A 922,746-nucleotide genomic window follows, 5' to 3' on the forward strand; every position below is an offset into this window, starting at 1 on the left:
TGCGGTAACGCATGCAGGTGACCGGTACTAATAGGCCGAGGACTTACCAACAAAGAAGCTACGCGTCCACTGTGCGGTATCTGAAACAACACACACCGTGTTGAGGGTTCACGCCCTCCACGCGTGTGGGGAGTTTCGGGGGTTAGACCCCCGAACCCCCTTAGTTTCATAGAGTTACGGCGGCTATAGCGGTGGGGAAACGCCCGGTCCCATTCCGAACCCGGAAGCTAAGGCCACCTGCGCCGATGGTACTGCACTCGACAGGGTGTGGGAGAGTAGGACACCGCCGGAACATCCTTCACGAAAGGGGACCCACTCGCTGGGTCCCCTTTCGGCGTTTTACGACCCGGTGCCGCTTGGACGCTCAGCGGTGCGTGATTGAATTTGTGGTGGTGGGAACGTCCCGCCGACCGTCACGCGCGCCAGCGCCGCGGCCGGGTACCGCAGGCAAACTATAGAGAGGGACCACCGTGGCGGAGCACAACGACGGCCGCAAACCTTTCCGCCGTAGTGGCGGATCCGATCGTCCGGAGGGCGGATTCAACCGCGGTGGTCGCGATAACGCGGGCCGCGGGGACGGCGAGCGCGGCGGCTACAACCGCGATTCCGGCGGCAGCCGTGGCGGCTCCGGCGGCCGGGACAACGATCGTGGCGGATTCCGCCGCGACAATGACAGCAATTCCGGTGGGCGCGGCGGCTTCAACCGTGACAGCGACAGCCGAGGCGGCGGCGATAGCCGCGGCGGCTACAACCGCGGTGGCGGTGACAGCCGGGGCGGATTCAATCGTGGCGAGGGCCGCGACAACGATCGCGGTGGATACCGTGGCGGCGAGCGTCGGGAAGGCGATCGCGGCGGATTCAATCGCGGCAGTGACAACCGTGGCGGCGAGCGCGGCGGTTTCAACCGCGGTGGCGACAGCGGCGGCCGGGGCGGCTTCAACCGCGATAACCGTGACGGTGAGCGGGGCGGCTTCAATCGCGGCTCCGACAGCCGTGGCGGCGATAATCGCGGTGGCGAGCGTCGCGACAACGATCGCGGCGGCTTCAGCCGGGGCGGCGACAGCCGTGGCGGTGGCTTCAATCGTGGTGGGGACAGCCGTGGCGATAGCCGTGGTGGTTTCAATCGTGGTGGCGATAGCCGCGGCGGTGAGCGCGGCGGGTTCAACCGCGACAACCGTGATGGCGAACGCGGTGGATTCAACCGCGATCGGGACAATCGCGGTGGTGAGCGCGGTGGCTTCAACCGTGGTTCGGATAACCGTGGTGGGGACAGCCGTGGCGATAGCCGTGGTGGCTTCAATCGCGGTGGCGACAGCCGTGGTGGTGAGCGCGGCGGGTTCAACCGGGACCGTGACGGTGCCGGTCGCGGCGGGTTCAACCGTGACGGCGGTGGTGAGCGCGGTGGCTTCAATCGCGATCGGGATAACCGCGGTGGCGACCGGGATGATCGAAAGAGCTTCGGGCGCAGCAGTTTCGGTGATCGCGGCAATTCCGGTGGCGGGTTCAACCGGGATCGCGGCGATCGTCCCGATCGTGGTGATCGCCCGGATCGGGATCGTTCGGAGCGGTTCGGCAAGTCCGAGCGTTTCGAGAAGCCCGAGCGTTCGCCCCGCGCCGAGGGTGCGGAGAAGCCGGAGCGGTTCGAGCGCACCGAGCGTCCGGAGCGTTCCGAGCGGTCGTTCCCCGGCGGGGATTCGGATCGTCGCCGCGGTGGCGAGGGCGCGCGTGGTCCCGGCGCCCGGGGTGGCGAGCGTCGTGAGGGCCGCCCGGATGAGCCGGAACTCCCCGATGACGTGCAGGCCGCCGATCTCGATCCGGCCGTGCGCCGCGATCTGCTGAGCCTGGACAAGAGCAATGCCGAATCCGTTGCGCGGCACCTGATCATGGTCGCCCAGCTGCTGGACGAGGATCCCGAGCTGGCGCTGGCGCATGCCCGCGCCGCCCGGCAGCGGGCCGGTCGTATCGCCGTCGTGCGCGAAACCGCCGGTGTCGCGGCCTATCACGCGGGTGAGTGGGCCGAGGCGCTGTCCGAGCTGCGTACCGCGCGCCGCATGTCCGGTGGTTCCGGACTGCTCGCGGTGATGGCCGACTGTGAGCGCGGTCTGGGTCGTCCCGAGCGGGCCATCGAATTGGGCCGTAGCGATGAGGCCCGCTTGCTCAAGGGCGATGAGGCCACCGAGCTGCGCATCGTGGTGGCGGGTGCGCGCATGGATCTGGGTCAGTACGACCAGGCCGTGGTCACCCTGCAAACGCCCGAATTGGATCCGGCGCGAACCGGTTCCGCATCGGCCCGGCTGTTCTACGCCTATGCCGAGGCGCTGCTGGCCGCGGGTCGTCGTGAGGAATCGCTGACCTGGTTCATGAACGCGGCGTCCGCCGACGCCGAAGGTGAGACCGACGCCGAGGACCGCGCCACGGACCTGGCCGAGGGCGGTTCGGGCAATAGCTGGACCGCGGACGCCGTCGCAGTGGCTGACGAAGACGATTCCGATGACGAGCCGGACTGGACCGCCCAGGTCGAGGACGGCACCGAGGACGACGAAGACGCCGACGACGAGGATCTCGACGACGAAGACGACGCCGATGTCGACGACGAGGATGACAACGACGCCGACGACGCGGACGATGACGAGGTGAGCGCGGGCAAGCCCGCCGCCGAGTCCTCGAAGCCGGCCGCCACCAAGTCCACTGTGCGATCCGAGGATTCGGCCGCGGACGACGACGAGCAGTAGCGATTCGACAGGATGAACGCGGCACCCGGTCGATATCGGTTGCCGCGCGAAGACAGGCTGTGACATCGGCCTAGTAGGCTGGCCGTCCCCGAATGGGGGCGGCCGACCTGTAGGCCGAAACTTGGGAGAGGGCGGCGATATGCGGCTTCGGGATCGATTCGGCGCACTGCTACTGGATCTGGACGGCACCCTGTATCGCGGACCGGAGGTGATTCCCGGTGCGCCGGAAGCGCTTTCGGTCGCGGGCGACCAGCAGCTGGTCTACGTCACCAACAATGCCAGCCGTTCGGCCCCGGTCGTGGCCGAGCATCTGCGCGAATTGGGTTATCGCGCGGCGGAAGACGAGGTTGTCACCAGCGCGCAGGCAGCCGCCCATATGCTCGCCAAGCGGTTGGAGCCCGGCTCGACGGTGCTGGTCGTCGGCACCGATGATCTGGTCGCCGAGGTGAATGCCGTTGGCTTGGCGCCGATCCGCCGCTTCAACGGCGTCGCGCCCGCCGCGGTCGTGCAGGGCCATTCGCCGCAGACCGCCTGGGCGGATCTGGCCGAGGCCGCCTACGCCCTGCGTGCCGGTGCGCTCTGGGTCGCCTCGAATACCGATGCGACGCTCCCGAACGAGCGTGGCCTCGCACCCGGCAACGGTTCCATGGTCGCCGCGCTGCGCACCGCTTCGGCACGGGAACCGCTCGTGGCGGGCAAACCCTATGCGCCCCTGCTGGAAGACGCGCTGGTGCGCGCCGGAACCCGCGACGCCCTGGTGGTCGGTGATCGCCTCGACACCGATATCGACGGCGCGCACTGCGTCGGCCTCGAATCGTTCATGGTGCTGACCGGCGTGAGCACCCTCGAGGATCTGCGCACCCAGCCCGTCGAGCACCTGCCCACGTACATCGCCGAAACCCTTGACGCCCTGAACCATCCGATCGCCGACGCCGCCCCGGTCATCCCGGGCGAGGGCGACATCACCGAGGTGATCGCCGCCCTGCTCGCCAAGCATCCCGGCCGCGCCATCGCCATCGCGACCCCACCCGCCGCGACGGACTGATCCATCGCGCCCGAACCGACCCAGCCCCGTCATCCCGGCGTGCTTTCGGCCGGGATCCACACCCGTGGGCTGTCACCCTGGTCGAATCCCGAAGACTCAGTTGGGCTTTCGGGCTTCGAACAGGGTGCGCGCGGAGTACGCCTCGAACGGTCCCTGCTCGGTGATCTGCTCGTGCAGTTCGCGCAGCCGATCCCGATACTGGTCCACCGTGAATCCCGGCACCATCCAGATCACCTTGCGCAGGAAGTACACCACCGCGCCGATATCGTTGAACCGCATGGGAAGTCGTTCGGTGCGCGCCTGCACGATCTCCAGTCCGGCGGCGCGTGCCCCGGCGGACTCGAGCTCCGGATCGCGCCCCTTGCGCGCCTCGGGCTGCGGTCCGAGGAAGTATTCGACGACCTCGAAGACGCTGGCCGGCCCGACATGCTGGGCGAAATACACCCCGCCCGGTTCCAGCACCCGCGCGATCTCCTCCCACCAGATGGTGGCCGGATGCCTGCTGGTCACCAGATCGAACGCCTCGTCGGCGAACGGCAGCGGCGGCTCATCGGGATCGGCGACCACCACCGCCCCGCGCGGATGCAGCAGTCGTGTCGCCTTGGCCAGATTCGGCGGCCACGATTCGGTGGCGACCATGGTGCGCGGGAAATGCTCCGCCTCCGCCAGCACCTCGCCGCCCCCGGTTTGAATATCCAGCGCCGCCCGCGCCGTGGTCAGCCGCTGCGCCTGCTGGCGTTGATACCCCCAGGACGGCCGCTCCTCGGTCGCCCGCCCCGCCAGCCAGGAGAAGTCCCATCCGGCGACGGACACCGAATCGGCCTCCGCGATAAGTTCCTCGAAGTTGCGGTCCATTTGCCCGATTCTGCCAGCCGGGTCCACCGATTTTCCGGACCCGCGCGCTCGCCGAGGGCGATCGGACACACCGGGTGAACCTCGTGGGCTGGATACTGTTCGAATGCGAGTTCGGGTAGCGTTGACGCCACGATGAGTATGCCCACGTCTAATCCGCAGCAGCCCGCGCCGGCTCCCCGTCCGGGGATGCCGCTGCCGGGCCAGCATATGGCGGGTGCGAATCAGGAATTCGCCGATCCGGTGCGGGTGCGCGCGGAGGTGGACGCGCTGCTGGCCGAATTGTCGGCGGGGGCGCGGGATTCGGCGTCCGACGGCACGGATCTGGTGCGGCGCGCCAGGATTCTGGAGCAGGCGCACGATGTGCTGGTGCACGCACTCGCAACGGTGGACAAGATCTGAGGTGGCCAGGCGCGCACGGGTGGACGCGGAATTGGTTCGCCGCGGATTGGCGCGATCGCGGGAACACGCGGTCGAGCTGATCAGCGCGGGCCGCGTCCTGATCAATGGAAGTGTGGCCACCAAACCGGCGACGGGGGTGGAGACCGCGGCCGCGCTGCTGGTTCGCGATGAGCCCGATGAGGTGCAGTGGGCCTCGCGTGGCGCGCACAAGTTACTCGGCGCGCTGGCGGCGTTCGAAGCCGAAGGCGTTTCCGTGGACGGTAAGCGCTGTCTGGACGCGGGCGCGTCGACCGGCGGTTTCACCGATGTGCTGCTGTCCAAGGGCGCGAAGGAAGTCGTTGCCGCGGATGTCGGCTACGGACAGCTGATTTGGCGTCTGCAGAACGACGACCGGGTAAAAGTGCACGACCGCACCAATGTTCGCGCGCTGACCCCCGAACTCATCGGCGGCACAGTCGATGTGGTGGTCGCGGATCTGTCGTTCATCTCACTCGCACTGGTGTTGCCCGCGCTCGCGGCCTGCTGTGCGCCCGGGGCGGATCTGCTGCCCATGGTGAAGCCGCAGTTCGAGGTCGGTAAGGATCGGCTCGGATCCGGTGGCGTGGTGCGGGATCCGGCGTTGCGCGCGGAGACGGTGCGCGAGGTGGCGGCCGCCGCGGCCAAGCTTGGCCTGCGCACCATGGGCGTGACGGCGAGCCCGCTGCCCGGTCCGTCCGGGAATGTCGAGTACTTCCTGTGGTTGCGCAAGCAAGTGGCGGAATCGGCCGCCGCGCAGGAAGACACCGCGAAGTCCGATGGCGTTCGCGCCGTCGATGACAGTTTGTCGGTGCCGGGCGATACGGTGTCCGCTGCGAGCTCTGTCCCCGCCGCATACAGTGCGGAGGAACAGGCTCGGGTGGCGGCATTGATCGATCGGGCGGTTCAGGAGGGACCACAGTGAATTCGCGGGGCGCCGCACGGGAGATCCTGCTGGTCGCGCATCCCGGCCGGTCCGAGATCACCGAGACCGCGCATCGGGTGGCCAAGATCTTCGCCGAGGCGGGCATCTGCCTGCGGGTGCTGGAGGACGAGGCCTACAGCACGCGTTTCGATCTCGACGATGCCGGTGCGGCGGACGGGTATCCGGTGCGCGTGATGGCGCACGGTCCGGACGCGGCGGTCGGCTGCGAGATGGTGCTGGCATTGGGCGGTGACGGCACGTTCCTGCGCGCCGCCGAGCTGGCGCGCGATGCCTCGGTGCCGGTGCTGGGAATCAACCTGGGCCGCATCGGTTTTCTCACCGAGGCCGAGGCGGAACATCTCGACGAGGCGCTATCGCAGGTGGTGCGCGGCGACTACACCCTCGAAACCCGGATGACCATCGATGTCCGGGTGCGCGTCGAGGATGAGATCGTCGAGAGCGGCTGGGCGTTGAACGAGGCCAGTATCGAAAACGCCGCGCGCATGGGCGTTCTCGAAGTGGTGCTGGAGGTGGACGGGCGACCGGTCTCCTCCTTCGGCTGCGATGGTGTGCTGATCGCCACCCCGACCGGTTCGACGGCATACGCCTTCTCGGCGGGTGGTCCGGTGGTGTGGCCCGAACTCGAAGCGCTGCTGGTGATTCCGAGCAACGCGCACGCGCTGTTCGCGCGGCCCCTGGTCACCAGCCCGGAGTCGCGCATAGCGGTGGAAACCGTTGCGACGGGCCATGATGCAATAGTTTTCCTGGACGGCCGACGCACCCTCGCATTGCCGCGGGGCGGCCGGGTCGAGGCGGTCCGCGGGGCCGAACCGGTGCGCTGGGTGCGCTTGGATTCCGCACCCTTCGCAGACCGGATGGTGCGCAAGTTCCAGTTACCCGTGACAGGCTGGCGAGGCCGACGGACGGAGAGCACGAGTGCTGACAGAGATCAGGATTGACGGGCTGGGCGTAATTTCCACCGCCACCGCGCAATTCCATGAAGGTTTGACCGTTTTGACCGGTGAGACCGGTGCGGGCAAGACCATGGTGGTCACGAGCCTGCACCTGCTCAGCGGCGCCCGCGCCGATGCGGGCCGGGTGCGGCTCGGTGCGTCCCGCGCACTGGTGGAGGGACGCTTCACCGTGGACGCGGTCCACGAGGGGGCGGTCTCCGAGGTCAAGGAGGTGATGGAAGCCTCCGGCGCCGAACACGATGACGACGGCAGTGTCATCGCCGTGCGCACCGTCGGCAGTGACGGCCGCTCGCGCGCGCATCTGGGCGGGCGCAGCGTGCCCGCCTCGGTGCTGTCGGATTTCACGACACCGTTGCTCACCGTGCACGGCCAGAACGATCAGTTGCGGTTGCAGCGGCCGGATCAGCAGTTGCACGCGCTGGACCAGTTCGCCGGTGACGGTGTGGCGGCGCTGCTCACCAAATATCAGAAGGCGCGCAAGAGTTGGCTCGAGGCGCGCAATCAGTTGCTCGAACGCACCGCGCGCAGTCGCGAATTGGCCCTCGAGGCCGATCACCTGACCCAGTCTTTGAACGAAATCGACGCCATCGCACCGGAACCCGGTGAGGATGAGCGCCTGGTCGCCGAGGTGCGCAGGCTCTCGGATCTGGATTCGCTGCGTGAGGCCGCCTCCGCCGCGCATGACGCGCTCGCCGGTCCCTCCGACACCCCGGGCGAAGGATCGGGTGCGCTGGAACTGCTCGGCGGTGCGCGCGCTCGGCTGGATACGGCCGAGGACCCCGCGCTGACCGCACTGGCTCCCCGTCTGGGCGAAGCGATTTCGGTGGTGGTGGATCTGGCCACCGAGCTCAGTTCGTATCTGTCGGATCTGCCGTCCGATCCGGGCGCGCTGGATTCCATGCTCACCCGCCAGGCCGAATTGAAGTCCCTCACCAGGAAATACGCGCCCGATATCGACGGGGTCATCGCGTGGGCGGATCAGTCCCGCACCCGGCTGGAATCCCTGGATGTCTCCGAGGAGGCCCTCGCGGCGCTGGCCGCGGAGGTCGAGACGGCGGCGGAGAAGGTGCGCGAGGCCGCGCGCAAACTCACGGTCGCCCGTTCCAAGGCGGCGGGCAAGCTCGCCGGCGCCGTCAGTACCGAACTCGGCGGTCTGGCCATGGGCCGCGCCAAGCTCGAGGTCGGTGTGCGGCCGATGCCCGCGGGGGTGCAGGATTCCGCACCGCTGCTGGTCGACGGTCAGGAACTGCATGCCGGTTCCACCGGTGTGGACGAGGTGGAGTTCCGGCTCGCCGCGCATTCGGGCGCACAGCCGCTGCCGTTGAGCCGCAGCGCTTCCGGCGGTGAGCTCTCGCGCATCATGCTCGCGCTGGAAGTGGTGCTGGCCAGCTCCGAACACGGCACCACCATGGTTTTCGATGAGGTCGACGCCGGTGTCGGTGGTCGCGCCGCGGTCGAAATCGGCCGTCGCCTGGCCCGATTGGCGCGCACCCACCAGGTCATCGTGGTCACCCACCTCGCCCAGGTCGCGGCCTTCGCCGACACCCACCTGGTGGTCGACAAGGTCGATGACGGCAAGGGCGTGAAATCCGGTGTCCGCGCGCTGACCCGTGATGAGCGCGTGGTCGAACTCGCCCGCATGCTCGCGGGCCTGGACGACACCGAAACCGGCCGCGCCCACGCGTGGGAGCTGCTGACCACGGCTGACGCCGAAAAGGTCACCGCCGCAAGCTGAGTCGAATCTCGGTCCGGCGGAGCACCCCTCGTGCTCCGCCGGACCTTTGTGTTCAATCGGGCTGGGGGGCTTGACCTTCGGCTTCGGCCAGGGCCTGCTGGACCAGGGCCTGGGCCGACCAGACCATGAGGTCGGTCGCGGCCTCGGCGTCCAGGCCGCAGGTGTCCCGGGTGCTGACGATGGCCTCCACGCCGAAGACCAGGCCGACCGCGTTGACGAGGCGATCCATCTGTTCGGGGGTGAGCCGATCGTTCAGCGGTTCCAGGGCGGCGCGGGCCAGGGCGAGCCGGGTGTTGCCGCGCACCGGGACGCGTTCGGCCTCGGGCAGATCGCGCTGTTCGAACCAGCGTTCCAGGGTGGCGCGCAGGATATTGCGCCAGAGCGCTTCGTCGGTGAACTGCATTTCGGCGGTGCGCCGCACCATGGCGCCGATGCGTTCGGACGGGCCGCCCTCGAGTTCGTCCAGGACCCGGAAGAAGTCCTGGCGGCGCGTCTGCTGCTGGCTGGCCATATCGGCCCACAGTGATTGCGGGTTGGGGAAGTACCGGTAGGCGGTGGCGGGGGAGACCCGCGCGGCCTCGGCCACCTCGGCGATGGTCGGTTGTCTGCCCTCCTTGGCAAGGGTGATCGCCGCGTCGATCAGTGCCTCGCGGGTTCGCATTTTCTGATTTTGTCGTCCAGTCGTGAGAAATTTCTCTTGACGTGAGAAACTCATCTCACGAAGATAGCAGAATCTCACAAACAGGAGGGACCGGTTATGAATCGGGATGAGATGGACGCGCTCTTCACTCGGCACGCGAACGCGGAGGCGGCGAAGAACGTCCCCGCGATCATGGAAACGCTCGCACCGGGCGTGGAACATGACGTGGTCGGCGATCCGAGCGGGGTGCTGCACGACAGGGAGGCGATCGGGCAGCGCTACCAGGATCTTTTCGATCAGCTCGACGAGGACAAGTTCGAAAACGTGCGCCGCTACTACGGCGACGACTTCATGGTCGACGAATCCCATTGGTACGGCCGGGTTCCCGGCTCGTTCATGGGGATTCCCGGCGGCAACAAGCAGATCGATTTCCGGATTCTGCATGTCTGCGAGTTCAAGGACGGTCGCATGAGCCGCGAGAACGTCTGGCTCGATGTGGCGGCCATCATGCAGCAGCTCGCACCCGCCCAGTAATGAAACTTCCAGCCCTACAGAAAGATTCGACCATGTCGCACATCACCAGACTCGCCGCCGCCGCACTCTGCGCCGGTGCTCTCGTCACCGGGGCCGCCGCCACCGCGACCGCCGGCCCGTTCGATTCCGGCAGCGGCCAGGTGGCCCAGCCGGGCCAGAATTCGCGGGGCCCGTTCGAAAGCCTGGCCGAATGCCTGGGCCGCGGTAACCGCGGTATGGACAACGGGGAATGGAACGACTACGACTGCGTCGGTTCCTACGGTTCCTACTACATTCAGCCGAAGTAGTTCCGGCCGAACGGCTTTCGGAACGAGAACGGCCCGCGGAGCGACTCCGCGGGCCGTTCGCCGTACGTGTGTGACTACTTGACGGCCTTGCGGACGCCACCGAGGAACACGTTGATCAGGCTCTTGAGACCGGCTTCGAGCACCTTGGCGGGCACGGGCAGGCTGGGGTCCGATTCCATCGTGTAGACGACGCGGGTGCCGCCGGGGGCATCGGCGAAGGTGATGGTGCCGACGTGCCGCTTCACCGGCGCGCCCTTGACGACCCGGTAGACCATGCGCTCGCCGGGGACGAGTTCGGTGGTCTCCTCGGTGATGCCGAGTCCGGCGAGTCCGAGCAGGTACTGCGCGCCGACGCCGGACGGGCTGCCGATGCCCGGCTTCTTGAGCGAGATCTGAATCGGCAGATAGGAGCTGAGGGCATCGCGATCAGCGAAGAGCTGGTAGACGCGGTCGCGCGAAGCGGGCAGGACAGTATCAACGGTGGTGCTGGCCATAACGGTGGGTCTCCTCTCGAACCGTTGTCCGGAGCATATACTTACCCGTTGGTAAGGACACACTTCTGACTGGGACAATCCACTCGCGGACCGGCGCGCCTCCACCAAAGGTTGAGGGTTTGCGGTAATGATCGATCGTTATGAAGATGCTGGCCCTGCTGTCGCGTAACACCGAAACGCTGCCCGGGATCTCCGGGATGGCCCGGGTCGACCGCAATACCAGGCGTCTGCTGCAACGCATCGGACCCGGTGACGTGGCCGTTCTGGACGAGATGGACCTGGATCGGCTCACCGCCGACCGGCTCGTCGAGGCCGGGGTCGCGGCGGTCGTCAACGCCTCACCCTCGATCTCCGGTCGCTATCCTAACTTGGGCCCGGAAGTCTTGGTGGCCAATGGGATTCTGCTCATCGACGCGCTCAGCAACGATGTCTTCACCAAGATCAAGGACGGCGCGAAGGTTCGCATCGACGGCAGCGTCATCTTCGCCGACCGGGCGGTCAAGAAGGAGCCCGAGGCGCTGATCGAGGGCATCGAGCTCACCGAGGCCTCGATCGCCGAGCGCATGATCGAGGCCCGCAACGGCCTGGCCGATCATCTGGAAGCGTTCGCGGGCAACACGATCGAGTTCATTCGCACCGAGAGCTCACTGCTCATCGACGGCATCGGGGTGCCCGAGGTCGCGCTGGACATGAAGAAGCGCCACGTCGTGGTGGTGGGCGACGGACCCGATCACGCCGAGGATCTCAAGCGCATCAAACCGTTCATCAAGGAGTACGCGCCGGTGCTCATCGGCGTCGGTCGCGGTGCGGATACCTTGACCCGCAATGGATATCGCCCCGATCTGATCGTCGGCGATCCGGAGGAGATCACCGCCACCACGCTCAAATGCGGGGCCGAGGTGATCCTGCCCGCCGATACCGACGGGCACGCAAAGGGTTTGGAGCGCATCCAGGATCTGGGTATCGGCGCGACCACCTTCCCGTCCTCCGGCGCGGCCGCCGATCTGGCACTGCTGCTGGCCGACCATCACGGCGCGAGCCTGATCGTCACCGCCGGTGCGGCCGTCTCGCTCGACGAGTTCTTCGATCGCGGCCGCCGCGATTCCAACCCGGCCACCTTTCTGACCCGGTTGAAGATCGGCACCAAGCTGATGGACGCGAAAGCCGTTGCGGCGCTGTACCGGCACCGCGGTTCGGGCTGGGCCGTCGCACTGGTGGTGCTGGCCGCGCTGGTCGCGTTGATCGTGGCGGTGCTGGCCACGCATATGGGCGGTGAGGTCACCGACTGGATCGCGGACACCTGGCATCGCGGCGGTCACTGGATACAGGCCCAGCTCGATCGCCACGTGAAATAGGGGACGCATGATTTCCTTTCGGCACCACGCGGTTTCGATCGCGGCCGTCTTCCTGGCGCTGGCGCTCGGCGTGGTGCTCGGCACCCGCACGCACAGCGACGGCTTCTTTCCCGGCTCCGCGGACAAACAGCGCGCCGATGCGCTGAGTTCCGAGAACGCCAGGCTCACAGAGCAATTGAAGGCCGCGGATGATTTCCTGACCGGTTCGGCGGCCAAGGTGCTCGCGGGCAGCCTCGGCAGTAAATCGGTGCTGGTATTCACCACCCCCGACGCCGACAACGCCGATGCGGATGCCGTCGCCAATTCGCTGACCGCCGCCGGGGCCACCGTCACCGGCCGGGTCGCGCTCACCGGCGCGTTCACCGACTCCGCCGAGGGCGATCGCCTGCGCACCGCGCTCACCAATGTCGTTCCGGCGGGCGCGAAATTGCAGATCGACGCCGCCGATCAGGGCAGTCTCGGCGGGGATCTGCTCGGCCAGGTGCTGCTCACCGATCCGGTGAGCAATCAGCCGCGCGGTACCGACCAGGAACGCGGGCTGGCGCTCGAGACCCTGCGCGGCGGCGGCTTCCTGACCTTCGGAGAGGTGCATCCCGCGCAATTGGCCGTGGTGGTCACCGGGGACGGCGCTCGCGCGGATGAGAACAATCGCGGCACCATCGTCGCCAGGTTCGCCGGTGGTTTGCGGGCGCACAGTGCGGGTGTGGTGCTCGCGGGTCGCTACGGTGCCGCCGAAGGCCCCGGACCCATTGCCGTGGCACGCGATGAAGCCCCCTTGGCGACCATCACCACCGTCGACAACGTGGATCACGCCATCGGCCGCATCACCACCGTGCTCGGCCTCACCGAGCAGCTGAACGGTGGTACCGGGCGATACGGCACCGGTGCCAGGGCGACCTCGCTCACAGTCGTCGCCATGCCGCGCTGACCGATTCGCGAGCAGCGCGGGCGATATCGGCGCTACCGCCGGGCAAGCGGATGCGAACGCGACCGGCGAGCGCGCGTGGCATTCGATCGGCATCCGCAAGACGTGTTACCGTGAAGTCCCGTGGGTCAATCACGGATTCCGGCGCGCGCGGCCACGAAACACATCTTCGTCAGCGGTGGCGTTGCCTCTTCACTCGGTAAGGGTCTGACCGCCTCCAGCCTCGGTCAGCTGCTTACGTCACGCGGTCTGCGCGTGACGATGCAGAAGTTGGATCCGTACCTGAACGTCGATCCCGGCACCATGAACCCTTTCCAGCACGGTGAGGTGTTCGTGACCGAGGACGGCGCGGAGACGGACCTCGACGTGGGTCATTACGAACGCTTCCTCGATCGCGATCTGTCGCAGGACGCGAATGTCACCACGGGGCAGATCTATTCGACCGTCATCGCCAAGGAGCGGCGCGGCGAATACCTCGGTGACACGGTGCAGGTCATCCCGCACATCACCGATGAGATCAAGAATCGCATTCTGGCCATGTCCGCACCCGATCTACACGGTCAGGTTCCGGACGTGGTCATCACCGAAATCGGTGGCACGGTCGGCGATATCGAATCGCAGCCGTTCCTCGAGGCGGCACGGCAGATCCGGCACGATGTGGGCCGGGACAACTGCTTCTTCCTGCACGTTTCGCTGGTGCCCTACCTGGGTCCCTCGGGCGAGCTGAAGACCAAGCCGACTCAGCATTCGGTGGCGGCGCTGCGCAATATCGGTATCCAGCCCGATGCGCTGATCCTGCGTTGCGACCGCGAGGTGCCGCAGCCGCTCAAGAACAAGATCGCGCTCATGTGCGATGTCGAGGTGGACGCCTGCATTTCCACCCCGGACGCGCCGTCGATCTACGACATCCCCAAGGTGCTGCACCGCGAGGGCCTGGACGCGTACGTGGTGCGCCGTCTCGGGCTGCCGTTCCGCGATGTGGACTGGACCGTCTGGGGCGGGCTGCTGGATCGGGTACACAACCCGCGCGAGCAGGTCACCGTGGCGCTGGTCGGCAAGTACGTCGATCTGCCGGACGCGTACCTCTCGGTCACCGAGGCGTTGCGTGCGGGCGGTTTCGCCGCCAAGGCGAAGGTGAATATCCGCTGGGTGCAGTCCGATGAGTGCGAGACCCCGGCCGGTGCGCAAGCGCATCTGGCCGATGTCGACGCGGTGCTCATTCCGGGCGGGTTCGGCATCCGCGGTATCGAGGGCAAGGTGGGTGCGATCAATTACGCGCGCACCCACGGCATTCCGACCCTCGGCCTGTGCCTTGGCATGCAGTGCATGGTGATCGAGGCGGCGCGGTCGGTGGGTCTGACCGATGCCAACTCGACCGAGTTCGAGCCCGATGTGAAGTACCCGGTCATCTCGACCATGGCCGATCAGCAGCAGGCCGTGGCCGGTGAGGCCGATCTGGGCGGCACCATGCGTCTGGGTGCGTACCCGGCGGTGCTCGAGGCCGGTTCGGTGGTGGCGCAGGCGTACGGTGCCACCGAGGTGTCCGAGCGGCACCGGCATCGTTACGAGGTGAACAACTCCTTCCGCGACAAGATCGCCAAGAGCGGACTGAAGTTCAGCGGCACCTCGCCGGACGGCAACCTGGTGGAGTTCGTCGAGCTACCGGCGGACAAGCATCCGTTCTTCGTCGCCACGCAGGCGCATCCGGAGCTCAAGTCGCGGCCGACGCGCCCGCATCCGCTGTTCGCGGCGCTCATCGCGGCGGCGCTGGATTACAAGCTCGCCGAACAGCTTCCGGTGGAGATTCCGGAAGCCGCCGAGGGCGAGAAAGTGACCAGCTGACGTTCGTACGTCGAAATACGGCCCGGCGGAGCGGGTTCCCGATGGTGGGAACCCATTTCCGCCGGGTCGTCGGCGTTTCGCGGTCCGATCGACAGATAAGGTTGCCCCATGGCTGAATCCGCGCCCGGAACACATGAATTCGATACCGTCTCGAGCCGCACCGTGTACTCGGGGGCGATTCTGGCGCTGCGGCTGGATCAGGTCGTCATGCCCGGCGGGAAGGTCGCCGAACGCGAGGTGATCGAACACCACGCCGCGGTCGCCGTCGCGGCGGTGGACGAGGACGACAATGTGGTGCTGATCAACCAGTATCGGCATCCGGTGGGGCGGCGGCTGCTGGAGTTGCCCGCCGGACTGCTGGACAAGCAGGGCGAGGATCCCCTCGAGGCCGCCAAGCGTGAGCTGGCCGAGGAAACCGGGCTGGCCGCGCGGGAATGGTCGGTGCTGGTCGATATCGCGCTCTCGCCCGGTTTCACCGATGAGGCGCTGCGCATCTACCTGGCCTCCGGCCTCTACGAAACCGACCGCCCCGAACCCGAATTGGAAGAGGCGGACATCCAACTCCTGCGCGTCCCCCTCGCCGAAGCCGTCCGCGCCGCCCTCGCCGGTGAGATCACCAACGCCACCGCCGTAGCCGGCGTGACAGCCCTGATGACCGCCCGCGCCACCGGAGCCGAACTCCGCCCCGCCGACGCCCCCTGGCCGGGCCTGCCCACCGCCTTCCTGGAACGCAAAGCGGCCCAGAGCTAATCGCTCGCGGCAAGACTGCCCGGCGGAGCCGCCCTCGTCATCCCGGCATGCTTTTGGCCGGGATCCACACCGGCAGCGCATCAGCCAATTGTGTGGATCCCGGCCAAAAACGCGCCGGGATGACGGAAGTCGTCTGTCGGCGCGGGGGTTTACGCGCCTCATGGCGGAAGGTGTCTGCCAGGGTGGGGTGTTCGCGCGCCTCATGGCGGAGGCCTGTGCGCCGGGCCGCGCCGGATTTGTCGTGGTGCGGCTGACTGTCGGTGGCTGCTGCCATGATGTCTGCGTGCTGAGCCGCGAGATCGACGCCTACCTCGACCATTTGACGGTCGAGCGGGGTGCGGCGCGCAATACGCTGTCGGCGTATCGGCGGGATCTGGTGCGGTACCGCGGGTTTCTGGAGGGGCGCGGAATCGATACCCTGGCGCGGGTTTCCGAGCAGGATATCGCCGATTTCATGGTGTCCATGCGGTCGGGGGATGCCGATCATCCGGCGCTGGCGGCGAGTTCGGCCTCGCGGGCGCTGGTGGCGGTGCGCGGGCTGCACCGGTTCTCGGCGGCGGAGGGCATTATCGAGGCGGATGTGGCGCATCCGGTCAAACCGCCCTCGCCGGCGCGGCGATTACCCAAAGCGCTGCCGTACGACCAGATTTCGCGCCTGCTCGATGCCACGGGCGGGGAGAGCGCCGAGGCTCCGCGCGGTCTGCGCGATCGGGCGCTGCTGGAACTGCTGTACTCCACCGGCGCGCGCATCTCGGAGATGGTCGGGCTGGATGTCGACGATATCGACGCCGCCGAACGCGCGGTGCTGTTGCGCGGCAAGGGCGGTAAGCAGCGCGTGGTCCCCATCGGCCGCCCCGCCTTGGCCGCCGTGGACAACTATCTGGTTCGGGGCCGCCCGGCGCTCGCGGTGCGCGGCAAGGGCAATCCCGCGCTGTTCCTGAACCATCGCGGCGGCCGACTATCGCGCCAAACAGCTTGGCAGATACTGCATTCCGCCGCCGAGCGGGCGGGTATCGCCGCGCACGTGTCCCCGCATACGCTGCGCCATTCCTTCGCCACCCACCTGCTGGACGGTGGCGCGGATGTCCGTGTCGTGCAGGAACTGCTGGGCCACGCCTCGGTGACGACCACGCAGATCTACACCTTGGTCACCGTCGGCACGCTGCACGAGGTGTGGGCCACCGCTCATCCGCGCGCCCGCTAGGCCGTCCGGGCGCGTCCCTGACGCGTGTTCCCGGGCAGGATGGACATCGATGTGCCCAGCCGTGACGAATCGGTCGTGGGCCGGGGAGGCTTCACCGCATGTTTTCACCCCGTTCGGCTCGGATTCGGGCGTAACCCTGCCGATGCCGGTGTCTGGCCGCAGAATGGGTCAATCCCGAAGGGCTACAACAGGAAAGCGGCCCCGACCAGCGTCAGCGCAGGACTGGACGGCTTTTTCCCTGTCTGAAGTGCAGGTTTAGGGTGCGTGTCCGAACGTGGGTCCGGGAGCGACAGACGGTAGCGTCTGTTGGATACCGGTCCGCACACGCGGCCGGGCGCGCCGCCCACCGGCACTTCGGGCGGGGCGGGGCAAGGGCAGGAACGTCGAAGGAGCAGCGGACGTGACGAAAGCCGGTGGTGCGGGCCAGCGGATCGAAACCGCCGCGCAAACCCTGTGGGAGGCGCCGGATGTCGCCAGCAGCGCGGAACTCGGTCCGACCGGACGTCCTTTGCGTGAGATCGCGGAGCCGCCCGCACCCGATCACACCGGGGACGCGCTGATTGTCGCCATGTGCAATCAGAAGGGCGGGGTCGGTAAGACCACCTCCACCATCAATCTCGGTGCGGCACTGGCCGAGTACGGCCGCAAGGTGCTGCTGGTGGATCTGGATCCGCAGGGCGCGCTCTCGGCCGGATTGGGTGTGGCGCACCATGATCTGGATCAGACCGTGCACAATCTGCTGGTCGGTCCGGGCAAGGTCAGCGTCGATCAGGTGCTGATGAACACCAAGGTCGAGAATATGGACCTGCTGCCCAGCAATATCGATCTCTCGGCGGCGGAGATCCAGCTCGTCAACGAGGTGGGTCGCGAGCACACGCTCGGGCGGGCGCTGGCGCCGCTGCGCAGCCGCTACGACTACATCCTCATCGATTGCCAGCCGTCCCTGGGTCTGCTCACCGTGAACGCGCTGGCCTGCGCGGACGGTGTGATCATTCCGATGGAGTGCGAATACTTCTCGCTACGTGGCCTGGCGCTGCTCAATGACACGGTGGAGAAGGTGCGGGACCGGTTGAATCCGGAACTGGCCCTGTACGGCATCGTTGTCACCATGTTCGATGCCCGCCTCCTGCATTCCCGGCAGGTGATGACGCGTGTGGTCGAGGTCTTCGGCGACCTGGTCTACGACACGGTGATCTCGCGTACCGTGCGCTTCCCCGACGCCAGCGTCGCGGGTGAGCCGATCACCACCTGGGCGCCCAAATCCGGTGGCGCGGAAGCGTATCGGGCCATGGCGCGGGAAGTCATCCTCCGGTCGGGCCGTTGAGCGATGCGTTCGAACCCGCGCCCGCAACCGACCCGGTGGACGTGAACACACCGCTGTCCGAGGGTCCCGATGCCGTGGGTGGCATTGTCGCGGATATCGTCTCCGCCGAGGATTCGGACATTGCCGTGGATTCGGGAGTGGTCGTGGATTCGGGAGTGGTCGCGGATATGGTCGCGTCGGCCGAAGAGCCCGCAGAACCGGTCAATTCGGACAAGAAGACCGGATTTCACCTCCAGCTGAGCAACTTCCAGGGCCCGTTCGATCTGCTGTTGCAGCTGATCAGCTCGCGCCGGCTCGATGTCACCGAGGTCGCCCTGCACAAGGTGACCGACGAATTCATCGCCTACACCAAGGCTTTGACCGCCAGCATGTCCACCGAACACGGTCTGCGCGCGGACAAGATCCTGGATCAGACCACCGAATTCCTGGTCGTGGCCGCGACCCTGCTCGATCTCAAGGCCGCGCGCCTGCTGCCCTCGGGCGAGGTCTCCGATGAGGAAGACCTGGAACTGCTCTCGGCCCGCGACCTGCTGTTCGCCCGCCTGCTCCAGTACCGCGCCTTCAAACAGGTGGCGGAGTTGCTGGGCGAGTTGGAGGCGGCTGCGCTCCAACGCTATCCGCGCGCGGTCTCGCTGGAAGAGCGCTACCTGGAGCTGTTGCCGGACGTTACGCTGGGAGTCGATGCCGCGGGTTTCGCGGAGGTCGCCGCGGCCGCGTTCCGCCCCCGCCCGATCCCCAAAGTGGGCCTGGACCATCTGCACAACCACTCCATCTCGGTGGCCGAACAGGCCGCCCTGGTACTGGAAATGCTCAAGGCCCGCGGCATAGGCGGCTGGACCACCTTCGCGGAGATCTGCCACGACTGCGAGGTAGCGGTGCAAATCGTCGCCCGCTTCCTGGCCCTGCTGGAGCTCTACCGCGGCAAAACGATCGAGTTCGATCAGTCCGATCCACTCGGCCCGCTCTCGGTGAGCTACGTGGGCGAGCCGAACGACCGACCCGAACCGGTAACCATAGAGGAGGACTACGGGTGACCGAGGCAGTGCGGAACCTGGATGACGCGACCCCGGAGCCGGGTGGTGAGAGCGACGTCCTAGGTGACATTGCCCACGACACCGGGGGTGTGGTGCGGGAGGCCGATGTGGCCGTGTCGGATGTGGATGGGACCACCGTGGAGTCCGATGGGGTGGCGGACGGGTCGTTCGGGGAGGCGTGGCAGACGAGTCTCGAGTTCGGGGACGAGGTGGATCCGCTCGACTCGGAAACGTTGGACGAGGTCGAGTTTCGGGGGGCGCTGGAGGCGATGTTGCTGGTGGTGGACGCGCCGGCGCCGGTGGATTTGCTGGCGAGCGCGGTGAACGCGACGGCGTTGCGGGTGGAGACGGCGCTGCGGGAGATGTCGGCCGAATTGTCCGATCGGCGCAGTGGCATGGATCTCAGGTTCGTGGGGGATGGGTGGCGTTACTACACGCGGCAGGAATTCGCGCCCTATGTGGAACGTATGCTGTTGGACGGCGCACGTTCGAAGCTCACTCGCGCTGCCTTGGAAACCCTGGCGGTTATCGCCTATCGTCAACCGGTTACCCGGGCCCGTGTGAGTGCGGTGCGCGGCGTGAATATCGACGGCGTGATCAGGACCCTGCTGGCGCGGGGGCTGGTCGCGGAGGCCGGAACGGACCCGGAGACCAACGGCACTTTGTACGTCACGACCGAACTGTTCCTGGAACGGATCGGACTCGCGTCCCTGGCGGATTTGCCGCCGTTGGCGCCGCTGCTCCCGGGCGTCGACCTGATCGACGAGATCAACGAGAGCCTGGATACGGACCCACGGTTCACCAGGCTGAAAAAACCAGCCGAGTCGAATATCGACCTCGGCACCGAGGATTGAAATAGGACAACGTGAATACTCCCGCTCGCCGAGATGGCACACCGGACCGTAGTAAACGTAATTTCGAATCGCCCCGGGGCGGTTCGCAGGCCGCCCGAGGCCGGACCGACAGGTCCGGGGCCTCGCGTGACGGCGATTCATATGGCAGTTCGCGCGGCGGCTCGGCCCCGCGTGGTGGATCACGCGGAGACTCCTCTCGCGGATCCTATGAAGGCGCGCGCGGTGATTCGCGCGGTGGTAGTGGCTACGGCGGGTCGCGCGGCGACTCCCGCGGTGGCTCGGGTTCGTACGGCGGCGGTTCGCGCGGGGATTCCCGTGGCGGCTCCGGTTCGTACGGTGGCGCGCGTGGTGATTCGCGCGGTGGCTCGGGTTCGTATGGCGGTGGCTCGCGTGGTGATTCGCGTGGCGGTTCCGGTTCGTATGGCGGTGGCGCGCGCGGTGATTCGCGTGGCGGTTCCGGCTTCGGCGGTGCGCGTGGTGATTCGCGCGGTGGCTCCGGTTCGTACGGTGGTGCGCGTGGCGGCTCGGGTTCCTACGACTCTCGTGGTGGATCCCGCAGTGGCGGTGGCTCTTTCGGTGATTCGCGTGGCGCGGCCCCGTCCGCGCGCGGCGGTTCGGCTCCCCGGGGCGGCGCTCCGCGCACCGGCGATTCGCGAGGTGCGCAGGGCCGCACCGGTTTCGGCGCCGATCGCACCGGTTTCGGTCAGGATCGCAATGCCGCGCGCGGTCGCATAGGCGGCGGTCGCCCGCTCGCGCCGAGCACCTCTCCCGCGCCGAAGAAGAAGGTGCATCGCCCGTCGCCCGCACTGCCGGTGATGTTGAGCAATGCCAAGCCCGCCCGGCATCAGCATGTCGAGGAGGAGAACCGCGACACCCGGAAGAAGCTTCCGTGGGGCGAGGGTGAGCGCCTGCAGAAGGTGCTCGCCAAGGCCGGTGTCGCCTCGCGGCGCGTGGCCGAGGACATGATCGAGGCCGGTCGTATCGAGGTCGACGGTCGCATCGTGACCGAGCAGGGCCTGCGCATCGATCCGGAGAACGCGGTCGTTCGTGTCGATGGTGTGCGTGTCGTCGTTCGTGACGAGCAGGTGTACCTGGCCCTGAACAAGCCCAAGGGCTGGCAATCCACCATGTCCGACGAGATGGGCCGCCCGTGCGTCGGCGATATCGTCGCCGAGCGGATCGCGGCCGGGCAGCGCCTGTTCCACGTCGGCCGCCTGGACGCCGATACCGAGGGTCTGCTGCTGCTCACCAATGACGGCGATCTGGCGCACCGCCTGATGCATCCGTCGTACGAGGTGTCCAAGACCTACCTGGCCACGGTCAACGGTGAGGTCAATCAGCGCAATGTCAGCAAGCTGCTGCGCGACGGCGTCGAGCTGGAGGACGGTCCGGCCAAGGCCGACAAGTTCCAGGTGCTCGAGGTCGGCCAGGGCAAATCGCTGGTGAAGATCGTGCTGCACGAGGGTCGCAAGCACATTGTGCGCCGCCTGCTGGCCGAGGTCGGCCATCCGGTGACCGCGCTGGTGCGTACCCATGTGGGTCCGGTGGCGCTGGGTGATCAGCGCCCGGGTGCGCTGCGTGTTCTTGGTCGTGACGAAATCGGGAAGCTCTACGAGGCGGTGTCGTTGTGAACGGTGTGGGAACTGTGAAAGATCGGCTCAGCGGACTCACCGGCGTCGCGCCGCTGGTCGTGGCCATGGACGGCCCGTCCGGCACCGGCAAGTCGAGTGTGTCGCGCAAGCTGGCGACCCGGCTCGAGGCCCGGTATCTCGATACCGGCGCCATGTATCGGGTGGCGACGCTGCGCGTGCTGCGCAGCGGTGTCGATCTCGATGACGCGGATGCGATCGTCGCCGCGGTCAAGGAATTGCCGTTGACCATCGGCACCGATCCGAGCCGCGAGGTGATTCTGCTCGACGGTGAGGATGTGTCGGGGGAGATCCGCGGCAATGCGGTGACCAAGGCCGTGTCCGCTGTGTCGGCGGTGTCCGAGGTGCGCGATCAGCTGGTGGCGTTGCAGCGCGAGATCGCCGCCGCCGCGGGCCGAATCGTGGTGGAGGGCCGCGATATCGGCACCGTCGTGCTGACCGATGCCGATGTGAAGATTTATTTGACCGCGTCCGCCGAGGCCCGTGCCTCGCGCCGCAATGTGCAGAACATCGCGGAGGGTCGCGGTGATGATTTCGAGGCGGTGCTGGCCGATGTGCAGCGCCGCGACAACCTCGATTCCACCCGCAAGGTGTCGCCGCTGCGTCCGGCCGAGGACGCGGTGCTGGTCGACACCAGCGAGCTGAATATGGACGAGGTTATCGACGAGCTGTACCGCGTTGTCGGACAGCAGATTTCGGCAGGAGGCGCGCAGTGACGCAGGACACCTTCGCCGGTGATGGCATCTGGTCGGACGAAGCCGATTGGGATATCGCCGAATTCGAGGGCGAGCAGGACGCCGAGCATGTACCCATGCCGACGCTGGCCGTGGTCGGCCGGCCGAACGTGGGTAAATCCACGCTGGTGAACCGTATTCTGGGCCGCCGCGAAGCGGTGGTCGAGGATGTTCCGGGCGTTACCCGCGACCGCATTTCGTACGAGGCCACCTGGGCCGGACGGCGTTTCCTGGTGCAGGACACCGGCGGCTGGGAGCCCGACGCCAAGGGTCTGCAGCAGTCGGTGGCCCGTCAGGCCGAGATCGCCATGCAGACCGCGGACGCGATCGTGGTGGTGGTGGATGCCGTGGTCGGCGCGACCGCGACCGATGAAGCGGTGGCAAAGGTGTTGCGCCGCTCCAAGACCCCGGTGATCCTGGTCGCCAACAAGGTCGACAATCAGAAGCTCGAGGCCGACGCCGCCGCGCTGTGGTCGATGGGTCTCGGTGAGCCCAAACTGGTTTCGGCCGCGCACGGTCGCGGTACCGGTGATCTGCTGGACGATATTCTGGCGGTGCTGCCCGAAACCCCGCGCGAGGGCAGCGGTTTGCAGGGCGGTCCGCGTCGCGTGGCGCTGGTCGGCAAGCCGAATGTCGGCAAATCCTCGCTGATCAACAAGCTGTCGGGCGTAGAGCGCTCGGTGGTGCACGATGTCGCGGGCACCACCGTCGACCCGGTCGATTCGCTGGTCGAATTGGGCGGTAAGCCTTGGCGTTTCGTCGATACCGCGGGTTTGCGCCGCAAGGTCGCCAATGCCAGCGGTACCGAGTTCTACGCCTCGCTGCGCACCCGGTCGGCGATCGAGGCCGCCGAGGTGGCGGTCATGCTGATCGACGCCTCGCAGCCGATCACCGAACAGGATCTGCGCGTGATCTCCATGGTGGCCGAAACCGGTCGCGCACTGGTGATCGCCTACAACAAGTGGGATCTGGTCGACGAGGATCGCCGCGAGCAGCTCGAGCGGGAGATCGACCGCGAGATGGTGCAGGTGCGCTGGGCGCAGCGGGTGAATATCTCCGCCCATACCGGTCGTGCGGTGCAGAAGCTGGTTCCGGCGATGGAGACCGCGCTGGAATCGTGGGATAAGCGCATTTCCACGGGCCGCCTGAACAATTGGCTCAAGGAGGTCGTGGCCGCGACCCCGCCGCCGATGCGTGGCGGGCGACTGCCGCGCGTCATGTTCGCGACCCAGGCGTCCACGCGTCCGCCGACGTTCGTGCTCTTCACCACGGGCTTCCTCGAGGCCGGTTACCGCCGGTTCCTGGAGCGCAAGCTGCGTGAGGAGTTCGGGTTCGACGGTTCGCCGGTGCAGGTGAACGTGCGCGTGCGCGAGAAGCGCGAGCGCAAGAAGTAATTCGCGAGCGGTGGTTCGCTCGGACAGGCCCCCGGTGCTGAACCGGGGGCCTGTCGCGTCCGTCCGGTGTACGGTTCCAGGGAATCTGTAGCTGCCGAGGGGACCGGGCGATGCGTGCGGGTGAGATTTTCGCGGGATACCAGGTCGAACGGCTGCTGGGCAGCGGCGGGATGGGTTCGGTGTATCTGGCCCGGCATCCGCGCCTGCCCCGCATGGTCGCGTTGAAGGTGCTGAGCCCGGAGTTCGCGGGGGACGCCGAGATTCGCGCCCGGTTCGAGCGCGAGGCGGAATTGATCGCCCGGCTCGATCACCCGAATATCGTCACGGTGTCCGATCGCGGGGTCGAGAACGGGCGACTGTGGATCGCCATGCAGTTCATCGACGGCTCCGATGCCGCCGCGCTGCTACCGCCGGAGTTGCCGCCGCCGCATGCGATTCGCATCGTGGGGGAGACCGCCAAGGCCCTGGACTACGCGCATACCGTCGGGGTGCTGCATCGAGATGTGAAGCCCGCCAACATCATGCTGGCCCGGCCGACCCTGGGTCATGAGGAGCGGGTGCTGCTCACCGACTTCGGCATCGGCCGCCTGCGCGATGACACCGCGCATCTGACCCGCACCGGAACACTCACCGCCACACTGGCTTACGCCTCGCCCGAACAGCTGTCGGGTATGTCGCTGGACCAGCGGTCGGATCAATACTCGCTCGCGTGCAGCCTGTACTGGCTACTGTCCGGTGCGACGCCGTTCCAATCCGGTACGGCCGCCGCGATAGTCGCGGGTCATCTGCATTTCCAGCCCCCGCCGATCAGTTCCCGCCGTGGCGGTCTGCCCACCTCGCTCGACGCGGTCTTCGACCGCGCCCTGGCCAAGAATCCGGCCGAACGTTTCGACACCTGCCGTGATTTCGCCGCCGCCGCGACCCGCGCCCTCACCGGCGTGCCACCGACCATGGTGTCCGCACCGCGATACGAAACCACCGCGCCCCCAACGATTATCGCATCGAACCCGGTCACTACGCCCCCGACGATGATCGATCCGAATCCGGTCCCGGCTACTTCACCACCGCGCCGGGGGAAATGGGTCGCTATCGGTGCGGCGGCGGTCGTGGTGCTGCTGGCGTTGTCCTTCGGAATCATCTGGGCTACAAGGGATTCGAAGTCCGCTGACAAGGGGTCGTCCAATTCTTCGGCGGGCGCGGCCATTCCGGCCGGAGGCGGGGAGATGACGATCACCCCGGGCGGCGGTATCCAACCCCTGATGCGAGTGGACGGGGACGGCAATCCGGCGAGCGCCGTCGATACTCCCTTGGACCCGGCCGGGGACGGTGGTGCGACCTGTCAGCCGACCAGTATCGCCATGGCCGGTGCGCTCACCGGCCCGAATGCCGCGCTGGGCCGCAATGTGCTCGGCGGCGTACGCCTGGCCGTCGATCAGTTCACCCGTAAGAATCCGGGCTGCGCGATCACGGTGAAGGAGTTCGACACCGCCGGAAATCCGCAAACCGCAGCCCAACTCGCCCCGAAGATCACCGCCGACCCCTCGATCGCCGCGTTGATCGGCCCGGCATTCTCCGGTGAGACCAAGGCGACCGGCGCGATCTTCAGCGCCGCCGGTCTCCCGTTCCTCACCCCGTCCGCCACCAATTCCCAACTCTCCCAGAATGGTTGGCGCACCTTCTTCCGCGGCCTCGCCGATGACGACTTCTCGGGCGTCACCATGGGCCGCTATCTCGCGGGTACCGCCGGTCACCACGGTGTCTGCGTGGTCTGGGACACCAGCGATTACGGCGTCGCCCTAGGCAAGGCCGTCACCACCGGCCTAGGCGCGGCCGCCGACACCAACTGCTCCTTCGCCCTCGACCCGCACGGCGATTTCAACGCCGCCGTAACCAAGATCGCCACCGCGGGCCCCGACGCCCTCTTCTACGCGGGCTACTACACCGAATCCGCCACCCTGCTCCCGCTCCTCCACACCGCGGGCATCACCGTCCCCTTCTATTCCGGCGACGGCAGCAACGACCCCGCCTTCGTGGACCGCGCGGGCACCGCCGCCGCGGGCGCCACCCTCTCCTGCCCCTGCGCCCCCGCCCCCACCGATTTCGCCACCGCCTACCGCACCCTCACCGGCTCACCCCCCGGCACCTACTCCGCCGAGTCCTACGACCTCACCGCAATAGTCCTGCACGCCATAGCCTCCGGCCACACCACCCACCCCGACCTACTCACCTACCTCACCGCCTACTCCGGCGAAGGCATAGCCCAAACCTACGGCTGGACCCCCACCGGCAACCCCACCAACCCCCGCCTCTGGCTCTACCGCATCGGCTGACCCCGTATTGCCCGGTCGGATGTGCGGGGTATCGTGGAGGTGTGATCAAGAGAATCGAGTTCATCTTCTTCCGGTGAGTGCAGTTGGCGGGCGCGGGACGCCCGGGCACCCGGATTCACTGTTCGAACACGTCAATGGGTTGTATTCGCGGTTTCCCGATCGGGCTCTGCCGTATGGCGGACAACCGCTTCCGGATGATGCCGTGGCACGGCGGGAGTCACGTGCGCCCTATACCGATCCGAAGGACGTTATTGCCGGGCTGTTGGCGGCGTATTTCACGGCGGGCGATGATGCTCCGGAGCGGTTGCATGCCGAGTTGAGCCGGCCGGGGCTTTCCTCGATCGGGCGGGTCGAGGGGGCGGCGCTGTTTCCCCTGCCCGATGGTGTCGACCCGGCACCGGAACGGCTGCGGCGGGCCGGGATGTGGCTGGTGCGCAACGGAACCGATCGGCGGGCAGTGCTGGTGGGGTTACTGCTACTGGAGGCCACGGCGCGGCGCGCGGATATTCCGGTTCTTCGGATGATGGGGCTGCTGCCTGATTTCACCGAGTCGGTGGTGCGGACGATTGCCGGGATCACCGGGACGACGGCGGATCTGGTGTGGCTGGCCGAGCGCGCCGGGGCGGAACGGCGGGGATATGTGATCCGCGCACTTGTCGACCGGGCCGATCCGATGGCGCGGCGCTGGCTGCTGCGTAATGCGCTGTCCGACTTCGGTCCCGGGGGCAATGAATTCGCCCTGCGGATCGCCGAGGTCACCCGCCTGGCCGATGCGCTGGTCGCGGTTGATCGCGATGATCGGTTGCGGGATCAGGCGATCGGGCTGATGCTGCGGATGACCAGGCATGATGATTACGGGACGGTGATCGACCGCTATCGTGACGCGCGGCGGGTGTTTGCGCTGATCGCGGCCGAAACCACCTGGATGGCACCGACATCGGAGCGTTGCGCGGAACTGGCCGCTGTTGTCGAGGAGTTGCGTACCGGGGCCTCCGCCTGTCTCGACTGGGCGCGGGGTGAACGCGAGGAGATACTGGAGCGTTTGCTGGTGGTGCTTCGCTCCCCGGCGTGGACGCGGACCCTGGACGAAGCCGAACGGGACGCGGGTTCGGAGACTTCCTATTCGGGATGGCGGGCGCGCTGGGCCCGCGCCGTGCTGGCGATCGGGCATGACGGCACGATGGCCGGTGCTATCGGTAACCCATTGCGCCGCTTCGAGATTCGTATCACGCTGCCGATTCCCCCGCGCTCGGGTGTTTTCGGGGGAGTGGAGACCCGGGTGCTGATCGACGGCCGCCCGATCATTGCCGACCTGTTTCATCAAGGTGCGGCGGAGCCGCCCGAGAAACTACTGCTCCGGGGTGAGCTGCGTGCCACGGAGGAGCCCCGCCGGGTGCGGCTGGCGGAGGCGTGGTGCACCGAAGGATGCTGTGGGGGACTGTATGTCACCATCGTGCGTGAGGGCGATGAGGTGGTCTGGCGGGATTGGGAACGGCAGTCCGGTGCGGGGTTGGCCGAGGAATTCCGTTTCGCGGCACCGGAATACGACCGGGAGATAGCGCGAGCCGAGGCCGATCACGGCTGGGAGTGGCCCGCGCGCACGCTGGCCCGGCTGGTCAACGCCGCGGTGCTCGAGGATCCGACCATCCTGGGCCGCTGGAATTGTTCGGTGGACTGGATCGGCGCGGTACTCGGCGAGTACGACGTGGCGAGGATCTGGCTGCTCGACGATTCGGGTGAGTACAGCGATCAATTCGGTTACGGACTGCATGCCGAAGTGGAAGATCTCGAAGGTCAGGCCCGGTCCGTCATCGAGGCGTTCCGGGTCGCTCATCCACGAAAAATGTTGGAGTATCAGCGGTCTCGTTTGGAGTAGTTGGCGATGTAGACCTCGTAGCCGTCCAGTAGGCGGTCCAGGGCGAAGCCGAAATCGCCTTCGTCCCATTGCATGTCGTCGTCTTCGAAGGCGTTGTTGGTGACCGCGCTGGTGACGGCGGGGTAGCGGGTGGGGTCCAGGACGGCGGCGAGGATGGCGCTGTAGTTCTTGTCGTCGTCGACGTGGCGCATGGTGTCGCGCAGGAAGCGGGCGCGGCCGACGACGAAGAAGGACAGGTTCGTCACCAGTTGCAGGCGTTGGGGTTCGGGGATGGGCAGGGCGGTGACGGCGGCCATGCCGGTTTCGAGCCAGTCCATATTGTTCGGGCCCAGCGGGGGACCGGTCACGGGGATGTCCATCCACCATTCGCGATTGCGGATGGCGTGGAATTCGGCCCAAGCCCAGGCCCGTAGGTTGGCGCGCCAACCGGCGTCGGCGGGCAGCTGGGGCGGGGGTCCGATGATGCGGTCGTGCAGGATCTCGATCAGGGTGTCTTTGCTGTCCACGTACCGGTAGAGGGACATGGGCGTGAAGCCGAGCTCCTTGGCGATGCGGCCCATCGAGATGGCGGCATAGCCCTCGGCATCGCCGATGGCGACGGCGGCGTCGACGATCTGGTCCAGGCTCAGTCCGCGTTTGGGGCCGCGGGTGCCGGGATCCTCCATGTTCCACAGCAGTTTGACCGATTTAGGCAGGACGCCTTCGTCGTGCCGATCCATTCGACCCTCCCGTTCTCGCGCTCCCGTACATCTTGCGCCATTCGGGAAACTGTGTAGCCTATATACATAGTGTAGACCATACGCAGTTTACGATTCGGGGGTTCCCCATGACAGTCAGTGACAGTCCCGCCATCGAGGTGTCCGGGCTGACCAAATCCTTCGGCGACCATCGGGTGTTGCGCGGCATCGATCTGAATGTGCCTGCCGGAACAGTCTTTTCACTACTCGGACCGAATGGCGCGGGCAAGACCACCGTGGTCCGGCTGCTCGTCACCCTGGGCCGCCCGGACGCCGGGCGAATGCTGGTGGGCGGGCACGATCCGGTCCGCGAGGCGGATGCCGTGCGCGGCATCATCGGTGTCACCGGTCAGAATTCGGCGGTCGACCCGGTGCTGACGGGTGCGGAGAATCTGCGCCTGGTGGGCAAGTTGCTACACCTCGGTGCCGCGGAAACCGCCAGGCGCACAACGCGTTTGCTGAAACAGTTCGATCTGACCGAGGCGGCGGGTAAGCGCACCGGTTCCTACTCCGGCGGTATGGTGCGCCGCCTGGATCTGGCGATGAGCCTGATGGGCGATCCGCGCATCGTCTTCCTCGATGAGCCCACGACCGGTTTGGATCCGCGCAGTCGGCGCGAATTATGGTCCGTGATAAGAGGTTTGGTGAATGACGGCGTGACGATCTTCCTCACCACGCAGTACCTGGAGGAGGCCGATCAACTCGCCGACCGCATCGCGGTCCTGGACGACGGCCGCATCGTGGCCGAGGGCACCGCGGGCGAATTGAAGAAGCTGGCCCCCGGCGGCCACGTCCGGCTGAGTTTCGCCGATGAACACGGCTTGGCGGCCGCCGCCCGCGTGGTGCGGTCCGCGCAGGCGGATATGGAGCAGTTGGTGCTGTCGGTGCCCTCGGACGGCAGCGTCGGCGATATCCGCAGGCTGCTGGAGCATTTCGACGACCATGACCTGTCCATCGGCCAATTGTCCATTCACACACCGGATCTCGACGATGTTTTCTTCGCGCTGACCGGTGACTCCTCGAAAGGCGCACAATCGTGAGCACTCTGGTTCGCGCGGCCCAGGATTCGGGCACGATGGTCGGCCGCAGTTTCCGGCATACCCTGCGCAGTCCCGACACCCTGCTGATGACGATCGTCATTCCGCTGATGATCTTGCTGATGTTCGTCTACGTTTTCGGCGGCGCGCTGAACGTGGGCGGCGCGTATATCGACTACGTGGTCCCCGGAATCATTCTGCTCTGTGCGGGTTTCGGTGCGGGCGGCACCGCCGTGGCGGTGTCCACCGATATGCACTCCGGCATTATCGATCGGTTTCGCACCATGGCGATTTCGCGATCATCGGTGCTCACCGGCCATGTGGCCGAGAGCGTACTGCGCAATATGATCACCACCGGCCTGGTGATTCTGGTGGCGGTGGCGCTCGGTTTCCGGCCCACGGCCGATCCCATTCGCTGGCTGGGCGTGCTCGGAATGCTCGCGGTATTCATTCTCGCGCTGTCCTGGCTGGCTGCCGCACTGGGGCTGCTCGCCCCGAATCCGGAGGCGGCCAATGGTTTCACCTTCAGCTTCATGTTCCTGCCTTACGTGAGTAGCGCTTTCGTGCCGGTGCATACACTGCCCGGCTGGTTGCAAGGCTTCGCCGAACATCAGCCCATCACCCCGATCACCGAGACCGTGCGCGGTCTGCTGATGGGAACGCCGGTCGGCCACAGCCCGGTGACCGCGCTGATCTGGTGCGCCGCAATAGGTTTGGTCGGATACCTGGCGGCAGGCACGCTGTACCGCCGTCGCGGCCTGAACTGATTCCGATCGCAGGGGGGTCCGGGAGCGCCCGGATCCCCGCAATATTCGACTACCCGGATATGCGCATCTAACTATGTGTCCCGGGCCTGCCATCTTATGTCGGCATTCCCGCTCACACCCGAATCATGCTGCGGATGTTGGGTTTCGCACACTTCCTAACAAGCAATTGCTTGGCTTGCTAACCTCGGAAGGGCAGGAGGACGGTGACGGGCATCGGTCGCAACGCAGCGACACGCGCACTGCCAATCCGGACCGCGCTGGACGCGGCCGTCAGGACTATCAATGGGGATGTTGTCCGGGGGCAATACATTTCGGCTCGACGTTGAGTAATTGAAACGTCGGCGTGTGTCGTCACGTGCCGCCCGTCATCGGCAAGGCGATACGACAGGACATTCCATGAACAACACACCGGTACTTCCGAACCCGAACCACCCACTGCTTCCCCTGGCTCGGGCCTATACGAATTACTTCACGCCGCGGGTGACGGGCGTGGATAACCTACCGGCGGCGGGGCCGGCGCTGGTGATCGGCAATCACTCGTCCATCTATTGGGCGCCCGAGGTGTGGATCACCTTCATGGCGGCGATGGATCGTCGCCCGAATGAGCCCACCTACGGCGTGGCGCATGAAATCCTTTTGCGCGCACCGGGTCTCGGTGACAGCCTGCGCGATTTCGGCGTCATCCCGGCGTCGCAGGAGGCGGCGACCGCGGGCCTCAAGGACGGCGGCGCGGTGATGGTCTACCCGGGTGGTGACTGGGAGGCGTGCCGCCCGTGGACCGATCGCGGCAAGGTCGATTTCGCCGGGCGCAAGGGATTCATCAGGCTCGCACTGAAATTGGGCGTGCCGGTGATTCCGGCGGTCGCCAACGGCGGTCACGATTCCATCTTCATCGTGAGCCGCGGTGAGCGCACCGCGCGCCTGCTCGGCCTGGATAAACTGGTGCGCGCCAAGGTGTTTCCGTACACCGTCGGCCTGCCGTTCGGCATCGCGCCGATTCTGCCGCAGATTCCGCTGCCCTCGCACGTGGACGTGAGCTTCCTGCCCGCCCTGGACTGGTCCACCCAGCCCGGTGATCCGGAGGACACCGAACTGGTGGATCGTCTCTACGAGCAGACCGTCGGCACCATGCAGACGGAACTGGATCGGCTGCGCGCGGCGACCCCGAATCCGGTGGCGACCGGTCTGAAGAACCACGTGGCCGCGCTTCCCGGTCCGCTCTCGGGTCTGGCGAATCTGCTGTAACCGGTCGCGGCGTGCGCGGCGGTCTCCCATCGTGAATTGTGGTTAACTCTCGGCTATTGCATGGTGGGCGGCTGTCCGTCCGCTGATCCGATATGTGTGGCGGTCACCCGTTGCGGGCCCGCCACACGGACCGGGAGGCTGGAAGTCATGGCGCGCCTGATTCATTCGGTGGGACCGGCGCTGGCGGCGGTGGCCGCCCTCGCCGTGATAGCCGTGGTGCCACCGCTGCTGGACGCCGCGGTGCCCACCCGGGAGACCGCGGTCGCGGCGGGTACCGAGGTCACGCTGACCGCGAGCGGTATCGGCGCGGTGCACGGCACCGAGGATCCATCCAACGGTGTCACCTTCGCGGTCCCGGAGGCCATGCGCCGCATCGCCACCGGTGATCAATCCGCCGCGATCTTCGATTCCGATATCGGTGAGCAGCGGCTGGGTGTCTCGGTGGTGGACGGCATCACCGATTTCGATACCGCCGCACCGCGACTGCTGCTGCCGCTGCGCGCGTCCGGGCAGCAGGTGCGTTTCGACGGCAATGCCATCGAGGCGGGTTCGTTCCACGGCCTGATGTGTGTGCTGCCCGATACGGCGGGCGGTGTGTGCGCGGTCGCCAATTCCGGTGATATCGCGGTGACCATCACCGTCACGGGGCCGACCCGGGAGGCGGGCCGGGCCATGATTCTCGCGGTGCTGGCATCGAGCAGGGCGGTGGAGGTATGACCGCGCCGGGCTGGTTCCAGCCCCGATCCGCGCTGTTCTGGGTCTACTGCGTGGTGGTCGCCGCCGGTCCGCTGATATTCCTGGCGCAGGCGGCGGGCATGGTGTGGTTCGGCGGGGCGCAGGCGCTGGCCGCGCTCCCGGTGACCGCGCTGACGCTGGTGTTCTTCGGCTGGGTGTTGTTCGAGCTGGACCCTTTTCGAGCGCGGCGACGATTGATCGCGCCGATTCTGATGGGTTTCATCTGGGGCGCGACGGTCTGGCCGGGCCTGGCACTGTGGGCGAATGATCATGTGACGCAAGTGGTTACGAAACTCGGCGGCGATCAATTCGGGAGCGATTGGCAGGCCGCGATCGCCGCGCCCATCGATGAGGAGTTCATCAAGGCCATCGGTATCGCGATCGTGGCGGTGCTGTTCCGGGCGCGGCTGCGCCGGCCCATGGACGGTCTGCTCATCGGCGGTTTCGTCGGATTGGGCGCGCAGATCTCCGAGGATTGCCTGTACAGCGTGCAGACCGCGCTGGGCGCGCCGCAGGATCCCATCGCGGATGTGCTGATCGTGGCGGTTTTGCGGCTGATCACCGCGTTCACCTCGCACTGGGCGATGTCGGCGCTGGTGGGTGTCGGCATCGTGGTGCTGCTGCTGCGCATCGATCGCTCATGGGGTTGGCGGGTCGGCTTCTTCGCGCTGTTCTACGCCATGGCGGTGACCATGCATTTCGTCTTCGACGCGCCGCGCCCGAACGGTCCGGGCGTGCTGATGCTCTTCTTCCCGGTGGTCATCGATCTGCTGATCTTCGGCCTGGCCTACCGCTGGGTGCTGGGTACCGAGCGGAAATGGTTGCGCACCAGCATCGCTCAGCCGTCGGCGCGCACACTGGGCACCGAACAGCAGTTGGCGTCGCTGCTCACCCGGCGCAGTCGCCGTCGCGCCCGCGCGGGCCTGCGGGCGGCGACCCGAATGGATCGGCGGCAGGCTCGCCGCTACGAGCACGCGTTGATCGATCGGGTGCAGGCGCTGTCCGATGCCCCGTCACAGCCGGGTTGGAACTATCAGCAAACCGTGCGGAGGTAGCCGCATCATGCGCCGCCGAAGGATTGCGACCGATCTGGAGCGTGCCGATTACCTGCGACTCAGGTGTCGAACGCTAGCTTGTTTGATATGAGTGAGGGCAGATCGCTTCCGGAAGCACCGGGTTTCGAGCGGGCGCATGAGCTGCTGGAGCGAAGACAGCAAGCGTTGTGCAACTACTTGGCGGCCAGCGGTGATGTCGCGGGCAGCCGGATTCGGGCCAATCTCACCGGGTGGCGGCGCTGGTTGCATCGGCTGCCCGGCTCCAGCATCGCCAATGCCACCGGTCGTCGCGATGTGCTGCTGCGCGAGCTGGCCCAGCACGGCGTCGGCGCGGACGACCGCCGCTGGGGCGTGCTGTCCGGTGGATATATCCGCAGCCGTGGCAGCTCGTTCGGCCTGGAGTTCACCCTGGCCGATCTGATCACCGAATACGAGACCACCGATCCGCACTGGACTCGTCAGCTGCGCGTGCTGGCCGCGCTGGCCGAACAGACCCGTCCGCTGGCGGCGCTGGGCGATCGGGTGGCGGTGGCCGATCTGACCGAGCAGCTGGTCGCGCTGACCCGTGCCGCCCCCGATGAGGCGGCGCGCGGACGGCTCGCGGACCATCTGCCCGGGGTGCTGCGCCCGCTGCCCGCCGATATCGAATCCCTGCGCCGCAGTGACGATCTCGTCGATGTGGTGTTCGACGTGTATGCCGACACCATCAAGCTCGACAACATCACGGTCAATCCGGAGTTGCGCGGGACCGGGCTGGGAAGTGCTGTGCTGCAACAGCTCTGCCGGGCCGCGGACGCTCATCATCTGACCGTGGTCGGTCAGCTGGTGCCCACCTATCGCGATGACGATTCGGCCGTCCCGATGCTGGCGGCCTGGTGCCGCAAACACGGGTTCGCGGTGAACGAGCGCCTGGGCGGGCGTATCTCCCGCACCCCGGCCAGCGTTTCCTCCTGATCGATGCCCCGGTATCGGGGCCGCGCGTGCGATTTCACCCGGGACGTGTGAGTTCGGACCGGGGCAGCACCGGTTAGAGATGTTCCAGTCGAATCGGCAGGAGACAGCATGGATGCGCACGGGCTCGATATCGGGTGCGCCGGGTGAGCGCACCGGGCAGGGCGGCGAATTGGCTGGGGCGCGCTCGGACCAGGATCGGCAAACCCACCGCCGCCGATGTCACCGCGGGCATGGCGACCGGATTGTTCAGCATTCCGGAGGGAATGGCCTATGCCTCGATCGCCGGATTCAATCCGGTGGCCGGGCTCTACGCCGGGGTGATGCCGCCGATCTTCGGTTCGCTGACCGCGTCCACGGTGCTCATGGTCACCACGCTCACCAGTGCCATCGCGCTGACCGGTCAATCGGTGCTCGCCGATGCCGGATTGGATCCGCACGATATGGGAAACGTTGCGGCACTGGCGATTCTGGTGGGCCTGGTGATGGTGATCATGGGTCTGCTGCGGCTCGGGGTGGTGCTGAGCTTCGTCTCGAACGCGGTGATGATCGGCTTCTCCACCGGTATCGCGCTCTCGATCATCACCGGCGTGTTCGAGGACGCCACCGAGTACAAACCGGCCGGCCACAACAAACTCGTGCAGGTATGGCACTGGATCACCGGAATCTCGCACTGGCACACCACCACGACGCTGGTCGCGATCGCCACCATCGTGGTGTGGGCGCTGGCGCGGCTGGTGCCCAAACTCGAATCGCTGGCGCTGCTGGTCGCCATGGTGGTGGTCAGTGTCGGGGTCGCGGTGTTCGGGGTGGATGTGGATCTGGTGCGCGGCATCGCGGAGATTCCCGCCGCGCTGCCGGGGCTGTCGCTGCCGAATCTCGATGCGGTGCCGCAGCTGCTGCCCGGGGCGTTCTCGGTGGCGCTGGTCGCGCTGGCGCAGGCCGCCGGTGTCGCGCCGTCCATGCCGAATCCGGATGGGTCCCGTTCGAATATGAACGGGGACTTCATTTCCCAGGGTGTGGCCAATATCGGCGGTGGCCTGTTCCAGGCGCTGCCCGCGGGCGGTTCGCTCTCGCGTACGGGTGTGGCGGCCAGTGTGGGCGCGCGCACCCGCTGGGCGGGCATCATCTCGGGCGTCTTCCTGGCGGTGGTGGTGCTGACCTGTGCCGGTCTGGCCGAACGGATTCCGGTGCCGGTGATCGGCGGGCTGATCCTGGTGGTGGGCGGTGAGCTGATCTGGGGTAAGCGCGCCGATATCGTCATGGTGTGGCGCACCTCGAAGCTGTCCACGGCCGCCATGATCGCGACCTTCGCCGCCACCACGCAGTTGCCGTTGCAGCAGGCGATCGTGATCGGTGCGATGCTGTCGCTGCTGCTGTACTGCGTGCAGGCCACCCGCGGCACCGAACTGACCGCGCTGCACCGGGATTCGACGGGCACCTGGAGTACGACGCGGGTGCCGTCGACACTGCCGCCGGGGGAGGTGACGGTCCTGAATTACGACGGTTCCAGCTTCTTCGCCGAACTACCGCGCCTGGAGGCCGGACTCCCCGATCTCACGGGTGCGCGCGACGCGGTCCTGGTCCTGGTGCTGCGCTCGGCACCCGATATCCCCTCCTCGGCCATGCTGAAACTGTTCCGCCGCTACGCGGGCACGTTGCACGATCAGGGTGGCCAATTGATCCTCGCCGGTGTTCGGCCCGCGCTGGCGCAGGCCCTGGAACGCACCGGTCTGCGCGAGGTGCTCGGCCCGGACGACATCATCCCCGCCTCGAATGTGCTGCTCGCGCCCCTGGATCAGGCCGTCGTCCGCGGCAACGAGTGGATCGCGAGCCGGGGCAGCAGCACGTGAGGGGCGATCAGACCGCGGCGTCCGCGGTGGTGCCCGTACGCCGCAGCCGGCGATACCCGAGTATGCCGGAGACGGCGTAGGCGATGACCATGAGAGCGGCCGTGGGCCAGGCGTATTCGAGATACCAGTCGCCGAAGCTGTTGGGCCAGATGCTCTCCACGATCAACAGCAGCACCAGCAGGGTGCCGATGGCCGCGCCGATCGCCATGGGAAGCAGGGCGATTCGGGTGTCGCGGGTGGACGCGGAGAACGAGTACAGCACCGACGCCAGCACCGCGAGATTCGCCACCAGCAGGGCCGTGGCGGTGATGTAGATGTATGTCATTGCCAGGCCGCGCAATCGGCCCACGTACATGGTGGGCGTGACATGGGCTTCGGAGACGGCGTAGAGGACGATCAGCGCCACGCTCGCGATACCGAAGACCAGTCCGGTCCAGCGCGTCAATTGCCTTCGGCCCCAGGCCTGCCCGACGGTCAGTACCAGACAGCAGGCCGCGGCGAGGGCGACCAGATCGCCGATGAGGTTGCCCGCGTTGGCGAGTCGGACGCTGTCCGGGGTGGCCTGGTCGACCCATTCGTTGCTGATGATCGCGGGCTGGGTGAGAATGGCCGCTGCCATCAGCAAGGCCAGTGCCACCGTGAGTGGCCGCGATCGAGGTTGGCTGCGCCACAGCGTGAGTCGCAGGGCGACCGCGACCGTGCCGATGATGCCCGCGGTCACCAGCAGGACGGGCACCATCACAGCATTCCCTCTCCGATGCGTCGTCGTTTGATGCGGCGGCCGTGCGTATCGTCGGTGTGCCGCTCCGGTTCGGGGGCGCGGCGGTCCACGGCCTGGCGTTCGCGGGCCACCGCCTCCTCGAGCAGTTGCAGCATGGGCACCGCGCTGAGCGCGTCCCGGGTGGCGGCGTGGTCGACATCGCTGCGGTTCAGCAGACCCGCGGCGATGAGGCCCTCGACGGGGTTGGCGCCGTAGGCGCGCGCGAGTTCGATCACGGTGTCCGCCACCGGCGGATCCGATTCCTCCAGATGCCGCTTGATGCGCGGCCCATTGCTGTCCAAGCGTTCCGCGATGGCGCGGGTGCTCGCCCCGCGCGTAATGGTCCGCTTCCAAGCGTCGAACGCCTGGCTCATCGTCGCATCGTCCTCGGGTCGGTGGTGCTTTCGCCTGCGCGGAACGCTACGCGTCGAATCGCGAATATTCCAATACCGCAGCGAAAATGTTGCACCGATGGTGGGAACGGCGAAAGCGGGGTGGGGTGTCGGATCGGCACATACGCTCGGGTGGGTGAAGACACTGCTGCAGGTTGTCGCCGGTCATTTGCCTCCTACTGTCGCCGCGCGGGTGCGGGTGGCCGCGGCGGATCCGCGGTTGGACGGAGCGCAGATCGAGGACGTGGTGGCGCCGCTGGCACAGTTGAGCGAGGGGCAGGTGCGCGAGGTGTGGCAGGCGCTGGCCGATCAGTCGGACCCGGCCTTACCGCAGCGCCTACAGGATGATCTGGTTGCGCTGCACAAGGATCCGTCCCCGGCCGCGCTGATGGCGGTGGTGCGCGATCTGCTCACCGCCATCGCGGCGCACTGACCTCAGGTTCGGTTCCGCAGGCGGTCCAGCACTTCGGGATGGGTGGTGAGGTAGCGGTCGAAGGCGATGGGCGGATGGCCGGTGATCGCCTCCACGGTACTGGATACCGTCGCGAGTTCACCGGTGGCGATGGCCTGATACGAGGTCACCCAACCGGCGACCATCCAGTCCGGCGCACCGTATTTCGATCGACTCTCGTAGGCCTCGGGTATCGATTCGGGTTTATAGGTGATATCGCGATCGGTGTGCTTGCTCAGGATGGCGGCGACCTCGTCCAGGTTCAGCGCCTCCGGCCCGGTGACATCGCGTATCTCGTTGTGCAGCAACTGATCATCGAGCAGCACCGCGGTGGCCACATCGGCGATGTCCTCGTGCGCCACCGCCGCGACCCGGCCGTCACCGGCGGGTCCGCGGATCACCCCGGTCTCCGGATCGGCGAGTGCGGGCAGATGGATCTGATAGTTGTTGTCCCGCAATACCGTGAAGGCCAGTTCGGTCTGGCGGATCTGCTGTTCGGTGTACCAGTGATCGCGCGCGAAGGTGAACGTGGCCTCGGGCGCGGCGCCCTGGAACGAGATGTAGACGATGCGCCGCACCCCGGCCGCCACGGCGGCCTCGATGGCGGTGGTGTGCTCGGCCACGCGCAGATCGCTCTCCATGGCCGAGACCAGCAGCAGCGTTTCCACCCCGCTGGTCGCGAGCTCGAATCTGGGCCCGTCACCGTAGGGGGCGAAGCGCACCTCGGCGTCGGGAATGGGCAGCTGTTTACCGGGTTTGCGGGCGATCAGGCGCAGGTCGGCCCCCGCTGCGGCGAGGCGCTGGGCGACGAGGGTGCCGAGCTTGCCGGTCGCTCCGGTGACTCCGATTTTCGTCACGGTCGAACCTCTCGGTGCGAGGAAGTGAATCTCGGGTCGTGCCTTTCTGGCAGCCTACGCCCCGCATCGGCCTGTCGGCGGCTTCGGCTACGGTCGACGGCACTGGTTGCCGAGCAGAGGTGAGGATCTTCGATGCCGCGGGATTTGGCCGATCTGTCGTTCGCGCGTTTCCTTCAGGAGCGTGACGAGATCACCATGGAGGGTGAATACGATTGCGCCCTCTTCGAGGGGATGCGGCTCGAGGACGCCGAGGTGCGCGGCGCGCAGCTCACCGAATGCGCCATCACCGGCGGTGCCATCACCGGTGGTTCGTTGCGGCACACCAGGTTCAACGATGTGTGGATTCAGGGCACCCAGTGGACTCGCGCCGATCTGTCCGAAACCTCGTGGATGGACGCGGAATTGGTGATGAACGCGTGGTCGGGGGTGGAGGCGTTCGGGGCGCGGCTGCGCCGGGTCAAGTTCTACAACTGCAAATTCGATTCGGTGAACCTGCGCGGCGCGCATCTGAACGAGGTGTCGTTCACCGATTGTGTACTGCGCCACGTGGATATCGGCGAGGCGAAGCTGACCTCGGTCACCTTTCCGGGCACCGAGATCGAGGCGCTGTCCATGCGCAAGGCCACCCTGTCCAAGGTGGATCTGCGCACCGCGCGCTCGATCGGCGTCTACGAGGGGGTGGAATCGCTGCGCGGGGCCACGATCACCAGCTTGCAGCTGATGGATCTGGCCCCGATCTTCGCGCACACCATCGGGATCAACGTCTCGGATCGGTGAGCTACACCCCGTAGCCGCCGTCGATATCGAGTTTCTGCCCGCTGATGAAGTCGGCGCGGTCCGAGGCCAGGAAGCACACCGCTTCGGCGATGTCCTCGGCATTTCCGAAGCGGCGCAATGGAATATTGGCCCGGGTGATCTCCAGCGCGTGCTCGTCGAGTTCACCCGAGCTGATCAGCCGATCCGCCATACCGTCGGTGGTCATGCCCGGTCCGACGCAGTTGGCGCGAATCCCGAACCGGCCCTCTTCGGCGGCGATGCCCCGAACCAGTGCCTCCACAGCGGCTTTCGGCCCGCTGGAGAGGCCATCGCGGATGGGGAAGCGCGCGGTGGCGGCGGTGCTGATGGCGACGATATTGCCTTGGGTCTCGCGCAGATGCGGGAGCGCGGCGTGTACGGCGTTGAAGAATCCGCCGGCGTCGTCGATGAGCTGAGATCGGAAGTCCGCCGGGGAGATTCGGCTCAGATGCCGCATCGGGATATGCGGTCCGGCGGCGTAGACCAGGGTGTGGATGCCACCGAATTCGGCAGCCACCTGCGCGGTGACCTCGGCGGCGCGATCGGCGTCGGTGAGATCGAGTCGCCAGGACCGTGCGCGTCGCTCGCGCTCCTTGGCGAAGGTGAACAGCGGATCGAGTTTGCCCGCCGAGCGGAAGTAGGTCAGCCCCACATGACTGCCGCGCTCGATGAGCATGTGCGCGACGGCGAGGCCGAGTCCGCCGCTGGCGCCCAGTACGAGTGCTGCCCCGGGCCGGTGACCGAAGTCGTCCATTCACTTCCTTCGGTGCGTGTCGCGCACTCGGGCGCGACGACTTTGAACAGGTCGATACCACCTCATTCGTAGTCCACCGCGACAAAACAAGCAAGTGCTTGGTTGCTAGCCGGGGGTGATCAGCCGATTCGATACAGCTCGGCGGCAATGCGCCGGAACGACTCGATGAGCGGATTCGTATCGGCCCGAGGCCACGCCACCACCAGGTGGCTCGGCGGGGCATCGCCGATCGGCACCGCCCGCAATCCCCGCGGCAGCGCGTGCGCCAGCGGTGCGAGACCGATCGACCCGTTCCAGAGCACGGCCTGCATGCATTCGTGCACGGTACGCACCACCGGACCGTCACCGTGCCCCAGTTCGGGCCGGGTCCAATACGCCTGCCACACCGGATCGGTGCCCTCGGGTAACCGGAACCACTGCCGGTCCGCGAGTTCACGAAGTTCGATCCGGTCGCGCCCGGCGAGCGGATCGTCATCGCGCACAATCACCCCGATCGGATCCGCGCGCAGTGGATGCACCGCGATTCCATTGTGCTCGAACGGAGTTCGGGTGAGCGCCAGATCGGTCAGCCCGGCTTTGAGCCCCGCGGTCGGATCGGTGAAATCGAATTCGCGCACGCGCACCCGGATATCGGGATGCACACGCCGGAATTCCGTGACCAGATCCGCGCCCGCCTGTTCGGCGCTGTCACCGAGCGTGCCCAGGGTGAGCGAGGCCGATTCGGCGATGGCGCGCACCTTGGCGCGAGCCTGTTCGGCCTGCGCCAGCAGTGCGCGCGCCTCGTCGTAGAGCGCCGCACCGGCGGCGGTCAGCGTGACCCCGGCGGGGGAGCGCAGCAGCAGTACGCTGCCGAGTTCGGTTTCCAAGTGCCGAATGGCGCGGCTCAGTGGCGGCTGGGACATGTGCAGGCGGGCGGCGGCCCGGCCGAAATGCAGCTCCTCGGCTACCGCCACGAAATAGCGCAGCGTGCGTAAGTCCATCAGCGGCAACGATACCCGTGGGGTATCGGGCGGCCGGAACGGGTGTTGGACGGTGCGCGGCGCCGTCGGTGGACTGGAGGCAGTCGAGGACAGGAGTGCATGATGACCGCAGCGGTGACGCCCGAACAGCCGATCCCGGATCCCGAGGTGCGAACCGGGCAGGCGCGCGAAGTCTCCCGCGATCTGGTGGTGATCGAGAATCGGGGTGCGGCGCTGGTGCCCAATATCGGGGTGATCGGCGGCCGCGAGGCGGTGCTGGTGGTCGATACAGGTATGGGTCCGCGCAATGCGGAAGCGGTGCTGGAATTCGCGGCCGACTACGCCGCCGGACGCCGATTGTATTTGACCACAACGCATTTCCATCCCGAGCACGCCTTCGGTGCGGAGGTGTTCGCGGATGCGGCGACCTATCTGATCAATCGGGCGCAGGCCCTGGATCTGGAGCGCAAGGGCGCGGCATATCTCGAAATGTTCCGGGGCCTGGGCGATTCGGTGGCGCGACGGCTCGACGATGTGCGGCTCGTCGCGCCGGATCTGGTCTACGAGAGTGAGTACGAGCTGGACCTGGGCGGTCGGCTGGTGCGCTTGCGGGCCACCGGCCGCGGGCACAGTCTGGGCGATCAGGTGATCGAAATCCCGGACGCGGACGTGCTTTTCACCGGTGATCTGGTGGAGGCGGGTCAGTTCGCCATCTTCCCGTGGTTCCCGCCGTACGACACCGATGTCTCGGGGATCGGCTGGCTCGAGGTCATGGAACGGCTCCTCGCCGAACGGCCGGGCACGGTGGTGCCGGGGCACGGTGCGATCGGCGGCGCCGAGCTACTCGCCGATGTGCGCGACTATCTGCGACTGCTGCGCGAGGAGACCCGGGTGCGCCGTGACAGCGCCGTGAGCCAGGAGACGATCATCGCGGAGGTGCGGGCGATAGTGCTTGCGCGGCATCCGGAGTGGGCCGGTCGCGAATGGATCGAGAACGGGATCGGCTGCCTGTGCGCCGAACATGCGCACGCCGGTCATTGATCCTTGGGTTTGGGGCGGGCGCGCAGGTGTGCGCGTTCGCCCTGTTTGCCGAAGAGGCTGAGGAATTCGACCGGATTGCCGTCGGCCGAACCGAACCAGTGCGGTTCGCGGGTGTCGAATTCGGCCGCCTCGCCGGGTGACATGACGAAATCGTGGTTGCCCAGCACCACGCGCAGCCGGCCGTTGAGGATGTACATCCATTCGTAGCCCTCGTGCGTGCGCGGATCCGGTTCCTGGCGGCTGCCGCCCGGAATCACCAGCTTGTAGGCCTGGATGCCGCCCGCGCGCCGGGTGAGCGGGACCATGGTCATCCCGTTCATGGAGACCGGGCGCAGATGGATGCGCGGATCGCCGGTGGCGGGCGCGTCCACCAGTTCGTCCAGCGTCACCCCGTGCGCCTTGGCGAGGGGAAGCAGCAGTTCCAGGGTGGGGCGCCGGGCCCCGGATTCCAGCCGGGACAGCGTGCTCACCGAGATTCCGGTGCTCGCGGACAGTTCCGCGAGGGTGGTGTCACGCTTGCGGCGTAGCTCCCGCAGGCGCGGGCCGACCGCGTCCAGGGCCTGATCGAGTTCGGAGTCCATGCTTCGATTTTGCCGTATCGGCAACATTACTTGCCAGATTTGTGGGTGTTCTCGCATTGTCGAAGCAGACGAACGAGGAGGTCGTGATGACGGATCAGCTGGCGGACAGCTATGACACGGTGGTGATCGGCGGCGGCGCGGCCGGATTGAACGGCGCGCTCATGCTCGCGCGGGCTCGCCGCTCGGTGCTGGTGATCGATGCGGGCGAACCGCGCAACGCCCCCGCCGACGGGGTGCACGGGCTACTGGCCCGCGAGGGCATGTCCCCGGCCGAATTGGTCGAGCGCGGCCGCGCGGAAGTACGCGGCTACGGCGGGCAGATCATCGCGGGCACCGTGGTCGCCGCGACCCGCGACAGCGATTCGGCCGCTGCGGACGGCAGTTCCGCCGCCGCTGTGGTGGAAACCGGTGTCCCGGGCTTCACGGTCGAATTGGCCGACGGCCGAACCGTGCGCGCCCGCCGACTGCTGGTGACCACCGGCCTGGTCGATGAGCTCCCGGATATCGCGGGACTGCGAGAACAGTGGGGCCACAACGTGATCCACTGTCCGTACTGCCACGGCTGGGAGGTGCGCGATCGGGCCATCGGCATCATGGGCAGCGGCCCCATGTCGGTGCATCAGGCGCTGCTGTTCCGGCAGTGGAGCCCGGACATCACCTATTTCGCCCATCACGTCCCGCCCACGGCCGAACAGGCCGAACAGCTTGCGGCACGGGGCATTCCGGTGGTGACCGGTGACGTGGCGGCGCTGGAGATCACCGATGGGAACATCGTCGGCGTACGCCTGGCCGACGGCACCGTGGTCCCGCGCACGGCGGTGGCCGTGGCCACCCGCATGGTGGCCCGAGCGAGTTTCCTTGCACCCCTTGGCCTGAAGGCCGTCGACCATCCCTCGGGCATGGGCGAGCACATCCCCGCCACCGACCCCACCGGCCGCACCGAAATCCCCGGCGTCTGGGTCGCGGGCAATGTCACCGATATGTCCGCCCAGGTCGGAGCCTCCGCCGCGGCCGGAGCCATGGCCGGAGCCATGATCAACGCCGACCTGGTGACCGAGGAGACCGCCACCGCCGTCGCGGCCTACCGAGCCCGCGCCTGATCCAGTTCGTCGATATAGGCATCGATGCGCGCGAAGGTCGCCTCGGGCTGTTCGAGCTGCGGCAGATGCCCTGCCTCGCCGATGATTTCGAGGCGGGCAGCACCGAACGCGGCGGCGTACGCGGCACCGTAGGCGGGCGTGACGATCCGATCGCTCGCGCCCCACAGCAGCAGCGCGGGGATCCGCACCGCCGCGAGGCGATCGATCAGGCTCGGATCGTGCATGTAGGGCTCGCCCGCGAAATGTCGTAGCGCGGCCATATTCCCCTGTCGCACAGCGGTTTGCGCGGCGGGCACGGTGGTCGGGTCCTGATGGAACCGATCCGGATCGTGATAGGAGTGCTCGGCGATCGCCCGCGCGTCGAGGGCGAAGAAATCCGGAATCGGTTCCGCGTCAACCCATATGCCGGTGGCGTCGATGAGGATCAGCCCACCGATCAGCTCCGCCTCGTCCCGGGCGGCCATCTCGGCGGCGATCCAGCCGCCGATGGAGGATCCGACCACCAGCACATCGCGCAGTCCCCGCTCGCCGAGCAGGCGCAGGTAGGCGGCGGCGAGATCGGCGATGCTGTCGATCTCCGCCGGTCGCGGGGTGCCGTTCCAGCCGGGATGGGTGGGCGTGAGCACCCGGCGGGAGCGCCCGAGCTGGTGGGCGAGAGTCGCCACGCTGAACGGTCCCGCGCCACCGTGCAGTACGAGAGTGGCCGGGCCACTGCCTATTTCGTCCATGACCGTCATCCCCGTTCGCTGACTAAACATGTTGATATAAACAACCTTAGTCAACTGATAGCATGCTGTCCATGCCTGATCTGCAAGCCCTGGGGCGGGCGATCAAACAAGCCCAGTATCGCCACCATCGCGCCCTGGACAATGCCCTGACGGGGGTGGGCAGCACGCTCGCGCAGTGGGATGCCCTGCGCGCGATCGACCGCATGCCCGGTTCCACCGCGCGGGCGCTGGCCGAGGAGACATTTCAGAGCGAACAGTCCTTCGGCACCCTGGCCAATCGCCTACTGGCTCGCGGCTTGATCGAGCGTGCGCCCGGCCGCGGCCGGGCCATCGAGCATCGGCTGACCCCGGCGGGTGAGCACACGCTGGCCGCGGCCAACCGGGTCGCGGACGCCGTACTGGCCGAATCGTTCGCCGCGTTGTCCGCGGCCGAGCGCACTACCCTGCGCGGGCTGCTCGAGCGGGTGGGAACGCGCTGAGGTCAGTCGGCCAGGGCGCTCTCGCGTAGTTGAGTGAGGGTGCGGGTGAGGATGCGGGAGACGTGCATCTGGGAGATGCCCAGGCTGTCGGCGATCTGTTTCTGGGTTTTGGATTCGAAGTAGCGCATGGTGAGGATGTCGCGTTCGCGATCACCGAGTTCGATCAGGTGCGGACGGACGGCCATGCGCTGTTCGATGAGTTCGTAGTCGGGATCCTCGCCGCCCAGGGTTTCGGCGGGCGGGATGGGGGAGTTCTCGCCGTCGTCGCTGGTGTAGGCGTCCAGTGAGGAGGTCTGGTAGGCATTGGCGGCGACCAGGGCCTGGGTGACCTCGAGCAGGTCGACGCCGAGTTCGGCGGCGATTTCGCGGGCCTTGGGCATCCGGCCCAGGCGCTGTGCGAGCCGCTCCACCGCTCCACCGATCTGGAGCTGAATCTCCTTGGTGCGCCGGGGAACTCGCACCGACCAGGTGTAGTCGCGGAAGTGCCGCCGGACCTCGCCCATGATGGTGGGGATGGCGAAGGACAGGAAGGTGGAGCCGCGCGAGACGTCATAGCGGCCGACGGCCTGTACCAGACCCACCCGTGCCACCTGTTGCAGATCGTCGAAACCCTCACCGCGCCCGGCGAATCGGCGCGCGATATGGTCGGCGAGTGGCAGGCAGCGCTGAATAATGCGCTCGCGCAACATTTCTTGTTTGGGATCGGAATTCTCTACGGCGATGGCGAGCTCTTCGAAGGCCGCCTCGATATTGTCGTAGCTGTTCTCGGTCATCGGTTGCACTCCGACTTCCGCCGATTCGCTCGCGGCCTCTCGCGGGGGAGGTCGGCTGCACTGCGTCGCAGCGGGGAAGTCGGCTGTCGCGCTGGCACGGCCGCGTGGAACGCGCGACGCGCCTGGATCGGCTGTGTTATCAACCTTCCCTTCGGGTACCCCGCGCGCCCGCCCGCAAACCGAGATTCCCGTAACAGGCGATTCACCGGGGGTTTAGCAGGCTCGATCCGGGTATCGCCGGAATAACGGCGACCTGGAAGGAACCCCCTCACATGTTGATGCGACGACTTGCCCGCCCGCTCCTGGCGACAGCCTTCATTGCCGACGGATTGGACACCCTGGCCAATCCGCAGCACCGCGCCAAGGCCGCCACCGTGCGGGTGCAACAGGCGCAGCGCGCATTGCCCGAACGCTATGCCGATCGCCTGCCGGACCCCGAACGCGCGGTGCGGATCAATGCCATGGTGCAGGTGGGCGGTGGCGCGCTGCTGGCCTTCGGGCGGGTGCCCCGACTGGCCGCGGCCGTGCTCGCGGCCACCGTGATTCCCGCGACCCTCACCGAACAGGACTTCTGGGCCGAGACCGATCCGGCGCTGCGGTCGGCCAAGCGGGTGGGGTTCCTGAAGGATGTGAGCCTGCTGGGTGGTCTGCTCATCGCCTCGGGTGATGTCGGCGGGCGGGGCACACCCGGGTGGAAGAAGCTGGCCGGACGGGCGGCCGCCGGGACGGCCGGGCTGGCCGACGCCGCGCAGACCCATGGCTCCCAGCTCGCCGAGCGCGCGCAGGAATCCGGTGCGCATCTGGCCGAACTGGCCCAGGTGCAGGGCTCGCACCTGGCCGAATTCGCCAAGGATCACGGCCCGCAGCTGGCCGAGACGGCCCGCGAGCGCGCCGCCGAACTCTCCGAGGTGGTCAAGGATCGCGGCGCGGAGCTCGCCGATGTGCTGAAGGACCGCGGTCCGCAATTGGCCGAGACGGCCCGCGAGCGTGCCGCGGTGCTCTCGGAGGTGGTCAAGGATCGCGGTGCGACGCTGGCCGAGGTCGTGAAGGACCGGGGCGCGGATCTGGGCGAGGTGGTGAAGGATCGCGGCGCCGAACTCGCCGAGCGGGTGCGCGAGCGCGGCGATGAGCTGCCCGCGCGCAAATCGTTCACATCTCGTTGGCGCGCTTGATATTTCCCGATGCGATCGCGTGCGCACCCGCGTCGAAGGCGCGGATGCGCGCGGTCTCATCGCAGGCGCGCCAGGTGAAACCCCAGTGCATGGGCGGGGTTTCGATGATCGGCACGAACGCGATATCGGGTCGCCGATAGAACCGATCCACCTGCGCGCCGCAGATGAACGCGCCCTCGCCCGCGCCGATACTGGCCAGCACCTCCTGGAAGGTGTGCGCGAGTCTGCCCCGTGGAATTGGCCGCCCGGCAGGGGTTTCGGCCGGAATATGGTCCTCGACCCAGGAGCGCGGCACGGTATCGGGCACGTCCAGCAGCGTCACCTCCGCCAGGTCTTCCGGTTCGATCTTGTCCCGGCTCGCCAGCGGATGCGTCGTGGATACCGCCAGCACGCGCGGTTCGGTAATGAGCACCGGACCGTGCACCAGCCCCGGATCCTCGATCGGCCGGCTCACCAGCACCATGTCGAAACCGCTGGTGAACCAGCGCAATCCGTCGGCGAGCTGGGCATCGCGAATATGCAGTTCGGTCTCGGGGTGATCGGTGCGAAAGCTCGCGGCGGTGGTGTGACACAGCTGTCCGGCGGCCGCGCCGATGAATCCCACCGTGAGTGTGCCCGCGAAGCCCCGGCCCGCGCCGATGGCGCGGCGGATGGCCTGCTGGATCTGTTCGTGTCCCGGTCGTAGATCGCTCAGCAGTTGCTCGCCTATGCGGGTGAGGGCGACCCGCCGGGTGGTGCGCCGGAACAGTTGGGCGCCCACCCGGCGCTCGAGCTGTCCGATGGTCTGGCTGACCCGGCTGGGGGAGACGTGTAGCTGTTCGGCGGCGCGCCCGAAATGCAGGTGTTCCGCGACCGCGAGGAATCCCTCGATTTCGTAGAGCTCCATGATCCTTCGCTCGTTTCCTGAGTGGCACTACGTAAGCGTTGAGCGAACGGTCGTTGTTCCCGAGCCCGGAAGTGGACCATCCTTCGAAGTGGATATCCGTTCGCGCCGAGGGAAGGGCCGCCTTGACCACCGCCATCCAGAACGAACTCCGAACACTGCTGGCGCGCGCCCGTCGTCTCGATGCCGAGCTAGTCGAGGGCGCGACCCCGCTGGCCGATTCGGTGATCCGCCCGCTGCTCGCCGTGGTCGGTGAAACCGATTCCGCCACAGGCGAACCCGAGCCGGGCGAGCCGGAGTCGCGGCTGTGGGAGCTGGCCAAGGACGCCACCCGCCTGCGCGTGGGCAACGATGAACCCGAATTGCTGGAGGCGGTGGCCGCGCTCCAGCATCTGGCATGCGTATTCGCCTCGGACGAACAGACTTTGACCGCGCGGGTCGCCGAACTCACCGAGATTCAGGGTGTTTCGCCGACCCGGATCGACGTGTCGCCGGACGGGCCGTATCTGGTGACCAATCCGGAACAGCTCACCAATTGGCTCGGCGAACCCGTGCGCACCTTCCCGCAGATGGCGCTGTGCCGTTGCGGCGCTTCGGAAATGAAGCCGCTGTGCGATGGCAGCCATGCCCGGATCGGATTCACCGGCGCGAAGGATCCCGAGCGGGTGCCCGATCGGCTCGACACCTATCGCGGGGTCGGGATGACCGTCACCGACAATCGCGGTATCTGCGCGCATTCGGGCTTCTGCACCGATCGGGTGCCGACCGCGTTTCGTGCCACCCAGGAGCCCTTTGTCGCCCCCAGCGGTGCGCGCGCCGATGAGATCAGCGCGGCGGTGCGCGCCTGCCCGTCCGGTGCGCTGGACAGTCCGCAAGTTGTTTTCCCGCAACGGGATCCGGCCATCGAGGTGTCCAAGGACGGTCCGTACCGGGTCATCGGCGGCGTACCGCTCGACAGCGATGACAGCCGCGAGCACTACAGCCTGTGCCGCTGTGGGCAGTCCCGCAACAAGCCGTTCTGCAGCGGTATGCACTACTACGTCGAGTTCCGCGATCCGCCGCTGTCCGAGGAGCCGACGCTGTTCGAGTGGGCGGGCGGGCTGCCCGCGCTCACCCGAATGACCAAGATCTTCTACGGCAAGTACGTGGCGCAGGACGATCTGCTGGCCCCGCTGTTCGCTCGCATGTCCCCCGATCATCCGGAGCGGGTCGCGGCCTGGCTCACCGAAACCTTCGGTGGTCCGGCGCTTTACACCGAGCAGTACGGCGGCTATGACCATATGGTCGCCGAGCATGCGGGGAAGGCGCTGACCGAACAGTGGCGCGCCCGCTGGGCCCAGTTGATCTCGCGGGCCGCCGATGACGCGGGCCTGCCGCGCGATCCGGAATTCCGCGCCGCCTTCGCCGCCTATGTCGAATGGGGTTCGCGTATCGCGGTGGAGAATTCGCAGCCGGGTGCGAATCCGCCGCCGCATATGCCGGTGCCGCGCTGGTGGTGGGTGTGCAATGCGACTCCGGGAGCACGTATTTCGGCACTCGCGCCCAAGGCCGAGCAGGCGGCGGCGCTGCCGGCCGCGGGTGAGCCGATCGGATTCGCCGAGCACATCAAGCCGCTGTTCCGGGAAATGGATCGCAAGTCCATGAGCTGGGTGTTCGATCTGTGGTCGCATGATGACGTGACCCAGCACGCGGAGGGGATTCTCACTCGCCTGCGGCAGGGTTCGATGCCGTGTGACGGCGCGTGGCCCGCCGACCACGTGGATGCCTTCGAGGCCTGGATCAAGGACGGCTGCCCAGCCTGAATTCCCCTGTGATTCACCCGGATTGGTCGACCAGGCGGTCGGCCAATCCGTTCGTGTATCCGGGTTCCAGCGGTCCCATGCCGAACAGGGTCCGGACATAGATCGGGGCCAGTATGTGGTCCACGATGTCCATCGGATCCGGTGCGCGCTCACCCCGTGCGATCGCACGATCCACCATGGTGCGCAATTGCTCGAAACGCGCCATGAGGAACTGATTTCGGGCCTGCTGACCGGTTTCCCCGGCATTGGTCAGCGCCATCGCCAGCCGCAGCACTCCGAGTCCACCGGGACCGGACACATCGGCGGCGACCTTCGCCGCGAAACCGCGCAGGTCAGTACTCAGGCTGCCGGTATCGGGAATCGGTGAATGCTCGGTGAGCCAGCCGATGGCCGCGTCCGCGCTGAGCGCTTCCAAGGTGCCCCAGCGGCGATAGATGCTGGTATCGGCGACCCCGGCGCGGGCCGCCACCTCGCCGACCGTGAAATTGCCGTAGCCGCGCTCGGCGGCGAGTTCGGTCACCGCCTGGTGGACGGCGGTGCGCACCCGGGCGCTGCGCCCGCCGGGCCGTCGAGTCTTCTCCGGTTCCATGACCACACTCTAACGCAGTTGGGGGTTGCGTTTAGTTCGGCATGCTTCTACGGTTGTTCTTAACGCCGCTACGAACTGCTTTAGGAGTCATCATGCAACCGGTCTTCTTCCCCGAGGACACCCAGTTCTGGTACGAGACGCTGCGCACCCTGGGCCACATCACCTACGGCGGGGCCGATTTCGGCGAGACCGTCGCGACCACCCACCGCATCAAGGCCGGTGACTACGACAGCTGGCACGACGAATGGCTGACCACCGCGGATCGGGTCGCGGCCCAGGCGGTGTCATCGTTGTCCGGCGGGCATCGGGTCAGCGCCCGGGACGGGTTCCTGCGGGCCTCGAACTACTACCGCAACGCCGAGTTCTTCCTGCACGGCGATCCGGCCGACGCGCGCGTCATCCACGCCTACGACCGGCAGGTCGAATGCTTCCGCGCGGCAGCGGAATTGGCGGTGCATCCGATCGAGCCGATCGAAATCCCCTACGAGGGCACCACTTTGCCCGGCTACTTCTATCGCGTCGACGATTCCGGCACCCCGCGCCCGACCGTGCTGATGTGCAATGGTTTCGACGGCTCGGCCGAGGAGATGTACTTCAGCGGTGCGGCCGCCGCGGTGGAACGCGGATACAACGTGCTGGTCTACGACGGCCCGGGGCAGCCCGGCGCGGTGCACCGCCGCGGCCTGTTCTTCCGCCCGGATTGGGAGAACGTGGTCGGCCCGGTCATCGATTACGCGCTCACCCGCCCCGAGGTCGATCCCGCTCGCCTGGCGTTGTTCGGCAACAGCATGGGCGGGGTGCTGACCCCGCGCGCGGCCGCTTTCGAACCGCGCGTGTCGGCCCTGATCACCGTGGACGGCGTCTACGACCTGGGCGATATCTCCACCGCGAACCTGCCCGGTGAGCGCGCCGAGGTCGAGCGTCGCCTGCGCGCCGACGCGGATCCGGAATTCGACGCCATGCTCGACGAGGCCGTCCGGCACAGCCCGATGCTGCGCTGGGCCGTCGATCAGGGCAAGTTCACCTTCGGCAGCACCACCGCCCGCGAATTCTGCGCCGCCTACCTGGATTACCACGTGCGCGACGGCATCGCCGAACGCATCACCTGCCCGACCCTGGTCTGTGACGGTGTGGACGACGGCTTCTTCCAGGGGCAGCCCGAACTGCTGTACGAGCACCTCACCTGCCCCAAGACGCTGGTGAAGTTCACCGAAGCCGAAGGCGCGGACGCGCATTGCCAATCCGGTGCGCAGCGCCTGGCCTACGCCCGCGTCTACGACTGGCTCGACGACGTCTTCGCCTGAGTTCGCCACCTCCGAAAGTTCCTGGAGCACACCATGACCAGCATCGTCGACCACATCGACGCCGCCATCACCGCGACCGGCCGCATCGTGGACGCGATCCCCGCCGACCGGCTGCCCGCGCCCACCCTCTGCGAAAAGTGGGATGTCCGAACCGAACTCAACCACCTGGTCGGCGGCATGCGCATCTTCGCCGCCGAACTCACCGCCACCGATCCCGGCGGTGAACACGAATCGGACTGGCTCGCCGCCGATCACCACGCCGCCTACCGCACCGCCGCCACCCTGGACCGCGCCGCCTGGCACCGCCCGGACGCCCTGACCGGCACGGTGCGGCTGGGCTTCGGCCCGGTCCCCGGAACCCTGGCGGCCATGATCCATCTGACCGAGGTCCTGGTGCACGGCATGGATCTCGCGGTCGCCATCGACCGGGAGGATCTCATCGATCAGCGGGCAGCCACCGATCTGCTGGAAATCCTGCGCGACAATGATTTCGATGCCTTCCGCCAACCCGGCATGTTCGGCCCGGCCGTCGAACTCGCGGCGGTTGCCCCCGCACACCGGCGACTCCTGGCCTTCACGGGTAGGGAGCAACTCTGAACGCGATGTCGGCGCGGGTGGGCGCGGCGCGATCGCGACCACCCGCGACATCGTGACGGCCGCGTCGGCTATGTCCGGTTACCGATCGGGGGAGCGGGTAGCCTGGGCGTGGCATCTCCGCCCGAAAGGTCCGCCCAGGCGATACCCCGCAAGCGTGAGGAGTTCGGCGCATGACGCAGTTGACCAGCGCGAATGATGACACTTCGGCCGATAATATCGGTGGGCCGGGTGGTGCGACCGTCGCGCCGGAGCCCTATCGGCTCGATGACAGTTCCGGACCGCTCGAGCGCGACGAATTGCGCCTCATCGATGCCTGGTGGCGGGCGGCGAACTATCTGGCGGTGGGGCAGATCTATCTGATGGCCAATCCGCTGCTGCGCGAGCCGCTGGAAGCCGAACAGATCAAGCCGCGGCTGCTCGGGCATTTCGGTACCGTGCCCGGACTGAATCTGGTGTGGGCGCATGCCAATCGGGCCATTCTGGCCCGGGATCTGAACGCGGTCTTCGTGGCCGGGCCGGGGCACGGCGGGCCGGGGCCGAACGCGTGCGCCTGGCTGGAGGGCACGTACTCCGAGCTGTACAGCGGCATTCCGCGCGATGCCGAGGGTATGCGGGCGCTGTTCGCGCAGTTCTCCTTTCCCGGCGGCGTGCCCAGCCATTGCGCGCCCGAGACGCCGGGTTCGTTCCACGAGGGCGGTGAGCTCGGGTACTCGCTACTGCACGCTTTCGGTGCGGCGCTGGACAATCCGAGTCTGACCGTCTTCTGCGTGATCGGCGACGGCGAGGCCGAGACCGGACCGCTCGCGGGCAGCTGGCATGCGAACAAGTTCCTCAATCCGGCGCGCGACGGTGCGGTGCTGCCGATTCTGGCCCTGAACGAATACAAGATCGCGAATCCGACCATCCTGGCGCGCATTCCGGAATCGGAGTTGATATCGCTGCTGCGCGGTTACGGCTATGAGCCGATCATCGTCTCCGGCGACGATCCGGCCGCGGTGCATCAGGATATGGCGGCCGCGATGGACGACTGCATGGACCGGATCGCCGAGATCCAGCAGATCGCGCGTACCGGCGATCCGACCCGTCCGATCTGGCCGATGATCGTCATGCGCACCCCGAAGGGCTGGACCTGTCCGCCGATCGTCGACGGCGAACCGGTGGAGGGCACCTTCCGGGCGCATCAGGTGCCGCTGCCCGCCGCCCGCACCGATGCGAAACACCGTGCGGTACTGGAGAAGTGGCTCGAGTCCTATCGGCCGCGGGAGCTGTTCGACGACTCCGGCCGCCCGGTCGAGGAGCTGCTGCGGCTGATTCCGGCGGGGGACCGCCGGATGAGCGCGAACCCGGTCGCCAATGGCGGCACCCTGGTGCGCGATCTGGCGCTGCCGGATTGGCGCGACTACGGCGTGGACGTTCCGTCGCCCGGTGCCACCAAACATGAGGCGACCCAGGTGCTGGGCACCTGGCTGCGCGATGTCACCGCGGCCAATCCGCACAATTTCCTCACCTTCGCCCCCGATGAGCTCGCCAGCAATCGGCTCCAGGACATCCTCACCGTGACCGGCCGGGACTGGCAGGCCGAAATCGGTGAGTACGACGTGAAATTGGATCGCGCCGGCCGGGTCATCGAGGTGCTGTCCGAGCATATGTGCGAGGGCCTGCTGGAGGGCTATCTGCTCACCGGCAGGCATGGCGTCTTCACCTGCTACGAGGCGTTCATCCACATTGTCGACGCCATGTTCAACCAGCACGCCAAATGGCTCGACGCCAGCGCCGCGGTGCCGTGGCGGCGGCCCATCCCGAGCCTGAATTATCTGCTGTCGTCGCATGTTTGGCGGCAGGACCACAATGGCTTCACCCATCAGGACCCCGGATTCCTGGACGTGGTGCTGAACAAATCGCCCGAGATCGTGCGGGTGTACCTGCCGCCGGACGCCAATACCCTGCTCTCCACCTACGATCACTGCCTGCGCTCGCGGCACTACGTGAACGTGGTGGTCGCGGGCAAACAGCCGCAGCCGGACTGGCTTTCGGTGCCGGAGGCCACGGTGCACTGTGCGCGCGGCGCGGGCATCTGGGAGTGGGCGGGTCATAACGACGATCTCGGCACCACCCCGGATGTGGTGCTGGCCTGCGCGGGCGATGTGCCGACGCTGGAGACCCTGGCGGCGGCCGCGATCCTGCGGGAACGACTGCCGGACTTGCGGATTCGCGTCATCAACATCGTCGACCTGATGCGCCTGCAACCGCAGGACGAGCATCCGCACGGGCTGCCGGACAGCCTCTTCGACACCATGTTCACCACCGACCGCCCGGTCATCTTCGCCTTCCACGGGTACCCCTGGCTGATCCACCGCCTGACCTACCGGCGCGCCAACCATTCGGGCCTGCACGTGCGCGGCTACAAGGAAAAAGGCACCACCACAACACCTTTCGACATGGTCATGCTCAATGACATGGACCGCTACCACCTGGTCATGGATGTCATCGACCGGGTGCCCGGACTACAGGCGCAGGCCGCCGGACTGCGTCAGGAAATGGTCGACGCGCGCTGGACCGCCCGCGCCTGGACCCGCGAACACGGTGAGGACATTCCCGAGGTCGCGAACTGGTCCTGGCCGTACCCGCGGAGCTGAGATCGACGAATTCCCCCCGTCCGGCCCGCGACTTTCCCGGAGTGGGTAGCGCAAGTGAACTAACTCACCTACGCTGGCCGAATGACGGACTGGCAGCCCACGGCATGCATCCTGTGCGAGTGCAATTGCGGCATTCAGGTGCTGCTCGGGCCGGACGGCCGGTCCTTCGAGAAGATCCGCGGCGATAAGCTGCACCCCGCCTCGGCGGGCTACACCTGCAACAAGGCGCTGCGCCTTGATCACTATCAGAACGGCCGCACCGGCCGGGTGACGTCGCCGCTGCGCCGCCGCCCCGACGGCGAATTCGAGGAAATCGACTGGGATACCGCGATTTCCGAGATCACCGCACGGTTGCAGGAGATCGGGCTGCGATACGGCGGGGAGTCGATCTTCTACTACGGCGGTGGCGGCCAGGGCAATCACCTGGGCGGGGCCTACGCGCCGGCCACCATGGCCGCGTTCGGTATGAAGTACCGCTCCAGCGCACTGGCGCAGGAGAAGACCGGCGACTTCTGGGTGGGCGCGCGCATGACCGGCTATCCCATGCGCGCCGACGTCGAACATGCCGAGGTGGCGTTCTTCATCGGCAAGAATCCCTATCAGTCGCACGGGTTTCCGCGCGCCCGCACGGTGCTCAAGGAGATCGGCCGCGATCCGGAGCGATCCATGATCGTGCTCGATCCGGTGCGCACCGAGACCGCCGAACTGGCCGATTTCCATTTGCAGCTGCGCCCGGGCACCGATGTATACCTGCTCTCGGCCATGGCGGCGATCCTGGTGCGCGACAACCTCATCGACACCGCCTGGCTGGCCGAACACGCACTCGGCCTGGATGAGGTGGTGGCGGTGCTGCGCGCGGTGCCGATCGAGAAGTACTGCGCCATAGCCGATGTCGAACTCGACCTGGTGGTGGCGGCCACGCATCGGCTGGCCCGCGCGACATCGGTGGCGGCGCTGGAGGATCTCGGCGTGCAGATGAACCGGTACTCCACCGTCGTCAGCTACGTGGAGAAGCTGGTGTGGCTGCTCACCGGCAATGTCGGCAAGCCCGGCACCCAGTACGCGTTCACCGGCATGGCCGCCATCGGCCATGATCGCGGGCATCCGGCGGGGGAGGGGCCGCGCAGTCCGGTGGCGGGCGCACCGATCATCAGCGGTCTGGTGCCGTGCAATGTGATCACCGAGGAGATCCTCACCGATCATCCGGACCGCTATCGCGCCATGTTCATCGAGAGCAGCAATCCCGTACACTCCCTGGCGGATTCGGCCCGCATGCGCGCGGCGCTGGAATCGCTCGAACTGGTGGTGGTGGTCGATGTCGCCATGACCGAGACCGCCCGGCTAGCCGACTATGTGCTGCCCGCCGCCACCCAGTTCGAGAAGTACGAGGCGACGTTCTTCAATTTCGACTTCCCGCGCAATATCTTCCACCTGCGGCACCCGCTGCTGCCCGCGCCCGAGGGCGTACTGGCCGAACCCGAGATCCACGCCCGGCTGGTCGAGGCGTCCGGTGCGCTCACCGAGGACGACTACCGCCCGCTGCGCGCGGCCCTCGCGCAGGGCCGTGAGGCGTTCGCCATGGCCTTCCTGGGCATTCTCGCCGACCGGAACAAGTCGAAACTCGCTCCGGTACTGCTGTATCGAACGCTGGGACCGACCCTGCCCGATGGCGCGGACGCGGCGGCGCTGCTGTGGGCGGCGGCCTACAACTGCGCGCGCAAGTTCCCCGCGAGCGTCGAACGCGCCGGATACGGCACGGGATTGGCGGCTGGCGAGCGCTTGTTCGAGGCCATCCTCACCGGTAAGCACGGCATCGTCATCACCGAGGACGATTACGAGGAGACCTGGAACCGGCTGCGCGACAGCAAGATCCAGCTGAACCTCGCGGATCTGCTGAATGTCGTGGCCACTCTGCCCGACCTCGACGATGCCGACGGTCAGTGGCCGTTCGTGCTGTCCGCCGGCGAACGCCGCGCCTTCACCGCCAACACCATTGTCCGGGATCCGCTGTGGCGCAAGCGCGATGGCGGCGGCACGCTGCGCATGAGCCAGTCCGACGCCGACCGGCTCGGCGTCGCCGCCGGTGACCTGATCCGCGTCACCACCCGGCGCGGCAGTGTCGAGGTGCCGGTCGAGCCCACCGATCGCATGCGCCCGGGCCACCTGTCCCTGCCCAATGGTTTCGGGCTGTCGGTCACCGATGCCACCGGCGCGCAGGTCACCACCGGAGCCGCGCCCAATGAACTCACCGAATTCGATTCCCGCGACGAATGGGTCGGCACCCCGTGGCACAAGTATGTCCCGGCCCGCTTGGATACCGTGGACGCATGAAACGGACGACGTTCGCCAATTGGCCGTGCACGGTGGCGCGCACGGTGGACCTGATCGGTGACTGGTGGACGCCGCTCGTGCTGCGCGAGGCCTTCTACGGCGCGAAGCGTTTCGACGAATTCGAGCGCATTCTGGGTCTGAGCCGCAATGTGCTCACCCAGCGGCTGACCCGCCTGGTGGACGAGGGCCTGCTGGAGCGCGTGCGCTACCAGGAGCGCCCACCGCGGTTCGAATACCACCTCACCGATCAGGGCCGCGATTTCTTCCCCGTCATCGCGGCCATGATGGCGTGGGGTGACCGCCACCTTGCCCCCGAAGGCCCCCCGATCGTGCTGCACCACACCACCTGCGATCACGACACCCACGCCGAAGTGGTCTGCGCGCACTGCCGTGAACCCCTGCGCCACGCCGACGTCTCGGTCTCGCTCGGTCCCGGATTCCCGGACCGCCACCGCGAAACCGCCCTGGCGACAGGGCGATTCGGTGCGGCGGAGCCGGGGCGGCCGGAGTAGTTCCGCTAGAGGTACGAATGCCCGCCCAATGCGGCGGTATGCACCGCGGCATGGTGACAACCGGCGCGCAGATTGTGCCGCTCGTCGGCGGTAAGTGTGTGCCGCGCCTTCATCCGCCGGGCCGATTCACCCAGGTGGACAAACATCGCCAGTGCACGGGAACGTGCGTTGACCATTATCACCATCTCCTTGAAATGAGTTTCCAAGGATTCATCGTGTACGGCCGGTGAGTCAATCTCGGACGGGTCCGGTCCGGCATTCTGTACGGAACTTTTACGGCGTGCACCGAATCCTTTACGGTTCACCGCAATTCGTCCCTGACCTGCCGCTTCGCAGTGCATGAAGTCTATCGATGCGGTGCGCGTCACTATTCCCGGTACCGGATTGACAGCGCTGGAATTCGGGGCACATGATGAGCGCCCGGCGCGGTTGTCGCGCTTTCGAATTCCCGGCGCGCATATGCGAATTCGCCGAACCTGGAAAGATCCCTGATGAAGTTCCGTTCCATTGTCGCGACCGCGGCCATTGCCGTCGCCGCCGTCTCCGTCACCTCCGTCACCGCGAATGTGGCCTCCGCGCAGCCCGCGGGCAACAGCGCGGTCGGCACCGATATCGCGCCGGGTATCCACTACCGGGCGAGCGTGGTCGACCATTCGGTGGTCATCACGACCGACGCGGGGTCACTGTCCGCGAAGGACAATCAGTTCCAGATCGTCGACGCGGCCGGTAAGACCGTCGCGACCGTGCCCCTGGGCTACCAGCGCGACGGTGCGCTCTTCCCGATCACCGCCCGCATCGACGGCACCACCGCCACGCTGACCCCGATCACCGATCCGGCGGCCGCCACCCCGGTCGTCCCGAATGCCCCGGCCGTCAAGCAGATCGACGCGACCGCGAACGCGAACTTCAATCAGGCGCTGAGCAACCTGACCAATGAGGTGTCGGTCGGCGTCGCGATCGGCAGCCTCATCGGCACCGTGATCGGCGCCGGCATCGGCTGTATCGCGGGTGGCGCGGCGGTCGGCGCGGGCGCGGCCGCCATCACCATCGGCACCCTGGCCATCCCCGGTTTCATCGGCGGCTGCCTGGTCACCGGTGCGGCGCTGGCCGCCATCGGCGTGGTCGCGGGCACCATTTTCATCGGCGGCCCGGTCGCGGCCGTGGCGCTGTTCCAATTCTTCAATGAGCTGAACACCCCGCCCGCCCCGGCGTCCTAATCGCCCTGTCGTGGCCCCGGGAAGGACGCCGGGAACAGGTCAGCTGTGCTGCGGCGCAGGTAATCTCGTTCGGAATAGGCGTCCTTCATCCGATCGAACAACTGCTGGGCGCGACGGGTCATGGCCGTCAGGTCGGTACCCGGTATTCGCCCATCACGCATGACGATGCGGCCCGCGATCATGGAGAAGGTCGCCGCGCGGGCCGTGCTGTTCATACAGAGGGTGCGGATGGGATCGTCCAGCACTCCGTCGAGCGGGTCGCCCAGCCGGAAGGCCACCAGATCGGCGGTCGCGCCCGCCTCGATGCGGCCGAGATCGGCGCGGTCCAGTGCGGTCGCGCCGCCGAGGGTGGCCGCGGTGACATAGTCCGCGTAGCCGATCGCATCGGTGCGGTGCGCCAGGATCTTGGCGACGGTGACGCCGGTGTCGATGCCGCGCACCAGATCCGGTGGGAAGGAATCGGTTCCGAGCGCGAGGGCCACCCCCGCCGATCGATAGCGCGCGAAGCTGTCCAGTGCCGCACCGTGCCTGGCCATGGTGAGCGGACAGTGGATGACCGTCGCTCCCGAGGCCGCCAGGGTGGCGAGGTCGGTATCGGTGTCCGCGTCGACGAAGGGATTCGAATCGATGTAAATGCCGTGCGGTATCAGCAGATTCGGCCCGAGCAGTCCGGTCCGCGCCAGCACCTCCAGCGGGGGCGCGCCGAACTCCGCCGCGACGAGTCGTCGCTCCCACAGCCCCTGTAGTGCGTGCAGTCGCACCAGCACACCGGATTCCGCGGCGAGTTTCGCGGTGCGCCGCATGAGGTCCGCGCTGAGCGTCTCGATTCGGCAGGGCAGCAGCGCGCCGTGCACGAGATCGGAATCCCGCGCTCGCGCCCACTCCAGAAACCTTGCGGCGCCGTCGAATCCGGCGCTGCCCAGCGCCTCGTTCCAGTAGACGGAGCGGCTGCCGTCCGCGTCGACCACATTGACGCCCGAGCGATAACTCGGCCCGAGATACACCCGCAGCCCGAGCCGCTGCGCCGCCTCGGCCATGGCGATGGCGTCCTCGTAGGTCTCGGCCCAGTCGCTGTGCACCTCCGAGGCGATCGGCATGGCCGTGGTCACCCCGTGCCGCAGCAGGTGCACGAAGCCGTATGCGCGAATGAAGGCCCGCTCTTCCGTGTCGAACACCGCTCGCCGCCGCTGTTCGGCGTACTCCCGCGACCACTGGAGACCGAGCCCGAGTTCGGGTGACTGCCAGGAATCGATGATGGTGTGGTCGATATCGGTGAGCGCGTCGAGGTCGATGAGCCCGGGCATGAGCAGTACGTCACCGAGTTCGATGACCGTCTCGACGACCGGACCGGTCCCGCGCGGTCCGGCGAAAATGATCCGCGAGCCGTCCACCACGACCTCGCCGTGCTCGATCAGTACATGCGAGCCTTCGTCGTGAGCGAGTAGATATCTCGCCCGAATGCATTGGCGCACAGTCACTGTCTCGCCCGTCCCCAGTGGCCGGGGATCTCGAAGCCGTCCAGTGCGGTGTCCACCGAGACCACCGCGCCCTGATGGATGACGGTCCGCTCGGCGGGCCGATCCATTACCGCGGCCGTGGGACTAACCGCATCCATGAGCACGAATTCGGCAGGATCGCCCGATGTGAAGCCCGGATGCAATCCGAGCCGATCCAGTACCGGCAGCTCGTGATCCAGAATGCTTGCCCCACCCCAGGTCGCCACCGCCAGCGCGTGTTCCACCTGCGGATCACTGGAATACCTCTGGACGAACGCCAATTGCCATGCGCGATCGAGCATGTCGCCATTGCCGTACGGCGACCAGTAGTCGCGCTGGCCGTCCATCCCGACCCCGACGCGCACCCCGGCGGCGGCCAGGTCGAGCAGCGGCAGCTCCCAGCCGCTACCCCCGGCGGCATGGGTGATATCCACCCGATTCGCGGCCAGCCGTTCGATGGTCGCGGGTACGCCCCGCAGTCCGCTCGCCAGCGCGCGGGCGTGTGAAATCGTCACGCGCCCTTGCATTCCGAGCGCCTCGACCCGTTCCAGGATCAGCGACAGGGTGAACAATCCGAGCTCACCGGCCTCGTGCAGATGGATGTCCGCCCCGACCTGATGCCGTTCGGCGAGTTCGAATACCGCGTCCAGATGTCGCACGGGATCGCGGTCGATCTCGCACGGGTCGATACCGCCGATGAGATCCGCGCCGCCGCGCAGCGCCGCGTCCAACAGATCGAAAACCCCCGGCTCCAGCAGAATTCCGACCTGCGGGAAGGCCACGATCTGCACATCGGCGGCGTCGGCGTAGCGTTCCCGCGCCGCCAGCACGCCGTCGAACTTGGTCAGTTTCGAATCGGCGTCCACCTGCGCGTGCGTGCGAATCCTGGTGGCGCCGTTGGCGATCGCCGTGGCGAGGGTGAACGTCGCGCGTTCGGCGACCGAGCGTTCGGCCGACCGCCAGTTCGCCCGGTCGTTCATGATGCGGCCCCAGCGCCCCGGTTCGCCGGTATAGGCGCGGAAAGGTAAACCGAGACAGCTGGAGTCGAGGTGCAGATGCACATCCGAGAGCGCGGGAAGAATGAGCCGACCGGCACCGTCCAGTACCGGACCGGCCGGGGCGGCGACCGTGCCCACGGCGGAAACCGCTGCTATCGCGCCCTTCTCGATGGCGATATCGACGGGATCGCCGCCCCACGGGCGCACATTGGTGAGGTGGAGCTTGCCGCTCATACTTCCTTCTTCGCGCTCGGCATCGGGTGAGAGGTGGTCAGCTCTTCGGGAAGGTGACCGCGTCGAGGGTGATCATGCCGTCGGCGCGCGGTGTCCAATTCAGGCCGGGCCGGACCGCATAGCTGGTGTCGGGCGTGTACAGCCCGATCAGCAGCGCCTGACCGTCGTTATGGCGGAACAAGTTGCTGTACGCAGTGATTCGATCCTGTCCGCCGACCGTCCGGGTCTTGGCGACCAGGGCCTTGGTGACCGGCTGCATGGCGTAATCGTTCTGCTGACCGCCGAACATGGACGACACCGGCGCGTCGCCGTCCATGGTGGAGGGCGCGTAGGTGTTCAGATACAGCCCGGTCGCGGATTTGGTGCCGTAGATGATCTGCGAGAAGCTGCCCTGATCGGTGCCGTTCAGGGTGATATTGATACCGACCTTGGCCAGATCCCCCTGAATCGCCTGCGCGATTTCCGAACTCAGTGGAATGCGCCCGTTCGTGGCGTACTGGAAAGGAATGGCCTGGCCCTTGTACCCGGATTCCGCGAGCAGCTGTTTGGCCTTGACCGGATCGTAAACCGCCTGCGGATAGGCGGGATCGAAGCCGCCGACATTCTTGGCGATGAGCTGATTGTCCACCGTCGCCTTACCGGCGAGCACATTCTTCACAATGGCGGTGCGATCGATGGCCAGCGCGATCGCCGCGCGCACCTTCTGATCCGCCAGCGGCCCGGCGGCGGAGTTCATGCCCAGGAAGGTGACGCCGTTCGACACATTGGCTTTCACAGTCACATTGGCCGAACCCGAGACCGCCGACACCTGATTCGGCGCGATGAGCGCGACATCGAGGCTGCCGGACTGCACGCCATTGAGGCGGGCATCGGCATCGCCGACGGTTTTGAAGGTGATCTTCTCGACCTCGGTGGCCTTACCCCAGTAGTTCGGATTGCGCTTCAGCACGTATTCGACGCCGCGCGTGTAGTGATCGAACATGAACGGCCCGGAACCCACGGGGGCTGCGGCGAATCCGGCCGAGCCGAGTTTGGTGTAGACGTCCTCGGGCACGATCGACACACCGGTGACAATGGTCGGCCAGGCCGAGTACGCGGCGTTCAGGGTGAACACCACGGTGTTCGGCGGTCCGACGACGGCGTGCTCGAACATCTCCATGTACGAGGCCGGATCACCGGTCGGGTTCGCCTTGATGGTGTTGTAGGTGAACGCCACGTCCGAGGCTTTCACCGGTGCGCCGTTCTGGAATTTCGCGTCCTCGCGAATGGTGAAGGTCCACTGCGTGAAATCGGCGTTGTGTTCCCACGCGGTGGCCAGCAAGGGGTTGATCCTGCCGTCCGCGTCGAAGCGGGCCAGCTGCTCGAATTCGGCGAAGTAGTAGTTGTATCCGGCGAGCGAGCCATCCATGATCGGGTCCGGCACATGCTCGGGTTCGGCGACCGCGCCTACGACGATGGCGTTCGACGAATTACCGGAGATACCGGCGGGGGAGCAGCCGCTCAAAACCAGCGAACCGGCGGCCAGCACGGTCAGCCCGGCCAGCACGGTGGAGAGGTTGGATCTCATTGCTTTCCTTCATTTTCACAGGGGGAAGAGACAGGCCACCGCATGGCCGTTCGGATCTCGGGATTCGAGGGTCGGAACACGCTGCGCGCATTCGGGTTTCGCGATCGGGCAGCGCGTGCGGAAGGTGCAGCCGCTGGGCGGGTTCGCCGCATCGGGGAGTTCACCGCGCAGCAGCGCCGCGGTCCCGCGCCCGCGAGCGCGTGGATCGGGGATCGGGGCGGCGGCGATGAGTGCGCGGGTGTACGGATGGCGGGGTGCGGTGAAAACGTCCTCGGTCGCGCCGATCTCGACGAGTTTGCCCAGATGCATGACCGCCACCCGGTCCGCCAGATGCCGCACCACCGAAAGGTCGTGCGCGATGAACAGATAAGACAGTCCGAGCCGCTGCTGCAGATCCTGGAGCAGATTGATGACCTGGGCCTGCACCGAGGCGTCCAGCGCCGACACCGGTTCGTCCAGCACCAGCACCTCGGGGTCGAGCGCCAATGCCCGGGCGATGCCCAGGCGCTGCCGCTGCCCGCCGGAGAACGCGGCCGGACGCCGCTCCAGCGCGTCCGCGCCGAGGCCGACCTGGGCCAGCAATTCCAGGACGCGTTCGCGGCGGTAGCCGCCCGCGATGCGCAGTGGTTCGGCGATGATGTCGTGCGCGGTCATGCGCGGATCCAGCGATGAGTACGGATCCTGGAACACCAGCTGCACCCGATTGCGCAGCGCCCGCCGCGCTTTCGGCCGCAGCGCGCCCAGATCCTGTCCGAGGATCCGAATACTCCCCGAATCCGGGGTGTTGATTCCGAACAGCGTGCGCACCAGGGTCGACTTCCCGCCGCCGGATTCGCCCACCAGCCCGAAGGTTTCACCGCGTCGCACGCTGAACGAGATCCCGTCCAGCGCCCGCAGCGTGCGCTTGGCGCGCAGTCCGCGACGGCTGGTGAAGGACACCCGCAGGTCCTCCACGTGAATGACGTTCATGAGGCTTCCTGCCGTCTGGTCGGTGCGGTGTCGCGCATCGCCGCCAGGGTGGGCGGGCAGGCGAGCGCGTGATCGGTGTCCAGTGCGATCGATGCGGGCGCGGTGATGCCGCAATCCGCTGTCTTGCCGGGGAATTCGCAGCGCGGGGCGAAGCCGCACCCGGTCGGCCGCTGGGTCGGCGCGGGCGGCGATCCGGGGATGGCGTAGGCGCGGCCGTCCGGTTCGCCGTCACCGCCGAGCAGACTGCGGTGCAGCCCGCGGGTGTACGGATGTGCCGGATCATCGAATATCCGCCAGACCGTGCCGGTTTCGACGACTCGGCCCGCGTACATGATGGCGACGCGGTCCGCGTGCTGGGCGACCAGCCCGAGATCGTGGGTGATGAGCACCATGGCCGCTCCGGTGCGGGCGCGCACGTCGGCGAGCACCTGCATGAGCTGGGCCTGCACGGTCACATCGAGTGCGGTGGTGGGTTCGTCGGCGATGAGCACCGCCGGATCGTTCGCCATCGCCATGGCGATCACCGCGCGCTGGCGCATACCGCCGGACCATTCGTGCGGGTACGCGCGGGACCGTTCCTCGGGCTGCGGAATACCCACCGCCGCAAGCAGTTCCACCACGCGCCGCCGCCGGGCCGCGCGATCCAGGCGCTGGTGGAGGGCGAGCGCCCGCTCGATCTGCACGCCGACCCGGCGCACCGGATTGAGCGAGGTCATCGGATCCTGGAAGATCATGCCGAGTTCGGCCCCGCGCAGTCGCCGCAGGGTTTCGTCATCCGCGCCGACCAGTTCGCGGCCGCGGAATCGGACACTGCCGGAGAACACCGTCAGCGGCGGGGTGAGCAGGCCGAGGACGGCGAGCATGGTGACCGACTTGCCGGAGCCGGATTCGCCTACCAGACAGAGGACTTCGCCCGGTTCCAGGCGGAGCGACACCGAATCGACGAGCACCACGCGTTCGCCCTCGGGGGTCAGGTAGCCGACCGTCAGATCGGTGACTTCGAGCAGCGGGGTGTTCATGCCGTCACCGCCTGTCGCCGCCCGGCCCGCGTGGTGCGGCGCAGTCCCTGTCGGTCGCCGGTGAATCGCTGACTCACCAGCAGGGTTCCGCCGATCACCAGAAGCAGGGCGACGGCCGGGACGATGGTCAGATACGGTGCCTGCCGCACGTACTTCTGCCCGTCGGTGATCATCAGGCCCCAGCTCGGCGTGGGTGGTTGCACACCCAGCCCGAGATAGTCGAACGACGAGATCATGATCATCACATTGCCGAGGTCGGCGGTGGCCAGAATCCCGACGGGCGTGAGCACATGCGGCACAACGTGTTTGCGCATGACCCAGGTAGATCGCGCGCCGAGCAGTCGCGGCGCGATGACGAAATCCCTTGCGGCCAAACCCAATGCGACGGATCTGCTGACCCGGGCGTACCCGACCCAGAACGTGAGTCCCAGAATCGTCGCCATGAGCATGACGCTGGGTCCGCGCACCGCGGACAGCGCCATGATCACCAGAGACATCGGAACCGCCAGCTGCACATCGGCATAGCCCATGAGCAGGCTGTCCAACGGACCCCGGAAGTAGCCCGAGACCGTGCCGATCACCACGCCTATCACGGCGTTCACCAGCACGATCACCACCACCAGTGCGAGGGTGATCCGCCCGGCCAGCGCGAGCCTGCTGGCCAGATCGCGGCCCAGCGAATCGGTGCCGAGCGGATAGTGCGCGGTGGTGAACGGCCGGGTGAACGAGGCCGAGAGCTCCTGGGCGTAGGGGCTGTATCCCGAGGTCAGCGGATACAGCAGGGAGAACAGCACGACCGCGATAATCATGGCTATTCCGGTGAGCGCCAATATGTTTCGCGCCGACAGTCGGCGCATCGAGGACGCGGGGGACGGGCGCGGCGGAACAGGGGTCATCGAACTCTCGCTCTCGGATCGACGAAGCCGTACAGCAGGTCGACGGCCAGATTGACCAGGACGAAAATGGCGGCGATCACGACGAGTCCGGACTGGACCACCGGGAAATCGCGACTGAACACCGAACCGAGCATCAACTGGCCCAAACCCGGCCAGGCGAAGACGGTTTCGACGATCACCAGGCCGCCGAGCAGGGTGCCGAAATTGATACCGGAGACGGTGAGCACCGGCAGCAGCGCATTGGGCAGGATCTCGCGCACGATGACCGTCGAGCGGCGTTCCCCGCGGGCGTACGCGGTGCGCACATAGTCCTGCGAACTCTCGGTGCTCAGCGAATTGTCCAGCAGCCGTGCGTAAACCACGAACTGCGCGGTCGCGATGGTCACCGCGGGCATGACGATCGAGAGCGGATTCGCCCCCGCCAGCGAGGGCAGCCAGCCCAGCGTCACCGAGAACACCAGCACCAGCAGCAGTCCGAACAGGAAGTCCGGCACCGCGAGTCGCCCCGCGCCCAGGCCGAGCAGCACCCCGCGCAGCGACCAGAATCCGCTCAGATGCACGGCCAGCACCGCGAACAGCGCGAGCGCGACGCCGAGCAGGAAGCCCGCGGTGCCCAATTGCAGTGAGGCGGGCAGTCTTTGCAGCACGATCGTCATCGACGAGGTGCCGGCCTGGCGATAGGAGTCACCGAAATCCCCGGTGACCACACCGCCCAGATAGTCCAGGTACTGGGTGAGCAGTGGTTTGTCGAAGCCGAGTTTCGCGTTGAGCGCCGCCACATCGGCCTGGCTCGCGGTCTCCGGCAGCAGCGTCGCCGCCGGACTGCCGGTGAGGCGTCCGAGCCCGAAGGCCAGGGTGATGACGACGAAGACGGTGATCACCGCCTGAAGCAGGCGGCGCAGCAGATAGGCGGCCAAGCGTTTCTCCTCGGATTCCGGTGTTCGGTATACAGAATCACCGACCTCGGTTTCCTGAGAGTGTTGTTCATGTTTCGGAAGAGATATATCGGTATACCGAAACTTGTTCGTAGACTGGGCGGGTGCCTCGAAACGCGAGTACGTCAGAGTTGATCGTCGATGACACCTCCCAGACCCGCCGCATCTACGACGACCTGCGGCGCAGCATTATCACCGGGGTCTATTCCGAAGGGCAGAAGCTGCCCGAGGCCAGACTGGCCGAGCTGCTCGGTGTTTCGCGCCTGCCGGTGCGGGAGGCACTGACGCTCTTGGAGTTCGACGGGATCGTCACCGCCCAGCCGCGTCGTAGCGCCGTCGTGCAGTCCTGGGACCGCACGGCCGTCGAGGAATTGTTCGATGTGCGAATCGGCTTGGAGCCGTTGGCCGCCCGGCTCGCGGCCGCCCGTATTCGGCAGGGGGCGGACAGCGCCCCGCTACAGACCGCGCTGTCGAATTCGCACGCGGCCATCGCCTCCGGGGACGCGCTGCGCATTGCCGAGACCAATGCGGACCTGCACGGCGCCATCGTCGAGTTGGCGGGCAATACGCTGCTCACGCAGTTGATGCGGGCGATTCTGGCGCGCATGGCATGGCTGTTCTTCATCACCACCGAACGGGACGCGGCCGAACAGCTCGATGATCACCGCCATCTCATCCGGGCGATCACCTCGGGGGATGAGCGGCTGGCCGAGTACGCCATGCTCAGTCACACCGAGGCGGGCCGCATTCCGACGCTCCGAATCCTGGCCGAGCTACGCCGCACGAATGACGGCTGACCCGCGCTCGTCATCCCGGCGCGCTTTTGGCGGGGATCCACACCCGTGACGCATTGCGGCGGTGGATCCCGGCCAAAAACATGCCGGGATGACGGAAGGGTTTACGCGCCGACGGGGACGCGGCCGGCGAGGATGGCCTCGGCGGTGTTCGCGGGCCACTCCAGTCCGGCGTCGAGTTTGGTCAGCACCTCGGCGGCGGGATCCTCGACCAGGCTGCGCTCGATCTGGCTGATCATGCCCGCGGCGGGTCCGCCCTTCTTGGCGACATCGCCCTGGGTCCAGCCCATTTCCTTGCGGCGGGCCTTGACTCGATCGGCAAGGGCGGCGAGGTCGGGGCCATCGGCCGACTGCGCCGCGGCGGGCTTCGCCGCTGCCGGCTTCGCCGCAGCATCCGCGGCGGGCTTCGTCGTGGCCTGCGCCGCGGTGGCCTTTGCTGCCGGTGCGGCGGACTCGGCCTGCGCGGCCGCGGTCTCGGTCCGCATCGCGCGCTCGGCCGCTTCCTGCTGCTTCTTCGATACGCCGCCACTGGCCAGGAACGCCTGTGTGTTGAGCCGCGAGCGCTTTCGCCTACCCATCTTTGCCATATGACCCTCCCAGATCTGTCGATGCCCACGGTCGTCGGAGCATGGGGAAGACTGCCACGACTGCGCGTGACCCCCGGGCATGAGCGGAAGCTCGGCGTGCCGCGAACCGCTGGCTACCCCTCTTCGGAGCCGACCCCGGGTCCGGATGGCTCTGATGTCAATGTGGTTCGGGCCGCAAACGGACCGGGAGTTCGGTCAGGCCCCGAATGACCGGGTTCGGATACCAGCGCAGCTCCGATTCGGGCACGGCCAGGCGCATATCCGGAAAGCGCCGCAGCAGTGCGCCGAACGCGATCCTGGCTTCCAGGCGGGCCAGCGGAGCGCCGACGCAGAAGTGCATACCGTGCCCGAAGGCCAGGTGGGCATTGTGTTCGCCGTCGGGGTGCGGATTATCGGGATCGGCATAGTGCGCCGGATCGCGGTTGCCCGCCGCGAGCGCCACGTACACCACTTCCCCGGCCGGAATCACGGTATCGCCGACGGTGATCGGTTCGACGGTGAAGCGCGGCGTGGCCAGATCGACCGGGCCGTCGAGGCGCAGGAATTCCTCGACCGCGCCGGGAATCAAGCCGGGATCGGCGTGCAGCCGCGCCAGCCACGGCCGGTCGCGCAGCAGCGCGAGCACGCCGTTGCCGATGAGATTCACGGTGGTCTCGTGCCCGGCGACCAGGAGCAGCAGGGCCATGCCCACCAATTCCTGATCGTCCAGCCGCGCCTCATCGTCGATGATCAGCTGCGAAAGCAGATCATCGCCCGGGTGTACGCGCTTTTCCCGCAGCATATTTCGCAGGAATCGCACCATATCGTGGTGGGCGCGGGCGCGATCGGTCTCCGGATCGTCGGTGCCCACCAGTGCCCTGGTCCAGGTCCGGAAGGCGTCGTGGTCGTCGATGGAGACATCGAGCAGATGGCAGATCACCGTGACCGGCAGCGCTACCGCGAAGGCCGCCAATAGGTCGACCCGCTCGAATTCGCCCATGGCGTCGAGGAGTTCGTGCGTGGTGCGCTCGATGACCGGTTCCAGCAGCGCCACCCGCCGCGCGGTGAACGCCCGCGCCACCGCCTTGCGCAGCCGGGTATGGTCCGGCGGATCGGAATTGAGCATATGCCGCAGCGCTTCCCGAGGCCGCGGATTCACCCGTGGCACACCGCGTTTGCGCGCCAGCACCTGCTCGAACAGGTCGATGTCCTTACGCAGCCGGGAATCCGCCAGCGCCGCCCGCCCCTGCTCGTACCCGAGAATGAGCCACCGATCCAGCCCATCCCCGAAGTCGACCCGGTGCACCGGCCCGGCCGCCCGCCACCGCCGGTAATACTCGTGCGGATCAGCGAAGAACTTATCGTCGAGCAACTCGCCCACCACACCGACGCTACGCCAATCCCACCGCGCGCTAAGCCAATTCGACTCCGGGCTCCCGCGTTTCCGCCGAACGCCCTGACAACCCGTTCGAGCGCGGCGCGGCATCGGGTTCAGCGCTTGGCGGCGCTGCGCTCGCGCACCCGGTTCAGGGTCAGGTGCCAGAAGGTGGTGGCGAGGTCGAGGGGGATGCGGGGTTTGGCGGCGCGTTTTGTCATTTCGAGGCGGGTTTTGCGGAGCAGGTCGGCGGGGGCCTTGTCCGGGTGGCCGGTGTCGAATGGCGGGTGCGGATCGTATTCGATGCCGAGCTGGACCATTTGGGCCGCTTCGGTGCCCGCGATCTCGCCGACCAGCCACAGGCCCAGATCGATTCCGGCCGAGACGCCCGCGGCGGTGACGATCTTGCCGCTGCGCACGATGCGGTCGTGCGGGCGGGATTCCGCGCCGAAGGCGGCCAGCATGGGCTGGGCCGACCAGTGCGAGGTGGCGGGATGTCCGCGCAGGATATCGGCGGCGGCCAGCACCAGCGATCCGGTGCAGACCGAGGTGGTCCACTGGGTATTCGGGTGTACCGCGCGCAGCCAGTCGATGAGTTCGCGATTGGCCATGGCCTCGGTGGTGGCGGCCTCGGAACCGCCCACCAGCACCAGATCCGGGCTGGGCGTCTCGGCGAAGGTGTGCGTCGCGCCCAGCACCAGCACGCCCGAGTCCGAGACGATCGGCCCGACTTCATTGGAGACGAAACGCAATTCGCTGTCGGGCAGTGAGCGCAGCACCTCGTACGGGCCGATGGCGTCGAGCACGGTCATGCCCGGGTACAGCACGATGGCGATCTGAAAAGTCATGCGGAACTCTCACTTTCGGTGTTCGGTCATACGCGGGTGAACCGGGCGCGATACTCGCCCGGCGGAATGCCCAAGTGGCGGTGGAAGATTCGGTAGAGGGTTTCGGGACTGCCCAGCCCGACGGCGGCCGCGACCCGGTCCATGGGCTGATCGGTGTTCTCCAGTAGTCGCCGCGCCGCCCCGATGCGCACCTGTTCGACATAGCGGGCCGGGGTGGTGCCCGTCTCGACGGCGAAGACCCGGGAGAAGTGCCGGGTGCTCATCCCCGTGCGCTCGGCCAGCGCGGGCAGCGACAGGTCGGACCCCAGGTTCTCCTCCAGCCAGACCTGAAGCAGCCGAAGCGAATTGCGCTTGGGTGGATTCGCGGCCACGGGCGTGCTGAATTGGCTCTGCCCGCCGGGGCGATGCAGGTACACCACCAGCCAGCGCGCCACCTCGCGCGCCAGCTCCGGTCCGTGATCGGCGGTCACGATGGCCAGTGCCAGATCGATTCCGGCGGTGACGCCCGCCGAGGTCCAGATCGGCCCGTCGCGCACATAGATCAGATCGGGTTCGGTTGTCACAGCGGGGAATTCCCGCCCGAGGAGCTCACCCGCCGCCCAATGCGTGGTGACCCGACGGCCGTCCAGCAGCCCGGTGCGCGCGAGCAGGAACGCCCCCGAGCACACCGAGCCGATCCGCTCGGCGTATCCGGCCGCGTGCTCGATGCCCGCGATCAACTCGGCATCGGCGCTGGCGTCCCAGAACCCCAGCCCGCCGGCGACGATCAGCGTGTCGATCGGCTCGGACCAGTCGGCCAGCGCGTGCTCGGCGGTCACCGTCACCCCGCTGCCCGAGCGCACCGGACCGGGCCGCACCGCGGCGACCTCCACCCGGTAGCCGCGCGCGGCCCCGAGCGCGGCCGCACCGGTGAACACATCGGCGGGCCCGGCCAGATCCAGCAGCTGGAACCCGTCGTACACCACCATCAGCACCACCCGCATGCCTTCAGCCTGCGGTCTGCGCCCGATGGCGTCAATGACACGACTCTTGCAGATTCGGCCATCGACTGCCGGTCGGAGCGCTCGCGGCGCGGCTTGATATGAATGGCGGGTGGCCCGACACCAGTTCCTCTGCCCCCTGCGCTGGTCCGATATGGACGCGGACGGGCACGTCAGCAATGCCGCGCACCTGCGCTATCTGGAGGAAACCCGCATCGACCTGTTCGGGTCGCGCGGATTCCGCGGATCCAGCGTGGTCGCGCAGATGGATATCGACTACCTGACTCCGCTGCGGTATCGCTCGCATCCGGTGCGGGTGGAAACCTGGGTGACCAAGGTGGGCGGTTCCTCGTTCACCCTGGCGCAGGAGATCCGCGATGACGAGGTGGTCTACTCCACCGCGACCTGCACCATGGTCGCCTTCGACAGCGAGTCGCAGCGCTCGCGCAAACTCGGCGATACCGAACGCGGCATGCTCGAGGAGTTGGGTCTGTGATGCACAGCTACGCCATTCAATTGCGCCGCACCGATATGGACGCGCTACAGCATGTCAACAACGTCATCTTCGCCCAGTATCTGGACGAGGCGCGCACCGATCTGCTCGCCGGTCACGAATCCCCGGATACGCCATGGCGAGTCGTGGTCGCCGGGCAGCGCCTGAGCTATCGCACGCCGCTGGTCTTTCGTACCGATCCGGTCACCGTCACCACCGTGGTGGACCGAATCGGGACCAGTTCGTTCACCCTGGCACACGAGGTGCGTGATGCCGAATCCCTCTATCTCGCAGCGACTTCCACGCTCGTGACGGTATCGGACGGCGCAACCCGGGCCTTGACGGCGGCCGAGCGTGACTTCCTCGCGACCTTCGCGGCCCCGCAAAACTGATCGCCCCGCGCGGATCCCGCGCATATGATGAATGTATCGCCTGGTCAGCGCTGCAAGGGGGTCCATCATGGCCAAGATGACCGTTGACGAACTGCTCGAAGTCTTCAAAGGTATGACGCTGCTGGAACTCTCCGGTTTCGTCAAAGCCTTCGAGGACGAATTCGGCGTCACCGCCGCCGCCGCGGCCTATGCCCCGCCGCCCAATGGCGCGGTCGCCGAGCCCGAAACCGCCGAGGAGCAAACCGAATTCGATCTCATCCTGGAATCCTTCGGCGATAAGAAGATCCAGGTGATCAAGGCGGTCCGCGAACTCGTCTCCGGCCTCGGCCTGAAGGAAGCCAAGGATCTGGTCGAATCCGCCCCGAAACCGGTGCTGGAAGGCGTCTCCCGCGACACCGCCGAAACCGCCCGCGTCAAACTGGAAGCCGCGGGCGCCCGCGCCGCCCTGCGCTGAGCGCAATTCGCCGGCGCGCAGTGCAGCGGCCCCCCGTCATCCCGGCATGCTCTTGGCCGGGATCCACATCCTCGGCGTGCGTCGAATCTCGCGCCGCACTCGCCCGGGTCTGCCAGAGTGGGTTGATGAGGTGGTCGTTCGCCCTGCTGGCGGTTCTCGCGCTGGTTGCCGGATGCGCAAGGGCCGCAACGCATTCGGGGTGGCGAGAGCTGTCCGCACCCGTGGCGGGCGCGCGGGTGCTGGAGCTGATCCCGGTCCGTGACGGGGTGCTGGCGCTCGGGTCGGTGCCATCCGGCACGGATCGGGCTCCGGCGGCCTGGCTGTCGGCGGATGGCACGCGGTGGACATCCATCCCGGCACGTCCGGAGAGTCCGTACGGGTTTCTGGCGGAACTGATCTCGGCGGGCGTGGGGGAGCGGACCGTTGTGCTGGGTCAGGCTTTCGGTGGCGCGCACGGCAATCCGCGCATGACGATCTGGAGCGGTGACAAGCCCGAGACGCCGGATCACCCCGCCGAACTGGTCGAGCATCCGCAGGCCTTCGAGTTGTTCGGCGGTCCGCACGCGCTGGCGGTGACGGCCGCCGCCGGGCTCGCCGGTGTCACCGTGCTGATCGGCGGGTGGGACGGGCCGGACGGCAGGTACGGCGCTGCCACCTGGACCTCGGTCGACGGTGCGAATTGGGAGCGGCACGCGGACGATCCCGCGCTGTCCTCGGTACCCGGCGAACTGACCGGGGCCGCGGCCATCACCACCGGTCCGCCCGGCTTCGTGATCGTCGGCCAAACCCAGCGCGATCGCACCCAGTTGCCGCTGGAGTGGACCTCCCCGGACGGTTTCACCTGGCGGCGCATCGCCCTGCCGGGCACGTCGGCCCTCGCCACCCGGGCGGGCTGTAACCCGGACCGCTGCACCGTCTTCGGTCAATCCACCTCGGCATCGCCCACCGTCCTGTGCTGGCCGAACGACGCCACGCCGGCGGTCCCCGGTCCGGCTGCCGGAATTATCGACACCCTGAAAGTCATCGCCGAGGATTCCCGAACCCTGGCGATCGTCAGACTCGACGGCGCGGCGCACCTGCTCTCGGTCGATCCGAATTGTGCCGACTGGCAGGACATTCCGCTCCCGATTCCCGCGACGCGCGTCCAAATGGCCACGCTCCCAGCCGGACTCCTGCTGTCGACGATCGACGACGACGCCAGCCGTCTCTGGCTCCGCGCGCACCCCTGATTCCACCCGGCGGCGCGGGTGTATCCGTGCGCGCCCGCGCCATTACGCCTGCGCAGACTGTCCAGTTCGCGTTGCTAGGGTATTGCGGTGGGAAATGGCTGGCGGGCTGGGAGGATGCGCGGGTGACGCAGGCGCTGATCGTTATGGCGGGGGCGGTGGCGCTGTGGTCGCTGCTGGCCGCCCGGTTGGAGCGGTGGCAGATCACCGCGCCGCTGGCGATGGTGGTGGCCGGGATCGTGGTGGGGTTCGGTACCCGGAACACGCTCGGCGAGACGCTCAATACCAAGGTCGCACAGCATGCGGCGGAGATCGTGCTGGCGGTGCTGCTGTTCGTCGATGCCACCGAGGTGCGCGGCGGACTGTTCGGGCCGCAGCCGCGCGCGGTGTTCCGCATGCTGCTGATCGGCCTGCCGCTGGGGCTGGGGCTATCGGTGCTGTTCGGGGCCTGGCTGTTGCCGGGACTGTCCTGGGCGGTATTGCTGGTCATTGCCTGCGTGGTGGTGCCGATCGATTTCGCGCCCGCGGCGTTCATTCTGCGGGACAGGCGGATTCCGCTGCGGGTGCGCGAGGTGCTCAATGTGGAGGGCGGCTACAACGACGGAATCGTCTCGCCCATCTTCATTTTCGCGCTCGCGCTGGCCGGTGACGCCTCGCATGCCACCACACCCATGGACGCGCTCGGCGATGCGCTGCCCTCGGCGGTGAAGGCGATCGCGGTCGGCATCGCGGTGGGCTGGGCGCTGTCCGCGGCGACCAAAGCGGCCGAGCAACACGACCTGATGAGCCATCAATCCAAGAGAATGGCCATGGTGGCCGCGCCGATTCTCACCTATGCGGTGGCGGTCGGGTTCGGCGGCAATGGTTTCGTCGCCGCCTTCGTCTGCGGTCTCACGCTCAATTTCTTCCGGCATTCGACGAGCTTCCATCGCGAATTGGAATTGATCGACGATATCGGCTTCCTGCTGACCACCGCCATGTGGTTCGTCTTCGGCAGCGTCGCGGTCTTCTCGCTCGCCGAGGGACATGAATGGCGCGCGGTGCTTTTCGCGGTCGCCGCCCTGACCGTGGTGCGCATCGTGCCCACCTATCTGGCCATGATCGGCTCGCGCTTCTCCATGCGCGACCGCTGGCTGTTGGCCGCGCTCGGCCCGCGCGGCACCACCTCGATCGTGTTCGGCCTGCTCGCCTTCAATGGATTGACCGGTGAGGCGGCCGATCTGGTCCTGCTGACCCTGGTGTTCACGGTGCTCGGCAGCATTCTGCTGCACGGGGCGGGCGTCCCGCTGGCCGCCCGCCGTCACGGTCAGGCCCGCTGACGCGCCTCCTGTCCGAATGAACCCACCGGCAGCGAGCCGTCCGGCAGGACCAGGTCACCGGATTCCAAACGGATGCGCAGATATCGGAACAGCTGGGCGGTCTGCGCGAAGAGATGTTCACCCGCCCGCAGCGGTGCGCGTCGCGGCTGATCGGGCGAGGTGAATTGCGGCAGCGGTTCGACCACCGTGTGATAGTCGACATTGAAGAACAGCGGGAACGAATACCGCTCCTGTTTCACCTTGCGCACCCGATGCGTGGTGGCGACGAATTCGCCATTGGTCCAGAGTTCGAGCATGTCACCGATATTGATGACGAAGGTATCCGGAATCGGCGGCACATCGATCCAGTCGCCCGCGCCGTTCATCACCTCGAGTCCCGGTGCGGTCGGTTTGAGCAGCGTGAAGCATTCGAAATCGCTGTGCGCGCCGATGCCCATGGCGTCCTCGGCCCGCTCGTCATAGGGGTAGTGGATCAGGCGCAGCTGACTGGGCGTCTTGGTGGCATAGCGCAGGAACGTGTCCGGATCCTCGCCGAGGGTGACCGCGAATGCCCACAGCAGCTGCCTGCCCAGATCGAGCACGGCCTGATAGTAGGTGGTCACGGTATCGGCGAAACCCGGTAGCGCGGGCCAGACATTGGGGCCGAGCATGGGATTGCCCGCCAGATGATCCGGATCGTCCGCGGGCAGATCGAGCGCGGTATCGAAGGCCTCCTTCAAATCCGGTGTGCCGCCGTCGAATCCCTCCTCCCCGGTGGGGACATAGCCGCGATGGCAGTCCGAGAGCCCGATATAGGAGCGCATCTTCTCCTCGAGCGGTAGCGCGAAGAACCGTTCGGTGGCGGCGAGCAGCCCGTCGAACAGGGCGGGATCGACCCCGGAGCCGCTGATGTAGAAGAACCCGACTTCGCGTGCGGCCCGGCCGATCTCATCGGCGACCGCGCGCCGTTCGGCCGGATCGGCCGAACGCAGTCCGGTCACATCGATGACCGGAACCGAGGTGAACGAGGTTACCTTGCTCATAGCGTCACATTTCCTTCCGTATGGCCGATCAGCCACTCCCGGGTGCGGAGCGCGCCGTGATCGTCGATGTCATTGGTGTGCAGGTGAATTCGGGAATCGCCGATCCAGCGCGGGGCCAATCGCTGCTGCTCTCGATAGGGCAGCGCGGAATCGGTGATGAGCCATTCGCGGCCCTCGATCGAGCCGAGCGAGAGTTCCACGGCCCCGGTACCCGTGCGCATCGCCCAGCCGAACAGCCGGTCGACCCGCAGCAGCAGCGCGCGTCCGCCGTCACCGGACCGCAATTCCATGGCCCAGCAGTTCTTTCCGGGCCGATCCCGGATCCAGTGCTCGAAATAGTCGGCGTGCACGCCGACTTCGACCAGCACGTCGGCCGCGTAACTCATCCGGCCTTCATCCGGATGCGGTCCGGGCGGCTGCAATTCGATACCGCGCCGCCAATGGAACACGTCGGCGTACTGGGTGAGCTGTCCGGCGAACCCGTCCTGCATGCGCATCCAGGCGCGCTGCTGATCGGTGAGGTCCGCCGCACAGCGCACGCCGGTGAAATCCGGCCGGGGCATCGGCCTGCGCAGGTCCACGAAGCGCGTAATGCCTTGCAGCCAGCGCACATCGGTGGTGATGTCCTGTGACCCGTCGGGATCGACCAGCAGTGTGCGCTCCCACAGTCCGGCGCAGTCCGCCATCCGCACCGGCGTATCGGTCTCGTGCGCGTTCATGCCGGGAACCGTTCGTGGAAGTGCTGGGTCCAGTGCGGCCAGGCATGGGGATCGTGCCCGGGAATGAGCGGATAGTTCTTCTCGTACGCGAGTTTCTTGAGCCGCCGGATCGGCTCGACGGTGTCTTCCGGATCGACCCCGACGAATCCGCCGATGGCCAGTTCATGGTCGATGTTCTCGGTGAGATCGGCCGCGTCGAAGGCGAATACGAATCCGCCGCCGCCCACGGTGCGATCCAGTTCGACCATGAAACTCTGGTGCCCGGGGGTATGCCCGTAGGTCGGTATGGCGGTGATACCGGGTGCGATCACCGCCTCACCGTCCGCGAGCCGCCAGTCGATGCGCGGATCGTCGAAGTCGACCCGCGCCATCGCATGATGTTCGGGCTCGGGATGATTGGACAGCCCGTACTCCAGCTCGATGCGCTGGGCGTGCACCGGTACCTTGCCCGCGAACAGTTTCAATCCGCCCGCGTGATCGTGATGCAGATGGCTGACCGCGACGGCGTGAATGTCATCGATATCGATTCCGATGTCGTGCAACGATTCCTCGATCGGCTCACCCGGACCCGGCAGGACCGGAATGTATTCCACGCTCGGATAGAACCGCCGGTACAGCGCCGGATCGCGGATCAGCGCGGTATTGAATCCGGTATCGAGCAGCACCCAGCCGCCGTCGGTCTGCAACATGACACCGGGCGTGGGTTCCCGGAGTCGCTCATGCGCCGGAGCCCCGTGTACCGAAATGGCCTTGGGCAGTTCCTCCCAGCCCAGGGTGAGCAGGACGATGCGGCGTACACCCGTCATGGCTCACCCCACCGACAATCCGGCCAGGCGCAGTGAATTCGGCTCGGTCACCGCATGGGATTCCGCGACGCCCTTGAGCCAGGGCTGCGCGACCATGAAATCGTTGACATCGGCGATATTGAGCCAGCAGCCGGTGGCCGACGCCTGCGCCGCGGCCCGTGAGAACACTTCCGCCGCACCGGATTCGCGTCCGGTGGCCAGCGATGAGGTGACATCGGAGGACGAGCAGTTGAGGTAGTTCAGGCCGCCGTCGGGATCGAAATTGATATGTCCCCAGGTGTACGGGGATGGTGCGTCCGGCCAGCCCGCGAGCAACAGCATTTCCGGTGCGTCGGCCGGTGTGCTGCCGACCCAGCCGTAGATCTGCGAGGTGGGATAGCCCTGCACCTTGGCGGTGATGCCGACGGTGGCCAGCTGGGTCTGGATCAGATTGCCGACGAGCTGATTATCGGGATTGCTGGAGTCGTAGCCGACGGTGACGGTCTTCTGATCGGCGGGCAGACCCGACACGATCTTCTGAAGTGCCGAAGTGTCATGGGTGACAGTCTGTTTCGCGTAATCGGCGGCCATCATATTCGGCGGATACACCTGTGCGCCGACCTTGCCGCGCCCGAAATAGGTCTGCTGCACGATCTGCTGGAGGTCGATGGCCTGGTTCAAGGCCGCCCGCGCGGGCTGCGAAGTGAACATCCCCTTGTGTGGGTTCACGTAGAAGTAGTTCGACATCATGGTCGGCAGTGAGTAATTCGCGAACTTGGCATTGCCGATGTACGACGAGACCGCCGAGGACGGCAGATCGTGCAGCACCGCCGCCAGCTGGCCGTTGTTGAATTGCAGCTGCTGCGAGGAGGTATCGGTGATCACCGGCAGATCGACGGTCGTGAAGTACGGTTTGCTGCCCCAGTAATCGCCGAAAGCCGCCAGCGCGTAGTGGGATCCGACCTGCGCGTCGGTGAGCGTGTACGGGCCGGTGCCGAGATCGTGGGTGGTCAGATAGGTCTGGGTGTTATCGGTTCCGGCATTGGCGGCCAGTCCGGTGGGGCTGAGCATGCGCGGCCCGTACGGCGAGGCGAGATAGTCCAGGAATACCGCGTTGGGTGCCTTGAGCGTGATCGTCGCGGCGTAATCACCCTGTGTGGTAACCGATTCGATGTCCGAGACCATGTACGCCGGACCCTGATTCACCGCCAGCCGGCGATCGAACGAGGTCTTGATGGCGGCCGAGGTGAAGGGCGTGCCGTCATGGAATTTCACGCCCTGGCGCAGCGTGAAGGTGAACACCTTGTTATCCGGCGACGCCGTCCACGCGGTGGCCAGCAGCGGCTGTAGCTCGGCCTTCTCGGTGCCCGGGGCGTATTGCAGCAGTCCCTCATACAGATTGGTGGTCAGCAGCAATCCCTGACCGGCGTAGTAGACGTCCGGGTCCGGCGGCTGACCCGGATCCTGGAGGAACGACAGGTGCAGCACCTTATCGGTCGGTGCGGCATTGGGCGTCTGATCGGCGGAACCGCACGCGGTGAGCGCGAGCAGCGTGGCGGAGGCGAAAGCGGTTGCGGCCAAGAGCCTTCGAGCGGTGTGGAGCATAGGGCGGTTCCTTAGATTCGAACTTCGGAAAAGGTCAGGCGGTGACGAGGCGTGGGTCGGCGGCGGCCTGGAGCAGGTCGACGACGGTATTGATGACGACGTAGACCGCGCCGAGCAGCAGCGTCACCCCGGCGATGGCGGGGAAGTCGGCGACCGGAATGCTCTGCGCGACGTACTGGCCGATACCGGGCCAGCCGAAGACCTGCTCGACCACCAGCACGCCCGAGAACATCAGTCCCACTTGCAATCCCGTCATGGAAAGGGCCGCGCCGACGCAATTGCGCAGCACATGCCGCAGCAGGATGCGAGCCGGGCTCAGCCCCTTGGCCTTGGCGGTGCGCGCGTAATCGCTGTCGATATCGGTGAGCAGACTCGACCGCAGCACCCGCCCGATCGCCACCGCCGGTCCGAGCGCGATGACGGTCGCGGGCAGGATGAGATGGCTGAACGCGTCGGTGACCACATCGAAGCGCCCGGCCAGCAGACCGTCCACGGTGAGCAAACCCGTTGGGCCGCTTGGCGCTCCGGAGATCGAGGAGCGCCCATTTGCGGGCACCCAGCCCAGGCGCTGATAGAACACGATCAACCCGAGAATGCCGAGCAGGAACATCGGCACCGACGCACCGGCGAACAGCACCGCCCGCAGCACGCCCGCACCGGGCCAGCGCAGCGTGGTGGCGAAGGCCAGCAGCGCCGCCAGCACCAGCGCGATCACCAGGGCGCACAGCGCGAGTTCCAGTGTCGCGGGCACGAAATGCAGCAGATCGGTGCTCACCGGGCGGCGGGTGCGATACGAGGTGCCGAAATCGCCGTGCGCCGCCGCGGTGAGGTAGTGCCAGAACTGCACCGGCACCGGCTGATCCAGGCCGAGCTCATGCCGTCGCGCCGCGATGGCGGCCTGCGATGCCGAACTGCCCAGCTGCGCGTGCACGGGGTCGAGCGGCGAAATGCGTTGCAGTACGAACATGACGCCGGTCAGGGCAATGAGGATGGCCACCATGGCGGCGAGCCGGGAGATGATGAATGCACGCATGTCAGCGGTCCCTACTCGTGATATTGCGCAGGCAGTCACCGGCGACGGTCCCGATCAGCGCCAGCACCGCCACACCGAGACCCGGCATGACCGGAATCCACCACTGCTGCAGGAAGTAACTGAGATTGCGGGCCGCGTCCGCACCGAGTTCCGGTGCGGGGGCGGGCTGTCCGAGCCCCAGGAAGGACAGCGAGGCCAGGGTGAGGATGAGCGTGCCCAGGTCCAGGCTCGCCGCCACCAGCGCACCCGGTGTCGCACCGGGCAGCAGATGCCGCAGCGCCAGCCGAATCGGGCGCACCCCACTGAGTTTCGCGGCCTCCACGTGCGGCCGGGCGGCCAGCGCGGCGATCTCACCGCGCACCAGCCGCGCGTAGAACGGCCACCACACGATCGAGACCGCGATCAGGGTGTGCGTGAATCCGGGACCGAGCGCGGCGACCACCGCGATGGCCAGCACCGGAGCGGGCAGGGCCAGAAAGGCATCGGTGATCCGCATGAGCAGGTTGTCGATCCAGCCGCCGACCGTGCCCGCGATCAAGCCGATCAGACCGCCGATGGCCAGTCCGCTCGCCACCACCGCGAGCGCGGCGAACCAGCTGGCACGCATACCGTAGAGCACCCGGCTCAGCAGATCGCGGCCGATATTGTCGGTGCCGAGCAGGAAGCCACCGTGCCCGGGCGATTGCAGCGGCATGCCCACCGGCAGTAGCGGATCGTAGGGCGCGAGTACCGGCACGGCGAGCGCGACCAGCGTCACCACACCGAGCAGGGCCACACCCGCGCCGTTCCAGCCACCGGGAAAAGCGCGGGGCGCCACCGTGATTCGGGTACCGCGCCACCTGGTGAGCGCGGGCAGGGCGACGGTCATCTCAGCTCACCTTCTGTTCGATACACGCCACCTGATGCGTACCGCCGGGAATGCCCTCGAGCCGGACATCCAGGCGCGTATCGGCGCAGGCGTCCACCGCGACCGGGCAGCGCGGATGGAACGCACACCCCGATGGGGGAGCGAGCGGGCTCGCGGGCTCACCCCGGGGCGCGACGGGTGCGCGCGCGGGATCCGGAATGGCATCGATGAGCGCGCGGGTGTAGGGGTGCACCGGATTGCCGAGAACCTCGTCGGCGGTGCCGATTTCGACGATCCTGCCCAGATACATGACCGCGATCCGATCGGCCACCACCCGGGCGACCGCCAGATCGTGCGTGACGAAGACGACCGACATGCCCAGACTCCGGCGCAGCTCACCGATGAGGTTGATCACCGACGCCGCGAGCGAGACATCCAGCGCGCTGGTCGGCTCATCACAGAGCAGGATCGACGGCGGCACCACGGTCGCCCGCGCCAGCGAAACCCGTTGGCGCTGACCGCCGGACAGCTGCCGCGCCCGCGCCTTCGCGATCTCGGGCACCAGCCCGACCCGCCCCAGCGCGGTCTCGACCGCGGCCTTGCGCTCGCTTCGCGACAACCCCGACCGCAACAGTCGCTCGGAGATCAACTCGCCCACCGACATCCACGGCGTCAGCGAGGCCCCCGCATCCTGGAACACCATCTGCGGCCGCTCGTCCGAGCCTGCCCCGGCTTGCACGGTCCCGCCGCCGGCCTGCTCCAAACCCGCGATCACGCGCAGCAGCGTGGACTTGCCGCATCCGCTCTCCCCGACCAGCGCGACCGCCTCACCGCGCTCGACGGTCAGCGAAACCCGGCGCAGCGCATGCAATGTCGCGCGATTGCGCAACCCGCCGACGGCGAACGTCTTGCTCACATCGCGCAGTACCACGGCCGGTGCGGCCTCGGCCTCGGCCATCGTTATCGACTGCGGCGCAGCGTCATTCGGTGATGCGTCGACCGATCGCGCCTTCGCCGCGGTGCTCTCTCCATCGTCCTTGTCCACGGGCAGGATGCACGCCGATACCCGTTCGACCGCGATCTCGGCCGGTTCCGGGGGAGCGCTCGAGCATCGCGCGACGGCCTGCTCGCAGCGGGGCGCGAAGGCACAGCCGGGAAGGGGTTGGGCGGGACTCGGCACTTCGCCGGGCAGTGCCGCGAGACGTTCGCCGAGCGGGGTGGTCAGGGTGAGACGGGACCGGAGCAGACCGCGAGTGTAGGGGTGCGCCGGGTCGCCGAGCACCTGTGCGGTGGGGCCGATTTCGGCGATGCGCCCGGCGTACAGCACCGCGAGGCGGTCCGAGATCTGCGCCGCCACCCCGAGATCGTGGGTGATCAGCAGAATCCCGCAGCCGAGTTCCTCGCGAATGCCACGCAGCAGCGCCAGCACCTGCGCCTGCACGGTGACATCCAAAGCGGTCGTCGGTTCGTCGGCGATGATCAATTCCGGATTGCCCGCGATCGCCATGGCGATCATGACGCGCTGGCGCAATCCGCCGGACAGTTCATGGGGGTAGCTGCGCATCCGCCGCGCGGGTTCGGGGATACCCACCGCGGTGAGCAGTCGTATCGCTTCGGTTTCGCTCCCGGCGGCCTCGACGACCTGTGCGCCGATGCGCATGGTCGGATTCAGCGAGGTCATCGGATCCTGGAATACCGCACCGAGATCCAGCCGCCGCACCTTGCGCAGGGTGCGCTCGTCGCCGGTGACCATATCGGCCCCGGCGACCGTGATCGAACCTTCCACGCGGGTCCCGGCGGGCAGCAGACCCAGTAGCGAATAGCCGAGAACGCTCTTCCCGGAACCGGATTCGCCGACGAGACCGAGAATCTCGCCGCGCCGTACGCCCAGCGACACCCCGCGCAATGCGAAGACCTCGCGCCCGCCGCGACGGAACGTCACGCGCAACTCCTCGACAGTGCCGACCTCGGACACCTCGGTGTCCAGCAATGCAGTTCCCATGAACGCTCCTACCGATCAACCTGTCAATCGATAGTTTTTCGGTGTCGCCGACCATTTCGATGACGTGCGCGTATCGCTTGTGCTGCCCCTGGTAACTTCTGGATTGCCGGACGTTTCTGTCGAGTGACAGGAACCGCCCAATTCGCTTGCGCCGGTGCCATTTCTCGCCTTGAACTGCGCAAACGCGGATTCGTGATCGACGTCCGGGTGTACGGTCGAGCGATGACGCGGAGCCGCTTCGGTCGTTTGCGCATGGTGCGGTGGGGCGCGCTGCTCTCGGCGACGGCCTTGATCGCCACGGGATGCGGTGCCGAGTCCTCGGGGGATCCCGCACCGGCGGCGGCACATTGGCCGCCGACCGGCGGTCGCGGCTCGTGCGCGGTCGAGAAGCAGGAGAACGTCCCAGCCGCCATGCGCGACGGTGTCGTGCTCAAAGCCGATGTGTACCGGCCCCGTACGGCCGAACAGGTGCCGGTGATTCTCATGCGGACCCAGTACGGCAAGGCCGAAGCGCAGATCCAGCCGTTCCGCTATCAGACGCCGGATTGGTTCGCCTCGCAGTGCTATCTCGTTGTCGTGCAGGATATTCGGGGCCAGGGAGAATCCGCGGGCACCTTCACCGAGTTCGCGAACGATATCGACGACGGTTACGACTCCGTCGAATGGGCGGCCGGGCTCGCCGGATCCAATGGCAAGGTGGGGATGTACGGATCCTCGTATGTCGGTGCCACGCAATGGCTCGCGGCCGTCGGCGCGCCACCGCATCTGACCACGATAGTGCCCGCCAATACCTCCGCGGACTACTACGACGGCTGGAACTACGAGGGCGGTGCGTTCCGGCTCGGCTTCGTCGAACCTTGGGCCATGGGGACCATCGCCACCAGCGCTGCGCTCAATCGCGGCGATACCGGCACCGCCAAGCAATTGCGTTCCGACGTCGCGAATTACACGCGCTGGCTGGGATTCCGGCCCTATCAGCAGTTTCCGCCAATGCATCCGGAGAATCCGGCGGTCGCCCCGTGGTACTTCGATTGGCTCCGGCACTCCACCCGCGACGACTACTGGAAACAGTGGAGCATTCGCGACCGCTACGCCCGGGTGAAGGTTCCGGTGCTCGATATCGAGGGTTGGTACGACGCCTTCCTCGCGGGCGGGGTGGAGAACTTCACCGGGATGGCCGCCAACGGCGGTACCCCCGAGGCGCGGGCGAATCAGCGTCTGGTGATCGGGCCGTGGGACCACGTCGGCTGGGGCAGAACGGGTTCCGGCATCGGCACACCGCTGATGACCGCCACGGGGGCGGTGGGGGACAGCCCCGTCAACGAACTCATGCTCGCCTGGTTCGATGAATTCCTGAAGGGTAAGGGCGGCAACGTATCCGGGCATCCCATCGTCGACTACTTTCTGATGGGCGCGAACCGCTGGAAGAGCGCCACCGCGTGGCCGCTACCCGATACGCGGTGGACCACCTACTACCTCTCGGGTGTGGGCGGCAATGGAATCCAGGGCCGTGCCGGGCATTTGGGGACCGATGCGCCCAAAGACGCACAGCCGCCGGATGTCTACGACTACGACCCGGCCAACCCGGTGCCGAGCGCGGGCGGGCATTCCTGCTGTGGTGCGGGCACCGGCCCGCAGGGACCGGTGGATCAGTTCGCGGTGGAGCAGCGCGCGGATGTGCTCACCTACACCACCGATCCGATGACCGCCGATACCGAGATCACCGGCCCGATCCAGCTGAAACTGTGGGCGGCGTCCACCGCACCCGATACCGACTTCACCGCCAAGCTGGTCGCGCTGGCCCCGGACGGCAGCACGATGAATCTCAACAACGGCATCATCCGGGCCGCCTTCCGCGATTCGCTCGAGCATCCCTCGCCGATCGAACCCGGTCGCGCCTACGAGTACAAGATCGCCATCTGGCCGACGTCATACCTGGTCAAAGCTGGTTATCGCCTTCGCGTCGAGGTTTCCAGCAGCGATTTTCCGCAGTACGCGCCGAATCCGAACACCGGGGAACCCTTCGGTCTGAGCGCGAATGCACAGCTCGCCACGCAGACCATCTATCACGATGCCCAGCATCCCTCGGCCCTTGTACTACCGGTCATTCCGGGCAGCGACACCGGGAGCACCCGATTTCCTGTCGGGCACTGACCGTAGACTGCTGTGGAATACCCCTTCTAGGTATTTCGGCCAATTTCACGACGCCATAGGAGATCATGTGTGCCAGCGAATCGTCTGTCAGGCCTGCGGTAAGCCCTCCTTCCAGGGCTGCGGCGAGCATGTCGAGGAAGTACTCGGCGATGTGCCTGTCGCACAGCGCTGCTCGTGCGCGAACCCGGGCGGCGGCAGCCGGGGCCTGTTCTCCCGGCAGTGATCAGTCGCGTGGTCGCGGCGTATAGACGACCGACCACGGCCCGGCACCGCCCGGTGTGGCCAATGCCGATCGGGCGCCGTCGGCGGTAAGGACCTCCGCGGTGAGCTGGGCGAAACGGGGTGCGGCGGGGTGGGCGCCGGTGACCGGCCAGACCGCCGCGAGCCGGCGGTGCAGCGGGCGTCCGGCAATCGGACGCCAGGCCACCCGCGGTTCCCGGCGGGCGGTGCTCTCCTGTTCCAGTGCGATCCCGTGCCCCGCCAGCACCAAGCCCAGCAGGAATTCCGGATTGCGGGCATGCCGGATGCGGGCGGGCACGAATCCCGCTGCCCGGCACTGATCGAGGAGCCGATCGTGCCAGTCGGGCGCGGCGGCGCGGGGGAAGAGCACCAGATCGTGTCCGGTCAGGTCCGCGAGGTCGATCTCCGAGGACCGGGCCGAGGCGGCGGTGCGCGGCAGCACCACGCCGAGTTCGAGATTCACGATCGGCCCGTGTGCCAGCTCGAGCTGGGCGACCGGATGATCCACCAGACCCACGTCCAGGTTCGAGGTATCGAGCACCCGGAGTTGTTCGGCGGTGGTGAGTTCCAGCAAATCGACTGTGAGACCGGGTATTTCGGTCTCGATCCGGGTCAGCAGCGCGTGCAACAGGGTGGCGGGCAGATCCGGCGGGACGCCGGCGCGCAGGGTACCGAGATCGCCGTCACCCGCCTTGCGCATGACGGTGCGCAATCGCTCCTCGGCGGCGAGCACCCGCCGCGCCTGATCGATTAGCAGGGTGCCGGCGGCGGTCAGCTCGACCTGTCGGCGGGAGCGATCGAACAGTGTCACGCCGAGTTCGCGTTCCAATCGCTGTACCGATTGGCTCAGCGGCGGTTGCGCCATACCGAGCAGTTCGGCCGCCCGGCCGAAATGCAGTTCCTGCGCCACAACCAGGAAGTAGCGCAGGTGCCGGGCCAAATCCACCCGGCAACGATATGCCATCGGGTATGAATCGGGGATCCGGCTACCGTGGTCCGGTGCTGGAAGAGATCTTCGCGGCGGTCCCGGTGCGGGGCCGGTTGCATGCCATCGATATCGATACCGGCCGCGAGGTCGCGGTGGGCGCGGACGAGCGGGTGGTGATCGCCTCGATCTTCAAGATCCTGCTGGTGCTGGAGTTCTGCCGGCAGGTGGACGCGGGCCAGGTGGACCCGGCCGAACGGGTGCTGGTGCGGGCCGAGGATCGGCTCGGCGGCTGGGGGACCGCGGGCTGCGCCGACGATATCGAACTGTCGCTGCGTGATCTGGCCCACTTCGCCATGTCGGTCAGCGATAACACCGCCGCGGATCTGCTGCTGCGCCGGATCGGCACGGACACCCCCGGCCTGCTCGCCGCCGAACTCGGGCTCGACCACACCCGGGTGATCGGCGGCCCCAGACAGCTGCTGGAATCCATGCTCGCCGACGCCGGTGCGGCCGACGGGGCCGAATTCGCCCGCGTCTACCCGACTTTGACGCGCGAGCGGATCGCCGCCATGCGGGTCTTCGATCCGGAGCACACCACCTCGAGTACACCGCGCGACATCACCTCGCTGCTGACGCTGATCTGGCAGGATCGCGCCGGTTCGCCCGCCGCCTGCGCCGCGACCCGGGATCTGCTGGGGCGGCAACTGTTCTGGACCCGGCTGGCGGCGGGCTTCCCGGACGATGTGCGGGTCTCATCCAAGACGGGCACGCTACCCGGTCTGCACATGGAGGCGGGCGTCATCGAATATCCGGACGGCGGCCGGTACGCGGTGGCGATCTTCGCGCACACCGAGGGGCTCGGCAGCCGTCGCCTCGACGTCGATCTGGCCATGAGTCGCGCCGCCCGCGCCGCCGTGGAAAGCCTGCGGACCAGCTCTGATATGAGTTCGCATATGGCTTGATCGGTCTTTTGATCTTGGACACCGGCGGGTTCGGGCTGCTTTCGTCATCGCTATGACATCCCGTATCGACCGCCGCCGGTTCCTGCGCGGCGCGGCCACCGCCGGAGTCGGTCTCACCGCCGCCGGAACCACGGGCGCGTTCGCCCTGACCAGGCGTGACAGCGCACCCGATCGGCGAAAGGACTCCGCCGCAATCGAATTGCAATGGCTCGGCGTCTCCGGCTGGCGCGTCGACCTGGCCGGCGAGACCCTGCTGATCGACCCGTACCTGACCCGCTACCCGGTCGGCCTGACCACCGGCGCGTTCGACACCGCGACCCCGCTGCGGGTCGACCCGGCCGCCATCGATCCGCATATCGGCGCACCGAAGCGCATCTTCGTAACCCATACGCACTGGGACCATTTCAACGATGTCCCGCATATCGCCACGACCACCGGCGCTCGCGTGCACGGCACCCTCACCACCTGCAATATCGCCCAATCCATGGGCGTCCCCGCCACCCAGCTGAGCACCGTCAAGGGCGGTGAGATCCTCGACTTCGGCACGCACACAATGGAAGTCATCAGTTCACTGCACAGTCGCACCGCGTCCTACGGCGTCACCTTCCCCGGCGTTCGGCCCACCCCGCCCGAGCGCCCGGCCACCATCGCGGACCTGCCCGAGGGCGACACCCTCACCTTCCACCTGTCGGTCAAGGACGGCCCCAGCGTGTTCTTCATGGGCGCAAGCGATTTCGCCGCCCACAACCTCGAAGGCATTCGTCCCGACATCGCCATGATCGCGGTCAACTCCGCCGACACCACCTACGCGTACCTGCCGCGTCTGCTCGCGACCCTCGGCAATCCGGCCACGGTGATTCCGGTGCACTGGGACGATTTCGAATCCCCGCTGCAAAACCCGCCCCCGATCGGCGCGAAGGACCTCGCCCGTCGCGATGCCTTCGTATCGGCGATACATACCGCCAGCCCGAACAGCAAGGTCGTCATTCCGGAGTACCTGACCCCCTATCGCTTCGCGTAACGCGGCGAGTTCAGTGGCTCCCGAGGATTCGCGCCTTCGCGCGCTCGTATTCGGTATCGCTGAGCTCGCCCCGATTGTGCAGGGCGGCAAGGCGTTCCAACCGTTCGACCACACTGTCATCCGGATCGGGGTCCGGCGTGCCGGAGGGCCGGTACCAGGGCAGCACGAGGCGGGTGCGGGTGGGATCGTCCCGTACGTATAGGGCGCGCACGGGTAGCTCCAGCCAGTCCCGAGTGGCGTTGACGCGGGCGGAACAGGCGAATCCCTCGCTGTCGGTGAAGCTCAGCAGGGCGGTGCCGATATCGTCCACCACTTCGAAGTCGCTCAATCGTGCGGGGGCGCAGGGTCGCCCGAGCAGGCGCGGGATCAGGCCGCTCATCTTCAACTCATAGCGCAGGGCCAGGACCGTCACCGCGACGCCGATCCAGGCCAGTACGGTGCTCGCGATGGTCCAGCCGGAGTAGTCCGAGGCGCTCTGTAGTCCGTCGGCGGTGGCGGCGCGCCAGCCGTCGACCGCAGCGAACGCGCAGACGCTCAACGCGATTCCGAAGCTGAGTCCGCGCAGGATCGACCAGCCCGCATAGACCAGGACGACACCGGTCGCGATACCGCCGAGGAGCAGCATGATGCGCGGGTCGTCGGTGCTGCATCCTTCGCCGTCGCAGCTCCACTCGACGGCGTGCAGTGAATAGGTGGCCTGGCGCATCAGTACCCAGGCCGCGACCGCGAGCAGCGCCGAGAGCACGAGCAGGCCGGGTGCGCGGAAACGGCCGGGACCGGGGGAGTCGGACACGCCCCGATTATGCGGTGGATTCGGTGCCGTCGCAGCGGGCGAACCAGTCGGGGATCACATCGTGGGCGAAGGCGCTGATGCATTCGGCGGTGGGGCCGGACAGGATCTCGCCGGTGAAGTAGATGCCGTGGCGGCCCTGGAGATTCGCGACGCGGTCGAACCAGCCGTCGCGGATCGCGGCCGCGCTGGGGTAGGCGGGCCATTCGGCGATGGTTTCGGTGATGAGTTCCGGGTCCTCGAACAGGAACAGGCTCTCCTTGGCCAGGGACCAGGCGGCCGCATCGGAGAGGGACAGATCCGAATTGCTGAAGCAGACCCAGTACGGGCCGGGGTGCTGTTTGTTGACGGCGGTGATGCGGTGCAGGGCCTGTTCTGGATCGGTGTCGGAGTAGCTGCCGTAGGGGTCGATGACCCAGAAGCCCAGGGGCTCGGGTGCGTTCGGTTTGCGCGGGAAGCTGATCAGTTCGCCGGTGGCCTTGATGAGGTAACTGCGGGTCCAGGTTCGGGGGCAATCGCGTTCGGCGAACAGCTCGTGAATGTCACCGCCGGGGAAGATATCCCGGATCTGTGCCGGGCGCGCGGTGATGATCACGCGGGCGTATTCGGCGTCGCGCTGTGCGCCGTCGCTGTCGTAGGCGACCCGGATACGTTCCGGGGCAAGGGGTTCGATCGCGGTCACCCGTGCGTCCAGCCGAACGTTCAGCGCGCGGTCCGCGACTATGCGCCGCAGCAGGCTGATGAACCCGTGCCGCATGCTCAGCGTGACCGGACGCTTCGAACTCATCTGTGCCAGTAGTGATTCCGGCAGTCGGGCGAGCAATTCCGTGCGTTGCGCCGGATACAGCGACAGGATCATCTTCGCCAGCTGCGACACATGGCCGGAGATGTGGGCGTTGATATTGATGACGGTCTCGGCGGGCTGGAGGGGCCGTCGCATATTGGCGTACAGCGTGATGCCCTGTAGCACTTCGCCGATCAGCGGCGCGTGCCGCGCGCGATAGGTCTCCCAGGTCTCACCGGGCACCCGATCGAAGGCCAGCCCGTTCAGACCGGGGCCGCGCTTGTCCCGGAGCGCGCGCTCGATGATGGTCCACGCCTCGGCCAGCTGGTCGGCGGCCTGCTCCGGGCTCAGCTGCGCGAACAGCGGTACGAAATGCGGCGGTGGCGCCATCCGCGGCTTGCCGGAGTCGTCCCGGGACAGGAAAAACAGTGCCTCGGTTTGCATATCGACCGGATGACGGGTGAGCAGCCGATGGATGGCGGTATCGGCGAAGTCCGCGCCGAAACTCTGCTGAATGACCAGGTGTGCCTGGAAATCGTATGTCTCACCGTCGATTTCGGCGGTCTGGCAGTAACCGCCGAGCTGTGTCCCGGCCTCCAGGATATCGATATTCGTGTACCCGAGATCGCGGAGTTCGGCGGCCGCCATGATGCCGCTCTGTCCCGCGCCGACGATGCAGATGGGAGCCGCGAGATCCATCGGGAGTCCTTCAGATGCGACGCAGGGGGTGAGACGAGTATGAGGTATCGAGCGTCCGCGTATCACCGGTCCGGTGGGAACGGGCAGGGCAAGCCCCTGCCCCTGTCAGTGGAACCTGTTCTAGATTTGTGTGCCGCCGCGCCCTAGGGTGGCGGGGATCGGCGTGAGATTCCCTTCGCCGAACTTGGGAAGGAGTTGTCCGGATGGACATCACTGCCGCGGTCGCGCGCGGAGCGCAGGTTCCGCTCGCGCTCGAAACCCTCACGCTGGAGGAACCCCGCGCGAATGAGGTCCTGGTGCGCATTGTCGCGACCGGTGTCTGCCATACCGACCTGGTCACCAAGAGCGTCTTCCCGGCGGAGTTGCCCATCGTGCTGGGCCATGAGGGCTCGGGCATCGTCGAGCGGGTCGGCTCCGAGGTCACCGACGTGAAGCCCGGCGATCACGTGCTGCTGACCTACAGCAGCTGCGGCACCTGTAGCCAGTGCACCACCGGTGCGCCGTGCTACTGCGAGAACTTCATCATCCTGAACACCTCCGGTGGTCGCTCGGACTTCACCTCGCCGCTGAGCGTCAACGGTGAGCGGGTCATGGGCGCGTTCTTCGGCCAGTCCAGTTTCGCCACGCATGCGCTGGTCCTGCGCACCAGCGTGGTCGTGGTCGACGACGAGGTGGATCTGGTGGCGTGCGCGCCGTTCGGCTGCGGTGTGCAGACCGGTGCGGGCGCGGTCGCCAATGTGATGCGCCCGGCCCCGCACGAGTCGATCGTCATCTTCGGCGTCGGCGGTGTCGGCATGTCCGCGCTGCTGGCCGCTCGCGCGCTGGGGGTGGAGAATATCGTCGCCGTCGACCTGTCTGCCGAAAGGCTCACGCTGGCAAAGGAACTCGGTGCGACCACGCTGATCGACGGCGCGGCCGAGGATGTCGTGGCCCAGGTGCACGCCGCCACCGGTGGCGGTGCGACCTTCGCGCTGGACACCACCGCCGCCAATCCGGTCATCGCCAATGCCCTACTGGCGCTGGCTCCGCGCGGCACCCTGGTCGTGGTCGGCCTGGGCGAGGCCAGCATGGATTTCGAGATCGGTCATCTCACCGGCAATGGCAAGGCCGTCCGCGGTTGTATCGAAGGCGGCGCCGACCCGCAGCAGTTCATCCCCCAGCTCATCGAATGGCATCGCGCGGGCAAGTTCCCCATCGAGCGCATCTCCCGGCACTATCCCTTCGCCGAGGTGAACACCGCCATGCACGATGCCGAGATCGGTACCACCATCAAGCCGATCCTGGTGCTGCCCAACGCCTGATCCCGCCGGATAGAACTGCGCGTACCAGCGGCGCAGCGACTTGATGCCCTTCTCGTGCGGTAGCAGTACGGGACGGGCTCGATGGATCTTGTGATCCCAGATATCGAGCTCCTCCCGTACTTCGCCGAGCGCGACCATGCGGAACGCGAGCTTCAATACCGTTGTGGCGAGCGGGATTCGGGGTCGGCGAATGTAGTACAGCATCCGCAGTTCGCTACTGGTGTCATCGATCGGCGTGGTGAGCGCGATGGCGGTCATGGTGATCAGCGGCCCGCCCGTCCGCACCACCATGACGCCCGGGCCGTACATGAATACGTCGAAACTGTTGTCGACCCAGTAGCCCAGTACGGATTTGCGGAACCGGCTGTGTATTTCGGCGAACGGCCCATTCGGGATGAGCTCCTGCACCGGCGGCTCGCTCTGCCCGTGGATATGGTGGAAATGCGATTCGTCGACGATGTTCTCGCGCATCTCCTGCACGTGAATCCGCGCCGTCAACATGTCATCGATGGGTCGCGCGTACCCGCGATCGACGGCCTCCGGAATCTCCGGCACCTCCCATGCCGGTTCGTCCGCCCCGGTGTAAACGAAAATCAGCCCGCTGTGCTCCCGCACCGGCAACCCGGTGAGCGTCACCCGGGGCGGCCGAGCCGCGAAAGGCGCTGCGGCACAGGACCCGTCACTCTCGAACTGCCACCCGTGGAACGGGCACTCCAGCCGCCCGTCCACCACCTTCCCGCCCGCTCCCAGATGCGCCCCGTAATGCGGACAGTGCGCATCCCGCACGGTCGCCGCCCCATCCCGTCCCCGGAAAGCGACCAGCGCCCGCCCGAAGTAGTGCAGGCTCACCACCTCTCCGCTTTTCAGCCGCGAACTCCGCAGCACCGCGTACCACCCCTGCGGCACGGTAGGCATCGGATACTGATCCGCGCGCACATCGCGCGGCAGTGTGGACAGTCCGGAACGATCACGTCGGAAGATCACCCCGAAACCATAACTAGAACCTGTTACAAATCCGTGAACCCACCCTGTCAGCCGACTGTCAGCCCGCTATCAGCGCACCCCGGCATCGTTCTCCCCATCGGGCCGAAAGAGCCCGCGACACAAGGGAGAACACCATGAACGCCACCCAGACCCAGCACCTGATCGAATCGCTCCAGCACCGCAACGCCCAACTCCAACAGCAGGTCCTACACCTCCAGCAACAACTCGCCGCCGCCCAGCGCCCCCACCCATCCCAGCGCACCTCCGGCCCCACCGACTTCCTCACCGGCGCAGCCGAAATCGCCCTCGGCGTCGGCGGCGGCATCCTCGCCGCCGACCTCATCGGCGATGTAGCAGGCGACCTCTTCGACGACCTGTGGTGATAGCCGAACCGGCAACTCGCCTTGCTTACCCGGGCTAACCGCGAAATATTTTGAGTACGGCCTGGTTCCGAATCAATTTGCCATTGCTGGGTGAAAGTAGTCGCGACAGCCAATCGCCGGATGGAAGCTGCTTCTCAACGGTCACGCGTGCTGCACCGCGCTCCGCAGCTGTGCCTGACCCGAAAGTGGCCAGATATGTGGTGAAACGAGTCGCCATCTCGCCAAACAGGGCTTCAGCCGCATCGATATGAAGTAGTGCGATATCCGCACTCGCGGCGGCTGCGGCGTCCGGCGATACTGTTTCCTGGACGGTCAACAGGCATCCGATTACTTTGGCGGTGGGATACTTCTTCTCCTCTTCCTTGACCTGCCCAAGGAGCTGATTGACATCGTCTCGGGGTACCGAATCTGGTCCTGTGCCGGTCTTGATCTCCCAGACTCTGCGATGTCCTTTTCTGGGAGTCGCCCATACCCACAAAGCATCGCTCGCACTTCGACCGGATGGCCTGCTGCCGGTTACGCCACACAGTGCCGCCAAGACCTCCAGGGCTTCTGCCCGTTCATCGTGTGTACCGGAAAGCTTGCCCTGCGCTCGAGCTATCTGGTTCCGAAGCTTTTCGGGTCGAGAATCTCTAATCCACTGGTCCCATTCCAGAAAGAGCGCGTCGTTGGAGGTAGGCGTCAGGGTTCGGCCCGCCAACTCATCAGCGGTGCGCTCGAGCCGCACGAACCACGCGGTGCGCGGGGCCGCTGCGACAGCCTGGGCCAATGCTTCGCTCGCTGCTTGCTCGGCCTGGTCACCACCGCTGAGGTACAACGCCTGAGCCCGAACATAGCTCCAGAAGGCGCTGTGCTCCGATTCATGATGCGACGCCAACGACTCTGCTGCGGCGCCTGCATGAGCCGCGGCCTGGCGCAGATCGCCGATCCACATACAGGTTATTGCCTCAACCTCATCGTTCGAGCTGTCTGCACGTGGATTTCGATGGGTGCGGCCTGGGCGGTTTCGCTGGGAGCCAGCTTGTTTCACGTCGGATGCGGCGACGGTGCGATGAGTCTTCCAGAACTCGGAGGCTGAGGCGAGGACCCTCTCGGTGCCCGTTTCGTGCAGCTCCAGCGCCGAACGAACGACCGGCTGAACATCGGACCCGAGGGAGGATCGGACTGCGCTCTCGGCGAGAGTGCTCGTAAATCCCGGATCTAGTCCGAGGTACATGGCCGAATCGTTCTTCGTCCGATTGGCGCGTCCGAGTGCCTGAGTGATTCGCTGCCCGACACGGTGTCGCATGAAAGTCGCATCGCTGAGATACGCCACTACGAACCTTTCAAATTCGGTCGAGGCGGCGGGAACACTCGGAATCACTACCAGCCGACAGACTTCATCGGGAAAGTCCATGCCATCGAATCTGCCTGCCGCAATAAGATGTCCGCCAGTCGATTCGCGCCAGGTGTCCAGTTCCGCGTCGTCACCGGAGCCCAGTCGGAATGTGTCGAAATCTCGTTCCCGGAGGTGAATTTCAAGCAGGTCTGCCTCGTGATTGCTCGCGCACAGCCAAGCGACACGACCCGGGCCGTCATCGCGTGCTGCCTGCGCTTGATCGAGAGCAAACTGGAGAGCGTCGGGCTCCGTGGGTTCGTTCACGTACGGGTTAATCAAGAACAGCCGTCGTCCGGTGGAAGCTGTTCGCAGCTTTTCGGGCGTTTCGATTGTCTCAACCGATCGCACTCCGAGTCGGCGCTGTAGGTCGCCCGGTTGTCCGAGAGTTGCGGAGAGGTAGATTCGAATCGAGGATCTCGAATAGCCAGGAACAGTTTGTGTCGGCGGGTGATAAGGCCGGATCTCTATTCCGGCAGGACCCACCAGTACGCCACACTGCCGGACGCTGGTCCGGATCTTCTGCCAGGCGTAGAAGCCGGGAGCTCTCGAGGCCACAACCGATGAATGATCGATTGTTTCGATTGCACTCGGTGCAATAGCGCACCAGTCGTTGAATGCGATCAATTCGGGTGGGCTGCTCGTGGGTGCGGTGCCGTCCCGCAAGGCTTGGAGAGTCGGATACGCCCCGGGAGTCTGCTGAAGAACAAGGTCGCAGAGGTTCTGATATAGATCGGTTCCACCTCCGGCAGTGCGTGGAATCCGGAGCGTGAACAAGTTTGCGAGCGGCTGTTCAGCCAGGTGAGCATCATCGAAAATGATCAGGTCGGCTGGTTCGATCTTTGGGCTGGCGTTGAAATATACCCAGTAGTTCATCACTCCGATTGCTTGTGCCTGGTGGTAGTCATCGACTTGTGCGCCAGGGTAACGACCGGCTTCGAACCGATGGGCGTCTATTCCTGGAAGTGCCGCTGCTTCGCTCTGGACCTGCACGGCGAGTTGCTTGGTGCCTGTCAGATAGGCGATCGACATTCCTTCGTCGAGCGCCCAGTCCGCGATCAGCAATGCGATCAGGGTCTTGCCTTCTCCAGTCGGGAGTTCCACCCCGATGTCCCGCACATGATCATGATTCAGATCCGCGAACCGCTCCAATACGTAACGCTGGGCGGGACGCAAATCTGCATACTTGTCGGAAGCCATCTGGTTCAGGCGATCGGAGAACGTTAGGCGAGTCATTCCAAAATCGTCCGACTAGGCCAAGTCCGTTCCAATGCCATTGCGTGCCAACTTCGGTGTTTCTGAGGGTTGACAAGAAGTTGACGCGAGAGATCGACAGTCCGTGGTGAGGGAGCCATTATCCCTCGTGGCCAGTGTCCTGAAAGAACTCGTTACGAAATCGGCGCTGTTGATCTCGACGTCGGCTTGGAGACGCGATGATCGGGTCTGCTTGCGGCTGCCAACGAATTGTATTGATCTGTATCAGCACTTGGCCTTGTAGAAGTACTGGTCGTTGCTGGAGAGGTTGTCCTGGGTCAGGGCGATCATGCCGGTTTGGATGTTGCGGGTGACGGGTTTGCCCTCGAGGGCGGCGGCGGCCTGGTCGACGCCCTGTTTGCCGATATCGCCGGGGTTTTGGGCGATCAGGGCCTGGACGGTGCCGTCCTTCAGGTCCTGGACCTGTTTGGGGCTGGCGTCGAAACCGACCACTTTGACCTGGCCCAGTTTTCCGGCGTTGCGCAGGCCGGTGGCGGCGCCTTCGGCGGAGCTGAGGTTGGTGGCGAAGATGCCCGCCAGGTCGGGGTGGGCGGCCAGGGTGGCGGTGACTATCGAAGCGGCGGTGGCGGCTTCGTTGTTGTTGTACTGGACGCCGAGGGAGGACATGCCGGGATGGGACTTCAGTTCAGCTTCGAAGCCCTGGGCGCGCTGATCGGTGGTGGAGGTGCCCGCCTTGGTGTTGATCACCAGGACGGAACCCTTGTCGCCCACCAGTTTCGCCAGGGTCTGGGCCGCGAGCTGGCCGCCTTTGACATTGTCGGAGGCGATGGATGACAGGGCTATCGACGTGTCCTCCAGGGCGGTGTCGACCTCGATGACCTTGATGCCCGCGTCCCTGGCCTGTTTGATCGGGCTGGCCATGGCCTGTGCGTGGGTGGGTGCGATGAGGATCGCACCGGGCTTGTTGGCGATGACGCCGGTGACTATGGGGGTCTGCTGGGCGGCGTCGAATTGGGTGGGGGCCTGGGTGTCCAGGGTGTAGCCGAGCTGTTTCGCCTCGGCCTGCGCACCGCACTGCATGGAGATGTAGAAGGGTTCGTTGGCCACGCCGGGGATGAGCACCAGCTTCTTGGCGTCGCCGCTGCCCGAATTGCTCACCGAGCCACCGCAACCCGTCACCAGCGCCGCCACCGTCACCACCACCCCGGCCAGCACGGCCGTTCGTCCGGTCCTCATCATCGGGCCCTCACCTTCGAATTGGGTTGTTACCGGTCCCGTGACCGCCTGCGGTACTGGTCGAACCACACCGCCGCCACGAGCACGACGCTCACCGCGATGGGCTGCCAGAACACCGGCACACCCGCGATGACGAAGCCTTTGCGCAGCACCGAGGGGATGAAGACCCCGATCACGGTGCCGAGTACCGATCCCACCCCGCCGAACAGGCTGGTACCGCCGATCACGACACCGGCGATGGCATCGAGATTGTCGGTGCCGTGGCCCGCGATGGTGGTGGTGCCGAAGTATGCGAGATTCATGAAACCGGCCAGGCCCGAGAGCATTCCGGCCATGAGATACACCAGGATCAGATGCCGGGTGACATTGATGCCCGAGCGCCGGGCCGCCTCGGCATTGGAGCCGATCGCATAGGTGTGCCGCCCGAATCGGGTGGTGTGCAGCAGCCACGCCCCGAGCACCGTGACCACGGCGGCGACCAGTACCAGATCCGGGATGCCGCCCAGTACGGTGCCGAAACCCAGTGAATCGCGCAGCTTTCCGGGGACGGTGCGGGTATCGACACCGCCGGTGATCAGCTGTGCCGAACCCAGTGCCGCTCCGAAGGAACCAAGGGTGACGATCAGGGGCGGAATCTTGGCCTTGGCCACCAGGAATCCGTTGATCAGTCCCCAAAGCGCCCCGCCCGCAATGGATATCAGCAGTCCCAGCAGGATGAGTCCCCATCCGGCATGGGTGGCATCCCCGTTCGGGCTCAGCCGCTCCATGGTTTTCGCGGCGAGCACCCCGGAGAAGATCAGCACCATGCCGACCGACAGATCGATTCCGGCGGTGACGATCACGAACGTCATACCGATCGAAAGCACCAGCAGCACAGAGGTTTCGATCAGCAGCGTCTGCAAGGTGAACCGCGTCGGAAACGCGTTCGGACTGGTGATGCTGAACGCGATGTACAGCACCACCAGCACGATCCCGATCCACAGCGTGCTCGCACCGGCCAGCCGCTGCCACCGGGTCGGCGCGGGCAGTTCGGCGGTCTCCTCGCTCATGCCGCGTCCTCGGGCGACAGCGCACCGGTCATGGCCCCGACCAGTTGCTCCAGCGTGGCATCGGAGCCGAAGCGCGCCACTCGCCGCCCCAGCCGCAGCACCTCGACGCGATCGGCGACCGCACGCACCTCGGGCATATTGTGGCTGATCAGCACCACGGCGATACCCTGATCCCGCACGCGCCGAATGACTTCGAGCACCCGCTCACGCTGCACCACACCGAGCGCGGCGGTCGGCTCATCCATGAAGACGACCTTGCTGGCCCACAGCACCGCCCGCGCCACCGCCACGGTCTGACGCTGTCCGCCCGACAGCGCGCCGATCGGCACATCCGCGCGCGGCAACACCACCCCGAGTCGCTGAAAGTGTTCGGCCGCTTGGCTTCTCATTCGCCTGCGATCGAGCATGCCGAGCCTGCCCGGGAGCCCGCGCCGCAAAAGTTCCCGCCCCAGAAAGAGATTCGCCGCCGGATCCAGATCGGGCGCGACCGCCAGATCCTGGTACACGGTCTCCACCCCGAGCCGCCGTGCGGCCGTCGGCGATGCCATTCGCACCGGCTCGCCATCGAGCAGTATCCGCCCCGCATCGGGCTGCTCGGCTCCCGAAAGGCATTTCACCAGGGTCGATTTCCCGGCCCCGTTATCTCCGATGAGCGCGACGACCTCTCCGGCGGACACCTGAAAATTGGCCCCCCGCAACGCTTCCACGCCGCCGTACCGTTTGACCAGCCCTTCGGCTTCCAATACCACGGTCGGCATAGGCGATCACCCCGGCAACATTGACCTGAACGGACGTCCGGTCCGTCCGCCGATCGTACGATCGGCGCGGTGTTGCCGGGGTGGATACGGCGAAGATCGCCTATGCCACGCCGTGGACTCAGACAGTCGTGCCGGACTTGGTCTCCTCGACCGCCTGGTTGATCCACGGCACCACCGCATCGCGGACCTGGACGGTGCGGGGGAGTAGGCCGTTGGCGGCCAGCAGGTCCGCGGCGTGCTGCTGCTCGTCGAGGAATTCCTCGGTGACCGCGTTGACGCCGAAGGGACGGCCGCGCAGGGCCGCTTCCCAGGCATCGAGGTCGGCGGTGCCGCCCGCGGCGATGATGTCATCGACGAAATACTGGGCCGCCGCACGGGGATTGGCGGTGATCCAGGCGTCGGATTCCTGGAGGGAGGCGATGATGGCCTCCAGTTCCGGGCGGTGGTTCTCGGCGATATCGCGGCGGGTGAACCACAGGGACGGGTGGCTGAAGACCGATTCGGTATCGACCAGGGTGTGCAGTTCCACCGCGGCCTCGACGGCGGTCAGGCCGGGGTAGGCCCCGGTCCAGGCATCGAGGTCACCGGCGAGCAGGGCGTCGCCGCCATCGCGGACGTCGGTGTCGACGGGTTCGATATCGGACCAGGTCAGGCCCGCCTTCTCCAGGGCGAACAGCAGCAGGGTGGTCTGCCAGGACCCGTGCGCGATACCGACGCGCTTACCCTTGAGATCCGCGACGGTGCGAATTCCGCTGTCGGCCTTGGTGACCAGGCGGCCGTTCTCGATGCGCGGGCCCGAGATGCCCACGTAGACCAGATCGCGACCATTGGCCAGACCGGTCACCGGCGGGGTGAAACCGGTGCCGATGAAGTCGTAGCCGCCCTCGGTGAACAGCCAATCCGAGTGCAGCGAGGGCAGACCCGTCTTCGGATCGACCCGCTCCGAACGCGGCAGCGTGCGCAGATCCACCCATTCCACATCGGGCAGACGGGTTTCCAGGATGCCGCGATGCCGCAGCACGAACAGCGAGTTGTTGTGCGGGAAGTAGCCGACACGCAGGGACATGAATACTCCTCGGGTAGGGGTCGCGACCGGGATCAGTGCGCGAGTGAGAGTGCGGGGGTGGAATCGGGTGCGGTGAGGCGGGATCGGCCCAGCAGCGGCAGGACCTCCTCGCCGACGCGGTAGGCCTCTTCCAGGTGCGGGTTGCCCGCGAGGATGAAGGCGTCGACGCCGAGGTCGACGAGTTCGTCGAGGCGCTCGGCGATCTGTTCGTAGCTGCCGACCAGGCCGAAGGCCGGGCCGCCGCGAATGAGGCTGAAACCGCACCAGACGTTGGGCTGGACTTCGAGATCGCGGTAGCCGGTGATGGTTTCGGGAACCCAGCCCTTGATGCGAGCCGCGCCGACGGAATCACCCTGGGCGGCGCGGTTGGCGGCATCGCGGTCGACGAAGGCCCAGCCCTTCTCGATCTCGGCCCAGGCGGCTTCCTCGGTATGCCGGGCGACGATATCGATGCGCACCGCGAACTTCGGGGTGCGGCCGGTGATTTCGGAGTGCGCGCGCACGCCGTCGAATTTCGCGCGCAGATCGGCATAGGGCTCGAGCCAGGACAGGTAGTAGCCCGCGTGCCGTCCCGCCGCCTGTACGGCCGCACCCGATGAGCCGGAGAAGTACACCTCCGGAAACGGCTGGCCCGCCAATCCCGGTGCCAGCGCGGCGTTTTCGGTCTGGAAGAACCGTCCGTCGTAGTCGAAGGGCGCACCGTCCCACACCCCGCGCAGCACGTCCAGGAACTCACTGGTGCGCGCGTACCGATCGTCGTGCGACACCTTGTCGCCCCACCACAATTGGGCGGGTCCGCCGCCGCCGCTGATGATGTTGTAGACCAGCCGCCCGCCGGTCGCGCGTTGCAGGCTCGCCGACATGCGAGCCGCCTGCACCGGATGCAAGAAGCCCGGCTGGAACGCCACCATGAACCGATAGGTGGTGGTCTCGCGGGCCAGTGCGGCCGCCACCGCCCACGGATCATCGGTGACCGGGAACGAGGGCAGCAGTCCGCCCAGGAATCCGGCGGCCTCGGAAGCCTTTGCGACAGCGGCGATATGGTCGATGTAGGCGTACCCGTCGAGCTCCCCGCCGCGAATGCCCGGTGCGATATTGCCCGGACCGTATCCGCCCGCATGCCCGCGGTTGTAGCGGCGCGGCGTGCGCAGCGACGCGTGATCGCCTTCCATGCCGATCCGCCAGTAGGTGTCGATGGTCATGCCGTGGCCTCCTGAACCAGAGTGCGCCCGGCCGGATCCACCAGATGCAGCAGATGTTCGCCGGTGCGATGCAGTTCCTCGATCTGCGGATGGCCGACGAGAACGAAGCTGTCGATCCCGGCGTCGCGATACGCCGAAAGTCGTTCGGCCACCTGCTCGTAACTGCCGACCAGGCCGATCGGCTGCGCATAGCCCAGCTCGCCGAATCCGGCCCAGCGGTTGCCGTCGAGAGTCAAAGCGCCGGAGGGGGTTTCGTCCTGCACCTCATGCCACTGCCGGTGTACCCGCGCCCACGCCTCCTCCTCGGTCTCCCGGGCGATGATCGGTATCTCGAGTCCCGCTCGCACGCTTCGCCCGGCCACGGCAGCCCGCTCGCCCAACTCGGCGATGGCGGCGTCGATGCCCTCGGGTGTTTCGGTGAACAGGTGCACGTCGCCGTGCCGAGCCGAAAGCTCCAGCGCGGGTGCGGAAGTCCCGGACAGGTACACGGTGGGGAACGGCAGTCCGGAGAGAATGCCCCGGAATCCGCCGTCGATCACGTCGTAGTACTCGCCGTCGAATTCGAATCCGGTGCCCTTGAATCCCGCACCGGGGACCGGTGTCTCATTCCACACCCCGCGTGCGACGGTCAGGAATTCGGCGGCCCGGGCGTAGCGATCCTCGCCCGCCACGCGGTCGCCCCGGGTGCGGGCGTCGTCGGCGTCCGTGTCGACCGCCAGCCGCCAGCCCAGTCGCCCGTGCGAAAGCTGTTGCAGCGTGGCCGATATCTTCGCCGCGTACACCGGAGTGCCGAACGCGGGCTGGAATTCGACCACGACGCGGCCGTACCGGGTGGCGCGCAGCGCTCCGCCCGCCACGATCCACGATTCCTCGCCGGCGGGATCGTAGGGTGCCAGCACCCCGTCCAGTCCGGAAAGCTCGGCGGCATCGATGATCTGATGCAGGTCGTCGAACGGCCCGAACCTACCCGGTCGCACATCGGTGGCCGGGGTGCGCGGCGGCGGCCCGCCGAAACCCCCGCGATGCCGCGTCTCCGGCCGCACATGCCTGCCATCACCCCGACTGGGCAACCGCCACAGGAATTCGGTCATGCGGGCACCTGCCCCGAGGCCACCAGTTCCCGAGCCCGCTCCAAAGGCTCGCGCGCGACCCAGCTTTCGAGATCGAAATCAGCCGCCAGGAAGCCGTGCGTGTACAGGAACTGCTTCTGGATCCCGATCAGCTCCAGGCGCTCATCCGATAGCGACGGATGCAGTCCGCGATGGAAGTCCTCACCGTACGCGGCGGCGACACCCAGCGGCCCGGAGAGTGTTTCGCGCTGCAGGACCTCGCGCACGCCGTCCAGATTCCCGGCCGCCCAATCGGCCGCGCGCAGGCTCTGCGCCAGGAACCCGATCACCACTTCGGGCCGTGATTCCAGCAGATCGGCATGCACGGTGATGGGCCGCGGCGTGCCGTTGTTGACCCGCAGCCGCTTGCTCTCGGTGGCGTCCAGATCGACCGCGACCCGCAAACCGTGTTCCCGTGCGACCTCCTGCGCCCGCGCGCCCTTGACGTAGATGGCGTCCACCTCACCGCGCAGCAGTTCCTCGACGCCCCAGGTGACATCGCGGCGCGATTCCCGAACCGCGGTGCGCACCTGCGGATTCCGCTCGACGGTGACCTCGGTGACGATGGCGTCCGCCAGGGTCAGCCCGGCCAGCCGCAGCGCGCTGGCGAAGCCGTGCAGTGCCATGGCACGCGGAAAGCTCCGCGCCTGATCCTGCGCCCACGCCGGAATGCCGAGCCGCAACCCCGCCAATTGCGCGGGTCCGGCAACCTCGGAATCCGGTCCGACCAGAATGGCCTGCGACTCGTCGATCCAGGTCAACCCGATCAACCGGGTCGGCGAACCCTGCGCGCGAGCCGCGATGGCGGGCACATTGCCGCCCTCGCGCACCAGCCCGGACAGATCGTGCAGGAAGTGATGTCCGGCCAATTCCGGTCCGGCGTCCTGCAATACGCCGAATTCCAGTCCGGAGGCGGCGGCGGTATCGCCGAGCCAGCCCAGGCTGTGCGCGAGGCCGCTGGCGGTCGGGACCGGGCAGCGGGTGTACCAGAGTGTTTCGGTCATGATCGCTCCTGAAGAGAGGGTCAGTGCGCGGCGGTCGGCCGCACACCGAGGTGATCGAGGAATTCGGCTCGCAGCCGCAGGGTTTCGGCGTCCGCGCGATCGCGGGGACGCGGCAGGTCGATGACGGTGTCGACGGCGAATCGGCCCCGATCGAGAATCAGCACCCGATCGGCGAGCCGGATGGCCTCGTCCACGTCATGGGTCACCATGAGCACGGCGGGACGATGCCGGGCCACCAGATCGCCCACCAGATCCTGCATCTGCAACCGGGTGAGCGCGTCCAGCGCCGCGAAAGGCTCATCCAGCAACAGCAATTCGGGTTCGCGCACCAGCGCGCGGGCCAGTGCCGCGCGCTGCGCCTCGCCGCCGGAGAGCGTCGCGGGCCACTGCCTGGCCTTGCCGTCCAGGTTCACCTCGGCCAGCGCGCGCAGTCCGGCGTCCCGGTTCTCCCGCGAACGCCGCTGCCCGACAATCACATTGGCCAGCACCCGCTTGGACGGAATGAGCCGGGGCTCCTGATAGACGGTGGTGCGGCGCGATGGCACCAGCACCCGTCCGGCATCGGGCGCTTCGAGCCCGGTGAGCAAGCGCAGCAGCGTGGTCTTACCGGTACCGCTCGGCCCGAGCAGCACCGTGAACTCACCGCGCTCGATGGTGAGATCCACGCCGTCGAGAACGGTCTTGTCGCCGAACGACTTCCGCAGTCCGGTGATCGATACCGCGGTGCTCATCGGATCGCCACCTGCTTGCGCCACGGCATGGCGAGCTTCTCCACGATCCGCACCGCACCGTCGAATATCAGACCCAGCACCGCGTACAGCACCACGCACAACACCATGTAGTCGGTGCGGTTGTATTCCTGCGCCAGCGAGACCAGATATCCGACACCCTCACGCGTGCCGACCTGTTCGGCCGCGATGAGCCCGGTGATGCTGATGGACAGGCACACTCGCAACGCCATCAGGATGCCCGGCAGCGCCGACGGCAGAATCACCTCGAGCACCAGGCGCGGCCCGCGCAATCCGAAACTCCGTGCCGCCTCGACCATTTTGCGATCCACATTGCGGACCCCGAGATAGGTGTAGGCGTACATCGGCGCGACGGTCGCCACCGCGATCAACAGCACCTTGTACAGCTCGTCGATACCGAACCAGGCGATGAACAGCGGGGCCAGCGCCAGGAACGGCACCGCCCGCACGATCTGCATGGTCGAATCGACCACTTCCTCGCCGAGACTGGACAATCCGGCGGCCAGGCCGAGGATCAGCCCCGCACCCACGCCGAGCCCGACCCCGGCGGCGGCGCGCACGAACGAGGCCCAGGCGAAGTCCGCCAGCTGACCGCTGGACGCGAGTTCGGTGAACGCGCTCCACACCTTCGGCGGTCCGGCGATGACCTGCGGTTCGATCGCCCCGGTCGCGGACCCGATCCACCAGGCGGCGAAGATCAGCGCGGGCAGCAGGAATCGCAGCGGCACCGAAAGCCAAGCGGGCCTGCGTCGTTCGACCCGGCTGCGCGGCGGTGCGAGTACCGGCTCCTTCCGGACCGCTGCGGCCGGAGCCGCGGTGATCACCGCCATATCAGCTGCCCGCCTTGATGGCCGTCAACTGATCCTGGTTCAGCTTGGACTTCAGGTCGTAGAAGATATCGGCCGCGGTGATCTTGCGGGTGATCACGCCGTTGTCGAAGAACACGTTCACCACATCGGCGAGATCGGTCGCATCGGTCGCGGACGGCAGGCGCGGCACCGTGGCCTCACCGCCGACCCGGATGGCATCGCTCAGTCGCGCTCCGGAAAGCGCACGCGGACCGGTGGTTTCGAAGACATTCTCGAAATCGGCGGGAGCGGCGTGCTGTTTGGCCGTCAGCCCCTGGAGCACTTCGAGATACTTGGCCGCGATGGCGGGATGCTTGTCCAGCACCTCGGTGCGGAATACGACGACGCTATTGTCCTTCGACCCGATGCTCTGCTCGGTCGCGATCTCGATGCCGCCATTGGCCTTGGCCTCCTGGTACGGAATCAGGAACGAAGCCCAGGCATCGACCTTGCCGGTGGCGAACGCCGAGGCGGCATCCTTCTGCTGCAACGGCACCCGGGTCACCTTGTCGGCCGGAATACCCGCCTGCGCAAGGGCTTTGAGCAGGATGTACTCGCCCTTGGCCGCCGGATTCACCGCGACCCGCTTGCCCACCAGATCCGCGACCGAGCGGATGCCCGAACCGGGGGAGGCGATGATGCCGCTCTGATCCTTACCGGCCGGATCCTGCACCGCCACGATCCGCACGCCGACGTCCTTGGACAGCGCGCCCACCACCGGGCTGAACGCCGCGCCCGACACGTCGAGCTCCTTGGTGTTGAACAGCTTCAGCATGGAGCTGAAACCCGGTGTGGTGTTGACCCATTCGATCTTCGCGCCGAGCGGTGCCAGTGCCGCGTCGAAGGTGCCGTCGCGCTTGCCGACCGCGATCGGCCCCTCATTGCCCGGGTCGACCACCTTGAGCACGATCGACGGTTTGTCACCGCCGCCGGAGTCGGAACCGCATCCTGCGACGAGTGCGGCGATGGGAACGATCGCGAGTGCGATACGCATGAGGGCTCGCCTACGGGACATCGTGGAGACTCCTGTTCCGGATTGTCGATCAATGCCTCCGGACAGTAGGGAGGGGAGCGGTCCGCGACCAGGTAATGCTTTCCGTGGATCGGAAAGCTTGACAGATCGAGTTCGGCTGCTACGGAAATACTTTCCACATAGCGGAAAGCTCCGGCGGTGCGGCTGTGTTAGCGTCGCACCGTGGAAGCTTCCGGCGTACAGACCGTCGCCCGCGCCCTATCCGTCCTGGACTGTTTCCGGGGCGGTGAGGAGCGGGGCGTCTCCGATGTCGCACGGCAGCAGGGCCTGGCGGTGAGCACCACGCATCGCCTGCTCACCGCGCTGGTGCAGGCCGGATTCCTGGAGAAGGATCCGGAATCGAGCCGCTATCGCATGGGCGGCGCACTGGCCGAATACGGTCAGATCGCGTACCGGCAACACCGCATCTACCTGGCCGAGCCCGCGCTGGAACAGCTCGCCAACACCACCGGGGCCAGCGCCTCGGTCGCCACCCGGCACGGTATTCACGCCGTGCTGCTGGGCACCAGCCGCTGGCGTGAATCCGACGGTCACGAACTCCAGGGTGTGCGCCTGCCCCTGCACGCCAGCGCCCTCGGCAAGGCGCTGCTGGCCTGGTCCGATGCCACCGATGACGAATTGCGTGACCTGCCTTATGAAGAGGGCACCGATCGCTCCGTCTCCGGTCCGGCCGAACTGCGCCGCGAACTCACCGTCACCCGCGATCGCGGTTACGCCTACAACGACGAGGAACTCGATCCGGGCTTCCGCACCATCGGCCTGCCCATCCTCGACGCGCACGATCGCTGCCGATTCGCCCTGGGCCTGCGCGGACCCGTCACGCTCATGATTCCCGAACGCGTGCCGTTCTTCATCGAACTCGCCAGGGTGACCGCACAGGATATCGCCGCCAAGTTCGCGGCCGGCCGAATCGATGGGTAACTGTCGATTTACACATTCGCGGTGTGGTTGACGCATGTTTACTTCACACTGAGCTCCTGGCAAACGCCGTGTGAGGGCGGCGTTTTCACGCGGGAGTCTGCATGAGCGTTGAACAATCCCAGTCCGATGACGAACGACGGCTGGCCGAACTCGGCTATAAACAGGAACTGGCCCGATCGTGGTCCGGATTCTCGAACTTCGCCATCAGTTTCACCATTGTCTCGATCCTGACCGGCGGGCTCGCCAGCTACGGCATCGGGCTCTCCAACGGCGGACCCATCACCATGGCGTGGGGCTGGCCGCTGGTATCGGTGATGGTGCTGTTCGTGGGCCTGGCGATGGCCGAATTGGCCTCGGCCTACCCGACTTCCGGCGGACTGTACTGGTGGGCCTCGGAATTGGGCGGGCCGATCTGGGGGTGGTTCACCGGATGGTTCAACCTCATCGGACAGATCGCCGTCACCGCCGCAATCGATTACGGCGCGGCCATTTTCACCACCGTGGTGCTCAATGTGATCGGACTCGATATCGGAACCGACCGCACCGCAATCTTTTTGGTGTTCGCCGGAATTCTGGTGCTGCACGCGGTGCTGAATGCCATCGGCCCGCATCTGTCGGCGGTCATCAACAATATCTCCGCCTGGTGGCATGTCGGCGGTGTGGCGATCTTCGTACTGGTGCTCGGCATCGGCGCGGAACACCATCAGAGCGTGGGGTTCGTCTTCACCCAGACCGTGGACAACAGTTCGGTCGGCTTCGGCGGGGTCGCGTTCAGCTTCCTGCTCGGTCTGCTGCACGCGCAGTACACCTTCACCGGCTATGACGCCTCGGCGCATATGTCGGAGGAGACCCATGACGCCTCGCGGATGGCGGCCAAGGGGATCATCAACACCATCATCGTGTCCGCGGTCGCCGGTTATCTGCTGATCATGGCGGTGACCTTCGCGATTCCCAACCTGGATGACGCGCTGGATCCGACCAAGAACAGCGGCTATCCGGTGATCTACATCCTGGAGAACTCGCTCAGCTCGTTCTGGTCCGGACTGCTGCTGATCATCGCCGCCATCGCCCAATTGTTCTGCGGCTACGCCTCGGTGACGGCGGCCTCGCGCATGCTGTTCGCGTTCTCGCGGGACGGCGCGGTGCCGGGTTCGGCGCTGTGGTCCAAGCTGTCGGCGCGCAAGGTGCCGGTGAACGCGGTGCTGTTCGTCTCGGTATTCGCGTTCATCCTGCTGATTCCGTCGATGCTGGTGCCCGCCGAGAACGCTCCCACCGCGTATGCGGCGGCCACCTCGGTCGCCACCATCGGGCTCTATATCGCCTACGGCATTCCGATCCTGTTGCGGCTGCTGAACGGCAGTCGATTCCACACCGGGCCTTGGCAACTCGGCCGCTGGTATCGCCCGGTCGGGATCATCGCGCTGATCTGGATCGTATTCATCAGCCTGCTGTTCATCCTGCCGATGGATGATCGCGGCTATCCCTGGAATGCCGAATTCACTTGGAACTCGGTGAATTACGCCCCGATCGCACTGGTCGGCGTGGTCGGCGCGATCGCCATCTGGTGGTTCGCCTCGGCCCGGCGCTGGTTCACCGGGCCCAAGCGGACCGTCGAGGAGCCGCCGGGGGCGCAGGCCCCCGTCGGCTCCTGAATCTCACTACAGCGGCGTCACATACGCGCCGGAGATACCGCCGTCGACCAGGAACTGCGATGCGGTGATGAAGGAGGAATCGTCGCTGGCGAGGAATGCCACGGCGGCGGCGATCTCCTCCGGCTCGGCGAAACGCCCGGCCGGAATGTGCACCAGGCGGCGGGCCGCGCGCTCGGGATCCTTGGCGAACAACTCCTGCAACAGCGGGGTGTTCACCGGTCCCGGGCACAGCGCGTTGACGCGAATGTTGTCGCGCGCGAACTGCACTCCGAGTTCACGGCTCATCGACAGCACGCCGCCCTTGGAGGCGGTGTACGAGATCTGCGAGGTCGCCGCGCCCATCACCGCCACGAACGAGGCGGTATTGATGACCGAACCCTTACCGCGCTCCAGCATGTGCTGAATCGCGTACTTGCTGCACAGGTACACCGAGGTCAGATTGACCTCCTGCACCCGCTTCCACGCCTCCAATCCGGTGGTGAGAATCGAATCATCCTCCGGCGGTGAGATTCCCGCGTTGTTGAAGGCGATATCGAGTCCGCCGTAGGTGTCCACCGCCGTCTGGAACAGCGCCCGCACCTGTTCCTCATCGGTGACGTCGACCTTCACGTACAGCCCGTCGACCTCCGAGGCCGCGGCCTGCCCGGAAGTGGCGTCGATATCCGCGACAACGACTTTCGCGCCCTCCCGGGCGAACCGCTTGACCGTGGCGAGCCCGATGCCACTGCCGCCGCCCGTGACGACCGCGACGCGATCCTGTAAGCGCTGCAACGTATCTCCTTAATTGTCGGTGGCGATGAAGACGTTCTTGATCTCGGTGAAGGCGCGGGCGGCATCCGGGCCGAGCTCACGGCCCAGACCGGACTGCTTGTATCCGCCGAACGGCGTCCAATACCGCACGGAGGAATGCGAATTCACCGACAGGTTCCCGGCCTCGACACCCCGGGCCACCCGCAAGGCGCGGCCCACATCGGAGGTCCAGATGGAGCCGGACAGGCCGTATTCGGAATCATTGGCGATGCGCAGGGCATCGGCCTCGTCCTCGAACGGCAGCACCGCCACCACCGGGCCGAATACCTCCTCGGTGAGGAGGCGGTCATCGGGGGAGGAGGGCAGCACAACCGTTGGCGGGAACCAGAATCCGGGACCCTCGACGCGGGTGCCGGTGAAGGCGATCTTGGTGGAGGGCTCCAGGAATCCGGCGACCCGCTCGCGATGCGCGGCCGAGATGAGCGGACCCATCTCGGTGGCCGCATCGGCGGGATCGCCGACCCGCACACCCTGCACCGCCGGTTCCAGCAGCTCCAGGAAGCGGTCGAAGACACTGCGCTGCACCAGAATTCGGGATCGCGCGCAGCAGTCCTGACCGGCATTGTCGAAGACACCGTAGGGTGCGGTGGCGGCCGCCTTCTCCAGATCGGAGTCGGCGAACACGATATTGGCGCTCTTACCGCCCAATTCGAGCGTCACGCGCTTCACCTGCTCGGCGCAACCGGCCATGATGCCCCTGCCCACCTCGGTGGAACCGGTGAACACCACCTTGCGCACCGCGGGATGGGTGACGAAACGCGCGCCCACGACCGAGCCCTTACCCGGAATCACCTGAAAGACGTTGTCCGGCAAGCCCGCCTGCGTCGCCAGCTCGCCGATGCGAATGGCGGTCAGCGGGGTGAGTTCGGCCGGTTTGAGCACCACGGTATTGCCCGCCGCGAGCGCCGGACCGAAACCCCAGGCCGCGATCGGCATCGGGAAATTCCACGGCACGATGATGCCGACCACGCCGAGCGGTTCGTGGAAGGTGATGTCCACGCCGCCGGCGACCGGAATCTGATTGCCCAGCAGGCGTTCCGGCAATCCCGCGCTGTAGTGCAGCACATCGCGGGCATTGCCCGCCTCCCAGCGCGCATTGCCGATGGTGTGACCGGCATTGCGCACCTCTAGCTGCGCCAGGTTCTCCAGATCGGCGTCGATCGCCTCGGCGAACCGGCGCAGCAGGCGCGCGCGATCACCCGGCGCGATATCCCGCCAGCCCGGCAGCGCCCGTTGCGCCCGTTCGATCGCGGCGTCCGTGGCGGCCAGATCGGCCGCCTCCACCGTCGCCACCACCGATTCGGTCGCGGGGTTGATCACCTGGGTCGTTGTCACCGATTGCGCTCCCTTCCATAGCGTGTCGCCTGTGCCACCAGCGCCCGCATGAGGCGGTCGTCGGCGGAGTTCTCCTCCGGATGCCATTGCACGCCCACCAGAAACGGCGCACCGCTGGTCTCCACCGCCTCGATGGTGCCGTCGGCGGCATGCGCGGTGGCGGTGAGACCGTCCGCGAGCACGTCGATCGCCTGATGGTGATGACAGTGCACCTTCACCTCCGCCCCGGCGATGGTGGCCACCTGCGAGCCGGGGGTGGTCCGCACCGTGGTCACCCCGAAAACGCCCGGCGTGCGGGCGTGATCGGTATGCCCGAGCACATCCGGAAGATGCTGGTGCAGTGTGCCGCCCAGCGCGACATTCACCAATTGCAGTCCGCGGCACACCGCCAGTACCGGCATGCCGACCGCCCTGGCCAGCTCGAACAGTTCGAACTCGGACGCGTCCCGATCCCGTCGCAGCCCCCGCGTCGCATCGTGCGGCGCGGCGTCGTACCGCTCGGGATCGATATCGGCTCCGCCGGTGAGCACCAGCCCGTCCAGTCGCTCGATCAACTCCGGCCGCGCGGTTCCGCTGGGCGGCAGCAACACCGGTATGCCGCCCGCCCGCTCGGTCATATCGACATAGGTTCGCGACAGCACCGCGGCATCGACATCCCAATGTCCGAATCGCGTGCGCTCGGAATAGGTGGGCAGACCGATCAGGGGCCGCCGGGACTGCGCGGAGCCGCTCGTGCCGCTCGCGCTGGAGAGCCCTTCAGAGTCGTTCGAATCCACGCACCCGCTCCCAATCGGTCACCGCGGCGTCGAAGGCGTCCAATTCGACCTGCGCCGCATTCCGGTAGTGCCGCACCACATCCTCGCCGAACGCCCGCTGCGCGATCTTGCTCTCGCCGAACAGGCGTGCGGCATCCCGCAGCGTATGCGGTACCCGGGGCCGCTGCGACACGTAGGCATTGCCTTGGAACTCCGGTTCCAGGGGTAGCTGCTGTTCGATGCCGTGCAATCCGGCGGCGATGGTGGCCGCGACAGCGAGGTAGGGGTTCACGTCCCCGCCCGGCACCCGGTTCTCGAACCGCAGCGCGGGGCCGTGCCCGACCACGCGCAGCGCACAGGTGCGATTGTCGCGGCCCCACGCGACCGCCGTCGGAGCGAAGCTGCCCGCTTGAAATCGCTTGTACGAGTTGATATTTGGGGCGAGCAAATAGGTGAACTCGCGGAGGCATTCGAGCTGGCCCGCCAGGAACTGGCGCATGAGCGGTGAGCCGCCGTCGGTCTCGTCTCCGGCGAATACCGGCTTACCCGAGCCGTCCCGCAGACTCAGGTGGATGTGGCACGAATTGCCTTCACGCTCATTGTATTTCGCCATGAAGGTGAGGCTGCGCCCCTCCTGTGCGGCGATCTCCTTGGCCCCGGTCTTGTAGATGCTGTGGTTATCGCAGGTGACAAGTGCCTCGTCGTAGCGGAACGCAATCTCGTGCTGGCCGGGATTGCATTCGCCCTTGGCGGACTCGACATACATTCCGGCCCCGGACATTTCATTGCGAATTCGCCGCAGCAGCGGTTCGATCCGAGCCGTCCCGAGCATCGAATAGTCGACGTTGTACTGATTCGCGGGCGTCAGCTCCCGGTATCCGCCCCGGAACGCCGCCTCGTAACTGTCGTCGAACACCAGGAATTCGAGCTCGGTTCCGGCATAGGCGTACAGCCCGTGTTCGGCCAGCCGATCCAGCTGCGCCCGCAAGACCTGGCGCGGCGAGGCCGCCACCGGCTGCCCGCCCGAATCCACCTGCTCCACATCGCAGAGCACCAGCGCGGTCCCCGGCAACCACGGCACCAGCCGCAGCGTCGACAGATCCGGCCGCAGCACGAAATCCCCGTACCCGGTGTCCCATGAGGACATGGCGTACCCGTCGACCGTGTTCATCTCCACATCCACGGCCAGCAGATAATTGCACGCCTCGGTGGCCTGATCGAGCACCTCCTCCACGAAATACCGTGCGGAACAACGCTTTCCCTGCAACCGCCCCTGCATATCGGTCATGGCCACCAGCACGGTGTCGATCGCCCCCGCCTCGACCTGCCCCACCAGCTCCGCAACACTCAGCATCCCGGTTCGCATCAGTGACCTCTCTCGACGGCAACCGCCTCACGCTAAGCGAACCGACGCCCCGCCCGTGCCCGAATCCGCAAGGAGATCACCGCGTGTCGCGGGGATCCGCCGGACCGCCGTCCAGGTACCGGATCCAGCCGGGAAAACGCACCGAACCCACACCGAATGCCTGAATCGAGACGATGGATTCCACCCCGGTCCCGGAATCGCGCAGCCGCAACATTTTCGGATCCTCGAAGTAGAACGGTTCGGCCTCGGCCCAGCCGCGCTCGAACTCGGGGAACCTGCCCAGATCGGCGAGCAGGTCCACGAACGCGTCCGGACGATGCAGCGCACCGGCCATACCGCGTAACCAGCCCATCAGGAGAGCGAGCGCCTCATCACGGTTCCCGATCGACTCCTTCGAGCGGTCGGTCTCCAGGTACCAGTGCAGCAGGCTGCGGGATTCGAGGACGCCGGGATGCGCCGCCGCGAATGTCGCATTGCAGGCCAGCACATGCAGCCGGGCATCGATATACGCGGACAACCCCTCCCGCCGCATCATCCTCCGATGCGCCGCACCGGAAATGGCCTCGCGCAACTGACGCGGCGACGGAGCGCCATTCATACTCACCCCGGCCAGATCGAAACACAGCCGGCGCTCCGCCGGACTGACCAACCGCACCCGATCCAGCGAAGCAAGCAGTGCGGCGAGCACCGCCGCCCCGGGCCGATCCCGCCGCCCACGCTCGAGATGCGACAGATAACTGACACTCACACCGCTGGTGACAGCCAGCGACTCCCGGGAAATACGCCGGGACACCCGCAATTGACGCAACGTATCCCCGAAGCGGGGCGGCTCCGCGCGATCGAGGGCATACGACTCCGATGGCTGCGCATAGTCGACTCCTCGCGGCAGAAGCAGCGATTGCGCACCATCGCGTGCGCGCGGCCGCGACTGCGGGTTGCCGCGCGGCGCTGGAGCACGAAGCGTCGGCGTGTTGTCGTGTGCCTGGGAGGCTCGCTGCGGTTGTGAGCTGGTGCGCGGCGATCGGGGATAGAGCGGTTGTGGGGTTTCGCGCGGTAGTGATCGCGAGTTGTCCGGCGGCGGCGCGAGGCGGAGCGATTGCGGATGGTGGGCTGGCACGATGCCTCCGAACGTCGAGGTGGGCGGTCGGTACGAGCTCGGTGGCTGGAGCTCTCGTGTCAGCGTTCCGCAGTGGCGGTTTCGCCCGCCTCACACTCGGCGGGTGAAATCGCGCCCGAAAGGCCAGTTCACACCGGCGGCCGTGGCCATTGCCGGGCTGCCGGTGTGCGACTGTCCTCTCATGCGGCCAGCACCGGTTGCCGATGATCGGTGCTCGGCCAGCGCGGGTGCTCGGCATCGATGACGTAGGCGTGCGTGTGCTCGTACAGGCGATCGGTGATTCGGATGGCATCGGCCAGTCGAGCCGGGGCGATGGTCCCCACCTCGTGCAGGTGGGTGAGCTCCGCCGGATCATGCCGCGGCCACATCCGCAGTGCCACCACGATTCCCGTCGCGGCGAGACCCGCCAGGGTTATCCAGGTGATGGTGAAACCGGCTGCGGTGGTGAGCCATCCGGCGATCGGATAGGTGAGCAGCCACGCCAGGTGCGAGAGCGAGAACTGCGCCGCGAATAGCGCGGGCCGGTCGGCGGGCCGGGCCGAGGCGCGCAGCACCCGTCCGGTCGGGGTGAGTATCGCGGCGGTGCCGGCGCCGGTGACGGCCCACACCGTCAGTGCCGCGACCCAACGCCAGTCGCCCGAGTCCGCCAGGGACAGTGCGATTGCCGCCGCGAGAGCGGTGAACAGCGTCGCGGCTCCGGTCAGCATGACGGGCCGTGCGTCGATCCTGTCCAGCAGGCGGGGGAGGGCCAGTGCGATCAGCATCGTCCCGAAACCATTGGCGGCCAACAGCATCGCCACACCGGTCTGGGTACCGCCGAGCGTATCGCGGACGTAGTTGACGGTATTCACCATGATCACCGAACCCGCCGCCACGACAACGAGATTCAACCCGAGCAGTCCGCGCAGTCGCGGAGTCGCCGCGAAGATTCGCATGCCGACGGTGAGTCGCTGCCGGAAATCGCCCGCCGAGGTGGCTCGGACATCCGGGATGCGCGTGCCGAGCACCAGGCCCGCCGAAATCACGAATCCGATTGCGGTGCCGATGAACAGCCAATGGAAGCTGATCAACAGCAGCGTCGCGGCGGCCAGCATGGGACTGAGCAGCGTCTCCATGGTCGCGGCCAACTGTGCCGCCGACAGCGCGCGGGTGTACTCCCGCTCATCGGGCAGGATATCGGGGATGATCGCCTGATAGGTGGGTGTGAAAGCCGCGGAGGCGGTCTGCAATACCGCTATCAGCGCGTAAATCTGCCACACCTGATCGATGAACGGCAGCGCCAGCACCACCACCGCGCGAATCACATTGAGCCCGAACAGAAACAGCCTGCGCGGCAGCCGATCGGCATAGGCCGCCACCACCGGCGCGACCGTGACGTAGACGAACATCTTGATGGTGAGCGCCGTGCCGAGCACGGCCGCCGCATCCGCGCCCGCCAACTCGTAGGCGAGCAATCCCAGTGCGACAGTGGTCAATCCGGTCCCGAACAGCGCCGAGACCTGCGCCGTGAACAGCCGCAGATAGTCCCGGTTCCGGAGCAGCATGGTGATCATCGAACGGTCCTCCCGTCCGCGTCACCGGGCCGATCCCGATGACGCGGACTTCACTTCAGCCTTTGGCTATCCGGTAGCCCAGCTGCTCGACAGTGGCTTGAATCAATGCGTCGTCGCCCGCCCCGAAAACATCCATCCGCCCGGTGGCAAGCTCGATCCGAACGCCGTCGACCCCGGCGAGTTTCCCCACCGCGGCCTCGACCTTCCCGACGCACCCGCCACACGTGATCCCGGAAACCGTGTAGCTGCTGCCGTTCGCGTCGCTGCTCATAGCCGTTCTCCTTGCGCTCCACGGGCTGCCCCGTCACAGCGGAACCTCCGCTGCCGACGACTATAAGCGCATACCCCCTGGGGGTATCAATATGACCTGGGTCATACCCGTTGATGTCCCTGCCGGATCAACCGTGTGTGGCTCGTAATTCTTGGACAAGGCGGGTGGCCACTGGGACCGGAATATCGAGGTTGTGCGCCGCGCGGAGCAGTGCGCCGCCGATCGCGTCCAGTTCGATCGGGTGGCCCGCTTCGGCGTCGCGCTGCATGGAGGATTTGGCCTGCGGTGGGAAAGCGTTGTAGCGGGCCAGGACCTGGGTTGCGTCGATGGGCGCGGCGTGCGCGCGGGCGACGGTCACCGTTTCCGCGACCAGGGCCGTCAGCTCATCGGCGTGCCGCGTTCTGATATCGCCGAGTGGGACCGCGTATCTGGTGGTGAGCAGGGCGAACGGGGCCAGGAAGGACATTTTCGCCCAGAGCGCGGCGGCCTCGTCGCCGAGAATTCGCACCGCGGGTCCAGCGGTGGCGAGCGCATCGGCCAGCGGTTTCACTCGCGCGTCCGGGACCGTCTCATCGGTCAGATCGATCTCGGCGAACGGGCTCGCATGCTCGATCACCCCGGGCGCCACGCGGGTCGATTCGACTCGAATTATGCCGGGGGACACTCGATCCGGGCGATAGAGGTTGCGCAGCAGTGCCGGATGTTCGACGCCGTTCAACAGGGGAACGAGGAGTCCGTCGCCGAGTGCCTCGGGCGGGATGCGATCCAAGGCCGCGTCCAAGCTCGTGTGTTTCACCGCTATGAGGCAGGCGTCCACGGGCTCGCGCAGCTCGGTATCCGCCTCCACCCGCGCCGTGAAATCGCCGAATTGCGCACTGCGGACCTGGATTCCATTGTCGCGCAGGCTCTCCGCCGTTTTCGCTCCGGCCAGGCAGATCACCCGATTGCCGGCTCGGGCCAGCAGTGCCGCGAGCAGTCCACCCACGCCACCCGGACCCAGAATCGCAACTGTCAGTTCATTGTTCGCCACGGCGAGTTCCTTTCACCGGTCGGCCCCTGGGAAAGGTGGCCGCCACCAATCGAGTATGGCCGATCGGTCCGATGGTCCGGCCACTGCGGCCCCGCGACGCCCCCGGAACCTCGTGAAATAGGGTCGGCGGGTGACAGGGATCCACGCGCGGGCCGGCGACCATGGCTAAACCGAATCGCAAACATCGCGCGGCCAAGCAGCGGGCGCAGCAGAGCGATGCCGAATTCTGGGCATCGGTGGGTGTGCCCGAGGACAGGCAACCGACTGTCGCGGAATTCGGTAATGCGCTCATGACCGCCGCGATGCAATCGGCGCAGAGCGGAGCGCAGAGCAAAACCGCGCGCGGAGACGTGGCGGTCGCCAAACGCTTCGGCACGCTGTTCGCGGGGGACGGATCGCTGCGCCCAGAGGTCGAGCACGGTACACAACTGGCAGGTCAGCGCGTTCTGGCCAGGGTCTTCGAGAACGGCTGGCTGCCCGCGGACGTCGCGCAATCGGCGCAACGACGGCTCGATCCCTTCGCCATCGGTTTCATCACCGATGCGGTGGCCGCCTATATTCGGCCCTTCGCGCCCGTCACCGTCGACGAAACCTGGCTCACTCAACTTCGTGAATTGAACGCGGAAGTCTGGTGGACGGATGCCTCGCCGCATCTGTCCCAATGGGCGGCAAAACACATGCTGACCCCGGCGGAGGCCCTCACCGCGGTCATCGAGGCGCTGGCGCTATTGATGCTGCTGCCGAAAATGGAACTCATCCGGCCATTGCCCGGCACCGCCCGCCCGACCGCCGATATCCCGCACCACGTCGACGAAAAGGTGCTCGGGCGGGTTCGCGGTCTGCTCGCCAAAGCCGAGTCGACCTCGTTTCCCGAAGAGGCCGAAGCGCTTTCGGCCAAGGCGCAGGAATTGATGACCAAATACGCGCTCGATCGCGTGCTGGTCGACGCCGATACCGCCGTACCCGATCTCCCCGGAGCCCGTCGAATCTGGCTCGATACGCCGTATACGGACGCCAAAGCCCTGCTCATCGACGTGGTGGCCAATGCCAATCGCAGTCGCGCCATCTTCTTCGCGGAATGGGGCTTCGTGACCATCGTCGGCGATGAGGGCGATCTCGACGCCGTCGAACTGCTCTCCACCTCGCTGCTGGTGCAGGCCACCCGGGCGATGATCGCCAGCGGGAACGCCGCAACCGATGCGGCCCGCAGGCGGGTGTTCCGCAAGGCGTTCCTGGTCGCCTACGCCACCCGGATCGGTGAACGCCTGGCTGCGGCGACCGCCGCCACCATCGCGGAATCCGTTGCGCCGGAACGTCTCCTACCGGTTCTGGCCTCGCACCAACTCGTCGTCGACACCGCCTTCGACGCGTTGTTCCCGCAAGCCCGTAACCGCGGCATCGCCATTCGCAGTGCCGAGGGCTGGGATGCGGGCCGCGCCGCCGCCGACCGCGCCCGCCTGGACTCCCGCCGTCCCCTCGATAGGTAGGGGTCGTCGGGGGAGTTTCGGGGTGCGCATAGGACTTGCGGCCGATGTGCCCGCCACCCCCGCCGTGTGACCCTCGATCCATGACGTCGAAGCTGCGAGCGAGTCGAATCCTGGTGGGCGGCGTAGCCCTGGCATGCGCGCTGGCCGCATGCACCTCCGGCGCGGAACCCGCTGCGCCCCAACCCCTCTCGGATTCGAGCCGCGCCGAGGTGCAACGCGCGCTCGACGCCGTGGTCGCCGCGGGCATCGCCGGGGTCCGCGTGGTGGTCACCGAGAACGGCCAGGAATGGACCGCTGCCTCCGGCGTCGGAAACGCCGACACCGGCGCACCGTTCCCCGCCGATGCCCGCGTCCGAATCGGCAGCAATACCAAGACTTTCGTCGCCACCGTGGTGATGCAATTGGTGGCCGAAGGCAAAGTGGACCTCGACGCCCCCATCGAGCGCTACCTCCCCGGCGTGGTTCAGGGCGACGGCATCGACGGAAATCGCATCACCGTCCGAAACCTCATGCAGCACACCAGCGGCCTCCCCGAATACCTGGAAATGCCGCAGCTGGACGGCGACTACGAAACCATGCTCACCCAGCACTTCAACCCCGCCGACCTGGTCCATGCCGCCCTGACCACCATGCCCGCGCATTTCCCGCCCGGCGAGAAAGCCGAATACAGCAACACCAACTATCTGATAGTCGGAATGCTGATAGAGAAGATCACCGGCAACCCCTATTCCGACGAGGTCACCCGCCGCATCATCACCCCCCTCGGTCTGAAAGCCACCTACATCCCCGCCCCCGGCGAGGTAGACCTCCGCGACCCCCACCCCCAGGGCTACGAAGCCGCGGACGGTCACCGGGTAGACCTGACCCGCCTCGATACCTCCTGGGCATCCTCGGCGGGCGCCATGGTCTCCACCGGCGCCGACCTCAACCGCTTCTTCACCGCCCTGCTCTTCGAAAAACTCCTCGCCCCCACCCAATTGACCGAAATGCAAAAAGACCCCAAACCCCTCACCAACCGCCCCGCCGGCATCAACTACGCCCTGGGCCTGGCCAACCTCACCGTCCCCTGCGACAAACAGGTCTGGGGCCACGGCGGCTCCATCCCCGGCTTCAAAACCTCCGACGGCATCACCGGCAACGGCCGAGCCGTAACCCTCATGGCCAACCAACGCTCCGACACCCCCGCCGCCACCACCGCCCTCCAACAAGCCTTCAACACCGCAATCTGCACCCCCTGACCCCACCCGTATACCCCTTGCCCCAGACCACGATTCACCCCCAACCAAACCCACCCCCCACCCCGCCCGAATCGCCCGGCACCAGCCGATTTGGAGGAACAGGGGGGTCCTGATGTAATCTCATCGAGCACGAAGCGCAGCGGAGTGCAAGAAGTACCACGGGCTGTGGCGCAGCTTGGTAGCGCACTTGACTGGGGGTCAAGTGGTCGCAGGTTCAAATCCTGTCAGCCCGACATATGAAATCCCCTCCGACCTCGGTCGGAGGGGGTTTTCCTTTACTTGACCAGCCGGAGATGGTGGCCATTTGATGGCCGTTCGGCGCTTCCAGGTGCAGTGACAGTAGGTTCCCGGCGTTCTGGAACGCTGCCGCATTCGGGTGTAGGTAGAGCTTGGTGACCTGTGGATCGGCCAACCAAGTGGGCCCGGTATGCCGGAGGTTGTGTCGGCGGAGATGTTCGTGGCCGAGTTCGGCGACCACGTCAACTGGTCGAGCGGCGCGATGAGTGCGCTTCAGCCGCGCCTCATCTGGTGCGACCGGGGAGGTTGATCGTGGCCGCGTGGGCGACGTCGTTGTCGAACATTAAGTCTCCGCGTGCGGTCGTCCCTGAAAACGCTTTCCTGCAAGGACGTTTGGCATGGGAGCCAGGTGAAGTGGTGTCGCTGGCAGCCGTCGGCGATTTCGGTTGCGACCTACTGTTCGGGGCGATGGGTGTTGGCGGAGCGGGCTTGTTCGACCAGGCGGGCGAGGTCGCGGGAGAAGCGTTCGGCTTGGGCGATGGTCATGCCTGCGGCGTAGTAGCCGCCGAAGGAGATTTGGAGTTGGTCGATGCCGTCGGCGGTGGTGAGGTACATCGACAGGTCTTGGGAGAAGGTGGCGGTGACTGTGGATCGGAATCCGGTGTGCACGTGCGGTTCCGCGTCGATTTTGCCTGCTTGGACGCACCACGCGGGGCATGGGCCTGCGCTGTGATCGTCGTTTGTGCTCGTCACGCGGGAATCAACCTCTCGCCAGCGGTCGTACGGCCCGTTGTGTTTGGGCTGTGCAGGCGCTGGAAATACTGTAGGGCAACAACTTTGACCGTATATGCCGAGGCGGAGATGCGCCGCGCTCGTGTGGATATGTTGTCGGGGTAGGTCAGGCGGGCGATGGCCGGTATGCGGCGGTGGTCACCATCCGCGCAGCGTCTCCTGCGCGCGCGAGTGCAGGCTGATCACGTTGTCGGGGATCTCGGCGGGCGGAACGTTCCAGCCGAGGCCGCGGCGGTCGCGGTCGACGCCGACTCCTCGGGCGAGACCGACCTCGGCCATGACGTAGGTCTCGTACTCCTTCGGCGGGTGTATGTCGTGTTTGCACCGCATGGTGAAGTGGCGAGGTTTCCCGGTGCCGGGATCGAGCATGATGACCTCGGGGTCGTAGATCTTCTCCTCGGAAACGCCGGTGCGCCAGAGGTCTTCGAACAGCTCGCGGTTGATGGCGACGCATTCACTGCGGATCTGCGCCATCCGGGTCGGCTCCACGATCCCGAGTCCCATTGTCTTGAGCAGCCAGACCAGGCGGGACAGGACGTCTTCGATATTGACGATCCGTCGGTCACCGTCGGTCATTGCCCGCAGTTGCCATGCGATGACATTGACCGGCCGGTCCGCGGTGAACGGCGCGGGGGCGAAGTCGGGCAGTATCTCCGCCGCCCGGTAGTTTCGCGCAACCATGTCGTATTGCGGCATCAGATGCAGATATGCCGGGGCGTCTATTGCTTCCAAATGATCGAAGTCGTCTTCGGTCAGTGTGGGTGGCCATTCACCGAGACGTAATCGATGGGCTCTGGTGAATACCAATGATTGGATTTTGCGCATTGCCCAGAACGGAAGTTCCAGCACATCGAAGATCTGCTCGAGAGTCGCGGTGTCGGGGAATCGAGTTCCGCGTTCCCAGCGCGAGTAGGTTTCTTCCTTGGTCTGCAGCCGAGCGGCGACAAAAGCCTGGGTGAGCCCGAGCTCGGTGCGGCGTCGCTGCAGGTAGCCGCCCATGACCTGGCGCCGAATGCGTTCCGGCCAGAGGACAGGGTCGATCGAGCTGAGTTCCCGGCCCGCGTTGGCGGCGCCGGAGTCGAACGGTTGTGACACTGGATCCTTGCTTATCGTGCTTCACGACGGCCGTTGCGCTGCGGGCAATGACGGTTGCGGTTCCGGCTGTCGCGATCGTGATTGGATCTTGATCTAACCATAAAGCCCGGCACCCCCTTTACCTCGGCGGCGCGGATGCCCATGATTCGGTACACCTGACAAAAGAATATTGTCGTGCCGAGTCTTTATAGCCCGAAAGCGAGATCGACAGTGGCAGTGCGTAATCGCAACGCGGGCGGTCGGTAGGCGTCAGAGCCAGCCTTTGCGGCGGAAGAGAGCTTGGACCAGGGCTGCCAGGGTGATCATCACGCCCAGTGCGGCGGGGTAGCCGTGGGACCAGGAGAGTTCGGGCATGTGCTGGAAGTTCATGCCGTAGATGCCGGCGACGAGGGTGGGGGCCGCCGCGGTGGCCACCCAGGCGGAGATTTTTCGCATGTCCTCGTTCTGGCGGATGCCCACCTGGGTGAGGTTGGCGTTGAGGACGCCGTCGAGGAGTTCGCGGCGGGCGGTGACGCGGTTGTCGATATGGCGGAATTGCCGGTCGATTTCGCGCAGTGCCTGTTCGCCTACGTTCACGCCGTAGGGGTCCTCGGCGATCCAGGCGGGCAGGCGGCGGCGGACCAGGCGTTCGAGTGGTTCGTCGACGAGGGGGGAGGTGGTTTGCTCGAATTCCATCAGGAGGCGGCGCAGGCGGTAGATCTGTTCGACCGGATTCTCGCCGTTGGTCGAGAAGACTTCTCGTTCAACCTGTTTGATCTCGCGGTCGAGGTGATCGAGCAGGGTCAGGTAATCATCGATGATGAGGTCCAGGACGACGCGGAACGCGGCGAGCGGGCCGCCGGCGAGTTCGGAGTCGGCACCGGGCTCGGTGGGCGGGGGAGTGAGGTCGCCGCCGATGGTGACGATGAAATCCCTTCCGACGGCGACCAATACGTCCGCGACGTCGATGGAGGTGTCCGCCGGGTTGTAGTGGCCCGTGGTCATCGCGACGATCACGGTCTCGCCGTGGACTTCCACCCCGGGCCGTTGCAGCGACCGATGAGCTTTCGTAAGCGGGACCGGATCCAGCCCGACCGCGTCGTGCAGCCGGGCCAGATCGTCATCGTCGAGATCCCGCACCCCGATCCACGCGAACGCCCCCGGTGCGCGCTGGTCGCGGGTCGAATTCGTCGCCTGGAGACCGGGCAGCGACCGCCCATCGAGGTAGACGGAGTCAACGGTGATCATGTGGGCATTGTGCCGGGTCTCGCGCGACGTGGCCAACATCGCGCAAGCCCTTTCTGGTCACCGGTTCAGCACCACTGATCCACCGTCACCGGGTCGCGGCCACCGCCAGTGCCGCGAGTGCGATGACCGCGGCCGCGCCGGGCAGCGACTGGGTTCCATTGCCCTGCAACAGGATTCCTCCGAGCAACCCGCCGCCCGCGACCGCGAGGTTGAACACCGTCACCAACATCGATTGCGCGACATCGGCCTCGGCGCCCGCCGCTTTCCCGATCGCCGCCTGCAACAGCGTGGGTGCACCGCCGAAAGCCAAGCCCCAGGCGATGATTCCGATGATCGCGACCACCGGTGCGGTACCCGCGACGGCGAGCACGCCGGTGGCGAGGGCGAACACCCCGAGGCTGACGAGCATCGTCGCCCGCAGCCGGGTGTCGACCAGCGTGCCGGTGGCCCAGATACCCGCGATGGCCGCCGCGCCGAAGATGAGCAGCATGAGATCGGTGCGCTGTTGCAGACCGGAGCGGGCCAGGAATGCCGATATGTAGGTGTAGAACACGTTGTGCGCCAGGATCCAGAGCAGAACAACGGCGAGTACCGGGCGTACACCGGGGATGGTGAAAACCTGTCGCAGAGCCAGGCGATCGCGGACGTCCTGGCCCGGCTGATCGGGCACCGCCGCGCGAATCCACACCAGTAGCGCCGCCGCGAGCGCCGAGGTGATCCAGAACGCGGCGCGCCAATCCATGAGCCCACCCAGCCAGGTGCCCAACGGCACGCCCAGGGCCAGGGCGATCGGCTGTCCGACGCCGACCACCGCCAGCGCACGGCCCTGCGCGTGTTCGGGCACCAGGCGGCGCGCGTATCCGGCGAGCAGTCCCCAGATCACCCCGGCCGCCATGCCCGCCGCGAAGCGCGCGGACAGTGTGAGCGCGTAATTGGACGATGCGGCGGTCACGGCATTGCAGACAACCATGCTCGCCACCGCGGCCGAAAGCAGTGGGCGACGGCGGATTCCACGGGTGGCGGTGATCACCGGGATGGCGGCGGCCACCGAACCCAGTGCGTAGAGGGTGACGAGTTGACCGGCCTGGGATTCGGATACGCGGAGTCCGTCGGCGATATGCGGCAGGAGTCCGGCGGGCATGGTTTCGGTGATGATGGCCAGGAATCCGGCCGTGGTGAAGGCGAGCAGTTTGCCCACGGGCAGACGGCTCGGGGCGGTCGTGGCAGCCGTGGCGCTGGTCATCGCTCTGCCACCCGGCCACCCAGGATGGAGGCGGCCATATCGGCGGCGGCATGCCCCGCCTCGGCGACCCGGCGGAACCGTTCCAGTCCGGCCGCGCTGACATCGACCGCGATTCCGGCGCGCGCGGCAGCGTCGACAATGAGCTGAGAGTCCTTGACCGCGTTGGCAATCGAGAACGCCGCGGAGAAATCGCCGAGCAGTGTCGCGCCCGCCTTCGACTGGAGGAAACCGCTGTCCAGCGGTCCGCCCGACACCGCTTCGACGACCAGCTTCGGGTCCAGCCCCAGCGCCCGGGCGAGTGAAAGGCTTTCGGCGATACCGTGGGTGAGCGCGAACACCAGGCTGTTCACCGCGAGCTTGAGTCGGGTCGCCGCACCGGGCAGTTCGCCGATCCAGAGGGTACGACCGCCGATCGCATCGAAAACCGATGCGGCCGTGTCCCGTTGGCTATCGGGCCCGGCGGCCAGGACAACCAATTGGCCGAGTTCGGCGGGCCGTTTGGTGCCCAGCACCGGCGCGTCGTAGAAGACCAGCCCGCGCGATGTGGCGAAGGCGGCCAACTCGTCCATATCGGTGTCGCCGACCGTGCTCAGTTGGATCCACACCGTGCCCGGTGCGGGCGCGGCGGCGTCGATCACCTGCCGTACCGCTGTCGCGTCGGTGAGCACGGTGACGATGACCTGGGCACCGGATACCGCCTCGGCCGCGGTGTCCGCCACGTGAATTCCGTCTTCGGCCAGGGGCTCGGCACCGGCGCGGGTCCGGTTCCACACGCGAACGGTGAAGGCCTGCCGCAGATTTCGGGCCACCGGCGCACCGATGATGCCGGTGCCGAGAACGGCAGCGGTCGGGGATTGCGCTGTCATCAAGATTTCCTCACTGATTTGTACTGATCGTTCCACTATGCGGGTAGCGCAAGGCCACCGAGGTGAAAGTTCTTTCAAGAGAGCGGGATTCGCACCCGCTAGAGCGATGCCAGCGCGGTCTCGACGGTGCCGATCATGGTCTCGCGATCCGCGGTCTTACCGAGCACCCGCAGCCCGTACATGACGGTGAGCAGATACGCCGCCAGTGCGCGCGGATCGCGATTCGCGCTGATCTCATCGTCGCGCCGCGCCCGTTCGAGCGCTTCCTGGAAGGCGTCCTGCATTCGATCGAAGATGCGGCGCACCTGGGCGGTGGCCTCCGGATCGCTGCCGCCGAGTTCGACGATGGAATTGACCGCCAGGCAGCCCCGATTCGCCGGAACGACGCCGGATTCCTCGTCGACGACCGTCATCAGCACGGTGCGAATGCGTCCGCGCACGGGTCCGTCCCCGCCGAGCAATTCGACCTGGCGCGCGGTCCATTCGCTCTCGTAGCGGCGCAATGCCTCCATGAACAGCTGGTGTTTGCCGCTGAAGGAGTGATACAGGCTGCCTCGCCCCAGCCCGGTGGACTCCACCAGATCCTGGGCGGAGGTGGCCGCGTAGCCCTTGTTCCAGAACGCCGACATGGCGGCGTCGATCACATGATCGGTGTCGAATCCCTTGGGGCGAGGCATGTCCGGAACAGTAGCACGTACTTTAACGAGTGTTACAAAAGATCCCGGCTCGAATCAGGCGCGACGGTGCGCGACGGTGTGGGTGATGCCGATATTGTCGATATCGCAGCTGACCACGGAGGTGGCGGCGAACAGCCGCCAGGCGCGGGCGCGTTGTTCGCCGACAATGGTGACCATCTCGTCCCAGTTGTCCTCGATATTGCGGAGCCAGGCCAGGTGACTGGCGGTGAAGTGGGTGCGAAGGTTCTCCACGGTGGCGATCTCGAACCCGGCCGATTCGAGGGTGCTGATGGCCGAGTCGCGGGTCGGGACATCGATCTCGGGGAAGATATACGCGGTGATGAAGCCGGAACCGCGTTGGAACAGCCGCCCTCTGGCGGACGCGGTGATCTCGTGGCAGAAGATCCGCCCGCCCGGGCGGACCAGGTCGTGCAGGGCGCGAGCGTGCTGGGCGCGACCCCGGGTGTCGAGGTGGAAGGTCATCTCGATGCTGGAGACCGCGTCGAAGGGACCGTCGGTGACATCCCGGAAATCACAGAGGCGGAACTCGGTGCGATCGCCGACCCCGGACTCCTCGGCCCACCGCTGAGCATGGGCGACCTGATTGCGGGCCAGGGTGACCCCGACCACCTCCACGCCATAGTGTTTGGCGGCGTGCACGGCCAATGCGCCCCAGCCGCAACCGATATCGAGCACTCGCATACCCGGTTGCAGTTCCAGGCGCTGACAGATCCGGTCCAGCTTGGCGATCTGCGCTTCCTCCAGATCGATGGGCTGGGCGGGGTTCTTCCAGACCGCGCAGGAGTACACCATGGTCGGTCCGAGCATGAGCCGATAGAACTCGTCGCTCAGGTCGTAGTGATGGCGGACGGCTTCGGCGCCGCGCGAGGTGGTGCGCCGGACCTCGGACGCGGGCGGCGGCACCGGCAGACCGAGCAGGCCGTTGCGGAGTAACCACCCGGTGGTGCCGGCCGCGGCGACCGCTCGGGCGGCGAGGGGCCGGATCCGGCGAGCCAGGATATCGTCGAATGTGGTGTCGGCGGCCAGCATGAATTCGCGCATGAAATCGACCAGGCTGCCCTCGACTTCGAGATCACCGGCGATATAGGCGCGCGCGACGCCGAGATCGTTCGGCCGGAACAGTATGCGGCGCAGTGCCTTCGGATCGCGCAGTACGACGACGGAGCCTTCGGTTCCCGCGGTGCTGTTGTCCCACAGGCGAAGTCGTAGCCGTAGCGGACGGCCCGAGACTTTCTCGGCGGCGCGCAGGAGTCGCTGTGCTTTGTTGTTCGGCATGGTGTGCGCTCCTCAGCGGTATACGGAATCGGCCAGTCCCGAGCGCAGCCACGGCAGTACCAGGTGCCGCAGTGCGGGGAAGAGCAGTGGGCGCGGGATGGTGCGTCCGCCCCAGGCCTGTAGTCGTGCGGTGCGTCCCGGTGTCACGGCGCGCCGCCGCGCGAACAGGGCGGTCAGTCCGGCGCGAGCCACCTGGTCGGTGGATATCGCGGTATAGGAATTCTCGCGTTCCGCGGATACCCCGCCCACCCGGTAGAACTCCGTGCGCACCGGGCCCGGCGATAAAAGCGTGCAGTTCACTCCAGTGCCGTGCAGCTCGACGTGCAACGCCTCCGCGAAGTTGTTCACGAAGGCCTTGCTGGCGGCATACGCGGCGGCCGTCGGCACCGGTTGCACACCGGAGATGGATCCGGTGAATAGAATCGCGCCCTCGCGGCGAGCCAGCATTGCGGGTAATACCGCAGTTGTAAGCTGCTGTACCGCAATGATATTGACCAGCAGCATGGCCCGTTGCGCTTGCGGATCCGTGCTCGCCACCTCGCCGCAGACCGCGAATCCGGCGTTATTGCACAGCACTGCCACCTCGCGCGTGGCCAGCTCGGCACACAACTGTTCGCGGTGCGCGGCGTCGGCCAGATCGCAGGGGATGACCTCGGCCTTCGTACCGTATTCGCCGCGTATCCGGCTCGCCAACGCCTCCAGTCGATCGGCCCGGCGCGCCACCAGCATGGTCGCGTACCCGCGTTCGGCCAGTTGACAGGCCAGTGCCGCACCGATTCCCGACGAAGCGCCGGTGATCACCGCCCAGTTGCCGCTATTCGGTCCACTTTTCACCATAAATGACTCCCGGCCGCTCGAGTACGGTCAAAGGTACTGTGCGGTAATGGGTTTCGGGAACCGAGCGGGAATCGGCCGGTAATCGGAAAAATGATCGCCGAAATGGCGTCGGAATTTCTCGGCGATTACCGGGCAGTTTCCGAGTCATGGTGGCGTATCACATTTTTGGGATACTTTATCGGTTACACAGTTCGACGTCAGGAGTGCGGCAATGCCCGTTCCAGAATCTCATACCTTCGATCGACTTCGCGAACTCGCCGCCCTCACCGAACCGGCCGCCCGGCCGACCCGGGAGATCACCGAAGTATTCACGGGCAATCGGCTCGGCGACATCCCGGTGGGAACCGTCGCCGACGTGGACGCGGCATTCGCCAAAGCGCGTGTGGCACAGCGGGAATGGGCAGCGCGCGGCGTCCGGGAGCGGGCGGCGGTGTTCGAGCGGTACCGCAGCCTGATCTTCGACAACCGTGAATTCCTGATGGACCTGCTACAGGCCGAGTCCGGTAAGGCCCGCGCCGTGGCCAATGCGGAAGTGCTCGGCCTGGCACTGGCCACGCAGTTCTACGCGCGGGTCGCAGCGCGACTGCTGCGGCCGTACCGGGTACCCGGACTGTTCCCGATGCTCGTGAAAACCGTTGTCTACCAACGCCCCAAGGGTGTGGTCGGATTCATCTCGCCGTGGAACTACCCGATGCTGCTCTCCATCGGCGACGCGGTGCCCGCATTGCTGGCGGGCAATGCCGCGGTGCTGAAACCCGATGGCCGCACACCGTTCTCCCTGCTGGCGAACGCCGAATTGCTCTACCGCGCCGGGCTGCCCCGCGATCTGCTCGCGGTGGTGCCGGGGGAGGGCACGGTCGTCGGCACTCGAATCGCCGACAGCTGCGACTATCTGATGTTCACCGGTTCCACCGCCACCGGCCGGATCCTGGCGCAGCGCTGCGCGGGCCGCCTGATCGGATTCTCCGCCGAGCTCGGCGGTAAGAACCCGATGATCGTCACCGCCGGCGCGGATGTGGATACGGTCGCCGAGGCGGCGCTGCGAGCCTGCTTCGACAATGCCGGGCAGCTGTGCCTGTCCGTGGAACGAATCTACGTCGACCGCGCCATTGCCGATCGGTTCACCGACGCCTTCGTCGCCGCCACCCGGCGGATGAAACTCGGTGCCGCATACGACTTCTCGACCACGATGGGCAGTCTGATCTCCGCCGATCAGCTCGAGCGCGTCGCCAAGGCCATCGCGGACGCGAAATCCAAGGGCGCGACGGTGCTCGCCGGTGGCAACGCGCGCCCCGACCTCGGTCCGCTGTTCTTCGAGCCGACCGTGCTCACCGGTGTCACCGATGAAATGGATTGCGCGCGAGCGGAAACCTTCGGCCCGCTGGTCGCGATCTACCCGGTCGATTCGATCGATGAGGCGGTAGCCCGGGCCAACGATTCCGAATACGGCCTCAACAGCAGCGTGTGGGCGGCGTCGAAGCGGGAGGGCGAGGAGATCGCCCGGCGGCTCGGCACCGGTTCGGTGAACGTAGACGAGGGCTATGTGCCCTCCTTCGGCAGTATGGGCGCGCCGATGGGCGGGGTCGGCGCGTCCGGTATCGGCCGCCGCAACGGTGTCGAGGGTCTGCTCAAGTACACCGAATCGCAAACGGTGGCGACCACCAGATATCAGAATCTGGATACGCCACCGTTCCTGTCCGATGAGCAGTGGCAGCGGCTGATGATTCCGCTGGCGAAGCTGGTGAGCCTGCTACCGGGTCGCGATGTGCCGCCACGGACCCGAAGGGTCTGAGCTGCAGACGAATTCGAGCCCCGGATCCTGCGACAGTATTCGCTGATGCAGTCGTTGCAGATCCATCTGGGGTTCGATGCCGAGCCGGTCGACGAGCGCGCCGCGGGCGCGCTGGTACGCCTCCAGCGCGTCCACCTGGCGACCGGATCGGTACAGCGCGAGCATGTACTGCTTGCAGAACGTCTCGCGCATCGGGGCGGCCGCGGTCAAAACCTTGAGTTCGGGCGTGATCTCGCGATGTCGCCCGCTGGCGAGTTCGGCTTCGAAACAGGCCTCGTAGGCATTGAGTCGCTCATCATCGATGGCGGTCAGCTCGCTCCAGCGGATTCCGCTCTCGGCCAGATCGGCCATGGCCTGCCCGCGCCACAGCCCGACCGCCTGCCGGAACAGTACGCGCGCGAATTCCGCTGAGCCGGAATGAAGTTCGGCGTTGCCGCGCTGTACGAGTTGCCGGAACAGGCAGAGGTCGACCGCATCGGGATCGACCCGCAGCAGATATCCCGGCTCCTGGGTCAGCAGTACGGTGCCGTCGGCGTTGTCGCGCGGGGTGAGCGCCTTGCGGATCGCGGACACCGCGTTCTGCACGATCTTGCGGGAGGTCGCCGGTGGATCGTAGTTCCACAGCGCGTCGCGCAGTTGGCTGGCCGGTACGACTTGATTGTTGTGCAGCAGCAGGTATCCGAGTACCGCTCGCGGGGTCACGCCACCCAACCGGATTTGCCTGCCGCTGTCCAGGACGTCCAATTCACCAAGAATGCGAAATTCCACAACCGTCGCCTCTCGCCTTGCGCCACGAGTGTAATTTCGAAGCGAAATCACGCCTGGCTGAAACCGGGTCGGAGCCACGTCCTTGTAACCCAAGCAGGATCTTATAATGTCGTGCGCGATATTTCGCATCGCCTGATACGCGATGCGCGATCATTGTTAGATGTTCCAATATCGGGGCCGCGTGCCTTGGGATACCGAACAATGATGTTCGCCCCGGCACGCGGCCCCCGAACTATTTACTTTCGGTCAATTAATTGCGCGCTCCCGGCCCTTCCAGAACTTCTCCCGGAGTTGCCGGTGCAGAATCTTTCCGGTCGCATTCCGCGGAATGTAATCGATGAATTCGAAATTGCGGGGCAGTTTGAACTGCGCGATCTTGCCGCGCAGGAACTGCGCCAGTTCCCGGCCGGTGAGCTGGTGCCCGGCGTGCACGGCGACGAAGGCGTGCACCACCTCGCCCCAGCGATCGTCCGGGACGCCGATGACCGCGGCCTCGCGCACCGCGGGGTGATCGTTGATGACGTTCTCGACCTCGGCGGGATAGACGTTCTCACCACCGACGATGATCATGTCCTTGATCCGGTCGCACAGGTACAGATAGCCCTCGGGATCGAGCCAGCCCGCGTCGCCGGTGCGCAGCCAGCCGTCGACCACCGTGCGCGCGGTGGTATCGGGCTGATTCCAATAGCCGATCATGGTGGCGCGGCTGCGAATCAGCACCTCGCCGATCTCGCCCTGCGGCGCCGGCTCACCCGCGCTGTCGACCACCGATATCTCGAACCCCGGGCACGGATACCCGGCCGAGCGCAGTCGCGGATTGCCGACCACATGCTCCGAGGGCGGCAGAAAGCTTATGACGGAACCGGTTTCGGTCATGCCGTAGAACTGCACGAAGCCGCAGTCGAAGCGTTCCATGCAGGCGGCGAGCAGGGTCTCGGGAATGGGCGATCCGCCGTAGGCCGCCAACCGCAGATGTTCGAACGCGTCCTTGGTCGCCGCGGGTTCGGCCAGCACCAGCGCGAACATCACCGGCACCCCGACGAACGCGGTGACATGCCTGGTGAGGATGAGCTCCATGGCCAGGCCCGGGGCGAACTCGGGCATGAGAATGCTCGGGACGCCGGCGAACAGGCCCTGCATCACCCAGGCCAGACCGGCGATATGGAAGCTCGGGATGGCCACCAGCAGGCAGTCGTTCTCCTGGACGTCGAACCAATCCACTTCCGGCGAGACCAGCGCGGCGCGCGCGGCGTAGATGCTGCGCTGACCGATCACCACGCCCTTGGACAGGCCGGTGGTGCCGCTGGTGTACATCTGGATGAACGGATCGTCCGGGCCGATCTCGGCTTCCGGGCCGGAATCGTCATGGCCGTCAAGCCATTCGGTGAACCCGCCCGGCCCTTCGATGCGCACCACCGGTGTCTGGGTGCCCGCGTCCGACTGCGCCTTGGCCACCACCTCGGCGGCGGCATCGTCGACGAACAGCAGCTTGGCGCCGGAATCGCGCAGGATGTGCGCGATCTCGGTCGCGGTCAGCACCCGGTTGACCGGGATGAGCACGGTGCCGCTCTTGGCCGCGGCGATCAGCAGTTCGTAGAGGTGTTCGGAGTCCTTGCCCACGTAGGCCATGCGATCGCCCTTGCGCAGACCCATCGCCCGCAGCGCGTTCGCCGCGCGGCCCGAACTCCGGTCCAGTGCGGCGAAGTCGATCGATCGCTCCCCGCACACGATGGCGATATCATTCGGCCGCGTTCGCGCTCGCTCGCGAATGATATCGGCAAAGTTGCCCGGGATCTCGATCGATTCGATTTCTTTCTGCGAAACCATCACAACCTCGAAACTGTCGTCACGATGAATCGAGCCCCGATATCTTTAAAGGCAGTCGGGCGCCTCAATTCTGGATCGCGATTGATTTTAGCCGTGCCCCGGTAATTGGCCGGTAATCGACCGGCACGCTGTTCGGGGCGGTATTCGGGAATGTTTTCGGCTATGTCCAGGCAATTACCGGACAATGGGCTCGCGTCGCATGGGCCACCCTAAGGTAGGCAATGTGATGGCAACAAGCCGGTCGGTCGATAACGCGCGGTAGCGCGGCGCGACCGGTTTCGAAGGATACGAGGTTTGCCGAATGTCGCAGGATGATCTGAACAGTGCGCCGGGGTCCGTTCGCTCGCGGGATTCGGTGGGCGGCGCGCTCGGCGAGCTGCGCCGCCGCTACCTGGACGAGCAGGATCGGCTGCTCACGGACATGATCCGGCGTCAGGTGGATCGGGTGCTCGGCGACTTCGCGCCGGAAAACATCGATCCCGCAACGCGTTTCGAGGACCTGGGGTTGGACTCCCGGACGGCGGTGGAACTGCGCGACCGGGTCGCGGCCGAGACCGGTATCGCACTGCCCGCCGCGGTGATCTTCGACCACCCGACGGTCGGCCAATTGGCCGGACACGTGCGCACGTGTATCGAAACCGGCACGGCCGCAGAGTCTTCCGAGCTATCGCTCGCGCCCGTGGACCTCGACGAGGATCCGATCGTGATCGTGGGCATGGCGTGCCGGTTTCCGGGCGGGATCGCCGCACCCGAGGACCTGTGGCGGGTGGTCTCTTCGAAAAGCGATGTGATCGAGGACTTTCCGGCCGATCGCGGTTGGCCGCTGGACGCCATATATGATCCCGAACCCGGTATTCCGGGAAAGTCGTATGTCCGCGAGGGCGGATTCCTCGATGGCGCAGGCGAATTCGATGCCGGATTCTTCGGGATATCGGCGCGTGAGGCGCTGGCGATGGATCCGCAGCAGCGCCTGGTGCTCGAACTGGCCTGGGAGGCGCTCGAACGCGCGCGCATCAACCCGCAGTCGTTGCGGGGCAGCGATACCGGGGTGTTCCTGGGGATCAACGATATGGGCTATCGATCCCTGCTGAGCGCGGGCCCGGAGCTGGCCGGCGCGGAAAGCTATCTGCTGACCGGCAATATGCCCGCGGTCGCCTCCGGCCGGATCGCGTATTTCCTCGGATTGCAGGGACCGGCGGTCTCGATCGACACCGCGTGCTCATCCTCGCTGGTCGCCCTGCACCAGGCCGCTCGATCGCTGCGATCCGGGGAATGCGCGCTGGCGCTGGCGGGCGGGGTGACGGTGACGATGTCGCCGCTGGGCTACGTGTTCTTCTCGGCCCAGCGCGGTCTGGCGCGAGATGCCCGCTGCAAGTCCTATGCCGCGGCGGCCGATGGCACGTCCTGGTCCGAAGGGGCCGGACTCGTTGTGCTGGAGCGGCTTTCGGACGCCCGGCGCAACGGTCACCCGATCGCCGGGGTGATCAGGGGCAGCGCGATCAATCAGGACGGCACCTCGAACGGCCTGACCGCGCCGAACGGTCTGGCCCAGCAGCGGGTTATCCGGCAGGCGCTGGCCGATGCGGGCCTGACGGCCACCGAGGTGGATGTGGTCGAGGGACACGGCACCGGGACGGTGCTCGGTGATCCCATCGAGGCGCAGGCGCTGCTGGCCACCTATGGGCGGCGGCCCGCCGAGCATCCGCTGCTGCTCGGATCGATCAAATCCAATATCGGGCATACCCAATCGGCGGCGGGCATGGCCGGGTTGATCAAGATGCTGCTGGCGATGCGGTACGGGACGGTGCCGCCGACCTTGCACGTCGATGAGCCGTCACCGCATGTCGATTGGTCGGCCGGGCATATTCGGCTGGTCACCGACGCACAGCCGTGGCCCGAGCACGGCCGTCCGCGCCGGGCGGGTATCTCCTCGTTCGGTATCAGCGGCACCAATGCGCACGTGATCGTGGAATATGATCCCGATCTCACCGAATCGGTTGCGGTTCAGCCGGATCGATCCGATGAGCTGTCGGTGTGCGTGCTGTCCGGGAAGACCGGGCCGGCCTTGCGCGGTCAGGCACGGCAGCTGCTCGCCGCCTGCGAAGGCGATCCGGGGACCGGCGTCGTCGATATCGGACTGTCCACGGCGACCACGCGCGCCGCATTCGACCATCGAGCCGCCCTGGTGGTGGGCAGCCGGGCCGAACTGGTGGCGGGGCTCGCGATGCTGGCCGAGGGGACCTTCGCGTCGGCGGCGATCACCGGGCGCGCGGCGGCGGGTAAGACCGCGATGCTGTTGCCCGGCCAGGGCAGCCAGGTGCTGGGCATGGGCCATGAGCTGTACCGGGCGTTTCCGAGGTTCGCCGCGGAATTCGACGACCTGTGCGCGGCATTCGATCCGCATCTGGACCGCCCGCTGCGCGAGGTCGTTTTCGGGACCGGCGGGGCGGGGCCCGAGCTATTGGACCGCACCGAATACACCCAGCCCGCACTGTTCACGATCGAGGTGGCACTGCTGCGCCTGCTGCAATCCTGGGGAGTGGCACCGGATTTCATCCTCGGGCACTCGATCGGTGAGTTGGCCGCCGCGCACTTCGGCGGCGTCTTCGACCGCGCGGACGCCGCCGCGGTGGTGGCCGCGCGCGGCAGACTGATGCAGCGGTTGCGCCCCGGCGTCATGATGTCGGTGCGCGCGTCCTACCTCGAGGTCGCGGAATCCATTGCGGGACAGGAATCCGCGGTGTCCATCGCGGCGAGCAACGGTCCCAATGCGACCGTGCTGGCGGGCGACGCGGACGCGGTGACCGCACTGGCCAAGCACTGGCGCGAACGCGGGCGGCGCACCAAACGACTCCAGGTCGAAAGAGCCTTCCATTCACCGCATCTGGACGAGATCCTCGACCAGTACCGGGCGGTGGTGGCCGCGGTCTATCCGCGACCGTCATCGATTCCGCTGGTGTCCAATGTGACCGGGCGAATCGCGACGGCCGAACAGCTGTGCTCGCCCGACTACTGGGTCAGCCAGGCGCGACAGGCCGTGCGATTCCATGACGGCGTCGAATTCCTCACCGGTGCCGGGGTATCCACGTTCCTGGAGATCGGCCCCGGCGAGGTGCTGTCCGGGATGGCTCAGGAATGCCTCCCGGACGGCGGGCGAATCACGATCGCCACCCTGCGCAAGGGGCAGCCGGAGGCCCGAAGTCTATTGCGGGCCATCGCCGCCGCCTGGGCCGCGGGCACACCGTTGGACTGGGCCGAGGTGTACGCGGGCCGCGAGGCGGTGGCGATCGATCTGCCCACCTACGCGTTCCAACATCGCCACTACTGGATCGGGGCCGAGGTGGCCGCTGTTGGCTACACCGAACAGCGGGCCGAAGCCGATTCGGGACCCGATCCGGCACAGGAGTTCCGGGACACCCTGGCCGCGCTGGCCGAATCCGAACGGCTCGACTACGCGATGACGGTGGTGCGCGCCCAGATCCAGGAGATCCTGATCGATCAGGACACCGATTTCGACGCCGACCGCATCCTGTTCGAAGTCGGGTTGACCTCGCTATCGCTGCTGGAGCTACGCAGTCGGCTCAATCATGTTGCCGGAACCTCGATCTCGCTGGGCAGTCTGATCGACGCGCCGACCATTCGCGGTGCCGCCCGCCTGATCACCGGTATCGCCGCCCCCGCGCTGCAGGAGGTGGCGCGATGACCCCGACGACCGCGACCGGCCTGAGCTTCGAGCAGACGGTGCCGTGCGCGCTGGCACATCGCCGCGCGCTGGGTGAGGTATTCGTCGCCGACACCGCACCGGCCGATATCGACGGATTCCTGGCCGCCATTCAGATTCCGCGCGCCCATTCGCTGTATTTCGACCGGCTGGTGGACTACCACGATCCGCTGTCCACCGTGGAGGCCATCCGGCAGGCGATGATCGTGGTGGGACACCGGTATCTGAACGTCCCGGCCGGAACCCCCGCCAGTCTCCAGCAATTGGAGTTCGAGGTCGAAGACCTGAGCGCCTACCGCGATGCCGCGAATGTTCCGCTGGAAGGCATCGTGCGGGCGAGCGCCGGGCTGGCCGGTACCTTCGGCGACTCGGCGGGCACCTTCTTCGAGGCCCAGCTCAGCATCGGCGGCGTGCGGGCGCTGACCCTGCGGGGCGGCGGGATTCAGTTTCCGGCGGATACCTACCGGGAGATTCGCGAGCTACAGCAGGCCGGTCGGCCCATGAACGATGAATCCGCGGGCGCGGCGGTGGAACCCATCGCGCCCGCCGCGGTCGGCAGACGCGACCCGCGCAATGTCGTTGTGGGAGAACCGATACCGGGCGATGAGCCCCGGATCCCGCTGATCATCGATCAACGTCACCCCTCCTTCTTCGACCATCCCTACGATCACGTCCCCGGACCGCTGCTGATCGAGGGCTGCCGACAGGCCGCCATCGTGGCGGCGGTGGCGGCGGGCGCGCTGGATTCCCCGATCGCCGCCGTCACCGGCTGTGCCACCACCTTCACCGGATTCGCCGAACTCGGCGGGCTCATCGATTTCACTGCCGCGGCCGAGCGCGATCCCGATACCGGGGGAGCCGTGGTCGAACTCGACCTGCACCAGTTCGGCGCGCGAATCGCCCAGTGCCGTATCGAACTCGCGCCCTACCCGGCCACCGCCTGACCACACAGAGGAGTCACCACAATGGATCGTTCGGCAAACAACAGCGGTAAGAGATTCGCGGTGGTCGGTGGCGGCGTCGCCGGTATCGGCGCGGCCTACCAACTGCACCTGGCCGGTCACGAGGTCGACCTGCTGGAACGAAACCCGGTGCTGGGCGGGCGTTTCGGCGTCGATACGCTCGGTGATCGCCCGGTCATGATGGGCGGCAAGAACATCAGCCGCACCTATACCGAACTGCGCGGCTTCCTGGCCGCGATGCGGGCGGACAAATTCGAGTACTTCGGCGTCAACACCTCCCGCCTGATCAACGGCGAACTCGTCACCTTCGACAGCAAGAACAGCCGGTTCGACCTGATCCGCAAATTCACCAAACTCGGTGCGCCGCTGGATCTGCTGAAGCTGCTGGTCCTGATGATCACCATCAAACGCGATGAGAGCAATCGGTTCCTGGGCGGTGAGACGTTCTCGCGCATCGGGGCGCGCCGCGATCACAAGCCGCTCACCGCGTACTTCGGCGGATCGCTGGTGAACAATATGTTCCGGCCGCTGACGGTGCGGCTCAACGGCGCCGAACCCGATGAGATGTACCTGGGCAACTTCAATGTGAACCTGAGCCTGGCCAGCACTTTCGACCAGCTGACCGACGGCATTCAGCCCGCGCTCACCGAATTCGCGAAACTGGTTACGGTGCGGCCGAATTCGACGGTCGAATCGCTGGTCATCGAGGACGGGCGGGTGACCGGCGTCCAGCTCGCGGGGAATGGCAAAGCGCCGGAGGTGCTTTCGTACGACGGTGTCGTGCTGGCCGCGCCCGCCTATGCCGCCGCCGATATCGTGAAATCGAGCCTGCCCGACCTGAGCGAGCTATTGGCCGAGGTCAGATACTTCCCGGCCGCGGTCGCGGTGGTCGAATACGATCGCCCGGTCTTCGATCAGGTGGTGCGCGCCATCGCCCTGGACGGCGGCCGATGCAGCAATGCGGGCGTCTACGGCGTCAATGATCTGAATATCGTGCGATACACCTTCAGTGGTCGTGCGGCCCGGCCCATGCCGACCGAGGCGGGCCTCGCGTCCTGGCTCGACGAGGCCGAGGAGCTCATCAAGGGCCTGCTGAAGATCGAGGGCTCGCTGAACCGGGTGCATGCGGTGACGCACATCTGGGATGCCGCCTACTGCGCGTATCTGCCGTTCTACGGCGGCTTCCTGTCGAAGGTGCGCACCGAGGTGGGCCGGGTGCACGGCCTCGAACTGGCCGGTGACTACGTCAAGGGAGCGCCACTGGAGGCGTGCTTCCGTTCCGGCCAGGAAGCCGCGAAGAACCTGTCGCGCCACGGGTGATCCGGCGCAGAATCGAAGTGAGAGACCATGATTTCCTACATCGACCTGGTGCGCTCGGGCGCGCGGGTCCATGGCGACGAGACGCTGTACACCTACCTGCTCGACGGTGAAACCCGCGAATCATGTTTGAGCTGGGCGCAATTGGATCTGCGTGCCCGTGCGATCGCGGCGGAGTTACAGGCGCGCGGACTCGAGGGTAGTCGCGTACTGCTCGTCTTCCCGGCCGGAATCGATTACGTCGTAGCGTTTTTCGCCTGCCTGTACGCGGGTGTGCTCGCGGTGCCCGCCTACCCGCCCGAACTCAATCGCTCGGTATCGCAGCTGCGCGCCATCATCGCGGACGCCGGCATCGAGGTCGCGCTCACCGCCGCGGGGGTGCACGCGCGCCTGGATACCTTCATCGCCGTCGAACCCGCGCTCGCGCCGCTGACCTGGATCGTCACCGAACAGGTGCCGGATGAGCGGGCGGTGGACTGGGTGCAGCCCGAATTGACCTGTGACAGTGTGGCTTTCCTGCAATACACCTCCGGCTCGACGTCGGCGCCCAAGGGGGTCATGGTCACGCACGGCAATCTGCTGCACTGCGGTTCGGTATTCGCCCGGCTCGTCGAACCGGGTGCGCCGATCCTGAGCTGGCTGCCGCAGTATCACGACCTCGGACTGTTCTTCGGTCTGCTGCAACCGGTGTACGGCCGCAATCCGATCATCATGATGTCGCCGCTGGATTTCCTGCGCCGGCCCGCGCGCTGGGTCGAGGCGATATCGCGGTACCGGGTGCGGGCGACCGCGGGCCCGAATTTCGCCTACGACCTGTGTGCCCGCCGCACCACCCGGCAGGAGGTCGAACAGCTGGATCTGAGCTGCTGGCAGGTGGCGATCAATGCCGCCGAACCGGTGCGGGCGGCCACCCTGGACCGCTTCGACAAGGTGTTCGCGTCGGCGGGATTTCGCAGTTCGGCCCATCTGAATCTGTACGGTCTCGCCGAAGGGCTGGTGCTGACCACCGGTCCGGTGGGCGATGCTCCGCAGGTCGAGCGGTTCGACGCGCGCTCGCTCGGCGGCGGCGTGGCCGTGCCGTCCCGGGAGCGGGGCAACGGGCTGGCGCTGGTGAGCGCGGGCCGGGCCGTCGCGGGGCAGCATGTCCTCGTCGTGGACGAGGAGTCCGGCGCCGAATGCGCCGCCGGGCGGGTGGGGGAGATCTGGGTCGCGGGCGGCAGCGTCGGCATCGGCTACTGGGATCGGCCGGTGGACAGCGTGGAAACCTTCGGGGCGACGCTGTCCGACGGCAGCGGTCCGTTCCTGCGCACGGGTGATCTCGGATTCGCCTATGACGGACAGCTTTTCGTCACCGGACGGCGTAAGGACGTCATCATCATTCGCGGCCAGAACACCTATCCGCAGGATCTCGAGCGCAGCGCCGAGGAATGCCATCCGGCGTTGCGTCCGGGATGCGTCGCGGCCGTCGATATCGGCACCCGCGCGGAGAGCGAGGGCGATCATCTGGTCATCGTGCAGGAGGTGCGCCCCGATTTCACCGGTGATCTCACCGCCGCCGTCGCGGCCATCCGGCGGGCGATCGCCACCGAACACGCGCTGCCGCTCTATGCCATCGTGCTGATTCGCCCCGGCCTGATACCGAAGACGTCGAGCGGTAAGATTCGTCGCGGCGAGACCCGGAAGATGTTGCTGTCCAACGAATTCGACGTGGTCCACGAATGGTGGCTGGCGGATCCGGCGACGGACGGGCTGGACCACGCCGATATCGAAGCCTGGCTCAAAGCCCGGTTGTCCGCCCGCTTCGACCTGAACCCCGCGGAGATCGACATCCGTGCCCCCTTCGCGGAGTTCGGCCTGAACTCCGCCGAGGCCGTGGAGATCGCCACCGATCTCGCCGACTGGCTGCGCTTTCCGATCGCGACCGTGGTCATGTGGGATCACCCCACCATCGAGGGCGTCGCCCGCCACGTGTCCACCGCGATGCGGCGGCACACCCGGTTATCGGGGGAGGGCGTGTGACGATCCGCCGCGGCTGGACGGCCCGACTACTGCGCATACTCCCGTATTTCGCATCCCTGGCCGGGACGGCGTTGACCGAACCGTTGCCGCACAACCAATCCCGAGTTCCGCTGTCGGACACCCTGGAGGTCGACGCGGCCGGGGTCTGGCCGCGGCGGCGCTAGCGTGATCAGTCGGTGTCCGAGATCGCCTTCAGCACCACCGGCACCTCGGCGGCAGGCAGATAGCAACTGGTCTGTTCGAAGCCGCCGATGGTGTGCGCGGCGTAGTCGCCGTAGCCGATGCGCAGGAAATCGTCACCGCTGAGGCCGTGCACGGTCCAGTCGAAGGCGACCCGGGCGCGGGCCACGACCGTGCGCAGCGCCATCAGGTGGTAGCCGCGGGCCGCGAATTGCGCCGGGATACCGCGCAATCCGATCTTCAACGGCCGGGCGACGGCGTCACGGCCGCCGAGGTCGACCACCATGCCGAGATCGGGATGCCGGTACGGTTCGACCGGTCCGCCGCGCAGGGTCGCGAGCAGATTCTTGGCCAGGTGCCGACCCTGGCGAATGGCGTGCTGTGCGGTGGGCGCGCAGGATTTACCGTCGCCCTCGGCCAGATTGGGAACCGCGGCCGCGTCGCCGCACGCCCACACGCCGTTCAGGCCCGGCACCGTGAGATCGGGCGCGGCGACGATGCGGCCCTTCTCGGTGGCCGCGCCCAGATGTCCGGCCAATGGGCTCGGCGCGACGCCCGCCGTCCACACCAGGGTGCGCGTGCGAATGTGCCGTCCGTTGGTGAGGGTGACACCGTTCGCGGTGACCTCTTTCGCGGACGCGCCGGAGATCAACTCGATACCGCGTTCGGCCAGAATGCGTTTGGTCTCCCGGCCGAGCCGCTCCCCGAGTTCGGGCATGATGCGATCGCCGTGGGTGACCAGATGCCAGCGCACCATATCCGGGTTCAGGCGCGGGAAATAGCGGCGCGCGGCCGCCTGGGTGACCTTGTTGAGCACCGCGGTGGTCTCGGTGCCCGCGTAGCCCGCGCCGATGGTGACGAAGTTGAGCCGTTCCCGGTCCTCGTCCTCCTCACCGCGCACGGCGGCGATATCCAACTGCCGCAGTACGTGATCGCGCAGGTGCATGGCCTCGGCGAGGGTTTTCATGCCGAACCCGTGCTTGTCCAGGCCCGGGACATCGAGCACGCGGGTGATGCTGCCGGGCACGAGCACGAGATGGTCGTAGGCGAGCGCGAATTCCCCGCCCGTCGGCCGCTGCACGATGACCTGCCGCGCTGCCGGTTCCACCCCGATGGCGGTGCCGGGCACAACCTCGGTGCGGCGCAACACCCTTCGCAGCGATACCGAAACCGATCGCGGATTGAGCACGCCCGAGGCCACCTGCGGTAGCAGCGGCAGATAGAGTAACCCGGCGACTGGGGTGATGAGCTGGATGAACGCTTCCTCGGGCCGGAGGTGGCGTTCGAGGTACCGGGCGCATTCGACACCCGCGAAACCACCGCCGATGATCACGATCTTCGATGGCTCCACCGGTTCACGATAACAACCGAAGCAGCCGCCGTCTGCCCGGAACGCGGATCGGAAAAGTTGGTCTTTCGACCAATCCTTGTGGTGCGGCATAACGAACCGCTGAAGAAGTGTTTTCGAACAGAGGTTGATCGGATGCGGGTTTTCGGCGGGATTTCAGCGGAGCGGTCGGTGGTGCGCGGGGTGCTGCTGCCGGATTCGACGGACAGGCAGCGGGATTCACCCGCGCTGGAATATCCGATTCAGGATGAACCGGTGGACACCGTCACCCTCCGGGTGCTGGACGCGCTGGAGCGGGAGGCACCGGAGCTCGGCGATGTGGCGGTCGTGTATCGATCCGCGACTGAGCGGCGAGCCACGGTCTCGGCGCTGGCGGGCGGGAAATGGCAACGCGCCTCGCATGTCTCGATCAAGGCCGCGCTGCTGGCGCTGGCGCGGGAAGCGGCGGGCACCGGGAATCTGATGGTGCTCGAACTGCTGGACAATCACACCGCGTTCGTGCTGGTGGGCCCCGGGCGCACCCGGATATTCGCGGCGGATTCCTGGCCCATCGGCGTCGTCGGCGCGCACAGCACGCAGGAGGCGATCGAGCGCATCCGGCCGATCTCCGATGCCAGTGGGGTCCGGCCCGACGCGATTCTCATCTGCGGTGCGGTGGCGAATGACGCGGCCGTCGCCGATGCGGTGCGGCTCGGCTTCGCCACACCCGTCGCCATCGCGCCCGATGCCGCGAACGCGGTGGCCCGGGGTGCCGCACTGGTGGCGGCGGAGCAGCTGCGTGAGCTGGATGCCGATGCGCCCGAGGGGAATCGACGGGCGGGCCGGGTATTGCTCGGGGCCGCCGCCGTCGCGGCCACACTGGCCGCCGTCGGTGTCACGGTCGTGCAGATTCGGGAGCACTCCACGCCGGTGGCCCAGGTCCATCTGGAACCCGCGGGCACGGGGAACGCCATGCCGACCACGACCGAAACGCCTGTGCCGGAACCGATCGCGACGATCCCTTCGCCCGATTCGGCCACCGATGTGCCCGCGCCGATCGCGACCGCGCCGCCGCGGCATGCCCGTCCGGCGCCCACCACCGATTCCGCCGCGACCGGCACCGTGGATCCGACCACCACCATCGATCCGGCCACCATCGATCCGACCACCGCGAATGGCCTGGCCACCCCCACCACGGTCGGTGCGCCGGATGCGAACTGGCTGTTCCCCGGCGAATCTCCGCCGCCGCCCGCCGGTTCGGATCCGGCGCTGGTCCAGGCCTGGTGGGATAACCATCTGATGCTGAAAGAGCGTTGGCTGCACGGGAATTAGCGTGTGTCGGAATCGCTCGGTCGCGGGGACCGGTGGGTTCAGTTGCGGGGATACGGGTCGATATCGCGCAGGCGCTGGCGGTGGACGCGCTGTAGTTCGCCCGCGCGGTTGAGGAAGGTCGCGATCATTTCCAGTTCGGCGGGGTCGTACCAGTTGAGCATCATCTTGTAGCCCTCGTCGACCAGCGATGAGATCAGTTCCTGCACTCGGCGGGCGGCCAGATCCGTGGCCACCACGATGACGCGGCGGCGGTCGGTGGGGTGCAGGGAGCGGGCGATATAGCCCTGCTTCTCCAGGCGGTTGAGCATTATCGTGGCGCCCGCGGCGGTCAGGCCGAGGCGTTCGGCGAGCATGCCGGGTGTGGTGGATTTGCCGTCGCCGAGCAGGACGATTTCCAGTGCGCGCCGGTCGGTTTCGTTGACGCCCAGCAGTCGGATCAGTTCGCGGGACAGGTCTTCGAGTGTTCCGTGGTAGAACTCGAGAGCTCGTCTGAGCTCTACCGCGATCCGATCGGGTTCGGTTGACATCGGACGCACGGGCTCCCAACCTCGAACACTTGAAACATGAAACCTCTCAACGGAACTCATCGGCCATGCCTGCGACGCGATGGCCGATACGATAGTGTGCACCAATGCCGGGACTGGGCTGGCTTCAACAGCCCAGTCCCGGCATATTCTCATCCCGCTCGGATCAGCTGACGGCGGTGCTGGTCAGTGTCGGGGACGGGTTCGGGTAGCACGCGGTCGCGACATTGCCGACGAACGCCACCTTGGTCGTCATCGTCATACCCGGATTGGCATAACTGGTTCCCGCGTACTTGCTGGTGATCGGCGTTCCCGGGGTACCGGCCGTGACATTGATGGTCACCGCCGGCGGGGTGAAGCTGGTGCCGCCCGCGATCGGGCCCGGCACGGTGAGCACGACATTGCCGCCCGAGGTGCTGACCGTGCCCGCCACGGTGCCGCCCGACGCGGTGGCCGAGACCAGTGTCGAATTCGCCGGGGTCGGGAACGTCATCTTGAGGTTGCTGATATTCGTCACGCTGAACCCGGAGGCCGAACTCGGCACCGATGACACACCCGGGGTGAGGGTGATGGCCACCGCGGACCCGGAGGCGGCGGTGGCCGGCGCGGTCCCGTCGACCGAGGTGCTCATGCTCGAGGTCTGCCCGATACCGAAGATGGTGCCCTGACAACTCCAGTTCAGGCTGACCGACGCCGCATTCGCGGGAGCCGCCAAACAGAAGACGGTGGCAAGCGCCATCGGAGTTACAACACCGGCACGAAGCAGCACGGATGCGATTGATCTCATGACTATCTCCAAATACGCGAAGCATCGATGCGACCTGGAATCCGAGTCGCACCGTAAGGGATCTAAAATGTAACCTGTTCTCATCTGGAGGCGGCCGAAATCGGAAATAACGGTTTGGTATCGATGGACCCCTCGGGCTCGGATCGGTATGTAGTTATCCGCTATTAAATATTCACTCTGGAAAGTTAATTTCACAAAGTCTTCGGCGTAGATTTTTCGGTCCGATGCGGTTCGTTCGCATGTATTGCCAGTTCAGGGCTGGTTTTCATCGAACACGTCAGGGTGGATTGGTCGGCGCTTCCGATGTCGTGAATCGGCTCCCTGTCGCCACCTGTAATGGTGGCATCGCATCTGCCGGAGATATCGGCAACGTTACGCAGGCGCAAATGCAATTGCGTTACGTTGTCGTTGTCGGAGGTTTTCCCTGGATTTCCATCAATTCGATGACCTGCTTCGAATAGCGGCTGGATAGGCAATGTTTCGTCTGTGCGCGTCCTTCGCGGCGCGGGCCCGGGGGAGTGCTGTCTCGGTTGCCGCGAGGGTCCAGCATCCGCATCGGCTCAGCCGGAGGCGCCTCGCCTCGCGGCGGCGCTGCGTGAGACCGGGCTCCGGGACCGTAATCTGTCTGTTATGCGGTATATGCATGAACGCCCGGTGAATTCCAGATTGACCTGGTGATTTGTGCTGTGTATCGAGTCACTTAAGGGTCTACATCCGTTGCCTGCCCGTGATCTCAAACTTACAGTTTGCTTATCAATAGCTAACCCGGCGATTGGTTCTTTATCTGCAAGCTGAAGTTAGAGGTAGGGCAATGATCAAGACCAGGTTCGCCGCGGTTGCCGCACTGGTATCGGCGGTATCGATGATTACCGCGGCGGTGGCACACGCCGATCCGATCGCCGACGCGGCGGACGCGATCCACTACACCGCGTCCGCCACCGACAGTTCCGCGATCATCTCCACCGATATCGGATCGCTCGATGTCGAGGACGGCCGCTTCGAGATCAAGGCGCCCGGCGGCGCGGTCGTGGCCGGCACCGAATTGTCCTTCCGCGTGGACGATTTCGTCTTCCCGATCGCCGCCGCGATCCGCGACAACACCGCCACCCTGACCCCGCTGTTCGATCTCCAGCACGCGTCCTACCGTCCCGTCGCGCTGCCCTATCAGGACACCGCGCCGTGGAAGACCCCGTATGACCGGGAGCAGGCCGCGTGGAATCGCATGAAGGACACCATCAGTGTCGGCGCGACCATCGGCACCCTGGTCGGCGGCATCGGCGGCGGCGCGGTCGGTTGCGCGCTCGGCGGTCTCGCGGTCGGCACCGGCGCGTCCCTGGCCACCGGCATTATCGGCGGCCTGTTCTTCTTCCTCCCCGGCGCGGTGGTCGGCTGCCTCGCGGGGGCCGCGGCCATGGGCGCGCTCGGCGCGATCGCGGGCATGATCCTGGTGACCGCGCCGGTGGCCATCGCCGCCGCCGTGCAGTACTTCACCACGATCAACGAACCCTTCACCCCGGCGCCCGCCAAATAGCGAGCCCGAAAGACGAAGTGCCCGAGCATAATTTGCTGCTGATTTGCGGCAAATCATGCTCGGGCACTTCTGCAATTACTCCACCCCGATCGAGGATCACCTCTGTCCGTCGATTCAGCGGACCGCGGAATGGCTGCCTCGGGGAGTTGGCCGACGGTATCGATCCATTGACCGAGACATCAACTGTACGATACCGTATCGTATGTTTACGGTCGGGATGCCGCGCGATCCCACCTTGGCGAGGGGTCGATCAGTCCGCGATGTCGTCGGTGCTGCTGCCGAGCAGGGTGAGGGCGGCGTAGGACAGGGTGGGTTCGATATCGGGCAGGGCGGCCGCGTCACGCGATTGCAGGCATTCGCGGATGCGGTCGTCGATACCGCCCATGAGGAGTTCGATGACCGCGTCGGGCAGCTGCCCGGTGAGTTCGCCCTGTGCGACGGCGAGTTCGCGGGCCGCGCGCATGCGTCCGGCGAACACGGACATCAGGCGTCTGCGGTATTCGGTGAAAGCCGGTCCGGCCGCGAGGGCTTCGATGTGCAGGGCGCGGGCGGCGGCCGGGTCCTCGGCCAGGATCCGCAGGTAGGCGGCGAGTGCGGTGCGCACCAGTTGCCGCCAATCCAGTTGCCCCGCAGCCGCAATGGCGGTGTCGAGCCGGGTGGTGGCGATCTCGATCAGCACTTCGAAGGCCGCGGCGAAGCAGGCCTCCTTCGAATCGAAGAGTTCGTAGAAGGTGCGCCGGGAGATCTTGGCGCGCGCCACCAGATCGGCGACGCTGACCGCGTTGTATCCGTGTTCGGCCACCGCGTCGATGATGGCGAGATACAGCCGCGCCAGCTGCGAATCGGCGACTTCGGCACGCGTCAGCCGGTGCGGGCCGCGCGGCAGTCGCTCGGGGGTGGCGGGCGCGTTCACCCGGTCACGATAGCAACGTGGCGGCGCGGAATCGCCGGGCGTGGCGATGTGGTCGCGGTAAGGCGTGAACTGGCCCACACGGATAGTGCGGGCAAGTGGGGTACGTTAGTGTTTTCAACGGGCGGTGCGACCGCTGGACCGGGGTGGGTCGATCCAGACGAGGAGTTCGAGATTATGCAGTTGACCTGGCGAACGATGCGGGCGATGCCGCCCGCGCCCGCATCCGCATGACTTCTCGGGGTGGTTGCCGATGACGATCGCTCCGCCGCGATTGGCGGCGCACGCGCCCATAGTCGCGCGGCTGATCCCGCGCATTCCGGAGATCGCGCTCGAGGTGCGTGATGTCTGCGTGGACGCCATGCCGGTGCACGCCGCGGCGACCGAAGGCTATTTCGCCGCGGATGTGCGGCCCGCGATCTATGCCTGCTGTACGGGTTATCTACGCGCGCTGGAGGAGTCCAGATCGATTTCCCGGGAGGAGATCGCGCGCATCCTGATTCCGGTCGGGGAGCGGCATGCGGCCGGTAATCGCATCGGGCTCTCACTGCTGATGTCGGCGCTGCACAGCGGTGCCGGACATCTGTGGTCGCTGGTGGCCGCGGCGGCGGAACCGGCCGATGCGGCCGATCTCGCCGCGTTCACCGAGCACCTTTTCGCGTACACGGGTGAGGTCAGTTCCGTGCTCGCCGAAACCTATATCGACAGTGAACAATTGACGTATTCGGGGGATGTGCTGGCGCGGCGGGCATTGTGCGCCGCGCTCCTGAAAGGCGATCCCGTCGATGACCTCGCCGTGCGGGCGGATATCACCCCGGCTGATCGCTATCACGTTGTGGCACTGCATATCCGGTCGATCGATGGCCTGTCCGGTCCGGGTGCGCAGCTGGGTGCGCGGCGCAGATTGCGGCTCGCGCAACAGGCGTTCGATCATTTCGCGGGCGGGCCGGTTCTGAATACGTTCGACGGAACCGCCGGGATTGTGCTGTTCGCCGCCGACACCTTGGACGCCGATCAGTCGGGTGATGCGGTCGAGCAGCTTATTTCCATGCTGGAGCGTCGATTTCACGTGGACACCCATGCGGCGCTCTGCCGCGATATCGGCCGCGCGGAACTCGCGGCGGCCGGTGATTCCTGCCGTCAGGTCGCCGAACTCGCGCAACTGCTGGGCCGTCCCGCCGGGCTCTATCATCCGGACGATTTTCTGCTGGAACAGCAGATCACCCGTCCCGGTCCGGCGCGGGAACGGATTGCGGCACTGCTCATTCCGCTGCGTGAACACCCGCACCTGATCGAGACATTGGAAATGCACGTCCAGTACGGCGGAGCGGATCGTAAAGCCGCGGCGGACAAGATGTTCATCCATCCCAATACCTTCAGCTACCGGCTGCGCCGCGTCGCCGAGTTGACCGGCGTGGATCCATTGCAGCCGAATGGATTTCGATTGCACGCGGCGGCGGTGGTGATCCATCGCATCGATCGGGCCAAATTCCGGATCGGTGCGGAAGCCGCGCCGGAATAGTCGATCCGGGCCGAGGGCCGCGATGAAGTTCGCGGCCACGATCGATCACGCCGCGCGCTGTCCACCGATATCGCTGCCGCGCAACGCGTTACGCCGCACCCGGGCGCGCAGCGGCCGTCCCAGCAGCACGCGCAGGAGGGTGGCCGCGCTCGCGAGCTGGCCACGCGGCCCGGGAGTCGAAGTAACCACGGTCCACACGGTTTTCGTGCTCGATTCCTCGACCGGCAGGCCTGCTATCCGGGCGGCGAGCCAGTCCAAGACCAGCGGGGTGGACAGCGGCATCAGTGAGCCGTGTTCGCTGAGCCGGTCGCGCAGGTAGGTCACTCGCGCTCCGCCCGCCAGATACCGCTCGACCTGCCCGTCGACATCGTCGACATGGATGATCTGGTCGTGCACCGCCTGTACGACGAGCAATGGGCAAGCGGGAGTGTGCATTCCGAGGCGCACATCGTCGAGCATCTCCTGCATCGCGGGTCGGGCGAGCAGGTTGGCCAGCGTATCGGTGCGCAGGTATCTGTCGACGCTGTGGCGGGCGAATCGCATGACGATCGCGAGCGGATTCATCCTCGCCGCGCGATCGAGGTGACGCAGCCCCTCGGGGGTGGTCTGTTCGTCGACCACCGCCCCCAGCGCCGGATACAGCGGAACCAGTCCGGCGATGACCATCAGGGCGAGCCCGGCGAACCAGCCGCCGTTCAATCGCATTACGGCGGCGCGGAAATCGCCCACCGGCGAACCGAGCGCGGCTCCGGCGATATTCAGCTCCGGACTGTAGATCGGGGCCATTTCCGCCGCCCACGAACTCGCCATCCCGCCGCCGGAGTAGCCCCACAGCACCACGGGTGTCTGCGGCGGCAGCCCCAGTCGATCGAATCCCAGGGTGGCGCGAATGCCGTCGAGCACCCGGTAGCCGGGTTCCCGGGGTGCGCCGAACGCGCCGCGCATACCTTCGTGGTCGGCCATGGTCACGGCCCAGCCGCGCGCGAGAGCGCCTGCCACGAACAGCCATTCGAGCTGGGACAGCGATCCGAGCGCCCGGGCGCGGCGGCGCAGGGCGTAGGACGGGAAGCAATGTTCGCTGACCGCGTCGATGGCGCATTGGAATGCCAGCAGCGGCCGCGGTTCGGCGGGATCGGACCCGTACGGCAGGAAGACCGTGGTGACCGCGGTCTCCGGCGCACCGTTCAGATCGTTGCTGCGGTACAGCAGCTGCCAGGCGGTCACCTGCTGCGGGATCAAGCCGAATTGCGCGATTTCGACTGTGCGAGAGCGCAGTACGGTTCCCGGCACGGCGTTCGCGGAATCATCCGGCGGTAGATAGAAGGGGTCGGCGGAGGGCAGTAGCGGTTTGCTTCCGCGTGTGACGACATCATCGGCGATGCCCATAACGAACCTCCGTGGAAATTAAACGGCCGACAACAGCGGCGCGACATAGCTCAATTCGAGGACCTATAGGTCGATTCCATCGTGTCAGATCCAATACCCCGAAAAAACACCGCGGATCCATTTTGTCTTGTGAGACAAAAGATCCCCCTGATCTTCTTCGCGGCGTGCAGTGACCGCCGGACCGGCGTCCGCGAGACTTGGCAGTCGATCGATGCGGTTGTAAACAACAGATGACGGTCCGGGGTGGGTGACGTGTCTGTGTATCCGGCACGCGCAATGACAGGCGGTATTTTGATTTCGGTGGTCCCTGCGCTGAATATCGTGAAGGAGAATTTCTCCGGCACGGTGATCGCGAGCATGCGAACATTCGGCCGATCCGTGCAGATCGGCGTGGAGTCGATTATCGGCGCGGCCACCGATGTCACCCGTCGCAAGTTCCAATGGCGCGAAATGATTCTGCAATGCTGGGCATTGCTGACGGTCACCACCATTCCCGCGATTCTGATGGCCATTCCGTTCGGCGTCATCGTCTCGGTGCAGGTCGGCAATCTCATCCATCAGCTGGGCGCGGATTCGATGCTGGGCGCGGGCGGCGGGCTCGGCGTCATCAAACAGGGCGCTCCGATGGCGACCGGGTTCCTGCTGGGCGGTGCGGGGGCATCGGCCATTGCCGCGGATCTGGGGGCGCGCACGATTCGCGAGGAGATCGAGGCGCTCAAGACGATGGGCATCGATCCCATTCACCGCCTGGTGATTCCGCGCATGGTCGCCATGGTGATCGTCGCACCGCTGCTCAATATTCTGATTATCTTCGTCGGCATTCTGACCGGCTATGTGATGGCCATCGCGAGCCTGGGCGTGACGCCCGGCAGCTACTGGGCGACCTTCGGTTCCTTCGCGACGGTCGCCGATGTCTGGGTGTCCCTGGCCAAATCGATCATCTTCGGTTTCCTGGTCGTGGTCATCGCGTGTCAGCGCGGACTCGAGGCCAAGGGCGGTCCGCGCGGGGTGGCCGATGGCGTCAATGCCGCGGTGGTGATCTCGGTGGTGTCGATCGTGCTGGTGAATCTCGCTATGACACAGGTGGTGTCGATGTTCCTGCCGACCAGGATCGCGTGATGACGGCGTCATCGTTCGCGCCGAGGGGCTTGGGCTGGGCCTATCGCGGGTATCAGCGCAGGCATCGGCTGCTGGATCCGGTGCGCACGTCCGGGTTCGCGCTCGGTTTCGCGTGGGAGGTGTTGCGCGCGATTCCCTTGGCGCTCACCCACTATCGCGCCCAGACCATTCGCACCATCACCGATATGACCTGGGGTCGCGGTTCGCTCATCGTGGGCGGCGGCACCGTGCCGATGCTGATCATCCTCGGCCTGGCCATGGGTGCGTCGGTGGGCATCGAATCCTTTGTGACGCTGGACATGATCGGTATGGGACCGATCACCGGCGTGGTGTCCGCCTTCGCCACCACCCGGGAGATGGCCCCCATCGCCGCGGCCATCGGCTTTGCGGCACAGGCGGGTTGCCGCATGACCGCCGAAATCGGTTCCATGCGCATATCGGAGGAGATCGACGCCATCGAGGCGCTGGGTCTGCGCTCGATTCCGTTCGTGGTCACCACCCGCGTGGTGGCGGGGGCCATTGCGATCGTGCCGACCTTCCTGATGGCGCTGATCCTGAGCTACGCCTCGTGCCGGGTGCTCATCACCGTGCTGCACGGGCAGGCGGCCGGGGTGTACGACCACTATTTCTTCCAGTTCGTGAGCGGCTTCGACGTGATCGCCGCGGTGATCAAGGTGATGGTGTTCAGCGTGCTGGTGATCCTGATCCACAGCTACAAGGGCTTTTTCGCCACCGGCGGACCCGAGGGGGTCGGTATCGCCTCCGGGCATGCGGTGCGCGCCAGTTTCGTCGCGGTGATCGCCGCGGACATGGTGCTGAGCATCGTGCTGTGGGGATTCAACTCACCGATCAGTTTCACGGGGTAGGGGATGCCTGCATACGGATTACCGGGCGTTGCCATCGATGAGAAGCGTTCGCTGGCGGTGGGCGCGATAGCGCTCGCGGTGGTGGTCACCGCCGCGCTGATCGCGACGGTGGTCGCCGGGGTGCGCGCCGACTCGCGGCTGCGCGTCTCGCTGCTGACCGAGCAGATCGGCGACGGAATCGAGGCGGGCACCGAGGTGCGCCTGGACGGGGTGCGGGTGGGCGCGGTGTCGGCCATCGAGCCGGCCGCGGACGGCACCCAGCGAATCGCCCTGCGGCTGGACCGTTCCCGGCTCTTCGGCATCGATGACAGCCTGCGCCTGGACTACGCGCCCGCCAACCTGTTCGGCATCAGCGAACTCGAATTGAAGCGCGGCTCCGGCGGCGCACCCCTGCGCGATGACGCCCTGATCGATCTGACCGGTCCGCGCGCCAAGGATGTGTACGACGCGACGATGGGCTCGCTGCTGCGCACCCTGTCCCAGGTCGGCGATACCGTGCTGACCCCGCAGGTGACGGTCATGCTCAGCCGGATGACCACCGATCTGGACGCCTTCACCCCGCTGTTGCAGGCAATGGTCGTGACCGCCCGGACGGTCGCCGATAAGCAGACGATGCCGATGTCCACCGTGCTCGGCAATTTCGGTACGACGCTGGACAGCGGTGCGGGCTTCGTCGACGCGACCGTGCAACTGCTGCAGCGGATCTACTCCATCCCGGTGCTGCGCACGGACCGGGAGCTCTTCGATTCGGGTGTGAACGTGGTGGTCCAGGACGTGCTCCCGGCGGTGCGCGCGATCGGTGACGCCGCCCGCGATCAGCTCTCCGGATACACCGATATGCTCATCCCGCTGCTTCGGGCCCTGGCCCAAATGGTGCCCGCGCCAACGCGTTCCGGCCAGGATGTGAGCGCACTGCTGGATCGGCTGCGCACCGCCATGCCGGACACCCCGAACGGTCCGGTGCTGGACCTGTCGGTGGATCTGCGCGGTGTGCCCGCGCTCGCGGTGCCGCTGTTCGGTCTGTCCGCCCCGGCGGGAGCGGGTCGATGAAATCGGTGACGGGCGCGGCCTGGCGCACACTGGCGTTCGCGGTGGCGATGATCGTGGTTCTGGGCGTGGTGATCTCGGCGATCAAACGTCCGGTCGACGGTGCGACCGAGACGCACGCGGTGCTGTTCACCGATGCCAACGGCCTCAAGACCGGTGATGACGTGCGCATGTACGGCGTGCAGGTCGGCAAGGTGAACAGCATTGCGCTGGAAGGTAATCGGGCCAAGGTGCAGATCTCGGTGCTGGCCTCGCGCCCGCTGTACGACACCAGCAAACTGGCGATTCGCTATCAGAATCTGACCGGGCAGCGCTATATCGACGTCCAGCAGCCGCCCGCGCCGACGAACCGGCTGGCGGCGGGTGTCACCATCGGCACCGATCGGACCATCCCGTCGTTCGATATCACCGCGCTGTTCAACGGTTTGCAGCCGGTGCTCGCGACGCTGTCGCCGGACGCGCTCAATCAATTCGCCGAGAACATGCTCGCGGTGATCGAGGGGGACGGCACCCGGGTGGGCTCCGCGCTCGATTCCATCGGCAAGCTGAGCTCTTACGTGACCAACCGGCAGACCGTGATCTCCACGCTGGTGGGCAATCTCGCGCATATCTCCGATCAGATCGGCGGCCAGTCACCGCATCTGGTCACCCTGCTGCGCAGCATCTCCGACGTGTTCGGCTCACTGCAAACCAATATCGACGGGCTGGTCGATTTCGCGCTGACCGCCCCGCCGCTGCTGAATCCGGTGGACAGCCTGCTGGATCGGCTCGGCCTGACACCGAAGGCGAATCCGGATATCGACGGTCTCATTCGCACCCTGTTCCCGAATCCGCAGGACGCGGTCGATGTGCTCGGCCGGCTGCCCGGATTGCTGCAATCGCTCGACGCGCTCGTCCCGCCGACCGGATCAGCGGTGGAGCTGTCCTGTTCGCGGGGTAATGCCGAAGTGCCGCAGGTGTTTTCGGTGCTGATCGCGGGGCAGAAGGTCGCCATATGCAAACAGTGAAACCGACCTGGCGGCAGCGGTTGCGGGTGCTGTTCGAACAGCGCTCGCGCACCGAACAGGCGACGCACCGGCGCGAGCTGCGCTACGGGGTGCTGGCCACCGTCGCGGTGCTCATCGCGGGCGGTATAGCCGGCGCCACCTACGTAATGCCTCTGGGCAAGAACACTTTCACCGCCGAGCTGGAGGAGGCGCAATCGGTGAAGCCCGGCGACGACGTGCGCCTGGCCGGTATCCCGGTGGGCACCGTGAAATCGCTGGATCTGCGGCCCGATCGGGTGCTGATGAACTTCACCGTCGACACCGATGTCTTCGTCGGCAGTGAGACGACCCTGGATATTCGGATGCTCACCCTGGCCGGTGGCCACTATGTGGCGCTGTTCCCCGCCGGTTCCCGTCCGCTCGGCTCGGGGCATATCGCCGCCGATCGGGTTCGGCTGCCCTACAACCTGATTCGCTCATTCCAGGATGCCACCGAACCGGTGAGCAAGCTGGACGGGGACGCCTGGCGCAAGAACTTCTCGGCCCTGGAACAGTCGATCACCGCCAATCCCGATGCGTTGCGCCAACTGCTCGGCGGCGTCGAGAGCCTGGTGGACATCCTGAACAAGCAGAACGCCGATGTCTCCAGCGCGCTGGCGGTCGCCGATGAGTACATCGGCGCGATCAATACCGCGAAATCGGTGCTGGGACAGTTTATTCGGACGACCAACCTGCTGGAGACCACCCTGACCAACTATCGGGTCGAGGTGCGCGAGACGGTCAAAACCCTGGTCCGCATCGTCGATCGCATCGCCGCGCTGCAACCGGCCTGGGAGTCCAGTCTGCGACCGGTGCTCACCCAGCTCGTCGCCGCCATTCCCGAATTGGAAAGGCTCGGCGGCAAATTGGGCTCGCTGGTCGATTCGGTTCAGGACCTCGGCAAACGACTCGGTCAGCTGATCCTGCCCGACGGCGGTATCGGCGTCGATCAGTCGGCCGCCGTGGTGACCGCGCCGCAGCTGTGCATTCCGGTCGCGGGAAAGGCGTGCTGATGCTGTATCGCATGCTCGGCTCGCGCGGATTCATGACGATCTCCGGTGTCGTCGCGGTGGTGATCGTCGCTCTCGCAGCGTATTTCGTCGCGCTGGATCCGGCGAAGAAGATGAACAGCTACTGCGCGGATATGCCCGACACCATCGGGCTGTACACCGGCAATCGGGTGACCATGCGCGGCGTGCCGGTCGGTCAGGTGACCAAACTACAGCCCGGCGGCGCGCGGGTCCGGGTGGACTTCGAGGTGGACGCGCGCTATCCGCTGGCGGCGGACACCGCGGCCACCACGCTGTCCAACACTCTGGTCGCGGATCGCGATCTGGCACTCATCAGCGCCGGAAAGACAAGTGCACGTTGGGAATCGGGGACATGCATCTCGAAAACCCTGACGCCCAAGAGCATGACCGAAATGCTCGACGCGATGGCGACGCTGTCCAACCGGACGCTGGGATCGGACCCCGCGCGGCAGGACGCACTGGGCAATGGCCTGAAGGCGTTGAACAGTGCCACCGCGGGCACCGGCGATCAGATCAACCAGATCATCACCAAACTGGGGACGGCTTTGAACGCCCCCGATGCGGCGATCGGCAGGCTCGGCTCGGTCATCGACGCACTGGCGACCCTGTCGGAAAGCGTTGCGGCGCACTGGGGTGACATCAAATCCATGCTCACCCGGTTCGGCGGGGTGCTCGATCAGGTCAACAATGAACTGTTCACCCAGGTCGTCGAGGTCATCGAGGGCTTTCAGCGCGCACTGCCGCTGCTCAACGACATCACCACGCTCGCGGGCGATCCCGTGCTGAAACTGCTCGACTCGGCGGTGCCGCTGGTGCGGATGATCGGGGCGAATGTCGGCACGCTGGAACAGATCATCCGGATGGTCCCCACCATCACCGGCGCTTTCGCACGCGCGGTCGATCCGCAGACCGGTGCGATCGGGCTCGATTACGCACCGCCGCGCGTGGCGGTGGCCCGGCCCGATGCCGAGGCGGTGTGCGCGGCGGTGAACGCGGTGGCGCCGGGTCGCTGCGCGGGCGCAGCCAATGGACTGGCCGATATCCAACTCCCGCAACTGATACTCGGAATCGTCGGTGCCTCATGAAGCGATCGAATTACGTTGTCCCGCTGCGAGTCCTGCTGATCGTCCCGATCGCTGCCGCGGTGCTGGCCGCCTCGGGCGGCTGCGGTTTCGATCCGGCGTCGGTGCCGGTGCCCGGTGCGGAGGTATCGGGTCCGACCCATCGCATCCAGATGGAATTCACGAGCGCCCTGAATCTTCCGGCGCGCGCCAAGGTGATGGCCAACGGTGCGCGGGTGGGCACGGTGGCCGATGTACGCGTGGTCGATCCGGCCGCGCCGCCAGGAAAGGGCGGCTACGTCATCGTCGATGTCGACATCCTGGATTCGGTGCAGTTGCCGGTGACCACCATCGGTGAGCTGCGGCAGAACACCGTGCTCGGTGACATTCACATCGCGCTGACCACCCCGCCGAATTCGACCGGCGCGAAAATCCCCGCGGGCGGCACGATCCCGCTCACCCAGACCAAGCCGCCGGTGCAGTTGGAAGACACCATGGCGGGGCTGGCGACGTTCATTCAGGGCGGTGCCATCGGCCGGATGCAGGACGCGGTCAACAAGCTCAACGGGGTGCTGCCCGCCGATCCCAAGGAGACCGCGCGCATCGCCGATGTGCTGCACGCCGACTACGTCGATCTGGGAAACAATCTCGCACAGGTGGATTCGTTCCTGAACGGGATCGGGGCCGATGCGAGCGCGGTGGCCGCCGACGCACCGGTCATCAAGGAGCTGCTCACCGATTACGGTGTCACGCAGACCTCGGCCGCGGTGTCCTCGGTGGTCGGGGTGGTGGGCGTACTCGGTCAGCTGGGCGTGGTCGGGCACGCGCTGGTGTGGGCGGCCCCGCTGGTCGATTCCGCCGATGCCGCCGCGAAAGCCTTTCTGCCGCTGGCGTTCACGGGCCGTCCCTTGGACCTGACCGCGCCGTCGAATTTGAACAAGCTGATCGCGCTGCTGCGCGACAAGATCATTCCGTTCGTCGAGCGCGGCCCGAAGGTGAATATCACCGCTGCCACGGTGAGCGGGCCGGACGCGGTGGCCAAGGACGATCAGGTGAACCGGATCGTCGATACGCTGCGCATGATCGGCGCGGTGCGATGAAGGCCGGGGGAGCGGTATCGCTGCTGTCCATCGCGATCGTATCGATCCTGGGCGCGGTGTATCTGGCCTATGGGGTGGTGCGGCTGGACACCTTCGTGGACTACACCACCGCGCGGATGGTGCTGACCAATTCCGGCAGTATCGGGGTGCGATCTCCGGTGCTGCTCAGCGGAGTTCGGGTCGGCGATGTGACCTCGGTGGACACCACCGCGGCGGGTGTCGAGGTGAACTTCCGCGTCGATGACACCTACCGGATTCCGGTCGATTCACGCGTGGTCATCGAGAATCTGTCCGCGATCGGCGAGCCCTATATCGAATTCGTGCCCAATACCGGTGCGGGACCGTATCTGCGATCGGGGCAGACCGTGGCCACCGAGAAGATCCGCATGCCCACCTCGATTCCGGAGGTCGCGCAGCTGGTCGTGAAATTCCTGAATCAACTCGATCCCGAATCCATCAAGCCGCTCATCGAGACCTTCGACAGGGCGCTGACCGGGACCGAAGGCGCGGTGCCGGGCTTGGCGCGGGCGAGTGATCTGCTGGCCGCCAGCATGATCAGCCGTTCGCCGCAGCTGGGTGCGGTCATGACGAACCTGCAATCGCTTGCGGGAGATATGGATTGGGCGGCCCCGGCGATCTCGGCGGGCAATCCGCAGTGGGTGGATTTCGGTGACGGCGTGGACAGGATCGCGGCGGCGTTCGGGGATCTGGTCAAGATCGCCCCGGGTCCGCAGATGTACGCCGAAGGCAATGGCCTCGCGCCGTTCCTGCAGAAACTGGCCGATTGGGTCCGCACCGTCGGACCCGATCTGCAAAAGCTGCTCCCGGTCCTGCAACCGCTGGCACAGACCGGCATCTCGACCATTCCGCAGGTCGACATCAGCAGTCTGCTCGCACAGGCGCTCGCCTCGGTCGGCGATGACGGTGCGCTGCGGCTGCGAATCAACGTGAAGTAACCAGACATGGAGTGTGAGTACAGATGGCGACCCTGATCGACGAGAACATCGAGGAGAAGACCACCGAGCCCGCCGCCACCGGCGCGCGGCCTGCCCGGACCATCGCGGTCCCGCTGTCCACCATGATCACCGCCGCGGTGCTCGCGACACTGGTGATCATCGCCGGAGTGTTTGCGGCACTGTGGATTTCCGCGCGCGGTGACCTGAGCGACAACACCGCCACCGCGGCCGCGAACGAGCACGCCGAACAGGTCGCCACCGATTACGCGGTAGGCGCGGCCACCATCGACTACAAGGACGTGAACTCCTGGTTCGCCAAACTGAAGGCGAACACCACCCCCGTCCTGGCGAACAAATTCGACGCCACCGCCCCCAAACTCCAGGAGATCCTGGTCCCCCTGAAATGGACCTCGACCGCCTCCCCGATCGCGGCCAAGGTCGCCTCGAACTCCGGCGGCATCTACAAGGTGAACGTCTTCGTGAACGTGAACTCCACCAGCGCCCAATCCCCGGACGGCGGCCTCACCACGGTCACCTACAGCGTCACCATCGACACCAACTCCGGCTGGAAGATCTCCGACGTCGGCGGCATGGACGGCGCTCTCCCGCGCAAATAAGGAGGACCCCCATCCACTCCCCGGAATTGATAGCCGAACTGGAGACCACGTTCGGCATCTACATCACCCCCGATGAGATCCCGCAGGCCCGCACCCTCCGCGAAGTCTGGGTGGCGATGGAGCGCAAGTTCCAGCACGCGAACCTCACCCGCCTATACGACTAGTTCTCACTATTCACCCGCCCGTCATTCCGCTGTCAGCAATCATCAAGCGCGCGAAGGGTTTCCGGCCATAGTCTCTGATCGGTCCGGATCCCGGGTGTATACCCGCCTCCTGAGTGGTGGCCCTCGCTGCAACCGAGGGCGTACCCACCGCTCACGCTGATGCCGCCGGAATCGTCCCCCTGCCCGGCGGCATCACCGAACCCTCCTCGGCTCCCGCCACCCCGAATGCCGCGTCTCGGTCGCCGAGATCGCTATTGTTGGCTCCGGGTGCGAGCGAAATGCCTGATCCAGGAGGTGGCGTGCGACGCGTTCCCGTGGAAGTGCCGCTCGCCGCTTCGGGTGGCTGGTTCGATCGGATGATCGTGCTGCCGGGCAAGTTGCCGTTGGCGATTCTGCTGGTGATGTTCGTGATCACCTTCGTGTTCATCCGGTTCAGCGTGCGCATGATTCGTGCCGGGGTGTCGTGGTGGCCGGGCAATATCACGCCGGGTGGCAAACATATTCACCACATGGTGTTCGGGGTGATCTTCATGATCGCGGCCGGATTCGGGGTATTCAGCCCGATCGGGGAGCATTCGCCGTGGCCGGAGTTGTTCGCGGGATTATTCGGGGTGGGCACCGCGCTGGTGCTCGACGAGTTCGCGTTGATCCTGGATCTGAAGGACGTCTATTGGTCCGAGCAGGGCCGGGTTTCGGTGGACGCGGTGGTCATCGGAATCGCGGTGTGCGCGCTCATGCTGCTGGGAGCCACCCCGCTGGGCATCACCGATAATTTCCGCGGTTGGCAGGTCGTGGTCGGGGTGGTGCTGCTGCACGGCTCGCTCGCGCTGGTGACCATGGCCAAGGGCAAGGCCTGGACCGGTTTGTTCGCGCTGTTCATTCCGATCCTGGGCGTGGTCGGCGCGATTCGCCTGGCCCGTCCGCAATCACCGTGGGCGCGTTGGCGATACGCCGCCGGATCGGCGAAGGCGCGCAGGGCCGAGCATCGCGAAGCCGACGTGCAATGGTTCGATCGCCTGCGCGACGGCATCTACAACGCCGTCGCGGGACGACCGAACCAATAGGTCGATCAGGCGTGTTCGCCGATATTGCCGAAGACGCTGTTCAGTTTCGCCTGGCCGTCGGCGAGGTTGTAGGTGACGCACGCGATGGCGAGCTCACCCGCCATGACCCGCTGGGAGATGGCGGTCGAGCGCTGCATGAGCTGGCGCGCGGTCTCCTCGACGTGCCGTCCCTCGAGTTCGTCGACGGTGGTCAGACCCTCGCGCCGGCCGAGCAGGATGGACGGGGTGACCCGCTCCACCACGCTGCGGATGAATCCGCCGGGCACCTCACCGTTGTCGAGCGCGTTGATGGTGGCTCGCACCGCACCGCAGCTGTCGTGGCCCAGGACCACGATCAGCGGCACATTGAGCACCTCGGTGCCGTATTCGATGGAACCCAGGACCGAGCTGTCCACCACGTGGCCCGCGGTCCGGACCACGAACATATCGCCGAGGCCGCGGTCGAAGATGATCTCCGCGGCGACGCGGGAGTCACCGCAGCCGAACAGGATCGCCGAGGGCTGCTGCCCGCCCGCGAGCTTGGCGCGATCCGCGGCCCCCTGGCTGGGGTGCTGCAGTTCACCGTTGACGAAACGCTCATTTCCTTCGCGGAGGGACTTCCAGGCACTGATCGGGTTCGAATAAGGCATAGCTCCCATATTGCCCATTAAACAGACTGGACGCGATGTGAGTTTCGCTGTGCGAGCGCCATCGGTGCGTGATCGCAACCCGTCGGTTGGAGACGCTGCCGGACTTCGCTAGTATTCGCCATCGCAGCTGGTTCGCCGGAGAGGGTATTGAGGAGCCCCTGATCCACTCGATGGCGTCGAGCTCGGTTCGCGCTCGCGCGGCCGGGTGAGAGGGAACCCGGTGGAATTCCGGGACTGTCCCGCAGCGGTGAGTGGGAACGAAGGCCGTGGAAGCACTGGGCGCATGCCTGGGAAGCGACGGCCGATAGGTAGCGCCCCGGTCGTGTGCACCGGGGTCGGCCCGGTGCGGGCCGTCGCCCACGAGTCCGAAGACCTGCCCGTTGCGCCGGATACACCGTATCCGGCGGTCGTCGCCTCGTGGATTGGGCGGTACGCCGAAGGACCGGGGCGCGGATACGCTCCGCGGGCTCCATCAGCGTGCGCTCGCGCCGGGCGGCGGCTCATCGCCGCTGAACATGGAGCTCCTCGATGTCGAACGCCGACAACACTTCCACCGTCGTGCAGAGCCTGCGCGCCCATTCCGGGTCGCGGGTGCCGTTCTCGGTGGAGTTCAATCCGCCGCGCGATGCCGCCGGTGAGGCGCGATTGTGGCGCGCCGCACGCGAATTCGAACGCATGCACCCGGCGTTCGTATCGATGACGTACGGGGCGGGCGGTTCCACCAAGGACCGCACCGCCCGCATCACCGGCCAGCTGGCGCAGGAGACCACGCTGCTCCCGGTCGCGCATCTGACCGCGGTGGGCCACAGCGTGGCCGAACTGCGGGCGCTGGTCGGCTCCTACGCCGACTGCGGAATCCGCAATATCCTTGTGCTGCGCGGAGATCCGCCGGGTGATCCGCTCGGCGACTGGCGCAAGCATCCGGAGGGTCTGGAGTACGCCGAGGAATTGGTGCGCCTGGTGCGCGATCTCGGCGATTTCAATGTCGGTGTCGCCTCGTTCCCGCAGGGCCATCACCGTTCCCCGGACCTGGAGACCGACTCCGCCTTCCTGGCCGCGAAACTCCGTGCCGGAGCGGACTATTCGATCACTCAGATGTTCTTCGATCCCGAGCACTACCTGCGCTTGCGTGATCGCATGGCCGCCTTCGACCCGGTGCAGGGCGCGAAACCCATTATCCCCGAACTGATGCCGATCACCTCGCTGCGCACGGTCGCGCGCGCGGAAGAGCTCAGCGGCCGCGCGCTCCCGGCCGCGATCTCCGAGCGTCTGCGCCGCGCCGCGGGCACCGGTCCGGAGGAGGATCGGGCCGCCGTGCGCGCGGCGGGCATCGAGATCGCCACCGAGATCGCGCAGCGGCTCATCGACGAGGGCGCGCCCTGCCTGCATTTCATCACCCTCAATTTCGCCAAGGCGACGCGCGAGGTGCTGAACAACCTCGGCTATCACGTCACCGCCGCGCCGCTGAGCGCATGACATCGAAACCTGTTCGGTCGCTGAATATTCGCTCCGCTCGCATACCGCGCCGGAGTTTCCATAAGATTCCGATTGGTACGGTGCATTTCATGAAGACGACGCGATCGATGCGGCTTCTGGCTGTGTTCGGAATGATTGGCTGTCTCGTTGCCGGTATCACCGGCTGCGGTACTTCCTCGGATGCGACGACGGCCGGGGACGGCGGCTCCCCGGACCGTCCCGGGCGCACCGGCTATCCGTTCACCCTCGACAACTGCGGCGTCAAGGTCACCTTCGACAAGGCGCCCACGCGCGCCGCGGCGCTGTATCAGGCCTCCACCGAGGTCCTGCTGTCGCTGGGCCTGGCCGATCGCATGGTCGGCACCTCGACCTGGTTCGATCCGGTGCTCCCGGCACTGGCGGCCGATAACGCCAAGGTGCCCCGGCTGGCCGATAACGATCCGTCCTTCGAGGCGGTGCTGGCCAAGGAGCCCGATCTGGTGACCTCGGCCAGCGCGCACACCTTCACCTCGGCCGTGGTGGCCGAACGATCGCGGTTCGCACAGCTGGGCATTCCCACCTATCAGTCACCGGCGGTCTGCACCGGCGCGAAGGTCGACGGTGAAACCGTCACCCGCACAGCGCCGCTCGGCATCGACACGCTGTTCCAGGAGATCACCGAACTGGCTCGGATCTTCGATGTGCAGGAGCGGGGCGCGCAGCTGGTCGATCAGCTGCGCGGCCGGTTGCGCGCCGCGACGGGATCGCGCGATGGTTCCGAGCCGACCGTCGCCTTCTGGTTCTCCGGCGTCAAAACCCCCTATATGGCCGGATGCTGTTCCGCCCCGGGCCTTTACGCCAAGGAGGTCGGCGCGCGCAATGTCTTCGTCGATCAGCGCGAGGACTGGCCCGAGATCAATTGGGAGGCGGTCGTCGCGAGCGATCCCGATGTACTGGTGCTCGCGGACCTGAGCCGCAAACGCATCGAGGGTGATGCGCTGACCACGAAAATCGCCTTCCTGGAATCGAATCCGGCCACCAATCGAATGCGCGCGGTGCAGGGTAAGCACTACGTGGTGATGACCGGTTCGGAACTGGATCCGGGCATTCGCGAGATCGACGCCATCGAGAAGCTGGCGACCGGTCTGGCCACGGCGCGTTGACCCCGGCCCGGCGCGCCACCGCGATCTGCCTGGGTTCGGTTGCACTGCTGGTTGTCTCGATCGCCGTGACGGTGTCCATCGGCCCGGCGAACGTCTCACTGCGCGAGGTGTACGGCATCATCGGCCGGCATCTCGGGCTGGGCACGTTCTCGGCCGGTCGTCTGGCCGACGGCATCGTCTGGCAGCTGCGGCTGCCGCGCGCCCTGCTGGCGGCGCTGTGCGGGGCCGGGCTCGCGCTCTGCGGCGCGATTCTGCAATCGCTGCTGCGCAATCCGCTCGCCGATCCGTTCGTCCTGGGTGTGTCCTCCGGTGCGTCCACCGGCGCGGTGCTGGTGGCGGTGCTCGGCGTCGGGGCCGGGGTACTGACGCTGTCCGGCGGTGCGTTCCTGGGCGCGGTGCTGTCCTTCGCGGTGATGCTGGCGCTGGCCTACGGTGCGGGCGGCACCCCGGACCGGGTGGTGCTCGCGGGTGTGGCCTGCACCCAATTGTTTTCGGCATTGACCTCGCTGATCGTGCTGTCCTCGGCCAATGCCGAACAGACCCGCGGCGTGCTGTTCTGGCTGCTGGGTTCGCTGTCGGGTGCTACCTGGACCGATGTGGCGTTGGCGGCCACGGTATTCGGGCTCGGCGGCCTCGTATGCCTGTGGTACGCACCGGCTCTGGACGCGTTCGCCTTCGGATCCGATGCCGCCGCCGCGCTCGGTGTCGCGGTGGGCCGCACCCGGATGGTGCTGCTGCTGGTCACCGCGCTGGTGACGGCGGCGCTGGTGAGCGCGGCCGGAGCGATCGGTTTCGTGGGCCTGGTGCTGCCGCATATCGCCCGCTTCCTGGTCGGCCCCGGTCATTCCCGGTTGCTGCCGGTGACGGTTGTGATCGGCGCGGTCTTCATGGTGTGGGCCGATACCTTCGCGCGCAGCGCGTTCGGCGCCAGGGAGATTCCGGTCGGCGTGGTCACCGCACTGCTCGGCGTGCCCGCCTTCGCGGTACTGCTGGCCCGGCGGCGCAGGCAGCCGGCATGACCCTGCGCGCACTCGAGGTCTGCTGGACCCGCTCGGGTCGTCTGGTGCTGGACGGCGTCACCCTCGACCCCGAACCGGGTACCACGGTGGGCCTGCTCGGCCCCAATGGCTCGGGCAAATCCTCACTACTGCGGCTCATGTCGGGCCTGGACCGCGCCGACTCCGGCCGCGTCCGGCTCGATGACGATGACCTGCAATCGATTCCGCGGCGGCAGCTCGCGCGCCGGATCGCGCTGGTCGGCCAGCACGCCGATACCGATCTCGATCTCACCGTGCACGATGTGGTGCGGCTCGGCCGGATCCCGCATCGTGGCTGGTTCGGCGGCGATCCGGGCGCGGACACCGCGGCCATCGATGCCGCGCTCACCGCGGCGGGCTTGGCGGACAAGGCATCCCAGCGCTGGCATACGCTCTCCGGCGGTGAGCGTCAGCGCGCGCTGATCGCGAGCGCACTGGCGCAGGAGCCCCGCGAACTGCTGCTCGACGAGCCGACCAATCATCTCGATATCGCCCATCAGCTGGAGATCCTGACCCTGGTTCGCGCACTGCCGGTGACCGCGATCCTGGCGCTGCACGATCTGAACCTCGCGGCCATGTTCTGCGATGTGCTGGTGGTGCTGCGGCAGGGGCGCGTGGTGGCGACCGGCACCCCGGCCCAGGTGCTGACCGAGGACCTCATCGCCGAGGTCTATCGGGTCCGCTGCCGCGTCGAAACCACGGCCGCGGGCGATACTTCCGTGCGCTTCCTGCGCGACTGACCGGATCGCGCCCGGCCGCGCGCGCATCGTATGCTTCGTACGCAGCTGGTTCGCCGGTGATCGCGATATCGGGAGCCCCCGGATCGATCCCCGGCGTCGAAGCCCCGCACGGTGACGAGCCTGCGGGCGAAGAGGGAACCCGGTGGGAATCCGGGACTGTCCCGCAGCGGTGAGCAGGAACGAACGCCGTCACACGCACTGGGCTACCGACAGCCCGGGAAGCGACGGCCGGTAGGTCGGCCGAATCAGGGCCGGTGCCTGTGAGTCCGAAGACCTGCCCGCTGTGCCGGATGCGCCGTATCCGGCGGTCGCCGCCTCGTGGACTGGGCGCAGCACCGACCTCCGGGCCGCCCGCGTGCGGGAGCCGGACCGTCGCCGGTGTGCGTGCCCGAGGGCGTCGGCTATCCCCTTGCTAGCCAACGGAGTACGCCAGTGGTTGCTTCCCATCCCCGCACCGCCTCGGTCAATACCCAGCCGCTCGGTGAGCTCGATCCGGAGCTGGCCGCCGCCATGGCGGGCGAGCTGGCCCGCGAACGCGACACCCTCGAGATGATCGCCTCGGAGAACTTCGTGCCGCGCGCGGTATTGCAGGCCCAGGGCAGTGTGCTGACCAACAAATACGCCGAGGGCTATCCCGGCCGCCGCTACTACGGCGGCTGTGAACACGTCGATGTGGTGGAAACCCTGGCCCGCGAACGCGCCAAGGAGCTGTTCGGCGCGGAATTCGCGAATGTGCAACCGCATTCGGGTGCGCAGGCCAATGCCGCGGTGCTGATGGCACTGATGAATCCGGGGGAGCGGTTGCTCGGCCTGGATCTGGCGCACGGCGGGCATCTGACGCACGGTATGCGATTGAACTTCTCCGGCAAGCTGTATCGGGTGAGCGCCTACGGCGTGAGCAAGCGGGACCATCGCATCGATATGGACGAGGTGCGCAAGATCGCACGCAACACCTCGCCGAAGGTGATCGTGGCGGGCTGGTCGGCCTATCCCCGGCAGCAGGATTTCGCGGCCTTCCGTGAGATCGCCGATGAGGTCGGCGCGTACCTGTGGGTCGATATGGCGCACTTCGCCGGACTGGTCGCCGCGGGATTGCATCCCTCGCCGGTGCCGCACGCCGATATCGTCTCCTCGACCGTGCACAAGACCCTGGGCGGTCCGCGTTCGGGCTTGATCCTGGCCAAGCAGGAATTCGCCAAGAAGCTGAATTCGGCGGTGTTCCCGGGGCAGCAGGGCGGGCCGCTCATGCACGCCATCGCGGCCAAGGCGGTGTCGTTCAAGATCGCGGCGGGTGCGGAGTTCCGGGACCGGCAGGAGCGCACGCTCTCGGGTGCGAAGATTCTCGCCGAGCGGCTCACCGGCAGCGATGTCGCGGCCCAGGGCATCAGCGTGCTCACCGGCGGTACCGATGTGCACCTGGTGCTGGTCGATCTGCGGGACTCCCAGCTCGACGGCCAGCAGGGTGAGGATCTGCTGCACGAGATCGGAATCACGGTGAACCGCAATGCCGTTCCGTTCGATCCGCGCCCGCCCATGGTCACCTCGGGCCTGCGCATCGGCACCGCCGCGCTGGCCACCCGCGGATTCGGCGATGCCGAGTTCACCGAGGTCGCCGATATCATCGCCACCGCGCTGGCGGGCGGCTCCGATATCGAGGCGCTGCGTGACCGGGTCACCAAGCTGGCGCGCGAGGTGCCGCTGTACGACGGGCTGGAGGACTGGCGACTGCTCTGATCCGGCGCAGCGTCTCCGGCCCGTCGCGGCCGACTATCGAGCGCTCAAATACGCTCGCCAGCCACCGTATTCGGTGATGTCGACGGCGGTGGCGGTGGCGTCATGGGTCGCGGTGAAACCTATGACGCCACGGCCGTCCTCCAGTTCGATCGCGGTGAGCGCCATCGGGGCGGGCAGCGCGGCCAGGAAGCGGCCGAGCGCGGCCTCGGACAGCCGGTACAGCTCGCCCGGAATAGGCGCTCCCGCACCGGGTTCGGTGCGCACCACGCCGGGCTTCGGCGGCGTGGTGGCCATGGCCGTGAGCCGGTACGCGTCGGTGGTGCGAATGGCTCCGGCGAACCGCGCGCCGAGTTCCTCCAGCTGCCAGTGCAGCGGCTGATCGCGCAGATGCGCCCCGAAGACGGCGAGATCGACGCCGCGATCGACGAGAAGCGGTGCGGTGTCGATGTTTTGCAGTCGCGCCGCGATATCGACGGCGACCTGATCGGCGAAGGCGGGCACGACGATCATCACCCCGAACGGGTATCCCGTGGCGGTCGCGGCCCCCGGAATCGCCACCGCGGCCAGATCCACCAGATTGCAGAAATTGGTGAATGTGCCCAGCCGCCGGTTGATTCCGATCGGATCGGCCCGGACCGCCGCGAGGGTGGGATGCTCGGTGGTGGTCGGCAGCAGCAGGGCGTCGAAAGGCTCGAGCAGTTCCGCCGCGAAGGCGCGGGCGTGCGCGAGGGTGTTCAGATCGTCGGCGAAACCCGGGCCGGTCGTTGCGGCCGCGGCCGAAATGATTGCCGCCACGGTCGGATCGGCTCCGGCCGGCGCGGTATCGAGGAATGCGCCGACGGCGGCGTAGCGTTCGGCGACGATCGCACCATCGTAGAGCAGCAGCGCGGCCTCGAGCAGCGGCGCGATATCGACCGCCTCGATCTTGCATCCGGCCTCGAGCGCGGTGCACACCGACCTGTCGAAGGCCTCCCGGTATTCGGGGCTGAGCGCATCGAGGTTCGCGGGTACGGGGACGGCCAGTCGCGGCACCTGGGGAGCCGCGAATCGCACATCGGCGGGCCAGCTTCGACTGCGCGGATCACGCCGCTCCGCACCCGCCATGACCGCCGCCGCCCGGGTGGCCAGGTCCAGGGTGGCGGCGAAGACGGTAACGGCATCGTAGTCCGCGCAGGCCGGGACCACCCCGTGCGCGGGGATGATCCCGAGCGTGGCTTTGATGCCGACGAGGTCGTGGAATGCGGCCGGTACCCGCCCGGAACCGGCTGTGTCCGTGCCGATTCCGATATCGGCGATACCGAGTGCGACCGCGACCGCGGATCCGGAACTGGAGCCGCCCGAGATCAGCTCGGGATGATGCGCGTTGCGAACCGCACCGTGGGGGCTACGCGTCCCGACCAGCCCGGTGGCGAACTGGTCGAGATTGGTCTTACCGAGCATGATCGCCCCCGCCGCGACCAAACGCGCTATGGCGGAAGCGGTTTCGGCAGGGGAGTAGGCGTATTCGGGGCAGCCGGCGGTGGTCGGCAGACCCGCGACGTCCACATTGTCCTTGACCGCGACGAGCATTCCCGCCAGCGGCAGCGTCGCACCGTCGGCGAGGCGCTGTTCGATCGCCGCCGCCTCGGCGTGCACATCGTCGAACTCGCGCAAGGTGATCCACACTTCGGGCCGATCGGCCGCGGCTATGCGCGCAAAGGCCGCGGCGACGCGTGCGGTGGGCGAGGGGATGGTGGCCTCGGTCTGGGGTGCGTTCATTCGGTCACTCCGATCACGGCTAGTGGGGTTCCGGGTTCCACGGTGGCGCCGGGGGTGACGAGCACCCGCAGCACGGTGCCGGTGGCCGGACTGGGCACGGGCAGTTCGAGTTTCATCGCCTCGAGGACCGCCACGGGATCACCCGCGGTCAATCGCGCGCCGGGTTCGATATCGACGCGCCAGACATTGCCGACCATGGGTGCGGTAACCACGGTGGCATCGGGTGGCAGATCGGCGAGCGGATCGCCGTGGTCCTCGACCGGGGGCGGGGCGGCCACGGTGCGGTCGAATTCACCGGCGGCGTGCCAGGCGCGCTTCTCGGCCTCGAACGCCGCGCTCTGCCGGGTCTCGAACTCGGCGATATCGGTGGCGTTGTCGCGCAGCATCTTCCGGTGTTCGGCGAGCGCGAAGACGCCCTCGGTGACCTCGGCGTCGAAGCGCCCCGAGCGGGCCGCCGCCCGGTGGTCCAGAAGCTGTTCGGGGGTGACCGGCTCCCAGACGATGCGGTCGAAGAACCGGAACAGCCAGGGCGTGCCGTCCTCGAACGGCGCGTGCTGTCGATAGCTGGACCAGATCGGGATGGTGCGCCCGATCAGCTGATAGCCACCGGGGGATTCCATCCCGTACACGCACAGGTATTTACCGCCGATGCCCACCGCGTCCGAGGGCGTCCAGGTGCGCGCCGGATTGTATTTGGTGGTGACCAGCCGATGCCTCGGGTCCAGTGGAACCGCCAGGGGTGCACCGAGATACACGTCGCCGAGCCCGAGCACCAGGTATTCGGCGTCGAAGACGGTGCGGCGGACCTCCTCCACGCTGTCCAGCCCGTTGATGCGGCGAATGAACTCGACATTGGACGGCAGCCACGGCGCGGTATCGCGAATCCCGCTGCGGTAGCGGTCGATCGCCTCGGCGATGGATGGATCGTCGAAGGACAGCGGCAGCCGAATGGTGCGGCTGGGCACGACCAGATCACCGGTCGCGGGCAGTTGTTCCTCGAGTTCGGTGAGCAGGCCGAGTAGCCGAAACTGCGGCAGCGCAGCGGGATCGAAGTGGATGTGCAGTGCCCGCACCCCGGGCGTGACATCGATGATGCCGGGCGGTGCGGCGGCCGCGAGCGCCTGCGCGAGGGCGTGCACCCGCATGCGCAGCCCGAGATCCAGCACCATCTCGCCGTATTCGACCAGGATATTGTCATCGCCACCGCGCAGATAGCGCACCGCCGGACGGTCGGCGTCGGCCTCGATGCCGCCGAGAATACCGCGATCACGCAGTGCCGCACCGGAATCGGTGAGCACGCCGGTGGCGCGGGCGGCGGTCGAGGCGCGCAGCTCGGTGGCGGTCTCGTCGGTGACGGGCAGGAATGCGATGGTATCGCCGGGCCGCACCTGGCCCAGCTTCCAGCGATGCGCCGACACCACGGTGAGCGGGCACGCGAAGCCGCCCAGGCTGGGTCCGTCGGGCCCGAGCAGGATCGGGGTGTCGCCCGAAACATTCAGCGCGCCAACGCTGTACGGATTGTCGTGCAGGTTCGACGGATGCAGCCCGGCGTCGCCGCCGTCGGTGCGGGAGAATTCCGGGCGCGGTCCCTCCAGCCGGATGCCGGTGCGATTGGCATGGCTGCCGACCCGCCAGGCCTGCTCGTAGAACTGGGTCATATCGGCATCGGTGAAATATGCGGGTGCGGTCTGTGGCCCCTCACCGACGGCCAGCTGCCAGTCATGCGTGAACAGCGGCCGCTGCTCGACCGGCACCGGCCCGGGGTCGCTCGCCGTATCATGTTGCGCCGCAGCAATTCCCAGTACATCGCCGTCGGCGACGGCCTTACCGGTGACGCCGCCGAAGCCGCCGAGGGTGAAGGTCGACGCGCTGCCGTGGTACAGCGGCGCGTCGATTCCGCCCCGGATGGCCAGGTAGGTGCGCAGTCCCGCGTCCGACGGCGTGCCGATATCGAGCACAGATCCGGCGGCGATGCTCACCGGTTCCCACATCGGCACGGGTGCGCCGTCCACGGTCACCAGGGTCGGCGCTCCGGTGACACAGATGAGCGCCGCACCGGAGAACCGCAGTCGCGGTCCCTGCAACGTGCATTCCAGACCGGGCGCGCCCACGGGATTGCCCACGGCGGTATTCGCCAGGGTGAACGAGAGATCGTCCATCGGTCCGGACGGCGGAATTCCCACCTCCCACAGTCCGATTCTGCCGGGATGGTCCTGCACCGTGGTCATGGTGCCCGCCCGCAGCACATCCACCCGGCGGCTGGACCACGACAGTTCGGCCAGCGTGCCGGTGCTGTGGTCGGCGGCCAGCACCACCGGCGCGACCGCGGCCGCCCGCAACTGCGGCAGATTGGTCTGCACACCGTAGACGCCGGTGTCCGCGAGTGCCGCGCTCAGCTTCCCGAACGCCTCATCGCGATTCGTGCCGTGCGTGATGACCTTGGCCAGCAGCGGATCGTAGAACGCGCTGACCTCGGTGCCGGTCCCGATCCAGGTGTCGACCCGGGCGTCGGCGGGAAACCTTGTCGCGGTGACCAATCCGGCGCTCGGACGGTAGTCGTGTCCGGGATCCTCGGCGTAGACGCGGGCCTCCACCGCCCAGCCGTCGAGCGCGGGGCCGCCATCTGGCACACCGTCGAGCACGGTGTCGTCGCCACCCGCCAAGCGCAGCATCCACTCCACCAGATCGACGCCGGTGATCGCCTCGGTGACCGGATGTTCCACCTGGAGACGGGTATTCATCTCCAGGAACGACGCCTCGCTACGCTCGGTGTCGTACACGAATTCGACGGTGCCCGCCGAGCGATAGCGCACCGAACTCGCCAGCGCGCGCGAGGTCGCGAGCAATTGTTCGGTGAGGTCGTCCGGCAGGCCCGGGGCGGGCGCTTCCTCGATCACCTTCTGATTGCGGCGCTGGAGTGAACAGTCGCGGGTGCCCAGACTGACCACCCGGCCTTCACCGTCACCGAAGACCTGCACCTCGATATGCCTGGCGCGCCTGATGAATCGCTCCAGGAACACCCCGGCGGAGGAGAAGTTCGCCACCGCCAGCCGCCGCACCCGCGCGAAGGCCGCCCGGACCTCATCGGCGTCGGCACACGCCTGCATACCGATGCCGCCGCCCCCGCCGACGGCTTTCACCATTACCGGATAGCCGACCCGATCGGCTTCCGCCACAGCGTGATCGACCGATTCGAGGATGCCGCTGCCCGGCACCAGCGGTACGCCGACGGCGCGGGCGGCCTCGCGGGCGGTGTGTTTATCGCCGAACACCCGTAGTTGTTCGGGAGTCGGACCGACGAAGATCAGTCCGGCCGCCGCTGCCGCGGTGGCGAATTCGGCGTTCTCGGAGAGGAATCCGTATCCGGGGTGGATGGCTCCCGCGCCCGAGGCCAGTGCCGCCTCGATGACCGCATCGGCCCGCAGGTAGGATTGTGCGGCCGGACCCGGTCCGAGCCGGATTGCGGCGTCGGCCATGCGGACGTGCGCGGCCCCGAGGTCCGCGTCGGAGTACACCGCGACCGTTTTCAGCCCCAGCTCGCGGGCGCTGCGCAGTACGCGACAGGCGATCTCACCGCGATTGGCGATCAGTACGGTGTCGAAACTCGAACTCACCGATTACTCCTGTTCAATGGCCATGGACATGGCGACGATGGCGCGGGTGACCCGTTCGACCACGACGTCGAGGGATTCACCGATATGCCGGTGCAGTAGGTCGTAGGCCAGCGGAAGATCGTCGGCGAGAACGGCATCCAGAATCGCGAGGTGTTCGGCGATGGTCACCTCGACCCGGTTGTTGACCATGAAGTCGTACATGCGCACGTGCCGGATGCGGGCATTGACCGCGATCAGCGCACGCACCAGCTCACCGTTGCCGGACGCGGTCAGCAGGGCGATGTGGAAGCCCTCGTCCACCACCACGAAACCCGGCTCCTGCGCGGGCGGATCGGCCCGCAGCGCCAGCCAGTGCTCACGTTCGAGCCGCAGCAGCTCGTGGTCGTGCCGAATATCGGCATTGTCCATCGCGCGCTGAATTCCGCTCAGCTCCAACGCAATCCGCAACTCATAGAGGTCGCGCACCTTGGGAATGCTGGGCCGCACCGGGCTGAACCCGATCTCCTCCCGATGCAACAGACCGTCCGAGCACAGCATGGCCAGCGCCTCGCGCGCCGGAGTCCGCGAAATCCCGAAGCGGGCAGAGACTTTCGGTTCGGTCAGGCGCTGGCTGAACTTGATCTGACCGTTCATGAGTTCGTCGCGCAACGTGGCGTACACGGTGTCGCGCAAATGGCCGCCCGCCCCGTTGGTTCGGGCCCGCAATGGTGTCGACATGCCTGTATACGCTATGTACCAGGCGTTTCGGTATGGCTACAGTGCGTAACGACTGCGTTAGCAAGGCCTCACCGGCGTGCTGGATGGAGTCTGATGAGAATCGAGAGATTCGAGGGATAGCGTGGATCGGTATGGCTAGTAGGGACATTTCGGTGACTGTGGGGGATGACGACTGGCGTGCGCTGGTCGCTGCCGCGGAGGCGGCGGGGATGGGGGTGGAGGCCTATGTCTCCTGGTGCGTGCGGATTCTCGCTATGCAGGCGCAGCCCGGAAGCGGGCACCGGCGGCAGCGATTGGGGCAGGTGCGGGCGCGGCGGCGCGGCGCGGCGGTCGATGACGGGACGGAGGCGGCGGCGTGGGCGGAGACGTTCACCGAGCGACTGTCGCATCGCGCGGATCGCAGGCCGCAGCTGTGATTCCCGCTATTGGACCAGCTTTTCGCTTTTCAGCCAGTCGTATGCGACATCGGACGGGTCCTGCCCGTCGATGTCGACCCGGCCGTTGAGGTCCTGCATGAGCTGATCGGTCAGGCGTTCGGAGATGGTGCCGAGCAGCGTGCGGATCTGCGGATACCTGTCGATGATCGCGCCGCGCACCACGGCGGTGCCGCTGTAGGGCAGGAAGAACTTCTTATCGTCGTCCAGCACAGTGAGATTCAGGTTCTTCACGCGGCCGTCGGTGGTGTAGACCATGCCGAAGTTGCAGGGCGCGCTCTTGGCGGTGGCGGGGTAGACCACGCCCGCGTCCATGCGGGTGACGTTGCCGGACGGTACGCCGTTCGAATCGTTGTAGGGGATACCGTATTTCGCCAGCATGGGAATGAAACCGTCGGAGCGGCTGAAGAACTCGTCATCGACGCAGAAGGTGCGATCGGTGACCGGTAGCGCGGCCACGTCCGAGAGCGTCTTTACCTTCAGGCGTTGCGCGGTCGGGCCGGCGGCGAAAGCGTAGGTGTCGTTGAAGTTCGAGGGCGGGAGCCATTCCAGATTGTTGTCCCGGCGCTCGATATCGTGCACCCGCTGCCACAGCTCGTGCGGGTCGACGATTGTCTCGGTCTCGTTGTGGTAGTTGACCCAGCCGGTGCCGGTGTACTCCCAGAGGATATCGGCGTCCCCGTTGAGCTGGGCCTGCCGTGACGAGGCGGAGCCGGGCGCACCGGTCAGATCGGTGACATCGGCTCCGGCGGCGGCCAGGTAGGTCGCGGTGATCTTGCCCAGCAGTACACCCTCGGTGAAGCTCTTGGATGTCACGACCAGTTTCGCGCCGTCCAGCGGTTGCCCGCCGTCCACCAGTTTCGCGGCGTGGAAGGTGCCGGACGAACTCACCAGACCGCATCCGGCCAGCAGCGAGACCACCAGCAGCGCAATCGATCCGGCCCGTAGCGCCCTCATGAGATACCTCGCGGAGTCGCGGCAAGTTCGACCAGCCTGCCGAGCCAATCGATGATCAGCGCCAGCAGGCCGACCAGAATCGCGCCGGAGATGAGCAGTTTGGGCAGGAACAGCGTGACGCCGGTGGTGATCAGCGTGCCTAGGCTGGTCGCGCCGATGAAGGTGCTCAGCGTCGCGGTGCCGACCAGGATCACCAGGGCGGTGCGCACGCCATTGAGGATCACCGGGACCGCGAGCGGCAATTCCACCTGCACCAGGGTGCGCGCTCCGGAGAAGCCGATACCGCGCGCGGCCTCGATGGTGCGCTGATCCACCTGTCGCAGTCCGACAATGGTGTTCTGCAGGATTGGCAGGATCGCGTAGACCACCAGACCGATGACGGCGGTGCGGAATCCGGTGCCGAGCCAGAAGGTGAACAGCACCAGCAGCCCGACCGCCGGGGCCGCCTGGCCGATATTGGCGATGTTCACCACGATCGGTTCGAAACGCTGCAAAGCCGGTCGGGTGAGCGCGATTCCGAGCGGTATCGCCACCACGACCACGATGAGCGTGGCCACCACGGTCAGCTTGATATGCGCCAGAATCGTGGTCTGCAAATTGGCCCAGCCCAGCGACGCCTTCTCGGTCGCGGTGAAGGTGGTGGACCGATACCAGAGCAGATAGCCGATGCCGATCGCGAGAATGATGATCGGTTCGAACCAGACGTCGATCGGGGTGCGGCGCAATCGATTCATGACTGCCCGGCCGTTTCCGCGGCCGCCGCGGGCGGCACGGAATCCGGTTCGTCATCGGCGGCGATCACCGGCGTCGGCGCGTAATCGGTTCCGTCGATATGGGTTTCGTAGGACAGGTCCTGTTCCTCGGGATGACCCTCGGCGAGCTTGGCGCGGATCAACTCCGTCACCGCTCCGATATTCAGCGAGCCGACCACCGCGCCGCGGCCATCGGTGACCAGGGTGGCCCCCTGACTGGTGGCGAGCATGGCGTCGAGGGCGTCGTTCAGCGTCGAGGAGCGCGCCACCACGGGCAGCCGCCGGTCCAGGAAGTCCGACACTTCGGGTTTGCTGGCCACTTCCGCGAGCGTGGGCCACGCCCGCGGCCGCCCGGAGCGATCGACCACCACGATCCAGTCGTGCCCGGCTGCCTGCGCGCGCGCTATCACTTCGCCCGAGGGCTCACCGATGCGCGCGGTAATCACCCTGTCGTACTCCACATCTCGCACCCGCGAGACGGTGAGGTACGCCAGCTTCGCGCCCGATCCGACGAATTCCTCCACGAACGGCGTGGCCGGATCGGTGAGAATCTCCTCGGGTGTCGCGTACTGCTCGATATGCCCGCCCTCGGACAGGATGAGCACCTTGTCCCCGAGCTTGGTGGCCTCCTCGAAATCGTGCGTCACGATAACGATGGTCTTGCCGAGTTCGTGCTGAATCGCGATCAGGCTGTCCTGCAACCGAACTCGCGTGATCGGATCGACCGCTCCGAACGGTTCGTCCATCAGCAGCACCGGGGGATCGGCGGCCAGCGCCCGTGCCACGCCGACGCGCTGCTGCTGTCCGCCGGACATATCCTTGGGCAGCCGGTCCGCGAAGACCGCCGGATCCAGCCCGACCAGATCGAGCAGATATTCGGTGCGCTCGGCGATCCGCTTCTTGTCCCAGCCCAGCACGCGCGGAATCGCGCCCACGTTCTTGGCCACCGACCAGTGCGGGAAGAGCCCGCCGGATTGGATGACGTACCCGATGGACTGGCGCAGCTTGTCCGGATCCTCCTTGGTGACATCGCGCCCGTCGATGAGAATCCGCCCGCCGGACGGTTCGATCAAGCGGCTGATCATCTTCAGGGTGGTGGTCTTACCGCAGCCGGACGGTCCGACGAACGCGACGATATGCCCGGCCTCGATCTCCAGGTCCAGCCGTTCGACGGCCGGTTTCTCCTGTCCCCGATAGCGTTTCACCACACCGTCCAGCACGATGGACGCACCGGTCACATTGCGTTCGGCCGGAACGGGCGGCCGGGTCACTGCCTCGGTCATGAGAGTCCCTTTGCGATGGTGAGCCGTCCCAGCAGGACGAGGAGCGCGTCGAACACCAACGCGATCACGACGATGAGAATGGTTCCGGTCAAAGCCATTTCGAGCGCGTTCGCGCCGCCGAGGCGGGACAGGCCGTTGAAGATGAGCGAGCCGAGACCCGGCCCGAGCACATACGCGACGATGGCGGCCACGCCGACCACCATCTGCGTGGAGATCCGGATGCCGGTGAGGATCACCGGCCAGGCGATCGGCAATTCGACGGTGAACAGGATCCGGCGGCGCGAAAGCCCGATGCCGCGCGCGGATTCGATCACCGATTCCGGCACCGACCGCAATCCCACGATCGCGTTGCCGATCACCGGCAGCGTCGCGAAGAACGCCAGCATGATGAACGACGGCACCACCCCGAGCCCGAACGGCACCAGCAGCAGCGCCAGCAGCGCGAGCGACGGAATCGTCAGCGCCACCCGGCTGGAGGTCAGGGTCAGCGCCGACAGCAGCGGCAGCCGGTACACCGCGATCGCGATGACCACGGCGATGATCGTTCCCACCAGCACGGTCTGAAAGGCAAGGGACGCATGCTGATAGGTGAGGAAGGCCAGCGTCTCGCCACGTCCTCGGATATAGCTCCACAAGTGCACGGGATTCCCCTCGTCGGCCGAGGCCGGATAGGTTCCTGTCTGCGTATTCACCGGACGCGTGAGCCGTTAGACGGTAGTCGATCGCGCCTACCGGCCGCTGGCGGCGCGCGGTAGGCGAATCGCCGTTATGTCGTTGTGCCTTTCAGGCCGCGCGCGGGGCCGCGGTCGTCGAGTAGTACCCGGCATCGCCGGAGATCACGGTGCTTGCGCAGCCGTCGACGCCGACCGGCACCGCACCCGCGAGGGTGATGCGGGTGAGCTTGCGGTGTTCGGTGCCGTCGTAGTCGTCGATCGCGTAGTGCTGGGTGGCCCGGTTGTCCCAGATCGCCACATCACCGAGCGACCAGTTCCATCGGGTCGTGTTCTCCAGCCGGGTTATCCGGTTCTGGAAGAGTTGAAACAGGGCTTTGGACTCATTTCCGGACAGCCCGACGAGTTCCTTGACGAAGCAGCCGAGCAGCAGCGCGCGCTCACCGGTCTCCGGATGCACCTCGACCACGGGATGTTCGGTCTCGAAGTACTCGGATTCGAATTCGCGCCGATAGGCCGCGGAGTTCTCCTCGGTCGAGCGGCCCTCACCGGCGTAGTCGTACAGATTGGTGTGCCGGGCGCGCAGGTTCTCGGCCAGCACCCTGAGCGATTGCGGCAGTGCCTGGTACGCGGCGACCGTCGAGGCCCAGGTGGTCGAACCGCCATAGCTGGGCAGTGTGACCGCACGCAGAATCGAGGCCTGCGGCACCCGATCGACGAAGGTGACATCGGTGTGCCAGACATTCGAGCGACCGTGCCGCGAATCGATCGCCAGACTCTTGGCCCCGGCCGAGGTCAGCGTCGGATGCGGGGTGGTCGGAGTGCCGAGCAGCTGCGCGAATTCGTACTGACCGTCCTCGGTGAGCTGGTCCTGGCCCTGGAAGAAGATGACCTTGTGCTCGTGCAGCGCGGCTCGGATCGCGGCGACGGTCCGGGTGTTCAGATCCCCGCCGAGTCGCACCCCCTCGATGCGCGCGCCGATGTTCGCGCCGAGCTTGACCACCCGCACCGCGGATCCGGACTCGACTGAGTTGTGCACGGACATGGCGGGGCCTTTCGCTCGAACCGATCGGTCTGCGAACGAAACCACGTCTCGACCACCGCGAACACCCTTTGGGTCAGCCAGATCGAATCTCGCACGCCGGTCGGCTCTTCAAAGTTGGACGCGCGTGTGCAACACTGGCGACGCTGACTATCGTCTGGGTCACTCCGGCGGTGCAGTGCGACCTGCGTTACAGAAGCGATGATGCTGGAGGTTCGAGTGGGTAAGCCCGGGTTGAGACGACTGGCCGTGGCGGCGATGTCGACCGTGGTGGTGGCGAGTGGGGCGCAGGCCGCGTCGGCCGATCCCGGATATCCGCCGATGCCGCTGGATCAGAATCAGTTACCGCAGTTGCCCACCGAACCCCAGATCTACGACATGCTCCCCGTCCCGATCCCGTCCGAGGATCCGTGGTACGACGACCCGGCCGATATCGCCTCCTACGAACCCGGGCAGATCGTGCGCTCACGGGAGGTGCAGACCCGCTTCGTGGGTATTCCGTTCCCGGTCTACACCAGGCAATTGCTGTTCCGCTCCAACGACGTTCACGACAATCCGATCGTCACCGCGACCACCGTCATCGTGCCCGGGGTGCCGTGGCAGGGGAGTGCGCGGCCGGTGGTGTCGTTCCAGGAGGCCATCGACTCCACCAACGCCTCGTGCAATCCGTCGTACACCCTGCAGGTCGGCACCATGAAGGAGTCGGCGCTCGCGATCGGCTGGCTGGCACAGGGATTCGCGATCAACGTGCCGGATTTCGACGGCAAGTTCAGCACGTTCAACACCTATGCCGAGGGCAAGATGGTGCTGGACAGCTTGCGCGCCATGAAGAATGACGATGCGCTGGGGCTGACCGATTCGGGCATCGCGCTGTACGGCTACTCCGGCGGCGGCTCGGGTTCCATTCGCGCGGCGGAACTTCGGGCCAGCTACGCACCGGATGTGCGACTGCTCGGCACCGCGATCGGTGGGACGCCCGGCAACCTGGTCGATGTCGCGAAGTACGCCACCAAGCAGCAGACCGGTATCGCGGGTGTCGGCAACTTCACCATGTGGCTCGGTCTCACCAGCTTCGCGCGCGAATACCCCGACGCGTTCCGTCCCGAGGAGCTGCTCACCCCGGAAGGGCAGCAGCTGGCCAAGGACTTCCAGAGTCGTTGTCTGCCAACCATTCTGCTGGAGGGTATGTACCGGCCGATCAGCGCCTACTATCAGCCGGGCAAGTCGCTGGAGAACTCACCCGAGATCGTGCGGATTCTGCAGGACAACAGTCTCGGCAAGTACATCCCCGATACCCCGATCCTGTGGTGGCACGGCGTCTGGGACGAGGTCATCCCGCCCTCGACCGTCATCCCGACCGTGAACTCCTACTGGGAGCGCGGCGCGGATCTGCGTTTCTACACCGTCCCGATTCCGGAGCACGGTGCGAACGCCGTCACCGGCTGGGCACCCGCCGTGGCCTGGACCACCGCCGTCCTGCGTGGACTGCCGCCGGGGCCGAAGTTCAAGGCGGACTTCCAGCCGCTGCCGCCGGGTTTCCCGGGTAGCTGACCCGGGATGCGCTGGGGCGCGGTCAAATTCGCGCGAGATCGTCCAGGGTCCGCTCCAGTAGATCGCGGGGGAGCGCCCCGAGATTGGATACGTGCCGGTCGATGCCGAAATCATCGCATTGATCCAGGATCTCGGGGGTGGGCAACCCGAACTGATAGAAGGTGACCGATACCCGCTCGCGGCCGAGTTCGGCCGCGCAATAGCGCAATCGGGCGATGCGATCGGCATAGTCACGCGGTCGCATCCCGCCGCCGATGCGCATCCAACCGGGTCCGCGACCGAGAACCACTCGGCCACCGGACATTTGGTCGAGGGTGTCGATCTGGGCGGCGAGCCGGACGGGATCGCGCCGGATCCGCCGGGTCATGACGGTCCCGACGATCAGCCGTTCGGTCGCGGCGGCGGCCATGGTCAGCGCGGTGAACGGTGCGTCCGGCGTATGGGTGCTCGAATCGTCCGGCACGAACAAGGATTCGAAGCCGCGCTGTTCCACCATGCGCGCGGCTTCGGTCGGGGTCGCCGAGAATTCCGTCATCGGCAGTGCGACGCCCAGCTTCACCTGTGCACCTCCCTAAATATGTGACACCAACTAGTGTCACATATTCGGGCAGGTGTTGGATACCCACTGATCGGAACCCGGTCATCCGTACCGGGCGCGCCGGTTCATTGCGGATCGGTCTGCCGGGAGGATTGGATGCGGTGCACCGTGAGCGCCGCGGCGATGAGCCGAGATCCGTGTGGATCGGCCGGGTCGATGCCGGTGACCTCGGCGATGCGGCGCAGCCGGTAGCTGTAGGTGTTCGGATGAATGTGCACGGACGCGGCCGCCCGTTGCCGATCCGCGCCGAATCGGACGTGCGCCTCCATCGCCTCGACCAGGTGTGGTTGATCCAGCAGCGGCAGAATGCGTTCGGCCAGTTGATCGCGGGCATCACCCGGCCGGGTGAGCTGATATTCCAGCAGCAGATCCTCGAGCCGGTAGCTGCCCGCGGGGCGACGCAGATGCCGGGCGAGTTCGGCAACCTCGGCGGTCTGCCGGGCCTTGCGGGGCATCGAATCACGTTGTACGCCGGTACATTCCGCGACAATCGTGCCGACCCCGAGCTGTTCGGTCAGGGTGTGCGCGAGCAGGCGGCGCTGGTCGGGTGTGACGGTGTCACCGGGCAACAGCGCGAAACCGCTCTGGCCGTCGAAGGATTCGAGTGCCGGTCCGCCCGTCAGTTCGTCCAGGACGCGCCGGACGATGCGGATCCGGCGGCGGGTGGTCAGCATATCGGTGGCCGGAATCGCGCCGTCGGACGTGCTGAGGTGCAGGGCCAGCAGGTCGTAGTGGTCGGCGCCGATTCCGGCGCGGGCCGCGAGCTCCTCGGAGGGCGCACCCTGGATCAGGGCCGAGCACAGGATTCGGCGCAGCTCGCGCTCGCGGTCATTCCCGACCTGCTCCAGCTGGACATGCCGCTCGGTGATCGCCGCCATGACATGGCCCGAAAGTCGAAGCAGCAGATGGGAGAAGGCGATCACATCGGCGTGATCCTGCGGTCGTGCGGCCGCGCTCGCCTGCTGCCAGAGCTGATCGGTGGCGCGCAGGAAACCCGCGAGCAGCGGTCGTCCGGCGGGCCGGTCGCCGAGGTGGTGCTCGACCAGCGGCGTCAGCAGCTCGCCCGGATCCGCGGTGCCGTAGTCCGGGATTCGATTCAGGTATTCCAGTATCGCCGCGCTCAGCAGTCGAATGGATTCCCTGGTGTGCGGGTCCACGCCGCGCACGGTGTGCGATATTCGGTCGAGCCGGGCCAGAATCGGTGCGTCCGGCGCTATTCGATGTTCGGTATCCGCTCTCGCGAAGGCGTCCGCGAGCGGTGAGTTGTGTGCCAAATCGCTGATCTCCCCGTATTCCGAATCCGTATGTTCCGTGCGTTCGCCGCGCACCGCACCCTGAAGGCGTCATCGGCTTCGGTTTGCTGAGATTCCAGCCTACTATGAATCTTGGACGCGTGTGTCCAACAAAACTGGGGGCTGTCATGGCGAGCCTAGACCAGTCTCAGTGATGTTGCGTCACAGCCGAATCGGGGTGTGCACGATGCTTTGTCACGAGAGACGAACCCGTGCCGCGCAATTTCGTCGATTCATGCAATGACTCGCCGGTAGCCCTCTGGCAGAGTTGGTGTTCGGTCCAGATGGCCGCCGGCTCGCGACGTGGTGGGTATTCCGTATTCGAGCGGGGGCGGAGCGGACGACTCGATCGATTCGAGCGTCGCGGGACATCACATTGTCGTGGAACGGACCGTTGGGATTTGTGCGCCGCCGGGCGATGGAAAATTCCGCTGCGGCGAAACAGAGTGAGGACGTGTGTTGATCAGTGAATCTGCGATCGGAATTCCCCGTATACCGGACCGCGGGCACGAGAGTGAGATAGCGCGCCGCCATCGACTCTCCTGGATTCGGGAGCTGACCGGCAGCGAGCTGTCCTCGCTGGATCGCTTCCAGCTCAACCCGACTCGACTCGTCGGGAATGTGGAGAACCTGATCGGCAGTGTCGAGATCCCGGTGGGATTGGCCGGTCCGCTGCTGTTCGAGGGCGAATACGCGCACGGCTGGATCGCCGCGCCGTTCGCCACCACCGAGGGTGCGCTGGTGGCCTCGGCCACCCGTGGCGCCCGCGCGGTATCGGAATCGGGTGGTGTGCACACCCGGGTGCTCGGACAGCGCATGGTGCGTTCACCGCGCTTCGATCTCGACAATGTCGTTGCCGCACAACTTTTCGGGCGCTGGGTGCAGGATCATCACGCGGAGCTGGCGGAACAGATCGCCACGGTGTCCCAGCACGCGCGGCTGGTCGGACTGCGGCCGTTGCAGGTCGGTCGCAGCGTCGACATGCTCTTCGAATACGAGACCGGGGACGCGTCCGGCCAGAATATGACCACCGCCTGCACCTGGCACGCCTGCCAGTGGATCGACGCGCAGCTGCGGGACCATCCCGAGATCAGCATTCGGTCCTACTGCATCGAGGGCAATGCCGGGGGCGATAAGAAGATCGCCCAGCGCTCGCTGGCCAATGGCCGCGGTATGCGTGTCACCGCGGAATGCCGGGTGGACGGCGACACGCTGCGGCGCGTGTTCAAGGTCGATCAGGCCGATATGGTCCGGGCCTTCAACATCGGCGTGCAGGGTTCGGCGCTCAGTGGTGCGCTGTCGCCGAATATCAACGTGGCCAACGCGATTGCTGCGATCTTCGCCGCCACCGGACAGGACATCGCGTGCGTGCACGAGTCCGGTTCCGGTCTGCTCGGGATCGAGGCGGACGGCGACGGCATCTACGCGTCACTGCTGTTGCCCGCGCTCGCCATCGGCACCGTGGGCGGGGGCACCCAGCTGCCACAGCAGTCCGACTACCTCGAGATGATGGGGTGCGGCGGCACCGGCACGGCCCGCCGACTGGCCGAAGTGATCGCCGGATACGCACTGGCACTTGATCTTTCGACGCTCTCGGCGGTCATCGGCGGACAGTTCGCGACCGCGCACGAGCGGCTCGGCCGCAATCGCCCGGTCAACTGGTTCACCGACCCCGATCTGACCCCCGAATTCTTCGATACCGTGCTGACCGCCCGCGAGCGCCCGGTCGAGACCGTGAAGGTGATCGGAAACTCCACCGCCGCAAGCGTTATCAGCGAGCTCACGCAGCGGGTGAGCATGCAGAAGCTGGTCGGTGTGCTGCCGGTGGACGTGCACTTCCTCGACGATCCGAACCCGCTCGAGGTGATGGTCAAGGCCAAACCCCTCGACGGTGAGGTGGTGCTGGCCGCGCACCGCCTGGTATCGCTGGCGGGCGGGCCGCTCTCGGAGGCCTGGGCGCGGGCCGGTGACGCGGGCGGCTTCCTCGGCACCCATATGCGGGAGCTGGAGCTGTACCGCAATCCCGGACCGCTGGCGCGCATCATGCCGCACTGCTACGGCATCTACGAAGCTCCGGAGCGGGAAGCGTTCCTGCTGGTCCTGGAACGACTGGGCGATAACGTCATTCTCAAGGACTCCGCGGACACACCCGAGCGGTGGACCGCGGCGCATATCCACACCGCGCTGCGCGGGATCGCCGATATCCACGGCCACTGGTACGGCCGCGTCGACGAACTGCTGGAACTGCCCTGGCTCGGCCCGCCCACCGAGGCGCCGCGGCTCGCGGGCATGGCCGAACTGTGGCGAGGACTCTTCAGCCATCATCGCGCCGAGTACCCGGAGCTCATGCGGGGACCGTGGCTGGACCGCACGCTGGAGCGCATCGACACCATCGGGGATTGGTGGCAGCAGCTCGAGGCGATGCCGCGCACCCTGGTGCACAACGATTTCAACTCCCGCAATATCGCGCTGCGGCGCTCGCCGGACGGCGGTGCGGACACGCTCGTCGCCTACGACTGGGAATTGGCGAGTATCCATCTGCCGCAACGTGATCTGGTGGAATTGCTCGCCTACGTGCTCACCCCCGATGTCGACGCCGAGACGGTCGAGGCCCACCTCGAATTCCATCGCCGCGCCGTGGCGGACGCGGCGGGCGTGGAGATCGATCCGGTGGTGTGGCGGCACGGCTACCGACTCGCGCTGGCGGACTTCACCATTCGCCGTCTCTCGCTGTATCTGCTGGTGCACACGGTGCACGGCCTGCGCTATATCGAGCGGGTGACCGCGACGGTGCGGCGGCTGGACGACATCGAAGCGGAGCTGGCATCTCGATCGACCGGACAGGAATTCCACGCGTGACCACTCTGACCGCAACCAGCCAGTCCCCCTTCGCATTGCGGCTGCTGGCGTACTCCAATGAACGATTCCCGGCCTGGCAGGTGCTCGGGCAGTTCCCGATGTTCCTGGTGGCCTACCTGTTCGGTCAGGTCATCACCGGTAAGACCGCCGGGTTCACGGTGGATCTGTTCGTCGGCTTCGCGGCGTTCGTGGCCTACACGCTGATGGTGCGGACCATCGACGACCACAAGGACGCGGCGCACGACAACGCGCACTATCCCGAGCGGGTATTGCAGCGCGGGCTGGTGACCTTCACCCATCTCAAGATCATCGGCGTGATCAGCCTGCTGGTGGTGCTCGGTGGCACGTTCTATGTCGATCGAGGCTTCGGGCCGGTATCGGTGTGGCTGCTCGGCATTTTCGTCTCCAACAACCTGGTGCAGTTCGTTCAGGTGAAGTGGGCCTGGATCGGGGAATGGCTGGAGGCGCGGCGCGTGCTGCTGGCGCTGTCGGTGATTCCGTTCTGGGGGATCGGCGCGGTCTGGGCCGCGCAGATGGGCGCGGGTGCGCAGTGGGTGCCCGCGAAGGTGTGGTGGCTGGTGGCGCTGTGGTCGGTGGCGGCGCTGCTGCTCGAGATCGCGCGCAAGTCGCGCACCCCGGAGGACACCCGCGAGACGGTGGTCGACTACACCAAATCGGCGTCGTCCTGGACGCGTTCGCTCGGGTTGACCGGGACCGTGGTGGTGCTGGCGGGGCTGGCGCTGGGCGTCACCGCGCTGGAATTCGCCGCCCTGGCCGCGATCGAGCGGGGCGTGGGCTGGGCGTACGCCGCCCTCGCCGCGACCGCGCTGCTGCCGGTGATCGCCGCGATCGTGTTCTGGCGCAAGCCGACTCGGGTCGGAGCCAAGAACGTATCCGAGGCGTCGGCCAGCGTATGGCTGATCGGCCAGATCATCTTCGCCGTCGCGATTCTCACCACCGGATAGGAGGCGTCCATGAAGTTCGCCATCATCGGGGCGGCGATCAAGGTTCCGGGGGCGACCGATATCGATCTGTTCCGGACCGAACTCGACCGTGGGGCAACCCATTTCGAGTCGGTATCGCGGGAGCGGGCACTGGCGTCCGGGCTGACCGCCCAGGACGTCGGGCACGCCAACTATGTCGCGGTGGCCTCGCCGCTGGCCGGTGCCGAGGAGTTCGATCGCGAATTCTTCCGGATGAGCGCCGCCGAGGCGCGCTGGACCGATCCGCAGCAGCGACTGCTGCTCACCCTGACTCATCAGGCGCTGGAGTCCGGTGGAATCGCCACCCGGGACGCCCGAATCGGTTCGTACGTAACAGTTTCCGAATCCTCCTATCTGCGAGGGCGTGCCGAGCCGGGCAGTACGGCACGGGTCGACTACCAATCGCTGATCGGCAACGACCGCGATTTCGCCGCCGCTCGGCTGGCGTACCGGTTCGGTTTCACCGGTCCCGCCCTCACCATTCAGAGCGCGTGTTCGAGCTCGCTGGTCGCACTCCATCAGGCATGTGCGGGACTGGCTTTCGGTGACGCGGATATCGCGGTGGTGGGCGCGGCATCCCTGAGTTTCCCGCAGCCGCACGGCTATATCGCCGAAACCGGCGGCATCATGTCGCCGACCGGCTCGTCCCGGCCGTTCGACGCCGAATCCGACGGCACCGTGCGCGGCAGCGGCGGCGGTGTTGTCATGCTGCGCCGCCTGGAAGACGCACTGGCGCAAGGTGATCCGATCCTCGCCGTGGTCGCCGGCAGTGCGATCAACAATGACGGCGCGCAGCGCATGGCCTTCAGCGCACCCGCGGTCTCCGGACAGGTCGACGTACTCACCGCCGCGCTGCGCCGCGCCCGGATCTCACCCGACGAGATCGGGTACCTGGAAGCGCACGGCACCGGCACCCAACTCGGCGATCCCATTGAATTCCGTGCCCTCACCAGGGCATACGCCGATACCGGCGGCCGCACGACCCGCTGCCACCTCGGCTCCGCCAAGGCCAACCTCGGCCACCTCGATGCCGCCGCGGGCATGATCGGCCTGCTCAAGACCATCCTGACCCTCGACTCCGGCCGCATCTTCCCGCAGCCCGGCTACCGCACCCCCAATCCGGCCATCCCACTGGACGATTCGATCTTCACGATCGCGACCGCCCCCGTGCCGAGCCCGGACCTGCAATACGCGGCGGTCAGCTCCTTCGGCATGGGCGGCACCAACGCCCACGTCATCCTGGAACGCGCACCCCGCCGCGCACCGTCGAGTGCGACCGGCGGCGAGGTTCGAATCACCCTGTCCGCGCGCTCGACCGCGGCCCTGCGCACCTACCGCGACCGCCTCGCGGCCTACCTGCACGACCACCCCGGCGCGGACCCGATCGATATCGCCGCCACCCTGGCCGCGCGCACCGCACACCCCGAGGCGATCTGGGTCGCCGATGTCCGCTCACTCGCCGAACTCGTCGACCGACTCCGTGCTGGAGAGACGACCGCAGACGGTACGGATGAGCTCGCCGTGCGGCACACTCGGGCCGACGGTGATAAGCCCGGTTCGTACGAGGGTGGGCAGCGAATCTGGTTGCCGCCCGCGCCTTTGGCCGAGACCTTCCATGGATTGCCGCTTCTACGGGATGACCCGACGCGGGTTTCGCCGACTTCGGAGCACGGCTCGGACACGTCGGCTGGGGCGGATGCCGCTGCCGCGCCGGGCGGAGTGGACGGTTCCGGCACATCGAGTCGAACCGATATCGAAGGTGTGCCGGGATCGGCGCGGGCCGCGACCGCATCCGGTCGGGCGGCGAGTCCCGCCGCACCCGGCGGGGTGGAAGCCGATGTGCGGGAGTTGTTCCTGCGGCTCGCGGGGGATGAGCTCGGGGCCGGGGTGGATGAGGGGACCGATTTCTTCGCCGCCGGTGGGGAGTCGATCGCGCTGGTGGCGATTGTCGGGAAGGTGACCGATCGGATTCCGTTCGCGGTGGATTTCGCGGCGCTGGACGGGATTACCACGGTGGGTGATCTGGGACGGGTGCTGGCCGCGCAGGCCATGGCGGCCGTTGGCGGTCGAGATCGGTTGCCGGCTGGGCAGGCTACCGCCGCCCCGGGGAGCCGAGATGGGTTGCCCGCTGGGCAGGCTACCGCCGCCCCGGGCGGCCGGAATGGGTTGCTGGCGTTCGGGTCCGGGGAGCCGATGATTCACCTCTTCCCGCCCGCCGGGGGGACCAATTACTGCTATGCGGCGCTGTCGCGGGTGGTTCCCGAGCTCGGGTTGGCGGCGTTCCGTGCGCCGCATCCGGCCGGGGGATCCATCGAGGAGATCGCGGCGGCGTGCGTGGACGATCTGCGCGCGGCGGGGGCGATCGGCGATCGGCTGGTGCTGGGCGGGTATTCGTTCGGCGGAAATGTCGCGTTCGAGATCGCCCGGCAGCTCGAGCAGACCGAGCGGGTATCGGTGCGCCACGTGATCATGTTCGACTCGTTCGCCCCCGATGCGTTCGGCGGCGTGCGCGCGGATTCGGATCAGCTGGTGACCGAGGTCGAGCGGCGATTGCGGACCGCGGCGTCGGCGCTGCCGGGGTATCGCGCGGCGGCCGATACCGATCGGAGCGGGGCGACCGTGCTCGATTCCTTCCGGGATGTCTGGCTGGCCAATACCCGTGCGCTGGAACGGTATCGACCCGCGGGCCGGATCGGCGCACCGATCACCGTCTTGCGGGCGCGCACGCCGCTGAGCGCGCCGCGCGCGCGGGCGCTGGGGATCGATGTCGGCGCGACCATGTCCTGGCAGCGGCATACCCGCGGCGCCGTTCGAATCATCGACGTGCCGGGCGACCACTACACCCTGTTCACCGATCCGGCCCATGTGTCGGTCGCCGCAAAGGTTTTCGCGCGAACCCTGCGTTCGGTGCGTTCCGTCGACCGCGAGGAGGCGACAGCTTCGTGAGATATGCGACCCCCAGTCAGCGCCGTTTCGTACTGGCGGCCAAGGTGCGACCGGACGATCCGGCGTCGAATTGGTCGCTGCTGTCCCGGCTACCCGCCGGGGCGGATCCGGTGCGCTTCGCCGCCGCGGTCGAGGCGGTGCTGCACGGCAATGACAGCTTCAACGAGGTCTTCGAGCTCGACGCGGGCGGCGAGATCATCGTGACACCGACGTCCATCCGCCAATCCTGTTCGGTGCGTGCCTATTCCGATATCGACGCGGTGCGCGATCGCGTGCGGGAACTCGCGGATGAGGCCTTCGAGCTGTCGGCCGCCCCGCTGTACCACGCCGAGGTGGCGGTGGTCGGCGCGGAATCCTATTTCCTGTTCGCCGGTGCGCACGTGCTCTGCGACGGATTCGGTTTCTACAATCTGATCGGTGATTTCGCGGCCCGGTACGCCGATCCGGGCCATATCAGCCCGAGTACGAGTTCACCGGTGGACACCGCGGAACCGTATGGAGCGGATCCCGCTGCCGCGCAGCGCTATTACGCCGAGGAGTTCGCCGGTATCGACAGCCTCGGCATCGACGGCTGGGATCGCCGGGACGCCCGGGGCCGGGTCGCGGGGGAGATCCTGCGCCATGCGCTACCCGGCGCGGACTATCGCGCCGCCGGAACGTTGGCGAAAAAGCTCGGGGTGCGCCGCTATTCGGTACTCCTGAGCAGCTACGCGCTGACCGTCGGCTGCCTGTCCGGCCTGGACTCGGTGGTGGTGTCGGTGCCGATGTCCAATCGCCGGGCGAGTGCGGCCGCGCAGGCCACCCGCGGGGTGCGGGTGAACGCGCTGCCGGTCCGATTCGATCTGAGCGGCGCGGCGACCTTCGGCGACCTGTGCCGCACCGCCGACCGCCAACTCGCGAATCTCATCGAGTTCGAACAGTTCGCCTTCGCGGACTTCTCCCGCCGCGTGATCGCCTCGGATTCCGTTGACGCCGTGCAGCCTTCGGTGAGTTTCACCGTCTACCCGCGCCCGCTGGCCGTGCTGATCGACGATGAGGTGGGCGTACCGGTCCATGTCGATCGGCGGTACATCCAGTACCCGCTGTCGATCAACATCGAGGTCGGCACCGATGCGGCGACCTTGATCATCGAACGCGCCGATCACCTGCCGCGGGCCGATATCGGTGCGCTGTACACCCGGGTGCTGCGCCACGGCACGACGGCCGCCGATGCGCCGCTCACCGAATTGCGCTGGGCGACAGCGGAGTCCGCCGCCGAAGTGCTGCCGCAGACCCGATTCCCCGAGCAGACCCTGGTCGAGGCGTTCCGGGCGGCCGCCGCGAATACGCCCGATGTGGTTGCCGTGGTCGACGATTCGACCGAGATCACCTACCGCCAGCTGGACAGCCTGTCCGACGACATCGCGAGCTGGATCGTGAATACCCTGCCTGAGCACCGCATCGGCGTCCGGCTGGGAGCCTCCGTGCGCCAGGTCGCGACGCTGCTCGGGGCATTCAAAGCAGGGAAGATCTATGTGCCCATCGATCCGGCCTCGGGGCCGGGACGGTACGCACAGGTCGTCGCAGGCTGCGACGGGTTGACCGTACTGGTGGACGCCCCGGATCCGGTCGAGGGCGCGCGCGAGATCCGGCTGCCCCTGGAATTCACCCCGGCCACCCCGCTCCCCGCCCCGGCCGCGACCACCGATCTCGCCTACCTGCTGTTCACCTCGGGCACCACCGGAACCCCGAAAGGCGTTCAGGTCGAACACGCTTCGCTGACCCGCTTCTTCGACGGGCTGCGCCGGGCGATCCCGACCGGCCCGGCCCGGCGCTGGCTGCTGTTCCATTCGGTGGCCTTCGACGTCTCCTTCGCCGAGACCTTCGGTGCGCTGCTCAGCGGCGGCACCGTCCACATCCCCGCCGACGCGGTGAAACGCGATCCGCATCGACTGGCGGAGTACATCGCGGAGCATGAGATCGCGGTGCTCTCCCAGACCCCCTCGGCCTTCAGCATGGTGTCCGGCCGCCTGGGTGCTGCCCGCGCCCTCGAATACGTGGTGCTGTGCGCGGAGCGCCTCGAATACTCCTCGGTGGCGGCTTTCGTCGCCGCACGGCCCGATGTGCGGGTGGTGAACAGCTACGGCATCACCGAAACCACGGTCTATCACACCGCTTTCGCGCTGCCCGCCGATCCGGCCGACTTCCCGGCGGAATCGGTGATCGGCAGGCCCTTCGCCGATGTCGGCATGGCGGTGGTGGACGAGTCGCGGCGCGTACTGCCGCGTGGGGTGCCCGGCCAGCTGGTGGTGAACGGTCCGGGCCTGATGCGGGGTTATCTGGGCCGCGATGATCTGACCACGGCGCGCATCGTGGATATCGACGGCGTGCCGTCCTATCTCTCGGGTGATCGCGGATACCTCGATGCCGCGGGACAATTCGTGATCACCGGCAGGCTCGACCGTCAGGTCAAGATTCGCGGACACCGTTGCGAACTGGGCGAGATCGAACACGCGGTCGCCGCCACCGGGCGGACCGAGACGGTGTATGCCACCGTCTACGGCTCGGGGCTGACCGCCGAACTCGTCTGTTTCGTTGTGCTCGCACCGGATTCGGGATCCCTCGACGAGGTGCGCCGCGAGGTGCGCGCCGCGCTGCCGCGCTATCTCGAACCGGATCGCTATCTCACGCTCGCGGCCATGCCCATGAACGCGAACTCGAAGGCTGACGCCTCCGCGCTCGCCCGCCTGTACGAGGCGGAAACCGCTCTCCCGCAAGAAATCACGCTGGACGGTCCGGCCGATCGCGCCGAAATCCGGGAGGTGGTCGACGCGATCTGGACCGATGTGCTCGACGGTGCCGAATTCGACGGCTCCACCCGCTTCTTCGACGCGGGCGGCACCTCGGCGATGGTGATCCAGGTCGGCGAACGCCTGCGCGCCCGTCTCGGTGTCACCGATATCCACGTGGTTGACCTGTTCGAATACTGCACGCCGGATTCGCTCACCGGCTTCCTGGTCGAGAAGGTGTGATCGGAAATGACAGAACTCTCGACGTCCGCGCACGACTGCGCCGAATTCACGCTCATGTGCGGCTGGCTGCTCGACCCGAACCCGAACGCCGGGATCGATCTCGCCGATGAGGATGACGGCTGGCAGCGCCGCACCTATCCCGAATTGCGCACGGCCGCATGGCGTATCGCGGCCCTGCTGCGCGAGCGCGGGGTGCGCCCCGGCGACGGGGTGTGCGTGGTGCTGCCCACCGGTTTCGACTGCATCGCCTCGATGTACGCGGTGTGGGCGTGCGGCGCGACGCTGAGCCTGGTGCCGCCGCCGGTATTCGGTGGCGGCGAGGAGTACGTCGCGCATCTGCGCGGCATCCTCGCGCAGGCGCTGCCGCGGCTCGTGCTCACCTCGGCGGATATCTCCGAAACCATCGGGCGCGCACGCGATTCGCTGGAAGACGCCACCGAAGTGCTTGTACTGCGAGGTATTCCGGATGGCACCGGTGAACCGTTCCAGCGAACACCCGTGCACGCCGAGGATTTCGCGCTCGTGCAGTTCACCTCCGGCTCGCTGGGTTCCCCGCGCGGTGTGCGGATCAGCTGGCGGAACCTGGGCGCGAATACCGCGTTCATCACCTCGGCCGTGGACTGGCGCAACGGTGATGTCACGGTGTCCTGGCTACCGCTCTATCACGATATGGGCCTGATCGGCGGCCTGCTGGCCAGCGTCGCCAAACAGGGCGAGCTGCGGCTGATGCGCCCGGATCAATTCGTTCGCGATCCCGGCCGCTGGTTGCGTGCGCTCGCGGGTGCGCACCATGCGGTATCGCCGTCATTCGGTATGGGCTACACCGCCAAACGGCTGCGACCCACCGATCTCGCGGACCTGGATCTGTCCGGTCTCCGTTCGCTCATCACCGGCGCGGAACCGATCGATATCGCCGATGTGCGTGCCTTCACCACACTGCTCGCGGACACCGGCTACCGCCCGGAGAGTCTGCGCCCGGCCTACGGTCTGGCCGAATCCACGCTCATGGCCTCGATTTCGGTGGCGGGTCGGGTGCCCGCCGCGCTCCGGATCGACAGCTCGACGCTGCGGTTCGGCGCGCAGGTGCGGGTGCTCGGCACCGGCGCGGTGGACGGCGGCGAACTGTCCGGAGCCGGATGGGTGGTCGGATTGGGTTGTTCCACCACCGAATCCACCATCACCATCGTCGATGCCGAGGGCACACCGCTGCCCGAGGGGGTACTCGGTGAGGTGGTGATCGCCGGACCGTCCGTGGCCGAGGGCTATCAGCCGATCCCGGGTGAGTCGGATCGCGAGGGTGCGACGCGCTTCATCGACGGCGCGGTGCACTCCGGCGATGCCGGATTCCTGCGCGACGGCGAACTCTATGTGCTGGGCCGCATGGGCGCGAGCATCAAGGTGCGCGGCAAACCGGTCTTCATGGAGGACGTCGACCATCGCGTCGCACACGAAACCGGGCTGGCCAAACACAGATTCGCGGCTGTCGCCATGCAGGGCACCGGCGCTGATCAGGGCATCGTGCTGTTCGCCGAGGCGCAACCGGGCGACTGGATCGAGGTGGCGCGCAAGGTGCTGCGCGGCGACCTCGGCCCCGCACAGCAGCTGACCATCGTGACCGGCCGGACCGGTCTGATCCGCCGCACCTCCAGCGGTAAACCCCGGCGCAGGCTGATGTGGGAGCTGTATCGCGGCGGTGAACTCGGCGAGGGCGTCACCGTGCACGGTGCGCTGCGCGGTTCCGAGGTGACCACCGCCGGACCGCGCCGCCCGGCCCAGGCGCTGCTGTCCGACGGCGAGATCGAGGATCTGCTGACCGCGGCCCTGGCCGTGGTGGACATCCCCGCCGAATCGACCGTCCTGCTGGAGGGTTCGATCGCCGAGGGTTTCGGCAATACCGGCTCCGATATCGACTTCCTGGTGGCCGTACCGGGTGCGGACCCGGCCCCGGAGATGCCGACCGTACTGTTCCTCGGCGGTCGCCGGGTGGAGATCCGCACTCGATCGCGGGCACAGCTGGAGGACCAGCTTGCCTACGCGAGACAGGCACAGCCGCACGATGATTCCGATCCAAGCGCGTTGATCGCACTCAATCAGGATGTGCTCAACCGCTGCCAGCGATTCCTGCGCGCCACCGTGGTGCGGTCCGGCGCGGTGGATATCGCGCGGATCCGCGAGCAGTACCCCTACGCCGATTTCGCCGCGCTCATGAGCGCCTGGTGGTTCGCCAGGGGACAGCAATCGCTGCGCCAGGCCGTGGCCATGGCCGCGCTGGAGGCATGGCCCGAGGCCTCCGGCTGGGCCCGCGACGGTCTGCTCGATGCGATCAAGGGCTGGGCGGCCGCGCGCGGGGAAACCTATATCGAGTCGAAGTGGGTCGGCCCGCAGCTGGATCGCCTCGGCGAAGACGCGGTGGCGCAGCGGTATTACGACCTGCTGCATCGGCTCACCGATGCGGTGACCGGTCCCGCCGTACTGGATGAGGTCCTGGAATTCGTGGTCACGCTGGGCCACCCGATCGTCCCCAATGATCCGAAGATGGTGCGGCTGAGCCGAATCGGCGGCATCACCTCGTGGCCGATCGACGGCCGCATTCACGTACTGCGCGCCGATCGCGAGGTCTTCGTACTGTCGGACCGCGCGGCCAGATCCTGGCGCTCGGTGGTGTTCGGCCGTTCGCTGGCCGATGTGACCGCCGGTGCGGGCGCGGCATCGCATGCCGATCTCGCCGAGTTCACCCGTCTCGGCCTGGTCGGCCTGAGCTGGCGGGACGCGGGCGCGCTGCGACCCGCCGTGGCCATGGTCAAGGTGCTCGGGGCGTACACCCCTCCGCCCACCACCGCGCCCGTGCTGGTGGGGTTGGGCGGCGGCGCGCGAGACGCGGAGCGGCCCGTCACGCTGTCCCCATTGCCCGCGGCCAGATTCACCGAATGCGCGTCCGCGCTGGTGTGGTCGAACGTCATTATCGAGAACGCCCGGGAAGATCTGGTGGGTGCGCTGGAACAGCGCCAGGGCCGGGTGGCCGAGGCCGCGACCGAACGCCTGGTGCGCGGGGTGGTGCGAATGCTGTTGTCCACCAACGGATGTGCACCGCTGCCGCCCGATATCGCGGCGATCGCCACGCTCGACCGGCTGCTCCCGCCGAGTGCGGATCGCGCCGAACTCATCGCACGGGTGCGGGCGGCGCAGGCGGTGCGTTTCACCGAGCTGATCGAATCCGGCGGCGAGTACGCCGGGCTGGCGACGGTGGACGCCCTGGTCGAAATCGCCCGGGGCGTAGCCGATCTCACCTTCCCGGCCGCATTCGATTCGCATGAGCAATGGCGGCGCACCCTCACCATCACCTACGACTGGCTGCGCCTGGCCGCCTACCTGAACACCGAACTTCCGATCGACGAGGTGCAGGACCTGCTGGCGTCCGGTGGCGCCCAGCCGCATCAGCGTCATCGGGCCAGTGAAGGAGAAGAGAACCGTTGACCGTGATTCCGATCGACGCGGCGGTCATCGCCGCCCGCACCCGCACCCTGATCGCGCATATGGCTCCCGAGCCGCCGAACACGGTGCTCGATGAACAGCGGCTGATAGAGGATCTCGGCTTCGATTCGATTCGCCTGATGGAACTCACGGTCGCCCTGGAACGCGGTTTCGGTCTGCCGCGGTACGCACCCGAACAGCTGACCGATGTGCGGCGGGTGGGCGATGTGATCACCTTGGTTGCCACCACGCTTGGCACCGCGGCGACCACTGCCGAGGAGGCGACGCGTGGGTGAGCCGAACGCGGTCCTGGTCACCGGTGCGAGCGGCCTGGTGGGCGCGGAAGTGGTGACGCGGCTGCGAGCGCGCGGCATCCCGGTCGTGGTGCTCACCCACCGCACGCCGCAGATCGTGGACAGTCGCGGCACCCGGGTGGCGGCGGCGGAATTCACCGGCGGCGCGGACGAAGTCGCGTTCGTCACCGGTGATATCCGGCAGCCCGGATTCGGGCTGGACCCGGAGACGCTCACCCTGTTGCGCGAGCGCGTCGGCACCCTGGTGCACAGCGCCGCCACCACCGATTTCGATGCCCCGGAACGGGATTACGCCGAACTCAATGTCGGCGGTACCGAGCATGCGGCCGAACTCGCCCGCTCCTGGGACATTCCGCTGGTGTACGTCAGCACCGCGTACGTGTGCGGCCGCCGCGACGGGTTCATCGAGGAGGACTTCGCCCCCGGTTCCGACTCGTTCGGCAATGGCTACGAACGCAGCAAATACCTTGCCGAACAGCATGTCCGGAACCTGCCCGGGCTGCGCTGGACCGTGGTGCGCCCCGGCATCGTCACCGGTCTGACCGAGTCCGGCGCGATTCGCGATTACAAGAACCTCTACACCGTGGTCAAACTGATCGTGGAGGGAAAGCTGCGCACCCTGCCCGGGCGCTACGACGCGACCCTGACCTTCGCGCCCGTGGACTACGTCGCGGATGTGATCGTCGCCGCCACAACGCAATTCGATCGAGCGCAGGGCAAGACCTGTCACGCGGTGGGCGCGAACGCCACCTCGCTGCGCGCGATGTCGGAGATCTTCGCCGAGTACCCCTCCTTCGAGGTGGCCCGTTTCGTACCCGCGACCACCTTCGATCCGGCGGAACTCGATGCCGTCGAGCGCGAGTACTACCTGCGGATCGGCGCGCAATACACCAACTATTTCAACAGCCGTCGCGACTTCGGCACCGCCGCCGCGACCGAACTGCTTGGCACGCCCCCACCGGACACCGGACCCGACTATCTGCGGGTGCTGCTGGACCACTGCCTCGAAACGGGCTATCTGGGAACGCCATTGGCGAGTATCGAGGAGGTGCTCCAGTGCTGGAGCTGAAAGATGTGTCCAAGTCCTACACCATCGGCGAACAGCAGGTGCGGGCGCTGTCCACGCTGAACCTGAGTTTCGAGGCCGGGACGTTCAGCGCCATCGTCGGCCCGTCGGGGGCCGGGAAGAGCACCCTGCTGCACATTCTCGGGGCGCTGGACACCCCGGACTCCGGCACGGTGGAATTCGAGGGCCGCGCCCTCGGTGCGCTCGGTGATGACGGGCTCGCCGAATTCCGCCGCCGCACCGTGGGTTTCATCTTCCAGTTCTTCAATCTGCTGCCCACCATGAGCGCCTGGGAGAACGTCGCGCTGCCGCTGCTGCTGGACGGCGGCACCCTGCGCAAGGCCAAACCGCGCGCCCTGGAATTGCTCGCCCTGGTGGATCTGGCCAACCGTGCCGACCATCGGCCCGCCGAACTGTCCGGCGGTCAGATGCAGCGCGTCGCGGTGGCCCGCGCGCTCATGCTGGACGCGCCGCTGATCCTGGCCGATGAGCCCAGCGGCAATCTCGACTCCAAGACCGGTGCGCAGCTGATGGAGCTGCTGGCCTCGATCGCGCACGACACCGAGCGCCGGCGCGCGGTCATCACCGTCACCCACGATATGGTCGCGGCCGCCGCCACCGACCGGGTCATCACCCTGCGCGACGGCGGCGTCAGCAGTGACGAGAAGAGTGCCGCCTGATGCTCTCCGCCTGGGATCGACTGCGGTTCCTCAGTATTCGCGATCTGCTGGTGCACCGGGGCCGGGCGCTGGCATCCATCGCGGTGGTGGCGGTCTCGACCGCACTGCTGGTGACCGTGCTGTGCATCATCGGCTCCATCGACCAGTCCATCGACCGGGTGGCGGCCGGGCTCGGCGGCAATGCCGTGCTCGAGGTGTCCGGGGCCTCGGACAGCGGTTTCCCGGCCGCGGTCCGCGATGAGGTGGCCCGCACGCCCGGTGTGACGGCGGCGGTTCCGGTGGTCCGCACCGCGGTGAGCACACCGCGCGGCACCGTACTGCTGCTGGGCACCGATGCCGGCGCCGCCGCGCTGGACAGTCCGATCAAGAACGAATTGGCCGGGCACGCGGCGGCATTGACGACCGTCAAGGACGGTGTGCTGGTGGGACCGGACACCGGATTCGCCGTGGGTGAGCGCATCGCGTTGCGCGGTGCCGAGGTCACGGTGGCCGGGGTGCTGGACAGTCCGGAGGCGACCCGGTTCAACGGCGGGCGCTATCTGCTCGCGCCGCTACCGCTGGCGCAACGGGCGGCCGGGAAGTCCGGGGTGCTGGATTCGGTGCTCATCATCGGCGACGGCGGTGCCGACGCATTACGGCCGGGGGTGAGCACGGCGGTCGCCGGGCGCGCCGTGGTCACCGAATCCTCCGCTGCGGCAAGCAAATCCAGTAATGGCGTGATGCTCATCCGCTTCACCGCGGTCGCGGCGGCGGGAATGGCGTTCCTGGTCGCCGGATTCCTCATCTACACCGCCATGGGTATGGCCATCGCCCAGCGGCGTCCGGTGATCTCCATGCTGCGCTCGCTGGGCGGGCGGCGGCTCACCCTGGTCGGTGATCTGCTGCTGGAAACCGCGGTACTGGCGGCGCTCGGCGCACTGCTCGGTGCGGGACTCGGTGTACTGCTGGGCCGTTACGCCATCGAGCGACTACCGGACCTGTTCCTGCAAGCGGTGAGCGCGCGCATCGAATTCATCGTGCCGGTGTGGGCTATTCCGGTGGCGGTGGTCGTCGCGGTGCTGGTCTGCGTCGGTGCGGCCGGGCTGGCGGCCCGCCAGGTGTACCGGGTGTCGCCGGTGGAAGCGCTTGCCCCCGTTGGCGTCTCGGTCGCCGATGTGGTGCGGCCCCGGCTGCGGATCGCGGCCGGGGTGGCGGCCGTCGTGCTCGGTATCGGCGCGTTCGTGGCGACCCGGCAGCCCGGTATCGCCGCGAACGCCGGAATCACCACCATGTTCACCGCCGAGGTGCTGCTGGGCTTCGCGCTCGGCGTGCCGATCGTGCGGGCCGCCGCCTGGGTGGCGAGCCGGTTCGGCAGTCCCGGTGAGCTTGCGGCCGAGGCCATTCGGCGCTCACCGAAGCGCGCCTGGGCGACCCTGATGACCGTGAGCGTCGCGGTCGCGGCCACCTTCGCGATCAGCGCGGGCAATACCAATGCCGTTGACTCGACCAAGGATTCGTTCGCCGCCCTGCGCGGCGCGGATGTCTGGGTGTCCACCACCCCGGCGGGTACCTTCCCCACCGGACCACTGCTGGCGACCGACCTGCCCGAGCGACTGCGGGCGCTGCCCGATATCGCGCAGGTCGTCGAAGGGCAGGCGGGATACGTCGCGCTCGGCGGCAAGCGGGCCATGGCATTCGGTCTCGCGCCCGGTGCGGCGAGCCCGTTGCTGGCGGCGGTGGATTCCACCGTGCGGCAGGCCGTGCTCGACGGTCGCGGCGTGATTATGTCGAGCGATCTCTCCGACGCGCTGAAACTGAGTGTGGGGGAGTCGGTTTCGATGCCAACGGCCACCGGGGAGCGCAGCGTCACCGTGCTCGCGACGGTGCCGTTCTTCTCCGGGCTCAATGGCGCGATCGGAATGGCGCTGCCGCAGATGCGGGACTGGTTCGCCCGCGCGGGGGCCTCCACGCTCGAACTGCACGCCGCGCCCGGTATCGATCCGGACCGGTTGTTGACCGAGGTACAGGGCGTGCTGCCCGGCGGCACCCAGGCGTACACGGGTGCGGCGGCCGTACAGGGTTTCGGAGATTCGCTGAACCAGGCCACCCGGCTCAATCACCTGATCTGGATCATCGTGGTCATCATCTCCGCTGTGGCGCTGATCAATACGCTGCTGCTCTCGGTGCTGGAACGGCGGCGCGAGCTCGGGGTGCTGCGGGCCATCGGATCGAGTCGGCGGCTCGCCCTGGCGATCGTGCTCGCCGAGGCGGCGGCGATCGGCATCACCGGCGGGGTGCTCGGGCTGATCTTCGGATCGGTCGAACAGGTCATCGCGGATCTGGCCTCCGCGCGCGCCTGGAATGTGGACGTCGAATTCGTGCCCGTACCGGCGGCATTCACGCTCGCCGTCGGCGCGCTGGCGATCTGCCTGATCGGCAGTCTGATACCCGCGTGGCGGGTGGCACGGATGAACATTATCGAAGCGATCGGAGCCGACTGATGACCGTGCTGTCAGAGAACGCAGCAGCGCTATTGCACGCCGGTGACAGCGTCACCGAGGCGGACGGAAAGCTGGTGGGCGGCAAGGCGATCGGGCTGGCCCGGCTGCTGGGCACCGGTGCGCGCGTCCCCGAATGGTCGGTGGTGACCGTCGAGGCGTTCGATGCGCACCTGCGCTCGGGACCGCTGCCGGAGCTGTACCGCGCGGTCTCGGCCGCGACCACCGATCCCGAGCGAGCCGAGGCCGCCACCGCGCTGCGGCGGGCGATCGCCGAGACACCGGTGGACGCCGAATTGACCGAGGCCGTAGCGGAATTCATGCGGGATAGAGGACCGATCGCGGTGCGCAGCTCGGCGGTCGGCGAGGACGGTGCGGACCGCTCGTACGCGGGAATCTTCGAAAGCTATCTGTTCCGCACCGACGCCGAACAGGTGCTGGACGCCATTCGCCTGTGCTGGGCCTCGGCGTTCAGTGCGCGGGCGCTGCACTATCGCGGAGCCGTCGAGACCGCCGCCCCGGAGGTCGCGGTGATCCTGCAGGACATGGCCGACGGTACGGTCTCCGGCGTCATGTTCACCGGCAACCCGGTGACCGGCCGCATGGACGAGGCGTTGATCAGCGCCTGCTGGGGGCTCGGCGAGGGCATTGTGAGCGGGGCCTGCGCGACCGATGAATTCGTGCTGTCCCACGGTGGATCCGAGCTCGCGACCCGGATCGCGGACAAGGATCTGGAATTCGTCCGCGACGCCACCGGTGGTGTGCGCGAACAGCCGATCGACGGCGATCGCCGCACCCGCCGCTGCCTCACCCCCGAACAGACCGCGCGGCTGGTGCTCGAGGGTGTGCGCATCGCGACCGCGCTCGGCGGACCGCAGGACATCGAATGGACCCTGCGCGACGGCGAAACCGTTGTGCTGCAAACCCGTCCGATCACCGCGGCCGCCACCGCCGCCGATCCGGCCGCGCTCGGCACCTGGCGGGCGGTGTGGGACAACAGCAATATCCAGGAGAGCTTCAACGGGGTGACCTCCCCGCTCACCTTCTCCTGGGCGGCGCGGGTGTACGAGGTGATCTTCACCGAGACGCTGCGGATGATCGGTGTGCGCGCCCCCGTCATCGCCGCACACGATCAGGTGCTGCGCAATATGGTCGGACTGGTCTCGGGCCGGGTGTACTACAACATCGAGAACTGGTACCGGGTACTGAGTTTGGCCCCGTACTTCCAGCGGAACAAGGAAGACGTCGAGCGCATGATCGGCGTCGAGAACCCGGTCGATTTCATCGAGGGCATTCATCCCAGCGTGCGCGATCGACTGGTGCGCCTGCCCCAATTGCTGCCCGTTGTAGCGGTTTTGGGCTGGCGGATGGCCAATCGCGCCGCACTGGTTGATCGCTTCCAGCGTGAGGTCGGCGCGGAGGTGGATCGCATTCGGCGCGCCCAGGCCACCGCCACCGATCTGCGTGAACTGCTGGAGTTGGCCGATCAGGGATTGCGGCTGTTCGGGCGCTGGTCGGTGCAGATGATCAACGATCTGTACCTGAGCAATCAGGCCGGGCGGGCGCGGCGGCTGCTGGCCCAGGACGGTACGCCCGCCTCGGAGGAAGTGGTGGCGCGGCTGCTCGCCTCGGAGGAGGCGGTCGAATCACTCCAGCCCACGGTGATTCTCATGCGATTGGCCGGGCGGATTCGCGCGGACGCGGCACTGCGGGAGGCGGTGTTCACCGGCGATCCGCGCACCGGGTACGACGCGGTGCGGGCCGCCTCGCCCGCCGTGCGGCAGGTGCTCGACGACTACATCGAGCTGTACGGCGATCGGTGCATGGGCGAGCAGAAGCTGGAAACCGTATCGCTGCGCCAGGATCCGTCCTTCATCGCGACGGTGCTGCGAAACTATGTGAACGACAGCGGTATCGACGCCGATGAACTCGAGCGCAGCCATCGCGTGCGCCAGGAACAGTTCGAGCGTGAGGTGCTGGACACCCTCGCCGCCGCGCGCCGCACCCGGCTGGTCGCGGTGCTGCGTAGGGCCCGCCGCGCCGTGCGGGACCGCGAGCGAGTGCGGCTCACCCGGACCCGGATCATCGGCGTCGGCCGTTCGGTCTACCTCCGCATCGGTGAATTGCTCGCCGCCGCAGGGCAATTGGACGCGCCCGGACACGTTTTCTACCTGACCATGGAGGAGATTCAGGCGTTCGCCGAGGGCCGGTCCATGACCTCGGATCTGGGTGCGCTCGCCCGCACCCGGATCGCCGAATTCGCCCGCTACGAACTGGTCGAACCGCCGAACCAGTTCGAGACCACCGGCCCGCCGTCATTGGCCGTCGACACCGCCGTTCCCGATGCGGCGGTCGCCGATTCGGACACCCTGCGCGGCACCGGTTGCTGGCCGGGCATTGTCGAGGGGCAGGTGCAGATCGTCATGAGTCCCGAGGACGATCTCGATGTCACCGGCAAGATCCTGACCACCCGCCGCACCGATCCGGGGTGGGGGCCGTTGTTCCCCAGCGTCAAGGGACTGCTGATCGAACGCGGCAGCACCCTGTCGCATTCGGCCGTGCTGGCGCGCGAACTCGGCATTCCGGCGGTGGTCGGGGTACCGGGGCTGATGTCGATCGTGCGCGACGGCGAACGCGTTCGTCTCGACGGGGGTTCCGGCGTGGTCGAACGCCTGGACCGGGCGGGGGAGAGCTGAAATGTCGCCGATCAGCACGCCATTCGTGGTTTGCATCGCGGGCGGGGACGCCTCGGGTAAGAGCACGCAGGTCGCCGCGGTCGCGAAAACCCTTCGCGACCAAGGGATCAGCACCGCCGAAGCCGGAATCTGGGATGCCCTGGATGATCCCGTCATCGCGGCGCGGCTGCCCTTTCGCGACCGCGACGAGGTCTTCGGCTATCTGCGGGTGCTGCGCCCTTCGTCGCGGGCGCTGTTCCTCTTTCATGCCGTGCAGGTCGCCGTGGAACTCGCCGCGGCGGCGGCACCGGAGGTGATTCTACTGAACGCGTACTGGTACAAGTACTTCGCCACCGAGGTCGCGCATGGCGGTGACCCCGCCGCCCTGCGCGCCCATGCCTCCGGGTTCGCCGCACCCGATCTGACCTGCTACTTGAAGGTGTCCCCGGGTACCGCGCTGGCCCGCAAGATCGAACGCAGCGATTACGAGAGCGGATACGGCGACGCCGAGAAGTTCCTGGAGTTCCAGCAGCAGAGTCAGACCGTGCTGGACGGCCTGTCGCGCGAACTCGGCTGGCATGAACTCGACGGCACCGCCGAACCGGGCATCCTGACCCGCACCATAGCCGCCGCCATCCCGATCGGTGTCGCGCCATGACCGCACCCCACCGCATCGCGGTCGTCGGCATCGACGGCAGCGGCAAATCCGAGTTCATCGCCCGGCTGCGCCAGCTCGCTCCTGCCGATGAACGCTGGATCGCCCTGAGCTGCCCGGACTTTCACCACACACCCAATGGTCCGCTGCACGAGCTTTCCCGCCAGCTCAAGGCGGTGAGCGATGCCGCCGATACGGTGGGCTATCCGGCCGTGAAAGCCGCCGCCCTCTACCTCCGCATGACCCTCTACGGCCCGGTCGAAGACTTCTTCCGCACCACCTTCGACCCCAATGTGCTGGTCTGCGAACGTCACCCGCTCATCGAAACCCTGGTCTACGCCCCGCTCTACGCCCGCATCGCCCGGTCCGAACGGGACGACCCGGACCGACTGGCCGAACTCCTGGCCCTCGCCGACCAACGGCAGCCGGGCGCGGCCGCCGCCGTAAGAGCCTGGCAGCGAACCGAATCCGCCCGCGTACACCTCGGCGCGAACCTGCGGACCACCCTCGGCGAAATCGTCACCGTGCTGTCCCACACCACATCCGACGCCCTGAACCGCTTCGCCACCGCCTACCGCACCACCCTGCCCGACACCGTGCTCTGGCTGGACACCCCACCCGATCAGGCCGCCCGCCGCTGCGCCGCGCGCGGCGCGATCGAAACCCACGAAAGCCTCACCCACCTGACCGCGCTGCGCGGAAACTACCTGCGCACCATCGACGACCTTCGAAACCTGTTCCCGCAAATGGCCTTTCATCGCATCGAGAACGCCGATGGGGACAGTCTCGATGAAATCGCACGGCGGGCATTACATCTTTGCGCCCGGTGGGACGGCGCGGCAGGCGGCGAGCAGGTCGTAGCCGGAGTGCAGTAGGTCGGCGTGTGGGGTCCAGACCTGGTGGGTCCATTGCGGATCGTTGTGGGTGGAGTCGATTCCGGCGCGCATCGCGCCGATCAGGTCGAATTGCAGGTCGCGGCGGAGTTCCAGGATCGGGGGCGCGTCGGCCGGGAGGTCGCGTAATCGGGTGCGCAGGACGGTGGTGCCGGTGCGGACGCGGTGTTCGGTCCAGGTGAAGGTGCGGCGGTGGGCGCGGGGGAGGACCAAGCGCAGGGTGAGCAGGGCGATGATTACGCCGATTGCCGTCTCCACCAGGCGGTCTCGCATGACCGCGCCGACGGCCTGGCCGGTCGCGCCCGCGCCGCCCGCGAGCAGGGCGACCGGGGTGAAGAAGATCGCGGCTACCGAATAGTTGCGGGTGATGAACAATTCCACGCCGAATTGCAGGGCGGCGAGTATCAGCACGAGGGCGAAACCGGTGGGGGACAGCTGGATCAGGGCCGCGAAGACCAGGAGACCGGCGGCGGTGCCGACCAGGCGGTGGATGGCGCGGACGCGGCCGTGCACCCGGTCGGGTCCGGCCTGCAGGATGATCAGGGCGGTCAGGATCGCCCAGTGCGGATGGTCCGAGCCGGTCAGCCCGCCGAGTACGCCGGCGACGACGACGGCGCAGGCGACCCGCACCGAGGTGATGGCCGCATGCGAATCCCAGTCGAGTGAGCGCCGCAGTCGATACCCGATGGTGGGGCGCGCCAAGGGGATTCCCTGAGCGTCGGCCTCCGGATCGGTGGTACCCAAGCGCCGATGCGCCGAAAGCAGTTGCAGCGTGGCACCTTCGGTGTCGTCCGACAATCCGGCGTCGTAGACCGTTCCCCACGCGTTCCACAGCGCCTCCGCCGCGCGATGCCGCTGGGCGGCGGTCGCCACGCCGTCATCGCGTGCGGCCGCGTAATCGTCCACCGCGCGGACCGCCAGCGCCACCGCGATCCGTTCCGGCTGATGCGGTGCGATCAGCCGTCCGGCCATCGACACCAGCAGTGCGCCCGCGACGCCCAGGGCGGTCGAGATCAGGATGCCGTTCGCAGCCACCCCGGAACGCGTCGCCGCCAGCGCGCCCGAACAGGCCACCAGGAAGAACATCACCCCGGGCGGTCCCAGCCGCGCGGCATCGATCACGTACACCCCGATGACCGCCAGTACCGGCAGCACCGCCACATCCACCAGCCACGCCGCGGTACCGGTTCCAGGCGTGGTCGCGCCGACCGCGATGCCGAGTCCGACACATGCGAGCAGGGCCGCGCCCGCGATCGAAATCACCTGCCACCGAACGCGATACGCCCGGCCCTCGCCGTACATCACCGCGAACGCGCCGAAGCAGACGAACAGCGCCCAGTCCGCGCGACCCCATGCCACCAGCAGGCATGCGGGCAGGCCGAACGCCAGGGCCGTGCGCAGCCCGGCGTCCCAGCGCCAGCCACCCGGAGCAAACCGCAGCAGCAGCCTGCTATCTGGGACTACATCCGGCGGGCGTTCTCCTGGCAACTCACGATCGGGGGTCACCGTCCCATACAAGCACGGGCGTCAGTAGCGGAAGCTGATGGGCGCGGCGGCACGGCCCGCGTAGAGCTGCAAGGACGCCGGGGTCAGCACCGGTTCGAAAGTGGCTGATACGTTCGACCATTCGGTGCGGCCGGGAGTGGCCGGGGCATCGAGCCGGGCCACCCGGATGCGGCGCAGCGAATCGGTGCCGATGGTGTCCGAGGTGGAGGTTTCCGCGCTGAGCCAGGTCCCGTCGCCGGTGAATTCGATCCACGGATTCGCGAGCGCGATCTCACCGAGGTGGAATCGGGTCGAGGCCGTGATCGCGCCCTTGTAGCGCAGGGTGCCGAGGCCGGTGCGCGGATCGATATCCGCCTCGTCGAGGGCGAAGGTCAGTGTCTTATCGCGAACGCCCGCACCATCCGCGCCGCTGACCGATCCCTGAAGTGTGCCGGTCACGGTATCGGCGAATCCCGAAGCGAGAGACCAACTCAGATCGGCGCTCGGGGCCACCGGCGTATTCGGGCCGGGCGTCGGATCGAAGCGCACCGGGGCGGACAGCTCCTCACCGGCGTTCACCGCCTCGGCCGCGGCATAGGTGTACACGCCGTAGACCGCATCGGCGGGCAGCTTGCTCGGCGGCGATACCACCAGCACCGCGGTGAAGTCGCCATTCGCGGATAGCGGCACCCACTGGTTGCGAATGGTCCGCTGCAGATCGAAGGGCGCGCGCGGGACCTGATTCAGCGCGGGCTCGCTCAGCACCCACTGCACGGCCGAGCGAGTCGCCGCGCGCGACGCGGTCGGCGCGCCGGTCGAGGGCCGCCACTGCGGGGCGAACGCGCCGAAGGTGACGAAGGTCCCATGCGGGACGCCCGGCGGCACCGGTACCGGCAATCCGCCGGTATTCGCGGCGGGATCGAAGCCCGACCCCTTGACCGTGATGTGGTCGCCGGGATGCAGCACGGTATCGCCGAGCGGGGTCACACCGTCCGCGGCGAAAAGCGCGATCGACGGCGCGGACGGTGCCGCCGCGGCCGGGAGCGCGGGCATGAACGCGGCACCGGCCAGGACCGCCAGCGCGACCGCGGGCACTCGGTTCGGGACGGAACGCAGCGTTACTCTGGTCATGTAGGGCATCCTAACCAAACTCTAAAATACCCAGTTCACGGAGGTATTTTGCGAGTTGAATCACCCCATTCGGGTGATGCGTCCGGGCACCGGGCGACGTCGGTAGGGCAGCATGGAGGGCGCGATCACCGCTGCGCCTCCCCGTCGGAGCGGCCCGCCGGTGCCGTCGGCTCCGGCGAAATCGGAAAGTGAAGGCGCATGATCGACCAGAGCGAACGGGCGTCCGAAGGTGCGGGCGCATGATCGACCAGAGCACGGTGGCGCAGGTATTCGAGACGGCTGTCGGCATGGCCGCCCGCGCACCGTCGATTCACAACACCCAGCCGTGGCGCTGGCGTCTGGACGACGACGTCATCAATCTCTTCGCCGATCCGGAACGACACCTGCCCGCGGCCGATCCGGATTCGCGCGGACTGGTGATGAGTTGTGGTGCGGCACTGCATCATTTGCGGGTGGCGCTCGCGGTACTGGGCTGGCGCTCGCGCGTGGACTATCTGCCCGATCCGGCTGATCCGAACCATCTGGCCGCCGTCACCGCCACCCCGCACGCGCCCGAGCAGGGCGATATCGAACTCGCCGCCGCGATCGTGCACCGTCAGTCCGATCGCCGCCGGTTCGGTCCGCGCCTGGTCACCCAATCGCATATGCGCCGCATGTCCGCGGTCGCGCCGCGTTTCGGTGCGGCAGCCAGGCAGGTGCCCGCGTCACTGCGCGGGGCGCTCGCCGAAGCCAGTCATCGCGCCGCCGACCGGCATGCGCTGGATCCGAGCTATCAGCTGGAGATGTCGCGCTGGAGCGGCAGGCACGGCTCACCGGACGGGGTTCCCGCCGCCAGCGCGCCGGCCGCGCGCACCGCGGACGAGATCATGCTGCGGGCGTTCGCGAATCCGGAACTCGGCGATGTCGACACCGAGGCCGACAGTTCGGAATGGCTGGTGATCTGCACCCCGTCCGATGATCGTCGGGCGCATCTGCGCGCGGGTGAGGCCGCCAGCGCGCTGCTGCTCACCGCCTCCAGCCTCACCCTGTCGAGCTGTCTGCAATCCGAACCGCTGGCCATGCCGGATCTGGCCGCCGCCATCCGCACCGAGGTGCTCCAGGACGCCGCGTATCCGCAGGCCATGGTGCGGGTGGGCTGGGCGGCCGCGGGCGCGGGACCGCTCCCGCTCACCCCGCGCCGGCCCGCCGATGAGGTGATCGACGCGAGTTAGCGAAACTCGCAGCCCGGCTTGGCTTTTGCCGCCGCCGCACCGGGTAGCATGGGGACGACACGATCCGGAGGGGGACATCATGTCATCGAACGAAGATCAGGAGCAGGTCGAGGATCCGCGCGCGCGATTCCGTCATCTGCCCGCCGAACCCGCGCGGTACGTCGAGGAAACCAATGTCGACGGAAGTTCGTCGAGCTATACGGTGCCCGCCGTGGACCCGGTGCAGGATTTCACTCGCATGTACGGTGCCTAGTTCGGCCCGCGCTCGGGTCCGATTCGGCTGCGTCTAACCGGCTTCCGCGTAGCGATCCGCCGCCGGGGTGGCCTCGGCCGCCGCCATCGCCGCGCGCTGCGCCGAAGCCGCCAGGAACGGCAGCCGGGTATCGGCCACCGAGGTGGGAATGCTGCCGAGGTGGTTGGTGACGAAGCCGACCGAGAGCCCGAGCGTGGGAATGGCGAGCCCGCCCGAGCCGCCGAGACCGAAGTGGCCGAAGGCGCGCCGGGTCAGCCTGGTGCCGACGATCGCGCGATGATAACCGCGCGCGAATTGCGGTGCGGCGCCGAGCACATAGTCGTAGCGGCTGTTGGCGGGCATTCGGGCGATGGCCGCGGCGGTCTCCGGAGTGAGCAGCCGCCGGTGCGCGAGCTGTCCGCCATTGGCGAGCGCACCGTACATCTTGCCGAGCGCGCGGGCGGTGAAGGTGCCGTTCCAGCCCGGCATCATGGCGTCGTAAGGCAGTGTCCCCGTGGTCATATCGGCCCAGCCGTCGTAGACCGCGCCGCGCGCCGAACGTACCTGGCGCACCGCGGCGAAGGGCGCGATCAGGGTGTCCATGGGTATGCGGGCGATACCGAGTCGCGGCCCCAGCGTGGCGACCCGATCGCGCTGCCGTTCGGGCACGCCGAACCAGAAGTCGTTGTCGCCCAGCGGTTCCGCCACCTCGGTGCGCAGCACCTCGCGGAAATCCCGGCCGGTGGCGCGCTGCGCGATCTCCGCGACCAGGGTGCCGAAGGTAATGGCGTGATAGCCGGAGGCCCGCAGCCGCATGGGATCCGGTGCCGAGGCGGCAATGGCGGCGGCGACCCGATCATGATCGAGCAGCGCAGCCGCGTCCGGCAGCAGTCCCCGAATCCGTTGTAGCCCCGCCCGATGGCTGAGCACATCGGCGATCGTGATGTCGCCCTTGCCATTCGCCGCGAACTCCGGCCAATAACTCGCGACCGGTGCGTCCAATCGCATTGTGCCGCTTTCGATCAGCCGATTGGCCACCGTCGCCGCGACCCCCTTACCGGTCGAATACGACAGCGCCATGGTGTCCCCCCGCCACCGCCGATCCGGCCCCGCCCACCCCGACCACACATCCAACACCGGCTCCCCGTGCAGATAAACGGACAGCGCCCCACCGCCCTGCCCCCGCCGCCGGAACATCCGAAAGAACTTGGCCGCAACCGCAGTGAACCGATCATCGATCACCATGGACGCATTAACAGGCAGCACACCCGGCATAGTCAGACTCCTTTGTCTGTCCCGCTCACAGCAAAGCCAGTGCTAACAACTGCAAGCATCTTGCTAACTGACTGTATACCTATGATCGAGCATGTGAGCCTGGTCGTGGAACACCTGCCCGATTGTGACATCACTCGAATCTCGCGCTGGATCTTCAATTGCTATGTCCTACATGGGCAGAGCGGACAGATCGTCGTCGACGCGGGCCTGCCGCGCATTGCCGACGATGTCGCCGGTGTACTCGATCGGGCACCGGGACCCCTGCTGGCCATCGTCGCGACACACGGCCACACCGATCACATCGCCGGGGCGATCGAGCTCGCGCGCCGGTACCGCGCGCCGATCTTCGTGCCGGAGCGCACCTTCGACTATCTGAACGGGGAACGACCCCGGACGCCCTCCACCCGCCAGTTGCTGCGGACCACACCGCTGTATCTCGGCCAGCGCTTCGACGCCGCGGCGCTGACCGCACCGCTGTTCGGCGCTCGTATCGCCGGATACGGCACATCGCTGGGCATGCGGTGGAGCGGTCCCGCGCCCACGGGTCCGCTCACCCCCGGGCAGCGCTTGCCGGGCGCACCCGACTGGACGATCCTGGCCACCCCCGGGCACACCGACGACAGCATCGCCTTCTGGCATCCGCCCACCGGCACGCTGCTCTCCGGCGATGCCGTGCTGACCCGGCGCGGCGGGGTATGGCATGCCCCGGATGTCATCGATTCCCTTGCCGCACAACGAACCACGGCGCAATTGCGCGGTTTGCCGGTGCGGTGGCTGCTTCCCGGTCACGGCTTGCCGATGCGCGGCGAACCGGTCTGGAGTGCGGCGGCGGGGCGCGCATCAGTGCGTCGCACCGAATAATGCCCGCCGGGGGTGATGTGGCCGGGATGTAGCTGGGCCGAAGTCCCTTCGGTGTGGGACTTTGGCCACTCCCGTGCGCCGGTGCGGGTCGGCAGGCTGGGGGTATGACCGATGTATACGTGGCGGGGCCGTTGTGGGCGATGCGTGAGCGGGAGTTGGTCGATGCGATGGTCGATCGGCTGTTCGTGGAGTTCGGTGACCGGTTCTCGCGTCGCTGGGTGACTTGGATCGTGCGCGGATGCGTTCGGGATCTGGCCGGGATTCCGCGGGGAGCTCTGGCCGAGCTGGGCGAGCGCTCGGCCCGGCAGCGCCTGCTGGAGATCGCTGTCGACCAGCGTTCGGCGGGGTGAATCACTCTTCGCCGCCGCGTGATTCAGGGTAGCGGCGCTGACCAGAACAGCCGGGTGCCACCGGAGCCGCCGGAGCCGAGTTCGAAATTGCCGCCGCGGCGGTGGGCGCGAACTTCCAGATTCGCCAGACCGCTGCGGCGTCCCGAATTGTGCGCCAACCCCGCGCCGTCATCGATGATCTCGATGGCGGCGTCATCGGCGACGGTGAGCATGATCGCCACCGATGCCGCGCCCGCGTGCCGCACCACATTGCTGAGCGCCTCACGCAGTACCGATTCCACGTCATCGGCCAGCGCGGTGGGCAGCACCGACAGCGGACCGGATACGTGCACGGTGGTGCGCAGTGTGGTCTCGGCGGTCATCTCGGTGACCACGTCGTAGAGCCGCTGATGCAGCGGCGCCTGGCCGGTCCCGGCGCCGTGCAGGTCGAAGATCGATTCGCGAATGTCCTGCACGATCGATTGCAGATCATCGAGACTGCGCGACAGGCGATCTCGGATCTCCGTCGACCGAATGCGTTGCGCGGTGCCCTGTATCGCCAACCCGGTGGCGAACAGGCGCTGGATCACCCGGTCGTGCAGGTTGCGGGCGATGCGGTCGCGATCGGACAGCACATCGAGTTCGCGCATCCGGGATTGCGTATCGGCCAGTCGCAATGCCAATGCGGCCTGACCCGCGAAGACGGTCATCATCGCGGTCGCCGACGGATCGAATTCCGGTGCGCCGGTGGCGCGTAACACCACCAGCACACCGAGCATCGATCGCCGAGCCTGTAGCGGCAGCAGCAGTACCGGGCCGTAGTCGGCGTCGATCTCCGGGAACGGGTTGAACTCCAGTCCCTCGGTGATCAGGGTTTGCGCGGTGCGGAAGACCGTGCCGGTATGTGAGCCCTCGATCGGCACCCGCCGGGTGATGAGCCGCGCGGAGTCCGCGCCCGCGCCCGCCGCCACCACCAGTTCGGTGACCTCCTCATCGGGCAGTTCGACATCCTCGGGCAGCGCCAGGAAGGTGCACACCGAATCGGTGAGCCGCAGCGCGCGATCGGCGATGAGCTCGAGCACCTCGGCGGGATCACCGCCGCCGAGCAGTTCGGTGGCGACATCGCGAATCGACTCCAGCCACAACTGCCTGGTCTGGGACTGCTCGTACAGCCGCGAATTGGCCACGGCGATACCGGCAGCCGCCGCCAGCGCCCGCACCACGACCTCATCGTCCTCGGTGAATTCGAGTCCGTTGGCCTTCTCGGTCAGATACAGGCTCCCGAACACCTCATCGCGCACCTTCACCGGCACGCCCAGGAAACTGCGCATCGGCGGATGGTGCTGCGGAAATCCGATGGATGCGGGATGGGTCGAAAGATCGGCCATCCGAATCGGTTTCGGCTCCTCGATGAGCAGGCCGAGCACCCCGCATCCGGTGGGCAGATCCCCGATCAGCACCCGGGTGCGATCGTCGATGCCCTCATAGACGAACTCGCACAGATTGTTTCCGCTACTGCCCGTCTCGCGCACGCCCAGCGCACCGTAGCGCGCGTCGACGAGTTCGATCGCGGTGTGCACGATGGTGCGCAGCGTATCGTCCAGATTGAGCCCGGCCGTGATGACCAGCATGGCGTCGATCAGCCGGTCCATCCGACTGTGTACGTCGGCGACCTGTGCGATTCGGTCCTGCACCTCGGCGAGCAGTTCACGTAACCGCCACTGCGACAGCGCTTCGATCATCGGTGTCGATTCGCTGTGCCGCGGCGGGTGACCGCCAGTTGACATGCGGCAAATCTTCCTCCCGGCCACCGGCACTGTCAGCCGATCCGCGTACATTCCGCACGGTTCGTAGCGGCCGGGATCCCCCGGTCAGCGGTCGGTTTCCACGTAAGCCTTGATGCGCTCCAGGGTCTCGCGCATCCCCTCGACATTGGTCTTCCCGCGCGTCCACCCCGCCAGCAGCCAATACAGCCGAATCGGCGGCGAATTGTGCAGCTGGAACGATTCGGTGACCGATGTCCCCGAATCCGTCGGCTCGAGCAGGTACCGCCAGGTATTGATTTCCATCCCGCCCGGCCCCAGCACGGTGAACGCGAATTCGCGCCCCGGCTCACACGCGACGACCTTGCACACCGTGGAGTACTTGAGCCCCCACCCATTTCGATTGACGTGCCCCCGAAACTTCGCCCCGACAGCCGGTCCGGTGGCCCGCCCGATCCACTCCGCCCCGAACGTCTCCGGACTGAACCGCCCCACATTGGTTACATCGCTGATCAGATCCCAGATCGGTTCCGCAGCGGCCGCCATATGGACTGTGACTGAGTCATGCATGAGCCAGAGCCTACGTGTGTCGCGCGGATACACGAATCAGCGCCGACCCGAAGCGCATTGGGTCCTACGGCGTGCTCGGTCCCAGGACGGGGGCGGCGGGCTGGGGTGCCGGTTCCTTGAGTTCGATGAACAGGGCGTGGCTGTCGGTGTCGCCGATGTTCTCGCCCTCGTGTTCCTGTGCGCCGACCCAGCGCACCTGACCCGCGGTCAATTCCACTTCGACCTGGCGGCCGCCCGAGGTGATGCGGCGGCGGAAGGAGGCCAGGGGATACATCACGCTGTCGGGGTGGTCGTGCGGGCGAGTTCGGTCGCCGGGTTTATCGCGGTACTCCAGGACGCGGACGCGGTCGTTTTCGAAGATGACCCGGTACAGATCCGGGCTGACGAGGACGGGATCGATGCTCATGAGCGGCCTCCGGAACGTATATGGGACTAAAGTACCATGATGGGCATGTCAGTGCCATATGAGGAGACCGGTCGCCGGGGGCAGAAAACGCGGACGCGGACGGCGCTGATCACGGCGACTCGCGCGCTGCTGGCACAGGGGCGCATTCCGACCGTCGAGGATGCCGCGCAGGCCGCGGATATCTCCCGGACCACCGCCTATCGGTATTTCCCGAATCAGCGGACCCTGCTCGCCGCGGTGCGGCCGGAGATCGAGCAGAGGTCACTGCTGCCCGATCCGGCCCCCGGTGAGGTGCGCGCCCGGCTCGAGCTGGTGATGCGGGAATGCGGGCGGATCAACCTGGAATGGGAGCCGGAATTACGTGCCTCGCTGCGTCTTTCGCTCGATCCCGGTGCAACGCAAGTCTCGCCGCTGCGGCGCGGGCGTGCGATCGGCTGGATCGAGGACGCGCTGACGCCGCTGCGTGATGCACGGCCGGAGGTCGATATTCATCGTCTAGCCATCGCGATTCGCTCGGCCACCGGCATCGAATCGTTCATCTGGCTCGTCGATGTCGCGGGCCTGACCAGGCCGGAGGCGATCGAGACCCTGTGTGCGACAGCGCAAGCGCTACTCGCGGCGGCGGATCCCGATCGCTGACACGCTGCCGGTCAGCGCACCGTGACGGGTGCGAAGCAGCTGGAGGGCAGATCTTGCAGTGAGCACAGCGCGGGGGCGCGGGTGGGGAGATAGCCGTACGGGACGCCGCCGGAGGTGGCGATATCGCGGTAGGCGTTCACCGCGTCGGTGGGCCGTCGGGTCAGGCCCGGATCGGTGGTGACATCGACGGTGTAGAGGCCGAAACGGGGTGCGTAGCTGCCCCATTCGTAGTTGTCGGTGATGCTCCAGTAGTTGTAGCCGATGACGTTCATACCGTCGGCCTTGGCACGCTGGACCCAGTAGACCGTATCGCGCAGATTGTCGGTGCGGGTCATGCCGTCGGTGGTGGGGGACCCGTTGTCCGAGGGCATACCGTTCTCGACGACGTAGAGCGGGCGGCCCGGGAACTTCTGGGCATAGCGGCGCAGCGTGTAGTAGATGCCCTCGGGTTCGAGGATGAGGCCGGAGGGCTGATTGAACAGGCTCGCGACCACATTCGGCGGTTTGGACAGCGATCCGCCGTAGTAGTAATCGACCCCGACGTAGTCGAGTTTGTCGGCGATCCGGTCGATGAAGGACGCGTCGGCCTGGGCCGCGCCGAGATCATTGGCGGCGAGATTACTGGTGACCATCGCTCCGGGCTGGCGCGCGTGGATGTGGTCGTAGATCGCGCGGTGCGCGGCGACCATACGATCGATCATGGGCGTGACATCGAGTGCGCCGATATCGCCGATGCGCTGTTCCTGGCCCACATAGGCGAGGGGTTCGTTGAAGGTGACCCACAGCGGATCGGACCCCGCGTAGCGATCCACCACCGCGCGGGCATTGGTCAGCCAGTCCTCGACCATGCCGGGATTGCGCCAGCCGCCGCGATCGACCGCCCAGCCCGGAAATACCCAGTGGTCCAGGGTGATCATCGGCCGCATTCCGGCCGAGCGAATGCGCGCGATCATGGCGTCGTAGAAGGAAAAATCCCATTCGCCCGGATTTGGTTGTACCCGAGCCCATTCCACGCTGACCCGGTACACGCCGACGCCGAGATCGGCCGCATGCTGAATATCCTCACCGTAACGATGCAGGAAATCGACCGAATTGCCATAGCCCTGCGCGCGCCCGGAGTTGGCGTACCGACTCCAATTACTGTCCGGCGCAGACCCTTCGCTCTGGAATCCCGAACTCGATACGCCCCACATGAAATTGCCGCCCACCTGTGGTAGCCCCGAATCCGCCGCGGCGGTGCCGGGTGCGGTTATCGCGCACGTGGCGGCCAGAACGATGCATGCCAGAGAAAACAGCGCACGATGTCCCATTGCAGCGAGAGTACCTGCCGGAGAGCATGTTTCGGGGCGGACCGATCAGATTGACGGTTCGCCTACTGGGAACATACCGACCGGATGTCACTATTTGGCTACCGATCAGCATCCGGCGGCCGATGTGCGTCACAGTGGTAGGTGCGTCCGCGCCGGACGCCGCGAGATCACGGCTCACGTCCGTCCCGATTCGAAATCGTCATGCGTGAGCGCAGTCACTGTTGTCCGAAAAAGATTGCTATGAGCTGCCAATATAGCTTTGGACAATTGCCGATACGCAACGATTTCGATGCACTCTGGTTTGCCTATGTTTCGATCCGTACCTACCGTCGAATCGAACCTTTCGTGTAGGAGCACCCATTGACCAGGCCCGAGACCACCACCGCCAAGACGATGCCGCTACTGACGCTGACGGCCATGGTGGTCGGATCGATGGTCGGCGCGGGCGTCTTCTCGCTGCCCCGGAATTTCGGTCAGGCCACGGGCGGTCTGGGCGCGTTGATCGCCTGGGCGATCGCCGGCACCGGAATGCTGATGCTCGCGTTCGTATTTCAGAATCTGGCGGTGCGCAAACCCGAACTCGATGCCGGTGTGTACGCGTACGCGAAAGCCGGATTCGGCGATTACCTGGGATTCATCTCGGCCTTCGGCTATTGGGCGAGCGCCTGCGTCGGCAATGTGTCCTACTGGGTGCTGATCAAATCCACCCTGGGCCAGGTGCTTCCGATCTTCGGTGCGGGGAATACCGTCCCGGCGGTGCTGCTGTCCACCGTATTCGTCTGGGCTTTCCATTTCATGGTGCTGCGCGGCGTGCAGGAGGCCGCAGCGATCAACAAGATCGTGACGATCGCCAAGGTCGTGCCGATTCTGTTCTTCATCATCGTGCTGCTGTTCTATTTCGACCCCGGCGTGTTCGCGGACAATTTCTGGGGCGGTGACGCCTACTCGGAATCGCTGTTCACACAGGTGCGTTCGACCATGCTGGTGACGGTGTTCGTCTTCCTCGGCATCGAGGGCGCGAGCGTGTACTCCCGCTACGCCCGCAAACGCGAGGACATCGGCCGGGCGACGATTCTCGGATTCCTCAGCGTGCTCGCGATTTTCGCATCGGTGACCATGGTGTCGTTCGGCATCATCCCGCGCGCGGAACTGGCGGGATTGCAGCAGCCGTCCATGTCGCCGGTCTTCGAATCCGCGGTCGGTCCGTGGGGCGCGTGGTTCATCAGCATCGGTCTCATCGTCTCGGTGCTCGGCGCGTATCTGGCCTGGACATTGATGGCGGCCGAGGTGCTGTTCGTCGCGGCCGGTGACGATGACATGCCGAGATTCCTGGCGCGCGTCAATGCCAGGACGGTGCCGGTGGTCGCGGTGACCTTCACGACCGTGCTCATTCAGCTGGTCCTGCTGATCACCCTGTTCTCCGATGACGCTTTCACTTTCACGCTGAAGCTGTGCAGCGCGCTCTCACTGGTGCCGTATCTGCTGGCCGCGGCGTACGCGCTCAAACTCGGGGCCACCCGCGAAACCTATGCCGAGATCCGGCCGCGTGATCGGGTCCGCGAACTGGTGATCGCCGGTATCGCGACGTTCTACACCGCGTTCATGATCGTGGTCGCGGGCCCGGAGTTCCTGCTGCTGTCCTGCATCATCTACGCGCCCGGCACGATTCTCTTCCTGGTGTCGCGGCGTGAACAGGGCAAGAAATTCTTCACCCCGTGGGAGGCAATTCTTTTCGGCATCACCATTGTCGGCGCGGTTATCGGGATAGCCGGGCTCGCCACCGGACTGATCAGCATCTAGGAAGGAAGACAATGACCGACGCAACTTTCGGCGTCCACTCCGAGGTGGGCAGACTGCGCAAGGTCCTGGTCTGCGCCCCGGGCCTGGCACATGAGCGCCTCACCCCGGCCAACTGCGATGAACTGCTGTTCGATGACGTGCTGTGGGTGCAGAACGCGCAGCGTGACCACCGCGATTTCGTCAGCGCCATGCGCGAACGCGGTATCGAGGTCATCGAATTGCATGATGCGCTGGCGGAAACGCTCGCCGTACCGGGTGCGCGGGAGTGGCTGCTGGATCGCACCATCACCGTGAATCAGGTCGGCCTCGGTCTGGTCGAGGAGGTGCGCTCGTATCTGCGATCGCTCGACGCGCGTGCTCTGGCGGCCTATCTGATCGGCGGACTCGCCGTCGCGGATCTGCCCGGTGAATTCGCGCCCGGCTATCGGGCGCTGGCGCGCGAACAGACCGGTGTGCGCGAATATCTGCTGCCGCCACTGCCGAACACCCTCTACACCCGTGACACCACCTGCTGGATCTACGGCGGCGTCACCCTCAATCCGCTGTATTGGCCCGCCCGCCATGACGAAACGCTGCTGATGAAGGCGGTGTACACCTTCCACCCCGACTTCACCGGCGCGCGCGTCTGGTGGGGTGATCCCGAACGGGACTGGGGCAGCGCCACTCTCGAAGGCGGCGATGTCATGCCGATCGGCAATGGCGCGGTGCTGATCGGCATGAGCGAGCGAACCTCCCGCCAGGCCGTGACCCAATTGGCGAAAGTCCTGTTCGAGAACGGTGCCGCCGATCGCGTCATCGCCGCGGGCATGCCCAAAATCCGCTCGGCCATGCATCTGGACACCGTCTTCACCTTCGCGGACCGGGATCTGGTCACGGTGTTCCCCGATGTCGTGGACGGCATCCACGGTTTCTCGCTGCGCCCGAGTGACCGGGCACCCGGCGTGGAGGTCACCGAGGAAACCGCGTCCTTCGTGGAGGTGGTCGCCGACGCGCTGAAACTCACCGAATTACGCGTGGTGGAAACCGGTGGCGGGTACTACGCCAACCAGCGTCAGCAGTGGGACAGCGGCAATAATCTGGTCGCCGCGGAACCCGGCGTCGTGTTCGCCTATGACCGAAACACCCACACCAACAATGAACTTCGCCGTCAGGGCATCGAGGTGATCCCCATCGTCGGGGCCGAATTGGGCCGCGGTCGGGGCGGCGGTCACTGCATGACCTGTCCGCTCGTGCGCGATCCGCTGTAGTTCAGGACCGGCATCGAGTCGCGCGCGGGCGGCACACCACCCATCCGTCGCCATTGGCGCGGGGCACCCGCCGCCAGGTGGGCGGGGTGAGCTGTGGCGGCTGGGGTCGAGCCGTGGGACCGGGTGGGACGGGTAGTCGGTCACCGGGTTCGGCGGCCACCGGTGGAGCCGTGAGAATTGTTGCTGCGGTGATGATTCCGGTCATCCACGCGATCGCGCGGCGGTGAGTCGGAGTGGTCATCGGTATCTCCTTGATCAGTGGGCCGGTATACCTGCGGGGGAGTGCTGTTCGACGATCAGCGCGGGTCCGTCGCCGGACAGCCCGAGATGCGGGCGCAGGTCGCGGAAGAAGCGGTCCGGATCGATCACCGATTCCGGGGGATGGACGCCGGGACGGCGCACGCTGCCGTCGATGACCTGGGATAGGCCCAGCGCCAAGGGGATTCCCGTCGCGCGGCTCATATCGTCGATGAACAGCGGCGTGCCGGGGTGGGAATCGTCGGCGAGATACGCCAGAACGGTGTGCGATCGGTCATCCTTGCGCCCGCGCGCCACCGCGAAGAACGGCGGCAGGGTGCCGGGGGAGGGGAATCGACCGGCGGTGATCAGTGACCGAATCCCGCGCAGCAGACCCGGTTTCAGCAATTCCGCCGCGGCGGTCGCATTGTCGAGCTTGCCGCGATCGATATCACGGCGCAGGACGTCCAGGAATGCCACGGTGCCCGGGGTGACGATCATCAGGTTGGCGGCGTCACCGGTGGGGTGGAGCGTGCGATGCAGTGTCACGGGTTCGGGGTGGCCGACGGTGTACCCCGTGCCGCTCCGATCACCCGGCAGCTCCAGGCGGACCGCGCGCAGGGGCGGCTCGCGAGTCGTACGTCCCTGGCGGACAACGGAAATGGTGCCGCTGATCTGTTCCATCCAATGCAGGAGCGCGGCGGGCGGATGTGCGGTGCCGTCCCGGGTCGACTCCTCGGTGCGCCCGCGCGGCACGTCGACCGGCCAGGTGGTGTAGAGGTCCTCGACGGTGTCCAGGGCGCGGGCCGCCGCCATCGCGAGCAGATTGCTCACCCCCGGGCTGGCGCCCATACCGATGACGGCGCAGACCCCGGTTTCCCTTGCGGCGGAGTCGAGTTCGAGCATGCGCAGCGTGGGTTCCCAGTCATCGCACAGATCGAGATAGTGCGTACCGGTGGCAATGGCCGCGCGCAGCACGGGCAGCCCGAATCGGTAGTAGGGGCCGACGGTATTGAGCACGACGTCGGCGTCTCGAAGTGCATCCCGCAGAGCGTCCGCATCGGTGACATCGACCCGCAGTGCCCGGACCGAACAGGTCTCCGAGCGCAGTTCCGCGGTAAGTCGTTGTGCCGCTGCGAGATCGCGATCGGCCACCACGATCTCCTCGATGCCGGGCAGCCGCGCCGCGAGGCGAACCGCCACCGCTCCCATCGCGCCCGGACCTCCCAGTGCCAGTACCTTCATCACATTTCCTATCATTCTCAAAACGATCGTATGTGAGATGATAGATCGCGTGAAGCGATTTCTGCCAGGGGCGCCGGTGGTGCGGGTTGCCGACCTGCGCCGACTTGATCCGATGGGACGCCAGCGCGCGCTCGAGGCGGCGGCTTCGCAACTGCTCGCGCTGGTCACGCTGCCGTTCACGCATCCGGGCGTACCGCGGCCGCCGGAGTGGACCCAGCTGCTGGGTCTGACCTTCCTGCTGGCCTCCTGCGTGATCACGCTGCACACCTGGCGATCGATCGTGGGATACGCCGGGCGCGCGGGCGGGCGCGCGGATCTGCGATTGCGCGAACAGGCGCGAAATGAGCGCCGCCTGCGCCGGGCCGCGCTGATCTATCCGATCGTGACGCTGGTGCTGCTCCCGCTGCCGCCGACCTGGCGGTGGTTGTGGTTCACGCTGACCGTCGTCTCGGCGGTGCTGGGCGCGATCGCGCTGTACCGGCTGCCGCGGTCGCTACCGCCCGCGGGTTGACGCGGGCTGTTCCCGCAGCACCTCGGCGGTGACGTCGTAGTACCACTGGAAAACCCTTGTCGCATTGGGTGTTTCGGTGCGCGCCAGTTCCGCCCAGCAGGCCGCGACGGCCGCCCGGGCCTGCGCGCCGATCCACGGCCGGGGCAGCAGTTCCGGGGGCAGCAGGGGATCGGGGTCCAGGGCGCGCGCGAACTCGGTGCCCAATTCGATTTGCAGCGTGAGCCGTTGGGTCGGGGTGGGCGGTGTCGCGGCGCGCAGCGTGCGCAGCACCCGCTGCGCGACCTCGAGCAGGCGAATGTGTCCGGCGGCGAGCCGATCCAGCGGCCAGAGCCGTTCGGCCAGTGCGCGCGGGGTGCGCGCACCGCCGATCAGCAGATCGGTCGTGCTGAGCAGGGTGAGGTGCTCGGTGACGCCGAGTTCGGCCGCGGCCGTGGCGATCCGGTCCTCCCAGGGATTGGCGCTCACATACAGTCCGCCCTGGATGGGTGCGCCGCCGAGCCGGATAATGGTGTCGCGCATGGCATCCCGAGCCTGCCGTGCGGTTTCGGGAATGCCGAACGCGGCCAGGCGCCATTGCCCGTCCCAGGGTTCGACGCCGCGATCCTGGCGGTACATATAGCGCAGGAATTCGATATCGGGTTCGAGCGCGCCGCGGGTGCGGTCGGTGGCGTACAGCACGGCCTTGCGGCCCCGGCCCTCGTGGGTGAACTGTCCCTCGGCGACCAGCCGTTTGATACACAGCCGCACCTGCTGATCGGTCATGCCGAGGGTGTTCGCGACGGCGTACAGCTCACCGGCGTCGATGGTGGAGTCCTGCCGGATCATGCTCTCCACCAGCGTGCGGGTCGGGATTTCGACGGCACCGCTGTCCTGGATGGCACTGCTGTCCGGCATCGCGCACCCTTTCCGTCGACCGTGGCTACTGTTCGAACATCATACGTTCGGGCGAATTCCGATAGACGCGTGCGGCGAGTGCGCGGGTCCGGCGACCGCGGCGGGTTACAGTGCCGGAGATTTCATCCGGATCGTGCGGGACGGTGCTGAGCGGAGGCGACTGGTTTTCATGGCAAGGTGTTGTGCGCGAGGGACATCGGTGCTCATCGCGGCGGTGTGCGTGGCGGTTATCGGGCCGGGCTCGGGTGTGGCCGCTGCGGATCCGGGCGCGAATACGCATCCGCTCGGATGCGTGCCCGCGATCGGCACGCTGCAGATTCTGCCGCCGCTGCCCGGCCTGTTCCTGCCGCTGCCCAGCATCAAGGGTCCATCGGAGTTCGATGATCTGCCGGTGGCCCCGGCCGAGCTGGCGTTCCCGTCGAGCGTCGACTTTCGCGACAACACGCAGGGATTCAACGATGTCGTCGATGTGGTGCTGCGCGATGGTTCGCTGTACACCCGGCCGCGCGAATCGAAGTCGCCCTGGCGCAAGGTTCCGACGCCGGGTTGCCTGGACGGTGGGGTCGTCGCGGTCTCGGTGAACAACAATATGCTGGTCGCGGCGGATGTGAACGGCTGGATCTACTCGATGGACAATCTGCTTTCCGGTCCGCTGCTGTGGAATTGGACCTACTCCTACGGCGGGCCGATCTGGCTGTGGCCGGGTGAGCGGATTCCGGGCACCGGCGCGGGTCCGATCGCATCGAGCCGCTGGGCGATCAGCCATCGGATGTCGGCGAGTTTCACCGATGCCGAGGGCTATACGCATCCGACCACGGCGGGCCTGGTGCAGTTGGTCGCGCTATCGGAGGACGGTGCGCGCATCACCTATCAGGATCCGTGGCTGCCCGCCGATCTGAGCTATGAGATCGGTGGGCCGGAAGACGGCCGGTTCATTTCCGAGGCGCTCACCACCTCCGGTTCGGTGACCTTCGTGATGAATCGCTACGGCGATATGTACACGCGCAAATACGATTTGGACCTGGCGGGCGCGAATCACATTCCGGGCCGATACACCTGGCAGCCGCAGGGCTCCAAGCCCTCGGCCCCCAACCAATTGCTCGAACGTGTGGACCCGCAATACGCCGCGATCTCACTCCCCGCACAGGATTGGGTGCGACAGCCCAAGATTCCGGGCGAGATCACCGCCCGCCTGTCCATGCACGACAGCGGCCCCGCGATGGAGAACCGGGAGTTGCGCGTCGAGGGCCGCAACGGCGGTCACACCGGCTTCTGGCACAAGGATCTGGCGGCCCCGGCGTGGGACTTCACCCCGACTGATCAAGCCCTGCAAGGCATTCCGATCGCCAACTCACCCCGCGACCGCTCGGCGGACACCCTCGCCGCACCGAGCGACCTCGCGTTCGAGGGTGCCCTGCCCGACGGCTGGAGCCTGCGCCTGAACCAATTCGATTGGGCGCAAACAAAACACGCCGCGACCCTCACCTCTCCCACCGGCCGCGCCTATGACATCGGCCTGTACACGGCCGATGAGCTTCGCCTGCTCCCGCGCGGTTCGGGCCTCGATGACAATCCGCGCGGTCTGGAGGGTGCGCTGGACCTGCGCGCCGCGGACCCCTGGCATCCCGATAACGCGGAACTGCGCCATTTCGTCGAAACCCGGCTGCACGGCAATGACATATTCGAGGTCACGGTCCGGGCCACGCGATCGCAGTTGGTTCTCGAGCCGCTCGGAGCCGTGCTGCCGCGCCGATAATGAAGTGAATCACCGACATTCCTTATCGGCCGAATGGGTGATTTAGCCGATTTGGCCGATTGTGTACCAACGGGTTCGTTCGCTGTCCTAACCTCGAACGCGACGATGTATTGCCGCTTCAGCTCGATCAACGATGATCTCGAGAGAGGTGCAGGACATGTCGACATTCCGTAGTGCGCTCTTCGCGGGCGCGGCGGTGAGTTTCACGATCGCCGCCGCTCTCACCGCCGGGACCGCCTCGGCCGATCAACTCGACGAAGGTGGTTGCAGCGCCGGGGCGATCGAATGGCAGGCGAACGGCCCGGGCTTCACCGGCAGTAACCAGGCCCCGGTCGGCAGCAATATCGGCGGTCATCTGCTGGCCTGCCACGGCGCTCCCACCGATATCAGCGTCGGCACCATCATCGGAACCACCTTCGAACCGGCCGCCACCTGCTACGGCAGCCGCGGCGGCCGCGCCGATCTGCTGGTGCTGTGGGACAACGGCCAGAACAGCCATGTCATCGGCACCTGGGAATGGACCCTGGGCCAGCAGGCGACCAATCACCTCAAGATCGTCGGCGGGCTGGGCACGGGCCGCACCCTGGACGTGCTGACCGGGCCGCCGGAGGTCAGCCCCGCCTCGGTCACCGGATGCATCGTGGGTGGCTATCACGCGGGCAGCTATCAGGTGCTCGGCGCGCGCATCGTCTGACGGACGGCCAACGGCGGTATTCGCGAATCGGGCGTTTCGTTCAAAATCCGCTCAACGGTCAATGAACGCACCGCTCGCATGCCGTTGGCATGCGAAATTCCCGCCGATACGCTCGTCTCGGTGCCGCTGAACCCGCAGATTCTTTTGCGGCACAGTGATATTCGCCGACGACCAGCAAAGGAGCGCTTCCCGCGCGAACCCGGTTCCGGTGGCCCCCTCGCCCACCGGAGCCGGGTTCGCTGCTGTCCACGCCCGCCGCTTTCGCCCACCCGGAGATCACGTTGACGCTGTCGAATGTGCTGGACCTGCTGGTATTGGCCGCGATGCTGTTCGCCGCGCTACAGGGATATCGCCGGGGTGTGCTCACCGCGCTGCTGGGATTCACCGGCGTGCTCGGTGGGGTGTGGTTCGGCGCGCAGCTCATCGACGCGGTCCGGCCGTATCTGCCCCTGGGGCCGGTCGGCTGGGTGCTCATGGTGACCGCGATCGTCGCCGCGGTGGTGGGCGGGCAATTCGGGGGCGAATGGCTGGCGCGGCGGCTACTGCGGATCGACCGCGCCCGCCGCTTCCGCCGGATCGACGCGCTCGCGGGCGGTTTCTGTCAGGCGCTGGCGGTTCCGGTCGCGGTATGGCTGCTCGCGACCGCGGTGGCGGTGACGGCGGGGGCGAATATCGTTGCGGTGCTGGATGATTCGAAGACCGTTCGGACCATGGACGCCGTCGCGCCGTACTGGCTGGTGGATATGTCCCGCACGCTCGCGAGCCCGCTGCGGGATTTGGGCCCGGTGCTCGACGACGAATGGTCGACGCCACCGGCCGATCCGAATCTCGTGCCGGACGCGCCGATCCCGGCCGCCCCGGCGGCGGCCACCGCACAGCGCAGTGTGCTGCGCATCGCGGGTACGGCCGTGGGCTGCGGACGGCTGTCCGGAACGGGTTTCGTCATCGCGCCCGAGCGGGTGCTGACCAACGCGCATGTCGTCGCGGGCATGTCGGAGGTTTCGGTGCAGGAGGCGGGGCGTGGGCTCCGGGCCACGGTGGTGGCCTTCGATTCGGTGAATGATCTCGCGGTATTGGCGGTGCCCGGGCTGAGCGCGCCGCCGATGGTGCTCGCCGCGGCTCCCGCCGATCCCGGGGCGGGTGTCATGGTGCTGGGATATCCGGGTGGCGGCTGGTACACGGCGGCGGCCGGGCGCGTGCTCGCGCGCAGCGTGCGTCAGGTCCCGGACCTCTATCACGCCGTGGTCTCCTCGCGGTGGATCTATCAGGTGTCCGGCGCTCTCCGGGAGGGCGATTCCGGTGGGCCGCTGGTGGATTCGCAGGGGCGGGTGCTGGGCATCGTATTCGCCGCCGATAGTGACGCGCGGGATATCGGCTATGCGATGGATGTGCGCCGCGCGCTGGGACAACTCGGTGGTGATTCGCTGCGTTCCTCCCATTCGGTACCGACCGGTCCGTGTCGCTTGTAGTGCCGACTACGCTCGGCAACATTCGGGCGAAGCTGGGAAGAGCGGTGGTTCGGGATGGGTGATATCGACGCTGATCCGTTGGCGCTGCGATTCGCCCTGTTGAACGGAGTCGAGGCGCGCTCCAATGGTCAGCCGCTCGATCTCGGTCCGCCCCAGCGACGAGCGGTGCTGTGCGCATTGGCAATCCGTCGGCGACAGTGGGTGCCGGTATCGAGCCTGGTGGCCGCGCTGTACGAATCCGATCGACCCGTGCGCGGCGTCAGCGTGGTGCAGACCCATATCTCGGCGCTGCGGCGGGTGCTGGAACCGCACCGGTCGCCGCGCGCGCCCGCGAAGGTGCTGCTGTCCGGGCACGGCGGATATCAATTGCTGATCGCCGATGAACAACTCGATCTCGGGGTTTTCGAACAGCGGCTGGCCGAGGCCGAATCTGCCCGTGACCGTGCGGAATGGGATGCGGCTCAGCAGCGCTACGAAAATGCCCTGCGGGTATTCTCCGGTGACGCGTTGCCCGGAATTCCGGGACCGTTCGCCGCCGCTCAGCGCGCGGTCCTGGTCGAACGCAGGCTCTCCGCACTCGAGGATCACCTGGATGCGATGATCCGGGCGCAGCGCTCCGACCAGGCGATCGATCGACTACGCGGGCTCATTTCGGAGCAGCCGCTGCGGGAGCGGCCGCCGGTGCTGCTCATGCGCGCGCTACACGATCAAGGGCGGCGCTCGGAGGCGCTCGATGTGTACACGGCGACGCGGCGGCTGCTGATCGATCGACTGGGCGTCGAACCCGGCCCGGAATTGCGGGCGGTGCACAGCGGAATCCTGTCGGGCCGGGCGCTGCCCGCGCCCGTGGTGCCGCCGCCCACCCCGCTCGATGTCCCGCCGGCGTCGGCCGGGGACGGAGATTGCGGATCGATTATCGGACGAGATGCCGAACTCGCGCGGTTCACGGTTCCGGCCGAGCGCGCGGCGGCGGGCCACGGTGGGCTCGCCGCGGTGGTGGGGTATCGAGGGTTCGGAACCTCCGCCATAGTGCGTGCCCTCGGGGTGCGTATCCCGGCCGCCCGAACAGTGTGGGTGGATGCCGGAAAGAGCGGTGAGCCAGGCGAATTGGCCCTGTATGAGTCGCTCGCCGGTGCGCTCGATCCGGCTGCGCCGAAGTCGTCGGCGGATCGCGGCGATGCGGATGTGCGGCGGGAGTTGCTGCGCGGGCTCACCGGTGCGGCCGCTGACGGCCTGCTGCTGGTGCTGATCGATGACATCAGTCGCGCCGATGACCGCTCGATCGGGATGCTGGCCGCGCTCGCACCGCAGCTGCGGGACCTGCGGGTGTTGGTGATCGTCGCGGTCGAGGATCAGCAGTGGGATCCGGTGCTCGGTGCTCGCCAGGCCGCGCTGGAGCGCTCGGCCCAGTTGGTCGTGCGGGTGGGGCCACTCGGCGACGCGGCCGTCGCGGAGCTGGCCCGGCGTCGCCTCGGTGCGGCCGCGACAGCGGAGCTGATCGACGATATCGCCCGTGCCACCGCGGGCATCCCGGATCTGCTGGTGGGTGTGATCGACGATATCGGGTCGCTGCCCGAGGTGCGCCGACTGCCGCGGCGACTGCCCGAAGGTGCGTACACGATGGCCATGCGGCATCAATTGGGCAGTGCCACAGTCGCTTTACTCGACACCTACCGGGTGATGAACGCATTGCCCGAGGGACAGGCCGAGCTGGCGGTGATCGCGGCGGTGGTGGGCGAACCTGTGAGCGAGACCCGGTATCGATGCGAATTGCTCTCCACCGCGAACGTCTTGAGTTCGATCGATCCGCCGGTTTTCCGGCATCCCTTGATAGGCAATACGGTTCGGCAGCTGCGACCGGCCGGGGACGATTCGGTGATCCATCTGGCGGCGGCGCGGCACGCGCGGGCGGTGGGGCGTCCGGTGCGGGAGATCGCGGGGTATCTGCACGAGCTGCACGGCGACCGATATTCCGAATGGACCCCGCTGCTGGTGGAGGCGGCGCAGGAATGCGTGCTCGCGCGGGCCACCGACGAGGCGATGCGGCATCTCGAATCGGCGCTGCGCATTGCCGGACCGGATGCCCGCGCGGATGTGCTGGTCCGGCTGGGCGCACTCGAGCAGTTCACCAATCCCGTTGCGGCTCGGCACTATCTGGAACAGGCGCTGGCCGCGCAGCGGGCGGCGCGGGCATCGCCCACCGCGCTGGTACCGCTGCTGTGGACGCTGGCCACGCAGCGGCAGTCCGCCGCGGCGGCCGCGCTGCTGGAAGAGGTGCTGGCGGAAACGCGGGAGCGGGATCCGGTGGCGGCGCGGGCGATACACGCCACCCGCTGGGTGATCGCGGGTATGCGGCCGGAGAGCTGGGCGGCCTATCTCGCCGAATTGCGCTGTGGTGCGGACGATCCGATCAGCCGGGCGGTGCTGGTCTTCGATGACGCGTTCGGTGTGGGGTGCTCGGGCCGGGTGGCGCTGGACCGATTCTCGGCGGCACTGCGCGGCAGCGGCGGCCCGGCCCCTCGGGAGATGTACGGCATGCTCGGTCAATTGGCGCTGTGGGCGGATGATCTGACATTGGCGTGGCAGCTGACCGATCAGCGCGATGATCGCTTCTTCGGTGCGATCGATATCTACCGTGCCGCCATGCGGGCCGAAATCCATTGTCGTCGAGCGGAGTTCGCGCTGGCGCTGGAAGAGTGCGCGCTGCCCGCCCGGGCCGTGGACGGGCGCGTGGTGCGGTATCCGCCGGTGCTCGCGATCTGGCGCGCGTACGCGCTGCTCGGGTTGGGGCGGCTCGAGGAGGCGGCGGAATGGGCCGAGATCGCGGCGGCAGGCGTGAATCCCGAACTGCTGGAATGGCTGCTGGTGAATACCGCGCGCGGGGTGATCGCGTCCGTGCGGGGCCGGGCGCGTGAGGCCGCCGGATGCTTTCTGGAAACCGGTCGGCGGGCGGTGGATTGGGGTCTGGTGAACCCGGGCTTCCTGCCGTGGCGCAGCTTGGCGGCGCGGGAATTGGCCAGGTTCGGCGAGACCGATCGCGCGGCGGAGCTGGCCGCCGCCGAACTCGAGCTGGCGCGGCGCTGGGGGGTGGATCGCGGGATCGGGCTGGCCCTGCGCGGAATCGCCTGTACCGCTCCGGATTCGCGGCGGATCGCGGTACTGGAGGAGGCCGTGCGGCATTTGCGGCGGGGTGAGGCCGTCACCGAACTGCTGAGCACGTTGATGGATCTCGCGCGGGCACATGCGGCGGCGGGGGAGCAGGGGCAGGTGCGCACGGTGCTCATCGAGGCGTATGCGATCGCACAGCCGCGCGGGGCGCTGCTGTGCCTGGATCGTGTCGACACGCTGTGGCGCGAATATGTCTCGACGGCGGGGCCGCCGTGGTCATCGGGTCCGCATTCGGTTCAAAGACGACTCAACGACGATTGAACGCGGTGGTAGACGGGCTGTCTCGGACGGGTGTTCGGGCGCTGCGACTGCCGATCGAGTCCGTGGCTATTCAACAGCTATTGCCTTGCGGTGCAATGGATCCGGATCATCCGATGAACCGTCGGTGAATACTGCCGCGAAGGTCTGGACCAATCGCGGGGCGGTGCGGCACGGTCTAGACCATGAAATACCCAAACGGAAATATCCTGAATCCCTTGGCCGTCACCATCTTTGCCGCGCTGCCGGTTCTCGCGGGAGTGATGGCAGCTGCCCCCGCGAATGCCGACGCGACGGTGAACAAGGTGGTCGTCATCGGTCTCGACGGCACGATGTACAAGAAGGTGCAGGAGGCAAAGGCTCCCAATCTGCTGAAACTCGCCGGTGAGGGCACTCTCGGGCAAACTTCCATCGCACCGCACACCACCATCTCCGGCCCGTCCTGGGCGACCGTGCTGACGGGTGTGTGGGACACCAAGCACGGCATCTACGACAACAACGTCACCACGGCCCCGTTCGTCAAGTATCCGACCGCGTTCACCCAGCTGGAGAAGGCCGATCCGGGCCTGAAGACCGAGTCGTTCGCGTCCTGGGGCACCATCGCCACCATGGCCGGATCCGGTGATCCGCACGCCGACGTGAACGTCGCGACCCCGGCCCCGGCCGATGACCCGACCGAAGCCAAAATCGATGCCGCCACAGCCGATTCCAGTGCCGCCGCGGTCACCAATGACGCGCCGGATTTCCTGTTCACCCACCTCGATCAGGTGGATGAGGCGGGCCACGGACACGGCAGCGCGTCGACCGAATACCTCGACGCGGTCAAGCGTGTCGATGCCGAGGTGGGCAAGATCGTCGCCGCGGTCGACGCGCGTGCCAAAGCGCATCCCAACGAGAAGTGGAACATCCTCGTCACCGCGGACCACGGCCACCGCCCCACCGGCGGTCACGGCGGCCAATCCGCCGACGAGACGGCGAATTTCCTGATCGCCCGCGGCCCGTCCTTCAAGGCCGGATCCACCAATACGACGAACTCCCTCGTCGATGTCACCCCGACGGTGCTGGCGCTGCTCGGTGTCAAGGGCAGCACGGCGTTCGACGGTAAGTCGGTGATCAATGCCGGTGGTTCGACGCCCAGCACCGGTTCGTTCGGCTTCGATCTGCCCGGCAGCGGCAGCTGACCCGGATGCCGGCCCTGCCCACCTCCACGCGGATCGGGCCGGCCTCCGGTTTCTCCCACCGTGATCGAAAGATCCACTCGCGAAAGACCCTTCCATGAAACCACAGCGCTTCGCGCGCACCTCGCTCGCGGCTCTCGCGGCCGCGACCGCCGTCCCCCTGGCCGCCGGATTGATCGATATGCCTGCGGCGCAGGCGGATCCGGTCGTCAACAAGGTCGTCGTCCTGGCCTTCGACGGCGCGCTCTACAGCAAGATCCAGGAGGCCAAGGCCGCCAATCTGCTCGGGCTCGCCGCGCAGGGTGTCCTCTCGCAGACCTCGATCGCGCCGCACGCCACCACCTCGGTGCCGATCTGGGCGACCGGGCTGACCGGCGTGTGGGATACCAAACACCACATCACCGGCTACGGCGGTGACGCTTTCGCCACCTATCCGACGGTCTTCACCCAACTGGAGAAGGCCAAGCCACAACTGCGGACTCAGTCGATCGTCACCTGGTCGGCGCTGGCCGACGCGGCCGCCTCGGGTAGCCCGAACGTGGACGTGAACACCATCACCTCCGGTCCGAACGCGGCCGACAGCGGTACCGCGGACCTGTCGGCCGCCGCCATCACCAACGATGCCCCCGACTTCCTGTTCGTCGATTTCGACACGGTGGACAGCGCGGGCCATCAGGGTTCGGCCAAGCCCGGCTATCTCGATGCCATCAACAGGGCCGATGCCGGGGTGGGCAAGATCGTCAGCGCCGTCGACGCCCGCGCCAAGGCCCACCCGAACGAGAAGTGGAACATCCTCGTCACCACGGGCAACGGCAATCGCCCCGAAGGCGGCCACGGCGGCCAATCCGCCGACGAGACAGCCAATTTCGTCATAGCCCGCGGCCCGGCCTTCGCCGCCGACACCACCACCACGACCTACTCGATAGTCGACATCACCCCCACGGTGCTGACACTGCTCGGCGTCTCACCGAGCGCCGACATCGACGGCAAGTCGATGGTCGCCGCAACCCCCGGCCCATCCACCGGTTCCTTCGGAATCCCATGGCCCGGAACCGGATCCGCGGGCTGATCCTCGCCCCCGATTCAAACCCTCCACACCAAACTGACGAACGTTGAAAGCAGGGAAAACCATGTCCCCTCGCGCCATCCTCACCAGGTCTCTCGCCATCGCAGCCCTGGCTACCTTGCCCGTCATAGCCGTAACCACCACGGCCACAACGGCTTCCGCCGCCCCCGCCACCACCGGCTCCGGCACCGCCACCGGTTCCTCCGACATCATCGGCGCCCTGAACCAACTCCTGAGCGGCTCAGCCACCACAATCGACGGCCTCAACCGCCTCGGCTCCGGCTCCGCCACCACCCCCGGCCACTAACCCGCTGAACCCGCGTCCCCGGCCCCGCACACGCGGGGCCGGGCACACGGACCTGCGGCGGCCACCCTGGGTGTTGATCTCCGCCACCTCGGGGGTGGGGGGTCAGCACTCGGGGCTCTGCTTTCGGGGGTGGGGGTGGTGGAGAGTTGTAGGGACCACCGAGGAAGTGAGAGACCGATGTCGGCAGTGACAGTGATTGGCAGTTCGGTCGAGCGTCGGGTTGTGGTTCGTACCGGTGACGGGGTGGAGTTGGCGGTTCGGGAGTATGGGCCGCGGGATGCCGAGGTCACGGTTGTCTTTCTGCATGGGCATTGCATGCGGGCCGAGTCTTGGAACGATGTGCGGGATGAGTTGTTGCGGCAGTTCCGGGGTGCCCGGGTCGTGTGTTACGACCATCGTGGGCATGGGGATTCGGCTATCGCGCCCCGGCATACGTACAACCTGGCGCGGCTCGGGAGTGATCTGGGTGAGGTGATCGATGCCGTCGCGCCTGCCGGGCCGGTTGTGCTGGTCGGGCATTCGATGGGCGGGATGACCGTGTTGACGTATGTGAGTCAGCGGCCGTGGGAGATCGGTGATCGGATTGTCGGCGTCGCGCTCGTCGCGACGGGGGCGAGTGGGATCGCGGAGGCGGGGTTCGGTCGCCTGATCCGGCATCCGGTGGTCTCGACGTTCCAGACCGCGGTGCGCTGCGCGCCGCGACTGATGCGGCATGCGAAAGCGTTGGCCTGCAAGGTTTTCGCGCCGCTCATCACGATGGCGGAGTTCGGCGATCGCAAGGTGAGCCCGCGCATCCGCAGCCTGGTGAACGCCATGCACAATCAGACCTCGATCGTCGCCATGGCCGCCTTCCTGAGCGCCTTCCTCGATTACGACCGCACCGACGCCCTCCCCACCCTGTCGGGCGTCCCCACCCTGATCCTGTGTGGTTCGGCCGACCTGATGACCCCGCCCTCGCATTCGATCGCCATGGCCGCCGCCGTCGACTACGCCGACCTGGCCCTGATCGAGGGCGCGGGCCACTCGGTCATCCTCGAACAGCCCGAACTCGTTACCGCCGCGCTCACTCGCCTGCTGACCCGCGCCGCCACCGTTCGCACCGGACGCGGCCATCTGGCGGCGGCCGCCTGATCGCTCGCCGGCGGGAGCCCTCGTGCCGGTCCGCGGCTACGGGACGACGGTGACGGGCCAGCGGCCCGACTTCACCAGGCGCATCGCCACCGAGCCGATGAGCCGGTGACCGGCCTGCTGGGAAGCGCCGACCACGACTGCATCCGCGCCGAGTTCGTCTGCGGCCTTGGACAATTCGGTGAAGGCATCGCCGCGCCGGGTGAGGAATTTCCACCGGATGGTGTAGATGTCCTTCACACGTTCGATGTGGTCCCGAATCTCGGCGGCGAGTTGGTCGGCGATATCGGAGGTGATGGATTGGACGTCGGTGCCCATGCCCGCGACCATGGTCATCCACGGCTGGACGTAGATGACCGCGAGCAGGGCGTGCTGACGCCGGGCGAGTCCGGCGGCGTAGGCGGCGGCTCGCCAGGACGTATCGGAGCCGTCCACGCCCACCGCGATCACCAGTGGACCGTCGGTGCCCAGTTCGAAGCGGGATTCGTCGTGCGCTTCGGGAATCGTCGGCTCGGCCACCCCGCCAGCCTAATTCACCACTGGGTCTGGTTGCGGGTGCGCCGCCCGCGCCGTCCGCGACCCGAGCGCACCGCGTCCTTGACCTTCTCCCCGGCATCGCGCAGGTCGGCCTGGATCTGCTCCCGCCGTCCGCGGCCGGACATGCGCCGATCGCCCATGGCGTCACCGGCCAGTTGGCGGGCGCGGCCGGTCAGCTTGTCGATCTTGTTCTTGAACTTGTTGCCACCACTCATTTTTCGATCCTTCGTAGGGGTCTGTACTCGGGAACTACCCGGTGCCGCGCGATCGAATCGGGGGACCGTGAAATCGGTTGGCGCGGTGACTGTCTCGAACTAGCATCGCGACGTGCAGACCTTCCCGATCGATGATGTGACACCCGCCGCCGAAGCGCTGCCGACCCGGCCGCTGGGGGAGCTGTTCCCGGACGCGCTGGTGCTCGGCGGTGATCCGGCGCTGCCCATGGTGGAACCGAACGGGGTGCATCCGCTGCTCGCCGCGGTCGGGCGGGCGTTCGCCGAACATCGCCCGCTGGTGCTGTCGCCGGATGCGGTATGGCTGACCATCGCGCAGGGGATCGCGCAGCATATTCGGCTGCACGCGGAGGAATTGCGACCGCTACTGGTGCGGCATGCCGGGCGCAAGCGGCTCGAGGTGGTCCTCGGCGGCGGTCTGCCGCGCAGCGCTGAGATCTGGCAGGGCGTGGTGGAGTCGTGGAGCAAGCTGCTCGCGGCCGAGATCGAGCACGCCGACCTGTTCGAATGCGATTTCACGACCAGTTCGGAGGTCGATCGGGTCGCCGGGCGGGTGGTGCTGCTGGACGCGTACTCGCCCTATTACTCGCTGTGGATGAGCTGTGTCTGCGGTATTCCGTCGCTCACACTGACCGGAACCGCCGACGACTGGCGGAAGATTCGGAGCAGAGTGGGCCGCCTCGGCGAGTTCGGCTTGGGACAGTGGGTGCGCTCGCTGGAACCCATTGCGGACCAGTTCGTCCGGGCCGCGACGGGTGATGTCGATACCGCGTTCTGGCAGCGCATCTACAACCCCGCTGACGCCTACGGTGGCGAGGTGATCACCGGGTGGATCGCACGGCTGTATCCATACCTGGTGATCGACAGTGCGCCGAAGACCCCGAATCACCTGCTGGACTTGCCGATTGCCGAACCTCGCGATCTCACCGGGGACGACGCCATGGGCTACTTCGGCCCGGGGGTGCGCAGTACCTCGATTCCGGCGACGCTGTCCAAAGTCATCGTCAATGTCAACGACCGAGTCGCGGGCGAGAACCGGGCGCTGGCGCTGTACGCGGGTCTGGTGGGCATCACCCAGGATGATGACGGCTCGCTGCGGCCGGTCGCGGGATGGCATCTCGCCACCGCCGCTGTCGAGATCGACGATGTGATCGATCGGATCATTCGCGACCACACGAGTTCTCCGCCGACGTCCGACCGCCGCAACATCGACGGGTGTGCCGAACTCCAGGCGATCTACCGCCGGATCGGATCGGCGACGCTGTTCGATGGCCGGTGGCGCCTGTTGTCCGCCAGGGTTCAGCGGTACGTTTCGGAGCACGCGCAACCGTTGATCGTCGAATCTCAGCGGCACATTTGGGATGACGCGTTTGCGTCTGTCCTGACCCAGGTCTTCGAGTTGCCGGACGGTCTGAGCATCTGCGCGCGCACCGACTTTCGCACCGACTCCACGCACTGGGTGCGCTGCCGACTCTTGCCCGACGAGGAGGGCGTCCCGCACCGCGTGGCCGATGCGCCCGCGGATATCCCGGTGTACGGCACATCACTCGCGCTGTTGCTCGATGCGGCCCTGGATTCGGGCGGCGATATCGCGCACTTGGAAACAGGAACGCTCGCCGACCTGCTGTGAGCGCACTTCAGTATTAAACGCGGGATTTACCGGATTCCGTTCAGCCTGACCCTAAGGGGTTACTTTCCCCTGCCCTCGAGTTGCCATATGTGTGCTGTCCGAAATCTTGGAGTTGATCAGCACCGAATCAATCGAGGGAATACGTTATGGGTCGGAATTCGTATCGCGTCGCCGCCGGACTGGCCGCCACCGGGTTGGCCGTGCTGGCCGCACCGGTCGCGCATGCCGAGCCGGTACCGCTCGACGGTTTGCTCGCCCTGTCACCGGGTGTGTGCGCGAACGGGGTGGTGACCGGAAGCTTCTTCCGGATGATCCTGCCCACCGGCGATGCGAGCGGCCCCTACCTGCAGAACAGTGATTCCCGGTGCAGTGATCAGACGGTGACGCCGCTGTCGGCGGGCACCGATGGCGGACTGGTGAGCGGTACGTATCAGCCGCAGCCCGCTGCCGCGTTCGACGGTGCGGGGAACGCGCAGTCGGGGCGGGTGACCACGCCGGTGCGGTTCTACGGTGTCGATTTCGCGACCGCTACCAATCCGACTGACCCGCAAACGGGTTCGGGTACTTCGCTGCCGCAGATATTCAGCGATGGCGGTCGTTTGTCCGGGGATTTGAGCAGTCTCGGCGTGACGTGGAACAACCAGGTGTTCAATCAGGGCTCGCCGAAGCCCGGTGGCGGATTGCCCGGCAAGACCAGTTCGATCAGTGGAAGTATTGACGGCGCAGGCAATTTCGTCATCGAATGGACGAGTCAGATTGTCGGGGGACCGTTCAATAATTTCACCGGGCTGTGGCATTTGGCCGGGCAGTATCGCGGCAGCCTGCCGCAGGCGGCTCCGGCGGCTGCTCCTATTGCCGCTCCGGCGGCTCCCGCGGCTCCTGCGGCTCCGGGGGCCGCTGCGGCTCCCGCGCCTGCCGCTCCCGCCCCCGCGCTTGCTCCGGTAGCGCCTGTCGTCGAGCCCGCCGCTCCGGTGGCGACCACCGCCCCGGCGGCCAATCACCCCACCGCGCAAGCGGATCCCGCTCCGGTCGCCCAGTCCGTGGAGATCAAGCAGGACAGGCGCACCGCGTGGCTGATACCGGCGCTGGTCGTGGCCGCCGTCATCGGCGTGGGCGCGTTCTTCGGTGCGGGCCGCCTCGCGCGGGTTCGTGACCGGGGATGACGACAGCACCGCCCGTGTCCGGACTGCCCGCGTACTCCGATTACGTCTCGCACGTCGAGCGCGCACCCGAGCGGGTGGCGGCGCGCTGGCCGTTCCTCGCGTTGATCGTGCTCGGGGTGCTGCTGGTGGCGGCTCCGCTGGTCACCGGCATGTTCCCGCGAGCGATCAAGGGTGAGGCCATGATCGACGCGTTCCGGCCGCAGATCACCGCGGCGAGTATCCAGAATTATCGTGACGATCTCGGTGTGCTGGATCAGGCGCGGGCGAATGTGCTTGCGCTGCAAGCCAATGGTGCGCAGCCGGGGAGTTTCGAGCGGGTCGACAAGTTCGTGCGGGACTATCCGGGGATCCGGGCCGATATCTCCGGCATGGTCGACCGTATCGATGCGAACCGTGACAACTACGGAAAGCTTTCCGATACAACGCCTTTCGGTGCATTGCCGTGGTTGCTGGCGCTGCCCGGGGTACTGCTGATCGCCGCGGGCGGATTCGGATTGCGTGCCGTGCGCGACGGTCGGCGAGGGGTGTTCTGGCATGCGGTGGCGGCGGTGGCCGGGCTCGGGCTGCTGGCGGTTCCGGTGACCGGTGGGCTGTTCCAGGCCGCTCCGGCCGCGCAGCCACTGATCAATGACTTCCGGCCGATTCTGACCCATGCCGAAGTTCGTACGGTGCAGGGCTATTTCGTCACCCTGGTGGCGGCGGACGGTGAGCTGAACAGTCGCTATGTCGCCGCGGTGCGCGCCGCGCATCCGGAAGCCGATCTGACCGGCGTCAAGGCGCTGGAGGCGCGCTGGCAGCCGATGACGGCGCGGTTCGCCGGGCTGGTCGGGGTGCTCAATGACAATGTCGAGAATTTCGATGCGGTTGTCGCGCTGAATGATTCGACCAAGCCGCTCGGTGTCACGGCATTCCGTGCCCTCGGCTGGGGGTTCGTGATTCCCGGGGTGCTCGCGCTCGGTCTCGCCGCGGCGGGACTGCGTAAGCCCGGAACTGGTTCCCGCCGCGCCGATTCCACAGGAGGTGCCTCGACATGAGGTTGTTCGGAACAACCACGCGCGCGTTCGCGGGCGTGCTCGCGGCGACAGCACTACTGGTAAGTGGCTGCGGCAGTGACGATTCCGCGAAGTCGGCGAGCGCGCCGGAGCAGCTCACCGGTCTGCTGCGTTTCACCGCGGGCGCGGTCAACGGCGATAGCGTGACCGGCACCTGGTTCCGCATGGTGCAGCCGGGCGGTACGCCCGAGAACGGCCCATACATGCCCAATGGCGATTCCCCCGCCCAGGGCGGTTCCACCACCCTGCTGGAACCGGGCACCGCGGGTGGTCTCCAGGTCGGCGGTTACCAAAGCGAACCCGAACCCGGCTTCGCCCAAGGCAATTCACTCTCCGCCTCCATCACCAAGCCCACCAAGTTCTTCGCCGTCGAATTCGGCATCTCCACCAACGCCCTCGACCCGCAAACCCAGCGCCGAGTCCCCCCGCCCACCGTCACCAACGACAACGGCAAACTCACCGCCGACCTGTCCTCCTGGGCCGCCTCCTGGAACGACCAGGAATTCAACCAGGGCGCGCCCAAGCCCCCGGAAAAACAAGGCCCGCAGGTAGCAGGCGCCGAACAAGTCCAACGCGCCTGGGACTGGGTAGCCCAGCGCTGGTTCGACCGCCCCAGCTCCAGTGCCGCCCAAGGCCCCTCGGCCACCGGCACCTACGACCCCAAAACCCGAGCCTTCACCCTCCAATGGACCAGCCTCATAGTCGGCGGCCCCTTCAACGGCTTCACCGGCGTCTGGCACCTCCAAGGCACCTTCGAACCCGGCGCAGCCCCGGCCGCGAATGGCAGCGCCCCCTCGACGAACACACCCGGTGCCGCGCCGGGTTCACCCACCACGAGTACAGGGAGTACCGGTCGATGACCTCCGCCGAAAAGACCAGGCGTCCGGCCGTGGTCGCCGCTATCCGTGCGATAGCCGCGCTTACCGTGGTCGGTAGTGCCGCTGCCGCAACGACTTTGATCGTTCGCGACAATGATCCGGCACCCGCCGCGGTGGCCGCGCCGCAGCAGCAGGCCGCCGCCACGTCGACTGCCCCGGGCAAGGTGGAGGTGGCTCCCGCGCCGCTGGCCGCCGGTGCTCCCGTGGCGGCCCCCGACTCCGCCGGTAATGTTCCCGCCGGTGCCGCCCCGAATGCCGCTGTGCCCCTTGGTCAAGGTGGTGCTCCCGGTGCGGCAGTCCCCATCGGCCAGGGTGGGGTTCCGGGTGCGGCAGTGCCCCTAGGCCAGGGTGGATCCCCAAGCGCAGCAGTGCCGCTCGGTCAGGGCGGTTCTCCGAACGCGGCAGTTCCGTTGAGCCCCGGCGGTTCCCCGAACGCTTCGGTCCCGTTGAGCCCGGGTACCGCTCCGAACGCTTCGGTTCCGTTGAGTCCCGGTGCGGCCCCGAATGGTTCGGTGCCCCTCGCCGCGGACAACCCGTTCGCCGTCGCCCCGGTCGATGCCCAGCCCGCCTGCCCGATCGGCTGGCCCGCGCCCAAGCAGCAGGGCGGCCTAGCCTCCCTCATCGGCCTCGCCCCCTTGGCGGGCCCGTTCTCCTCGGAGGCTTTCGCTCTCGGTTCGGTCTACCAGCCGATCCTGCGCCTGGCAGGCCCCGTCCTGGCCGAGATCGCCCCCGTCATCACCCAGAACCAGCCCCTGATCGACCCCATAATCGCCCAGGTCCAAGCCGTGGAAGCGGTTGTCCTACAAGCGATCCTGCCCTACTACGGCCCCTACCGCGCCCAGCTAATCGCCGCCGAAGGCGACCTCGCCCGCACCCTCGCCCCGATCCTGGACCGCGCCTACAACAGCGAAGCCGCCTCCTGCCTCGTCGCTTGGCAGGGCCAACTCATCGACCAGGCCAAGGGCGGCCGCATCACCGTAGCCTCCCTCGCCCACCCGGGCACCGTGGTCGAACTCGGCCCGGAGCAGTAACCCCCTGCACCGCATGGGCGATCGCGTATTCAGCGATTCGCCCATGTTGTGTATGAGTTGACATGTGAAAGCAGATATCGACGGCGCGGTCCGCATCGCCCGCATAGCAGGCGAATTCGGGTGGACCTGGACCGAGCCGGATGTGGCGCGCTTCTGCGCAGCCACGGGGTGGAGCGTGCTGCATGGTGATCGAGGGTACGGTCCCAACCTGCGCACCGACCTCGATGTGCACCTGGCTCAATGTCGGGTTTCCTTCAGTGCCCGGATCATGGACCGCCAGGAAGGCGGCGGCGGAATCATCGACAGATTCGCGGTGTACGTCGCGGATTCCGAGCGGACCGAATCGGAGAAGGCACGGTTTATCGCGGCTCATCGTGAGCTGCGGGATCGTCTGATCGAGGAGTTGGGGCCCACATCCGAGTACGTTTTCGGTGAGGACCTCGAGGCCGATTACTGGCGGCGTACCGATGTTGTCGTTTCCGTTTCCGTGCACGACAGCTTCATCCAGCTGGATTTCGTCAACCCCAGATATCAGCGCTGGCTGGACGAAGAAGGAGCCTACGACTTCAGCTATGGCGATGACGACGGCGATGCCGGACCCGTCCGCGAGGTGCTGAGACGGATCGGCCGGATGTTTCGTCGGAGCAGCCGGGTGCGGTGAGCCGTCTACCGGCCCGCCGCACCGACAATCTCGCAGGTCAGTCGTAGAGGTAGCCCTGGGGTTGTTGGCCGTTGGAGCAGGCGTAGGCGGGGAGTAGGCCGGTGCCGTGTGGGGGGACGGTGGTGGAGACCGGGTATTGGCCGCCCAGGGGGCAGATTTCGGTGGCGAAGACGGTTTGGGGGTCGTCGGTGTCGTTGAAGCAGGTTGGTCCGGCGCAGGTTACGCCGGGTGGGAGGGCGGTGGCGGGGGCGGCCGGGCCGAGGAGGAAGCCGGCGGCGATTAGCGGGAGTATGGCGAGAAGTTTCATGTCCTGCTCCGATCCATTCGAGGGGCGAACGGTGGCGAACGGTCAGAAACGGCGCTGACGATTTTAGTCAGTGGTCTTTTCGACCGTTTCGTCGGCTGCGGGATGGCCGCCGAGCAGGGCGTCGCGGTCGGCTAGGACCTGGGCGCGCAGGGCTCGGACCACGGCGGCCACCTCCGGTCGGCGCAGGGTTTCGGCTCGGGTGACGAGCCAGTAGGTGAGGCGGACGGCCACTTCGTCGGGCAGGACGCGGATGAGGTCGGGGTGGCGGTCGGCCATGAAGCAGGGGAGCAGGCCGATGCCGGCGGCGGCCCGGGTCGCCTCCACGTGGACGAAAACGTTTGTGGAGGAGATGGATTCGCGCATGGTGGGGGCGAAGAGCATGGGTGCCAGGTCGAGGTCGTCGACCTGGAGCATGGAGTCGATGAAGTAGACGAGGGGATGCCGGGACAGGTCCGCGGCCGAGGCGGGGGAGTCGTGGGTGGCCAGATACGACTCGGCGGCATAGAGAGCCAGGGTGTAATCGCCGAGCGGAATCGCTTCGGCGCGCCGCACCTGCGGTTTGCCGACCACGACTTCGATATCGAGGCTGGAGCGTTGCAGCGACGCCCGCCGGGTGGCGGTGATGATCTCGACCGTCACCTTGGGATGATCGCGTTGCACGCGGGCGATGGCGGGCGCGGCCAGATACGCGCTGAATCCGTCGGTGGCGGACATCCGAACCACCCCCTCGAGGGTGCGCGTGCCCCCGGTCCCCGAGGCAAGTGACCGCACCGCCGCCTCCACGGTTTCGGCCGCCGCCAACGCTTCCCGCCCCAGATCGGTCAATTCCCACCCACTCGCCCCGCGCATCAGCACCCGCCCGCCGAGAGCATGCTCCAAAGCGGCGATGCGCCGGGAGATGGTGGTGTGGTTCAACCCCAACTCGTCCGCCGCCGAGACATAGCGGCCGGTGCGGCCCACCGCCAGTAGAACCAGCAGGTCATCGGGGTTGGGGCGGGGAGTGGCGGGGGTCACGCTCATTTGTGCATTTTTGCAGATACCGGTTGCGAAGTTGGCCATTGCCGCCCGGTCGTGTGTGCACGAATACTCAGTACTCGATTGGTTTGTGGGCCGCGTCACAGATGAGGGGATGCGGCCCGATCGTGAAGGAGTTGCACGATGAGCGTCCGGGATACGGAGCCGCGCACTGCGCTGGCGGGGCTCCGGCGGGTGGTGGCCGCCTCGATGGCGGGCACCGTCGTCGAGTGGTACGAATTCTTCCTCTACGGCACGGCGGCGACGCTGGTCTTCAACAAGGTGTTCTTCGCCAAGGGCACCAGCGATCTGGACGCGATTCTGGCGGCGTTCATCACCTATGCGGTGGGGTTCGCGGCGCGTCCGCTCGGCGGAATCGTGTTCGGGCACTTCGGCGATAAGTACGGACGCAAGAAGCTGCTGCAATTGAGCCTGCTGCTGGTGGGCGCGACCACGTTCCTGATGGGCTGTCTGCCCACCTACGCCCAGGTCGGCTATCTGGCCCCCGCGCTGCTGGTGGTGCTGCGCTTCCTGCAAGGTTTCGCGGTGGGCGGCGAATGGGGTGGCGCGGTTCTGCTTGTCGCGGAACACAGTCCGAGCAAGAGCCGCGCGTTCTGGGCGTCCTGGCCGCAGGCAGCGGTGCCGGTCGGCAATATGCTCGCCACGGTCGTACTGCTGATCCTGACCTCGAGCCTGTCCGACGCCTCTTTCCTGTCCTGGGGTTGGCGCGTGGCGTTCTGGCTGTCCGCGGTGGTGGTGCTGATCGGCTACTACGTGCGCACCAAGATCACCGACGCGCCCATCTTCCTGGCCGCACAACAGGTAGCCGAACAGGAGAAAGCGGCCTCGTTCAGCGCCGTCGAGGTGCTCAAGCGTTATCCGCGTGGGGTTTTCACCGCCATGGGCCTGCGCTTCGGCGAGAATATCCTGTACTACCTGGTGGTCACATTCAGCATCACCTATCTGAAGGTGCACGTCGGAGCCAACACCAAGGTCATCCTGTGGTGGCTATTGGTAGCGCACGCAGTACATTTCGCGGTGATCCCGCTGGCCGGACGACTCAGCGACCGTTTCGGCCGCCGCCCGATCTACCTGATCGGCGCGCTCGCCGCGAGCACCTGGGGCTTCTTCGCCTTCCCCATGATGGACAGCAAACACAACTTCGTCATCCTGTCCGCGATCATCATCGGCCTGGTCTTCCACGCCTTCATGTACGCCGCGCAGCCCGCCATCATGGCCGAGATGTTCCCCACCCGGATGCGGTATTCCGGTGTCTCCCTTGGCTATCAGGTGACCTCGATCGTCGCCGGATCGCTCGCGCCGATCATCGCGGTGCGACTGCTCAATACCTATAAGTCCTCGACGCCGATCGCCTGGTATCTCGCCGGCGCGGCCGTCGTCACCGTCATCGCGGTGCTGTTCGCCCGCGAGACCAATGGCGCGGATCTGGCCGCCATCGACCTCGCGGACGCGGAAAGCCTGGCGGCGGAGAGCAATCGGAAGGTGCCCGCATGACAGGCGATCTGGTCGGCCGCACCGCCCTGGTCACGGGCGGCGCGAGCGGGATCGGCGCGGCCTGCGCCAAAGCGCTTGCCGGACAGGGCGCGACGGTCATCGTCGCCGATATCGACGGCCCGGGCGCGAAACAGATCGCGGCCGAGATCGACGGCCACGCCTGGGAGATCGACCTGCTCGATGTCACCGCGCTGGAGCAATTGCACCTCGAGGTCGACATCCTGGTGAACAACGCCGGGGTGCAGCGCATCAACCCGATCACCGAATTCCCGCCCGAGCAGTTCCGAATGATGTTGGCGCTCATGGTGGAAGCGCCGTTCCTGCTGGTTCGCGCGGCGCTGCCGCACATGTACGACCGGGGATTCGGCCGGATCGTCAATATCTCCTCGGTGCACGGCATCCGGGCCTCGGCGTACAAATCGGCGTACGTCACCGCCAAGCACGCGCTGGAGGGCCTGTCCAAGGTGACGGCGCTGGAGGGCGGACCGCACGGGGTCACCAGCAACTGCGTCAGCCCCGGCTATGTGCGAACCCCGCTGGTGGACGCTCAGATCGCCGATCAGGCGGTGGCGCACGGCATCGCCGAACAGGAGGTGGTGGAACGAATCATGTTGACCGAGAACGCCATCAAACGACTGGTGGAGCCGGAGGAGGTGGCGGCGCTGGTCGGCTGGCTCGCCACCGACGCCGCCCGCATGGTGACCGGTGCGACCTACACCATGGACGGCGGGTGGAGCGCGCGATGACGATGGACGAGCAGGCCGTGCCGCAGTGGGTGCCCGATGCGGAAACCATTGCGGGCGCGCGAATTACCGACTTCACGAGATTCGTGGGGGAGCGCGGCGTCGCGGCGGCGGATTACCGTGCACTCTGGCAGTGGTCCGTCGACAACATCCCGGGCTTCTGGGGCGCGCTGTGGGACTACTTCGATCTCGGGGACCGTCCCGGCCCGGTCCTGGCCGAATCGCGGATGCCGGGAGCCGAATGGTTTCCCGGCGCACGCTTGAACTATGTCGATCAGGTGGTGCGCCAGGCCCGCACTGACCGGCCCGCCATCATCGCGCTCAGTGAGGACACCCCGGACCGGGAGGTGTCGTGGACGGAAATGCTCTCCCGCACAGCGGTACTGGCGGCGTCGCTGCGCGAGCTCGGGGTGCGCCCCGGTGACACCGTGGCGGGCTATCTGCCCAATATCCCCGAGGCCGTGATCGCCTTCCTCGCCACCGCGAGCCTGGGAGCCATCTGGAGCGCCTGCGGCCAGGACTACACCGCGCAGGCCGCCCTGGACCGGCTCGGCCAGCTCGAGCCGTCCGTACTGATCACCGCCGACGGGTACCGCTACGGCGGCAAATCACACGACAGGCGCGCCGAGATCGCCACTCTCCGTGCGGGTCTGCCCACCCTGCGGGGCACGATCGCGCTCACCCGGTTCGGTCACACCCCCGAGGGCGTGCTCGACTGGAACGACGCCACCCATGACCCCGCCGCCGAGCTCGGCTGGTCGCCGATGGAAATCACCACCGTCCCGGTCGATTTCGCGCACCCGCTGTGGGTGCTCTATTCCTCGGGCACCACCGGTAAGCCCAAGGGCATCGTGCACGGGCACGGTGGCGTACTGCTGGAGCACCTCAAAGCCATTGCCCTGCACTCGAACATCGGACCCGAAGACACCTTCTTCTGGTACACCAGCCCCAGCTGGATGATGTGGAACTTCCAGATCGCCGGACTGCTGACCGGTGCGACCATCGTGTGCTACGACGGCAGCCCCGGCTATCGGTCACCGGATGCGCTGTGGGCCTTGGCCGCCCGCACCCGGACCACGGTGCTGGGCACGAGCCCGGGATACATCCTGTCCTGCGAGAAGGCGGGCACGGAACCCGCACGCGCCCATGACCTGAGTGCCTTGACCCAGATCGGCGTCACCGGCGCGGCACTGCCCGCCACCTCCTCGCTGTGGCTGCGCGATCACATCGGCGATATCCCGGTCTCGTCCATCAGCGGCGGTACCGATATCGTCTCCGCCTTCATGGGCGGTGTGCCGACGGTCCCGGTCTGGCCCGGTGAACTCTCCGCACCGTATCTGGGTGTGGCACTGCGAGCCTGGGACGAATCCGGGGCCGAGGTGCACGGGACGGTCGGCGAACTTGTCGTCACCGCACCGATGCCGTCGATGCCGGTGCGCTTCTGGAACGACGCGGACGGCTCCCGCTATCGCGATGCCTACTTCGACACCTATCCCGGCGTCTGGCGGCACGGCGACTGGATCACCGTCAACTCCCACGGCAGCGTCACCGTGCACGGCCGCTCCGATTCCACCTTGAACCGCAATGGAATTCGCATGGGCAGCGCCGAGATCTACCAGGCGGTCGAGTCCCTGCCCGAGGTGCTGGAATCCCTGGTGCTCGGCGTCGAACTACCGGACGGCGGCTACTGGATGCCGTTGTTCGTGGTGCTGCGTGAGGATCTGGAACTGACCGCCGAACTCCGGCAGCGCATCACCGCCACCATCCGCACCCGACTCTCGCCGCGACACGTCCCCGACGAAATCCATTGCGCCCCGGGCATTCCGCACACCCGCACCGGCAAGAAGCTGGAGATCCCGATCAAACGACTACTCCAGGGCCATGATCCGGCCAAGGTGGTGGATCCCAGCGCCGTCGACGACCCGGTGCTGCTGTCCTGGTTCGCCGCTCAGCGCCCGGTCGTGACGAGCTGATTGCCCTCGACATCGAAATCGGGAACATACCGGTCGAACCACTTGGGGTGGTACCAGATTCGATTGCCGATCACCGCCATGACGGCCGGTATCAGCGTCAGCCGCACCACGAACGCGTCCAGCAGCACACCGATCGCGAGCGTGAACGCGAGCGGTTTGAGAATCGGGTTGTCCACGGTGATGAACGCCGCGAACACTCCGAACATGATCAGCGCCGCGGCGGTGACGACGCGGGCCGATAGCGCGACTCCGTTCTCCACCGCCAGGCGGGCGTCCCCGGTCCCGGTGTGCTCCTCCTTGATTCGGGAGACGACGAAGATCTGATAGTCGCTGGAGAGCCCGAAGATGATGGCCAGCACGATGATCGGCAGAAAGCTCAGGGTCTCACCCGGTACCACCCCGAGCAGGTCCGCGCCCCAGCCCCATTGGAAGACCGCGACCTGAATTCCCAAGGCGGCGAACACCGATCCGACGAATCCGATGATCGAGGTGATCGGCACCAGAATGGTCCGGAAGGCCAGCGTCAGCAACACCATGGCCAGCCCGACCACCACCGCCAGGAAGAGCGGCAGCGCATCCCCGAGCCGCTGCGAGGTGTCGATATTGGCGGCGGTCGCACCGCCGATCAGGAAGGTCGCGCCGGTACTGGCCTCGATGGATTCGCGATGATCGCGAATCGCCTGCACCAGCGACGCGGTCTCCGAATCGTTCGGCCCGCTGTTCGGAATGATCTGCAACAGCACGGTGTCGTTCGCCTGCGCGGCGGGCACCACGGTGGCGACATCGAGTTCGCCCTGGATGCCCATGGCAATTGTCTGCACCGCCTCGGGTGTCGCGTGCGAGGTGTCGATGACCGCGATCAGCGGTCCGTTGTAGCCGGGGCCGAAGGAGTGGCTGATCAGGTCGTAGGCGCGGCGCGCGGTGCTCGAGGTGGGCAGTGAGCCGCCGCTGGGCAGTCCGAATTCCATGGTCGCAACCGGCATGGCAGCGACGCCCAGCAGTACGACGCCGCCGATGAGCAGCGGCACCCGGAAGCGGGTGACGAACCGTCCCCACGCGTGGCCGCCGGTGTAGCGGGGTGCGATGGCGGCGGTGCGGGCCACCTTCTCGTTGTGGCCGGGACGCAGCGGGGTGGGCAGGAATCGGGTGACGGTGTGCCCGGCGAAGCCGAGCAGCGCGGGCAGCAGGGTGAGCGCCACCAGCATGGCGATCAGCACCGCCCCGGCGGCGGTCAGGCCCATGACGGTCAGGAAGGGGATACCGACGACGGCCAGACCGCACAGTGCGACGATCACCGTGACGGCCGCGAAAACGACTGCGCTGCCCGCTGTTCCGAGCGCGACGCCGATGGATTCCTCGACGGACATGCGCTGCATCAGGTTATTGCGATGTCGGGACAGGATGAACAGCGCGTAATCGATACCGCAGGACAGCCCGAGCATGAGCGCCAGCGAGGTCGCCACGGTCGGCACATCGACCAGTGCGGCCAGCGCGGTGATACCGGTGACGCCGATGGCGACGCCGATCAGCGCGGTCACGATCGGCAGCCCCGCCGCCACGAGCGCGCCGAAGGTGACAAGGAGAATGAGGAAGGCCGCGAGCAGGCCGAAGATCTCCGGCGTCTCCGGGACCGTCAATTCGAGCCCGGGATAGACCGCACCGCCGTATTCGACCTCCACCCCGGCCTGTTCGGCCGTGCGCGCCGCGGTTTGCAGTGCGTCCAGGGTGCTCTGTTCCACCTGCCCGGCCTGGGCGCTGTACTGCACGCCGCTCAGCGCCACCTGTCCGTCGGGCGCAATGGTTTTCGCCTGGTACGGGTCGATCACCTCGGCGACCTGCGGAATGCCCTTGAAGGCGGTGACGGTGTTCGAGATGGCGGCCATGACAGCGGGGTCGGTCACCTTGGCCGTGCCGTGGGTCGCGAAGACCACCTGCGTCGAGGCCCCGCCCTGTGCGGGCAGCTTCTCGTTGAGCACGGTGACGACGTCCTGCGATTCGGTGCCGGGCACCGTGAAATCGTTATTGAGCTTGCCGCCGGCGGTAATCGACACCGTCACGGTGGCGGCCAGCAGAACGATCCAGATCCCCAGCACCCACCAGCGCCGACGCGCGGCGAATCGGCCCAGAGCATAGAGATATCGCGCCATGATGGTCCTTTTCTCCGAGGTCGAACCCAGCGCCCGGGACATCACAAAGCAAGATCGACACTAGCAAGAAGGGGAGCCCGGGCAATGCCCGAACTCCCCGTTTCGCCCGCTTTCGCGCCCTACCGGTCGAACGCCCCCCGCGCCACCGCCCCGGTGAAGGCATCCCACATCTGAGGTTCGAACACGAAAACCGGACTCGCTTCCCCCAACTTCGAATCCCGCACCCCGACCATGCCCCCACTCAGATGCGCGGCCTCGACGCAGTCCCCGCCAGAACTGCTGCTTCGGCTCGATTTGAACCACTCGGCTCCGGATAGGTCGATCATCACTCGCCATACTCCTTGGCTAGCGACAGCATGAGCTGTCTGGTCGTATCCCCATCCAACGCTACGCGGCCGATCTCGCCGAAGGCATCTCGATAACGCCTGACTTCTGGCTCGCGCTCGAGATAGAGATCTCCGGCGTACCCCTCGACATAGATCACCGGCGGTTCGGTCATACCTGTGGCCGGGAGCTTCGGAAACTCCAGCAGCGTAAAGGATCCGACCAGCGAACCGAGGTGTGCGGACGTGTCGAAAGGGACAACGCGAATGGTGGTGTTGGGGAGTTCGGTCAACTCCGCCAACCTGCGCAGTTGACCACCCATCACTGCGGCTCCACCGATTCGATCACGCAGAACGCACTCCGACAACAGGACGTCAACCGCGAAACCTGCATCGTGCAAGCGGGTTTGGCGTCGTAAGGCCATCTCGACGCGTTTCTCGACCTGTTCGGGTGCCATCTCTGGTGACTCAGTCCACGCGATCGAGCGGCGGTACTCGGGAGTCTGAAATAGGCCAGGTACCAATGCACTTCGCCAGATCGACAGCCTTCGCGCTGCTTGCTCCAGACCGAGGAGATGATCGAACTTGGGATTCATCTCATCGGCATACGCGCGCCACCAGTTCTTCTGGGCCTGAGCGAGTTCCTGCGCGAGACCGATCATGATGCGGCGGTCGTCGTCGCCGACCCCGTAAGCATCGGCTAGAGCGTGGATCCATAGTTGTGGCACTTTGGCTTTGAGCCCGTCTTCCACGCGGCCCATGGTCTGCTGCGATGTTTCGACCAGCTGAGCTGCGGCGTAGACCGTGAGCCCGGCCTGCTTCCGATGGTGTGCCAGTAACCGTCCGAGCGCGCGGCTCGCGAGTGTAGATCCAGCCATTGTTTAGCCTCGCTATTGAAGGGGCTGAATTTTGGAAGTACCCGATATGGAAGTCTGACAAGTTCTGGGTGAGATGAGCAGTCTGAATGTTCCAAACCTCCCCGGCTCATAGTCTACTGAGTTGGCCACTGGCAAACAGGAATTCTGAGGAATCCAGAGGCGCAACAGTTTTCACATCCAGGTGGGAGGAAGTGAAGTCATGGGGACCAGTCATCAGCCGCCGGATTATCCGGTCATGAATCTGGAGACCGCGCGGCGTGGTTTGGCGGCGCATCGGGAATGCGACGATGAGATATGTTCCGCACGAGCATATTTCGAGAAGCGGGTGGCGCGCTTGGAACGGGAGTTGCGCACCGTCCGCAGTTCGCACGATAGCGGCTCGCTGCGCGGCGCCTGGAATATCTGGGGTTCGGGGCGGTAGGGCGAGCGAGCGGTTGCTTGGTGATGCGGAATCCGGGGTCAATGTCTAAACCTTTTCTAAACGCCAGCTCAGGGGACCTGCGGGCCTCGCTACTCTTCGGTAGTGTCCGACCGAACCCATTCGGGGAGTGGAACTTTCGAGCGTAGAGGGTGGCGACATGACGTCATCTGCCCAAGGCGGCAGTGAGCTTTATCCGCCGAAATGGCTGCCCGCGCCTTTCCGGTGGCATCGGACCGAGGTGTCGTGGGCGCAGTCGTGGCGGTTGGCCGCGAAGCTGATTCCGCGCTGGCGCGACCGCACCGTCGTGCATTACATCGCCGCCGAATTACCGGGCCAGGACGATATTCTCATCGCGCGCATGCCCCTGCTGAAATACGTGGTGGTGCGCAGTCCGGAACTGGCCCGGCACATTCTGGTCGCGCACCAGGACAACTACGCCAAGAGCGCCGAATACGACATGATGGCGGTGACATTCGGCCAGGGTCTGGTCACCGATATGGATGAGCAGCGCTATCAGCGCAATCAGCGCGTGGTGCGACCCATCTTCGCGCGCAGCGCCATTGATCAGTTCGCCGGTCCGATGACCGATGCCGCGCGCGACACCCTGGACTGCATCGCCACCGCGAGCGCGGCCGGACGGCCGGTGGATATCGGCGCGGAAATGAACCGCCTCATGCTGGATGTGGTGGCGCGCACCATGTTCGGCACCGATCTGTCCGGCCCGATCTCCCAGATCAACCTCACCAACCTGCTCAAATTCTTCGGTGTCGGCTTCGCCTCGGGGGTGAGCCGCCCGCTGCGCAGACTCTCGACCTGGGTGGTCCGGCACACCGAAACCCCGGAGCGGCAAGCGGGTTCGCGCCTGCCCATTCGCGCCATGCGGGTGCTGACTTGGATGTCCGCCCCGCACATCATGCTCGAACTGCGCGGTATCGAGAAGGCCGTCGATTCGCTGATCGCCGATCACCGCGGCGGCCGCATCGCCCGCAAGGACAATCTGCTCGCCCTGCTGATGGAATCGCGCGATCCCGAGACCGGCTACGGCTACAGCGATGCCGAAATCCATGACGAGCTCATGACTTTCATCGGCGCGGGCATGGAAACCTCGGCGACCGCGCTCACCTGGATGTGGAAACTCCTCGCCGAACATCCCGAGGTGCGAGCCAGACTGCACGAGGAGTTGGACAGCGTGCTGGCCGGTCGCACCCCGACCGCTGACGATGTCGACAAACTGGTGTGGTCCAAGGCGATCTTCCTCGAGGCCATGCGCATCTATCCGCCGGTCATCGGACTCACCCGGGTCGCCAAACACGATGACGTGCTCGCGGGCTATCACGTGAAGGCCGGAACAACGGTGGTGGTGAGCCTGCACGGTGTGCACTACAACGAGCGCGTATGGGACCGGCCGAGCGAATTCGATCCCACCCGCTACCTGCCGGAGAATATGACCGCCGAACACCGGCAGGCGTCACTGGCCTTCAGCGCGGGCAAAAGAATCTGTATGGCACAGGGTTTCGCCACCATGGAGGTGGTGCTGGCACTGGCCACCATCGCCCAGCGCTTCGATCTCGACCTGGCCGTCGACGGTCCGATCCGCCGCCAGATGTCCTTCATCGGCGCTCCGGAGCACCCCCTGATGATGCGGGCCGTCCCGCGCGATTGACCGCCCGCCGCTCTCCCGAAGGTGCACTACTTGCCGAAAACATTGCAGCACATCGCCATTCGTCCCGCGACCAAGCGGGATATCCCCGCCATGACGGCGGTGCTGGACCGGGCCTTCAGCGTCGATGATCCGTTCGGGGAGTACATGTTCCCCGATCCGGCCAAGCGCGCCAGATCCCAGCCGCGCCTGACCCGCGCCATGATCCGGCATCAGTACCTGCCCGCGGGCGGTGCGCACGTGGCCACGGTGGACGGCCGGATCGTCGGCGCGATGCTGTGGCAGCCGTCGAACTATCGCTTCGGCGCACTGCGCTATCTCGCCTCCATCCCGGAGTTCGTGTGGGCCATGGGATCCGACGGCCCGCGGGTGCTCTCGATGGACTCGACCATCGCGAAAATCGCGCCGGGACTGCCGCATTACTTCGGCGTCACGCTCGGGGTCGATCCGTGGTTCCAGAACACCGGTGTGGGCAAGGCGCTTTCGCTGTTCTGCCTGACCGAGGTGGAACAGGCCGCCGTACCGCTGCTCGGGCTGTGCAAGGACGACAATATCGGCTTCTACAGCGCTTTCGGCGGGCTGCGACTGGGCCGGATCCGGCTCGGCCGGTCCGGGCCGGAGGTGAACATCATGATGTGGCTGCCGTCGAGCCTGCGCACTCGGGACTGAAATCAACACTCTTCGTAAGGAGCGGGCAGACTTGTCGGATATCGCGATCGTCGGCATCGGCTGCCGGTACGCCGGGGGCATCGATTCACCGGAATCGTTCTGGGACTTCATTATCGGCAAACAGGACGCGATCACCGAGATACCCGCAGACCGCTGGGATGTGCGCCGGTTCTACGATCCGGATAAGCGCGCACCGGGCCGCATGTACACCAGTCGGGCCGCGTTCCTGACCGGTGATCCGTGGGCCTTCGATGCCGATTTCTTCGGTATCTCACCGCGCGAGGCGACCGCCATGGACCCGCAGCAGCGGCTGATCCTGGAGGTCGCCTGGGAGGCCCTGGACGATGCGGGGGCGGCCGGGCACGCCACCGGATCCAAGGTGGGCGTCTACATCGGCGCGTTCACCCTCGATCAACTCGCCGTCGGCTTCACCGGCGCGGCCATCCCGCATATCGATATGCACTCCGCCGCGGGCACCTCGTACACCATGCTGTCGAACCGAATCTCGTACGCGCTCAACCTCGGCGGGCCCAGCGTCACGGTCGACACCGCGTGTTCGTCGTCCCTGGTGGCGCTGCACCTGGCCTGTACTGCGCTGCGCAACGGCGACTGCGAGAGCGCGCTCGCCGGCGGAGTGAACCTCATGCTGCAACCGGGCACCTTCATCTCCATGTGCAAGGGCGGGTTCCTGGCCGAGGACGGGCGCAGCAAATCGTTCGGCGCGTCCGCCGACGGCTACGGCCGCGGTGAGGGTGCGGGCATGGTGCTGCTCAAACGACTCGAGGACGCCGAACGCGACGGTGATCGGGTGTACGCGGTGGTCAAGGCCACCGGATCGAATCAGGACGGGCGCACCACCGCCATCACCGTGCCCAATGCCGACGCACAGGAGCGGCTCGCCCGCGAGGTGTGCCGCCGCGCGGGTGTGGAACCGCACGAGGTGACCTATGTCGAGGCGCACGGCACCGGTACGCCGGTCGGAGATCCCCTGGAACTCCGGGCGATCGGCCGCGCCTACGGGGCCGTCGACGGTCGCGCGGAACCGCTCGGGGTCGGATCGCTCAAGGCCACGCTCGGCCACACCGAGGCCGCCGCGGGGATCGCGAGCGTCATCAAATCCGCACTGGCGGTGCGGCATCGCACGCTGCCCCCGCAGGGCTGGCTCGATGACGAACCCAATCCGGATCTGGAACTGGATGAGCTGCGGCTCGCCATTCAATCCGAGGCCCGCGAACTGGGCTCGTGCGATGCTCGAATGACAGTGGCGGTCAACGGATTCGGCTACGGCGGCACGAACGCGCACGCGATCCTCCAGGAGTACCGGCACGCACCCGCGCCGCTGGAGCCGATCATCCATCGCGGTGTACTGCCGCTCTCCGCGCGCAGCGAATCCGCCGTGCGCGAGCTCGCGGGTGCGTACGCGGATCTGCTGGAAGCCGGAGCGGACGCGGATCGACTGGCCGCCGCCGCTTGGACCCGGCGGCAGCACCACCGGTACCGGCTGGGCATGCCGTTCGAATACGCGGACGAATTGCTCGGTGCGCTACGCGATTTCGCGGCGGGACAGGGTCGGGAGGCGACCCGGGTCGTCGGAGGGGACGGCCCGGTATTCGTCTGCACCGGGATGGGACCGCAGTGGTACGGCATGGGCAGGGAACTGCTCGCCACCGATCCGGTGTTCGCCGCCGCCGCGCACCAGATCGACGAGACCTTCCACGCCGTCGCGGGCTGGTCCATCATCGACGAACTGACCAAACCGGAGGCGGTATCGCGGGTGGCCGCCACCGAGGTGGCGCAGCCTGCCAACTTCCTCATTCAGGTGGCGCTATTCGAAACCCTTGCCGCGCAAGGCATCACGCCCTCGGCGGTGATCGGCCACAGCGTGGGCGAGGTCTCCGCCGCCTATATCTGCGGTGTGCTGACGCTGTCCGAGGCGGTGACCGTCGCCTACCACCGCGCCCGCCTGCAAGCGCGAACCGCGGGCACCGGCGGCATGCTCGCCGTCGGCATTTCGGCGGAACGAGCCGCGGAGCTGCTGGACCGGGACGGCCGGGTCGATATCGCCGCGGTCAACAGCCCGCACGCCTGCACCCTGTCCGGGGACGCCGGCCGGCTCGACGACATCGCCGAATCCCTCACCGCGCAGGGCATATTCGCCAAGCGACTACAGGTCGAGGTGCCCTACCACAGTCAGCTGATGGACCCCATCCTCGACGAATTGCGCACCGCGCTGGCCGGACTCGCCCCGCGGCCCCCGGCGATTCCGCTGTACTCCACGGTGACCGGTGAACAGGTCGTCACAGGCCGCTGGAACGCGGAGTACTGGTGCGCCAATGTGCGCGAGGCGGTGCGCTTCGCCGATGCCACCCGCGCGGTCATCGCCGCGGGCGGACGGGTCTTCCTCGAGGTCGGCCCGCATCCGGTGCTGGGTGCGAACATTCGCGAGATCCTGCTGGGCGCGGGAGAGAACGGCGTCAGCGTCGCGACCCTGCATCGCAAGCAGTCCGACGGCCTCAGCATGCGCGCGCTCACCGCCGGGCTGTACGCGGCGGGCGCACTGGATATCGCCGCTCTCTTCCCGGCCCCGACCGCGCACCTGGACCTGCCGCGCTACCCCTGGCAGCGCGTCCGGTTGCGTTCGGATCTACCGGTATTCGCCCAGCAGCGCTACGGCACACCCGGGCTGTACACCATGCTCGGCGATCCGGATCTGCAGACCGAACGCTGCTGGACGGTGGAGCTCGCGGCGAGCGCGCTGCCGTGGCTCGATGATCATGTGGTCGACGGGGTGCGGATCCTGCCCGGGGCGGCCTATCTCGATGCCGCCCTCAGCGCCGCCGCCGTCGAATCCGATCGGGGCAGCGCGGCCGTCGAACAGGTGCGATTCATCGCGCCGCTGGTCATCGCGAACAGCGATATCCCCGTCATGGAAGTGACCGTCGAGGAGTCCACGCGTCGATTCACCATTCGGTCGCGTACCGCGACCGGCGGCGAGTGGACCGTGCACGCCACCGGGCGGCTGGTCGCGGGCGCATTCGAGCCCGGCAAGGTCGAAGTCCCCGATACGGATTCGATGACCGAGGTCGATCCGGCCACCCTGTACGCGGACCTGTCCGCGACCGGCGTCGTGCACGGCCCGGCGTTCCAGCTGGTGCGGTGGGCGTGGACGCGCGGAGACACCGTACTGGCCCGCGTCGACGCCACCGCCGCCCGCGAGTCCGGGCATCTCGCCCATCCCTGCGTGCTGGACGCCGCCTGGCAGATCGTCTCGCTCGGCGATGCCGGCGGCCCCCGGCACGACGGCGCGGTCATTCCGATCGGCGCGGACGCCGTGCGCTGTTTCGCGCCCATGCCCGATACGGTGCTGGTGCTCGCCCGGCTCACCGCACCGCTGCGCGCGGATGTGACGGTGCTCGACCTGGAACACAATCCGGTACTGCGGATTTCGGGGGCACGCTTCCAAGCGGTGCCCTACGGTGGCGGATTGGCGCGCCGACTTGAGCCGCTGTACTACGAGGAACAGTGGACACTGCGCGATCCACTGGATCGGTCCGCGCTCGCCTCGGAGACGACGGCGCGCACCCTGGTGATCCCGCTGGGGGAGGTCACCGGCAACCGCATCGCGCAGATCACCCGCGCGCATCCGCGCAGCGCCCTGATCGATTCCAGCGCACCGGATTTCGAACAGAACCTGCTGCTGGAACTGCGCTTCGCGCACGACAGCGCGGAGGTGGAGCGCATCCACGTGTGCTTCATCGCGGGATCGAGTGCGGAGGTCGATGCGCTGTGGCTGCTGAGCCGGGCCGCGCTGGTGCTCGAAAGCTTCACCGACTCCATCAATCCCGAACCACTGCCACTCACCGGTGACGGTTCCATCCACGCCACCCTGGTCACCGAACGCGCCTTCGTCCATCCCGAGGATTCGGCCGCACCCGATCCCGATCACGCCGCGCTGGCCGGTGCGCGCCGGGTGCTGCTCAATGAGCAACCGCCACTGCGCTGGCGGCTCATCGATATCGATCCGGACACCACCGCGGACGATTTCCTGGCCGAACTCGGTGTACCCGGCGCGTTCTCGGGCGACTACAGCGATGAGGTATTCCTGCGCAATGGATTACGGTGGTGCACCGTCGTCACCCGGGCGCTGCCGGACCGGCTCGGCGCACTGGACCACGCCACACCGCTGACCGATCCCGAAGCCAATTTCGCCCTCGATATCCCCAGGTCGCGGCTGCTGTCCCAGCTCGGCTGGCGGCGCGCGGACCGCCGCGAACCCGGCCCCGGTGAGGTCGAGGTGCGCATGGAGGCCATCGGCCTGGGTTTCAAGGATCCGCTCAAGGTGCTCGGCGTGCTCGGTGAGACCGAGCTGGCCGCAACGCATTTCGGTACCGCCCCCGGTATGGAGGGCGCGGGCACGGTGGTTCGGGTCGGCCCCGGTGAGACCCGCTTCGGCGTCGGTGACCGGGTGGGGCTCGCCTCGCCCGGAATGATCGAGCGCTATCACATCGCCGATGCCGGACACGTGGGCGCGGCCGCGGACTCCATCCGCCCGGAACTGTGCACATCGACGGTCTCGATGGTCACCGCCGAATACGCGCTGCTGGAATTGGCCCGGGTGCGCACGGGGGAGACCGTCCTGGTGCACGGCGCGGCCGGTGGCGTCGGCAGCTGTGCCATCCAGGTGGCGAAACTGCACGGCGCGAGCGTGATCGGCGCGGCGAGCACCGCCGAACGCCGCGCCTATGTGCTGGAACAGGGTGCGGACGAGGTGCTCGATTCCCGCTCGCTGAACTTCGTCGAGGATGTGCTGGCACTCACCGGCGGGCGCGGTGCGGATATCGTGCTGAGCACCGCACCGGGCGAGATCATTCACCAGAACTTCGGGGCCGTAGCCGAATTCGGCCGGATCGTGGAGATCGGCAAGGCCGATATCTACTCCGGCGGGGTGCTGGAGTTGCGCAATTTCGACAAGAACGTCTCGTACCACTCGTTCGATCTGGACCGCATGCTCAAACTGCGCCGCGCCGAGGTGATCGGCCGGGTACAGGCGGTCAATGACAAGCTCGCGGACGGGGTGTACCGGCCGCTGCCGTACGAGTCCTATGCCACCGACGCGGTATCGACCGCGTTCGAGGAAGCATTGCGCTCCACCCGGATCGGCCGCATCGCCCTGCACCTGGGTGATGCCAACCCATCGGTGCGTCCGCAACCCGCCGATGTGCGGATCGATCCGGGCGCACGCTATCTCATCACCGGCGGCTTCGGCGCGTTCGGCCTGGCCACCGGCCGGTGGCTGATTCGCCGGGGCGCACGGCATCTGGTGCTGGTCGGACGCGGGGGAGCCGCGAGCGGCGCGGCACAGCGGCAGTTGGCGAGCTGGCGTGCCGAGGGCATCGAGGTCATCGAGGAACGCGCCGACATCACCGATACCGCGGCCGTCGCGGCGGTGGTGAATCGCGTTCACGCCGTGGACCATCGGTTGCGCGGAGTCATCCACGCCGCCGGGGTCCTGGACGATCAGCGCATCGCCACCATGGACCGGGACAGCCTCACCGCGGTCTTCCGGCCCAAACTGGCGGGCGCGCGGGCGCTGTACGCCGCGCTCACCGCCGCCGAAGTCGAGCTGGATATGTTCGTGCTGTTCTCCTCGGGCAGTGCGATCATGGGCGGAATCGGCCAATACTCGTACACCGCGGCCAATCTCGCGTTGCAGGCATTCACCGAACAGCTCGCCCGGCGCGGTGAGCGCGTGCTCTGCGTCGGCTGGGGCGCGATGTCCGGTGGCGGCATGGTGGACGCCGACGAGAACGTGCAGCGCTACCTGCGCATCGCCGGATTCGACGCCATCGATATGGATGAGGGCACCGAATACCTCGGTGAGGCACTGCGATTGGGCATTCGGCAGGCCGCGATCATCCCCGTCGAATGGGGCCGGGTGGTGCTGGCCGCACCGCAACTCGCCTACACCGCACGGGTCGCCGACCTGATCGCCGCGGCGTCGCAGGACAATTCGGCCGCGGCGCAGCTGCGCGGTCAGATCGGCGCGCTGGAGGAAACCCAGCGCGCCACCGTCGTCGGCTATCTGCTCGCCGAACAGCTGGCCGAGGTCATGGGCGTGGCGGCGGAGGCCATCGCGCTGGACGTACCCCTGCCCGAACTCGGCCTGGATTCGCTCATGGCCGTGGAATTCGGTGCGCTGGTGACCAAGACGCTCGGGGTGGAGATGAACAGCATGCAGCTGGGCCGATCCTTCAGCCTGGCGCAGGCGGGTGCGCGCATCGCCGACATCATTATCGGCGCGCACACCCCGGAGGTGCTCCCCGCATGACGGCCGACGAACGCGATATCGCCCGCCGCCTGCTGGCGGGCACCCCGGCGCTGGGCGGCCCGCGCCCGCAGATCGATACCGCACACACGTGGGCGGCTCCCGCGGACCGAGCGAATACCGCATGGCGACGGGCGAACGCACCGCTTCGGCGGGTGCGGGCGGCGCGCGGGCCGGGTAGGCAGTTCGCCGACCATCCCGGTGTGGTGGCGGCGCTGGCCAAGCAGGCGGCCATTCAGGAACTGGTGGAGCTGACCGGCCTGCCGCACCCGTTGTTTCTGTCGCCGGAAGGCCCCAATGGCGCGCTGATCCGTTCGGGCGGAAGGGAACTGGTGAACTTCAGTTCCTACAACTACTTGGAGCTGGCCCAGCATCCGCGTGTCATAGCCGCCGCGAACGCCGCCGCCGAACGCTACGGCACCTCGGCGTCGGCGACCCGCATCGTGACCGGTGAGATCCCGCTCTATGCCGAGCTGGAGGAGCGCCTCGCCGGGATCTATCAGGCGGGTGGAGCGCTGGTCACCTCCAGCGGATTCCTCACCAATGCGGCGGTGATCGGCTTCCTGCTCACCGAAGGTGATGCTGCGGTGTGTGATTCGCTCGCACACGCCAGCCTGGTGGCCGGTGCGCAATGGTCGGGGTGTCGCCGGGTGACCTTCCGGCACAATGATCCCGCCGCCCTGGAAGCGCTGCTGCGCGCCTCCCGGCATCAGTTCGATCGCGCCCTGGTGATCATCGAGGGGCACTACAGCATGGACGGCGACCTCGGTCGCATCGCCGAACTGGCAACGGTGGCACGGCAATACGATTGCGCGGTGCTGGTGGACGAGGCGCACGCGCTCGGGGTGCTGGGACCGAACGGCCTGGGCAGCCTCGAACACTTCGGCCTGCCCGGCGATCTGGTCGATATCTGGGCGGGCAGCCTGTCCAAGGCCATGGGCAGCACCGGCGGTTTCATCGCCGGAGACGCGGATCTGGTGCGCGCGATCAAATACGCCGCACCGGGAATGGCGCTGTACACCGCCGGACCGTCACCGTCGAATGTGGCGGCGGTACTGGCCGGACTGGACGTACTCGCCGGCGAACCCGAGCGGCTGGCCCGGCTGTGGTCGAACGCCGCGCTGTTCAGCACCGCGCTGCGCGAGCGCGGTATGAATCTCGCGGACTCCGAATCGACCCCGATCGTGCCGGTTATCGTCCCCGGTGAAGTCCGGGCGGGCTATGCCGCGGCGGCCATGCTGCAACGCGGCTTCAACGCCGGAGCCATTCTGGCTCCGGTCATTCCGGCCGGAACCGAACGCCTGCGCTTCTTCCTCACCAGTGAACACACCGAACGGCAACTGCTCGATACCGCGGACAACCTCGCCGAGGTGCTCGAGATCGCCGACGGAATCCCCGACTGGTCCATCGATTCGGGCCTGCCGCTGCCGCCCGGCGACCCGGACCGCCGATGACCGCCACCGGCGGCAATGCGGGGGCCGCGAGTGGGAATCCCGACGCGACACACGGTGACGGTGGCGGCAATTCCACCGGCCCGCACGGCAATCGCGGTGCGGGCTCCGGTGAGATCAGGCCGCGTTGCTCACCCGGACGCTGTGTGCCCCCGCGCGCCGCCCGGAGAACACACAATCGGCCAGTGACAGCCCGCTCACATACGAATTGGAACAGACGCCCACCGCCGCCCGACCCGCCGCGAACAGTCCGGGAATAGTGCCGCCGTCCCGATCACGCACCGCGCCGGTGTCCTCATCGACCAGCAAGCCGCCCAGGGTGAGCATCGGCATCGGGTAGGTCAGGTGCGCCTTGAACGAAATATCCAGCAGCGCAAACGGTCCCGTGCGGATCGGCTTGCGGATGTCGGCGGGTTTGCCCATCGGATCGGGGAGGTTCTGCTCGATGGCGCGATTGTGCGCGTCCACCGTCTTGCGCAGCGCCGCCGGTTCGATACCGGCGCGCGCGGCCACCTCCTCGATGGACCGCCCGGTGGTGTGCCCGACCCGCATGAGCCGCTCGGTCTGCATGCGCTGGAACCACACCGACTGCCCGCCCAGCTGCTGCCGTGATTCGGCCATCAGCTCCGCGTCGACCAGCAGCCACGCCCGATTGCCCGGACTGGTGGCGATGGCCGCGCCCATGGCAGCGCCGTACCGGGATTCGTCGATCATGCGCTGCCCGTTGGCATCCACCGCGATCGAGGCGAAGAACGCGCTCGGCGGCGCGATGAACCGCCAGGTCGAGATGGCATCCATCTTGCCGGTGGCCGCGCCGACCGCCTGCGCCATGGCGATACCGCTGCCGTCATCGCCCGCCGTGCCCAGCGGAAGTCCTTCGGCCCAGGGGTAATTCGGCGCGTGCTGCCCGACCATCGCACCATTGGCGATGAATCCGCCGGTGGTCAGAATGACGCCCGAACGCGCCTCGATGCGCACCCGCACCCCGTGCCGCTGTTCGATGCGGTCCATCAACTTGCCCACCGCCGCACGCAAACCCGGGTGGTACACACCGGGTTTCGCGGAAATCCGCGCCAGCGCCGCGAACCTGCGCCGCACCTTCACCGGTGCGTCGATCAGCGTGATCGCCTCGATGCCGGTGACGCGGCCATCCTCGATCACGAGTCCCGTTGCCCGGGTACCGGTTTGCACTCGCACACCGTGCTTGTGCGCCGACGCCGCCAGCGGTCCGAACAGCTTCTTGCCCGAGACGCCGCGCCCGTGCGCGCGATGCCCGCGCTGCGCCGGAATCGCCAATTCCCGGAAACCGCCGGAGTTCTCGCTGCCGGAGTAGTACAGGTAGTGGTCATCGGTCGGGTACGAGGTCTTGTACGGGCACAGCGACGGCTGGAACGGCACCCCGTGCGAGGACAGCCAATCGATCATGGCGGCCGACCCCTCGCAGAACCGCCGCAGCGTCTGCTCGCTCACCGCATCGCCGACCTCGGCGCGCAGGTAGGCCAGCATATTGTCGACATCATCGCTGACCCCGGCCGCGCGCTGCACCCAGGTGCCGCCGCCCGCGTACACGATGCCGCCGGACAGCGCGGTCGCGCCGCCCCCGATGAAACGATCGACGGCCAGTACGTCCGCGCCGGTCTCCCGCGCGGCCAGCGCCGCCGCGACTCCCGCGCCGCCGTAGCCGACGACAACGATATCGGCCGAAGAATCCCAGGTCCGCACCGTCGCGACCACCTTCCCGAATGGCAATGCGCGGCGTCCCATGCCGAGCGGTGAGAACTATAACGTGTTCTAGTTCACCATGCCATTCCCGGGACGCGGGCGCACGTGATCGTCAGACCTTGCGCAATGAGGTGATCAGCTCGTCGATATAGGCGCGGAACAGCGCTGCCATATCAACGTTTTCGGGGTCGAGCAGCCACTGCAATTGCAGCCCGTCCATCATCGCGAAAATCTGCCGGGCCAGCGCGGCCGTATCGATATCGGGGCGCAGCGTGCCATCGGCGATGCCGTCATCGAGCGCGCGGGCCAGAAAGCGCTCGAACGTGCGATAGCGATTCACCACCCAGTCGCGCGCCGGATGATCCGCGGTGACCGCCTCGCTGGTGACCACGGTGAAGAGCTGGACCAATCCGGGGACGTGCATATTGTGCTCGACCAATCGCACCAGTCGATCCAGCGCCTCGATGCCGCGCAGTTGCCGGTCGAATCCGAGCCGGTCGTAATCGAGTCGATCGCGATAGTCGAGCACCGCCGCGAGCAATGCCGCCTTGTTCGGAAAGTAGTGCAGCAGACCGGGTTGCGAGAGTCCGCAGCGCTCGGCGATCTCGGCGATCGAGGCATTGCGATAGCCGTTGTCGGCGAAGGTCTTCAGCGCCTCGTCGATGATCTGCTCGCGGCGTTCGTCGCCCCGTTTACGGCGCCGGGGGTGCGGGGTCATAGGCACGGACAGTAGTCCCCGGTCCGGGACCTGCAAAAACAGCGCAACATCACGAACGGATAACATTACCGAGTGACCACTCGGTAAACTGGATGAGCACTGGCAGACTCGTGCCAGCCGGACCGGGACGTGCGAGGAAGGACAGTCGATGAGTCAGGGCGCGCAGGCCGCGATCGAAACCATCACGCTGCGAGGCGGGGCGGGCACGCTCGCCGGATGGGAGGCGGGTCCGCCGCCCGGTGTTCCGCACCACGGCACCGTCGTACTGGTGCCGGGCTTCACCGGTTCGAAGGAAGACTTCGAATTCATGGTGCCGCTGCTGGCCGAGGCCGGGTATCGCGCGGTCGCCTATGACCAGCGCGGGCAATATCAGTCCGAGGGGCCGGACGATATCTCCGGGTACGCCATGGCCGATTTCGTCGCGGATCTGCACGCGGTCATCGATCAGGTCTCGCCGGACGCGCCGGTGCATCTGGTCGGGCATTCCTTCGGCGGTTATGTCTCGCGCATCGCGGTCATCGAAACGCCCGCGCGTTTCCGCAGTTTCACCCTGTTGGCCTCGGGACCCTCGTCGGTCGAGGACATCAATTTCCCGCCCCCGCAATTGGTCGCGCAAATGATCGAGACGGCCGGGCAGGAAGCGATCTTCCAGCAGATGAGCGCCGCCATGACCGCCGCCGGGCAGACCATCGATCCGGCGCGAATGGAATTCCTGCACAATCGGATTCTGCAGACCAAGAAGGCCAATATCCTCGGCATTCTCAAGGCCATGGAGGTGCCGCCGCTGGCCGATCCGGACGCGCTGCGCGATGCGGGGGTGCCGCTGCTGGTGGCCTACGGCGACACGAACGATCTCTGGGACCCCAGCGTCCACGAGAAGTTCGCCGCGCGGTTGCAGGCTAGGACCGCGGTGTATCGCGGCTCCGGGCATGTGCCCAATGAGGATGTCCCCGCACAGGTATCGGCGGATCTGGTGAACTTCTGGGAGGAACTGGCATGAGCGAGATCGACGACCTACTGGCCAAGCTCGATCTGGAAGCGAAGGTCCGGCTCGTCTCGGGCTCCGGCGTCTTCCGGTTCGCGGGCGACGCGAGCATCGGCCTGGATGAGATGCCGGTCTCGGACGGTCCGTCCGGGGTGCGCGGGGAACTCTGGGATGAGCGCGATCCATCGGTGAGTCTGCCGTCGGGCACCGCGCTGGCCGCCACCTGGGATCGCGAACTGCTCGCCGAGATCGGCGCGCTCATCGCCGCCGAGGCGCGGCGCAAGAACGTGTACGCGGTGCTCGGGCCCACCATCAATCTGCATCGATCGCCCCTGGGCGGCAGGCATTTCGAATGCTTCTCCGAGGATCCCGTGCTCACCGGCGAGATCGCCGCGGCCTATGTCAGTGCGGTGCAGGCGCACGGCGTGAGCGCGTGCCCCAAGCATTACGTGGCCAATGACTCCGAGACCGAACGCTTCACCACCGATGTCATCGCCGATGACCGCACGCTGCGCGAGCTGTACCTGCACCCGTTCGAGCGCTCGGTGCGCGCGGGCGCGTGGATGATCATGGACGCCTACAACTCGGTCAACGGCACCACCATGACCGAAAACGCGCTGCTGGACGAGCCTTTGAAGGGCGAATGGGGTTTCGACGGCGTCGTGGTCTCGGACTGGACCGCCGTGCGCAGCACCGCCGGGGCCGCCAAGGGCACCGATCTGGCCATGCCCGGACCGTGGGAACTATGGGGCGCACCCCTGGTCGAGGCGGTGCGCAAGGGTGAGGTGCCCGAGGCCGCCATCGATGAAAAGGTGCGCCGCATACTGCGTTTCGCCATTCGGGTGGGTGCGCTGAACGGAACGCCCTTGCAGCCACCGGCATTCACCGATGAGTCCGCGCAGGCGCTGGTGCGCGCGGCCGCCGCCAAGGCCATGGTGCTCGCCACGAACGACGGGACGCTGCCCCTGAGCAAGCCCGCTCAGGTGGCGCTGCTCGGAGCGGCCGCCGCCGAACCGCGCTTCATGGGCGGTGGTAGCGCGACCGTCATTCCGGCGCATACGACTTCGCCGCTGGAGGGACTGTCGGCGGCGCTGCCGATCACGTACACCCCCGGTGTGCACCTCAACGATCACATGATTCCGGTGCCGCTGGATCTGGTCACCGATCCCGAGACCGGCACCCCGGGCCTATCGCTGCGCTACCTCGACGGCGATAAGGTGCTCGATACCGAACACCGCACCGCCGGTGGGCTCATGCTGTTCGGCAATCCGAATGCCATGGCCGCCAGCTCCTTCGAACTGCGCGGCAGGTTGCGCGTGGATTCGGCGGGGGAGTGGCGCATCGGCTTCGCCGGGGTCGGCGCACTGCGTCTGGAGATCGACGGCGAGAGCGTGCTCTCCGATACCGTCATGCCCGACGGCACCGATCCGGTGGAAATGCTGTTGAATCCGCCGCAGCGCTTCGTGACTCGCGAACTGGCCGCGGGCGATGAACTCGATGTGCTCGTCGAACTCGCGCCGGTGCCCTCGGCCGGACTGCCCGCCCTGGGCCTGACCTTCGCGGTCGGCCGCCCGCGCCGCGCCGCCGACGAGGAGTTCGCCGCCGCGGTGGAATTGGCGCGGACTTCCGAGGTCGCCGTCGTGGTGGTCGGCACCACCGAACAGATCGAATCCGAGGGCTTCGACCGCAAGGATCTGCGCCTGCCCGGCCGCCAGGACGAGTTGGTCGCGGCCGTCGCGGCGGTCAACCCGCGCACCATCGTGGTGGTGAATTCCGGTGCGCCCGTGGAGATGCCGTGGCGCGATGATGTCGCGGCGGTGCTGCTGAGCTGGTTCCCGGGCCAGGAATTCGGCTCCGCGCTCGCCGATGTGCTCACCGGCGCGGCCGAACCCGGTGGCCGCCTGCCCACCACCTGGCCCAAGGTCATGGCCGATGTGCCGGTGCTGGACACCGCGCCCGACGCCACCGATCATTCGCTGCGGTACGACGAGGGTATCCACATCGGCTACCGCGCCTGGCTGAAATCCGGTGTGGCCCCGGCCTATCCCTTCGGCCACGGCCTCGGCTACACCAGCTGGGAACTGTCCGACCTGACCGTCACCGGCCGCACCGCCACCGTGACCGTGCGCAATACCGGCGCACGCCGCGGCCGCCAGGTGGTCCAGGCCTACCTGTCCCGCGCGGACAGCGCCGTCGACCGCCCCGTGCGCTGGCTCGCCGCCTTCGCTCCGGTGCAAGCCGACCCCGGCGAATCCGTCACCGCCACCATCGAACTGCCCCGCCGCTCCTTCGAGCACTGGACCGCCAAGGGCTGGGCCGTCGAACCCGGCGCCTTCACCCTGCACCTGGGCACCTCGGTAATCGATCTACCCCTCACCGCCGACATCAGCTGACCTCCAGCCGTCCTCTCACAACCCCTCCGGTCATCCCCCGTCATCCCGGCGTGCTTTTGGCCGGGATCCACCCTCGCAGCACACGCGTCGCGGGGTGTGGATCCCGGCCAAGAATCGTGCCGGGATGACGGGGGATGACGACTCACGCCATCTACGCATTGGGATTCACCGTGGCACACTCCGAGGCTGACTCGACCGTCGGCGAGAACGATTCCGCCGCAAGCACTCCCCGGGGCCTGCTACCGCTGCTGTTCGTCGGCAATGCCGCGATGTACGCGCTGTATATCGGGGTCGGGAGCGTGCTGCTGCCGTTGCAGATCGAGCATATCGACGCGGCGAACAAGGTGGCCAATCTCGGGTTGGTGGGTGGTATCGCGGCCATTTTCGCCACGGTGTTCAATCCGGTGGCGGGGGCGCTGTCGGATCGGTCCGGGCGGCGCAATCCGTGGATTCTGGGTGGCGGGATCGCTGCGATCGCGGCCATGGGATTGCTGGGCAGTGTGAATACCGTGCTGCTGGTGGCGATCGGGTGGTGCGCGGGGCAGGCGGTGATGAATATCTATCAGGCCGCCATCACCTCGGTGGTGCCCGATCGGGTGCCGTTCGCCAGGCGCGGGATCGCCTCTGCCGCAGTGGGTCTCGGGCTTCCGGTGGGGTCGGTGATCGGTGTGCTGCTGGCGTCGGGATTCTCCGATCACTATCGCACCGGATATCTCGTGCTCGGCGCGCTGGTGGCGCTGGCGGCGGTGGTATTCACCGCCGGTACGCGCGAGGAGCGGATGCCCGCGAAACAGCCCGCCCCGCTGCGGGATCAGCTCGCCGCGTTCCTGAGTGTGCTGCGCGAGCACGATTTCCGCTGGGCCTTCATCGGCCGGGCGCTACTGGTGCTCGGCTACTTCGCCGTCGTCGGCTATCAGCTCTATATTCTCCAAGATCACATCAGCCTGCCCGGGGATCTGGAACCCGAGGACGCGGTGGCCATCCTGACCCCCATTTCCGCTGTGGGAATGACGCTTTCGACCGTGGCGGGCGGCGTGCTCTCGGATCGGTTGAACCGGCGCAAACTCTTCGTCGGTCTATCCGCCGGACTCGCGGCGGCCGCGCAGCTCATCCCCGTCATCACCCCGACCTGGCCGGGCATGATCGCCTTCGCCGCCGTGAACGGCGTCGCCTTCGGCTGTTTCATGGCCGTGGACACCGCACTGGTCACCATGGTGCTGCCCAAGGCCGAGGACGCCGCTCGCGATATGGGCGTGCTGAATATCGCCAACGCGGGCCCGCAGATTCTCGGACCCTTCGTGGCCTCGGCCGTGGTGAGCCTGGGCGGTTACACCCCGCTGTTCCTGTTCGGCGGGGTGCTGTCGGTACTGGGCGCGCTCGCGGTGGCACCGATCCGATCGGTTCGCTGAATCAGCTTCCGTGCCAACGATGCTCGGCGTCAGCGACAGGCTTCGCTGATCCCGGTGAACCAATCCCGCACGGTCTCACGCTGTTTCGGCGTCATGGCGGCCTCCAGCTCGGCCTCCCGCCGCGCCACCGCGACCCGTGCCGCCGCCAGCCGTTCGCGCCCGGCCTCGGTGATGTGGATCTGATGCGTGCGCCGATCCGTCGGATGCGGTGAGCGCTCGATCAGCCCCTCGGACTCCAGACCCGAGATCATCTCGTTGGCCGCCTGCCGGGTGCTCGCCACCTCGCGGGCGATATCGGCCACCGACATCCCCGGATGCGATCCGGTCATCATGAGCGTGGCGTATTGCGAGGTCGTGAGCCCGAAAGCCTTGAGTTCCTCACCGATCGCCGCGCGCATGGTCAGCCAGACCTTGCGGACCATGAAGGTCAGATAACCGCCCTCGCCGCCGGAGGAACCCACAGCAGACACCCTTCCCGTGATTGACAGGTTCCTGACGATTATGCATTCTTTAACCGTCAGGTTCCTACCAATGTACCGAAGGCCGCCATGACCACGCCCTTGGCGCTGCCGAAGCTTCGGCAGCGAGTGATACTCGCCGTTCTCGTCCTGTCCTCATTTCTGATCTGGCTCGACAACACCATCCTGAGCACCGTTTTCGAAACGCTCGCCGATCCCGTGCGCGGACTGGGCGCGAGCCCCGCGCAATTGCAGTGGGCCACCGGCTCGTACACCCTGGTCTTCGCCGCGCTCATGTTCACCGCGGGCGCACTCGGCGACCGCTTCGGCCATCGCGTCATCCTCGGCATCGGGATGGCGACCTTCGCCGCCACCTCGATCTGGGCCGCCTACGCCGGTGACGCGGCGCAATTGATCGCCGCCCGCGCCGGAATGGGGGTGGGCAGCGCGCTCATCATGCCCGCCACCATGGCCATCCTCACCTGGACCTTCACCGGTCCGGCGCGGGCCACCGCCATCGGCATCTCCTCGGCCTCGGCGGGCGTCGGCATTGCCGCCGGGCCGCTGCTGGCCGGACTGCTGCTCGACCATTTCTGGTGGGGCTCGGTGTTTTTGGTGAATGTCCCGGCGGTGGCGCTCGCGCTGCTCGGGATCCTCACCGTCGTCCCCGATTTCCGGGCTCCGGTGCCGCGCCCGCTCGATCCCGCCGGTCTGCTGCTGTCCATCACCGGGCTCGCCGCACTGGCATACGGGTTGATTCGCGCGGGGCAGCTCGCGGAGTGGACGCGGGTCGATGTCTGGGCCCCGACCCTCGCGGGTGTGCTGTTGCTGACGGCCTTCGTCATCGTCGAATTGCGTTTGCGGCAGCCGAGTTTCGATCCGCGACTGCTCGCCGGGCGCATCTTCGGCGGCGGCAATGCCGCGCTGGGGTTGCTGCTGTTCGCCATGACCGCCGCGGGTTTCTACGGCGCGTTCTATCTTCAGGGCGCACGGGGGTTCTCGCCGTTGCACGCGGGCCTGATCATGTCACCGGCGGCGGTCGGGGTGATGATCGGCGGGCCGCTGGGCGTGAAGCTGGTGCGGCGCTGGGGACTTCGCCCGGTCACCGTCGGCGCGCTCACCGTGGCGGCGCTGGCCATGGGCAGTGCCGCCCTGTTCGGACTCGACACCCCGATCGTGCTGAACGCCGTGGTGGCCGGCATCCAGGGACTCTCGATCGGCATGGTGATGGGTTCGCTGACCGCGGCCCTGATGAACACCCTGCCGCTGGAGCGCGCGGGCGCGGGCTCCGCGGTGACCAATACCGTGCGCCAGACCGGCAGCGTGCTCGGCATCGCGGTGGGCGGCACCATCATGGCCATCGCGTACCGGCGCGGAATGGACGGCGCCGCACCGGATCTACCCGCCGGGGCGCGCGATCAGGCGCGCGTGTCGGCCGAGCAGGCCCGGCATGTCGCGGGTGCGCTCGGGCGGCCGGATCTGGCGCGCGCCGCCGATGACGCGTTCATTCACGCCATGCACGTCGGCAGCGTCTGGACCATGCTCATCGCGCTCAGCGGTGCGATTGTGCTCGCGATCGCGTTGCGGCCCATCGGGAAACCGGCGGAGGCGGCCGAGTCGACCACTCCGGAACCGACCACCCCCGCACCGGATGACTCAGAGAAAGTTCTTCTCCAGCAATAGGTTCAGCACATTCGGATACCGGTCCGGGAAATCCATCGGGACGATGCCGAAATGCCCCGGCTGCGCACGGTGCTGGGTGAGATAGCCCTCCACCTTGGGCAGGATGGCGGCGGCATTGTCCTTGGGCCAGGCATTGTCGGAGTAGCTGGTGAAATTGATGTACATCAGCGAGTTGTTCGTATCCGTGGCTGCCCGATCGAAGCAGTCACGGATATAGGAGTACTTATCGCCGCCGGAGGATCCGGTACCGGAAGAGCCGGAAGCGGAACCGGACCCGGACCCGGAGTCCAGACCCATCAGGCCGTTGGCCTTATAGCGATCCTGGAGATAGAAGCGGTCCGAGGTGAAGACCCCGTTATCGCCGCCCGGCCACTGGAGCGCGGGCAGGCTATTGGCGAACTGGGCGATCAACACGATCCGCCCGCGCGCCTCGCCCAGCGTGGGAATCCGATTGCCGATCCAGAACAGGGAGCGGTAACCCTTGTTGTCCAGGTAGCCGTTGAAGATGCGCTCGAAGTCCGCGCCCACATCGTTATTGGTGCCGTTCTCCTTCTTCACCCGCATGACGATCGTCTCGCCGGGATTGCGGTTCAGGAAATCCCGGCTGTCGTTCAGCACATTATCGAAGGTCAGGCCCTGATACGCCGAGCTGTGATAGATGCCGAACGAGTCGGTCATATGGTCCTGCAACCCATTACAACGCATATCCAGGAAGCGGATGCCGTGCCCGAACTGATCGGGAATCGACCAGTTCTGGGTGTGCGACCATTCGGTGCCGTTGGCCGGATCGGTGCAGCCCGAATCGTGCGTACCGGGAATCGTCAGGCGCAGCAGCGAGGTGCTGTCCGGCAGCAGTCCCATCCAGCTCTGCGGCGCGCCCGTCCAGCCCTGCGGCGCGGCCTGCGCCCCCGTGGTCGCCAGGCCGGTGGCTGCGGTCCCGGCCAGGGCGGCCACGGTGGTGCGGACGAAATCTCGGCGCGTCAATCTCATGCGCGGGAGACTAATCTGGACGGTGGACCAAGATCGGCGATTTGCCGGATTCTCTCGGCGGCCCACCGGATTCCCTCAGGTGCTCAGCCGATTTCCCTGGTCACCGTGATGGTGGTCCAGCCGCCGACATGAATCCGGTCCCCCGGCCGCAACAGCACCGGCGTCTTGGCCGCGATCGGGATATCGCTGCCATTGAGACAGGTGCCGTTGGTGGAACCCAGATCGGTGACGGTGAGCGTATCGCCGTTCAGGTGCAGGATCGCGTGCGATCGTGACACCGCGATATCGGCGGGCGCGATGGCCAGATCGATATCGGGATGCAAGCCCTGCGAGGCGCTGTGCTTGCCGATCAGAATATCGCTGCCCTGCAACGGGATTCGCCGCGCCGGATAGTAGTCCGGGAAGGCGACCCGATCCGCGTCCGGACCCTTCTGCGCGATCATGCGGTGATAGTGCTCGGCATCGGCGGTGACCGTCGCGACCCACAGCGTGCCCGCCAGCAGCGTCGCCTCCGGATTCACCACCGTCACTTCGGGAATCGGCGGTGCGGGCGGTGCGAACGACGCCGGAGGCGCGGGCAGCGCCGAATCATGGCCGCAGTCCTCGCAGAAGCGGCCGTCGATGAGCGCGCCGCAGGCGGGGCACTGCGCGACCCGCACCCCCGGATCGGGTTGCGCGGGAGCGATTCCGGCCCCGGTCATCGGCGATCCGCAGGTATCGCAGTAATCGGCCGACGCCGAGGTATGGCCTTCGGGGCAGACGGCCATTACGAGCCCGCCTCCTTGCGCACCCGCGCCGTCTTGGTCGAGCGGACGTCCAGGGCCATCTCATCGGCCGCGTCCACCCGCGAGCGCAGGCGCACCGTACCGGTCCGATCATCCACCTCGACAACGGCTTTGAGCAGTTTCGCGGTGTTCTCGTTACCGGACTCATTGGCCAGCTCCACCGCGCGCCGCAGTTTCGCGGTGGCGGTGTTCACATCACCCTGCTTGCGCGCGGCCAGACCCTCCTGCACCACCTGCGCCAGCTCGGCCTGTCCGGTGTAGTGCGCGACCCGGCGGCTGATGCGGGCCGACAAATCGGTATCGGTGGTCCACACCGCCTTCACCAGACCCTGTCCGAGCACCTCGTCCCCGGACACCACACTGATTCTGGCGGCGAGCTTTTCGCGGCCCGGCGGTGCGGCCTCCACCTCGATCTGCACGTGATAGCCGCGCTCCTCCGCACCCCACGCGCCCAGCGGATATTCACCGATCTGGGCGGCGGTGGCGACGCGGCGCGCGGTCAGATCCTCGATCACCGGATCGACCAGTTTGACGAAGCGCACCGTCGCGCCCACCGGCGTCCACACCCGCAGCGTGAGTTCGGGAATAGTCTTGGCCAGCGAGGTCTGCATCATCGCGGCGAAATCGGCGGCCAGCAGATCCGGGGTCTTCACGATATCGACGGTGCCGTGCAGCGCGGACGCGATGGCCCGCAATTCATTGGGCTCCCAATCGGTTCCGACACCGCGGCAGTCACAGCTGAGCACGCCCTGCGAGGCATTGATCTCGGCCGCGAGCTGCTCTGGCCGCTCATGTTCGTTCTTACCGTCGGTGAGCAGAATGGCGTGCACCATCGCGCCCGGATGCCGCTGCGCGATCATCCGGGACAGTCCGAGCCAGGTGCCCATGGCGGTGCCGCCGTGCGGGCGCAACTTGTCCAGCGCGCGCCGGGCATCGAGCCGGGACCGCTTGTCCGCCAAGGCCGTAGCGCCATCGCGGGGGTAGACCACCTCGGCCTTGTCGGTGCCCTCCACAATGGCGAAACGGGTGCCGTCGGGAATCACCTCCAGCGCCGCCAGCGTGGCATTGCGCGCACCGCCGAACTTATCGCCGCCGCCCATCGAACCCGAGCAGTCGATGATGAGGATCTCCACCCGCTCCTGCGCGGGCGCGGCGACCATCAACTCGTCAGTGGTCTCCACCGAGACCACGGCGTCCAGGACGCGCACGCCCTCGGCCAGATACGGATTTTGATCGACAGCTACCGAAATACCCTTGATAGCAGGGGAATTCACAGTGCTTCTCCTATGAGCTCGGAGAATGGAACGGGTACCAGCGCCACGGTGATGTTGTCCTTGCCGCCCGCGGCCAGGGCATAGTCGACGAGCGCGCGGGCCGCCTCCAGCGGTGCGGACGCCAGCGCGAGCTGGGCCAGACCGGCGGCCTCGGGCAGATAGTTCCAGAGCCCGTCCGAGCAGATGAGCAGGACGCCCGGTGACCGCACGTGCAGGGTCTGCACGCAATTGTCCGACCAGGACTGCTTTTCGCTGTCCGCGCCGAGCCAGCGGGTCAGCACATGCGCGTGCGGGGTATCCATGGCGGCTTCCTCGTCCATGGCCCCGGTCTCCACCATGGCCTGGGCGAGCGAATCGTCGACGGTCAGGCGTTGTGAACCGTTCTCGGCCGCCAGCCAATACGCCCGGCTGTCACCGACATTGGCGACCGTGAGGCGCGCACCGCCCGCATCGTCGAACTGCACGATCGCGCCCACGTAGGTGCACGAGGGAGAGCGGCCGTCCGGGGTGCCGATATCGCGCACCGCCTGCGCGGCCGCGGCCAGACCGGTCATGATCGCTTCCTCGGCGGGCCGGGCGGCGGCCAGCGCGGTCAGCGTGGAATCGACGCCGGTGCGCACCGCCGTGCCCGAGGCCGCCTGCGGATCCTCCGAGGTGGACACGCCATCGCAGACCGAGAGCACCAGGGCGGGCGGGGTGCCGGGATTGGCGCTCTCCAGCACCGCGGCGGCGATCGCGTCCTCATTGTGCGCGTGTACGTTTCCGCGATCGGTGATCAGCACCGTGGCGCCCAGATCCGCCTCGAAGCGATCGTGCTCGCGGGCGCGCTGCCCGCACACCACGCAGAAGCCGTCACCGTCGAAATGCGTACCGCCGCAGCCGTCGCAGGCCGGCGAGGTCTCCGAATCGTAGGACAGCGTGGTGCCGGTGTAGCGCGCGACGGTGCCGGTGGCGGGCCGCGCCAGACTGGTCGGGCGGGTGTTGTCACTGGCCACCGCGGGCGCGGCGGTCGGCGGCAAGGCGATGCGCTGCACGCCGAGCTGACGGCCGCACTCCTCACAGAACCGGTCGGTCTCCGCCGCGAACGTCCCGCAGGCCGGGCAGCGGGCGGTCACAGCGTGGTCCTGGGGCGAACGGAATTGGCCTGTTCCACCAGGGCGATACGTTCCCACATATCGTCGGTTTCATGCGCGAGATCGCGATAGCAGCGTTCCAAACCGGTACGCACCCCCTGTAAGTCGAGTGTCACGCCCAGCAGCGGGGCGTGATCGGTGGGTACGCGTCCCAGGCGCAGCCAATACAGCGCGGCATCGAGGACGCGTAGCCGGGCCTGGGCGGCCCGGCGTTTGGAGTCCAGTCCGAGCTTTTCGATCCTGCTTCCCGCATCGCGCAGCAGGTGTTCGGTGAGCTCGCCCTGGCGTTCCACACTGAGCAGCGTATCCACAGCCGCCACACCGGCTTCGGTGTACACCGCCGAGGCGGGGTCGACCTGGTCCAGAACGGCCACCGCGCCATCGCGATCGTGGGCCGAACGACGCAGTCTGGCCAGGCCGAACGCGGCGCTGGTGTAGGAGCGATCGGTGCGCCAGACCGCCTCGTAGCAGGCGGTGGCATTGCGCAGCGCGGGTTCGGGATCGGGGTGGGAACCATTGCGCGCCAGCAGTTCCGCGGTGACCGCCAGGGCCAGCTTGGGTGCGGGCTCACCCGGCAGCGCGGTGTAGAGGGCGTCGAACTCGGACGCCGCGGCCGGCCAATCCCGTTGCAGCAGTGCGGCTTGCGCACCGAACCAGCTCAGTCGCCAGTCCCCGCCCAGGGCCGGATCGGCCTCCTCGATACGGCGCAGCGCGTCGGCGGCGTCACCGGATTCCAGCGCGGCGCGAATCAGGCGCAGCGGGATCTCCGCCGACTCGTCCTTACCCGTCACCACCGCGCGCAGGCCCGCGGTGAGTTCACGTTCCAATTCCGCCGCCGTGCCCGCGCCGAGCGTCGCCAGCAGCGGAGCGCCGGTGTCGTTCGGGTCCACCAGCGGGACCGGCAGTGCCGCAACGATTTTCAGCGGATCATCCGGGAGGGTGTCGCCGACGCCGAAGACCGCGCGCGGCGGACCGAACCGGGTGGACAGCCCGGGCCGGGCCCGGCCGTCCTCGGCGGACAGCACCTCGCGCAGTACGCCGGTGAGCTGATCGGACATCTCCTCCGCGCCGCTGAACCGCTCCATCGGATCGATATGCGTTGCGCGCAACAGGAATCGGTACAGCGACGGATTGGCGGCCAGCACCGGTTCGGTATCCGGACCGGGCAGCGGGCCCAGGCGGCCGTTCTCGTGCGGGACCTTGAGCAGCAGCACCGCCAGCGTGCGGCCGACGGTGTAGACCTCCGAGGCGACCGTGGGACCGGTCTCGGCGATCTCCGGGGCCTGATAGCCGGGCGTGCCGTAGATGGCGCTGTGCTCATCGTTCATGGCGATGACCGCGCCCAGATCGATGAGTTTGAGCTGCTCCTCGGTCTGCATCACATTGTCCGGCTTGAAATCACAGTAGGCCAGGCCGCGCGAATGCAGATAGCCGAGCGCGGGCAGCGCCTCGAGGATGTAGGCGATGGCCTGGGCGGGCGGCAGCCACACGCCATCGGCATCGCGCCGCTTGCGCAGCAGCTGTTTGAGCGAGGTGCCGCCGACATACTCCATGACGATATAGCCGACCGGCTCGCCATCCGGGCCGATATCCTCGGCGAAGTTGTAGATGCGCACGATATTGGGATGATCGACCTGCGCCAGGAAGCGCCGCTCGGCCACCGCCGCCCGCATGGCATCGGCGTCACCGGTATTGAGCAGGCCCTTGAGCACCACCGGCCGCCCGTTCACCTTGTGATCGAGCGCCAGGTAGATCCACCCCAGCCCGCCGTGCGCCAGCGCGCCCAGTACCTCGTACTGTCCGCCGACCACCTGCCCGCGAACCAGCTTGGGCGTGAACGAGAACCGCGTCCGGCAATGCCCGCAGAATCCCTCGCTCCGCCCCGGGACATCACCCCGGCTGCGCCCCACCGGCCGATCACACTTACCGCAGTACCGCTGACTCTCCGGCACCACCGGATCCGCCATCACCGCCGCGGTGGGATCGATCGGTGCAACCGGTGGCACCTGCACCATTCCCGCGCCCAACCGGCCGCGCGTGGCCCCCGACGACCCGGATCGCCCGGTGCGGATGGAGGATCGCGTCCCACCGCTGGTGACCCCGGTGATACCGCTCGCACGACTGGTCGGCTGGCTCACCCCGCTCGGCCCGGCCGCCACCGTATGCGGTGACGGCGCGGTCCCGCACACCTCGCAGTACCCATCGGAAATCGCACCGCCGCAACCGGGTTCGGCGCAGTGCGTGGGTGCGGACTGAGCTTCGGACACCACCGTCGCGGCGGCGGAGGGCGCGGTGCCGCAGACGGCGCAGTAGCCGTCCTCGATGGTTCCGGTGCAGCCCGGTTCGTTGCAGTTCACGATCGTCTCCCCGTTTTCTGGGCGATGAGCTGCCGGTAGTCGGTGATGGCGCGGGTGACCGCGGCCAGGTCGCAGGGTTTGCGGGTGAGCAGGCCCGCGGCTATGCGGCTGGAGGCCAGTACTTCTCGATCTTCGCTCACGCCCAGGCGCGCCGCTTTGGCGCGGTAGGCCGAAAGGCGGCCGCGCAGTTCGGCGCGGCGGTCCAGCAGACCCTGGACCAGGTGTTCGGCTTCGGCGGCCGCGGCGACGGCGGCGGTGACGCGGCGGTGCAGCTCCCACAGCGCCGACGGATCGGCGGGGGTGGCGTCCACGGTGGTGAGTTCGGCGCCGAAGACCGCGCTGTCATCGGCGTGCTCGGGCAGCGCGCCGGTGAGAATCGTGCGCTCCACGGCGATTCGCGCCAGATGGGTCCGCTCATAGGTCTTGCGGAGCGTTTCCACCTGGGTGCGGGTGCGCCCGACCGCGCCGTCCCAATCGGCGGCGATCGCGGCCAATTCGGCGCGCAGCGCGGCGGCGGCACGCATGCTCGCCCCGAATTCGACTGTGCGCCGGTCCAACTCGGCGGCCGAGACGGCCAGCGGATCGGCGGCGGCGCGGGCGGAGAACTCATCGAGTTCGGCGGCCAGCGCCCGCAATTCGGGCAGTCCGGTGCCGATGCGATCGAGTTCGGCACGCAGCGGGGCGATCTCGGACACGATGCGGGTGTTCACCGCGTCCACGGCATCGAGCACCTCGACGATGCGCGGGAAACCCTCCCGCATGCGCGCCACCAATTCCGCGAACCCGACCCGCACGATCACCTCGCCCGGACCGATCAGCGACCGCTGCGCCAGTGGAATCGCGGTGCGCGCCACCTCCATCGGCTGTCCCCGCAACAGCACGGTCAGCTCCTCGCGGTCCAGGGCCTCCAGCCGTCGCCGCACCCGCACCATATGCGCCTGCTCCAGCAGGGTGCGCAAGCGCCCGAAGTCCTCCCACAGCAGGTCCATCGCATCGCGCGCGGGCACCCAGCGGGTTTCGGTGACCCCGGCCGGGGGGAACCGGCGCAACAGGATCAACCCGGGATGCCTATCCAGTTCGACCAGCGTCGCGGCAATGGCGTCGATTTCGCGTTCCCGTTCGGCGAGATCGCGGTCGATCTCCGCGACCGAGAGAATGAAGGGCTGCCCGGACATGGCCGCTCACCCGATATACCGGGGTGCGGGCGGTGCGGGCGTCGGTCCCAGAACTGTCAGCCGATCGTTGTAGAACCGCTGCCAACTGCCGTCACCGCGCACCCGTTCCAGTACGCCGTTCACGAAGCGCACCAGATCCTTATTGTCTCTGCCGATCCCGACGGCGTAGGTGTCCGTCGCCATCGATTCGCCGACCACCTCGAGATTCGGATCCTGCTGTTGCAGACCGTAGAGAATAGGGATATCGGTGCTGGCGGCATCGACCTGCGCCTGCTGTAGCGCGGTGAGGCAGTCCAGCCAATTGTTCATGGTGATAACGGTAGGCTTCTGCGGCAGCGCGAGGACGGGTGCGAGCGTAATCGTGCCGTTGACCCCGCATACTCTTTTGCCCGCCAGATCGGCGGTGGAGTGGATTCCGGAGTTCTTCGCGACCAGCAGCCGCTGTGACGATTCGAAATAACTGGTCGAGAATTCGATGTCCTGGCGGCGAACGCAGGTCGGTGAGAGGGTCTGCACCACAATGTCGACCTGGCTGTTCCGCAACGCCGAAATACGCTGTGCGGAAACGATGGGCCGCAGTTCGATCCGATCCGGATCACCGAAGATATCGCGGGCGATCTCCCGGGCGATATCGATGTCGAAACCCTCGATCTTGCCGGAGCCGGGATTACGGTAGCCGAACATGAACGAGTTCTGATCCACCCCGACTCGCAGCTTGCCATTCTTGACGATCTCCGCCATCGCACTGCCCGCGGGCATATTCCCCGGACTCGGCTGCGCACCCGGCCGCAGGCTCGCCACCGGATCACCGCAGCCCTTGCCGATCAGATCCGGCACGCTGGTGACCGGCTTCGCCCCGGACGGCAGCGCGTCCCGCGCGGACAAACTCATCGGATCCGAATCCGGGGTCTGCCCGCACGCGGCGGCGAGCACGGCCACGGTGGCCAGCAACAGCATTCGCAGGCGCGCGCTCACAGGAACTCCTTCAATCGCGGCCACACGCCGCCCGCCGTGACCACCGCCGCCGCCAGCAACAGCAGCAGCGTGCCGTACTGACTCAGAATGAACGCGTCGCCCGCGCCATCGACGCCATCGCGGACGTCCTGGCGGGTGGCGTCGAGCTCATCGCGCAGCGCGTTGTCCAGGGTCGTGAAGCGCGCCGCCGAACCGGTCGGCGCGAGGTCGATGGATTGGCGCACCGCGCCGTTGTAGTCATTGCCCTTGTACGCGTTGACCTGAACCGTATGCCCATCGAGCCAGCCCGAGAACGCGACGGTTGCCTTGGCCTCCGGTGTCGCGACGGTCGCCAGCCGATCACGCAATTCGTTGACCAGTGAGCCGAATCGACCCTCGCTGTCCTCGACATCGCCGCGGGTGACCAATTGCAGGGTCTCCTCGGTGCGTGCCTGCTGCGCCAGAAACCGCACCCGCGCAAGGGTTTCGAAGCGGTCGGTGGCACCGCCCGATCCGGTGTCGATGACGCCGGTGGCGGCGATCGAGGCGACCGCGATCCACAGCAGCACCACTACCGTCGCACCCGCCGCCGTGGCGAGACCGAGATTGACGCGGCGATTGGTGACCCGCAACAGCACCACCGACGCCACCGCGAGAGCGGCCAGCAATACCAGCAGCAGGATCACGCTCAGCAGCGGCAGGGTGGAGATGGCGCGCTGATCCGCGCGCAGGGCCGCGAGCCGATTGTGTTCGAGCCGTTCGGCATTGGGCAGTACCGAATCGCGCATCAACGATGAGGCCTGCTTCAGATACGCCGAGCCGACCGGCAGATTCTGCCGGTTATTGGCGCGCGCCGACTCGACCAGTCCGGTATAGGTGGGCAGTTCGGCGGAAATGCTCGCCACGATTTCCCGGGTCTGCTTATCGGAGGCGCCGGTGGTGGCCTCGGCCAGCGCGGCCGCCGCGTCGGCGAGCGACTGCCGGTATCGCGTTCGCACCTCGGGTGTTTCGGTATTACCGGACAGGAACGCCGAGGATGCCGTGGCGTCGGCGGCCGAGAGCGCGACATAGAGTCGTTGCGCCGCATTGGCGAGCGGTTCGGAGTGCGTGAGCACGGTATCGCGCCGAGTTCGCTTCTCGCTGAGCTGATTAGCGCACACGATGCCGGAAATCAGACTCAGCGCCACGAGTCCGATGACCACCGCGCTCAGTACGCCCGGCGCTGTTCGCGCGAAACGCCGCACCCACTCCGCACCATTGCGGACGGCAGCCGGTAACCGACTCCTCACACCCATGCCCCCGTTTCACCGGCTCTGCTCCCGGTAGGGCGATGGTACGGGAGCCACCGGGTTGTGTCGATTGTGATCCGACCAGTCGGATTCAATTGCCGAACGGCGTATTTCGCGCACACCCGGGAATATCGACCGGAGCATGAAATAGGGATTAACGGAGTGTATTGCACCCGTGCCGAACGGGCTGTTCCCAGCGCGGGTCAGCCGGCTCCCGCGCGCGGTTCACGCATCGTGGAAGACGAGGCCGAGGGTATGCCTGCGGCCCGAGCGGACCGTGCTCACGCCGTGCCGCATGGGGGCCGCGGACCAGCCGCGCACGCTGCGGATCGGGCGGTCACGAGTGGTGAAGACGAGGCCGTGACCCTGCGGGAGGGCCACTGCCGCGCCCCGGGACTGGGCGCGCGGGCGCTGCTCGACCATCAGGAATTCACCGCCGGTGTAGTCATCGCCCGGGGTGTCCAGACCGATGACGACCTGGAGTGGAAAGATCATGTCGCCGAACAGGTCCCGATGCAGCGCGTTCCAATCGCCGGGGCCGTAGCGCAGCAGGATCTGTGACGATTTCGTCTGACCCGCGGCATGGCACTGCGCGATCCAGTCCTCGAGGTTCGCCGGCCAGGTGCCCGGGCGGCGCAGCCGGACCGCCCAATCCCGGGCTATCGGAAGCAGTTTCGGGTACAGCGCCGCGCGCAACTCGCGCACCGGCTCGGGCAGCTCATGGGTGAAGTACCGGTACTGGCCGGAGCCGAAGCGATGCCGGGCCATATCGATGGTGGAGCGAAACCGTCGCTCGTCGTCGTACAGGGCGATGAGTGCCCGGCATTCCGCCGGAGTCAGCAGCGGGCCCGTGAGCGCGTGCCCGTGCTCGTCCAATTCGGCGGCGAGCTCGGGCCAGTGCTGCTCGGCTACCCGTTCGGCGCGCTCAGTCGCCAGTCCGGTACCCACCGTCATTGATCATTCCCTTTCGTTGTCGTGATATTCCAGAAACCACTCTGCCGCAGGTGGGAGGCAGTCACCGGCGGGAATCGGACGTGGCGTTCAAGTCCGAACATGACAGGCAAACTTGCAAGTTTTACTTACTTGTCGCATGCTGGCCCGGTGAGCGAATCCGGGCGCAAGACGGCGAAGGAACTGGAACAGGCCGCCGCCGAACTGCGGGTGGTCAGCAGCCGCCTGCTGCGTCAACTCCGCACCACCGCGCGCGCCGATCTGGAGATCACCCCGTCCCAGGCGGTGGTGATCAGCCGCCTGCACACCGACGGGCCCATGTCGGTCGCCGATCTGGCCCGTGCGGAGAAGGTTCGCCCGCAATCCATGCGCACCACCCTCGCCGCCCTCGAGGAACACGGCATGGTGGCCCGCGCGCCGCATCCCACCGATCAGCGGCAGGTCATCATGTCGCTGACCGAGGCGAGCCGACTGCTGCTGAGCCGTGCGCACGCTGCCAAGGAAGGCTGGCTCGTCACCGCGCTGGCCACCAAACTCACCCCGGCGGAACAGGATTCGCTGATCGCCGCCATTCCACTGCTGGCTCGGCTCGTCGAGCCCTGAAATCCACACTCCAGGAAAAGGATTCCCGCATGTCCGCACCCCTGCTCGACCCGCAGACCGCCCTGGTCGTCATCGACCTGCAACGCGGCGTGGTCGGCATGCCCACCCTCCCGCACACCAGCGATGAGGTGGTGCGCAATTCCGCCACCCTGGCGGCCGCCTTCCGTGCGCACAATCTTCCGGTAGTCCTTGTACGCGTATCCTTCTCGGCGGACGGCGTGGACGCCGCCCCCGGGCGCATCACCGACGCCATGCCCAAACGCCTGACCTTCCCCGAAGGCTGGGATGAGATTGTCGGCGAGCTCGAAGTGGCTCCCACCGATATCCCCATCACCAAGAGGCAGTGGGGTGCGTTCTACGGCACCGAACTCGATCTGCAACTGCGCCGCCGGGGTATTACCGAGATCGTCCTGACCGGCATCTCCACCAGCATCGGCGTGGAATCCACGGCGCGTGCCGCACATGAGCACGGCTACAACGTGGTCGTGGTGGAGGATGCGGTGGCCGATCGGGATCTGGACTCGCACACGCATTCCACCACCAAGATCTTCCCCCGGATCGGCCTCGTCGCCAGCACCGAAGCGGTGCTGAAGGAACTCGAATCCCGCTGAGTCTCAGCGCGTGGCGGGTGCCCAGGCTCGCGCCCACAAGGCTTGCCAGGTACCGCCCTTGAGCCACGAGAGAGATATCAGCACACCGGATTCGGCGGCCCGCTCCCAGAACTGCTCGATGCCGCCGCCGAATTCGACGGCGGCGGACAGTCGAGGCTGCCAGGGGCCGTCCGGATCGGTGAGGGAGGTGGCCGGGAAGCCGGTTACCTTGGTGGATTTCGGATCGGAGATGGCGGTTACCGGATAGGAGTGGTCCGGGCTGGATGTGATCGCGATCGCGAAGGTGCAGATGAGGTCCCAGGAGGGGCGGCGGGCGAGCGCGGCCGCGAACGTCGGCGCATCGGCCATGGCCATCTCCACGAGTGCTTTCCGCAGGCGCAGGGCGATCAGATCCATCGAGCGGGCCTGCGCCAGTTCCGGGGCTTTCACCAACTCGCGCAACCGTTTCGACGGGAGTTGAGCGTCCGCGGTCAAGGTTTGCAGGCGTGGATATTTCGCGGCCAGTACGGGGTCCAGGTTCGCGAGGGCGGTGGCGAGTGGGCGGTTATTGACGGCCGACCACAGGTCGGGCAGGGATACGCGATCGGCGTCCAGCGCCTCGGCGCACAGCTGATTCAGGCGGGCCGCGGGTGAACGCCGCATGGCCGTAAGGGCTTTCGGGTCCGCCTCGGGTGATCCGGCGACGGCTGTCAGGGCACGCAGGGTTTCGGGGGCGGCGTCGAAGACCGCCCGGACCGCCTCCCGGAGTACAGGCGCGAGTTCGAGGAACGGATTCGGCTTCGCCCGTCGCGGCCGTACCGGCGCGTCCGGCGTCACCTCGGCCGGTTCGGGCTCGGTCCGTCGCAGGCCGAGAACCCAACGTCGCAAGGCCCTTCCGAGTGCGGGATCCGCCTCGCTGTTGAAGCGGCCGTAGATCTCGCTCACCAGCCAGCCGCTGCGATTGGCTCGCAGCTCGGCATTGACCTGAATGGTGTCCTGCTCATCGCGCAGCGCCACCAGAATGCTGAGCCCGCGCACCGCCTGATCCTGATACCACGGCCCGGCAATGCAATTGCCCATATAGTCCGACCATTCCGCGAGCCGGGCGGCATTGCGCGCGATCTGAATCCGCGCGGTCGTCTCCGGCAACGTGCTCCCGTCATGCACGAGAACAGTTTCCGCCACCTCGAATTCATTGCTCAACGCCGCCGCCACCGACCCGCTGGTCATCAAACCGGCACACAGGCGGGTCCACTCCCGGCAGCGCGCGGGCGCGATCGCACCGAGCGACACCAACTGCGCCGCCCCGGCCACCGCCAGCGGAATCGAATCCGGCCGCGGCGTCAGCGGATCAGGCTGCGGCACAGTCGGATCCGTCTCGAAGTACGGCACCAGATATCCCCACCCGATCTCCGCCCGCGCTTGCCCCCGCATACGCAGAATCGCATCCGCCAGATCGCCGTACCACAGCAGATCCGCCCCCACCTCGCGCGGCCGATCATCACTCCACATTCCAGGTGTATCCGATTCGTCCTGGACGCCAGGCTCATCCCGCGCGACGGGTTCGGCGTCCGGGTCCGGATCGGCGGGGGTGGTGACTCCGTTCCGGGTGGCGGGTTCGGCGGGCGGGGTCGGGTCGATTGGTGCCGGGATCAAGACCTGCGTGGTCGTTCGGGCATCGACCGATTCGGCCCATTTGGCGAGGCGGGCGGCGAGGCTGTCGGCGTCGCGGTTGCGGACCAGCGGGATCTGCCACCAGTCGGAGGGAAGTCGGGTCTCGGTGTTGCCGAAGGCATTTCGCCAGGTGCGCAAGGATTCGGAATCCCAGTCCTCGGGCAGTATGTCGACCGCGATATGCGAGCCGACGAGGTCCGCGCAGGCCTGGTCTATGACGAGTCCGTAGGCGAGTGCATGTGCGGTGCGAGCTCGGACGAAGCGTTCGAAAGCGGCGTCCATGGGCTGGTGGCGGCGGAGCCAGGCGTCGATTTCGCGGAGATGGCAGGCGGGGCGAGCGGGCAGCTTGCTGATGTCCGGGCGTTTGCGCTTGGCTCGGATGAGTTCGGATTTGGTGGGCAGGCTTGCGGCGGTGCCGATCTGGTCACGCAGCAGGGTGATGCCGTCGTGCACGCCGAGTTCCTGCACCGCCACCGCCGTACGCAGCAGTACGGTGGCGGCGATGGCGTCCTGGATCATCCACTCGAGGCGCTGCCTCCAGAACCAATTCCAATCCGGGATGTAGTGCAGTGCGTCCAGGAGTGACAGCTCGCGTTCCCGGCTGCCGGTGACGAGATCTACCGACTCGGCTTCGAGGTGCTGGCGGTAGCGCCTGTGCAATCCGTCTTCGACAGTCAGATCCTGGCTGTCGAGCAGCAGTCGCAGTGTTCGCGCGGACGCCTGTCGTGTGCACACCTGTTCCCATAGGTCGGCCAGCAGTTCCAAACGCCTGGGGCGCGAATAGGATTCGAGCACTCGCCGCAGATTCAGCGCCAGCGCGGATGGCGCTCCGGTGGGGATCGGATCGATGCCTTCGGGGATTTCCCAGCCGAGTACCTGCACGAGTTGTTCGGGACCGAGCAGATCCGCGGCTGCCGAGGCCAGCGTGAGCGCGGCCCAGCGTCCCTCGGCGATGGCTCTTTCCGCCTCCGCGCCAACGGGTTTGGTGGCTGTGACGCCGAAAAGTGCTACCAGAGTGGCGGTTCGCTCGCCGATGCGGCGGGCATCGTCCATGCCGAGGATCCGCAGCGCCGCCAGCACGGCGTCGCGGCGATCACCGCCGGTTCCCGCGAGTCGCGCCGAGACGAATCCCGCACCGAGGTCGATTCCGGCCCCGGCGACCGTGATTCCTCCGGTCCCGATCAGCTCGGCGAGCGACTCACGGGCCGCGAGCACCGCTGCGGCCGGGCTGTTCTTATCCCCGAGCACCACCGCCGCGCCCGCGAGCGCCTCCTGACCGTGATCCTCGACCCGTTCCCCGGTATCGACCATCCATGCCCCACGATCCCGGTCCGCGATCACGCCCCAGGCCAAACGCACTGCCAAACTCGAACTCCTGCTTGCTCTGCGCGGATTCCACGGAACCGCTCCGGCCGCGAACGATACGAGCCCGTCCCGAACCCGGCAAACGAGTTTCGATTCGGCGATCTGGGAGACCGATGCCCTCGCAGCGAGGTAGCTCCCCGATTGCCGACGGCTAGGGTGGGGTCATGCTGACCGCACTGGCCGTGGAGAACTACCGCTCACTGCGCCGGGTCGTGGTCCCACTCGGGCAGTTGACGGTGGTCACGGGTGCGAACGGCAGTGGCAAATCGAGCCTGTACCGGGTCCTGCGTCTACTCGCGGAGTTCTCCCGCAATGGCGCGGTGGCCGGAATGGCGCGTGAGGGCGGCCTCGATTCGACGCTCTGGGCGGGTCCGGGTAGAACCGCGCGCGGTGAACCGCTGGCGCTGCGTTTGGGTTTCGCAGGGGACGATTTCGGTTACGCCGCCGATCTGGGCGTACCCGTGCCGGGCCAGTCCATGTTCAATCGGGATCCCGAGATCAAGGCCGAAGCGGTCTGGGCCGGACCGGTACTGCGCCCCTCGGCCCTGCTGGCCGAACGCGGCGGCCCGGTGGTGCGCCTGCGCGATGAGGGCGGCGGCTGGGAAATGGTGCCGCATCACCTCAAACCCTTCGACAGCATGCTCTCCGAGCTCGCGGATCCGCAGCGCGCCCCGGACCTGCTGGTGCTGCGCGAGCGAATTCGCGGCTGGCGCTTCTACGATCACCTGCGCACCGATATCGAGGCCCCCGCCCGCCGACTACAGATCGGCACCCGCACCATGGTGCTCGCGCACGATGGCTCCGACGGCGCGGCGGCCTTGCAGACCATTCGCGAGATCGGCGACGCACAGGGCCTGGATGAGGCCGTGGACCATGCCTTTCCGGGCAGCAAACTGGAAATCGTGAACAGCGACGGCCGATTCGAGTTGCTGCTGCACCAACCGGGCCTGTGGCGTCCGCTCGGCTCGGCCGAACTCTCCGATGGCACGCTGCGCTATCTGCTGCTGGTGGCCGCGCTGCTCTCACCCCGCCCGCCGGAGTTGCTGGTGCTCAATGAGCCCGAGACCAGCCTGCATCCCGAATTGCTCGGCCCGCTCGGCGAACTCATCGCCCGGGTCGCCGAGGACACCCAGGTCATCGTGGTCACGCACGCCCGCGCACTGCTCTCGGAATTGGCCGGTCACGCCCCGGACCTGCACACCATCGAACTGGTGAAGCGGGACGGCGCGACCACCGTCGCGGGTCTGGGCCTGCTCGACGAACCGCCCTGGTACTGGCCGGACCGGTAGTCCCGCCGCAGCGCGCGGCGCGAGGCCATATTGTTGCGGGGTGAGTGTGGAGGGTGCAGAGGTGCCGGGGCCGTTGCCGCGTGGGCGACACGGGCTGAGCCGGGAGCAGGTGGCGCACTCGCAATATCAGCGCCTCTGCGTGGCGGTGCTGGACGCGGTGGGGGAGCTGGGCTACGCCGCCACCACGGTGGCCGATATCGTCAGCCGCGCGCAGGTGGCGCGGCGCACCTTCTACTCCGTATTCGGCGGTAAGGACGAATGTTTCGCCGCCGCCTACGATCTCGCGGTCCGCACCGCGCTCGAACACCTACAGGAGACCGTCACCGGGATGGTCGGGGTGACATTCGCCGATCGGGTGCGCATCTCCTTCGACCTGTACCTCGGCTTCCTGGCCACCCAGCCCGCGGCCTCGCGCGCACTCTATGTCGAGACCCTCGCGGCCGGACCGGGGTTGGTGGCGCAGCGGGCACAGGTGCACCGGCATTTCGCCGACTACATCATCGCGGTGGCCCGCATCGGCGTGCGCGACGGTGAACTCACCGGCGATCCGGATCCGGAAATGATCGATATGCTGCTCGGCGGCATCGACGACCGGGTGCGCAACTGCCTGCACGAGCGCGGCGCGGCGGCCCTGCCCGCGCTGTCGCCGCTGTTCACCCGCACCGCCATCGCCCTGGTGCGCGTCGCGGACTGACATCGCTGTCCCGCACCACAATCCACGGCCCGGCCGCCTGCCCGGCTTTGTCATCTGACACAGAGACGGTGACACCGGACACGCCAGAACCCTACGGTCACAAGGGAATTCAACGTAGGAGAGTGCAATGAGGCCGACAATGCGAATACTGGGCAGTGCGATGTGCGCGGGGGTGACCGCCGTCGGGATGGCGCTCGCGGGCGGGGCGGCGCAGGCCGATCCGGCGGCCGGCCTGACCAGCGTCGCCTCGGACACCAGCGGCGTCGGCCCGGAAACCTCCGCCTACCTCGCCGCCTTCGGTTACGGGCTGCTGCACCCCGATGCCGCGCCGCCGGGGTCCGATGACTGGAATTGCAAGCCGACCGCGGCACATCCGCATCCCGTCGTGCTGCTGCACGGCACCTGGCTGAACGCGTACGACAGCTTCGCGTACCTGTCCCCGCGCATCGCCCGCGCTGGCATGTGCGTGTTCTCCTTCAACTACGGCCGCGAGGGAGTGCTGAACGGCGGCGGTATCGGCGCGATCCTGCCCGGCCGCTACGGCGTCGGGCCGATGGAGGATTCGGCCCGCCAACTCGCGGCCTTCGTGGACCGGGTGCTGGCCGTGACCGGCGCGGGTCAGGTCGACGTGGTGGCGCATTCGCAGGGCGGTCCCGTCACCAGCCAGTACCTGAAATTCGAAGGCGGACAAGGCAAGATCGGCAAGGTGGTCACCCTGGGCGCGACCACGCACGGCACCTCGCTGAACGGGATAGCCTCGCTCGGCCGGTGGATCACCGATATGGGCGTGAATATCCTGGGCTTCTACGAGCCGCTCATCGGCCAGTCCAATACCCAGCAGGCCGTGGGCTCACCGTTCTACAAAACCCTCAATGCCAATGGCGACACCGTGCCCGGCGTCGAGTACACCGCCATCGGCACCCAGCACGACGAAGTGTCCAACCCCTACGAGTGGACCTTCCTGACACCGGGACCCGATGCCATCGTGAACAATGTGACCCTGCAACAGGGTTGTGACGCCGATCTGTCCGATCATCTGACGATCAACTACTCCCCGCGCGCCGCGTCGATCGTCCTGCGGGCCTTGGATCCGGCCGGTAAACACGACCTGGAATGCACCTTCAACCCCTGGGTGATCGGTGGCGATGGGCACCTCTGAACCGCTGCTACCGGACCGGGATCCGTTCTACCGCAGCACCGCGGCCCTCGGCGGCATCGAACCGGGCACCATCCTGCGCACGCGGGCGGTCAAGCTCGCGCTGTTCGGGGTTGTGCCACAGCGGATCTCGGCCTGGCAACTGCTCTATCGCAGTACCGATCTGCGCGGCCGCCCCGAGGCCGCCGTCACCACGGTGCTGCTGCCCTGGGGCGCGGATCCGGCGGTGCCGCGCCCGCTGCTGTCCTTCCAGTGCGCCATCGACGCCATCGCGCCGATGTGCTTCCCCTCCTACGCATTACGGCAGGGCGCTCGGGCCTGGGGTGCGATTCCACAGCTGGAGTTGCCCCTCATAGCGAGCGCGCTGGCCCGGGGCTGGGCGGTGTCGGTGCCCGATCACGAGGGTCCGGGCGGACACTTCGGTGCGGCGCGGGAACCCGGTTACCGTGCGCTGGACGGGATTCGGGCCGCGCTGCGGTTCCCGGTGCTGGGTCTGTCCGCCGATACTCCGGTCGGCCTGTGGGGATACTCCGGTGGTGGCCTGGCCACCACCTGGGCGGCCGAACTGGCCGCGGACTACGCTCCCGAACTCGATATCGTCGGGGCGGTCGCCGGATCGCCGGTGGGTGATCCCGCCAATGCCTTCGTGCGCCTGAACGGTTCACCCTTCGCGGGGTTCGCCATGGTGTTCACCGCGGCATTGCGGCGCGCCTATCCGCAGCTGGAACAGACACTGCGCGAACATCTTTCGGACGAATACCTGGCGCTGCTGGCGCGGGCCGAGCACACCGCCACCTTCCCGCTGCTGGCGCGGTTCGCCGGTCGCGATGCCGATCGGCACGCCCGGGCGGGCCTGGCCGCCATGCTGAACGAACCCGAATTGCGGGCGGTGCTGGACGAGATCCGGCCCGGCGCACAGGCTCCCGCCATGCCCATGCTGATCGTGCAGGCCATCAACGACGAGGTGATCGCGGTCGCCGATATCGACGCGCAGGTGGAGCGCTACCGCAGACGGGGCGCGCACGTGCACTACGTGCGCGATCGGCTCAGCATGCATCTGCCGCTGCAATTCCTGGGCGCCCCGGCCATGATCGACTGGCTCGCCGATCGATTCGACGACCTGCCCACGGGAGTGCCGGGGACACAGACGATCTGGTCGGTCGCGCTGTCGGCGCGCGCCCGGCCCCGGCATGCCGAATTCGCCGCGCTACTGGCGCGCATGCTCGGCTCCCGCCCGATAGGTGCGCGCTACCAGCGCGGACCGCAGATACCACAGGCCCGCCGACTGCGCCGGGTCGAAGCCGGTTAGCTGACCGATCCGCTTGAGCCGGTAGTCGATGGTGTTGGCGTGCACCCCGAGTCCGCGCGCGGTGCGCCGCCGGTTCAGGTCATTGCCCAGATGACGGCGCAGCGTCTCGAGCAGTTCGGGGTAGACCTCCAGCGGATCCAGCAGCGCACCAAGGTATTCCCGCCCCGGACCGGGGCGGGTGAGCTGATATTCCATGGCCAGATCGTCGAACCGGTAGAGCCCGGGCTTGCACTGCAATCGATGCACGATATCGAGCAGTTCGTGGGCCTGATGGGCCGCGCCCGGAATGCCGGGGGTCGCGGTGTGCATGACGGTGGCGGTGAGCGCCACCTGTGCCACCGCGGCAAGTTCCGCGATCAGGTCGTCGAGTTCGGTTGCAGCCGCGACCGATTCCGGAATGAGTACGGTGCCGCCGTCGGTGCGCAGCACCCACAGCGCCTTGTCCGCGCAGCGCGCCGCGAGTTCGACTTGCAGACAACGCAACCGGCGGCGCGCCACCAGCTGCCCGTTCACCGCCGGATGCTGCTCGCCCGGATGCGCGGGAATGCCGAGCGCGACAACGTAATACGCATCCTCCAGCTCCACCCCGCGGACGTGCGCCTGTGCGGCGGCGGGCTGCCCGGACAGCAGCGCGGCGGCCAGGCCGAGTGATTCGAGTTGCGGCGGAACGGTCGCCTGCGGGGCGATTTCCGTGGCCGTCAGGGCGGGATCGGGGAGCCCGGTGAGCGCGGTGTCGACCACCGCGAGGGCCTCGAGCAACCGCCGGGCGCTCACGGCGATATCCAGCGCACCGGCCCGCAGTTCCAGACAGGTTTCGGTAATGGTGCTGACATCGACGGTCGAAACCGCGTCGGCGGGGGCGGGTCTAGACATGTGCGACTCCACTTTTCAGGGAACGCTGGCGTTCCTACTGGTGCGTAACTGTAATGGCGGTCACCTCGCACAGGCAAGCGCATCATGATGAAACGTAGGCATCGGGGCCGGTAGAAGTGGTCGAGGAGTACGATCGACCGTATGGAAAGTTCGCCCGCCGCCGGTGAGATCACCGATAAACGACTGCTGCGCGGCGCTCGCACCCGGCAGGTGGTGCTCGCCCGCGCCGTCGATATCGCCTCGCTGGAAAACCTGGAGAGCCTGAGCTTCGGCCGCCTCGCCACCGACTCCGGCCTCAGCAAGGCGGGCATCCAAACCCTGTTCCGCACCAAGGAACTGCTGCAACTGGCCACCGTCGACTATGCGCGGGACCGCTTCATCGCCGAGATCACCCAGCCCGCCCGCAGCGCACCCCACGGCGCGGCGCGGCTTCGGGAACTGATCGAGCGCTGGATCGACTACGCGGTGACACCGGTCTTCGCGGGCGGTTGCTTCCAAGCCGCGAACCTCAGCGAATTCGACAGTCGCCCGGGCCCGGTGCGCGATGCGCTGGTGCGCAATCAACGCGAATGGGTGAGCCTGCTCTCCTACGAACTCGGTCGTGCCGTCGACGCGGGCGAAATCGCGCCCCTGGACACCGATCTCGCGGCCTTCCAAATCGACGCGGTCCTGCGCTCGGCCAATACCGCACTGCGCCTGGATGATCCGACCGCCGCCGATAAGATCCGCCGAACATTGGAGAGCTTCCTGGCCCGGCGGTAGCGGCGTTGGCGATGCTCCCGGCCCGCCGCGCCCATCGGATGGCGCGAGGTGTGCGTGCGGGTGGCGGTGCACCGGTCGACTCCAGTCGCGCCCGGCAGGCGTGCGGCGGCCCTGCTTTCGGGAACGTAAGAGCCCCCGCACCATTGGGTGCGGGGGCTCTTACGTTTTCGGCTCAGTTCCGCGGTGCGGCGAAGAATTCGCGGATATCGCCGACCAGCAGGTCGGGGACCTCGAGTGCGGGGAAGTGACCGCCGGAGTAGAACTCCGACCAGTGCGTGACATGGTGCGCCTTTTCGGCGAAGGCGCGGATGGCGAAATCGGCGGTGGTGAAGACCGCTACGCCGGTGGGTACGGTGCCTTTCGGCTTGGGCGCGAACATGGTGTAGTCGTGGAACCGCTCGTAGTAGTAGTCGGCGACGCTGCGCGCGGTATCGGTGAGCCAGTAGATGGTGACCGTGGTCAGGATCGTGTCCAGGTCGATGGCCTGCTCGGGCAGCTCATGGGTGGCATCGGTCCACTCCTTGTACTTCTCCACGATCCAGGCCAGCTGCGCCACCGGGGAATCCGCCAGCAGTTGGGCCAGGGTGTGCGGACGGGAACCGGCCAATTGCATATAGGCCGAACCGTTGTCCTGGAAGTCCTTCATGGCGGCCAGCCGCTGCCGCTCGGCGTCGGTGAGCGCGGCCATATCGGCCGGATCGCCGGTCGGAAAGGTGACCAGCGCGTTGACGTGCACACCCACGACATGGTCGGCGTGCTCACGGGCCAGGCGCGGAGCGATGAACGCGCCGTGGTCGCCGCCCTGCACGCCGAAGCGGTCATAGCCGAGCCGAGACATGAGTTCGGCCAATGCCGCGGCGACTTTGCCGTCGTGCCAACCGGTTTCGGTGACCGGGCCGGAGAAGCCGTGTCCGGGCAGGGTCGGGATCACCAGGTGGAAGGCCGGGGCATCGGGTGCGCCGTGCGCGACCGGATCGGTGAGCGGGCCGATCATGTCCAGGAAGTCGGCGGCGGTGCCGGGCCAGCCGTGCACCAGCAGCAGGGGAGTGGCGTCCTGGCGCGCCGAGCGCACATGCAGGAAGTGCACCTGCTGGCCGTCGATGACGGTGGTGAACTGCGGATGGGCGTTCAGGCGGGATTCGACTGCGCGCCAATCGAACTTCTCGGCCCAGTAGGCGGTCAGTTCACGCAGATACGCGGTCGGCACACCGCGCTCCCAGCCGGTGCCCGGGGCGTCGTCGATCCAGCGGGTGCGGGTCAGGCGCTGCCGCAGATCGTCCAGATCGGCCTGCGCGATATCGATGGTGAAGGGGCGGATGGTGGTGTTCTCGCTGCTCATGACATAAATGTTTCCGGTAACGACCCCCGCCGCACATCATGAGAATTCGTTATTTACCGCCCGCGCTGGGCACCGCGCCCCGCACCGGGCATGATCGAAGCGGTGGCGAGTTTTCCGGTCAGCAGTGCCCTCATCGGCCGCGGCACCGAGCTGTCGGCGCTGCTCGACGCGATCGGCGGCGAAACCCGTGCCGTACTGATCGCGGGCGAGGCCGGAATCGGGAAATCCCGGCTCATCGGCGAATTCACCCGGCGACTGCCTCGCGACACCCTGGTGCTGTCGGGCCGATGCCCGGAATTCGGCTCCGACGGTGTGGCTTTCGCACCGTTCCTGGCCGTCATGCGCGCCCTGCTGCGCGAGCTCGGGGTGGCGGAGCTGGCGGCGCTGCTGCCACCCCAACCCGCCCTGGCGAATTGGCTCCCGCGGCTGGCGGTCCGGACGGGCAGCGCCGCCCCCGAGCCGGATCGGATTCGGCTGTTCGGTGAAATCCTCTCCGTCATAGAGCATTCGGCCATGACCCGGCAGACGGTGCTGATTCTGGAGGATCTGCACTGGGCCGATGCCGCCACCCGCGAACTGCTCACCTTCCTGGTCGCCAATCTGGCCGACGGTGCGGTGCTGCTCATCGGCAGCCACCGTCCCGGCGATTCCGGCCCGCTGCGCGAACTGATCGCCGAACTACGCCGCGATCCCGGCGTGCGTACCCTCGACCTCGCTCCGCTGACCCGGCACGAAGTCGGCCGCCAACTCGCCGCACTGCTCGCGCGCGAACCCGAACCCGCTGTGATCACAACGGTTTTCGAACGCAGCGGTGGCAACCCGCTATTCGTCGAGGCGCTCGGCCAGGCCCCCGCCGAGATCCCCGCCGACCTGACCGATCTGCTGCTCGGCTTCCAGCGCGGTCTCACCCCGCCCGCCCGCGCCCTGCTCCGTGTCGCCGCCGTCGTCGGCACACCCATCCGGCACGATCTGCTCGCCGAAGCCACAGACCTCCCCTCGGACGTCCTACCCGAGGCCCTGCGCGAACTGGTGACCCGCCAACTCCTGCTCACCACCGCCACCGGCTACGAATTCCGCCACATCCTCATCCGCCAGGCCATTTACGACGACCTGCTCCCCATCGAGCGCATCCAACTCCACGCCGGCCTGGCGCACGTACTGCGCACCAGCCCAACCCATTCCGGCCACCTCGCCGAACTGGCCCGGCACGCCGCCGCGGCCGGAGACACCCCGGTCGCCCTGACCGCGTACTGGTCAGCCGCCACCGAAGTATCGGTGACCGTCTCTGCACCGGAACGCCTCGCACACCTGGAGCAGGTGATCGCTATCTGGGCTGATGTCCCGGACCCCGATGATCTGCTCGGCGTTACGAAATCAACGGTGCTGGAACAACTCACCGAGTTCGCCGTGGCCTCCGGTGCGACCGATCGCGGCATAACCGCCGCCACCGCAGCCTTGGACCTCATCGATCCCACCGTCGACCCGGACCGAGCCGCCCACCTGCACCTGCGCCGGGCCCTCCTGCGCGGCTCCACCGGCGCAGGCCCCGGCGACGACCTGACCCGAGCCCTATCCCTGCTCCCCTCCACCCCCACCACCCTCGAACACGCCGAAGCCCTCGCCCAATTCGCCCTCACCAACGTCTTCGCGGGAAACCCGGCGGTCGCCGCTCCCGCCGCCGATACCGCCCTGTTCCTCGCCGAATCCCTCAGCGCCTCAGCCCTGGTCGCCCGCTCCCACGCCTACCTCGGCCTGATAGCGGCCAGTGGCAACGCATCCGATTCCGGCCATGAGGTTGTGCTGCGGCACTTCGAAACTGCCAGGGCGGCAGCGGAATCGGCGGGGGATCCGCCGGTGGTGCTGGAGGTGGTTACGTGGGAGTCGGCGGTATTGCTGGCGGCGGGGGAGTATCGGGCCGCGATTTCGGCTGTGCGGGTGGGGTTGCGGGCGGCGCAGGAGAGTTTCAGGTTTGCGGAGAAGGCGCCGATTCTGCTGGTGAAGTGGGTGCAGGCGCTGACCGCGCTGGGGCGGTGGACCGAGGCGCGGGCGGTGGTGGATGAGGCCGAGTTCGAGCGGTTGCCGCCGCTCAGCCGGGCGGCTCTCCTGCTGAGCTACGGGAAGATCGCGCTGGCGCAGGGAGATACGAGTGCGGCTCGATCGTGTGCCGGGCGAGCGGGTGAGCTGCTCGGTGACGGACGATGGGCGATTCCCTATCGGCTCCAGTGCTGGTTGCTGAACGGTTCGATCGCGATTCAGCTGGGCGACGAGGTCGGCGTCGACCGCGCGTTGACCGAGGTCTGGTCGATCGATGAGGTGACCGCCACGCTCGCGGCACACCCGCACGATGCCTGGCCGGTGCTCGCGCTGGCCGCCCAGCGCCGCACCGCGCATTCCGAAGAGCTACTGGCAGTGGGAGATTCGCTGTCGTGCAGGTCGCCGGTGGATATCGCACATCGTGCCGGTGTTCGTGCGCGGCAGGCTGGAACCGCGGCCGGTTGGGATATCGCGGTGCGGGCGTGGCGGGCTCTGGAGCAGCCCTATGAGGAGGCTGAGGGTCTGTTGGCAGGCGCCGAATGTGCTGCGGCCGAAGGGGATCGGGAGGCGGCGGGGGAGGCCCTGCGACGCGTTGCCGAATTGGCCGCGGGACTGTCGGCGGAGCCGTTGATCGCGGCGGCCGGGCGGCTGGCCGCGCGGGTGCGGGTGGCGATCGACGGCGTCGGCGTCGGCGAGCAGCAGGCACCGAAGACGCGGGGCGGCAGTGGATTCGGGACCTTCGGGCTCACCTCGCGGGAGCTCGAGGTGTTGCGGTTGGTGGCGAAGGGGTTGAGCAATCGGGGGCTGGCGGGGGAGTTGTTCATCAGCGCGAATACGGCCGGGGTGCATGTTTCGCGGATTCTCACGAAGCTGGGGGTGGCTTCGCGCACCGAGGCGGCCGCGTTCGCGCATGAGCACGGGTTACTCGGGTAGAACGGCGGGCAGTTCGAAGAGCGCGAATATTTCCGGGTCCCGGTAGACGGTCAGGCGGGTGATGGAATCGCCTGCGAGGGTGAAGAGTTGGAAGGTGTGCAGGGCGTAGTCGCCCGCCTCGTCCCGTGTGTAGGCGGCGAACGCGGGCTGGCCGTTCGCCGCCAGGGGCAGCATGCGCCAGTCCGTGCCGTACCACTCGAATACCTGTGCCAGGAATTCGGTGTAGTGCGCGCGCCCGCGGAACCAATTGAGCATGGGCGGCATTTCCATGATCACGTCGTCGGCGAGCAGTTTTTCCAGGGCGGTCAGGTCCGCGTTCCGGAAGGCCTCGACATAGCGGTCCACCACGGCGCGCTGGGCATCCGGTTCGGCGATATCGTCCTCACGAATGCCACTCTCGGACAGTGTCTTTCGCGCGCGCTGTAGCGCGCTGTTGACCGCTGCCGGAGTCATGTCCAATGCCTGCGCGATCTGGCCGACGGGCCAATCCAGGGCCTCGCGCAGCACCAGCGTCGCCCGCTGCCGCGCGGGTAGCTGCTGCATGGCCGCGACCAGCGCCAGCCGCAGACTGCCGCGTGCCGCCGCCACCTCGGCCGGATCGCCGATGCGCGCGTCCGGAATCGGTTGCAGCCACGGTATTTCGCCGCCGTGCACGAGCGCGTCACGCGGATCGTCCCCCGGCGGCCCGCCCAGCCCGGCTGGAAGCGGCCGCCGCGTGCGCTGTTCGAGGGCCGTCAGGCACGCGTTGGTGGCGATCCGATACAGCCAGGTGCGCAGGGAGGCGCGACTCTCGTCATAGCTGTCGCGCGCCCGCCACGCGCGCAGCAGCGTCTCCTGCACCAGATCCTCGGCATCGTGCACCGAGCCGAGCATCCGATAGCAGTGCGCCAGCAATTCCCGCCGGTAGGGATCGGTGCGGGTGCTGAATTCTTCGGCCACCCACCTTTTCTACGCCACACCGATGACATCCCGGTCCGCCGCCGGTAGGTACTCCTGAGCCGCCGACCGGGCGGCGAAAACAGGAGGATCACCATGAACGACACCGCCGTACAGGCCACCGACCGGACCGCAGTTCTCGAGGTCATCGACGGCGTCTATCGCGCCTGGGCCGCCAATGACGCCGATGCCTTCGTCACCGACTATCTCCCGGACGCCACCTCGATCGTCACGGGTGGGCGCACCGACGGCCGGGACGCGATCCGCGCCCGCTTCGCGGCCATGTTCACCGGTCCGCTGCGCGATTCGTCCGTGCGCGATGAGCTGCTGTCGGTGCGCTTTCCGGCCCCGGACACCGCGATCGTGAACAGCCGCAGCGGAGTTCAGCTCGCCGATCAGACCGAACCGCAACGCTGGGAATTGGCGACCTGGGTGCTGGTGCGCAAGGGCGGCGACTGGGCCGTGGCGGCCTATCACAACTGCCCGGCGTGACACGGTGAAGAAAACGCCCCCTTCCGCGAATACGGAAGGGGGCGGGCATTTTTCGCCGAGGCGGTCGCCGTCCGTTCGGACGGCGGGGCGGCTCGATTTACGGAACGACCTCGACCGCGTCACCGGGATTGAGATAGCTGAAGAACTGTTTCGCCCCATCGGGCGTCATTCGAATGCAGCCGTGCGATTTCTTGTCCACCGGTCCGATATGAAACGCGATATCGCCGTTGAAGAAGATCGCGTACTCCATCGGTGCCTGATGCAGGGTGCTCCAATGGAACGCCCGCTTGAAGTCCACATGGAAATTCCCGGGCGGCGTTTCGAATCCGGGCATACCGTGCGAGATCGGCGTGGGCCCGTAAATCACCGTGCCATTGTCCATCAGCCACGCCTCATTGGTTCCCAGCCGCAGGCAGGCCCGCGCCTGCGCGGAGCAGGGCGCGGTGACGGGCTGGGTCGGAATGATCGCCGGAACGCCCGGCACATCCGGACCGCCTGGCCACAGCGGTTCGGCCTGCGCGGGTGCTGCCGCCAAACCGGCGGCCACGCCCGCGAAGACGAGGGATCGCATTGCCGAGCCGAGGGAACACTTGCTCATCATCGAGTCATCTGACCTCTCTAGCCTCGCCCGCCGCCCGGTGTACTCGCCTGCCAGGGCGAAGGGACATCTCTATTCGTCTCGTGCAAGTGATCATTCTGCGCGGTCTGTACCGCGATTCGCGGGATAAACTCGCGGGCCGCGCGCCGACACGCCCGCGCCATGCCGGACCTTTACCGAACCGGTGGCAGCGTGCGCTCATTCGGGTCGGCCCCGGTGGGCATATACGCACCATTGTTCGGAATGTCCGGTCGCGGGGCATTGGATGACCCGCGAATCTGCTGTTCCGGTGGCGGATTGACGCAGTAGGTCCAGCGGAACAGCGTGTCGTCCTGCACCACATACTGCGGCGTCATTTTCGTCGTGTAGTTGCACCACGGTCGCGGCCAGATATCGACAATGGTGTAGAACTCGTTGTCGTGCGCGGGCACGCCCATCGCCGAGGTGCCGATCACCAGCGCCGGGAACAACGCGCGCAGCGCGGGAGTCCGCAGCAGCGCGGCGCGCACCACCGCGCTCATATTGGTCGCCAGGCTCTGGATCGGATCCTGATTGCGATCCAGGATGCCGTCCAGCACGGCCAGCTGTTCGGGCGCGCGATCCAGGATCTGCCGCAGTTCGGCATTGGCGGCATTGACCTGATCGAACAGCAGCCGCGAATTGCGGGTCAGCGTGCCCAGATCCGGCTGCGCGTGCGTCGTGGTGCTCGCGATGGATCGCAGATTGGTGATCAGGCTCGTGGTCTGCGGCAGCAGATTGTCGAGTCCGGTGGTGGCCAGGCTGACGCCCTCGATCAGATGCCGCAGCTGGTCCGGCCCGCCGCTGAGCGCGGTGTCGAGTTCGGTCAGGATGGTGTTCATCTTGTTCGGATCGATTTGCGAGAGTAGATCATTGGAGTTCGCCAGGGTCTCCCAGATCGGCGTCGGCGTGCTGATCCGCAGCGGATCGAAATGGATCACCTGGCCGTCCTTCAGGAACGGTTCGTGATCGGTATTCGGCCGGAAGTCGATGTACTGCTCACCCGCCCCGGACAGCGCGCCCACGTGGATGGCCGTATCGGCCGGAATCCGATACCTGTCCTCGATCTCGGCGACCGCCGCGACCTGTGCCCCGCCGTCGATGATCGATACCGACTTCACGGTGCCCACCCGGTATCCGCGCCAGGTGACGTCATTGCCCGCCTGGACCCCGCCGGATTTATCCAATTGCACTGTGACGCTGTAACTTCCGCCCGGTCGCACCCGGGCGATATCGAACAGCAGGTAGCTCGATCCGGCCAGCAGGCAGCCCACCAGCGCGACATTGGAAATCAGCATCTTGTGTTCTCGCAGAATGCCCAACAGGCCCGCCTTCATCGCCGATCACGGACAACAGGTGCAGTGCTGTTCTAAGCGCAGAGCAAAGCTGTGTGAAGCGCAGAGCTAACTCTTGGCGAAACTGCGGGCAATACTAGGCGACGCCGATGGTCCCCGGACCCGGACATGCATGTAGCGCGCGTGTGAACCCCTCGTACCCACGCGCGAACATGACCATGTTGTGCGGCCACACCGGTGATCTGTCGCCCACGGGTGCGGCCGCGAAATGACAGTGCCAGGCCGCGATGAAAAGAGAATGAATGTTCGCTATTGGCTGGGATCGGGGGAGAAGAGCGTGGTCAGCGTGGGTGGCGGCAGACCGGCCCGCCGGAACGCCTCGGTGGCGTCGCGGAGTTCGCGTGCGGCGGTGACGGTATCGCCGCGTTCGGCAACGGCCGCCGAATGCAGCGCCAGCGCGCGGGCGCGATCGATGGGATCGGCGGCCATGCTCAGCAGATTGAGCGCGTGACCGGATTCCGCTTCGGCGGCACAGGCGCGGCCCGCCCGCAGATGGGTTTGCGCCAGCCGGGTGCGCGCCCAGCCCTCCCAGAGCCGGACGCCGTTGCGCTGTGCGATGCGTACCGCTTCCTCGCCCAGGCGCACCGCGTCCTCGTGCTGGCCCAGTAGCGAACGGGTGGCGGCCAATTCATGATGCGCCCAGCCCAGGGCGACGAAATTGGAGCATTCCCGGGCCATTTCGATGGCGCGTTCGGCGACCGCGACGGCCTCGTCGTACTGCCCGGACTCGCACAGCGTGCGGGTGGCGAGCGCGAGAATCCACGCCTCCATGGAGCGATCGCCCAGCGCGCGGGTCAGCGCCACCGCATTGGCGTAGTGCCGATGCGAGTCCTTGGTATTGCCCAGCCGCCGGTCCGCGATGCCGAGCAGGAGTTCGGCGAGCACCTGCAAGCGGCGGCCCGCATCGTCGACCGGCGGTGAAATCGCTTGCAGGAACTCCAGACTCGCCTGTACCTCGCCGAGTCCGACCTGCATGATGGCCCCGAGCGCGGTGCGCAGGCGGCGCACGCTGCCGCTGTCACCCGCCTGGGTCGCGGTGTGCAGCAGCGCCTTCAGCGCATCGGCCACTTCGCGCGCACCGGTGCCGCCGTCCATGACCTCGGCCATCACCCAGGCCAGATCGGCGGCCAGCGCCACCCCCGGACCACCCAGCCGGGCGGCCTGGCGATGCAGCGCGATGATCACCGGTCGCTCGATATCGTTCCAGCGCTGGCCATCCGCACCGCCGGTACAGGCGTGACCGGGCACCGTGGTGGGGACCAGCAGCCTGGTGGTGTTGCTGTAGTCGATGGCGCTGAGCAGGTTCTTGGCACTGGCCAGGTAGTAGTCCAGCAGCCGCGCCAGCACCTGCGCCTCATCCTCGCCGGGCTGGCCGCGGGCGAACAGGCGCAGGAGATCGTGGAAGTGATAGCGACCGGGCACGGTGGTCTCGAGCAGGCTCAGATCCACCAGCGCCTCGCACAGGTATTCGCCCTGTGCGATCGAGACGCCCAGCACGGCGGCCGCGGCCTCGGTGGGCAGATCCGGGGCATCGGCGCGGGCGAGCGTGCGAAAGGCCCTGGCCTGCTCCGGATTCAGCTGTCCGTAGCCGAGCCGGAAGGCGGCGTCGAGGGTGAGTTCACCGGTGCGCAGCACATCCAGGCGCTGGGTCTCATCGGCGAGCCGCGCCGCCATCGAGGCGATACTCCAGCGCGGGCGCACCGCCAGCCGCGCGCCGACAATGCGCACCGCCAGCGGCAGACAGGCGCACAGCGTGATCACCGCGTGCGCGGCGGCGGGTTCGGCGGCAATGCGTTCCGCGCCCAGAATGCGGGTGAGCAGCGTCATCGCCTCGGCGGGTTCGAGCACATCGAGGCGGGTGCGGCGCACGGCCGCGAGTTCGGTGAGCGTGGAGCGGCTGGTGATGAGCACCGCGGTGCCCGGGGTGCCGGGCAGCAGCTGCCGCACCTGGGCGCTGTCCCGGGCATTATCGAGCACCAGCAGAATTCGCCTGTCGGACAGCATGGTCCGGAATTGCGCGGCCCGATCATCGACGGCGGGCGGAATATCGCTCTCCGCGACGCCGAGCGCGCGCAGGAAGCCGCCCAGCGCGTCTCCGGGCGCGGTGGGTTCCTCGTCCACGCCGCGCAGGTTCACGTACAGCTGCCCGCCCGGGAAGCGATCGCGTACCCGATGTGCGACATGCAGTGCGAGCGTGGTCTTCCCGACCCCGCCCATACCGCCGACCGCGGAGATGACCACCGCGCCGGCATCGCCCCCGAGTTGTGCGGCGATCTCCTCGGCCACCCGGGAGCGACCGGTGAAATCGGCGATATCCGGCGGTAACTGGGCCGGGGTGCGGTCGCGACCCGGTCGCCGCACCGGCGGCAGCTCGGCGCGCAGAATGCGGGCGTGCACCGCGCTGAGTTCGGGTCCGGGTTCCACCCCGATGCCCTCGACCAGCGCGTTGCGGGCGCGGGCGTACTCCTGGAGTGCCTCGGCCTGTCTGCCGCTGTGATAGAGCGCGGTCATCAGCAGCGCCCGGAAGCGTTCGCGCAGTGGATGTTCCACGATCAGCGGGCCGAGTTCGGCGACCGCCTCGGCGCTGTATCCGGTGTCGATGTCCAGGGCCAGCCGATCCTCGAGAATCGTCAGCCGCCACTGTTCGAGCCGGGCGCGCTGGCGTTCGGCATACGGTCCGGGCAGTGCGCCCAGCGCCGCGCCCTGCCAGCGGCCGAGCGCGTCGAGCAGGATCTCCCGGGCGGCGGATGGATCGTCATCGCGCAATTGGGCGGCGGTCTCGACCCGTTCGCGCACGTCGCCGATATCGGTGCGGCCGTCCGGAATCCGCAGCGCGTATCCGTCGCCGATGGAGATCAGCAGCGCGGACGGACCGCGGGTGATTCGCTCCGGCTCCAACTCCCGGCGCAGTTTGGCCACGTGCGTGCGCAGCGCCGATACCGCGCGCGGCACCGGATCCTCGCCCCAGATGCCCTCGACGAGTTCGGCGGCCGTCACCGCCTTGCCCTCGCGCAGCAGCAGTGCCACCAGCACGGCCCGCCGCTGTGGCGGACCCAAGTCCAAGGGCGTGTCCGCGCGCCAGGCGCGGACCTCACCCAGGAGTGCGAACTTCAACAAACCGACCTCCCCGTTCGGGGGAGTCTAGAGGCAAACCCCGGCAACCGATCAGCCGCCTGCCAGCACCGATCCGCTCCTCCCACGATGGAATATTGAGGCATTCGCGGTTCGATGATTCGTTTCGAGCCGCTATCGCGATCCTGCTTACGAGCACCGGCCACCGACGGTGCACCGGCCACGGGGAGGGACCATGCGCGGCAGGACCGCAACCATTCTGGCGATCGCGGCGCTGACCGCGAGCTTGGCGGCATGCCGCGACAATACGACCGGCACCGGCCCGACCGGCGATCCGGTCGGCGGCTCGGTCAGTGTCTCGCAACCGGCGGATTCCATTCCACCGCGCGCCACCGTCGTGCTGACTCCCGCGCAGGCCCAGGTGACCGGATATCGGGGGTCCATGACCTTCGATGTCACCCTTCCCCAGGTCTCGGGCGGAACCGGTTCGGCCGCAACCGAATTCAACACCGGCATGCATGCCCTGCTGCAAGCTCGCATCGATCGGTACTTCTCCGCCGCCAAGTCCCTCACCGATCCGAACAAGCTGAGCAAGATCGACCATATCGGCGATCACGTTGTCAGCGGGCTGCTTTGGATAAGCGTGGACGGCGGCGGCGCACACCCGTGGACCGAATTGGCAACGCACGTCACCGATATCGACACCGGCAAGGCCCTGGAGATCGGGGACCTGTTCACCGATGAGCAGGCGGGCCTGCTGGCGCTTTCGACCCAGGCCGGGACGCTCGGGCCGCAATCGCGCGCGGGTACGTACTTCGACCCCAATGGCGTCACTCCCACCCGCGACCATTTCAACGCCTGGACGGCGACCCCGGCGGGCATGCACGTCTACTTCCAGATGGGACAGGCCGGTCCGGCGGCGCTTGGGCCCTTCGACATCACTATCCCCTGGTCGGCGCTGGGATCGGTACTGAAGCCCGGATTGTCCGGAGTGCTGTCGAGCTGATCCGGACCCCCGCGCGCACACTGGAGGCATGGATCCTGTCGTAGCCCTGCGCCAGATCGCCTTCTACAAGGATCGCGCCCGCGAGGACACCCGGCGCGTGACGGCGTACCGCAATGCCGCCGACATCATCGAGGGACTCGACGCGGATCGGCGGGAGCAGCTCGGTAAATCGAACGATTGGCAGTCCCTGCCCGGTATCGGCCCCAAGACCGCGGCCGTGATCGCACAGGCGTGGTCCGGCCGCGAGCCCGACGCGCTGGTACAGCTGCGCACGGCGGCGCGGGATCTGGGCGGAGGTGAGCTGCGGGCGGCGCTCAGGGGTGATCTGCACCTGCACTCGAACTGGTCCGACGGTGTCGCCCCCATCGCCGAAATGATGGCCGCCGCACAGGCTTTGGGGCATGAGTACTGCGCGCTCACCGATCACTCGCCCCGGCTCACGGTGGCCAACGGCCTCTCACCCGACCGGCTGCGCCGGCAACTCGACGTCATCGACGAACTGCGCGAACAATTCGCGCCCATGCGCATTCTCACCGGAATCGAGGTCGACATCCTCGATGACGGTTCGCTCGATCAGGAACCCGAACTACTGGATCGCCTCGATATCGTGGTCGCCAGCGTGCACTCCAAACTCAAGATGGAATCCGCCGCCATGACCCGGCGCATGGTGCGCGCGGTATCCGGCGGCCAGGCGGACATCCTCGGCCACTGCACCGGCAGACTCGTCGAGGGCAATCGCGGCACCCGCCCGGAATCGGCCTTCGACGCCGAAGCGGTCTTCACCGCCTGCCGTGACCACGGCACCGCCGTGGAGATCAACTCCCGGCCCGAACGCCGCGACCCGACCACCCGGCTGCTGAAACTGGCCCTGGACATCGGCTGCGACTTCTCCATCGACACCGACGCGCACGCGCCCGGCCAACTCGATTTCCTCGGCTACGGCGCGCAGCGCGCCCTCGACAACGGTGTGCCCGCCGACCGGATCATCAACACCTGGCCGGTGGACACACTGCTGGCCTGGACGAGCTAGTTCGGCAACCCGCGGCACCCGGGTCGGGGGCCGCGCGAAAACCAGTGGCGCGCTTGGCCGCTCATCGGGCATGGTGATCCCCATGTTCGCGTACCCCATCGCCGTCGCATCCGCAGTCGCGGGTGCGCCGAGCGCTGCGCTGGTTGTCGCGGCATTCGGCGGCGCACGAAGCTGACCTTCTCCGGGACGTCCCGGGACCTCAGACGGGGAAGGTCCGCTTCCTCATGAGGTCCCTGTAATCACGGCTCCCAGACGGAGAAATCATCATGGCCAAGCAGGCTTTCGTGCGTACCAAGCCGCATCTGAACATCGGCACCATGGGTCACGTCGACCACGGCAAGACCACCCTGACCGCCGCCATCACCAAGGTGCTGGCCGAACAGGGCGGCGGCTCCTACATACCGTTCGATCGCATCGATCGCGCGCCGGAGGAGATCGCTCGCGGTATCACCATCAATATCTCGCACGTCGAATATGAAACGGCCACACGGCATTACGCGCACGTGGATATGCCGGGGCACGCCGACTTCGTGAAGAACATGATCACGGGGGCGGCCCAGCTCGACGGTGCGATCCTGGTGGTGTCGGCGCTGGACGGGGTGATGCCGCAAACCGCCGAGCATGTGCTGCTGGCCCGGCAGGTCGGGGTCGAGCACATCGTGGTGGCGCTGAACAAGGCCGACGCCGGTGACGTCGAGCTGCTGGAACTGGTCGAGCTGGAGGTGCGGGAGCTGTTGTCCGCCAACGGTTACGACGGCGACGGGCTGCCCGTGGTTCCGGTCTCGGGATTGCTCGCGCTGCAGGGCGATCCGGAGTGGTCGGCCGCGCTGCTGGGTTTGCTCGCGGCGATCGACGAGTACATCCCGATGCCGGTGCGCTACATCGACGCGCCGTTTCTGATGCCGGTGGAGAACGTGCTCACCATTACCGGCCGCGGCACCGTCGTGACCGGGGCCATCGAACGCGGCCGGGTGCGCATGGGTGACCGGGTGGCGGTGCTGGGCTACGACGACGGCCTGGAGTCGATCGTCACCGGCGTCGAAACCTTCGGCCGGACAATGGAATCGGCGGAGGCGGGCGACAATGTGGCACTGCTGCTGCGCGGTGTGCAGCGCGGTCAGGTCAGTCGCGGCCAGGTGGTCGCGGCGCCGGGCAGCATTGCCGTGCACACCGGGTTCACCGCCCGGGTGCAGCTGCTCAGCGCGGCGCAGGGCGGGCGGCGCACGTCCATCGTGAGCGGTTACCGGCCGCAGTTCTATCTGCGCACCGGTGACGTGGTGGGCGATGTGGTGCTGCCGGAGGGTCGCGCGTTCCCGGGGGACACCGTGGAGATGGCGGTGACCCTGGGGCGTCCGGTGCCGCTGGAGCCCGGTCTCGGCTTCGCGATCCGCGAGGGTAGCCGGACCGTCGCGGCGGGCACGGTACTCGCGGTGAGCGAGTAGGCGGCAGGTACGGATCTCGGTCCCGGGCGATCAGCCCGGGGCCGAGAATTCCGGGCTCGCACCGTGTGTCGCGAAAGTTTGGACTGGTCGGTCTGTCGCATAGTCTGGCGGCATGACCTCACGTCGCCGGAAGTTTGCCGCAGTGCTCGGAGTGACCGCCCTCGGAATGGTCGCGCTGACGGGCTGTTCCAGCGGATCGGACCGCGACGCCGACCGCATCGACGTGGGCGTCCTGGTCATCACCATGTTCGACCCCGAGAACGCGGTCTGGCTGCAACGTGAGAAGCTGCCCATCACCGTGGAGGTCGCGGGTGCGTACAAACCGGTGCGCTGCAATAACGATCACCTGTGCGTGGCCGAGACCGGTCAGGGCAAGGCCAATGCCGCCACCACCATGATGGCCATTCTCGGCAGCGATAAATTCACCTTCGACCGGGCCTATTTCCTCACCGCCGGTATCGCGGGCACACCGCCGGATCGGGGCACCCTCGGCTCCGCCGTGTGGGCGCGCCGGGTGGTCGATTTCGATCTCGGCAATCACCTGGATCCGGCCGAAACCCCCGGCGTCCCCTACGGATATCGTCCCGTCGAGGACTACAACACCGCCGCCTATGACCTCAACACCGCACTGGTGGACAAGGTGTACGACGCCACCCGCGAGGCGACCCTGGCCGACAGTCCGGAAGCCACCGCGGAACGTGCCATGTACCCGGGCCAGGAGGGCCGCAAGCCGTCGGTCATGAAGTGCGACACCATGACCGGTGACGACTTCTACTCCGGCAAACAGCTCTCGGACACCGCCCGCTACATCATGGGACTGCGTACCAAGGGGCAGGGCGACTACTGCACCACCCAGATGGAAGACAACGCCACCGCCACCGCGCTGCGGGCGCACGGCTATCTGGATCGGTACCTCTCGCTGCGCACCGTGAGCAATTTCGACCAGCCGTACCCGGGGCAATCGGTCATCGACCACATCGACCATTCGACGGCGGGCTTCCAGCTCGGCCTGGACAACGCGTACACGGTGGGCCGCGCCGCCGCCGACTACCTGCTGAAGAACCCGCCCGCGAAGTGAGCGCTATCCGGCGGAAACGCCTGCGGGAGTGCGCAATCGGCGCGCGGGGGCCGGGTTGAGCACGCGGGCGGCCAGCGCTTCGGGCGCACCCGCGCGACCGCGCATACCCGGGAAGGCGTTGACGTCGATGATCACCGGCGAACCGTGCACCTCGAGCATGTCGACACCGTAGATGTCTAGTCCGAACACCTCACCGACCGCCAGCGCCAGATCGGCCCACGGATGCGGAATCCGGGACGCCCGGTCCGGCAGCCGGGGTTCGGGTGCGAACTCCGATTGCCGCAGCGCGGCGAAGACCTGATCGCCGATCACCCAGAGTTTGTGATCCCAGCCGGTGCCGGGGGTGAAGTCCTGCACCACGATCGGCTCATCCGGCCGGCGCCGCGCCACCGCGCGCAGCTCGTCCGGATCGGCCACCCGGGTGACGAGATCGCCGCGGCGGCTATGTCTGCTCTTGATGACCAGCGGTCGCTCGAATGCGCCGAGATGCCGTGGATTGGGCAGCACCGTGGTGGGCGCGAACGGGAACCCGGCCTCGACCGCGCGCCGCGCCATGAATGCCCGGTCCTGGCAGAATTCGGTGCTCGCCGCCGAATTCAGCACCGGCACACCGCGATCCTCCAGCGTTCGGGCCAGCCGCAGCGCGGCGGGTGTACGCGCCTTGAGCAGATAGATATCGGCCGGATCCGACGGGGGCGCAGCGGTTTCCGGTGCGAGATGCTCGATGCGATGGCCACGTGCGGTGAGCAGTGCGGCGGTCTCGGCCAGCAGCGGATGGCCCGGATCGCCGGTGAGCAGTCCGATGCGCATCAGCGGAGCCCCACCGCGAGTGGCTCGGCGAAACGGGTTTCGCGCATTCGCGGTTCGAAGCGCCAGGCCGAACCGCCGCGCGCCAGGTCCACGATGGCGCGGGCCACGGTCGGCACCGCCCGCGGCATCTGACCGAAGCTGGGAAAGTCATTGACATCCACCACGATCGGCCCGTCCGGACCGCGCACGATATCGAGACCGTACAGATCCAGGCCGAACACCGCACCGACGCGCGCCGCGATATCGGCGATCTCGGGTTCCAGGGTCACCGAGCGATCGGGGGCCTTGCGGCCGCCGGTGCGCAGCGGTGAGACGCGCTCGGTGCCGTACACCTGCCCGCCCACGCAGTAAACCTTCAGGTCCACACCGGAATTGGGGACGAATGGCTGCGCGATGAGCAGGCCCTGATCCGCCCGGTCGATAGCCGCCAGGTGTTCGGGCCGTTCCACCACGCGCACGTCGCGACCGGAACTGCCGTCGGCGGGTTTGACCACCAGCGGGAAGCGCGCGGCCGGGATTCGGGCCAGGTCCCGGGGTCGGGCCGCCGCCCAGGTGGTGGGCACGGGTAGGCCGTGCGCGGCGGCGAGCGCCGCGGCGCGGGCCTTATCCCGCACGCCCCGAATCGATCTCGCGTCATTGATGGTGGTGAGTCCGGATGCCGCCGCGGCCTCGAGCAGGCCCAGCCCCGGTCCGCCCGAGACGGTCTTGAGCACCCACGCGTCATGGTGTCCGCGTTCGACCAGCGTATTCAGATCCAATAGCTCGCCGCCGGGCCGTACCACGTCCACCCGATGACCCCAGGCTCGCAGTTGGTGAATCACGCTGCGCGGCATGCCGTCCCGGCGGTACTGCTCCTCCACCAGAAAACACAGACTGACTCGCGCCGCCATTCGTTCCCGCTCCCACATTTTGCTGTTCCCGCCCCGAGCGGTCCAGAATTGATCGCCGATTGTTCACCAAGATCATCGCTCTGGCAACCGATAGCGCAACAGCACGGCCGCAACGGATCTCGCCATCGTGGCCGCGATTCTCTGGTCCAGCAGGGCATCTCGGCACGACCATGGAGTCATGGAACGTGGTCACTATGAGGACGATCACCGCGCCTTCGCCGAACTGGCCCGCGGTTTCGTGCGCAAAGAGGTTGCGCCGCACTATCTGGAGTGGGAGGCCGCGGGCATCGTGCCCCGCGAAGTCTTCGCCCGCGCCGGGGAACTCGGCCTGATCGGATTCGCCGCACCGCGCGACTACGGCGGCCTCGGCGTCGCCGATTTTCGCTTCAATCAAATTCTCATCGAGGAATTCATGGATGCCGATTGCGCGGGCGTCGGCCTGAATTTCGCGCTGCACAACGATATCTGCACGCCGTACCTGACCGGGCTCACCACCGCCGAACAGCGGGCGCGCTGGGTGCCCGGTTTCGTGGCGGGCACCTCGATCGCGGCCATCGGCATGACCGAACCGGGTGCGGGATCCGATGTCGCGGGTATTCGCAGCACCGCGGTGGATATGGGCGATCACTTCCTGGTGAACGGTGCGAAGACCTTCATCACCAACGGGATCAACGCCGATCTGGTCATCACGGCGGTGCGCACGTCACCCGACCGCCACCGCGGCCTCACCCTGCTGGTCGTCGAACGCGGGATGCCGGGCTTCGAACGCGGCCGCAATCTCGACAAGCTCGGTCTGCACTCCCAGGACACCGCCGAATTGAACTTCACCGATGTGCGCGTCCCCAAGGAGAACCTGCTCGGCGAGCCGGGCCGGGGCTTCGAATACCTGATGCGCAACCTGCCGCAGGAGCGTATGCAGATCGCCGTCGCCTGCCTGGCGCGTGCCCGCGCCGCGCTCCGCGGCACCGTCGAATACGTCACCGGCCGAACAGCTTTCGGTAGGACCATCGGCACGTTCCAGAACACCAAGTTCGTGCTCGCCGATGTGGCCACCGAAGTCTCGGTCGCCGAGGCGTTCATCGACAAATGCGTGCGCGAACTCAACGCGGCCCGGCTCACCCCCGCCGACGCCGCCAAAGCCAAACTCTGGGCCTCGGAAATGGAGTTCCGCTGCCTGGACCGCTGCCAACAACTCTTCGGCGGCAACGGCTATATGCGCGAATACCCCATCGCCCGAGCCGCCGCCGATGCCCGCGTCACCCGGGTATACGGCGGCACCTCGGAGATCATGCGCGAAATCATCGGCCGCGACCTGAAACTCGGCTGAGCCGATCGCGGCCGGGGTTCAGCGCTGCAAACCGTAGGAGGCGGCGATCATGCGCTCCATCACCGTGCGCGGCACCAGACGGCGGATCGCGAACATGACCGGGGCGTTGGAACCGACCGCGTAGAGCGGTTTCGGGCGGTCCGCCTCGACCGCGCCGACGATGGTCTTCGCCACCCGTTCGGGGGTGATGCCCTGACCCATCTTCTCGTCCATCTTGGCCATGAAGCGGGCGAAATCGGCTGTGTGCGGGGAGCCTTCGTCGATGTACTTGGTGCGGCGCTCGCTCAGGCCGGTATCGATCTGGCCCGGTTCCAGGGTGGTGATCCACACTCCGAACGGGGATTCCTCGAAGCGCGCGGCGGTGGCGAAACCGCGCAGCGCGGCCTTGGTGGCGGCGTAGGAGGAGCGGTAGGGCATGGGGAAGCTGCCCAGCATGGAACCGACCATGATGATCCGGCCGTAACCGCGCTCGCGCATACCGGGCAGCACCGCCTGGGTCAGTGCGACCGGTCCGAGCACATTGAGCTGGAACAGGCGCTCGATGGCGGCGGCCGGCAGTTCGGCCAGCGGCCCGGCCTGGCTCTCCCCGGCATTGTTGATCAGCACATCGACCGTGCCCAGCGCGGTGACGAAGGCTGCGATGGAGGCGGCGTCGGTGAGATCCAGGGCCCGGTAGTCCACGCCGGGCACCCGATCGGCCGCGGCGATCGAATCCGGATTGCGGCTGGTGCCGATCACCTTGTCGCCTTTGGCGGTGAAGGCCGCGGCGGTCGCCTTACCGATACCGGAGGATGCGCCGGTGACCACCACGATGCGGCTGGAATGCGTGCTCATGGGTCAGAACGTTAGCGGGTGTTTCGTCCGGATGTTTGCGCCGATCCCCGTCGCCGGCGCACGAGCGAATACCGAGCCACACTCCCACTCCGAAGGCCGAAAGGGCCAGAGCAGGAAGAATCAGGAGAGTGTGTGAGCTCATGATGCGGAATCCCTCGGGTCGTCACCGGTCCGGCAAACCGGATGAGTGTCAATCGCGGTGGCGCGATTTCTGTTACGTGACGAAACGAGACCGCCGGGAAGGTATTGCGGCGCAGGAGTATAGGGAGATGTCCCAACCTTATGGGAAACTGACTCAGACACGGCGGATTCGGCATATCGTGTGACTGTCCGGGTCACCCCGGGCCGAGTGTGGACGGAATCGATGGGGACCCTGGTACATGTTCGAGTGGGATCTATTGCGCGACAACGGTGAACGCACGCTATGGCCGCCCGCGCCGGGCATACCGCCCGCCGCGTGCCTGGCGGTACTGAGCAGTCGCACCCTGCGCGACGCGGTGGAGGTGGCGATGCGATATTCGGAACCGCCCTATGCCGCAGGACAATTGACCTTCGCCGAAGCCGCGGGCGAGGCCCGGCTGATCTTCCACGATCAGGAGATACCCCAGGACGCGCGCGCGGCCCATACCGAGCGGGTCATGACCGCGATCCAGCTCTTCGGCCGCGAACTGCTCGCGGTGGGCATGCCCATGCACCGGGTGAGCTTCCGGCACAGCGGCCCCGCCGACACCTCGCGCTACCGGGCGATATTCGGTATCGACCCGATCTTCGGCGCGGCCGCCAACGAGGCCGCCTTCGACAGCATGTACCTGGATCTGCCGCTCCCGCAGCCCACCGCGTGGGTGCGCGGCACCCGCGAACAACTGTGCCGAAACCTGCTGACCCGCAGGCACGCTCGTGCGGGCGTGTCCGGGACGGTGCGAGACCTGCTGGTACGCAATCCCGATGCGGTGCCCGACCAGGCCGCGGTGGCCGCGGAACTGTTCATGAGCCCGCGCACCCTGTCCCGCCGTCTCAATGCCGAAGCCACATCCTTCCGCGCGCTGCTCGACGAGGTGCGGCAGATGCTCGCCGAGGAGCTGCTCTGTCATACCGAGATGACCACCGAACAGGTGGCGACCCGCCTCGGTTATGCGGAGGCGGCCTCGTTCATCCGGGCCTTCCGGCGGTGGCGAGGCTGCCCGCCGCAGGAGTTCCGCAGTCACACCCAGCGCGCCAATTCGCTTGTTCCGCAACCGGTGTAGATCCGATACTGGAGCTCGTGAGCGCATCCGGATCGTCCATTCCACAGCGGGATCGTATCGAGCGGTTCCTCATCGAACATGGGGCCGAGGCGATCCCGCACCCCGGCGGAACCCTGCTGGCGCATTTGAAACGGGTGGCGGATCTGCTCGCCGAATGGGACGCGGATTCGCATATCCAGGCGGCCGGGCTGTGCCATGCGGCCTATGGCACCGACGGGTTCGGGCAATCGCTGCTCGATCTCGGCGAGCGGGCGACCCTGGTGAATCTGCTGGGGGAGCAGGCCGAGGCGCTGGTGTACTTCTACGGCAGTTGCGATCGCGGCGTCACCTATCCGGGCCTCGACGGTTCCCCGGTGCGGTTCCGGGATCGATTCACCGGTACCGATCAGCACCCGGATCCGGCGATGCTGGCGGCGTTCATGGAGATCACCGCGGCCAACGAATTGGACGTCATGACCCAGAATTCCGAGCTGGCGGCCGAACACGGTGCGGCGCTGCACGGCTTCTTCGGGCGCACCGCGCATCTGCTGACGCCCAAGGCCTGGCAGGCGTGCCATACCTGCCTGCCGCCGATCAATCCCTGAGTTCGCCCGGCGGGAAGATCACGCTGAAGCGCGTGCCCCGGCCCGGTGCGGAGTCGACGCTGATCCGGGCGGCGTGCAGATCGGCCACCTGGGCCACGATCGCGAGACCGAGTCCGTGTCCGGCGGTGGATCGGGCGGTTTCGGCGCGGTAGAAGCGGTCGAAGATGTGGTCGGCGTCCTCGGAGGTGATGCCGGGGCCGTCGTCGCGGACGATGAGTTCGCGACCGCGCACCGTGACCGCGACGGTGCCGTCCGGTGGACTGAATTTCGCGGCATTGTCGAGCAGATTGGTCACCGCCCGAGCCAGCCGGGCCGGGACGCCCGCGATGGTGACCGGTTTGAGGTCGGTCGCGAAGGTGATCGCGGGCCAATGCCTTCGGGCCACTTCGACCCGCTCGGCGACCAGGGTGTCCAGGCGCAGATCCTCCAGCGGTTCGCGGACCGCGGTCGGATCGTCGGCGCGCGCGAGGTCGATGACATCGGTGACCAGGCCCGAAAGTTCCTCCGACTGCACGCGCAGTGCGGAGACGGTCGCCTCGAGTTGGGTGGGGGACAGGCGCGCCGCGCGGCGCAGCAGGTCGATATTGGTGCGCAGCGCGGTGAGCGGGGTGCGCAGCTCATGGGAGGCGTCGGCGATCAAACGCTGCTGTGCCGCACGGGAATCGCGTTCACCGCGCAGCGCGGCATCGAGCTCGTCCAGCATGGTGTTGATACTCGTGCCGAGCCGCGCCAGTTCGTCGTGCCCGGTAATGGTGATGTGCTGGTTGGGATCTCGGGTGCGCGCCACCCGCTCGGCGGCCTCGGTGAGCGTGGCGACCGGGGCGAGCGCACGACGGGCCAGCACCGTACCCGCCGCTATCGCCAGCAGCGTGCCACCTGCGGCCGCGATGAGCAGCGCCAGCCCGACGCGGCGCAGGCCGATATCGACCGTCTCCGAACGCTGCGCCACCTGCACCGCGCTGCCGGGCCGCAAGGGTGCGGTGTACATGCGCATGGCATAGCCGCCCAGGGTGATATCGGTGAATCCGCCGGCCGCCGAACCCGCTGCCACGGAACGGGTTTCGGCATCGACCGGGAGCGTATGCCCGGGCACATGCTCGGATTCGATGCTGCCGTCGGCCGCCACCACCTGCACGCAGCTCGGTGCGGCCAGGTACTCGCACGAGCCGGACATGGCGGCGACCTCTGGCTCGACCGGGAACTGCCGCACGATTCGGGTCGCCTGGCGGCGCAAACCCAGATCCAGCTCACTGTTCAGCTGATGCCCGACCACCACGTAGGCGGCCGCGCCCATGGCCGCCAGTGCGGCAGCCATCGCGAGGACGAAGAATACGGCGATCCGGCCGCGCAGTCCGAGCCGCCTCACGCCGCACCCAGTCGATAACCCACCCCGCGCACCGTGTGAATCAGCGGAAGCTCTTGCGGTGCTTCGAGTTTGCGGCGCAGATAGCGAATGTAGACCTCCAGCGAATTCGAGGACTGGTGTCCCCAGACGCGATCGATCAGCGTCTCGCGGGTCAGGGCCTGTCCGGCATTGCGCAGCAGCACCTCCAGGAGCGCGAATTCCGTTCGGCTGAGCTCGATTTCGCGAGCCCCGCGCTTGACGGTGTGCGCCCCGGTATCCATCACCAGATCCGCGGCGGCCAGCAGGACCCCGTCCTCGGGATAGGTGCGGCGCACCAGCGCGCGCACCCGCGCCAGCAATTCGTCCAGATCGAAGGGTTTCACCAGGTAGTCATCGGCGCCGGCGTCCAGGCCCTCGATGCGATCGGCGACCGCGTCCCGGGCGGTGAGCATGAGAATCGGGGTGCGGTCGCCGCGCCCGCGCAGCGTGCGGCACGCGGTCAGTCCATCCATGAACGGCATCAGCACATCCAGCACCACCACCTCGGGCTGCCAGCGGGCAATCTGCTCCAGGCCCGCGCCGCCGTCGGCCGCCGAGTGCGTCTCATACCCCTCGCTATCGAGGGCACGCACCAGCGCCTCCCGCACCGAGGCTTCATCGTCGACCACCAGTACCCGCACATATCGGACTATACGTAATATCCCCACCTGCGCCTTTCTCATCGGACTCTCATCTGCGAGCGTGAGGGTGAGGCTCATGAGACTTCGGAGATCGCATCGGGCACCCGCCGTGATCGGCCTGCTGAGCCTGGTCGCGGGTGGGCTCACCGCCTGCGGGCACGAGCTCGCCCCGGTGGCCCCACGGGTGAACGGCAATCAGGTGGTTATCCCCGTCGCCGGTGGTACGGCCGAGGTGGACACCACCTCGCTGGCGGTCGGTGCGTTGGCCGACGGGCAGCGCCTGGAACTGTCCGCACCGGCCGGTGAACGGCTCGGCGCACCCGGGCCGATACAGCTGGAAGGCGGTGCGGCGCACTGGTCCTATCCGGATAGGGCGCTCGCGGTGACCGCGGCCGCCGTCGACGGCCGTTTGCGGGTCACCCTGCGCGGCAATCGCGATGGACAGCTCACCTGGCCGGTCACCGGCGGTGACAGTGCGGCCACCGCGCTGCAGATCCCGCGCGGCGAGGGCCTGAATCTGCCGGTGCGCGACCGGTTCTGGAACGGGCCGGACACCGGGCTGATCGGGGAACCGCTGCCGCTCACCTCCGCGCTGACCATGCCGTTCTGGGGTTACACCCTGGGCGGGCACGGTGTCGGTTACTCCGTGCCCACCGATATCGGCAGCAGCCTCACGGTGAAATCCGAGAACGGTGCGCTGCGGGCCAGGGCCGCACATGATTTCGATGAGCGTGCGGGCACCCGGGACTACACCGTGAACTTCGCGCTCACCGACGGGTCGCCGGTCGCCGCCGCCAAGGACTATCGCGAACAGCTCATCGGCACAGGCGAATTCGTCTCGTTGCAGGACAAGATCGCGCGCAATCCCGATACGGCCAAGCTGCTAGGCGCGTTTCACGCCTACCTGTGGGGTGATGGCCGCGATCCGGACGCGATCCGGCAGATGCGCGATCTGGGCCTGAGCCGAATGTGGCTCGGTTACGACGCCGACGACCATCCGATGACCCGCGCCGCGGTCGATGCCGCCAAGGCCGCCGGATACCTTGCCGGACCCTACGATTCGTGGGACAACGCCCAGAACCCGGCCACCGCCGACAATCCGAGCTCCCGCTGGCCCGGTTCGATCTGGCCGGACGGCTGCGTCCACGATGCCGACGGAACCCCGGAGCAGGGCTTCGGCGGTCGCGGTTGCTATGTGAGTTCGCAAGCGCTGAAACAGGATCCGACGCTGTATCAGGATCGCTACGCCCAGATGTCCGCCAACGGCGCGAACACCTATTTCCTCGATGTCGACGCCGCGGGTGACTTCTTCGACGACCACACCGCCGCTCACCCGATGAACCAGGCGCAGGACCGCGCCAATCGCCTGGAGCGCATGCGCTGGCTGGCGGATCGCGGCCAGGTCCTGGGCTCCGAAGCCGCCGGAGCCTGGGCCGCGCCGGTGCTGGCGTTCGATCACGGTGCCCAGAACCCGATTTCGGACCGCCTCTGGAAGTTCCAGCGCGACCGAGACGTCTGGGGCGCGTACTACCCCGCGAACGCACCGAAGATGTTCTTCAAACCCGTAGACCTCCCCGAACCCCTGGTGCGAGCCATGTTCGACCCCGCCTACCGCATCCCCCTCTACGAAACCGTGCTGCACGACTCCCTGGTGAACACCGACCGCTGGGAACTCGGATATGACAAACTGCCGCAACAGAAGACGATGCGCGCGCTGACCGCGATCCTCAACAACACCCCGCTGAACTTCGCCCTGGACCGCGCCGCCCTCACCGCCCACGGCCCGGAAATCGCCCGCCTGCAACAGTTCTTCGCCCCGCTGCACGAGGCCGCCGGCACCCAGCCCATGACCGACTTCCGCTGGCTCACCGACGACCATCTGGTCCAGCGCACCGTCTTCGGCACCGGCGACCTGACCGTCACCGCCAACTTCGGCGACACGGAGTTCCAGGGCCTGCCCGGCGGCTGCGTGGACGCCCAACTGAAGGGCGACACCGCACCGCGACGACTATGCCCGGCGCAATGAATGGTCAACGTGCCGTCGCCGAATCAGCCACGATGCCCGAGTCGGGGGCGGCACGCGTGTCGAGCCGTGCGGCGGGGAGCGCGACGACCATGGCGCGAACAGATCGCGAGCCCTGCCCGATGAGGAAGTTCGGCAGTGCCGCCGCACCGCAGACGGTGCGGCCGCGACGTTTCGGCGGATCGATGATATTCGCCAGTGCGGCAATGGTTCTCGCGCTGGTGATGCTCGGCCACAATCGGGCTCCCGAGGCAGGTGGGTTGGGTATCGCGGTGGATATCGCCGCTCCCTGGCTGGGTGTGCTCGTTCCGGTGCTGGCGGTGGGGGCGGTGCTGTGTCGGTGTCCGGCGGGTGCGGTGGCCACCCTGGCACCACTGTTGGTGTGGGCCTATCTCTTCGGCTCCTGGTGGGCTCCCGGTCCCGCAGCCGATCCGGGACCGCCCGTGCCCCGGTTGCGGGTGGTGTCGCAGAACCTGTTCGCCGCCAACGCGACTCCCGGTGCCAGTGCTCGCGCCCTGGTCGCCACCGAGGCGGATGTGCTGGCCGTGCAGGAGCTCGGCGGCACCAATCGGGAGGCGATTGTGCGCGTATTGGACGACACCTTCGCCTATCGCACCGAGTTGGGCACCGTGGGTCTGTGGAGCCGATATCCGATATCGGATACCACCCCCGTGGATGTCGGAGTCGACTGGCATCGCGGTCTGCGCACCCATATCGCCACGCCCGCAGGCGATCTGGTTGTCTATGTCGTACATCTTCCTTCTATTCGCCCGGGCGAAACCGCTGCCCGCGACCGGGGGTTGGCTCGCCTCTCGCGTGAGCTCTCTGCCGACCGGGCTGAACGAGTGCTCGTCGCAGGCGATTTCAATACCGCGAGCACCGACCGGAACTGGCGCGGATTCGCCCCGGGCTATCGCGATATCCGCACCGGTGCGGCCTTCACCTGGCCCGCGGCCTTCCCTATCGCCCGCCTCGACCACATCCTGGTGCGCGGGCTCACCGTCCCGCATACCGAGGTGTTGCGTACGCCGGGCCCCGATCACCGCGCGGTCGCGGCGGAGATCGAGTTCGACTGATCCACGGTCGTATTCGCCCGGGCTCGATGCGTCGGATCAGTGGCATTTTCGGACGGGAACCCGCGGTGACCTGCGTGTGATCGACTGGTTCCGGAATCCGGCCTACACTGTCTGAGACGGGTAACTCCGCACGAAAGGATCGGCAACGTGGCCGGACTCAGGCGTAAAGGCATCACCCGCATGGCGAAGGTCGCGAGCATTCCCGCGACGCTGATGGCGCAGCAGGTGGCGGCCACCGGGCGGAATCTGTTCGCGGGGGCCGAACGCGGCGGTGTGACCGATGAGATGCTCGACAATGCGGCCGATCAGGTGTTCGCGGTGCTCGGGGAGCTCAAGGGCGGCGCGATGAAGCTCGGGCAGGCGCTGAGCGTGGCCGAGGCGGGTGTGCCGCCGCGGTTCGCGGATCATTTCCGGGAGGCGCTGACGCGCCTACAGCAGGAAGCGCCGCCCATGCCGGTGGCCGATACGCATCGCATGCTCGATATGCAATTGGGCACGGGCTGGCGCAGACGCTTCGCGCGGTTCGAGGATGAGCCGATCGCCGCCGCCAGCATCGGGCAGGTGCATCGGGCGGTATGGCATGACGGCCGCGAGGTCGCGGTGAAGGTGCAGTATCCCGAGGCCGAGGAATCGCTGCGCGCGGATCTGAAGCTGCTGCACATGGTTTCGGGCGCGTTCAACACCCTGCTCGCCGGCACCAATGCCCGCCAGCTCATCGAGGAATTCCTGGCCCGTACCGAGGATGAACTCGACTATCGGATCGAAGCCGCCTACCAGCGCCGCTTCGCCAAGGCATTCACCGGTGACCCGCAATTCTTCATACCGCGCGTGGTGGCCGCCGCACCCAAGGTGCTGGTGTCGGAGTGGATGACCGGGGTGCCGCTGGCCCGCATCATCGCCAATGGCGAACGCGCCGAACGCGATCGGGCCGGAATGCTGCTCGCCGAGTTCGCGCTGTGCTCGCCGTCGCGCGTGGGTCTGTTGCACAGTGATCCGCATCCGGGCAATTTCCAATTGCGCCCGGACAACAGCCTCGGTGTCATCGATTTCGGGGCCTGCGCGCAAACCCCGCGCGGAATCCCGCGTGCCGTAGGCCGTTTGGCCCGCACCGCCCTCGACGGTGACTACACCGCCATGGAGGCGGTGCTGCGCGAAGAGGGTTTCATCAAGCCCGGCGCGACCGTGGAGATGGCCCCGCTGGAGCGGCGCATCGCCCCACTGGTGGCCCAGATCAACGGTGGCACAGTGCATATCACCCGCACCATGCTCCAGGAGGAAGTGGCGCGCGCCCTCGACCCGGCGAATATCTCGCTGACCAACGCCCGCGCCATGAAAGCGCCCGCCGACCAACCCGAATACGCCATGTTCGGCCGGGTGCTGGGCGGTGTGGTCGGAATCTGCGCCCAACTCGACGCCGAAGGGCCGTTCCTGGAGCTGGCCGAACGCTGGGTACCCGGATTCGGTGACGCTCAGGAAGCCGCTTCCTGAGCGTCACCGCGGATCACTGTGCTGATCCGGCCCGGGTGCGGCCGCCCCGCACCCGGGCGAGCACGGGTGGCCGGGTGGTGAACCGGTAGTCCTCCAGTGGGAAGTGCCGGTTCTCCCAATACATTTCGAGCTGGGTGGACGGCCGGAACGCCGCGCCGTCACCCTGATAGTTGATGTAGTAGGTATTCGAGGTGACACACCCCTGGGAGAACAGGTGGGTGCGCTTGGCGCGCCGGTCCATTCGGGCGAAGTAGCGGTCATGCGGTTCCTGCCGCACCTCCACACAGGTGGCCCGGCGGCGGCGGGCCTCGCCGATCACCCGGGCGGCGTGCGCCGAGGTGGCTTCGATGAGCGGAATGTATGACCCGGGCGCGTAGGCGTACGGACCCACGATGAGGAAGGCGTTCGGGAACTTCGGCACCGAAACACCCTGGTACGCCTGGAATCTATGGGCATCCCAGAACTCACCGAGTTCGAGGCCGTCGCGCCCGTAGATGGGGTAGGGCGGTGTGTAGCCCTTCTCCATCACCTTGAATCCGGTCGCCAGCACCACCATGTCGACATCGCGTTCCACACCGTCGGCGCTGACGATGCCGGTGGGGGTGAATCGTTCGATGGCATCGGTCACCAGATCCACATGCGGTTTGGTGAAGGTGCGGAAGTAGCTGTTGGACACCGAAGGCCGTTTACAACCGAGCCGGTAGTCGGGGGTGAGCTTGCGGCGCAGCTCCGGATCCCGCACCTGCGCGAAAAGGTAACTCTTGAGGGCGGTTTCACCGACGGTCAAGCCGACCGAGGTGACCTTCGGATAGTTCGACACCGCCAAACCCGCGCCGAGACCGGCGTTCACGCCGACATTGCCGACGAAGCGCACCGTCTGCTGGAGCGGCGGGAAGTTGAGCACGGAATTGAGTACCGGCCCCATGGCGAAGTCCGGCTTCGGGGCGATCCAGATGGCCCGGCGCTGATAGACGGTCAGCCGCGAAACATCCTTGGCCAGTTCGGGAATCAGCTGGAGTGCGCTGGCCCCGGTGCCGATCACCGCGACCCGCTTACCGCGATAGTCGTAGTCGTGATCCCAGCGCGAACTGTGCATGATCTTGCCGGTGTAGTCCGCCAAGCCGGGGATCTCGGGATTGTGCGGCTGTTCCAGTCCGCCGACCGCGCCGATGACGAAGCGCGCGGTGAGCACCGAGCCATTGTCCAGGGTCACCCGCCACAGCTCGTTGGCCTCGTCGAAAACGCCCTTGCTCGCCCCGGATCCCAGCAGCAGCTTGTCCCGCAGCCCCTGCTTGTCGACCACTTCCTCGGCGTAGCGCTGTAACTCCTTGCCCGGCGCGAAGAATCGCGACCACCGGGAGCGCTGCTGAAAACTGAAGTTGTAGACCGGTGACGGAACATCCACGGCCACACCGGGATAGGTATTGGCCAGCCAGGTGCCGCCCACCTTCGGCCACTTGTCGACGATGACGAAATCCTCGATACCGGCCCGGCGCAATGCCACGCCCGCGCCGATACCGCCCAGCCCCGCGCCGATGATGACGACCTCGTGGGCCGGGGTGACGGGAGAACCATTGCTGGAGTTCATGACCGATTCCTCGTGTGCTGCTGCGCGATGACCTCCGGCAGCTGCTGCCGCCGGAGTTTGCCCGCGGTGGTGCGCGGTAGTTCGGCCACGAAAACGATCTCCCGTGGCACCTTGAAGGTGGCGAGCGTGGTCTTGACATGCAGTTTCAGGTCATCGGCCGTGGCGTCCGCGCCGTCTTTGAGCACGACGGCCGCGATCAGCCGCTGCCCGTACTCCGCATCCGGTGCGCCGACGGCCCCCGCGTCCGCGATCGCCGGATGCGCGAGCAGCGCGGTCTCGACCTCCTGCGGGAAGACGTTCTCACCACCGGACACGATCATGTCGTCCGAGCGGCCGTCGATGAACAGCCGACCCTGTGCGTCGAAATGTCCGAGATCGCCGGTGTCCATGTACTTTCCGACCATGTCGCGGCCGCGGCCATCGCTGTAGCCGCGGAACATGGCCGGATTGCGATTGATGATCCGGCCGGTGACCCCGGCGGGGAGTTCTCGATCGCGATCGTCGACGATGCGAATATCCACCAGTCCGGTCGGGGGTTTCCCGACCGTGCCCGGTGCGGCCCGCAGATCCGCGGGTGTGGCCAACGCACCCGCACCCGATTCGGTGGATCCGTAACCGTTGAAGAGCACGTCACCGAATTCGTCCATGAAAGCCAGCGCCAGCCAGGGCGGCAGGGGAGCGGCCCCGCAGGTCACCATGTGCAGACTCGCGGTGGTGTAGTTGCGCCGAATATCGGGCGGTAGATCCATGATTCGCTTCAGCATGGTGGGCACCAGGCAGGCGATGTGGACGCTGTGCCGTTCGATATCGGCGAGCGTCCGCTCCGGGTCGAAACGATCGTGCACGATGACGGTGGAGCCGGTCAGGAAGGCCAGCAGTAGCGCCCCGAAACCGTAGGCGTGATGCAGCGGCGGAGCGATGACAATCGGATTGCCCAGTCGCGGAATCGGTTTCACCTCCGCCAAATCCGACAGGGCCAGCGCCATGCGCGGATTCAGCCCCGCCAGCATCGGCAGCACCTCGCGAATCCCCGCCTGTCGCGGGGCGCCTTTGGGGACGCCCGTGGTACCGCCGGTGAGCAGTACCACCGCACCCCCGTAGGCGGGTTCTCGAATGGGTGGTCCGCCTTCGGCGATGAGCTCCTCGACCGTAGGCAATCCCGGAGCCGCGCCGCGAACCACCACCCGGTGCCCCTGGTATCCGGATTTCGCTATCTCGCTGTGGAATTCGGCATCGTAGAGCAGCAGATCCACGCGTTCGCGCGCCAGCACCTCGCCGATCTGCGGCCCGGCGAAACCGTAGTTGAGCGGGACCAGATCGGCCGATACCCGTGCGGCCGCGAAGGCCGCCACCGCGAATCCGCCGTGATTGCGGCACAGCACGCCGATTCGACTGCCGCGCCGCATATCCCAGCGACCACGCAGTGCCGATGCCAGCCGCCGCACCCGCCGATGCAGCTCGGCGGCGGTCACCGATTCGGTGTCATCGATGATCGCGGGCCGGTCGGGGAACCGCGCCGCGAAGCTCGCGAGTACCGTCGCGAGACCCACGCCCTCGCGCAACGACAGCATCAGCTGCGGAATGCGCTGCGGTGGAATGAGATTCAATGCGCCGGCGGCCGGAGCCCAGCCCGCGATCGTGACCGCGTCGTCGAGCAGGTTGACCGCCTGCTCCACCCGTCCGATCGGCCCGGCCCAATCCGTCGGGCGGTTGTTCCAGTTCCCCGCCTTGGCGTAGAGCGCCATGGCCCGCTGCGCGGTCGGCGAACTGTCCAGGGCGTACAGCATCGGGGTGCCTGCGCGCTCCCACCAGGGCCGAATCGCCAAGGGGCGGTCCACGATCGCGCGGCACACCATGCTCGCCGCCTCCTCGGGCGACATGCTCGGGGTGTACCGGTACATCCGGAACGGGCCGAGCATGTCCGAGCGCACCAGTTGCAGGTGCACCGCCGTGCTGGTGATGCCGTCCGCGCGCAATTCCGGTGCGGCACCGCGCATCCAGGCATGGAAGGCCGCCTTGGTGGCGATGTACGCGGTCCAGCCGACGGCGGGAGTGTGCACCCCGGCGGTGCTGACATTGACGATGTGGCCCGCGTGCCGCGCCCGCATGGAGGGCAGCAGACTCAACACCAACCGGACCGGCCCGAGGTAGTTGATCTTGGCGGTATCGTCGAAATTGTCCCAGCGGTCCAGCGAGTCGGACAACCAGCGTCGAATCGATTTCCCGGCGTTGTTGACCAGGACATCGACTCGGCCGTGATCGGCCAGCACCCGGTCGATCAGCGCCGCACAGGCATCGGTATCGCCGAGATCGGCCGGATACGGGTAAACCGCTCCGGGACAACCGGATACCTCCGCTCGTAACTCCTCGAGCAGATGTGCTCGGCGTGCCACCGCGAGCACGATCGCGCCATTGGCGGCCAAACGTACGGCGGTGGCGCGGCCGACCCCGGAGGACGCGCCCGTCACCAGGATGACCCTGCCGGTGACGGCGGGCTCCAGTCGCCGATCGCTGATGCCGTAACTGGCCGCGCCCACAGCGATTCGGACCGACTTCGGCAGTTCGATCATGGTGGCTCAACTTCCTCGGTGAGCGTTCCGGTCAGGCCGGGTTTTCGGTCTTGCTACGCCGCGGGCGTTTCGGCTTCGCAACCGTGGTGGCCGGTTGCGGCTGCCGCACGTCGAATTCATAGTCCGAGAACGGGAATCGCCGATGACCCCGTCGCGCCGCGAAGAATCCGGTCGGCCGGATATAGGTGCTGTCGCCCTGCGAATTGCGATAGTAGGTCGGCACATGGGCGTTCAGTTCGGCGAGGTAGAAGCGCATGGCCTCGCCGTGCCGGTAGATATCCCGGTGATAGGCGTCGTGCACGTGCTGCCGGATGGCGACGAAGGTCGCGCCGCGCCGCCGCGCCTCCGAAATCGCCCGCACCGCATGATCGGCCGTCATTTCCACGAAGGCGTGCCAGCCGCTGCCGGACCACGAATACGGGCCGACCAGCGTCCACCGATTCGGCAGGCTCGGCAGTGAGACGCTGGCATAGGCCTGTAATCCGTGCTCGGAGTAGAACTTGCCCAGATCCATACCGTCGCGCCCGACCACCATGCCCGGGGTGTAGGTCTCCGGATCGGAGAACACGTGATATCCGGTGGCCAGCACGATCATGTCGAATTCGCGCTCGACGCCATCGGAGGTGCGAATGCCGTGTTCGGTGAAACGTTCGATGGAGGTGGTCACCAGCTCCACATTGTCGCGATTGAAACTGAGCAGATAGCCGGTATTGGCGGTGGGCCGCTTGGCGATGGGGCCGTAATCCGGGGTCAGTCCGGCGCGAGTCTGCGGATCGCGCACCATGATTCGCAGCAGTCCGCGATATCCCGCGATGGCGGTGGCGTCGACGGTGCGCATGGTCGGCCGCACCACCGACATGGGCGCGTTCGACATGGCGCGCAACAGCACATCGACCGCCACCAGCACCGCGCCATGGGTGGCGGCCTGCACTCCGGGCGTACGCAGCGCGAGTTGCACCGCCCGTGGAATCTTGGGATTCGGCTTGGGAACACACCACACCGGCGTGCGCTGGAACACCGCCAGACTGCCCACCTGTCCGGCGATCGACGGCGTGATCTGCACCGAACTCGCCCCGGTGCCGATGATCGCGACCCGCTTACCGGTGAGGTCGTAGTCCTCATCCCAGTCCGAGGGCCGTTGCAGTTTGCCCCGGTACTCGGTCAATCCCGGAATGCCCGGATCGGCCTTCGGGGTGATGAACGCGCCCACCGCACTCACCACGAAGCGGGCGGTAATCACCTCGCCGCCATCGATATGCAGCTTCCAGCGGTGGTGCTGCTCGTCCCACTCCTCGCTCACCACATTGACGCCGAACCGCAGGTGCGGGTAGAGCCCGAACCTGCGGGCGACCTCCATGTGGTACCGCTTGACCTCCGCGCCGGGGGCGAAAAGCCTGCTCCAGTTGGGGTTTCGCGCGAAGGAGTACTGATAGGCGATCGACGGGATATCGACTTCCAGCCCCGGATAGTGGTTCTCGTTCCAGCTGCCGCCGACCTCATCGGCCCGCTCGAGCATGACGAAGTCATCGATTCCGGCCTGCTTCAGCTTGACTCCGGCGGCGATGCCGCCCGGGCCCGCGCCGATCACGACGACCTGATGGTCCGGTGCCGAATCGTTCGGCGTCGGCTTTCCGTTCGATGCTGTGACCACGATGTCAGCCTTCCGAAAGCGGGGCGTATCACTCCAGACTAGAGCTGTCTGGGACAGTGATCAAGGGTGCGGTGGGCCGCTGTCCCGATTACCCCGCGTCGGCATCCCGATCCGCGGCGGCCGCGCGGCGCATGCGGGCCGCGGTCAGATCCGCCGACCCCTCGGTCCGGGTGCGATGACGCGCCACCACCTGCGCCAATTCCGGTGACCAGCGCAGCATTTCGTCCCGCAGCGGGCCGGTGGTGCCGAGCTGGCAGACCAGGCCCAGCAGGGTGAGGATGGAGCGTGCGAAGGGGGTGTAGAAGGCGGGCATGGTGAGCTGGCGATTGACATTGCTCAGGCGCGGGCTCATGCCCGCCCGGACGCGGCGGCGCAACCAGGCGCTGTCCGCGCGAAAGCTGTCGTGCCGCAGCAGATCCGTATAGGGGAGCAGTTGTTCGGTGAGTGCCCGCATATCGACCGCGGTACCCGGGGCGGCGAAACCGTGTCGCCGGATCGCGGCCTCGAGTTCCGCCGGGCCGCCGTTGAACAGCGCGTCGCCGATATCGTGCACCAGGATCGGGAACTCCGGTGGCGGCCACGGTACGCACGCGCCGAAATCGACTACGCCGAGACGGCCGTCCGGGAGCACCCGGAAATTGCCCGGATGCGGATCGCAATACAGCAGTCCCGAACGCTCGGGCGCGGACAGCACGAAACGCAGGGCGAGCATGCCGACTCGATCCCGTTCCGATTGCGCGCCCGCGCTTATCAGGCGGGTGAGGGGGATGCCATCCAGCCATTCGCTGATCAGCACATCGCCGTGCTGTGCCAGTACGCGCGGCACTCGGAATTCGGGATCGTTCGCGAAGGCGGCGGCGAAAACCTCCTGCTGTTCCGCCTCGGCCGCGAAATCCAGTTCGGCGGTGACGCATTCGGCGAGTTGTTCGGTCAGCGCCCGGATATCGGCATTGGGCACGATGATCGAGGCCAGACCGGTCATGCGCCGCAATTGCTCGACATCACTGCGAATCGCTTCGCGCGCACCGGGATACATGACCTTGACCGCGACGGTCCGCCCGTCGTGCCATACCGCGCGATGCACCTGACCGATGGTGGCCGAGGCCGCGCGCCGGTCCTCGAAGGACTGGAAACTGTCCCGCCACTGCGGCCCGAGCGATTGCGCCAGCACCGAGTGCACGGTCCGCGGCAGCATGGGCGGCATCGAATCCTGTAGGCGGCTCAACGCGATTCGGTACGGTTCCGCCAGCTCCGGCGAGAGCCCGAACTCGTACAGCGCGAGCACCTGACCCAGTTTGGCGGCCACCCCCTTGAGTTCACCGAGCACTTCGAAGAAATGCTGCGCCGTGCGCCGCTGAATCTCGGCGTTGACTTCGCTCGCCGGACGCCCCAGCGCCCGTTTGCCCACCCCCGCCGCGCGTCGTCCCGCGAACGCGATCGGCAGCGCCGCCAGCTTCGCATTGCGAACCGCCCGGCGCGCGGGCGGATTCGCGCCACCGTCCGCGCCCCCAGCGCGTCGAACCATCATTCCGTTCACCCCTCGCGCCCATTGTCGATGCGCCAGGGGCAGTGTGCCACGATGTGAAACCAGACGGTCCGGATTGCCCGGATGCACCCGCCGAATCTCGAATAGTGAGACCGAGAATCCGCGGCCGCAAAACCCTTGCGGAGCGTGCGGAGGTAATTGCGTGCGCAGCTCGGTGTTTCAGCCCTGGCGGATGGCGAGGCGGGCCAGGTCGGCCAGGCGGTGGGCGCGGGCGATTTCGGCCGGGGTGAAGGGGTCCTCGGGGCGGACGAAGGTCATCGGCGCGATCTCGAGAATTGTTCCGTGCGGGGCGAATTCCGGATCTACCGTCGAAACATATTGCGCGCCCAGCAATTCCGCGATCACCAGCGGTAATTCCTCCGGGTCGGTGGCGACGCGGGCCGCCAGGCCGAGGGCGCGGGTCTGGCCGTCCACCAGGGTCAGGGCCGAGGCGGGCCAGATGCCGACGGCGGTGCCGCCCGCACGGTTGATCGCGGTGGTCAGGCGGGGCGGGCCGACATCGGTGGGGGTGGAGACGACCAGTTCGTCCAGGACGCCGTCCTCGAGGTGGTGGACGTGCACGGTGAGGATATTGGCGTGCCGGTAGGCGAGTTGTTTGGCGAGCAATTCCAGGCGGCCGGGCTTGTTGTCCAAACGCACGCGAATGCGCCACAGCCGCTCGGCGCTGTCGAGTCGCTGGCGATGGCTGAGCTCGGGGCCGTGCAGCCAGCGGGCGAGGTATCGCATGGCTCCGGGTTCCACCACCCAGATGACGAGAATGGTGGTGGTGACGGTCAATATGGCGACCGCCGCGAGGTAGGGGATCTCGAGGTGCAGCACGAGCGCGTGCAGCGCCAATTCGACGGGGAAGACCGCGGCCAGCTTGGCGAGTGTGAGCCGGGTGCGACGGGGATGGGGCAGGCGACCGCACACTTCGCAGGCCAGCGCATGCACTTCGGATTGCCTCATATTCACCAGCGTGCGGTGCGGAGATTTCCGCACTGTGCCCCGGTGTAACGGGGCGGTGACGTCACGCGTGGAAAACCGTTGCGCCACCGGCGAATTCAGTGAGGCCCGGCACACCGTTTCCGGCGTGTGCCGCACCGCACACTATTTGCCGGTCTTCACCGGTAGCGAGCCGGCGTAGGAGACGCCGCGATCCACCCATTCGGCGAGCGCGTCATCGTCCTCCGCCGCCGCCGCGGATACCCGCAACCAGCCGCGCGTCTCGCGCCCGCCCATGACCATGGTCTCCACCACGCCGGGGATCAGCAGATCGGTGTAGTTGTCCGGCGACACCCGCACCAGCAGCCCGCCCTTACCGCTCGCCGCGATCGCCATATTGCCGCCGATCAGGAATGCGAGCCCGCCGAACATCTTCTTCTCGACCGCATCGGGCAGGGTGGGACCGAGCGCGTCCCGAATGCGGTCGGCAAGTATCTCGTCATATGCCATATCCGCATTGTGCTCCCGGTCACCGACACATTCACGCGGACATCCGGACAAAAAGACCATTCTGGCAGGTGTCAGGGCCGGATTCTCGAGGTACACAGGGTAGGTGGACACCCTGCCGACTGTCGGTGTCGAAGAGGAGTTTCTCCTCGTGGATCCGCGCACCGGTGCGCCGGTCGGCAGAAATGCCGACGTCGCCCGGACCGCGGCCGATTCCGGTATCGAAGTGCAATTGGAGATCATGCGGTGCCAGGTGGAAACCAGCACCCGCGTGCACTCGAAGTCGTCCGAACTCCTCCAGGAATTGCGTGAACTGCGGCGCGGCGCCGCGATCTGCGCGGAGAAGAACGACGCGATCCTGCTCGCCGTCGCCGTACCGCCCACCATCCCCGATGAACCGCTCCGCATCACCAGCACCCCGCGCTATCACCGTATCGCCGAGAACTTCGGCAGGCTGGCGCAGGAGCAGGGCATGTGCGGCTGCCACGTACACGTCGCGGTGCCGGACCGTGAGGTCGCGCTGCGGGTCAGCAACTTCCTGCGCCCTTGGCTCCCTTTGTTTTTGGCGCTGACGGCCAACTCCGCCATCTATCGCGGTGGCGAAACCGGTTATGCCAGTTGGCGAAACATCCTGTGGCGGCGCTGGCCCAGTGCCGGACCGCCGCCGCACTTCGGCTCGGTGGGCGAATTCGACACCGCGGTCGAGGATATGCTCGCGCTCGGGGTGATCCTGGATCGCAAGATGGTGTACTGGGATGTGCGCCCGTCGGTGACGTTCCCGACGGTGGAGGTGCGGGTCAGCGATGTCCCCGCCACCGTGGAGGAATCCGCGCTCATCGCCACCCTGGTGCGCGCCGCGGTCATCACCGCGCAGCGTGGTAACGGTGCGGCCGTGGTCGCGGAACCCACACTGCGAGCGGCGTATTGGCGTGCCGCGCACGGGGGTATGGACGGTCCGGCGGTTGACCCGTCGGACGGTCGCACCCTCCCGGTTCAGGATCTACTGGCCAAACTCATCGATCTCATCGAACCCGCCCTGATCGAGCTCGGTGACCTGGGCTTCGTCACCGATGCGCTGACCGGACTGCTGTCCCGCGGCAATGGCGCCCGCAGACAGTTGGACGCTTATCGCGCCCGGGGCGAATTGGCCGATGTGATAGACGAATTGGCCGAGGCGACCCTGTACAGCTGTCGCTGATCGGCTACGAGGCCATCGGCTGATCGTCCCGGACCATGTTGTAGTTGACCGTATCGCCCTCGACATTGGTGGTGGTCACGGTGACGCCCCAGCGGGTGCCGTCGGCCTCGGTGACCACGCAGCGCACGTTCGCTCCGGTGGCGCCGCGCAGCAGGCCGTTGCAGGTGCTGGATTTGGGCGCTGCCCCGACCTGATCGGAGTAGAGCTTGGCGACATTGGTGGCGATATCGTCCGGGCTGACGAATTTGTCGAGGATCTCGATGTCGTAGTTGGCGGTATCGCCGTCGACCTTGGTGACCTTGGCCGTGGTCTTCCAGGTCTGACTGTCCGCGGAGGTGATCGTGCAACTCTGGGTCGCGTCCACCTCGGCCTTCAGATCCCCGTCGCACACAACCGATTTGGCGTCCTCGTGGGACTTGTCGTGAAAGAGACCGCCCATCTTGGTCTCCACATCGCTCTTGCTCACCGACCCGGGTCCCGACGAACAGCTGATCATGAACAGCGGGATAGAGGCGGTGGCTATTACTGCAGCTAATCTACGCATGGCCGGAATTATCCGACCGCGTGATGGGTGTTAAGGGCGGTTTCGCCTGTAAAGAATGTGAAGCACGACCGGTTCCGGCGCGTCCGGTCCCGATCGTGCCCGTTTCGTACTGAAAGTTTGCCCTGATCTTGATCAGCCGACGCGCTGACGCCACTCCTCGAGCTGCGGCGCCTCGGCCCCGATCGTGGTGGATTCACCGTGCCCGGTGTGCACCAGCGTCTCCGGCGGCAGATTCAGCAGCCGGTCCGCGATCGAGGCCACGATGGTGCCGTAATCGGAGTACGAGCGCCCGGTCGCGCCCGGACCGCCGTGGAACAGCGTGTCACCGGTGAACACCGCGCCCAGATCGGGCGAATGGAAGCAGACCGCGCCCGGGGCGTGCCCCGGGGTGTGCAGCACGTGCAATTCGGTGCCGCCGACCGCGATGACCTGCTCATCGGCGAGTTCGCCATCGGGCTCGACATCGGGATGGGTGAGCCGCCACAGCACCAGATCCGCCGGATGCAGCAGCACCGGCGCGCCGGTGGCCGCGGCCAATTCCGGGGCGACCCGAATGTGATCGTCATGCGCGTGCGTGGCCAGAATGGCGCGCACCTTGCGGGTGCCCACCACATCCAGAATGGCCGGAACACTGTGCGGCGCATCGATGATCACGCATTCCAGATCATCGCCGACGACCCAGACATTGTTCTCGACGTCGAACGTCTCACCGTCCAGGCTGAAGGTGCCCGAGGTGGTGGCATGGTCGATATGCGCCATCAGAACACCACCACCGAGCGCAGCACTTCACCGTCGTGCATCTTGGTGAAGGCGGCCTCGATATCGGTGAGCGAAATCGTCTCGGTGACAAAGGCATCCAGATCGAAACGGCCCTGCTTGTACAGTTCGATCAGATACGGGAAATCACGCGAGGGCAGGCAGTCGCCGTACCAGGAGGACTTCAAAGACCCACCGCGGGAGAAGAAGTCGATGAGCGGCATCTCCAGCTTCATATCCGGGGTCGGCACGCCGACCAGCACCACGGTGCCGGCCAGATCGCGCGCGTAGAACGCCTGCTTCCAGGTTTCCGGACGGCCGACCGCGTCGATCACCACATCCGCGCCGAAACTGTCGGTGAGTTCCTGAACCCGTTCCACCGCATCCTCTTTGGACGCGTTCACGGTGTGGGTGGCGCCGAAACCCTTGGCCCACTCCAATTTGCGCTCATCGATATCGACGGCGATGACGGTGGTCGCGCCCGCCAATTTCGCGCCCGCGATGGCGGCGTTACCCACACCGCCGCAACCGATTACGGCCACGCTGTCACCGCGGCTGACATTGCCGGTATTGATGGCAGCGCCCAGCCCGGCCATCACGCCGCAGCCCAGCAGGCCCGCGGCCACCGGCGAGGCGGTCGGATCGACCTTGGTGCACTGCCCGGCGTGGACCAGGGTCTTCTCCGCGAACGCGCCGATACCCAGCGCGGGGGTCAGCGGGGTGCCGTCGGTCAGCGTCATCGGCTGCGCCGCATTATGAGTCGAGAAGCAGTACCACGGCTTGCCCTTGCGACACGCACGACAATTACCGCATACGGCCCGCCAGTTCAGGATGACGAAATCGCCCGGCTGCACATCGGTGACGCCCTCGCCCACCGATTCCACGATGCCCGCGGCCTCATGGCCGAGCAGGAATGGGAATTCGTCATTGATGCCGCCCTCCCGATAGTGCAGATCGGTGTGGCACACCCCGCACGCCTGCACCTGGACCACCGCTTCGCCCGGACCGGGATCGGGGATGACGATGTCGGTGACTTCCACGGGAGCATTCTTCGAGCGTGCGATCACGCCGCGCACAACTTGGGACACGTAATGCCTTTCTCTACAATGCAAATCTCTTCCGACTATGACAGCCGAGTCCATTCGGCGCACAACGTCTTCAAAGCAGTACCGCGGCAGCGGCTTCGGCAATGGTAGCGGCGACCATACCCAGTGCGGGGGAGTCCAGGCGCCACTGCTGCCAGTACAGCGGGACATCGATGTATACCGTGCCATCCAGCGGGATCAGCCGATCATCCGGGCGGGTTTGCAGGTCCGGCATCATGCCCCAGCCCAGGCCCAGGCGCAGCGCGTCGGCGAATCCGGCCGAGGAGGGGATGTAGTGCCGGGGCGGGTCGACGGGCTTGCGCGTGTACCGCCGCATCAATCGGAATTGCAGATCGTCCTTGCGGTCGAACAGGATTACCGGGGCCTGCGCGAAGGCTTTCGCGGTCGGGCCGTCCGGAAACCAGGTGCGCACGAAATCCGGAGTGGCCAGCGGGCGATATCGCATCGCGCCGAGCCGCCGCACAATGCAGCCCTGCACCGGTGCGGCGGTCGAGGTGATGGCGGCCATCACGGTGCCGTCGCGCAGCAGCCGGGTGGTGTGCTCCTCGTCCTCGCGATGGATTTCGAAGTTGACGCCCCGCGCGGCCTTGCCGAGCGCGGGCATGACCCAGCTCTGCAGCGAATCGGCATTGACGGCGATGGGGATATTCACCGGTTTGGCCGCGGGCTGTTCCGCATCGCCGAGTTCCTGCGCGGTATCGCTGGTGAGCAACTGAATCTGTTTGGCCAGCCGCCACACCGTGAGGCCGGATTCGGTGGGCTGCACGGGTTTGGTGCGCTGCACCAGAATCCGCCCGGCCGTGTCCTCCAGGGCTTTGATGCGCTGGCTGATAGCCGAGGGGGTGACGCTGAGTCGCCTCGCGGCCGCCTCGAAGGTGCCTTCGGTGAGCACGGCATCGAGCGCGCGAAGCTGATCCAGTTGCAGATCCATATTAAGGAATTCTAATCGTCCATCAGAAACATTAGCTGGCCTGGAGCTGGACGCCCGCTTAGCTTCGAAAGGGTGAACGGATCATCGGCGGCCCTGGCGGCCATTTCAGGACTCGGCTTCGGACTCTCGCTCATTGTGGCGATCGGCGCGCAAAATGCCTTCGTGCTGCGCCAGGGGATCCGGCGCGAGCATGTGCTGCCGGTGGTCGCGGTATGCGCCGGATCCGATGTGGTGCTGATGACTGCGGGTGTCACCGGGTTCGGCGCGGTGATGAACGCCGCGCCGATGATCATGACCATCGCAAAGTTCGCAGGCGCGGCATTTCTGCTCGGCTACGCGTTCCTGGCCGCCAAGCGCGCGTTCTCCGCGAACGGCCTGACCGCGGGCGGCGGTGCGCCGATCGCCTTGGGCGCGGCCATCGCCACCTGCCTCGCGGTCACCTGGCTCAATCCGCACGCGTATCTCGACACCATGGTGCTGCTCGGGTCGTTCGCGAGTACCTACGCCACCCCCGATCGCTGGTTCCTCACCGCGGGCGCGATCACCGGCAGCATTATCTGGTTCATCACCCTCGGATTCGGGGCGCGACTGCTGGCTCCGGTATTCGCCAAGCCGCGGGCCTGGCAGATCCTGGATTCGGTGATCGCACTCGTAATGACCGGTCTCGCAATCGGATTGGTGGCGAGCTGACCGCCCCCGCTCCGGTATGCGATGATCACCGGAAGTCTTAGGGGGGTTCGACGGTGGGCAAGGTAGAGGTTGAGATCGGCCAACTGCGGTCCGTTGGCGGTGCGCTGGAAGCGGTGGCCACCCGGATCGAGGCGCTGAAGGCGAAGATCTCCGGCGAGGCCGCGGCATACGACGGTGCTTGGGGCGCTGACGATTTCGGCACCCAGTTCAATGGCGGTGATAACGGCTACAAGGCGTCGCGGGAGAATCTCGACGCCGTGCTGGCCTCCAAGGTGACGCTGCTGAACGCGTACGGCAAGGGGCTGACCGACGCCGCGGATAGTCTGCAGGCGACCGAGGACGGCAATACCGAGTCCTTCCGCTGATGTCGAACGAGATGGCGCGGGCGCGCCTGGCCGATCTGGTGGAGTCGGTCAAGACCGGGATGGAATCCATCGCCCGGGCACAGCAGGAGCAGGCGAAACTGACCGCCACCGGTACCGCGGCCAACCGGCGCGTCACCGCGACGGTCAATGCGCACGGGGTGCTGGTCGACCTCAAATTCGCCGATTCCATCGATGAATTGAGTCCCGCCGAGCTCGCGCGGGAGGTGGTCGTCGCGACCCAGGCCGCAGCCGTCGAGGTGCAGCGCAGGACCGCCGAGGTGCTCGCCGGGCTACAGCAGGACAATGCGCGCATTCCCCGACTATCGGAGTTCATCCCCGGCATTCCGGATGTGCACGACATGCTGCCCACTCCGCCGCCGGTCTCGATGGCACCACCGGGCGCGCGGGCCGACGAGGACGACGAGCTACCGCCCGCCATGATCTTCACCGACGTGGAAACCGAGGATCCCGACGCACCACCGACGCTGGCCGATCGCGGACATTGGTGATCGAGGCGGGGTCTGGAGGGTCGGCGGGTGTCCGGGATTACGTCGGCTTGGGAGTGGATTCCGCACTGGATTCTCACCCTGCTCAACTTCGGGATGGCCTATCCCGACGGTGACGAGGATGAGATGTGGACCCTCGGCGATGCCTGGAAGGACGTTGCCAAGGATCTCGAGGCGCTGATCCCCGATGCGAAGGCCGCGACCGACTCCGCGCGGAAGTACTACGTGGGGGAGGGGTCGGAGCAGGCGCTCGCGGAATTCGCCAAACTCTTTGGCAGCGGCGATGAATCGCTGGACAGCCTGGTCAAGGGGCTCGAAGATCTGGGCACTCGGACTCGTGAAGCGGGTACCGAGATCGAGTACACCAAGATCATGGAGGCGGGATTCGCGGTAATCACCGCCTACAGCATCTACGCGCTGTTCGCGGCGTGGCCGTGGGGGTCGGCCGCAGTGCCGGCGGCGGCTGCCGCCGGGCGCGAGGCCATCGCACTGGCGGCGGAACAGGGGGCGCGGCAGCTCGCGGCGCAGATGGCCAAGGCGGGGCTGCGCAATGCGGTCAAGGTGTATTTGAAAGATATCGCCATCACCGGTGTGAAGACCGGATCCATGGGTCTGGCAATGGATCTCGGCATTCAGTCGTATCAGGTGCTGGCCGATCATCGCGACCATATCGATCCGGCCCAGGCGGCGCGCACCGCGCTCGAATGGGGTGCGGGTGGGGCGGTCGCCAAGGGTGTTGCGCCGGGACTCACCAGAATGCTGGGCCATACACCGCTGTCCCCGGCAACCCGGGGCTTCCTCGGTGGCGGATTATCGGGCCTCGCAGGCGGTTTCGGTATATACGGCACCGATATCGCCTGGCAGGTCGGGGACCAGCTCACCCACGGCGGGCTCGACTGGAGCAAGGTCAACACCACCCTCAACCCCGCCATGCTGGCCGCCGGTTTCGGTATGGGCGCGGCCCACGGGGTGCGCTCGTCCGCGAAACCCGTTGGTGGCAAAAGCCTTCCGGAAGGCACCTCGCCACACCCCTCCGCCGCACCCGAAGGCGTCAAGCCATCCGTGGTCCCCGGCGCGGACACGGTCAAACCAGCCGCCCTGAATGGCGAGGGCGCAGCGGGCGCGCCGAAGGGGGATCCCCACCCAGCCCAGCCGAACGGCACACACGGGGAGCCCGGGCCGACCCAAGTCAGCGACGGCGGATCTCGTTCGCGCCCGGACGTTTCCGTACCACCGGCCGAATCCCGTTCCGGATCACCGGAAACTCGTCCGGGCGGGTCCGAACTCCACGCCAGCACCCCGGAATCCCGAGCGGCGGTACCGGATTCGGTGACCCGCGCCGATACCGCCGACGGCAACCGACAGGCTCCCGCTGACCGAACCCCAGCCCCCATCGACAACGCGACCCGCTCCGCTCCGACCACGGACCGAACGCCCGGACCCGCCGCCGCTACACCTCGCGACGCCCCGGTCGGCACTCAACCCGCACCCGGTGATCGAACCCCCGCCCGCGCCAATGTGCCAACTGCCGCTCCCGGCGGCGAACACTCCTCGAATATCTCTGCCGCACAACATGAAAAGCCCGTGCCGTCGAAGCAGAACCAACCGGGGCCGGGGAACCATCCCGAAGCAGCGCCCTCGCCCGATACGCATTCCGCGAGTTCGGACGGGGCCGCGGATCATGGTGCGCCGCAGCGGGAGAACCCGAGTCTGCCGGAGTTGGCGAATGCCGATCACGGCGTTCATCAGGAGACGGTGCACAAAGGCAGCGAGGTTGATCGGACTCCAGGGCAGGTGGAGGAGTCACCCGATCCGGTGGATATCGCCACGGGCGAATTCCTGCTTCCGCAAACGGATCTCACGCTTCCGGGCATCTTGTCGCTGGTGCTGCGGCGACGACACCGCTCGAGTTATCGCTTCGGTCGCTGGTTCGGGCCCTCCTGGTCCGCCACCCTCGACATGCGCATCGTCGTTGATGCGGACGGGGTCACCTTCCTGGCCGAAGACGGCCTCATGCTCGCGTATCCCCACGCGGATACGGAGGTGCCGGTCGAGCCGATAACCGGTGGTCAGCGCGTGACCCTCACGCGCTCGGAGTCCGGTGGTTATCGCGTGCGGGACCCGCGCCGAGAACTGCTCTGGCACTTCGACCCCGACCCGATCCTCAACGGCCTGGATGTGGCGCTGGGCAATTACGCGATCTCGGCGATCACCGACCGCCACCACAATCGGGTCAGCTTCCACTACGACTCCGATGGCGCGCCAACCGAAGTGACTCACTCCGGCGGGTACCGGGTACGCGTCGAGACCGCGGCAGGCAGGGTCACCGCCTTGACCGTCCTGGCCGCCGACGAGGCCGAGTCCGATACCCGGGTGCGCGAATTCGCCTACGACGCTGGCAGTCTGATCGCTGTCACCACGGGCGTCGGTGCGACGACGCGCTTCACCTACGATGATCGGGACCGCATCACCTCGTGGACCGATTCCAACGGCACCACGATGCGCAACAGCTACGACTCGGCGGGCCGGGTCATCCACCAGCGCGGTACCGCTGGAATCCTCGACTGCGACTTCGGATACGAGACGTCGCGGTCCGGATCCCTCACCACCATCACCGATTCGCGGTCCGCGATCACCCGCCACGGGTTCGATCGCGACTTGCGCCTGCGCGAGCTCACCGATCCCGAGGGCGGCACAACCCATTTCGACTACAACGCGGATCGCGAGCCGGTACGCGTACTCGCCCCCGACGGTGCGGAGAGCCAGTACCGCTATGACGATCTGGGTGATCTCACCGGGCTCACGCGCCCTGACGGCGCGACTGTCAGCATCGAATACCTGGGTCCGAACCGGCCGACGACAATTGTCGACGTCGACGGCACCATCCGGCGTCAAGAGTGGAGTGCCGCAGGCGATCTGATCGCGTCCGTCGATGCGGCGGGGTCGCGAACCGAGTACTCGTACCATCCCAATGGCGCGGCGGCGGAGGTGGTCTCGTCCACGGGCGCGCGATCGGTGATCGAGGTCGATCGAGCCGGACTGCCGGTTGTCGTTACCGACTCGCTCGGTGCGGTCACCCGTATCGAACGCGACAGTCTGGGTCGCGTCACACGCCTGACCGGCCCGCTCGGCGAAATCACCCGCTACGAATGGGCGGCCGACGGAAAACCGTTGCGCCGCATCGATCCTGATGGGCACCACGAATCGTGGACCTGGGATGGCGAAGGTAATCTCCGCACTCACACCAACCGTGCCGGCGGAATCACCGACCACAGCTACGGCCCATTCGATCTGCTCGCCGCCCGCGCCGAACCGGACGGTTCCGTCACCCGCTACACCTGGGACACCGAACGCCGACTGACGGCCGTCACCAACCCGCTGTCCCAAACCTGGACTTACGAGTACGACGGCGCAGGCCGCCTGACCGCTGAAACCGACTACACCGGCGCGACCACCCGCTACACCCACGATGCCGCCGGTCGCGTCGCATCGGTCACCCCCGCGACGGGCGTGACCCGCACCCACGCCCGAGATGTCCTGGGACGAGTCACCGCCATCACGGCCGATACCGGCGAATGGCTCAGCTACGGCCATGATGTCGCCGGTCGAGTTCTCACCGCGCACTCCGGTGTCGGCCGCAGCCCCGTCCATGCTCTGGAGTTCACGTATTCCGCAGTCGGGCAGCCTGTTTCGGAGCGTCTGGACGATCAGGGTCCGATGCTGTTCGAGTTCGACGAGCATGGTCGCCGGGTCGGACGCACAACCCCGACCGGATCGCGCACCGAGTGGGAATGGGATATCGCCGGCCGGGTGCGGGGCCTGTCGACCGGCAGCCACGAGATCGCATTCACCCACGATGCAGTGGGCCGCCAGTCCGGCTGGCAGGTGGGAACGGTCACCGTCCAGCGCACTCTGTCCGACGTGGGCCGTGTCATCGGGCAAGAGGTGACCGCCCGCCCGCGCCCACTCCTGAACCTCGGCCCGGAACCCGATCGCCCCGGCCCTCGAATGATCCGGCGCGACAACTACTCCTACCGCCCCGACGGCTATCTGACCGCCCATTCGACCATCCGTCCCGAAACGCCCGATCGGCTGCGAGAATTCGCCCTCGACCCGATAGGCCGCATCGGCACGATCACCGATGGCCCCGAAACCGAGTCGTACACCTACGACTCGCTGAGCAACATCACCCATGCCTCGCACGCGAATTCGGCTACGGCACAGCATGACCCGTCAGAGCGGGAATATCGCAACAACCTGCTGATCAGAAGCGGCCGCACCCGATACCACTACGACCCCGCCGGCCGTCTCATCCGCAAAACCCGAACCCGGCTCTCCCGCAAGCCATCCGTCTGGCACTACACCTACAACGCCTTCGACCAACTGACCGAGGTCACCACCCCCGACGGTCACCGCTGGCACTACACCTACGACGCCGCGGGCCGCCGCCGCACCAAACAGCACCGCACCCCGGGCGGCGCGATCGGTGACCGCACCGACTACACCTGGGACGACACCTACCTGGTCGAACAGGCCACCGCCACCGAAACCACCCGCTGGCACTACGACCCCACCTCCCGCACCCCCCTCACCCAAACCTCCACCCGGCACGAATTCGACACCACCTGCCACGCGATCCTCACCGACCCGGTCGGCACGCCCACCGACCTGATCGACCCCACCACCGGAACCCTCTCCGCCACAGCGGTTTCCACCATCTGGGGCGAAACCGCCTGGCAAGGCACAGCCACCACCCCCCTTCGCCTCCCCGGCCAAATCCACGACCCGGAAACCGGCCTCCACTACAACCTCCACCGCGTCTACGACCCCGCCACCGCCCGCTACCTGACCCCCGACCCCCTCGGCCTGGCCCCAGCACCGAACCCGAACACCTACCCGCACAACCCAACCGGCTGGATCGACCCCCTCGGCCTGTACCCGGCCGATTCACCGGGACGCGCCAGTCACGACCCGCACCCCGGTGAGGCTGTCGTGCACCTGGATCCCAGACATCAGGGTGGCGGTATGCACGCGTTGATCTCGGTCCGCGCCGCCGACGGTGAATTGCTGCGAACCGAACAATGGGGCGGCGTCAACTCGCTGACCAACGGAGTCGACAGGTTCGAACCCGGCATGCTTTCCCCGGAGACCATCCACGTCCGGGTTCTGCTCGATAACCCCGGGGCCGCAATGGCATACGCCGAAACCATGATGTCGAAAACCGAACGCGGATTGTATCCGAGATACCATCTGTTCACCCAGAGCTGTGTAACCTACTGCGCGCAGGTGCTTCGGGCCGGAGGTGTCGACATTCCGACAAACACCAGACCTGGAACAGCGTGGTTGCTCAAACACCATGGATGATCGCGGACAAGGGAAAAGAGCGCGTCGATGAATTACGACTGGGATTGGATCAACGATCTACCGGACTGGGATCAGCCGGAAGAGCTCACCAAAAACGACGTACCCGCAACCCACAACCTCGCCATTCTCCTGCTGTCCTGCAACCTGGTGAGCAATGAGATCCAAGCGCTGGTTGGCCGCTATATCACCGAGGTAGCGAACCTGAACGTCTGGCTCGCGGCCGGAGGCCAACAACATCTCGACGCCAGAGCCTTCATCACCCTCACCACCCACGTTGAGCAATACACCAGGAAGACCTACGAGGCATGGAAAGACCTCGAAGCAGCCCTGAACCCAACGCACGAGATCACCCCCGAAGAATCACGCGCCAAAATCGCAACCACCAGCCAATCACTCCAATTCACCCTCATCGAAGCCATAGATTTCATGAGCCAAATCCGCGGAGCCTGACAATGGATGCCGAATTCCTCGACACAATCCGAGGGCTAGTCGGGGGTTTGGGGGCGTTCTTGGATTACCCAGGAGTTGCCGTCGGGGTCGTCGAAGAAGATGAAGTTGTTCCAGGGGGCGCCTCGGCCGGGGAGGCGGGTGCCCTGGTCGAAATGCATTATCTCGGTTACCTTTACGCCTCGGGTGGAGAGTTCGGAGTGGGCTGTGTCGAGGTCGGGGACCACCAGTTGTAGGCCCGATACCGAGCCTGGGGGCATCGGGCCGGTGGAGAGGTGGATGGAGCAGGGGGAGCCGGGTGGGGTTAGTTGGACAATGCGGGTGTCGGGGGAGATTTGGATGTCCAGGTCGAGGGTGAAGCCGACCTGGGTGGAGTAGAAGTCTTTGGCCTGGTCCAGGTTCGAGACGGGGACGGGGACTACCTCGAGGATCCAATCCATGTCGGCTTCACCTTTTCGGGGGTTAGTGGCGGACTTCCGTTAGGCGGATGGGGCGGCCTTCGCGGCGGGATTGTTCGCAGGCTTCCGCGATGTAGAAGGCTTCCAGGGCTTCGGCGGGGGTGCAAGGGCTGGGGCGCTGGGCGGTGGCGACCTCCAGGAAGGTGGCCAGTTCTTCCACGTAGGCGGGGTGGAAGCGGTCCATGAAGCCGGGGTAGGCGGGGACGCCGGAGGCGGGGTAGCCGGGTTCCACCGAATGCAGGGGTGCGCGGTCGTCGAGGCCGACTATCGCATTGCCTTGGGAGCCCAGGACTTCCAGGCGGACGTCGTACCCCGCGCCGTTGTAGCGGCTGAGGGAGACCGTGGCCAGTGCGCCGTCGTCCAGGCGCAGGATTACCGCGGCCGTGTCCACATCGCCGGCGTCGGCGAAGAATTGTTCGCCGCGGTTCGCGCCGGTGGCGTAGACCTCGGTGACCTCGCGGCCGGTGACCCAGCGGATGATGTCGAAATCGTGGACGCCGCAATCGCGGAAGACGCCGCCGGAGCGGGGGATGTAGTCGGCGGGCGGGGGTGCGGGGTCGAGGGTGGTGGCGCGCAGGGTGTGCACCCAGCCGAGGTCGCCGGAGACCACGGCGGCGCGGGCGGCCCGGTAGCCCGCGTCGAAGCGGCGCTGGAAGCCGATTTGGACCGGGACGTTCGAGGCCGCGACCCGCTCCACCACCGCCAGGGTGCCGAGAATGTCTGCGGCGATGGGCTTTTCGCAGAAGACGGGGATACCGCGATCCACGGCGGCGGTGATCAGCTCCGGATGCGAATCGGTGGCGGTGGTGATGATCAGGCCGGTGAGATCGGCGGCCAGCAGCGCGTCGATATCGGGTGCGAAGTCGATATCGAGTTTGTCGGCGGTGGCGCGGGCTCGGTCCGCGTCGGCGTCGGCGACGATGACCGAATCCACGCCGGGTAGCGTGGTGAGGGTTTCGGCGTGGGAGCTGCCGATGCGGCCGGTGCCTGCCAGGCCCAGTCTGATCGCGGACATGGTTGCTCCTTCGAAATCGGTTGTGGCCCAGCTCAGTCGCGGGGCTTGGCGGTTGTCGAGCGGACGACCAGGGACGGCTCGAGATGCTGGCGCACCGGATCGGTGCGACCGTCCTGCATGCGTTCGGTGAGCGCGCGCACGGCGAGGCGGCCGATGCTGTTGCGCGGTTGATCGATGGTGGTGAGGGCGACATGCTGGAGCGCCGCCAGCGAGGTGTTGTCGTAGCCGACCACCGAGACATCCTCGGGGACACGCAGTCCCGCCTCGGCGAGCGCGGACATGGCGCCGACCGCGTTGAAGTCGTTGCCGCAGACCAGCGCGGTGGGAAAGTTACCGGGGGAGAAGAGGTTCAGCAGACTGCGCACCGCCGCCGCACCGGCTTCGTCGGTGTGCTCGCTGGCGATGACCATGGGCTCCAGCCCATGCCGGATCATGGCGGCGGTGTAGCCCTTGCGTCGCGGACCCGCCGCGAACGCGGCCCCGCCGTCCAAATGCACGATCCGCCGATGACCCAGTGCGACAAGGTGATCCACCGCCAGCGCGGCACCGACCTCGCCATCGTCATTGACGGTGTCCACTTCGGCGAAGTTCGATCCGCGCGATACCAGCACAACCGGACACCGTTGCGCCGCATCACGAATGGACGCCGCGGGCAGCACCGGCGACAGCAGGATGATCCCGCCCGGCCGGAAGGCGAGCAGGCTCGCCAGCGCCGTACTCTCCCGGGAAGCGCTGCGCCGCCCGGTATTCAGGATGAGTTCGAGGCCCTCTTCCTGCGCCGCCTCGTCCATGCCCTCCACCACATCGGCGAAGAACGCGTTACGCAGGTCGGACACCATGACCCCGACGATGTTCGAGGTCCGGCTCGCCAGCGATCGAGCCATGAGATGCGGTTCGTAGCCGAGTTCATCGGCCGCCGCCAGCACCGCGGCCCGGCGATGCTCACTCACCTTGGGGGAATTGCGCATGACCAGTGAGACCAGTGCGCGGGAAACGCCCGCTCGGGCGGCGACGTCTTCCATGGTCGGTCGGGTCATGCTGCACGACGGTACCGGTCCGGGCGATTGTCGGCAATAGAGCGCTCTAACGACATGTTTCGGACATTTGGATTCCTGCACAACGGCCCAGGTTGGAGCTGTATTGCATGGTCATGCACCACTTTTCGGCCACACCCGGGCTCTTGACACGCTTGTGATCGGGGTTACATTGTTGGAGCGCTCCAATAGTGAGAGCGTTTCACCCGTTGGCTACCGACAGGTCTGGGAAGTGCCGATGACCGAATTGCGTATTGCCGCCGCGCCCATCTCCTGGGGCGTCTGCGAAGTCCCCGCCTGGGGTTTTGTCCTGGACGCGGACACCGTGCTGCCCGCCATGGCGGCCCTCGGGCTGACCGCCACCGAGTTCGGCCCGCCCGGCTATCTGCCCGGCGCCCCAGCCGAATTGCGCGCCAAATTGGCCGCGCACGGACTCACCCCGGTCGGCGGATTCCTGGCCCTGGCCCTGCATCGAGAACCGGGCACGGCCCTGGCCACCGCCCGCGACACCGCCGCACTCTTCGCCGCGACCGGTGCGGAAGTACTGGTCCTGGCCGCCGCCACCGGCGAAGACGGCTACGACGCCCGAGTCCCCCTCACCGATCACGAGTGGCGCACACTCATCGACACCGCCGCGAGCATCGCCGATATCGCCGCCGAACACGGTCTGCGCACCACCCTGCACCCGCACGTCGGCACCCATGTCGAGACCGCCGCGGAAGTCGAGCGCTTCCTGGCCGATTCCGATCTGGACCTGTGCCTGGACACCGGCCACCTGGTCATCGGCGGCACCGACCCGGTGGCGCTGGCCCGGCGATATCCGCACCGCATCGGGCACATCCACCTGAAGGACGTCCGGCTCTCGGTTGCCGACGAAGTCCGAAGTGGCCGAATGGAATACAGCAAAGCCGTGCGCAACGGCCTTTATGTGCCGCTCGGCGAAGGCGATGTCGATATCGCCGCGCTGGTGCACGCCGTCCGCGCCGCGGGCTACACCGGCTGGTACGTCCTCGAGCAGGACACCGCCCTCAATCCCGGCGATACCGCCGCCGGTCCCGACCGAGATACCGAAGTAAGTCTGCGACACCTGGCCGAAATAGGGGCTGAACAGGCCTCCACCCGGATTTAGTGGGTTATGTGATGACAATGAAGTCCCAAGTAGCACCCCCGGGCGCGAAACGTTCCGGCCCGAAACGCTGGCGGCGACTATCGCCCTGGATCGCGGCCGCCGCCGTGCTCGCCGCGTGCAGCGGCCCGGGCACCGATCAGACCGCCCCCGCGCAGGCTCCGGTCGCCGTCGGCAAACTGACCTCCGTCGCGGTCGTCACGCACGGTTCACCCGGTGACGCGTTCTGGAATGTGGTCAAGAACGGCGCGGAGGCCGCGGGCGATCAGCTCGGGGTGCGCGTGGAATACAACTCCTCCGGCGATCCGAGCCAGCAGGCCAAGCTCATCGACAATGCCGTCGCACAGGGCGTGGACGGCCTGGTCGTCTCCATGGCGAATCCGGACGCGCTGCGCACCTCCATCGAGAAGGCGGTGTCCTCGGGCATTCCGGTGGTCACCATCAATTCCGGTGAGGACAAGAGCGTGGCCTACGGCGCGATCGGCCATGTCGGCCAGAGCGAGCGCCAGGCCGGTGAGGCCGCCGGCAAACGCCTGCACGATGCCGGAAAACAGAAGATGCTCTGCGTGATTCACGAGGCCGGGAATATCGGCGCGAACGAACGCTGCGCGGGCGCGACCCAGGGCTTCGGCACCGCGGTCACCCTCCAGGTCGACATCAACAATCCGACCGATGCCCAGGCGCGCATTCGCGGTGCGCTGGAAGCGGATTCATCGATCGACGCCGTGCTGACGCTGAATTCGCAGATCGCCGCCCGCGCGGTGGACGCGGTCCGCGAATCCAAGTCCAAGGCCGCCATCGCCACCTTCGATCTCAATGACGATGTGGTTGGCGCGATTCGGGCCGGATCGCTGCTGTTCGCGGTCGATCAGCAGCAGTACGAACAGGGCTATCTGCCGGTGGTCATGCTGAAGCTGTACCGGTCCAATCTCAATGGCGTCGGCGGCGGCCATCCGGTGCAGACCGGACCGGCGTTCGTGGACAAGAGCAATGTCGATGTCGTCGCCGGGCTAGTCGCCCAGGGCACGCGGTAACGGGCCGGGAGTGAATGACATGAGTGTTGCCACAACGGCTTCCGAGCCGACAACGAGTCTGCGGTCATCGCTGGTGCAGCGCCTGGTGGTGCGGCCCGAACTGGGCGCGCTGATCGGCGCGCTGGTGGTGTTCCTGTTCTTCTCGATCATCACCGACAAGTTCCTGAGCGCACTGGGCGTATCCAACTGGCTGGATGACGCGTCCACGCTCGGCATCATGGCGGTGGCGGTCGCCCTGCTCATGATCGGTGGCGAATTCGATCTCTCCGCCGGTGTGATGACGGCCTCCACCGCGCTGGTCACGGCGCTGCTGGCGGTGAACGCGGGCTGGAATATCTGGCTGGCCCTTGCGGTTTCGCTGCTCTTCGCTCTTGCGGTCGGTGCGCTGAACGGCTGGGTGGTGATGCGTACCGGCCTGCCGAGCTTCATCGTCACCCTGGGCACCTTCCTGGCCTTGCAGGGCCTGAATCTCGGCGTGACACGGTGGGTTACCGGCACCGTGCAGGTCTCGGGCATTCGCGGAGCCGATGGCTACCAGTCCGCGGGCTGGGTCTTCGCCTCCACCACCGATATCGGCGATGCGCACATTCAAGCCTCGGTGGTGTGGTGGATCGTGCTCACCGCCATCGCGGCAATCGTGTTGATGCGCACCAGGTTCGGCAACTGGATCTTCGCGGTCGGCGGTTCACTGCCCAGTGCCCGCGCGGTCGGCGTCCCCGCCGCCCGCACCAAGATCATTCTCTTCATGACCACGGCCTTCGCGGGCTGGGTGGTGGGCGCGTGCAATCTGCTGCGCTTCTCCAGCGTGCAGGCCAATCAGGGGGTGGGACTGGAGTTCCAGTACATCATCGCCGCGGTGGTCGGCGGCTGCCTGCTCACCGGCGGCTTCGGTTCGGTGGTCGGCGCGGCACTGGGCGCGCTCACCTTCGGCATGGCACGGCAGGGCATTGTCTTCGCGGGCTGGAACAGCGACTGGTTCATGCTCTTCCTCGGCGTGCTGCTGCTCTCGGCCGTACTGGTCAACAACGAGTTCAAGAAGCGAGCGGAAAGGGTACGCCGATGACTTCCCAGGCACCCCTCATCGAAACCGTCGATATCGGAAAGAGTTACGGCGGCGTGGTGGCGCTGCACGATGTGACCATGGTGGTCAATCCCGGCGAGGTCACCTGCGTGCTGGGCGATAACGGCGCGGGCAAATCCACCCTGATCAAGATCTTGGCCGGTGTGCACCAGCACGATACGGGCGAGTTGCGTATCGAAGGTAAGCCCACCCGATTGTCTTCCCCGCGTGAGGCTTTGGACCTGGGCATCGCGACGGTGTACCAGGATCTGGCGGTGGTGCCGCTGATGAGCGTCTGGCGCAATTTCGTGCTCGGCTCCGAACCCACCAAGAAGCTGGGCCCGATCCAGCTGCTGGACCGGCGGCAGTCCCAGGACATCACCCGTAAAGCCCTGGAGGACATGGGAATCGAGATCCGCGATCTCGAACAGCCGGTCGGCACGCTCTCCGGCGGTCAGCGTCAATGCGTCGCCATCGCCCGCGCGGTGCACTACGGCGCGAAGGTGCTGATCCTGGACGAACCCACGGCCGCACTGGGTGTGAAGCAGGCGGGCATCGTGCTGCGCTATGTGGTCCAGGCGCGCGACCGCGGCCTGGGCGTCGTGCTCATCACCCACAATCCGCACCACGCCTACCCGGTCGGCGACCGCTTCCTGCTGTTGCAGCGCGGCGGCCAGCTCGGGTCCTACGAGAAGTCCGAGATCGACCTCGCCGAACTGACCCGCCAGATGTCCGGCGGCGCGGAACTCGAAGCGCTGCAACACGAATTGCAGCGAGTGGTGTCGGAATGACCGAACTGGAAGTGCTGACCGTCGGCCGAGTCGGGGTCGACCTGTATCCGGAGCAGAGCGGGGTGCCGCTGGCCCAGGTGCAGACCTTCGCCAAATTCCTGGGCGGCACCGCCACCAATGTCGCGGTGGCGGCCGCCCGGCTGGGCCGCCGCACGGCGCTGCTCACCAAGGTCGGCCCCGACGGCTTCGGTGATTTCGTGCGGGACGCGCTGTCGGACTTCGGCGTGGAGAACCGCTATGTCGGCACCGCGCCGAATCTCCAGACGCCGGTGGTGTTCTGCGAACTCAACCCGCCCGCCGATCCGCCGCTGCTGTTCTATCGCGCGCCCATCGCACCGGATCTCACCCTCGTCGATGATGAGATCCCCTGGGATGTAGTCGATTCCGTGCCACTGCTGTGGGTCACCGGTACCGGCGTCAGCGCCGAACCCGGCCGCACCACCCAGCGCGCCATGCTGGAGCGCCGTGATCGGCGCGGCCACACCGTGCTGGATCTGGATTACCGCCCCATGTTCTGGCCCGATGTCGAGACCGCCCGCGCCGAGATCGGCTGGATGGTCGATCACGTGAATGTGGTGGTGGGCAATAGAACCGAGGTGCAGGTGGCCGTCGGCACCGCCGATCCGGACGAGGCCGCCGACCGGCTGCTCGCTCGGGGCGTGCGCCTGGCCGTGATCAAACGCGGCGCGGAGGGCGTGCTGGTGGCCACCGAGGCCGAACGCTGGACCGTCCCGCCGTGCCGCGTCGAGGTCGTCTGTGGCCTCGGCGCCGGCGACGGCTTCGGCGGCGCGCTCATTCACGGCCTGCTCGCGGGCTGGGATCCACATCGCCTGGGCACCTTCGCCAATGCCGCCGGGGCGCTGGTCGCCTCCCGCCTGGCCTGCGCCGACGCCATGCCGACCGAGGCCGAGATCGAGGAGTTACTGTGCACCTGACCGACGACCGCTGGTACCGGCTGCTGCGCGCCCGAGCCACCGAACCCGAAGCGGTGCAGCGCGCCTACGCGGACCGCATTCGCCGCCCGAACTTGCTGTCGGACAAGGGAACCCTGTTCCTGGTCGCCGCCGACCATCCGGCACGCGGCGCGCTGGGCGTCGGCGCGGACACCACCGCCATGGCGGATCGCCGCACGCTGCTGGAGCGGCTGCTCATCGCGCTGGACAATCCCGCCGTGGACGGCGTGCTCGGCTCACCCGATATCGTCGAGGAACTGCTGCTGCTCGACGCCGTGCACGACAAGATCGTCATCGGCTCGATGAACCGCGGCGGCCTGGCCGGAGCGGACTGGGAGATCGACGACCGCTTCACCGGATACGATGCCGAATCCCTGGTGAAGTACCGGCTCGACGGCGGAAAGATGCTGCTGCGCATGGTCGATTCGGACGCGGGCACCATCCCGACGCTGGAAGCCTGCGCCCGGGCGGTCTCCGAACTCGCCGAGCACGGGCTGATGGCCATGGTGGAACCGCTGCCGTACGGGCGCGATCCGTCCGGGTCGCTGGTCATGCATCGCGATGCCGCCTCGCTACAGCGCGCCATCACCATTGCCTCCGGCCTGGGCGTCACCTCGGCCTACACCTGGCTCAAAATACCCGCACCGCAGGATATTTCGGCACTCGATGCCACCACGCTGCCGGTGCTGGTGCTGGGTGGCGCGCCCTCGGGTGATCCGGCGGCGGACCTGGCGTCCTGGGGTTCGGCTCTCACCCACGATGTGGTGCGCGGTCTGGTTGTCGGCCGCAGCCTGCTCTATCCGCCGGACGGCGATGTGGCGGGCGCGGTGGACGCCGCCGCGAGAGTGCTCGAGGCCGCGTCATGAGCAAGCTGCACCATCGGCACGGAACCCTCGGTGACAGAAACGATCCCGTCGCGCTGACACCGGATGACGCGGGCTGGACCTACACCGGTCTGCGCGTACTCCGATTGGAGGCGGGCGAATCGCGCACCGTGCGGACGGGTGAGTTCGAAGCGTTCGTGCTGCCGCTGTCCGGATCGTGCACCGTCCGGGTGGACGGCCTCACCTTCGAACTGGAAGGCCGCGAAACGGTTTTCACCCGCGTCACCGACTTCGCCTATGTCCCGCGCGATGCCGAGGTCGAGTTGACGACGACGCACGGCATAGAGGTCGCGCTGCCGATGGCACGCTGCACCCGCCGCCTCGAACCCAAATACGGGCCGGCGGAGAAGGTTCCGGTGGAGGTACGCGGGGCAGGCGTCGCGACTCGTCAAGTCACCGGCTTCGGTGTCCCCGGAATCTGGGACCACGCCGACAAACTCAATGCCTGCGAACTCATCACCCCCGGCGGCAATTGGTCCTCCTATCCGCCGCACAAGCATGACGAGGCGAGCGACTGCGAGGTCGTCAACGAGGAGATCTACTACTTCCGCATTGCCGACCGCGATGGAATCACGCCCTCGCCAAGGGGTTTCGGCATGCACCGCACCTACACCGCCGATGGCGCACTCGACGAGAACGTCGCCGTCCGCGACGGTGACGTCTTCCTCGTCCCGCACGGCTATCACGGCCCGTGTATCGCCGCCCCCGGCTATGCCATGTACTACCTCAATGTCCTGGCAGGTCCCGCCGCCGACCGGTCCATGTCCTTCTGCGACGACCCGGACTACTCCTGGGTCCGATCGCACTGGGCCGATGAACCGATGGACCCGCGCTGCCCGGTCACCTCGCACGAAGGACGCCTGCCATGAGACTCACGACCGCACAAGCCCTGGTGGCCTGGCTGGTCGCCCAGCGCTCGGAACTGCTCGACGGCACCGAAGTACCGCTGTTCCCACACGTTTTCGCCATCTTCGGGCACGGCAATGTGCTCGGGCTGGGCACCGCGCTCCAGGAACGCCGGGACGATATCCCGGTGTGGCGCGGGCATACCGAACAGGGCATGGCGCTGGCCGCGGTCGGTTTGGCCAAGGCCACCCAGCGCCGCCAGGTCGGCATCGCCACCTCGTCCATCGGTCCGGGCGCGCTCAATATGGTCACCGCCGCCGGTGTGGCACATGCCAATCGGCTGCCGCTGCTCCTGCTGCCGGGTGACACCTTCACCAGTCGCGCACCCGATCCGGTGCTCCAGCAGGTGGAGAACTTCGGCGATCCCACCGTCACCGTGAACGATTCGTTCCGCGCGGTGAGCAGGTATTTCGACCGCATCACCCGCCCGGAGCAGTTGATCGCGACGCTGCCGCAGGTGGCGCGGGTACTCACCGATCCGGCCGAAGCGGGGCCGGTGACACTGGCACTGCCGCAGGACATTCAGGTGGAGACCTACGACTTTCCGGACGCGTTGTTCGAGCCGGTACTGCATCGCGTCCCGCGCCCGCGCCCGGATCGGCGCAGCGTGTCGGAGGCGGCGGCGCGATTGCGTACCGCACAGCGCCCGCTCCTGATCCTCGGCGGCGGCGTGCGCTATTCGGGCGCGGTCGACAGCGCGGTGAAATTCGCTGAGCGGCACGGTATTCCGATCACCGAGACCACCGCCGGGCGGACCCTGGTCGAACACGGTCATCCGCTCTACGCGGGTCCGCTCGGCATTACCGGCGCGGCCTCGGCCAACACCCTGGCCGCCGAAGCCGATATCGTCCTGGCCGTCGGCACCCGGCTGCAGGATTTCACCACCGCGTCCTGGACCGTTTTCGCCGACGATGTGCGACTCATCCACATCAATGCCGCGCGCTTCGACGCCGTCAAGCACGGTGCGCTCGCGGTGGTCGGTGACGCCGACGCCGCACTGGCCGACCTCGCGCCCGAAACAGGGGAGTGGCACGCCGATCCGGCCTGGACCGCCCGCGCCGCGACCGTCCGCGCCGAATGGGACGCCCATATCGACAAGCTCCGCGCCCCCGCGCTCGGTGCGCCCACCTATGCCCAGGTCGTCGGCATGGTCAATGAACTCAGCGGTCCCGACGATTACGTGATGACGGCCTCCGGCGGTCTCCCCGGCGAACTCATCGGCGGCTGGCGCGCCACCGGCGGCGCACCCACCATGGATGTCGAATACGGCTTCTCCTGTATGGGTTACGAGCTCTCGGGCGCGTGGGGCGCGGCCATCGCGCATCGCGGCCTGGTCACCACCATGCTCGGCGACGGCTCCTATCTGATGCTCAATTCCGAACTGTTCTCCGCGGCGTTCGCGGGTCATCCGCTGGTGGCGGTGGTGTGCGATAACGACGGATACGCGGTGATCGCCCGCCTGCAAGAAGGTCAGGGCGCGGAGCCGTTCAACAATTTCTACGCCGATTGCCGCAGCAATCACGATATGCCGCCGCGGGTGGATTTCGCCGCGCACGCCCGCGCGCTGGGCTGCGCGGTATTCACCGCGGGCGAACCCGCGGAATTCCGCGATGCCTACGCCCGCGCCCGTACCACCGCCGTCGCGGAGCATCGTCCGGCCGTACTCGTGGTGCACACCCAGCCGTCGTCCTGGACCGAATCCGGTGCGTGGTGGGAAGTCGGTGTGCCCCAGCACCTCTCGGGCCGCGCCGCCTATGAGCAGGAAAAACCCGGCCAGCTGCGCTACACCCGCGCGGACTGATCGCGGCCCCGCGCGCGGCACACCCGAGCAATCCGGTCATACCGGCACTCGCGTGACCCGCGCGGGCAATCTATGGCAGACTCGGCGCAAACGCGCAGGGCGGTCGGCAAGGAGATCGCACGCGCACGGTTGATGCGGGAGTTTGAAGGTCGCAATGGATCTCAGCGCCATTGAGCGCCAGGTGGCTACGGATAGAGCGGCCGCCCGCGACCGTTCGCCCGAAGCCGAACTGGCCCTAGCCACCACCCTGTGCGAATTGGCCCGCGGCCTCATTGCCACCAAAAGCGATCCGGCACAGCGTGATCTGTCCGCCTCGGCACTGGAACCCGCGCAGGAGGCCGTACTGCTGCGGCTGCGCTGGCTCACCGCCGGACATGTGAACGCGATCTTCGCGGGGCAGGTGCAGGACGCGCTGCGACTATTCGAGGAGGCCGCCCGCACCATCGGCCACCGCGAGTTGGCGACCTCCACCATTCGCAACGCGTGCAATGCCTATCGGCAGGTGGCGTACAACTACCCCAATGCCGCCGCCGTCTGCGCCGACGCACTCGCCAAATGCGGTGTGTGGCTGTTGCGCCTGGACCCCAATGCCGCGGTCGCGGCCAGTTCGGACGCGGTCAGCATTCGCGCCCAGCTCTTCGCCGCCGATCCGGAACAGGCCGCGCGCTATCTCTCCAGTCTCAATACGCTGCTGCGCACGCTGATGGTGGGTCGTCAGCGCAAACCGGCCATCGCCATGTATCGCGAGCGCTATGCCGCGGTCACCTCACCGGCCATGGCGCAGCGGTTGCGGGAGATCCGAGTCGAGGACATCGGGTTCACCAGCAAGACCGTCACGGCGCTGCGAAAGCTGGAAGTCGCCACCCTGGAGCGCGCCGGGTATCTGACCCAGCAGCAGATTCTGTACCAAACCTCCGGTGACCTGGCGACCATCGAAGAGGTCAACTGGCAGCTCGCGCTGATCGGCCTCAAACCGCTCGCCGCCGGCGCCATGCCGGATCAGCCGTCCAAGCCGATGGAGATCAGCACCTCGTTCGGTGCGCTCGGGGTGCGCTGTTCCTCGCGCAATGCCGTCACCCTGGTGCGCGCCGCCATTCTCGCGGCGTATTCCGCCGACGGCGCGCAGGCCGTGCCCAGCACCGCCTACCTCGGTGTGGACGAAAAGCATTGGAGCACACCGGACCCCGAAGCCAATCGCGCCGAACGCCTCGGCGAGGACGTGGTCCTGATCGAAAAGGTTTCCGAACACTGGGTTTCGGTGAAGAGCCTGAACTGGGAAATCGCCCCGGTCGGCAAACATCCACTGGCCCTGCGGCTTTCCCAGGAATGGCCGGTGGTCAGCGTCGCCACCACCGAGAACATGTCGTACGAACTCTGTTGGTACGAGGGCGGTTCCGCCATCCAGTACGCCGCGCTCGGTCTTCCGGCCGGGCAGATTCCGCTCGAAAAGCCGCTCGCCCCCTTGGATTTCAAGGCACTCGCGGAATACGGCGCGGACTACGCCTCCGAAACCCAGGTGCGCTCCGCGTTCGGCAATACCACCATGTTCACCAAACTCACCAGCCTGCCGGGCAGCGGTATCCGCCAGGCCGCCGAGGCCGGACCGCTGGCCGAACACGGTTCCAACACCCTCTACTTCCGTGCCGGGACCGAATAAACACGTATTTCTATAACAGTGATGCCGATCACTTGTGGCCGTTACCCTGTGATCACCTCGGCAGCTCGTGGCGCATCTTGATGGGTCTTCCGGTCACACGAAATGCCGTGGTCAGAAAGGCATTTCGATCATGAGTTCGACTTCGACCGCCCCCGGTCCGATAGCACCGACGCTGTTGACCGGGCTGTGGCAGCGCAAGATTCCGCACTACCCGGACAACCGTACCCGGTCCTGGTATCTCTTCCTGGTGGTGATCGTCTCGGTCGCCCTCTACTACCAGCTCTTCGTCTCGGGCGCGGTGGGCAATGAGCTCATCGCCTATTTCCACCTGTCCTTCGCGTATTTCGTCGGCATCTTCATCGCCGGTGCGGCGTTCGGCGCGGTCGCCTCGGTCATCGCCGGGCTGCTGGACCGGTGGGGGCGGGCCAATATCGTCGCCTACGGCACGGTGATCTGCTCGGTGCTCACGCTGATCGCGGTGCCCGCCTGCACCACCAAAGAGGCGTACCTGATCGTCTACTGCGTGATCGGCATCGTGGAAGGCGCGGTGCTGGTGGCCACCCCGGCCCTGGTGCGCGACTTCTCACCGCAGCTGGGCCGCGCCTCGGCCATGGGCTTCTGGACCCTCGGACCGGTGCTCGGCGCGCTGGTGACCACCGAGATCTCCACCCAGACCCTGTCCGCGCATCCGGATTGGCAGTTCCACTACCGGTTGTGCGGCGCCATCTGCGTGGTCATCTCCATTCTCGGCGTGGTCGGATTGCGCGAACTCAGCCCGGCGCTGCGCGATCAGATCATGGTGTCCATGCGCGATAAGGCGCTCATCGAGGCCCGCGCGCGCGGGCTCGATGTGGAGAGCCTCGAGCGCGATCAGTGGAAACAGATGATGCGCTTCAATATCGTCGGATCGGCATTCGCCATCTCGATATTCCTGGCGTTCTTCTACACCATCGTGTCGTTCCTGCCGGTGTACATGGCGACGAACTTCGGGTTCACCGCACAGCAGGCCAATGCGATGGGCAACTGGTATTGGATCGCCAATGCGGTGTCGCTGGTGCTGACGGGCATCATCTCCGATTACCTGAAGGTCCGAAAACCGTTCATGCTCTTCGGTGCCGTCATCAGCATCATCGGGGTGTTCATATTCCTGGGCTATACCGATAAACCGGGTACCGACTACTACACCTTCGCCGCGGTGCTCAGCCTGATCGCGGTGGGCAGCGGTATCTGCTACGCGACCTGGATGGCCTGCTACACCGAGACGGTGGAGAACCGGAATCCGGCGGCGACCGTCGCGGGGCTCGCGGTGTGGGGCGGCATTCTGCGCACGGTGGTGACATTCGTACTGCTCGGATTGCTGCTGGTGGTGACCGCGGCGGGCACGCTGGTGAATTACGGCCCACGGCTGCAAACAATTTCGGCCAAATACCATAATGAGCTGGCCACCATTCAGAAAGTCGGCACGGATACCATGGCCCAGCTCGGTGCCAATCCGAATGATGCCGCCGCTCAGGTGACCGCACTGGTGAAATTGACCGGTGCCTCGGCCGCCGATGTGCAGACCACGGTCGCGCTCAATGCCAAGTATCCGCAGGAGTTGGCCACCCTTCAGGCCATCGATCCGGCGGTGCTGACCAAGATGCTGATCAATCCGGCCGATCAGGCCAGTGCCGCCACCGCGGTGAGTCAGGTCGCGCAGAAGTTCAGCATTCCGCCGGATCAGGCCATCGCCAGAATTCAAGCGGCACAGAAGGTTCCGGTGAACGATCTCGCCGTCGCCTCGCAGGTGGGTCCGCAATTGACCACCGCCAGCAATGAACTCAAGGCGGTCAGCGCGATTCCGGCCGATGATCTGGCATTCCTGTCCGACCATGCCAAGGACGCGCAGCAGGCGGCGATCGATTCGCCCAAGCAGTGGCGGACCTGGTGGTGGATCTGCCTGGTCGCGCAGATCGCGTTCCTGCCGTTCGTGTTCTTCATGTCCGGTTTCTGGAGCCCGAAGAAGGCGGCGGAAGCGGCGGCCGCGCACGATGAGGCGGTGTCCCGCGAGCTGGAAACACTATCCGTACGGTGATCCAGTACAGTTATTGAAGTGCACAAGAACTCCGTGGCCGCCACCTTCGACCTGCTCGGCGACCGCCTGACGCTCACCATTCTGCGTCTGGCCTTCGTCGAGCACGCCCGGCGATTCCACCACTGGAGTGACAGGACGAACGCGCCGCCGGCCGTGCTCACCGCACGGCTGGCGGCGCTCGTCGATGCCGGGGTGCTGTACCGCGATCGCGGCGAATACCGGCTCACCGAATTGGGGCTCGGCACCTGGCAGATCCTGGTCTGCGTATGGTCCTGGCAACGGGAGTGGACAGCCGAATGGGCGCTGCTGCCCGAGTTCGTACACACCGAATGCGGGCATCGCGGGCCGCCGGTGGTGATGTGCAAGAGCTGCGGGCGCACCGTGACGCCGCATGACACCGATGTCGAATTGGATCGGGATGCGCTGTGGCACATCACCTCCGGGCGCAGGCGTTCGGCACGCGCGGCCGCGCCCGCCGGTGACGACGCGCGCTTCGACGAGATCATGGAGGCGATCGGTGATCGCTGGAGCGCCGCGGTCACCGGTCTGGCGCTGGCGGGCGTGCGGCGATTCTCGGAATTCCGTGCGGCACTGCATATGTCGCCGACCACGCTGACCGAACGACTGACCCGGCTGGTCGAGGCGGGCATTCTGCACCGGCCCGAGACCGATGCGCGTGAGTACCGGCTGACCCCGCGCGGGCGAGCGCTGTTCGGGGTGTTCGCGTTCCTGTTGGCCTGGGCCGATCACGCGCATCCCGAGCCCGAACCCGGGCTGCGGATCCACCATCGGGAGTGCGGTGCGGTGTTGATTCCGGCGCTGCGCTGCCGGGGCTGCGAGGCCGAATTGACCCGGACCGATGTGCGATTCGAAGCGGCCACCGCGCGGGTTTCGCAGGGCTGAGGGCGGCCGTCGGGCCTTGACAGCTCTCGTTGAGACGCGTATCACTTCATTAACTGTAGTGAAATTCGCCGGGCCGTTCGAGCCCGGCTGCTGGAGGCGCCGCTCATGCCGCTCAATGAAGAACTCATCGCTCCCGCCGCCGAGGCGCTGACCAATCCGTACCTGGAGGGTCCCTACGCCGCGCAGTCCGACGAGATCACCGCCACCGACCTCACGGTGCTGGCCGGGGAACTGCCCGTGGACCTCGACGGGGTGTATGTACGCAACGGTCCGAATCCGCAGTTCGCGCCGTTGGGCCGGTATCACTGGTTCGACGGCGACGGCATGCTGCACGCGGTGCACTTCGAGAACGGGCGGGCCACGTATCGCAATCGGTACATTCGCACCGCCGAATTCGATGCCGAGCGATCGGCCGGAACCGCGCTGTGGCGCGGGGTGATCGAGCCCTGGGACGGGAACCCCGCCGGGGATCGGCGCGAACGCAACTCCGCCAATACCGATGTCATCTACCACCACGGCAACCTGCTCGCGCTCTGGTACCGCGCGGGCAAGCCGTATTCGATCGATCCGGTGAGCCTCGAGACGCGCGGAGTCGACGACTTCAATGGCACACTGCCGGGCGAGGTTTCGGCGCACGCCAAGGTCGATGAGCGCACCGAGGAATTCCTGTTCTTCGACTACGGCATCAATGCCCCGTACCTGCGCTACGGCGTCGCGGATCCGACCGGCAAGGTCACCCACTTCACGGGGCTGGAGCTGCCCGGACCGCGGCTGCCGCACGATATGGCGATCACCGAGAACTACTCCATCCTGATGGATCTGCCGCTGTACAACGATCCGCGCGCGGCTGCCGCCGGGCGATTCAAGATCTTCTTCGATCGCGAGCTGCCGAGCCGGTTCGCGGTGATCCCGCGCTATGGCGTTGGGGCGGAAGCGAAATGGTTCGAGGCCGCGCCCGGGTACATCTATCACACGGTCAACTCGTGGGAGGAGGGCGAGGAGATCGTGCTCATCGTATGCCGGGTCACCGAGCCCAGCCCGGTCTCCGATCGCGCGCATCCGCTGGCGCAGTTGCTCGCGTATCTGCGGCCCGAAGCCAAACTGCACCGGTACACCTTCAATCTCCGGACCGGGGTCACCACCGAAACGCCCCTCGATGACGTGAATACCGAATTTCCTGCGATCGATCAGGGGATCACCGGGCAGCGCGGGCGATACTCGTATCAGATGCGACTGTCGGTGGATCGGACCATGATCTTCGATGCCGTCATCAAGTACGACTTGCTCACCGGCACAAAGGAAACCGCGCCGTTCGGCGATGGCATGTACGGCAGTGAGCTCACCGTGGTTCCGCGCCCCGGCGCGACATCCGAGGACGACGCCTACTTGACCATGTTCGCCCACAACAATCACACGGGGCTGTCCGAGGTCTGGATCTACCACGCCGCCGATCTGAGTAAGGGGCCGATCTGCCGGTTGGGAATCCCCACCCGGGTACCGCTCGGCTTCCACGCCACCTGGGTCAGCGGGGAACGCATGCGCGCCGCGTCCCAGCCGATCGCCTGAAAAGGTCTGTGCCCGTGCCTGATCCACGATTGAGCGTGAGCCTGCCGTACTGGCAGGACCGCGACCCCATGGACGCCCTGCTGGTGGCCGAGGCCGCCGATAAACTCGGCTACGACCGGCTGTGGCTCGGTGAGATGGCAACCTTCGACGCCTTCGCTCTCGCCACGGCCGTGGGTCAAGCGCCGGGTCGAATCCCCCTGTGTATCGGACCGCTGGCGGTCGACGTCCGGACTCCGGCGACCATCGCCATCGGTGTGGCAAGTGTCGCCGCCCTCACCGGGCGGGCCGTCGATATCGCGCTCGGCACCTCGAGCACGGTTGTGGTGAAGGACTGGCACGGGCGTGAAAGACGGCGCACCGCTGTGCATTTGGAGGAGTCGGCGCACATCGTGCGGCAGTTGCTCGACGGCGAGAAGGGCGACTTCGACGGTGAGATCGAACGTATCCGCGGCTACCGGCTGCGCCTGCCCGCCCCGCCGCAGGGGCTCCGCCCGGAGCTGATCGTGGCGGCCTTCGGGGACCGTGCGCTGGCGGCGGCGGCCCGTACGGCTGATCGAGTGGTGCTCAATCTCGTCACGCCCACGCAGGTTGCCCGATGTGTCGCGCGCATAAAGGAATTCGCGGCCGAAGCCGGGCGTGCCACCCCGAAGATCTCGGTGTGGGTGACCGCGGCGGCGGATCCGACACCCGACATGCTGCACACGCTTCGGCGCGGGGTGGTCGGCTATCTGCGTGCGCCCGGCTACGACGCCATGTTCGAGGAGGCGGGCTTCGGCGATGTGGTGCGACTGGCGCACGGCGGGGCTCATCCGCGCGAGGTGCTGGCCGCCGTTCCCGACGAATTGCCCGCGACCGTGGGGATGTTCGGCGATGCCGTCACGCTCGCGAACCGGCTCACCGCGTATCGGGACGCCGGGGCCGACGAGGTGGTGATCGTGCCGGTGTCCACCTCGGAGGATCCGGCCGCGCAGCACACCCTCGAGATCCTCGCGGGGATCGAACATGGCTGACGCGCTGATCTGTGCCACCACTGTCGGCCATTGGAATTCGAATGAGATCGGGGAGAGCTGCGGTGGGTGACGCATTCATTTATGACGCGGTGCGACTGCCTCGGGGCAGGGTGCGGCGAAGTGGTGGGACGCTGGCCGAACTGCCGCCGTATGAGCTGCTCGGACAACTGCTTTCGGCATTGAGTGAGCGGGGGTGTCCGGCGGAGTCGGTGGACGACATGGTGATCGGGGTCAGCACCGCGGTGGGAGAGCAGGGCGGGGATATCGCCCGGGCCGCCGCACTGTGGGCTGGTTGGCCGGATTCTGTTCCGGGCGGGGTGGTTTCGCGGCTCTGTTGTTCGGGGCTCGACGCTGTTGAGGCCGGGGCGGCTCGAGTTGCGGCGGGCTATGTGGACATTGTCGTTGCCGGTGGCGTCGAGTCGATGTCGCGGGTGCCGATGCTGTCGGATCGGCCCGCCATCGCTCTGGACAATGATTTGGGGGAGCGGACCGGGTTCGTGACCATCGGGGTGTCGGCGGATCTGACGGCGGCCGCGTACGGGATCACTCGACCGGAGTTGGATGCCTATGCGGTGCAATCACATCGGCGTTCGGTTGCTGCGGAGGTCTCGGGGGCGGTGATTCCGGCCCGCAAGGGCGGCACGGTGGTGCTGGACGCCGATGAGGGTGCTCGGGGCGATGCCTCGGTGGCGGCGTTCGCCGAATTGCCCGCGCTGTTCGGGGAGGACCCCTCGTGGGAGCGGGTGGCTCGCCGCCTGCCGGACGCTCCGCGTCCCGTCGCCGGATTGCACACCATTGCCACCGCGCCGCAGCTCGCCGATGGCGCGTCCGCGGTGCTGATCGGTAACGCGGCGGCGGAACGGACACTGGGACGAAAGCCGTTGGCCGCCATCGTCGGTACGGCTCAGACCGCAGTGCGCTCACCGTTGCTCACCGCGCCGGTGACCGCTGCCCGGGTGGCGTTGGGCCGCGCGGGAATTACCGCCGGGGACCTCGACGTGGTCGAGGTGAACGAATCCTTCGCCGTCACACCGCTGGTGCTCACACGTGAGTTGAATCTTGATCCGGCGCGGGTCAATCAATCAGGCGGCGCTGTCGCGGTCGGGCATCCGCTCGGCGCGACCGGCGGCATCCTCATCGCCCAGGCGCTCGATGCCCTGACCCGGTGCGACGGCGAACACGCGCTGGTGACCATCCCCGCCGCGCTCGGCCTGGGGTCGGCGGTCGTGCTGCGGCGGCTGTCATGAGCAAGAACTACGAGTACTAGGGAACTTCATGGCTGAATCACCCACTCCCGCACCGCTTGCCGGTGCGCGTCGTACCACCGGGACGAGACATCCGGTGCGGCCCTGTCATCCGGAGGACACGGTGCGCGACTATCTCGAGCGCGGCTGGTGGGAGAGCGAGACGATCCCCGCTGTCTTCCGCCGCCGCGTCACCGAGACGCCGGACGCGTCCGCGCTGACCGATCCGGCGAATCTGGCGGATCTGACCGGCGCGGCACCCCGCAGCCTGAGCTGGCACGGGCTCGATGATCACGTAATCGATATCGCGGCAGTGCTTTTCGCGCAGGGTATCAGGCAGGGCGATACCGTCGCCGTGCTGTTGCCGAACTCCATCGCGCTCACCGCCACGTATCTGGCACTGTGGCGTTTGGGTGCGGTCGCCACGCCCATGCCCGCGTCCTACCGGCGGCATGAGATGTCCGGGATCGTTGCCGCGACCGCCGCCGATGCGATCATCACCGCCGGAACGCTCTCCGGTCGGGAGTTGGCGGAGGAGGCGCTGTCCGTCGCCGACGGCGGTGCGACGGTATTCGCGTTCGGCCCCGGGATTCCGGATAAGGCTGTGGCGCTGGGCGATCCGGCGGACACTCAGGCCCGCGACCGGTTCCGGGACTATGAAACAGCGTTGCAGGTCACCGTCAACGACCGCATCACCGTGTGTTGGACCAGTGGCACCGAAGCCGCGCCCAAGGGTATTCCGCGCTGCCACGGAGACTGGCTGGCGGTGGCGCGCGGCGTGCAGGACGGTCTCGGCATCACCCCGGATTCGGTGGTGCTCAATCCATTTCCGATGGTGAACATGGCGGGATTCGCCGGTGCGTTCCTGCCCTGGCTGCTCGCGGGTGGGCACCTGGTGCAGCATCATCCGCTGGATCTGCCGGTGTTCTTCGCGCAGATCGCCGAACATCGGGTGACGCACACCAGCATGCCGCCCGCGCTGCTGACCATGCTGTTGCAGAACGAGAGTCTGCGCGCGCACGCTGATCTGTCGTCACTGCGCACCGTGGGGTCCGGGGGTGCGCCGCTGCCCCCGCCCGTGGTGCGACGATGGCAGGAGGAGTTGGGCATTCACGTGCTCAATTTCTTCGGGTCCAACGAGGGCGTGAGCCTGCTCGGCGCACCCGCTGATATTCCGGATCCGACTGTGCGAGCACAGCATCTGCCGCATTACGGTGCGCCCGGGGTGGAGTGGTCCACTCGGCTGGCGGCGCGCACCGCGGTGAAACTTGTCGACGTCGTCACCGGCGAGACGGTCACCGCACTGGGTGGCCGTGGCGAACTTCGCCTGCGCGGGCCGGCGGTATTCGGTGGGTATCTGCCAGGCACCGCCACCGCCGAACCCTTCGATGACGAGGGATATCTGTGCAGTGGAGACGTTTTCGAACTCTGCGGGCCGGACGGGCGGTACCTGCGCTTCGTCGATCGGGTGAAGGAGATCATCATTCGCGGCGGGATGAATATCGCCCCGGCCGAGATCGAGGGTTTGCTCTCGGATCATCCCGGCGTCACCGATGTGGCGATCGTCGGCTATCCGGACGAGATCCTCGGCGAGAAGTGTTGCGCCTTCGTGGTTCCCGCGCCGGGAGCCACCGTCACGCTGGACGATCTGGTCGCGCATCTGCGGTCCCGCGAGGTCGCCTCGTTCAAACTGCCCGAACGACTGGAGCTCGTGGCGGCGTTGCCGCGCAACCCCGTCGGCAAGCTGCTCCGCCGCGAGCTTCGCGACCAACTCTGATCCGGTACAACATAATTCAGGAGTCACAGTGTCCGTGCATATTCTCGGCGGCAGCCAAACCGACTTCGCCGTCAATTGGCATCGCGCCGGACTCGGGTTCGACGCGCTCGTCAAAGCGGTGACCGAAGCGACGTTGTCCGAGACGGGGATCAACCCCGCCGATATTCAAGTCATCCACGTCGGCAATGCCTTCGGGCAGCTGTTCACGGGGCAGGGGCAGTTGGGCGGTATGCCCGCGACCGTGCTTCCGGAGCTCTGGGGGATTCCCGCGAGTCGGCACGAAGCCGCCTGCGCCTCCGGCAGTATGGCGGTGCTGGCCGCCATGGCGGACCTGGAATCCGGGCGGTACGACTGTGCGCTCGTGATCGGGGCCGAACTGGAGAAGACCGTCCCGGGTAACCAGGCTGCGGCGTACATGGGCGCGGCGGCGTGGACCGGTCATGAGGCTCAGGACACGGATCTGGTGTGGCCCACCATGTTCGCCGCCGTCGCGGAGGAATATGACCGGCGATACGGGCTGGACCCGGCGCACCTGCATGCGATCAGCGAGCTGAATATCGCCAACGCGCGGTTGAATCCGCTGGCGCAGACTCGGGAATGGTCGTATACCGCAGATAGTTTCACCGCCGATGATGTTGCGAATCCGCCGGTGGCGGGGCCGCTGCGGCGTCAGGATTGCAGTCAGATGACCGATGGTGCGGCGGCGTTGATTCTGGTGTCGGATCGATTCCTGGAGCAGCACAGGGATTTACGGGCGACCAAGCATGCGGTGATCACCGGGTGGGGGCATCGGACGGCTGGGTTGTCGCTCGCGCAGAAGTTCGAGGTGGCGGCGGCGGAGCCGTATGTGTTTCCGCATGTGCGGCAGACGATGGTGGATGCGCTCGGGCGGGCGGGGCTGACTGAGATCGCCGAGGTTGATGCTGTGGAGGTGCATGATTGCTTCTCGATGTCGGAGTATATGGCGATTGATCATCTTGGGATTACGTCGCCGGGGGAGAGTTGGAAGGCGGTTGAGTCCGGGGAGATTGGTAGGGGTGGAAGTCTTCCGGTTAATCCGGGTGGGGGGCTTATCGGGATTGGGCATCCGGTGGGGGCTACGGGGGCTCGGATGTTGCTTGATGCTTACAAGCAGGTGACTGATCAGGCTGGGGAGTATCAGGTTGATGGGGCTCGGAGGATCGCTGCGTTGAATATCGGGGGGAGTGCCACTACCGTGGCTGGATTTGTTGTGGAGGCTTGGGGGGTCTGAAGACATTTAAAGACAAGAGACTTAAAGACAAAAGAACCAAAGACAAGAGATTTAAGGACAAAAGACCCAAAGACAAAGACGCCTGGACAAGAAGAAAAGAAGGCCCGGAGGGCCTCGAGACACCGGCTCCCAGCCGTACGGACTTGGCAGAGGCCGTGCGGGAGATGCCTTGTAGCACCAGCAGGCCGTGCGGACATGCCTGTAGCACCGGCAGGAAGGCTCCTGACGGTGGATACAGGTAGGGGTGGAACCTATTGCCGGGCTGGGCAAGCCGGGCGAGGCAATACCCAGGGTCGCTGACGCATCCGGTTCGGCGCACAGGCCCGAGCACGGGCGGCGGGCAGTGGTGGCGCTGCCGGGGCGGTAGCCATCAACTCGTCCGGGTGGTGCATGTGATTGACCTGCGGTGTCCGAGTCGGATCGATATGCGCAGGAGCGATCCACGCGGTACGCCCCGCGAACTTCGCACCCTTACCGAGCTTGATGGTGGTCCACCCGGTCGGGGTGTCGTTCACCAACGCGTGGCAGTGATCGCATGCCAGGGTGAGGTTTTCGATATCGGTCAGGCCGCCTTTGACGAACTCGGTCACATGATGGACAGCGGCCATGCTGGCGGGTGCGGTGCAGCCGGGGCGGGTGCACCCGCGTTCGGTGGCGATCAACGCCATCCGCTGGGCCGGGTTCGCCAAACGGGCTCGACCGATGTGCAGGGGCATGTCCTCACCATCAGTGATGACCGAGAATGTCTTGCTCTTGCGCGCAGCCATTTCCAGCGCGACAGCCACAGGCACAGTCCCGCCGGTAGCTGTAGTGGCTACTCCGGCGGCGCGTTCCACATCGTGGATGCTCATGGTCACGATCGTGGTGACCGGCAGGCCTCGGTGCGAGCCGAGGTGGTTGGGGTGAAAGTCCGGGTGCAGCAGCGCGAACAACGCATCATGCTGACGCTGCACCGTGGTGCGCATATCGCGCTTGGCGGCGGCCTTCACCACCTCGGGGTCGAGGTTCTCATCGACTACGAACGGGCTTTCGGGATCGGCGGGGTTGCACAGACCCGGCTTGGCGAGCTTGGCCAGCACCGCATCCATCGCGGCCCGGGCTTCGGGGGTCAACACCACGGTCATGGTGGACATCAGATCGAAGCCCTGTGGGCTCAACTGCATGCTGCGCATACGTGCACGGTCTGCATCATCGGTCAGCGTGCCATCCGGATCGAGATGACCCAGGATCCGATCGCCGATCTTGGGCAGCTGGTTCGGGTTCAACGCCCGCGCGTGCCGGGCCAGGTGCTCTTCGGCCAAGGCGCGATCCTCTGCGGTGACCTTGTTCGGGAGTCGGTCCATGACCTGGCGGATGACACGCACATGGTCGAGCCCGATCGCGCCTTCTTCCTGCGCCAGTGCGGTATTGGGCAGCACGGGTGCTGGGATGGACAGCTCGGCGTTGTCTCCGACGCGGGGCCAGATGGCTGCTTGTTCGGCGCAGTGCCACCGGTTCAGCGCGTCCCCGTGCGAGATCCGCAGTGTCTGTTGCAGAAACAGCGCCACGCTCCCCGCGCCCGCCCGCTTGGGCAGTGACCGGGAGCAGGTCTGCACGACCAGGTCGAGTTTGAGCGCGTCGAGTTTGCGGGTGGCGGTTTCGATCTGCTGCATCAATTCGACAATGTCATTATCCGACATCGGAATAAGTGGCAGCGAGGCGAGGGAGTCCACCGCCGCGGACAGTGTGTTCACACTGTCCGCGATTGCGATTTTCTCCCTCGAGTTCATGCCTCTATTCTACTTCGGAAAAGCGGAACCTGAAAGCTTAATTGTATTGTGATACAAAGCTATTCAGAATATCTGCCTTTCATCTTTAGCGCATTCCTTCCAACGCTTCCAGTCGTGCCGAATCCCGCACGGCCCCACGATCGGCCGATGTCGCCATCAACGCGTAGGTACGCAATGCCACCGAAACCGCGCGCACCCGCCCGACCGGTCGATACCCGCCGCGGCTCTCCAGCTCCAGCCGCCGCCCATCGAGCTCGTCATCGCCGACATGCAACGACATTGTCCGCGAGGGGATGTCGATGGTGACCTCGTCGCCGTCTCGAACCAGTGCGATCACCCCACCCGAGGCCGCCTCCGGTGAGATGTGACCGATGGATAGTCCCGAGGATCCCCCGGAGAATCGCCCGTCGGTGATCACGGCGCATTTGCCCGCCAGGCCGCGACCCTTGAGATACGAAGTGGGGTAAAGCATTTCCTGCATTCCCGGCCCGCCGCGCGGCCCCTCGTATCGAATGACGAGCACGTCGCCCGGCTGTAAGCGCCCCGACAGGATGGCGTCGACGGCGTCTTCCTGCGACTCCGCCACAACGGCCGGTCCGGTGAAGGTGTGCATGTGTTCGGCGACCCCGGCGGATTTGACCACCGCGCCGTCGGGGGAGAGGTTGCCGCGCAGGACTGCCAATCCGCCGTCGCTCGAATACGCGTGTGCGCGATCGCGGATGCAGCCTTGGGCGGCGTCGGTGTCCAGCGAGTCCCATCGCTCCGATTGGGAGAATGCTGTCGCCGAGCGCTTTCCGCCCGGGGCGGCGTAGAACATCTCCATTGCCTCGGGGGAAGCCTTGCCGCCGCGCACATCCCATGCGCCCAGCCAGTCGTCGAGTGAATTCGAGTGCACCGCGATGACATCGCGGTGCAGTAGGCCCGCTCGATCCAATTCGCCCAGGATCGCGGGGATTCCGCCCGCCCGGTGCACGTCCTCCATGAGGTAGTCCCCGTTGGGCGCGACCTTGCACAGGCACGGCACCTGCAATGACATCTTCTCGATATCGGTGAGGCCGTAGTCCAGTCCGGCCTCCTGTGCGGCGGCCAGTAGGTGCAGCACCGTGTTGGTGGATCCGCCCATGGCCAGGTCCAGGGCGACGGCATTGTCGAATGCGCGGTGCGAGGCCAGGTTTCGGGGGAGCACGCGGTCGTCGTCTTCGTCGTAGTACCGGCGGGTTATGTCCATGACCGTGTGGCCGGCGGCCTCGTACAGCGCCCGGCGCGCGGTGTGGGTCGCGAGCACGGTGCCGTTGCCGGGCAGGGCCAGGCCCAATGCCTCGGTGAGGCAGTTCATCGAATTCGCGGTGAACATGCCCGCGCAGGAACCGCAGGTGGGACAGGCGTTTTCCTCGATGAGCGCCATATCCTCGTCCGAGACCAGCGGGGACACGGCCTCGGACATGGTGACGATCAGGTCCAGGCGGCTGCGGACCGTGCCGTCGACCAGGACGGCCTTGCCGCCCTCCATCGGGCCGCCGGAGACGAAGACGGTCGGGATGTTCAGGCGCATGGCGGCCATCAGCATGCCGGGGGTGATCTTGTCGCAGTTCGAGATACACACCAGGGCGTCGGCGCAGTGCGCGTTGACCATGTATTCGATCGAGTCCGCGATCAGGTCGCGCGATGGCAGCGAGTAGAGCATGCCGCCGTGGCCCATGGCGATGCCGTCGTCGACGGCGATGGTGTTGAACTCGCGTGCGATGCCCCCGGCCGCGCGCACCGCCTCGGAGACGATGCGGCCTACGGGCTGGAGGTGGGTGTGGCCGGGGACGAACTCGGTGAAGCTGTTCGCGATGGCGATGACCGGCTTGCGGCCGATATCCGCCGAGGGAACCCCGCTGGCTCGCATGAGGGCGCGGGCTCCCGCCATATTCCGGCCGTGCGTGACCGTGCGTGAACGCAAGTGCGGCACGATGCCACCTCCTTCAGAAACTGCAACCGTATGGTTGGAGTCTTGCATATCGGTGGGTCGAACCGCAACCGTGCGGTTGGAGATTGTGGAAATGGTTGGATGGCAGGCATGGCGTGGGATACCGAGGGAACCAAGCGGCGGCTGCTGGAGGCCGCCGTGTACGAATTCGCCGAGCGCGGGCCGGACGGCGCGCGCGTGGCGGCCATCGCGGCCCGCGCCTGCATCAACAAAGAGCGCATCTACCAGTACTTCGGTGATAAGCAGGGACTGTTCGAGGCCGTGCTGACCGATCAGCTGGCCCAGCTCGCCGCCGCCAGCCCGCTGGCCGCCGATAAGGCCGGCGACCTCGCCGAATACGCGGGGCATGTCTTCGACTACCACCGCACCCATCCGCAATTCCTGCGGCTGCTGCACTGGGAAGGGCTGCAAACGAAGGGCGGCGAGCTGCCCGCGGAGTCCGCGCGGGCCTCGCACTACGCGGAGAAGGTGGCCTCGGTCGCCGCCGCCCAGCGCGCGGGCAAGCTCACCGATGATGTGGCCGCCGGATATCTCATGTACGCGGTGGCGGCGCTCGCCGCCTGGTGGTTCGCGGTACCGCAGGTGGTGCGGATGGTGCTCGGGTCCGATGCCGAGGATCCGGACGCCCTGCGCGCGGGTCTGGTGAACCTGGTGCGCCGACTGGAGATCAGGAACTAGCGCTTCATCAGTTCCCTTGTCGCCCGGATGATTTCGGCGGGGGACTCCTCCGCCATGAAGTGGCCGCAGGTGACGGTCTCATGCCGTAGATCCGGTGCCCACGCACTCCACAGCGCCCGGGCGTCGAAGCCGAGCGCCGCACCCCAATCCTGTTGCAGCACCGTCACCGGCATGCGCAGCGTATTGCCCGCCGCGCGATCGGCGCGATCGTGCTCGATATCGATATTCGCCGAGGCGCGGTAATCGGCCACGATCGAGGGGACCGCCGCCCGGCAGGCAGCGAGGTACGCCGCCCGGATATCGGCCGGAATCGCCTGCGGATCCCGGGTCCATCCGTCGAGGAAGTAGGCGAAGAACGCGTCGGGGCTCGCGCCGATGAGCTGTTCGGGCAGACCCGGGGGCTGTGCCATGAGATACAGGTGGAAGCCGATCGCGGCCGTCACACCGTGCATGACATCCCACATGTCCAGCGTCGGCAGCACATCCAGCGATGCCAGCCGGGTCACGCGATCGGGATGGTCGAGCGCGGTGCGAATCGCGACCAGCGCGCCGCGGTCATGTCCGGCCAGCGCGAACCGCTCATGGCCGAAAGCCTGTGCCAGCGCGACGATGTCATTGCCCATGGTGCGTTTGGAGTACTGCTCGCCATCGCGATCGACCGGTTTATCGCTGTCGCCGTAGCCGCGCAGATCGGGGCAGATGACGGTGTGGTCGGTTGCCAGGTCCGCGGCCACGTGCCGCCACATCAGATGGGTTTGCGGGAAACCGTGCAACAGCACGATCGGACTGCCGGAACCGGCTACCGCGACGGTGAGGGCGACGCCGTCGGCGACGGTCACCCGCTGGTAGTCGAAGCCGGGAATGCGCGGGGTCATGGAACTTCCTTCCGGGAATCGTTCGGGACCCGAGCATCGCGCGGCGCACTGAGCAACCGGTCAGCGGCGACTGAGCGATAGCATCGGTCAACGTGATCGAATCCCGGTCGACATGCTGACCCTCGGAGTGCTCGGCCCGCTGCGTGCCGCCGACGAGCATGGCCCGGTGCCCTTGAAAGGACCCCGGCACCGCGCGGTGCTGGCCCGGCTGCTGGTCGCCCGGGGCCGGGTCGTCCCGGTCACCCAGCTCATCGACGATCTGTGGGAGCGGCCGCCGGGCGATGCGACGGGGGCCATCCAGACGTTCGTATCGGCACTGCGCCGGGCACTCGAACCCGGCCGGGCAGCGCGCCAACCGGCGCGCGTGCTGGTCACGGTCCCGCCCGGTTATGCCGTGCGCCTCGATGCCGATCAGGTCGACGCGAGTCGCTTCGAGCGACTGCTGAGCGAGGGCGGCGAACATCTCGCCGCCGGGCGGCACCCCGCCGCGCTGGATGTCCTCGGTACCGCGCTCGATCTCTGGCAGGGACCGGCCTACGCCGAATTCGCCGACCAGGGCTGGGCCCGGGGTGAAATCGCCCGACTCGATGAATTACGCCTGCTCGCCGTCGAACAGCGCGCGGAAGCCCTGGTGCGTCTGGGCCGGAACAGTGCCGCGATCGCCGCCCTGGAACCCCACCTGCTCGACCACCCGCTCCGGGAACAAGCTTGGTGGACAATGGCTTTGGCGATGTACCGCTCTGGAAGGCAGGTAGACGCGCTGGCGGCTGTTCGCTCGGTGCGCACCCGCCTGCGTGACGAACTCGGTATGTACCCGGGTGCCCGGCTCCGCGATCTGGAATCCGCCATGCTCGCGCAATCGCCCGAACTGCTGCGTCCGTCCGATACCGGTCAACAGCCGGAAGGTGCTGCGCGACCGGCATTGCCGGGATCGGGGCAGCCGCATGATGATGCGATCGACCCGTCGAGCGTCGACCTGTCACCCACTCCGAACCCGAGTGCCGGGCGAAACCCCCATGGCGGTGAACTATTCGTCGGCAGAGCGGAGGTGCTGGCCCGCCTGCGCGGAGTCGCGGAAGAGGTAGCGCAGCAAGTTCATTCGCGATTGGTGCTGATCTCCGGGGGTGAGGGCATCGGTAAGAGCGCGCTGGCGCTGGCGCTTTCGGACCTGCTCGCGAAGGACGGCTGGGCGTGCGGGTGGGGGCCGAGTCCGGCGGTTCCGGGGACCCCGCCGAACTGGCCCTGGTCTCGAATTGTCGCGGGATTGAACGCAAGTGGTCCTCGACCAGAGGGTCCGATGTCGCCCCGCGCCGGTCGCGAAGCCCTCGCCTCCGGCGGTGAGGGGACCGCGCTGGCCGAAAGTTACTGGGGCCCGGCCGTAGTGGATGACCGCGCGGTTGTGCTGGACGGCCTCCCCGTCGATGCCGGAGATCCGGCCGTGGCACGCTTTCTCACGCAGCGAGCGGCGGTGGACCAGCTCTCGGCGGTGGCCGCGCATGGACCGGTCGTGGTGGTTTTCGACGACCTGCAGTGGGCGGGAGAGGAGACGCTCGAACTGCTGACCATATTGGTCGGTGCGGCCGGTCCGGTGCTGCTGGTGGGGACGTATCGCAGTACCGAGGTGGGTGCCGATATGACCGCCGCGCTGGGTCGGCTGGCCCGGTCGGAACCGGAGCGGGTGTCACTCGGCGGGCTGTTGATCGAGGAGACCGCGGAACTGGTGCGCGCGGTCGTCGGTCACGATGTCGACGCGGAGGTGATCACGCGAATTCAGCGGCGGGGCAATGGGAATCCCTTCTTCACCCGGGAATTGGCGCGGCTGCTGCGCGATACGGGGGAGACCGCGCTCGAGGCCGTTCCGGCCGGGGTGCGCGATGTGCTGCGATACCGACTGGCCGGGCTCGCGGCATCGGATCGGACCGTGCTGGAGTTGGCGTCGATCATCGGCGATGTGGTGGAGCGGGATCTGTTGGTGGAGCTGGCTGTTCGAGTCGCCGCGCCGCGACACGAAGGGGATGCGGAGGAGTCGGTGATCGCGGGTCTGGACGCCGCGGTGCACGCCGGATTCCTGGATGAATCGGATTCGGCCCGAATGTTTTTCGCGCACGGGCTGGTGCGCGATGTGGTGTACGGCGATATCTCCGCGGCACACCGATCCCGCTGGCATGCGGCCGCCGGGGAGCTGCTGGAGCGGATCGGCGGCGTGGACGCCGCGCGACTCGCGCACCATTTCGGCCGGGCGGGTACCAGGGCCACCGCGGCGCGGTCGGCGAAATATGCGCGTGCGGCGGCGATTTCGGCCGAATCGGCCTTCGCGCCGCATGAGGCGGCACGCTGGTGGGAACAGGCGGTCACCGCGTACGAGCGCATCGGGGCGACTCGTGAGCGGGCGACCGGGGCGGGTGACGGCGATATGAGCGGCGCGCGGGATCGGCTCGAGGCCGTCATGGGATCGGTTCGGGCGCTGGCGATCACGGGGCGATTGGCCCTGGCGCGACAGCGGCGGATGGAAGCTCTCGCGGCCGCGACCGAACTTGGTGATCCCGAGCTGGTCGCCCGGGTCGTGGTGGCGTTCGATGTCCCCGCGGTGTGGACCGATAACGATGATCCGGCGGCGGCCCTGGAGTTGGTCGCGGCCGCGGAGTACGCGCTGGGTGAGTTGCCCGCCGCGGATACGGAATTGCGCTGCCGGTTGCTGGCGGCCATCGCCCTGGAGTTGCGCAATACCGATACACCGCGTGGTCGCGCCGCCGCCGCGGCGGCGGAGGCGATCGCGCGGGAGACGGACAGTCCGGCACTGCTCGCGCTGGCACTGAACGCGCGGTTCATGCAGAGCTTTCATCGGGCGGGGCTGGCTCCCGAGCGTGCTCGGCTCGGCATCGAACTCGTGACACTGGCCCGCGCGCACGGCCTGGTGACCTTCGAGGTGCTCGGTCATCTGATCCTGATTCAAGCCCGCGGTGCGCTGGCCGATTTCGAGGCCGCCGATGCGCACGCGGCGGCGGTGGACGCCCTGGCCGAGCGGTACGGCCTGCCCCTGGCCGGATTCTTCACCGGATGGTATTCCGCACTGCGGCAATCGATTTCATCCCCGTACGCCGAGTCCGAAGCCGCCTACCGGGCGGCCGCCGCGGCCGCGCCGGGCACCGCCATGCCCGGGCTCGAACAGGGCCTGCTTCCGATGGCGCTGCTCTGTCTGCGGTTACGGCACGATATGCCGATCGAGGTCGATCCCGGCACGGAATGGGGTGCGCACGAGCCATGGGTGCGGCCGCTGCTGCTCGCCGCGGCGCACCGGCCGCAGCAGGCGCGCGCCGCAGTGCGCGCACTGCCGGTTCCGCCCCGGGACCTGCTGCTGGAATTGCGGCTGTGTCTGCTCGCCGGAGTGGCGGTGGCGCTCGATGAGCAGGCGCTCATTCGGGAGCTGCATGCCCGATTGCTGCCCGCGGCGGCCGAACTCGCCGGTGCGGGCACCGGCCTGCTCACACTCGAACCGGTAGCGCACTATCTGCGGATGCTGGAGCGGGCGTCAGCCGAGCCGCTACCGCGCTGAGCACCGTCGAGCAGCCGTCCTCGATTTTCAATGTGGCCAGATCGTCGGCGCGGGTCTCGCCGCGGTTCACGATGACCACGGCGCGGCCGGATTTGGCGGCCCGGCGGGCGAATCGGAGTCCGGACATGACCGTCAGGGACGATCCGGCGACCAGCAGGACATCGGCGTCCTCGACGAGCGAGAAGGCCTGGGCCACACGGGGCGCGGGGACGGACTCGCCGAAATAGACGATGTCCGGTTTCAGCATGCCGCCGCAGACCGCACAGTCCACCATGCGGAAGCCGCTGGTGTCCGCGACCACCGCGTCGGCGTCCGGTGCGACTTCCAGGCCGGTGAGCGGGAGGGTCTCGGCGAAGCCGGGGTTGGCGGCCTCCAGCAGTTCGGCCAGTCGCATGCGGGACAGCAGGGCGGAGCAGTTCAGGCAGCGCACCCGGGCGTACACCCCGTGCAGGTCGATGACCGCGCGCTGTCCGGCCTTGGTGTGCAGCAGGTCCACATTCTGGGTGATCACCCCGCGCACGATTCCGGCGCGTTCCAGTCGCGCGAGCGCCCGGTGCCCGGCATTGGGGCGCGCCGCGTCCATGAATCGCCAGCCGACGTGATTGCGTGCCCAATACCGTTGCCGGAAAACGGGATCCCCGGTGAACTGCTGATAGGTCATGGGATTGCGGGGCGGGGAATCGGGGCCGCGATAGTCCGGAATACCGCTGTCGGTGGATACGCCCGCACCGGTCAGCACCGCGACCCGGCGGCCGGTGAGCAGATCGCACAACCGCTCGATCGAGGTATCCGACATACGACCAGCCTACGAGGCGCGGGTCGGCGTGCGCCCGGTCACACCGTGTCACACCTCCCGGGGCTGCTTCGTCGTAGAGGTATGAGCGTCACCACGGGGAGGCGCGGCACGGCTACGAAGGAGTTGTCATGACGAAGACGGTTCTGGTCACCGGCGGTACGGGCACCCTCGGCACGCTGGTCACCCCGCTGCTGATTCGCGCCGGAGTCCGGGTCCGGGTGCTGAGCCGCACCGCTCGCACCGGCGCGGACGGTATCGAATACGTGGCGGGCGATCTGCAGACCGGCGAAGGCGTCGCGACGGCGGTGGTGGGCGTCGACACCATCCTGCATCTGGCGGGCACCCAGAAGGGCGACGGTGCGAAGGCGCGCGCCCTGGTGACGGCCGCGAAAGCCGCAGGCATCACTCCGCATCTGGTCTACATTTCGGTCGTGGGCGCGGAGCGGGTGATCTGCGAAAGCGCGCTGGATCGCGCCATGCTCGGCTACATGGCCTCGAAACGGGACGCCGAGATCGTGGTGCAGGAGTCGGGTCTGCCCTGGACCACCTTGCGCGCCACCCAGTTCCACGAATTGCTGTTCACCATGGTGCAGGCGATGGGCAAGCTGCCGATCGCACCGGCCTTCGATTTCCGATTCCAGCCGATCGCGGCCGCCGAGGTGGCGGCGGAACTGGTGCGCCTGACCCTGGGCGAGCCCGCGGGTCTGGTGCCCGATTTGGCCGGGCCCAAGGTCTACTCGATGCGGGAGGTGCTGCGCGGCTATCAGGACGCCGTCGGCAAGCGCCGGCCCATCCTGGGCCTGAAGGCTCCGGGCAAGGCGGCCAAGATCTACAAGGCGGGCGGCAACCTGAACCCCGATCGCGCCGTCGGCGAGCAGAGCTGGGCGGAATTCCTGGCCGAGCGGCTCGGTGCTCCGGTGCGGGCGTGAAATCGACTGTCAGCGTGGGCCGTTGGTGTTGAGGAAGACGACGGTGCCGGCGCCGAAGCGGCCCTGGCCGTTCATCTCCAGTAGGGCGGCCATGGCCTTGGCGGTGTAGACCGGCTCCAGGGTGAGGTGTTCCAGATCGGCCGAAAGGGTTTGGGCGGTAGTGGCTTCCATGGTGGTGCGGCCGTAGCCCGGGCCCAGATAGTCGGTCACGATATCGAGATTGGTCAGGGCGGCGATGTTTTCGGGCAGGCGCGCCCCGCGATCGCGCAGCACCTGTGCGGATCGATCGGCCAGCCGATAGAGGGTGGCCGCGTCCAGGCGCAAAGTGTCATTGACAACCACGCCGACCACCCGGGTCGGCAGGCCGGCCAGTCGCAGACCGAGGGAGAGCCCGGCCACCGTGCCGCCGGAGCCGACCGGGGCGACCAGATGGGTGGGTTCGGGCAGGTCACCGGCGCGCACCTGTGCGGCGAGTTCGAGCGCGGCTTCGACATAGCCGAGCGCGCCGACCGGGGAGGATCCGCCCGCGGGCAGGAAATACGGTGGCCGCCGACCCGAGAAATTGCGGGCCAGAATGTAGGGCGCGCTCAGGATCGTGCGGGTCTTGTTCCGGGTGAAGTACAGCTTCGCGCCCGAGTGCCGCAGCCGCTCCAACTGACTGCGCACATGGTCGTCGACCGGCTGATCAATAAGTGCCAGTACGGTTTTCAGGCCCAGATCGCGGCCGTACAGCGCGGTCGCCAGCCCCCAATTGGTGCCCAGCCCACCGACCGTGACGATGGTGTGCCGCCCCAGCCGCAGCGCGTCCGGCAGCAGCCATTCCAGTTTGCGGACCTTGTTGCCGCCCCAGCCGCCGTCGCCGAACTCGCTGTCATCCTTGATCCATAAATCCGCCGCGACCGAATCCAAGGCGGATAACCGCCGCACCGAGGTCGGGCTCTTGCCGAGTTCGATATGCGGCAGCGTGTGCTCGAGTTCGGGGTATTGCTGATGCAGATGCGGCGTCACACCAACCAACGTATCGACTGCCCAGTCCAGATACGAGCGTGGCGAGGCGCACATGAGTCATGCTCGGGTATGACCACCAATTCGGAGCCGCCCGGTCGCCGCACCGGACCGCTGCTCGCGCTGGTGGTGGCCGGGTTGGCGCTCGTCATCGCCATCGTCGCCACCACCTACTTCGTTCTCCATCGGAACAGTGCCGACGAGGGCACGCCGCAATCGGTCACACTGCCGCCGGGCACGACGGTGGTCCAGAATTCGGCGGGGGTGTCCCCGCCGCCCGGCGGTGTCACCGCGGGACAGCCCGCGCCCTCGGCGACCGTCGCCGCACCCGGTACCTCGGCTCCCTCGGCCACACCCGCCCCGGGTTTCGCGCATCAGCCGCTGTGGCCGTTCGCCGATGCGGGCGCGGCCGCGGTCTGGCAGCAGTCCTATCGCGATGGCGGGCATCAGCCCTGGCACCTCGATCCCGCCGCCACCGCGTTGAACTTCGTCCAGGGTTATCTGGGCTACGGCAATCTGAACAAGGCCGTGCTGACCACGACCAAGGGTGAAGAATCCTGGGTGACAGTGGGTTTCGACAACCCCAACGGTGTCGCCGTCGTCGCGGCCATGCTGCATCTGGCCCGGATCGGCACCGGCGCGGACGCGCCCTGGGAGGTGATCGGCACCGATGACCGCACCCTGTCCCTGGACAATCCGCAGTACGGTGCGAAGGTGAATTCGCCACTGGCGGTGGGCGGTCACGTCACCGGCGTCGACGAGAGCCTGCGGGTGCAGGTCCGGCAACTCGGCAAAGGCCAACCCGTCGGCGAGATTCCGGGCATCCCCGCGGGCGGGCAGAACAGTCCGTGGTCCGGCAGCGTGCCGTTCACGGCGAGCTGTCCGGGCACGCTGACCGTCGCGGTCGCCACCGGCGGCCATGTCGAGGCGGTGGAACGCTTCGCCATCACCGGGGTGCACTGCTGATCCGTCCACCTCGGACGATGACGACACCGGAATGATTCGCGGCGCCGACGGCGGTTCGGCGCAGCGTATTCGGCCGCGCGCCGAAAAACCGGTGTTGTTCCCGGATGTCCCGGGTATCGACGAAGTGCGGGACAATTGGGTCGTATCACCGATATGGCCGACGCTCAACCGGGGGAATCCCGTCGGCTGAGCTTTCCTAAGGAGCCTCGCCATGAGCGAGAACCATTGGGACGCACTGGTTGTCGGAGCGGGGGCGGGTGGGCTCTGCGCCGCCGCCCGGCTTTCGCACCACGGCTACCGCACCCTCGTCGTCGAATGTCTGGATCGGGTCGGGGGGCGCGCCTCCACCGAGGACGTCTACGGCTTCAAGATAAACACCGGTGCCATCGGCGTCGAGTTGGGCGGTATCACCGAGCAGACCTTCACCGAGGTGGGCGCGAAATTCGAAGTGCGACCGGCGAATCCGCCGATCCTGTACCGAATCGGCGGGCGCACGGTCGATATCGCCACCGGCGGCTGGCAATTGCTTATCTCCCAGCTGATCCGGCAGGGCGCGCCGTTGCTCAGGGAGGCGGCCGAGCGCGGCGGCGGTATGCCCGACCGCGAGCTGTGCACCGCGGACTGGGTGCGCCGGCACACCAAAAACGCTGCGGTGCACGGTATCTTCCGCGCCATGTGCGGGACGGTGTTCGCGGTCGCGCCCGAGGAGTTGCCCGCGCGGGTATTCCTGACGCACTTCTCCAGCGCGTCGGCGTTCGAGAACTTCGGTTTCTGCCCCGAGGGCACCATCGGGCTGTGGAAGGCGCTCGCCGAGGTGGTGGAACGCAATGGGGGACAGGTATTGCTGAACACGCAGGCGCTGCGCCTGCGTGTCGAGGACGGCCGAATCGCCGGGGCGACTCTGCGGCACGGTGGCGAAAGTCGAGACATCACCTGCGATCTCGCGGTCAGCGATATCGGGCCGTCCGCGACCCTGGACCTGGTCGGCCCCGAGCATTTCCCGTCCGATTACATCGGCACCGTATTGCAGGGCGATCTGCCCAGCGCCATGATCTCGGTCAACTTCACCAGCCGTGACAAACTGCTGGACACGCCCGGCCTGCTTAGCTTCGCAAATACTCGAAGGCTTTGCTACGCAGCGGATTTCACCGCCACCTGCCCGGAGATGGCCCCCGAGGGCTGGCATCTCTACGTCGGCACCGGCGTGCCCAAACCCTCGGTCGGCGATTTCGACGTGGAGGCCGAGGCGGCGCTGGTGCTCCAGGATCTGCGCCAGGAGATCGACGGATTCGATGCCGCCCGGCTGCTCTCCATCGCCGTCACCCGGGACGACTGGCCCACCCAGCGCACCGTCGCGGGCTACGACATGCCGCATGACACACCGATTCCCAATCTCTGGAATGTCGGTGACGCGGTGAAGGAATACGCGCACGGCGGCACCACAGCGTGCGCCGAAACCGCCAAGATCGTGGTGGACAAGATCCTGCTCAGCGCAGCTTCGCGGCGGTCCCCGGTAGTCGATCCACCATAGCCACCACATAGTCGGCCACGATCTCGATGAGCACCGGCCGCTCCACCTTCAGCCCGCCGTCCAGCCAGACCAGAATGAGTTCGGCGGCCCCGCCGGTGATGAGCTGCGCCAGCGCGGTGAGCGCGGTGTCATCGCCCGCGGGGATATCGAGCAGCATGCGGGTCTGCTCGATGATGGTGGCGGCCACCTTGCGCATACCGTCGAACCGCATGCGCATCAGCGCCTCGCTGCCGTAGGCCTGTGCGAAGGCGATATTGGCGCGCCGGGGATCATCGGTCATGGCGATGATGAGGGCGGCGACGCCCGCGCGGATCTTGGTCTCGGGATCGCCGGGCGTCTCGATCATGGTGCCGCGGGCCTGATCCAGCGCGGCCGTCTGCACCTCGTCCAGCAGCGCGGCCGCCAAAGCGTCCAGATCGCTGAACGATTCGTAGAAGAAGCGCGGACCCACCTTGGCCTGTTCGCACACCCCGCGCACGGTCAGCGCGGCCAGGCCCTGGGTGCCGACGATCTCCAGGGCGGTGTCCAGGAGCCTGCGCCGCCGCTGTTCTCTGCGCTCATCGGTGGAGGTTCCGCGATAGGTCCCATTGAAAGCTCGCGTCACCCACACAGCTTCGCACAGATATCGGGAAACAATCGTTTACGGAAACAATCGTTTCCGCTACCGTTGGAACATGGTGCCTCGAAAAGCCGTGCTGAACCACAGAATTCAAGCTCATGCGGCCGGGGTGCTGGAGCGATACCCCTCCGCACCGCGCGCCCTGGCCACCCCGCCGCCCGGGAGCGGCCTCAAACCCGTCATGGGTGATTTCGGGCCGCCCGGGGTCGGTCATATCGTCAGTCAGCTCGCAGATCCGCTCGGCTTCTCGCGTCGCCGCATGCGGCGGTTCGGTCCGGTGCAGTGGTCCGGTGCGTTCGGCCGCCCGATCGTGGGGCTGCTCAGTCCGCAGGCGCTCGAGGAATTGGTGCTGGATCGGCAGCACGCGTGGTCGGCGCAGCGCGGCTACGACTTCCTGATCGGGCCGTTCTTCCGGGGCGGAATTCTGCTGCGGGACTTCGAGGAACACGCCTACCACCGTCGTATTCTGCAGCAGGCGTTCACCCGCTCACGGTTGATCGGCTACCTCGATCTCACCACCCCGCGCATCACCCGGGGTGTGGACGGCTGGCAGCCCGGGAGTGGCTTCCCGCTCTACGACCACGTCAAGGCGTTGCTGCTGGAACAGGCCACCGCGGTGTTCGCCGGCGCCGAACTCGGCCCGGAGGCAACGCGTTTGGGGCATGCCTTCGAAGACGCCGTCAAGGGCGGACAGGCCATGCTGCGATTTCCCATGCCGGGCGGCATCTGGAATCGGGGACTGCGCGGGCGGCAACTGCTGGAGGAGTATTTCCGGCGCGAACTCCCGGCCAAGCGTGCGGGGGAGGGCGACGATCTGTTCAGCGTGCTGTGCCACGCCACGACCGAGGAGGGTGACTCCTTCACCGACGCGGACATCGTCGATCACATGATCTTCGTGATGATGGCGGCGCATGACACCAGCACCAACGCCATCTCCATGCTGAGCTATGAGCTCGCGCGTAATCCGAAGTGGCAGGACAGGTTACGCGAGGAGTCGCGCGCGCTCGGCAAACCGGCCCTCGATTACGCGGATCTGGATCAGCTCACCGGATTGGACCTGGCGTTCAAGGAGACGCTGCGGATGTACTCCCCGGTCGGGCAGGTGGTGCGCGAATCCGTTGCCGATACCGAGATCTCGGGCTACTACATTCCGCGTGGCACGGTCGCCATCTGCGGCGCGTACGTCATGATGCGATCCGCCGAATACTGGCATGATCCGGACGTGTTCGATCCCGAGCGGTTCGAACCCCAACGCGCGGAAGACAAATCGCATCGCTTCGCCTGGCCGCCGTTCGGCGGCGGCGCGCACAAGTGCATCGGCCGGTACTTCGGCGGGATGACCGTCAAGGCGGTCATGCATCGCATGCTGCTGAACTACCGCTGGAGCGTGCCCGAGGGATACGAGGTGCCGTTGGTGGCGGGCACCGGTCCGCAACCGGCGGACGGGCTGCCCATCACCCTGGAACGGCTCTAGCGCACATCGCGCGGCACCCCGAGTTCCACATCGAGATAACGCAATTCGGGATCGCGGCGCTTACCGTTGCGGAATGCCCGGAACACCAGATCCTGCGGATGTCGCACCGCGAACACCTCGCGGAAGGTGGTCACCGTGCGCCGGGGCGTATCGAGCAGTCGCGGGTTGTAGCCGGTCTGCGCGATCGGACCCTCCCAGATGAGCGCCGCCCCGCCCGGGACACTGTGCGGGGCGAAACTCCAGCCCAGATCCCGCATGCGCCGGTCGAATTCGCCCGCGCCGAGTCCGGCCACATCCCAGCCGCTGGCCTCGTTGAACAGTTGCCGCCCGTGCAGGAACTGCACGAAACACGGGTCCGGTCCGGGATGCGGGGTGCTGAGGTTGATCACCCCGTCCCACGGCAGCGTGGTCAGCGACCAAGCCAGCCGGGTCTCGAAATCCTCCCAGTCCGAACAGAGTACGGGCGCGGCGCGCTCGCTGGGCCGCTCCGCCGCCAGGCCGTAGTCGCCGACGGTATCGGGTGCGTCCAGACTCCAGGCGCTGAAGCGCAGGCGCTCCGGGCGCATGGTCAGCCCGCGCGAGAGCACCGCCACCACCGATTCGGCGACCTGTTTGCGCTGGGTGACACTCGCGCCGCGCCGCCAGCCGGTGCTCCATTCCCGTGCGGTCTCGGGGCGCTCGCGCACCCGCTGCACCGCGCGCCACTGCGCATCCGGTGCGGCGCTGTCGGATTCGAGCGGCAGTGGGCACGGATCCCAGACGCCCTCGGGCTGGGTGCGCAGCACGCCGAGCAGTCGTTCGGCCTCGGACTGCTCCGGCGGCACCGCGACGACGACCTCGATATCGCTGCCCTGCTGCGCGAAATGCGCGTGCCGCCCGATACTTTCGTCGCGCACCTGGATGAAGCGCGGATTCCATTCCAGGCCGAATCGATCGGCCTCCTCGTCTTCCTCCTCCAGGAAGAACGGCATCCACTTCAGCAGTACATCCCAACCCTGTGTACCCATCCTCGCCTCCCTCCAGGCTGTCCGCCAACCTACCGGGCGGTAAAGATCGATGCCCCGTACGGGTATCGAACGCACCGCTCCGCGTGGTAGAACCTGTTCTAGTTTTACTACGAAGGACCCTGAATGAACTGGTATACCGGTAACACCGTCTATGACACCGTCTTGACGATCGCGTTCGGATTCGCGGCATTCGTGCTGGTGGGCGGACTGTTCGGGCAGAGCCCGTACGGCCGCTTCGCCACCGCCAAGCTGGGCCTGAACCTCAATCCGAAGCTCGGCTGGTGGTTGATGGAGATTCCAGCCACCGTCGTGTTCGCGGTCGCCTACCTCAGCGGTCCGAATCGATTCGAGCCGACTTCACTGGTGCTGGCGGCCATCTGGATTCTGCACTACGCCAATCGCGGGTGGTTCTTCCCCCTTTCGATCCGCCAGGTGCCGGGTAAGACCAGCAGTTTCAATGTCTCGGTACTCGGCATGGGCATGTTCGTCACCGCCCTGCACGGCTACCTCAATGGTGCGCTGTTCAGCCATGATTATCTGGGGCAGTACGGAACCGACTGGCTCACCGATCCGCGCTTCCTGATCGGACTGGTCATCTACCTGGGCGGTTTCGCCCTGCTGACCAGCTCCGAGTGGATCGTGCGCAACCTGCGCGACAAGAACAACCCGGGTGCGACCGAGTACAAGATTCCGTTCGGGCTCGGCTTCCGATTCGTCACCAGCCCAACATATCTCGGTGAACTGATCGCCTGGGCGGGCTTCGCCATCCTGACCTGGGCGCTGCCGGGCGTGGTCATCTTCCTGATCACCTTCGGGAATCTGGTGCCGCGCGCGTTCGCCACGCACAAGTGGTACCGGGAGAAGTTCGCGGACTACCCGGCCGAGCGAAAAGCGCTGGTGCCCTTCGCGATCTAGCGACCCTGGCGCGCCGCCTTATCGCGATACATGGCGGTGTCCACGGCGTGCATGAGCTCATCGATGGCGGTGGAGTGGGTATCCACCAGTGCGGTGCCGATACTCGCGCCCACCGTCACCGAAAGCCCCGCCACATCGAAGGGTTCGCGCAGCGCCGCCAGGATCCGGTCCGAGACGGCGGTCAATTCCGTTCTGCCCGTGCAGTCCTCGACCAGCACGATGAATTCGTCACCGCCCAGGCGGGCCGCGACGGCATTGTCCGGCAGGGCGGCGCGCAGGCGCAGCGCCACATCGCACAGCACCCGATCCCCGGCGGTATGCCCGCGCCGGTCATTGATCTCCTTGAAGCCGTCCAGATCCAGGTAGCACACGCCCACTTGACCATTGGCCGCGGCGAGCCGGTCGAAGAAGAGCAGGCGATTGGGCAGCCCGGTCAGCGAATCATGGTGCGCGTCGTACCAGAGCTGATCGGCCAGCTGCTTGCGCTCGGTGACATCGACGGTGACCCCGATGAGGAAGCGCGGGTTACCGTCGCTGTCGCGCACCACCGACATGGACAGGTCGATAATGGTGACGGTGCCATTGGGCCGGGTGTGCACGGTCTCGGTGCGGAAGCTGTCCACCGCGCCGCTGAGCAACTGCTGGAACTGTTCGAAGGCATTGCCGATATTGACCGGGCCGAGGATATCGGCCACCGATCGGCCCGGCATGGATTCGGCTGGGACGCCGAGGACTTCGGCCATCGCGTTATTGACATCGACGACGCGGCCGGTGGTGATGTCGATGGTGCCGATGCCCACCGACGCGCCCGCGAATATGGCTTGGAAGCGCGCCTCGGACAGCTGCCGCCGGGCCTCGGCCTCGCGCGCGGCGATGAACGCCGCGGCCATGGTGGCCTCCTGCTCGGCCAGTGCGGCGCCGCGTAATCCGGCGGTGAACTCGGCCGCGAATTCGGCCGCCACATCGATGGCCCGATCGCGGACCGGACCGAATTCCGGGCAGTCCGGATCCGGGCAGACCGCCGCCACCAGATCCTTGCAGAGCACCAGCACCGACCGGTGCACGGCAAGGGGGTCACGGTAATTGGCGGCCACCAGCGCGGCGGCGGCCGCCCGCGCCACATCGGAGGCGGCGGTGCCCCGCACCGCCGCGATGAGTCCCTCGGCATACGGGGTCAGCAGTGCTTCGACCTGATCGCGATTCAGGGTCGGCGCGACCGCGCCATCGAGCATGCTCGCCCAGCGCACCGCCAGATCATGTGCCGCTCCCATCGCTGACCCCCTGCCGCCCCGAAAGTCCTACTCGGACTCAGGCTTTCCGGGCGACGCCGGCCAAACCGAGTGAGCGCCCGGGGGTTTCATGTTGATCGCGCTCGGATTCCGGACGCCACAGCGGTAGCTCCACCACGCCCGGCTCCAGTAGCTCCCAGCCGTCGAAGAAACCGGTGATCGCCTCGCGGGAGCGGAAGTGAATGCCGACCTTGCTCTCATTGGCGGCGTTCGCGCCGAGCTTGGCGGCGTCCTCGGGCCGGGTCGCGGTGGTGAGATGGGAGATGGCGACAAAGCTGCCGACCGGAACGGCGGCATGCAGCGCGGTGACCGTCTCGCCCGGCCGGTCCTCATCGCCGAGCAGATGCAGCACCGCGAACAGCAGCACGCCCACCGGCTGCTCGAAATCGAGCAGTCCGACCTCGCGGGCGGCGGTGAGCAGATCCGCGGGCTTGCGCAAATCCGCCTCGATGGCGGCGGCATTGTCATTGCCGCCCAGGATGGCGCGCGCGTGCGCGACGGCCACCGGATCGATATCGGCGTACAGCACCTTGCAGTTCGGATCGATCTCCTGCGCGACCTCGTGCACATTGCCCGCGGTGGGAATGCCGGAGCCGATATCGAGGAACTGGGTGACGCCCGAATCCACCAGGAAGCGCACGGCGCGGCGCAGGAAGGCGCGATTGCTCAGGGCAACGCGGGGGAGGTCCGGTACGAGCGATTTGCCCAGTTCGGCGGCCCGGCGGTCGATCTCGAAATTATGCGAACCACCGAGCAGCGCGTCATACATGCGAGCGGGGCTCGCCTGCGACATATCCACGCCCTCCGGGGCCCATGCCGGTCTGTCCATCCTGCACCCTCCTGCGATCGAAAAGAACCCGGCCGGAGGTCCCGTGATCGGCGCTCACCCCGGCCGGTGCACACCGCGATGTTAGCCCGCGTTCTCCAGAAATCCTGTAGCGGTACCGATCTCAGGACAGCGGCACACCCGCCAGCAGCAAACGCACGCCGACCACGAGCGCGCCCACCGCCACCGCGCCGAACACCACCACCCACACTAGTCCGGGCACATGGGTCAGGCGCGCCAGCTGATCGGCATCGGAATTCGGTTCGTGGCGGCGATTGCGCTGCAACTCGATCACCGGGCGCACCGCGGCCAGCAACAGGAACCACGCCGCCAGATAGGCCAATCCGGCCTGGGTGTCATCGGTGCCGAACCAGGACACCACCACGATCACGCCGCCGATCACCAGCACCGTCAGCAGGCCGTACCAGTTACGCACCTTCACCAGCAGAATCAGCAGCAGTACCACGGTGAGCCACAGCATGAGCGTGATGCGGTGCGCGCCCAGCAAACCCGCGTAGGCCAGACCCAGCAGTGCGGGCGCGGGATATCCGGCCGCGGTGGTCAGAATCATGCCCAGGCCGTAGGGCTTTCCGCTGGACACGGTGAGTCCGGAGGTGTCCGAATGCAATCGGATGCTGTTCAACCGCCGCCCGGTCAGCAGCGCGGTGAACGCGTGACCGCCCTCGTGCGCGATGGTCACCACATTGCGCATCAGCCGCCAGCTCGGTCGGAACGCGACCAATAGCAGCGCGATCACTCCGGTTCCGATCACCAATTGCCAGGGCGGCGCGGACTGGGTGGTGGTCAGTCGATCCACGATCGAGCTGCCGTGTTCGACGAACTCTGCGCTGTACATCGCCGAACCATAGCGAGTGTGGCTGTGCGGGAACAATGAACGGAGATGCGGGAACATTGAACGCGAGTGCCGGACCAATGAACGCGTTCTCCGCATGAGACCGCGGCGTCGACGCGATAATCGGTGAGGGCTCGCAGGGGGTGCGCCCGCCGAGAGGAGACCGCCGTGCCGGACTCGCAGCAAGGCAAATCATTCGCGGTGGGGACACTCGCCGGTGTCAATCCGCCCCTGGCCACCGCGCGCTTCATGGTGAAGGCGGCGCGACTCGGACGGCTGGATTCGATTCTCGCGCCGGATCATCTGATCAGCGTCTTCCCGAAATCGATCTGGGACACCGATTTCACCCCGCAGGCCAAGTCGGTGGGCAGTCCCGATGAGCAATTCGATTACGCCCCGCTGCTGGCGCATCTGGCGGCGGGCGCGGGCAAGGTGCAGTTGGGGGTCGGGGTGACCGATCCGCATCGGCGGCATCCGGTGCTGCTGGCGCAGACCTTCCTCACCCTGGCGCATATGACCAAGACGCCGCCCATTTTGGGGATCGGCTCCGGTGAGACCGAGAATCTCGATCCGTACGGGTTCACCTGGAATCGTCCGGTGGATCGGCTCGAGGAGGCGCTCCAGCTGCTGCGGCTGGCCCTGAACTCGACCGAACCCATCGACTTCACCGGCAAGTACTACCGCGTCGACCACGCGCCACTGGATCTGGTCGCACCGCCGGATCGGATGCCGCAGATCTGGATCGGAGCGCACGGTCCCCGCATGCTGGAACTGACCGGCCGCTACGGCGACGGCTGGTATCCGTGGGAATCGATGGGGCCGGACGAATACGAGCGCCGCTGGAAACTGGTGCGGGCATCCGCGACGGCGGCGGGGCGCGATCCCGACGCCATCGTCCCGGCCGCCATGGTGCAGATCCTGCCCGTGCGCGCCCGATCCGATATCAAGCGGCTGCTGCGCGCACCCGGCGTGCGATACCTGGGCCTGTTCGCCTCCGCCGAGCTCTGGGCGCGGCACGGTGCCAAACATCCACTGGGACAGGACTTCCGCGGGCTCATCGATCTGCTGCCGCATCGCCTCAGCCGCGCCGAGGTGCAGGCGGCCATCGCGGAGGTGCCCGATGAGGTGCTGCACGAATGGCTGATCATCGGCACCCCGGCCGAAATCCTTTCCCGGGTACGTGAACTCGCGGACGCGGGGCTGCGTCACGCCATTATCTTCCCGTCCTCGGCGCTGGTGTCCAACGCGGACGCGGCCTTCGGTTACGGCGTGGTGCTGTGGCTGGCCGCCCGCCTGCGCCGATCGCTGCGCGAGAATGCCACCGTTTGACCGTTCGGGGTCCGGGTACCGCCGGGGCATGGTTTCCGTGGATGCGCGTGTGGGTCTGCCCGAGACGATCTCGGCGGTGTTGTTCGACCTGGATGGGGTGCTGACCAGTACCGCGGCGGTACACGAGCGGGCGTGGAAACAGGTCTTCGACGAATTCCTGGTGCAGTGGTGCGGACCCGGGACGCCGCTGTTCTCCGGTGCGGACTATCGCGATCACGTGGACGGGCTGCCGCGGTTGGACGGGGTGCGCGCGTTCCTGAAATCCCGGGATATCACTGTGCCGGAGGGGGAAAGCGGTGCGCACACCGACGAGTGGACCGTGCACGGAATCGGGGACCGCAAGGATCGGGTGCTGCGGGGATTGATCGATCGGGAGGGCGTGCACGTCTATCCGGGATCGGCGGACTATCTGACCGCGGTGCGGGCGGCGGGACTGCGGATCGGGGTGGTGTCCTCCTCGGCCAATGCGGCGGCGGTGCTGACGGCGGCCGATCTGGCCGGTTTCGTCGAAATACGAATCGACGGCAAGACTTTCGCGGAGCGCGGCCTGGCGGGCAAACCCGCACCGGACGGATTCCTCGCCGGCGCCGCCGGTTTGGGTGTGCGACCGGACGAATGCGCGGTCTTCGAGGACGCCATCGCGGGGGTCGCGGCCGGGCACGCGGGGAAGTTCGGGTTCGTGGTCGGGGTGCAGCGCACCGGCGCATCCGACCACGCCCAGGCGCTACGCGACGCCGGGGCCGATGTGGTCGTCGCCGATCTGGCCGAGCTGGGGGATCGCTGATGGGGGAGCGCGGTTTTCAGATCTCGCCGTGGGAATTGCGCTGGTGCGGACTCGATCTCGACGCGCTGCACCGCACCGAATCGCTCTTCGCGCTCGCCAATGGGCATCTCGGTCTGCGCGGAACATTCGAGGAGGGTGAACCGGTCGGCCTGCCGGGAACCTATCTGAACGGTTTCTACGAATCGCGCCCGCTGCCCTACGCCGAGGTCGGCTTCGGCTATCCGGAGCTGGGCCAGAGCGTGGTGAATGTGACCGACGGCAAGATCATTCGGCTGCTGGTGGGCGATGAGCCGATGGATCTGCGGTACGGGCGCACCGAGGCACACGAGCGGGTGCTGGACTTCCGGTCCGGCACGCTGCGGCGCAGCACCGACTGGACCTCGCCGACCGGGCGGCGGGTGCGCATCCACTCCGAGCGCCTGGTGTCCTTCACCGACCGGGCCGTGGCGGCCATCCGCTACGAGGTGGAGCCCCTCGACGGCGACATCGAACTGGTCGTGCAATCGGATCTGCTTGCCAATGAACCGATTTCGGCGACGCACGGTGATCCGCGGCTGGCCGCCGCACTGGAACGCCCGCTCGTGGCCGAGGACGCGGTGGCGCACGATCTCGCCGCGGTGCTGGTGCACCAGACCCGCGAGTCTGGGCTGCGGCTGGCCGCGGGGATGAATCACGAACTCGAGGTGAGTGCGCCCGGCCGCTGCGATGTGTACGCCGAGGGTGATCTCGCGCGGGTCACCATCGCGGTGGACGTCGCCGCCGGAAATCGCCTGCGGCTCACCAAGTACATCGCCTACGGCTGGTCCGCACGGCGTTCCTCGCCCGCGTTGCGCGCACAGGTGGAGGCCGCGCTGGCGGCCGCCATGGAGACCGGCTGGGACACGCTGTGCGCGCGCCAGCGCGAGTACCTGGACGACTTCTGGGCGCAGGCCGATATCGAGGTGGACGGCGATCCCGAACTCCAACAGGCCGTCCGCTTCGCCATGTTCCATGTCCTGCAGGCCGGTGCGCGCGGGGAGGCCCGCGCCATTCCCGCCAAGGGCCTGACCGGACCCGGCTATGACGGACATGCGTTCTGGGACACCGAAACCTACGTGCTGCCGATGCTCACCTATACCGTGCCGCAGGCAGCGCGCGACGCCCTGCGCTGGCGGCACTCCACCCTCGATCAGGCGCGCCGCCGCGCGGAAGAACTCGGGCAGGCCGGGGCGATGTTCCCGTGGCGCTCGATCAATGGCGAGGAGGCGTCCGGCTACTGGCCGACCGCCACCGCCGCCGTGCACGTCAACGCCGATATCGCCGACGCGACCGTGCGCTATCTCGCCGCGACCGGGGACGAGGAATTCGAAATCGAGTGCGGCGTAGAGCTACTGGTGGAGACTGCGCGGCTCTGGGCCAGCCTGGGCCACCTGGAATCGGACGGTTTCCGGATCGACGGTGTCACCGGTCCCGACGAATACTCCGCACTCGCGGACAACAACCTCTTCACCAATCTCATGGCCCGGCGGAATCTGCGCGCGGCCGCCGACGCGTGTGAGCGCCGCCCGGAGATCGCCGAGAACCTGGGCGTGCGAGCCGAGGAATACGGCCGGTGGCGCAAATACGCGGATGCCATGGTGCTGCCGTATAACCACGAACTCGGGGTGCACGAGCAGTCCGAGGGCTTCACCCGTTATGCCCGTTGGGATTTCGACGGCACGCCGGAGAAGAAGTATCCGCTGCTGCTGCACTACCCCTACTTCGACCTGTACCGGCTCCAGGTGGTCAAACAGGCCGATCTGGTGCTCGCGATGTACCTGTGCCCCAGCGGTTTCGATCTGGAGCACAAGACCCGGAACTTCGACTACTACGAGAAACTGACCGTCCGGGACTCCTCGCTGTCCGCGTGCATGCAGGCCGTGCTGGCCGCCGAGGTCGGCCACCTGAGCCTGGCCTACGACTATTTCGCCGAGGCCGCCCTCACCGACCTGCACGATCTGCACGAGAATGTCGGCGAGGGCCTGCATATCGCGTCGCTCGCGGGTACCTGGATCAGCGTTGTCGGCGGCTTCGGCGGCCTGCGCGATAACGACGGCGAACCCGCCTTCACACCGCGCCTGCCCGAACAGCTCGACCGGCTGGCCTTCCGAATTCAGTGGCGCGCCAGCCGAATAGCCGTAGAGATCGCGCCGGAGCACACCACCTATCGTTTGGAGACGGGCGATCCGGTCACCCTGCGCCATCACGGCATCGCGCACACCCTCACCGATTCCGCACTGACACTGTCGAATCCGCCCGCGCCGACCCCGCCGCAGGTCGGCGCGCCCGCCGGTCGGGCACCGCGCCGCCGCGGGTGAGGCTCAGCCCGCCGACCGCAGAAGTTCCAGTCCGTCGAGGATGAGATCCAGACCGAATTCGAATTCGGTCTGGTCATCGCACCAACCCAGCAGCGCGCCGTCGTCATCGTGAGTATCCGCGGCCATCATGCCGACGATATGGGGGAAGCGGTCCGCCATAGCGGTGAGTGCGGCGATCGCGTCCGGCTCGCTCTGATCCGCCGGGGGGCCGAAGAGTTCCTGGGTGAAGCCCAGGGCGCGGCTGCCCAGGCTGTGCATGGCGTGGTGGGCGAGTTCGTAGCTGAAGCCACCGCCGCGGAGCAGGCCGATGACGCCGTCGAAATAGGCGATGATCGAGAGCGTCATGGGCGAGCGGGTGCCGATCAGGGCGGGGGCCCAGGGGTGGCCGAGCAGAATATCGCGAGCGGTGAGAATGCGCTTGCGCAGCAACGGTTTCCAGTCGGCGGGGGTGCTCGCGGGCAACGGGTCTACGGCCGCGGTGATGGTGTCCAGCACGACTTCGACCATGCCGTCGAGCAATTCGGCCTTATTGGCCACGTGGTGGTAGAGCGACATGGCCTCGACGCCGAGGTCGGTGGCGACATTGCGCATGGTGATGGCCTCGACGCCGTCCCGGTCGGCCCGCGCGACCGCGGTGCGGAAAATCTGCTCCCGGCTCAGGCGGGGACGTTGATCGGTGACCATGACCGATCAATTTACCGTACGTCGTAAGTCTCCCGGGTCTTGACAGCCTTACAACGTAATGTTTCCCTGATTACGGCAGACTTACGACGTAAGGGAGAGTGATGAGACCATGTGGATCGTGATCGCGATAGGGGTGGGCACGCCGGTGGGCCTGGCCCTGGGAGCCCTGTTCCTGCTGCTGGCTGTGATGCGAACGGGCTACGAACCCGGCCTCGCCCTGGTCCGGCGATTCAATCGCCGGGTCACCAATCCGCGCGTCATGAAGACCGCCGGACAGCGCGGGGCGGACGCCTCGGTGGTCCGGCATATCGGCCGTTCCAGCGGCAGGCAGTACGCGACACCGGTCGGCATCACCGAGGCGGGTCAGGATTTCCTGATCTCACTGCCCTACGGCACCACGCCGGACTGGCTCGAGAATGTGCTGGCGGCCGGTACCGCCGAGGTCGTGCACGAGGGCGCGTCCTACCGGATCACCGCGCCCGAATTGGTCCCCGCCGCCTCGGTGGCGCGCTACCAATCCCGTTCCGAGCGCTGGGGATTGCGGCTCTTCGGGGTCGACCAGGTATTGCGGCTGCGCAGGGCGGCGGGGGAGTGACTACGTATTCGACTGTGGTGCGGGCTATTTCATGAAGCGGAGCAATCCGAGAGTCGCGTTCAGCGCGCCGTCCTGACCGAGCGCGCGGAAATCGTCCTCGACCGCGGCGAGCTCCAGCGTGCCCGCTCGCACCGCCTGATACCGCACGAACGACCAGACGAACACCTCGAGGTTGTCGAACCGGGTCCCGGCCTCGACAACCTCTTCCTCGTGGAACCACACGGCCACTTGACCATTGGTGAGCACCACGTACAGATTGCCGCCGCCGTCGGCGCCGACCGAATACACATCGTCATCGGTGAGTTCGGTGGTGTAGTCCGAATCCCGGATACCGCAGTCGTTCTCGGCGAAATCGAAGCCGTAGGACCAGTCGAAGATATCCAGGACCTGCGGCATCGCGCCCGAGCGCACCCGCCGGTCCAGGGCGTTCAGGGCCGCCGCGTCGGCGGGCTCGAGCCGGGCGGAAAACGGTGCGACCGAGCGGGTTTCCGCCGGAATGCTGACCGGCTCGGCATTCGGAAACCAGCGCGCCAGATCGGCGTCGAGATCGCGATCGATATAGCCGGTGAGATCGGTGAGAGTGAGCGTCACGCGGCGATTGTAGAAGGATGGGCCGACAGTGCGAGGGCGTCAGCCCGCGAGCGCATCGCGGAAGTGAGCGGCGAGGTCGAGGGTCGCGGCCTGCTCGGGGGTGACCCAGGCGTGATCGTCATGTTCCTCGGGATTGAGAGTGACGGTGCCGGAGCCGTTTTCGGTCACCTCGAAGACGCGAGCGTGAATGCGCAGCGGGCGTCCGGCCACATCCATCCAGGAATGCGCGCCGCGCTCGCGGGTGATCGTCACCGTCAGGCCGGTCTCCTCGGACACCTCGCGGACCGCGGCCTGTTCGGGCCGCTCACCGGGTTCGATACCGCCGCCGGGCAATTCCCAGCGGCCCGCCAGGAAGACGCCCGGGGCGCGACGGATCAGCAGGACCGCGCCGTCGCGCTCGATACGGCAGTACACCAGGTGCTTGTCGCTCACCCGATGATCATGCCACCGGCTCGGGTGATGTCGAGCTCAGGCGATCTCGGCGGGTGCGGACAGGGCCGCCTGCATGGCGACACCGTCCACGTACGAATGCTTTTCGCGGACCAGGCCGTTCTCGACGTAGACCACATCGGCGAGATCGACCGCGACCGGCGACCCGGTGACCGAGGTGCCGCGCAGCACCCACTGCACCACCCAGAAGTCCTCCCCGACACGGAGACCGACCTGTTCGAAGGTGAGATCCGGGACCAGGGCGAAGGTTCCGGCGGCGGAGGCGCGGATCTCGTCCCGGCCGCGCGCGGGCTCGCTGCCCGAATGCAGGTGGAATATCGAATCGGGAGTGTGCAATTCGACGATGCGGTCCGGATCGTGATCGGCCCAGCAGGCGTGATAGCGCTCGAAGAGTTCTCTGGTGGCATCGGACATGATGCGAAATCCTTCTAAGATACAAACAGGATGACTGTATGTAACGGTAACACCGGCGCGACGGCGATATGCCTCGAATCGAGGACGCGGCGGGGCTGCCCTAGACTTCGACGTCGCCATGAACGCTGATCGCCGCACCCAAGCCGAACGCTCGGCCGCCACCCGTGGCGCGGTCATCCGCGCCGCGCGAGAGCTGTTCGGCCAGTACGGATATGGCGCGGTCAGCACGGTCGCGGTGGCCGCGGCGGCCGGGGTCAGCCGGGGTGCGCTCTACCACCAGTTCGGTGAGAAGCGGGACCTGTTCGAGGCGGCCTTCGAGGATCTGGAGCGCGATCTGGTCCGGGTGATCGGCACGGCGGTCGCCCAGGCGCGTGCCGCCGATCCGTTGGCGAGTCTGACCGTGGGATGTCTGGCCTGGCTGGACGCCTCGACCGCACCGGATGTCCGGCGCATCGCACTGCTGGACGCACCCGCGGTACTGGGCTGGAGTCGCTGGCGCGAGATCGAACTGCGGCACACCATCGGCCTGGTGGAGAACGCGCTGGCCGGTGCCATCGCGGCGGGCCGCGTTCGCACACAACCGGTTCGGCCGTTGGCGCTGATCATCGTCGGCGCGCTGGACGAGGCCGCGCAATGCCTGGCCAACACCACCGACCCCGCCGCCGAAACCCCGGCCATTCGCGCGGTGATCGAACAGCTGATCGCCGGACTCGCGGTCGAATAGCGAGCGAGCGTCGGGCGGCTGCTCACCCGCTCATCGCGTGCCGACATCGGCGGGCGCACCGTTGCCGCCTGTCGCCGTGCTGAATTCGTCTGCGGGTCGCGGCCTCTCAATGTCCGTCGGCGTAGCCCGGTGTTCGGGCGTGACACTGGCGCGGCGTAGTCGGTCTTACGACAGCTCATTGCGTGCTGCCGTGGCGCGGCGTTCGGCGGCCGCCAACTGCTGTTCGGCCTGCCGTAGCGATTCGCGGGCCGATCGTTCGGCGGCGACGGTGAAGCGGCGTTGCTGCTGCGCCTGCGCCAGTTCGTCGCGCAGTTCGGTGATGCGGGATTCGAGCTGTGCCAGTTCGACGGTGGCGGCCTCGTGCGTCGAGCGGGCGGAAAGGACAGCGGCGCGGGCGGATTCGAGGTTGGCGAGGGACTCCTCCAATTCCCGGCGCGCCTCGTCCCGCGCGACGATGTCCGCATCGCTCGCACGCGCGGCGCGGCCGGATCGGGTCCGAGGGGATCCTTCGCGCGTGGTGGAACCGTTCGGGGTTGAATTGCCCTGCGTGCCGGACCTTTTCCGGGGTGAACTGCCGGTTCGCGCGGAGGGCGCGGTGCCGCCGGGTGACTCCGGTGCTTTCGGAGTCTCCTGAGCGCTGGGCACAGCGACGAGTCCGGCGGGGCCGAAGCCCTCGTAACTGGCCGCGGCGGTGAGTGTTCCGGAGCTGACCTGATCGCCGATGTCGGCATCGGCGAGCGCTGCCTGGAGGGTGCCGCCGATATCGCGCAGCACCGATTCGGTGAGTCGCTGACCGTGTGCGGCGGCCAGGTCACCGGCCTTGCGGGTGAGTGCGCTGATCACCTGCTGCCGCTGGGTGCTGAGCGCGCGCAATTGCTCGGCGGAGAGCCGTCGTTGCGCTTCGCGCAGGGCCCCGCCGAGATCGAGCAGTGCCACGATGTCGTCGGCGGCCTCGCGCGCCAGCAGATTCACCGCCCAGGCCGCGACGGTCGGCCGCCGCAGTTTGCCGATCGCCGTCGCCAGGGCTCGGTCGCCGTCCGCCCGCGCCTGCCCGGCGCGCTCGGTGCGCAATGTCACGAAGTCCGCGGGTGACGCCCCGTAGAGTTCGGCCGCAACCTCGTCCAGCGTCATGAGAGTCAAGCCTACGAGCCCGCCGGACGCGTCGGACGCATCGTCCTCCCGGGTGTCGCCCGAGGCCGAAATTCGGTTGCCGATTGCTCCGGACGGTGGAAACGTGCTGGTGTCCGGTCCATTCGCTGCGGGAGATGCCATGCGCCGATTCCTCGATACACCCCAAATCCCTTACCGGACGGTGACTTTCGAGGACTTCGACACCCATGCATATTCGGCACACCCTCAATATCGGCATCCTGGCGCATGTTGACGCCGGCAAGACCAGCCTGACCGAACGCCTGCTGTTCGACACCGGTGTCATCGACACCCTCGGTGCCGTCGACGCGGGCAATACACGTACCGATACCGGCGCGATCGAACGACAGCGCGGTATCACCGTGCGCTCCTCGGTGGTGTCCTTCACCGCGAACGAGGTACAGGTCAATCTGGTCGACACACCCGGGCACTCCGACTTCATCGCGGAAGTGGATCGCGCGCTGACCGTGCTCGACGGCGCGGTGCTGGTGCTCTCCGCGGTGGAGGGCGTCCAGGCGCACACGCGTCGACTGATGCGCACGCTGCGCGAAATGCGGCTGCCGGTCCTCCTTTTCGTCAACAAGATCGATCGGCGCGGCGCTCGCCGCGACGAGCTGCTCGACGATATCCGGCGCCGACTGACGCCGCATATCCTCGCCATGACCGAGGTGCGTGATCCGGGCACCCGATCGGCCCGCGCGCTCGCGATCCCGGCGCACGCCCCGGACTTCACCGCTCGCCTGCTGGAAACGCTCGCCGAGACCGATGATGTCTGGCTGGATCGCCTGGCCGACGGACCGGACCCGACGCCCGCCGAACTGTGGACCGCCCTGGCCGCGAGCATCGACGCGGGCCGCACCCACCCGGTGTACTTCGGTTCGGCGATCAGCGGTACCGGCGTCGGCGCGCTGATCGACGGTATGACCGCCCTGCTGCGCCCGCACCCCGACAGCGATTCCGCCGATCCCCGGGGCATCGTCTTCGCACTGGAACGCGGACCGTCCGGCGCCAAGACCGCCTACCTACGACTGTTCGCCGGGACGGTGGCCCCGCGCGAGCGGGTGACCATGCGGCGGCGCGACCCCGGTGACGCCGACAGCTCCTATACAGCTCGGATCACGGCGCTCGAGGTAATCGGGCAGCCCGAGGCAACGCGGCTGCGAGCGGGCGGCATCGCGCGAATCAGCGGTCCGGCCGAACTACGGGTGGGAGACCGGCTCGGTGCCGACGGCCCGGAACAGGACCCGGAAGCAGGCTCGAAAAACGATGCCGCGCAGCACTTTCCCGCACCTACCTTTCGGACCGTGGTCCGGCCCGCCGATCCGGGCGCGGCGGCGCGCCTGCACCTGGCCCTGCGGCAGCTGGCCGAACTGGACCCCCTGATCCACGCGGTCGCGGCACCCGGTGGCGGCACCGAACTCCTGCTGTACGGCGAGATCCAGCAGGAGATCATCGCCGCGACGCTGGCGCAGGAGTACGGCATCACCGCGATCTTCGACGCCGTCCGCCCCGCTTACTTCGACCGTCCGCTCGGCATCGGCGAAGCATGCGAGGAGATGGGTCGGCGCGCACCGAGTCCCGGTGGCTGGTGGGCCACCATCGGACTGCGCGTCGAACCCGCGCCCACCGGATCCGGCACCGCGTTCGGGTATGAGACCGAACTCGGCGCGCTACCGCACGCCTTCCACTGCGCCATCGAGGAATCCGTGCACGGCGCGTTGCGCACCGGACCGCACGGCAGGCCGGTCACCGATTGTGTTGTCACCCTGACCCGTTCGGGTTTCGTGGGCCCGCTCAGTACCGCCGGCGACTTCCGTGCGCTGACACCGGTGGTACTCGCCCGCGCCCTCGCCGCCGCGGGCACCCGGATCTACGAGCCCTGCCACGCCTTCGACGCCGAGATTCCCGCCGATGCCCTCGCCCCGGTCATCGCCTGTCTGGCCGAACTGGGCGCGGACATTCGGGACACCGTGGCGGCTACGACCGGCTGGCGGCTCACCGGAAGCCTGCCCGCACGCCGCGTGCGTGCCGCCGAACAGCGATTGCCGGGTCTGACCCGGGGCGAGGGTATGTGGTGGTCACGTCCGTCGGGGGATCGGCCGCTCGATGCGGGGCCGGAATCAGGAACAGGGTGGTGATCCGCGCGCCGCACCCGGTCACGCCGCTGTGCGCGGGCCCGGGCGCGCCGATCGTCCGCTCGGCGCGCCGAATCTGAGTTCCCGCTGGACAATCCGCTTTTCAGGGGGTATCAGAGTGGGTATGGCTACCGATATCAAGGTAGTGCGACACCGTGGAGGAGGTGGTCCTGGTGTCGGAGAGTCCTCCCACGTCGGTGCGGGCCTGGCGGGTTCGGCCGTGGAATCCCAATCCGCTCATGCGGTTTTCGGATCGATTCGAAGTGATCGTCCGGGCGCTGGCGGTGGCGGCCGTGGTGGTGGCGGTGCCGGTATCGGGCGCGATCGGGACCGTGAGCTATACCGGCGCGGCGGCTCGAATCGCGGCACAGGACGCGGGTAAGGAGCATGTCGACGCCACGCTCACCGGGGAGGCGCTGCGCCTGCCCGCGGCCGATCGATACGGCGTGCATCAGGACCGGTATCAGGCGCCCGCGACCTGGAATCACGACGGCCACACCATGATCGCGACCATCGACGTCCCCGGCCCGCAGACCACGGGCAGCACGGTGCCGCTGTGGATCGGCAATGACGGCAACCCCACCGTCGCCCCCGCCCGGCCGGGTGCGGCCGCCGCCGAGGGGGTCGGGACCGGACTCGCCATTCTGGTCGAAAGCTGGTGTGCCGCGGCGGCAACGGTGTGGATCACCGGAACCGTGCTGGAGACCCGGCGCAATTCGCGCTGGGAACGCGAGTGGCGTTCGATCAACCGGCCGATCGGTAAGGACAGCCTCTGATCGCGAGATATCCGGGCGCGGTTCAGTATTCGCCGTGCACCAGATGCCGCGGCGCCTCACCCGCGAGATATCTGCCGATCTGCTCGACCGCGATGGCCCAGCCGCGCTGCTGACCGCCCCGGCTGCTGCCGCCGACATGCGGGGTGATGAGCGCGCCCGGCGCGTCCCAGAGCGGATGCCCCGCGGGCAGCGGTTCTGGGTCGGTGACATCGAGAATCGCACGCAGACGGCCCTTTTCGAGCTCGGCCAGCAGGGCGTCGGTGCGCACCACCGGACCGCGCGCCGCGTTGACCAGGATCGCGCCGTCGGCCATTCGGGCCAGGAACGCGGCGTCCACCATGCCGGTGGTCGCGGCGGTCACCGGCACCATCAGCACCACGGCGTCGAAATCGCCCAGCAGCCCGGGCAATTCATCCACCCCGTGCACACCCGTGCGCGCCCGGGTGCCGACCTTGGCGACCTCGGCGTCGAACGCGATGAGTTTGCGCTCCAGCTCATTGGCCAGATCGCCCGCGCCGATGATCAGAATCCGCTTACCGGACAGGGTGTCGGTCTGATGCTGGGTCCACCGGTGCTCGCGCTGCGCCGCCGCGAACTCGATGAATTCCCGGTACACCGTGAGTAATCCGGTCATCGCCCACTCGGCGGTGCTGGCCCCGTGCGCGCCGCGCGCGATCGAGAGCATGACCCCCTCGGGCACCTTCCCGACCCAGGCCTCCGCACCCGCGGTGAGCAATTGCACCAGCCGCAGTTTCGGCAGCTCCCAGGTCATATGCACCGCTTCGGGACCGACCAGGAATCCCGGCACCAGCACCTCGGCGTCCTGTGCCCCGGCGGGCAACGGCTCCCCGAGCCGGAAACGCAATGCCCGCACGCCCTCCAGACGCGCGACCGCCGCGAGGCCGTAATCATCCGGAACGAGCACAGTCACCGTCATGGTGGTGACGTTATCGGATGGGCCTCGCGGCGGTCGCGAGCTGTCAATGCTGTCAATGAGGGTTAGTAATACCAGCGCCTGCCGCCGACCGGACGGCCGACCGAGCCGAGCGCCCAGAGCACCAGACCGGCCACCAGGACGATGATGCCGAGGGTGGTCAGCAGCGGAATGCCGACGAGCCAGCCGATGACGAGCAGGATGAGTCCGAGAACAATCATGACGATTTCCTATTTGGAGGTTGTTGCGGGGTTGGCCGGGTTATCGGCCGTAGGCCGGCGCAGGAAGCGGTTCATCGACCACTGCGGCTGCTGCTGCGCGGGTGCCGCGGCAGGCGCCGGCTTCGCCATCACCGGCTTCGCCGCCACCGGCTTGACGGGCGGCGCTTCCGGTACGGGGCTACCGAATTCCTTTCGCGCGGCGGCCATTTCGCGCCGCGACTGTCTCAGGTCCCGGCGTGCGGCGATACCGCGCCGGGAGGTGGTCCAGGTGCCCGCCAGCAGCATGATGAGCCCGCAGGTACCGACGGCGCCGATGAGGATGCCGTACGCGAAAAGTAGGCCCGAGGAACCCGTGTAGGTGTGGCCGAAGACGGTGAAACCGCCGGAGAGCAGATGGCTTTCGCCGCTGTTGGCTACTATCCCCGCGACCCCTACGGCCACGGCCGCGACCAGCGCGATGAGCCCGATGATGGTGAACATAGTCTCGCTATTCCCGCGCCGCGGCACAACAAACCCGCAGGACGCGGGGTTGTCCGGGTTTGGTGGGGCGGCACGCCGGGGTTTGCCGCGCGGCTCGCCGGTCATTGCGAAAGTGTTCGCGTAAACCACCCGGAAGGCAGACAGTATGAGCGCCTACACATTCCAACTCCCGCATTTCTCCGCCGATGCCGATCAGGCCGAACGCGCACTGCGCGGGCTGGACTCGACCAGCGCGGTGAACTCCGACAAATCCTCGGAGACACTGACCGTGAACTCCTCGCTGAGCTACGGCGAGGTGCTGGACGTATTGCGCCAGCAGGGCATATCGGCGCAGTAGCGCGGTCGCGCGGTAACGAAGGGATCGCTCACGGCGGGTCGCCCGCCCGGAATGGCAATCGAGCGGCAAACTCCGGGACATGTCCCTATCGCCCGATTGTCGGCGCGGGTAGCGGCCCGCCGTGGCCTGGCCGCTGTCCGGTGTTCCCGCCCCCATGCTGGCGGTCGGCGGCACACCGCCGGATGAGCCGGGGTGGGCGGTGGAGATGAAATGGGACGGGGTGCGGATCATCGCGGTGTGCGCGGCGGGGGAGTGCGCGCTCTACAGCCGCAACGGCAATGCCGTCGGCTCGTCCTATCCGGAGTTGGTGATCGCCCTGAAAACCTTGGCGGGTAACGGATCTCTGATCCTGGACGGCGAGATCGTGGCACAGCGGCCGGACGGCGCGCCCTCCTTCGGACTGTTGCAGCGGCGCATGCATGTGGCGCGGCCGGGCGAACAGCTCGTCGCGGAGGTTCCGGTGCGGTTCTTCGCCTTCGACGTCCTCACGCTGGGGGATCGCGACGTCATGCGCGAGCCGTATCTGACACGCCGCGAGATCCTGGCCGGACTCGAATTCACCACACCGCTCTCCGCCCCGCCGCACTGGCTCGATGTCGACGCGGACAGTTTGCTGAGTGCCGCCCAGGATCATCACCTCGAGGGCATCGTGTCCAAGCGTGTCGATTCGGTGTATCTGCCCGGCCGCCGATCGCCCGCCTGGATCAAGACACCGCTGCGGCGCAGCACCGAAGTGGTGGTTGCCGGTTGGACGCCGGGCACCGGCGCGATGGCCCCCACGTTCGGTTCACTCGTGGTCGGCGCGTACGACGAGACCGGTCGATTCGTCTACATCGGCAATGTCGGCACCGGTTTCACCCAGACCGCCCGGCGCATTATTCGCCGCACCCTCGATGAAATCGAGCTGGCGGCAAGCCCTTTCGAGCCCGCACCGCCGGAAGCCGCGGCGGGCCGCTGGCGCTGGGTGGATCCGATCCTGGTGGGCGATGTGCAGTATCGCGAATTCGCCGGGGCCCGGTTACGCATGCCGAGTTGGAAAGGTTTACGCACGGACAAGGCTCCGGTGCAGGTGGAAGTGCCTCCGGTGCACTGAGTGCGCCCTATGAACATTGCGTTGCGGCAACACAATTGGCGAAATTCCGCGGAAGCGACCACAATCGGAGGAATGGGCGGTGAAGGGTCACGAAAGCTGCGCGAGCTCTCGGCTCCCGATTCACTCGAGCGGTTGGCAAGCGCACAATACGGCCGAATCGTTTTCTCGCGCCGCGGACTTCCGATCATCAGGCCCGTGAACCATATTGTCGAACCGGACGCTGTTGTGGTGCGAGCCAATCTTGGCGCAAGTCTGCTGCGAGGTGACGGGCAGATCGTCGCGTACGAGGCCGACGACTTCGACGAGCGCACCCGGCGCGGCTGGAGCGTCATCGTCACCGGTGTGGCCCGGGTGGTGATGGATCCCGAACAGGTGCAGCGCTACGAGACGCTGCTGGACCCGTGGATCAATATGCCGATGGACCATGTCATTCGGATCGAGACCGAGATCGTCACCGGGCTCGAACTGGTCGACGATCTGGACGGGCTGAGGGTTACCGATCGGTAGGTCCCGCATCGTCCTCACCAGCGCCGGCGGCCTGCGGCCTGTGACGGGCGATACCTCTGCGGTAGCGTGACACGCCGTTGGACCGAGTGCGGCAACCCGCCGGTTAGCTCGGCGCGGCCCACGTGACGCGGTGTGAACCACGCCGCTGCGCGGTGTGGCCGCTCGCTCGTGGAAGGAACGTATGACTGCATCGGACAGGCAGGCGCGGGTCACCGAGACCGGCGCGGCCACCACCGACGAGGGCTATTCGCGCGGACTATCCCCGCGCACCATCCAGATGATCGCGATCGGCGGGGCCATCGGGACCGGATTGTTCTACGGCGCGGGCGGCGCCATCGAACAGGCCGGTCCCGCACTCATTCTGGCCTATCTCGCCGCGGGCCTGGCCATCTTCGTCATCATGCGGGCGCTGGGCGAACTGCTCACCTATCGGCCGGTCACCGGCAGCTTCGCCGAATACGCGAATGAATTCCTGGGCCGCTTCGCGGGCTTCGCCACCGGCTGGACCTACTGGGCGGTCTGGGTCGCCACCTGCATGGCCGAGATCACCGTGGCCGGTAAGTACGTGCAGTACTGGTTCGACATCCCGCAGTGGGTGACCGCGCTGGTGGTGCTCGGGGTCATGTTCGTGGCGAACCTGGTGTCGGTGAAACTCTTCGGTGAGGGCGAGTTCTGGTTCTCCACCATCAAGGTCACCGCCATCATCGCCATGATCCTGATCGGCATCGGCGTCTTGATATTCGGGTTCGGCCACGCCGCCAATCCGACGGTGAGCAATCTGTGGAACGACGGCGGGGTCTTCCCGAACGGGTTCAGCCAGGCGCTGCTGGCGCTGCAGATCGTGCTGTTCGCCTACGTCGGTGTGGAACTGGTGGGCGTGACCGCCGGTGAGGCCCGCGATCCGAAGAAGACGCTGCGCAAGGCGATCAATACGCTGCCGTTCCGCATCGGCCTGTTCTACATAGGCGCGCTCATCGTCATCATGTCGGTGTCCAGCTGGCGCACCTTCCATTCCGGTCGCAGCCCGTTCGTGGAGGTGTTCGAGCAGATCGGCATTCCCGGCGCGGCCGCCATCATCAACTTCGTGCTGCTGACCGCGGCGCTGTCCTCCTGCAATTCGGGGATCTACTCCACCGGGCGCATGCTGCGCAGCCTGGCCCAGCGCGATGAGGCCCCGAAGGCGCTGGGCGAGTTGAGTTCCCGGTCGGTGCCCGCGGTCGGTATCGCGGTATCGGCGGCGGTCATGGTGATCGGCGTCGGCGTGAACTACTTCTCACCGGAGAAGGCGTTCGGATACGTCACCTCGGTGTCCACCATCGGCATCATCTTCGTCTGGGGCGTGATCCTGGTGTGCCACATGATCTATCGCGCCCGGGTGCGGGCCGGGCTGCTTCCGGCCAGCGATTACCGGCTGCCCGGTGCGCCCGTCACCTCCGCGGTGGCGCTGGCGTTCCTGGCGCTGGTCGTGGTGCTGCTGTTCTTCACCGAATCGGGACGTACCGCGGTGGTGGTCGGCGTGGTCTGGGGCGCACTGGTGTGCATCGCGTATCCGCTGCTGACGCGGCGTCACGGGCAGCGCGAAAGCGTTTAAACAGCAACACGTTTCAACCGAACACGGCATGTCGGCGCTCCCGGAGGACTACCTTGCCAGCAGAAGGCAATTGCTCCGGGAGCGCGCATGAACGATCCGCGACAGTATGTGGTGATCGGAGGCGGGCTCGCGGGCCTGGCTTCCGCGGTGTGGCTGGCCGAGGCCGGTAAACGAGTCACACTGCTGGAGCGGCGCGGCCGGCTCGGCGGGCGCACGCACGCGCTCGAAGTGCCCGCGCTGCACGATATTCCGGATAACGGGCAACATGTCATCGCCAGCGGCTATGACCATCTGTTCCGATATCTGACCAGCGTCGGCACCCGCGACTACGTGGAATTCCCGCACCGGGGCGTACTGCGCTGGCCCGGCGGGCGCACCACCACCATGGGCACCAAGGGTTTTCAGGCCCTGCGATCGCTGCTCGGCGCGCATCCCGATGCGAGCGCGGGCGATCGGGCCCGGGCCGCGGTCGCCACCGCGCGCATGGGCTGGCAAAGCCTGCGCCAGCCCGCCGATCTGGCGGATCTCACCACCGATCAATGGTTCCGGCGGCTCGGCATGCCCGCCACCGCGCGCGAGGCGCTGTGGGATTGGCTGGCACTGGGCATCGCCGCCGAACCGGTGCGCCAGGAATCGGCGAAGGTCTTCGCCGATGTGCTCGCCACCGGAATTCGCCTGGGCGTCAAGCATCGCCGGGCGGTCAGCATCGGCTATCCGACCACCGATCTCGATACGCTGTTCGTCACCGGGGCGCACCGGGTCTTCGAACGGCACGGCGTCCAGGTGCGCTATCGCGCTGTGGCACGGCGGATTCGGATCGAGAAGGGCGCTGTCACCGGCGTGACGCTCGCCGACGGTGATGTCATCGCGGCCGATGCGGTGGTGTGCGCGGTGCCCAACTCCTATCTCGGCGGACTGCTGGACGAGCTGCCCGAACACGATGAGATCTATTCGGCCGCCGATAAATTGGGGTACACCCCGATCGTCAGCACCAACCTGTACCTGGATCGTCCGCTCGGCACCGAGGGCGCGATGGAGGCGCTCATCGGCGGGGCCGACGTCATCGACCAGGTCTTCGACCGTCAGCGCATGCACGGCCGCGGCACCGAACACGGCTGGCTGTACTGCCTGACCACCAGCGGGGCCTACGGGCAGGTGCACAAACCCAGTCACGAGGTGGTGGACGAGCAGATGGCCCTGCTGCGCCGCTACTATCCGGCCGCCGCCGATGCCGAAGTGCTGTACGCGCAGGTGGTTCCGATGCCGCGCGCCACCTTCTCCCAGGTGGTCGGGACCGACGGTCTGCGCCCCGGACAGCGCACCTCGATCCCGTCGCTGGTGCTCGCGGGCGACTGGACCCGCACCGACTGGTCCGCCACCATGGAGAGCGCGGCGCAGAGCGCGTCCCGCGCCGTCGAGCTGCTGCTCGCCCTGCCGGAATGACCAGGGTGCTACCGCGCGGCCGGATTACTCGCGTTCGGCTCGCGGTCGCGGCTCGCGAAAGTAATTGAGCACCAGGCGGGTGATATCGGCCAGGAAGCGTTCGCGCGGGATCGGCGGATCATCGAGCAGGTAGCGAATGGTCAGATGTTCGACCGCGCGCACCAGCATCCACGCGGCCGCGTCGAAATCCACATCGGCCGGGACCGTGCGCGAGCGCATCGACAACCCGAGTCGCGCCAGCTCACCGATCTGCTGTTCGAAGGCCAGCACCGTGGCCCCGGAGGACAGCCGCGGCGTCTGCTCCACCACCGCGCGCAGCAGTTCACGATGGGTGCCCAGGGCGTCCAGCAGTTCGGAAATGGTTTCCGGCACCGCGATTTCCGGGTCACGGGTCATATTCGCCACCACCCGGGCGCGCACCCGTTCGGCGACCACGCCGGTATAGCGCTCGATGACCGCCGCCACCACCGCGTCCTTGTTCGGGAAGTACTGGTACAGCGATCCGGGACTGATACCCGCCGTCTCGGCGATGCGATTGGTCGAGCAGCCGTCGTAACCGTGCGCGATGAGCACTCGTTCGCCCGCGTCCACGATGCGCCCGACCATGGCGCGCGAACGCTCCTGCCGCGGTGATTTCCGGGGTGCGGCAGGCGATTTCTGGACGTGTCGTTTCGGTGGCATGTCATTTCCACTGCGGTTCGGAACGCGAATTGAATGCGAGTAATTATTCGTGTCAGCCTGTGGCCATGGTGACACACGCCGAGGCCGGAAGCGACCCGCGCCTCGAACCCGAACCGCTGGGACCGGATTCGCTGACGTGGCGAATCTTCGGGTCGCTGTATTACGCGCCGACCGGATTCTTCATGGGCATGGTGCAGAACATGCATCCGGGACTCGGCGCCGGCGTCGAATTCCATTCCGACATCGCGAGCGAGCCGTATCAGCGCGTATTGCGTTCGGCCTACCCGATTCTCGGGGTGGTCTTCGACGGACCGCACGCCCGGCGCACCGCGCGCGAAATCGTCGGATACCACCGCGAGATCAAAGGCGTCGACGCTCAGGGGCGTCGCTATCACGCCCTCGATCCGGAGACCTTCTACTGGGCGCACGCGGTGTTCTTCGTACAGACCCTGCGCGCGGGCGAACTCTTCATGGGCGGGCTGAGTGCGCAAGAGCGCGAACAACTCTGGCAGGAGCACTACCGCTGGTACGAGCTGTACGGCATCAGCATGCGGGTGGTGCCGCAATCCTGGCCCGCCTTCCAGCGGTACTGGCGCGATATGTGCCGGGACACCCTCGAACCCACCGGGGCCGCGTGGGATGTGTTCAACCTGATCGACAACGCGCCCGTCCCGCCGTTCCCGGTACTGCGGCGACTCCCGGAACCACTGTGGAAGAAACTGATTCGGCCCGGCGGCGGGCGACTGGTCAAATTCGTCACCGTCGGACTGTGCGATCCCGCCATTCGCCGCACCATGGGTTTCACCTGGACCGCGCGCGATCAACGGCTCTTCGACCGGCTGTGCCGGGCGCTGTCGGCGGCCAATCGGATCACCCCGGCCGAGGTGAACTACGCCTTCCCGCGCATTCGCGCCGCCCGCCGCCGCGTCGCCGGGAAACGACCGGGCGCACTACCGCCACCGGAAGCGCCGCGCGCGCTCTGGCCCGCACCCGAACAGCGCGGCGACCCCAAGCACTACTGCCCCGTCCACGCCGATCCCGGCGCCGGCTCGGTCACCAAATTCCGTCAGCTGACAGGGTTTTGAGCAATGCGGCCATCGACCGATTCCCAGCCCGCGACCACGCACCCCTACGACTACTACTACCGCCCGGGTATGCCACTGCGGCCGCCGCCGTCGCGTGCGATCGCCTCGGACCTCTGGTACGAACCGCGCAAGGCCATGCTCTCGCCGTGGATGCCGGTGTTCCGCGAACCCCGTGAGACCCCGCGCACCCGCCTCATGGCCGATCACCTCTGGCAGGGCGATGAACCGATGGACGCGGTGGTCGCCGCCTTCCGCCGCCCGGGTGCGGCCGGTGGGCGGCGCATGCTGAATCAGGCGCTGGCGCACGGCATCGACAGCGTCGACGAGCCGCCCGCCGCACTGGTGAATCTCTTCGCGCGGATCGACAATCCGCCGCAGTGGTACGACCCGGACCTGTGGGAACACGGGCGCCGACTCTGGGTCGATGTCTCCACCGCCGGGAAAATGGCCATGGGCGTACAGGATTTCATGGGCACCTTCGTCGGCGCGGAGGTCGCCTCGGCGGTGGGGGAGACGGGGCGCTTCGTGCGAGATCCGTACCGCCGCAACCTGGAAACCTCGGTCTGGTTCGGCAGCGTCACCGCGCCCGGCGCGCTCGAACGCCGCTCGCCCATCCTGCACGACACCGTGCGGGTGCGGCTCATGCACGCCCAGGTGCGGGCCATGCTGCGCCGCCGCTGGGGCACCGAGCATTTCGCCTCGCACGGCAACCCGATCTCCAATGCCACCACCATGGGCGCGGCCGTCACCTTCGGCCTGACCCCGATCTGCTTCGACCATGTGCACGGAAGACGCCGCACGACAAAGCAACTCGATGCCGTCATGCACTACTGGGCCTATATCGCGTACTGCTTCGGCGTGGCCGATGAGCTCATCCCGCGCTCGGCGGCCGAAGGTATGGAAATGGTCGACTATATGGTCGCCACCGCCGGTGTCGCGCCCGAGCGCACCGCCGCCATGGCCGGTGCGGCGACCCGCGCCTTCGCCGATCGCTCGCTGCCGGGCCGGGCCCGCATCGCCGCCACCGCACCGCTGGTCGGGGCGCTGGCGTTCTACAGCAGCGAACCGCTTGTGCGAACCCTGTTGGCGGACACCCCGCTTCGCGATGTACCGGTTCGACCATGGGCCGGTGCCACCGCGCTCGCCACCACCGCGGCGGTCCGCCTGCGCGCACTCGATGATCGACTACCGGGTGCTCGCCGCCGCATGATTCGCCGCACGGCGGGCTCGGATCCGTTCTGGGGGCGCAATATTCGCATCGCGCGCTTCCTGGCCGCCCGCGCCGGAATTCACGGCACCCCGTTCGACCACCACGATGCCTCCGCCGACGGCATCGCCGGCTGTCCCGTCTGACAGCTCAGGCGGATCCGCCCGCGATGGTCAGATACACGACCATCAGCGTGAAGAGGAACCAGCCCGCGCCCTGCCAGATCGGCCACACCCCGCCGGCCCGCCACTCGCGCAGGGTCAGCACGAACGCACCGATACCCCCGAACAGCAACACCAATCCGGGACCCAGCCCCACCGTCAATTTCGCGGCGGTATCGCAGAGCATGGTGTCCGCGTCCAGGCATCGCGGTCGCGCGGCCGCCCACACCAGGGCCGCCGCGGCCACCACGGCGGTCAGCGCCAGCACGATCACCACGTAGCGTGCCGCCCGCCGAAAGGTCCGCGGATCGCGCCACCGCTTCTCCACATCGTCGACCACCGCGCACCTCCTCCACCGAAACCGGCCCCGCGGGAATGAACCCGCATCCCATTCCGAACCTACTCGCCCCCGTCGCACGCACGGCGCGCGCCGATCCCGAGCGGGTGAACCTAATCCGGTGGCGGTGGGTGGGCGGGCGTGTCAGCATCGGCTGATGCCGCACTGGGTCCAAGTCCTGCCCGCCTTCCTGCTCGCCTGCCTGATTCTGGCCGCCCTGCCCGGTCCGGCCACCGCGCTGTTCCTCCAACGATCGGTGCGCGATGGTCGCAGGGCGGGGCTGGCGGCGGTGGTGGGAAACGAGATCGGCGTTTTCGGGTGGACGCTGGCGGGTGGGGCCGGGCTGTCGGCACTGCTGGTCGCCAACCACTTCTTGAGCGTGGGTATTCATATTCTCGGCGCGGCGGTGCTGATCTGGCTGGGTGTGCAGGCGTGGCGCAGTGCCCGCGGTGCGCGTCGGACGCAGGGTGAGGATGCCTTCGGTGCGGCGCTGACCTCGGTACTTCCGGGCGGGCATACCCCGGCGGCGGCATTTCGCGCATCACTGGTCTCGATCGCGGCCAACCCCAAGGCGGCGGTATTCGGCCTGACCATCCTGCCGCAGTTCCTGCCGACCGCAGGTCCGGTGCTGCCCACGGTCGTCATTCTCGCCGCGATCCAGCTCGTCATCGATACGGCCTGGTGCGTGGGTGTGGTGCTGGCCGCCGATCGAGCCGGAAACTGGCTGCGGCGCACCGAGATCCGGCAGCGGGTCGAGCGGGCCCTGGCGGCCGTGCTGATCGGCCTCGGCATCGGACTGGCGGCCGACGCGCGCTGACCCCGCCTCGATGGCTACGGCGATGGAGTGAGGACGGGAAAGTCCTGGCCGCCGACGTAGACGGTGTGGTTTTCCGGCGCGGGAGCGGTGGTGGCGTCGGCTATCGCGGTCGCGAAATCCTCGATGGTGGGCAGTGTGCCGTGCTCACGACGGGCGGTGACGGCCTCCGGATCGCGGCGCTCGAGCAGCCGGACGATGATGGTGCCGTCGATCATGTCACCGGAAACGACGGTGAAAGTGATTCCACGGCGGTCGAATTCGGGAATCAGGGCGCGCAGCGCGTCTTCGCCCGCGCGCTTGCTCGCGGCGATGGGTTCATAACCGGTGGGAACCGGGCGGGTGGGGGAGAAGTGCGCCTGATGGCTGGTGACGAAGACCAGGCGCCCGCCCCCGGGTAGGTGCGGGAGCGCCAGATCGACCAGTCCGGCCTGGGCGTCTCGGTTCAGTCGCATGGCATAGCCCGGATCGGCATCGCGTTCCAGGCCGCCGGAGGCGTTCAGGATCAGCACGTCCAGGCGGCCGAACTCGGCCACGACGCCATCGATCAAGGCCGCGGCGCTGTCCGGGTCGCTGATATCCGCGCCCGCGACCGACGCACTGCCCCCGGCCGCCGCGATCTCCGCCGCGATGGTTTCCGCGCGCTTGCGCTTCTCGCGGTAGTTGATGACGACGTGGTCCCCGCGTGCCGCCAGCACCCGGGCCGTCTCCGCGCCGATGCCGCGAGATGCACCGGTGATCAACACTATTCGCTTCATATGCGTCCCTTCGACCCCGACGAGTGCTTCTGATTTAGAATCAATATGGTGGTTCTGAATGAGAAGCGCAAGCGCACCACCCGCCCCCGCACTGGCCGCCATGGAACTGCTCGGCCAGCGCTGGATGCTGCGCGTGGTCTGGGAGCTCGAACCCGGCCCGCTCGGATTCCTGGAGCTGCGCCGCCGCATGGGCAACTGCTCGTCGAGCATGCTCTCGGTGCGCATGCAGCGCTTGACCGAAGCCGGGGTGGCGGTCAAGAAGGCGGACAAGTCATATGAATTGACCACCGCCGGTAAGGAACTCGCGGCGGCCCTGAAACCGTTGTGGCAGTGGGCCGGACACTGGGGCACGCACCTGGAGCGGACCGCCGCCGATTCCGACGCGTAAGGAGTTCGCATGCGCCGCAGGCTGTTCCCGGTTTCGGTCCTGGGCCCTGTGATCCTGCTGCTGACCGCGGCCGGGCTCTACGTACTGATGAATTCGCGCACCTATCAGGTGGCCGGGCGAATCGTGCCCCGGGTGGACACCGATCGGCCGGTGGTGGCGCTGACCCTGGACGACGGGCCCACCGAACGCACGCCGCAGCTGTTGAAAGCCCTGGCGGACGCCGGAATTCCGGCCACCTTCTATCTCATCGGTTCCGAACTCGCCGCCCATCCGGAGCAGGGCGCGGCCATCGCGCGGGCGGGTCACGAGATCGGCAATCACACCTATACGCACCGGCGGATGATCCTGGTCGGCCCGGGCACCGTACGCGATGAGATCGAGCGCACCGATGCCGAGATCGCGAAGACCGGCTACGCGGGCACGATCACGGTGCGTCCGCCCAATGGCAAGAAACTCCTCGGACTGCCCATGTATCTGTCCGACCACGACCGCACCACGGTCATGTGGGATGTGGAGCCGGACTCCGGCAAGCGCCCGACCACCGAGCAGATCGTGACCGAGACGCTGGCGCGAGTGCGCCCGGGGTCGATCATCCTGCTGCACGCCATGTACGAATCGGGGGCGGCGTCACTGGCCGCCATCGGGCCGATTGCCGCCGGATTGAAGGCCCGCGGGTACACCTTTGTCACCATTTCGGACCTATTGGCGAAATCCGGCAGTACCTAGACCGACAAAATTGTGTCACTGGCTGATATGGGCAGTGCGAACACTTGTGCAGTTGTCCGACTGAACACATACACTGTCTGGGACGTGAATCAGAATGTGGAGAGGTGACACGATGGGAGACCGGACGGTCGTCGCCGACGTCGCCGACGAATTGGCACGGCGGGTGGCATCCGGGCAGTACACGCCCGGTGGACTCATGCCGTCCGTTCGACAGGTGGCCGACGAGTTCGATCTGAATCGTGCGACAGCGCAACTGATTCTGGGACGGCTCGAGTCGTACGGCTTCGTGGACGCGCACCGCGGCAAGGGATTCGTGATCCGCGATGTGCGCGCCGAGGGCGGTGTGGATGTGTACCGGAGACTGTTCCGGCTCTCCATGCCCGAGCCCGAGGTGGCCGCGGAGATGTTCGGCAACATTGTCGAGGAGGAGCGCGGTATCGCCCTGGAGGCGCTGCTCGCCTACACCGGCAGTGAACGCGCGGTAGATCCGAGCGAACTCAAGGCCGATATCGACGAGTTGGAAACCCTTGCGCGCAGCGCGGATCCGAATCCGCATCGCATGCTGCGCATCGAGTTGAACCTGCTGCGGCGGTTGCTCACCGCGCTCGGGCACGGCATGCAGCGGGCGGTGCTCAACTCCATCGGCGAGATGGTGCTCGAGGTGCCCGAGGCGGTGCAGGCCTACTTCGCGGTATCGCCGGATCTGCACGTGCTGGTCTGGCGCGCACTGGTCGCGGTGTGGGAATCGGACAGCGGGCCGAGCGAAGCGCAGCTGGCGCTGTTCGAGGATCTGTTCGGGCTCTACCACCAGAAGGTGATCGCCCGATTCGAGGAATTGTCCGGCGCCATCGCGGACGTGGAAGAAACGGTGCACGCCGCCACGGCGTGATCCATCCGGGATATACGACGCCGGGCCGGTTTCGTCTGAGACGACGAGACCGGCCCGGCGTTGTTGTGCCGTACGGGTTTCCGGCCGAGCTACTGCCCGATGACGGCGTTCATGATGGTGCCCGCGCTGGTCGCGATAATGCCGCCGACCAGCGCTCCCGCAATCTGTTTCGGTGCGGTGAGCGCACCGCCGCTCCACTTCTCCCAGGCGAACCGGCCGCCCGCGTAGATGATGGCGAGTACCCCGGCCAGCAGCACGAACCAGGTGAAATAGCGGACCAGGCGCAGCAGTTTGTCTGCGACGGGCGGTGTTTCGGGCGTGGGGTTGAACACTTGGGCCAGATAGTCCTGGGCCAGCAGGTCGTGCGCGGCAGTAAGAATCATCTCGGCGCTCTTCCACGTGACGGCGGTTTCCTATCCGGAGTACCCGCCGGAGCCCGTATTGCGCAAGAGAATTCAGTTGTTCCGCGTCACTCGCTCACGCATTCAGTCCACGTCATTATCCGCGGAGAGATAGGCGATGGCCGCCAGATACTGCCGGCAGGCGAAGTGTTGATCATGTGCGCGCAGAATGGTCCGGGCCCGGCGATAATTCAGACCGCGCGGTTCGATTTCGCAGTCATCACCGGAAAGGTCGTTGCTGCGGGCGAGCATCTGTGTCATTGGATGCCTCTGGCCGAGGGTGAATGGTTGTACCGAAGTTTATGAGGCTGCAAGGAGCAGATGCAAGTGCATCTGTACGTTCGAGCGGGCGTGTCGGTGAGATTGGTCCGGTTCGGTGTTGTTGGGGCGTATGGGTTTACGCGCCAGCCACCACTGTGACGGAATGTCCGGAATGGTGGCGGGGACCTCGCGGCCACCCTGTCATACCGCGCGGGGGCGGTTTCGGGCGGCCGGCAACCTTTCGCTATTCCGCCCGTCAGTGGATGGGTGCTGTAGATCGAAGCATCCGCTTTGCCTGACTCGGGGGATGGCCGGGGTGTTCGCCAGAGATTGCCCTGCGTGAGTCTGAAGACCTCACGCGCCTTATCGGTGCAGACCGTCCGGTACGAAATGTCTGATTTTCTTCACAACTTCGCATCGCCACGCCGTTGACCAAGATCAAAGGTGTTGTGTTGCAAAGGATTCACGGAAATCAAGGGATCGATGGCGGGCTACCCGCGTGCTATCGTCTACTTGCGGTTGCAACTGTAAGAACATTTGACCGAACATTTGCAAGTACTGGGACACCACTCACGGGTGGTACTGGCAAGGAGTCTGAAATGATGGACAATCCGGCAACCCATATCGACATCGACGTTGCTCAACTCGCTTGGCGCAAGAGCACTTTCAGCAACCCGAGCGGTAACTGCGTGGAACTCGCGAAACTGGCGAACGGCGAGGTAGCCATGCGAAACTCTCGTGATCCTGAAGGATCGGTACTGGTCTACACCCGCCCCGAGATCGAATGCTTCCTGTTGGGCGCCAAGAGCGGAGAGTTCGACGATCTCGCTCTCTGAGCGGTAGCATTGGCAATCGGCGCGGTGGTACGCGACGTTGCGGTTGCGGTTGTGGCCCACTGCCGGAAAACCCGAGCATCGGAGTGGACCCCATGATCGCAGAACCCGTTCCTCACGGTCGGGCGAATTCCGCTGTCGTAGACCGTGGCCCGACCGCTTTGCGTATCGCAGTGGGCGGGCAGCTACGAAAGTTGCGGGAAGAGAACGGCATCACCAGGGAAGCCGCCGGTGAACACATCCGCGGCTCTCATGCCAAGATCAGTCGCCTCGAGCTCGGGCGTACCGGATTCAAGGAGCGCGATATCCGAGACCTGTTGACCCTTTACAAGGTCGACGATCTCGGAGAGCGCGAACAGTTCCTTGATCTGGTGCGCAAGGCGAATGAACCCGGCTGGTGGCATCGCTACAGTGATCTGCTGCCGCAGTGGTTCGAGACCTATCTGGGTCTGGAGTACGCGGCCAAGTCCATCAGAACCTATGAGGGACAGCTGATTCCGGGCCTATTGCAGACCCCCGATTACGCCCGCTCCATCGTCGCACTCGGACATGACGAAGACGGTGAGCGGCGCGTATCGCTGCGCCGGCACCGCCAGGAGCTGCTGACCCGCCCGAGCGCGCCCAGCTTCTGGGCGGTGCTCGACGAGGCCGTGCTGCACCGTCCGGTGGGTGGCGCGGCCGTGCTGCGCGATCAGATCCATCAGTTGATCGAACTGTCGAAGCTGCCGAATGTGACCATTCAAATCCTGCCGTACACCGCGGGAGGCCATGCGGCAGCGGGCAGTTCGTTCACGATGCTCCGCTTCGCGGAGATGGAGTTGCCCGATATCGTCTACCTGGAGCAGCTGACCAGCGCGCTCTACCTGGATCGCCGGGCGGATCTGGAGCTCTATCGCCAGGTCATGGATCAGCTGAGTGTGCAGGCCGAGGCGCCGGAGCGTTCCCGCAAACTGCTGGCGGAGATCGCCGACGCGCTCTGATCGAAGAATAGGGACTTACGGATACAGGCTGCGGGGCCCCTTTTGGGGGCCCCTGCCTGCGTATGCCGAATGTTCTCTTGTTCGTCCCGGAACTACTGCCTGATAAAGCTGGAAGCGATACGCCAGAACGCTTCCGGCTGCATCATGTGCAGATCCCAGTCGTTCACCATCGCGTGCGCGGTGGTGACTATTCGCTCGATATCAAAATCATACCGAGTGGCCGCTCCAGTGGATTCGACCTGATCGATGACGAAAGCGGTAGCCGACTCGTGTGAGCAGGATTGCTCCGGCTGGGTTCTATCGGCAAACCCGAGTCGGCTGAGGTTAATTGGCTGGTTCATTAGAACGCCCCTGATGCCAAGCCGAGGGTTAAACCGATGGCGCGGAATCGCCGGTGATCCACCGCTCGGCTCCCTGGTTGTCCCCTACGGTGCCTTGCACGTCGAGTCTATGACCGTGCTGCGCGCAGATGCAAGTACATCTGCAACCTCGAATATGTAGGGCCACCAGGGATTTCGGGATGCTAAAAGTTTGCGAGCGGACTTTTCCGGGCGGTCGTCAGGAACGATTGTGATCGTCGCGCGAGTGCGCGCGATGCCGTTGTTCAGCGATAATCATCGCAATTCCGGTCCATAGGCAGAGCCCGCCCGCGAGCCCGCTGAGAATCGCCCAGCCGGTGAAACCGTATCCGGCGACCATCATGGTCAGCGCGACCGCCACGATTCCGGCGGTGGCCAGGGCGAGTCCGGGACCGTCGTGAATGTCGTCCCCCGAATTCCCCGACTGCTGCGCCATCGTCGCCGCCCTTCCTCGCGGCAATGCGCCGCCGATTACAGCGGGATACCCGCCGCGGCACGGGCCAATCACGGCCCGCGCAGTGACAATCCACACGAGTCATCCTGTCGCGCCTGGCGTTTCGGCCCGGGGGCCTCGGGTACCGCCGCTTTGTCAGGCAATACCGACACTGTGGAGGTGTTTCTCTTGTCCGAGCACGAAAAGGGCGGTTTTCAGGAAGGCGTCGAAGGCGTCGTAGAGGGCGCCAAAGGCAAAATCAAAGAGGCCGCGGGCACTGTCTTCGGCAATGACGAACTGCGCGGTGAGGGCCAGGCCCAGCAGGACAAGGCCGAATCCCAGCGTGAGGCGGCCGCCCACGAAGCCGAGGCCGAGAATGCCCGCGCCCAGGCCGAGGTCGACAAGCAGCGTGAGCGCGCGCATCAGCGCGACTAGCCCGGGCACGCGATGACGTGATCGGCAATCGGGAATCGCCCGGCGAATACCATCGCCGGGCGATTTTCATGATCGGATGCGGTGCGGGCGTCCTTGCGGCACACTGGAATTCATGACCGATCCACGCAGCCTGGAGCTCCGTCGCGCAGCCCTGCTGCGTGAGTTGACCGCGCTGCGCGAACGCGTCGCGGAACTGCGCGCCGACTACGCCGCCCTCGGCGAGTCCGGCACCCTCGTCGATACCGACGGCATCGCCGCGCTGCTCACGCCCGGCCGCTGTATCGCCGGTGCGCGCGAGGTCTTCGAGGAGGCGGAAATCGAACTCACCGCCGCGACCGATGCCCTGGATCGCGCGGGCGTCTACACCACCCGGCTGCGCCCGGTCCTGCTCGATTGACTCCGATACCGCCCGATTGAGCCAGGCCGATCCGGCGCGGCTGTGGGAAATGCCACCGGCCGCCGGTGGGCCGCCGTATTGAAACCGGTTCCATGCCTGTGTTAGGTCTGGGAACAGTGGTTTGATCAACGGAACTGGACAGGTGGACCCGTGGTGGATGTGCCGGCGTATTTCGACGAGGTGGACGGCGGGTTCGTACCTACACCGATCGCGGCCAGTCAATGGTCCGCGGCGCAGGTGGTCGGACCCGCGCTCTGCGGGCTGATGGCCCGGGAGCTGGAGCGCGAGCACGCCACCGACGGTTTCGTCCCCGTGCGCCTGACCGTGGACATGTTCAGCGCCGCCCGTTTCGAGCACACCACCACCCCGATGGTCCGGGTGCGCGACGGTAAGCGCATTCGCGTCGCGGATGTGTCGGTCATGCAGGGCGGCAAGATGGCCGCGCGCGCCTCGGTGGTGCTGCTGCAACCCTCCGAACAGCCCGCGGGCGCGCTCTGGCGGCGCGAATTCGAGCCGCTGCCACCGGCATTGGATATCGCGCCCGCCACCGATCTGCCGCAGATCCCGCTGTTCAGCAGTGACGCCGAACCGGGCTACTGGTCCTCGGTGCCCACCGAGCACGAGAACACCGCGCGCAAGCGCACCTGGCAGAGCCCCATGCGCGTGATCACCGGTGAGGAACTGTCCCCGTTCACCCGCGCCGCCCTGGTCGGTGAGGCGACCAGCATGATGACCAATTGGGGTGACGCCGGAATCGGCTTCATCAATACCGATATGACCCTGGCGCTGTCGCGGATGCCCGATGGCGCGCAGATCGGCGTCGAGGCAGACAGTCACTTCAGCGAACGCGGTATGGCGGTCGGGGTGGCCACGCTGTTCGACCGGCGCGGCGCGTTCGGCAGCTGCATGGTCACCTCGGTCTCGAACGCGGCGCGGCAGATCAGCAGTGCGCAACTCGACGCGGTGATGACCCTGCGCAGCTGAATGGCAAGCGGCACAGCGTTTTCCCGATCCGGTGCCGCCGATCGGCTCCGCGCGCAGGTCCCGGAGCCGATAATCATGTGGTGATCCCAGGTGGTGAACACCGCGGCCGAACGCCCGCGCTCGATCAGGTGATGGGTGGCGCCCGCCAGCACGTCGGCAGTTTCCGGTTCTGGTCCGCGGATCAGCGCTGGGAATGGTCCGATGAGGTCGCCGCCATGCACGGTTATCCGCCCGGAACCGTCGTGCCGACCACGGAACTGCTGCTCGCGCACAAACACCCCGAGGACCGCGAGCAGGTGGCGAGCTCGCTGGACCGCGCGGTGCGCAATCAGGAGCCGTTCTGCAGCAGGCACCGCATTCTCGATACCGGCGGCGCCGAGCATCACGTGATCGTGGTGGGCGACCATATGGTCGACGAGCGCGGCCGGGTGATCGGCACCGCGGGCTACTACATCGACGTCACCGGCACCCTCGCCGAACATCGGCAGGAAACGCTGGACGATACGCTGCCCGAGCTCTACCGCGCCCGTGCGGTGATCGAACAGGCCAAGGGCGCGCTCATGCTGGTGTACGGCATCAATGCCGAACAGGCGTTCCGGGTGCTCGCCTGGCGCTCCCAGGAGACCAACACCAAACTCCGCACGCTGTCCGAACGGCTGATCGCCGAGGCGACGAAAATGGGTGGAGCGGCCGTGGAGTCGCGGACGCGCTTCGATCATCTGCTGCTGACCGTGCATGAGCGACTGTCGTCGGAGTGATCCGGCGGGCAGACGTTTCGGCGCGGCCCGGCCGGGTATCGCAGCGGATGACGAGGACGGACGCGGTTATCCGGTGGAAATTCACGCGATCGACGTTTCGCCGATGACGGGAATGTTCGGAGCGGACGGAGACAGGTATGGGCGACCCGATCACCCAGCCATCGGCGGATACCGGCACGGTGGGTGTTCGGGTGCCGGCCGAACTCGACCAGCTGACCATGCTGCGCGCACTCGCCGAAACGGTCGCTCTCATCGGTGATTTCGCCCTCGACGCGCTGACCGATATTCGCGTGGCCGTGGACGAGGTCGCGACGGCGCTGATAATCGCCGCGGTGCCGGACAGCTGTGTCGAGTGCGAATTCGACTACGACGCCGAGTACATGCGCGTGCGAATGTCCGCGATAGCCGGTGGCGGCGGTGTATTCGACGAACGCGGATTCAGTTGGCAGGTGTTGCACACCATCACCGAGAATCTCGCCGCGCACTCGAGCCCATTCGACGCCGGGAGCGGGGGATACCCGGTATCGATCGAATTCCACCGCCCGCGCGGTCCCGGCCGCTGACGGCACATTCCACGCTCAGCGCCACATTCTGTTTTCGATTCGGCGACACGCACGTGCCGATCGACACAGTGTGGTATCGATGCGGCTTCGAACAGACCACCCCGGAGTGTCGGCACCCGGACCGGGTTTACGCTCGCCAGGTCCGCCGAGCCCACGAATTCCGCTGGGGGTGTCTTGCTCTCCGTTCTGCGAATTGTCGCTGCCGTCTTGATGTTCGGCGGATTCGCGGGAGTCGCGCACGCCCAACCGGCCGATGCACCCCCGTCCGGCACACCGGTTTCCGGATTACTCCCCGCGTTTCAGCAATGGGTCGACTCGGTCGTGCCGCCGCCCGCACTGCCCATCGCGCCCGCCACCCCGCTGGTGGACGCGGGCGGGCTCACCCCGGAACTGGCGGCCCTGCGCGCCGCCACCATGCCCTCGCCCATCGGCGACGGTTTCGTCGACGAATGGCCAACCCGGCTGGAGGACTTCGGTTCCGGGCAGCTGATCGCCTGGCGGGATGTCACCAATACCGGCGGGCCCGCGCTGTTCATGCCGGTGCGCCAGGTGGTGCAGCTCAAATATCGGACCACCGACGCGCACGGTGCGGCCTCGTACGCCATCGCCTCGCTGGTGCTCCCGCTCGGACAGTGGGGCGGCGACGGCGAGCGGCCGGTGGTGGTGAACAATCTGCCGATCAATTCGCTGGGTCGCGATTGCAATCCGAGTTACACACTGGCGCACGGCTATTCGAATCTGACCAATCTGGCCGAATATCTGCCGCCGACCACCCAGTTGGCGCTGCTGCACGGCTACGCGGTGCTGATCACCGATCACGAGGGTCCGCGCATGGCCTATGCCGAACCGTATGTGGCCGGGCACGCGATATTGGACGCGATTCGCGCCGTCCGCGGTTCCATGCCGAATGAGTTCGGCACCAGTCGATTCGGGATGATCGGTTATTCCGGCGGTGCGATCGCCACCAAGGGCGCGGTGAAACTGATGGCCGACTACGCCCCCGAATTGGCCGATGTGGTGGTCGGGGCGGCGATGGGCGGCGTGCCCGCCGATTACGAGATCCTGGCGCGCAGTATGAACGCGAATCTGGCGTCGGGGGTGTTCATGGCGGCTACCTTCGCCATCGGGCGGGAGCGGCCGGAGATCCTGGGGCATATGAACAAACTGGCGCAGTGGGTGGCGCTGGTCATGAAGGACACCTGTATGGATTCCTTCGGCGTGCCCGGGCTATTGCAACTGCCCATGGACGCGGCCGCCGATTTCCCGGATCCGCTGCACAGTCCGCTGGCGCGGCAGATCTATTCGATCACCCGCATGGACGGTATGAAATCGGCTGTGCCGCTGTACATCTACAACGGTGAGCAGGAATTCTGGGTGCCCGCCGAGGGCGCGAAGAACCTCTACGCCGAACAGTGCGCGCTGGGGGCGACCGCGATCTACCGCAGTGTGGTCGGCGAGCACATCATCGCCGCGTTCACCGGTTATCCGGAGTCCCTGGAATGGCTCGGGGCGAGACTCGGCGGCGAACCCGCGCCCAACGAGTGTTGACACGGAACCGCCCCGGTCGTGCTGACCGGGGCGGTTCTGCTGGTCACTCCCGGATCACATCGGGAACAGATTGTGCTTGCGCGGGTTGGGCTTGCGCACCGCGTCCTTATCGCGCAGCAGCTGCAATGCCTTGCGGATCTCCAGGCGCGTCGCCGAGGGTTCGATGACCGCGTCGATATAGCCGCGCTCGGCTGCCGTCCACGGGGTCGCCACGGTGGCGTTGTAGAAGTCGATCATGCCCTGCCGCACGGCTTCCCGATCCTTCTCCGGGGTGGCCTCGAGCTGACGCTTGCCCACGATCGGGATCATGGACTCCGCGCCCATGACCGCCAGGCGCGCGGTCGGCCAGGCCAGGCTGATATCCGCGCCGAGCTGCTTGCAGCCCATGACCGCGTAGCCGCCGCCGTACGCCTTGCGGGTCACGATGGTCACGATCGGCACGGTGGCCTCGATCAGCGCGCGGAACATGCGCCCGCCGCGCTTGATGACGTGATTGCGTTCCTCGTCCACGCCCGGCAACACGCCCGGGGTGTCGACGACATAGACCAGCGGAATATGGAACGCGTCGCAGAGCCGGATGAAATGCGCGGCCTTGTCCGAGCACGCGGCATCGAGCGCGCCACCGAGCACCAGCGGCTGATTGGCGATCACACCGACCGGACGGCCGTCGACACGCGCGAACCCGGTAATGAGATTCGCCGAGGTTTTCGCGCTGATCTCGTGGAATTCGCCGTCGTCGAAAATGCGCAGCAGCACCTCGTGCATGTCATAGCCGGTCTTGTCCAGATCGGGCATGAGCTTGTCGAGCTGGCGGTCGGTATCGGTGAGCTCGGGCTCCAGACCCGGGTTGACCACCGGCGGCTGCTCCAGGCAGCTGGTGGGCAGATAGCTCAGGTAGTCCCGGACCCACTGGAAGGCCTCGGTCTCGGTCTTGGCGACATGGTGCACGGTGCCGTTCTGCTCCAGCGCGCGTGCCCCGCCCAGCTCCTCGGCGGTGACGACCGACCCGGTGACGGCCTTGATGACCTCCGGGCCGGTGACGAACATGTACGAATCCTCGGTCGCGACAAGCACATCCATATTGATGGGCCCGTACACCGAACCGGCCGCGCACTTGCCGAGCATGACCGCGACCATCGGCACATAGCCGGACAGGTCCTCCTGCAGGCGGCACATGATGGCGTACCAGGCCAGCGAGGCCACGCCGTCCTGAATGCGCGCGCCGCCGGAGTCGTTGATGCAGACCACCGGGCAGGCGTTGTTATAGGCGAAGTCCATCACCGCGCGCACGCGGCGGCCGAACATCTCGCTGACCGAGCCGCCGTACACGGTCTGATCGTGCGAGATCACCACGACCGGGCGGCCGTCGATATAGCCGCGGCCGGTGACCACGCCGTCGCCGTAATAGGCGTTGGGGTTGCCGGGCTGGCGGATGAGCGCGCCCATTTCGACGAAGGTGCCGGGGTCCAGCAGCATTTGCGCGCGTTCTCGGGCACTGGGGATACCTTTGGCGCGGCGCTTCTGGATGCCCTTCTCACCGGAAGGTTCTTCGGCGATCTCCAGGAGCTTGCGCAGTTCCGCCAGCTTCTCCGCTGTACCCGTCATTACTTCGGTCTTGCCTTTCGCCTTCATCAGTGTCGAGCCGGATCGCGGCCCAGCCAGCCACGGTACCCGGCATACCCGGGTCCTAACCACCGAACGGGTGTGTCGACTGTGCCGGGCACCACAGCGGACCGACCGCCTGGCACAGAGATACACTGCGCCCCGTGAGCTCACCGATGACTGTGCGGGCGGGGGCGCCCGAGGTGATCCGGCCGGATCTGGACACCTTCGGGTTCTCCGAAGTGCGCCGAACCGCGATCGTGGGTGCGGTACTGGGCGGATCGGTTACCCGCAGCGTGCTACGCGGCGGCCTGCGCAAGGCCAAGCGCAGACGCGCGGTCGCCGAGGGCGTGGTGAACGGTTTCGAATCGCTGGGCCCGATGTTCGTCAAACTCGGCCAGCTGATCGCCTCCTCACCGGGCGCGTTCCCGCGCGAACTCGCCGACGCCTGCCTGCGCTGCCTGGACGATATGAGCCCGTTCCCGTCCGCGGACGCGCGTGCCATCGTGGAAGCCGATCTGGGCAAACCGATTTCGGAGCTGTTCCGGTCCTTCGACGATGAACCGCTCTCGGCGGCGTCGATCGCCCAGGTGCACGCGTGTGTGCTGGCCGACGGCCGCGCCGCGGTGGTGAAGGTGCAGCGACCCGAGATCGCCAAGCGCATGATCGTGGATCTGCGCGCGGCCATGAAACTGGCTCGCGCACTGGAGAAGCGGTCCGAGAACGCGCGGGTCGCCAACGCGCAGGCCGTGGTTCGCGATCTGTACGAGGCCACCGTCGCCGAGCTCAACTTCCTGATCGAAGCCGATAACCAGACCCGGGCGCGGCAGAATCTGGTCGCCTTCGGCGACAACACCAGTGTCGCGATTCCCGAGGTCTATTGGGAGCACTGCGGGCCGCGTGTGCTGTGCATGGAACGCATGCGCGGTATGCCGCTGGATCGTTTCGACGATATCCGCGCGGTGCATCCGGATTCGGAACTGCTGATCCGCCGCCTGGTCAAAGCCTGGATGGAATCGGTGGCGGTGCACGGGCTCTTCCACGGCGATGTGCACGCGGGCAATCTGTGGCTGCTCGACGACGGCCGGGTCGCCATGCTGGACTTCGGGATTGTCGGGCGCATGGAAACCGAATGGCGCGAATTCGTGCGGGCGCTGTTCTACGCCAGCGCCATCGACAACGATTTCCGCCCGGTGGCCCGTGCGCTGCGCAAATTGGATCTGGTCGCCGATGACAGCGGTGACGACGCCACCATCGGGCGACAGCTCGCGGTGGCATTGGGACCGGTGCTCTCGGGCAGCCTGGACAAGCTGGATTTGGGCGTGGTCGCGGCCCGTCTGCTCGAATTCGGGAAGCGGCGTGGCGCATCCGGCCCGGAACAGCTAATTCTTATGGGGAAACAACTCGGCTATTTCGAACGATATGCGGTAGCGCTGGCTCCCGGATGGAAGCTCGGCCGAGACCTGTTCCTGTTCCGCAACGTTTTTCCCACTGAAGTAGCCGCCAAGATCGCCGAAGAAGGCACCGAGCTCCCCGTCGACTGACGGGTGCCGGTGTCCACTGGATTGGATTTGACTGTTCGATGAAGCTCTCCGCACTACGCAGCGTGACCGCTCGCCGGGTTTCCGCCGTGGCCCTCGCCGCTGCGCTGTCCACGACCATGCTCGGGGCCACCGCCTCGGCGGAACCGGCGGCCAAGCCCTCCGCGATCAGCTCGATCGTCAAGGAGGGCCGTACCTGGCATTTCAAGGTGTACTCGCAGGCCATGGGCCGCGATATCACCGTCGATGTGCAGCGTCCGGCCGATGAGTCCACGCCCGCGCCGAACCTGTACATGCTCAATGGCCTGGACGGCGGCGAGGGCACCGCGAACTGGAAGGCGCAGACCAAGGCGCTGGACTGGCTGGCCGATAAGCCGGTCAATGTCATCCAGCCCATCGGCGGCCTGGGCAGCTACTACACCGACTGGATCAAGGAAGATCCGCGTCTGGGCCTGAACAAGTGGAAGACCTTCTTCACCGAGGAGCTGCCGCCGCTGCTGGACGACGCGCTGCACTCCACCGGTCTGAACGCGCTCGCGGGTCTGTCCACCTCCGGCACCTCGGTGCTGCAGCTGGCCGAGGCCAAGCCCGGCCTGTGGAAGTCCGTGGCCGCGTACAGCGGTTGCGCCCAGATCGCGGATCCGGCCGGTAAGCAGTTCGTCAAGCTGGCCACCGAAACCTGGGCCGGCGGCGACGTCACCAACATGTACGGTCCGGACGACAGCCCGCTGTGGGCCGCCAACGACCCGGTCATCAATGCCGAGAAGCTGCGCGGCACACTGCTTTACGTCTCCAGCGGCAGCGGCATCCCGGTCGCCGCGGACGTGCAGTACTACCTGAGCAACGCCCCCGGCGTCATGGGCGGTGTCAACCTCGGCCTCGGCATGATCATCGAGGGCGCGGTCAACGCCTGCACCGTGAACCTCAAGGGCCGCCTCGAGGGCCTGAACATCCCGGCCACCTACCAGTTCACCCCGGTCGGCACCCACTACTGGCCGTACTGGGACGACGCCCTGCACAACTCCTGGCCGATCCTGGCCCAGGGCATGGGCATCCCGGCCTGATTTCCTCCACGTGCGTGTAGTCCGCGCGGGCACTCCGCCCGCGGGATTGCACGCACGTTTTGTTTCCCGGCTGCGAGGATGGCGGCATGTACGTCGTGGTGGCCAATCGTGGTGAGATCGCTGTCCGGATCGTTCGCAGTGCGCGGGAGCAGGGGTATGCCGCGCTCGCGTTGCATACCGGGGATGAGGGCGATGCGATGGCGGTGCGGCTCGCCGATGAGGCGGTGCGGCTGCCCGGCAATGGGGTCGCGGCCTACCTCGATGTGGATGAGGTGGTGCGGGCGGCGCGTAAGGCGGGGGATGGGGCGCTGGTGCATCCGGGGTACGGGTTCCTCAGCGAGAGTGCGGAATTCGCCGCCGCGTGTGCGGTCGCGGGGCTGACCTTCGTGGGGCCCTCGCCCGAGGTGCTGAGCTTGTTCGGGGATAAGGTCGCGGCGCGGGCGGCGGCCGAACGTGCCGGGCTGCCGGTGATTGCGGCGACCGCGGGTGACGCGACGGTGGAACAGATCGCGGAATTGCTTGCCGCACGGCCCGGCGGAGTGATGGTCAAGGCGGCCGCCGGTGGGGGTGGCCGGGGGATGCGGGTGGTGCGCGACGTCGGCGAACTCGCCGACGCGTATGAGCGCTGTCGCGCGGAAGCGTTGGCGGGGTTCGGGAATGACGCCGTGTACGCCGAGGCGCTGATCACCGAGGCCCGGCATATCGAGGTGCAGATCATCGCCGACGGCGAGCGGGCGATCGCGGTGGGGGATCGCGATTGCAGTGTGCAGCGGCGGCAGCAGAAGCTGATCGAGATCGCGCCCGCGCCGAATCTGGATGCGGGACTGCGGGAATCGCTGCACGGGTATGCGGTGCGGCTGGCCGAGTCGGTGGGCTGCCGGGGTGTGATCACGGTGGAGTTCCTGGTCAGCGGGGCGGAATGCTGGTTCCTCGAGGTGAATCCGCGGTTGCAGGTGGAGCACACCGTCACCGAGGAGGTGACCGGACTGGATGTGGTCGCGATTCAATTCGAGTTGGCGCGGGGTCGTAGCCTGGCCGAACTCGAGGTGGCCGCATCCACGCCGCGCGGATACGCCGTGCAGGTGCGGGTGAACGCCGAAATTGTCACGGCCGGTGGGGAAGTGTTGCCGAGTACCGGGACGCTCACGCAGTTCGCCGCGCCCACCGGGGTGGGAGTGCGGGTGGATACGGCCGCCGGGATCGGCATGCGGCAGGACCCGCGCTTCGATTCGCTGCTGGCGAAGATCATCGCGCGCGGACCCTCGTATCCCGCTGCCCTGCGCCGGGCCGCGGACGCGCTCGCGGAGACGGTGATCGCGGGTGTCGAGACGAATCTGGCCGTACAGCGCGCGGTACTGGACGAACTCGTCGGCGCGGGTGCGGTCTCGACATCCTGGTACGAGCGCCGAGTTGGCGAATTCGTGTCCAGAGCAGCGGATTTCGCCCCGCCGCCGCATGCCGGACCCGAGATCGCCGTCGTAACCGATGCGGTCGATCTGGCCGGGGACGAACAGGCGCTGCGCTCCCCGATGGGCGGCACCGTGGTCTCGCTGGCCGAGCCGGGCACCGTCGTGCCCGCCGGTGCGGAAGTCGTTGTGCTGGAGGCGATGAAGATGCAGCATGTACTGCGCGCCGAACAGCCACTGCGGGTGGTCCGGCAGGTGACCGCACCCGGCGCGGTGATCGATCCGCACGCACCGCTGCTGGTGTGGGTCGAGGCCGATCACGACGGCGAGCACGCCGATACCGTTGCGGTGGACCTGGATTCGATCCGCCCCGATCTCGCCGAGGTGCTCGCCCGGCATCTGGTGGGGCAGGACGAATCCCGCCCCGAGGCGGTCGCCAAACGACATCGCCTGGGCCGCAGGACCGCTCGCGAGAACATCACCGATCTGGTGGACGCGGACAGCTTCCTCGAATACGGGGCGTTGGCCGTGGCCGCGCAGCGCCTGCGCCGCAGCCCCGAGGATTTGATCGCCAATACCCCGGCCGACGGTCTCATCGGCGGTGTGGCGACGATCAATGCCGACCGCTTCGGCGCCGACCGCACCCGCACGATGGTGATGTCCTACGACTACACCGTGCTCGCGGGCACCCAGGGCATGCGCAATCACGCCAAGACCGATCGCCTGCTGGAACTCGCTCGCGCCCAGCGTCTTCCGGTGGTCTTCTTCACCGAAGGCGGCGGCGGCCGCCCCGGCGACACCGATTACCCGGGCATCTCCGGCCTCGATGTCACCACCTTCCGCGCCATGGGCGCGCTGTCCGGTCAGGTCCCGCTCATCGGTGTGGTGTCGGGCCGCTGTTTCGCCGGAAACGCCGCGCTGCTGGGCATGTGCGATGTGGTGATCGCGACCCCGGACGCGAATATCGGCATGGGCGGTCCCGCCATGATCGAGGGCGGCGGCCTCGGCGTCTACGCCCCCGAGGACATCGGCCCGATCGAGGTGCAGCGCCGAAACGGTGTGGTGCACTTGGTCGCCGCCGATGAGGCCGAAGCCGTCGACCTGGCCCGTCGCTATCTGTCGTACTTCCAGGGTGCCGAATCGGAGTGGACCGCACCGGATCCCCGGCTCGCCCGTCATGTGATCCCGGAAGATCGCCTGCGCGCCTTCGATATCCGGGCCGCCATCGAATCCGTCGCCGATCTGGGTTCGGTACTGGAACTGCGCCGGGACTGGGGTACGGGCATCATCACCGCCCTGGTCCGCGTCGAAGGCCGCCCCTACGGTCTGATCGCCAACGATTGCCACCATCTCGGCGGTGCCATCGACGCACCCGCCGCCGATAAGCTCAGCGCCTTCCTGCGCCTCTGCGACGCACACCAGCTGCCGGTCGTATCGTTCTGCGATACACCGGGTTTCATGGTCGGCCCGGAAGCCGAGACGCATGCCACCGTCACCAAATTCAGCCGCCTGTTCATCGACGCCGCGGCCCTGTCCGTCCCGTGGGGCACCATCATCCTGCGCAAGGGCTACGGTCTGGGCGCACAGGCCATGGCGGCGGGCTCCTTCCGCGCACCCAATTTCGTGATCGCCTGGCCCACCGGCGAAATCGGCGGTATGGGCCTGGAAGGCGCTGTGCGCCTGGGCTTCGCCAAGGAACTGGCCGCCATCGAAGATCCGGCGGCCCGGCAGGTGGCCTTCGACAACCTGGTTCAGGCGGCCTACGCCAGCGGCAAAGCACTCACCGCCGCCACCGTCCTGGAACTCGACGACGTCATCGATCCGGCCGATACCCGCCGGTGGATCGCCAGTCTGCGGTAGCGCCTCAGCCCGCCAGCACCGGACCCAGCACGCTCGCGATCATCACGATGATCTGATCGACGGCCTTGTCGATGGGTCCGGTGGGCTGGAACAGATGGCTCAGGGCCAGGCGGACCAGGGTTTCGGTGAGGGATGCGAGGTCCGCGTCCGATAGGGCGGTGAGCCCGTATTGGGTGCGGACCAGGGCGGTGACCGCCTCGATGGCGCGGCCCAGCACCGGTTCGGGCTCGGTCATCAGGACCGGGAGCAGTGCGGTGTCCGGGGCGGTGCGGCCCGCGAGCACGGCCTTGAGCAGGGTGTTGTCCGCACCGGTGCGCAGCGTGTAGTCGACCGCTTCGCGTAAACCCGCCAGGACGTCCTGCGGGTGTACGGCCACGGCCTCGGCGATGCCGATCAGGAATCCGTCGACCTCGCGCCGGATGACCACTTCGGCCAGTTCGTGCTTGTTGCCGAACTCCTTGTACATGACCGGGCGGCTGACCCCGACCTCCTTGGCCAGGCGGGACATGTTCACCGCGCCCCAGCCTTCGGCGCAGACGATGCCGCGGGTGCTGTCGATGATGCGTTCGCGCAGGAGCTGGCGCATCTCGGTCTGGAAGTTCGGCGTTTCTGCCACGTCGTGATGGTACATGAGCACGTCTTTCGTCTCGCTCGTTGACATTCTCACGATGAGTGTATCTACTGAATACACTTCTTCAAGAAGTGTAAATGCAAGGAGATCGACAATGACGACGTCTCGAATCGACGAGCCGACGCCCGTGGCCCCGCCCCCGCAGTGGCGGGACCGCAAGCGCTACCTGTGGCTGTTCGGCCTGATCGCGCCCACCGCGCTCTTCCTCACCACCGGTCTGGTGGCGGCGTTCAACCAATTCGGCTGGGATGCGGTCGCACCCGTGTGGTGGTGGATCGGCCCGCTGCTGGTCTACGTGCTGCTCCCGCTGCTGGACCGGTTCTTCGGCCCGGACGGCCAGAACCCGCCCGATGAGGTGATGGAGTATCTGGAGAACGATCGCTACTACCGCTACTGCGTCTACGCCTACATCCCGTTCCAGCTGCTGAGCCTGGCGTACGCCTGCTACCTGTGGACCGCGAGCGATCTGTCATGGCTGGGCATCGACGGCGGCCTGAGCCTGATCTCCAAGATCGGCCTGGCGCTGAGCATCGGCGTGGTCGGCGGCGTCGGCATCAATACCGCGCACGAACTCGGCCACAAGAAGGCCGAATTGGAGCGCTGGCTCTCCAAGATCACCCTGGCCCAGACGTTCTACGGGCACTTCTACATCGAGCACAACCGCGGCCATCACGTGCGGGTGGCGACCCCGGAGGATCCCGCGAGTTCGCGCTTCGGCGAATCGTTCTGGACCTTCCTGCCGCGCAGCGTCTGGGGGAGCCTGCGCTCCTCCTGGGAGCTGGAGGCGGCGCGACTGCACCGTCTGGGCAAGCGGCCGTGGACGATTCACAATGACGTGCTCAATGCCTGGCTCATGTCGGTGGTGCTGTGGGGCGTGCTGGCCGCGGTCTTCGGCCCGATCGTGCTGCCGTTCCTGGTGTTGCAGGCGGTCTACGGTTTCGCGCTGCTGGAGACGGTGAACTATCTCGAGCACTACGGTCTGCTGCGCCAGCGCACCGCGAGCGGTCGCTATGAGCGCTGCACCCCCGAGCACAGCTGGAATTCGGACCATATCGTCACCAATATCTTCCTGTACCACCTGCAACGGCACAGCGATCATCACGCGAACCCGACCCGTCGGTACCAGACGCTGCGCAGTATGGACGGTGCGCCGAATCTGCCCAGCGGTTACGCGAGCATGATCACCCTGGCTTACTTCCCGCCACTGTGGCGGCGGGTGATGGATCGCCGGGTGCTGAACCACTACGACGGCGATATCACCCTGGTGAACATCCAGCCTGGCAAGCGCGATCGCGTACTAGCCCGGTACGGGACCCGGTGATGGCCGCCTACCGCTGCCCCGTTTGCGAGTACGTCTACGACGAGGCCAAAGGCGCACCCCGCGAAGGCTTTCCGGCAGGCACCCCGTGGTCATCGGTTCCCGATGACTGGTGCTGTCCGGACTGCGGCGTGCGGGAAAAGCTCGACTTCGAATCCGTCACCGCGACGACAGGGACATAACCATGAGCACCGATTACAAACTCTTCCGCTGTCTGGTCTGCGGATTCGAATACGACGAGGCGCTGGGCTGGCCCGAGGACGGCATCGGCCCGGGCACCCGCTGGGCCGATATCCCGGAGGACTGGTCCTGCCCGGATTGCGGTGCGGCCAAGGCTGATTTCGAGATGGTCGAGGTCAGCCGGTCGTGACCGAGCGCATGGTGATCATCGGCGGCGGCGTCGCGGGCGCCACCGCCGCCAAGACGCTGCGGAGCTCGGGCTTCGACGGTGAGATCGTGCTGCTGGGCACCGAGCGCGGGCTGCCGTACCGGCGGCCCATGGTGTCCAAGGAACTGCTGGCCGGGACGGCGCTGGAACGGCGCACGCTGCTCGAGACCGCCGAGTTCTGGCCGGAACAGCGGATCGATGTGCGGATCGGCGTCACCGCCGCGAGCATCGACGCCGAGCACAAGCTGGTGCGCCTGACCGATGGCGGCGAAATCGGTTACGACGCACTGCTGCTCGCCACCGGCGCGCGGGCTCGACGCCTGCCGGGAGCCGAGACCGGGGTGCACACCCTGCGCGGGCACGCCGATATCGCGGCGCTGCGCCGCGCGATCGACAGCGGTTCGCTGCTGATCATCGGGGCCGGGCTGATCGGCTGCGAGGTCGCCGCGACCGCCGCGAAACTCGGTGCGCGCGTGAGTGTTCTGAATGCCGGTGCGACCCCGCTGGATCGCATCGCGCCGCCGATCATCGGCGAGTACGTCCGGAAGCTGCACGCGGACAACGGCGTCGAGATCCACTCCGATGTGGTGCTGACCGGTGTGGAGCGCACCAGCAGCGGGGTGCTGGCCACTTCCGCCGAGGGACAGCATTGGAGCGCGGGCGCGGCACTGGTCGCCATCGGGTCGATGCCCGATACCGCGCTGGCCGAATCCGCCGGGGTGAAGATCGACGACGGCATTCTGGTGGATGAGGCGTATCGCACCTCGGTTCCCGGTATCCTCGCCGCCGGTGATGTCGCCGCGCGGTATGTGCCGAAGCTCAATACGTATGTGCGCGAGGAACATTGGAACAGCGCGCTGGAGCAGGGCGCGGCCGCGGCCAAGTCCATGCTCGGCCTGCCCGCGGGCCCGGCCGGAGTGTCCTGGGGCTGGTCCTCGCAGTACGGGGTGAATATCCAGTTCGCGGGACGTATCGCCGCCGAGGACGAGCTGGAGATCCAGGGCACGCCGGGCACTCCCGATATCACCGTGCTCGCCTCGCGCGACGGCTGTCTCAGAGGCGCTGTCTCCATTGGTCGTCCGGCCGATATTCGCGCCGCGCGGGAACGGATCGCGGCCGAGAGCTAACCGTGCGCAATAAGTGAAATGCCCCTGATCAAGCGTGTTGATCAGGGGCATTTCGCATTTGCCAATGCCTTGCTGAAATCACTCTGACCAGGCGGCATGCGCTCGCGCGCGGGTATTTTTCACCCGAACCGCCCGGTTGGTCAAGGCCTCGGACGAAACCAGTGAAGACTGACACGTCAGTCCGAAATCTGTATTACTGTCCGTCTGGGTCGGTACGGACCCATTGGGGCAACGGGGTGGTAAGCATTGGTCGACAAGGTCATTCGGGGGCCTGAGCCGTTGATTCGGCAGGCGGTCGAGTTCGTTCTCTCGGGGTTGCGCACATTCGGGCGCACCATTCAGCTCGCGGTGGCGGCCTTCCGCTACCTGGTCACCGATATCGTGGCCCTCAAACATCCGTGGCGCGACACCCTGCAACAGGGCTGGTTCATCGTCAGCGTCACCGCCATTCCCGCTGTGCTGGTGGCGATTCCATTCGGCGTCATCGTGGCCGTGCAGGTCGGCAGCCTGACCCAGCAGGTCGGCGCGAGTTCGGTCTCCGGCGCGGCCGGCGGCCTCGGCGTCATCCGGCAGGGCGCGCCGATGGTGACCGCGCTGCTGCTGGGCGGTGCGGCCGGTTCGGCCATTGCCGCCGATCTCGGCGCGCGCACCATCCGCGATGAGGTGGATGCGTTGCGCACCATGGGAATCGATCCGATTCGCCGATTGGTCGCCCCGCGACTGGCGGCGATGATCGCGCTCACCCCGCTGCTGTGCATGCTGATCATCTTCATGGGCGTGTTCACCGGCTATGTGATCGCGGTGGGCTTCCAGGGCGTCACCCCCGGCAGTTACCTGTCCGCCTTCGCGGCCTTCGCCAAGATGAGCGATCTGGTGGTGGCCATCGTCAAATCGGTGCTCTTCGGCATCATCGTGCTGGTGGTGTCCTGCCAGCGCGGACTCGAGGCCATGCACGGACCCAAGGGTGTGGCCAATGCGGTGAACGCCGCCGTGGTGATCGGCGTGATCGCCGCCTTCGGTGTGAATCTCGTTATCACCCAGCTGGTTTCGATGTTCATCCCGACGCAGGTGGGCTGATGACACAGGTTCCCGCCAACTATCACGCCTTCGGCGCGGTCGGCCGCGCCGCCGAGCGCGGTGCGCAGGCCCCGCTGGGTATCTTCGAATCCCTCGGGCATCAGGCGACTTTCGTCTACGAGGTGCTGGCCGCCATCCCGCATACGCTGCGGGTGTACCGGCGCCAGACCATGCTCATCCTGTCCGATATCACCTGGGGCTCCGGGGCGATCATCGTCGGCGGCGGCACCGTGGCGGTGCTGGCGTTCCTCGGCATCGCGGTCGGCGGTTCCATCGGCGTGGAGGGTTTCACCGCGCTGAACATGGTCGGCATGGGCCCGCTCACCGGGTTCGTCTCGGCCTACGCCAATACCCGGGAGATGGCTCCGATGGTGGCCGCCATCGGTTTCGCCGCGCAGGCGGGCTGTCGCATGACCGCCGAGATCGGGGCCATGCGCATCTCCGAGGAGATCGACGCGCTGGAGGCCATCGGGATTCGGCCGATGCCGTTCGTGGTGACCACCCGCGTCATCGCGGGCGTGATCACCATCGTGCCGCTGCATCTGCTCACGCTGATCCTGTCGTACCTGTCCTGCGCGACCGTGGTGAATGTGCTGCACGGACAGTCTTCCGGCACCTACTACCACTATTTCGACGCGTTCCTGCAACCCGCCGATGTGGTCGCATCCCTGATCAAGGCGACGATCTTCGTCATCGCCATCATTCTCATCCACGGCTACCAGGGCTTCTACGCCTCGGGTGGACCGGAGGGCGTGGGCCGGGCCTCGGGCCGCGCGATTCGCGCCAGCCTGGTGCTGGTGGTCATCCTGGACATGATCCTCACCATCGTGATCTGGGGCCTGGACGTCGGCATCAGGATCTCGGGGTGATGTGATGAGCGTATTCAAGGACCATTCCGGCCGCAGTGCCGGAGCGTGGATGCTGCGCTTGCGCGGGGTGCTGCTGGCGATCGTGCTGGTCATTGTGACGGTGCTCGTAACCTCTTATGCCCGTGGCTCTTTCGCGGATCGATTCCAGATCACCATCGACGCGGCCACCCTCGGCGAGGGTCTGGCCCCGGGTGCGGAGGTGAAGTTCCGCGGCTACGCCATCGGTACCGTGCGCGAGGTCGAGACGGTGGGCTACGGCCATCAGCGCATTCAGGTGCAGATCGACCGCTCCCAGGCCGCGGCGCTCACCGACGATGTGACCGCGCGCTTCACCTCCTCGAACGTCTTCGGTTCCAGTGCGATCGAATTGGTCGCCGGCAAGAACGGCGCGCCGCTGCGCGAGAACGCGGTATTGCAGATCGGCGAGAACGCCACCAATGCCACCGTGGCCGGTGTGTTCCGGCGCGCGGCCCGGCTCACCCAGGTGCTCGACTCCGATACCGTGCGCAGGCTTTTCGACCTGCTGCTGGACAATGCCGACAGCCTCGGACCGGTACTGCAATCGTTCTTCGAGACCGCCCGCATGCTGGCCGACGGGCAAAAGGCTCCCATCGGGCACTACATCGATATCGGCGCGGATATGACCGGCGCGTTCGCCACGCTGACACCCTCGGCCGGGCATGCCATCCTGGCGGTGCTGGAGCAGTCCGCCTACTTCGGTGATCCGGACAATCGCGCGCGTACCGACAAGGCCACCGATGGCGTGGATCAGGCGGTGCTGCTCGGCATTTCGAATCTCCTACAGCGCAATAATCCGGAGCTGGAGAAGGTGCTCAGTGGGGTGCTGGATGTGGCGGTGCCGGTGAGCTATTCGCTCGGCACCGTGGCCCCGGCCTACAACCGTATTCCGAATCTGTTGCGCGCCATGAACGAGGCCTTCCCGGTGGTGGACGGACGGGTGCAGCTGCAATTGGAGCTGATCGTGAAAACCATGCCGTACCTGGCCGATTCACTGGGAGCCCCAGCACTGGGAACCCCGGCACCGGGAGGTCCGGCGAAATGAACGATATCGCCAAATCCTCGGTCAAACTGGTGATCTTCCTGCTCATCGTCTCGGCCTGTTCGGTCTTCATCGTGACCGCGCTGCGCACCCCGATTCCGGGGGACAAGGTCGGCTACGACGCCGTATTCACCGATGTGTCCGGGCTTTTCGCCGGTGACTCGGTGCGCATGTCCGGTGTCGCGGTCGGCAAGGTGGAGACGGTCGAACTGGACGGCGCGCAGGCGCGGGTGCATTTCACCATCGATACCAACCGGCCCATCTTCGACAACACCAAGGCGGCCGTGCGCTATCAGAACCTGATCGGCCAGCGCTATGTGGAACTGCTGACAGAGGGTAACGGTGGCCAGAAACTGAAAGCGGGAGCGACCATCCCGGTGCAGCGCACCATCGCCAGCTTCGATGTCTCCAAACTGTTCAACGGGTTCAAGCCGATGTTCGACACCCTGGATCCGGCACAGCTCAATCAGTTCGGCGACAATCTGCTGCGGGTGATCCAGGGCGACGGCTCGGGTATCGGCCCGGTGCTCTCGGATCTGGATACGCTCACCAAACACGCCCGCAACAGCGAGGCGGTGATCGTGCTGCTCATCCGCAATCTGGGCTTGGTCTCCGATGAGATCGGCGGTAAATCAAAGGCGGTCGGTGATCTGGTGGCGCAGCTGGCCGGGATTCTGCGCCAGTTCACCAGTAAGACCCAGACCATTCTGTCCGCCATCGATTCGGCCAAAGGCGCGCTCGCACCGTTGATTCCGCTGCTGGAACAGACCCGCGACGCCTACGACGCGGGCTATGGGCCGATCGACGGTCTACTGCGGCGGCTGGTCCCGCAGGCCGATCAGCTCACTCAGATCCTGGCTCTCACACCGCAATTGGTGACCGGCCTGAACGAGTCGGTCCCGGGCAACGGGGTGAAGCCGCGGATCACCTGCTCGAACGGTGAGGCGGCGCTGCCCGCCCTGGCGGGCGTCATCCTCTCGAATCAGAACCTGGTGGTGTGCAATTGAAGGCGCTGATCCAATACTTCGGGGCGCTGATCCGCGACACCCTGACCGGGCGTGGTGATCAGCAGAAGCAATTGCGCTGGGGCATAGCCGGTGTCGCGGTGTGCGCGGTCGCGCTGCTGATCGCGGGCACGCTGTACGTGGTGCCGTTCGGACAGCACACCTATATCGCGGACTTCAAGATCTCCGGCGGTGCGCGCTCGGGTGATGAGGTCCGGGTGGCGGGCATCAATGTCGGCAAGATCCGCTCGGTGGACCTGGTCGGGGACCATGTCGAGGTCAGCTTCACGGTGAAATCCGATGTGCGGGTGGGGGATCGGGCCTCGGTCGAGGTCAAGATGCTCACCCCGATCGGCGGGCACTATCTGGCCCTGGTCCCGACCGGTGAGAAGACGCTGGGGGCCAAGCACATTCCGCCCGAGCGCACCGGAACGCCGTTCGAGCTCAGCGATATCCTCGACAAGGGCACGCCCATCTTCGGCAAGGTCGACGCGGGCACGCTGCGCGATACCGCCGGTGAGCTCAACAAAGCCCTGGCCGGACAGCCGGACGCGTTGCGCGGCATCATCAATAACGCCAATGAGCTGACCGGCCTGCTGGCCGATCGCACCCAGCAGCTCAATACCACCTTGCAGATCTCGGACGAATACATCGCCGCGATCGCCGATGACAAGGCACTGGTGGCCGATTTCGTCCGGCAGCTCGGTGAGGTCGCCGATCAACTCGGCAATCGCAAGGACGACATCGTCACCGTCTTCAACCTGGTGAAGCGACTGCTCGTGGTGCTGGACCGGCCGATCATGGCCTACGGCGATTCCATCGAGCCCTCGGTGACGCAGTTCGAGCAGTTGGTCTCCAAGGTATTCGCCGATCCGAATCGACTGGACACCGTGGTCAACGGGCTGCGCGATGTGATCGCCAAACTCAATGGCCTGCTCGGGGTGCAGGTCAAGGCGAATACACCGGCCGACGGAATTCAGGTGTGCATTCCCTACGAAGGCAAGGCGTGCTGATGCAGTGGACGCGAGGAAGAACAGCGCTCGCCACCGGTGCGGCGGTCGTGGTGGCCGTGGTGGTGGCCGCGGGCGTGACCTGGGCGGGGACGGTACGCGATACCAAACAGAGCGTCTGCGCCGAATTCACCGATACCGTCGGGCTCTATCAGGGCAATAGCGTGACCATGCTCGGGGTCGAGATCGGCACCGTATCGAAGATCGAATCGCTCGGCGATCGCATGCGGGTCACCATGAGCATCGGTGACAAGGTGAAACTGCCCGCCGATATCGAGGCGGTCACCATGTCGAGTTCCATCGTGACCGACCGGCATGTGGAACTGACCAAGCCCTATACCGCCGGACCGCGGTTCGATACCGCGAAATGCATTGCGCTGGACCACACCAAGACCCCCATCGGCATCAGTGAGGCCCTCGACGCGATGGGCAAACTGGCCGGGGATCTGACCGGCGGCGGGCAGCCGAACGACACCCTGCTCAATGACACCCTGACCGCCGCCGACGCCGCGATCAGCGGCACCGGACCGCAGTGGAATCAACTGCTGCAACGGCTTTCGGCCGTGGTGGGTGATCCGTCGCAGCGCGATGTGGTGTTCCGGCGGCTGGTCGACAATCTGGACACGCTCACCACCATGTTCGTCACCAAGTGGCCGGATATGGCGCTGGTGCTGGACAATCTGCGTGCCGGACTACAGCTGATCGGCGACTTCTCCACCGAATTCGCCGGTGCGGTGGATATCGCGGTGGAGTTCCTGCCGGTGCTGGCGCGCAATGTCGGCAAATACGATCAGCAGGCGTACAGCTTCCTGGATCTGTATCTGCCGCAGGCGCACGATTTCCTGCAACAGCATCAGGGCGATATCGCCGCCCTGCTCGCCCAGTTGCCGCCACTGGCGGCGCAACTACCGGGGGCGGGTGCCAAATGAGACGCATCGCCATGCGGGTCGTTCCGGCCCTGACCGCGGTCACCCTGCTGCTCAGCGGCTGCGGGGTGCGCGCCACCGATATCCCCATTCCGGGAACCTATCCCAGCGGTGACACCTACACCGTGCGCATCGAATTCGGTTCGGTGCTGAACCTGCCCGATCGCGCCAAGGTGATCGCCGACGGCGTCGAGATCGGCATGCTCGACCATATCGATCTGATCGGCAATACCGCGATCGCCACGGTCAAGGTGCACGCCGATGCCAAACTGCCCAAGACCACCACGGCGGAATTGCGGCAGAGCACCATCCTCGGCGATATCCATATCGCCCTGGAAGCGCCGAAGAACGCACCCGCGGTCTTCCTGCGCGACGGTGATGTCATCCCGGTCTCGCAGACCGTGCCCGCCACCAATGTCGAGGATATTCTGCGGGCGCTGTCGAACATCATCACCGGCGGGCGCTGGGCCGATATCGAACAGCTCGTCACCGATGTGAACGCGGCCTTCCCGAGCGATCCGGCCGAATTGGATCGCATCAACAATGCCGGGCGCGCGGCGCTGAGCGATATGGCTTCGCACAGTGCCGATCTGGACCGCATTCTGGTCTCGGCGCAGCAGATCACCGGCAAGCTGGAGTCCGGGCGCGATGCGGTGGACCGCATTCTCACCTACGGTCCCGAACGTGCGGCGGGTCTGTCGGCCGTGCTGTTCAACGTGGTGAAGCTGATCATCAGCGGTGGTCAGCTGGCGGGCAATGTGAGCACGCTGCTGCTGCCGCACGTCGGCGATATCCGCTCGATCGTGCAGATCCTGGCCCCGGCCGCGGTGACCGTCGGCTACGCCGACATCACCCTGTCCCAGAATCTGGACGCCTTTCACAATCTGTTGCGGGACAAGCTGATTCCCTTCCTGGAGTCCCCGGACGTGCGGGTGGACCGGGTGTCGGCCGATGTCCAGGCCGATCAGCTGATCACGACCATGCGAGGGATGGGGCTGGTGCCATGAAACTCTCACTCTCCGGGCCGGTTTCGCTGATCCTGCTCATGGTGCTGACGCTGATCTGCGGCAGCTATATGGCGGTCGGGGTGCTGAAGCTGGACCCGCGCCGCGACAACAACAGCATCACCGTGCTGCTGGACTCGTCCGGCGGTTTGATGAAGACCTCCGAGGTGACGCTGCGCGGTATGCCGATCGGGCGGGTGCACAGCATCGGCGCGACGACTCGCGGACTGGCCGTGACGCTGGAATACGATGCCAGATACCGGATTCCGGTGGACAGCACGGTGCAGATCGCGAACCTGTCCGCGGCGGGCGAGCAGTTCATCGACTTCCGCCCCACCGGTACCGCCGGACCGTATCTGCGCGACGGCAGTGTCGTACCGCAGCGACAGGTGAAGATCGCCAGCACGGTCGGTGACGCGCTCGCCAAGATGGATGCGCTGACGGCGCAATTGGATCCGGTCAAACTCGAACATCTGGCCACCACCGTGGCGGCCGGCTTCGAGGGCCGCGACGCCGATATCGCCAACCTCACCAAGGCGCTGACCGGGACGGCGAATCTGCTGCGGGACAAGCGCGATGCCATCGCGCGGCTGTACTCGAACGTGCAGACCCTGGGCGATCGATTCGACGGCCGGGCGCCTTCGCTCAGCGCCGCGGCCGGTGATATCGATTCCGCGCTGCCCGAACTGCTGCACATCATCGCCGCGTTCCAGAACTACTCCTATGTCGGCGAGCACATCTTCGACGATCCGCTGGGGCCACTGGTCACCCGGATCGACCAGTACCTGTCCATGATCGGCCCGGATCTGGGGTTCATCGCCACCGCGCTGGAACCCTCGACCCGCGCGATCAAACCGTTGCGGGTGGATGCCGGATCGATTGTGGATCTGCTGGCCACGGTATTCCCCGGCGATGGCAAAGCCCATGTCGGCGTTGATTTTCCTCGATAGAGAGAGCAGACGAACATGAGTGACAACGAGAACGTCGAAGCCCCCGTGGTGCTGGAGAAGTCCGAGTCCGCACCGGCCGCACCGGCCGCACCTGCCGCACCGGTGACCGTCGCCGAGCCCGCGCGGCCGGCGCGGTTCGCCGCGATCCGGGGTCGCGGGGACATGATCGTGTCGGCTGCCGCCGCGCTGTTCGCGGTGGTGGCGCTGACGCTCGGGATCTGCTGGCACAGTGCCGCCGGAGACCTGAACGCGTTGCGTGCCGGCAACTCCGATCGCGATCGGGCCGCCGAGATCGCGACCGATTACGCCACCCGCTCACTGACCTACGACTACAAGAACCTGCCCGCGTTCTTCGACGGCGTGCAGCGCGACACCTCACAACCGTTGCGCGACAAGTTCACCCAGACCCACGACGCCCTCACCAAGATCATGACCGGGGCGCAGGTGACCGCCACCGGCAAGGTGATGGGCACCTCGGTGGAGTCCAAGGGCAATGATCAGTACGCCGTCACCGTCTACGCCCTGCAGCGCACCCAGAGCATCCAGCAGACCGATCCGGCCACCAAGCCGAATCTGCTGCTGGTCACGGTCGCCAAGAACGGTGGCGACTGGCTGGTCGTGGACTTCGGCCCCAAGGACGGGCTCAGCACGGACGGCGTCGCCAAGGATGCCGCGAAGGACGGGGCCGCGAAATAGCCCCGCGCACAGGGCGGCCGCCGCAGCCCGGGCTTCCACTGCGGCGGCGTCGGCAGATCATCGAAGCCGCGTTCGAGGTGTTCACCGCTCAGGGGTACGAGGCCACCGCCATATCGGCGGTGGCCGCGCGCGCCGGAATCGGCCAGGGCACGGTCTACCGGTATTTCGGCAGTAAGCGCGAAATCCTGGACCATGTCATCGATTTCGGGGTGGAGAAGGTGATCGACTCGGTGCGGATCCCGGATCTGGTCGGCACCGCCAAGAGTCTGGACGACCTGATGGACGCGTTGCGCGCGGCCGTGTACGGCATGTACGACCTGCTCGAGCGGGAACCGCGGGTGCTGCGCCTGCTGCTGGTGGAGGCCGGGGCCATCGATCCCGAACTGGCGCAACGACTATTCGGTCTGGAGGCGGTCACCGCCACCCTGGTCGCCGGTGAGCTGGCGCGCGGGGTGCGCGAGGGCTGGATTCGCGCCGATATCGATCCACCGGTGATCGCGCACGCCATCCTGACCCTGGTGGTGCCGGTGCTGCTGCGGGAACTGCACGGCATCTCCGATCCACCGGCCCGGGAGCGCACCGCCACCATGATGCTGCAATTGCTGGACAAGACGCTGCGGGCGCGGCGGGCGGCGTCGTGAGCGATCCCGTCCGGACCGCCCGCCATGCCGTGCGCGCGGAGCAGCGGCGCACCGAATTGGTCGGCGCGGCATACGAATTGGTGATGACGCGGGGCTTTCGCGGTATCGGCGTCGACGATATCGCCGGCGCGGCGGGCGTCAGCCACGGCACCTTCTACAACTACTTCGAGAACAAGCGGGACATTCTCGACGCGGTCATCGACCACTGCTTCGACCATATTCGCGAGCGCCTGCTCGGTCCCGAGGCCGATGCCCCGCCCACCTCGATGGCTGACTTCAGCGCCCGCTACGAACGCGTCATCGACCGCTGCTACGACCTGGTCGAGACCGAGCCCGGACTGGTGAACTTCCTACTGCTGGAAGCGTCGTCGATCGACGACCGGGTGATCGAGCGGTGCATGCACAATGCCCGGCTCTATGGCGTGCAGGCGGTCGAGCAGGTGAGTCGCGGGATGGACCACGGCTTCCTGGACTCCCGCCTGGACGCCGATATCGCGGGCGAAGTGCTGCTCTCGGTGCTGGTCTCGGCCCTGTTCTCGGCGCTGCGCGGCGGTGCGGACGGACTCACCCGCGAGCGCGTGCGCGGCCAGCTCACCACCTTCCTGATCACCGCGATCGGCGCCGAGGATCAGTGCACCGAGAATCCGCCGTCCACGTGAATGGCCTGCCCGGTGACATAGGCCGATGCCCCGCTCGCGAGAAATACCGCCGCCCCCGCGAAATCGTCGGGTATCCCATTGCGGCCGACCATGGTTCGCGCGGCCAGCGCACGCACGCGCTCCGGATCGTCCTGCAACCGCCGATTCAGCGGCGTCAGCACGAATCCCGGCACCAGCGTATTGCAGGTCACCCCGTGCGGTGACCATGTCTCGGCCTGCGAGCGGGCCAGCGATTCCAGCGCACCCTTGGACACCCCGTACGCCCCGCTGTTCACGAACGCCCGATGCGCCTGCTGCGAGGTGATGTGAATGATGCGCCCGAAACCGCGCGCGGCCATACCCGGTCCGAATCGCTGTCCGAGCAGGAACGGCGCGTCCAGATTCACCGCCATGGTCTGATCCCACACATCCTCGCCGAGTTCGGCGAACGGCGGCCGCAGATTGATCCCCGCGCAATTGACCAGGATATCGGGCTCACCGTAGATCCGCACCGCCTCCTCGGCGGCCGCCCGCACCCCGGTCCGCGTCCCGAGATCCACGCTCACCCAGCTCATTTCGCAGCCGTCCACCGCGAACTCGGCAACGGTCTCCGCCAGTTCCGCCTTGCGGCGCGCCACGATGACGACCTTCGCCCCGGCCTGCGCGAGCGCCCCGGCGATACCGCGCCCGATCCCCGAGCTGCCCCCGGTGACGAGCGCGACCCGCCCTTCCAGCGAAAACAACCCTGCGAGAAAACTCTCCGTAGTCACCGCTTGAGTCTCCATCAGGGGGAGACAGCAAGCTATATCGCATGGACGACGAAGCGCTCCTCACCATCGGGGCACTGGCCGAACGGACAGGGCTCACGGTCAAGACCATCCGGTTCTACGCGGATCGCGGAATCGTGCCGCCCACCGAATACACGCCCGCCGGATACCGGCTCTACGACGCCGCGGCGGTGGCCAAGCTCGAACTTGTTCGGACGCTGCGTGATCTGGGGGTGGATCTGGCCACCATTCGCCGGGTCCTGGCCGATGAGATCACCGTGGCGCAGGTGGCGGCCGTCCATGCGCAGGCTCTGGATCTACAGATCCGGGTGCTGCGGCTGCGGCGCGCGGTGCTGCGTGCGGTTGCCAAACGAGAATCCGACCCACAGGAGATGACCCTAATGCATAAGCTCGTTCAGCTCTCCGATGCCGAACGCCACCGCCTCATCCACGATTTCATCGATGACACCTTCGGTTCGGCCGACGGCAATCCGGAAATGGCCGAGCTGGTGCGCGCCGCCATGCCGGAACTGCCGGAGGATCCGGAACCGCACCAGGTCGAGGCCTGGATCGAACTCGCCGATCTGACGCAGGACGCCGATTTCCGTGCGGCCGTGCGGCATATGGTCGAATACCAGGCCGAGGAGCGCGCGAGGGGTGAGACCACCGGATTGCATCACGATCTCACCGAGGCGGTGCGCACCGAGGTCGGCGCGGCGCTGGCGGCGGGCCTGGACCCCGAATCCGCCGCGGCGGCACCGATTCTCGACGGACTGACCGCCCGCTACGCCGCGACCTTCGGCAAGCCGGACGACACCGAGCTGCGGCGCTGGATGCTGGAGCGGCTCGGCATCGCCAATGACCCTCGGGTGGAACAGTATTGGCGACTGCTCGGCAGCATCAACGGCTGGCCGCCGCTACCGGATATGGCGCCGATCTTCGGCTGGTTCGCCGCCGTGCTGCGGGCGCATCCGGACCGGTCAGGAGAACCAGTGCAGCGCTGAGACTTCGCGGATGTGGATCAGCACGTCGAAAGCGGCGGACAGGGACGCCACCGTGATGAATGCGGCGGTGTCCCGGTCCGGGTGGTAGACGCCGCTGATCACCCGCAACTTGGCGGGGCCGATGGGCTCGGCGGCGCGCAGATCGGTCCAGTGCACCGGGGGTTCGGCCGCGCCGAGCACGGCGTCCAGGAAATCCGGTGCGGGGGAGGGGATATCGACTATGCCCACATCACCGTGGTGGAAGCCGATGGCGATGGCGGCGTAGTCGTCGCCGTAGTGTTCGCGCAGCACGCTGCCGACGGTGGGCGGGGTATCGGCGGCGGGTTGTTCGCCCAGCACGGTGGCGGCGCTGTGCGCGATGCCGTCCCAGTAGACGATCCGCTCCCCGGTGCGCTGCTGATGGTTGATGATGGTGGCCGCCCAGATCGCGTCATCGCCGACGAAGCTGCCGCGCCCGGCCACGCTGTCGCGGTGGAAATCCACGATCGCGCGCATCGCATCGCGGGCCTCATCGGAGATCTTCAGTGAATTGACCAGGGTGGCAGCGTCTTCGGCGCGTTCGCGGAAGGCGCGGCCGGAATACAGACCCTGGGCGCGCTGCACATGCTCATCGATGTCGTGCGCGGTGCGGATCGAGTCGAGATGCGTGGCGAGTTCGGCCAGTAGTTCGGGCGCGGCCCGGCGCACCGCCGCCAGCACCAGGTCGTAGTCCGCCGGTTTCGCCTGTGCCGGTTTGACGGCGATGATCCGCACCGGATCGGCGGGATGCTCGCGATTGAAATCCCGAATCCAGTCCAGGGCGGTCGCCATCTCCGCGTGCCGCCATGGGCCCCAGGCGTTTTCGAGCGCGGTGGGGGCCGACCCCGCACCGGTCACCACGTACTCGTCCAACACGGCGGCGACATCGGCGCTGTCCTGTAACGCCACCACCCGAAATCCGTACTGCCGCACCAGGAGATGGAAGATCGCATCGCGCACCGCGAAGGTCTCCGCTGCGAATCGGGTGGATTCGCCGATGCCGACCACCTTGGCCGCGGCCACCGAGCGAGCGATTTCCGCCAGCCCGGCCGCATCCAGCGGCCGGGTCGGCAGATCGGACAGGCGGTAACCGGCGGAGGGGACGGCCGGACTCGATATCGCGTTCATACCGCCACTCTCGTACCTGAACAGAGGTTCAGGTCAAGTGGCTGTGGCCCGGGCTACTTCAGCTCCGAACCCTCGGCCACGACCACCGCGTACACATCGCCGATGGTGGCCAGGGCGGCATTGTGCAATTGCTCGGCCGACACCTCGGCGACGGCGGTGGCCAGCGGGCGGGTGGCGCAGGCGTCGGCGACCACGGTCGGCGCGTTGCCGCGCAGGAACGCGCCCTCGGCGGTGAACTGCACGCACATATGCGTCATGAAGCCGATGAGGATGACGCTCTTATTGCCGGCGGCGTCGATCCGCTCCCCGAGGTCGGTCTCGATGAAACCGTTCGGCGCGGTCTTGACCACCACCGCCTCGCCCTCGACGGCCGCTACGCGCGGGTGGATCTGCCCGATCTCGGCGGTGATGTCGTAGGGCGTGCCCTCGCCGCCGTCATTGATGACGTGGATGATCGTCGATCCGGCCTGCCGGGCGCGGGCCAGCAGTTCGGCCGCCGCGTCGAGTGCGGCCGCCCAGCCGGTCAGCTCCATGACACCGCGCGTGTAGGTGTTCTGGTAATCGATCAAAACGAGGGTCGAATCGGCGAGCGAGGCCGGAGTCTGATCGAGACCGTCGAGCTCACGCAGCGTGGTGGAAGCCATGGAACGTCCTTTCGGGAAGTGAATGTCTATCACGCTAGGCCCGAATCGGCGTGTCGGAAATGTCATGTAACCTGCAAATCCGGACATCCCCGAATCGCACCGGAGCGGCCATGCGCACCAAGGAACGCCTGATCGTCGTCGTCTTGTTCGAAGGCGTCGACCTGCTCGATGTCACCGGTCCGCCGGAGGTATTCGCGCTGCTACAGCGCGAAGTCGACGCGCCGACCGGGTATCGGGTGCTGCTGGCCGCCGAAACCATGGATCCGGTCACCACCTCGGCGGGGGTCCGGGTGTTGCCGGACAGCACGTTCGAGGATCTCGCGGCGCGGGCCATCGACACCCTCATCGTGCCCGGCGCGGTCGAGGTGGACGCCGATCGCCGGGTGCGCGCGGTCTGCGATCCGATGGTGGTGGGCTGGGTGAAAGCGTTGTCCGGCAATGCCCGTCGCATCGCCTCGGTCTGCGTCGGGGCGCATATCCTCGCCGATGCCGGACTGCTGGACGGTAAGCGCGCCACCACGCACTGGTCCACCGCGCAACAGCTGGCCGCCGACCATCCGGCCGTCGAGGTCGACGCCGATCCGATCTACATTCGTTCCGGCGATGTCTGGACCGGTGCGGGATTGACCGCCTGCCTGGACCTTTCGCTGGCGCTGGTCGCCGACGACTTCGGCGACGCGGCGGCGCTGCGGGTGGCGCGCCAGCTCGTCATGTATCTCAAAAGGCCAAGCGGCCAAAGCCAATTCAGCGTATCGCTGGAACCGCTGTCGACCACGCGGCGGATAGACGAGTTGCGGCTCTACATTTCCCGCCATATCGCCGAACCGCTGACGGTCACCGAGCTGGCCGCGCAGGCGCATGTGAGCGAACGTCAGCTGAGCCGGGTCTTCAAAACCGATCTCGGTATGACACCGGCCGCCTACATCGAATCGGCGCGCGTGGAAGCGGCGCGGAATCATTTGGAAACCAGCGATCACACGCTGGCGCGCATTGCCACGCTCAGCGGCTTCAACACCACCGATACGCTGACCCGCGCCTTTCGCCGCATCCTGGATACGACACCGACGGAATATCGAAACCGCTTCCGGATCAACTGAGTCCGGTAACCGCGCAGCTATTTGACCAGGGTGAATTGCATAACGTCCAGATGTCCCGCGTGGAAGTAGTGCGCGCAGCCGGTCAGGTATTTCATATAGCGCTCGTACACCTCCTCGGAGGTGAGGCGAATCGCCTGTTCACGGTGGGTTTCCAGGGCTTGCGCCCACAGTTCCAGGGTGCGCGCGTAATGCGGTTGCAGCGAATGAACGCGCTGGGTGTGGAATCCCGCGGCTTCGGCCAGTCCGGTCACCACCGGCGGCTGCGGTAACTGCCCGCCGGGGAAGATCTCCCGCTTCATGAAGATGTGGAACAGCGCGTCCTCGCGGGTCACCGGAATCTGGCGGTCGCGCAATTCGGCCAGCGTGCGGCCGATAATGCTGTGCAGCAGCATGCGCCCGTCGGTGGGCATCATGGCGTGGCAGCGCGCGAAGAACTCCGGATAGCGTTCTTTGCGGAAGTGTTCGAACGCGCCGATGCTGACAATGCGATCGGCCCCGCCGGTGTATTCCTCCCAGCCCTGTAGCAGCACTTGTGCATCGGTGAGTCCGAGCCGGTCGATGCGGGCTTGCGCGTACTCGAATTGATTGCGGCTCAAGGTGAGTCCGATGACCCGCACCCCGTACGCCTGGGCGGCGCGGATCATGGTCGCGCCCCAGCCGCAGCCGATATCGAGCAGCGTCATACCCGGTTGCAGCTTGAGCTTGCCGAGGGCGAGGTCGATCTTCGCGAGCTGGGCGCGCTCCAAAGTCATTGCGGGATCGGCGAAATAGGCGCAGCTGTAGGTCATGGAGGGGTCGAGGAAGAGTTCGTAGAACTCATCGGACAGGTCGTAGTGCTGTTGCACCTGCCGATAGAACGGCGCGAGATCGGCGGCCATGAGGCGCTCCTGAAGTCGATGGACACCAGGGCATACGGGCGCGAGCGCCGGTCCGTTCTAGATCCATGACACACCGGCGACACTCCGGGGTTTTCACTCCGAGTTTCTGATTCGAGCCCTGTACGACCGGCCAGGCTGCTTTCCTGAAGAGGGTTCAGCATCGCTACAGCAAACACAATTCGGAGGTTGGGGAACAGCCATGCACCGCACAGGACACGAAGAGGTCCGGGCCGGCAGACCGTGGCTGTGGACGGCGCTCGCGGCCCTGGTCGTGGTCGGCACCGCCACCTGGGTGATGCGCCCCGAACCGGTCGCCTGCCGCAGTGCCGCGCCCATCACCACCGTGGTCACGCTGCCTCCCACCGCCACCCCGAATTCGGTTACCACGCAGCAGCTTCCGCCGCCGGAACCCGCACCCGCCCCCGAGGCCGCCGAGGCGCGCTACTACGCCTTCGGTCCCGGCGTCGCCTGCTCACTGCCGGATCTGCCCCTGGACGGCTACTACGTCGGCGTCTCGACCGGCGAATACGACGGGTCCACCCCGTGCGGCTCGTATATCGATATCGACGGCCCGCTCGGCAGCGTCCGCGCCCAGATCGTGGATCGCTGCCCCGGCTGCGCGCCGCACCAATACGACCTCAGCAGAGCGGCTTTCGAGGCCATCGCACACACCCACGACGGTGTCGCGCAGATTCGCGTCAACCGCGTCCGTGATCCCAATCCGGCTCCCGAACTCTTCTACCGCGTGCAGCAGAGCTCCTCGGTGAGCTGGATCGGACTGCTGTTCTCCGGCGGCGGAAACCCGTTGCGCGAGGTGGCATTACGCCCCGAGTCCGGCGGTGACTTCCGGCCGCTGCGGCGCGGCTACGACAACTACTGGTCCATCTCCGGGCTGGGTGCCGGTCCGTTCACCGCTCGCGTCACCGATATCTACGACCACATCGTCGAGGTCCCCGGCGTGGTCATCGACCCGGGTCAGTTGCGCTACACCGGAATTCGACTCTACGACCGCCCCGATCCGGCGGCGGTCGTCACGACCACGCCCGCACCCCCGCCGCCGGTGGTCGTCACCACCGTTGTCGCCGCGCCACAGCACTGCGCCAAGTAGCCGGTGACCGCGCCCGGTGACACTGCCCACATCGCCGGTGTGCCCGGACGATCATCGCTACAGTGATTCACAGACGGCGGTGGGGCTCGCCGCTTCGGAGTTCGCTCCGGAGGAACCGCGGATTCTCCGCCAACAGTCCCTACTCGAACACTCGCGTCCGCGCGGGTACCAGAGTAGGAGACCCCCGTGCCCACACCGTCGAATCACGAACACCCCGGATTCCCGGCGGTCGATCCCGATATCGATATCCACGAACCCGCCCAGCGCGCCGAGCTGTCCGGCACCCACGGTGCGGTGCTGACGGTGATCGCCGTCGGCGGCGCGCTCGGCGCACTGGCGCGATATGCCCTGATCACCCTGTTTCCGACGCCGCCGGGTGGATTCCCGTGGGCGGTATTCGGCATCAATGTGCTCGGCGGCTTCGCACTCGGTGTGCTGATGACGATCCTCACCGAGATCCGTCCCGCGCATCCGCTGGTGCGACCGTTCCTCGGCACCGGTGTCATCGGCGGGTTCACCACCTTCTCCACCTACGCCGGTGACGTCCACACCCTGTTGCGTCCCGGCAGTGCGCCGACCGCGCTCGTCTACATATTCGCGACGCTGTTCGCTGTCCTGTGCGCTGTCGCCGCGGCCGCCCAGCTTGTCCGCCGTGTGCACGCCGCGATCCGGGTGGAGGTCCGCGCGTGAACGCACTACTGGTCGTCCTCGGCGCCCTCGTCGGCGCACCCCTGCGCTACCTCACCGACCGCGCCGTCCAATCCCGCCACGACAGCGTATTCCCTTGGGGCACACTGATGGTCAACATCATCGGCTGCCTGATCCTGGGCTGTGTACTCGGCTCGCACCTGGCACCGGCCTGGATCACACTGCTAGGCACCGGATTCTGCGGCACGTACACCACCTACAGCACTTTCGGTTACGAGACCTTCCGCCTGGTCGAGCAGCGTGACCGCTTGTTCGCCCTCATGAATGTCACCGTCAGCCTGATAGCCGGGATCGGCGCGTTCCTCACCGGCTACGCGACCGCCGCCGCCCTGCTCGGCTGACTTACCGCCGATGAGTGCGCGCGGCCTCGATGCGCGCGGCCAGTTCCACCAGATCCGCGGCGGCACCGTTCGGCGGTGTGCGCCGATGCCAGATGGCGCGAAACTTTCTGGTCAGCACCATCGAATCGGCAAGGCGCACTTCGGATAAGGTCCCGGCGCGCAATTCGTGCGCGACGATCAACCGACTGACCACCGCCGGTGCCACGCCATTGCGGGCCGTGGTGAGAATCGCCGCGGCGGAACCGAGTTCGGCCGCCGGCGGCGCGGGCGTCCCGTGCATCTCCAGCGTCTCCCACACCGTATCGCGGGTGCCCGAGCCCCGTTCCCGCCACAGCAGCGGGGTCTCGGCGAGCTCCCGTGAAGTCAAGGCCCGCCGCCGGGACGCCCAGGGATGCGTCGGCGCGACGATGACGACGAGCTCATCGGCGGCCAGCACCCGGCTGCCCAATCCCGGTGGGGCGTGCGGTCCTTCGACGAATCCGAGATCGGCCGCGCGGCCATCGACCGCGGTCGCCACCTGCCGGGAATTGGCCACATCCAGCACCACCGCCAGCTCCGGATGGATCCTGCGCAGCGCGGTCAGCCAATGCGGAATGCGATGGTCGGCAATGGTTGTCGAGGCGACCACGCGCAGCCCGGGTCGCCCGGCACGGTGCAGCGCCGTGATGCCGTCATTGAGGGATCGCGCCGCGGCCAGTACCGGCCGCGCGAGCTCGACCACGGCGTGCCCGGCATCGGTGAGCATGGACCCGGTCCGACCGCGATCGAGCAGCCGCAGGCTCAACCGCCGTTCGAGCGCGGTGATCCGCATGCTCGCGGCGGGCTGGCTGATGCCGTGCCGCCGTGCGGCGGCACCGAGACTCCCCAGCTCCGCCACCGAAACGAGCAGGTCCAGCACCTCCAGATCGGGTGTTCCGGACGGCAGCGTCATAAGCACAGCTTATGACGTGGTCGGTGTCCGACCGCTACCCGCGCTCGTCGGCGCGCAGCAGGATCGTGCCTATCCGCAGTTCGCGGGCTCGAAGTTCAACCGAGGAGTACGCCATGACCTTCGTAATCGGCGCCGCCTGCGTGGACATCCTGGATAAGGCCTGCATCGAGGAGTGCCCCATGGACTGCATTGCCGTCGGCAAGCGCATGGCCTACATCGATCCCGACCAATGCATCGACTGCGCCGCGTGCGAACCGGTCTGCCCGGTCGAGGCCGTCTACTACGAGGACGATATGCCCTCCGGCCAAGAGCATTTCATCGCCGAGAACGCGCGCTACTTCGCCGAACGGCGGTAGTTCACGGGCGGTACAGGGTGATGGTGTGGTCGGTGCAGCGGTCGATCAGGTGGTTGTCGATGGCTTCGCCGGTCACCAGCAGGCGGAAATACAGTGGCGCGGTGAGGGTTTCCAGAACCGCTCGCGGCTGGGCGTCGGCACGCAGGTCTCCGGCGTCCCGGGCACGGTCGATGACCGGGGAGATCTGTTCGAATCGGTTGTCCCAGAACGCTGTTCGCGCGGCGGTGAGTTCGGGGTCCCCGTCCAGCGCGGCGGCGGTGCCCAGTAGGCGGGCCACTCCGGGGCGCGTGATGAGGTCACTGATCTGTTCGAGAATCTGCCGCAGATCGCCCCGGAGCGAGCCGGTGTCCGGGGGTGGATTGCCCAGTTCGGCGAGCTGGGTCACCGCGTCGGTGATCAGGGCGGTGCGCGAACCCCAGCGGCGATAGAGCGTGGTTTCCGCGACTCCGGCGCGCACCGCCACGCTGCCCAGGCTCAGCCCCTCGATGCCGTGGTCGAGTACCTGGTGCAGGGTTGCCGCGATCACCGCCTCGCGCACCCGGGCGCTGCGGCCGCCGGTGCGTTTGCGCGGCTGGGCCCCGGAGTCCGGGGTCATCGCGCCGCACCGGGCGTCGCGGCCTCGATCCAATTGGAGAACTCGCAGGCCAGGTGCCAGCGGTGCGCGGCGATCATTGTCGGCAGGGTCGGCAGCGGGAATTCGACCGTCAGGCGGGCGTGGAAACCGTCCGGGGTATCGCGGAACTGGTGTCGCACACCGCCGATCGGGCTGCCGTTCCGGGACCGCGCCACCCCCGCGACCTGGTGGGGAAATGCGTTGTCCGGCACCGTGGCCAGGCTCGACACCTCGGTGTAGTCGACGAAGAAGGCGGACGCCAAGGGGCTTCCGCCCGTGGTCTCCAGCACGCGCTGTCCGCGGTCGTCCACGCCGAAGTCGAAATGGTCCGGGCAGGCGCGCAGCATCGCGATCGGATCGCCGGAACCCGCGGCCGCCTCGAACCAGGTGACGAATTCCGCGGCCGTTCCCGTCGATACCCGCAGGTCGACGACGCTCCTGCGCCGTCTCCTGCTGATTCGCGCCTGCGTCAGCGCAATCCGATCCGCCCACCGCGCATCCCGCGCCAATCGCGCCCGCACCTCGTCCGCTCCCAGCCCGAGTTTGATCCGTAACAGTTCTTCGCGGCGCTCATCGACGTTCCCGCTCGCCGGTGCGGGCACCCCCAATTTCCTTGCCGCCGCGTCGATCCGCCGGTCCTCCCAGGCCAGCACCTCGGCCCGCTCGACGTGCCGCCCGCCGATCGAGGCGACAATCCTCACCGCGCGCAGCTCGCTCACACTGACTCCTTAAAGCTAGAAAAACCACTCTTAAGCGAGCGTAGCAGTTCGGTCGCCCGTTAGGATTGCCGCATGCCGACACTGCTCACCCGCATCGGGGCACACCCCGAGGCGGCCGAATTCCTGCGCTGGCCCGGCGATTTCGAACTGGATCGCGCGGATCACGTCGAACCGGTCCATCTCGCTTCGGGCGCTCGATTGGAGGGATTCGCCGGTGATGGCACCGGCGGCACCTTCTTCTTCTGCGGGGAGGGCGGCGACGAACGGCCGATTCTGTACGCCGATTCCGAGGGCAGCGCCGGGCTCATCGCGGTCGGGCTGCCGGAGCTGTTGCGGCTGCTGTTCGTGCTGCCCTGGTGGCGGGACTGCCCGTCGTTCACGGTGGCGGAGAGCCGCGCGGGTGCGGCAGAATTCCTGGGCGATATGCCCGATCTGGCGGATCGCCGGGATCGGGCGGCGGCGGCGCTCGAGCTCGATCTGCCGACCGAATCCGAAGTGCTGCAACGGCTTCGAGAGCGATCGGTGCAGGCCGGGCAGGACTATCTGCTCGTCCTCACCTCGGAAGGGACGGTCTACGAGCCACTGTTCGGCGTATAGCCATTCACGCCACGGGCTCGGTCACCGGCTCTACGATCGACAGCTGTGACGTCCCCAGTGAATCAATCGAATTCCGTGGTCATCATCGTCGATGTGCAGAATGGCGTGGTCGCCGACGCGTATCGGCGCGACGATGTCGTGGCCACCATCGGCCGGCTCGTCGACAAGGCCAGAGCCGCGCGGATTCCCGTGCTCTGGATTCAGGATGTGGGGGAGGGTCGCGCGCACGGAACCGAATCCTGGCAGGTGGTACCGGAATTGGCTCCGGCGGACGATGAACTGCGCGTCGACAAGAGCTACGGCGACTGTTTCGAGGATACCGAGTTGGAGATGCTGCTCACCCAACTCGAGGTCAGCCGCCTCTACATCGCCGGCGCCCAGACCGACGCCTGCATCCGCTCCACCCTGCACGGCTCGCTCGTCCGCGGCTACGACACCGTCCTGGTGGCCGATGCCCACACCACCGAGGACCTCTCCGAATGGGGCGCGCCCGCCACCGAAGCCGTCATCCGCCACACCAACCTCTACTGGCAGCACACCACCGCCCCCGGCCGCATCGCCGCGGTAATCCCCACGGACGACATCGAATTCGCCACCCAGCCCGCTCGCTGAGCGGCCGCCGCTCCGCCGGTGCGACCGGATTATGGCATCATCGAATGGAACGTGTTCTATTTTCGGTAGTTGATGCGGCTCGCAGGGAGGCCCTCGATGACGAACTCCGGTGTGGATTACCAGGCGCAGGCCGTAGCGGGCGCGAAGCGGGGGCGGCGGCGGTTGTCGCCGCGGATCGCCAGGTTGACCGAGGTGCCGCAGGGCTCGATGGTGGAATTGCCGGGGCGGGGGAGCACCTACGTGGTGGATCTGCCCGGGCCGTCGGCGGAGGCGCCGACGGTGCTGCTGCTGCACGGTATGGCCACCACCGCCATGCTGAACTGGTTCCCGTCGCTGGCCGAGCTCAATGAGCGGTATCGGGTGGTGCTGTTCGATCAGCGCTGGCACGGGCACGGAATCCGTTCGGAGCGTTTCATTCTCGATGATCTGGCCGATGACGCCATCGCCGTGGCAGAGGTGCTCGGGGTGGATCGGCCGATTCTGGCGGGATATTCGATGGGCGGTGTGGTGGCGCAGCTCGCGGCGTACCGGCATCCGGACAAGGTCGGCGGAATCGTGCTGGCCGCCACCACCTATCGGTTCCAGGAGACCCGCCGGGAGCGGGCATTCCACCGGAGCTGGGGTGTGCTGGCCGCGTCCTTCGCCGAATTGTCGTTGCGGCGTGCGGAATCGCATAAACAGAAGTTGCCGCTGCTGCCGGAATCGTCCTGGCCGGTGGGCCGGATGGACCGCTGGGCCATGTCGGAGATGCGCAGCACGAGTGGCTGGGCGCTGGCGCAGGCGCTGGCGGTGCTGGGGCAGTTCGATGCGAGCGAATGGCTGCCGACGTTGAAAGTGCCTGCGGCGGTGGTCATTACGACCAGGGATCGGGCACTGCCGGTATTCCGGCAGCTGGAGATGGCGAAAGCCATTCCGGGGGCGGAGATCTTCCTCGCCAAGGCCGGTCATGCGGCCTGTGCACTCGAGGCGGACGTCTTTGTCCCGGTATTCCTCGAGGCCGTGCAATCGGTGGCCGGTCGGCTCTAGGCCGAAAGCGGTCCGGGCTGTAAGCCGTTATGGCTCAGCTGTTTTCGCGGGCCGCCTTGAGCAGCTCGGTGATCACCTCGGGGACGGCGTCGGCGATCTTCTCGATATCGGGGACCAGCTCCTTGGCTGCGATGAAACCGAAGTCCAGGTTGCCGTTATTGGAGATGACGGTGGCGGTCAGGCCCGCGCCGTGGAAGACCGGCCCGAACGGATACATCGACGCCACCCGCACGCCCAGGAAATACATGGGGAAGTTGGGTCCGGGCACATTCGAGACCACCAGGTTGTGCACCACCGGATGATGCTCGGCCAGCTTCAGTGACGAATAGGCGCGCGCCGCGAGCTGAAAGGTGTTGGGCGGGGCGTACTGTGCCCAATCCTGCAGGAAGTCCGCGCCGATGAGATTGTGTTCCTCCTTGGCCCCCTGATTGTCCGCGGCGATGGCCCGCATCCGTTCCACCGGATCGGCGATATCGGTGTAGAGCCGCGAGAAGATGGTCGACACCTTGTTGGTGCCCTCGTCATGACGCGAGGTGTCATGCGTCGACACCGGAACCGAAGCTATCAACGAGGTGTCGGGCAGTTCCTCGTGCAGCTCCAGATAACTGCGCAGCGCACCGCCGACCACGGCCAGCACCACATCGTTGACCTTGACCCCGAACGCGGTCTTTATCTCCTTGATATCGGCCAGCTCCGAGGCCACGAAGGCGGTGGAGCGATGCGGGGTGATTGCGCGATTGAACGGGGTACGCGGTGCGGTGAACGGCAGTGGCATGCCCCGGCTTCCGGCACCGTTGCGCCGCCGCTGCACCAGCCCGCTCAGGATTCCGACGGTCTGCGGCACCATGCCGAACATGCCGAGCTTGCCCGGGAATTTCGCCAGCGCTTCGAGTCCCAGCGCGAGATCATTGGGTTCGCTTTCGGCGGCGGGGGTTTCGGCGGGCGGGGTGTAGGTGACCCCCGGCTGCACATCGCACAGGTGCATCATCATATTGGTGCCGGTGATGCCGTCCACGATGGCGTGGTGGTACTTGGAGATGATCGCCACCTTGCCCTCGGGCAGTCCTTCCACCACCCACATCTCCCACAGCGGCCGGGACCGGTCCAGGGGGCGACCTGCGATATCGCCGGTGACTTCGGCCAATTCGCGTTTTCCGCCCGGTGCGGGCAGCCCCATGCGCCGCACGTGGTAATCGAGATCGAAGCGGGAGTCGCGCACCCACACCGGATGATCGAGGTTGAACGGCACCGCGTGCAACCGCCGCGTCATGGCGGGGATGAGGTACAGCCGTCTGCCGAGTTCGGCTTTGAAGTCGTCATAGGAGAATTCGACGCCGTCGGCGCCGGGGTCGACTATCAGCAGTGCGCAGACGTGCAGGAGTTGAGTGTCGGTTTCGAGATAGAGGAAGCTCGCATCGAGCCCGGTAAGTCGTTCCATACCAACACCCTATGAGAACTGGTTCTATTTTGCGCACCGATTGCGGTAGCCCCGCGTACCCGTTCGAGGCCGGTTCGTTGCCTCAAAGTAGCTTGTAGATAACAAGTTTGAGAGTGATACGGTTGCGCACCGATTGGGTATCTCTCCGGTGGAATGCGTTGCCGCTGTTAACGCCCCTCCCTACCTTGGGTCACATAGCCCGGTGAATTGTCACTTGTCACTGACAAGAGTCACCGGGCTGCTCACAATGGCGTGAGAGGGTGAGAGCAATGGCCGACCGGAAGGTTCTGCTATCTGAGAAATGGCGTATCGCTTGGGTTTTCGCCGCCGCGCTGGTGGTGGCGAGCGTGTTCTTCCCATTGCCGCGAGCCCATGCCGACGGATGTTCGGATGTGGACGTGGTGGTGGCGCGGGGCACGGGTGAACCCGGTTGGCTCGGCGATGTGGTGGGCAATCAGCTGTACGGCCTGCTACAGGATCGATTGCCGGTGTCCACCACGGCCTATCCGGTCGCCTATCCGGCGGACTACAGCTTCAATGTCGGCGCGGGCACCGCGGATCTGGTGGGGCACATCGCATCCCAGGCCGCGTCCTGTCCGGGTCAGCGCTTCGTCCTGGTCGGTTATTCGCAGGGCGCGGCGGTCGTGCACGCGGCGCTCGGCACCGGCGCGGTGACCTGGTATCCGGGCCGGGTGCAGCTGCCCGGATATCTCGGCGACCGCATCGCGGCGGTATTGCTCTTCGGTGATCCCATGCGCGCCATCGGCTGGACCGTACCCGGTGAGTTCGCGGGCCGGACCGGAGATTGGTGCACCGGCGGCGATCCCGTCTGCGGCGCCGGTTGGAACGCCCCCGCCCATGTGTCCTACAGCAATAGCTTCGTAGCCGCGGCGAACTTTGCGGCAGTGCGCATCTGAGGCCCGGGGGATAAAAGGTCCGGCCCGGTGAGATGATCCCACCGGGCCGGACCGCTGTGCGCGGGAAGCGATTACCAGTGCAGACCGGGAATCTTGTTGGTGAAGCGCGCCGCCGGGCCAGGCAGGCCCATGAGCGGCTGCACGATCGGGGCGAGCAGCAGCAGCGGGCTACGCGATTCCGGCTTGTCCGAAGCGGTTTCGGTGACCGTCGCCGGATCGGGCTTGGCCGCCTTGGATTCTCCGAACATCTTGAAGCCCTGCGACAGGATGGCCTTCTTCACCGACGGCATCACGGTATCCACCAGCTGCGCGAAAGTGCCGATGGGCGTATCGATCCGGCTGGGCCGGTGTTCGAGCGCCCGCACCACGAGATCTGCCGCCTGCTCCGGCGAATGCACCGGAATCGACTTGTACAGGTCGGTCGGCGCGATCATCGGCGTGCGCACCAGCGGCATCCGCACCGAGGTGAAAGTGATTCCGGCATCGGCGTTCTCGACGGCCGCTATCTCGCTGAAGTTGTCCAGCGCGGATTTGCTCGCCACGTACGCGGCGAACCGCGGCACCTTGGTCTGCACCGCGATGGAGGAGATATTCACGAAGTGCCCGAACCGGCGCTCGCGCATGGACGGCAGCAGCGCCAGGATCAGCCGCACCGCGCCGAAGTAATTGACCGCCATGGTGCGCTCGAAATCGTGCATGCGGTCGGTGGAATTGGCCACCGCGCGGCGAATGGAGCGCCCCGCGTTGTTCACCACGAAATCGACATGTCCGTGATCGGCGAGCACCTGCTTGACCAGCAGCTCCACCGACTTCTCATCGGTGATATCGCAGGTGTACGCCTGTGCCGCACCGCTTTCCGCGCGGACCGCGACGGCCGCGGCCTCCAGATCCTCCGGCGTGCGCGCCACCATCAGTACGGTGGCCCCGCGCTTGGCGACCGCGTGCGCGGTGGCCAGGCCGATACCGGAGGAGGCGCCGGTGACCAGCACGATGCGCCCGGCCAGCTTCTCCCGGCCGCGGCGGGCTCGATCGGGATCCAGATTGTCCTCCCAGTAGCTCCACAGCTTGGCGGCGTAGCTCTCGAACTTCGGGACCGCGATTCCGCTGCCGCGCAATTGCGCCCGGGTGAAGTCGGAGGAGAAGTTCGATTCGAACGCGGTGTGCGGGGCCACCTCGGCGGGGATGCCGAGCCGTTCCAGCACGAAGTCACGCACCGCGGGAACACCCGGCAGCTCGCCGAGAGCGTTCAGCGCGGCATGGCTGCCGGGCACCGGACCGATTCCGGCGGGCGCTCCGGCCGCACGGGCCAGCGCCGCGTAGATCTTGCCGAAGGGCTGCGGTTCGGGATTGGTGAGGTGGAAGGTGCGCCCGATCAGTCCGGGCTTGTTGATCAGCTCGACCATCGCGGCGGCGACATAATCCACCGGCACGATATTGGTCGCGCCCAGATCCGGCAGCGGCACCGGCAGTTCCGAGGGCAGTGCGGCCAATCCGGCAATGGCGGGGAAGAAGTAGTACGGACCGTCGATCTTATCCATTTCACCGGTGCGCGAATCGCCGACCACAATTGCCGGTCGATAAACGCGCCAGCGCAGGTCGCGGCTCTCCCGGACCAGTTTCTCGGCTTCGAATTTGGTGCGGTGATAAGGCGACTCGAGACGCTGTCCGAGATCGAAGTCGTCTTCGAAGAATTTGCCCTGGTGATCACCGGCGACGGCGACCGAGGACACATGGTGCATTACCGCGCCGATGCTCTTCGCGAGTTCGACGACCGAACGCGTACCGCTCACATTGGCGGCGTAGGTGCTGTCCTCGTCGGCGGTCATGTCGTAGACCGCGCCGAGGTGGATGACGTGATCGGCGCTCGGCGCCTCGAACGCGCCGTCGATGTCCAGCAGCCCCAGTCCGGGCGCGGTGAGATCGCCCACCAGCGGGAACACTCGATCTTCGGCATCCCAGCCCTGAGCCATCTCGCGCAGCTTGGCGACCGACGCCTCGCGAACCAGTGCGTGGATGACAGCCTGGGGGTCCCGCTCCAGCAGTCCGGCGATCACGCGCCGACCGAGGAATCCGGTGCCACCCGTCACGATGTAGGAAACCATCGCCCCTCCTAAATTACGAACTTGTTGGTGCTCAACGTTGTTCGTCCGACATGCGTCGGTGGATGTGGACGAGAGAATGCGGCCCCTTAGCAGAATGTCGGGCCGAGGTAGGAACACCATCGTGCCTAACTGATGGGTAACTTTACGGCCCGCACATAGACGCTTCAACCAAAACGGGGTTTTCCGGCGTGTGGGACTGGTCACCCGGTGGCAATTCGAGTTTTTGTGTGTAACAACGGGTTTGGTGTAACTCTCGGATGCACTTGGCAATTCGATCGCAACTGGTCGGATGTCCTGTGTGGCCGGTCACTCGAATATCCGAATCGCCCGGCTGAGCGGTGCGACTGTCGGCACATGTCCCATATGTCCGATCCATCGTTAGGGTGGGCCGGTGCCCCACCACCTCGATCTCCCCGTGGCCGGAGTGCGCACCCGAGCCGAATTCGAAGCGCTGCCGAGTGTTCCGCGCGGCTGGGCCTGGGAGCTGCGCGCCGGCAGATTGGAGTTGACGCTCATGCCCGTCACCTTCTGGTACTCGCGGGCGCTGCTCGGTGTGCTCGAATTCTGGCGGCAACTCGGCTACGAGATCGCCGGGGATCAGTACATCGCGGATAGCGGATTCGCCCGCGGTGAGGCCGGACAGCACAACTTCGTGGCCGACGGCGTGGTGTTCCGGCCCGGGCATCAGCCGCGCAAGCACAGCACCACCCATGATCCGGCGGATCTGTTCGCGGTGGTGGAGGCGGTTTCCCAGGAAGCGCAGGTGCACGAGGCCATCGACAAACTGCGGGTGTACGCCATGCTCGGCATCCCGCACTGCTGGATCGTGCGCGGTGATCACGAATCCGAGGATCTGGACGGATTCGTCAGCATGTACGAACTGGTCGGTGCAGAATACAAATTGACCGGCAGCCGCCTGGTTTCCCAACTCACCGTGCCCTGAACGCATTCGGGCGCGCGCGGCTGCCCTCGATCGATCGGGGCGGGTATGCGTGCAGCGCGTGCGGTGTGGGGCAGTCTGCTCTTCACCGTGCTGGTGCCGGGGACGGTGGCCGGATTCCTGCCGCTGTGGATCAGCGGCTGGCATTTCGAGAACGCGCTACCGCCGATCGCGCTGTGGCGGGTGCTCGGCGTGGTGCTGATCGCGGCCGGGCTGCCCATCCTGCTGGGCGCGATCTACCGCTTCGCCGTCGAGGGGCTCGGCACGCCCGCACCGGTGGCCCCGACCGAACACCTGGTGGTCGGCGGCCCGAATCGCTTCGTGCGCAATCCGATGTACCTGGCCGTGGTGTCGATGGTGCTGGGCCAGGCGCTGCTGTTCGGCCGCGTCGATCTGCTCTGGTACGCGCTGATCATCGCCGTCGGGCAGGCGCTGTTCGTGCGCTTCTACGAGGAGCCGACGCTGCTGCGGCAGTTCGGCGCCGAGTACGAGCGGTATCGCGCCGCGGTGCCCGCGTGGCTTCCCCGGCGCACACCGTGGACGCCGGAGTCGCCCGCCTAGCCCAGCCGGTAGGTGTCGAAGGCGTTGGCGCGGTAGAAGAATTCGGCTTCCTGTTCGGTGGCATCGGTGCCGACCAGGTGATCGACGGTGGCCAGCAGATTGTCATAGCTCCCGGCTATGGTGTCGATCGGCATATTCGAGCCGAACATGAGCCGCCGCCAGCCCCACAGCTGCACGCTCGATTCGAGCCAGTACTCCAGGGTCTCCCAGGACAGATCCGGGCAGATCATGCCGAGTCCGGAGAGCTTGCACAGCCACTGGGTTTCCTTGGCGGCCAGCGAGAGCGCGTTATGCCAGGCGGCGCGGTCGTCCTCGGTGGTGCCCTGCGGCAGGCCGAGATGTTCGAGCACCACGCGCAGCTGCGGATAGCCCGCGAGGAAATCGATCCAGTCGAGCATGTCGTGCGGATGCGCCACCAGATCGAAGACGCCGTCACGCTCCTGGAGCCAGGCGGCGATGGTCTCGGCGGCGGGGGTGTTCGGGGACAGGCCCCCGAATACCCGCAGCCCGCGAAAGTTCGGGCTCTGCGCCTGTCGATCCAGATGCGCCCGCAGTTCCGCCTCGGGCAGCGTCGGATCGGCCGATCCGATAATGGCCACGGGCCGCCCGGCCGTGGCGGCGATGCCGTCGATCCAGCGTCCCTCGTCGAGGTAGGCGTGCGGTGCGGTGGTCGCCGAGATGTGCACCAGTCCGGCGAGCTCGACACCGGCCGCGCGCTCGTAGTCCGCGAGTAGGAAGTCGTCCGCCAGTTCGGGTCTGCCTGCGGCCGTACCGAATTCACGCAGCTGCGGATACCAGGGGTTGGCCGTGGGGTGCCACAGGTGCAGGTGCGCGTCGACTATCGGGATGGTGGGCATGGTGGCGTCTCCTTCACTGCATGGTGATGCCGCCGCTGACGCTGATCAGCTGGCCGGTGAGATAACTGGCTTCCGGGCTCGCCAGCCACGCGATGAGGGCGGCGACCTCATCCGGGCGGCCCAGACGTTTGAGGGGGATGGCCTTGCGCAGGGCCTCGAGGTGGCCGGGGTGGTCGGCCATGGCGCGCTCGACCATATGGCCCTCGATCGGCCCGGGGCAGACCACATTCACGGTGACTTCGTGCCGCGCCACCTCGCGGGCGAGCGATTTGGCGAAGCCGAACAGTCCGGATTTGGATGCGGCATAGGCGGATTCACCCGCCGCGCCCGCCCGCGCGCCATCGGAGGAGACGAAGACGATGCGCGCCCCGTCCACCTGCTGGAGCGCGGGCAGCAGCTGCTGGGTGAGCTGCATGGGACCGCGCAGATTGACCTGGTGCATGAGATCCCAGTGTGCGGGGGTGCTGTCCAGGAACGGCTCCACGATGGCCGCGCCCGCGCACTGCACCAGCGCCGAGACACTCCCGCGCACCGAGCGCGCGGCCGCTTCGATGCTGTCCGGATCGGTCAGATCGAGGTGCAGTGCAACGGCTTTCGGGCCGAGTTCGGCGGCGAGCGCGGTGGCGGCGTCCAGGTCGATATCGGCGATCACCACCTCGCGCCCGGCGGCGGCGAGCCGGCGCGCGACCGCACCGCCGATATCGCCCGCACCGCCCGTCACGAGCGCGCCGGTAGCGCTGCCGCTCTCACCCACTGCCTCACCCGTCCGTCCATGAATGCTTCGCAATCCATGAATAGTCGTTCAGCGACTGATTTGCGACACAACTCCGGCAATCGGCTGTGGAAATCCTGTGCCTGGAGTCCTACCGACGCGTCGGTATGTCCGGCAGGCGGCGCGGGGCGGCTTGGCGGCGCAGTGCCGGGGCTACCGGGCGGCCGGTGAGGAAGCCGTCGACGCTGCCGTGCTCCAACGCTTTTCGATAGACGATGGCGGCCTCGCGGCAGGCCTCGACGGTGTGATCGATATCGGCGTCGGTATGGGCGGCGGAGGTGACGAAGGACTGGCCGAGCACGCCGCGATCGAGCAGCTCCTGGAGGAACAGCGTGCGGTAGGGCTGGGAGGGATTGCCCTCGGGATCCTTGGTGAGGAATACCAGGCATGAGGGCCGCCCGCGCACCTGAAGGTGTTCGGCGATACCGCTTTCGGCGGCGACCGCGTTCACGCCCTCGGCGAGCCGGCGGCCCGCGTGTTCCATGCGGCCGATGGGATCGGTGGTGCGGTAGGCCTCGACCACGGCGCGAAAAGCCGCCAGGGCGGCCGTTTCCGGGCCGTGCGTGGTGGAGAGCAGGAAGACGCGGTCGGCATCGGTGCGCAGGCCGCCGAGTTCCATGTATTCGCGTTTGCCCGCGAGCGCGGACAGCGGGAAGCCATTGGCCATGGCCTTGCCCCAGCAGGACAGATCCGGCCGGACGCCGTAGAGCTGTTGTCCGCCACCGGGAGACCAGCGGAAACCGGTGATCATCTCGTCGAAGATGAGCAGTGCGCCGTGCCGATCGCACAGTGCGCGAACGCCTTCCAGGAAGCCGAGCGCGGGTTCGGCCAGGGCCGTGGCCTGTTCGAGGATGACGCAGGCGACATCCTCGGATTCGAGCACCTCGGCCAGCGATCCGAGATCGTTGTACCGGAACTTCACGGTGGGGGAAGCCGGTATGCCCGCGGACATTTCGGTGATGCCGATGAACCAGTCGTCCACCGAGAAGAAGGGCTGATCGCACACCGCCACGGTGACCCGCCCGGTCACCGCGCGCGCCAATCGGACGGCGGCGGTGGTGGTATCGGATCCGTTCTTGGCGAACTTCACCATGTCCGCGTGCGGCACCAGGCTCAGGAAGTCCTGCGCGGCAAGCAATTCCAGTTCGGTGGGCCGGGAGAAATTGACCCCGTGCGCGATGGTGCGGGTGACGGCCTCCACCACCGGCGGATAGCCGTGCCCCAGGGTGACCGACCGCAACCCCATGCCGTACTCGACGTACTCGTTGCCGTCGCAATCCCAGACCCGAGCGCCGTACCCGCGCACCAGGATCGGCGCTCTGCCCTCCGGATACTGATCTGCCCCGCGCGCGTAGGTGTGCGCCCCGCCCGGTACCAGCCGATGTAGCCGGTCCTGGACGTCGTTGCTGCGAGTGAATTCAGGCATCCGTTCCTCCTGCGGCGCGCCAACGGGTTTCGCTCAGTGTGGTCGCGAACGGGGGTGCGGCGCGGGCGGATTCGGTGATCTCGAATTCGGCCGCGCGCACCCGGGCGGCGTCGGCGTACTTGCCGCGCAACTCCTGATCGGTGATGAGAGTGTCCAGGGCGCGGGTCAATTGGGCGCGGTTGCCCGGATCCACCAGCAGCCCGTTGCGGCCCGGCTCGATGAGCTGCTCGATGCCGGCCGGGCGGGTGGCGATCACCGCGCATCCGGCTCGCATCGCCTCCCACACCACGCGCCGGAACGGTTCCGGGCGCAGCGAGCACTGCACGAGGATATCGGCATGGCGCAGATAGGGTTCCAGATCCTCGACCCGCTCGGTGAAGGTCACCGGCAGATCCAGCGCCGTGACGTGTACCTGGAGTTCGGCGAGATAGGTCTCGTCCCCGGGATACCTGCCGCCGATCAGGAAGACCTCGCGCGGCAGCACCCGGGCTCCGGCCAGCGCGCGCAGGAACAGATCCTGCCCCTTCTCCGGCGCGAGCCGCCCCACCACGGCGATGACGGTCTGCGCGGCAGGCCGCTGCTCACTGCTGAATGACTCATCCATGGTCGCCTCACCCCCGGGCTTGTCCCCTGAATTTCCGCGGTACAGGCCCCGGCGCCCGTGCAGCGCAATTCTAAATGCTGTCGGCCGGGAGCGCGCCGCACGCGTGGGTTACGGTGGGCGGCAGCAGGTAGCCGGTCGGAGGTAGTGGGGCGTGGCGAGGACACTCGCGCAGGGGCAGACATTCGCGGGCTATGCGATAGAACGGCTGCTCGGCGTAGGCGGAATGGGCGAGGTGTACCTGGCCCGGGACCGGGACCTGCCGCGCCTGGTCGCCTTGAAACTGCTCAGCCCGCACGTCGCGGACGATCCCGAGGTGCGCGCCAGATTCCTGCGCGAGGCCGATACCGCTGCGCGCCTGGCACATCCGAATATCGTCGCGGTGTACGCGCGGGGGCGTACCGAGGACCGGCTCTGGATGGCCATGCAGTACGTCGAGGGCACCGATGTGGCGGCGGTGCTGCGGGACGGGCCGCTGCGCCCGGATCACGCGGTGCGGATTCTGGGGGAGACCGCGCGGGCGCTGGATCACGCGCACCGGGCCGGAGTGCTGCACCGCGATGTGAAGCCCGCCAATATCCTGCTGGCGTGGGGACCGGATCAACGAGTGTTCCTGGCGGACTTCGGAATCGCGAAGGCCTTGGATCAAACCAGTGCGTTGACGCGGACGGGGGAGATGTACGCGAGTTTCCAATACGCGTCACCGGAACAGTTCGAACTGCGCACGGATATGGATCAGCGCTCGGACGTGTACGCACTCGGCTGCACGCTGTATCACATGCTCACGGGCGCGCTGCCGTATCCGGGCGGCAGCACCGCGCAGTTGGTGAACGGTCACCTGAACGGTCGAATTCCGCGACCGAGTGAACAGAATCCGGGTGTGCCAGCGGCTTTCGATCAGGTGATCGCGCGGGCGCTCGCCAAGAACCGGGACGATCGATTCGCGAGCTGCGGGGAATTCGCGGCGGCGGCCGCCCGGGCATTGACCGCTACGAATCAGAGTGGTGCGCCGTGGACTCCGCCGGTCATGGGGACGCCGCCCTCGGCATTTCCGGCAGTGAGTTTCGGAACCACCCGCACGGGAGTGGAAGAGACGCGATTGCGGGACGCGTCGTCGTTCCCGCCACCGATGTCGGCACCGCCGATCAGCCCGGCACCCGCTCCCCGGCGGCGGATACGGAAGCGCCTGATCCTCGCGGGTGTCACGGGACTGCTCATCGCGGCGGGCCTGGGTCTCGGATTGGGCAGTGGCGCATTGCATTTCACCATCGGTGCGGGATCGCCTCCCGGTGTCTCGGACCCAGGCGGCGTGCCCACCGACGCCACCCGAGACGGTGCGATCAAAGCGGCGTGCGACTACGGAATTCTGATGTCCACGTATGACTACAGCGACGGGGACGGCTGGCAGACGAAGGTCGTGAACGGCGCGACCGGGGCATGGAAGTCCCAGGCGCAGTCGTTGCTTCCGACGGTTCGGCTTCTGCTCGAGGCCGATTCCGAGCACACTCGGGGCACGGACGCCAAGTGCACCGTGACCTCGGGTGGTGGTACGCACTATGAGTTGGCGGCGGATATCACGCAGATCAACTCGACCAAAGGTAAGGCTGATACTACAAACCATCAGAACATCACGCTGTCCATGGATTACGTGGATGGGAAATGGTTGTGTGGCAGATTGGTTAGTCCGCTATTTCCCTCGTAAGGTAAAGGCGGGCTATTCTGAATAGCCTTATATCACAACGTAATTCGGCTTTCGGGGTCTGTTTTGCGGGAGTAGAATAGAGGTATGAATTCAGGGGAGAACGTCGCAATCACGGAGAGTGCGTCAGCGCTTTCCGCTGCGATCGACACCCTGATCTCTCAGCCGCTTATTCCGGTGTCGGACAACGACATTGTCGAATTGATGCAGCAGATCGAAAGCGCCACCCGCAAACTCGACGCGATGAAACTCGATCTGGTCGTGCAGACCTGCTCGCGGTCGCTGCCCAAGTGTGCAGGCGCGGGTTCGGTGGCGCTGTTTCTGCAACAGACACTGCGGATCTCACACGGGGATGCGTTGAACCGGTGGCACTGCGCCGAACAAGCAGCTATCTGGCCGCGTGTAGGGGACAACGCCGAAATCTCTACCCCGGCACCGCTGCTGCCGAACACCGCTCTGGCGCAGGAGGAAGGCGCGATCGGCCTCGATCATGTGCGCGTGATCCGGCAGGTCATGGACCGGCTGCCGAACAAGGTGAATGCCGAGGATCGTGCGCTGGCCGAAGAGCACCTGGCGCGGCACGCGCGTGCGTTGAACCCGAACCAGCTCCCCAAGATCGGGGACCGCATCCTGGGGCACCTCGATCCTGATGGCACATTGACCGATGATGCGGATCGGGCTCGGATGCGCAGTATGCGTTTGAGCCCGCAGGGTTTCGACTTGATGTCCACCATGACCGTGGTGCTGACCCCGGAAGCTCGTGCGGCGGTGGATGCGGTGTTGGCCAAGCTCGCCAAGCCGGGCCTGTGCAACCCCGCCGATCCTGAGAGCCCATTCGTGGTGGACGAGAACCTCGATCCAGAGGTGGTCAAAGCTGCGGCCAAGCGGGATATGCGCACCACCGTGCAACGTCAGCACGATGCGTTGTTCGCACTGCTGCACCCCGACTTCCACCCCAACCACCTCGGCTCGCACCGAGGCCTGCCGGTCACCACGATCCTGACTATGAGCATCCACGATGTGGAACGCGCTGCCGGAGTAGCCACTACGGCTACCGGCGGGACGGTGCCCGTGGCGGTGGCGTTGGAAATGGCTGCGCGCAAGAGCAAGACGTTCTCGGTCGTCACTGATGGTGAGGACATGCCGCTGCATATCGGTCGTGCCCGCCTGGCGAACCCGGCCCAGCGGATGGCGCTCATCGCCACCGAGCGGGGTTGCACCCGACCGGGCTGCACCGCCCCTGCGAGCATGGCCGCTGTCCACCATGTGACCGAGTTCGTCAAAGGCGGCCTGACCGATATCGAAAACCTCACTCTCGCTTGCGATCACTGCCACGCGTTGGTCAATGACACCCCGACCGGGTGGACCACGATCAAGCTTGGTAAGGGTGCGAAGTTCGCGGGGCGGACCGCGTGGATCGCGCCTGCGCATATCGATCCGACTCGGACACCGCGGGTGAATCACATGCATCACCCGGACGAGTTGATGGCCTCGGTACCGCCCGCGCCCGCGTTGCCTGCCAGCCCGGCTCGGGCGTGTGCGCCGAACAGGATGCGTCAGCGACCCTGGGTATTGCCTCGCCCGGCTTGCCCAGCCCGGCAATAGGTTCCACCCCCACCTGTATCCACCGTCAGGAGCCTTCCTGCCGGTCCTACAGGCATGTCCGCACCTCAGTTCCAGCCCTTCCGCAGTCCGGACAAAGAAGCAGTGCTGGTTACTTCGCCTGCCGTACCCGACTTGCTCTCCCGCAACTCAGACCCGACCCTCGCGTCCCCGACGGGGTGCCTGGCTGTGGTCACCTTCCGAGCCAACAGACCAAGCCTCCCGAGTGTTTGGTTCTTTTTGTTTTGTTCTTTTCTTGTCCGGGCGTCTTTTTCTTTTGTTCTTTGAGTCTTTTGTTCTTTTTGGTCTTGTCTTTAATCGTGTTGTCCCTGAACCAACTTGGGACCGCACGTGTATTGCTCTCCCGGGGGACAGACTGGAGGACCAATGCCCGCCGTACAAAGAGCGCTAGCGCTCCTGGCCGCCACAGCCACCGCGGTCGTCGTAACGACAGGTATCACCAACGCCGACCCAACCTCACTACAGGAACGCCTACAGATCGGCCTGAACGACACCATCTCGGGCGCAGCCGTCCCCGGCGCACAGTTGGTTCTCACTGAAGGCGACAGCATCCTCCAGATCAATAGCGGCGTAGGCGATCTCGCAACCAACACCCCGTTCCCGGACAACGCGCAGGTTCGGATCGCAAGCAACACGAAGGCGTTCGTATCCTCGGTAATACTGCAACTGGTCGGTGAGGGCAGGATCGACCTGGACGCACCGGTAGAGCGCTACCTTCCGGGCATGGTGCACGCTCCCGGCGGTGACGGGAACGTCATCACCATTCGAAACCTCTTGCAGCACACCAGCGGTATTCCGGACTACCTGACCGACCTCGACCTGTCATCGGCAGCGGCACTGCAACAGCCGAAGCCGATAGGCGACCTTATCGCCATGGGCATGGCGAAGGAGAAAGACTTCGAGCCGGGAACTCGCTCCGAGTACTCGAATACGAATTATCTGATCGCGGGGCAGGTGGTGGAGCGGGTCACCGGACTACCGGTGGGCGTCGAGGTCACGCGGCGGATCCTGATCCCACTCGGACTGACGAGCACCTACTGGCCGCTGTACCCGGCGGAACAGGTGATTCGCGGCCCGCACGCGCGGGCATACGACGACTTCGGCGGCGGCCTGGTCGACATCACCGATATCGATCCCGGCTGGGGCCTGCCCGACGGAGCGATGGTGTCCACGGGCGCGGATTTGAATCGCTTCTTCATGGCATTACTTCAGGGTCGAGTAGTTGGCGCGAACGAGCTGACGCAGATGCAACGCACTGTCCCGAGCGGTGATTGGCGCAGGTCCGAGGATTTCGGCCTGGGGCTTTTCCACTGGACCACCTCGTGCGGGATCGAAGCCTGGGGTCACGGCGGCACCATCAACGGCACATTCGTCTACGGTGGCGCTACCGCGGAGCGCTCGGTCACCGTGAGCATGAATCAGATTCCCGATATTCTCGGCGCGCGTGAGCGGAATATCGATCTCGACGAGGTCGTCGACGCCGGACTGTGTGCTCCACGATGAAGTCTGTGCGCTCCGAGGGGAAATCGAGCGGATGACAGGTACATACGATAGATTCGCTCCGTTCATGTGCTTGGCAGGGCGAGCAGAGCGAGTGCGGGGAATTGAAGATACTGGTCGAGAACGGCGAGTATGGGTTACACAATCGCGGTGACATAGCCACGATGATCATGACGGTGCATCGGTTGCGGGAGCTCTGGCCGCACGCACGCATCGGCATGCTCACCGCGCAACCGCGAGTGCTGCGAACGGCGCTTCCGGACGCCGAACCCGTACACGCCGGTGGCGGATGGCAATGGGGCAGAAGCGGTTTCGCCGGACAGCTGGAACAGCTGGCCGGTGCGAAGCTGACCGGTCCCGCCACCTTGAAATGGCGTGATGCCACCGAAGCCCCGATGCGGCAGCTGCGCGGTGTGGGCAGCAGGCTGCGCGCCGAGACGCAGGCGTTCATCGGCAAGGATCGAGAGGCGTCCGGCGGGATGCCGCCATTGCCTCCGGTCCCGGCGGCGGTTGCCGAGGCCGATCTGGTGATCGCGCAGGGCGGTGGATATATCGCCGACGCCGATCCCTATCAGGCGCATCGCACCCTGAATCTGCTGGAATACGCGCAGGCCCTCGGCATTCCGAATGTGCTGCTCGGGCAGGGACTCGGGCCGATTCGCGATCCGGAGCTGCTGCGCCGCGCGGCCGATGTGCTGCCGGGCGCGGATTTCATCGGCCTGCGCGAAGGCGTGCGCGGTCCGAAGCTGCTGGCCGAGCTCGGTGTCTCCGCCCATCGCGTCGAGGTCACCGGTGACGACGCCATCGAATTCGCCTACCGCATGCGGCGCGCGGAGATCGGCGCGGATCTCGGTCTGTGTCTGCGCAACTCCGAACACGACCGCGTCGGCTACACGGTGCGCAGCGCGGTGTTGCAGGCCAGGGTTGTCCGGTTCGGTGCCACGGTCGCCCGCCCCGGCGCGGCGGAGGAGGCGGCGCGCCAGGTGTCGCACTGCCGCGTGCTGGTCACCAGCGCCTATCACCTGGCGGTCTTCGCACTGTCGCAGGGCATTCCGGCGGTAGCTGTAACGGCTTCGGACTATTCCGACGACAAGTTCTTCGGATTGGCTGATATGTTCGGCGCCGGCCTGCGGGTCGTGCGGCTGGGCGTGGACGACCCCGAATCCGCACTGCCGCAGGCGGTCCGGGAACTCTGGGAGTCCGCGCCCGAACTGCGCGATACGCTGCAACAGCGGGCCACCGAACAGATCGACGCCGTTGGCGCGGGCCTGGACCGAGTGTCCCGGCTGGTGCGGAAACGGCCGGTGCCGATCCGTTAACCCGCCGCCTCAGCTCAGGGGGAACGATGGTCAACCTCTCGATCTGCGTACCGGTCCGGAACTCCGGACGCACACTGGCCGCCACGCTGACTTCGATTCTGGAGCAGGACAACGCCTTCGAGGTGATCGTGCTGGACAATGCCAGCACCGACGACACCTTCCGGGTGGCGAATCTGCACAAGGACAGCAGAGTGCGGGTGGTCCGCAATCGGGAACCGCTACCCATGGGCGAGAACTGGAACAAGGCGGTCTCGTTGGCCACCGGCCGCCTGGTGAAGGTGGTGTGCGCGGGCGATATCCTGCTGCCCGGCGCGCTGGACAAACAGCTCGATGTGATGGGCGATCACGGTATCGCGGTGTGCGCCTCGAAGTTCCAGGTGGTCGACGCCGACGGCCGGGTCGAGCGGGACGGGCTCGGACTCGCGAATCTGCTGGGGCAGCGCGATTCCCGGACCCTGATGCGCAGCATCGTGCGCCGCGGCCCGTCCGAATTCGGGCCCACCGCCACGGCCATGTTCCGGCGCGGGGATTTCTCCCGGGTGGGTGGTTTCCGCGGTGATCTGGTGCTGCCCATGGATGTGGACCTGCTGGCCCGGGTCAGTGCCCTCGGCCATTTCTACGGTATGACGGAAAGCCTTGCCGCATGGCGGGACTCGCGCTTCAACCGCTGCGGTGACATCGCCACCGCGGCCAAACTCGGTGAGCTGCTGCGCTTCCAGCATCGGCTGCGCCGGGAGTATCCCCAGCTGATCGGACCCGCGACGATACTGGGCGGCGACCTGCGTCTGGCCCGCATCGCACTGGATCGATTGCGGGTTCGGGCGGCCGCCGCCCTGCTGCGCCGGCCGGAGCTGCTGCGATGAAGTTCCGGTCGGGACGGTCGAGTCAGATGGTCCAGAGCGGACCGTAGGTGGTCACGCTGTCCCCGTTGCTGGTGACGATCTTGACCCACGGGCGAATGGTGGTCTGGCCGAGCACACCGGTCACGGTGGCGTGGAAGCCGGACATCTGGATGAAGCCGTCCGCGCCCGAGATATCGCCACCGGCGGCCTCGACGGTCTGGATGCCCGGGCCGAAGCCGACCGCCAATTCCACGCCCAATTGCGGAATCAGGCTGTTGACATCGACTTTCGGGTCATTGCCCAGCTCCAGCCCGAGGCTGGGGGTCCACCACTGGAAGCGGATCTTGCCGTCCAGGGTGGCGGGATAGCCGACCTGGTAGCCGATGGTGATGTGCCCGTTCCAATTGTCAGCGTTGGGACCGCTGATATGGAATCCCGCCTTACCGTCGTGGAACCACTCCCGACTGAGCGGATTGCCGTCCAGCGGCGGCACGAAGTTGATGCGCGTATCGGACTGGATGGCCTCGACCGTGCGCTGCTGGCGGTCGAGGATGGAGCTGGTGCTGTCGACGCCGGCGACCGAGGTGCTGGTCTCCATGGCTAGTCCGACGGTGAACGCGGCCGCGATGGCCAGGGCGCGCGCGATGGCGCGCTGTGTGGAGCGCTGCATTGATGTTCCCACTTCCCTCATCAGGTATTGCTCTCATCTCAGCCGCCGACCCTCATCAGCGGCTGTTCATCCGGATCACAGGTCGACCACCCACCTCCCTTCCAGCTCCGGCCATTGCGCGCTGACTTCGGGCAGCAGGTCGGGCAGGGTGAGAAGTATCCGATCCGGCTGTGCCGCAACGAGTTCGGCGGGGGAGATGATCGGAATATCGGTTCCGGGCATGCGGCGGCCCTGCTTACCGGGCGAGGCATCGGCCACGGCGGTGAGCAGGTCCCGGTGTGCGCCCGCGAGATGCAGCAGCGCTACCGCCCGAGATGCCGCGCCGTAGGCGAAAACCCGGTGACCGGAGGCGGTTTCGCGTTCCAGCCAGGTGCGCAGGGCGCGGGCTTGATCATCGGCCGCGCGCTGGAGACCACGGATGGCCGACGGATCGGCTTCCAGCACAGCGGATTCGGCGTCGAGTATCCGCGCCACCTCGGAATCCACCGGCTCGCTGTCGGTCCCGTGCACGGCGGCGACGAGAATCGTGCCGCCGTAGAGACTGAACTCCCATACGGCGGCCACCCGCATCCCGGCCGCCGCCAGCAGCAGTCGCAGGGTCCGCAGGCTGTAGTACGCGAAATGCCCGTGCCGCAGCGCATTCCACTGACCCTGCGCGACAATCGCACGCAGCGTATGGAATTGGAGCAGCAGCACCCCGTCGGCGGCAGTCGCGGCCGCCCGCTGTGCGAAGGCGGCGCGCTGATCGGGTTCGTGCATGATGCCGAAGCAGTCGATCACCACATCGGTGGCCGCCTCGGTCGCGGTGAAACCCCGTGACTCCAGCAGCGGCAGCCAGCTGCCGCCGTGCGGACTGCCGAACTCCCGCACGGTGTTCCCGGCCAGCCACCCGGCGGCCTGCACCCCGGCCACCGCGGCCGCCGCCTGATCGCGCAGCGCCCGCGGCTCCACCCCGCGCGGTTCGGCGGTGACGGTGTCATCCTCGGCGAGCTGGGCGAGCCCGCACTCCGCACAGTGATCCATGGCCAGCGGATGCATGGAGACACTATGCGCCGTCGGCGCGTCCAGCGCTGGAAAGTCGTCTGCCGCAGGCATTTTGCCCAGATCCAGCACCCGTGCCAACCCGGCTGCCCCGCAACCGCGGCATCCCCGCGTCGATCCCGCGCTCATGGCACGATGGCCTGATGCGCATCGAAACCACCGAACTCGCCGACGTGCTGGTGCTCACCCCGGAGCCGTTCCGGGACGGCCGCGGCCTGTTCACCCGCACCTTCGACGCCGAGGAGTTCGACGAGTACCTGGACCGACCGGGTTTCGCGGCGAGCTTCATCCAGGATTCGCAATCGCGCTCGCACCGCGGCGTGGTGCGCGGTATGCACGGCCGGGCGGGCCGGGGCGAGGCCAAGCTGGTGCGGTGCGCGCACGGCGCGGTGCACGACGTGCTGGTGGACATTCGCCCGAACTCGCCGACCTTCGGCCGTCAGCAGGCTTTCCTGCTGGACGACAACGACTTCCGGAACCTGTACGTGCCGCCCGGCTTCCTGCACGGCTTCCAATCGCTGAGCCCGGTCGCCGATGTCTGCTACCGCATCAACCGTCCGCACGATCCGGCCGAGGACATCGGCATCGCCTACGACGATCCGGAGTTGGCGATCGAATGGCCGCAGCCGGTCACGGTGGTCTCGGATCGCGACGCGGGCGCGAACTCCTGGCGTGAGCTGCTCACCGCCTTCGGGATGTAGTCGCACTCAGGCCCCGATCCGCCGCAGGTCGTCATCGAGCACCCCGGCCTCCTTGAGGGAGGTCAGGTGCGCCAGGCGGGTGAAGCGCTGGAAGAACGCATCGCTGGTCAGACCCCGCGCGGTGTATTCGCGGTACAGCTCGGCCGCGCCGTCCGGAATGCTCCAGGCCGCCTCGAAGCCGAGTTCCTTTCTGGCATAGGAGAAATCGACCCGGTACGAGCGCGGGTCGGCCCCGCTCTCGCCGGTGATCAGCAGTTTGGAGTCGGGCACCGCCTCGACCACCGACTGCGCGATCTCGGCGACGGTGAGGTTATTGGCCTCGGTGCCGACGTTGTAGGCGCGGCAGTGGATGGCTTCCGTGGGCGCCGCCAGACAGGTGACGAAGGCGCGGGCGATATCCTGCGCGTGCACCAGCGGCCGCCACGGCGTGCCGTCCGAGAGCACCTTCACCTCACCGGTGAGCACCGCGTAGCCGACCAGATTGTTGAGCACGATATCGGCGCGCAGCCGCGGCGAGAACCCGAACGCCGTTGCGTTGCGCAGGAATACGGGGGAGAACCCGGAATCGGCGATGGCCGCCACATCGTCCTCGACCCGCACCTTGGATTCGGCGTACGGCGTCAGCGGCCGCAGTGGCGCGTCCTCGGTGACCAGTCCGGCCCCGGCCGCGCCGTAGACCGAACAGGTGGAGGCGTAGAGGAACCGCCGCACCCCGGCCTCCTTGGCCAGCCGGGCCAGCCGCACCGAGGCGTGATGGTTGATGTCGTAGGTGATCTGCGGGGCCAGCGCCCCGAGCGGGTCGTTGGACAGCGCCGCCAGGTGCACGACCGCGTCGAATCCGGCCAGCTGTTCGACGGTCACATCGCGCAGGTCCACCGCGATCCCGGGCGGCGGCTCGGGCGCTTCGCCGAGTACGCATTCGGCGAAATAGCCGCTGTCCAAGCCGGTTACCTCATGTCCGGCCGCCTGGAGCTCCGGCACCATGACCGTCCCCAGATACCCCTGATGCCCGGTGACGAGTACCCGCATGCTCATTGCCCTCCGAAAGTGATGGTCGCCTTGTCCAGCAGAAATGCCTCCGCGTGCCGCGCCCGGCACTGCACGCCGCGCAGCCGGGTCAGCGCGAGAAAGGACTGGGCGTCGAACCAGTCCCGATCCCGTTGCGAGGGATAGTGTTCGAGCAGCAGCTCGGCCTTGCGCTCCGCGCAGCCCTCGGGCAGCGGATGGAAGATCGAGGGCTGCGGGGTATCGGTCTCCCACTTGAGGATCTCGTAGCCCAGTACCAGCTGATCCCGGAATTCGGTGGGCGCGAGTTCGGCCAGCAGCCGGTGATCCTGATGCGCGTCCCCGCGGTGCGGTGCGAACACCACATCCGGTGTGCCGTCCCGGCGCAGCTCGGCCACCGCCCGTTTGGCGCGCTCCCAGTGCGCGGGCGCGTAGCCGTCCGGGATATCCAGAATCCGCAGATCCACCTCGGCGCCCGGGCAGAACGCGGCGAGCGCCTGCTTCTCCTCGACGGCGCGCTCGGTGCCCGCACCGGTCAGCACGAGTGCCCGAACGCGCAGTCCGGGAACGGCTTGGGCGAGGGTGAGCAGGGTGCCGCCGAGCCCGATGGCCAGATCATCGCAGTGCGCGGCCAGCAGTGCGATCTCCCGGACGGCCCCGGTATCGAGTCGGATCATGCGCCGGGCCGCTCCCACACCATCCACGGGCGATCACCCGAGTGGTAGCCGGAATCGAGTTCCGCGCGTTCCTTGAAGGTGTCCGCGGGCTTCCAGAAGCCGTGGTGCTGATACCCGTACAGCCGCCCCTGCGCCGCCAGCGCGCCGCAGGCGTCCTCGACCAGATCCCCGCCGGGCGGTAGATGGTCGAAGATGTCCTGGGTGAGCACGAAGTAGCCGCCGTTCTCCCAGATCGGCAGCTGCGAGACCGGGGTGATGTTCTTGACCTCGCCCGCGGCGTTCACATCCACGCAGTGGAACGAGGACTGCGGCGGCACGATCATCATCGACGCCGCGGCCCCGGACGCCTGGAAGTCGCCGATCACCTTGTCCAGTGGGGCGTCGGTGAGCACATCGGCGTAGTTGGCCAGGAAGTACCGTTCGCCCTCGAGGTGATCGCGCACCCGGCGCAGCCGTTCCCCGATCGGCGATTCCACCCCGGTGTCCACGAAGGTGATGGTCCAGTCGCTGATATCGGATTGCAGCAGTTCGACTTTCCCGCCGCGGATCACGAAGTCGTTGGACACCGACTCCTGATAGGTCAGGAAGAAGTTCTTGATGTGCGCGGCCCCGTACCCCAGGCACAGGATGAAGTCCTTGTGCCCGAAGTGCGCGTAGTACCGCATCACATGCCAGATCAGCGGGCGCGGCCCGACCATCTGCATGGGTTTGGGGATGGCGTCCTCGGAGCCGTTGCGCATGCGCATGCCGTAGCCGCCGCAGAACAGTACAACCTTCATTTCGCTGGCCTTTCAGCGTGATGCAGGGTGGGGAGCGGATACACGATCTCGCCGCCCCAGTCGGTCACCCGGCTCAATTGCGCGGTGATCTCGGTTTCCAGATTCCAGGGCAGGACCAGCACGACATCGGGCTTGTCCGTGTCGATGACCTCGGGCGGATGGATGGGAATCCGGGTGCCTGGGGTGAATCGCCCGTGCTTGTACGGGTTTCGGTCCACGGTGTACGCGAGCAGGTCGGGTCGGATGCCGCAGTAGTTGAGCAGGGTGTTGCCCTTGCCCGGCGCCCCGTAGCCGACCACGCGCTTACCGTCGGCCCGGGCCTGGAGCAGGAAACGCAACAGCTCCTGGCGCACCGTCTCGGTGCGCGGGCGCAGCGCGAGATAGCCTGCCACATCGTGCAATCCGGCCTCGGCCTCCAGTGCGAGCACCTCGGCGACCCGCGGGCCGGGTTCGGCGACCGCGTCGGGCCGAGCCCACAGGCGCAGCGAACCGCCATGGGTGGGAAGCAGTTCCACGTCCACTACCGTGAGCCCCGCGGTGGCCAGCGCCCGCTGGGCCGCCAGCACCGTGTAGTACTGGAAGTGTTCGTGATAGATGGTGTCGAACTGCCCCAGCGCCACCAGGTTCAGCGCGTGATGCACCTCGATGGAGAGCCAGCCGTCATCGGCCAGCAGCGCCCGCAGCGACCGGGTGAAACCCAGCAGGTCCGGGATATGCGCATAAACATTGTTGGCCACAACGAGATTCGCGGGTCCGCGTTCGGCCCGCACCCGGGCTGCGAGTTCCTCGTCGAGGAAGGCGGTTTCGGTGGGCACGCCCTTCTCCCGCGCCGCCGCACCGACATTCACCGAGGGTTCGATGCCCAGGCACCCGATGCCCGCGGCCACCGCGTGTTGCAGCAGGTAGCCGTCATTGCTGGCGACCTCGACCACGAACGACTCTCCGGTGAGCCCGAGCCGCTGGGTGGCCTCCTCGACGAACAGCTTGGCATGGCGCACCCAGCTGTCGGAATACGAAGAGTAGTAGGCGTATTCGGTGAAAGTCTCGGCCGGTGTGATGAGCGCCGGGATCTGCAGCAGCAGACAGTCCGCGCAGACCCGCAGATGCAGCGGATAGGTGGGCTCCGGCTGATCCAGCTCCGCGGCGGTCAAGAATTTCTCGCAGGGCGGTGTCGCCCCCAGATCGAGAACGCTCACCAAATTGCTGGAAGAGCACAGACGGCAGTGCACGCGAAATCCCCACCTTTCACCGAGATCGACCCGGCGGCAAAGGCCGGCTGAACTGTGGTCGGCTCGATCCGGCCTTACGTTACAACAGGTTTGGCCGCCCGCGCCGGGTGTGCGGGTGACCGCCGGGCATCCGGGAAGTGGATTTCTGCGACTCGCAGAAGTCGGTAGTCGATCGGCTACCGCGCGAGTCTTGCAATTCAAGGGTTACGCGTATCTAATGTGCTCGAAACCATATGGCGCGGCCTGCGATTACGCGATCGGGGGAGGGATGGGGGAAACAAACGGGAAACCGGTTGCGACGCTTACCGCAATCCTCCGGAAACATTGGTAGCCCGCAGTTTTCGCCGTCGCGCCTGCGCGGGGTGTGTAACATTCGGCTTCTTACCACCGAAAGAGTCGGCGGCCCCAGCGGTATGCCACGCGGGGACCGGCATCAGCCCGTTTGTGGAACTGATCAGTGGGGATCGGAACCCAGTTCTCCCGTGGGGGAGGTGCGTTCGTTCATGAGTTTCGAGATTTCCGCCGGTCGCATCGTGCGCTCGACCCGTTTCGCCCGAGCGGTTCCGCGCTCGGATCGCGAACGGCGACAAGCGGATTACATCCGCCGCGTGGGTGCGAGCGATCTGGCGATCCTCACCGTCACCGTCATCCTGGCGCAGTGTGCCTGCGCGCCGCGCGCACTGCCCATCGGTATGCCGTACGCCGCGATATCGGTGCTGCTGGTGGCCGGGTGGAGCACCGTGCTGACGCTCACCGGCACCCGGATACCGCGCGCGAGCGGTAGCGGGAGCGAGGAGTACCGGCATGTGGTGGCCGTATCGCTCAAGCTCTTCGGCGGGCTCGCCATCGCGTCCATGCTGCTCGGCCTGGGTCTTTCACGGGCCTATCTGATAGCGGCGCTGCTGCTCGGCGGCGCGGGTCTGCTGGCCGGTCGGCGCTTCTGGCGGGGCTGGGCGATCCGGCAGGGTGTGCACCGCGCCGATCTGCTGATCGTCGGCAATCCCGCCGCGGCACAGGATATGGCGGCCGTCTTCGCCGCCGATCCGCACAGCGGCTACCAGGTCATCGGTGTGTGCACCGGCGTCGGCGGTCCGAACGCGGTGCTGGCGGCCGCGCGCGGCACCGGTGCGGAGGCGGTGGCGGTCACCGTCACCGATGCGCTGAACCTCGCCGACTTCCGCGGCCTGGCCTGGGAATTGGATGAGCACGGTATCGAACTGCTGGTCGCGCCCGGTCTGATCGGCATCTCCGGCACCCGGCTCACCCATCGCATCGTCGCCGATATGCCGGTGCTGCACGTGGCCAAACCGCGATACGGCCATTCCACATCGATTCGCAAGAGCGCCTTCGACTTCTGCTTCGCACTGCTGGTGCTGATCGCCATCGCGCCGATGCTGCTGGGTATCGCGATCGCGATCAAGGCCACCAGTCGCGGGCCGGTCTTCTATCGGTCCGAGCGCATCGGACGGGACGGCCGCCCATTCCGCATGCTCAAGTTCCGCAGTATGTACGCCGAACCCGGGGTGCATATCGACGCGCTGCTCGGAACGGGTGAGGATCCGCGAATGACGGCGGTGGGCAAGGTGATTCGCCGTCACCGGCTCGACGAGCTGCCGCAGTTCCTCAATGTGCTGCGCGGTGAGATGAGCATTGTCGGACCCCGCCCGCAGTTGCGGCTGCACGCCGATTCGGAGGGTGACGCGACCCTGCGCGGTCTGCTGGTGCGACCCGGCGTGACCGGACTCTGGCAGGTCAGCGGCCGCTCGTATCTCACACCCGAGGACGCCATGCGGCTGGACCTGTCCTATGTCGAGAACTGGTCCGCGGTACTGGATCTGGTGATGATCGCCAAATCCATCGGCGCGGTGACCAGGGGGCAAGCCCTCTAGCGGGAGCGCAGCGCCGCCTCACAGTGGCGCGAGTGCTGCCTCACAGTGGCGCGAGTGCCGCCTCGTTCTTCGCGGCGGTGAAACCGTCGTGGTACACCACGCCGGGGCCGCTGATCGTGGGATCGCGGTAGTACCCCTGTTTGAAGTACGTACCACCGCCGCGCGGCATGAGCGTGCGGACCATGCAGCGGGTCTGTCCCGCACAGGGTTCGGCGTCGAACACCTGCCGCACCCCGCCGATCCACAGCTCGATGAAACCCACGTCATCGCGGGTCGACCAGCGCACATGCAGTTTGATGTCGAGCCAGGTGTCGGTGACCAGCGGTGTACTCCACGGCGTGTATGTCGCGCCCGGATGCCCGGGAGCGTCATAGGTGGAAATCACCACGCCCCAGCGGTTCACGCCCACATTGGTCGGCCCCGACGCGACCGCCAGCGGCGGCGGCCCGTCCTCATCGGCATGCCACTGCGACAGCACGGTCCAGCCCTTGTCCGCCGGGAAGCCGTGCTCGAAACGGGTGCTCCACTGATACCAGCGGTCATCGCCCTCATCCGAGCGGGTGGCCTCCTCGCCGCTCACCTCGGCGCGATCACCGCAGCACAGTCTGCCGGGCGTATCGCCCTGGTGGACTTCGAATCTGGCGGCGTAGCGGCCCTGCCGCACCACCTCGGTCTCCACCCGCATGCGATCACTCTGATCGTGATAGCTGGAGCACGGTTCACTGCGGACCGCGACGTTCTGGCAGTCCGCCCACTGATCGAAATTACCGGTCTCGAAATCGCCGACGAACCGGTCCGCCAGGAAGGGTTCGGCGACGGTGGTGACATCGGGGGTGGGCGAGACCACGGTGACATCGGGCGCTCCGCAGCCGGTCAGCAGGGCGAGCAGCAGAATCCCGAGGGCGCGGGCGAACCGCAACGAGCTACTCCTGTGTTGAGAGGCGCCAACTCGCGCCGGTGAGCGACTCGTACCAGGCTACAGTCGTGGTCAAGCCCTGGTCGAAGTCGGTATGCGGCTGGTAGCCAATGGCATTGAGGCGAGAGATGTCCACCACCAACTGCTCCGGATCACCGGGCCGGTTGCTGCCGCTGTAATCGAAGTCCGGATGCAGTCCGGTGATCGAGCACAGCGATTTCGCCAGCTGATCGATGGTGTACTCGCGACCCGCGCCCACGTTGTAGACCTCACCGCGCAGCGGGGCATTGGCGGCCACGATCATCACCGAGCGCGCGGCATCGCCGACGAACAGGAAATCGCGCACCTGGGTGCCGTCGCCGTGAATGAACAGGCGCTCGTGATCGCGATCCAGTTTGGCCAGCAGATCGAACACCACCTGTTTGCGCTGACGCGGCCCGAATGCCGAGAAGAACCGCACCGACGCCATATTCAGCCCGTACAGGTTGGCGAACACCGCCAGATAGCGTTCGGCCGCCAGCTTGCCGACCCCATACGGGGAGATCGGCACGGTGGGATCGTCCTCGCTGATCGGGATGCGCACCGAATTGCCGTACACCGCGGCGCTGGAGGCGAAGACCAGGCGGCCCGGCCACTTCAGCGTCCGCAGCGCTTCGAGTAGTCGGAAGGTGGTCTGGAAGTTGAGCTCCAGATCGAACGCCGGATCCTCCACCGAGGGCGGCACATAGGCGTTGGCGGCCAGGTGGAAAATGAAATCGGCGGGCTGCTCGGTGAGGTACGCCGGCCAATCCAATTCCCGGATATCGGTCTCCCGCAAGGTGATCGCGTCTGCCACGGCCGCCAGGTTGTCCCGGCTGCCCGAGCTGAAGTTGTCCAGTACGGTCACCCGCGCCCCGGCGGCGACGAGCAGTTCGACCAGGTGCGATCCGATGAATCCGGCCCCGCCGGTCACCAGTACGGTGGCGCCGGTCCAGTTGAAATCTTGCTGCGATGCGGTCACGGTCTCTCCCTGTTGCGTTCTCGACGTCCTCTACATCCCGGCGACCCGGCGATATGTTTCGACCGTGCGGCGCGCGACCGCGTCCGGTTCGAATTTCTCCAGGGCCATCAGGTGGCCACGATGGCCGAGATCCAGTGCCAATTCCTGGTTTTCGAGCAGCTCCACCATGCGCGCGGCCAGTGCGGTGACATCGTCGGGCGGAACCAGGAAGCCGTTCTCGCCGTCGGTCACCATCTCCGGGATACCGCCGACCCGGGAGGACAGCACCGGCTTCCCGGCGGCCATGGCCTGGGCCAGGATGGTGGGCGAGGTCTCCTCCTGGGAGAACAGCACCACGGCGCGGGCCGTCGAAATCTCCTCGCGCAGCCGGTCATTGTCGACCATGCCGGTGAACTCCAGGTTGTCGTCCAGCCCCAGCGCGGTGGCGTGCGCGCGAATGGCGCGCGCGTACTCGGCATCGGGCTGCGGACCCACAATGGTGAGCCGGGCCTTCGGAACCTGCTGCACCGCAAGGGCGAACGCGCTCAGCAGACCCTCCGGATTCTTGCGGGGTGAGAGCACGCCCGCGAACAGCAGCCGCGGTTCGGTCACCGCCGAGGGCGCGAGCGCGAAGAACTCCGGCGCGGTGGGATTGGGAATGCTGATGTGCTCACCGCGCACCATGCCCGCCAGCGCCTTCGCGTCATAGTCGGAGATGGAGATGACGACCTTCGCCCGGCGCAGCACCCGGCGCACCATGGCGGCCACCAGGTGATAGCGCACCCGCTCCTTGATGCTCGCCCGCGCTTGCAGTTTCGTCTCCAGATGCACCAGGCCGTGCACGGTGACAATGGTGTTCAGGCTGATCTGGGTGGCGATATCGCCGCGCAGGCCGATCTCCTGCGCGTGCACCACATCGGGATTCAGCTCGGCGATGATCCGGCGCGCCTGGCGCACATCGAGATACGAGCCCGTCGCCACCCCGAGGCGGGATTGTCCGCGCAGATAGCGGATCTCGACCTTGGGACCTTCCTGCCGGGTGTGCACCGGCACCTCGCCGGTGTGGAAGCGCAGCACGGTGAGCCGGTCGATCTCGTCCCGGGCCGCCAGCGCCGGCACCAGGGTGCTCGTCACCGATTCGATCCCGCCCACGATCTTTCCGGGTTCGAACGGATAGGTCGCGATCATGACAACGTTCAGGCCCAACGTGTGCTCCCTCGATGCGTCACCGCCACAGCCGTCCCCCGCAGACCTGGGCTACGCGGCACTCTACCTACCCGGGAGCGCTTGTGCGCGACTGATTCTCGGTGATCGCGGCCCAGAGTTCGACATTGTGGAAACGCCCGTCCGGGCCGAGCCGGGCTCCGATGAGAATGCCCTCGCGCCCGAATCCGGCGGCCGCGGCGATACCGGGCAGATGGGTCGCGGCCGGATCGACCAGCGCCTCCATCCGATCCAGGGACAGCTCATCGCGGGCGTAATCGAGCAGCAGGGCCAGCCCGGCCGCGGCGGCCTTGGTGTGTGCGGGATCCGGATCGAGTTCGAGGGTGAGCCGGGGGTGCGCGCCCGCGGTGTCGACGATGAGATTGCCGATGGGACGGCCCGCCGCGGTCACCTCGTAGCGAATGCGCGGTCCGCGGCGAGATGGCAGGCGGGACTGGTGTTTCCGCAGCGAGATGCGCTGATCGGCGCTGTCGTGGGTGTACAGGGCATCCGGTAGCGCGGGGCCGTCGACGGTGTTGCGGCGCAATCGCGCGCCGAGGTGGTACCGGGCGGCGATGAGCAGGATGGTCGGCGAGGCCAGCGCGAGGGTGCGCCCATGATCGGCGAGGCGGGCCCGCATCGATCCGGTTCGGGGTGAAACACGTTCGGCGGCAACACCGGTGGATATGAGTGCGGTCACATACCCGCCGGTTGGTGCCCTATCCGTGGTGACCGCCCACAGCTCATGATCGCGGGGCCGTCCGCCCACGCTCATGGCGCGCGCCATGGTGGCCTCGAGCGACATCCCACCCCGGATCGCGGACCGGCGTGCGGGATGGTTGCCCACGCACACCGGCGCGGTGATTCGGTGCAGTCCCAGATCGCCGAAACCGTGATCGGTGATGAGCGCCCCCGCCACCGTCCCGACCCCGTGCCCGGCCCGCCGCGAGTCCAGCCAAATACCCAGTTCGGCGGCATGATTGGCGCGATCGATGGGTGCGAGCGTGCACTGCCCGGCGAACTCGCCGTCCACCAGCACGCTCAATTGCACCGCGGCACCGGCCGACCGCGCCCGGCGCTGGCGCAGGAATTCCCGCACCCACCAGGCCCGGGAATGCCGCTGCTCCCAGCTCAGCGCCGAGGTGGTCCAGAACGGTTCGATGAGTTCGCGGTCCCGCGCGCGGAGTTCGCGCCACGGCCCGAAATCCGATAGCCGAGTCTCGCGCAGGGCGACCTGATGTCCGGCGACGAGCACCGGTCCGAGCTCGATTCGGCGGTGGGCGGACCCGGTGACCGCGGGGCGTTGCGGCATGCGCCCGACGTTACCGGAAATCCGCTGCGCACCGCTGCGTAGCTGTGTGCCAAGAGTTGCAAAGCGGTTGTGGGTGTGGCTAATTGGGTTACTGTTGCAAGTGCAGTCGAAGCCGGACGCAAGCTACGGCACGGGTGTGGCCGGGGGAGGTCGAAGATGGGAATCGGACTTCCCTGTGGGGGATCGGGTCATCGGATCCTCATCGAGAACAGCGAGTATTGGCTCCGCAATTACGGCGATGTAGCCATGCTCGAGGTGACGGTGCGCCGTCTGCGCGCCCGCTGGCCGCTGGCGCGCATCGGCATCATGACCGAATCGCCGTCGTTGGTGGCGGCCTACTTTCCGGGCGCGGTCGGCATCACCGTCGGCGACCGCGATCCCTGGGGCGCGCCACCGTTGAATGAACGCTTGGCGGCGGCGCTGGGTCCGGCGGTCGTCGGGCCGGTGGCCATATCGTGGCTGCGGGCGCGAGCCTGGTTGCTGCCCAGGGCGATTCGAGTCCGGGACCGGCTGCGCGACGGCGGTGTCGGCCCGGCAGCAGCGGAAGCGGGCAGGCCGCCCGGCGACAGCGCGGATGTCCCGAACGATGTGGCCGCCGTCGCCGAGCACACCGGGCCGCGCATCGAGCGGCGTCATCCCGGGGCGGCTCGGGCGGTGCGCGAAGCGTCGCTGGTCGTCGGGCTCGGCGGCGGCTATCTCACCGATGCCGATATCCCGCAGGCCGGGCGGGTGCTGGACCTGCTCGAATACGCAAGCGACGCGGGCATACCCGTGGCGCTGGTGGGGCAGGGGATCGGCCCGCTGCGCGATCCGGAACTCACCGCGCAGGCCGCCCGGGTACTGACCAAATTGCCGCTCATCGCCTTGCGCGAGCGCAGGCGCGGTCCGGAACTGCTGGAATCACTCGGGGTTTCGCCGGGTGCGGCGACCGTCACCGGTGATGACGCCATCGAACTCGCGCGCGATGCGCGCGCGGCCGGGATCGGCGGCGATATCGGCGTCTGTCTGCGGGTCGCCAAATACTCACCGGTGGCCCGGCTGGCACAGGACGGCGTCGGCATCGCCGTGCGCGCGGCCGCCGCCGAATTCGGGGCCCGGCTGGTACCGCTCATCATCGCCGAGACCCCGGGCTCACCCGATCGCGCCACCACCGTGCCGCTGGTGCGCGGCAGCGCGAATCCGGTAGCGCCCGTGGATCGATTCGTGCGCCCGGCCGATGTCGCCGCTCAGCTGTCGCGGTGCCGGGTACTGGTCACCGGGGCCTACCATCTCGCGGTCTTCGCACTGAGCCAGGGCATTCCGGTGGTCGCGCTGACCTCCACCGAGTACTACGACGACAAATTCCTCGGCCTGGACGATATGTTCAAGGGCGGCGTGCGCCTGATCCACTTCGACGATCCCGAATTCGGTGAACGCCTGCGCGCCGCCATCGCCGATGCCTGGGAGGACGCACCCGCACTGCGGGACACCCTGTGCGCCAGGGCCGATGAACAGGTGGCGAGTAGTCAGCAGGTCTACGACCGACTATTCGACCTGCTCGAACGAACGCATATCGAGCATGCATAGACACGACGGCGATGTACCGGGCCGGGGCTCCATCCGAGCCTACGACCTGATCCTGCGGCATGTGCACGACGCCGATACCGTCCAGATCTACCTGCCCACCGCGCTGACCAGGATCGAACCGGGCGCACCGCCCACGGTCGAATCGGTGGCGGTGACCGCCGAGACCGGCGGGCCCGCAGGCGATTCCACGCTCACCAAACAGGTCGGCCGGGTGGCGCTGGCCTCGGCGGCGGCGCTGGCGTTCAGTGAACTGGTGTCCTTCGGGCAGACCATCGCGCTGGCCCGGCTGCTCAGTCCCGCCGAGGTGGGCATCTTCGCGGCGGGCACGGTGCTCACCATGCTGCTGACCACCTTCGTCGAAGGCGGGCTCAGATCCGGTCTGGTACAGCGTGAATCGCAGGTCGAGGACGCCGCCGAAACGGTGTTCCGGGCCTCGTTCGTGAACGGCCTGGCCATGACGCTGGGCGCGCTGGCCGCCGCCCCGATCATCGGCATGGTCTTCCACAATCGCACCATCGGCATGATCGCCGCGACCACCTCCGGCTTCCTGCTCATCTTCGCGCTCACCAATGTGCCGGAAGCGCTGCTACAGCGCGATTTCAGCGTCAAGCGCCGCATCATCGTCGGCCCGGCGGTGTCGATCAGTTTCGCGGTCGTGTCGGTGGTGCTGGCCATCTTCGGCTTCGGCGTCTGGAGCATGGTCATCGGCAGCTACGCCTCCTATGTGGTCTGGGTGATCACGGTGTGGTGGCTGGCCCGCTGGCGGCCGGGACGCGGGCGCGCCTCCATCAAGTTGTGGCGGGAGCTGGCGCGCTACGGCTCACCGGTGGTGGTGAATATGCTCGGCTCGCGCGTGCAGAGCACGGTGGAGGCCGCGGTGGTCGGGCGCGGGCTCAGTTCGGCCGCGCTCGGGCACTACCGCTACGGGCAGCGCATCGCGCAGATTCCGGTGCGATTCATCGTGGAAGTCGGTGCCTTCTCACTCTTTCCGGCGTTCGCGCGCATTGCCGAGGAAGGCGATCCCGCACGGATGCGGGCCGCGTATCTGCGCGCCATCCGGCTCGCCACCGTCGGCGCGGCCGCACTGTCCGGGCTCATCATCGCGCTCGGCGAACCCGCGGTGGTGGTGGTCTTCGGCGAGCGCTGGCGCGAAGCCGGTGCGCTCGTGGTCGCCATGGCCGGACTCGGACTCGGCAAGGCCTGGATGAGCGTCAGCGAGGAAGCCATCAAGGGCGCGGGCCGCACCACACTGTTGAACTGGCAGACCGCGATCGAGATCGTGCTCGGCATCGGCCTGCTGCTGGTGCTGGTGAAGTTCTACGGTCTGACCGGTGTCGGATTGGCCACCTCGGGCACGGCGATGGTGGTCGCGGTGGTGGTGACCACGCTGGCGCGCTCCGCGCTCGGGGTGCCGCTGCTCGCGCTGATTCGCGCGATCGGACCACCGCTGCCCGCCGCCGCACTGGCCCTGGCCGCGACCTGGTACCTGGAACATCAGGTGCTGCACTCGGATTCGCGATCGCTGCTGCTCGCGGTCGGGCTGCTCATCCTGGACACGCTCGCCTTCACCGCGATCTACTTGCTCGTGCTGGCCGCGCTGGCCCCGGACGTGGTCCGCGGATTCGCCCGGCTGGCAGCACGATTGAAGCCCAGACGTAACGACGACTCCCGGACGGCGATATCCGGGAACGCGGAGCCCCGCTCTTCGAGGGAGAAGAATTGAACAGCGCCGCACGAGTTCACCTACTACGAATCTGGCGCGGCAAATGGCTGGTGCTGGCGGCCGTCGCACTGGCGGTGGCGCTGGGATTCCTGAGCACCCGCGACGCGCAGCCGACGTATACGGGCCGGGTCGCCATGACCGTCGGCTCGCCCAATCGCGCGCCCGATCAGGACGCGGTGCTCTCGGTGGGTTACGCCCAGTACTTCGGCGATCCGGCGTACCAGGCCAAACTCAAATCGACCACGGGTCTGCCCAAGTCGGTGGGCCTGGCCGCCCGCACGGTGGCGTCGAGCCCGATCCTGTACATCGAGGCCACCGCGAGCACACCGCAGCTCGCCCAGGACGCCGCGGCCAAGGCGGGCAACGCTTTCCGCGATGAGATCAATGCCCGGCTGCGCGCCGCCCAGGACGCCGCCATCGCGGCCGTGCGCAAACCGTTCGACGATATCCGCGCCGCCAACGGTGTGGTCAGCGATGTCTCGCTGACCCAGATGCAGGATCAGATCAACCGCATCAACGCCGACACCTCGAACAAGCTCATCGATCTGCAATTGGCCTCGGATGTGGTGCGCACGAATCCGACGACCTGGCCGACCCTGATGGCGTACGGCGTCGGCGGACTGCTCATCGGCTGTGTGATCGCACTGGTGGTGGGCGTGGTGTCGCGGCGACTGCGCACCGCGGACGATATCGAGCGCAAGGCCGGAATGACCGCGCTGGCGGTGGTGCCCCCGGATACGGAAAAGACCGCCGCCGAACGGGATCGGGCGCTCAAGCAGGTGGTGACCGCGGTCGGCCTGGCCGCGCCCGCGACCCGGGCGGCGGTGACGGTGACCGCGCCCGGACCCGGCGCCGGAGCCGAGATCGTGGCCCGCGCCATCGCCGACGAACGCGCCCGCCAGGGAGTGCGCACGATTCTGGTGCACGCCGATCTGCGCCGCACCCGCGGCGTCGGCGTCGCCGAATTGCTGGTGGGCCGAGCCGATCTCGGCAAGGCACTGCTCAAGACGCGCAATCCGTACCTGACCGAACTTCCACCCGGCAGCACCGGTGAGGACCCGTTCACCGCGCTGAGTCGCGAACGGTTCTCCCGGCTGCTTGCGCAATTGCACGACCGCGCCGATTTCGTGGTGGTGATCGCGCCGCCGCTGCTGGACGCCGTCGAGACCCAGGTGCTCGCGGCGACCACCGGACTCTCGGTCGTGGTGCTGGAACGCAATACGACCGTCGCCGCCGCGGCCCGGCGGGCGCACCGCCTGCTCGCGGCCGTGGACACCACCGTGCTGGGCGCGGTACTGATCGATGCGCCGCAGGAGGCGAGTGGCGATGTGGCCACCCGCCCACCGGCGCCCGCGGCAGCGCCGGGCGAACGGGTCTTCACCCCGTCGCGCGGACCCGAGTAACCACGGACGGCTATGAAACGGCAACGGGCCCTGTGGGTGTCGACAAGCATGTCCACCCGCGGCGGGGTGGCGACCTTCGTGCGGGAAATGCGTGAGACGCCCATCTGGATGGAATGGGACATCCGACATGTCGCCACCCATCGCGACGGCGGTATCGCCACCAAACTGGCCGCCTACACGCAGGCGGTCTTCGTCTACCTCTATCGGCTGGCGGTGCACCGGCCCGCGATCGTGCACCTGCACCTGTCGTCCTACGGCAGCTTTCCGCGTAAGTACCTGTTCGAGCTGATCGCGCGCGCGACCCGCAAACCCGTTGTGCTGCATGTGCACGGCTCGGACTTCAGCGTCTTCTACGATCGCTCGCCCGGGCTGCTCCGGGCCGCCATCCGCGATGCGCTGCGGGGTGCGGCGGTGGTGGTGGCGCTCGGCGAACCGTGGGCGGTGGCACTGCGCGAGATCGCGCCGCAATCCCGGATCATCGTGGTGTCCAATGCGATTCGTCCCGCCGAACAGGTGGAACAGCATTCCGCGGCGCCGGTGCAGGTGCTGTTCCTCGGCGAGGTCGGTGAACGCAAGGGCACCTTCACCCTGCTGGAGGCCTGGCAGCGGTTGCTGCCGTTCGATTCCGACGCACCCGCCCGGCTGATCGTCGCCGGCGACGGTGCGGTGGAGCGGGCCCGCGAGCTGGTCGCCGAACTCGGTATCGCGGACAGCGTCGAGGTCACCGGATGGATCGGGCCGCACGAGATTCCGGCGTTGATCGCGGCCTCGCAGGTGCTGGTGCTGCCCTCGCATCGCGAAGGCCAGCCGATGGCGATCCTGGAGGCGATGGCGCGCGGACTCTGCGTGGTCACCTGCCCGGTCGGGGGCATCCCCGATCTGATCGACGAACGCTGCGGGCTCATGGTGCCGCCGGGTGAGGTGCAGCCGCTGGCCGATGCCCTCGGCCGGGTGGTGCGCGATACCGAACTGCGCGCGCGGTTGGGCGCGGCCGCGCTGCAACGCGTGCGCGACGAATTCGACATCGAGGTCGTGTGCCGCCGCTTCGACGGCATCTACCGGGAGATCGCACGATGAACAGCACTGCGCGAGAGCCCATTCGAGTGCTCTACGTGGTTCCCGATCTGCGGGTCGGCGGGGCCGAACGACATGTGACGACGCTGCTGCCGAATCTGGACCGGACCCGGTTCGAGCCGTCGGTGATCTGCATCGGCGAGGAGGGGGAACTCTTCGCCGATCTCGCCGCGGGCCGCGTACCCGCGAAGGCGCTGCACTACCGCAAACGGCAGGCCGCGCCGGCGCTGCGCGAACTCATCCGGGCCATGCGCGAACAGCGCCCGGATGTGGTGATCACCCGCGGCTACAACGCCGAGGCGCTGGGCCGGATCGCCGCCTGGCGCGCCGGGGTGCCGCATTCGGTGGTGTGGGTGCACAACTACGGCGATGTGGAGCCGCGCGGGCGCTTCCGGGCCGTGGTGGATCGCATTCTGGATCGGCGCACCAGCGCGTACTTCGGCGTCGCTCGCGCGCAGATCCGGTATATGGCGGACGAACTCGGCTATCCCGAGTCCAAGATCAAGGTGATCTACAACGGCGTCGAACCCTCGGCGTTCGAGATCGCCGACGATCGCACCGCGGCGGCAGCGCTCGGCATCGGAGCCGATGATCTCGTCGTGGGCATCGTGGCCGCGCTGCGACCGGAAAAGGATCACGCGACCTTTCTCGCCGCCGCGCGACTGGTCGCCGAGCAGATCCCGGCGGCACGGTTTCTCATTGTCGGCGACGGTCCCGAACGCGCCGCGATCCAGGCCCGGACCGAGGCGTTCGGACTGTCCGGGCGCGTCATCCTGGCGGGCAACCGCCCCGATATCCCGGACCTGTTGCGCGCCATGGACATCGTGGTGCTGAGCAGCTACAGCGTCGAATGCTTCCCCATGGCGCTGCTCGAGGCCATGGCGGCGGCCCGGCCCGCCGTGTGCACGGCGGTCGGCGGCGTCCCGGAGATGATCGCCGACGGCGAGACGGGATACCTTGTCCCGCCGCGGAATCCGGAACAACTGGCCGAACGCCTCATCGAGGTGCTCGGCGATCCCCGGGCCCGCAAGCGCATGGGCCTGGCGGCGCGCGATCGCGTCGAAGCGAATTTCACCCTGAAAGCAAGCATCGCGGGCGCGGAGCAGGCCCTGGAAGAGGTCGTGAATCGGTGAGCGGACACAGCGGACACATTCTGATACTGGTCGAGAATCTATCGGTGCCCTTCGACCGCCGGGTCTGGCAGGAGAGCCGGGCCCTGGTCGATGCCGGATACCGGGTCACCGTCATCTGTCCCATGGGCGCGAAGCAGGATCGCGAACCCGAGGCGACCATCGAAGGCGTGCGCATCCTGCGCTACCCGCTGCGCGCCGCCACCGGCGGCCCGGCCGGATATCTGCGCGAATACTCGCTGGCGCTGTGGCACACCCTGCGCCTGGCGTGGAAGGTGCGGCGGGAGGGGCCGATCGATGTGGTGCAGGCCTGCAATCCGCCGGATCTGCTGTTCCTGATCGCGCTGGTGCTGCGGGTCGGCGGCACCCGCTTCGTCTTCGATCACCACGATCTGGTGCCCGAGCTGTTCCTGTCCCGCTTCGGCGGGGGCGGGGGACCGCTGTACCGGGTCTCGAAGTTGCTGGAGCGCATCACCTTCGCCTGCGCGGACGCGGTGATCTCCACCAATGAGAGCTATCGGCAGGTGGCGATCCGGCGCGGGCATATGGCCCCGGAACTGGTGACCGTGGTGCGCAGCGCACCGGATCTGAGCAGGTTCGTGCCCCGCGAACCGGATCCGTCGCTCAAGCGCGGAAAGCCCTATCTCGGTGCGTATCTCGGGGTGATGGGTCCGCAGGACGGCGTGGACTACGCCCTGCGCGCGATCGCGCTGCTGCGGGACAAGCTGGGGCGCACCGACACCCACTTCCTGTTCATGGGCGGCGGCGACGCCTTCGACGATCTGGTCGCGCTGTCCAAGGAGCTCGGACTCGAGGATCTGGTGGAATTCACCGGCCGGGTGCCGGACGAGTTCGTGCAGACCGGACTCTCCACCGCCGATATCTGCCTCTCGCCCGATCCGCACAACCCGCTCAACGATGTGTCGACCATGAACAAGGTGGTCGAGTACATGGCCATGTCGCGGCCGCTGGTGTCCTTCGAACTCACCGAGGCCCGCGTCTCGGCGGGTGCGGCGGCGGTCTATGTCGCGGGCAATGACGAACTGGGCTTCGCCGAGGCCATCGCCGAACTCCTGGACGATCCGGCCCGCCGCGAACGCATGGGCGCGTTCGGACGGTCCCGGGTCGAACGCGAATTGTCCTGGGACACTTCGCGGCAGAACCTGATCGAGTTCTACGCCAGGGTCTTCCGCGCCCGCACCGCCGCGCGCTGATCCGCACCCGCGGCGAGCGGATCGGGGATCGTGCGTTTGGACGCCCGATCCGCCGCTCCGACCGCCGCGCCCACCAGGGCGAAGACCATGGTGCTCGGATAGTCGAAGAGCCGCAGATCCACGAACAGGCCGCCGAGCACCAGGCACATCAGCGCCGTCAGTGCGATGAATGCCAGCGGGCGGCCCATCAGGCCGTCCGCCGGTAGTCGCAGGAACGCGAGGATCAGGCGGCGGGACAGCAGCACCAGCACGGTCAGCCACAGCAGCAGGCCGATGATGCCCAGTTCGGCGAGAATGCCGAGCTCGGTCTCATGCGCCGGAATGCCGAGTCCGCGCTCCCACGGGGTGGTCGGCGAATACTGCTGGTGCCGATAGGTATTCACCGAGACGAAGCGTCCCAGGCCCCAGCCGCTCCACGGCTTCTGCAGGAACGCCCACACCGCGGTGGCATCGGCATTGAGCCGGTCGTACACCTCATTGGTCGAGGTCACGCCGCCCGCCTTGCGGTCGGAGCTGGTGAAGGTGCTCCAGTTCATGCCGATGATCGCCAGGGTGCCCAGCGCGGTCGCCACGAATCCGGTCCGATACCCCTTTCCCAGCACGATTCCGGCCACCACCACGGCCGCGAAATCCAGCCAGATGGAACGGGTATGGGTGAGGAACACCGAATACGCGCACGCGGCCGCGATCACCGCGAGCAGGACCTTATGCCAGCGCGGCCGCTGTTCGGCCCCGAGCAGCACCAGCGCCAGCACATAGCCGACGATCAGGATCAGCCCGTTGACCTCCGGCTGATTGGGCAGCCCCACCGCGCGATCGGACCAGGCCGGCGCCAGCACAATGTATTTGGGCCACACCAGCGCCTTCGGGCCGTGGAACTGCATGATGCTGACCCAGGCCGAATAGGCGCTACAGGACAGCAGCGTGGTGATGAGAAAGCCCACGGCCCTGCGGGTATCGAAGATCATCCGCGACATCAGATAGGTGGCGAACGGGATACCGGTGCCGATGATCAGATACCGCCACAGATCCAGCATCACCCCGGTCAGCGGATACAGGATCGGCTTGTACTCGTGCGGTTGCAGAATCGAATCGATATTCCACAGCAGGTATAGCGCCATGGCGCATTCCAGCGCGCCCAGTGAGACCCGGCGCTCGGGATGTCCGCGCACCCAGGCCAGCGTGGCGATGAGCAGACCGCCGAACGCCAGGATGAACGGGTCCGTGGTCGGCAGGATCTTGGGAATCGCGGGGCGCAGGAAGGTGGCGACCATCAGGAAGACGAAGGCCCAGCGGGGATCCCGCAGGCCGATCACCACCAGCACGGCGGCGATACCGCCCGCCGCCGCGACGGTGCCGATACCGCCGGGAGCCTTCGGGGATACCGCGAGCATGGCCCCGAGCCCGACGATCATGGCGGTCGCGATGACCGCGAGCTGACCCAGCCGGTCCGCCGAGGGCGTGCGGAAGGGCAGCGGACCGTCCGGGGTGCGGCCGAGCCGGGTCAGCCGCTCCAGCACGGCGGTCACGGGGTGGTCCGGAATCGCTTCGGGCGCAGCCGGTCCCATACGGTCGGGTGGTATTCGGTGGTGTCCACGAACAATGCGCCCACGACCTGCGCGCCGACCTGATTCACCGCGCGCACCGCCTCGGTCACCTCCGGCACCCGGGTGGTTCCGCGTTCGATGACCAGCACGGTCAGATCCGCGAGATCGGCGACGATCTGCGATTCGGGCGCACTGCCGATCGGCGGCAATGCCACGATCACCAGATCGGAACTGGCCCCGGCACTTCGGAGCAGCTCGCGCACCCGGTCCCGATCGAACAGCGGATACGGATCCGAGGTCGCCTCACCGGCGGCGATCTCGGCGAAACCCTCCTCGGCCCGGTTCTTGACGAGCTCCCGGACATCGCCGACCAGCCCGCGCAGATACTCCGCCACGCCCCATTGCCGCGGCCCGTAATCCGCGGTCCGCAGATCGGCATTGATGAAGACCGTGCGAGACCCCTGCGCCGCGCGCTGCTCGGCAATGGCGCGGGCGATCTGATCGGCGCTGCGCCCCGCCGAAACCGGCACCACCGCAATCGAAGTCGGGGAGTGCGTGGCCGCCCGCGCCACCAGATTGGCCACATGTCGCAGCGCCACCTCGCGGCGCGCGTCCAGGGCGGGCGAACCGCCGGGCGGAATGACATCGAAGGGCCGGATACCGGTCTTCTCCACCACGTCGTAGTCGAAATATAGTCTGCGCGTGGACGCCCCGGCCATGAGCGCCACCACCACGCCGAGCAGTACCCCGCCGACCATGCCGGTGCCCAGCGTGCGGGTCTTGCCCGGCCCGATCGCCATCGCGCCCGCACCGTTCTGCAATACCGTGAGCCGGTTGGCCGCATTGGCATTGAGCTGATCGATCTGCTGCTGCAATTGGATCTGCGCGCTGAACGCGCTGGGATCATTGGCGGTGAGCCGATCACCCCACACCCGCAGCATGGCCGCGGTCATATCGGCGGCGGTGGCATTGCGGCTGGCATCGAGGCGGCCGTTGATGTCCTCGATGAACAATTGCGCGACCTGCGGGGCCGCGGTGGTCGCCGCCTGCGGCGTGGCCGCCACCACCTGAACGTAGAAAAGTGGGCTGGCCGTGACGAATTCGGCCGAGAAACCGCTGATATCGGCCGGGAAGCCCTGCTTCTGGCGCAGGCTCGACTGATAGGTCGGATCGTTGAGGTAGTAGGTGTAGCCCTGCGCCAGAATGGCGTCCTGGGTCGGCGGCCGGGTCGAGGCCGCCGAGACCAGCACCCGGCTGGTGTAGACGGTGGCCTTGCCGTGCGCCGACAGATACGCACCGCACGTCACCACCAGCGCGATCGCCAGCACCAGCCAGCGGCGCTGCCAGACGCGATCCCGGATGACCTGTAACGCATTCGGAGTGACCGGTTCGGTCGCGGGAGTGCTCATTGTCGCGGGCGTGCTCATTTGTGGTCGACCTCCACCACGATCCGGACCGGATCGGTCTGCGCGGACACCCGGAACGAACGCTGCGGGGTCGACAGGCCGATGAACGCCTGCGTCACCCCACGCAGCGCGCTGGCGTAGCGCACCTCGCCGACCGTGGCCAGGGTGGGATCGGTGAGGATCAACGGCCCCGCGTACGGCGGCACGCCCGTCTCGAACGGATTGGCCGCCTCACGAATGAGCACCTCGATAATCGACTGCCCGGTCACCGGAAACACCGCCTGCGTATTGGTATTGGAGACCGCCTGCGTCACATAGTGCACCGCCCAGCCGGGCACCGCGGTCCCGGTGAACCCGAAGGTCACCCGATCGGACTTATCGGTGCGGGAGAGCGAAATATTAGTCAGCCCGATGCCGACCGCACCCGGATCGGGAGTTCTGGTCTTGGCGACGAACTCGTCGATCGGGGCCGCCGAGGTCGTCGTCGGCGCGTGCTTCGGTGCCGCGCCCCCGCCCCCGCAGGCCGCCGCCAGCAGCATGATCGCCACCAGCACAACCGTTCTCGCCATTCGCACGGCCACTTTCCCTTTCGTCATGACTGCCCATCCGTCATGGCTGTAGCCGTTTCGCACGCTCGCGTTCCACCACCGCTGTCTTGAGCTTGCCGCTGGGCGGCCGGGGTAGTCGGTCGAAGACCCGCAACCCGACCTCCTGTCCCGGCCCGAACTGCTGCGCCACATTGCGCCGCACATGCGCGATGGTCCGCGATTCGCAGAATCCGGTGCCGGGTACCACTCTCAGTTCGAAGACGCCCGGCCGCAACTGGGCGATCTGCGCCTCGCGCAAACCGCTCAGATCGTCGACCACACTGGACGGCAGCGGCAGCGGTCTGCCATCGGCGGCGACGAAGGTGTCCTCCACCCGGCCGTCCACCACGCCCAGCAGCGGAAACGCCCGCCCGCACGGGCACGGACCGGGCGCGGCCGGGCGCACTTCGTCACCGGTGCGATAGCGGAACAGCGGAAAACCTTTGTTCTGCAAGGAGGTTCCGACGATCTCCCAGCGTGAGTCCGAACCCGCCACCGGCAGCAACTCGACCACACCGTAGTGCGGGAACACGTGATAGCCGCCCGCCTCGCAGGTGCCCGCCATGGCCACCCGTTCGGTCTGGCCGTAGTGATCGACGATCGGGCCGCCGAACACCTCGCGCATGAGCGCACGCTGGCCCGGGGCCATCAGTTCCGAGGAGGTGATGATGGCGCGCATCGGTATCGGGGTGCGCCGATCGCGCAGCAGTGCGGCCAGCAACGCGATGCTCGACGGCCATCCCTCAATGGCATCGGGCCGGAAGCGGCGAATGTCATTGGCTATCACATCGATTCGATCGGGGGTGAGGTGATAGCTGGACACCAGTAGCTGGCGCGCGCCGGGCACCGCCAGCGTCGGCCCGCGGGTGCCGTCGCTGGCGAACCCGCTACCGCGCAGCACAATTCGCCGGGCGTCCGCGGGCAGGCCGAACCAGCTCCACTGGCGCTCCATGGCCGCCATTTCGAACACCGAGGAATTCACCGTGCGATAGCACGCGATGGGCACACCGGAGGTGCCGCTCGAGCGCACCGACCACATCAGGCGGCGCGGCACGGTGCGGAAGTCCTCGGATCGCTCGGCGAGTTCGCGGCGCGAGATCAGCGGCAGTAATGCCAGGTCATCGAGGGTTCGAATATCCTGCGGCGCTACCTCATTGGTGGCGAAGAACTCGCGGTAGAACGGGGAACGGCGGGCGGCGAGCTGCACCTGGGCGCGCAAACGGCGCTCCTGGAACAGTCGGATCTGCTCCGCGTCGGCCCCCTCCAGACCCGCGAGCATGCGCCCGATCGCACCGCGACGCGGGTGAGCGCGCCGGAGCCGATATTTCATGCTCAGGCCCGCGCTCGACAATGTCATCTACTCAGCAACCCCCCAGCCGACCCCGCGACACACCTCGGCCTCGACTTCCTCACCCCCGACCGCGACGTACACGGGGACCCGTCGCGCGTTCCACAGGACGATCCTAACTCGAACGAATCACGGAATACATTGGTATAAAGCTAAATAGCGGTAGCGACGATCCCTGATGGGGTACAGATGGACGAGCACGACCGGCTGATGGCAAACGAACAGGAACAGCGCCGGGGGCGCGCGCTGGGGGTGAGTGTATTCGGACTCGGCTATGTCGGGTGTGTGTCCGCGGCCTGCCTCGCGGCCCGCGGCAACGCGGTCATCGGGGTGGATGTGAACCCGCAGAAGACCGACTTCATCCGCCAGGGCCGCACGCCCGTGGTGGAGGAGCGGATCGGTGAGGTGATCGCCGAGGTGGTCGGCTCCGGGCGGCTGACGGTCACCGAGAAGGTCGCCGAAGCCGTTGTGGCGAGCGATATCTCGATCGTCTGCGTGGGCACGCCGTCCGCGCCGGGCGGTGGGCTGTCCACCGCGTATCTGGAGCGGGTGAGCCAGGAGATCGGCGAGGCGCTCGCGGTCAAGGACGCCTGGCACGTGGTGGCCTATCGCAGCACCATGGTGCCCGGCACCTGCGCCGGAAAACTGATTCCGATATTGGAACAGGCGTCCGGTAAGAAGGCCGGGGTGGATTTCGGGGTGTGCGTGAACCCGGAATTCCTGCGCGAGGGCAGTAGCGTCCGCGATTTCGAGAATCCGCCCAAAACCGTTGTCGGCGAGACCGATGAGCGCACCGGCGCGGAAATGATGAGCCTGTACGACGAACTGCCCGGACCGCGTTTCCGGGTGCCCATTCCGGTGGCCGAGATGACGAAATACGTGGATAACAGCTTCCACGCGCTCAAGGTCACCTTCGGCAATGAGATCGGTGCGCTGTGCAGTGAACTCGGCCTGGACTCGCACGCGGTGATGGATATCTTCCTGGCCGACACCAAACTCAATATCAGCCCCGCCTATCTGCGGCCCGGCTTCGCCTTCGGCGGCTCGTGTCTGCCCAAGGATGTCCGGGCGCTCACCCATACCGCGCGCCAGCACGATCTGGAACTGCCGGTGCTGTCGAATGTGCTGGCCTCCAATGAGTCCCAGCTGCGGCGCGCGGTGGAGCTGGTGATCGGACTGGGCCGGCGCCGGGTCGGCATCTTCGGGCTCTCGTTCAAATCCGGTACCGACGATCTGCGCGAGAGCCCCATGGTGGAGTTCGCCGAGCGACTCCTGGGCAAGGGCTATGACGTGCGGATCTACGATGCGAACGTGGCGCTGTCCCGGCTGATGGGCGCGAACCGCGCCTTCATCGAGGAGCGGCTGCCGCATATCGGCGAACTGCTCACCGATGACATTGCAACGGTTCTCGCGCACGGGGAGATATTCATCGCGGGCAGTGCCGAACCCGAGGTGGTCGCCGCCATCGACGGGCTCGGCCCCGAGCACACCGTCATCGATCTGGTGCGGTTGCCGGGGGCCGCGCAGCGGCGGCAGCGGCCGGGATATCTGGGCATCGGGTGGTAGCGGTAAGGGGTGTTTCATGGGGACTTCCGTTCCCGCGTTCAGCTTTCTGACAACGGCGTACAAGACCGAGGACTATCTCGGCGACACCATTGATTCGGTGGTGGCGCAGACGTTCTCGGACTGGGAATTGATCGTCGTCGACAATGGGATGTCCGAGGAGATCGCGGAGATTGTCCGGGCGCGCGCGGATGATCCGCGCATCCGGCTGGTGCGACAGGAGAACAAGGGCTATGACGGCGGTGTGATGGCCGCTTCCGAAATCGCGACCGGTCGGTACATTGTGGTGCTGGACAGTGACGATCAGGTCATGCCCGCCTTCTGCGCAACCATTTCGCGCGCATTCGAAGCCGACCCGCATATCGACGCCATCGGTTGCGACGCTTTTCGTTTCGACGACTCCGGCGCGGATCTGCCCACCGGCTACTACCGGTCCACCAATGTGAAGCAGAAGCCGGACCCGGCCGCCCCGCTCACCCTCACCGACCTGCTCGGCGGCCTGGTGCCGTACTACACCGCCGCGATCCGCCGTGAAGCCTGGGAGGCCGTCGGCGGCTACGACCGCGGCGGGGAGGAACTGCACGAGTCCGTCGCCATCTGGATTCGCATGGTCGGCAAGTACGACATTCGCGTACTGCCGCAACGACTCGCGCGCTTCCGGCTGCGCGGGGATTCCATGACCCGCGATCCGGCCAAGGTCGAATCCTTCATGGCCGAATTGGAACGCTCCTTCGCCTGGGCCGCGCCCAATGACCCGAAGGAGAAGGCGGCCCTGGACACGACGCTGCGCACCTTCCGCTACTGGGTCTTCCTGCATCGCGCGCAACAGGCCCTGCTGGCGGGCAAGGACCGCGATGCCCGGGTCGCGGCCCGCGAGGCGTTCGGCCAGCGCCGCACGGTCCGGGCGGCGGCGATCATCGTGTCGGTCAACACGATCCCCGGGGTGCTGCGCCGGATCCACCCGCTCAAACAGCGCGTGACCGAACGCGTCGCGCATACGGCAGGCCGGGTCGTCACCGCCGTCAAACGGTGACCGCCGAGGAGTTGGGCGAGCAGGCCAAGGGCGGCGGGCTGCTCGCCATCCTCAAGCGGGGTGCCGCGCTCTCGGCCGCGGGGGTCGCCTCGGTCCAACTGATCGCACTCGTACAGACGCTGGTGCTCGCACACCTGTTGTCGCCCGGCGAGGTCGGTGTTTTCACCGCGGGTACGGTGCTGACCGGGTTCGTGGTGGTCTTCTCGCACAGTTCGCTGAGCCATGCGCTGATTCAGCGGCGCGATCAGGTGGCCGATGCCGCCGAGACGGTGTTCTGGGCGACGCTCATCTCCGGTGCCGTGTTGGCGGGGCTGCTGTTGGCCACCGCGCCGGTGCTCTCGCATGTCTTCGGGAATTCGCAGGTCGGGCAGGTGGCCGCCGTCTCCTCGGGCACGGTGCTGCTCACTTCGCTGCTGGCTGTGCCGGATGCCTTGATGCAGCGCGATTTCCAGTTCAAGCGGCGGGTCATCGTCGATCCGCTGAACGCCGCGTCGTTCGCGATCATGGCGATCACGCTGGCGGCGTGTGGGTTCGGGGTCTGGGCGCTGGTCACCGGGTACTACGTCTCGGTCGCGGTGTCCGTGGTCGCCGCGTGGTGGCTGTCGGGCTGGCGGCCGGGGCGCGCGCGTTTCCGGGTCGGATTGTGGCGGGAGCTGGCGGTTTTCGCGTTTCCGCTGCTGCTGGAGAGCGTGGTGGAGCGGGCCATCGAGGCGGGTGAGGTGGTGCTGGTCGGGCATCGCCTACAGACTTCGGCGCTCGGCAACTATCGCAATGGGCGGCGGCTGGCGTTCCTGCCGGTCATGGCGATCATTCAAATCTGTTCGTACGTGCTGTTTCCGGCGTTCGCACGGATCGCGGGGGAGCGGGAACGGTTCCGGCGCGGCTTCCTCGTCGCGCTCGGCTGGATGTGGCTGGCGGTGATACCGGCGTCCACGCTGCTCGCCGCGCTCGGTGAGTCCGCGGTGACGCTGTTGCTCGGCGAGCAGTGGCGCGGGGCGGGTCAACTGGTCGAGGCCATGTGCGGGGTGGGCGTGGGCTATGCCCTCATGTCGGTGTGCGCCGAGGCGCTCAAGGGTGCCGGGCGACCGCAGCTGATCAACTGGATGACCGGGGTGGGCGCGGTGTCCGCGATACCCCTGATACTGCTGCTGCTACCGCACGGATTGACCGGAGTCGGTGTGGCACTGTCGATTTCGGCGCTGGCCACCGGACTTACCGGTCTGATCTTGGCGGGTAAAGTGGTCGGGGTGTCCCGTGGCGAACTATCGCGCTGCCTCGTACCGGCCCTGGTCGCCGGGGTGGTCGCGGCGGTCGGTACCGGGCTGCTCGAGCAGTGCGTACTGCACGCGGGCACCCGTGGCGTGGCCATCGGGCTGGCCCTGATCGTGCTGGAGACGCTCGGCTTCCTCACCGTATTCGCATCGGTGCTCCAGGCGATCTCACCCGCGACCCTGCGCCCCGTCTGGTCGGCGGCACGGCGCGGATGAGCGATCAGGTGCGGGAGCGGCGCACTCGTCGGCGGCTCTACGCGGCCGCCGCGGTGCTCACGCTGATCGCCGCGCTCATCGGTGCGGGCTACCCCGTCTACGTGCGCCCCCAGGTCGATTCGCTACGCCATGCCGACGCCGTCCTGGTACTCGGCGGCGAGGGCGTCGACCGCTACGCCTACGGCCTGGACCTGGCCCGCCGGGGCTACGCCTCGACCGTGCTGTTCTCCAATCCCTATGGCGAGGACACCGATATCGACGAGGTGCGCGAACCCTGCCACACCCCGCAGCAGGGCTTCACCCTCATCTGCTTCGCGCCCGATCCGCCCACCACCCTCGGTGAGGGACGGCAATTGCGCGCGCTGGCGAACGCGCGCGGCTGGCATACCGTCATCGTCGTCACCATGCGCCCGCATCTGTCCCGGGCGCGCTACATCCTGGAACAGTGCTTCGGCGGCGCGCTGATCATGGAGCCCAGCCCGGGGGATATCTCACCGTGGTATTGGGCGTGGTCGTACGCCTATCAGAGCGCGGGCTACGTCCGGGCCTTCATCGATCCGGGGTGCTGAGCACGGCCGCACCGTCCCGCCCGGTATCGATCATCAGCTCGCGCGCGATGCCGCCGCGCTCCCAGTGCGCCCGGATCTCGCTGCCGGAGTGGGTGATTCGCAGGCCCCGGCTCGGCGTCGGATCCAGGGTGAGCACCGTGATGATCGCGACCGGCGCCGCACCCGTACAGTGCGCGCCGACCAGCCAGGACGGTTCCCGCGATTCGAGTAGTTCGGACCACCAGCCCAGATCGGTGGCCTCATCCCCGTGCGACTGTTCGGTGCCCAGCGGTACGGTCGCGGCATAGGCCAGCGTCAGTACCGGCTCACCGCCCCGCGAGAGCAGATGACCGTAGTCGGCGGGCTCGGCGGTGAGCGCGGGATGCAATGGCCAGGACACCCGCGCCGAGTGAATCCCGGTGCCGGACAGCAGATCCACCACCATCACCTCGCGCGCGCCCGGTGGCGCGAGCAGCCACCGCCGATGCGTGACCGGTTCCTCCAGCCGTCGATAACCATGGTGTTCGGCATCCACCACACCCCGGACGAGATCGACCGCGCGTACCCGCACCTCGGCGTGCTCACTCCACATGAACGGCCCGCCCATCACGGACTGATCCAGATCGTCGACGGTGACCGTCGCGTGCGCACGCGTACCGCGATGCACCGTGCGCTGGACCGGATGCCCGTAATAGCTGGCGGTGCCGGGATCGCCGATGATGTCCGCGCCGTCCAGCGCCACGGTCACCGACAGCGCGTCGGCGTGCCCGTGCGCGGCGATCGAAAGATAGCCCAGCGCACCGATATCCATCAGCACGCGCCGCCGCCCGGAACGCAGTACGACCACGCCGCCGTCGGGCGCGTAACCGTCCGCGGCCGGTTCCGGCGCGGGCACGGCGGCCGAGCCGAGCGCATCGCGCAGCCAGTCGGCCGCGATGGTCGGCGTGCTCGCCCGGGTCGCCGCGGGTTCGGGCACCACCGCATCGGCGATGCCGAGATGGTCCCGCACCGTGCGGTAGTGCTCGGGTCCGAGCCGCAGCGCGAAACCGCCGTCGTCATCGCCGTAGCGCGGCTGCGGATCGGCATCGCCCACCAGCAACGCCAGGAACCGCGAGCTCCGGGCGATGGCCGCCCCGAGTCGTTGCGGCGGTTCGTATTTCAGCGCCAGCAGCGTGTACACCAGGGCCAGCAGCTCCACCGTGAACAGTTGATAGGCGATGGCCTGCTCCGCGCCCGCGCCGTCGGGCAGCAGCTGGCGATCCGCGTGCTCGGTCAGCAGGGCCAGCGCGTCGCGCTGCCAGGTCGCGGCGGCGGGCAGTTCGGGAAACAGGATGGCCACCACCGCGAGTCCGGTCAGCTCACCGATCAGATGATTATTGGCCGAGCTGTACAGCGAACGCTCCACCCAGCAGCGCCGCGCGCTCTCCCCGAGCATGGTGAGATACGCGCCGTAGCGCTCGGGCGTGAGACCCGGTGCGTCGCGCACGCCCTGCAGCGCGAAACCCACCGATATGGCCCGGATTCCGCATTCGAAGGCCCCGCGCCAGGCGATGCCCGCCCCCGGCGGCTGCTGTTCGATCCAGCTGTCCAAATGCTCGAATACCGCCTCGGCGAAGCGCTCCTCACCGGTGAACAGCCACGCCTGCGCCAGCAGCGGCAGATGCTGGAGCCGGTTCAACTCCCAGATCCATTTCGGATCGCCGTCCGCGGTGCGATGGTCGATGCGCTCGGAACTCACACTGGGCCAGCGGGTTTCCGAGAGTGGATCCCGATTCCAGTCGATGATCGGACCCAGTCCGGCGGGCGGATATCCGAAGAAGGCCAGCTTGCCGGTCAGCACCCGTTCGGCCGCCGCGATCACCGCCGCGGCCGCCTCGGGCCGCGTATCGGCGATGCGGGCGGCCCGCGCCTGATCGAGCAGCACCGGTCGCCCGGCATTGGCGCGCAGCTCCCGCAGCAGTGCGTCGAAATCGGGCCGGGTGCGCCCGAACAGGCCGTCGGCGGCGGTCTCCCAGCTCACCTGTCTGGCCGCCAGGCGCTGACGCAATCTGCCCGCGCGCCACAGTATTTCCTGCCCGTCCATGGCCCGCAATCGATGGACATACCAGGTCAGCCGGCTCACGATCGCCCCTTCCGACCGGGCGTCCGCCGCGCCCCCGCTGTGTCGACAACGCACAGGACGATACCGCGAGAATCGGTTGTGGACCCGGTGAGTTGTGCGGGATCATCTCCCCGTGATCGATTCCAAGGAGAGCCTACGGCGTTATCTCGCAGCGGATTTGGCCGGACATCAGCTCACCCGCTGGCGTCCGCACCATCGGCTCACCTATCGCCCACTGTATTTTCAGCGCCTGCTGCGCAAGTCCGAGTACTGGTACAACGTGCGCACCGATCCGATCGGCCGAATGGTGTTCGCCTGGTATGCGCTGCGCACCAAACTGCTCGGCGAGCGCCTCGGATTCACCGTGCCGCGCAATGTCTTCGGACCCGGACTCTCCATCGCGCACGCCGGAACACTGGTGGTCAACCCGGAGGCCCGGGTCGGCGCGCGCTGCCGGATCCACCAGGGTGTATCGCTGGCGAGCGGTGCGCCGGGAAGTTACCCTGTCATCGGCGACGACGTATTCATCGGTCCGAACGCGGTGATCGTCGGCGTCACGGTCGGGGACCGTGTAGAGGTGCGCCCAGGCGCCGTGGTCATCAAGGACGTTCCCGCCGATGTGCATGTCGCCGGAGTACCGGCAAAAATCATCCACGACTTCCGCGAGCACACCGCCGCGTCGCCGGAGTCGGTTGCGAATGTTGCGAAACCATAACGGATTCAAGAGGTTTCGTAGATCCGCCCACGCGGCGACGGCGCGACTAGGCTGGCGGTACAGGCTCGGTCACGACGTGCGTGACGGGTGCGGGCAAAGGGGGAATCGATGTGCGGAATAGTCGGTGTGCGCCGATTCGACGGGGGACCGGTCAGCAAGGAATTGCTCACCGATATGAGTGCGGCGCTGCACCACCGCGGACCCGACGATCACGGCCTCTGGTGTGACGGGCCGGTCGGGTTCGCGCACACCCGGCTATCGATCATCGATCTATCCGCCTCCGCGCAGCCCATGACCGGCGCCACCGGGACCACCCACCTCACCTTCAACGGCGAGATCCTCAACTATCGCGAACTGCGCCGGGACCTGGACTACCCGTTCACCACGCGCGGTGACACCGAGGTGCTGCTCGGCATCTACGAGCGCTACGGGGCGGCCGGGGTGAGCCGCCTGCGCGGCCAATTCGCCTATGCCATCCATGATTCCGCGACCGGTGAGACGCATCTGTTCCGGGATCGACTCGGCATTCTGCCGCTGTACTACTACGCCACCGATACCGTGTTCGCCTTCGCCTCGGAGATCAAGGCGCTGTACCCGGTGATCGACTCACCGCGGGTGGACACCGCCAGCCTGCACGACTTCCTGGCGCACCGCTCGGTGCCCGCGCCGTACACCTTCATCGACGGGGTGCGCAAAGTGCCGCAGGGTCATCACCTGGTGGTGCGCGCCGACGGGACCATTCGGATCGAGGCGTACTGGAAACTGCCGGATCACTCCGAAGAGCTGGACGTCACCCCGGCCGCGGCCGTCGATCTGCTGGATCAGGCGCTGCGGGAATCGGTGCGCGATGCCCTGATCGCGGATGTGCCGGTGGGTGCGTACCTTTCGGGCGGCGTCGACAGCAGCCTGATCTGCGCGCTGGTGGCGCGGGAGCGCGGGGGAGCGGGTCTGCACACCTTCTCCGCCGGCTTCGGGGACTCCCGGGTCGATGAAACCCATTGGGCGCGTAAGGCGGCGCTTATCGTGGGCAGCGACCACCACGAAACCACCATCACGCCCGGCCACTTCCAGGACGAATGGGCGCGGCTGAGCTGGCATCGGGACTCACCGCTGTCCGAACCCGCCGATGTGGCGGTGTACCGGCTGGCGCAATTGGCTCGCGAACACGTGAAGGTGGTGCTGTCCGGTGAGGGCAGCGACGAATTGTTCGGCGGCTATCCGAAATATCAGTTCGCACAGGTCACCCGGCTCGCCGGGATGATTCCGGGCGGCCCGCTGCGGCTGCTCGAGGGACGGTTGCCCGCGAGCCGGGCGCGCCTGACCGTCGCGCTGCGGGCACTGTCGGAGCCGAACCACGCCGAGCGCATGCGCGGCTGGTTCGCGCCCTTCACCACGCGCGAACGGGACCGGCTGCTCGGCGGTCCGGCCCAGCGCACCGTGCTGGATCCGTACCTGGCCGGGCGCGGAGATCCCCTGCGCCGCATGCTGTATGCCGATGTGCACACCTGGCTCGCGGACAATCTGCTCGAACGCGGTGACCGCATGTCCATGGCCGCCTCACTCGAACTGCGGCCGCCGTTCCTGGACCACCGGGTCGCCGAACTGGCCTTCCGGCTGCCCAGCAGCGTCAAGGTGCGCGGCGGCAGCTCCAAGTGGATCGTGAAAGAGCTGGCGCGCAAACACCTTCCGGTGGATCTGGTGGATCGGCCCAAGGTCGGGTTCAAGGTGCCGTTGGACGAATGGTTCCGCGGGCACCTGCGCGAGATGGCGTTCGATCTGCTGGACGGGCCGTCCTCGTTCGTCGGGGAGAATTTCGACCGCACCGCCGTGCGCCGCCTGCTGGAAGCGCACACTACGGGGGTGCGGGACGAACAGCCGCGCATCTGGACGCTGCTCTCGCTCGAGGTCTGGCACCGCGAACTTCAGCGCCGCCTGGTCGGCTAGTACGCGCCGTCGCTGCGCGCCACCGCGAAGATGGTGCGCTTGATGATCATGAGATCCTGCACCATGGACCAGTTCTCGACATAGGACAGGTCCAAGCGCACGGCCTCCTCCCAGGACAGATCCGAGCGGCCCGAGACCTGCCACAGACCCGTCACGCCCGGTTTGACCAGCAGGCGGCGGCGCACCTTGCCGTCATAGCGCTCGACCTCGCTGCGCATCGGCGGGCGCGGGCCGACCACGCTCATCTCACCCCGGATCACATTGATGAACTGGGGCAGCTCATCGAGGCTGAGCCGACGCAGCACGCGGCCGATCGGGGTGACGCGCGGATCCTCGCGCATCTTGAAAAGCAGTCCCGCGCCCTCGTTCTCGGCCTGGAGATTGTGCAGTTCCTTATCGGCGTCCTCGCACATGCTGCGGAACTTGATCATGCGGAACGGTTCGCCGTTCAAGCCGATCCGCTCGGATCGGTAGAAGACCGGACCCGGACTGGTGAACTTGACCATCAGCGCGATGGCGATCATCACCGGTGACACCGCGAGCAGCGCGAGCGTGGCGAAGACGAAGTCGAAGGCCGCCTTGCCGAAGGATTTGGCGCGATCGTACTGCGGCTTCTCGATATGCAGCAGTGGCAGATTCGCGACCGGGCGAATCGAGAGGCGCTGATCGGCGACATCCACCACGCCCGGGGTCACCACCAGATCGATGCCCAGCGGGGCCAGCTTCCAGACCAGATCATTGATGCCCTGGGTGCCGAGCTCCTCGGTGGCGGCGATGGCGACGGTATCGGCCGCGACCGCCTGCGCCGCGTCCAGCACCGAGGATTCGGTCAGGATCGGGAGATCGGCATCGGTCTCGGCGGGTTCGGCCGTCTCGTCCTCGGCATAGGGGATGTACACGCCGGTGACCGAATAGCCCACCGCCGCATCGCGTTCGAAGCAGCGCATGATCTCGCGGGCCGAATCCGGGCGGCCCACAACGAGAACCGAGGTGAGGTACTCGCCGGAGCGGCGGCGGCGGGCCGCGTACTTGCGCCAGAGCATGCGATTGAGGATCAATCCCAGCAAACCGACCGGTAGCGCTATGCCCAGATAGCCGCGTGCGAAATCCATTCGCAGCAGTAGCGAGACGATCGCTATCAGACCGAACAGGCGCATGGTGGCCGCGATGATGCGGCGGTATTCATCCGGTCCGGTCCCGATGACGGTCGTGGACCAGGCATTGCCCACCGCCAGGAAGACCACCCAGGTCAGGGCCAGCAGCACCGAGATGACCGAATAGCCGATGCGCGCGTCACCCGCCCAGTCCAGCGGTGAGTCGTAGTTGAGTCCGCCGAAGCGAATGAGCTGGGCCAGGGCGATCGACCCGCAGACCACCAGGGTGTCGGTGGTGCGCAACCTACGGCCGTACTCGGCCTGCCAATGCCGTTTGCCCGAAGGTCGCGGCGTGGTGCGGTGTGCGGTACTGCGGTCGAGCGTTTGTTCCCCGTCAAGCTGAAAAGCCATGCTGGAGCTCCATCATGCGGCACTTGAGCCTCGTGGCAATCCCCCCGATCGGACGCCCGAGCTGATACTACTGGTTTCGCTCGCCGCAGGGCCAGCATTACGGGAACCGGATAGGTTGACACCCAAGGGATTTCGCTCGCTGCGCAGATGTGCCGCGGAATCAAGTGAAACCTATTTACTAATAGGTGTTCACAAACGGGGGTGTGGTGTGGTTCACTGCTCCGGAACGTGTTCCAAAGGAGGTACCCGTGTCCGCGCCGTCCATCCCCACCGGGTTCGACTTCACCGACCCCGACCTGCTCGCCAAGCGTCTTCCCGTCGAGGAGTTCGCCGAACTCCGCCGCACCACGCCCATCGCCTGGGTTCCTCAGGTAGGCAGTGGATTCAAAGACGACGGCTATTGGGCCGTCACCAAAATGGATGACATCAAGGAGATCTCGAAGACTCCGGAGGTGTACTCCTCCGAGGAGAACACCGCGGTCATCCGCTTCTACGACGACATCATGCGGGAGGAGATCGAGGTCCAGCGCTACCTGCTGCTGAACCAGGATCCGCCCCGGCATACCAAGCTGCGCCGCATCGTGTCCAAGGGCTTCACCCCGCGCGCGGTCGAATCGCTGCGCAACGCGCTGCGTGATCGCGCCGAGCGAATCGTGCACGAGGCCAAGAAGTCCGGCTCCGGCGACTTCGTCACCCAGGTCGCCTGCGAGCTGCCGTTGCAGGCCATCGCCGAGCTCATCGGAATTCCGCAGGAGGATCGCGGGCGGATCTTCGACTGGACCAACCAGATGATCTCCTACGACGATCCCGACTTCGAGGGTGATCACAAGGTCGCCACCGCCGAGGTCATGGGCTACTCCTGGAACCTGGCCGAAGAGAAGCGCAAATGCCCCGTCGACCTGGACGGGCACGCCGACATCATGTCCACGCTGCTCAATGCCGACGTCGACGGCGAAGCGATGGGCTCGGACGAATTCGCCTGGTTCGTGATCCTGCTGGCCGTCGCCGGTAACGAGACCACCCGCAATGCCATCACGCACGGCATGAAGGCGTTCGTCGACAATCCCGAGCAGTGGGAGATCTACCGCGAGCAGCGTCCGCGCACCGCTCCGGACGAGATCGTCCGCTGGGCCACCCCGGTCATCGCCTTCCAGCGCACGCTGCTTCAGGACACCGTGCTCTCGGGTGTGGAGATGAAGCAGGGGCAGCGCGTCGGAATGTTCTACTCGGCCGCCAACTTCGATGAAGAGGTCTTCGACAAGCCGTTCGAGTTCAACGTCCTCCGGAACCCGAATCCGCATGTAGGCTTCGGCGGCACCGGCACCCACTTCTGTGTGGGAGCCAACCTCGCCCGCCTGGAGATCGACCTCATGTTCAACGCCATCGCCGATGTGATGCCGAACCTGAGCCAGGTCTCGGACCCGGTCCGGCTGCGTTCGGGCTGGCTCAACGGCATCAAGAGCTGGCAGGTCAAGTACGAATGATCGGTCGTGCCCCGATCATTTGATATGGAGTGAGCATGAGTGAACCACGCCGACGCGGACGAGTGCCTGCGGTAAGTGACGCAGATATTCGCCGCGTCGCGCGGTCACTGCTGGTGGAGCAGGGGCCGGACGCGATCACGCTGCGCGCCATCGCGCGCGAGCTGGGTATCACCGCGCCCGCGCTCTACCGGTACTACGAATCCCGCGACCAACTGGTCGCGGAGATCCGCACCGATGTCTGCAACGATCTCGCGCAGGCACTGTCCGCCGCCACCGACGGGCTCCCCGATGACGCGGGCCTGCGCTTCTTCGCGGTCTGCCGCGGCTTCCGGCAGTGGGCGCTGGACCACTCGCGCGAATTCACCCTGGTCTTCGCCTCACCCAGCGCCGCCGAATCCGGCAGCACCATGCAGCAGTTCGGCGAACCCGTCGGCCGCCTCTTCCTCGAGGCCGCCGGCCGCCTGCTCACCGAATTCGACGTGGTCACACCGCCTTTGGAATTCATCCCCGATGACCTGCGCGACGACCTCATCGCCTTCCAGACCGAACTGCTCGGCGTCCTGGCCGGTTCCGGCCAGAAATTCCCCGCCGAAAAACTCGACCTCGGCGTCAGCTACGTCATGATCCAATTCTGGGCCCGCCTCTACGGCCACGTCACCCTCGAGGTCTTCGGCAACTACCCCATCCCCATCACCCACCCCGACGTCCTGTTCGACGCCACCCTCGCCGACATCGGCCGCAGCATCGGCGTGGTCGGCTGAGCGACTACTCGTCCGTTCTGCCGCGGTTATAGGTCTGGATGATGGCGCGGAACGGGTTTCGCGTCTCGCGATTCAAACGTTCGATGGTGTAGTGCACCGGCACCAGCACGGCCACCAGTAGAAACATGGCGATCAAGATCGGCGGCCAGCCGACCCAGGCGGCCAGAGTCGCCAGACCCGGTGCGGCCAGCAGTATGCCGGAGGTGAGCAGTGCGAATATGCCGGCGATGATGAAGTACAGATCCAGATGGCTGTACCAGGTCGCGAATCTGGTTCGCCTCCTTCGCAAATCCTCGATGTCGGTGGGGTCCGGCGCCGTTATCCGGTCCATCAGGCTGATCCCGACACCCAGACAGAGCACGGCGGCGCCGCACAGGATGAGCATCGCCCACGCCGCCCACACCGGACCCCAGGGCCAGGAATGCCTGACCGTGCTGATCACGCGGTAGAGGCCGGTACCCGGAAGACCGATGAGAACGATGCTCAGCACGGTCCAGTAGCCGCGCTCCAGGCGAGTGGTGTTGTGCGCCGCATCGCGAGAAGCCCGCGGCCACAGCGCCATCCACCCTTGCTCATCGATATCGTCCGATCGGTCGCGCGTCAGAATCTCGGTCGCGAATGCCCGCTGCACCGGACCCGGCAGGGAGCGCAGAATCCGCTGCGCCGAATTGCTCACCCCCATGCGGGTCAGGAACTCGCCGAACGCGCGATCGGCGTCGGCTGCGCTCTCCGTCGGCGGATTGCTATATCGGAAGTTCTGGCTCAGATCCCGGCCGATCCCCTCCCGCGTGAGTGCGATCCCCGTCAGCAGAATTGCGACCCGCGGGTCCAGTTCACCGCTGAGGTTCAGCGGCGAGGTCGACCGGTCGGTCAGATATGCCACCCGAGCCATCATCCACGAGAACCGTCCGGCCGGTTCGGCGGTGAACGGATGCCAAGCGACTCGAATTCGCCCGAATAGGTCGATGTCGTTATCGTCCGGCCCGGGTCCGCGGGACGCCTGCCGCTCCAGCGTCGCTTCGATATTCGGCTCCCGGATCAGTACGCACAGCCACCAGGCCGCTCGCGTCGCGACCGCATCATCTTCCCAGAGCAATTCCGCCAACTGGACCGCCGCGCCCGGAGTGGCGATCGCGCCGAGCGCGTCCACCGCCCAGAGGTGCGCGGCATCGGCCACCCGCGCCAGCGCGGGCACCGCGACCTCACCCATGGCCTCGACACAGATTCGTGCTCGTCGGCTGTCCTCGCGAACTGCCAGATCCACCAGGAACCGGGCGGCATCGGGACGGCCGGAGCGGGCGAGAACCCGCATGGCTCGATAGACGTCGGCGGCCGACTCGACCTCGAGTTCCGCGCGGAGCGCGCGACCACGATCGGTGTCGCGCGCGGCGACGTTGCCAAGGGCGTCGACAATGCCCTCGAGTCCGAGATTGCGCCTGATGGTGGGCAATTCGGTGCGGAAATGCGTGAGAATGCGGTCGGCGAGGGCGGTGTCGATCTGACTCGCCTCGGCCAGACATTCCAGCGCCAGCACCCGGTGCGTGATATCGCCTGCCTCGAAGAGACGCTCGACCGCCAGGGTGGAGTCGTTGCCGTCCAATCCGCACCAGAAGCGCACGGTATCGCGCCAGAACGGGGGATCTGCCCAATAACCTGCGAGCAGTCGGCCGGCCCCGGCCGGGCCTTCCAGTCCGCGAGCGGTGAAGTATTCCTGAAAGCTTCTGTGCGGGAACCAGAATCGCTCGCCGGTATCGGAACCGACCAGCAATTGGGAACGGTCGGTCAAATCGCGCAGCAGTTCGCGGCCGTGTTCGGTGCGCAGGTCCAGGGAGGTGAGTGCGGCTGTCATGACCTCGCGCAGCCTCTGCTGCGTGATGATGAGTCGATCACCTTCGGCCGCAGTGGTTTCCGTCATTGTCAGGGCGATGCGCTTGAGTACGGCCAGCTTTTCGCCCGGCTCGTAGGGGGAGGCGCGACCGGCGCGGCCCAACAGTAGATCCCGGGTGACCATATGGTCGGTGACACGGGAGTAGAAGGCGGTGCGTGAACTCGGCAGGGAACGACCGCGCCGCAGGAGGCTGCCGGTGTACAGATCGGCGAGCAGGCTCAGCAGCAGTGGCGTGCGGGCCAGCTGATGCAATTGCGGGTGCTGTCGGATCTGGTCGAAAAGGCTTTCGGCGCTGCCCAATTCGGCGAGTTCCGCCTCGGTCAAGCCGCCGCGCTCCGAGCGTTCGAGCGTCAGCCAGCGGTCCAGAAAACGCAGGATCGAGGAGTCGTCGAAATCGGCGATATGGATGACCTCGAACGCGCCCAGGCTGCCGTTGTAAGCCGAGGAGCGGCAGGTCACCACGATCGAATTGGATTCCTCGCCGCTGGCATGGGTGCGGCGGAAGGTCTCCAGGGCATTGATCACGCCGGGCTGCTCATCGGGATTCACCTCGTCGAGCCCGTCGAACAGCAGGCGCAGCGCGCCCTCGTTCAATCTGCGGGTGACGAAATCCCTTGCGCGCGAATCATCCCTGTCATGTGCCAGGCGGAAGCGCGCCGCGATCAGATTCGCCAGATCCACCGAACCGTCACAGCGGTGCAATTCCACCAGCACCGGAAGCTGCTGTTCGCGTGCCACTTTGCGCGGCAGTTCGGCCCATTGCAGCAGAAAGTACTTGGACAGCAGCGACTTTCCCGCTCCCGCCTCGCCCAGCAGCAGTACCGCCTTCTCGCCGAGCACGCGCTGGCGCAGATCGTGCCGACGCCCGGCCCGCTCGTACTGGAGGTGGATGTACACCGCGTCCACCGCCACCTGACGCTGTCTGGTCAGGATGTGCCGCCCGTACTCATCGGGAATCTTGGCGCGGTAGTGGGTGATTCGCTTGTCCTCGCTCACCCACACCGCGACACGTTCCATCGCTCGGCGGGGCAGCGTGGTGAGCAGGCCGTACAGCCCCTCACCCAGCTTGTCGCCGAGCTTCTTCAACGCGATCGCCAGCACCCCCGCCACGATCACCCCGCCGGTGAAGCCGCCTAGCAGCCCCGTCAGCCCCTGGGTGATCGAATCCTCCTCGGCCACGATCGAAATGCTATGGCGGAACGCCGATCAGTGCCGGGTTTCGACCAGGTCCGGGACGGTCAGGCGTGGATCGTCCTCCAGCACCGGCTCACCCAGGCCGACCCTGCGTTGCAGGCGCTGCATCCACTTCGGGGCCCACCAGACGCTGTCGCCCAACAGTTTCATGGTGGCCGGGACCAGGAACATGCGCAGCACCGTCGCGTCGATGAACAGGGCGGCGATCATGCCGTAGGCGATGTACTGCATGAGAACCAGGTCCGAGAAGGCGAACGCGCCGGTGACCACCAGCAGGATCAGGGCCGCCGCGGTGATGATGCCGCCGGTTTGGGCGGTGCCCTTCACGATCGCCTCCTCGGTGGTCGCGCCGCGCGAACGCGCTTCGACCATGCGGGACACCAGGAATACCTCGTAGTCGGTGGACAGGCCGTAGACGATGGCGATGATCAGCACCAGCATGTTCGCCTGGCCGGGCTGCGGGGTGAAGTTCAGCAGGCTCGCGCCGTGGCCGTCCACGAAGATCCACGTCACGATGCCGAGCGTGGAGCCGAGGCCGAGACCGCTCATGAGCGCGGCCTTGATCGGCAGCACCAGGGAGCCGAAGGTCAGGAACATGAGCAGGGTGGTGGTCAGCAGGACCAGGGCGATCATCCAGGGCATGCGCGCCAGCAGGGCGTCGATGCTGTCCTTCTGTAGTGCGGGTACGCCTCCGACGAGCACCCGCATCCCGTCCGGCAGTTCCATATGCCGCAGGTATTCGATGGTCTGCCCGGCGTCGTTGATATCGGCGACCGGTGCGGTCGCGCGATAGATATCCGGGTGCGAGGCCGAGCGAATGGGAATCTCGAAGGGCGCGACCAGGCCCGGGGCCTTGTTGGCCGTACTCCACACCGGACCCACAGCCGCCGAATTGGGCGAGACGAACACCACCTCGATCGGATCGGACTTGCGCAGCGGGAAGTAGTGGTCGATCTGCTCCTGCGCCATGCGGGTCGGATTGTCCGGTGGCAGATACTTCTCACTGAATCCACCGAAGACCAGATTGCGCATCGGCAGGATCAACAGGAACAGTCCGATGAGCAGGGGTACGGCGACCACGCGCGGATGCTTGACCACCCATCGAGTGCTGCGCGTCCAGAAACCGCTCTCCTGCTTGGCCTTCGACCTGGTGCGCCGGAACCGCTCCAGCCCGAGCGCGTCCACGCGCGGACCCAGAATCGCCAGCACCGCGGGCAGCACGGTGAGCGCGGTCAGCGCCGCGATGGTCACCGTCGCGATCGCCCCGTACGCGATGGATTTCAGGAAGCCCTGCGGAAACAGCAGCAGCCCACCGAGACTCGCCACGATCATGGTCGCCGAGAACACCACGGTGCGCCCGGCCGTCATCACCGAACGCCGTACCGCCGAACGCGTGTCGTAACCGGCTGCCAGCTCCTCCCGGAACCGGCTCACGATGAACAGTCCGTAATCGATGGCCAGTCCTAGTCCGATCATCGAAACGACCGGGGATACAAAGGAATTGACCTCGGTGAAGTTCGTGATGAACCGCACCACGCCGAACGCGCCGAAAATAGTGAGCAGTCCGATCCCCAGCGGCAGAGCCGCCGCAACCACACCGCCGAAAATGAAGAACAGCAGCAGCCCCACCAGCGGAATCGCCAGCAGTTCCATTCGGTGGATATCGTCCGCGATCGTGTCGTTGAGCGTCACCGACACCGGCTGCAATCCGCCCACCTGGACGTCATAACCCGGAATGCCGAAGTCGCCCTTGACCGACCGATAGCTCTGCAGCAGTTCGGTATCGGTGGACCCGCGTAGCGCGATGGCCGCCAGCGCCCGCGTCCGATCCTTCGTCACCAAAGCCGCTGATACTGCCCCGGTTTCGGTGGGCCAGTAGCTGGCCCGAATGCTTGCGATCTGCCCCGGATGATCCTTGGGCAGGCTGTTCAGATGATCGACGACCGTCGTCTTGAAGTCCGGATCGTCCACGGTCTTGCCCTCGGGTGCGGTGAACAGCAACACCACATCGACATCGTGGTTCTGCGCGAACGCCGACCCCACCAGCCCCGCAGCCTCGGTCGACTCCGACCCCGAATCGAACATGCCCCCCGAACTCAGATGATCATCGAGCCCTTGCCCGTAACCTCCCAAAGCCAGCAGCGCCGCTGCCACAATCCCGATAACAGCAAACCGCAAGCGGCAGGCCAGATCACCCCATCGCGCGAACAGGTTCATACGTCACGGTAACAAGCAAGATCGCCCCCGGCACCCACCCCACCCGCTGTTAACCTGCCCCGCACCGCATTACCCGCTCCCACCACCTGTTATTCACTCCCGCCCGGCAATGTGTGTTTACCTGATCCGGTGTCCGAGCTACTCGACGACCCAGCGCTGGAACGATCCTCGGTGGTCGCCAACAATTCGATGAATCGCACTCGCGGCCTGGCGGGAGTCAACAGCTACGAACGAGACCTCGGCTTCGACCCGTTCCACCTGCTGTCCGAAACCGTTCGCGCCCAGCCGGATACGACCGTCACCTGGATCGACCTGTGCTGCGGATCCGGCAGGGCGCTCCTCGAGGCCGAACAGCGCTTCACCCGCGACCTCCCCGACGCCGATATCACCCTCCTGGGCGTCGACCTGATCGACTACTTCCAGACCCGGCCGCACACGAACCGCCTGCGCCTGATCACCGCCAGCGTCCATGACTGGCACCCCGATCGCCCCGCCGACCTGGTCACCTGCGTGCACGGCCTGCACTACATCGGCGACAAACTAGCACTCCTGTCCGCCATGGCCGGCTGGCTCACCCCGACCGGCCGCCTCACCGCACACTTCGACCCACACTCCATCCGAAACCCCGACGGCTCCTCCGCCGCCCGAAAAGTACTGGCGCACTTACGCACCGCGGGCCTGCACTACGACCGCCGCCACCATCGCCTCACCGCCCAAGGCCCCCGACCCCTGACCTTCCCCGCCACCTACCTGGGCGCCGACGACACCTCCGGCCCCGGCTACACCGGCCAGCCCGCAGTCACCTCCCATTACAGCTGGTAGCCCGCCGCCAACGGGGCTACATGCGGGGCTTGAGGCGGGGGCGGCGGATTGTGTTGAGGCGGGTGATGATTCGGGGGCGGCGGAGGTCTCGGGCGAACCATTCGCCGAGGGTTACCCCTGCCGCGAGGGCGCAGCCGACTGCGAAGGCGCTGAAGAGTTGGTTCAGGCCGATCAGTTGTTCGTTGTTGAGGAGGGCGTAGAGGCCGCGGTAGACGCGGAGGCCGGGGAGTAGGGGGGTGATGCCTGCCAGGGTGACGACGAGGGGTGGGGTCAGGGCGCGGCGGGCCAGGAGGCCACCGGCGAGACCCACGACGACGGCCGCCACGCCGGAGGAGATTACGGGGCCGAAGCCTGCGTGTTGGACCAGGAGGTAGACGACCGTGGCGGCCGCGCCGCTGAAGGCCGCTGCCGCGAGGGCGCGGCGTTCGGCGTAGCACGCCAGGGCGAAGGCCAGGGAGGTGATCGCGCCGGCGAGGAGTTTGACCGGGAGGTTGGTCAGGTCGCGGCCGGGGGACATGTCGACGGTGGGGACGGTGAACTCCATGAGTTCGGCCACGCGCAGGGTGAGCACGATGCCCGCGATGATGCCGCCGGTCATCATGACCACCTCGAGCATGCGGGCCGAGGCGGTGATGGGCGCACCGGTGATGGCGTCCTCGACCGAGCCGACGAGCTGTAAACCGGCCAGCAGCACGGCGATTCCGGCCGCGATGATCAGCGCGGGATCCAGCTTCAGATGACTTGCGAAGGTGGACACCAGGACCGCGGGCGATGCCGCTATCGCACCGCCGACCATGTGCTGGAAGAAGAAGGGCAGACCGCGGCGGTTCAACCGGCGATTGGTGCGGTCGATCAGCCAGGTGGTCGCGAAACTGATTGCCGCGATCAGCAGTCCGCCGTTCAGCAGCAAGGCCACCCCGGCCGCCATGAACGCCCACCCGAAGGTGGAGATCCACCGGTTGTACGGATGCGGCGCGGAGGTGATGGCGTCCAGTGCCTCGAGGGCTTCCTCGGGCGGCACCAACTCGCGGCGAATACGCCGGGTGAGCCGATCCACCGCCGCCAATCGCGTGAAATCCAGCGACCGGTAATGTACAACGCGCATGGTGCTCGCGGGCGGCATCGTCGGCCCGCGATCGGCCGAAATACGAATCGAGTTATAGGTGACATCGATATCGCAATTGGAGAGCCCGTAGGTCGAGGCGATGAATTCGATTTGATCCGTGGTGTCGGTGACAGCGGTTCCGGCCGCGAGGACCACTTCTCCTACCCGCTCCGCGAGGTCCAAAACCTGGGTGACCGTCGCGTCATCGGTCAGATCGATCGGCTGCAGCGGCGCGGGCGCCTCCACAACCGCGTCCGCCATCGCATTGCGGTCGGCCACCGCGCGATCGACGACGCTGGTCAGCAGTAGTCGCCACCGCCCGCGCAGGCCCGCCACGGCCCCGCGAGGTTCGGTAGCCAGATCATTGCTCACAGGAGAAAAGTACACGGGTGCGATAGATCACCGGGTCGACCAGGTCTATGCAAGTAGTGTTTTGAACTATGGCGAACGGTGGCGATCAGATAGCGGAACATCTACGCGCGGCCCTCGATGGTTCGTGGCGACATGTGCGGGAGAAGGCCCGCGAACACCTCGAGGACGACCGCCTTTACGGCGACCCCTACCTCGATTACAAATCCGCGCGAGCGCGGGTGCTGGAACAAATGCATCTGGTGTCCTCCTTCGGATGGGCCGAACTCGGCTTCGGTCGCATTTCCGGTGGCGCGAGCGATCCCGGCGGGGCCGTGACCGCGCTCGAGATGCTTGCCTACACCGACCTGTCGCTGTGGGTGAAATGCGGTGTGCAGTGGGGACTTTTCGGCGGCGCGGTGGACAACCTCGGCACCGAACGGCATCAGCAGTACATCGAGAAACTGCTGCCGCTGGAATTGCTCGGCTGTTTCGCCATGACCGAAACCGGTCACGGCAGCGATGTGGCCAATCTGGAGACCACGGCCACCTACGACCCCGCGACCCAGGAATTCGTCGTACACAGCCCAACTCCCTCCTCGCGCAAGGACTACATCGGCGGCGCCGCCGAACACGCCCGCATGGCAGCGGTTTTCGCGCAGCTGGTGACCGGCGGTGAGACCCGGGGCGTGCATTGCTTCCTGGTGCCGATCCGCGATGACGAGGGCCGTGATCTGCCCGGCGTCACCACCTCCGACGACGGTCTCAAAGGCGGTCTGCCCGGCGTCGACAATGGCCGAATCCTGTTCGACCAGGTGCGAATTCCGCGTGAGAATCTGCTCAATCGCTATGCCGACGTCGCACCCGACGGTACCTACAGTTCCGAGATCGTCAACCCCAGCCGTCGCTTCTTCACCACCCTCGGCACCCTCGTGCGGGGCCGGGTCAGCGTCGGCGGCGCGGCCGCCGCGGCCGCCCGCGTGGCGCTGAGCATCGCCGTCCGCTACGCCGAACAGCGCCGCCAATTCGCCGATCCCGATACCGGCGAAGAGACCGTGCTGATGGACTACCGCAGCCATCAGCGCCGCCTGCTGCCGCTGGTGGCCCGCGCCTACGCACTGCAATTCGCGCAGAACGATCTGGTACGCCGCATGCACCTGGTGCAGACCGGCCAGGACCTCGCACCCGGCGCTCAGCGTGCACTCGAGAAGCGCGCCGCCGGATTCAAGGTCGCCCAGACCCGGCACGCCACCCGCACCATTCAGGAATGCCGCGAAGCCTGCGGCGGCGCGGGCTATCTCACCGAGAACCGGCTCGTCACCCTCAAGGCCGACAGCGATGTGTTCACCACCTTCGAGGGCGACAACCTGGTGCTGACCCAGCTGGTCGCGAAGGATCTGCTCACCGCCTACTCCGATGAGGTCCGCGATCTGGACGCCCTGGGCTGGGTCAAGTTCGCCGCCACCATCGCTCGCGATGAGGTGCGCGAACGCTCGGGCGTGCGCCAGCTCATCCAGCGCCTGCGCGACCGCACCGGGGAGAGCGTCGACGACGGCGATCTGTCCCGCCGCGCGGTGCAGCTGCAACTGTTCGCCGACCGCGAGGACTATCTGGTTCGCACCGCCGGGCATCGACTTCGCGCCCGCGCCAAGGAAACCGGGCCGTTCGAGGCGTTCAACAATGCCCAGGACCACATTCTGGCGGCGGGCACCGCGCATATCGACCGCCTGGTGCTGGAGGCGTTCATCGAAGGTATCGCGGGCATCGAGGACGACGAGGCCCGCGAACTCGCCGAAACCGTCTGCGATCTCTTCGTTTACACCTCGCTCGAGGAGAACCAGGCGTGGTACATCATGCACCGGTTCATGTCGGTGGAACGCGCCAAGAACGTCCGGCGCGGGGTCAATGAACTGGTGGATCGCCTGCGCCCCAGCGCCTTGACCCTCATCGACGGTCTCGGCGTACCCGAGAAGATGCTGCGCGCCGCCATGCTCGAATCGCCCGCGCCGTAGCGATCGCCACACCCGCACTGCCGCACCATGAACCATGGTGCGGCAGTGTCTCGTTGAGATATGTGACACATTCGATGCCGATCGAGCCGAACGGTCCCGGCGCATAGTTTGTACTACATGAAGTAGTAGAAGCTATCGACACGGGGTGGAGAACAATGTCGACGACCATGGCGCGGTGCGCGATTCGCGCGGGAGGGCTCCGATGATCACCAGGCTCATCACACCGGCGATCCGCGCACCGAAACTGGTGCTGGCCCTGGTGGGCATCGCGTTCCTGCTGTGCGGCGTACTGGGTTCCCAGGCCGCCGCCCGGCTGACCAACGGCGGCTTCGTCGCCTCGGACTCCGAATCCGCCATGGCGGCGGACATACTGGCGCAGAACTTCGGCATGTCCGGAATGCAATTGGTGCTGACCCTCGAATCCGACGGCGGCGCGCAGGGACCGGCGGCCACCGCCCGCGGTAAGGACATAGCCACCCGCCTGAAGAGCGACAACCGCGTCGTCAAGGCCGTATCCCTGTGGACCGAACCGCAATTGAGCTCCACCCTGATCAGCCGCGACGGCAAGATCGGGCTGATCGTGGCCAGCGTGCGCGGCGATGAGAACACCGCACCCGCCGCCGCGGCCGATATCGCGAAGGAATACCTCGGCAGCCGCGACGGCATCACCATTCACGCGGGCGGTCAGGGCATGGTGTGGTCCGAGACCGGTAAACAGACCCAGCACGACCTCGCCCTCGCCGAGGCCATCGCACTGCCGCTCACCATCGTGCTGCTCATCTGGTTCCTCAGAAGCGCTGTGGCGGCGGCCATTCCATTCATCACCGGTATCGCCGCCATCGCGGGCACCAGCGCACTGCTGTATCTGGTGACGCTGTTCATGGACCTGTCGGTGTTCGCGCTGAACATCACCACCGCGATCGGCCTGGCGCTGGCCATCGACTACTCCCTGCTCATCATCGGCCGCTATCGCGAGGAGATAGCGAACGGCCGGGATCGCGAGCAGGCGCTCATCCTGGCCATGCAGCGCGGCGGCCGCGCGGTCGCCTTCTCCGGGACCACGGTCGGCATCGCGCTCATCGGAATGCTGTTCTTCCCCACCACATTCCTGCGTTCGCTCGCCGTGGCCGGGCTCGCGGTGGTGGCGCTGTCCATCGTGCTCAGCCTGACCCTGGTACCGGCATTGCTGGCCGTGCTCGGTGAACGCATCAATCGCAAACCGCTGCGCGAGGCCCGGCCGGTGCGGGAAAGCTTCCTGTACCGCGTCGCCCGGGTCGTACAGCGCAGGCCCGCGCTGTGCGCGCTGCCCGTACTGGCGCTGCTGATCATGTTGGGGCTGCCCATCTTCGGGCTGAAACTCGGTATGCCCGATGACCGCGTGCTGCCCACCTCGCTGGAATCGCGTCAGGTCGGCGATCTACTGCGCGAACGCTTCGACGACAATGCCACCGGCACAGTGCATATCGTGTTCCAGCTGCCCAACCGCTATGCGCAACTCGGTGACCTGAGCGCGTATTCGTCTGCGCTGTCACAGGTTTCGGAGGTCAAGGCGGTCACCGGTCCGGCGGGCACCTATGTCGGCGGCAAACTCGCCGGTCCCGCCGATCCGGCGGGCACCGACGGCGACGGCGGCGCGCACCTGACCATCACCAGCGGCGTGGACCCGTATTCCACCGGGGGACAACAGCAATTGACCGCATTGCGCGCGGTGGCACAGCCCGCGGGCGTCACCACGCTGTTCGGCGGTCTCGCCCAGCAGAACGCCGACTCCGCCGCGGGCATCAAGGAGGGCTTCCCGAGGGCGGTCATCTGGATCGCCCTGACGACCTTCATCCTGCTGCTCCTGCTCGCCGGCAGCGTGGTGCTCCCGCTCAAGGCGCTGGTGCTCAATATCCTCTCGCTCTCGGCGACCTTCGGCGCGCTGGTCTGGATCTTCCAGGACGGCCACCTGGGCGGCCTCGGGACCCTGGCCACCGGATACACCATCGCCACCCTGCCGGTGCTGCTGTTCTGCGTGGCCTTCGGGCTCTCGATGGACTACGAGGTCTTCCTGCTCGCCCGCTTCACCGAGGAATGGGAGCGCTCGGACAAGACCCGTGCCGACAACGACAACGCGGTGGCACTGGGCATCGCGCGCTCGGGCCGCATCGTCACCGCCGCCGCCCTGCTCATGTCCGTGATCTTCCTCGGCATCGCGACCAGCGGGGTCACCATGAATCGCATGCTCGGCCTCGGTCTGGCGGTCGCGGTACTGATGGACGCCACCCTGGTGCGCATGGTGCTCGTCCCGGCCTTCATGCGACTGATGGGCACCGCCAACTGGTGGGCCCCGGCACGATCGCGCCCACTGCTGGAGAAAGCCGCGCTGCGGGACTGAGTCCGATTCGCGGCTATCGTGGCGGCGTGACCCGATCGATCGCGCCCGCCCCGAACCGGCTGGATTCCCTGGCCAGGCACGCCGCGTTACCCGCGCTGATCCTGGCGGCCGTGATCGTGACCGTCGTTGTGCCGCAATTCTTTCCGGCCGACGGCGGCCCGACCGGTCTGGACAATTCGCTGGACGGGCATATCCACTCGTCCTTCGACGGGCACCAGTGGCTGTATCGACTGCTGGTCGCACCGAGCAACAACTACATCGTCATTCCGCTGCAATTGGGCGCGGCGGCATGGTTCGGCTATCGGCGGCATTGGTGGGCCGCCGGGTTCATGATCATCGGCCCGGAGCTGGCGATCCTGGTGAACTCGTTCGCGCTCAAGCCATTCTGGGACCGGCACCTGCACCACTATCTCGCCTACCCCAGCGGCCACACCGTGCAACTGGTCGCGGTGGTGACCGCGCTGGCATTGATCAGCGAATCGGCGCGGGCGCGGGTGACGATTGTGGTGATCATGGCCGTGGTGCTGCCCGCGGTCCTGGTCGGCATGGTGGGTATGGGCTATCACCATCCCACCGATGTCATCGGCGGGACCGCCGCCGCCATCGCGATGGTGACGGCGGCCTACCTACCCTGGCGCTGGTATCTCACGCGCCGGGCCGAACCGCTCAGCCGTACGCCACAACTCCCGCGATGATCACCCACAGCACCCACAGCACCGCCACGATCATGCCGAGCATGAGCATCACCCGCATGAACCCGCGGCCGAAATTGATATCCCCGCGCTCGCGCGGATACAGCTGCGCCGGTGCGAACCACGGGGTCGGCACTCGGAACGAACCCCCGGCCGCGGCCGCGTCGGCCTCCAATTGCGCCTGCTCCTCGGCATAGGCCTCGGCCTGCGCCTGCTGCGGGCCACCGTGCCACAGCGTGATGTCCACCGGACCCAGGAAGCCTTCGTTCAGCAGGTCCTGCGGTGCGGGCAGATACGGCAGAATTCCGAGCCCGCGGAACGCCCACGCCACATCATTGGCCGACCACTGCGGCCGCCCGCGCGAGGACAGGCCGACGAAATAATCGTGCAGCCGCTTGGGATCATCACCGACCAGCACCTCGAAACTGGGATCGCTCCACAGCTGGGTCACCCGCAGTTTGGAATCCGGCGGCGGCACCACCAGCACCGCGCCGTGCACCACGCGCTGCCCCAGCCCGCGCTCGGCCAGCCAATTCTGTAGCGCGAAGGTGTGATCGCGGGATTTGTCCAGCGGCGTGCGCTTGTCATTGCCCTCGAAGTTGATCAGCTTGTCGCCGACCCGCCACGGCCCGTTGAGCGGCACCTCGAGCTCGCCCTCCATGCGCTCCACCAGGGCCTCGGCCTCGATGACCACACAGCTGGACGGCGTCCAGATCACCGCGTCGAACGGATACAGCCGATCACCGTGGAACAGGCTGCAATTGACGGTCGCCACACCCTTGGGATCGCCGCTGCCCTTCCAGGTGCGCAGCCAATCGATCAGAACCTTCTCCGCATGTGTGCCAGCGGGATTCTGCACTCGAACGAGCATCGGCGCCGCACCTCTCTCGTCGAAATCGATACCGGCAGTCAAGAAAATGGTACGGACGGTCCGCACCCGCCGCCCAGATTTGCGGCCTGTCGTGTGTCGGTCGGCGGGTCAGGCCGTCTCGGCCGGTAGCCGGCCTTCCTTCACCGCGGTCACCAGTTGTCCGTGATCGACCTCGACGCGATCGGCGTAGCGCACCGCGAAAGCGGCCACGGCCTCGTCGAATGCCTGCGCGTCGTCGAGGTATCCGGCGACCAGTCGCGGATCCAGCGAGCGCGCGTGCGCCCGGGCCAGCAGCGCGCCCGCCAGCCGCCCGTAATCGTCGAGCAGGCCCGCGTCCAGCGTCGAGGGATCGATGCCGCCCTTGAGATTCCGAAACTGCCGCACGATGAACGGCAACTGCCGCCCCTCGATGGTCAGCGTCGTCCAGCCCAGCAGGATATCCGTCTCGGCCTGAACATGCCTGGCGCCCTGCACGATTCGCTCACCCTCGTGCCGGGCGGGCACCGGCGGCAGATACGGCGTCAGCGCGGACGGCGCGGCCTGCTTGATCTGCAGCACCAGCACCTCGTCGCCATTGCCGTGCAGCAGCGCCAAATAGCTGTGCAGGCCCACACTTCCGGTGCCGACAATGCGGAAAGCGATGTCGGACACCGTGAATCGGGTGATGAGATTGCGGCGCGACTCGCGCAGCGTGCCCACGTAACCGGCGAGCCCGTCGATCACCGCATCGGCCACGCCCGCCCCGACCGGGGTCAACAGCGGCGGATCGGCCACGAACTTGCGTGTGCCGAAACCGGTTTCGTGATCCTCGAGATGTTCGGTCCACTTGCGCACCACTTTGGCGCTGGTGTTCTTGCGCGCCTTCTTGGCCGCCTTGCGGAAATGCTCCAGCAGCGGATCGGCGTCGGCCTTACCGATCACCGATTCGTCCGGCAGCGCCGTCCACGAGGTCAGGAACGGCTGCGCCGCCAGTTCGGCCACCGCCAGTCGATAGGACCGGGCGGCATCGCGCGCCGCGGCCAGGCAGTCGTCCTCCGAGGCTCCGCCCTCTCGGCCCGCCAGCACCAGACTGGCGGCCAGACGCTCCAGATCCCACTCCCAGGGCCCCGGCGCGGTCTCGTCGAAATCATTGATATCCATCACGATCTCACCGCGCGGGGTGCCGTACAGACCGAAGTTCGCCGCATGCGCGTCACCGCACAGCTGCGCCGTCAGCCCACTGCCGGGACCGCCCGCAAGATCAGCCGCCATCAGTCCGGCGGACCCCCGGAAGAACGAATACGGCGATGCCGCCATCCGCCCGATGCGCAGCGGCAGCAGGTGTGGCAAACGTCCGGCATTACTGGCGTCGATGAAGTCGAGCACTCCCGGCCGGGACGCGGACACCGCGGCCCGATCCCGCGATTCGACCGGGGTGCGGTCGCGCAGCGCTCGGCCGCGATCCCACACCTCCTGCGACGACACGGGGGTACGGAAGTCGATCACGTTGGAGCACACAACGTTCCAACCTACCGGCGGCCGCGATCCCACGCGAGACGACCGGAACCACTCGATAAGTGGTCCCGGTCACCGGGATTCAGTGCGCGGGCACCGGCGGATCCACCGGGAAGATCGGCAGCCGCAGCGCACCCGAGGCCGATTCCGGCACGGTCGGCTGTTTGGGCTGCACCGGACTGATCCGCCGATACGGCTGCCCCAGCTCCGGCCGGGGATCGGCGTCATTGCGATTGGGCCAGAACGCCATTGCCCGCTCGGCCTGCGCGGTGATGGTCAGCGACGGATTCACGCCCAGATTCGCCGTCACCGCCGACCCGTCCGCGATATGCAGTCCCGGATAGCCGAAGACCCGCTGATACGGGTCCACCACACCGGCTTCGGGCCCCTCGCCGATCACGCAGCCGCCGATGTAGTGCGCGGTCGCCGGGATATTGAACACATCCATGATCAGCGAGTGCACATCCCCGTCGACCTTCTTGCCGAACCGCCTGCCCACCTCGTGCGCCAGCGGAATCCAGGTCGGATTGGGCTTGCCCGTGCCCTGTCTGGTCTTGAGCTGACCCCAGCGCCGATACGAGGTCAGCGAATTGTCCAGGGACTGCATGACCAGCAGGATCACCGATTTATCGGAGGCATTGCGGGCATTGAGACTGCGCGCGAACACGATCGGATGCAGCAGGATCGCCAGCAGGAAGCGCAGGAACCGGAACGCACCGCCGTCCACGATCGGCACCGACATGGGGAACAGCCCGTTCTGCCCGTGCCCGTAGTGACACACCTCGATATGGGTGTTCGGTTCCGGATGGATCGATGAGGTGATCGCTACGCCCTGCGCGAAATCGTCGCGCCCGTGGCTGACCACATTGAGGATGGCCTCGGAATTGGATCGGGTCAGCTCGCCCAGCCGCGGTGACAGCTCCGGCAGCACATCCTCATCGCGCATCTTGTGCAGCAGTTTCTGGGTGCCCAGCGCGGCGGCGGCGAACACCACCTGCTCCGCGGTGAAGGTCTTGCGGTCCTTGCGAACCCAGCGATCCGAGCGCGCGGTCTCCACCGCGTAACCGCCGCCGACCATGGGCCGCACCTTGGTCACCTCGGTCAGCGCGAACACCGTCGCCCCGGCCTGTTCGGCCAGGTAGAGATAGTTCTTCGGGGTGGTGTTCTTGGCATTGTGCGGGCATCCGGTGAAGCACCGCGCGCAATGGATACAGCCGTTGCGGCGCGGCCCGACGCCACCGAAGTACGGATCCTCGACCTCGGTCCCCGGATCGGCCTCGTTGAAGAACACGCCCACATTCGTGGCATGGAAGGTGTCGGCGACCCCGAGATCCTCCGCGACCGAGCGAATCACCTCGTCGGCGGGCGTCATTCGCGGATTCGGGGTGACCCCCAGCATGCGCTGCGCCTGGTCGTAGTACGGCGCGAGCTCGCTCTTCCAATCGGTGATATGCGCCCACTGCTTATCGGTGTAGAACTCCGGCAGCGGTTCGTAGAGGGTATTGCCGTAGATCAGGGAGCCCCCGCCCACCCCGGACGCGGAGAAGACCGCGCATTTGCCCAGCACGCTGATGCGCTGCGTACCCGTCATGCCCAGGCGCGGAGCCCAGATCGCCTTGCGCACATTCCAGTTGGTCTTGGGGATGTCCTCGGCGTTCCAGCGGCGGCCCGATTCCAGCACGGCCACCCGGTAGCCCTTCTCGGTGAGCCGCAGCGCGCTCACGCTTCCGCCGAAACCGGAGCCGATCACAACGACGTCGTAGTCGAAGTCGGGCATGGGTCTGTCCTCTCGCATGCCGGGATAACAAATGAGAAACTTATCAACTCATTCTGTCATCCGCCGGGTATGGCGGAGACCATACAACAACAAGACTCGCACGCGACCCGCCTGGAGACTCGAGGATCTTTGCGGTAAGACCAGGGTTGTGACAACCGAGCGGAACGCCGAACCGGTGTACAGCGACCGCATCTTCACCGTCCCGAACGTGCTGAGCGCGATCCGGCTGATCGGCGTCCCCGTCTTCCTCTGGCTGCTGCTGGTCCGCGAGGCCGACGGCTGGGCCTTCGCGCTGCTGGTGGCCAGCGGTTTCACCGATTTCCTGGACGGGAAACTCGCACGGCTGCTTGATCAATCGTCCAAGCTGGGCGCGATCCTGGATCCGCTGGTGGATCGGCTCTACCTGCTGGCGACCCTGGCGGGCTTCCTGATTCGCGGCATCCTGCCCTGGTGGGTGGTGGTGATCCTGGTGGCGCGCGACGGCATCCTGACCCTGACCCTCGGCATCTACAAGCGGCGCGGGCTGCCCCCGCCCGAGGTCATCTACCTCGGCAAGGCCGCCACCTTCGCGCTCATGTCCGCGCTGCCGTGGACCCTGGCGGGCCAAATGGATTGGCCCCTGGCAGGTTTCAGCCGTGCCTTCGGCGGGGCATTCCTGGTCTGGGGTACCGCCGTGTACGTCTGGACCGGCATTCTCTACGCGGGCAAAGCCATTGCGGTTGCCCGAGCCATACCGGCCGCATCGCGTGAAGATCAGTAGCCATTAGGGTGTGTGGCGAACGGATCCTCGCCGATCCCGAAAGGACCGCCCGTTGAAAGGACACCGCCAGTGAGCGACCTACCCGACGACCTGCGCTACACCGAGGAACACGAATGGGTGCGCATCGCCGGCCCGGCCCGCGTGCGGGTCGGTATCACCGACTATGCCCAGTCGCAGCTCGGTGATGTCGTGTTCGTGCAGCTGCCCGACACCGACAAAGACGTCGCCAACGGCGACAGCATCGCCGAAGTCGAGTCCACCAAGAGTGTTTCGGACATCTACGCCCCGCTGGCCGGGAAAGTCGTTGCGGTGAACGAGATTCTGACGGCCGAGCCGGAGACCCTCAACACCGATCCCTATGGCGACGGCTGGATCTTCGAACTCGAGCTGGACTCGGCCGAGACCCTCGATGCCGCATACGGTGACCTGCTCGATGCCGCAGGTTATCAAGGAGTTATCGGAGGCTGAAGCAGCCTTCACAGTTCTACCTGCACGGGTACGCCTGGGCAGGGTACGGTCAATGCCAACAGTTCCGCTGAAGGCATCAACTGCTTGCTATGGATTATTCGGTTCGAGGAGGAGAGCAAGGGTGAGCGAGAACAAGGACCCGGGTTACCAGGAGACAGCGGCAGAGACCACTTCGGTGTTCCGTGCTGATTTCCTGAACGAGGTCGACACGTCGCGCCCTGAGCAGACCGGCGAACAGCCGGTGCAAGGAGTCGAGGGTCTGCCCGCGGGTGCGGCTCTGCTGGTCGTCAAGCGCGGCCCGAACGCCGGTTCGCGGTTTCTGCTCGATCAGCCCACCACCTCCGCGGGACGTCACCCCGACAGCGACATCTTTCTCGACGATGTCACCGTCAGCCGTCGGCACGCGGAGTTCCGCCAGGACGACGACACCTTCCAGGTCGTCGATGTGGGCAGCTTGAACGGCACCTATGTCAACCGGGAGCCGGTGGATTCCTCGGAGCTGCAGAATGGCGATGAGGTTCAGATCGGCAAGTTCCGTCTCGTGTTCCTCACCGGTCCGCGTCCCGCGTCGAGTGAATCGGCGGCGGGCGCACTATAGGGCCGAGCGGAATGACTGGCGCAGCGCAGTGGACGCGCGGGGGCATGTCGATCGGCTCCGTGCTGGATTTGCTGCGTCCGGATTTCCCGGACATCACCATCTCGAAGATTCGGTTCCTCGAATCGGAGGGATTGATCAGTCCGGAGCGCACTCCTTCGGGGTACCGCAGGTTCCACGTCGCGGACGTGGAACGCCTGCGGTTCGTGCTCACGGCGCAGCGGGATCAGTACCTGCCGCTCAAGGTGATCAAGGAACAGCTGGAAGCGATCGACAGCGGCGCCGCGACGCTCGGAGTACGGGAAGCCCGGGTCCGAGCGGGCGGGGGAGCTGTGTCCGATTCCAGAGATGCTTTGGGGCCCAACGGCGATGGCCGCTTACGGCGGCTCGGCGTCGTGCCCGGTGAGGTATCGCCCGAGGAACTCCGGTTCGATCACGAGATCCGGATTCCGCGGGCGGATCTGTTGCAGCAGGCGGGAATCGACGAGAAGTTCCTCACCGAACTGATTCGCGCGAATCTCATTACGCCCGGTGCGGCAGGCTATTTCGACGCCGACGCGGTGACGCTCGCGCGCACCGCCAAGGCATTGAGTGAATTCGGTTTGGAGGCAAGGCATTTGCGCGCCTTCAAACTTGCCGCGGACCGGGAGGCGGCCATGGTCGCGCAGATCGCCGCGCCCATTGCCAAGAGCCGGGACGCGGACGCTCGCGCCCGTGCGGAGGAGACCGTGCGAGAGTTGGCGGCACTGTCGCTGACCCTGCACACCTGCCTGGTGAAGACCTCCGTGCGTGCTTCGCTCGGAGGCTGAAATCTTCGCCTAGACTCGGTGATACGACTCGCCCCGCTGTGTCGATGGCCGGGCGGTCGGCTGAGTTTATGGGAGGCGTGCGATGAGCGAAATGCGTGTGATCGGCATCCGTGTCGAACAGCCACAGAATCAGCCCGTGCTGTTGCTCCGCGAGGCTTCCGGCGACAGGTACCTACCCATCTGGATCGGGCAGGCCGAGGCGACCGCGATCGTTCTCGAGCAAGAGGGTGTCACTCCCATTCGTCCGCTCACCCACGATCTGATCAAGATCCTCATCAAGGATCTCGGGCACACCTTGAAAGAGGTGCGGATCGTGGATTTGCAGGAGGGCACCTTCTACGCCGATCTGGTGTTCGAGAACGATCTGCGTATCTCCGCGCGGCCCTCGGATTCGGTGGCCATCGCGCTGCGGGTGGGCTGTCCCATCTACGCCGAGGAGCCGGTGCTCGAAGAGGCCGGGCTCGTCATGCCGGATGAGCGCGAGGACGAGGTGGAGAAGTTCAAGGAGTTCCTGGAGTCGGTCTCCCCGGACGATTTCAAGGCCACCGACAGTTAAGTGGGGGCGGCCGAATCGTTACCTCGACCTGTACTTAAGGTCTAGAAACACGCCGCTCGTCACGCTTGGTTCGACGCCGATGCTCCCGGGACAATCAGGAGAGTAGCCTCGACAGTTAGGCCACGCTCCAAACGTCGATGCAGTGTCCGAAATAAGACACGAGCCCGGATAGGCCAGCAGTAAGGGAGTAGTCAGTGGGAGACCAACCGCATACCCAGGATGTGGTGCAGCCAGGGCTGTTCCCCGATGACACGGTGCCGGACGATCTCGTCGGCTACCGGGTGCCCAGCGCCTGCCAGGTCGCCGGGATCACCTATCGGCAGCTCGATTACTGGGCACGGACCGGACTGGTCGTGCCGTCCATCCGCAGCGCCACCGGATCCGGTAGCCAGCGGCTGTACTCGTTCAAGGACATTCTGGTCCTCAAGATCGTCAAACGGCTGCTCGACGCCGGCATCTCGCTGCAGAACATCCGCATAGCGGTGGATCATCTGCGCAGCAGAGGTGTCGAGGATCTGGCCGGGATCACCCTCTTCTCCGATGGCGCGACCGTGTACGAATGCTCCTCGCCCGAGGAAGTCGTCGATTTACTGCAGGGCGGGCAGGGTGTGTTCGGTATCGCGGTCGGCGGCGCCATGCGCGAGTTGACCGGGGCCATCGCCAGTTTCCCGGCCGAGCGGGCCGAGGCCGGTACCGCCACCGAGCGGCCCGAAGACGAGCTCTCGTCGCGTCGCAAGGCCCGGATGGACCGCAAGACCGGATAGCCGTCCGGGGGCGCGCGAGTGTGAAATCGACCCAGGCAACATTCCTGTAACTTGCCGCCCCTTAGACTTGGCAGTGCGTCGCAGCCGTGCGGGAGAGTCCCGGGGATGCAGGCCTTTTCGAAGGCATGCGGAAACCGGGCGCCGAAGGAGCAGCACCTCCCCGTCAATCTCTCAGGCACAAGGGACCGTGCGGAGTTTCGGCGCCTCTGGAAAGCGGTGGTCGCGAGCCACCCGCCCATGGTGAAAGGGGTACGGCCGCAACGGTCGTGCCGCGAATCTCTCAGGCGCCAACGACAGAGGGGGAGGGCAGACGACGCGTCGGCCACCGAGCCGACCCCCGCCCACCCCTTTGGAGAGCAGCCGTGACCTGGACTCGATCCTTCGCCGACCGCCATATCGGACCCGACAGCGGCGAACTCGAGCGCATCCTCGCGACCGTCGGTGTGGAATCGCTGGACGAACTCGCCGCCAAGGCCATCCCGGCCAGCATTCTGGACAGCGACGGGGCCAATGGCCTGGACGCGCTGCCGCCCGCGGTGAACGAGCACGAGGTGCTCGACGCGCTGGCCGCGCTGGCCGGGTCGAATACGGTGGCCACCACCATGATCGGGCTCGGGTACTACGACACCCTCACCCCGCCGGTGCTGGTGCGCAATCTCATCGAGAATCCGGCCTGGTACACCGCGTACACGCCGTATCAGCCCGAGATCAGCCAGGGGCGGCTCGAAGCCCTGCTCAACTTCCAGACCATGGTGTCCGATCTGACCGGGATGGATGTGGCCAACGCGTCCATGCTGGACGAGGCCACCGCCGCCGCCGAGGCCATGACGCTGTTGCAGCGGGCCAATCGGTCGAGCAAATCGCAGCGGCTGCTCATCGACTCCGATCTCTTCCCGCAGACCCGGACCGTGCTGACCACCCGGGCCGAACCGCTCGGGATCGAGATCGTCGAGGCCGATCTGTCCGGCGGGGAGCTGCCCGAGGGTGACTTCTTCGGCGTGATCGTGCAGCAGCCGGGCGCCTCCGGCAAGATCGTGGACTGGACCGCGGTCATCGAAACCGCCCATGCGCGTGGAGCTCTCGTCGCGGTGGGCGCGGATCTGCTTGCGGCGACGCTGATCACCTCGCCGGGGGAGCAGGGCGCGGACGCCTGCTTCGGCACCAGCCAGCGGTTCGGTGTGCCGCTCGGGTACGGCGGGCCGCACGCGGGCTACCTCGCGGTGCGGACCCAGCACGCGCGGCAGCTGCCGGGTCGGCTGGTCGGCGTCTCGGTGGACGCGGACGGCAATACCGCCTACCGGCTCGCGCTGCAAACCCGTGAGCAGCACATTCGCCGGGAGAAGGCGACCTCGAACATCTGCACCGCGCAGGTGCTGCTGGCCATCGTGGCCGCCATGTACGCCTCGTACCACGGTGCGGACGGGCTCAAGTCGATCGCGCGGCGGGTGCACGGGCACGCGCAGTGGCTGGCCGCCGGGCTCGGCGACGCGGTCGTGCACCAGAGTTTCTTCGATACCGTGCTGGTGAATGTGCCGGGCGGCGCGGAAGCCATTGTGGCCAAGGCGAAGGGCGCGGGCATCAACCTGCGGCTGGTCGACGCCGATCATGTCGGCATCGCCTGCGATGAGGCGACCACCGACGCGCACGTGGTGGCGGTGCTGGACTGCTTCGGCGCGGAGATTCCGGTCGGGCCGGAGGGTGCGCTCTTCCACGGGAAGCAGCGCCCGCATATCGAGAACCGGACCTCGGAGATGCTGACGCATCCGGCATTCACCCGGTACCGCACCGAAACCGCCATGATGCGGTACCTGCGGTCGCTGTCGGACAAGGATATTGCCTTGGACCGCAGCATGATTCCGCTGGGATCGTGCACCATGAAGCTCAATGCGGCCGCGGAGATGGAGTCCATCACCTGGCCGGGATTCAACCGGGTGCATCCGTACGCGCCCGTCGAGGACGCGCCGGGCCTGATCCGGCTGATCGAGGATCTCGAGGGCTGGCTGTCCGCCGTCACCGGATACGACCGGGTGTCGTTGCAGCCCAATGCCGGTAGTCAGGGTGAGTACGCGGGACTGCTCGCGATCCGGCGCTACCACCTCGATCGCGGTGATACGCACCGTGATACCTGCCTGATCCCGTCCAGCGCGCACGGCACCAATGCGGCGTCGGCGGCCATGGTCGGTATGCGGGTGGAGGTCGTCAAGACCCGTGCGAACGGTGACGTCGACCTCGACGATCTGCGGGCCAAGATCGCCGATCACGCGGATCGGCTGGCCTGCATCATGATCACCTACCCGTCCACGCACGGCGTGTACGAGCACGAGGTCGCCGAACTGTGCGCCATGGTGCACGATGCGGGCGGTCAGGTGTACGTCGACGGTGCGAACCTCAATGCTCTTGTCGGCGTTGCCCGTCCGGGCCGGTTCGGCGGCGATGTCAGCCACCTGAACCTGCACAAGACCTTCTGCATTCCGCACGGCGGCGGCGGTCCGGGCGTCGGTCCGGTCGCGGTGCGCGAACACCTGGCGCAGTACCTGCCCGGCGATCCGCTGGAAGCGGGTTCGCACGCGGTCTCGGCGGCCAAGTACGGTTCCGCCTCGATCCTGCCGATCACCTGGTCCTACATTCGCATGATGGGCGCGGACGGCCTGCGCCGTGCCACCCTGACCGCCATCGCGTCCGCGAATTACATTGCGCGCCGGTTGGATCCGCACTTCCCGGTGCTGTTCACCGGTGACAACGGCATGGTCGCGCACGAGTGCATCCTGGATCTGCGCGAGATCACCAAGCGTACCGGTGTCACGGTTGACGATGTGGCAAAGCGCCTGGCGGACTACGGTTTCCACGCACCCACCATGAGCTTCCCGGTGGCGGGCACCCTCATGGTGGAGCCCACCGAGAGCGAAAACCTCGAAGAGATCGACGCTTTCATCGATGCGATGATCGCTATCAAGGGTGAGATCGATCAGGTCGAGGCCGGGGTGTGGCCGGTGGAAGACAACCCGCTGCGCGGCGCACCGCACACCGCGCAGTGCCTGGTCGGCGACTGGGATCACCCCTACAGCCGCGAAATCGCCGTCTACCCACAGGGTTTGCACGGCGCTCGCGCCAAGGTATGGCCGTCGGTCCGTCGCATCGACGGCGCCTACGGCGACCGCAACCTGGTCTGCTCCTGCCCCCCGATCGACTCCTACGCCGACTGATACGGGTCGATAGTGAAGCGCCCCACCGGTTTTCCGGTGGGGCGCTCGGCTGTTCCGGGCATAGGGTGGGTGCATGAATTCGGGTAAGCCGCTGGTAATCGAGGCCGCCGTCAATGGATCGACCGCCAAGCAGCTCAATCCCCATGTGCCGCGGACGGTCGAGGAGATCGTCGCGAGCGCCATGGTGTGCGTGGACGCGGGTGCGGGCATCGTGCACAACCATAACGACGAGCCCAATCTCGGTGCGCCGAGCATTCATTCGGCCGATCCCTACGAGGCGGCGTGGTCGCGTATCCGGGAGGTGCATCCCGGTCTGCTGATGCACCCCACCACTTCGGGTGAGCGCTCGGCGGCGATCGCCGATCGGTTCTCGCACATCGTGGAACTGCACCGGCGCGGTGTCCTGACCATGGCCACCGTGGACGCCGGCTGCTTCGCGATGGCCGTCGACGGTCCCGAGGGGCCGGTGTCGCTGTCCCCGTTCGGCAATTCCGCGGCCGATGTCGGCCACCTGTTCGGCTGGTGCCGGGAGGTGGATCTGCCGTTGCACCTGTCGATCTTCGAGCCGGGGTTCCTCCGGCTCGCTCTCGCCCACCACCGGGCAGGCAGGCTGCCGAAGCGGACGAAGATCCAGCTGTACTTCGGCGGGCCGACGGCACTGTTCGGATTACCGCCGACGCAGGCGAGTCTGAACGCCTACGTGGAGATGATCGGTGCGACGGGCCTACCCTGGATGGTCGGGGTGCCCCGGGGCGATGTTCTCGGATCGGGGCTCGGCGCGGCGGCATTGCGTGCGGGCGGCCACATTCGAGTCGGTCTCGAGGATTACGCCGGGCCGGGGCAACCGGCCAACGAGGAACTGGTGGGGCGTGCGGTTGACTTGGGCGCGGGTCACGGTCGTGCTGCGGTGCCGCCGGATGATGTCGCCGCCGCGCTCTGGGGCTAGCACCCGGGGAGCGGCGTGGTAGGTGAACGGGGTCCGGCGGGTCAGCGGCGGCGGAGTGCCGGGTCGAGCAATGCCGGTGGGGTGTCGTGCTTTTCGCCGGGGGCGAGGTCGGTGCCGGGTGGGACGATGGCGTCGATCGCGTCCAGTAGGTCGGGGGACAGGGTGGTGTCGGCGGCGGCCAGTTGGGAGTGCAGGTGGTCCAGGGTGCGGGGGCCGATGATCGCGCTGGTCACGGCGGGGTGGGCGGTGACGAATGCCAGTGCCAGTTGGATGAGGGTCAGGCCGGCCTGGTCGGCGAGTTTCGCGAGCTGTTCGACCGCATCGAGTTTGGCGCGGTTGACCGGGGTTTCGGTGTCGAAGCGGTCGGGCATGAATTGGGAACGGCTGGTGGTGATTTCGCTGCCCGCGCGGATCGCGCCGGAAAGCCAGCCCGAGGCCAGGGGGCTCCAGACCAGCACGCCCATGCGGTACTCCTCGGTCACCGGCAGGACGTGGGTTTCGATGCCGCGTTGCAGGATCGAATAGCCGGGCTGTTCGGTGACGTAGCGGGTCAGGTGGTGTTCGCGGGCCGCCCACTGGGCCTGCACGATGCGGTAGGCGGGAAAGGTGGAGGAGCCGAAGTAGCGGATCTTGCCCGCGCGCTGGAAATCGGTCAGGGCCGAGAGGGTTTCCTCATCGCTGGTGGCCGGGTCCCAGCGGTGCATTTGGTAGAGGTCGATGTGGTCGACGTCCAGGCGGCGCAGGGAATCGTCGAGGGCGGTGGTGAGCCAGCGGCGGGAGCCGCCGCGGTGATTGCGTTCCTCGCCCATCGGCATGGTCGCCTTGCTGGCGAGCACGATATCGTCCCGGCGGCCTGAAATGGCTTGGCCGACAAATCTTTCGGATTCGCCGTCGCTGTACCGGTCGGCGGTGTCGATGAGGTTGATGCCGCCTGCCAGGGCGGCGTCGACGATGGCGGTGGCCTCGTCCTGGGTGGTGCGGCCGATGCTGCCGAAGTTCATCGCGCCCAGTGCGAGGGTGCTGACCTGTACGCCGGTGTTGCCCAAGGTGCGGTACTGCATGCGGTTCTCCTCGAAGCGATGGAATCGGGGGTGCGATACCCTCGTTAAACGGAACAACGTTCCGAAAACCAACATACGGAACGTTGTTCCGTTTGCCAAGTGGTCGAGGAGGTGCCGTGGCAGAAAACGGATCCGGGATGCCGCGCAAGCGGGCCGACGCCCGGCGGAATGCGGAAACCCTGCTGGACGCGGCCGCCGCCGCGTTCATCGCCTCGGGGGTGCACGTGCCCGTGCGCGATATCGCCGCCCAGGCCGGGGTCGGCGTGGGCACCATCTACCGGCACTATCCGACGCGCGCGGATCTGATCGTCGGCGTTTACCGGCATCAGGTCGAAGCGTGCGCGGCGGCCGGACCGGAACTGCTCGCGAGCAGCGCCACCGCGTATGCGGCGCTGAAAAGCTGGATCGATCTTTTCGTTGACTTTCTGGTCACCAAACACGGTCTTGCCGAGGCCCTGCAGTCCGATGACCCAACCTTCGAAACCCTGCACGCCTACTTCATCGAACGCCTCCTGCCGGTATGCGGACAATTACTCGCCGCGGCCACCGAGTCGGGCGAAATCCATTCGGATGTAAGAGCTTTCGAACTGATGCGCGGCGTCGGCAACCTCTGCGTCGGCGCGGACGGCCACCCGGACTACGACGCCCGCCGCATGGTCGCCCTGCTCATCGCGGGACTGGCGCGTTAGCGGTCGCCGAAGCGGCCGGGTCGCGGTGGACCCGGCCGAGCGTGGCCGGACGATCAGGGCTGCGCCGGGGTGAAGATGCCGAAGTGGTTGCCCGCGGTGTCGCGGAGTTCGGCGAAGACCAGGCCGCTCTTGGCGGTGGTGAGCGGGACCAGGACCTTCGCGCCGAGCTTTTCGGCGGCGGCGATGGTGGCGGCGACGTCGGTGACCAGGACCGAGAAGATGGCGTGGTTGGCTTCGCTGTCGTGGACGCGGGCGATGCCGCCCTGCGGCCGCGGGTTGCCGGGGTAGCTGACCAGGTCGTAGTTGCCGTCGAAGGCGGGGTCCGAGGTGTAGTTCCAGCCGAACAGACCGGCGTAGAAGGATTTGAGCTGTTCGGGCTGATCGCTGCCGATCTGGAACCAGGCGACGGAGTTGGGAGTCGGGGCGGTCATGGATCCTCCGTGGATGTGTGTCGGGCGGCTTGCTCCTCAACGATCTCGCGGCCCGGCGACAACCCCCTGTCGGTGTTTCCGGACCTATCCGAAAGCGACGATGCGGAGTTTGTGATCGGGCAGATCCAGGTCGCAGCTCTCCAGGGTGCGCTCGGGCACGGGCTCGTCGGTCAGGGCGATATCGGACATGCGGTCGACGCGGAAGACCCGGGCCGCCTCGCGCAGCCGGCACCAGGTCACCAGGCACCAGCCGTTCTTGCTGCGCAGCAGCAGCATGGGCTCGACGCGGCGGTGCGTGATCGCGCCCGCGGCGTCGGAATATCCGAACTCGAGTACCCGGCGCAGGCGCACCGCGTCCTCCACGAGCGGTGGAATGCCCTGTGCGGTAACGGGTTCGGTGCGTTCGATGAGCCCGACCCGGCCGACCAGTTCGCGGGCGGAGGCGGCATCGGGTTCGGGCATGGCCGCCAGGATCTTGCGCAGCGCACTGCGCCCGGCGTGCGCGAAGGGACTGTCGAGGCTGCGTTCCAGCGCGATTGCCAGGGCCACCGATTCGGCGGCGGTGAAGTTCAACGGCGGCAGGGACATTCGCTTGTCGAGGGCATAGCCGCCGCGCCGCCCGACATCGGCGTAGATCGGAACCCCGGATTGCTGTAGCGCGCTGATATCGCGCTCGATGGTCCGGGTGCTGACCTCGTAGCGATCGGCGAGTTCACGCGCGGTGCGCAACCTCGGTGCGATGGCGCGCAGGTCCTCGACGATCGCGTAGAGCCGATCAGTGCGGTTCACAGTCCCACGATAGATGCGGGCACCGACAACAAAGCGCCCCATCGCGAGGGGCGATGGGGCGCTGAGCTTTCGAAAGGCGGTGCCGGGTTACTTGGTGGCGGGTTTCCAGGTGGAGATCGCCCAGATGATCACCACGTCCAGGGCGATGATCAGCAGCGACCACGCCGGGTAGTACGGCAGCCACAGGAAGTTCTCCACGATCGAGATCGCCGCGATGATGATGGCCGCCACCCGGGCCCAGGTCGCGCCCGTCAGCAGGCCGATGGCGGTGAGCACCACGATGGCGCCGATGACGATGTGGATCCAGCCCCAGGCCGAGGTGTTGAACTTGTAGATGTAATCGTTGGTGCCGACGATCAGCAGATCATCCGAGGCGGCCGCGGAGATGCCCTGGAGAATCGAGAGCACGCCGACCACCAGCAGCAGCACACCCGCGGCGATCGAGGTGCCTGCCGCGACACCCTGCCGCACCGAATGATCGGTGTCCGTATCCGTGCTGTGCGCCATGGGAACCCCTTCGATGTCGATGAAGCACGCATAACCTGCTTCGATCTTGCACCGGGTTGCCGCAACATTGTGGCGACATGCCGGAGCGGTAGGCGCACCGCCGGGTATAGCCACTGGTCAGGGCGTAGTGAGTGCCTTCGATACGGCCGTGCCGAATGCCAGATCGTTGCTGGAGGTGACCTTGGTATAGGTACCGCCGGTGCGCTGGGCCAGGGTTTGCAGGGTTTGGGTGCCGGGGCCGCCGAGCACGATCACATCCACCCGCACCGGATGCGCGGGATCGCCCGCCGCGGCGATATCGGCGAGCAGTTGATCGCCGGTGACGGGGGAGTCGTCCTCCGGACCGTCGGTGATCAACAGAATCGTATTGCTGCGCGCCTTGGCGTAATTGCTCACCGCGTTGCGGTAGGCCGCCTCGATGGTGGGGTACGTGCGATCGGGTTTGGAGGTGCCGACGGTGACCGTGCTCAGCGATTGGGCGATCGCGGTGCGCTGGGCATCGGTCAGCGGGGCGGTAGGAGTCAATATCTTGTACGGGTTCTGCCCGTCCAGGTTCTTGGAGTACTCCCAGACGCCCAGCCCGAACTCCGGCGGCATGACGCCCATGGTCGATTGCACGGCCACGGCGGCATTGGCCAGCCGGGTGGTCGCACCGTCCAGAGTGCTCATGGAGGACGAAGTATCCAGCAGCACAGTCGAACTCACGCCGAGCACCGGATGCGTCAGGATCTGTTGCAACTGGGTCAGCACGGTCTTGGCGGCGACGGTGGCGGTGGCGGGCGGTGCGGCTCCGAAACCGTTGTCGGTGAACAACTTCGACTGGTCCGGCGCGCGCAGGAAGTCCGCGAACAGTCCGGCGACCGAATTCTGGGTCTGATCGACCCAGGAGCCGGTGATCTGCGCCGCCGGGAAATCGGCTACCGGACCGTTCTCCGGGGGCCGAAAAGCGGTGAGCCCGTTATGCGCTCGGATTTGATGTTCGGTCGCGGGGACGGCGTGCACGGGTGCGGCCGGATCGGCGGACAGATCCGCGAGCGCGGTCTGGGTGTCCTTCACCGTGGGCGCGTTCGCGGCGAGCAGTGAGATCGCCGAGATCACCTGCCCCGAGCGCACCGCGTTCTCATCGAGTGGCTCCGTGCCCGAGACCCCGGAGCCGACGGCCGCCGCCACCGCCAAGGCCGAGTCGCCGCCGGGCATGGCGAGTTTGAGACCGCCCCAAGGAGCGAGCCCGATATCGCTCAGCGAACCCTGTTGCAGCTTGGCCAGATCCGCCCAGTGCACCTGCGCGGTATCCATCGCCTGGCGCAGTTGATCCGGTACCGCCAGCGCGATCGGGCTCACCGCGACCGGTGCCGGGGTGCCGCCGATGAGGCCGGGCACCCGCATCGATTCGATCGAGCGCGACGAGTCCGGAATCCACAGCGCGGGTTGTGCGCCGAGCGCCGGATCCCAGGGATTCGTCGAGGTGAACGCGGTGATCATGGCCGCGGAGGGTTGCGGATTCACCGCCACCTGCGCGCAGTGATCGCGCACGATGGGCTTGGTCTGGTTGTACCGTTCGGCGGCGGTCTTGACCGGGGCCACGATATCCGGATCGACGGTCACATTGAGGGTGACCGCGCCCCCGGCGCAGGAGGACGCCGCGGCGTTGTCCTTATCCTTGGAGCGCTGCTGCAACCAGATCCAGCCGACGACGGCTAGCACCAGCACTATCACCGCTACCACTACGACAACCGGTCCTCTGCTGACACCTCGTGACCCGCCAGCGGCGCGATGAGTACCCACGCGCTCAGTCTATGTAGCGGGGCGGCCACCCCCGCCCACCAGGGCAGGGATGGCCGTCACAAGATCCGCTCAGTCGCGGACGCGGGTGCCGCGGTCGTACTCGTGCCCGCCCCAGACACCGGACTGGCCGGTGCGGGTGGCGAACTCACCGCATTCGCGGCGGATGGGGCAGCCCGCGCAGATGCCGCGGGCGTAATCGAAGTCCTGCGAGGGGAACGGGAACCATGCCTCATGGTTCGGGTCGCCCTTGCAGGCCGCGTGCTGCCAGTAGTTGGCGGAGTCGGAGATGGGGAGCAGATCCGCCAGCGTCTGCTCCTGAACTGCGGTATTCGTCATCGGATGTGCTCCTTTCGTTCCGATCACGCGGGGTGGGTTTCTTATTTCTAGGAGGCGGCGAGGTCCTTCCAGACCTGGCGCTGCCTCTTCTGCATCTCGTTGGGGGCCTTGGGTTCCCACAGCAGCGGCATACCGGCCTCCTCGGGAGTCCGGTCCGCCTTGGTGGTGTTGCAGGGACCGCACGCGGCGATCAGGTTGGCCCAGGTGTTCGGGCCGCCCTTGGAACGCGGGCGGATGTGGTCGACGGTGCGCGCCCAGCCGCTGCAGTAACCGCAGCGGTAGTTGTCGCGCCGCAGGATGGCGGCGAGGGTGGCTCGGCTGTCGTCGTCATGCACCAGGATCCGGTGTTCGAGGTAGATGTAGCGGTTGAGCCGGATGGTTTCCGGGAGCAACAGCTCCAATTGCTTCGAGCGGATCGGGAAGTGCGGCTGCCGGTCCTGCACCGATTCGGCGGCGCCGCTCAGGAGCAGTACCACCGCGCGGTCGGCGCGGATCTCGGTCAAGGCCTCGAAGGAGGCATTGAGCAGCAGCACACCGGTGTGTATCCAGTTGTCGGCGTGTATCTCCGGGTCTTCGGATTGACGGAACGGCATGGGAGTCACCATGTTTCGTGAAGAGGGCAGAACAGGAAAGGAAAAGGACGGTGCTTACGCGAGCACCCGGAGGCGGTCGATCTGCCGGCTGTCGCCGTACTTGCCTTGCAAGCGATCGCCCGCGAGCTGAGCTCGCTCTCCCGTCGGATTCGAATGCTGTTCGGGGAACACCGGATTCATTGCCGCCTCCTCCTTCCTGCTGCTTACGGCCGATTCGGCCGAGTGATCATCGTCGAAACTCATGGTGGCACAACGTGCATGCCGTTGTCGGCTCATTTTTGTGAGAGCCTGATAGGACAACGGCCCGCATCGCGTCTTTGTTCCTGCGGGACGAACCTCACAGGGACTCGGTTCGGTGACGGTCCTCGCTAGCGCAGACCTCCGAAGGTGCCCTGGCCTGCGATCTCCCGGGCCACGGGCAGCCAGTCGCCGCTCAATCGCGCCAGTCCGCCGCCGATACTGATTCGGCACGCGCCCAATTCACCGAGTTCGGTCACCGAGAACCTGGTGATCGGACCGGCCGCCAGCACGTTCACCGGTTTCGACAGCGCTGCGCACACCGCGCGGATGGCGTCGGCGTCCGGCAGGCCCGGGGCGTAGAGGACATCCGCGCCCGCGGCTTCGAAGGCTTGCAGACGGGCGATGGTGTCCTCGAGATCGGTGATGCCGTAGAGGAAGTTCTCGGCGCGGGCGGTGAGGGTGAAAGGGGTCGGTGACTCCTTGACGGCCTGTGCCGCCGCGGCGACCCGCTCGACCGATTCGCCGAAATCGCGGATGCGACTGTCGATGTTCCCGGAGGCGTCCTCGATGGATCCACCGGCGAGACCGGTCGCGATGGCCTGGCGGAACGTTTCGGCCACCTCGTCCGGTGTTGTGCCGTAACCGCTTTCGAGATCCGCGCTGACCGGGAGCGGGGTGCTCGCCGCGATCGCCTCGGCATTGGCCAGGACCTCGGATCGGCTCAGCGCGTTCACCCCGTCCTTGCGGCCCAGGGTCAGCGCCAATGCGGAACTGGAGGTCGCGAGCGCGGGGAAGCCCAGGTCGGTGAGTGTCCGGGCGCTGTGCTCATCCCACGCGTTGGCCACCACGAATACGCCCTGATCGTGCAGCCCGCGGAAAACTTCGCCCCTCGAAGTGTTGTCCATGAGGTCGATCCAACAGCACCGCACGCGGTTTCACGCTCGCGGTGACCAACATTCCTGGGAAGCCCGAGCGATGTAAAAAATTCTTTACATCATGTCGGGTTTTCTTTACTCTGAACGCATGCCGTTCGAAGAGAAACGCACCTGGATCCTCGGGGGTGCGGCCGTTGTCTCGTATGCGATCTACCTGGTCGTGGTGCTGACGCGGGCGCGTCCCGACGGGCTGGCGCGGGTGGGATACATCGCGCCGCTGCTGTGGGCGGTGGGGGCGTCGATTCTGGTGTCGATCGTGGCGACCATCGCGGTATCGATCGCCGCGCGCGACGGTGATCGCAAGGATCAGCGTGATCGGGAGATCGATCGGATGGGGTCGCTGGTCGGCAACGCGTTCGTTGTGCTCGGCGCGGTGGGCGCATTGATTCTGACCATGGCCGATGCCGAGCGGTTCTGGATCGCGAACGCGATCTATCTGGGCTTCACGCTGTCGGCGGTGGTCGGTTCGACCGCCAAGGTCATCGCTTACCGGCGGGGGTACTGGCCGTGGTGAAACCCACTCGCGTCACCAATAGCATTCGCGCGCTTCGCTTTTCGAACGGTGAGATGACCCAGGGGGAACTCGCCGATCGGATCGGCGTCACCCGTCAAACCGTCAATGCCATTGAGCAAGGCAAGTATTCGCCCTCGCTGGAGTTGGCGTTCCAGATCGCCAGGGTGTTCCGAGCGCCCCTGGACGATGTATTCGATTATCCGGAAGAAGAATCCCGATGAAGGCCATCACGCAGTACGCCTACGGCACCGTCGACATGCTCGCCTACGAGGATGTCCCGTCCCCGAAACCCGGTCCGGACGAGGTGATGATCCGGGTGCACGCGGCCGGGGTGGATCCCGGCGTTTGGCACATCATGACCGGGCGTCCGCTGATCGCGCGGGCGGCGCTGGGCCTGCGGCGGCCCAGGGAAACGATTCGCGGCTGGGATGTCTCCGGTGTTGTCGAGGCGGTTGGCGCTGACGTCATCCGGTTCAAGCGTGGTGACGCGGTTTTCGGCACCACCGGCGGTTCCTTCGCCGAATACGCCTGCGCCGCCGAATCGAAATTCCAGCCCAAGCCCGAGAATCTCGATTTCGTGGCGGCGGCCGCGTTGCCGACCTCCGGTATGACGGCCCTGACCGGGCTGCGCGAGGTGGGACGCGTCGAATCCGGGTGGAATGTCTTGATCATCGGTGCCAGCGGCGGCGTCGGCCATCTCGCGGTACAGCTGGCCTGTCACCTCGGGGCGCGGGTCACCGGGGTCTGCGGTGGCGATTCGGCGGAGTTCGTGACCTCGTTGGGCGCGACGCGGGTCATCGACTACCGGCGCGAAACCCTCACCGGCACCTACGATTTCATTCTCGATATGGCGGGCAATCGGCCGATCCCCGAACTCCGCGCCCTGCTGACCCCGACGGGCACGCTGGTCATCGGCGGCGGCGAGGGCGATGGCCGCTGGTTCGGCGGCACCGGCCGCACCGCCCGCGCCCAGCTCATATCGCCATTCGTCAGGCACCGCCTGGCGGGTCTGCTGTCCCTGCCCAAACCCGAAACCCTCAGGGAGGTGGCCGAACTCGCGGCGTCGGGCGCATGGGCGCCGCGCATCGACCGCACCTTCGCCCTGTCCGACGCCCCCGCCGCCATCGACTATCTGGTCAGCGGTCATCCCCGAGGCAAGATCGCCCTGGTCGTCGCCTGACGTCCGGTGCTCGAATCGGACGGTTTGCCGGGTCCGATGCGATCTGCTACTAATTTCACCTTGTGCCCCGCCTGAGTTCTTGTTCGACGAATATGTTCAACTCCCGAGGCGGAATTCTGTCATGACTCTCGAACGTGTTGTGGCGGCCCCGATTTCACCGGCGGAACCGGCGGAACCGGTAGTCCGCAGCCGGGGTGGGCGTTTCGAATTTCTCGACGCATTACGCGGTCTGGCCGCATTGGCGGTCGTGATCCAGCACTGCTCCGAACGGTTGTGGCCCGGGTATTTCCGTTTCTCGCAGGCCTATTTCGGCCTCGGCGAGTTCGGTGTTTTCGTCTTCTTCCTGGTCAGCGGCTTCATCATTCCGGCGTCGCTGGAGCGCGGCCGTTCGCTGGGCGCGTTCTGGGTTGGCCGGTTCTTCCGCCTCTTCCCGCTGTTCTGGGCCTGCCTGATCGCCGCATTGCTGCTGCACTCGATCAATCGATACGGTCTGCCTGCGGGCTTCCTGGCCAACCCCGTCGTGAACTTTCTGGCGAATCTGACGATGATGCAGTTCTTCATCGGCGGCTGGGATATTCAGGTGGTCGGAGCGTCCTGGTCGCTGTCCTACGAATTGGCCTTCTATCTGATTCTGTCGCTGCTGGTGATCGGCGGCCTGAATCGCCGCTCGGTACCGCTGGCAATCGCCGCTCTGCTCTTGATCGTCCCCGGCGCACTGCTGCCGATCATGCTGCTCAATGGCCCGGACTCGAACCTCACCACCCGCTCGATCGTCCTGGCCGCGACCCTTGTCGTGGCAGCCGTTTTCGCCTACCTGGCCGCCGACCGCCGCACCGCCCTGGCCGCGATCCTCATCGCGGCCATCGCGGTGCCCCTGATCCTCAACCAGCCCGGCGCCTCGGTCCTGACCTTCGGCTATTTCGCCACCATGTTCGTCGGCACCGTCCTGTACCGAATGACATCCGGCGAAATCACCCCCCGCCGCGCCTGGTCCGTCTTCCTCTTCGCCATCACCCTGATCTTCGGCGTGAGCCTGTTCGTCCAACCCGTCCTGGACCCCATCACCGGCGTCTGGATCACCTGGCTCAAACAACCCCTCACCATCATCCCCGCCTACCTGCTGTTCGCCGCGTTCCTGCTGCTGCGCCGCTACTCCTTCCCCCGCCCGCTGCTGTTCCTGGGCCGAATCAGCTACTCCCTCTACCTGATTCACGTCCTGATCCTCGACGCCCCGCGCTGGACCACCCCCATCCTCGGCATCCCCGCCACCTGGCTCACCCTGTGCACCTGGGTGGCGGCCGCCCTGCTGATCGCGACGGCGACCTACCGGTGGATCGAAAAGCCCTGCCACACCTTCGGCGGGCGAATGATCGCGAAAATCGACGCCAAGTAAAGCCAAACCCCCGATCGGACAAGCCGATCGGGGGTTCGTGCTATTCGGTTCTCCGACGGATCAGAGGAACTTCTGGGCCTTGGCCTGACGACGACGCCGGTGCAGGATCGGCTCGGTGTAGCCGTTGGGCTGCTTGGTGCCTTCCAGGACCAGTTCCTTGGCGGCCTGGAAGGCGATGGAGGCCTCGAAGTCGACGGCCATGGCGTGGTACGAGGAGTCGCCGGCGTTCTGCTGGTCGACGACGGGGGCCATGCGCTCGAGGGAGGCGATGACCTCGGCCTCGGTGACGATGCCGTGGCGCAGCCAGTTGGCGACCTGCTGGCTCGAAATGCGCAGGGTGGCACGGTCTTCCATCAGGCCGACATCCTTGATGTCGGGCACCTTGGAACAGCCGACGCCCTGGTCGATCCAGCGGACCACGTAGCCCAGGATGCCCTGGGAGTTGTTGTCCAGCTCCTGCTGCTTCTCCTCCGCGGTCCAGTTGGTGTCCTGGGCGAGGGGGATCTCGAGGATTTCGTCGACGGTGGCGCGGGGGCCGCCCTTGGCGATCTCGGACTGCCGCTTGAACACGTCCACCAGGTGGTAGTGGGTGGCGTGCAGGGTGGCGGCGGTGGGCGAGGGTACCCAGGCGGTGTTGGCTCCGGCCTTGGGGTGCACGATCTTCTGGGCCAGCATGTCGGCCATCAGATCGGGCATCGCCCACATGCCCTTGCCGATCTGCGCCTTACCGGGCAGGCCCGCGGCGATACCGGTGTCGACATTCCAGTCCTCGTAGGACTTGATCCACTGCTGGGACTTCATATCGGCCTTGCGGACCATCGGCCCGGCCTCCATGGAGGTGTGGATCTCATCGCCGGTGCGGTCCAGGAAGCCGGTGTTGATGAACACCACGCGATCCTTGGCGGCATTGATGGACGCCTTCAGGTTCACCGTGGTGCGGCGCTCCTCATCCATGATGCCGACCTTGAGGGTGTTGCGCGGCACGTCCACGACATCCTCGATGGCCGCGAACAGGTCGTTGGTGAAAGCGACCTCGTCGGGACCGTGCATCTTCGGCTTCACGATGTAGATCGAGCCGGTGCGGGTGTTCTTGAGCTGAGTGTCGCCGTTGAGCGCGTGCTTGGCGATCAGCACGGTGAACAGGCCGTCGAGAATGCCCTCGGGCACCTCGTTGCCGTCCTTGTCCAGGATGGCGTCCGAGGTCATCAGGTGACCCACGTTGCGCACGAACAGCAGCGAACGACCGTGCAGCACAAGGTCACTGCCGTCGAGCGCGGTGTAGACGCGGTCCGGGTTCATGGTGCGGGTGAAGGTCTTGCCGCCCTTGGACACCTTCTCGGCCAGATCGCCCTTCATCAGGCCCAGCCAGTTGTGGTAGCCCAGGACCTTGTCCTCGGCGTCCACGGCCGCGACCGAATCCTCGAAGTCCATGATGGTGGTGACCGCGGACTCCAGCACGACGTCCTTGATACCGGCGTCATCGGTGGAGCCGACCGGGGATTCGGCATCGAACTGGATCTCGATGTGCAGCCCGTTGTGCTTGAACAGCAGCGAGGTCGGGGCCTCGGGGGTGCCGAGGTAGCCGACCAGCGCGTCACCGTCGGCCAGGCCGATATCGGTGCCGTCCTCGAGGGTGACCTCGAGTTCGCCGTCGACGATGGCGTACTTGCTGGTGCCCAGGTGCGACCCGGTGATCAGCGGCAGCGCGTCGTCGAGGAAATTGCGGGCCCATTCGATGACCTTGTCACCGCGAACCTTGTTGTAGCCCTTGCCCTTTTCCGCGCCATTGGCCTCGGAAATGGCATCGGTGCCGTAGAGGGCGTCATAGAGCGAGCCCCAGCGCGCGTTCGCCGCGTTGATGGCGAAGCGGGCGTTCATCACCGGCACGACCAGCTGCGGGCCTGCCTGCGTGGCGATTTCGGCGTCCACGTTCTCGGTTCCGATTTGGAAATCGGCCGGTTCGGGACGCAGGTAGCCGATCTCGGTGAGGAACTGCTTGTAGGCAGCCTTGTCGTAGCCGGCGCCGGGGTTGGCGCGGTGCCACTCGTCGATCTTGGCCTGGATGTCGTCGCGTTCTGCCAGCAGAGCACGGTTACGGGGAGCCAGAGTGTTGATCACATTCTCGGCGCCCGACCAGAACGCGGCGGAGTCTACGCCGGTACCGGGAAGAGCCTCGTTCTCCACGAAATCGTGCAGAACGCGCGCGACCTGGAGCCCGCCGACCTGAATCCGCTCTGTCATCTACTGCCTCGTTTCGAGAAAGCCGGGTCAAAAAGTACGCCCGTCATGTTACTCGCGGGTATGCGGCGGGCGTTCGCGGCCTGGGATTCCCGGGCGATCCGGGACCTTGATTGTATCGCCCGGTACATTTAATGTACTGAGCGGAACATTAATGTCCGCGAGCGAACGCGAAGGTGCGGCCCATGGGAAAGCCCTTGTCCGGCAAGGTTTGTGTGGTCACCGGCGGTAGTCGCGGGCTGGGCCGGGAGATGGTGCTGGCCTTCGCCGAAGCGGGCGCGGACGTGGTGATCGCCAGTCGCAAGGTCGAGGCGTGTGACGCACTCGCCACTACCGTGCGGGAGAAATACGGGGTCCGGGCGCTGCCGGTGGCCTGCAACGTGGGCGTGTGGGAACACTGCGACGCACTCGTGGACGCGGTCTACGCCGAGTTCGAGCGGGTGGATGTGCTGGTCAACAACGCGGGCATGTCGCTGCTGTATCCGAGCCTGGATCAGGTCACCGAAGCCATGTTCGACAAGATCATCGGCACCAATCTCAAGGGCGCGTTCCGATTGTCGGCGGTGATCGGTGCGCGGATGGCGGCCGCCGGTGCCGGATCGATCATCAATATCTCCTCGATGGAGGCCACCCATCCCGAGCCGATGGCTGTGCCGTATGCCGCCGCCAAAGCCGGGCTGGAGGCCCTGTCCGGCGGGCTCGCACACACCTATGGACCGGCGGTGCGGGTCAACACCATTCGCTGCGGTCCGTTCGATACCGATATCGCCAAAGCCTGGCCGCCCGGGATGAAGGAGGCGCTGGGGGAGCACACCGCGCTGCGGCGGATCGGAACGTCCGCCGATATCGTCGGCGCGGCACTGTTCTTCGCCTCCGACGCATCGGCTTTCGCGACCGGGGCCACACTGGCGCTGGACGGTGGCTGGCGATGACCGTCGAACCGGTTCGCCGTCGCGGCCGCCCGCCCGCTTCGGAGGTGAATCCGGGGGAGACCCTGGAACGGATCACGCGCGCGGCCATGGAACTGTTCGCGGAGAAGGGTTTCCACGCCACCGGTGTCGCCGAGATCGGCGATCGGGCCGGGGTGCAACGCGGTGCGCTGTACTACCACATCGGCTCCAAGGAGGAATTGCTCTTCCAGATCCGGCGCGGCTACACCCAGCTCATGCTGGATGCCGCCGTTGCGATCGCGGACGGCCCCGATGATCCGGTCACCAAGCTGCGCAACCTGATTCGCACTCATGTGCGGCTCATCGTCGAACATCGGCACGAGGTCACCATCGCATTGCGCGACGCCGGTGCGCTCACCGGCGAACGCGCCGCCGACCTTCAGATATTGCGTGACGGCATCCAGCGCGCCTGGCAGCGCGTCGTCGACGACGGCTACGCGGCGGGCCTGCTTCGCACCAACGATCACGTCATCACCAAAAGCGTTGTGGCCATGCTGAATATGGTCAGCGCCTGGTACCGCGACGACGGTGAGTACACCCCGGATCAGATCGCGGACATTCTCAGCACCACCATCTTCGACGGTGTCGCGGCACCGGCCGACAACAAATGAAAGGCTGACCATGGCTTGGGATTTCGGAACCGACCCGGAATATCAGAAGAAGCTGGACTGGGTCGCGGAGTTCGTGCGCGCCGAGGTCGAGCCCCTGGACCTGCTCTACCCCGAACCCTACGACCGCAAGAACCCGGAGATCCGGGCGCTGATGAAACCGTTGCAGGAGAAGGTGAAGGAGCAGGGGCTGTGGGCCTGCCACCTCGGACCGGAGCTCGGCGGCCCCGGCTACGGTCAGGTGAAACTGGCGCTGCTCAACGAGGTGATCGGCACCTCGAAGTGGGCTCCGCTGGTATTCGGTTGTCAGGCACCGGATTCCGGTAACGCCGAGATCCTCGCGCACTTCGGCACGCCCGAGCAGAAGGCGAAGTATCTGCAACCGCTGCTCGACGGGGAGATCGGCTCCTGCTATGTCATGACCGAGCCCACCGGCGGCTCCGATCCGACCGCGTTCAAGACTCGCGCTGTGCGCGACGGCGATTCGTGGGTCATCAACGGTGAGAAGTGGTTCAACTCGGCCGCCGAATTCGCCAGCTTCCACATCGTCATGGTCGTCACCGATCCCGAGGCCGAACCGCATAAGCGGCTGTCGATGTTCATCGTGCCCGCGGACGCTCCCGGCCTGGAGATCGTGCGGAACTTCACCGTGCCCGGGTTCAGCGAGAATGAAGGGCATCTGCGCTTCACCGATGTGCGCGTCCCCGCCGACGCGCTGCTGGGTGCCGAGGGGCTCGGCTTCATTGTCGCCCAGACCCGCTTGGGTGGCGGCCGGGTGCATCACGCCATGCGCACGGTCGCCATGGTGCGCAAGGCCTTCGACATGATGTGCGAGCGCGCGGTATCGCGGCCCATGCGCAAGGGTGTGCTCGGCGGTTTGCAGATGACGCAGGAGAAGATCGCCGAATCCTGGATCGAGATGGAGCAGTTCCGGCTGCTGGTGCTGCGCACCGCGTGGCGCATCGATCAGGAACAGGACTACCGCAAGGTGCGCCATGACATCGCCGCCATCAAGGTCGCGATGCCGAAGGTCATGCACGATATCGCCCAGCGCGCCATGCATCTGCACGGCGCGATCGGCGTCAGCACCGATCTGCCGTTCGTGGACATGATGAATTACGCGCAGGTCATGGCGATCGCCGACGGCCCCACCGAGGTGCACAAGATCACCCTCGCCAAGGAGGTGCTCAAGACCTACGCGCCCGGTGATCCGGTGTACCCCAGCGGTTTCCGGCCCGCGCTGCGTGAACAGGCGCGGGAACTGGTCGCCCAGCGCCTGGAACACGCTGTAGGGAACCTCTGAGGCTTGCGTTGAAGTGCCGGAAGTCGCTGATTGTCGGCGTCTTCCGGTTCGGCGGGAATCAGCGTCGGCTCGGAGTCGTGAGTCCCCGGGCCGTGTCAATGAGCCTCGGGCCGGGCCGAGCGGAAGCGCGCCCGGTACGCCGACGGCGTGACGCCCAAGTGCCGCAGGAACACTCGACGCAGCGATTCATCGCTGCCCAAGCCGGATCGGCGGGCCGCCTGGGTGACGGACTCGCCTGCCTCCAACAGTGCCTGCGCCGTTTCGAGCCTGACCGTCTCCACGAAGGCGGCCGGGGTGGTGCCGAGGTGTTCGCGGAACAGGCGGGTCAGCTGGCGCACGCTGAGTGCCGCGTGATCCGCCATCGTGGGCAGGGCGTGATCGGCCGCCGGGTCCGCGACGATGTCGTCCAGTAGCGCCCGTAGCGGATCGTGCGGGGGCCGGGCGATCCTCGAAGCGGCGGAGAATTGTGATTGTCCGCCGGGGCGTTGCAGGAATACCACCAGGTCACGGGCGACTTCGCGGGCCAATTCGGTACCCGCGTCGGCTTCCACCATGGCAAGGGATAGATCGATGCCCGCGCTCACGCCCGCCGAGGTGAGGACCCGGCCGTCCCGGACGTACAGGGCATCGGGCTCGACGGTGATGCGGGGATAGGCGCGGGCCAGGGTCGCGGCATGCCGCCAATGCGTGGTGGCGCGGCGGCCGTCCAGCAGGCCGGTGGCGGCGAGGGCGAACGCGCCCGTGCAGATCGACGCGATTTGGCGGTCGGAATCCGCGAGTTCGCCTACGGCATCCAGTAATTCGGCCGGGGCGGGTGCGGCGGGCAGTTTGGGGGAGCCGGGGACCAGTACGGTGTGCGCGTCGGTGAGGTCGGCGAATGACCCTGAGACGCCCAAGGTGGCCCCGACCGAGGTCGTTACCGGATTCCCGGTGGGCGAATAGACCCTCAGCTCGTAGTTCGCGCCCAATTCGATTGCGGTGCTGAAGACTTCGAGTGGGGCGGTGACATCGAGCAGCCGCACCCCGTCGTAGGCGAGCATGGCTATCTGCTTATGCGGCACACCTCGATGGTAATGGCCAAATCTGTGGGGTGTGTGGCCATATGGACACGGCGGCGGGGTGGGCGCACGGCCGATGCTCTATTCATGACTCGCATCGCCGATATCAAGATCCCCGACAGCCGTCTCGCGACCGAGGCCACCGAACTGGTGCGTGATGTCGCGACCCCGCTGATCTACGACCACTCCCGCCGCGTCTACCTGTTCGGCGCACTCCAGGGCGAGCGCCGCGGGCTCGCCTACGACCCCGAATTGCTCTACGTCGGAGCCATGTTCCACGACCTCGGCCTCACCGAGAAGTACCGCAGCACCGACCAGCGCTTCGAAATCGATGGCGCGGACCAGGCCCGCGAATTCCTGCTCGCGCACGGTATTCCGGCATCCGCCGCCGACACCGTCTGGACCGCGATCGCGCTGCACACCACCCCTGAAATCCCCGCCCATATGGCCCCCGAAATCGCCCTGGTCACCGCGGGCGTCGAATACGACGTGCTCGGCATCGGCTACGACGACCTCCCCGCCGACACCCGCGCCGCCGTGGTCGCCGCCCACCCTCGTCCCGATTTCAAGAACCGCATCCTGGCCGCCTTCACCGAAGGTATCGCCGCCCGCCCCGCTACCACCTTCGGCAATGTCAAAGCCGATGTCCTGGAACGCTTCTCACCCGGCTTCACCCGCACCAATTTCGTGCGGGTAATCGAGAACTCCGCCTGGCCGGAGTAGCGGCCACCCTCCGTCATCCCGGCGTGCTTTTGGCCGGGATCCACACCTCTCGACGGTGTCTATGTCCAGCTGGCGTCGGGTTGGGTGGTGCGCGGTTCGATCCAGAGCGCCTCGGCGACCGCGCACAGTTCGCCTTCCGGCGTCGAAAGCGCCACGCCGACAGTGTGTTTACGTCCTTCGCCGCTGATCGGCCAGGCATGGGAGATGTACTCCGTGCCCGCGTGGATCGGCTGGAATTGAGTCGCGGTCAACGCCGCAGTGAACGCGCCCGGTGCCATACCGGAGTAGATCCAGGCCGCGAGTCCGCCCGGGCAATCCAGTGCGGACCAGACCGATTCCGTTGTCAGCTCACCGTTTTCGACGGCAAGCCCGGGATCGGGGGTCCAGGCGGCGGTCAGGACACGGCGTTCGGGCACAGCCCACGCGAACAGCCGTACGCCCCGGCCCGGTGCACAGGCCACACCGCAGCCGTAGCAGTCGCTGACTCTCCGGTGGGGCGAGGACAGCGCCGTCTCGGTCGCGGTCTTCGCTTCGGCCCAGGACGGGGTGGGCGGGACATCGAGATCCAGGATCGCCGGGGCGGCCTCGACGAGCAGGGTGCCGTCGGGGGAGCTGAGGGTCGCGTTCCCGTCCTCGGCGGCGAGCAACACCGGGGTGGAAATGCCGACCGCGCGGCGGAAATCGACGCGGACGGTGGGCGCGCCGCTGCGGGCCGCGAGCATGCCCGCCACATAGCCGCCGAACGCCAGCTCGGGGTAGCCGTGGATGTAATCGGGGATGGTGAGCGTATCCAGCGGAACGGTCATGCTGCCCAGGCCCTTCCGTCGACGGCGTCGATCATCCACTCGACGATATCGCGGGACGCTGGGGCTCAGCATCGGGGTCGCCGGGTGAGAAGTTCCACACCCGGCGCGTGGTCAGCCGACGTTGCCGCCGCCACCGTCCACGGTCAACTTCTGACCGGTGAGGTATTCGGCGCGCGGTGACACCAGGAAGCGCACGGTATCGGCGATGTCCTCGGGGCGGCAGACCCGGCCGAAGGGGGAGTGCGCGTCCAGGGCGCGAATGTCGTCCTTGCCGGTGACCGCTTTGACCAACCGGCGGCCCATCTCGGTGTCGACCAGTCCGGGCGCGACCACGTTGACGCGAATGCCGTGGGCGCGTTCCTCTTTGGCGAGCGTGAACGCGAGCGCCTCCAGTGCGGCCTTGGCCATGGTGTACGGCGCGCCGCCGGGCGCGTACGAGGTGGCCGCGACGCTGGAGATCATGATGATGTCGCCGCGCGGTTGAGATCGCATGGAGGGCAATACGAGCCGCGAGATGTGGTGCGCTCCGAGCGCGTGCGTGGACAGCACCCGCAGCATCTCGGCTGGATCGGTATCGGCGACGAACCGTCCGCGACTGGCGATTCCGGCATTGTTGACCAGCAGATCGATATGGCCGAACTCGTCGATGATGTGGTCGACCATCCGCTCGTCGTCCTCGACCGAATCCACACTGGCCTGTACGGCGATGGCCCGGCGGCCCAAAGCCTGGATGGCGGCGACGGTTTCGGCCGCCGACTCGGCATCGGAGCGATAGTTCACCGCCACGTCCGCGCCGTCCTGTGCCAGCGCCAATGCGATGGCGCGGCCGATGCCGCGTCCGCTACCGGTGACCAGTGCTACCCGTCCCGCCAAACTCATGGTGCCGACCATACCGAGCAAGCCATTGCCCGAGTCAAGGGTTTCCGTCCGGTCAGTGGGACTCTCATGACAGCGGCTGCACCCCGCGCTGGGCCAGCAGCAGCGTCATGATGCCGGCCTCCTGCGATTGTTCGGTGATCATGGCGCGGGCCGATTCCTTCACCGGCCCGGAGGCGATGAGCTTATCGGCGTCCTTGGCCATACTGACGCCGCCGGTGTGATGGCGCAGCATCAGTTGCAGGAAAAGCGATTCCGCGTCCGAACCCTTGGCGGCGGAGAGGGCGTCGAGCTCTTTCATGGTCGCCATACCGGGCATGGTGGTCGCCGCGCTGCTCGCCATGGACGCGTGATCGTGTCCGGCGGGCATATCCATATCGCTCATCCACGACATCGGATGCGGATTGGTCGGCGAGGCATTGGCCAGGCGCAACCAGCCGAGCAGGGTGCCGATCTCCACCCGCTGGGTATCGGAGATCTGCTGTGCCAGTTGCCGAATGGCGGGATCCACACCGGTGTCCAGGCGCTGCACCATGACCAGCGCCTGCTGATGGTGCGTCAGCATGTCCTGGGTGAAGCCGATCTCGGTCGGATTCAGCACCGCCGGGGCCGACTCGTTATCGGGAATCACCAGCGGGCGCAGCAGCATTCCCGCGCCGCACAGCAGCACGGCCAGCACAGCGATGACGGCGACGCGTACTCGGCGATCGGTCATCATGAGCCCACGATCGAATGCTGGTCGGCGGGCGGGGTGTAGATATCGTCGGCGAGCTGCAACACCATGAAGCCGTTGTCATTGCAGGTGGTCCAGAGTTGGCTGCCGTGCCATTCCGGTGGGGCGAAACACCAGTCGGTGGACAGGTCACCGAAGGCGACCATGCCGGTGCGTGACGAAAGCGCCTGTGCCGGATCGAATTTGCCTTCGAGAATGGCTCGCGCCGCGGACGGGAATTGCAGTCCGGGTACCCCGATGATCGATGCCAGCGCGTGCGGGGAATTCCACAGCTCCAGATTCCGGCCGGTGCGAGCGGGCGGGTTGTAGTACGCGATCTCCTTGGCGTGGAATGGATCTCGCACATCGAAGACGCGAATACCGGATTCCTCCCAGCCGCAGGCCAGGGCGGTCGGATTATCGGGGCGGTCCGCGGCGCAATAGTGCGCGTCGTAGGAGAACACCGAACCGCCCATGGACGAGGCCATGGCCGAATCCTGGTTTTCCAGCAGGTTGATCTCCAGCTTGATCTTGGCGGCGACCTTCGGATTGGTGTCATCGGAGATATCGATGAGCTTCACTCCGCCCGCGCCGCCCTCGTCGGCGGTGAACAGGTACGGCTTACCGTCATAGGTGACCGGAATGCTGTGCTGGGTGGCGAATCCGTCCGCCCAGAACACCCGGCCGATGTGGTTGACCTGCGGATTCGGATCACGCCGCTGGACCGCGCTGATATCGAGGGTGGTGAATCCGCCCAGCGCCGAGAGGTACATGCGATTACCGTCCGGGCTGATGCCGAAGCCGTGTGCCTCGATACCGGTCAGGCCCTGCCAGATCACGTGCGGATTGGCCGGATCGGTGAGATCGACGGCGCTCACGAAACCGGGCGCGATGCCCGAGGCCCAATAGGTGCGGCCGTCGGGGGAGAAGCCGCCCTCGTGCGTGGTGATCGGAATCGGCATGAGCAGATTCGTGCCCGCACCCGGATTCAGCAGGCGCGGATGCGCGCAATCGGAGATGTCGTACACCGACAGATAGCCCGCACCGGTGCCGACCGGAACGCCGGTGCCCACCAATAGTTTTCGCTCGGTATTGACCTTGAGTGATTCCCAGGTGCCCGCCAGCATGGCGGGTTCGGTCAGGCTCGCGGTCACCACCGGATTCGCCGGATCCGAGACATCGAGCACCTGCACGCCCTGCGCGGGGCCGAGAATATTGCCCGGGAACATCGACCCGGTATACGAGCAGTGTTCGAAGGTGGTCGAGGTGATGCCCGCGCCCTTACCGACATAACCGCCGACGAACGACATATTGCAGCGGTACCCCTGCGTGCTGCGCCCGCTATTGCGATCCGCGGCGGGCACATCGCCCTGCATTCCGCTTTCCGGTAGCGAATCCGGCCCGCAGTCCGCGCGCGGCACCGAGGTGCGTCCCACATCGAGGAATTGCTGTACGGCATTGCCGATATCGTCCGTCAGATCCGCCGATGCCCCACCCATCGGCAGCACGGCCGCGCCCATTAGCGCGGCCGCGAAAAGCATTGCGGGCCTTGACCGTCGCATTCCCGAGAACCGCTTCATCGCGGTGCCCCCGTTCCCTCAGAAGCTGCCATCGTGACGGCCCGCACACAGGGGTATGCAGTGTGGTCACGGTTACGTCTCGGAACCGTAACCCATAAACTGACTGCTCGGTAGGTCCGCCCTGAACGAGTTCTCGAAATCGGCTCGATCGAGCCGGATCGGGGGTCGGGATCGCTCGCGGGGCTACTTCTCGGCAGCGTACGGGTCGCGCACCGCGGTCCTGACGTAGTCTGCCCAGCTCAGCGTCCCATCGGTGTGCTCGGGACAGGTGTTGAACCCGGCCCGGAATCCCTTCGCGATGCGCCCCGGCAACGGCATCGGAACCACCCGGGGACGGGCATGAACCTGTCGCCAAATATCAATCAACTCCCGCAAAGTCAGCACCTCCGGGCCGCCGAAATCCGGAGCGAATCCGAGCGGCGTTCCGGTCGCCAACTCGGCCGTCCGCACCGCCACCTCGGCGGCGGCCACGGGCTGAAATCGGAAATCCAACGGCAATGGCGTAATCGGCAGCCGCCCCGCCGCGAACAGTGCCGAGGCGATCAATTCATGAAACTGGGTAGCCCGCAAAATCGTATGCGGCACACCGCTTTCGACAATCCGCCGCTCGCACGCCACCTTATTCCGGTAGTACCGGAACGGAATCCGCTCGATTCCCACAATCGAGACGTAGACAAGGTTCCCCACTCCCGCCTCTGTGGCGGCCCGAATCACCGTATCCGTCTGCGCCACATCGGTATTGCCGAACCTTCGGCCATTCGAGGCGGCATGCACGATCGCATCCACTCCCGCGGCCGCCGCGCCCACCCCGGCTCCGGATACGAGATCCCCCACATGCGTCCCAGCCCCCGCCCGCCGCGAAAGCACCCGCACCTCATGCCCGCCCGCCCGCAACCGCTCGACGGCAACCCGCCCCAGCACCCCGGTCCCACCGGTAACAAGAAATTTCCCCATACCCAACACCTACTCCCCACCCATCCCACCCGGCAATAACCCCCACCGGGTGACAACCACCACGCTCGCCATCGCCGCTCCGAAGTAGTAGCGCCGCAGGCGATTCAGCCGAGGGTTTGGTGGTCGGGGGTGATGAGGGCTACTACTCGGTCTTCTTCGCGGGAGTAGGGCTGGCCGATGTATTTCATGGCGATGGCGTCGATGATTTTCCAGGCTTCGTCGCCTTCGAGCCATTTGGTTACGTGGCCGCGGATCATGATGGATTGGTAGGGGTTGTCGGGTGGGGTGAGGGAGAGGGCTACTCGGGGGTCGCGGTGGAGATTGCGGGCTTTGCGGGAGGTGGGGCCGGTGAGGATGGCTATGTGGTCGTTGTGGGTGCCTACCCAGAGGGGGATGGAGTGGGGGGAGCCGTCGGGGAGGAGGGTGGCCAGGTGGGCTACCGGGGTGCTGTCGAGGGCGGTGCGGATTTCGGGGGTGATGGTCATGGCGATACCTCGTATCGGGGATCGGGTTAGTTCCTTTAGGAGACGCCACAACTGTAGCCCCTTAAGTTCCCTTAGGGAACCCCGATTGGTAGACTTCTTACATGCAACGCACGAACTTCAGTGAGATGGCCTGTTCGATCGCGCGCACGCTGGATGTCATCGGCGAACCGTGGTCGCCGCTGATCCTGCGTGATATCTGGGTGGGCTTCACCCGCTTCGAACAGATTCAGGCCGATCTCGGCATCTCCCGCAAGGTGCTCACCGAGCGACTGAATCACCTGGTCGAACGCGGTGTGCTGGAGCGCCGCCCGTACGACAATCGGCCCCGGTACGAGTACCTGCTCACCGAGAAGGGCACCGAACTGATCGATGTACTCATGGTGATGGTCGGCTGGGGGGATAAATGGTTGGCGGGCACGGCCGGGCCGCCGGTTCTCTATCGCCACCACGCGTGCGGTGAGATCAGCTCCGTCGAACTCACCTGTGCGCACTGCGGTAAGCCCATGCACGCACCGGATATCGACATACTCGCGGGTCCGGGGGCCGCGCCCGCCGCGAGCGAATAATGAAGTGGCACAGGGCGGGCGAGCCCGCAATAGTGGGTTGAGCGGTCGTCCCCACCATTTCCCACTCCTCGAGGAGCCTGTGTGTCTGTTGGTCGTGTGCGCTCTCTTGCCCCCAGTGAGCTGGTTTTCGCCATGGCGGGCGCCTATATCGGATACCGCGTGCGGGTGCGCGGTGAGCTGAATATCCCGGCGCTCTCGGTCGCGTTCGCGGGATTGCGGCGCAAGTACCCGGTGCTGTCCGCGGTGCTGGAACCAGAGGACCGGGGATACGCGATTGTGGCGGGGACGGGGCCGCTACCGGGAATCGTGGTGAGCGCCGGCGATATCGACGCTCCGATTCCCGGCGTGTGCGGGGACCAGAGCCGTGCGCTGTCCGGACTGCATGTGGCGCATGACAGCGATCGAGCGGCGGTCACGCTGTTCACCCATCACAGCATCGCCGACGGATACCACTCGCTCGAACTGCTGGCGGAACTGTGGTCGCTGTACGTGGCGGGCGTATCCGGCGAACCGATGGACCTCTCGCCATGGGACTATCCGGAATCGCTGGAGCGGGTGCTCGCCGATCGGGGAATCACCAAGGCGGACAAACCCGTTGGCGATGCGCCGAGCACGCCGACGACCGATGCGGCGGCCGGGCCACCGGCCCGGGTATCGGATGCCATGCGGACGTACACGATCGCCGCCGCGCGCTGCCGCCTCGACGCCGAAACCACCTCGGGCCTGCTGGCTCGCGCGCGCAAATATGAGACGACGCTCAATGGTGTTGTCTCCGCGGTGATTCTGCGCGTCGAAGCCGAACTGCGTCAGGTGCCGGGGGAGCGACTCTCCTACACCTACGCGGTGAATCTGCGCGATCGGATCACGCCGCCGGTGCCGAAACCGGCGGCCACCAATCCGCTGGGCTTCGCGAGTTTCGTCCCGTCCGGCGATCTCGGGGATACCGCGACGGTCGCCCGCGCCGTGACCGAGGAACTGCGAAAAGGCTTGGACAACCACGAAGTTCACCAGGCAGGGCTGGGATTCTTCGACACCATGTCCGCCGGGTTCGCGGCGCTGGCGCTGCTGCCCGAATCCGAACGGCCGGTGGTGGTGATCTCCAGCAACTGGGGCGTGGTGCGGACGCCTCGAGTGCCCGGACTCGACTTCGAGGACTTCACCAGCGTGATGTTCGAGCCGCGCACCGATCCGGATTCCCCGATCGCTCCGCCCGGCACCTACGTGCTGTCCACCTTCGGGGATCGCCTGTCCATCGAACTGCGGTCCGCGCACGCCCCGGATGATGCTCGACAGCGCATCGCCGCAATCGAATCCGGTCTGCGCGCCCTCGACGGCGCGTGAATCACGCTCCGGGAACCACGATTCCGGATTCGTAGGCGAGTACCACCAGCTGAGTGCGGTCGCGGGCAGCGAGTTTGGTGAGCAGATGGCCGATATGGGTTTTGACGGTCGCGACGCTGACGTGCAGGGTGCCCGCGATCTCGGCATTGGTGTGTCCGGCGGCGACGTGGATGAGGACCTCGTACTCGCGGTCGGTGAGTCCGGTGCGGATATCCGGCCGCCGGTCGGGAGTGGTTGGGCGGCGGGCGAATTCGTCGATCATGCGACGGGTGATACTGGGCGTGAGCAGGGCATCACCCTTGGCCACCACGCGGATCGCGTGCAGCAACTGTTCCGGCGGTGAGTCTTTGAGCAGGAAGCCGCTGGCACCGCTGCGTAATGCCTGGAAGACGTGTTCGTCCTGATCGAAGGTGGTCACGATGAGCACGCGCGGCTGCTGCGCGGTATCGGCGGCGATATGCCGCATGGCTTCCAGGCCGTCCATGATCGGCATGCGGATATCCATCAGGACCACATCGGGGCACAGGCGACGGGTCAACTGCACCGCTTCCGCGCCATTGCCCGCCTCGCCGAGCACGGTGAGATCCGGTGCCGAGTCGACCAGTACGCGGAAGCCCGCGCGTATCAGGGCTTCGTCATCGGCGATGAGCACTCGAATCGGGGTGGCGTCAGGCATGGGGCTCATTATCGACGGGGAAGGTCGCGGTGATCGCGAAGCCGCCCTCGGGGCGCGGACCGGAGTCGAAATGGCCGCCGAACAGCGAAACTCGCTCGTGCATACCGATCAGGCCCAGGCCCGAGCCGGTGGAGTCGGCTGCTGCCGCAGGGCCGCTGTCCAGCACGGTAATGGCCAATTCGACTGGGGTATGCCGTATTTCGATCGCGGCGTGCGTGGCGCGGGAGTGCTTGACGATATTGGTCAGCGCCTCCTGCACGATGCGGTACGCCGTCGTTTCGAGCAGCGCCGGATAGGAGCGAGGCGTGCCGAGGATATGGAAGTCCACGATCGCCACGCTCTGGCGCAGATTGTCGACGAGACCGGCGATCTCGGCCAGACCCGGTTCGCCCGGCTCCTCCCGCGGCCCCGGTTCACGCATTTGTGCCAGTACGCGCCGTAATTCGGTCACGCCGGACCGGCTGGCGTGCTCGATCGCCGTGAGCGCGCGCCGCGCCTCATCGGGCTGTTCGTCCAGCAGCAGCCGGGCCACCCCGGCGCGCACGGTGATCATGCTGAGTGTGTGCGAGATGAGATCGTGCACATCACGCGACACCCGCAATCGCTCCTCGGCGCGGATGCGCCGCTCCGAATCCACGGCCCGAAGCTGTTGCTGCACAGCGATATCCCGCCGATACTCACGCCGGGTGCGCAGCGCGTCACCTGCCAGCCACGCCGGAATCGCGATGAACAACTGCACGAAGTCCTGATCCTGATCGGGATGCCAACTCAGGCCGAACTGCGCGGTGATCGCGATCGCGATGAGCGCGAGACCGGTGACGAGCAGCGATTCGCGCCGCGGCCGCCGATCGGCGAGCGTGAGCACCGCAACCGCGAAAGCCGGACCGGTATTGCTGACCCACGGCGTGAACCGAATACCGGCCAATGCGGCGGCACACAGCACCACCGTCACCGCGACGGTGACCGCCACCGGCCGGCGCCGCCGGACGACGAGCGGAACCACGGCCGCGAGCCCGAATAGCACGATCGCGGTCTGCGAGCCGATACCGTTCCCGGTGATCAGCACCGGCACCGTGAACCCTGCGAAACAGGCTGCGGCAATCGCGACATCGATCCAATCAGGGCCGGTTCGATCCGCCCGCCCGGCCGGGATGAGCCGCTGATGCCACGGAGCCGCCGGTACGGCCCGCTCCGGCGGCATTGAGGTGATCGCCATGGCCATGACGGTAATCCGCTGGTAGCCGACCCTGCATCGCCCACGGGACCTCATCCCCGAGGTGGAGATGCCACCGGGATCCGCCGCGCGCACGGCCTGGATTCCAGGCCCGAGGCGGACGACGAGACCGGGGTCGGGAAGCGAAAGTTAGCGCCATGAACACCTCTGGCACCAACCCCGCCCGGCACGTCTCACCAGGCCAGGCGTTCACCCCCGCATCGGGGCTGCCCCGCCCACCGGCTTCCGGCTCCGACGCCCCGCGATTTCACGCTTCCGACTCGGGTTCGGGACCGCAGGGGCTACCGAGTCCCGGCTTCGATTCTGGCCTGGCCCAGCCCTCGGGTTCCGGCTTTGGATTCAAGTTGTCGCGGCCTGCGGTTTGGGTCGCCGGGATTTCTCTGGTGGCGGGGATTGTGTCCGGAGGAGCGATCTATCTCGGCAGATCGCCGGATCGGGAGGCGCAGGTGGCGGGTAGTGATGCCTTCTGGCCGCATGTGGCGCTGTATGCGGCGGCCGCCGTGGTGGCGGTGATTGTGTTGCGCCGCAGCCGTACTCATCCCCTCGGCCTGCTGCTTGCGCCGTGGGGCCGCACCGCGGCGCATCGGCTCGGGTGGACGGTGCGGTCGGTCTTTCGTCGGCTGTCCGCGCTGCCGCGTCTGGTGCTGTCGGTGCTGCCGCTGGCGATGCTGGTGTACTTCCCGTATCGCTGTGGCATGCAGGTGCTGGGAGGTTTGGATCCCAATTTCGTCGTCAACGCGTGGGGCGGGCCTACCTACTTCGGCGCTATGGCTTTTCACTACGTCGATGGAGCGCTGCTGGCGGCTGTCGCCGCGGGTCTGCTGAATGTGCTGCTGCTGCCCGCGAGAACTGCACCGGCACAGCGTTAATCGAGGAGGGCGCGGCAGCTGTCGGCGAGGCGATCGCGTAGCACCGCGGCGCGGGTCGCTATATCGGCTTGTCGGCGGACGTATTCGGCTCGGCCGGAGGGCGTTTCGATGCGGATGGGCTCGTAGTCGTAGGCCGAGAGGTCGTAGGGGCTGGCCTTCATATCGAGTTCGCGGGCGGCGCAGGCCAATTCGAAGCAGTCGAACAGCAGGTCCGAGGCGATCAGCGGGGTGAGTTTGAAGCCCCACTTGTACAGATCCATATTGGCGTGCAGGCAGCCGGGCTGTTCCCGGTGCTCCTGATCCGCGCGGGTGAGCGGTTCGATATTGAGCGGGACCGCCTCGGGAGTGAAGAACCGGTAGGCGTCGAAATGGGTGCAGCGCAACTGCATCGACTCCACCACGGCGTCGGTTCCGGCGGTGCCCAGCCGCAGCGGCACCTGCTGGTGGCGGACCTCGTCGGTGCGGTACACCATCGCCCATTCGTGCAGGCCGAAGCAGGACAGCTGGGCCGGTCGGGTCGCCGTCGCCGAGAGCAGCCGGGCGACGAATTCGACAGTATCGCGGCGCTTTTCGAGGAACTCCGGATCGGCGGTATACGCCGAGATATCGGAATCCAGGTGATAGCCCCGGGTTTCGGCGTATTCGGCGGCATCCGCCAGCCCGACACCGAATCCGGGATGCCAGCGTCGCAGCTGGGCGGGCTTATTGCCGTAGTAGGTGAACAGGAAGTCGATGACCGGATGTTTGGTCCCGACCGCGCGCTGCGCCAGGTATGGCCCGACCAGTCGCTCGACCCGTTCCCGGTGTGCGGCGGCTCGCGCCCGCCAATCGGCGGGCGCGAGCACCGGAATCTCCTGCCGCACAGCACGCATCATTACTCCGCGATGCGGTGGGTGGCGTCGCGGACGGTGCCCACGAACTCTTCCACCAGATCCTCGAGCGCGACGATGCCGACGGTATTGCCGCGACTGTCCACCACCCGCCCCAGATGGGAGTTGGTGCGGCGCAACCGAGCCAGCGCCTCGAACAGCGTGGCACCGGTGCTGACGGTGGGTAGCGGACGGATATCGGTGCGCGGGATCGGCGTCGCCGGACCGGCCTGATCATCGGCCACCAGATCCAGCACATCCTTGACGTGCAGATAGCCGACCAGCGAACCATCGGCGGCACGAACCGGATACCGCGAGAAACCGGTTTCGGTGACCGCGTTCTCGATATCGCCGAGGGTGGTCCCTTCACCACGCAGCGGCACCGAACGCGTCTTGTCCAGCGGCACCATGACATCGGCCACGATGCTGTCGCTGGAGCCCAGCGCCTGGGTGAGGCGGCGATGCTCCTCCTCGTCGAGGAGTCCCTCGGAATGCGATTCACCGAACATCTCGGCCAATTCCACCGAGGACACCGTGGAATCGAGCTCATCCTTGGGTTCGATCCGCAGTGCCCGCAGCGACAGATTCGCCGCCATGTTGTACACCGCGATCAGCGGCCGCGCCAGGCGCAGCCACATCAGATGCACCGGAACCAGCAGCAGCGCGGAGCGTTCCGGCCCGGCCAGCGCGATATTCTTCGGAATCATCTCGCCGAGCAGGATGTGCAGCACCACCACGATCGCCAGCGCCACCGCGAACGAGATCGGGTGCAGCAGCGAATCGGGCATGCCGACCAGATCGAAGACACCCGAAAGCAGATGCGCCACAGCGGGTTCGCCGACGCGGCCGAGCAGGATGGAGCAGATGGTGATGCCCAGCTGCGCCGCCGCCAGCATCATCGACAGGTTCTGCGCGGCTTCGATCACCGTGTTGGCGCTGCGCTTACCTTGTGCGGCAAGCGCTTCCAGACGATCGCGGCGCGCGGAGATCAGGGCGAATTCCGCGCCGACGAAGAACGCGTTACCCAGCAGCAGCCCGAGGGCCAGCAGTACCGCTGTCCAATCACCCATGGTGCAGCTCCCATTCCGCCAGGCCCTCGGCGTCGACGGGGCGCAGCAGCACCCGGTCGATGCGACGGCCGTCCATGCGCTCCACCTTGGCGATCCAGCCGCCGCTGGTGTGCGGATCCATGGCGTGGTTGTTGCCGGGTTCGGGCAGCAGCACTTCATCGCCGGTGACCGGGATGCGGCCCAGGCGGGTCAGCACCAGACCGCCGAGGGTTTCGTATTCGCCGTCGGGCGCGTCGTAACCCGTTGTGCGCGAGACCTCGTCGACGCGCAGCAGCCCGGAGCAGTCCCATCCGGTGGAGGTGCGGCGCACATCGAGTTCCTCTTCATCGTGCTCATCGCGGACGTCGCCGAGGATTTCCTCGATCAGGTCCTCCATGGTGACGATGCCCGCGGTGCCGCCGTATTCGTCGACGACCAGCGCGACCTGCATACCGTCGGCGCGCACCCGTTCGAGCACTTCGTCACCGTCCAGGCTGGCGGGCACGATCGGCACGGGCTGGCAGATGTCCTTGAGCTTGATGACCCGCCGCTGCGACGCCGGATGCGTGAACGCCTGCTTGACGTGCACCACGCCGAGCGTGTTGTCCAGATCCCCGTCGATCACCGGGAAGCGGGAAAACCCGGTGCGACTGGCACATTCGATGAGATCGGCGATGGTGCAGTGCTGATCGAGCGATTCGATCTTCACGCGCGGGGTCATGAGCTCCTCCGCGCTGCGCTCACCGAATTGCAGTGAGCGATCCACCACCTGCGCGGTGCGCTGATCCAGCGCGCCGTGCAATGCGGACGTGCGCACCAGCGAACCCAATTCCTGCGGGGACCGCGCCGAACGCAATTCCTCGGCCGGTTCGATGCCGAGCCTGCGCACGGCCCAGTTGGCCGCGCCATTGAGGAAATTGATCAGCCAGCGGAACGCCATGGAGAACCACATCATCGGCCCCGCCGTCCAGCGCGCGGTGGCCAGCGGTGAGGCGATGGCGATGTTCTTGGGCACCAGCTCGCCGTAGATCATCGACAGCGAGGTCGCCAGGATCAGTGCCAGCGCCAGCGAAATGCCATGCGAGGTACCGGCATCCAGGCCGAAGGCGTCGAATATGGGTTCCAGCAGCCGCGCCAACACCGGTTCGGCGATATAACCGGTGATCAGAGTGGTGATGGTGATGCCCAGCTGCGCCCCGGAGAGTTGGAACGAGAGCGTGCGATGCGCCTGGCGCACCTGCCGGGCGCGGCGGTCGCCGTCGCGGGCGTGCGCCTCCACGGTGCTGCGTTCCAGGGCGGTGAGTGAGAATTCCGCGGCAACGAATAACGCTGTACCGGCGGTCAGTGCGATGAAACCGATCAGGCTGAGAACGGTGAGCAGGGCTGACACGGTCAGCACCACCCGGCCGTCTGTGTGGCTGAGGGAGCGATGGCGCCGGGTTTGTCACCCGGCTCGGTAGAGGAGCCCTCCTGAACGGCGCCCTCGGACGCGGGTGACAACTGGTTCCTTTCGCATGGGGTAGATCATGACGGGTCGTCATGATCCGATGGTCGACATGTTACCGGCTGACCCGCGCGGGGTCAGCGTGACCTGGCCGGGCATGGGAAAACCCGGCGGGTTCCGTGCGGTCCCCGCCGGGACGATTGCCCGATTCGAGCCGGTCTACCAGCCCGAAGGCAGCGGACGGCCCTCGGCGAAACCGGCGGCCGACTGCACACCGAGCACAGCCCTGTCATGGAATTCGGCGATCGAGCGCGCGCCCGCGTAGGTGCAGGAGCTGCGCACACCGGAGGTGATGTGATCGATCAGATCCTCCACACCCGGACGTTCGGCGTCCAGGCGCATGCGCGAGGAGGAGATGCCCTCCTCGAACAGGGCCTTGCGGGCGCGATCGAAGGACGAATCGGTGGCGGTGCGCGCGGCGACCGCACGCTTGGAGGCCATACCGAAGCTCTCCTTGTAGCGGTTGCCGTCGCGATCGATGCGCATATCGCCGGGCGACTCGTAGGTGCCCGCGAACCAGGAGCCGATCATGACGTTGGCCGCACCGGCCGCCAGGGCCAGCGCCACATCGCGCGGATGCCGGACGCCGCCGTCGGCCCATACGTGCTTGCCGAATTCGGCTGCGGCCGCGGCACATTCGGCCACCGCGGAGAACTGCGGGCGGCCGACGCCGGTCATCATGCGGGTGGTGCACATGGCGCCGGGGCCGACACCGACCTTGATGATGTCCGCGCCGGCCTCGATCAGATCGCGGGTGCCCGCGGCCGAGACCACGTTGCCCGCGACCAGCGGCACACCCAGATCCAGGGCGGCCACCGAGCGCAGCGCCTCCAGCATCTTCTGCTGATGGCCGTGCGCGGTGTCCATCACCAGTACATCGGCGCCCGCGTCGACGAGAGCCTTTGCCTTGGAGGGGATATCGCCGTTGATGCCGACCGCCGCGGCGATGCGCAGCTGACCGTTGGCGTCCACGGCGGGCTGGTAGATGCCCGCGCGAATGGTGCCGGTGCGGGTCATCACGCCCGCGAGGGTGCCGTCCGCGTTCACCAGTACGGCGAGCTTGGAGTGACCGGCCTCGAGCAGGTCGAAGACCTCACGCGGGGAGGCGTCGGCGGGGGCGCTGACGAAGTTGGTGTCGGCGACGGTGCTCAGTCGCGCGAAACGGTCCACATCGGCGCAGGCGGCCTCGGTGACCACGCCGACCGGGCGATTGTCCCGCACCAGCACCACCGCGCCGTGCGCGCGCTTGTGAATCAGCGCCAGCGCGTCGGACACCGAATCCTCCGGATCCAGGGTGACCGGGGTGTCGGCGGTGAGCGAGCGGCTCTTGACGAAGGCGATGGTGTCGGCCGCGGCCTGGATCGGAAGATCCTGCGGCAGCACCACGATGCCGCCCCGGCGGGCCACCGTCTCGGCCATGCGGCGGCCTGCGACGGCGGTCATATTCGCGACCACGAGGGGGATGGTGGTGCCGGTTCCGTCGCTCGACGACAGGTCGACATCGAATCGCGACGCCACATCCGTCCGATTCGGGACGAGGAAGACATCGTCATAGGTCAGGTCGTAGGGCGGAGTCTGCCCGGGGAGGAACTGCACGGTGTTTGCCGCCTCATGGTTTGACGTGGGGTTGTCGTGTTCCATGCTTCGATGTCAGGTGGTGGCGCGCTACCTGGTGTCACGCATGCAGCAGGCCAGTGTACTCGAAAGTCGGTTGTCGCCCCGCTCACATGTGATCTAGCTTCACCGCGTGACCGATCTCCAGGTACTCACCGACCGGCTGGAAATCAGCGACCTCATCACCAAACTCTTCGTCTACTGCGATCAGCTGCGCTGGGCCGATATGGCCGCCGAGGTGCTCACCGACCAGGTGTACTTCGACAGCGGATTCGGCGGCACGCCGGAGGTCCGCCCCGCGACCGATATCACCGCCGACTGGGCACAGGGCCTGGGCGCGCTCGACGCCGTGCACCACCAGGCGGGCAATCACCTCGTCGAGATCACCGGCGACACCGCCCGCGCGCACGCCGATGCCATCGCGGTGCATCTGAAGAACGACGCGCTCAATGGCAAGACCCGCTGGTTCATCGGCAGCTACGTCCTCGGCTTCGAGCGTTCGCCGAAAGGCTGGCGCATCAACCACTTCGAGTACAAGCTCAAGGTGATCGACGGCAACGCCGACCTGACCTGATCAGACTATTGCCCCGCCGGACGATCGAAACGGCTGCGGCTGGGTATCGCGATCATATGTTCGCTATCGGAGCCGCAGTCCTTTTCGCCATCGCCCTACTGTTGGAACTCATCAACCGAGGCACCACCTTCGGCGTCGAGCTACTCATCATCGGTGGGCTGCTCGCCCTTTCACTACACCTGGCGGGCTTCAGCTCCCGCATCCCGTCGGGCGGCCAGTGGCGCTCCCGCGGCGGCTGGGCCCGCCGCCGCTGAGTAATTCCATCGGCGCTCGATGCCGCCTGCGCGATTCGGGAGGAATTGTGTGGGTTCGGTGAAAGTTCAGTTCGCGCAGGGGTATTCGGCTCGATCCAGCGGTTTCCCACGGGCAGACTGTGCGCATGGGAGAGGGAGCGAGTGGCAGGGGTGACGGATGAGCGTCGGCACTTCTTCCCAGCGGTTGTGGTCGAGGTATCGGGGTCCGGTCTTCGGTCCGGTTGGATTCGTGGGGGCGGTCGGGGTCGGGCTCTTCGTCGAAATGGTTGTGCTGCTCGGGCTTCCGTTCGAGCTGATCCCGCTTTCGATCATCCCCGCCGCGCTGATGCTATTGCCGTGGCTGCGCCTGCGGCAGTTCGGACTGGGGGTACTGACCGGATGGCTCACCGTGCCGTTCGGAGTTGTCGTCGCGCCGATCCAGGCGATTATCGGCCTGATCGGCGGAATCCGGCTCGCTGGGACGGTGGCGGTGCGGCGGTACGACGTCCCCGGTGCGGAACCGGAGGAGCCACGGACCGATGCCTGGGTCGCGGGAGTGTTGTGGATGCCGCTCGCGCTCATGGTTTCGCTGCTGGCGACCTGGAAGGTCTCCGGTGGTCTGACCCCGGTGGTGCCCAGTCGCGGGGAATTGGCTGCCGATGGGCGGGCGTGCCTGGTCGCGGGTGCGGGGTTCGCGCTCGGTGGGGTGTTCGCGGTCTTCGGCCGCAGGCCCCGAACCTTCGGCGCGGCGCGGCCACGCGGCCCGGGCATTTTCCAGCGTGGAGTCGCCTCGGCGCTGGTGGGAGCGGCGCTGCTGACTCCCGGAGCCTGGCATTTCTGGTGTGATTCGTTCACCGATGAGGTGAAGCGCGATCCCCGGGCCCGGTTGCTGGAGATGGGTATCGAACTGCCGCCCGATTACCGCTTCACCCGAGGTCGTAGCTGGTGCGGCGGCTTTGTGGATCTGTACTGCCATGCCACCTACCGGTTCGTCGCCGGGCCGGAGCGGTTCGACTCGTATCAGGAGTTGTTCCACCCGGACACGGATTTCGCGCGCGGCCTGCTGCCGTTGAAAACCTCATCGTGCGCGTCGATCGAGGATCTCTGGGAGCTTCCTTGCGAACCGGGTGATTCGGTGGTCACCGGTTGGTACGGGGGCGCAGCCGTGATGGTGACCCGCTCGGAGCGGCAGACGACCTTTGCCATCGACTGGTAGTCGATGGCGGTCGAACTCTCGATCCGAGGGGTTCCGGTGATGATTGCTGAATGGTTGCTTAACCGGTGAATCGCGCACTGCGAGTCCGCAAATCGGCTGCGATTGCCGGTGTGTCGGGCCTGCGCTCGAATCGTGTCCGGGACATCTAGCCGTGGCGGACCGGGTTCAGAGGGTGCCGTTCTCGATATCTCGCTTCAGGGCGGCCTGGTAGGCGCGGTGGGATGAAGCACCGTTATCGGCGGTGAATTGGATCAGGGTCGCATCGGCGAGGAAGGTGATGTGCTCGTTGACCGTGGTGCTGCCGTCGCTGTTCGCGGTGAAGGTGATGAGCTGGTGGGTGGTGATATTGGGGATGTCCCAGCTGTCCGAGGTGTAGTAGTGCTCGGCGGGGTGCAGGCGCTGTTCGGCCTGGGTGTGGCCGGGGAAGGTGATCGGGCCCATCGGAATGTCTTCCAGGGCGGTGAAATCCACCACCTCGACGCCGGAATCGTCGCAGGTGCGGTGTGTGATCACGTCTTTGAGGAAGGGGTGGCGGCCGATATCGTTGTGCAGGTTGGAGTAGACCGACCAGACCCGCTCGAGCGGGGCGTTGATGGTGATCGGGAGATCGACCACCACCGCGGAGCGGGACTCGGCCGGATTGTGCTGTCCCGCTTCATACATCGACCAACTTGCCTGCCACTCCGCCGTGTACCCGTTGGGTGTCTCGGTACAGGTGGGAGGGGTAACCGCTTGCGCCACAGGCATTCCCGTCGCCGTGCAGGCGATGGCAAGTGCGCATCCGAACATGAACTTCACGCGGCGGACTCTACCTCGGCGAAGTCCGGTCGGCGCGGTCAGCGGCCGCCGCGCGACTTCGGCTTGTGCTTCTTGGTGTGCTTGCGCCCGCCGGTGCGTGGATCGATGCGGTGGCGGGGCCGTTCCGGTGCCGGATCCGGTGGTGCCGCAGCGGCTTTGGCGGCCGCCGCGACGGTGGCCGGATCGGGGATGGGGCGGCCGGAGGCGCGGCGCGCGCCGGTGATCTCGGCCAGGCGGCGATCGCCGGGCCGCACTTCCAGATCGGTGACGGAAACCCCTGCGCGGCGGGCCAATTCGGCGGCTTCCTGGCGATCGTCCGGGGTGACGACGGTGACCACGGTGCCGGACGCTCCCGCGCGCGCGGTGCGACCGGTGCGGTGCAGATAGTCCTTCGGATCGGCCGGGGGATCGACGTGCACGACCAGCGAGACATCGTCGACATGGATGCCGCGCGCGGCGATATCGGTGGCGACCAGCACCGGCCAGCTGCCGTCCGCGAACGCGGCGAGGGTTCGGGTGCGCTGATTCTGGCCCTGACCGCCGTGTAGCGCGGCGGCGGCGATTCCGACCTCGCGCAGTTTGCCGGCCAGTTTGTCCGCACCGTGCTGGGTGCGCACGAACAGCAGGGTGCGGCCCTTGCGGCCCGCGATTTCGGTGACCACCGGGCGCTTTTCGATACGGCGCACATGCAGGGCGTAGTGCGCGATATCGGGAAGATCCGAATCCGATTCCTCGGCAACGGCATTGGCGGCGGGAGTGCTCGCGTTGGGCTGTGCGGCGACCGTATGGGTGACGGGGGAGTGCAGGTACCGCTGCACCAGCTCGCCGATGGCCTCGTCCAGGGTCGCCGAGAACAGCAGCTTCTGCGATTCGGCGGGAACACGATTCAGCACCGCCGTCAGCTGCGGCAGGAAGCCCAGATCGGCCATATGGTCGGCCTCGTCGACGGTGAGCACCTGCACGTCCGACAGATCCACGGCCTTGCGGCCGATCAAATCGGTCAACCGCCCGGGCGTGGCGATCAGCAGATCGACGCCGCGACCCAGCTTCTCATCCTGCGCCTTGATGGCCAGCCCGCCCACGGCGATGGCGAGCCGCAGTCCCATGGACAGCGACGGCTCATCGAGCGCGGTCTCGATCTGGATCGCCAGCTCGCGCGTGGGCACCAGGATCAACCCGCGCGGGCGGCGCGGCGCGGTCGACGCGCCGGACAGCCGCACCAGCATCGGCAACCCGAACGCCAGGGTCTTGCCGGAACCCGTTGCGGCCCGGCCCAAGACGTCGTGACCGGCCAGAATGTCCGGGATCACGGCGGCCTGAATGGGGAACGGCGTATCGATCCCATTGCGCCGCAATGCCTGTACCAGCATCGGCGGCAGACCGAGGTCGGCGAATCGGCGCGCACCGGCCGCTGAGGAGGCGAAACGCGGAGTCTCGGCAACGGTTTCCGTTGCCGCCGAGCCGGATGTCACGGTGACGGGATTCGCCACCGCGGTGGCGTCGGGCGATTGCTCGGGGGTCCCGCTCTTCGGCTCAGGCACGGCTGAGCAATCGGCTCAGTTCCTGCAACCACGGAATCGCGACCGCGAGGGTCGGGACCACGAGGATGGCGGCGGCCGCGAGATATGCCGCGCTCGCGATGCGGATATCACCGATCGGCCCGGCCAGGCGCTGGATGCGAATCAGGGTGGTGGGCCCGCCGACCGCCATCGCGCCCTGCGGCGCGGTCGAATTCGAACAGGCGACCAGGGCGCGCGCCAGCGGTGTGGGCCCGGTGACCTTGACCGCGGAATCATCGGCCAGCAATTCGATCAGCAGTTTCACCGAATCGAGTGCGGATTTGGAGCGCACCACCCGGGGGAACGCCTCGTGTGCGGCGGTGAACGCCTCCAGCACCAGGTCGTGGCGGGCGCGCAGATGCGAGCGCTCATGGCTGACGATTGCGGTCAACTCCTCTTGGGAAAGATTGGTCACGGTGCCCTGGCTGAGCACGACGCGGCGGCGCAGCCCCGGCAGGCAGTAGGCGATGGGTTCGGTGGCGGCGAGCACCCGGATATCCGCGGATTGGCGTGCGACGCCGCCCTGATCGAGCAGATCGACCAGCATGCGGTGTTTGGCGCGGCGGCGGCGCGTGTGCACGCCGACGCGGATGACCGAGAAGATCAGCCGCGCCCCGATGAGCAGGGTGAGCGCGAAGACCGTCACCAGGGCGAGCCACAGTGGCAGGCCGAGGGCGGCGATCTCCTTGCTCGGGGTGGTGGTGGGCCGTCCGTCACCGCCGGGCACCAGCAGTCTGCTGGCGATGGCGAGCCCGGAACCGAAGGCGGACAGGACGGCGGCGAGAGCGATGGCCTGCCAGAGCACCAGTGCCGCACGGGGACTCCGATACGGCCAGGTGGCTCGGCTGAGCAGCGCCGGGATCGGTCCCGCCAACAAGAGGGCGAGACCGGCGAATACCGGCGCTGTCAGATCCATTCCTCAGCTCACTGCGTTGTGGGGGCCTGGGCCGAGGTTGGGGCTACTTGGAGTCTTTCGGCTCCTTGCGTGCCGCCTCGGTGGCTTCGAGCTTAGCGAGTGCGTCTCGCAAAGCGGCAGCCTCATCGGCTCCTACCTGTTCCACGAAGTGCACGAGTGCGGCTCGGCGCGAGCCTACTTCGTCAGCCTGCTGCAATGCGTCCACCATGAGACTGGCGACGAGTTCGTCGCGAGTGTGCACGGGGGCGTACCGATGCGCGCGGTCATCGCGCTGCTGTAGTACGAGATTCTTCTTCGCGAGACGCTGCAGAACGGTCATCACCGTGGTGTACGCGAGCTCGCGGCGTTCGGCGAGGGCCTCGTGCACCTGCCGCACCGTTTGGGGTTCATCGGCCGACCACAACTGGTCCATGACCGCTTTCTCGAGTTCACCAAGACCTGCCATCCCATAAGTTTACGGAGGCAACGACACAAATGCGTACTACAAGTCGTCGTAACCGGTCGGTAGCTGTGTGGGATTGGTCATAGCTCGCTGGTCGGCGCGGGATCCTGCCCGTCGGCGCCGTGTACATGCCGGGTACCGATCGGTACGATCATCGGGCGGCCGGAGACGGGATCCTCGAGAACTTCGGCGCGCAGGCCGAAAACCTCGAGCAGCAGCTCGGAATTGACGATATCGACCGGGCGGCCCTGGGCCACGATGCGGCCCGCGCACATGACGATGAGTTCATCGCTGTAGCGGATGGCCAGGTTCAGATCGTGCAGCACCATGACCACGGTGCGGCCGAAATCGGCGTGCAGGCGATCCACCAGATCGAGCACCTCGAGCGAATGCGCGAGATCGAGGTAGGTGGTCGGCTCGTCCAGGAGCAGGATGTCGGTGCCCTGCGCCAGGGCCATGGAGATCCAGGCGCGTTGGCGCTGGCCGCCGGAGAGTTCGTCGAGGGTGCGGTCGGCGAGATCGGCGATACCGGTCTGCGCGAGCGCGGTGGCGACCTCGGTCTCGTCATCGGCGGACCACTGGCGCAACCAGGATTGATGCGGATGACGGCCGCGCGCGACGAGATCGGCGACGGTCAGGCCCTCGGGGGCGACGGGAGTCTGCGGCAGCATGCCGACCATACGGGCGATATCGCGGGTCTTCATGGACGATATCGCCTTGCCGTCCAACACGATTCGGCCGTCGCGCGGTTTGAGCAACCGGCCCAGTGAGCGCAGCAGCGTGGACTTGCCGCAACCGTTGGGGCCGATGACCGTGGTGATCACGCCGGGGGCGATATCGAGGGACAGTCCGTCGACGATCACGCGGTCGCCGTACCCGAGGGTGATGTTCTCGGCGGCGAGAGTCACTGCGGCAGTGGGGGAGTCCGGCATATCGCGCGCAGTGGTCACCGCTTCGCTTCGAATCGTCACAGGGTCGCCTTCCGATTGGCGCGTACTAGCAAGTACAGCATGAACGGTCCGCCGACCGCGGCGGTCACGACCCCGACCGGCAGATCGACGGGAAGTATGGTGCGGGACACCAGATCCGCCCCGACCACGGCGATCGCGCCGATCAGCGTCGAGGCGACGATGGGTTCCCCGGGGGTGCGCAGCAGCCGGCGCGCGATCTGCGGTGCGGCCAGGCCGACGAAGCCGACGGGTCCGGCCGCGGCGGTGGCGAGCGCGGCCGCGATGACGCCCGCGCCGAGCAGTAGCGCCTGCTGGGTCTGAATGCGAACGCCGAGAACACGTGTGGTGTCGGTGCCGAAGCGCAGGGCCGCGAGGGTGCGGCTGGACGCGGCGGCGATCAGCAGGGTGATGCCCAATCCGATTCCGGCGGGTACCAGGGTGGACCAGTCCGACCGATCCAATGATCCGGTGAGCCACAGCTGCGCGTGCGCGGCATCGGTGAGAGTCGCGCGGGTGAGCAGCCAGCTGACCACCGACAGCAGTGCGGCATTCACGCCGATGCCGATGAGCACCAGGCGAAATCCCATGACACCGTGATCGCCCGTGGTGGTGCGGCCCCACGCGAGCAGATAGATGGCGACCGCCGTGAGTAGTCCGCCCGCCAACGCGGCGAGCGGAATGCCCAGTGTCGCAGCGATTCCGGTGGTCGCGCCGCCGGTCCCGGCCAGAATCAGCACCGCACCGCAGCTCGCGCCCGAGGTGATGCCGAGGATATCCGGGCTGGCCAGCGGATTGTGCAGGATGGATTGGGTGATCGCGCCCGCCAATCCCAGTGCGGCGCCGACGATCACGGCGGTGAGCGCGCGCGGCAGGCGTGAGTCGAAGATTACGAACCGCTGTGCGCGGGATCCGCCGCCGCCCAGCACATCCAGCACGCGCCCGAGTGGAATATGGAATTCGCCGGTGCTGATATCGAGCGCGAACAGGGTGCACAGAATCGCGATGAGCACGGCGAGGGTGAGCAATGCCCGTGTGCGCAGTACCGCCGAATATCCCGCGATGCGTACCGCCGGTCGCGTCCGGCCCAGCAGCCGTGCGGATTCGGTGGGTGTGCTGTCGGATTGCGTGGGAATGCTCACAGGCTCACCAGCTTTCGGCGGCGGACCAGCAGGATGAAGAAGGGTGCGCCGATCACGGTGAGGGTGATTCCGGCCTGGAGTTCGCCGGGCCGGGCGATGACTCGGCCCACGGTGTCGGCGACGAGCAGGGTGATGGCTCCCAGCAGCGCCGAGTACGGCACCAGCCAGCGGTAATCGGGGCCGGTGACCGAGCGCGCGAGATGCGGCACGATGAGGCCGAGGAAGGCGATCGGGCCGACGGCGGCGGTGGCCGCGCCCGCGAGCAGTACCACCGCGGCCAGGCCCAGGGCCCGGTTGCGGGCCAGGTTCACGCCGAGTCCGCGTGCCACGTCATCGCCGAGGCCGAGCAGGTTCAATCCGGGCGAGGCGGCCAGCGCCAAGCCCGCGCCCACGATGAGGAATGGCAGGACCTGCTGGAATACCGCCGCGTCATGCCCGGCGACATCGCCGACGACCCAGTACCTATAGGTATTGAGCGCATTCTCGTCCAGCAGCACAACGATATTGGTCATGGCCTGCAAGAACGCGGTCACGGCGGCACCGGCCAGCACCAGACTCAATGGACTCGCCTTACCGCCGCCGATCGAGGACACCCCGAATACGACGATGCCCGCGATCAGCGCGCCCGCCAGCGCGAACCAGATGTACTGCGTGGTCGCGGTGAGCGCGAACAGATGAATGCTCAGCGCCGCCAGGAATGCCGCGCCGGCGTTGATTCCGAGCAGTCCCGCATCAGCGAGCGGATTTCGGGTATAGCCCTGGATGAGTGCACCCGCCATGCCCAATGCGAGTCCGGTCACCAGCGCGAGTCCGGTTCGGGGCAGCCGTAATTCGCGCACGATCTGCGCGGCGGTTCCGTCGGCGGGGCAGGAAAGTGGTAACCCGCCCGGACAGGTGAGTGCGTCGAATACCGCACTGAGAGGTAGTGAACGTGAGCCGAGCGCGATGCTGGCGAGCACCGCGCAGACCAGCAGCACGGTCAGGAGAAGGAGTCCGGACAGACGTCGCCGTCTGATGGTGACTACGGCGGGCACGGTGACGAACTACTCCTGACACATTGATTGCTCTCGTTAGCTTGGTAAGCCTAACCTATCTTCAAATTTCATTGCGTACACAGTGGCCGGAAGTTCGATGAAAGAGGAGGTTCGATGTTCGAGCCCGTAACCGTCTGCCCGCCTCGCGATTCCCGGATCGCCTTCGGGAGGGCCTGCGCCCGGCTGCGCGGCCTGCAACCCGAACACCCGCGGGTGTATGCCGTCGCCGCCATGTCCGAACAGGGCAAACGGAGATGGTGGCGGTTGGCGGACGGAATACGTGAAGGCCGCATCGAGATGATGTACCGCCGCCACGCCGCCGAGATGAGCAATCCGGAGATCGCCGCGGAGGTGGTGGCCACCGCGCTCATCCACGCGGTCATCGGCCGGGTGATGGCCATGCTGGTGGCCGAGGGCCGGGCCTGGGATCCGGGCCTGGAGAATCTGTGGATTCACACCGACAATGACGGCGGCATCGATTGGGCGGGCTTGGCGGACACCACGATTCGCGTGGTGGACGGTGACCGGCTGACCGGTGAGCCGGGCGTGGTGGCGCTGCCGTGCGAGCCCGCGCTCTACGTATGGCTGGCGCATCGGTGTGAACCGGCGCTGCGGCTGATCCAGGAGGCCATGCTGCGCTGCGCCGGATTGGGTGTGCGGCGGTTCTGGTCGCTGGTGGCGGAGTCGATCGTCGGTGCGGCGACCTATGTTCCGGCGCTGGCCAACACCTCCTCGACGGTGGGTGCGCAGCGCGGGCAGGACATGCTCGCGGCGCTGGAGGATCGCGGATTGCCGGTGCGCCGGGGTTACGTCGTCAGGTAGGTCTCGGCAACGGCCGAGATCCCGGGCAGCTCTTGGATCGGGGCTGCCCGGTGCGTATACGGGCGACAAACCGATCACGGTGAGCGCAAGTGGTTCACCGTGCGGTGCGGGCGGTTAGCTTCGAAAGTGAGCATTGTGCCCGCCTCGCGAAGGATCTGTGATGACCGATCGATTGCCGCTCATCGACATCTCCCGTTTCCGCGGACCGGAGCGGGACGCTTTTCTCGACGAATTGCGCACTGCCGCACACGAAGTCGGATTCTTCTACGTGGTCGGGCACGGCGTGCCCGAGACGTTGACCGCGGGCATCTTCGAGGTGGCGCGGCAGTTCTTCGCGCTACCCCTCGAACAGCGGCTCGACATCGCGAATATTCGGTCGCCGCAGTTCCGCGGGTACACCTCGACCGGGCACGAATACACCGCGGGCGCACCGGATCGGCGGGAGCAGATCGATATCGGTCCCGAACGCGACGCGCTGCCCGAAGCGCCCGGGGATGCGGTCTGGCGGCGGTTGATCGGACCCAATCAGTGGCCGCGCACGCTGCCGGAACTGCGCACGGTCACCCTGGCCTGGCAGGCCGAGGCATTGCGGGTGAGCCGGGAAGTGTTGCGCGCCTTGGCCGCCGCGCTGGGTCAGGACGAGGGCTACTTCGATGCCTGGTTCGACGCCGAGGCCACCACGCACGTGAAGATCATCCACTATCCGGGACGCGATACCGCCGGTGACGATCAGGGCGTCGGCGCGCACAAGGACTACGGCTATCTGGCGCTGCTACAGCAGGACGAGATCGGCGGGCTCCAGGTGCGCGGGCCGGACGGCTGGATCGATGTGACGCCGGTGCCCGGCAGTTTCGTCTTCAATATCGGCGAGATGCTGGAGATCGCCACGCGCGGGTATCTGATCGCCACCGATCATCGGGTGGTGAGCCCGCCCGCCGGGGTGGACCGGTATTCGGTGCCGTTCTTTCTGGGACCGCGTTTGGACGCCGTGGTCGAACCCCTCGAATTGCCCGCCGAATTGGCCGCGCGGGCACGCGGGGTGAGCGTCGATGCCGCCAATCCGCTGCTGGCGCACTACGGTGAGAACGCGCTCATCGGCTGGCTCCGTTCACATCCCGCGGTCGCCGAGAAGTGGTGGCCCGATATCGCACCCGGGGCCCGGAAAAGTGGTGTGGGACTTACCGATCGACCTGCCACGCCCGCGTGATCACGACCATCCCGAATTTCTCCGACTACGCCGGGAGCTGTTCGACGCGCTCGGTGAGACAGGCAGGGCCGCCGCATGACCGCCGTATCCGCCGCCACCGCGGGCACGTACGACTCGTTCGCCGATGCCATCGGCAATACGCCGCTGGTGCGGTTGAACCGGGTCACCGATGACATTCGCGCCACCGTGTACGTCAAGCTCGAATATCTCAATCCCGGTGGCAGCGTGAAGGATCGCGCGGCGCGCGCCATGCTGCTCGCCGCCGAGGCATCCGGGGAACTGGGTCCGGGCGGCACCGTGGTGGAGGCCAGCTCCGGCAATACCGGGCTGGGTTTGGCCGCCGTCGCCGCCGCGCGCGGCTACCGCACCATCGTGGTGGTGCCGGACAAGGTGAGCGCCGAGAAGAAGGCGCTGCTGCGCGCCTACGGTGCGGAAGTGCACATCACGCCGGGACTGCGACCGGTCGGGCATCCCGAGCATTTGCGCAGTGTCGCACTGAAATTGGTGGAGGAGATCCCGGGCGCGTGGTTCGCCGGGCAATACGACAACCCCGCCAACCCGGCCGCGCACCGCGCCACCACCGGGCCGGAGATCTGGGCCCAAACCGATGGGCGCATCACGCATTTCGTGGCGGGTATCGGCACCGGCGGCACCATCAGCGGTACCGGCGGCTTCCTGAAGGACGTATCCGGCGGGTCGGTGCGAGTCATCGGCGCGGACCCGGAAACCTCTGTGTACGGTGGCGGCGACGGCCGAATCTGGTTCGTGGAGGCCGTCGGTCACTTCCTGCACCCCGAGACAGAGGAGGATCTGTGGCCGGAGGCGTACCGGGTGGATGTGGTCGACCGTATCGAACAGGTCGCCGACGCCGAGGCGATTCGGGTGCTGCACCGGCTGGCGCGGGAGGAAGGTCTACTGCTGGGCGGATCCTCCGGGACGGCGATCGCCGCCGCGCTCCGTACCGCGCGTGCACTCGGACCCGATGACGTGGTGGTGGTGCTCGCCCCGGATTCCGGGCGGGCCTACCTGTCGAAGTACTTCAGTGACGAGTGGCTGGGCACCTTCGGTTTCGAACTGACCGGCCCGGTGAGCGGACCGACCGTCGGATCGATCCTCGGGGATCTGGGGGGTGCGGCCGCGCCCGTGGTGCTGTCGGGTGCGCCGGTGGCGTCGGCGCGGGAATTACTCGGCGCGGCCGAGGCGCTCCCGGTGGTGTTGCAGCGCAACGCATCCGGGCCGCTGGTGGCGACCGAACTGCTCGGCAGCATCACCCGGACCGGCCTGGCCGAGGCCCCCGATACCGATCCGGTCGGCGAGCACCTGTCCGAGGCACTGCCGGTGCTGGGCACCACGGCAGCGCTGGCGGATGCCGTCGCGCGGTTGGACGGGCGAACCGGCCCGGTGGTCATCACGCACGAAGGGCGAATCGTCGCCGTGGTCGATGCCGAGCGCCTGACTTCGCAAGCCGTGCACACGGGTACGCGGTGACCCCGCCCGATCGGGTGCGGTGATACGTATCTGGAATCGCGCGGAATTTATCTCTCAGCGGATGGTGCGCGCGCGGGTTCAATCATCGCTATGAGCGTCGAATTCCTGTGGTACATACCCAATCAGGTCGACCCGGGCCATCGCGGGGATACCGCCGGTGCCGGTCACAACAGTCTGGACGCGTTGACCACGCAGGCGCTGGCGCTCGAGGAGTACGGCTGGAAGGGCGCGCTGCTGGGCACCGGGTGGGGACGTCCGGATACCTTCACCGTCGCCACCGCGCTGGCCGCGCGCACCGAGAGTTTCGAACCGCTGATCGCGATCCGTCCGGGATATTGGCGGCCCGCGAATTTCGCCACCGCTGCCGCGACGCTCGATCATCTCTCCGGTGGCCGGGTCCGGATCAATATCGTCTCCGGTAAGGACAATCTCCCGGCGTACGGCGAGAGCGAGGAGGATCAGGCACTGCGGTACGGACGCACCAAGGAGTTCTTGCAGTTGGTGCGCAAGCTCTGGACCGAGGAGAACGTCACCTATCGCGGTGAGCACTATCAGGTCACCGATTCCACCGTGGTGCCGCGCATTACGCCCCGCGAGGGCCGCCCGCATCCCAAGCTCTACTTCGGCGGCGCGTCCGATGCGGCCGAGCGGGTCGCCGCGACCGAGGCCGATGTGCAGCTGTTCTGGGGTGAACCCCTCGAGGGCGTACGCGAGCGCATCGAACGCCTGCGCGCGCTGAGCGCCGAACTGGGCCGCGAGCACGCACCGCTCGAATTCGGTTTGCGCGTCACCACTTTCGTGCGCGACACCACCGAACAGGCCTGGGCCGACGCCGAGGCGAAGGTGGCGGAGATGGCCGAACGGCAAGGCGAACAGCAGAATTGGCGGCAGACGGCCGTCGGGCAACAGCGCCTGCTCGATCTGGCCGCGCGCGGGGAAGTGCTGGACGACAATCTCTACACCACACCGGGCCGATTCGGCGGTGGCGGCGCGGGCACCACCTGGCTGGTCGGGTCGGCGCAGGACGTCGCCGAATCACTGCGGCGCTACCGCGATCTGGGGATCACCCACTTCGTACTGTCCGACACCCCGTACCTGTCCGAGATCGAGCGCCAGGGCACCCAGCTGCTCCCGCTGCTCGCGGATCTGTGAACTCCGGCTCAGCTGTGGGTTCGAATCGAGCTGCGGTCAATAGCTGACTCGGGCGGCCATCGCGGCGACGATACTCGCCATGACTCAGATCGCCCCGTCCCCGGAACAGGTGGTGGCCCAGCGCTACCGCGACCCCGCCCCGGTCGAGCCCGCGCAGTGGAATCCGGTGCTGCGGGTGCTGCACGAGCACCGCTCGGTGCGCCGGTATCTGCCCGATCCGATCTCGGAAGAGACACTGCGGCTGCTGATTTCGGCCGCGCAATCCGCGCCGACCTCCTCGAATTTGCAGGCGTGGAGTGTGATCGCGGTGCGCGATCCCGAACGCAAGGCGCGCCTGGCGGAGTTGGCCGGGAATCAGGAACATATTCGGCAGGCTCCGGTGCTGCTGGTGTGGACCGCCGATCTTGCCCGGTTGCGCGGGCTGGCCGCCGAACGCGATGCTCCCTTGGAGGGCGCGGACTATCTGGAATCCAGCTATGTAGCGTTCCTGGATGCCGCGCTGGCCGCGCAGAACGCGCTGGTGGCGGCCGAATCGCTGGGCCTGGGCACCGTGTACATCGGCGCGATTCGGAACCATCCGGAACAGGTGGCGGCCGAATTGGCTTTGCCGCCGGGTGTTTTCGCCGTCGTCGGACTGGTGGTCGGCACCCCGGATCCGAGTGAGGACGCGCGGGTCAAGCCGCGACTGCCGCAGGCCGCGGTGCTGCACACCGAGGCGTACGACACGGCCGCGCAGGGCGCGCATATCGCCGAGTACGAGACCCGGATCGCCGAGTTCTACTCCGAACAGCGCCTCCAGCATTCGTGGACCGAGCGGGTGCTGGCCCGGCTGGCCTCGGCCGCCGCCCTCAATGGCCGTCATCGGCTGCGCGATCAGCTTGCCGCACGGGGATTCCCGCTGCGCTGATCGATAGGCCCGGAGGCGGGGCTCGTTGGTGTGCGGACTGTTCGGGTCTCGAAGGTGTGTGGGTGTCGCGGAGGTGTGCGGATTGTGAGTGCGGACAAGAGCGCGGGTGCGGTGTTACGGGCCGTGCTCGAGGAGGGGACCGCGCCGCGCAGTGCGATCGCGAAACGGGCCGGATTGTCGCCCGCCACCGTGACATCGCAGGTGCGGGCGCTGGGCTCGGCCGGGCTGCTGATCGAATTGCCGGAGACGGCCGGACCGGCCGGAATGGGCAGGCCGCATTCGCCGCTGGTGCTCGATATCGCGGGCAATGTGGTGATCGGGGTGCATATCGCCGCGGATCACTGCACCGTCGCGGTGTTGAATATCGCCGGGACCGTGCGGCTTTCGCATCGCATACCGCACGCCACCCTGGAACCCGAGGTGATTCTGGCCGCCGCTGCCGCCGAGGTGCGGCGGCTGCGGGCCGAATTGACCGAGCGCGTCATCGGATTGGGCGTGGCGATCGGCGGCTGGGTGGACAGCGCCGCCGGCACCGTGATCGAGCACGGCACCCTGCCGTGGCGCAATGTGGCTGTACGGCACTATCTTTCGGAGCACACCGGACTGCCGGTGACCATGGACAGTCACACCCGCGCGCTGGTGCACGCCGAACAGCTCTTCGGGCATGCGGGCAGTACCGCCGCCACCGTGGTGCTGTTCGCGGGCAATGTCATCGACGTCGCGTTCTCGGTGCATGGGCGGGTGCATTACGGCCCACGCTCGGCCGCGGGTGCGATCACCCGGCTGGCCGGGGGCGATACCGCCGAATCCGAATTGGCGCAGTGCACCGATCGGGCGCTGGTGGCCGCCGCGCATGAACTGGGCCTGTCCGTGCGCGGCATTCCGGATCTGGTGTCCGTGGCGGTCGGTGACCCGGCGGCGCAGACGCTGTTCGTGAATCGCGCGCGCATTCTGGCGCGCGTGGTGGCGGTGGTGATCGATCTGCTCGATCCGGACGCGGTGGTGATCGTGGATCCCGGACTGGTCCGGGTGCCGGGTGTGCGCGCGGCGTATCTCGATGGGGTGCGCCGATTCTCGGCCTGTGAGCGTCCCGAGGAGGTGATCACGGGATCGTCGTTCTTCGGCCGGGTACTGGAGACCGCCGCCGGGGCCGCGGTACTGCAGCGGCTGTACACCGACCCGCTCGCCGTGGTGGCCGCCGCCGAACAGGCGGTGCGGCCGGTCGGGATTTGATTCGCACTTATTTTAAGTCGAACGAATGTTGCCCGATCGCAACGCTTTCCGCGAGAGTCCTTATATGCGAAATCCTGCCGCCGCCCTCCGGTCCGAGACCCGCTCCTGTCATTGCTGCCCGGATTCCTCACATTCGTTCCGACGCAGTTCTATCAGGAGTCATCAATGCGCTCTGCTATTCCCGGGCTAGGTTTGGTCCTGGCCGCCGCACTATTGGTCGCGGGTTGCGCCACCAAGGGCGGCGATACCGATCTTTCGGCGGCGCTGCCGACCACGGTGCCGCCGGGCACCAAACTCTCCATTTCGGTGAATACCACCCGCGTCGCCCTGGAGGCGTCCGGTCAGCCGAATCCGCTGTCATTCACCGTCTCCGACTGGCCCGTGGTGCAGGCCGGACCCGATGTGATCCAGGCCTTCCGTGGCGGTGCGCTCGATATCGCCACCAATGCCGGAATTCCCCCGATCCACGCGCACGCCACCGGCGTCGACGCGAAGATCGTCGGGGTCAAGGTGCGCTCGACGCCGCTGTATCAGCTGGCGACCGCGCCCGGTTCGAATATCACCGGCCTCGCCGATCTGCGCGGTAAGCGGATCGGATTCTCGCCCGGTCAAGCCCAGGGCGTGGTCATCCTGCGCACCTTGCAGGCCGCGGGCATCCCGCTCAGCGATGTGAAACTCGTGGAATTGAACAGCCCGCAATTCCTGACCGCGTTGCAGGGCAAGCAAATCGATGTCGCACCGCTCGCCGAGCCGTCGACCACCAAATACCTCGCCCAGTACGGCAGCCAGGGCGCTCGCGCGGTGAACACCCCCGCCGTGGACGCGCTGACCGTGCTGTGGGCGCCGACCGCGGTACTCCAGGATTCCGCCAAACTCGCCGCGGTCACCGAATTCGTGAAGGTCTGGGCGCGAAGCGATATTTGGGCCTGGGAGCATCCGGACCAGTGGCTGGACGCGTATTACGTGAAGGATCAGAAGGTTTCGGCGGAAGACGCCAAACGAATTCTCACCACCGTGGAAAAGCCGTTTTATCCCGCGAAATGGGATGACGCCATCAAGTGGGAGCAGGAAACCATCGATCTGGTCACCGGCTCCGGCTATTTCGGTTCGACGTTCGACGCCGCGCAACTCTTCGATAAGCGCTTCGAACAGCTCGCCTCCGAGGCGGTGCCCGCGCAGTACCGGACCAAGGAGTCGCAATGACACTCGCACTGCCGCGCCCGGCGGTAACCACCGCCCGGCCCGCCGAGGCCTTCGTGGAACGGCGTCGCCTGCGCCGCCTGGGACTTCGTAAACCGGTACCGTTCGCCCGCCTGCTCGGCGTGGTGGTGGTGCTCGCCGCCTGGTCGGCGGGCAGCTATTACGGCCTGCTGGATCAGCGCAAACTGTCCGCGCCGTGGACCGTCCTGGATACCGGCTGGGATCTGGTGCGCGATGGCACCCTGGTCGACAACACCGTCGCCTCGCTGACCCGGGCCGGAATCGGTCTCGGCGTCGGCGTCGTGATCGGCACCTTGCTGGCGCTGATCGCGGGGCTGTCCCGGCTCGGCGAATCGCTGATCGACGGTCCATTGCAGATCAAGCGCGCCATCCCGAGCCTGGGCCTGATCCCGCTGATGATTCTGTGGCTGGGCATCGGTGAGACGTTCAAGATCGTGGTGATCACCCTCGGCGTGGTCGTCGCGGTATACCTGCAAACCCATGCCGCGCTCACCGCCATCGATAAGCGATTCGTGGAACTGTCGGAGGTGCAAGGGGTTTCGCGGGTGCAGTTCATTCGCAGCGTGGTGATCCCGGGCTCGCTGCCGGGCTTCTTCCTCGGGCTGCGGCTCGGGGTCACCTCGGCCTGGCTGTTCCTGGTCGTCGTCGAATCCGTCAATGCCACAGACGGATTGGGAAAAATGATGAGCAGCGCCCAGAACTACGGTCAGGCCGACGTCATCCTGGTCTGCCTGGTGCTGTACGGGGTCTTCGGACTGATCTCCGACGCCGGTATCCGACTGATCGAAGGCAGGGTGCTGTCATGGCGTCGCACGATTTCGAACTAGGTGTCCGCACCCGGGATCTGGTGCGCTCCTTCGGGAATCGCACCGTGCTGGACGATATCTCGCTCACCATCCCGCCCGGCCAGTTCGTCGCCCTGCTCGGCCGCAGCGGCTCCGGCAAGAGCACGCTACTGCGCGCGCTGGCCGGACTGGATCGCGATGTCGAGGGGACCGGCACGCTGCGGGTGCCCGCGAAAACCTCCGTGGTATTCCAGGATTCGCGATTGCTGCCGTGGCAGCGGGTGCTGAGCAACGTCCTCTACGGGCAGCCGCGCAGCCGCCGCCAGCAGGGCCGCGACCTGCTGGCAGAGGTCGGGCTGACCGGCCGCGACCGTGCCTGGCCGTCCGAGCTGTCCGGTGGTGAGCAGCAGCGGGTGGCGCTGGCCCGCGCCCTGGTCGGCGAGCCCGATCTGTTGCTCGCCGATGAACCCTTCGGCGCGCTGGACGCGCTCACCCGTATCAAGATGCATGAGCTACTGCGCGAATTGATCGCGCGGCACACCCCGACAGTCCTGCTGGTCACCCATGACGTGGACGAGGCGATCACCCTGGCGCAGCGCGTGCTGGTGCTGGACGCGGGCCGCCTCACCGTCGACCTGCCCATCGAACTGCCGGCCGAACGCGATCCGGGCGAGCCCGAATTCCAGCGTTACCGCCGGACCCTGTTGACCGCGCTGGGCGTCGTCCCGGCCGGAGTCTGAGTTAGGAACCGTATGTCCCCGAAGCAGTTGCACCTCAACGCGTTTCTCATGTCGACCGGACACCACGAGGCGTCCTGGCGGTTGCCGGAATCCGATCCGAATTCGAATACCAAGATCGACCACTACGTGAACCTCGCCAAGATCGCCGAGCGCGGCAAGCTGGATTCGATCTTCTTCGCGGACAGCCCGGTGCTGTTCGGCGATACCGGCCGCCGCCCGTCCGGCAAGCTGGAGCCGACGGTGCTGCTCACCGCCATCGCGGTGCAGACCTCGCGGATCGGTCTCATCGCCACCGCGTCCACCAGTTACAACTCCCCGTTCAATCTGGCGCGGCGGTTCGCCTCGGTGGACTGGGTGTCCGGCGGGCGCGTCGGCTGGAATATCGTCACCACCGCCGGTGCGGACGCGGCCCGCAATTTCGGCCTCGACGATGTGCCCGATCACGCGCTGCGCTACGCCAAGGCCGCCGAATTCGTCGATGTGGCAACGAAACTGTGGGACAGCTGGGCCGATGACGCGGTGCTCGCCGATAAGGAATCGGGTATCCACACCGATCCGGACAAGGTTCGCAAGATCGATCACGACGGTGAGTTCTTCAAGGTCGCCGGACCGCTGAACCTGCCGCGCTCACCGCAGGGCTATCCGGTGCTGGTGCAGGCCGGATCCTCCGAGGACGGTAAGGAATTCGCGGCCCGCCACGCCGAGGCGGTGTTCACCGCGCAGCAGACCATCGAGGACGGGCTGGAGTTCTACACCGATCTCAAGCGCCGGGCCGCCGCGATCGGCCGCGATCCCGACACCATCAAGATCCTGCCCGGCATCGTGCCCGTCATCGGCGATACCGAGGAGCACGCGCGCGAGCTCGATGCCGAACTGGAGCGGTTGATCTCGCCCGAATACGCCAAGCGCCAACTCGCCCGCACCTGGGGTATTCCGGTCGAGGATCTGGACCTGGACAGCGAACTGCCCGACGATCTGCCCACCGAGGACGAGATCCAGGGCGCCAAGAGCCGGTTCACCCTGATCGTGAATCTCGCTCGGCGCGAACGGCTCACGCTGCGCCAGCTCATCGCCCGGCTCGGCGGCGGGCGCGGGCACCACACCTTCGCCGGTACGGCCGAACAGGTCGCGGACACCATCGAGGAATGGTTCACCCGCGGTGCCGCCGACGGTTTCAACATCATGCCCGCCGTGCTGCCGTCCGGTCTGGAGCGCTTCGTCGACGAGGTGGTGCCGATTCTGCAGCGGCGCGGGCTGTTCCGCACCGAGTACACCGAGACCACCCTGCGCGGGCACTACGGGCTGGAGCGCCCGGTCAACCAGTTCGATGCCGCCGGCGCGCTCGTGGTCGCCGGATGAGTTCGGGCTCCGACTGTTTCGATCCCGCGGCCTCGGAATCTGGCTCGCAATCGGCCGCGGCGACCGATTCCGCTGCCACCGGCTGGATTCGGTATCTGCTGCGGCGATGCGCTGCGCATCGGCGGACGGTGGTCGCCGCCGCCGTGGGGTCGGTGATCGCGGCGGTGCTCACCGCGATTCTGCCGTTGATCGTGCGACATGTGGTCGACACGCTCACCTCGAGTGCGGCGTCGGTGGTGCCGTGGGTGGTGTTGCTACTCGCCATCGGGGTGGTGCGGTTCGGTGCCGGATACACCCGGCGCGTGGGGTCCTCGCGACTGTCCCTGGATGTGCAGCATGATCTGCGCCGCGATCTGTTCGCGGCGCTGCTGCGGTTGAATGGGCGGCAGCGGGCCGGGCTGTACACCGGGCAGGTGGTGAGTCGCGCCATCACCGATGTGACGCTGATCCAGATGTTCCTGCAATTGGTTCCGCTGGTCACGGGTAACGCGGTGCTGCTCGGGGTGTCGCTGGTATTGATGGCGACCATGTCCCCGGCGCTGACCGCGATCGCGCTGCTGGTGATTCCGGCGCTGTGGTTCATCACCAAACGCAGTCAGCGCGAGTTGTTCCCGGCCAACTGGGACGCCCAGGCGCGCGCCGCGGAGGTGGCCATGCGGGTGGAGGCCGCCGTCACCGGGGTGCGCGTGGTGAAGGGTTTCGGGCAGGAATCGCGCGAACTGGATGGTCTGGCCGAGTCCGCGCGTGATCTGTACCGGTCGCGGCTGCGGATTACTCGGATCACCAGTCGATTCACACCGCTCATGCAGGCGATTCCGGCCGCCGGTCAGGCGCTGGTGTTGATTGTGGGTGGTCTGCTCGCGCTGCACCAATCCATCACGCTGGGCACGTTTTTGGCGTTCATGACCTACCTCGGGTCGTTCGTGACGCCGATTCGAATGTTCTCCATGCTGCTCACGGTGAGCCAGCAGGGCAAGGCATCCCTGGATCGGGTGCGCGAGGTGATCGAGACACCGGTTCCCGCCGAGACGGGGGCGGCGGGAACCAGAGCTCCCGATACCGTACGGGCAGAACACGCTCCGCGCATCGAATTCCAGGATGTGCGTTTCGGATTCGAGGATCAGCCGCCGGTATTGAACGGTTTGGAGCTGGTCGTCGAGGCGGGGGAGACGGTGGCCATCGCGGGCGCGGCGGGCTCCGGGAAATCGATCCTGGTGCAGCTGCTGCCCCGGTTGTTCGATCCGGACGCGGGCCGGATTCTGCTGGACGGCACCGATATTCGCGAACTGACGGAGCTGCGCGATCAGGTCGCCATGGTGTTCGAGGACACCTCGCTGATGGCCGACAGCGTGCGCGCCAATGTCGCGTACGGCCGACCCGAGGCGGACGACGATCAGGTCTGGCACGCGCTGCGACTGGCCGCCGCCGACGACTTCGTGGCCGCGCTGCCCGAAGGCCTCGATACGCTCATCGGTGAACGCGGACAGCGGCTTTCGGGTGGGCAGCGCCAGCGCCTGGCCCTGGCGCGCGCCCTGATCACCGATGCCCCGATCCTGGTGCTCGACGATGCCACCTCGGCCATCGACGCCCAGGTCGAGGAACAGATCTTCGCCCGCATCGCCGCCGAGGTGCGACGGCGCACCACCATCGTGGTGGCGCACCGCATTTCGACGCTGGCGCTGGCCGATCGCGTCGCGGTCCTGGATGACGGCCGCATCGCCGAACTCGGCACGCTGCACGAACTACAGCGCTCGGGTGAGCTGTTCCACGCGCTGTTCACCCCGCCCGATCCGGCGAGCATCGCCGTCGACCTGACCGCCGGTTCGGAATCGGTTCCCACCGAGGGACTTTGGGCGCAGGCCGAATCCGACGGTGATGAGAGCCGGGTGCTCGAACAGATCGCCAAGGCGTTCTCCCAGCGCGCGGCGGGCGCGCCCGGGCCGATGGGCGGCGTCGGCGGCGGCATGATGTCGGGTGCGCCGCCCAGCGGTGATGTGCAGGCGCTGATCGATCGCCTGCCGCCGCTGTCCGGGGAACCCGAAGTGTCCGAACACTTCTCGCACACCCCGGATACCTCCTTCGATCTGGCCGGGTTGCTGCGCCCGTTCGCGCTGCCGCTGCTGGCCGGTCTCGGCTTGGTGGCCCTGGACGCGCTGGCGCAGATCCTGATCCCGTTCCTGGTGCGGTTCGGCATCGACCACGGTGTGCTGGAGAACGCGCGCGGTGTGCTGCTGATCGCCGCGAGTCTGGCACTGGTGGTGGTCGTGGTGGACTGGGCGATCACGGTCGCGCAGGTGCGGGTCACCGGGCGTGCGGGGGAGCGGCTGCTGTACGGGTTGCGGGTCAAGGTGTTCGCGCAATTGCAGCGTCTGGGATTGCAGTTCTACGAGCGAGAACTGGCCGGGCGCATCATGACTCGCATGATCACCGACGTCGACGGTCTGTCCACGTTCCTGCAGACGGGCCTGGCGGTCGCGCTCACCAGCACCCTCACCATCGCCGGGGTGGTGGTGGCGCTGGTCGTCATCGACGCCGGACTGGCGCTGGTGGTACTGCCATTGCTGCCGGTGCTGGTGGTGGCGACCATCGCCTTCCGCCGTGCCTCGGTGCCCGCGTACAACCTGGCTCGCGAACAGGTCAGCGCCGCCAACGCGTATTTGCAGGAGAACGTGGACACCATCGCGGTGACGCAGGCCTATCGCCGCGAGGCGGTGAATCAGCGCGAATTCGACCGGCGCTCCTGGGGTTACCGCAACGCCCGGCTGCGCAGTCAGACGCTTATGGCGCTGTTCTTCCCGTTCATCGAGATCATGTCGCTGATCGCCACGGCGGCGGTCCTGGCCGTCGGTGTGCATCAGGTTCGCGAAAGCGTGCTCACCGCAGGCACTTTGATCGCGTTCCTGCTGTACGTCGATCTGCTGTTCGCGCCCATCCAGCAGCTGTCGCAGGTCTTCGACAGCTATCAGCAGGCGGTGATCGGCGTCGAACGCCTCGGAGTGCTCATGCGCGAACAGGTCGCCACCCCGGAGGCGCCGCACGCCCGTCCGGTCGCGGGCCTGGCGGGCGAGATCGAGTTCCGCGCTGTCGGTTTCGCCTACGACACCGCCGGAACCCGGGTGCTGTCCGGTATCGATCTGCGGATCGCGCCCGGCCAGCAGGTCGCCGTGGTCGGCGAAACCGGTGCGGGCAAATCCACCCTGGTGAAACTGCTCGCGCGCCTCTACGACACCACCGACGGCGCGGTACTGGTCGACGGCGTGGACATCCGCGACTACCGATTGCGCGACTACCGCCATCGCCTCGGCGTGGTGCCGCAGGAGCCGTTCCTGTTCGGTGACACCGTGCACGCGGCCATCGCGTACGGCAAACCCGATGCCACCCCGGCCGAAATCGAATGGGCCGCACGGGCGGTCGGCGCGCACGAGATGATCGCCGCCCTCGAACACGGCTACCGCCAGCCCATCGGCGCGCACGGTGCGGCACTGTCGGCGGGGCAGCGTCAACTGCTGGCCCTGGCCCGCGCCCAATTGGTCGATCCGGACATCCTCATCCTCGATGAGGCCACCGCGTCACTGGACCTGGCCACCGACGCCCGGGTCCGCACGGCGGTCGAGGTGCTCACGGCGGGGCGCACCACCATCGTGGTGGCGCACCGCCTGGCGACCGCCGCCACCGCGGACCTCATCGTGGTGGTCGGCGAGGGTCGCCTGCTGCAAACCGGTCGCCACACCGATCTGCTGGAACAGGACGGCCCCTATCGCCGCCTGTGGTCGGCCTACGTCGGTGACGCGGTGGAAGCGGAGTCGATGAACGCCTGAGAGGACAGTGCTCAGGCGCAGCGGTGCGGGAGTTCCACGATTCTCGTCACCGCTCCGTCCTGCACGTGGATTGCCATGTCCGGCATGGAGTTCCGGTGGGCGAGGTCGTCGCGAAGATGCTCCAGCGTGCACGGACCGCGGTAGGGGCTGCCGGTCAGATGCTCGCAGTCCGGCGTGCACACGATGGTCGCGTCGGCGGAAATCACTGTCGCCCAGTCGATGACACGCTTGTGCTGGGTTGTGCCGGTATCGGCGCGGTCCGGGGTGCGATAGACGAGCCAGCCGTTCGTTATCCGCTCGGGCCGGACGATGAGATCGATGGCGGTATGCCTGCGCGCCGGATGCACGGGTGCGAATACGCCGTAGATCGATGCGGCCAGACCCGCGATGGTGAGGATTACCAGGGTCGGCCACTGCCGATGGAACCATGATCCGGTGAACGTCATACCGTGATGGTTCCGGGCGCGGGGGTGGCCGGTCTTGTCGTCGTGCTCGAGCCTGAAAGCCGGTATTTGTTCGCACCGACAGCCGGGTGGTTACCCGATATGTCTACTTTTTCACTGCCCGCAGACCTGCGATATTCGGAGATTCGGGGCTACCTTCAAGACTATGGGCAACGATGTAGCTACTGTCCAGAAAATCGTGGCGGGATTGAATGACGGTGTCGCGCGGCTGCTCGGTGCCGATGAGGCGTCGGACCGGCCCGTGACGAGTATCGAACTCTTCGATTCGGCCGATGCGGTATTCGAACCGGGCGCGCTGGTACTCGCCATCGGGGTGGACGGCGAGGAGCGGGTGTGCGCGCTGCTGGCCGCCGCCGAACGCGATGGCGTGGCCGGTGTGGTGGTCAAGGGGACCTCCGCGAAGATCGCCGCGGATCTGGCCGCCGGTATCGCGGTGGTGTGGCTGCGCGAGGACACCTCGTGGATGGAGTTGGCGGTGAGTCTGCGGCAGCGGCTCATCGACCGCGGCCGATCCCATCTCGCCGGTGACGGTTCGGCGGCGAATGAGCTTTTCGCACTGGCGGATTCGATCAGCACGCTGGTCGGCGGACCGGTCACCATCGAATCCGAGGCGTCCGAGGTGCTGGCCTGGTCGACCGGGCAGCAGGGGGCCGACGGGCTGCGGGTGGAATCGATTCTGGTGCGCACGGTGCGGCCGGGCTGGGTTCGGCTGCTCGCCGAAGAGGGCGTGCTGGCCGAAATCGCCAAATCTCCCGATCCGGTGTTCGTACCCGCGCATTCGATCGACGGTCAGCCGATGCCCCGGGTCGCGATCGCGGTGCGCAGCGGCGGTGTCATCCTCGGCTATATCTGGATCGTGGTGCAGGAGCCGCTCTCGGAGGAGACGGCCGAGCAGTTGCGGTATCTGACCCGGATCGTGGCCTTGCAACTGGCACAGTTGACCATGAATCCGCCCTCGGCCATCCGGCAGGAGCGTCGTGAACTGGGCGAGGCGGTCTTCGCGGGTGGTCCGGGGGCGATGCTCGCGGCGGATCGGCTCGGATTGACGCCCGGACCGCTGGTCGTACTGGCCATCGGAGCTGAGGATCCGCGTAACGCGGCGGGCCGGGGTGACGGTTCGCTGATCGCGGATCGGCGTCGGATCGACAATCTCTTCGAGCACTATCTCAGCGCGGTTCACCCGTCCAGCGTGGTGCTGCGCAATGCGCGGGTGCTCTACGCGCTGCTGGCCTGGCCGGGGTTGGACGATGAGCTGGCTGTCACCGAAACCCGTTCGCTGGCAGACGATTTCATGCGTCGGTCGCTCGACGGCACCGACTATCGGATTGCCGTCGCCCCCGCGATCGCGGGCGTGGCGCGGGTGGCGGTGGCGCGGGCGCAGGCCGGTGCGATTCTGACCGCCATGCTGCGGCAGCCCGGGCCCGCGAGTGCGCGATTGGCGGATGTGGCGCTGCCGATGCTGCTGGGCAGACTCGCCGATTACGCGGATTCCCTTGATCTGCCGCCGTTTTCGGGTCCGCTGCGCGCGCTGGCCGATGAACAGGGCGGCAATGGGCAGCTGCTGGAATCGCTGTCCGCGTACTTCGAATCGGGCGGGGTGCTGGACGCGGCAGCCGCCCGGCTGCACGTGCACATCAACACCCTGCGGTATCGCCTGCGCAAAGTGCAGGAGGTCAGTGGACTCGATCTACAGGACGCGGACTCGGTATTGCTCGCGCAGTTGGAACTTCGACTCTCACATCTGCGGCGCGGCATCCGGTGATCGCGGTCCGCGATCCCGGGTAGCCGTCGTAATCGCCGTCAGTGCACCACATTCGGTACCGCGTTCGGGTTCGTCGCGCCCACCGCCGCACCGATGCCCGCACCGACGCCGGTGCCGATCGCCGCGCCGACACCCGCGCCGACCGCCACCGGAACCGCTTCACCGGCCGCGAAACCGACTGCGCCGCCGATCAATCCGCCGGTGATCGCGCCACCGGGAACGGTGACACCCTCGAGCGGGACCGCGGGCAGTCCGATCACCCCGCCGATGGCCGCACCCGTGACGGCTCCGATCGGCACGCCGATCGCGGCTCCGGCCAGACCCACCGGCAGCCCCGCGATACCGCCGACGATACCGCCGCCGACCGCGCCCACTCCGGCGCCGATACCCGCGCCCACGGCCGCGCCGCTGGCGATCGGATTGGACGGCTGCTGTTGGGCGGCCGGGGCCGGGGGAGTCACGGTCGCGGCATTGGCCGTCCCGGTTCCCGCCGCGAGAATGAGGGCGGGCGCGGCCAGGGCGATAACTCCGGTACCGGCGATGGTGACGAGATTCTTCTTCATGACTGCGGATCCTTACGAACAGTTGGAACGTGGACGATGTAATACTCGTACGCCCTGTACCAGCGGTTCTTGTCCGGCAGTTCAAACTCGGCGGAGCCCGATTGTCCGAGCCGACACCCCTTACGGACTGAGCGTGCCGCGCAATTCGATGGCGATTTGCGAGGCGTCCAGGTTGGCGAGCGCATTCGCAAGCACATCGGCGTCGAAGGTGCCGTTATCGCGGGCGTCCAGCAGGGCCGAACGCTGGGCGGCGATGACGGCGAGACGATGATCACGTGAGGCGGTGAAGCTCTGCTCGGTGGGCTCACCCTCGGGATGCGGGGGCTCGGGCACCGTCAGCGCGCTCTCGCGGAGCAATTCCATCACCTTGGTGAGTTCGGCGTGGGTCTGCTCCGCGGCCGCCTCCGGATCGGTATCGGAGGGAAGTGCCTGCAGCAGTGGGCCGATGGTGCCGCCCTGCACGACCAGTGACATCACCGCCACCGCGAAGGCGATCAGGACCAGCACCGAGCGCTGCGGGGTGTCCTCGGGCAGGGTTTGCGCGGCGGCCACGGTGACCGCGCCGCGCATGCCCGCCCACACCACGGCCGCGCCCTCGCGTTTGCCCAGGGGTTCGCGCAGGAAGTACTCGATATTGGCCAGTCCCTTGGTGACTCGGGTCGCTAGGCGGTCGATATCGTGCTCGGAGAGTTTGCGGCGGCTGCTCGCGCGGGACAGCATTTCCTGCTTGCCCGCGTCGGTGCTCATCTTCTCCTGCATGCTTTCCAGCCGGGGCTGCAATTGCTCACCGCGACGGACCCGGCCCGACAGCACGCGCAGTAGCGGGGCGACGAAGGCCGCGCGCACCGCGAGCGTCAGTGCCAGCGCGCCCGCGGCGATCAGCACGGCGGTGCCGACTCCGCCGTGATCGTGCTGCACATTGGTGACGATCGCGCGGATCTGCAAGCCCATGGTCAGGAATACCGCACCCTCGAGCACGAGTTCGATGGCCCGCCAATTCTGCGAATCCGAGAGCCGGTTGCGCGGCGAAAGATCGCGTGGCGCACGGATTCCCGTGATGAGACCGGCCACCACCGCCGCCACCAGACCCGACGCGCCCGCCAGTTCGGCGGGCACCGAGGCGACGAACGGGACCGTGAACGAGATGACGGTATTGACCGTGGAATCGGTGACCTGTTTGCGGACCATCAGATTGAGTCGCCCGACGCACCAGCCGATCGCCACGGCCACCAGCACCGAGTACACGAACATGCCGACCGAACTCCAGAACGAGAAGGTCGCGGCGGTGGCGACGATCGCGGTGCGCAGCAGCACCAGGGCGGTCGCGTCATTGAGCAGGCTCTCCCCGTCCAGCATCGCCACCACGCGCTTGGATACCGAGGTCTGTTTGATGATGGAGGTCGCCACCGCATCGGTCGGGCTGATGATCGCGCCCAGCGCCACACCCCAGGCGAAGCCCACATCCGGGATGACGATCATGAAGAACAGGCCCAGCGCCAGCGCGGTGCCCACCACCAGCACCACGGAAAGTCCACTGATGGCGCCGAATTCGCGCCGGAAGTTCATCGCGGGCATGGAGACCGCCGAGGAGTACAGCAGCGGCGGCAGCACGCCCTCGAGAATCCACTCGGGTTCGATATGCGCGCCCGCGAACACCGGCAGGAAGCTCACCACGACACCGATCGCCACCAGCACCAGCGGGGAGGCGATCCCGAGCCGGGGACCCACGACGGCCGAGGCGGCGATCACCAGCAGCGCGGTCATGCTCACGATCAGCAGTTCGGTCACCCGGCCAATAGTGGCAGTGCCGGGCGCCGAATCGGCGTTACTGCGGGGGTCGGTGTGCCGACCGGTCGGCTTCGCTCTGCGCGGCGATCCGCCTGCGCACCTCATCCCAGCTCATCGGCAGCTCGGCGGCCGGCGCACTGAAGAAGGTGAAAGTGGCCTCCTTCATCACCTTTCGCTTGCGCTCGATCGTCGACTTATGCGGCTCCGCACCCGCATAGGCGTAAATAGCGGCCTTATCGGTCCACGCCGAATAGGTCCAGAACGTGCCCTTGAACAGTTCGGCGTCCAGCGCCACGCCGACCGCCCCCGGCGAGCGCCGAGCCTGCCGCCACAGCGCCATCGAGGCGATCAAGAAGCCGGGCACATCGCGCAGCGACTTCACTTGCAGTCGTGAGGCCATGCACTGCACCTCGGGGGTGGTGGGTGTCTCAACGGCGATCCACGGAATCTTTGGCATACCACCAACATTCCACTATGGAGGTTAAGTTGTCAATGACAAGATTGGCGAGCGCTGCGAAACCCCCCGAAGGACTTGCTTTGTTAGGTAAGCCTGACCTACACTAGGAACCGGCGTTAGGACCGAGCGAGTGTCCGGAGGGCTGCCGAGACCCCCGGTCCATTGCCGCGGCGGGTTCCCCTACCCAAGGGGAGCCCGCCGCTTCGTATTTCCAGCAGACACGCGACCAATCCCCGATCGGCTATGTCGCGCTCCGCGAATCGAGTGCGGTCCGTATCAAACAACGGGCCGCATCACCTCGAACCGCTTGTTCGGCCAGGGCTTTGAAGTTCTTCTCGTAGAGGACCAATTCGCGGGGCTGGGTGATTGTCAGCTCGGCACTGACCGTTTCTACGAGAACCCGGGTGCGGTCGAACATGCAAAAGTTCGAGATGGGGACTATGAACTCTGCCTCGGATGGGATCACGCCCAGGGCTACACGGGGCAGGCTCATCGCGATCAGAAGCCGGTCCAGTTGTCCGATCATGATGTCGTCGTTGCCTACCGTGGTGTGCAGAACCTGCTCTGCGATAACGAAATTGAACCGGTGAGCACCCCGGTACAGGACCTGTTGCCGCTCCATACGGGCGGCCAACACGGCCTCCAGGTCCCTGCGGGAGTTGTGGAAGAAGTCCAGGGCGCGGCCTAGAACCGCCTCCGCATATGCGGGTGTCTGAAGAAGGCCGGGCACCAAAAACGGTTCGTACCACCGCATGAGGGTGGTTTCGGACTCCCACGTGATCGACTGTCGTTGCCGGTGCGGCAATCGCATTCGTCTGGTTTCGACGTATGCGGCTTGTAGGTTGCGGAGCGCTGCGACCAAGTCCGGTACCTGCTCATCAGCGCCGCACGAGGTGCACCAAGCACGGATATCGGCCTCGCTGGGAGTTTGGTTGCCGTGCTCCAGCTTTGAGACTTTCGACGGTGGCCAGCCGTGCGCATGCGAAAGTGCCCTGGCGGTCAGTCCGGCATCCTTGCGGATGTCCCGTAACTGACCGCCGAGGGCTTGTCTCGATTGTTGCGAGGTATCGGTCACCGATCCGTGCATACCCCGGTGTAATCGGCGAACGGGGTGGCCAGCTGCCATACGCGGTCTCGAAGCTGCCTGATGTGAGCCGTGATGACAGGATCGGTCGTTGTCGCCAACCCCTGCCCTGCGCCGTCGGGGCTGAAGACGCTGAAAGCGACCAGATCATCATCGAAAATCCACCAGTCGTCACCGGTGAGCAATCCTGAATCAATCGTGTGGCGGGGGATGTACCGGACGTCCTCTCCGGCAGCAATATTCAGCGGAGCAATCGCCAGCGCGAACCGCGTGTAGTCCGTATGCGGCTCCGACACCACCCGTACACGGCGGATCAACTTGTTCCGCGCCGTAGCGGCTCGCACAACATCACCCCAGCCTGCGAACCACGCGTAGTCGTCCGTTTCGCCGGCCAAGAACCGGCGGAACGGCTCATCTTCCGCGGGAGTCGAGTAGGTGTCTTGGAGTTCGAGGTGAACCGCGACCGTCCAATCCAAACGGAACAGACGGTCCGCGTCCTCACCGCGATGCAACAACATCGGGTCGAATCTCCTGTCCCACAGGAACTTCTACAACCGCTTCGTCGGCGTATTCACGGAAGCTCACTGCGGATTCCTGCAGCGCCGCAACGGCTCTGACTCGGCAGGCACGTTGTAGGTCTCGTACCTCTAGATAGAACGCCTCCTGCTTGGCCTGCCTGATCAGTGCGCGCCACTGGCCAGACTGTCGCAGTAGCACCGTAGAAAGTCCTCTCCGCTTCTGGACGCGCCAACCGCCGAAGCGGAGGTTTCTCAACTATGAAGGATCATTGCAACTGTGGCGTGGGCTTTGAGCTGCGGAAACTGATCTGCGCCGGTCTGTTCGATTTGTGAATTGTGTGCTGGTTAAGCTCCTGGGATGACCTCTGATGAGCAGGCTGGTAAGGCGGGGGATGACTTCTCCTCGATCAAGTCGATGGCTGATGTGACGCCTGAGCTGATGAATAAGTTCAGTGCCGGCACGTTTGTGGACAGCTTTGGGCTGAAGATGACCGAGATGGGGCCGGATCGGGTTGCCGCCGAATGGGTTGTGACGCCGAGTCAGCATCAGCCTGCGGGGATTGTGAATGGTGGGGTGTACTGCACCGTTATCGAGACTCTTGCCAGTGTGGCGGGGAGTGTGTGGTTCGGGGATCGCGGGACCGTGGTTGGGGTCAACAACAACACTGATTTCTTGCGGGCCGTGCGGGAAGGCGTGTTGCGGGGGGTGGCTACGCCTATTCATCGGGGGCGGTCGCAGCAGTTGTGGGTTGTGGTGATTACCGATGAGCAGGAGCGGACGGTGGCGCGGGGGCAGGTGCGGTTGCAGAACCTTGCCGCGCAGGGGTGAATCGCGGCGCGATAGGGCTGATCTCGGACGAAACATCCGGGTAACGCGGGTCATGTCAGAATGGCCGACGACCCGCCACGCCGTTCGCCGAGGAGCCCCATGCGACTGTCGCCGCACGAGCAGGAACGCCTGCTGCTGAGTTACGCGGCCGAGCTGGCCCGGCGGCGGCAGGCCCGCGGCTTGAAGTTGAACCATCCGGAGTCGGTGGCGCTCATCGTCGACCATGTGCTCGAAGGGGCGCGGGACGGGCGCAGCGTCGCCGAATTGATGACCTCGGGGCGGACCGTGCTCACGCGCGAGGACGTCATGGAGGGGGTGCCGGAGATGATTCACGACGTGCAGGTCGAGGCTACTTTCCCGGACGGCACCAAGCTCGTCACCGTCCACCACCCGATCGGCTGACGCACATGATTCCTGGTGAATATCTTTGTGCCGAAGGCACTATCGAACTCAATGCCGGAGCCGACCGCATCGAGGTCGATGTGGTGAACACCGGAGACCGGCCCGTGCAGGTCGGCAGCCACGTGCACTTCCCGCAGGCCAATGCCGCCCTGGACTTCGATCGCGATGCCGCGCACGGCCGCCGCCTCGATATCCCCGCAGGCACCGCCGTACGCTTCGAACCCGGTCTGGGCCAGCGTGTTTCACTCGTACCGCTGGGCGGCACCCGCGAAGTGCACGGCATCAGCCTGACCCCTCCCGGAAAGCTGGACGCCTGATGGAACTCTCCCGCGCCGGCTACGCCCAGCTGTTCGGCCCCACCACCGGTGACCGAATCCGGTTGGCGGACACCGATCTACTGATCGAGATCACCGAAGACCGCAGCGGCGGACCGGGACTCGCCGGTGACGAAGCCGTCTTCGGCGGCGGCAAGGTGCTGCGCGAATCCATGGGCCAGGCCCGCGCCACCCGCGCCGAGGGCACCCCCGATACCGTCATCACCGGCGTGGTCATCATCGACCACTGGGGAATCATCAAGGCCGACATCGGTATTCGCGACGGCCGCATCAGCGCCATCGGCAAGGCCGGAAACCCGGACACCATGACCGGCGTGCACCCGGATCTGGTGGTCGGCCCCTCCACCGAGATCATCGCGGGCAACGGCCGCATCCTCACCGCCGGCGCCATCGACTGCCACGTGCATTTCATCTGCCCGCAGATCCTGGACGAGGCCATCGGCAGCGGCATCACCACCCTGGTCGGCGGCGGCACCGGACCCGCCGAGGGCTCCAAGGCCACCACCGTCACCCCGGGTGCGTGGCATCTGGGCCGCATGCTCGAGGCCACCGACGGCTGGCCGGTGAACATCGTGCTGCTCGGCAAGGGCAACACCGTGCGCCAGGAAGCCATGTGGGAGCAATTGCGCGGCGGCGCAGCGGGTTTCAAACTGCATGAGGACTGGGGCACCACCCCGGCGGCCATCGACGCCTGCCTCACCGTGGCCGATGCCTCGGGCGTCCAGGTCGCGCTGCACTCGGACACCCTGAACGAGGCCGGATTCGTCGAGGACACCCTCGCCGCCATTCGCGGCCGGGCCATCCACTCGTATCACACCGAAGGTGCGGGCGGCGGGCACGCGCCCGACATCATCACCGTCGCCGCGTACGCGAATGTGCTGCCCAGCTCCACCAATCCGACGCGCCCGCATACGGTCAACACCCTCGACGAGCACCTCGACATGCTCATGGTGTGCCATCACCTGAGCCCCTCGATTCCGGAGGATCTGGCCTTCGCGGAGAGCCGGATTCGGCCCTCCACCATCGCCGCGGAGGATCTGCTGCACGATATGGGCGCGATCTCCATGATCGGCAGTGACGCCCAGGCCATGGGCCGCATCGGTGAGGTCGTCATGCGCACCTGGCAGACCGCGCACGTGATGAAGCGGCGCCGCGGCGCACTGCCGGGAGACGGTGCGGCGGACAACAATCGGGTGCAGCGGTACGTGGCCAAGTACACGATCTGCCCGGCCGTGGCGCACGGCCTCGACGGTGAGATCGGCTCGGTCGAGGTCGGCAAGCTCGCCGATCTGGTGCTCTGGGAACCGGCCTTCTTCGGGGTGCGCCCGCACGCGGTGCTCAAGGGCGGCACCATCGCCTGGGCCGCCATGGGCGATGCCAATGCCTCCATTCCGACCCCGCAGCCGGTGCTGCCGCGCCCCATGTTCGGCGCGTCCCCGGCGGTGGCGGCGGGCACCTCGCTGCATTTCGTGTCCGAACAGGCCATCGAGGACGGTCTCGCCGATCGCCTGCGGGTGAATCGGAAACTGGTGCCGGTGGCCAATGTCCGCAAACGCGGTAAGGCCGATATGCCGCGCAATGACGCCATGCCGCGCATCGAGGTCGATCCGGACACCTTCACCGTGCGCATCGACGGTGAGGTGTGGGCCGAGGAACCCGCCACCGAACTGCCGATGGCACAGCGGTATTTCCTGTTCTGAGTGCTGCGATCAGGCCGAATTAATCCCGGCTGCCCGGTCGGAACGCGTGGCAGACTGGCCATATGACCACTTCCGACTGGGCCGAAGTTGATCGCTATCTCGTGGATACCCTGGTGGGAGACGGGGATTCCGCGACCTTGAGCGCGAATGCCGCCGCCGGGCTGCCCGCCATCGATGTGTCACCGCCGCAGGGGAAATTCCTGTACCTCATCGCCAAATCCGCGCGGGCGCGCCGGGTGCTCGAGATCGGCACGCTCGGCGGCTACAGCACCACCTGGCTGGCGCGCGCGGTCGGTAAGGAAGGTCAGGTGCTGACCCTCGAATACGAGCCCAAGCACGCCGAGGTGGCGCGCGCGAACCTCGATCGCGCGGGAGTCGGTGACCGCGTGGAGATTCGGGTCGGCGCGGCCCTGGACAGTCTGCCGGTGCTGGCGGGGGAGAACCCGGAACCCTTCGATCTGGTCTTCATCGACGCCGACAAGGTGAACAACGCCAATTACGTGCAGTGGGCATTGAAGCTGACTCGGCCGGGCTCGGTCGTCATCGTCGACAATGTGGTGCGCAATGGCGGTATCGCGCACGCGGATTCGTCCGATGCCGCGGTGCGGGCCAGCCGCGAGGTCATCGAATTGCTCGCCACCGAACCACGATTGGACGCCACCGTAGTGCAGACCGTCGGCGGTAAGGGCTGGGACGGTTTCGCCTACGCCCTGGTGGTCGATCAGGACTGAGCGTGTCTCACCTCACGGCTATCGGGTGACCTGGCGGTTTCCTGCCGGATTCACCCGATATGCCGGGAATTTGCCAATACTCGGTTGTCGTCCGAATTTTGAATCAATACGTTCGATGGCATGAGTGAACATCCGAGCCGCACCCGAGAGCGCCTGCGTGGCCTGGCGATGCTGATCGCCCCGATCGCCCTGCTGGCGCTCACGGTCGGCGTGCTCGCGGCCATCATGCTCCAGGGTGACTATCCGAGCTAGCTATTTCGTATCGTCCGGATGCGCGGCCAACTCCGCCCAGAAATCGACGTACGCCTGCTCGTGTTTGATGCCGAGTCGCAGAATGCGTCCCCTCGACACCGCGCGTTCGCTATCGCCCGGATCGATCTCGGCATGCAGTTTCCGGTACAGCTCGAGCCAGCGGCGATGTTCCGCGACCTGCCGATGTGCCAGCGCCACAACATCTTCCGAGTGTCCGAGATCGGCGAAGAACAGTTTCACCTGCGCGGGATCGCGGGTCTCCGGGGGCGGGGCCACCGGATCGCCCAGCCAGCGCGATAGTTCGGCGCGCCCCGCGTCGGTGAGGTGGAAGACGCGGCGGCGGCGGCCCTCGGTCTCGGCCTCCTCGCGCAATAGCCCCTGCTCGGCCAGTCGCGGCGGGATGCGATAGAGCTGCGCGTGCGGGATCGGCCAGAAGTATTCGATGCTCTCCTCGACCTTGGCCTTGAGTTCATAGGGCGTGAGCGGCCCGTGTCTGGCGATCAGCCCCAGCACTATGTGGTCCTGCTGGCCGAGTTCGGCCATCGTGCAGCCCCTTTCCTTCGCTCCCTGTTGACACCGTATCACTGAGACTATAGTTTCATTCCAGCAAGACCGTATCAGCGATACTATTGAGGAGCTTGACCATGCGCGACTTCGCCATCGAACTGTTCGACCGCTGGACCGCCATGTGGAACGGGGATCTGGCCCTGGCCGAGGAGATCATGGCCCCGGAATTCACCCTGCGGTATGCCCAGCCGGGGGCCGTCGAATACGACGACATCCACGACCCCGCGGCCTTCACGAAGCAGATCGAGGTCTTCCGGGCCGAGCGACCGGGCCTGGAATTCGAGGTGCAGGGTCTGCCCGTCGTCGAGATGGACGACACCCGAACGGGATTGATCGCCCGCCCGTACGGCGCTCGCATCACCCGGCCGGACGGCACGTCGATCGCCCTCAGCGGCAATGACATCCTGCGCACCGAGAACGGACAGATCGTCGAGGTGTGGTCGGTATCCGGCGGGCAGAGCGGCCGCAGCTTCTACTGACAGAATGTTCGGATGTCGAAGCGCGGAAAACCCCGTCCCGTCCCCGCGGACTGTCCGTGCGGGCTGCCCGCGAGCTATGCGGACTGCTGTGGGCGGCTGCATCGGGGCGAGGCGGCGGCGACCACCGCAGAACAGTTGATGCGCTCGCGCTTCAGCGCCTTCGCGGTCCGGGACGAGGCGTATCTACTGCGCAGCTGGGCTCCGGAAACCCGGCCCGCCGATGTCGATTTCGATCCCGGCCTGCGCTGGGAGCGCCTGGAAGTTCTCGCCACGACCGGTGGCGGGCCGTTCCATTCCGAGGCCACCGTGGAATTCCGCGCGCACTATCGATCGGGTGGCGCGGCGGGGGATATGCACGAGAACAGTCGTTTTCGCCGCGATGCCGGGGCGTGGGTGTATCTGGACGGGGACGTCGATGGCTGATCCGATCCCGCGACAGCACGTGACGCGGGATCGACGCGGACCGGCGGGCGCTGTGAATGTGCAGTCCGTGCAAGCGCGCATGCGTTGCCGAACAAGGCGGGGTCTACCGCCGGGCGCTTGCCTCGAAGCCGTCGCACAGCGCCTGTAATCCGGTGTCCAGCAGGTACTCCGGATCGAGCAGGTCCGCACCGCCGGAGCCGACCAGGTCGGCCAGGGCGGGCGGGGCCGGCCAGCGGGGCGTGCCCTCGAGCAATGCGGTGAGCCCGGAGCGCTCCTCGGTGTCGGCATCGCGATCGGTGAGCATGCGGGCGCTGACATGCTGCAGTGCCACCCCGGCGATATAGCTCCACACCGACAGCGCCATGCGGGTGGCCTCACGGGTGCTGACGCCGAGTTCGGCGAACCCCTCCACCATCCAGTTCAGGACGACGAGGCTGTGCTCGCCGAAGTTGTAGCGCGGCACGGCGAAGGTGAACAGCACCCACGGATGTTTCTGGTACAGCCGCCAATCCACCTCGGCGGCGATGCGCACCCGATCCCGCCAGGTCCAGACCTGCTGACCGGGCGGCGGATAGGGATTGCGGCGCGCGACCTCATCGGTCATGGCGGCCAGCAGGGTGTCCTTGTTCGGGATGTGCCGGTACAGCGACATGGCTCCCGCACCCATGCGCTCGGCGATGCGGCGCATGGAGAGGGCGTCGATTCCGGACTCGTCGGCCAGGGTGATGGCGGTATCGACAATCGCCGCCCGGGTGAGCTTGGCCTCGGTCATCGGATGAATTCTTTCCTTCCCGCCGCGGATCTGCGTACACTGTACTCCGGCCGCGCGTACGACGTACGCGCGCTCTTCTCGTAAAGCCCCTTGATCAGCTCGGAGGATAGGTGATGACCAGCATTCTCGCGCGTCCCGTCGTGCGCACGCCGCGCCGCGCGTGGGCCGGACTGGCGGTACTACTGCTCCCGGTACTGCTGGTGTCGATGGACATGTCCGTGCTGTACCTGGCCATGCCCACCCTGACCGAGCATCTGGACCCCTCGGCCACCCAGCAGCTCTGGATCCTGGATATCTACGGCTTCATGATCGCGGGCCTGCTCATCACCATGGGCAATCTCGGTGATCGCATCGGGCGGCGCAATATTCTGCTCGTCGGCGCGACCGTCTTCGGATTGGCTTCGGTACTGGCCGCTTTCGCACCGAGCGCGGGAGTGCTCATCGCGGCGCGGGCGCTCATGGGTGTGGGCGGCGCGACGCTGCTGCCGTCCAGCCTGGCGCTGATCTCCACCATGTTCCCCGAGGCGCGGGCGCGCGCCACCGCCATCGGCATCTGGACCGCGTTCTTCGCGGGCGGTTCCGCGGTCGGGCCGATCATCGGCGGCGTACTGCTGCACCACTTCTGGTGGGGCTCGGTCTTCCTGATCAATACCCCGGTGCTGGTGGTGCTGCTGGTCTTCGGTCCGCTGCTGCTGCCCGAGCATCGGTCGTCCGCGCTCGGACCGCTGGATCTGCCGAGTGTGGCGCTGTCCATCGGCGGCATTCTGCCGATCGTGTACGCGGTCAAGCATTTCGCGGCCGAGGGCTTCGATCTGCCGGTGATCGGGATCGGCGTCATCGGTGTGCTGCTGCTCATCGCGTTCGTGCGACGGCAGCGGCACCTGAGCGAACCACTGCTGGATCTGAGCCTGTTCCGCAATGGCTTGTTCTCCGTCGCAATCGGTTCCAGCACCGTCGGCATGTTGGCACTGGCCGGTATGAGCTATCTGACCAGCGTGTACCTGCAATCGGTGACCGGGCGCGACGCCCTGGGCGCGGCGCTGCTCGGCATTCCGATGGCGGTCGTGGTGTTCGTCTGCTCGGTGAGCGGTGCGCGCATCGGCCGTCTGCTCGGCACCCGGACCGCGTTCGTGCTGGCGCTGAGCATGGCGGCGGCGGGCAACCTTATGTTGCTCGGTATCGGCGTCAACGGGGGTATCGGCTGGTATATCGCCGGAACCGTGGTCGCCGGTGCGGGATTCGGCATGGCGTTCACGCTGGTGTCCGAGGTCGCGGTGGCCGCGGTGCCGCCGGAGCGGGCGGGGTCCGCGGTCGGCATCTCCGAAACCAGTTTCGAACTCGGCAATGGTTTGGGCTTGGCGCTGCTGGGTTCGCTTGCGGCGCTGGTCTTCCGGTCCGGCGGTGACTTCGGGTCGACGCTGGGGGAGACCCTGACCCATGCGAATGGCGATACCGCGCTGATCGATTCGGCACGCGATTCCTTCGTGCACGGTATGCACGTCGCCACCACGGCGGGTGCCATCCTGCTGGCGATCATGGCGGTGATCGCCGTGGTCAGTGGCCGAAAAGTGAAGTCATGAGCTCGGCCGCGGCCTTGTTCATCGGCGTGATCACCCGTAGGTAGAGGAAGCGGACCGGGCGGACCACCGTGGCCCGCCACACCGCGCCGCAGACCGCGAGAATCGGTCGCAGCACGGTGCGGTACAGCCAGCGACAGGGCGTCACCACCAGAATTCGGACAATGGTGGTGGCGACCCGCCAGCCGAAGAGCAGTACCGCCGCGAGCGCCAGCAGGATCGGGCGCAGCACCCAGCGCCACAGCTGATGGAGCGGCCAGACGATCAGCCATTTGGTGATGGTGTAGCCCAGCCACAACACGGCTTTGGCGATCGGCACCAGAATCCAGCGGGCGATCCAGTCGCCGACCGGTTCGATGACGCTGTCCCACAGCCAGATCAGGCCGGGTTTCAGAACGCGTCGCCACAGCCATTCCTCCACGGCGCGTTTGAGCGGACGCAGCAGGAAATCGAGAATCAGCGCGCCGAGCGGGGTCAGGATCATGCCCCACAGCAACTGGTGGATCAGCAGACCCCAGAGGAAGTCTTTACAGAAAGCCCAGGCCGGGCGAATCAGCCAGTACCAGATGAGTTTCGCGATCGGCTGGATCAGCCTGTCGACGCAGAACTCCGCCGCCGCGACGATCGCGCGACCGACGAATTTGCAGCCCTCCCAGAGCAATCGCAAAGGGACGAATATCACCACCGCGATGATTCGGGCGACCCAGCCCGCGATCGAAATACGCTCCGGCGGCCGCGTTCGCGGCTCCTGTACCGACATCGTCCCCGTCCTCTCCCCGTGCACGCCTCCATCCTGGTACGGCAAAGTGCCTCGCGCCCTGGGTATTTCCACTCAACTCCGGTCGCGGACCGGTCGGGCGGTTAGAGTCGAGGCGTGGGTGAGAACTCGACCTCGGACCCCCAACCGCTGCCCGAATCGAACGGCCGTCCCCTCGCGGAACGCGTCGCGACCAGGCTGTTCTATCCGACCACCCGGCCCCGCGAGAAAACGCTGCGCGAGGCCGTGGACGGTCAGGTCATTCTGATCACCGGCGCGTCACACGGTATCGGCAAGGCCGCCGCCCGCAAACTCGCGGCCGCGGGCGCGACGGTGCTGTTGGTGGCGCGCACGCTCGACGATCTTGAAAAGGTCGCGGCGGAAATCCGCGCGGACGGCGGCACCGCGCACGTGTACCAGGCCGATATTACCGAAATGGACGCCACCGCCGAACTCGGCGCGACACTGCTCGCCGCGCACGGCCACGTGGATGTCGTAATCAATAACGCGGGTAAATCGATTCGCCGTCCCGTCGACGAATCCTATGACCGCTTCCACGATTTCACCCGCACCATCGATATCAATTACCTCGGCCCGGTCCGGCTGCTGCTGGCGCTGCTGCCCAGCATGCGCGAGCGCCGCCACGGTCACATCGTCAATATCTCGACCTGGGGTCTGCGCATGCCCCCGGCCCCGCGCTGGGCGGCCTACGGTGCGTCGAAGGCGGCCTTCGATGTCTGGTTGCGCACCGTCGCAACCGAAATCGCCGCCGACGACATCACCACGACCTCCATCTACATGCCCCTGGTGCACACCCGCATGAGCGCACCCACCGACTTCACCGGCGTCCCCGGCCTGACGGCGGATGAGGCGGCCAACCTCATCTGCCACGCGGTGGTCTCCCGCCCCCGCGAAATCTCCCCGTGGTGGACCGGCCCCGTCCAGGCATGGACCGATCTCCGCCGCGGTGCGGCCCAACGCTTCATGGAACGCAGCTTCCGCCACTGATCCGATGGTCAGGGGATGAGGACGACTTTGCCTGTGGTGGCGCGGGATTCGAGGGCGCGGTGGGCTGCGGCGGCTTGCGCGAGAGGGAAGCGGTGGAGGCCGGGGACGAGGCGTCCGGCGGCGGCTTCGGCGAGGGCGCGGTCTTCGAGGGCTCGTAGGCCACCGGCTCGTTCGTACATTTTCGGGCCGAGCGTGGCGACCGGGGTGATGCCCAGGTCGGTGAGTTCCGCCTCGGTGATTCCGGTCGGTCCGGCGGCGAAACCGTAGGTCAGCCAGTGGCCGCCCTTGGCCAGCAGGGTGATCGCGGTGCGGCTGATGCCGCCGCCGACACCGTCGAACAGCAGGGTGGCGGGGCGGTCGCCGTATTCGGTCCGGACGCGGTCCGGCCAGTCGGGGAGCAGATAGTCGACGGCTAGGTCGGCACCGTTGCGGGACACCAGATCCACCTTCTCCGGGCCGCCTGCCAGACCGATCACGGTGGCCCCGGCGTTCTTCAGGTATTGCACGAGCAGTGTGCCGATACCGCCCGCTGCGGCCAAAACGACGGCGACGGAATCGGGGGAGATATCGGCGAATTGCAGTATGCCCATGGTGGTTCGGCCGGTGCCGATCATGGCGACGGCCGTGGCCGGATCCAGTTCGGCCGGAATCTCCTGTAGCCGTTCGACTTCGGTGACCACGTATTCGGCGTAGCCGCCGGGTGCCTGGCCGATATGCGCGACAACCCCGCGCCCGAGCCACCTTTCATCGGCCACCGATCCGATGGCGTCCACGATGCCCGCGATCTCACGGCCGGGAATGGTGGGCAGCTCCGGTAGCGGGATCGGTCCCATCGCCAGACCCTTGCGGATCGTGGTGTCGATGAGATGCACGCCCGCGGCGGCCACCGCGATGCGCACCTGCCCGGGTCCAGGCTCGGGATTCGGCACCTCGGCGTATCCGAGATTCTCGGCGGGGCCGAAGGCGTGCAGGCGAATGGCGTGCATGAGAACTCCTGGAGATCGAAAGCTGGTCGCGCGCCCAAGCTTGCAACCTCGACCCCGGTTCAGGTCAAGACCTTCGATCCGCCCGGAGCTGCCCGGACCCGAGCCGCTGTGGTTCGGTCGGTGTGCGGGCGCTTAGGATCGGGCGGTGCTGTTTGCGGAGGTGTGGGGTTGAGTCTGGCCACGTTATTGACCCTGGCCGACTCCCGGCTGCCCATCGGCGGGCATGTGCACTCCGGTGGCGTGGAGGAGGCGGTGTCCTCGGGGTTGCTGCGCGATGTGGCCTCGGTGGAGTTGTATCTGCGGCGGCGGATCCGGACCTCCGGTGCGGTGGCGGCCTCCTTGGCGGCCGCGGTGTGCGCGGGCGCGCTGGATCCGGCCCGGGCCGAGCTCGAGGCCGATGCCCGCACCCCGTCACCATCCGCGCGCACGGCGTCGCGGGCGCAGGGGCGGGGACTGCTGCGGCTGGCGAAACAGGTGTGGCCGCAGGCGGATTGGAGCGGACTCGGTCCGCGCCCGCATCTGTCCACGGTGTTCGGCGTGGTCGGCACGGTCTGCGGGGCATCGCCGGAGGAGATCGCCGGGGTGGTGGTCTACACCACCATGACCGGCGCGGCGACGGCGGCGCAGCGCCTGCTGGCCCTGGATCCGGCGGCCGTGGCGGCCTGCACGATCAGGCTGGGTGAGGTCTGCGATCGCACCGCGCGGGCCGCGATCAAGGGTCTGGTCGCGCTGTCCGATCCGCTCCAGGATGTGCTCGCCGAGCGGCATCTGGCCCGCGATATGCCATTGTTCGCCTCCTGACCTGCGCAATCAGCCCGGGTAACAAGCGCTTTACGTGCGTCCGACAGGATGAACCTCGGAAAGGAGCACACCTACATGCCACCTCATTTCATCGACGGGGAACCGCACGAGCACCATGATCGGCCCAAGCGCGAGCGCACGCCGGGGGAGCCGGTGCGGATCGGCGTCGGCGGACCGGTCGGTTCGGGTAAGACGGCACTGGTGGCCGCGCTGTGCCGCCAGCTGCGCGATGAGCTGTCCCTGGCCGTGCTGACCAATGACATCTACACCACCGAGGATGCCGACTTCCTGCGCCGCAACGCGGTGCTCCCGGATGAGCGCATCACCGCGGTGCAGACCGGCGGCTGCCCGCACACCGCCATTCGCGATGACATCACCGCGAACCTGGACGCCATCGACGATCTCATCGAGGCGAACCCGCCGCTGGATCTGATCCTGGTGGAATCCGGCGGCGACAATCTCACCGCCACCTTCTCCTCCGGCCTGATCGACGCGCAGATCTTCGTGGTCGACGTCGCGGGCGGCGACAAGGTGCCGCGCAAAGGTGGTCCGGGCGTCACCTGGTCCGACCTGCTCGTGATCAACAAGACCGACCTGGCCCCCATGGTCGGTGCGGATCTGGCTGTGATGGACCGTGATTCGACCAAGGTGCGCGAAGGCCGCCCCTTCGTCTTCACCTCCCTCACCGAGGATCCTGCCGCCACCCCGGTACTGACCTGGGTGCGCGAACAGCTGGCCCTGGCCGCGGAACAGGATGCGAAGTCCGGTGCCGCGCACACGCACTGAGATTCAGGCCACCGGCACATCGAGCCCGATGGTGTGCGGTGCGCACTGAACTGCGGATCGATGCCGCCGCCGGGGAGCTGCCGCGAATTCACGCGGTGGGTGGCCTGGCGGCGCGCCTGACCGGCCCGGATACGGTGCATTTGATCGGCACGGCCGCAACGCCTTTGGGTGGTGACGAGCTGGATATCCGGATCACCGTCGGCGCGGGTGCGCGACTATCGGTGCGCTCGGTGGCGGCCACCATCGCGCTGCCGGGCCGCACCACTCCGAAGTCGTTCGCGCACTGGCATTTCGAGGTGGCGGCGGACGGCGAGCTGGATTTCGATCCGGAGCCGACCGTGGTCGCGGGCGGGGCCGAGCATGAGACGCTCAGCACCGTGCGGCTGGAAGACGGTGCGCGGCTGCGGCTTCGGGAGCGCGTACAGGTCGGTCGCATCGGCGAAGACCACGGCTATTGGTCCGGTGAGCTGAATGCCGATATCGGTGATGTACCGCTGCTGCGGCATCGCCTGGATCTCGGGGCCGAGGCGTGTACCGATGACGCGCTGTCCGGACCCCGTGCGCTGGAGAGCATTCTGACCTACCCGGATTCGCGCTCGGCCGAATTCACCGGCGTGGCAGCGGCATTGCTGCCGCTCGCCGCGGGCGGAACCCTGTTCACCCGTACCGCAACGCTTTTGCGCGTCTAACCCCTCAGGGCCGCAGTGCGCTGGCGAACGAATCGAGATTCAGCAGCGCGAAAATCCAGTCGGCGCTGATGCGGTGTCCGAAGAAGCGAAACATGCGGAGCACTCCATTCTTTCCGGTTGGATGGGGGATATACGCGCAACAGCGGGAACCAGACCTCACCCCTGGTTCCCGCCGTGCAAGATGCTGCGCTACGAGCTTGTCGCAGAACCGAACTCAGTTCGCGACGACGCGCGGTGGTGCGTTGAACGCGTTCACGGCGCCGACCACGGCACCCACCGCGGCACCGGCCGCGGCTGCTGGCAGCGCGATCATCGCGGCACCGGCCGCGGCGCCCGCCGCGGGACCGGCCACCAGGCCGACCGGGAACAATGGCAGTCCGACCACGAGGCCCAGGGCCGCGCCGACGGTCGCCGAGGTGAGAGCGATCGGCATTGACGCACTCGCACCCGCTACCGCTCCCATGGCCGCGGTGCCGACGGTCTGGCCGGCGATACGGTCGGAACGGCTGCGCTCCAACCCGATCGAATCGAGGAACGTCGCGAGATTCGCCTCGGTTTGAGCGGAGTTGTCATTGATCTGGATCGCCTGTTCGCTGTCGATCCAGTTCGGCGCGTCGACGATCACATCGCCGAACCGGAACTTACCGGCGGGCGGGGCGATCGGGGGCACCGCGGGCACCGGCATCGGTGCGTGCAGTGCGCCGACGGGCGCCAGATAGCTCTTGTCCGGGGCCTGGCGTGACCACTGGATGGAGCTCTTGGTGTCACCGGGGATCTGCAGGCCCTCGTACGGCATCACGTTGGGCGCATCGGCGGCGGGCCACTGGGCAGCCGCGCCATCGTGCTGCGCGACCGGATCAGTTTGCACCGGTGCGGCATTCGCGGCTCCGGTTCCGACGATCGCCAGGACTAGCGGAACGGCGCCCGCCGCCACCACGTTTCCGACTTTATTGCGATGCGGGTTGAGGGCTCTGTGCTTACCTGCGGCCAATTCACGACCTTTCTTACTCGGGGGAACATCGACGCCCGACATTCGGACCCGTCGGTCAACCGGATTGGTCGGATTTCGTACTCGCGTAGAACGTCCGCATTGCCGAAAGTTAGCCATTCGCTTGTGTATTCACGAGAACGGGGCCGGAATCCCAGTTGATGGATTCCGGCCCCGGCAAAACGGCTATCACTCGCTGATAGCTGCTCCGGCATCATCGGCGGAGGCCGCGGGCTGGTCCACCGATGCCGCGGGACCGGTCGCGGGCGCGAGCACACCGTTGACCATGCCCACCGCCGCTCCGATGCTCGCGCCGACGGTGGCCGCGGGAACGGCGATCAGGGAGACCGCCGCGGTCGCGCCGATGGCTGGGCCGAAGACCCAGCCGGCCGGTGCGAACGGCGTGCCCGCCATGGCCCCGATGAACCCGCCCATGACCGCACCGGCGATCTCGGCGGGCGCGGCCACACCGACGCCCACCGCGGCGCCGACGGCGGCGGTGCCGACCGTCTGTGCGGCGATGCGATCCGAACGGCTCGGCTCGAAGCCGGCCGAATCGAGCGTGCGCGCCAGGTTGGCCTCCACGTCCGCGGAGAGCTCATTGACCTGAGCGGCCTGCTCGGGGGTGACGAACGACGGGATGTCGATCACGGTATCGCCGAAGCGCAGCTTGCCGTCGGGCGCCGCGATGGGCGCGACGTCGGCCGCGAGCGACGGGTTCGGCATGTGCAGACCCTGCATGTCCACCGCCGCGACGGGGCCATTGGGGATATCGCGCACGCCGGTGGAGGAATTGCGCCCGACCCGCACGACGGGTGCGGGCGCGGTGACCGTTTCCGCGGCCTCGGTCTCGATCACCGGTGCGGCTTCGGCGGAGGAGCCCGCCTCGCCCGCGGTCGGTTTGGCTTCGGGCTTGGTGGCCTCGGGCTTCATCCCGTCCGAGACCATCGGCGGTACCGGAACCGAGAGTTGCCCGAAGGGGGAATCGAGAACGAGACCGGGCTGTGCGTCCGTGCCGGGCTGCTTCTCCACCACCGTGGACTGATTGTCCTCGTTCGTAACCGGGTCCGCCGCAGCGGTTCCGGCACTGCCGAGGGCGGCTACCAGCGGGAGGGCTCCCGCGATGGCAAGCGACCCGAGACGGCGGCGGTGGGGTGAAACATGATCAGCCGGTTGGCGTTTGCCCATGGATGACCTTTCCATTCGAATGTCGACAGATGTCGGACATTCGGATCCGGACGGCATGCCGGATTGGTCCCGGTGCCGCCCGGTCAGGGCATCCCTGCGTGGCGCGGCGGCATCGCCGCCCGCCAGCGTGTCGTTACGAGGCCGCGGCGTCCTTGACGTTCGCTACGGATTTGCCGTTCTCCGAAGCGGATTCGCCGCCGATCTGCTTGGCGAGCTCACGCGCATCGTCGGGATTGTCGAGCGCTTCCAGCGCCAGACGCGCGAACACCCACTGTTCGGTAGCCGCCATCTGACCGCGATGACGACCCAGGAACGAGGTGAACCACTCCAGTACGGTGACGAACCGGCTGCGGAATCCGACGAGGTAGTACAGGTGCAGTCCGAGCCAGGCCAGCCACGCCAGGAAACCGCTGAACTCGAGCTTGCCGACCTGGCACACCGCGTAGAACCGCGACACCGTGGCCATCGAGCCCTTGTCGAAGTACTTGAACGGCTTGCGTTCCGCGGGCTCATGTCCGGCCAGCCCGGCCTTGATGGCCTTGGCCGCGTAGGTGCCGCCCTGGATCGCGCCCTGCGCCTGCCCGGGCACGCCCGGCACCGACATCAGGTCGCCGACCACGAAGACATTCGGGTAGCCCTTGATGGTGAGATCGGGTTCCACCACCACGCGCCCGGCCCGATCGACCTCGGTGCCCTCGGAGTTCTCGGCCAGGATCTTGCCGAGTCCGCTGGCCTGCACACCGGCCGACCACACCTTGCAGGCGGATTCGATGCGCCGGGTGCCGTCGCCGTCCTTGATGGTGACCCCGCGCGCGTCCACATTGGTGACGATGGCGTTGAGCTGAATCTCCACGCCCATCTTCTCCAGGCGCTGATGTGCCTTGCCGCCGAGCTTGGGGCCCATCGGCGCGAGCACCGCGCCCGCGCCCTCGACCAGGATCACGCGCGCGTCCCGGGTGTCGATATTGCGGAAGGTGCCATCGAGGGTGCGGTCCGCGAGTTCGGCGATCTGCCCGGCCAATTCGACGCCGGTGGGGCCCGCGCCCACGACCACGAAGGTCATGAAACGGTCGCGGGTCTCCTGATCCTTGGCCAGTTCGGCCTCTTCGAACGAGCCCAGGATGCGCGCGCGCAGTTCGAGGGCGTCGTCGATGGTCTTCATACCGGGCGCGTAGGTCGCGAACTGATCGTTGCCGAAGTACGACTGCTGCGCGCCCGCCGCGACGATGAGGCTGTCGAACGGGGTGACGGTGTCCTGGTTGAGCAGGCGCGAGGTGACCGTGCCGCCCTTGACATCGATTTCGTCGACCTCGCCCATGATCACCCGCACGTTCTGCTGTTTACGCAGCACGATGCGGGTGGCGGGCGCGATCTCACCGACCGACAGAATGCCGGTGGCCACCTGGTACAGCAGCGGCTGGAACAGGTGGGTGGAGGTCTTGGAGATGAGCGTGATGTCGACGTCGGCCTTCCGCAGGTGCTTGCAAGCGAAGAGGCCGCCGAACCCGGAACCGATCACCACCACGCGGTGGCGCTGTGCGACGGAATTATCGGCGTTCATCTTGTCCCTGCTCCTAGCCAGACGGTGAAACTACGACACTTCAGGTCCAAGGGTAGTGGGATGGTCGGTAGTTCAGCTCATCGACCCGCGAACAGCAGTTGCGCCACCCGGGTGGTGGTCTCCGATCCGTCGGTGTAACTGCCGTTCGGGCCCTGTTCGGTCATGATGGCCAGGGTGTAGCGCTCGCCGGGTCCGGCGAAGCCGACCGAGTTGACCACCCAGCCGCCCTGCTCATCGGACCAGCCGTTCTTCAAACCGGGTTGCATGGCCGCGCCCGCGCCCCAGACGCCCCAGTGCTGATTGGTGTCGACGCGCCGCATGCGGTCCACCAGGTAGGCACGATCGTCCGGGTGCATGCGGGTGAGGACGTTGTCCATCAGCCGGTCCAGATCCGACGGGGAGCACTGCTGGAAGCCCCAGTCCGGGAACAGTTTCATCTGTTCCAGGGAGGTGCTCGGCTGCAACGGGACGAGCCCGGCCATACCGTTGGCGCGGAAGGCGTTGTTGAACGCCATGCGGTCCAGACCTGCGAACTTGTTCCACAGGATGTCGGCCGCGTTGTCGTTGGAGGTTGCCAGCATGGACTCCATCAGCGAGCGGTCGCCCGGGTCCAGCACGATCGCGCCGACGCGGGCGCGATTCAGCAGATCCTCCGCGATCGCCAGTTTGATGGTGGAGGCGGTCCAGAACATGTTGTCCGAGTTCGCGTTCCGGTAGATGCCGCCGGAGACGCGGTCGCGCACCACATATCCGGTGATGCCGGGTCTGCCGGCGAGGTAGTTGTCGACCGATGCGATGCGATTACTCAAATCGCAGTCGAATCCCGGCAGGCAGCCCTGCGCGAGTACCGGCCGCGCGGCGGCGGATGGAAGGAATACCGGCGCAGCGGGAATCAGGGCAGCGGCGGCGAGGACGCAAGCGGAGGCGGCCACACGGGAGTTCCGGGCCATCGGAGAACGCACGGTGGGAAACAATAGACATCACAATGCCCGATGTGCACGTCTTGAGTGGATTGACTGGCTGTGCTATGGAAAACCCGCTGTCACAGCGGGTTTCGAATTTCGCCCCGGCGCGCCGGATTGTCTTGCGGCGCAAGGCGGGCGGACACGCCGGGTGAAAGGGGTGCTCAGCGGAATGCGGCGGTCAGTTCTTCGACACTGCGGCCGTTGAGGCGATAGCAGTGCGCGAATGCCTCGGCGTGCTGATCCCGGGCCCACGACGCGAGTACCGCGGTGCGCCCGTAGTAGCGGGAATTCACCAGCTCCCAGCGTTCTCCGACCCGCCGGACAGTGAACCCGCGGCTCGGGATCATGGGAATCACCGACGCAGACATCGACGCAACCAGCCTTTCCTCACAGCACAATCGCCCTCCCCGAAAAGCACTGTCGCATACCACACTCGAATTTCGGGGTGACGCGCCCTAGCTAATCTTCGGCGTGTGGCAGGTGTCACCCGGCGAGCCGAGGGACCCGGTGATTGCATGTCGTTCGCTGACTGTATAAACACAGGTCGTGCACATTCACCGGGCCGAGCGTGCGGACACGCTCGCCGACGCGCTGGCCGAGCTGCTCGCCGCACCGCTCGGCGATCCGTTCACCCCGGAAGTGGTAGCCGTTCCGGCCAAGGGCATCGAGCGCTGGTTACAGCAGCGGCTGGGCGTGGTGCTCGGCAGTGCCGCGCACGCCGACGGGGTGGCGGCCAATATCGATTTCGCGGACCCGGCGGCGCTGGTGGCGCGGGTGCTGGCCGAGGCCACCGGCTGGGTGCCCGAGGATGATCCGTGGGCGGGCGAGCGCGTGGTGTGGACGCTGCTGCCGGTGCTGGACGAGGTGCTGGCCGAGCCCTGGAGTGCCGTATTGGCACGGCATCTCGGCAATGGTGACGCGAGCGGGCATCGGGTCGGGCGGCGGTACGCCACGGCCGCGCGGATCGCGGAGCTGTTCGCCGGATACGCCATGCAGCGGCCCGGCATGATCACGGACTGGGCGGCCGGTTCCGATACCGACGGGGCCGGGCACCCGCTGCCCGAGGATCTCCTCTGGCAGCCGCAACTGTGGCGGCGCTTGCGCGCGGCGGTCGGGGAACCCTCTCCGGCCGAACGACTTTCGGACGCCTGTGCGCGCCTGCGGGCCGATCCGGGCGTGGTGTCGCTGCCCGATCGGCTCTCGCTGTTCGGGGTGACCCGGCTGACCACCGATCAGCTCGAGGTGCTCTCGGCGCTGTCCGACGGCCGCGCCGTACACCTGTGGCTGGTGCATCCCAGCCCGGCGCTGTGGACCAAACTGGCCGATGCCGAGGTGATCCCGAATTCCGGTGTGCGGGTGCGGCATCCGCTGCTCGCGGCACTCGGTCGCGATGTGCGCGAATTGCAGGAGCGGCTCGCGGGCTACGACCACATCGATACCTACCACCCGGCGCCGGAGCCGCACCGGCAACGTGCGGGCGCGACCGATTCGCCTGCGGAAGCGGCGGATTCGCGACTCGAGCCGATCACGCCGCGCACCCTGCTCACCGAATTGCAGGCCGCGATTCGGCAGGATCGGTGGTCGCTCATGCCCGAACCGGCGCTGGCCGACGGCAGCATCATGGTGCACTCGTGCCACGGACCGGCACGGCAGGTCGAGGTGCTGCGCGACGCGCTGCTCGGATTGTTCAGCGCGGACGCGACTTTGGAGCCGCGCGATGTGATCGTCATGTGCCCGGACGTGGAGAGTTACGCGCCGCTGGTGCGCGCCGCGTTCGGGCAGTGGTCGCTGGACGGGTCCGCGCCCGGGCATCCGGCGCACGGGCTGCGGGTGCGGCTGGCCGATCGCGCGCAGCGGGCGGTGAACCCGCTGCTGGATGTGATCGCCACGCTGCTGGAGCTGGCCGACGGGCGGGTCACCGTCACCGAGGTGCTGGATCTGGCTGCGACGGAAGCGGTTCGGCTGCGCTGCGGCTTCGACGAGGACGATATCGAGCGGCTGCGCGATTGGGCCGCCGAGACCGGGGCGCGCTGGGGGATCGGGCAGCGGCAGCGGCAGGCGTTCGGACTGGGCGATTTCGCGCAGAACACGCTCAACGCCGCGGTGGACCGCATTCTGCTCGGGGTGGCGGCGGGCGAATCCAGTGAGGACTGGCTGGATCTGGTACTGCCGCTGGACGATGTCGACAGCAATGACATCGATCTGGCCGGGCGCTTCGCGGAATTCGTCGACCGGCTCGCGGTATGTCTGCGGGACCTGCGCGGGCCGACCCTGGAAGAACCGGCGGGATCCGCGCGGCCCGCGTCCGAATGGGCGTCGGTGCTCGGGCGGGCGCTGGATCTGCTCACCGATGTGCCGCTGACCCAGGGCTGGCAGGGCGTGCAGGCGCGCCGGGAACTGGCCGCGGCCACCGAGTACGCCGGGCAGATTCCGCTGCGGCTCACCGATATCGCCGCATTGCTGGCCGCCAGGCTGGCCGGACGGCCCTCGCGGGCCAACTTCCGTACCGGGGAGCTGACCGTGTGCACCATGGTGCCCATGCGGTCGGTACCGCATCGGGTGGTGGTGCTGCTCGGGCTCGACGACGAGGTGTTCCCGCGCACCGGCGGCGTGGACGGTGACGATGTGCTGGCCCGGCATCGCTGCCCGGGTGACCGCGATCCGCGCAGCGAGGACCGGCAGCTGCTGCTGGACGCCATCATGGCGGCGGGGGAGCGACTCGTGCTGCTGCACACCGGATCCGATCCGGTGACCGGTGCGCATCGGCCGCCCGCGATTCCGCTGGCCGAACTCCTGGACACCGTGCGCGCGCACGTCGGACCGGCGGGGCTCGAACACGTCGTCACGCGACACCCGTTGCAGCCCTTCGACCGCCGCAATTTCGATCCCGAGAAGCCGTTCAGCTTCGACAGTGTCGCGCTCGCCGGTGCGCTCGCGGCCCAGCGCCCGCCCGCCGCGCGGCCGCCGTTCCTGGCCGCCGCGCTGCCCGCGACCGAACGCGGCGATGTGGAACTGGCCGATCTGGTGTCCTTCGCCGAACATCCGGTTCGGGCATTCCTGTGGCAGCGCTTGGGGATTCGCGTCCCCGAGAGCGAGGAGGAGATCGCCGACCGGCTGCCCATCGAGCTGGACGGGCTCACCAAATGGGGTATGGGCGAACGCATGCTGTCCGCGCGGCTCACCGGTGTGGACCCCAACGCGTTGCGCGCGGCCGAATGGCGGCGCGGTTCCCTGCCGCCGTTCGCGCTCGGCGCGGCCGTGCTCGACGATGTGGAGAACACTGTCGACCGGCTGGTCCGGGTGGCGCAGCCGCTGCACGAAATCCCTTCCCGCACCGTTGATATCGCGGTCGATCTGGGTGACGGCCGCCGTCTCACCGGCACCGTGCCCGATGTGCACGATGACGCGCTGCTGCGCACCACGTTCTCCCGGCTCGCGCCCAAACACCGCATCGCGGCCTGGGTGCGTCTGCTTGCACTGGCCGCCACCGGCGATCATCAGAGCTGGCGCGCCATCACCATCGGCCGGGGCAAGATGTCCCGCCCCGCATGGCAATCCACGCTCGTCGCGCCGAACGCGCACGCCGCGCGCCTGCTGCTGCGTGATCTGGCGGCACTGCGGGACGAGGGCCTGGCCGAGGCGCTGCCCATCGCGCCCGCGGCCTCGGCGGCCTATGCCGAGCGTCGCTGCCAGGGCTCCTCCGCCGAGGACGCCCTGCTCGCCGCCGAACACGAATTCGACGGCGGTAAGGACGGTCCCGGCCGCTACGGCGAACACACCGACCGCTATCTGCGCTACGTCCTGGGCCCGGCCCCGCGCTTCCATCAGCTGACCGAATCGCTCACCACCGCCCCCACCGCGATGGAAGCCGAACCGACCCGCTTCGGCGAACTGGCGCGCCGTCTCTGGAATCCGTTGCTCAGCAACGAGAATCAAGGCCAGCCATGACGATCCAGCACCCGGCCCCACAATCCGGCCCAGAATGCGAAAGGCACGGATGACCGACGACCTGTTCTCGCTCACCGACCCGGCCCCGTCCGCCCGCCCGGCGGCCACCCGAGCCCGCCACCGCGACGACTCCGCGGGCGGCGACTCCCACCCGGACCCGGTAGGCGACGACGGCGCGGACCTGTTCACCCTGGGCGCGGATATCACCCCCGATACCCACCCGCGTTCGGGTGCGATGACGGGCGGTGCCGACGAGCCGGATGCCGACGCGGATGCTCCGCAGTCGCAGAGCGAAGGACTCTGGGCCGCCGATGTCACCGCCGAGGTGGTCCCGGATACCGTTGGCGCGCAGGAGGAGTCGGGGAGTGGGTTTCAGCTGACCGGGCCGTTGCCGGTGGGTACCACGGTGCTCGAGGCCAGTGCGGGGACCGGGAAGACCTATGCCATCGTCGGGCTGGCGGTGCGGTTCGTGGCCGAGGCCGGGGTGGATATCTCTGAATTGCTGCTGGTGACGTTCAGCCGGGCGGCGACGCAGGAGTTGCGGGAGCGGACGCGGGATCGCTTCGTGGCGGTGGCGGCGGCGTTGAGCGAGCCGGAGCGGGCGCAGGCCACCGGGGATGAGCTGATTCGGCATCTGGCGCAGGCGAATCCGGCGGAGGTGGCGGCGCGGCGGGAACGACTGCTGGCCGCGCTGTCGGATTTCGACGCGGGAACCATCGCGACCACGCACAGTTTCTGTCAGCGCATGCTCGATGAGCTGGGGCTGGCGGGCGAGCAGGATCCGGGGGTCCGGCTGGTCGAGAATATCGACGATGTGGTGTCCACCGTCGCCGATGATCTGTACCTGAGCCGTTATGCGCGGGAGATACCGCCGTTCAGTCCGGCCGATGCGCAGCGGCTGGCCGCCGCGGCCGTGCACGACGGGGCCGCCATGCTGGTGCCCGAGGTGGAGTCCGAGCTCGATCCGGCGGGGGAGCGGGTCGCGTTCGCGGCCGCCGCGCGAGCGGAAACCGCGCGGCGCAAACAGCTTTCGGGGCTGCGCGACTTCGACGACTTACTGGTGCTGCTGCACGATGTGCTCGCCGACACCGAGCACGGGCCGCGCGCCTGCCAGCGCATCCGGAATCGTTTCCGGGTGGCGCTGGTGGACGAGTTCCAGGACACCGATCCCTTGCAGTGGGACATTCTGCGGCGTGCCTTCCACGGGCACACCACGCTGGTGCTGGTCGGTGATCCCAAACAGGCGATCTACGCCTTCCGGGGCGCGGAGGTGCTCAGCTATCTGGACGCGGTGGCGCACGCGGACTCCCGGCGCGAACTGACCACGAATCGGCGCAGTGACGCCGGACTGCTGGCGGCGCTCGAGCATCTGCACGGTGGTGCGGCGCTGGGGCACAAGGAGATCACCGTGCACACGGTGGCGGCCACCCGGCCGTTCAGCAGGTTGACCGGTGCGCCCGAGACGGTGATTCCCTTCCGGCTCAGGTGTTTACCGCGTACCGGGGCCGGTCCGCTCAATCGCTCCGGCTATCCGACCGTCGGCCGCCAGCGTGAACGCGTGGCCACCGATGTGGCGGCCGATATCGTGCGGCTGCTGGAATCGGGCACCACCATCGACGCCGATGGTGAAAGGCCGCTCGGCCCGGGCGATATCGCGGTGCTGGTGCGCAATCGGAACCAGCTCGACATGGTGCGCAAGGAACTCGAACTGGCCGGGGTGGCCTCGGTGCTGGCGGGTGGTGCGAGCGTCTTCGGCACGCCGTCCGCGACCCAATGGCTGTGGGTGCTGCACGCTTTGGAACAGCCGCATCGCGCCGACCGGGTGCGCCTGGCCGCCGGTACCGCACTGCTCGGGCTCGCCGCCGATGAGATCGATTCCGGCGGTGCGGATCTGGTGGGACGGCTCAGCGCCGAACTGCGCGATTCCGCCCGGCTGTTCGCCCGCGCGGGATTCGCGGCGGTCTTCGAGAAGATGAGCGCGGAAACGGAACTCGCGCCGCGACTGCTCGGGCTGGAGGGCGGTGAACGTCAGCTCACCGATCTGCGCCATATCGCCCAGCTGCTCGACGATGCCGCGCTGCGTGAGGGTTTGGGCCTGAGCGCGCTCACCCGCTGGCTCGCCGATCGGGTCCGCGATCCGGCATCGGGCAGTGTGGCCGATCGCAGCCGCCGGCTGGACCGTGATGCGGCGGCCGTGCAGATCGCCACCGTGCACGCCAGCAAGGGACTCGAATTCCCGGTCGTGTACCTGCCTTTCGCATGGGATGCCGCCAAGATCCGCAATCCGCAGACCCTGCTCTTCCATGACGAGCAGGGCCGTCGCGTGCTGGATGTGGGCGGTCCCGAGGCTTCGGGCTACAACACCCGCAAACCGCGGGCCGAATCCGAGGAGGCGGCGGAGGAACTGCGGCTGCTGTACGTGGCGCTCACGCGCGCGGGCGCCCAGGTGGTGGCCTGGTGGGCTCCCGCCTTCGATACCCAGACCGCGCCGCTGCATCGCATGATTCTGGGCCGCGAACCCGGTAGCCCGGCCGTGGCCGACAAGGTCGCGGTGCCCGCCGATTCGGTGGTGCTGAACCGCATCTCGGAATGGGCGAGCACCGCCGAACCCGGTGTGATCGCCATCGAACCGGTGCACGAGATCCGCCGCTCCCGGCTGCCCCGCGATCACACCGCCACCGCCGCCGAGCACCTGGCCGTCGCGCGCTTTCACCGTCACCTGGATCAGGATTGGCGGCGCACGTCCTACTCCGCGCTCACCGCCGGAGCGCATGACGCCATGCCCGCCGGTGATCAACCCGATGGCGGCGGCGTCGCCGATGAACCGGCCACCCCGAGCGTGCTCGCCGAGGACCTCGACGTATTCACCACGGCCGCACCGTCACTCATGAATTCGCTGCCCTACGGCGCGGAATTCGGCACCCTGGTGCACGAGATCCTGGAGTACGTGGACACCGACGCGGCCGATCTGGCCGCCGAGATGCGCGCCCGCTGCACGCACGCGGTCGCCGAGCAGATGTTCGACGCCGATCCCGAAGTGCTCGCGAACGCCCTGCTGGCCGTCATGCACACGCCCATCGGATTCGGTTCGCTGGCACAGATTTCCGCGCGCGACCGGCTCAGCGAACTCGATTTCGAACTGCCCCTCGCGGGTGGTGACGAGCCGACCGCGACCCGGGTGAGCGTGCCGCAGATCGCCGGACTGCTGCGCCGCCACCTCCCGCCCGGCGATGTCTTCATCCCGTACGCGGACCAGCTCGAGCATCTGGACGACACCCCGCTGCGCGGCTTCCTCACCGGCAGTATCGACGCCGTACTGCGCACCGCCGGACCACGTTTCGTGGTCGTCGACTACAAGACCAACCGCCTGGGCACCGGTGATCTCACCGTCGCGCACTACACCCACGAGCGCATGGCCGCCGAGATGATGCGCTCGCACTACCCCCTACAGGCGATCCTGTATTCGGTTGCCCTGCACCGCTATCTGCGCTGGCGGCTGCCCGGCTACGATCCGGCCCAGCACCTCGGCGGTATCCGCTACCTGTTCGTGCGCGGCATGATCGGCCCCGCCACCCCGAACGGCGCGGGCGTCTTCGACTGGATGCCGCCGCCAGCCCTGGTGGCGGATCTGTCCCGCCTGCTCGCGGGTGAACCCATGGACCCGGAGGCCGCCCGATGAGCCGCGATATGAATGCCGTCATCGTGCGCGGGCGGGTGATCGCGTGACCTCGATTCAGTTGGCGCAGCGCGGAACCGGCGCGATGCAGATCTTCAATGCCGCGGGGGTGCTGTCCGCGGCCGATGTGCACGTGGCGGTGCGACTGGGCCGGTTGGGACAGGAGAACTCACCGCTGGTGCTGTTCGCCACCGCGCTGGCCGTGCGCGCGGTGCGGTCCGGCTCGGTGTGTCTCCAGGTGCGGCGCATGCATGAGATCGGCGTGGATGCCGAAGGGACCGAAGAGTCCTCGATCGATCCGGCCACGCTGCCCTGGCCGGATGTGGACGCGGTGATCGCCGAACTGCGCAAGAGCCCGCTGGTGTGCGGCAGCCCGGCGGGACCGCTGCGGCCGCTGCGCCTGATCGATCCGCCCGGATCCACCGATGGCCCGCTGCTCTACCTGGACCGGTACTACCGGCAGGAGGAGACGATCCGGCAGGTGCTCACCGAGCGCTCCACCACCCAGCCCATGGTGGACGCGGAACTCATTCGGCGCGAACTGGATCGGCTGTTCCCGCGCGAGGGCGGCGCGGGCGAACCGCCCGATCGGCAGCGGCTCGCGGTGGCCCTGGCCGCTACCCAGTGGACCACCGTGGTCGCCGGTGGCCCGGGTACCGGTAAGACGCACACCATCGCCCGCGTGCTGGCTCTGCTGGTGGCACACCAGGAAGCGATGCCGGGCGCACCCGCACTGCGCATCGCCCTGGCCGCCCCGACCGGTAAAGCCGCTGCGCGCCTACAGGAATCGGTGCGCGAGCAGGCGGGCGATATCGGCCTGCCCGAACTCACCGCCGCCACCCTGCATCGTCTGCTCGGCTGGCAGCGCGGCGGTGCGAGCCGATTCAAGCATCACGAGTTCAACCGCCTGCCCTACGACGTGATCGTGGTCGACGAGACCTCCATGGTCTCGCTCACCATGATGAGCCGCCTGCTGCCCGCGGTGCGCCCGGACGCCCGCCTGGTACTGGTCGGCGACCCGGACCAGCTGGCCTCGGTCGACGCGGGCGCGGTGCTCGCCGATCTGGTGGCCGGACCGATTGCCGGACAGGCGAATCCGGCCCTGGACAAGATCCTGGGCGGCGAAATGCGGGATAGCGCCGGGCATCCCGACGCGCTGTCCGCCCGCGAACGAGAACGCCTGCGCGGCGGCATCGTTCGCCTCACCCGGGGTCGCCGCTTCGGCGGCCGCATCGCCGAACTCGCGGTGGCGGTCCGCGCCGGGGACGCCGATACCGCCTTGGACCTGCTGCGCGCGGGCGGCACCGAACTGTCCCTGCACACCCCCGAGGAGCACACCGAGGTGCGCGCGGATGTGCTGCGCGCCGCGCACGCCGCCACCGACGCGGCGCTCGCCGGTGACGCCACCGCCGCCCTCACCGCCCTGGAATCGCATCGCCTGCTGTGCGCGCACCGCCAGGGGCCGTACGGCGTGGAACGCTGGGATCGCATGGCCGCCGGATGGGTGGCCGCCGCGGGCATCAGCACCGAACCCGGTCCCGGACACTGGTATCCGGGCCAGCCGCTGCTGGTCACCGCCAACGATCACGAGGCCCGCATCTACAACGGCGATACCGGCGTCATCGTCCGCATGCCGGACGGCACCCTGCGCGCGGCCCTGCAACGCGGCACCGAACCGTATCTGGTGCACCCCACGCAATTCCCGGGCGTCACCACCGTCTACGCCATGACCATCCACCGCAGTCAGGGCAGCCAGTACGACACCGTCACCGCCGTGCTGCCCGGACCCGAATCGACCCTGCTCACCCGAGAGTTGCTGTACACGGCCATAACTCGCGCCCGTAAACATGTGCGGGTGCTCGGCACCGACGAGTCGATTCGCGCCGCGATCGGCCGCCGGGTACTGCGCGCGAGCGGTCTGCGCGCGTAGCCTGGTAACCCGGAGGGGTGCCATGGCAGACACCGGGTTCGAACAGTTCGCCGATTCCGTGCTGTCCGCGGACGGCACCCGTATCGCGTATCTGACGGTGGGCCAGGGACCGCCGGTGATCGTGCTCCCGGGCGTGCTGTCGGTGGCGAGCGGTTTCGCCCGCTTCGCCGCCGCCCTCGGTACCGGGTTCACCGTGCACACCCTGGAGCGGCGCGGGCGCGGCGAGAGCGGACCGCAGGGGCCGGACTATCGAATCAGCCTGGAGTGCGAGGATATTCGCGCACTCCAGGACAAAACCGGTGCCACGCTGATCGTCGGGCACAGCTACGGCGGGCTGATCGCGCTGGAGGCCGCGCGCGACAATCCGGATATCCGCAAGCTCGCCCTGTACGAACCGGGTGTCTCGATCGCCGGATCGGTGCCCTCGGACTGGATGCCCGCCTATGAGCGATACCTCGATCAGGGCAAACCCTTCGACGCCTTCGTCGAATTCGTGCGCGCGCTGGGCCCGGAGAACATGCGCAAGATGCCGCGCTGGATGTTTCGCCGCATGATGCCGCTATTCATGAACGCGCCCGAGAAGGACATGGTGGTGAGCCAGCTCGCCGAGAATCTGCGCGAGCATCGCGAGATCATCCGGCTGAACGACACCTATCCCCACTACGCTGGCATCACCGCCGAAGTGCTGCTCATGGACGGGGACAAGGATCCGCAGCGCCGCACGGACCCCGACCACACCCGGCTCGCGGAAACCCTGCCGCACTGCGAGCGCCGCACCGTCCCGGGCCTCGATCATTTCGGCATCGACAAACAGGCCCCCGAACTCGTCGCCGGCATCATCGGCGAATTCTTCTCGCGTTCGTAGTGCGCTTCGCCCCTGCGCGGGTGCGGTGCTGGATACGCTGGGATCGGGTGCGCGGGCACCGTCACATTGCGAATCGGAGGAGTATCGATGAGCAGCACTCCCGAGCACGTCGATGTGCTCATCGTCGGCGCCGGACTGTCCGGAATCGGCGCGGCCCATCATCTGCAGACCGCGTTTCCGTGGCGCACCTACGCGATTCTGGAGATGCGCGAGGGCATCGGCGGAACCTGGGATCTGTTCCGCTATCCGGGAATTCGCTCCGATTCCGATATGTTCACCCTCGGCTATCGCTTCCGGCCGTGGCTCGGGGACAAGGCCATCGCCGACGGGGATTCGATTCTGAACTATGTGCGCGATACCGCCGCGGAGGCGGGTATCGACAAACACATTCGCTACCGGCACCGGGTGCTGCGCGCGGAATGGTCGACCGCCGATGAGCGCTGGACGGTGACCGCCGACCACGATGGCGAAACGGTGACCATTACCGCGAATTTCCTGTTCAGCTGTTCGGGCTACTACCGCTACGACGAGGGCTACACCCCGGAATTCGCCGGTATGGAACGCTTTTCGGGTCCGGTCGTCCATCCGCAGCATTGGCCCGAACAGCTCGAGGTGGCGGGCAAGAAGGTCGTGGTCATCGGTTCCGGAGCGACCGCGGTGACCCTCGGTCCGGCGCTGGCCGATCAGGGCGCGCACGTGGTCATGCTGCAGCGCTCACCGTCGTACATCATCTCCATGCCGGCGCGCGATGCCTTCGCCGATCGGGTGCGCCGCATCCTGCCCGCGCGGGCGGCCTACGGGCTGGCCCGGGCCAAGAATGTCGCGCTCAGCACCGCCATGTATCAGATCTCGCAGCGCTATCCCAAGCGTATGCGCTCGTGGATTTTCGGCCTCCAGAAGCGCTGGCTCCCAGCCGGTTACGATATTCAGACGCATTTCAATCCCAGCTACAAGCCGTGGGATCAGCGGCTGTGCCTGGTGCCCAACGGAGATCTGTTCCGCGCCATTCGCCAGGACAAATTGGAGATGGTCACCGATCGCATCGAGACCTTCACCGAAACCGGTCTGCAGCTCGAATCCGGTCGTGAACTCGACGCCGATATCATCATCACCGCAACGGGTTTGAACCTCATCGCCTTCGGCGGTCTGGAATTGACGGTGGACGGGGAGAAGGTCGAACTCCCGAATGCCATGGCGTACAAGGCCATGATGCTCTCCGACGTCCCGAATTTCGCGTTCATCATCGGCTACACCAACGCCTCCTGGACGCTCAAGGCGGATCTGGTGTGCGAGTACGTGGTTCGGCTGCTGCGCCATATGGATTCGAACGGTTACGCGAAAGCCACCCCGATCCGCGATCCTTCGGTCGGCACCGCGCCCTTCCTGGATTTCCAGCCGGGCTATGTGCTGCGCGCCCTGGATCACCTGCCCAAACAGGGTGACCGGGTGCCGTGGCGGTTGCGCCAGAACTATCTGCGCGATCTGCCCACGCTGCGTTACGGCAAGATCGTCGACCCGGAAATGCGCTTCGAGCGCGCGGGGGAGTCGACCCCGATCGCCAAGGCGCGGTAGCGGTCTCAGCGCCCGAAGACGCCTTCGAGGCGATTGCGTGAGCCCGGATGGACCAGCCGGGCCACGCTGACCAAACCCTGTTCGGACCAGGTGCGGCGGCGAATGAGCAGGCACGGTTCACTGCGATCGATACCGAGCAGGCGGCATTCCTCGGCGCTGCCGAGCACCGCCTCGACCACGTGCTCACCGCGCACCAGCGGTGCGACCCGGCTCAGGTAGTCATTGGGCGTGGTGACCGCGAAATCCTGCTCCAGATAGCCGGGAGCCTGCGCCGGATGTACGTACCGGTCCTCGACCTGGATCGGGGTGTCGTCCTCGAAATGCACCAGCACCGAATGAAAAGCCCTGGGGCCGAGCGACTCCCGCAGCGACGGCTGCGTCCCGTCCAACTTCTCCTCGCGCACCAGAATGACCTCGGTGCGATGCCGATGCCCGCGCTGGGAGATCTCATCGGCGATATTGCGCACCTCGAACAGCGGTGAGGATCCCTTGGTGCTCGCCACGAAGGTGCCCACGCCCATCATGCGCACGATCAGGCCCTCGGCGGTGAGCTCGCGCAGGGCGCGATTGATCGTCATGCGGGAGAGTCCGAGCGCCGCCACGAACTGATGCTCGGACGGTAGTTGATCGCCCTCCGTCCAGCGCCCTGAACGCACCTGGTTGATCACCAATTGCTTGACCCGCTCGTACGCGGGCACCGCATCGCCGCCCGCCTCGGCGAACAGTGCGGCCAGGGAGACCTCGCCCGAGCTGTTCGATCCCGCGACCGTTGCCATCCCCGTACCGCTCCCTACCGTGTGCACGTTCCGAGCATGCAGCCTACCGGCCCGGATCCCGCGATTTTGACAGTTGTATAGACAGGACTATACAACTGTTGCAGAATGCGATCCAGCACACATTCACGGCCCAGCGCGAACGGAGTCACCGGGCCGCAGGTGCGAAACCAGGCGAGGACGAGGAATCCATGGACATCAACTCACCCGGCCACGAGGCCCGACCGGTGCGCGCCCCGCGCGGACCCGAGCTCACCACGCTCGGCTGGCAGCAGGAGGGTGCGCTGCGCATGCTGATGAACAATCTCGATCCGGAGGTGGCCGAACATCCGGACGCCCTGGTCGTCTACGGCGGCACCGGCCGCGCGGCGCGGTCCTGGGAAGCCTTCGACGCCATGGTCGCCACCCTGAAGACGCTGCACAACGACGAGACCATGCTGGTGCAGTCGGGTAAGCCGGTCGGCGTCTTCCGCACCAACGAATGGGCACCGCGCGTACTGATCGCCAACTCCAATCTCGTTGGCGACTGGGCGAACTGGGAGGAATTCCGCCGCCTGGAGGAGCTCGGGCTCACCATGTACGGGCAGATGACCGCCGGATCCTGGATCTACATCGGCACCCAGGGCATCCTCCAGGGCACCTACGAGACCTTCGGGGCGGTGGCGCGCAAGCGATTCGGCGGCACGCTCGCCGGAACCATCACCCTCACAGCGGGACTCGGCGGAATGGGGGGTGCGCAGCCCCTCGCGGTCACCATGAACGAGGGCGTGGCCATCTGCGTCGACTGCGATGTCACCCGCATCGACCGGCGCATCGCGCACAAATACCTGGATGTGAAGGCCGACAACCTCGAGCACGCCCTGGAGCTGGCGATCGAGGCCCGCGATGCCCGGCGGCCGCTGTCCATCGGCGTGGAAGGCAATGCGGCGGAGGTGTTTCCGGCGCTGCTCGAGCGCGAGGCCCCGATCGATATCGTCACCGATCAGACCTCGGCGCACGATCCGCTCGCCTATCTCCCGATCGGCGTCGACTTCGGCGATATGAAGACCATGGCCGAGAAGGATCCGGTCTGGTTCACCGAACAGGCCCAGCTCTCCATGGCCGCGCATGTGCGCGCCATGGTCGGATTCCTGGATCGCGGCGTCGAGGTCTTCGACTACGGCAACAGCATTCGCGATGAGGCCCGCAAGGGCGGCTTCGATCGCGCCTTCGATTTCCCTGGTTTCGTGCCCGCCTACATTCGCCCGCTCTTCGAAGAGGGCCTGGGCCCATTCCGCTGGGCCGCGCTGTCCGGCGATCCCGCCGATATCGCCGCCACCGATAAGGCGATTCTCGAATTGTTCCCGGACAACGAGCATTTGAAGCGCTGGATCACCCTGGCGGGGGAGAAGGTCGCCTTCGAGGGCCTGCCCGCGCGCATCTGCTGGCTGGGTTACGGCGAACGGCATCTGGCCGGACGCAAATTCAATGAAATGGTCGCCAGCGGTGAGCTTTCCGCACCCGTCGCCATCGGCCGCGATCACCTGGATTCGGGTTCGGTGGCCTCGCCGTACCGCGAGACCGAGGCCATGAAGGACGGTTCGGACGCCATTGCCGACTGGCCGCTGCTGAACGCGCTGCTCAATACCGCCTCCGGCGCGTCCTGGGTATCGCTGCACCACGGCGGCGGCGTCGGTATGGGCCGGTCCATGCACGCCGGACAGGTCATCATCGCCGACGGCACCGAATTGGCCGCACGCAAGATCGAGGCCGTCCTGACCAATGATCCGGGCATGGGTGTCATCCGGCACGCCGACGCCGGATACGAACACGCCATCGATACGGCTCGCACGCGCGGAGTCCGCATCCCCATGTCCGAGAATCAGCACTGATCCACCGCGGTCGCCAAGCAGGAAAGGCTGAGACCATGACGCACGACGGTCCCGCCGAGGTAGTACTCACCCCCGAACGCCACACCATCGATGTCATTCCCGATGCGGAACGGCACGGCAGTCCGCGCAGTCAATTCACCCTGTGGTTCGGGGCGAATATGCAGATCACCGCGATCGTCGACGGTGCGCTCGCGGTCATCTTCGGCGCGGATGCGCTGTGGGCCATCATCGGACTGCTCATCGGCAATATCGCCGGTGGCGCGGTGATGGCGCTGCACTCCGCGCAGGGGCCGAAACTGGGCCTGCCGCAGATGATTTCGAGCCGGGCGCAATTCGGGGTGCGGGGTGCGATATTGCCGCTGCTGCTGGCGATCGTCATGTACCTGGGGTTCGCGGCCACCGGCACCGTATTGGCCGGTCAGGCGGTGGCCAAGGTACTGCATATCGACAGTCCGAAATTGGGCATGGTGATCTTCGGGCTGCTCACCGCGTTCATCGCGGTCACCGGGTACAAGCTCATTCATATCGTGGGCCGCGTCGCCACCGTCGTTGGCATTGTCGGATTCAGTTATCTGGCGATCCGTTTGTTCGCCGAATACGACGTGACCGCGCAGCTCGGGGTGAAGGGGTTCGAGACCGCGACGTTCCTGCTGGCCATCTCACTCGGTGCGGGCTGGCAGCTCACCTTCGGACCGTATGTGGCCGATTACTCGCGGTATCTGCCGCGCTCGACCAGTGATCGGGCGACATTCTGGTCCACCTTCGCCGGGACCGTGATCGGCTCGCAGTGGTCCATGACCTTCGGCGCGCTCATCGCGGCGGTGGCGAGTAAATCCTTCATGAAGGATCAGGTCGGGTTCATCGGCGAACTCGCCGGACCGGCGGCGGTCGCGGTACTGATCTATCTGGTGATCGTCACCGGAAAGCTGACCGTGAACGTGCTCAACGCCTACGGCGGGTTCATGTCGATTCTCACCACGGTGACCGCTTTCGAAGGGCGCTCGCGCATTTCGACGCTGGCGCGCGGGCTCTACATCGTCGGATTCACCACCGTGGCGACCCTGATCGCTATTGCCGCCAGCGCGGATTTCCTCGCCAATTTCAAGAATTTCGTGCTGGCGCTGCTCATGGTGTTCACGCCGTGGAGTGCGATCAATCTGATCGACTACTACCTGATCTCCAAGGAGCGCATCGACATTCCGGCGCTGTACGACGCCTCCGGGCGCTACGGGGCGTGGAATGTGCCCGCGCTGGCCTGCTATTTCATCGGCGTCGGGGTGCAGATTCCCTTCCTGGCGACCAAGTTCTACACCGGACCCGTCACCGACATGCTCGGCGGCGCGGATATCTCCTGGATCGTCGGCATCGTGGTGACCGCCGGGCTCTACTACCCGCTGGCCAAGCGCACCGCCACTCCGCCGGAACAGATGATCTATCCGCCCGATGCCGAGATGGCCCGAGCCTGAGAGGAATTCGACCGTGACCAGCCTGGTCGTCACGAATATCGGAACACTCGTCACCAATGACCCGACGATCGGTGCGGGCGCGCTCGGCGTGCGCCGCGATGCCGCCATCGCCTTCACCGATGGGCGGGTGGCATGGGTCGGGGACAGCGCGGACGCGCCCGCCGCCGATCACGGCGTCGACCTCGGCGGCCGGGCACTGCTGCCCGGATTCGTGGAAAGTCATTCGCATCTGGTGTTCGCGGGGGAGCGGGCCGAGGAATTCGCGGCCCGCATGACCGGAACCCCGTACAGCGCGGGCGGTATTCGCACCACCATCGAGGCCACCCGGGCCGCCGATGAGCCGCGGCTCGAAGCCAATGTGCGACGGCTGCTCAACGAGGCGCTGCGCTCGGGCAGCACGACGGTGGAATGCAAGACCGGATACGGGCAGACCACCCGCGACGAACTGCGCAGCGCACAGGTCGCGGGGCGGTTCACCGATGAGGTGACGCTGCTCGCCGCGCATGTGCCGCCGCCGGAGTACGCGGGCCGCGCCGATGACTACGTGGCCATGGTGTGCGATGAGATGATCGAAGCCTGTGCGCCGCATGCCAAATGGATCGATGTGTTCTGTGAGCGCGGGGCCTTCGACGAGGAACAGTCCCGGGCGGTGCTGAAAGCCGGTGTGGCGCACGGGCTCATCCCGCGCGTGCACGGCAATCAGCTCGGACAGGGGCCGGGGGTGCGGCTCGCGGTGGAGATGGGGGCGGCCTCGGTCGATCACGTCACCTACGTGAACTCGGCCGATATCGACGCGCTGGCAAGCGGTTCCACGGTGGCGACCCTGCTGCCGGGCGCGGATTTCTGTACCCGCAACTCCTATCCGGACGCCCGAGCGCTGCTCGATGCCGGGGTCACGGTGGCGCTGGGTGCGGACTGCAATCCCGGCACCTGCTACACCACCAGCCTGCCGTTCTGTATCGCGCTCGCGGTGCGCGAAATGCATATGACCCCGGCGGAAGCCGTGTGGTCGGCCACCATGGGCGGGGCGAAGGCGCTGCGGCGCACCGACATCGGCGGTCTGAGCATCGGTGCCCGCGCCGATGCCATTGCCCTGGACGCGCCCTCGTATCTGCACCTGGCGTATCGGCCCGGTGTGGCGCTGGTGCGCGAGGTGTGGAAGGACGGCGTACTCGTCACCCCGGGAGTCGCGGCATGAGCGCGGAGATTCAGGTCGATATTCCGCCGGTCGCATGGAGCGGGCGGATTGACGGCGACGGTCCGGAGCATCTGCGCTGGCATCAGGCCGTGTGGCCGTACGATCCCGATGCCTCGGAAAGTCGCTGTGTCCTCATCGGTTTCGCCAGCGATGAGGGTGTGCGCCGCAATAAGGGCCGCCAGGGCGCGGCGGCGGGACCGCATGCGCTGCGCGCCGCGCTCGCGTCCATGGCACTCAATGATCCGGTACTGCTCGAGGATGCCGGAACGATCGCGGTCACCGATACCGATCTCGAATCCGGTCAGGCTCGATTGGGCCGGGCCGTCGCCGCCGCCATCGACTCCGGCCGCCTGCCGGTGGTGCTGGGTGGCGGGCATGAGGTCGCGTTCGGAACCTACCTCGGTGTCGCGGCCGCCCTGGCCCGCGAATCGGGCACCCGGCTCGGAATCCTCAATCTGGACGCGCATTTCGATCTGCGCGGCGAGCCGGTCCCGAGTTCCGGCACACCCTTCCGGCAGATACTGGAGGCCGAACACGCCGCGGGCGGCTCGATCCGCTACGACGTGCTCGGCATCAGTCAGCCGAGCAATACCCGTGCGCTGTTCGACACCGCCGACCGCTTCGACGTGCACTACCTACTCGATGATCGTTGCGGCCCAGCCGATTACGCGCTCGTCGACGCGTTCATCGCCGATCTGCTCGACGCTGTCGACCTGCTGTATCTGACCATCGACCTGGATGTGCTCCCGGCCGCCGTCGCGCCCGGGGTGAGCGCTCCGGCCGCATACGGCGTTCCGCTGGACACCATTCAGCGCGTCTGCGACCGAGTGGCCATGAGCGGCAAGCTGATCGCCGTCGACGTCGCCGAACTCAACCCCGGCCTCGATATCGACAACCGCACCGCCCGCACCGCCGCTCGCCTCATTCACCGCATGGTGACCCGGCACCCCTAGCGGGCGGGAGCGCCGATCGGGCGGACGCGTTCGCGGGAGAACAGCAGCGACAGCAACGCCACCACCAATCCACCGCCCACCAGGTACAGACCCCAACTGCCGTTCAGCAGATCGCGGTAGTCATCGCGGAGCTGCCGGTCGAAGTCGTCGTACAGTCGCCAGGCGAGCACGCCCAGCGCCGCGAACCCGACCAGCACCCCGAGACCGCCCAGCGCCCGCGACCCGACGAGCGCGGCGATCAACACGACCGCGGCCACCCCGAGCAGCACCACGGCCAGCGAGGTCCAGAACGACGCGGATTGATGACCGATCTGATCGAGGGTCTTCCCGGCATCGAAGCCATTGCGCAGATCCCCCAGCCGGACATCACGCGCATGCACGCTGCCGAGCAATGGGCCGAACGTTCCGACGGCGATCATGATGGCACAGGCGAACAGCAGCAGATGGACGAAAGTACGCATACCCCACGGTAGGTGCATTTCGGGCATCCGTGCCGTAGGCGGCGAAAGGTATTCACGAACGCGGCGTCGGCGCGTCGTCCCGAGTACGCCGACCCGTGCGGAAACCGGTCAGCCCGCGAACAGGCCCGGGATGGTGAGGGCGTATTCGACGTCCTCGCGACTGCCGAGGGTAACCAGACAGCTGCGAATCATGGTCAGGCGCGCGGCGGCGATGGTTTCCGGGGTGGGTTCGCCGTTCGCCGAAATGCGGTAGACCACGAATTCGCAGGTCTGCAGGCAGGTGTCGAGGTCGAGGTCCGCGGGGGTGGGGCGGCCGAGCTTCTCGAATTTGGCGCGAATCAGGGCGCGGATATCGTCCATCGCACGTTCGCGGTACGGGGAGACCGGCGAGCCCGGATCGTGGAGTTCGGCGAACAGCGGCGAGAGCATCGGTCCGTGGCCGTCTGCCCAGTAGAGGTAGGCCTCGATCATGTTGATGCCCAACTGAACCGGCTCTTCGGTGCGTTCGAGCGCGGTGCGGATACCGCCGACCAGATCGTCATTGGAGATGGCCAGTACCGCGTGCAGCGGTTCGGTCGCATTGGCGAAATAGCGGTAGAAGGTCGGGCGCGCCAGGCCCGCCGCCTCGATGATCCGCGCCACACTCAGACCGCGCGAACCGTGTTGGGCGAAGACGTCGGCGGTGGCCAGCACGATGCGGGCGCGCACCTGATCGGCCTGCTGGGCCGTTTGCGGCGGGCGGCCGCGGCGGGTGGCGGGGGTGGCCGAGGTCATCGACGGCTCCGGGTGCTTGACATGAGGTGTGGCACGGACATTAATCTAACACTAGTGTTCACCTAACAGAGGTGTTCAGAAAATTGCTTCCACGCACCGCGGCCGGACCCGCGGGCGCTATCGAGAGGGCGACCAATGTCGACTGCCCCGCAGCTCGCCGCCGCTGACGCACTGCCGTTCGACCTGGTGCAGCGCTTGCTCGCGCACGCTGTCGCGGGCGGCGCGCCCTCGGTCGAGGTGTTCGCACCCGCCACCGGCGCCAAGATCGCCGATCTGCCGCAGTCCTCCACCGAGGATGTGGAGACCGCGTTCGCCACCGCTCGCACCGCCCAGGCGAAGTGGGCCAAGACGCCGGTCGGGGAGCGTGCCGCACTGCTGCGCCGCATTCACGATCTGGTGCTGGCCGAACAGGACACCATCCTCGATATCGTGCAGATCGAGACCGGCAAGTCCCGCGTGCACGCGTTCGACGAGGTCTCCGATGTCGCGGTGAACACCCGCTACTACGCCGCCGAGGGCAAACGCCTGCTCGCACACCGCAAGCCGCGCGGCGTCATGCCGGTGCTCACCCAGGTCGAGGTGCGCAACCGGCCCAAGGGCGTGGTCGCGGTCATCTCGCCGTGGAACTACCCGCTCGCGCTGGGTGCTTCCGATGCGCTGCCCGCACTGCTCGCCGGTAACGCGGTCATCGGCCGCCCGGACAATCAGACCGCGCTGACCCTGCTGTGGGCCATCGATATCGCCGAGCGCGCGGGCCTGCCCAAGGGGCTCTGGCAGGCGGTGCTGGGTCGCGGCGCCAAGCTCGGCCCCGAGGTCATCGCGCGCGCCGACTATGTCGACTACACCGGTTCCAGTGCCACCGGCCGCACCATCGCCCAGCAGGCGGGGGAGCGGCTCATCGGTTACTCGCTCGAATTGGGCGGTAAGAACCCGCTGCTGGTGCTCGCGGACGCCGATGTGTCCAAGGCCGCCAAGATCGCGGTGCGCGCCTGCTTCGCCTCGGCCGGGCAGCTCTGCGAATCGATCGAGCGAATCTACGTGCACGACAAGGTGTATGACCAGTTCATCACCGAATTCGTCGCCAACACCAAGGAATTGAGCCTCGGCAAGACCCTCGATTTCGATTACGAGATCGGCTCGCTCACCTTCCCGCGTCAGATCGACACCGTCAGCACGCATGTCGACGATGCGGTGAGCAAGGGTGCGAAGGTGCTCGCCGGTGGTAAGGCCCGCCCCGAACTCGGCCCGTACTTCTACGAGCCCACCATCCTGGCCGAGGTGCGCGAGGGCATGACCGTGTACCGCGAGGAGACCTTCGGGCCGGTCGTCTCGGTGTACCGCGTCGGCAGCGATGACGAGGCCGTGGCGCAGGCCAATGACACCGCGTACGGGCTCAATGCCAGTGTCTGGAGCAAGGATACCGAGCGCGGGCGTGAGGTCGCGGCCCGCGTGAACGCCGGATCGGTGAACGTCAACGAGGGCTTCATCGCCGCCTGGGGTTCGGTCGCCGCACCGTCCGGCGGACTCGGCATCTCCGGCACCGGCCGCCGGCACGGTCCCGAGGGACTGCTCAAGTACGTCGACACCCAGACCATCGCGGTGCAGCGCATGCTGCCCATCGCCCCGCTGCCCGGGATGTCCGAGCAGGTGTGGGCCAAGACCATGACGCTCTTCCTGGGCGTGATGAAGACGCTGCGCCAGAAGTGATTCGCTGACACTCGAGACAAAGGGGTACCGAGGTAATGAAAGACGTTGCGGGCAAGAAGGTTCTGGTCACGGGCGCGGCCATGGGCCTGGGCAAATCGTTCGCCGAACACGCGGTGCGCGAACGGGCCGCCGATGTGGTGCTGTGGGATATCAACGCCGAGGCGCTCAAGCAGACCGCCACCGAGCTCGCGGCGTTGGGCGGCAGCCGGATTCACCACTATGTGGTCGATGTGTCCGATCGTGAGGCCATCGCCGAATCGGGTGCGGCGGTGCGCAACGAGGTCGGCGATATCGATGTGCTGATCAACAACGCGGGCATCGTGCGCGGCAACGGGTACTTCTGGGAGACCGAGAACCGCGGCGATATCGAGAAGACCGTTGCCATCAATTCCCTTGCGCCCATGTACATCACGCTGGAATTCCTGCCCGCCATGGTCAATGGCACCGGTGAGGCGCGGGTGCTGAACATCGCCTCCTCGGCGGCACTGGTCGCCAATCCGCGCATGAGCGTGTACGCGGGCTCCAAGTGGGCGGCGCTGGGCTGGTCGGATTCGGTGCGCCTGGAGCTGGAACAGTCCGGCAATACGCACGTGAAGGTGACCACGGTCTGCCCGACCTACATCAACACCGGCATGTTCGACGGAGCCAAGGGTTTCCTGTTCACCCCGATCCTGGAGCAGGACGCGGTGGTGAACACCTCCTGGGACGAGATGAAGAAGGGCTCCCCGCTGGTCGTGCTGCCCTGGACCTCGCGCCTGAACCGCGCCATCTCCGGTCTGCTACCCCTCAAGGTGCGCGACTTCTACCTCAACTCGGTCGGCGTCTACCACTCCATGGACGAATTCACCGGCCGCAAGTAGGCCGTCGGCGCACCGGCCCGGTGGACGTCACGGGCCGGTGCGTCACCGAATCACGGTGCGCGGTATGGGTTTCGCCTCAGTGCGAGTCGAAATTACCGAAGGTCGTCGCGCTCAGTTCGGCCAGCGAGGGGATCACGGTGATGCCGTCGCGATGCGCCACACCGCGCGCGGTGCGATCCAGCCAGTAGGCGCGCAGGCCCGCATCGCGCGCGCCGATGCCGTCGGTATCGAAGCGGTCCCCGACGTAGGCGACCTGTTCCGGGGGTAGGCCGATCATCGCGCAGCCGGCCAGGAAAATGCTCGGATGTGGTTTGGCCGCACCGAATTCCGCCGAGCACAGCACCGCGTCGCCGAAATGCACGCCCAATCCGACGGCTTCCAGCTTGCCCTGCTGATGCGCGCGCGAGGAATTGGACACCACCCCGAGTGCCACCTGTCCGGCCAGCCCGCGCAGGGTCGGCGGCACATCGGGGAACGCGGCCCAGGCGGTATCGCGGCGCGCGGCATAGCGTGCGAACCAGGCCACCGGATCGGCCACCTTCACCCCGATATGCGACAGGAACCGTTTGGTGCGCAATTGCTGCTGCCCGGTGAAGGTGAGCTCACCGGACAGGAACCGGGGATACTCTTCCTCCTCGAGCGCGCGCCACAGCAGCACCGCCTCCTCGGGGGACAGGAAGTAGTCCAGCAGATCCTCCGCCCGCAAATGCCGCAGCAGCCCGACCCGGGCGGTCGCCGAATAGTCGATGAGCGTGTCGTCAATATCGAACAGAATCCCGCGAATGCTCATGCGCCCACACCCGATCGGGTGCCGATGACGACGGTCGCGCCGAGTTCCTCGTCCTCGGCGATGCGGGCGGCGAGGCCGTGTTCGCGCAGCACCTGGACCGCGCGCGGGGCCTGCTCCTCGCTCTCCTCGACCAGCAGGTGGCCGCCGGGGGCGAGCCAGTCGGTGGCGACGGCCGCGATCCGGCGCAGCACGTCCAGACCGTCCGCGCCGCCGTCCAGCGCCACGCGCGGTTCGTGATCGCGCGCCTCGGGCGGCATGGAGGCAATGGCGGCGGACGGCACATACGGGGTGTTCGCCAGCAGAATGCGCACCCGCCCGCGCAATTCGGCGGGTACCGGGGTGAACAGGTCACCCTCGACGACTCGTGCGCCGAGTGGTGCGAGATTGCCCCGCGCGCACGCCACGGCCGCGGGTTCGATATCGGCCGCGGTGAGTTCGACCCGAATACCCTCGGCCGCAGCCTCGATCGCGAAGGCCATACCCAATGCGCCACTGCCGCAGCACATATCGAGCACCACCATGGGGTCGCTGACGGAATCCCGCATCTCGCCGACCCCTTTCTCGTCTCGAATCATCGCTCGCCCCAAGGCGATTGCCTGCTCGACCAGGAATCCGGTGCGCTGTCTGGGCACGAACACATCCGGCGCGACCGCCACCCGCAACCCGCGGAATTCGGCCCAGCCCAGCAGATGCTCCAGGGGAAACCCGGCGATCCGCCGTTCGACCAGCGCTTCCAGTTCCTCGTGATCGGCGGCGGCCGCTTCCAGCAGCGCCGCCTCATCCTCCGCGAACACGCACCCGGCCGCCCGCAGACGAACGACAAGGCCTTCGGTTCCCGTAGTGCTCACCGGGCCATTGTGCCCGTTCCCACCAGCACACTTGCCACTCGGGTCGAGTGGGAGGTCGTTCGCGGCCGGCCGCGGCGGCGATGCCTGTCGGGGCGGTGGATAACGAAAGTGGCCGGGATCCAAGAGGATCCCGGCCACCGGACGAGCTGTCGGGTCACGGCCTTGGGGCCGACCCGAATCCGTGAATCAGCGTTCCACCGGCAGCAGCATGGTGCGGGTGGCGTCGAGGTAGATGCCGCGCTGGCTGTTCTTGGCGGGCGGGGGGAGCTGGGAGACGAGCTGTTCCAGGGAGGTGGTCGCGCCGACCACCGGGATGCCCGCGACGATGAAATCGGCGACCGCGCGGCGGATGTGGTTGGGGGAGGTGACCACGATGGCGCTGGTCGCGCCCGCCTTGCGGAGCATATCCGCGCCGTAGAGAGCGTTCTGCACGGTCGAGCCCGCGCGGTGATCGGCGATGATGCGGGCGGCGGGGATACCGTGCCCGATCAGCCAGCCCTGCATGGCCGCGGCCTCGGTGATGCCGTTCTGCGGATTGCCGCCGGTGACCAGGATCGGGGACATCGGGGAGGCGATGGCCTGCAACCACGCGGCCTGCAGGCGGTTCACCAGTTCCGGGCGCATGCTGCCGTCGGGCAGCAGACCGTAGCCCAGCACCGCGATACCGGTGCTCGGTCCGGCAATGGCCGGAATCGGATTGGGCAGGGTGCCCACGGCCGCGCCGATGGCGTGGAAGAGGTTGCGGGTGCGGTCGGCGAGCTGCGGGTCGACGCCCTGCAGCCGGTTCAGCGCCACCTCGCGGGTGATCAGATCACCGGTGTAATCCGACCAAATGGCTTGCAGGGCAAGCGCTTGCGCGTCATCGGGGGATTCGGCGAGCAGGTTCCGCAGGTCCGCGAGTCCCGCGCCCGCGTCACCGTCGGTGAAATTGTCCTGGGCGGAGTTGTAGAGCGGGCCGGGGTCGGCGTGGGCGATGCCCGGGCCGAACAGGGTCAGGGCGGCTGCCGCCGCCGCGAGAACTGTAGGAAAACGCCTGGCGATCTGCACTGCTGTCGACCTTTCCGAAAGAGGGTCACGCATGCTTGCTGGGTTATCTACTCACTTTGCTGACTGGTGGCTCGGTACCGATTGGGGACACAATACGGCTGACCACAGCCGTTGTCGGGTATTTGCCGAAGTGATTTTCCCGGGTTTGACGCTCACCAGGGGCGGGAACCCGCGCGCTATGCGGGCGCGCAGGCGCGCGTATGCGCGGCCATCGCGACCCGCGTTTCGGGCCGTCCGAGCGTGCGCGGGTTACCGGGCGGCATCGTCCGGGCGATAGGGTGTACTTCCGTGGACACGACTTCGCTCATCGGCAAGGAACTCGCCGCCGCCATCAACGCCGACACCAAGGCCCGCGCCGCCGCGCTCACCGAGAACGGGGCCCCCGCACGCCTGGCACTGGTGATCGCCAATGACGATCCGGCCAGCGCCTGGTACGTGAAGTCGCTCAACCGCGCCGCCGAGCGCAATGGAATCACTTGTGAGAACGTCGATCTCGGTGTCGACGCGACCGCCGAGCAGATTCGCGCCAAGCTCACCGAGCTGTCCGCCGATCCGGCCGTGGACGCGATCATGCTGCAGACCCCGCTGCCCAAGGGCGTCGGCCTCGATGATGTGAGCCTGGCGATCGCCGCGGCCAAGGATGTGGACGGCGTCAGCCCGCTCTCGCTGGGCCTGCTCGCCTCCGGCCTGCCCGGCTTCCCGCCCGCCACCTCCGAGGCGGTCGTCGAGCTCGCCAAGTTCCACGGCATTGCGCTGGAGGGCCGCCTGGTGGCGGTGATCGGCCGCTCCAATATCGTCGGTAAGCCGCTGGCTCAGCTGCTACTGGCCGAGAACGCCACCGTCACGGTCGCGCACTCCCGTACCGCCGATCTCCCCGCGGTGACCTCGGCCGCCGATATCGTCGTCGCCGCGGTCGGCCGCGCGGGCCTGGTCACCGCCGAGCACGTCCGGGACGGCGCGGTGGTCATCGACGTCGGCACCAATGAGGATGAGAACGGCGGTATCACCGGCGATGTGAATGCCGAATCCGTCACCGGCAAGGCAGCGGCCCTGAGCCCGGTTCCCGGTGGCGTCGGTCCCGTCACCACCGCACTGCTCATGCGTCATGTCGTCCAGGCCGCCGAATCCGCACGCTGATCACTCGTTCGCGTCAGGGGGTGTGGGGGCTTGCCCCCACACCTTTTCCTCCCACTACCAGTGGACGGTGACGGGGTCGCCGAGCGAGACATTGTCGTAGTACCACTCGGCGTCACCGGGTGCGAGGTTGATGCACCCGTGGCTGACGTTCGAGTTGCCCTGTGAATCCACCGACCACGGGGCGGAGTGCACGTAAACGCCTCCCCACGTGAGCCTTTCGGCGAATTCACCTTGAATCAGATAGCCCTGCGGATCGCTCAGCGGAATGCCGATGGTGCGCGAATCGAAGGTCACCGAACGGTCGTGCGAGAGCACCGGGAAAGTGCCGGTCGGGGTCTCCCAACCGGGTTTGCCCATCGATGCCGGCATGGTGCGCACCGGAACCCCGCCCATGAAGACGGTGAAGGTGTGCGCGGACATATCGGCGTCCGCCGTTGTGCCGCCGTTGGTTTCGAACTGGGTGTGCAGGCGACCCACCGACACCGTGATAGGCGATGAGGTGGGCAGGTACGCGGCCGGAGTCCAGGTCAACTGTCGGTCGTCTACCCAGGAGAAGTGCCCGGCGAGGGCGGCGTCGGCGCGCACGCTCATGGCCTGTTCGGCGCGAGCGCGATCGGCGACGGGTTCGGTGAAGCGCACCCTGACCGGTGCGGCTATCCCGACTGTTTCACCGGGCCCCGGCGTAATCGCCTGCACCGCCGGGAGATTGGGTGAGATACCCACCGCCCCCGCGGCTCCGGAGCCGAATGCGGCTGCCGCCGCGAGTGTCGATGCGACGAACAGAAGGCGCAATGCTTTCCGCATGGGTCCATCCCTTCGAAAGGGTGTGGTCTGGAGGCTCAGCCTATGACCAGATCATCCCATTCTTCCTGAAATGTTCCCGCTTCGTGACCTAGTTTGCGGCGTGGGAAGTTGGAAACGCCTGCTCGGGGGTCTATTTGGTGATCGAGATGACCACATCGTTGTGCAGCGCCTCCGCACGCGCGATGATCTCGTCGATCTGGGTGAGCACGGGAGCGAACTCCGCACCCGCGCCCGCGTCCAGGGACGCCACATTGATGGCGATATTGAGCTGCGAACTGGCCGCCGCCGCCCGCGCGGCATCCGCGGCCGCACCGATATCGGTGACCACGTTCGGATTGCCGATGGGCAGCAATTCGGTTGCGAGCGAGACGACTTCGTCGGCCGCGGCGACCACGGCCGCGGGCACCCGGGCCGCGCCCAGCAGTGCGTCGGTAATGGCCGCGGCGCGCGCGGCCTGCTCCGCGTCGGTCTCCTTGGGCAGCTTGTAGGCCGCGCCGACGGCGGTGAACGCGGCGGCATCGGCATCGGCGAGCGCCAGCGCGCGATCACGCGCGATATCGGCGGCCACGATGATGCGATCGATCACGGGCCGGTTCTCGGCGTCCTTGGCGCGGGTGGTGTAGCGCGCCACCATGGCGACCAGCGCGGCTCCCTGCGCGGCGTGCAGCGCGGCGACCGCGCCGCCACCCGGCGCGGGCACCTTGGCGGCCAGCTCATCCAGGTAGCCCTGCAGGGTCGAGTCACCGAAGCTGGTGCCGGTCTGCGCGGCGTCCTGAGTCATGAGGAATGGCCTCCTTGAGAGTGCGTGTGATCGAGCGAGATTCGCCGCTAACGGTACCGGTGCGCGATGGCTCGGCTGTCGCTGGGCCGGCAGATTCCCCCGCACCTCGTCCCGCCGCCCTACGCTGGTCGCTCCGCGCTCACCTGTGCCAACCCACCTCGGTAGGCGCGTACAGGGCGACAGCGATAATCCCCGTTCGATGCTTCTTGTAGCGCACGGCACTGTCGAGGTAGATCACATCGGCAACCGCGAGAACATCGGCGACCTCGCCACCGGCGAAGTGCCGCGCACTCGGCGTGATCACCGCCGTAGCGTCCTCACTCCACAAGATATTCATGAGCTGCACATGTGGTGTGGTCCGCCGAGAGAAGTCATACACGATCGCCGCCACCTCGCACCCGAGTCTCATTGCGGCAGCATGTATCTCGCATTCATCCTGAGCGCGCCGATCTCCGGACACTTCCCGTGCGATATAGCCGACCACAGGCTGAGGAATCGCGGGACCAAGGGCGAGTTGCGGTGTGAACTGTCCGGCGTTCAACATGGACGCCCCCGGGTGTACTCGCGGTAGGCGGGGCGAGAGATCGCGCGGCGGCCACGGTCTGTTGACCGCCATCGCGCCGGACCTCGAGTTGATCCGTAGACCAGCCCGATCCGAGAGAGTCGCATAAGAGCTTTGCGGGCCGAGGATTCGGTTAGCCCGGTCTGGCGACACAGCTCGCTGACGGTTACGGAGTTCGTGATCGCCAGGGCGGCGAGCCTGCCCAGTACCCGGGCTTCATATTCCGTGAGTGCCATTGCCCGCACCTCCATTCGACAGTGATGGAACCTATTGCCAGGCTTCGTTTCTCAAGCCGAGCGCCCGGATGCCACTCTCACTGTGGTTGCTGTCAGCTGCGGAAAGTAGTGACCGGAGGTGTATCACGCGGGTACTCTCAGGCCACCGAATCGGTTTGGGGGACTGCTGATGGTCACCTGTGCCCGCTGGACGGGCTTCGAAACCAAAGCGTTTCGAATGGCATTGCGGCTCAAGCAGGGGTCGTTCGCGGAGTTCGTCGGTGTTTCGCTTGACAGTGTCAAAAAGTGGGAACGCCGTGGGGATACCATCACACTCAGCAGCGACTACGCCGCTCGTATGGATCAACGGCTGGCTGCCGCGAATTCTGAAGTTACACAGCGCTTTCAAGTGCTATTAGGGTCCGAGGATCGGTTGGGTACCAACGGGGTCGAATCTGCGGTTTCCTCGGAGCCGGGATCCGATGACTATGTCCTGGTCTCGGCTCGCACAATCACAGGGGAAGTTGTTCTCGTGTCGGTCTCGCGTCGAAGTTTTGTCGGTGGAATTGGGGCCGGTGCGCTGTGGGCGCTCTCATCGGGGCCAACGAGTCCTCCGACGACCACGTCATTCGCCGCAATGTTCGCGAACGCTCAGATCGACCACGTCAAGCACTTCGACTCGCTACGGATGTCGTTGATCGAGTCCGACAACATCTACGGTTCTGCCCAGACCCTGCCGCACGTCGTGAGCGCACTTGACCTGTTGGGTCAGCTCAAAAGGTCGAAAATAGGCGACCCCCGAGGGATTCTGCGGATGTGCGCCATTTTCGCCGAGACAGCGGCATGGCAATTCCAGGATCAACGAGACTTCCGCACCGCCCAGTTCTGGGCCGCCCGCGCACTGCAATGGTCCCACCAACTGGCCGACGACTACTGCGTCGGCCTGTCATTGGTGCGAATGAGCCAGTTGGCATGCGACCAAGGCGATGGTGCGGAGGCTGCGGAACTGGCTGCGGCAGCTCAGCGTTGTGCGCCCGAGGATTCCCTCTTCGCTGCGGCTGCTCTGACGTTCCGTGCACACGCTGTGGCAGTCGAAAGCGATTGTGTCGCAAGTGCACGCGCCTATGACGGGGCGCGGGCGATCGTCGAACGGGCTGACCCGGATCCGAAATGGGGGATGTTCCTCGACGCCTCGTATATCGATGCGTACCAGGCTCACACTTTCGCTGAAACAGGTGAATTCGGCAGTGCAACAAGGAAGTTCGCTCATGCGATGTCTCAATTGCAACCGGGCTATCCGCGTGACACGGGGGTTTACCTCGCTCGGGCTGCGGTTGCCCATCTGTGTGCGGGTGAGATCGAACCCGCTGCCGTGCTCGGATTGAAAGCGTTGCAGATCGGCATCGGGACCGGATCGGCGCGCATTATGCACAAGGTGCTCGAGCTGTCGGGCATGATCGATCGGGCCAGTACACAGCCCGGGGTCGCGGAGTTCCGAGACGCCATCTCCACATGGAAGGCGCAGGAGTGATCCGACCGTATGTAGTGCTCTCTGTCGCCGTCAGCCTCGACGGCTATATCGACGACATCATTCCCGAACGTCTCTATCTGTCCAATGATCGTGACTTTGACGGGGTTGATCAGTTGCGGGCCGAATCGGACGCCATCCTGATCGGCGCCGGGACCGTACGTAGAGACAATCCGCGGTTGTGGCTGCGCAGTCAGGAACGGCGCGATGCTCGCGTCGCGGTCGGTAAACCGGCGAACCTGCTGAAGGTGACCGTAACCGCCTCAGGCGACATCGACCCCGATGCGCGGATGTTCCACCATCACATCGAGGCTGGTAAGCCGTTGGTGTACACCACCATTCAGGAATCGGACAAGATCAGGGACAAGCTGAGTGCCGTGGCCGATGTGGTCGGCATTGCGGAGGCTGACTTCTGGGGAACGCTTCTCGATGATCTCGGTCGTCGTGGGATCGAGCAGTTGATCGTGGAGGGCGGCACGCACATTCACACCGCGTTTCTGGAAGCTGGCCTCGCCGATGAGCTTCGCTATGCGGTCACCCCCCTTCTGATCGGCCAGAGCGACGCTCCCAGATTCGTCAACCCTGCCGAGTTTCCAGGCGGAACTCGCCGCCGACTCGAGTTCATCGACGCCACAACGCTCGATGATGTGGTGGTTCTGCGATACCGCCCCAAGAACACCAGCAAAACCCAGGCTGGTCAGTAGTCGCCGGACCGACACCTCCTCGCGGTTGGGTGCTCGACGAACGATGGTGCTGAGACCCTGGAACAACTGACGTTGGCCATCGATGAGGCCGCGATCGAAGTTCCGAAGTTGGAGAGGACCTTCTACGATGCAACGAGTCCACGGACAGTCCGGTGAGTTGTTCCACGACTGCCAGTTCGACGCGTTCCATCTCGAAGTACGTGACACATACGCGGTTCCGTCCGAATCAGAGGAACTGCGGCGCTTCCTGATCGGTGAGCCACCAACGGTCGACTACTCGTCGCGTCTGTGGGTGAAGACCATCCGCGACACCACCGCGCGTGGTGTCGCGGTTCGCTGCGTGCGAGTTGTGTCCGTACCTCACTCGGACTATCAACGTTGGCTGCTGACGATCACCGATAGCAACATCGCCGCGGGGGAGGACATTCGTTATCTATCAAGGCATCTCGCGGGGCAGGTGCCGACCGACGACTGGTCGCTGTACGACGATGTGCGGGTGGCGTTCAATCTTGTTGACGGTGACGGAAAGCCCAACGGGATGGCGGTGACCAGCGATCCGGGCGTTGCCGAATACTGCCGAGCCGTCAGAGATCGATTGTGGCGACAGGCGATTCCGTTTGCGGACTATGCCGCCGGTGTGCACGTACGCCAGTGACGCGGGCAAGTCGTGACGCTCAGGAGGCAGTGGGGCAGCGCCTGAGAGAAGTTCGTCGGCGGGCTGGGCTGACCGCGCGTCAATCGTCGCGAGATCCGAGGAGCACCAACCCCGCACCATCGAGGATTTCGAAGTGTGTTTTGGCTGGTAAGAAAATGCGATCGACTCGGATGGGAGAGATGGTTGGTGCGCGAGACGTGCGCCGAAAAGATAGTGATGAGCTGGTCATACACCTACCGTCTATTCGGTGCAGAGCGAGATGTGATCAACCATGATGAATGTTGTTATTGCACAAAATTACTGCCCACCGCGCCTCGACGGATCCGGTGCCCCGAATCCGTCGCGGCTCGGGGTGAGAGCCGTCGCCAAGCTGCCCCGGAACCGCAGCAGGCGCGTCAAGAGTTAGCGCTGAAGGCCGGTCAGCTTCACGAGTTTCGGGTTGAGCAGTTCCGCTGGTGTAGGGGAACGCAGATAATCTGACGACTTCGACCCCCTGTCACGCGCTGCACCACACTTGGTCTTCCGATGTCGTCACTGCACAAGAGAGTTCACCGGGTTAGGGCTGTCTTGGGTGTGCGGTTGTGATGTCGGACGGGGTTTCAAATAGGTGACTCCGCGGGTGTTACTCCCCCTACCGTCCTTCGCGGCCGAACTTTGGGTATGGACGATCGAACCGGGTGCCTGCGACTTCGGGCTGGCTATGGGCCGCTGTGGATGAGGGCTGCCCACAGATCCGGGCGTGAGGGGTGTTGGGTGCGGAGGGCGCAGGTGGTGCGGTGCAGGGCCGTTGCGGCGTGGTCGGCAGTCGGTGTTGAGGGGAGGTGTTGATAGAAGGTGGTGGCGGCGGTGGCTGCGATGTGGTCGGCGAGAGGCCAGAGGCTGGCAATGACATGACGGAATCCGGCAAGTTGGAAGGCGGAGGCGGGGTGGAGGGATTCATCGACATGCCGGCTGCCCCGGTGGGCCGTGGAGCAAGCCGAGAGATAGGCGAGCTCGGCGTGGGGGAGCTGAAGTCGACTGATTTGCGGCAGTGCCAAGATGCCGTCATGCAGATGTAATCCGCTGCGGGATGGGACGGTGAAATCGATTCCAGCGTGGCAGGAGAAGTGCGCCCAGGTGGAGCCCGGGAGGGCGGCGAGGACACGGTCGGTGCTGGCGGTCTCGTTGAGCAGCAGAGGCATATCGGGGTGCTGAGTGTGCAAGGTGGTGGCTTCGGCGACAGTGCCGGTTAGATCCCGTAAGCCGGGGGTGTGGTGCAGGGCGACGGTGAGCTGCCGACGGGCGGTTGCTGGGGGACGGGTGCGGGAGTGTGTGAGTGCGCGCAGGGTGGGGATGTATGAGGAGATGACAGTGTCAAGAGCGCCGGGTTTGCCGGGGTGACCAGCGGCGTGGAGGGGAAACAAACCCAGCAGGCCGGTGGGTTGCCACCACACCCGTGGCAGTGAGCCGTCGCTGTTGTGCAGGAGTGTGGCGCTCAGGATCGGGTACACGATCGTGTCCCACAGCCAGGCGAGGGTTTCGGAGATGATGCGCTGTCGACGCAGAATTCCAGCGAGGCCGTCGTCGTAGCTGGCTTCTAGGAATGCCTGGGCATGGGTGTCGACATCACTGCGAGCCAGGTCAGGTAGCCGTATGAGTAATGGGGCGGTGTTGTGGGTGAGGACGATGGCATCGCTGCGCTGCTGCCCGCTGCTGATCATGATGACCGTGCCACCGGTGAGTTTGGGCTGCAGGTCAGTCCAGCGAGGCGCTAGCAGGAACCGGTCGAAGCCACGGTGTTGGCGGATCTGGGTGAGCAGTTCGTCGTGTTCGGCCCATTGGCGTTTGCGGTCATCATTCTGACCGGGCGAACTCATCGGTAGTTGGTCCGCTGTGGCGTGTGGAGTATTGAGCAGCTCACGAGCCTGTCGCAGTGGTGCAGCCAGATGGGGGAGGGCTTTGTCGAGGTCCGTGAGGTCGGTGCGAACATCCAGTTGCGCGGCCAGGAGCAGACCTCTGCCGAGCTCGGCGACCTCCACGGCACCTGTTGGGTCGTCGATCGCGCAGTGCGCGGCCACGGCTTCGGAGACAAGGCCATAGTGCAGGCCAAGGCTGTACTCTTTGTCCTCCCACCCCAGCTCTCGCGGCGCCACCAATGGGACCAGTGCGACCGCCGCATCCAGCACCTCCACCGCGAGGGCGTGGTCATTCACCGCCTGTGCCAGTAGCCCAATTACATGCCCCGCCCGCACTTGGTCGGCGGGCGGTGCACTGCCCGCCGTCGCGAGCCCTGTGGCGAGTATCGACACATTCATGCGGTCCACACCGCGCCTGTCTGAACCAAGGCGCAACAGGTAGCCGATGCCGAGATTGGCCAGATACGTCGCGCGGTTGGGATGGTCGGCGGGTGTGGCGTCGACCGCCTGCCCAGCTGTGTCGATTGCGTGGTCCAGATCGGATGTTGCTTCGGTGACGTGTACAAATCGCAACCGGTAGGCGGTGCCGAGATTGGACAGGTGCCTCGCGAGGTTGGGGTGGTCGGTGGGTGTCGCGTCTAACGCCTGCTGGCCGATGTGGATTGCGTAGTCCAGATCGGTTGCTTCACCTGTGCGCTCGAACCGTGAACAGTGGGCGATGCTGAGGTTGGACAGATACATCGCGCGGTTGGGATCGTCGGTCGGGGTCGCTACTACCGCTTGCTCGGCTATGTCGATCGCGTGGTCCAGATCGGCGGCTGCGCCGGTGCGCTCGAACCGCGACAAGTAGGTGATGCCGAGGTTGCCCAGGTGTCTCGCGCGGTTGGGGTGGTCGGCGGGTGTGGCGGATACCGCCTTCTTCAATACATCGACGGCGTGGTCAAGATCAGTGGCTAGTCCGGCACGTAGCCGGTGAGCAATGCCGAGGTTAGCCAGATACATCGCGCGGTCGGGATGGTCGGCGGGTGCGGCGGCTACGGCCTGCCCCAGCGTGCTGATCGCGCGGTCCAGATCGGCCGTGACTCCTGTGCGTTGAAATCGCGACTGGTAGGTGATCCCGAGGTTGGACAGGTACATCGCGCAGTGGGGGTGCTCGGTGGATGTGGTGTCTACTGCTTCCGTCAATACTTCGATTGCGCGGTCCAGATCGGTCGTGACTCCGGCGCGTTCGAACCGCCGCTGGCAGGCGATCCCGAGGTTGGACAGGATCGGTGCAGGGTTGGGGTGGTCGATTGCCACCGCTTGCTCCAGTAACACGATCGCGGAGTCCAAGTCTGTCGTGACCGCAGTGCGTTCGAACCGCCACAGCTGGGCAAGACCGAGGTTAGACAAGTATTTGGCCCGGTAAGGGTGGCCAGGGGGTGTGGTGTCGACCGCCAGCTGGCCCAGCCCGATCGCGTTGTCCAGATCGGCCATGGCTCCGGCCCGCTCGAACCGCCGCTGATAGGCAAGGCCGAGGTTGGACAGGGCTGCCGACCGGTATGGGTGCCCAGCAGTTGTAATGGCGACCGCTTGGTCTAGTACGGCGATCGCGTGGTGGAGGTCTGCTGCCACTCCGGCACGTTCGAACCGCAACCGGCAGGCGTGTCCGAGGTTGTTCAGGTAGATCGCGCGGTGGGGGTGGCCAATGGGTGTGGCGGCCACGGCTTGTGCACCGTAACTGATCGCATAGTCCAGATCGATTGCGACGCCGTTACGTTCGTACTGCGAACTGTACGCGATGCAGAGATTGGCCAGGTGGATCGCGCGGTCGGGATACGCGGCGAATGCGGTGGCTACTATATGCCCGCTTGGCTCATCGAATGACATGCATCCCCCGAACTGGTTTGTCGCCGAACACTTCTCAATTCAGTGTGCACAAAGTTTGATGGAACCATATTGTGGGCTGCGATGGGCGTGGGTCACACCGTCGCCGCTGCTGCTGGGGCGATGAGAAATCATGCGGGGGAAGAGGTTTGCAGTGGCAGATGCCGAACGGGCGATTCTGGCGGTGCTGTGCAGTGGGCTGGAAGCACTCCGCGCGGAGTGCGCTCACTGGCCTGAACCTCGCCGACAGTTGTTGGAGCAGATCGAGACTGAGGCAAGTGCGCGGCGACCGGTGCTGACTTTGGTGGTCCAACTGCTCGGCAGTAGTCCGGAGGAAACTCGGCAGATGGTTTCTAGCGGACTTCCCGGGTTCGGTTCCGGTCGTGCTGATGAGGAAACATTCGGTTGTCCTGATCGTGCCTGCGATCACGTCGCCACGACGCTGCCGGCTGGGCCCGTGCCGTTCTGTGTGCTGACTGGCACCCAGATGCGGCGACAGTAGCTGCTGTGGGCACCTTCTTTCAGGAACTGGCCAAGAAGCTCGCCGAACGATGGATCACCCTTCTGGTCATCCCCGGTGCGCTGTTCCTGGCCGCTGTCGGGATTGGGTACCGGTTGGGTCACCGGCATGGACTCGACCGCGACCAGTTGCGCGCGTTTTCCTCTGAGATTACGGCGTGGATAGTCCGGCAGCCGCCCGGAAGTCAAGCGATGGCGCTGGCTGCGGTGCTGCTGGCTGCCGCTGGGGTCGGGCTGACGGTGCAGGCGTTAGCTGGAGTAACTCGGACGCTGTGGTTGGGCCTGTGGCCGCGACCGCTGGTGTTTCTTCAGTACCGACTGGTCGATAGGCGCCGTCGTCTCTGGAGAGCACGTGTGGACCAGCGGCGAAGCCTGCAACTAACTTATCCGTCCGCATCTCGCACCCCCGAGCAGCAACACCAGATCGACAGCGCCGCTGAACGCGTCAACCGATTTGCCCTCGCGGAACCCGGTCGACCCACTTGGATGGGTGATCGCATTTACGCCCTTGAGTCCGTCGCTGTTAACCGCTATGGACTGGATCTGGGGTTCGGTTGGCCACGTCTGTGGCTCGTGCTCCCGGATTCCGTGCGGACCGAAATCGGTACCGCCAACGCCGCTTTCGCCACTGCGGTGGCTACCGGCACGTGGGCGTGGCCATACCTGCTGTTGGCCATCTTGTGGTGGCCTGCGACATTGATAGCTTTCGTCATCGGTGTCACCGGGTTGGTGCAAGCCCGGGCCGCGATCGCGGACCTCACCACACTGTCCGAAGCCGCCCTGGACCTTCATGGTCGCGCCCTTGCCATTGCCATTGGGGTTGCCGAACCCGCCCGCACGGGCCCACTCACGCTGGCTGAGGGTAAACAACTCACCACCCTCATCCGCAAAGGGCGCTAATCCCCTTCACGTCAACCTTTTTCATACTGCCGCCGCATTGCGCGGATCGAAATATCCCGATCAGTCTTGAAATTCAGCGCTTAGGGAAGTCAGCGGCTCGCAGTTGGCCGATGACCAAAGCGATCGGATGTCGTGAAGGTCAGGTGGTGCGGCTGCCGTCTGCGTGGTTTGGTTATGCGCCGCTATGGATGAGTGCTGCCCACAAGTCTGGGCGCTCGGGGTATTTGGCACGCAGGTCGCAGCTGACGTGGTGCAAAGCGGAGGCAGAGTGGTCGGCGGCGGGCAAAGGCGATAGAAGGCGGCTGCTGCCGTAGCGGCAAGTTCCAACGTCTCCGCCGGGCGAAGGCATGCACCATGCGGCAAAAGGACCGATGCGCGGAGTTCCTGGGGCCTTGCATTTGCCAATGCTGAAATCTCCTGGGGTTGAAGCACTGTGGCGTCGTGCGCGGCTTGGATGGCGGTCGCGCCCTTGATCCGGCACGGGTTCTTCTCGATGAGGTCGTCGTCGACGGCGACGTTCATGACCACACGGATCACTTCGTAGGCGCGTGCGCGGGTGGTCGGCACGTCGCCGGTTGCCTTGGTCTCGGGCTTGGCTTTCCGGCCTGTGGTGCGGATCCGCGAGACTCCGACGTATCAGTCATGCACCATCTTGATCGTGATGTCGGTGATCGGTGTGTGTTCGAAGGTCGGGTTCAGGCGTGTTCGCAGGAGATAGCGGTAGGAGTTCTTGGTTCGTCGGGCTGGCAGTTTGCCCTGCTCGATGATCTTGGTCGTCGGGGTCGAGCGGTTGATTGTGGAGGGCGGCACGCATGTTTACACCGCGTTTCTGGAAGGCGGCCTCGCCGATGAGTTGCGGTACGCGGTCGCACCCCTCCTGATCGGCCAGAGCGACGCTCCCAGATTCGTCAATACCGCTGAGTTTCCGGGCGGAGGCCGCCGGCGGCTCGAGTTCATCGACGCAACCACGCTCGATGATGTCCTGATCTTCAGGGGCGAAGTGAAGCGGCGTTCGGGGCTGGTCCTAAGCTGACGATTATGCGTATCGGTCTTTCGATCAACTACACGGACGGCTTCAAAGAGGTAGCCGCCGAGGTCGCCGACCTCGAACGGGCGGGCCTGGATATCGTCTTCGTGCCCGAGGCCTACTCGTTCGACGCGGTGAGCGCGCTCGGCTATCTGGCCGCCAAGACCGAACGGGTGCAACTCGCGTCGGGCATCTTGCAGCTGTACACCCGCACGCCCACGCTGACCGCCATGACGGCCGCGGGGCTGGATTACGTGTCGGACGGCCGGTTCATCCTGGGGCTGGGGGCGTCCGGCCCGCAGGTGATCGAGGGCTTCCACGGCGTGCCCTATGACGCGCCGATCGGCCGCACCCGCGAGGCGCTGGAGATCTGCCGCAAGGTGTGGAAGCGCGAACGGCTGGAATACCAGGGCAAGTACTACCAGGTGCCGTTGCCCGAGGGTAAGGGCACCGGGCTGGGCAAGCCGCTCAAGCTGATCAATCATCCTGTGCGCGAGAACATTCCGGTGCTGCTGGCGGCGCTCGGCCCGAAGAACGTGGAGCTCGCCGCCGAGCTCGCCGAGGGCTGGCAGCCGATCTTCTTCCTGCCGGAGAAGGCCGATGACATCTGGGGCGAATCCCTCAAAGCCGGTCTGGCCAAGCGTGATCCGTCGCTCGGCAAGCTCGATGTGTTCGCCGGGCCCGCGCTCGCGATCGGCGATGACGTGGAGCCGCTGCGCGAATTCGTGAAACCGCATCTGGCGCTGTACATCGGCGGTATGGGCGCCAAGGGCAAGAACTTCTATCACACGCTGGCCACCAAGTACGGCTACGGCGCCGAGGCCGACCGCATCCAGGAACTGTTCCTCGAGGGCAAGAAGGATGAGGCCGCCAAGGTGGTCCCGGACGATCTGGTGCGCGATGTCTGCCTGATCGGTTCGGCCGGTTTCGTGAAGGAGCGCGTGGCCGCGTTCCGCGAGGCCGGGGTGACCGCGCTCAATGTGGTGCCGCTGGCCGCCACGCCCGCCGATCGGGTCAAGCTGATCGAGCAGCTGCGCGCCATCTGCGACTGAGTCGCGCGCGACGTATTACAGAGCTGAGCCCCGCCGCGACTGTCGCGGCGGGGCTCGATTCGTCCGTGCGGTAACTCAGTTCTCGTTGAGGGAGGTGAGTGCCTGCTCCAGCGTGGAATGCAGTGCGAACACCTGATCCAGATTGGTCATCTTCAATTGGCGGCTGGTGGCGGGCCCATCGGCGACGACGGCGATCCGGGTGCCGCCCGCGCGCTGATGTGCGGCAACCAGGGCGGCCATGCCCGCGGAGGCCAGGAAGCTGACCTCGGACAGATCGATGACGAGCGCGCCGGGTTTACCGGACAGCGTCGAATCGATGGCGTTCTCGAGTGCGGGCGCAGTCGCCAGGTCGACCTCACCGATCACCGCGAGGACCGTGGCGCCGTCGTGCACGGTGACCGTGGTGGTCATCGTCTCGCCGGGGGGATACGCGTCTCCGGAGTTAGTGGTCACGTTGGAACAATCTGCCATGATCCGTCCAATCATGTTGCATCGTCTGCGACATCGGTTTCGTTTCAGTTGCCGGATGATCGCGAAATACCCAGCTACCGCACCGTTTCTGCTTGGTCAGGAAGGCAATGGCGCATATGTGCCTTCCATGTTCACACGCGACTGGCCGCCGAGAAAGCCACTGCGGGCAAACGGGAGATCATCCGGACCCGAGTGCCGGGTCCGGCGTGATCGATCTCCAGATCGTCGGTGAGGGCGCGCATCATGGCGATACCGCGGCCGCGATGGCCGGGATCCGAGGGTTGTGGTCGCCAGCTGCCGGTATCGGTGATGATGAGAGTGACTGCGTCGAGCCCACATTCGGCGGTCAGCTCGACGCGGCCCGCATCGCCGTTGAGGTAGGCGTGCTCGATGCTGTTGCTCAATGCCTCATTGGCGGCCGCGATGAGATCGCCCGCGCTGTCGTGCGGGATCGCGGCGGCGGCCAGCCAGGATTTGAGTTCGCGGCGCATACGGGACAGTTCGCTCGGGGTCGCGGGCACATCCAGGCGTAGCGGTTTGGGCGGCTGGCGGTAGACCACCAGCGCCACATCATCGTCGTACCCGCCCGCCGGGCGCAGCCGGGACAGCACCGAGTCGGCTACCTCGCGCGGCAATTGCCCTGCGACGCCGGTCAATTCGTCGGCGAGTTCGACGAAGCGGTCGTCGATATCGATACCGCGCTGTTCGACCAGGCCGTCGGTGAACAGCACCAGCGTGGAGCCGGGGGCCAGTGCGGTGGTCGCCTCGGGGCGGCGCGGTGGATCGAAGGTGGCCAGCGGTACCGCGCGTCCGCCTTCCAGAAGCCTTCCGCGCGTACCCGGTTCGGCCAGCACCGGCGGCATATGCCCGGCGCTGGAGTAGCGCACCAGACCGCGCACCGGATCCAGGATGGCGGCGCAGACGGTGGTGCACATGGCGCCCGGAATGCGCGCGGCGACGGTGTCGAGTTCGGCGAGCAGTTGCGCCGGACCCGCCCCGCGCAGCAGCAATGCCCGTGCGGCGGTGCGCAATTGGCCCATGACCACGGCGGCGGACAATCCGCGCCCGACACAGTCGCCCACGACAACGCCCATGGTCCCGTCGGCCAGGCGCACCACGTCGTACCAGTCGCCGCCGATTTCCAATGGGGGCAGGGCGGGTTCGTAATGCACCGAGAAGCGGGGCGGCAATTCGATCGGGCCGAGCATGGCGCGCTGCAGGGTCAGCGAGGTCGAGCGCGCCTGGTCGAAGTTGCGCGCCCGCTGCACGGCCAGGCTCAAATGTCCCACCAGCAAAGAGAACAGCGCCCAATCCTCGGGGGTGATGGAGCGGGGCGCGGCGAACCGCAGCCACAGCGCCGAATCCCCGGCCTCGCCGAGCGGGGCGACAATGCCCTCCGAACTCGTCGCGCCCTCGGGAATCGCGAACATGGTGCGGCCGGGCCGCAATCGCGCCCGATCCAGCAGGGCGCGGGCGCGGGCATCGAGCACCTGCCGGGATTCCCTGCCGCCCATGGAAATCGGATCCGTATTTGCACCCGATCGCAATGCGATACCACCGGCGGCGACCGTCTCCAACTGCGGATTGTCCTCGGAGACATACAGTTCCGGACCGGAATGACTACTCGGCCAGACCGAGACCACCGCCGACTCCGCACCGACGGCGCGGCGCAATTCCTCCAGGCCCACGGTGAGCACCTCGACCACGCTGGTGGCCGCACCGACCGCGGTGGCCAGCCGGGACACGGCCTGATCGCGGGCCTGTGCGTCATGTTCGGCGGTCACATCGCGAATGGTGCCGACGAAAATGCGTTCGCTGTTCTCGGGTTTCACCAGCGAGCTGGTCGAGACGGCCAGCCAGAGGCGGCGGCCGTCGCGATGTCGGATGGGCATGACGAAGCGCGCGGCATCGGTGCCCAGATCCGGATAGCGCGATGCCTCGGCCACGGTCCAGGGATGGGGGAGTGGATAGGGCACGCCGTCGGGGCCGTATCCGGTGAGCCCGCCGAAGGCCGTATTGACCTCCACCAGTGTGCCTTCGGCGTCCACCACGAAGAAGCCGTCCTGCAGCGATTCGACCAGCGCGGTGCGGAAGGCGTCGCGGCCCGCGAGATCGTCCGCGCGCGAACGCTGTTGCTCATAGCGGCGGGTGCCGTCCAGGAAACCGCGGGTGGCCACATCCAGCGCGGCCATCGTCTGCAACAGGAATTCCAGTGCGGCCTCGGCGCGTTCGTCATCGCTCACCGGGGCCATGCCCTGCTCTTCCAGAATCCGGAAGTGATGTTCGGTGAGGTCGAGAATGCTCACGCCCTCCACCAGCGCACGCCGCCCCAGCTCATAGCCTTCGGCCAGGGTGTTCTGATTCGGTGCGCGCAGATGCAGCCGCAGCGCACCGGTGTACGCGTCGCGGAAGGCCGCCAGCGCCGAACTCATGCGTGCTGCTCCGGTGGTGAGTGCAGTGATCGGACCGTATGCCCGCGATGGCGGGCCGCGAGCACGATCGCGTCATCGGTGTCCTTGGCGTGCCGCGCCAGAATATCGGCGGTGATCTCGGAAGTCGGCTTGGCCAAATCGATTCCGTCGGAGTAGTCGCTGGTGATGCCGTCGGTGGACATGAGCAGTAGATCGCCAGGCCGGATCGGCACGGTCTGTGATTGCAGATTGGGCGGCAGCAGATAGCCGACGATGCCGCCGGACAGCAGCGCCGCCGCGCGGATCGCCGGTTTACCGGGAGCCGCGGCGACAATGCGGGATTCGACATTGCCGACGCCGAGCCAGGTCAGTCGATCCCCGGCATCGAACAGCGCCAGCGATACCGCGGCACCGCGGGTGTCGGACATGGCGCGATGGCACAGCAGAATCAGCACATCCAAAGGCTCGGCACGGTTTTCGGACAGCACCTGGGCCGCGCGATCGGCGGCGTCGGCGGCCGCGGCGCCGTGCCCGAGTCCGTCCAGGACCGCGAAAAGCACCGAGCCGCCGCCCGCGTCGAGAATGACCGAGCGATCCCCGGACACGCGTTGCCCGGGAAGGGCACGCCCGGCGACGGCCCATTCGACCGTGCCGATGAACCCGTCCTCACGCATTGCGCGGTACCCACTTCCACATCTCCACGAGCGTGCCGTGGCCGGGTTTGGAGGTGATGACGAGTCCGTCCATGAGTCGGCGCGCGCCCGGAAGGCCAAGTCCCAGACCGCGTCCGGTGGAATAGCCGTCTTCCAGCGCACGGTCGATATCGATGATTCCCGGACCCTGATCCTGGGCCTGCACCACCATCGAGCGGCGGCCTTCCCGTTCGCCGACCGCGAGCCTGATCTCGCCGGTGCCCGCGTAACTGGTGATATTGCGCGCCACTTCGGAGATCGCGGTGGCAATCATGGTGCGATCGGATAGCGAGAAGCCGAGAGTGCTTGCCAGCTCCAGCCCCGCCTGCCGAGCGGTCACGATGTCGTTGGACACCTTCACCGCGATCACCATGACTTCAGCGGCCACGATCACGACCGTCTCGCTGGCCCCGATTACTGATCTTGTGGTTGAGCCAGGCCAGCCCTTCCTCCAGATCCAGTGCGGTATGCATACCTTCGAAGGTGAGGCCGAGTTGCACCATCGCGAAAGCGACCTCGGGTTGCAGACCGACGATGACCGTCTCCGCGCCGCGCAGCTTGGTCATGTGGGCGATGGTACGCAGTGATCTCGCGGCAAAGGAGTCCATTACGTCGATTGCGGTGACATCGACGATGATGCCCTGTGCTCGATACTTGCTGACGTACTTCATCAGATCGTCTTGCAGGCGTTCGGTATCGGCGTCGGTGAGTGCGGACTGCACCGACGCGATCAAATAGGTGCCTTGTTTCAGAATGGGTACCGGCATGAGCCCTGTCCCGGGTTACCGTCCGTCGCGGTCAGCGGGGACACGCGACACTTCGTAGCCCAGGAGTCGCTCCGCCTCTTCGATACCGCCCTGGAGGTCGCCGACCGCGTTCATCTTCGACAGGTCCAGGCCGATGGTCACCAGGGTGAGCGCGATCTCCGAGGACAGGCCGGTGATGATGACGTTGGCGCCCATCAGGCCGGACGCGTCCACGGTCTGCACCAGGTGGTTGGCCACCGTGGAGTCGATCGCGGGAACACCGGTGATATCGATGACGACCACCTTGGCGCGGTTGGCGCGAATCGCGCGCAACAGCTGTTCGGTGAGCTGGCGTGCACGCTGGGAGTCCAGCACGCCGATGATGGGCAGAATCAGCAGCTGCTCGCGCACCTGCAACACGGGGGTGGAGAGTTCGCGAATCGCCTCCTGCTGCTGGCGGATAACGCGCTCGCGCTCCTGCACGAAGGAGACGGCCACGGTGTTGGCGATGCGGTTGGCAGCCGGTTCGTAGGCGTCCAAAACCCGCTTGAGCAACATGAAGTCACTTTGATACTTCTCGAAGAGACTGCGCGCCAGCACATCTCGAAGCAGTAGAACGATGCCGATGACCTCGTCGGTCTCGACCCCTCGCGGAATGATGCGTTCGGACAGGTCGCGGGCGTAGGCCTGCAGCGCCTCGACGCTACCGGTCTCGAGCACCTCGACGTAGTTGTCGTAGACCGAGGTCGCTTCGGAGAAGATCTCCTCCGGGGTCATGGCGGTCAGCAGCTGGGCATCGGTGATGCGACGGGCCCACTCCTCGCGCAGTTCGGTGCGGTTCTGCCGCAGGTGTTCGACAAGCTGCGGGAGCAGGTTGTCGACGGGACTCGCGGGCTGCGAATCAGCCGAAACGCTTATGGACACGTCGGACATGAAAACTCCTGCCCCTTTCGCTAAGGCCAGGTCGGGGTGCACACACTCGAGTCAACTAGCGCGGCGGTCGTTTGCCGACCATGCGCTCGGTGCCGACCGCCGTCGGAAGCCGGTGCCGAGCCTAGTCTTACCCACTACCCCCCGTGTGCCAAACCAAACGCCGGTCGACGGGTATTTTTCGCTCAGACGGGGTTCCTCGTGTCGGGTCTTCGGTGGTGCGCCAATAAGGTGTCGTAGATATCGGCCAGCGCGGTGAGCTGTCCGCTGTCCAGCACATCGATCATGTGCCGCCGCACGCTCTCCACGTGTGCGGGCGCGGCACCGGCCAGTACTTGCTCGCCCTTGGCGGTCAGCACGGCGGCGGTGCGGCGGGCATCATCGGGAATCGATTCGCGCGCCACCAGCCCGCGCTTCTCCATCCGGGTGATCTGATGCGAGAGCCTGCTCTGCGACCACTCCAGCACCCCGGCCAATTCGGCGAAACTGCGCCGATGGTCCTGGGCGTCGGCCAGGCGGGCGAGCACGGTGTACTCGACATAGGTCAGATTGGATTCGCGCAGCGAATCGCGCCCGACCGCGGCGGCGATGAGGTCGCGGGTGAACACGAATCCCAGCCACGCGCGCGTCTCGACATCATCGAGCCAACGGGTTTCGGTCACGATTCCACTCCCGGTATCAGCTGCCATGCTATTCCCCTCCGCCAGCGGACAAGCGCATCATCACAGGTAACACCCCCCGAGTTGAAGGTGCAACCTGTGCGGATTCGCATAATCCACATCGGGATTCGCACACATCCGCACTCCGGCATCGCGTCTCGGGCATCGCTATCCCGCCCCGGGGCCCGGTTGTGCGTCCGGCTCGGGCGCTCGGCGGCGGAGTTCGCTGATTCGCTCGATGCTGTCCCGGGGCGCGGCGGCGAGCATCGCCAGCCGGTCCGCGGTGCGCAGATACGGTTCGGTCTCCGAAGGCAGATCACGGCAGATTGCCCCGGATAGTTGCTGCGTGCGCACCAATTCGCGCAGCCGGAAGTTCCGGAATCGCAGATATGTGAAGGATTCGCCGGTGCGCGCGGGTCCGCACGCGGCGTCGTCGAGCAGTTGCACGGTCACGTGGGGGAGTTCGGCGAGCGTCAGTAAATGGTCGATCTGCCTGTGCCACATGGCCGTATCGACGATCGGCCGTAGCAGGGCGGTCTTCTCCACCACGAGCCAGACCGCGGGTGGATGCTGTGCGAAGAGCATTCGCTGACCGCGCATACGCAATTCGAGCACCGCGTCGGCGTCGTTCTCGCACATCTCCTCCCGTGACATCCGCAGTGCCGCGTTGGCGTACTCGCGAGTTTGCAGCAGCGCCGGAATCACGCCGTGCTCGTAGCCGCGAACGAGTTGGAGTGGTACGTCACACAGCAGCGCGTCCAGTCCGGAGTCGGCGTCCGTATCGTCGTAGTCCGGCCAGCTCGCGCCGTTGACCCGCTGTGCCCAGGTCAGATAACGCGCCCGGTCGTCGGCGGGGACGCCGTAGAGATCGAGCAGCACCGCGGCGTCGTCCTGGTGGAAGTGCGTGTGCCCCGATTCCAGGCGGCTGATCTTGGAGGTGTCGGCGTGGATGGCATCACCCGCGATGCGCTGGGTGATACGGCCTGCCTCGCGTAGTCGACGGAACCGGTCGCCCAGAATGGCGGGCAAAGGCCTTCGCCTGCTGATGGTTTGGTGTCTGTTGGGGTCTTCGGCCCGGCGTTCCCGAGCCCTGCGTGGAATGGCCACGAACCGAGTCTGACAGTGCGATGCGCGGCGGGGGAATGGTCTCAGCAAACTTCGTGTGTGCAAATGCAAGTGCAAATGCGATCCCACGGGCGATATTTCCGGTTAGGTCTGCCTGCGCGGAAGCGGTGCCGGGGCGGTGGATAAAGTCTCTGTGCTTGAACCGTTGGCTGGACAGCCCCCAGCCCTGCTCGAGGAGTGCGAACGTTGACCGCGCCTGACTTCCTGTATTCGGATCTGTTGCCGATCGGTGCCGATGAGACGCCGTATCGGTTGCTGACGACCGAGGGGGTCAGCACCTTCGAGGTGAACGGCCGTACCTTCCTGCAGGTGGAGCCCGAGGTGCTGCGCATGCTGACCGCGGAGGCGATGCATGACATCAGCCACTATCTGCGGCCCGCGCACCTGGCCCAGCTGCGCAAGATCATCGATGATCCGGAGTCCAGCGGGAACGACCGGTTCGTGGCGCTGGATCTGCTCAAGAACGTGAATATCTCGGCGGGCGGAATTCTGCCCATGTGCCAGGACACCGGCACCGCCATCGTGATGGGCAAGAAGTCCGAGGGCGTGCTCACCGGCGCGGATGACGCGGAGTGGATCTCGCGCGGCGTGTTCGACGCCTACACCAAGCTGAACCTGCGGTACTCCCAGCTCGCGCCCATCACCATGTGGGATGAGAAGAACACCGGCAACAATCTGCCCGCGCAGGTCGAGTTGTATTCGGCCGCAGGCGATCCCGCCAAGCCCTCGTACAAGTTCCTGTACATGGCCAAGGGCGGCGGCTCGGCCAACAAGTCGTTCCTGTTCCAGGAGACCAAGGCGATCCTGAACCCGGATCGCATGCTGGAATTCCTGGACGAGAAGATCCGCTCGCTCGGCACCGCGGCCTGCCCGCCGTACCACCTGGCGGTCGTCATCGGCGGCACCAGCGCCGAATTCGCCTTGAAGACGGCGAAATACGCCTCCGCGCACTACCTGGACAATATGCCGACCGAGGGGTCGATGTCCGCGCACGGCTTTCGCGATCTGGAGCTCGAGGAGCAGGTCTTCAAGCTCACCCAGTCCTTCGGCATCGGCGCGCAGTTCGGCGGTAAGTACTTCTGCCATGACGTGCGCGTCATCCGCCTGCCCCGGCACGGCGCGTCGCTGCCGGTCGCCATCGCGGTGTCCTGCTCGGCGGATCGCCAGGCGCTGGCCAAGATCACCCCCGAGGGCGTGTTCCTGGAGCAGCTCGAACGTGAACCGGCGCAGTACCTTCCGGAGCAGACCGATGCCATTCTCGGCGGCGACGTGGTCAAGATCGACCTGAACCGCCCGATGTCCGAGATCCGCGACGAGCTGTCGAAATACCCTGTGAAGACCCGGCTTTCGCTGACCGGCCCGCTGGTCGTGGCGCGCGATATCGCGCACGCCAAGATCAAGGAGCGGCTGGACGCGGGCGAGCCGATGCCGCAGTACATGCGCGATATGGCCGTCTACTACGCCGGTCCGGCCAAGACCCCGGACGGATACGCCTCGGGTTCCTTCGGCCCGACCACGGCCGGTCGCATGGACTCGTACGTCGATCAGTTCCAGGCCGCCGGTGGCTCACATGTCATGCTGGCCAAGGGCAATCGCTCGGCGCAGGTCACCAAGGCGTGCAACGCGCACGGCGGCTTCTATCTCGGCTCGATCGGCGGACCCGCGGCGCGACTCGCCCTCGACTGCATCAAATCCGTCGAAGTTCTCGAATACCCTGAGCTCGGCATGGAAGCCGTCTGGAAGATCGAGGTCGAGGATTTTCCGGCCTTCATCGTGGTCGATGACAAGGGCAACGACTTCTTCGCCGAAACCTCCAAGCCGATCGCGCTGCGTGTCCGCGAGCGGTCCAAGGAACGAATCTGAACGAGGAAGAAGGCCGTATGCGCGCTGAGCGCCGCGACGACAATCCGGTATGCGAGCCGGAAACGCTTGCATACCGGGCGAATCCGGCAATCAGCCGCGGTACCCGCAGAGCCGCCGCGGTCTCGCTGATCGCGGGGGCGGGCCTGTTCGTCGCGGGACTTCCCGCTGCGCCGTCCGCGCACGCCGCTCCCGCCATCGCCGCCCCCGGGGAGATCGTCGATCTGCCCGCGGGTGCGCTGCCGGGGAACCTGTTCGGCGTGCCCCCGCTGCCGTCCGCCTCGGCCATCTCCGCCGAGACCGAGGGCCTGGATCCGCTGCTGGCCTCGGCCTACGCCTCGGCCGCCGCACAGGCCCGCGAGGAGGGCGTCACCATCTGGATCACCTCCGGCTACCGCTCGCCCGCCGAACAGCAGGCCATGTGGGAGGACGGAATTCGCACCTACGGCAGTCCGGAAGCGGCGCGCCAGTGGGTGCTCCCGCCCGAGGAATCCACGCACGTCTCCGGCCAGGCCATCGATGTCGGCCCGCGCGCGGGCGCGCAATGGCTCGAGGACAACGGCAATCGCTGGGGCCTGTGCCGCACGTACGACAATGAATGGTGGCACTTCGAGCTGGTCACCGTGCCCGGAATGTCCTGCCCCGCACGACTACCCAATGCGAGCATGCGCTGAAAAGACCGGACACCCTGTTGTCCGCTCATTCACCGCTGTGCGCTCGCCGCTGATTCGGCATCCTGGGGTTCGGCACATTTCTAGCTACGGAGGCAATGGGTGGTCCGGCAACAGCAACATACGAGGCACGGCAGCATCGGCAGGCAACGCCCACCCGTCCGAGCGCACCGCCTCACCCACCCGGCCCGCACCCCCCACCCCGCCCGCGACTCCGTCCTCGCCCCGGGTTGGCTGCTGTACGAACTCCCCACCGCCGTACTGCTGGCGATCTTCGTCGGCACCGGCTGGCTCGGCTACGCCCAGCACTCCGGCACCCCCGCCCAGCCCCGCCCGGCAGTGGTGGTCCCCGCCGACCACCCGGTCCCCGGCCGCTGAGGTCAGCGTTGCCCACACGGTAAGCGTGATCCCCCACTTCATGATTCAGTGCTGTCCGAATCGCGAATTCGAGAGATCATCGGGGTGTGCCCGATACTGATTCATCGGCGGGGGATTCGCCGCGCTTGATCTTTGCCACTCGTCTGTCCGCACTGTTCACCGCGGCGGGAAATCCGACATTGGAGCGAGTCGCCACCGCGGCCGAGCGGCGCACCCGAGCCGCCAGGCGGCCCGGTCAGCGTTCGGCCGGCACCCTCAAACGAATCAGCGACTGGCGTGCCGGGCGCAATGTCCCCTCCCAGTTCGACACTTTTCTGCCGGTACTGCTCACATTGATCGACATGGTGCGCGCGAGCGGTTCGCCCGCCGACGGCCGACTTCTGGATGTGAAAGCTTGGCATCAGCTCTGGCACGATGCCCTGCGACAGGGTCATTCACGTGCGACGGTGGTCAACGCACTACGACGGGATATCGGCACCTTCGTCGGCAGGGAGGCCGAACTCGATCACATCCTGGAAATGGCGTCCCCCGGTCGAGTGGTCTCTATTCACAGCGTCGACGGGATGCCGGGCGTCGGCAAAACCGCTCTGGTGACGCGCGCCGCGCACCGGCTGGCCCATCGATTCCCGGATGGCCAATATTTCGTGGAGCTGAATGCGCATACTCCGGGACAACCCGCCGCCGAGCCGCTCGATGTACTCGGCACGCTACTGATCGATATCGGACTGGACCAACGCAGGCTGCCGGAAACCCTTATCGCGCGCCGCGATCTGTGGCGCGATCGCCTCGTGGGGAAGCGAGTGCTATTGGTCCTCGATGACGCTCGTGACCAGGCTCAGATCGAGTCTTTGCTTCCGGCGGCCGAAGGGTGCCTCACTCTGATCACCAGTCGTCGCCGCTTGGTCGCGCTCGACGGCGCGTTGCCGATGACGATGAAAACGCTCGATCCCGATGCGGCCGTTGAACTGTTCCGTGCTCTGGCAGGCCGCACCGCCGTAGAGGATTCCACCGAAGTCGCGGAAATCGTTTCCCTCTGTGGGTATCTTCCGCTCGCGATTGTGCTGCTTGCCGGCCGAGTGGCGCATCACCCGAACTGGACGTTGCGTGCCTTGGCCACCGAATTCGCCGCGACACGAGCCCGATTGGACGAATTGGAAGGCGAACAGCGTGCTGTCCGCGCGGCCTTCACTACCTCATACGATCGGCTACCGCCGCACAGGCAGCGGTTGTTTCGCCGTCTGGGCGTCCATCCCGGACCTGATTTCGACGCGTATGCCGTTGCGGCGCTGGACGACGTCACCGTCACCGAGGCACGTCGTCAATTGGAATCGCTGTATGTCGAACATCTTCTCGATGAGACAGCATTCGGTCGTTACCGCATGCACGACCTTGTCCGCGAGTATGCACGAAGCCTGGCCGATGCTGATCCGGCGGACCTCGGTGTTTGCCTCGACCGACTGCTCGACTACTACCGAGAGACAGCGCTCACTGCCGTGCTGCCGCGGAGACCGGGTGCCGCTGACGCTTCCCAGGATTCGCGGCGCCCGGACCTCGGATCGCATGGCGCGGCAACCGGATGGATACGCAGTGAGCGCGCGAACCTCTTCTCATGCTTGAGCCACACTGCTTCCGCTGGTCGAGTGGCGCTTGCCGTCGACTTCGCGAAAGCGCTTGTCGGAGAGTCATTTCTGCACGGAATGTGGGTGCTGGCGGTGGCTCTTCAGAAACGGGCGGCCGTCGCCGCGGATACCATTACACCGCAGACGGCGGAAACCTTTGCGCTCAAGGATCTCGGTTCGGCGGAGTACTTGGCCGTCGACTATGCAACTGTCGGCGAGAGACTTTCGCACGCACTGACCGGCGCTACCGGATTGGATTCGGCGCTTTCCGCCTCCGCTCTGCGGGTATTGGCGAAGGTGTATCTACTCGCTGGTGACTTCAGCTCTGCCGCAACATGTTTGGGCCGCGCGACAATCGTCTATCAGGAACTCGGTGACAGATTTCGGGAAGCAAAGGCACTCAGTACATTGGGTTGGGTCTGGCATCTCACCGGTGACTATCCCCGCGGTATCGAAGCGTTGGAGCAGGCGTTGACTCTGCTCCGTGACCTGGGCGATGGGGCAGGCGAGGCGCGCGCACTCTCCAGCCTCGCCTGGATCCGGCACTTGACCGACGACCGCGCGGTGGCGTTCGATCTTCTGGACACCGCCGCCGAAATCAATGACGCGCTGGGTCTTCGGGGTGAAGTTGCTCTCAACTACTCCATCGCCGCGTGGATTCGTCAGCTGAACGGTGACTACGTCGAATCGATGCGTTTGCTACGTGTGACTCTGGCTATCTATCGCGAAATCGGCAACCCCTCCGGCGAGGCGTTTGTGCTCACCAATCTGGCATTCGGCGACCATCTTCTAGGGCAGGATGCAATCGCACTGGACTCGGCCAGCCGGTCGCTTGCGATCTATCGCGATATGGGCATCGAGGCCGGCATGGCGTCCGCGCTCTGCGTTCTCGGTAGAGTCCACTGTCGTATGGGTGATTACGGAATCGCCGCTGATGTCACCGAGGAGGCAGTGAGGATTTTCGATCGGCTCGCGAACAACACCGGTCGCGCCGACTCGCGTGGAATACGAGGTTGGATACACCACCTCGAAGGCAATGACGAAAGTGCCAGAGAACTTCTACAAGAGGCGTTGTGTATTTTTCGAACCATCGGGCATCGGTCCGGTGAAGCCGAGACATATGTTCGTCTAGGCACGGTACTGGCCGAACAGGGTGAGATCGACCAGGCACTGGCAACCTATGTCAGTGCATCGCGTGTGGCGCGGTTGATAAGGAACTCGCTGGAAGAAGGCAGAGCTCTGGCGGGAATCGCACACTGTTACTTCAACACCGGCGATTCCGACGCGGCGATATCCTCCCTCAGTAGTGCCCACGCCATCTTTACTCGGTTGGGAGTTGCCGAAACAGCTTCCACGGCTGCTGATCTCGACCATTGGAAGGCCAATGCGAAGTAGGTGTACGGGTGGAGCCCCGATGCGGTCCACGTCGAACCTTGACGATTCCATCGACGTCAGGCTCGAGTGCGCACGGGTAGCGGAATAAGTCCGGCAGTGGTGGGCGCTGATAGAGCGCGGGCAGTGCCATCGAATGATTCCGAGGTGACTATGATGCTCTCGGATATGGCGGTGAAGATATCGCGTATAGCGACGGTGGCATCGGTGCTCTCCGCGGTGAAAGCGTAGCGGGTGGAGATTGCGCCGATTGCGGCTCGGTCGGCCGCTCCCAGACCGAAACTCACCAGATCGACAGCCTCCGCATCGGCTCGGCCGACGAGCTGTTCCCATGCGGGCCGCCAGTCCGTGTCGAAATCAGCGCCGTCGCTGAGAAAATAGACCACCGGCCGCAGGATTCGGGAGCTGCTGTGCTGTAAGCGAATTCCCTGCTCGATGGCTGTCCGCGTTTGCCGGAACGCGTCGCGAAAATTGGTCGCGCCACCGGCTTGAAGGAATGGGATGCGCGCCCGGTACAGATCGGTCAGCGGTAGCGCGATATGCGCGCTGGACTCGAACGCGATCAGAGAGAGGCGAGCCATTGCACGAGCTGAGGGGTCGGCTAGGAGGGTGCGCCGCAGGGTGGGCATCATCTGGTTCACCGCGTCGATCGGCGGGCCATACATCGAACCCGAGACATCGAGCACCAGGCATATCGGTAGCACCGGCGGTGGTTCGATGCTGGCGGAGTGAGCAGACTTGCGCACCATGAGATCTCAACTTTCCGGCCGTGCGAAACCGACAGTGCGGTAACGCGTCTCCAACACGGTCGACGTTAAGTTCGTGGCGACCTGGCCGAACGCCCCGGGTTCGCGTGAGCTCCGTCAAGTACAGGTCAGGGAGGGCTACCGGGAATTCCGGACCGGAATGTCGGCGCGCGAGCAGTCATTGGCGTGCGCAGAGGCGCGGAAGTGCCTGTCCGGGAAAGTGATCGGCGAGATCGGCGTTGATTCGTGAGCCGAGCAGGGCGCACAGGCGGGTGATGGCGTGGCGCGGGTCGAGATCCCAGACCCGTAGCGCGCCATTGTCGCCGCCGCCGAACAGGTAGTTCGACTTGGGGTGGAAGGCGACCTGCCAGGGGGTGGCGGTGGGCGGGGTGAGGGATTGGCCGTAGGGGACCGGGTGGGTGGGGTCGGCGAAGTTCCACAGGCGCACGGTGGAGTCGGTGCCGCCGGTGGCGAGGAGGCGGCCGTCGGCGCTGAGATCCAGTGCGGTGACCGTGATTTCGCTGGCGCGGAAGGGGTCGCCGAGGGGTTCGATGTGCGCGGGGTCGCTGATGTCCCAGCGGCGGATCAGGCCGGAATCGCCTGCGGCGATGGCGGTTCGGTGGTCGGGGCTGACGGCCAGGCCCAGGCCGCCGCCGGACCAGCCGGCCGAGAAGGAGCCCCGAGGCGGACCCAGTTTGCGGATGTCGGCATCCCAGACCATCAGCTTATCGGTCATCACCACGATCAATTCGCCGTCCCGGGTCATCGAGACCTGTACGCCGGTCTCGGCGACCTTCGGTGAAATCTGCACCTGGACAGGTAGTCCCAGTGGCACCGGATGCGCCGGATCGGCGTAGTTCCAGGCCTGAAAGCTCGGCGGTGTCGCGGATATGGTGAGCAGCAGCGGCCGGTCCACCGCGAATCCCAATCCGATCGCGTTGGAAAACCGGTATCCCGCGCGGGGTTTCGCGGGATCGGAGATATCGACGAGCGTCATCGCGCCGTCGATGACCAGACCGGCGAAGCGGCCGTCGGAGCTGATCGAGGGCAGCGTGGTCACCGCCAGGCCCGGCAGCCGGTAGTCGGGCGCGGGGATGGTTCCGGCCAATCGCACGGCCGCCGGATCGTGGGTGTCCCAGATATGCGCGTCCGCACCCGGGGCCACGGTCAGCATGCGGGAGCCGTCGGCGCTGAGTACCGGCCGCACCTGCCCGGACTGACCACCGAGCACGGCGGGCGGCACCAGCCACTGCTGCACCGCGCCGTCCTCGAAACCGATGGCCAGCACCCGTCCGTCCCGGCTGAAGCGCAGGCTCTGCGGTACCGCGGTGCAGCGATGCTCGGCGGGAACCCGGGGGCAGGCGGCCGCGTTCCCGGTGAGCAGCGGGCCGAATGCGGCCGGACGGGCCGGATCGGTGAGGTTCCACAGGCTCGTGCCGAACGCGGTCAGCGTGGCCAGCGTGCGGCCGTCCGGGCTGAACGCCATCCCGAGCAGGAAGTACGCCGATGACGCGGCGAACGACGGGGCAACCTGCGCTACGCGATCGGCCGCGTCCACGCGCACGAGGCGCACCTCGCTGTCGACCGCCGCCGCATTGCCGGGCCGATCGTCGGCGATGGCGACGAGATTGTCCGCGGGACTGGTCACCATCCGCAGGTCCGCGGATTGCGCCAGTACGGAGCTCTGCGGAATCGGTTGTGCCGCAGCGGTATTCCATGCCCGCAGGGTGCGTGTCTGGGCGGCGGCATTGGGCATCACGCGGTCGATGGTCAGCAGGGTGCGGTCGTCGCCGGTGAATCCGAGCGTGGTCAATTCGCCGTCGACGGGGAACCGGATCGGCTGCCGGACGGGCCGAGCGGGATCGGTGAGGTCGTACAGATCGGCCCCGTGCGCGTCCGCGACCGCGAGGGTGCGGCCGTCGTGTGCCAGTGCGACGGCGGTGACCGGGCCACCGGTATCGATCACGGCCGATACCCGCGGCCGCGCCGGATCGGCGATATCGCGAATGCGCACGGTGTGGTCCGCGGCACCGGAAATCAGCAGGGGCCCACGGGCGGACAGCGCGGTGACGGTCCCGGTGTGATCGGTGATCGCCGGTCCGGCCGGGGTGACCGCGCCCGGGCGCGAGGTATTCCAGAGCCGGATGGACCGATCGGCCGCGGTCGCGAGGAGGTCCCCGTCCCCGTACGCCAGCCCCGACACCGGATTGGTGTCGGCGGTGAACGCGGCCACCGCCGGCAGGCTCTGGGTGCCGATCAGGCGGGAGGCCACATCGAGATCGTCCGGGCGCAGTCCGGCGGCGAGGATGGCGAGTTCGGCGGAGAGGGTGGGGTCGCTGCTCTGCACCCGGCTCGCCTCGCTGAGCACGTTCGCGAAGAATCCGGCGTCCTTCTCGCGGTTGGCGATTCGGGTATTCGCATAGCCGGTCAGCGCGGCGACGAGCAGCACCACCAGCGTGCCCGCGAGTCCGGCCTGCAGCCAGATGCGCCGGCGCCGAGCCCGAATCGCCGCGGCGAGGAATTCGCCGGTCTGCCCGGCCGCCGTGCGGCCGTGTGCCCGCGCCCGGGTGAGCCGATCGCCCCGGTAGAGCAGCGCGTGCGTGCGTCCGGCCGAAACCCATTCCGCGGCATCGGCTTCGGCGCGCTGCCGGACGAGATGACCGTCCCGGTCGGCATCGAGCCAGCCCCGCAGTTCGGGCCAGGCGTCGATCACGATCTCATGGGTGAGCGCGGCGGTATCGGTGTCGAGGGTGATCAGCCGGGCACTGGCCAGCTGTTCGAGCGCATCGGCCGCGGCGTCGGGATCGTCGGTGTGGGTGAGCAATTCGGTGATCGGCAGGTGCCTGCGGGTATCGCGGGTGTCCTGCCCGACGGTGACCAGGCGCAGCAGGATGGATCTGGCGGCCTCCTGCCCGGCCGAATCCAGCCGGGTCCATGCCTCCTGCGCGGTTTGCGCGACCGAACCGGCGACACCGCCCGCGTCCCGATAACTCGCCAGGGTGAGCCGGTTACCGTCCCCGCGCTGCCAGGTGACGGCCATGACGTGCGATAGCAGCGGGAGGGCGCCGGAACCGTCGGTGTGGCCGCCGAGCCCGACCAGTTCGGCGCTGATCAATTCGACCAGGCCGCTCTCGATCTTGAGTCCGTGCGCGCGGGCCGGCCGGGTGATCGCCTCGGTGAGTTCGGTCGCCAGCATCGGGGCCAGCACGTACGCGCTACGGCCCAGCGCATCGGCGAGTGCGGGATGATCCAGGCAGCGGGCGAAGAAGTCGGCGCGCAGCCCGAGCACCACGGTCGCGCCGGATTCCGCGCGCCGGGTGAGGGTTTCGATGAACTCGAGCTGTTCGGCAGCGGTCGCGGACTGGGTGAACAGTTCCTCGAACTGGTCGATGATCAGCGCGCTGTGCTCCGCCGGCAGATCCGCCATATCGGGTGGGGCACTCGGGGTTCCGGTGCGAATCGTCCAGTCCGGCCCGAGCCCGGGAATGAGCCCGGCGGCGAGCAGCGAGGATTTGCCCGCGCCCGACGCGCCGACCAGGATGACGATTCCGCCGCCGGTGTCACCGGTTTTCCGCACCAGCGCGACGAGTTCGGCCGAGGGCCGATCCCGCCCGAAGAACAGTGCGGCGTTCTCGGTGCGATAGGACTCCAGGCCGCGATACGGGCAATCCGAGATCGGTGTCCACGCCACCGCGCTCACCCAGAGTTGCCGCCAGCGGGTCGAATCCAGCAGTGGCGCCGGGACCGGTTCGGACTTCTGCTTGGTCATCTCGATGAGCACGAACAGCACCGGCCGCACCGATTCGAAGACCGCGGGCAGATTGCGGCCCTTGCGCCAATCGCTGATGCGCTGCACGGTGAGCCGTTTGGCGCTCTCACCGCGGCTGGATCGCATGACGCGGTTCGCGGCGTCGGCGACGGTCTGCAGGGTCGGATTCCCCGCGTACCGCCAGAGACTGGTGAGCTGCTGTGCGAATACCTCGCGCGGCAGTTCGTTCCCGAGTGCCGGACCGGTGTCATCGGTCATGCGCGAACTGCCTCCCGTGGTGCTGTGCCGGAGGCGATCTCCTGCCTCGAGGAGTATGTACTGCGCGCCGCGGGGGCGCGTGGGGTGGTGGCGTCAGCCGATCGCGTCCACGGGCAGGGGTGTCAGTCCGGCTCCGGCGGGGACGATGAGCGACTGCGCGTCGCTGTCATCGGACGCGGCGGTCGATGTGATGCTCGCGGCGATTCCGTCCAGGATGTCCCCGGTGGCGGCCGCCGGATCGCGATCGCGGGCGAAGAACGCGTACCGGGTGGAGACCGCGCCGATGGCCTGCCGATCGGCCGCGCCCATACCGAAGCTCACCACCTCGGCCCCGTGCGGATCGGCCGGATCGGTCAGCCGCTCCCACGCGGGCAGCCAATCCTCACCGGTATCGCCGCCGTCGCTGAGGAAGTACACCACCGGGCGGCGGCCGCGGATCGCCGTGTCCCGCGCGCGAATACCGTCCGTGAGGGTGGCGTGCGCCCGCTCGAACGCCGCCCGGAAGTTGGTCGCGCCGCCCGCCTGCAGGAAGGGGATGCGCGCCCGCGGCACATCGGTCGGCGGCATCACGGTGTGCGCTTCGGAGGCGAAGGCGATCAGTGTCAGGCGTACGCGGGCGCAGGCCACGGGATCGGCGAGGATCGAGCGCCGCAAGCCGGGCAGCATGCGATTCATCGCGTCGATCGGCGGTCCGTACATCGAACCCGAGACGTCGATCAGCAGGCAGACCGGGAACACCGGCGGCTCGAATCGAACGGGATGAGTGGATGCGCCCCCCACGGGTCACCTTTCGGCCGGGCGAAACCGGCGGTGCGGCAACGCGTCTGGAACTGCGTCGACCATAGGTTCGCGGCCCGGCGAAAACGCGCCGCGAGCCCGGTTGTCGGCCTCGGTGCGCAGGTCAGGGGGCTTGGCGGGAATTCCGGACCGGAATGATCACCGGGTTTGCGGGCGCGGGCGGGCGGTGCGGGAGAAATGTCCTGCGCCCGAGGCTGGCCCGTCATGTGCGGTCATAGCTGCGTTCAATCGTTAACCGTACCGTCGGGTAATAGCAGTCGGCGGCGGACGGAGTTGGTCATGCTGGATCCGCGATTACGGACATTGTGGCTGGCCAATGCCGCCACGGGAGCCGCGGCGGTGGCGGTGCGGGCGCAGCGCCCGGTGTTCGCCGGGTACGGGGCTCGGGTGCAACACAATTCGCTGACGGTGTCGGATCTGGAGGTCGTCACCGTCACCGATACCTCGGTGATTCTGACCTGGACCTCGCGCAACCGGAATCGGGCGGGACGGTTACAGCCCGCGCCGGCCGATACCGAGGTGCGCCTCGGACCGGCGGACAGTCTGCGGGCGCTGCCGGTGCGGTTGCGTGAATCCCGGCGCACCGCTTTTCATTACGCGGAGATCACCGGGCTGGAGCCGGGGCGCGAGTACCGCTTCGAGGCGTATTCGGACAGCTGCCGGGCGCTGCCCGCGCGGACGCTGACCACCCGGCGTTCGGGCGCGCCCGAGTCCACCGGATCCTTCCGCACGCTCACCCCGCCGCCGGGACGCCTGTTGCGCACCATCGCGCTGGCGAACGATCTGCACCACGGCGAGGCGCGCAGCGGACTGCTGCCCGGCGGGCTGGTCGAGGGGTTCGGCGATGACCGCTATCCGGAGTTCATGCTGGAGTCGGTGCTCGAGGAGCTGCGCGAATCCGACCGGGGCGCGGACCATCTCATCGCGGCGGGTGATCTGACCGATCACGGCACCGAGGAGCAGTCCGTGGCCGTGCGCGCGCAATTGGACACCTGGGGTGAGCTGGGGCGCGACTATTTCGTGTGCCGGGGCAATCACGATATGCCGCCCAAGGACGAACCGGACCATTGGGGCAAGGTGTTCTATCCGTACCAGCAGCTAGGTGAATACGCTTTGGGCGGAATGCGTCTGGTGGGATTGGACACCACCCGGTTGCGCGGCGGCGGGGGCACCCTGGACTTCCCGCAACTGGCGCACCTGCGCGATCTGCTGCACGCCGAACCGGATCGGCCGACGCTCATATTCGGTCACCACCCGGTCACGACGCACGCGGCGGTAAGCAACCCCGGCGGACCGGGTTTCGTGCTCGACAGGGCCAATGCGGCCGCACTACACGCCCTCTACCATTCGGCGCCGGGGGTCTTCCTGCATCACAGCGGGCATACCCACCGAAACCGCGTCACCAGAGCCGATTCCGGCATTCCGGTCGAATTCCTGGAAGTGGCGGCGGTCAAGGAGTATCCGGGCGGGTACATGCTGCTGCGCATCTACGAGGGCGGCTATATGGCCAACTTCTACAAGACGCGCTCGGAACAGGCGCGGCGCTGGAGCACCCGGACCCGTAAGCAGTACCTCGGACTGCATCCCGATCACGCGCTCGGCAGTTTGGCCGCGCGCAATCACGTTGTGCTGCGCGACTTCTCGGGGCTCACCGGGGTGAGCTGACGTCGCGGCAGGGGAGGCTGTGCGGCCGCGAATCGACGTGCCGATCGCGCCCGGGTGCTTCGGTCGGCTGCGCTGACGTCCGAATCACCCGGCGCGGCTTGATCACCCGTGAAACCGCCGATACCGCCCGTAGCGCTGGCTACGGGCGGTGGCGGGTGCCGTACGGGAATCAGTCGACGTCGGTTCCCCCATTGCGGGCGCGGGCCGCGGCGCGTGCGCGACGGCGGGCGGCCTGGAGTTCGGCGAGTTCCTGTTCCAGGGTTTCCGCGATCCGGAACTGACCGGTGTCGTACACGTTCAGCGGCGGACCGCCGTCGGTCATATCCGAATGCGCTTCGGCCTCGGCGGTTTTCGCCGACTTGGTGGCCGAGGTGCGCTCTTCCTTGCGCGGCGCGGGCTTGGGCTGCGGCTTGACCGGCACCGGATCCGGGGTGCTCTCCACCACCTGCGCGGCCTCGGCCTCGGGGGCGGCGGTCAGCGCCGGGGTGGGCGCGGCCATGGTCGGGGCGGCGCTCGGCCCGGTGGGGCGGCTCGGCCAGGTCACCATGCTCGGCAGGGTGCGGCGAATCGTCTCGGCCGGATCGGGCAGATCCCGGATCTGATCGGTGGCGCGGACGATGGCCAGACCGTACCGGGCGCTGGCGGCGTTGTGGATGAGCAGCGCTACGCCGATCATCACCGGCGCGATGGCGTGCACCGAGACGTCATACCAGCTACCGGTTTTCAGGTACGGGTACGTGTTCAGCGTGACCGTCAGGCCCAGCAGCGCCATCTCGGCCGCGACGACCTGCTTGGTGCTGTCGATGACACCCCACTCGGCGACCTTGTTGGTGCCGATCATGATGATCACGAGACAGACGCTGATCATGCCTTCGAGCAGGTAGCTGAACCAGAACAGCGGATCGGACGCGCCACCGGGAGCGATGTTGTGCTGCACGTTGACCGCGGACCACAGCATGCCCGCCGCGACCACGCCCGCCAGCGCGCGCAGGCTCCAGGCGCGATGCTTGTACAGCGAGGCCAGCTTGGCGTGCGGGCTGGATTCGCGCCGCTGCGCGGCAATCGCCTTGCGGGCCATCAGCAAGTCCCGAATGTCGGCCTTCTCGATTTCTTCGGTGGTCTGCCGGGCGCGGTCAGCCGTGGCGGCCGCGGCCTCGACTTGCTTCAGGCGCTGGGCGCGATCTTCATCGCGGATACGCTCGGCTAGCTCGCGCTCGGCGGAGAGTTCGTTCTCCGAGAGCGCCTCGGTGAGGGCGGGGTCGAACTGATAGGCCAGACGTCCGCGGGCCTTCTCGACCCGCCGTGCGAGGACGGAGACTTCGTCCTCGAGCGGATGTTCGATCGTCATCGGGTCCCCCGTCCCGGGAGTATCGATGGCTGACAGGTGAACTCGATAGGGATCGGCACGGAAAACATTTCTAGTCGATACACCGCCATTGGCGAAACTGTTGATTTGCCGATACACCAATCCTTACGGCGTGGCGCGCCGCGACACGCGTAATCCGGTGGTGCACGGGTTGTTTACCAGGGCCGTTTCGGACCGCTCGCCGAGGGCCGGTTCCGTAGCCGTGTCCAGGGCACTGGACACCCCCCGAACAGGATTCGAGTGACGATCATCGCAAGCGGGCGAAACCGGTTATGCGGTGCGAACTTCGCGTATGCCCCGGGCGCGGATCAGGATTCGCGCACGGGGCAGGATTCGCGTGGGGCGCTGCCTCAGAGCAGCGCCATCGCGCCCTCCACACCGTGCGGCAGCCGCCGACGGTTGGGGGAGCCGAGCGCGGTGGTGAGATCGGTGCCGTCGTGCTCGGCCAGCAGATCGGCGCTGTCCCACACCAGCAGCGTTGCGCTGACGGTGTTCTCGGCCGCGGAGTGCGCGAGATCGTAATGCGAGCACCCCGGGACATGCGCGTAGGTGATCCACAGGTCGTACCCGGTCATGAACAGGTCGAGATCGAATTGCACGGACAGGCCCAGCAGTTCGCTCTTACCATTGTCGTCGACACCGGCGAACGCCTCGTCCAGCGCCAGCAGGCGCGGGGCCTGGGGGTCCGCCGAATCCAGCATGACGTGCGCGGCCGCGAACAGCGGCAGGTGCAGCGATACCGACTGCTCACCGCCGGACAGCGCGCTGTGCCGGGCCACGGTGAGCCGATCCTCGGTGCCATCGGAGGTGATGATGGTGAACGAGAACGACCGCCAGGTGCGGTAATCCAGGGTGGCGGCCAGAATCTCCGGGAACGAACGCTCCGGATGGCTCGCGCGCGCGGCCCGGATCTCGGCCGCGAAATGCGCACGGATGGTGGCGAGATCGTCCGGGACCAGTTCGGCGGAATCGCGATCGAGCAGCTTGCACACCGCCCGCGCGGGCTCGGACAGATTGTCGGCCAGCACCCAGTGCACACCGATGGTGTTGCCCGAGGACATGCGGCGCTGCTTCATCTCCATGCCCATGCGGGTGATGAGATCGCGTGCGTCACTGGTGCGTTCGTGAATCTGCTGGGCCAGACCGGTGAGCAGCGCGTCCTCCAGGATGCGGCGCTCGGAATCGGTGAGCAGCAATTCCTGGTCCCGGCGCGCACCGCCGATGCGCTCGGCGAAATCGGCCAGTGACGACAGGCCGTGATCGTCGTGCACCTGCACCACGGTCAGACCGTCGGCCGCGTCCCAGTGCAGGCGGTAATCCTGGCGCGCCGCGGTGAGCGCGGCATCGAACTCCTGTAGCGCGGTGGTGACGGCGCTGCGCGTGGATTTGCGGGTGGCCTCCCCGGCGCGCACCGAAGCCGTTGCGGTGGCGAGGTTCTCGAACAGTTCGGCGACCTCGTCCGGGAGCACCTTGGGCTCCTGCGCCGGATCGCCGTTCTCGATGCGGTACAGCAGCTGTTCGGGAGTGGACCAGGCCGCATCGCTGCTGGGCCAGCGGCTTTCGATCGGCGCGCCCAGCAGGCTCAGCAGATCCGGGCGGGCGTACGGGGCCAGATGCCGGACATCGGCCAGCAATTCGGTGAGCGCGGTGCCGAGGGTGTTGTGCGCGGCCCGATGCGCGCCCTCGGCGGTGCCGACGGCCTCGATCGCCTCGTGCGCGGCCTTGCGGGCCGACTTCTGTTCCGCCCGTGCGGCATCGATGCGCTCGCGGGCGGCCTCGAGTTCGCGATCGATATCGGCCGCGCCCGCGCCGAGGGCCTCGCGCAGGGTCTCCAGTTTGCGCAGCTGCTCCTCGTATCCGCCGCGCGCCGCCTCGGCCTCCTCGGCGAACGCCTCCGCCAGATCGGTGGCCTCGTCGAGGCGATCCCCGGCCTCGCGGGAGCGTTCGTTCTCGCGCTGGGAGTCCCCGCGCAATCGCAGCAGCGCGGTGCCCGCGTTCTCGAAATGCCGCACCGCCGCGGCCAGCGCGTCCAACTCCGCCGGATCGCGAGGTGCCCTGTGCTCGGCCGCGATAGCCCGGACCTTCTTATCGGCAGCGCCGTACTCACCGACCGCCTGATCCAGATCCCGCTCCGCCTGCGCCGCCGCCTCGGAGCGCGACCGCAACATCCCCGCCGCCTCCGAAACCGCCCGCAGCGCACCGGTTACCGCTGTGGTGCGCGGCAAAGCCTTGGCAGCGGCCGACACCCGCCCGAGTTCGGCGGTAGCGGCCTGCTCCTGCTCCAGCGCCTCCTGCGCGGCGACCTCGGCGGCCTCGATGGCCGCGCTCAACTCCGCCAGCCGCAGCTCGCGTCGCCGAGCCCGTGCGGTGGTCCCGATGAACTCCGCATCCGCCTTGAAATGCCGCCCGACCTGCACGCCCTGCCGATAACAGCCATCGGTCGCGATGGCGAGCGACTCCGCCGATCCCGCAACCGAATTGGCGGTGGGGAGTGCGGCGGTTTTCGAGCCCGCGGCCTTGCCCGTGGTCGGCGATTCGTGCAGGGCGATGGAGGCCAGCACATCGGCGACCGTCTGGCGCGGCACGGTGAGGGTGTCGGAATCGTCTTCCACCACAAGCACATCGGCGAGAGTGCGACCGGCGGGACGCTGGGCCTTCGGCAGCGGCACCAGGAATTGGTCGGAGGCGTGGTCCGGCAGGGTGGCATCCGCGCACACCCAGCCGTCCAGCAGATTCGCGGCCTGGAGCGCCGCTTCGATTCCGGCGGCGGCCTCCGGAGTCACCCGATCGGCGAACCGCACGAGTCGCCACAGCGGCGCACCCGCGTGCTCGCCGCGCACATCGGCGCGCGCCGCGAATGCCTTCGGCGCGTCATCCCGCTCGGCCGCGACCTGCTCACGCTCGCCGCGCAATTCGACCGCCCGCGCCTTGGCCTGCGCGGCCCGCGCCTTGGCCTCCTGGCGGCGTCCCCGAATCTCCTCGGTCAGCGGTTCGGTGCGCTCAGCCAGCACTTCGGCGGGGGTGGCCGGAACCGCGCTCTCCTGGTCGGTGGCATCCGCATTCGGCTCGGTGTGGCCGTCGACGGCGGCGGGCGATTCTTCGGTGTCCGCGCCGCCCTTGCGTTTGCGGCCCTTGCCCGCGGGGCCGAGCATGCCCGCTGCGGCGTTGTGGCGCTGCGGGGCGGGGTTTTCGGTGCCCGCGGCGGCGAGGGCGTCGTTGAGGGCTTCGAAGAGGCCCTCGCGGATGGGGGTGTAGACCTCGCGGTGTTCGTCCCACCAATCGCGCAGGGAGACGGCGGTATTGGAGCGGGCCAGGGTTACCGAGGCCTCGGCCTGAGCGAGTTCGGCGGCGGCGGCCTCGCGGAGTTCGGTGGCGCGCTGGGTGGCGCGTTCGGCGCGGGTGCGTTCGGTGACGGCGGCGTCGACCAGGGTGAGGGCGCGGCGGACGGCGCGGACGTCGGCGTCGCGCTCCTCGGCGTGACTGCGGACGGTGGTGGTGAGGTGGTCGGCGCGGGCCTGCTCGGGGAGCGAGGTCCACGGGATACCGGCTTCCTCGGCGGCGGAACGCAATTCGTCCTCGCCTCGGGCCAGCGCCGAGGAGGCGTGCTGGACGGCGGCGGTGGCGCGCTCGGATTCCTGGGCGCGCTGATCGACCGTCTGGCGGGCCTTGAGCGCCTTGTCGCGGTGCACGCCCGAGGAGGTTTCCAGGCGGCGCACGGCGTCGGCGAGATCGTCGAGCTGCTGCTTACCCTCGTAAGCGCTGGAACGCTGCAGGGTTTCGCGATCGGAGAGCGCCTGCTCGTAGGCGCGATCGGAATCCTCGGCGCGGGTCTCGGCGGCGGCGCGATCGGTATCGCGGCGCTGGCGCAGCGCGGCGGCCGCGTGCAGGGCGGTGCTGGCGTGCGTCACCGCGTCCAGCCGGACCCGCACCTGGTCGATATCGGTCTTCGCCTGCACCGCAAGGTATTTGCGGTAGACACCGACGAACGCCTTGGTCGCGGAATCGGCCTGGATCAGGCCTTCCAGGGTGCGCCCGACCTCCTCCATATCGCTGAACGAGCGTGCCGCGTCCAGGATCAGCTGCTCATCGAGCGGCCGCAGACCGTCGGTGAGCGCCTGCGACAGCCCGCGCGGATCCAGATTCTTGGCCAGCTGCGGACGGCGCAGCGTCAGAATCAGATTGATGAGCTGGTCGTACCGCTGCTGCCCGAGCCCGAACATGCGCGCGTCGATGGCGGCGCGATATTCCACCGGCCGATCCACGATGGCGTCGCCGCCGATCTGCTCGGCCAACTGCTTGCGGGTGAGCGGGCGATCATCGGGACCGAGCAGCGAGAAGTCCACGCCCACCCGGCCGTCGGCGACGAAATACCAGCGCGTCACCTTGTCCGAGGAGCGCGTGGCGCGCATGCCGATGCCGACGGTCACCGTCTCCGGATCGGACCAGGAACCGCGCGCGAACTCCATCCACACGTACGAATACGCCGACTCCTGCTTGCGGTACAGCAGATTCGACTTCATGGTGCGCTCTTCACCCGCGAACGGATTCAACCGCCGCGGTTCGATCCGGCCGTCGAGCACGAACGGGAACAGCACCTCCAGCGCCTTGGTCTTACCCGACCCGTTCGGCCCGCGCAGCACCAATCGCCCATCGGCGAAACAGAACTCCTGATCCCGGTAATCCCACAGGTTGACGATGCCCGCGCGACTGGGGACGAAGCGGACTCCACCGTGAATGAGGTCGCCCATCAGCTCCCGAATCCCTTCTCTGTAGCGACAAGCTCGGAATTGTCCGCGGCGGTCTCCGCCGGATCGGGTGCGATCGCGGACTGCGGGTCGACCCGCTCGGCACCCTCCGCCGCGACCGCGTCGTCCATGACGGCCGGGGCGGGATCCGGTACCGGTGCACCGGGTTCCGGGTGCGCGCCGATATCGGCCGGTGAGATGAACAATTCGGTTTCCGCGCGGGTGCGGATGGTGACGATGGCCCCGCGATAGCGGGCCAGGGCGGGCAGGATGAGCAGACCGGAACCGAGATCGTCCGGTGCGGGGGAGCCCGGCGCGGTGGTGTCGACCCGTTCGATCAGGCGCAGTCGCTCCAGCAGTCCGACCACCTCGACGGTGAGTCCAGGGACGTCGGCCTGCCATTGGGCGGCGAAGGTCGCGCCGTAGCGGCCGGTGAGCATGCGCACGGTATCGCGAATCCAGGCCGATTCGATGAACGGATAGTCCGGGATCTCGGGGTCGGCGTCCTCGTCGTCCGAATCCTGTTCGGCGGCAAAGATATCCACGGTATCGGCGAGCGGCGCGAATACCGTGGTCACCGGGATGGCGGTATCCAACTGGTCCGCCAGGTCGGCGCGCGGGCGTTCGGGTCGGGGGATGCGCGCGATCGGATTGTCGAGATCCAGTACGAGATCGGCGATCTCACCGGCCAGCAGCAACGCGACCTGCGCGAGCGTGCCCGTACCGGGGAACCGCACATCGGACAGCCGCCCCGAACTGTCGATCAGCGCAACACCTTCCGCGCGCCGCTCGGCCTTGAGCCCGGTGACCTGCTCGACCTCCTGCACGAGTTTCTCCTGCGCGAGCAGCGATCGATGCGGTTCTGCCAGATCATCGGCATAGACGACCGGTTGCTCCACTAGTGCCCGCCGCACCGCCCGCGACGCCAATGCCATTGCGGGGGAGCGGGTATCACCGCCGCCCGCCTCCTCGCCCAGCAGCCCGGTCACACTCTGCAGATGCTGGAGGGCGCGCGGCGGCCGGAACAGCGCGAACACCACGGACCGGTCGATATCGTAAAGCGCTTCGCCCGCTTCGGGATCGCTCGCCCAGCCCCCGGCGTCACCGTCGGCGAGGGTGACCGCGCCGCGCGCCGCCAGCCAGCCGACGGCATCGACGAAGGCGTCACGATCGCCGGCCCGGTCGGCCGCCAGATCGAGCCCGTCCACCCGCTCGGTGTACGAGGCCACCTGATCCGCCAACTCCGACAGCGTGATCTGATCACCGGCGCGACCGAGCGCCGCCAGCGCCAGCGCCAGATACGCGTAGCGCCGCCGATCGAAGAGTCGATCCGCCGCCGTCCGCGCGGGGCGTCCGGCATCGAGGGTATCCAGCACCGGGAACAGCCGAGCCGTGGTTTCGGTGACCTCCAGCCGATACCCGAACAGCTCCGCGAGATCCTCGCGCAATTCCGTCGCCCACCGCCGAATCAACGGCAGCGCAATCCGATCCGGATAACTCCGGGTGATCAGATGGTTCGCCAGCACCACCCGGGCGGCCCGCTGATAGTTGTCCAGCGCCAGCGAATCGATAGTCCGCGCGTGCATCAGCCCATCCCCTCCCCAGAACCGTCCATATCCTGCGAATCCGCCGAGCTGGCACTCCCGCCGCCGGTTGCGGTGTGGGCACCGGGCGCTGATCCGCCGCCGGTCGATGTGCGGTTGGCGGTGTGCGCGGCCACGGCTTTGCTCTTGCGCGTGGACGCCGTCTCACGCACCTGGAGTTTGCGGTTGTTCAGGTGCAGGAGCCCACGCGAGGTGCGCACGACCGTGGAACCCTCGTGCTCGGAGACCGTCAGGGTGACGCCGCTATCGGATCCCGTTGTGCCCGAGACGCGTCCGCTGACCGGCACCCACGCGGTCGAGGCGGCGTCGATGAGGCGCAGCAGTACCTCGGTCTCACGTTCGTCGAGTTCGCGGTCGTGGACGTCGGCGGCGGCCAGGGAGCGCGCGGCCTGGGAGCGGGCGCGCTGGGCGTCGAGTTGCGCCTCGCGCAGGCGGCGGATGCCCGCGTCATTGCGTTGCAGGCGCGCCGGAGCGCCGGGGGTGGGTGGGCGGCCCGTCTCGGCGAGAGTGCGGGCGATCTCCAAAGGCGGTGCGTCCCACCAGGATCGGATCGCGGGAATGACATCGGCGTCGGGATGGTGCATGGCCAGATGCCGGGGCCGTCCCAGTCCGAAGACGGCATCGAACAGCGCGTGCGCGGCATCGGCGCTGGGCGCGGCGGTGAACCAGCCCGCGAGATGCCGCAGCGCCGATTCCCGGCTGACCCCGCCCTTGCGCGTCTCGGTGACCCGCCGCAGCAGCGACAGCACCGCCGCGATGGCGCTCATGGTCGCCTCGCGCAGTCGCTCGCATTCGGTGAGCCCGCCCTCGGTGCCGTCACCGATGAACCATGCCCGCAGGCCCTGCCAGCGTGCCCGCCAATCCGCTTCGCGCTCAGCGGTATTGAGCAGCACCCGCTCGTCGCAGCGTGCGGCCCGCTCGATGAGCTCCTCGGCCCCGGTCTCCTCCACCTCGCGAATGGCGGCGGCCAGCCGGGGCGCGAACCGCGCCAGATCCATCGAGAACTCGCGCATATGCGCAAGCAGCGCGTCCTTGTGCGCCAGGAACGCCTCGGGGGTGGCCTCGGTGGTGCGCACCAAATCGCCGAGCGTCAGATAGAAATGCGCCGCGCGATCCGCCAGATCCGACAGCGCCCGATCGAGCCGATTCAGCACCCGGTACACCCGGGGCGCGTCCCCGCTCCTGTTCGCCTCGGCCAGCGTGTGCAGATCGGCCAGCAACTCGGGCAGCACCAGCCGTGACAGCGAAGCCTCATCGAGCCGCGCTTCGAGCACCTCCGACACTGCCCGATATGCCTGAAACCCGGCCTGCGAGAACTGGTACACGAAATGCCGATTCCGGTACTCGGCCAGCGTCGCCGCCCGCGTCCCGTCATAGCTGCGCTCCAGCACCCCCCACTGATGCAACTGCTCCAGCAGCGGCCCCACCTCGGTCGGCGTCAACCGCGGCCCCCCGGGGCAACGATTGAGCGTCTCCACAACATCCGAGGCGTGCAACAGCACCACATAAGCCCCGCGAGCCATATCGAAAGCCCGCAAAACCCACAGGTAGTCCCCCCGCTTCTCGGCCGTGGCGAAGGAGAACAGCCGCAGCCGCTCGGCATGCGGAAACTCCTCGACCCCGGTCCCTCCTGGGTCCGGCAGCAATCCGTCAGCGGACTCGGTCACCGGAGAAGAGTAGTACTCCCGGCTGACCGGTTCGGAATCGCGCCGAGTGTCGGCGCGCCCTGCCCCGGTCGGCCGCCGGGATCCGGTTGTCGCGCGAGTTCGACGGCCCGGGCGTTCGCGGAGTGACCGATGCCGCGGAGCGGTGGTGAATGTGTCGCGGGCAATAGGAGCAGTCGGTTTTCAATTGTTTCGGATCAAATCGGATTACCCGAAAAGGGATTTCGAATTCACGAGGTTCGTTTCCATCCCCATTGACGCATTCCGCACGGATTGTCCTGAGTCGTCAAGTCTTTCGGTCATACACTCGACGCACGCAATGTTGCGCTCTGACTCACCCGGTGAGATCGGAGGGGAGTTCGATATGCGATGTTCACGGTGTGGCCACGATAACCCGGCGGGTTATCGCTTCTGCGGAGACTGCGGTCTGCCGCCATCGGCGACAGGTCCGGCGCCCGCGCCCCTGCTTACCGATCATCATGACGAGGCCACTCGATATCTCTGCGCGGCCGTTCATTTCGAGAGCGCGCTGGCGCGCATCGTCGTCCAGAATGTCATGGAGGAACCGCTGTGCGCGGTGGCGCAATCGCCGCAGGTCGATCTCGAGGCGGTATGCCGCCATGCGGTCGCCGCGCGCTGGCGGCAAGCAATCCGCGACGGCATTCTGGCGGTGCTGCTGCTCGGTTTCATCGTTTACTCCCTCCTGCCCGACGATTCGAGTTCCAGCCCGCTGGATGGCGCCTCGGAGTTACTCGCCATACCGCTGCTACTGCTCGGACTTTTCGGTCTGCTGCCGTATCTACTGGTGGTCGGCTGGTGCGTGATCTTCACCGAGCAGTGCCTGGCCCGCTGGGGATCGACCGCGCATACCCTGCGGCGGGACAAATTCCGCCGCGCGGACGCACCGCGCACCCCGAACGATCCGGCCGTCGAGCAGCTTGCGCACGTATCCCACTACGCGAACAGCAATCTCACGGTCTACCAAGGCTATAACCCGTTCCTGGGGCACGGGTGGAGCGTGCGCGGCTGGTCCTTCGCGCTCGACATCACCAAGCGGCAGCGGCCGCAGGACCCGATCGAATCGTTTGCCGTCGTCGATCTGAACAAGCGATTGCACAAGCGGGTCGGCGAACTCGACGTGGCCGGAATCAATGTCTACAACCGGCTATTCGTCAATGGCGACGATATCCACCAGGATGGCCGTCTGCTGCCGGACCCGTATGGCCGGCCGGTGGCCTGGATCGACGACACGGTCATGACGGCGCTCATGGATCGGCCGGAGAACAATGCCCGCCCGTACCTGGCGACCGAGATCGTCGGCTGGGACGGCGAATTGGTCTGGAGCGCCTTCGTCCGGCTGGTGCTGTCCGAGACCTCACTGTTCGTCGAGATGAACTGCTGTGTACTGCCGCCACTGCGGCTGTCATTCCATGAAATAGACGAACTGCTGCTGCGGCCCGCACCCAAACCGGTACTGCGGCTTATGGGTCACAGTGCGCGAATCCTGCCGCGCACATTGCTGAATTGTGTTCCAAGCGTTATCCACGCGATGTTCTCCGCGCCGCTGTACCGGCGTAAGCAACGGCGTCAGCGCAAGCAGATCCGCGAGATGCGGAGCTTCAATCATGGTGCGCGCATCAGCATCCGCGAAGCCGCCAGCGATCTGCGCCGGAATAAGGGTGACCTCTCACTCGGCTACCACCGCTATTTCCAATTCCTCGACGAGCAGATGTACACCAAGACGGTCGAGAAGCGGGTCATCGAGGCACTCGGTGAATTTCTCGTCGAGCACAATATCGACCCCGACGAACTGCTCCGCCGCGCCGAGCAGGTCGTCAACAACAGCGTCACCTTCGCCGGCGACGCGACGATCATGAATTCCGCCATCGGCGGCGGGTCTGCCACGGTCGGCGCCCCGGTCACCCGCGGCGGCAGTGAAAGTCATTGAACCCGAGGAGTTTTGCATGAACAGCAATGACGGAGTGTGGATCGGCGGCAGTGTCGAGGCCACCAACTCGGCAATCGCCGGACGCGATGCGACCCTATCCGTCGGCAATACCGGTACCGGTCCGGCCACCCCCGTCACACTGGAGGAATTGCGCGCGGGCCTGACCGCCCTACTGGACCGGATCCACGCGGCCGCGGACTTCCCCGAACAGGACGAGGTCGTCGAAACCATCGAACAGGCTCGCACCGAGGCCGCGAAACCCCGGCCGAACCGGCATCTGCTCGCGGCCTTCCTCGATGTCACCGGTAAGGCGGTCGCCGGATTGACCCCGCTGGCGACCCTGGTGACCGGCCTGCGTTCGGCCATCGACGTCATCTTCGCCGATTGAATCGGGGCCACAGCGGTTTCCGGGAGATGAGATGGCCGAGTGCGCGCAGTGCGGAGCCGAGCTGTCCGGTCGATGGCAGCGCCGCTGTACCGAATGCGGCACGCTGCTGTGCTGGCAGTGCGGTCGCGGCTTCGAGACGCTGACCGAACGTTTCTGTACCGACTGCGGCGGTGATCTGAGCGCGCCCGGGACCGAACGTGAGCTCGAATCCGGTGGCACCCCGGGCTTGTTCATCGCGGGCGCGGTGGTGGCCGTGGTCGCCGCCATCGGCATCACGGCCCTGCTGCTCACCCGAGGGCACGATCCGGAACCCACCACCGGCATTGTCGCCGAACCGCCGGCGAATACCCGGACCTGGACCGCGACCACCACCGGCTACGTGTACCCGACCACCACGGTGCGGGTCGCGGGCCCGGAAGCGGTGGTACAGCGCTACTTCGACGCCATCAACAGTCACGACTACCGCGTCGCCTGGAATATCGGCGGCCGCAATTTCGACCCCGATTACGACGACTTCGTCCGCAGCTTCGACACCACCGCCAATGACACGGTCACGATCATCGCCGTGGAGGGTGATCAGGTCCACATCACCCTCGACGCGCTGCAAAGCGATGGTTCGCACCGCTACTTCGCCGGTTACTACGTCGTCGCGGACGGCATCCTGGTACGCGCCAGCATCCGAGTCCGATAGCGCGGGTGCCGCGGCCGGCAGATCGGATCAGGAGGCGGCCTGTGCCGCCACGGCGGAACGTTCCACGGTGAGAAGGCTTTCGGTGTGGTGTTCGGCGTAGTAGGCCTTGGCGCCGCCGTTGAGGCCGAAGAGGCGCTTGCTCCAGAGCAGCCAGATTACGGCGGCGAGGTTGATGAGTAGGGCGCCTGCGCGGACCACCGTGATCTTTTCGGTGAGTTCGTAGATTTCGAAGGGGAGGAAGAGGCTGGTGGCGATGACGGCGAAGTATTCACCCCAGCGTTTGACGAGCCAGAGGCCGACGGCTTCGGTGAGTTGGATTGCGGCGTAGGCGAATATGCCTACGGCTACCCAGGTCAGGGTGGTGGGGGAGAGGGTGAATGCCGTGTCGATCCAGTGCACGATCTTGGAGTGGTCGGGGTCCCAGCCGATCTGGTCGGCGAGTTGGCGGATCAGGGGGAGTTCCTCGCCCCATTTGTCCCGCCAATGTTCCTGGGAGCCACGCAATTTCAGTACGCCCGCGCCCACCAGGATCAGCACCAGGGCGCGCAGGACCCGCTCGGCCGCCAGCAATCGCATGATGATCCGGTCGCGCAGCAGATGGCCGCGCGGCACCTCCGGCGCGTTATCGGCCGGACCCTGCCGCCGCGGCTCACCGGGCACGAAGTCTCCGCAGCGCAGGCAACGCCACGACTCCCCGGCGGGCGTTGTCACATGCAGGCGGGCGGCGAGTTCGGGTTCGTCGGGCGCGTAGGTCTCATGCCCGCGGGTAGCGCAGGTCCACAGACTGAAGTCCATGGGCTGGAGCGTAACCGGAACGCCCGACGCTCGCCTCGAACGTCGCCGTGCATTGTCGCGGCCTTCGCCCGAATGCCGACCGTGCGCCCTTCGCCTTCGCTCCTCGATTCAACCTGCGGCGAGGGCTCGCAGTTGGTCGAGGTAGGTGCGGGTGCGGGGGTCGCTGGGGAAGCGCTGGATCATTTCGCGGGCGGTTTCGCCGGCGATCCACATGAGGGAGGGGAGGGAGCGGCGTTTGCCGGTGAAGGCGCGCATGCCCTCGTCGAGGGCGAGTTCGAGATTGCGGCCGCGCACGGCGACGACGGCGAGGGTCAGGTGTGCCTCGGAGACCCGCATGGGTTTGCGAATGGTGCCGTCGGGGCGGGTGGCGGACAGGATGACCTGGCGCGCATAGCTTTCGGCGAGGCGGTCGTCACCGGCGACGCGACAGCAGTCCATGGCGTAGAAGTCGAACTTCTGCGGGTCGACGACGAAATGATTGTCCAAATTGGCCGGATGGTCCAATCCGTCCAGTATCGAACGGCCCTGGGCGAGTGCGGCTTCCACCTCACGCCGATCCCCGAGCCGAGCCCACGCCTTGGCGCGCTGCGCGCACAGCTGCACCCCGACCCCGAGTCGCGCGGTGCTCGCGTGCGCGGCCTCGGCGGTTTCGATGGCACCGCGATAGTTGGCCTGGGTCAAGGCGAACCAGGACGCCATTTCGGCTCCCCAGCCGATGATTTCGACGTGTTCGGCCTCCTGGCCCAGCGATACCGCGGCCCGCCGGGTGGCCTCGGCGGCCGTGCGCCAGCCCAGGTCGTAATCCACACAACCGACCAGTAGGGCTACCCAGCCCGCCAGCACCAGCACCTCGCGATGCTGCGCCAGCGTGAGCCGCCCGTCCAGCAGTGAGGTGATGCGCCGCAGCCAGGCGGTGCCCTCGGTATGCAGTTCATGCGGATCGGCGCACGGATACTCCGAACACAGCCGATCGGCGGTGATGCGAATGGCGTCCAAGGTCGCCGAGGAGACATCGGACATGCGTAGCCGTCCGATGAACTCGAGGGTGTCCATGCCGGTCGCCGAGAGCAACTCGTCATCCCGATTGGGCCGGGCCTTGGGAAAGAATGCGGCCGTGACGGTGTCGAATGCCGCCGCGATTATCGGGGCGTAGAAATCATCGGGCCGGGACTCCCCGGATTCCCAGCGCCGCCAGTTGCGCAGCAGTGTGCTGTCGGTTGGCAGATTATGGCTCGATTTGCCCCGCATGGTGCGCACGGCATCGGCTTGTGACCACCCCCGAGCATCGCGTTCGGCGCGCATTCGGACAGCCCAGACAGGTCGATCATCACCAGCGGACACACTCTGTAGTATCCCACTGGTTAACGCTGGATGGACCCGGATAGGGCATGTGGATGTCAGTGGGTTGACATCTGCAATTGCATTCGCGAATACACCATGCTGGTTTCGGGCACACTTCAGGACAGCGATCCCCAATCCAACGGAGGTTCGGGTGGAAGCGTTGATCTATGGGTACGTGCGTGACGATTTGGCAGACGGCCGTAGCGATGAGCTCGAGGACGCTATGACCAGCCTGGCGCAATCAGCCGGCTTCTGCTTCGCCGCAACGTTCCATGAATCGACCCCCGGCGACGGCACCGCATTCGCGGAGCTCACCGCCGAACTCAAGCGTGCCGATGCACACCATGTGGTGGTGCCGTCACTCGATCATCTTGCCGGCCAGACGATTCCGCGCGATCTGCTGATCGCGAAACTGGCTCATGAGGCGGCCGCGCAGATCTGGGCCGTCGAACACTGAGTCAAGCATCCGGCGAACCGGCCGGTCGTGCATCGTTATTCGCGCCGTCACACTCCGGGCCCTGCCCATGAGCTGTGCGGCGGCGATGCCCGCTGCCACCGAGGCCGCCAGCGCCAGGATGTGATGCTTGCCGAACAGCGGATACACCTGCCAGTGCAGGAGATACGCGAACAATGACGAGTCGGCGAGCAGTGCGGCCGCGCCCGCGATCAGTGCGGGCACCCGCACCGACGGCACCCAGATGAGCAACAGCAGACCCGCCAGCACCAGATGTTCGCGTTCGCTCACGCCGAAATAGCCCGGCACGGTGAGCAATGCGACCCCGGTCAGCAGCGCGCGCTGCGATACGGTCGTGGCCTTGGCCCCGGCCCAGCCGATCGCGAAGAACCAGATCGCCAGCGGTGAGAACGGAATATCGCGCGGCGCATAGAGATCGAAGGATCGGTAGCGGAAGATCAGCGCGACCGCGAGCACCGCCATGGCGAACCAGAACGGCGCGCGCCGTTCCAGCGCATCGGCCAGCGGCAGTCGCAGCAGTAGCGCGCCCGCGAGCATGAAGTAGACCGCGACCTCGACGAACCACAGGTGCCCGGCGGTCGGACTGTCCTGCGGCCCGAGAATCTTGTTGAGTAGCAAGACGTTCTGCCAGCCGTAGTAATCGGTGAACGCCAGGGTCAACGTCACCCACACCGCGGTCGGTACGGCGATCAGCGCGACCGTGCGCAGGGTCTTGCGCAATCGCTGCGCGGCCGGAGCCGGGGTGACCCCGAACCGGGCGAAGTTGAATCCGGCGACCGCCAGCATGACGTGCGCCCCGCCCCACAGTACGAAAAGTCCGATATGCGAACCCAATACGGTGATGATCCCGGCGGCGCGCAGCAGACTGGTGGTGTCCAGCGATCGGCCGAAGCGGCGTTTGCGCCGGGGGAGCGACTCCAGTTCGGCCACCGTCATGGTCTGCCAGTTCGCCGGGAGCTGCCCGAGCGCGCGGTCGAGTTTCACCGACAGCGCCACATAGGTGAGCGAATCGCCGCCCAGATCGGCGAAGGTGGCCTCGGGAGTGATTGCGGCGGTGGTGAGTCCGAGCGCATCGGCGAACAGGGTCCGGACATCGGCGGACGGCCTGCTGCGAGCGACCGGTAAGCGTCGAATGGCTGGATAGTCCGGTTTCCCCGATGGCAGTCGCGGGATCTCGCCGACCGTGCACACCCGCACGGCGGATACCGGCAGACCGGACAATTGCGCCGCGAGTTGCGCGGCAGCGGTGGCATCCTCACCGGTGACCGCCACCACCAGCGATTCCGCGTCATCGGTGCAGCAGACCGTATACCCCGCCGCCGCCAGCCCGGATTCGATGCGCTGCAAATCGATTCGCAGCCCGAAGATCTTGGCGAATCGCGACCGGCGGCCGATCACCCGATACAGACCCTCGGGGGTGCGGCAGGCCAGATCGCCGGTCCGCAGCGCCGTGAGCTGCGGTCCGAGCGCGAGCTCGGCGGGCGATTCGGCATAGCCCATCATGATGTTCGGGCCGTGATAGACGAGTTCCTCACCACCCTCGACCGGTTCCAGGCCGAATGAGCCACCGGGAATGGGGATTCCGATGCAGTCGGGCCGCTCGGCCGCCAATTCCGGTGGCAGATAGGCCATCCGCGCGGTCGCCTCGGTCTGGCCGTACATCACATAGAACCGCCAGCCCGCCCGCTCACCCGCGCGGGCGTAATGCCGCACGCGTTCGGGATCGAGTTTGCCGCCCGCCTGGGTGATATAGCGCAGCCGCGGCAGCGACATGCGCTCGAACCCGACGCGTTCGAGCAGATCGAAGGTATAGGGCACGGCCGCGAAAGACGTTGCGCGATGACATCGGAACCCATCCCAGAACTCCGGCTCCAGCACCGACCGGCTCGTCATGAGCAGGCTCGCACCGCGCAGCAGATGACTGTGCACCACCGAGAGTCCGTAGCAGTAGAACAGCGGCAGCGTGGTGGCGGCGCGATCGGAATCCCGGATATCGAGGTACTCCGCAATGGATTCGGCGTTGGCGAGCAGATTGCGATAGGACAGGCGCACCAGTTTGGGGGAGCCGGTCGATCCGGAGGTGCTGAGCAGCAGCGCCAGTTCCGGATGCAGCGTGTGCGCGGAACCGGTTCGCCGCCGGCGCGGTTCGGGAATCGCGCCATCGCTCGATTCCACGATGATGTCCGGGTCGTAGACCCGCAGCATTTCGTCACTGACCGAACCGGTCAGCAGCACCGCGCATCCCGCTTCGAGCGCGCCGAGATAGGCCACCAGCGAACCGATGTCATTGCGCGCGGCCAGCGCGACGAGACGCCGGAACGGTTCGGTTGCCCGGCATTCGCCACCGGGCTCCGATGAAACCTGTTCCGCGCGCAGCCTGTTCGCGAAATCACAGACGAGCGCGGCTAGTGCGGCATAGCTGAGTTCGTGACCGTCGTCACCGATGATCGCCGTTCGGTCGCCGAATCCGTTCAGGTGCGCGGCAATCCGTGGCGAGCTCATTCGGGACATTCTAGGCAGGGTAGGCTTACCTGTCGGTAAGCCACTCCCGAATGAACCGAAAGTTAACGCCTAGAGACCGAATCCGCCGCGACCCCGCCTGCGCAGGTATTTCTCGAATTCCGCGGCGATGGCGTCGCCGTCGATCTTGGCCATGGCCTCGTTGAGATCCACCTCGGCATCGCCGCGCTCCTCCAGGGAGCGGACGTATTCGGCGATTTCCTCATCGCCCGTGGTCATTTCGTTGACCGCGCCCTCCCACTCCTCGGCCTGTTCGGGCAGACCGCCGAGCGGAACCTCGACATCGAGCACATCCTCGACCCGATGCAGCAGTGCGATGACCGCCTTGGGATTTGGTGGCTGCGAGACATAGTGCGGCACCGCGGCCCAGAAGGAAATGGCCGGAACACCGGCGCGCACGCACGCGTCCTGGAGCACCCCGGTGATTCCGGTCGGCCCCTCGTAGCGGGTCTGCTCCAGGTTGAAGCGCTCCGCTGCTTCCTTGCTGTACGCCGTTCCGGTGACCGGCACCGGCCGGGTGTGCGGGGTATCGGCGAGCAGCGCGCCCAGGATCACCACGGTCGTGACATCGAGCTGCTCCACGAATTCGAGCAGGTCATTGCAGAACGAACGCCAGCGCATATTCGGCTCGACCCCGCGCAGCAGCACCACATCGCGATCGCTGCCGGGTGGGGAGCACACCGAGAGCATGGTGGACGGCCAGTGAATTTCCCGGGTCACGCCGTCGACCTGGCGAACCGTGGGCCGGTTCACCTGGTAATCGTAGTAGTCCTCGGAGTCCAGCTCGGCGAGCGGCTGTGCGTCCCAGATCAATTCCAGATGCTCGACGGCTCCGCTGGCCGCATCCGCCGCGTCGTTCCAGCCTTCGAAGGCGGCGACGAGGATCGGATCCCGCAGCGTAGGCAGGTCCGAATCGGGTGGCACCGGGGGTTCACTGGCGTTCACCCGGTCAGCTTAGGGGGTTGGACACCCGGACGCGCCAGCGACGCGCAACCGTGCTGGTCGGCGAGCCCATGAGCGAAGGGCCGAAGTGACCCGGCGGAAGTGCTGAGAAGGGCGACCCGCCGAGCGGCGCGCGGGGTTCCCGGCCCGGCGCGCTACACCGGGGACCGGATTGTCCGTGCTCCCCACTACTCTTGAGGACATGTCTGTGTCCCCCCGCGCCGAGTTCGACACCACCCTACTCGACACGCTCAGTCGGCGTGTCGTCATCGGCGACGGTGCGATGGGCACCATGTTGCAGGCCGCGGATCTGACTTTGGATGACTTCCGTGGCCTCGAGGGTTGCAATGAGATTCTGAACGAAACCCGTCCTGACGTGCTCGCACACATTCATCGCGCCTATTTCGAGGCCGGTGCGGACGCGGTCGAGACCAATACGTTCGGTTGCAATCTGCCCAACCTCGCCGACTACGACATCTCCGACCGGATCCGTGATCTGTCCGAGCGCGGCACCCGCATCGCGCGTGAGGTCGCCGATGAGATGGGTCCGTCCGCGGACGGCACCCCGCGCTATGTGCTCGGGTCGATGGGTCCGGGCACCAAACTCCCGACCCTGGGTCACGCGCCCTATGCCTCGCTGCGCGATGCCTACGCCGAGGCGGCGCTGGGCATGCTCGACGGCGGCGCGGACGCGATCCTGATCGAGACCTGCCAGGACCTGTTGCAGGTCAAGTCCGCGATCGTGGGCAGCCATCACGCGATGGCGCGCGCGGGCCGCAAGATTCCGATCATCACGCACGTGACGATGGAGACCACCGGCACCATGCTGGTGGGTTCGGAGATCGGGGCGGCGCTCACGGCGCTGGAGAACCTCGGTATCGACATGATCGGATTGAACTGCGCCACCGGCCCGGATGAGATGAGCGAGCATCTGCGCCATCTGTCCAAGCACGCGAACCTGCCGGTGTCGGTGATGCCCAACGCGGGTCTGCCGGTGCTGGGCGCGAACGGCGCTGAGTATCCGCTCACTCCCGAGGAACTCGCGATCGCGTTGAGCGGCTTCGTCTCCGAGTTCGGTCTGGCGCTGGTGGGCGGCTGCTGCGGTACCACGCCCGAGCACATTCGCCAGGTCGCCGCGGCGGTGCGCACGGTGACCCCGGCGGTGCGCCAGCCGGTGCACGAGCCGTCGGTGTCCTCGATCTACTCCGCGGTGCCGTTCGAGCAGGACTCCTCGGTGCTGATGATCGGTGAGCGCACCAATGCCAACGGCTCCAAGGCTTTCCGCGATGCCATGCTGGCCCAGGATTGGCAGAAGTGCCTCGATATCGCCAAGGATCAGATTCGCGACGGCGCGCACATGCTCGACCTGTGCGTGGACTACGTGGGCCGTGACGGCGCGGTCGATATGAATGAGCTGGCCTCGCGCCTGGCCACCGCCTCGACGCTGCCGATCATGCTGGACTCCACCGAATTGCCGGTGCTGCGTGCGGGTTTGGAGCAGCTGGGCGGGCGTTGCGCGGTCAACTCGGTCAACTACGAGGACGGTGCGGGACCGGAGTCGCGGTTCCAGCAGACCATGGCGCTGGTCGCCGAACACGGTGCGGCCGTGGTGGCTTTGACCATCGACGAGACCGGTCAGGCGCGCACCGCCGAGACCAAGGTGGCCATCGCCGAGCGGTTGATTGCCGATATCACCGAGAACTGGGGTTTGGCCGAGTCCGACATCATCGTCGATACGCTGACCTTCACCCTGGGCACCGGTCAGGAGGAGTCGCGGCGCGATGGCATCGAAACCATCGAGGCCATCCGGCTTTTGAAGCAGCGGCATCCGAATGTGCAGACCACGCTGGGTCTTTCCAATATCTCCTTCGGTCTGAACCCCGCCGCGCGCCAGGTGCTCAATTCGGTGTTCATGAACGAATGCGTCGAGGCCGGACTGGATTCGGCGATCGTGCACGCCTCGAAGATCCTGCCGATGGCGCGGATTCCCGAGGATCAGCGCAAGGTCGCCCTGGATCTGGTGTACGACCGCCGCACCGAGGACTACGACCCGCTGCAAGAGCTGATGGCCATGTTCGAGGGTGTCTCGGCGGCCTCGTCCAAGGCCTCGCGCGCCGAGGAGCTGGCGCAGCTGCCGCTGTTCGAGCGGCTGGCGCGGCGCATTGTCGACGGTGAGCGCAACGGCCTGGATGTGGACCTCGACGAGGCCATGAAAGAGGTGCCGCCGCTGCAGATCATCAACGAGACCCTGCTCTCGGGCATGAAGACCGTCGGTGAGCTGTTCGGATCCGGGCAGATGCAGCTGCCGTTCGTGCTGCAATCGGCCGAGGTGATGAAAACCGCTGTCGCGCACCTGGAACCGCATATGGAGGCCACCGACGACTCCGGTAAGGGTCGCATCGTGCTGGCCACGGTCAAGGGTGACGTGCACGATATCGGCAAGAACCTGGTGGACATCATTCTGTCCAACAATGGCTACGAGGTCGTGAATCTCGGTATCAAGCAGCCGATTTCGGCGATCCTGGATGCCGCGGTGGACAAGAAGGCCGATGTGGTCGGCATGTCCGGACTGCTGGTCAAGTCGACGGTGGTCATGAAGGAGAACCTGCAGGAGATGAATGTCCGCGGTGTCGCGGAACAGTTCCCGGTGCTGCTGGGTGGCGCGGCGCTGACCCGCGGTTACGTGGAGAACGATCTCACCGACGTCTACGAGGGCGATGTGCACTACGCCCGTGACGCTTTCGAGGGCCTGCACCTCATGGACGAGATCATGACCCGCAAGCGCGGCGGCGGCCCGGATCCGGACAGCCCCGAGGCGCTGGCCGAGGCGGCGAAGATCGCCGAGCGCAAGGCCCGGCACGAGCGCTCCAAGCGAATCGCGGAGGAACGCAAGGCCAAAGAGGTGCCGATCGAGGTGCCCGCGCGCTCGGACGTGGCCGCGGATCTGCCGGTGCCGACCCCGCCGTTCTGGGGCAGCCGCGTGGTCAAGGGCCTGTCGGTGGGCGAGTACTCGGGTCTGCTGGACGAGCGGGCACTGTTCCTGGGCCAGTGGGGTCTGCGCGGTCAGCGTGGCGGTGAGGGCCCCTCCTATGAGGAGCTGGTGGAGACCGAAGGCCGTCCGCGGCTGCGGTATTGGCTGGATCGGTTGATCGCCGAGGGCGTGCTCCAGCATGCCGCGGTGGTGTACGGCTACTTCCCGGCCGTGTCCGAGGGCGACGATGTGATTGTTCTCACCGAGCCCAAACCCGATGCGCCGGAACGGTATCGGTTCACTTTCCCGCGTCAGCAGCGTGACCGGTTCCTGAACATCGCCGATTTCATTCGCTCGCGCGAGATCGCCATCGAACGCGGCCAGGTCGATGTGCTGCCGTTCCAGCTGGTCACCATGGGGCAGCCGATCGCGGACTTCGCCAATGAGCTGTTCGCGGGCGATAACTACCGCGACTACCTCGAGGTGCACGGCATCGGCGTACAACTCACCGAGGCGCTCGCGGAGTTTTGGCATCGCCGCATCCGGGAAGAACTTGTGCTGGAAGGGCATTCCGTCGCCGACGACGATCCTTCCGATGTGCTGGAGTACTTCAAACTCGGCTACCGTGGCGCACGGTACTCGTTCGGGTACGGCGCCTGCCCCGACCTGGAAGATCGGGCGAAACTGGTGGACCTGCTGGAGGCGGGCCGGATCGGAGTGGAGCTCTCGGAGGAACTGCAGCTGCATCCGGAGCAGTCGACGGATGCGTTCGTACTTCTGCACCCGGAAGCGAAGTACTTCAACGCCTAAGATTTTCGAAGAGTTACCGGCGGGCTCGTCGCGCAACGTTGCAGGGTGGCTCGGCGCGAAAGCCAGCAGGAGGGGCACAACCACATGACTTCAGACCGGTTGATCACGGGGCGGTACCGACTAACGGATCCGATCGGCACCGGTGCGATGGGGGTCGTGTGGCGCGCGACCGATGTTCGACTGCGGCGCACGGTCGCGGTCAAGCAGTTGCTGTTGGGTCCGGGGCTCACCCGGTCCCAGGCGATCGAGGCCAAGATGCGCGCGATGCGGGAAGGGCGTATCGCGGCGCGATTGCATCACCCGAACGCGGTCACCGTCTTCGATGTGGCCGAGGAGGACGGCCAGCCCTGGCTGGTCATGGAATACGTGGACGCGGTCTCGCTGGCCGCGCTCATGCGCGAGAAGGGCAATCTCGCGCCCACCGAGGTCGCCCGGATCGGGGCGAAGGTGGCGGCGGCGCTCGCGGCCGCGCACAAGGCGGGCATCGTGCACCGCGATGTGAAGCCCGCCAATATCCTTGTCGCCGATGACGGAACGGTGAAGATCACCGACTTCGGTATCTCGCGCGCCATCGGGGATGTGACGGTGACCTCCACCGGATTCCTGGCCGGAACGCCCGCGTACTTGTCGCCGGAGGTGGCGCGCGGTGAGAACCCGGAACCGCCCTCGGATGTATTCGCGCTGGGCTCAACGCTTTTCGCGGCCGTCGAAGGTATGCCCCCGTTCGGTGAGGGCGATAACCCGCTCGCGGTACTGCATTCGGTGGCGCGGGCGCAGGTCCCCGAACCCGCGCACGCGGGCGCGCTGGGACCGGTGCTGATGGATCTGCTGGCCGCCGAAGCCGCGGACCGGCCCACCATGGAACAGGCCGCCGAACGCCTCCAGGCTGTCGCCGATGGACGGGTGACCGCGCCGATTGCGCAGACCAAGGTGCTGCCCACGGTCAATGGCGGTGCGGCGGTGGACGGTTCGGCCGCCACCACGGTGCTCGCCACCTCCAAAACCGGGCAGTCCTCGGCCAATGCCACCGATCCGACGGTGCATATCGCCACCGGCGGGCCGTCCGCCCGCTCCACCTCGCCCGAGACGCCGGTGCCGCCCGTACCGCCGTTCACGCCGAAAAACGGTGGGCAGGAAGGGAATCGGCGACAGCTCGGACTGGTGGCGCTCGGTGTCGTGGGTGCGCTGGTGCTGGCCGCGCTGGTGGCGTACGCGGTGAGCCGGGGCGGCAGTGACAATTCCCCGGTCGCCAAGGAGACCACTTCGGTTGCGGCGCCGGTGAATCCGTCGGGCCCGGCATCCACGCAGGCCGCCATCGGTCCGGCCGAGGGCGGAGCCGGGAATACCGAGCCCACCCAGGGCGCGCAACCGACCACGACGCATCCGCCCGCGAGTACGACCACGCCGCCGCCCGCCAGCACCACCACGACCCCCGCCAAGCCGAGTACGACGACCACCGCACCGCCGACCACGACCCCCGCGGGTCCGCCGTCGGCCGCCTCGGTGGCCTCGTTCATCCAGGGCTACTACGGGATGCTGCCCGGCAATGTGGGTGGCGCGTGGTCCATGCTCTCGCCCGGTTACCAGGCATCGACCGGTGGTTTCGGTGCGTACTCCCAGTTCTGGGGGAGCGTCGCCGCGGTCAGCGTCGGCGGTGTCACCACCACCGGTGACAATCGCGCGGTGGTGAATTTGACGTACACCATGCGGAACGGTCAGGTCGACCGCGAGAGCCGGTGGATCCAGGTCGATTCCACCGGCGGCAAGATCCTGATCGCGGCCTCCGGGCTGTAGTCGAATCGGACCGGACGATTGGTCTGGACCGAACCGCACCCACGGGTTCGGTCCAGACCAATCGCCGGATACCCTGTACACCGCCTCGCCTCCGGCGAGCGCCAGTGGCAGTGGATGACAGGAGTGGTGTTCCGGTGACGCGTTTGGACGCGGTGTTGTGGGATATGGACGGAACGCTGCTCGATTCGGAGAAGCTCTGGGATATCGCGGTCCGGGAACTCGCGGGCGAACTGGGCCACGAGATGAACGATGCGATGCGGCACGCGCTCATCGGCGCGTCCGGCCCGAACGCGCTGCGAATCATGTTCAGCGGCTTGGGCGTGGACGCGACGCCTTCGGCGCTGGCCGAGGCCGACGCCTGGATCGAACGCCGGATCATCGAACTGTTCCGGGATCCGGTGCCGTGGCGGCCTGGCGCACAGGACGTGCTCGGCGCGCTGCACGCGGCGGGCATTCCGATGGCGCTGGTCACCAATACCAAACGGGCACTGACCGAATACGGTCTCGACACGTTGGGGCGGCATCATTTCGCCGTCACCGTCTGCGCCGATGAGGTGCCGCACGGGAAGCCGTCACCGGATGTCTATCTGCGGGCGGCCGAGCTGCTCGGGGTCGCGCCCGAACATACGGTGGCCATCGAGGATTCGCCCACCGGCGCCGAGGCCGCCGCGCTCGCGGGCTGCACCGTCCTCGTAATCCCCTGTGAGATAGCGGTTCCCGACGCTCCCGGGCGCACCTTCCGGGATTCGCTGGTGGGTCTGACCCAGGCCGAGTTGCTCGACCTCATCGCCCGGTGAGCTGAACCCGCGCCGCCGGTGCGGCCCCGTGATAGAAGTACCGGCCCAGGCCGACGGTGAAAACCATGATGCCGTACACCGAATGCTCCACCGACGCGGTGAACAGCGACTGGGTCTTGGCATAGCGATTGGCGAAGATCCAGCCGCCCACCCCGCTCGCGGCGACCGAGAACCAGCTGCCGAACACGATGTGCACATAACCGAAGGCGGCGGCACTGGCGGCCACCATGGCCCGCCCCTCACCGAAAACCGGTGCGTACCGGTGGAACAGGAACGATCGGAAGATCAGCTCCTGCGGGTACACGCTCAATGCCGGATACAGCACCATCACCGCCAGCCAGATCGCCGGATTATTGCGCGGCAGATCGAACAGATCCTCGCGCCGCCGCACCGCGACCGCCGTGGTGAGCGCCAGCGCGCTCGCGCCCGCCAGTGCCGCCATCGGTCCGGCCTGCTCGCGCGCGGCCGCACTGCGCCACAGCGCTTCCCGATCGAATCCCGCGGACCGGCGCAGGTAAACCGTTGCGCCCGCGGCCAATGCGAGCAGTGCCGGAATCGGCGACCTGCCCCGGCCCACCGCGTTGTACAGGGTCGTCCCGCCGAAGAACAGCCCCGCGTACTCCGCCGCCAGATACACCCGCCGCCGCGATCCAATCCTCATGAGCTCACGATAATTTCCGCGGGCGCACCGCGCTGACCGCCGAATCTGAACATTGGGTTCCAGCGGCTGACCTGGGGCTCAACGCCGCCGCGCCGCACCGGCGCCGGCGGTGATGGGTTCATAGCAGTCGTAATTGCGCTGGGCGAGGATCTTGCCGTCGCGGAATTCGAGCACGGTCGCGATATGCGCGCGCAGCACATGGCCCGCCGGAAGTTCGCCCATGGCCACCGCCGTCGTGCCCTCCCAAAGCACCTCCAGCGCAACCTGATCGCCCGCGGCGATGGCATTGAGCACTTCGAAGTTCTGCTCGCGCACATTGTTTCGCCCGGCTTCGGCGGCAGCGCACAATCCGGCGATATCGCGGACGACGCCATTGGGGAACAGCGCGTTCGGTAATTCGTGATGCACGGCGTCGGGGTGGAAGAACTCGGCGAGCTCGTCACCGACCGCGGATCGGGAGACGGCGCGGTGGTAGCGGACGGCGATATCGATATTCGGGTGCTGTTGCAGCGTCATGTCCACAACCATAGTTGCACAACTATGGTTGTGCAATGGAGAATGGAGCCATGCCCGCATCGATCGATCCGCTCGACCTCGACACTGGAACCCTGGCTCTGTTCGTCGGCAATGCCGGCGCGGCGGTGGTTCAGAAGCGGTTGGCGGACGCGGGTTTCGGCGATCTCCGGTTTTCACACGGCTATCTGTTCCAGCACCTGGTGGACGGTGAGCCCACCGTCAGCGCCCTGGCGGCCGAGTTGGAGATGACCCAGCAGGGCGCGTCCAAGGCCGTCGCCGAACTGGAAAAGCTCGGCTACTGCGAACGCTTGTCCGACCCGATCGACGCCCGCATCCGCCGCGTTCGCCTCACCGCGCGCGGGCATGCCGCCATCGCGGCCGCGCGCGCCGCTCGCGCGGATCTCGACCGGAGCCTGGCCGCGCGCTTCGGTGGGCGAGCACTGGCGGAGTTGCGCAGCGGGCTCGCCGACCTGCTCGCCGAACTCGGCGGGACGGCGGCGGTGGCTCGGCGTTCGGTCCGGCCGCCGCACTGACGCGTCGAGTGTGGTTCGCCGGCACCACGGTCCGGATGGCCTCAGGAGGCGATGAGTCCCAAATCCCGGAAGACGTTCGGCGCGACCGCGTTCGACGAGCGCAGGAATGTGGCCTGCGGTTCGGTGACCAGCTGGCAGCCGTCGTAGATGACCCGGCCGGTCGGTCCCATCGCGGCATTGGTGCTCACCCGGTGATAGCCCATCAGCTGGCAGTCCTGATACCGCACCACCGGTCCGGTGCCCCAGGTGGTCCAGTCGTAGACGTGTGTCGCCGGAGAGGTGTTGCCGAACTGCGGAAAGCTGTCCGGCACCCGCTTGTTCTGATTCACCATGAACGCCAGCGCTGAATCGCTGCAGGACACGAAGGTGACATTGCCGGTTACCCAGCCGCAGTCGATGATGCGGTGGTACTGCGAGCGCACCTCGAACCGCACGCCCTGCGCCAGGAACCGCCAGGAGCCGTCGGCGATATTGGTCTTGCCGAGCTTGATCATGGTGGACACCGTGTTCTGGGTGGTGTCGCACAGAATCCAGGACCCGCCGATGATATTGATACTGCCGCCCATCTCGAAATCGAGCATGGTGCCGGAGGTGTACTCGAACTCGCAGTCATGGAACGCGTAGTTCAGGAACTGGGATTCCTGCGCCGGGTAGGGCGCGAAACCCGACCGGATACCCGCATCACCCCAGGCGACCTGGTTCACGTACACCCGATGCCAGACCTGCTCACTGTTCAGGTTGGCGTTGGTATCGCCGTCGAAACCCCAGCCGCGCAACCAGCTTCCGGTCAGATGCAATTCGGACCACCAGATATCGTTCTGCGCTCCCGAACCGTAGGCCGGATAGGTGCCATCATTGCTCGCCGAGCACCACAGATAGGCCAGCGACTGGTTCGCGTTCGTCGAATGGAAGCCGAGATCGTGAATCTTGGCTCCCCGCAAGCGGTTCGCGCATGTCATCAGGTTGTTCCGGCGTGGGTCGGTGCTGGCGGTGGCGGTCGAAGCGAACACGATCTCACTCTGATGCTTACCGTCGCCGTAGATTTCGAGGCCGTAGACCAGGCTCGCGCCCCAGGTGTTCTGGGTGGTCGCGGGGGTGAACATGAGGGTGTCCGCCTGGGTCACCAGATAGCGCCCGCTCGGGAAATACAGCTTCTTCGTCAGTGCCATACCCGAATCCGGGCGGTAGCTCGCCGAGGCGAGAACCGCGGCCACGGCGGATTTGATCGCGACGGTGTCATCGGTGACACCGTCGCCGACCGCACCGTAGGCGCGTACGTCGATCACATTGTCGGTCGGCAGTGGGGTTGTCATTCGCACACATTCCTGATGATCGGATTTCCCTGGCGTGTCCAGGCTTCGGCTCCGATGGTGACCGCTCGGGTGTACCGGACCGGCCGGAGTGACCAACGGGTTCCAACCGGGCGACGATTCCGATACCTGCCGTAGCTCGGCGAATCGGCTCAGGAAATCCCTGGGAGGGAACGCAGTTGGGCCACCGCGCGCACCTCGCCATCGATGGTGAACCAGAGGGTCTGTGCGTCGGGGGTTCGGCGGGTATGGATATCGAGGGGCTCGCCGTGCCGAATCGGTTTGTTGTATTCGAGGATGAAGCGATGCGGTCGGGCAGTGAGATCCGCTGTGTCGGAAGTGAATTCGTGCACGGCGTGCCAGTAGGCGGTATTGGTGACGTGCTGGAAGTGGTCGATATCGGTGCGGCGCAGTGGGAATCGAGCCGGGGGGATCGGGGGGAGTGGATCGGTGAGCCATTGCCGCCAGCGCAGGCGCTGTTCCGAGGTTGTGGTGCACATCAATTCGAAGAATTCGTCTTCGACCCGGGACGGGCTCATGGTCTCTTTGTTCATGTGAATCCAGAAGCCCTCGGTTTCGATGAGGCCGCCGGATTCGGAGTCGATGCGCACGCGCATGGTGCACCAGCGCGGGGAGATGCCCGAACACCAGCGGCGGGTGCGGAGTTTCGCGGGCCAGGTGATGGGGCGGATGACATCGATGACGGTGCGCCGGACGATCCAGTGCGGATGCGATTCCAGTGCGCCGCAATGTACGAGGTGATCGACGCCGGCCTCCTGGATGTGCCGGGCGATGCCGTCGATGCGCAGGCCCTGGTTCTCATCCATATCGACCGTGCCCAGGCGGCCCGGGAAATCGAAGATATGGCCCGAGGACGGGACCGGGGGGAGCGGGCGCAGCATCGGATGGTCATCGAGCGCGGGCAGCACCGGCGGCGGGTCGGTGAGCTGGTTCATCATCGGCAAACCTCCGGGACATCCATCCGAGTGGGGCGGGGAGTGCGAAAGGGCTGCGGTGCCAAATGCCGCGGCGGCAATGCCGGGGCGCGATGAGGTCAGCGTAGTGCAGAACCGGGCGCGGGGCGGGGCGGGCCACCCGCGCGCCCGGTGGCGTGTCACCGCAGCGGGCCGAAGAAGGTGCGCAGGTCCCGGGCCAGATCGGCGGGCGCCTCCATGGCCGGGAAATGCTTACCGCGCTCGAATTCGGTCCAGTGCGCATCGGCGGGCGCGGGGACCACCCGGCGCACGGTCTCATCCGCGCCGAAGACGGCGAAACCCTGGGGTGCGACGGGTTCGGAACCCCAGTCCATCGAATGCGCCTGCTCGTAGAGGGTGTGTGCGGCGGTTGCCCCGGCACCGGTGAACCAGTACAGCGCGACCGTGGTCAGCAGTTGATCGCGGTCGATCGGCAGATCGGTCCACTGCTCGAATTTCTCTGCGATCCAAGCCAATTGCAGCAGCGGAGAATCGACAAGTCCGTAACCGATGGTCTGCGGGCGCGAATTCTGGATCGCCAGATACGCCGAACCCTGACTGCGGAAGCTGTCCATGCGCTCGAGAATCACCTTGTCGACCGGATCGTCGGCATCGAGGCTGTCGGCCAGACCGGGCAGGAAGGTGGCGACATTCGCCGCGGTCATCGGATCGGTGACCACGTGCACGCCCAGCACATGTTCGGGATCGAGCCCGCCGACCATGCCGGAGATACCGCTGCCGATATCACCACCGTGCACGCCGTAGCGGGCATAGCCCAGCCGATTCATCAATTCGATCCAGGCGCGCGAGGTGCGGGCCATCGACCAGCCGGTATCGGACAGCGGGGTGGAGAAGCCGTAACCGGGCAGTGACGGGGCCACCACGTGGAACGCCGGGCCTTCGGCCGGTTCAGTGAGCGGCCCGATCAGTTGCATGAACTCCGCGACCGAACTGGGGAAACCGTGCGTGATGAGCAGGGGAGTGGCATCGGGACGGCTGGAGCGCACATGCAGGAAATGGATCTGCTGGCCGTCGATCTCGGTCAGGAACTGCGGGAAGGCATTGAGCGCGGCTTCCTGTGCCCGCCAATCGAATTCGGTGCGCCAGTAGTCGGCCAGCTCCTTCAGTTCGGCCACCGGGATACCGCGCTCCCAGCCGACACCGGGGAGTCCGGCGGCCCAGCGGGCGTGTGTCAGGCGATCGTGCAGGTAATCCAGCTCGGCCTGCGGGATATCGATGCGGAAGGGGCGAATCTCGGTGCTCATCAGGGGTTTCCGTTCCTTCGAGGGGGAGTGGCTTACTCGATGGGACCAACATTAGGAACGATTGCGGAAAGGTTCGTTCCGCGATTGCCGGATACCATCGAAAAATGTTGGAAACCTCCGCCCGCCTGCTGCGTCTGCTCTCGCTTCTGCAGTCCCGGCGCGATTGGACCGGGACCGAACTCGCCGAACGATTGCGCGTCACCACCCGCACCATCCGCAATGACATCGATCGGCTGCGTGAACTCGGCTATCCGGTCGAGGCCAAATCGGGGGTGGACGGCGGGTATCGGCTCGGCGCGAGTGGTGCGCTGCCGCCGCTGCTGCTCGATGACGAGGAGGCGGTCGCCGTCGCCGTCGGATTGCGCACGGCGGCAAGCAGTTCCATCGCCGGAATCGATGAGACGGCAGTGCGCGCGCTGACCAAACTCCAGCAGATCCTGCCGTCGCGACTGCGGCATCGGGTCAGCGCCTTCCAGCACACGCTGCCGGTGCCCGCACGCGGTCCGCTGGTCGATCCGGATGTGCTGACCGTCATCGCCGCCGCCTGCCGCGATCACGAACGCCTGCGCTTCGACTACGACTCGCACGGCGGCGCGGCCACCCGGCGCGATGTCGAGCCGTATCGACTGGTCAGCCTGCGCCAGCGCTGGTATCTGATGGCCTGGGATATGGACCGGGACGATTGGCGCACCTTCCGGGTCGATCGCATCCACCCGCGCACACCCACCGGTCCGCGCTTCACCCCGCGCCCGATTCAGCCCGACGCCGATATCGCCACCCGCGTGGAACGCTCGGTCGGCGAGGCGACCTGGCGATTCCGTGCCCGCGTCATCGTGCACGCCCCGGCCGCCCATGTGCGCCAACGCCTTCCGATCCAGGTCGATATCGAGGAACTGGGCGCGGACCGCTGCGCCTTCGAACCCGGCTCGGACAATCCGCAACAGCTCGCGCTCTACCTGGGCATGCTCGGCGCGGATTTCGAGATCGTCGACTCACCCGAACTGGCCGCGGCACTGCGCGACCTCATCGCCCGCTACCAGCGTGCCCTCCCCGCCCCCGAATAGCCGGTCGCGAGGCGATGCGGGTGGCGAGGGGCCCGGCGCATTCGATGCGGTGCGGTTCCCATTCGTACAAGTCCGGCACCGAGGTGATCGGTTAGCCTTCGGCCATGGGTGAACCTCTCGAATCCCTGCGGGCGCTCTGTACCGCCCTGCCCGAGGTGACCGAACGCCTCAGCCACGGCGAACCGACCTGGTTCGTGCGCGGGAAGAAGACCTTCGTCATGTTCGCCGACCACCACCACGACGATCGCCTCGGCTTCTGGTGCGCGGCTCCGCCCGGTGTCCAGGAGGAACTGGTCGCCGGACAACCGGACAACTACTTCCGCCCGCCGTATGTCGGCCACCGCGGGTGGCTCGGCGTCTATCTCGATGTCCCCGTCGACTGGACCGAGATCGCCGAGATAGTGCAGGACGCGTACCGGCTGATCGCCCCCAAAGCCCTGGTCGCGCAACTGGACTCGTAGCACCGCGGACGTGCGGTCAGCGCTGGTGCCCCTGTCGGCCGTAGTGGGCGTCCAGAACCGGCACGGGGTCGAGATCGGAAATGTGGTGGCCCGCATCGCAGTGGTCGGTGAGGTCCTTGCCGTCGCGGGCCTGGACTATGCGCAATTCGCGGACGAGGTCGACCAGGGATTCGGCGACCCTGGCGGCGTGACGGTAGCCCGGTGCGTCGCGGTCGGCGATGATCCAGACCCGGTGCGCGCCGGTGAACCAGGCGGCGTGATCGGGATGCCAGCCCTGTGCGCCACCGGCATTGCAGGTGGCGGTGAGACCGGCGTGGGTGGCGGTGAGCGCGTCGGCCTCACCCTCGCAGATGTGAATGTCGCGGCCGGAGTGGACCGCGTCGAGCACCTCGGGGAGATGGAAGGGCAGGTGTGCGAAACCGCCGGGGGTCCAACCGTTCTCGGTGCGGCGATACTGCCGGAAGGATTTCGCGCGGCCGTTCCGGTGCTCGGTGTGGACGCGGACCACGCATCCCGCGGAACGACCGTCGGGCCGGCGGTAGATGTACGTGGCCACATCCTGTGCGCGGCCCACCGGCGGACCGAGATCGCGTCTGTGTACCTCCAGGGACAGGCCCGCCACTTGCAGTGCTTGATCAGCCAAAGCCACTGCGGGGGAGTGGGTTCGATGTGTACCGGTGGGGGCCCGCGGCTCGTCGAATAGGTCGCGGACGCGCAGGCCGAGGCGCTCCAGCACCTGCTCATCGGGGCAGCCCGCGAAGCACCGCACCACCGTGCGCCCGCGCTGCCGGTTGTAGACGACGCCCAGCGAGGGATGGTGGTGGCGGCCGTCGGATTCGTGAACGGGGCACAGGTAGGTGGTCCAGTCGGCACCGCGCCGACCGGGACCGGATACCCGGTTCAGGGCGGCGGTAATGGTGTCCCAGGAGCGGTTCGAGTCCATAGCGAAGTCCTCTCACTACCGGTGTACCCGGTCCGCGGGGACTGTCAAACAGATCGAAACCCGTTGGAGTGCACGGTAAATCGTGCTTGCAGATGTGCGGGATCGGCATCGATGTGGCAATTGCACAATTAGTCAATGGAAATATGCGCATCTAGGCATGTAACTCGGGCGTGGCTCGCCGCATCCGGTTGTGCTCCGATGACGCGTCACGACCCGAACAAGCAGGGAAGGGCCCCGGCGCGGGAGTTGGGCGCGCCGGGGCGGGGAGGGGTCAGCGACCTGAGATGCGGTCGGCGAGCTTAGCGATACGGGAGGTGTGCCCGAGGCGGTTTTCGCGGTGGTCGGCCGCGCGATAGAGGCTGTACATGAGCTGTACGCCGATCCAGCGCAACGGTTCCGGTTCCCACCGGCGCACCTGCCAGTTCACCCACGGCAGGGTCGTGAGCTCGGTATTCCTGCGCAGCAGTAGATCTCGCAGGGTGCGGCCGGCGAGATTGGTGGTGGCCACACCGTGCCCGGTGTAGCCTCCGGCGAAGCCGAGGCCGGTGGTGTGGTCGAGCGCGACGCTCGAGCACCAGTCGCGGGGGACCGCGAGCACTCCCGACCAGGCGTGTGCGAGTGGGACTTCCGCGGTGGCGGGGAAGAAATCGGTGAGCATGGCCCGCAATACCTCGACGGTCCACTGTTGTGTGTGCCCGTCGGCGTCGATCCGGCTGCCGTAGCGATACGGCTTCCCGCGTCCGCCGAAGGCGATGCGGCCATCCGCCGTGCGCTGGGCGTACATGTAGTAGTGCGCCATATCGCCGAGCAATTCGCCGTGCTGCCAGCCGATTTCGCGCCAGAGCGACTCCGGCAGCGGTTCGGTGACGATCATCGAGCTGTTCATCGGCAGCCAATCGCGGTGGTTGGCACCGAAAGTCGCGGTGAAGCCCTCGGTCGCACGGATCACGTAGTCGGCGGTGACGGTGCCGTGCGCGGTGATCGCCGCGGCGGCGGCGGTCGCGGTGCGCGGTCGTACCGATTCCACGGTGGTGTGCTCGTAGATCCGCACACCCAGCGCTCGCACCGTATCGGCAAGTCCGCGTGCGAGTTTCGCGGGCTGCACGCGCGCGCAGTGTGGCGTCCACAGCGCCCCGGTCGCACCGGCGACGCGGATTCGCTCGTCGGTGTCGACGGCCATGAGATCGGCTTCGCCCCAGCCCCATTCGCGCGCGTGCGCCAGAGTTTCGCCGAGCCGCGCCTGTTGCGCGCTGTTGCGCGCCACGGTCAGCTGTCCGCTCTCGAGCACATCGGCGTCGATGCCCTCGGCCGCGGTGACCTTCACGATCTCGTCGACGGTGTCGAACATGGTGCGTTGTAACCGCACCGCGGCATCGCGGCCGTGCACCCGGGCGTATGCCTGCGGCGATCCCGCTATCTCCCCGACAACCCACCCGCCATTGCGCCCGGAGGCCCCGTAGCCCGCGAATTCCTTCTCCAGCACCACGATTCGCAGGTCCGGTTGCGCCTGCTTCAGGTAGTACGCGGTCCACAGTCCGGTGTATCCGGCTCCGATAACGCACACGTCGGCCTGGGTATGTCCGGACAGCGGGGCTCCGGGGTCGACGGGGGCGAGCTCACGGAACCAATACGACACCGAACCATTGACAAAGGACATATCAGACATCCTGGGCTATCTCCGAGCATTCGGCCACCGGCACTCCCGGATGGTCCCGAGGAGCGGGAGCGGGTCCGATTCGCGGCATTCGGATCGCGCCGGGTTGGCGCATGAAAACTCTTGGTGCACAGGAATAGTGAATATCCACAATCCCGGTACATCCCGGGCGTGTCGGGCGGTTTGCCCGCCAGAATGATCGACATGGTTGCGACAGGGGGTAGGGCAGACGTGTGCGATACGGACGGCGCCGGGGCGGTGGCCGCCGCGCCGGTGGGCGGTGCGGTCCCCGGAGTGGACATCTCCCGCTATCCGCTGGACTCACCCGGCGGTGCCGGGTGGAACGCGGCCGTCGCGGCCGCGCGCGCGGAGTTGGCGGCCGACGGCTGTACCGTACTGCGCGGTTTCATTCGGTCCGACGAGGTCGAGACCATGCGCCATGAAGGCGTCGCGCTCGCACCGCACGCCTACTACACGGTCGAGAACGTCAACGCCTACAACATCCCGATCGACGCCGACCTACCCGCGGATCATCCGGGCCGCATCGTGCTCCGTCGCGGAAACGCCTTCGTCGCAAGGGATCTGATCCCCCGCGAAGCCCTCATCCATCGGCTCTACACCGATGCCCGGTTCCAGCGCTTCATCGCGGACTGTTTCGGTCTGGACGCGCTGCACGAGTACACCGATCCGCTGGCGGGCCTGTGCCTCAATGTCGTTGCGCCCGGTATGTCGCATCCGTGGCACTTCGACACCAATGAATTCACCGTCAGCATGCTCACCCAGGAGCCCGAAGCCGGCGGGGTATTCGAGTACTGCCCGAATATTCGCTCCCGCGCCGCCGAGAATCTCGACGATGTGCGCGCGGTGCTCACCGATCACGGCGAACATCTCATCCGGCGGCTCGAACTGCGCCCCGGTGACCTGCAACTGTTCCAGGGGCGATTCTCCCTGCACCGCGTCGCGCCCGTCGGCGGCACCGTGCAGCGACATTCGGCGATCTTCGCCTACAGCGACTCCCAGGGCGTCATCGGCACCGCCGAGCGCACCCGGCAACTGTTCGGGCGCGTGTTGCCTGATCATCTCGCGGCCGATGCTGTCCGCGGTGACCGTCTGCTCGACTGAGAAGAGGACCACGTGCCGGTTTCCTTGCACAGCACTGGGAAAGCGTCGTTCGACGATATCTACGAGAGCCCCGACCCCCGTGCGTATTACGCCCGAATGTCCGAATTGGACTATCGGATACCGGAACTGGCGAAACCTCACTTCCAGCAGCTGCTGGCCGACCACCACGCGGCCACCGGCATCACGAGCCCGACCGTGCTCGATATCGGCTGCTCCTACGGCGTGAACGCGGCCCTGCTGCGCCTGGACACCACCATGTCCGATCTGTTCGACAGCTACGCCGAACCCACCCCGCCGGATCTGCAAGCCCGCGATCGCGCCCGGCTCGCCGAGCAGGATCGACTACCCGGGGTCCGATTCCTGGGAATGGACGCTTCGGGCGTCGCACTGGACTACGCCCGCAATGCCGGGCTGCTGCACGACACCGTGCACGCGGATCTGGAGGCCGCCGACCCCACCGACGCGCAGCGCCGCGTCCTGGCAGGCGCCGACCTGGTCATCTCCACCGGCTGCGTCGGCTATGTCACCGAGCGCACCCTGCTGCGGGTGGCCCGCGCCCACGGTGGAAAGCTGCCCTGGATGGCGCATTTCGTGCTGCGCATGTTCTCCTTCGATCCCATAGCCACCCATCTCGCCGCGCTCGGCTATCACACCGAACTCGCGCCGGGCGCCTTCCGGCAACGCCGGTTCGCCTCGCCGGAGGAGCAGGCGCAGGTGTGTAATGCACTGGCGGCCAATGGAATCGATACGCAAGGCTACGAATCCGATGGCTGGCTCTACGCCCAGCTCCACCTGTCCCGCCCGAACCTATCCTTCGACCACGAGGACCTGCATTGAGCGAACGGACCTTCGCCCACGACGATCAGCTGCCGCGGGTGCCGCTCCCCACTCTGGAGGAGAGCTGCACCCGCTTCCTGCACTGGTCCGCGCCGCTGCTCTCCAGCGACGAATACGCCGCCACCGCGGCGACCGTCGAGGATCTGCTGCGCCCCGACAGCCCGGCCCGCACCCTGCACGCGGATCTGCAGCGGTTCGACGCCGAACCCGGCGTCGGCAGTTGGCTGGACGAATTCTGGCCCTCGCGCTACCTCGGGCGCCGGGACCGAATCGCGTTGAACGCCAACTTCTTCTTCCTGTTCCGCGATGACACCGTGCTGGGGGCCTCCACCTCCGCCGGACAGGCGGAACGGGCGGCGGCACTGGTCACCGCGGCGGTGAACTACAAGCTGCGCCTCGATGCCGAGGAGATCCCGCCGGTCACCCAGCGCGGGCAGAAACTCAATATGGCGCAGAACAAGTTCCTGTTCTCCGAGACCCGGATTCCCGGTGCTCCGCAGGACACCGTGCGGGTGCCGTACACCGATGAGTGGCCGGGGCCGTCGCAGGCGGGACATATCGTTGTCCTGTACCGCGGCAACATGTTCCGGATGGATGTGCTCGGGGCCGAGGGCGTGCCGTACAGCCCCGAGGATCTGACCGCCGGACTGCTCGGGGTGATGAAGGCCGGATCGCGGCGCGCGCCGGTGAACACCTCGGCCGGGCATCTCACCACCCTGGCCCGCAAGGACTGGGCTCCGCTGTACCAAGAGCTGCGGCCGGTCAACGCCGAGGCGTTCGAGACCATCGAGACCGCGCTGTTCTGCGTCTGCCTGGAGGACTTCAGCCCGCGCGACACCCTGCACGCGTGCGATCAACTCCTGCACGGGGACAGCGGTAATCGCTGGTTCGACAAGGCGGTGTCGTTCATCGTCTTCGCCGACGGCCGCACCGGTATCAATGTCGAGCACTGCGGACTGGACGGCACCACGATCCTGTCGTTCGTGGACACGCTGCTGGAGACCCCGGTCACCGAGCATGCCGCGCAGTCCGGGGCGCAGCCGCAGGGGCTGCCCGCCGCCGAGCCCATCGAGTTCGTGCTCGATGCCGCGCAGCGGTCGGTCACCTCCGCCGCGGCGGCGTCCTTCTCACAGTTCGCGCTGGACACCGCCACCAGTACGGTGTCCTTCGATTTCGGCACCGGGCATATCAAGACCCTCGGTATCTCCCCGGATGCCTTCGCGCAGTTGAGTTATCAGCTCGCGCATCGGCGCAGCAAGGGCCTGACCGGAGCGACCTACGAATCGATCGCGACCCGGCAGTTCCGCAACGGCCGCACCGAGGCCATGCGCGTGGTGACCCCGGAGATCCTGGAATTCATTGCCGCCATGGAGAATCCGGCGGCCAATGACGATCGCAAGCGCGAAGCCGTGCGGGCCGCCGCCACGGCGCATGTGCAGCGGGCGCAGGAGTGCCAGCGCGGGGAGGCTCCCGAACAGCACCTGTGGGAACTGGAGTGGATTCAGCGGCGTCGCGGTGAGCAGCTCGGCGTGACCGCGCCGATGGCGTTCTTCGACAGCCCCGGCTGGAAGATCGCGCGCGATGACTATCTGAGCACCAGTTCGGCTCCGTCGGTGAATATTCAGTTCTTCGGTTTCGGGTCAACCAGCCCGACCTGCATCGGTATCGCGTACGTGCTGCTGCCCGATCGCTGGAACCTGTACCTGGCCACCCCGAAGTCGGTGGCGCAGCAGATGCACGACTTCGCCGCGCAACTGCGCACGGCCGCAGCGGAATTGGAGAAGTTGCTGGCCGGATGAGATTCGACCCCACCACTGCTGTCTGATTTGTCGGTAACGTGACAATCGTGATTACGCTCAAGAAAGAAGACGGCGCAGCGGATCTCGGCGGCATCACCAAGATGAGCGTCGGGGTCAGCTGGGATCCCTCCTCGGGCAGCAGTGGTGGACTACTCGGTATCGCTCGGCGCAAAAAAGGCGTCGACCTGGATTTGATCGCAGTACTCATGCAGGGCAGCGAACCCGTGCGGTTCGCCGGCCTGGATTCCCTCGACCCCTTCGGCAACGGTTCGGTGCAGCACACCGGCGATGAGCAGACCGGCGCGGCCTCCGGCGACGACGAGACCGTGCACGTCACCTTCGCCACCGTGCCGCCCGCCATCGACGGGATCATCTTCGTCGCGGCCGCCTTCAAGAAGGGCAGCAGCTTCGAGAAGGCCAACAATGTGTCCTTCAAGATCTACGACGCCACCGGCGGCAGCACCCAGCAGGTGGCCGATATCTGGCCGTCGCTACTCGGCGCGGACAACGCCAATGCCATCGCCCGCGCCTTCCGCAACGGCCCGGCCTGGCAGCTCGAGGTCCTCGATCGCAAGGGCAAGGTGAAGCAGGGCGATATGCAGGCCCTGCTGCGATTCGCCATGGCCTGACCTGGGATTCGCTCCGGTCCGGGTGGTTCCCGCGCAGCGGGTGAACCGCCCGGACCGGCCGGTTCATGGGGCAGGGGTGGCGATCTGCGAGAATCACTTACCGTGAAATCTTTCGAAGCCCTGTTCGCCGAGCTACAGGATCGTGCAGTCAACCGCCCCGAGGGGTCCGGAACCGTCGCCGCTCTGGACGCCGGTGTGCATGCGCAGGGCAAGAAGGTACTGGAGGAGGCCGGCGAAGTATGGCTGGCCGCGGAGCATGAGAGTGACGAGTCGCTGTCGGAGGAGATCTCCCAGCTGCTCTATTGGGTTCAGGTGCTGATGGTGGGCCGCGGTCTGCGGCTCGAAGACGTGTACCGACATCTGTGATGCGCCGTTTCACCGCACAGCCCGTGCGGCCGATGACCCCGCGTCCACTGTCCTCACGTCCCCCCACCCGTCCCGAAAGGAATATCTATGCTTCGCGTCGCCGTCCCAAATAAGGGCTCGCTGTCCGAATCCGCCGTCGCCATCCTCGCCGAGGCCGGATACCGCGGCCGCAAGGATGCCCGCGATCTGAGCGTGCTCGACAACGCCAATCAGGTCGAGTTCTTCTTCCTGCGCCCCAAGGACATTGCGATCTACGTCGGCTCCGGTGAGCTCGATCTCGGCATCACCGGGCGCGACCTCGCGCTGGATTCCGGTGCGCCGGTGCAGGAGCGCCTGGCCCTGGGCTTCGGCAACTCCTCGTTCCGCTACGCCGCTCCGGCGGGCCGGGAGTGGAAGGTCGAGGACCTCTACGACAAGCGCATCGCCACCTCGTACCCGAACCTGGTTCTCACCGATCTGAAGGCGCGTGGCATCGAGGCCGAGGTCATCCGCCTCGACGGCGCGGTCGAGATCTCGATTCAGCTCGGCGTCGCCGATGCCATCGCCGATGTGGTCGGCTCCGGTCGCACCCTGCGCCAGCACAATCTGGTCGCGTTCGGTGATTCGCTGTGCGACTCCGAGGGTGTGCTCATCGAGGCCAAGGGCGCGGATCAGCGCAACAAGGCCCGCAATCAGCTGGTGGCTCGCATTCAGGGTGTCGTGTTCGCGCAGCAGTACCTGATGCTCGATTACGACTGCCCCAAGTCGCTGCTGGAAGCCGCGGTCGAGATCACCCCGGGTCTGGAGTCGCCGACCATCGCGCCGCTGACCGATCCCGAATGGGTCGCGGTGCGCGCGCTGGTGCCGCGCAAGAACGGCAATGAGCTCATGGACAAGCTGGCCGATCTCGGTGCGAAGGCCATCCTGGCCACCGATATTCGCTCCTGCCGCGCGTTCTGATCGATCGCCGCATCGCGAAATAGCCTCGCCCGCCGCGTTTTCGCGGCGGGCGTGACTGTTTCCGGTCTCAGTCGGCCGTTTCGGTCAGGACGGTGATGGTGTCGGGTGCGGCGATGGCGGGGTACGGCGGCGGGGTGCCGCCGAACTCAGGGCAGAGCGGTTTGAAATCGCAGTACTGGCACAGCCAGGATCGACTGGGCGGGAAATCGCCTGTCTTGGAGGCGGATTCGATGGCCTGCCAGAGCGCGGAGACAATGCGTTCGAAACGTAGCAACTCTTCGGCATCGGGTTCGTAGCTCAGGGTCTGCTCGTCGGCGAGGTACATCAGGCGCAATTCCGCGGGCGCGGTGCCCAGCGTGCGCATCAGCACCAGAGCGTAGAACTTGAGCTGGAACAGCGCCCGGGTTTCGCGTTCCGGACTGGGGGAGCGGCCGGTCTTGTAGTCGATGACGTGCAGCAATCCATCGGTGGAACGGTCGATGCGATCCACGAAGCCGCGCAGCGGGGTGCCGTCGGGCAGATCGGTCTCGATGAACGCCTCGAGCGATTGCGGTTCGAAGGCGGTGGGATCCTCGAGGTTGAAGTAGACCCGCACCAGGTCGTGCGCCTCGGCCAGGAAACCTGGCAGTTCCTCTTCGGCTATCAGGTCGGCGGTTTCGGGGCGCGATTCCAGCAGCCGGGTCCAGGCGGGGGCGATCAGATCACCGGCGTGCGCCAGATCGCGTTCGGGTGCGGGCAGTCCGAACAGCGCCTCGAGCACCGCGTGCACGAGCGTGCCGCGCACCGCGACCCGGGCGGGGGCCTCCGGGATCCGGTCGATCGCGCGTAACCGATACTTGAGCGGGCACTGCTTGAAATCCATTGCGCGCGAAGGTGAGAGTGCGAGCCTGCGCGGCTGGGCGCCCGCGGAGTCCGGGGTAGTGATCGCGGGTACCGACATACCTGGCAGGCTAAACGCAGGCACCGACAAGGTGCGAACCTGATTCACGCAGCAAAATCGCAGCGACTTCCGGCCTGCGCCGGAGTCGAACCAGAACGGAGATTCATGACGGCCAGACGGACCGGGCCTTTCCAGATCGGCGACCGGGTGCAGCTGACCGACGCCAAGGGGCGCAAGTTCACCGTGATCCTGGCGGAGGGCGGCACCTTCCACACCCACGCCGGAGAGATCGCCCATGACGATCTGATCGGTGCCGACGAGGGCAGCGTGGTGATGTCCGCCAAGAACACCGCGTACCTGGCGCTGCGGCCGCTGCTGACCGACTACGTGCTGTCCATGCCGCGCGGCGCGGCGGTCATCTACCCCAAGGACGCCGCGCAGATCGTGCACGAGGGCGATATCTTCCCCGGCGCGACCGTACTGGAGGCCGGTGCCGGTTCCGGCGCGCTGACCTGTTCGCTGCTGCGCGCGGTCGGCCCGGAGGGCAAGGTCGTCTCCTGGGAGATCCGCGAGGACCACGCCGAACACGCCGTCCGCAATGTCGAGCGCTTCTTCGGGGAGCGCCCGGACAACTGGGAGCTGACCCTCGGCGATGTCGCCGAGTACTCCGGCCCGCAGGTGGATCGGGTCATCCTGGACATGCTCAAGCCCTGGGACACCCTGGACGCGGTCGCCAAGGCGCTGGTGCCCGGCGGTGTGCTCATGGTCTACGTGGCCACCACCACGCAGATGTCCGAGGTGGTCGAACACCTGCGCCGCCAGGAATGCTGGACCGAGCCCCGCGCCTGGGAATCCATGGTTCGCGGCTGGCACGTGGTCGGCCTGGCCGTGCGGCCCGAGCATCGCATGCAGGGCCACACCGCCTTCCTGGTGACCGCCCGCCGCCTCGCCGACGGTGTCGTCGCCCCCAAACCGCAGCGCCGCGCCGGTAAGGGATAACGAAGCGAGACGGAGTCGATGCCGAAACGCGCACGCTGCCAATCAGGCTCGACGTGCGTGCCGCCCGGCTCCGCGGCAGAGCCTTCGAATCGGCCTGCCCCGCAGGCTTTTCAACACGATATGCCCCCTTTCCTGTTGGAAAGGGGGCACATTCGTGTGTTTCGGAACGGTGTGCGTTCAGCCGGTGCGGGTTTTCACACCGTGCCGATCAGCAGGGAGCGCGTCCCATCGACAGGATGGTGCACGCGGTGCTCTCCGAGAGCTGCCAGCCCGCGGCGGTGTGCTGCCAGGACATCGGCACGCCCGGCATGGTGCCGTGCGGGGAGATGACCGCGACCGAGGCATTGGCGTTATCGCCGTCGACCTGGATGTTCGAGACGCCGAAGCCGATCTTGCCGTAATTGCCCAGCTTCGAGGTCATGGTGTCGATATTGCTCGCGCGCCGATCGCCACCCACCATGAGCTGCTCCTTGTCGACCGTGGCGATATTCGGGTCGACGAAGCGTTCCAGGGTGGACTGCAATTCCTCCGGCGAGGGTGCGGGGGAATCGGCGTTGGCGAATCCCGCGCCCGAGACGAGCGCGAGGCTCGCGCCGAGGGCGGCCAGGGAAATGCGGGCGGAGCGAGCGAGCATGAGCGGTCGAGCCTTTCGATCGGAGCGATATCTGCTGGGTATTACGGCTGACAGGCGGCGCGCGCCATGCCGAGGATGGTGCAGGCGCCGGAATCGGCGAGCTTCCAGGTGCCGTCCACGTACTGGAACGACATCGGCACATCGGCCATGGTGCCGTGCGGGGACACCACCGACACCTTCACATCGGCCTTATCGCCGGTCTGCTTGATTTCGCCGACGGTGAAAGACACCGCGTAATGCGCCAGACCCTGGTTCATTGTCTCGATGAGCGCGATCCGCTTGTCCCCGTCGACAACGAGTTTCGCCTTGTCCGCGGCCGGTTTCGCCGGATCGGCGAACGCGGTCAGCACGCCCTGGAGCTGCTCGGCGGTGGGTGCGGGAGCGGTCGCCGCCTTGGTGACCGCGGCCGAGGTGGTGGCCGCTGAGTCGGTCGAGGTCTTGTCATCGGAGCCGCAGCCAGCCAGGGTTGCGGTAACGGCGAGGGCCGCCGCAACGGTAGCCACGGAAACACGAAGCGTCCGCGAGGCGTTGCCCATACCAGAAGTTCGACTGGTGGGAAGGAGCATCAACGGCACCCTTTCGGATCGGCCGGTGATTAACTCACCGGAAACATGTTAGGGCAGGCTAACATGTCCGTCCGGTCCGCTAGCCGCAGCCTAGATGTGATCACGACGAAACCATGTCGGAAAGCGAGAACGAGTATCGCCCGGTAGCGTTGATAGACCGGGACTGGGAGGAGCAGCATCATGAGCCCCAACGAACATTCGGACTCGGCGGCCTGGAGGGAACTCGAGGCCGTCCGCGCCGAGGCGGCTGCACTCCGGAGGCAACTCGCCGACTCGCCGGATCGCTCACGGGAATTGGAAGCGCGCGTTGATTCGCTGACAATTCGCAACACCAAACTCATGGACACCCTCAAGGAAGCGCGGCAGCAACTCGTCGCTCTCCGTGAGGAAGTCGATCGGCTCGGTCAGCCACCGAGCGGTTACGGCGTTCTGCTTGGTGTGTATGACGATCAGACGGTCGATGTGTTCACCTCAGGACGAAAGATGCGCTTGACGTGCTCGCCGAATATCGACACTTCCACCCTCATCTATGGTCAAACCGTGCGTCTCAATGAGGCGTTGACCGTGGTCGAGGCCGGCAAGTTCGATCAGATCGGCGAAATCGGCACGCTGCGCGAGATTCTCGACGACGGCCGTCGAGCACTGGTTGTCGGTCATGCCGACGAGGAGCGAGTGGTGTGGCTGTCCGGCCCGCTCTCCGCGCTCGTCGACGTGGACGATATGGAAGATCCGGATCGCCCCATTCGCAAACTGCGCCCGGGTGATTCGCTGCTGGTCGACACCAAGGCCGGTTTCGCCTTCGAGCGAATCCCCAAGGCGGAGGTCGAGGATCTCGTGCTGGAGGAGGTGCCCGATGTCGATTACCACGATATCGGCGGCCTCGGGCGCCAGATCGAGCAGATTCGCGATGCGGTGGAACTGCCGTTCCTGCACAAGGATCTGTTCCGCGAATACGCGCTGCGGCCGCCCAAGGGTGTGCTGCTCTACGGTCCCCCCGGTTGCGGTAAGACGTTGATCGCCAAGGCCGTTGCCAATTCGCTCGCCAAGAAGATCGCCGAGGCGCGCGGTGAGGATGCCAAGGAAGCCAAGTCGTTCTTCCTGAACATCAAGGGCCCCGAACTCCTGAACAAGTTCGTCGGTGAGACCGAACGCCATATTCGGATCATCTTCCAGCGGGCTCGGGAGAAGGCCTCCGAGGGCACCCCCGTGATCGTGTTCTTCGACGAGATGGATTCGATCTTCCGCACCCGCGGTTCGGGTGTCTCCTCCGATGTGGAGACCACCGTTGTGCCGCAGTTGCTTTCGGAGATCGACGGTGTCGAGGGCCTGGAGAACGTCATCGTCATCGGCGCCTCCAATCGCGAGGACATGATCGACCCTGCCATTCTGCGGCCCGGCCGCCTGGACGTGAAGATCAAGATCGAGCGCCCCGATGCCGAAGCGGCACAGGACATCTTCTCCAAGTACCTCACCGAGACGCTGCCGCTGCACGCGGACGATCTCGCCGAATTCGATGGTGAGCGCGCCAAGTGCGTGAAGGCCATGATCGAGCGAGTGGTGGATCGGATGTACGCCGAGAGCGAGGACAACCGCTTCCTGGAGGTCACCTACGCCAATGGTGACAAGGAGGTCCTGTACTTCAAGGACTTCAACTCCGGCGCCATGATTCAGAACATCGTGGACCGCTCCAAGAAGTACGCCATCAAATCGGTACTGGAATCGGGCAATCCGGGTCTGCGCATCCAACACCTCTACGACTCCATCGTGGACGAGTTCGCGGAGAACGAGGACCTGCCCAACACCACCAACCCCGATGACTGGGCACGTATCTCGGGCAAGAAGGGCGAGCGGATCGTCTACATCCGCACCCTGGTGACAGGCAAGAACGCCTCCGCCAGCCGCGCCATCGACACCGAGTCGAATACGGGTCAGTACCTGTAACAATCGAATAGGAAGGGCCGCAATCCCCTTGGGGATTGCGGCCCTTTTCGTATGCGATCAGCTCTGGCGCGCAGTGGTATTCGCGGTGTCGAGTTCGGCGAGGATGTCGCGCAGGGTTTCGCGGCGGTCGGGGGAGAGGGTGGAGAAGAGGTCGCGGGCGGCTTGGACTCGGGCCTCGGACATGCGGGTGAGGAGGGTGCGGCCCGCGTCGGTGAGTGCTACGAGAGTGGCTCGGCGGTTTGTGGGGTCGGGGGCGCGGGTGAGCAGGCCTGCGGCTTCGAGGGCGTCGACGACGGTGGTGGCCGAGCGGGGGACGATGCCGAGTCTGTCGGCGAGGTCGGACATGCGCAGGGGTTCGCCGGCGCGGCTCAGGGTGCGCAGGGCGCGGGCCTGGGCGGGGGTCAGGCCCAGGGGTGCGAGGTTGGCCATTTGGCTGTGCCGGATGCGTTTGGCGGTGCGCAGGAACAGGTCGGGCAGGTCGCCTTCGGATACCTTCTCCATATTGCTGAGCATAGCTCACTGTCATATGGAATAATTGTGAGCCTAGCTCAGTTATGGGGAGAGATTCCCGTTGGAAGGAGGCGCCTATGGCTGCCCGATCCGAACTTCGCCGGATACTCCGGCTGTTCCACCCCTATCGTTCCCGGCTCGCCGTCGTCGGCGTGCTGGTCGGCCTGTCCTCGATCGTGGGACTGGCCTCGCCGTTCATGGTGCGCGGGGTCATCGACACCGCGCTGCCCGACGGTCGCACCGGACTGTTGACCGCGCTCGCGGCGGGCATGATCGCCGTCGCCGCGCTGACCGCCGTGTTCGGCGTCTGGCAGACCTATCTCTCGACCGCGGTCGGGCAGGAGGTCATGCATGATCTGCGGACCGCGGTCTACTCGCGACTGCAGTCCATGCCGCTCGCGTTCTTCACCGCGACCCGCACCGGTGAGGTGCAATCGCGCCTCGCCAATGACATCGGCGGGATGCAATCGACGGTTACCTCGACCGCGACCTCGCTGATCTCCAATTTCACCTCGGTGTTCGCCGCCGTGATCGCCATGTTCGCGCTGGACTGGCGGCTCACCCTGGTCTCGCTGCTCATGCTGCCGTTCTTCGTATGGATCAGTCGCAAGGTCGGTTCCGAGCGCCGCCGCATCACCGGGGAGCGGCAGAAGCAGCTCGCCGGGATGTCCGCGATCGTCGAGGAATCGCTGTCGGTCAGCGGAATCCTGTTGGGCCGCACCATGGGTCGCTCGCCCGCGCTCGTCGATGACTTCTCCCGGGAGTCCCGGGGATTGGTGGACTTGGAGATTCGCTCCAATATGGCGGGGCGGTGGCGGCAGTCGACCATCACCATCGTCATGGCCGCCATGCCCGCGGTCGTCTACTGGGCGGCCGGATTGACCGTCGCCGCCGGGCATCCGCTGGTGTCCATCGGCACACTGGTGGCATTCACCACCTTGCAGGCCGGACTGTTACGGCCCGCGGTCATGCTGCTGTCCACCGGTGTGGAGGTGCAGAGTTCACTGGCGCTGTTCGGGCGCATCTTCGAATACCTGGATCTGCGACCCGATATCGCCGAACCGGAGCATCCGGTGGCGCTGCCCGCCAAGGGTGTGACCGGTGCGGTGCGGTTCGACCGGGTCGGGTTCGCCTACGACCCCGCCGATCGGAAGGTGCTGAACGATATCGATATCAGCGTTCCGGCCGGGACCAGCCTGGCGATCGTCGGTGAAACCGGTTCGGGCAAGACGACTCTCGGCTATCTGGCCGCGCGCCTCTACGATGCGAGCACGGGCAGCGTCACCGTTGACGGAATCGACGTGCGGGACTTGAGTTTCGCGGATCTGTCCGCCACCGTCGGCGTGGTCTCGCAGGAGACCTACCTGTTCCACGCCTCGGTCGCCGAGAACCTGCGCTTCGCCAAACCCGATGCCACCGACCAGGAGCTGTACGCCGCCGCCCGCGCCGCGCAGATCCACGATCACATCGCCGCGCTGCCCGACGGCTACGACACCAAGGTCGGCGAACGCGGCTACCGCTTCTCCGGCGGTGAGAAACAGCGCCTGGCGGTGGCGCGCGCGATCCTGCGCAATCCGCCGATCCTGGTGCTGGACGAGGCCACCAGCGCCCTGGACACCCGCACCGAACGCGAGGTGCAGGCCGCCATCGACGCCCTGTCGCAGGGCCGCACCACCATCACCATCGCGCACCGGCTATCCACCATCCGCAATGCGGATCAGATCGTGGTGCTGGACCACGGCCGGGTCGTGGAACGCGGTACGCACGCGGAACTGCTGGCGCGCAACGGTTTCTACGCCGATCTGCTCGCCCGGGACGAGGTGCTGGCGGTGGCCTAGCCGCCGCCCGGCAAAGGTTGCATCGTGATGTTCGTGTTGTCATAACTCCGGGTGTGGCATACGGTCTATCTCGACTGTCGGGGGATCGTCGAATGAGTTGTGCTGGTGTGCAGGGTATTTCGCTGCGCTACCGGTTGATGGGCACCTGGAGGGGACATCCTGATGCGTTTCGATTCCACACGTCTGCTCGCGATAGGCGCTGCGGCATTGGCCATTCCCTTGGCGGCCGCGGTGGCCTCGCCGGTGACGGCCCTGGCCGCACCGGCGTTCGGCCCGGTGCATCGGGCTCCCGCCGGTGGATTCGAGGAACTGATGGTTCCGTCGAGTATGGGTCCGGTCAAGGTGCAGGTGCAGTGGGCCAAGCGCGGTGGCGGCTCGGCCCTGTACCTGCTCGACGGTATGGCGGCCCGGGATGATCGCAACGCCTGGTCCTTCGAAACCAATGCCCTGCAACAGTTCGGCGATGACGATGTCACCCTGGTGATGCCGGTGGGCGGCCAGTCCAGCTTCTATACGGACTGGGCCTCGGCCAGCAATACCAACGGCCAGAAGTACACCTACCGCTGGGAAACCTTCCTCACCAAGGAGCTTCCCGACTTCCTCGCCGGTTACGGCGTCTCCCGCACCAATAACGCCGTGGTCGGGCTGTCCATGAGCGGCGGGGCCGCCCTCATGCTCGCCGCCTTCCACCGCGACCAGTTCAAATTCGCGGGCACCTTCTCCGGGGCGCTGAACATCTCCGCCCCCGGTATGCGCGAAGCCGTCCGGGTGGCCGTATTGCGCTGGGGCGCATACAACATCGACGCCATGGCCGCCCCCTGGAGCCCCGCCTGGCTGCGCATGGACCCCTTCGTCTTCGCGCCCCAGCTCAAGGGCCTGCCCATGTACATCTCGTCCGGTAGCGCCCTCCCCGGCCCCGACGACCGCCCCGCCAGCGTGGCCCAGGTCTTCGACACCGGCGTCAGCATGGGCATCGAAGCCGTGGCCCTGCTCAACACCAGATCCTTCCAGACCCGCCTGAACTCCCTCGGCATCCCCGCCACCTTCGACTTCCCCGCCGCCGGCATCCACACCTGGAAGTACTGGGAAGCCGAACTCTGGAAGGCCCGCCCCGCCATCCTCTCCGCTCTGCAGGCCTGATTCGCCGATCCCGGAGAGTGCTGCCCGGCACTGTTATAGTCCGTCGGGAACCTTTGCCGCGCAATCTGTTCGAGGCGGTAGGGGGAGTGTTCGGTGTGGGAGGGAACCCGGTGGATATCGCTGCGGGTACCTCTTTCGGCGGATACCGGATCGAACGTCCGCTGGGTACCGGCGGCATGGGGACGGTCTACCTGGCGAAACATCCGCGACTACCGCGCAGTGACGCACTCAAGGTGCTCTCCGCCGAACGTTCGGCGGGCGCGGGATTCCGGGCCGGCTTCCTGCGCGAGGCGGAAATCGCCGCGCGCGTGCGGCATCCGAATCTGGTGGCGGTGCACGACCGGGGCGAACAGGACGGCCGGCTCTGGATCGCCATGCAGTACGTGGCCGGGGTCAATCTGGCCGATGTGATTCGCCGCGGCCCCATGCCGGTCGAGCGCATCGTCCATGTGCTGACCGAGGCGGCGCGCGGTCTGGATGAGCTGCATCGCGCCGGTCTGGTGCATCGGGATGTGAAGCCCGCCAACATACTTGTCGACGAGCGGCCGGATCAGCCGGATCGCGTCCTGGTCACGGATTTCGGCATCTCCAGTGCGGCCGAGGACGCGGCCGCGATCGCCGCCGGTGGTTTCACCGGAACCCTGGCGTATGCCGCCCCCGAGCAGCTCGACGATGATCGGATCGATCATCGGGTGGACGTCTATGCGCTGGGCTGCACGCTCTTTCAGATGCTGACCGGGTCATTGCCGTTCGTGCGCACCGCTCCGGGTTCGCTGATGTACGCGCATATGCATGAGGAGCCGCCCCTGCCATCGGCGCTGAATCCGGCGCTGCCCAGGGGATTCGATGTCGTGGTGCGCCGTGCCATGGCCAAGCGGCCCCATGACCGGTTCCCGAGTTGCGGCGCGCTGGCCAGTGCCGCCGCGGCGGCACTCGCCGGTGTCCCGGGTGAGCCGAGCGGCCCGCGCCGGAGGCGGCTGTGGCCACGTCGTCCGGTGGGTCGGCGGCGGATCGAAGTAGCGGCGGCACTTGCGGTCTCGGCGCTGCTGGTGGGTGTGCTGGCCGTGCGCCTCTGCTCGGATCCCGTGGACTCCGCCCCGGTACTGGCACAGCCGATGACCGGCACGATCGATCCCGCCTACTGGGGCGACTACGCCTATATCGCCCGGACCTTTCCGGATCTGTTGCCGCCCACGCCGTACGGCAGCGGCTACCAGGAGCTCACCGGCTGCATTCCGATCGGTGGATCCGGCACCGATTCCTGGACGACTCCGGTTGCGGTGGGCGAACTGTACTGCGTCGGCAATTCCGATCCGGTTTTCTCGCTGTTCGTCACCTGTAACGCCGACAGGTCGCCCATCTCACCGGATTTCGGCATCGCGGTAGCCGAAGGTGATGAGCGCTGGACTCGCCCTTCGGGTTCGGGGCACCTGTTCTGGGGTACCGGTGTGCTGGTCGACACCGGCACGGTGCTCGACAACAAGGGCGTGGGGGTGCTGGACGTGTATTTCGATGATCCCGGTCGCAATTTCTGTCGACTGGAGCTGTTCGGGAATACCGCGACGGGTGCCGAGCTGCGCACCGGATGGTGGCCGAATGCGCCTTTCTGACAGCATATTTCGTTACCTTCGGCCCTCGGCGGCGCTCGCCGCGATACTGCTCGCGGCCGGGTGCACGGTGCCGGGTACGCCGGTGGCGCAGTATCCCGATCCGGCGGCAATGGATGTGGGCGCGTTCGGCATTCGACGGCTGCGGGAGCCCCCGGGCAATGAACAGTACGGCCGGGTGATCGAATCCACCCGGCTGGCAGAGGCGTTGATCGACCCGGCCGAGGCGGATCCGGCGCTGACCGGCCAGCTCGGGCCCAATGGCGTACATCTGATGCCGACGCCCGCCAAAGCCGCGTCGCTGTTGGCCGCCCCGGTGCGCGCGGTGCTCGAGCGCGAGGGGTTGCTGGCGGGCGCGGCGGTGGGCGGCACGGTGCCCGCCGCCGGTTTCACGCCCGCGGTGGGATCGGCCCGGCTGTTGTCCCTGCTCATCATGCGGTTCCCGGATCCGGACGCGGCCCAGCGCGCCGCCCGCGATATCGATGCCGCCGATGTCGCTGTCAATTCGGCGAACACCGCCTTGACGATTCCGGACTATCCTGCCGCGCACGCGCATTGGCGTCCAGGTGTGCCGACCGCCGCCGCCAGCCTCGCCGACGGCGTTTTCGTCGTGAACCTGTACCTCGGAGACACCGTGGCGGACGCGGCGGTGCTGACGCTGTTGGCGCGCAGTACTTTCGACAAAGAACTGCCCCGGCTTCGCGAATTCACGGTGACGCCGCGAGATCAGCTGGCTCGCCTGCCCATCGACCGCGAAGGCATGCTCGCGCGCATCGTGCCCGAGGCGCCGGGGCGCTGGCCGTATCCGATCGTGGTGTCGACCACGCCGCAGCGGAATGCCGGTTGGTCGGCAGTGGTGCGGGGTGAGGGTGTGGTCTATGGCCCGCGTGCGGCGAGCCTGTGGAGCAACCGGGTCCGGCGCGATACCGGTATCGAGTTGCAGGCGGTGAATGGATTGACCGCCCTGACCCGGTATTCGTCGGCGACCTCGGCGCGCGACGCCTTCGAGAAAGTGGTGCGCGAGTACGCCGCGGGCAAGGATGTGCGCTCGGTGCCGGGACCGGTGGGGGTGCCGGATGTCTACTGCGGGGAGGGCGTCGGCGGGGACTCCACCTTCCATCTGCGGTACGCCTGCCGGCTGTTGTCCGGGCGGTATCAGGCCATGCTGATCGGTCCGGACATGACCGATCTGCGGCAACGGCTGGCCGCGCAATACGGCCTGCTCGTGAATGGCGATTGAATGACCGCACTGCCCGCCCCCGGAGAGGTGTTCGCCGGGTATCGCATCGAACGCGTCCTCGCCGAGGGGACGCGCGGGCGCGTGTACCTGGCCGCACATCCGCGACTGCCGAGGCGTGACGTCCTCAAGGTGCTGCCGCCGAGTGGTGATTTCGAGTTCACCGCGCGCTTCGTGCGCGAGGCGGAACTGATTGCCCGCCTGGAACATCCGAATGTCGTGCGGGCCTACGATCGCGGTGTCGAGCGCGGCTGTCTGTGGCTGGCCATGGCGTACGTCGACGGGGTCGACGCCGGGGAGTTGATACGTCGTCACCCCGGGGGACTACCGGTGGCCCGCGTGGTGCGGATCGTGACCGAGGTGGCGCGCGGCCTCGACGCCGCGCATCGGGCCGGACTGGTGCACCGCGATGTGAAGCCGGGGAACATTCTGGTCGAATCCCGTTCCGAGGAAATGGATTCGGCCTACATCTCGGATTTCGGGGTGGCCCGGTCCATGACCGAGACCGAAGCGCTGACCGTGGCCGGGACGATGCTGGCCGGATTGGATTACGCCGCACCGGAATTACTGGCCGGTGCGGAGGCGGACCAGCGCGCCGACGTGTACGGGCTGGGGTGCACGCTGTTCGAATTGCTGACCGGCACGAAGCCGTACCCGGCGTCCAGCCCGGCCGCGCTGATCCGCGCGCAACTGCGGGACGCGCCGCCGCGCCCATCCCAGCGCGCACCGGGCCTGCCGGTGGCCATCGACGCGGTGATCGCGCGCGCCCTGGCCAAACAGCCGCGACGGCGCTATGACTCGGCCGGGGCACTCGCGCGGGCCGCCGCCGCTGCCCTGGACGGCGAGGTCGCCGGGCGCGGGGCGCGCGGTGGTGTCCTCGGCTCGACCGTGCGGACCGGCGTGGCTCGGTGGAGCGAATCGTCCCGGCGGGCCCGGGTGGCGGTCGGGCTCGCGGCGCTGACCGCGGTGGTGGCGCTCACCGCCGGTGCGGTCCTTGTGCCACGGCAGTGGTTCGGCACCTCCCCGGCGGCACCGACTGCTTCCGCCACGAGCACGACCGGTGCGGCTCCGGTCGACACGGTGCGATCGTGGGGCGCGTACGACTTCGTGGTCCGGGCGTTTCCCACCTTGCTGCCCTCGGCTCCGCTGGGCGGCGGCTTTCAGGCCATGCGCTGCGCCCCGATGGGAGCCGATTACGGCGATGCGAAACTGGACGCTCCCCTCGGAGAGGTCGCGGGGCTGCGGTGCAATGGCAACGGCGACCCGGTGATGTGGCTGTTCGTACAGTGCGAGGTGGATCGGTCACCTCGGCGGATCACGGTGAATCCGACCGATTCCGTTGCGGGCGAACAAGAGTGGGTGCGGCCCTCGGGTAGCGGCCGGATGGTCTGGGGGAGCGGTACCGGTCTCGGTTCGGGTCTGGACACGTCGGTCGACCGAATGCGCACCGGCAAACTTCGCATCGAATTCGACGATGCCGCACGGAATTTCTGCACGCTGGAGGCGTGGGGCGGGGCGTCCGGTCAGGAACTGGTCGATCGCTGGTTCCCCGGGGTGCCCTTGTGAACCGCCGCGCTCAACCGCGCCGAATGCGGCGATAGGCCGGGGCGGCGGCTGCGGCTACCGCCAATCGGGTTGCCAGGGGGTCGATTTCGGTGTCGTGCAGGGTGGCGATGGTGAGGCGGAGGTGGTCGGTGTGGGGGTGGTCGGTGACTTCGAAGGGGCCGCCGGGGGCGGCTTTGATGCCTGCGGCGGCGAGGGAGATCATGGCGGCGTTCTCGTCGATGACGGGGAGCCAGAGGTTGATGCCGTCGCCGCGGGGGACCGGGAGGTCGCGGTGGTGCAGGGCTTTGCGGAGGGCGTTGGCTCGGGCGCGGTAGGTGGTGCGGGCGGTGGCGACCGTGGTGCGGGCGGTGTCGTCGGTGAGCATGTGTAGCAGGACGCGCTGGAGTAGGCGGCTGGTCCAGCCGGGGCCGAGCATGCGGCGTTCGATGATCGGATCGAGGTAGGCGGCGGGGCCGCCCGCGACGGCCAGGCGCAGGTCCGCGCCGTGCGATTTGGAATAGGAGCGGATGTGCACGGTGCGGTCGGGTAGTCGGCTGCCGAGTGAGCGGATCGGGGAATGCGCGATACCGTCGGAGTGGTCGTCCTCGATGATGAGCAGGGGTGCGGCCGCGAGGATTTCGGCGATCTCGCGCACGCGTGCGGCGGAAAGGGAAGCGCCGGTGGGATTTTGGGCGCGCGGCTGGAGCAGCAGCGCGGTGGGTGCATGCCGGTGCGCGGCCTGGGCCAGTTCGGCGGGGAGCGGCCCGGATTCGTCCATGCCGACCGGGATCGGGCGCGCGCCCATTCGGGCGAGCAGATCGAGGAACGGCGGGAAGCAGGGATTCTCGACCAGCACCGCGTCACCGAGGTGCACATGCGCGGTGAGCAGGCGGTCGATGGCGTCCAGCGCGCCGTCCAGCACGGTGAACCGTTCGGCGCGCATCGGCCAGTCCGCGCGCACGGTGGCTTCCAGCTCGGGGAGCACGGCCTCGCCGAGGTAGGTGGCGGACAGATCGTCGATGGCGTCCTCACCGCCGAGCGCGCGCAGGGCCGCTGTCAGATCGGGCAGCAGCGCCGGATCCGGGACGCCACGGGACAGATCGATGCGAAAGTTGTTGTCGGAGTGCGAGTGCAGGCGCTGGTAGCGGCCCGCCGCGGTGATCGGCGCCGGATGCGGGAGGGTGGCCACGAAGGTGCCCGCGCGGCCACGCGCCACGATCGCCCCGGCCGCGGCCAGCGCGCGCCAGGCCTGATTCACCGTGGCGGGGGAGACCTTCAGCGCGCGGGAGACCTCGCGGACGGTGGGCAGCCGGGTCCCGGGGGTGAGCGCGCCGGAACGGATACGGCGGCTGACGGCGGCGGCAATGCCCGCGGCGGTGCGGTCGTGCACCCCTGACAGGAATTCGATCGCCTCCGGACCGGCCGGGGCCGGGTCGGCGTGGGATGCGCCGTCCGAGGCTGGGGGGCCGAGTTCCGTTGTCACACTGCCATTCTGCGGGGACGCATGCGGGGTTACCGGTGCCGCCCCCAAGATTTACGGTCACGAAACTGTTTCCGTCAACATGTAACACAACGAAATTCGTTTCGGGTGCAGTATCACAAAGTATGGCAATCGTTCGAGCTGCGCTGGTCCAGACGAACTGGACCGGCGACAAAGAGTCCATGATCAAGGCGCATGAGGACTATGCGCGGCAGGCCGCTGCGGCCGGGGCGAAGGTGATCTGCTTCCAGGAGCTGTTCTACGGGCCGTATTTCTGCCAGGTCCAGGATGCCAAGTTCTATGACTACGCCGAATCCGTGCCCGGCCCCACGGTGGACCGGTTCGCCGCGCTGGCGCGCGAGCTGGGCATGGTGATGGTGCTGCCGGTGTACGAGCAGGAGCAGTCGGGACTGCTGTACAACACCGCGGCCGTCATCGACGCCGACGGCAGCTACCTCGGCAAATACCGCAAGCACCACATTCCGCAGGTCAAGGGGTTCTGGGAGAAGTTCTACTTCCGCCCCGGCAATTCGGGCTGGCCGGTGTTCGATACCGCGGTCGGCAAGGTCGGCGTCTACATCTGCTACGACCGGCATTTCCCGGAGGGCTGGCGGGCACTGGGCCTGGCGGGCGCGGAGATCGTCTTCAATCCCTCGGCCACCTCGCGCGGGCTGTCCAGTTATCTCTGGAAGTTGGAACAGCCCGCCTCGGCGGTGGCCAACGAGTACTACATCGGTGCGATCAACCGGGTCGGCATCGAGGAACTCGGCGATGACGATTTCTACGGCACCAGCTATTTCGTCGATCCCGAGGGCAAATTCGTCGGTGAGGTCGCCTCGGACACCAGCCCGGAGCTGGTGGTGCGCGATCTCGATATGGATCTGATCAAGGTGGTGCGCGATCGCTGGGCCTTCTATCGCGATCGCCGCCCGGACGCCTACGGACCGCTGGTGAACCCCTGATGACGCGCACATTCATTCACGGCGGAACGGTGGTCTCGCCCACCGGATCCCAACTCCTCGACGTGCTCATCGACGGGGAAACCATTGCGGCCGTGGTGCAACCGGGGTCGACCGCGCTCGGCACCGACCTGGCCGCCAACTCCGACACCGTGATCGACGCCACCGGTAAATACGTGATTCCCGGTGGCGTGGACGCGCATACGCATATGCAGATGCCGTTCGGCGGGACCGAGGCCTCGGACACCTTCGAGACCGGCAGTCGCGCCGCCGCCTGGGGCGGCACCACCACCTTCGTGGACTTCGCCATCCAGAAACCGGGTGAGCGCGTTCAGGACAGCCTGGCGCTGTGGCATCAGAAGGCCGCCGGGCAGTGCGCCATCGACTACGGCTTCCATCAGATCATCGGTGACGTGAATGCCGAATCCCTCAAGGGCATGAGCGAATTGGTGTCCGAGGGCGTGAGCAGTTTCAAACTGTTCATGGCCTATCCGGGCGTCTTCTACTCCGATGACGGGCAGATCCTGCGCGCCATGCAGACCGCCGGTGACCTGGGCGCGGTGCTGATGATGCACGCGGAGAACGGAATCGCCATCGATGTGCTCGTGGAGCAGGCGATCGCGCGCGGTGACACCGCACCGTACTTCCACGGCACCAGTCGCCCTTGGCAATTGGAGGAGGAGGCCACCCACCGCGCCATCATGCTGGCGAATGTGACCGGCGCACCGCTGTACGTCGTGCACGTCTCGGCGAAACAGGCCCTGGAACAGATCGCCACCGCACGCGGTAGGGGACAGAACGTGTTCGGGGAGACCTGCCCGCAGTACCTGTATCTCTCGCTCGAAGAACAGTTGGGCGCACCGGGTTTCGAGGGCGCGAAATGGGTGTGCTCGACACCGCTGCGCGCCCGCGAGGAAGGGCATCAGGACGAGCTGTGGCGGTACATCCGCACCGGTGACGTCGCCAATGTCGCCACCGATCACTGTCCGTTCTGCATGAAGGGCCAGAAAGAGCTGGGGCTGGGGGATTTCAGCAAGATCCCCAATGGGATCGGTGGTGTCGAACACCGGATGGATCTGATGTTCCAGGGCGTCAAGGACGGCCGCATCTCGCTCGAGAAGTGGGTGGAGATCTGCTGCACCACACCCGCGCGCATGTTCGGCATGTACCCGCGCAAGGGCATCATCAGCCCCGGCGCGGACGCGGACGTGGTGCTCTACGACCCCAACGGGCACACCAGCATCGGGGTCGGCAAGACCCATCACATGAATATGGATTATTCCGCCTACGAGGGCTTCGAGATCGACGGCCACGTGGACACGGTGCTCTCGCGCGGCCGCGTGATCGTCGATGCCGGGCAGTACCTGGGCGCGGCCGGGCACGGGCGATTCGTCAAACGCGCACTGTCACAGAACCTCATCTGACGCGAAGGGAGTGTGCGGTATGGATATCGGAGTGGTGCTGCAATGCACGCCGCCCGCGTCCCGGGTGGTCGAACTCGCGAGAGTGGCCGAGACGCACGGGTTCTCGCACGTGTGGACGTTCGACTCGCATCTGCTGTGGCAGGAGCCGTACGTCATCTACAGCCAGATCCTGGCCGTGACCCGCAAAGTCGTGGTCGGGCCGATGGTGACCAATCCGGCCACCCGGGATTGGACGGTCACCGCCTCGACCTTCGCCACGCTCAACGAGATGTTCGGCAACCGCACCATCTGCGGGATCGGACGGGGTGATTCGGCGGTGCGCACGCTGGGCGGGCGGCCGTCGAATCTGGCGACGCTGCGCGAATCCATCGGCGTCATACGGGAACTCGGCAATGGGCGTGCGGTCACGATCGGTGACACCACCGTGCGATTGCCGTGGGCGGGCGAGTCCCGCCTGCCGGTGTGGGTGGCCGGATACGGTCCGCGCGCACTGGATCTCACCGGTGAGGTGGCCGACGGCTTCATTCTCCAGCTGGCGGATCCGGATATCACCGCGTGGACCATCGCGCGGGTACGCGCCGCCGCCGAACGTGCCGGACGTGATCCCGCCGAGGTGACCATCTGCGTGGCCGCGCCCGCGTACATCACCGACGGCAGCGAGGCGGGGCGCAAACACGCACGCGAACAATGCCGTTGGTTCGGCGGCATGGTCGGCAATCACGTCGCGGACATCGTCGCCAAATACGGTGCGGACAGCGAGATTCCGGCGGCGCTGACCGAATACATCGCGGGCAGGCAGGGTTACGACTACAACCAGCACGGCAGGGCGGGTAATACGCACGCGGACTTCGTTCCCGACGCCATCGTGGACCGGTTCTGCCTGCTGGGCACACCCGATGAACACCTGGTGCGGCTGCGGGAACTCGAGGCCCTCGGGGTCGACCAGTTCGCGGTGTATCTGCAACACGACGCCAAGACCTCGACGTTGGAAGCCTATGGCGAATCGGTACTGCCGCGCCTGGCGCACCCGGTGACGGCGACGGCGAGTGCCTCATGAGAACGACTGTGGCGGCGCGAGACTCGCCATGGTTCGCCGGTTCGTCTCGCGCGGATGCTCCAGGCAGGTGAGATATGACCGAATCATCGACCCTCGCCGCGAGCGCGGCGGGGGTGCTCGAACCGGCCGCTGAACCGCGGCGCCCTCGACTCGTCGGGAACGGGCGCGGTGGAGCCACGGTGCGCGGTCTGGGCTATCCGATCGCCGCCTTCGTATTGCTGCTCGCCGCATGGGAATTGGTGAAGACGCTGGTGCCGGAGAACGGTGTCAGCATCGGGGATCAGCGGGTGCTGCCGCGCACCTCCGACGGGGCGCTGCCGCATGTGTGGGCGGTGCTCACGGTGCTGGGAGAGAAGGACGGTAAGCGTTCGGTCGGCGCGACCCTGCTGCACACCGCCGGATTCACGCTCGGGCTGGCATTGCTGGCGCTCGTGCTGGGCACCGTGGTCGGTAGCGCGCTGGCGGTGCTCATGCAGCGGTTCTCGGTCGTCGAGCGTGGGCTGCTGCCGTATGTGATCGTCTCCCAGACGGTTCCGCTCATCGCGCTGGCACCTTTGGTCGCGGGCTGGGGCGGACGGGTGGTGATCGCGGGCCAGCCGTGGAAACCGTGGATGAGCATCGTGGTGATCGCCGCGTATCTGGTGTTCTTCCCCGTCGCCATCGGCGTGCTGCGCGGATTGCAGTCGCCCGCCAAGGCTTCGGTCGAACTGCTGCACAGCTGTGCGGCCGGATGGTGGCGCACGCTGCTGCATCTGCGCCTGCCCGCCGCCGTCCCGTACCTGTTGCCCGCGTTGCGACTCGGTGCGGCCGCGGCCGTGATCGGGGTGGTGGTGGCCGAGATCTCCACCGGCACCGCGGGTGGGATCGGCCGTCAGATCATCGTGTTCTCCCAGCAGTCCACCGGTAACGCGGCCCGGCTCTACGCGGCGGTCATCGCGGCGGCACTGCTCGGGGTGGTGCTCACCACGCTGGTCGGGCTGGCCGAGTTCGCCCTGCGCCGCTACAGCAGACCCGGCCATTCTTCAGGAGATATCCGTTGACCGTCGAACCATCGCTAACCGAAAACCCATCGACCACAACGGATTCCGTGCCCGCGGTACAGCTGTCCGGACTGGGCAAGATATTCACCGCCGGAGCGGTGACCGCGCTGGAACAGATCAGCTTGACCGTCGCCGCGGGCGAATTCGTCTCGCTCATCGGGCCTTCGGGCTGCGGTAAGTCCACACTGCTGCGCATTGTCGCGGATCTGGAACAGCCGAGCTCGGGAACCGCTGTGGTGCACGGTAAGACTGCGCGGCAGGCCCGGCTGGACCAGGACTACGGCATCGCGTTCCAGCAGGCCGGACTGCTGGACTGGCGGACCGTGCAGGAGAACATCGAACTCCCACTGCAATTGCACGGCATCGGCAAACGCGAGCGCCGGGCCCGCAGCGCCGAACTGCTGGAGATCACCGGACTCACCGACTTCGCGCGCCGCTATCCGGCCGAACTGTCCGGTGGCATGCAGCAGCGTGTCGCCATCGCCCGGGCATTGGCTCGCAAACCACCACTGCTGCTGATGGACGAACCGTTCGGCGCGCTCGACGAGATGACGCGCGAACGCATGCAGGGCGAACTACTGCGCATCGCCGAAGAGACCGGCGCGGCGGTCATTTTCGTGACGCACTCGATTCCGGAGGCGGTATTCCTGTCCGACCGCGTCGTGGTCATGACACCGCGCCCCGGACGCATCACCGCCGTCCTGGATACCGGGAGCTGGGATCGCGATACCGATACCGATGTGCGCTCCAGCGACGCCTTCTTCGCCTCGGTCGCGGCTGTGCGCGCCGCGCTGCACGCGGGCCACGGCACCGGCCCTGATTACGTTGCGGGACGGGATATCCGGTGACTCGACTGCTGCGAACCGGTCTGCCGCCGGTGGTCTTCGGCATAACCATTCTCGTGCTCTGGCAGGTGCTCACCGTCGCGGCCGGGGTGCCCTCGTTCCTGCTGCCGTCACCGTCCGCGATCGCCGACGCCTTCACCGGCAATTTCGACGCGATCGTCAAGGCCGCCACGGCAACCGGGACCAATGCGCTCATCGGCCTGATCGTGGGGGCCTGGTTCGGTATCGCCGCCGCCATGCTGGCCGTGCGCTTCGAGGTGGTGGGCGGTCTGCTCGGCGCGCTCGCCGCCGGCGCCGCGGCCGTGCCCATCGTGGCGCTGGCCCCGCTGCTGAACTCCATGTACTCGACCACCACCGATCTGCCGCGCCGACTGGTCGCCGCCATCGTGGTGTTCTTTCCCGTATTCGTCAGTACCGCACGGGGATTGCGTCAGGTCCCGCGCGTGCAGCACGACCTCATGACCGCCTACGCCGCCAGCGGATGGCAGATCACCCGCACCGTGCGACTGCCCGCCGCGCTGCCGCACCTGTTCACCGGTCTGCGCATCGCCGCACCGGGAGCGGTCATCGCCGCCATCATCGCCGAATACTTCGGCGGTCTACAGCACGGCCTGGGCAGCCGCATCACCTCGGCCGCGGCCAATACCGCGTACCCCCGCGCCTGGGCCTACGTCGTGGCCGCCATGGTCCTGGGTCTGCTCTTCCTGGCCGCGGTCCTGCTGCTCGAACAACTCACCCGCCGACCCCGCACCACCCTCTGGAGATCCGAATGAGAAGTACCGCACATAAATACCGCTTCCGGGCCTGTCTGGCCGTCGCGGCGCTGGGCCTGGCAGCGCTGACGGCGTGCAGCACCACCGACAGCACCACCACCTCCGACGGCCTGACCAAGGTGAAGCTGCAATTGCAGTGGTTCAAACAGGGGCAGTTCGCCGGATATCTGGCAGCCGTCGACCAGGGGTTCTATAAGGAACAGGGCTTGGACGTCGAAATCCTCGACGGCGGAACCGATATCGTGCCGCAGACCGTGCTCGCGCAGGGGCAGGCCGACTACGCCATCGCGTGGGTGCCCAAGGCGCTCGCCTCGCGGGAAGCCGGCGCGGGCATCACCGATGTGGCGCAGATCTTCCAGCGCTCGGGCACCAAACAGGTGTCGTTCAAGAACGCCGGTATCAACGGCCCCGGCGATCTGCGCGGTAAGAAGGTCGGAAACTGGGGCTACGGCAATGAGTTCGAGCTCTTCGCTGGGATGACCAAGGTGGGCATCGACCCGGCCAAGGATGTCAAGCTGGTCCAGCAGCAGTTCGATATGAACGCCTTCCTCGCGCACGATATCGATGCGGCACAGGCGATGTCGTACAACGAGTACGCGCAGCTCCTGGAAACCAAGAACCCGGCCACCGGAAAGCTCTACACCGCAGACGATTTCGCGGCTCTGGACTGGAACGACCAGGGCGTGGCCATGTTGCAGGACGCGATCTGGGCCAATACGTCCAAGTTGAAGGACACCAAGTACGCGGATCAGACGGTGAAGTTCATCGCGGCCTCGCTCAAAGGCTGGGCGTTCTGCCGCGACAATGTCGACAAGTGCCGCGATATCACCGTCGCCGCCGGATCCACGCTCGGCGCGAGCCATCAGCAGTGGCAGATCACCGAGGTCAACAAGCTCATCTGGCCCTCGCCCAACGGTATCGGGCTGATGGACAAGGCCGCCTGGGATCGCACGGTGTCGATCGCCAAGACCGCCCGCAATCAGGAGGGCGCGACCGTGCTCACCAAGGATCCGGACGCGGACGCCTATACGACCGAATACGCCACCAAGGCCCTGGACCTGTTGAAGTCGCAGGGGCTCGATGTGACCGGCAGCGGGTACACCGCACAGCCGGTAACCCTCACAGAGGGCGGTAAATAGCCCGCTCACAGGCCTGATCGTGCCCGCTGTCCCGCGCTCACGCGCGGGATGGCGGGCACCCCTGATTTCAGGGGCTTCCCATCGACTGTCCAGCCGTCCTAAAATGTGGCCGTGCGGTCAGAAAATGAGCCAGACGGTCAGCCGAGGTCGTTCATCGAGGAGGCGCGGCGGCGGCAGATCATCGCCGCCGCGGTCGAGGTGATCTCCGAATTCGGTTACGGCAATGCCTCACTGGCTCGGATCGCCAAGCACGCCGGAATCTCCAAGGGGGTCATCTCCTACCACTTCGACGGTAAGGACGACCTGATGACGCAGCTGGTCATCCAGCTGTACGTCTCCGGGGCGGAGTACATGACCCCGATCATCGGCGCCGCGCCGGGCTGGCGCGGCAAGGTGCTGGCCTATATCGAATCCAATCTGGAATTCATCGCCGCCAATAAACGCTATGTGGCCGCCATGACCGATGTGGTGGTCAATCTGCGTGACGCCGAGGGCAAATCGCGGTTCGTGAACGTGGAGAGCGCGCGGGAGATCCTGCGGCCCATCGCGGACATGCTGCGAGAAGGACAGCGCGAGGGCGAGTTCGGGGACTTCGATCCGATCCTGATGGCCAAATCCATTCGCGATGCCATCGACGGCACCGGCGGACGGGTCATCAATGAACCGGATTTCGACGCGCGTGCGTACGCGGCACATGTGTGCCGCATTTTCGATCTGGCTACGGGCAAACCGGGGGAGTAATGACAAGAACACTGGATATCGAAGCGACACAGCAGGAGTCGCCGCGCGAGCTACCACCCTTCGCGCTCGGCTGGGTGAGCGCCATCGCCGCGATCGGCGCGCTGGCGCTACTGGCCACTCTCGGTCAGTACGGATTCTTCGGTGACGAGCTGTATTTCGTCTCGGCCGGGCATCGGCTCGCGGTGAGCTACGCCGATCAGGGGCCGCTGGTGCCCGCCATCGCCTGGTTCATGGATCTGCTCGCGCCGGGATCGATGGTGGCGCTGCGGATTCCGTCGGTGCTGCTGACCGTGGCGGCGCTGGTGGTGAGCGCGCTGATCGCCCGCGAACTCGGCGGCTCCCGGGCGGCGCAGGTGCTCACCGCCCTGGCCTATCTCACCTCGCCGTTTCTGCTGGTGCAGGGAACCCAGTTGTCCACCAACAGTATCGACACCGCGTTCTGGGTGTTCATCAGCTGGCTGGTGATCCGCTGGGTGCGGACCAGGCAGGACAGTCTGCTGCTGTGGGCCGCGCTGGCGACCGCACTGGATCTTCAGGTGAAATGGCTGGTCCCGTTCCTCTGGGGTGCGATCGCCATCGGGGTGCTGTGCTTCGGGCCGCGTGAGCTGCTGCGCCGCCCGGTGCTGTGGGCGGGTGCGGCAGGTGTCGCGGTGACCATGGTGCCGAGTCTGATCTGGCAGGCCCGGCACGGCTGGCCGCAGCTGGGCATGGGTGCGCAGGTGGCGTCCGAACAGGCCGATATCGGCGGGCGCGCGATGTTCGTGCCCATGGCCCTTGCCTCGGCGGGCGTACTGGGCGCGGTACTGCTGCTCGGCGGCATCGTGGCGCTGCTGCGCATGCCCGACCTGCGGGCCTACCGGTTCCTCGGGCTGGTGCCGATCGTGCTGACCATCGCCTTCGTGATCACCGGCGGCCGCGCGTACTACGTGGTCGGCTGCTATGCCGCGGTGATGGCGGCCGGTGCGGTCTTCGCCACCCGCCACGGAATCGCGGGCCGGCGGCGCTGGGTGGGCGCGGCGCTGGTGGTGGTGTCGGTCGCGCTGGTCGCGCTGACGCTACCGCTGCAACCGGAATCGAAGGTGAAACCCGCTGCCTCCGAACAGGATGCCTGGACCAGTTTGAGCGTGTACGGGCGATTCGGGTGGGAGGAATTGGCGCAGGCGACCGAGGCGGCCTATCAGGGACTGCCCGCACCCGAACGTGAGCACGCGGTGGTGATCACCGACTCCTATTGGCAGGCAAGCGCATTGGATCTGGATCGAGCCAAGCACGGATTGCCGCCGGTCTACAGTCCCAACCGCGGATTCGGGTACTTCGGTACACCGCCGGACGATGCCACCACGGTGATCTGGGTGGGCGGGGACGGCAGCGAACCGCGCGCGCACTGCGAGCAGGTCAGCGATATCGGCAGAGCCGATGCGCGACTGGGGATTCCGGGCGTCACCCGCGATATCACCATTCGGCGCTGCGACCACCCGCGCGCACCGTGGTCGCGCGAGTGGCCGACTATGTTGCGGCTGGGCTGAATCCGGTCAGTTCCGGTTCGCCGAGACGGTGTCCAGGGTGACCTCGGCGGCGGGCGAACCGTCGCCGCCGCCACCGGTCACACCGGCGGCGGCGATGTTCTGCAATACGTCCAGACCGCCGGTGACCTTGCCGAACGGGGTGTAGTTCGGGGGCAGCTGGGAGTCCTTGTACACCAGGAAGAACTGGCTGCCATTGGTGTTCGGGCCGGAGTTGGCCATCGCCAGGGTGCCCGCGGGATAGGTTGCGCCCGCGAGGTTCTCATCACCGAACTTGTAGCCCGGGCCGCCGGTGCCGGTGGCCGTCGGATCACCGCACTGGAGCACGAAAATGCCCTGCGTGGTCAGACGGTGGCATTTGGTGTGATCGAAATACTGCTGCTGGGCCAGGAATACGAAGGAGTTCACGGTATGCGGTGCGCGCGCGGCGTCCAGGGCGACGGTGATGGTGCCGCAGTTGCTGGCCAGATCCGCGGTGTACGCGGCGTTCTGGTCGACGGTCATGCCCGGTTCGCTCTGCCACTGCAATCCGTTCGGCTGTCCGCTCGCGGCGGCATTGCAGCCCGGGGCGGTCTCGAGCCGCGGCGCGGGGGCGGCCTGGGCCCGTCCGGTGACCAGCAGGGCGACCGCGATGGTCAGCCCGAGCAGCCCGACTCGCCGAAGCGCCTTGCGTCCGCGGCGGATACGGCGGGGCTGCCGGGCGGTGTCGCCATCGAGCGTCTGCGCGTGCGGTTCGGTATTCACCGGTCGGGATCTCCTTCATTCGCGGATTGCGCTTCGGACCGCATAGTGATCGGACTATGCGGTCGGCATCATTCCACCTCTCGGCGACGCGCGGGGGTGGTTCACCGGACTGCTCGCGCCAACGCACCGGGATCGCACCCCCACCCTGGGTTTTCGCTGCTAACTTGGCGCACATGAAGGTTCAACTCCGGCACAATCCGTCGTCGACCATCGCCCGTTGCTTCCTCGCGGGCGGTGAGCCCATGCGGGTGGAGAGCGGTGCCATGGTCGCGCACTCCGCCGGAGTTACCTTGGCCGCCAAGGCCGAAGGCGGCATCATCGCCGGACTCAAGCGGTCGGTGCTCGCGGGCGAATCGTTCTTCGTATCTACTTTCACCGCGCCCGCCGCGGGCGGCTGGGTCGATGTCGCGCCCGCACTGCCCGGTGACATGCTCTCGCTCCCCATCACCCAGGACCGCCCGTACTTCATCAGCCGCGGCGGCTGGATCGCCAATTCGCACGCGGTCACCGTCGAGGCCAAATGGGGTGGTCTGGCCAATCTCTTCGGCGGTGAGGGCGGTTTCGGCCTGCGCGCGCACGGCGACGGCGACGTGGTGCTCGGCGTCTTCGGAGCCATCGACGTCATCGACCTCGCCCCCGGCGAACCCGTCACCATCGACACCGGTCACGTCGTCGCCTACGACCTCGCCATGAACTTCACCATCCGCCGGGCCGTCTCCGGCCGCTCGCTGCAATCCCTCAAATCCGGCGAAGGCTTCGTCTTCGACTTCGTCGGCCCCGGCCGAGTCCTGCTGCAAACCCGCAACCCCGGCGCCTTCGCCGCCTGGGCGGGTTCGTCAGCCTCCTCCGGCTAGATCTTGTGAGATACCTCACTCCTAACCTGTTCTCAAATAACCCCAGCTGAAACAGGTTCTACTTGTTGCGCCAGTCGACAGGCGATGCTTTTCTCTCGAAAAACACTCACCAACCAAAGTGAATCGTGCATGCTTCACAAGTCGACATGTCATTTCATAGATGAGGAGTAACGCGTGTCCGGATCCGCCTCGGATTTCCTGGCCCAGGTACTGATCAAGACCCTCCAGGGTCTGTTCACCGGTAGCACCGGCCAGTAGCTCGCGGAAACGCGAACGGCCCCTTTCGAATCGCGCGGGATTCGAAAGGGGCCGTCCTCATTTCCGGACCGGGCCGCTCAGTGCAGGAGATGCGGGATGAGGGTTCGGGTGTCGGGGACGAAGGGCCAGGTGGGGTCGGACAGGTGGGTGCGGAGTTCGGCGTCGGTCCACCACCAGGCGTCGGCCACCTCGGTGGGTTGGTGGGTGAAGGGGCCGTCGGAGCGGATTTCGTAGGCGAAGAGGTGGCAGCGCATGGGGGAACCGGCCCATTCGCCGTCCCAGGATGAGGTGATCAGGGGGATGGGGCGGGGGTCGGTGGGGGACAGGTGGATGCCCAGTTCCTCGGAGAGTTCGCGGACCGCGGCGTCGCCGGGGGATTCGCCGGGGTCCAGCACACCGCCCGCGAGGCAGTCGTGCATGCCGGCGAAGACGGATTTGGTGTCCGTGCGGCGGTGCACGTAGACGCGGGTGCCGTCCAGGGAGCGGACCAGGACGCCGGCGCTGGCGTGCCAGAGGCCTTCGGTATAGACGACGGCGCGATCCTCGGCGCCGATCTCGCGGCCTGCGGCGTCGTATACCGCGATCATCTCCGGCATGGCGGTGTCCCCTTTCGTGCCGCCGGAATCGGCGGCGGTATGCGGAGCACAGTAGCCATATCGGGGGAGATCCAGGGCTCGGAGGGGGTGTCGGGCCGTAGCGTCTGGGGCGCAATCGAATTCGTCGGAGAGGACGAGACCCGGTCGGTGGAGTATTACGTGCGGGCTCGACGGGCGGAGTAGCCCGCGCGATCCGATCGCGCTCGGTGGCGGCTGGTTCGGCGCACTCGATGCTGTCGTGCCCGCGCCCGACCGATGTGAAGCTGTAGATTTGCTGATGTCTCATTGTCATCAGGTCGAGCAGTACTTCACCGGGCAGGAGCATGCTGTTGACCGAGGTGGTGAATAGTCCGTCCCAGCCGAACTCCCCCGGTCGGCACCGGCTCGAACCGGATCGACCGGCTGTCGCGTGGAAGGCGATCGCGGCGGTCGCGATACCGGCTGCTGTGGTGTTGCTGCTCTCCGAGACCCGTTACGGGTACTTCGGTGACGAGCTGTATTTCCTGGCCGCCGGGCGACGGCCCTCCTTCGGCTACGCGGATCAGGGACCGGTGCTGCCGCTGCTGGCGCGCTTGATGGACACCATCGCGCCGGGCTCCTACTTCGTGCTGCGGCTGCCCGCGGTGGCATTGACGGTGACCGCGATCGTATTGTGCGCCTTGCTCGCTCGCGAATTCGGCGGCGGCCGCTGGGCGCAGGCGCTGGCCGCCGCGGGGTACGCGACCTCACCGTTCCTGCTGTTGCAGGGCACCATGCTCACCACCAATACCGTCGACACCGCGCTGTGGGTGATCATCACCTGGCTGGTGGTGCGCTGGGTGCGCACCCGCGATGACCGTCTGCTGCTGGCCGCGGCCCTGGTCACCGCCGTGGACATGCAGGTGAAATGGCTGATCCCGTTCTTCTGGCTGGCCGCCGCCGCGAGCAGCCTGGTCTTCGGACCGCGCGATCTGGTCCGGCGGCCGCTGCTGTGGCTGGGCGGCGCGATCGTGGTGGCGCTGACGGTGCCCGAACTGCTGTGGCAGGCACACCACGATTGGCCGCAATTGGAGATGGGCCGGGTCATCGGCAATGAACAGGACATCCTGGGCGGGCGGCTCATGTTCGTGCCCATGTCGGTGAGCCTGGCCGGATTCCTCGGCGCGGTGCTGCTGGTATTCGGGGTGTGGGTGCTGCTGGTCTGGGAATCGTTGCGGCCCTACCGATTTCTGGGCGTGATCCTGATTCTGCTGTACCTGGCGTTCCTGATCACCGGCGGCCGCATCTACTACGCGGCCGGAATGTACGCCGTGCTGATCGCGGCGGGCGCGGTCGGCGTGGTCACCACCGCCGAACGCATGCGCGTCGAGACCCGTCGCGCGCTCATCGCCGTGATGACCGTACTGACCGTGGGCGCCGCGGGGTTCGTGCTGTACTCCACGCCGTGGCGATCCGCCGACGCGGTGCACCCGCCCGCCGATGACGCCGAAGCGGCCATCAATATCGGCGTGTACGGATCCTTCGGCTGGCATGAACTCACCGACGAGGTCGAACGGGTCTACGACGGCCTCACCCCGCAGGAACGCGCCAAGGCCGCGATCCTCGCCGATACCTATTGGCAGGCAAGCGCTTTGGATGAACTCGGGCGCGACCGGCTACCGCCCATCTACAGCCCGAGTCGCGGCTTCGGCTACTTCGGCGCGCCACCCGACGACGCCACCGCGGTCATCGCCGTCGGCGGTTACGAGGCGGTGCTGCGCTACCAGTTCGAACACGTCGATCCGGTCGGCAAGGTCGACACCCGGATCGGTTTCCCGGGCAATACCCAGAACGTGACGATCTGGAAGTGCACCGGACTCAAGAGATCGTGGGCACAGGTGTGGCCGAACTGGATGCATCTGTGACCGGACGCAGCGACCGCACGGCCATCCCCTCACCGAGATTGAACCGTTCCATCGCGGAGCGCAGACCGGGCAGCGCCGCGAACAATTCATCGCGCAGCGGCCCCTCGGCCCCGAGCTGAGCCAGTACGCCGACGGTCGCCAGAATGGTGCGGCCGATCGGGGTGTACGCGGGCGGCGCGGTCAACTGCCTGCCCACATTCGACAGGCTCGGCTCGATGGTCCGGCGGACCTGTCCGCGCAACCACTTGGTGGTCAGTCGCACGGTATGCGGGAAGAACATCTCCCGAATCGGCTCGGCCAGCGTCCGCAGCGCCACGATATCGAGCTCCCGGCCGGGCGCGACGAAACCGTGCGTGCGCAGCGCCATCTCGACATGGGAGTTCCGGCCGTTGAACGCCGCATCGGCGATATCGGCGACGACCTGCTGAAATCCCTCCGGAATCGGCGGGCACGCACCGAAATCCACCACGCCCAGCCGTCCATCGCGCAGCACCCGGAAATTGCCGGGATGCGGATCGGAGTAGATGAGTCCGGTCCGGCCCACGCAGGAGGTGACGAAACGCAGGACCAGCAGGCCGATGCGATCCTTCTCCTGCTGGGCGCCCGAGGCGATGACGCGGGTCAGCGGAATACCGTCCAGCCATTCGGTGACCAGCACATCCCCCTGCTGATGCACCACGCGCGGCACCACGAAATCCGGGTCGTCGGCATAGGCTTCGGCGAAGATCCGCTGTGTGTCAGCCTCTTTGGCGTAGTCGAGCTCCTCGCTGATGCAGTCCGAGAATGCCTCGGCCAGCGCCTTGGTATCGGCTCCGGGCACGAAAACCGTTGCCAGCGGCGCGAGCTGGCGAATCTGCCGCAGATCGGACTGCACCGATTCGCGCGCTCCCGGATACATGAGCTTGACCGCGACGGGGCGGCCATCGTGCCAGACAGCGCGATGCACCTGTCCCACCGAGGCGGCCGCGCAGGCGCGAAGAGTGAAGTCGGAGAACTGATCTCGCCAGTCGGGACCCATATTGTCGGCCATGGCCTGGGTCACCGCGCCGGGCAGCATGGCGGGGGCGGAGTCCTGTAGGCGGCTCAGTGCCTCGCTGTAGGGTGCGCCCAATTCCGGCGGCAAGGCCATTTCGTAGAGGGCCAGCACCTGCCCGAATTTGGCCGCGCAGCCCTTGAGCTCACCCAGTACCTCGAACATGTGCTGGGCGGTGCGGGCCTGGATATCGATCTCGACCTCGCGTTTGGGCGCGCCGAGCGCGCGTCGCCCGAGTCCGCTCGCGCGCCGGGCCGCGTAGGCCACGGGCAGTGCGACGATCTTGGTATTTCGGACGGCGGCGCGGGTCGGCGGCTGACCGGTCGTCTCCGGTTCGGTGCGACGACGGAGTCGCCGGAGACCACCCTGGCGCGGTTCGAGCATCGAGGACCTCCCAAGATCGGGTGTCTCAGTGTGTCATGCGGTCGATCTCCAGGGGTAGGCCGGACAACCGTGGATTTGACCGGTTGAGGTCGGAATGGGTTATTCCGGGTGACGATTTCGGATGCGGCGGGAGCCAATCATGTGATTGTCTGGGACAATTAACGGACCGGTCTGCCCGGACGGCAATGGGGCGGTTCGCGCGATCGGGCACAGGAGTGATCACGATGAACGAGAAGATCGGTGCGGTCGCACTGCGGCCGCGTGCGGTGCGGTTCGATTTCTCCCGCTCGCCACTGCACTGGATACCGGGCGAACCCGTTGCCTCACACGCCATCTCGGGCCTGAACCTGATTCTGCCGCTGGGTGAGCGCGGTTTCGTCGAGATGTTCCGGCGGGCACTGCCCTATGTCGCGGACGCCGAACTGCGCGAGCAGATGGTCGGGTTCATGGGGCAGGAGGCCGTCCACGCCGAATCGCACAACCAGGCGGTCTGGGAGTTCCTGCAGCGCCACGATATCGATCCCGAACCCATCCTGACCGAGGCTGAATACCTCTTCGACCGGGCCATCGCCCGCCTGGACACGCTGCCCGAACAGCTGCGGCACCGGGTCGTCACGCAAATGCTGGCGCTCATCGCCGGGGTGGAACACTTCACCGCGCTCGGCGGCGACTGGATCCTCAATCAGGACTTCGAGGGTCTGGGCGCTGATCCGGCGCTCACCGATCTGTTCCGCTGGCACGGCGCGGAGGAGGTGGAACACCGCAGCGTCGCCTACGACGTCGCACGCTACTTCGGGGCCAAGCGCCCGCGCCTGGTCACGTTCTATCTGGGCACCAGCGTCGGGCTGCCGGTGGGATTGATCGCCATCGCCTGGTGGCTGGTGCGACAGGACCCGACCATGCGAAATATGGGGCCGGTCAAGGTATTCCGCGAGATCGGCAGTGGGATACGGCGCGGGGTGCTGCCCCGCTGGGGATTGATCGGCCGCGGCTTCGCCTCCTTCGTGCGCGCCGACTACGATCCGGCCGATACCGGCGATACCGCGCAGGCCGTCGCCTACCTGGCCAAGTCTCCGGCGGCCAAGCTGGCACACGCCTCATGACCGGAACCCCCGAACCGCGATCCGTCGAAGGCCGCATAGCCGAAATGCGCACGCGCGGTGTGCCACCCGCCTTCTGGGCCCCACTGCGCCGCGACCCGCTGCTGATGGTGGCGGACCGGCTCATCGGTCCCGGCGCGCGGGTGCTGGCCTGGCTCTCACCCGACGCACCCGCGCCGCCACGCGCCACGCTGCCCAGGGAACTGACGCTGGTGGACCGCGAAGTCGTGGCCGCCGACGAGGAGGTGGTGAGCCTGGTCTTCGCCCACCCGCGCGGCGCGGCACTGCGAGCCTGGAGTCCCGGCGCGCACCTGGATGTCGTACTGCCGTCCGGCCGCATGCGGCAGTACTCACTGTGCGGCGATCCGGATGACCCGTTCCACTATCGAATCGCGGTGCGGCGCATACCGAATGGCAGTGGCTCGATCGAACTGCACGGCCTGCGACCCGGTGCGCGAGTCGGGATCCACGGCCCGCGCAACGCGTTCCCGCTGACCCTGGCAGGCCATGGTTCGTCCGGACCGCCGGGCGTCTCGCTCTCGCCCGGCGGACTGCCGACCCCGGCCCGCCGAATTCGGTTCATAGCGGGTGGAATCGGGATCACGCCGATGTTGGGGATGATGCGTGCGGCCGATCGGGCGGGTGCGGATTGGTCGCTGGTGTACACCGGCCGCCATCGGGACGCGTTGCCGTTCCTCGATGAAATCGCCTGTTACGGCGGCAGAGTCACCGTGCGCACCGATGATGAGGACGGGCTGCCGACGGCGGAGGCGCTGGTGCCTACCGTGGAGCCCGGGCTCGCGGTGTATGTGTGCGGGCCGCCCGGGCTGCTGGACGTGGTCGCCGCGCGGGTGGCGCATGCGCCCGGGGTGGAACTGCATCATGAGCGGTTCGCGCCGCCGCCGATCGTCGACGGGCGGCCGTTCACGGTGCAATGGGGCAGGCGCGGGCGGGTTTTCGAGATTCCGGCTGATCGGACGGTGCTCGCGGTGCTGGCCGAGGCCGATCCGGCGGTGCCGTATTCGTGTCGGCAGGGCTTCTGTGGCACGTGCAAGGTGCGGGTACTGGCCGGGAACGTCGAACATCGTGACACCGTGCTCAATGCCGCCCAGCGCGCCCAAGGGGACATGCTGATCTGTGTGTCCCGCGCCCGGCCCGGCGAAACGCTGGTGCTGGACGCGAATACCGGTGCGGCGGTCACTGATCCGCCGCACCGCACTCGCTATCGCGTCAGGCTGGCGCGGGCCATGCCGAAGCGCATCAGGCTGGGCGGGGTCAATCGGGTGCCGTAGTAGGCGGCCCACGCTTCCGGGGTGACGGGGACGACCGCGCTATTGCGTTGTACGGCACGGACAATCGCCTTCGCCACCTTGGCGGGCGGATAGCTGCGCAGCCGGTACAGGGTGTCGAACAGGCGCTGCCGGGCGTCCTGCTGATCGGCGGAGACCGCCGAGAACTCGGTGGTGCGAACGATATTGGTGTGCACGATGCCCGGGCAGATGGTGCTGACGCCGATACCGTCCTTCGCCAGCTCGGCGCGCAGGCAGTCCGAGAAGGTGAATACCGCCGACTTGCTGGTGGAGTACGCGCTGAAGCCCTGCTGCGGGGTATAGGCGGCCATGCTGGAGACATTCACGATATGGCCGCCGAGCCCGCGCTCGGCCATCAGGTGGCCGAAGGCCCGCGAGCCGTGTACGACGCCGAACAGGTTGATATCCAGCACCCGTTTGAAACTCTCGCTGGGCGTGCGCAGGAACGGCGCGGCCTGGCCGACACCGGCATTGTTCACCAGCACATCGGGGACGCCGTGCACCGACGCGATCTCGTCGGCGTGCGCCCGCACCGCGGCCTCATTCGCGACATCGAGGGCGTAAGGGTAAGCGACGCCGTCGAATTCGGCGATCAGCGCGGCGGTGTCCTTGGCGGCGTCGGCATCGATATCGGAGACCACCACCTCGGCCCCGAGGCGGGCGAAGGCGAGCGCGGTCTCCCGGCCGATACCCGAACCCGCACCGGTGACCACGACGAGTTGATCCTCGAACGGCTGCCGGGTGCGACCCACTTCGGCGCGTCGCAATTCCCGCGCGGGCTCGGCACCGGAGACGGCGTCGATGAGCTGGATGGTGGCCCGCGCGAGCACGCTCGGATGCGAATACGGCACCCAGTGACCGGCTTTCAGATCCCGCCGCCACAGCCGGTCGGTCCACCGGTCCTCGTCGTCGAAGACCGCCGGGCGCACCGCCGGATCGAATCGGGCGACAATGAGCTGGACCGGTACCGTGGTGCGCCGTTCCCGCGCCGAGAACAACTTCGCCACAACGAGATTGGCGCGATATATCGGTAGCCCGTTGGCGGCGTCCGCGGTGAAGGTGTCACCGAGGGTGACCTGTTCGGCGGGCGTGCCCTGCGCCAGCCGCAGCCCCGCGCGGAACACCCGGTCCCGCAGACCCAGCCGCACCAGTGCCGGGGTCACCGGCGCCATGAACGCGAATTGATAGGCGATCGAGGCCAATTGGGCCAGGGGAGCGGCGAGGTTCCCGGGCGTCGGCCGGGTGAAGCGGCCGCGCGCCCAATGCCCCGCGTGATCGAGGTTCGGCCCGGACACCGAGGTGAACGAGGCGATGCGTGCGTCCGCGCCGGGTTCGCACACCGCGTCCCATACGGTCACCGACCCCCAGTCGTGGGCGAGTACGTGCACGGGCGCGTCCGGGCTGACCGCGTCGATCACCGCGAAGAAGTCCGTGGCCAGTTCCGATATCCGGAAAGCCCTGTGGTCCTTGGGATTCGTACTGCGCCCGTGCCCGCGCGAATCATAGGTGACCACCCGGAATCGGTCGATGAGATGCGGAAGGACGTTATCCCACAGTCGATGTGAGTCGGGCCAGCCGTGCACCAGCACGATGGTCGCCCCGTCGGGCACGCCCTGTTCGTACACGGCGATATCGATCTCGCCATTGGTCACGGTCCGGGTTTGCAGCGCCACTGCCGCCTCCTCTGTCTCAGACAGGTGATTCGACTCCAGCTTGGCGGGCGGCGGCAGCGCTGTCAATGCGCGTGAGCGGGGTGTTGCAGGGTGGTACGGCGGCGGCGACCAGCCGTACCACCCTTCCCCGGCCCCCCGGGCCGGTGGCTTGGGACCCCTCGGGGCTCAGTGCGTGAGCGACCCCGCGGGCGCGAGTGGCAACGCCAGACTCGACGGCCACACCGAATTTCGCTGCACCTGCTGAGACGTTCCGAGCAAACGCGGCAGATCCGTCGGAATCGGCATGGTCGAGGGGAATGTACCCGTCGAAATGCGCAGCCGCAGCGCATGCCCGGGCTCGAGGCGATAGAACGTGGGCCGCAGCTTGATATCGACCTGCACCACCTCACCCGGGGTGAGCAGCCGCTGATTCTCCTGGAGCAGCACATGTTCGGGCGCGTACACGGTGCCGTCCGGCGCGCGCCAGGTCTTGTCCTCGTTGAGCGTGCGCTGACTCGCCAATTGCGAACCGCCGGTGATGTTCACGGCCGAACCGTCCGGGGCCACATCGTCGAGCCACACCTGGAAAGCGGCATCGGTGCCGGTGGAGGACGCGTACAGGCTCACACTCGACGGTCCGGCCAGCACGGTCGGCTCGGTCACCGGATCGGCCGTGTATTTCAGTCCCGCCGTGGGTTCGAGCACCTTCTCGGTGCACGGGTTGTAGGCGGTGAAGACGCGGAAGACGAAGTCCAGCAGGCCCGCGGTGTACTGGCCCAGACTCTGTCGATTGCACAGATTGTCGATACCGGAGTAGTCGATCCGATCCGCCCCGTCGGCGCCGGCGGGCGGCTGCTCGGTCAGCCGACCGGCGTCGAAATAGCGCCGCACCACGGTCGTCTGATCGAACGGATAGCGGGCGGCATCGGCGGCATTGTTGCCCGGATCGATGACGTGCAGCGGCTTATCGGTGTTCTCGACCCCGTTCGGAATGTCCTTGAGCCAGCGGTCGAACCAGGCCAGGGTGATCATATCGGTGTCCAGCCGCGAGCCCGGCCCGACGCCCAGGCCCACGTGATACCAAGGCCCCATGAGCAATTGGTACCGCCCGTCGGCCCGCTGATCGCCCGCCATGGGTGCGAACTGATCGCGTCCGGCCGAAAGATTCTGTAGCTGGGAGTAATTGCGGAACGGCCCCTCCTGATAGAGGTCCCAGAGCCCGCCCACCTGATACATGGCGATGCCGTTGTCGATGAGATTGTGCAGATCGGTCTCGAACCGGCGCTCCTGCCACCATGAGGTGTCATAGGCGAGCGGCCCGCCCGCGTACGCCTCCAACAGCAGTTTGATGGTGCTGTCCGAGGAGACCAGCGCCTGGAGATGGTCCACCAGCGATTTCACGAAGGTCTGCGGTGACACCACCGCGGTCAGGAACGGTCCCATCAGGCTCAGGTACGGCACCATGAGCGAGATCGCGGTGAGCAGAATCGGGCTCATCATGCCGTCGTGGCCGAGCACCTCGTTGAAGATATTGTTCGGCATCGCCATGGGCACAATGGCTTTCAGCGGTGAGTCCGGGCCGACCGCCTCGGCGGTGCGCAGCGCGCTCAGCGCCGGGAACGAATACCCGTACATGCCGACCTTGCCATTGGAACCGGGCAGCTCGGCCGCCCAATCCACCAGCTGCACCCCGTCTATGCCGTCCTGCCGCGACGCCGGATTCCACGCACCGGTCGACCCACCGGTGCCGCGCACATCCGCGATCACCTCGATATAGCCGTGCCGCACCAGCATGTCCTGGGCGCTGGTGGCCTGATTGATCACGCGCCGAACATCTTTGATCTGATCCGGCAGCGTGATGTGCAATTCGTCGATGACGCTGGTCAGTGCCGCGGTCAGTGCGCTGGTGACCGCGCCGTAGGTGGTGAAGTTGACCACCACCGGGAAATCCCCGGCGGCGCGCTGCCCGGTCGCCGGATCGGTCGGATATCGCACCTCGGCCTGCAACTGCGTGCCGTCGGACAGCGGAACCACATGTCCCAGTTCATAACTCACGCCGTATCGGGCGGGCGTCGGCTCATATCCGGCGGGCAGTCCGAAATTCACCGGGGCGTTCGGCACCGGCCCGCTCGTGGGCACCGCTCCCGCGAAGGTGCTGCTGGAAACGGTCACGGCGAACGCGGAGAAGCCCGCCACGGCCAGGGGAACGAGTCGGCGGCAACGCGGCCACCGGGACCTACTACTCAACGATCTACCTCTGCGGATGGTCAGGAGGCCATATCGGCGGCCCATCCCGCCCGGTGACCTCGTCGTCGGGATTCAGCACACCGCACAGTCCCCACCCTCGGACACCGCCAATCCCCAAGACTCCACCCCGTGCGATTGTGCACTCGACCAAGATCGAGGCGTGAGTTACGGGGCGAAGGCGGCGGATTCGAGGCGGCGCGCGATCCGGGCGGCGGACAGGGTCATGGCATCGGTGGGCCGGTGCGGATCCAGACCGGTCAATTCGTGAATGCGGGCCAGTCGGTAGGTGACCGTATTGCGGTGGATATTCAGCAGGCGCGCGGTGGCCAGCTGATTGAATCCGCTGTCGACGAAGACCTCCAGGGTTTCCGCGAGCAGGGGCTGCGGATCGAGGGGGAGTAGCACCGCGGCCAGGCCCACGCGGGCCGAACCGCCCGCCGCGACCGTGTACTCGAACATGAGATCGCTACGGCGGCACAGGGTTTGCGGGCGGTCCAGGCAGCGGCCCAATTCGGCGAGCATGCGCGCCTCGGCGTAGAGCTCCGGAACCGCCTCGCGGGTGGCGGCCACCGTGACCCCGACCCAGAACGGCGCGGCGCGTGTGGGCGAATCGGCTTGCGGCACGGCATGATTCGCGTTCGCGAGTGCGGGCTGATCGGGGTGCGCCACGCGGTGCGGACCGCGCGGGGGCTCGTGCGCGGGCAGCAGGCGAGCGGTGAGCGCCGCGATGGTCGCGGAGCCGTCATCGCCGGGATGCAGCGGCAGCAGTGCGGTCCAGCCGCCGCTGTCCAGGCGCAGGAAGACCCCGGGAATCGCCTCGATGCGATGGCGCAGATCACCGGTGTCGGCGATGCGGGCCGAGCTCAGGCGAAAGACCGCGATCAGGAAGGCGTCCGGCACCGCGATGGCGGGCTCATCGGCCCATTCGATGAGATCGCGCCCGGTGAGCAGGGCATCGGCGATGGCGCGCCGGCGCTCCAGCAGCTCCCACCGCGGATCGTGCGCCCGATGCACGCACGCGGTGGCGATGCGCGCGGTCAGGGTGGTGATGTAGTGCAGCAGCGGCAGCGCGGCCTCGGTGAGCAGTTCGCGCTCCGGGCCTTCGACGGCGGCGAGCAGATGCGACCAGATGAATTCCGCGCCGATCCGATAGCGGCCGAGCACTTCTTCGAGCGGTTCGCCGTCGCGGACCCGGCCCAGCGCGATCTCCACCACCTCGCGGGTGTCCTGCTCGCACGGGGTGATACCGGTGCGCAGGAATTCGAAGAACAGATCCACATTGAGCTTGGTGCCGCGTTCGAAACCGCTGGCCACCAACGGTTGCGGCAGCGTTCGATACGGCGGCAGCGCGGCGGGGAAGACCTCCCGCGCCGCGACCGCGCGCCGATACAGCTCTTCCAGCGCCCGGTCCCGGATTCGCGCTTGCATGACTCTCCTACTACGCGTACAGCGAGTCGATAGTAGCCGCATAGGCGGTAGCTATCGGTTTGCGCCTCAGCTTTCCGGTCGCCGTGAGGCATTCGCTGCCCGGGAGCCACACATCCGGCAGCACCGCGAACTTCTTGATCTGCTCCACCCGGGAGAGCTTGGCATTCGCCGCGTCGACACCCTCCTGCAGCGCCTTGCGGACGACCGGATCCTGAGCCATGGCCGCGATACTACGGTCGGTTAGCTGGTGCCGCTCGGCGAAGGCGGCGGCCAGATCCGGATCCAGGCAGATCAGGGCGGTGTTGTAGGAGCGGGCCTCGCCGATCACCGCGACCGCGCCCGCCAGCGGGGTGTTCTCGGTGACGGTGTTCTCGATATTGGTCGGCGACATATTCTTGCCCGCCGCGTTGATGATGAGTTCCTTCTTGCGATCGACGATCTTGAGGAAGCCCTCGCTGTCGAGTTCGCCGATATCGCCGGTGTGCAGCCAGCCGTCCGCGTCGATGGTCTCGGCGGTCTTATCGGGTGCGTTGCGGTAGCCGCGCATGACCATGCGCCCCCGCACCAGCACCTCACCGTCCTCGGCGATCTTGACCTCGGCCCCGGGCAGTGCCGTGCCGACGGTGCCGATCTTGATGCGTTCCGGGCGGCCCACGGTCGCTCCCGCCGTGCACTCGGTCATGCCGTACCCCTCACACAACGGCAGACCCAGGCCCAGGAAGAACTCGTGGGTGTCGGGGGGAATCGGCGCGGAACCGGTGACCGCGACGCGAACCTTGTCCAGCCCCAGGCGTTCTCGAATGGTGGCCAGCACCAGGCGATCGGCCAGTCGGTACTGCAACGTCGCCAGCGGGCTCGGCGAGCGGCCGTCCGAGATCGCGCGGGCGCGCGCCCGGCCGGTGCGGATCGCCCAGTCCACCAGGGCCCGGCGCACCGCGCTCGGCTCGGCGGCGAAGCGCTCCTCCAGTGCCGCTTTGACTTTCACCCACACCCGGGGCACGCCCAGGAACACCGACGGATGCACCTCGGCCAGGGCCTCGGCGACCTGCTTGAGATCGGGGCAGGTGGTGATCTCGCCGCCGCTGATCATGGCCAGATAGTGCGCGAACCAGCGATTGGCGGCATGCGCGTCGGGCAGGTACGAGACCACCTTGTCCTCGGGGCCGCCGCCACCGAATTCGTCCACCACGCGCGCGTTTTCGAGGAAGTTGGTGTGCGTGAGCTCGACGCCCTTGGGCGGTCCGGTGGTGCCGGAGGTGTAGACGATGGTCAACAGATTCTCCGGATCGACCGCGCGCCAGGACTTCTCGAAATCGAAATCGACGGCCGGGGCGGCCTCGACCGCGGACAGCGCCAGGGTGCCGTCCGGCGCCTCGTCCACGCAGATCACGTATTCGACCGTATTGCCCTGTGCCGCGGCCTTCTCCACCGCGGCCAGGATCTGCGGTGCGAACTGGCGCTCGCAGATGACGGCCCGATTGCCCGCATTGCCGAACTGATAGGCCAGCAGATCCACCGGATTGGTGTTGTACACCGAGAACGGCGTCGCGCCGGTGTGCAGGATCGCGGTATCGCAGAGATGGAACTCCGGGCGATTGGTCAGCATGATCGCGACCGTGTCGCCGGGGCCGATGCCCAATCCCGCGAGCCCCGCGGCGATTCCGCGCACTCGCTCGCCGTACTCGCGCCAGGTGATGGCAACGGCCCCGCCGAGCGTGCGCAGCGCGACCGCCTCCGGATTGGCCGCGACATTGGCCTGGAACGCCTCACACAGCGTGCGCGGCCGCACTGTCGTCACCGTTGATGAACTCACGAACCTACCTCTGGATCACGTCGACGAGAGCGCCTCGGCCCTCGGGTTGCCATCCAGCACACCGCACAAAGGCGGGTCGATACCAGTGGCAATCAAGAAGACAAGCGGCGCGCGAGTTGTGCATGTGAACAAAATGTGGCCCGGGCGTGCGGGAATGGAATGGCCGCCCGGCGTGCGACGTATGGTTTTTACAGCCGTAGGACCGCCGGACCCAGACCGGGCCGTCCGATCGGGTAGCGGTGCGGCTGTACTAGGAGCCCGCAGTGATCACCCCCACCGCACACGGAGTACAGGACTTCATCACCGCCGAAGCCGTCGAATACATCGATATCCGCTTCTGCGATGTGCCCGGCGTACAACAGCATTTCTCCATTCCCGCAACGATGTTCGGGCCCGATCTGATCGAGGAGGGCATCGCGTTCGACGGTTCGTCGGTGCGCGGCTTCCAGGCCATCCACGAATCCGACATGCTCTTGCTACCGGATCTGGCCACCGCGCGACTGGATTCGTTCCGGAGCGCGAAAACGCTCAATATCAACTGTTTCGTGCACGATCCGCATACGCGGCAGGCGTACAGTCGCGATCCGCGCAATGTGGCGCGTAAGGCTCAGGATTACCTGCGCAGCACCGGAATCGCCGATACCGCGTACTTCGGGCCCGAGGCGGAGTTCTACATTTTCGATTCGGTGCGCTACGCGACCACGATGAATGGCGCCTTCTACGAGGTGGATTCGATCTCGGGCGGCTGGAACAGCGGTGCGAAACACAATCCGGACGGCTCGCTGAACCGCGGCTACAAGGTGCGCCCCAAGGGCGGATACTTCCCGGTCGCGCCCTACGACGCCGACGTCGACCTGCGAGATCAGATGTGCACCAACCTGATGCGCGCCGGATTCGATCTGGAGAAGGGGCATCACGAGGTCGGCACCGCCGGACAGGCCGAGATCAATTACCGCTTCAATACCCTGCTCGCCGCCGCCGACGATCTCCAGCTGTACAAGTACATCATCAAGAACACCGCGTGGCAGCACGGCAAGACCGTCACCTTCATGCCGAAACCGCTCTTCGGTGACAATGGTTCGGGAATGCATGTGCACCAGTCCCTTTGGAAGGACGGCACCCCGCTCTTCTACGATGAGGCTGGCTATGCGGGACTCTCGGATCTGGCCCGGCATTACATCGGCGGCCTGCTGCATCACGCACCGTCGCTGCTGGCCTGGACCAATCCCACGGTGAATTCGTACAAGCGCCTGGTGCCCGGTTACGAGGCACCCGTGAATCTGGTGTACAGCCAGCGCAATCGCTCTGCCGCCGTGCGTATTCCGGTCACCGGAACCAGTGCCGCCGCCAAACGCCTGGAATTCCGCTGCCCCGACTCCTCCGGCAACCCCTATCTCGCCTTCGCCGCCATGATGATGGCCGGACTCGACGGCATAGCCAATAAAACCGAACCCGCGCTACCCGTGGACAAGGACCTCTACGAACTCACCCCCGAGGAATCCGCGGAAGTCGTTCAAACTCCCGCCAGCCTCGCCGCGGTCATCGACCGCCTCGAAGCCGACCACGAATACCTCACCCAGGGCGGCGTTTTCACCGAGGACCTCATCGAAACCTGGATCCGCATCAAACGCGATAGTGAAATCGCCGCAATCAACGTCCGCCCCCACCCCTACGAATTCGACCTCTACTTCGACGTGTGAGGTTCCAGGATCCGGGCTACCGCGTCGGCGATGGCGGCGGGTGCGGGGAGGTTCGAGTGGGCGTCCGGTGGACTGAGGCGGTGTTGCAGGGCGCGCTGATGGGCCGCGCCGACGAGCAGTAGGGCCGCCGGGCGCGGGTCGGTGCCGGGGGCGGTGTGCCGGATGAGTTGGGCGGCAATGGCTTCGACGGCTTTGTGCGGTCCGAGATCGAGATCGCGGCTGCGCTCGCGGTAGACCGCGCGCAGGTCGGCGTCGGATTCGACGGCGGCCATGACCGGGATGGCGGCGGTGAAGAAGTCCTCCAGGGTGGACAGCAGGGCGACCAAGTCTGCGTGGAGATCGGTTGCGGCGGTATCGGATCGGTCGGTGAGGAGATCTTTGAACGGGCGCAGCTGATGTTGAATCACGGCCTGTAGCAAGCCCATTCGGTCGCCGAAGTGATAGAAGATGCTGGATTCGGCGACGCCCGCGCGTTTGGCGATCTCCTTGGTGGACAGGCGGGCCACCCCGGATTCGGTGAGGGTCTGCTGGGCGCAGGCGATGACGGCCTCGCGGACGCCGGTGCGGGGACGGCCGCGCGGGCGGGTCACGCGCTCCGATGTCCAGCCCCGCCACCAGCGTCCAGCCCGCCGTCGGATCGCGCGTACAGCGCACGGGGGACGCGTTCATGCGCCGCTTGCTGCGCTCGCCGCTGCATGGCATGGTCAGTTCGAAACTGCTGATCGTCACCGTGATCGGTCGCAAGACCGGGCACGTCTACGAGAATCCCGTCGGCTATGCCCGGTTCGAGGGGGAGATCCTGATCGGCACCGCCGCGCGCTGGCATCGCAATCTGCGCTCCGGCGAGCCGGTGCGGATCACGGTGCGCCGCCAGGTCGTCGAGGCCGACTGGGAGGTGATCAGGGACGAGGAAGCCGCGGCCGAGTGCTACGGGATCATCCTCGAGCAGAACCCGACGCACGGGAAGTTCGCGAAGATCAGCCTCGATCCGATCGGGCGGGTCAATCGCAAGGAACTGCGCGCGGCCCTCGAGCGCGGCACCGTGGTGGTGCGGCTGCGCCCGCGAAAGGTTTTACCTCACGCGTAATCGCTTCCGCGCAGCTCAGCCAACATGCTTGGTACATGAGCGAATACGAGAACATTGCACAGCGGTACATCGACAGCTGGAACGAGAAGGACACCGATAAGCGCCTGGCGCTGATCGACGAGTTGTACACCCCCGGCGTGATTTTCACCGATCCGCTGGTATCGCTGGTCGGCACCGAGGCCGTCGCGGAGATGGTGGCCGGAGCCCAGGAACAGTTCGCCGGACTCGAATTCGGACTCGGCGCGGTGGACGGCCACCACGACATCGCCCGATTCACCTGGACGCTGAACGCGCCCGGGGGTGACGAACCGATCGTCATCGGATTCGATGTGATCACCATCTCCGGCGGGAAGATCGAACGGGTGCACGGATTCCTGGACAAGGTGCCGGGCTGAGTGCTGAAGTATTCGGTGGTGCGGCGGCGAATCATCCCCGCACCACCGGATATTCGGTTGTGAGCCCGATCAGGGGGTGGTGCCGTCGGCGTAAGCGCGGCGGAAAATGTTGTGGGGGAACGCAGTTGAGTGCGGGGGGTGGAGCATTCCCGGCGACCGGAGTGGGTCGCCGGGCAGCCTTTCATGCCCGCGCGCTTCAAACTATGACGTTTCCCTCACTGCCCGCGCGAGTCCGGTGGCGCCCCATACGATCCGGACCTGAAGAAGGCGGGAAGGCGAAGAGGCCATGGATCGAAATGCGTTCGTCGAGGTGATGAACGAGGCGAGCGGCATGCTGGAGTCCGGACGCGCGCCCGAAGCGCTGGCCAGGCTCACGGCGTTCGACAATGCGCTGCTGTCACCGCCTGACCCCAAGGATTACGGCTGGGTGGTGTCCTACACCTTCCGGTCCGCGTTCGCCGCGGGCGAATACGATCAGGCCCTGCGCATCGCCGAGAACGGCCCCGCCCGCTTCCCGGCCGATATCCCGCCCGCCACCCTCGCCACCATGTACTCCATGGGCGTGGAGGCCGCCACCCAGCTCGGCCGCGCCGACAGCGCGGTACTCATGGCCGACCGCTGCATCGACCTGCGCCGCAGCCACGGCGATCACGGCGAAGTCCTGATGGCCGCCATGACCGCCTGCACCCTGCTCGGCGATATCGAAAGACATGACCTGGCAAGCCGATACGCCCAGCTCCTGGTGGCCGAGGGTGACGGCTACGACGAATATCGCGCCTACGGTTACTACGCCATCTGCGCCGCCATCGAACACGAGGTCGGCGGACATCTCATCGACACCCTGCGCGCGGGCCGCGACTGGCTGCTCGCACACGACAACGAATTCGCCCGCGAGGCACTGGGATACCTGAACAGCTCGGCCGCCATCGAGAATGGCGCGCCCACCCCACAAGCCCCGGACCTGCCGCTCGGCCCCGACCCCTTCGCGGCGCAGCCCGGCCCGGACCCGCTGGGTCCGCCCCGGCTCGGCGCGGATCCGCTCACCGGTCCGCTGCCCGGCTCGGATCCGCTCACCGGTCCGCTGCCCGGTTCCGGCCCGCTGAGCGGGCCACCGCCCGGCTCGGATCCCCTCGGTCAGCCGCTGCCGGGCTCCGGTCCGCTCGGCTCGCCGTCGCTCGGATCAGATCCGCTCGGCCAGTCACCGCTCGGCCCGGGGTCGCCGGTTCCGGGTCCGTTCGGCCCGCCCCCGGTCGATCCGGATTTCCTCGCACCGCCGCCCTTCGGCGCGGAGCCTTTCGACGCGCCGCCGCCGGTGGATCTGTCCGCGCCGCTCGGCCCGCCGCTGGGTGGGGCGGCGCAGACCGAACTGCTCAATATCTCCGCGGACGGGATGGAATCGGTCACCGGGCCGAAACAGCCGCCGGCGGACCAGCTCGCGGGTGGTGAGACCGCCGACGCGCTGCTGGAAGCACAACGGCCCGGAATCGCGGCCGCCGCGTATCGCGCGCTCATCGACGATGCCATCGCCACCGGTAAACCCGATCCGCTGATCGCCGGTAAGGCCGTGCTCGGGCTGCTGATGGCGCTCATCTTCGACAATCGGGTCGGTGAGGCGCACGCGGTGTGGATCGATGAGCAGGGGCCGACCTACCTCGGCGTCTGGGCGCTGGAGAACGGTCAGACCTCGGTGCACGACGCCATGGCCTACAACCTGGTCGCGGCCTTCCTGCACTCGCTCAGCACCGGCGATCCGAACGCGGCCAATCACGCGGTCGACACCCTGATGGGCCGCTGCGTGAACTGGGCCTTCGGCACCGATCCGCAGGTCGTGCCCGCCATGCTCAATACCTGGCGGCGGCACCTGTTCGAGATCCACGAGGGCGAACCCGCCCCCGAATACGTATGGGAGCTCGGCCAGGCCGAACAGCGCTGGGGCGGACCACTTCCCGAGTCCGGCCTGTACTGGATGCGCCCTTACCCGTGGGTCGTCGACTGGCTGTGAGTTCGGCCCGCTGCCGCGCTGTGGCGGGACCGGTTGCGCGGCCGGGGCGGCGGGCATCGCTAGGCTCCCCGATATGGCAACCGAGATCTGGCACAACCCCAAATGCTCGAAGAGCCGCACGGCCAAGGCGACGCTCGATGACACCGGCGTCGACTATGTCGAGCGCCGCTATCTCGACGATCCGCCGAGCGTCGCCGAAATCACCACCGTGCTGGGCAAACTCGGGCTCGAGCCGTGGGATATCACCCGCACCGCCGAACCCGAGGCCAAGGAACTCGGGGTGGCCGCCTGGGATCGCACCCCCGCCGAGCGGGATCGCTGGATCGAGGCCCTCGCCACCCATCCGCGACTCATTCAGCGTCCGATCGTGCTGACCGCCGACGGCCGCGCCATCCTCGCCCGCAGCGACCAAGCGCTCGACGAATTGCGCTGAGCGCCGGATCTATTCGTCACGAGAGCGCGAAAACCGGGAATCCCGGTGCGATGGCGGCCAATTCGGCATCGGAGGAGTTCTTGGTGACGCCTTCGAAGAACCGGCCCACTTCCCAGCCCCAGCGATCCAGGTAGGCGTGCAGCACGGGGAGCTTCTCGGCATCGGGGAGCTCCCGCGCGGTGAAGGCCTCGACCTTGCGGCCCAGGCGCAGCTCACCGTTGCCGGAGACGCGCAGATTCCGCACCCACTGGGTGTGGCCGCGCGGTGCGACCAGGTAGCGCTGGCCGTCGACGACGAGCAGATTGACCATCGTGGTGCGCCATTCGCCGCTCTTGCGTCCGCGCACCGCGAGCAGTCGGGAACCCGCCACGCTGATGCCCAGTTTGGGCAGGGTGTTGGCGATGCGGTTCATGATCGGGTCCAGGCCGGTGGGGCCGATGTAGCGGTGGGCGAGATCGTTCATGGCGGGCTTCCTTTGCAACTTCGAGAGCGGCGCTCTCTGATGTGATCAGTGTGCGCCGCCGGTCATGGAGCTGTCAAGAGCAGTGCTCTCATTTCATTCATCTGCTCCGAAACGTGGCACACTGGTCGCATGAGCGCCCCCCGCACCGCCCGTGAACGGGCACGAGCCGAGATCACCCGCGAGATCACCGACGCGGCGCGCCGTCAGCTCGCCGAATCCGGGGCGGCCGCGCTGTCGCTGCGTGCCATCGCCCGGGAACTCGGGATGGTGTCCTCGGCGCTGTACCGGTACTTCCCGAGCCGGGACGAACTGCTCACCGCGCTGATCATCGAGGCGTACAACGCCGTCGGCGAGGCGGTGGAGAACGCGATCGCCACCGGCGATACCCCGCGTTCGCAGTGGCGGGCCGCGGCGGCGGCGGTGCGGCACTGGGCCATCGGGCATCCGCACGAGTACGCGCTGCTGTACGGATCGCCGGTGCCGGGTTATCAGGCACCGCACGACACCATCGCGCCCGCGTCCCGGGTACCGGTCGCGGCGCTGGGCATCGTCGTGAACGCCTGGCGCGCAGGACTTTTGGCGGCCCACTCCGGTGAGATGTCTCCCGAGCTCACCGCGCAGTCCGGTGAGATCGCGGCGCAGATCGCGCCGGGATTGCCGCCGGAGTGTGTGGCGCGCACGGTGGTGGCGTGGACACAGCTCTACGGCGCGGTCGGCTTCGAGCTCACCGGGCAGCTGGTCGGCAGCATGGACCCGGCCGGGCCGTTCTTCGAATACGCCGTGGAGTTGATGGCCGATGTGATCGGCCTGTCCGGCTAGCGCCGGTGAATCTCGGCCTGCTCCAACGGGAATGGCGGCTCGCCGAGTCCGACGATGCGCAGATTGCCCCAGGGATCCCGCTCCTGGAGCACACCGCGCGCGGGCGTTCCGCCCGGCAGGGTGAGGAAGACCTGACCGCGCCCGGGATCGGGTAGTTCGGTGCCCTCGGGTGCGGAAACCCGCCCGTACCAATGGAAATTGCCGTCGATCGGATCGAGATGACCGTTCAGGTTCACCGTGACCGCGACCTCCGCGCCCGGCGCGTCCAAGAGCGCCGGACCCGAATACTCCGGTGCGGGAGCGGGATCCGGATAGTCGATATCCGGTGCCGCCGCCCGCCGCGAACGCCTCACAGCAGCCCCCTGCGCTGCCAGATGCGCTTGCCGATCGGACCGATCAGGCCCTGCTTGTCCAGGAACGCACCGAGATTCGCGGCGCCGACGCCCAAAACCCGCTTGGCGTGCGGATTCGCGCGGGCCATCCGCCGTGCGCCACGGCCGTCCTCGATTCCGGCGCGGACGTACATATGCCAGTTCGTCATCAGGTGCACGAACAGCGGCGCGGCGATGGCGACACACAGTTTGGTGTAGGCGAGTTCGGCCCGCGACATCTCGGGAACCCTGCGCGCCAAGGCATCTCGGGCGAAGCCGATATGCCGCGCCTCCTCGGTGACGTGAATCCGCATGGCGCGGGCCACCACCGGCTGCAATTCCGGATCATCGAGGGTCTGGCGCTGAATGGCGTCGAAGATCTCCTCGCCGACCAGTGCGCCCACCCACACCATGGAACCGCGCAGGAAGATCTGCAACGCGCTGATGGTCAGGCGCTCATAGCGATTGGGCCAGTAGGGTTTCGCCTCGACCCGGTCGATGAGCTTGCCGAACATCATCATGTGCCGGCATTCGTCACCCATCTCGGTGAGCGTGTAGTGCGAATGCCGGGACCGCGGATCACCGGACATGAGCTCGCGCAACAGCAGTCGATTGAGCAGGTTCTCGAACCAGATGCCGACCGAGAGCACATTGGCCAGTTCCTGGCGCGAGAGTTCGCGGCGCTGTGCATGATCCATGGCCTCCCACAGCGGGGTGCCGTAGAGCGAGACCACCTCGGGCGGCAGGAAGAGTTTGTCCGGATCCAGGGGTGCGTCCCAGTCGATATCGACGACCGGGTCATAGAACTTCTTCACATGCCCCGTGAGCAGTCGCTGGGCGAAGGAATCGCGGGGGAGCAGTGTCTTGTCGGGGGAGGCGATGGCGTCGTTGCTCATGGCAGCATCCTGACTGAATTTACTGATACACGCTGTTACACTCAGATTAGTGGTACACGGTGTATCGGTCAATAAGCAGGTGGGTATCGTGAACCGAGTGACCGGAACCAGCACTCATACCCCGTCGAGCGACGGCCGCAGCACCCGCTGGAGCGGACACAAGGCCCGCCGCCGCCTCGATATGCTCGACGCCGCCCTCGGCGTCATCGAGGACAACGGCGTGGAGATCTCGGTGCAGCAGATCGCCGATCGCCTCAAGGTGCCGCGCCCGGTGGTCTACCGGCACTTCGACGGCCGCGCCGATCTCGACGAGGCGATCCGCCGCCACATCCTGGATTCGCTACTGGCCGAACTGCTTCCGCGCCTGCGGCCCGACGGCACCGTGCGCGATGCGGTGCGCGGCGCGGTCGGCACCTACGTGGGTTGGGTTGTGCGGCATCCGAATCTGCACCGCTTCCTGGCCGCCGGAGATCCGCACGGGCAGACCTCCGGGGCATTGGCCGGAGCCCGTGATCGCATCGGCGCGCAACTGGCCGACCTGTTCGCCGATATTCTCGGCGGCTTCGGACTCGATCCGAATCGCGCCCGCCCCACCGCGTTCGGCATGGTCGGCTTCGTGGACGGCGTGGTCAACAGCTGGCGTGCGGACGGTGTGCTCACCTCCGAGCAGGTCGAGGGCATTCTCACCGAATCGGTCCTCGCGCTGCTCGAGGGCAATGCGCGCAGCCTCGAGGTGCCGATGACCCGGGATACCGTCGTCGCCGAACTGGTGGCGCGCCGGGAAGCCGCCCAGCTCGGCTGATCTTCATCGCTCGGCAATCGGGGGTCGCGACTGCCTCGAATAATTGTGCCGAGATGGAAATATTGCCGCCACGGCAAAAATCTGTACGCTGGGTCAGGTGAGCGATGGACTGCGTGAGCGCAAGAAGCGGGAAACCCGGCTCGCCCTGAGCCTGGCCACCATTCGGCTGGGCGTGGAACGCGGCTGGGACAACGTGACGGTGGAGGACATCGCCGCCGCGGCCAATGTCTCGGTGCGCACCTTCCGCAACTACTTCTCCAGCAAGGCCGAGGCGGTCGCGTCCCGGCATCTGGAACGCATGGAACAGGTCGCCGAGGAATTCGCCGCCCGCCCGGACGGCGAAACCCTGTGGGAGGCAATGACCGCCGCCGTCCTGGATCGGTTCGCGCTCGGCGAGACCGTCACCGCCGCGACCACCACCGATCGGCACTGGGTGGACGGCATTCGCGTCATGCTCGGCACGCCCGCGGTACAGGCCGCCATTCTCGAGGCCAATGCGACCGCGCAGCACACGCTTTCGGCCGCCGTGGCCGCTCGGACCGGCACCGACGCCGCCCGGGACCTGTATCCGAATCTGGTCGCCGCGGCGGTCTCGGCCGCCATCAGCGCCGCCATCGATCACAGTCAGCGCGCCGATCCGCCGCAGCCGCTCATGGGGCTGCTGCGCGAGGCGCTCGACCGGCTGGCCGCGGGCCTGCCGGTGCCCTAACTGAAAAACGATGTCTCTCAGGAGAAGTCATGACCCACGATGTCATCATCGCCGGAGCCGGCCCCGTCGGCCTGATCCTGGCGAGCGAACTCGCCCTCGCCGGAATCCGCCCCCTGGTACTCGATCGGCTCGCCGAACCCAGCGTCGAGGCCAAAGCCAACGGCCTGGTCGGACAGGTGGTGCCGATGATGGATCGGCGCGGCCTGTACGAGCGTCTCGGCGGACCGCCCGGACGGCCGCAACCCAACTCCGCCTACTTCATGTTCGCCGCTCTCCCTTTGGATTTGAGTCTGCTCGAGCACAGTCCCGTCTACAACATGGCGATTCCGCAACCGGAGCTCGTCGCGGTGCTGCGGGATCGGGCGCTCGAACTCGGCGCGGAAATCCGCTGGGGCGCTGAGATCACCGGTATCTCGCAGGACGAAGACGCTGTCACCGTGGATGTTTCGACGGCGGGGGAGGCAGTACGGCTGCGCGCCCGATACCTGGTCGGCGCGGACGGCGGGCACAGCGTCGTTCGCAAGCGCTCCGGAATCGACTTTCCCGGAGTCAGTTACGACCGCACCACCACCCGCACCGCGCACGCCACCATCTCCCCGGATTTGGTGGACCCCGCCACCGGGGTGCTGCGCGTGCCCGGCTACGGCGAGGTTCGCCCGTTCCTGCCGATTCGCACCGAGCGCGGCGGACTGGCCTATGCACCGTTCCCCGGCCGCGCGCCGCTGTTCAGCACCACCGAATGGGACCGCCCGGCGCAGGACGGGCCGATGACCCTGGCGGAAATGCAAGCCAGCATCGCGTACGTGCTGGGCGCGGAGATCGAACTCGGTCCCGCGACCGGACCCGGACCGCACGCCCTGCGCCGCCAACTCGGCGGAAACACCAGGGTCGCCGCACAATTCCGGGACCGTCGCGTTTTCCTCGCCGGTGATGCCGCGCATGTCCTGGTGTTCGGCGGCGGACCCGGCCTCAACCTGGGTCTACAGGACGCCATGAACCTCGGCTGGAAGCTCGCCGCCGAGATCAAAGGCCAAGCGCCGCAAGGACTTCTGGGCACGTACGACACCGAGCGGCGCATTGCCGCCGACCGCGCGGTGGCGCAATCCCAAACGCAGGCGGCGCTGCTCGCTCCGGGCGCGGATGTGACCGCTATGCGCGGGGTTTTCGCCGAACTGCTCACCGACGCCGCCACGGTGCAGCGGATCGCCGAACTGATCTCCGGGTCGGACGTGCGCTACGACATGGGTGTACCGCACCCGCATCCGCTGGTCGGCGCACCCGCCCCCGACCTCGACCTGACCACCGACGCGGGCCGGTTCCGCGTGGCCGAATTGACAAGGGCGGCAAAGCCATTGCTATTCGACCTCACCGGGACCGGCTCATTCGCCGAGGCGCTGCGGCTATACGCCGATCGGATCGAGATCGTGCGGGCCCGCACCGAGGATCCACCCGCCGCCGCACTGCTGCTGCGTCCGGATACCTATGTGGCGTGGGCGACCGACGCCCCGAACCCCGATACCACCGACCTCGGCGGATTGCGGTCCGCGCTGGCCCGCTGGTTCGACGCCGTTCCGGTGAGCGCGGTCTGATTCGCGTCTACGCGGCGTGAGCGGTGCCGCGCTCGGTCAGGGCGCGGTAGCTGGCGTTCCACAGCCATTCGACCGGGCCGCGGTCGAAACGGCGCAGCCAGATGTGGGCGAAGACCAGCATGCAGGCCGAGACGAGCAGGTAGATGCCGAGGGTGAACGGGACGCGGGCGGCGGGGGAGACCAGGGCGGCCAGGCCCAGACCCCAGCCGTAGCAGAGGAATCCGGCTAGCAGGTTTTGTAATATGTAGCAGCTCAAGGCCATTCGTCCCACCTCGGCGAAGCGGCGGCCGACGAACGCGGGCGCGGTGCGGTGGGTGTAGACGTGCGCGACCAGACCCAGGATGCCCATCGACACGAACGGTGCCAGGCCGTAGCGGGTCACCAGGATCAGGTCGCCGCCCACCATGCCGACGGCGAAGTCCACGGGGGCGGCGACCGCTCCGATGATCATCAGGCGCTTGCGGATTCGCGCACCGTCCGGTTCGAACACCCCGGCCCGGAACAGGTGCGCGCCCAGCAGGAACAGGGCGATGGACATCGGGAAGATGAAGACCGGTTCGAGCCGGAACAGCAGCGCGTGATCGACGCGGAACACCACCAGATCCCAGAACGAGCCGTCCGCATAGGGATTGGGGTCCAGCGGTTCAGGAGTGGACGATTCCTGTTGCCCGTCGGCCAGTGCGATGCCCGCCACGATCGCGGTGAGCATGAGCGTGTGAATGCCCGCCGCCACGATCAGCCAGCGGCGCTGCGCGCGCGGTCCGGTGGCGAGTACGAACGCCACCACCAGGCCCGTTATCGCATAGCCCATCAGCACATCGAATTCGGCGACCAGTAGGAAATTCAGCAGCCCGTCCAGGCACAGCAGCGCCGCGCGCCACGGATACTTGCCCGGCCACGCGCGCCCGCCGCGCACGGCCGAACCCTGCTGAATCGCGAGTCCGATACCGAACATGATGGTGAGCAATCCCAGGAACTTGCCCTGCGCCAACTGCTGGAGGAAGCGCTCGACCCACAGCCAGACGCCGTCGGGCTCATCGAGGTGCGAGATGTATCCGACCAGCCCCGAACCATTGGTGAAGATCCAGATATTGGTGCCGAGGGTGCCCAGGATCGCGATGCCGCGCAGCACGTCCAGCGCGGGCAGCCGTGTCGAGCGCGCGGGTATCGGTGCGCTATAGCCTTCCGCCGGAACGGGATTCGACGCGCGCGCGGCGGTGATCGGGCGTTCCGAACGCGGGGAGGTGACCGGTTCGACCATGCCTGACATTGTGTCGTCCGCGCAGGTCGCGGCGGATCACCCGGGAGAACGATGCCGGGTACGACTCGCGAATGACCAACCCCGAGACCCGAGCCCGACCCGGTCGCGCCCGATCCGAGCCCGCGTCGCCTAGGCTCGACCACATGCAGCGCATCATCGGAATCGAGGTCGAGTACGGCATTTCGACGCCTTCGGAGCCGTCGGCCAACCCGATTCTCACGTCGACCCAGGCGGTTCTCGCCTATGCCGCAGCCGAAGGCGTGCCGCGCGCCAAACGCACCCGCTGGGATTACGAGGTGGAGTCACCGCTGCGCGATGCGCGTGGATTCGACCTCGGCCGGCTCAACGGCCCCGCACCCGTCATCGACGCCGACGAGGTCGGCGCGGCGAATATGATCCTCACCAACGGCGCTCGGCTCTATGTCGACCACGCGCACCCCGAATACTCCGCCCCGGAGGTCACCGACCCCCTCGACGCGGTGATCTGGGACAAGGCCGGTGAGCGGGTCATGGAGGCCGCCGCCCGCTTCGCCTCCAGCGTGCCGGGCGCGCCCCGCATGCAGCTGTACAAGAACAACACCGACGGTAAGGGCGCCTCCTACGGCACCCATGAGAACTACCTCATGAGCCGTGAGACCCCGTTCAACCAGATCATCGTCGGTCTGACCCCGTTCTTCGTATCCCGTCAGGTGATCTGCGGTTCCGGGCGCGTGGGCATCGGCCAGAACGGCGATACCGCCGGATTCCAGCTGTCCCAGCGCGCGGATTACATCGAGGTCGAGGTCGGCCTGGAGACCACGCTCAAGCGCGGCATCATCAACACCCGTGACGAACCGCACGCCGATGCGGATAAGTACCGTCGCCTGCACGTCATCATCGGTGACGCGAACCTGTCCGAATGGGCCACCTATCTGAAGGTGGGCACCTCGGCGCTGGTGCTGGACATGATCGAAGCGGGCGAGGATCTCTCGGATCTGCAACTGGCCCGCCCGGTCACGGCCGTGCACACCATCAGCCACGATCCGACGCTGCGCGCCACGGTCGCCCTGGCCGACGGTCGCGAGCTGACCGGCCTTGCGCTGCAACGCATTTACCTCGACCGCGTGGAGAAGTTCGTCTACCGCCAGGGCATCGACGACGCCCGCGTGCAGGATCTGCTCACCAAGTGGGCGCATGTGCTGGACCTGCTCGAGCGCGACCCCATGGAGACCGCGGACCTGCTCGACTGGACCGCCAAACTCCGTCTGCTGGAAGGCATGCGCAAGCGCGAGGGCCTCACCTGGGCGGCTCCGAAGCTGCACCTGGTCGACCTGCAGTACTCGGACGTGCGCCTGGACAAGGGCCTCTACAACCGCCTGGTGGCCCGAGGTTCCATGCAGCGCTTGGTTTCCGAACAGCAGATCCTCGACGCCATGACCAACCCGCCCACGGACACCCGCGCCTACTTCCGCGGCGAATGCCTGCGCCGCTTCGGCGCCGATATCGCCGCCGCCAGCTGGGACTCGGTCATCTTCGACCTCGGCGGCGACTCCCTGGTCCGCATCCCCACCCTCGAACCCCGCCGCGGCACCAAAGCCCACGTCGGCAAGTTGCTGGACGGTGTCGAGACCGCCGCGGAACTGGTGCAACAGCTCACCCACTGAGGGTGAAAACAGGAGGCGGCGGCAGGCTTCCGAAAGATCGCGAAGCGACGTCATTGCGGTTAATCCGGCATGTTGTCGCCGCCGCTGGGTAGTGTTGGGGGACGGGCATCGGATTTTCTCCGGTGCTCGCCGATGATCACAGAGGAGGTCGGCTGCTATGGCACAAGAGCAGACCAAGCGCGCCGGTGGTGGCGACGAGGATGAGGGCCCCGTCGGGGACGGTGCTGCGGGGCAGGAGCGCCGGGAGAAACTGGCTGAGGAGACCGACGACCTGCTCGATGAGATCGACGACGTCCTCGAGGAGAATGCCGAGGACTTCGTGCGCGCATACGTTCAGAAGGGCGGCCAGTGACCCAAGGCGACCCACTGCGTCTCCAGATGGGGAACGCCCTCTCCTCCTTCTCCGAATACTTGCGGCTGCACGCCCCGGAACTGTTGCCCGGCAACAACTTCCGGGGTGACGGGGCACACTCGAATACGGGCGCGCCCTCGGATATCGCACCGCACGGCACCACCATCGTCGCGGTCAGTTACCGCGGCGGTGTGCTGATCGCGGGCGACCGCCGGGCCACCCAGGGCAACCTGCTGGCCAGCCGGGACATCGAGAAGGTGTACATCACCGACACCTACTCGGCGGCCGGTATCGCGGGCACCGCGGGCATGGCCATCGAAATGATCCGGCTGTTCGCGGTGGAGCTCGAGTACTACGAGAAGATCGAGGGGGTACCCCTCACCTTCGACGGCAAGGCCAACAAACTCTCGAAGATGGTGCGCGACAACCTCCCCGCGGCCCTGCAGGGTCTCGCGGTGGTGCCGCTGCTGGTCGGCTACGACCCGGATCAAGCAGATCCGGACAAGTCCGGTCGCATCATCTCCTACGACGTGGTCGGCGGCCGCAGCGAGGAGCGATTCGGTTACACCGCGGTCGGTTCCGGCTCGCTGTTCGCCAAATCGTCGCTGAAGAAGACCTATCGCCGGGGCATCGATCAGGACGCGGCACTCAGCATCGCCGTGGAGTCCCTGTTCGACGCCGCCGACGACGACACCGCCACCGGCGGCCCCGACACCCTGCGGGGCATCTATCCGACGGCGATCGTCATCGATTCCGAAGGCTCCGTTGAGGTGTCGGAGGGACGGCTGGCCGAGATCACCCGCGAGATCGTGGCCGAACGCGCGGACGAAGAGGGGAGTGCGCGAGCATGACACTGCCGTATTACGCGTCCGCCGAACAGATCATGCGCGATAAGACCGAACTCGCGCGCAAGGGCATCGCACGCGGGCGAAGCGTCATCGTGCTGGTGTACGACAAAGGTGTGGTGTTCGTGGCCGAGAACCCCTCGGCCACACTGCACAAGGTGAGCGAGCTGTACGACCGCGTCGGTTTCGCCGCCGTCGGCAAGTACAACGAGTTCGAAAGCCTGCGCCGCGGTGGCATTCTGCAGGCTGATCTGCGTGGGTACCAGTACGACCGGCGCGATGTCACCGGCCGCTTCCTGGCCAACCTGTACGCGCAGAGCCTGGGCACCATCTTCACCGATCAGCTCAAGCCGTTCGAGGTCGAGATCTGTGTCGCCGAGGTCGGCTTCCCGGATCAGGATCCCAATTCGGTGCTGTACCGCATCAACTTCGACGGATCCATCGTCGACGAGCGCGAATTCGTGGTGATGGGCGGTAATACCGAGCCCATCGTCACCGCGCTCAAGGCGTCGTATCAGCCGGGCCTGGACCTGCATTCCGCCGTCACGGTGGCGATGGCGGCCCTGGCCAAGTCCGCACCCGAGGGCGCGGACAAGGACAAGAAGCCCGCCGCGTCGGCCTCGCTCGAGGTCGCCACGCTCGAACAGTCCCGGCCGCGACGGGCTTTCCGCCGCATCACCGGATCCGCACTGCAGGAACTGATCACCGGCAAGGCGCCCAACGCCACCGCCGCGGCCGAGGCCGACAAGCCCTCGGCCGGCGATCCGTCCTAGCAATTCGCCGAAATACCCGGCCGCGCAGCGCAAGTGAGCGGCCGGGATTTCCGCCGGGATTTTCCCGTCCCGAAACCGGGCCGCGAACCTATTGTTCGCGGCCCGGTTTCGTATTTTCACCCTCTGCCACGTTGCACTCGGGACCTGCGAGTGTTTGCACTCTGCACAGCAGAGTGCAAAGGGGACTTGCCTTTTCGCTGCCTACCGGGGGTGCGGCGTTGCATCCCGTGCTAAATCGTTGTGAATACGTTTGCATCGGGTCTGCCACACCGCCCTTATCGGGCACTACATCGCTGTAATGTCGATAGGGTGCAGCGACGAATCATGGGGATCGAAACCGAATTCGGGGTGACGTGCACCTTTCACGGTCACCGTCGGTTGAGTCCTGACGAGGTGGCCCGGTATCTCTTCCGCCGGGTGGTTTCCTGGGGCCGTAGTTCCAACGTGTTCCTTCGTAATGGCGCCCGGCTCTACCTCGATGTCGGTTCCCATCCGGAGTACGCGACGGCCGAGTGCGACAGCTTGGTGCAGCTGGTCACTCATGACCGCGCCGGTGAACGGGTCCTGGAGGATCTGCTCATCGACGCCGAACAGCGTCTCGCCGAGGAGGGTATCGGCGGCGACATCTACCTGTTCAAGAACAACACCGACTCCGCGGGCAACTCCTACGGGTGCCATGAGAATTTCCTCGTGGTGCGCGCCGGTGAGTTCTCCCGCATCTCCGATGTGCTGCTGCCGTTCCTGGTGACCCGTCAGCTCATCTGCGGCGCGGGCAAGGTGCTGCAGACGCCCAAGGCCGCCACGTTCTGCCTCTCGCAGCGCGCGGAACACATCTGGGAGGGCGTCTCCTCGGCGACCACGCGGTCGCGGCCCATCATCAACACTCGTGACGAGCCGCACGCCGATGCCGAGAAGTACCGCCGCCTGCATGTGATCGTGGGCGATTCGAATATGGCCGAGCCGAGCACCATGCTCAAGGTCGGCACCGCATCGCTGGTGCTGGAGATGATCGAGGCGGGCGTCGCCTTCCGAGACTTCGCGCTGGACAACCCGATTCGGGCCATCCGCGAGGTGTCGCACGATCTCACCGGTAAGCGTCCGGTGCGGCTCGCGGGCGGCCGTCAGGCCAGCGCCCTCGAGATCCAGCGCGAGTACTACGCCCGCGCCGTCGAGCATCTGCGCAATCGCGATCGCGATCCGCAGGTGGACGCGGTGGTGGACCTCTGGGGCCGCACCCTCGATGCCGTCGAGGCGCAGGATTTCGCCAAGGTGGACACCGAGATCGACTGGGTCATCAAGCGCAAGCTGTTCCAGCGCTACCAGGATCGCTACAGCATGGAGCTGTCCGATCCCAAGATCGCCCAGCTGGATCTGGCCTATCACGACATCAAGCGCGGCCGCGGGGTCTTCGACCTGTTGCAGCGCAAGGGTTTGGCCAAGCGCATCACCGAGGACGATGCGGTCGACGCGGCGGTCAACACCCCGCCGCAGACGACGCGCGCCAAACTGCGCGGCGATTTCATCACCGCCGCACAGGAAGCCGGTCGTGATTTCACGGTCGACTGGGTGCACCTCAAGCTCAACGATCAGGCCCAGCGCACGGTGCTCTGCAAGGACCCGTTCCGCTCGGTGGATGAGCGCGTCGACCGGCTGATCGCCTCGATGTAGCTCCGTAGTTCGCGATCGAGCGGCGGGCCGTGAATCCTCGGATTCACGGCCCGCTTCGTCGCCGGTGGTGGGTCGCGCCGGGCGAGTCCGTGAATTCGCTTGCAGCGAAGCCGAAGGCAAATGGGGACTGCCGTGCTACGCGCGTCGCGCGGGCACACTACTCTCTACTGGGTGGCGATATCCAAGGTCGAGCGGTTGATGAATCTGGTTATCGCGCTGCTGTCCACCCGCCAGTTCCTGACCGCCGAGCGGATTCGGGATTCCGTGGCGGGATACGAGGAGTCGGCGAGCGACGAGGCCTTCAGCCGCATGTTCGAGCGCGACAAGAACGAGCTGCGCGATCTGGGCATCCCCCTCGAAATCGGGCCCATCAGCCGGTATTCCGGCGCCGAGGGCTACCGCATCAACCGGGATGCCTACGAGCTCCCCGATATCGATCTGACCAGCGCCGAATCCGCCGCTGTCGCGGTCGCGGTGCAGCTGTGGGAGTCCCCGGAACTGGCCGCGGCGGCCGAGGGCGGACTGCTCAAGCTGCGCGCGGCGGGCATTCACCTCGAGCCCGACGCCGGTGTCGCGTCGGTGCCCGCGGTCCCGGCGCGCACCCGCGGTTCCGAACCGGTGCTGGGCAAACTGCTGGCCGCCATCGACGCGGGCCGCGCGGTGCGGTTCCTGCACCGGCAATCACACGGTGAACCCATCGAACGCGATGTGCAGCCCTGGGGTGTGGTCACCCATCACGGCCGCTGGTACCTCGCCGGCTATGACAATGCTCGCAACGCACCGCGAGTGTTCCGCATCTCTCGCATCGGTGAGGCGATCACCGCGTACGGCCCCGAGGACGTCGTGCACAAGCCCGCCGATGTGGATCTGCGCGCGCTGGTCGCCGAGGTCACCGGACAGGCCCCCATCACCGGTTCGGCCACCGTCTGGGTCGCGGACGGCCGCGGTCAGGAGATCCGCAGGCTCGGCGCGACCATGGAGGAACGCGAACTCGGCGGCCGCAAGGGCTCGATCGTGGAGGTGCCCATCCGGTCCCGCGATTGGCTGGCCCGGCTCATCACCGGACTCGGGGCCGATGCCCTGGTGCTCGCGCCGGAAGAGCTGCGCCACAATGTGATCGCCCGGCTGGAGTCGGTGCTGGAACGGACGGAGGTCTCGGCATGAGCGACGGCGGCAGTCCGCGCAAACCCGCATCGGGTGTATCCGATGGCGCGCGCGTATCCACCGGGGCCCGCGATCGCCGCGCCAATGCCGTTGCCGCGAGCAGGCTTTCGGTGCGGCTGTCCCGGCTGCTGAATATGGTCCCGTACTTCCAGGCCAATCCGGGCATCAGCGCCGCCGAGGCCGCCACCGAACTCGGCGTCACCACCAAACAGCTGATGAGCGACCTGAATCAGCTGTGGATGTGCGGACTTCCGGGCTACGGCCCGGGTGATCTGATCGATCTGTCGTTCTCCGAGGAGAGCATCGAGGTCACCTTCTCCGCCGGTATCGATCGCCCGCTGCGGCTCACCTCGCTGGAGGCGACCGCGCTGCTGGTGGCGCTGCGCTCGATCGCGGATCTGCCCGGCATGGTCGATCCCAGCGCCGCGCATTCGGCCATCGCGAAGATCGAATCCGCCATCTCCGGCGTCGAATTCGAGGCGCCCGCCGCGCCGGCCGAGGCCCCCTCGGTGGCCACGGTGCGTTCCGCGCTCGCCAATGGTCACGCCGTGCGCATGGTCTACTACTCGGCCAGTCGCGATGTGGTCTCCGAACGAACCGTCGACCCGATTCGTATTGTTCTGGTGGACAACAACAGCTATCTGCAGGCCTGGTGCCGTGAAGCCGAGGGCGTCCGCCTGTTCCGCCTCGATCGCATCGAGGAGGCCACCGAACTCGACGAACCGGCCCGCCCGCCCGCCGAGGCCGCCGCCGACGAGACCTCGGCGCTGGACCTCTTCGTCGACGATCCGGCGGTTCCGCTGGCGCGCCTGCTGATTCACGCCGACTACTCGTGGGTCCTGGATCAGTACCCGATGCATCGGGTCGCGGTGCATCCGGACGGCAATGTCGAGGCCACCATGCGCTTCGCCACCCTGGACTGGATGGCGCGGCTGCTGCTCGGCTTCGGTTCCGGGGTCACCGTGCTCGGCCCGCCCGAACTGGTGACCGCGGTGCGTGAGCGTTCCGGTACCGCGCTGGCCGCGTATTCGGCGCTGGTGCAGGACAATTCGACCGAACTACAGCTGACCGGGTTAGAGGAGGTCGGTCCGGCGTGACCGTCCCGAACGTGACACCGCCCGGTTCCGCGCCGCGCGTAATGGTGCTGGGCGCGGGCAGTATCGGCATCTTCGTCGGCGGCAAGCTCGCCGGTGCGGGCGCGGATGTCACCTTCATCGGGCGGCCGCGTCTGCTCGACGAGATCAGCGCGTCCGGGCTGCGGCTCACCGATCTGGACGGGCTGGATCAGCGCGTGGAACCGACGGCGTTCCGGACCTCGACCGATCCCGCCGCGGCCGCGGACGCCGATCTGGTGCTCATCACCGTCAAGTCCGCCGATACCGAGAAAGCCGCACGCGAACTGTCCGGCCTGGTCAAGCCCGGCACCGTGGTGATCAGCCTGCAGAACGGCATCGGCAATGACGCGGTCATCCGCGATGTGCTGCCCGCCTGCGTGGTGCTGGCGGGCATGGTCATGTTCAATGTCGTGCACCGCGAGAACGGCCGCTTCCATCGCGGCACCGCGGGCGGGGTCGCCATCGCCAATGACGCGGTGCTGAACCGATTCGCACCCGTACTGCACGCTTCCGGGCTCGGCGTGAAGCGGTATCCGGACCTGCTGTCGGTGCAGTGGGCCAAACTGCTGCTGAATCTGAACAATCCCATCAACGCGCTGTCCGGCCGTCCGCTGCGCGAGGAGCTGGGCACCCGCGATTACCGCCGCTGCCTGGCCCTGACCCAGCAGGAGGCGCTCGCGGTGATGTCCCGCGCGCGCATCCGCCCGGCCCGGCTCACCCCGCTGCCGCCCGAGGTCATGGCGCGCCTGCTGACCGCCCCCGACGGGATCTTCCGCCGGGTCGCCGGGCGGGTACTCGCCATCGATCCGGTGGCGCGCTCATCGATGGCCGATGATCTGGCGGCGGGCCGCAAAACCGAAATCGCTTGGCTCTGTGGCGAAATCGTGACGCTGGGCACCATGGTCGGCCTGCCGACACCGGTCAATGCCCGGCTCATCGAGTTGATCACGGCCGCCGAGAACGGTGACCGGCGCACCTGGTCCGGGCCGGAGTTGCTGGCGGAGTTGAGCGCAGTGACCCATTCGGACTCTTGACGAAAAACCCGGGCGTATGCATGTCCGGTAGCATCTGAAACACCACAGTCTTTGGAGGTTGGAATTATGGGCAGCATCAGCCCGTGGCACTTGCTGATCGTCGCACTGGTCTTCCTGCTGTTCTTCGGCTCGAAGCGGATGCCCGACGCCGCGCGCAGTCTCGGCCGATCCATGCGCATCTTCAAGAGCGAAGTCAGCCAGATGCAGACCGAGGCCAACAAGCCGGCCGAGACCGCCCCCGAGGCGGCCGCCCCGCAGCAGCTTCCCGCCGCGCAGCCGGTACAGCCCGCTGCCGTCGCGCAGCCCGTGAACGTCGAGAAGCCCCAGGTCTGACATCATCCGTCCCCGGGGTTGAGTAGACGCTCACCCCGGGTCGAGCGTTGTCCAGGTCCGGGGCGTTCACTCACCGCGAGGCAGTCACACACACATGCGCATTCCGTTCGATCCGCGCCGCAGCAAACGCCGGACCAATCCCGAGGGCACCATGTCCCTCGTCGAGCATCTGGCCGAGCTCCGTTATCGATTGCTCGTCGCGCTGGCGGCCATCTCGGTCACCACGCTGCTGGGATTCTTCTGGTACTCGCACTCGTTCCTCGGGATCGAGAGTCTCGGTGATGTGCTGACCGGGCCGTACTGTGAGCTGCCCGCGTCCTCGCGCGCCAATATCAGCCCCGACGGGGCGTGCCGATTGCTGGCGACCGCGCCGTTCGAACAGTTCATGCTGCGTCTGCAGGTCGGTGCGACCGCGGGTGTGGTCATGGCCAGCCCGTTCTGGCTGTATCAGCTGTGGGCGTTCGTGACGCCCGGGCTGTACGCCAAGGAGCGCAAGTACGCGGTCTCGTTCGTCACCGCCGGCGCGACGCTGTTCGTCGCGGGCGCGGTGCTGGCGTACTGGATTGTGGCGCACGCCTTGAGCTTTCTGCTCACCATCGGCAACAACACCCAGATCACCGCGCTCAGTGGTTCGCTGTATTTCGGGTTCATCATCAAGCTGCTGATCATCTTCGGCGTGAGCTTCGAGACACCGCTGTTGATCGTGGGCCTGAACTTCCTGGGCGTGCTCACCTATGAGCGGCTCACCAAGTGGCGGCGCGGCCTGATCTTCGGCCTGTTCGTCTTCGCGGCCATCGTGACACCGCAGGATCCGTTCTCCATGCTGGCGCTCGCGCTGGCGCTGACCGTGCTGTTCGAGATCGCGGTGCAGATCGCGCGCATCAACGACAAGCGCAAGGCGCGCAATGCCGAGAACTGGAACAACCTGTCCGATGACGAGGCCTCACCGCTCGGCGACGGTAGCGGCGGCATCGACGCGGCAACCCCCGTCGAGACGCCCGAACCGGTTCCGGCGGCCACGCCGGAGAAAACAACGCGAAGCGTGTCGGATTACTCCGATACCCTCTGACGGTGACATCAAGGTCGCTTACTGGCGAACTGGCGGCATTCGCCACCGAGCTGAAATTCGAGCTGGATCCGTTCCAGCGGCAGTCCTGTGAGGCGCTCGCGGGCGGGCACAGTGTGCTCGTCTGCGCGCCCACCGGTGCGGGTAAGACCGTGGTCGGTGAATTCGCGGTGCATCTGGCGCTGGCCTCGGGCGGGAAGTGTTTCTACACCACGCCGATCAAGGCGCTGTCGAACCAGAAATTCGCCGATCTGACCGCCCGCTACGGGCGCGAATCGGTGGGCCTGCTCACCGGTGACCAGTCCATCAACCCGCACGCCCCGGTCGTGGTGATGACCACCGAGGTGCTGCGCAATATGCTCTACGCGAGTTCCGATGCGCTGCAAGGACTCTCGTACGTGGTGATGGACGAGGTGCACTATCTGGCGGACCGGTTCCGCGGCGCGGTGTGGGAGGAGGTCATTCTGCACCTGTCGCCCGAGGTGCGGCTGGCGTGCCTGTCCGCCACGGTCAGCAATGCCGAGGAATTCGGCGCGTGGATGGAGACCGTGCGCGGTGACACCGCGGTCATCGTGGATGAGACCCGGCCGGTGCCGCTGTCCCAGCACGTCATGGTCGGGCGGCGCATGTTCGATCTGTTCGACGCCAAATCCAGTGATCAGAAGGTCCTCGTCGACGAGGATCTGGTGCGGTTCATCAAACAGCGTGAAGCCGCGGACCGGATGGAGAACTTCGGGGTGCCCGGCGGGCGCGGGCGCGGCGGGCCGCGCCGGTTCTTCCGGCCGGTGCCCCGGCCCGATGTGATCGCCAAACTCGATGACGAGGGGCTGCTCCCGGCCATCACGTTCATCTTCAGTCGCGCGGGATGCGATGGGGCGCTTGCCCAGTGCGTGCGCTCGCGGCTGGACCTCTCGCGCGAGCAGGATCGCGAGGAGGTCGACGCGATCATCGAGAAGCACACCGGTGATCTGCCGCGCGGTGATCTCGAGGTGCTCGGTTACTGGGAGTGGCGCGAGGGGCTGCACCGGGGTTTCGCGGCGCATCACGCGGGCATGCTGCCCGCCTTCCGGCATACCGTCGAGGATCTTTTCGTGCACGGTCTGGTGCGGGCCGTATTCGCCACGGAGACACTGGCTCTGGGCATCAATATGCCCGCGCGCACGGTGGTGCTCGAACGCCTGATGAAGTTCAACGGCGAGACGCACGCCGAGCTCACCCCGGGGGAGTACACCCAGCTCACCGGGCGGGCCGGGCGGCGCGGTATCGATGTCGAGGGCCACGCGGTGGTCATGTGGAATCCGGAAGTCGATACCAGCGCGGTGGCCGGATTGGCTTCCACGCGAACGTATCCGCTCAAGAGCTCGTTCCGGCCCGGCTACAACATGTCCATCAATCTGGTGGATCGAATGGGCGCGGAGAACTCGCGGGCGCTGCTGGAGCGGTCGTTCGCGCAGTTCCAGGCCGACCGTTCGGTCGTCGGCCTGGTGCGCGGTATCGACAAGAACGAATCGGCCATGCGCAAGCTGCGGTCGCAGCTCGGCGATGACGATTTCCTCGAGTACATCCAACTGCGCGAACGCATTCGGGGCCGGGAACGGCAGATCGAGAATCAGGGCCGCACCGATCGGCGGTCGGCTGCCGCGACCGCGCTGGCCGCACTGCGGCGCGGTGACGTCGTGGCCATTCCGGCCGGTCGCCGCCAGGGTCTGGCGGTGATTCTGGAAGCCGATGCGACACCGGGTGATCCGCGTCCGCTGGTGCTCACCGAGGACAAGTGGGCCGGGCGGGTCTCGGCCGCGGACTTCCCGACGCCCGCGCAATCACTGGGTCATCTGCGGTTGCCGCGGCATGTGGACCATCGCACCGCGCGGGTGCGCCGGGATCTGGCGTCGGCGCTGCGCAGTACCGGCATCGTGGTGCCGGGGCGCGGTCGCACCGGCAAGAAGTCCAAGGCCGCGGACGATCACGAATTGCAGTCGCTGCGCCGTGCGCTGCGCAACCATCCGGCGCACGCACGCCCGGATCGAGAACAGTTGGCGCGCATCGGCGAACGCTATAACCGGCTCGCGCGTGAGACCGAATCGCTGCGGCAGCAGGTGGCGTCGACCACGAATTCGCTGGCGCGCACCTTCGATCGGATTCTGGCGTTGCTCGCCGAGCGCGGCTACGTCGAGGACGGTGAGGTGACCGCCGACGGTCGGCGGCTGGCGCGCATCTACGCCGAAGCCGATCTGGTGGTGGCCGAAAGTCTGCGGCAGGGGCTGTGGCGCGGGCTGGGTCCGGCCGAATTGGCGGCCGCAGTATCGATCCTGGTGTTCGAATCCCGCCAGGAGGGCGGCTATCTCGGCGCTTCGGGACCGACCGCGCCGATTCGCCGGGCGGTGGACGCCACCATCGGGGTGTGGTCGCAGCTGCGTGCGGATGAGGCCAAACATCGGCTCTCGCCCACCCGCGAACCCGACCTGGGTTTCGTCACGGGTATGCATTCCTGGGCGCGCGGCGATGACCTCGCCGATGCGTTGCTGGCCAGTGGCGATCGCGGAAATCCGCTCTCGGCGGGCGATTTCGTGCGCTGGTGCCGGCAGGTCATCGACATGCTGGATCAGATCCACAACACCGCCGACGATGTGGAGGTGGCGGCCACAGCGGCCAAGGCGGTCAAGGCTATTCGGCGGGGTGTCGTCGCGGTGGACGCCGCGTAGGGAATGTGACTGTGCTTTGATTCTTTGAGACGTACCGACCGCGGTGGGTTCACGAGCGTGTTCCCGCTCGGGGGGCTAGCGTGTGTACATCGGATTGCGAGTGGAGGCAAGCAAATGAGCGGCCCGTACGGACCGAACGACGCCCCAGGCACTGGGGAGGGACGCAACGATCCGACGCAGCAGTGGGGCGGCGGCCAGCCGCAGCCCGGCGGCGCTCCGGGTCAGAACTGGGGTGGGCAGCCCGCGCAGCCGACCACGAATTGGGGTGACCAGCAGCAGCCGTGGGCGCAGAGCCAGCCGCAGCAGCCGCAGCCCGGTCAGCAGTGGGGGCAGAGCCAGCCGCAGTGGCCGCAGCAGGGTCAGCCGCAGCAGCCCGCCACCGGTCAGGAGTGGGGGCAGCAGCCGCCGCCCGGTCAGCAGTGGGCGGGGAGTCAGCCGCAGTGGCCGCAGCAGGGTCAGCCCGGGCAGCCCGGCTGGGATCAGTCCCAGCCCGGTGGCCAGCAGTGGCCGCAGCCGCAGCCCGCGAAAAAGAAGAAGACCGGCTTGATCATCGGTATCGCGCTGGCGGTGCTGGTGGTGCTCGGTGCCATCGTCGGCGGTGTGGTGGTGCTGACCGCCAAGGATCAGCTCGACAACAAGGCCGTGGCCACCGGTGTGCAGAAGGTGCTCAAGGATTCCTACGGCATCGAGGATGTCCAGGATGTGAGCTGCCCGTCCGGCCAGAAGGTCGAGGTGGACAAGACTTTCGACTGCTCGCTCAAGGTGGGCGGTGAGGCCAAGAAGGTCACCATCAAGGTCACCAAGGATGACGGCACCTACGAGGTGGGTCGTCCCAGCTGAGCTGGTGCGATGAACAGCGATGAACCCGGGCGCGAGTAACTCGCCCCGGGTTTCGTCGTTTCCGGGGCGAGATTGCGGTGGATGCGCTGGGTGTGACCGTCCGGGGTGATCGGCGCGGATCGCGGGAGTACAGTGGCCACAAGATCGTGATAGCTGCCAGGAGTGTGGGGGCGTGATGATGAAAAACGCTGTGCGCAAAGCCGGTTGGACCGTGACCTCGATCGCGGCGCTGGCCGCGGCCTTCGCCCCCGCCGCCGTGGTGCATGCCGCGGGACCTGATCCGGTGGTCTACGACTGCACCCGCACCGCGGATCAGGCGGTGCAGCGGCCCTCGAATGTCTTGCTCGCCTGCGGTGACGGTGGGTTGTGGGTCAAGGACATCACCTGGACCAGTTGGGGACCCAATACCGCCGAAGGGGATGGCACCCAGTCCCGGCGGGTCTGCGTACCCAATTGCGCGCAGGGCGGTGTCGCCACCGGGCCCACGCACATCACGCTGAGCGATGTGCAGGGCAATCGGTTTCGGCAGGCCGTGATCACCGATCTGAGTGGGAAGCCGGAGACCTGGCCGATGTGAGCCGAAATCGGCTATCGGCTCGGCAGCGTGACTCGGCTATTGTCCAGGTTCCGCGAATCGACCGGTGATCGACGATTCGTGGGGGTTTGCACTCAGCGTTTGGCCATGGCCGTGATGAGTCTTTTCACCGGGCTCTCGGCGTTGTAGGCGACCGCGAGGGCTTGCAGCTCTTCGAGATTCGCGGGTTCGCGGGGGAGCACGTCGGGGCGGGAGAACTCGACCGTGGCATCCTGGACCACCCGCACCACCGGTGCCGCGGCCTTCAAATAGTCTTCCGCCGCAACGAGTTTGGCGCGCACGCCCTTGGCCATATCGGAATCGGGATCGGCGGCCGCCGCGCGCAGCGCCTCGATCGAACCGAATTTGGAGATGAGCTGCGCGGCGGATTTGTCGCCGATGCCCGCGACACCCGGCAGGCCGTCCGAGGCGTCGCCGCGCAGGGTCGCCATATCGGCGTACAGCGGGCCCGCGTTCTCTTCCGGCACACCGTATTTCGCCGAAACCTCGGCGGGGCCCCAGAGTTCGGCCTTGGACAGGCCGCGCCCGACATAGAACACCCGCACCGGGGGCGTCGGGGTATCCCGAACCAGTTGCAGCAGATCGCGATCGCCGCTCACCACGATCACCTCGGTATCGCGCTCCACCGTGGCCAAGGTGCCGATCACATCGTCGGCCTCGAGCCCCTCCGCCCCCGCGGTCGCGATCCCGGCGGCCTCGAGCACCGCCATGATCATGTCCACCTGCGGGGTCAGAGTGTCCGGAACCTCTTCCGCCACAGCGTCGATCGCATCTGCGGGCTGTTCCTCGGCGACCCGGTGCGCCTTGTACGACGGAATCAGATCGACCCGGAACTTGGGCCGCCAATCCAGATCCAGGCACACCACCAGCCGACTCGGCGAATGCTGTTTCACCAGCGCCGCCACCATATCGGTGAACCCGCGCACCGCATTGACCGGTTGCCCATCCGGTGCGGTGATCTTCTCCGGAATCGCATAGAAGGCGCGGAACCAGAGACTGGCGCCGTCGAGCAGCAACAGGGGACCGGTGGCGGGAGCGCTCATAACGCCAAACGCTACCGCGCACCCCCGACACCGCGCGGCACGGCACGAGGTGAGCGCGCCGCCGCTACCAGATCAGCACGCCGCCGCCGACTTCCAGGGCGCGTTCAGCGGCGGCTTCGATGTGGGTCAGGCGCGCGGCGATGCGTTCGGTGTGCACTTCGCGGGAATGGGATTCGTCGGCTTGCGCGGCGATGGCGTCCAGATGCTTTCGGAGCAGCGCGCATTCGTCGAGGAATTCGGGGACCGCGTGCGGCAGGACGGTGAGGTCGCCGCGTGCCAGGACGGGAAAGTAGTACGCGCCCAGGGCCAGGACGGCGGTGGAGCCCCAGACGGTCGTGCGCCAGCGTTCGAACCCGGCCAGCTCGTCGCCCGGCGTCGGCGGGTCGAGCAATTGCCAGGCGCGGTCCTCGTCGAGAACGTAGGCGTAGACGGAAAGGCTCATTTGCCAAGCATGCGCTGACGATCACGGCGGTCTGCGCAGGGGTTGCCCGATTGGTCGTGATTCTCGGCGATCACCCAGGTCGCGAGGCGAAGAATGTGGCCGCCATCGCCAACAGCACGGTGCCGTGCGACGGCTCACCATCAACCGTGCGACGGTTGATCCTGAACTGTGCGATGGCAGACCTTGAACCGCGCGACGGCTGACTTCGTCCAGTGTGATGACTTGCCTCGAGTTGCGCGAGGGCCGGGCCTCGAGTCGTGCGGGGGCTTGTCTCGAGCTGCGCGAAGGCTGACCTCGAGTTGTGCGATGGCCTGAGGATGATCGGAATCGGTGGCGGCGCTGGATGATTCGAGGGGGGATGCGGTGGGATCGCGGGCCGGGTGCGATGACCTTGCCCGGGGTGTCGGGGGTACCGGGTAACGTCGGGGGCTATGAGCTCTCATGACGAGTCACGGTTCGGAGCGGACGTCTACGGGGCGCGGCTGGAGCGGGCGGCGGAGTTGACGCGGGCCGCCCGTCTGGACGCGCTGCTCATCACGCCCGGGCCGGATCTGCAATATTTGATCGGGTCCCGGGCGCAGTCGCATGAGCGGTTGACCTGCCTGGTAGTGCCCGCCTCGGGTGAGACGCCGTCCGTGGTGATCCCCAAATTGGAGTTGGCGGCGCTGGGGCCGTCCGCGGTCGCGGAGTTGGGTCTGCGGATCGTGGACTGGGTGGACGGCGTCGATCCGCACGCACTGGTGAAGTCCATTCTCAATGCCGGAGCGCGCACCGCGGTCGATGACAATATGCCCGCGCTGCATGTGCTGCCGATCACCGATCGGCTCGGCACGCTGCCGGTCTCGGCCACCCCGGTGCTGCGCGAATTGCGAATGCTCAAGGACCCCAGCGAGATCGACGCGCTGCGTCGCGCGGGCGCGGCCATCGACCGGGTGCACGCCCGCATGGGTGAGTTCCTGCGCGCCGGGCGCACCGAGGCCGAGGTCGCCGCGGATATCACCGCCGCCATCATCGCCGAGGGCCACACCCGCGCGGCGTTCGTGATCGTCGGCAGCGGCCCGCATGGCGCGGACCCGCATCACGAGGTCTCCGATCGGGTGATCGAAGACGGTGACGTGGTGGTCGTCGATATCGGCGGCCCCGTCGAACCCGGCTACTTCTCCGATTCGACCCGCACCTATGTGCTGGGCGAGCCGTCCGAGGAGATCGCCGAACAGTTCGCGGTGCTCGAGCGCGCGCAGGCCGCCGCCGTCGCCGCGGTGCGGCCGGGTGTCACCGCCGAATCGGTCGATGCCGCCGCCCGCGATCTGCTCGCCGCGGCCGAACTGGCCGAATACTTCGTGCACCGCACCGGCCACGGCATCGGCCTGTCCGTGCACGAGGAGCCGTACATCGTCGCGGGCAATGACCTCGTGCTGGAGGAAGGCATGGCCTTCAGCATCGAACCGGGCATCTACTTCGCCGGTGAATGGGGTGCGCGCATCGAGGACATCGTGGTGGTGACCGCCGACGGCTGCGAATCGGTGAACAAGCGCCCACACGGCCTCACCCGCCTGTAAAGCGCCGTCCCGCAGAAAGTTTCGCCCAGCTCCGCGATACCCTCGTGGAGCTGGGCTGTTTTCGGGCGCTGCGGCCGGTCTCAGCGCTGAGTTGCTCCGGGCTTGAAGCCGCTGCTGGACAGCACGCGCCGCACGGCGATGGCGATGACCACGCGCGTCGGGTTCTCGCGTGGCTGGCGGTAGCGACCGGCGTAGCGCTGTTCCGCCTCGACGACGTCAGCGGGTGCGTCGAGTACCGTCGCCGGACCCTCCAGCGTCAGCCAGCGCGCACCGTCCACCTGACTCACCGCCGCGTATCCGCCCCGCCGCACATTGCGAACCTTCATCGATCCGCCATCGGTGATGATGCGCGCGATCCCCGCCTCCGGATCCCAGGTGAACCCGACCGCGACCACATGCGGGGTCCCGTCGGCGCGCAACGTGGTGAGCGTGGCGAGGTGCCGCTCGGTCACGAATTCGATGGCGGCGGGCGAGAGTTCGGGGCTGGTTGACGTGGTCGGCATGCGCAGAACGCTAGCAACCCCCGCCCGAGGCTCGCGCGCGGCGTGCGTGGTGTGCCGTGCGGGGCCTGGACCTGGTGTTGGTCGGTGCGGGTCGGCCACCTCGGCGCGCCGGTGTGGGCGGGGTGAATGGCAGACTGTTCGCCATGGGAATGGGTTCGCGGGATGCCGATGCGGGCGTCGTGTTGTTGCTGGGTGGGCGCAGTGAGATCGGGCTCGAGGTGGCCCGGCGGCTGGCTCCGGGGCGGGTGGTGGTGCTGGCGGCGCGCCGAGCCGAGGACCTGGGACCGCAGCGAGCCGAAATGGGCAGGTCGGGGGCGGCCGAGGTGCATTGCGTGGAGTTCGACGCCGATGATTTCGGCAGTCATCAGCAGTTGCTGGAGAAGATCACCGGGGAGCACGGACCGCTCGGGGTGACGGTGCTGGCGTTCGGGGTGCTGGGTGATCAGGCGCGCGCGGAACACGATCCGGCGCATGCGGTCGCGGTGGTGCAGACCGACTATGTGGCACAGGTGAGTGTGCTCACCGGTCTGGCGAATCTGTTGCGCGCCCAGGGCAATGGGCAGATCGTGGCGTTCAGTTCGATCGCGGGCGTGCGGACGCGGCGTGCCAACTACGTCTACGGTTCGGCGAAAGCGGGTCTGGACGGCTTCGTCACCGGTCTCCAGGACGCGTTGTACGGCAGCGGAGTTCACCTGCTGCTGGTGCGCTCGGGCTTCGTCATCGGTCGCATGACCGCGGGCATGGATCCGGCCCCGCTGTCCAGCACCCCCGATCAGGTCGCCGACGCGGTGGTCTCCGCGCTGTACCGGCGTTCGCGCGTGGTGAGCGTGCCGCGCACCATCAAACTCATGTTCATGGCCATGCACTTTGTGCCGCAATCGATCTGGCGGCGGATGCCGCGATGACGCGGCCGGTGGCGTGGCAGGTGGACCAGCCGATCACGGTGGCCGGCATCGGCGCGGACGGCTGGGACGGGCTCGGCGGTCCTGCCCGTCGCGCGATCGCGGACGCCCAGGTGCTGTTCGGCTCGGACCGCCAGCTGGCGCTGATTCCGGCGGCCGAATGCGCGGCGCAGCGCGTGGCATGGCCGTCACCGCTGGTGCCCGCCCTCCCCGGTCTGCTGAATCAATATGCGGGCCTGCGGGTTTGCGTGCTGGCCAGCGGCGATCCCATGTTCTACGGCATCGGGGTGACCCTGGAACGACTGGTCGGTGCCGCCGCGCTGCGGGTGCTGCCGCAGCCGTCCTCGGTCTCGCTGGCGTGCGCGCGACTCGGCTGGAATCTGGCACAGACCCCGGTGGTGAGTGTCGTCGGCCGCCGCGTGGAAACCGTACTCCCCGAATTATCGGACGGACGCAGGATTCTCGTGCTGAGCGAGGATGAGCACACCCCCGCACGCCTGGCGGAATTGCTGTCCCGCAATGGTTTCGGCGATTCGCATCTGACGGTGCTGGAACAGCTCGGCGGCCCGGCGGAACTACTTGCCACTGGGACCGCCGCGAATTGGCAACGGCCAGTCGGGGATCCGCTCAATATCGTCGCCATCGACTGTATTGCCGATCGCACGGCCGCCCGATTGACCCGGCTCCCGGGTCTCCCGGATGCGGTCTACGCCGGAGACGGCCAGCTCACCAAGTCCGAGATCCGCGCACTGACCCTCGCCGCCCTGGCCCCCGCTCCCGGCGAGCTGCTCTGGGATATCGGCGGCGGTTCGGGCACGATCGCCATCGAATGGTGCCGCACCCACCCCGCCTGTCGCGCACGCACTTTCGAACGAGTCGAGAGCCGCCGCAAGCAGATCATCGAAAACGCGGCCGCCCTCGGTGTTCCCGTCATCGAAGTACACGGTGCCGCCCCCGAATCCTTCGCGGACCTATCCGATCCGGACGCGATATTCCTGGGCGGCGGATTGACCCAGGACGGCATGTTCGATTCCTGCTGGAATCGTCTGTCGCGCGGCGGCCGATTGGTCGCCAATTCCGTGACGGTCGAATCCGATGCGCTTTTGACCGCACTCGCCGCCGAATACGGTGGCGCACTACGGAAATTCCAGGTCTATCGTGCCGAATCACTCGGCGGATTCACCGCGTGGCGGCCGCAGCTGCCGGTCACCCAGTGGTCGGTCGTCAAACCGCTGTAGGCCGCCGTTATTTGAGCCGGGGCTTGCCGGAGAGTTCGTCGAGATACCAGCCGCGCGGATATTCCGGCGGTGCGGATTGTGCGGGCGGCTGCGTATCGGACGAATCCGGTGGGAGCGAGTCCGACGGCTTTATCATCAGCAGTAGGACCGCCACCAGTGGCAGTGACGCAATGGCGACAATGGCGAAAAGCTCCATACTTCGCGCTTACCCACATCCGTCGCCGCCACGCATCGGCGACGGCCGACTGAATCCCGCGTCACACTCGATCCCGCGTCACACTCGGTTTCGCACCGCGTCCCATGACCGCGCTCAGGCCGCGCGGTGTTCAGCCTCTGCTGAACACCGCGGCGAGTTCGAGTGTGTCGCCGCGTAGTTCGCCGATCTCGGCGGCCTGCTGGACGGTGAGTTGTCCGGAGGCCAGGCCCAGCACGGTGGCGGGCTCGCCATGGAACACCGTGGCCGGATGCTCGTCGGGGTCGAGCACGGCGTGGGTGCCGGTCTCGTCGACGCGTACGGCGACCAGCGTGCCGTCCACCTCGACCCCGATGACGGTCGGTGTCGAGGTCCGCTTGTCCTGCATGAGCGCGCCCAGGGCGACCACCAGCCAGTGCGTGCGGAAGGTCTCCTGCTGCTGGGGACCGGATGCCATCAGTGGCGCACTCCAGGTCACGAGCGAATCGACGGTGCCGCGGAGTTCTTCGCCCCAGGAGGTGAGCCGATAGCTGACGCCTCGCGTGCCGGGTTCGAGGCTGCGCCGGATGACGCCCGCGCTCTCCAGCCCGCGCAGTCGTTCGGCGAGCAGATTGGTCGCGATTCCGGGCAGCGCCGCGTGTAGATCGCTGTATCGCGCTGGGCGGATGAGCAATTCGCGCACGATCAGCAAATTCCAGCGTTCGCCGATGATGTCGAGCGCGCGGGCCAGCCCGCAGTACTGACCGTAGGTCCGCGTGGAGTTCGGTGGTCGCATTCCTGTCTTCCGAATCGGGGAGGAGGGCGTGCCGATGAGGAGCGTGCAACCTAACTACTACGTACGTACGGCGATAGTAGATGCCCGCTATCCGCTTGCGCAACAATGGGTCCGAGCGGCGATGTGAACGCCGACCGGTTCGCTATCCGCTCCAGCCGATGTGACCCTCGTCATATTTGAAACGTATGTACTTCACTCGAGATTCGTGGACCGTACCGTTCCCGGCGAGATGGGGTGGGACCTTCTCGGGAACAACGCGTTTCACCGAATGAAGAGGAATAGATCACATGAAGAAAACCTGGCTTGCGCTGCCGGTCGCGCTACTTACCGTACTTGCCGCGGCGGCGATCCCCGCCGCCGCCGATCCAGCCGCGCAGCAGCCGAAGGTCCCTGTGGCCCTGGCGGAGAACGGTCGCGGCATCCCGGACATTTACATCGTCGGCGTGAAGGAGGGGGCGAACCTCGACGCTGTGCTGGCAAACGCGAAGATCAAGGAAACCCGGGTGAAGGCGACCGCGCTGAGGTCCTTCAGCGCGAAGCTCTCGAAGCGTCAGATCGAAGCGCTGCAGGATGATTCGTCGGTGGAGTTGATCCTCCAGGACCAGCGCACACTGAAACACTCGGGCGTCGATGTGTACACACCGACCGACCAACCGGGTCCGGGCTGGGCACTTGATCGAATCAATCAGGCGGCTCTGCCGGGGGACGGAAACTACACCACGACTGCTACCGGAGCCGGCGTCACGGCATACGTGATCGATGGCGGCATCGATGTCAATCACCCGGACTTCGAAGGACGAGCCTCCGAGGGCATGTCGACGGTCAGCACTCCGATGACCGCCACGTGCGGGAACTACCAGCACGGTACCGGCGTCGCGGGCATGCTGGGCGGCGCCAAGTTCGGCGTTGCCAAGAAGGTCACGTTGGTCTCGCTCCGCATCTCACCCTGCGATGCGAGCGCCAGCTATACCGACATTCTCAGTGCCACCAACTGGTTGCTGGGACACGGCCAGAAGCCCGCCGTGGTGAACATGTCGGCCAATGCCGACGGGACCGGTAGCTTCCAGGACCAGATCGCGGCGGCGTGGATGCGCGGGGTATTCAATAACCTCGCCGAATCCGGCTTCTTCATTACGAATTCCACGAGCAATCGTCAAATGGACGCCTGCCTCGGATGGCCTGCCGATGCGGCCGGGGTGGTGGCGGTCGCGCATACGGACGAGGCCGATCACGCTGCCGACACCTCGGACTGGGGTGGCTGCATTCAACTGTATGCGCCCGGACATTTGGTCCCGATGCCGAAGGTCGGCGGCGGCTATGTGATCGGCAAGGGTTCATCATTCGCCGCGCCGATGGTCGCCGGAGTGGGTGCCCTGTACAAGGCAACCTACGGCGACGCCCGCTACACGGTGATCGCCGACTGGATCAAAGACAAATCCACCAAGAATGTGGTGCTGCCCAAGCTCAACGGCAATGTCGGTGCCCAGCCCACGGTGAACCGACTGCTCAATACCGGCGGCCTGTAACCATCGGTCGCGACACCCGGAAGATCGACACCGAGTTGATCGTCGACCGGAATCCGCCGCCGCAGAGAAGCATTCAGAATGAAACGTTCGTGGGTCGACGGTAGGGTGGCCAGCGTGATCCGGCTCTTGCCGGATCCGACGCTAGCTCTATTGGGAGATTCATGAAGTACACGAAGTATGTGGCGACGGCATTCATTGCGGCGGCGGCGACAACGGTCGCGGCGGGGACCGGATATGCGGCGCCCGCGGATCCGGTTCCGGCTGTGCAGGATCAGCAGGATTTGCCGCAGATGAAGGGCAGCCAGCAGGGTGTCGACTATGTGGTGAATCTGGCGCAGGCCGGGAATGGCATCATTACCCAGGTGACCGGCGGACAGTTCAGCATGAGCGCCGATGGCAAGTCGGTGGCGCTGCAGAACAAGGATGGCGAAGTCCTCACCCGGGTGAATCTGTCCAGCGTGGTGGCGGGTAAGCAGATCGATCTGGCCGCCGCGATCGATCAGGACGGGCGGCAGTTGACGCTCACCTCCGATGCCACGCCGGTCATGTCCGCGAAGGAAATCAGCGGCGTGGATTGGTTCATCTCCGAGTTGCAGCGTGCGGCGATCGGCGGGTTGATCGGTGGTCTCATCGGTCTGATCTTCATCGGTGTCGGCGCGATCCCGGGCGCGATCATCGGCCTGCTGGTGGTCGGCGGGCAGCCGCTGATCGACTCGGGTTCCGCGGCCCTGCGGGGGCAACCCTGAAAATCTTGATTCTGGGCGGGACCCGGGAAGCCCGGGAACTCGCCGCAATCGCTTCCGGCGAGCAGGGATTCGATATCGTGTCCTCGCTCGCCGGGCGCGTGCGCGAACCGATGCTGCCGGTCGGCGCGGTCCGCGTAGGGGGATTCGGGGGAGTCGACGGGCTGCGGGAGTGGCTGGCGGACAATGGGATCGACGCCATTGTCGACGCCACGCATCCGTTCGCCGGGGGGATCACCGCCAACGTCGCGCGGGCTGCGGCGGACGCCGGATTGCCGGTGCTGCATGTGCGCCGCCCGGGCTGGCGGGAAGAGGCGGGGGACAAGTGGATTCGCGTCCCGGATCTGAGTGCCGCGGCCGAAGCCGTTGCCGGACTGGGTGATCGGGTGTTTCTGACCATCGGTCGCCAGGGCGTGGCCGCCTTCGCCGAATCGGCGCAATGGTTTCTGATCCGCGCGATCGATCCACCGGAAGGCGAACTGCCCGCCCAGCATGAATTGCTGCTGGCGCGTGGGCCTTTCAGCGTCGAGGACGAGACGGCGCTGCTCGCGGACCGGCGCATCGAGGTCATGGTGACCAAGGACAGCGGGGGAGCGTTGACCGAGGCCAAGCTCACCGCCGCGCGCGCCCTGGGCGTTCCGGTGCTGATGATCGATCGCCCGCCGCTGCCCGCAGGCGCGCGGCGGGTGGAAACCGTTGCCGCGGCCTGGGATTGGCTGCGGCAGATCAGGTCAGGACAGTCGGCTGGCCGGGTCGAGTAGTTCGGGCAGCCGGTCGAACCAATCCAGTACCGCGCGTTCGTAGCGGATGCCGAAGTCCAGCGTCGCGCGTTCGAACGGCGACATCTGCTGTTCGTCATGGCCGGACAGGTAGCCCGAGAGCCGTTGCTCGTGCAGCGGCCGGTTGGCGGCGATGATGCGCTCCAGCCGGACCGGATCGACGAATTCGCCGAAGGACAGCGTGAGCAGCAGTGGCACCCGGATGGTTTCGGCGCCGGGATCGCGGGCGATCCACTCGGCGAACGCGTCCCGGCCGTCCTCGGTGATGCGGTACGGGGTGCGATCGCGCGCACCGGTCTCACCCTTTTCGACCAGGCCGTGCTGGTGCATGGTCGCCAGTTCGCGGTAGACCTGACTCTGGGTGATGGTCCAGAAATCGCCGATGCGGTCCTGCGCCTGCGCGACCAGATCCCAACCGGACATATCGCCCTGGTGTAGGAAGCCCAATAGCGATGCGGCCGTCGAATTGAGCGGGCGCCGGGTCTTTTCCTCTGCCACTACACTCCTTCCAGCCTGCATTCCACTATGGAATATTAGTCCCCGTATCGACGGGATGTGTACACCCGGGGTCCGCTCGGCGCGTCGAACACGGTGGTGGTGGACGCGCCGATGATCAATAACGTGCGCATATCCACCTCGGCCGGGTCCAGATCGCCCAGGGTCACCACCCGCACGGTCTCGGTCGGACCACCCACATCGCGGCCGATCACCACCGGTGTCTCGGGCTTGCGATGTTCGAGCACCAGATCCCGCATCGCGCCCACCTGCCAGGTGCGCTGCGAGGACGCCGGGTTGTAGACGGCGAACGCCATATCGGCCGCCGCCACCGCGGAAATCCGCCCCGCCACCACTTCCCACGGCTTGAGCCGATCCGAGAGCGAGAGCATGGCGAAATCGTGGCCCAGCGGCGCGCCCATCCGGCTCGCCACCGCACTGGCCGCGGTCACCCCGGGCAGCACCCGCACCGGCACATCGCGCCACTGCGGATCGGCCGATTCCTCGACCACCGCCGCCGCCATGGCGAATACCCCGGGATCGCCGCCCGAAACCACGACGACCTTATGCCCGGCCTTGGCCAGATCCAAAGCCATTGCCGCGCGCTCGGATTCGACCTTGTTATCGCTGGAATGCCGTCGCTGACCCGCCCGCTCCGGCACCCGATTCACGTACGTCGCGTACCCGACGATATCGGTCGCCTCGGCCAGTGCCCGCGTCACCTCCGGCGTGGTCCACTCCGCCGCGCCGGGCCCGAGCCCGACCACGACCACCTCGCCGCGCGAATCACCCGGCGCGACAGCCGGATCGATCGCCGCGGCGGTGCTGGGATTCGACCGCTCGGTGGCGGAATCCTGCCGGGTGAGCGTGATTCGCGTCTGCGGTGTGGGACCGGGGACGATGGTGATCGCGAAGTAGGGGACGCTCGCCTCATCCACGTCGGCGGCGCGCAGCACCCGCTGGCGGGTGGAGCTGGCGCGTTCCACGTAGTAGGCATCGTCGAGGCGACCGGCGTCCGAAAGGGCTTGGCGCACATTGGGATAGGTGCGTCCGAGCTTCATGATGGCGGCGGCGTCGGCGGTGCGCAGGCGTTCGGTGAGCTCTTCGACCGGCATGGTGCCGGGCAGGACCGACAGCACCTGTTCGCCTTCGACCAACGGGGTGCCCAGGGCGGCCGAGGCGGCGCTGACCGAGGTGACGCCGGGGATGATCTCGGATTCGAAGCGGTCGGCCAGGCGGCGGTGCATGTGCTGGAAAGAGCTGTAGAAGAACGGATCTCCGGCGGCCAGCAGCGCGACCGTGCGACCTGCGGCCAGGTGTTCGGCCAGGCGTGCGGCGGCGCTCTCGTAGAACTCGTCGATCGCGCCCTGATAGCCGCCCGGATGATCGGTGGTCTCGGTGGTCACCGGGTAGACCAGGTGCTCCTCGAGCTGCCCCGCGCGCATATACGGCGCGGCGGTGGCGCGCGAGATGCTGCGCCCGTGCCGGGCGCTGTGGAAGGCGATGACATCGGCCGCGCCGATGATCCGCGCGGCCTTGACCGTCACCAATTCCGGATCGCCGGGGCCGAGCCCGACACCCCAGAGCTTGCCGCTCATTCTTGTTCGCTCGCAATCGCATTGAGGGCCGCGGCGGTCATGGCGCTGCCGCCGCGCCGTCCCCGCACGGTCAGGAATTCGATATCCCCGTATTCGGCCAGGGCCTGCTTGGATTCGGCCGCGCCGATGAATCCGACCGGAATGCCGATCACCGCGGCGGGTTTCGGCGCACCGGCGTCGAGCATGTCCAGCAGATGGAACAGTGCGGTCGGCGCGTTGCCGATGGCGACCACGGCCCCGTCCATGCGGTCGCGCAGGAGTTCCAGCGCCGCAACCGATCTGGTGTTGCCCATATCGGCGGCAAGCCCCGGCACCCGGGGATCGCCGAGCAGGCACAGCACCTCGTTATCGGCGGGCAGCCGCTTACGGGTCACCCCGGACGCGACCATATTCGCATCGCACAGGATCGGCGCGCCCGCGCGCATCGCCGCGCGCGCCCGGTTCACCACGGCATTGCTGAAGTCCACGTCCGCCGCCAGATCCACCTGCCCGCAGGCGTGAATCATCCGCACCACGACCTGCGAGATATCCGCCGGAAAGCGCGCCAGATCCGCTTCGGCGCGAATCGTGGCGAACGAGCGCCGATAGATCTCGGCCCCGTCGGTGAGGTAGCTGGTACGCACGTCGGACATGGGCTCCACCCTAGATTTCGCCTCCGTGCCCACGCTGAGCGGGTGGCATGGGCCACTTCCGCCATCAGGTGCGCGGACGCTCCAGCAGCCGGGACATGACGATGCTGCTGCGGGTGCGGCCGACGCGGGCGTTCTCCCGGATGCGCTCGACGGTGACCTCGATTTCGGCCATATCGGTGGCCATGACGTGCACCAGTGCGTCGGCTTCCCCGGCGATGGTCCAGATGCCGATGACCTGCGGGATGGGTTCGAGGCTGCGGCGGAGTTCGGCCGGGGAGATGTTGTCGCGGTAGTAGACCTCGACGTACGCCTCGGTGCGCCAGCCCAGCGCGGCCGGATTCACCAGTGCGGTGAACCCGGTGATCTGCCCGGCCGCGACCATCTTGTCGACCCGGCGTTTGACCGCGGGGGCCGACAGCCCGACGATCGCGCCGATCTCCTGGAACGAGGCGCGGGCCTGTTTGAGCAGGTGGGCCAGAATGCGCCGATCGATCTCGTCCACCGGTCCGCCTTTCACTCAGACGCAACAAATCGCCACACTGTCCAGAATTTACGCAACGATTCGCTATTTCTGACGCAACGGTACGCCATTTAACTTCGTGATCACTGCTTGTACGCGCAAGTCATGAAGGAGCCTCGTTGACCTCCGCAGCCACGCTCCGCGCGCCGGAACCCACGGGCGCCCGTCGCCCCACCCCGCGCCGGTATCTGATGTGCCGACCCGATCACTTCGACGTCTACTACGCGATCAACCCCTGGATGGACACCTCGGCCCCGGTCGACCGGGCCCTGGCGCTCGCGCAATGGGAGAACCTGCGCGCCACTTTCGAACGGCACGGTCACACGGTGGATGTGATCGACGGCGTGCCCGCGCTGCCGGATATGGTCTTCGCCGCCAATGGCGGACTGGTGATCGGGGATCGGGCGCTGTCGGCCCGTTTCGCCAATCCCGAACGCGCCGCCGAGGGCCCGGCCTATCACGAGTGGCTCTCCGCGCAGCGTTTCGCGCGGGTCAGCGCCGCGCGCGAAACCAATGAAGGGGAAGGCGATTTCGCCATCGCCCACGATAAAATCTTGGCGGGCACCGGTTTTCGCAGCTCCCGCGCCGCGCACGAAGAGGTGCAGGAATTCTTCGAATTGCCGGTCATCTCACTGGAATTGATCGATCCGCGGTTCTATCACCTCGATACCGCGCTCATGGTCCTGGATGACACCATCGCCTACTATCCGGCCGCGTTCAGCGGGGAGAGCGCGCGCATGCTCGCGGGCATGTATCCCGATGCCATCATCGCCACCGAGGAGGACGCGAATGTGCTGGGCCTCAACGGGGTTTGCGACGGCTACCACGTGTTCCTGAGCGAAAAGGCCGTCGCGCTGTCCGAACAGCTGCGGGCGCGGGGTTACGAACCCGTCGGCATCGAGCTGTCCGAACTGCTCAAGGCGGGCGGCAGCGTGAAATGCTGCACGATGGAACAGCATTCGGTCAGAACGGCAGGGCGGCCTTCCACGGACTGACCGCCGGATTGTTCAGCGGGTGCGCGATCACCAGGAACCGCAACAGCATGAGCGCACCCGTGATCTGCAGGATCGCCAGTGGAATCTCGCCGATGAGCGCCGTGCCCACCGATACCCAGATATCGCCGGGCGCGGCGGTCACGATATCGAACCAGGCGTCCACCAGCAGCAGCATGCCGGTGGCGAAGGCGGGCAACACCAGGAAGACCCGGCGCTTCCAGCCCAGGTAGGCGGTGGCGCCCATCATGATCACCAGCAGTACGTCGAAGCCGATCCAGGTCAGCGACCAATTGCGGGCGTGATAGTCGGCGGGCAGGGTCATGGCGAGGTAGACGATCCACGGGATCAGCACCAGTGAGCCGCCCACCATGAGCGTCAGGCGGATACGGCGGTGAATACGCACCACCTCGGGGCGGGGCAGTCCGCGCCCGGCGGGTTGTAATCGTGCGATGAGCTCGCGCCGCTCATGATCGGACATGGCGGCGATCTCGTCATCGCTCATCTTCGAAACAGTCATGCCGACCTCCCGCGCGCTCCCTATGCGCCGATCAACACTCCGGGGTTCCCGAACAATCCATTGTCGCCCGAATCGGCGGGATGCCACCGCTTGATGCCGGGGCCGCCGCCGATGTGGAGGCGGACCAGCCCTGGACACCGAACGTCGATGGACGCGGTCGAAGCGAAGGCGAGACGTCCGAGCCGATCTCAGCCGGCGGGGTCGATCCGGTAGCCGTCGGGGGTGGCAATGACATCGGTGACCGCGCCGCGCGGTCGGCCGCAGCGGCGGTCGCAGCCGGACCAGTGCTGGCGGCCGGAGGCTACGATCTCCTCGGCATCGAGGCCAACCTGCGCGAATTGCGTTGTGCCGGAAGTGACTACGCGCCCGGACTCGACCGCTTCGGCGACATCGGCGCGCACATCGGTGAGCGATTTCGCGCAGCCGGGTGCGCCCGCGCAGGCGCTGGCCAGCAGCCAGGGGGAGTTGGCGTCGAAGATCAGGCCCATCGGGGCGAGCACCCGCACCACCTGTTCGGCGGTCCACTCGTCCAGATCGGCGATGACCAGGCTGCGCCACGGCGTGATCAGGATCGGGTGTTCGATCGCGGCGATGAATTCGGCGGTGCGCGCGGGCAGCGAGCCCAGTCGCACGCCCGCACCGAGGGCGACGCGATTGTCGGCCTGGGTCAGCCAGCCGATCGGAATGTCATGGTGGCCGGTCACTTCCACGCCGGACGCGCTGGTTTCCAGCCCGGGGCGAGTGCCGCGCAGATGTTCGGTCAGCCGCGTGACGCCGTCGGGGATCTCGTGCACTCGCCACTGACCGTCACGCAGTTCGAGGAATCCGTGCGCGGCGGCGAGCATGAGCTCGACCGCATCGTCGGCGGTCACCCGAATTCCGCTGTCCGCACCCGCGAGCAGCAGCGCGAAGCTGTGTTCGTCGATCGCGTGCACGCCGATATCCCCGCCGAGCCCGCTCACATCACCGCGACCGTCATCGAGGGTGAACAGCACGCGCCCCGGCAGTTTCGCGAGCCGCGCATCGGCCTGCAATCCGGCATCGAGCAGCGGCACCAGCGGGTGCACATCGGCCCAGCCGCCGACCCGCCCGGCCAACGGCGAGGCGATGATATTGCGAACCCGCTCATGCGAAGCGCTCGGCAGCAGCCCCGCCGCACTGAGCCGTTCCTCGAGCGCGGCCGCATCGCGGACCTGCCGCAACTGCACATTGCCGCGCGAGGTGAGTTCGATATTGCCGTCGGCCAATTCGCGCGCCGCCTCGGCGAGGGTCTGCAACTGTTCCGGCGTGAGCTGCCCGCCGGGTACGCGAATCCGCGCGAGTGGCCCGTCGGCGGCATCGTGCAGGCGCAACACTCCCGGGCAGGAGTCGGAATCTGTTCGGCTCATGACCCCACCAGCCTACGACGCGCGGGGAGGGCGGCCGACGACACCCGCCGTGCCCGTCCGCCCCGGTACTCAGCCGACCGCGAAGTATCGGAGGTCCAAGCCGGAGGGGCTCAGTTCGCGCAGGCATGCAGGCGATTCCGAGCCTGACACGACGCGCTCACCGCGCCGAGCTGGATCGGGCGCACTATGAGCGAGGCCGATCTTTCGCTTGCCGCGGTGAGCGGGTGTCGGGACGGGCGGTCAGCCCGCCTGGTGGGGTTCGATCGATTTCGGTGCGCCGCGGCGAGTCGCGAACGCGGGGGAGAGTTCCCAGGTGTCCTGGAGGAGATTGGGGACATTGTGGTGGTCTTGGTGATCGCGTCGCACCGTGGTGGTGATCAACGTGATCCCGAAGAGGATGGTGCCCGCGCAGATGATGCCCGCGAGCATCGCGTACTGCGTGTGGCCACTGCCGGCGGCGGTCAAAGCCATTGCCAGCGTTGCGAACGCAACCAGTGTGCAAAAGTATCCTGACCAGGCAGTGAAGCGGTTCCGCCTGACCCATCCCGGTGTGATTGGCATACCGGCAGCGTACGCGCGGCGGTGATAGCGGAACAGTATGGCGGACCGGGCTTTGCCGCACTGTGATCCGGGCGCGATAGCATCGGCGAGCTCGTCGGACGGAAGAAACCGGTGCAATTCCGGTGCGGTCGCGCCACTGTGACAGTCAGACCTTCCCGTCGAGCGCCACACCGTGCTGGGCGCGTCACCCGAGGAAGGCTGAAACCACTGTGATTCTGCTGCTGTCCACGTCCGATACCGATCTGCTGAGCGCGCGCGCCAGCGGCGCCGCGTATCGGCTCGCCAATCCGGCGCGCATCCTGCCCGAGGATCTGCCCGGCCTGCTGGAGGGCGCGGATCTGGTGATCGTGCGCATCCTCGGCGGTAAGCGGGCCTGGGAAGAGGGTCTGGACACGGTGCGCGCCAGAGGTATTCCGCTGGTCGCCCTCGGTGGTGAGATCGCGCCCGATGCCGAGCTGATGGAGTGCTCGACCGTGCCCGGCGGTGTCGCCGCCGACGCGCACAACTATCTCGCCGCCGGTGGGCCCGCGAACCTGCTGCAGCTGCACAACTTCCTGTCCGACACCGTCCTGTTGACCGGGCACGGATTCGAACCGCCGGTGGAACTGCCCAGCTGGGGTGAGCTGGAACGGGATTCGCGACCGGTTGCCGAGGGTGCGCCGACGGTCGCCGTCGTGTACTACCGGGCCCAGCATCTGGCCGGGAACACCGGCTACATCGACGCGCTGTGCGCCGCCATCGAGGACAAGGGCGCTCGCGCGCTGCCGGTCTACTGCGCCTCGCTGCGCACCGCCGAGCCGGAGCTGCTCGCCGCGCTGCGCACGGCCGACGCACTGGTGGTGACCGTGCTCGCCGCCGGTGGCACCAAGCCCGCGACCGCGTCGGCGGGCGGCGATGACGAGGCCTGGGATGTGGGCGCGCTCGCCGACCTGGATGTGCCGATCCTGCAGGGGCTCTGCCTCACCAGCGGGCGCGCGCAGTGGGAGGCCAATGACGACGGGCTCTCCCCGCTGGATGTCGCGACCCAGGTGGCGGTGCCGGAGTTCGACGGCCGCATCATCACGGTGCCGTTCTCGTTCAAGGAGTTCGACGCCGATGGGCTCTCCACCTACGTGCCCGATCCCGAGCGCGCCGCGCGCGTGGCGGGCATCGCGGTGCGGTACGCGCGGCTGCGTCATATTCCCAACTCCGACAAGCATATTGCGATCGTGCTGTCGGCCTACCCGACCAAGCACGCCCGCATCGGCAACGCGGTCGGCCTGGACACCCCGGCCAGTGCGCTGCGCCTGCTGAACGAATTGCGTTCCGCCGGTTACTACCTCGGTGAACCGGGCGAGATCCCGGGCCTGGAGGAGGGCAACGGCGATGCGCTGATTCACGCGCTCATCGCCGCCGGTGGTCAGGATCCGGATTGGCTGACCGCGGAACAGTTGGAGGGCAACCCGATTCGCATCGGTGCCGACACCTACGGCGCGTGGTTCGCACAGCTGCCCGAGGATCTGCGCGAGGGCGTGGAGGAGGCGTGGGGTGCCGCGCCCGGCGAGCTGTACGTGGATCGCTCCGCCGATCCCAAGGGTGAGATCGTCATCGCCGCAATGCGTTTCGGCAATGTGGTGATCATCGTGCAGCCGCCGCGCGGTTTCGGTGAGAACCCGGTCGCCATCTATCACGATCCGGATCTGCCGCCCTCGCACCACTATCTGGCCGCCTACCGCTGGCTGGCCGCGCCGGACGGGTTCGCCGCCGACGCCATGGTGCACCTGGGTAAGCACGGCAACCTGGAATGGCTGCCCGGTAAGACCCTGGGCATGTCCGCCTCCTGCGGTACCGATGCCGCGCTCGGGGATCTGCCGCTGATCTACCCGTTCCTGGTGAACGATCCGGGCGAGGGCACCCAGGCCAAGCGCCGCGCCCACGCCACCCTGGTCGACCATCTGATCCCGCCGATGGCGCGCGCCGAAACCTACGGCGATATCTCGCGTTTGGAGCAGCTGCTCGATGAGCACGCCAATATCTCCACCCTGGATCCGGCCAAACTGCCCGCCATCCGGCAGCAGATCTGGACGCTCATGCGCGCGGCCAAGATGGACCACGATCTCGGTCTGGCCGAGCGGCCGGACGAGGACGTCTTCGATGACATGCTGCTGCACGTCGACGGCTGGCTGTGCGAGATCAAGGATGTGCAGATCCGCGACGGCCTGCACATTCTCGGACAGGCGCCCGCCGGGGAGGCCGAGGTCGATCTGGTGCTGGCCATGCTGCGCGCACGTCAGCTCTGGGGCGGCGAGACCAATGTGCCGGGTCTGCGCGAGGCTTTGGGTCTGAGCGAAGCGGGCGATGAATCCCGTGAGCGCGTCGACACGTTCGAAACCCTTGCGCGCGAACTGGTCTCGGCCATGCAGGAGGTCGACTGGGATGTCCAGGCGATCGACGCCATTACCGAGAGCCTGGTCCCCGATACGGACGCGGGCGCTCAGTCCACGTCCGATGCGACGGGATCGGCCGCACCGCAGGGTGATTCGAGCGCGACCCCGGAATCGCCACGTGACGCGGTGCGCCGGGTGCTGGGATTCGCTGCCACCGAAGTGGTTCCGCGGCTGCGGCAGACCGGCGTCGAGATCGCGCGGATTCTGCACGCGCTGAATGGCGGCTTCATTCCGGCCGGGCCGAGCGGTTCGCCGCTGCGCGGACTCATCAATGTGCTGCCCACCGGCCGCAACTTCTACTCGGTGGATCCCAAGGCGGTGCCGTCGCGGCTGGCCTGGGAGACCGGACAGGCGATGGCGGATTCGCTGCTGGCGCGCTACCTGGCCGATCACGGCGAATACCCGCGCTCGGTTGGTCTTTCGGTGTGGGGGACCTCGGCCATGCGCACCTCGGGCGATGACATCGCCGAGGTGTTCGCACTGCTGGGTGTGCGCCCGGTCTGGGATGAGGCCAGCCGCCGCGTCACCAAGTTGGAGGCGATCGGGCTCGAGGAGCTGGGCCGCCCGCGCATCGATGTGACCGTGCGCATCAGCGGGTTCTTCCGCGACGCCTTCCCGCATGTGCTCGCCCTGCTCGACGACGCGGTCCGCCTGGCTGCCGGTCTGGATGAGCCCGCGGAGTCGAATTACGTTCGCGCGCATGCCCAGTCGGATCTGGCCGAGCACGGTGATGAGCGCCGCGCCACCACCCGCATCTTCGGCTCCAAGCCGGGCACGTACGGTGCGGGCCTGCTGCAACTCATCGATTCCAAGAGCTGGCGCACCGATGACGATCTGGCCCAGGTGTACACGGCCTGGGGCGGTTTCGCGTACGGCCGCGAGCTGGACGGCGTTCCGGCTGCCGACGATATGCGCATCGCGTATCGCCGAATCGCGGTGGCGGCCAAGAACACCGACACCCGCGAGCACGATATCGCCGACTCCGACGACTACTTCCAGTATCACGGCGGCATGGTCGCCGCGGTGCGCGCGCTCACCGGTAAGAACCCGGAAGCCTATATCGGCGACAGCACCCGGCCCGATGCGGTGCGCACGCGCACGCTGTCCGAGGAGACCGCGCGGGTATTCCGTGCGCGCGTGGTGAATCCGCGCTGGCTCGAGGCGATGCGCCGGCACGGTTACAAGGGCGCCTTCGAAATGGCGGCCACCGTCGACTATCTGTTCGGCTATGACGCCACCACGAATGTGGTCGCGGACTGGATGTACGAAAAGCTCGCGGAATCCTATGTATTCGACGATGTGAATCGCAAGTTCATGGAGCAGTCGAATCCGTGGGCGCTGCACGGTATTGCGGAGCGTTTGCTGGAAGCCGCCGAGCGAAAGCTCTGGGAGCAGCCGGAAGCCGATACCCTGGAGCGACTGCGCGAGGTCTATCTGGAAACCGAAGGCGAACTGGAATAAGGGAATTCCGCATTTCGCGGCGAGTCGGGGTCGGACGCATAGGACATCGGCGGACAACCCCGGCACCTGCTCTATCCTCGCGGCAAGTCTGAGGGGACGATAAGAATCGTCCCGGCGTCAGTCTCGGGGAGGCGCCGGGAACTCCAATCACGCTATTGGGATGAATAATTGGATGTGGATTCCCCGATTCGCCGTGTGATCCCCCGGAATACGCCTGCTCGGTAATGCGGTGAATCGGCTCTTCGAATACAGGTAATCATCATGAGAATAGCCAAATTCGCCGCAACAACCCTCTTCTCCATTGCCGCGGTCTGCATAGCCACCGTCACCGCGCACGGTGAACCGGTCCTCGCGCAACCGGGTATCAGTGGTGTCGATCGAGGGGTCGAGTACACCACCAGCCTGGCGCCCGATCACTCCGCGGTCACCACCACACTCACCGGTGGCAGGTTCGAATTGGCCGGTGGCACAGTGAATGTGCTCGGGCCGAGCGGTGAGACCATCGCCTCGCTACCGCTCACATATCAGGCCGCCGATCGAGCGCTCAACGTGATCCCCGAAATCGACGCCGCCGGAACGACATTGACCATGCGCCCGGAGAATGCGGCCGATATCGCCACGCCCGCAGCCGATCCGGTCGCGCTACAGAACATCTCCAATGTCGGATCCATCGTGGCCGGGGCACTGATCGGCTGCGTGGTCGGTGCGGTGATCGGCGTGTGGTTCTTCTTCGTCGGCGCGATCGTGGGCTGCGGGGTGGGCGGCCTGCTCGGGGCGATCATCGCCGGACAACAACCATGAGGTGAGCACGGCTGTGCGCGGGGCAGCACTCGGCCGTGCGTATGGCGAACCGCCGGACCGGATTACCGGCCCGGCGGTTCGACCGTGATCATCAGCCCTCGGCGGTGATTTCGATGCCGACGGTACCGGTCTTACCGCGGCGCAGCGTGCTGCCGGTGACGACGAGATGCCCCTGCAGGCCGTAGCGGCGCTTGACCAGACCGCGCACCCGATCGCTGCCCGCGTCATCGAGGATGACGGCCTTACCGCTGACGATCTCGCCATTCGGCTTACCGCGCACATCGCACGCCTGCACGGTGACCTGCGGATTGCGGCGAATGCGCTTGACCTTCCAGCTGTCGGTGACCGTCCAGATGTACAGGCGGCCGTTATCGAGGGCCGCCCACAGCGGCGTCCCGACCGGGGTGCCGTCCTTCTTGAAGGTGGTCAACAGGACGTACTTGGCGGTCCCTACCGGGCCGAACGGGTTATCCACGCCCGCAGCCTATCCGGTGCCCGCGCGGACGGCAGCGCGCGGAACGAGTTATAGGCGCGTGTCTCGCGGAGTTCGTAGGGTGGATTCGGGAGTGGAATTCACCGCGAGGAGACACACATATGGCAGACAGTTCGGTTCCGGTGCTCTGGGGTGGCGACCTGCCCGAGACACTCGATTTCTATCGCACGCTCGGCTACACCGTCACCTACGAACAGACCCGGCCGTACACCTACGGCGTGGTGCGGCGCAATGGATTCGACCTGCACTTCGGGCCGACGCCCAAGGAGTTGGACGCGCAGCAGGCACATATCGGTTGCCTGGTGCTGGTGGACGAGATCGCACCGTGGCATAGCGAGTTCACCGCCGCCCTGCGCGCCCGCTACGGACGCATCCCCGCGCGCGGCATCCCGCGCATCACCCGCTTCCGGCCCGGTCAATCCAGGTTCACCGTGGTGGATCCGGTCGGCAACAGCGTCATCTACATCCAGCGCGATGAACCGGACTTCGAATACGGCGGCTCCAAGCAGCTCGAGGGTCTGGCCAAAGTGCTGGACAATGCCCGCATCCTGCGTGATTCCAAGAACGACGATGCCGCCGCGGCGCGGGTCATCGAGACCGGCCTGCGCCGGCACGCGGCCACCGCCACCTCCGCCGATCAGGTTCGGGCGCTCGCCGCGCTCGCCGAAATCGCCGCCGCCGCAGAGGATTCGACCCGGGTGGACGAACTGCTCACCCGGATAACCCAATTGGAGCTGTCCGACGCCGACCGCGCGATCGTCGCCGACGAACTCCGGATCGTCACCGACCTACAGCGGTGGCTGGACGCCTGAGGTGGGATCCGCGGGCCAGTAGCCGGCCCGGATCCGGCGTTTGAAGAGTTTGCCGGTGTCCTCGCGAGGCAGATCGTCGTCGAAGACGACGACCTTCGGAACCTTGTAGCCCGCCAGGTGCGCGCGCACGTGCTCGCGCACCTGGTCGGCTGTCAGGCCGGTGGCCTCGATATGGGCCGCGATCGATTCGCCCAGGTCCGGATCGGGGATGCCGAAGACGGCGGCATCGCGGACACCGGGGAGTTCGAGCAGGCAGGCTTCGATCTCGGCGGGATAGATATTGACGCCGCCGGAGATGATCATGTCGGTGCTGCGGTCGTTGAGGTAGAGGTAGCCGTCGGTGTCGAGGTAGCCGATATCGCCGATATCGAGGTAGCCGTCGCGTTCCATGGCGGCCCGTTTGTCCGGATTGCCGTGGTAGGTGAAGATGGGCCAGCCACTGGGCGGGCGCAGGTGGATGCGGCCGGAGGTACCGGCGGGCAGCTGTTCGCCGGTTTCGGAGTAGATGCGGATATCGCCGTCGCCGATCGGCCGTCCGACGGTTCCGGGATGCGCCAGCCACTGTTCGCTGTCGCAGGCGACGCAGCCGCCGGTTTCGGAGCCGCCGTAATACTCGCGCACGATCGGGCCGAACCAGTCGATGATGCGGCGCTTGATCTCCGGCGGGCAGGGCGCGGCGGCGTGTACGACCGCCTGAAGCGAGGACAGATCGTACCGGGCGCGCACGGATTCGGGCAGGCGCAGCAACCGGACGAACATGGTCGGAACCGCCTGGAAGTGATTGATCCGATGGGTCTCGATGAGCCGCAACAGCTCCTGCGGATCGAACTTCGGCATGATCGTCAGATCGATGCCCGCCGCCGCGCCGACCAGACAGTGCACATTCGGGGCGGTGTGATAGATCGGCGCGGGCACCAGGGTGCGCATTCCCGGTGTGAGACCGAAGGTTTCGAAGATCAGCGCCGCGAGCGCCGCGCCCTGCTCGGGCGTGGTGGCATCGCGCACGATGCCCTTGGGCCGTCCGGTGGTACCGGAGGTGTAGATCATCGATTGCGGTGCCCGCGTGGGTGATTCGGACCACGGCCGCAGTTCGGTCAGCCACTTCTCGTAGCGACGGTGGCGTCCGGTCGGGGCGGCCGCGTCGTATTCCACTTCGATGAGCAGCCGATCACCCGCCACCGGTTCCACGGTCGGAATCAGATCGGAATGCGCGAAGATCACCCGGCTGCCGCTGTCGTCGAGCAGATAGGCCAGCTCCGCGCCCTTCCAATGCCAGTTCACCGGCACCGGGGTCGCACCGAGCAGCCCGGCCGCCATGCTCACCTCGACGAAAGGCAGATCATTGTGCATGAAGATGGCGACCCGGTCACCGGCCGTCACGCCGTGTTCGGCGAGCCCGGTCGCCACCTGCGCGGCGCGCAGTCGTAGTTCGTCGTAATCGCGGATGGTCTGTCCACATCGAATCGCGGGCATATGCTTTCGTCCTTCATCGGTTGAAACAGCTTGTTCGACAGGGTGGTCGGTCAGTCGGCGATACGCGAGGTGCGCCAGGAGTCGAAGGCCGCGGCGAACTCGCCGCGATGGAAGGCCCCGGCCTGCGCCACCGCCTCGAGGTCGATGGCGGTCGCCAGATCGGTATCGGCGGCCGCGCGCAGTAGCCGCTTGGTCGCCGCGGCGGCGGCGGGCTGCCGGGTCAGGATCGCCGCGAGTTCCAGCGCCGTCCGCAGGGGATCCGCGGTCACCTGCGCGACCAGCCCCATCTCGTGGGCGCGCTCCGCGCCGACCGGTCGGCCCGCGAGCAGCATCTGCAATGCCGGTCCCGCGCCGATGAGGCGCGGCAGCAGCCAGCTCGCGCCGGTGTCGGGCAGCAGGCCCATGCGAATGAACGACGGCAGCAGCATCGCCTCGGGGGAGGCGATGCGGATATCGCAGGCCAGCGCGAGCGCCATACCCGCACCGACGGCCGCACCGTCGACGGCGGCGAGGGTCGGCTGCGGCAGCGCCCAGAGTCGCTCGGCGGCGCGCATGGTGCGCGCGAGATTCTCCGCGACCTGCTGTTCGGAGGCGCGGCCGAGATCGCCGATCGTCTCGAAATCGCCACCGGCGCTGAATGTTCCGTTCGCCCCCGTCACCACGACCGCCCGTACCTCCGGATCGGCGGCGATGAATTCCAATTGCCGGATCAGTTCGGTGAACAGTGCGTCGGTGATGGCGTTGCGGGATTCGGGGCGATCGAAGATCAGTACCCGGATTCCGTCGGAGCGCTGTCGCACCCGCAGTCCGGCGCTGTGGTCCAGGGTTGAGGTTTCGGCACTCGGCACCGGGGTCCCCATTTCGTTCCGGTAATTACAGGTCACTTGACCTGTGTCGGAGGTTACAGGTCAAGTGACCTGTCGTCTATATAGTGAGGGCCATGGTTTCCGCCGCGACCCGCAATACCGCCAGTGCCCAGCGCGAACGCAGTGATCAGATGCGTGCCCGGTTGATCGAGGCGACCATCGAAAGCCTTGCCGCGCACGGCTATCCGGCGACCACCACGCGCCGGGTCGCCGATATCGCCGGGGTCTCGCTCGGGGCGATCGCGCACCATTTCCCGGTGCGGATCGATCTGATCACCACCGCGCTGGACGAGGTCGGGCGGCGCATGGTGGTGGAGTTGCACGCGGCTGCCGCCGCAGCGATCGCGGCCCGGCCGCGGCAGCGCACCCCGGCCCTGCTCGATGTGCTGTGGACCGCGTTCACCAGCGAGTTGTTCGCGGTATGGGTGAAGGTGTGGATCGCGGCGGTGGATGATGCGGAGCTCTACGCCGCGCTGGCCCCGTTCGAACCGGCGCTGTCGGCGGCCTTCGCGGCGATCGCCGATGATGTTGCCCCCGAGGATCTTCCGCGTGCCGAATGGACCCATCGCATCGCGGTGGCGCTCGACGCCATGCGCGGACTCGCGCTCACGCTGACGATTCAGCCGCGCCCCGCCCAGCCGCGCCGGGATCCGTGGCCCGCGACCAGGGCAGAACTCACCGCACTGCTCGATCGCTGAGATGTGAATCGCCTCTAGTGCCGCCCTGTCGGGTTCAGGGCGGAAAAACTTCTTCTTGACTGTTGTCTTGCCGACGGTATTCACTAAGTGAATCAGCGTTAGTCAACGGAATGGGAATGGCATGAGTAGACGCGCCGTCGTGGCGGGTGTCGGGATGATCCCGTTCACCACGCCCAGTCGCAGTGAGACCTATGACGTGATGGGCACGAAGGCGGCCCGGGCCGCGCTGCTCGACGCCGGGGTGGAGTACGCGAAGATCCAGCAGGCCTACGCCGGATATGTGTACGGCGACTCGACCTGCGGGCAGGCCGTGGTCTACGGGCTCGGGCAGACCGGGATCCCGGTGCTCAATGTGAACAACAACTGCTCCACCGGATCCTCGGCGCTGTACCTGGCGCGCCAGGCGGTGGAGTCCGGGGTGGCGGACGCGGTGCTGGCGGTCGGCTTCGAGCAGATGCAGCGCGGTGCACTCGCGATGGGTTACACCGATCGGCCGAGTCCGTTCGCGCGGTTCGACGCGGTGATGGATCAGATTCAGGAACGCGACGAATCTCCTTTCGCCGCACAGATGTTCGGCGGCGCGGGACGGCAGTACGCGGAGAAGTACGGCACCTCGCCGGAGACCTTCGCCAAGATCTCGGTGAAATCGCGCCGGCACGCGGCGAACAATCCGTTCGCGGTGTTCCGGGATCCGGTGACCGTGGAGGAGGTGCTGGCCTCACCGCATATCTACGGTCCGCTGACCCGGTTGCAGTGCTGCCCGCCGACCTGTGGCGCGGCCGCCGCGGTCATCGTCAGCGAGGAATTCGCCCGGGCCAACGGCATCGACCCGTCGGTGATCATCCGGGCGCAGGCGATGGCGACGGATTTCTCGTCGACCTTCACCGAGAACGATATGACCAAGATCGTCGGCTACGACATGTCCAAGGCCGCCGCGCAGCAGGTGTACGAGGCGTCCGGGGTCTCGCCCGAGGATCTGCGCGTGGTCGAACTGCACGACTGCTTCACCGCCAATGAGCTGCTCACCTACGAGGCGATCGGGCTCACTGCGGAGGGGACGGCGGAGAAGTTCGTCCAGGACGGCGACAACACCTACGGCGGTCGCGTGGTCACCAATCCCTCGGGTGGGCTGCTGTCCAAGGGGCATCCGCTGGGCGCGACCGGGCTGGCGCAGTGCGCGGAACTGGTGTGGCAGCTGCGCGGGCAGGCCGAGGCGCGACAGGTCGAGGGCGATGTGCAACTGGCGCTCCAGCACAATATCGGCCTCGGCGGCGCGGCCGTGGTGACGCTGTACGAGAAGGTGAGCTGAGCATGGCTGTCGATCCCGCGGTCATCGGAACCGAGCTGCCCGCAACGACTCTGACCATCGACGCCGGTCGGCTGCGATTCTTCGCCAAGGCCATCGGCGAAACCGATCCGGTCTACACCGATCTCGAGGCCGCGAAGGCCGCGGGCTACCGCGATCTGCCCGCACCGCCGACTTTCCTGTTCTCCATCGAACTCGAAAACCCGGACCCCTTCACGTTTCTGGCCGCGGCGGGCGTGGATCTGCGCTTCGTACTGCACGGTGAACAGTCGTTCGTGTACCACTCGGCGGCGGTCGCCGGTGACGTGCTGACCGCGACACCGCGCATCACCGACGTGTACAGCAAGAAGGGTGGCGCGCTCGAATTCATCGTGAAGGAAACCGCCGTCACCCGGGCCGACGGTTCGGCGGTGGCGGAGCTGAAATCGATTATCGTGGTCCGCAATCCGGGAGCAGGCAAATGACCCTCACGCACCCCGTCGAGGTCGGCACCGAACTGCCGCCGCTGCGGATCCGGCCCATCTCGCGCACCACCCTCGCCCTGTTCGCGGGCGCGTCGGGGGATCACAACCCGATGCATATCGATCTGGATGTGGCGAAATCCGCTGGGCTGGAAGATGTTTTCGCACACGGCATGCTGTCCATGGCCTACCTGGGGCGACTGCTGACCGGCTGGGTCGCGCAGTCGTCGATCCGTTCCTACGGCGTGCGATTCGCCGCCATCACCCCGGTGCTGGGCAAGCCCACCGCGACCGGCCGGGTCGTCGCCATCGATGACGTCGATGGGGAACGCCGCGCTACCGTCGAACTCGTCGTCATGCTGGACGACGGCACCGTCACCCTCACCGGTGTCGCGGTCGTCGCCCTCTGACCTCCACCACATAACGAAAGGTTTTGTCTCCCATGGGAACTCTTGATGGCAAGGTCGCCATTGTCTCCGGCTCGGGGCGCGGCATCGGCCGTGAGATCGCGCTGAAGCTCGCCTCGGAGGGCGCGCGCGTCGTGGTCAACGATCTCGACTCCGAACCCGCCAAGGAGACCGTCGCGGCGATCGAGGCCGCGGGCGGTCAGGCCGTGGCCTGCGCGGGCAGCGTCACCGAGGAAGGGTTCGCCGAGCGCTTCGTACAGACCGCCGTGGACAGCTACGGCGGGCTCGACATCATCGTGAACAATGCCGGATACACCTGGGATTCGGTCATCCAGAAGATGACCGATGAGCAGTGGGACGCCATCCTCGATGTCCACCTCAAGGCTCCGTTCCGGATTCTGCGCGCCGCCCAGCCGGTCATCGCGGCGGCGGTGAAGCAGGCCAAGGCGGCCGGGGAGCCCGTGCCGTGCCGCAAGGTCGTCAATATCTCCAGCCTCGCGGGCACCGGCGGCAATGCCGGACAGGCGAACTACTCCTCGGCCAAGGCCGGGGTCAACGGCCTGACCAAGGCGATCTCCAAGGAATGGGGCCGCTACAACGTCACCGTGAACTCGGTGGCGTTCGGTGTGATCAAGACCCGGCTCACCGAAACCCCCGCGGGCGGCGACGGCACCATCGATGTGCAGGGTAAGGAGATCAAGGTCGGGGTGAATCCCGGACTGCTGTCCGCGATGGAGCAGATGGTGCCGCTGGGTCGCGGTGGCACGCCCGCCGAGGCCGCCGGTGCGGTGTACCTGTTCTGCATTCCCGAATCGGACTACGTCAGCGGGCAGACCCTGGTCTGCGGCGGCGGGTTCAACATCTAGGATTCGCAGGACGCGAACATCGCCGCCACCCGGCGGTACGAAGGAGACGCAATGGTGAACGGGCCGGACGTGGTCCGTCCGGCCCGTGGCACCCGGCCGGCGAACCGGCGTGAGCTGATCGTGTCGGCGGCGGCGGATCTGTTCTATCGCAAGGGATTCCAGAATATCGGCATGGGTGAGGTGGCCGAGGCGGTCGCCATCGGCCCCTCGGCGCTGTACCGGCATTTCCGCGGTAAACAGGGGCTGCTGGCGACGGTGATCGGCGGGGCGCTGGCCAAGGTCGACGCCGCGATCGGGGAGATGGGGGAGCCGCCGCACGATATCGCGGGCGCGCTCGCGGCGTTCGCGCTCACCCATCGCGAGGTCGGGGTGCTGTGGCAGCGTGAGGCCCGGCATCTGTCCGAGGCCGATCGCGCGGAATTCCGGGCCGATGCCCGGCGGATCGGCGTGCGGCTGGCGGAGGTGCTGCGGCGGCAACGACCCGAACTCGATGCCGCGCAGGCCGATCTGCTGGCCTGGTGTGCGCTGGCGGTCGCGGACAGCATTTCGTTCCACGGTCTTTCGCTGCCGGAACCCGAATTCACCGCGCTGCTGCGCGAACTCATCGCCGTGGTCGTCGATGCTCCCGTGCCGGTGCTCCGGGCGGATTCGGGTCTGCGCGCGGATCCGGTTGCGCTGGCGGCCAATTCGCGGCGCGAGGCGATTCTCACCGAATCCGTGCGGCTGTTCGCCGAGCGCGGGTTCGCCGGTGTCAGCGTCGATGATATCGGCGCGGCCGCCGGGATCGCCGGACCCAGTGTGTACAACCACTTTCCGGGCAAGACCGATATTCTCACCGCCGCCATGGTGCGCGGGGACGAGTGGTTGCGCATGGGAATGCATCGCGCGTTGGCCGCCGCGTCGGATCCTGCCGACGGGCTGCGGCGACTGCTGGGCAGCTACAGCGAGTTCGCGTTCGAAAACCCTTATCTCATCCGGACTCTGGTGTCCGAGGCGGAATATCTGCCCGAGGCGGAGCGGGAACGGGCGCGACTGTCCCAGCGCGCGTACATCACCGAATGGGTGCATCTGCTGCGCCGATCGCATCCGGAGCTGGATCCGGTGACGGCCCGCATTCGGGTGCAGGCCGCGCAGATCATGGTCAATGACATTGCCTCGACACCGCATTTGCAGCGGATTCCCGATATCGCCGGCGCGGTCACCGAGATCGGTGCCGGGCTGCTCGTCGCCGCGCGGGGTTAGCGCGGGCGGCGGTGCTCGGCGATCTCCTTCGCCGTGCTGCTGTCGAGTTCGGCCGGGCCGGGCGCGACCTGGCCCTGATACTTGATCGCCGAACCGATCAGGCCGCCGTTGTATACCAGTGCGGTCCAATCGTTCTGGGTGGTGAGCACACCGCGCACCTCGTCCTTGTTGATCGAGGTGGCGACCGGTGCCGGTCCGAAGATGCCGTCGCAGTTCCAGTCGATGCGCTTATCCGCGGTCTGCTGGGTGGTGACCATCCACTGCGCCCACTTCTGGCAGTAGTAGGAGGTGCGCCAGCCCGCCGCGCCCTCGCCCAGACCCTGCGATTCGTCCAGGTGATCCTCGTTCAGGTCCGGTAGCGCGAGCGCGGAGTAGCCGAAATAATTGGTGCCGTCACCGCGTGGGACGCCGCCGGTCTGGAACGAATAGTTCAGCACGCTCAGGTAATTGGGCTTGAAATTGATGCCGTCGTGGCCGCCGTGCTGCAGGCCCAGATTGTGGCCGAGCTCGTGGACGAAGGTGCCGACGAGTTCATCCTCGGTGGGGGTCGGTCCCCAACTGCACACCGCCGCCGGGCTGAAGGCGACGATGAAGGTATCGCCGGGCAGCTGTGGTGAATTGCCGCTGGAACAGCCGCCGTCGTAGCCGTTGACCCAGACCATGTAGTGGAAGACGTGCTGGCGTTCGGGCGCGAAGTACTGTTCCTTCAACTGTTGCAGTCCGGCGAGCATGGGGTTGAGGTCCTCGGCGGCGGGGACCTGATTGCCGCCGCCGAGGTCGTATTTGCTCTGTGCCGGTTCGTTTTTCGGGGTCAGCGGGCCCGGGCTCGCGGCGGATCCGGACGAGCCGTTGGATGAACCGTTCGCCGAACCGGAGGCCAGTGAGTTCGCCGAACCGGTATCGGCGTCGCGGGACGGCTGGCGCGGCGGCGGAATGGGCGCGCCGCGAGTGCCGAGATCGAGATGGATGCCGATACCGGTTTTCTTATCAGGGTTGACGACCGGGCTGGTCGCGAACACCTGGGTGATCCGGTCCAGCACCGCGTCCGAGGGCTCCTTACCCGTCATGTAGTCCATCTCGATGAAGATGTCCTTGTGATTCGGGTCCGCGCCCATACCGGGCAGATCCACATCGGCGATACCGTCACCGTCGGCATCGAGCCCGTACTTCTCCCAGTTGTCCGGCAGCCCGTCACCGTCGGTGTCGACGGTGTCCTCGAGGGTGCCCACCGGTGCCGCGTAGGAGATCGGGGCATAGGCGGCAACAAGAACGACTGTGGCGGCGAGCGTTCCGACGAGCACCCGGGTCCTCATGGCGCTGAGAGTATTGTCCGGTTGCCCATCGCACCGCGCGACACCCCGTCGTTCCTGCGGAAAGGCGCTGGACCAGGCCGGATGTCAGACGGTGGTGAGGATGCGCGGCCCCGATTCGGTGATGGCGATGGTGTGTTCGGAATGCGCGGTGCGGGAGCCGTCGGCCGAGCGAATGGTCCAGCCGTCCGGATCGGTGACGATCCGGTCGGTGCTGCGGGCGAACCACGGTTCGATGGCGATGGTCAGGCCCGGGCGCAGGATGAAGCCGCGGCCCGCCCGGCCGGTATTGGGGATGTGCGGATCCTCGTGCATGGTGCGGCCCAGGCCGTGGCCGCCGAATTCGGTGTTCACCGGATAGCCGTAGGACTTGGCGACACCGCCGATGGCGGCGGAGATATCGCCGATCCGATTGCCCGGCAGCGCAACGGAGATCGCGGCGTCGAGGGCCTCCTCGGTGGCGCGGACCAGGCGGGCGTCGGCCGCGTCCGGGGTGCCGACGATGGTCGTGACGGCGGAGTCGGCGACCCAGCCGTCGATGCCGACCGCGAGGTCCGCCGTCAGCACGTCACCGTCGGCGAGGGTGTAGTCGAACGGAAGTCCGTGCAGCACCGCGTCGTTCACCGACAGGCAGACGGTATTGCGGAATGGGCCGCGCCCGAACGAGGGCGAGTAGTCCCAGTAGCAGGACACCGCGCCGCGTTCTCGAATGCGCTCGCGCACATGGGCTTCCAGATCGAGCAGATTGACCCCCGGTCGTGCGCGCTCATGTAGTTCGGACAGGACGTTCGCGACGAATTCGCCGGTTACCCGCATGCGGTCGATCTCCGCCGCGGATTTGAGTTCCACCATGACAACCTCCGGATTGGTATTTTAATACCGACCATAGCGGGTTGCGGTATTTTTATACCAACCGTAAGGTGGCGGGCATGGTACGACTCCCTTTGACCCCGGCCCAGGTAGAAGCCGGTCGCCGGCTCGGCTCGGCGCTGCGGGCCGCGCGCGGCGACCGGGATCTGGTCGAGGTGGCCGTCGACGCGGGTATCTCCCCGGAGACGCTGCGCAAGATCGAATCGGGCCGCATGCCCACCCCCGCCTTCGGCACCGTGGTCGCCCTGAGCCGCGCGCTCGGCATCTCCCTGGAGGAACTGGCCGATAACTGGCAGCCCGCCATCGTGGCAGCGGCCCGACTCACCGCCTCCTAGTCCACGGTCAATTCGACCGGGACGGCGATCACGTCGACCATCGCGCCATTGCGCAGCACCGTCACCGGCAGGGTGCGGCCGATGGCATCGCCGAAGAGTTGGCGTTGAATGCCCTGGGCGTCACGGACTTCGCGACGGGCCACGCTCAGCACCAGATCGCCGCGCCGCAGACCGGCGCGTTCGGCGGGACCGCCGCGTACCACCTCCACGATGCGCAGTCCGGCGTTCTGGCCGGTGCGTTCGGCGACGGCGTCCGGTAGCGGTGCCGGTACCCCGACGATGCCCAGGTAGGCGCGGCGCACCTTGCCCTCGTGTTGCAGCGTGGTGATGATGCGGCGGGTCGTCACATTGATCGGAATCGCCAGGCCCAGGCCGATTCCCGCCACGGCGGTATTGATGCCCACCACCCGGCCCGCCGAATCCGCCAGCGCGCCACCGGAATTGCCGGGGTTGAGCGCGGCGTCGGTCTGGATCACATCCTCGATGACCCGCGCGGCCCGGCCATTGCCCACCGGTACCGAGCGGCCCAGCGCGCTCACCACACCCGCCGTCACCGATCCGGCCAGGCCGAGCGGACTGCCGACCGCCACTACGAGCTGCCCGACCACGAGATTGTCGGCATCACCCATCGATACGGCCGCGGGTGCGCCACCGCGAGCACGCAACACCGCCAGATCCGAGAGCGGATCCACCCCGATCACATCGAAGCGGGATTCCACGCCATCGGCGAACACGACCACCCCGTTCTTGGCCGAGCCCACCACGTGTGCGTTCGTGAGCAGATACCCGTTATCGGTGTAGACCACGGCCGATCCGCCACCGCGCCGGGTTTGCACGCTCGCCACATGCGGCGTCACCGCCTGCGCCACGCTGATCACCGTGCGTGAATACGCGTCCAGCGCCGCGGCTTCCGCCGCCGCGCCGGTATCGGCTGTTCCGCCTTTGCCGGTGGCCGCGCCTTTGCCGGTGGCCCCGTCGTCCGAGCTTGGGGCTGCGCCATTGTCGCCCTTGTTCGCTGCCCGGGGCGCGCTAGAACCTGTCGTGTCGAAGTTCGGTTGCCCGGTTCCGTCCGAACTCGCGGTCGGGGAGAGGGCTGAGTCGTCGGCCATGGTCATCACCACCCGATTACATGATTACGTTGCCTGCTCCCAGGATGCCCGCGCGCGAGCGTCTCGGCACCCTGTTCGCCGCTAGCGCAATGCGATGACGGCCGAATGGCAGGTGCTGCTGCCACCGCGTGTGCGCCGCGATCCACCCCGGGGCCGGATCGGAGCGCCGCACGCGGTGGGCACCGGTTCTGGCGTACTAGCGGGTCGGCCTGGCCGCGAAGAACGTCTTCAACGTCGGGGTGAACAGCCTCGCCTTGACCTGACGGGTCTGACCCGGCAGTTCGGCGTAGTACGCGCCCGGAATGGCCTGTGCCAGTGCGGTATTGCCGTGGCGGATCCACTGCGGGCTCTTGGATCCCGCGAAAACCGCGGTGGGGGCGGTGATGTAGTCGTAGCGATGGGCGGGGATGGGTTTGCCGTTCAGGGCGTCATCGAGGAAGCGGGCGTCATAGGGCAGGGTGTGGGCGGTCTTGGTGAGCCCGGACCAGCCGGGCATGAGCGGAAAGACCGCTGTCACCGGGGCGGGTGCGCCGATGGCGGCGCGCATGAAGTATCTGATTGCGGCACCGCGTTTTTCGGCCGCGATGAGATCGATCAGCCGCTGCTGATAGTCGGCCGGGATCGGCGTCCGCGAATCATCGGTCACCAGCGGGAATTCATAGAGTCCGAGCTTGTCGACGGCCAGGCCGTGCCGCACCGCCTCCAGGGCGAGCGGGACGCCGGAGGCGAACGCGCAAATACTCACGGGCGCACCGGCTTCGGCGGCCACCGCGGTGAGATCCTCTATCTCCCGGGCCGGATCGTACGGCTGGGTGTCCCCGCTCGCACCGCGTCCGCGCCGGTCATAGGTGTACACGGTGTAGCTGTCCGAAAGCTCCTTGGCCACAGGGGCGCTGGGCCCCATGCCCCGGTGGCAGAACGCGCCGTCGACCAGTACGACGGCCGGGCCGCCGCCGATCCTGTCGTAGGCGATGACGGTGCCGTCCTTGGAGATCACGGTCGAGGTGCTCATGGTTCGGTCCTTCTGGTGCGAACGCTGGAAGAGATATTGCCGGTACAGCCGGGTAGCTAGCCGAAGGAATCATTGCGTGGCCGAGCCGATTTGGCGTGTGTTCGCCGTCTGCGGCGTGTTCGCTGGGCGCGTCACCCGCGCTGTGGCGTGTCGCGGATCAGCGCAGTGCCGCGAGCAGACGCTCCGCATCGGCGGTGCTGAGCAGTACCGCGCGGGCACGCACCGTGCGGATGCCGTGGGTGCGGGCGGGCAGCTCGTCGCGAAAATCGATGCGCACCAAGGGGGAACCGGGGGAGCGCAGGAACGAGAGCAGGCCCGACTCCGGATCGAAATCCAGGCCGAGTTCGGCGGGCCGCTGCGGCGGCGGCCGGAAGCACTCGACCGCATCGATCTCCCGACGCGGAATATCCACGGCCGCAAGCCAACCGAAACGCGCCCGCACCCGGGCGGCATCCACCCGGATCGCACTCCACAGCGGGGACGCCACCGCGATCAGCAGCAGCGCGGTGGCCCCGCCCACCACCGCATCCACGATGCGCGCCACCACCGCGGGCAACAGCGCCGTCGCGAGGAAGTGCAACACCACGGCTTCGAGCACGCCGATCACAGTCATTCCCGCGACAACCGCCCACCAGCCGGTCCGCGCACCCATACCGATTCGCGAGGAAGGGCTCACGTCCGGTTACGTCGCCTGGCTCACCGAGGACATGTGGAAATCGGGAATTCGCAAGGCGGGCATGGAGGTCCGGGTGAACCAGTCCTTCCATTCGCGCGGCAGGGTGATCTCGCTGCGGCCCGCTTCGCTGACTCGGCGCAGCAGATCCAGCGGTGATTCGTTGAAGCGGAAGTTATTGACCGCGGCGGTGACCTCGCCGTTCTCGACCAGGTACACCCCGTCGCGAGTGAGACCGGTGAGCAACAGCGTCGCCGGATCCACCTCGCGGATGTACCACAGGCAGGTCAGCAACAGCCCGCGCTCGGTGCGCGCGATCATATCGGCGAGCGATGCGTCGCCACCGCCGCTCATGAGCAGATTCTCGCCGGGAACCGTGACGGTGGCATCGAATTCGGCCGCCGTGGCGCGCGGGTACACCAGATTCTCGATGACGCCCTTGCGGATCCAGTTCGCGCGCTGCGCGGTGAGCCCGTTGTCGAACACCGACAGCGACTCCGACGACGCGGGTGTCGCGACGAAGGGGCGGTATTCCAGCCCGGCCGCGCTCGGATCCGAATAGAGGGTGAGCGGAATATCGGTGAGCCGCTCCCCGATTCGAGTACCGCCCGCCCGCGAGAACGCGGTATGGCCCTCGTGCGCGCCGCGGCCCTCCATGGTCCAGGCCAGATAGATCATCAGATCCGCGACGGCCGAGGGCGGCAGCAGCGTCTCGTAGCGCCCGGCGGGCAGATCCACCCGCCGCTTGCTCCAATCCAGTCGCCGGGACAGCTCGGCGAGCAGTCCGGGCACATCGACGTCCGCGAAATCCGTGGTGCCCGCACCGACCCAGGCGCTCGCCAGATCGGTTCCGGTGCCGCGCTTGCCATTGATCTCCACCGATCCGGTGGGCTGCACCCAGCGCCTGCGAATCCCGGCCGAGGTGCCCAGCCAGGTGGAATGCAGTTGATGATGGGCGAAGCCGTACAGCTGATCGCTGCCGTCGAAGCCGGGTGCGAGATCGCGGGCCAGTTCGGCGAAGGCCGAGATATCGGTGCTGCCGGGCTCACCCTCCCAATCCAGCATGGCGTCCAGGGTCGCGTGATCCACGATCTGCGGATCCAGCAGCGGCATGGCATCGCGCGCGGGTTCGGCGGTGCGCGCGGCCTCCTCACTCGCGCGCACCACGGCCTCGATATCTGCCGGGTCCACACTCGTGGAACTCACGCTGCCGACGCGCGCACCGGCGTCATCCCGGAAGATCGAGACCACCGCCCAGTCCCGCGCTATCGAGGAACCATTGGTGGTCATGGAATTTCCGGCCCAGCGCAGCGACGCCTCATGCGCGTCGGTGACGATCACCATGGCCTCATCGGCGCGCGAGGACCGCAGCGCGCGTTCGACGACCTCGGGGGCGGGGAGCACACTCACCGTGTCGGTCCTTTCCTACTGTCCGGCTTCGGCGCGGGTATTGAGAATATTGACCCCGCGCACCAGCACCGACGGGCAACCGTGCGAGACCGCCGCCACCTGACCGGGCTGGGCCTTACCGCAATTGAACGCACCACCCAGTACCCAGGTGGAGGGTCCGCCGACCGCTTCCATCGAACCCCAGAAGTCGGTGGTGGTGGCCTGATACGCGACATCGCGCAGCTGCCCGGCCAATTCGCCATTGCGGATGCGGAAGAACCGCTGGCCGGTGAACTGAAAGTTGTAGCGCTGCATATCGATCGACCAGGACTTGTCGCCGACGATATAGATGCCGTTCTCGACGCGGGAGATGAGTTCGGCGGTGGTGGTGTCGCGTTCTGGATCGGGTTGCAGTGACACGTTCGCCATGCGCTGGATCGGAACATGGTGTGCCGAATCGGCATACGAGCAGCCGTTGGAACGCTCCAGGCCCAGGCGGGGCGCGAAGACGCGGTCGAGTTGATAGCCGACCAGGGTGCCCTCGCGCACCAGATCCCACTGCTGTCCCGCGACGCCCTCGTCATCCCAGCCGACGCTGGCCAGGCCGTGCCGCTGGGTGCGGTCACCGGTGACATGCATGATCGGGGTGCCGTACTTCAGCGTGCCGAGTTTGTCGGGGGTGGCGAAGGAGGTTCCGGCGTAGGCGGATTCGTAGCCGATGGCGCGGTCGTATTCGGTGGCGTGGCCGATGGATTCGTGAATGGTCAGCCACAGGTTGGTGGGATCGATGACCAGATCGGTGGGACCGGCGGTGACGGTCGGGGCCTTGACCTTCTCGGCCAGCCACCCCGGGATCTGCGCGAGTTCGCTGTTCCAGTCCCAGGTTCCGTCCGCGCCGGTGACGTACTCCCAGCCGCGACCCGCCGGGGCGGCGAGGGTGCGCATGGTTTCGAACACGCCCGCCGACGGATCGACGGTGATGGCCTCGATCTCCGGATGCAGGCGGACACGCTGCTGGGTGATGCGGGACCCGAACGTGTCGGCGTAGAAGGTCTGCTCCTTCACCTGCAATACAGTCGCCGTCACGTGATCCACGCCGTCGGCGGCTTTGAGACGCTCCGAATAGTCCAGCAGCAGTGCGACTTTGTCCGGTGTCGGCACCGTGAACGGATCGATGTCGTATTCGGAGATGTACTCCACGCCGTCATAACGCGGCTCGTCGGCGAGCTCGACACGCTCGCGATTCAAGCCCCGCAAAGTGCTGGCAACCGTGACGGCGCGCCGCGCCACCTGTACCGCCGACTCGGGCGTGAGATCCGCGTGCGAGGCGAAACCCCACGTGCCGTCGACGATCACGCGCACCGCGAAACCGAGATCGGTACTGTCGCGCACGGATTCGACGCGCCCGTCGCGTAACCGGATGCTCTGCTGGGTGAGTCGATGCACTCGCAGGTCCGCGTACTCCGCTCCGGCCGCTCGCGCCGCCGTCAGAGCGGCATCGGCGAGCGCGGTCAGCGGCAGTGCGCGGAACTCGGGATCCACGACCTTGGTTGCGATGCTCACCCGCACCACGCTAGAGGGTCGCGTACCGGCGCTTCAACAACACACTGGGACACAATGAAGTTCACACTCTGCAAACGTGCACACGCTGCAACAATGCACGGAGTGTGAAGAAGCACAGCATGAAACGCGGGCGACAAGGCCAGTACATACCGGGTTTTTCGGTCGCGATGGCGTAGCGTCTGCCCGCGTGCCGCCATCAGCGCTCCGCGACCGCAAACGAGAACGCACCCGCCGTGCCCTCTACGAGGCCGCCGTCGAATTGTTCGAAAGCAGAGGTTATGAGGCGACCACCGTCGCCGATATCGCCGCCGCCGCCGAAGTCGGCACCCGGACGTTCTTCAACTACTTCGCCAGCAAAGAGGAACTCCTCTTTCCCGAACCCGACGAACGGGTGAGCGCGGCCGCCCGCGCCATCGCCGCCCGCCGTCCCGAGGAACGCCCCGTCGAGGTCCTGCTACGCGCCCTACGCGCGGCCGGCGACAACCCCGGCGACCATCTCGGCGACACCCTCGCCGCCCGCATAGCCGTTGTCCGAGCCCAGGTCTCGCGCACCGTCCCCGCCGTCTCGGGCCGCGCCGCCTACGCCCAACTCTCGGCGCAGCAGGAAATCGCCAAGCAACTGCGCACCGCGTTCCCCGACGAACTCGACGAGGTCGGTGCCGCGGCCCTGGTCGGCGCGGTGGTCGGTGCGGTCTCGGGTGCCCTGACCGTGCTGTTCCAGACCAGCGCCATCTCCGATCCCGAAGAGCTGCAACGCAAGATCCAGGAGACCACCTCGAAAGTGCTGGCTCCCTGGCTCACCGCGCCCGCCCCGGCTTCCATCGCCAGCGCCGACCCCGATGCGAGTCATACACTTGCCATGGCCGCCGCACCGCGCGCGGATATCGCGCGGTCGCCGCAGCCCGGTCATCGCCGCGACGACTCCCGCCCCACCACTCCGGCACTGGAGTCCGTCCGCCCGGTTCAGGCGGTGCCGGAGCCCGATCGCCCGGTCAATCCCACCACCGCGCCACTCCGCCCCGCCTACCCGACGACGGAACCGGTCCGCCGCACCGACCTCCCGGTCCGTCACCTCGGCGCGGCAACCCTGCGCCGCGTCACCCCGGATCCGGTGCACCAGCTGCCCACCGGATCCTGCGGTACCCCCGACCCCACCCCCGTGCCCGAATCCAATGGCGGCGAATCCTCCTGGCGCGGCAACTCTTCCGCATCCGACCCGGACCCCGAACCGGCAGGCGACCTACGTTTCCGCGAAAACGCCTTCGTCTGACCCGTTCGCTCCGATGTGGTCGTATTCGTCCTCGGCCGTGAGGAATTCGGTGATCAGGCGGTTGAACGCGGCTGGTTGTTCGAGCATGGGCAGGTGGCCGGTGTCGGGGAGGATGTGGACCTGATCGACGGCCGGGGTGGCGGCTGCGAAGCGGTGTAGGTCGCGCGCCGGGGCGATGCGATCCAGTGCGCCACCGATCAGCAGTGTTGGCCGGGCGAGGGCCAGTGCCGGGGTGAAGTCGTAGCCGAATCCCTGGCGGAGGGTGGCCAGGGTGCCGGGGGCGCCGATACCGGAGAGGAAGTGGCCGAACATTTCCTCGGATATGGCTTCCGGATTCGGGACGTAGGGGGCCAGGGCCAGTCTTCTGGCCCACGGGGTTCGGGTGATGAGCGACTGCGCTGCCCGGGGTAGCGGTAGTCCGGCGGTCGCGGCCTCGATGAGGAAGTTCGCGAGGTGGGGGTCGCGGCGCAGGGTGGTGATCGGGGTGGCGAAGAGGGATAGGACCGAGGTGATCGGGCCGCCCGCCAGCACGATGCGGTTTATGTGATTCGGTAGGCGGGTTGCTGTTTCGCAGGCCACCAGGGTGCCCATGGAATGGCCGATCAGGTCGATGCGGTCGGCGTCGCAGTGGGATCGGAGTGCGTCGATGACGGTCACGGCGTTGGCGATCGTCGAGGTGCGCGGCAGTTCGGAATCGCCGAAACCGGGGAGGTCGACGGCGATGACGCGGTGGGTGCGGGCCAGCGCGGGGATGGTGGCGGCCCAATGTCTTCGGCAGCCGCCGAGGCCGTGGATCAGGACGCATACCCGCGGTCCGGAACCGGTGTCGGTGAACGCGATTCGGCGGCCGTTCACCACCAGATCGGATCGTGCTGCTTCGGATTCGGCGAATGTGTAACCGCCCCGGACTGATTCATCGTTGATCGTCGACATCGCGCCCACCCCTGGCTCCTGCCCTAGTGCCGGTTACCACGATTCGGGCAACCGGCTGAACGTCACATGCTGACTGCAAGTGACTTTCAGAGGCTAGCGCTGCTCGGATAGACCTGCAAGTCACTGTCAGGCTGTGGTCCCGGGGTCACGTATCGTTTCGGAATGCCCGAACCCGCCCGTCAACCGCAGCAACCCGGCCTGCTCGAGCGCAGGAAGATCCAGGCGATGCTGGAGATTCAGGACGTGGCACTGGGGTTGTTCGAATCCGACGGGTATCGCAAGGTGTCGGTGGAACAGGTCGCCGCGGCGGCGGGAGTGTCGGCCAGCACGATCTATCGGTACTTCGGGACCAAGGAACAGTTGGTGGTCTGGGATCACGTCGATACCCAGGGTCTGGCATTGCTGACCGCCGACGCCGGGGTGAGCACACCGGCCGAATTGCTGGCGGCGGTACAGGTCGCGGCGCCGATTGTGCTTGCGGCACTGCTGGATTCGGGCGATGAGCGCCGGATCGAACGGCGTGTGCGGCTGATGACCTCCGAACCCGAGGTGCGCACGGGGGAGCTACAGCAGATCCACGGCCTGGAAGCGCAGATCCGCCGCCTGCTCGCGGCGCGGCTCGGACGCGAGGACAACGATCTGACGGTGCGTTATGCCGCCGCGCAGGCCGCCTGGGGGTATCTGGCCGCGGTCGACCACTGGGCCGCGAACGAGTACAGCGAACCGCTGGCGGACGTGCTGCGCGAAGCCACCGCGTTGCTGATCAAAGCCGTTGGCGCGGTACTGGATTAGCCCCTCGACTGCCAGGCCGCGCGGTGACCGATCAGCCGAACTGCTGCCAGCCCAGGCGCAGCACCATCGCCACCACCACGACCAACAGCACGATGCGCACGAAGCCCGCACCCTTGGCCAGGGCCATGCGCGAACCCACAATGGAGCCCGCCACATTCGCGACCGCCATGGACAGGCCCAGCGCCCACAGGACATGACCGGTGGCCGCCAGGAAGATCAGCGAGCCGAGATTGGAACCGCAGTTGATCACCTTGGCCATGGCCGCCGCCCGCACGAACTCGGTGCCCAGCAGCGTGGCGAAGGTGATGATCAGAAAGGTCCCGGTACCCGGCCCGAGCACACCGTCGTAGAGGCCGATGAGACCGGCGGCCAAGCCCACCACCAGCAGGGTCTTGCGTCGAGTCGGGGGATGCGTGGCCATCGTGACACCCACCGACGGGCGAATCGTCACGAAGATGGCCACACCGATCAGCACCACCATGACGATCGGAATGAAGTACTTGCGATCGATCAGCGCCACCAGCGCCGAACCGCAGGCGGCCGCGACCGCCGCGATCACCGCCCCCGGAACCAGCAGCTTCCACCGCATCGGCACCTTGCGCGCGAACGTGATCACCGCGGCCGTGGTCCCCGAGAACGCCGCAATCTTATTGGTGCCCAACGCCGTCTGCGGCGCGAGCCCCGGCAGCACCACGAACAGCGTCGGCAACACGATCAACCCGCCGCCCCCGACCACGGCATCGACCCACCCCGCGGCCGTAGCCGCCGTCAGCAATACCGCCCAGTCCGCAACACCCACCCCGAAACCCAACCAGACTTCGTGAACCGCGAGCAAACCGCCTACCTCTAGGGTGTGGGGGTGCGCCGGTTCAGTCTGTGGCTGCGAGGTAAGCCGCTCATCTCCGATTCCATCCTGGCCCTGGTGCTGCTGACCTTGGATGTGCTGGCGGTGGGGGAGGCCAGGAATAAGGTCGCGTACCTGGTGCTGGGTGTGTTGCTGGTGGTGCCGATCGTTTTCCGGCGGACCTATCCGCGCGGGGCGGCGGTGGTGCTGGTGTTGATTTCCACGAGCACCACGATCACGCATTGGGCCGGGGATGATTCGTCGGTGCATCCGGCGCTGCTGGGGCTCGGGGTGATGCTGTACACGCTGGTCGCGTATGTGGGTCGGCGCGACGGGCTGTGGTATCTGGCGCTGCTGGTGTTCGACGGCACGCTCTCCTTTCTGTTGATCGGCAAACCCGAGGGCGGCGATCTGGCGTTCACGGCGCTGTATTACGCGCTGTGCTGGACCTTCGCCGAATTCGTCGGCGCGCGGCACGCCTATGACGCCGAGGTGGCCGCGCGTTTGGCGGTTGCCGACTATGACAGGGAGAGGCGCGCACACGATGCCGTCGCCGCCGAGCGCACGCGCATCGCCCGCGAACTGCACGATGTCGTCGCGCACGCGGTGAGCGTGATCATCGTGCAGGCCGACGGGGCACGATTCGCGTTGCGGGACAATCCCGATCTGGCCGAGAAGGCCATGACGACCATCGCCGGAACCGGCCGCGACGCGCTGCGCGAGTTGCGGCGCACCGTGGAGCTGCTGCGCATCGAGCATGCGCCGGAAGAACTTCCGCAGCACGGCACCGCGGGCATCGCCAAGGTGGTGCAGATGATGCGCGATACCGGACTGGATGTCTCGCTCGAACTGTGCGGCGAAATCGATACCGTCACACCGGAAGTCAGCCTCGGCATTCACCGCATCGTGCAGGAATCGCTCACCAACACCCTGCGGCACGCCGGTCCCGATCCGCGCGCCGAAGTCCGCATAGAACGCGCCGAGAACGATGTGCTGCTGGACATCGTCGACTCCGGCGGTGCGCCGACCGCCCGTGCGCACGGCAAATGCGGGGAAGCGCTGCCCACCCGGATCACCGCGCCCGCGAGCCTGATTCCCGGCAGCGGCCTCGGCCTGGTCGGCATGCGCGAACGCATCGCGGTGCTCGGCGGCACCCTCACCGTCGGCCGCACCGGCAATGGCGGCTGGGCGGTGCACGCCACGATCCCGCTGTTCCGGGCCGTCCCGGACTAGCCGCCGAGGCCGGTCCGCGCGCCGTACCGATAGATTGGAGGATGTGCCGATCACCGTTCTCGTAGTGGACGACCAGGAACTCATGCGCGCGGGCTTGAAGATGGTGCTGGGCGCTCACCCGGATATAGAGGTGGTAGGGGAGGCCGATAACGGGGCCACCGCCATCTCCCGCACCGCCGAACTGCGCCCGGATGTGGTGCTCATGGATGTGCGCATGCCCATCACCGACGGTGTCACCGCCACCGGCAAGATCATCGAATCCGGTTGTGGCAGCCGCGTTCTGGTGATGACCACCTTCGACCTGGATGAGCACGCGCTGGGTGCGCTGCGCGCCGGGGCCAGCGGATTCCTGTTGAAGGACACCCCGCCCGAGGACCTCATCTCGGCCATTCGCAGTGTCGCCGCCGGTGATGCGGTGGTTTCGCCGAAGGTCACCAAACGCCTGCTGGACCGTCTCATCGCCGATGATCCGGCCGCCGGGCGCGACCCCGCCATCCTCGATGTGCTCACCGCCCGCGAACGCGAGGTGCTCGAGCACATCGCCGTCGGCCGCTCCAATGCCGAGATCGCCGGTGCCCTGTTCCTGTCCGAGGCGACCGTCAAAACCCATGTCGGTCGGGTGCTCACCAAACTCAACCTGCGCGATCGCGTGCAGGCGGTGGTGCTGGCCTACGAAACCGGACTGGTCCGCCCGGGCAACGCCTGACCGGGGCTTGCGCATACACCCTGATAGCCGAATGTGAATCCGGACGCATCGGGAGAAAATTCGCAGTGCGAACCGTTGAGGGAAGTAGATCGCCGAAAGGATCGCCTAATGCCCGCACTATTGTTCGCCGCGTACTTCATCGCCGAGATCGCCACGCTCGTATTGTTCGGTCACCTCATCGGCGTGTTCCCGACCATTCTGCTGCTCATCGCGGGTTCGGCCGCCGGGCTGATCCTGGTTCGCTCGCAGGGCCGCCGCGTCTTCGAGAACTTCCGTCGCGCCTCGCGCGGTGAGCTCGACCCCAGCACCGCCGTCGCCGACGGCGCACTGGTCACGGTCGGCGCGGTGCTGATGTTCGTGCCCGGTCTGCTCACCTCGTTGATCGGCCTGGTCGCGCTGGTGCCGTTCACCCGCTTCCTGATCCGCCCGGTGGTGGCCGCGTTCGCCGCGCGCCGCCTGGCCCGGGTCGCCACCGCGGTCGGCCCGTACGGCTACCGCAATGTGGTCATCGATCCCGACGGTGAGGTCATCGATGCCACCGTGGTCACCGAGTACTACGACGACGGCCAGGGCGATGCCCGCCGCATGATCGACCCGCGCTGACCGTAGGCTGAACGCCGTTCAGACCCCATAGTCGAAGGGCGATAACCGATGTCGAGCGAGACCACCGTGCGCAATGGCGCGGTCACCCTGCCGGTGACGCGGTCCGGGGCGGGTCCCGCGCTCGTCTTCCTCAACGGTGCGGGCGCGACCCAGGTCGCGTGGAAGCAGGTGGTCTCGGAACTGCACGGATTCGAGAGCATCACCTTCGATCTGCGCGGGCACGGAAAAGCTTCCACCGCAGAGACTTACACGTTCGCCGACTTCGAATCCGATGCGGACGCGGTGCTGCGGGCACTGGATGTGCAACGCCCGATCCTGATCGGCTGGTCCCTGGGCGCGGATCTGGCCGTCGAATACGCCGCCGCGCATCCGGGCGAGATCGCCGGACTGGTGTTGCTGGACGGCGCGGTCCCCATCGGGCAGTCACTCATCGACGATCCCAAGAAGATCCGCGAATCCTTCAACAGCCTCGGCACCAAACTCGCCATGCTGCTGGTGCGGATGAGCGCGCACGGGTACGCGATGCCGGGCAAGGCGTTCGCCGACCTCACCATCGAAGTCGATCAGCGGCGGCAGCACCTGCTGGACACCTACCGCACCCTGGACTGCCCGGTCACCATGCTGCTGGCCACGCACACCTCGCAGGGTAAGGACGCGCAGGCCACCCGGAACAACAAGACCTGGCGCGAAGGCGGCGAGGTGCTGCGGGCCGCGGTGCCGAGCATCGAGGTGAGCTGGCTCGACGGCGATCATAAACTGCCCTTCACCCATCCCGCAGAGGTCGCGGCCGCCATCACCGCGCTCGCGGCCAAGGCGGGGCCTTCCGAATAGTCCGGCGTCCGGATCGCGCGCCTCGCCCGAGAGCGCACCTCCGACTCGACGCGAGCGCCCGGCGCGATGTGACTTATGTCCGGTGGGCGGAGTGCGGTTGCGGCAGTGCGCGGCGCGTGCGGCAGACTGGAAACCCGTGAGTACCCAGTTGCTTGTCGGCGGTCGCATCTACAGCTCCAGTAATCCCGACGCCACCGCCATGGCCGTCACCGACGGCACCGTGGTGTGGGTGGGCGCGGACCGCACCGGACGGGCACTGCACCCGGACGCCGAGGTCGTCGATCTCGGCGGGGCGTTCGTGGCGCCGGCGTTCGTCGACCCGCACGTGCACCTCACGGCGCTGGGACTCAAACTCACCGGACTCGATCTGGCACAGGCGCGTTCACTCACCGAATGCCTGGAGCTGTTGCGCGCGTACGCCGCCGCGCACCCCGCCGGACCGGTGCTCGGTGACGGCTGGGACGACACCACCTGGACCGAGGGCCGCCCACCCACCCTGGCCGAGATCGATGCCGCCGCACCCGGGCGCATCGTGTATCTGGCTCGGGTGGACGCGCATTCGGCCGTCGCCTCCACCGCACTGCTGGACGCGGTACCCGCGCTGACCGGAACGCCCGGCTTCACCCGCGGCGAACCGCTGCGCGCCGCAGCCCACCACCTGGTGCGCCGCGCCGCGCTCGGCGCACTGGAACCCGCACAGCGCGATGCCGCCCGCCGCGCCGCCCTGGATCACGCCGCCGCCAATGGCATTGCGGCCGTTCACGAATGCGCCGGACCCGATATCTCCGGTGAGACCGATGTGCGCGAATTGCTGGCCTTCGAGCACGGTGTGCAGGTGCGCGCCTACTGGGGTCAGGCCGTGCGCACCGCCGATGAGGCCCGCACCCTGGTCAAGGAACTCGGCGTGCACGCGCTCGGCGGTGACCTGTTCGTGGACGGCTCCATCGGCTCGCATACCGCCTGGCTGCGCGACCCGTACGCGGACCGCGATACGACCGGCACCTCGTACCTCGACGCGGAAACCATTGCCGCCCATGTCCTGGCGTGCACCGAGGCCGGAATCCAATCCGGCTTCCACGTCATCGGCGACGCCGCCATGGACGCGGTCGTCGCGGGCTTCGAACAGGTCGTCGCCCAGGTCGGCGGACCGGCCTTCGCCTCGCGCGGACACCGCGTCGAACACGCCGAAATGGTCGACGCCGAGCAGATCGCCAAGCTCGCCGCCTGGGGCGTAATCGCCAGCGTCCAACCGGCTTTCGACGCAGCGTGGGGCGGCCCGGACGGTATGTACGCCGCCCGCCTCGGCGCGGACCGCGCCGCCACCCTGAACCCGTTCTCCGCCATGGCGTCCGCCGGTATCTCCCTCGCCATCGGCTCCGACGCCCCGGTCACCGCCCTGAGCCCGTGGGAAGCGCTGCGCGCGGCGGTGAACCACCGCACCCCCGGCCACCAGATCTCCCCGCGCGCCGCCTTCGCCGCCGCCACCCGGGGCGCGTGGCGCGCGGGCGGCGTCCGCGACGGCGTCGCCGGAACCCTGGTCCCCGGCGCACCCGCCTCCTACGCGGTCTGGGAAGCGGACGAATTGGTCGTCGCCGCGGCCGCCGACACCGTGCAGCGCTGGTCCACCGACCCCCGCTCCCGCGTCCCCGGCCTGCCGCCCCTGACCCCGGACGCGACGCTGCCCCGCTGCCTGGCCACCGTGCACCGCGGGACCACAATTCATGCGGTCTGACGGGCCGGCGGAAGGCGCTTCGCGCACGACAGTGGCCGATGATATGGCGAAGGCCCGGCCGCGTCGCGACCTGATGCACCGCCCGCCGCGCGACATCGCGTACGGTCGGCATGAATTCCGAACCGGCAGGCCATATCTCGGGCGTGCGATCCGCATCCCATCGGGAAAGACGTTTCGGGGTGCGGTGCAGGATCGAAAGGTATTGGCGTCGTGAGCAAGTCGATTGTCGAGGGCGATGATCATGCGGGGAGCGACGCGGCGGGGCGCGGCATAGCCGCCCGGGCGGGCGGTTTGCTGCGGGATCATCCGGTGGTGGCGCGCATGGTCGCGGCGGTGGTCGCCGGGCTGTTGCTGTTCGCGAGTTTCCCGCCGCGGACGCTGTGGTTCCTCGCGCCGGTCGGAATCGCGATCCTCATTCTCACCGTGCGCGGAAGTGGCCGTCTGCGTGGGGGTTTCGGATATGGATTCCTGGCGGGAATGGCGTTTTTCCTGCCGTTGCTGCCGTGGACCGGAATCTATGTCGGACCGGTGCCGTGGATCGGACTTTCGACGGCGCTCTCGGTGTATGTCGGATTGTTCGGGATGCTGGTGCGATTGGTGGGGCGGTTGCCGGGGTGGCCGCTGTGGGTCGCCACCGCGTGGTCGCTCACCGAATGGGGGCGGTCGAGTTTTCCGTTCGGCGGGTTCCCCTGGGGGAGACTGGCTTTCGGGCAGGCCGACGGGTGGTATCTGCCGTACGCGATGCTCGGCGGCGCACCGCTGGTGAGTTTCGCGGTGGCGCTCACGGGTGCGGGAGTGGCGGCCGCGGCGGTGTGGGGGCGCGCGTTCGCACGTAGCACGGACACGCCGCAGGCGCGTCCGAATCGTCCCAGATCGGGGCGTTGGCGTCTCATATCCTGGAACCGAATTGTTGCTGCGGCAATGCTTGTGGCTATAGTTCCCCTCACCGGAGTGATCCTCCGGACCGCGCTGCCCCGCCCGGAGGACGGCAACCGGCCGATCACGGTCGCCGCCATCCAGGGCAGCGTGCCGCGGCTCGGATTGGACTTCAATTCCCAGCGTCGCGCGGTTCTCGACAATCACGTCAAGCGCACCGAAGAGCTCGCCAAGGCCGTCGCGGCCGGGCAGGCCGCGCAGCCGGATGTGGTTATCTGGCCGGAGAATTCCTCCGATATCGATCCGCTGCGCAATTCCGACGCCTATGCCGAGATCACGCAGGCGTCGCGAGATATCAAGGCCCCCATCCTGGTCGGCGCGGTGCTCGTCAATGACGATCGCACCACCACCAATTCGGTCATCGTGTGGACCGCCGACGGCGGCCCGGGGGAGCGGCACGACAAGAAGATCATTCAGCCGTTCGGCGAATATCTGCCCTACCGCGGCTTTTTCCGGCATTTCTCCGAATACGCCGACCGCGCGGGCTATTTCGTGCCGGGCAACGGTGACGGTGTCGTGCACGTACAACCCGCGAGCGGCGGCGCGCCCGTCGCCATCGGCGTGGCCACCTGCTACGAGGTCGCCTTCGATCGCGCCTTCGAGGACGCGGTGCGCGCCGGAGCGCAGATTCTGACGGTGCCCTCCAATAACGCCACCTTCGGCAAGAGCGAGATGACCTATCAGCAGCTGGCCATGTCGCGCATTCGCGCGGTGGAGCACGGTCGCGCCGTGGTGGTTTCGGTGACCACCGGGGTGAGCGCCATGATCACCGCGGACGGCGCCATCCAGCAGCAGACCGAACAGTTTGTTCCGGCGGCCTTGGTGGCGACCCTGCCGCTGCGCACCGAGACGACACTCGCCTCCCGGATCGGCCCCGCGCCGGAACGAATCTTGTGTATTCTTGCCGCGGCCGCCGGTGTGGCGGCCGTCACTCGGCGGCGCACCACCAATGCGACTCCGGCCGATCCTGATGCGGTGGCCGGCACCCTTCCGGCCGAATAATTCACTGCGCGCGCGTGCGACGAGGGCTGTCCCGCTGCGATCATCTGCATTCGCCAAAATTTTGCCGATGACATTTATTAGTCCCGTTTGCCCGATTCAAACAGATTCTTTTTGCGAGTTAAGCGAACATCGCGAGGTTTGCTTTGAGATAGCTGACTAAACATGAGCTCCGCCAACGCCGTTCGTTGCCGGGCAACTCGAGATCATCCCCAATCCGGTCGAGGGGGTGCTCCGAATCATAGGGCGTGGATCACGTCCTAAGGCTCGCGCGTGCGCGAAAGCCGTAGAGACGGAGCACGGGGGATCGGGGAGTTGCGTCTCACAGCGGCAGAAGGAGTGATTGATGAGTTCATTGGCCACAGATCGTGTCGACCAATGTTCATCGGGTGAATTCTCGGCTCAACCTTTCGCGTTGTCTCCCGCGCAATCGGCCCTGTGGTTCGCACAACATGTCCGGCCCGACATTCCCCTCACCATCGCCCAGTACGTGGAGATCCACGGCGATCTGGATGTCGGCCGCCTGCTGTACGCCATCGAGCGATTCGGCTCGGAGACCGAGGTGGGCCATGTCCGGCTGCTGGAGATCGACGGGGTGCCGCACCAGGCGGTCGACCACACCCGGCGACCGGGCTGGGGACGCATCGACCTGCGCGAGGAACCGGATCCGCGCGCGGCGGCCCTGGCGTGGATGCACGATCACGCCAGCTCGGTCATCGATATCGACAACGATCCACTCAGCATCAATGTGGTACTGCGGACCGGGGATTCGGAATACCTCTGGTACTCGCGCAGCCACCACATCGTCATCGACGGGTACGGGGCCATGAACGCCACCACCCGTACCGCCGAGATCTACTCGTCCCTGGAGGACCAGACAGAGCCGGTCGTCTCGCGTGCCACCCCGCTGGCCACCATCTACGCCGATGAGAACCGCTACCGCGAGACCAGCCGCTCCCGCAATGACGCCGACTACTGGCGCGAACAGCTCGACGGCGTCAGTGAGCCCATCACACTGTCCAATCACAATGTGCTGGCGGCCGGTTCGGACGCGGGCCGGCGCTCTGCCACCGCGGTGCTCGCCCCCGAGGTGGAACTCGCCGTCCAGGAGGCGGCGAGCACCTTCGGCTCCAACCCGTCCGCGCTGTTCGTGGCCGCACTGGCCGGTTATGTCCGCGCGGTCACCGGCAATCAGGATGTGGTGCTGAGCCTTCCGGTCTCGGCCCGCACCACCGTTGCGCTGCGCCGTTCGGCGGGCGTGGTCTCCAACGTGGTGCCGGTGCGGGTGCGCTTCACCGGCGCGGAAACCGTGGCCGACACCGTGCGCGCGGTCGAATTGCAGATCACCGGCGCGCTGCGGCATCAGCGCTACCGCAGCGATGACATTCGCCGTGACAGCGGATACGCCCGCGACGCCCGCGGATTCTTCGGCCCCATGGTCAATCTCATGCTGTTCCACAGTGAGCTGAAGTTCGGCAGCCTGGTCGGCTCGCTCAATGTGCTCTCCACCGGACCGGTGGAGGACCTCTCCATCAACCTGTACAACGGCGCGGGCAATCGCATCCATATCGACTTCGAGGCCAACCCGCGTCTGTACGGCGACAGCGAACTGACCATGCACCACGGCCGGTTCCTGGATTATCTGGCCCGCTTCCTGCGCGCCGATCCGCAGACCGCCGTCTGCGATATGCCCGTGCTCACCGATCTCGAGCGCGAACGCGTACTGCACGAATGGAATTCGACCCAGGTCGCGCGCCAGGAGGGCACCCTGGCCGGGCTCTTCGCCGACCGGGCCGCCATGTGCCCGGGCCGTGTCGCCCTGGACTTCGAGGGCGAGACGCTCACCTACGCGGCCTTCGACGAGCGCGCCAATCGTCTTGCCCGCCAACTCATCACGCGTGGTGCAGGCCCGGATACGGTTGTCGGCCTGGCCATTCGCCGCAGCCTCGACCTGCTCATCGGCATGTACGCCATTGTCAAGGCCGGTGCGGCGTACCTGCCGCTGGATCCCGATCACCCGGTCGACCGCATCGAGGCGATCCTCGATCAGGCGCATCCGCTGTGCGTGCTCACCACATCGCGCGACGCGGTCGAATTGCCTGCCTCGGCGACCCGATTCGATATCGACACCGCCGATCTGTCCGAGTACGGCGCACGGCCGATCACCGACGCCGACCGCATCGCACCGCTGCGCGCCGATCATCTGGCGTATGTGCTGTTCACCTCCGGCTCCACCGGTAAGCCCAAGGGCGTGGGCATCTCGCACGCCGCCATCGTGAACCGGCTGCGCTGGATGCAGCACGCCTACCCCCTGGACAGCTCCGATGTGGTGCTGCAGAAGACCCCCGCCACCTTCGACGTCTCGGTCTGGGAGTTCTTCTGGCCGTTGCAGATCGGGGCGAGACTACTCATCGCCGCACCCGACGGACATCGCGATCCGGGCTATCTGGCCCGGATCATCGCTGAGAAGGGCGTCACCACGGCGCATTTCGTGCCGTCCATGCTGTCGGTCTTCCTCACCGATACCGATGTCGCTGGGTGCACCGGACTGACACGGGTGTTCTGCTCCGGTGAGGCGTTGCCCGCCGCCACCGTCGACGAATTCCACACCGCGCTCGGCACCGGTTCGGGTGCACCGCAATTGCACAATCTGTACGGACCCACCGAAGCCGCCGTCGATGTCACCTCCTGGCATTGCACACCCGGTGCGACCGACGTCCCGATCGGCGCGCCGGTATGGAACACCCGCACCTACGTCCTCGACGCGCGATTGCAGCCCGTGGCCCCCGGCGTCGTCGGCGAGCTCTACCTCGCCGGTGTCCAGCTGGCCCGCGGCTACCTCGGCCGACCCGGTCTGAGTGCCGATCGCTTCGTGGCCAACCCGTTCACCCCCGGTACCCGCATGTACCGCACCGGTGACCTGGTGCGCTGGCGCGGTGGTCGCGCCGGAGTGCTGGAATATCTGGGCCGCAGCGATTTCCAGGTCAAGATTCGCGGCCTGCGCATCGAACTCGGCGAGATCGAAGCCGCACTGCTGTCCGATAAGCGCGTGGCGCGCGCGGTCTGCGTCGCCCGCCGTGGTCGCGGCGGCGATGAACTCGCCGCGTACGCGGTCGCCGCACCCGGTACGCCCCCGCTCGATTCCGCCGAATTGCTCGCCGGACTGCGCCTGGTGCTGCCCGGCTATATGGTGCCCCCGGTACTGCTGGTGCTCGACGAACTACCGCTCAGTGCCAATGGCAAGGTCGACCGCAAGGCGCTGCCCGATCCGGGCAGCGCCCCGCGTCGTGCCGCCCGGCCCAGCGCCGGACCGCGCACCGAGCTCGAACATCAGCTCGTCGCCGTCTTCGCCGAGGTGCTCGGCACCGACGAGATCGGCGTGGGCGACAATTTCTTCGACCTCGGCGGCAATTCGCTCAGCGCAGCCCGGGCCATCGCCCGCGTCAACAATGTCGTAGGCGCGGGACTGACCATTCGCGATCTGTTCGAATCCTCCACCGTCGCCACGCTCGCCGCGCGGGTGGAGGGTCTGGCCGCGGAAACCGCCTCGCCCAGACTCGTGGTGGCACAGCGGCCCGAGCACATCCCGCTGTCCCTGGCACAGCAGCGCCTGTGGATTCTGAACCGTTTCGCCGAACACGCGGCCGCCTACAACATGCCCCTGGCCGTGGCTTTGACCGGGCCACTGGATATTTCGGCACTGCGCGCGGGTCTGCTCGATGTGCTCGAACGGCATGAGAGCCTGCGCACCACCTTCCCGGACAGCCCGCAGGGCCCCGGCCAGCTGGTGCATCCGGCCGACGAGATTCCACTCACCCTGGATCCGATCGACGCCACCGGCGGCGATGTCCTCACCCTCGCAACCGAATTCGCGGGCTACGGTTTCGATCTCCGCAGCCAAGCCCCGGTGCGGGTGGCGCTCTACGAGACCGGTCCGGACCGGTACGTATTCCTCATGGTGCTGCACCACATCAGCGGCGACGGCTGGTCCATCGCACCGCTGACCCGCGACATCATGACCGCGGTCGCCGCCCGCAGCACCGGCGCCGCACCCGACTGGACGCCGCTTCCGGTGCAGTACGCGGACTTCGCGCTCTGGCAGCGCGAATTGCTCGGCGATGAGGCCGATCCCGCCAGCGCACTGTCCAAGCAGCTCGCCTACTGGCGGGCCGCGCTCTCGGACCTGCCCGATCAGCTCGATCTGCCGCTGGATCGGCCACGGCCGCGTCAGCGCTCCACCGATGGCGGCCGGGTGGAATTCAGCATTCCGGTCGACACCCGCCGCAGGCTCGCCGCCGTCGCGGCCGAACGCGGCGTCAGCACCTTCATGGTGTTGCACGCGGCACTCGCGGCCGTGCTCGCACGCCTGTGCAATACCACCGATATCGCCATCGGCACCCCCATCGCCGGGCGCAGCGATCCGGCGCTCGACGAGCTCGTCGGCATGTTCGTCAACACGCTGGTGCTGCGCACCCGGGTCGATCCGGCCGCCGGATTCGATCGCATGCTCGCCGAGGTCCGCGATACCGATCTCAATGCCTTCGCCAATGCCGACGTACCGTTCGAACGCCTCGTCGAGGTGGTCAATCCGGAGCGATCGGCCGCCCGGCATCCGCTGTTCCAGGTCATGCTGTCCTACGACAGCACCCCCGAGCTGAAATTCGATCTGCCCGGGGTGGCCGCCGAGGTGCTGCCCATGGCGGTCGACGTCGCCAAGTTCGATCTGCAGCTCACCGTGCACGAACCGCTCGGGACCGCGGCCGAGGAAATGCCGCTCACCGCCGAATTCGGTTACGCCGCCGATGTTTTCGATCACGCCACGGTCGAGGCCATTGCCCGCCGCTTCGGTGCGGTGCTCACCGCCGCCGTCGCGGATCCGGCCGTCCCGGTCGGTGATCTGCCCATGCTGGACGCCCGCGAGATCGCCAAACTGGTCCCCATCATGGGATCGCCCGCCGAACCCGCCAGCACCCTGGCCCGGCTGCTCACCGATACCGCCGAACGCGTGCCCGATGCGATCGCGGTGCGCTACCTCGGGCAGGACACCAGCTATCGCGAACTCGACGAGCGCTCGAATCGCCTGGCGCGCGTGCTCATCGAACACGGCGCGGGCCCCGAGGTGGTGGTCGCGGTCGCGCTCTCGCGCAGCCTGGACTGCGTGCTCGCGGTCTGGTCCGTCGCCAAAACCGGTGCCGCGTATGTGCCGATCGATCCGGACTATCCCGCCGATCGCATCGCGCATATGCTCGCCGACTCCGGGGCCATGCTCGGCCTCACCAGCCCGGACCGTCGCGGTGAAATGCCCGATTGGCCGGGAAACCGTGGGCGGCACCGCAAGAGCTACGTCGACTGGCTGCTGCTCGGATCGCCCGAACTCGCCGCCGAATGCGACCGGTTCCCGATCACCCCGCTCACCGACGCCGACCGGCATCACCCGCTGCGCACCGCCGGACCCGCCTACCTCATCTACACCTCGGGTTCGACCGGTAAGCCCAAGGCCGTGGTCGTCACCAACGCGGGCATCGCCTCGCTGGCGCATGAGCAGATGCATCTGTTCCGCGTCACCGATTCCGCACGCACACTGCACTTCTCCTCGCCCAGCTTCGACGCCTCGGTCCTGGAACTGCTGCTCGGGTTCGCGGCCGGAGCCACCATCGTGGTCGCGCCCGCCGGCATCTACGGCGGTATCGAACTGGCGGCGCTGCTGCGCGAGGAACACGTGACGCACGCCTTCGTCACCCCGGCGGCGCTGGGCACCGTGCCCACGCAGGATCTGCCCGATCTCGAGGCGGTCATCGTCGGCGGTGAGGCCTGCCCCGAGGATCTGGTGCGAATCTGGACCGATCCCGAGGCACGACCGGAAGCACTGCCCGTGCGCCGGATGCACAATATGTACGGTCCGTCCGAGGCCACGGTCGCCGCGACCGCCACCGGACCCATGGTCGCGGGACAACCCGTGCCCATTGGTCTTCCGGTGCGCGGTATGCGCCTGTTCGTGCTCGACGGCCGCCTGCATCCGGTGCCGCCGGGTGTGGCGGGCGAGCTGTACCTGTCCGGTCCGGGTCTTGCCCGCGGATACCTCGGACGGCACGGGCTCACCGCCCAGTCGTTCCCGGCCAATCCGCACGGGCGGCGCGGTGAACGCATGTACCGCACCGGCGATCTCGTGGTCGCCGACGGTATGGGGCAGTTGCGCTTCCTGGGCCGCGCCGATGATCAGATCAAGATCCGCGGCTTCCGCATCGAACTGCGCGAGATCGACCATGTGCTGAAGGCGCACGAGGGAATCACCTTCGCGCTCACCGTCGTTCACAATGACGAACGCGGTATCCCGCGCCTGGTCTCCTATCTCACCGCCGCCACCGAGATCGATATCGCGGCGGTCATGGCGACCGCGCGTGGCCGCCTGCCCGGGTACATGGTGCCCTCGGCGCTGACCCTGCTGGAGAACCTGCCGGTCACCCCGTCCGGCAAACTCGACCGCAAGGCGCTGCCCGCACCCGATTTCACCGCGGCCGCACCCTCGCGTGCCCCGGAAACCGATATGGAGCAGCAGGTCGCCGCGGTCTTCGGCACCGTACTCGGCGCCGAAATCCAAGGCGCGGAAGACAATTTCTTCGAGGTCGGCGGCAACTCACTGCTCGCCACCCGTCTCACCGCGGCCCTGCACACCGAATTCGGTGTGGAACTGCCGGTGCGCGCCATCTTCGAAGCGCCCACCGTGGCGGGCGTGGCCGCCCGATTGCAGGAAGCGCCCCGGACGCAGCGGGCGGCGCTGGCTGTGCATACCCCGCGCCCGGAGCGCATACCACTGTCGCTGCCGCAGCAGCGACTGTGGTTCCTCAATAGATATTCCCCCGAATCCAGCGCCTACAACATCGCGTTCGTGCTGCGAATCGACGGCGATCCGGATGTGCCCGCGCTGCGCGCGGCACTGGCGGATCTGGTCGAACGGCACGAGGTGCTGCGCACCGTCTTCCCCGAGGACGAGCACGGCGCACACCAGGTGCTGCAGGAGACCGCGCGCTGCCTGCCGGTGCTGGACCCCATCGAGACCGACGACGTCGGCGCGCGCACCGCACTGCGCTCGCTCGCCCGCCGCGGCTTCGATCTCACCCGCGATATCCCGCTGCGAATCACGTTGCTGCGCACCGGGAATCGACGGCATCTGCTCGGCATCGTGCTGCATCACATCGCCGCCGACGGCTGGTCGCTGGGCCCGCTCACCCGGGACCTGGCCATCGCGTACGCCGCCCGGCACGGCGGGGTGGCGCCCACCTGGACGCCACTGCCGGTGCAGTACAGCGATTTCAGCCTGTGGCAGCGCGAATGCCTGGGTCTGGAATCGGATCCGGAGAGCACCGCCGCCACCCAGCTCGCCTACTGGCGGGGTGCGCTGGCGGACCTGCCCGAGGAAATGCCGCTGCCGTACGACCGGGTCCGGCCCGCCGAACCCACCCAGCGCTCCGGCGTGGTCCGCTTCGAGGTGCCGGAACCTTTGCAGCGCAGGCTCACCGATCTCGCGCGCGGCAATGGCGTCAGCATGTTCATGGTGCTGCGCTCCAGCCTCGCGGTACTGCTGCGCGTGGTCACCGGTGGTCGCGACATCGTCATCGGCACCCCGGTGGCCGGTCGCACCGACACCCGCCTCGATGAACTCGTCGGCATGTTCGTCAACACCCTGGTACTGCGCTCGGACGTGGATCCGGACCGCAGCTTCGCCGAACTGCTGCAGGCCGATCGCGATACCGAACTCGCGGCCATGGCCAATGCCGAGGTGCCGTTCGAACGCGTCATCGAGGAACTCGGCACCGGCGCGGGCGGCAGCCGCCCGGTCTTGCAGGTCGCGCTGACCGTGCAGGACACGCCGCTGCCCGCACTGCAATTGCCGGGTCTGGCATTGCGGGCCGAGGAGCTCGATATCGCGCTCGCCAAGTTCGACCTCGAACTGCGGGTGCTGCCCGGTGATCACACCGCCGGGGACGCCGACGCCGATCGAGTCTTCGAATTCGTCTACGCGGCAGAGCTTTTCGAACATCAGTCGGTGCAGATCCTGGCCGACCGCCTGCTCCGGGTCTTCGAGGCCGTCACCGCCGATCCACGGATCCGGGTGCGCGCCATCGACGCCCGCACCGACCTCGAACGCGAATTGCTCACCCCCGCCTGGGGACCCGCGCCCGAACCGCAGTGCAGCCTGGCGGCCTACTTCGCCGCCACCGCACACCTGAACGCGGACCGCGAATTCCTGCGCTTCGGTGACACCGCGCTCACCTACCTCGAATCCGATGTCTACTCGAATCGCCTGGCGCGTGCGCTCATCCAGCAGGGCATCGGACCGGGCGACCGGGTGGCGCTGGGCCTGACCCGCTCCGCCGAATCGGTGCTGTCGGTGCTGGCCGTGGCCAAGTCCGGGGCGGCGTTCATTCCGGTCGACCCCAACTATCCGGCGGACCGGGTGCGCCATATGCTCACCGACTCCGGCTGCCGGGTCGGCATCAGCATGACCGAACACTCCGACCGCCTGCACGCGGCCGCGGGCGATCACGCCATGTCCTGGATGCTGCTCGACGATCCCGAACTGCTCGACGAATTGGAAGTGCTCGACGACGGACCCATCACCGACGCCGACCGCACCACCACGCTGTGGACCGCCGACCTCGCCTACGTCATCTACACCTCCGGCTCCACCGGAAAACCCAAGGGCGTGGCGGTAACCCACGGCGGCCTGTCCAATTTCGCCGATGAGATCCGCGACCGCATGCGGGTGGACCGCGAGGCCCGCACCATGCACTTCTCCTCACCCAGCTTCGACGCCGCCATCTTCGATCTGCTGCTGGCGGTCGGCTCCGGCGCGACCATGGTCATCGTGCCCGCCGATATCTACGGCGGCGACGAACTGGCCGCGCTCATGGAGGAAGAGGAGATCAGCCACACCTTCATGACCCCGGCCGCGCTGTCCACCATCGACCGGGACCGCTGGGCGCTGCCGCACCTGCGCTCGGTCATGGTCGGCGGCGAGGCCTGCGGTCCGGAATTAGTGGCTCGCTGGGCGCCGGGCCGCGCCATGTTCAACGGCTACGGACCCACCGAGACCACCGTCGTGGTCACCATCGCCGGTCCCATGGTGGTCGGGGAACCCGTCACCATCGGCTCCCTGGTGCGCGGTGCGCGGGCGCTCGTGCTCGATGAGCGACTCCGCCCGGTGCCCGTCGGGGTGCCCGGCGAGTTGTACATCGGCGGACAGGGTTCCGCGCGCGGCTATATCGACCGCTACGACCTCACCGCCGCGCGATTCATCGCCGACCCGTACGGTCCCGAGGGTGCGCGCATGTACCGCACCGGCGATGTGGTGCGCTGGACCGCCGACGGTGAACTGAACTATCTGGGCCGCAGTGACCACCAGGTCAAGGTGCGCGGCTTCCGCATCGAACTCGGCGAGATCGACGCCGTGCTCACCGCGCATCCGGGAATCCACTTCGCGCACACCGAGGTTCGCGATATCGCGGGCACCAGGCGCATCGTGTCGTTCGTGCTGCCCATCGATCCGGCGACCCTCGACCTGGATCAACTGCGCGCACACTGTGCCGAACACCTGCCCGCGCACATGGTGCCCAGCAGCCTGACCCCGCTGGACCGCATTCCGCTGACCCCGGTCGGCAAACTCGATCGCGACGCACTGCCGCAACCCCGGGCCGTGGTCGCGGTGGTTTCGCGTGATCCCGAGACCGAGACCGAACTCCTGGTCGCCCGGGTAATGAGCGAACTGGTCGGCGCGGACAATCTCGGCGCGGACGACAGCTTCTTCGAAATCGGCGGAAACTCGCTGCTCGCCACCCAATTGGTGGCGCGCCTGGCCACCGCCACCGGTGTCCGGCTCGAGGTGCGGACCGTGTTCGCCGCACCCACCGTGGCCGGGCTCGCCGCGGCACTGGAATCCGGTCCCGCCACCGCCGACGCCCGCTTGGAACCGCGCCGGCGCACCCGCCCCACGCACATCCCGCTCTCGGCCGCGCAACGGCGACTGTGGTTCCTGGAGAAGTTCAACGCCTCCGGAGATCAGGGAGAAGCGCTGGGCGCGTACAACATTCCGGTCGCACTGCGCCTGCACGGCGAGTTGAACGCGCAGGCGTTGCGCGCGGCATTGCACGCGGTGCAGCGCAGGCATGAAACGCTGCGCACCGTCTTCCCCGAAATCGACGGCGAACCCTGCCAGCAGGTGCTCGAATCGGCCGATGCCGCGATATCGCTGCCGCTGCGCGCGGTCAAACCGCAGGAGGTGCCCGACGAGATCCGCCGGGTCACCGCCGCCGGATTCGACCTCGGCACCCAGGTTCCGTTGCGCGCCACCCTGTTGCGCCTGACCGGCGCGACCGGCGGCAATCGGGCCGAACCGTCCGAACACGTACTCGTCATGGTGGTGCACCACATCGCCATGGACGGCTGGTCGCTGCAACCGCTCGCGGCCGATGTGGCCACCGCGTACCGCGCCTACGCGGGCGGCGGCGAACCGGACTGGGCCGAATTGCCCATCCAGTACGCCGATTACACGCTGTGGCAGCAGGACGTGCTCGGCGTCGAGAGCGATTCCGATTCGGTGATCAGCCGCCAGCTCGACTACTGGCGGAGCGCCCTGGACGGCATTCCGGAATTGCTGTCGGTTCCGGCCGACCGGTCCCGCCCGCCGGTGCCCAGCTATCGCGGCGGCACCGTCGAATGCACCCTCGACGCCTTCACCCATCGCGAATTGCAGGCGCTGGCAGCCGAACACGGCGTCACCATGTTCATGGTGCTGCACGCCGCGCTGGTCGCCCTGCTGCACCGGGTCACCGCCGCGGACGACATCACCGTCGGCACCCCCATCGCCGGGCGCGGACATCCCGCACTCGATCGCATGGTCGGCATGTTCGTCGGCACCCTGGTGTTGCGCACCGGGGTCACCGGCGGCGCGGCCTTCGGCGATCTGCTGCGCGCGGTCCGCGATACCGACCTGGAGGCCTTCGCGCACGCCGACGTACCGTTCGAACGGCTCGTCGAGGTGCTCAATCCGGTACGCACCCAGGCGCACCACCCCATGTTCCAGGTCATGCTGTCGGTGCAGAACCAGCCCGTCCGGGTGCTGGAACTGCCGGGCCTGCGCATCGAGAACGACGACGCCGATCCCGGCATCGCCAAATTCGATCTGCAATTCACCCTCACCGAGGCCTGGACCCCGCGTCGCGAACCCGACGGCATCACCGTCTCGGTCAACTACGCGGCCGACCTGTTCGACGCGGGCACCGCACAGCGGCTCGCGGACCGGTTCGTGCGCATGCTCGGCGCGGCCGCCGCGAATCCGGGTCTGGCCGTGGGCGATCTGGAACTCCTGGATTCGGGCGAATGGTCGGCGCTGGCCCCGGTGCGCGGTGCCGAGCCCGGTCTGCCGATCACCTTCCCCGAGGTGTTCGAGGCCGCGGCCAACCTCAACCGGCAGGCCATCGCGGTGCGCGCGGCGGGCACCCAGATCTCCTACGACGCCCTGGACCGCTGGACCAACCGGCTCGCCCGGGTGCTCATCGGATACGGCGTCGGCCCGGAAACCCTGGTCGCCATGGGCATTCCGCGCTCCGCGGAATCGGTGGCCGTCACCCTGGCCATCGCCAAGGCCGGCGCCGCGTTCGTACCGGTCGACCCGAACTATCCGGAACAGCGCATCAGCCATATGCTGCTCGATTCCGGTGCGGCCATCGGCATTACGCTCTCCGCGCATCGTGAGCGCATGCCCGAGGGCGCGAACTGGACCGTGCTGGACGCGCCCTCGTTCCGGCGGCGGGTGCTGGCCTCGTCGGACGCGCCCATCCGCGATGACGAGCGGATCTCGCCGCTGCGCATGGACAATCCGGCGTACGTCATCTACACCTCCGGATCCACCGGCATCCCCAAGGGCGTCGTGGTCACCCACGGCGGTCTGTCCAACTTCGCCGCCGAAACCGCACAGCGCTTCGAGGTCGGACCCGGTTGCCGCGTATTGCACTTCGCCACACCGAGTTTCGACGCCGCCATGCTCGATCTGCTCTTCGCGCTCGGCGGTGCGGCGACCCTGGTGATCAGCCCGCCCGGCGTGGTCGGCGGCGCGGATCTGGGCCGGGTGTTCATCGACGAGGGCATCACGCACGCCTTCATCACCACCTCGGCGCTGGGCACCGTCGATCCCACCGGCGTCACCTCGCTGCGGCATGTGCTCGTCGGCGGTGAGGCGCTGCCACCGGATCTGGTGACCCGCTGGTCGCCGGGCCGCAAGCTCTACAACGTGTACGGGCCCACCGAGACCACCATCGTCACGCTGATGTCCCAGCCCATGCGCCCGAACGGGCCGATCACCATCGGCGGACCCATCCGCGGTGTCGGCGCGACCGTCCTGGACAGTCGCCTGCACCCGGTGCCCGCGGGCGTCACCGGCGAATTGCAGTTGGCCGGTGCGGCTTTGGCGCGCGGTTACCTGCGGCGACCCGGACTCACCGCGCAGCGGTTCGTGGCCAACCCGTTCGGCAAACCGGGCGAGCGCATGTACCGCACCGGTGACCTGGTGCGCTGGGTCGAGAAGAACGGGCGCGCACGGGATCTGGAATACGTCGGTCGCACCGACCACCAGGTCAAGATCCGCGGCTTCCGCATCGAACTCGGTGAGATCGACGTGGCGCTGGCCCGGCACGCGGCGGTGGAATTCGCCACCACCATCGGACATCGGACACCGGCGGGCTCCACCGCGCTGGTCGCCTATGTGAAACCGCGCACCGGCACCGCGCCGACCGTCGACGAGCTCACCGCGCACGTGGCCGAACTCGTGCCCAATTACATGGTCCCGCAATCGATCATGCTGCTGGATCGGGTGCCGCTCTCACCGGTCGGCAAACTGGATCGGGCCGCACTGCCCGAACCGGTCTTCGCCGCTCGCGAGGGCTACCGCGCGCCCAGCACCCCGACCGAAGCGGCACTGTGCGCCGCCTTCGCCGATGTGCTCGGCGTGGAACAGGTCGGCGTCGACGACGGCTTCTTCGAACTCGGCGGCAACTCGCTGCTGGCCACCAAGGTGGTCGGACAGCTGCGCGCCGCCGGGGTGGACCTGCCCGTGCAGGCCATGTTCGGCGAATCCACCCCCGCCGCCATCGCCCGGCGACTGGCCGACGCCGACGGTGACGCCGGTGCGGCCCTGGCGGCCGCGCTGCAACCGGTGCTGCCGCTGCGTCCGATCACCGCGACCAGTTCCGCTCCGCTGTTCTGCGTGCACCCGGCCATAGGTTTGTCCTGGTGCTTCGCCGGACTGCTCGCCCAGCTGCCCGCCGACCGCCCGGTCTACGGTTTGCAGGCCCCGCACGTCACCGGCGGCGTTGATCACACCACCATCGGTGAAGCCGCGAATTACTATGTGGCACACATGAAGTCGGTACAGCCGCACGGCCCGTACCATCTGCTCGGCTGGTCGCTCGGCGGTCTGCTGGCGCACGAGATCGCGGTGCGGCTGCAGGAAACCGGCGATGAGGTGGCAACGCTCGCGCTCATGGACAGCTACCAGCTGTCCGATCAGTGGCTCGAGGAAGCGGTGCCCGGCGTCGCCGACATCATCGGCGAATTCGGCAGTGACCTGCTCGGCGGCGACACCGATGTCGACCCGCGCATGACACTCCAGGAGGCCGCGGAGTTCCTGCGCAACCGGCCCGGACCGTTCGCCGCGCTCACCGTCGACCATCTCGAACGTCTCTACAACGGCTATGCCAATGGCGCGGTCCTCGCACACGGCTTCGAACCCCGCGTGTTCATCGGCGATCTGCTCTTCTTCACCGCCGCCGATGACGAGATCAACCGCGCCGACCCGGACCGCAACGCCGCCGCCTGGGAACCGCACATCACCGGAGTCGTACACGATCAACTGGTGCGCTGCCGCCACTCGGGCATGACCACGCCCGAATCCCTGGCGGTCATCGGACCGGTTCTGCGGGATCACCTGGCCGCCAACGCCGCCCGCACCGAGCGGGAGGGGAGCCGATGAGTCTCGCGGTCGAAGTGGAAGGACTGATCAAGTACTACGGCAAGGTCCGGGTACTGGACGGGATCGATCTGGAAATCCCATCCGGCACCGTGATGGGCTTGCTCGGACCCAATGGCGCGGGTAAGACCACCACGGTCCGCATCGTTACCACCCTGCTAGCCCCGAGCTCGGGCAAGGTGTGGGTGGCCGGGGTGGATGTGCTCAAGAATCCGGCGCGCGCCCGCACCCGGCTCGGGCTGTCCGGCCAGTACGCGGCGATCGACGCCAATCTGTCCGGCTTCGAGAACCTGCGCATGGTGGCGCGGCTGTACGGCATGAGCCATAAGGAATCCGCCCAGCGCGCCACCGAACTGCTCGCCGCACTCGGCCTCGAACACGCGGCCGGGCGGCGTGCGGGCACCTACTCCGGCGGTATGGCCCGGCGACTCGACCTGGCGGGCGCACTGGTGTGCAAACCGCCCGTGGTCGTGCTCGACGAACCCACCACCGGACTCGATCCCCGTGGGCGCCTTGATATGTGGCGCGTCATCGGCGATCTGGTGGACGACGGCACCACGGTGCTGCTCACCACCCAGTACCTCGAGGAAGCCGATCTGCTCGCCGACCGCATCACCGTCATCGACCGCGGCCGGGTGATCGCGCGCGGGTCCGCCGATGAACTCAAGACCTCCATCGGTGGTGACAAACTCACCGTCACCCTGGCCGCTGGACAGGACCCGGCACCCGCCAAACAGGTTCTGGCGCAGGTCGGTATCGGCGAACCCAGTGCCGACGCCGCCACCGATCAGGTCACCGTCGTGGTCGGCGACGGCACCCGCACCATGGTCGAAGCGCTGCGCCGCCTGGACGACGCCGGCGTCTGCATCCTGGACGCCGATGTGCACCGGCCCAGCCTCGACGACGTATTCCTTTCCCTCACCGGCAAATCCGCGGAACGCAAAGCCTCCGCCCGCAGCACCGACACCGTGCAAGAGGAGATTCTGTCGTGACCACCACCGCCGAAGCCCCGGCGCCGAACAAGCCGCCGAGCACGGACAACACCGCGCTCCTATTGCTGCCCAGGGCGATTCGGGACAGCGCCATCGTCGCCTACCGCAATCTGCTGACCATCCTGCGGGTGCCCACCCTGCTGGTCACCGCCACCATCCAGCCGCTCATGTTCGTGTTCCTGTTCGCGTACATCTTCGGCGCGTCCCTGGGCGGCGGACAGTACCGCGAATTCCTGCTGGCCGGAATCTTCACCCAGACAGTGGCATTCAACGCCGCGTTCACCACCGTCGGCCTGGCCAACGACCTGCACAAGGGCATTATCGACCGGATGCGCACGCTGCCAATGTCCCGGCTGGCGGTGCTGATGGGCCGCACGCTCTCGGATCTGGTGGTCAATATCCTGGCCCTGGCGGTCATGGTCGGCTGCGGGTACGCGGTGGGCTGGCGCATCAACGACGGAGTCATCAACGCCATCTTGGCTTTCGCGGTCATCCTGCTCTTCGCATTCGCCATGTCCTGGGTCGGCGCGCTCACCGGGCTCATGTCACCGAGCGTCGAGGTGGCGCAGAGCGCGGGCCTGATCTGGCTGTTCCCACTGACATTCATCTCCTCGGCCTTCATCTCCGGGGAGACCCTGCCGGGTCCGCTGCGCACGGTCGCCGCCTGGAATCCCATTACCGCGGTCTCGGCGGCCGGGCGCAAACTCTTCGGCAATGGTTCGCCCCCGGGATTCACCCCCGCCCAGGGCTGGCCCGCCGATCACTGCATCATGTACGCGTCGCTGTGCTCGCTCGGCATCCTCGCGATCGCGGTTCCCTTGGCGCTGTTGCAGTACCGCAAGGTCGCCAGCCACTGAGTAGCAACCATTTCGGCCCGCCAATGGTGGCGGGCCGGTAAGATGTAAGAGGCGAGCCCCCCTCCCGAATGGGAGGGGGGCTCGGCCAATTCTTCAGCGCGCGGTACTACCGCGGATCAGGCGCGGCGACGGCTCTTGATGAGATCCATCCGCTCCTGCAGGAGCTCTTCCAGCTCCTCCTTGCTGCGACGCTCCAGCAGCATGTCCCAGTGCGTGCGCGGCGGCTTCACCTTCTTGGGCTCCTGCGTGGTGCCCTCCATGAGCACACCCTCCTGGCCGTTGCGGCACAACCAGGTCGGGGGAATCTCGGCGTCATCGGCGAACGGAACATCGAATTCCTCGCCGTTCTCCGTCTTGTACCGCGCCATCCGACGGGGCGCCAGGTCGTGGTCGCGGTCGGTCTCGTAGCTCACCGCTCCAAGTCGACTGCCCCGGAGTACGCGATCTGCCATGGGTGCGGTCCCTTCTCGCCTATCGGCAACGTTCAAAACTTCATGTCAACGCTTCTGCACAGTTAACGCATGAGCGTGGGCTTCGGTTCCCGTGGGGGGAGAACCCTGCCATTCTACTCGCCCGTCGGGGACGCTTTCGCCACGGCGTGTCCGGTGCGCTTGCCGGTGCATGGATTGCGTTCGACGCAATCATAGAGTGCGAACTATGCAGTAGACATCATGTCACTCGGGTTCGAGACTGAGTTCATGAGCAGAGATCAGGAATCGCAGACCATGAACCGGACCGTGCGGCCGACCGGATACGGGTCACCGGACGTGCTCGAGCTCGTCGAGACGCCGATACCGCTGCCCGCTGCCGACGGTGTCGTGGTGCGGGTGCGCGCGGCCGGGGTGAACCCCATCGACTGGAAGCTGTACAGCGGCGCTTTCCACGACGTGGACGAGCAGGAGAAGGACGCCGCCGGGCTCACCGAGGAGCTGCCCCGGCTGGGATTGGAATGCGCGGGAGTGGTCACGGCGATCGGTGCGGACGTGCACGATGTCGAGATCGGCGCGGAGGTGATCGTCTACCCGGTCACCGGCGCCTACGCCGATTACGTCACCGCGCCCGTGACCTCGCTGATCCCCAAACCCGCCGAGCTGGGCTGGCCCGAGGCCGGCGCGTTGATGCTCACCGGCACCACCGCGGTGCACACGCTGCACGCGGCCGGCGTCGGCCGGGGCGACACCGTGCTCGTGCACGGCGGCTCGGGTGGGGTGGGCCTGCTGGTCGTGCAGTTGGCCGTGGCCGCCGGTGCGACCGTGATCGCCACCGCGGGTGCCGCCAATCATGAACTGCTGGACAGCCTCGGTGCCATCGCGGTGAGCTACGGTCCCGGACTGCTGGATCGCGTGCGGGCCGCCGCGTCCGGACCCATCACCGCCGCCATCGACTGCGCCGGTGGTGACGAGGCCCTGGATGTGTCGCTCGAGACGGTCGCCGATCGCAGCCGCATCGCCTCCATCGCGGCCTCGGATCGCCATATCGCCGCGGGGATCAAGGCGCTGGGTTACGGACCCGGCCAGGACGCGGGGTTCGCCGTCCGCAATGCCGCGCGTGCGGAATTGGCCGCGCGCGCGGGCGAACTGCGGATTCTGGTCGACGCGGTCTACCCGCTGCCCGAGGCGGCGCAGGCGCATCGCGACGGGATCAAGGGCCACGCACCCGGCAAGCTCGTGCTCATCCCGTAACCCGTGCTCGGTGGCCCATGCTGATCATATGAATGATCACGGTGTGCCGGTGCTCTACGCGATCGTCACCGGCTCGTCCCGGGCGAGTGAGATTGCGGCACTGGTGGATATGGCGCGCGGCGACGGGTGGCAGGTGTGTGTGATCGCCTCCCCGTCGGGGAGAAGGTTCATCGATGCCGAGGCGCTCGCGGCCGCGACCGGATGGCCGGTGCGCAGCGAATACAAGGATCCCGGGACACCGGATCTGCTGCCGCCCGCGGACGCCATGATCGTGGCTCCGCTGACCGGAAATTCGGTGGCCAAATGGGCGGTGGGGATTTCGGACACGCTCGCGCTCGGTCTGCTGATCGAGGCCACCGGAGATGGGAAACCGGTTGTGGCCGTTCCCTATTCGAGTCCCGGACAGTTGAACTTCGCACCGATCAAGCGGGCGCTGCGCATCCTCGCCGAGAGCGGTGTCACCATCGTGCCCGCTGAACCGGGTGCGGCACTTCCACTTTCGGCGGCCTGGCGGGCGGTGCTCGAGCATCCCGCGCGGCGTGTCGAGTCGTAATTGATGGGAAAACGCGAGGTGGGGTTGTGGCGTTGTGGGGGTACCGGTGATCGATCCGGCTATCGTGTCCTGCGTGACGCGTACTCCTACCTCAGATCATCGCGCCCCCAAGCGGCAACTGTCCTGCCAGTGGTGTGGGAGGGAGATCGCCGATTCGGAGGTGGGACGGCGTCGGCGCTATTGCCGCCAATCGTGTCGGCAGCGCGCGTACGAGGCGCGGAACAGTCTGAAGGGGAGCGGGATTCCCGAGGATTCGGTGGTGCTCAGCGCGCAGGAGGTCGGGGATCTGTCCGATCGCTGGTTCGCCGCGCGCTGTGCCGCCGAGGATGTGGCCACCGCCGTCGAGGAGGGGGCCGATTCCATCGAACTGTCCGAACTCACCGCGATATTGGTGAAACTGACGCGCGATGCCGAGCGGTTGCGCTGACACCGGTGGCGGAGGTCGCTCGCGTGCGGTCTCGCCCGTGGATCGCGTAGACCAGGCAGGTGCCCAGTAGCAGTACGGCGGCGGTGATCCCGAATCCGATCAGGGTCGCCGCATCGGGGTGGATCAATGCCTGGCCGCGCAGCGCCTGCCAGGCGGTGACACCGAACACTCCGGCATAGGTCAGGGCGAGCACCCAGATCAGGTCGGCGCGAGCGCGTTCGGTGCGCAGCCAGCGGGTGCGCGGAGCCAGACGGGCCAGCAGCAGCGCGGCGATGATGAGAATCTGAATCGCGTGCAGGCCCAGGAAATGCGCGATGCGCAGATCGCCGCCGACGGTGCTCCAGTGCGTGATCGGCATCCCCGCGACGCCGTCGCGCACGCTGGGCTGTCCGGCTTCGAAGGTGTGCCCGGCCGCGAGCTCGATCGGCTTGCCGTAGGCGTCGGTGGATTCCTGTTTCCCGCTGAAGCCCATCATGTACGCCACGGCCATTCCGGCCACGGCCAGGGCGAGTCCGGCGTGGATGGCGCGCGTGACGGGTCGATCGGTGACGCGCTGCCAGCTCAGCGTCACCGCGATGACCAGATTCGCCAGGAACAACCCGGGCACACCGGTCATGAAGATCTGCTGTCCGATGGTGTTGAAGGCGTCGGTCTCGGTATTGAAATGGCTGAAGGTGCCGCGCGCGGCCTGCATCACGATGAATCCGACATCGAGTATTCCGGTGGCGGCGAATATCGTTCCCATCCACCAGGTGAGCCGCTGCCCGCGATGCGGGAACCGCAGCAGCCACGCCAGGGTGAGCGAGTACGCGACGAAGGCGACCGCGAATTTGAGCGGTTTGAGCCAGACCGATTCGTGCAGCAGCATGCGATCGTCGAATGCCATGGCGCACAGCGAGAATACGGCCAGGGTGGACATGACGACGGTCATCCCGAGTAGGGGGCGATGCCAGGGCCGCAGGGTGGAAGCGGGCGCGGGGGCAGGGTTTTCGGCGACGCTGGTGGTCATATCGGTGACGCTAGGAGCGCGTTCCCGCGCCGGGCGTCCCCCGCCGGTGTGGTCGGCACGTAGTACCCGGGTATGAGAAGAACCCCGCACCGATATCCCGGGTGGGGTTCTTGTCATGGAAAAGCGTTGCGCGGCAGCGGGAATCCCTCTTCGATTCCCGGTGCGTCCCGAGCACCCCTCATCGATGTTCGGGCGGGGTTGGAGCGAAGGCTCAGTCGGACGCGGTGCCGACATCCATGCCGCGGCCCGCGAGCCAGGGCAGCGGGTCGATGGCCGCACCGGGGGAGGTATGCACCTCGTAGTGCAGGTGCGGTCCGGTGGAGTAGCCGCGGCTGCCGACGGTGGCGATCTCATCGCCCGCGCGCACCTGCTGGCCGACGTTCACCAGGATGTCCTGCATATGGCCGTAGACGCCGATGGTGCCGTCGTCCTGCTGTACGCGCACCCACAGGCCGAAACCGGAGGCGGGGCCCGCCTCGATGACGGTGCCGTCGGTGACGGCGCGAATGGGCGAGCCGAAGCCGTCGCCGAAGTCGATACCGGCGTGCATGGCGCCCCAGCGCACACCGAACCCGGAGGTCAGCGGACCGGCCACGGGGCGAACGGTCTTGGGGCGGGCCTGCTCGATTCCGAGGTTGCGCAGGAAGTCGGTGACCTCCGGCGGCACGAACTGCGGCATCTGGGCTTCGTACGGGGTGAACGCGGTGAACTTCGCAGCGGGCGCGGTGGCGGCGGCGATAACCGAGGCATTGCTGTCCGGGGTATCGGTGTTCGGGTCGGCGGCGGCCAGCGCGCTCACGGAGGCGCAGACGACCGCGGAGACGGCCACGGCACGAGTTGCGGCCGACCGGTACCGGCTCGCCCTCTTCAGGCTTCGAGATAACGGAACGGTTACGGGCATGCATCGAACGTATGAGAGGTCATAACCGGTCCGCAAACCCTGTTGCGACCGTCACATTGGTACAAAACGCCAGGTCGATTGTCACGGGTAGATAACGACACGGTGGTAATTTCGTTATGACCTCGGGATCGGGCGTTCGAGCGTGTATTGACCTGATCAACTTCGCCGGGCACCCTATTTAAGTGCCCGCTAACGGAGTGAAAGTGCTCAGCGCCCTGGCCGACCCTACCCGGCGCGCGGTCTTCGAGGCGCTACCGCAGGGACCGCGATCGGTCGGCGAGCTCGCCGAACTGGCCGGAGTCAGTAGCTCGGCGGTATCTCAACACCTGAAGGTCCTGCGTGAGGCACGGCTGGTGATGGTGCAGCCCGAGGGCACCCGCCGCCTCTACACCCTGGACCCGCGCGGTTTGGCCGATGCCCGCGACTATCTCGAACAGTTCTGGCCCAGCGCTATCGCGGCGTATTCGGCGGCGCTGTCCAGCGCCCGTGCCGATATCGCGGACACCTGACGCCCGTTCGACAACGCCTCCTCTATATAGAAGCGGTCACTCCCATATAGAGGAGTGACCGCATATAGCGGAGTGCCGCGCGGTCGTTCAACCCACGCGCCGGTAGGCCTGCTGCGCACGGCGATCCAGTCCGGTGCCGGGCCACGGTCGTTTGCGCAGCTGTTTGTCGATGGCGTTGATGACCTCGGGCACATTGATCTTCAACAGTCCCGCATCGGTGGTGTCCGCGTCCGGATCCCCGACCTGCCCGGCCCACAGCACCGCATGCCTGCCCAGCAGATGCGGCGGCGGACCACTGCGGCTGGGCGGGGTCGGCCCGAACAGCAGGACCGTCCGGGTGCCGAAAGCCGTTGCCAGATGGGCGACTCCGGTATCCCCGCACACCACGAGCGCGGCCTCGGCGACCGTGGCGGCGAGTTCGATGAGGTTCTGCTGGCCCGCGAGCACATGGGTGATGGGCAGTCCGGCGCGCGCGGCGACCCCGAGGGCGATATCGCGTTCGGTCTCGTCACCGGTGAGCACCACATCGCGTTCCTGCACCAGCAGATGCCGCACCACCGCCGCGAATCGATCCGGTGGCCAGCGCCGCGCCGCGGCTCCCGCGCCGATGTGCACGACCACGCAATCGCGATGGCTGGTGCTCGCGACCGGTGGCACCAGTCCGAGATTGCGGCGATCGGCGCTGATCCCCGCGGATTCGAGCAGATGACACCAGCGGTCCACATCGTGCATATCGATCTGCCAGTCGGGTCCGGCCACCTCCGGGAAGGCCGGGTTCCGATAGGTCAGTACGCGGTCAGCGTGTACGCGGGTGAGTTCGGCGATGCTGTCGGCGCTCGCTCCGTCGAGGTTCACTGCGAGCGCGGGTGGCGCTCCGTCCCAGCGGATTCCGGCGGGATCGGCGGTCGGGATCATCTCGTCGATGGAGGCGATGAGATCGACAATGGGTTTGAGTCGGTGCGGTGCGGCCAGTGCGATGTGGTCCTGGGGCCGGGCCCGGCGTAGTGCGCGCAGTGCGGGGACCGCGGTGAGTAGATCACCCAGCCCGCGTGCCCGCAGCACGAGTACAACCGCCACCTGCGTTCTCCCTAAGCGTCACTGCTCACACATTGAGGGCCCTCCCGGTACAGCACGGAGAGCCACTGGAGGAGGACTACCCGGCCGGTGGGGTGGCAAAACCTGTGACGCACCCGATCAGCAGGGACTTTTCGGTACTACCGGCTGTCGTTGACGCGAGCGGATCCGTTAGCGTGTACAGCCATGGACGTTGTCTACAACCTGGTGGTTGTGTCCCATCTGCTCGGGATGGCGGCGGTGGTCGGCGGATACGTCGCCGCGCAGCCCCGAGTGTCGGAATTGATGGTGTGGGGTGCGCGCGCCCAGCTCATCACCGGCGTGATTCTGGTCGGGCTGGCCGAGTCGATCGATTCGCTCGGCAAGGATCCGAATATGCCGAAGATCATCACCAAACTCGTTGTGGCCGTACTGGTCGCGGCGTTCGCGGAGATGGGCCGGGCCGATGCCAAGCGCGGTAAGGCGGTGCCGTGGATGACACACGCCGCGGGTGGGCTGGCGATTCTGAACGTGTTCATCGCCGCGCTCTGGCACTGACGCCGCCGCGCCCCGGCGCTGAATGCTCACGCAGCGCCTCGGCGCTGAATGCTCAGGTGGCCGAGGCGCTTCGACGTGACGCGGGATGTCCGTGCTTCCGGATTATTCGCCGCCGTGCCTCGAGTCGGCGTGGCGGGCAAACGATTTCGCCAATTCGGCGGCCACGACGGCCTGACCGGCCATGGTCAGGTGAATGCTGTCGGCGCTGAGCCAGTCCGCGCGCAGCCGGGCGGGGTGCTGCCAGAATTCGGTGAGGATGGCGTCGTGCCGCGCGGCCACCCGCCGCACACTCTCGGCGAACCCGGCGAAACGCGGGCGCAGCGGCCGCAATGGCCCGGTGAACGCGTCAGCCAGGGTGAACATGGACAGCCGCGCACCCGTCGCGGCGATATCGGCGCACAGTTCGTCGAGATCGCGTTCGACCGCCTCGACATCGCCGTCGCGGCGCATGAGGTCATTGCCGCCGCAGGTGATGTGCACCAGATCCGGGCGGAAGGCACGCAGTACGCCGAGCTGTTCGGCGCGCACCTCGGGAATGGTCGCGCCGACGCGGCCGGTATTGAGGTAGTCGGTGGCCGGATGCGCGGCCAGGAACCAGCGCGCCAGGCGATCGGCCCAGGACACATTCTCATGACCCGGGGAGGGATCGCCGGTGCCCGCCGCGGTGGAATCGCCGATGACCGCGAACCGCCGCCACGGCACCACCGCGAACAACTCGCGTGCGATGGGATCGGTGAGTAGATAGGGATCGTCGAGTCCGATCCGGGTGCGCGGGGTTCGGGTGTCCAGGCTGGGGAGGTCGGTGCTCACCTCGCGCATGCCGGTGTCGGCGGTTCGAATGTCATTGGCGCTCATGCGTTCACTTCCTCGGTGCGAGCGGGCAGGGCCACGAGTACGGCGGCGGCCAGCGCGATGATCGCGCAGACCAGGAACAGGGTGTGGAAGGCGGCGATGGGATCGCTCGGCCGGGCGGCGAAGATCGCGGCCAGCACCGCCACCCCGAGCGCGCCACCGGATTGGCGGGCGGTCAGATTCATGCCGACCCCGGCCGCGAAGCGTTGCGGCAGAAGCGATCTCGCGGCCGCGGTGCCGAGTACGGTCACCACGATGCCGACTCCGCCGCCGCCGAGAATGCCCGCGGGAATCCAGCCCTTCCAGAGTTCGGGGGTGGCATCGAAGACACCGGTGCTCATGTACAGCGTGGACGCGGCGAACATGAGCGCGCCGAGCACTCCGAGCCAGCGCTGGACCGATTCGGATGCGCGCCCGGCGATCACGGCGGTCACCATCGAGGCGATGGCCCCGACCGTCATGACCCCGGCGGACTTCAATACCGAGTAGTGCCAGATGCTGTCGAGCCAGAGCGGTCCGGCCAGCAGCCAGGCGAACATGGCCGTGCCGAAGACGAACGCCACGGCGTTGACCAGTGCGTACCGGTGACTGCGCCACAGGGTTACGGCGATGGCGGGGCGCGGATGCCGCCGCGAGCGCCACAGTGCGATGCCGAGCAGGACCGCCCCGCCGATTCCGGCGATCAGGGTGCGCGGATCGGTCCAGCCCCACTGCTGTCCCTGGGTCACCGCGGCCACGACCGCGCCGATGCCGAGTCCGGTGGCGGCGGTGCCGAGCAGATCGGGCAGTCCGTCACGGTGACGTTCTTCGTTCGAGGTGAGGGTCAGTCCAAAGGCGATGAGCGCCAGCGCGATCGGCACATTGATGACGAAGACCGACCGCCAGCCGAACCAGTCCACGAGCGCACCGCCGACCGCGGGGCCGACGGTGGCGGCGAATCCGCCCGCGGCGGTCCAGGCCGCCATGGCCATGCCGATGTGGGCGGGCGGGGTGGCGCTGAGCACCAATCCCAGTCCTGCGGGGATGAGGAATGCGGCGGTCGCGCCCTGCAGGAAGCGTCCGGTGATGAGCCATTCGGCTCCGGGTGCGAGTGCGCACAGTAGTGAGGTGAGGGCGAATCCGGCCAGCGCGCCGAGGAATACGCGTCCGCGTCCGAGTGAGTCGGCCAGGCGTCCGGCGGGGGTGAGCAGTGCGGCGAAGGCGACCGCGTATCCGCTGACCACCCAGGTGAGTGTGGCCGGTGCGGTGCCGGGGTAATCGCGCCCGATGGCGGGGAAGGCGATGTTGACCACTGAAAGATCAAGGAAGGCAATGAAAGCCGCGCCGCAGGCCACCAGTAGTGCGCGGCGGCTGGAGCGGTCGGCGGGGTGCGGAAGGTGCCCGTCACCGGTGGCCGGCGTTTCGGCGGGTGTGGGTGCGGGGGATTGGTCGGAGTCGGCCGGCGCGAGGGCTGGTCGCGCGGAGGTCTCTGTCATGGGAGTGCTTCCGAGAGGCGGGATCAAAACTGTACGCACGATCGTTCGTATTGTTGAAAAGTACGACCGATCGTGCGTTTAGGCAAGAGTTAGTGCGAGACTGGAAGAATGGATGAGCCCGTGCACCCCGCTGAACAGCAGATTTCCGATCAGCGCCTGCTGAAGGGAGCGCGCGCCCGCGCCTCCATTGCCCGGCATGCCGCCGATGTCGCTTCCGTGGAGGGGCTGACCGGGTTGAGTCTCGGGCGGCTCGCCACCGATCTCGGGGTGAGCAAGAGCGGTGTGGCGACGCTGTTCGGCACCAAGGAGAATCTGCAACTGGCCGCCGTCGAATCCGCCCGCGAGGTATTCATCGACCATGTGGTGCGGTCCGCGCTCTCGGTCCCCGGGGGTATCGACCGCCTGCGCGCGCTATTGGACAACTGGTTCGTCTACATCGGTGAACCGGTCTTGCCCGGTGGTTGCTTCCGGGTTGCCGGACTCTCGGAATTCGATAGCCGCCCGGGCCCGGTGCGCGATGCGCTCGCCGCCGATCGCGCGGACTGGTTCGCGTTGCTGGAGAAGGAGATCGGCCGCGCCCAGGAGCAGGGTTACGCGCTCGGACAGGATCCGCACGCGCTGGCCTTCCAGTTCGACGCGCTGGTGTCCGCGGCCAATACCGCGGCCCGCCTCGGCGACGATTCCGCGATCCCGACCGCCCGCACCCTCATCGATCTGCTCATCGGATCCGCAACGCGCTGAACGGATTCGCGCGGAACGATCATCGACATCGCGCTGACCGGCGCGAACGCGAATTTCTTTCGCGGAGTGCAGTTTTGCCCGAAATGCGCGCATGCGCGCAGGTCAGAGGTTGTTTCACGTGGAGCGAGGCGCATACATGATGACCGCGACACCCGCCAGGCACACCAGCGCGCCGATCACATCCCAGCGGTCCGGCCGAAACCCGTCCAAAACCATGGCCCACAGCAGCGATCCGGCCACGAACACCCCGCCGTAGGCCGCCAGGATCCGCCCGAAATTCGCATCGGGTTGCAGCGTCGCCACAAACCCGTAGCACCCCAGCGCGATAACCCCCGCCCCCATCCACGCCCATCCGCGATGTTCGCGCACCCCCTGCCAAATGAGCCAGGCCCCACCGATTTCGGCGACGGCGGCCAGTGCGAACAGCGCGATCGATCGCAACACGGTCATGTGCACAACCCTAGAGCAGCGATTTATCGGCGAACGCTGACCAGGTGCGCGCGGATCATCCCGTCCACCGCGTCGGTTCCGAACCGTGCTGTGAGTGCCCGCTCCGCCGCCGCGGTTGCCATGTCGAGATCACCCCGGGCCTCGATCTCATCGCGCAGCGGAGTGCCGTGACAGTAAGCCAGTGCGGGGATATGCGCCGACTCCGCACGGCTGCGCTCGGTGACGGTATCAATGCGTGGTTCACCGAACCCGGCCCGCAGCACATCCGCGGTAATCGTCGATATCTCGTGATAGCCGTGCGGTGTGCGCGCGAGAAACCGCGGTGGATCGTCCGGAAATATCGATGCCATCGCTGCGATCACGGTATCGGCGAATTCATTGACCTGGATGCGATCCCAGGTGCTGAACACGAACCGTCCGCCCGGCCGCAGTACCCGGCGCGCTTCGGCATACGCGCCGGTCCGGTCGGGGAAGAACATCGCGCCGAATTGGCACACGACCGCGTCGAAGCAGGCATCGGGGAAAGGGAGTTGCTGGGCGTCGGCCTGCCGCCATTGGACCGGTCGCGCGGTCCCGATCGCCGCGGCCTGATCCAGCATGGCCTGGTTCAGATCGGTTGCCACAATGGCTGTGCCGGTGGCCAATTCGCGTGCGAGCACCCGGGTGACCACACCGGTGCCCGCCGCGATCTCCAATACCTCGGATATATCCGGTGCGGTGAGCAGTCGCACGGCGGGCAGTGCGTAGGGCTCGAATATCAATGGCACCAGATAGGTTTCATAGAACTTCGCCACGACCCCCGTGAACACGCTGTCATCGGCTGACATGACGCGACCTCTCGCACCTTTTCGACTCGTCAGCCGAGCGTACGCCGCCGCGTGTACCCCTCGACGCGGGTTAGCCAATCGGATGCCGGATGTCCGGCCGGACCGCCCCTCAGGTCGGTCCGGCCGGGGGTCAGCGTTGCCGCGCTGCGGCGTCGAAGAGTTGCTGGCCGAGGTAGCCGCCGGGCGCGGGGACGCCGGGCGGGAGGACGAACACGGCCGAACCGACGGGGGTGGTCCATTGGTTCAGGGCGTCGAATTCCGCGAGGCGGGCCTGTACCGGCAGATACTGGGCATCGACATCGCGTTGGTAGGCCGCGAACAACAATCCCGAATTCGACACCTGGCCGGGGGCCGGTGCCTCGTCATAGTTGTAGCCCCGGCGCAGGAATCGCTCATTGTCGTGCGCGTGGTGTGCGCGAGCGATGTGTGAGGAGGGCGGGATCACCGGGATGCCGTACTGGTCGACCTTGGTGAAGTCGGGGTCGTCGAATTCGGTGGTCCCGGTCAGGGGCGCACCGTTCGAATCGTGCCGTCCCATGGTGATGGCTCGCCCGTCGGCATCGAGTTCGTCCCAGGTGTCCAGCTTCATGGCGATCCGGCGCAGCACCAGGGAGGTGCCGCCCGCCAGCCACGGGCGCGCGGTGCCGTCATCCCAGACGAGTCGATCGAAATCGGCTGTGCCCGGCGGGATATTGACCGTCCCGTCCACCTGGCCCATGAGATTGCGCATGGTGTGGCCCTTGGGCGCATTGCGGAATCCGCGTTGCACCCAGCGCACCCGCACCAGCGATTTCACATGTTTGGACAGCACCCGCACCGCGTGCGCGACCGTGGTGGCCTCGTCGGCGCAGATCTGCAACAGCAGGTCCGCGCCGGTGTAGGCCGGATCCAATTGATCGATCTTGAAGGGCGGCAACTGTTTGAGCCAGGCCGGGCGTTCGGCGTCGAGTCCGGCCGCGGTGAACAGTTCCGGTCCGAAGCCGACCGTCACGGTCAGCCGGGCCGGGCGCTGCGCCAATTCCGGTTCGGTATCGGCGAGTGCCGGAATGCCCCGGGTGAGCCGGGCCGCGTCATCGGTCCAGATCTTGAGCAGACCGATGATGTCCTCGCGGCCCAGCCCCGGATTCAGATCGAAACCCACGAACGCGGCCGAACCCGGTGCGTCGGTGGCGATTCCGGCCTGATGCGGTCCGTAGAACGGCACCGTCTCGAGTCCGGGATCGCGATCGTGTTCGCGATGGGTGGCCGAGGCCGCGCCCCAGCCGATTCCGGCCGCACCCGCGACGCCCGCCACCGCGGCGCCGCCCCCGAGCAGGCGACGCCGGGTGACGCGGGAGGGGTGCGGCGGTGTCGGCTCAGCCACCGTGCGCGGAGTTGTCGCCACCGGCGGGCGTGTAGTTCTCCTTGCCGCCGGCGAAATCACGCACCTGCGCGGTGACGGTGGTGCTGGAGCCATCGGAGAACACCAGGGTGATGGCGGTTTCCGAACCGGTGCGCAGCGGCTGCTTCAAATCCATGAACATCAGATGTTCCGCGCCGGGCTTGAGCGTGGCCGACCCGTGCGCGGGGATGGCGAGCCCACCTTCCTTGGGGCGCATGGTCTTATCGCCACCGGCGGCATCGGCGACCACCTCGTGGATCTCCACGCGCGCCGAGGCCGGACTGGACGCGGCCACCAGTTGCACGGGCTGATCACCGGAATTCTCGAGCGTGCCGAACGCGGCGGACATCCCGCTGTCGGCGGCCTTGATCCACTGATCCTTGATGGTCACCTTGTCCGCGGCCTTACCGGCGGACGAGCTCGACCCGGAATCGGAGGAACAGGCGACGGGGAAAACGGCCAGCGCCGATACGGCGGCGATGGCGGTGAGGCGGCGGGCGATACGCGGCGCGCGGCCTGCGACAGATACGGACACCAAATACTCCGTTCGATGAGGAAAGCGGCGGAAAACCTCGACCCGAAACGTCAGAACACCGAAAGCGGTTGTGCGAACGGCCTACCCGGGGCGCGAACGGTCATGACGACGGTCTGCTACCCCACGAGCGGGTGGTACACGGTGCGGTCACGCATGGTGCCGGAACACCGGGCGCGCACGATGCGCCCGCGAAGAATGCTGCTACGCCGGGGCGAGGTGAGAGAGATGACGCGCCCGTGCGGGTGGCCCGCGCCGCGCGATTCCCGGAGTCACCGCCAGCAGCCGGGCGGTGGCTCGCTCCGCGGTGGCGGTCGGGCGTGCGCCCCGCTCGGCCGGAACGGGTGCGTCGGCGAGCGCGAGAATGAACCGCCGCACGCTGGTGACGGCGCGCCGCATACCGGCTTCGGCGGCGCGAATCGCCATGGCCCCGACCGGAATCGCGATCAGATGCGCGACCAGCATGGCGGGTGAGGCGGCGTGATGGTGATGTCCGGGCGACATCGACAACGCGATATGCCCGATACCCTGACCGGCGGCCAACATTCCCATCAACGCGATCGGCCCGTAGCCCGGTCGCACCGCGGCCACGATCACCCCGATCAGCGCGCACGCCGCGAACAGCAGCGCCAGTGCCGATCCCGCGGGTGCGGTGGTCCCGCCGCCGAGCCCGTGCGCGAAGATGGCGACGGCTCCCGAGGCGGCCCCGACGGCGGCGCCGCGCAGGCGCGCGGTGTGATCCGTCGGTGAGTGCACCCGGTCATACTACGACCGGTCGTATCAGAACCGGTGTCCAGGCCCGGACTTCGCGCCGACCGGTTCGTCCCGCTCGGGCGGTCCGGGACCGGGGTCTCCACAAGATCTACACAAGCGGTGCGAACCATCTCCACGCGCACTGCCTAATGTCACCTCCATGGAATCGAGTCAGCAGGGCAGTGCGCGGCGGATTCTCGTGGTCGAGGACGAACCGACCATCGCCGAATCGATCGCAGCCCGTCTGCGCGCCGAGGGGTTCAGCGTGGAGCTGGCCCATGACGGTCCGGCCGCGGTCGCCGCCGCCGCATCGCTGCTGCCGGATCTGGTGGTGCTCGATGTGATGCTGCCCGGATTCGACGGACTCGAGGTGTGCCGACGCATTCAGGCGCATCGACCGGTCCCGGTGCTCATGCTCACCGCCCGCACCGATGAGACCGATGTGCTGATCGGGCTCGGGGTCGGCGCGGACGACTATCTCACCAAACCGTTCTCACTGCGCGTGCTCACCGCGCGCATCCACGCGCTGCTGCGCCGGGTGGAGCGCACCGCCACCCCCGGGGCCACCATCGTGGTCGGGGATCTGCGCATCGACACCGATCAGCGCAGGGTGTGGCGGGCCGAGGCCGAAACCCAGCTCACCCCACTGGAATTCGAGCTGCTGGTGCATCTGGCGCGCCGTCCGCGCGCGGTGCTGGCGCGGGAACGACTGCTCTCGGAAATCTGGGGCTGGCCCGACGCGTCGGGCACGCGCGCGGTGGACAGTCACATAAAGGCCTTGCGCCGCAAGCTCGGCTCGGATCTGATTCGTACCGTGCACGGCGTCGGTTACGCGCTGGAGGCACGATGAGATCCGGACCCGGGGGGTGTGCGGTACATGGTGGGGGGGAGGCGTAATGGCTAGCGGTACGACCATGCGTGAGCGCGCGGACTGGTTATCGGCGCGACTACCGCGGCCGCTGGATCGCATGCGGTCGATCAAACTCAAACTCGCGATCGTGATGGTGTGCTCGGGCGCGGTGGCGTTCGCGTTCTTCGCGCTGCGCATCGGCTGGCTGCCACCCAAGACCACGGTGGCCTCCATGCTGCTGGCGCTGGTGCTGTCCCAGGTGCTCGCACACGGGATGACGCTGCCGCTGCGGCAGATGACCGCCGCCGCCAAACGCATGGCGCAGGGCGATTATTCGCGCCGGGTACGCGCCACCTCCCGGGACGAGGTGGGCCAGCTGGCCGAGGCGTTCAATCAGATGGCCGCCGATCTCGCGGCCGCCGATCAGCAGCGCCGCGATTTCATCGCCAATGTCTCGCACGAATTGCGCACACCCATCACGGCTTTGGGGGTGGTGCTGGAAAACCTGGTGGACGGTGTCGCCGAACCCGATCCGGCGACACTGCGCACCGCACTGGCCCAAACCGAACGCTTGAGCCTGCTGGTCACCGAATTGCTCGCGCTGTCCAGCGTGGAAGCGGGCGCGGTGGCCCTGGACCGCGAGACGCTACCGCTGGAACCGCTGCTGAAAGAGGTTGTCGCCGAAGCCGAAGTGATGGCGGCCGCGGTGGATCGCTCGGTGCGCTTCACCATCGCCGGCGCTCGCGGCCTGAGCGTGTACGCCGATCGCGCCCGCCTGCACCAGGTCCTGCTCAACCTGCTGGACAACGCCACCCGGCACGGCCCCGCCCACGGCGAGGTCCGTGTCAGCGCGCACGCGCTGCGCGAGGACACCGTTATCGAAGTCGAGGACGACGGTCCGGGCATCCCGCCCGCCGATCGCGCCCGCGCCTTCGAACGCTTCACCCGCGGCGGGCGCACCAACGGCGGCGGCACCGGCCTGGGCTTGGCCATCGCGCGCTGGATCGTCGACCTGCACGGCGGCACCATCGCCGTCGCCGCGCCCGGCTCCCGTATCCGCCTCACCCTGCCCAATCCCTGACCCGTCGCGGCGAGACACATCCGCCCGCGCTCAACCGATCCACCTGACAACCGATTTCACCAATTCCAATCGCCACCCACCCGGATCACCCACGGTGCCCCGGGCGGATACCGCACGCCCATCGGAGGCATACCTGATGTCCGACACACCCACCCCCGCCGATCCCACCCCGGATCCGGCCCGAACCCCACCGGCGGCCCCCGATTCCGGCCCCGCCGCCTCGGCGGAGTCGAATGCCGTTGCGCCCGTTGATCTTCCGGCCGTGACGCAGTCCGACCTTGATGGCGTTGTCCGACAGGTTGAGCAGGACCGGGTGCAAGACCTGGTAGTCGGCGCGGGTGATCCGGCGGCGCTGGTTCCGGCTGCCGTGCCCGCAGCGGGCGATCCGGCGGGTACGGAGGGTGGGTCCGATGCGGTGCCTTCGGGCGAGGCTGCCTCCGCCGCTGTCCCGGATGGCTCGAAAGCGCCCGCGCCAGGGGACACGGCCGCGTGGGGTCGGCCGATGCACGATGCGCGTCCGGGTGTCGTACCGACGGCTGATCCGGGGGCGTACCACCATGCGTCGGCGGCCGCGCCGGGGTGGCGGATGCCCATATCGGCCGAGGCGGGCGGTGCGTCGAACGGCGCGCTGTGGAGCATGCTGGAATCCGGGGCGCAGCCGTATCCGCGGCGGGTTCCCCCGATGCGGCGGCCACCCCGGTCCGAGGTGATCCCGATGCCGCGCGGGACGTTCACCGCCATCGCCGGGGCGGGAGTCGCGGCGGCGGTGTGTGTGCCGCTGGATCGGCCCGGGATCGGATGGCTGCTCGCGGTGCTCGCGTCCGGCGGTGCGGTGTACGCCATCGATCGGCGAGCGCGCCGGGATGCGCGGCAGCTGACGCCGGAGGCGGGCCCCGCCTCCGATGCCGCGGTTCCGGAGTCTCGAATCGCAGCGGATCCGTCCATGGACAGCGCGAATCCGGCTGTGTCACAAGATAATTCCGGCGATAACGCGAATGTCGGGGAGGAGCGGGAGAGCTCCGCAGCCGCGCATGGCGTCACGAATGAACGGGCGACCGGGGAGAGCTCCGCGGCCACGCATGCCGTCACGAATGAACGGGTGGCAGGGCAGAGTTCCGTCGCCTCGCAGACTGGTTCGCGGGGGCATGCCGGACCGTGGAGCCGGTTGCCGGTGATCGGGGGATGGTCGGCGGATCGAGTGCTGCGATCGACGCGGGTGTGGTGGCTGCTGCTGGCCGTCGCGCTGGTATCGGTCGGCACGTTCCGGGCGGCGAACTGGTTGTTCGTGCTGTGCCTGGTGGGTGCGGCGATGGTGAGCTCACTGGCGGTGGTGGGGCGGCGCTCGGCATACGGTTCGCTCTTCGATCTGCTGGCGGTGCCGTACGGGGCGCTGACCGCACTGCCGTGGCTGTATCGATGGGCGGGCCGACGGGAGACCTCGCAGCGGCCGGGCAGTCGCCGCGCGGGCTGGTCGGTGCTGGCCACCCTCGGACTGCTGGTGGTGTTCGTGCCATTGCTAGCGGGGGCGGACGCGGTGTTCGCGCGCCTGGTGTCGGGATTGATCCCGTCGCTGGATCCGGCCGATGTGTGGTCGTGGGGATTCCTGTTCGTCACGGCCGGACTGGGTGTGGCGGGTGCGCTGTACGTGCTGGCGGGACCACCGCCGGTCGCACAGGGCGATTCACGCGCGGGTGAGGTGTTCGACGATCTGCTCGCGGGCAGCAGTATCGATGGCGCACAAGGGGTTCGGCGATTCTCCAAGGCCGAATGGGGTCTGCCGCTCGGTGCGCTGACGGTGCTGTTCGTGGTGTTCCTGGGTACCCAGCTGGCGGTGCTGTTCGGCGGGGACGGCTATGTGCAGCGCACCGCCGATCTCACCTACGCCGAATACGCGCGCAATGGTTTCTGGCAGCTGTCGATCGTCAGCCTGCTCACCCTCGCGGTCATCGTGATCGTGCAGCGCTGTGCTCTCACCCGCACGCCGGGCGACCGGTTGTGGCTGCGCGTGGCGGTGGCGGCGGTGAGCGTGCTGACCATGGTGATCGTGGCCTCGGCCCTGCATCGCATGTGGACCTATCAGCAGGCGTACGGCTTCACCGTGCTGCGCGTGCTGGTGTCGGTGTTCGAACTGTGGATCGCGCTGATCTATGTGCTGGTGCTGGCGAGCCTGGTCCGCCTGTCCCGGGAATGGGTGCCGCGCGCGGCCATCGGCGCGGCCGCGCTCACGCTGCTGGGGCTGGCGGTGCTGAATCCGGAAGGCTTCATCGCCGACCGCAATATCGACCGGTGGGAAGCTTCGCATCGACTCGACAGCGGGTATCTGAGCGGCCTGTCCGCGGACGCGCTGCCCGCGGTGGATCGGCTGCCCGCCGCACAGCGCGACCGGATCGCCGATGCGATCCGCGCGGAAATCGAGCGCGATTCCTGGCGCGGCTGGAACCTGTCCCGCGCGCGAGCCCGCTGACCCGGTTCAGTGACCGCCGCGCTCGGCATGCAGCAGCGCGGCGGTCCGCCCGATCAGCTCATAGGGAATCGGCTTGTCCAGCAAGAACTTCAGCGTGCCCCGGCCGGTCTGATACGGCTCGATCGCCCGCGCGTAGGCGGCGTCCCCGACGGGCACCGGGTACACGCTGATGTGCTTCTTCCACCCGGCGAAGAACACCACGACCTTCGAGTCGACGCGCAGGGCCGGAATCTGATAGCTGATCACCTCGGTGCCGCCGGGTAGCGCCTGGTGAATGGCAGCCCGCACCCGTTCGAGCACCTCCCGCACGTCCGGTGGAAATCCCGCGATGTATTCGTCGACATTCGAAGCGACCACGCTCGCACCTCCGCCAGTGCACCCGGACACAGCTTCCGTCGTGTCCGACCGTACCGCGCGCCCCGCGAACCGTGATTGCGGTAGGCATGGATGTCGTGGGTGAACACAAAGACCGCATGCTGCGCGGCGAACTCTATCGCGACAACGATCCCGAACTCATCGCCGAACGCCGCCACTGTCAGGAACTGCTGGACAAGTTCAATGCCACGGCGGCGGGGCAGGACGAGCAGCGCTACACCCTGCTGACCGAGCTGCTGGGGGAGATAGGCGAAGGCTCCTGGATCATGCCGCGCTTCCAATGCGATTACGGGCATCTGATCCGCTTGGGCGCGAACAGCTTTCTGAACTACGACGCCATCATCCTGGACTGTGCCCCGGTCACCATCGGTGACGATGTCTCGATCGGCCCGCGCGCCCAACTGCTGACCGCCCTGCACCCGATGCGGGATCACGAACTGCGCCGCCAGCGCTGGGAGACCGCCGCCCCCATCACCATTGGCGACAATGTCTGGATGGGCGGGGGAGTCATCGTCTGCCCGGGCGTCACCGTCGGTGCGAACACGGTGGTGGGTGCGGGCAGTGTGGTAACCCGCGATCTGCCGGAAAAGGTGTTCGCGGCGGGCAATCCGGCCCGGGTCATTCGCGCGCTGTAGTCGCGTTCGGTGCAATGCACAAGTGGCGGGCCGTGTTTCGGAGCGCGTGGCCTAGTGACAACGCCACCACTCGGGAGCTACTGTCTGAGACAACGTGCTCGCGTGGTGGCGGGCCGCATCGGCAAAGGAGCCGACCATGGCGCATCCCCGGAATCTGTCGACCGCGCTGCCCGCGAGCGGTGCGCCCCTGCCGCCCAACGCGCGCTTCACCCTCGGCCCCGCCATCTACCCGCGCATCCGCATCGAACGCGGCATCGGAATCCGCCTGAGCGACGGCACAATTCTCTCCGCCGACATCACCCGCCCCGCCGACCGGCACGGCGAAGCCGTCACCACCGCACTGCCCGCGGTCATCACCCTGAGCCCCTACAACAAAACCCTGGTGACCCGAGCCAACCCGCTCATCAACGCCGTCTCCGCCCTCGGCCCGCTCATCTACCGCGCCGTCCCGCCCTCCCCGCACGGGCGCGCGGGCGGCCGGGAAATGCTGCGCGCCCTCGGCGGGGGAGCACTCGAAGCCGTGCGCGCCAACCGCACCCTCATCTCGCGCGGCTACGTCCACGTCGCGGTCGACGTCCGCGGCACCGGAACCTCCACCGGCCGACTGCAACTCATGTCCGACCGCGAACAACAGGACCACCTCGAAGTGCTCGACTGGGTACGCCGCCAACCCTGGTGCGACGGCGACCTCGCCATGACCGGCATCTCCTACCTCGCCATCACCGCCCTGCAAACCGCCGGACACCGACCCGAAGGCCTCAAAGCCGTCTTCGCCATCGTCGGCTCCGAAGACCCCACCCGCGACATCATGCTCACCGGCGGCACCCAATCCACCTTCAACCTCGCCTGGATCGCCGCCGTCAACGGCATGAAATGGCTGCCCTCGATACCCGGACTCGTCAAAACCGGTGCCACCGGCCGATTCCTGCGCGACCGGCTCGCCAGCCCCTTCACCCGCGGCACCGATATCGCCGGAGCCCTGCTCTCGGATCGGCACCACCAGCACTTCTACGACGCCGACGCCGACGGGCGGCGACCGAAACTGGAGAACTTCGCCGCCGCCACCTGGATCCACGCGGGCTGGCACGACGTCTTCGTCCGCTCCGCGCCCGCGCTCTACCAGCGCCTCCAATTACCGCCCGGCGCGGCCCAACTCGTCGTCGAGGACAGCTACCACGTCGGCCCCGGCACCGGATTCGGCTCCGCCGACCACCCGCAACGCCTCGACGAGCTGCAATGCGCGTTCTTCGACCGCTGGGTCAAAGGCATCGACAACGGCATCGACGAGTACGGACCCGTCACCGTCCGCCAACTCGGCGGCGGCTGGACCAGCCGCGGCACCTTCCCGCACCCGCACGCCACCGTGCACCGCCGCTACCTGTCCGCCACACCCAGCGGCACCGCCCCGCACGCCGCCGCCGACGGCTCCCTGCGCACCGAACCCGACCGGCTCCCCGGCCGAATCCCCTTGCCGCGCAAGCGCCCCGGCATCGCCTCCCAAACCAGCAGCTGGATCCTGATGGGCCTGCCCACCCTGCTCGGCGATCACTGGGCCGTCGACGACCGCGGCCACGAAGCCGCCGCCGTCACCTTCACCGGTGAGGCATTCGACACCGATCACGTGCTCTCCGGACCGCTGAACCTGCACCTGCGCGTCATGGCGAGCGGCACCGACGCCTTCTGGGCCGTCACCGTGTGTGATGTCGCCCCCGACGGCACCTCCGCCGTCATCGCCCGCGGTGCCCTGCGCTCCACCCGTCGCGCCATCGACGACACCGCCAGCGACTACCGCAACGGCGAACTCCTGCACCCCGCGCACCCCCTCACCGCCGACACCATCCTCCCGGTGAAACCCGGTGTGCCACATGACCTCGACATCGATATCACCCCCACCGAAGCCCTGCTGCGCACCGGCCACCGCCTGCGCATCGCGATAGCCCGCACCAGCTGGCCCCGCTACTTCCTCACCCCCGCGGTCACCCGGCATATCAAGAAGCAGACCATCGTTCTCGACCCCCGCCACCCCGGCCTGCTCACCTACCTGGCCGCCCCCGCCGAAACACTGCCTGCCGAAGATTCCGCATAACCGATTTCGGGCCGTGGAACCCGTTGCGCGAAATAGTATTTCGTGGCTGAAAACGACCCTCGGTAGCGTCGCGGCCATGGAACGCAGCTATCTCTCGGCCGAAGAACTCGCCACCGCGTTGCGCGGCGGCGAGGTGACCTCCCTCGAACTCACCGAAGAAGCCATCGCCCGAATCGAGCGCGACGACACAGCGATCAACGCCCTCTGCGTCCCCGACTTCGACCGCGCCCGCGCCGCCGCACAACGCGCCGACCAAGCCCGAGCGCGCGGCGAAGACGGCCCACTGCTGGGAATCCCGGTGACCGTCAAGGAGTCCTACAACATCGCCGGACTGCCCACCACCTGGGGCATGCCCGAGAATCGCGACTTCGTGCCCGCCGAAGACGCCGAACAGGTCGCGCGCATCACCGCCGCCGGCGCGGTCATCCTCGGAAAAACCAACGTGCCGTACATGCTCCAGGACATCCAGACCTTCAACGACATCTACGGCGTCACCAACAACCCTTGGGATCACGCCCGCACCTCGGGCGGCTCCTCCGGCGGTTCGGCCGCCGCCCTCGCCGCTGGATTCGGCGCACTGTCCCTCGGCTCCGATATCGCCGGATCCCTGCGCACCCCCGCGCACTTCTGCGGCGTCTACGCGCACAAACCCACCCTCGGCCTCGCCTCCACCCGGGGCATGGTGCCACCGCACGCACCCGCCCTGCCCAGCCCGCACGACCTCGCCGTCGTCGGACCCATGGCGCGCACCGCCCGCGACCTCACCCTGCTCCTGGACATCATGGCCGGACCCGACCCGCAAACCCTCGGCGTCGCATACCGATTGGCGCTGCCACCCGCACGCCACGACCGCCTCGCCGACTACCGGGTCCTGATCATCGAAGACCATCCGCTCATCCCGACCGGCTCAGCCGTGCGCACCGCCCTCAACGGCGTCGCCGAAACCCTCACCGGCAACGGAGCCCGTGTGGACCGGCACAGCCCACTCCTGCCCGACCTCACCGAAGCCGCGATCCTCTACGTCGAACTGCTCACCGCGTTCGCCGCCGCGGGATTCCCCCTCGAACGCTACGAACAGATCCGCGACCAAGCCGCCCAACTCGATCCGGCCCACCGGGGATACGACACCGCTTGGCTGCGCGGCCCCGCCTTCACCCACCGCGACTGGATCCGAGCCGACAACCTCCGCGAACAACACCGACGGCAATGGCGGCAACTCTTCACCGAATACGACATCGTGCTCTGCCCGGTCACCCCCACCCCCGCCTTCCCACACGACCACGAACACGGACTGGGGGAGCGCCACATCGACATCGACGGCACCACGCACCCGTTCCACAACCAACTCGCCTGGGCGGGCGTGGCCACCATGCCCGGCTTGCCCGCCACCGCCATACCGGCGGGCCGCTCACCCGAGGGCCTGCCCGTGGGCGTGCAACTCATCGGCCCCATGTACGAAGACCGCACACCATTGCGCCTGGCCGAACTCCTCGAGCAGGAAATCGGCGGCTTCCAGCCCCCACGGTAGGAACCGCCGAGACCCCTGCCGCGGAACCTCGCGCACCCCGGCGTCGGTCGGTCCACAACCATTACCTGACGGGTAATGGTTGTGCCGCCGCCCGATTCGTACGATCGAGACATGCGTACACAAACTGCCGGAGACCTGCTCCGGCACTGGCGGGTCACCCGGCGGCTCAGCCAACTCGAACTGGCGGGCCGGGCCGAAACCTCCACCCGGCACCTGAGCTTCATCGAAACCGGACGCGCCACCCCCAGCCGGCAGATGATCCTGCACCTGTCCGACGAACTCGAAATCCCACTGCGCGAACGCAATCGAATGCTGCTCGCCGCCGGATACGCACCCGTCTACCACGAACCCGAACTGGACGCACCTGCCATGGCACCCGTACGCGACGCCATCCGCCAAATCCTCACCGGCCACGAACCGCACCCCGCTCTCGCCGTCGACGCCGGCTGGAACATGGTCGACGCCAACGCCGGAATCGCTCTCTTCCTCGAAGGGGTCGACCCGCGCCTGCTCGCACCACCGGTCAACGCCCTGCGCCTGAGCCTGCACCCCGACGGCCTCGCACCCCGCATCACCAACCTCGCCGAATGGCGCGGACACCTCTTCGAACGACTACAGCGCCAGATCGACGTCAGCGGCGCACCCGAACTCATCGAGCTACTCGCCGAACTCCGCACCTACCCAGGCGGCGAAGAAGCCCCGGGCCTCCCCGAACCCGATCAGGCCGTCGTACCCATGCGCTTCCGCTACGACGGACACGACCTCGCCTTCATCAGCGTCACCACGGTCTTCGGCACCCCCATGAACGTCACCGTCGCCGAACTCGCCATCGAAGCCTTCTTCCCCGCGGATGCCGCCACCGCCGCCCTGCTGCGCGCCCGGATCGCCATCCCCGCCGACTAACCCTCGCTCCGGCCGCGCATCGGTGAGAATCGAATTCCATGGACGTGACCGCGCACCTGACCCACCTGACGGGTGCCCCGGTCGCGCACCTGGAACCCGTGGGCCGCAGCCATGATTGGATGCTGTACCGAGCCCACCTGGCAGACGAGCGCACGGTATTCGTCAAAGCCATGCGAGACGACCCAGCGCCACCGCATGCGGCAGCGGACACACCCGGGGCCGGCCAACCCGATGCAATGACATCGTCGCGTCATGGCCGAGGGTCTGGATTGCCGGCTCGCGAACGAGAAGCCGGATTATCGGCTCACGACCGAGAATTCGGCGGGAGCCCGCTCACCGCGGAGGCATCCGGTCTGCGCTGGCTCGCCGAAGGCGATGCGAATCTCGTGCCCGCGGTGCTGGCCTGTGACGATCGAATGCTCGTATTGCCCTGGCTGTCAGCCGAATCCGCCTCCGCGCCCGTCGCCGAGAAATTCGGCCACGACCTGGCCGAGTTGCACGCCGAGTCGCCGCCCGCTTACGGCGCACCCTGGCCCGGCTACATCGCCACGCTCCCACTGGACAACTCACCGAGCACGGGGGAGTGGGGGAGCTGGTACGCCGAGCACCGCCTCGCTCCGTATCTGCCTGCGGCCCAACGGTATCTGGGCCGAGCCGGAATCCGCTCGATCGAACAGGTCATGCGCCGCATCGGCGATCTCGCCGGTCCGCCGGAGCCGCCCAGCCGCATTCACGGCGACCTGTGGTCGGGCAATCTGCTCTGGACCGCCGATCGCGCCCTGCTCATCGATCCGGCGGCGCACGGCGGTCATCGCGAGACCGATCTGGCCATGCTCGCCCTCTTCGGTGCCCCCTACCTCGACCGCATCCTGGCGGCCTACCACGAACGCACACCCCTGGCTTCCGGCTGGCGCCAACGCATTCCACTGCATCAGCTGCATCCGCTCCTGGTGCACGTGGTGCTCTACGGCGACTCCTACCGGGGGATGGCCTTGGCGGCCGCGGCCGCTGCGCTGGCGAAATAGCGGCTGATAGCGCGGTCTTCAAGCCTCGAATCCTGGCCTCGCACAGTCACTTTGCTCATATAGTTCATACAAACATGGAAATATGCGCATCTACGCATGTGAATCCTCGGTGTGTCGGGGTCCGGTAGGAGCAAAGAACCATAAGGAAAAAGCTGCCTTCAAAAGGGGAGTTGCCGCCGCGCGGGGTGCGGTGGGTTGTCGGTTGGGTGGGATACGGTCGGGCGTGTGCAACTGCAGCGGATTCATCATGTCGCGGTGATCGCGTCGGATTATGAGCGGTCGAGGGCGTTCTATGTCGACGTGCTCGGGCTGAAGGTGGTGGGGGAGCACTATCGGGCCGAAAGGCGTTCGCACAAGCTGGATCTCGCGCTACCCGATGGGGGACAGCTGGAGTTGTTCACCTTCCCGGACGCACCGCCGCGGCCGTCGCGGCCGGAGGCTATCGGGCTGCGGCATCTGGCGTTCGTGGTGGCCGATGTGGGGGAGGCGCTGGCGGAGTTGGCGGCCAGGGGAGTGGTGGTCGAAGACGTGCGGGTGGACGAGTACACGGGGAAGCGTTTCGGGTTCTTCTTCGATCCGGATGATCTGCCGCTGGAGCTGTACGAGGCGTGACCGCGGCGTCGCCGGGAACAGTCTGGCGATTAGACAATGGAAATATGCGCATCTACGCACTGGTTCCCGTTTCTCGAAGATCAATGTGAACTCCCGGCCAACGGAATCTCACCTGTGCGCCAATCCCGTTGAACGGCAGCAGAGGATGCCGGGCGGTTGACCGGTTCGGGTCTCCCATACGATGGTCGCCATGACCAAAGTGCTCCTGAAGACCTCCGCCGGGGATATCACCCTGGAACTCGACGAGGCCAAGGCGCCGAAGACCGTCGCGAACTTCGTCGACTACGTCAAGGCGGGCCACTACACCGATACGATCTTCCACCGGGTGATCCCGGGCTTCATGGTGCAGGGCGGCGGCTTCACCGCCGATATGCAGCAGAAGCCCGCCCCGAACAAGGTGGAGAACGAGGCGAACAACGGTCTCAAGAACGACAAGTACACGATCGCCATGGCGCGCACCATGGATCCGCATTCGGCCAGCGCGCAGTTCTTCCTCAACTCCAAGAACAATGATTTCCTGAACTACCCGGGCCAGGATGGCTGGGGCTACACCGTTTTCGGCAAGATCGTGGACGGCAATGCCGTTGTCGATTCCATCGAGGGTGTGCGCACCGGCTCCAAGGCCGGTCATCAGGATGTGCCGGTCGAGGCCGTCACCATCCTGTCGGCCGAGCTGGTCTGACACTTTCCACCGTACGGAGAACGCCCCGGAATTCGAGAGTCGAATCCGGGGCGTCGTGCTGTCGTGGGTCGGGTGTCCAGGAGCGGGTCAGGCGTCGAGGACGCGGACTTCGCGCTGTACCACGGGCGGCTGTACCGACCAGGGGAAGTTGATCCAGCGGTCGGTGTGCTTCCAGACGTATTCGCACTCGACCTCCGAGCGCGGCTTCTGGTAGATGACCGCGCAGCGGACCTCGGCGACATGGTCCTGGCAGAAGTCGCGGACCAGTTTGAGGGTCGCGCCGGTATCGGCGACGTCGTCCGCGACAAGTACTTTGGCGCCGGTGAGGTCGACGACGCTGGGTACGGGCGGGAGCATGACGGGCAGGTCCAGGCGCTGGTCGACGCCGGTGTAGAACTCGACGTTCATCACGTGCAGGTTTTTGACGTCGAGGGCGTAGCCGAGGGAGCCGGCGACGAAGAGTCCGCCGCGGGCGATGGAGAGGATGAGGTCGGGTTCGAAGCCGTCGTCGGCGATTTCCTGGGCTAGTTCGCGGCCGGCGATGCCGAACAGTTCCCAGTCGAGTTCTTCCCGATCGCTCATCCCTGGCTCCCTCTGCCGTGTGGTGGTCGTTCAGGCGATCATACGAGCGTGCTCAGGGCTGGTGGGTGATGGTGTACCAGAGCAGCGCGAGGGTGCCGATCGCGAAGATCGGTACCACGACGAGGGTCTCGATCTTGTTGCCGGTGCGGTCGATGAGCGGTAGCCGGGTGCGGATCTTCAGCGGCCAGAGCAGGCGGCAGCCGCGATCGGTGAGGCAGTCGCCGACCAGGTGGGCGAAGGCGCCGAGACCGACGGAGAAGGGCAGCCAGGCGGGTTTATCGCTGATGAAGTGGTCGATGGCGAATGTGCCCGCGGCGGCGAGGATTACGACGGTGCCCCAGGCTTGGGGTTTGTCACCGGTGGGCGCGAGGTTGAGGGCGCGCACGGCCAGGGCGAGTAGGAAGAACACCAGGGAGAGGGTGAAATACCTGCCGAGCCAGTGTTCTCCGGCCCAGGTGCCGTAGGTGACGAGGGCGACGAACGCGAAGGAGTGCGTGCCGTGGCGGTGTCCGCCGGAGATCCACGAGATGCCTTTGCAGGCGTAATGCGAAACCGGGCCCAGTACATGGGAAATGGTGCCGGAGGGGTGGTCGGCATCGGGCAGCAGGGCCGCGCCCGCGGTGAGGAAGGTGCCCATCACCAGGTCGACGGCCCGGATGTTTCCGGATTGCATTGCGGGATAAGTCAATACGGTCAGGGGTAACGCCGCGGCGGCCGCTGACCAAGCGAGCGCACCACTGGTTGCGTGTGAATGTCCTAGCACCTGTAGAGATTAGTTCATGTTGTTGGTCTTGCGTTCATGTGTTGGGCGACAGGACAGTTCACGTGTGGGGTGGCAGGGCTTTGGGGTTGGTGCGGTGTACGGGTGCATTGCTGGTCATGGTGCTGAGATCGGCGGGGCCGTTCCAGCCGCAGGGTAGGCCGCAGGTGGCGACGATCTGTTCTTCGGTGCTGCCGTCGGAGAATTGCGCGGTGTAGGTGGAGGCGCGCGCGGGGTAGCCGCAGAGTGGGCATTTGCCGAAGTAGTTGAGGATTTCCCGTACCTCGGAGGCGATGACGGTACGGCGGGATTCGGTCATGCTGGCAACACCTTTCGTTGCCCGCCCAGGGTAGCGATTTTCGAATGTGCGTGCAGCGGAGATTGTTTGGCGGTGTGACGGGGGGTGCGGCGGGGGTGCGCGACCGGTGAAATATGGTCGGGTGGATTGCGCTTTCCGCTCAGAGAGGAACGGACATGTCGGTAGCGTCCGCGGTGAAGGATCAGATTCAGCAGATCGGCGGGGGGTTCATGTTCTCCCGGGAGGCGAAGGCCTTCGCCGCGGAGGTGGGTGTGCCGGGTTTCATGCCGACGTATACGCGGGGGCGCGGGGGTGTGCTGGGGGATGTGCCCGCGGATGTGGTGACCGCGGCGTTCGGCTTCTTTCCGGCGGATTCGATTCGGGCAGCGTGGGACTCGACGGCGGGGGTACCGGCCGCGAAGGCCGCGCAGGGGTATCTTCAGGCGGCTCAGGATTTCGGGCGGCGCAAGTTGGCGGCGTTCGAGGGCGCGGATCGGCTGGCGGAATTGTTGGACAGGGTGGTGTCCGCGGCGGATCCGGCGGGTGTGGTGTTGTTCGCCGGGTGGCGGGCGTTGCCGCAAGCGGAGGATGCGCCGGCGCGGATTCTGCATTTGATCGTCGCGCTGCGTGAGTTGCGCGGCGGTTTGCATTTGATGGCGGTGCGCGCGAGTGGTTTGGCGCCGCGTGATGCGGTGCTGGTCGCGGGTTCGCCGTTGAGTTCTGGTCCGGATCAGGCGCGTTTGTATGGCTGGCCGGAGCCGTTCGGTGAAATCACTCCAGAGTTGAAGGGGCGTTGGATGCAGGCGGAGGCTTTGACCGATGAGTTGATCGCTCCGGTGTGGGCGGTACTGGATGATGGGGAGGCGAGAGAGTTCGTGGCGTTGCTGACCGAGTGTCAGACGACCGTGTTCGGTCAGCGCTGATATGTCGCGGGTCGCGCATCTGCGAGCGTTGATCGAGCATCCGTCGACGGGTGCGGGGGAGCGGGCGGCGGCTCAGCGGATGCTGGATCGCATTCTGTCCAAGTCGAATTCGCATGCGGCGATGGATGGTCGTTCCTATGGTGCCCGGTATGAGCGGGTGGGCAGGCATGCGGATCTGGAGTCGATCGCGGAGATGATTCGCGATGATCTCGCTTTCGTGCGGGTGGTGTTCGATGATGCGCCGCATGTGGGTGGTCCGGGGCCGAATGAGCCCGCGCTGCACGATGTGATCAGGGATGCGCCGCGGGGGATCACCTATTCGGTGGTGAGTTCGCCTGCGGAGAACGCGATCGTGATCACGATCGAGGGTGTGCCCGGGGAGTGGGTGGGCTCGGAGGGTGTGAGTCCGGAGTTGAAGCGGTTGGCCGATGAGTTGGTGGCGTTGTTGAACAGCTACAACCATGACGGTGCGCGGATCGGTAAGCGGTTCTTCGCGCGGGTGCGTACCCCGCACGAGACGCTGGTCTGGTAGTTCGGCCGGGGTGCGGGTCGTGGCGGCCCGCACCGTCCGGTGGTGTTCAGCGTTGCAGGAATTCGAGGCTGGTGCGTTCGAAGGCCTGTTTGGCTTCGATCATGACCCAGTGTCCGCATTTGGGGTAGATGTGCAGTTCGCTGTCGGGGATGAGGCGTAGCGGCATCATGGCCATATCGGGTGGGCATTGCCGGTCGTCCTTGCCCCAGGCGAGCAGGGTGGGGCAGGTGACCTTGTGCAGCATGGCCCAGTAGGGCGGGGTGGGTGCGTTGGCGAGGAATTGTTGTTGTAGCGCAAAGGCTTCGGAGCCGTACATGGCTTTGAGGGCTTGATGTGAGTCGGGGTTGGCGGCGGTTTCCCAGCGTTCGTCGATGATGTCGGCGGTGACGGTCTTGGGGTCGTAGACCATGCAGTTGAGCCAGCGGGTGAGTGCGTCGCGGCTGGGGTTGTCGGCGAATTCCTGCAGGAGGCGGGTGCCTTCGCTGGGGTTGGCGCTGAAGACGCCGGTGCCGACACCGCCGATGGAGATGATCTTGTTGATGCGGGTGGGATGTTTGACCGCGACATTGACCGCGACGACTCCACCCATGGAGTTGCCGATCACCGCGGCGTTGTCGATTCCCAGTGCGTCCATGAAGCGGATGACCGAGTCGACCGCGGAGAGCACCGGGTGTGCGCCGGGGACCGGATCGCTGATGCCGAATCCGGGGAATTCCAGGACGTAGCAGTGGAAGTGTTCGGCGAAGACGGCGAGGTTTCCGCGATAATTGCGCCAGCCGGAGACGCCGATGCCGGATCCGTGGAGCAGCAGCAGGGGTGGGCCGTCGCCGGCTTCGTGGTAGCGCAGGGTGCCCTGGTCGGTGCTGATCTCGCGGCGGGTGTTCTCGTAGGTGATGTCCACCCCGCCAGAGTAGAACACGTTACAGTTGCTGGAATCCCTTGGGCGAGTGAGGAAATGTATGTCGCAGGGCAAGGTATTGCGGGTCGCGCAGCTCAATATGGGCTCACTGCTGGAACCGCACTGGGATAAACGACGGTTCGAGATCGCGGCCTGGCTCGAACGCCTGGACCCCGATGTGGTGTGCCTGCAAGAGGTGTGGGAGACCGAACCCGGCACCAATACCGCGGGCTGGCTCGCCGATAACGCCGCACCCGGACGCTGGCACTGGTGCTTCGGGGGATACCCGCTGCCCGAGGAAGCCTGGGCCGATCGCAGTCTGCTGTTCGGGTCGGCGGTGCTGAGTCGCTGGCCGATCGAGAACCATCGGGTGTTCGCGCTGCCGCTCGATGAGAACCCGGCGGATTCGCATCCTTCCTGGCGGATGCAGGCCGAGCTGTTGCACGCGCACACCGCCGGAATCGATGTCTTCAGTACGCATCTGGCCCCGCCGCCCGCGCAGGCGTATCACCGGGTGCGCCAGGTGCTGGCGATCGATGACGCGATCAAGGCCACCCGCGATCCCGCGACCCCGATGCCCGCGATCCTGTGCGGTGACTTCAACGCCAAACCGCAATCGGATGAGATGCGGTATCTGGGTGCCAATGCCGTCATCGAGGGCCGCAGCACCTATTACGTGGACGCCTGGTCGACGTTGCGGCCCACCGAGCCCGGGTACACCCTGGATCCGCTGACCAATCCGCAGGCGCGTTTCCTGAATGTGCCGCCGCAGCGCATCGACTACATCCTGGTGGGGGATCCGTTCCTGCGCCCGGGCGGTGCGGGTCGAATCCTGTACACCGACTTCGCCTTCCATGATTCGCTCACCGGGCCGATCGCGAGCGATCATTACGGTCTGATGGCCGATATCGCCTGGCCGCAGCGGCCGGAGTAGTTCACTCCTCAAGTCCGGCAATATGATTCGTCCGATTGTGCCGGTTTGACGGGTATGGCACAGTTCGAAACCGCCGTAGTAGGGCGGTGCAGGGGCCGCCGTAGCAGAGGGGTGCTTCTGTGTCGGAATATTCGGTGACCGGGGAATCCGGTGAGAAATACGAGATCGCGCTGGGCGCCATCGGAATCGACGGTGAGCTCTTCCGCTGCCGGGACCAGCAGGGCCGCGACCGCATCTACCGCAAATACGCCGAGCCGATCACCGATCCGGACAGTATCGGATTCGCCGAACAGGCCCTGCTGCTGGGCCGGGAGATCGTGCTCGCCGCCGAGGACGAACCCGGCTCGCGGGACTGGGCGGCGACCTCGATCAACTGGCCCATCGACCTGATCATGCGCGACCAGGCCCTGGCGGGGGTGATCCGGCCGCTGATACCGGACGAATTCCTGCGCGAGGACGGCACACCCCGCACCCTGGACCATTTGGTGGGGGAGCACCCGGCCGCCGCGTACTTCCGCGTCGGGGTGCTGATCCGGGTCTGCGATATCTTCCTGGTCCTCGAGGAACGCTATCTCGCACTACCCGGCATCGCCGAACCGCAACTGGCCTGGAGCCGTACCGAACCCCGCGCCCAGTTGATCGACTGCGACGGGTTGCGGCCCGCCCTCGGGGAGGAGGAGTTCGCGGGCAGGCTCGCACTGGCCAATATCATCCGCTGCGGATTGTTCCTGGCCCCCGGCATTCCCGAGGATCTCGACCTGCGCCTGCGCATGCTGTTCGATCGCGCCGATACCGCCGCGCCCGAACACAAGCCCACGCCGGAGGAGTGGCTGATCGCGTTGAAGGCGGCCTTCCTGACCTCCGACGGCGGGGCCTACCGCATGGAAATGCTCGATGTGGTGGATCGGCCCGCCCCGACCCTGAAACCCTTGCCGGTGGGCGCTTTTCCGCGGCCACAGCGCAGTCCGGGCGGCCGGATCGCGGGCATCCTGCTGGCGGTGGCCGGACTGCTCGCGGTCATCGGGTTGATCGCGGTCCGGTCGGGGGAGCCCGAAGCGACCGAGGCGGCCGCACCCGTCGCGGCACCCGTGGTGACGACCACCCCGGTGTTCGATCCGGCGTCCCTGGACGCCGCAGGCACCGATAAGACCCCGTTCACCGAGGACGGGCTGCTGCCCAAACGGTTCCGCGATGCCAAGAACGTGGAGTACACGCGCCGGGCCGGGGGAGTACGGGACTGTGTCACCAAGGGCATGTCCCAGAACGTGAAGCAGATCCTCACCAAGTACCAGTGCACCAAGCAGGTCGCGGGTTCGTACATCGATCAGTCGAATCGGATTCTGGTCTCGATCAACGTGTTCGCGTTCGGCACCGCCGCCGATGCGACCGCGCTGTACACCACCATGAAGGGTCAGCCGCAGGATTGGACCATCTGGTGCCCGAACGAGGGGCCGGGTTCGGCACTGTGCGACAGTGACGCCGGATCGGCGGTGCGCACCAATTGGGGTTCGCTCTCGCACCGCTACATTTTCAAATCCACCGCCCTGTACATCAACCTGGCCACCGATATCGCGGTCAAGCAGTGGCTGGACCCGGCGGCCGAGGCGGCGGTGAAACAGGCTGGGCCGGACAACTATTGGCGTCGGTGAGCTCCGGAGGGGAGCCACCCCATAATCCGTAACTTGACATAATGTCGATTATCGGTGGTTTTACGGCGGCGGGTGAGGGGCTTAATGATCTTGTGCGACAGCCGTTTTCGCGGCTGTCGTCACATCCGGGCAGAATTTCCGGCCCCGATCCGGCGGGTGTGCCGCCGGTTCGACTCGGGTGCCGTGGACGGCGTAAACCGCCGCCGTAATTAATTTTTCGGCCAACCCTGGATTCGCCGGAAAATTTCCGGATCGCCTCGAAATGGCGGATCGGGGCCGAATGGCTCCCGTCTTCGCCTAAGGTCCAAGGTGTCGGGTCCGGTATATCCCCGATCCGCTCCCCCCGTAACCCATTCCCGCGCAGTACATTTCGTCACAGTGACGAAATGAGGTGGGGTGGCTGGACCCTACGCGTGCGCCGTTTTACCGCCGTCGATGACCAATTGCGCCCCCGTGAGATACGGATGCTCATCCGAGGCCAGTGTCAACGCGAACGCGGCGATCTCGGCCGGTGTGCCGAGCCTGCCCAGGCCCGGGATATTGGATTTGGCCCACTGTTTCATGAACACCTGCCATGCGTCATCCGGTAGCGCCTCCATACCCGCTGCCCGCCGTACCAGCTCGGTATCGGTGGTACCGGGAATCAATGTATTGATACGAATATTGTCCGCCGCGTAATCCAAGGCGGCCGCCTGCACCAGGCCCGCCAGTCCGCGTTTGCTGGCGGTGTAGGCACCGCGGGCGGCATCGGTGGCGATGGCGTTGCTCGACGAGGTCACCACGATGGTGCCGCCGCCTGCCCGAATCAGATGCGGCACCTGATATTTGATGGCCAGGAAGGTACCGCGCAGATTGGTGTGCAGGACCTGATCGAACTCCTCGGCGGAGTATTCGTGCAGCTTCTTCTGAATGGTGACCCCGGCATTATTGAACGCCACATTCAACCCGCCGTACCGCCGAACCGTGGCGTCCACGAAATCACGCACCTGAGCTTCGTCGCGGACATCGGCGCGGAAATAGGTGGCTTCCCCACCGGCGGAACGGATCTCACGCTCCACCGCGCGCCCGCGATCCTCCCGGCGACCACAGAACGCCACGCGCGCGCCCTCGGTGGCGAACAGGTGCGCCGCGGCCGCGCCGATCCCGGAGGTCGCGCCGGTGATGAGCACGGTCTTATCGGTGAATCGCTGACGTGCGGCCGGGGTGTATTGCGGCGCATTCGAATTCGCTCCCAGCGCGATTCCACCGGCGAGGCCGGCCGCACCGCCCGCCAGCAGTCCGGAGGCCAGACCGCCGAGCATGCGGCGACGACTCGGGCCGGGGCGTGCGGCCGAGTCCGATGCCTGTGCGGATGCCGTTGTCGCGGAGGCGCTGTCGTCGTCCTGGCCGAAGGTGGGGTTCGTGTCGGGGCCGGTCTCACGTGTCATGGCATTGAGCTTGTCGAGCGCGGGGCGCGAGCGAATCCGTCCGCGAGCCCGTCCATCGGCCACGAGGATGAGTCCTCTCCTCCGATCGGAGGAATCGGGTTCGGCGCGATTCGCGCACAATGATCGCTGTGATGGATCAAGCACGGGCGCACGGTGTCGACTCATGGTTCGATCCGCGCGCCATTCCGGTGCGTGCGGTGGTGCTGTTGATTCCCGCGCTGGGCTGTCTGCTGTTCCTGTCCACCGCGCCGAATGGAATCGATTGGGCCATCGCGTTACTCGCGGTCGCCGTCACCGCCGTAGGTGTGCGTCGGCCGCTGGCCACGGCATTGGTGACCTCCGCGCTGCTGCTGGCCGGGTTCGAATTCGGTTCCACCGGACCGCTGGTCGCCAAGGTGGGTGCGGGGATTGCGCTGACCGAATTGGCCGCGCGCCGCGATGAGTGGCAGCCCTACCTCGGGGCCGGCGTGCTGGCGGCGGTGTACCTGCTGCATCCCAGTGGTGAGTTCGCGGCCAACGGGTATCGCGCGGTGGTGATGGCGGGCGCGCCGTTGTTGCTGGGTGGATTGCTGCGTGCCACACACCGATCCGCGGTCGAGGCCCGCCGGGTGGCGGTGGAAGTGGCGCGGCGGCGCGATAGTGAGGTCGCGGCCGCACGCGCGCTCGAACGCACCGCCATCGCGCGCGAACTGCACGATCTGATCGCCCATCACGTGTCCTCGACGGTGTTGCGGGTGGGTGTGGCTCGGCACGCGCTGCCCGACGCACCCGCGCCGGTGTTGCAGGTGCTGGACGAGATTCATGCCAGTGGCCGCGAAACCCTGGCCGATCTGCGCCGCCTGGTGTCGATCCTGCGGGATCCGGATATGACGGGTGAGGCGTTCCTCTCCCCCGCCGATCTGCCGGTCACCGTGCGCGCGGTCGCCGAACGCGCCCGCGCGCTGGGTATCACCGTGGACTGTGTGATCGATGAGCGTGCCGGTGAGATCGACGCGGTGTCCGCACTGACCCTGCTGCGCCTGACCCAGGAGGGTATCGCCAATATCGCCGCGCACGCCGGCACCGATGTCACCGCGGATCTGCGCATCGACGCGGACGCGGACGAGGTGGTGTTCGTGTTGCGCGACAACGGTTCCCGGCGGCCGCATGGTTCCGGGCGGGCGAGTGGGCACACCCGGCATCCGGCGAGTTCGGGTACATCGGTGATGTCGTCGCAGGGTTCGGGAATGATCGTCGCCGCCGCTGCGCTGCCCGGTGAGACGGACGGCCGGGGATTGGGGTTGGTGGGATTGCGCGAACGCGTGGAGTTACTCGGTGGGGAGTTCGAGGCCGCGCCCGCGCATCCGGGGTGGCGGCTCCGTGCGCGCCTGCCCCTGGGAGCGCGGGTGCCCGCATGAGTGTGCGCGTTCTGATCGTCGATGATCAGCAGTTGGTGCGGGCCGGGCTGCGCATGCTGTGCCATACCGATCCCGCGCTCGAGGTCGTGGGTGAAGCCGCCACCGGGCGGGAGGCGATTCGGCTGGCCGAACAGCTCGCACCCGAGGTGGTGCTGATGGATCTGCGGATGCCCGGTATGGATGGCATCCGCGCCACCGCCGCGATTCTCGCTGCCCGGCCCGCCACCCGGGTGCTGGTGCTGACCACCTTCGACGATGACGACCACCTGTATCCCGCGCTCGCGGCCGGAGCCGCCGGATTCCTGGTCAAGGACGCCTCACCGGCGGAACTGCTGGCGGGCATCCATCGGGCCGCCGCGGGCGAGCAGGCCTTCACGCCCGAGATATTGCAGCGCGTGGTCGAGGCCGCCGTGCAGGCTCGCACCACACCCGCGCCACCATCGACCGGACCGAACCCCATGTCGGGGCTCACACCCCGCGAAACCGAGGTGCTGGCGCTGCTGGCGGACGGATTGGGCAATGCCGAGATCGCGGTGCGCTTGCACGTGGGTGTCACCACGGTCAAAACCCACATCACCAATCTGCTGAGCAAGACCGGGACCGCCAACCGGTTACAGCTGGCGCTGCTCGGTGCGCGACTGTCCTGACCGCCTGCCGCGCCACCGCTGGGCGGCGCGAAAATCGCTGGGCCGCAGCGGTTTGCGACGGTAACGTGCGCCCATGGCAGCCAAGAACAATTATCTCGACCAAGTGGTGGCACAGCAGGCGGCGCTGGAGGAGGATCTGCGATCCGGGCCCGCGCGCGCCGAATCCGCGGGCGCGCCCGGTCGCGGCGCCCTGGGTAAACGGGCCGGGCGGATCGGGCCCGTGCGGGAGACGCCCGCGCAGGGACCGGTCGATGTGCGCATCACCGGATTCTGGCGGTGGCAGACGGTGCTGGTGCCGCCGAACGCGTTCGTGGTGCACACCCGGCGTGGGCGGCCCGAACCCCTGCACATCGGGGTGGGGGTGTCGTTCCGGTTCGATCCGGCCACCGACTCGTATCTGGTGGTGCCGGGCGCGATTCAGACGATTTTGATCAACGCCTACTGCATCTGCAAGGAATTGCAGGGCGTCCTCGTGCAGGGGTATGTGCAGTGGATCATCGACGATTTCGCCACCGCCTACCGCAAACTCGACTTCTCCGATGCCGAGGATCCGATGCGGCTGGTGAATGTGCAATTGCGCGAGCAGGCCGAGGCGGCCATCAAGGACAAGGTGTCCACCATGGCGGTGCGCGATGTGCTCAGCGATAAACAACCCATTATCGAGGAGCTCACCGCGCGCCTGCGCACCGTGGCCGAAGGCAGCGGCGGGGAGGGCCGCAACGATCGCGGGCTCGGGTTGAATATCGTGACCGTGCAGATCAAAGAGGCGGTGGTGTCCTCGAACACACTGTGGGAGAACCTGCAACGGCCGTACCGCAGTGAACAGGATCGGGTTGCGCGGCTGGCCGAACTCGAAGCCCAGCAGTCGGTCTCGGAGCGGCAGGTCGCGGTCGCGCGCACCACCGAGGAACGTCGGATCGAGAACGAACGTGAACTGGCCGAACTGCGGGCCCGCAATGAGGCCGCGCGCTTCGATCGCGACGCGGTGGAAGCGTTGCGGCGCACCAACCGTGAACACGATGACGAGCGCGCGGTCGCCGAACTCGCCCAGGAGACCGCGTTGCAGGCCTTGCGCCTGGAACGCGAACGCCATGCCGAACAGGTCGAGAACACCCGGCTGCAACACGAGCTCGCGCGCCAACAGCTCGAGGCGGAATTGGCGTTGGCGCAGGCACGTACGCGCGCCGCGCACGAGGAACAACTACTGGTGCTCGAACGCGACAAGGTCGGTATCGACAATGCCAACGGTCGCAGCGCGACCAATATCCAAGCTCAGCTGGTGCAGTCACTTCCGGCGATCGTGTCCCGCATGCCCGCGCCCGCGGAACTCAAATCGGTGCAGATCGGTGGCGACACCACCGGATTGACCGGCATCATCGCCCAGCTCACCGAAATCGTCGATGCGGTACGGCAGTCACCGACGAGCTGAGATCACCGGACGGTCTGCCCCGGGGTCGGGGCATTCGCGGCGAACATGGTGCGGCACAGCACAATCGACACACAGTCAGGGGGAGCCAACACTCGGGCGGAGCTAAGGTCGTACTCGAAGTCGTGCCGTTTGTCGTGACTTCAGTCGTACCCAATTCGCGCCTACAGCGCGTAGGGGTAGGGCGACCTCGGGTGCGGGTGCGGGTGCGGGTGCGGGTGCGGGGTCACCCGTGGTGTCGGCGGTAGGCGGCCGCCGCACCCGGATGCAGTGGCACCGTACCCGTCCCGATCAGGGACCGGGCATCCAGGAACTGGGTACCCGCGGCTTCGGCGGGCACCAGCGAATCAGCGTGCGCGAGCAGCACTTCGGTGAGCGCCCGCGCGGTCGAGTCCGCCAGCGTGGGCGCCGCGACCAGCAGATTCGCCACCCCGATGGTGTGCACGGCGGGCGAGCCGGGATAGGTGCCCGCCGGAATCAGCACCGGGTCGTACAGGTATCCGAACCGCTCACGCATCGGTTCGGTCAGCGACCCCAGATCCAGCAGCCGCACCCCGGGATCGGCCAGCGCCGGCGTGGGCACCCCACCCGCCCACAGCAGTGCGTCGATGCGCCCCTGTCGCAATGCGGTGACGGCCTCGGCGAGCGGCAGATGCGTCGCGGTCACCTCGGCCGGGCTCAAACCGGCCGCCGACAGCAATTTCTCCCCGGTATGAGCGGCCCCGGACCCGGTGGCCCCCACATTGATTCGCGCACCCCGCATATCACCGGGGCTTCGAATCGGCCCGTCCGCGGCCACCGCCACCTGGAGGTAGTTCTCGTACACGCGCCCGATCGCAGGCGGCGGATCACCGCTGTCGGCCACCGAATCGGCCAGCACCAACCCCACCTCGGCTCCCCCACGCGCCAGCAACTCCAAATTGTCGACCGACCCGGCGGTGCTCACCACCTCGATCCGTACTCCGGACCCCGCCGCGGTCCGTGAAAGCAGCTGCGCGAAGGCGTAATAGAACCCACCCGACTCCCCCGCCGCCATGCGCACAGTTGTCTCATCGCTCGCGCATCCCCCGAGCGTGCCCGATAGTACGGCCCCGGCCGTGAGCGCACCCGCGCCGCGCAGGAATCCACGTCGCCCGATCATCGCTGACCGCCAGCGAAAGATGCTGTGGGAGAGTGGAATACCGCATCGAGCGATGCGACGGCCCGGCGTGTGCGTTCGGACGGAATTCGCGACCCTCGCCCGGCGGCGCTCGTGCGCGATTGCGGTGCGGTCATCGCGGCTTCCCCACGGGCAGGCGCACGATGACCGACAGGCCGTGCGGTCGCACCGGGCGCAGCGTCAGTGTGCCGTGGCGCGACGTTGTCAGTGCGGCCGCGATCGGCAGACCCAAGCCGGATCCGCCGATCCCGTCCGCGGATGAGCCTCGGTAGAACCGGGTGGTCAGTTCGGCGAGTTCGGCGGTGGGCACACCGACACCGTCATCGGTGACGGTGACGATCACCCATCCGGGTTCGGTGCTCACGCTCAGGTAGGTGGTCGAGCCCAGGCCCGCGTATCGGCAGGAATTGCTCAGCGCCACATCGAGAATCTGCGCCAGCACATCCGCCGAGACCGCGATTTCGGTGGCGTGGTGCGTCGAAGCAGGCCACGCGAATAGGTCGCCTCGCGGGGTGCTCTCACCCTGCCCGCCGTCGCTGTGGGATGTGGAGTCTGCCGAGACGGCCTCGTTCGGGCTGGTCACTGCCGCAGTGGTGTCCGGTGCCGTCGACTCGGTCACCGCCGCGGGCATGCTGTCCGACGGGGCTCGCACCAGGATCTGCTTGGAGTGTTCGAATGCGGTCTGCCAGGCGTCGATGCGGTCGTCGATGACAGTGTCGGGGTCACAGTGGTCGGTGGTCGGGGCTCGGGTGGGGTCGAAATCGGTGCCCTCGGCGACCGCGAGATCGAGCAGGCCGTCCAGCAGTGCGGTGAGGCGCTCTACCTCGCGGGTCGCGCCGTGCAAGGTGGGCAGTGCTGTCTCCGAGATGCCGGGTTCGAGGGAGTCCAGGCGAATGGTCAACGCGGCCAGTGGGTTTCGCATGGCGTGGGCGGTGTCGTCGACGAGGCGGCGCTGGGCGCGGGCCGAATCGCGCACCGCCAGGGCCATGGTGTCGAAGGATTCGGCGACCGCGCGGAGTTCGGGTGGGCCGCCGTGGTGGCGGGTGACGGGGGTGGCGGTGCGGGGTTTGGGCAGGGTGGCGGTGAGTTCGGCGACCGATCCGGAGAGTCCGGCCAGCGGGCGCAGCACCCAGCGCGACAGCACCAGGGCCAGTGCGGTGAACAGGGCCATGGCCGCCAAGCCGCCGACCGTGACGATTGCCCACACCCGGGTGATATCGGTGCAGGCGGTGGCGGTGGAGGCCTCGATCAGTACCGCGCCGTCCACGTGGGTGTCGCTGCCGACGGGGCGTGCGATCAACAGTCCGGTGCTCGACCACGGGGTCAGCCGTTGCACGGTGGCGGTGCGCTGATTGCGGCGCGCGGCGCTCAACGCGGTCGCCACGACCGGATCCTGCTGATTCACACCGGCATTCACGATCGGGGTGCCGCGCCCGTCGATCACCAGCACCGGTTCCCCGTACAGATCGTGATAGCGGTCCACCTGCATGGTCAGGGCGCGATTGTCGCCGGTGGCGGCGGCGGTCACCGCGAGCGCGGCCAACCGGTCCGCATCCCCGGTGCGGCCCAGGATCAATTCCTGGGTGCGACTGGTGGCCGCGGTCAGGCACAGCGGGATCGCGAACGCGAGCACCGCGACGGTGGCGAACACGGTCAACGCGATCAACAGGCGGCGGCGCATCAGCGAATCACCGCCTCGGCGTTCACGAATCGACTCACCGCGTCGCCGGATGCGATCGGAGTGCCGCTGGCCGGTGGTGAGTGCACCTACTCACCCCAGCGGTAGCCGTAACCGCGAATGGTGGTGATCAGGCCGGGCCGATCGAGTTTGGCGCGCAACCCGGTCATATGCACATCGAGTGAACGTGAGACCGCCACGAACGCGTCACCCCAGATGCGATCCATCAACTGCTGTCGGCTCACCGCCGCACCGGGCCGCTCCACCAGTGCCTCCACGAGCTCGAACTCCTTGGGCGTCAACCCGATATCGACCCCGGCGACCTCGACCCGGCGCGCACCCAGATCCACCCGCACATCCCCGGACTCGACCGTGCGCCGCGGTGGCGCGGTCACTGCCCCGGCACGGCGGGTCACATTCTCGATGCGCGCCAGCAATTCGGAAATGCGCGCCGGTTTGACCACGTAATCGTCCGCGCCGCCGCGTAATCCGCGCACGATGGAACGTTCGTCATTGCGGGCGGTCAGGATCACCACCGGTACCGCGCTCACTTCCCGCAATTGCCGCAGCACCGTGAGCCCATCCGCGTCGGGCAGCCCCAAATCCAGAATGATCGCGTCATATCCGCGATGCGCGGTCAGCAGATCCGCGCCGCGGCGCATCCGGGTCGCCTGCAATCCGCGCGCGGTGAACGCCTCGACCAGGGCGTCACCGACCCCGTCGTCATCTTCGACTACCGCAAGGCGCATGGACCGGATTCTTTCAGTGCTACGGGAACGCGAAAGTCACCGGGCTCGGCGCGAGCCCGGTGACCGGGGAACTCAGCGTGCGGGGGTCAGCTTCGGCGCGGGCTCGGAGACCGCGCCGCTCACCGTCGTCTCGGGCTCGGCCGCGGCGGAATTGTCCTCGGCATCGATCGTGGAGGCCGCGGAGGTTTCGCGCATGAAGAAATAGGTGACCAGCGAGATCAGCACGCACGCGGACACATACCAGAAGTACAGCGATTCGTGCCCGGCCTTCTTCAACGCCAGCGCGATCATTTCCGCCGTGCCACCGAAAATCGCGACCGTCAGCGCGTACGGCAATCCGACACCGAGTGCGCGAATACGCGTCGGGAACAGTTCGGCTTTCACGATCGCGTTGATCGAGGTGTAACCGGTGATGATGACCAGCGCGGTGAGCATCAACGCGAACGCCGCGAACGGATTGCGGGTATCGCCCAGCAATGTCATCAACGGCACCGTGCCCAGGGTGCCCAGCACACCGAAGGTGATCAGCAGTTTGCGCCGCCCGATGCGATCCGAGAGCGCGCCCGCGATCGGCTGCAACACCACGAACACCAGCAGCGCCGCGAAATTGATCCACGCCGCGGTCGGCTTGGAAATACCCGAGGTATTGACCATGTATTTCTGCATATAGGTGGTGTACGTGTAGAACGCGACCGTGCCACCCAGGGTCAACCCCACCACCAGCAGGCACTCGCGCGGATACTGCAACAGCACCCGCAGCGACCCGCGATTCGATTTCGTCTGCGGCGCGGCCGATTCCGCGCGGAACGATGCGGACTCGTCCATACCGCGGCGCAGCAGCATCACCACGATCGCCCCGAACGCGCCGATCAGGAATGGGATACGCCAACCCCACGAATACATTTGCGCCGAGGACAGGAACTGCAACAGCACCAACTGCACACCGAGTGCGGTCAACTGCCCGGCCACCAGCGTCACGTATTGGAAACTGGAATAGAACCCGCGTTTGCCCGCCGAGGCGACCTCGGACAGATAGGTGGCGCTGGTGGCGTACTCCCCGCCGACCGACAAGCCCTGCAGAAGTCGCGCCAGCAACAGAATGACCGGTGCGGCCAAGCCGATCGTCGCATACGAGGGGGTCGCGGCGATGATCAGCGATCCGGCCGCCATCACCGTCACCGACAGCGTCAAAGCCGCGCGCCGCCCGAACCGGTCCGCGTACCGGCCCAGCGCCCAGCCGCCGATCGGGCGCATCAGGAATCCGACCGCGAACACCGCGGCGGTGGACAGCAATTGCGCGGTCGGATCCCCGTCGGGGAAGAACGATTTCGCGAAATACACGCTGAACGCCGCATAGACATACCAGTCGTACCATTCGACCAGATTGCCGATCGAGCCGCGCAGGACATTCGCCACGACCCGGCGCTCCCCGCCGAGTTTGATGTCGGTCACCGGACACTCCTTCCACGGGAGCCTCATCGCATCCCGCACCCACTGTGGCCCGCGACACAGCCGCACAGAAGCCATCATCGGGTTTCCTAACGCTCCCTTAGGACGATCACCGCCCGGCGGCGATGCGCGCAAACATCTGCGCGCGACACGCCACAGCCTCTACTGTCTGAGAGAGCATGCTGGTGAGTGGATCGAGAAGTGTTATGGCAGAAATGATTACGGCCCCGGCAGCGTTCCAGGCGACCGCGGCCATCGACCCCGAGGCGATCGCGGTGCGCTCGATCGGCGGGGACCAGTCGCTGAGCTGGGGGCAGTACGCGGCGCAGGTGCGCGCGGTGGCCGGGGGTCTGGCGGCACTGGGGGTCGGGCGCGGGGACACCGTGGCATTGATGATGGCCAACCGGGTCGAGTTCTATCCCCTGGAAGTGGGCGCACAGCACGCGGGCGCGACCTCGTTCTCGGTGTACAACACCCTGACCGCGCAACAGTTGAACTATGTGTTCACCAACGCCGGGAACCGGATCGTCATCTGCGAAGCCCAGTACGTGGACCGCATCCGGGCCTCGGGGGTGCCGATCGAGACGATCGTGTGCGTGGATCACGCGGTGCCCGGCACACTCTCGGTGGCGCAACTGACCTGCCTCGCGCGCTCGGACTTCGACTTCGACGCCACCTGGCAAGCCGTCACCGGGGACGACATCGTGACCCTGTGCTACACCTCGGGCACCACCGGCAATCCCAAAGGCGTGGAGATCTCCCACGCCAACCTGAGCTTCGAATGCCAGGCCTACGCCTCGGTGATGCCCGTCGAATTCGGGGACCGCATCACCTCGTATCTGCCCAGCGCCCATATGGCCGACCGGGTGACCGGGCTGTATCTGCACGAATACTTCGGCAGTCAGATCACCGCGGTACCCGATCGCGCGCTATTGGGTGCCGCGCTGGTCGATGTGCGGCCCACCATCTGGGGCGCGGTGCCCCGGGTGTGGGAAAAGCTCAAGGCGGGAGTGGAATTCGCGGTCGCGGGCGAAACCGATCCCGCGCGCAAGGCCGCGCTGGCCTGGGCGCTCGAGGTCGCCGACCGCAAAGCCCAAGCGCAATTGGCGGGCGTGCCACTCGATGACGTGCAGGCCGCCGAATGGGCCAAAGCCGATGAACTGGTGCTCTCGGCATTGCGCGCCAAACTCGGCCTGGATCAACTCAAATGGGCGCTATCGGGGGCCGCGCCGATACCGGCGGAAACACTCGGCTTCTTCTTCGGGCTCGGCATCCCCATCTCCGAAGTGTGGGGCATGTCCGAACTGACCTGTGTGGCCAGCGTCAGCCCACCCACCCAGGCACGCCTGGGCACCGTGGGCAAACTGCTACCCGGACTCGAATCCACAATCGCCGAGGACGGCGAATTCCTGGTGCGCGGACCCCTGGTGATGCGCGAATACCGCGGCGAGCCCGGCAAAACCGCCGAAGCGTTGACCGATGGCTGGCTCGCCACCGGCGATATCGTCACCCAGGACGCGGACGGCTATCTGCGCGTGGTGGACCGCAAGAAGGAACTGATCATCAACTCCGGCGGCAAGAACATGTCCCCGGCCAATATCGAGAACACCATCAAAGCCGCCACCCCCCTCATCGGTGCGCTGGCCACCATCGGGGACCGGCGGCCCTACAACACCGCACTCATCGTCCTGGACGCCGAATCCGCCGAACCCTATGCCGCACAACACAATCTGACCGATGCCTCGGCGGCGTCGCTGGTCGCGCACCCGGAAGTGATCGCCGAGATCGCACGCGGAGTCGCCGCCGGGAACACGCATCTGTCCCGCGTGGAGCAGATCAAACGATTCGTCATCCTGCCCGTGTTCTGGGAACCCGGCGGAGACGAGATCACGTTGACCATGAAACTGCGCCGCAATCCGATCGCGGACAAATACGCCGCCGATATCGAGCGCATGTACGCCCCCGACCGCGACACCGACGTACACGAACCGAGCACCGAACAGGCCTCCACGCCCGCGTAAGGGGCATTGCCGCAGGTGAATCCGATACGGCGGCACCCGCTCACGGGCGGGTGCCGCACACCACACTCGTAACAGAGCGCTTGCTCTGTTATGTTTCGACTATGCCCCGCCCCCGCACCCACGATCCCGGCACGGTCCTGGACGCCGCCGAAACCCTGGCCGCACACGGCGGGGCGAGCGCGGTCACCATTCGCGCGGTCGCCACCGCCACCGGGGTATCGAACGGGGCCATCTACCACACCTTCGGGTCACGCTCGGAACTGTTGGGGCGCACCTGGATTCGCGCCGCCCGCCGCTTCGGCGCGGTACAGCTCGAACTCATCGACGCCCATGACGGCGGCGGCGTCGAGGCCGTGGTGGCCGCCGCCGACGCGCCCGCGGTCTTCGCACAACGCTTTCCCGCGTCCTCACGCATGCTGCTCACCGTGCGCCGCGGCGACCTGCTCGGCGATGACCTGCCCGCCGAAGTCGCCGATGAGCTCACCGGACTCGAACGCTCCCTCATCGAACTGATGAAACGCCTGGCCCTGGACCTGTGGGGCCGCAAGGACGCGCGCGCCGTCGACGCCATCACCACCTGCCTGGTCGATCTGCCCACCGCCATCCTGCTGCGCCGCGACCGACTCGCCGACCCCACCGCCCGCGAACATCTGCGCGCCGCGGTGCGCGCGGTCCTCGCGGTCGGACCCGCACCACGAACACCACCGTCACCCATCGATCCGAAGGAACCCGCATGAGCATCACCCTGACCCACCGCGACAAGATCGCCGTCCTGGACCTCGGCGACGACGAGAACCGCTTCACCCCCGAACGCCTCGAGGCGATCAACACCGCCCTGGACACCGTGCTCGGCGACGGCTCACACGCGCTCATCACCACCGGCAGTGGCAAGTTCTACTCCAACGGCCTGGACCTGGAATGGCTCTCGGCCAACGGTGAACGCGCAGATTGGTATGTGGCACAGGTGCAGGCGCTGCTGGCGCGCATGCTCACCTTCCCGCTGCCCACCGCCGCCGCCCTGCCCGGACACGCCTTCGGCGCGGGCGCCATGCTCGCCATCGCCCACGATTTCCGCCTCATGCGCGCGGACCGCGGCTATTTCTGCTTCCCCGAAGCCGATATCCGCATCCCGTTCACCAAGGGCATGGCCGCGCTCATCCAGGGCAAACTCACCCCGCGCGCGGCCGTCGCGTCCATGACCACCGGGCGGCGCTTCCCGGCACCCGAAGCCGTGGAATACGAACTCATCGACGCCACCGCACCCGAAGCCGAGGTACTGGACGCCGCGGTGGCCGTACTCACCCCGCTCGGAGCCAAGGATCAGAGCACGCTCGGTGCGATCAAGAGCGTCATGTTCGCCGGGGCGGTCACCGCGCTGACCAACCCCTGACCGAACCGCACGGTTCCGCCCCGGCGGTGCATCGGGTGCGAATACTGCTGTGCTGGAACAGGAGTCATCACGCGCGCGCGTGGACCATCCAGCACGCGGAGGTATAGCGCACCTGATCGCCGTCCACGAACGGCTCGAACGCCGCCCGCACCACCTCGATCACCTGAGCGCGAGTGGGCTCATCGGCCTCGGGCAGCACCTGACCGACCGGGCCGAACTGGGTGAAATACCCGACCAGTGACTCCTCGGGCATCGCGCACCGCACATCGGCCGGGCGCACCGAGATATCGGCCCAGCCGCTCGTGTCGAGGACCCCGCGCACGAACTCCGGATCGGCGAAACCGAACTGACCCGGCTGATTCGGCACGCGCGGCGGCAGATTCGGCAGCAGCGGTGCGGCCGCGCGCTCGGCGGTCGTCATGAACGGATTGTCATCGGTGCCGCGCCACGCCAGGAACCGCAGCGCACCGCCCTCTCGGGTGGCCCTGCGCAGATTGGTGAACGCGGCCACCGGATCGGGAAAGAACATCACCCCGAACCGGGACAGGATCAGATCGAACGAGCCCGGATCGAACGCGTGGGTTTGGGCGTCGGCGAGCAGAAAGTCCACGCGCGCACCCGACTCCGCCCCGCGCGCCCGCGCCGCGGCGATCATCGGCTCGGAGATATCGACCCCGGTACAGCTGCCCGGCGCGCCCACCCGCCGCGCCGCCGCCAGCGTCGTGGCCCCGGCCCCGCATCCCACATCGAGCAGGCGCGCACCCGATCCGGCGACCACCGGCCGCACCAGCAACTCCTCGAGCGGTTTCATCACCTGATCCAGCAGCTGCTGCCACTGCACCCACGCGTGCCCGGACGGGCCGTTCCAGCGGGTGCTCTGCTCATCGGCCTGCGGTGCGCTCGCCATGGGGATCTCCTTTGCTTCACCGGGATCTGCGGTACAGACTTCACTGTGTCAGTTCAAGTCGACTGGAGGTCAAGCCATGCACCCCGGCACCGGCGCGGATCTCGATATCGGGGAAGTCGTCACCCGCTCGGGCATACCCGCCTCGACCCTGCGCTACTACGAGGAACGCAACCTCATCACCTCCATCGGGCGGCGCGGCCAACGCCGCGTCTTCGCGCCCGGGGTACTGCGACAGCTGGCGCTGATCGGGATGGGGCGCGCCGCCGGATTCAGCCTCGACGAAATCGGGCGCATGTTCACCCCCGACGGCGACCCGGACCTGGACCGCGCGCTGCTCGCGGCCAAAGCCGATGAACTCGACCGCACCATCGCGCGCCTGAGCTCACTGAGCGAGAGCCTGCGCCATGCCGCGCACTGCTCCGCGCCCACCCATCTGCAATGCCCCACCTTCCAGCAGCTGCTCGACGCCGCCACCGCCGATCCGGCACGGCCGCAACCGCATCGGATCGGACGCACACTGCCGGTATGAGGTTCGGCTTCGGTGCGCGGACGGTTCAGCGTGAGGTGGCGTGCAGATGCGGCAGCAGGCGTTCGGCCACCGCGACGGGCTGTTCGGCATGCAGGAAATGGCCCGCGTCCGGGATCTGCACGGCATCGACCCCCGCACTGCGCGCCAGCGCCAACTGCATCGGCGGGGACATGCAGCCATCGCGCGCACCGGACAGCGCCAGCGTCGGAATCGGTGCCGGAGCCGCCATCAGCACCCGGTGAAACCCGCGCGTGGGGGCGCGATGCACGGTGAACAGCGACCGGTAGTAGCGGGTCGCCGCGTGCGCGGTCGCGGGATCGGTGAAAACCGTTGCGGTGGGCGCGAACTCGTCCTCGGTGAAATCCCAGCCCGGAGACCAGCGCCGCCACAACCGGCGCACGAACGCCGCGTCGTGCCGGGTCAGCAGGCGATGTGAGGCACCGGACTGCATCACCGGGATATAGGACGACATCACCGTTTGCCGGGGCAGATGCCGCGCCGCGGCCGGCGGGAAACCGGCGCCGAACGGCGGGATCGCCAGCTGGGTCAGGGAAAGCCATTGGCGGGGTTGGCGTTTGGACAGCACCATCGCCGCGAACGCACCCCAGTCATGGCCCACCAGATGCGTGGGCGGACCACCCAGGGCGCGATGCCAGGCCGCGATATCGTCCGCGACCGCCATCAGGTCATAGCGGGCATTACGGCGCGCCGACCCGGGGGTGTAGCCGCGCAGCCACGGAGTCAGCACCTGGAAACCGGAATCGACCAGCAGCGGGATCACCCCGTCCCAGCTGTGTGGGGAATCCGGGAAACCGTGCAGCAGCATCACCAGCGGTGCGTCGGCCTCCCCGAACTGCCGTGCCGACAGCAATAAACCGTCCCGCCGCAACTCCAGCGCGGACTCACCGGTGTCAGCCGATGTCATAGGTACCTCTCTTCGAGCGCGGCCCCACCCGCGTCAGCGGATGGGGCCGAAGGCGCGCACCGCGACCCGGTGCGCGCCCGCACCCGCCCGATCGGCGAGTGCGGTTGTGCCACAACATATTCCACCCCGGCACCCCGGACCGTGAAATCGGCGGGAAAATCCCGCTCAGCGGCCCCGCCACACCGCGGGGCGCTTCTCCACGAACGCGCGCATACCCTCACCGGCATCCTCGGAGGACAGCGCCGCCGCGGCGACCTGACCCTGGCGCGAGAACGCCTCGGCGGTGGACCAATCCGGGGCCTGATCGATGATCTGCTTACCGGCGTCGATACTCAGCGGGGCGTTCACCGCGATCCGCTCGGCCAACTCCAGCGCCGCCTCCAGGGCCTTACCGGGCGCGGCGACCTGATTGATCAAACCCAGCTCCGCCGCCCGGGTCGCGGTGATCGGATCACCGGTCAAGGTCAGCTCCATCGCGATCGCGCGCGGCAGACGTTGCGACAGGCGCAGCACCCCACCGCCCACGGCCACCAGACCACGCTTGACCTCCGGAATGCCGAACGTCGAATCCTGCGCCGCCACAATCAGATCCGCCGACAACGCCAGCTCACACCCGCCCGCCAGCGCCGGACCCTCCACCGCCGCGATCAAGGGTTTACGTGGGGGCGTGGACACGATCCCCAGAATGCCGCGCTTCTCGGTCACCGGCACCTCACCGCGCGCGGCGGCCTTGAGATCCATTCCGGCACTGAAATATCCACCCGCACCGGTCAGAATCGCGATCCGCGCGTTCGGATCCGCCTCATAGGCGTCGATCGCCCGCTCGAGCCCCAGCGCGGTCGCCAAATCGATCGCATTGCGCACCCTGGGCCGATTGATCGTAATCACCATCACGTGCCCGCGCCGCTCGATCAACACCGGAGCCGGTGGCGCGGCGGGCAATTCGACCCGCTCGGTGCCATCGACCCGCACCAGATCCCCGGTCACCGTCACCGGCAACCCGAGCAGATCCCCATCGACCGCCGTCCCCTCGCCGCTCAACTCGGTGAGCAGCGCGGAATCGGTGCTGCGCAGCAGCACTCGATCGCCCTCGGCGGTGAGCAGGCTCAGGATCGCGGCTTCGGGATGGCCGTCGCGGTCATAGGGCAGGGTGTAGGCCTCGACCACGGCGGGGCCGTCGTAGCCGGTGCGGGCGCGGCGCTTGGGCGGGTGCTCGATCACCGGGGTCAGATGCCGGTAGGCCGACGCGGGCGGGGTCGCGGAGTAGAGGCCGATCGCGTGTTTGGTCAGATACCAGCCCAGAGACGTGGACAGGCCGAAGGATTCGGGTTCGGCGCGCAGCCGCTGCACCAGGGTCGCGACCGCGTGACCGCCATAGTTGTTGCCCGGGCCGCCACCGAAGGTCAGCCCGCCGGTCACCGACAGCGGACGCTTGGGGTCATCGGCGGGCAAACCCAGCTCGCGCGCGGCGATCTGCACCGCGACCGGGAAGCACGCGTACAGGTCGATATGGGCCAGATCCTCCGGGCGAACACCGGTGTGATCGAACACCGCCGCGCCCAGGGCACGAATGGCCGGGGACGCCGCGAGTTCGGTGCGTTCGGAGACGAACCATTCATCGCTGCCCGACGCGCCCGCGTGCAGGAACACCCACTTGTCCTGCGGAATACCCGCGGCCTCGGCGGCCGCGGCGCTGCACATGATGATGCCCGAGGCCATATCGACGGTCAGATTCGCGCATTCGAGTTTGGTATACGGCGCGGAGATCATGCGGTTGGCCTCGGTCGCCGTCGCGATCTCCGCCGGGCTCAACTCCTGCGGCTGCCAGGCGTTCGGATTGCCCGCCGCCACCGCCGACAGCCGCGACCACAACTCGGCCACCGCCTGCGCGTGCTCGGCGGGAGTGCGGCCCAGGCGATGCCGGTTCGCCGACTCGAGCAGCGCGTACATATTGATCGGAGCCAGCAGCCCGGACTCGGTCTCGGGCGCGTTGTTCGCGGCCTTGTCGATACCGACCGTACGCGTGGGACGCACCCCCGAATCCTGTACCGGCCATTGCACTTCCACGCCCGCGCGCTGGGCAGCGGCCTGGGTGGCACCGGCTTCGGCTCCGGTCACCAGCACCACGTCGTAGTCGCCCGCCGCGATCGCCGCGGCCGCCTCATTGAGCACCAATTGCCCGCCGTCACCACCGAACGGACTCGACTGCACCGTCTCCACCGTGCCCGCGCCCACCGCCCGGGCGACCAGCGCACCCAGATCCCGGTACTGCCACGAGGTCGGGGACACCGAATACACCGCGTCCGCGCGCGCCAGCAGCGCCTGTCCGGCACCGGTATCGGTGGCCGCGGCGCGCAGCGCCCGCACCGCCAACTCCGACGGATCGACATAACCGGGATCGGGGGTGCGATTCACAATCTGACCCACACCCACCAGCACCGGCGTCGACGGCGCGAGCACCGCACCGGAGGCCTTGTGCCGCACGGCTTTCCGTGACGGACGCGATGCCGGTCCGGCGGCCGCGATCGCCGCGGGCAGCCCGGTGAGCGACTCGGCCAGCGCGTCACCGAGACTGCGCGCGACGGTCCCACCCAGGGGGCCTTCGATCGGCTGTCCGGCCAGTCCCGCATCCAGATACACCGTCGACCCGGGCCCGGCTGGGGTTACCGTGATCCACAATCCGAGGGTCAACCCTTGCGGTCCGGTACCGCGCACGTACAGGCCGGTCTCATCGACCGACTCCACGGTCCAGCGCAGATCGGCGGGAATGCCCATGAACTTGGCGACCTGCCCGTACTCCAGACCCGCCTCGGCCTGCCCGGGCGCCTCACCGCGCCAGCCCGCGTGGAAGGTGACCCACTCCGGAATCCGGTGCAGATCCACCAGATACGCCAACGCCGTCCCCGCGTCGACGTCCAGGTCCTGCTGGGCGTGTGCGGTCCGCACGAACTCGCTCAACCCGGCGGGCGGTGTGCGCTCACCCAGATCCACCGGTTCCGGCGGCTGCTGCTGCCCGGTGAACCCCGCCACCAGATCGCGCACGATGCGCGGATCCCGGCGCACCGCGCCCAGCAGATCACCACCGGCCCGCAATTGCTTTCGCACAGCACGGAATTTGTCGAATCCGGGCACCGAACTCACCGTCGAACCTCCTCATTGAGGATGAGAGCATTAAAGCCTCACCGTATCGCCATCCGGCGCCGAGCGGGAGGGGTGCCCGGCCCGGGCCGCGACTTCACCACCGGGCGAAACGAGAATCGCCCACCGCCGCGTGGGCCGTGGGCGATTCGCGATATGGCGAGTGCCGGAACTTCGGGCGATTGTCGTTGTCGCGCGGTGCGATCCGAACCCCGCCGGAGTACCCGCTACAGGCTGATGCCGAGCAGCGCGTCCACCGCGGCACGGATCGCCGCCGGAGCGTCCGCGTCGGGGCCACCGTAGTTCAGGGCCTGCTGGGCCCAGCTGTCCACCGCGGCAAGGGCTTTGGGGGTGTCCAGGTCATCGGCCAGGTGCTGGCGCAGGCGGGCGATGGTGTCCGCGGCATCGGGGCCGGACGCCAGTGCGACCGCCGAGCGCCAGCGGTCCAGGCGCGAGAGCGCTTCGGTGAGTACCGCATCGGACCATTCGCGGTCATGACGGTAGTGCCCGGAGAACAGGCCCAGGCGGATCGCGGCCGGGTCGGTGCCCGAGCGGCGCAGCTTGGACACGAACACCAGGTTGCCGCGCGATTTGGACATCTTCTCGCCATCGAGGCCGATCAGCCCGGCGTGCACGTAGTGGCGGGCGAAGCGGCGGCCCTTGACCAGCGCCTCGGCGTGCGCGGTGGAGTACTCGTGATGCGGGTAGATCAGATCGCTGCCGCCACCCTGGATATCGAATTCGGTGCCGATACGGTTGAGCGCGATCGCCGCACACTCGATATGCCAGCCCGGGCGGCCCGCACCGAACGGGGCCGGCCAGGACGGCTCACCCTCGCGCTCGGCCCGCCACAGCAGCGCGTCGATGGGATCGCGCTTACCCGGGCGATCCGGATCGCCGCCGCGTTCGGCGAACAGCTTGTCCATGGTGGCCCGGTCATAGCCGGACTCGTAACCGAACTGATCGGTGGCGTCATGCCGGAAGTAGATATCGGGATACTGCGCGTCGTCGACCACATACGCCGCACCCGAGGCCAGCAGCTTGTCGACGAGTTCGACGACCTCCTGCACCGATTCGATCGCCCCGATGTAGTGCGCGGGCGGCACCACACGCAGCGCTTCCATATCCTCGCGGAACAGATTGATCTCCCGCGTGCCCAGATCGCGCCAGTCGATACCGTCGCGTGCGGCCCGCTCGAACAGCGGATCATCGACATCGGTGACGTTCTGCACATAGTGCACGTCATGTCCGGCATCGCGCCAGAGCCGGTTGACCAGATCGAAGGTCAGATAGGTGGCGGCGTGACCGAGGTGGGTGGCGTCATAGGGGGTGATCCCGCAGACGTACATGGTGGCGGTCGCGCCGGGGGTGACCGGGCGCACCTGCCGATCGGCGGTGTCGAACAAACGTAACGCCGGTCCGGATCCGGGGACGGTCGGGACAGCGGTATCGGACCAGGACTGCATGAATCGAGGTTAACTGTGTGACGGGCGTCCAGCCCGCGCGCCCCCGGTCACCGGTACTTGCACCCGTGTTGTGAGGTACCGCTCGACCTGCACTTTAATGACGCCCGCGCACACGTCAATGGTTGAAATCATGATGCAGGCAACGTTTTTCGCGTTGTCACGGACTCGAGGTGATCAGAACGCCGGCCAGGGGATCGGCCGCTGGCTCGACGGCAGCGGCAACACCGGATGCTCGAGCAACTCCTGCGCGCGGGCACCCAGCGCCTCGATCTCGGTGTCGGTGATCAGCTCGGCGAGCCGGTTACCCAGCTCACCCGGCAGCGCTTTGACCAAAACCGTGATGTCGGTGAGCAATTCGTCCTCGATCGGCTCACCGGCCCAACCCCACAGCACCGTGCGCAATTTGGGTTCGGCATTGAGGCAGATGCCGTGATCGACCCCGTACACCCGCCCGTCGACCCCGGACAGCACATGCCCGCCCTTGCGATCGGCATTGTTGATCAGCACATCGAGCACCGCCATGCGCAGTAGCCGCGGGTCTGCCGCGTGCACCAGCGACACCGGATGCCCGGACGGATCCAAGGCCCGCAGCACCTCCCGATACCCGTCCGGAATCTGCCCCACGGGCACCAGATCCACCAGATCCGGACCCTCGTCGACGATATCGATCCAGCGCTGCACCATGCCGATCCCGTACGGGCCCTCGCGCAACACCGTTTCCGGAATCACACCCCAGCCCAGCGCCTCCGATACCGCGTACGAGGCGACCTCGCGCTGCGCCAGGGTGCCGTCGGGGAAATCCCACAGCGGACGTTCCCCGCGCACCGGTTTGTACACCACGCGCAGCACCTCGGACTCGTCCTGCTCGGCCTCGCACACCAGCGTCACATTGCTGGCGGTGGTGACCTGCCCGATCACCGTCAGCTCGGCGGTGCGCAGCGGGTCGTTCGACACGTCAATCCTCTTCCGGCTCACTCGTGGCGCCGAAGATCTCGCCGCGCTTGTACCCGTTGGTGCGCACACACATATGCCCGGTCGGGGACAACGGTTCATCGCACAGCGGACACGGTTTGCGACCCGCCGCGATCACCCGGGTGGAACGCAACGCGAATTCACGCGCCTGCACCGGGGTCAGGAATACCCGCACCGCGTCCGGGCCCTCCTCGGTGTCATCGAGCACCACCGATTCGTCGACCTCGGTCTCGGTGATCGCCAACAGCTCCACCACCACCGCGTTCGCGTCCGCGTCCCAGCCCAAACCCATGGTGCCGACCCGGAATTCGGCCTCTATCGGGGTGGCCAGCGGCGCGACATCGGCCACATCGGCCGGTTGCGGGGGCACCGGGGTGCCGAAACGCCGCGCCACCTCGTCCAATAGCAGACCCATCCGATCGGCCAGCACTTTCACCTGCTGCTTCTCCAGCAACACGCTGACCACGCGCGGCTCCTGCACGGCCTGCAGGTAGAAGGCGCGGTCACCCGGCTCGCCGACGGTGCCGGCGATGAATCGATCGGGGGTGCGGAAAATATGGATTGCTCGGCCCATGGCACCTCCTCCAAAGCTCACTCACCACTAAGAATCGGGGCGCTCCGCTACCCCATTATCCGTACTACCGGTATTGCCCGTTTCACCGCCGGGCACCGGTCCCGATCTGGATTCGCCGCCGGTTTGCGGCGAAATCGCCGCCAAGGCGGACAGATCCGAGCCGGTGTCATTGAGCCGCCACACGTACGGAGCGGTCGGACTGTAGCGGACCACACTGATCGAGGCCGGTTCGACCACGATGCGCTGGAAACCGTCCAGGTGAATTCCGAACGCGTCCGCCAGCAGCGACTTGATCACATCCCCATGGGTGCACGCCACCCACAACACATCGCCGCCGTGTTTCTCTCCCAGAATCCGGTCGTGTTCGCGCACAGCGGAAACCGCGCGGAACTGAACCTGCGCCAAACCCTCACCCGAGGGGAACACCGCACCCGAGGCGTGCCGCTGCACCACCTTCCACAGCGGCTCGTTCACCAGCTCGCTCAGCGCCCGCCCGGTCCAGTCGCCGTAATCCACCTCGAGCAGGCGCTCATCGGGTTCGGCCTCGATCCCGAGCTTGTCCGCCAGCGGGGCGACGGTGCGCTGACACCGCAGCAGCGGTGAGGTCACGATGTGCTCGATGGGCAGCGACCCCAGTCGCTGTGCGACCGTATGCGCCTGCTCGCGCCCGCGGTCGGTGAGATCGACGCCGGCGCTGCGGCCGGCCAGGGTGCGGGCAGTGTTCGACGTGGAGACGCCGTGCCGCAACAGGATCACCGTCACCGGGACAGCCTACGTGCTAGGTCGCGCTGACGACGCCGGTCGCCAGCAGCGCCATCACCGTCAGGCCCAGGATGATGCGGTAGCCCACGAACCAATCCAGGGAGTGCTTGGTCACGAACCGCAGCAGCCATGCCACCGAGGCGTAACCGACGGTGAAGGCGACAATGGTCGCGACCAGGATCTGCGGGCCCGAGGCGTTGAGGCCCTCACCGGCGGGTTCGAAGGCATCGGGCAGTGAGAACAGGCCCGAGGCCAGCACCGCGGGAATCGCGAGCAGGAATGAGAAGCGCACGGCGGCTTCACGAGTCAGGCCGATGAACAGACCCGCCGAGGACGTCGCACCCGAGCGCGACACGCCCGGAATGAGCGCCAGGCATTGCGCGAAGCCCATGATCAGGCCGTCGCGGGTGGTGAGCTGTTCGATGGGGCGGCGCTTCTCGCCGTAGTACTCCGCGGCCGCGATCACCAGCGCGAACACGATCAGCATGGTCGAGACCAGCCACAGATTCCTTGCGCCGGTACGGATTTGGTCCTTGAGCAGGAATCCGATCACCCCGATCGGGATGGTGGCGATGATCACATACCAGCCGATGCGATAGTCCAGATCGCGCTGGGAATCGGGATCGAGCACATAGCCGCCGGGCACATCGTCGCGATAGACCGGCAGCACCGTGGTGGGCTGATCGTGCAGCGGCACCCGCGCGGGCTCACGCCCGGTGATCTTCCACGAGATGGTGGTGAACCAGGCCACCAGGATTCGCCAGATGTCCTTGGCGAAATACACCAGCACCGCGGCCTCGGTACCCAATTGGGTGACCGCGGTGAACGACGCGCCCGCGTCATCGCCGAAGAAGACCGCCGACACGATGCGCATGTGCGCCGAGGACGAAATCGGCAGAAACTCCGTCAAGCCCTGCACCAGACCCAATATCAGGGCCTGCACCCACGTCATCGACTCGCCCACGCACATCCTCCAGTCCCGAATCGTCGGCTGCCGGTGGACAATTCGCCCACGCGCGACGCATTCGCCGCGAATACCGCCGGTGACCCTACAGGGCGCGCGAGAACACCCGTCAGCGGAAGCACCGAACCGGGCGGCGAACCGCCGCACCGCTCCCGCACCGTCACCGCGGGCACGCCGGAACCGCCGCGCTCGATACGCCGCCGAGGTCGGTCCGAACACGCAAACATGGTGGTCCAGAGGGGGATTGCGCGATCGGCGGCGACGGCCGCACCGTATCGCGCGCGAATCGATATGCGCGCGGCCCGGCGAGGCATAGCGGGGCGGACGGGACATGTGCGCTTAGGCTGACGTGTGTGACGAAAGTGCATGCGCGGTGATGGAACAGCGGACGGTGGGGCGCAGCGGGCTCCGAGTTTCCCGGCTCGGACTGGCCACCCACACCTGGGGCCGGGAGACCGACGCCGAGGACGCCGCAGCGCAATTGGCGGCCTTCGCCGAAGCGGGCGGCACCCTGGTGGACACCTCCCCGGCGTACTGCGACGGTGCCGCGCAACGGATTCTGGGACCCCTGGTCGCCGAGATCGGGCGCGAGGACCTGGTATTGAGCGTGTGCTCGGGACAGCGTGCGGTGCATACCGATCCGGCCGCCGGACCCGCCACCATCCGCTGGAGCGTGGACGCCTCGCGCCGCACCATGATGCGCCAACTCGATCAAACCCTGCGCATGCTGGGCACCGATCACCTGGATCTGTGGACCGTGGCCGCGTGGGATCCACACACACCTTTGGAAGAGGTCGCGGGCACTCTCGAATACGCGGTGCGCACCGGGCGCGTGCGGTACGCGGGTGTGCGCGGCTATGACGGCTGGCAGCTGGCCACCCTGGCCGCGGCCGCACCGTTGACCGCCGCGCAAACCCCGTATTCGCTGCTCGCGCGCGGGGTGGAACACGAATTCGTGCCCGCCGCACAGCATCACGGCCTGGGCATCATCGCCACCGCGCCACTGGCCGGGGGCATCCTGACCGGCAAATACCGCGACGGCGTGCCCGCGGACTCGCGCGGGGCGGACGAGGCCACCGCCGCGGAGATCAACGCCAGCCTCGACGATCGCGCGGTACGCGTGGTCGATGCGGTGGTGACCGCCGCGGACGGGTTGGGCACCTCGCCATTGGCGGTGGCGCTGGCGTGGATTCGCGATCAGCCGGGCGTGGCGAGCATGATCGTCGGCGCCCGCGATATCGGCCAGCTCACCGGTGTGCTCGCCGCCGAAACCCTGGAGCTGCCGCGCGCCATCACCGCCGCACTCGGCGACGTCAGTGCCCGCACCGAATGAGCGCTGGAAATGAGCGATGGCTAGCCTTACCTGCATGAGGTGTCTCGCGAATGCCCGATCAGCGGTCCTGATGCGCACCGCCGCCGCTGTGCTCGGCGCCGGTCTGCTCATCGGCGCCACCGCCTGCACCAGTGGCACGACCACACCGGCGGCCGGTCACCAGGGACCGGCCACCGCCACCGTCGGTGACGCCAACCCGGTGCCGATCGGCCCCGAACCCACCCCGACCCTGCCGGTCACCGTGCACAGCTACGACGGCGGCGAGGTGACCGTCACCGATTCGAGCCGCATCATCGCGGTCGACCGCTCGGGCACCTTCGCGCAGACCGTGTACGCGCTCGGACTGGGCTCGAAACTGGTGGGGCGCTCCACCTCCGCGGACTTCCCCGCGGTCAAGGACGTGGCCAACGTCGCGGGCGGTTCGGGCTCGATGAACGTGGAAGCCATTGCCGCACTGCGGCCTTCGGTGCTGCTCACCGACAGCACCAGCGCCACCCCGGTCATGCGCGATCAGCTCAAGGCCCTGGGCATCACCACGGTCTACCTGGATCCGCAGCGCACCATCGACGGTGTCGGCCCGCAGATCCAGGCCGTGGCCGACGCACTGGGCGTCCCCGAGGCCGGACGCAAACTCGCCCAGCGCACCAAGGACGAGATCGCCGCCGCCACCGCGACCGTCCCCGCCCAGGACCCGAAACTGCGCATCGCGTTCCTGTACCTGCGCAGCACCGCCATCACCATGATCGCCGGACCCGGTTCGGGCGCGGACTCGCTCATCGCATCCCTGGGCGCGACCGACGCCGGCACCGCCTCGGGCATCAAGGAACCGTTCATCCCGATCACCAGCGAAGCCCTCATCGCCGCCGCCCCCGACGTGCTCATCGTCATGACCGACGGCCTGGCCTCGGTCGGCGGCATCGACGGCCTGGCCAAGGTCCCCGGCATCGCCCAAACCCCCGCCGGCAAGAACAAGCGCGTGGTCGACATGTCCGACGCGGTCGTGCTGAGCTTCGGCCCCAACACCGGCCGCGTCGTCGCCGCCCTGGTCAAGGCCGTCTACGGCGAAAAGACGGCATGACCAACCCCGCTCACCCCGACGCACAGGACCGAACCGTGCCCCCGGCGCACTCCCCCGACCCCTCGAACGAGGATGTCCCAGCACCGGATTCCGCGAACGCCGCGCATGATGCCGATGTGCAGTCGGTGCCGGATTTGAACGCCGAGGTCGATTCCGTAGGCGGACAAGGCAAGTCGCGGCGGGGGTCGGCCTCGCGGACCACGCTCATCTTCGCCGGATCGCTGGCCGCGCTGGTGCTGCTGGCGTTGATCTCGGCGGCCGTGGGGCAGGTGCCCACGACACCCCTGGAAGTCGCGGGCAGCTTCCTGCATCGCATCGGGCTGGATTGGGGTCCGATGCCCAAGCATCCCGCCGGGGATGTCACGTTGTGGGAGGTGCGGTTTCCGCGCGTGGTGATGGCGATGCTCGTCGGTGCGGCACTGGCCACGGCCGGTGCGCTGTTGCAGGGTGTGTTCGCCAATCCCCTTGCCGAGCCCGGTGTCATCGGCGTTTCGGCGGGTGCGGCGGTGGGCGCGGGCACGGTCATCGTGGTCGGTGGGGCGTTCGTGGCGTCCTGGTCGGTGGCGGCGGGCGCGTTCGTGGCCGGACTGCTCACCACACTGCTGGTGTATGTGCTCTCGCGCTCGAACGGGCGCACCGAAGTGGTGACCCTGGTGCTCACCGGTGTGGCCATCAACGCCTTCGCGGGCGGGCTCATCTCGTTCCTGCTGTTCAGTGCCTCCCCGGCCGCCCGGGATCAGATCGTGTTCTGGCAGATGGGCTCGCTCAACGGGGCCACCTGGGAATCGGTGTACGTGGTCGCGCCGCTGACCGCGCTCGGTGTGGCCGCCGCGATCCTGATGGCCCCGCGCCTGGACCTGCTGGCACTGGGCGAATCCGCGGCCCGGCATCTGGGCGTGGACGTGGAACGCCTGCGCCGCAATGTGATCGTCGTGGTCGCGGTGCTGGCGACCGCGGGTGTGGCGTTCACCGGCATCATCCTGTTCGTCGGCTTGATCGTGCCGCATCTGGTGCGCATGCTCGTGGGCCCCGGCCATCGGGTACTCATCCCGCTCTCGGCGATCGTGGGCGCGGTGGTGCTGGTCGCGGCCGATATCGGTTCGCGCGCCCTGGTGCACAACGCGGATCTGCCGCTGGGCATGCTCACCTCCCTGGTGGGCGGGCCGTTCTTCTTCTGGCTGCTGCGGCGCACCCGCGCCCGTTCGGGAGGCTGGGCGTGAGCACCGTATTGCGAAGCATCACCGGGGTTTTCGCCCGCGCCCACGAGCTGCCCGAGACCCCGAAAATCGGCGAGGTCACCCTGCGCGCACGCGGGGTCGGACTGGTCCGCACCGGCGGCAACCGAGTCCTGGACGGTGTCGATTTCGAGGTCATCGCCGGGCAGATCGTGGCCCTGGTCGGCCCCAACGGCGCGGGCAAATCCACGCTGCTGGCCGCGTTGGCGGGCGAACTCGACCCGTCCGAGGGCACCGTCGAGCTCGACGGCAAACCCCTGGGCGAGTGGGCGCACCTGGATATGGCGCGCCGCCGTGCGGTACTGCCGCAGAACCACACCGTCGGATTCCCGTTCACCGCACGCGAAGTCGTCGCCATGGGCCGCGCCCCCTGGGCGCGCACCGACCGCCAGGACGCCGACGAGCGATACATCGCCGACGCCTTGGCCGCGACCGATGTGAAACACCTTGCCGGACGGCCCTTCCCGGCCCTGTCCGGTGGTGAACGCGCCCGCGTCGCGCTGGCGCGCGTGCTGGCCCAGGACACCGCGACGCTACTGCTGGACGAGCCGACGGCCGCGCTGGATCTGGGTCATCAGGAACAGGTCCTGCACCTGGCCCGCGAACGCGCCACCGCCGGCGCGGCCGTGGTGGTCGTACTGCACGATCTCGGTGTCGCCGCCGCCTACGCCGATCGGGTCGCGGTCCTGGACTCGGGTCGCATCGCCGCCGACGGCCCGCCGCGCGAGGTACTCACCACCGAGTTGCTCACCCGCGTCTACAAGCATCCGGTCGATGTGTTCGACCATCCGGCCACCGGCGCGCAATTGGTGCTCCCGGTGCGCGGGCGGTCCTGACCACGGATTCACGCGACTTGTCCGAAAGTGCCGACAGCACCGCCAAGAAATACTACGATAAGTAGTACTACTCGGCCGCGCACCATCGCACCCCTGGATGTCGCCATGCTCGAAACCTCTGCCCCCGCCGCAACCTCACTCCAATTACGCTGGGCCACCGTCATATTCGCGGTGGCACTGGCGACCCACGGCGCGGACCACCTGCGCCGCGGCATGAGCACCGTCTCGATGACCGTCATGGTCCTGGGCTTCGTGCAATCGGCGATCGCGCTGATCACCATCGCCCTGGTCTTCACCGGTCACCGCTGGGCCCCGACCTTCGCGATCGGCATCGGTTTCGCCAGCGCCGTCGGCTTCACCCTGGTGCACGTGTTCCCGGACTGGTTCGGCCCGTTCAGCGACAGCTTCATCAACCCGCCCGCCAGTGCCAAGGTCAACGGTTTCTCCTGGTTCGCCGCCTTGTTCGAGATCGCCGCGGACCTGCTGGTCGGTATCGCGGGCCTGCGGGCGCGCCGCCGGTGGTGACACTGGCCTCGAAATAGCTGGACGGTCGCCCAGCTTCTGTTAGGCTGGGCGCGTCCGAATTCCGCACCTTCGTGTGCCACGAGAACCAGGGAGTGATGTTGATGACCGCGCGTATGGCCGTTGCCGCCAGCCGGATCACCACGTCCCCCGCGGCGACGGCCTGACCCGTTCCCGCCCTCCCGCTCGCGCCTGACGCGCGACGGTTCCTCGTACACGAAAGGGTCTGTGCCTCATGAGCACACACCGGTCCTGGACCATCCGTACCGAAAACAGCGCGGACATCACCCGCGTACACGCCATCAACGCCGCAGCCTTCGACACCCCCGCCGAGGCCGATCTGGTCGACCAATTGCGCACCGACTCCGCCTGGATCGATGGCCTGTCCCTGGTCGCCACCGACGACACCGACACCCCGATCGCGCATATCCTGTTGACCCGCAACCATATCGGTGACACCGAGGCGCTCTGCCTGGCCCCGGTGGCGGTGCTGCCGGAGTATCAGCGCACCGGTGTGGGCGGTGCACTCATTCGCGCGGTCTTGCGCGAAGCCGCCACCCGCGGTGAACGATTCGTCACCGTGCTCGGACATCCCGAGTACTACCCGCGCTTCGGTTTCGAGCGCGCCTCGAAATACGGCATCGCCATGGGTGTCGAGGTTCCCGATGAGGCGCTGATGGTGATGAGCCTGGACGACTCGCCGTTGCCGAGCGGAATCATCCGCTACGCAACACCTTTCGGCGTCTAGCGGGAAACCCCGCGGAACCGGTATCGGTTCCGCGGGGTTATCCGGTTTCAGCGAGCGGTTACGGCGCTTCCGTTCCGGCCGCGTACACCTGCCCCCACAGCAGCCGCAGGCCCGCATTGCCCAGCCACAGCAGAAAGAGCACCAGCCCGGCGATGGGGCGCCAGGCGAAGCCCAGCAACACCCCGGCCGCCCCGAACCACCCGATCTCCAGAACCGCACGCCGCCAGCCGCGCACCGGAATCCGCGCGTCATGAGCCGCCCCGAATATCGCCCACACCGCGACGAAGACCGCGACCGCGCCGACCGCGACCGGCACCCGCACGATCACCGGGACATCGAGGCTGAAACCCCACGCGATGGCCGAACCCAGCACGCACAGTTCCAGCAGGAACATCAGCAGCAGATTCGCGCCCTTGAGCACATTCAACGCCACACCAGTTTCAGTACCGCCGGGGTGAGCAGCATGCGAATCACCGTGGCGTCCAATAGCAGTGCCGCGATCATGCCGTAAGCGATGTACTTCATCAACACCAGATCGGAGAACCCGAAGGCTCCCGTCACCACGATGAGAATGGCCGCGGCGGAGGTGATCACGCCGCCGGTGTGCGCGATCCCGTACCGGATGGCCTCGGGCGCGGACGCGCCGTCCGCGCGTGCCTCGGCCATGCGCGATTGCAGGAACACCTCGTAATCGGTGGACAGCCCGAACAACACCGTCACGATCAACACCAGGACCGCGAACATGAGCGGTCCGGGCGTGAAGTTGAACAGGCCCGCCCCGTGCCCCTCGACGAAGATCCAGGTCAGAATGCCCAGGGTCGCACCGAGCGAGAGCGCGCTCATCACCACGGCTTTGATCGCCAGCACCAGCGACCGGAACGCCACGTACATCAGTGCCAGCGCCGCGGTGATCAGGATGGCCGCCAGCAGCGGCAGACCCTTGATCAGCCCGAGAATGCTGTCGCGTTCGAGCGCGGGCACCCCGGCCACCATCACCTGCACCCCGGGCGGTTTCTCGATTCCACGCAGCGCCGTCATCACCGTATCGGCGTCGCGGTCATCGGCCAGGCCACTGCCCAGCACCGTCACCGCGTCCTTGGTCGGTGCGACCGGATCGAACGGCCCGGTCATATGCGCGGCACTGACCTGATTCGCCTCGTATCGAATATCGCTGAGCTGCTGCGGGTTCGCGCCCACCACCACCAGTTTGAGCGGTTCGGTGCGGAACTGCGGGAACATGCGATCGAAATCCTGCTGCGCCACCCGCGCCGGATTGTCCGAGGCCAGATAGCGCTCGTTGAGCCCGCCGAACTCGATACTGCGGAACGGCAGGATCAACGCCAGCAGCATGAGCACGATCGGCGCGATCACCAGCCACGGTTTGCGCATCGCGAATGTGGCCAGCCGCGAGAAGAATCCGGCGTCGATCTGTTCGGCGGTGCGGATACTGGCCAGGCGATGCCAGCCCCACAGATCGATGCGCCGCCCCACGATGCTCAACATCGCCGGCAGCGCGGTCACCGACAGCACCGCCGCCAGCAGCACCGCGCTGATACCGCCGAGCGGCACCGAGCGCAGCACCCCGTTCGGGTAGATGAACAGCGCGCCCAGGCTCACCGCGATGATCGCCGCCGAGAACAGCACGGTGCGCCCGGCGGTGGCCACGGTGCGCGCGGTCGCCTCCTCCACGGTGCGCCCGGCCGCCAGCTCCTCCCGGAACCGGGTGACCGCGAACAATCCGTAATCGATGGCCAGACCCAGACTCACCAAAGTGACCACGGCCGAAGCGAATACGTTGACCTGGATGTGATCGGTGAGCGCGCGCATGATGCCCTGGGTGCCCAGAATCGTCATACCGCCGATGAGCACCGGCAGCAGCGCGCCCACCACGCCACCGAACACGAAGTACAGCAGGATCGCCACGATCGGCAGCGCGATCAGCTCGGCGCGATGGATATCGTTCTGCATCCCGGTGTTGATGCCCTCGACCACCGGTTGCATGCCCGCCAATTGCACGGTGGTGCCGCCCGGTCCCGAACCCGGTGCGCCGGCGTGGAATTCGTCCTTGATGGCCATGTAATTGTTGACCGTGTCGGTGCCGCCGTCCCCGCGCAGGCCGATACTGGCGAAGGCGTGCGTGCGCGAGGGGTCGGCGAACTGGCCCATGAGTGCGCCGTCCCAATACGAGTCGATCTTGAGGATCTGCTCGGAATGCTTGGCGCGCAATCGATTCAGCTCATCGGTGACCGCCGAGCGCATCGGCTCGTCATCGAGGGTGTGCCCGGGCGGGGCGGTGTAGACCACGATCAGATCGCTGTCGGTATCGCGCCCGAAGGTGGAATCGGCGAGTTTGGAGGCGGCGACCGATTCGCTGGATTCGTCGAACCAGCCCTCCTGGGTCAGATGATCACCCAGATCGCGGCCGTAGAACCCCGAGGCCAGTACGGTCAGCCCGAACACCGCGAACACCAGATAGCGGTGTTTGTGAATGAGGCGTCCCCATCGCAGCGAGCGCGACCGGTCGGCAGGTTTTTCGATCATGACCCGGGGTGCGCGCTCACCGGTCCTACCGACCATCAGCCGCAGGCCGCGGTGCGATAGTCGGCCGAGCGCAGAATGCCGCACAGATCGGTGCGCGAGATCTTCCAGCGCCCGTCCTTGTTCACGAAATGCACCACCGTGGTGCGCACATTGGAGCCGGTGCCGTCCTTGTCCAGGCTCAGCGTCGCGGTCAGGGTGCCGTCGTGATTGTCGAACACCGGATCCTTGACCCCGTACACCGCGCGCGGATTGTCCTGCAGCGCTTTGTACATATCCGGGATGGCGTCCTTGAACGCCTCCCCGTCCTCGATCAGCGCGGTGCGATCGGCATCGGGCAGCGACGGATCCAGCGCCGCCTTGATCTGGGCGTCCAGTTCGGCCGCGGTCGGCAGCGGCGGGCGGTTCGCGCTCGAGACGGCCGCGGCCTGCGAGGACGAACTCAGCGCGGCATAGGCCGAGGAGCGCGCGGCCGCCACCGAGGACTCGTCATCGGAACCGCCACCGCACGCGCTGACGGTGAGACCGAGGACGGTGATGATCAGTGCTGCTGCGGCCGGTCGTCGAAAAGCCATCAACTTCCTCATGCTCGAACTGCGGTTACTTGCCCACAGTCAATCATGCGAACCTGTGGAAGCTGACTCGCGCGTCACATGTGCGCGACCGAGTGTCCGAGCTCATGACCGCCGCCCGGGCGCGCGGGTCTCAGATTCCGTCCAGTACCGCGCCCAGGCGGCCCAATAGCGCGCGGACCGTGCTGGCTTCCAGGGGTTGCACCGCGCGCACCGGCACCGCCTCGGGGACCAGATCGCGCACCAGGGCGATGATGCTGCGTTCATCGTCGAGATCGATATCGGTGACCCGGGCCACCGCCACAGCCACCACATCCTCGGCGGCGGGCACCTCGGTATCGAGGTCGGGGCGGTAGATCTCCAGGGTGAGCGTGGCCCGCACCGTGCGGAACGCGAACGAGCGCCCGTCGCCGGTGACACCGAAGCCGTGCGCGTAATGGCCCACGGTGATGTCCTCGACGGCGAAAGCGGGCTCCGGTAAGCCCGAGGTGTGGTCGGTTACCAACGAATCTCCCTGTCAGCGCCCACTATTACCTTCCACGGTAACCGTTGCCCCCGACACGCTCCCCCAAACCCCATGTCACGTCATATAACTGACCGCGTATGCACTCGCGATTCCGAATGTGTGCCCCGTCATGTAGCGCATGACGGCGCGCCGTGAACCAAGACCCCGCCCACCGGGCGTGGTCGGGCAACATGGTCATATTGGTGAGCACGCATACGTTTTGTCGGTCAGGTAAGGAGTTCGCTGCATGCGCCGTCGCGGCTGGATCCGGTCGGCCCTCGCGGGTGCGGCCGTGCTGACCCTGCTGGCCGGATGTTCCTCCAACGACGATGGCGGGGACAAACCCACCATCGAACCCGCCACCCCCGCCGCCGCGCCCGTGGCCGCCGCCACCCCGACCGGTGCGGTGACCCCGTTCGCCGCGGTCGGCGCGCTACTGGCAGAACCGTCCACCGGGATCCTGGCCGTGCTCACCGATGCGGGAAAGACGCTCTCGCTCATCGACACCAGTGGCACCCGCACGGTGCCGCTGCCCGGTCCGGCCGCCGCGCTGGCCGCCGGTAAGCCCGGGGAGATCCTGATCGCGGTGCCCGGCAAGGTCGTTCGCCTGGACGCGGCCACCGCCAAGCTCACCGAGATCGCCGTCGACGGAGACGTGCGTTCGGTCGCGCTGCGCGCCGACGGAGATCTCGTCGCCGGGCTCGCCACCGGCAAGGTGCTCATCGTGGGCTCCGATGGCGCTGTGCGGGAAAGCATTTCGGGCCTGGCCTCGGCCGATGCCATCGATACCAGCACCGATACCGTCGTGGTGCTGGACCGCCGCCAGAGCGCGCTGACCGAGTTGAACCTGCCCGATAAACGCCTCGGACTGACCCTGCGCACCGGTGACGGAGCTACCAATCTGATCGGCGATCACTTCGGCCGCCGCATCGTCACCGATACCGCCGGATCCGAACTGCTGGTCTACACCGCCGATCCCTTGGTCCTGCGCCAGCGTTTCCCGGTAGGATCTTCGCCCTACGCACTCGCCTACGATCCGCGGTCCGAGACCGTGTGGGTGACGCTGACAGGCAGTAACCAAGTCGTCGGTTACGACCTGTCGACGGGTATACCGGTAGAGGTGGGGCGCTACCCGACGGTGCGCCAGCCCAATACGGTCACCGTCGACGCTCGTACCGGTGACCTGTTCGTGGGATCCGCGACCGGTGACGGTCTGCAGCGGATCAGCGCGGACCAGCGGAAGAGAGGGCAGTGATGGCTCGGGCCTCACGATCAGCGCATAATTCGCGCGCACTACCGGCCGGCTGGGAGGAAACCAGCGACGAGTACGAATACGTGCCGTTGCGACTACCCCCGGAAATGAATCGCGTGACCGCCTCCATGCGCCTGGCCATTCAGGCCGAATACGGCGGCTGGGAGTTGTCGCGGGTGCGCGCCTACACCGACGGCAGCCGTCGCGTGCTGCTGCGCCGCCGCAAGAGTTCCCTACTATCCCCGACACCCGAGGCGGTGATGTAACCCGCATGTCTGAGCGCCTGTACGCCCTGCTGTTGAAGGTGATGTTCCTGCTCCCCCCGGAGCGTATTCATCATCTCGCATTCGGTGCGATGAAACTGGCCACCCGGTTCGCCCCGGGCCGCTGGATCACCTCGAAAGTGCTTGTCGCCGATGATCCGGTGCTGGCCACCCGCGCGTTCGGGATCGATTTCCCGGCCCCGCTCGGGTTGGCCGCCGGCTTCGACAAGGACGCCGAGGGCGCCGAGGCGTGGGGGCCGCTGGGCTTCGGCTACGCCGAGATCGGCACCGTGACCGCGCAGGCGCAGCCGGGCAATCCCGCGCCGCGCCTGTTCCGGTTGCCCGCGGACCGGGCGCTGATCAATCGGATGGGATTCAACAATCACGGTGCGGCACAGGCGGCTTCGCATCTGTCGCGCCGGCGCGCCGGTGGGATTCCGATCGGGGCGAATATCGGCAAGACCAAGGTGGTCGAGGCCGCCGACGCCGCCGCCGACTATGCCAGCAGCGCGCGCCTGCTGGGGCCGCTCGCGGATTTCGTTGTGGTGAACGTGAGTTCGCCCAATACCCCCGGGCTGCGGGATCTGCAGGCGGTGGCCTCGCTGCGGCCGCTGCTGCAGGCGGTGCTCGATACGGTGTCGGTGCCGGTGCTGGTCAAGATCGCACCGGATCTGACCGACGAGGACATCGACGCGGTCGCCGATCTGGCGGTGGAGTTGGGGCTGGCCGGAATCGTGGCCACCAACACCACGATTCGCCGCGACGGGCTCAACACCCCCGCCGACGAGGTGGCGGCGCTGGGCGCGGGCGGACTGTCCGGTCCGCCGGTGGCCGATCGCTCGCTCGAGGTGCTGCGCCGGTTGTACGCGCGCGTGGGCGATCAGCTGGTGCTCATCTCGGTCGGCGGTATCGAGACCGCCGATCAGGCGTGGGAGCGGATTCTGGCGGGCGCCACCCTGTTGCAGGGCTACACCGGGTTCATCTACGGCGGGCCGTTCTGGGCGCGGCGCATTCACCGCGGGCTCGCGGTCAAACTGCGCGCGCACGGGTATTCGAGCCTGGGTCAGGCCGTGGGCGCGGGGCATACCGCTCGCGCCTGAGCGTTCTGCTGCGCTGACCGCGACTCTGCGGTCGGCGCAGTGGGCATCAGGGGCAACGGCCTTGTGGCGCAACAGCCTTCAGTCCGCCGTACCGGGTCAGGCCCACAGGTGCTGCGAGCGCGCGCCGGACGCGGCGGGGGCCAGCGTGCCCGGCGGCAGGGTGCCCACATACCAGCCGCGCAGGAACGGTTCGGGCAGCACCGCATCGGTCTCGTACGGGATCAGGGTGTCGTGATGCATGCGTTCGGCCATGCGCTGGGCGAGCATGACCACCGCGTGCTCGACCAGAATTCCGAGCCGGGCCGCGCGTTCGGCCGCCTCGGAATGGGCGGCGTCGTCGAAAACGATCTCCGGATCGGACAGGATCTCATCCAATTCCATTCCCGCGTGCGCCTGCGCGCGGGTCAATCGTTGTTCGGGTAGCCAACTCAGCGACCACGCGTCCTCATCACGGGCGCGAAGCGCGAATTCGGGGGTGATGTCGCTGGTCATCTCCCGATGGCTGATATCGATTGTCACTGCCGGGTCCTCCCTGAGCTGTTTGCATCCTCATCGAACACCGGACGGTCGGTATTTCACCCTTTCCCAACCCCGCCCGGTTTGTCGGGAAATTCAGTGTTCTCGCCTCCCTTGCAATACCTGCTGCACCTGTTCCACCGGCATGCCCAATTCGTCCGCGTCGACGATCGCCCGCGCCGCCAGAATCACGTCGCGCCGATAACCCAACTCCCGCCCATCGGCCACCCGATGCGCTGCCTCGCCGGTGAGGTCACTGGTCATCTGCCAGTCGGAGTAGTAGATCGTCACGGTCTCCCCCGCTCCATCATCCGCTGATGCAGCACCGCCATGACGTGTTTCACGCTGGTTCCCAGCTCCCTGGCAAGAACCTCCGCCCGCGCCCCCGGCTCTTCGGGCGAACAACACAATTCCGCGAGCTCCATCCCCGCCCGAGCCTGCTCTAGCGTGAACAACCGCTCGTCCCACCAACTCAACTCCCAGGCGGGCTCACCCCGATCATTGCGCCGCCGCGCCCACTCGGGGCAGGTGCTACTGGTTATCGATCGACTGCTCTCGTACATCACGACGGTTCTCCAAAAGTGAAGCGCCACCGCCGGAGCATCCTCTTTTCGGAATGCCCGAGACCGGCCGATCGCATCGCGATGATCAGCCGGTGCTGTCGCTGCCAACGAATTGTATGAACACGGATCGAGCGGGCGACGGCGGAACAGGGGTGTGGTCTGTGCTGATTCGGCGAATCCGCCTACCGCACAGCGACTTCGCCGTCCTGCTCCGTCTCGGGCTCGCCGGCCGCCGCCCGCGTCCCCCGCCGAAACCGCCAAATCAGTGGAATCGCTCCCAACACCGAGACCTCCCAAACCGTCTGGTGCAGGCGTTCTTTCGCCTAGACTGAGAATGGCATTTGCCGACCGATTCCGGCAATTGCCGATGCACCAAGGGAATTGACGGTTCTTCTGTTCAATAAACCTGACCTCCGGTACGTGGAGGAAGAATGACCAGGAACAACCCGCAACGCCGCACCGACCGGGAGTCGGAGTCGTTCGATGCCGCCGACCTCCATGCGGGCAGCGTGATTCGAGGAAGATCGGAGCAACCGGACAGTCGCTGTGGCGGCACCGACGTATCGTGAGGTTTGGATGGAGAAAACCCGCACTTCACGAAGAGTCGATCTGTCGATGGCGCCCACTGATCCGACCACCGTCGCCGTGCTCAGCATTCTCACTCGTCTTCGTACCCGGTCGGGCCTGAGCTCGGATCGGCTGGGCAGCACCGAGATCGACATCTCTACCCTGCAGCAGTTGAGCGTGGTCGCGCGTTTCGCGCATGTCGCGGGGCTGACAACCGAACAGGCGGTGCCCGGAGTCATCGCTCATGTCGCTCGTCAGCTGCCCGCGACACATCGGCTGATTGTCGATGCCGAGCTGTGCCTGGGGCTTTTCGGTGACGAGCCACCCGCCGGTATCGATCTGAACTCACTGTATGGACCAGACCTGATCGACAGGCGTCGTTATTTGGCGCGCGAGTGGTTGCATCTCCATGAAGCGATGGGAGTCTCCGACATCCCTCCCGCCCCGACGGTGCGAACCTTGCGTGGCGCTCCCGAGCTGGAAGCCTTCACCGCTTTGGCGACCCTGATGACATCCGGGTCGATCCCGGACACTTCGGGATTGGACACGGTGACCGTGATCGGTGACGCGGTGATCGATCAGCTCTACGTGGTCGAACAGATTCCGGTCGCGGGGACCTCGGCGTGGGGTGATTTTCGCAGGCATCCGGGCGGTAAGGGCCTCAATCGCGCGGTCGCGCTCGCACGCCTGGGTCTGGACGCGCGATTGGTGACGGCGATCGGTGATGACGACGACGGCGAGAGCATTCGGCGTTATCTGTTCAAACAGCGGGTCGACACCAGCCTGGTCAAGATCAATCGCGGCGGCCGCACCCCGGTGACGGCGGTCATCATGAATTTGACCGGCCAGTACGCGTCGATTGCGTTCAAAGAGCGGCGTATTCAGCTGACCGATGCAGATTTGGAGAGTGCCTCGATCCGGCAGGCCATCGCCGATTCCAGGGCGGTGTTGCTGACGTTCGAACAGTCCACCGATGTGGTCGAACAGGCTCTGCGAGTTGTGGATTCGCTCAGCTCGCCGCCGTGGCTCATCATGAATGTTTCGCCACCGCAGGTGCTTCCGCAATCGGCGTACGAGTATCTGCGTGCGGTGGACTATTTGGTGGGCACTTCGATAGAGATGGCAGAGTTGTGGCCGAGTAGCACGCCCGCGGAGGTGATCGAACGGCTCCTGGGCTTCGGCGTCGGCACCGTATGCACGGTCGACGGTTCGCGTTGCACGATCCATCGACTGCGGCGTCCCAGCGTGGAGTTGTCGCGGTTCGCGGCGGTCCTACCCGGATCAGCGGGTGCGGCATCGGCGTTTTCCTCCGCGCTGGCGTATCGGTTGATAACGCGAGGCAAGGCTGCTGACATCGACGATTTCACCTGGGCCACCGCCGCGATCGCAGCGACTGCTCCGGTCCGGAATGTTCCGGACGCGATGCCGACGGTCGAGCAAATCGAGCGGATCGTGGCACGTGATCGCGACGACGCGTGACGTGCCCGGGACTGGCTATCCGGGCTTCCGTGTGTCATCAGGGCCCACGAGTTAGCATTTCTCGCGGCCGATGGGCCGTCCTTGGACTCGCTGATAGACCGACTCATAAGGACTCGCTCAATGGATGCAGGGTTTGGCGAGGTCCGCACCGACCGACCACTCGGAGGTCCGGATCCGCGAATCCTGGCCGAGCCCGCTCATCTCGTGGTTCGCCATGGCAGGCCGCTCGAGGTTCGGGTGGCCGAGGTGGACGGCGATCACCGATCCGGACATGCCCTGATAATCGGCACGATATCGCAGGGTTGTCTGGTTCGCATTCACTCGCGATGTCTCTACGGTGACGCACTTGAATCGCACGACTGTGACTGTGGACCGCAACTGGCCGCATCCTTGGACATGATGCAGGTCGAGGGCGCCGGGGTGCTGATCTATCTGGAGCAGGAGGGCCGCGGCGCCGGACTGGTGGCGAAAGGCCGTGGCTATCACCTGAGTCAGCAAGCGCTGCTCGACAGCTTCGAGAGCTATGTACAGCTGGGGTACCCGGAGGATGCGCGACAGTACGATGGCGCGGCCGCGATGCTCAAAGCCTTGGCGCTCAGCGAGATTCGCCTGCTCACCAACAATCCGGAAAAGGTGCGGACTTTGCGCGATGCCGGGTTGTCCGTGCGCCAGGTACCGCTGCGTATCCTGCCGGGGAATGATCGCGTAAACGACTACCTGGCCGCGAAACGGGAGCGTCGAGGTCATGAACTGCCACAATCCTGGTGGACATACCGGGCTGCCAGCCGGTTGTCCAGTGCCGGAGGCGTCGTTGCGTTCGCGGCATCGTGCGGGGTGATTGCCGAATTGATGACGCCCAGTACCGTATTCGGCTTGGATCGCGTGATTCCCGCTGTACTGGGTCTCTTGGTAGGAAGGTGGGGATTCACTCGAACTCGGTTGCTGAAGGCCAAAATTAGACTGGTATGCGCGACATTGTTGTCACCTTCTTCCCGTGGTGAACAATTGGCTGCCGTAGATCCGGTTCTGGAACCAGCCGACGCGACCGAAGGAATCGGCCTATGCTCGCTCCCTTCGGCCATAATTGCCGGAGGCACAATGAGCTAGGGCGGCCGTGAAAGAGCTTCAGGCGACTGCACATTCGCTGACGCGCAAGGGACGGGAGTTGTCCGTGCGGGTCAGCGAGTTGCGGGCGGATCCTGAGACCGGGGCCGGGGAACTACTCGGGCACATCCTCGTTTTCGGAGATCCCGATCAGGAGTGTCTGGTGCGGATCCACTCACGTTGTCTCTATGGCGACGCGTTGGGCTCACAGGACTGCGACTGCGGACCCGAGCTCGATCTGGCTATGGATCTGATCCAAGCCGAGGGACACGGCGTGCTCGTGTATCTGGAGCAGGAGGGCCGAGGGTCCGGACTGATCGTGAAGGCGATGGGGCTGCGGTTGGGCGCGCAGATCGGGGTCGACACCTTCACGAGCTATCGGATGTTGGGGCATCCGATCGATTCGCGGTCGTATGGGCATGCGGCGCAGGCGCTGTCGGGGTTGGGGCTGCGGTCGGTGCGGTTGATGACGAACAATCCGGACAAGGTGGCGGCGCTGGAGGAGGCGGGGTTCGCGGTGGTGACCGTGCCGCTGTTGACCGAGCCGCGGAGTGAGCGGGCGCGGCAGTATATGGAGGCCAAGCGGAGGTTTCGGGGGCATCGGTCGATGATCGGCGGGCGGCGGTGGCCTGCGCGGGCGGTGCGCGGAGCCTGGGGAGCGGTCCGAAATGTCCGATTTGCGGGATCTGGGTTGTAGCGCGAGACACAGCGGTGACTTTCTGGCTAAGCTGAGTGAGCCGCGCCACAGATGAGCGTGCGGCCATCGCGTGATCGGTGGGTGTTCTCTCGGGACGTCGGGTTCGCGCAGGTCGGATGGGTGCGCGTGTGGCGGTGTAAGCGAGAGGCAATCGGAAAAGGGTTATGACGACAGACATCGGCTATCCGCACAAATCGGGCAAAACGGTCTACACGATTCCGGAGGCGTTTCAGGAGACGCTGACATTGCGTCCGGAGCAGATCGCGATCAGGACGGTGGGGGGAACCACTGAGATCAGCTGGCGAGAGTACGGGGAGCGGGTGCGCGGCATTGCCGCCGGATTGGCGGGGCTGGGGGTGGGCCACGGGGACACCGTCGGCATCATGCTGACCAACCGGCCCGAGTTCAATCTCGTCGACACCGCGGCGCTGCACCTGGGCGCGACGCCGTTCTCGATCTACAACACCAGCTCCGCCGAGCAGATCGCGCATCTGTTCACCAATGCCGAGAACAAGATCGTCATCACCGAGCCCGCGTTCCTGGACGCGGTGCGCGGGGCCGGTGTGGAGATCGAACACATTGTGCTGGTGGAGGGTTCGGCCGCGGGCACCATCACCCTCGCCGAGGTGGAAGCCGCACCGGCCGCCGATTTCGACTTCGACGCCGCCTGGCGCGCGGTCAAGGCCGAGGATCTGGCGACGCTGATCTACACCTCCGGCACCACCGGCCCGTCCAAGGGCGTGGAGCTGACCCATCGTAATGTGGTCGCCCAGATCGTCGGACTGGTGAACGGCCCGCTGGTGGTCGGCCTCGATGACCGTTCGGTGTCGTATCTGCCCGCCGCCCATGTGGCGGACCGCATTTCGGGTCACTGCGCCAACCTGTTCACCGGCGTGCAGATGACCACCGTGCCCGATCCGCGCGAGATCGCCGCCGCCCTGCCCGATGCCCGCCCCACCGCGTTCTTCGGTGTGCCGCGGGTGTGGCAGAAGATCAAGGCCGGCATCGATGCCAAGCTCGCCACCGAGCCCAGCGGCGTGAAGAAGGCCCTGGCCAATTGGGCCATCGGTGTCGGCGTGGAAGCCGCGCGCGCGGACCTGTCCGGCAACGGCCGCGGTCTGCTGCTCGATGTGCAGCACAAGCTGGCCGATGCCCTGGTGCTGTCGAAACTGCGGCACACCTTGGGATTCGACGAACTCAAGGTCGCGGCCTCGGGTGCGGCGGCCATCCCGCCGGAGACCCTCGAGTACATGCTCGGACTGGGTTTCGTGGTCACCGAGGTGTGGGGCATGTCGGAGACCTCCGGCGTGGGCACCTACACCCCGCTGGCCAAGCCCAAGCCGGGCACGGTGGGAATTCCCATGCAGGACACCGATGTTCGCCTCGGCGAGGACGGCGAGCTGCTGCTGCGCGGGCCGATCGTGACGCACGGCTACCGCAAGATGGCCGATAAGACCGCCGAGGCGATCGACGCGGACGGCTGGCTGCACACCGGCGATGTGGCCACCATCGACGGTGACGGCTACATCAGCATCGTCGATCGCAAGAAGGAACTCATCATCAACGAGGCGGGAAAGAACCTGTCTCCCACCAATATCGAGAACACCGTGAAGGCGGCGTCCTCGCTGGTCGGCCAGGTGGTGGCGATCGGTGACGCCAAGCCGTACATCGCCGCGCTCATCGTGCTCGACCCCGATACCGCGGTGGTGCGCGCCAAGGCCCTGGGCACCCCGGACGCCGATCTGAAGACCCTGGCGGTGCGCCCGGAGATCGTCGAGGAGATCAAGGCGGCGGTCACCACCGCCAACGCCAAACTCTCACGCGTGGAACAGATCAAGCGTTTCATCGTGCTGGATGCGGGCTGGGAGCCCGGCGGTGACGAACTCACCCCGACCCTCAAGCTCAAGCGCAGCCCGATCAACACCAAGTACGCCGCCGATATCACCGCGCTGTACACCACCCCGGCCCCGGACAATGTCGTAAACCTGTCCTGAGTCGAAAACGACTGTGGCCCCGGACGATTCGTTCGGGGCCACAGTCGTTTCCGGAGCAGATGCACGCACGCGCTCCGGCCGGCAACGCCGAATGTTGTGCCGGACAATCGGTCACGCTCGCGCGGTGGCCGACCCCACCCGCAGCATCGGTCACGCGCGCGCGGTGGCCGACCCCACCCGCAGCAGTTGCCAGGTCATCTCGGTGGCGATCCGTTCCATCTGCGCGTGCGAGTGCTCGGCGGTGTCGTACTCGACCTGCACGGTGAGACGGTCGCCGACGGTGAACATGGTCATTTTCGGTGGCATGCCCGGGGTCATGGCGAATACCTCATCGCGCACGAATTCCAGTGTCGCGGGCAGGGAATGGGCCGGTACGCGGCCGATATTGGACAGCGCCAGGGTCGGTGGCGCGCCGAACAGTGCCGCGGTCACCTCGTCGAGGTCGCGCTGGGCGGCGCGCATGAACATGGCGGGGAAGCGGGCCTGCGTCGAATCACGCATACCCGCCGCGACGGCGCTCGCCAGCTCGATCGGATGCGAGTCCGGGGCCGCGAGTACCGGTGTACCGGCCCCGGCGGCGCAATTGAGCACGGTCGAGGCGGGTAGCACCGGCACCAGATCGGGGCGCAGATCCACCGCGTGCCCGCACATCATCGGCAGCGGTCCGGCCTCGGGCGCGAACTCGGTGCGCACCGCCGCCATGGCCGCGCCGGCGAGCAGGCTGTTCACCGAAAACCCCTGTGCGCGTGCGGTAGCCACCAAGGCCGCGGTCTGCGCGGCATCCAATTCGATGCGCCGTACCGCGAGCCTGCCGCTCGGATCTCCCCCGCCCTGACCATCGAGGGGCAGGTGCACCGGAGCGGCCGCCGGATCCATGGCCATCGCACCCGCGCGCACCATCGCCACGAACGCGTCGACCTCGGCATCGCTGATCAGCGCGGCGAGCTGCGTATCCACCCCGGCGGGCAACGCGTAGTTCCGTTCCGGTTGCGGCAGTGGCGATCCCGTCACCCGCGCGGTGTAGCGCCGCCACATCTCGTCCACGAGCGGGAACACCGAGCGGCCATCGGAAATGCCGTGATGCAGCACCAGCACGACCCGGGTGAACTCGCCCTCGCGCAGCAGTTCCGCACGGAAAAGCCCTGCGCCCCACTCCTGTCGGGCGTTCACCAGTGTGCGATAGACCTGCGCGCCGCCCGCGGTGACCGTGACGCTCGGCCGATAGTCGTCATCGAGTTCGAATCGTCGCACCCCGGCATCGCCGGTGACCACCCGCGCCCGCAGCAGCGGATGCAGGGCAGCGAGTTCGGTGAGCGTGTCGCGCAGCGCGGCGGGGTCCATCTCCCCGCGCACGGTGCTGCCGATGAACAGCGGCATACCGCCGATGGGCACGCTGCCCAGACGGGTGTGCTCGCCGAAGTAGCCGTTCTCGAAGGGGGACAGTGGGCGCTGACTGGTCATGTGCTTCCGGCTTTCCTGCGGTGGACCTGGCGAAATCGACCATACACACGTTTCAAACAATTGTCACAAACATATGTTTGAAACGATCGTCACAAACCGCTGTTAGGCTGCCGAAGGTGGGAACCCGAGAAGATCTGCTCGCCGGAGCCAAGAAGTGCCTGGCAGAACGCGGCCTGGCCCGCACCACCGTGCGCGATATCGTGGCCGCCTCCGGCACCAATCTGGCCGCCATCAACTACCACTTCGGCACCCGTGACCAGCTGCTCAATCAGGCGATGCTGGAATCCACGGGCGAATCGGTGACCCGGGTACTCGAATCCCTGCCCGACGACGCCGACCTGGACACCGGCGAACGCCTGACTACCTTCTGGCGCAAGCTCCTCGAATCCTTCGGCACCGATCGCGCAGTGTGGTCGGCCAATGTCGAGAGCATGGCCCAGGCCCTGCACTCCCCCGAACTGCGCACCGAGATCGGCGCCGCCCAGGTCCGCGCCCGCGCGGGCCTCTCGGAAGCCCTGGGCGACAACGACCCTCGCATCGGCGTCATCGTGCAAACCCTGATCGGTGGCCTACTGGCCCAGGCCCTCATCGACCCGGACAACACCCCCACCGCCGATGATCTCACCGCCGGGATCCAAGCCCTGGCCGCACTGTCGGACCCGGCCTCCTGACACGGCCACCCGGGCCCCGGGGATCTCGTCATCCCGGCGTGCTTGTGGCCGGGATCCATTCCCGGTCCATGCCGGACATGACTGTGGCCCCGAGCGAATAGCTCGGGGCCACAGTCGAATACAGTCCGGCGACTACTTCTGCTCGTGCGTACCGATCAGCGTGGCGCGCCCGATGGCGTTGAGGAACAGGTTGAACCCCAGGTAGGCGGGCGAGGCGCTCTCGTCGACCTCGAGCTTGTCCACCCCGACCGCGTGCACGACCACGAAGTAGCGGTGCGGGCCGTGTCCGGCGGGCGGGAACGCGCCGGTGTACTCGTGCAGGCCCGCGTCATTGCGCAGTACGACCGCGCCCTCGGGCAGGTTGCCGCCCTTGCTGCCCTGCCCGGTCTCCAGGCTCGTGGTGCCGGCCGGGATATTGGCGACCACCCAGTGCCAGAAACCCGAGGCGGTCGGCGCGTCCGGGTCGTACACGGTGACGGTGAAACTCTTTGTCTCCGCGGGGAATCCGGACCAGCTCAGCTGCGGGGAGATGTCCTTGCCGCCCGCGCCGCCCAGCGCGCTGACCTGATCCAGGTGCAGCGGCTCACCCGCGGTGATATCGCCGGAGGTGACGGTGAATTCGGGCAGTTGCGGTAGCGGAGCGTAGGGATTGTAGGAGTAGTCGGGCACGGGCCGTCCTTTCGATCGCGAGGCTGATCAGCAGTTCAGGAGGAAGTGTTCCAGTACGCTCGCACCGAATTCCAGCGCCGCCACCGGGACGCGTTCATCCACGCCGTGGAACAGCGCGCTGAAATCCAGATCCGGCGGCAATTGCAGCGGCGCGAAGCCGAAGCAGCGAATTCCCAAGCGCGCGAACGCTTTCGCGTCGGTGCCGCCGGACAGCATGTAGGGCACGGTGCGCCCCTGCGGGTCGTGCGCGAGGATCGCGGCGTTCATGGCATCGACCAGGTGACCGTCGAAAGTGGTTTCGTACGAGTCGAGTTTGGTGATCCACTCGCGTTCGACATCGGGTCCGATGAGCGCGTCGACCTCCTTCTCGAACTCGGCCTGCCGCCCCGGCACCACGCGGCAGTCGATCACGGCCTCGGCGGTCTGCGGAATGACATTGGCCTTGTAGCCGGCCTGCAACATGGTCGGGTTGGCCGTATCGCGCAGTGTCGCACCGATAATGCGCGAGATGGTGCCGAGCTTGGCGAGCTGGCCCTCGATATCGGGACTGGCCGGATCGAAGGTCAGCCCGGATTCCTCGGCGACCGCGGCCAGGAATTCGGCCACCGAATCCGAGACCACCAGCGGGAAGGTGTGCGTGCCCAGGCGCGCGACCGCCTGCGCCAGAATGGTGACCGCGTTGTCCTCGTGCAGGAACGACCCGTGCCCCGCGCGCGCCTTGGCGCGCAAGCGCATCCAGCCCAGACCCTTCTCCGCGGTCTCGACCAGGTACAACCGGCGTTCGGTGCCATCGGGTCGCGGCACGGTGAGCGAGAACCCGCCGACCTCGCCGACCGCCTCGGTCACCCCGGCGAACAGATCGGGCCGATTATCGGCCAGCCACTGCGACCCCCAGCGCCCGCCGTTCTCCTCATCGGCCAGGAAGGCGAACACGATATCGCGCGGCGGCACCGTGCCCTCGATCTTGAACTGCCGGGCCACGGCCAGCATCATGCCGACCATATCCTTCATATCGATGGCCCCGCGGCCCCATACGTACCCGTCGCGGATCGCCCCGGAGAACGGGTGCACGCTCCAGTCCTCGGCCTGCGCGGGCACCACATCCAGATGCCCGTGCATCATCAGCGCGCCACGGCTCGAATCCGCGCCCTGCAACCGGGCGAACACATTGCCGCGCCCGGGCGCGCCGGATTCCACGTACTCGGTGGTGTATCCCGCCTGATGCAGTTGATCGGCCACCCATTGCGCGCATTCGCGCTCACCCTTGGTGGTCTCGAGTTCGCCGGTATTGGAGGTGTCGAACCGGATCAGCGTGCTGACCAGGTCCACCACCTCCGAGACGGCGCGGGACGTGCGAAGTTCGCCAGTTTCGGACACGTCCCCTTTCCTACCATCTCCGCACACCCCCACCGCCGCGCCCCGTCATTCCACACCCCGCACCGCGCAGGTGATGGCCACGAGCCGAATTGAAATCAGGCCCGGCACAACACTTCCCAGCCGCGGTGCGCTACGTCCTCCGTCATCCCGGCGCGTCTTTGGCCGGGATCCACACCGTAAGCGCAGGCACCTTCGGGTATGGATCCCGGCCACAAGCACGCCGGGATGACGGGGCTGGCGGTCAGCGCAATACGCGCAGGGTCATGGTCAGGGTCGCCAGCAGGGACTCCAAGCGCTGATCGGCGATGCGGCGTTCGAGGATCTCGGGGTCCAGGCGGGTGCCGGCGGCCCAGAGTTCGCCGATGCGGGCCTGTACATCGACGTCGGTGGCGGCCAGTACCCACAGCAGGGGTGCCCAGAGGCGGGCGGCCTGGGCGATGGCGGGCAACATGATCAGCGTCGAGGTGTCGAGTTCGGCGAGCTGGGTGCCCGCGCGGCGGCGCACTTCTGCGGGTGTGCGGGCCAGCGGTTCCAGGACACCGCGCCACAGGGCCAGTTCACTGCTGCCGTCGAGGGCGGCGACCAGGGTTTCGGCGGTTTCGGCGACGACCGGGTTGAAGGCGAGTTTGGTGAGCGCCTGCGGGCTCAGTTGTCCAGCGAAACGCAGCAGGTCATCGGTGGCGTCGGCGGCCAGGAAGGTGGTGAGCAGGTCCGCGATGGCCGAGGGCGGTGCGACCTCGAAGAGGATATCGCCGACCGCGGCGATGACATCGGGGGCGCACCGCGCGAACACCGACAGCGCGGCCAGGCGCAATTCCTTGGACCCGTCGATGACGGTGCCGAGCAGCTTCGGAATCCGATCGCCGGGGCCCGAGAGCAGTTGCCGCACAATGGCACTGATGCTCTCCCCGGAATAGGCGTAGGCGGCCGAGCGGATCAGCCCCTCGTCATCGGGGACGCCCTCCTCCACCGCGCGCACCAATTCCGGTGTGGCATAGGCCAGGAAGGGCCCGGCGGTGATGTAGTCGCGCCGCCGCAGCAGTTCATTGACGATCGCTATCACCGGTTCGGTGGGTGCGTCATCGGCGAGCTGTCCCACGGTGCGCGGATCCAGATACGGCGCGCAATCGGCCGCGTACTCGATGCTCAGCCGCAGCAGCGCGTCCACGGCCTTGCGTGGATGCTGCACGCCCACGGCTCCGGCCGCGCGTCCGGTCATGGCTGGTGGCACCACACGCTGCACGATGGGCAGCGAGATGCCGAGCGGAATGATCGGCACCAGCGAGCTGATCCGCTCGAAAACCGGTGTGTGCTGGTCGAACAGTGCCCCGGACATGCGCTGCTGCAGTTCGTTGAGCCGATGCGCCCCGAGTCGCTCGAGATGTTCGACGCGTTCTACCGGGACGTGCAGGGTCCTTGCCAGGAGTACCAATTGGGCGCGGGTGACCAGATCGGTCATAGGCCGCACCGGGTCGCGGGTCTTCCGCCATAGGCGAAATCGACTGTGGCAGACATGTTTCCCCGTCCTGCGGTGTCCGAGTGCGGACCCGCCGTGTTCGACCGCCCATCATAGGCGGGCAGATACGACGAAAACCGCAAACAGTGCAGACTCACAGAGCCCCGTTAGGATGCGGCCATGAGTCATCCCGCGGGGTGGTACCCCGAGAGTCCAGGATCCACCGTCGTGCGCTGGTGGGACGGTAGTCAATGGACCAATCACACCCAGCCGCAGCAACAGTCGGCGCAACCTCAGCAGCAGGCGCAACCGCAACAGGGTCAGCAAACATCGGGTCAGCAGCAGTACGGGCAGCAGGAGCAGCAGGGCTACGCCAAGCAGGGCCAGCAGTACGGCCAGCAGGGCCAGCAGCCGCAGGGACAGCAGTACGCGCAGCAAGGTCAGCAGGCGCAGGGCCAGCAATATGCCCAGCAGGGCCAGCAGTATTCGGGCCAGCAGTACGCTCAGCAGCCGCAGCAGGGGCAATACGGCCAGCCGCAATACGGTCAGCAGCCCAGTGACGCGCACGCCCTGGAATTCGATATCGGCGGCGCGCACGATCCCGCCGCGATCCAGCGCCAGGTGCAGCAGCAGGCCGGGGTCGGGGCGACCCAGGCCGGTGGCGGCACCGTGTTCACCGAGCCGATCCTGGTGGTGAACCAGAAGGTCAAGCTCATCGAAATGGCCAATGAGTACGCCGTTTTCGACCAGCAGGGCCGGCAGATCGGCGCGGTGGTCGAGGTCGGGCAGAGCGCGCTCAAGAAGGCCGTGCGCTTCATGTCCAGCTATGACCAGTTCATGACGCACAAACTGGAGATCCGCGACGGTCAGGGCCAGACGGTGCTGCGCGTGACGCGCCCGGCCAAGGTCTTCAAGTCGCGCTTCGTGATCGAGCACGGCAATGGCGCGCCGATCGGGGAGATCATCCAGGAGAACATGATTGGCAAGATCAACTTCTCCTTTGTGGTGAATGGCCAGCAAATCGGCGGGATTCGCGCCGAGAACTGGCGGGCCTGGAACTTCATGATTCACGACCACACCGGTCAGGAGGTCGCCCGCATCACCAAGACGTGGGAGGGCCTGCTCAAGAACATGTTCACCACCGCCGACAACTATGTTGTGCAGATTCACCGCCAGCTCCCCCAACCGCTGCTGTCCATGGTGGTCGCCTCGGGCCTGGCCATCGACACCGCGCTCAAGCAGGATTCGCGCGGCTGGGGCTGATCCGGTCAGCTGCCGCCCCGCGCCGTCACCACGGCGCGCCAACCGCCGCCGGGTCGCGCGCCATTCGGTGCGCGACCCGCGTTGTTTCCGCTGCGCGGCCCGCGCCGTTTCCGGTGCGCGAGGTCCGCGCATGAGCGGCACAGCCTCCTCTCATGCGGGCGCAAGCGGTACGCAAGACAGCGCAAGGGCGCGGTAATCGCGGCTCGGCACAGTGATTCTCATGAACGAGACACGCGATGTGGTGATTGTCGGAGCCGGACCGGTCGGGCTCATGCTGGCGTGCGAGTTGCGACTGGCGGGCGTGGATGTGCTGGTGCTGGAGCGGCTCACCGAGATCGATCCGACTCTGAAGGCGGGCGCGATCAACGTGCCCACCGCGCAGGCGCTGTACCGGCGCGGATTCCTGCCCGAACTGCTGGAACAGCACAACGCCACCATGGCCCAGTTCGCCGCCTTCCGGCGCGGCGCCGGGATCGGGGAGCCGCCCGCCGGGAAGCGATTCGTCCCCGGACATTTCGCGGGCATCCAACTCGACGGCGGCGCAATCGATCTCGACGATCCGGTGTTCGCGAACGCCGGTCCCGCCGCCGCGGCCTGGTTCGTCTCCCAGCAGGGCATCGAAACGATTCTGGCGCGCCGCGCGACCGAACTCGGCGTCGAGATCCGGCGCAGCGTGGCGGTGACCGGATTCGAGGATGACGGAATCGGGGTCACCGTGAACACCGGTGATCGCGCCGTGCGCGCGGGCTGGCTGATCGGCTGCGACGGCGGCCGCAGCGTCGTGCGCAAGCTCGCGGGCTTCGACTTCCCGGGCCTGGACCCGGAGATCACCGGCAGGCAGGCCGTGGTGGAAATGACCGGCGCGGAACAGGTTCGGCCCGGCTGGCACGACACCCCCCACGGCATCTACGTCTACGGCCCGACCCCCGGCCGGTTCCTGACCGTCGAACTCGACGGCCCGCCCGCCGACCGCGACGCACCCATCACCGCGGCGGAGCTGGAGCAGAGCTTCCGCAAGGTCACCGGCGTGGAAGTCCATATCACCAAGGTCATTTCGGCGACCCGCTTCACCGACAACACCCGCCAGGTCCCCGACTACCGCAAGGGGCGGGTGCTGCTGGCGGGCGATGCCGCGCACGTACATTCACCCTTCGGCGGCCAGGGTCTGAACCTCGGTATCGGGGATGCGCTCAACCTGGGCTGGAAGCTCGCGGCCGTGGTGCGCGGCTGGGCTCCGGCGGATCTGCTCGACACCTACACCGCCGAACGGCATCCGATCGGGGCGTGGGTGCTGGATTGGACGCGCGCGCAGATCGCGGTCATGCGCACCGATCCGCGCAGCCGCGCCCTGCGCGCGGTCATGACCGATCTGCTCGGCACCAAGGACGGGGCCACCGAGATCTTCAAACGCATCTCCGGCGTTCTGCACCGCTATGACCTGGGCGATACGCATCCCCTGGTCGGCGCGGTCGCCCCCGACCTGGAATTGGCCGACGGCACCCGCCTCGGCGAATACTTCGCCGAGGGCACCGGGGTGCTGCTGGATCTGAACGACTCCCCCGCACTGCGCGAGGTGGCCGCCGCCTGGCCGCACCGGGTACGCGTCGTCACCGCCAAACCCGCTCAGCCCCAAAGCATTTCCGCGCTGCTGGCGCGTCCGGACGGTGTCGTGGCCTGGGCCGCCGACACTTCCGAGGTGGCCGGGTTGAAGCAGGCTCTCACCCGCTGGTTCGGGCCCGCCGAGCAGGATGCGTAGCCTGCGGCGGGTGTGGATCCCGGCCAAATACACGCCGGGATGACGGGAACCCGGATGACGGGAACGCGGATGACGGGAACGCGGATGACGGGAACGCGGATGACGGGAACGCGGATGACGGGTTGGTTGGTCGGGGCAGTTAGTCGCGAATTGCCTCGGCCAGCGCGGGGTGATCCGCGACCGGCTGCGTTGCGTGGACGCGGGTCGCGCCGATGCGGTTGATGCGGCGTGAGCCCCACGCGCCCAGCGCGTTCAGGGCGGTATTCAGCGCCACGCCCTCCTCGGTGAGCGAATAGTCGACGCGGGGCGGGATTTCCGGATACAGCTCGCGGTGGATGATGCCGTCCTCGGCGAGCTCGCGCAGGTGCTGGCCGAGCATCTTCTCCGAGACGCCGGGCAGTCCCCTGCGCAGTTCACCGAAGCGGCGCACGCCGTGCTCGTGCAGTTCCCACAGGATCAGGACTTTCCATTTACCGCCGATGACATCCATGGCGGCGTCGATACCGCAGAAGTATGGTCCCGATCTCTTTTCGCTCATGCCCGTCCTCACTAGCTGGATACACACCTTTCGGTACGTGTCCGAGAAAATAGTGCGTACTTGTTGCCCAACGTCACGACGGGCAACCTCGATTCCAGCGCGCGCCGATCACCTCAGCCCGGAATCGAAGGAGTACTCGCAATGACGAACAATCAGCACACCCCGGTGATCGTGCTCGGCCTGGGCGCGATGGGTCAGGCGCTCGCGGCGGCATTCGTGCGTGCCGGTGTGCCGACCACGGTGTGGAATCGGTCCGCCGGCAAGGATATCGACCTGGTCGCGGCCGGTGCGGTGCGCGCCGAAACGGTCGCCGAGGCGATCGGTGGCGGCGGCCTGATCATCAGCGTGCTGCTCGATCACGCCTCGGTGCACGAACAGCTCGATCCGGTCGCCGCACAACTGGCCGGGCGGCAGTGGGTCAATCTGACCAGCACCGCACCCGAGGAATCCCGGGAATTGGCGGCGTGGGCGGCCCGGCACGACATCGAATTCCTCGATGGCGGCATCATGGCGATCCCGTCCATGATCGGCACCCCGGGGTCGGCGATCTTCTACAGCGGTGCCCGCGAACTGTTCGACACCCATCGCGGTGTCCTCGAACTGCTGGGTTCGGCCGAATACTTCGGCGACGACGCCGGTGCCGCAGCGCTCAACGATTTCGCGTTGCTGGCGAGCATGTATCAGATGTTCGCCGGGTTCTCCCACGGCGCGGCACTGGCGGGCACCGGTGGCCTGAGCGCCACCGAATTCGCCGCGCGCGCGGTGCCATTCCTGTCCGCGATGGTGCAGGGCCTGCCCGCCTACGGCGCGACCATCGATTCGGGTGCGTACGCGGCGGAGGTTCAGCATCTCGCGTTCCAGAAATCGGCGCTCGATGCCCTCGTGCGCGCCAGCAAGGACGCTCGAGTCGCCCCCGACCTGCTGGAACCGATTGCCGCCCTGGTGGATCGGCAGGTCCGGGCCGGACACGGCGGCATGGCCTTCGCCCGCACCATCGAGGAATTGCGCTGAGTGCCAAGAGTTCCGGCATCGGGGACCACGGTGGGTGA

The 922,746-nt window shown here is 67.0% G+C and carries 822 protein-coding genes, 1 tRNA gene, 1 rRNA gene, 4 pseudogenes and 3 riboswitches; of the genes and pseudogenes, 464 read left to right on the top strand and 364 right to left on the bottom strand.

From position 1 onward, the window contains the following. Positions 1 to 175: 175 nt before the first annotated feature. The 3 genes and pseudogenes from rrf (at position 176) to ACFVUS_RS00015 (ending at position 3,777) form a co-directional block, all read left to right on the top strand. Positions 176 to 292: ribosomal RNA gene (gene rrf / locus ACFVUS_RS00005) — 5S ribosomal RNA — on the top strand. Positions 293 to 1,700: 1,408 nt separating this feature from the next. Continuing rightward, positions 1,701 to 2,423, top strand: a pseudogene (locus ACFVUS_RS00010) (hypothetical protein); the annotation flags it as partial. Between the two features lie 448 nt (positions 2,424 to 2,871). Continuing rightward, entirely contained in the window at positions 2,872 to 3,777 is a 906-nt protein-coding gene (locus ACFVUS_RS00015; protein WP_387760892.1) for an HAD-IIA family hydrolase, read from the top strand. Positions 3,778 to 3,873: 96 nt separating this feature from the next. Here the strand turns inward: ACFVUS_RS00015 and ACFVUS_RS00020 are convergent, their stop codons facing one another. Next, positions 3,874 to 4,632 carry a class I SAM-dependent methyltransferase gene (locus tag ACFVUS_RS00020; protein ID WP_387760893.1) on the bottom strand — a complete coding sequence of 253 codons (759 nt, stop codon included), beginning with the start codon at positions 4,630 to 4,632 and terminating at the stop codon, positions 3,874 to 3,876. 138 nt (positions 4,633 to 4,770) lie between these two features. Between ACFVUS_RS00020 and ACFVUS_RS00025 the strand changes: the two genes are divergently transcribed. Genes ACFVUS_RS00025 through recN form a run of 4 tightly spaced genes read left to right on the top strand, consistent with a single transcriptional unit; the run spans position 4,771 to position 8,680 of the window. Then, positions 4,771 to 5,031 (top strand): hypothetical protein, encoded by a 261-nt coding sequence (locus ACFVUS_RS00025; protein WP_387760894.1) that lies wholly within the window; start codon positions 4,771 to 4,773, stop codon positions 5,029 to 5,031. Position 5,032: 1 nt separating this feature from the next. After that, positions 5,033 to 5,971: a TlyA family RNA methyltransferase gene (locus ACFVUS_RS00030; protein WP_387760895.1), complete on the top strand. Its 939-nt coding sequence runs from the start codon at positions 5,033 to 5,035 to the stop codon at positions 5,969 to 5,971. After that, entirely contained in the window at positions 5,935 to 6,930 is a 996-nt protein-coding gene (locus ACFVUS_RS00035) for an NAD kinase (RefSeq protein ID WP_387765323.1), read from the top strand. The genes ACFVUS_RS00030 and ACFVUS_RS00035 overlap by 37 nt, the downstream gene beginning before the upstream one ends. Continuing rightward, a complete protein-coding gene (gene recN, locus ACFVUS_RS00040) occupies positions 6,908 to 8,680 on the top strand; it encodes a DNA repair protein RecN (RefSeq protein ID WP_387760896.1) in 1,773 nt (590 codons plus the stop codon). The genes ACFVUS_RS00035 and recN overlap by 23 nt, the downstream gene beginning before the upstream one ends. A 52-nt stretch (positions 8,681 to 8,732) precedes the next feature. Here recN and ACFVUS_RS00045 read toward each other — a convergent pair whose 3' ends face one another. Then, entirely contained in the window at positions 8,733 to 9,341 is a 609-nt protein-coding gene (locus ACFVUS_RS00045) for a TetR/AcrR family transcriptional regulator (RefSeq protein ID WP_387760897.1), read from the bottom strand. A gap of 96 nt (positions 9,342 to 9,437) precedes the next feature. Here ACFVUS_RS00045 and ACFVUS_RS00050 point away from each other — a divergent pair, with 96 nt between their 5' ends. Both ACFVUS_RS00050 and ACFVUS_RS00055 read left to right on the top strand, forming a co-directional pair. After that, positions 9,438 to 9,854 (top strand): ester cyclase, encoded by a 417-nt coding sequence (locus ACFVUS_RS00050; protein WP_387760898.1) that lies wholly within the window; start codon positions 9,438 to 9,440, stop codon positions 9,852 to 9,854. A 32-nt stretch (positions 9,855 to 9,886) separates the two neighbouring features. Beyond that, positions 9,887 to 10,141: a hypothetical protein gene (locus tag ACFVUS_RS00055; RefSeq protein ID WP_387760899.1), complete on the top strand. Its 255-nt coding sequence runs from the start codon at positions 9,887 to 9,889 to the stop codon at positions 10,139 to 10,141. 74 nt (positions 10,142 to 10,215) lie between these two features. Here the strand turns inward: ACFVUS_RS00055 and ACFVUS_RS00060 are convergent, their stop codons facing one another. Further along, entirely contained in the window at positions 10,216 to 10,635 is a 420-nt protein-coding gene (locus tag ACFVUS_RS00060) for an SRPBCC family protein (RefSeq protein ID WP_375966520.1), read from the bottom strand. 140 nt (positions 10,636 to 10,775) lie between these two features. Between ACFVUS_RS00060 and steA the strand changes: the two genes are divergently transcribed. From steA to ACFVUS_RS00130, 14 genes and pseudogenes are all read left to right on the top strand, one after another. Then, positions 10,776 to 11,990 (top strand): putative cytokinetic ring protein SteA, encoded by a 1,215-nt coding sequence (gene steA, locus ACFVUS_RS00065; RefSeq protein ID WP_387760900.1) that lies wholly within the window; start codon positions 10,776 to 10,778, stop codon positions 11,988 to 11,990. 7 nt (positions 11,991 to 11,997) lie between these two features. Next, positions 11,998 to 12,918, top strand: coding sequence for a copper transporter (locus ACFVUS_RS00070; RefSeq protein WP_387760901.1), 921 nt, complete (start codon positions 11,998 to 12,000; stop codon positions 12,916 to 12,918). A gap of 120 nt (positions 12,919 to 13,038) precedes the next feature. Further along, positions 13,039 to 14,757 carry a CTP synthase gene (locus ACFVUS_RS00075; RefSeq protein WP_387760902.1) on the top strand — a complete coding sequence of 573 codons (1,719 nt, stop codon included), beginning with the start codon at positions 13,039 to 13,041 and terminating at the stop codon, positions 14,755 to 14,757. 108 nt (positions 14,758 to 14,865) lie between these two features. Beyond that, positions 14,866 to 15,507, top strand: coding sequence for an NUDIX domain-containing protein (locus ACFVUS_RS00080; RefSeq protein ID WP_375966526.1), 642 nt, complete (start codon positions 14,866 to 14,868; stop codon positions 15,505 to 15,507). Positions 15,508 to 15,790: 283 nt separating this feature from the next. Next, entirely contained in the window at positions 15,791 to 16,711 is a 921-nt protein-coding gene (xerD, locus tag ACFVUS_RS00085; RefSeq protein WP_387765325.1) for a site-specific tyrosine recombinase XerD, read from the top strand. A 430-nt stretch (positions 16,712 to 17,141) separates the two neighbouring features. Further along, positions 17,142 to 18,035, top strand: a complete 894-nt coding sequence (locus tag ACFVUS_RS00090; RefSeq protein ID WP_387765327.1) for a ParA family protein — start codon at positions 17,142 to 17,144, stop codon at positions 18,033 to 18,035. 167 nt (positions 18,036 to 18,202) lie between these two features. Further along, entirely contained in the window at positions 18,203 to 19,069 is an 867-nt protein-coding gene (locus ACFVUS_RS00095; RefSeq protein ID WP_387765330.1) for a segregation and condensation protein A, read from the top strand. Between the two features lie 209 nt (positions 19,070 to 19,278). Then, a complete protein-coding gene (gene scpB / locus ACFVUS_RS00100) occupies positions 19,279 to 19,923 on the top strand; it encodes an SMC-Scp complex subunit ScpB (protein ID WP_387765332.1) in 645 nt (214 codons plus the stop codon). A gap of 315 nt (positions 19,924 to 20,238) precedes the next feature. After that, positions 20,239 to 20,658, top strand: coding sequence for a hypothetical protein (locus ACFVUS_RS00105; RefSeq protein ID WP_387760903.1), 420 nt, complete (start codon positions 20,239 to 20,241; stop codon positions 20,656 to 20,658). A gap of 83 nt (positions 20,659 to 20,741) precedes the next feature. Continuing rightward, a pseudogene (locus ACFVUS_RS00110) lies at positions 20,742 to 21,554 on the top strand (pseudouridine synthase); the annotation flags it as partial. A gap of 65 nt (positions 21,555 to 21,619) precedes the next feature. Next, positions 21,620 to 22,288, top strand: a complete 669-nt coding sequence (gene cmk, locus ACFVUS_RS00115) for a (d)CMP kinase (protein WP_387765334.1) — start codon at positions 21,620 to 21,622, stop codon at positions 22,286 to 22,288. After that, positions 22,285 to 23,700: a ribosome biogenesis GTPase Der gene (gene der, locus ACFVUS_RS00120; protein WP_387760904.1), complete on the top strand. Its 1,416-nt coding sequence runs from the start codon at positions 22,285 to 22,287 to the stop codon at positions 23,698 to 23,700. The genes cmk and der overlap by 4 nt, the downstream gene beginning before the upstream one ends. A 110-nt stretch (positions 23,701 to 23,810) precedes the next feature. Further along, complete coding sequence (locus ACFVUS_RS00125) at positions 23,811 to 26,030, top strand: bifunctional serine/threonine-protein kinase/ABC transporter substrate-binding protein (protein WP_387760905.1); 2,220 nt, start codon at positions 23,811 to 23,813, stop codon at positions 26,028 to 26,030. 202 nt (positions 26,031 to 26,232) lie between these two features. Continuing rightward, positions 26,233 to 27,906, top strand: a complete 1,674-nt coding sequence (locus ACFVUS_RS00130) for a hypothetical protein (RefSeq protein WP_387760906.1) — start codon at positions 26,233 to 26,235, stop codon at positions 27,904 to 27,906. Here the strand turns inward: ACFVUS_RS00130 and ACFVUS_RS00135 are convergent. After that, positions 27,885 to 28,625: a TetR/AcrR family transcriptional regulator gene (locus tag ACFVUS_RS00135; protein ID WP_387760907.1), complete on the bottom strand. Its 741-nt coding sequence runs from the start codon at positions 28,623 to 28,625 to the stop codon at positions 27,885 to 27,887. The genes ACFVUS_RS00130 and ACFVUS_RS00135 overlap by 22 nt on opposite strands. 107 nt (positions 28,626 to 28,732) lie before the next feature. Here ACFVUS_RS00135 and ACFVUS_RS00140 point away from each other — a divergent pair, with 107 nt between their 5' ends. From ACFVUS_RS00140 to ACFVUS_RS00170, 7 genes are all read left to right on the top strand, one after another. After that, on the top strand, positions 28,733 to 29,683 hold the full coding sequence (locus tag ACFVUS_RS00140; protein WP_387760908.1) for an ABC transporter ATP-binding protein: 951 nt from the start codon (positions 28,733 to 28,735) through the stop codon (positions 29,681 to 29,683). A 35-nt stretch (positions 29,684 to 29,718) separates the two neighbouring features. Then, complete coding sequence (locus ACFVUS_RS00145) at positions 29,719 to 30,447, top strand: ABC transporter permease (protein WP_387765336.1); 729 nt, start codon at positions 29,719 to 29,721, stop codon at positions 30,445 to 30,447. A 489-nt stretch (positions 30,448 to 30,936) separates the two neighbouring features. Beyond that, positions 30,937 to 31,692 (top strand): 1-acyl-sn-glycerol-3-phosphate acyltransferase, encoded by a 756-nt coding sequence (locus tag ACFVUS_RS00150; protein WP_387760909.1) that lies wholly within the window; start codon positions 30,937 to 30,939, stop codon positions 31,690 to 31,692. A 147-nt stretch (positions 31,693 to 31,839) separates the two neighbouring features. Beyond that, positions 31,840 to 32,409 (top strand): hypothetical protein, encoded by a 570-nt coding sequence (locus ACFVUS_RS00155; RefSeq protein WP_387760910.1) that lies wholly within the window; start codon positions 31,840 to 31,842, stop codon positions 32,407 to 32,409. Next, on the top strand, positions 32,406 to 33,482 hold the full coding sequence (locus ACFVUS_RS00160) for a PrsW family intramembrane metalloprotease (protein WP_387760911.1): 1,077 nt from the start codon (positions 32,406 to 32,408) through the stop codon (positions 33,480 to 33,482). Before ACFVUS_RS00155 ends, ACFVUS_RS00160 begins: the two co-directional genes overlap by 4 nt. Before the next feature lie 87 nt (positions 33,483 to 33,569). Further along, positions 33,570 to 34,436: a GNAT family N-acetyltransferase gene (locus ACFVUS_RS00165; RefSeq protein ID WP_387760912.1), complete on the top strand. Its 867-nt coding sequence runs from the start codon at positions 33,570 to 33,572 to the stop codon at positions 34,434 to 34,436. 143 nt (positions 34,437 to 34,579) lie between these two features. Beyond that, positions 34,580 to 36,286, top strand: a complete 1,707-nt coding sequence (locus tag ACFVUS_RS00170; protein ID WP_387760913.1) for a SulP family inorganic anion transporter — start codon at positions 34,580 to 34,582, stop codon at positions 36,284 to 36,286. Positions 36,287 to 36,293: 7 nt separating this feature from the next. Here the strand turns inward: ACFVUS_RS00170 and ACFVUS_RS00175 are convergent, their stop codons facing one another. Both ACFVUS_RS00175 and ACFVUS_RS00180 read right to left on the bottom strand, forming a co-directional pair. Next, positions 36,294 to 37,028: a hypothetical protein gene (locus ACFVUS_RS00175; protein ID WP_387760914.1), complete on the bottom strand. Its 735-nt coding sequence runs from the start codon at positions 37,026 to 37,028 to the stop codon at positions 36,294 to 36,296. Beyond that, complete coding sequence (locus ACFVUS_RS00180) at positions 37,025 to 37,420, bottom strand: hypothetical protein (RefSeq protein ID WP_387760915.1); 396 nt, start codon at positions 37,418 to 37,420, stop codon at positions 37,025 to 37,027. The genes ACFVUS_RS00175 and ACFVUS_RS00180 overlap by 4 nt, the downstream gene beginning before the upstream one ends. A gap of 154 nt (positions 37,421 to 37,574) precedes the next feature. Here ACFVUS_RS00180 and ACFVUS_RS00185 point away from each other — a divergent pair, with 154 nt between their 5' ends. Then, positions 37,575 to 37,871 carry a hypothetical protein gene (locus ACFVUS_RS00185; protein ID WP_387760916.1) on the top strand — a complete coding sequence of 99 codons (297 nt, stop codon included), beginning with the start codon at positions 37,575 to 37,577 and terminating at the stop codon, positions 37,869 to 37,871. 2 nt (positions 37,872 to 37,873) lie between these two features. Here the strand turns inward: ACFVUS_RS00185 and ACFVUS_RS00190 are convergent, their stop codons facing one another. After that, the gene (locus ACFVUS_RS00190) at positions 37,874 to 38,746 is read right to left on the bottom strand and encodes an SDR family oxidoreductase (RefSeq protein ID WP_387760917.1); all 873 of its coding nucleotides are present in this window, start codon (positions 38,744 to 38,746) and stop codon (positions 37,874 to 37,876) included. A gap of 132 nt (positions 38,747 to 38,878) precedes the next feature. On the opposite strand from ACFVUS_RS00190, the gene ACFVUS_RS00195 reads away from it, so the two are divergent. Continuing rightward, positions 38,879 to 39,523: a pentapeptide repeat-containing protein gene (locus ACFVUS_RS00195; protein WP_387760918.1), complete on the top strand. Its 645-nt coding sequence runs from the start codon at positions 38,879 to 38,881 to the stop codon at positions 39,521 to 39,523. Between the two features lies 1 nt (position 39,524). On the opposite strand, the gene ACFVUS_RS00200 is transcribed toward ACFVUS_RS00195, so the two are convergent. Then, positions 39,525 to 40,295 carry an SDR family NAD(P)-dependent oxidoreductase gene (locus ACFVUS_RS00200; RefSeq protein WP_387760919.1) on the bottom strand — a complete coding sequence of 257 codons (771 nt, stop codon included), beginning with the start codon at positions 40,293 to 40,295 and terminating at the stop codon, positions 39,525 to 39,527. Positions 40,296 to 40,414: 119 nt separating this feature from the next. Further along, on the bottom strand, positions 40,415 to 41,275 hold the full coding sequence (locus ACFVUS_RS00205) for a LysR family transcriptional regulator (RefSeq protein WP_387760920.1): 861 nt from the start codon (positions 41,273 to 41,275) through the stop codon (positions 40,415 to 40,417). A gap of 102 nt (positions 41,276 to 41,377) precedes the next feature. On the opposite strand from ACFVUS_RS00205, the gene ACFVUS_RS00210 reads away from it, so the two are divergent. Then, complete coding sequence (locus ACFVUS_RS00210) at positions 41,378 to 42,295, top strand: MBL fold metallo-hydrolase (protein ID WP_387760921.1); 918 nt, start codon at positions 41,378 to 41,380, stop codon at positions 42,293 to 42,295. Here ACFVUS_RS00210 and ACFVUS_RS00215 read toward each other — a convergent pair. Continuing rightward, the gene (locus ACFVUS_RS00215) at positions 42,289 to 42,876 is read right to left on the bottom strand and encodes an XRE family transcriptional regulator (RefSeq protein ID WP_364632943.1); all 588 of its coding nucleotides are present in this window, start codon (positions 42,874 to 42,876) and stop codon (positions 42,289 to 42,291) included. The genes ACFVUS_RS00210 and ACFVUS_RS00215 overlap by 7 nt on opposite strands. An 86-nt stretch (positions 42,877 to 42,962) precedes the next feature. On the opposite strand from ACFVUS_RS00215, the gene ACFVUS_RS00220 reads away from it, so the two are divergent. After that, positions 42,963 to 43,976: an NAD(P)/FAD-dependent oxidoreductase gene (locus tag ACFVUS_RS00220; protein WP_387760922.1), complete on the top strand. Its 1,014-nt coding sequence runs from the start codon at positions 42,963 to 42,965 to the stop codon at positions 43,974 to 43,976. On the opposite strand, the gene ACFVUS_RS00225 is transcribed toward ACFVUS_RS00220, so the two are convergent. Then, the gene (locus tag ACFVUS_RS00225; RefSeq protein WP_387760923.1) at positions 43,958 to 44,704 is read right to left on the bottom strand and encodes an alpha/beta fold hydrolase; all 747 of its coding nucleotides are present in this window, start codon (positions 44,702 to 44,704) and stop codon (positions 43,958 to 43,960) included. The genes ACFVUS_RS00220 and ACFVUS_RS00225 overlap by 19 nt on opposite strands. 71 nt (positions 44,705 to 44,775) lie before the next feature. Here ACFVUS_RS00225 and ACFVUS_RS00230 point away from each other — a divergent pair, with 71 nt between their 5' ends. Next, a complete protein-coding gene (locus tag ACFVUS_RS00230) occupies positions 44,776 to 45,183 on the top strand; it encodes a MarR family winged helix-turn-helix transcriptional regulator (protein ID WP_387760924.1) in 408 nt (135 codons plus the stop codon). 2 nt (positions 45,184 to 45,185) lie between these two features. Here the strand turns inward: ACFVUS_RS00230 and ACFVUS_RS00235 are convergent, their stop codons facing one another. After that, positions 45,186 to 45,956 carry an RNA polymerase sigma factor SigF gene (locus ACFVUS_RS00235; RefSeq protein ID WP_387760925.1) on the bottom strand — a complete coding sequence of 257 codons (771 nt, stop codon included), beginning with the start codon at positions 45,954 to 45,956 and terminating at the stop codon, positions 45,186 to 45,188. A gap of 272 nt (positions 45,957 to 46,228) precedes the next feature. Here ACFVUS_RS00235 and ACFVUS_RS00240 point away from each other — a divergent pair, with 272 nt between their 5' ends. Next, positions 46,229 to 47,128, top strand: a complete 900-nt coding sequence (locus ACFVUS_RS00240) for a DoxX family membrane protein (protein WP_387760926.1) — start codon at positions 46,229 to 46,231, stop codon at positions 47,126 to 47,128. Here ACFVUS_RS00240 and ACFVUS_RS00245 read toward each other — a convergent pair. After that, entirely contained in the window at positions 47,106 to 48,014 is a 909-nt protein-coding gene (locus tag ACFVUS_RS00245) for a LysR family transcriptional regulator (RefSeq protein ID WP_387760927.1), read from the bottom strand. The two genes, ACFVUS_RS00240 and ACFVUS_RS00245, sit on opposite strands and share 23 nt — an antisense overlap. A 122-nt stretch (positions 48,015 to 48,136) precedes the next feature. On the opposite strand from ACFVUS_RS00245, the gene ACFVUS_RS00250 reads away from it, so the two are divergent. Then, the gene (locus ACFVUS_RS00250) at positions 48,137 to 49,813 is read left to right on the top strand and encodes a CDGSH iron-sulfur domain-containing protein (protein WP_387760928.1); all 1,677 of its coding nucleotides are present in this window, start codon (positions 48,137 to 48,139) and stop codon (positions 49,811 to 49,813) included. 13 nt (positions 49,814 to 49,826) lie between these two features. Here ACFVUS_RS00250 and ACFVUS_RS00255 read toward each other — a convergent pair whose 3' ends face one another. Beyond that, the gene (locus tag ACFVUS_RS00255) at positions 49,827 to 50,402 is read right to left on the bottom strand and encodes a TetR/AcrR family transcriptional regulator (RefSeq protein ID WP_387760929.1); all 576 of its coding nucleotides are present in this window, start codon (positions 50,400 to 50,402) and stop codon (positions 49,827 to 49,829) included. Between the two features lie 92 nt (positions 50,403 to 50,494). Between ACFVUS_RS00255 and ACFVUS_RS00260 the strand changes: the two genes are divergently transcribed. From ACFVUS_RS00260 to ACFVUS_RS00280, 5 genes are all read left to right on the top strand, one after another. Further along, complete coding sequence (locus ACFVUS_RS00260; RefSeq protein ID WP_387760930.1) at positions 50,495 to 51,706, top strand: alpha/beta fold hydrolase; 1,212 nt, start codon at positions 50,495 to 50,497, stop codon at positions 51,704 to 51,706. Between the two features lie 33 nt (positions 51,707 to 51,739). Continuing rightward, the gene (locus ACFVUS_RS00265) at positions 51,740 to 52,303 is read left to right on the top strand and encodes a TIGR03086 family metal-binding protein (protein ID WP_387760931.1); all 564 of its coding nucleotides are present in this window, start codon (positions 51,740 to 51,742) and stop codon (positions 52,301 to 52,303) included. 170 nt (positions 52,304 to 52,473) lie between these two features. Then, on the top strand, positions 52,474 to 54,939 hold the full coding sequence (locus ACFVUS_RS00270) for a phosphoketolase (RefSeq protein WP_387760932.1): 2,466 nt from the start codon (positions 52,474 to 52,476) through the stop codon (positions 54,937 to 54,939). A gap of 81 nt (positions 54,940 to 55,020) precedes the next feature. Next, entirely contained in the window at positions 55,021 to 57,270 is a 2,250-nt protein-coding gene (locus ACFVUS_RS00275) for a molybdopterin-dependent oxidoreductase (protein ID WP_387760933.1), read from the top strand. Then, positions 57,267 to 57,782, top strand: coding sequence for a winged helix-turn-helix transcriptional regulator (locus tag ACFVUS_RS00280; RefSeq protein ID WP_387760934.1), 516 nt, complete (start codon positions 57,267 to 57,269; stop codon positions 57,780 to 57,782). Before ACFVUS_RS00275 ends, ACFVUS_RS00280 begins: the two co-directional genes overlap by 4 nt. A gap of 5 nt (positions 57,783 to 57,787) precedes the next feature. Here the strand turns inward: ACFVUS_RS00280 and ACFVUS_RS00285 are convergent, their stop codons facing one another. Next, positions 57,788 to 58,150 carry a hypothetical protein gene (locus ACFVUS_RS00285; protein ID WP_387760935.1) on the bottom strand — a complete coding sequence of 121 codons (363 nt, stop codon included), beginning with the start codon at positions 58,148 to 58,150 and terminating at the stop codon, positions 57,788 to 57,790. Positions 58,151 to 58,273: 123 nt separating this feature from the next. Here ACFVUS_RS00285 and ACFVUS_RS00290 point away from each other — a divergent pair, with 123 nt between their 5' ends. After that, a complete protein-coding gene (locus tag ACFVUS_RS00290; RefSeq protein ID WP_387760936.1) occupies positions 58,274 to 58,999 on the top strand; it encodes a hypothetical protein in 726 nt (241 codons plus the stop codon). Here the strand turns inward: ACFVUS_RS00290 and ACFVUS_RS00295 are convergent. Genes ACFVUS_RS00295 through ACFVUS_RS00325 form a run of 7 tightly spaced genes read right to left on the bottom strand, consistent with a single transcriptional unit; the run spans position 58,996 to position 67,095 of the window. Next, positions 58,996 to 60,477, bottom strand: coding sequence for a chlorohydrolase family protein (locus ACFVUS_RS00295; protein WP_387760937.1), 1,482 nt, complete (start codon positions 60,475 to 60,477; stop codon positions 58,996 to 58,998). The genes ACFVUS_RS00290 and ACFVUS_RS00295 overlap by 4 nt on opposite strands. Then, positions 60,474 to 61,727 (bottom strand): amidohydrolase family protein, encoded by a 1,254-nt coding sequence (locus ACFVUS_RS00300; RefSeq protein ID WP_387760938.1) that lies wholly within the window; start codon positions 61,725 to 61,727, stop codon positions 60,474 to 60,476. The genes ACFVUS_RS00295 and ACFVUS_RS00300 overlap by 4 nt, the downstream gene beginning before the upstream one ends. 37 nt (positions 61,728 to 61,764) lie before the next feature. Next, positions 61,765 to 63,294 (bottom strand): ABC transporter substrate-binding protein, encoded by a 1,530-nt coding sequence (locus ACFVUS_RS00305; RefSeq protein WP_387760939.1) that lies wholly within the window; start codon positions 63,292 to 63,294, stop codon positions 61,765 to 61,767. Positions 63,295 to 63,309: 15 nt separating this feature from the next. Continuing rightward, complete coding sequence (locus ACFVUS_RS00310; RefSeq protein ID WP_387760940.1) at positions 63,310 to 64,263, bottom strand: ABC transporter ATP-binding protein; 954 nt, start codon at positions 64,261 to 64,263, stop codon at positions 63,310 to 63,312. Next, positions 64,260 to 65,282: an ABC transporter ATP-binding protein gene (locus tag ACFVUS_RS00315; protein ID WP_387760941.1), complete on the bottom strand. Its 1,023-nt coding sequence runs from the start codon at positions 65,280 to 65,282 to the stop codon at positions 64,260 to 64,262. Before ACFVUS_RS00315 ends, ACFVUS_RS00310 begins: the two co-directional genes overlap by 4 nt. Further along, positions 65,279 to 66,178, bottom strand: a complete 900-nt coding sequence (locus ACFVUS_RS00320) for an ABC transporter permease (protein WP_387760942.1) — start codon at positions 66,176 to 66,178, stop codon at positions 65,279 to 65,281. The genes ACFVUS_RS00315 and ACFVUS_RS00320 overlap by 4 nt, the downstream gene beginning before the upstream one ends. Next, the gene (locus ACFVUS_RS00325; protein ID WP_387760943.1) at positions 66,175 to 67,095 is read right to left on the bottom strand and encodes an ABC transporter permease; all 921 of its coding nucleotides are present in this window, start codon (positions 67,093 to 67,095) and stop codon (positions 66,175 to 66,177) included. The genes ACFVUS_RS00320 and ACFVUS_RS00325 overlap by 4 nt, the downstream gene beginning before the upstream one ends. A 122-nt stretch (positions 67,096 to 67,217) precedes the next feature. Between ACFVUS_RS00325 and ACFVUS_RS00330 the strand changes: the two genes are divergently transcribed. Next, positions 67,218 to 67,910 (top strand): GntR family transcriptional regulator, encoded by a 693-nt coding sequence (locus ACFVUS_RS00330; RefSeq protein ID WP_387760944.1) that lies wholly within the window; start codon positions 67,218 to 67,220, stop codon positions 67,908 to 67,910. A gap of 101 nt (positions 67,911 to 68,011) precedes the next feature. Here the strand turns inward: ACFVUS_RS00330 and ACFVUS_RS00335 are convergent, their stop codons facing one another. From ACFVUS_RS00335 to ACFVUS_RS00350, 4 genes are all read right to left on the bottom strand, one after another. Then, positions 68,012 to 68,485 (bottom strand): helix-turn-helix domain-containing protein, encoded by a 474-nt coding sequence (locus tag ACFVUS_RS00335; RefSeq protein WP_387760945.1) that lies wholly within the window; start codon positions 68,483 to 68,485, stop codon positions 68,012 to 68,014. 166 nt (positions 68,486 to 68,651) lie between these two features. Next, positions 68,652 to 69,854 carry a cytochrome P450 gene (locus ACFVUS_RS00340; RefSeq protein ID WP_387760946.1) on the bottom strand — a complete coding sequence of 401 codons (1,203 nt, stop codon included), beginning with the start codon at positions 69,852 to 69,854 and terminating at the stop codon, positions 68,652 to 68,654. Between the two features lie 110 nt (positions 69,855 to 69,964). Then, positions 69,965 to 70,696, bottom strand: a complete 732-nt coding sequence (locus tag ACFVUS_RS00345) for a DJ-1/PfpI family protein (RefSeq protein WP_387760947.1) — start codon at positions 70,694 to 70,696, stop codon at positions 69,965 to 69,967. A gap of 26 nt (positions 70,697 to 70,722) precedes the next feature. Then, positions 70,723 to 71,679: a GlxA family transcriptional regulator gene (locus ACFVUS_RS00350; protein WP_387760948.1), complete on the bottom strand. Its 957-nt coding sequence runs from the start codon at positions 71,677 to 71,679 to the stop codon at positions 70,723 to 70,725. 109 nt (positions 71,680 to 71,788) lie between these two features. Between ACFVUS_RS00350 and ACFVUS_RS00355 the strand changes: the two genes are divergently transcribed. The 5 genes from ACFVUS_RS00355 to ACFVUS_RS00375 all read left to right on the top strand — a co-directional run bounded on the left by ACFVUS_RS00355 (position 71,789) and on the right by ACFVUS_RS00375 (position 75,560). Next, positions 71,789 to 72,172 carry an acyl-CoA thioesterase gene (locus ACFVUS_RS00355; protein WP_387760949.1) on the top strand — a complete coding sequence of 128 codons (384 nt, stop codon included), beginning with the start codon at positions 71,789 to 71,791 and terminating at the stop codon, positions 72,170 to 72,172. After that, on the top strand, positions 72,172 to 72,561 hold the full coding sequence (locus ACFVUS_RS00360) for an acyl-CoA thioesterase (protein ID WP_387760950.1): 390 nt from the start codon (positions 72,172 to 72,174) through the stop codon (positions 72,559 to 72,561). Before ACFVUS_RS00355 ends, ACFVUS_RS00360 begins: the two co-directional genes overlap by 1 nt. 67 nt (positions 72,562 to 72,628) lie before the next feature. Continuing rightward, positions 72,629 to 73,015 carry a 50S ribosomal protein L7/L12 gene (rplL, locus tag ACFVUS_RS00365; RefSeq protein WP_387760951.1) on the top strand — a complete coding sequence of 129 codons (387 nt, stop codon included), beginning with the start codon at positions 72,629 to 72,631 and terminating at the stop codon, positions 73,013 to 73,015. A 125-nt stretch (positions 73,016 to 73,140) separates the two neighbouring features. Next, complete coding sequence (locus ACFVUS_RS00370; protein ID WP_387760952.1) at positions 73,141 to 74,244, top strand: hypothetical protein; 1,104 nt, start codon at positions 73,141 to 73,143, stop codon at positions 74,242 to 74,244. 122 nt (positions 74,245 to 74,366) lie between these two features. Then, positions 74,367 to 75,560, top strand: a complete 1,194-nt coding sequence (locus tag ACFVUS_RS00375; protein ID WP_387760953.1) for a cation:proton antiporter — start codon at positions 74,367 to 74,369, stop codon at positions 75,558 to 75,560. Here ACFVUS_RS00375 and ACFVUS_RS00380 read toward each other — a convergent pair. From ACFVUS_RS00380 to ACFVUS_RS00410, 7 genes are read right to left on the bottom strand one after another with little or no spacing between them, the layout of a single operon-like run. Beyond that, positions 75,548 to 76,582: an isopenicillin N synthase family dioxygenase gene (locus ACFVUS_RS00380; protein WP_387760954.1), complete on the bottom strand. Its 1,035-nt coding sequence runs from the start codon at positions 76,580 to 76,582 to the stop codon at positions 75,548 to 75,550. The two genes, ACFVUS_RS00375 and ACFVUS_RS00380, sit on opposite strands and share 13 nt — an antisense overlap. Next, positions 76,579 to 77,301 carry a hypothetical protein gene (locus tag ACFVUS_RS00385; RefSeq protein ID WP_387760955.1) on the bottom strand — a complete coding sequence of 241 codons (723 nt, stop codon included), beginning with the start codon at positions 77,299 to 77,301 and terminating at the stop codon, positions 76,579 to 76,581. Before ACFVUS_RS00385 ends, ACFVUS_RS00380 begins: the two co-directional genes overlap by 4 nt. After that, on the bottom strand, positions 77,298 to 78,107 hold the full coding sequence (locus tag ACFVUS_RS00390) for an N-acyl homoserine lactonase family protein (RefSeq protein WP_387760956.1): 810 nt from the start codon (positions 78,105 to 78,107) through the stop codon (positions 77,298 to 77,300). Before ACFVUS_RS00390 ends, ACFVUS_RS00385 begins: the two co-directional genes overlap by 4 nt. Before the next feature lie 3 nt (positions 78,108 to 78,110). After that, entirely contained in the window at positions 78,111 to 79,691 is a 1,581-nt protein-coding gene (locus ACFVUS_RS00395) for an ABC transporter substrate-binding protein (protein ID WP_387760957.1), read from the bottom strand. Between the two features lie 34 nt (positions 79,692 to 79,725). Next, positions 79,726 to 80,724 carry an ABC transporter permease gene (locus ACFVUS_RS00400; RefSeq protein WP_387760958.1) on the bottom strand — a complete coding sequence of 333 codons (999 nt, stop codon included), beginning with the start codon at positions 80,722 to 80,724 and terminating at the stop codon, positions 79,726 to 79,728. Between the two features lies 1 nt (position 80,725). After that, positions 80,726 to 81,592 (bottom strand): ABC transporter permease, encoded by an 867-nt coding sequence (locus ACFVUS_RS00405; RefSeq protein ID WP_387760959.1) that lies wholly within the window; start codon positions 81,590 to 81,592, stop codon positions 80,726 to 80,728. A 1-nt stretch (position 81,593) separates the two neighbouring features. After that, positions 81,594 to 83,573 carry a dipeptide ABC transporter ATP-binding protein gene (locus tag ACFVUS_RS00410; protein WP_387760960.1) on the bottom strand — a complete coding sequence of 660 codons (1,980 nt, stop codon included), beginning with the start codon at positions 83,571 to 83,573 and terminating at the stop codon, positions 81,594 to 81,596. A gap of 252 nt (positions 83,574 to 83,825) precedes the next feature. On the opposite strand from ACFVUS_RS00410, the gene ACFVUS_RS00415 reads away from it, so the two are divergent. Further along, positions 83,826 to 85,727, top strand: a complete 1,902-nt coding sequence (locus ACFVUS_RS00415) for a CocE/NonD family hydrolase (RefSeq protein WP_387765338.1) — start codon at positions 83,826 to 83,828, stop codon at positions 85,725 to 85,727. 67 nt (positions 85,728 to 85,794) lie between these two features. After that, a complete protein-coding gene (locus tag ACFVUS_RS00420; protein WP_364633016.1) occupies positions 85,795 to 85,950 on the top strand; it encodes a hypothetical protein in 156 nt (51 codons plus the stop codon). Here the strand turns inward: ACFVUS_RS00420 and ACFVUS_RS00425 are convergent, their stop codons facing one another. After that, positions 85,951 to 86,913 (bottom strand): LysR family transcriptional regulator, encoded by a 963-nt coding sequence (locus ACFVUS_RS00425; RefSeq protein ID WP_387760961.1) that lies wholly within the window; start codon positions 86,911 to 86,913, stop codon positions 85,951 to 85,953. Between the two features lie 23 nt (positions 86,914 to 86,936). Here ACFVUS_RS00425 and ACFVUS_RS00430 point away from each other — a divergent pair, with 23 nt between their 5' ends. Together ACFVUS_RS00430 and ACFVUS_RS00435 are read left to right on the top strand one after the other, a co-directional pair. Then, entirely contained in the window at positions 86,937 to 87,857 is a 921-nt protein-coding gene (locus tag ACFVUS_RS00430; protein WP_387760962.1) for a serine hydrolase, read from the top strand. Between the two features lie 52 nt (positions 87,858 to 87,909). Further along, on the top strand, positions 87,910 to 88,878 hold the full coding sequence (locus ACFVUS_RS00435) for an MBL fold metallo-hydrolase (RefSeq protein WP_387760963.1): 969 nt from the start codon (positions 87,910 to 87,912) through the stop codon (positions 88,876 to 88,878). 10 nt (positions 88,879 to 88,888) lie between these two features. Here ACFVUS_RS00435 and ACFVUS_RS00440 read toward each other — a convergent pair whose 3' ends face one another. After that, a complete protein-coding gene (locus tag ACFVUS_RS00440) occupies positions 88,889 to 89,671 on the bottom strand; it encodes an SHOCT domain-containing protein (RefSeq protein WP_387760964.1) in 783 nt (260 codons plus the stop codon). A gap of 7 nt (positions 89,672 to 89,678) precedes the next feature. Continuing rightward, positions 89,679 to 91,151: an FAD-dependent oxidoreductase gene (locus ACFVUS_RS00445; protein WP_387760965.1), complete on the bottom strand. Its 1,473-nt coding sequence runs from the start codon at positions 91,149 to 91,151 to the stop codon at positions 89,679 to 89,681. 203 nt (positions 91,152 to 91,354) lie between these two features. Between ACFVUS_RS00445 and ACFVUS_RS00450 the strand changes: the two genes are divergently transcribed. Beyond that, positions 91,355 to 92,452: an NAD(P)-dependent alcohol dehydrogenase gene (locus tag ACFVUS_RS00450; RefSeq protein WP_387760966.1), complete on the top strand. Its 1,098-nt coding sequence runs from the start codon at positions 91,355 to 91,357 to the stop codon at positions 92,450 to 92,452. Positions 92,453 to 92,473: 21 nt separating this feature from the next. On the opposite strand, the pseudogene ACFVUS_RS00455 reads toward ACFVUS_RS00450, so the two are convergent. Then, a pseudogene (locus tag ACFVUS_RS00455) lies at positions 92,474 to 93,367 on the bottom strand (Rieske 2Fe-2S domain-containing protein); the annotation flags it as partial. Positions 93,368 to 93,570: 203 nt separating this feature from the next. Between ACFVUS_RS00455 and ACFVUS_RS00460 the strand changes: the two are divergent. Then, entirely contained in the window at positions 93,571 to 93,819 is a 249-nt protein-coding gene (locus ACFVUS_RS00460; RefSeq protein ID WP_387760967.1) for a hypothetical protein, read from the top strand. Positions 93,820 to 93,853: 34 nt separating this feature from the next. On the opposite strand, the gene ACFVUS_RS00465 is transcribed toward ACFVUS_RS00460, so the two are convergent. The 11 genes from ACFVUS_RS00465 to ACFVUS_RS00515 all read right to left on the bottom strand — a co-directional run bounded on the left by ACFVUS_RS00465 (position 93,854) and on the right by ACFVUS_RS00515 (position 106,445). Next, positions 93,854 to 96,394 (bottom strand): helicase C-terminal domain-containing protein, encoded by a 2,541-nt coding sequence (locus ACFVUS_RS00465; protein ID WP_387760968.1) that lies wholly within the window; start codon positions 96,392 to 96,394, stop codon positions 93,854 to 93,856. A gap of 279 nt (positions 96,395 to 96,673) precedes the next feature. Continuing rightward, positions 96,674 to 97,645 (bottom strand): ABC transporter substrate-binding protein, encoded by a 972-nt coding sequence (locus ACFVUS_RS00470; RefSeq protein ID WP_387760969.1) that lies wholly within the window; start codon positions 97,643 to 97,645, stop codon positions 96,674 to 96,676. A 29-nt stretch (positions 97,646 to 97,674) separates the two neighbouring features. Next, entirely contained in the window at positions 97,675 to 98,694 is a 1,020-nt protein-coding gene (locus tag ACFVUS_RS00475; RefSeq protein ID WP_387760970.1) for an ABC transporter permease, read from the bottom strand. Next, positions 98,691 to 99,452: an ATP-binding cassette domain-containing protein gene (locus ACFVUS_RS00480; protein ID WP_387760971.1), complete on the bottom strand. Its 762-nt coding sequence runs from the start codon at positions 99,450 to 99,452 to the stop codon at positions 98,691 to 98,693. Before ACFVUS_RS00480 ends, ACFVUS_RS00475 begins: the two co-directional genes overlap by 4 nt. Before the next feature lie 118 nt (positions 99,453 to 99,570). Next, complete coding sequence (locus tag ACFVUS_RS00485; protein WP_387760972.1) at positions 99,571 to 100,518, bottom strand: ABC transporter substrate-binding protein; 948 nt, start codon at positions 100,516 to 100,518, stop codon at positions 99,571 to 99,573. 32 nt (positions 100,519 to 100,550) lie between these two features. Beyond that, the gene (locus ACFVUS_RS00490) at positions 100,551 to 101,720 is read right to left on the bottom strand and encodes an LLM class flavin-dependent oxidoreductase (protein WP_387760973.1); all 1,170 of its coding nucleotides are present in this window, start codon (positions 101,718 to 101,720) and stop codon (positions 100,551 to 100,553) included. Further along, positions 101,717 to 102,811 carry an LLM class flavin-dependent oxidoreductase gene (locus ACFVUS_RS00495; RefSeq protein WP_387760974.1) on the bottom strand — a complete coding sequence of 365 codons (1,095 nt, stop codon included), beginning with the start codon at positions 102,809 to 102,811 and terminating at the stop codon, positions 101,717 to 101,719. The genes ACFVUS_RS00490 and ACFVUS_RS00495 overlap by 4 nt, the downstream gene beginning before the upstream one ends. Then, positions 102,808 to 103,833 carry an ABC transporter substrate-binding protein gene (locus ACFVUS_RS00500; protein ID WP_387760975.1) on the bottom strand — a complete coding sequence of 342 codons (1,026 nt, stop codon included), beginning with the start codon at positions 103,831 to 103,833 and terminating at the stop codon, positions 102,808 to 102,810. Before ACFVUS_RS00500 ends, ACFVUS_RS00495 begins: the two co-directional genes overlap by 4 nt. Before the next feature lie 20 nt (positions 103,834 to 103,853). Further along, entirely contained in the window at positions 103,854 to 104,564 is a 711-nt protein-coding gene (locus tag ACFVUS_RS00505; protein WP_387760976.1) for an ABC transporter ATP-binding protein, read from the bottom strand. Beyond that, a complete protein-coding gene (locus ACFVUS_RS00510) occupies positions 104,561 to 105,412 on the bottom strand; it encodes an ABC transporter permease (RefSeq protein ID WP_387760977.1) in 852 nt (283 codons plus the stop codon). The genes ACFVUS_RS00505 and ACFVUS_RS00510 overlap by 4 nt, the downstream gene beginning before the upstream one ends. Before the next feature lies 1 nt (position 105,413). Further along, positions 105,414 to 106,445, bottom strand: a complete 1,032-nt coding sequence (locus tag ACFVUS_RS00515; RefSeq protein WP_387760978.1) for an NrtA/SsuA/CpmA family ABC transporter substrate-binding protein — start codon at positions 106,443 to 106,445, stop codon at positions 105,414 to 105,416. A gap of 180 nt (positions 106,446 to 106,625) precedes the next feature. Between ACFVUS_RS00515 and ACFVUS_RS00520 the strand changes: the two genes are divergently transcribed. Together ACFVUS_RS00520 and ACFVUS_RS00525 are read left to right on the top strand one after the other, a co-directional pair. Next, positions 106,626 to 107,384 carry an IclR family transcriptional regulator gene (locus ACFVUS_RS00520; protein ID WP_387760979.1) on the top strand — a complete coding sequence of 253 codons (759 nt, stop codon included), beginning with the start codon at positions 106,626 to 106,628 and terminating at the stop codon, positions 107,382 to 107,384. 101 nt (positions 107,385 to 107,485) lie between these two features. Next, a complete protein-coding gene (locus ACFVUS_RS00525) occupies positions 107,486 to 109,036 on the top strand; it encodes an amino acid permease (RefSeq protein WP_387760980.1) in 1,551 nt (516 codons plus the stop codon). Between the two features lie 6 nt (positions 109,037 to 109,042). Here ACFVUS_RS00525 and ACFVUS_RS00530 read toward each other — a convergent pair whose 3' ends face one another. The 8 genes from ACFVUS_RS00530 to ACFVUS_RS00565 form a co-directional block, all read right to left on the bottom strand. Beyond that, positions 109,043 to 109,807 carry a 3-oxoacyl-ACP reductase gene (locus tag ACFVUS_RS00530; protein ID WP_387760981.1) on the bottom strand — a complete coding sequence of 255 codons (765 nt, stop codon included), beginning with the start codon at positions 109,805 to 109,807 and terminating at the stop codon, positions 109,043 to 109,045. 9 nt (positions 109,808 to 109,816) lie between these two features. Next, a complete protein-coding gene (locus ACFVUS_RS00535) occupies positions 109,817 to 111,181 on the bottom strand; it encodes an aldehyde dehydrogenase family protein (RefSeq protein WP_387760982.1) in 1,365 nt (454 codons plus the stop codon). Then, positions 111,178 to 111,957 carry a gamma-glutamyl-gamma-aminobutyrate hydrolase family protein gene (locus tag ACFVUS_RS00540; RefSeq protein WP_387760983.1) on the bottom strand — a complete coding sequence of 260 codons (780 nt, stop codon included), beginning with the start codon at positions 111,955 to 111,957 and terminating at the stop codon, positions 111,178 to 111,180. The genes ACFVUS_RS00535 and ACFVUS_RS00540 overlap by 4 nt, the downstream gene beginning before the upstream one ends. After that, positions 111,938 to 113,302, bottom strand: coding sequence for a glutamine synthetase family protein (locus ACFVUS_RS00545; protein ID WP_387760984.1), 1,365 nt, complete (start codon positions 113,300 to 113,302; stop codon positions 111,938 to 111,940). The genes ACFVUS_RS00540 and ACFVUS_RS00545 overlap by 20 nt, the downstream gene beginning before the upstream one ends. Before the next feature lie 76 nt (positions 113,303 to 113,378). Further along, a complete protein-coding gene (locus ACFVUS_RS00550) occupies positions 113,379 to 114,419 on the bottom strand; it encodes a helix-turn-helix domain-containing protein (protein ID WP_387760985.1) in 1,041 nt (346 codons plus the stop codon). 179 nt (positions 114,420 to 114,598) lie between these two features. Further along, the gene (locus ACFVUS_RS00555) at positions 114,599 to 115,972 is read right to left on the bottom strand and encodes an MFS transporter (protein ID WP_387760986.1); all 1,374 of its coding nucleotides are present in this window, start codon (positions 115,970 to 115,972) and stop codon (positions 114,599 to 114,601) included. Between the two features lie 55 nt (positions 115,973 to 116,027). After that, positions 116,028 to 116,243: a heavy-metal-associated domain-containing protein gene (locus ACFVUS_RS00560; protein WP_387760987.1), complete on the bottom strand. Its 216-nt coding sequence runs from the start codon at positions 116,241 to 116,243 to the stop codon at positions 116,028 to 116,030. A 127-nt stretch (positions 116,244 to 116,370) separates the two neighbouring features. Further along, positions 116,371 to 117,273 carry a ketopantoate reductase family protein gene (locus tag ACFVUS_RS00565; protein WP_387760988.1) on the bottom strand — a complete coding sequence of 301 codons (903 nt, stop codon included), beginning with the start codon at positions 117,271 to 117,273 and terminating at the stop codon, positions 116,371 to 116,373. A 161-nt stretch (positions 117,274 to 117,434) separates the two neighbouring features. Here ACFVUS_RS00565 and ACFVUS_RS00570 point away from each other — a divergent pair, with 161 nt between their 5' ends. The 3 genes from ACFVUS_RS00570 (at position 117,435) to ACFVUS_RS00580 (ending at position 120,231) form a co-directional block, all read left to right on the top strand. Continuing rightward, a complete protein-coding gene (locus tag ACFVUS_RS00570) occupies positions 117,435 to 118,760 on the top strand; it encodes a DUF2786 domain-containing protein (RefSeq protein ID WP_387760989.1) in 1,326 nt (441 codons plus the stop codon). Positions 118,761 to 118,840: 80 nt separating this feature from the next. Continuing rightward, positions 118,841 to 119,998, top strand: coding sequence for a serine hydrolase domain-containing protein (locus ACFVUS_RS00575; protein ID WP_387760990.1), 1,158 nt, complete (start codon positions 118,841 to 118,843; stop codon positions 119,996 to 119,998). A 159-nt stretch (positions 119,999 to 120,157) separates the two neighbouring features. Continuing rightward, a tRNA-Pro gene (locus ACFVUS_RS00580) sits at positions 120,158 to 120,231 on the top strand. Positions 120,232 to 120,688: 457 nt separating this feature from the next. Here ACFVUS_RS00580 and ACFVUS_RS00585 read toward each other — a convergent pair. The 8 genes from ACFVUS_RS00585 to ACFVUS_RS00620 form a co-directional block, all read right to left on the bottom strand. After that, entirely contained in the window at positions 120,689 to 120,988 is a 300-nt protein-coding gene (locus tag ACFVUS_RS00585; RefSeq protein WP_387760991.1) for a hypothetical protein, read from the bottom strand. 177 nt (positions 120,989 to 121,165) lie between these two features. Further along, positions 121,166 to 122,122 carry a helix-turn-helix domain-containing protein gene (locus ACFVUS_RS00590; protein WP_387760992.1) on the bottom strand — a complete coding sequence of 319 codons (957 nt, stop codon included), beginning with the start codon at positions 122,120 to 122,122 and terminating at the stop codon, positions 121,166 to 121,168. Between the two features lie 249 nt (positions 122,123 to 122,371). Beyond that, positions 122,372 to 123,349 carry a CorA family divalent cation transporter gene (locus ACFVUS_RS00595; RefSeq protein WP_387760993.1) on the bottom strand — a complete coding sequence of 326 codons (978 nt, stop codon included), beginning with the start codon at positions 123,347 to 123,349 and terminating at the stop codon, positions 122,372 to 122,374. Between the two features lie 85 nt (positions 123,350 to 123,434). After that, on the bottom strand, positions 123,435 to 124,592 hold the full coding sequence (locus ACFVUS_RS00600) for an MFS transporter (protein WP_387760994.1): 1,158 nt from the start codon (positions 124,590 to 124,592) through the stop codon (positions 123,435 to 123,437). Next, complete coding sequence (locus ACFVUS_RS00605; protein WP_387760995.1) at positions 124,589 to 125,458, bottom strand: NAD(P)-dependent oxidoreductase; 870 nt, start codon at positions 125,456 to 125,458, stop codon at positions 124,589 to 124,591. The genes ACFVUS_RS00600 and ACFVUS_RS00605 overlap by 4 nt, the downstream gene beginning before the upstream one ends. Before the next feature lie 98 nt (positions 125,459 to 125,556). Beyond that, a complete protein-coding gene (locus ACFVUS_RS00610) occupies positions 125,557 to 126,135 on the bottom strand; it encodes a TetR/AcrR family transcriptional regulator (RefSeq protein ID WP_387760996.1) in 579 nt (192 codons plus the stop codon). A gap of 54 nt (positions 126,136 to 126,189) precedes the next feature. After that, the gene (locus tag ACFVUS_RS00615; protein WP_387760997.1) at positions 126,190 to 127,431 is read right to left on the bottom strand and encodes a class I SAM-dependent methyltransferase; all 1,242 of its coding nucleotides are present in this window, start codon (positions 127,429 to 127,431) and stop codon (positions 126,190 to 126,192) included. A gap of 12 nt (positions 127,432 to 127,443) precedes the next feature. Continuing rightward, entirely contained in the window at positions 127,444 to 128,268 is an 825-nt protein-coding gene (locus tag ACFVUS_RS00620; RefSeq protein WP_387760998.1) for an SDR family NAD(P)-dependent oxidoreductase, read from the bottom strand. A gap of 211 nt (positions 128,269 to 128,479) precedes the next feature. On the opposite strand from ACFVUS_RS00620, the gene ACFVUS_RS00625 reads away from it, so the two are divergent. After that, complete coding sequence (locus ACFVUS_RS00625) at positions 128,480 to 130,060, top strand: succinic semialdehyde dehydrogenase (protein ID WP_387760999.1); 1,581 nt, start codon at positions 128,480 to 128,482, stop codon at positions 130,058 to 130,060. Here ACFVUS_RS00625 and ACFVUS_RS00630 read toward each other — a convergent pair. Together ACFVUS_RS00630 and ACFVUS_RS00635 are read right to left on the bottom strand one after the other, a co-directional pair. After that, positions 130,019 to 130,828: a BTAD domain-containing putative transcriptional regulator gene (locus tag ACFVUS_RS00630; protein ID WP_387761000.1), complete on the bottom strand. Its 810-nt coding sequence runs from the start codon at positions 130,826 to 130,828 to the stop codon at positions 130,019 to 130,021. The genes ACFVUS_RS00625 and ACFVUS_RS00630 overlap by 42 nt on opposite strands. A gap of 246 nt (positions 130,829 to 131,074) precedes the next feature. Beyond that, entirely contained in the window at positions 131,075 to 132,655 is a 1,581-nt protein-coding gene (locus ACFVUS_RS00635; protein ID WP_387761001.1) for a long-chain-fatty-acid--CoA ligase, read from the bottom strand. 301 nt (positions 132,656 to 132,956) lie between these two features. On the opposite strand from ACFVUS_RS00635, the gene ACFVUS_RS00640 reads away from it, so the two are divergent. From ACFVUS_RS00640 to ACFVUS_RS00660, 5 genes are read left to right on the top strand one after another with little or no spacing between them, the layout of a single operon-like run. Beyond that, positions 132,957 to 136,358: a beta-ketoacyl synthase N-terminal-like domain-containing protein gene (locus ACFVUS_RS00640; protein WP_387761002.1), complete on the top strand. Its 3,402-nt coding sequence runs from the start codon at positions 132,957 to 132,959 to the stop codon at positions 136,356 to 136,358. Next, the gene (locus ACFVUS_RS00645) at positions 136,355 to 137,320 is read left to right on the top strand and encodes an AfsA-related hotdog domain-containing protein (protein WP_387761003.1); all 966 of its coding nucleotides are present in this window, start codon (positions 136,355 to 136,357) and stop codon (positions 137,318 to 137,320) included. Before ACFVUS_RS00640 ends, ACFVUS_RS00645 begins: the two co-directional genes overlap by 4 nt. Before the next feature lie 21 nt (positions 137,321 to 137,341). After that, positions 137,342 to 138,658 (top strand): FAD-dependent oxidoreductase, encoded by a 1,317-nt coding sequence (locus ACFVUS_RS00650; RefSeq protein ID WP_387761004.1) that lies wholly within the window; start codon positions 137,342 to 137,344, stop codon positions 138,656 to 138,658. Between the two features lie 27 nt (positions 138,659 to 138,685). After that, positions 138,686 to 140,674 carry an AMP-binding protein gene (locus ACFVUS_RS00655; protein ID WP_387761005.1) on the top strand — a complete coding sequence of 663 codons (1,989 nt, stop codon included), beginning with the start codon at positions 138,686 to 138,688 and terminating at the stop codon, positions 140,672 to 140,674. Next, the gene (locus ACFVUS_RS00660) at positions 140,671 to 140,838 is read left to right on the top strand and encodes a hypothetical protein (protein ID WP_387761006.1); all 168 of its coding nucleotides are present in this window, start codon (positions 140,671 to 140,673) and stop codon (positions 140,836 to 140,838) included. The genes ACFVUS_RS00655 and ACFVUS_RS00660 overlap by 4 nt, the downstream gene beginning before the upstream one ends. Positions 140,839 to 140,843: 5 nt before the next feature. On the opposite strand, the gene ACFVUS_RS00665 is transcribed toward ACFVUS_RS00660, so the two are convergent. Beyond that, the gene (locus tag ACFVUS_RS00665) at positions 140,844 to 142,205 is read right to left on the bottom strand and encodes an NAD(P)/FAD-dependent oxidoreductase (protein WP_387761007.1); all 1,362 of its coding nucleotides are present in this window, start codon (positions 142,203 to 142,205) and stop codon (positions 140,844 to 140,846) included. 132 nt (positions 142,206 to 142,337) lie between these two features. Between ACFVUS_RS00665 and ACFVUS_RS00670 the strand changes: the two genes are divergently transcribed. After that, positions 142,338 to 143,513 (top strand): hypothetical protein, encoded by a 1,176-nt coding sequence (locus ACFVUS_RS00670; RefSeq protein WP_387761008.1) that lies wholly within the window; start codon positions 142,338 to 142,340, stop codon positions 143,511 to 143,513. Positions 143,514 to 143,551: 38 nt separating this feature from the next. Here ACFVUS_RS00670 and ACFVUS_RS00675 read toward each other — a convergent pair whose 3' ends face one another. The 3 genes from ACFVUS_RS00675 to ACFVUS_RS00685 form a co-directional block, all read right to left on the bottom strand. Then, the gene (locus ACFVUS_RS00675; protein WP_387761009.1) at positions 143,552 to 144,040 is read right to left on the bottom strand and encodes a MarR family winged helix-turn-helix transcriptional regulator; all 489 of its coding nucleotides are present in this window, start codon (positions 144,038 to 144,040) and stop codon (positions 143,552 to 143,554) included. Between the two features lie 163 nt (positions 144,041 to 144,203). Further along, positions 144,204 to 144,776, bottom strand: coding sequence for a hypothetical protein (locus ACFVUS_RS00680; protein WP_387761010.1), 573 nt, complete (start codon positions 144,774 to 144,776; stop codon positions 144,204 to 144,206). A gap of 239 nt (positions 144,777 to 145,015) precedes the next feature. Next, on the bottom strand, positions 145,016 to 145,300 hold the full coding sequence (locus ACFVUS_RS00685) for a hypothetical protein (RefSeq protein ID WP_387761011.1): 285 nt from the start codon (positions 145,298 to 145,300) through the stop codon (positions 145,016 to 145,018). A 335-nt stretch (positions 145,301 to 145,635) separates the two neighbouring features. Between ACFVUS_RS00685 and ACFVUS_RS00690 the strand changes: the two genes are divergently transcribed. Continuing rightward, a complete protein-coding gene (locus ACFVUS_RS00690) occupies positions 145,636 to 146,355 on the top strand; it encodes a hypothetical protein (RefSeq protein WP_387761012.1) in 720 nt (239 codons plus the stop codon). A 250-nt stretch (positions 146,356 to 146,605) separates the two neighbouring features. On the opposite strand, the gene ACFVUS_RS00695 is transcribed toward ACFVUS_RS00690, so the two are convergent. Continuing rightward, positions 146,606 to 147,268 (bottom strand): TetR/AcrR family transcriptional regulator, encoded by a 663-nt coding sequence (locus ACFVUS_RS00695; RefSeq protein ID WP_387761013.1) that lies wholly within the window; start codon positions 147,266 to 147,268, stop codon positions 146,606 to 146,608. A gap of 250 nt (positions 147,269 to 147,518) precedes the next feature. Between ACFVUS_RS00695 and ACFVUS_RS00700 the strand changes: the two genes are divergently transcribed. Then, positions 147,519 to 148,787, top strand: coding sequence for a PucR family transcriptional regulator (locus ACFVUS_RS00700; protein WP_387761014.1), 1,269 nt, complete (start codon positions 147,519 to 147,521; stop codon positions 148,785 to 148,787). Between the two features lie 45 nt (positions 148,788 to 148,832). Here the strand turns inward: ACFVUS_RS00700 and ACFVUS_RS00705 are convergent, their stop codons facing one another. Further along, positions 148,833 to 150,173 (bottom strand): lipase family protein, encoded by a 1,341-nt coding sequence (locus ACFVUS_RS00705; protein WP_387761015.1) that lies wholly within the window; start codon positions 150,171 to 150,173, stop codon positions 148,833 to 148,835. A 357-nt stretch (positions 150,174 to 150,530) separates the two neighbouring features. Between ACFVUS_RS00705 and ACFVUS_RS00710 the strand changes: the two genes are divergently transcribed. The 11 genes from ACFVUS_RS00710 (at position 150,531) to ACFVUS_RS00760 (ending at position 160,223) form a co-directional block, all read left to right on the top strand. Further along, on the top strand, positions 150,531 to 151,292 hold the full coding sequence (locus ACFVUS_RS00710) for an MlaE family ABC transporter permease (RefSeq protein WP_387765340.1): 762 nt from the start codon (positions 150,531 to 150,533) through the stop codon (positions 151,290 to 151,292). Continuing rightward, the gene (locus ACFVUS_RS00715) at positions 151,292 to 152,158 is read left to right on the top strand and encodes an ABC transporter permease (protein WP_387761016.1); all 867 of its coding nucleotides are present in this window, start codon (positions 151,292 to 151,294) and stop codon (positions 152,156 to 152,158) included. The genes ACFVUS_RS00710 and ACFVUS_RS00715 overlap by 1 nt, the downstream gene beginning before the upstream one ends. A 3-nt stretch (positions 152,159 to 152,161) precedes the next feature. Continuing rightward, complete coding sequence (locus ACFVUS_RS00720) at positions 152,162 to 153,208, top strand: MlaD family protein (RefSeq protein WP_387761017.1); 1,047 nt, start codon at positions 152,162 to 152,164, stop codon at positions 153,206 to 153,208. After that, positions 153,205 to 154,212, top strand: a complete 1,008-nt coding sequence (locus ACFVUS_RS00725; protein ID WP_387761018.1) for an MlaD family protein — start codon at positions 153,205 to 153,207, stop codon at positions 154,210 to 154,212. The genes ACFVUS_RS00720 and ACFVUS_RS00725 overlap by 4 nt, the downstream gene beginning before the upstream one ends. Further along, entirely contained in the window at positions 154,200 to 155,243 is a 1,044-nt protein-coding gene (locus ACFVUS_RS00730) for an MlaD family protein (protein WP_387761019.1), read from the top strand. The genes ACFVUS_RS00725 and ACFVUS_RS00730 overlap by 13 nt, the downstream gene beginning before the upstream one ends. Beyond that, positions 155,243 to 156,346: an MlaD family protein gene (locus ACFVUS_RS00735; RefSeq protein WP_387761020.1), complete on the top strand. Its 1,104-nt coding sequence runs from the start codon at positions 155,243 to 155,245 to the stop codon at positions 156,344 to 156,346. Before ACFVUS_RS00730 ends, ACFVUS_RS00735 begins: the two co-directional genes overlap by 1 nt. After that, positions 156,343 to 157,422 carry an MlaD family protein gene (locus tag ACFVUS_RS00740; protein WP_387761021.1) on the top strand — a complete coding sequence of 360 codons (1,080 nt, stop codon included), beginning with the start codon at positions 156,343 to 156,345 and terminating at the stop codon, positions 157,420 to 157,422. Before ACFVUS_RS00735 ends, ACFVUS_RS00740 begins: the two co-directional genes overlap by 4 nt. Beyond that, entirely contained in the window at positions 157,419 to 158,378 is a 960-nt protein-coding gene (locus ACFVUS_RS00745; RefSeq protein WP_387761022.1) for an MlaD family protein, read from the top strand. The genes ACFVUS_RS00740 and ACFVUS_RS00745 overlap by 4 nt, the downstream gene beginning before the upstream one ends. Positions 158,379 to 158,401: 23 nt before the next feature. After that, positions 158,402 to 158,995, top strand: a complete 594-nt coding sequence (locus ACFVUS_RS00750) for a hypothetical protein (protein WP_387761023.1) — start codon at positions 158,402 to 158,404, stop codon at positions 158,993 to 158,995. A 26-nt stretch (positions 158,996 to 159,021) separates the two neighbouring features. Then, complete coding sequence (locus ACFVUS_RS00755) at positions 159,022 to 159,159, top strand: hypothetical protein (protein WP_387761024.1); 138 nt, start codon at positions 159,022 to 159,024, stop codon at positions 159,157 to 159,159. Between the two features lie 299 nt (positions 159,160 to 159,458). Next, positions 159,459 to 160,223, top strand: a complete 765-nt coding sequence (locus ACFVUS_RS00760; RefSeq protein WP_387761025.1) for a hypothetical protein — start codon at positions 159,459 to 159,461, stop codon at positions 160,221 to 160,223. Positions 160,224 to 160,228: 5 nt separating this feature from the next. Here the strand turns inward: ACFVUS_RS00760 and ACFVUS_RS00765 are convergent, their stop codons facing one another. Beyond that, complete coding sequence (locus ACFVUS_RS00765; protein ID WP_387761026.1) at positions 160,229 to 160,852, bottom strand: carbonic anhydrase; 624 nt, start codon at positions 160,850 to 160,852, stop codon at positions 160,229 to 160,231. Between the two features lie 166 nt (positions 160,853 to 161,018). Beyond that, positions 161,019 to 161,248, top strand: a riboswitch (cobalamin riboswitch). A 132-nt stretch (positions 161,249 to 161,380) separates the two neighbouring features. On the opposite strand from ACFVUS_RS00765, the gene ACFVUS_RS00770 reads away from it, so the two are divergent. The 5 genes from ACFVUS_RS00770 to glyA all read left to right on the top strand — a co-directional run bounded on the left by ACFVUS_RS00770 (position 161,381) and on the right by glyA (position 166,981). After that, a complete protein-coding gene (locus ACFVUS_RS00770) occupies positions 161,381 to 162,328 on the top strand; it encodes a methylenetetrahydrofolate reductase (protein WP_387761027.1) in 948 nt (315 codons plus the stop codon). An 89-nt stretch (positions 162,329 to 162,417) separates the two neighbouring features. Beyond that, positions 162,418 to 163,470, top strand: coding sequence for an ABC transporter substrate-binding protein (locus tag ACFVUS_RS00775; protein ID WP_387761028.1), 1,053 nt, complete (start codon positions 162,418 to 162,420; stop codon positions 163,468 to 163,470). Beyond that, a complete protein-coding gene (locus ACFVUS_RS00780) occupies positions 163,467 to 164,489 on the top strand; it encodes a FecCD family ABC transporter permease (protein ID WP_387761029.1) in 1,023 nt (340 codons plus the stop codon). Before ACFVUS_RS00775 ends, ACFVUS_RS00780 begins: the two co-directional genes overlap by 4 nt. After that, positions 164,486 to 165,247, top strand: coding sequence for an ABC transporter ATP-binding protein (locus ACFVUS_RS00785; protein ID WP_387761030.1), 762 nt, complete (start codon positions 164,486 to 164,488; stop codon positions 165,245 to 165,247). Before ACFVUS_RS00780 ends, ACFVUS_RS00785 begins: the two co-directional genes overlap by 4 nt. A gap of 107 nt (positions 165,248 to 165,354) precedes the next feature. Continuing rightward, positions 165,355 to 165,544: riboswitch (cobalamin riboswitch) on the top strand. 135 nt (positions 165,545 to 165,679) lie between these two features. Continuing rightward, on the top strand, positions 165,680 to 166,981 hold the full coding sequence (gene glyA, locus ACFVUS_RS00790; RefSeq protein ID WP_387761031.1) for a serine hydroxymethyltransferase: 1,302 nt from the start codon (positions 165,680 to 165,682) through the stop codon (positions 166,979 to 166,981). A 33-nt stretch (positions 166,982 to 167,014) separates the two neighbouring features. Here glyA and atzF read toward each other — a convergent pair whose 3' ends face one another. Genes atzF through ACFVUS_RS00805 form a run of 3 tightly spaced genes read right to left on the bottom strand, consistent with a single transcriptional unit; the run spans position 167,015 to position 173,070 of the window. Further along, the gene (atzF, locus tag ACFVUS_RS00795) at positions 167,015 to 168,739 is read right to left on the bottom strand and encodes an allophanate hydrolase (RefSeq protein WP_387761032.1); all 1,725 of its coding nucleotides are present in this window, start codon (positions 168,737 to 168,739) and stop codon (positions 167,015 to 167,017) included. After that, the gene (uca, locus tag ACFVUS_RS00800; protein ID WP_387761033.1) at positions 168,736 to 172,353 is read right to left on the bottom strand and encodes an urea carboxylase; all 3,618 of its coding nucleotides are present in this window, start codon (positions 172,351 to 172,353) and stop codon (positions 168,736 to 168,738) included. The genes atzF and uca overlap by 4 nt, the downstream gene beginning before the upstream one ends. Before the next feature lie 3 nt (positions 172,354 to 172,356). After that, positions 172,357 to 173,070 (bottom strand): GntR family transcriptional regulator, encoded by a 714-nt coding sequence (locus tag ACFVUS_RS00805; protein ID WP_387761034.1) that lies wholly within the window; start codon positions 173,068 to 173,070, stop codon positions 172,357 to 172,359. A 152-nt stretch (positions 173,071 to 173,222) separates the two neighbouring features. On the opposite strand from ACFVUS_RS00805, the gene ACFVUS_RS00810 reads away from it, so the two are divergent. Then, entirely contained in the window at positions 173,223 to 173,486 is a 264-nt protein-coding gene (locus ACFVUS_RS00810) for a hypothetical protein (protein WP_387761035.1), read from the top strand. Between the two features lie 6 nt (positions 173,487 to 173,492). Here ACFVUS_RS00810 and ACFVUS_RS00815 read toward each other — a convergent pair whose 3' ends face one another. The 5 genes from ACFVUS_RS00815 to ACFVUS_RS00835 all read right to left on the bottom strand — a co-directional run bounded on the left by ACFVUS_RS00815 (position 173,493) and on the right by ACFVUS_RS00835 (position 178,212). After that, positions 173,493 to 174,461: a glycine betaine ABC transporter substrate-binding protein gene (locus ACFVUS_RS00815; RefSeq protein WP_387761036.1), complete on the bottom strand. Its 969-nt coding sequence runs from the start codon at positions 174,459 to 174,461 to the stop codon at positions 173,493 to 173,495. Then, on the bottom strand, positions 174,458 to 175,195 hold the full coding sequence (locus ACFVUS_RS00820) for an ABC transporter permease (RefSeq protein ID WP_387761037.1): 738 nt from the start codon (positions 175,193 to 175,195) through the stop codon (positions 174,458 to 174,460). Before ACFVUS_RS00820 ends, ACFVUS_RS00815 begins: the two co-directional genes overlap by 4 nt. Beyond that, a complete protein-coding gene (locus tag ACFVUS_RS00825) occupies positions 175,192 to 176,496 on the bottom strand; it encodes an ATP-binding cassette domain-containing protein (RefSeq protein WP_387761038.1) in 1,305 nt (434 codons plus the stop codon). Before ACFVUS_RS00825 ends, ACFVUS_RS00820 begins: the two co-directional genes overlap by 4 nt. After that, positions 176,493 to 177,137 carry an ABC transporter permease gene (locus ACFVUS_RS00830; RefSeq protein ID WP_364633148.1) on the bottom strand — a complete coding sequence of 215 codons (645 nt, stop codon included), beginning with the start codon at positions 177,135 to 177,137 and terminating at the stop codon, positions 176,493 to 176,495. The genes ACFVUS_RS00825 and ACFVUS_RS00830 overlap by 4 nt, the downstream gene beginning before the upstream one ends. Before the next feature lie 142 nt (positions 177,138 to 177,279). Then, positions 177,280 to 178,212 carry a TauD/TfdA dioxygenase family protein gene (locus tag ACFVUS_RS00835; protein WP_387761039.1) on the bottom strand — a complete coding sequence of 311 codons (933 nt, stop codon included), beginning with the start codon at positions 178,210 to 178,212 and terminating at the stop codon, positions 177,280 to 177,282. Between the two features lie 201 nt (positions 178,213 to 178,413). Between ACFVUS_RS00835 and ACFVUS_RS00840 the strand changes: the two genes are divergently transcribed. Then, a complete protein-coding gene (locus ACFVUS_RS00840; RefSeq protein WP_387761040.1) occupies positions 178,414 to 179,760 on the top strand; it encodes a lipase family protein in 1,347 nt (448 codons plus the stop codon). 22 nt (positions 179,761 to 179,782) lie between these two features. Here the strand turns inward: ACFVUS_RS00840 and ACFVUS_RS00845 are convergent, their stop codons facing one another. After that, positions 179,783 to 180,319, bottom strand: a complete 537-nt coding sequence (locus ACFVUS_RS00845) for an LLM class flavin-dependent oxidoreductase (RefSeq protein ID WP_387761041.1) — start codon at positions 180,317 to 180,319, stop codon at positions 179,783 to 179,785. Between the two features lie 104 nt (positions 180,320 to 180,423). Continuing rightward, complete coding sequence (locus tag ACFVUS_RS00850; RefSeq protein ID WP_387761042.1) at positions 180,424 to 181,686, bottom strand: PucR family transcriptional regulator; 1,263 nt, start codon at positions 181,684 to 181,686, stop codon at positions 180,424 to 180,426. A 423-nt stretch (positions 181,687 to 182,109) separates the two neighbouring features. On the opposite strand from ACFVUS_RS00850, the gene ACFVUS_RS00855 reads away from it, so the two are divergent. From ACFVUS_RS00855 to ACFVUS_RS00910, 12 genes are read left to right on the top strand one after another with little or no spacing between them, the layout of a single operon-like run. Beyond that, the gene (locus tag ACFVUS_RS00855) at positions 182,110 to 184,509 is read left to right on the top strand and encodes a hypothetical protein (RefSeq protein ID WP_387761043.1); all 2,400 of its coding nucleotides are present in this window, start codon (positions 182,110 to 182,112) and stop codon (positions 184,507 to 184,509) included. After that, a complete protein-coding gene (locus tag ACFVUS_RS00860; RefSeq protein WP_387761044.1) occupies positions 184,506 to 185,474 on the top strand; it encodes a hypothetical protein in 969 nt (322 codons plus the stop codon). Before ACFVUS_RS00855 ends, ACFVUS_RS00860 begins: the two co-directional genes overlap by 4 nt. Before the next feature lie 9 nt (positions 185,475 to 185,483). Then, complete coding sequence (locus ACFVUS_RS00865; protein ID WP_387761045.1) at positions 185,484 to 188,438, top strand: beta-ketoacyl synthase N-terminal-like domain-containing protein; 2,955 nt, start codon at positions 185,484 to 185,486, stop codon at positions 188,436 to 188,438. After that, positions 188,435 to 191,449, top strand: coding sequence for an amino acid adenylation domain-containing protein (locus ACFVUS_RS00870; RefSeq protein ID WP_387761046.1), 3,015 nt, complete (start codon positions 188,435 to 188,437; stop codon positions 191,447 to 191,449). The genes ACFVUS_RS00865 and ACFVUS_RS00870 overlap by 4 nt, the downstream gene beginning before the upstream one ends. A 6-nt stretch (positions 191,450 to 191,455) precedes the next feature. Further along, positions 191,456 to 194,923, top strand: coding sequence for an AMP-binding protein (locus ACFVUS_RS00875; RefSeq protein WP_387761047.1), 3,468 nt, complete (start codon positions 191,456 to 191,458; stop codon positions 194,921 to 194,923). Positions 194,924 to 194,925: 2 nt separating this feature from the next. Further along, positions 194,926 to 195,216 carry an acyl carrier protein gene (locus tag ACFVUS_RS00880; RefSeq protein ID WP_387765343.1) on the top strand — a complete coding sequence of 97 codons (291 nt, stop codon included), beginning with the start codon at positions 194,926 to 194,928 and terminating at the stop codon, positions 195,214 to 195,216. Beyond that, a complete protein-coding gene (locus tag ACFVUS_RS00885) occupies positions 195,209 to 196,303 on the top strand; it encodes an SDR family oxidoreductase (protein ID WP_387761048.1) in 1,095 nt (364 codons plus the stop codon). Before ACFVUS_RS00880 ends, ACFVUS_RS00885 begins: the two co-directional genes overlap by 8 nt. Continuing rightward, a complete protein-coding gene (locus ACFVUS_RS00890) occupies positions 196,291 to 196,980 on the top strand; it encodes an ABC transporter ATP-binding protein (protein ID WP_387761049.1) in 690 nt (229 codons plus the stop codon). The genes ACFVUS_RS00885 and ACFVUS_RS00890 overlap by 13 nt, the downstream gene beginning before the upstream one ends. After that, entirely contained in the window at positions 196,980 to 199,460 is a 2,481-nt protein-coding gene (locus ACFVUS_RS00895; protein WP_387761050.1) for an FtsX-like permease family protein, read from the top strand. The genes ACFVUS_RS00890 and ACFVUS_RS00895 overlap by 1 nt, the downstream gene beginning before the upstream one ends. Further along, a complete protein-coding gene (locus tag ACFVUS_RS00900; protein WP_387761051.1) occupies positions 199,460 to 202,153 on the top strand; it encodes a phosphoenolpyruvate synthase in 2,694 nt (897 codons plus the stop codon). Before ACFVUS_RS00895 ends, ACFVUS_RS00900 begins: the two co-directional genes overlap by 1 nt. Position 202,154: 1 nt before the next feature. Continuing rightward, entirely contained in the window at positions 202,155 to 202,790 is a 636-nt protein-coding gene (locus tag ACFVUS_RS00905; RefSeq protein WP_387761052.1) for a hypothetical protein, read from the top strand. Next, entirely contained in the window at positions 202,787 to 203,662 is an 876-nt protein-coding gene (locus tag ACFVUS_RS00910) for a hypothetical protein (RefSeq protein WP_387761053.1), read from the top strand. The genes ACFVUS_RS00905 and ACFVUS_RS00910 overlap by 4 nt, the downstream gene beginning before the upstream one ends. Here ACFVUS_RS00910 and ACFVUS_RS00915 read toward each other — a convergent pair. Together ACFVUS_RS00915 and ACFVUS_RS00920 are read right to left on the bottom strand one after the other, a co-directional pair. After that, positions 203,597 to 205,186, bottom strand: coding sequence for an FUSC family protein (locus ACFVUS_RS00915; RefSeq protein ID WP_387761054.1), 1,590 nt, complete (start codon positions 205,184 to 205,186; stop codon positions 203,597 to 203,599). The two genes, ACFVUS_RS00910 and ACFVUS_RS00915, sit on opposite strands and share 66 nt — an antisense overlap. A 21-nt stretch (positions 205,187 to 205,207) precedes the next feature. Then, positions 205,208 to 206,296, bottom strand: a complete 1,089-nt coding sequence (locus ACFVUS_RS00920; protein ID WP_387761055.1) for an HtaA domain-containing protein — start codon at positions 206,294 to 206,296, stop codon at positions 205,208 to 205,210. Positions 206,297 to 206,535: 239 nt separating this feature from the next. Here ACFVUS_RS00920 and ACFVUS_RS00925 point away from each other — a divergent pair, with 239 nt between their 5' ends. Then, entirely contained in the window at positions 206,536 to 207,507 is a 972-nt protein-coding gene (locus tag ACFVUS_RS00925; protein WP_387761056.1) for an Acg family FMN-binding oxidoreductase, read from the top strand. Positions 207,508 to 207,586: 79 nt separating this feature from the next. Then, positions 207,587 to 207,760, top strand: a complete 174-nt coding sequence (locus ACFVUS_RS00930; RefSeq protein WP_387761057.1) for a hypothetical protein — start codon at positions 207,587 to 207,589, stop codon at positions 207,758 to 207,760. A 33-nt stretch (positions 207,761 to 207,793) separates the two neighbouring features. Here the strand turns inward: ACFVUS_RS00930 and ACFVUS_RS00935 are convergent, their stop codons facing one another. Next, on the bottom strand, positions 207,794 to 209,014 hold the full coding sequence (locus ACFVUS_RS00935; RefSeq protein ID WP_387761058.1) for a serine hydrolase domain-containing protein: 1,221 nt from the start codon (positions 209,012 to 209,014) through the stop codon (positions 207,794 to 207,796). A gap of 81 nt (positions 209,015 to 209,095) precedes the next feature. On the opposite strand from ACFVUS_RS00935, the gene ACFVUS_RS00940 reads away from it, so the two are divergent. Together ACFVUS_RS00940 and ACFVUS_RS00945 are read left to right on the top strand one after the other, a co-directional pair. Further along, entirely contained in the window at positions 209,096 to 209,875 is a 780-nt protein-coding gene (locus tag ACFVUS_RS00940; protein WP_387761059.1) for an MBL fold metallo-hydrolase, read from the top strand. Positions 209,876 to 209,979: 104 nt separating this feature from the next. Next, on the top strand, positions 209,980 to 210,225 hold the full coding sequence (locus ACFVUS_RS00945) for a hypothetical protein (RefSeq protein WP_387761060.1): 246 nt from the start codon (positions 209,980 to 209,982) through the stop codon (positions 210,223 to 210,225). A gap of 23 nt (positions 210,226 to 210,248) precedes the next feature. Here the strand turns inward: ACFVUS_RS00945 and ACFVUS_RS00950 are convergent, their stop codons facing one another. From ACFVUS_RS00950 to ACFVUS_RS00960, 3 genes are all read right to left on the bottom strand, one after another. Beyond that, a complete protein-coding gene (locus ACFVUS_RS00950; protein WP_387761061.1) occupies positions 210,249 to 211,991 on the bottom strand; it encodes a GAF domain-containing protein in 1,743 nt (580 codons plus the stop codon). An 84-nt stretch (positions 211,992 to 212,075) separates the two neighbouring features. After that, complete coding sequence (locus ACFVUS_RS00955; RefSeq protein ID WP_387761062.1) at positions 212,076 to 212,537, bottom strand: SRPBCC family protein; 462 nt, start codon at positions 212,535 to 212,537, stop codon at positions 212,076 to 212,078. A 64-nt stretch (positions 212,538 to 212,601) separates the two neighbouring features. Further along, positions 212,602 to 212,943 carry a cytoplasmic protein gene (locus ACFVUS_RS00960; protein ID WP_387761063.1) on the bottom strand — a complete coding sequence of 114 codons (342 nt, stop codon included), beginning with the start codon at positions 212,941 to 212,943 and terminating at the stop codon, positions 212,602 to 212,604. 45 nt (positions 212,944 to 212,988) lie between these two features. On the opposite strand from ACFVUS_RS00960, the gene ACFVUS_RS00965 reads away from it, so the two are divergent. Beyond that, on the top strand, positions 212,989 to 213,582 hold the full coding sequence (locus ACFVUS_RS00965) for a TetR/AcrR family transcriptional regulator (protein WP_387761064.1): 594 nt from the start codon (positions 212,989 to 212,991) through the stop codon (positions 213,580 to 213,582). A gap of 11 nt (positions 213,583 to 213,593) precedes the next feature. Here the strand turns inward: ACFVUS_RS00965 and ACFVUS_RS00970 are convergent, their stop codons facing one another. Continuing rightward, the gene (locus ACFVUS_RS00970) at positions 213,594 to 214,892 is read right to left on the bottom strand and encodes a family 1 glycosylhydrolase (protein ID WP_387761065.1); all 1,299 of its coding nucleotides are present in this window, start codon (positions 214,890 to 214,892) and stop codon (positions 213,594 to 213,596) included. Between the two features lie 360 nt (positions 214,893 to 215,252). On the opposite strand from ACFVUS_RS00970, the gene ACFVUS_RS00975 reads away from it, so the two are divergent. Together ACFVUS_RS00975 and ACFVUS_RS00980 are read left to right on the top strand one after the other, a co-directional pair. Next, complete coding sequence (locus tag ACFVUS_RS00975; RefSeq protein WP_387761066.1) at positions 215,253 to 216,692, top strand: basic amino acid/polyamine antiporter; 1,440 nt, start codon at positions 215,253 to 215,255, stop codon at positions 216,690 to 216,692. Between the two features lie 11 nt (positions 216,693 to 216,703). Then, on the top strand, positions 216,704 to 217,939 hold the full coding sequence (locus ACFVUS_RS00980; protein ID WP_387761067.1) for an arginine deiminase: 1,236 nt from the start codon (positions 216,704 to 216,706) through the stop codon (positions 217,937 to 217,939). Between the two features lies 1 nt (position 217,940). Here the strand turns inward: ACFVUS_RS00980 and ACFVUS_RS00985 are convergent, their stop codons facing one another. After that, positions 217,941 to 218,180 (bottom strand): hypothetical protein, encoded by a 240-nt coding sequence (locus tag ACFVUS_RS00985; protein WP_387761068.1) that lies wholly within the window; start codon positions 218,178 to 218,180, stop codon positions 217,941 to 217,943. Positions 218,181 to 218,194: 14 nt separating this feature from the next. Beyond that, complete coding sequence (locus ACFVUS_RS00990) at positions 218,195 to 219,421, bottom strand: saccharopine dehydrogenase family protein (RefSeq protein WP_387761069.1); 1,227 nt, start codon at positions 219,419 to 219,421, stop codon at positions 218,195 to 218,197. Between the two features lie 49 nt (positions 219,422 to 219,470). Between ACFVUS_RS00990 and ACFVUS_RS00995 the strand changes: the two genes are divergently transcribed. After that, complete coding sequence (locus tag ACFVUS_RS00995; protein ID WP_387761070.1) at positions 219,471 to 219,932, top strand: hypothetical protein; 462 nt, start codon at positions 219,471 to 219,473, stop codon at positions 219,930 to 219,932. Here the strand turns inward: ACFVUS_RS00995 and ACFVUS_RS01000 are convergent. Further along, positions 219,915 to 220,826, bottom strand: a complete 912-nt coding sequence (locus ACFVUS_RS01000) for a PaaX family transcriptional regulator C-terminal domain-containing protein (RefSeq protein WP_387761071.1) — start codon at positions 220,824 to 220,826, stop codon at positions 219,915 to 219,917. The genes ACFVUS_RS00995 and ACFVUS_RS01000 overlap by 18 nt on opposite strands. A 199-nt stretch (positions 220,827 to 221,025) precedes the next feature. Between ACFVUS_RS01000 and ACFVUS_RS01005 the strand changes: the two genes are divergently transcribed. The 8 genes from ACFVUS_RS01005 to ACFVUS_RS01040 all read left to right on the top strand — a co-directional run bounded on the left by ACFVUS_RS01005 (position 221,026) and on the right by ACFVUS_RS01040 (position 231,853). Then, positions 221,026 to 222,582, top strand: coding sequence for a hypothetical protein (locus ACFVUS_RS01005; RefSeq protein ID WP_387761072.1), 1,557 nt, complete (start codon positions 221,026 to 221,028; stop codon positions 222,580 to 222,582). A gap of 157 nt (positions 222,583 to 222,739) precedes the next feature. Next, entirely contained in the window at positions 222,740 to 223,276 is a 537-nt protein-coding gene (locus tag ACFVUS_RS01010; RefSeq protein ID WP_387761073.1) for a hypothetical protein, read from the top strand. A gap of 281 nt (positions 223,277 to 223,557) precedes the next feature. Next, positions 223,558 to 224,745 carry a MarP family serine protease gene (locus tag ACFVUS_RS01015; RefSeq protein ID WP_387761074.1) on the top strand — a complete coding sequence of 396 codons (1,188 nt, stop codon included), beginning with the start codon at positions 223,558 to 223,560 and terminating at the stop codon, positions 224,743 to 224,745. 54 nt (positions 224,746 to 224,799) lie between these two features. Then, entirely contained in the window at positions 224,800 to 228,174 is a 3,375-nt protein-coding gene (locus ACFVUS_RS01020) for a BTAD domain-containing putative transcriptional regulator (RefSeq protein ID WP_387761075.1), read from the top strand. A 182-nt stretch (positions 228,175 to 228,356) separates the two neighbouring features. Continuing rightward, complete coding sequence (locus tag ACFVUS_RS01025) at positions 228,357 to 229,352, top strand: alkaline phosphatase family protein (protein ID WP_387761076.1); 996 nt, start codon at positions 228,357 to 228,359, stop codon at positions 229,350 to 229,352. Positions 229,353 to 229,446: 94 nt separating this feature from the next. Then, complete coding sequence (locus ACFVUS_RS01030) at positions 229,447 to 230,418, top strand: alkaline phosphatase family protein (RefSeq protein ID WP_387761077.1); 972 nt, start codon at positions 229,447 to 229,449, stop codon at positions 230,416 to 230,418. Between the two features lie 61 nt (positions 230,419 to 230,479). Further along, on the top strand, positions 230,480 to 230,722 hold the full coding sequence (locus ACFVUS_RS01035) for a hypothetical protein (protein WP_387761078.1): 243 nt from the start codon (positions 230,480 to 230,482) through the stop codon (positions 230,720 to 230,722). A 177-nt stretch (positions 230,723 to 230,899) separates the two neighbouring features. Further along, positions 230,900 to 231,853, top strand: coding sequence for an alpha/beta fold hydrolase (locus ACFVUS_RS01040; protein WP_387761079.1), 954 nt, complete (start codon positions 230,900 to 230,902; stop codon positions 231,851 to 231,853). A 36-nt stretch (positions 231,854 to 231,889) separates the two neighbouring features. On the opposite strand, the gene ACFVUS_RS01045 is transcribed toward ACFVUS_RS01040, so the two are convergent. Continuing rightward, complete coding sequence (locus ACFVUS_RS01045) at positions 231,890 to 232,369, bottom strand: universal stress protein (protein ID WP_387761080.1); 480 nt, start codon at positions 232,367 to 232,369, stop codon at positions 231,890 to 231,892. Positions 232,370 to 232,383: 14 nt separating this feature from the next. Then, positions 232,384 to 232,602, bottom strand: a complete 219-nt coding sequence (locus ACFVUS_RS01050) for a CsbD family protein (RefSeq protein ID WP_387761081.1) — start codon at positions 232,600 to 232,602, stop codon at positions 232,384 to 232,386. A gap of 112 nt (positions 232,603 to 232,714) precedes the next feature. Here ACFVUS_RS01050 and ACFVUS_RS01055 point away from each other — a divergent pair, with 112 nt between their 5' ends. From ACFVUS_RS01055 to ACFVUS_RS01080, 6 genes are all read left to right on the top strand, one after another. Beyond that, positions 232,715 to 234,250, top strand: a complete 1,536-nt coding sequence (locus ACFVUS_RS01055) for a DUF4419 domain-containing protein (RefSeq protein ID WP_387761082.1) — start codon at positions 232,715 to 232,717, stop codon at positions 234,248 to 234,250. A gap of 146 nt (positions 234,251 to 234,396) precedes the next feature. Continuing rightward, the gene (locus ACFVUS_RS01060) at positions 234,397 to 235,413 is read left to right on the top strand and encodes a hypothetical protein (protein ID WP_387761083.1); all 1,017 of its coding nucleotides are present in this window, start codon (positions 234,397 to 234,399) and stop codon (positions 235,411 to 235,413) included. Continuing rightward, positions 235,410 to 236,447, top strand: coding sequence for a hypothetical protein (locus ACFVUS_RS01065; protein ID WP_387761084.1), 1,038 nt, complete (start codon positions 235,410 to 235,412; stop codon positions 236,445 to 236,447). The genes ACFVUS_RS01060 and ACFVUS_RS01065 overlap by 4 nt, the downstream gene beginning before the upstream one ends. Beyond that, positions 236,444 to 237,325 (top strand): hypothetical protein, encoded by an 882-nt coding sequence (locus ACFVUS_RS01070; RefSeq protein WP_387761085.1) that lies wholly within the window; start codon positions 236,444 to 236,446, stop codon positions 237,323 to 237,325. Before ACFVUS_RS01065 ends, ACFVUS_RS01070 begins: the two co-directional genes overlap by 4 nt. Next, on the top strand, positions 237,322 to 238,374 hold the full coding sequence (locus ACFVUS_RS01075; RefSeq protein ID WP_387761086.1) for a hypothetical protein: 1,053 nt from the start codon (positions 237,322 to 237,324) through the stop codon (positions 238,372 to 238,374). The genes ACFVUS_RS01070 and ACFVUS_RS01075 overlap by 4 nt, the downstream gene beginning before the upstream one ends. A 64-nt stretch (positions 238,375 to 238,438) precedes the next feature. Next, positions 238,439 to 239,035 (top strand): DUF6301 family protein, encoded by a 597-nt coding sequence (locus tag ACFVUS_RS01080; RefSeq protein WP_387761087.1) that lies wholly within the window; start codon positions 238,439 to 238,441, stop codon positions 239,033 to 239,035. Positions 239,036 to 239,072: 37 nt separating this feature from the next. On the opposite strand, the gene ACFVUS_RS01085 is transcribed toward ACFVUS_RS01080, so the two are convergent. Further along, positions 239,073 to 239,342: a hypothetical protein gene (locus tag ACFVUS_RS01085; protein ID WP_387761088.1), complete on the bottom strand. Its 270-nt coding sequence runs from the start codon at positions 239,340 to 239,342 to the stop codon at positions 239,073 to 239,075. Positions 239,343 to 239,405: 63 nt separating this feature from the next. Beyond that, positions 239,406 to 240,362 carry a LysR family transcriptional regulator gene (locus ACFVUS_RS01090; RefSeq protein WP_387761089.1) on the bottom strand — a complete coding sequence of 319 codons (957 nt, stop codon included), beginning with the start codon at positions 240,360 to 240,362 and terminating at the stop codon, positions 239,406 to 239,408. A 138-nt stretch (positions 240,363 to 240,500) separates the two neighbouring features. Here ACFVUS_RS01090 and ACFVUS_RS01095 point away from each other — a divergent pair, with 138 nt between their 5' ends. Genes ACFVUS_RS01095 through ACFVUS_RS01105 form a run of 3 tightly spaced genes read left to right on the top strand, consistent with a single transcriptional unit; the run spans position 240,501 to position 244,587 of the window. After that, on the top strand, positions 240,501 to 241,871 hold the full coding sequence (locus tag ACFVUS_RS01095) for an MFS transporter (RefSeq protein WP_387761090.1): 1,371 nt from the start codon (positions 240,501 to 240,503) through the stop codon (positions 241,869 to 241,871). Further along, positions 241,868 to 242,617, top strand: a complete 750-nt coding sequence (locus ACFVUS_RS01100; protein ID WP_387761091.1) for a 3-hydroxybutyrate dehydrogenase — start codon at positions 241,868 to 241,870, stop codon at positions 242,615 to 242,617. The genes ACFVUS_RS01095 and ACFVUS_RS01100 overlap by 4 nt, the downstream gene beginning before the upstream one ends. Then, positions 242,614 to 244,587, top strand: a complete 1,974-nt coding sequence (locus ACFVUS_RS01105; RefSeq protein ID WP_387761092.1) for an acetoacetate--CoA ligase — start codon at positions 242,614 to 242,616, stop codon at positions 244,585 to 244,587. The genes ACFVUS_RS01100 and ACFVUS_RS01105 overlap by 4 nt, the downstream gene beginning before the upstream one ends. Here the strand turns inward: ACFVUS_RS01105 and ACFVUS_RS01110 are convergent. The 3 genes from ACFVUS_RS01110 to ACFVUS_RS01120 form a co-directional block, all read right to left on the bottom strand. Further along, on the bottom strand, positions 244,563 to 246,734 hold the full coding sequence (locus tag ACFVUS_RS01110) for an MMPL family transporter (protein WP_387761093.1): 2,172 nt from the start codon (positions 246,732 to 246,734) through the stop codon (positions 244,563 to 244,565). The genes ACFVUS_RS01105 and ACFVUS_RS01110 overlap by 25 nt on opposite strands. A gap of 119 nt (positions 246,735 to 246,853) precedes the next feature. Continuing rightward, positions 246,854 to 247,060, bottom strand: a complete 207-nt coding sequence (locus ACFVUS_RS01115) for a DUF397 domain-containing protein (RefSeq protein WP_387761094.1) — start codon at positions 247,058 to 247,060, stop codon at positions 246,854 to 246,856. Beyond that, complete coding sequence (locus tag ACFVUS_RS01120) at positions 247,060 to 247,935, bottom strand: helix-turn-helix domain-containing protein (RefSeq protein WP_387761095.1); 876 nt, start codon at positions 247,933 to 247,935, stop codon at positions 247,060 to 247,062. The genes ACFVUS_RS01115 and ACFVUS_RS01120 overlap by 1 nt, the downstream gene beginning before the upstream one ends. Before the next feature lie 199 nt (positions 247,936 to 248,134). Here ACFVUS_RS01120 and ACFVUS_RS01125 point away from each other — a divergent pair, with 199 nt between their 5' ends. The 5 genes from ACFVUS_RS01125 to ACFVUS_RS01145 all read left to right on the top strand — a co-directional run bounded on the left by ACFVUS_RS01125 (position 248,135) and on the right by ACFVUS_RS01145 (position 258,464). Next, positions 248,135 to 248,356 carry a hypothetical protein gene (locus ACFVUS_RS01125; RefSeq protein ID WP_387761096.1) on the top strand — a complete coding sequence of 74 codons (222 nt, stop codon included), beginning with the start codon at positions 248,135 to 248,137 and terminating at the stop codon, positions 248,354 to 248,356. A 157-nt stretch (positions 248,357 to 248,513) separates the two neighbouring features. Then, positions 248,514 to 250,019 carry a cytochrome P450 gene (locus ACFVUS_RS01130; RefSeq protein WP_387761097.1) on the top strand — a complete coding sequence of 502 codons (1,506 nt, stop codon included), beginning with the start codon at positions 248,514 to 248,516 and terminating at the stop codon, positions 250,017 to 250,019. 30 nt (positions 250,020 to 250,049) lie between these two features. Continuing rightward, positions 250,050 to 250,685 carry a GNAT family N-acetyltransferase gene (locus ACFVUS_RS01135; RefSeq protein WP_387761098.1) on the top strand — a complete coding sequence of 212 codons (636 nt, stop codon included), beginning with the start codon at positions 250,050 to 250,052 and terminating at the stop codon, positions 250,683 to 250,685. A gap of 31 nt (positions 250,686 to 250,716) precedes the next feature. After that, positions 250,717 to 257,013, top strand: coding sequence for an SDR family NAD(P)-dependent oxidoreductase (locus tag ACFVUS_RS01140; protein WP_387761099.1), 6,297 nt, complete (start codon positions 250,717 to 250,719; stop codon positions 257,011 to 257,013). Then, the gene (locus ACFVUS_RS01145; protein ID WP_387761100.1) at positions 257,010 to 258,464 is read left to right on the top strand and encodes an aminotransferase class I/II-fold pyridoxal phosphate-dependent enzyme; all 1,455 of its coding nucleotides are present in this window, start codon (positions 257,010 to 257,012) and stop codon (positions 258,462 to 258,464) included. Before ACFVUS_RS01140 ends, ACFVUS_RS01145 begins: the two co-directional genes overlap by 4 nt. A 114-nt stretch (positions 258,465 to 258,578) precedes the next feature. On the opposite strand, the gene ACFVUS_RS01150 is transcribed toward ACFVUS_RS01145, so the two are convergent. Together ACFVUS_RS01150 and ACFVUS_RS01155 are read right to left on the bottom strand one after the other, a co-directional pair. Continuing rightward, positions 258,579 to 260,183, bottom strand: a complete 1,605-nt coding sequence (locus ACFVUS_RS01150; RefSeq protein WP_387761101.1) for an FAD-binding protein — start codon at positions 260,181 to 260,183, stop codon at positions 258,579 to 258,581. 112 nt (positions 260,184 to 260,295) lie between these two features. Continuing rightward, the gene (locus tag ACFVUS_RS01155) at positions 260,296 to 260,901 is read right to left on the bottom strand and encodes a TetR/AcrR family transcriptional regulator (protein WP_387761102.1); all 606 of its coding nucleotides are present in this window, start codon (positions 260,899 to 260,901) and stop codon (positions 260,296 to 260,298) included. Between the two features lie 148 nt (positions 260,902 to 261,049). On the opposite strand from ACFVUS_RS01155, the gene ACFVUS_RS01160 reads away from it, so the two are divergent. The 3 genes from ACFVUS_RS01160 to ACFVUS_RS01170 all read left to right on the top strand — a co-directional run bounded on the left by ACFVUS_RS01160 (position 261,050) and on the right by ACFVUS_RS01170 (position 265,688). Beyond that, positions 261,050 to 261,901, top strand: a complete 852-nt coding sequence (locus ACFVUS_RS01160; protein WP_387761103.1) for an alpha/beta fold hydrolase — start codon at positions 261,050 to 261,052, stop codon at positions 261,899 to 261,901. Next, entirely contained in the window at positions 261,898 to 264,279 is a 2,382-nt protein-coding gene (locus ACFVUS_RS01165; protein ID WP_387761104.1) for a beta-glucosidase, read from the top strand. Before ACFVUS_RS01160 ends, ACFVUS_RS01165 begins: the two co-directional genes overlap by 4 nt. Before the next feature lie 134 nt (positions 264,280 to 264,413). After that, positions 264,414 to 265,688, top strand: coding sequence for an MFS transporter (locus ACFVUS_RS01170; protein WP_387761105.1), 1,275 nt, complete (start codon positions 264,414 to 264,416; stop codon positions 265,686 to 265,688). Positions 265,689 to 265,717: 29 nt separating this feature from the next. On the opposite strand, the gene ACFVUS_RS01175 is transcribed toward ACFVUS_RS01170, so the two are convergent. Next, positions 265,718 to 266,149: a MarR family transcriptional regulator gene (locus ACFVUS_RS01175; protein WP_364633247.1), complete on the bottom strand. Its 432-nt coding sequence runs from the start codon at positions 266,147 to 266,149 to the stop codon at positions 265,718 to 265,720. Between the two features lie 87 nt (positions 266,150 to 266,236). On the opposite strand from ACFVUS_RS01175, the gene ACFVUS_RS01180 reads away from it, so the two are divergent. Then, on the top strand, positions 266,237 to 267,829 hold the full coding sequence (locus ACFVUS_RS01180) for an MFS transporter (protein ID WP_387761106.1): 1,593 nt from the start codon (positions 266,237 to 266,239) through the stop codon (positions 267,827 to 267,829). Here ACFVUS_RS01180 and ACFVUS_RS01185 read toward each other — a convergent pair. From ACFVUS_RS01185 to ACFVUS_RS01225, 9 genes are all read right to left on the bottom strand, one after another. Then, positions 267,803 to 268,819 (bottom strand): phosphatidylinositol-specific phospholipase C, encoded by a 1,017-nt coding sequence (locus ACFVUS_RS01185; RefSeq protein WP_387761107.1) that lies wholly within the window; start codon positions 268,817 to 268,819, stop codon positions 267,803 to 267,805. The two genes, ACFVUS_RS01180 and ACFVUS_RS01185, sit on opposite strands and share 27 nt — an antisense overlap. An 83-nt stretch (positions 268,820 to 268,902) precedes the next feature. Then, positions 268,903 to 269,586, bottom strand: a complete 684-nt coding sequence (locus ACFVUS_RS01190; protein ID WP_387761108.1) for an FHA domain-containing protein — start codon at positions 269,584 to 269,586, stop codon at positions 268,903 to 268,905. Next, positions 269,586 to 270,878, bottom strand: coding sequence for a VWA domain-containing protein (locus ACFVUS_RS01195; protein ID WP_387761109.1), 1,293 nt, complete (start codon positions 270,876 to 270,878; stop codon positions 269,586 to 269,588). Before ACFVUS_RS01195 ends, ACFVUS_RS01190 begins: the two co-directional genes overlap by 1 nt. Further along, positions 270,875 to 271,993: a phosphatase gene (locus tag ACFVUS_RS01200; protein ID WP_387761110.1), complete on the bottom strand. Its 1,119-nt coding sequence runs from the start codon at positions 271,991 to 271,993 to the stop codon at positions 270,875 to 270,877. Before ACFVUS_RS01200 ends, ACFVUS_RS01195 begins: the two co-directional genes overlap by 4 nt. Further along, a complete protein-coding gene (locus ACFVUS_RS01205; protein ID WP_387761111.1) occupies positions 271,990 to 274,368 on the bottom strand; it encodes a tetratricopeptide repeat protein in 2,379 nt (792 codons plus the stop codon). Before ACFVUS_RS01205 ends, ACFVUS_RS01200 begins: the two co-directional genes overlap by 4 nt. Continuing rightward, complete coding sequence (locus ACFVUS_RS01210; RefSeq protein ID WP_387761112.1) at positions 274,365 to 275,543, bottom strand: hypothetical protein; 1,179 nt, start codon at positions 275,541 to 275,543, stop codon at positions 274,365 to 274,367. Before ACFVUS_RS01210 ends, ACFVUS_RS01205 begins: the two co-directional genes overlap by 4 nt. 6 nt (positions 275,544 to 275,549) lie before the next feature. Continuing rightward, positions 275,550 to 276,518 (bottom strand): glutamate ABC transporter substrate-binding protein, encoded by a 969-nt coding sequence (locus ACFVUS_RS01215; protein ID WP_387761113.1) that lies wholly within the window; start codon positions 276,516 to 276,518, stop codon positions 275,550 to 275,552. After that, positions 276,515 to 277,792: a hypothetical protein gene (locus ACFVUS_RS01220; protein WP_387761114.1), complete on the bottom strand. Its 1,278-nt coding sequence runs from the start codon at positions 277,790 to 277,792 to the stop codon at positions 276,515 to 276,517. The genes ACFVUS_RS01215 and ACFVUS_RS01220 overlap by 4 nt, the downstream gene beginning before the upstream one ends. Positions 277,793 to 278,011: 219 nt before the next feature. Then, positions 278,012 to 278,740, bottom strand: a complete 729-nt coding sequence (locus ACFVUS_RS01225) for a 2OG-Fe(II) oxygenase (RefSeq protein WP_387761115.1) — start codon at positions 278,738 to 278,740, stop codon at positions 278,012 to 278,014. Between the two features lie 147 nt (positions 278,741 to 278,887). Between ACFVUS_RS01225 and ACFVUS_RS01230 the strand changes: the two genes are divergently transcribed. Continuing rightward, complete coding sequence (locus ACFVUS_RS01230; RefSeq protein WP_387761116.1) at positions 278,888 to 279,340, top strand: MarR family transcriptional regulator; 453 nt, start codon at positions 278,888 to 278,890, stop codon at positions 279,338 to 279,340. Between the two features lie 29 nt (positions 279,341 to 279,369). Further along, entirely contained in the window at positions 279,370 to 279,951 is a 582-nt protein-coding gene (locus tag ACFVUS_RS01235; protein WP_387761117.1) for a hydrolase, read from the top strand. Between the two features lie 3 nt (positions 279,952 to 279,954). Here the strand turns inward: ACFVUS_RS01235 and ACFVUS_RS01240 are convergent, their stop codons facing one another. Then, complete coding sequence (locus tag ACFVUS_RS01240) at positions 279,955 to 282,969, bottom strand: hypothetical protein (protein ID WP_387761118.1); 3,015 nt, start codon at positions 282,967 to 282,969, stop codon at positions 279,955 to 279,957. Positions 282,970 to 283,133: 164 nt separating this feature from the next. Here ACFVUS_RS01240 and ACFVUS_RS01245 point away from each other — a divergent pair, with 164 nt between their 5' ends. The 4 genes from ACFVUS_RS01245 to ACFVUS_RS01260 all read left to right on the top strand — a co-directional run bounded on the left by ACFVUS_RS01245 (position 283,134) and on the right by ACFVUS_RS01260 (position 287,417). Continuing rightward, a complete protein-coding gene (locus ACFVUS_RS01245) occupies positions 283,134 to 284,258 on the top strand; it encodes an AAA family ATPase (RefSeq protein WP_387761119.1) in 1,125 nt (374 codons plus the stop codon). 40 nt (positions 284,259 to 284,298) lie between these two features. After that, positions 284,299 to 284,952 (top strand): TetR/AcrR family transcriptional regulator, encoded by a 654-nt coding sequence (locus ACFVUS_RS01250; protein WP_387761120.1) that lies wholly within the window; start codon positions 284,299 to 284,301, stop codon positions 284,950 to 284,952. A 127-nt stretch (positions 284,953 to 285,079) separates the two neighbouring features. After that, positions 285,080 to 286,111, top strand: coding sequence for an alpha/beta fold hydrolase (locus ACFVUS_RS01255; RefSeq protein ID WP_387761121.1), 1,032 nt, complete (start codon positions 285,080 to 285,082; stop codon positions 286,109 to 286,111). Next, a complete protein-coding gene (locus ACFVUS_RS01260) occupies positions 286,098 to 287,417 on the top strand; it encodes a lipase family protein (RefSeq protein WP_387761122.1) in 1,320 nt (439 codons plus the stop codon). The genes ACFVUS_RS01255 and ACFVUS_RS01260 overlap by 14 nt, the downstream gene beginning before the upstream one ends. On the opposite strand, the gene ACFVUS_RS01265 is transcribed toward ACFVUS_RS01260, so the two are convergent. Continuing rightward, entirely contained in the window at positions 287,316 to 288,290 is a 975-nt protein-coding gene (locus ACFVUS_RS01265; RefSeq protein WP_387761123.1) for a PucR family transcriptional regulator, read from the bottom strand. The two genes, ACFVUS_RS01260 and ACFVUS_RS01265, sit on opposite strands and share 102 nt — an antisense overlap. A 141-nt stretch (positions 288,291 to 288,431) precedes the next feature. On the opposite strand from ACFVUS_RS01265, the gene ACFVUS_RS01270 reads away from it, so the two are divergent. Further along, positions 288,432 to 289,052 carry a TetR/AcrR family transcriptional regulator gene (locus tag ACFVUS_RS01270; protein WP_387761124.1) on the top strand — a complete coding sequence of 207 codons (621 nt, stop codon included), beginning with the start codon at positions 288,432 to 288,434 and terminating at the stop codon, positions 289,050 to 289,052. Positions 289,053 to 289,224: 172 nt separating this feature from the next. Here the strand turns inward: ACFVUS_RS01270 and ACFVUS_RS01275 are convergent, their stop codons facing one another. Further along, positions 289,225 to 290,391 (bottom strand): epoxide hydrolase family protein, encoded by a 1,167-nt coding sequence (locus tag ACFVUS_RS01275; protein ID WP_387761125.1) that lies wholly within the window; start codon positions 290,389 to 290,391, stop codon positions 289,225 to 289,227. Between the two features lie 102 nt (positions 290,392 to 290,493). Here ACFVUS_RS01275 and ACFVUS_RS01280 point away from each other — a divergent pair, with 102 nt between their 5' ends. Beyond that, positions 290,494 to 293,358 carry an AAA family ATPase gene (locus ACFVUS_RS01280; protein ID WP_387761126.1) on the top strand — a complete coding sequence of 955 codons (2,865 nt, stop codon included), beginning with the start codon at positions 290,494 to 290,496 and terminating at the stop codon, positions 293,356 to 293,358. Here the strand turns inward: ACFVUS_RS01280 and ACFVUS_RS01285 are convergent. Further along, a complete protein-coding gene (locus ACFVUS_RS01285; RefSeq protein ID WP_387761127.1) occupies positions 293,347 to 294,297 on the bottom strand; it encodes a sigma-70 family RNA polymerase sigma factor in 951 nt (316 codons plus the stop codon). The genes ACFVUS_RS01280 and ACFVUS_RS01285 overlap by 12 nt on opposite strands. Positions 294,298 to 294,390: 93 nt before the next feature. On the opposite strand from ACFVUS_RS01285, the gene ACFVUS_RS01290 reads away from it, so the two are divergent. After that, positions 294,391 to 294,786, top strand: coding sequence for an SgcJ/EcaC family oxidoreductase (locus ACFVUS_RS01290; protein ID WP_387761128.1), 396 nt, complete (start codon positions 294,391 to 294,393; stop codon positions 294,784 to 294,786). Between the two features lie 97 nt (positions 294,787 to 294,883). On the opposite strand, the gene ACFVUS_RS01295 is transcribed toward ACFVUS_RS01290, so the two are convergent. The 3 genes from ACFVUS_RS01295 to ACFVUS_RS01305 form a co-directional block, all read right to left on the bottom strand. Further along, on the bottom strand, positions 294,884 to 295,384 hold the full coding sequence (locus ACFVUS_RS01295; RefSeq protein WP_387761129.1) for a L,D-transpeptidase: 501 nt from the start codon (positions 295,382 to 295,384) through the stop codon (positions 294,884 to 294,886). 173 nt (positions 295,385 to 295,557) lie between these two features. Then, positions 295,558 to 296,724: an MlaD family protein gene (locus ACFVUS_RS01300; protein ID WP_387761130.1), complete on the bottom strand. Its 1,167-nt coding sequence runs from the start codon at positions 296,722 to 296,724 to the stop codon at positions 295,558 to 295,560. Between the two features lie 282 nt (positions 296,725 to 297,006). Next, a complete protein-coding gene (locus ACFVUS_RS01305; protein ID WP_387761131.1) occupies positions 297,007 to 299,871 on the bottom strand; it encodes a BTAD domain-containing putative transcriptional regulator in 2,865 nt (954 codons plus the stop codon). A 193-nt stretch (positions 299,872 to 300,064) separates the two neighbouring features. Between ACFVUS_RS01305 and ACFVUS_RS01310 the strand changes: the two genes are divergently transcribed. The 4 genes from ACFVUS_RS01310 to ACFVUS_RS01325 all read left to right on the top strand — a co-directional run bounded on the left by ACFVUS_RS01310 (position 300,065) and on the right by ACFVUS_RS01325 (position 304,385). After that, a complete protein-coding gene (locus ACFVUS_RS01310; RefSeq protein WP_387761132.1) occupies positions 300,065 to 300,835 on the top strand; it encodes an RsiV family protein in 771 nt (256 codons plus the stop codon). A gap of 28 nt (positions 300,836 to 300,863) precedes the next feature. Then, positions 300,864 to 301,865, top strand: a complete 1,002-nt coding sequence (locus ACFVUS_RS01315) for a PHP domain-containing protein (RefSeq protein ID WP_387761133.1) — start codon at positions 300,864 to 300,866, stop codon at positions 301,863 to 301,865. A gap of 266 nt (positions 301,866 to 302,131) precedes the next feature. Next, positions 302,132 to 303,307: an elongation factor Tu gene (gene tuf / locus ACFVUS_RS01320; protein WP_387761134.1), complete on the top strand. Its 1,176-nt coding sequence runs from the start codon at positions 302,132 to 302,134 to the stop codon at positions 303,305 to 303,307. A gap of 112 nt (positions 303,308 to 303,419) precedes the next feature. Beyond that, positions 303,420 to 304,385, top strand: a complete 966-nt coding sequence (locus ACFVUS_RS01325; RefSeq protein ID WP_387761135.1) for a purine-nucleoside phosphorylase — start codon at positions 303,420 to 303,422, stop codon at positions 304,383 to 304,385. A gap of 3 nt (positions 304,386 to 304,388) precedes the next feature. Here the strand turns inward: ACFVUS_RS01325 and ACFVUS_RS01330 are convergent, their stop codons facing one another. Together ACFVUS_RS01330 and ACFVUS_RS01335 are read right to left on the bottom strand one after the other, a co-directional pair. After that, positions 304,389 to 305,195, bottom strand: coding sequence for a RimK family alpha-L-glutamate ligase (locus ACFVUS_RS01330; RefSeq protein ID WP_387761136.1), 807 nt, complete (start codon positions 305,193 to 305,195; stop codon positions 304,389 to 304,391). Then, positions 305,195 to 306,085, bottom strand: a complete 891-nt coding sequence (locus ACFVUS_RS01335; RefSeq protein WP_387761137.1) for a RimK family alpha-L-glutamate ligase — start codon at positions 306,083 to 306,085, stop codon at positions 305,195 to 305,197. Before ACFVUS_RS01335 ends, ACFVUS_RS01330 begins: the two co-directional genes overlap by 1 nt. A 178-nt stretch (positions 306,086 to 306,263) precedes the next feature. Between ACFVUS_RS01335 and ACFVUS_RS01340 the strand changes: the two genes are divergently transcribed. Further along, positions 306,264 to 307,412, top strand: a complete 1,149-nt coding sequence (locus ACFVUS_RS01340) for an acyl-CoA dehydrogenase family protein (RefSeq protein ID WP_387761138.1) — start codon at positions 306,264 to 306,266, stop codon at positions 307,410 to 307,412. 18 nt (positions 307,413 to 307,430) lie between these two features. Here the strand turns inward: ACFVUS_RS01340 and ACFVUS_RS01345 are convergent, their stop codons facing one another. After that, positions 307,431 to 308,246 carry an SDR family oxidoreductase gene (locus ACFVUS_RS01345; RefSeq protein ID WP_387761139.1) on the bottom strand — a complete coding sequence of 272 codons (816 nt, stop codon included), beginning with the start codon at positions 308,244 to 308,246 and terminating at the stop codon, positions 307,431 to 307,433. Positions 308,247 to 308,626: 380 nt separating this feature from the next. Here ACFVUS_RS01345 and ACFVUS_RS01350 point away from each other — a divergent pair, with 380 nt between their 5' ends. Beyond that, positions 308,627 to 309,490 carry a helix-turn-helix domain-containing protein gene (locus tag ACFVUS_RS01350; RefSeq protein WP_387761140.1) on the top strand — a complete coding sequence of 288 codons (864 nt, stop codon included), beginning with the start codon at positions 308,627 to 308,629 and terminating at the stop codon, positions 309,488 to 309,490. Positions 309,491 to 309,507: 17 nt separating this feature from the next. After that, positions 309,508 to 310,074 carry a DUF6817 domain-containing protein gene (locus tag ACFVUS_RS01355; RefSeq protein WP_387761141.1) on the top strand — a complete coding sequence of 189 codons (567 nt, stop codon included), beginning with the start codon at positions 309,508 to 309,510 and terminating at the stop codon, positions 310,072 to 310,074. Here ACFVUS_RS01355 and ACFVUS_RS01360 read toward each other — a convergent pair. Then, positions 310,064 to 311,440, bottom strand: a complete 1,377-nt coding sequence (locus ACFVUS_RS01360; protein ID WP_387761142.1) for an ATP-binding protein — start codon at positions 311,438 to 311,440, stop codon at positions 310,064 to 310,066. The genes ACFVUS_RS01355 and ACFVUS_RS01360 overlap by 11 nt on opposite strands. Further along, the gene (locus tag ACFVUS_RS01365) at positions 311,437 to 312,099 is read right to left on the bottom strand and encodes a response regulator transcription factor (RefSeq protein ID WP_387765345.1); all 663 of its coding nucleotides are present in this window, start codon (positions 312,097 to 312,099) and stop codon (positions 311,437 to 311,439) included. The genes ACFVUS_RS01360 and ACFVUS_RS01365 overlap by 4 nt, the downstream gene beginning before the upstream one ends. A 76-nt stretch (positions 312,100 to 312,175) precedes the next feature. Between ACFVUS_RS01365 and ACFVUS_RS01370 the strand changes: the two genes are divergently transcribed. Continuing rightward, positions 312,176 to 314,125 (top strand): glycoside hydrolase, encoded by a 1,950-nt coding sequence (locus ACFVUS_RS01370; RefSeq protein WP_387761143.1) that lies wholly within the window; start codon positions 312,176 to 312,178, stop codon positions 314,123 to 314,125. A 4-nt stretch (positions 314,126 to 314,129) separates the two neighbouring features. Here the strand turns inward: ACFVUS_RS01370 and ACFVUS_RS01375 are convergent, their stop codons facing one another. Then, the gene (locus ACFVUS_RS01375; protein ID WP_387761144.1) at positions 314,130 to 314,360 is read right to left on the bottom strand and encodes a hypothetical protein; all 231 of its coding nucleotides are present in this window, start codon (positions 314,358 to 314,360) and stop codon (positions 314,130 to 314,132) included. Positions 314,361 to 314,394: 34 nt separating this feature from the next. Here ACFVUS_RS01375 and ACFVUS_RS01380 point away from each other — a divergent pair, with 34 nt between their 5' ends. Continuing rightward, positions 314,395 to 315,198 carry an endonuclease/exonuclease/phosphatase family protein gene (locus ACFVUS_RS01380; protein WP_387761145.1) on the top strand — a complete coding sequence of 268 codons (804 nt, stop codon included), beginning with the start codon at positions 314,395 to 314,397 and terminating at the stop codon, positions 315,196 to 315,198. 147 nt (positions 315,199 to 315,345) lie between these two features. Further along, the gene (locus tag ACFVUS_RS01385) at positions 315,346 to 316,686 is read left to right on the top strand and encodes an ABC1 kinase family protein (RefSeq protein ID WP_387761146.1); all 1,341 of its coding nucleotides are present in this window, start codon (positions 315,346 to 315,348) and stop codon (positions 316,684 to 316,686) included. Positions 316,687 to 316,699: 13 nt separating this feature from the next. Here ACFVUS_RS01385 and ACFVUS_RS01390 read toward each other — a convergent pair whose 3' ends face one another. From ACFVUS_RS01390 to ACFVUS_RS01415, 6 genes are all read right to left on the bottom strand, one after another. Continuing rightward, positions 316,700 to 318,274: a flavin-containing monooxygenase gene (locus ACFVUS_RS01390; RefSeq protein ID WP_387761147.1), complete on the bottom strand. Its 1,575-nt coding sequence runs from the start codon at positions 318,272 to 318,274 to the stop codon at positions 316,700 to 316,702. Then, positions 318,271 to 320,844: an SDR family NAD(P)-dependent oxidoreductase gene (locus tag ACFVUS_RS01395; protein WP_387761148.1), complete on the bottom strand. Its 2,574-nt coding sequence runs from the start codon at positions 320,842 to 320,844 to the stop codon at positions 318,271 to 318,273. Before ACFVUS_RS01395 ends, ACFVUS_RS01390 begins: the two co-directional genes overlap by 4 nt. Before the next feature lie 31 nt (positions 320,845 to 320,875). Then, on the bottom strand, positions 320,876 to 322,495 hold the full coding sequence (locus tag ACFVUS_RS01400; RefSeq protein WP_387761149.1) for a flavin-containing monooxygenase: 1,620 nt from the start codon (positions 322,493 to 322,495) through the stop codon (positions 320,876 to 320,878). Between the two features lie 88 nt (positions 322,496 to 322,583). Beyond that, positions 322,584 to 324,023 (bottom strand): ABC1 kinase family protein, encoded by a 1,440-nt coding sequence (locus ACFVUS_RS01405; RefSeq protein ID WP_387761150.1) that lies wholly within the window; start codon positions 324,021 to 324,023, stop codon positions 322,584 to 322,586. A gap of 177 nt (positions 324,024 to 324,200) precedes the next feature. After that, complete coding sequence (locus ACFVUS_RS01410; RefSeq protein WP_387761151.1) at positions 324,201 to 324,989, bottom strand: amino acid-binding protein; 789 nt, start codon at positions 324,987 to 324,989, stop codon at positions 324,201 to 324,203. Positions 324,990 to 325,130: 141 nt separating this feature from the next. Further along, entirely contained in the window at positions 325,131 to 325,475 is a 345-nt protein-coding gene (locus ACFVUS_RS01415; protein WP_387761152.1) for a TfoX/Sxy family protein, read from the bottom strand. Positions 325,476 to 325,578: 103 nt separating this feature from the next. On the opposite strand from ACFVUS_RS01415, the gene ACFVUS_RS01420 reads away from it, so the two are divergent. After that, on the top strand, positions 325,579 to 326,670 hold the full coding sequence (locus tag ACFVUS_RS01420) for a glutamate--cysteine ligase (RefSeq protein ID WP_387761153.1): 1,092 nt from the start codon (positions 325,579 to 325,581) through the stop codon (positions 326,668 to 326,670). A 4-nt stretch (positions 326,671 to 326,674) separates the two neighbouring features. Here the strand turns inward: ACFVUS_RS01420 and ACFVUS_RS01425 are convergent, their stop codons facing one another. The 4 genes from ACFVUS_RS01425 to ACFVUS_RS01440 form a co-directional block, all read right to left on the bottom strand. Beyond that, entirely contained in the window at positions 326,675 to 327,214 is a 540-nt protein-coding gene (locus ACFVUS_RS01425; protein ID WP_387761154.1) for a DUF4333 domain-containing protein, read from the bottom strand. 132 nt (positions 327,215 to 327,346) lie between these two features. Beyond that, the gene (locus ACFVUS_RS01430) at positions 327,347 to 327,973 is read right to left on the bottom strand and encodes an MBL fold metallo-hydrolase (protein WP_387761155.1); all 627 of its coding nucleotides are present in this window, start codon (positions 327,971 to 327,973) and stop codon (positions 327,347 to 327,349) included. Beyond that, entirely contained in the window at positions 327,973 to 329,058 is a 1,086-nt protein-coding gene (locus ACFVUS_RS01435; protein ID WP_387761156.1) for an S-(hydroxymethyl)mycothiol dehydrogenase, read from the bottom strand. The genes ACFVUS_RS01430 and ACFVUS_RS01435 overlap by 1 nt, the downstream gene beginning before the upstream one ends. Before the next feature lie 70 nt (positions 329,059 to 329,128). Beyond that, complete coding sequence (locus ACFVUS_RS01440) at positions 329,129 to 330,007, bottom strand: LysR family transcriptional regulator ArgP (protein ID WP_387761157.1); 879 nt, start codon at positions 330,005 to 330,007, stop codon at positions 329,129 to 329,131. 72 nt (positions 330,008 to 330,079) lie between these two features. On the opposite strand from ACFVUS_RS01440, the gene ACFVUS_RS01445 reads away from it, so the two are divergent. The 5 genes from ACFVUS_RS01445 to ACFVUS_RS01465 are packed head-to-tail and all read left to right on the top strand — an operon-like array spanning position 330,080 to position 337,382. Beyond that, positions 330,080 to 330,697, top strand: a complete 618-nt coding sequence (locus tag ACFVUS_RS01445; protein WP_387761158.1) for a LysE/ArgO family amino acid transporter — start codon at positions 330,080 to 330,082, stop codon at positions 330,695 to 330,697. Between the two features lie 53 nt (positions 330,698 to 330,750). After that, positions 330,751 to 331,062, top strand: a complete 312-nt coding sequence (locus ACFVUS_RS01450; protein WP_387761159.1) for a hypothetical protein — start codon at positions 330,751 to 330,753, stop codon at positions 331,060 to 331,062. Next, on the top strand, positions 331,062 to 331,571 hold the full coding sequence (locus tag ACFVUS_RS01455) for a YbaB/EbfC family nucleoid-associated protein (protein ID WP_387761160.1): 510 nt from the start codon (positions 331,062 to 331,064) through the stop codon (positions 331,569 to 331,571). Before ACFVUS_RS01450 ends, ACFVUS_RS01455 begins: the two co-directional genes overlap by 1 nt. Before the next feature lie 27 nt (positions 331,572 to 331,598). Further along, the gene (locus ACFVUS_RS01460; RefSeq protein WP_387761161.1) at positions 331,599 to 336,932 is read left to right on the top strand and encodes a DUF6531 domain-containing protein; all 5,334 of its coding nucleotides are present in this window, start codon (positions 331,599 to 331,601) and stop codon (positions 336,930 to 336,932) included. Positions 336,933 to 336,959: 27 nt separating this feature from the next. Further along, the gene (locus ACFVUS_RS01465; RefSeq protein WP_387761162.1) at positions 336,960 to 337,382 is read left to right on the top strand and encodes a hypothetical protein; all 423 of its coding nucleotides are present in this window, start codon (positions 336,960 to 336,962) and stop codon (positions 337,380 to 337,382) included. A 35-nt stretch (positions 337,383 to 337,417) separates the two neighbouring features. Here the strand turns inward: ACFVUS_RS01465 and ACFVUS_RS01470 are convergent, their stop codons facing one another. From ACFVUS_RS01470 to ACFVUS_RS01480, 3 genes are read right to left on the bottom strand one after another with little or no spacing between them, the layout of a single operon-like run. Further along, the gene (locus ACFVUS_RS01470) at positions 337,418 to 337,819 is read right to left on the bottom strand and encodes a VOC family protein (RefSeq protein ID WP_387761163.1); all 402 of its coding nucleotides are present in this window, start codon (positions 337,817 to 337,819) and stop codon (positions 337,418 to 337,420) included. A gap of 22 nt (positions 337,820 to 337,841) precedes the next feature. Next, entirely contained in the window at positions 337,842 to 338,852 is a 1,011-nt protein-coding gene (locus ACFVUS_RS01475) for a Gfo/Idh/MocA family oxidoreductase (protein ID WP_387761164.1), read from the bottom strand. Between the two features lie 32 nt (positions 338,853 to 338,884). Continuing rightward, complete coding sequence (locus ACFVUS_RS01480) at positions 338,885 to 339,889, bottom strand: LacI family DNA-binding transcriptional regulator (RefSeq protein WP_387761165.1); 1,005 nt, start codon at positions 339,887 to 339,889, stop codon at positions 338,885 to 338,887. A 235-nt stretch (positions 339,890 to 340,124) separates the two neighbouring features. Between ACFVUS_RS01480 and ACFVUS_RS01485 the strand changes: the two genes are divergently transcribed. The 16 genes from ACFVUS_RS01485 (at position 340,125) to ACFVUS_RS01560 (ending at position 359,924) form a co-directional block, all read left to right on the top strand. Beyond that, positions 340,125 to 341,015, top strand: coding sequence for a TIM barrel protein (locus ACFVUS_RS01485; protein ID WP_387761166.1), 891 nt, complete (start codon positions 340,125 to 340,127; stop codon positions 341,013 to 341,015). Positions 341,016 to 341,032: 17 nt separating this feature from the next. Then, on the top strand, positions 341,033 to 342,046 hold the full coding sequence (locus tag ACFVUS_RS01490; protein WP_387761167.1) for a sugar ABC transporter substrate-binding protein: 1,014 nt from the start codon (positions 341,033 to 341,035) through the stop codon (positions 342,044 to 342,046). 19 nt (positions 342,047 to 342,065) lie between these two features. Next, entirely contained in the window at positions 342,066 to 343,109 is a 1,044-nt protein-coding gene (locus ACFVUS_RS01495; protein ID WP_387761168.1) for an ABC transporter permease, read from the top strand. Further along, positions 343,106 to 343,897 (top strand): ATP-binding cassette domain-containing protein, encoded by a 792-nt coding sequence (locus ACFVUS_RS01500; protein WP_387761169.1) that lies wholly within the window; start codon positions 343,106 to 343,108, stop codon positions 343,895 to 343,897. Before ACFVUS_RS01495 ends, ACFVUS_RS01500 begins: the two co-directional genes overlap by 4 nt. Beyond that, a complete protein-coding gene (gene iolC, locus ACFVUS_RS01505; RefSeq protein ID WP_387761170.1) occupies positions 343,894 to 344,832 on the top strand; it encodes a 5-dehydro-2-deoxygluconokinase in 939 nt (312 codons plus the stop codon). The genes ACFVUS_RS01500 and iolC overlap by 4 nt, the downstream gene beginning before the upstream one ends. After that, the gene (locus tag ACFVUS_RS01510) at positions 344,823 to 345,716 is read left to right on the top strand and encodes an aldolase (protein ID WP_387761171.1); all 894 of its coding nucleotides are present in this window, start codon (positions 344,823 to 344,825) and stop codon (positions 345,714 to 345,716) included. The genes iolC and ACFVUS_RS01510 overlap by 10 nt, the downstream gene beginning before the upstream one ends. Continuing rightward, positions 345,713 to 346,603 carry a 5-deoxy-glucuronate isomerase gene (gene iolB / locus ACFVUS_RS01515; protein WP_387761172.1) on the top strand — a complete coding sequence of 297 codons (891 nt, stop codon included), beginning with the start codon at positions 345,713 to 345,715 and terminating at the stop codon, positions 346,601 to 346,603. Before ACFVUS_RS01510 ends, iolB begins: the two co-directional genes overlap by 4 nt. Next, positions 346,600 to 348,441, top strand: a complete 1,842-nt coding sequence (gene iolD, locus ACFVUS_RS01520) for a 3D-(3,5/4)-trihydroxycyclohexane-1,2-dione acylhydrolase (decyclizing) (protein ID WP_387761173.1) — start codon at positions 346,600 to 346,602, stop codon at positions 348,439 to 348,441. Before iolB ends, iolD begins: the two co-directional genes overlap by 4 nt. A gap of 181 nt (positions 348,442 to 348,622) precedes the next feature. Continuing rightward, on the top strand, positions 348,623 to 350,098 hold the full coding sequence (locus ACFVUS_RS01525; RefSeq protein ID WP_387761174.1) for a hypothetical protein: 1,476 nt from the start codon (positions 348,623 to 348,625) through the stop codon (positions 350,096 to 350,098). Positions 350,099 to 350,228: 130 nt separating this feature from the next. Then, on the top strand, positions 350,229 to 352,172 hold the full coding sequence (locus ACFVUS_RS01530; RefSeq protein ID WP_387761175.1) for an MFS transporter: 1,944 nt from the start codon (positions 350,229 to 350,231) through the stop codon (positions 352,170 to 352,172). 18 nt (positions 352,173 to 352,190) lie between these two features. Beyond that, the gene (locus ACFVUS_RS01535) at positions 352,191 to 353,075 is read left to right on the top strand and encodes a winged helix-turn-helix transcriptional regulator (RefSeq protein WP_387761176.1); all 885 of its coding nucleotides are present in this window, start codon (positions 352,191 to 352,193) and stop codon (positions 353,073 to 353,075) included. A gap of 105 nt (positions 353,076 to 353,180) precedes the next feature. Beyond that, complete coding sequence (locus ACFVUS_RS01540) at positions 353,181 to 354,641, top strand: carotenoid oxygenase family protein (RefSeq protein WP_387761177.1); 1,461 nt, start codon at positions 353,181 to 353,183, stop codon at positions 354,639 to 354,641. A gap of 14 nt (positions 354,642 to 354,655) precedes the next feature. After that, on the top strand, positions 354,656 to 355,651 hold the full coding sequence (locus ACFVUS_RS01545; protein WP_387761178.1) for an LLM class F420-dependent oxidoreductase: 996 nt from the start codon (positions 354,656 to 354,658) through the stop codon (positions 355,649 to 355,651). Positions 355,652 to 355,713: 62 nt separating this feature from the next. Beyond that, the gene (locus ACFVUS_RS01550; protein ID WP_387761179.1) at positions 355,714 to 356,898 is read left to right on the top strand and encodes an acetyl-CoA C-acyltransferase; all 1,185 of its coding nucleotides are present in this window, start codon (positions 355,714 to 355,716) and stop codon (positions 356,896 to 356,898) included. Between the two features lie 28 nt (positions 356,899 to 356,926). Beyond that, complete coding sequence (locus ACFVUS_RS01555) at positions 356,927 to 358,672, top strand: class I adenylate-forming enzyme family protein (protein ID WP_387761180.1); 1,746 nt, start codon at positions 356,927 to 356,929, stop codon at positions 358,670 to 358,672. Positions 358,673 to 358,706: 34 nt separating this feature from the next. Beyond that, positions 358,707 to 359,924, top strand: a complete 1,218-nt coding sequence (locus ACFVUS_RS01560) for an acetyl-CoA acetyltransferase (RefSeq protein ID WP_387765347.1) — start codon at positions 358,707 to 358,709, stop codon at positions 359,922 to 359,924. A 251-nt stretch (positions 359,925 to 360,175) separates the two neighbouring features. Here the strand turns inward: ACFVUS_RS01560 and ACFVUS_RS01565 are convergent, their stop codons facing one another. Both ACFVUS_RS01565 and ilvD read right to left on the bottom strand, forming a co-directional pair. Further along, positions 360,176 to 361,693, bottom strand: a complete 1,518-nt coding sequence (locus tag ACFVUS_RS01565) for a DUF222 domain-containing protein (protein WP_387761181.1) — start codon at positions 361,691 to 361,693, stop codon at positions 360,176 to 360,178. Positions 361,694 to 361,778: 85 nt separating this feature from the next. Next, complete coding sequence (gene ilvD / locus ACFVUS_RS01570; RefSeq protein WP_387761182.1) at positions 361,779 to 363,647, bottom strand: dihydroxy-acid dehydratase; 1,869 nt, start codon at positions 363,645 to 363,647, stop codon at positions 361,779 to 361,781. 108 nt (positions 363,648 to 363,755) lie between these two features. On the opposite strand from ilvD, the gene ACFVUS_RS01575 reads away from it, so the two are divergent. Beyond that, entirely contained in the window at positions 363,756 to 364,343 is a 588-nt protein-coding gene (locus ACFVUS_RS01575) for a TetR family transcriptional regulator (RefSeq protein WP_387761183.1), read from the top strand. Here the strand turns inward: ACFVUS_RS01575 and ACFVUS_RS01580 are convergent. Further along, positions 364,340 to 365,218: an alpha/beta fold hydrolase gene (locus ACFVUS_RS01580; RefSeq protein ID WP_387761184.1), complete on the bottom strand. Its 879-nt coding sequence runs from the start codon at positions 365,216 to 365,218 to the stop codon at positions 364,340 to 364,342. The two genes, ACFVUS_RS01575 and ACFVUS_RS01580, sit on opposite strands and share 4 nt — an antisense overlap. 112 nt (positions 365,219 to 365,330) lie before the next feature. Here ACFVUS_RS01580 and ACFVUS_RS01585 point away from each other — a divergent pair, with 112 nt between their 5' ends. Next, a complete protein-coding gene (locus ACFVUS_RS01585) occupies positions 365,331 to 368,771 on the top strand; it encodes a BTAD domain-containing putative transcriptional regulator (protein ID WP_387761185.1) in 3,441 nt (1,146 codons plus the stop codon). Here ACFVUS_RS01585 and ACFVUS_RS01590 read toward each other — a convergent pair. Beyond that, positions 368,701 to 369,567, bottom strand: a complete 867-nt coding sequence (locus ACFVUS_RS01590; RefSeq protein WP_387761186.1) for an NAD-dependent protein deacetylase — start codon at positions 369,565 to 369,567, stop codon at positions 368,701 to 368,703. The genes ACFVUS_RS01585 and ACFVUS_RS01590 overlap by 71 nt on opposite strands. 128 nt (positions 369,568 to 369,695) lie before the next feature. Between ACFVUS_RS01590 and ACFVUS_RS01595 the strand changes: the two genes are divergently transcribed. Continuing rightward, positions 369,696 to 370,496, top strand: a complete 801-nt coding sequence (locus tag ACFVUS_RS01595) for an SDR family oxidoreductase (protein WP_387761187.1) — start codon at positions 369,696 to 369,698, stop codon at positions 370,494 to 370,496. A 9-nt stretch (positions 370,497 to 370,505) separates the two neighbouring features. On the opposite strand, the gene ACFVUS_RS01600 is transcribed toward ACFVUS_RS01595, so the two are convergent. Continuing rightward, entirely contained in the window at positions 370,506 to 371,504 is a 999-nt protein-coding gene (locus tag ACFVUS_RS01600; RefSeq protein ID WP_387761188.1) for a 1-aminocyclopropane-1-carboxylate deaminase/D-cysteine desulfhydrase, read from the bottom strand. Positions 371,505 to 371,573: 69 nt separating this feature from the next. Here ACFVUS_RS01600 and ACFVUS_RS01605 point away from each other — a divergent pair, with 69 nt between their 5' ends. Together ACFVUS_RS01605 and ACFVUS_RS01610 are read left to right on the top strand one after the other, a co-directional pair. Further along, positions 371,574 to 372,467: a hypothetical protein gene (locus tag ACFVUS_RS01605; protein WP_387761189.1), complete on the top strand. Its 894-nt coding sequence runs from the start codon at positions 371,574 to 371,576 to the stop codon at positions 372,465 to 372,467. Between the two features lie 211 nt (positions 372,468 to 372,678). Further along, positions 372,679 to 373,998, top strand: coding sequence for a phytoene desaturase family protein (locus ACFVUS_RS01610; protein WP_387761190.1), 1,320 nt, complete (start codon positions 372,679 to 372,681; stop codon positions 373,996 to 373,998). Here the strand turns inward: ACFVUS_RS01610 and ACFVUS_RS01615 are convergent. Then, the gene (locus ACFVUS_RS01615; protein WP_387761191.1) at positions 373,955 to 374,602 is read right to left on the bottom strand and encodes a TetR/AcrR family transcriptional regulator; all 648 of its coding nucleotides are present in this window, start codon (positions 374,600 to 374,602) and stop codon (positions 373,955 to 373,957) included. The genes ACFVUS_RS01610 and ACFVUS_RS01615 overlap by 44 nt on opposite strands. Positions 374,603 to 374,672: 70 nt before the next feature. Here ACFVUS_RS01615 and ACFVUS_RS01620 point away from each other — a divergent pair, with 70 nt between their 5' ends. Then, entirely contained in the window at positions 374,673 to 376,091 is a 1,419-nt protein-coding gene (locus ACFVUS_RS01620) for a cytochrome P450 (RefSeq protein ID WP_387761192.1), read from the top strand. Here the strand turns inward: ACFVUS_RS01620 and ACFVUS_RS01625 are convergent. Further along, complete coding sequence (locus tag ACFVUS_RS01625) at positions 376,088 to 377,098, bottom strand: hypothetical protein (RefSeq protein WP_387761193.1); 1,011 nt, start codon at positions 377,096 to 377,098, stop codon at positions 376,088 to 376,090. The genes ACFVUS_RS01620 and ACFVUS_RS01625 overlap by 4 nt on opposite strands. A gap of 123 nt (positions 377,099 to 377,221) precedes the next feature. On the opposite strand from ACFVUS_RS01625, the gene ACFVUS_RS01630 reads away from it, so the two are divergent. Then, a complete protein-coding gene (locus ACFVUS_RS01630; protein ID WP_387761194.1) occupies positions 377,222 to 378,013 on the top strand; it encodes a 3-oxo-5-alpha-steroid 4-dehydrogenase in 792 nt (263 codons plus the stop codon). On the opposite strand, the gene ACFVUS_RS01635 is transcribed toward ACFVUS_RS01630, so the two are convergent. From ACFVUS_RS01635 to ACFVUS_RS01645, 3 genes are all read right to left on the bottom strand, one after another. After that, the gene (locus ACFVUS_RS01635) at positions 378,010 to 379,284 is read right to left on the bottom strand and encodes a diguanylate cyclase domain-containing protein (RefSeq protein ID WP_387761195.1); all 1,275 of its coding nucleotides are present in this window, start codon (positions 379,282 to 379,284) and stop codon (positions 378,010 to 378,012) included. The genes ACFVUS_RS01630 and ACFVUS_RS01635 overlap by 4 nt on opposite strands. A 37-nt stretch (positions 379,285 to 379,321) precedes the next feature. Then, the gene (locus ACFVUS_RS01640; RefSeq protein WP_387761196.1) at positions 379,322 to 380,131 is read right to left on the bottom strand and encodes an SAM-dependent methyltransferase; all 810 of its coding nucleotides are present in this window, start codon (positions 380,129 to 380,131) and stop codon (positions 379,322 to 379,324) included. Between the two features lie 121 nt (positions 380,132 to 380,252). Then, positions 380,253 to 380,984, bottom strand: a complete 732-nt coding sequence (locus tag ACFVUS_RS01645) for a M50 family metallopeptidase (protein ID WP_387761197.1) — start codon at positions 380,982 to 380,984, stop codon at positions 380,253 to 380,255. Between the two features lie 165 nt (positions 380,985 to 381,149). On the opposite strand from ACFVUS_RS01645, the gene ACFVUS_RS01650 reads away from it, so the two are divergent. The 3 genes from ACFVUS_RS01650 to ACFVUS_RS01660 are packed head-to-tail and all read left to right on the top strand — an operon-like array spanning position 381,150 to position 385,430. Then, on the top strand, positions 381,150 to 382,310 hold the full coding sequence (locus ACFVUS_RS01650) for an LLM class flavin-dependent oxidoreductase (protein ID WP_387761198.1): 1,161 nt from the start codon (positions 381,150 to 381,152) through the stop codon (positions 382,308 to 382,310). A 28-nt stretch (positions 382,311 to 382,338) separates the two neighbouring features. Further along, on the top strand, positions 382,339 to 383,094 hold the full coding sequence (locus tag ACFVUS_RS01655) for an HAD family hydrolase (RefSeq protein ID WP_387761199.1): 756 nt from the start codon (positions 382,339 to 382,341) through the stop codon (positions 383,092 to 383,094). Beyond that, the gene (locus ACFVUS_RS01660; protein ID WP_387761200.1) at positions 383,094 to 385,430 is read left to right on the top strand and encodes a glycoside hydrolase family 65 protein; all 2,337 of its coding nucleotides are present in this window, start codon (positions 383,094 to 383,096) and stop codon (positions 385,428 to 385,430) included. Before ACFVUS_RS01655 ends, ACFVUS_RS01660 begins: the two co-directional genes overlap by 1 nt. 3 nt (positions 385,431 to 385,433) lie before the next feature. Here ACFVUS_RS01660 and ACFVUS_RS01665 read toward each other — a convergent pair whose 3' ends face one another. Then, positions 385,434 to 386,114: a TetR/AcrR family transcriptional regulator C-terminal domain-containing protein gene (locus tag ACFVUS_RS01665; RefSeq protein ID WP_387761201.1), complete on the bottom strand. Its 681-nt coding sequence runs from the start codon at positions 386,112 to 386,114 to the stop codon at positions 385,434 to 385,436. A 118-nt stretch (positions 386,115 to 386,232) separates the two neighbouring features. Between ACFVUS_RS01665 and ACFVUS_RS01670 the strand changes: the two genes are divergently transcribed. After that, complete coding sequence (locus tag ACFVUS_RS01670; protein ID WP_387761202.1) at positions 386,233 to 386,709, top strand: nitroreductase/quinone reductase family protein; 477 nt, start codon at positions 386,233 to 386,235, stop codon at positions 386,707 to 386,709. 24 nt (positions 386,710 to 386,733) lie between these two features. Here the strand turns inward: ACFVUS_RS01670 and ACFVUS_RS01675 are convergent, their stop codons facing one another. Genes ACFVUS_RS01675 through ACFVUS_RS01685 form a run of 3 tightly spaced genes read right to left on the bottom strand, consistent with a single transcriptional unit; the run spans position 386,734 to position 388,164 of the window. Beyond that, positions 386,734 to 387,300, bottom strand: coding sequence for a hypothetical protein (locus ACFVUS_RS01675; RefSeq protein WP_387761203.1), 567 nt, complete (start codon positions 387,298 to 387,300; stop codon positions 386,734 to 386,736). Positions 387,301 to 387,339: 39 nt separating this feature from the next. Continuing rightward, positions 387,340 to 387,732: an NUDIX domain-containing protein gene (locus ACFVUS_RS01680; RefSeq protein WP_387761204.1), complete on the bottom strand. Its 393-nt coding sequence runs from the start codon at positions 387,730 to 387,732 to the stop codon at positions 387,340 to 387,342. A 36-nt stretch (positions 387,733 to 387,768) separates the two neighbouring features. After that, on the bottom strand, positions 387,769 to 388,164 hold the full coding sequence (locus ACFVUS_RS01685; RefSeq protein WP_387761205.1) for a nuclear transport factor 2 family protein: 396 nt from the start codon (positions 388,162 to 388,164) through the stop codon (positions 387,769 to 387,771). 118 nt (positions 388,165 to 388,282) lie between these two features. Between ACFVUS_RS01685 and ACFVUS_RS01690 the strand changes: the two genes are divergently transcribed. Continuing rightward, complete coding sequence (locus tag ACFVUS_RS01690; protein WP_387761206.1) at positions 388,283 to 388,888, top strand: TetR/AcrR family transcriptional regulator; 606 nt, start codon at positions 388,283 to 388,285, stop codon at positions 388,886 to 388,888. Positions 388,889 to 389,053: 165 nt separating this feature from the next. Here ACFVUS_RS01690 and ACFVUS_RS01695 read toward each other — a convergent pair whose 3' ends face one another. Next, a complete protein-coding gene (locus ACFVUS_RS01695) occupies positions 389,054 to 390,160 on the bottom strand; it encodes a hypothetical protein (protein WP_387761207.1) in 1,107 nt (368 codons plus the stop codon). A gap of 65 nt (positions 390,161 to 390,225) precedes the next feature. Between ACFVUS_RS01695 and ACFVUS_RS01700 the strand changes: the two genes are divergently transcribed. Together ACFVUS_RS01700 and ACFVUS_RS01705 are read left to right on the top strand one after the other, a co-directional pair. Next, positions 390,226 to 392,175: a GTP-binding protein gene (locus ACFVUS_RS01700; protein ID WP_387761208.1), complete on the top strand. Its 1,950-nt coding sequence runs from the start codon at positions 390,226 to 390,228 to the stop codon at positions 392,173 to 392,175. Between the two features lie 170 nt (positions 392,176 to 392,345). Continuing rightward, positions 392,346 to 392,948, top strand: a complete 603-nt coding sequence (locus ACFVUS_RS01705; RefSeq protein WP_387761209.1) for a hypothetical protein — start codon at positions 392,346 to 392,348, stop codon at positions 392,946 to 392,948. Between the two features lie 22 nt (positions 392,949 to 392,970). Here the strand turns inward: ACFVUS_RS01705 and ACFVUS_RS01710 are convergent, their stop codons facing one another. From ACFVUS_RS01710 to ACFVUS_RS01720, 3 genes are all read right to left on the bottom strand, one after another. Continuing rightward, positions 392,971 to 393,885 (bottom strand): 2-hydroxyacid dehydrogenase, encoded by a 915-nt coding sequence (locus ACFVUS_RS01710; RefSeq protein WP_387761210.1) that lies wholly within the window; start codon positions 393,883 to 393,885, stop codon positions 392,971 to 392,973. A 62-nt stretch (positions 393,886 to 393,947) separates the two neighbouring features. Continuing rightward, positions 393,948 to 394,103: a hypothetical protein gene (locus ACFVUS_RS01715; protein ID WP_387761211.1), complete on the bottom strand. Its 156-nt coding sequence runs from the start codon at positions 394,101 to 394,103 to the stop codon at positions 393,948 to 393,950. A 9-nt stretch (positions 394,104 to 394,112) separates the two neighbouring features. Beyond that, the gene (locus ACFVUS_RS01720; protein WP_387761212.1) at positions 394,113 to 394,583 is read right to left on the bottom strand and encodes a hypothetical protein; all 471 of its coding nucleotides are present in this window, start codon (positions 394,581 to 394,583) and stop codon (positions 394,113 to 394,115) included. A gap of 145 nt (positions 394,584 to 394,728) precedes the next feature. Here ACFVUS_RS01720 and ACFVUS_RS01725 point away from each other — a divergent pair, with 145 nt between their 5' ends. The 5 genes from ACFVUS_RS01725 to hpnE all read left to right on the top strand — a co-directional run bounded on the left by ACFVUS_RS01725 (position 394,729) and on the right by hpnE (position 399,554). After that, complete coding sequence (locus tag ACFVUS_RS01725) at positions 394,729 to 394,920, top strand: hypothetical protein (RefSeq protein WP_387761213.1); 192 nt, start codon at positions 394,729 to 394,731, stop codon at positions 394,918 to 394,920. Positions 394,921 to 395,041: 121 nt separating this feature from the next. Further along, positions 395,042 to 396,013, top strand: coding sequence for a non-homologous end-joining DNA ligase (ligD, locus tag ACFVUS_RS01730; protein WP_387761214.1), 972 nt, complete (start codon positions 395,042 to 395,044; stop codon positions 396,011 to 396,013). A 72-nt stretch (positions 396,014 to 396,085) separates the two neighbouring features. Continuing rightward, positions 396,086 to 396,520, top strand: a complete 435-nt coding sequence (locus ACFVUS_RS01735) for a pyridoxamine 5'-phosphate oxidase family protein (RefSeq protein ID WP_387761215.1) — start codon at positions 396,086 to 396,088, stop codon at positions 396,518 to 396,520. 181 nt (positions 396,521 to 396,701) lie between these two features. Continuing rightward, positions 396,702 to 398,111, top strand: coding sequence for an amino acid permease (locus tag ACFVUS_RS01740; RefSeq protein WP_387761216.1), 1,410 nt, complete (start codon positions 396,702 to 396,704; stop codon positions 398,109 to 398,111). An 87-nt stretch (positions 398,112 to 398,198) separates the two neighbouring features. Further along, entirely contained in the window at positions 398,199 to 399,554 is a 1,356-nt protein-coding gene (hpnE, locus tag ACFVUS_RS01745) for a hydroxysqualene dehydroxylase HpnE (protein ID WP_387761217.1), read from the top strand. 24 nt (positions 399,555 to 399,578) lie between these two features. Here hpnE and ACFVUS_RS01750 read toward each other — a convergent pair whose 3' ends face one another. Further along, entirely contained in the window at positions 399,579 to 400,235 is a 657-nt protein-coding gene (locus ACFVUS_RS01750; RefSeq protein WP_387761218.1) for a TetR/AcrR family transcriptional regulator, read from the bottom strand. 65 nt (positions 400,236 to 400,300) lie between these two features. Here ACFVUS_RS01750 and ACFVUS_RS01755 point away from each other — a divergent pair, with 65 nt between their 5' ends. After that, on the top strand, positions 400,301 to 401,320 hold the full coding sequence (locus ACFVUS_RS01755; protein WP_387761219.1) for an oxygenase MpaB family protein: 1,020 nt from the start codon (positions 400,301 to 400,303) through the stop codon (positions 401,318 to 401,320). Between the two features lie 3 nt (positions 401,321 to 401,323). Next, positions 401,324 to 402,673, top strand: coding sequence for an oxygenase MpaB family protein (locus ACFVUS_RS01760; protein ID WP_387761220.1), 1,350 nt, complete (start codon positions 401,324 to 401,326; stop codon positions 402,671 to 402,673). A gap of 4 nt (positions 402,674 to 402,677) precedes the next feature. Here ACFVUS_RS01760 and ACFVUS_RS01765 read toward each other — a convergent pair whose 3' ends face one another. Beyond that, the gene (locus ACFVUS_RS01765; protein ID WP_387761221.1) at positions 402,678 to 403,028 is read right to left on the bottom strand and encodes a hypothetical protein; all 351 of its coding nucleotides are present in this window, start codon (positions 403,026 to 403,028) and stop codon (positions 402,678 to 402,680) included. Between the two features lie 154 nt (positions 403,029 to 403,182). On the opposite strand from ACFVUS_RS01765, the gene ACFVUS_RS01770 reads away from it, so the two are divergent. Continuing rightward, positions 403,183 to 403,842: a LysE family translocator gene (locus ACFVUS_RS01770; protein WP_387761222.1), complete on the top strand. Its 660-nt coding sequence runs from the start codon at positions 403,183 to 403,185 to the stop codon at positions 403,840 to 403,842. A gap of 14 nt (positions 403,843 to 403,856) precedes the next feature. Here the strand turns inward: ACFVUS_RS01770 and ACFVUS_RS01775 are convergent, their stop codons facing one another. After that, the gene (locus tag ACFVUS_RS01775) at positions 403,857 to 404,597 is read right to left on the bottom strand and encodes an SDR family oxidoreductase (protein ID WP_387761223.1); all 741 of its coding nucleotides are present in this window, start codon (positions 404,595 to 404,597) and stop codon (positions 403,857 to 403,859) included. 58 nt (positions 404,598 to 404,655) lie between these two features. Between ACFVUS_RS01775 and ACFVUS_RS01780 the strand changes: the two genes are divergently transcribed. From ACFVUS_RS01780 to ACFVUS_RS01790, 3 genes are all read left to right on the top strand, one after another. After that, positions 404,656 to 404,985 (top strand): winged helix-turn-helix transcriptional regulator, encoded by a 330-nt coding sequence (locus tag ACFVUS_RS01780; RefSeq protein WP_387761224.1) that lies wholly within the window; start codon positions 404,656 to 404,658, stop codon positions 404,983 to 404,985. Positions 404,986 to 404,994: 9 nt separating this feature from the next. Beyond that, a complete protein-coding gene (locus tag ACFVUS_RS01785) occupies positions 404,995 to 405,711 on the top strand; it encodes a polysaccharide deacetylase family protein (RefSeq protein WP_387761225.1) in 717 nt (238 codons plus the stop codon). A 112-nt stretch (positions 405,712 to 405,823) separates the two neighbouring features. Next, positions 405,824 to 406,600: a GntR family transcriptional regulator gene (locus ACFVUS_RS01790; RefSeq protein ID WP_387761226.1), complete on the top strand. Its 777-nt coding sequence runs from the start codon at positions 405,824 to 405,826 to the stop codon at positions 406,598 to 406,600. Positions 406,601 to 406,689: 89 nt separating this feature from the next. On the opposite strand, the gene ACFVUS_RS01795 is transcribed toward ACFVUS_RS01790, so the two are convergent. Together ACFVUS_RS01795 and ACFVUS_RS01800 are read right to left on the bottom strand one after the other, a co-directional pair. Continuing rightward, complete coding sequence (locus tag ACFVUS_RS01795; protein ID WP_387761227.1) at positions 406,690 to 406,983, bottom strand: hypothetical protein; 294 nt, start codon at positions 406,981 to 406,983, stop codon at positions 406,690 to 406,692. Positions 406,984 to 407,085: 102 nt separating this feature from the next. Beyond that, entirely contained in the window at positions 407,086 to 407,253 is a 168-nt protein-coding gene (locus tag ACFVUS_RS01800) for a hypothetical protein (protein WP_387761228.1), read from the bottom strand. A gap of 608 nt (positions 407,254 to 407,861) precedes the next feature. Here ACFVUS_RS01800 and ACFVUS_RS01805 point away from each other — a divergent pair. Then, on the top strand, positions 407,862 to 408,098 hold the full coding sequence (locus ACFVUS_RS01805; RefSeq protein WP_387761229.1) for a DUF397 domain-containing protein: 237 nt from the start codon (positions 407,862 to 407,864) through the stop codon (positions 408,096 to 408,098). Between the two features lie 92 nt (positions 408,099 to 408,190). Further along, on the top strand, positions 408,191 to 409,075 hold the full coding sequence (locus ACFVUS_RS01810; protein ID WP_375966998.1) for a helix-turn-helix domain-containing protein: 885 nt from the start codon (positions 408,191 to 408,193) through the stop codon (positions 409,073 to 409,075). A 92-nt stretch (positions 409,076 to 409,167) separates the two neighbouring features. On the opposite strand, the gene ACFVUS_RS01815 is transcribed toward ACFVUS_RS01810, so the two are convergent. Continuing rightward, on the bottom strand, positions 409,168 to 409,416 hold the full coding sequence (locus tag ACFVUS_RS01815) for a hypothetical protein (protein ID WP_387761230.1): 249 nt from the start codon (positions 409,414 to 409,416) through the stop codon (positions 409,168 to 409,170). 217 nt (positions 409,417 to 409,633) lie between these two features. Continuing rightward, positions 409,634 to 409,870, bottom strand: a complete 237-nt coding sequence (locus tag ACFVUS_RS01820) for a hypothetical protein (protein ID WP_387761231.1) — start codon at positions 409,868 to 409,870, stop codon at positions 409,634 to 409,636. A gap of 186 nt (positions 409,871 to 410,056) precedes the next feature. On the opposite strand from ACFVUS_RS01820, the gene ACFVUS_RS01825 reads away from it, so the two are divergent. The 6 genes from ACFVUS_RS01825 to ACFVUS_RS01850 all read left to right on the top strand — a co-directional run bounded on the left by ACFVUS_RS01825 (position 410,057) and on the right by ACFVUS_RS01850 (position 414,552). Further along, positions 410,057 to 410,302 carry a CsbD family protein gene (locus tag ACFVUS_RS01825; protein ID WP_387761232.1) on the top strand — a complete coding sequence of 82 codons (246 nt, stop codon included), beginning with the start codon at positions 410,057 to 410,059 and terminating at the stop codon, positions 410,300 to 410,302. Positions 410,303 to 410,414: 112 nt separating this feature from the next. Continuing rightward, a complete protein-coding gene (locus tag ACFVUS_RS01830; RefSeq protein WP_387761233.1) occupies positions 410,415 to 410,699 on the top strand; it encodes a hypothetical protein in 285 nt (94 codons plus the stop codon). A gap of 150 nt (positions 410,700 to 410,849) precedes the next feature. Next, positions 410,850 to 411,683 carry a thioesterase family protein gene (locus ACFVUS_RS01835; RefSeq protein WP_387761234.1) on the top strand — a complete coding sequence of 278 codons (834 nt, stop codon included), beginning with the start codon at positions 410,850 to 410,852 and terminating at the stop codon, positions 411,681 to 411,683. 131 nt (positions 411,684 to 411,814) lie between these two features. Continuing rightward, the gene (locus tag ACFVUS_RS01840) at positions 411,815 to 412,441 is read left to right on the top strand and encodes a PAS and ANTAR domain-containing protein (RefSeq protein ID WP_387765349.1); all 627 of its coding nucleotides are present in this window, start codon (positions 411,815 to 411,817) and stop codon (positions 412,439 to 412,441) included. A gap of 137 nt (positions 412,442 to 412,578) precedes the next feature. Continuing rightward, positions 412,579 to 413,004: an anti-sigma factor gene (locus ACFVUS_RS01845; RefSeq protein WP_387761235.1), complete on the top strand. Its 426-nt coding sequence runs from the start codon at positions 412,579 to 412,581 to the stop codon at positions 413,002 to 413,004. A 174-nt stretch (positions 413,005 to 413,178) separates the two neighbouring features. Then, the gene (locus ACFVUS_RS01850) at positions 413,179 to 414,552 is read left to right on the top strand and encodes a lipase family protein (RefSeq protein WP_387761236.1); all 1,374 of its coding nucleotides are present in this window, start codon (positions 413,179 to 413,181) and stop codon (positions 414,550 to 414,552) included. 54 nt (positions 414,553 to 414,606) lie between these two features. Here ACFVUS_RS01850 and ACFVUS_RS01855 read toward each other — a convergent pair whose 3' ends face one another. Next, positions 414,607 to 416,157, bottom strand: a complete 1,551-nt coding sequence (locus ACFVUS_RS01855; protein ID WP_387761237.1) for an acyl-CoA carboxylase subunit beta — start codon at positions 416,155 to 416,157, stop codon at positions 414,607 to 414,609. 173 nt (positions 416,158 to 416,330) lie between these two features. Between ACFVUS_RS01855 and ACFVUS_RS01860 the strand changes: the two genes are divergently transcribed. The 3 genes from ACFVUS_RS01860 (at position 416,331) to ACFVUS_RS01870 (ending at position 422,025) form a co-directional block, all read left to right on the top strand. Beyond that, positions 416,331 to 417,698 carry an ABC1 kinase family protein gene (locus tag ACFVUS_RS01860; RefSeq protein ID WP_387765351.1) on the top strand — a complete coding sequence of 456 codons (1,368 nt, stop codon included), beginning with the start codon at positions 416,331 to 416,333 and terminating at the stop codon, positions 417,696 to 417,698. A 38-nt stretch (positions 417,699 to 417,736) separates the two neighbouring features. Beyond that, complete coding sequence (locus ACFVUS_RS01865) at positions 417,737 to 418,759, top strand: alpha/beta hydrolase (RefSeq protein ID WP_387761238.1); 1,023 nt, start codon at positions 417,737 to 417,739, stop codon at positions 418,757 to 418,759. 86 nt (positions 418,760 to 418,845) lie between these two features. After that, positions 418,846 to 422,025: a carboxyl transferase domain-containing protein gene (locus ACFVUS_RS01870; protein WP_387761239.1), complete on the top strand. Its 3,180-nt coding sequence runs from the start codon at positions 418,846 to 418,848 to the stop codon at positions 422,023 to 422,025. A gap of 4 nt (positions 422,026 to 422,029) precedes the next feature. On the opposite strand, the gene ACFVUS_RS01875 is transcribed toward ACFVUS_RS01870, so the two are convergent. After that, the gene (locus ACFVUS_RS01875; RefSeq protein ID WP_387761240.1) at positions 422,030 to 422,641 is read right to left on the bottom strand and encodes a TetR family transcriptional regulator; all 612 of its coding nucleotides are present in this window, start codon (positions 422,639 to 422,641) and stop codon (positions 422,030 to 422,032) included. 109 nt (positions 422,642 to 422,750) lie between these two features. On the opposite strand from ACFVUS_RS01875, the gene ACFVUS_RS01880 reads away from it, so the two are divergent. The 15 genes from ACFVUS_RS01880 to ACFVUS_RS01950 all read left to right on the top strand — a co-directional run bounded on the left by ACFVUS_RS01880 (position 422,751) and on the right by ACFVUS_RS01950 (position 435,385). After that, the gene (locus ACFVUS_RS01880; protein ID WP_387761241.1) at positions 422,751 to 423,977 is read left to right on the top strand and encodes an alkane 1-monooxygenase; all 1,227 of its coding nucleotides are present in this window, start codon (positions 422,751 to 422,753) and stop codon (positions 423,975 to 423,977) included. Then, positions 423,977 to 424,156 (top strand): rubredoxin, encoded by a 180-nt coding sequence (locus ACFVUS_RS01885; protein ID WP_387761242.1) that lies wholly within the window; start codon positions 423,977 to 423,979, stop codon positions 424,154 to 424,156. The genes ACFVUS_RS01880 and ACFVUS_RS01885 overlap by 1 nt, the downstream gene beginning before the upstream one ends. Before the next feature lie 2 nt (positions 424,157 to 424,158). After that, positions 424,159 to 424,344 (top strand): rubredoxin, encoded by a 186-nt coding sequence (locus ACFVUS_RS01890; protein ID WP_364633510.1) that lies wholly within the window; start codon positions 424,159 to 424,161, stop codon positions 424,342 to 424,344. Beyond that, a complete protein-coding gene (locus ACFVUS_RS01895; protein ID WP_387761243.1) occupies positions 424,341 to 425,489 on the top strand; it encodes an NAD(P)/FAD-dependent oxidoreductase in 1,149 nt (382 codons plus the stop codon). The genes ACFVUS_RS01890 and ACFVUS_RS01895 overlap by 4 nt, the downstream gene beginning before the upstream one ends. Before the next feature lie 246 nt (positions 425,490 to 425,735). Continuing rightward, entirely contained in the window at positions 425,736 to 426,566 is an 831-nt protein-coding gene (locus ACFVUS_RS01900) for an MlaE family ABC transporter permease (RefSeq protein ID WP_375967016.1), read from the top strand. Then, a complete protein-coding gene (locus ACFVUS_RS01905; RefSeq protein ID WP_364633515.1) occupies positions 426,566 to 427,435 on the top strand; it encodes an ABC transporter permease in 870 nt (289 codons plus the stop codon). The genes ACFVUS_RS01900 and ACFVUS_RS01905 overlap by 1 nt, the downstream gene beginning before the upstream one ends. A 4-nt stretch (positions 427,436 to 427,439) precedes the next feature. Then, complete coding sequence (locus ACFVUS_RS01910; protein ID WP_387761244.1) at positions 427,440 to 428,498, top strand: MlaD family protein; 1,059 nt, start codon at positions 427,440 to 427,442, stop codon at positions 428,496 to 428,498. Then, complete coding sequence (locus ACFVUS_RS01915) at positions 428,495 to 429,502, top strand: MCE family protein (protein WP_387761245.1); 1,008 nt, start codon at positions 428,495 to 428,497, stop codon at positions 429,500 to 429,502. Before ACFVUS_RS01910 ends, ACFVUS_RS01915 begins: the two co-directional genes overlap by 4 nt. Beyond that, on the top strand, positions 429,493 to 430,512 hold the full coding sequence (locus ACFVUS_RS01920) for an MlaD family protein (protein WP_387761246.1): 1,020 nt from the start codon (positions 429,493 to 429,495) through the stop codon (positions 430,510 to 430,512). Before ACFVUS_RS01915 ends, ACFVUS_RS01920 begins: the two co-directional genes overlap by 10 nt. Next, positions 430,512 to 431,438 (top strand): MCE family protein, encoded by a 927-nt coding sequence (locus ACFVUS_RS01925; protein ID WP_387761247.1) that lies wholly within the window; start codon positions 430,512 to 430,514, stop codon positions 431,436 to 431,438. Before ACFVUS_RS01920 ends, ACFVUS_RS01925 begins: the two co-directional genes overlap by 1 nt. Beyond that, the gene (locus ACFVUS_RS01930) at positions 431,435 to 432,442 is read left to right on the top strand and encodes an MlaD family protein (RefSeq protein ID WP_387761248.1); all 1,008 of its coding nucleotides are present in this window, start codon (positions 431,435 to 431,437) and stop codon (positions 432,440 to 432,442) included. The genes ACFVUS_RS01925 and ACFVUS_RS01930 overlap by 4 nt, the downstream gene beginning before the upstream one ends. After that, on the top strand, positions 432,439 to 433,389 hold the full coding sequence (locus ACFVUS_RS01935) for an MlaD family protein (RefSeq protein ID WP_387761249.1): 951 nt from the start codon (positions 432,439 to 432,441) through the stop codon (positions 433,387 to 433,389). Before ACFVUS_RS01930 ends, ACFVUS_RS01935 begins: the two co-directional genes overlap by 4 nt. Before the next feature lie 15 nt (positions 433,390 to 433,404). Then, positions 433,405 to 434,085, top strand: coding sequence for a hypothetical protein (locus ACFVUS_RS01940; RefSeq protein ID WP_387761250.1), 681 nt, complete (start codon positions 433,405 to 433,407; stop codon positions 434,083 to 434,085). 59 nt (positions 434,086 to 434,144) lie between these two features. After that, the gene (locus ACFVUS_RS01945) at positions 434,145 to 434,726 is read left to right on the top strand and encodes a TetR/AcrR family transcriptional regulator (protein WP_387765353.1); all 582 of its coding nucleotides are present in this window, start codon (positions 434,145 to 434,147) and stop codon (positions 434,724 to 434,726) included. Beyond that, positions 434,723 to 435,385 (top strand): TetR/AcrR family transcriptional regulator, encoded by a 663-nt coding sequence (locus ACFVUS_RS01950; protein ID WP_387761251.1) that lies wholly within the window; start codon positions 434,723 to 434,725, stop codon positions 435,383 to 435,385. The genes ACFVUS_RS01945 and ACFVUS_RS01950 overlap by 4 nt, the downstream gene beginning before the upstream one ends. Here ACFVUS_RS01950 and ACFVUS_RS01955 read toward each other — a convergent pair. Continuing rightward, positions 435,355 to 436,134: an SDR family NAD(P)-dependent oxidoreductase gene (locus ACFVUS_RS01955; protein WP_387761252.1), complete on the bottom strand. Its 780-nt coding sequence runs from the start codon at positions 436,132 to 436,134 to the stop codon at positions 435,355 to 435,357. The two genes, ACFVUS_RS01950 and ACFVUS_RS01955, sit on opposite strands and share 31 nt — an antisense overlap. A 41-nt stretch (positions 436,135 to 436,175) precedes the next feature. Between ACFVUS_RS01955 and ACFVUS_RS01960 the strand changes: the two genes are divergently transcribed. Continuing rightward, positions 436,176 to 437,135 (top strand): MerR family transcriptional regulator, encoded by a 960-nt coding sequence (locus ACFVUS_RS01960; protein ID WP_387761253.1) that lies wholly within the window; start codon positions 436,176 to 436,178, stop codon positions 437,133 to 437,135. Here ACFVUS_RS01960 and ACFVUS_RS01965 read toward each other — a convergent pair. Beyond that, a complete protein-coding gene (locus tag ACFVUS_RS01965; RefSeq protein ID WP_387761254.1) occupies positions 437,112 to 438,281 on the bottom strand; it encodes an erythromycin esterase family protein in 1,170 nt (389 codons plus the stop codon). The genes ACFVUS_RS01960 and ACFVUS_RS01965 overlap by 24 nt on opposite strands. A gap of 53 nt (positions 438,282 to 438,334) precedes the next feature. Continuing rightward, entirely contained in the window at positions 438,335 to 438,925 is a 591-nt protein-coding gene (locus ACFVUS_RS01970) for an isochorismatase family protein (protein ID WP_387761255.1), read from the bottom strand. 110 nt (positions 438,926 to 439,035) lie between these two features. Between ACFVUS_RS01970 and ACFVUS_RS01975 the strand changes: the two genes are divergently transcribed. After that, positions 439,036 to 440,022 (top strand): GlxA family transcriptional regulator, encoded by a 987-nt coding sequence (locus tag ACFVUS_RS01975; protein WP_387761256.1) that lies wholly within the window; start codon positions 439,036 to 439,038, stop codon positions 440,020 to 440,022. A 17-nt stretch (positions 440,023 to 440,039) separates the two neighbouring features. Here the strand turns inward: ACFVUS_RS01975 and ACFVUS_RS01980 are convergent, their stop codons facing one another. Beyond that, a complete protein-coding gene (locus ACFVUS_RS01980) occupies positions 440,040 to 440,900 on the bottom strand; it encodes a cyclopropane mycolic acid synthase family methyltransferase (protein ID WP_387761258.1) in 861 nt (286 codons plus the stop codon). 199 nt (positions 440,901 to 441,099) lie between these two features. Here ACFVUS_RS01980 and ACFVUS_RS01985 point away from each other — a divergent pair, with 199 nt between their 5' ends. The 3 genes from ACFVUS_RS01985 to crcB (ACFVUS_RS01995) all read left to right on the top strand — a co-directional run bounded on the left by ACFVUS_RS01985 (position 441,100) and on the right by crcB (ACFVUS_RS01995) (position 443,057). Beyond that, positions 441,100 to 442,008 (top strand): expansin EXLX1 family cellulose-binding protein, encoded by a 909-nt coding sequence (locus ACFVUS_RS01985; protein ID WP_387761259.1) that lies wholly within the window; start codon positions 441,100 to 441,102, stop codon positions 442,006 to 442,008. A 186-nt stretch (positions 442,009 to 442,194) separates the two neighbouring features. Beyond that, a complete protein-coding gene (gene crcB, locus ACFVUS_RS01990) occupies positions 442,195 to 442,698 on the top strand; it encodes a fluoride efflux transporter CrcB (protein ID WP_387761260.1) in 504 nt (167 codons plus the stop codon). Then, positions 442,695 to 443,057 carry a fluoride efflux transporter CrcB gene (gene crcB, locus ACFVUS_RS01995; RefSeq protein WP_387761261.1) on the top strand — a complete coding sequence of 121 codons (363 nt, stop codon included), beginning with the start codon at positions 442,695 to 442,697 and terminating at the stop codon, positions 443,055 to 443,057. The genes crcB (ACFVUS_RS01990) and crcB (ACFVUS_RS01995) overlap by 4 nt, the downstream gene beginning before the upstream one ends. A gap of 1 nt (position 443,058) precedes the next feature. On the opposite strand, the gene ACFVUS_RS02000 is transcribed toward crcB (ACFVUS_RS01995), so the two are convergent. Further along, entirely contained in the window at positions 443,059 to 443,988 is a 930-nt protein-coding gene (locus ACFVUS_RS02000) for a LysR family transcriptional regulator (RefSeq protein ID WP_387761262.1), read from the bottom strand. Between the two features lie 113 nt (positions 443,989 to 444,101). Here ACFVUS_RS02000 and ACFVUS_RS02005 point away from each other — a divergent pair. Further along, positions 444,102 to 444,335, top strand: a pseudogene (locus ACFVUS_RS02005) (indolepyruvate ferredoxin oxidoreductase subunit alpha); the annotation flags it as partial. Positions 444,336 to 444,345: 10 nt separating this feature from the next. Here the strand turns inward: ACFVUS_RS02005 and ACFVUS_RS02010 are convergent. Both ACFVUS_RS02010 and ACFVUS_RS02015 read right to left on the bottom strand, forming a co-directional pair. Further along, a complete protein-coding gene (locus ACFVUS_RS02010) occupies positions 444,346 to 444,939 on the bottom strand; it encodes a TetR/AcrR family transcriptional regulator (RefSeq protein ID WP_387761264.1) in 594 nt (197 codons plus the stop codon). Next, on the bottom strand, positions 444,936 to 445,676 hold the full coding sequence (locus ACFVUS_RS02015) for a hypothetical protein (protein WP_387761266.1): 741 nt from the start codon (positions 445,674 to 445,676) through the stop codon (positions 444,936 to 444,938). Before ACFVUS_RS02015 ends, ACFVUS_RS02010 begins: the two co-directional genes overlap by 4 nt. A gap of 72 nt (positions 445,677 to 445,748) precedes the next feature. Here ACFVUS_RS02015 and ACFVUS_RS02020 point away from each other — a divergent pair, with 72 nt between their 5' ends. The 3 genes from ACFVUS_RS02020 (at position 445,749) to ACFVUS_RS02030 (ending at position 447,911) form a co-directional block, all read left to right on the top strand. Further along, positions 445,749 to 446,273, top strand: coding sequence for a hypothetical protein (locus tag ACFVUS_RS02020; protein ID WP_387761268.1), 525 nt, complete (start codon positions 445,749 to 445,751; stop codon positions 446,271 to 446,273). Between the two features lie 45 nt (positions 446,274 to 446,318). Next, the gene (locus ACFVUS_RS02025; protein ID WP_387761270.1) at positions 446,319 to 446,885 is read left to right on the top strand and encodes an isochorismatase family protein; all 567 of its coding nucleotides are present in this window, start codon (positions 446,319 to 446,321) and stop codon (positions 446,883 to 446,885) included. A gap of 96 nt (positions 446,886 to 446,981) precedes the next feature. Continuing rightward, positions 446,982 to 447,911, top strand: a complete 930-nt coding sequence (locus tag ACFVUS_RS02030; RefSeq protein ID WP_387761271.1) for an alpha/beta fold hydrolase — start codon at positions 446,982 to 446,984, stop codon at positions 447,909 to 447,911. A gap of 34 nt (positions 447,912 to 447,945) precedes the next feature. On the opposite strand, the gene ACFVUS_RS02035 is transcribed toward ACFVUS_RS02030, so the two are convergent. Further along, positions 447,946 to 449,349 (bottom strand): wax ester/triacylglycerol synthase family O-acyltransferase, encoded by a 1,404-nt coding sequence (locus ACFVUS_RS02035; RefSeq protein ID WP_387761273.1) that lies wholly within the window; start codon positions 449,347 to 449,349, stop codon positions 447,946 to 447,948. Between the two features lie 269 nt (positions 449,350 to 449,618). On the opposite strand from ACFVUS_RS02035, the gene ACFVUS_RS02040 reads away from it, so the two are divergent. Then, positions 449,619 to 450,266: a cutinase family protein gene (locus ACFVUS_RS02040; RefSeq protein ID WP_387761275.1), complete on the top strand. Its 648-nt coding sequence runs from the start codon at positions 449,619 to 449,621 to the stop codon at positions 450,264 to 450,266. Positions 450,267 to 450,337: 71 nt separating this feature from the next. Here the strand turns inward: ACFVUS_RS02040 and ACFVUS_RS02045 are convergent, their stop codons facing one another. Then, a complete protein-coding gene (locus tag ACFVUS_RS02045; protein ID WP_387761276.1) occupies positions 450,338 to 452,368 on the bottom strand; it encodes an SDR family oxidoreductase in 2,031 nt (676 codons plus the stop codon). Between the two features lie 391 nt (positions 452,369 to 452,759). Between ACFVUS_RS02045 and ACFVUS_RS02050 the strand changes: the two genes are divergently transcribed. Together ACFVUS_RS02050 and ACFVUS_RS02055 are read left to right on the top strand one after the other, a co-directional pair. Next, positions 452,760 to 453,311, top strand: a complete 552-nt coding sequence (locus ACFVUS_RS02050) for a Uma2 family endonuclease (RefSeq protein WP_387761278.1) — start codon at positions 452,760 to 452,762, stop codon at positions 453,309 to 453,311. Between the two features lie 45 nt (positions 453,312 to 453,356). Further along, positions 453,357 to 453,869, top strand: coding sequence for a methyltransferase family protein (locus tag ACFVUS_RS02055; RefSeq protein WP_387761279.1), 513 nt, complete (start codon positions 453,357 to 453,359; stop codon positions 453,867 to 453,869). Here ACFVUS_RS02055 and ACFVUS_RS02060 read toward each other — a convergent pair. The 4 genes from ACFVUS_RS02060 to ACFVUS_RS02075 all read right to left on the bottom strand — a co-directional run bounded on the left by ACFVUS_RS02060 (position 453,866) and on the right by ACFVUS_RS02075 (position 457,528). Beyond that, positions 453,866 to 454,726, bottom strand: a complete 861-nt coding sequence (locus ACFVUS_RS02060) for an amidohydrolase family protein (protein ID WP_387761280.1) — start codon at positions 454,724 to 454,726, stop codon at positions 453,866 to 453,868. The genes ACFVUS_RS02055 and ACFVUS_RS02060 overlap by 4 nt on opposite strands. Positions 454,727 to 454,739: 13 nt before the next feature. Further along, positions 454,740 to 455,480 (bottom strand): SDR family NAD(P)-dependent oxidoreductase, encoded by a 741-nt coding sequence (locus ACFVUS_RS02065; RefSeq protein ID WP_387761281.1) that lies wholly within the window; start codon positions 455,478 to 455,480, stop codon positions 454,740 to 454,742. 109 nt (positions 455,481 to 455,589) lie between these two features. Beyond that, positions 455,590 to 456,924 (bottom strand): glutamate-1-semialdehyde 2,1-aminomutase, encoded by a 1,335-nt coding sequence (locus ACFVUS_RS02070; RefSeq protein WP_387761282.1) that lies wholly within the window; start codon positions 456,922 to 456,924, stop codon positions 455,590 to 455,592. Further along, the gene (locus tag ACFVUS_RS02075) at positions 456,917 to 457,528 is read right to left on the bottom strand and encodes a glycosyltransferase family 4 protein (protein WP_387761283.1); all 612 of its coding nucleotides are present in this window, start codon (positions 457,526 to 457,528) and stop codon (positions 456,917 to 456,919) included. The genes ACFVUS_RS02070 and ACFVUS_RS02075 overlap by 8 nt, the downstream gene beginning before the upstream one ends. A 151-nt stretch (positions 457,529 to 457,679) precedes the next feature. Between ACFVUS_RS02075 and ACFVUS_RS02080 the strand changes: the two genes are divergently transcribed. The 5 genes from ACFVUS_RS02080 to ACFVUS_RS02100 all read left to right on the top strand — a co-directional run bounded on the left by ACFVUS_RS02080 (position 457,680) and on the right by ACFVUS_RS02100 (position 464,529). Further along, positions 457,680 to 459,227 carry a serine/threonine-protein kinase gene (locus ACFVUS_RS02080; RefSeq protein ID WP_387761284.1) on the top strand — a complete coding sequence of 516 codons (1,548 nt, stop codon included), beginning with the start codon at positions 457,680 to 457,682 and terminating at the stop codon, positions 459,225 to 459,227. Between the two features lie 201 nt (positions 459,228 to 459,428). Continuing rightward, positions 459,429 to 460,829, top strand: a complete 1,401-nt coding sequence (locus ACFVUS_RS02085; RefSeq protein ID WP_387761286.1) for a DUF222 domain-containing protein — start codon at positions 459,429 to 459,431, stop codon at positions 460,827 to 460,829. 384 nt (positions 460,830 to 461,213) lie between these two features. Then, complete coding sequence (locus ACFVUS_RS02090; protein WP_387761287.1) at positions 461,214 to 462,350, top strand: serine hydrolase domain-containing protein; 1,137 nt, start codon at positions 461,214 to 461,216, stop codon at positions 462,348 to 462,350. Between the two features lie 101 nt (positions 462,351 to 462,451). Then, positions 462,452 to 463,666: a polysaccharide pyruvyl transferase family protein gene (locus ACFVUS_RS02095; RefSeq protein WP_387761289.1), complete on the top strand. Its 1,215-nt coding sequence runs from the start codon at positions 462,452 to 462,454 to the stop codon at positions 463,664 to 463,666. A 26-nt stretch (positions 463,667 to 463,692) separates the two neighbouring features. Continuing rightward, positions 463,693 to 464,529 carry a glycosyltransferase family 2 protein gene (locus ACFVUS_RS02100; RefSeq protein ID WP_387761290.1) on the top strand — a complete coding sequence of 279 codons (837 nt, stop codon included), beginning with the start codon at positions 463,693 to 463,695 and terminating at the stop codon, positions 464,527 to 464,529. 22 nt (positions 464,530 to 464,551) lie between these two features. Here ACFVUS_RS02100 and ACFVUS_RS02105 read toward each other — a convergent pair whose 3' ends face one another. Both ACFVUS_RS02105 and ACFVUS_RS02110 read right to left on the bottom strand, forming a co-directional pair. Next, entirely contained in the window at positions 464,552 to 465,178 is a 627-nt protein-coding gene (locus ACFVUS_RS02105) for an MspA family porin (protein ID WP_387761292.1), read from the bottom strand. Between the two features lie 75 nt (positions 465,179 to 465,253). Next, positions 465,254 to 466,348, bottom strand: coding sequence for a class I SAM-dependent methyltransferase (locus ACFVUS_RS02110; RefSeq protein ID WP_387761294.1), 1,095 nt, complete (start codon positions 466,346 to 466,348; stop codon positions 465,254 to 465,256). Between the two features lie 14 nt (positions 466,349 to 466,362). Between ACFVUS_RS02110 and rfbC the strand changes: the two genes are divergently transcribed. Next, positions 466,363 to 466,920, top strand: coding sequence for a dTDP-4-dehydrorhamnose 3,5-epimerase (gene rfbC, locus ACFVUS_RS02115; RefSeq protein WP_387761296.1), 558 nt, complete (start codon positions 466,363 to 466,365; stop codon positions 466,918 to 466,920). Positions 466,921 to 466,926: 6 nt separating this feature from the next. Here rfbC and ACFVUS_RS02120 read toward each other — a convergent pair whose 3' ends face one another. The 4 genes from ACFVUS_RS02120 to ACFVUS_RS02135 are packed head-to-tail and all read right to left on the bottom strand — an operon-like array spanning position 466,927 to position 470,610. Beyond that, entirely contained in the window at positions 466,927 to 467,949 is a 1,023-nt protein-coding gene (locus tag ACFVUS_RS02120) for an NAD-dependent epimerase/dehydratase family protein (RefSeq protein WP_387765355.1), read from the bottom strand. Positions 467,950 to 467,951: 2 nt separating this feature from the next. After that, a complete protein-coding gene (locus ACFVUS_RS02125) occupies positions 467,952 to 468,602 on the bottom strand; it encodes a PIG-L deacetylase family protein (RefSeq protein WP_387761297.1) in 651 nt (216 codons plus the stop codon). Then, on the bottom strand, positions 468,599 to 469,381 hold the full coding sequence (locus ACFVUS_RS02130) for a glucose-1-phosphate cytidylyltransferase (protein WP_387761299.1): 783 nt from the start codon (positions 469,379 to 469,381) through the stop codon (positions 468,599 to 468,601). The genes ACFVUS_RS02125 and ACFVUS_RS02130 overlap by 4 nt, the downstream gene beginning before the upstream one ends. Next, positions 469,378 to 470,610, bottom strand: a complete 1,233-nt coding sequence (locus ACFVUS_RS02135) for a methyltransferase domain-containing protein (protein ID WP_387761300.1) — start codon at positions 470,608 to 470,610, stop codon at positions 469,378 to 469,380. Before ACFVUS_RS02135 ends, ACFVUS_RS02130 begins: the two co-directional genes overlap by 4 nt. Before the next feature lie 503 nt (positions 470,611 to 471,113). On the opposite strand from ACFVUS_RS02135, the gene ACFVUS_RS02140 reads away from it, so the two are divergent. Further along, positions 471,114 to 472,499 carry a sugar transferase gene (locus ACFVUS_RS02140; protein WP_387761301.1) on the top strand — a complete coding sequence of 462 codons (1,386 nt, stop codon included), beginning with the start codon at positions 471,114 to 471,116 and terminating at the stop codon, positions 472,497 to 472,499. 40 nt (positions 472,500 to 472,539) lie between these two features. On the opposite strand, the gene ACFVUS_RS02145 is transcribed toward ACFVUS_RS02140, so the two are convergent. The 4 genes from ACFVUS_RS02145 to ACFVUS_RS02160 all read right to left on the bottom strand — a co-directional run bounded on the left by ACFVUS_RS02145 (position 472,540) and on the right by ACFVUS_RS02160 (position 476,909). Next, positions 472,540 to 473,418, bottom strand: coding sequence for a polysaccharide lyase (locus ACFVUS_RS02145; RefSeq protein WP_387761303.1), 879 nt, complete (start codon positions 473,416 to 473,418; stop codon positions 472,540 to 472,542). A gap of 4 nt (positions 473,419 to 473,422) precedes the next feature. Beyond that, complete coding sequence (locus ACFVUS_RS02150) at positions 473,423 to 474,415, bottom strand: NAD-dependent epimerase/dehydratase family protein (RefSeq protein WP_387761304.1); 993 nt, start codon at positions 474,413 to 474,415, stop codon at positions 473,423 to 473,425. A 30-nt stretch (positions 474,416 to 474,445) separates the two neighbouring features. Beyond that, positions 474,446 to 475,600 carry a glycosyltransferase family 4 protein gene (locus ACFVUS_RS02155; RefSeq protein ID WP_387761305.1) on the bottom strand — a complete coding sequence of 385 codons (1,155 nt, stop codon included), beginning with the start codon at positions 475,598 to 475,600 and terminating at the stop codon, positions 474,446 to 474,448. 67 nt (positions 475,601 to 475,667) lie between these two features. Then, entirely contained in the window at positions 475,668 to 476,909 is a 1,242-nt protein-coding gene (locus ACFVUS_RS02160) for a GNAT family N-acetyltransferase (protein ID WP_387761306.1), read from the bottom strand. Positions 476,910 to 477,065: 156 nt separating this feature from the next. Here ACFVUS_RS02160 and ACFVUS_RS02165 point away from each other — a divergent pair, with 156 nt between their 5' ends. The 6 genes from ACFVUS_RS02165 to ACFVUS_RS02190 are packed head-to-tail and all read left to right on the top strand — an operon-like array spanning position 477,066 to position 485,019. Further along, complete coding sequence (locus ACFVUS_RS02165) at positions 477,066 to 478,475, top strand: polysaccharide pyruvyl transferase family protein (protein WP_387761308.1); 1,410 nt, start codon at positions 477,066 to 477,068, stop codon at positions 478,473 to 478,475. Continuing rightward, entirely contained in the window at positions 478,468 to 480,198 is a 1,731-nt protein-coding gene (locus tag ACFVUS_RS02170; RefSeq protein ID WP_387761310.1) for an oligosaccharide flippase family protein, read from the top strand. Before ACFVUS_RS02165 ends, ACFVUS_RS02170 begins: the two co-directional genes overlap by 8 nt. Continuing rightward, complete coding sequence (locus ACFVUS_RS02175; protein WP_387761311.1) at positions 480,195 to 481,601, top strand: hypothetical protein; 1,407 nt, start codon at positions 480,195 to 480,197, stop codon at positions 481,599 to 481,601. The genes ACFVUS_RS02170 and ACFVUS_RS02175 overlap by 4 nt, the downstream gene beginning before the upstream one ends. Positions 481,602 to 481,649: 48 nt before the next feature. Continuing rightward, positions 481,650 to 482,678, top strand: a complete 1,029-nt coding sequence (locus ACFVUS_RS02180; protein WP_387761312.1) for a glycosyltransferase family 4 protein — start codon at positions 481,650 to 481,652, stop codon at positions 482,676 to 482,678. Beyond that, positions 482,675 to 483,808: a glycosyltransferase gene (locus ACFVUS_RS02185; RefSeq protein WP_387761313.1), complete on the top strand. Its 1,134-nt coding sequence runs from the start codon at positions 482,675 to 482,677 to the stop codon at positions 483,806 to 483,808. Before ACFVUS_RS02180 ends, ACFVUS_RS02185 begins: the two co-directional genes overlap by 4 nt. After that, entirely contained in the window at positions 483,805 to 485,019 is a 1,215-nt protein-coding gene (locus ACFVUS_RS02190; protein ID WP_387761314.1) for a glycosyltransferase family 4 protein, read from the top strand. The genes ACFVUS_RS02185 and ACFVUS_RS02190 overlap by 4 nt, the downstream gene beginning before the upstream one ends. On the opposite strand, the gene ACFVUS_RS02195 is transcribed toward ACFVUS_RS02190, so the two are convergent. Genes ACFVUS_RS02195 through ACFVUS_RS02210 form a run of 4 tightly spaced genes read right to left on the bottom strand, consistent with a single transcriptional unit; the run spans position 484,980 to position 489,916 of the window. Next, a complete protein-coding gene (locus tag ACFVUS_RS02195; RefSeq protein WP_387761315.1) occupies positions 484,980 to 486,548 on the bottom strand; it encodes an O-antigen ligase family protein in 1,569 nt (522 codons plus the stop codon). The genes ACFVUS_RS02190 and ACFVUS_RS02195 overlap by 40 nt on opposite strands. Further along, positions 486,545 to 487,975, bottom strand: a complete 1,431-nt coding sequence (locus ACFVUS_RS02200) for a hypothetical protein (protein WP_387761316.1) — start codon at positions 487,973 to 487,975, stop codon at positions 486,545 to 486,547. Before ACFVUS_RS02200 ends, ACFVUS_RS02195 begins: the two co-directional genes overlap by 4 nt. A gap of 14 nt (positions 487,976 to 487,989) precedes the next feature. Next, on the bottom strand, positions 487,990 to 488,568 hold the full coding sequence (locus ACFVUS_RS02205; protein ID WP_387761317.1) for a hypothetical protein: 579 nt from the start codon (positions 488,566 to 488,568) through the stop codon (positions 487,990 to 487,992). Positions 488,569 to 488,581: 13 nt separating this feature from the next. Beyond that, positions 488,582 to 489,916 (bottom strand): phenylacetate--CoA ligase family protein, encoded by a 1,335-nt coding sequence (locus tag ACFVUS_RS02210; protein ID WP_387761318.1) that lies wholly within the window; start codon positions 489,914 to 489,916, stop codon positions 488,582 to 488,584. Between the two features lie 180 nt (positions 489,917 to 490,096). Here ACFVUS_RS02210 and ACFVUS_RS02215 point away from each other — a divergent pair, with 180 nt between their 5' ends. The 4 genes from ACFVUS_RS02215 to ACFVUS_RS02230 are packed head-to-tail and all read left to right on the top strand — an operon-like array spanning position 490,097 to position 494,559. Beyond that, entirely contained in the window at positions 490,097 to 491,473 is a 1,377-nt protein-coding gene (locus ACFVUS_RS02215; RefSeq protein ID WP_387761320.1) for a nucleotide sugar dehydrogenase, read from the top strand. A gap of 16 nt (positions 491,474 to 491,489) precedes the next feature. Further along, positions 491,490 to 492,503: a glycosyltransferase family 2 protein gene (locus ACFVUS_RS02220; RefSeq protein ID WP_387761321.1), complete on the top strand. Its 1,014-nt coding sequence runs from the start codon at positions 491,490 to 491,492 to the stop codon at positions 492,501 to 492,503. Next, complete coding sequence (locus ACFVUS_RS02225) at positions 492,500 to 493,990, top strand: lipopolysaccharide biosynthesis protein (RefSeq protein WP_387761322.1); 1,491 nt, start codon at positions 492,500 to 492,502, stop codon at positions 493,988 to 493,990. The genes ACFVUS_RS02220 and ACFVUS_RS02225 overlap by 4 nt, the downstream gene beginning before the upstream one ends. Further along, positions 493,987 to 494,559 (top strand): YdcF family protein, encoded by a 573-nt coding sequence (locus ACFVUS_RS02230; RefSeq protein WP_387761323.1) that lies wholly within the window; start codon positions 493,987 to 493,989, stop codon positions 494,557 to 494,559. The genes ACFVUS_RS02225 and ACFVUS_RS02230 overlap by 4 nt, the downstream gene beginning before the upstream one ends. On the opposite strand, the gene ACFVUS_RS02235 is transcribed toward ACFVUS_RS02230, so the two are convergent. Next, positions 494,540 to 496,660 (bottom strand): alginate lyase family protein, encoded by a 2,121-nt coding sequence (locus ACFVUS_RS02235; protein WP_387761324.1) that lies wholly within the window; start codon positions 496,658 to 496,660, stop codon positions 494,540 to 494,542. The genes ACFVUS_RS02230 and ACFVUS_RS02235 overlap by 20 nt on opposite strands. Before the next feature lie 112 nt (positions 496,661 to 496,772). On the opposite strand from ACFVUS_RS02235, the gene ACFVUS_RS02240 reads away from it, so the two are divergent. Continuing rightward, on the top strand, positions 496,773 to 497,354 hold the full coding sequence (locus ACFVUS_RS02240) for a serine acetyltransferase (protein WP_387761325.1): 582 nt from the start codon (positions 496,773 to 496,775) through the stop codon (positions 497,352 to 497,354). A gap of 108 nt (positions 497,355 to 497,462) precedes the next feature. After that, a complete protein-coding gene (gene asnB, locus ACFVUS_RS02245; protein ID WP_387761326.1) occupies positions 497,463 to 499,298 on the top strand; it encodes an asparagine synthase (glutamine-hydrolyzing) in 1,836 nt (611 codons plus the stop codon). On the opposite strand, the gene ACFVUS_RS02250 is transcribed toward asnB, so the two are convergent. Beyond that, positions 499,295 to 500,803, bottom strand: a complete 1,509-nt coding sequence (locus ACFVUS_RS02250; RefSeq protein ID WP_387761327.1) for a sugar transferase — start codon at positions 500,801 to 500,803, stop codon at positions 499,295 to 499,297. The two genes, asnB and ACFVUS_RS02250, sit on opposite strands and share 4 nt — an antisense overlap. Before the next feature lie 248 nt (positions 500,804 to 501,051). Between ACFVUS_RS02250 and ACFVUS_RS02255 the strand changes: the two genes are divergently transcribed. Both ACFVUS_RS02255 and ACFVUS_RS02260 read left to right on the top strand, forming a co-directional pair. Next, positions 501,052 to 502,287 (top strand): cytochrome P450, encoded by a 1,236-nt coding sequence (locus ACFVUS_RS02255; protein ID WP_387761328.1) that lies wholly within the window; start codon positions 501,052 to 501,054, stop codon positions 502,285 to 502,287. Positions 502,288 to 502,322: 35 nt separating this feature from the next. Next, positions 502,323 to 503,048, top strand: a complete 726-nt coding sequence (locus ACFVUS_RS02260; RefSeq protein ID WP_387761330.1) for a TetR/AcrR family transcriptional regulator — start codon at positions 502,323 to 502,325, stop codon at positions 503,046 to 503,048. 4 nt (positions 503,049 to 503,052) lie between these two features. Here the strand turns inward: ACFVUS_RS02260 and ACFVUS_RS02265 are convergent, their stop codons facing one another. Both ACFVUS_RS02265 and ACFVUS_RS02270 read right to left on the bottom strand, forming a co-directional pair. Continuing rightward, entirely contained in the window at positions 503,053 to 506,115 is a 3,063-nt protein-coding gene (locus ACFVUS_RS02265) for an NACHT domain-containing protein (protein WP_387761331.1), read from the bottom strand. A gap of 27 nt (positions 506,116 to 506,142) precedes the next feature. Then, positions 506,143 to 508,341, bottom strand: coding sequence for an MMPL family transporter (locus ACFVUS_RS02270; RefSeq protein WP_387765356.1), 2,199 nt, complete (start codon positions 508,339 to 508,341; stop codon positions 506,143 to 506,145). Between the two features lie 135 nt (positions 508,342 to 508,476). On the opposite strand from ACFVUS_RS02270, the gene ACFVUS_RS02275 reads away from it, so the two are divergent. Continuing rightward, positions 508,477 to 509,169 carry a class I SAM-dependent methyltransferase gene (locus ACFVUS_RS02275; RefSeq protein ID WP_387761332.1) on the top strand — a complete coding sequence of 231 codons (693 nt, stop codon included), beginning with the start codon at positions 508,477 to 508,479 and terminating at the stop codon, positions 509,167 to 509,169. Between the two features lie 16 nt (positions 509,170 to 509,185). On the opposite strand, the gene ACFVUS_RS02280 is transcribed toward ACFVUS_RS02275, so the two are convergent. Next, the gene (locus ACFVUS_RS02280; RefSeq protein ID WP_387765358.1) at positions 509,186 to 510,535 is read right to left on the bottom strand and encodes a threonine/serine exporter ThrE family protein; all 1,350 of its coding nucleotides are present in this window, start codon (positions 510,533 to 510,535) and stop codon (positions 509,186 to 509,188) included. 179 nt (positions 510,536 to 510,714) lie between these two features. On the opposite strand from ACFVUS_RS02280, the gene ACFVUS_RS02285 reads away from it, so the two are divergent. From ACFVUS_RS02285 to ACFVUS_RS02295, 3 genes are all read left to right on the top strand, one after another. Continuing rightward, positions 510,715 to 512,634: an acyl-CoA dehydrogenase gene (locus ACFVUS_RS02285; protein ID WP_387761334.1), complete on the top strand. Its 1,920-nt coding sequence runs from the start codon at positions 510,715 to 510,717 to the stop codon at positions 512,632 to 512,634. Between the two features lie 145 nt (positions 512,635 to 512,779). After that, positions 512,780 to 515,011 (top strand): MMPL family transporter, encoded by a 2,232-nt coding sequence (locus ACFVUS_RS02290; RefSeq protein ID WP_387761335.1) that lies wholly within the window; start codon positions 512,780 to 512,782, stop codon positions 515,009 to 515,011. Positions 515,012 to 515,037: 26 nt separating this feature from the next. Further along, positions 515,038 to 515,706, top strand: a complete 669-nt coding sequence (locus ACFVUS_RS02295; RefSeq protein ID WP_387761336.1) for a phosphatase PAP2 family protein — start codon at positions 515,038 to 515,040, stop codon at positions 515,704 to 515,706. On the opposite strand, the gene ACFVUS_RS02300 is transcribed toward ACFVUS_RS02295, so the two are convergent. From ACFVUS_RS02300 to ACFVUS_RS02310, 3 genes are all read right to left on the bottom strand, one after another. Further along, positions 515,678 to 516,562, bottom strand: a complete 885-nt coding sequence (locus ACFVUS_RS02300; protein WP_387761337.1) for a nuclease-related domain-containing protein — start codon at positions 516,560 to 516,562, stop codon at positions 515,678 to 515,680. The two genes, ACFVUS_RS02295 and ACFVUS_RS02300, sit on opposite strands and share 29 nt — an antisense overlap. 120 nt (positions 516,563 to 516,682) lie before the next feature. Then, positions 516,683 to 518,038, bottom strand: a complete 1,356-nt coding sequence (locus ACFVUS_RS02305) for a DUF2252 domain-containing protein (RefSeq protein WP_387761339.1) — start codon at positions 518,036 to 518,038, stop codon at positions 516,683 to 516,685. Between the two features lie 112 nt (positions 518,039 to 518,150). Beyond that, positions 518,151 to 519,845 carry a GMC oxidoreductase gene (locus ACFVUS_RS02310; protein ID WP_387761340.1) on the bottom strand — a complete coding sequence of 565 codons (1,695 nt, stop codon included), beginning with the start codon at positions 519,843 to 519,845 and terminating at the stop codon, positions 518,151 to 518,153. Between the two features lie 148 nt (positions 519,846 to 519,993). Here ACFVUS_RS02310 and ACFVUS_RS02315 point away from each other — a divergent pair, with 148 nt between their 5' ends. From ACFVUS_RS02315 to ACFVUS_RS02350, 8 genes are all read left to right on the top strand, one after another. After that, positions 519,994 to 520,605 carry a CDP-alcohol phosphatidyltransferase family protein gene (locus ACFVUS_RS02315; protein ID WP_387761341.1) on the top strand — a complete coding sequence of 204 codons (612 nt, stop codon included), beginning with the start codon at positions 519,994 to 519,996 and terminating at the stop codon, positions 520,603 to 520,605. Between the two features lie 69 nt (positions 520,606 to 520,674). Next, positions 520,675 to 521,073 carry a glycine cleavage system protein GcvH gene (gene gcvH / locus ACFVUS_RS02320; protein ID WP_364633655.1) on the top strand — a complete coding sequence of 133 codons (399 nt, stop codon included), beginning with the start codon at positions 520,675 to 520,677 and terminating at the stop codon, positions 521,071 to 521,073. A 121-nt stretch (positions 521,074 to 521,194) separates the two neighbouring features. After that, positions 521,195 to 521,671, top strand: a complete 477-nt coding sequence (gene garA / locus ACFVUS_RS02325; protein ID WP_364633657.1) for a glycogen accumulation regulator GarA — start codon at positions 521,195 to 521,197, stop codon at positions 521,669 to 521,671. 44 nt (positions 521,672 to 521,715) lie between these two features. Further along, the gene (locus ACFVUS_RS02330; protein WP_375967127.1) at positions 521,716 to 522,477 is read left to right on the top strand and encodes a MerR family transcriptional regulator; all 762 of its coding nucleotides are present in this window, start codon (positions 521,716 to 521,718) and stop codon (positions 522,475 to 522,477) included. An 82-nt stretch (positions 522,478 to 522,559) separates the two neighbouring features. Further along, positions 522,560 to 523,033 carry a bifunctional nuclease family protein gene (locus tag ACFVUS_RS02335; protein WP_067570905.1) on the top strand — a complete coding sequence of 158 codons (474 nt, stop codon included), beginning with the start codon at positions 522,560 to 522,562 and terminating at the stop codon, positions 523,031 to 523,033. Between the two features lie 194 nt (positions 523,034 to 523,227). Next, complete coding sequence (locus tag ACFVUS_RS02340; protein WP_364633662.1) at positions 523,228 to 523,797, top strand: MerR family transcriptional regulator; 570 nt, start codon at positions 523,228 to 523,230, stop codon at positions 523,795 to 523,797. 79 nt (positions 523,798 to 523,876) lie between these two features. Then, a riboswitch (glycine riboswitch) is annotated at positions 523,877 to 523,995 on the top strand. Between the two features lie 164 nt (positions 523,996 to 524,159). Beyond that, entirely contained in the window at positions 524,160 to 527,000 is a 2,841-nt protein-coding gene (gene gcvP, locus ACFVUS_RS02345) for an aminomethyl-transferring glycine dehydrogenase (RefSeq protein WP_387761342.1), read from the top strand. Positions 527,001 to 527,073: 73 nt separating this feature from the next. Beyond that, on the top strand, positions 527,074 to 527,946 hold the full coding sequence (locus tag ACFVUS_RS02350) for a 3-keto-5-aminohexanoate cleavage protein (protein ID WP_387761344.1): 873 nt from the start codon (positions 527,074 to 527,076) through the stop codon (positions 527,944 to 527,946). 41 nt (positions 527,947 to 527,987) lie between these two features. On the opposite strand, the gene ACFVUS_RS02355 is transcribed toward ACFVUS_RS02350, so the two are convergent. Beyond that, positions 527,988 to 529,007 carry an aldo/keto reductase gene (locus ACFVUS_RS02355; protein ID WP_387761345.1) on the bottom strand — a complete coding sequence of 340 codons (1,020 nt, stop codon included), beginning with the start codon at positions 529,005 to 529,007 and terminating at the stop codon, positions 527,988 to 527,990. 137 nt (positions 529,008 to 529,144) lie between these two features. Here ACFVUS_RS02355 and ACFVUS_RS02360 point away from each other — a divergent pair, with 137 nt between their 5' ends. Further along, on the top strand, positions 529,145 to 529,696 hold the full coding sequence (locus ACFVUS_RS02360) for a TetR/AcrR family transcriptional regulator (RefSeq protein WP_387765360.1): 552 nt from the start codon (positions 529,145 to 529,147) through the stop codon (positions 529,694 to 529,696). Positions 529,697 to 529,749: 53 nt separating this feature from the next. Here ACFVUS_RS02360 and ACFVUS_RS02365 read toward each other — a convergent pair whose 3' ends face one another. From ACFVUS_RS02365 to ACFVUS_RS02400, 8 genes are all read right to left on the bottom strand, one after another. Next, a complete protein-coding gene (locus ACFVUS_RS02365; RefSeq protein ID WP_387761347.1) occupies positions 529,750 to 530,127 on the bottom strand; it encodes a VOC family protein in 378 nt (125 codons plus the stop codon). A gap of 84 nt (positions 530,128 to 530,211) precedes the next feature. Beyond that, entirely contained in the window at positions 530,212 to 530,916 is a 705-nt protein-coding gene (locus ACFVUS_RS02370) for a helix-turn-helix transcriptional regulator (protein ID WP_387761348.1), read from the bottom strand. Positions 530,917 to 531,003: 87 nt separating this feature from the next. Then, complete coding sequence (locus tag ACFVUS_RS02375) at positions 531,004 to 531,423, bottom strand: hypothetical protein (protein WP_375967748.1); 420 nt, start codon at positions 531,421 to 531,423, stop codon at positions 531,004 to 531,006. A gap of 117 nt (positions 531,424 to 531,540) precedes the next feature. Further along, a complete protein-coding gene (locus ACFVUS_RS02380; RefSeq protein ID WP_387761349.1) occupies positions 531,541 to 533,148 on the bottom strand; it encodes a substrate-binding domain-containing protein in 1,608 nt (535 codons plus the stop codon). A 129-nt stretch (positions 533,149 to 533,277) separates the two neighbouring features. Then, a complete protein-coding gene (locus tag ACFVUS_RS02385) occupies positions 533,278 to 533,544 on the bottom strand; it encodes a WhiB family transcriptional regulator (protein WP_364633679.1) in 267 nt (88 codons plus the stop codon). A 47-nt stretch (positions 533,545 to 533,591) separates the two neighbouring features. Continuing rightward, positions 533,592 to 534,137: an HNH endonuclease gene (locus ACFVUS_RS02390; RefSeq protein ID WP_364633681.1), complete on the bottom strand. Its 546-nt coding sequence runs from the start codon at positions 534,135 to 534,137 to the stop codon at positions 533,592 to 533,594. A gap of 54 nt (positions 534,138 to 534,191) precedes the next feature. Then, a complete protein-coding gene (locus tag ACFVUS_RS02395) occupies positions 534,192 to 534,380 on the bottom strand; it encodes a hypothetical protein (RefSeq protein WP_387761350.1) in 189 nt (62 codons plus the stop codon). Positions 534,381 to 534,505: 125 nt separating this feature from the next. Continuing rightward, positions 534,506 to 535,282, bottom strand: coding sequence for an isocitrate lyase/phosphoenolpyruvate mutase family protein (locus tag ACFVUS_RS02400; protein ID WP_387761352.1), 777 nt, complete (start codon positions 535,280 to 535,282; stop codon positions 534,506 to 534,508). A gap of 118 nt (positions 535,283 to 535,400) precedes the next feature. Here ACFVUS_RS02400 and ACFVUS_RS02405 point away from each other — a divergent pair, with 118 nt between their 5' ends. The 4 genes from ACFVUS_RS02405 to ACFVUS_RS02420 all read left to right on the top strand — a co-directional run bounded on the left by ACFVUS_RS02405 (position 535,401) and on the right by ACFVUS_RS02420 (position 538,399). Continuing rightward, positions 535,401 to 535,826: a hypothetical protein gene (locus tag ACFVUS_RS02405; protein WP_387761354.1), complete on the top strand. Its 426-nt coding sequence runs from the start codon at positions 535,401 to 535,403 to the stop codon at positions 535,824 to 535,826. Then, a complete protein-coding gene (locus ACFVUS_RS02410) occupies positions 535,820 to 536,047 on the top strand; it encodes a helix-turn-helix transcriptional regulator (RefSeq protein ID WP_387761355.1) in 228 nt (75 codons plus the stop codon). The genes ACFVUS_RS02405 and ACFVUS_RS02410 overlap by 7 nt, the downstream gene beginning before the upstream one ends. Further along, positions 536,044 to 537,006, top strand: a complete 963-nt coding sequence (locus ACFVUS_RS02415) for an NAD(P)-dependent alcohol dehydrogenase (protein WP_387761356.1) — start codon at positions 536,044 to 536,046, stop codon at positions 537,004 to 537,006. The genes ACFVUS_RS02410 and ACFVUS_RS02415 overlap by 4 nt, the downstream gene beginning before the upstream one ends. A 121-nt stretch (positions 537,007 to 537,127) precedes the next feature. Next, positions 537,128 to 538,399 (top strand): acyltransferase family protein, encoded by a 1,272-nt coding sequence (locus ACFVUS_RS02420; RefSeq protein WP_387761357.1) that lies wholly within the window; start codon positions 537,128 to 537,130, stop codon positions 538,397 to 538,399. Between the two features lie 60 nt (positions 538,400 to 538,459). Here the strand turns inward: ACFVUS_RS02420 and ACFVUS_RS02425 are convergent, their stop codons facing one another. Next, positions 538,460 to 540,640, bottom strand: a complete 2,181-nt coding sequence (locus ACFVUS_RS02425) for a malate synthase G (RefSeq protein ID WP_387761358.1) — start codon at positions 540,638 to 540,640, stop codon at positions 538,460 to 538,462. 182 nt (positions 540,641 to 540,822) lie between these two features. Between ACFVUS_RS02425 and ACFVUS_RS02430 the strand changes: the two genes are divergently transcribed. From ACFVUS_RS02430 to ACFVUS_RS02440, 3 genes are read left to right on the top strand one after another with little or no spacing between them, the layout of a single operon-like run. Continuing rightward, positions 540,823 to 541,569, top strand: coding sequence for an SDR family NAD(P)-dependent oxidoreductase (locus tag ACFVUS_RS02430; protein WP_387761359.1), 747 nt, complete (start codon positions 540,823 to 540,825; stop codon positions 541,567 to 541,569). After that, a complete protein-coding gene (locus ACFVUS_RS02435) occupies positions 541,566 to 542,198 on the top strand; it encodes a TetR/AcrR family transcriptional regulator (RefSeq protein ID WP_387761361.1) in 633 nt (210 codons plus the stop codon). Before ACFVUS_RS02430 ends, ACFVUS_RS02435 begins: the two co-directional genes overlap by 4 nt. 10 nt (positions 542,199 to 542,208) lie before the next feature. Then, positions 542,209 to 543,498 (top strand): acyl-CoA dehydrogenase family protein, encoded by a 1,290-nt coding sequence (locus ACFVUS_RS02440; RefSeq protein WP_387761362.1) that lies wholly within the window; start codon positions 542,209 to 542,211, stop codon positions 543,496 to 543,498. Between the two features lie 95 nt (positions 543,499 to 543,593). On the opposite strand, the gene ACFVUS_RS02445 is transcribed toward ACFVUS_RS02440, so the two are convergent. Beyond that, positions 543,594 to 544,538, bottom strand: a complete 945-nt coding sequence (locus ACFVUS_RS02445) for a GlxA family transcriptional regulator (RefSeq protein ID WP_387765362.1) — start codon at positions 544,536 to 544,538, stop codon at positions 543,594 to 543,596. A 105-nt stretch (positions 544,539 to 544,643) separates the two neighbouring features. Between ACFVUS_RS02445 and ACFVUS_RS02450 the strand changes: the two genes are divergently transcribed. Then, positions 544,644 to 545,279: an HD domain-containing protein gene (locus ACFVUS_RS02450; RefSeq protein WP_387761363.1), complete on the top strand. Its 636-nt coding sequence runs from the start codon at positions 544,644 to 544,646 to the stop codon at positions 545,277 to 545,279. 59 nt (positions 545,280 to 545,338) lie between these two features. On the opposite strand, the gene ACFVUS_RS02455 is transcribed toward ACFVUS_RS02450, so the two are convergent. The 6 genes from ACFVUS_RS02455 to ACFVUS_RS02480 all read right to left on the bottom strand — a co-directional run bounded on the left by ACFVUS_RS02455 (position 545,339) and on the right by ACFVUS_RS02480 (position 550,692). After that, positions 545,339 to 546,085, bottom strand: coding sequence for a PaaI family thioesterase (locus ACFVUS_RS02455; RefSeq protein WP_387761365.1), 747 nt, complete (start codon positions 546,083 to 546,085; stop codon positions 545,339 to 545,341). Positions 546,086 to 546,196: 111 nt separating this feature from the next. Further along, positions 546,197 to 546,964 (bottom strand): SDR family NAD(P)-dependent oxidoreductase, encoded by a 768-nt coding sequence (locus ACFVUS_RS02460; RefSeq protein ID WP_387761367.1) that lies wholly within the window; start codon positions 546,962 to 546,964, stop codon positions 546,197 to 546,199. Between the two features lie 64 nt (positions 546,965 to 547,028). Continuing rightward, complete coding sequence (locus ACFVUS_RS02465; RefSeq protein ID WP_387761369.1) at positions 547,029 to 547,679, bottom strand: DUF305 domain-containing protein; 651 nt, start codon at positions 547,677 to 547,679, stop codon at positions 547,029 to 547,031. Beyond that, entirely contained in the window at positions 547,676 to 549,253 is a 1,578-nt protein-coding gene (locus ACFVUS_RS02470; RefSeq protein ID WP_387761371.1) for an LVIVD repeat-containing protein, read from the bottom strand. Before ACFVUS_RS02470 ends, ACFVUS_RS02465 begins: the two co-directional genes overlap by 4 nt. Before the next feature lie 183 nt (positions 549,254 to 549,436). Beyond that, a complete protein-coding gene (locus ACFVUS_RS02475) occupies positions 549,437 to 550,207 on the bottom strand; it encodes an SDR family oxidoreductase (RefSeq protein WP_387761373.1) in 771 nt (256 codons plus the stop codon). 104 nt (positions 550,208 to 550,311) lie between these two features. Further along, positions 550,312 to 550,692: a PPOX class F420-dependent oxidoreductase gene (locus ACFVUS_RS02480; protein ID WP_387761374.1), complete on the bottom strand. Its 381-nt coding sequence runs from the start codon at positions 550,690 to 550,692 to the stop codon at positions 550,312 to 550,314. Between the two features lie 101 nt (positions 550,693 to 550,793). On the opposite strand from ACFVUS_RS02480, the gene ACFVUS_RS02485 reads away from it, so the two are divergent. Both ACFVUS_RS02485 and ACFVUS_RS02490 read left to right on the top strand, forming a co-directional pair. Then, complete coding sequence (locus ACFVUS_RS02485; protein WP_387761375.1) at positions 550,794 to 551,258, top strand: winged helix-turn-helix transcriptional regulator; 465 nt, start codon at positions 550,794 to 550,796, stop codon at positions 551,256 to 551,258. Positions 551,259 to 551,339: 81 nt separating this feature from the next. Then, a complete protein-coding gene (locus ACFVUS_RS02490) occupies positions 551,340 to 552,599 on the top strand; it encodes a hypothetical protein (RefSeq protein ID WP_387761376.1) in 1,260 nt (419 codons plus the stop codon). Position 552,600: 1 nt separating this feature from the next. Here ACFVUS_RS02490 and ACFVUS_RS02495 read toward each other — a convergent pair whose 3' ends face one another. Continuing rightward, positions 552,601 to 553,275 (bottom strand): response regulator, encoded by a 675-nt coding sequence (locus tag ACFVUS_RS02495; protein ID WP_387761377.1) that lies wholly within the window; start codon positions 553,273 to 553,275, stop codon positions 552,601 to 552,603. Beyond that, positions 553,268 to 554,491 (bottom strand): sensor histidine kinase, encoded by a 1,224-nt coding sequence (locus ACFVUS_RS02500; RefSeq protein WP_387761379.1) that lies wholly within the window; start codon positions 554,489 to 554,491, stop codon positions 553,268 to 553,270. The genes ACFVUS_RS02495 and ACFVUS_RS02500 overlap by 8 nt, the downstream gene beginning before the upstream one ends. A gap of 413 nt (positions 554,492 to 554,904) precedes the next feature. Between ACFVUS_RS02500 and ACFVUS_RS02505 the strand changes: the two genes are divergently transcribed. Then, on the top strand, positions 554,905 to 555,378 hold the full coding sequence (locus tag ACFVUS_RS02505; protein WP_387761381.1) for a hypothetical protein: 474 nt from the start codon (positions 554,905 to 554,907) through the stop codon (positions 555,376 to 555,378). Here the strand turns inward: ACFVUS_RS02505 and ACFVUS_RS02510 are convergent. The 4 genes from ACFVUS_RS02510 to ACFVUS_RS02525 form a co-directional block, all read right to left on the bottom strand. Further along, entirely contained in the window at positions 555,375 to 556,250 is an 876-nt protein-coding gene (locus ACFVUS_RS02510) for a 3-methyladenine DNA glycosylase (RefSeq protein WP_387761383.1), read from the bottom strand. The genes ACFVUS_RS02505 and ACFVUS_RS02510 overlap by 4 nt on opposite strands. A 2-nt stretch (positions 556,251 to 556,252) precedes the next feature. Further along, positions 556,253 to 557,317, bottom strand: a complete 1,065-nt coding sequence (locus ACFVUS_RS02515; RefSeq protein WP_387761385.1) for a hemolysin family protein — start codon at positions 557,315 to 557,317, stop codon at positions 556,253 to 556,255. Next, on the bottom strand, positions 557,310 to 558,686 hold the full coding sequence (locus ACFVUS_RS02520; RefSeq protein WP_387761386.1) for a hemolysin family protein: 1,377 nt from the start codon (positions 558,684 to 558,686) through the stop codon (positions 557,310 to 557,312). The genes ACFVUS_RS02515 and ACFVUS_RS02520 overlap by 8 nt, the downstream gene beginning before the upstream one ends. 273 nt (positions 558,687 to 558,959) lie before the next feature. Then, positions 558,960 to 560,396 (bottom strand): GuaB1 family IMP dehydrogenase-related protein, encoded by a 1,437-nt coding sequence (locus tag ACFVUS_RS02525; RefSeq protein ID WP_387765364.1) that lies wholly within the window; start codon positions 560,394 to 560,396, stop codon positions 558,960 to 558,962. A gap of 151 nt (positions 560,397 to 560,547) precedes the next feature. Here ACFVUS_RS02525 and ACFVUS_RS02530 point away from each other — a divergent pair, with 151 nt between their 5' ends. The 3 genes from ACFVUS_RS02530 (at position 560,548) to ACFVUS_RS02540 (ending at position 562,437) form a co-directional block, all read left to right on the top strand. After that, a complete protein-coding gene (locus tag ACFVUS_RS02530) occupies positions 560,548 to 560,988 on the top strand; it encodes a nuclear transport factor 2 family protein (RefSeq protein ID WP_387761388.1) in 441 nt (146 codons plus the stop codon). 56 nt (positions 560,989 to 561,044) lie between these two features. Next, complete coding sequence (locus ACFVUS_RS02535; RefSeq protein WP_387761389.1) at positions 561,045 to 561,242, top strand: hypothetical protein; 198 nt, start codon at positions 561,045 to 561,047, stop codon at positions 561,240 to 561,242. A 229-nt stretch (positions 561,243 to 561,471) separates the two neighbouring features. Next, complete coding sequence (locus ACFVUS_RS02540) at positions 561,472 to 562,437, top strand: hypothetical protein (protein ID WP_387761391.1); 966 nt, start codon at positions 561,472 to 561,474, stop codon at positions 562,435 to 562,437. Between the two features lie 165 nt (positions 562,438 to 562,602). Here ACFVUS_RS02540 and ACFVUS_RS02545 read toward each other — a convergent pair whose 3' ends face one another. The 7 genes from ACFVUS_RS02545 to ACFVUS_RS02575 form a co-directional block, all read right to left on the bottom strand. Then, a complete protein-coding gene (locus tag ACFVUS_RS02545) occupies positions 562,603 to 563,100 on the bottom strand; it encodes a hypothetical protein (RefSeq protein ID WP_387761392.1) in 498 nt (165 codons plus the stop codon). Positions 563,101 to 563,273: 173 nt separating this feature from the next. Further along, the gene (locus ACFVUS_RS02550) at positions 563,274 to 564,605 is read right to left on the bottom strand and encodes a DEAD/DEAH box helicase (protein WP_387765366.1); all 1,332 of its coding nucleotides are present in this window, start codon (positions 564,603 to 564,605) and stop codon (positions 563,274 to 563,276) included. A gap of 163 nt (positions 564,606 to 564,768) precedes the next feature. Then, the gene (locus tag ACFVUS_RS02555; RefSeq protein WP_387761394.1) at positions 564,769 to 565,710 is read right to left on the bottom strand and encodes a M48 family metalloprotease; all 942 of its coding nucleotides are present in this window, start codon (positions 565,708 to 565,710) and stop codon (positions 564,769 to 564,771) included. A 43-nt stretch (positions 565,711 to 565,753) separates the two neighbouring features. After that, entirely contained in the window at positions 565,754 to 566,155 is a 402-nt protein-coding gene (locus ACFVUS_RS02560) for a BlaI/MecI/CopY family transcriptional regulator (RefSeq protein ID WP_067562558.1), read from the bottom strand. A gap of 77 nt (positions 566,156 to 566,232) precedes the next feature. Next, complete coding sequence (locus ACFVUS_RS02565; RefSeq protein WP_387765368.1) at positions 566,233 to 567,084, bottom strand: ABC transporter ATP-binding protein; 852 nt, start codon at positions 567,082 to 567,084, stop codon at positions 566,233 to 566,235. A 35-nt stretch (positions 567,085 to 567,119) separates the two neighbouring features. Beyond that, positions 567,120 to 568,235 carry a FecCD family ABC transporter permease gene (locus ACFVUS_RS02570; protein ID WP_387765370.1) on the bottom strand — a complete coding sequence of 372 codons (1,116 nt, stop codon included), beginning with the start codon at positions 568,233 to 568,235 and terminating at the stop codon, positions 567,120 to 567,122. A 2-nt stretch (positions 568,236 to 568,237) separates the two neighbouring features. Next, complete coding sequence (locus ACFVUS_RS02575; RefSeq protein WP_387761395.1) at positions 568,238 to 569,275, bottom strand: FecCD family ABC transporter permease; 1,038 nt, start codon at positions 569,273 to 569,275, stop codon at positions 568,238 to 568,240. A gap of 114 nt (positions 569,276 to 569,389) precedes the next feature. On the opposite strand from ACFVUS_RS02575, the gene ACFVUS_RS02580 reads away from it, so the two are divergent. The 11 genes from ACFVUS_RS02580 (at position 569,390) to ACFVUS_RS02630 (ending at position 584,007) form a co-directional block, all read left to right on the top strand. Beyond that, a complete protein-coding gene (locus ACFVUS_RS02580; protein WP_387761396.1) occupies positions 569,390 to 570,097 on the top strand; it encodes a hypothetical protein in 708 nt (235 codons plus the stop codon). 160 nt (positions 570,098 to 570,257) lie between these two features. Further along, positions 570,258 to 571,304, top strand: a complete 1,047-nt coding sequence (locus ACFVUS_RS02585; RefSeq protein WP_387761397.1) for an isopenicillin N synthase family dioxygenase — start codon at positions 570,258 to 570,260, stop codon at positions 571,302 to 571,304. A gap of 75 nt (positions 571,305 to 571,379) precedes the next feature. After that, a complete protein-coding gene (locus tag ACFVUS_RS02590) occupies positions 571,380 to 572,792 on the top strand; it encodes a pyridoxal-phosphate dependent enzyme (protein WP_387761398.1) in 1,413 nt (470 codons plus the stop codon). Positions 572,793 to 572,882: 90 nt separating this feature from the next. After that, positions 572,883 to 573,944 (top strand): LLM class flavin-dependent oxidoreductase, encoded by a 1,062-nt coding sequence (locus ACFVUS_RS02595; protein ID WP_387761399.1) that lies wholly within the window; start codon positions 572,883 to 572,885, stop codon positions 573,942 to 573,944. A gap of 79 nt (positions 573,945 to 574,023) precedes the next feature. Continuing rightward, on the top strand, positions 574,024 to 574,851 hold the full coding sequence (locus ACFVUS_RS02600) for an NADPH-dependent oxidoreductase (RefSeq protein WP_387761401.1): 828 nt from the start codon (positions 574,024 to 574,026) through the stop codon (positions 574,849 to 574,851). 84 nt (positions 574,852 to 574,935) lie between these two features. After that, positions 574,936 to 576,084 (top strand): ROK family protein, encoded by a 1,149-nt coding sequence (locus tag ACFVUS_RS02605; RefSeq protein ID WP_387761402.1) that lies wholly within the window; start codon positions 574,936 to 574,938, stop codon positions 576,082 to 576,084. A gap of 165 nt (positions 576,085 to 576,249) precedes the next feature. After that, the gene (locus tag ACFVUS_RS02610; RefSeq protein ID WP_387761404.1) at positions 576,250 to 577,287 is read left to right on the top strand and encodes an ABC transporter substrate-binding protein; all 1,038 of its coding nucleotides are present in this window, start codon (positions 576,250 to 576,252) and stop codon (positions 577,285 to 577,287) included. After that, positions 577,284 to 578,132, top strand: coding sequence for an ABC transporter permease (locus tag ACFVUS_RS02615; RefSeq protein WP_387761406.1), 849 nt, complete (start codon positions 577,284 to 577,286; stop codon positions 578,130 to 578,132). Before ACFVUS_RS02610 ends, ACFVUS_RS02615 begins: the two co-directional genes overlap by 4 nt. Continuing rightward, positions 578,108 to 578,830, top strand: coding sequence for an ABC transporter ATP-binding protein (locus tag ACFVUS_RS02620; protein WP_387761408.1), 723 nt, complete (start codon positions 578,108 to 578,110; stop codon positions 578,828 to 578,830). Before ACFVUS_RS02615 ends, ACFVUS_RS02620 begins: the two co-directional genes overlap by 25 nt. 12 nt (positions 578,831 to 578,842) lie before the next feature. Beyond that, positions 578,843 to 580,189 carry an LLM class flavin-dependent oxidoreductase gene (locus ACFVUS_RS02625; RefSeq protein ID WP_387761409.1) on the top strand — a complete coding sequence of 449 codons (1,347 nt, stop codon included), beginning with the start codon at positions 578,843 to 578,845 and terminating at the stop codon, positions 580,187 to 580,189. Beyond that, entirely contained in the window at positions 580,186 to 584,007 is a 3,822-nt protein-coding gene (locus tag ACFVUS_RS02630; RefSeq protein WP_387761410.1) for an ABC transporter ATP-binding protein, read from the top strand. The genes ACFVUS_RS02625 and ACFVUS_RS02630 overlap by 4 nt, the downstream gene beginning before the upstream one ends. A gap of 11 nt (positions 584,008 to 584,018) precedes the next feature. Here ACFVUS_RS02630 and ACFVUS_RS02635 read toward each other — a convergent pair whose 3' ends face one another. Next, a complete protein-coding gene (locus tag ACFVUS_RS02635; protein WP_387761411.1) occupies positions 584,019 to 584,453 on the bottom strand; it encodes a hypothetical protein in 435 nt (144 codons plus the stop codon). Positions 584,454 to 584,616: 163 nt separating this feature from the next. Between ACFVUS_RS02635 and ACFVUS_RS02640 the strand changes: the two genes are divergently transcribed. After that, entirely contained in the window at positions 584,617 to 586,233 is a 1,617-nt protein-coding gene (locus ACFVUS_RS02640) for a PucR family transcriptional regulator (RefSeq protein WP_387761412.1), read from the top strand. A 38-nt stretch (positions 586,234 to 586,271) separates the two neighbouring features. Here the strand turns inward: ACFVUS_RS02640 and ACFVUS_RS02645 are convergent, their stop codons facing one another. From ACFVUS_RS02645 to ACFVUS_RS02665, 5 genes are all read right to left on the bottom strand, one after another. Next, positions 586,272 to 586,796, bottom strand: a complete 525-nt coding sequence (locus tag ACFVUS_RS02645) for a hypothetical protein (protein WP_387761413.1) — start codon at positions 586,794 to 586,796, stop codon at positions 586,272 to 586,274. 120 nt (positions 586,797 to 586,916) lie between these two features. Beyond that, positions 586,917 to 588,584, bottom strand: coding sequence for a cation:proton antiporter (locus tag ACFVUS_RS02650; protein WP_387761415.1), 1,668 nt, complete (start codon positions 588,582 to 588,584; stop codon positions 586,917 to 586,919). 37 nt (positions 588,585 to 588,621) lie between these two features. Beyond that, positions 588,622 to 589,041: a hypothetical protein gene (locus ACFVUS_RS02655; RefSeq protein ID WP_387761416.1), complete on the bottom strand. Its 420-nt coding sequence runs from the start codon at positions 589,039 to 589,041 to the stop codon at positions 588,622 to 588,624. Between the two features lie 241 nt (positions 589,042 to 589,282). Beyond that, the gene (locus ACFVUS_RS02660; protein WP_387761417.1) at positions 589,283 to 590,116 is read right to left on the bottom strand and encodes a helix-turn-helix domain-containing protein; all 834 of its coding nucleotides are present in this window, start codon (positions 590,114 to 590,116) and stop codon (positions 589,283 to 589,285) included. Beyond that, positions 590,113 to 590,643 (bottom strand): DUF6879 family protein, encoded by a 531-nt coding sequence (locus tag ACFVUS_RS02665; RefSeq protein WP_387761418.1) that lies wholly within the window; start codon positions 590,641 to 590,643, stop codon positions 590,113 to 590,115. The genes ACFVUS_RS02660 and ACFVUS_RS02665 overlap by 4 nt, the downstream gene beginning before the upstream one ends. Positions 590,644 to 591,082: 439 nt before the next feature. On the opposite strand from ACFVUS_RS02665, the gene ACFVUS_RS02670 reads away from it, so the two are divergent. The 6 genes from ACFVUS_RS02670 to ACFVUS_RS02695 all read left to right on the top strand — a co-directional run bounded on the left by ACFVUS_RS02670 (position 591,083) and on the right by ACFVUS_RS02695 (position 594,892). Next, a complete protein-coding gene (locus ACFVUS_RS02670) occupies positions 591,083 to 591,472 on the top strand; it encodes a PaaI family thioesterase (RefSeq protein ID WP_387765372.1) in 390 nt (129 codons plus the stop codon). Between the two features lie 99 nt (positions 591,473 to 591,571). Continuing rightward, positions 591,572 to 591,874, top strand: a complete 303-nt coding sequence (locus ACFVUS_RS02675) for an urease subunit gamma (protein WP_387761420.1) — start codon at positions 591,572 to 591,574, stop codon at positions 591,872 to 591,874. A 5-nt stretch (positions 591,875 to 591,879) separates the two neighbouring features. Continuing rightward, a complete protein-coding gene (locus ACFVUS_RS02680; protein ID WP_387761422.1) occupies positions 591,880 to 592,191 on the top strand; it encodes an urease subunit beta in 312 nt (103 codons plus the stop codon). Further along, the gene (locus tag ACFVUS_RS02685) at positions 592,188 to 593,909 is read left to right on the top strand and encodes an urease subunit alpha (RefSeq protein ID WP_387765373.1); all 1,722 of its coding nucleotides are present in this window, start codon (positions 592,188 to 592,190) and stop codon (positions 593,907 to 593,909) included. The genes ACFVUS_RS02680 and ACFVUS_RS02685 overlap by 4 nt, the downstream gene beginning before the upstream one ends. Before the next feature lie 62 nt (positions 593,910 to 593,971). Beyond that, the gene (locus ACFVUS_RS02690; RefSeq protein ID WP_387761423.1) at positions 593,972 to 594,640 is read left to right on the top strand and encodes an O-methyltransferase; all 669 of its coding nucleotides are present in this window, start codon (positions 593,972 to 593,974) and stop codon (positions 594,638 to 594,640) included. Positions 594,641 to 594,760: 120 nt separating this feature from the next. Beyond that, positions 594,761 to 594,892 (top strand): hypothetical protein, encoded by a 132-nt coding sequence (locus ACFVUS_RS02695; RefSeq protein WP_387761424.1) that lies wholly within the window; start codon positions 594,761 to 594,763, stop codon positions 594,890 to 594,892. On the opposite strand, the gene ACFVUS_RS02700 is transcribed toward ACFVUS_RS02695, so the two are convergent. After that, the gene (locus ACFVUS_RS02700; RefSeq protein WP_387761425.1) at positions 594,893 to 595,435 is read right to left on the bottom strand and encodes a PadR family transcriptional regulator; all 543 of its coding nucleotides are present in this window, start codon (positions 595,433 to 595,435) and stop codon (positions 594,893 to 594,895) included. Positions 595,436 to 595,536: 101 nt separating this feature from the next. Between ACFVUS_RS02700 and ACFVUS_RS02705 the strand changes: the two genes are divergently transcribed. Together ACFVUS_RS02705 and ACFVUS_RS02710 are read left to right on the top strand one after the other, a co-directional pair. Beyond that, on the top strand, positions 595,537 to 595,938 hold the full coding sequence (locus ACFVUS_RS02705) for a nuclear transport factor 2 family protein (protein WP_387761427.1): 402 nt from the start codon (positions 595,537 to 595,539) through the stop codon (positions 595,936 to 595,938). Positions 595,939 to 595,950: 12 nt separating this feature from the next. Beyond that, positions 595,951 to 596,361 carry a YchJ family protein gene (locus ACFVUS_RS02710; protein ID WP_387761428.1) on the top strand — a complete coding sequence of 137 codons (411 nt, stop codon included), beginning with the start codon at positions 595,951 to 595,953 and terminating at the stop codon, positions 596,359 to 596,361. Positions 596,362 to 596,464: 103 nt separating this feature from the next. Here ACFVUS_RS02710 and ACFVUS_RS02715 read toward each other — a convergent pair whose 3' ends face one another. After that, positions 596,465 to 597,133 (bottom strand): TetR/AcrR family transcriptional regulator, encoded by a 669-nt coding sequence (locus ACFVUS_RS02715; RefSeq protein ID WP_387761429.1) that lies wholly within the window; start codon positions 597,131 to 597,133, stop codon positions 596,465 to 596,467. 113 nt (positions 597,134 to 597,246) lie between these two features. Here ACFVUS_RS02715 and ACFVUS_RS02720 point away from each other — a divergent pair, with 113 nt between their 5' ends. Then, positions 597,247 to 598,713: an MFS transporter gene (locus ACFVUS_RS02720; RefSeq protein WP_387761430.1), complete on the top strand. Its 1,467-nt coding sequence runs from the start codon at positions 597,247 to 597,249 to the stop codon at positions 598,711 to 598,713. Here the strand turns inward: ACFVUS_RS02720 and ACFVUS_RS02725 are convergent. Then, on the bottom strand, positions 598,688 to 599,470 hold the full coding sequence (locus ACFVUS_RS02725) for a hypothetical protein (protein WP_387761432.1): 783 nt from the start codon (positions 599,468 to 599,470) through the stop codon (positions 598,688 to 598,690). The genes ACFVUS_RS02720 and ACFVUS_RS02725 overlap by 26 nt on opposite strands. A 114-nt stretch (positions 599,471 to 599,584) precedes the next feature. Here ACFVUS_RS02725 and ACFVUS_RS02730 point away from each other — a divergent pair, with 114 nt between their 5' ends. Beyond that, the gene (locus ACFVUS_RS02730) at positions 599,585 to 600,475 is read left to right on the top strand and encodes an SDR family NAD(P)-dependent oxidoreductase (RefSeq protein WP_387761433.1); all 891 of its coding nucleotides are present in this window, start codon (positions 599,585 to 599,587) and stop codon (positions 600,473 to 600,475) included. 8 nt (positions 600,476 to 600,483) lie between these two features. Here the strand turns inward: ACFVUS_RS02730 and ACFVUS_RS02735 are convergent, their stop codons facing one another. Then, the gene (locus ACFVUS_RS02735) at positions 600,484 to 601,461 is read right to left on the bottom strand and encodes a zinc-binding dehydrogenase (protein ID WP_387761434.1); all 978 of its coding nucleotides are present in this window, start codon (positions 601,459 to 601,461) and stop codon (positions 600,484 to 600,486) included. 168 nt (positions 601,462 to 601,629) lie between these two features. On the opposite strand from ACFVUS_RS02735, the gene ACFVUS_RS02740 reads away from it, so the two are divergent. The 3 genes from ACFVUS_RS02740 (at position 601,630) to ACFVUS_RS02750 (ending at position 603,737) form a co-directional block, all read left to right on the top strand. Next, positions 601,630 to 602,262, top strand: a complete 633-nt coding sequence (locus ACFVUS_RS02740; protein ID WP_387761435.1) for an urease accessory protein UreF — start codon at positions 601,630 to 601,632, stop codon at positions 602,260 to 602,262. 75 nt (positions 602,263 to 602,337) lie between these two features. Then, a complete protein-coding gene (gene ureG, locus ACFVUS_RS02745) occupies positions 602,338 to 603,048 on the top strand; it encodes an urease accessory protein UreG (protein WP_387761436.1) in 711 nt (236 codons plus the stop codon). 38 nt (positions 603,049 to 603,086) lie between these two features. After that, positions 603,087 to 603,737, top strand: coding sequence for an urease accessory protein UreD (locus ACFVUS_RS02750; protein ID WP_387761437.1), 651 nt, complete (start codon positions 603,087 to 603,089; stop codon positions 603,735 to 603,737). Between the two features lie 214 nt (positions 603,738 to 603,951). Here the strand turns inward: ACFVUS_RS02750 and ACFVUS_RS02755 are convergent, their stop codons facing one another. The 5 genes from ACFVUS_RS02755 to ACFVUS_RS02775 form a co-directional block, all read right to left on the bottom strand. After that, the gene (locus ACFVUS_RS02755) at positions 603,952 to 604,674 is read right to left on the bottom strand and encodes a hypothetical protein (RefSeq protein WP_387761439.1); all 723 of its coding nucleotides are present in this window, start codon (positions 604,672 to 604,674) and stop codon (positions 603,952 to 603,954) included. A gap of 240 nt (positions 604,675 to 604,914) precedes the next feature. After that, a complete protein-coding gene (locus tag ACFVUS_RS02760; RefSeq protein ID WP_387761440.1) occupies positions 604,915 to 605,913 on the bottom strand; it encodes a hypothetical protein in 999 nt (332 codons plus the stop codon). A gap of 133 nt (positions 605,914 to 606,046) precedes the next feature. Next, the gene (locus ACFVUS_RS02765) at positions 606,047 to 607,474 is read right to left on the bottom strand and encodes an NAD(P)/FAD-dependent oxidoreductase (RefSeq protein WP_387761442.1); all 1,428 of its coding nucleotides are present in this window, start codon (positions 607,472 to 607,474) and stop codon (positions 606,047 to 606,049) included. A 77-nt stretch (positions 607,475 to 607,551) separates the two neighbouring features. Beyond that, positions 607,552 to 608,406, bottom strand: a complete 855-nt coding sequence (locus tag ACFVUS_RS02770; protein ID WP_387761443.1) for a tat pathway signal sequence — start codon at positions 608,404 to 608,406, stop codon at positions 607,552 to 607,554. A 194-nt stretch (positions 608,407 to 608,600) separates the two neighbouring features. Then, positions 608,601 to 608,807, bottom strand: coding sequence for a hypothetical protein (locus tag ACFVUS_RS02775; RefSeq protein WP_387761444.1), 207 nt, complete (start codon positions 608,805 to 608,807; stop codon positions 608,601 to 608,603). Positions 608,808 to 608,985: 178 nt separating this feature from the next. Between ACFVUS_RS02775 and recC the strand changes: the two genes are divergently transcribed. From recC to ACFVUS_RS02800, 5 genes are all read left to right on the top strand, one after another. Beyond that, on the top strand, positions 608,986 to 612,387 hold the full coding sequence (gene recC / locus ACFVUS_RS02780) for an exodeoxyribonuclease V subunit gamma (RefSeq protein ID WP_387761445.1): 3,402 nt from the start codon (positions 608,986 to 608,988) through the stop codon (positions 612,385 to 612,387). A gap of 49 nt (positions 612,388 to 612,436) precedes the next feature. Continuing rightward, a complete protein-coding gene (locus tag ACFVUS_RS02785; RefSeq protein WP_387761447.1) occupies positions 612,437 to 616,066 on the top strand; it encodes a UvrD-helicase domain-containing protein in 3,630 nt (1,209 codons plus the stop codon). Positions 616,067 to 616,109: 43 nt separating this feature from the next. Beyond that, positions 616,110 to 617,993, top strand: a complete 1,884-nt coding sequence (gene recD, locus ACFVUS_RS02790; protein WP_387761448.1) for an exodeoxyribonuclease V subunit alpha — start codon at positions 616,110 to 616,112, stop codon at positions 617,991 to 617,993. 22 nt (positions 617,994 to 618,015) lie between these two features. Further along, a complete protein-coding gene (locus tag ACFVUS_RS02795; RefSeq protein ID WP_387761449.1) occupies positions 618,016 to 618,858 on the top strand; it encodes an alpha/beta fold hydrolase in 843 nt (280 codons plus the stop codon). 87 nt (positions 618,859 to 618,945) lie between these two features. After that, a complete protein-coding gene (locus ACFVUS_RS02800) occupies positions 618,946 to 620,430 on the top strand; it encodes a flavin-containing monooxygenase (RefSeq protein ID WP_387761450.1) in 1,485 nt (494 codons plus the stop codon). 5 nt (positions 620,431 to 620,435) lie between these two features. On the opposite strand, the gene hutC is transcribed toward ACFVUS_RS02800, so the two are convergent. Next, on the bottom strand, positions 620,436 to 621,206 hold the full coding sequence (hutC, locus tag ACFVUS_RS02805; protein WP_387761451.1) for a histidine utilization repressor: 771 nt from the start codon (positions 621,204 to 621,206) through the stop codon (positions 620,436 to 620,438). A gap of 188 nt (positions 621,207 to 621,394) precedes the next feature. Here hutC and hutU point away from each other — a divergent pair, with 188 nt between their 5' ends. Genes hutU through hutG form a run of 4 tightly spaced genes read left to right on the top strand, consistent with a single transcriptional unit; the run spans position 621,395 to position 626,691 of the window. Then, positions 621,395 to 623,074 carry a urocanate hydratase gene (gene hutU / locus ACFVUS_RS02810; RefSeq protein ID WP_387761452.1) on the top strand — a complete coding sequence of 560 codons (1,680 nt, stop codon included), beginning with the start codon at positions 621,395 to 621,397 and terminating at the stop codon, positions 623,072 to 623,074. Between the two features lie 35 nt (positions 623,075 to 623,109). Further along, entirely contained in the window at positions 623,110 to 624,540 is a 1,431-nt protein-coding gene (locus tag ACFVUS_RS02815; RefSeq protein ID WP_387761453.1) for a purine-cytosine permease family protein, read from the top strand. Continuing rightward, on the top strand, positions 624,518 to 625,738 hold the full coding sequence (gene hutI, locus ACFVUS_RS02820) for an imidazolonepropionase (RefSeq protein WP_387761455.1): 1,221 nt from the start codon (positions 624,518 to 624,520) through the stop codon (positions 625,736 to 625,738). Before ACFVUS_RS02815 ends, hutI begins: the two co-directional genes overlap by 23 nt. After that, positions 625,735 to 626,691 carry a formimidoylglutamase gene (gene hutG / locus ACFVUS_RS02825; RefSeq protein ID WP_387761456.1) on the top strand — a complete coding sequence of 319 codons (957 nt, stop codon included), beginning with the start codon at positions 625,735 to 625,737 and terminating at the stop codon, positions 626,689 to 626,691. Before hutI ends, hutG begins: the two co-directional genes overlap by 4 nt. On the opposite strand, the gene ACFVUS_RS02830 is transcribed toward hutG, so the two are convergent. Both ACFVUS_RS02830 and ACFVUS_RS02835 read right to left on the bottom strand, forming a co-directional pair. Next, entirely contained in the window at positions 626,688 to 627,152 is a 465-nt protein-coding gene (locus ACFVUS_RS02830; RefSeq protein WP_387761457.1) for a hypothetical protein, read from the bottom strand. The two genes, hutG and ACFVUS_RS02830, sit on opposite strands and share 4 nt — an antisense overlap. A 108-nt stretch (positions 627,153 to 627,260) precedes the next feature. Then, positions 627,261 to 627,926, bottom strand: coding sequence for a TetR/AcrR family transcriptional regulator (locus ACFVUS_RS02835; protein ID WP_364633839.1), 666 nt, complete (start codon positions 627,924 to 627,926; stop codon positions 627,261 to 627,263). A gap of 135 nt (positions 627,927 to 628,061) precedes the next feature. Here ACFVUS_RS02835 and ACFVUS_RS02840 point away from each other — a divergent pair, with 135 nt between their 5' ends. Both ACFVUS_RS02840 and ACFVUS_RS02845 read left to right on the top strand, forming a co-directional pair. After that, a complete protein-coding gene (locus ACFVUS_RS02840) occupies positions 628,062 to 629,633 on the top strand; it encodes a succinic semialdehyde dehydrogenase (RefSeq protein WP_387761458.1) in 1,572 nt (523 codons plus the stop codon). Between the two features lie 35 nt (positions 629,634 to 629,668). Further along, a complete protein-coding gene (locus ACFVUS_RS02845) occupies positions 629,669 to 630,493 on the top strand; it encodes an SDR family NAD(P)-dependent oxidoreductase (protein WP_387761459.1) in 825 nt (274 codons plus the stop codon). Between the two features lie 76 nt (positions 630,494 to 630,569). On the opposite strand, the gene ACFVUS_RS02850 is transcribed toward ACFVUS_RS02845, so the two are convergent. The 3 genes from ACFVUS_RS02850 to ACFVUS_RS02860 form a co-directional block, all read right to left on the bottom strand. Beyond that, positions 630,570 to 631,283, bottom strand: coding sequence for an HAD family hydrolase (locus tag ACFVUS_RS02850; protein ID WP_387761460.1), 714 nt, complete (start codon positions 631,281 to 631,283; stop codon positions 630,570 to 630,572). After that, positions 631,280 to 632,131 (bottom strand): putative protein N(5)-glutamine methyltransferase, encoded by an 852-nt coding sequence (locus tag ACFVUS_RS02855; RefSeq protein WP_387761461.1) that lies wholly within the window; start codon positions 632,129 to 632,131, stop codon positions 631,280 to 631,282. The genes ACFVUS_RS02850 and ACFVUS_RS02855 overlap by 4 nt, the downstream gene beginning before the upstream one ends. Positions 632,132 to 632,317: 186 nt before the next feature. After that, positions 632,318 to 633,178 (bottom strand): YdcF family protein, encoded by an 861-nt coding sequence (locus tag ACFVUS_RS02860; protein WP_387761463.1) that lies wholly within the window; start codon positions 633,176 to 633,178, stop codon positions 632,318 to 632,320. A 288-nt stretch (positions 633,179 to 633,466) separates the two neighbouring features. On the opposite strand from ACFVUS_RS02860, the gene ACFVUS_RS02865 reads away from it, so the two are divergent. After that, positions 633,467 to 634,315: a bifunctional 5,10-methylenetetrahydrofolate dehydrogenase/5,10-methenyltetrahydrofolate cyclohydrolase gene (locus ACFVUS_RS02865; RefSeq protein WP_387761464.1), complete on the top strand. Its 849-nt coding sequence runs from the start codon at positions 633,467 to 633,469 to the stop codon at positions 634,313 to 634,315. 54 nt (positions 634,316 to 634,369) lie between these two features. Here the strand turns inward: ACFVUS_RS02865 and ACFVUS_RS02870 are convergent, their stop codons facing one another. From ACFVUS_RS02870 to ACFVUS_RS02885, 4 genes are all read right to left on the bottom strand, one after another. Beyond that, entirely contained in the window at positions 634,370 to 635,119 is a 750-nt protein-coding gene (locus ACFVUS_RS02870; protein WP_387761465.1) for a L,D-transpeptidase family protein, read from the bottom strand. Between the two features lie 130 nt (positions 635,120 to 635,249). Then, positions 635,250 to 635,900 carry a cyclodeaminase/cyclohydrolase family protein gene (locus ACFVUS_RS02875; RefSeq protein WP_387761467.1) on the bottom strand — a complete coding sequence of 217 codons (651 nt, stop codon included), beginning with the start codon at positions 635,898 to 635,900 and terminating at the stop codon, positions 635,250 to 635,252. Positions 635,901 to 636,039: 139 nt separating this feature from the next. After that, complete coding sequence (locus tag ACFVUS_RS02880) at positions 636,040 to 636,237, bottom strand: hypothetical protein (RefSeq protein ID WP_387761468.1); 198 nt, start codon at positions 636,235 to 636,237, stop codon at positions 636,040 to 636,042. A 200-nt stretch (positions 636,238 to 636,437) separates the two neighbouring features. Continuing rightward, positions 636,438 to 636,713 carry a helix-turn-helix domain-containing protein gene (locus ACFVUS_RS02885; RefSeq protein ID WP_387761469.1) on the bottom strand — a complete coding sequence of 92 codons (276 nt, stop codon included), beginning with the start codon at positions 636,711 to 636,713 and terminating at the stop codon, positions 636,438 to 636,440. A 154-nt stretch (positions 636,714 to 636,867) separates the two neighbouring features. On the opposite strand from ACFVUS_RS02885, the gene ACFVUS_RS02890 reads away from it, so the two are divergent. The 3 genes from ACFVUS_RS02890 (at position 636,868) to ACFVUS_RS02900 (ending at position 639,564) form a co-directional block, all read left to right on the top strand. After that, positions 636,868 to 638,208, top strand: coding sequence for a helix-turn-helix domain-containing protein (locus tag ACFVUS_RS02890; protein ID WP_387761470.1), 1,341 nt, complete (start codon positions 636,868 to 636,870; stop codon positions 638,206 to 638,208). 14 nt (positions 638,209 to 638,222) lie between these two features. Further along, positions 638,223 to 638,909 carry a RibD family protein gene (locus tag ACFVUS_RS02895; protein ID WP_387761472.1) on the top strand — a complete coding sequence of 229 codons (687 nt, stop codon included), beginning with the start codon at positions 638,223 to 638,225 and terminating at the stop codon, positions 638,907 to 638,909. Between the two features lie 157 nt (positions 638,910 to 639,066). Continuing rightward, positions 639,067 to 639,564 (top strand): DUF6879 family protein, encoded by a 498-nt coding sequence (locus ACFVUS_RS02900; protein ID WP_387761473.1) that lies wholly within the window; start codon positions 639,067 to 639,069, stop codon positions 639,562 to 639,564. Between the two features lie 698 nt (positions 639,565 to 640,262). Here ACFVUS_RS02900 and ACFVUS_RS02905 read toward each other — a convergent pair. After that, positions 640,263 to 643,328 (bottom strand): CHAT domain-containing protein, encoded by a 3,066-nt coding sequence (locus ACFVUS_RS02905; RefSeq protein WP_387761475.1) that lies wholly within the window; start codon positions 643,326 to 643,328, stop codon positions 640,263 to 640,265. Between the two features lie 504 nt (positions 643,329 to 643,832). On the opposite strand from ACFVUS_RS02905, the gene ACFVUS_RS02910 reads away from it, so the two are divergent. The 3 genes from ACFVUS_RS02910 (at position 643,833) to ACFVUS_RS02920 (ending at position 646,823) form a co-directional block, all read left to right on the top strand. Beyond that, positions 643,833 to 644,744 carry a hypothetical protein gene (locus ACFVUS_RS02910; RefSeq protein ID WP_387761476.1) on the top strand — a complete coding sequence of 304 codons (912 nt, stop codon included), beginning with the start codon at positions 643,833 to 643,835 and terminating at the stop codon, positions 644,742 to 644,744. 763 nt (positions 644,745 to 645,507) lie between these two features. Beyond that, entirely contained in the window at positions 645,508 to 645,777 is a 270-nt protein-coding gene (locus ACFVUS_RS02915; RefSeq protein ID WP_387761478.1) for a dihydrofolate reductase family protein, read from the top strand. A gap of 5 nt (positions 645,778 to 645,782) precedes the next feature. Beyond that, entirely contained in the window at positions 645,783 to 646,823 is a 1,041-nt protein-coding gene (locus ACFVUS_RS02920) for an LLM class F420-dependent oxidoreductase (RefSeq protein ID WP_387761480.1), read from the top strand. A gap of 75 nt (positions 646,824 to 646,898) precedes the next feature. Here the strand turns inward: ACFVUS_RS02920 and ACFVUS_RS02925 are convergent, their stop codons facing one another. The 8 genes from ACFVUS_RS02925 to ACFVUS_RS02960 all read right to left on the bottom strand — a co-directional run bounded on the left by ACFVUS_RS02925 (position 646,899) and on the right by ACFVUS_RS02960 (position 653,761). Continuing rightward, positions 646,899 to 647,234, bottom strand: a complete 336-nt coding sequence (locus ACFVUS_RS02925; RefSeq protein WP_387765374.1) for an STAS domain-containing protein — start codon at positions 647,232 to 647,234, stop codon at positions 646,899 to 646,901. Between the two features lie 191 nt (positions 647,235 to 647,425). Next, positions 647,426 to 649,726: a SpoIIE family protein phosphatase gene (locus tag ACFVUS_RS02930; protein WP_387761481.1), complete on the bottom strand. Its 2,301-nt coding sequence runs from the start codon at positions 649,724 to 649,726 to the stop codon at positions 647,426 to 647,428. After that, on the bottom strand, positions 649,723 to 650,379 hold the full coding sequence (locus ACFVUS_RS02935) for a SpoIIE family protein phosphatase (RefSeq protein ID WP_387761482.1): 657 nt from the start codon (positions 650,377 to 650,379) through the stop codon (positions 649,723 to 649,725). The genes ACFVUS_RS02930 and ACFVUS_RS02935 overlap by 4 nt, the downstream gene beginning before the upstream one ends. Next, a complete protein-coding gene (locus ACFVUS_RS02940) occupies positions 650,372 to 650,785 on the bottom strand; it encodes an ATP-binding protein (protein ID WP_364633863.1) in 414 nt (137 codons plus the stop codon). The genes ACFVUS_RS02935 and ACFVUS_RS02940 overlap by 8 nt, the downstream gene beginning before the upstream one ends. Continuing rightward, the gene (locus ACFVUS_RS02945; RefSeq protein WP_364633865.1) at positions 650,775 to 651,164 is read right to left on the bottom strand and encodes an STAS domain-containing protein; all 390 of its coding nucleotides are present in this window, start codon (positions 651,162 to 651,164) and stop codon (positions 650,775 to 650,777) included. Before ACFVUS_RS02945 ends, ACFVUS_RS02940 begins: the two co-directional genes overlap by 11 nt. 15 nt (positions 651,165 to 651,179) lie before the next feature. Beyond that, the gene (locus tag ACFVUS_RS02950) at positions 651,180 to 652,076 is read right to left on the bottom strand and encodes an STAS domain-containing protein (RefSeq protein ID WP_387761483.1); all 897 of its coding nucleotides are present in this window, start codon (positions 652,074 to 652,076) and stop codon (positions 651,180 to 651,182) included. Positions 652,077 to 652,258: 182 nt separating this feature from the next. Continuing rightward, positions 652,259 to 652,735, bottom strand: coding sequence for a MarR family winged helix-turn-helix transcriptional regulator (locus tag ACFVUS_RS02955; protein ID WP_387761484.1), 477 nt, complete (start codon positions 652,733 to 652,735; stop codon positions 652,259 to 652,261). 165 nt (positions 652,736 to 652,900) lie between these two features. After that, a complete protein-coding gene (locus ACFVUS_RS02960) occupies positions 652,901 to 653,761 on the bottom strand; it encodes a helix-turn-helix domain-containing protein (RefSeq protein WP_387761485.1) in 861 nt (286 codons plus the stop codon). 282 nt (positions 653,762 to 654,043) lie between these two features. Between ACFVUS_RS02960 and ACFVUS_RS02965 the strand changes: the two genes are divergently transcribed. The 4 genes from ACFVUS_RS02965 to ACFVUS_RS02980 all read left to right on the top strand — a co-directional run bounded on the left by ACFVUS_RS02965 (position 654,044) and on the right by ACFVUS_RS02980 (position 659,780). After that, positions 654,044 to 655,720 carry a fumarate hydratase gene (locus ACFVUS_RS02965; protein ID WP_387761486.1) on the top strand — a complete coding sequence of 559 codons (1,677 nt, stop codon included), beginning with the start codon at positions 654,044 to 654,046 and terminating at the stop codon, positions 655,718 to 655,720. Between the two features lie 17 nt (positions 655,721 to 655,737). Continuing rightward, entirely contained in the window at positions 655,738 to 656,391 is a 654-nt protein-coding gene (locus ACFVUS_RS02970; protein WP_387761487.1) for a M15 family metallopeptidase, read from the top strand. 99 nt (positions 656,392 to 656,490) lie between these two features. Beyond that, on the top strand, positions 656,491 to 656,766 hold the full coding sequence (locus ACFVUS_RS02975) for a hypothetical protein (RefSeq protein ID WP_387761488.1): 276 nt from the start codon (positions 656,491 to 656,493) through the stop codon (positions 656,764 to 656,766). 86 nt (positions 656,767 to 656,852) lie between these two features. Then, positions 656,853 to 659,780: a tetratricopeptide repeat protein gene (locus ACFVUS_RS02980; RefSeq protein WP_387761489.1), complete on the top strand. Its 2,928-nt coding sequence runs from the start codon at positions 656,853 to 656,855 to the stop codon at positions 659,778 to 659,780. Between the two features lie 56 nt (positions 659,781 to 659,836). On the opposite strand, the gene ACFVUS_RS02985 is transcribed toward ACFVUS_RS02980, so the two are convergent. The 3 genes from ACFVUS_RS02985 to ACFVUS_RS02995 all read right to left on the bottom strand — a co-directional run bounded on the left by ACFVUS_RS02985 (position 659,837) and on the right by ACFVUS_RS02995 (position 665,330). Continuing rightward, complete coding sequence (locus tag ACFVUS_RS02985) at positions 659,837 to 660,526, bottom strand: VWA domain-containing protein (protein WP_387761490.1); 690 nt, start codon at positions 660,524 to 660,526, stop codon at positions 659,837 to 659,839. 175 nt (positions 660,527 to 660,701) lie between these two features. Then, positions 660,702 to 664,550: a hypothetical protein gene (locus tag ACFVUS_RS02990; protein WP_387761491.1), complete on the bottom strand. Its 3,849-nt coding sequence runs from the start codon at positions 664,548 to 664,550 to the stop codon at positions 660,702 to 660,704. A 93-nt stretch (positions 664,551 to 664,643) separates the two neighbouring features. Beyond that, positions 664,644 to 665,330, bottom strand: a complete 687-nt coding sequence (locus ACFVUS_RS02995) for a VWA domain-containing protein (protein WP_387761492.1) — start codon at positions 665,328 to 665,330, stop codon at positions 664,644 to 664,646. Between the two features lie 297 nt (positions 665,331 to 665,627). Here ACFVUS_RS02995 and ACFVUS_RS03000 point away from each other — a divergent pair, with 297 nt between their 5' ends. Further along, the gene (locus ACFVUS_RS03000; RefSeq protein ID WP_387761493.1) at positions 665,628 to 667,013 is read left to right on the top strand and encodes a metallophosphoesterase; all 1,386 of its coding nucleotides are present in this window, start codon (positions 665,628 to 665,630) and stop codon (positions 667,011 to 667,013) included. Between the two features lie 169 nt (positions 667,014 to 667,182). Here the strand turns inward: ACFVUS_RS03000 and ACFVUS_RS03005 are convergent, their stop codons facing one another. The 4 genes from ACFVUS_RS03005 to ACFVUS_RS03020 all read right to left on the bottom strand — a co-directional run bounded on the left by ACFVUS_RS03005 (position 667,183) and on the right by ACFVUS_RS03020 (position 676,320). Further along, complete coding sequence (locus tag ACFVUS_RS03005) at positions 667,183 to 668,361, bottom strand: hypothetical protein (RefSeq protein ID WP_387761494.1); 1,179 nt, start codon at positions 668,359 to 668,361, stop codon at positions 667,183 to 667,185. Between the two features lie 368 nt (positions 668,362 to 668,729). Beyond that, on the bottom strand, positions 668,730 to 673,127 hold the full coding sequence (locus ACFVUS_RS03010) for a TIGR02680 family protein (RefSeq protein WP_387761495.1): 4,398 nt from the start codon (positions 673,125 to 673,127) through the stop codon (positions 668,730 to 668,732). Beyond that, positions 673,127 to 674,710 (bottom strand): TIGR02678 family protein, encoded by a 1,584-nt coding sequence (locus ACFVUS_RS03015; RefSeq protein WP_387761496.1) that lies wholly within the window; start codon positions 674,708 to 674,710, stop codon positions 673,127 to 673,129. Before ACFVUS_RS03015 ends, ACFVUS_RS03010 begins: the two co-directional genes overlap by 1 nt. After that, a complete protein-coding gene (locus ACFVUS_RS03020) occupies positions 674,710 to 676,320 on the bottom strand; it encodes a TIGR02677 family protein (RefSeq protein WP_387765375.1) in 1,611 nt (536 codons plus the stop codon). The genes ACFVUS_RS03015 and ACFVUS_RS03020 overlap by 1 nt, the downstream gene beginning before the upstream one ends. 436 nt (positions 676,321 to 676,756) lie before the next feature. On the opposite strand from ACFVUS_RS03020, the gene ACFVUS_RS03025 reads away from it, so the two are divergent. Genes ACFVUS_RS03025 through ACFVUS_RS03035 form a run of 3 tightly spaced genes read left to right on the top strand, consistent with a single transcriptional unit; the run spans position 676,757 to position 679,419 of the window. Continuing rightward, positions 676,757 to 678,340 carry a zinc ribbon domain-containing protein gene (locus tag ACFVUS_RS03025; protein ID WP_387761497.1) on the top strand — a complete coding sequence of 528 codons (1,584 nt, stop codon included), beginning with the start codon at positions 676,757 to 676,759 and terminating at the stop codon, positions 678,338 to 678,340. Between the two features lie 16 nt (positions 678,341 to 678,356). Next, positions 678,357 to 678,728 carry a hypothetical protein gene (locus tag ACFVUS_RS03030; protein WP_387761498.1) on the top strand — a complete coding sequence of 124 codons (372 nt, stop codon included), beginning with the start codon at positions 678,357 to 678,359 and terminating at the stop codon, positions 678,726 to 678,728. 31 nt (positions 678,729 to 678,759) lie between these two features. Next, positions 678,760 to 679,419, top strand: coding sequence for a hypothetical protein (locus ACFVUS_RS03035; RefSeq protein WP_387761499.1), 660 nt, complete (start codon positions 678,760 to 678,762; stop codon positions 679,417 to 679,419). A gap of 27 nt (positions 679,420 to 679,446) precedes the next feature. On the opposite strand, the gene ACFVUS_RS03040 is transcribed toward ACFVUS_RS03035, so the two are convergent. Continuing rightward, positions 679,447 to 680,214, bottom strand: a complete 768-nt coding sequence (locus ACFVUS_RS03040) for a DUF2127 domain-containing protein (protein WP_387761500.1) — start codon at positions 680,212 to 680,214, stop codon at positions 679,447 to 679,449. Between the two features lie 108 nt (positions 680,215 to 680,322). Then, a complete protein-coding gene (locus ACFVUS_RS03045; protein ID WP_387761501.1) occupies positions 680,323 to 681,516 on the bottom strand; it encodes an XRE family transcriptional regulator in 1,194 nt (397 codons plus the stop codon). 190 nt (positions 681,517 to 681,706) lie between these two features. Between ACFVUS_RS03045 and ACFVUS_RS03050 the strand changes: the two genes are divergently transcribed. Further along, the gene (locus tag ACFVUS_RS03050) at positions 681,707 to 682,012 is read left to right on the top strand and encodes a hypothetical protein (RefSeq protein WP_067562883.1); all 306 of its coding nucleotides are present in this window, start codon (positions 681,707 to 681,709) and stop codon (positions 682,010 to 682,012) included. On the opposite strand, the gene ACFVUS_RS03055 is transcribed toward ACFVUS_RS03050, so the two are convergent. Both ACFVUS_RS03055 and ACFVUS_RS03060 read right to left on the bottom strand, forming a co-directional pair. Further along, positions 681,914 to 684,532: an AMP-binding protein gene (locus ACFVUS_RS03055; RefSeq protein ID WP_387761502.1), complete on the bottom strand. Its 2,619-nt coding sequence runs from the start codon at positions 684,530 to 684,532 to the stop codon at positions 681,914 to 681,916. The genes ACFVUS_RS03050 and ACFVUS_RS03055 overlap by 99 nt on opposite strands. Positions 684,533 to 684,601: 69 nt before the next feature. Next, positions 684,602 to 685,495, bottom strand: a complete 894-nt coding sequence (locus ACFVUS_RS03060) for a PAC2 family protein (protein ID WP_387761503.1) — start codon at positions 685,493 to 685,495, stop codon at positions 684,602 to 684,604. A gap of 199 nt (positions 685,496 to 685,694) precedes the next feature. Here ACFVUS_RS03060 and metH point away from each other — a divergent pair, with 199 nt between their 5' ends. From metH to ACFVUS_RS03075, 3 genes are all read left to right on the top strand, one after another. Continuing rightward, positions 685,695 to 689,273 carry a methionine synthase gene (metH, locus tag ACFVUS_RS03065; protein ID WP_387761504.1) on the top strand — a complete coding sequence of 1,193 codons (3,579 nt, stop codon included), beginning with the start codon at positions 685,695 to 685,697 and terminating at the stop codon, positions 689,271 to 689,273. An 84-nt stretch (positions 689,274 to 689,357) separates the two neighbouring features. Continuing rightward, positions 689,358 to 691,067 (top strand): serine/threonine-protein kinase, encoded by a 1,710-nt coding sequence (locus ACFVUS_RS03070; protein WP_387761505.1) that lies wholly within the window; start codon positions 689,358 to 689,360, stop codon positions 691,065 to 691,067. Positions 691,068 to 691,201: 134 nt separating this feature from the next. Further along, complete coding sequence (locus tag ACFVUS_RS03075) at positions 691,202 to 691,864, top strand: HAD family hydrolase (protein ID WP_387761506.1); 663 nt, start codon at positions 691,202 to 691,204, stop codon at positions 691,862 to 691,864. On the opposite strand, the gene ACFVUS_RS03080 is transcribed toward ACFVUS_RS03075, so the two are convergent. Both ACFVUS_RS03080 and ACFVUS_RS03085 read right to left on the bottom strand, forming a co-directional pair. Continuing rightward, complete coding sequence (locus tag ACFVUS_RS03080) at positions 691,851 to 692,525, bottom strand: CPBP family intramembrane glutamic endopeptidase (protein ID WP_387761507.1); 675 nt, start codon at positions 692,523 to 692,525, stop codon at positions 691,851 to 691,853. The two genes, ACFVUS_RS03075 and ACFVUS_RS03080, sit on opposite strands and share 14 nt — an antisense overlap. Positions 692,526 to 692,603: 78 nt before the next feature. Next, positions 692,604 to 693,041 carry a nuclear transport factor 2 family protein gene (locus tag ACFVUS_RS03085; RefSeq protein WP_387761508.1) on the bottom strand — a complete coding sequence of 146 codons (438 nt, stop codon included), beginning with the start codon at positions 693,039 to 693,041 and terminating at the stop codon, positions 692,604 to 692,606. Between the two features lie 50 nt (positions 693,042 to 693,091). Between ACFVUS_RS03085 and ACFVUS_RS03090 the strand changes: the two genes are divergently transcribed. Further along, positions 693,092 to 693,574 carry a MarR family winged helix-turn-helix transcriptional regulator gene (locus ACFVUS_RS03090; RefSeq protein WP_387761509.1) on the top strand — a complete coding sequence of 161 codons (483 nt, stop codon included), beginning with the start codon at positions 693,092 to 693,094 and terminating at the stop codon, positions 693,572 to 693,574. 41 nt (positions 693,575 to 693,615) lie between these two features. Here the strand turns inward: ACFVUS_RS03090 and ACFVUS_RS03095 are convergent, their stop codons facing one another. From ACFVUS_RS03095 to ACFVUS_RS03105, 3 genes are all read right to left on the bottom strand, one after another. Continuing rightward, positions 693,616 to 694,887, bottom strand: coding sequence for a glycosyl hydrolase family 28-related protein (locus ACFVUS_RS03095; RefSeq protein WP_387761510.1), 1,272 nt, complete (start codon positions 694,885 to 694,887; stop codon positions 693,616 to 693,618). Between the two features lie 149 nt (positions 694,888 to 695,036). Then, positions 695,037 to 695,843, bottom strand: coding sequence for an acyl-[acyl-carrier-protein] thioesterase (locus ACFVUS_RS03100; RefSeq protein ID WP_387761511.1), 807 nt, complete (start codon positions 695,841 to 695,843; stop codon positions 695,037 to 695,039). Between the two features lie 155 nt (positions 695,844 to 695,998). Next, positions 695,999 to 697,123, bottom strand: a complete 1,125-nt coding sequence (locus ACFVUS_RS03105) for an epoxide hydrolase family protein (RefSeq protein ID WP_387761512.1) — start codon at positions 697,121 to 697,123, stop codon at positions 695,999 to 696,001. 104 nt (positions 697,124 to 697,227) lie between these two features. On the opposite strand from ACFVUS_RS03105, the gene ACFVUS_RS03110 reads away from it, so the two are divergent. Together ACFVUS_RS03110 and ACFVUS_RS03115 are read left to right on the top strand one after the other, a co-directional pair. Next, a complete protein-coding gene (locus tag ACFVUS_RS03110) occupies positions 697,228 to 698,187 on the top strand; it encodes a helix-turn-helix transcriptional regulator (protein WP_387761513.1) in 960 nt (319 codons plus the stop codon). A gap of 104 nt (positions 698,188 to 698,291) precedes the next feature. Continuing rightward, entirely contained in the window at positions 698,292 to 698,648 is a 357-nt protein-coding gene (locus ACFVUS_RS03115; RefSeq protein ID WP_375967589.1) for an MmcQ/YjbR family DNA-binding protein, read from the top strand. 16 nt (positions 698,649 to 698,664) lie between these two features. Here ACFVUS_RS03115 and ACFVUS_RS03120 read toward each other — a convergent pair whose 3' ends face one another. Together ACFVUS_RS03120 and ACFVUS_RS03125 are read right to left on the bottom strand one after the other, a co-directional pair. Beyond that, complete coding sequence (locus ACFVUS_RS03120) at positions 698,665 to 699,591, bottom strand: toprim domain-containing protein (protein ID WP_387761514.1); 927 nt, start codon at positions 699,589 to 699,591, stop codon at positions 698,665 to 698,667. A 271-nt stretch (positions 699,592 to 699,862) separates the two neighbouring features. After that, a complete protein-coding gene (locus ACFVUS_RS03125; RefSeq protein WP_387761515.1) occupies positions 699,863 to 701,248 on the bottom strand; it encodes an NAD(P)/FAD-dependent oxidoreductase in 1,386 nt (461 codons plus the stop codon). Positions 701,249 to 701,449: 201 nt separating this feature from the next. Here ACFVUS_RS03125 and ACFVUS_RS03130 point away from each other — a divergent pair, with 201 nt between their 5' ends. The 6 genes from ACFVUS_RS03130 to hisG all read left to right on the top strand — a co-directional run bounded on the left by ACFVUS_RS03130 (position 701,450) and on the right by hisG (position 706,937). Next, positions 701,450 to 702,367, top strand: coding sequence for an arpA protein (locus ACFVUS_RS03130; protein ID WP_387761516.1), 918 nt, complete (start codon positions 701,450 to 701,452; stop codon positions 702,365 to 702,367). Between the two features lie 12 nt (positions 702,368 to 702,379). Beyond that, complete coding sequence (locus tag ACFVUS_RS03135) at positions 702,380 to 703,204, top strand: class I SAM-dependent methyltransferase (protein ID WP_387761517.1); 825 nt, start codon at positions 702,380 to 702,382, stop codon at positions 703,202 to 703,204. Further along, complete coding sequence (locus tag ACFVUS_RS03140) at positions 703,201 to 705,003, top strand: choline/carnitine O-acyltransferase (protein WP_387761518.1); 1,803 nt, start codon at positions 703,201 to 703,203, stop codon at positions 705,001 to 705,003. Before ACFVUS_RS03135 ends, ACFVUS_RS03140 begins: the two co-directional genes overlap by 4 nt. A 47-nt stretch (positions 705,004 to 705,050) precedes the next feature. Beyond that, on the top strand, positions 705,051 to 705,632 hold the full coding sequence (locus tag ACFVUS_RS03145) for a TerD family protein (protein ID WP_375967582.1): 582 nt from the start codon (positions 705,051 to 705,053) through the stop codon (positions 705,630 to 705,632). Positions 705,633 to 705,734: 102 nt separating this feature from the next. Continuing rightward, positions 705,735 to 705,998, top strand: a complete 264-nt coding sequence (locus tag ACFVUS_RS03150; RefSeq protein ID WP_309230825.1) for a phosphoribosyl-ATP diphosphatase — start codon at positions 705,735 to 705,737, stop codon at positions 705,996 to 705,998. 87 nt (positions 705,999 to 706,085) lie between these two features. Next, positions 706,086 to 706,937, top strand: a complete 852-nt coding sequence (hisG, locus tag ACFVUS_RS03155; RefSeq protein ID WP_387761519.1) for an ATP phosphoribosyltransferase — start codon at positions 706,086 to 706,088, stop codon at positions 706,935 to 706,937. Positions 706,938 to 707,004: 67 nt separating this feature from the next. On the opposite strand, the gene ACFVUS_RS03160 is transcribed toward hisG, so the two are convergent. After that, complete coding sequence (locus ACFVUS_RS03160; protein WP_387761520.1) at positions 707,005 to 707,877, bottom strand: RecB family exonuclease; 873 nt, start codon at positions 707,875 to 707,877, stop codon at positions 707,005 to 707,007. A 105-nt stretch (positions 707,878 to 707,982) separates the two neighbouring features. Between ACFVUS_RS03160 and ACFVUS_RS03165 the strand changes: the two genes are divergently transcribed. Further along, positions 707,983 to 708,816 carry a tRNA (adenine-N1)-methyltransferase gene (locus tag ACFVUS_RS03165; RefSeq protein WP_387761521.1) on the top strand — a complete coding sequence of 278 codons (834 nt, stop codon included), beginning with the start codon at positions 707,983 to 707,985 and terminating at the stop codon, positions 708,814 to 708,816. Between the two features lie 208 nt (positions 708,817 to 709,024). Here the strand turns inward: ACFVUS_RS03165 and ACFVUS_RS03170 are convergent, their stop codons facing one another. Together ACFVUS_RS03170 and ACFVUS_RS03175 are read right to left on the bottom strand one after the other, a co-directional pair. Continuing rightward, a complete protein-coding gene (locus tag ACFVUS_RS03170; protein WP_387761522.1) occupies positions 709,025 to 709,450 on the bottom strand; it encodes a hypothetical protein in 426 nt (141 codons plus the stop codon). Between the two features lie 41 nt (positions 709,451 to 709,491). Continuing rightward, the gene (locus tag ACFVUS_RS03175; protein ID WP_387761523.1) at positions 709,492 to 709,953 is read right to left on the bottom strand and encodes a hypothetical protein; all 462 of its coding nucleotides are present in this window, start codon (positions 709,951 to 709,953) and stop codon (positions 709,492 to 709,494) included. A gap of 243 nt (positions 709,954 to 710,196) precedes the next feature. Here ACFVUS_RS03175 and arc point away from each other — a divergent pair, with 243 nt between their 5' ends. Continuing rightward, positions 710,197 to 711,957 carry a proteasome ATPase gene (gene arc, locus ACFVUS_RS03180; RefSeq protein WP_387761524.1) on the top strand — a complete coding sequence of 587 codons (1,761 nt, stop codon included), beginning with the start codon at positions 710,197 to 710,199 and terminating at the stop codon, positions 711,955 to 711,957. A gap of 57 nt (positions 711,958 to 712,014) precedes the next feature. Here the strand turns inward: arc and ACFVUS_RS03185 are convergent, their stop codons facing one another. After that, entirely contained in the window at positions 712,015 to 712,458 is a 444-nt protein-coding gene (locus ACFVUS_RS03185; RefSeq protein WP_387761525.1) for a MarR family winged helix-turn-helix transcriptional regulator, read from the bottom strand. A gap of 86 nt (positions 712,459 to 712,544) precedes the next feature. Here ACFVUS_RS03185 and ACFVUS_RS03190 point away from each other — a divergent pair, with 86 nt between their 5' ends. The 5 genes from ACFVUS_RS03190 (at position 712,545) to ACFVUS_RS03210 (ending at position 719,855) form a co-directional block, all read left to right on the top strand. Then, positions 712,545 to 714,305 (top strand): ABC transporter ATP-binding protein, encoded by a 1,761-nt coding sequence (locus ACFVUS_RS03190; protein ID WP_387761526.1) that lies wholly within the window; start codon positions 712,545 to 712,547, stop codon positions 714,303 to 714,305. Positions 714,306 to 714,467: 162 nt separating this feature from the next. After that, on the top strand, positions 714,468 to 715,445 hold the full coding sequence (locus ACFVUS_RS03195) for an alpha/beta hydrolase (protein ID WP_387761527.1): 978 nt from the start codon (positions 714,468 to 714,470) through the stop codon (positions 715,443 to 715,445). Positions 715,446 to 715,555: 110 nt separating this feature from the next. Continuing rightward, positions 715,556 to 717,055 carry a serine/threonine-protein kinase gene (locus ACFVUS_RS03200; RefSeq protein WP_387761528.1) on the top strand — a complete coding sequence of 500 codons (1,500 nt, stop codon included), beginning with the start codon at positions 715,556 to 715,558 and terminating at the stop codon, positions 717,053 to 717,055. Continuing rightward, positions 717,042 to 718,292, top strand: coding sequence for a hypothetical protein (locus ACFVUS_RS03205; protein WP_387761529.1), 1,251 nt, complete (start codon positions 717,042 to 717,044; stop codon positions 718,290 to 718,292). The genes ACFVUS_RS03200 and ACFVUS_RS03205 overlap by 14 nt, the downstream gene beginning before the upstream one ends. Next, positions 718,293 to 719,855 carry a serine/threonine-protein kinase gene (locus ACFVUS_RS03210; protein WP_387761530.1) on the top strand — a complete coding sequence of 521 codons (1,563 nt, stop codon included), beginning with the start codon at positions 718,293 to 718,295 and terminating at the stop codon, positions 719,853 to 719,855. 10 nt (positions 719,856 to 719,865) lie between these two features. On the opposite strand, the gene ACFVUS_RS03215 is transcribed toward ACFVUS_RS03210, so the two are convergent. Next, the gene (locus ACFVUS_RS03215; protein ID WP_387761531.1) at positions 719,866 to 721,317 is read right to left on the bottom strand and encodes a PLP-dependent aminotransferase family protein; all 1,452 of its coding nucleotides are present in this window, start codon (positions 721,315 to 721,317) and stop codon (positions 719,866 to 719,868) included. A gap of 122 nt (positions 721,318 to 721,439) precedes the next feature. Between ACFVUS_RS03215 and ACFVUS_RS03220 the strand changes: the two genes are divergently transcribed. The 9 genes from ACFVUS_RS03220 to ACFVUS_RS03260 all read left to right on the top strand — a co-directional run bounded on the left by ACFVUS_RS03220 (position 721,440) and on the right by ACFVUS_RS03260 (position 730,818). Then, positions 721,440 to 722,276 carry a nitrilase-related carbon-nitrogen hydrolase gene (locus tag ACFVUS_RS03220; RefSeq protein ID WP_364633950.1) on the top strand — a complete coding sequence of 279 codons (837 nt, stop codon included), beginning with the start codon at positions 721,440 to 721,442 and terminating at the stop codon, positions 722,274 to 722,276. Next, entirely contained in the window at positions 722,276 to 723,697 is a 1,422-nt protein-coding gene (gene hydA, locus ACFVUS_RS03225) for a dihydropyrimidinase (RefSeq protein WP_387761532.1), read from the top strand. Before ACFVUS_RS03220 ends, hydA begins: the two co-directional genes overlap by 1 nt. A gap of 19 nt (positions 723,698 to 723,716) precedes the next feature. Beyond that, entirely contained in the window at positions 723,717 to 724,754 is a 1,038-nt protein-coding gene (locus ACFVUS_RS03230) for a TIGR03842 family LLM class F420-dependent oxidoreductase (RefSeq protein WP_387761533.1), read from the top strand. A gap of 74 nt (positions 724,755 to 724,828) precedes the next feature. Then, positions 724,829 to 725,794 (top strand): ABC transporter permease, encoded by a 966-nt coding sequence (locus tag ACFVUS_RS03235; RefSeq protein WP_387761534.1) that lies wholly within the window; start codon positions 724,829 to 724,831, stop codon positions 725,792 to 725,794. A 47-nt stretch (positions 725,795 to 725,841) separates the two neighbouring features. Continuing rightward, positions 725,842 to 726,642, top strand: coding sequence for an ABC transporter ATP-binding protein (locus tag ACFVUS_RS03240; RefSeq protein ID WP_387761535.1), 801 nt, complete (start codon positions 725,842 to 725,844; stop codon positions 726,640 to 726,642). Continuing rightward, positions 726,639 to 727,412 carry an ABC transporter permease gene (locus tag ACFVUS_RS03245; RefSeq protein ID WP_387761536.1) on the top strand — a complete coding sequence of 258 codons (774 nt, stop codon included), beginning with the start codon at positions 726,639 to 726,641 and terminating at the stop codon, positions 727,410 to 727,412. Before ACFVUS_RS03240 ends, ACFVUS_RS03245 begins: the two co-directional genes overlap by 4 nt. Beyond that, on the top strand, positions 727,409 to 728,551 hold the full coding sequence (locus ACFVUS_RS03250) for an ABC transporter substrate-binding protein (protein WP_387761537.1): 1,143 nt from the start codon (positions 727,409 to 727,411) through the stop codon (positions 728,549 to 728,551). Before ACFVUS_RS03245 ends, ACFVUS_RS03250 begins: the two co-directional genes overlap by 4 nt. A 111-nt stretch (positions 728,552 to 728,662) precedes the next feature. Continuing rightward, a complete protein-coding gene (locus ACFVUS_RS03255) occupies positions 728,663 to 729,292 on the top strand; it encodes a TetR/AcrR family transcriptional regulator (protein WP_387761538.1) in 630 nt (209 codons plus the stop codon). Beyond that, positions 729,292 to 730,818, top strand: coding sequence for an ArnT family glycosyltransferase (locus ACFVUS_RS03260; protein WP_387761539.1), 1,527 nt, complete (start codon positions 729,292 to 729,294; stop codon positions 730,816 to 730,818). Before ACFVUS_RS03255 ends, ACFVUS_RS03260 begins: the two co-directional genes overlap by 1 nt. Positions 730,819 to 730,824: 6 nt before the next feature. Here ACFVUS_RS03260 and ACFVUS_RS03265 read toward each other — a convergent pair whose 3' ends face one another. Next, on the bottom strand, positions 730,825 to 731,559 hold the full coding sequence (locus tag ACFVUS_RS03265; RefSeq protein ID WP_387761540.1) for a peptidylprolyl isomerase: 735 nt from the start codon (positions 731,557 to 731,559) through the stop codon (positions 730,825 to 730,827). Positions 731,560 to 731,732: 173 nt separating this feature from the next. Here ACFVUS_RS03265 and ACFVUS_RS03270 point away from each other — a divergent pair, with 173 nt between their 5' ends. Then, on the top strand, positions 731,733 to 732,413 hold the full coding sequence (locus tag ACFVUS_RS03270) for a TIGR00266 family protein (RefSeq protein WP_387761541.1): 681 nt from the start codon (positions 731,733 to 731,735) through the stop codon (positions 732,411 to 732,413). Positions 732,414 to 732,748: 335 nt separating this feature from the next. Here ACFVUS_RS03270 and ACFVUS_RS03275 read toward each other — a convergent pair whose 3' ends face one another. Next, on the bottom strand, positions 732,749 to 733,267 hold the full coding sequence (locus ACFVUS_RS03275; RefSeq protein ID WP_387761542.1) for an NUDIX domain-containing protein: 519 nt from the start codon (positions 733,265 to 733,267) through the stop codon (positions 732,749 to 732,751). A gap of 338 nt (positions 733,268 to 733,605) precedes the next feature. Here ACFVUS_RS03275 and ACFVUS_RS03280 point away from each other — a divergent pair, with 338 nt between their 5' ends. Continuing rightward, positions 733,606 to 735,150, top strand: coding sequence for a glycosyltransferase family 39 protein (locus ACFVUS_RS03280; RefSeq protein WP_387765376.1), 1,545 nt, complete (start codon positions 733,606 to 733,608; stop codon positions 735,148 to 735,150). Here ACFVUS_RS03280 and ACFVUS_RS03285 read toward each other — a convergent pair. Beyond that, positions 735,104 to 736,567, bottom strand: a complete 1,464-nt coding sequence (locus ACFVUS_RS03285) for an ABC1 kinase family protein (RefSeq protein ID WP_387761543.1) — start codon at positions 736,565 to 736,567, stop codon at positions 735,104 to 735,106. The genes ACFVUS_RS03280 and ACFVUS_RS03285 overlap by 47 nt on opposite strands. 185 nt (positions 736,568 to 736,752) lie before the next feature. Here ACFVUS_RS03285 and ACFVUS_RS03290 point away from each other — a divergent pair, with 185 nt between their 5' ends. Both ACFVUS_RS03290 and ACFVUS_RS03295 read left to right on the top strand, forming a co-directional pair. After that, the gene (locus tag ACFVUS_RS03290) at positions 736,753 to 737,670 is read left to right on the top strand and encodes a metal-dependent hydrolase (protein WP_387761544.1); all 918 of its coding nucleotides are present in this window, start codon (positions 736,753 to 736,755) and stop codon (positions 737,668 to 737,670) included. A 104-nt stretch (positions 737,671 to 737,774) separates the two neighbouring features. Beyond that, positions 737,775 to 738,959 (top strand): PDR/VanB family oxidoreductase, encoded by a 1,185-nt coding sequence (locus tag ACFVUS_RS03295; RefSeq protein ID WP_387765377.1) that lies wholly within the window; start codon positions 737,775 to 737,777, stop codon positions 738,957 to 738,959. Here ACFVUS_RS03295 and ACFVUS_RS03300 read toward each other — a convergent pair. The 4 genes from ACFVUS_RS03300 to ACFVUS_RS03315 all read right to left on the bottom strand — a co-directional run bounded on the left by ACFVUS_RS03300 (position 738,890) and on the right by ACFVUS_RS03315 (position 746,117). Then, positions 738,890 to 740,650, bottom strand: a complete 1,761-nt coding sequence (locus ACFVUS_RS03300; RefSeq protein ID WP_387761545.1) for an SDR family oxidoreductase — start codon at positions 740,648 to 740,650, stop codon at positions 738,890 to 738,892. The genes ACFVUS_RS03295 and ACFVUS_RS03300 overlap by 70 nt on opposite strands. Positions 740,651 to 740,815: 165 nt before the next feature. Continuing rightward, positions 740,816 to 742,801: a CocE/NonD family hydrolase gene (locus ACFVUS_RS03305; protein ID WP_387761546.1), complete on the bottom strand. Its 1,986-nt coding sequence runs from the start codon at positions 742,799 to 742,801 to the stop codon at positions 740,816 to 740,818. 240 nt (positions 742,802 to 743,041) lie between these two features. Next, complete coding sequence (locus ACFVUS_RS03310; protein ID WP_387761547.1) at positions 743,042 to 744,304, bottom strand: PucR family transcriptional regulator; 1,263 nt, start codon at positions 744,302 to 744,304, stop codon at positions 743,042 to 743,044. A 10-nt stretch (positions 744,305 to 744,314) separates the two neighbouring features. Further along, positions 744,315 to 746,117: an AMP-dependent synthetase/ligase gene (locus tag ACFVUS_RS03315; RefSeq protein WP_387761548.1), complete on the bottom strand. Its 1,803-nt coding sequence runs from the start codon at positions 746,115 to 746,117 to the stop codon at positions 744,315 to 744,317. Positions 746,118 to 746,380: 263 nt separating this feature from the next. On the opposite strand from ACFVUS_RS03315, the gene glnA reads away from it, so the two are divergent. Continuing rightward, positions 746,381 to 747,817, top strand: coding sequence for a type I glutamate--ammonia ligase (gene glnA, locus ACFVUS_RS03320; protein WP_387761549.1), 1,437 nt, complete (start codon positions 746,381 to 746,383; stop codon positions 747,815 to 747,817). On the opposite strand, the gene ACFVUS_RS03325 is transcribed toward glnA, so the two are convergent. After that, positions 747,802 to 748,407, bottom strand: coding sequence for a TetR/AcrR family transcriptional regulator (locus ACFVUS_RS03325; RefSeq protein ID WP_387761550.1), 606 nt, complete (start codon positions 748,405 to 748,407; stop codon positions 747,802 to 747,804). The genes glnA and ACFVUS_RS03325 overlap by 16 nt on opposite strands. An 8-nt stretch (positions 748,408 to 748,415) precedes the next feature. Here ACFVUS_RS03325 and ACFVUS_RS03330 point away from each other — a divergent pair, with 8 nt between their 5' ends. The 4 genes from ACFVUS_RS03330 (at position 748,416) to ACFVUS_RS03345 (ending at position 751,734) form a co-directional block, all read left to right on the top strand. Continuing rightward, a complete protein-coding gene (locus ACFVUS_RS03330; RefSeq protein ID WP_387761551.1) occupies positions 748,416 to 748,904 on the top strand; it encodes a nitroreductase/quinone reductase family protein in 489 nt (162 codons plus the stop codon). A gap of 35 nt (positions 748,905 to 748,939) precedes the next feature. Continuing rightward, the gene (locus ACFVUS_RS03335) at positions 748,940 to 749,299 is read left to right on the top strand and encodes a nuclear transport factor 2 family protein (protein WP_387761552.1); all 360 of its coding nucleotides are present in this window, start codon (positions 748,940 to 748,942) and stop codon (positions 749,297 to 749,299) included. Positions 749,300 to 749,585: 286 nt separating this feature from the next. Further along, the gene (locus ACFVUS_RS03340; protein ID WP_387761553.1) at positions 749,586 to 751,301 is read left to right on the top strand and encodes a hypothetical protein; all 1,716 of its coding nucleotides are present in this window, start codon (positions 749,586 to 749,588) and stop codon (positions 751,299 to 751,301) included. Positions 751,302 to 751,374: 73 nt separating this feature from the next. After that, positions 751,375 to 751,734 carry an arsenate reductase family protein gene (locus ACFVUS_RS03345; protein WP_387761554.1) on the top strand — a complete coding sequence of 120 codons (360 nt, stop codon included), beginning with the start codon at positions 751,375 to 751,377 and terminating at the stop codon, positions 751,732 to 751,734. Positions 751,735 to 751,750: 16 nt separating this feature from the next. Here the strand turns inward: ACFVUS_RS03345 and ACFVUS_RS03350 are convergent, their stop codons facing one another. After that, positions 751,751 to 752,197 (bottom strand): nitroreductase family deazaflavin-dependent oxidoreductase, encoded by a 447-nt coding sequence (locus tag ACFVUS_RS03350; protein ID WP_387761555.1) that lies wholly within the window; start codon positions 752,195 to 752,197, stop codon positions 751,751 to 751,753. 129 nt (positions 752,198 to 752,326) lie between these two features. Between ACFVUS_RS03350 and ACFVUS_RS03355 the strand changes: the two genes are divergently transcribed. Then, the gene (locus ACFVUS_RS03355) at positions 752,327 to 753,016 is read left to right on the top strand and encodes a TetR/AcrR family transcriptional regulator (RefSeq protein WP_387761556.1); all 690 of its coding nucleotides are present in this window, start codon (positions 752,327 to 752,329) and stop codon (positions 753,014 to 753,016) included. Here the strand turns inward: ACFVUS_RS03355 and ACFVUS_RS03360 are convergent. Both ACFVUS_RS03360 and ACFVUS_RS03365 read right to left on the bottom strand, forming a co-directional pair. Then, positions 753,013 to 753,369 (bottom strand): DUF4873 domain-containing protein, encoded by a 357-nt coding sequence (locus tag ACFVUS_RS03360; RefSeq protein ID WP_387761557.1) that lies wholly within the window; start codon positions 753,367 to 753,369, stop codon positions 753,013 to 753,015. The two genes, ACFVUS_RS03355 and ACFVUS_RS03360, sit on opposite strands and share 4 nt — an antisense overlap. Next, complete coding sequence (locus tag ACFVUS_RS03365) at positions 753,366 to 754,283, bottom strand: diiron oxygenase (RefSeq protein WP_387761558.1); 918 nt, start codon at positions 754,281 to 754,283, stop codon at positions 753,366 to 753,368. Before ACFVUS_RS03365 ends, ACFVUS_RS03360 begins: the two co-directional genes overlap by 4 nt. Positions 754,284 to 754,380: 97 nt before the next feature. Here ACFVUS_RS03365 and ACFVUS_RS03370 point away from each other — a divergent pair, with 97 nt between their 5' ends. The 3 genes from ACFVUS_RS03370 to ACFVUS_RS03380 all read left to right on the top strand — a co-directional run bounded on the left by ACFVUS_RS03370 (position 754,381) and on the right by ACFVUS_RS03380 (position 757,383). After that, on the top strand, positions 754,381 to 755,085 hold the full coding sequence (locus tag ACFVUS_RS03370) for a TetR/AcrR family transcriptional regulator (protein WP_387761559.1): 705 nt from the start codon (positions 754,381 to 754,383) through the stop codon (positions 755,083 to 755,085). Between the two features lie 97 nt (positions 755,086 to 755,182). Beyond that, entirely contained in the window at positions 755,183 to 755,794 is a 612-nt protein-coding gene (locus ACFVUS_RS03375) for a TetR/AcrR family transcriptional regulator (protein WP_387761560.1), read from the top strand. Between the two features lie 29 nt (positions 755,795 to 755,823). After that, the gene (locus ACFVUS_RS03380; RefSeq protein WP_387761561.1) at positions 755,824 to 757,383 is read left to right on the top strand and encodes an FAD-dependent monooxygenase; all 1,560 of its coding nucleotides are present in this window, start codon (positions 755,824 to 755,826) and stop codon (positions 757,381 to 757,383) included. A gap of 7 nt (positions 757,384 to 757,390) precedes the next feature. On the opposite strand, the gene ACFVUS_RS03385 is transcribed toward ACFVUS_RS03380, so the two are convergent. Continuing rightward, positions 757,391 to 758,644, bottom strand: coding sequence for a DUF418 domain-containing protein (locus ACFVUS_RS03385; protein WP_387761562.1), 1,254 nt, complete (start codon positions 758,642 to 758,644; stop codon positions 757,391 to 757,393). Between the two features lie 143 nt (positions 758,645 to 758,787). Here ACFVUS_RS03385 and dop point away from each other — a divergent pair, with 143 nt between their 5' ends. The 13 genes from dop (at position 758,788) to ACFVUS_RS03450 (ending at position 772,756) form a co-directional block, all read left to right on the top strand. Then, the gene (gene dop, locus ACFVUS_RS03390; protein ID WP_364634007.1) at positions 758,788 to 760,287 is read left to right on the top strand and encodes a depupylase/deamidase Dop; all 1,500 of its coding nucleotides are present in this window, start codon (positions 758,788 to 758,790) and stop codon (positions 760,285 to 760,287) included. Between the two features lie 157 nt (positions 760,288 to 760,444). Beyond that, a complete protein-coding gene (locus ACFVUS_RS03395; RefSeq protein WP_067536347.1) occupies positions 760,445 to 760,639 on the top strand; it encodes a ubiquitin-like protein Pup in 195 nt (64 codons plus the stop codon). A 26-nt stretch (positions 760,640 to 760,665) separates the two neighbouring features. Further along, positions 760,666 to 761,490 (top strand): proteasome subunit beta, encoded by an 825-nt coding sequence (gene prcB, locus ACFVUS_RS03400; protein ID WP_387761563.1) that lies wholly within the window; start codon positions 760,666 to 760,668, stop codon positions 761,488 to 761,490. Continuing rightward, complete coding sequence (gene prcA / locus ACFVUS_RS03405; RefSeq protein ID WP_387761564.1) at positions 761,487 to 762,257, top strand: proteasome subunit alpha; 771 nt, start codon at positions 761,487 to 761,489, stop codon at positions 762,255 to 762,257. The genes prcB and prcA overlap by 4 nt, the downstream gene beginning before the upstream one ends. Positions 762,258 to 762,566: 309 nt before the next feature. Then, positions 762,567 to 763,925, top strand: coding sequence for a Pup--protein ligase (gene pafA / locus ACFVUS_RS03410; protein WP_387761565.1), 1,359 nt, complete (start codon positions 762,567 to 762,569; stop codon positions 763,923 to 763,925). Between the two features lie 171 nt (positions 763,926 to 764,096). Then, entirely contained in the window at positions 764,097 to 765,089 is a 993-nt protein-coding gene (locus ACFVUS_RS03415) for a YafY family protein (RefSeq protein WP_364634014.1), read from the top strand. 134 nt (positions 765,090 to 765,223) lie between these two features. Further along, the gene (locus tag ACFVUS_RS03420; protein WP_387765378.1) at positions 765,224 to 766,186 is read left to right on the top strand and encodes a helix-turn-helix transcriptional regulator; all 963 of its coding nucleotides are present in this window, start codon (positions 765,224 to 765,226) and stop codon (positions 766,184 to 766,186) included. Between the two features lie 11 nt (positions 766,187 to 766,197). Then, the gene (locus ACFVUS_RS03425; RefSeq protein WP_387765379.1) at positions 766,198 to 767,238 is read left to right on the top strand and encodes a 2-dehydropantoate 2-reductase; all 1,041 of its coding nucleotides are present in this window, start codon (positions 766,198 to 766,200) and stop codon (positions 767,236 to 767,238) included. Positions 767,239 to 767,304: 66 nt separating this feature from the next. Then, positions 767,305 to 767,571 (top strand): Sec-independent protein translocase subunit TatA, encoded by a 267-nt coding sequence (tatA, locus tag ACFVUS_RS03430; protein WP_364634018.1) that lies wholly within the window; start codon positions 767,305 to 767,307, stop codon positions 767,569 to 767,571. A 94-nt stretch (positions 767,572 to 767,665) separates the two neighbouring features. After that, the gene (gene tatC, locus ACFVUS_RS03435) at positions 767,666 to 768,640 is read left to right on the top strand and encodes a twin-arginine translocase subunit TatC (protein WP_387761566.1); all 975 of its coding nucleotides are present in this window, start codon (positions 767,666 to 767,668) and stop codon (positions 768,638 to 768,640) included. Positions 768,641 to 768,642: 2 nt separating this feature from the next. Then, a complete protein-coding gene (locus ACFVUS_RS03440; protein ID WP_387761567.1) occupies positions 768,643 to 771,339 on the top strand; it encodes a DEAD/DEAH box helicase in 2,697 nt (898 codons plus the stop codon). A gap of 114 nt (positions 771,340 to 771,453) precedes the next feature. Beyond that, a complete protein-coding gene (locus ACFVUS_RS03445; protein ID WP_387761568.1) occupies positions 771,454 to 772,179 on the top strand; it encodes a DUF4333 domain-containing protein in 726 nt (241 codons plus the stop codon). 175 nt (positions 772,180 to 772,354) lie between these two features. Next, complete coding sequence (locus ACFVUS_RS03450; RefSeq protein ID WP_387761569.1) at positions 772,355 to 772,756, top strand: hypothetical protein; 402 nt, start codon at positions 772,355 to 772,357, stop codon at positions 772,754 to 772,756. A 92-nt stretch (positions 772,757 to 772,848) separates the two neighbouring features. On the opposite strand, the gene ACFVUS_RS03455 is transcribed toward ACFVUS_RS03450, so the two are convergent. Both ACFVUS_RS03455 and ACFVUS_RS03460 read right to left on the bottom strand, forming a co-directional pair. Continuing rightward, positions 772,849 to 773,817 (bottom strand): 5'-3' exonuclease H3TH domain-containing protein, encoded by a 969-nt coding sequence (locus tag ACFVUS_RS03455; RefSeq protein ID WP_387761570.1) that lies wholly within the window; start codon positions 773,815 to 773,817, stop codon positions 772,849 to 772,851. A 64-nt stretch (positions 773,818 to 773,881) separates the two neighbouring features. Further along, a complete protein-coding gene (locus tag ACFVUS_RS03460) occupies positions 773,882 to 774,259 on the bottom strand; it encodes a hypothetical protein (RefSeq protein WP_387761571.1) in 378 nt (125 codons plus the stop codon). A 431-nt stretch (positions 774,260 to 774,690) separates the two neighbouring features. Between ACFVUS_RS03460 and ACFVUS_RS03465 the strand changes: the two genes are divergently transcribed. Then, positions 774,691 to 775,818 carry a M24 family metallopeptidase gene (locus ACFVUS_RS03465; protein WP_387761572.1) on the top strand — a complete coding sequence of 376 codons (1,128 nt, stop codon included), beginning with the start codon at positions 774,691 to 774,693 and terminating at the stop codon, positions 775,816 to 775,818. Between the two features lie 80 nt (positions 775,819 to 775,898). Here the strand turns inward: ACFVUS_RS03465 and ACFVUS_RS03470 are convergent, their stop codons facing one another. Then, a complete protein-coding gene (locus tag ACFVUS_RS03470) occupies positions 775,899 to 776,321 on the bottom strand; it encodes a PPOX class F420-dependent oxidoreductase (protein WP_387761573.1) in 423 nt (140 codons plus the stop codon). 149 nt (positions 776,322 to 776,470) lie between these two features. On the opposite strand from ACFVUS_RS03470, the gene ACFVUS_RS03475 reads away from it, so the two are divergent. Together ACFVUS_RS03475 and cbiE are read left to right on the top strand one after the other, a co-directional pair. After that, positions 776,471 to 777,226, top strand: a complete 756-nt coding sequence (locus ACFVUS_RS03475; RefSeq protein WP_387765380.1) for an SDR family NAD(P)-dependent oxidoreductase — start codon at positions 776,471 to 776,473, stop codon at positions 777,224 to 777,226. Then, complete coding sequence (gene cbiE / locus ACFVUS_RS03480; RefSeq protein WP_387761574.1) at positions 777,223 to 778,461, top strand: precorrin-6y C5,15-methyltransferase (decarboxylating) subunit CbiE; 1,239 nt, start codon at positions 777,223 to 777,225, stop codon at positions 778,459 to 778,461. Before ACFVUS_RS03475 ends, cbiE begins: the two co-directional genes overlap by 4 nt. A 7-nt stretch (positions 778,462 to 778,468) precedes the next feature. Here cbiE and ACFVUS_RS03485 read toward each other — a convergent pair whose 3' ends face one another. Then, on the bottom strand, positions 778,469 to 778,657 hold the full coding sequence (locus ACFVUS_RS03485) for a hypothetical protein (RefSeq protein ID WP_387761575.1): 189 nt from the start codon (positions 778,655 to 778,657) through the stop codon (positions 778,469 to 778,471). Between the two features lie 130 nt (positions 778,658 to 778,787). Beyond that, positions 778,788 to 779,429 (bottom strand): winged helix-turn-helix transcriptional regulator, encoded by a 642-nt coding sequence (locus tag ACFVUS_RS03490; protein WP_387761576.1) that lies wholly within the window; start codon positions 779,427 to 779,429, stop codon positions 778,788 to 778,790. Positions 779,430 to 779,716: 287 nt separating this feature from the next. Here ACFVUS_RS03490 and ACFVUS_RS03495 point away from each other — a divergent pair, with 287 nt between their 5' ends. The 3 genes from ACFVUS_RS03495 to ACFVUS_RS03505 all read left to right on the top strand — a co-directional run bounded on the left by ACFVUS_RS03495 (position 779,717) and on the right by ACFVUS_RS03505 (position 782,459). Further along, the gene (locus ACFVUS_RS03495) at positions 779,717 to 780,955 is read left to right on the top strand and encodes a S8 family serine peptidase (RefSeq protein ID WP_387761577.1); all 1,239 of its coding nucleotides are present in this window, start codon (positions 779,717 to 779,719) and stop codon (positions 780,953 to 780,955) included. A 161-nt stretch (positions 780,956 to 781,116) separates the two neighbouring features. After that, the gene (locus ACFVUS_RS03500) at positions 781,117 to 781,701 is read left to right on the top strand and encodes a hypothetical protein (protein ID WP_387761578.1); all 585 of its coding nucleotides are present in this window, start codon (positions 781,117 to 781,119) and stop codon (positions 781,699 to 781,701) included. Beyond that, a complete protein-coding gene (locus ACFVUS_RS03505) occupies positions 781,698 to 782,459 on the top strand; it encodes a cobalt-precorrin-6A reductase (RefSeq protein ID WP_387765381.1) in 762 nt (253 codons plus the stop codon). The genes ACFVUS_RS03500 and ACFVUS_RS03505 overlap by 4 nt, the downstream gene beginning before the upstream one ends. Here ACFVUS_RS03505 and ACFVUS_RS03510 read toward each other — a convergent pair. From ACFVUS_RS03510 to ACFVUS_RS03525, 4 genes are all read right to left on the bottom strand, one after another. Further along, positions 782,430 to 782,975 carry a PadR family transcriptional regulator gene (locus ACFVUS_RS03510; protein WP_375967498.1) on the bottom strand — a complete coding sequence of 182 codons (546 nt, stop codon included), beginning with the start codon at positions 782,973 to 782,975 and terminating at the stop codon, positions 782,430 to 782,432. The genes ACFVUS_RS03505 and ACFVUS_RS03510 overlap by 30 nt on opposite strands. 35 nt (positions 782,976 to 783,010) lie before the next feature. Then, entirely contained in the window at positions 783,011 to 784,570 is a 1,560-nt protein-coding gene (cobJ, locus tag ACFVUS_RS03515; protein ID WP_387761579.1) for a precorrin-3B C(17)-methyltransferase, read from the bottom strand. After that, complete coding sequence (locus ACFVUS_RS03520) at positions 784,567 to 785,202, bottom strand: precorrin-8X methylmutase (RefSeq protein ID WP_387761580.1); 636 nt, start codon at positions 785,200 to 785,202, stop codon at positions 784,567 to 784,569. Before ACFVUS_RS03520 ends, cobJ begins: the two co-directional genes overlap by 4 nt. A 64-nt stretch (positions 785,203 to 785,266) precedes the next feature. Beyond that, complete coding sequence (locus ACFVUS_RS03525) at positions 785,267 to 785,704, bottom strand: Lrp/AsnC family transcriptional regulator (RefSeq protein WP_364634048.1); 438 nt, start codon at positions 785,702 to 785,704, stop codon at positions 785,267 to 785,269. A 137-nt stretch (positions 785,705 to 785,841) separates the two neighbouring features. On the opposite strand from ACFVUS_RS03525, the gene ddaH reads away from it, so the two are divergent. After that, on the top strand, positions 785,842 to 786,717 hold the full coding sequence (gene ddaH / locus ACFVUS_RS03530; RefSeq protein ID WP_387761581.1) for a dimethylargininase: 876 nt from the start codon (positions 785,842 to 785,844) through the stop codon (positions 786,715 to 786,717). On the opposite strand, the gene ACFVUS_RS03535 is transcribed toward ddaH, so the two are convergent. The 3 genes from ACFVUS_RS03535 to ACFVUS_RS03545 all read right to left on the bottom strand — a co-directional run bounded on the left by ACFVUS_RS03535 (position 786,686) and on the right by ACFVUS_RS03545 (position 789,093). Then, positions 786,686 to 787,234 (bottom strand): hypothetical protein, encoded by a 549-nt coding sequence (locus ACFVUS_RS03535; RefSeq protein WP_387761582.1) that lies wholly within the window; start codon positions 787,232 to 787,234, stop codon positions 786,686 to 786,688. The two genes, ddaH and ACFVUS_RS03535, sit on opposite strands and share 32 nt — an antisense overlap. Positions 787,235 to 787,422: 188 nt before the next feature. Further along, positions 787,423 to 788,622: a precorrin-3B synthase gene (cobG, locus tag ACFVUS_RS03540; protein ID WP_387761583.1), complete on the bottom strand. Its 1,200-nt coding sequence runs from the start codon at positions 788,620 to 788,622 to the stop codon at positions 787,423 to 787,425. 240 nt (positions 788,623 to 788,862) lie between these two features. Next, the gene (locus tag ACFVUS_RS03545; RefSeq protein ID WP_364634055.1) at positions 788,863 to 789,093 is read right to left on the bottom strand and encodes a hypothetical protein; all 231 of its coding nucleotides are present in this window, start codon (positions 789,091 to 789,093) and stop codon (positions 788,863 to 788,865) included. 299 nt (positions 789,094 to 789,392) lie between these two features. Here ACFVUS_RS03545 and cobN point away from each other — a divergent pair, with 299 nt between their 5' ends. Next, positions 789,393 to 793,070: a cobaltochelatase subunit CobN gene (gene cobN, locus ACFVUS_RS03550; RefSeq protein WP_387761584.1), complete on the top strand. Its 3,678-nt coding sequence runs from the start codon at positions 789,393 to 789,395 to the stop codon at positions 793,068 to 793,070. A 261-nt stretch (positions 793,071 to 793,331) separates the two neighbouring features. After that, positions 793,332 to 793,871 (top strand): hypothetical protein, encoded by a 540-nt coding sequence (locus ACFVUS_RS03555; protein WP_387761585.1) that lies wholly within the window; start codon positions 793,332 to 793,334, stop codon positions 793,869 to 793,871. 91 nt (positions 793,872 to 793,962) lie between these two features. Here ACFVUS_RS03555 and ACFVUS_RS03560 read toward each other — a convergent pair whose 3' ends face one another. Next, positions 793,963 to 794,346, bottom strand: coding sequence for a PPOX class F420-dependent oxidoreductase (locus ACFVUS_RS03560; RefSeq protein WP_387761586.1), 384 nt, complete (start codon positions 794,344 to 794,346; stop codon positions 793,963 to 793,965). Positions 794,347 to 794,465: 119 nt separating this feature from the next. Between ACFVUS_RS03560 and ACFVUS_RS03565 the strand changes: the two genes are divergently transcribed. Beyond that, positions 794,466 to 795,176 carry a glyoxalase gene (locus ACFVUS_RS03565; protein WP_387761587.1) on the top strand — a complete coding sequence of 237 codons (711 nt, stop codon included), beginning with the start codon at positions 794,466 to 794,468 and terminating at the stop codon, positions 795,174 to 795,176. Here the strand turns inward: ACFVUS_RS03565 and ACFVUS_RS03570 are convergent. Together ACFVUS_RS03570 and ACFVUS_RS03575 are read right to left on the bottom strand one after the other, a co-directional pair. Then, complete coding sequence (locus ACFVUS_RS03570) at positions 795,153 to 796,649, bottom strand: AMP-binding protein (protein ID WP_387761588.1); 1,497 nt, start codon at positions 796,647 to 796,649, stop codon at positions 795,153 to 795,155. The two genes, ACFVUS_RS03565 and ACFVUS_RS03570, sit on opposite strands and share 24 nt — an antisense overlap. A 50-nt stretch (positions 796,650 to 796,699) precedes the next feature. Continuing rightward, the gene (locus tag ACFVUS_RS03575) at positions 796,700 to 797,509 is read right to left on the bottom strand and encodes an enoyl-CoA hydratase/isomerase family protein (RefSeq protein WP_387761589.1); all 810 of its coding nucleotides are present in this window, start codon (positions 797,507 to 797,509) and stop codon (positions 796,700 to 796,702) included. An 80-nt stretch (positions 797,510 to 797,589) separates the two neighbouring features. On the opposite strand from ACFVUS_RS03575, the gene ACFVUS_RS03580 reads away from it, so the two are divergent. The 6 genes from ACFVUS_RS03580 (at position 797,590) to ACFVUS_RS03605 (ending at position 802,495) form a co-directional block, all read left to right on the top strand. Beyond that, the gene (locus ACFVUS_RS03580) at positions 797,590 to 798,213 is read left to right on the top strand and encodes a TetR family transcriptional regulator (protein WP_387761590.1); all 624 of its coding nucleotides are present in this window, start codon (positions 797,590 to 797,592) and stop codon (positions 798,211 to 798,213) included. A 121-nt stretch (positions 798,214 to 798,334) separates the two neighbouring features. After that, positions 798,335 to 799,522: a lipid-transfer protein gene (locus tag ACFVUS_RS03585; protein ID WP_387761591.1), complete on the top strand. Its 1,188-nt coding sequence runs from the start codon at positions 798,335 to 798,337 to the stop codon at positions 799,520 to 799,522. A 2-nt stretch (positions 799,523 to 799,524) separates the two neighbouring features. After that, complete coding sequence (locus tag ACFVUS_RS03590) at positions 799,525 to 799,983, top strand: MaoC family dehydratase N-terminal domain-containing protein (protein ID WP_387761592.1); 459 nt, start codon at positions 799,525 to 799,527, stop codon at positions 799,981 to 799,983. After that, positions 799,980 to 800,390, top strand: a complete 411-nt coding sequence (locus ACFVUS_RS03595) for a MaoC/PaaZ C-terminal domain-containing protein (RefSeq protein ID WP_387761593.1) — start codon at positions 799,980 to 799,982, stop codon at positions 800,388 to 800,390. Before ACFVUS_RS03590 ends, ACFVUS_RS03595 begins: the two co-directional genes overlap by 4 nt. Before the next feature lie 32 nt (positions 800,391 to 800,422). Further along, entirely contained in the window at positions 800,423 to 801,253 is an 831-nt protein-coding gene (locus tag ACFVUS_RS03600; protein WP_387761594.1) for an SDR family NAD(P)-dependent oxidoreductase, read from the top strand. A gap of 51 nt (positions 801,254 to 801,304) precedes the next feature. After that, positions 801,305 to 802,495, top strand: coding sequence for a TetR/AcrR family transcriptional regulator (locus tag ACFVUS_RS03605; protein WP_387761595.1), 1,191 nt, complete (start codon positions 801,305 to 801,307; stop codon positions 802,493 to 802,495). Here ACFVUS_RS03605 and ACFVUS_RS03610 read toward each other — a convergent pair. Together ACFVUS_RS03610 and map are read right to left on the bottom strand one after the other, a co-directional pair. Beyond that, a complete protein-coding gene (locus tag ACFVUS_RS03610) occupies positions 802,492 to 803,808 on the bottom strand; it encodes a hypothetical protein (RefSeq protein WP_387761596.1) in 1,317 nt (438 codons plus the stop codon). The two genes, ACFVUS_RS03605 and ACFVUS_RS03610, sit on opposite strands and share 4 nt — an antisense overlap. An 84-nt stretch (positions 803,809 to 803,892) precedes the next feature. Continuing rightward, a complete protein-coding gene (map, locus tag ACFVUS_RS03615; RefSeq protein ID WP_387761597.1) occupies positions 803,893 to 804,657 on the bottom strand; it encodes a type I methionyl aminopeptidase in 765 nt (254 codons plus the stop codon). 77 nt (positions 804,658 to 804,734) lie between these two features. On the opposite strand from map, the gene ACFVUS_RS03620 reads away from it, so the two are divergent. Next, positions 804,735 to 805,010, top strand: coding sequence for a helix-turn-helix transcriptional regulator (locus tag ACFVUS_RS03620; protein ID WP_387761598.1), 276 nt, complete (start codon positions 804,735 to 804,737; stop codon positions 805,008 to 805,010). Here ACFVUS_RS03620 and ACFVUS_RS03625 read toward each other — a convergent pair. From ACFVUS_RS03625 to ACFVUS_RS03645, 5 genes are all read right to left on the bottom strand, one after another. Next, the gene (locus tag ACFVUS_RS03625) at positions 805,007 to 806,119 is read right to left on the bottom strand and encodes a S1C family serine protease (protein ID WP_387761599.1); all 1,113 of its coding nucleotides are present in this window, start codon (positions 806,117 to 806,119) and stop codon (positions 805,007 to 805,009) included. The two genes, ACFVUS_RS03620 and ACFVUS_RS03625, sit on opposite strands and share 4 nt — an antisense overlap. Positions 806,120 to 806,315: 196 nt before the next feature. Continuing rightward, the gene (locus ACFVUS_RS03630; RefSeq protein WP_387761600.1) at positions 806,316 to 807,131 is read right to left on the bottom strand and encodes an alpha/beta fold hydrolase; all 816 of its coding nucleotides are present in this window, start codon (positions 807,129 to 807,131) and stop codon (positions 806,316 to 806,318) included. 157 nt (positions 807,132 to 807,288) lie between these two features. Beyond that, positions 807,289 to 807,807 carry a hypothetical protein gene (locus tag ACFVUS_RS03635; protein ID WP_387761601.1) on the bottom strand — a complete coding sequence of 173 codons (519 nt, stop codon included), beginning with the start codon at positions 807,805 to 807,807 and terminating at the stop codon, positions 807,289 to 807,291. Positions 807,808 to 807,813: 6 nt separating this feature from the next. Next, complete coding sequence (locus ACFVUS_RS03640; RefSeq protein WP_387765382.1) at positions 807,814 to 809,148, bottom strand: metallopeptidase TldD-related protein; 1,335 nt, start codon at positions 809,146 to 809,148, stop codon at positions 807,814 to 807,816. An 81-nt stretch (positions 809,149 to 809,229) separates the two neighbouring features. Next, entirely contained in the window at positions 809,230 to 810,756 is a 1,527-nt protein-coding gene (locus ACFVUS_RS03645; protein WP_387761602.1) for a TldD/PmbA family protein, read from the bottom strand. Positions 810,757 to 810,943: 187 nt separating this feature from the next. Between ACFVUS_RS03645 and ACFVUS_RS03650 the strand changes: the two genes are divergently transcribed. After that, on the top strand, positions 810,944 to 812,026 hold the full coding sequence (locus tag ACFVUS_RS03650; protein ID WP_387761603.1) for a TetR/AcrR family transcriptional regulator: 1,083 nt from the start codon (positions 810,944 to 810,946) through the stop codon (positions 812,024 to 812,026). On the opposite strand, the gene ACFVUS_RS03655 is transcribed toward ACFVUS_RS03650, so the two are convergent. After that, on the bottom strand, positions 811,997 to 812,959 hold the full coding sequence (locus ACFVUS_RS03655; RefSeq protein WP_387761604.1) for an alpha/beta fold hydrolase: 963 nt from the start codon (positions 812,957 to 812,959) through the stop codon (positions 811,997 to 811,999). The genes ACFVUS_RS03650 and ACFVUS_RS03655 overlap by 30 nt on opposite strands. A gap of 162 nt (positions 812,960 to 813,121) precedes the next feature. Between ACFVUS_RS03655 and ACFVUS_RS03660 the strand changes: the two genes are divergently transcribed. Next, entirely contained in the window at positions 813,122 to 813,751 is a 630-nt protein-coding gene (locus ACFVUS_RS03660) for a TetR family transcriptional regulator (protein WP_387761605.1), read from the top strand. A 31-nt stretch (positions 813,752 to 813,782) separates the two neighbouring features. Here ACFVUS_RS03660 and ACFVUS_RS03665 read toward each other — a convergent pair whose 3' ends face one another. Continuing rightward, on the bottom strand, positions 813,783 to 814,550 hold the full coding sequence (locus ACFVUS_RS03665; RefSeq protein WP_387765383.1) for a TSUP family transporter: 768 nt from the start codon (positions 814,548 to 814,550) through the stop codon (positions 813,783 to 813,785). Positions 814,551 to 814,610: 60 nt separating this feature from the next. Here ACFVUS_RS03665 and ACFVUS_RS03670 point away from each other — a divergent pair, with 60 nt between their 5' ends. The 9 genes from ACFVUS_RS03670 to ACFVUS_RS03710 all read left to right on the top strand — a co-directional run bounded on the left by ACFVUS_RS03670 (position 814,611) and on the right by ACFVUS_RS03710 (position 837,504). Beyond that, positions 814,611 to 815,828, top strand: coding sequence for a sensor histidine kinase (locus ACFVUS_RS03670; protein ID WP_387761606.1), 1,218 nt, complete (start codon positions 814,611 to 814,613; stop codon positions 815,826 to 815,828). 43 nt (positions 815,829 to 815,871) lie between these two features. Next, positions 815,872 to 816,534, top strand: a complete 663-nt coding sequence (locus ACFVUS_RS03675) for a response regulator (RefSeq protein ID WP_376061145.1) — start codon at positions 815,872 to 815,874, stop codon at positions 816,532 to 816,534. Between the two features lie 108 nt (positions 816,535 to 816,642). After that, complete coding sequence (locus ACFVUS_RS03680) at positions 816,643 to 817,137, top strand: FxsA family protein (protein ID WP_387761607.1); 495 nt, start codon at positions 816,643 to 816,645, stop codon at positions 817,135 to 817,137. A 48-nt stretch (positions 817,138 to 817,185) separates the two neighbouring features. Next, a complete protein-coding gene (locus tag ACFVUS_RS03685) occupies positions 817,186 to 817,968 on the top strand; it encodes an alpha/beta fold hydrolase (RefSeq protein WP_387761608.1) in 783 nt (260 codons plus the stop codon). 136 nt (positions 817,969 to 818,104) lie between these two features. Beyond that, on the top strand, positions 818,105 to 819,700 hold the full coding sequence (locus ACFVUS_RS03690) for an amidohydrolase (protein WP_387761609.1): 1,596 nt from the start codon (positions 818,105 to 818,107) through the stop codon (positions 819,698 to 819,700). 321 nt (positions 819,701 to 820,021) lie between these two features. Further along, positions 820,022 to 821,638, top strand: coding sequence for an apolipoprotein N-acyltransferase (lnt, locus tag ACFVUS_RS03695; RefSeq protein ID WP_387765384.1), 1,617 nt, complete (start codon positions 820,022 to 820,024; stop codon positions 821,636 to 821,638). 412 nt (positions 821,639 to 822,050) lie between these two features. After that, the gene (locus ACFVUS_RS03700) at positions 822,051 to 835,658 is read left to right on the top strand and encodes an amino acid adenylation domain-containing protein (protein WP_387761610.1); all 13,608 of its coding nucleotides are present in this window, start codon (positions 822,051 to 822,053) and stop codon (positions 835,656 to 835,658) included. Further along, a complete protein-coding gene (locus ACFVUS_RS03705) occupies positions 835,655 to 836,647 on the top strand; it encodes an ATP-binding cassette domain-containing protein (RefSeq protein WP_387761611.1) in 993 nt (330 codons plus the stop codon). Before ACFVUS_RS03700 ends, ACFVUS_RS03705 begins: the two co-directional genes overlap by 4 nt. A gap of 65 nt (positions 836,648 to 836,712) precedes the next feature. Continuing rightward, the gene (locus tag ACFVUS_RS03710; RefSeq protein WP_387765386.1) at positions 836,713 to 837,504 is read left to right on the top strand and encodes an ABC transporter permease; all 792 of its coding nucleotides are present in this window, start codon (positions 836,713 to 836,715) and stop codon (positions 837,502 to 837,504) included. 116 nt (positions 837,505 to 837,620) lie between these two features. On the opposite strand, the gene ACFVUS_RS03715 is transcribed toward ACFVUS_RS03710, so the two are convergent. After that, positions 837,621 to 837,956, bottom strand: a complete 336-nt coding sequence (locus ACFVUS_RS03715; protein WP_364634107.1) for an RNA polymerase-binding protein RbpA — start codon at positions 837,954 to 837,956, stop codon at positions 837,621 to 837,623. 273 nt (positions 837,957 to 838,229) lie between these two features. Between ACFVUS_RS03715 and ACFVUS_RS03720 the strand changes: the two genes are divergently transcribed. The 3 genes from ACFVUS_RS03720 (at position 838,230) to ACFVUS_RS03730 (ending at position 840,166) form a co-directional block, all read left to right on the top strand. Continuing rightward, positions 838,230 to 839,186 (top strand): NADP-dependent oxidoreductase, encoded by a 957-nt coding sequence (locus ACFVUS_RS03720; RefSeq protein WP_387765388.1) that lies wholly within the window; start codon positions 838,230 to 838,232, stop codon positions 839,184 to 839,186. Between the two features lie 28 nt (positions 839,187 to 839,214). Then, on the top strand, positions 839,215 to 839,739 hold the full coding sequence (locus ACFVUS_RS03725; protein WP_387761612.1) for a flavoprotein: 525 nt from the start codon (positions 839,215 to 839,217) through the stop codon (positions 839,737 to 839,739). Between the two features lie 73 nt (positions 839,740 to 839,812). Then, a complete protein-coding gene (locus ACFVUS_RS03730; protein WP_364634112.1) occupies positions 839,813 to 840,166 on the top strand; it encodes a hypothetical protein in 354 nt (117 codons plus the stop codon). Here the strand turns inward: ACFVUS_RS03730 and ACFVUS_RS03735 are convergent. Beyond that, positions 840,117 to 841,175 (bottom strand): hypothetical protein, encoded by a 1,059-nt coding sequence (locus tag ACFVUS_RS03735; protein WP_387761613.1) that lies wholly within the window; start codon positions 841,173 to 841,175, stop codon positions 840,117 to 840,119. The genes ACFVUS_RS03730 and ACFVUS_RS03735 overlap by 50 nt on opposite strands. Positions 841,176 to 841,386: 211 nt before the next feature. Further along, positions 841,387 to 842,004, bottom strand: a complete 618-nt coding sequence (locus ACFVUS_RS03740) for a M23 family metallopeptidase (protein WP_387761614.1) — start codon at positions 842,002 to 842,004, stop codon at positions 841,387 to 841,389. 254 nt (positions 842,005 to 842,258) lie between these two features. Here ACFVUS_RS03740 and ACFVUS_RS03745 point away from each other — a divergent pair, with 254 nt between their 5' ends. Beyond that, positions 842,259 to 842,585 carry an ArsR/SmtB family transcription factor gene (locus tag ACFVUS_RS03745; RefSeq protein WP_387761615.1) on the top strand — a complete coding sequence of 109 codons (327 nt, stop codon included), beginning with the start codon at positions 842,259 to 842,261 and terminating at the stop codon, positions 842,583 to 842,585. 87 nt (positions 842,586 to 842,672) lie between these two features. On the opposite strand, the gene ACFVUS_RS03750 is transcribed toward ACFVUS_RS03745, so the two are convergent. After that, positions 842,673 to 843,662, bottom strand: coding sequence for a glycosyltransferase family 9 protein (locus tag ACFVUS_RS03750; protein ID WP_387761616.1), 990 nt, complete (start codon positions 843,660 to 843,662; stop codon positions 842,673 to 842,675). Positions 843,663 to 843,845: 183 nt separating this feature from the next. Between ACFVUS_RS03750 and ACFVUS_RS03755 the strand changes: the two genes are divergently transcribed. Continuing rightward, a complete protein-coding gene (locus ACFVUS_RS03755; RefSeq protein WP_375967432.1) occupies positions 843,846 to 844,196 on the top strand; it encodes a hypothetical protein in 351 nt (116 codons plus the stop codon). Positions 844,197 to 844,298: 102 nt separating this feature from the next. On the opposite strand, the gene ACFVUS_RS03760 is transcribed toward ACFVUS_RS03755, so the two are convergent. Beyond that, the gene (locus ACFVUS_RS03760) at positions 844,299 to 845,051 is read right to left on the bottom strand and encodes an SGNH/GDSL hydrolase family protein (RefSeq protein WP_387761617.1); all 753 of its coding nucleotides are present in this window, start codon (positions 845,049 to 845,051) and stop codon (positions 844,299 to 844,301) included. Beyond that, entirely contained in the window at positions 845,048 to 846,523 is a 1,476-nt protein-coding gene (locus ACFVUS_RS03765; protein WP_387761618.1) for an MFS transporter, read from the bottom strand. The genes ACFVUS_RS03760 and ACFVUS_RS03765 overlap by 4 nt, the downstream gene beginning before the upstream one ends. A 108-nt stretch (positions 846,524 to 846,631) precedes the next feature. On the opposite strand from ACFVUS_RS03765, the gene ACFVUS_RS03770 reads away from it, so the two are divergent. Continuing rightward, positions 846,632 to 847,264: a TetR/AcrR family transcriptional regulator gene (locus ACFVUS_RS03770; RefSeq protein WP_387761619.1), complete on the top strand. Its 633-nt coding sequence runs from the start codon at positions 846,632 to 846,634 to the stop codon at positions 847,262 to 847,264. A gap of 114 nt (positions 847,265 to 847,378) precedes the next feature. Here ACFVUS_RS03770 and ACFVUS_RS03775 read toward each other — a convergent pair whose 3' ends face one another. The 5 genes from ACFVUS_RS03775 to ACFVUS_RS03795 all read right to left on the bottom strand — a co-directional run bounded on the left by ACFVUS_RS03775 (position 847,379) and on the right by ACFVUS_RS03795 (position 851,210). Beyond that, positions 847,379 to 847,714: a YnfA family protein gene (locus tag ACFVUS_RS03775; protein WP_387761620.1), complete on the bottom strand. Its 336-nt coding sequence runs from the start codon at positions 847,712 to 847,714 to the stop codon at positions 847,379 to 847,381. 23 nt (positions 847,715 to 847,737) lie between these two features. Continuing rightward, on the bottom strand, positions 847,738 to 848,541 hold the full coding sequence (locus ACFVUS_RS03780; protein ID WP_387761621.1) for a class I SAM-dependent methyltransferase: 804 nt from the start codon (positions 848,539 to 848,541) through the stop codon (positions 847,738 to 847,740). A 130-nt stretch (positions 848,542 to 848,671) separates the two neighbouring features. Then, complete coding sequence (locus ACFVUS_RS03785; RefSeq protein ID WP_387765390.1) at positions 848,672 to 849,904, bottom strand: Dyp-type peroxidase; 1,233 nt, start codon at positions 849,902 to 849,904, stop codon at positions 848,672 to 848,674. Beyond that, positions 849,897 to 850,457 carry a copper chaperone PCu(A)C gene (locus ACFVUS_RS03790; RefSeq protein WP_387761622.1) on the bottom strand — a complete coding sequence of 187 codons (561 nt, stop codon included), beginning with the start codon at positions 850,455 to 850,457 and terminating at the stop codon, positions 849,897 to 849,899. The genes ACFVUS_RS03785 and ACFVUS_RS03790 overlap by 8 nt, the downstream gene beginning before the upstream one ends. Before the next feature lie 201 nt (positions 850,458 to 850,658). Next, positions 850,659 to 851,210, bottom strand: a complete 552-nt coding sequence (locus ACFVUS_RS03795; RefSeq protein ID WP_387761623.1) for a hypothetical protein — start codon at positions 851,208 to 851,210, stop codon at positions 850,659 to 850,661. A gap of 157 nt (positions 851,211 to 851,367) precedes the next feature. Here ACFVUS_RS03795 and ACFVUS_RS03800 point away from each other — a divergent pair, with 157 nt between their 5' ends. From ACFVUS_RS03800 to ACFVUS_RS03810, 3 genes are all read left to right on the top strand, one after another. Continuing rightward, a complete protein-coding gene (locus ACFVUS_RS03800) occupies positions 851,368 to 852,057 on the top strand; it encodes a response regulator (RefSeq protein ID WP_387761624.1) in 690 nt (229 codons plus the stop codon). 46 nt (positions 852,058 to 852,103) lie between these two features. Continuing rightward, entirely contained in the window at positions 852,104 to 853,138 is a 1,035-nt protein-coding gene (locus tag ACFVUS_RS03805) for an ATP-binding protein (RefSeq protein WP_387761625.1), read from the top strand. A gap of 136 nt (positions 853,139 to 853,274) precedes the next feature. After that, positions 853,275 to 855,602: a DUF4153 domain-containing protein gene (locus ACFVUS_RS03810; protein WP_387761626.1), complete on the top strand. Its 2,328-nt coding sequence runs from the start codon at positions 853,275 to 853,277 to the stop codon at positions 855,600 to 855,602. Between the two features lie 6 nt (positions 855,603 to 855,608). Here ACFVUS_RS03810 and ACFVUS_RS03815 read toward each other — a convergent pair whose 3' ends face one another. After that, positions 855,609 to 855,959: an iron chaperone gene (locus tag ACFVUS_RS03815; RefSeq protein ID WP_387761627.1), complete on the bottom strand. Its 351-nt coding sequence runs from the start codon at positions 855,957 to 855,959 to the stop codon at positions 855,609 to 855,611. Positions 855,960 to 856,045: 86 nt separating this feature from the next. Between ACFVUS_RS03815 and ACFVUS_RS03820 the strand changes: the two genes are divergently transcribed. From ACFVUS_RS03820 to ACFVUS_RS03850, 7 genes are all read left to right on the top strand, one after another. Continuing rightward, positions 856,046 to 856,612: a sugar O-acetyltransferase gene (locus ACFVUS_RS03820; protein ID WP_387761628.1), complete on the top strand. Its 567-nt coding sequence runs from the start codon at positions 856,046 to 856,048 to the stop codon at positions 856,610 to 856,612. Positions 856,613 to 856,748: 136 nt separating this feature from the next. Continuing rightward, positions 856,749 to 858,698, top strand: a complete 1,950-nt coding sequence (locus ACFVUS_RS03825; protein ID WP_387761629.1) for a CocE/NonD family hydrolase — start codon at positions 856,749 to 856,751, stop codon at positions 858,696 to 858,698. A gap of 76 nt (positions 858,699 to 858,774) precedes the next feature. Then, positions 858,775 to 860,226 (top strand): amidase, encoded by a 1,452-nt coding sequence (locus ACFVUS_RS03830; RefSeq protein ID WP_387761630.1) that lies wholly within the window; start codon positions 858,775 to 858,777, stop codon positions 860,224 to 860,226. Positions 860,227 to 860,337: 111 nt separating this feature from the next. Then, complete coding sequence (locus tag ACFVUS_RS03835) at positions 860,338 to 861,129, top strand: helix-turn-helix domain-containing protein (protein WP_387761631.1); 792 nt, start codon at positions 860,338 to 860,340, stop codon at positions 861,127 to 861,129. 269 nt (positions 861,130 to 861,398) lie between these two features. Then, positions 861,399 to 862,154, top strand: coding sequence for a fructosamine kinase family protein (locus ACFVUS_RS03840; protein WP_387761632.1), 756 nt, complete (start codon positions 861,399 to 861,401; stop codon positions 862,152 to 862,154). A gap of 225 nt (positions 862,155 to 862,379) precedes the next feature. Next, entirely contained in the window at positions 862,380 to 862,766 is a 387-nt protein-coding gene (locus ACFVUS_RS03845; RefSeq protein ID WP_387761633.1) for a VOC family protein, read from the top strand. Positions 862,767 to 862,956: 190 nt separating this feature from the next. Continuing rightward, entirely contained in the window at positions 862,957 to 863,448 is a 492-nt protein-coding gene (locus ACFVUS_RS03850; protein WP_387761634.1) for a peptidylprolyl isomerase, read from the top strand. 87 nt (positions 863,449 to 863,535) lie between these two features. Here the strand turns inward: ACFVUS_RS03850 and ACFVUS_RS03855 are convergent, their stop codons facing one another. From ACFVUS_RS03855 to ACFVUS_RS03865, 3 genes are read right to left on the bottom strand one after another with little or no spacing between them, the layout of a single operon-like run. Next, positions 863,536 to 864,030 (bottom strand): phosphoribosyltransferase, encoded by a 495-nt coding sequence (locus ACFVUS_RS03855; RefSeq protein WP_387761635.1) that lies wholly within the window; start codon positions 864,028 to 864,030, stop codon positions 863,536 to 863,538. A 52-nt stretch (positions 864,031 to 864,082) separates the two neighbouring features. Next, on the bottom strand, positions 864,083 to 864,793 hold the full coding sequence (locus ACFVUS_RS03860; RefSeq protein WP_387761636.1) for a metal-dependent hydrolase: 711 nt from the start codon (positions 864,791 to 864,793) through the stop codon (positions 864,083 to 864,085). Positions 864,794 to 864,851: 58 nt separating this feature from the next. Beyond that, the gene (locus ACFVUS_RS03865; RefSeq protein WP_387761637.1) at positions 864,852 to 865,109 is read right to left on the bottom strand and encodes a hypothetical protein; all 258 of its coding nucleotides are present in this window, start codon (positions 865,107 to 865,109) and stop codon (positions 864,852 to 864,854) included. Positions 865,110 to 865,264: 155 nt separating this feature from the next. Here ACFVUS_RS03865 and ACFVUS_RS03870 point away from each other — a divergent pair, with 155 nt between their 5' ends. Next, the gene (locus ACFVUS_RS03870) at positions 865,265 to 866,011 is read left to right on the top strand and encodes a hypothetical protein (RefSeq protein WP_387761638.1); all 747 of its coding nucleotides are present in this window, start codon (positions 865,265 to 865,267) and stop codon (positions 866,009 to 866,011) included. Position 866,012: 1 nt separating this feature from the next. Beyond that, positions 866,013 to 866,543, top strand: a complete 531-nt coding sequence (locus ACFVUS_RS03875; protein WP_387761639.1) for a hypothetical protein — start codon at positions 866,013 to 866,015, stop codon at positions 866,541 to 866,543. Positions 866,544 to 866,589: 46 nt separating this feature from the next. Here ACFVUS_RS03875 and ACFVUS_RS03880 read toward each other — a convergent pair whose 3' ends face one another. Continuing rightward, the gene (locus ACFVUS_RS03880; RefSeq protein WP_387761640.1) at positions 866,590 to 867,444 is read right to left on the bottom strand and encodes an alpha/beta fold hydrolase; all 855 of its coding nucleotides are present in this window, start codon (positions 867,442 to 867,444) and stop codon (positions 866,590 to 866,592) included. 58 nt (positions 867,445 to 867,502) lie between these two features. On the opposite strand from ACFVUS_RS03880, the gene ACFVUS_RS03885 reads away from it, so the two are divergent. Next, positions 867,503 to 868,375, top strand: coding sequence for an endonuclease/exonuclease/phosphatase family protein (locus ACFVUS_RS03885; protein WP_387761641.1), 873 nt, complete (start codon positions 867,503 to 867,505; stop codon positions 868,373 to 868,375). Between the two features lie 134 nt (positions 868,376 to 868,509). After that, positions 868,510 to 870,024: a hypothetical protein gene (locus ACFVUS_RS03890; protein ID WP_387761642.1), complete on the top strand. Its 1,515-nt coding sequence runs from the start codon at positions 868,510 to 868,512 to the stop codon at positions 870,022 to 870,024. A gap of 407 nt (positions 870,025 to 870,431) precedes the next feature. Here the strand turns inward: ACFVUS_RS03890 and ACFVUS_RS03895 are convergent, their stop codons facing one another. Further along, on the bottom strand, positions 870,432 to 871,514 hold the full coding sequence (locus ACFVUS_RS03895) for an SDR family NAD(P)-dependent oxidoreductase (protein ID WP_387761643.1): 1,083 nt from the start codon (positions 871,512 to 871,514) through the stop codon (positions 870,432 to 870,434). 68 nt (positions 871,515 to 871,582) lie between these two features. Here ACFVUS_RS03895 and ACFVUS_RS03900 point away from each other — a divergent pair, with 68 nt between their 5' ends. The 3 genes from ACFVUS_RS03900 to ACFVUS_RS03910 all read left to right on the top strand — a co-directional run bounded on the left by ACFVUS_RS03900 (position 871,583) and on the right by ACFVUS_RS03910 (position 874,924). Beyond that, positions 871,583 to 872,848, top strand: coding sequence for a sensor histidine kinase (locus ACFVUS_RS03900; RefSeq protein WP_387761644.1), 1,266 nt, complete (start codon positions 871,583 to 871,585; stop codon positions 872,846 to 872,848). Further along, positions 872,845 to 873,495 (top strand): response regulator, encoded by a 651-nt coding sequence (locus ACFVUS_RS03905; RefSeq protein ID WP_387761645.1) that lies wholly within the window; start codon positions 872,845 to 872,847, stop codon positions 873,493 to 873,495. Before ACFVUS_RS03900 ends, ACFVUS_RS03905 begins: the two co-directional genes overlap by 4 nt. A 73-nt stretch (positions 873,496 to 873,568) precedes the next feature. Then, positions 873,569 to 874,924 carry an SPFH domain-containing protein gene (locus ACFVUS_RS03910; RefSeq protein WP_387761646.1) on the top strand — a complete coding sequence of 452 codons (1,356 nt, stop codon included), beginning with the start codon at positions 873,569 to 873,571 and terminating at the stop codon, positions 874,922 to 874,924. 223 nt (positions 874,925 to 875,147) lie between these two features. On the opposite strand, the gene ACFVUS_RS03915 is transcribed toward ACFVUS_RS03910, so the two are convergent. The 4 genes from ACFVUS_RS03915 to ACFVUS_RS03930 all read right to left on the bottom strand — a co-directional run bounded on the left by ACFVUS_RS03915 (position 875,148) and on the right by ACFVUS_RS03930 (position 879,959). After that, a complete protein-coding gene (locus ACFVUS_RS03915) occupies positions 875,148 to 876,062 on the bottom strand; it encodes a TAXI family TRAP transporter solute-binding subunit (protein WP_387761647.1) in 915 nt (304 codons plus the stop codon). Between the two features lie 130 nt (positions 876,063 to 876,192). Next, a complete protein-coding gene (locus ACFVUS_RS03920; protein ID WP_387761648.1) occupies positions 876,193 to 877,761 on the bottom strand; it encodes a sensor histidine kinase in 1,569 nt (522 codons plus the stop codon). An 86-nt stretch (positions 877,762 to 877,847) separates the two neighbouring features. Further along, positions 877,848 to 878,507, bottom strand: coding sequence for a response regulator transcription factor (locus ACFVUS_RS03925; RefSeq protein WP_387761649.1), 660 nt, complete (start codon positions 878,505 to 878,507; stop codon positions 877,848 to 877,850). Positions 878,508 to 878,579: 72 nt separating this feature from the next. Beyond that, positions 878,580 to 879,959 (bottom strand): MFS transporter, encoded by a 1,380-nt coding sequence (locus ACFVUS_RS03930; protein WP_387761650.1) that lies wholly within the window; start codon positions 879,957 to 879,959, stop codon positions 878,580 to 878,582. 203 nt (positions 879,960 to 880,162) lie between these two features. On the opposite strand from ACFVUS_RS03930, the gene fadD11 reads away from it, so the two are divergent. The 3 genes from fadD11 (at position 880,163) to ACFVUS_RS03945 (ending at position 883,367) form a co-directional block, all read left to right on the top strand. Then, entirely contained in the window at positions 880,163 to 881,977 is a 1,815-nt protein-coding gene (gene fadD11, locus ACFVUS_RS03935) for a fatty acid--CoA ligase FadD11 (protein ID WP_387761651.1), read from the top strand. 101 nt (positions 881,978 to 882,078) lie between these two features. Continuing rightward, positions 882,079 to 882,714 (top strand): helix-turn-helix domain-containing protein, encoded by a 636-nt coding sequence (locus ACFVUS_RS03940; protein ID WP_387761652.1) that lies wholly within the window; start codon positions 882,079 to 882,081, stop codon positions 882,712 to 882,714. Further along, entirely contained in the window at positions 882,711 to 883,367 is a 657-nt protein-coding gene (locus ACFVUS_RS03945; RefSeq protein WP_387761653.1) for an enoyl-CoA hydratase-related protein, read from the top strand. The genes ACFVUS_RS03940 and ACFVUS_RS03945 overlap by 4 nt, the downstream gene beginning before the upstream one ends. 67 nt (positions 883,368 to 883,434) lie before the next feature. On the opposite strand, the gene ACFVUS_RS03950 is transcribed toward ACFVUS_RS03945, so the two are convergent. Next, positions 883,435 to 884,274, bottom strand: coding sequence for a class I SAM-dependent methyltransferase (locus ACFVUS_RS03950; RefSeq protein WP_387761654.1), 840 nt, complete (start codon positions 884,272 to 884,274; stop codon positions 883,435 to 883,437). Between the two features lie 76 nt (positions 884,275 to 884,350). Between ACFVUS_RS03950 and ACFVUS_RS03955 the strand changes: the two genes are divergently transcribed. Further along, on the top strand, positions 884,351 to 884,803 hold the full coding sequence (locus ACFVUS_RS03955) for a helix-turn-helix domain-containing protein (protein ID WP_387761655.1): 453 nt from the start codon (positions 884,351 to 884,353) through the stop codon (positions 884,801 to 884,803). Between the two features lie 25 nt (positions 884,804 to 884,828). Here the strand turns inward: ACFVUS_RS03955 and ACFVUS_RS03960 are convergent, their stop codons facing one another. From ACFVUS_RS03960 to ACFVUS_RS03990, 7 genes are all read right to left on the bottom strand, one after another. Continuing rightward, positions 884,829 to 885,728, bottom strand: a complete 900-nt coding sequence (locus ACFVUS_RS03960; protein WP_387761656.1) for an alpha/beta fold hydrolase — start codon at positions 885,726 to 885,728, stop codon at positions 884,829 to 884,831. 165 nt (positions 885,729 to 885,893) lie between these two features. Continuing rightward, a complete protein-coding gene (locus tag ACFVUS_RS03965; protein ID WP_387761657.1) occupies positions 885,894 to 888,869 on the bottom strand; it encodes a crotonase/enoyl-CoA hydratase family protein in 2,976 nt (991 codons plus the stop codon). Between the two features lie 224 nt (positions 888,870 to 889,093). Beyond that, a complete protein-coding gene (gene mshC / locus ACFVUS_RS03970; protein ID WP_387761658.1) occupies positions 889,094 to 890,332 on the bottom strand; it encodes a cysteine--1-D-myo-inosityl 2-amino-2-deoxy-alpha-D-glucopyranoside ligase in 1,239 nt (412 codons plus the stop codon). 174 nt (positions 890,333 to 890,506) lie between these two features. Further along, positions 890,507 to 891,286 carry an SCO1664 family protein gene (locus ACFVUS_RS03975; protein ID WP_387761659.1) on the bottom strand — a complete coding sequence of 260 codons (780 nt, stop codon included), beginning with the start codon at positions 891,284 to 891,286 and terminating at the stop codon, positions 890,507 to 890,509. 1 nt (position 891,287) lies between these two features. Beyond that, complete coding sequence (locus tag ACFVUS_RS03980) at positions 891,288 to 891,878, bottom strand: DUF3090 domain-containing protein (RefSeq protein WP_387761660.1); 591 nt, start codon at positions 891,876 to 891,878, stop codon at positions 891,288 to 891,290. A 27-nt stretch (positions 891,879 to 891,905) separates the two neighbouring features. Further along, positions 891,906 to 892,640 carry a histidine phosphatase family protein gene (locus ACFVUS_RS03985; protein WP_387761661.1) on the bottom strand — a complete coding sequence of 245 codons (735 nt, stop codon included), beginning with the start codon at positions 892,638 to 892,640 and terminating at the stop codon, positions 891,906 to 891,908. Between the two features lie 16 nt (positions 892,641 to 892,656). After that, positions 892,657 to 893,937: an undecaprenyl-diphosphate phosphatase gene (locus ACFVUS_RS03990; RefSeq protein WP_387761662.1), complete on the bottom strand. Its 1,281-nt coding sequence runs from the start codon at positions 893,935 to 893,937 to the stop codon at positions 892,657 to 892,659. 43 nt (positions 893,938 to 893,980) lie between these two features. Between ACFVUS_RS03990 and ACFVUS_RS03995 the strand changes: the two genes are divergently transcribed. The 6 genes from ACFVUS_RS03995 (at position 893,981) to ACFVUS_RS04020 (ending at position 899,356) form a co-directional block, all read left to right on the top strand. Next, the gene (locus ACFVUS_RS03995) at positions 893,981 to 894,937 is read left to right on the top strand and encodes an aldo/keto reductase (protein ID WP_387761663.1); all 957 of its coding nucleotides are present in this window, start codon (positions 893,981 to 893,983) and stop codon (positions 894,935 to 894,937) included. 34 nt (positions 894,938 to 894,971) lie between these two features. After that, entirely contained in the window at positions 894,972 to 896,015 is a 1,044-nt protein-coding gene (locus tag ACFVUS_RS04000; RefSeq protein ID WP_387761664.1) for a hemin ABC transporter substrate-binding protein, read from the top strand. Positions 896,016 to 896,149: 134 nt separating this feature from the next. After that, entirely contained in the window at positions 896,150 to 897,235 is a 1,086-nt protein-coding gene (locus ACFVUS_RS04005) for a FecCD family ABC transporter permease (RefSeq protein WP_387765392.1), read from the top strand. After that, the gene (locus ACFVUS_RS04010) at positions 897,232 to 898,086 is read left to right on the top strand and encodes a heme ABC transporter ATP-binding protein (protein WP_387761665.1); all 855 of its coding nucleotides are present in this window, start codon (positions 897,232 to 897,234) and stop codon (positions 898,084 to 898,086) included. The genes ACFVUS_RS04005 and ACFVUS_RS04010 overlap by 4 nt, the downstream gene beginning before the upstream one ends. 105 nt (positions 898,087 to 898,191) lie before the next feature. Further along, positions 898,192 to 898,611 carry a hypothetical protein gene (locus ACFVUS_RS04015; RefSeq protein ID WP_387761666.1) on the top strand — a complete coding sequence of 140 codons (420 nt, stop codon included), beginning with the start codon at positions 898,192 to 898,194 and terminating at the stop codon, positions 898,609 to 898,611. A gap of 232 nt (positions 898,612 to 898,843) precedes the next feature. Further along, positions 898,844 to 899,356: a GNAT family N-acetyltransferase gene (locus ACFVUS_RS04020; protein ID WP_387761667.1), complete on the top strand. Its 513-nt coding sequence runs from the start codon at positions 898,844 to 898,846 to the stop codon at positions 899,354 to 899,356. Between the two features lie 58 nt (positions 899,357 to 899,414). Here ACFVUS_RS04020 and ACFVUS_RS04025 read toward each other — a convergent pair whose 3' ends face one another. The 4 genes from ACFVUS_RS04025 to ACFVUS_RS04040 form a co-directional block, all read right to left on the bottom strand. Next, a complete protein-coding gene (locus tag ACFVUS_RS04025; RefSeq protein ID WP_387761668.1) occupies positions 899,415 to 899,789 on the bottom strand; it encodes a DUF2568 domain-containing protein in 375 nt (124 codons plus the stop codon). Then, positions 899,780 to 901,933 (bottom strand): MMPL family transporter, encoded by a 2,154-nt coding sequence (locus tag ACFVUS_RS04030; protein ID WP_387761669.1) that lies wholly within the window; start codon positions 901,931 to 901,933, stop codon positions 899,780 to 899,782. Before ACFVUS_RS04030 ends, ACFVUS_RS04025 begins: the two co-directional genes overlap by 10 nt. Then, the gene (locus tag ACFVUS_RS04035; RefSeq protein WP_387761670.1) at positions 901,933 to 902,469 is read right to left on the bottom strand and encodes a hypothetical protein; all 537 of its coding nucleotides are present in this window, start codon (positions 902,467 to 902,469) and stop codon (positions 901,933 to 901,935) included. The genes ACFVUS_RS04030 and ACFVUS_RS04035 overlap by 1 nt, the downstream gene beginning before the upstream one ends. 130 nt (positions 902,470 to 902,599) lie before the next feature. Continuing rightward, on the bottom strand, positions 902,600 to 902,971 hold the full coding sequence (locus ACFVUS_RS04040) for a hypothetical protein (protein WP_387761671.1): 372 nt from the start codon (positions 902,969 to 902,971) through the stop codon (positions 902,600 to 902,602). Between the two features lie 247 nt (positions 902,972 to 903,218). Between ACFVUS_RS04040 and ACFVUS_RS04045 the strand changes: the two genes are divergently transcribed. Genes ACFVUS_RS04045 through ACFVUS_RS04055 form a run of 3 tightly spaced genes read left to right on the top strand, consistent with a single transcriptional unit; the run spans position 903,219 to position 905,586 of the window. Then, positions 903,219 to 904,226, top strand: coding sequence for a YncE family protein (locus ACFVUS_RS04045; RefSeq protein ID WP_387761672.1), 1,008 nt, complete (start codon positions 903,219 to 903,221; stop codon positions 904,224 to 904,226). Then, the gene (locus tag ACFVUS_RS04050; RefSeq protein ID WP_364634212.1) at positions 904,226 to 904,489 is read left to right on the top strand and encodes a DUF5703 family protein; all 264 of its coding nucleotides are present in this window, start codon (positions 904,226 to 904,228) and stop codon (positions 904,487 to 904,489) included. The genes ACFVUS_RS04045 and ACFVUS_RS04050 overlap by 1 nt, the downstream gene beginning before the upstream one ends. A 17-nt stretch (positions 904,490 to 904,506) precedes the next feature. Beyond that, positions 904,507 to 905,586, top strand: coding sequence for a quinone-dependent dihydroorotate dehydrogenase (locus ACFVUS_RS04055; protein ID WP_387765394.1), 1,080 nt, complete (start codon positions 904,507 to 904,509; stop codon positions 905,584 to 905,586). Positions 905,587 to 905,682: 96 nt separating this feature from the next. Here ACFVUS_RS04055 and ACFVUS_RS04060 read toward each other — a convergent pair whose 3' ends face one another. Together ACFVUS_RS04060 and ACFVUS_RS04065 are read right to left on the bottom strand one after the other, a co-directional pair. Further along, on the bottom strand, positions 905,683 to 906,105 hold the full coding sequence (locus ACFVUS_RS04060; protein ID WP_387761673.1) for a hypothetical protein: 423 nt from the start codon (positions 906,103 to 906,105) through the stop codon (positions 905,683 to 905,685). A 93-nt stretch (positions 906,106 to 906,198) separates the two neighbouring features. After that, entirely contained in the window at positions 906,199 to 906,393 is a 195-nt protein-coding gene (locus ACFVUS_RS04065) for a hypothetical protein (RefSeq protein ID WP_387761674.1), read from the bottom strand. Between the two features lie 887 nt (positions 906,394 to 907,280). On the opposite strand from ACFVUS_RS04065, the gene ACFVUS_RS04070 reads away from it, so the two are divergent. Further along, positions 907,281 to 908,711 (top strand): carbohydrate kinase family protein, encoded by a 1,431-nt coding sequence (locus ACFVUS_RS04070; protein WP_387761675.1) that lies wholly within the window; start codon positions 907,281 to 907,283, stop codon positions 908,709 to 908,711. Positions 908,712 to 908,828: 117 nt separating this feature from the next. On the opposite strand, the gene ACFVUS_RS04075 is transcribed toward ACFVUS_RS04070, so the two are convergent. Further along, positions 908,829 to 908,984, bottom strand: a complete 156-nt coding sequence (locus tag ACFVUS_RS04075; protein WP_387765608.1) for a hypothetical protein — start codon at positions 908,982 to 908,984, stop codon at positions 908,829 to 908,831. Here ACFVUS_RS04075 and ribA point away from each other — a divergent pair. The 3 genes from ribA (at position 908,958) to ACFVUS_RS04090 (ending at position 912,506) form a co-directional block, all read left to right on the top strand. Next, complete coding sequence (gene ribA, locus ACFVUS_RS04080) at positions 908,958 to 909,818, top strand: GTP cyclohydrolase II RibA (protein WP_387765396.1); 861 nt, start codon at positions 908,958 to 908,960, stop codon at positions 909,816 to 909,818. The two genes, ACFVUS_RS04075 and ribA, sit on opposite strands and share 27 nt — an antisense overlap. A gap of 7 nt (positions 909,819 to 909,825) precedes the next feature. Then, the gene (locus ACFVUS_RS04085; RefSeq protein ID WP_387761676.1) at positions 909,826 to 910,512 is read left to right on the top strand and encodes a GTP cyclohydrolase II; all 687 of its coding nucleotides are present in this window, start codon (positions 909,826 to 909,828) and stop codon (positions 910,510 to 910,512) included. Positions 910,513 to 910,676: 164 nt separating this feature from the next. Further along, a complete protein-coding gene (locus ACFVUS_RS04090) occupies positions 910,677 to 912,506 on the top strand; it encodes an AMP-dependent synthetase/ligase (protein WP_387761677.1) in 1,830 nt (609 codons plus the stop codon). A 150-nt stretch (positions 912,507 to 912,656) separates the two neighbouring features. Here the strand turns inward: ACFVUS_RS04090 and ACFVUS_RS04095 are convergent, their stop codons facing one another. Further along, entirely contained in the window at positions 912,657 to 913,967 is a 1,311-nt protein-coding gene (locus tag ACFVUS_RS04095) for a hypothetical protein (RefSeq protein WP_387761678.1), read from the bottom strand. 116 nt (positions 913,968 to 914,083) lie between these two features. Between ACFVUS_RS04095 and ACFVUS_RS04100 the strand changes: the two genes are divergently transcribed. Then, entirely contained in the window at positions 914,084 to 914,638 is a 555-nt protein-coding gene (locus tag ACFVUS_RS04100) for a TetR/AcrR family transcriptional regulator (protein WP_387761679.1), read from the top strand. A gap of 132 nt (positions 914,639 to 914,770) precedes the next feature. Here the strand turns inward: ACFVUS_RS04100 and ACFVUS_RS04105 are convergent, their stop codons facing one another. The 3 genes from ACFVUS_RS04105 to ACFVUS_RS04115 form a co-directional block, all read right to left on the bottom strand. Beyond that, positions 914,771 to 915,307: a YbhB/YbcL family Raf kinase inhibitor-like protein gene (locus ACFVUS_RS04105; RefSeq protein ID WP_387761680.1), complete on the bottom strand. Its 537-nt coding sequence runs from the start codon at positions 915,305 to 915,307 to the stop codon at positions 914,771 to 914,773. Between the two features lie 27 nt (positions 915,308 to 915,334). Then, the gene (locus tag ACFVUS_RS04110) at positions 915,335 to 916,684 is read right to left on the bottom strand and encodes a M20/M25/M40 family metallo-hydrolase (protein ID WP_387761681.1); all 1,350 of its coding nucleotides are present in this window, start codon (positions 916,682 to 916,684) and stop codon (positions 915,335 to 915,337) included. 241 nt (positions 916,685 to 916,925) lie between these two features. Further along, a complete protein-coding gene (locus tag ACFVUS_RS04115; protein WP_387761682.1) occupies positions 916,926 to 918,143 on the bottom strand; it encodes a hypothetical protein in 1,218 nt (405 codons plus the stop codon). A 177-nt stretch (positions 918,144 to 918,320) separates the two neighbouring features. Between ACFVUS_RS04115 and ACFVUS_RS04120 the strand changes: the two genes are divergently transcribed. The 3 genes from ACFVUS_RS04120 to ACFVUS_RS04130 all read left to right on the top strand — a co-directional run bounded on the left by ACFVUS_RS04120 (position 918,321) and on the right by ACFVUS_RS04130 (position 921,381). Further along, positions 918,321 to 919,403: a phospholipid scramblase-related protein gene (locus ACFVUS_RS04120; protein WP_387761683.1), complete on the top strand. Its 1,083-nt coding sequence runs from the start codon at positions 918,321 to 918,323 to the stop codon at positions 919,401 to 919,403. A 220-nt stretch (positions 919,404 to 919,623) separates the two neighbouring features. Beyond that, positions 919,624 to 921,159 carry an FAD-dependent monooxygenase gene (locus ACFVUS_RS04125; RefSeq protein ID WP_387761684.1) on the top strand — a complete coding sequence of 512 codons (1,536 nt, stop codon included), beginning with the start codon at positions 919,624 to 919,626 and terminating at the stop codon, positions 921,157 to 921,159. A gap of 39 nt (positions 921,160 to 921,198) precedes the next feature. Continuing rightward, the gene (locus ACFVUS_RS04130; protein WP_387761685.1) at positions 921,199 to 921,381 is read left to right on the top strand and encodes a pentapeptide repeat-containing protein; all 183 of its coding nucleotides are present in this window, start codon (positions 921,199 to 921,201) and stop codon (positions 921,379 to 921,381) included. Here ACFVUS_RS04130 and ACFVUS_RS04135 read toward each other — a convergent pair. Next, a complete protein-coding gene (locus ACFVUS_RS04135; protein WP_387761686.1) occupies positions 921,299 to 921,697 on the bottom strand; it encodes a winged helix-turn-helix transcriptional regulator in 399 nt (132 codons plus the stop codon). The genes ACFVUS_RS04130 and ACFVUS_RS04135 overlap by 83 nt on opposite strands. Positions 921,698 to 921,838: 141 nt before the next feature. Here ACFVUS_RS04135 and ACFVUS_RS04140 point away from each other — a divergent pair, with 141 nt between their 5' ends. Further along, complete coding sequence (locus ACFVUS_RS04140) at positions 921,839 to 922,708, top strand: NAD(P)-dependent oxidoreductase (protein ID WP_387761687.1); 870 nt, start codon at positions 921,839 to 921,841, stop codon at positions 922,706 to 922,708. Positions 922,709 to 922,746 lie beyond the last annotated feature (38 nt).

The sequence above is a fragment of the Nocardia sp. NPDC058058 genome (genome assembly GCF_042885355.1).
Classification (GTDB): domain Bacteria; phylum Actinomycetota; class Actinomycetes; order Mycobacteriales; family Mycobacteriaceae; genus Nocardia.

Excerpts from the sequence above, each read along its gene's own strand:
- ACFVUS_RS00015 (WP_387760892.1), top strand. The coding sequence starts at position 2,872 with ATGCGGCTTCGGGATCGATTCGGCGCACTGCTACTGGATCTGGACGGC.
- ACFVUS_RS00020 (WP_387760893.1), bottom strand. The coding sequence starts at position 4,632 with ATGGACCGCAACTTCGAGGAACTTATCGCGGAGGCCGATTCGGTGTCC.
- ACFVUS_RS00025 (WP_387760894.1), top strand. The coding sequence starts at position 4,771 with ATGCCCACGTCTAATCCGCAGCAGCCCGCGCCGGCTCCCCGTCCGGGG.
- ACFVUS_RS00045 (WP_387760897.1), bottom strand. The coding sequence starts at position 9,341 with ATGCGAACCCGCGAGGCACTGATCGACGCGGCGATCACCCTTGCCAAG.
- ACFVUS_RS00050 (WP_387760898.1), top strand. The coding sequence starts at position 9,438 with ATGAATCGGGATGAGATGGACGCGCTCTTCACTCGGCACGCGAACGCG.
- ACFVUS_RS00055 (WP_387760899.1), top strand. The coding sequence starts at position 9,887 with ATGTCGCACATCACCAGACTCGCCGCCGCCGCACTCTGCGCCGGTGCT.
- ACFVUS_RS00060 (WP_375966520.1), bottom strand. The coding sequence starts at position 10,635 with ATGGCCAGCACCACCGTTGATACTGTCCTGCCCGCTTCGCGCGACCGC.
- steA (WP_387760900.1), top strand. The coding sequence starts at position 10,776 with ATGAAGATGCTGGCCCTGCTGTCGCGTAACACCGAAACGCTGCCCGGG.
- ACFVUS_RS00070 (WP_387760901.1), top strand. The coding sequence starts at position 11,998 with ATGATTTCCTTTCGGCACCACGCGGTTTCGATCGCGGCCGTCTTCCTG.
- ACFVUS_RS00080 (WP_375966526.1), top strand. The coding sequence starts at position 14,866 with ATGGCTGAATCCGCGCCCGGAACACATGAATTCGATACCGTCTCGAGC.
- ACFVUS_RS00095 (WP_387765330.1), top strand. The coding sequence starts at position 18,203 with ATGGTCGCGTCGGCCGAAGAGCCCGCAGAACCGGTCAATTCGGACAAG.
- cmk (WP_387765334.1), top strand. The coding sequence starts at position 21,620 with ATGGACGGCCCGTCCGGCACCGGCAAGTCGAGTGTGTCGCGCAAGCTG.
- ACFVUS_RS00125 (WP_387760905.1), top strand. The coding sequence starts at position 23,811 with ATGCGTGCGGGTGAGATTTTCGCGGGATACCAGGTCGAACGGCTGCTG.
- ACFVUS_RS00135 (WP_387760907.1), bottom strand. The coding sequence starts at position 28,625 with ATGGATCGGCACGACGAAGGCGTCCTGCCTAAATCGGTCAAACTGCTG.
- ACFVUS_RS00140 (WP_387760908.1), top strand. The coding sequence starts at position 28,733 with ATGACAGTCAGTGACAGTCCCGCCATCGAGGTGTCCGGGCTGACCAAA.
- ACFVUS_RS00145 (WP_387765336.1), top strand. The coding sequence starts at position 29,719 with ATGGTCGGCCGCAGTTTCCGGCATACCCTGCGCAGTCCCGACACCCTG.
- ACFVUS_RS00155 (WP_387760910.1), top strand. The coding sequence starts at position 31,840 with ATGGCGCGCCTGATTCATTCGGTGGGACCGGCGCTGGCGGCGGTGGCC.
- ACFVUS_RS00160 (WP_387760911.1), top strand. The coding sequence starts at position 32,406 with ATGACCGCGCCGGGCTGGTTCCAGCCCCGATCCGCGCTGTTCTGGGTC.
- ACFVUS_RS00165 (WP_387760912.1), top strand. The coding sequence starts at position 33,570 with ATGAGTGAGGGCAGATCGCTTCCGGAAGCACCGGGTTTCGAGCGGGCG.
- ACFVUS_RS00180 (WP_387760915.1), bottom strand. The coding sequence starts at position 37,420 with ATGAGCCAGGCGTTCGACGCTTGGAAGCGGACCATTACGCGCGGGGCG.
- ACFVUS_RS00195 (WP_387760918.1), top strand. The coding sequence starts at position 38,879 with ATGCCGCGGGATTTGGCCGATCTGTCGTTCGCGCGTTTCCTTCAGGAG.
- ACFVUS_RS00200 (WP_387760919.1), bottom strand. The coding sequence starts at position 40,295 with ATGGACGACTTCGGTCACCGGCCCGGGGCAGCACTCGTACTGGGCGCC.
- ACFVUS_RS00205 (WP_387760920.1), bottom strand. The coding sequence starts at position 41,275 with ATGGACTTACGCACGCTGCGCTATTTCGTGGCGGTAGCCGAGGAGCTG.
- ACFVUS_RS00210 (WP_387760921.1), top strand. The coding sequence starts at position 41,378 with ATGACCGCAGCGGTGACGCCCGAACAGCCGATCCCGGATCCCGAGGTG.
- ACFVUS_RS00215 (WP_364632943.1), bottom strand. The coding sequence starts at position 42,876 with ATGGACTCCGAACTCGATCAGGCCCTGGACGCGGTCGGCCCGCGCCTG.
- ACFVUS_RS00220 (WP_387760922.1), top strand. The coding sequence starts at position 42,963 with ATGACGGATCAGCTGGCGGACAGCTATGACACGGTGGTGATCGGCGGC.
- ACFVUS_RS00225 (WP_387760923.1), bottom strand. The coding sequence starts at position 44,704 with ATGGACGAAATAGGCAGTGGCCCGGCCACTCTCGTACTGCACGGTGGC.
- ACFVUS_RS00230 (WP_387760924.1), top strand. The coding sequence starts at position 44,776 with ATGCCTGATCTGCAAGCCCTGGGGCGGGCGATCAAACAAGCCCAGTAT.
- ACFVUS_RS00235 (WP_387760925.1), bottom strand. The coding sequence starts at position 45,956 with ATGACCGAGAACAGCTACGACAATATCGAGGCGGCCTTCGAAGAGCTC.
- ACFVUS_RS00240 (WP_387760926.1), top strand. The coding sequence starts at position 46,229 with ATGTTGATGCGACGACTTGCCCGCCCGCTCCTGGCGACAGCCTTCATT.
- ACFVUS_RS00245 (WP_387760927.1), bottom strand. The coding sequence starts at position 48,014 with ATGGAGCTCTACGAAATCGAGGGATTCCTCGCGGTCGCGGAACACCTG.
- ACFVUS_RS00255 (WP_387760929.1), bottom strand. The coding sequence starts at position 50,402 with ATGGAACCGGAGAAGACTCGACGGCCCGGCGGGCGCAGCGCCCGGGTG.
- ACFVUS_RS00260 (WP_387760930.1), top strand. The coding sequence starts at position 50,495 with ATGCAACCGGTCTTCTTCCCCGAGGACACCCAGTTCTGGTACGAGACG.
- ACFVUS_RS00265 (WP_387760931.1), top strand. The coding sequence starts at position 51,740 with ATGACCAGCATCGTCGACCACATCGACGCCGCCATCACCGCGACCGGC.
- ACFVUS_RS00270 (WP_387760932.1), top strand. The coding sequence starts at position 52,474 with ATGACGCAGTTGACCAGCGCGAATGATGACACTTCGGCCGATAATATC.
- ACFVUS_RS00275 (WP_387760933.1), top strand. The coding sequence starts at position 55,021 with ATGACGGACTGGCAGCCCACGGCATGCATCCTGTGCGAGTGCAATTGC.
- ACFVUS_RS00280 (WP_387760934.1), top strand. The coding sequence starts at position 57,267 with ATGAAACGGACGACGTTCGCCAATTGGCCGTGCACGGTGGCGCGCACG.
- ACFVUS_RS00290 (WP_387760936.1), top strand. The coding sequence starts at position 58,274 with ATGAAGTTCCGTTCCATTGTCGCGACCGCGGCCATTGCCGTCGCCGCC.
- ACFVUS_RS00300 (WP_387760938.1), bottom strand. The coding sequence starts at position 61,727 with ATGAGCGGCAAGCTCCACCTCACCAATGTGCGCCCGTGGGGCGGCGAT.
- ACFVUS_RS00305 (WP_387760939.1), bottom strand. The coding sequence starts at position 63,294 with ATGAGATCCAACCTCTCCACCGTGCTGGCCGGGCTGACCGTGCTGGCC.
- ACFVUS_RS00310 (WP_387760940.1), bottom strand. The coding sequence starts at position 64,263 with ATGAACGTCATTCACGTGGAGGACCTGCGGGTGTCCTTCACCAGCCGT.
- ACFVUS_RS00315 (WP_387760941.1), bottom strand. The coding sequence starts at position 65,282 with ATGAACACCCCGCTGCTCGAAGTCACCGATCTGACGGTCGGCTACCTG.
- ACFVUS_RS00320 (WP_387760942.1), bottom strand. The coding sequence starts at position 66,178 with ATGACCCCTGTTCCGCCGCGCCCGTCCCCCGCGTCCTCGATGCGCCGA.
- ACFVUS_RS00335 (WP_387760945.1), bottom strand. The coding sequence starts at position 68,485 with ATGGGTAGGCGAAAGCGCTCGCGGCTCAACACACAGGCGTTCCTGGCC.
- ACFVUS_RS00345 (WP_387760947.1), bottom strand. The coding sequence starts at position 70,696 with ATGACTTTTCAGATCGCCATCGTGCTGTACCCGGGCATGACCGTGCTC.
- ACFVUS_RS00350 (WP_387760948.1), bottom strand. The coding sequence starts at position 71,679 with ATGCGGGTGGTGCTGATGGTGGTGTACGACGGGTTCCAGCTGCTGGAT.
- ACFVUS_RS00360 (WP_387760950.1), top strand. The coding sequence starts at position 72,172 with ATGCACAGCTACGCCATTCAATTGCGCCGCACCGATATGGACGCGCTA.
- rplL (WP_387760951.1), top strand. The coding sequence starts at position 72,629 with ATGGCCAAGATGACCGTTGACGAACTGCTCGAAGTCTTCAAAGGTATG.
- ACFVUS_RS00370 (WP_387760952.1), top strand. The coding sequence starts at position 73,141 with ATGAGGTGGTCGTTCGCCCTGCTGGCGGTTCTCGCGCTGGTTGCCGGA.
- ACFVUS_RS00380 (WP_387760954.1), bottom strand. The coding sequence starts at position 76,582 with ATGAGCAAGGTAACCTCGTTCACCTCGGTTCCGGTCATCGATGTGACC.
- ACFVUS_RS00385 (WP_387760955.1), bottom strand. The coding sequence starts at position 77,301 with ATGAACGCGCACGAGACCGATACGCCGGTGCGGATGGCGGACTGCGCC.
- ACFVUS_RS00390 (WP_387760956.1), bottom strand. The coding sequence starts at position 78,107 with ATGACGGGTGTACGCCGCATCGTCCTGCTCACCCTGGGCTGGGAGGAA.
- ACFVUS_RS00395 (WP_387760957.1), bottom strand. The coding sequence starts at position 79,691 with ATGCTCCACACCGCTCGAAGGCTCTTGGCCGCAACCGCTTTCGCCTCC.
- ACFVUS_RS00400 (WP_387760958.1), bottom strand. The coding sequence starts at position 80,724 with ATGCGTGCATTCATCATCTCCCGGCTCGCCGCCATGGTGGCCATCCTC.
- ACFVUS_RS00405 (WP_387760959.1), bottom strand. The coding sequence starts at position 81,592 with ATGACCGTCGCCCTGCCCGCGCTCACCAGGTGGCGCGGTACCCGAATC.
- ACFVUS_RS00410 (WP_387760960.1), bottom strand. The coding sequence starts at position 83,573 with ATGGGAACTGCATTGCTGGACACCGAGGTGTCCGAGGTCGGCACTGTC.
- ACFVUS_RS00415 (WP_387765338.1), top strand. The coding sequence starts at position 83,826 with ATGGTGCGGTGGGGCGCGCTGCTCTCGGCGACGGCCTTGATCGCCACG.
- ACFVUS_RS00430 (WP_387760962.1), top strand. The coding sequence starts at position 86,937 with ATGAATCGGGGATCCGGCTACCGTGGTCCGGTGCTGGAAGAGATCTTC.
- ACFVUS_RS00435 (WP_387760963.1), top strand. The coding sequence starts at position 87,910 with ATGACATCCCGTATCGACCGCCGCCGGTTCCTGCGCGGCGCGGCCACC.
- ACFVUS_RS00445 (WP_387760965.1), bottom strand. The coding sequence starts at position 91,151 with ATGGATCTCGCGGCTCCCATCTGCATCGTCGGCGCGGGACAGAGCGGC.
- ACFVUS_RS00450 (WP_387760966.1), top strand. The coding sequence starts at position 91,355 with ATGGACATCACTGCCGCGGTCGCGCGCGGAGCGCAGGTTCCGCTCGCG.
- ACFVUS_RS00460 (WP_387760967.1), top strand. The coding sequence starts at position 93,571 with ATGAACGCCACCCAGACCCAGCACCTGATCGAATCGCTCCAGCACCGC.
- ACFVUS_RS00465 (WP_387760968.1), bottom strand. The coding sequence starts at position 96,394 with ATGGCTTCCGACAAGTATGCAGATTTGCGTCCCGCCCAGCGTTACGTA.
- ACFVUS_RS00470 (WP_387760969.1), bottom strand. The coding sequence starts at position 97,645 with ATGAGGACCGGACGAACGGCCGTGCTGGCCGGGGTGGTGGTGACGGTG.
- ACFVUS_RS00475 (WP_387760970.1), bottom strand. The coding sequence starts at position 98,694 with ATGAGCGAGGAGACCGCCGAACTGCCCGCGCCGACCCGGTGGCAGCGG.
- ACFVUS_RS00480 (WP_387760971.1), bottom strand. The coding sequence starts at position 99,452 with ATGCCGACCGTGGTATTGGAAGCCGAAGGGCTGGTCAAACGGTACGGC.
- ACFVUS_RS00485 (WP_387760972.1), bottom strand. The coding sequence starts at position 100,518 with ATGTCCCTGCGTGTCGGCTACTTCCCGCACAACAACTCGCTGTTCGTG.
- ACFVUS_RS00490 (WP_387760973.1), bottom strand. The coding sequence starts at position 101,720 with ATGACCATCGACACCTACTGGCGGATCGGCATGGAAGGCGATCACGCG.
- ACFVUS_RS00495 (WP_387760974.1), bottom strand. The coding sequence starts at position 102,811 with ATGACCGAATTCCTGTGGCGGTTGCCCAGTCGGGGTGATGGCAGGCAT.
- ACFVUS_RS00500 (WP_387760975.1), bottom strand. The coding sequence starts at position 103,833 with ATGACCGAAACACTCTGGTACACCCGCTGCCCGGTCCCGACCGCCAGC.
- ACFVUS_RS00505 (WP_387760976.1), bottom strand. The coding sequence starts at position 104,564 with ATGAGCACCGCGGTATCGATCACCGGACTGCGGAAGTCGTTCGGCGAC.
- ACFVUS_RS00510 (WP_387760977.1), bottom strand. The coding sequence starts at position 105,412 with ATGGCGGTGATCACCGCGGCTCCGGCCGCAGCGGTCCGGAAGGAGCCG.
- ACFVUS_RS00515 (WP_387760978.1), bottom strand. The coding sequence starts at position 106,445 with ATGTCCCGTAGGCGAGCCCTCATGCGTATCGCACTCGCGATCGTTCCC.
- ACFVUS_RS00525 (WP_387760980.1), top strand. The coding sequence starts at position 107,486 with ATGAGCGTTGAACAATCCCAGTCCGATGACGAACGACGGCTGGCCGAA.
- ACFVUS_RS00545 (WP_387760984.1), bottom strand. The coding sequence starts at position 113,302 with ATGCGAACCGGGATGCTGAGTGTTGCGGAGCTGGTGGGGCAGGTCGAG.
- ACFVUS_RS00555 (WP_387760986.1), bottom strand. The coding sequence starts at position 115,972 with ATGATCACCATGCTGCTCCGGAACCGGGACTATCTGCGGCTGTTCACG.
- ACFVUS_RS00560 (WP_387760987.1), bottom strand. The coding sequence starts at position 116,243 with ATGAGCAGCGACGCGAACGGCAGCAGCTACACGGTTTCCGGGATCACG.
- ACFVUS_RS00570 (WP_387760989.1), top strand. The coding sequence starts at position 117,435 with ATGGCTAAACCGAATCGCAAACATCGCGCGGCCAAGCAGCGGGCGCAG.
- ACFVUS_RS00575 (WP_387760990.1), top strand. The coding sequence starts at position 118,841 with ATGACGTCGAAGCTGCGAGCGAGTCGAATCCTGGTGGGCGGCGTAGCC.
- ACFVUS_RS00595 (WP_387760993.1), bottom strand. The coding sequence starts at position 123,349 with ATGATCACCGTTGACTCCGTCTACCTCGATGGGCGGTCGCTGCCCGGT.
- ACFVUS_RS00600 (WP_387760994.1), bottom strand. The coding sequence starts at position 124,592 with ATGACCAGCGCCACGGCTGCCACGACCGCCCCGAGCCGTCTGCCCGTG.
- ACFVUS_RS00605 (WP_387760995.1), bottom strand. The coding sequence starts at position 125,458 with ATGACAGCGCAATCCCCGACCGCTGCCGTTCTCGGCACCGGCATCATC.
- ACFVUS_RS00610 (WP_387760996.1), bottom strand. The coding sequence starts at position 126,135 with ATGCCTCGCCCCAAGGGATTCGACACCGATCATGTGATCGACGCCGCC.
- ACFVUS_RS00615 (WP_387760997.1), bottom strand. The coding sequence starts at position 127,431 with ATGCCGAACAACAAAGCACAGCGACTCCTGCGCGCCGCCGAGAAAGTC.
- ACFVUS_RS00620 (WP_387760998.1), bottom strand. The coding sequence starts at position 128,268 with ATGGTGAAAAGTGGACCGAATAGCGGCAACTGGGCGGTGATCACCGGC.
- ACFVUS_RS00625 (WP_387760999.1), top strand. The coding sequence starts at position 128,480 with ATGCCCGTTCCAGAATCTCATACCTTCGATCGACTTCGCGAACTCGCC.
- ACFVUS_RS00635 (WP_387761001.1), bottom strand. The coding sequence starts at position 132,655 with ATGGTTTCGCAGAAAGAAATCGAATCGATCGAGATCCCGGGCAACTTT.
- ACFVUS_RS00640 (WP_387761002.1), top strand. The coding sequence starts at position 132,957 with ATGTCGCAGGATGATCTGAACAGTGCGCCGGGGTCCGTTCGCTCGCGG.
- ACFVUS_RS00645 (WP_387761003.1), top strand. The coding sequence starts at position 136,355 with ATGACCCCGACGACCGCGACCGGCCTGAGCTTCGAGCAGACGGTGCCG.
- ACFVUS_RS00650 (WP_387761004.1), top strand. The coding sequence starts at position 137,342 with ATGGATCGTTCGGCAAACAACAGCGGTAAGAGATTCGCGGTGGTCGGT.
- ACFVUS_RS00655 (WP_387761005.1), top strand. The coding sequence starts at position 138,686 with ATGATTTCCTACATCGACCTGGTGCGCTCGGGCGCGCGGGTCCATGGC.
- ACFVUS_RS00670 (WP_387761008.1), top strand. The coding sequence starts at position 142,338 with ATGCGGGTTTTCGGCGGGATTTCAGCGGAGCGGTCGGTGGTGCGCGGG.
- ACFVUS_RS00675 (WP_387761009.1), bottom strand. The coding sequence starts at position 144,040 with ATGTCAACCGAACCCGATCGGATCGCGGTAGAGCTCAGACGAGCTCTC.
- ACFVUS_RS00680 (WP_387761010.1), bottom strand. The coding sequence starts at position 144,776 with ATGGCGCTTGCCACCGTCTTCTGTTTGGCGGCTCCCGCGAATGCGGCG.
- ACFVUS_RS00690 (WP_387761012.1), top strand. The coding sequence starts at position 145,636 with ATGATCAAGACCAGGTTCGCCGCGGTTGCCGCACTGGTATCGGCGGTA.
- ACFVUS_RS00700 (WP_387761014.1), top strand. The coding sequence starts at position 147,519 with ATGACGATCGCTCCGCCGCGATTGGCGGCGCACGCGCCCATAGTCGCG.
- ACFVUS_RS00705 (WP_387761015.1), bottom strand. The coding sequence starts at position 150,173 with ATGGGCATCGCCGATGATGTCGTCACACGCGGAAGCAAACCGCTACTG.
- ACFVUS_RS00710 (WP_387765340.1), top strand. The coding sequence starts at position 150,531 with ATGCGAACATTCGGCCGATCCGTGCAGATCGGCGTGGAGTCGATTATC.
- ACFVUS_RS00715 (WP_387761016.1), top strand. The coding sequence starts at position 151,292 with ATGACGGCGTCATCGTTCGCGCCGAGGGGCTTGGGCTGGGCCTATCGC.
- ACFVUS_RS00720 (WP_387761017.1), top strand. The coding sequence starts at position 152,162 with ATGCCTGCATACGGATTACCGGGCGTTGCCATCGATGAGAAGCGTTCG.
- ACFVUS_RS00725 (WP_387761018.1), top strand. The coding sequence starts at position 153,205 with ATGAAATCGGTGACGGGCGCGGCCTGGCGCACACTGGCGTTCGCGGTG.
- ACFVUS_RS00730 (WP_387761019.1), top strand. The coding sequence starts at position 154,200 with ATGCAAACAGTGAAACCGACCTGGCGGCAGCGGTTGCGGGTGCTGTTC.
- ACFVUS_RS00735 (WP_387761020.1), top strand. The coding sequence starts at position 155,243 with ATGCTGTATCGCATGCTCGGCTCGCGCGGATTCATGACGATCTCCGGT.
- ACFVUS_RS00740 (WP_387761021.1), top strand. The coding sequence starts at position 156,343 with ATGAAGCGATCGAATTACGTTGTCCCGCTGCGAGTCCTGCTGATCGTC.
- ACFVUS_RS00745 (WP_387761022.1), top strand. The coding sequence starts at position 157,419 with ATGAAGGCCGGGGGAGCGGTATCGCTGCTGTCCATCGCGATCGTATCG.
- ACFVUS_RS00750 (WP_387761023.1), top strand. The coding sequence starts at position 158,402 with ATGGCGACCCTGATCGACGAGAACATCGAGGAGAAGACCACCGAGCCC.
- ACFVUS_RS00765 (WP_387761026.1), bottom strand. The coding sequence starts at position 160,852 with ATGCCTTATTCGAACCCGATCAGTGCCTGGAAGTCCCTCCGCGAAGGA.
- ACFVUS_RS00770 (WP_387761027.1), top strand. The coding sequence starts at position 161,381 with ATGTCGAACGCCGACAACACTTCCACCGTCGTGCAGAGCCTGCGCGCC.
- ACFVUS_RS00775 (WP_387761028.1), top strand. The coding sequence starts at position 162,418 with ATGAAGACGACGCGATCGATGCGGCTTCTGGCTGTGTTCGGAATGATT.
- ACFVUS_RS00785 (WP_387761030.1), top strand. The coding sequence starts at position 164,486 with ATGACCCTGCGCGCACTCGAGGTCTGCTGGACCCGCTCGGGTCGTCTG.
- atzF (WP_387761032.1), bottom strand. The coding sequence starts at position 168,739 with ATGAACGCACCCCAGACCGAGGCCACCATCCCCTCGCCCACCGCACGC.
- ACFVUS_RS00805 (WP_387761034.1), bottom strand. The coding sequence starts at position 173,070 with ATGTCGACACCATTGCGGGCCCGAACCAACGGGGCGGGCGGCCATTTG.
- ACFVUS_RS00815 (WP_387761036.1), bottom strand. The coding sequence starts at position 174,461 with ATGAGGGCGCTACGGGCCGGATCGATTGCGCTGCTGGTGGTCTCGCTG.
- ACFVUS_RS00820 (WP_387761037.1), bottom strand. The coding sequence starts at position 175,195 with ATGAATCGATTGCGCCGCACCCCGATCGACGTCTGGTTCGAACCGATC.
- ACFVUS_RS00825 (WP_387761038.1), bottom strand. The coding sequence starts at position 176,496 with ATGACCGAGGCAGTGACCCGGCCGCCCGTTCCGGCCGAACGCAATGTG.
- ACFVUS_RS00835 (WP_387761039.1), bottom strand. The coding sequence starts at position 178,212 with ATGTCCGTGCACAACTCAGTCGAGTCCGGATCCGCGGTGCGGGTGGTC.
- ACFVUS_RS00840 (WP_387761040.1), top strand. The coding sequence starts at position 178,414 with ATGCTGGAGGTTCGAGTGGGTAAGCCCGGGTTGAGACGACTGGCCGTG.
- ACFVUS_RS00865 (WP_387761045.1), top strand. The coding sequence starts at position 185,484 with ATGAAGTTCGCCATCATCGGGGCGGCGATCAAGGTTCCGGGGGCGACC.
- ACFVUS_RS00875 (WP_387761047.1), top strand. The coding sequence starts at position 191,456 with ATGACAGAACTCTCGACGTCCGCGCACGACTGCGCCGAATTCACGCTC.
- ACFVUS_RS00895 (WP_387761050.1), top strand. The coding sequence starts at position 196,980 with ATGCTCTCCGCCTGGGATCGACTGCGGTTCCTCAGTATTCGCGATCTG.
- ACFVUS_RS00900 (WP_387761051.1), top strand. The coding sequence starts at position 199,460 with ATGACCGTGCTGTCAGAGAACGCAGCAGCGCTATTGCACGCCGGTGAC.
- ACFVUS_RS00905 (WP_387761052.1), top strand. The coding sequence starts at position 202,155 with ATGTCGCCGATCAGCACGCCATTCGTGGTTTGCATCGCGGGCGGGGAC.
- ACFVUS_RS00910 (WP_387761053.1), top strand. The coding sequence starts at position 202,787 with ATGACCGCACCCCACCGCATCGCGGTCGTCGGCATCGACGGCAGCGGC.
- ACFVUS_RS00920 (WP_387761055.1), bottom strand. The coding sequence starts at position 206,296 with ATGACCAGAGTAACGCTGCGTTCCGTCCCGAACCGAGTGCCCGCGGTC.
- ACFVUS_RS00925 (WP_387761056.1), top strand. The coding sequence starts at position 206,536 with ATGATCGACCAGAGCACGGTGGCGCAGGTATTCGAGACGGCTGTCGGC.
- ACFVUS_RS00930 (WP_387761057.1), top strand. The coding sequence starts at position 207,587 with ATGTCATCGAACGAAGATCAGGAGCAGGTCGAGGATCCGCGCGCGCGA.
- ACFVUS_RS00935 (WP_387761058.1), bottom strand. The coding sequence starts at position 209,014 with ATGCCGGGTGTGCTGCCTGTTAATGCGTCCATGGTGATCGATGATCGG.
- ACFVUS_RS00940 (WP_387761059.1), top strand. The coding sequence starts at position 209,096 with ATGATCGAGCATGTGAGCCTGGTCGTGGAACACCTGCCCGATTGTGAC.
- ACFVUS_RS00945 (WP_387761060.1), top strand. The coding sequence starts at position 209,980 with ATGACCGATGTATACGTGGCGGGGCCGTTGTGGGCGATGCGTGAGCGG.
- ACFVUS_RS00950 (WP_387761061.1), bottom strand. The coding sequence starts at position 211,991 with ATGTCAACTGGCGGTCACCCGCCGCGGCACAGCGAATCGACACCGATG.
- ACFVUS_RS00955 (WP_387761062.1), bottom strand. The coding sequence starts at position 212,537 with ATGCATGACTCAGTCACAGTCCATATGGCGGCCGCTGCGGAACCGATC.
- ACFVUS_RS00960 (WP_387761063.1), bottom strand. The coding sequence starts at position 212,943 with ATGAGCATCGATCCCGTCCTCGTCAGCCCGGATCTGTACCGGGTCATC.
- ACFVUS_RS00965 (WP_387761064.1), top strand. The coding sequence starts at position 212,989 with ATGTCAGTGCCATATGAGGAGACCGGTCGCCGGGGGCAGAAAACGCGG.
- ACFVUS_RS00970 (WP_387761065.1), bottom strand. The coding sequence starts at position 214,892 with ATGGGACATCGTGCGCTGTTTTCTCTGGCATGCATCGTTCTGGCCGCC.
- ACFVUS_RS00980 (WP_387761067.1), top strand. The coding sequence starts at position 216,704 with ATGACCGACGCAACTTTCGGCGTCCACTCCGAGGTGGGCAGACTGCGC.
- ACFVUS_RS00985 (WP_387761068.1), bottom strand. The coding sequence starts at position 218,180 with ATGACCACTCCGACTCACCGCCGCGCGATCGCGTGGATGACCGGAATC.
- ACFVUS_RS00990 (WP_387761069.1), bottom strand. The coding sequence starts at position 219,421 with ATGAAGGTACTGGCACTGGGAGGTCCGGGCGCGATGGGAGCGGTGGCG.
- ACFVUS_RS01000 (WP_387761071.1), bottom strand. The coding sequence starts at position 220,826 with ATGCCGGACAGCAGTGCCATCCAGGACAGCGGTGCCGTCGAAATCCCG.
- ACFVUS_RS01010 (WP_387761073.1), top strand. The coding sequence starts at position 222,740 with ATGTCGACATTCCGTAGTGCGCTCTTCGCGGGCGCGGCGGTGAGTTTC.
- ACFVUS_RS01020 (WP_387761075.1), top strand. The coding sequence starts at position 224,800 with ATGGGTGATATCGACGCTGATCCGTTGGCGCTGCGATTCGCCCTGTTG.
- ACFVUS_RS01025 (WP_387761076.1), top strand. The coding sequence starts at position 228,357 with ATGAAATACCCAAACGGAAATATCCTGAATCCCTTGGCCGTCACCATC.
- ACFVUS_RS01030 (WP_387761077.1), top strand. The coding sequence starts at position 229,447 with ATGAAACCACAGCGCTTCGCGCGCACCTCGCTCGCGGCTCTCGCGGCC.
- ACFVUS_RS01035 (WP_387761078.1), top strand. The coding sequence starts at position 230,480 with ATGTCCCCTCGCGCCATCCTCACCAGGTCTCTCGCCATCGCAGCCCTG.
- ACFVUS_RS01040 (WP_387761079.1), top strand. The coding sequence starts at position 230,900 with ATGTCGGCAGTGACAGTGATTGGCAGTTCGGTCGAGCGTCGGGTTGTG.
- ACFVUS_RS01050 (WP_387761081.1), bottom strand. The coding sequence starts at position 232,602 with ATGAGTGGTGGCAACAAGTTCAAGAACAAGATCGACAAGCTGACCGGC.
- ACFVUS_RS01060 (WP_387761083.1), top strand. The coding sequence starts at position 234,397 with ATGGGTCGGAATTCGTATCGCGTCGCCGCCGGACTGGCCGCCACCGGG.
- ACFVUS_RS01065 (WP_387761084.1), top strand. The coding sequence starts at position 235,410 with ATGACGACAGCACCGCCCGTGTCCGGACTGCCCGCGTACTCCGATTAC.
- ACFVUS_RS01070 (WP_387761085.1), top strand. The coding sequence starts at position 236,444 with ATGAGGTTGTTCGGAACAACCACGCGCGCGTTCGCGGGCGTGCTCGCG.
- ACFVUS_RS01075 (WP_387761086.1), top strand. The coding sequence starts at position 237,322 with ATGACCTCCGCCGAAAAGACCAGGCGTCCGGCCGTGGTCGCCGCTATC.
- ACFVUS_RS01085 (WP_387761088.1), bottom strand. The coding sequence starts at position 239,342 with ATGAAACTTCTCGCCATACTCCCGCTAATCGCCGCCGGCTTCCTCCTC.
- ACFVUS_RS01090 (WP_387761089.1), bottom strand. The coding sequence starts at position 240,362 with ATGAGCGTGACCCCCGCCACTCCCCGCCCCAACCCCGATGACCTGCTG.
- ACFVUS_RS01095 (WP_387761090.1), top strand. The coding sequence starts at position 240,501 with ATGAGCGTCCGGGATACGGAGCCGCGCACTGCGCTGGCGGGGCTCCGG.
- ACFVUS_RS01100 (WP_387761091.1), top strand. The coding sequence starts at position 241,868 with ATGACAGGCGATCTGGTCGGCCGCACCGCCCTGGTCACGGGCGGCGCG.
- ACFVUS_RS01105 (WP_387761092.1), top strand. The coding sequence starts at position 242,614 with ATGACGATGGACGAGCAGGCCGTGCCGCAGTGGGTGCCCGATGCGGAA.
- ACFVUS_RS01110 (WP_387761093.1), bottom strand. The coding sequence starts at position 246,734 with ATGGCGCGATATCTCTATGCTCTGGGCCGATTCGCCGCGCGTCGGCGC.
- ACFVUS_RS01115 (WP_387761094.1), bottom strand. The coding sequence starts at position 247,060 with ATGATCGACCTATCCGGAGCCGAGTGGTTCAAATCGAGCCGAAGCAGC.
- ACFVUS_RS01120 (WP_387761095.1), bottom strand. The coding sequence starts at position 247,935 with ATGGCTGGATCTACACTCGCGAGCCGCGCGCTCGGACGGTTACTGGCA.
- ACFVUS_RS01125 (WP_387761096.1), top strand. The coding sequence starts at position 248,135 with ATGGGGACCAGTCATCAGCCGCCGGATTATCCGGTCATGAATCTGGAG.
- ACFVUS_RS01130 (WP_387761097.1), top strand. The coding sequence starts at position 248,514 with ATGACGTCATCTGCCCAAGGCGGCAGTGAGCTTTATCCGCCGAAATGG.
- ACFVUS_RS01145 (WP_387761100.1), top strand. The coding sequence starts at position 257,010 with ATGACGGCCGACGAACGCGATATCGCCCGCCGCCTGCTGGCGGGCACC.
- ACFVUS_RS01155 (WP_387761102.1), bottom strand. The coding sequence starts at position 260,901 with ATGACCCCGCACCCCCGGCGCCGTAAACGGGGCGACGAACGCCGCGAG.
- ACFVUS_RS01160 (WP_387761103.1), top strand. The coding sequence starts at position 261,050 with ATGAGTCAGGGCGCGCAGGCCGCGATCGAAACCATCACGCTGCGAGGC.
- ACFVUS_RS01165 (WP_387761104.1), top strand. The coding sequence starts at position 261,898 with ATGAGCGAGATCGACGACCTACTGGCCAAGCTCGATCTGGAAGCGAAG.
- ACFVUS_RS01170 (WP_387761105.1), top strand. The coding sequence starts at position 264,414 with ATGACGACTCACGCCATCTACGCATTGGGATTCACCGTGGCACACTCC.
- ACFVUS_RS01180 (WP_387761106.1), top strand. The coding sequence starts at position 266,237 with ATGACCACGCCCTTGGCGCTGCCGAAGCTTCGGCAGCGAGTGATACTC.
- ACFVUS_RS01185 (WP_387761107.1), bottom strand. The coding sequence starts at position 268,819 with ATGAGATTGACGCGCCGAGATTTCGTCCGCACCACCGTGGCCGCCCTG.
- ACFVUS_RS01190 (WP_387761108.1), bottom strand. The coding sequence starts at position 269,586 with ATGGCCGTCTGCCCCGAAGGCCATACCTCGGCGTCGGCCGATTACTGC.
- ACFVUS_RS01210 (WP_387761112.1), bottom strand. The coding sequence starts at position 275,543 with ATGTCCGGGCAGCCCTTCATTCTCTCGGTCGCGGAGATCGACCGCGAT.
- ACFVUS_RS01220 (WP_387761114.1), bottom strand. The coding sequence starts at position 277,792 with ATGGGTGTGAGGAGTCGGTTACCGGCTGCCGTCCGCAATGGTGCGGAG.
- ACFVUS_RS01225 (WP_387761115.1), bottom strand. The coding sequence starts at position 278,740 with ATGACGGTGGGTACCGGACTGGCGACTGAGCGCGCCGAACGGGTAGCC.
- ACFVUS_RS01235 (WP_387761117.1), top strand. The coding sequence starts at position 279,370 with ATGTCCGCACCCCTGCTCGACCCGCAGACCGCCCTGGTCGTCATCGAC.
- ACFVUS_RS01245 (WP_387761119.1), top strand. The coding sequence starts at position 283,134 with ATGCTGACCGCACTGGCCGTGGAGAACTACCGCTCACTGCGCCGGGTC.
- ACFVUS_RS01255 (WP_387761121.1), top strand. The coding sequence starts at position 285,080 with ATGAGGCCGACAATGCGAATACTGGGCAGTGCGATGTGCGCGGGGGTG.
- ACFVUS_RS01260 (WP_387761122.1), top strand. The coding sequence starts at position 286,098 with ATGGGCACCTCTGAACCGCTGCTACCGGACCGGGATCCGTTCTACCGC.
- ACFVUS_RS01265 (WP_387761123.1), bottom strand. The coding sequence starts at position 288,290 with ATGTCTAGACCCGCCCCCGCCGACGCGGTTTCGACCGTCGATGTCAGC.
- ACFVUS_RS01270 (WP_387761124.1), top strand. The coding sequence starts at position 288,432 with ATGGAAAGTTCGCCCGCCGCCGGTGAGATCACCGATAAACGACTGCTG.
- ACFVUS_RS01275 (WP_387761125.1), bottom strand. The coding sequence starts at position 290,391 with ATGAGCAGCGAGAACACCACCATCCGCCCCTTCACCATCGATATCGCG.
- ACFVUS_RS01290 (WP_387761128.1), top strand. The coding sequence starts at position 294,391 with ATGAACGACACCGCCGTACAGGCCACCGACCGGACCGCAGTTCTCGAG.
- ACFVUS_RS01295 (WP_387761129.1), bottom strand. The coding sequence starts at position 295,384 with ATGAGCAAGTGTTCCCTCGGCTCGGCAATGCGATCCCTCGTCTTCGCG.
- ACFVUS_RS01310 (WP_387761132.1), top strand. The coding sequence starts at position 300,065 with ATGCGCGGCAGGACCGCAACCATTCTGGCGATCGCGGCGCTGACCGCG.
- ACFVUS_RS01315 (WP_387761133.1), top strand. The coding sequence starts at position 300,864 with ATGGATCCTGTCGTAGCCCTGCGCCAGATCGCCTTCTACAAGGATCGC.
- tuf (WP_387761134.1), top strand. The coding sequence starts at position 302,132 with ATGGCCAAGCAGGCTTTCGTGCGTACCAAGCCGCATCTGAACATCGGC.
- ACFVUS_RS01325 (WP_387761135.1), top strand. The coding sequence starts at position 303,420 with ATGACCTCACGTCGCCGGAAGTTTGCCGCAGTGCTCGGAGTGACCGCC.
- ACFVUS_RS01330 (WP_387761136.1), bottom strand. The coding sequence starts at position 305,195 with ATGCGCATCGGACTGCTCACCGGCGATCCGGGCCATCCGCTGCTGGCC.
- ACFVUS_RS01335 (WP_387761137.1), bottom strand. The coding sequence starts at position 306,085 with ATGGCGGCGCGAGTCAGTCTGTGTTTTCTGGTGGAGGAGCAGTACCGC.
- ACFVUS_RS01340 (WP_387761138.1), top strand. The coding sequence starts at position 306,264 with ATGGAACGTGGTCACTATGAGGACGATCACCGCGCCTTCGCCGAACTG.
- ACFVUS_RS01345 (WP_387761139.1), bottom strand. The coding sequence starts at position 308,246 with ATGAGCACGCATTCCAGCCGCATCGTGGTGGTCACCGGCGCATCCTCC.
- ACFVUS_RS01350 (WP_387761140.1), top strand. The coding sequence starts at position 308,627 with ATGTTCGAGTGGGATCTATTGCGCGACAACGGTGAACGCACGCTATGG.
- ACFVUS_RS01370 (WP_387761143.1), top strand. The coding sequence starts at position 312,176 with ATGAGACTTCGGAGATCGCATCGGGCACCCGCCGTGATCGGCCTGCTG.
- ACFVUS_RS01390 (WP_387761147.1), bottom strand. The coding sequence starts at position 318,274 with ATGAACTCCAGCAATGGTTCTCCCGTCACCCCGGCCCACGAGGTCGTC.
- ACFVUS_RS01395 (WP_387761148.1), bottom strand. The coding sequence starts at position 320,844 with ATGATCGAACTGCCGAAGTCGGTCCGAATCGCTGTGGGCGCGGCCAGT.
- ACFVUS_RS01405 (WP_387761150.1), bottom strand. The coding sequence starts at position 324,023 with ATGATGGTTCGACGCGCTGGGGGCGCGGACGGTGGCGCGAATCCGCCC.
- ACFVUS_RS01410 (WP_387761151.1), bottom strand. The coding sequence starts at position 324,989 with ATGAGGCAATCCGAAGTGCATGCGCTGGCCTGCGAAGTGTGCGGTCGC.
- ACFVUS_RS01415 (WP_387761152.1), bottom strand. The coding sequence starts at position 325,475 with ATGGCATATGACGAGATACTTGCCGACCGCATTCGGGACGCGCTCGGT.
- ACFVUS_RS01425 (WP_387761154.1), bottom strand. The coding sequence starts at position 327,214 with ATGCGTAGATTAGCTGCAGTAATAGCCACCGCCTCTATCCCGCTGTTC.
- ACFVUS_RS01430 (WP_387761155.1), bottom strand. The coding sequence starts at position 327,973 with ATGGCGCATATCGACCATGCCACCACCTCGGGCACCTTCAGCCTGGAC.
- ACFVUS_RS01440 (WP_387761157.1), bottom strand. The coding sequence starts at position 330,007 with ATGGATCTGCAACTGGATCAGCTTCGCGCGCTCGATGCCGTGCTCACC.
- ACFVUS_RS01455 (WP_387761160.1), top strand. The coding sequence starts at position 331,062 with ATGTCGAACGAGATGGCGCGGGCGCGCCTGGCCGATCTGGTGGAGTCG.
- ACFVUS_RS01465 (WP_387761162.1), top strand. The coding sequence starts at position 336,960 with ATGAATTACGACTGGGATTGGATCAACGATCTACCGGACTGGGATCAG.
- ACFVUS_RS01470 (WP_387761163.1), bottom strand. The coding sequence starts at position 337,819 with ATGGATTGGATCCTCGAGGTAGTCCCCGTCCCCGTCTCGAACCTGGAC.
- ACFVUS_RS01475 (WP_387761164.1), bottom strand. The coding sequence starts at position 338,852 with ATGTCCGCGATCAGACTGGGCCTGGCAGGCACCGGCCGCATCGGCAGC.
- ACFVUS_RS01480 (WP_387761165.1), bottom strand. The coding sequence starts at position 339,889 with ATGACCCGACCGACCATGGAAGACGTCGCCGCCCGAGCGGGCGTTTCC.
- ACFVUS_RS01485 (WP_387761166.1), top strand. The coding sequence starts at position 340,125 with ATGACCGAATTGCGTATTGCCGCCGCGCCCATCTCCTGGGGCGTCTGC.
- ACFVUS_RS01490 (WP_387761167.1), top strand. The coding sequence starts at position 341,033 with ATGAAGTCCCAAGTAGCACCCCCGGGCGCGAAACGTTCCGGCCCGAAA.
- ACFVUS_RS01495 (WP_387761168.1), top strand. The coding sequence starts at position 342,066 with ATGAGTGTTGCCACAACGGCTTCCGAGCCGACAACGAGTCTGCGGTCA.
- ACFVUS_RS01500 (WP_387761169.1), top strand. The coding sequence starts at position 343,106 with ATGACTTCCCAGGCACCCCTCATCGAAACCGTCGATATCGGAAAGAGT.
- iolC (WP_387761170.1), top strand. The coding sequence starts at position 343,894 with ATGACCGAACTGGAAGTGCTGACCGTCGGCCGAGTCGGGGTCGACCTG.
- iolB (WP_387761172.1), top strand. The coding sequence starts at position 345,713 with ATGAGCAAGCTGCACCATCGGCACGGAACCCTCGGTGACAGAAACGAT.
- iolD (WP_387761173.1), top strand. The coding sequence starts at position 346,600 with ATGAGACTCACGACCGCACAAGCCCTGGTGGCCTGGCTGGTCGCCCAG.
- ACFVUS_RS01530 (WP_387761175.1), top strand. The coding sequence starts at position 350,229 with ATGAGTTCGACTTCGACCGCCCCCGGTCCGATAGCACCGACGCTGTTG.
- ACFVUS_RS01540 (WP_387761177.1), top strand. The coding sequence starts at position 353,181 with ATGCCGCTCAATGAAGAACTCATCGCTCCCGCCGCCGAGGCGCTGACC.
- ACFVUS_RS01555 (WP_387761180.1), top strand. The coding sequence starts at position 356,927 with ATGGCTGAATCACCCACTCCCGCACCGCTTGCCGGTGCGCGTCGTACC.
- ACFVUS_RS01565 (WP_387761181.1), bottom strand. The coding sequence starts at position 361,693 with ATGAACTCGAGGGAGAAAATCGCAATCGCGGACAGTGTGAACACACTG.
- ACFVUS_RS01575 (WP_387761183.1), top strand. The coding sequence starts at position 363,756 with ATGGCGTGGGATACCGAGGGAACCAAGCGGCGGCTGCTGGAGGCCGCC.
- ACFVUS_RS01580 (WP_387761184.1), bottom strand. The coding sequence starts at position 365,218 with ATGACCCCGCGCATTCCCGGCTTCGACTACCAGCGGGTGACCGTCGCC.
- ACFVUS_RS01585 (WP_387761185.1), top strand. The coding sequence starts at position 365,331 with ATGCTGACCCTCGGAGTGCTCGGCCCGCTGCGTGCCGCCGACGAGCAT.
- ACFVUS_RS01590 (WP_387761186.1), bottom strand. The coding sequence starts at position 369,567 with ATGTCGGATACCTCGATCGAGCGGTTGTGCGATCTGCTCACCGGCCGC.
- ACFVUS_RS01595 (WP_387761187.1), top strand. The coding sequence starts at position 369,696 with ATGACGAAGACGGTTCTGGTCACCGGCGGTACGGGCACCCTCGGCACG.
- ACFVUS_RS01605 (WP_387761189.1), top strand. The coding sequence starts at position 371,574 with ATGACCACCAATTCGGAGCCGCCCGGTCGCCGCACCGGACCGCTGCTC.
- ACFVUS_RS01610 (WP_387761190.1), top strand. The coding sequence starts at position 372,679 with ATGAGCGAGAACCATTGGGACGCACTGGTTGTCGGAGCGGGGGCGGGT.
- ACFVUS_RS01620 (WP_387761192.1), top strand. The coding sequence starts at position 374,673 with ATGGTGCCTCGAAAAGCCGTGCTGAACCACAGAATTCAAGCTCATGCG.
- ACFVUS_RS01625 (WP_387761193.1), bottom strand. The coding sequence starts at position 377,098 with ATGGGTACACAGGGTTGGGATGTACTGCTGAAGTGGATGCCGTTCTTC.
- ACFVUS_RS01630 (WP_387761194.1), top strand. The coding sequence starts at position 377,222 with ATGAACTGGTATACCGGTAACACCGTCTATGACACCGTCTTGACGATC.
- ACFVUS_RS01635 (WP_387761195.1), bottom strand. The coding sequence starts at position 379,284 with ATGGGAGCGGCACATGATCTGGCGGTGCGCTGGGCGAGCATGCTCGAT.
- ACFVUS_RS01640 (WP_387761196.1), bottom strand. The coding sequence starts at position 380,131 with ATGGACAGACCGGCATGGGCCCCGGAGGGCGTGGATATGTCGCAGGCG.
- ACFVUS_RS01645 (WP_387761197.1), bottom strand. The coding sequence starts at position 380,984 with ATGTACAGCGCAGAGTTCGTCGAACACGGCAGCTCGATCGTGGATCGA.
- ACFVUS_RS01655 (WP_387761199.1), top strand. The coding sequence starts at position 382,339 with ATGGTTTCCGTGGATGCGCGTGTGGGTCTGCCCGAGACGATCTCGGCG.
- ACFVUS_RS01660 (WP_387761200.1), top strand. The coding sequence starts at position 383,094 with ATGGGGGAGCGCGGTTTTCAGATCTCGCCGTGGGAATTGCGCTGGTGC.
- ACFVUS_RS01665 (WP_387761201.1), bottom strand. The coding sequence starts at position 386,114 with ATGGTCACCGATCAACGTCCCCGCCTGAGCCGGGAGCAGATTTTCCGC.
- ACFVUS_RS01685 (WP_387761205.1), bottom strand. The coding sequence starts at position 388,164 with ATGTCCGATGCCACCAGAGAACTCTTCGAGCGCTATCACGCCTGCTGG.
- ACFVUS_RS01690 (WP_387761206.1), top strand. The coding sequence starts at position 388,283 with ATGAACGCTGATCGCCGCACCCAAGCCGAACGCTCGGCCGCCACCCGT.
- ACFVUS_RS01695 (WP_387761207.1), bottom strand. The coding sequence starts at position 390,160 with ATGGCATCTCCCGCAGCGAATGGACCGGACACCAGCACGTTTCCACCG.
- ACFVUS_RS01700 (WP_387761208.1), top strand. The coding sequence starts at position 390,226 with ATGCATATTCGGCACACCCTCAATATCGGCATCCTGGCGCATGTTGAC.
- ACFVUS_RS01710 (WP_387761210.1), bottom strand. The coding sequence starts at position 393,885 with ATGACGGTGACTGTGCTCGTTCCGGATGATTACGGCCTCGCGGCGGTC.
- ACFVUS_RS01715 (WP_387761211.1), bottom strand. The coding sequence starts at position 394,103 with ATGATTGTTCTCGGACTCATCCTGCTCGTCATCGGCTGGCTCGTCGGC.
- ACFVUS_RS01720 (WP_387761212.1), bottom strand. The coding sequence starts at position 394,583 with ATGTTCACCATCATCGGGCTCATCGCGCTGGTCGCGGCCGTGGCCGTA.
- ACFVUS_RS01725 (WP_387761213.1), top strand. The coding sequence starts at position 394,729 with ATGAGCGCCTACACATTCCAACTCCCGCATTTCTCCGCCGATGCCGAT.
- ACFVUS_RS01735 (WP_387761215.1), top strand. The coding sequence starts at position 396,086 with ATGGGCGGTGAAGGGTCACGAAAGCTGCGCGAGCTCTCGGCTCCCGAT.
- ACFVUS_RS01740 (WP_387761216.1), top strand. The coding sequence starts at position 396,702 with ATGACTGCATCGGACAGGCAGGCGCGGGTCACCGAGACCGGCGCGGCC.
- hpnE (WP_387761217.1), top strand. The coding sequence starts at position 398,199 with ATGAACGATCCGCGACAGTATGTGGTGATCGGAGGCGGGCTCGCGGGC.
- ACFVUS_RS01750 (WP_387761218.1), bottom strand. The coding sequence starts at position 400,235 with ATGCCACCGAAACGACACGTCCAGAAATCGCCTGCCGCACCCCGGAAA.
- ACFVUS_RS01755 (WP_387761219.1), top strand. The coding sequence starts at position 400,301 with ATGGTGACACACGCCGAGGCCGGAAGCGACCCGCGCCTCGAACCCGAA.
- ACFVUS_RS01760 (WP_387761220.1), top strand. The coding sequence starts at position 401,324 with ATGCGGCCATCGACCGATTCCCAGCCCGCGACCACGCACCCCTACGAC.
- ACFVUS_RS01770 (WP_387761222.1), top strand. The coding sequence starts at position 403,183 with ATGCCGCACTGGGTCCAAGTCCTGCCCGCCTTCCTGCTCGCCTGCCTG.
- ACFVUS_RS01775 (WP_387761223.1), bottom strand. The coding sequence starts at position 404,597 with ATGAAGCGAATAGTGTTGATCACCGGTGCATCTCGCGGCATCGGCGCG.
- ACFVUS_RS01780 (WP_387761224.1), top strand. The coding sequence starts at position 404,656 with ATGAGAAGCGCAAGCGCACCACCCGCCCCCGCACTGGCCGCCATGGAA.
- ACFVUS_RS01785 (WP_387761225.1), top strand. The coding sequence starts at position 404,995 with ATGCGCCGCAGGCTGTTCCCGGTTTCGGTCCTGGGCCCTGTGATCCTG.
- ACFVUS_RS01790 (WP_387761226.1), top strand. The coding sequence starts at position 405,824 with ATGGGAGACCGGACGGTCGTCGCCGACGTCGCCGACGAATTGGCACGG.
- ACFVUS_RS01795 (WP_387761227.1), bottom strand. The coding sequence starts at position 406,983 with ATGATTCTTACTGCCGCGCACGACCTGCTGGCCCAGGACTATCTGGCC.
- ACFVUS_RS01800 (WP_387761228.1), bottom strand. The coding sequence starts at position 407,253 with ATGCTCGCCCGCAGCAACGACCTTTCCGGTGATGACTGCGAAATCGAA.
- ACFVUS_RS01805 (WP_387761229.1), top strand. The coding sequence starts at position 407,862 with ATGATGGACAATCCGGCAACCCATATCGACATCGACGTTGCTCAACTC.
- ACFVUS_RS01810 (WP_375966998.1), top strand. The coding sequence starts at position 408,191 with ATGATCGCAGAACCCGTTCCTCACGGTCGGGCGAATTCCGCTGTCGTA.
- ACFVUS_RS01815 (WP_387761230.1), bottom strand. The coding sequence starts at position 409,416 with ATGAACCAGCCAATTAACCTCAGCCGACTCGGGTTTGCCGATAGAACC.
- ACFVUS_RS01820 (WP_387761231.1), bottom strand. The coding sequence starts at position 409,870 with ATGGCGCAGCAGTCGGGGAATTCGGGGGACGACATTCACGACGGTCCC.
- ACFVUS_RS01830 (WP_387761233.1), top strand. The coding sequence starts at position 410,415 with ATGACCGATCCACGCAGCCTGGAGCTCCGTCGCGCAGCCCTGCTGCGT.
- ACFVUS_RS01840 (WP_387765349.1), top strand. The coding sequence starts at position 411,815 with ATGGGTGGCGCCCGCCAGCACGTCGGCAGTTTCCGGTTCTGGTCCGCG.
- ACFVUS_RS01845 (WP_387761235.1), top strand. The coding sequence starts at position 412,579 with ATGGGCGACCCGATCACCCAGCCATCGGCGGATACCGGCACGGTGGGT.
- ACFVUS_RS01855 (WP_387761237.1), bottom strand. The coding sequence starts at position 416,157 with ATGACGGGTACAGCGGAGAAGCTGGCGGAACTGCGCAAGCTCCTGGAG.
- ACFVUS_RS01860 (WP_387765351.1), top strand. The coding sequence starts at position 416,331 with ATGACTGTGCGGGCGGGGGCGCCCGAGGTGATCCGGCCGGATCTGGAC.
- ACFVUS_RS01865 (WP_387761238.1), top strand. The coding sequence starts at position 417,737 with ATGAAGCTCTCCGCACTACGCAGCGTGACCGCTCGCCGGGTTTCCGCC.
- ACFVUS_RS01870 (WP_387761239.1), top strand. The coding sequence starts at position 418,846 with ATGTACGTCGTGGTGGCCAATCGTGGTGAGATCGCTGTCCGGATCGTT.
- ACFVUS_RS01880 (WP_387761241.1), top strand. The coding sequence starts at position 422,751 with ATGACGACGTCTCGAATCGACGAGCCGACGCCCGTGGCCCCGCCCCCG.
- ACFVUS_RS01885 (WP_387761242.1), top strand. The coding sequence starts at position 423,977 with ATGGCCGCCTACCGCTGCCCCGTTTGCGAGTACGTCTACGACGAGGCC.
- ACFVUS_RS01890 (WP_364633510.1), top strand. The coding sequence starts at position 424,159 with ATGAGCACCGATTACAAACTCTTCCGCTGTCTGGTCTGCGGATTCGAA.
- ACFVUS_RS01905 (WP_364633515.1), top strand. The coding sequence starts at position 426,566 with ATGACACAGGTTCCCGCCAACTATCACGCCTTCGGCGCGGTCGGCCGC.
- ACFVUS_RS01910 (WP_387761244.1), top strand. The coding sequence starts at position 427,440 with ATGAGCGTATTCAAGGACCATTCCGGCCGCAGTGCCGGAGCGTGGATG.
- ACFVUS_RS01915 (WP_387761245.1), top strand. The coding sequence starts at position 428,495 with ATGAACGATATCGCCAAATCCTCGGTCAAACTGGTGATCTTCCTGCTC.
- ACFVUS_RS01925 (WP_387761247.1), top strand. The coding sequence starts at position 430,512 with ATGCAGTGGACGCGAGGAAGAACAGCGCTCGCCACCGGTGCGGCGGTC.
- ACFVUS_RS01930 (WP_387761248.1), top strand. The coding sequence starts at position 431,435 with ATGAGACGCATCGCCATGCGGGTCGTTCCGGCCCTGACCGCGGTCACC.
- ACFVUS_RS01935 (WP_387761249.1), top strand. The coding sequence starts at position 432,439 with ATGAAACTCTCACTCTCCGGGCCGGTTTCGCTGATCCTGCTCATGGTG.
- ACFVUS_RS01940 (WP_387761250.1), top strand. The coding sequence starts at position 433,405 with ATGAGTGACAACGAGAACGTCGAAGCCCCCGTGGTGCTGGAGAAGTCC.
- ACFVUS_RS01960 (WP_387761253.1), top strand. The coding sequence starts at position 436,176 with ATGGACGACGAAGCGCTCCTCACCATCGGGGCACTGGCCGAACGGACA.
- ACFVUS_RS01965 (WP_387761254.1), bottom strand. The coding sequence starts at position 438,281 with ATGAACGCGATATCGAGTCCGGCCGTCCCCTCCGCCGGTTACCGCCTG.
- ACFVUS_RS01970 (WP_387761255.1), bottom strand. The coding sequence starts at position 438,925 with ATGGCTTCCACCACGCTGCGTGAGCTCGACGGTCTCGATCAGACTCCG.
- ACFVUS_RS01975 (WP_387761256.1), top strand. The coding sequence starts at position 439,036 with ATGCGCACCAAGGAACGCCTGATCGTCGTCGTCTTGTTCGAAGGCGTC.
- ACFVUS_RS01980 (WP_387761258.1), bottom strand. The coding sequence starts at position 440,900 with ATGGCCGCCGATCTCGCGCCGTTCTATCGGCAGGTGCAACAGCACTAC.
- ACFVUS_RS01985 (WP_387761259.1), top strand. The coding sequence starts at position 441,100 with ATGCACCGCACAGGACACGAAGAGGTCCGGGCCGGCAGACCGTGGCTG.
- ACFVUS_RS02000 (WP_387761262.1), bottom strand. The coding sequence starts at position 443,988 with ATGACGCTGCCGTCCGGAACACCCGATCTGGAGGTGCTGGACCTGCTC.
- ACFVUS_RS02010 (WP_387761264.1), bottom strand. The coding sequence starts at position 444,939 with ATGACCCCGGACTCCGGGGCCCAGCCGCGCAAACGCACCGGCGGCCGC.
- ACFVUS_RS02020 (WP_387761268.1), top strand. The coding sequence starts at position 445,749 with ATGCCGACACTGCTCACCCGCATCGGGGCACACCCCGAGGCGGCCGAA.
- ACFVUS_RS02030 (WP_387761271.1), top strand. The coding sequence starts at position 446,982 with ATGACGAACTCCGGTGTGGATTACCAGGCGCAGGCCGTAGCGGGCGCG.
- ACFVUS_RS02035 (WP_387761273.1), bottom strand. The coding sequence starts at position 449,349 with ATGGAACGACTTACCGGGCTCGATGCGAGCTTCCTCTATCTCGAAACC.
- ACFVUS_RS02040 (WP_387761275.1), top strand. The coding sequence starts at position 449,619 with ATGGCCGACCGGAAGGTTCTGCTATCTGAGAAATGGCGTATCGCTTGG.
- ACFVUS_RS02045 (WP_387761276.1), bottom strand. The coding sequence starts at position 452,368 with ATGGTTTCCTACATCGTGACGGGTGGCACCGGATTCCTCGGTCGGCGC.
- ACFVUS_RS02055 (WP_387761279.1), top strand. The coding sequence starts at position 453,357 with ATGCGTGCAGCGCGTGCGGTGTGGGGCAGTCTGCTCTTCACCGTGCTG.
- ACFVUS_RS02060 (WP_387761280.1), bottom strand. The coding sequence starts at position 454,726 with ATGCCCACCATCCCGATAGTCGACGCGCACCTGCACCTGTGGCACCCC.
- ACFVUS_RS02070 (WP_387761282.1), bottom strand. The coding sequence starts at position 456,924 with ATGCCTGAATTCACTCGCAGCAACGACGTCCAGGACCGGCTACATCGG.
- ACFVUS_RS02075 (WP_387761283.1), bottom strand. The coding sequence starts at position 457,528 with ATGGATGAGTCATTCAGCAGTGAGCAGCGGCCTGCCGCGCAGACCGTC.
- ACFVUS_RS02085 (WP_387761286.1), top strand. The coding sequence starts at position 459,429 with ATGCAGCAGATCGAAAGCGCCACCCGCAAACTCGACGCGATGAAACTC.
- ACFVUS_RS02090 (WP_387761287.1), top strand. The coding sequence starts at position 461,214 with ATGCCCGCCGTACAAAGAGCGCTAGCGCTCCTGGCCGCCACAGCCACC.
- ACFVUS_RS02100 (WP_387761290.1), top strand. The coding sequence starts at position 463,693 with ATGGTCAACCTCTCGATCTGCGTACCGGTCCGGAACTCCGGACGCACA.
- ACFVUS_RS02105 (WP_387761292.1), bottom strand. The coding sequence starts at position 465,178 with ATGCAGCGCTCCACACAGCGCGCCATCGCGCGCGCCCTGGCCATCGCG.
- ACFVUS_RS02110 (WP_387761294.1), bottom strand. The coding sequence starts at position 466,348 with ATGAGCGCGGGATCGACGCGGGGATGCCGCGGTTGCGGGGCAGCCGGG.
- rfbC (WP_387761296.1), top strand. The coding sequence starts at position 466,363 with ATGCGCATCGAAACCACCGAACTCGCCGACGTGCTGGTGCTCACCCCG.
- ACFVUS_RS02120 (WP_387765355.1), bottom strand. The coding sequence starts at position 467,949 with ATGCGGGTACTCGTCACCGGGCATCAGGGGTATCTGGGGACGGTCATG.
- ACFVUS_RS02125 (WP_387761297.1), bottom strand. The coding sequence starts at position 468,602 with ATGATCCGACTCGATACCGGGGCCGTCCGGGAGATCGCACTGCTGGCC.
- ACFVUS_RS02130 (WP_387761299.1), bottom strand. The coding sequence starts at position 469,381 with ATGAAGGTTGTACTGTTCTGCGGCGGCTACGGCATGCGCATGCGCAAC.
- ACFVUS_RS02140 (WP_387761301.1), top strand. The coding sequence starts at position 471,114 with ATGAGTTTCGAGATTTCCGCCGGTCGCATCGTGCGCTCGACCCGTTTC.
- ACFVUS_RS02160 (WP_387761306.1), bottom strand. The coding sequence starts at position 476,909 with ATGCCGCAACGCCCCGCGGTCACCGGGTCCGCCCACCGCCGAATCGAG.
- ACFVUS_RS02165 (WP_387761308.1), top strand. The coding sequence starts at position 477,066 with ATGGGAATCGGACTTCCCTGTGGGGGATCGGGTCATCGGATCCTCATC.
- ACFVUS_RS02170 (WP_387761310.1), top strand. The coding sequence starts at position 478,468 with ATGCATAGACACGACGGCGATGTACCGGGCCGGGGCTCCATCCGAGCC.
- ACFVUS_RS02180 (WP_387761312.1), top strand. The coding sequence starts at position 481,650 with ATGTCCACCCGCGGCGGGGTGGCGACCTTCGTGCGGGAAATGCGTGAG.
- ACFVUS_RS02185 (WP_387761313.1), top strand. The coding sequence starts at position 482,675 with ATGAACAGCACTGCGCGAGAGCCCATTCGAGTGCTCTACGTGGTTCCC.
- ACFVUS_RS02200 (WP_387761316.1), bottom strand. The coding sequence starts at position 487,975 with ATGAGCACTCCCGCGACCGAACCGGTCACTCCGAATGCGTTACAGGTC.
- ACFVUS_RS02205 (WP_387761317.1), bottom strand. The coding sequence starts at position 488,568 with ATGACGAAAGGGAAAGTGGCCGTGCGAATGGCGAGAACGGTTGTGCTG.
- ACFVUS_RS02210 (WP_387761318.1), bottom strand. The coding sequence starts at position 489,916 with ATGACATTGTCGAGCGCGGGCCTGAGCATGAAATATCGGCTCCGGCGC.
- ACFVUS_RS02215 (WP_387761320.1), top strand. The coding sequence starts at position 490,097 with ATGGACGAGCACGACCGGCTGATGGCAAACGAACAGGAACAGCGCCGG.
- ACFVUS_RS02220 (WP_387761321.1), top strand. The coding sequence starts at position 491,490 with ATGGGGACTTCCGTTCCCGCGTTCAGCTTTCTGACAACGGCGTACAAG.
- ACFVUS_RS02230 (WP_387761323.1), top strand. The coding sequence starts at position 493,987 with ATGAGCGATCAGGTGCGGGAGCGGCGCACTCGTCGGCGGCTCTACGCG.
- asnB (WP_387761326.1), top strand. The coding sequence starts at position 497,463 with ATGTGCGGAATAGTCGGTGTGCGCCGATTCGACGGGGGACCGGTCAGC.
- ACFVUS_RS02250 (WP_387761327.1), bottom strand. The coding sequence starts at position 500,803 with ATGGCTTTTCAGCTTGACGGGGAACAAACGCTCGACCGCAGTACCGCA.
- ACFVUS_RS02260 (WP_387761330.1), top strand. The coding sequence starts at position 502,323 with ATGAGTGAACCACGCCGACGCGGACGAGTGCCTGCGGTAAGTGACGCA.
- ACFVUS_RS02280 (WP_387765358.1), bottom strand. The coding sequence starts at position 510,535 with ATGGCGGACGCGGTTGTGGAGGCGCCCGCGCCGCTGCAGCCGATCGAT.
- ACFVUS_RS02285 (WP_387761334.1), top strand. The coding sequence starts at position 510,715 with ATGGCGAACGGTGGCGATCAGATAGCGGAACATCTACGCGCGGCCCTC.
- ACFVUS_RS02310 (WP_387761340.1), bottom strand. The coding sequence starts at position 519,845 with ATGCCCGACTTCGACTACGACGTCGTTGTGATCGGCTCCGGTTTCGGC.
- ACFVUS_RS02330 (WP_375967127.1), top strand. The coding sequence starts at position 521,716 with ATGTCGATCGGCTCCGTGCTGGATTTGCTGCGTCCGGATTTCCCGGAC.
- ACFVUS_RS02335 (WP_067570905.1), top strand. The coding sequence starts at position 522,560 with ATGAGCGAAATGCGTGTGATCGGCATCCGTGTCGAACAGCCACAGAAT.
- ACFVUS_RS02350 (WP_387761344.1), top strand. The coding sequence starts at position 527,074 with ATGAATTCGGGTAAGCCGCTGGTAATCGAGGCCGCCGTCAATGGATCG.
- ACFVUS_RS02355 (WP_387761345.1), bottom strand. The coding sequence starts at position 529,007 with ATGCAGTACCGCACCTTGGGCAACACCGGCGTACAGGTCAGCACCCTC.
- ACFVUS_RS02360 (WP_387765360.1), top strand. The coding sequence starts at position 529,145 with ATGCCGCGCAAGCGGGCCGACGCCCGGCGGAATGCGGAAACCCTGCTG.
- ACFVUS_RS02365 (WP_387761347.1), bottom strand. The coding sequence starts at position 530,127 with ATGACCGCCCCGACTCCCAACTCCGTCGCCTGGTTCCAGATCGGCAGC.
- ACFVUS_RS02375 (WP_375967748.1), bottom strand. The coding sequence starts at position 531,423 with ATGGCGCACAGCACGGATACGGACACCGATCATTCGGTGCGGCAGGGT.
- ACFVUS_RS02385 (WP_364633679.1), bottom strand. The coding sequence starts at position 533,544 with ATGACGAATACCGCAGTTCAGGAGCAGACGCTGGCGGATCTGCTCCCC.
- ACFVUS_RS02390 (WP_364633681.1), bottom strand. The coding sequence starts at position 534,137 with ATGCCGTTCCGTCAATCCGAAGACCCGGAGATACACGCCGACAACTGG.
- ACFVUS_RS02395 (WP_387761350.1), bottom strand. The coding sequence starts at position 534,380 with ATGAGTTTCGACGATGATCACTCGGCCGAATCGGCCGTAAGCAGCAGG.
- ACFVUS_RS02400 (WP_387761352.1), bottom strand. The coding sequence starts at position 535,282 with ATGGACAACACTTCGAGGGGCGAAGTTTTCCGCGGGCTGCACGATCAG.
- ACFVUS_RS02405 (WP_387761354.1), top strand. The coding sequence starts at position 535,401 with ATGCCGTTCGAAGAGAAACGCACCTGGATCCTCGGGGGTGCGGCCGTT.
- ACFVUS_RS02415 (WP_387761356.1), top strand. The coding sequence starts at position 536,044 with ATGAAGGCCATCACGCAGTACGCCTACGGCACCGTCGACATGCTCGCC.
- ACFVUS_RS02420 (WP_387761357.1), top strand. The coding sequence starts at position 537,128 with ATGACTCTCGAACGTGTTGTGGCGGCCCCGATTTCACCGGCGGAACCG.
- ACFVUS_RS02425 (WP_387761358.1), bottom strand. The coding sequence starts at position 540,640 with ATGACAGAGCGGATTCAGGTCGGCGGGCTCCAGGTCGCGCGCGTTCTG.
- ACFVUS_RS02430 (WP_387761359.1), top strand. The coding sequence starts at position 540,823 with ATGGGAAAGCCCTTGTCCGGCAAGGTTTGTGTGGTCACCGGCGGTAGT.
- ACFVUS_RS02435 (WP_387761361.1), top strand. The coding sequence starts at position 541,566 with ATGACCGTCGAACCGGTTCGCCGTCGCGGCCGCCCGCCCGCTTCGGAG.
- ACFVUS_RS02440 (WP_387761362.1), top strand. The coding sequence starts at position 542,209 with ATGGCTTGGGATTTCGGAACCGACCCGGAATATCAGAAGAAGCTGGAC.
- ACFVUS_RS02445 (WP_387765362.1), bottom strand. The coding sequence starts at position 544,538 with ATGCTCGCCTACGACGGGGTGCGGCTGCTCGATGTCACCGCCCCACTC.
- ACFVUS_RS02450 (WP_387761363.1), top strand. The coding sequence starts at position 544,644 with ATGACTCGCATCGCCGATATCAAGATCCCCGACAGCCGTCTCGCGACC.
- ACFVUS_RS02455 (WP_387761365.1), bottom strand. The coding sequence starts at position 546,085 with ATGACCGTTCCGCTGGATACGCTCACCATCCCCGATTACATCCACGGC.
- ACFVUS_RS02460 (WP_387761367.1), bottom strand. The coding sequence starts at position 546,964 with ATGAGTTTGGCGGGACGGGTAGCACTGGTCACCGGTAGCGGACGCGGC.
- ACFVUS_RS02465 (WP_387761369.1), bottom strand. The coding sequence starts at position 547,679 with ATGATGACCGATCGCCGAGTACGCGTCGCCGTCATCGCTGTGCTGGCC.
- ACFVUS_RS02470 (WP_387761371.1), bottom strand. The coding sequence starts at position 549,253 with ATGAAGCGGTTCTCGGGAATGCGACGGTCAAGGCCCGCAATGCTTTTC.
- ACFVUS_RS02475 (WP_387761373.1), bottom strand. The coding sequence starts at position 550,207 with ATGGGGAAATTTCTTGTTACCGGTGGGACCGGGGTGCTGGGGCGGGTT.
- ACFVUS_RS02480 (WP_387761374.1), bottom strand. The coding sequence starts at position 550,692 with ATGACCATCACCCCCGAAATCCGCACCGCCCTCGACAGCACCCCGGTA.
- ACFVUS_RS02485 (WP_387761375.1), top strand. The coding sequence starts at position 550,794 with ATGCAACGCACGAACTTCAGTGAGATGGCCTGTTCGATCGCGCGCACG.
- ACFVUS_RS02495 (WP_387761377.1), bottom strand. The coding sequence starts at position 553,275 with ATGCCTGACGCCACCCCGATTCGAGTGCTCATCGCCGATGACGAAGCC.
- ACFVUS_RS02500 (WP_387761379.1), bottom strand. The coding sequence starts at position 554,491 with ATGGCGATCACCTCAATGCCGCCGGAGCGGGCCGTACCGGCGGCTCCG.
- ACFVUS_RS02510 (WP_387761383.1), bottom strand. The coding sequence starts at position 556,250 with ATGCGTGCTGTGCGGCAGGAGATTCCGGTGCTCGCGCCCGCCGATTGG.
- ACFVUS_RS02515 (WP_387761385.1), bottom strand. The coding sequence starts at position 557,317 with ATGGGTGATTGGACAGCGGTACTGCTGGCCCTCGGGCTGCTGCTGGGT.
- ACFVUS_RS02535 (WP_387761389.1), top strand. The coding sequence starts at position 561,045 with ATGTTCGCTATCGGAGCCGCAGTCCTTTTCGCCATCGCCCTACTGTTG.
- ACFVUS_RS02545 (WP_387761392.1), bottom strand. The coding sequence starts at position 563,100 with ATGTATGAAGCGGGACAGCACAATCCGGCCGAGTCCCGCTCCGCGGTG.
- ACFVUS_RS02550 (WP_387765366.1), bottom strand. The coding sequence starts at position 564,605 with ATGCTGGTACAGGCATTGCGGCGCAATGGGATCGATACGCCGTTCCCC.
- ACFVUS_RS02555 (WP_387761394.1), bottom strand. The coding sequence starts at position 565,710 with ATGGATCTGACAGCGCCGGTATTCGCCGGTCTCGCCCTCTTGTTGGCG.
- ACFVUS_RS02560 (WP_067562558.1), bottom strand. The coding sequence starts at position 566,155 with ATGGCAGGTCTTGGTGAACTCGAGAAAGCGGTCATGGACCAGTTGTGG.
- ACFVUS_RS02565 (WP_387765368.1), bottom strand. The coding sequence starts at position 567,084 with ATGCCGGACTCCCCCACTGCCGCAGTGACTCTCGCCGCCGAGAACATC.
- ACFVUS_RS02580 (WP_387761396.1), top strand. The coding sequence starts at position 569,390 with ATGTTCGAGCCCGTAACCGTCTGCCCGCCTCGCGATTCCCGGATCGCC.
- ACFVUS_RS02585 (WP_387761397.1), top strand. The coding sequence starts at position 570,258 with ATGACCGATCGATTGCCGCTCATCGACATCTCCCGTTTCCGCGGACCG.
- ACFVUS_RS02590 (WP_387761398.1), top strand. The coding sequence starts at position 571,380 with ATGACCGCCGTATCCGCCGCCACCGCGGGCACGTACGACTCGTTCGCC.
- ACFVUS_RS02595 (WP_387761399.1), top strand. The coding sequence starts at position 572,883 with ATGAGCGTCGAATTCCTGTGGTACATACCCAATCAGGTCGACCCGGGC.
- ACFVUS_RS02600 (WP_387761401.1), top strand. The coding sequence starts at position 574,024 with ATGACTCAGATCGCCCCGTCCCCGGAACAGGTGGTGGCCCAGCGCTAC.
- ACFVUS_RS02610 (WP_387761404.1), top strand. The coding sequence starts at position 576,250 with ATGCGCTCTGCTATTCCCGGGCTAGGTTTGGTCCTGGCCGCCGCACTA.
- ACFVUS_RS02615 (WP_387761406.1), top strand. The coding sequence starts at position 577,284 with ATGACACTCGCACTGCCGCGCCCGGCGGTAACCACCGCCCGGCCCGCC.
- ACFVUS_RS02620 (WP_387761408.1), top strand. The coding sequence starts at position 578,108 with ATGGCGTCGCACGATTTCGAACTAGGTGTCCGCACCCGGGATCTGGTG.
- ACFVUS_RS02625 (WP_387761409.1), top strand. The coding sequence starts at position 578,843 with ATGTCCCCGAAGCAGTTGCACCTCAACGCGTTTCTCATGTCGACCGGA.
- ACFVUS_RS02630 (WP_387761410.1), top strand. The coding sequence starts at position 580,186 with ATGAGTTCGGGCTCCGACTGTTTCGATCCCGCGGCCTCGGAATCTGGC.
- ACFVUS_RS02635 (WP_387761411.1), bottom strand. The coding sequence starts at position 584,453 with ATGACGTTCACCGGATCATGGTTCCATCGGCAGTGGCCGACCCTGGTA.
- ACFVUS_RS02640 (WP_387761412.1), top strand. The coding sequence starts at position 584,617 with ATGGGCAACGATGTAGCTACTGTCCAGAAAATCGTGGCGGGATTGAAT.
- ACFVUS_RS02645 (WP_387761413.1), bottom strand. The coding sequence starts at position 586,796 with ATGAAGAAGAATCTCGTCACCATCGCCGGTACCGGAGTTATCGCCCTG.
- ACFVUS_RS02655 (WP_387761416.1), bottom strand. The coding sequence starts at position 589,041 with ATGCCAAAGATTCCGTGGATCGCCGTTGAGACACCCACCACCCCCGAG.
- ACFVUS_RS02665 (WP_387761418.1), bottom strand. The coding sequence starts at position 590,643 with ATGTTGTTGCATCGCGGTGAGGACGCGGACCGTCTGTTCCGTTTGGAT.
- ACFVUS_RS02670 (WP_387765372.1), top strand. The coding sequence starts at position 591,083 with ATGAATAAGTTCAGTGCCGGCACGTTTGTGGACAGCTTTGGGCTGAAG.
- ACFVUS_RS02675 (WP_387761420.1), top strand. The coding sequence starts at position 591,572 with ATGCGACTGTCGCCGCACGAGCAGGAACGCCTGCTGCTGAGTTACGCG.
- ACFVUS_RS02680 (WP_387761422.1), top strand. The coding sequence starts at position 591,880 with ATGATTCCTGGTGAATATCTTTGTGCCGAAGGCACTATCGAACTCAAT.
- ACFVUS_RS02690 (WP_387761423.1), top strand. The coding sequence starts at position 593,972 with ATGACCACTTCCGACTGGGCCGAAGTTGATCGCTATCTCGTGGATACC.
- ACFVUS_RS02695 (WP_387761424.1), top strand. The coding sequence starts at position 594,761 with ATGAGTGAACATCCGAGCCGCACCCGAGAGCGCCTGCGTGGCCTGGCG.
- ACFVUS_RS02700 (WP_387761425.1), bottom strand. The coding sequence starts at position 595,435 with ATGGCCGAACTCGGCCAGCAGGACCACATAGTGCTGGGGCTGATCGCC.
- ACFVUS_RS02705 (WP_387761427.1), top strand. The coding sequence starts at position 595,537 with ATGCGCGACTTCGCCATCGAACTGTTCGACCGCTGGACCGCCATGTGG.
- ACFVUS_RS02710 (WP_387761428.1), top strand. The coding sequence starts at position 595,951 with ATGTCGAAGCGCGGAAAACCCCGTCCCGTCCCCGCGGACTGTCCGTGC.
- ACFVUS_RS02715 (WP_387761429.1), bottom strand. The coding sequence starts at position 597,133 with ATGACCGAGGCCAAGCTCACCCGGGCGGCGATTGTCGATACCGCCATC.
- ACFVUS_RS02720 (WP_387761430.1), top strand. The coding sequence starts at position 597,247 with ATGACCAGCATTCTCGCGCGTCCCGTCGTGCGCACGCCGCGCCGCGCG.
- ACFVUS_RS02725 (WP_387761432.1), bottom strand. The coding sequence starts at position 599,470 with ATGTCGGTACAGGAGCCGCGAACGCGGCCGCCGGAGCGTATTTCGATC.
- ACFVUS_RS02735 (WP_387761434.1), bottom strand. The coding sequence starts at position 601,461 with ATGCACGCCATTCGCCTGCACGCCTTCGGCCCCGCCGAGAATCTCGGA.
- ureG (WP_387761436.1), top strand. The coding sequence starts at position 602,338 with ATGCCACCTCATTTCATCGACGGGGAACCGCACGAGCACCATGATCGG.
- ACFVUS_RS02760 (WP_387761440.1), bottom strand. The coding sequence starts at position 605,913 with ATGGGCAAACGCCAACCGGCTGATCATGTTTCACCCCACCGCCGCCGT.
- ACFVUS_RS02765 (WP_387761442.1), bottom strand. The coding sequence starts at position 607,474 with ATGAACGCCGATAATTCCGTCGCACAGCGCCACCGCGTGGTGGTGATC.
- ACFVUS_RS02775 (WP_387761444.1), bottom strand. The coding sequence starts at position 608,807 with ATGTCTGCGTCGGTGATTCCCATGATCCCGAGCCGCGGGTTCACTGTC.
- ACFVUS_RS02785 (WP_387761447.1), top strand. The coding sequence starts at position 612,437 with ATGACCGACGACCTGTTCTCGCTCACCGACCCGGCCCCGTCCGCCCGC.
- ACFVUS_RS02795 (WP_387761449.1), top strand. The coding sequence starts at position 618,016 with ATGGCAGACACCGGGTTCGAACAGTTCGCCGATTCCGTGCTGTCCGCG.
- ACFVUS_RS02800 (WP_387761450.1), top strand. The coding sequence starts at position 618,946 with ATGAGCAGCACTCCCGAGCACGTCGATGTGCTCATCGTCGGCGCCGGA.
- hutC (WP_387761451.1), bottom strand. The coding sequence starts at position 621,206 with ATGGCAACGGTCGCGGGATCGAACAGCTCGGGCGAGGTCTCCCTGGCC.
- hutU (WP_387761452.1), top strand. The coding sequence starts at position 621,395 with ATGGACATCAACTCACCCGGCCACGAGGCCCGACCGGTGCGCGCCCCG.
- ACFVUS_RS02815 (WP_387761453.1), top strand. The coding sequence starts at position 623,110 with ATGACGCACGACGGTCCCGCCGAGGTAGTACTCACCCCCGAACGCCAC.
- hutI (WP_387761455.1), top strand. The coding sequence starts at position 624,518 with ATGCCGAGATGGCCCGAGCCTGAGAGGAATTCGACCGTGACCAGCCTG.
- hutG (WP_387761456.1), top strand. The coding sequence starts at position 625,735 with ATGAGCGCGGAGATTCAGGTCGATATTCCGCCGGTCGCATGGAGCGGG.
- ACFVUS_RS02830 (WP_387761457.1), bottom strand. The coding sequence starts at position 627,152 with ATGCGTACTTTCGTCCATCTGCTGCTGTTCGCCTGTGCCATCATGATC.
- ACFVUS_RS02835 (WP_364633839.1), bottom strand. The coding sequence starts at position 627,926 with ATGACCTCGGCCACCCCCGCCACCCGCCGCGGCCGCCCGCCGCAAACG.
- ACFVUS_RS02840 (WP_387761458.1), top strand. The coding sequence starts at position 628,062 with ATGTCGACTGCCCCGCAGCTCGCCGCCGCTGACGCACTGCCGTTCGAC.
- ACFVUS_RS02845 (WP_387761459.1), top strand. The coding sequence starts at position 629,669 with ATGAAAGACGTTGCGGGCAAGAAGGTTCTGGTCACGGGCGCGGCCATG.
- ACFVUS_RS02850 (WP_387761460.1), bottom strand. The coding sequence starts at position 631,283 with ATGAGCATTCGCGGGATTCTGTTCGATATTGACGACACGCTCATCGAC.
- ACFVUS_RS02870 (WP_387761465.1), bottom strand. The coding sequence starts at position 635,119 with ATGCGGAAAGCATTGCGCCTTCTGTTCGTCGCATCGACACTCGCGGCG.
- ACFVUS_RS02875 (WP_387761467.1), bottom strand. The coding sequence starts at position 635,900 with ATGACTCAGGACGCCGCGCAGACCGGCACCAGCTTCGGTGACTCGACC.
- ACFVUS_RS02880 (WP_387761468.1), bottom strand. The coding sequence starts at position 636,237 with ATGAATATCTTGTGGAGTGAGGACGCTACGGCGGTGATCACGCCGAGT.
- ACFVUS_RS02885 (WP_387761469.1), bottom strand. The coding sequence starts at position 636,713 with ATGGAGGTGCGGGCAATGGCACTCACGGAATATGAAGCCCGGGTACTG.
- ACFVUS_RS02890 (WP_387761470.1), top strand. The coding sequence starts at position 636,868 with ATGGTCACCTGTGCCCGCTGGACGGGCTTCGAAACCAAAGCGTTTCGA.
- ACFVUS_RS02905 (WP_387761475.1), bottom strand. The coding sequence starts at position 643,328 with ATGTCATTCGATGAGCCAAGCGGGCATATAGTAGCCACCGCATTCGCC.
- ACFVUS_RS02915 (WP_387761478.1), top strand. The coding sequence starts at position 645,508 with ATGATCTTGGTCGTCGGGGTCGAGCGGTTGATTGTGGAGGGCGGCACG.
- ACFVUS_RS02920 (WP_387761480.1), top strand. The coding sequence starts at position 645,783 with ATGCGTATCGGTCTTTCGATCAACTACACGGACGGCTTCAAAGAGGTA.
- ACFVUS_RS02925 (WP_387765374.1), bottom strand. The coding sequence starts at position 647,234 with ATGACCACCACGGTCACCGTGCACGACGGCGCCACGGTCCTCGCGGTG.
- ACFVUS_RS02930 (WP_387761481.1), bottom strand. The coding sequence starts at position 649,726 with ATGAGTTCGGCGCTGGCGGCCTTCCGCGACGCGTACACCGGTGCGCTG.
- ACFVUS_RS02935 (WP_387761482.1), bottom strand. The coding sequence starts at position 650,379 with ATGCGTGAGGACGGGTTCATCGGCACGGTCGAATGGGCCGTCGCCGGG.
- ACFVUS_RS02945 (WP_364633865.1), bottom strand. The coding sequence starts at position 651,164 with ATGCCGGTACCCATTCTGAAACAAGGCACCTATTTGATCGCGTCGGTG.
- ACFVUS_RS02950 (WP_387761483.1), bottom strand. The coding sequence starts at position 652,076 with ATGTCCGACGTGTCCATAAGCGTTTCGGCTGATTCGCAGCCCGCGAGT.
- ACFVUS_RS02970 (WP_387761487.1), top strand. The coding sequence starts at position 655,738 with ATGCGCGCTGAGCGCCGCGACGACAATCCGGTATGCGAGCCGGAAACG.
- ACFVUS_RS02985 (WP_387761490.1), bottom strand. The coding sequence starts at position 660,526 with ATGGTGCGCAAGTCTGCTCACTCCGCCAGCATCGAACCACCGCCGGTG.
- ACFVUS_RS02990 (WP_387761491.1), bottom strand. The coding sequence starts at position 664,550 with ATGACCGATGACACCGGTCCGGCACTCGGGAACGAACTGCCGCGCGAG.
- ACFVUS_RS03000 (WP_387761493.1), top strand. The coding sequence starts at position 665,628 with ATGCTGGATCCGCGATTACGGACATTGTGGCTGGCCAATGCCGCCACG.
- ACFVUS_RS03005 (WP_387761494.1), bottom strand. The coding sequence starts at position 668,361 with ATGACGATCGAACATCCGCTCGAGGACGAAGTCTCCGTCCTCGCACGG.
- ACFVUS_RS03010 (WP_387761495.1), bottom strand. The coding sequence starts at position 673,127 with ATGGGCGACCTCATTCACGGTGGAGTCCGCTTCGTCCCCAGTCGCGCG.
- ACFVUS_RS03015 (WP_387761496.1), bottom strand. The coding sequence starts at position 674,710 with ATGCACGCGCGGACTATCGATTCGCTGGCGCTGGACAACTATCAGCGG.
- ACFVUS_RS03025 (WP_387761497.1), top strand. The coding sequence starts at position 676,757 with ATGCGATGTTCACGGTGTGGCCACGATAACCCGGCGGGTTATCGCTTC.
- ACFVUS_RS03030 (WP_387761498.1), top strand. The coding sequence starts at position 678,357 with ATGAACAGCAATGACGGAGTGTGGATCGGCGGCAGTGTCGAGGCCACC.
- ACFVUS_RS03035 (WP_387761499.1), top strand. The coding sequence starts at position 678,760 with ATGGCCGAGTGCGCGCAGTGCGGAGCCGAGCTGTCCGGTCGATGGCAG.
- ACFVUS_RS03040 (WP_387761500.1), bottom strand. The coding sequence starts at position 680,214 with ATGGACTTCAGTCTGTGGACCTGCGCTACCCGCGGGCATGAGACCTAC.
- ACFVUS_RS03045 (WP_387761501.1), bottom strand. The coding sequence starts at position 681,516 with ATGCGCGCCGAACGCGATGCTCGGGGGTGGTCACAAGCCGATGCCGTG.
- ACFVUS_RS03055 (WP_387761502.1), bottom strand. The coding sequence starts at position 684,532 with ATGAGCTCGCCACGGATTGCCGCGCACCTGAACGGATTCGGCGACCGA.
- metH (WP_387761504.1), top strand. The coding sequence starts at position 685,695 with ATGTCTGTGTCCCCCCGCGCCGAGTTCGACACCACCCTACTCGACACG.
- ACFVUS_RS03070 (WP_387761505.1), top strand. The coding sequence starts at position 689,358 with ATGACTTCAGACCGGTTGATCACGGGGCGGTACCGACTAACGGATCCG.
- ACFVUS_RS03080 (WP_387761507.1), bottom strand. The coding sequence starts at position 692,525 with ATGAGGATTGGATCGCGGCGGCGGGTGTATCTGGCGGCGGAGTACGCG.
- ACFVUS_RS03085 (WP_387761508.1), bottom strand. The coding sequence starts at position 693,041 with ATGACGCTGCAACAGCACCCGAATATCGATATCGCCGTCCGCTACCAC.
- ACFVUS_RS03090 (WP_387761509.1), top strand. The coding sequence starts at position 693,092 with ATGCCCGCATCGATCGATCCGCTCGACCTCGACACTGGAACCCTGGCT.
- ACFVUS_RS03095 (WP_387761510.1), bottom strand. The coding sequence starts at position 694,887 with ATGACAACCCCACTGCCGACCGACAATGTGATCGACGTACGCGCCTAC.
- ACFVUS_RS03100 (WP_387761511.1), bottom strand. The coding sequence starts at position 695,843 with ATGATGAACCAGCTCACCGACCCGCCGCCGGTGCTGCCCGCGCTCGAT.
- ACFVUS_RS03105 (WP_387761512.1), bottom strand. The coding sequence starts at position 697,123 with ATGAGCACCGAGATTCGCCCCTTCCGCATCGATATCCCGCAGGCCGAG.
- ACFVUS_RS03110 (WP_387761513.1), top strand. The coding sequence starts at position 697,228 with ATGTTGGAAACCTCCGCCCGCCTGCTGCGTCTGCTCTCGCTTCTGCAG.
- ACFVUS_RS03115 (WP_375967589.1), top strand. The coding sequence starts at position 698,292 with ATGGGTGAACCTCTCGAATCCCTGCGGGCGCTCTGTACCGCCCTGCCC.
- ACFVUS_RS03120 (WP_387761514.1), bottom strand. The coding sequence starts at position 699,591 with ATGGACTCGAACCGCTCCTGGGACACCATTACCGCCGCCCTGAACCGG.
- ACFVUS_RS03125 (WP_387761515.1), bottom strand. The coding sequence starts at position 701,248 with ATGTCCTTTGTCAATGGTTCGGTGTCGTATTGGTTCCGTGAGCTCGCC.
- ACFVUS_RS03130 (WP_387761516.1), top strand. The coding sequence starts at position 701,450 with ATGGTTGCGACAGGGGGTAGGGCAGACGTGTGCGATACGGACGGCGCC.
- hisG (WP_387761519.1), top strand. The coding sequence starts at position 706,086 with ATGCTTCGCGTCGCCGTCCCAAATAAGGGCTCGCTGTCCGAATCCGCC.
- ACFVUS_RS03160 (WP_387761520.1), bottom strand. The coding sequence starts at position 707,877 with ATGTCGGTACCCGCGATCACTACCCCGGACTCCGCGGGCGCCCAGCCG.
- ACFVUS_RS03165 (WP_387761521.1), top strand. The coding sequence starts at position 707,983 with ATGACGGCCAGACGGACCGGGCCTTTCCAGATCGGCGACCGGGTGCAG.
- ACFVUS_RS03170 (WP_387761522.1), bottom strand. The coding sequence starts at position 709,450 with ATGCTCGCTCGCTCCGCCCGCATTTCCCTGGCCGCCCTCGGCGCGAGC.
- arc (WP_387761524.1), top strand. The coding sequence starts at position 710,197 with ATGAGCCCCAACGAACATTCGGACTCGGCGGCCTGGAGGGAACTCGAG.
- ACFVUS_RS03185 (WP_387761525.1), bottom strand. The coding sequence starts at position 712,458 with ATGGAGAAGGTATCCGAAGGCGACCTGCCCGACCTGTTCCTGCGCACC.
- ACFVUS_RS03190 (WP_387761526.1), top strand. The coding sequence starts at position 712,545 with ATGGCTGCCCGATCCGAACTTCGCCGGATACTCCGGCTGTTCCACCCC.
- ACFVUS_RS03195 (WP_387761527.1), top strand. The coding sequence starts at position 714,468 with ATGCGTTTCGATTCCACACGTCTGCTCGCGATAGGCGCTGCGGCATTG.
- ACFVUS_RS03205 (WP_387761529.1), top strand. The coding sequence starts at position 717,042 with ATGCGCCTTTCTGACAGCATATTTCGTTACCTTCGGCCCTCGGCGGCG.
- ACFVUS_RS03210 (WP_387761530.1), top strand. The coding sequence starts at position 718,293 with ATGACCGCACTGCCCGCCCCCGGAGAGGTGTTCGCCGGGTATCGCATC.
- ACFVUS_RS03220 (WP_364633950.1), top strand. The coding sequence starts at position 721,440 with ATGGCAATCGTTCGAGCTGCGCTGGTCCAGACGAACTGGACCGGCGAC.
- hydA (WP_387761532.1), top strand. The coding sequence starts at position 722,276 with ATGACGCGCACATTCATTCACGGCGGAACGGTGGTCTCGCCCACCGGA.
- ACFVUS_RS03230 (WP_387761533.1), top strand. The coding sequence starts at position 723,717 with ATGGATATCGGAGTGGTGCTGCAATGCACGCCGCCCGCGTCCCGGGTG.
- ACFVUS_RS03235 (WP_387761534.1), top strand. The coding sequence starts at position 724,829 with ATGACCGAATCATCGACCCTCGCCGCGAGCGCGGCGGGGGTGCTCGAA.
- ACFVUS_RS03250 (WP_387761537.1), top strand. The coding sequence starts at position 727,409 with ATGAGAAGTACCGCACATAAATACCGCTTCCGGGCCTGTCTGGCCGTC.
- ACFVUS_RS03260 (WP_387761539.1), top strand. The coding sequence starts at position 729,292 with ATGACAAGAACACTGGATATCGAAGCGACACAGCAGGAGTCGCCGCGC.
- ACFVUS_RS03270 (WP_387761541.1), top strand. The coding sequence starts at position 731,733 with ATGAAGGTTCAACTCCGGCACAATCCGTCGTCGACCATCGCCCGTTGC.
- ACFVUS_RS03275 (WP_387761542.1), bottom strand. The coding sequence starts at position 733,267 with ATGCCGGAGATGATCGCGGTATACGACGCCGCAGGCCGCGAGATCGGC.
- ACFVUS_RS03285 (WP_387761543.1), bottom strand. The coding sequence starts at position 736,567 with ATGCTCGAACCGCGCCAGGGTGGTCTCCGGCGACTCCGTCGTCGCACC.
- ACFVUS_RS03290 (WP_387761544.1), top strand. The coding sequence starts at position 736,753 with ATGGGGCGGTTCGCGCGATCGGGCACAGGAGTGATCACGATGAACGAG.
- ACFVUS_RS03295 (WP_387765377.1), top strand. The coding sequence starts at position 737,775 with ATGGTGGCGGACCGGCTCATCGGTCCCGGCGCGCGGGTGCTGGCCTGG.
- ACFVUS_RS03310 (WP_387761547.1), bottom strand. The coding sequence starts at position 744,304 with ATGCAAGCGCGAATCCGGGACCGGGCGCTGGAAGAGCTGTATCGGCGC.
- ACFVUS_RS03330 (WP_387761551.1), top strand. The coding sequence starts at position 748,416 with ATGTCCAGCCCCGCCACCAGCGTCCAGCCCGCCGTCGGATCGCGCGTA.
- ACFVUS_RS03335 (WP_387761552.1), top strand. The coding sequence starts at position 748,940 with ATGAGCGAATACGAGAACATTGCACAGCGGTACATCGACAGCTGGAAC.
- ACFVUS_RS03340 (WP_387761553.1), top strand. The coding sequence starts at position 749,586 with ATGGATCGAAATGCGTTCGTCGAGGTGATGAACGAGGCGAGCGGCATG.
- ACFVUS_RS03345 (WP_387761554.1), top strand. The coding sequence starts at position 751,375 with ATGGCAACCGAGATCTGGCACAACCCCAAATGCTCGAAGAGCCGCACG.
- ACFVUS_RS03350 (WP_387761555.1), bottom strand. The coding sequence starts at position 752,197 with ATGAACGATCTCGCCCACCGCTACATCGGCCCCACCGGCCTGGACCCG.
- ACFVUS_RS03355 (WP_387761556.1), top strand. The coding sequence starts at position 752,327 with ATGAGCGCCCCCCGCACCGCCCGTGAACGGGCACGAGCCGAGATCACC.
- ACFVUS_RS03365 (WP_387761558.1), bottom strand. The coding sequence starts at position 754,283 with ATGAGCAACGACGCCATCGCCTCCCCCGACAAGACACTGCTCCCCCGC.
- ACFVUS_RS03380 (WP_387761561.1), top strand. The coding sequence starts at position 755,824 with ATGACCCACGATGTCATCATCGCCGGAGCCGGCCCCGTCGGCCTGATC.
- ACFVUS_RS03385 (WP_387761562.1), bottom strand. The coding sequence starts at position 758,644 with ATGGTCGAACCGGTCACCTCCCCGCGTTCGGAACGCCCGATCACCGCC.
- dop (WP_364634007.1), top strand. The coding sequence starts at position 758,788 with ATGCAGCGCATCATCGGAATCGAGGTCGAGTACGGCATTTCGACGCCT.
- ACFVUS_RS03395 (WP_067536347.1), top strand. The coding sequence starts at position 760,445 with ATGGCACAAGAGCAGACCAAGCGCGCCGGTGGTGGCGACGAGGATGAG.
- prcB (WP_387761563.1), top strand. The coding sequence starts at position 760,666 with ATGGGGAACGCCCTCTCCTCCTTCTCCGAATACTTGCGGCTGCACGCC.
- prcA (WP_387761564.1), top strand. The coding sequence starts at position 761,487 with ATGACACTGCCGTATTACGCGTCCGCCGAACAGATCATGCGCGATAAG.
- ACFVUS_RS03420 (WP_387765378.1), top strand. The coding sequence starts at position 765,224 with ATGGTCCCGTACTTCCAGGCCAATCCGGGCATCAGCGCCGCCGAGGCC.
- tatA (WP_364634018.1), top strand. The coding sequence starts at position 767,305 with ATGGGCAGCATCAGCCCGTGGCACTTGCTGATCGTCGCACTGGTCTTC.
- tatC (WP_387761566.1), top strand. The coding sequence starts at position 767,666 with ATGCGCATTCCGTTCGATCCGCGCCGCAGCAAACGCCGGACCAATCCC.
- ACFVUS_RS03445 (WP_387761568.1), top strand. The coding sequence starts at position 771,454 with ATGAGCGGCCCGTACGGACCGAACGACGCCCCAGGCACTGGGGAGGGA.
- ACFVUS_RS03450 (WP_387761569.1), top strand. The coding sequence starts at position 772,355 with ATGATGAAAAACGCTGTGCGCAAAGCCGGTTGGACCGTGACCTCGATC.
- ACFVUS_RS03455 (WP_387761570.1), bottom strand. The coding sequence starts at position 773,817 with ATGAGCGCTCCCGCCACCGGTCCCCTGTTGCTGCTCGACGGCGCCAGT.
- ACFVUS_RS03460 (WP_387761571.1), bottom strand. The coding sequence starts at position 774,259 with ATGAGCCTTTCCGTCTACGCCTACGTTCTCGACGAGGACCGCGCCTGG.
- ACFVUS_RS03465 (WP_387761572.1), top strand. The coding sequence starts at position 774,691 with ATGAGCTCTCATGACGAGTCACGGTTCGGAGCGGACGTCTACGGGGCG.
- ACFVUS_RS03470 (WP_387761573.1), bottom strand. The coding sequence starts at position 776,321 with ATGCCGACCACGTCAACCAGCCCCGAACTCTCGCCCGCCGCCATCGAA.
- ACFVUS_RS03475 (WP_387765380.1), top strand. The coding sequence starts at position 776,471 with ATGGGTTCGCGGGATGCCGATGCGGGCGTCGTGTTGTTGCTGGGTGGG.
- cbiE (WP_387761574.1), top strand. The coding sequence starts at position 777,223 with ATGACGCGGCCGGTGGCGTGGCAGGTGGACCAGCCGATCACGGTGGCC.
- ACFVUS_RS03485 (WP_387761575.1), bottom strand. The coding sequence starts at position 778,657 with ATGGAGCTTTTCGCCATTGTCGCCATTGCGTCACTGCCACTGGTGGCG.
- ACFVUS_RS03490 (WP_387761576.1), bottom strand. The coding sequence starts at position 779,429 with ATGCGACCACCGAACTCCACGCGGACCTACGGTCAGTACTGCGGGCTG.
- ACFVUS_RS03495 (WP_387761577.1), top strand. The coding sequence starts at position 779,717 with ATGAAGAAAACCTGGCTTGCGCTGCCGGTCGCGCTACTTACCGTACTT.
- ACFVUS_RS03500 (WP_387761578.1), top strand. The coding sequence starts at position 781,117 with ATGAAGTACACGAAGTATGTGGCGACGGCATTCATTGCGGCGGCGGCG.
- cobJ (WP_387761579.1), bottom strand. The coding sequence starts at position 784,570 with ATGAGCGGCAAGCTCTGGGGTGTCGGGCTCGGCCCCGGCGATCCGGAA.
- ACFVUS_RS03520 (WP_387761580.1), bottom strand. The coding sequence starts at position 785,202 with ATGTCCGACGTGCGTACCAGCTACCTCACCGACGGGGCCGAGATCTAT.
- ACFVUS_RS03535 (WP_387761582.1), bottom strand. The coding sequence starts at position 787,234 with ATGACTGTTTCGAAGATGAGCGATGACGAGATCGCCGCCATGTCCGAT.
- cobG (WP_387761583.1), bottom strand. The coding sequence starts at position 788,622 with ATGAGCCGAACAGATTCCGACTCCTGCCCGGGAGTGTTGCGCCTGCAC.
- ACFVUS_RS03545 (WP_364634055.1), bottom strand. The coding sequence starts at position 789,093 with ATGGCTTTGACCGCCGCCGGCAGTGGCCACACGCAGTACGCGATGCTC.
- ACFVUS_RS03555 (WP_387761585.1), top strand. The coding sequence starts at position 793,332 with ATGAGAATAGCCAAATTCGCCGCAACAACCCTCTTCTCCATTGCCGCG.
- ACFVUS_RS03565 (WP_387761587.1), top strand. The coding sequence starts at position 794,466 with ATGGCAGACAGTTCGGTTCCGGTGCTCTGGGGTGGCGACCTGCCCGAG.
- ACFVUS_RS03570 (WP_387761588.1), bottom strand. The coding sequence starts at position 796,649 with ATGCCCGCGATTCGATGTGGACAGACCATCCGCGATTACGACGAACTA.
- ACFVUS_RS03575 (WP_387761589.1), bottom strand. The coding sequence starts at position 797,509 with ATGGGGACCCCGGTGCCGAGTGCCGAAACCTCAACCCTGGACCACAGC.
- ACFVUS_RS03580 (WP_387761590.1), top strand. The coding sequence starts at position 797,590 with ATGGTTTCCGCCGCGACCCGCAATACCGCCAGTGCCCAGCGCGAACGC.
- ACFVUS_RS03585 (WP_387761591.1), top strand. The coding sequence starts at position 798,335 with ATGAGTAGACGCGCCGTCGTGGCGGGTGTCGGGATGATCCCGTTCACC.
- ACFVUS_RS03590 (WP_387761592.1), top strand. The coding sequence starts at position 799,525 with ATGGCTGTCGATCCCGCGGTCATCGGAACCGAGCTGCCCGCAACGACT.
- ACFVUS_RS03595 (WP_387761593.1), top strand. The coding sequence starts at position 799,980 with ATGACCCTCACGCACCCCGTCGAGGTCGGCACCGAACTGCCGCCGCTG.
- ACFVUS_RS03600 (WP_387761594.1), top strand. The coding sequence starts at position 800,423 with ATGGGAACTCTTGATGGCAAGGTCGCCATTGTCTCCGGCTCGGGGCGC.
- ACFVUS_RS03605 (WP_387761595.1), top strand. The coding sequence starts at position 801,305 with ATGGTGAACGGGCCGGACGTGGTCCGTCCGGCCCGTGGCACCCGGCCG.
- ACFVUS_RS03610 (WP_387761596.1), bottom strand. The coding sequence starts at position 803,808 with ATGAGGACCCGGGTGCTCGTCGGAACGCTCGCCGCCACAGTCGTTCTT.
- map (WP_387761597.1), bottom strand. The coding sequence starts at position 804,657 with ATGGTGGAACTCAAATCCGCGGCGGAGATCGACCGCATGCGGGTAACC.
- ACFVUS_RS03620 (WP_387761598.1), top strand. The coding sequence starts at position 804,735 with ATGGTACGACTCCCTTTGACCCCGGCCCAGGTAGAAGCCGGTCGCCGG.
- ACFVUS_RS03625 (WP_387761599.1), bottom strand. The coding sequence starts at position 806,119 with ATGGCCGACGACTCAGCCCTCTCCCCGACCGCGAGTTCGGACGGAACC.
- ACFVUS_RS03630 (WP_387761600.1), bottom strand. The coding sequence starts at position 807,131 with ATGAGCACCTCGACCGTGATCTCCAAGGACGGCACCGTCATCGCCTAC.
- ACFVUS_RS03640 (WP_387765382.1), bottom strand. The coding sequence starts at position 809,148 with ATGGTGATCGTCACCGACGCGCATGAGGCGTCGCTGCGCTGGGCCGGA.
- ACFVUS_RS03655 (WP_387761604.1), bottom strand. The coding sequence starts at position 812,959 with ATGTCGACGATCAACGATGAATCAGTCCGGGGCGGTTACACATTCGCC.
- ACFVUS_RS03660 (WP_387761605.1), top strand. The coding sequence starts at position 813,122 with ATGCCCGAACCCGCCCGTCAACCGCAGCAACCCGGCCTGCTCGAGCGC.
- ACFVUS_RS03680 (WP_387761607.1), top strand. The coding sequence starts at position 816,643 with ATGCCCGCACTATTGTTCGCCGCGTACTTCATCGCCGAGATCGCCACG.
- ACFVUS_RS03685 (WP_387761608.1), top strand. The coding sequence starts at position 817,186 with ATGTCGAGCGAGACCACCGTGCGCAATGGCGCGGTCACCCTGCCGGTG.
- lnt (WP_387765384.1), top strand. The coding sequence starts at position 820,022 with ATGGTCGCGGCGGTGGTCGCCGGGCTGTTGCTGTTCGCGAGTTTCCCG.
- ACFVUS_RS03705 (WP_387761611.1), top strand. The coding sequence starts at position 835,655 with ATGAGTCTCGCGGTCGAAGTGGAAGGACTGATCAAGTACTACGGCAAG.
- ACFVUS_RS03715 (WP_364634107.1), bottom strand. The coding sequence starts at position 837,956 with ATGGCAGATCGCGTACTCCGGGGCAGTCGACTTGGAGCGGTGAGCTAC.
- ACFVUS_RS03720 (WP_387765388.1), top strand. The coding sequence starts at position 838,230 with ATGAACCGGACCGTGCGGCCGACCGGATACGGGTCACCGGACGTGCTC.
- ACFVUS_RS03725 (WP_387761612.1), top strand. The coding sequence starts at position 839,215 with ATGAATGATCACGGTGTGCCGGTGCTCTACGCGATCGTCACCGGCTCG.
- ACFVUS_RS03735 (WP_387761613.1), bottom strand. The coding sequence starts at position 841,175 with ATGACCACCAGCGTCGCCGAAAACCCTGCCCCCGCGCCCGCTTCCACC.
- ACFVUS_RS03755 (WP_375967432.1), top strand. The coding sequence starts at position 843,846 with ATGGACGTTGTCTACAACCTGGTGGTTGTGTCCCATCTGCTCGGGATG.
- ACFVUS_RS03760 (WP_387761617.1), bottom strand. The coding sequence starts at position 845,051 with ATGAGCGCCAATGACATTCGAACCGCCGACACCGGCATGCGCGAGGTG.
- ACFVUS_RS03765 (WP_387761618.1), bottom strand. The coding sequence starts at position 846,523 with ATGACAGAGACCTCCGCGCGACCAGCCCTCGCGCCGGCCGACTCCGAC.
- ACFVUS_RS03770 (WP_387761619.1), top strand. The coding sequence starts at position 846,632 with ATGGATGAGCCCGTGCACCCCGCTGAACAGCAGATTTCCGATCAGCGC.
- ACFVUS_RS03775 (WP_387761620.1), bottom strand. The coding sequence starts at position 847,714 with ATGACCGTGTTGCGATCGATCGCGCTGTTCGCACTGGCCGCCGTCGCC.
- ACFVUS_RS03780 (WP_387761621.1), bottom strand. The coding sequence starts at position 848,541 with ATGTCAGCCGATGACAGCGTGTTCACGGGGGTCGTGGCGAAGTTCTAT.
- ACFVUS_RS03800 (WP_387761624.1), top strand. The coding sequence starts at position 851,368 with ATGGAATCGAGTCAGCAGGGCAGTGCGCGGCGGATTCTCGTGGTCGAG.
- ACFVUS_RS03805 (WP_387761625.1), top strand. The coding sequence starts at position 852,104 with ATGGCTAGCGGTACGACCATGCGTGAGCGCGCGGACTGGTTATCGGCG.
- ACFVUS_RS03810 (WP_387761626.1), top strand. The coding sequence starts at position 853,275 with ATGTCCGACACACCCACCCCCGCCGATCCCACCCCGGATCCGGCCCGA.
- ACFVUS_RS03820 (WP_387761628.1), top strand. The coding sequence starts at position 856,046 with ATGGATGTCGTGGGTGAACACAAAGACCGCATGCTGCGCGGCGAACTC.
- ACFVUS_RS03825 (WP_387761629.1), top strand. The coding sequence starts at position 856,749 with ATGGCGCATCCCCGGAATCTGTCGACCGCGCTGCCCGCGAGCGGTGCG.
- ACFVUS_RS03830 (WP_387761630.1), top strand. The coding sequence starts at position 858,775 with ATGGAACGCAGCTATCTCTCGGCCGAAGAACTCGCCACCGCGTTGCGC.
- ACFVUS_RS03835 (WP_387761631.1), top strand. The coding sequence starts at position 860,338 with ATGCGTACACAAACTGCCGGAGACCTGCTCCGGCACTGGCGGGTCACC.
- ACFVUS_RS03850 (WP_387761634.1), top strand. The coding sequence starts at position 862,957 with ATGACCAAAGTGCTCCTGAAGACCTCCGCCGGGGATATCACCCTGGAA.
- ACFVUS_RS03855 (WP_387761635.1), bottom strand. The coding sequence starts at position 864,030 with ATGAGCGATCGGGAAGAACTCGACTGGGAACTGTTCGGCATCGCCGGC.
- ACFVUS_RS03865 (WP_387761637.1), bottom strand. The coding sequence starts at position 865,109 with ATGACCGAATCCCGCCGTACCGTCATCGCCTCCGAGGTACGGGAAATC.
- ACFVUS_RS03870 (WP_387761638.1), top strand. The coding sequence starts at position 865,265 with ATGTCGGTAGCGTCCGCGGTGAAGGATCAGATTCAGCAGATCGGCGGG.
- ACFVUS_RS03875 (WP_387761639.1), top strand. The coding sequence starts at position 866,013 with ATGTCGCGGGTCGCGCATCTGCGAGCGTTGATCGAGCATCCGTCGACG.
- ACFVUS_RS03885 (WP_387761641.1), top strand. The coding sequence starts at position 867,503 with ATGTCGCAGGGCAAGGTATTGCGGGTCGCGCAGCTCAATATGGGCTCA.
- ACFVUS_RS03900 (WP_387761644.1), top strand. The coding sequence starts at position 871,583 with ATGGATCAAGCACGGGCGCACGGTGTCGACTCATGGTTCGATCCGCGC.
- ACFVUS_RS03905 (WP_387761645.1), top strand. The coding sequence starts at position 872,845 with ATGAGTGTGCGCGTTCTGATCGTCGATGATCAGCAGTTGGTGCGGGCC.
- ACFVUS_RS03910 (WP_387761646.1), top strand. The coding sequence starts at position 873,569 with ATGGCAGCCAAGAACAATTATCTCGACCAAGTGGTGGCACAGCAGGCG.
- ACFVUS_RS03915 (WP_387761647.1), bottom strand. The coding sequence starts at position 876,062 with ATGATCGGGCGACGTGGATTCCTGCGCGGCGCGGGTGCGCTCACGGCC.
- ACFVUS_RS03920 (WP_387761648.1), bottom strand. The coding sequence starts at position 877,761 with ATGCGCCGCCGCCTGTTGATCGCGTTGACCGTGTTCGCCACCGTCGCG.
- ACFVUS_RS03925 (WP_387761649.1), bottom strand. The coding sequence starts at position 878,507 with ATGCGCCTTGCGGTAGTCGAAGATGACGACGGGGTCGGTGACGCCCTG.
- fadD11 (WP_387761651.1), top strand. The coding sequence starts at position 880,163 with ATGGCAGAAATGATTACGGCCCCGGCAGCGTTCCAGGCGACCGCGGCC.
- ACFVUS_RS03940 (WP_387761652.1), top strand. The coding sequence starts at position 882,079 with ATGCCCCGCCCCCGCACCCACGATCCCGGCACGGTCCTGGACGCCGCC.
- ACFVUS_RS03945 (WP_387761653.1), top strand. The coding sequence starts at position 882,711 with ATGAGCATCACCCTGACCCACCGCGACAAGATCGCCGTCCTGGACCTC.
- ACFVUS_RS03950 (WP_387761654.1), bottom strand. The coding sequence starts at position 884,274 with ATGGCGAGCGCACCGCAGGCCGATGAGCAGAGCACCCGCTGGAACGGC.
- ACFVUS_RS03955 (WP_387761655.1), top strand. The coding sequence starts at position 884,351 with ATGCACCCCGGCACCGGCGCGGATCTCGATATCGGGGAAGTCGTCACC.
- ACFVUS_RS03960 (WP_387761656.1), bottom strand. The coding sequence starts at position 885,728 with ATGACATCGGCTGACACCGGTGAGTCCGCGCTGGAGTTGCGGCGGGAC.
- mshC (WP_387761658.1), bottom strand. The coding sequence starts at position 890,332 with ATGCAGTCCTGGTCCGATACCGCTGTCCCGACCGTCCCCGGATCCGGA.
- ACFVUS_RS03980 (WP_387761660.1), bottom strand. The coding sequence starts at position 891,878 with ATGGGCCGAGCAATCCATATTTTCCGCACCCCCGATCGATTCATCGCC.
- ACFVUS_RS03990 (WP_387761662.1), bottom strand. The coding sequence starts at position 893,937 with ATGTCCCGTCCGCCCCGCTATGCCTCGCCGGGCCGCGCGCATATCGAT.
- ACFVUS_RS03995 (WP_387761663.1), top strand. The coding sequence starts at position 893,981 with ATGGAACAGCGGACGGTGGGGCGCAGCGGGCTCCGAGTTTCCCGGCTC.
- ACFVUS_RS04000 (WP_387761664.1), top strand. The coding sequence starts at position 894,972 with ATGAGGTGTCTCGCGAATGCCCGATCAGCGGTCCTGATGCGCACCGCC.
- ACFVUS_RS04015 (WP_387761666.1), top strand. The coding sequence starts at position 898,192 with ATGCTCGAAACCTCTGCCCCCGCCGCAACCTCACTCCAATTACGCTGG.
- ACFVUS_RS04020 (WP_387761667.1), top strand. The coding sequence starts at position 898,844 with ATGAGCACACACCGGTCCTGGACCATCCGTACCGAAAACAGCGCGGAC.
- ACFVUS_RS04030 (WP_387761669.1), bottom strand. The coding sequence starts at position 901,933 with ATGGTCGGTAGGACCGGTGAGCGCGCACCCCGGGTCATGATCGAAAAA.
- ACFVUS_RS04035 (WP_387761670.1), bottom strand. The coding sequence starts at position 902,469 with ATGGCTTTTCGACGACCGGCCGCAGCAGCACTGATCATCACCGTCCTC.
- ACFVUS_RS04045 (WP_387761672.1), top strand. The coding sequence starts at position 903,219 with ATGCGCCGTCGCGGCTGGATCCGGTCGGCCCTCGCGGGTGCGGCCGTG.
- ACFVUS_RS04050 (WP_364634212.1), top strand. The coding sequence starts at position 904,226 with ATGGCTCGGGCCTCACGATCAGCGCATAATTCGCGCGCACTACCGGCC.
- ACFVUS_RS04070 (WP_387761675.1), top strand. The coding sequence starts at position 907,281 with ATGGCGCCCACTGATCCGACCACCGTCGCCGTGCTCAGCATTCTCACT.
- ACFVUS_RS04075 (WP_387765608.1), bottom strand. The coding sequence starts at position 908,984 with ATGTCCGGATCGGTGATCGCCGTCCACCTCGGCCACCCGAACCTCGAG.
- ACFVUS_RS04090 (WP_387761677.1), top strand. The coding sequence starts at position 910,677 with ATGACGACAGACATCGGCTATCCGCACAAATCGGGCAAAACGGTCTAC.
- ACFVUS_RS04095 (WP_387761678.1), bottom strand. The coding sequence starts at position 913,967 with ATGACCAGTCAGCGCCCACTGTCCCCCTTCGAGAACGGCTACTTCGGC.
- ACFVUS_RS04115 (WP_387761682.1), bottom strand. The coding sequence starts at position 918,143 with ATGACCGATCTGGTCACCCGCGCCCAATTGGTACTCCTGGCAAGGACC.
- ACFVUS_RS04120 (WP_387761683.1), top strand. The coding sequence starts at position 918,321 with ATGAGTCATCCCGCGGGGTGGTACCCCGAGAGTCCAGGATCCACCGTC.
- ACFVUS_RS04125 (WP_387761684.1), top strand. The coding sequence starts at position 919,624 with ATGAACGAGACACGCGATGTGGTGATTGTCGGAGCCGGACCGGTCGGG.
- ACFVUS_RS04130 (WP_387761685.1), top strand. The coding sequence starts at position 921,199 with ATGACGGGAACCCGGATGACGGGAACGCGGATGACGGGAACGCGGATG.
- ACFVUS_RS04135 (WP_387761686.1), bottom strand. The coding sequence starts at position 921,697 with ATGAGCGAAAAGAGATCGGGACCATACTTCTGCGGTATCGACGCCGCC.
- ACFVUS_RS04140 (WP_387761687.1), top strand. The coding sequence starts at position 921,839 with ATGACGAACAATCAGCACACCCCGGTGATCGTGCTCGGCCTGGGCGCG.